Origin of the sequence: Paenibacillus sp. FSL H8-0122 (assembly GCF_038005345.1) — a bacterium.
In the GTDB taxonomy this organism is placed as follows: domain Bacteria; phylum Bacillota; class Bacilli; order Paenibacillales; family Paenibacillaceae; genus Paenibacillus_AQ.
This window is the reverse complement of the sequence record NZ_JBBOTB010000001.1, coordinates 5534901-6457646: the sequence shown is the minus strand read 5'-3', so window position 1 is coordinate 6457646 and position 922746 is coordinate 5534901. Positions and strand designations below refer to the sequence as shown.

The following is a 922746-nucleotide window of genomic DNA, read 5'->3' as shown; positions in this document are numbered from 1 at the left end:
GTCTGCGTATGAGCAGCAGTTGGAATTCCTGAAGGAGGAGGCGGAGGGTAATCATCCGTTTCATCTGTTCGGACATATTGCCGCCAAGCAGACGTTCCGGATCAAGAACAAATTACATCTGGATACGGGGGCGGTGCATGGGAACGGGCTGACTTCTGTCCATATAACCTTCAAGCCGTTCTACAAAAGCCATAGATCCCGGCAGCAGCTATTGCAGGAAGATTTGCCTGTCCTGTTCCGCGAAGTGAGCACGGTCTCCGTGGAGGAGCTGGATGCGGAGTCCATGCGCAGACTGCACTATTCCTCGCAGAATAAGGTTAACTTCATCTCCGGGACGATGTCGCCTGCGGATAAGGATGAAGTAGCAGGCGAGCTGGAGTCGCTGCGTAAGGGTCTGGATTATTACGCCGGACGCGGGGTGTATGAGGTGGTCCTTCAGCCCAAGTATATGGGCTCGCGCTGCACAGTGTATCTGTACCGGGACGTAGAGCATTGCTATGCAGTTAGCCGCAACGGTTATAAGGTCAAGGCTGTAGATCTGACGCCGGTCTATCAAGGTCTGCTGGACCGGTTCGGGGCGTATATGGAGGAGCAAGACATCCGAGTGCTGCTGCTGGACGGGGAGCTTTTGCCCTGGAAGGCGCTGGGGGAAGGGCTGATTGAACGGCAGTTCCAGCCGATTGGGCGGGCACTGGAGAACGAGCTTGCATTCCTGAGAGAGCACGGGTTCGAGGAGTCGCTCGGCGAGCTGATCCGGGAGTATGAAGCCAGCGGGTTCGAGCAGGACCAGCATCATCTGACCAAAGAGGCGCTTAACACCAGCTACGGCGCTCATGTGTACCAGACGTATAAGCATGTCCGCAGCATCCGGGATGCCTATGTGGGGCTTGACCAGCGGGACGAAGCGTACCGGGTGTATAAGCAGCAGCTGGAGCTGTATGCGGGGGATGCGGAGCTTGCGTATAAGCCGTTTGCCATATTGAAGGAAGTGCTGGAGAGCGGAGAGGAACGGCTGCCTGAAGGATTAACCTCGGAGCAGTACCGCTTCCTGAATGACGATGAGATCCTGGTGCTGGACCTGCAGGAGCCGGAGGCTTACAGCCGGGCAGAGGAATATTTCGCTGCCATTACCGTTGAGCAGAAGATGGAGGGGATCGTGATCAAGCCGGAGCAAGAGCAACCGGGAGTGGTCCCTTACCTGAAGGTCCGTAATCCGGGGTACCTGTCCATTATTTACGGCTACGACTACAGATTCCCGCACAAGTATTCCAAGCTGATGAAGCAGAAGAACATCACACCCAAGCTGCGGACATCCCTTGCCGAGTACCGGCTGGGTAAGCAAATGCTGGAGATTAAGCTGGAGGAGATCTCGGCCGACAACAGCACCTACAAGCAGATTGCCGCGAACCTGTTGTTCGAGGTGACGAAGGAGAAGGAGATCGATCCGAGGTTATAAAATGTCAAGGCAGGCTGCCGGGAAGCTCCCGGCAGTCTTGTTCGCGTACCTGTTTAGCCGCAGAAAGAGCTAAAATGAAACAAAACGCCAGATTCCTGCAAGAAAACGCAGATTGATGGTCAAGACGCTTCTAGGATAATAATATGGGTGTTGAGAGGAGGCAGTGCCAGTTGGAGATTAGATTTGAAGCAGACACCGGCATGAACCGGGGATGGGCTAAGGTCGTTACGCATCCGGCGGAGCAGGAGCATTGGAAGAATCTTGAGGCAGCCTTTCAAGCAGCAGAGAAGCGGATCATAGTGATCAATGCCAGCAATAACCGCCAGGTCTCCCTGGAGACAAGCAAGGTTGCGGTAATCGAAGTGGAAGACCGGATGTGCAGTGTACACCTGATTACCGGAGAGATGTACCTGCTGAACACGAGGCTGAAGTTTGCGCTGGATGCGCTGGATGCGCCCGGGTTCATCAAGATCAACAACCAGACCATCATCAATACCCGCTATATCAAAGAATTCTCGGCAACCGCTAATGCGCGGGTGGAAGTCCTGCTGACGAATGGTAGTTCTTATACTGTCAGCCGCTACTATATCAATCATTTCAGGAGGAGTTATCATGGCTAATCAGCTCAAGCAAGCATTCTTTCAGGTATTTACCCTTACGTCACTCTGGGTCACGCTGCTGTTAACGGTGTTCTTCAGGGATCAGCCAGTGGAGATGCTGTATCTGTGGCGTCTGGCGGGCATCGCCGCCATCGCTGCTGTGCTATTCGGCGTCATGTACAATGTGCTGTGGAATCACTTCACGCTGAAGCCGCTGTGGAATATTCTTATTGGATCGATTCTCAGTATTGCAGGCGGAATGGGCATGGTGTGGTTGTTCTCTGTCGAGATGTTCGATTCCATCAGTGCCTGGTGGCCTGGAATGCTGCTGTTATCCGTGATCCTGCATACGGTTGCGTTCTACTTCTATGCCAGAGCGAACAGCAGGAAGTCGGCAGAAGAGCTGAATAAGATTTTGAAGTAACATGATGCGTGATGCCAAAAGAAGGAGAGCACCCGGCGGGGCTGCTCTCCTTCTTCGTATATACACTATGCCGTTCCTTGGACCGGCTTGAAGCTAGCCCATCACAACCAGCACTTCGTTCTCTGCCGCCATCCGGGACACAGGAATCAGGTTGCCCTGGATTTCTTCGCCATTGATGACGATGCGGGAGACGCCCTTCTGGACGCCGTTCTTGTTCTCTACCTTGATGTTCAGCTTCTTCCCGCGGAATTCGCGCACCATGGAGAAGTCGGTCCAGTCCGAAGGGACACACGGGTCCAGACGGAGGCCGTCCTTCTGCGGCTGAACGCCCATAATGCCCTCTGCCAGTGAGACCATAACAGTGGAGGCTGTGCCTGTCAGCCAGTGCACATGGGCCCGGCCCTGATACGGGCTGTCCTTGGACTCCACGAATTGGCCGTGGACGTAAGGCTCTAGCTTACGGACCTCTGCATGGTCGTTCATGGTGGCCGGACTGCAGTTCAGGAAATACTCGAACGCGCGTTCACCGTTGCCGATCACCGTCTCCGCCAGGATAAGCCAGCCCTGCGGCTGGCTGAAGATGCCGCCGTTCTCCTTGGTCGAAGCGTTGAACAGCGCCATCAGTGCTACCGGCAAGCCGTATTTGCGGAATGGGGGGTAGAACAGCATCGTGCCGTAATCGGTCCGCAGATTGTCATAGACCTTGTCCATGGCGAGCTTGGCCTGTTCCGGGCGGGCCGCACCGCTTAGCACCGACCAGCTCTGCGGGTTCAGCCAGATTCGGCCCTCATCCTTCTCCCAGGAGCCGATGGTATAGTTGTCCTCGGTGAAGCCGCGGACGAACTGATCCTTCTCCCAGGCATACTTCTGGATATTACCGTCCAGCTCCTCCAGCAGGCCTTGTGCCCACGCAGCATCCTCCGGCTTGTTCTTGTTCTCCGCGATGTCCATGAATACCTTGAAGCCCATGTACAGCTGGAAGGCCACGAACAGTGATTCACCCTTGGCGCCAAGCCGCAGGCAATCGTTCCAGTCGGCATGAAGTCCAACCGGCATGCCGTGGGCACCCATCCGGTCGAGACTGAATTGAAGTGCCTGCCGCAGGTGCTCATATACCGTAGCTTCGCCTTGATCCGAATAAGGAATGACCTCATCGGTGAAGTCCCAGTTCCCGCTCTCATTCAGATACTTGATTACCGTCGGGAATAGCCACAGTGCATCGTCGGCCCGGTAGTGGGGATGTCCGGTCTCCCGCACATACTCTGGGTCGTCCGGTGTTCCTTCATGACCCGGATTATGGTCGAATTTCACCAGCGGCAGCCCGCCGCCATTGGATACCTGGGCAGAGATCATCAGCCGCAGGCGTTCGAGGGCCATCTCATGGTCCAAGTGGATAATGCCCTGGATGTCCTGCACCGTATCCCGGTAGCCGAGCCCGTTGCGCAGTCCGGAGTACTGGAAGGAGGCAGCACGCGACCAGATGAAGGTAATGAAGCACTGGTAAGCATTCCACGTGTTGATCATATGGTTCAGATTGCTGCTTGGCGTCTGCACCTGGAAGCGGTTAAGCTTGCTGTGCCAGAAGGTCTTCAGCTCTTCAAGCTCCCGGTCTACCACGGACAAATCCTGGTAGTGGCTAAGAATGCCGGAGGCTCCCTCTTCATCATATTGTCCCAGCAGGAAGGCGACTTCCTTCTCTTCCCCCGGCTGTAGCTCCACATTGAGCTGCAAGGCACCGCAGGCATTGGTATTATAGTTCAGCGAATTGGAGCATTGACCGTTCTCCACAGAGAGCGGATTCCCGTAGCTGCGGTAATCTCCAAGGAACGTATCGCGGTCCCCGTCATAACCGGCCACCTCTGCTCCGGCCGCGCCGAAGAATCTCCAGGTTTGCTCTCCCGCGATGTTTTCATTGATGACTTGAAGAATTTTATCGTGCTTGAAGTAGGTCCGGGAAATAAACAGCGTGTATTGCAGGTTCACAGTATCTTGCTCATAGTTGTTGTCATTGGTGAATTCGGCGAAGCCGAAGAGGGCCAGCTTGCGCGCCGTAGTGCCGTCATTGCGGATCTTCATGCGCCATACTTCATAGGTCTTGTTCAGCGGTACGTAGTATAAGGACTCGGTATGAATGTTGTCATAATCTGAGACGATGTTCGTGTATCCGGTTCCATGATGGCAGACGGACTTGTATTGCTCCAGATCCTTGCCTACCGGCTGCCAGGAGCCGGACCAATAATCCCCATTCTCCAGGTCTTTGACATAAATGTAGCGCCCAGGCTCGTCCTTGGAGTTGAAGTGATAGCGGATATGCCGTCCGTTGGCCCCGGATTTCACGAAGCTGTAGCCCCCGGCGTTACCTGAGATAATCGCACCGTATTCCGGCGAACCGAGATAGTTGGCCCAAGGAGCAGGCGTATTCGGCTTCGTAATCAGGTACTCTTTGTTCTTGTCGTCAAAATGACCGTATTGCATAACCATTCCTCCTCATGATAGATGACAGGCAGGGCTATGAACGCGCGTTCATAAATGACCGAAGAATCCCGCCCAATTCCATTATAAGACAGTTGCGGTCTGACAATATACCCTATATTTGAGAAAACAACAAACAGTAGAGTCTTTTTATAGCAGTTTCCTATATTTGAATGGGCACATGGCCTTGTTAAGATCAAAAGGAAGGTCTATGTGAGTGCAGCCGAATGGCTGGAGGTATAAGGAGGAGTGCAGGATGAGTGTAAAGCAATGGTCTGAAGATACGATATCCTACGATTTAAATGGTGAATGGTCTATCCGCAGAGCAGAGCCCGAGGAGTGGGGAGTATATTGCTCCGTCTATTATAACATGCAGTATAACGGCTTTTTTAGAGAAGAAGGTTATACGAATCCGCGCAGGAATGCCTTTTGGATATACAAGGGGGAGAGTAGAATCGGCGGAGTCCGGATGTCACCGAATGTGATCTACCATCTCTTTGTAATCCCTCCGTTTAACGATTCATTCGGAATATTGAAGCAGCTTAAAAAGTTGTTGATTCAGTGGTCTGACCGGAAGGAACCGATACGGACCTATGAGGTTCTGCCGGATCAGGTTCAGCTATACGCGCGGGCAGGCTTCTGGCCGGATGAATTCAGATGCCGCTGGATGCAGCGGCCTACAGAATATTTTCATGTGAACTGGGAGGACAGTCTGAGGATTGAGAGTCCTGAAGTGGAAGTAACTGAGGCGGGAGGCAAAAGGTTCATCCTTGCAGAAGAGATTGCCCGCTGTGATTTTGAGAGCTTTAGAGGGGGCTTAGATGCGACCCGGCGGAAGCAAACTGCTGTGAAAGATTTCCTGCCTACTGATCCTAGTTACTCTAATGAAAAATTAACACAGGCCTCCACACTGGTATTTGATAAGGCCACGGGACAGCTCATTGCCAATTGCCGGCTGTGTCTGCAGGATCATGTGGCGGCAGTCTATAGCATCGGCGTTAACCCCGCCTATCGTGGGAGAAGACTGGCTACACGGATGCTGCAAAGAGCACTGACGATGCTGAAGGGGACTTATCCGCTGCTGAGATTGTATGTAATGGAGGGAAATGATGCGGAATCCGTGTACTATAATCTCGGGTTTAAGCCCGGGGTGCAGGAGGTTCAGAAGATGTATATCCCGGTGAATTAACGGAAATAAGCTATCCGCAGGATCAATCAGGGCACCCTTAGGGTGTCTTTTTTTAACTTTTCAAATGAACCGCTACCCAAGGTTGGATGAGATTCGCAATTATGCAATGATATTTGTCACAAAAAAGGGGATTTGTAGAGTTAATGTAGAGGACTGTCGGATACTATTAGAAACTAAGAGATTATTATACACAACCTGTCGGTATCCGTATCGCACGATTTGGTGAACGTCTGCAAAGGAAGGGAGGATTTTACAGGTAATAGGCAAGCGCTCTATGAACAATAGGAAGTGTCGGCTGATCCAATAAAAGTCCCTTTAGATGAGGAGAACAAAAAAAAGATGACAACATCGAAGAAATGGAATAAAAGAGGTTCCCGCGCTCTGGCAGCCTCGTTGTCGATTGCGCTGGTTGCTGCCAACTTTGCGCTGGCCGGACCCGTGGCCCATGCGGCTGTAGCGGATAATGATGGTTCGGAACAAATTTTCACTTCGGAGAAGTACCGGAGCTTCACCAAAGACGGCAGCAATGCTGTAAACTTAACCTTCCCGGAGCTATCTATAACCGCAGATCCTGGTGAAATGATGACGGGTGCAACGATTGTCATTAACGGGTACAAGCAGGGTGACCAGATTACGTTCGTAACTGCCGGTACAGGAATTACAGCTATTTCCGTCACAGGGAACGGTGTTTATATCTTAAAAGGCGAGGCTTCGACCGAAGTGTATCAGAATGTACTGGAGAACGCCAAATTTACCATGACATCGCCAGGAGAGCGCAGTCTGACCTTCGGCCTTGGTTCTGTCCCTTCCTTTAATAAAAACGGCCATTTTTATGAGTATGTGGCGGAAACCAGCATCAAGTGGCCGAAAGCCAAGGCGGATGCCGAGAAGAAGAGTTATTATGGACGTCAAGGGTATCTGGTGACGATTACTGACCCGGATGAGAACGCTTTTATTGTCGATAAGACTCCGGTAATTGGCTGGATTGGCGGGAAAGATGTAGCCCGGGCGGTAGACGGGAACGGAAAGGCCACCCAAAATGTCTCTACCTTGCAGAGCATTGGAAAATATAACGGCTACGGCGATTGGCGCTGGGTAACCGGACCAGAAGGAATGGTGCAATACGAAGGCAAATCCGGCCTTCCTTTCTATAAGGGGTATAACATTAATGGAAAAAATAATGATACTGCCACAGTTCCCAATGTTACCGATGCAACTTACGGCACTATGTACGCTAACTGGGCTACGGGAGAACCCAATGACGCCACGTTCGAGCATGTGGTCCATATTTATTCTAGCGGTCAATATAAAAGTAAATGGAATGATTATGCAATCGACAACAAAGTAGATGCCTACCTTGTTGAATACGGCGGCATGCCAGGAGATTCCACCACCAGCATTAACACAACCATTACTCTAGTGGACAAAACCCCACTGAAGCAGGACAACGATACCGCAGAGGGCTATCTTAATCTTGAGCCGCAGGAATATACAAAGGCCTCTCTGGCGGTTCTCAAGAATGCATCGGATGCAGCCAAAGCTGTCCTTGAAGATGACCATGCTACCCCGGAAGAGATTGAAGCCGCCCGTAAGGGTCTGGAGGATGCCATTGCCGGACTGGTTAAGCAACCGCCAGTAGCTGACAACGCAAGCTATACCGAGGGCAGCAACAATCAGGTATCCATTAAGTTCGACAAGCCTATCAAGTTCAATGAAGGCGATACGGATACTACGGATGACTTCAGAGTAACACTGGACGGAAAATTGGTGGATCTTACGAATGCTGTAGTATCCGACCAAGATCCTAGTGTCATTATTCTGACCCTGGCCAGCCCGTTGTCCAATGACCCTGTGGTTCGAATCGAATACAATTCCGCAGAGTCGGCAATCGAAGCTCAGACGCCGGGACAAGAGCCGGTTTCCGACTTTACGCTGATCGCGAACGGACCGTTCGGGGATTCCTTGCAGATTGAAACGCCTCCCAAGGATACTGAGGTATACGGAGCAGACTTCCCGCTCCCGGTAACCGGACAAGCTGCACTGGACTCGGTAGTTACGGCTGCTGTCTATAAAGTGGACGTTCATCCTAATGCCTATCTGTTCGATCTTGAAGTAGGCATTACGGTAACTGATGATGTCTATAAGTGGGATACCAAGCTGCCGGGACCGCTGGCGCCGGGTTCCTACCATGTGGCGGTGACTTCGACCAAGACATTCGGTGATGAAGTAAGAAAAGAAACGAAGCTGGTGCCGTTCACTGTGCCGCAGCTGGAATTGACCCATGTGGCGGTAAACGAAGGTCAGCCGGATCACGCTGTATTGACGTTCAACCAGCCTGTAGGCGCTGCATTGACTGATGCTGATTTCACGGGACTTACCGTCGATGGACGGAAGGTTATTGCGGTGAAGTCCGTACAGGGCGATAAAGTAGAAGTCGTTCTGGAGGAAGCGCTCGGTCCAGATGATGCATTGGTCGTAGGGTACGACCCTGCTGCCGGTAATGTTACGGCTGAAGGCAATGTCCTGAACGAATTGAAGCCGATTCAGGCCGGCGACCAGTCAGGCATTACGAAGAATAATAATGTGATTCCACTTGAGCTCGTTGCTGCGTATCCCGAAGAAGGGCAGCTCAAGCTGGTGTTCAACAAGCCGATCAACGATCTGACCGATCTGTCCGGGTTCACTTACGGCGGTGTGCCGCTTCAGGGACCTTTTGAAATCAACGGCAATGAACTTATCGTTCCCATTCCTTCTGATCATAAGGGCGGTCTGCTCAGCTACGATCCGGAGCTTGGAAGTGTGACCGAGAATGGCAATAAGCATAACCCGCTTACGGGATTGCAGCCGGGGATTGATCTCGGCGGAGACGGCAAATATATCGCAGACGGCGGCAAGCTGCCGGAGAACGGTCTGGGATTGAGTGCCGGGGATAAGCCGGTATCCTTAAGTCCAGGCTTCCAGCCGGATGTACCAAGCGGCTACCTGGCAACCGTGCCTAATGAGACGGATTCCATCGCCCTGAATCTTGCTCCAGCAGGAGATAACGATACGCTGCGCAAGGTAAGCCTGAACGGTGTAGAGGTGCCTGACGGTGACTGGAGCAAGCTGCCGCTTCAGGAAGGGCTGAATACCATTCAGGTGGATATTGTGGATGCGAAGAACCCAGGCATTAAGCTGGGGCAATACCAAATTCAGGTCATCCGCGCCAGCGGGAAGCTGGTTTCACTTGAGCCTTCCAGCGGTACCTTGCAGCCGGAGTTCAAGCCCGAAATTGATAAGTATGAAGCAACTGTAAGCAATAGTGTGTATGAAATTTCCCTTAAGCCGTTTACGCTGGACCCGGGAGCCGTAGTAACGCTCAGCATTGCGGGTGAAGCTCCGGTACAGGTGAAGAGCGGCGACTGGAGCGCAGCGCTCCCGCTGAAGGTAGGACAGAATGAGGTTGTAGTGACCGTCAAAGATTCCGCAGGCGGAACCAACACGTATACAGTAATCATTACCAGACAAGAGCCTGTATCTTCAGGCGGAGGCGGAGGTTCCGCTCCGGCTCCAGCAGCTCCTGAAACATCCAAGACCGAAGTGATTCAGGTAGATGTGGCCATCGGCGGAGCCAATGCGGCTGGCATCACGAAAGTGCCGGTCCAGCGGACGACTCACAGCAACGGAACGATAACGGATCTGGTCCGCTTCACCAAGGATAAGGCCGAAGAGGCAGTGAAGAAAGCAAAAGAGACGGGACAAAGCATCGCCCGTGTGGTCATTCCGGATCCGGCAGACAATGTCAGCGAAGTGAATGTCCAGATTCCGGCAGAGACTGCCAAATTGCTGAAAGAGAATGGCATTGTGCTTGAAATCTACACAGAGAATGCGATCATCCGTATCCCGAACGCTTCTCTGGAAGGAATCGGGCAGGATTTCTATTTCCGGCTAGTACCGGTAAGGAATGCAGCAGAGCGCAATGAGATTGAGAAGAGAGCCACACTTGAGGCTGTGGTCCGTGAAGTGGCGAAGGACAACAAAATCGAAGTGGTCGCAAGACCGATGACCATCGAGACGAACCTGTCCAGCCGGGCGGTAACTCTGATTCTGCCGCTCAAAGATGTGAAGCTGCCTGCGAACGAAGCGGCGCGTAATGCCTTCCTCGCACAGCTCGGTATTTTCATTGAACACACTGACGGCACGAAAGAGGTTGTCAAAGGCAAAGCGGTTACCTATAAAGAGGGACTGCTTGGACTGGAATTCTCGGTAAGCAAATTCAGTACCTTTACGATTATCAACTTCAATAATCAGTCGCCTGCTACGCATGTATCCTATATCGTTGGCTTCCCGGATGGTCAATTCAAGCCGGACGATCGGGTAACGCGCTCGCAGATGGCACTTATGATTGCCCGGAACCTGGGCTATGATGCTAGTGCGGCTGTAGGCACTCCTCCCTTCCCGGATGTGGCTGTCCGCCATTATGCGGCAGCAGCTATTGCCTTCGTGAATGCACAGGGCGTGATGAAGGGTGATCCGGCCGGGAAATTCCGGGGGAATGCACCGATTACGAGAGCAGAGATGGCCGCTGCTGCTGCCAACTACCTGAAGCTTGCGGTACCGGCAGACGGAAAATCGAGCTTCAGCGATACAACTGGACATTGGGCCCAGGCTGTAATTGAAGCCAACGTGTCGGCAGGCCTGCTCAAGGGCTACCCGGACGGCAGCTTCAAGCCGAATGCTTTTCTGACCCGTGCGGAAGCAGTAGTCATTGTTAATCAGATGTTTGACCGCGGCCCGCTCCATGGAGCAGATGCGGTGAAATTCCCGGATGTCTCCAAGAATCATTGGGCCTACCTGGATATCCAGGAGGCTATCATCGACCATCAGTACCGGATCGACAGTGAACAGAAGGAACAACGGGTTACAGAATAAATGGATAGGGGTTGGAGGAGAGATCATTTCTCCTCCAGCCCCTAAATCATTAAATTTGAAGTATAATGGTTATAAAACCGTACCGATTTCCAGTTGCGAAGGAGATCCGAATGAAAGCAATCCTGATTGACGATGAAGAATTGGCACTAAAGGCTTTGGAACGCCAATTGCATGCACTTGGGTGTTTCGAGATTATCGGCAAATATACCGATCCGCTGCAAGGGCAGCAAAAGGTAGAGGAGACCGAGACCGATATTGTGTTTCTCGATATTCATTTACCGGAGCTGAGCGGGATTGAGCTGGCGGAAAGGCTGCTTGAACAGAGACCCGATCTGCAGGTTGTATTCGTAACGGCATATGATAAGTATGCGATCAAGGCTTTTGAGCTGAATGCCCTGGATTATTTGCTTAAGCCGATTCATACGGACCGTCTGAAGCTTACAGTTCGGAGATTGAATGCTCAGCAGAAGCCTGGCCTGGTAGCCCGGGCAGCGTCAGCGCAGACAAGCTGGAGAATGCTGATGCTCGATGCCTTCCGGATCTACGAAGGGAGCCAGGAGCTTCCGTCACTGCAATGGAGAACGGCGAAGGCGCAGGAAATCTTCTTTTACCTGCTGCATCATCGCGGCAAAGTGGTCAGTAAAGCCACCCTTATTGAATTGCTGTGGGCTGATTTTGATCCGAACAGGGCCTATCCGCAGTTATATACAGCTGTGTATCATATCCGCAAGATGCTGGAGCCCTTCAGCAGAGAACGGATTCTCCTGCAAAATACGGCGGACGGCTATCTGCTCAAGCTGAATGGCATCTGCCTGGACGTTGATGAGTTTGACCGCTTTATCCAAGCGGGGTTAGAGCTCTCGAATGACACCCTGCCCGAATACGAACGAATCCTGAAGCTGTTCAAGAGCGAATATCTGGAGGGGTACGATTATGTGTGGGCGGAGCTTGAACGGCAGAGATTCCAGCTGCAGTGGATTCGGCTGAAGCTGAATCTGGTCCGCTGGTATATGGGGAATGCAGAATATGAACAGGCCTTCAAGCATATTGAACAGGTCTGCACCCGCTATCCGTTAGAGGAGCAAGCGCAATTATTGTACATGCAAATATCGGATAGAATGGGCTTTCATTTTCTGGTGCAAAGACAGTATGTATTGCTGGAAACGGTCATGGAAGCAGAGGTTGCGGAGAAACCGAGCCGGGAGATTGTCAAATGGTATAGGGATTGGGACAACAAGCGTCAGAAAGGGTGAATCCGTGGATTCATCCTTTTTGCCCTATCTAAATTATGATATATTTAATCTTGAATGAACTTGTTCTGCAAAGACCCGACGAAGGAGCCCCCCATGACCCAATTTGTCTACAAGCAGATTATTGCTGACCTCAAAACGAAGATCTTTGCCGGGCAGTACGCCGATATGAAGCTGCCGGATGAGCGCAGTCTCAGCGAGGCGTATCAGGTTAGCCGCAGTACCATTAAGCGTGCGCTGATGAAGATGGAGAGCTCGGGCATTATTTTCAAGAAACGCGGCTCCGGCACCTTCATCAATCCGTTATACATCAAGAACGATTCGATCTTCAATTACGAGGGCTCTAATCTGGGGGTGTCGGATAACTTCCAGATGCACGGCAAGAAGCCGGAGATCAAGGTGCTGAGCTTCGAGGTCATCCGGCCCACGCAGGAGCTTCAGCGGGATTTGTTCCTGTTGCCCCATGATTTCGTGTATAAGATCGTGCGTCTGCGCCTGTTCGAAGGTGCGCCGTTCATGATTGAGACGGGATATATTCCGATCAAAATTGTGCAAAATCTCGACCAGACGATTATCGAGGGGTCGATTTTTCATTATCTGGAGGAATCGCGCAATCTGGCGGTGACCAAATCCTTTTTGTCTATTTTTGCCGAGCCTTCGCTGCCGAATGACCAGGAGTTGCTCCATCTGAAGGAGAATGAACCCGTAGGAATTATGGAGGGGATCTTCTTCCTGGATAACGGCACGCCGTTCGAATTCTCGCATATGCGCTTCCATTATGAGTATCTGAAGTTTAACACGTTCGTATCTGTGCATTGAGGATGGACGGTGTAAATAGCATAATTTAGGTATAGCAGGCCGGGAGGAGTCCCGGTCTTTTTTTGGTGATTTTTTATATAACAAATTAAACCATAATTATAAAAATAAACATCTTTTTGTGCGTGGTTAGCAGAGAATTTCATACTATGTTCAAAATTTCACAATATTGGACCGTATTAATTTCTAAAAAGATTGAATTTCTGAAATGCCGATGTATGATGTAACTGTAGAAGTGATACATTCAATTTACAAAGAAAAAGATTAGGGAGTGGAAGACATGGGATTAACAATCGAACAGGTGGATTATTCCTCGAAAACGTATCTGGCAAAGCTTGATGCTTACTGGCGTGCAACGAACTACATCTCCGTAGGCCAGCTTTATTTGAAGGATAATCCGTTGTTAAGAGAACCGCTGAAGGATGCAGACGTCAAAGTGAAGCCGATCGGACACTGGGGGACCATCCCTGGGCAGAACTTTATCTATGCGCACCTGAACCGTGTAATCACTAAATATGATCTCAACATGTTCTATATTGAAGGCCCGGGCCATGGCGGTCAGGTGATGGTGTCGAACTCTTATCTGGACGGAAGCTACACCGAAATCTATCCGCAGATCACCCAAGACATCCCTGGTCTGAAAAAGCTGTTCAAGCAGTTCTCCTTCCCTGGCGGTGTTGCCTCCCATGCGGCTCCTGAAACACCCGGATCGATTCATGAAGGCGGCGAGCTGGGTTACTCCCTGTCGCACAGCGTGGGTTCGATTCTGGATAACCCGGATCTGATCTCCGCAGTAGTTGTAGGTGACGGTGAAGCAGAGACTGGCCCGCTGGCCGCTTCCTGGCTGTCCAACCGGTTCATCAACCCGATTACAGACGGTGCGGTATTACCGATTCTGCACTTGAACGGCTTCAAGATCAGTAACCCGACCATCCTCTCCCGGATGAGCAGAGAAGAATTAACCGCCTATTTTGCCGGAAACGGCTGGGAAGCATTCTTCGTGGAAGGTGAGAATCCTGATCTGATGCACCCGGAAATGGCGAAGGTGCTGGATACGATCGTAGAGAGAATTGCCGCCATTCAGAAGAATGCCCGTGAAAATAACGATACTGCCCGTCCGGTATGGCCGATGCTGGTCTTCCGCTCCCCTAAAGGCTGGACCGGTCCGAAATCGTGGGATGGCGTGCCGAACGAAGGCTCTTTCCGTGCACACCAGGTACCGATTCCTGTGGATCAGAAAAACATGAAGCATGCTCCGGCGCTGCTGGAATGGCTGAACAGCTACAGACCTGAAGAATTGTTCGATGCGAACGGCCGTCTGAACGCGGATCTGGCCGAAATTCTGCCAACCGGCGACAGACGTATGGGGATGAACCCGGTAACGAATGCCGGTAAGCTGATCAAAGACCTGCACAAGCCGAATTTCCGCAACTACACCTTGGATAATTCTGTTCCGGGTCAAGTGATTGCGCAGGATATGGCCGTGCTGGGGAAATACCTGAAAGAGGTTGTTACGCTCAACGAAGAGAACCGCAACTTCCGGATCTTTGGACCGGATGAGACCATGTCCAACCGTCTGGGACCTGTATTCGAAGTGACCAAGCGCCAATGGATGGACGCCATTCAGGAACCGCAGGATGAATTCCTCGCTCCGTATGGCCGTGTCATTGACTCCCAGTTATCAGAGCATCAGGCAGAGGGGATTCTGGAAGGGTACGTACTGACCGGCCGCCACGGATTCTTCGCCAGCTATGAAGCGTTCCTGCGCGTGGTCGATTCGATGATCACCCAGCACTTCAAGTGGCTGCGCAAGGCGACAGATCAGACCTGGAGAGAAGATATTCCATCCCTGAACGTCATCGCTACATCGACCGTGTTCCAGCAAGACCATAACGGTTATACCCACCAAGATCCGGGTCTGCTCGGCCATCTGGCTGACAAGAAGCCTGAATTCATCCGTGAGTATCTGCCGTCCGATGCGAACAGCCTGCTGGCTGTATTCGACACGATCCTGAATGACCGTCAGAAGATCAACCTGATCGTATCCTCCAAGCATCCGCGTCCGCAGTGGTTCTCGGCCGATGAAGCTCAGGAGCTGGTAACTAAAGGACTCAAAATCATTGACTGGGCCAGCACCGACAAAGGCGGCGAGCCGGATCTCGTAATTGCTTCTTCCGGTACAGAACCAACTATGGAAGCCTTGGCTGCGATCTCGATCCTGCATGAGAAGCTGCCTGAGCTGAAGATCCGCTATATCAACGTGGTAGATCTGCTGAAGCTGAGAAGCCAGAAGCTCGATCCGCGCGGCTTGTCTGACGATGAGTTTGATCAATTTTTCACAAAAGACAAACCGGTCATCTTCGCCTTCCACGGCTATGAAGGCCTGATCAAAGACCTGTTCTTCGACCGCCACAACCATAACCTGCATGTGCACGGCTACCGCGAGAATGGCGACATCACGACACCGTTCGATATGCGTGTACTCAACCAGATGGACCGCTTCGACCTCACGAAGGAAGCGGTGCTGAGTCTGCCGGAAGCAAGCAAATACCAGGCTATCGCTGACGAGATGGATGCTATGGTGCAGAAGCACCACGCGTACATCCGTGAAGAGGGCATCGACCTCCCAGAGGTTGAGAACTGGGTATGGAAGGCTTTGAACTAAGGTTAGGACGATAGTGTTATTTCATTAATAATATAGTAGGCTTCAATTAAGGAGCGCCCCGGTTAGTCATGTTGATGGCTGCGGGGCGCTTTTTGTGTCCGATGATTGGAGCTGGATTATGGTCTCCGGGGTGTCCGGGATCGATGAGGTCTCCGGCTGCAATACCTTCTTCCGCTGCGCCGCGGTGAGTACAGGGACACCATTACTCCCATTCATCTCCAACATGTGCTTCCAATAGCGCTTCGGCATCTTAGAGGAACGCAGCCGGTCATTGCGGCGCTCCTTGATGCCGATGGCGTGATAGAAGCCGGTCCATAAGCGGCGGTACGCTTCCTCGGTCTCATCGGGCTCGGGTGGAGTCCACCCGCTTAAGGGAACGATGGCCTCCCGTCCGGGCTCATGAATCAGCGCCGCCCCGTGCGTCTGGTCGTAGATCATGAAGCTCTCCCCCTGGAACCGGTCGCAGAAGTGTTCCCGGATTACAGGCAGCACATAGCCCTGCGGTTCAATGACTGCGGCCATGACCGGGCCGTATACAGAGAAGCGGACGAAGCCTGTATACAGATGCGCTTCATGCCGGAGCTGCTGAACGGCCTTCATCAGACTGTTAACAGTATCATCAGCCAGCATATTCATCACCTTGCGGCCATGCTGGAAGCCGAGATACAGGAAGTTCAGCAGCAGCATTTCCTTATCGGGGGCGCAGCTCCAGAAGCCCAGACGCACCAGCTCCTCGGCTTCGCGGCTGATCCGCAGCGGCAGGGACTTCAGTACCCGCGCGGCCTTCTCCTTGTCGGTCTCAATCCATTTCGCTTCCAGCAGCAGGCCTATTTCTCCGCCTTCAGCATGAATTGCCAGCGGAATCTCCTTCCAGGCATAGCTCTCAAATACACAGCACAGCAGACCCTCGAAGCTTCCGTCATAGGTGTACGCCAGTGCGGACGGCTTGAACATCAGGCCTTCGCCCCCTTGTTGAAGCTGTTCCAGTCCCCGGCGGCGGGCAAGGTGGAGAGGTTGAAGTCATCGAACAGCGTGAGCTGTTCCACCTGCGGCTGCTGGAGAGCCAGCTGCTGCCCGGACATGAGGGAGCGGAGCAGCGTATGCTCGCTTACCTTCAGCCCTTCCAGCGGTTTGTCCTTGCAGGTGATGAAGAACTGGGCACGCTTGAGGACCACTCCCAGCTTCTTCAGCGCGTGGAAATCGAGCGATCCGGCCCGTCTGGCCTTCACGATCCGCTGTGCACTTCTAACACCAATGCCCGGTACACGCAGCAGCATTTCGTACGGGGCGCGGTTGATCTCAACGGGGAACTGCTCCCGGTGGTTAACGGCCCAGCTGCACTTGGGGTCCAGCAGCGGGTTGAAGTTCGGCACGGCCTCATCCAATAATTCATTCGCCTTGAAGCCGTAGAAGCGCAGCAGCCAATCGGCTTGATAGAGCCGGTGTTCCCGCAGCAGCGGCGGCTTGGTGTCTAGAGCGGGCAGGAGGGAATCCTCCACCACCGGGGTGTAGGCCGAGAAGAATACGCGCTTAAGTGAGTATTTGCGGTATAAGCCTTCCGTCAGATTCAGAATCTGGTAATCGGTATCTGGCGTTGCTCCCACGATCATCTGGGTGCTCTGTCCGGCAGGCGCGAAGCGGGGAGCATGGTTATACTTGACGATATCGGAGCGGTTCTCCTTGATCCGGCTGGTAATCAGCCCCATCGGCTTCAGGATGGATACCTTGCTCTTATCAGGTGCGAGCCGTCCGAGGCTCTCCTGCGAGGGCAGCTCGATGTTGACGCTCATGCGGTCGGCGAGCAGCCCAAGTCTGGACAGCAGGGCTTCGTCTGCTCCGGGGATGGCTTTTACATGAATATAACCGTTGAAATGATAGACATTGCGCAGCAGCTCAAGTGCAGCAATTAACTGCTCTGTGGTGTAGTCCGGATTGCGCATAATGCCTGAGCTAAGAAATAGTCCTTCTATATAATTGCGGCGGTAGAATTGCATGGTGATATCTGCGATCTCTTCGGGGGTGAAGGCCGCCCGGCGAATGGGGTTAGATTTGCGGTTGATGCAATAGGCACAATCATATACACAACCGTTGGTCATAAGCACCTTCAGCAGCGAGATACAGCGCCCGTCCGCTGCGAAGCTGTGACAGATGCCCATCGCGGAGGTGTTGCCGAGCGCCCCGGCCTGGCCCTTGCGGTCGGAACCGCTTGAAGTACATGCCACATCGTATTTGGCGGAAGCGGTCAGAATCTCTAGTTTCTCCATTACATCCACGGTCTCAATCCCCCTCATATGTGAGCATTATATACCGAACGTACGTTCTTGTCAAAAGTATCTCCCCTTCTTGGCCGACTGTAAAATGTATGCGCATTCCTTCTTGTGCTATAATAGAAACTGATGGTTCATGGAATGAGGAATCATACGGTTATTGAAATTCGGGTTAGGAGTGTTGCTGAAGTGAGAGGATATAACATATGGCGGCCCATCATGCTGATTGCGGTTGCGCTGCTGACAAGACAGTTAGTGACAAGTGTGTGCCTGATGTTCGGCATGTCGCAGGAATCGGCAGGCAGTGTAGCCATGCTGGGCATGATCGTTGCTGCTCTTATTATGTACAACCGCATGATGAAGGGCCGCCGCCGCAGATAAAATAAACAGAAGATCCGGCCGTATCTCTTCAGGCGGAGCGGATTGCATAGGAACAGGCTTGAAAGACGCCCGCACAGGTGTCTTTTTATTTTAGAACTGTCTTTTTACTAAAAAAATTTATGCAGACAGGTGCGCATCCCGGCGATCCGGCAAGCGGTGCTTGAATAATCTGGCTGGAGCTTATATTCTTAGAAGGATATGCTATATGAAGGACCATAGAGATTCAAGGTAACGTATATTCCCCGCAGGGAGGGCGTTATCTATAGAATCAACCCACAGCATGGGAAATGAACATACAGGAGGAAACCAATTGAGTACACAGAACATTGGAGTGCCGTTAGAGGGTTTTGCAGAATTTAGCCGGACGGTAGCCGCAGAGGGTGCGGTACTGCTTAAGAATGAGGGACAGGTGCTTCCGCTGGGTGACGGTGAGAGCGTCGCTGTTTTTGGCAGAATACAGGTGAATTATTACCGCAGCGGTACAGGATCGGGCGGTAGCGTTCACGTTGCATATACGACGAATCTGCTGGATGGACTGCGCAGCAAGAAGAACATTAGCGTGAATGAAGAGCTGGCTGCAGCCTACGAGGCCTGGATCGGGCTTAACCCGTTCGATGACGGCGGCAAGGTATGGGCTGCGGAGCCGTGGAACCAGAAGGAGATGCCGCTTACGGACGAGCTGGTGAAACAGGCAAGAAGCCAGTCAGCCAAAGCAGTTGTGGTCATTGGACGTACGGCGGGCGAGGATCAGGATAATGCCGATACTGCAGGCAGCTACCGGCTGACGGAAGATGAGAAGGCGATGCTTGTCTCGGTTACGGCTCATTTTGAACAGACGATTGTGGTGCTCAACGTATCCAACATTATGGATATGAGCTGGGTAAATGACGCCGCTTATGTGAACCCTATCTCTGCAGTGATCTATTCCTGGCATGGCGGCATGGAGGGCGGCCACGCGATCGCCGATGTTCTGGCCGGAGAGGTTACGCCAAGCGGCAAGCTGACGGACACTATCGCGTATTCCATTGAGGATTACCCGTCGACCCGCAACTACGGCAATGAGTTCAAGAATCTGTACGAGGAAGATATCTACGTGGGCTACCGTTATTTCGAGACCTTCTGTCCCGATAAGGTTCAGTATGAATTCGGCTACGGGATCTCTTACACGACCTTCAAGCTGGAGCCGGAGGAAGCGAAGCTGGTGAACCAGGCGGGCGAGCCGCAGATTGAAATCAGCGTCGCCGTAACGAATACGGGAGCCGTATATGCCGGTAAAGAAGTAGTGCAGGTGTATGTTGAAGCGCCGCAAGGACAGCTGGGTCAACCGGCCAAAGCGCTGGCAGCCTTCGCTAAGACCAAGCTGCTGGAGCCTGGTGAGTCTCAGCGCATTACTGTAAGCTTCCCGCTCCATTCCATGGCTTCCTATGATGACGCCGGAGTGACCGGGCACGCTTCCGCTTATGTGCTGGAAGCCGGAACCTACCGCTTCTATGCAGGAACCAGCGTCAAAGCGGTATCAGCAGTGCTTCTGGATGGACAAGAAGGCTATGTGCTGGATGAGCTTAAGGTCGTGGAACAGCTGCAAGAGGCTATGGCGCCTACCGAGAGCTTCATGCGGATGAAGCCGGGTGCCCGCAAGGCAGACGGTTCGTATGAGCTTATCTCCTCTGAAGTACCTACTCGCAAGGTAGATCTGGCGGAGCGGATTGAACGCAATCTGCCGCAACAGCTTCCGCAGACTGGCAATCAGGGATATACCCTGAGAGATGTCCATGACGGAAAAGTTAGCATGAGCACCTTCATTGCCCAGCTAAGCGACCAGGATCTGGCGGCGATTGTCCGGGGCGAAGGAATGAGCAGTCCGCTGGTCACTCCAGGTACGGCATCGGCGTTCGGGGGCGTGAGCGACAGTCTGTTCAGCTACGGCATTCCGGTTGCAGCTACAGCGGACGGCCCTTCCGGCATCCGTATGGACAGTGGGGCTAAGGCAACACAGGTATCGATTGGAACCCTGCTGGCCGCTACATGGAATGCGGAGCTGGTGGAAGAACTGTATGTTATGGAAGGCCAGGAATTATTGCGCAACCAGGTGGATGCGCTGCTGGGACCGGGGCTGAATATCCGGCGCAGCCCGCTCAACGGGCGTAACTTCGAATATTTCTCCGAAGATCCGCTGATCTCGGGGATCTTCGCTGCCGCATGCACACGCGGAATTATGAAGGGCGGCTCTAATGCGACGCTGAAGCATTTTGCCTGCAACAACCAGGAGAAGCACCGCAGTAAAGTCGATGCTGTCGTATCGGAACGCGCGCTGCGTGAGATCTACCTGAAGGGCTTCGAGATCGCAGTCAAGCAGGGCGGGGCCAATTCGATCATGACCTCCTACAATCCGGTGAACGGGCATTGGGCGGCTTCGAATTATGACCTCAACACCACGCTGCTTCGCGGCGAATGGGGCTTCCAGGGCATCGTCATGACCGACTGGTGGGCGATCATGAACGATGTGGTGAACGGAGGACCGGCAGACCGTAAGAATACGAACTGGATGGTCCGCGCCCAGAACGATCTGTACATGGTCGTTAGTAACTATGGGGCAGAGGTTAACGCTTACGATGACAATACGATCGCATCTCTGGAGAATGGTACGCTTACCCGCGGGGAGCTTCAGCGCTCAGCGATCAACATCTGTGAGTTCATCATGAAGGCGCCGGTATTCTCCAGAAAGCACGAGATTATTGAAGCGGTCGATACGTTCAAGGCTGATCCGGCTATCGGGGCTGAGCAGGTGCAGGTGCTGAGCGAGAACGCACAGGTAACGCCTGCTGTGTCCGGGCCGACCTACATTCAGGCTGACGAGGCGGGCCAGTACCGCATTATTGTCAGCATCATGTCTCCTGAGCCTGAGCTTGCGCAGAGCGCCTGCAACCTGACCCTGAATGGACAAGCGGTAACCACCATTCAGACGAACGGAACGGAGGGCCGGTGGATCAGACAGAAGTTGGTCAAGGTTGAACTGGAAGCCGGACGGTATGAGCTGAAGCTGGACTTCGTCAAGCCCGGCCTGCAGATTGAATGGATTGAATTCAAGCGGGTATAACATCAGGATCATTGATAGCATGAGCAGCAAGGCACCCTCCGGGGTGTCTTTTTTTGCAAATATTGAATTTACATGATCCGCCTGATTCCGCATACCCGCACGGCCGCCGAATAAAATAGAGATAAAACGGCTACTATGAAGGGATGGCAGGAACGTATGCAAATACATGTAGTGCAGCCGGGCCAGACGCTGTATGGTATTTCACAGGCCTACGGAGTAAGCACTGATACTATAACTGAGGCGAATCAGCTCTCTGCGCCGGGAAGCCTGGTGGCAGGGCAGGCGCTGGTAATCCCGATTGCCGGGCAGTATTATTGGGTGCAGCCGGGCGACAGCTACTACAGCATCGCCAAGCGGTTCGGCCTGAAGGCAAGCGAGCTGGCGGAGGTGAACGGGCTGACGCTGAATCAGCCGCTGCAGGTCGGACTCCGTATGTACATTCCCCCTGGACCCAGGCGGCAGGCGGAAGTGAACGCGTATGTGGAGCCAAGGGGGGAGAGTGTCTCCCAGCCGCTGCAGAATGCTGCGCGTGAGGCTGCTCCTGAGCTGACGTATCTCGCACCGTTCAGCTTCCGGATCAAGCGGGACGGAACACTGGTCCCGCCGCCTCTGGATGGCCTTGCTTCCATTGCTGCAGAGCATCAGGTGACGCTGATGATGGTCGTGACGAATCTGGAGGATGCCCAGTTCAGCTCTGAGCTCGGGCGCATTATTCTGAATGATCAGGAGGTTCAGGACCGGCTGCTTGAGAACATCATCGCGGAAGCGAAGCGGCTGAACTTCCGGGATATCCACTTTGATCTGGAGTTTCTCCGGCCGGAGGACCGTGAAGCGTACAATACTTTTCTGCGGAAAGCGGCAGAGGTCATTCATAAGGAGGGCTTCCTGCTGTCCACCGCCCTTGCCCCCAAGACCAGCGCGTCACAGGTTGGGGCCTGGTATACGGCGCATGACTATAAGGTCCACGGCGAGGTGGCCGACTTCGTCATTATTATGACGTATGAATGGGGCTATAGCGGGGGGCCGGCGATGCCTGTCTCGCCCATCGGGCCTGTCCGTCAGGTGCTGACCTATGCAGCAAGTGAGATGCCCGCAGGTAAAATCATGATGGGCCAGAATCTGTACGGCTATGATTGGACGCTGCCTTTTGTAGCAGGGGGGCAATATGCCAAAGCGCTCAGTCCGCAGGCGGCCATTGATCTGGCCAGGAACAGGAATGCAGCCATTCAATATGACTATAGAGCCCAGGCTCCGCATTTCAATTACACCGATGACGAGGGGAGGCAGCATACGGTATGGTTCGAGGATGCCCGCTCGATTCAGGCCAAGTTCGATTTGATCAAGGAGTTAGGGCTGCGGGGCATCAGCTACTGGAAGCTGGGCCTGCCTTTTCCGCAGAATTGGCTGCTGCTTACGGATAACTTCAAGGTGGTCAAAAAATAGACCGGAGACCGTGCTGCCAGCGGCGGCGTAAGAAGCTCCACACCAAAACGGATGTGCCCATGCGAAATGGCGGCACATCCGTTTTTTTGAAAATATAAGTGTTAGCCCATTAAGCCCTTGAGCCCGCCCAGAAAAGGCCGGATCGACTTGATCATGTTGTAGCCCATCTTCATCACCGGCATAGCCTTCTGCACCATTCCGAACATGCCCATGAACCGTCCGAGACCCCCGCCGATACCGGCCACCCCGCCTCCCCCGCCCATCAGCGAGCCGAGTAGAGGCATGAAGCCGGACACCTCTGCTCTGCGCGCAGCTGAAGAGGATTTCCGTTTCGGGGTTGGCCCCTTACGCGTGCCGGGTCTGGACAGAATCACCGCCTCCTGGTTCAGGTCTGTAATCCACCCTACATAGGAACGCCCATTATGCAAAGTGATGCAGACCGGCTGGCCTTTCAGCTGCTGTGCCCGCTTGCGGAGCTTTGTTGAATTTGCCATTCGTCATTCACCTCACTGTTCTATTTACTCTATTTTACTCAGAACCTGGGAGGCGGCTTGTGCGGGTATGGAGTTTTGCGGAATATATTTGAACAACCCGGGGCTGTCTTTGGGGGCAGATGTTCTAAAAATATACAAATTGTGAATTCAGGTTAATTGTCGTGAAATATTTTACAGTGAAAAAAAGGGAAACGGATATGCATGTAGAATTACCCTGAAGTACTGGGTTTGGAGTGAAAAATCATGACTTTAGTCCCGGTTCTAATTCTATTGGGGAGTGACCTAATCTCTTGGCTATCCATCGTTATTTAAGAAATGCTTGCTTCATCGTCTTATTATTTGTTCTGCTACCCTTTACACGGAGTTACGCCGATGCCGGGCAAATGGCAGACATCAAAGGACACTGGGCGGAATCCGATATTCAGCAGTGGCTGGATCAAGGACTCATTAACGGCTATCCCGATCATACCTTCCGGCCGGGGGCAGAAGTATCCAGAGGTGAATTCGTAGCGCTAGTGAACAGAGCGTATAAGTATTCAGATACGAAGGCTATTAGCTTCAAGGATCTGAAGCCGAAGAATTTTGCGTACATAGAAGTACAGAAGGCTACCGCTCAAGGATATATCAGCGGATTCAGCGACAATACTTTCCGTCCTGACAAGCCAATTACACGACAGGAAACCGCAGTGATCCTATCCAGAATATTAGGCTTTGACAGTAAAGGGGCAACGGCCTCCGTCTCTTCACTGGACGCGAATCTTATTCCTGCCTGGAGCAGACCCGCCGTTCAGTATCTTCTGGATCAGGGGATCATGAGCAAGAATGCGGATGGCACCTTCCAACCTCAGCGCAATATGACCCGTGCCGAGACTGTAGTGGTCATTAAGAAGGCGCTGGCTCTGGGTACAGTGGTTTATGATCAGGCAGGTACTTTTGGAGAGTCCGCAGTTAGCACAGTACAGCATAATGTAAGAATTACAGCTTCCAATGTTACGCTCCGCAATATGCATATCCAGGGTGACCTCGTCATTGCTAAAGAGGTGGCAGACGGGAACGCCTACCTTGAACAAGTTCAAGTAGACGGTGTAACCCGTATTGAAGGCGGAGGCAGCAACAGTATTCATATCCGGAACAGCAAACTAAACACAGTATCTGTGAACAGGCTGAATCATGCGGTGAGAGTTGTAGCTGAGGGTACAAGCGTTGTGCAGGACGTACAGATTCTATCCAGCGCGGTTATTGAGGAGAAGGATATCTCCGGCGATGGTTTTGTGAATGTAACCGTGCTTCCTGATGCCCAAGAATCGTCATCAGAGCGGACAGTGGTGCTTGCCGGAGACTTTAAGAAGGTTTCTGTAGGCGGCAGCCTCAAAGAGTTCAATGTTCGCTCAGGTAGCGTAGCTAATTTGCTTATCCAAGAGAATCTGGTAATCCCTACTCTGAATTTCAGCAAGAATGTTGTTATTGAGCAGCTGGAAATGAAGAGTAAGCTGACAATCTCCGGTGAAGGCCAAGTCAAAGGCGTTGTATTGTCGCAAGGCGTACCAGACCCTAAGCTGCCAAAAGACCAAACGCCTGCTGCACCTGCGTCTGGCGGTGGCGGTGGTGGTGGCTCCTCTAATCCTGGCCCAGGCGGCGGTAGTGGCGGTGGTTCTCCTGATCCGGGTACAGGCGGTGGCAACGGGTCAACTCCTGTACCGGCGCTGGCTGTAACCGGAATTACTGCTGCAAACGGCATGTTAGAAGTCCAATTCAACCGGAACCTGGACAGCATACCGGATGCTGCTGATTTCGCCATTCTCGAACAGGTTAATCATGGCGAGTTTCATAAGGTTGAGGTAACTTTGGTTACGCTGCTTGATAATAAAGCAACAGTACAACTTACAATTCCTTCGATAGCGAATAGTGAGGCTGAGCAGCTGGCGGTATACTCCGTGTCTTATAAGGGTGGAAGCCATGTATTATCTGGAGCGATTACTGTGCCTAAGGCTAATGTGACTGTGAGTGGGCGTTTGTTTATTCAGCCATATACGGAGACCAAGCCGGTTCCTGCCTTCAACCTTCATATCTACTTAACAGGAGCGAAGGGGACATATACTATTACCGTTACTAAGAGTGGAGATTACTCTTTTGTAAATGTAGTGCCAGGAACTTATGTCGTACTTATGCCTCTTTATCCATACAGATACCATACTCAAGAATTTACTGTGGAAGCAGGTAAGGATCTCGTTCTGCCCGATCATACGATCATAGAGAATCTGCCGGAAGCTGATGTCGATCAAATTACTTATACAGATATGCCTGTTATTTATGGTAGGGTTTTAAATTTGCGTGAGCCCTTCAAAGTAAAGATTGAGCTTGAAAATGGGAAGGAACTTAACAGCTATTCAGGAGTATATGATTTACAATTTGGCATCAATCTATATGACTACAATCCGAAACTGCAACTGAAGGAAAATGATAAATTATATGTGACCTTATACACGGATCGCGGCTGGACTAGTCAACGGTTTGAGATAAAGTTAGTTGAACGGCCTCAAACTAAGGCGCCTGTGGTGACGAGCGTGGTGTACGAAGATACTACAAGAATTAGAGGCATATTAATAGAAGATTCTTATAGTGAGGTTACAATTACCCGTGAAGATGGAACTTTATTTGGAAGATCCAGTAGTTATGACGGCATGTTTGATATCTACCTGTATAATCCCTCGCTTTTATCTGTTGGAGAGAAACTGATGGTCTATGCGCAAGCTCAAGGAAAGAGAAAAAGTGAGCCTGTCTACATCACTGTCGCAGCACCTAAGGCCGAAACAGCGAAACCCGTAGTTACTCGAATCGTTTATGAGAATGATTGGACAATCTACGGAACGGCTGAAGGAGACTCCACCATTGTTGTCAAACGTGCGGATGGTACCGTTCTGGGGCAGGCAAAGACCAGCAGTTATGAATACGTTGGTAATTTATGGGTAGAACTTGATCCGCGTCCTGTTGCTGGAGAGACTCTATATATAACCGCTAAGGGATATGAGAAGCTGACAAGCGAGCCTGTCGCCGTTGTAGTAGCCAGCAGGCCAACCACGCCAACTCCTACAGTAGTTGGTGTGGTTTATAGTGATAGTCCGAAGATAGAAGTTTATGTTCCTGGTCTATTCGACGCCTCGTATTTCTATCTTAAGACCAAGGATGGTAAATTAATTAGTGAGCTATTTACGTTCGGTGAGCGAGTTAACTTCTGGAACATTAAAGTTGCTCCTAATACACAATATCAAGTGACGGTTGTTGGTCCATTAATGAAAGAGAGCGAACCTTTCTTCTTCACAGTGATAGACCGAACCAAAGACACCGAATAATGAAGCGATTATAGTAAAAATCTAAAGGACACCTGCTGGTGTCCTTTTTGGTAGACGTTTAATACACCACTACTCAAGTCATATCTACTCTCTAGGCCTCTGCTAAGATCAGTAATGAAAGGAGGAGGACAACAATGTACGAATGGAATGAGATGGTCCAGCGCATGATTGACTGGGTGGAGGAGGATCTTGCGGCTTCGCCTACGCTGCTGGAGATGTCTGAGCAGCTGGGGTATTCGCCGTATTACTGCACCCGGCAATTTCATGTGCTGACCGGAATGACACTGCGGGACTATGTCTGGCAGCGCCGGATTGGCCGGGCGGCACTAGAGCTTAGGGACACGGAGGCGCGTATTCTCGATATTGCCGTAAAGTTCGGCTTTTCCTCCCAGGAGGCGTTCACGCGGGCCTTTTTCAGAGCCTTCAAGCTCACTCCACATGCCTACCGCAAGGCTCCACAGCCGATTCCGCTGGCTATTCGTGCCGAGGTGTTCTCTCCTTATCATTATCTGATCAGGGAGCGGGATAGAATGAGACAGGTGCATTTGCAGGAAGCGGAGATTAAGCTTGAGTGGATACCGGCGCATAAGTTTATCGGCATCCGCGATATCGGCTCTAACAATTACGGAGGATTCTGGAAGAATGGGCATGACTGCGATGAGGTCTCTGGAACCCTGGAGAGCATGTCGCATCATACGCTTCCCGGCCAGTTGGGCCAGACGGCAGGCTGGTTCTATCAGGAGGGGCGCAAAGGCTATCTGTATGGTATCCTTGTCGCGGCTGATTACGACGGGGCGGTTCCGGAGGGCATGGAATGCCGGGATATCCCGGAATCGGAGTACCTGGTCTTTTTTCATCCGCCCTTTGATTACTTGCAGGATAATGGGCAGGTGATGCGTATCGTTGAGGAAGTGGCTTGGAATTATGATCCTGCGGTTATGGGCTATGTATGGGATGAAGAGGAGAAGCAGGATTATCAGCGGCATTTCCCGGAGGGTTACGGCTATGCGGTGCTGCGGCCGGTCCGTAAATTAGACTAACTTCAGACAGCAGGCTGGCTTAAGCAAAAGCGTTCGGCGCTTCTGCTTAAGCTGCTGCATGTTATACAACAACGCTCCCTTAGGCGAGGCTCAGCACCGTTTGTGCAAGAGTATCTCCCTGATGTTCCAGCGAAGCAACCTTGCCCAGCAGCTCTGCCTGCAGCTCACGCTGCCGGGTTGTCCAGCTGGCTCGCGGGGCAGCGCCGGTTGTACGGAGTATGGACGGGTCGGACATCTCCTTATAGTATTTATCCAGCAGGGCAGCCATTTCCCCATAGATTGCCGACATCTCTTCCAAGGCAGCATGTTGTTGCGGGTCATGCACCAGCGGCAGAGAGTCGCGTAAGTAGGAGGCGGCGCAGCGGCGGGCATCTGCCAGGGCCATCATGCAGAAGTGATTGACGGATAATCTGCGGCTGAAGGCTTCTTCGTCCGCTGCGGCGTACCAAGGGTGGTCCAGCAGTCCCTCGCTCCATACCTCCAGCGCCTTGTATCCTAAGGCATAAGTGCTGTTGTTGGCTATGGCCTCCGCCTGCATAGATTCCAGCTTAACGCGGAGCGACGCATACAGATTCTCCAGCGCAGACGGAGCCTCCGCCTGATCGCCAAGACGAATCAACCGGTAAGGCCATTGATCCACATGGAGATACCCTTGGCTTACCCTCATATGAGCCTGGAACTCAGGATCAGCTTCAAGCTCACTGAAGGTCTCATCGTCAAAATAACTGCGGCACAGCAGCACATCCCCCTCCGCCAGATATCCTGTAATGACTCCCCACTCCGGCGCTACTCTGAGGTTAATGGCAAGGGGCAGTCTGCCTTGGCGGATATCCTCCAGAATCGCCAGCTTCTCGGCTGTGCGCTGCTGCGGCTCTAACCGGTTGGCCCGGTGGGCACTAAGTCCATAAGCCTTACAGGCGGGGATGGAGTAGTCATAGACGACAAGGGCATCTGCAGCGCTGTAGTCCCATACCGGTTCAAAAGCCACCCTCCAGCAGGCTCCCGAATAGCCCATCACCTGCTCATAGGTGGTCTCTACGCCTCTGGCGGTAAGAGTGAGCGCCATGGCCCCTGCCCAGGAGCAATCCTGCCCCCGTCCGAAGCCCAGCCGCGGAATCCCTTCAATGATGCATTGATCCCGGGAGGAGCGGGTCTGATAGAGATGGCTGCGGTCCCGGCTGTAATGAATCTGTTCGCCTTCCGCACAGCTTACGGCGTGAATACCTTCGGTATTCAGGTAGACCAGCAGCAGGTAGTCCTGACCCCCGCAGCCGATCAGACTGGGAAACAGCTCATGTGTGGCGGTGAACTGAGTCCAGCGGAAATGCTCGTAATGCTTCATTTTGTCCGCAACGCTGCGGTGTGCCTGTTCATTCCCATAATGCGCAGCCATAATCTGCAGCTCATTACTGCTTGAGACATGCCCGTTCGAATGGATATCTATCGTAAGCAGCTGGTCCTTCAGCACAAAGGTCGAATACATGCCGTCAGGGGTCTCATAGGTAACCAGCAGCAGCTTCAGGCGGCCGTCATTCCATGAGTGGGGAAAGAGGTGCTCCCCGGGGATTAAGCTTAAGCGGTCTGAGACTACGAACTGGTTCACAAGCTGGGTAACATCCAGCTCCTGCTGTCCATCCGTATAGATCGCAGAGAGCACCACAAGCTCCTGGGGCAGCAGAATGCTGTCAATCGAGTGATTCAATGCGGCGGATAGCAGAGGAAGGGTGGCCGTCTCCGGCAGAGATTTTCCGGTCTCCCATTTGGATACCGCTTGGGCGCTGACATGGAGCAATTCCGCTAATTGTTCCTGGGACAAGCCTTTCGCTTTGCGGAGGGTAGCAATCCGTTTACCAACTTTTTCGCTAACGATCATGCGCAGTACAACTCCTATATTGGATTCCGACGTCGTAAGTCTATTATAATCTCCGTTTTCGAAATAACCCATATACTGGAGTAGGGCACGCGGTATAACAAAATCAACCGTAAGTTGAGGCAAGCTGCGATGCACCAGCTAACCCCCTTCTCAACGTGGCTGTGTCCCTCTTTAACCATGATAAATAAAAAAAGACTTGTTCTTTTGAAGAATTCATGATATATTACTTCTTGCGTTGCATTGAATATTTTCTTTGCGGTCATGGCGGAATTGGCAGACGCGCTGGCTTCAGGTGCCAGTGGTAGCAATATCGTGGAGGTTCGAGTCCTCTTGACCGCATAATGGTTTTAACCGTGATGCAAGCGAAGGCCCTTCTTAAATGAAGGGTCTTTTTTTTGCTGTGAATAGAATATATGCTAAAAACCGAACACAGCCCCCCTTCCACCACGTACCCGTGATAAAAAGGGGGCTTCTGCATTATCGTGCGGGGTTCATCGCTGCTGTGAGGCCACGCGCTAGACTACCCCTGCCAGATGTCAGCAATCCGCACCGGCTGGCCGGTCTTCATGGAGCGGTTGGCGGCAATGCCGGTCATAATCGACATCGCGCCGTCCTTGTGCGAAGCTGCGCGGTTGAAGCGGTCCTCCTGCTTTTTATCAAAAATATCGCTCAGCAGCACCGGATCACCGCCGCCGTGCCCACCACTGCTGCTCTCGAACTCCACGCGGTAAGGCTCTTTGAAGTGAGGATAGATCATGATGCTGACGCCTTCCAACGCGCCTTCGTTTTCTTTTTTGCCGCCGGAATTGACGTAGGACTGCTCGGTAATCCGCACCTCCATCCGGCCCTGTGTACCGTTGAACACGATGATGAAGCCCTCCCACGGCATATATGCGTTAAGCGAATAGTTCATGACGGTCTTGTTCTTGTACTTGACCATGACGTTCATGGTGTCCTCGATGCTGATATTGTCCCCGAATACACTCTGGTCGCGCTGGTACCCGTCCTCGTGTTCGGCGTCCAGGTACATGCTCTTCAGATGTTCATTACGGTCCAGGTGAAGCGCGAACGGGTCTTTCTCGGCAGCCTTGCTGCCGTAGGCACGCTGATAGAACTCGGTGATGCCCCGTTTCTCGGCATTCTCTCTCCCGTAGAAGCGCAGATCGCCCATGGCGAAAACCGTGTCCGGCTGCGACCCCAGCCAGAAGTTCATCAGGTCGAAGTGATGCGTCGATTTATGCACCAGCAGGCCGCCGCTGTTCCGCTTGTCGCGGTGCCATCTGCGGAAATAGTCCGCTCCATGCTGGGTATTGAGCAGCCATTCGAAGTTCACGGACAGAATTTCGCCCAGCACGCCGTCCATAATGACCTCACGGATCTTCGTGTTATGCGGCGCATAGCGGTAGTTGAAGGTGACCCGCAGATTCTTGCCGGTGCGCTCAATCGCATCGAAGATCTCCCGGCATTTCTCCTCGTCAATTGTCATCGGCTTCTCGGAAATGACATCACACCCCAGCTCCATCGCGCGGATGATATACTTGTGATGCGTCCGGTCAATCGTAGTCACCAGCACGAAGTCGGGCCGGGTCTCGGTGATCATCCGGTCGAAGTCTTCTGCCTTGTACGTAGGAACCTCATGGTAATCGTATTTGCCCGTAAGCATATGATTGGCGAAATTCATCCGTGTCTGATTGACATCGCAGAAGGCCACCAGCTCGGAGGTTTCGTTGTAAGCGGTAACAAGAGCGCCATAGAAAAATTCAGCCCGGCCGCCGGTGCCGACAAGTGCATATTTCTTTTTGGACAAGGGTATCACTCCATTTACTTGGATTTGATTCTATTTTATAGTATAGAAAATGCAGAAAGTGAACGGTATTTAGTCATTTTTGCTCAAAAGTGAACTTATCTTATCCTTTCAGGGGGCTTGGTGCAGGGTGGAACCTATCTTTCAGATTGAGCAGCTGAGGCGCATCGGGCATTTCAATATGGACACCGACCATTTCCATGATTTCTACGAAATATATTATCTGCTGTCCGGGCAGCGTCACTATTATATCCGTAACGGAAGGTACGCGCTGGAAGCCGGAGACCTCGTGTTTATTAACAAAAATCACCTGCACCGCACAACCGGCGGAAGCCATCTTCCGCATGAGCGGGTGCTGATCAGCTTCAATGATGCCTATCTGGAGCCGGTGGCACCCGGGGCAGACTGGATGAATGTGTTCGAAGGGGAGAGCTTCCTGCTGCGGCCTACGGCGCATGAACAGGGACTCATCACAGATCTGCTCCAGGCGATGCAGGAGGAACAGAAGGAGGGGCTGCGCTGGAGCACTGAATATACAAGGATGCTGCTGCTGCAACTGCTGATAACGCTGGAGCGGATAAGGAGGGCGAAGCCCGCCCTGGTCTCACCGGAGCAGAGCGAGGGGCAGCGCCGGGTATACAGTATCATCGAATACCTGGACAACCATTACAGCGAGCGGCTGAGCCTTGGGGGGATTGCCGAGCGGTTCTTCATCAGCGCTACGTATCTGTGCCGGATTTTCAAGCAGACGACAGGCTTCACCATCATTGAGTACCTGAACTATGTCCGAATCCGTGAGGCTAAGGTACTGCTCACGCAGACGAAGTGGCCGATCACCCGGGTGGCGGCGGAGACGGGATTTGAGAGCATTGCGCATTTCGGGCGGGTATTCAAGGCCACGACAAGGCGTTCCCCTCTCCAGTACCGCAAGCAGCACAGGGGATGAAGGCTCCGGGCCAATGTCACTGTTTCATTCGACAATAGCTGCGGGGATGCTGCATATCTTTCTATCTTTTGACACAGAGTCTGTCTTATAATAAATGAAGGTTGAAATACAAATATTGGAGTGTGTTATGAAAATCCAATCAGGGAGTCTCTGGCTTGCTGCTGCTATGCTTGCGGTAACCGTAGCCGGCTGTTCTTCGGGCAGTGCAGGTGCTGGCAGAGAGCTTACGGAGAAGCTGAAGGCAGAGATTAGTGAGCTGAAGAAGGAGAATAAGGTTTTAAAGGAAGAGAATGAAGCGCTGAAGAAGGATCTTGTTGTGAGACCTGTGACCGCGAAAGAGGAAGGCGGTACGGCTGAACTCCTAAGTACCGGGGACAGCCCGGCAGCCGCTGATTCCGGCGAGGACCACAAGCTGATCGTAAAAGGCACGCCGCTCACGGTCGATGGAACGGGTGAGTATACCATTACCAAGACCTCATTCAGCAAAATAGTTAATCCGTCGAATCCGGGCTCATACTACACCTACTATGAAGCCAAGGAACCGGGGACAACCTATCTGGCGATCACCTTGAGGATGAAAAATCTGGCAGGTCAGGCCATCAATGCGGGTGGAGTAGCGGATGTAGAGGTTACATATGACAACAAATATGTGTATAGCACCTTCGCGACGATGGAGAAGAACGGTGGTGAAGAATTCACCTATACCAATATCTCGACGATTGGACCGCTGAAGCACGGCACGCTGGTGTTCCTGACCGAGATTCCTGATGAAGTGAAGTCGAGCGGCAAGCCGCTATATGCGGATTTCGAGATTGAGGGTGAAACCTACCGTTATATCATAAAGAAATAAGAGAAGAGCCTGTGCGGCCGCAGAGTGAACTGTGGTCAGCAGGCTCTTTATTGATGTAAAAGGATTAATCCTAAGCGAAAAAAGCTGGCAGATACTCCTTGTTCGCCTCCAGCATCTCATCCAGCATGGCGATGGCAACCTCCACGGAAGGGACGAGCGGGTGATGGGCCAGCGCCTGGATCGCCAGGCTGCGGTCGCCGGTCACGGCAGCATCGATGGCGAGCTGCTCATAGGTCTTCACGGCATGGATCAGCCCCTTGGCCATCGGCGGAATCTGGGTCAGCGGCAGCGGAAGGGGACCGGTCTTAGTGACGACGCAGTTCACCTCGATGCTGGCATCGTCCGGCAGGAAGTCAAGGATGCCCCGGTTCGCCACATTCAGCGTCTGAATGTCATTGGTCCCGTTGTAGAGCGAGCGCATCAGGTTCACGGCCGCCTCGGAATAAAAGGCTCCGCCGCGCTGCTCCAGCTGCTTCGGCTTCTCATCCAGCGCAAGGTTGCTGTAGATGGCGAACAGCTCCTCCTCCACACGCTTGACGACTTCAGCGCGGTTCCCGCCTTGTGCGGCGGCTTCCTGCTGCTCCGCGAGCATCGCATCGGTCATGTAGAAGTACTTCAAATAATACGAAGGCAAGGCATGCAGCGATTGCAGGAACTCGGGGTTCCATTCGCGTGCCGGAACATTCTTTGCACTGTAGCCTGCGGTATCCTCCAGCATCTCCTGCAGCTTGTCTTCCCCCTCCACATCAATCCGGGTAATCCAGTGCAGGTGGTTCAGGCCAACGAACTCGGCATAGATCCGGTCCGGGGCAGTGTCGTATTTGGCCGATACCTGCTTGATCAGGCCGATCGGGGCATTACAGAGGCCGATGCTCTTCACCTTGGAGTACCGCAGGACCGCCTCGGTGACCATGCCTGCCGGATTGGTGAAGTTGAGCAGCCAGGCGTCCGGTGCCAGCTCCTCAATATCCCGGCAGATGCCGAGAATGACCGGGATGGTGCGCAGCGCCTTCAGCATGCCGCCGGGACCGGTCGTCTCCTGGCCGATCACGCCGTATTTCAGCGGAATCGCCTCGTCACGGGCCCGGGCATCCAGCATACCGACACGGATTTGCGTGCTGACGAAGTCTGCACCGGCAATGGCTGTGCGGCGGTCGGTCGTGAGATGGACCTCGATCGGCAGCCCGGACTTCTCCACCATGCGCTTTGCCAGAGCGCCCACGATGTTCAGCTTATGCAGGCCTGCCTCAATATCTACAAGCCACAGCTCCCGGACCGGAAGCTCCTTATGATGCAGGATGAAGCCTTCTACCAGTTCGGGGGTATAGGAAGACCCTCCGCCGATGACGGCAATCTTAAGACCTTGGTTCGCTGTCACAATGAATCACTCCTGTCGTGTGGTAGTGGGAATAAGCTCGAACTCCCTGTAAGCACGCATCGTCTCATACATAACCTGGCTGACGGTGACCCCGTCACTCTCCAGCGCCGACCAGAGAGCGCCGACCACAGGCTCGGTGGAGAGAGTGACCACTGCCGCGCCTGGTGCCGCTTCATGCACTGCCTGCTCAATCGGTCCGCGAATCCAGCCGCGGTCGCCCCGGGTTAGCAGGCTCCCGGCCAGGACCACATCAAATTCATCGTTCTCCATACCGAGCCGATGAATGACGGCCGCCGCAGCCTTGCCCAGTTCCACGCCTTGGCGGTTCAGGATCGCCAGAGCGGCGGCATCGCCCTCAGCCGCTGCCGGGAACAGCAGGCGGGCCGCATCCAGCGGCACCTGCTTCCCGTGATCCAGGAAGTCATCGTACATGTCTTCCACCCGCTCATAGCCGAGCAGCTTCAGGAGCGGCTCCGTCAGCAGCGTGGGGGCCTCACGGCCGTCCCAGGCCCGGATGACTGTGCGGAACACCTCGATGTTCAGCGCGCCGCCGCCGCCGAAATCACCGTACATATAATCGAAGCCGCCGCACTGGAAGTGGCGGCCCTGCGGATTACGGCCCGCCGCATTGGTGCCGGTGCCGCAGATCAGGGCCACCCCGTAGGGGCGGTCCGTCCCCGCCCGCAGGCCGATCATCGTATCGCCGCTGATCGTGTACTGTGTGAATCCGATGCGGCGGATCATCGGATGAAGAATATTATAGTCCGTCTGGCGGTCAGCACCGGCAAGCCCCAGATAGGCTTGCCGAAGCTGATCCAGCCGGAGCCCGGCTTCGGCCAGCGCCATGGAAGCCGCTTCGCGGATGTTATTCTCCGCCTGCGTCACGCTGGTCTGGTGATTGCCGTTGCCGCTCCGGCCTTTGCCGAGGATGCGGCCTTGTTCATCGCATATGAGGGCGTAAGTTTTGCTGCCGCCCCCGTCGATTCCCATGTAATAAGCCAAAATTTGTCACTCCTAGATTTTTTTGGTTGATTCCCTTACGATCAGCTCCGGGTCGATCCGGATATTGGAGCCGCGCTTCATCTCCCCGCTGATCCGGCGCAGCAGCATGTCGGCGGCGGCGATTCCAATCTTATCCGCTGGCTGGCGCAGGGTGGTCAGGTGCGGGCGGAGCTGGGAGGCGATATAGTGGTCGTCGTAGCCGACTACTGCAACCTCCCCGGGTACCTTTACGCCAGCCTCCATCAGAGCGTTAATGACCCCGAGGGCGATATTGTCATCTCCGGCGAATACCGCCCCCGGCAGCTTGCCCGCCGTGAGCCAGCGCTGGGCTGTGTCATAGCCCATGGCGATCTCGAATTCGCCGGGAACGATCTCGAACGGGGCGAGGCCCTGCTCCTCCAGCGCCTGCAGGAAGCCCGCGCGCCTCTCCCGCGTACTGCGGAACATCTCCTGCCCGCAGAGATGGGCGATGGAGGTATGCCCCAGCTCCAGCAGGTGGCGGGCTGCGGCATACCCGCCCTTGAAGTTGTCGATGGTGATCGAGTAGGTGTCATTCTCCGGCAGCTGATTGTCGATCAGCACATAGGGAATGCCCCGCCGCTTCAGCTCGACAATATAATTGTCCTCTTCCAGCGGGGAGAGCAGGATGAGTCCGTCCATTCTGTCCTCCTGAATCAGGTAGTGGCTCTCGCCGGAGCCGATGCCATCCGACACGGAGATGGCCAGATAGTATCCGTGCAGGGCCAGCGTCTCATTCAGCTCCTTGACTACGGCATCGAAGAAGGAATCCTGGAGTGTCGTGACGATCAGGCCGATGATCCCGGTCTTGCCGCTGGCCAGACTGCGGGCCGCTGCATTAGGGCGGTAATCCAGCTCCTTGATGGCGTCCAGCACCTTCTGGCGGTTCTTCTCCCGCACAGTCCCGGCACCGTTTAATACCCGCGATACGGTGACCACGGACAGTCCTGATTTTTTGGCAACATCAAAAATACTCACTTTCATCTCAAACGCTCCTTGCGGCGGATTTTCCGGTGCTATATTCTATTATCCAGTATACAGGTCGCACCGGAGTTCCGCTAAACGTATATCATTGCCGGGCCGCCTTATCTCTTGATGATCTCCATAACCTTCTTCTGGATCACCGGCATAACCTCTTCCAGCGACTTGTGACCGGTCTCGACCGGCTGCAGCTCATTGATGAACATGTCGTTGATCTGCGAGTAGTGGGTGATCAGATGGTTATAGGATTCATAGCCGTATTTGACCGCGCCCTCATAGACTTTCTTCACATCCCCCGGATCAATGCCGTCAAAATGCTTGTAATACACCTCGGCCGCTTCCGTATTAACCGGCGGATTGCCGCCGCTCAGCTCGATGGACTTCTCCTGGACTTCGGTGGTCACCAGGTATTTGATCCATTCAAAAGCCTCCTTCGGATGCTTCGAATCCTTCAGGATCAGCAGCGGATCGACGTACAGCGTGCTGCGCACCTTGTCATTGCCTCCCCATGGCACGGCGGCTACGCCGACCTTAAACGGGAAGTCATTGGCCCCGGCGAGGTTCCAGGAGCCGCCGATCGACATGCCGATCTTGCCGGCGACGAACGGGTCGCCGTTCTGTCCGGCCACGCTTTTGCTCCACTCGGAAGTCGGGGACACCTTATCCTTGAACACAAGGTCGAACAGCTTCTGGTACGCGGCAATGACCTCCGGGGAATCGAAGTGCGTCTCGGAAGGGACACCGCCGTTAGTCCAGGTATCTTCAGAGTAAGGCTCTGCTCCGAAGTACAGCGGCCGCATATCACGCTCCGCCCAAGTGAAGTCCACGCCGTATTGTGTTTTGGCAATATCGTCCGAGACGAGCGTCATCTTCCTGGCATCCTCCACCATACGGTCAAACGTCCAGCTCGTATCCTCGTAATCGCTTGGCGGGTAGGAGACGCCTGCGGCATCGAACATATCTTTGTTGTAGAGCATCAGGGTGACGTACATATTGACCGGTATGCCGTAGGTATGACCGTTTACGGTATAGATTTTCATCAGGTTCTCAGGGATATGGTAGTCCTCAGCCTTGAAGCCGTCTTCCTTAATGAGGTCCGTCAGATCCAGCAGCATACCCTTGTTGTAGTATTCGGCAAAACCGCCGTATCCGTAGTGGCTTGTCACATCCGGGGAATTACCGCCGGCAATCAGCGTCTGCAGCTTGCTGTCGAACTGCTCATAGGGCGCCTTCTCCACCTTGACCTTGATGTTCGGATGCTCCTTCTCGAAATCGGGGATCAGCTTCTCGATAAAAGTCCGGTCCTCGGAATCAATCGTATAGTGGGATATCGTCACTTGCTCCCCTGAACTGCCGGTATTCCCGGCTCCGCTGTCACCTGCGGCCACGTTGCCTGCCGATTTGCCGCCTCCGCAGCCCGCCAGGACTGTCATTGCGGTCAGGGCTGCTGCCAGCAGCAGCGCATACCTCTTGCTTTTCATGATATGGTTCATTGTCCAATCCCTCCATGATTTCAAGTGTTATAACCCGCGATTACTTGATGCCCGTCAGTACGATGCCCTCGACGAACTGCTTCTGGGCGATGGCGAATAGGGTAACAATCGGGACCATCGCCAGGACGGAAGCGACCATCAGCAGATGCCACGGCGGAATGCGGAAGCGCGATGAGGTGAGCGAGGCCATGCCGACGGGAAGCGTGAATTTGTCCGACGAGCTTAAGTAGAGCACAGGGGTCAACAGATCATTCCAGCTGTAGATAAAAGCAAAAATTGCCACGGTTGCCAGCGCCGGTGCAGACAGCGGCAATGCGATGGTCCGCCACATCCGTAGCTCGCCGCAGCCGTCCATCCGTCCGGCATCGAACAGTTCCTCGGGCAGCGTGGAGAAGAACTGCCGCAGCAGGAAGATTTTATACGCCGAGCCGAAGAAGGCGGGAACGATCAGCGGCAGGAAGGTGTCGATCCACTGCATCTTAGAGAACAGCACGAACTGCGGAATCATAATGGCCGGATACGGCAGCATCATCGTGCTCAGCAGCAGGATGAACCAGAAGTTGTTGCCGCGTCCCCGGTATCTGGCGAACCCGTAAGCGACCAGAGCCGAAGAGAGCAGGGTGCCGAATACGGAGAACCCGGCGATGATCAGGCTGTTTTTGTACAGTGTGCCGAACTGAAGCGTCTCAAAAATATCGGTATAATTGCTCCAGGCCCAGCTCTCCGGCAGAAAAGTCGGCGGGAACTTCAGCATTTCCCGTTTCGACTTCAGCGAGGTGGAGACCATGAAGAACAGCGGCAGCAGCATAAGGAAGGTGGTAATGATCAGTGTGACAAAGCTGGCGATCTTAACAGGCTTGATTCTCCGGCGCAGCCGGGAAGGCGATTCAAGCGGGCGGGTGGCCTTAACGGTGCTCATCGGCGGCTGCCTCCTTCATAATGGACATAACGGCGCGAGAGCCTCATAATGACCGCCGTGAACAGCATGACGACAATCAGAAGGACCCAGGCAAGCGCGGAAGAGTACCCGGCACGGTATTCCTTGAAGGCACTTGTATACAGATTGTAGACGTAGAACCAGGTGGAATAATTGGGTCCGCCCTGCGTCATGACGAAGGCTTGCGTGAAGACCTGGAAGGAGTCGATCAGCCCCATAATCAGCTGGAACAGCAGGACTGGCGAGATCATCGGCAGTGTAATATTCAGGAAAATGCGGAAGCGCCCTGCCCCGTCCAGATTGGCGGCTTCGATCAGGCTGGCCGGGACGCCCTGCAGACCGGCGAGGAAGAGGATCATGCCCGAACCTGCTGTCCAGAAGGACATGATGATTAGCGCATACAGCGCCGTATCGGGATTCATCAGCCAAGCCGGGCCGTGAACGCCGAACCAGGAGAGCATATAATTGAAGAGGCCAATCTGCGGATTGAAGATCCAGTACCAGAGGAGCGACATCGCAACGCCGGAGACCATGCTCGGGAAATACATCGCGGTCCGGAAGAAGCCGCGCCACGGAAGGGTCTGATGCAGCAGCAGAGCGAACCCCAGACCAAGCAGCAGCTGTACTGGCACACTGATAAAGGTGTATCGCAGAGTGACTGTCACGGAACGCCAGAACAGCTCATTGTGGAACATCTCGGTGTAGTTGGCGAGGCCGATGAATTGGGGCGGATGAATAATGTCATAGTCGGTGAAGCTGTAGTACAGCGAAGACAAGATCGGGTACAGGGCGAAGATCAGGAAGCCGACCAGCCAGGGGGAAATGAACAGATACATATAGAACGTCTGCCGCCGGCTCTCACTCTTAATCACGAACACACCAGCCTTTCCTTGCTTAAAGTATAAGCGCTTTAACTTTAGCGGTAAATAAAAATCGAAATACGCCATAATAACTAGGGAAAACAAATCACAAGTTAAACCGCTTTAATTTTAATGCTATCTGTTTCCCTAATCATAGTGGATGAAACGGAAATAATCAACCCTTTATTTCGGGAGTAAAGCGCTACCAGTCAGAAAATATAACAAATGAATGAATTGGTTTGCTGAAAATAATGAAAATTCTAGTGTGAACAAGAATTTTGTGTCAGGTTATATGACTTATGAGCGCCATTTATGGAGCGGCTCACCTGCGGGCGATAGATTTGCGTACAAAGTGCCTGTCAGTCAACGCGCTGTCCAATGTAATCGGTTTTTCGCATACAATGGGCTCGGTAGCCCTCGCGGAGCCCCATGTAATCGGTTTTCCGATTACAATCAGCCCGGCAGCCCTCGAGCTGCCCGATGTAATCGGTTTTCCGATTACAATCAGCCCGGCAGCCCTCGAGCTGCCCGATGTAATCGGTTTTCCGATTACAATCGTCCCGGTAGCCCGCACGCCGCCCATAGTAATCGGTTTTCCGATTACAATCAGCCCGGTAGCCCGCGCGCCGCCCAATGTAATCGGTTTTCCGATTACAATCAGCCCGGTAGCCCGCGCGCCGCCCGATGTAATCAGTTTTCCGATTACAATCAGCCCGTCAGCCCGCGCGCCGCCCGATGTAATCGGTTTTCCGCATACAATTGGCCCGGTAGCAATCGCGGCGCAGCAAAAAACCGTCCGGCATGCCGGACGGCTACTGCACCCATATCAGCCGGTGCGCGGCTTAATTCCATTGGTGATCGCCGGACAGATACTTCTCGGTCAGTACCGACAGCAGCTCGATTCCGACTTGATTCTGTCCGCCTTCCGGGATGATCAGATCCGCGTATTTCTTGGAGGGCTCAATGAAGGCCTCGTGCATCGGCTTCACCGTGGTCAGGTATTGCGTATGGATCGAACGGATGGTCCGCCCGCGTTCCTCGATATCCCGCAGCACCCGGCGCAGGATACGCACATCGGGATCGGTGTCCACGAACACCTTGATGTTGAGCTGCTCGCGCAGCTTCTCATCGGACAGCACATGCAGTCCTTCCAGAATGACGATATTATTCGGGGCAAGCTCCACAGTCTTCTCGGTTGAACGGGCATGAACCGTGAAGTCATACACGGGAGCGAAGGCGGCTTGTCCCGCTTTGAGACAATCCAGATGCTCGATCAGCAGTTCCGTGTCAAAGGCCAGCGGGTGGTCATAGTTAATGGCACCGCGTTCAGCCATGCTGAGGTAAGAATGGTCTTTATAGTAGTTATCCTGGGATATGAATGTTACTTTGTCAGAGCCAAGACGGTCAATCACGGAGCGCGCTACCGTTGTCTTGCCGGAGCCGGTCCCGCCGGCGATACCAATAATAAGCATGGTGAATTTATAAACCTCCCTAAGCAATTGCCTTTGCAATTCCAATATTGTAGCACAGCGGTCAACTTATTTCACCTTGCTGGAGCGGAATATCATGTGAACATTCTAATAATTCGGTTATTTTGTAGAGGAATGATATAATTTCAAGGATTCATACAGATCGGGTGCTACGAAGAAGGGGGCCGGGATAATAAAATGAACGAGGAAAATGCTTTAATGGAGGCGTTCGGCAGAACGCAGGTGCAGCTTGCTGGCCATGGCGGACGGGACGCAGCCGTACTCAAGAAGGCGCTGGCCAGTGTAGAGGACAGTCTCGCTGCGGACATGTACGGGACAGGGGCGGTGATCGAGGAATTCCAGGCAGAGATGGCGGAGGTGCTGGGTAAAGAATGCAGCGTGTTTTTCCCCAGCGGCACGATGGCCCAGCAGATTGCCCTGCGGATCTGGAGTGACCGCGAGGGAAGCAGACGCGTGGCGTATCACCCGCTGTGCCATCTGGAGATTCATGAGCAGGACGGCCTGAAGGAGCTGCATCATCTGGAGCCGCTGCTGCTGGGAGGCAGAGACAGACTGATCACCCTGGATGATGTGAAGAATATGGGACCGGGCATCGCCTGTCTGCTGCTGGAGCTGCCGCAGCGGGAGATCGGCGGACAGCTGCCGGAGTATGCCGAGCTGGAAGCGATCTCAGCCTATTGCCGGGAGCAGGGAATCAGGCTCCATCTGGACGGGGCAAGGCTGTTCGAAGTGCTGCCTTACTATGGAAAGACCGCAGCGGAAATCAGCGCGCTGTTCGATAGCGTGTATGTCTCCCTGTACAAAGGCATCGGCGGGATTGCCGGGGCTGTCTTAGCCGGAAGCCGGGACTTCACAGAGGAGTCGAAGATCTGGAAACGCCGCCACGGAGGCGACCTGATCAGTCTCTATCCCTATATTGTACCGGCCCGGTATTATTACAAGCAGAGAATCGGCAGGATGTCAGAATACTATGAGCAGGCCAAGGAGCTGGCGGCCTTGTTCAACAGCTGCCATAAGGTATCCACGCTGCCGGAGGTTCCGGTCTCGAATATGTTTCACATTCATTTCGCGCTGCCTCTGGAGCTGCTTGCCCCTGTATTGATTGGGATCTATAACGAGACCGGCATTGGCCTGACACCACGGCTCAAGCCTACCGGCGAGGCTTCCTGCTATTATGAGATCAATATCGGCGATCATTATGGCGAAGCGGACCAGACGGCCCTTAGAAGCATGTTCCGGCTGCTGGATGAGCGGCTGAAGCAGCTCTGATCAGCAAGCTTGCCAAGCCAAGAGAAGAAGCCTCTGCGGATCTTGTCCGCACAGGCTTCTTTGTTTATGCCCCCCACGGAGCAGGCAGCACCTAAGCGCGGCCTGTCAATCAGCCCCGCCTCACGTAGAGTCCTAGGCCTGACTCCGCAGAGCCATTTTTCTAACCGGTCCGGCCACCATCTGCTTCTCAGCCCCGTTCAGTCCGAACAGCCACATGGTAAGCACATAGATGAGGGAGTACAGGATGACATACATGCCCAGGTACACGTAAGAAGTGATGCTCACGAAGCTAAGCAGGAACCCGCACACACCGGACAGCAGCACCACCGGAATGAAGACGCGGATGATCTGGAGCCAGAAATGAAGAATATCGAACTTCAATTTATATTTGTAGTACACATTATTCAGGCATACATTGATGATCATTCCGATAGCCGTAGCAATGGCGCAGCCTGTAATCCCCCAGATCCGGATGAACCAGAAGGTTAAAGCCACCTTCAGAATTGCAACTGAGAAGTAGATAAAGGCCTTGACCCTGTGCATATTCATCGCTTCCAGCATGGTGGCGAACAGCGATTGCACAATCGACGTGATCTGGGGAATGATGATGATCAGCGCAACCGTGTATGCATATTTGTAATCCGGGCCGAGCCAGATCAGAATGAAGCTCTGTCCGAATAACACGAAGCCCGAGACGATGTAGCCTACGATCAGCGCCTGGATTCTGCCTATTTTGACCAGCTCCAGCATTAAGGCCGCCTGATCTGCCCCCTTGACGATCATCTTGGTGAGCTTCGGCAGATAGAAGCTGGCCAGCACATTGGAGAAGTTGAGAATATACGTGTTGAGCTGGGCAGCGATGGCGAAAATGGCGATGGGCGTAGCCCCGAGGAACATCCCGATGATCAGCGGATCAGCATTCGTATAGATCTGAAAGGCAATCGAGGATAATAAGATATACGACGAATAGCTGAAGATCTCCTTGAACAGCTTGGTATCGAAGCCGTGGAACCGGACCCTCAGATTCAGCTTGGTGCGGCAAAAGACCACGTTGATCACGCCGATCGCCAGGTTCAGCACAAGCGCAACGGTGACCATCCCTGTCGATCTGAAATCGAACAGCAGGACCAGCACCATCATGGCCGGAGAGAGGACCACGCGGATCAGATTGATGATTTTGAGATAGACGAACCGCTCATAGGCCGTAATGATCGAGCTGAAGATATTCAGCGGGAACGAGACAGCCACGTTGATGGCGGCAATGATGAATATGGTCTTCAGAATGCCCAGCTCAGCTTCATCAAGGCTGCTGAAGATCGCATCGAAATTAAACACCAGAATCACACTGGCAAGTAAGGAGAGGAGTCCGATGGCTGAGAACAGCAGCAGGAACATTCCGTTAATATTGCGCTGGCCTGCGGAGTCATTCTCGGAGATGTATTTCGCATTGAAGCGGATGACCGCGCTGCCGAAGCCCAGATCCAGCAGGACGATATAGGCGATGATGGAGTTCACCAGCGCGAATAATCCATATTCGGATTTCCCCAGGGTCGACACAATGAACGGCGTCGAGCCCAAGGAGATAATAACGCCTAGGAATACCGAAGCATAGGTTATGATTGCAGCAAGTTTTATATTTGTTTTCAAGGGTGGGATCGCTTCCTCGCTACAGAGAGTGTCTTGTGCTTATCTTAAGCGGTAACGATAGACGAAGCAGGTTCTTCAGCGCTGCTATTCGACATGGCTTCAATAATTTGGTTGTAATGCTGGACCGAGAATTCATTATTGTACCGTGGGCGCTCAAGCGTCTTCAGTTCTTCCAGCAATGCCGGGATTTGCTTCACATCGTTCGTGAATTTCACATAGCCCAGATGCTTGATCCATTCGTAGCTGCCTACGACCTTATAATTGTAATTCCCCAGCGCAATACAAGGCGTGGACGTAATCGCTGCAAAAATCATCCCGTGCAGCCGGTCCGTAATCACAACCTCGGCCTCTTTGAACTGATTCCATAAGGTATTCAGCTCGTGATCCCGGTCTTCCAGGGAGACAGGGCGGAGGATGCAGGTGTCCGTGAAGGTAGTTGTGCTGTAGTGCTTGGAGGTGTACTCCTGGATGACCTTCTTATCCTGGTCGCTGAAAATACTCTCCTTATCGGCTCTAATGCACAGAAGGGCACCGTGGCGCTCCTTGGGAGGGTCAGTGATGTCCAGGGACATGACAATGTCCGGCGTTAACAGCACTGCGTTGTTTCTGAAACCTGCTTTCATAATTTCGTACGACGTTGCCTCTCTGGCGACCAGCGTGAGGTCTTTGTGGGAGCCATAGAGGTCCTGTGTCTTCTTGAACTCCGCGCGCCCAAGCTCGGTATCTCCGAAGTAGATGGTCTGCGGGAAGACGATGATTTTGTTATTCGGGAACTCGGAGATAATCTTGCGGCGTACCTCTTCCTCGCGGAAATACTCGATTCCGAAGTTGCCGCCGCCTTGAAGCACGAAGATATCCTCCGGCGAACAGAATTCCTCCAGGCACTTCATGTTATGCATCAGCCGGTTGGCTACAATCTCTATGAGCGTATAGTCGGGAAAAGCTTTCCGCAAAAAATTCATCTGCGCATAAGTGATGGCGTGATCGCCCAGATTGTCATGCTCGGGGGAGCCGACGACGTAAATGGCTTTTGTCTTGTCTTTATATGCATTCCGGTAGCTCAGATAGCCCTTATAATATTGATAGACGGGAATATTGCTTACATAATTGCGGAAAGACAGCGGCAGGATCTTCTCAAGGGCTTGGCTCATATCATATTACTTCCCTTCAAACGGAGTTTGGAATAATACAGCATTTTGTATACCGTGGAGCTGGTCATAATCAGCAGGGCAGCGGTCTTCATCTCCCGGCGGAGAATGCGGTTGCGCAGGATCGCGGAGGTATGCTTGCTCAGGAACCCGCCCAGCTCGGCCAGATATTCCTTGTTAACTGCAGTCTCGCCGGTAATCAGCTGGAAGTTGCACAGCTCAATGCCTTCCGTTACCGTCCGGGATAACGAGATTTCTTTGGCGATCGGATAGTTTTTATCCTGAATCGTCTCGTAGATCTCCAGCGCCGCGCAATAGCGGTCGTAATATTTCCGGTTGTTCATCGCTCCGGTGATGCTGTCGCTTCGCTTCAGATACAGATATTTGGGGGAATCCAGCGAGACGGTCTTGTTCGCCTGGAGGAATAATTTATAGGTGGTAAAAATGTCCTCGAAATACCGGCCGACCGGGTATCTCACCTGGCTGAACAGCTCGGCCTTGTACAGCTTATCCCAGGCAAGGTTCTGGATCTCGGTATCCTCCAGCAGCTTGTCGAGGGCATGCGCATTATCGTATACACGCACCTGGTGCGTGAAGGACTTTTCCAGCTTGACATCATCCTGCACCTCGCAATGACCGCATACAGCGATATCTGCATTGTGGGCGGTGATGAGTCCGTACAGGGCTTCGTACATGTCCGGTTCGATCCAGTCATCGCTGTCGACGAACCCGATATACCGGCCCTCTGCCACATCAATTCCATAGTTGCGGGCATCGGACAATCCGCCGTTCTGCTTATGAATGACGACGACACGCGGGTCCAGCTCCTTGTAATACTCGCAAATCTCGCCGCACTTATCGGGTGATCCGTCATTGACCAGAATCAATTCAAAGCTGCGGAAGGTCTGCGCCAATATCGAATCCACACACTTCCTCAGGTACAGTTCCACGTTGTAGATAGGCACAATAATACTTATCTCTGGCTTCACTCGAGCAGTCACTTCCTTTCCCGGTTCTGATTCGGGTCTACGCGTCACTATATTTGTGATAATCTTACTATCCGGGTCAAAAGGTTGTATATACTACTAAAGTGTACTTATCGTATGCAGAAATGCCGGAAACACGGCGAAAGCGCTTCATTTAAAGCGGTGTGTAAGGCGTATGTAATCAGGGATCACGGTACTCCGCAGCAGCAAGTAGAAACGGTACCGTCCTTTTAAAGGACGGTACCGTTTCAGCGAGAAATAGAAGGATAATGTATAGCGTGAAACATAAAAATCCTTATATTTCAAAATAGCCCCACAAAGTGGGGCTATAGCTAAACATAGAATGTAGGCAAGGTCAGTTAAAGGTAATCATCAGCGAGCTTGTAAAATGGCCCTCCGCCGGCAGGGAGATCACGCCTTGTTTCTCCTGGATACCGCCGGTGAAGCCTTCGCTGTCCGCTACGCCATGCCAGGGCTCAATGCACAGAAACGGTGCATTCTTCGGCTGCCAGATGCCGAGATCGGGGAAGCCCGTGAAGGCGACCGTTACGCTCCGGTCAGACTGTCTGCTTTTCAGGGCAACCGATTTGGACTGGACATTGCGGAAGACGAGGGCGTCATGCGCGAACATCTCGTGGTTCAGCGGCATCTTGTTATCCCCGCCGAGCATGGCCTCGCTCTGGCCCGGCGTGATCAGGCCGGACTCATTCAGGAACAGGCGCTCCAGGTGCTCCGTCTGCTCAAATTCAAGGTAATAGTCGGTGAAGCTGCCTTCTCCGCCAATCGGGCAGTTAAACGCCGGATGGGTGCCTAGCTGGAAGTACATCTCCCCATCACCGGGATTCTCCACCCGGTAGCCGATATCCAGTGTGCTTCCGCTTAGAGTATAGGTCAGATATAGATGGAACGGATACGGGTAGCTGGCCAGCGTGTCCGCACTGTGGGACAGCCGGAAGACCGCCTGTGACTCGCTTGTCTCCACCAGCGTAAATTCGCTGCGTCTGGCGAAGCCGTGGCGGGCCAGCGGATAGGCCTCCCCGTTCACCCGGACCGCTTCGCCTGCGGCTGCCCCGATCATCGGGAACAGCACCGGGGAACGGCCTGTCCAATAGGCGGCGTCTCCGCTCCATATATATTCAGTGTCTGTATCGGTTCTTCTGAAGCTGACCAGCTCGGCACCGAGTGAACTGATCTCGGCCACGGCAGCTCCGCTGCGTAAAATAGTATTCATACTTTTACCCCTCTCGTCCTGCAATATGTAATCCTGATGTCTCATATTCTAACAGACTTCCCCGCAGGTGCCAGCAAATAACGGAAATTCTCCGGCCTATAATTTTTACAGTATGTACAATGACAAACAGGTGGAATTCGTTAACATATAAGGATAGCAATCATTCCATATCAGCGGAAACGGGGGAATAAGCCGATGCAGGTGAAGCAACTATTGGTGAACGGTGAGCGGCTGAAGAATACCATTGAGGCCTTTGCCGATTTCGGGCGGACAGACCATAACGGCGTCACCCGGCTGTCGCTGTCGGAGCAGGATGTGCGGGTACGCGGCTATTTCACTGCCTGCTGCGAAGAGCTGGGCATGAGCGTGAAGGCGGATGATCTGGGCAATATGTATGCCACTCTGGCTGGCAGTGAAGAGGGGCCGCCCATAGTGATGGGCTCACATCTGGATACTGTCAAGAAGGGCGGCAGATTCGACGGTGTGCTCGGGGTGATTGCAGGCCTTGAGGTAGTGAGAACCTTGGTGGATCAAGGGATTCGGCCCCGGTTGCCTGTCACGGTGATGAACTTCACCAATGAGGAAGGTGCCCGCTTCGAGCCGTCTATGATGGCATCAGGCGTCTTGTCCGGCAAGTTCGATAAGACGGCTATGCTGGAGAAGAAGGATGCGGAGGGGACTAGCTTCGGCGAGGCGCTAGAGGCCAGCGGTTACGCCGGGGAGGCGGAGAACCGGATCAGCGAAGCGGCCGCTTATCTGGAGCTGCATATTGAGCAGGGCCCTGTGCTGGAGAAGGAGAACGTTAAGATCGGTCTGGTTGACTGTGTTGTGGGCATGGCCTGCTATGAGATTGAAGTGACCGGGGAGTCGGATCATGCCGGGACTACGCCGATGAATATGCGCCGGGATGCGCTGTTTGCCGCTACGGATATTATTACGGAGCTGCGCCGCAAGCTGGCGGTGCTGGACCCTGAGCTGGTCTACACGATGGGCCGGATGAACGTACTGCCGAATATCCATACTGTGATTCCAAACAAGGTGATCTTCACCGTGGAAGCGAGACATAAGGATATGGAGGTCGTCCGGGAGGTTGAAGCGATCATCAACGGCCTGCCGGAGGAGCTGCTGGAATGCAGCGTATCGAAGACGAAGCTGTGGGGCCGCGACACGGTATGGTTCGATCCGGGGATCTGTGCGCTGGTGGAGCAGGCTGCGCAGAAGCTGGGCTACAGCAACCGGAAGCTGGCCAGCGGCGCAGGGCATGATGCCCAGTTCGTGGCCGGGTTCCTGCCGTCGGCGATGATTTTCGTCCCAAGTGTGAACGGGAAAAGCCATTGCGAGGAAGAGCTCACCTCCTATGAGGATTGTGAGATGGGCGTGAATGTGGTGCTGGAGACGGTGATGTCGGTACTATCCCGCGCCTGAGCGGCGGGCAGGGCAAGCTACGCCGGATTAGGCGAATTCCATAGATTGGCGATGAAGACACTTAACGGTGTCTTTTTTCGTGTTGGTGAAGGTGTGTGGGCCGAATGTATGTCAAAAACCGAACACATTTGGCTTCACGAGGGCAACCGGGCCGATTGTATGTCAAAAACCGAACACATTTGGCTTCATGAAGGCAACCGGGCCGATTGTATGTCAAAAACCGAACACATTTGGCCTCACGAAGGCAACCGGGCCGATTGTATGTCAAAAACCGATTACAATGGGAGCGGTGGCGGCATGTAGGCCAAATGTAATCGAAAAACCGATTACAATCGGACGGGGAGGCGGCGCGTGGGCCAAATGTAATCGAAAAACCGATTACAATGGGACCGGCGGCGTGTAGGCCAAATATAATCGAAAAACCGATTATAATGTGCTGGCGCGAAGTGCACGGGCCGAATGCAGCCCAAAGGGAGAATGTGGAGCACTACTGAACTAGAATCCGCCGGATACGGGCGGTACATGGTCCTCCCCTAGCAGGGCTGACCGCCTAGGTTAAGTTAACTCTAGCTGTAAAGTTAAGGGGAAAGTGACGAAGGGGAATTTTGGAACTGTAGGAGCGGGAGCGTCCGCCTTTGTATTTGAATTTCTACCGCGAACAGCGGTTCTGATTAGGAAATTCAAATTGGGCAGCAGCCGGAAGTCCAAAACTTCTCTGGAGCCGCGGCTCATCCCAAAACGCAAAAATTCCTTAGCTCAATCTCTCTACACAGATTCAATCCCAATTTCTCAACATCCGTATACAATTCCTGTGCTGGACAGGCTATAAGCAAGATATCGATATCGCAGCAAGAATGGGAGATAGTCAAGGCGGGGGCGGAAACGTTAAGTTAGATGGGCGGGAGGGCAGAACACAGCAGAACGGCGATCGAATCGAACCGAATCGTTCACCTCCGGCAGCTGCATATCAATTACGAACATATGGGGGAGATGAGGAGGATGAAGAGCTCTTGGAGAAGACGGATGCTGCTGAGTGCCAGCCTGCTGCTGGTGGTAAGCGGACTGGCAGGCTGCTCGGGCGGCGCGGACGGCAACAAGAATACAGAGGGAGCAGCAGCGGATGAGCCGACACCGGTCTCGATCTGGGCGTCGCTGAACACGAATGTCTCGATTACGCTGAAGAATATGAGTGAGATTACGGCGATTAAGGAATGGGAGAAGAAGACCAACATTAAGACGGAATTCCAGCACCCGGCGGTCGGGGCGGAGACGGAGCAGTTCAACGTCATGCTGGCATCCAACAAGCTGCCGGATGTGATGTTTGTCTACGGCGATTACTCCAAGCTGTTCACGGACGGCAGCATCATTAAGCTGAATGATCTGATCGACCAGTACGCGCCTAACCTGAAGAAGATTCTGGACGAGAATCCCGAGGTGGCAAAGCAGCTGAAAGCGGATAACGGCGACATCTATGCCATCCCGCATCTGCGGCTGGGCAAGTACAAGACCTTCGGCGGCATGTTCATCCGCCAGGACTGGCTGGATGAATTGAAGCTGCCGCAGCCGGAGACGATTGCCGAATGGGAGACGGTGCTGAAGGCCTTCAAGGAGAACAAGGGCGTCACCGCTCCGCTCCTGTACGGCGCTCCGCCCAAGCTGACGACGATGGGCCCGGCGGCCGCGAATTTCCTGGAAGCTTACGGCATCACGAATACGATCTTCCTCAAGGACGGCAAGGTGGCATTCGGACCGGTCGAGCCGGAATTCAAGGAGTTCCTGACCACCTTCCACCGCTGGTATCAGGAGGGGCTGATCGATCCTGACTTCGCTACCAACGATCAGAAGACCTTTGATGCCAAGATTCTGAGCGGCCAGGCCGGTGCCTTCTTCACTTACATCGGCGGTGGCATCGGGCGTTATCTGCCCGCCCTTCAGGAGAAGGAGCCAGAGGCTAATCTTACGGCCGTCCAGTTCCCAGTAGTGAACAAGGGCGATGAGCCGATGTTCACCGGCCGGTCCTGGGAGTGGAGCGGTGCCGGAGCAACGATCACCAAGAGCAACAAGCACCCGGAGGAGACCGTGAAGGCACTGGATTATTTCTTCAGTGAAGAAGGCCATATGCTGAAGAACTTCGGCGTAGAAGGCGTGACGTACACGATGAAGGACGGGTATCCGACTTACACGGATGAGATTCTGAAGAATCCGGACGGGTTGTCGGTGGTTCAGGCGATGGCGAAGCATTTCATTGCCAACTATCCGTTTGTCGGGGAGGATGACGACCGGTACAACGAGCAGTATTACCAGTACCAGCAGCAGAAGGACGCGGTGACGCTCTTTTCCAAATACAGTGACAACACGCTTAAGGTCGGTCTTCCTCCGGTCAGCCTGACTACAGAGGAATCCAGTGAGTACAGCAAAATCATGAGTGACATCACCACCTACCGCGATGAAATGTTCATTAAGTTCGTCATCGGTGCGGAGCCGCTGGAGAACTTCGATAAGTTCACGGCCCAGATCAACAAGTTCAATGTGAAGCGGGCGATTGAAATTCAGCAGGCGGCGGTAGACCGCTACAACGCAAGATAAATCAGGATGAAGGCTACCTGCGGAGCGGCAGATTGAGCTACTAGCGCCCCCGCAGGCTAGTCCTGCAAAAGAAAGGAGGGAGACTTGTGACCCGGAAGTTATCCCTGGTATGGCTGAATTACAAGCGAAATAAAGTGATCTATTGGATGGCGCTCCCCGTGGTTTTGTATTTTCTGGTCTTCAAGTATCTGCCGATGTATGGTGCGGTCATCGCGTTCAAGGAATATACCGTCGGCAAGGGCATCTGGGGCAGTGAGTGGGTGGGGCTGCAGCATTTCCGCGATTTTTTTCAGAGCTATTATTTCTGGCGGGTGCTCAAAAACACACTGATTCTCAGCTTCTACCAACTGTTGTTCGGCTTCCCGGCCCCGATCCTGCTGGCGCTGCTGCTCAATGAGCTGAGGCATGAAATATTCAAGCGTACGGTGCAGACGGTCTCTTATATTCCCCACTTCATCTCTCTGGTGGTCATTTGCGGGATGGTGGTCGATTTCTCTTCCCGTGACGGGCTGTTCAATTCGATCATTACGTTCTTCGGCGGGGAGAGCAGCGCGCTGCTGAGTGAGCCGGGGAATTTCCGCACGATCTATACGGCTTCCTCCATCTGGCAGGAGCTTGGATTCTCGACCATTATTTATCTGGCTGCGCTCAGCGGAATTAACCCGGAGCTCTACGATGCGTCGAAGGTGGACGGGGCCAGCCGGATACGCCGGGTATGGCATATTACGCTGCCGGGCATTATCCCGATGATTGTGATTCTGCTGATTCTGCGCATAGGCGGGCTGATGGAGATCGGCTTTGAGAAGGTGATCCTGCTCTATAACCCCAATGTCTACGATACAGCGGATGTCATCTCCACCTTCGTCTACCGCAAGGGGATCAGCGAGAGTGCAGAGTTCAGCTACACTACGGCGGTCGGCCTGTTCCAGTCGCTGGTCAATTTCATTTTGCTCATAGGCGCTAACCGGCTCTCCAAGGCCGTATCTGACAATAAGCTGTTCTAAGCGGGGGATTCTCATGACCATTCAACGAACAATAGGCGAAAAACTGTTTGACAGCCTCAATGTGCTGCTCATGGTTCTGCTTATTATCATCACCTTGTATCCGCTGTGGCATGTGCTGAATGCCTCGTTAAGCGACTCCAACCGGCTAATGGCCCATAGCGGGCTGCTGCTGCTCCCGGACGGGTTCAATCTGGACAGCTACAAGCTGGTGCTCAGTAATCCGAGCATTCTCTCCGGCTACCGGAATACGCTGGTGATCGTAGTGCTGGGCACGGCGCTCAATTTGCTTTTTACCATCCTGGGGGCCTATACTCTCTCCCGCAAAAGCTTCATGCTGCGCAATCCGATCATGCTGGCCATTGTATTCACCATGTTCTTCAACGGCGGGATTATCCCGACCTACCTGCTGATTAACAATACGCTCCACCTCGGCAATAACCTGCTGGCGCTGATTGTACCCGGGCTGGTCAGCAGTTATAATCTGATCATTATGCGTACAGCCTTTCAGGGGATATCCGAGAGTCTGCTGGAATCGGCCAGAATAGACGGTGCGGGGGAGATGCGCATTCTGTGGCGGATTGTGGTACCTTTATCGATGCCGGTCATTGCGGTCATGATTCTGTTCTACGGGGTAGGCCACTGGAACTCCTGGTTCAGCGCCATTCTGTATATCCGCGACCGTGATTTGTATCCGCTTCAATTGGTGCTGAGGGAGATTCTGATCCAGAATAGTACGGATTCGATGACCACTTCGGCAGCTATGGGCGACAAGGAAGCAATCGGAGAAAGTGTGAAGTATGCAACGGTGATGGTGGCTACGCTGCCGATTCTGTTTATATATCCGTTTTTACAGAAGTATTTTGTGAAGGGCGTCATGATCGGCGCAATCAAGGAATAGACCGGAGCCGCACCAGCACTGTACCCACATCATGAACAAGGAGGAGGAGCGCCATGAAAAAGAAAAGCATCCTGCTGTCCTGGAGCCTCTCTTATCTGGTCATCCTGCTCATTCCCGTCACTATTGGGGCGGCTGTCTTTGCGGAGTCCCGCAATCTGCTGAAGGAAGAGGTGAACCGTTCCAACATGGTGCTGCTGTCCCAGGTGCAGGAGACCATCGACAGCCAGACCCAGGATATCAGCAGTATCAGCAGCCAGCTCATGGCCGATTCCCAGCTGAGCAGCTTCATCAACCACGCCTCCGAGCAGGATGCCAGATGGCGGCTGATGGGGCTGGAGCTGATCAAGAACCTCAAGTCGATCCGGATCGGGAACGGGCTCATCCGCGAGCTGTACATCTATGTGAAGTCTTCGGATGTGGCGCTGTCCTCCTCTTCGCTGGTATCCAAGAAGCTGCTGTATGACATTTACTATGAGGGGACCGGGGTAAGCGGGCCGGAGTGGACCCGGCTGATGCAGGAGTCAGACCAGAGTGTCTTCCGCAAAATGAAGGTCCTCAGCGAAGACCGCCGCATTGAAGAAACGCTGGTCTATCTGCAGCCGTTCCCGGTTCAGGTGTCGCAGAGCAGCCCGGCGACCTTTGTGGTGATGCTGGACCCGGAACGTTTCCAGCAGGCGATCAACAATGTGCGGCTGGAGCCGGAGAGTATTGTATTCATCCTGGACCGTGACGGGCGAACGCTGTTCTCCACAGGCACCGTTGAAACCCCTTACACGATACATCAATACTTGCAGCAAAATAAGGATAGCGGACGGCGGACCGGCACGGCCGACTGGAACGGGGAATCGGTGACGGTCTCACAAATATCCTCTAGTGTTGAGGATTGGCAGTATGTCTCTATCGTTCCGACCCGGATCTATGCCAAGAAGCTGATGGTGATCCGCAGTATCACCTTCGCCGGTGTGGCTGCTGTTCTGCTGCTGGGCGGCATCGCTGCCTGGTGGTTCACCCGCCGGAATTACCGGCCGCTTGGCCGGATTATGAGTATTATCTCCGACAAGGTTAAGGGGAAGCTGGAGCAGCCGGATGACGAGTTCGGCATCCTGCAGACGGTGCTGACCCGGGCCTGGGAGGAGCAGGACCAGTTCGCCACGCGGCTGAAGGAGCAGCAGACGATGGTACGCAGCAGCTTCCTGGCGAGACTGCTGAAGGGACGGGTACAGCCGGGAGAAGGTCTTGCCGGGGAGATGGAGCGTCTGGGCCTCCCGCTAGAGAGCGATGCCTTTGCGGTCCTGCTGGTACACATAGAGAATTATGAGGGTCTGTTCCGCACACGGGCCCCGGAGGATGAGGAGGGGAAGCGCCAGTTCGTCCATCTGATCCTTACCAATGTGCTGGAGGAGCTGCTGGGCCCGGCAGGTCCGGTCTATTCCGCAGAGATGGATGGACGGATTGCGCTGCTGGTCAATCTCCGGGGAAATACGGCGGACGCAGTGCCGGAGCTGATCCGGGCGACCGGGGAGGCGCAGCATTTCATCCAATCACGCTTCCTGATCTATTTCTCCGTTGGCGTGAGCAGTGTCCACACCTCTCTGGCAGACATCTCCGCCTGCTTCCGGGAGTCGGAGGAGGCGCTGGAATACCGGCTGATTCTCGGCATCGGCCAGATTATTGACCAGGACCGCATCCGGCAGCCCAAGGAGGAGCTGTATTATCCGCTCGATCTGGAACGTCAGCTGGTCAATTATATTGCCACAGGGAACTATGCCCGCTCCACCGAGGTGATGAATGAAATTCTGATGACTAATTTTGCCGGGGAGCCCTTATCCGTTGAGCTGGCCCGCTGTCTGATGTTCGAGCTGATCGGGACCATGCTGAAGGCCACAGAGCAGATCAAGACGGATGACCAGAAGGAACTGACCCGGCGCAACGAGCTGATCCGGCGGCTGTTCGTCTGTGAGACCTTCGAGGAGATGGAGACGGAGCTGCTGCAGATTCTGGAGACGGTCTGCCAGATGGTGCATGAACGCAAGCGTTCCCATAACACCGAGCTGAAGGAGCAGCTCCTGGAATTCATTCATGAGAATTACAATGATGTGAATCTGGGACTGACCCATATCTCGGAACGCTTCCGGTTCCATCCTACGTATGTCTCGAAGTATTTCAAGGAACAGACCGGCACCAATGTTATTGACTATATCAACCAGTACCGGATTGAAGAGGCCAAGCGGATTCTGGAGGCTGATGAACTGAATGTGCAGGAGGTCTCAGAGCGTGTGGGCTTCCTGAACAGCAATTCCTTCATCCGTGTGTTCAAGAAATATGAGGGGATCACTCCGGGCCAGTATAAACAGGCCAATCGGCTGATCCAGAACGATAATGTATAACAAGGAGGATATACTGACATGTGGCAACAAGCGATTGAGGATGCACTACGCGTAACGAAACGTAATATTACAAGATTCGGGGACCGGTTCCCCCATGTGAGTGCCGGGGATGAGCATTATACACTGAATGACAATACCGAGTGGACGGCAGGCTTCTGGTCCGGCATCCTCTGGCTCTGCTCCGAGTACAGTGAAGATCCGATCTATCGCGAGCAGGCGTTAAGCACCGTCCAGAGCTTCCGCCGCCGTATGGACCAGAAGATCATCTTCGATCATCATGATATTGGCTTCCTGTACTCTTTGTCCTCCAAGGCCCAGTGGATTATCGAACGGGATGAAGGCGCCAGACAGCTTACGCTGGAAGCGGCTGATATGCTGATGAAGCGCTGGCGCGAAGGGCCCCGCCTGATCCAGGCCTGGGGACGGGAGGGCGATGCCGTTAACGGTGGACGGATCATTATCGACTGTCTGCTTAATCTGCCGCTATTGCTATGGGCGCATGAGCAGACCGGCAATGAGTCTTACCGGCGGGTAGCCGAGCTTCATGCGCTGAAGTCCCGCCGCTTCCTGGTGCGCGGGGATGATTCCAGCTATCATACCTTCTACTTCGATCCGGCCACCGGAGACGCCATCCGCGGCGGGACCCATCAGGGCTACAGGGACGGCTCCACCTGGACGCGCGGGCAGGCTTGGGGTATCTATGGCTTCGCCCTGATCAGCCGGTATCTGAAGAGCGCGGAGATGCTGGATACGGCGAAGCGGCTGGGCCGTTACTTCGTGGCCCATCTGCCGGAGGATGGGGTCGCGTATTGGGACTTCGACGTTCCCGTTGAACCGGGAACGAAGCGCGACAGCTCGGCATCGGCCATTGCCGCCTGCGGGCTGCTGGAGATTGCGGCGCAGCTGGAGGCTGGCGACCCGGAGCGCCAATTCTTCCAGGAAGCGGGGGAGGCGTCGGTGAGAGCACTGGCGGAGCATTATTCGACCCATGGCAGCGATCAGGCCGAGGGTCTGCTGGAGCATGGCGCATATTCCGCCAGAGCCGGGGATTCGCCGGATGATTACACGATCTGGGGCGATTATTATTATCTGGAGGCGCTGATGCGGCTGGAACGGGGGATTCCGGGGTATTGGTATGAGCGGCCGGTGCTATAGATCCCAGCTATGTGGGATGGCGGTTTCCACACCCGGCCTTGATAATCAGTACATGACCTATTGTGGTTATGTACCGATTATTATTTTCGGAGGGGATGGAATTGAAGGACAGCATGAGCGGGGCAGCCAGCCCTTGGGAGCAGGCAGACGGGGATCAGTATGTGCAGAATATCAGCCGCAAAATCCCCGGATACGCGCTGCAATATGACTTGTTGGATACGCTGATTACAGCGCGGCTGGAGGAGCGGGAGAAGCAGGAGAAGCAGCAGGAAAAGCCAAGACTGTTGGTCGTGGGAGCAGGTGGGGGCCAGGAGATATTGAAGCTGGGCCTGAGCCATCCCGGCTGGAGCTTCATCGGGCTGGAGCCCTCGCCGGGCATGCTCCGCACGGCTGAACAACGGCTTGGCGCAGCGGGGCTGATGGACCGGGTAGAGCTATATCCGGTCGAGCTTGCGGCGTGGCGCAGCTGCGTCCTGTATGATGCCGCAACTTGTATGCTGGTGCTGCACTTTGTGCAGGGGCGGGAGAACAAGCTGGCGCTGCTCCGCAGCATTGCCGCGCGGCTTCAGCCGGGCGCACCGATCTGCCTGTCTGCCATCTGCGGGGTGCCGGGTACGCCTGCATGGGAGCTTCAGATGGCGGGCTGGCGGCTGCATATGCTCGGGAACGGCATCGCGGAGGATGAGTGGCAGACCTTCGAGCAATCGTTCGGACTCACCTCCCATCTGCTCCCTGCCGCAGAGATGGAGAAGCTGCTGGAGGAGGCCGGGTTCACGGCCATATCCCGGTTCTTCGGCGCTTATCTGATTGACGGCTGGGTAGCGGTGAAGGCGGAGGATCAGCCGTAGGTCTTGCGGAGGTTTGGATAGCCAGAAGAAATGAGGAGCATCGGTGGGAAACTCATTTAATTCCAACTGGTCTGGTATCCGGGCTCGATTAATAGGCAATTGCACTTTGTACAACAGAATGCTGTAAAAAAGGCTTCGAAATAGGATCTATTGTACTCCGTACATTCGAATATTGAAAAAAGACCCTTTTTCAGCCAAATCACAACATTCCAATGTATGAAATACAATAGAATCGTATTTTATGGTCAGCGATGCGTTTTCTATTGCAGGAAATACAATCAGCTACTTGAGTGTAAGGGTAGAATTCGGCAACGGGTGCAGGTTCAGCCTAATATTAGCTCGAAGTTCATGTTCAGACTTTAATTTAATCAGAGATAAGTGTATTCTGTGCAACTAAAAACAGTGCAACCGAAGGCGTTCCTCTTCTAACTGTATTCTGTACAACTACATTTGCCCGGATGAGCTAAAATCCAGGTATAGAGGCATTTTACTTGCACGAAAGAGACAATTTCATAATTCAAAACCCTTGCTATACCTGGTTTTTTTGAGCATAGAAAAAGGAGTACCTCCCCAAATTCTCGAAGTTATAGGCGACGAAACCAACACCCGAGAAGAAAAGAGGTAATCCCCATCTATTCTATTCGACAAGAAGAACTGTTTTCCTTCGAGGAATTGCTCCAAATGAGTCCAGAAGATAAATACAGCCAAATCTTTGAACACTTACATTTAGCTCCAGTTCTGTTCGCACTAGGGAAAAAGAACCATCGCGGACGGCCTGAAAAATTAAACGTACCTGCCATGATCTACTCGCTGCTGATTGCAAAAATGGAGAACATCGAGTTTGTCTCTGCCCTGGTCCGGCGACTGAATCATAGCAACGAATTTCGAGTCCAGAGCCGGTTCACCGGCTCGGATAACATTCCAAGTCAGGCCTCCTATTCCCGTTTGATTCATGCGCTGGAGCAAACGGGAATGCTGGAACAACTTCAGGATCGCCTAGTCACGTCTGCCCTAGAAGAAGGCTTTGTGAGCGGAACCCATCTGGCTGTGGATTCCTCCATGGTCGAGGCTTGGGATTGCCAATTTAGCGAATCGGCCTCCAAGCGTCGTGCGGCTCGCCGGGGGCAAAAGGAAGGCGAAGCTTCGGTGGCCGAGCAAATTCAGCTCGAACATCCCGAGCCTGAGCTTAAGGTGGCGAACGAGCCGCTGAAGAAACCCAGATATAGCAAGCCCGGCCGTCCATCCCAGGCGGAAAAGGAACGTCGGCGCGAGGAAATGGAAGCCTATGAACAAAGTCTCGGACCGTTCCAGAAAACCATTGAAGCGATGTTGCCGTACCCGTACGATGAACTACTGACCGCGTTGCCCCGGCATGCTGCACGTTGTGACAAGAAAAATACGAAGGGCCGAATGACCAGCTATTACGGGTTCAAGGCGAATCTGCTGGTCGACACGGACAGCCAGTATATCCTCAGCGGCCTCTTTAGTTCGGCCAATCCGAATGACCAGCGTATGGCGGTCGTCCTTCTCAAAGGCCTGCTCCTGAAGTTTCCGATGCTAAAGGTCAAGCATATCTTGGGCGACAAGGGGTACGATTGCGCGGCGGTCTACCAGTTGATTCATTCGCTCGGCGCCTATCCTGCGATTTCCCTGATTCACCACAAAGACCCGCCTGCGGGAATGAATCTGGATTACACGCCGGTGTGCGCTCAAGGGCATGCGTACCGTTACGACAGTTTTGATGCCAAATATGAGACCCTGAAGTACACCCGGCCTAGTGAATGCAAAGGCTGTGCGCTTTCCGGTACCGAATGCCAAAAAGTGTTTAAAATTCGAATCCAAACGGATTTGCGTTTACACACCTATCCCGCCAGAGGTAGCGAAAGTTTTACAACACTGTACAAGAAGCGTACGGCCGTGGAGCGTGTATTTGCCTATCTCAAAGAGTATTTCGGGATGAAGCGCACACGCCACCGCGGTGTCCGGGCAAGTGTCGATTTCCAGCTCAGTACGCTCGCGTACAATTTGAGTAAGTTTGCGTTAGACAAATTGAACCAGCAGTTGAGGAATTCCCAGCAAATCGCCTGATTTTTTAAAAATGTGACCTTAGATTTTGGCCTAATCTTGCTATTTAACAAATTGAATTATGAAATTGACTCCGAAATACAGCTAAACAGAGATTGGGCGGCACATCCGTCGATTTAGTTGTACAGATTGCAATTAAGCTCAATTGAGCCTATCCCCTGGACCTGGATCGGGTGCGATCGGGCACTGCACCCCTCAGTAAGCGATGAGTTAAAAGTAATTTTCACCCCTTCACCGCCGAGCTGGCCACTCCTTCAATGATATATTTCTGGCCGAGCAGGAAGACGAGAATCATCGGGATGATCCCGGCGGTGGCGGCGGCCATCATGCCGTTGTAATCGACATTGTTCTCCAGGATGAAATTCTGCAGCCCGAGCGGAACGGTGAACAGATCCTGGTCAATCAGGAAGACGAGCGCGTTCTCATAGTCATTCCAGTGCCAGGAGAAGTCGATAATTGCCAGTGTCGCCAGCGAGGGCTTGGCCATCGGCAGGATGATCCGCGAGAAGATGCGGAAATGGCCGGCACCGTCGATGAAGGCGGCCTCCGAGATTTCATGAGGCACGGAGAGGAAGAACTGCCGCATCATGAATACGCCGAAGATGGTGAACATGCCGGGCAGAATCAGCGCCCAGTGGGTGTTATAGATGCCGGCCCAGTCGAACATGATGAACTTGGGCACGAACAGCACCTGCGGAGGAACCATCATCATGGACAGGTAGACCAGGAACATCGTATTGCGCCCCTTGAATTCAATCCGGGCAAAGCCGTAGGCCGCCAAGGCGGACAGGGAGACCGCACCGATGGTACTCAGCACAGCGACTTTAAGGGAATTCAGATAATAAGGCACGAAGCTGCCCTGGCCGGACCAGACTTTGATATGATGGCTCCAGTTGAAGTGGTCCGGAATCCACTGGATCGGATAGCGGAATACCTCTGCCGGGGTTTTGAAGGAGGTGCTGATCATCCAGAGGAAGGGCACAATCATGACGATGCTGAAGAACAGCATGATTAGGGTGGTGATGCTTTTGGTAACGATGGCTTTATTCATATTCTCAGCTCCTTAGTAGTGAACCCAGCGTTTCTGGCCCAGCCATTGAACCACGGTGAAGATCAGAATGATCAGGAACAGGGCCCAGGAGACCGCTGATGCATAGCCCATCTCGTAATAGCGGAAGGCATTCTGATAGATGAACAGGGATAATACGGTGGTGCTGTTCCCGGGGCCGCCCTGCGTAATCGCCTGGATGATGCCGAACTGCTTGATCGACATGATCAGTCCGGTAATCAGCAGCAGAAAAGTAGTGGGACTCACCAGCGGCCACAGAATGCTGCGGACCGTCTGCCACGTGCGGGCACCGTCGATAGTGGCTGCCTCCAGCAGCTCGCCGGACACCTCCTGCAAAGCGGCGAGGTAGATAATCATGTTATAGCCGAGCATGAACCAGATCCAGATGATATCAATCGCATACATGGACGTATCCATCGTGGACAGCCAGCCGGGAGGATTACCGATGCCCAGGGAGCGGAGAATGCCGTTGATCGGCCCGTTATTCGGGTGGAACAGCAGCATCCAGACGAAGGCTACGGCTACGCCGCTGGTAATGTAAGGCATGAAGTACAGGGCGCGCAGCAGCTTTTTGAGATAGACGGAACGGTTCAGAATGACAGCTACAAGGAACGCCAGCCCAATCGATACGGGAACAGAGACCAGGAACAGCAGCGTGTTCTTGATGGCAATATAGAAGACCTCATCCCCCAGCATCCGCCGGATATTGGCCAGCCCGATGAACTTGGTATTAGGACTCATAAACTTGTAATCTGTAAACATGAGATAGAACGAATACATAGCCGGTATGATAAAAAATAGTATCACGCCAATCATATTGGGCCCGATAAACAGATAGCCCAGCAGCTGCTGACGTCGCATCCAGGTTGCCTTCACAATAGCCCCACTCCTTTAGGTCTTATAAGTACATTACAAGCATAACAAGCGTCCTCCTGACGGTTAAGGAACAAAACCACCCACTTCATGGCACAGAAATATACAATTACGCAAGCAGCGGGGGGTGTATCGGTCTTAGTTATGTTCTATCCGTGTTCAGGCCAAAAAGCGGCATTCCCGGAGGGAACGCCGCTGCAGCGGTATGGCTATGAGACTGTATAAGCAGGCTAAAGGCTTAGTGTGTCCTGCTTCTCCCGCAAATTGTGCCGGTACTGGCTGGGTGTATGCGCGGTCAGTCGCTTGAAGATCTTGATGAAGTAGTTATCGCTCACGAAGCCGACCCGGTTACCGATCTCATAGACCGGCAGGTCGGAGCCGGTCAGGAGCCGGATCGCCTGATCTACCCGTACACGGTGCAGATAGTGGATGAGGGTGTGACCGGTTTTCTTTTTGAACAGGGTGCTGACATAATTCTCGGCCATCATGACATACTGGGACATCGACTTCACCGTAATATCCTCAGCGTAGTGCTCATGCAGATAGTGCAGGATCTTCTGAATCTCCGGGTGGCTCGTAATCTCCTCATGGGCCGGGGGTTGCGGGGAAGCAGCAGCGGATGGTAGCGCGTTCCTCTTGCGGTTGTCCTGGTTCTTCTCCAGCTCGCCGCTGATCTTGCGCAGGGTGTCCCGGAGGGAATTCACGCTCATCGACAGCTTCAGAATATAATTGGACGCCCCGTATTCCATGGCCTGCCGCACATTCTCGAAGTCATTCATGCAGGTCAGCATGACGAAGCGGGAATCAATTCCCTCCTCACGGGTTCTGCGCAGCAGCTCGACGCCATCCATCTCCGGCATGACGATATCCGAAATCACCAGATCTGGCGCATCCTCGCGGATCATCTCCAGCGCTTCTGCCCCGTTGCCCGCTTCTCCGCTGACCATGAAGCCGAGCTCTTCCCAGGCGATAATCTCGCGCACACTTTCCCGTACGAATACCTCATCCTCCACCAGCAGTACCTTCCACATGTATAATCCCTCCCGTAGTTATGCTTAAGCCGGATGCTCGTTGCCGTATGGTGTGGACATTAACAGCGGCATGGTCAAGCGGACCGTAACGCCTTCGCTGGTTGAGAGAACTTCAAGCTGTCCCTCCTCCCGGAAAAGCAGCCGCAGCCGCTCCTGAATATTACTCAGTCCGATGCCCGGACGCTTGCGCGGAGCCTTGGCGCCGCCGGTCTGCTCCATGCCTACGCCGTTATCCCTGATCTCGATCATCAGACGGTGTTCTTCGCGGCGGACGTTCAGCTCAATCAGGCCATGGCCGGGCAGCCTGCTGATTCCGTGAATGATGGCGTTCTCCACCAGCGGCTGGAGGCTGAGCTTCGGCACCAGAGCATACAGAATGTCCTCGTCATACGTGAAGGTACAGTCGAATTTGTGCGCATAACGGACCTGCTGAATATGGACATAGGCTTCTACAAGCTCGATTTCATACTTGAGATGGATCAGATCCTTATCGGTGTTCAGACTGGCCTCCAGCAGCTTGCCGAGCGACAGGGTCATGTTGGTAATGTCTTCATTCTGCTCGCGGATGGCGATCCATTTGATTGTATTCAGCGTGTTGAGCAGGAAGTGGGGATTTGTCTGGGCCAGCAGCATCTGAAAATGCACCGCCTCCTTCTGGCGCTCCTCCGCCTTCAGCTTCTGGATCAGCAGGTTGGTGTCGTCAAGCATCGTATTGAAGGTCCGGGTCAGCTCAAGAATCTCGCCGCTGAATTTGTGTTCCGGCAGGCGGATTTTCAGGTTCTTCTGCACCGCCGCCTTCATCTTGTTCTGCAGATGGGACAAGGGCCGGGTTATGGTCGTAGCAATCACGAAGGTCATCATCAGGAAGATGCTCGTCAGCACCAGGAACGTAAGGAAGTATTGCTGCTTCAGCTCCTCGATCTCCGCGAACAGCACCGACAGCGGAATCCGGTTGACGATATACCAGTCCAGCGATTCCACATAGATATAATTAATCAGGGCGTTCGAGTCTTTGTCGATAAAATACTGCTGTCCCGGCTGCCCGGCAAAGCCCTCCTTCACCTTCTCGGATAATTGGCTGCCCGGAACCGACTGGGAGATATCCTCGCCAGAACGGGTAATCAGGAAATACTGCTGCTCCAGATCGGACTGCTTGTGGATGGAGCGCAGCCAGTACGTATAATCAATGCTGATCCGGGCCATGCCGTACGGCTGGTTCCGGGCATCCTCCAGATAAGCGTATAAGGATAGAAGATAGGCGCTGGTAGAGACATCACGCAGAACGTAGTTGGCATCATTGGGCACCCAGTGATAGGAGTTGTTATCCATCTGCTTCCGGTCGAACCCCGAATTGGCCCGCAGTTTGGAGTATACCAGTGAATCCTTGGGCGGGTATGAGGTGTATGCGCTTTCAGATAAGTCCAGAATCATGAAGTAGACCGAAGGATTATACAGGAAGAAGCTGTTGTTCAGATTCTTGAAAATATTCTCCATCAGCCGCTTGTTCTCCAGCTCATTACGCTGCTCAGGATGGAGCAACACGGACTTCACGGTGTCATCCTGCTTCAGGAACAGCAGCGTTTTGAAGGCAATGCTGATCTGGTCCTCCAGTGTGCGGTACATCTGCTCCAGCTGATAGTGGCTCTGCTGGCTGATTTTCTTCTGGACCAGCGTCTCAATGCGCTGATAGTTATAGATATTCAGTGCGCCGAACGGCAGCAGAATTAGGCACACAAAGGCGGTGAACAGGCGGTATTTCAACTTCTGGGGAATCAGCATACGCAGCAGCTGTGACACAGGGAAGCACCTCCAAGCCTGACTGAACCTGCCCGTTCCGGGTCGGTTGATATGCTAGATTATAGCATAATCCCTCCGCCGGATTGGCGATATTTCAAATTGCATGGTTTTGTTCCAGTTGGCACGGGGGTAGGGAGAAAATGCATAGAATTGTTCTATCCGGGCTGCTTGACAGCGGGACAAGGCGGACGGATAGTTATCCGCCCCGCATGGTCAAGGACCCGATGGAGTATGCAGGGGTATTTCTCGGCCAAAATCCTCGTGCCCACTGATACTAACCCCCTATGTTTGTGGACCGACGGACTCAGGTGCTCTTATTTGCCAAAAAGACCAACTTTATGCCGGCAGGCGGACTCAGAGGCCTTTAAATCACTCCAGGCAGCCGGAAATGAAGGGGAAAATGGTAGTTAAGCGCATCTGAGTCCGCATAGTCTCCAGAAAAGCCGGATTTGCCCAAATAAGCGCATCCAAGTCCGCAAGAACACGGCTGGAGCTTGCCGCGTTCATTCAAGGCTTAGTCTGTTCCTGATAGGGTAAGACAAAAGAAAGAGAGGCGCCATGATTCCCATGGCAAGCCTCCTGTATGATGCACGATATCTCTCTATTTCTTCTCTGTCCTCACCTTCGCCGCTACTTCTTCTGCTTCAAATACTCATTATGGCGGGCTGCCATGGCCTGCACAGTCTGATCGAGCGACTGCGAGCCGAGGAAATATTTCTCATACTCCTGTGAACGCAGGTCCATTACCTCTTGCGGCAGGCTGCGGACATAGGTGGGCGTCTTGTTGTCGAACATGACGTACATCAGGGAGTCCAGATCGTAGGAGTCACTTTTGTCGCCGATGAGGCTCTTGAGCGCATCCTCCTGCTTGGCATCCTTGGAGGCCGGGAGTCTTCCGCCCGCAGCCATCGGGGACATGCCGCCATCGGAATACCACTTCAGGAACTCCCAGGCCGCTTCCTGCTTTTTGGACTTGGCGTTAATGGAGATGTAATCGCCGAGGCCCCCGCGGGTCACGTAATCACTGGCGGATTCAGCAAGCCGGGGTACCGGAGCGAAAGCGATTTTGAAATCACGCGGGAAGTCGGTGAAGTTATTCGAGCTGCGCAGCAGCCACGCCCCGATATTGAGCATCGGCACCTCTCCGCTGAGGAAGACCTGCTCCACCGGCATCTTGGAAGTCAATTGCTCGCCGAGCGGCGGTGTGGTCTTCTCCTCCTGCATCATCCCGTTCAGCGTCTCCAGCCATTGTCTGACCAGCGGATGATCGAGATTGGAGGTGCCGTCAGGCTTGGTGTAGCCCTCCTGGGAGAGCACGGAGTCGATGGGATCCACGAAGGGCTCCATATTTTGAATAAAACCGTACGAATCGCCGCTCTTCAGCTTCTTCGCATACTCGCGCAGCTCATTCCAGGTCCATTCCTTCGGAACCGGCAGGCCTGCCTTATCGAGGGCGTCTTTGTTCAGGGCGATGAAGAACGGGCTTTTGGTCGTCGGAACGCCGTAGAACTTGCCGTCAATCTTCCAGCTCGCAGTGTCCGCGCCCATCTTCTCTTCAATGTTGTAATCGGTGAAGCCGCTGAGATCGAGGGCCAGCCCGGATTCCACCCGCTTGGCGGCATGAGAAATCGTATAGTTCACGAACAAATCCACATCCTGGCCGGTAATCATCGCCGTGTCCAGCTTCAGATTGCCGTCATCATCATTGACATAGCGCACATATTCCACCTGAATATCGGGGTGCTCCTTGTTCCAGTTGTCCACGACCTGCTGCGGACCGGATTCCGGCGGGACACCGCCCCACATTTTGAGCGTTACCGGTGTATTTTTACCTGTGGCAGAGCTTCCATTGTCCGCTGAAGACGAATTGCTGCTGTTCCCGCAGCCTGCGGCCAGGCCCATGACCAGAACGAGTGAAGTGATTCCGGCGATAACACGGCTCTTATTCAAAAGCGACAACCTCCCTATGTGTACTGTATAAGCTTGCAACTCAAGAATAGCAGATGGCCGGGAGCGTCAGAAGGAACAAAAAACAGGAGAATATGGAACATAACTTTACATTCTCTTTCCTGATAATGGCCAGAGCGGTTATAGTGCAGGGAAACGTTCTATTCGAAAGGAGCGGTTGCGGCGCTTCAAGCCCATTGTGTAAAAACACAATCATGTCAGATCCTGTTTTTCTTTTTACCCAAAATGCAGCTGAAAATCATATGTTATGATTCTTTACATAAGAGAACCCTACCTGACAGGAGCGATGAAAGATGATTATTGGCGTACCGAAAGAGATCAAAAACAACGAAAACCGCGTAGCGATTACCCCTGCTGGTGTGGTAAGTCTAAGCGCAGAAGGCCATAAGGTGCTTGTTGAGGCCGGAGCGGGTGCGGGTAGCGGATTCCTGGACGAAGAGTACGCTGCATCTGGTGCGGAATTGGTTGCAGAAGCCGCCGCAGTGTGGGCCGCCGCTGAAATGGTAATGAAGGTGAAAGAACCGCTGAGCAGTGAATACGGCTACTTCCGCCCGGGGCTTATCCTCTTCACGTATCTGCATCTGGCTCCAGAGCCGGCCCTGGCTGCCGCCCTTAAGGACAAAGGCGTATTCGCCATCGGCTATGAGACTGTAGTGGATGGCCGCACCCTGCCGCTGCTCACTCCGATGAGCGAGGTAGCCGGACGGATGGCAGTTCAGCTCGGTGCCCAGTTCCTGCAAAAAAACTACGGCGGACAGGGCATCCTACTCTCCGGGGTTCCCGGCGTAAGCCGTGGTAAGGTCAGCATCATCGGCGGCGGTGTGGTCGGTACCAATGCAGCGAAGATGGCCATCGGGCTTGGCGCTGAGGTAACTATTATCGACCTGAGCGCAGACCGGCTCCGCCAGCTTGACGATATTTTCGGTGCCCAGATCAGCACCTTGATCTCTAATCCGTATAACATCGCTAAGGCGGTTGCTGACGCGGATCTGCTGGTAGGGGCTGTGCTGATTCCAGGCGCGAAGGCACCTAAGCTGGTAACGGAAGCAATGGTGCAGACGATGAAGCCGGGCTCCGTCATTGTCGATGTGGCGATTGATCAGGGCGGGATTGTGGAGACGATTGACCGGGTGACCACGCATGACAACCCTGTATTCGAGAAGCATGGGGTCCTGCACTATTCGGTCGCCAACATGCCAGGTGCAGTCGCCAAAACCTCGACCATCGCCCTAACCAACGTCACCGTTCCTTACGCGCTGCAAATTGCCAATAAAGGCGTATTCCAGGCGATCGAGGACGATGCCGGTCTAAAGAGCGGCGTCAACGTAGCCAACGGCAAAATCACCTGTCAGGCCGTCGCCGAAGCGCTTGGAGAAGAATACTTCACGGTTGAGGCCGCTGTAGAGCAGGAGTTCACGCTGATCTAATCTATACAGAGAGAAGTCGGCTAGAGGGGTATCGCAATAGACAGAGATGGAGTCCGGTGAGTGATCATCGGGCTTTTTGTGTTGGAGCGTTCCGAATGTAATCGAAAAACCGATCATAATGGGCATGTCGAGGGTGCGAGGGCAGGTGTGCTAGATACAGCATCCATGTAAGCTATCGCACCGCACCAGTTTGCTTTTGACGCAAATTCTTCATGATATGTCAGGTTTTCTACTGAAATCTGTTTTGTTCCTATAGGCAACCGCCAGGCAGCGTACTATAATGTAATCACTTATTCTGCTATTCTTCAGGTTGGGGTGGGAACATTGGCACAATCAGAGCCGTCATTTGACCGTTTTTTTGACAGTATGGAGTCCCTGGCGGATACGCTCAGCGAATCGCTCCAGTCCCAGGTTACGATTGAGGACAGCAATCATCATGTGATCGGGTACAGCTCCCATCAGACGGAGAGTGATCCGGCACGAATCTCGACCATCATTGGCAAAAAGGTGCCCAGCACGGTCATTATCGGCCTGCGCAAAAAGGGAGTTATGCATGAGCTGGAGAGCAGCACGCATCCGATCCGCATCCCTGCGGTAATGGAGGTCGGGCTTGGCCCGCGGCTGGCCATGTGCATCAAGCACCAGCAGGAGATTCTGGGCTATATCTGGGTGGTGGACCGGGGGAATCTCGCCGCAGGGCAGGCGGAGGAACTTGTGGAGAAGGCTGCCGGGATTGCCGGGCGGTATCTGCTGAAGCAGCGCGGATGGAAGACGAAGCAGGAGAAGGCCATGGAGGATTTCTTCTGGAAGCTGCTGACCTCGCATTATGACAGCGAAGCGCATATCCGCCAGGAAGCGGAGGCCGGATCGGTGCTGCTGCCGGAGAACTATTACATTGGGGTGCTGGAGAGCAGCAGGCCGGTAGATGAGCATTTTCTGCAGCGTTTTCGCCGGGTAATGGACACCTTTACCGGGCAGCGGCTGCTGTTCCAGACCGCCGAGCAGAACCGGCTGATTATTCTTTTCTCCTTTATGTTTCCGGTGGAAGGGACCGGGCGTCTGTCTTCGTTCCTGCACAAGCTGCTAGGGGAGCTGGGCCAGAGCGAAGGCGGCAAGCTTACGGCAGGCTGCAGTCCTGAATATCGCGAATATACCTCGGCTGCTGAAGCATACCGCGAAGCGCTGCAGATTCTGGAGATGAAGAAGCTGCTGCCTTATCATACGCGTGAACTGCTGCTCTATGAAGAGATCGGGTTCTGGGCATACCTTCCGGCTATTCTGGAACAGAAACGGAGCCGCCCCCGCCGGAGCCCGCTGCTCTATCCTTTGAAGGAGCATGACCGTGAGCATAAGAGCGATTTGCTGAGAACCCTCGCTGTATACCTGTCGCTGGATGGCAATCTGAAGGCAGCGGCCGCTTTTCTGCATATTCATACCAATACCTTAATGTACCGCCTCAACAGGATCGCCGAGATTACAGGCCGGAGCCTCAAGGAGACCGACTACCGTACCTCCATCTACCTGGATCTTCTGACCGAGGAGACCGCGCAGGTAAATCTATGGTTCCAGGAGGCTTCCAGGTCAGGAGTGTAGCTTAATGTTTCCGGGCGATCCGAAACGCATTATTAGCCTGTTCAAAGCCGATCTGAGGATAGAACGATAGAGCTTCCTCGGAAGACAGCAGCACGATGGACACCTGATCTCCTAATGTCTCCTGAAGCAGCTGCACCAGGTCTTTGCCTATATTCTGCTTCTGATACTCCTTAATGACGGCCAGATCCGACAGATAACAGCAGTAGCAATAGTCGGTGATGGCCCGTGCTACTCCGACTACCCGGTCGCCATCCCAGCAGCTAATTAGGATATCGGCTTGATCGATCATTTTCTCCATCCGGTCTAAATCGTTGTAGGGGCGCTTAAGTCCTGATAATCTAAACACCTCGGCCATTTGTTCAGGTAACAGCTGTTCATTGACTTTAAATTCTACTGCCATATTGACTCTCCTTTTACATTCATTTTTATTATTCTAAGCTATAAATGAGCACCATTGGATAAAGAATACTCTTGCATCGTTCTAGGATTAAGTGGAGGTTTTATTATCTCTGAAGTACTTGGCGCAGGTGACTTGGAATAAAACGGCTAATGATGCCTCCGTGTATATTAATTTTCCTGAATAATACTGAATGAATTTAAAGAGCCTACCGTTCAAATGGGTAGGCTTTTTATGTTGAGAAGACTTACGGGTATATCCAACACTGTATCCGGGTAGATAGTACCAAAAAGAAAGAAAGTATTGACATAAATTTAACTTTAATCATAAATAATGTTAATATTATGTCAATCTTGGGTTCATTTGCTTTGATATAATTTCTGCTAAGTAAGTGAAAGGAGATTAGAGTGTTGAAAAAAGAGCTAGGATTATTGATGTTATTGAGTACTATTTTGCTGTCAGGGTGTGGGGGGGATAAGCCCGCAACAGTCACGAAAGGTACGGGGGATTTGCCCAGTAAACAAGTAATAACTCAACCGGAACAGAATACAGATCGTTCTGGAGATTGTACTGTAGACCGTATAAGCTTGGATAGTGAAACAGCACAAAATTTCTATGGAACTTGGAAAGTTGAGAAACTTCTAGGGTTCGCAAATTCATACAATGATGCTTCCGAATATCCAACAGGGCAAAAATTTATTGGAGATAAAATTATCATCAAAAAAGATTTTTTTTCATCAAAAGGACTTAAAAACTATAAAAATTATCAATATGAACTTAAAAATCCATTATATCAGAATATAGCGACATGCTATAACTCTACCTCTTTTTATAGATTGTATAAAATTCAAATTCCAGACTTAAATGAAAATGATGAGGTACAGGCAATAGATATAAGTGACCCTTCTACAAAAATGAGCATACCTGTAAGTTTAAGCTTTTTAGCTGTTAATGACGACAGGCTTATCTTGTTATCAGAGGCAACTATTTTTGAGCTTAAAAAAATTACTGATTAATGAATTAAGGTTATGTTTTTAAACAAGAAAGGTCAGCCTTTTTAGCTGACCTTTCTTGTTTATGCCGTAAAACGATTAAACTATAGTGTATATACTGGATATTTGTGAGTATAACCCATGCCTTTACAGAATAAATTTGCTTCTTCATTTCTTCGTCTTTGTAAATTTCTATCATATGAAAATGCTTTGCTGACCAATTTTGAACAATTATCGTTTTCTTCTTTTGAACGTGGGCCTTGAAAAGATGAATAGATTTGCTTGTATGCAAGCATGGTTTTTACATCATTGGTTGTTAGCACCCCAGGGCCTCCATTAAAAGTGAGTGAAACAAGTGCATCAAACTGGGATTGTGTAAGAGACATACCTGTAGGAAGTGACAATTTATTTACTGCCGAAACAGCCTTAGCAGTATCTTCAGTAAAAAAAGTATTTGCCTTAGACTGAGAAATTGGTGAAGTATAACCTAGATTTAAAGAGCTTGATAGAGCATCAGCTTGTGCTTGGGTTAGAAGAGAATCCTTTGGATTACCTGTTGTATTTTTAGTGTATTTTTTAGTATCTGTTATCAGATGTCCCCAACCAACTGTTGGATACCCAACAGGATCTCCATAAAATTTCAAGGAAAATCCCTCATGCGATTTGATAAGGTCTGCTCCGCCAGTGCCTAGATTTGCCATAATAATCACTCCTGAAATTATTGTTAGTAGAAGAACAATAGGGAGGAATCAAAGCCAGAGAACCATTCCCAAGTTTTCTGCAATGCCGTATTGCCTTCACATTATATAAAGAGAAATGAGTCTCTTTATTTACAACCTCTCTTTAAATATTATTTCAATTCACTAATATCAAAAGTCTGTATAACCTCAATCATTTTGACATAGAGTTCCTGTTTTAAATCATCCCGATGATCGGCGGGTACTTGCCGCAAGGAGGCTTTGATTTTTGGTGTGAAAGACTCCAGGATATGCAATGTCGCCTCCGAATCCTTGTCTCGTTGTGCTTGTACTAATAATTGAGCAAACATGCAATCACTTCTTTACATTTTTTTGTATTTCATTTTTTAAGCTATTAATAGCTTCACTTAAATCAGATATTTTCTTTTCGAAACGGATTAGCAAATACAGGGTTATTCCAATAGGGAAGCCTAAATTAGCAACTAGTGTGGCAATATCAATCTCGGGCATCCTTATCCCCCTCCGTTAGTAACCGGCGCAATTTTTCTAAAGCTTTTAATCGGTGTTTGGAGATGTTTTGTTGGGTGTAACCCAATTTTCGGGCTATTTCCTCGTCCTTAAGGTTGTGGACATAGGCTAGTGATAGAATCTCTTGTTGTTGGGAGGAAAGAGTCTCATAAGCTTGAAATAGTGCATAGTCTGTGATGTGATCTCTGAGATTTGCATGTATAACTTCCGGATCGTAAATAGTTAAAAGGACAGATTCCATATTGTCATCGTTATCTAGTGTTAGAGGAAACCGTGTGTCCTTCATTCTTCTTTTTTTGTCATAATTAATAGAGTTGTAATAGATAAGATTGGCCATGTACGAAATAAAACGGCGATTTAAACTATCATCCGGTTTCATTGTCTGCCCCCTTCCTCTTGAAGAGTTCCTTCCTACACTATAAAGAGAGATGAGATTCCTTTTTTACAACCATTTTCCAAATAATAAGAACAAATGTTCCTATATTTTAACACTGTAAACACTAGAGTCAATGTAAATTCCCTTTTATGGACGCGTGGCAAAAAAATTATTGTTCTGGTTGTAATCTATCTGTGTAAATCTCCTTATATAGTGAGGGCATCTGTTCTGAGCCTATCTGCTAACTAGAGGAGTGTAATAGAAATGAAGAAAGTGCTATATGTACCATTGGATGATCGGCCTGTAAATCTGGATGATGTGATTGTGCAGGGCAGATCGGCGGGGATTCATGTGATCACACCGGATATAACGGACCTTAAGAATCGCTTGGATTCGGAAAAGACAGCATCGGGCACAACCCTGCTGACCACTTCCTCACCGGCTTATGGAGATACCGCCAAGATCCGGCAATGGATTCTGGATCATGCGGCGTCCGTGGACGGTTTTATTCTGTCGGCGGACATGCTTGCCTACGGGGGATTGATTGGGAGCCGCCGTCTCCGGGCGGATGCGGGTGGTGCGTACCCGGCGTATGACGCTGCAATTACTCATCTGCTGGACGTCATCCGTGAAGTGAAGCAAGTCTACCCGGACAAGCCGGTGTATGTAATGGATACGATTATGAGGCTGGCCACCACCTCTTTTGCGGAAGGGCTGGACCTCGCGGCGTATACGGAGTCCCGCAATTTCATGCTTCAGCCGCGCAGAAGCTTCTCGCAGTTCGACGATATTCTCAGCGGATATAACCTGTCCCCGACTGGCGACTATGGCAGTACGGCTACTTTCGATAAGGAGCAGTATTACAATACCAGAGCGCATAAATTCAAGACGAACCGCTATATTCTGGAGTTGCTGGCGCAGGAGGGCTCTATTGATTTCCTTGCAGTCGGTGTGGATGATGCCAATACCCAGGGCGTGCAGATTAACGAGATTCACTATATGGAAGCAGGCATTAATGAATGGCTGGGCGGGACCCATGGTCAAAATCCGGACCGGGCGGTCATTCTCCCGGATGCTGACGGACTGGGACAGTCGTTACTGGCGCGGATGGCGAATCAGCTCTACCGGAATGGGGCCGCCACCAGGTATACCGTTGAATATTTCGGACCGCATGGCTCTACCCTTACGAGTCCGTATGAATATATGGATGTGCATCAGAACATCCTGCGCCATCTGGATATTGTAGGGGGTGAGGCGGTAGGTGATGCCCGTGAGGTGGAGATTATCGCGATTACTGCAGCGGATCAGGTGCTGGCTGCGGTTAACCGTATCGAAGATAACGATTCCCGCCTCGTCCCGTCGGTAGTGATTGACTGTGTCGGCGCAGGTGCAGCAGATGCAAGGATAACTGAGGCTCTGCTGGGCAGCAGGCATACTGGCGCGCTATTAGGATATAGCGGCTGGAATACGCCGGGGAACAAAATCGGCCTCGCATTGGGCATGGCCCAGGCCCGGTATGCTTATATCGTTACAGAGACCGATGCGGCGGGGCTGGACCTTGCGGTTAACGCTCACGGCTCGCTGCTGTTCAAGCGCTTCCTGAAGGATTACTTCTACAAAAGGCTGGCGATTGGCGAAATCCGGACGTACTCCAGAGCCCATTCGCTCTATGAGAATGTTGCAACGTTTACAGATCAGAATATGCTGTTGTTTAATAGCCCGGAAGACTATGCTCATCTGCAGGACATGCTTAGAGAGCGGATGCAGGTACACACAGCTACCCTGGCCGGAGCATGTGCCTTCCTGATCGGCAGTGCAGAACCGGCGTGCAGTATCCGGCAGGTTAGCGGAAACGGCTGGTCTTTCTCCGAATACGCCAGCGCGGTACTTCCATACGATGATCCCGATTATATTTGGGGCCGTGCCTTTGAAATAACTTTGAATCCTCATGTCACGTTAGAATAATAGGTGTCCCTGATAGGCAGCTCTCCGTGGATAGATTACGGGGGGCTGTCTTGTTGTAAGTGTGTATTTGCAGGGGATTTGTTGCTGAGTTCATCTCCTGCGCACCAATAGGAGGCCCGACACGTACAATAACCTATATTTCATGACAAGAAGACGAAAGGGGGAAGCAGAATGGGATATGGATACGCGGCTCCGGCGGATATGGCTTTTGAGAGTAGAATGCGGGGGGAGATTATTGCGGCAGCCCGGGCAATGAATGTAGGGGGGACTGATTTCTCGACCTTCAGTAACTCCCGCTGCAATCCGAGATATTGGAATCGTACAGCGGGCGGCGGTTTTGAATTGAAGGCAGGGGTCGCGCCTTCGGCGGCAATTAATGATATTTTTGTGAATGGACAGCTGTATGCCTTTGAATGTGCTATGGCGATGGTGATGATTCTATATAGAGCAACCATTAACATGATCGGGGAGGCGGCCTTCAACCGTTATTTCACCGGCCTGTACCTGTGGGACTGGAACTATGACAGCAATCTGAAGCTGATTACCACGTTCAACCGGGCCGAGCTGCAGCCGGGCGATGTGGTCTATTTCAAGAATCCCGACCATGATCCGGCTAAGCCGGAATGGCAGGGGGAGAACGCGATTATGTTGTCCAGAGACAGTTACTACGGACACGGGCTCGGGATTAAGAATGCCACTCAGATGATAACCTCGCTTAACAGGGAGCGGGTGCCGGGCAGCCGGACCTCAGCCTATCTGGCGGATGAGGGGCTTCACCCGGATTTTGCCTATATTGCTTCTCTTGGCAACTCACGACTGAGCCCGCCGGTCTCCGCCAAAGTGAATGCAAAAACGTCCATCTTCTCCAGAATAGGTACGAAATCCTATATTGTCCGCTAGAGCGGCAGCGGTCTAATCCTTGGCCGAACGGAACTTGAGCGGGTGCAGGCCGGTGGTTTTTTTGAAAACAGTACTGAAATAATGGGGATTCTCATAGCCGACCCGCTCTGAGATCTCCATGACCTTCAGGTCCGTGGTCAGCAGCAGCTCTTTCGCCTTGCCTATGCGGATCTGGGTGATATAGTCGGTAATGGTTCCGCCGGTCTCCTTCTTGAACAGCAGGCTGATGTAGTTAGGTGTCAGAAACACCTCCTCGGCAATCCTGGACACGGACAGCTCCGAGGCGTATCCCTCCTGAACGATGGTGCGGATGCTGCTGACGATCCGGCTGTTCCTGGAGGTGTTCTTGCCTGCTACATAAGCGCTTAAGTCATGCAGGAGCGACAGCATATGCGCCTTAAGGCCGGTGATCGTGGTCTGCTGGTACAGCTTATCCATGATGCTAATCCGGTCGCTTAGCACCTGCCCAATATCCTCATCTATCTCATACAGGGCTCTGGCGGAGGTGAAAATCATCTCTGCGCAGATACTCTGCACGTATTCAATTCTATGCTTGGGACCGGCCAGTCCATCGAACAGCTGCTCCAGCAGTCGGGTGACGGTGTCCGTATGTCCTGCCTTCAATTCATTCATCAGCCGGGCCTGAAGTTTATAGATAAAGGTGCTCTGCAGCTTCTCTGTGTCGGGCTGGATATCGTTAATGTAGAGGACGGAGGCAGGCCCGGTATAGAATTTGTACACCAGCGCGGCCAGCGCATCCTTATAGGAATCCTCAAGCTGGCCCGCCAGCGGACAAGCCCGCCCGATGCCGACGGAGGCATCCAGCCGCAGATACTTCTGAATATTAGCGATGATGTGTTCGCAGGTCCCGGAGATGGAGTGGGACGGAGGTGTCTGCGGGGTGCAGATCACCATAATGAATTCGTTCTCGCTGGCCACGAAGCTGATGGCATAGGGGTGGCTGTCCAGGCTCTCCTGAATGATATTTTGGATAGAAAAATAAAGCAGCTGCTTATGCTCCTCCGAGTATTTATCCACCGCGCTCCGGTATTCATCCAGCTGGAGTACACAGACGCTGAGAAGCGTCCCCTGCTGGAAGGGCAGGGCGAAATACTGTATCTTCTGCCAGATTTCCTCCTCCCTGCGGTAGAGGCCGGTGATCAGATTCTGGAGGAATTTCTCCCGCAGCAGCGGCATATTGTCTTGAAGCTGCTGCTTAAGCTGCTCCAGATCAAGCTGCTGCTCGCGTTCCTCTGTCAGCTTGGCCACCGCCTGGCGGAAGACACTGCGGATCTCGGGCAGCTTGACCGGCTTCAGAATATATCCCTCGGCGTTCACCTTCAGCGCCTCCCGGGCGTAGGCAAAGTCCTGGGCGCCGCTGATAATAATAATCCGGGCCCTGCAGCCTGCCTCCCGCAGCTTCTCTGCTACCTCAAGCCCCCCCATTAGCGGCATCATAATGTCGGTGAACAGAATGTCCGGCCTGAGCTTCAGGCATAATTCGTAGGCCTCCAGCCCGTCTGAGGCTTCCCCGATAATCTCAATCCCGAACTCTTCCTGCCAATCGAACACACGGATCAGACTGCTGCGGATAAACGGCTCGTCATCCGCTATGATCATCGTTAACATCTTCATTCACCTCATTCCAAGTAGTGACCACCGGGAACCGGATGACAGCCAGCAGACCGCAGCCGTCTTCGGTATTGTCGTAATAACGGATGCCGTAGGACTCTCCAAAAAACTGCCGGATCCGCATATGCACATTGCGGATGCCGTAAGACTGGCTGCCCGGCTGCGGGTCTGCCAGCAGCTGGTTCAGCCGTGCGGGATCGGCACCTATTCCATCGTCGAACACGGAGATGCTAAGCAGCTCCTGCGTCTGCTCTACCCGGATGCGGATCGTACCGGTGCCCCGCCGCTGCTGAATGCCGTGAATCAGGGCATTCTCCACCAGCGGCTGGAGACTAAGCTTCACCACCAGACATTCCTCTGCCAGCGCCCGGTCCGTCTCCTCCAGCTCATAGTGAAGCCGGTCCTGGAAGCGGAACTGCTGAATCTGCAGATAGCTCTCGACCTGCCGCAGCTCATCGCGGAGCGGGATAATATTGCGGCCCTTGCTCAGGCTGTACCGGAAGAAATCCGAGAGCGAGGTGACCATGCTGCTGATCTCGGGAATATCGTGGTTAATGGCAATCCAGTTAATGGAGTCCAGGGTATTGTAGAGAAAATGCGGATTGATCTGGGCCTGGAGCATTTGCAGCTCGGCTTCCTTTTTGCGCAGCTCGGTGACGTAGAGCTTGTCGATCAGCGCCTTAATCTGCTGGAGCAGCTTGTTGTAGCGGTTGAATAAATAGGAGAATTCGTCCTTGCGCCGGTAGCGGATGGGGATATTGAAGTTCCCGCTCTCGGCATGCGACATCGACTGGATGAACTTGCGGATCGGGGCGGAGATATTCTCGGACAGCAGCAGGGCCATCAGGAAGGAGACGAGCATGCAGATGACAATTACGACATACATCACCCGGCGGAAGGAGACCAGCTCTCCGTTAAGCTCGCGGACAGGCGAGAAGGACAGGATCGTCCAGCCGGTATTCTCCAGCGTCTTGTACGAGACGAGCATCTCCTCGCTGCCGATAGAGTGGCGGAAGGAATGCAGAGCGGATGAGTGGTCCGGAGAGAGAGGGTTGCTGGTACTGTCAGCAGGGCCTATAGTCAAGCTAAGCTTACTGTAATAATCCTGAGCGGCGATATTCTGGCCGATGAGGGACGGCTCGGGGCTGATGGCGATGGTTCCAGCTCTGTCTGCGATGTAGACTTTACTGCCGGGCGTGGGCTTATAATGCTCCAGGAGTGTGCTGAATTCGGCTACCGGGATATCTAAGGTGAGCAGTCCGACATAGGGCAGCTGTGCATGCCGGATACCAAACAGGCGCTTCGCGAATTTGAGGGTGAATCTGGAATCCAGTGAGCTAAGGCCCACCACGGCAAAATCGGCTTTGGCCGGAATGCTTAAATACCAGGGCTTCAAGGTAATAAGATCGATATTGAATACACGCCGTGAGAAATTATATTGGGTATATTCCGGCCTGTTCAGCATATAGAGCATAGGGACGAAGCTGTTGCCGGAGGTCCCGTTCGCGGGGAAATCCTCAAGGATTCTGCTAAGGGCGGCCAGCTCATTAATGATTCCGGTGCTGTCTGCAGGCCGATTGGAGGAGATGAGGTCAGCGAATTCAGAATTCAGGTACAGCGCGGTCATGGATTGATTGGCGGCTTCGAACCGCCGGGCCAGATTATCCTGAACCAGATTGAAGTTATTCTCAATCGATGTATTCATATTCCGGGTAATGATCCCGGCGGATTTGTTATAGATGGTGACCGAGATGATCGTAGTCGGGAGGAGAACGAGGAAGAGAAAGTAGAGGATCAGACGGCTGCGGATGCTGAAGTTATACAGGAAGAGAGCCTTCGACAACGAATCGTAATATTTCTTCATCGGAGTCCTCCTTTAGTAAGTCAATAATTGGTATACATTGTAAAACGCTTGAAGTCAGGATGTCAACGCAGGAGGTGCGGTGTGAAAAGGTTACTGTTCTATCTTATTGCCATCTTAGGATGCGGGCTGGCTATCTATACTTTTGTCTATGACCGCCCGCTGCTGCCGGACCTCACTCAAGGCGGGAAGGCTCTACCGGCGGCGCAGACCATCCGGGTGAGGGTCGCCCTGTCTGACTGGACGGAGAACCTGGAAGTGAAGAATGCCATCAGCCATTATAATAAAACGAATCCCGATCAGATTGAGATCGTAGTGATGAACCTTGCTACAGACGCCTACGACGATACCTTAAATATGCTGATGACCTCCGGGCAGGGGCCGGATGTGTTCAGTGTCGATAACGCCTGGCTGGCCACTTACGTCAACAAGGGGTATCTTGCTAATCTGTCTGCTGATCTGGATGCCGGATGGCTGCTGCGTTTTCCGGTATGGGCCAGGAAGTACGCGTCCGGCTCGTTGTTCAAGGGCGGAATCTACTTCATGCCCTCCAGTATTGATACCGTGCGTCTGATCTATAATAAGCAATTGTTCCGGACCGCCGGACTTGACCCGGAGCAGCCTCCGCTTACCTTCGCCGCACTGGAGCAGGCGGCCCTGCAGATCAGCCGGGCCGGAGCGCCGGTGAACAAATACGGCTTCGCGTTGCCCGCCGGGGATAGCCGGGCCAGTCTCCAGGCCGGACTGGAGCTATCGAATACCTTCAGCGGTTATTATCTCTATGATTACCGGTCGGGCCGTTATGACCTGAGTGTGTATGCCCCTTGGCTGCAAATGGTGCGGGAGATGAAGCAGCAGGGCAGCCTCTACCCGGGGGAGACTCTTCTGAAGCTGAGCAGCGCGCTCCGGCAGTTCGCGGATGGCAATATTGGTATGATGTATGTTACCAGCAAAGATTATGTCAAGCTGCAGGAGTATATGCCTAAGGATGACTGGGGGGTGGCGCTCCCTCCGGCGGCGGACCTGTCACGGCGCGGGGCCGGGGCCCTGATGATGGTCCCCCAAGCTCCGCTGGTGGTGAACAGTGCGGCGCAGAGCCGGGAGGCTGCGGTGAAGGTCTGGACTTTTCTTCAATCGAAGGAGTTCCTGGGCATGCTGTATCAGCAGGCGCTCGCCCTCCCGGTGACAGACGGGATTATGGATAAGCCGGGCGCTTCACGCGGGCTGCGCCACTTCAGGGAATTCTATCCCACCGCAGCAGAATCGATCTATCCGCTATCCCCGCAGATCATGGACCAGTATGATCCGAATACGGTATCCATGGAGCCGCGTTATTCAGGCGACCGTCCAAGAATGCAGCTGTATCTGCGGATCATCGCGGGGGACATTCCGCTGGACCAGGGACTGGGCAGCGAGAGTGAGCGGCTGAATCAGATGCTGGACATTGCAGCTACCGGGTATTCTTTTCGGCGTGAGGAATATATCTATCCGCAGTTCGATCCCCGCGCCCCGTTATTGGGGGAGAGCCTGCAGAACCGTTCAAGCAGCGGACGTGAATAGAATAGGCTTATATTCAGGGACCTTTCCCGGCCAGTGCGGCTCGCGGGAGGGCCCTTTTGTGTTGTCTCCTATTTATATGGGATGTCTGCCGGAATCTAGCTCTACTGCACACACCGTGCCGGAATCGCAGAATATTACTATATTGATCCATCTTTCTGCTGCTAGATTCTATGTAGTCAAGAGATAGATTAAGCGAGGAAAGGACAATCTAGCAGTAGAATACAAATCTGTCGTTAAAGGAGATTGGGAAATGACTCTACTATCTACAGGACCACTGGAAAACAATGCAGTTGGAGGGGTAAGACCCACCACACAGGTTACGGTCAGAATAGATAACCGCAGCAGCGTTTCAGCTTCTACAGTATTGGTACAAGGCTATTACATGCAGGGGGGCATGCGGGTACTGTATGTCAGTCAACCACTTAATATAGCTGCCAATGAATCTATTACTTCTACTTATTATGCGGATTTGGATGCTTTTGAATTTGTGTTTGTCACTCCGGCTACTGGGGATGACCCGATTCAGATCTCCGTATGGGGCAAGAGCAGCACCGGCCAGCTCGTCACCGCCCACCGGGTGGTCTCGGCTGAATTATTGGGCGATACTGGCGGTACGGGGGCCACTGGAGCGAACGGGGCGACCGGAGCCACAGGCCCGGCAGGCGCAACGGGAGTGGGAGTAACCGGGGCGACTGGTGCTGGAGCGACCGGAGTGACGGGCCCGACAGGAGGGACAGGCGCAACGGGCGTGACGGGTCCAACAGGCGCAACGGGCGTGACGGGTCCAACAGGCGCAACGGGCGCAGGAGTGACCGGTGCAACGGGTGCGACCGGAGTGACGGGTCCGACAGGCGCAACAGGCGCAACGGGCGTGGGAGTAACCGGGGCGACTGGGGCTGGAGCGACTGGAGTGACGGGCCCGACAGGCGCAACAGGCGCAACGGGAGTGGGAGTGACCGGGGCGACTGGGGCTGGAGCGACTGGAGTGACGGGTCCGACAGGCGCAACAGGCGCAACGGGCGCGGGAGTGACCGGTGCAACGGGTGCGACCGGAGTGACGGGTCCGACAGGCCCGACAGGCGGGACAGGCGCAACGGGTGTAGCGGGTGCAACAGGGGCAACGGGCGGGGGAGTGACCGGAGCAACGGGTGCGACAGGCGCAACGGGCGCAACGGGCCCGACAGGCGCAACGGGTGTAGCGGGTGCAACAGGGGCAACGGGCGGGGGAGTGACCGGAGCAACGGGTGCGACAGGAGTGACAGGCTCGACAGGCGCAACGGGAGTGGGAGTAACCGGGGCGACCGGGGCTGGAGCGACCGGAGTGACAGGCGCAACGGGCCCGACAGGCGCAACGGGAGTGGGAGTAACCGGGGCGACTGGGGCTGGAGCGACTGGAGTGACGGGCCCGACAGGCGGGACAGGCGCAACGGGCGTGGGAGTGACCGGGGCAACGGGAGTGGGAGTGACCGGGGCGACTGGAGCAACGGGCGTGGGAGTGACCGGTGCGACTGGAGCAACGGGCGTGGGAGTGACCGGTGCGACTGGAGCAACGGGAGTAGGAGTGACCGGTGCGACTGGAGCAACGGGAGTAGGAGTGACCGGTGCGACTGGAGCAACGGGAGTAGGAGTAACCGGTGCGACCGGGGCAACGGGAGTAGGAGTGACCGGTGCGACCGGAGCAACGGGAGTAGGAGTGACCGGTGCGACTGGAGCAACGGGAGTAGGAGTAACCGGTGCGACAGGTGCAACGGGAGTGGGAGTGACCGGGGCGACTGGAGCAACGGGAGTAGGAGTGACCGGTGCGACTGGAGCAACGGGAGTAGGAGTAACCGGTGCGACCGGAGCAACAGGCGTGGGAGTGACCGGGGCGACCGGAGCAACCGGCCCGAATATTGCAACAGAAGGATTCTCTGCCTTCCTGCCAACGTTCTCCGCTTCGGCCAGTACGCAGCTTACGGGCTGGACGGTGACTTCGCCTTACTATGACAGTGCGACATTTAATGAGACTACGGGCAACTACACGATACCGGTATCCGGCCGATATTCGTTTGAGGCGACCATTAACTACAGCACTACGGCTGCAATCTCCATTGCGATAGGTGCGGGGATTGATCCGGCTTTTGTGGTGCGGAGAACGTCTCCTACTGTGACAGATCTGGTCACCGGACTGTTCCCTCTGCTGAATGTTAACATTGCGCTTGTGTTGTCCCTGCGGACGATACTGGGCAATGGCACAGTAACCTTGACGGGTGAATTTGAATTAACGGCAGGCGATGTAATCGGACTGTTCTATGTAGCAGACGGATTAACTATTCCGCTTGATCTTGGCGGCTCCTCGTCGGGCGTCGTATGGTCTGTTCACAGACTGACTTAATCCCGGCAGGCGGATCAGACCCATAAGCTTCAGCTAAAAGAGCGTTCCACAGCAATCATTGTGGAGCGCCTTTTTTGTTCTTGTTTAGGAAATTATGATTTTCGGCAGTAACATTTTAAGAGGAATCCTGCCAAAAGTGCAACAAATACTGCCCCAAAGAAGCGGTCAATGCTGAAATCCTGCACGAACTGCAACAAATTCAGCGCTGACTTGCTCGAAGCACCGGAATTTGTGCAAATCATGCAACATTGTACTTGCAACCAGTAAAAGGTATAGGTGAACCCTGCCAAAAGTGCAACATTACTGCTCCTTAAAAGCGGCCGGTGAGAAGGCGTGTGGACAAAATGTATGCGAAAAACCGAACACAATGCGTTGCCGCGAAGACGCGTGGGCGGGATGCAACCTAAAAAAAGGGAGCACGGGGAGCATTACTGCCCCTGAATTCGCAGATGTCCAGAAGCAGAAGCGAGGTCCTTCCAAACTCCGTAGGATTTTGAACTTTTATTATAGATGGCCTTATTTAGCATGGGGCCTCCTGCGGCTACACTTAAGTCAGGGAAGAGAGAGGGACTGCTGAAGGAATCAGGAGGCGGAAGGAATGATTACTCAAGGGAAGAGAAGTGTGGCGGGTCCGGGCAGCAGCTTACCGGTACGCAAGAGCACGAAGAAGAAGCCCATGATGCTGAAGCATCTGCTGAAGCATAAGGTGCTGCTTCTGATGCTGCTGCCGGGCGTAGTATTTTTACTGATCAACAATTATCTGCCGATGTTCGGGATTGTGATTGCGTTCAAGAATATCAACTATGTGGACGGGATTCTTGGCAGTCCGTGGGTGGGGCTGGATAACTTCAAATTTCTGTTCGCCACCTCGGATGCCTGGATTATCACGCGCAATACGGTGCTCTACAACTTCGTGTTCATTGTGCTCAATCTGGTTTTTGCCGTATCCATTGCGGTTGCCCTGAATGAGCTGAGGAACAAGCTGGCCGCCAAATTCTATCAGAGCATCATGTTCTTCCCCTACTTCCTGTCGATGGTGGTGGTGAGCTATCTGGTGTTCGCTTTTCTGAATGTTGAATACGGTTTCATTAATAAAGGGGTCTTCGCCCTGTTCGGGCTGGATGAGCTGAACTGGTATTCGGAGCCGAAGTACTGGCCGTTCATTCTGCCGCTGATCAATCTCTGGAAAGGGGTGGGCTATGGCTGTGTCATCTATCTGGCGGCGATTATCGGCATTGACAACGAGTACTATGAAGCGGCTCTGATCGACGGTGCCAGCAAGTGGAAGCAGATTCTGCACATCACCATTCCGCTGATCCGGCCGGTCATTATTATTACAACGATTCTGGCGATCGGGGGCATCTTCCGTTCCGACTTCGGGCTGTTCTACCAGACGACACTGAACTCCGGGGCGCTGTACCCGACCACACTGGTCATCGACACCTACGTCTATAACGCGCTGATTAATATGGGTAACCTGGGGATGTCCGCAGCGGCCGGATTATACCAATCGGTGGTCGGCTTTTTCCTGGTCCTCGGCTCGAACTGGATCGTGCGTAAGGTTGACAAGGATCAGGCGGTTTTCTAGATAAAAGTCAGGCGGTGCACGTACCCTAAGAAGGAGTGGAAATCCGTGGCTAATAACGAAATATCCCGATTCACTAACGTTCTCCTCCATATTATTTTTATCATCCTGTCTCTGGCCTGCCTGCTGCCGATTGTACTCGTCTTCATGATCTCCATTACCGACTACGATTACATCGTGCGCAACGGGTATCAATTCATCCCGGAGAAGCTTAGTCTGGAGGCGTACGCTTATATCTTCAAGGATTACAGCGTGGTGCTGCGGGCATACGGCATCTCGTTCTTCGTCACCATTACCGGAACGCTGGTCAGTGTGTTCATCTCCTCCCTGTATGCTTATCCGATCTCGCGGGCTGATTTCCGGTACCGGGGAGTGTTCGCTTTCCTGATCTTCTTCACCATGCTGTTCGGCGGCGGGCTGGTACCGTGGTATATGGTCTACACCCAGGTGCTCGACCTCAAGAACTCCATCTGGGCGCTGGTTGTGCCGATGCTGCTGTCCCCGTTCAATGTGCTGATTATGAAGACGTACTTCCAGATGAGCGTGCCACCCGCGCTGATTGAAGCCTCTACGATTGACGGGGCGGGGGAGCTGCGGACGTTCTTCCGGATCGTGTTCCCGCTATCTCTGCCGGTGTTCGCTACCATTGGACTATTCAACACGCTGCATTACTGGAATGACTGGTTTAACAGCATGATTTTCATTACCGATACAGACCTCTATTCCCTCCAATATCTCATGTACAAAATGATCTCCCAGGCAGACTACCTGAGCCGCAACGGGGCACTCATTCAAGGCTCGGCCACCGAGCTGGCCAAATTGCCGGGCGAGACGATCCGCATGGCGATGGCGCTGATCGGCATTGGGCCGATTGTGCTGGCCTATCCGTTCTTCCAGCGGTATTTTATCAAAGGACTGACGCTCGGCTCTATCAAAGGCTAACCTCGGAACCTACCGATTAGCATATATTTGTTCCATCAAGGGGAGGAAAAAAGTATGGCAGGTAAAAAAGTCACAGGTCTGCTGCTGTCGCTTGTGCTGATAGCCGGATTCACCCTGGCCGGATGTGCGGGGAATGGCGGCAATACCGCTGCGCCTACAGAGAAAGCGGGAGAGAGCACCACGGCTCCGGCGGCAACGAAGAAAGCTGCTGCCACGGAAGCAGGCGGAACGGAGGCGCCGGGTGCGCTTGATCCGGTGGAGCTGTCCCTGTATCTGCCCGGCGGGCCGGATAAGGATGTGGCGTCCGTGGAGCAGGAGATCAACGCCTACCTGAAGGATAAGATCAACGCCACCCTCAAGATCAACCAGCTAAGCTGGGATAAGCCGGCCGACAAGGTCAATCTGATGATCCAGTCCGGCGAGGTGTTCGACATGGTCTATACCTGGAACTTCATGACCAATGCCGCGAAGGGAGCGTATCTGCCGCTGGAGGAGCTGCTGGACACCCATGCCAAGGAGACGAAGGCACAGATTAATCCCGCTTACCTGCAGGCAGCCACCGTCAACGGACATTTGTATGCGGTTCCAACCGAGAAGGAGCTGGGGCAGTCGGTCGGGTTTGCTTTTGACAAAGGAATTGTCGATAAATACGGCTTCGATGTGAACAGCATTCAGAAGCTGGAGGATATCGAGCCGATGCTGAAGACGATTAAGGAGAAGGAGCCGGCGCTCTCCCCGCTGTTCATGAACCATACCGACAGTCTGCACTGGTTCACCGCCTATCCTGACAGCGAGGATCTGGACGGCAGCAATGATATCCCGACCCTGCTTGATTACAAGACCATGAAGGTGTTCAACGAATACGACACGCCGGCCATGACGGAGCGGCTGAAGCTGATCCGCAGCTGGTATGAAGCGGGCTATATCAACAAGAACGGGGCCACAGACAAGACCGAGCTGAAGGATGCGGTCAAAAGCGGCAAAGCCTGGTTCGTCTACGGCAACATGAATCCGACCTCCACCAATGACTGGACCCGGCTCGCCGAGAAGCCGATGATCATCAAGACGCTGCTGCCTGTTCAGGTCAGCACCAAGAGCCTCCAGGGCTCTATGCTCGCCATCTCCAGAACCTCGAAGAACCCCGAGCGGGCGATGATGTTCATGAACCTGATCCACACCGATCCGGTGCTCTACAACCTGCTGACCTTCGGCATTGAGGGCAAGCACTACAAGAAGCTGGAGAACAACACTGTAGAGTTCATTGCGGACAGCGGCTACAACTCCGTATCCTCCTGGATGATCGGCAATGTGCTGCTGAATTACCTGAATAAGGATGAAGATCCGAAGCGCGTGCAGCTCTATACGGACTGGAATAAGAATTCGAATATTTCACCGGTCATCGGGTTTGTGTTCGATTCGACCAAGGTGCAGTCACAGATCGGGGCGCTGATCAACATCACGAAGCAGTATAAGAACACCCTGTACTCCGGGGAAAAGGACCCTGAGCCGGTCCTGAAGGAGATGAACAGCAAGCTGAAGGCCGCAGGCCTGGACGCTGTGATTACGGAAATTCAGAGTCAGCTCGACGCTTTTCTGGCCGCCAAATAAGCAGTAGAGGCCATAGCACGCCCGGTTCCCTGCCGCAAGCAGCCATAGCGGCCGCCTGCGGCAGGTACCGGGTATTCTCTTTCGCTAATCCAGCCCTTGGGGAGCCCCTATCTGATATCAAGAGAGGGTGTTACTATGCGAATTCAGAGAATCACAGGCAAATTGCTCATTGCAGCTCTGGTATGGATGTCCGCATCATTGCCCGCAGCACAGATCAGCTCCGCCGAAATGCCGCCTGCACAGGCGGTTGTGGAAGAACATGTAAATAACAGTACTGTCACAGAGGATACCTACCAGCCGTCTCCGCTGCTCTGGCAGATAGGCGAGCAGGATAACAGCTCCGCAGAATTTACAGTATATCAGGATGTGTACAGTGAGAATATTACCCTCCCCGTAAATCCCCTGAACTGGAATACAATCTCCCGCGGCATGAAGCTGGACCGCAACGCGGCGATGGAGCTAAGCTTCAATCTAACGGAAGTCCCCCTCTATGGTGTAGAGTTCAGCTTCAAGGTACTGGATGCAAGCACCGCTATTCCGCAGCTGGCCGTATTCACCAATGGCAGCTTCAGCGGGCTGATTCAGATTACCGGGCTGAATGACGGAGAGACCCCCCTTACGAACACATGGATAGAAACCTATAGACTCTACATTCCCTCAGAGCAGCTGAAGACCGGCAGCAATGAGCTGAAGCTGACCGTGGACCGCGGGCTATACGCTGATCCGCAGTCGCCAGGATATGACGGTGACAAGTATCTGTGGTTCGAATGGGATTATCTCAGGCTGGCGGCGCTGGAAGAGCGGGCCACAGAGCCTATCCATGGCAGGTATGTCCATCTGGGCAGCACGATTGCCGCCTCGACCTTCCGCTACGACGAGCATGCGATCCGCCATCTGGCCCCGATGGCCAAGTGGCTGGGCATTGCCTACAGCGGCAACTGGATGCGCACCTCCTTCTGGTCCGATACCAGCGCAGGCTGGGACCCGCAGGGCCGCAAGTATCTGGAGACGCTGCGCGACCTCAATCTTGCGCCAATGGTTAATATCATCGGCGGCAACTGGAAGACTAACAGCGAGCTGGCGGCAGGGACGATCAGCTCTGCGCTGAGGAGCTATTACAGCGGCTTTGTCAGTAAATTCGGTGATCTGTACCAGTATGCCGAGACGGGAAATGAGCCGGGATTGTTCGGCTGGGCACAGAAGGCGGTGCTGGCGCTTCATGAAATGATGGACGAGGAGAGGCAGACGAACAGCCAGCCTTACCTGAAAATTGTTGCTCCCGGCTGGGCCTACTGGCCGTATAACGGCACCCCTGACGGCTGGGAACGGGATGCTGCCCAGCGTGCGCCGATTGAAGCGCTGTCGGATGTGACCAACGGACACAGCTATGGCGGGACCGGCGTCCAGCCTTTGCCGGGCGGAAGCCTGTATGAGAATCTGCGGGTGTACAGTGATTCAGAGGAAGGCTTCGGCAAAGAGATGGCCATGAGCGAGACCGGAAGCAATGACAATCATTCCGACAATACGAAATACGGGACGTATGCTTACAGGTTCGCTTCTGCTTTTGACCGGGAGCTGCGGGGGAATATCGGGTATGCCGACCATATTATGCAGCATGCCGCCTTCTTCAATGACGGGACGGAGTTTGGCCTGTTCGATTCAGCGATCAACTGGAACACACACCGCTATGAGGATACAGCAGCGGTACCGGCTAATATAAATGAATCCGGGGAGACCCGGCTGAAGACGTTCCGCAGATTGGCCGCCGCTTACGCCACCCATGGAAGTCCGCTGGACTACGAGGTGCTGAATGCAGCTGAACTGACCGGGCTGAAGGCGTATTTCCGCGCAGTGGATACCTCGGCGCTGGGGACTACAGCCATCGGGGCTTCGTCCGATAAAATCCTGCTGAACTTCGTCAACTTTGAGACGTCGCCGGTAACGATGCAGGTGAAGGTTAAGATGCCGTCCAGCGGAGCGTATGCCGGGGAACGGTTCGGTCCAGGGGAGACGTACGCCGCCGCCTACTCCAGAGTGGAGCTTGCGGCAGATCCGTACATTACACTTACGGTCCAGCTCGGTGCCGGGGAGACGGTCCAGTATATTCTGGATGAACAGGAGACCGCCGCGCCATCCGCACCGGGAAGTCCATCAGCAGCAGCCGTAAGCCATGAGCAAATCCGGCTGACCTGGACGGCTTCCACAGACAACGCTGCTGTCGTCAGCTATAACGTATACCGTGACGGCGGAGCGGCCCCGGTGATGAATATTCCGGGACGTCTGACCTTCTGGAGTGACTATACTGTAGCGCCGCAGACCACTTACAGCTACACAGTGCAGGCCGTAGATGACTCCGGCAATGCATCGCCTCTTAGCGCAGCCGTATCAGCGACTACACCGGTCATGCCGATTACACCGCATGCCGCAGGAGATCCGGCCAAGTTCGAGGCTGAAGCTACTGCATTTGCCTTGCCACTGAAGACCGGCAATAACAGCAGCGCCTCGGGCGGTAAGGTCGTGGAGCAGACGCATAGCGGAGGCTTAACGATCCAAGGCTTCCATTCCGTGAACGGAGGCAGCTATACCTTAACAATTGTATACGCTTCCAATGAGGAATCGAAGAAAAACATTCTCGTGAACGGCGTGAAGCAGTCCACAGTAACCCTGCCTTCTACGGGAAGCTGGACCGCGAATCTGACCGCACGGCAGTATGGGATTACCCTCCAGCCGGGCTATAACATGATCAGCTTCACCTCCGCCGGGAAAGGGGCAAATCTCGATTATTTCAAGCTGGAGGAAGGGCTGTATGTTCCGCTCTCCCACTGGTATCCGGCCGCACATGATCATCCTTACATTGACTATGCCGGATTCACCCCTGCACCCAATGGAGTCTCCCATGTGACCTATGAGGAGGATGCCACAGCCGCCTTCAGCTTCAATGGCATTGGCGTCCGCTGGAGATCGGATATCAAGAGCGATATGGGCAGTGCGGATGTCTACGTCGATGGCGAGTATAAGGAGACTATAGTCATTCCGCAGGCAGGGCTGGAGGGCGATCATAAAATTGTCTACGAGCTTACGGGACTGGATTACGGGCTGCACCGGATAGAGATTGTAGGCAACGGCGGAAAGGTGATGGTCAGCGGACTGGAGTATGAGAGCTACGAGTCTGTACTGCCCGCACCGGGACCGGATCTGACGGTGACGGATATCGGCTGGCATATCGTGAACAGCGACGGCAGCCCTTCCGCGCACAGCACACCGCAGCTGGGCGACTCCCTGATCTTCTGGGCCAAAGTGAAGAACATCGGCGTCCGCCCTACACCGCTGAATGCCTCGACCGGACTCGGACAGATTACCGGCGGCGCCTTCTCGGTCAACGGCGGGGTGGTCTCGTGGACGGACACGAATACCAGTGTGATTCAGCCGGGTGAGGAGATTACCTTGACGGCTAATGCCAGTGCGCAGGGAACCCCCCGGTGGACGGTGCCGACGATCGGCGAGTTTACGGTCAGCTTTTTTGTGAATGATATCTGGCGGTATGCGGAGATGAACAAGGAGAATAACAAGCGGGTACGGGCGCTGCAGATCAGCCTGCCCTGACGGGCTAATCAGCCGCCGGGCATTCCGCGCAGGCAATTTGTAGAATATTGAACTTATATTATAGCTGGCTGTATGTAGAGCAGCTTCGCGATCCGGTACACTGAACTGGAAGAGAACCTGCCGGGAGGAGTAGGAATGATGCAGAAGCCGTTAAGCAAGGAAGAACAGGAGTGGGTGGAGGGTACGCTTGAAGCAATGAGCCTCCGTGAGCTGATCGGGCAGACGATGCAGGACCATGCGGGCAGACTGCCGTTCAAGGGAGATGATGAAGCGGGTCTCCGCAGGTATCTGGAGCAGTATCCGGTGGGCAGCTTCTTCATCGGCGGGGAGGTTATTCAGAAGGCCGCAGGCAAAGCGGAGGATTACCGGGACTGGGCGGGGATGCTGCAGGGCATCAGCAGGTTCCCGCTGCTGTTCTCCGGTGATCTGGAATTCGGGGCAGGCTCGGCCGTGAGAAGTCTCACTGCCTTCCCGCCGCTCCTTGCGCTTGCCGCCGCCGACGATGAAGACCTGGCTTACGAATACGGCAAATATACCGCGCTGGAAGGGCGGGCAGCCGGGTTCACCTGGGCGCTGGCCCCGGGCACCGACCTGCTGCTGAACTGGATGAATCCCGTTATTACGACCCGTTGTCTCGGCGATGAGGCCGGGCGGGCGGCGCGTTTGGCCGCCGCTGTCATGCGGGGCATGCAGGAGCACGGCCTTGCGGCCTGCGCCAAGCATTTTCCCGGTGACGGGGTCGATTACAGGGATCAGCATATCATTACCACTATTAATAGTCTGTCCGAGGAGGAGTGGTTCGCCACTTACGGGCAGGTGGCCGGGGAGATGATCAGCCAGGGGGTCATGTCCTATATGACCGGACATATTGCCCTTCCTTGGATCGAAGACGGGGCAGGCGGCGCTGGATCGAAGCCGGTCCCGGCAACCGTCTCGGAGCGGATTACAACAGGATTGCTGCGGGAGCGGCTGGGCTTCGATGGAGTAGTGTTGTCGGATGCGCTGGATATGGGCGGTTTCTTATCCTGGGGAGACTATACGCAGCGCATCATAGACTGCTTCAATTGCGGTACGGATGTGCTGCTCTGGCCGGGGGTGCGATACTTCGCGGTGATGGAGCAGGCGGTGGAGGACGGACGCGTCAGCCGGGAACGGCTGAAGGCCAGCGTCCGGCGGATTCTGGAGCTGAAGGCGCGGCTTGGCGTGCATGCTGCCCGTGCCGGGGGAGCGGATGGTAGGGCACTGCCGCTGCTGGACGACAAGCTGCTGCCTGGTCTCGACCGGCAGGTCAGACAATTCAGCCGCGAGCTGGCCGGGCGCTGCATTACCCTGGTCCGCAACCGCACTGGCCAGCTGCCGCTGAACCCGCAGGAGGTCCGCCGGGTGCTGGTCATCATGATGAACAAGGTGACGGAGGGGCGCAGATATGAGCGGATGAATCTTTTTGTGGAGCAGCTTAAGGCTAGAGGACTTGCGGTCGATATTCTGGATGAATTCGAGCCGCTGACGACACTGCGGCAATGGGAGCTGTCCGGGGTCCGCTGGGATGCCGCCTTCGCCCCCTATTTCCTTCCGCTGCACGGAATGATGAATACCGCCCGTCCGGTGGGTGAAGCGGCCAAAGCCATCTGGGCCATGCAGCATGCAGAGACAGTCCGGCCGATCGGTATTTCGTTCGCTACGCCGTATCTGCTGCAGGACATTCCCTTCTTAGATACCCTGGTGAATGCGTATTCTCTGCATGAAGATACGGTAGAGCTGACGGTGAAGGCGCTGTTCGGAGAGATTCCGTTCCAGGGAAGCTCTCCGGTGAAGGCGGAGATTCAAGCGGGCGATTACGGTTCGGGGAGGCTTCAGACGTCTTGACTACGAAGCGGGAGTTAGCGAACAGGCAGGCATTAGAGCAGAAGCTGGAGCGAATCTGGGAATACATGCGCTCCGAACGGCACCAGGGCGATTGGGCAATGGATATAGATCATTGGGACTGGGTGCCCGGCGTGGGTGTAATCTCATTGCTGGAATACGGTACAGCGACTGGTAAAGATGAGGTGACGGATTATCTGCTGCAATGGGTGGGCCGGAATAAGCAGCAGGCCGAGGGGGTTCTGGTTATTAATTCCCTGGCTCCCTACGCGCTCTTTCCTGAGCTGTACCGGCTGACCCGGGACCCGTGGTTTCTCAACCGGGCGCAGGAGGTTGCCGCATGGATGCTGGAGACTGCCCCCCGGACCCGGGAAGGGGCACTGGAGCATACGGTGACAGAGGCGGTGGAATTTCCGGAACAGGTATGGGCCGATACGGTGTACATGGCTGTGCTGTTCCTGGCCCGACTTGCCGGCCTGACCGGAGACCGGGAGCTTGCCGCCGCCGCCGTGCAGCAGACGCTGCTGCATCTCCGGCTGCTTCAGGACCAGGAGACGGGGCTGTTGTTCCATGGCTGGAACAGCCGGGCAGGCAGCCATATGTCGGCAGCCCGCTGGGCCCGGGCCAATGCATGGGTGGCACTTGCCGTCCCGGAGATTGTGGCCCTGACGGCAAGCCTGACTGCCGTTCCGCAGGAGCTATACAGCCGGTACCGCAGGCTTGCTTCTGCCCTGCGGCAGGCTCAGGGAGCCAGCGGCTTGTGGCATACGGTGCTCGATCAGCCGGATTATTATGAGGAGACCTCGGCCAGCGCCGGGATTGCCTGCGGCTTCCTGAAGGCGGTGAAAAGCGGACTGCTGGAGGATGCCTATCTGGAGAGCGCGGAGGCGGCACTTGCGGGGATTCTTCCGCTCATCCGTGAAGACGGTGAGGTGCAGGGGGTCTCGGGAGGTACCCCGGTCATGCCGTCGATAGCAGCCTATAACACCATTGAGAGATACCCGGCACTGTATGGGCAAGGACTGGTGATGCAGCTGCTGACAGAGGCTCTGGATCTGGGGCAGATGCATCAGGAACAATCTGAGCAATCGGAGGAGACGGGTTCATTAGATGATGAAGGAAGGCAGGAGGATGACCGTGAAGGATAACGCAGAAGCTGCGGGTGGAGGGCTGGATCAGCGGCAACGGCTAATTGATAAGATGACCGGGCTGGAATCCCGCTATGACGCTGCCATTTGCATGCTGCGCTCCCCGTTCAGCAGTCCGGGGTATCATACGATGCTGAAGCAGGCGGAGTTCATCCACTCCACCAGAGACTCGCTCAGCTATGCGCTTGGGCTGCTTGACATGGGGCTGACCAGTTATGAACAGCGGGCATTCGATATCATCCGGCAGGTCATCTCCTTGCAGGATACCGACCCGGCAAGTGATACCTTCGGCATCTGGTCCTGGTTCTATGAGGAGCCGCTGGACCAGATGGCTCCACCGGACTGGAACTGGGCTGATTTCTGCGGCAGCCGTCTGGTGCAGGCCATCTCGCGCCACGGACACCGCTTCCCGGATGATCTGCGGGAAGCGGCAGTCTTGTCCATAGAGTGTGCCTGCGAAGCCATTATCCGGCGGAATGTCGGACCGGATTATACCAATATTGCGATTATTGGCGCGTTCGTGACCCGAATTGCCGGGGAGAAGCTGGGGCGGAAGGATTATGCAGACTATGGTCTGGAGCGGCTCAGGAGGCTGCATGCCCATACCCTGAAGCATGGGGCTTTTCAGGAATATAACAGCCCGGTCTACACCTACATTGCCATTCTGGAGCTCTCGAAGCTGCAGTCCGAGACCTCGGACTGCAGGGTTAAGGAATGGACCGGGGAGCTGCTGGATCTGACCTGGAGAACCGTGTCTGGGTATTATCACCCCGCCACGGCTCAGTGGTCCGGCCCGCATTCCCGCTGTTACGGAGTGCTGCTGGAGGACCAGAGCAAGGCGTTTCTGCAACTGGCGACAGGAGGAGCCGTGATGTTCTTCCCATGGGAGGAGCTGCCCTACGAAGAGGAATGGTATATGAGCGGCATTCATTGTCCCCCTGCCTATTTGGAGGGCTTCAAGGTTCCTGAGACGAAGGAGGTAAGGCAACGCTTGGAAGGGGAGGGGGAAGGGCAGGAGCAGGAGTGGGAGCAAGAGCAAGGGCAGGGTCAGGAGCGGGACCAGGTACTAGAGCGAGTGCGGGGGCAAGAGCAGGGTCAGGGTCGTGACGGCAGGTGGGCGGTCACTTATATGACTCCGCAGTGGAGCATGGGCTCCTTCACCCATAGTGACCTGTGGAACCAGAGACGGCCGCTGCTGGTCTATGCGGATAATCACGGCCAGCCTGCCTACATCCGGCTCCGCTGCATGCATGACGGCTATGACTACTGCTCCGCACGCTTCCAATCGATGCAGGAAGCAGGCCATGTGCTGTTCGGGATCGATTTCATAACGGATGGCGGGGATACTCATCCGAATCTCGACCGGACCGGCGGCGTGATTGCATGCTCGGACCTGCGGCTGCGGCTGGAGGTTGGCGGCGCTCTGGAGGGAGTTACAGCCGCATTAACAGAAGAAGGTACGGTTATCACCATTGCAGGGACGGAGTTTGGCCTGACAACCTGGTTCGCGGCATTCAGCGGGCCAGCGGATGCAGGGAACCGCTTGGCATGGGAGATTCATGGGGCAGACGGCCAGATGAATATTGATATGATTCTCTACGCCGGTCCGCGCAGGATGCTGGACTTCACCTCCATGCAGCAGGCTGCGCTGGTGTTCTCTCTGGCGGCTGGGGAGGAGGGGAGATTGAACTCTGCCCCGCTTCTGGAGCTGACGGATGAGGGCGGCCTGCGGGTTAGCAGTGGAAGCGAGCACGAAGGGGGCAGAGCGCAGGGAGTTGCAGGAGGGAAGGCGGCGGGAGCGAATAAAGTCAACGAATGGGATGAAGCGAATGAAGTGAATGAAGTGAATGAAGCAAATGAAGTGAATGCTGAGGAGGGAGATGGGGGGGCGAAAATCGTAAAAAGCGTAAAAAGCATGACAGGCGGGTTCGTTCTTAATCTGCGGCCGGCTCCGGGAGAGTAGCTGATAACAACGGTCAAAGGCTGAATGTAATCGAAAAACCGACCACAATTGGACTGGGAGCGCCACGTAAGCCAAATGTAATCGAAAAACCGACCACAATTGGACCGGGTGGCCACCTAGGCCCAATGTAATCGAAAAACCGACCATAATTGGACCGGGCGCGCCACGTAGGCCCAATGTAATCGAAAAACCGACCACAATTGGACTGGGAGCGCCACGTAGACCCAATGTAATCGAAAAACCGACCACAATTGGACTGGGAGCGCCACGTAGGCCGAATGTAATCGAAAAACCGACCACAATTGGACCGGGCGCGCCACGTAGGCCGAATGTAATCGAAAAACCGACCACAATTGGACCGGGCGCGCCACGTAGGCCGAATGTAATCGAAAAACCGACCACAATGCGCAGGGTGGGCAGTCCATTATGAAAATGAGAGCAATAAACAATAATTCCTTGCAGATGCGGAGCGGATAACGGACAAAGCGATGGTACTGCTGATTGCCGCTCCGGCATCTCTACAGCCTGTACGGTCACCGCTCTGTCATAGGTCTGCGAACTTCACCTCAGGAAAACGGGGGTCCGGCTCGTTTACCAACTTACCGCCTTCCTTTTTCAAATATTTATCAAAAAAGTCCAATATATACGCATTCGTAATGGCCTCGGCTCTTTCAGGCGCAAGTTGTCCGGTGGCACCAAGTATTTGAAAGATCGGAGAAATAAACTGTGCATTCGTAAAGTTCAAATGCTCTGTATTGTCAATGTAGAGCACTTGCCCTCCTGCTTCTATGGCTTCCCGCATCCGTTGAAGCTCTAACTTCTTGGCTTGGGCTGTTTGATTCTCCCATTCCCTAGTTGAACCCATCTCTTTAAGCTCTGCATCGGTATAGACCTTATTCTGCATCACCATCTGGAACGACTTGGAATTGCTTTCCGAATTCATGAACATAAATGGTTTGTGCAGGCGGCCCCGGTCTTGCAGCCGATACAGTCCTCCATCCAGATCTATTCCAGCCGTAATGCGCGGATCATACGAAGCATCATAGGCGGTAGCCCCGCCGATCGAATGGCCGAATATGCCTACATGGGCCAGATCCATTTTCCCTTTGAAACGGCTTGCGGTCTGCCCGGATTGGAGAAGCTCGAACTGATCTAATACAAATGACACATCCTCAGTGAGAACTTTGCCCAGCATATCGCGGGTTTGGCTTTCGGTCATGTAATCATTCTGGGATGAAAATAGCTGATCGGTAGTATTGGCCACGACCCGTCCATCCGGGAATTCAGTAGCAAATGTATTATACGTGTGGTCTATCGCAGCTACAATATATCCATGACTCGCAAGCTCTTCAGCCTGAGTCGTATGAAGGAACCGGGAAGAGCCATTGCCCGGATTCACAATAATTAACGGATACTGGTTACTTGCCGAAGCGATCTCTGCCCCCGGATAAGCGTGACTGGCCACAAACTTCAGATATTGAAAAGTAAACCCCGGAAGACCGTATTGCTCAGCCATATAGCTTAAGATGCCCGGATTTGAAATCCAAGGAGCATACGCACCGCCGGTACTGGTTTCAGCCGGATACCACACCTGAACCATCAATTCCCTGCTCCGCCCTCCAGTGCTGTCGAAGCTCTCTTTCCGGGCTGTATCTACAAAATGAAAAGCTTGTGTGCCGACCTTGAACGCACCTTCCGGTGCAGGCAGCTTGAATACAGGGAAAACATACATAAGTCCCGCCGTTGCAACAAGCATCATCACTATCGCCATATACGCTAAGCCCCGGAGGAAGCGCGGGATTCGGGGCAGAGCGTTCTTTTTAACATAATGATACATTGAAACAGCCAACAACATCATCGTTACGCCGTACAGCAGCAATAGCTGAATCCGGTAGCCTTCTGCCGCCCAATGAATGAACATAATAAGTGTAGCGGTCCCGCTTGCGATGAGTAAGGGTATGATCCGGCGGTCCTTATGCAGCAAGAGTGTTAATACAAGCACAATAATATTCGAGAAAAAAAGCAATATTTCGAATAATCTCATGTTCAATCTCCTTTTGACTAATGTTCATTTTGGTTTCTTATCTGCTCAATATAAAGACGGTGTTGCCCGCTAAAATATATCAATCCCCTGTATGTTGCTGTAAACGACAAAAAACCACTGGTATGCCCAGCGGTTTGGTTGTATCGTATTCAGGCCCCCGCTCAGGAACATAGCACAAGGAGCTGGCCCCGTAATGCGGGGACCAGCTCCTGTGACATTCAGCGATTTTATTGTGGCAGCTCTACAAAATCATCTCTAAACCGCTCGTAATCGGCGGCCCGGCATTCCAGCTTCAGGCGTGTGCCCTGTTCTTCGTAGCTGACGGACTGCACATCGGCATGTTCGTTGAAGTAGGAGACAATGCTGCCCCGGTCGAACGGGACCAGGATCTCACACTGTACATAGTCGGTGAAGATGCGGCTGCGGATCAGAGTGACCAGCTCGGCGATCCCGCGGTTTTCCCTGGCAGACAGGGTGACAGAGTTATCCTCCACCTGCGGGTAAGGGTCCTCCCTCAGATCAGCTTTGTTGTAGGCGTACAGGGTAGGGATTCCGTCAGCGCCCAGCGCCTTCAAGGTCTCATTCGTTACCGCCATATGCTGCTCATGCTGCGGATCGGCAATATCGACGACATGAATCAACAGATCGGCTTCCGTTACCTCCTCCAGGGTCGAGCGGAACGCCTTCACCAGATGATGAGGCAGCTGGCTGACGAAGCCTACGGTGTCGGTTAACAGGAAGGTCTTGTGATCGGGCAGCGCAATGCTGCGCACGGAGGTCTCCAGCGTCGCGAACAGCATATCCTTGGCGAGCACACCTTTGCCCGAACCGGGATGATAGGTCTCTACCAGGGTGTTCATTAAGCTGGACTTGCCGGTGTTGGTGTAGCCGACCAGACAGACCACAGGCACCTCATTCTTATGCCGCTGCTTACGCTGGATCTGACGCCTTGCGACCTGCGTCTGCAGCTCTAACTGCAGCGCGGAGATCCGTTCTTCAATCCGTCTGCGGTCCAGCTCCAGCTTCGTTTCCCCGGCTCCCCGGTTCTTCAGGCCGGCCCCGCCGCCCTGTCTGCCGAGAGATTCACGCAAGCCGCTCAGGCGGGGGAGCATATATTGCAGCTGTGCGACCTCTACCTGCAGCTGGGCTTCCTTGGTCTTCGCCCGTGAGGCGAAGATATTCAGAATCAGAATGGTCCGGTCAATGACCTCGCGGTCCAGTGATGACTCCAGATTGCGGATCTGGGAGGGGGACAGCTCATCGTTGAAAATAACGATCGGTGCTTCATGCTGCTCCATCAGCAACGCCAGCTCCTGGATTTTGCCGGTCCCGATGTAATGTGAGGGGTTCACCCGGCTGGATTTCTGGCTAAGCTCAGCCACGACCTCAATCTCGCAGGCGGCTGCCAGATTGCGCAGCTCCTCCATTGAATAAGCGAAGTTCGTGTCGTTCTGCAGCTGCATGCCGACGATAACGGCTTTCTGTTGTACGTGTTCCATATATTGATCAACCTCCATAGTGTAATTTGAGCATCAAAAAAGCACAGGCAGTCTGCCTGTGCTAACAGTAGGTGGAGGAACAACAGAATAAAGTCTGGTATAGCCCGCTGCGCGGGAGCAGCTATACGGCCATGCTTGCCATAGACACCGTGAAGGTTCAAGCGGCAAGGGCAAGGGCCCCGGCAACTTAAAAAGATATAAAGCTAATCCTCCCGGTAAAGACAGATCCTGGCGGAGTGGATACAGGCCTTATTGGGCACAGTGTACCGGTTCCGGGAATCAGTGTACGGGTTGCGGATTAACGGGTGTATGCTATGGGTTACGTGTTAGGGACAGACTTATCCTGAGTCCTCTGCACAAGGCAGAGCTTTCGCGCTATGGGAAAATAATTAGCCGCGCAAAGTGCGAATCCGGATATAGTCTATCACACGCAACCCTCCGTTCTAAAAAAGTTACATTGATTTTAGCACAGTGTCTGTGAATTGACAACTGCCATGGTCTGTCAAGCGACCAGAAACTTCCAATTTTATCTGCATATCCTATTGAATACAGCTCTAACGGAGGGTGATAACAATGCCTATACTGACAACCAATATGTTAACAAAGAACCCTACCCCGGGAGCAGGACTCATCAGTCAGGCAGTAGTGAAGGTAGTAAACAATGGGATAGCCCAGGGAACGGTCTATTTGGCCGGTTACAACAACGATGTAAGTCCCTCAACGCTGTTCGCGCAGGAGTTGTTCGAGTCGAACTATCGGGAAGTTGTGACCAAAACATATAATATTACGCAGAATTTTTTCCAATTCAATATCTCCTACTCCCAGGAGCAGGTACGGGTGCGGATCTTCCTTGTGGACAGCAGCGGGCTCTGGAGTCCCGTTACCCTGCAGCCCATAGCGCTCAGCCGGATTACCTCAGAATTCCGTAACAATATCCCCGTAACGAGCAGCGACACCGCAGCGATCAGCTTCCGCAGAAGCACCACGATCGCCGTTCCTGAAGCAGTGGCCGCCGAGATCGTTCCAGACGGGCTGGAGATTCTGGCCTCTACCCCTATCCGCTATAAGGTGATAGCCGGGGGGACCGTGAATGGAACTTTTGTGAATTACCCTTCGCCGACTACGGCTATCCCTGTCACTGAAACAGCGCTGCTGGTGAACTATACCTGTACAGCAGTCACCGGCGGATGGGTGCTGACTCAAGGCATCGGCTCCGGCATATCCGGAGCATACCAGAATGTGGCGGTGAATCTGTTGAATCAGCGGCTCGCCTACGATCTTCAGCAAGTACCGGTCACGCTGGTGGTCAGCTCGCTTGCCGGTGAGGACAATGTGGCGGCCACCTTCAGAATGTCCGAGCAATGGTGAAGGCCGAAGGGTGAAGGTCCAGTAATGCCACGCTGGCTGACTGGTAACAGACCGAAGACAGACCTGTGGCAGATAAAAGATAGCCGAAGCAGGGGATATCCACAGCGGCGGGTTATCCCACCCATTCCCGGCGCAGCGTGAACAGATCCTTCAGCGCGTCCGTGGACAGCTCGGTTATCCAGCCCTCGGAGCCGGAGATGACGTCGTCGCTGAGCTGCTGCTTGCTCTCCAGCATCTCGTCAATCTTCTCTTCCAGCGTGCCGAGCGAGATGAACTTGTGCACCTGTACATCCCGGGTCTGGCCCATGCGGTAGGCACGGTCCGTAGCCTGATTCTCCACCGCCGGATTCCACCAGCGGTCGAAATGGAACACATGGTTGGCGGCCGTCAGGTTGAGGCCGACCCCGCCCGCTTTGAGCGAGAGGATGAATACATTCGGCTGATCGGACGGCTGTGCACCGGCGGCTGCATCCGCAGCGGCTTCGCCCGCAGGCTGAGCGGGGGTCTGGAACCGCTCAATCATGCGGTCGCGCGTGCTCTTCGGCGTGCTGCCGTTCAGGTACAGCACCGGTTCCTGCAGCTCCTGCTGAAGTACGGCCTGGAGCATCTTGCCCATGCCTACATACTGGGTGAAGATCAGGCAGCGCTCGTTCTCCTCGCGCAGCTCGCGCACCATCGCGAGCAGCCGTTCCAGCTTGGCGGAGCGTTCGATCAAGGAGGTGGTGTCCAGAGCGCTGCCGTCTTCCGGCTCAGGCAGTGCCTCCTTGGTCAGCAGCATCGGATGGTCACAGAGCTGCTTCAGGCTGGTCAAGGCGGCGAGAATGGCCCCCTTGCGTTCGATGCCCTCCAGCTTCTGCATCCGTTCAAGCAGGCTGTTCACGTTCTGATCGTAGAGTGCGGCCTGCTCGGCCGTCAGGTTAATGTAGGTCTTCATCTCATTCTTATCCGGGAGATCAAGCTGGATCGCCGGGTCCTTCTTCTTGCGGCGCAGCATGAACGGCTTGACCAGCCGCTGCAAATCAGCGGTCCGCTCGGCATTGCGCTCCTTCTCAATGGCATTTGCGAACCGGTCCTGGAACCCTTTCGGACTGCCCAGATAACCAGGTGTAATGAAATCGTAAATCGACCACAGCTCGGACAGCCTGTTCTCAATCGGTGTACCAGTCAGGGCGATCCGGTGCAAGGCGGGGAAGCTGCGCACGGCGGCGGACTGCTTCGTTCCGGCGTTCTTGATATTCTGTGCTTCGTCCAGGCACACGGTTGCCCAGGTGAACTGCTTCAGCAGCTCCTGGTCCAGTGCAGCGGTAGCGTAGGAAGTGAGCACGACATCCGCCTGCGAAGCCGCGCCGTAGAAATATCCGGCGTCCAGGCGTCTGCTTCCATAGTGAAGCATCACTTTCAGGGAAGGTGCGAAGCGCTGCAGCTCCTTCTGCCAGTTGCCCAGCACGGAGGTCGGACAGATGATCAGCGAAGGCCAGCCGGCCGGCTCGGTCTGCCGCCGGGCCGCGGGTGCGCCGGAAGCTGCGGCTTCCTCTTCCTGCTCCTTCAGATGGAGCAGGTAGGAGATCAGCTGCACCGTCTTGCCAAGCCCCATGTCATCGGCCAGGCAAGCGCCCAGCCCGAAGCGGCGGAGGAAGACCAGCCAGGCGAAGCCCTCATGCTGGTAGCTTCGAAGCTCGGCGTGCAGACCGGCCGGCACCTCCGGCTTCGGCCACTGACTGCGCTGCCCAAGCTGGCCGATCAGCTTCACGAGATGCTCGTTCAGCTCGACCTCCAGCCGGACGCGGACCGCTTCTTCCTCGGCACGCTGCGCTTCCGCTTCCTCCGAATCGCCGTCTGCACCTTCGTTCAGCAGGTGCAGCTGCAGCACATCCTGGAAGGACAAGCCGCGCGACTTGTCCATCCCGGCCATGGCCCGCTGAATCTGCGCCAGCAGCGCAGGGTCCAGCGGAATCCACTTGCCGCGGAACTGGACGAGGCGCTCCCCGCGTGCTACGAGGTCGGCGAACTCCGCCTCGGACAGGTCGGCGTCGCCGATGGAGATGCGCCAGTCGAAATCGACCAGCGCATCCAGGCCGAACAGCGACTGCCCGCGGCTGCCCTCAGCCGTGCCGGAGCTGATCTTCGCGCGCAGGCGCGGCTTCCTGCGGCTGGCGGCTTCCCACCACGCCGGCAGCAGCACCTGCCAGCCAGCCTCCAGCAGGAGGCGGCTGTCGGCCGTAAGGAACCGCCACGCGACCTCGTCGCTCAGCGGCTCTGCCAGCACATCGGCGCCGCGCCCGATGTGCTCCGGAAGGCTGTCACGCAGCCGTGACAGCCACCCGCCCGCGCGCTCGTGGACATGCGCTGTCCACGCTGCGGGCCAAGTGCCGTGCGGCTCGCCGTCCCCGGTGAGCCGCAGCGGCACAAGCGCGGACTCGTCGCGCTTGTCCTGGAGGAGCAGCTGGAGCCGCCAGTGCGGCAGCTCATCGTCAGGCTCAAGCAGCTGCAGCACCGGCCGGAACGGCGCGGTGTCTGCCTTCCAGCCGATGGACATCAGCCAGCTGTCTTCGTCCATACCGGCTGCGCTTCTCCCGCCTGCGCTGAACAGCAGCGGGAATTCACTGCGCAGATCACCGGCCTGTGCCTCGGTGCTGTAGTGCCGCTGGAAGACCGCCGCCGAGAAGGCGGCCTGCAGCCCTTCGGCGAACCCGCTGCGCTCCTGAAGACGATGCAGCGCGGCCGCATCGTCCCAGTCCGCCTCGGCGGCTTCCGCCAGCACTTGCTCCGCCCAGGCCCAGCGGAGTTGGCCTTCACGGTAGGCTGCGAAGCTGGGGGCATACTGCCGGGCCTCCAGCATTCCGGCCAGCAGCGGGGCCAGCCGGGTTAACAGCTGGGCATCGCCCTGCCAGCTCCAGCCGACATGCCGGAGCAGCCGCAGGTCCGCAAAGAACGGCAGGACCTGCTCGGCAGGCAGCACCACCAGCTCGACCTCATCGGCCTTCGAGGTGCTAAGCTCCGTGCCGTAGAAGGATTCATCATGCCAGGCGAACAGCATCTGCTTGAGCTGGACACCGGGCATATAATCATCCCGGTCATCCACACCGTAGATCAGCGCATCGCCATACTGGGTGAGGGCGAGCTGGACAGTAATATTGCGCATCTTCATATTCATGGGATCAGTTTTCCTTTCCGCAGCTCCTCCTGCAGGGCGCGCAGGCGGCTATGCCTATCCGTGAAGCCGTCCAGGAACACTTCCCAGCGTGCTTCGCGTTTCAGTTTTTTGTACAGCTTGGCGAGCCGCTTGAGCAGCTTCACGGCCGCTTTGTAGCTGTGCCGGTTCTTCTCCAGCACGAAGCGCTCCACCGCCTGATGGTAGAACGGCAGAAGCAGCTCCGGCGCATTCTTCTCGATCGGCTGCAGGTCGCTCACCCGGAAGTCGGAAGGCCGATGGCCGGAGGAGATCTGCATATCCATCCATTCCTGCCATTTGCCGTAGGCGAGCAGCTGGACTTCATAAATCTCGCGTGACAGCGGCAGCATACCCGACAGCGTATCCCACATCAGCGGCTCTTCTTCGGGCAGGTGACGCACTGCCTCATCCCAGTAGCCTGCATAATCCAGCAGATTGTACATTCGGCTGTTCAGCAGCGGGCCGAGCGCGGCCAGCCACAGGGTCAGGCGTCTCCACTGCCCGGCTTCGGCCAGCGGAGGCAGGAAGCTCATCAGCTCCTCCGGGTGCAGCCCGGGCCGTTCGGACGCTGTGTTCAGCTTCTCAATAGCGGCCGCATCCTCATGCAGCAGCGCATGCATCCGGCTCTCGGCCAGCAGCAGGGCATGGCGGGGAGCAGCGGCGCTTAGCTTGTCTCCGGCCTGTTGCAGCTCCGCCAGCTCCTTGGTGTACAGCTCCGGTCCGCTTAGATTCGGGGTAATCCAGTTGATCCACAGCAGGCTGTAACAAGCAGAGAAATAAGGCTGTTCTCTGGCGCGTTCACGCGTTTCGTTCAGCATCTCAGTCCGCAGATAGGCAATCGTATCGTAGACTCTCGGCCACTCCTCAGGGGCTTCCGCCAGCGGCAGACCCCGCTTCATCATGTCTGTGATATGCTTTTGCAGCTCGGAAATCGCAATAGAGGTGTAGTAGCCCACGGAATAACCAAGAGACAAGGGGTTCGCCGTGAGGGAAGTCCCGCCAGGCCGGAGGATACTCTCTAGCACACAGAGATGAGCGTGTAACTTGAACAGTTGGGCAGCAGCGGGAGGCAGCTTGGGCTGGCCCCCGGTGATGGCGGCGAGCGCCCGGTCGGCATACTGCGGGTTGCGCACCGTATGGGCAAGCGGCTCCACCAGCAGCGCCATGTATTCACGCCACTGCTGCACCGTAGCCTCGGGAATCAGGGCGGCCAGCTTCTTCAGTTGTTCCCCGCGCCGTCCCGGAACAGCGGGCGCCGCAGCGGAATGAATCGTCGGCCGGTCGACCAGGGCCTTGGCGTTCGCGATGGAATGCACAGGCTTGTCCTGCTCCTCGGCGTATTTCATCAGCACGGCCGCCATATGCTTACACATCCCGGATACGGGGCAATCACAATGGCTCTCCTGCAGATGGTCCAGATCTATAGAGACTATATAATCCTCCCGGCCTTCCACAATGGACATGATTCTCCGTTCTTCCATCATCCTGAAGGCATGCACGCGTGTTTGCTTATAATATTGAAATCCCCGTTTCAGGGTCAGATCATCGAAAGAATGGGCTACCTCCGAGATGAGCTTATCCCACCCGGCAGCATCCATGATATAGTTTGACTGCATCGCTATCGTTCTCCTGTAGCAGATTGGGTGAATCCGTCGTTCCATTATATCATTATTGTATAGCGTATCCCGGAAAAGTCTGAAATCCTAACAGGTATGATATGCCCCATATTGAAATATTAGGGGAACATGCTAATCTGAAATCTAGACCTATGAGCAACCGCTGGAAGGATGAAGCTTAAGCAATGCTGCGATTTAAAATGAAATACCTGCTGCACAACAAACAGAACCGTCTAATCCTGATGCTGACAGCCGGGGTATCCCTGCTGATTACTATGATTGGTCTATTCTCCTATAGAGAGTACCGCAATGCGCTGGACACCGAGCTGAATACACCGAATATTGAACTGCTGCAGATTAATGTGGATGTTACGAACCGGGCCTTCCGGGAATCCGACAACAAGGCGGTGGATCTGTCCTTCCATCCCGCTGTGCTGAGCTATATAGAGGCGGCTGAGTCAGATAATCGCGGCCGAGCCGCAGCGGCACAGGAATACCTCAAGGCGCTGGCGACAGAGCCGGATGTGCATGCGATCAGCGTGGTCAAATTCAAGGACCAGTCTGTGCTCTCCAGCCGCTACGGCTATGTTCCGTCCTGGGGGGAGGCGCCTGAGCATGAATGGGGGGCCTGGATCGGGGGAATGAAGGAGAAGCCGCTTCTGATCAAAAGAAGGCTCTACACCGGCAACGGTTCCCGCCCCGGTGATACCGAGCTGCTGTCACTGGCCCGGCCGGTGGTAGTGAACGGCGAAGTGGCCGGTGCCGTGCTGATTGATCTGGATTACGATACGCTGTTCTCCAAAATGTACACCCATCTCTCCAGCTACCAGCTCGTCTATAACCTGGAAGGAGAGCTGATCTACCCCAAGCTGAATCTTCCGTTCCCGCTGGCGGAGCTGGGGAAGGTGCTGGAAGACATCGATGTCAGTCCCTTTGCCCATGTCACCATCGGAGGCCAGGCCTATATGGCGAATCAGACCTTCTCCAATGTGACCGGCTGGCGCCTGCTCTCGCTCGTACCCATGGAACAGCTGCTGAAGAATGTGAAGATTGCACGCAATATGATGCTGATGCTGTCACTGATCTCCATCGCCGTAGGCCTCGCCGCCATGTATTATTACAATTTTGCCGCCTTCCGGCCGCTCAAACGGATTAACAAGCTGCTGCTTCCTGAGCAGAAGGCAGCCGGGCAGGGCGGGCTGTACGATCTGGAGCCGGTCATCGGCAAGCTGGTCGGTGATTTCCGCAGTAAATCGCTGGTGGCGGACTGGAGTCTCCCGGAGCTGCGCTCCAAATTCCTGCAGGACCTGATCACGCGGAGTATCGGCACCCAGGAGACACATACGCGGTTTGAGCACTATTTTAACGGCTGGAAGGAAGGTCCGTTCGAGCTGCTGGTCTTATCCATAGACCGGTATACCCGGTGGTCTGCGGGCTTTAAGGAAGAGGATCAAATGTTGCTCAAATACGCGATGATTAACATGGCCTATGAAATCTGCGAAGCTTCCTGGCGGACCGTGGTCGCTTCACCGCAGCAGGACAGTCTCGTCATCCTGTTACAGGCGGCAGGCGGGGAAGAACAGGAGCTGTACGCAGCTGCCCGGAAGCTGGCGTCTGCCATGCTCGAAGTGCTGAAGATTCCGGTGTCCGTCGGCATCGGTGAACAAGCGGGCTCCATCACCCATATCGCCCAGTCTTACTCAGAGGCACAGACTGCGCTCTCCTACCGGTTATATGAAGGGTATTCCCATGTACGGGTCTATTCCCGCGCAGAGAACAAATATGAAGAGAGCAGCGGGGCAGCAGATGAGCTATGGAAGCAGGAAATGCTGAACGCCCTGAGAGCATCCGATGCCGCCGCTGCACAGGATTGGATCCGCAGAGGGATTGCCGAGACCCGCAAGCGGGGAATTCAGCCGCAAAAAGTATTCCGCTCGCTAAGTGACCTGCTGGAGGAGATTCTGCATATGGCGGCTGCCGGGGGATACCCGGTGCCTGCGGAGCTGGCTGACTACACCTGGCATCAGGTGACAACGATGGAGCTTAATGAGATTGAGCAGATGCTGTGCAGCATAGCGGTTCAGCTATCGGACGCCTTCGGGGCGCACCGGCAATCGAAGGAGTTCCTGCTGGTTCAGAATCTTATAGAGTATATGAAGGAGAATCTGCAATTCAATATCGGGCTGTCTGATATCGCCTCCCATGTGAACATGGGGGTATCCTCGGTGAGCACCATCTTCAAGGAAGAGACCGGAACTACCGTCTATGACTATCTGACCAACTTGAGAATCAATAGAGCCTGCGAGCTGCTGCAGGACAGCAGTCTGAGAATTGCCGACATTGCCCAGCAGGTGGGTTATCAGAATGAGAACAGCTTCATCCGGGTCTTCCGCAAGATTAAATCGACCACACCCGGCAAGTTCAGGGAGAGCAGCAAATCTTCCAAGGAGTATGCAGATCGGCCAAAACCGCGCCATTCCGGCGTTTCTGAGGATTCGGAATAAGATTATGCGATTGATGGAATACCCCCGGTTGCGATAAAGTTCTATTTGAGAAAACTTTCACATCCTTCATGGCAGGCTGCTGATACTCAAAGAAAACGGGGGTGAGGGCACGGGCGCAAGGCCAGGCATAGACATCAAGCATCTGCAGGCTGCCCGATTACTTCTATATTAGAGAAGAGGGATGGATTTGAAACGGACCACTCGAATAGGACTCTGGACAGCAGCTGTAGCAGCTCTGGTCCTGTTGATTCTTAGAATCGGGATTCCTGGGGGAGGCGGCCCGGGCCAGGAGACTGCCGGCACAGATTATCCCGGACGGCCAATCACACTGCTTGTGCCCTATGCCGCAGGAGGAGGAACGGACGCCACCGCGCGAGCACTCGCCACCGCGACAGAGAAGGTGCTGGGCCAGCCGGTAATTGTGGTTAACCGCACCGGCGGCGGAGGCTCCGTAGGACTGATGGAAGGCGCGAATGCCAAGGGAGACGGCTATACCGTTACTTTTTTGCCGGCCGAGTTGACCATTCTTCCGCATCTGGGATTATTGCCGATTACCTATGAGAGATTCAAACCGATCGCTCAGACGAATTTTGATCCTTCCGCCATCACCGTAAGACAGGACGCGCCATGGCAGGACGTCAATGAATTTCTCGACTTTGCGAAAGCGCATCCAGAGGAATTGAAAATGGGAAACGCAGGAACGGGGAGCATTTGGCACTTGGCCGCCGTAACCTTGGAACGGGAGACCGGTGTGAAGTTCGCGCATATTCCCTTTGAAGGTGCAGGGCCGGCCGTCTCCGCCTTATTGGACGGATTCGTGGATGCGGTACCAGTCAGTCCCGCCGAGGTGAAGAAATATGTGGATGAAGGGAAGCTGCGGATATTGGCAGTCAATGCCGATAAGCGCTCAGAGGCGCTGCCGGATGTGCCGACCCTGGAAGAGCAGACCGGCATTCATGTGAACTTCACGGGAACATGGAGGGGACTGGCTGTACCGAAGGATACGCCGGATGCGATTGCGGAGGTATTGGCAGGGGCATTTATCAAAGGGACCGAAGACAGGGAATTCCGCGAATATATGAACTCGAACGGGCTAGGGCTGCTGGTGAAGGACGGCAAAGCCTTTGCGAAGCAGCTCAAGGAGAGCGATGATCTGTTCGCCGTCATGATTCCCGAGCTTGGACTAAGCCGCAAGTAGATAATATACACTCATCACGAGTAAGAAGGGTAGGGTAATCATATGAAAATCAAAAAGACACTGGATCGGATTCCCGGCGGAATGATGCTCATTCCACTATTTCTGGGAGCGATCATTCACACTGCTTTTCCTGATGCGGGCGAATATTTCGGAGGGTTCACCAAAGGCCTGATGACGGGCACCGTGCCGATTCTGGCCGTATGGTTCTTCTGTATGGGAGCCGCGATCGATGTCAGAGCCACCGGAACCGTATTGCGCAAATCTGGAACGCTGGTATTGACCAAGATTGCCGTGGCCTGGGTTGTTGCCCTGATCGCTATCCAGTTCCTGCCCGAGGGCGGGGTGCAAACCGGCTTCTTCGCCGGACTGTCGGTTCTCGCCATCATCTCCGCTATGGATATGACCAACGGCGGGCTGTACGCTTCCATTATGCAGCAGTATGGGACCAAGGAAGAATCCGGTGCCTTCGTGCTGATGTCACTCGAATCCGGTCCGCTCGTAACCATGCTCATTCTGGGCAGCACCGGTGTGGCTGTATTTGAACCGCATCTCTTCGTTGGCGCTGTCCTGCCGTTCCTCGTCGGGTTCATCCTGGGGAACCTGGATCATGATCTGCGCGCCTACTTCGGCCGAGCTACTCAGACGCTCATTCCCTTCTTCGGCTTCGCTCTTGGCAGCTCGATCGACCTTGGCGTAATCGTTGACACCGGCCTGCTCGGTATTCTGCTTGGTATTGTCGTTATCATTATTACCGGTGTCCCGCTGATCCTGGCCGACAAGTTCATTGGCCGCGGTAACGGAACTGCCGGACTGGCCGCCTCCAGTACCGCCGGTGCTGCGGTCGCCAACCCTATGCTGGTAGCGAACATGAAGCCCGAATTCCTGCCGGCCGCCCAGTCCGCTACAGCGCTGGTAGCCGCATCCGTAATCGTTACCTCCATTCTCGTCCCGGTCATCACCGCTTACTATTCCGACTACATGAAGAAAAAGAACCCTCCGGCAGCAGAGGGACCTATAGATGCTAAAGCTCAGCAGGCAGTGAGCTAAACGGCGGATAACAACGTAATTAACACATACTAGAGCGATTAAATTCTATGTTACTTAGAACCTCCGGACAGCGTTAGGGCTGCTCCGGGGGCTTTTTTTGAATCATCTGAATGAAGAGTAAATGAAATGTATATAAAAAACCGAATACGAGGTATTACGGCGAAGAGGGATAGGGTCCCATGCTCCACAGACCGTACATTGTAGAGAAATCCAGGTAGAGAAATCCTGCAAGAAGTGCAGCAATACTGCCCCATAGAAGCGCCAGAAGCTGAAATTCTGCATAAAATGCAACAAAGCCAGCGCTAACTTGCTTTAAACACCGGAATTCCTGTAAATGATGCAACAATGTACCGTAGCACGTAACATTTTTTAGAACAATCCTGCAAAATGTGCAACAATGCGGCTCAAAGCAAGCAGCCGGTGAGAGAAAACGCTTAGAACGGGCGAGAGATATGCAGACAGCACCTTAACCGTGCGGATTGTGCAGAGAGTGACTGCAGAAGATGAGTACAAGGTGAAGGTGGAGCGGTGGAATTTTGTTTTTGGGCAGGGGGCAATCAAGTCCGTGAAAAGGGTACCGGATACTGCAAAATATCTGGACCGGTATACCCTTTTCCCGGGAGCTAACTTTGGCATATAAGTTCCTTACTCCGGGATGGCCCGGATCAGATCCGTATAAGGGAGGCCGGGGAATTTAAAGGTTGTTACAGTACCGTCGCTAAGCGTGCGATAACCGCTATACACCCCGTTGTTGTAGCTAAAAGAATCCTGAAACAGATCGGAAATATACGCTGGCTGCACACCGCCGAATGTTGTCGCAGGATAACCGGGGATATCGGCCTCAGAAGCTTGCCATACGGCTGTTGCCGCTGTGCCTGCAATCTCAACCACAGTGGTTATTTCTCCATTACTGTAGACATAGCGGGTGGCGTCCCCTGAGGCAAAGGAATAGGTGAAGTATTGGGATTGATCACTTTGTACACTTGTACCGGATTTAAAAGCGTAGCGCACCGGCAACGAAATGGCCGCCAGGCGCGCCTGCTTCACATCTGCTGAATGGATGGCCTGGGCATCAGGAGTGAAATTTTGAGATTGAATGAAGATGATCTCCCTTATCTTTTCATAGTACACACGGTATCCAAATGCCTCACTGACAAACTTTGCGGGAACCATGATTCGTCCGTTGTAATTATTGGCTTCACTGTCCATCTGTATTGGCTTTCCATTTTTATAGGCAATGGGCTGGCCCTGCGTCATTTGAAATGTATCATTGGAGGAATTCGTGACCGTGACCGTATGGCGGACAGCGTCCCAGGAATATTGGTGCCCCAGGGAAGCAAGCATGCGGATGGGAATCATGATTCTGCCAGACTTTATGAAAGGACTGCTATCAGAAGAGATAAAAGCACCATTGATGTTAACCTGTATGGATCTTGCGGTTGAACGGGCCGGGCCGGAAGCAGGGGCTGCCAGAAGAACGTTGGGAAGCAGCAATAAGGAGATCATGCAGATAAGAAGCATTTTCTTAAGTATAGAAGATCCATCCCTTCCAGTTATTTGTATACATTGATTATAACGTGAGAATTGAGAGGTTAACAATCGTTACCCTGACACGGAAAAAAGCCCTCCAGATGCCTTTATGGCTGGTAGAGGGCTTATCAGAAATGTTATGTTTTATTTCTTCGTTACAGGAATCCATACCTCGCATATACATTCATCATGCTCATCATTCGTCCAGAAGTATTTCTCGATGCATGGCCCCTCTACTTGTTCAAAGCCTGACGACGGGAACCATTCCGAATAGATCCGCCGCCAGACATTCAGAATACCCAGCCCCAGCTCCTGATCCTCAGGAACTCTATCCCGGCAATCGAATACAGCATAGGTCTGGTCGGGTATAGTCAGATTCACCAGATCTTCCGGCACCTTCTGTCCTTCCGGCAGTTCGATTCCCATCAGATACCGCTTGGTCCCATCCTCACGGAAGTCATAATAATAGCCAAAAAGCAGCGAGCCCGCAGGTCTACCGGCAATTTCGTTAATCCGGTCATGTGTCCCATCGTTCCAGATTTTCTCTACGAACGCAGGGATTTCGCTATAAGCATCCTGGTGGATAATAACCTCCTTACCCATGACGCCATAGCCCTTCTCTTCAACCATCCTGTAGTTCATTTCGCTTTCTCCTTTGATCTGAATTTGAAAGGAGAGGCGGGAGAACGATTTGAGCTTCACGTTCTTTTTCTTCGCCATATTGGGCGTCACTCCATGCACCCGCTGAAACGCTTTGGCGAAGGACTCCGGTGTCTCGTACCCATACTTCAGCGCAATGTCGATTACCTTGCCGTCCGTTCCAGCCAGCTCTTCCGCCGCCAGTGTGAGCCTCCGGTTGCGCACATATTCGGTAACAGTGAACCCTGTCAAGGCATGGAACATCCGCTGAAAATGGTACTTCGAGGTCATCGCCGCTCCAGCGATCTCCTCGACGCCGATAGCGTTATGCAGATTCTGCTCTACGTAATCGATCGCCTGCTGAAGCAGCCGTATCGTCTCCATCTCCTCACCTTCCTTTCACTATTCATTGTAGAGAAGCGGGCAGGGAGGGGCCTGACCGGGAATGCTTTGAGTTGTCCGGATTTTTTATCATATATTCTATTCGATGCGTTTCCTGAAAACCAAGGCTGTTATACAAATGTATGGCCTCATTCCCAACGACGCAGGATAGGATGACGCTTGTGTAGCCGCGCCGGTGGATCTCGCCACACAAGTACTTCACGAAGGTTCGTCCGATCCCGCGCCCCTGAAGGTCAGAACGTACACTAACACTGCTGATTTCATTCCCGTGGATGTGGCTGTAAGCCGCAATTTCCCCGTCAAGCTCATAGACCAGCCGGTCTTGCGCATCCGTTGCCCAGGCGTTTCGTCTGCCTTCATTAGGCTCTGCAACCACAGAATCGGGGAAGCATCCGATGCGCATCCGCATTTCATGAAAAGCAGTAGCATACAGCGAATGGGCAGCCACAAAGTCCTCATCTCTATACAACCTTACAGAGGATGTCTCCTGAGGAAAAGAACCGCCGGTTCGTTCCATATAAATAAGTGAATAGTACGGGGCATAGCTAAGGCTGCGGGTAAATGCAAGAGAAGAGGGTACCCCGGACCGGATAGAAGTACTGACCTTACGGGTTCCGCCTGCCTGTAATTGAGCTTCTGCCGTCTGCATCAAAGCCCTACCAATGCCTTGCCGGCGATACTGCGGAGCGACGAATACATTCAAATGAGACTGGGGTAAGGACGCTTCCATTTGGACTAACGCAATAAGCGTCTCATCCACATATGCAGCAATAAACAGTTCCGGCTCTTCTTCAAGCACCCGCAGGAGGTCAGGACCAGTATCCGTGTCCAGGCTTAATAGTTTTGTTGCTGCGAGCGAATCCTTCTTGCTTAGGCGTTCGCAGCGGATGTCTGATAGTTTCATTGGGTTTTGTGTCCTCCGAATAAAGATTGTTAATTCAAGCAGTCAATTCTAGCACTAATAGCTGATGTTTTTCCACTTTTTTCCGAACGTTGCTCGGAATCGGCTAAACCCTCAGCCTCACTGTCGTAATCTTGCTTTCCTATTGCAATAGGCTGCATATATCAAAACGAATCGTTTATACTGGCGGTAAGAGGTGATGGGGATGGACCCGCAAATGTTCGAGCGTATCTATGAAACGGTGGTGCGGCGTGAGCCGACCTATGACGGGATCTACTATACGGCGGTGCTGACGACCCATATTGTCTGCCGTCCGTCCTGCCGGGCGAGAACGCCGAAGGCAGCGAATGTTGTATTCTATGGCTCCTTGCAGGAGGCGATTTCGGCAGGCTTCCGTCCCTGCAAAAGATGCCGTCCCGAGGAAGGCGGCACCCTCCGTCCGGACGCAGTCCTGGCGGCGCAGGCGGATGCCATTATGGACGGGCGGTTCGGCAGCAAGCTGACCCTGAAGTCGATGGCTGAAGAGCTGAAGGTTAGCTCGTTCCACTTACAGCGCACCTATAAACGGGTAACCGGCCAGTCACCTGCTGCCAGGTTGGACACGCTGCGAACCGAAGAAGCCCGCAGGCTGTTGACGGAGACCGCAGCAGTGATGGCTGAAGTCGGCCGGGCGGTGGGGTTCCGTACGCCCTCTCATTTTGCCGCCTGGTTCGTGAAGAAGACGGGGCTGTCCCCTACAGAGTACCATAGCAAGCATAACGAAGGAGGAAACCAACATGAACCCAAGCCCAAGCCGGAATAACAGCCGGAGTACAGATACTATCACGATTTATCATCATACCCTGAACCTCGGGAACGGGGAGTGGACCCTGTGGGCTAGCGATAAAGGCCTGATCCGCGTATCCTTCCCGCAGGACGAAGGGCAATTACCCGCCTCCTGGTTGAAAATGTATGCGCCTGCCCATGAGCTCATGGAGGATGCCGGGAGATTTGAGCAGCTTGGGGTGATCACGCTGCTGGAGCGGTATTTTGCCGGAGAGCCGGTGGATTTCAGCAATGTGGAGCTGGATCTGTGGGGCACCCCGTTTCAGCAGGAGGTGTGGCGGGGGCTGCTTACCATCCCGCATGGGGAGACGGCCAGCTACAAGCAATTGGCTGAGCGGATCGGCAGACCGCTGGCGGTCCGTGCTGTCGGCGCGGCCAACGGGCAGAACCCGGTGCCGGTCATTGTACCCTGCCACCGGGTGATTGGCGCGAACGGCACCTTAACCGGCTTCCGGGGCGGACTCCAGATGAAGCAGGAGCTGCTCCAGCTGGAGGGAATTCTCAATGTAAGGGCGGCTGGTCATGAACGATTTGCTTTTTGAGCTGCCGCTGCCGGAAGACTTCGACCTGGGGGCCTGTCTGGAGTACATGAACCGATCGCCACTGGAATGCCTGTTCCGCACGGATAAAGCAGGCGTCAGCCGGATGTTCAGGATAGAGGGTGGCCCGCTGCTGGTACGGCTCAGTGTGTCCGAGAATCACAAGCTGAGTGTAACCCGGCTGCATGGGGCGATTCCCGGTGCGCTGGAGCAGGAGTGGCTGGCCCGCTACATTGTGGAGTGGTTTGATCTGGACCGGGACCTTGCCCCGTTCTACAGGCTGGCGGCAATGGACCCGCTGCTCGGGCCGCTGGCCAGCGAGCACCGGGGGCTGCGGATCATCGGCATCCCGGATCTGTTCGAGGCGTTATGCTGGGCGATTCTGGGCCAGCAGGTGAATCTGGCTTTTGCCTACAGGCTGAAGCAGCGGCTGACCGCTGAATACGGTGAAGCGCTGGAATGGGAGGGGCAGACCTACTACCGTTTCCCTGGACCAGAGGTATTCACAGGAGTGCAGGTAGAGGAATTGTGCGCCTTGCAGCTAACCCGCAGCAAAGCACAGACGGTGCTTACCGTAGCCTCGCTGATCACAAGCGGGGAATTAAGCCGGGAGGAGCTGCTGGCGCTACCGTCCCCGGCTGCCGCCGAGCAGCGGCTGCTGCAGATCCGCGGGATCGGCCCGTGGACCTCGCAATATGTCCGTATGCGCTGCCTGCGCGATGCGTCCTCTTATCCGGTCGGCGATGTTGGCCTGCAGAACGTGATCAAGCATCTGACCGGCATGGACCGCAAGCCGACGCCAGCGGAGCTGCTCGACCTGGCCCAGCCTTGGCAAGGTTGGGAAGCCTACGCCACCTTTTACTTGTGGCGGGCGTTGTATTAGAACAAAGCACGGTCCCCTTAAGTATGGAGGGACTGTGCTTTGTTTGCGTTGTTGCGGCTGATGCCCAATGCGGATGTGGCCGAAAAACCGACCACAATTGGACTGTGCAATGGCTACCGGACCGAATGTAATCGAAAAACCGATTACATTAGACGCCGCAATGGCTACCGGACCGAATGTAATCGAAAAACCGATTACATTAGACGCCGCGATGACTGCCGGGCCGAATGTAATCGAAAAACCGATTACATTGGACGCCGCAATGGCTACCGAGCCGAATGTAATCGAAAAACCGATTACATTGGACGCCGCGCGAAGATACATAGGTCTGCGGAGCCTATCGCATTTGTAGCAATGCCCATCGGCTCTAGGCTACCTCGGCCTCCCCAGCCTCACCGCCCCTTCATCGTGAAAATCTGGAAGCATACGCCGAACTTATCTGTTACCATGCCGTAAGCGGGACTGTAGTAGGCCGGGGCCAGCTCGATGTTGACAGTGCCGCCTGCTTTCAGTGAGTTGAAAAGCTGCTGTGCTTCAGCCTCGGTCTCCACCGTGAGACAGATGTTGATGCTGTTGCCCCGGCTGCGCGGCATACCTGGCTCATAATCCGCCACAAAAAACTTCGTCTCCCCAGCCAGCAGCACGGCATGGGCAATCTGCGCCTTCTCCTGCTCCGTCATCGGGGCGTCCGGGTTCTGCGGGCCTTCGCCCATTGTTTGCTTGAACAGCACCACAGCGCCAAGCGCCTCCTGATAAAAAGCTATCGCCTCCCGGGCAGATCCGTCCACCAGAATATAAGGGTTCATTTGCAGTTTCATGTTTTGTTCGCTCCTTGGAAGGTGTATTTGCCTGTACTAACCGGCTATGGTTATAGTGTAGACTATAATAGTGACAGGTATTGTCATAGTTAAAATAATAAATGGAGTGAACCCTGTGTCGAAATCCAAAAGGCTGCTGGACCTCATGATGACCGTCAACCGTAAGCGCAAATTCACCGTCAGGGAGCTGGCTGACGAATTCAATGTCTCTTCACGCACGATTCTCAGGGATTTGCAGGAGCTGGGGGAACTGGGCGTACCGCTCTATTCCGAAGTGGGGCCGCATGGAGGGTATCAGGTGCTGAGCGAGAGAATCCTTCCGCCGATTGCGTTCACAGAGGAAGAGGCGGTGGCGATTTTTTTTGCCAGCCATGCGCTGCGCCATTATAAATATCTTCCCTTCAAGGAAGAATCCTTATCCGCCCTGCACAAATTCTATAACTACATGTCTGGCGATGTTCGTGACCGGATTGATGAGATGAAGAACAGGATTGATTTCCTGACACCGGCACGGCAGGCGGAATTCCCTTATCTGCCCCAACTGCTGGAAGCGGCTACCGGGCAAAAAGTGCTGCTGATCGATTATGAGTCGAAGGGCCGGCGGCAGCAAAGGTGGATTCAGCCCGTCGGCATCTATGCCAGTAACGGCCTGTGGTATTGTCCGGCGTATTGCTTCCTGCGGAGCAGCATCCGTATCTTCCGCTGCGACCGGATTCAGTCTGCCGGGTATGATGAAGCGGGACCAGACGCGCTTGATCTGCGTCATATCCACTTGGACAATACAGAGGAATACGGCAGTCCGCAGCCGCCGCAAGCGGAACCAAGCCTTATCCGGCTGTACGTAGAGCTGGGGAGTGAGGGGGTTCAGGCCTGCGAAGGTGAGGTATGGTCCCCGGTGCTGCTGCATATTCGTGCAGACGGCACCGGCTGGCTGGAGGGAGAGGTTCCGGGAAGCGATCTGGGCTTCTTCGCGCGGTTTGTGATTGGCCTGTGCAGCGAGGCTACCGTGCAGGAGCCGCCGGAGCTGGTGGCCGAGGTGAAGCGGACGCTTGCGGATATGCTGGAGAAGTATAGTTGATCTGATTGTATTTCCTGCAATAGAAACCGTATATCTGACCGTGAAATGATATTCTATTGTATTTCGTACATTGGAATGATGCATTTTGGGCGAAAAGTGCCCTTTGTTCAATATTCAATTGTACAGAATACAATAGAACCAATTTTGAAGCTGTTTTGACCTCATTCCATTGTACAAAATACAGTTACTGCCTTTCCAGCGCCTACAGCATGTGAATGACTGCACGGGAGTGAGGCGCTCTTAAATCTGATACGTATTAGCCCAGCCATGCCTCCGCCAATTTGCGGATGCCTTCATCGATGAGGTCCTCGGCGATCCCGCCGAAGCCCAGGATGAATTCGGGTTCGTCATAATCTGGCTTGGCCCACCACGTATAGGACATGGGGGTAACGCGGATGCCTTCAGCTTCCGCTGCGGCAGCAAGCTCCCTGGCGCTGGTGCTAAATCTGGCTTTAACTCTAGCGCTGCCTTCTGCGGGCGACTTAAAGGTCAGCAGCAGATGAAATCCGGCATCCGTTCCGCTGAGCACTGCGGCATCGTCGAAATGCTGCCTGACTGAGCGCAGCAGCAGGTCATGCTTGCGCTGATAGAGCAGACGCATCCGCCGCAGGTGCTTCTCGAAATGTCCCCGCTCCATGAAATAATGCAGCGCAATCTGATGAAGCCGTGAGGCTGAATGCTCCAGGTACAGCTCACTTCTCAGGCTGTAGTAGTCCGGCAGCAGCTCCTCCGGCAGAACCATATAGTGAATACATAACGCAGGGGTCACCGACTGTGCGAAGCTGCACATATAGATCACCGGACTGCCCTCAGCAAGCCCTTGCAGCGCGGGGATCGGCCGTCCGTGATAACGGAACTCCCCGTCATAATCATCCTCGATGATATAGCCGCCGGTGGACCGGGCCCACTCCAGCAAGGCAAGACGTTTGGTGATTGGCATGGTCATCCCCCGGGGAAACTGGTGGGACGGCGAGATGTACACAGCATCTGCTCCGCTGCTGTAGAGCTTGTCTATCTGCAATCCATCCTCCTCCAGCGGAATCGGCTTGATTCCGTATCCGCTGCGCCGGAATGCCGCCGGCAGCAGGTGGTACCCCGGATCTTCGATACCCAGTCCGCTCACCCTTACCTTCAGCAGCAGACACAGCAAAGAACACAGCGTATACTGGTCGCCGCCGATTACAATCTGCTTCTCCGTGCAGCGCAGCCCGCGGAATTGCCGCAGATGGGCGGCGATGCTTGCGCGGAGGGCCGGCTCCCCCTGGGGATCGCCGTACTGGAGCAGGTCTGGATTCGCCAGCTGCTCCTGGTAGAGGCTGCGCCATATTTTGTGCGGGAACAGGGAGAAATCATTGCGCGACATATGGAAATCATACGCGTAGTGCCGTGAATCACGGGGCGTGATCGGGCGGGGTGCCGGACGGGGCCGTTCCCCGGCGGCAGCAGGGCCGCCTTCCCGGTGAACGGGCAGAATATAGTAGCCGCTGCGCGGCTTGCTGGTGATGAAGCCCTCTGCCAGAAGCTGCTGGTAAGCAAGCTCCACCGGAGTGGCGCTGATCCCGCATAACGCTGCCAGGCGGCGGATAGAAGGCAGGCGCGTCCCGCTCTGCAGGGTGCCGCCCAGGATTGCTTTTGCCAGATAATCATAGAGCTGTATGTAGTAAGGGGTCTCGCTATGTTCATTCAGATCCGGGACAAGCAGCATAGCTCACCTTCCATCTGTCCTTAGAAATCGGACGTTTCTGTATATTTTATAGTATACAGATTTATATTACTATAAGAGCAATTACGACAGTGGGAGTGGACAGAGATGAACAGGGCTTCAAGGCTTTTAACAGGGAATAAGGTATATTTGCGCACTCTGAACGGGGAGGACGCCGGGCTGTATTATGAGATGTTCCACGGCGCGGAAGTCCGCAGGCTGACCGGAACCAAGAATCATGTCACCAAAGAGCAGATTGAGCAGTATATCGCCCATAAGTCCGGGGATGACAGTACAGTGCTGCTGCTCATCGCGCTGAAGGAGAACGACGAGGTTATCGGCGACATCGCCATTCAGGATATAGATGGGGATAACCGGAATGCCAATCTGCGGATCGCCATCGGGGACGAGCAGCATCAGGGACAAGGATATGGGCGTGAAGCGCTGCTGCTTATGCTCGATTATGGCTTCGGCATTCTGAATCTGCACAGAATTGAGCTGGAGGTCTACAGTTATAATGCCCGTGCTGCGCATGTCTATGAGTCCATCGGGTTCGTGCAGGAGGGGGTGCGGCGTCAGACGCTGTTCTATAACCATGAGTATCATGATGTAATTATGATGGGCATGCTGGAGAGTGAATACCGGGAGCGTTATTTGAAATAGAATAGGAAGGTCAAATAAGGTCAAAACTTTAATAAGGTTAAAATTTATATTAAAAAACGAGCCGAAACGCCGGATTTTCCCGGATTTTCGGCTTATACGGGTTTTGTTTTCTCCGGGGGTGCAGGCTATAATAAAGCCATAGGTCAGACAAAGTCAAAGACTGAGCAAGACCGAATTCAAAAAATCAAAAGTCAAATGAGAGGAGAATGAAAGATGTTTGATTTGGTTCCTTTTGGTAAACGCAGAGATGATGCTTTTGGTGTGCTGGCGAAGTCGCTGAACGAAGTGTTTAATGATGATTTCTTCGCACCGCTGACAAGTAACGCGCTGTCTTTCCGGACCGACATCCGGGAGCGTGAAGGGGCATATCTGATCGAGGCCGAGCTCCCTGGCTTCCGCAAAGAAGAAATCGACATTGATTACTCCAGCCCTTACTTGACGATCAAGGCAGTCCGCAGAGAAGAGAACAACGAAGAGAGCAAGGAGCATCAAATGGTGCGCCGTGAACGGCGGTATGGTGAATATGTACGCCGGTTCTATGTCCAGGATATTGCTGAGGAAGACATCCGCGCTTCCCTGAAAGACGGTGTGCTGAGCCTGGAGGTGCCGAAACGGCAGAAATCCCAGGGCAAACGGATCGAAATTCAGGATGGAGGCGGCGATGCCTCCGACCGGAAAGAGCTTCAGTAAGCGGAAGGGCGGCCTGAAGAGGCAGATGGACCTTCAAGTCCGGCTGAAGCTGCCGCTTCCGCAGGAACTCCGGGCTTAGCGGCTGTAGCCGCTGGCCTATCCGGTTCACCGGGCGGTAGCAGGATTTCACCGGACTTTTCATATAGCACTAATATTAGACGCATTGTAGTGGGGGTCCCGGCTATAATGCGTCTTTTCCCGGAGGAAGGCAGAAGGTTCCCATTACACGAAAGGAGGAGGTTCCGGTGGCGGCAAATTACTATGAGCGTCTTGGGGTAGATCAGAAGGCCTCGAAGCAGGAGATCAAGAAGGCCTATCAGAAGCTGGCCAAAAAATGGCATCCCGATGTCAACAAGGCCCCGGAGGCAGAGGCGAAGTTCAAGGAAGCAGCCGAGGCATATGAGGTGCTGGGCGATGAAGAGAAGCGCAAAATCTATGATGAGGAGCTCCGCTATGGAGCTGCCGCAGGCTCACGGGGTCAGCGCAGCTACGGATCGGCCTCCTCTGCGTCATGGGAATCGCCGTTTGGCGCGGGCTGGAGCAGCGGAGCCGCTTCTTCCGGCGGTATACCGGAGGAGGATCTGTTCGGGATGTTCTTCGGCAGCCGGGGCGCGGCTGACCGTGCCGGCTTCTTCTCGGGCAGCAGTGGTGCCCGTCCAGGCGGAAGCCCGTGGGGGGATGAGTTCAGTATGATGCAGGCCCAGCTTGAGATTACGCTGGAGCAGGCCTACAAAGGCGGCAATATCAGCGTTCAGGCGGCGGGCAAGGACCTGAACGTACAGATTCCGGCACGCTCGGCGGAAGGGACGGTCATCCGGGTGCCCGGCGGCGGAAGCGGGTCGGGCCAGGGCGGCGATCTGCTGATCTCGCTGCATCTCCTGCCGCATGAGATCTATGAGCCGGACGGCGGTGATCTCCTCGGCACGGTTGAGATCGCCCCTTGGCAGGCTGTGCTGGGCGGGGAAGCCAAGGTAGCGCTGCCGGATGGCAGCAGCGTGAAGCTGAAGATCCCTGCCGGTATAGCCAGCGGCGGAACGCTGCGTCTCTCCGGTAAGGGGCTGAGACGTCCGGACGGAACGAACGGTGACATCCTGTTCCGGATGGAGATGGTCATTCCGTCTGATACATCGGAGGCAGAGAAGAGGATGTACCGCCAGCTGGCGGAATCCAGCAGCTTCCAGGCAGGTGCGAAACGGCGCGCCTCCGGCGGGGCGCAGCGCCGCAGAGCGGCAACATGGTAAGGCATATTCTGATTCAGTAAATAACAGCCGGGCATCCGGCTGATTAACCTATACATTAGAAAGGCGATGATCCTATGGATTTCAATAAGCTTACCCAGAAGCTGCAGGAAGCGGTGGCAGAGGCGCAGTCGCTGGCGGCCTCCGGCGGGCATCAGGAGATTGACAATCTTCATCTGCTGAAAGCCTTGCTTCAGCAGAATGAGGGCCTGCTGCCCCGGCTGCTGCAGAAGATGAATGTTCCCGCAGCCGAACTGCTGCAGGGAACAGAGGCGCTGCTTCAGCGCAAACCCAGCGTAAGCGGGAGCGGAGCGGGCACCATGCGCCGCTATGCCTCGCCCGCGCTGATTGCTATGCTGGAACAGGCGGAGCAGGAAGCGGCCAAGATGCACGACGAATTCGTGGCGGTGGAGCATGCCGTGCTGGCGATGGTATCGGATGCGAGCAGCGGGAACCGCGAGCTGCGCGGGCTGTTCACCAGCCGGGGCGTTACCCGGGAGAAGCTGCTTGGAGTGTTAGCGGAGATTCGCGGACACCAGCGCGTGACCAGCCGGGAGCCGGAGGCCACCTATGAGGTGCTGGAGAAGTACGGCCGCGATCTCGTAGCTGAGGTGCGGGCTGGCAAGATCGATCCGGTCATTGGGCGCGATGCCGAGATTCGCCGGGTGATCCGCATCCTCTCCCGCAAGACCAAGAATAACCCTGTGCTGATCGGGGAGCCGGGTGTCGGCAAGACGGCGATTGTCGAAGGGCTGGCCTACCGGATTGTCCGCCGAGATGTACCGGAGGGACTGAAGGACAAGACGATTTTCTCGCTGGATATGAGTGCGCTGATTGCCGGTGCGAAATACCGGGGGGAATTCGAGGAGCGGCTGCAGGCGGTGCTGAAGGAGATCCGCGAGAGTGACGGACGGATTATTCTGTTCATTGACGAGCTGCATACGATTGTCGGTGCGGGCAAGACGGAGGGGGCTATGGATGCGGGCAATATGCTGAAGCCGATGCTGGCCCGGGGTGAGCTGCACTGTATCGGGGCGACCACGCTGGATGAGTACCGCAAGTATATCGAGAAGGACCCGGCGCTCGAACGCCGCTTCCAGCAGGTGCTGGTCAGCGAGCCGGATGTCGAGGATACCATTTCGATTCTGCGCGGCTTGAAGGAACGCTTCGAGGTGCATCACGGGGTCAAAATCTATGACAGCGCTCTGGTCGCAGCCGGTGTGCTGTCTAACCGTTATATCACGGACCGTTTCCTGCCGGATAAGGCGATTGACCTGGTCGATGAAGCGTGCGCGATGATCCGCACGGAGATTGACTCCATGCCCGGTGAGATGGATGAGGTAACCCGCCGCCTGATGCAGATGGAGATTGAGGAAGCCGCGCTCAAAAAAGAAACCGACGACGCCAGCGCCCGCCGCCTGGAGAACCTCCAGCGGGAGCTGGCTGACCTCAAGGAGAAGCATCTGGGGATGACGGCCCGCTGGGAGAAGGAGAAATCGGCCATTCAGGGCATCCGTGACCTGAAGAAGCGGCTGGAGCAGGCCCGCAAGGATCTGGTCGATGCGCAGGAGATCTATGATCTCAACAAATCGGCTGAATTAAGCTATGGCATTATTCCTGATCTGGAGCGACAGCTTAAGGGCGCAGAGGAAGCGGCGCAGCAGGACCAGGAGACCCGGCTGCTGCGAGAAGCTGTGACCGAGGAGGAAATCGCCGATATTGTCTCACGCTGGACGGGAGTTCCCGTAAGCAGACTGGTGGAAGGCGAACGGGATAAGCTGCTGCGGCTGGAAGATACGCTGCATGAGCGGGTAGTCGGGCAGGATGAGGCGGTCCGGCTGGTGGCGGATGCGGTCCTCCGGGCCAGAGCCGGCATCAAGGACCCGAACCGTCCGATCGGCTCGTTCCTGTTCCTCGGGCCGACCGGGGTCGGGAAGACGGAGCTGGCCAAAGCACTGGCGGTCTCGCTGTTCGACCGCGAGGACGGCATGATCCGTATCGATATGTCGGAGTACATGGAGAAGCATAGTGTCTCCCGTCTCGTAGGCGCTCCTCCCGGATATGTCGGCTATGAAGAAGGCGGCCAGCTGACGGAAGCGGTGCGCCGCCAGCCGTATACGGTGGTCCTGCTCGACGAGGTAGAGAAGGCGCACCCGGATGTGTTCAACATTTTGCTGCAGCTGCTGGATGACGGGCGGCTGACCGACTCGCAAGGCCGGATGGTTGACTTCAAGAACACGATCATCATCATGACCTCCAACATCGGCTCGCCGCATCTGATTCAGGGCACGGATGACAATGGCGAGCTGACAGAAGCTGTTAAGGACCGGGTCATGAAGGAGCTGAGCGGGCATTTCCGTCCAGAGTTCCTCAACCGGGTGGATGATATCGTAATGTTCAAGCCGCTGACACTGGGCGAGACCCAGAGAATTGTGGTTAAGCTGGTAGATGGCCTGCGTCTGCGCCTCTCCGAGCGGAACATCGGGCTGGTCCTCAGCGACCAGGCGGTCCGCTTCATTGCCGAAGAAGGCTTCGATTCCGTCTATGGCGCCAGACCGCTGAAGCGGTTCATCCAGCGCAGCCTGGAGACCCGGGTGGCGCGTGCGCTGATCGCCGGAGAAGCAGAGGAAGGCTCAGTGATGACTGTGGACGAAGCGGACGGCGAGCTGACTGTTGCAATAGCGAAATCAGAGTCTGCGAAGACAGTAGGATCAATGTAAAATGTAATGGACCCCGGCGCCTCCCCTAAGGGGGCAGCGGCAATCTACAAAGCATCCACAAAAAAAGCGTTCTGCCTTATTGAGGCAGGAGCGCTTTTTTATTATTCGACTTAAATCCTGCTAGAAATACAACATTCCTTTAATGCCCCTAATCACTTTGGACACTTTCAGGATAGACAATCTACCATCAAATTAGCTGGAGGTCGTCCGTATGAGAGTGAAGCACAGCAAGTTTGACGAATCTGATTGTATACGAAAAACCGAACACAATGGGTGCCGCTGCGCGGAGGGAAGGGCTCCATGCATCACAGGCAGTAACATTTTAAGAGGAATCCTGCCAAAAGTGCAACAATACTGCCCCAAAGAAGCGATTAATGCTGAAATCCTGCACAAAATGCAACAAATTCAGCGCTAACTTGCTCTAAATACCGAAATTTGTGCAAATAATGCAACAATGTACTTCAACCCGTAAAAGGTATAGAGGAATCCTGCAAAAAGAGCAACATTACTGCTCCTTAAAAGCGGCCGGTGAGAGAGGCATTAGCATTCTCGCTGAAACGGTACCGTCCTTTAAAAGGACTGCAAAGCCGTTTCCACTTGCACGACCGAAAGTCAGCAGCTGTGTTTGTTCCGCAAAGTATTTGCCTTCTATATGATTCATATCACCTCGGTTAATAGGTCTTTGGTATAGTCCAACCAGCATCTGACTGAGACTATGCGACGATTTTTTGTAAATATGTGGTTGAAATGTTGTCATGGAGGGGGCTGCCGGGTAATAGAAATGATTAGAACTTTCGAATATGGCTGGATTTGAAGCAGAAGCCAATGAAACGGAGGGAGAGATCATGGCGGCACAGACGGTATCCGGGATCAGCCCGGTACAGGCCACTACAGCTTACGGCAGCACACAGAGTGATGTCAGTTCTCTGGAGAAGCAGCGCAACCGGCTGCTGATGGAGCTGGACAAGGTGAATGCGGCGCAGGGCGGAGAGATGCAGACTCCTTATCGCCGGGAGCAGCTGCAGCGGCAAATACGGCAGCTGGAGGCCCATCTGGTGCAGAAAAGCGGGAGTACCGCTTCGGCTTCGATTGTACCTGCTCCCCCGCTTCAGGATCATACTCCGCCCTGGCGGACTGAGGGAAAGGGAGGCCTTAAGGGCATCGGTCTGACCGATCCCCGGACAGCGACGGTAGACGCAGAGGGCCATTTTGATGCGTTGATTTAGATAAGGGAAAAGTGAACCCAATCCTTCCCTTTGGCTGGAAGTGTATCTAAATAGCTGCTCAACGGACAACCGGTTAATCATCTCCTCCGCTTCATCCCGCTGAGCCGGGCGGATATCCATGAAGGTACATTCATACAGGCGGGTTCGCATGCTAAGGTATTGTAAGCGCCAGCCGATTCGATAGATTTCCTGCCGGTAACGCTGTATCATTTGCTGTTCCATTGCCGTTATGCATATTTGCCTGCGGATCTATAGTGATATAGTTCCTGAAGCTTATTGGCAAAAAAAGAAGAAGCTCCGATAGGGAGCTTCTTTCTCTCTTCTTATGACTTAGCCCTCCGCTTTATTCGCTCCAACTCACCAGACGGGGATTCGGGTCAAGAATGGACTGATACTGTTCCATCCAGCCGTATTGGCCGTCCGGGTCCAACTGCATATACCGCAGATACTTCCTATGCCGGGATTCCGGATCAGACCAGCCGAGATGCTTCAGCCGCAGGCTGCTTAACTGGTGGGACAGCTCGAAAATATTCTCCGGCAGCCGCCCGCAATGCTGCGGGAGTTTGTTCCAGAGATAGGTGAAGTCTTCCCGGTAGCGGACCAGGAACGGCCGATAGCTCAGATGGGCCCGCCAGTACCTGTCCTCGCGGTAATGAGCGTCATCCCAGAAATCGTAGAGGCGGAAGCAGAATAAGTCGCAATTCTCCGTCCGAAGCAGGGCTTCCACCCCTTCCGGAAACTTCGACTCAAAAATCTCATCCGCATCCAGATTGAGAATCCACTCTGGATGGGTCGCAACCACCGCCTCCCACTGCTGCTTGCGCAGCTCCGATTCATTGCTGAATTTGGAGACTTGATTGTGTATCAGATGAAGCGGAATACCCTGGAGAACCTCGCGGCAGATGTCTGCCGTGTCATCCGTGCTTCCGTCATCGATAATGACCGCTTCGTCGATATATTTGCGGTGCTCCTGCAGAGCCTGCCGCAGAAATCTTGAACCTTCATTCTTGACGACCATCGTGAGGGTCAGCTTGGGCCGGCGGGGAGCAGCTTCCGACTTGGCGGCTGAAGACTCGTAAGCGGCTTGCGGGCTGGGCCGGTCCGCCTCTCCTCCCCTGTCCTCGCTCGTTTCTCCGGGTCTGTCCGCGCCTGCGCCTACCTCCTGCCCGCCCGAATCAGCCGATGCCGCAGCTTCGCCTCCCGTGTGAACCGGCATGGACTCCTTGGACAAGCGCTGGCGGGCCTCGGCCTTGGTCCACAGCGAATCCCATTGCGCGCCTGCATCCTGAGCCCTTTTATCTGCGGGCGCTGCATCCGCAGCGCCGTGCAACTCAGGACCGTCTGCAGTGCCGCTGTCGTCCGTCACCGCAGCTTCGTGCGCTTCGGCCCCCTCTGCTCTGGCCCGGGCGCCACCCCCGTCTGTCTTATTTCGCTCCGCCTCCAGCTCCGTCTCCGTCACTTGTCGCCTTGGCTCTGTGTCACCCCGCTCCGCCTCCGGCCCGCATGGCTCCGCCCCAGGCATTACCGCTGTCTGCTGCATGAATTCCGCCACCTTGTCAAGATCGCTTTCTCTGTAGAGATGCAGTGCCGGGAAATGAGTGTCCACGAATAGCGGAATGCCGAGGGCTGCTGCCCGGATGCAGAAATGGCGGTCCTCTCCCCAGTAGGAGATGTTGGGGACCCTGTCGTAGCTTACGCCGGATCCGATGGCCCGGCTGCTGATCAGAGTGCAGGCGCCAAGTCCGCCGACTTCATAGATTCCGGGCTGCTGCATTCTCAGCAGAAATGCGTAGAAGCGGCGCCGGATCTCTTCAGGCGAGAGCTGTTCTCCCGGAAGCAATTCCCACTGGTTATATTCGTCATGCATCCATACCTGCGGCTGGAGCACCGTGTTCGGCTGCCATTGGGTCCAGAACACTTCAGAGATAATGTCCTTGCCTGTGCTGATCAGATGCTGCAGCGTATCGGGATGAAGAAGGAGATCAGAGTCGAGCAGGAACAGATAGTCATAGCCGAAAGCCTCGGCCCTTCGGATCATCAGATTCTTGAACTCGGCCACCTTCCAGACCAGATTGGAGTGCCAGACATGGGTGTGCTCATCCCGGATATAATTATCATGATAGCCGGACGATTGAAGGAAGACCGTCCGGCCGCCTTGAGCGAACTTCTGCAGAAGCCCGCTTGAGGCTTCGTCCTGGTTATCATCAATCAAATAGAAATGCAGTTCAATATTTGTCAGGTTCAGGCGCAGCAGAGAGTTCAGGAATTGCTCCAGGATTGCCGGTTTTTGATGAATCGGGCTGCCGAGCAGAACCCGGTTTCTAATCTGATTCATAGCAAGCCACTCCAGATTAAAGTCAACATCATTGATCATCCCCTTGGGTTCGCAAATAGTTAATATGGATTATATGTATTCAATATATTTAGAGAAGTACTCGAATAACCCAGATTTCTCAAAATATAAAGGCCGGTTCAGGTAATTTATGGATTGGAAACTTCCGGAGAGCTATTGTACAATACCGCTTAGACAGTTACAGACATTCTGGAAACTGCAGATAGGAGTGAGCCCATGGACAAGTCACCGCTGCAAGTGCAACAGTTAATCAATCTGCTCCTGGCGATGAATCCGCGCGCTGAGGTATTCCTGCATATGGAAGGCGGAGAGCTTAGGCCGCTCGTGGACGAGGATATCGAGGAGATTTATGCACCGCTGCATGCTGCCAAGACGGCCGTCTATATCGGTGTACCGGCAGACACTGCAGCCCGTGTAGAGGAGGAGGCGCCATGAAGCAGGCTTTGATCCGTCTGGAGCAGGGGCCGGAGGTTCGGCTGGAGCTGTTCGATCAGGAAGCGCCGGGAACCGTAGCCAATTTTGAAAAGCTTGCGAACAGCGGCTTTTACAACGGTCTGGCCTTTCAGCGTGTGGTTCGCGGCTTTGTTGCCCAGGGCGGCTGCCCCGACGGCAACGGCAGAGGCGGCACAGATCCCATTCCCTGTGAGACGCAGGGGAATCCCCATAAGCATGTGCGCGGGGCGCTGTCTATGGCGCATTTTGGACCAGGCACGGGGTCCTGCCAGTTTTTTATCTGTTATGATACGTTCGATTATCTGGACGGCTGGCATACGGTATTCGGCAGGGTTACGGAAGGAATGGAGCATGTCGATGCCCTGCGGCGCGGAGCGGTCATGCAGGAGGTCAGCGTCTGGTAAAGCCCATGGTAAATTCATACATTGTAATTCCTAGTATTCCGATATATAATGACTCAACAACGAGTGGGAATGCTCATAGACATGGAGGAAGAGACAATGCGTAAAGGGATAACAGGGGTTGCTATTCTACTATTATTAACACTGATGATCAGTGCATGCTCCAATGGGAATAACGCTTCATCTACCAATGCCGCACAGACACCGGCTGCATCACAAGAGCCTGCTGCCGGCGAACCGAAGGATGGAGGCAGTCTGATTATAGGGGTCGCTTCCGATCCGGTAGTGCTGAATCCGAACTATGCGGGTGACCGTGTCAGCCTGACCATTGACCAGGCCCTGTATGCTCCGCTGTTCCAGGTGAACAACGGCAAGAAGACCTTCTACCTGGCCGATAGCCTGACACCGTCAAGCGATAATCTGACGTATACATTGAAGCTCAAGGATGGATTGACCTGGCATGATGGAGAGAAGCTGACGGCGGATGATGTGGTATTCACCATCGACAGCATTCTTGATGAGAAGCAGAACAGCTTCCTGCGTGCCAACTTCCTGATTGGCGACAAAGCGATTAAGGCTGTCAAGGTCGATGACCTGACTGTGGAGTTCAAGCTGCCGCAGGTCAGCCCGGCTTTTGAAGCCACGCTGGTACAGGTATTCCCGATTCCGAAGCACATTTACGAGAATGAGACCAACATTGAGAAGAGCACGAAGAACGCTTCTCCTGTCGGCTCCGGTCCCTTTAAATTCAAGGAATACAAGGCCGGCGAGTATCTGACGCTGGAACGCTTCGACAACTACTTCGGGGGCAAGCCGCATCTGGATTCGGTCACTTACCGGATTGCCAAGGATACCAATGCTGCGAATCTGGCTCTGCAGAACGGCGAGATTAATGTACAGTATCTGGACCCGAAGGATGTTCCTACGATTCAAGCGACGAATAATTTTGAGATTCTCCCGTATAGCGAAGGCCGCCTCGCCTATCTGATGTTCAATGCGAACAGCGATACCGGTGCCCTCGCCAAAAAAGAAGTCCGGCAAGCCCTGTCTTTGGCCCTCAGCCGCGACGAGCTGATTCAGACGGCGTACACTTCCGGCGAATATGCTGATCCGGCAAAGTCCTTCCTGACTCCGGATGCACTGTACTTCACGAACGATGTCCCTACCTTTGACAATGATGCTGCCAAGGCGAAGGAACTGCTGGCCACTGCCGGTGAGAGCAACCTGAAGCTCCGGTATATCGTACAGAGCGGTAACAAGGCGCAGGAAGCCATCTCGCTGTATGTGCAGCAGAAGCTGAAGGCAATTGGCGTAGAGGTTGAATTGCAGAACATGGATTCCTCGGCCTGGGTGCAGAAATTCATTGATCTGAAGGCGACCGACTATGAGCTGGCTCTGACCGGCTATATCATGGGGTATGATCCGGATGCGTACCGTATCCTGTTCACTACGGACAGCTCATCCAATTACTCGCATTATTCCAACAGTGAAGTCGACAAGCTGATGAATGACGGGGCAGGCGAAGCAGATCCGGCCAAACGTGCAGAGATCTACAAGAAAGCACAAGAACTGGTAGCCGAAGATGCGCCGATCTATCCGATTGCTTATACGAAGACTGTTGTAGCTGTCTCTAAGAATTACGGCGGAGTTGATGAGGCTGTCCTGAAGCCGGTCGTCATCTTCGAAGACCTGTCCAAGATTTACAAGAAATAATTCGCCTCACAAAATAAGCAAGGCAAAAAAATAAGCTGGTTCCCCCAGCTTATTTTTGCCTGTTAAGAGCTGGGAGAAGCTGCGTATGAGACAACTCATCGTCCGAAGGTTGCTGCAAACATTGCCGATGCTGTTTTTTGTATCGGTGGTCTGTTTTACCATGATTAAGCTGGCTCCGGGAGATCCGGTGCTGTCTTTCGTGACGCCTAATATGCACGCTGATGATATTGAGCGCATCCGCCATAATCTGGGGCTGGATAAGCCTGCTTATATCCAATATTTCATCTGGATCAAAGAGATGGTCCAGGGCAATTTCGGGTACTCGCTGGTCAATCACCAACCTGTGCTGGATCAGATTCTGGACCGCCTGCCCGCAACTGCGGGTCTGATGGGCAGCGCCATTGCCCTGGCCGTCCTGCTGGCCATTCCGCTGGGCCTCGTGGCCGGTGCGAACCGCAACCGCTGGGTAGACAAGCTAATCAATTTTATCGCTTATATCGGCATCTCTATCCCCTTATTCTGGCTGGCGATCCTGCTGATGTATCTGTTCGCGATCAAGCTGCACCTGCTTCCAAGCATGGGGATGCGCACCATTGGTGTGGAATCGCCGCTGGATGTGCTGAAGCACGGGATATTGCCTTGTACGGTTCTGGCCTTCAGTTTCCTGTCCGGGTATGTGCGCTATATCCGCTCCAGCACGATCGGACAGCTCAAGGAGGAGTATGTGCAGATCCAGTACGCTTTTGGCTCGAAGAAATCCACCATTCTGTTCCGGCATGTGCTGAAGCATGTACTGCTGCCGGTGATCACTTTGATCGGTATGTCGATGGGAGATCTGGTGGCCGGGGCGATTGTTACGGAAACGGTGTTCTCCTGGCCGGGGATCGGCTCCCTGGGGATGACGGCGGTGAAGGGGATGGATTATCCTGTCATTATGGGCATTACCCTGTTCTCTTCCTTAATGCTGATCTTCGGTAATCTGGTGGCAGATATTCTTTACAGTGTTGTCGATCCAAGAATCAAACTGAAGGGGTGACCTCATGAATCGCAGTAAATGGAAAAACTTGCAGTCCGAGCTGTTTACGAACGGTCTGGGTGTCGCTGCTATTGTCATATTGACGGTGTTTACACTGGGGGCGGTCTTTGCCTTCCTGTCCGGTCATGATCCGAATGCCATGGATGCCATGGCCCGCCTGACGAAGCCCGGCGCCGCGCATCTGTTCGGCACCGATGATTATGGCCGCGACTATCTGTCCAGAGCCTTATACGGAGGCCGTGTCTCGCTGCTGGTTGGGTTTGCCTCCATGGTCGTAGCAACCTTTGTGGGTGTGCTGGTTGGGGTAATCAGCGGATATTTCGGCGGCTGGATCGATAATCTGCTGATGCGGATGCTGGATATTATCATGTCGATCCCGTCCTTCCTGATCCTGCTGCTGCTCAGCGTCTATCTGAAGCCGAGTATCGGCAATCTGATCATTATTATTGCTCTCTTGATGTGGATGAATGTGGCCCGTGTCGTCCGCGCGGAGACCCTGACGATCAAGGAAAGGGAGTACGTGTTATATGCCAAAGCCTCGGGACAGAGTGCCTTCGGCATGATCTGGCGGCATATCCTTCCGGGGCTGGTACCAGTGATTATTGTAGGGGCGACGAATAATATTGCCTCGGCCATTATGATGGAATCATCGCTCAGCTTCCTCGGCTTCGGGGTACAGCCGCCGAATGCCACGTGGGGAAGTATGCTGAACAGCGCACAGGGGTATATTGCCCAGGCGCCTTATCTGGCGCTGTTCCCCGGGCTGATGATCCTGTTTACCGTGCTGAGCTTCAATGTGCTGGGAGATATTGTGCGGGTCGGCTTTGAACCTAAGCTGATCCGAAGATAGGAGGGCTTAACATCATGACTGAACGGCTGCTGACTGTTGAGAATTTACAGGTTTCCTTCGCTACCCGGGACGGGGAGAATCAGGCCGTCCGTGGAGTTAGCTTCCATATTGATGCGGGTGAGACCGTAGGCATTGTCGGAGAATCCGGCAGCGGCAAAAGCGTTACAGCCAAGGCGGTCATGTCACTGATCACACCGCCGGGGCATATGACTGCCGGGAAGCTGGAGTTCCGCGGCAAGAGCCTGAAGGGGCTTACGGAGAAGCAGTGGCGGTCCTTGCGGGGCAACCGGATTGCGATGGTCTTCCAGGACCCGATGACCTCGCTGAACCCGGTCAAGCGAATCGGCCAGCAATTGACAGAGGTTATCCGCAGACACCGGGGACTGGATAAAGCGGCGGCGTATACCGAAGCGGCGGAGCTTCTCCGCCAGGTCGGTATCCGTGATCCGGAGCAGCGGCTGAAGCAATATCCGCATGAATTCAGCGGAGGGATGCGCCAGCGGGTGATGATCGCGATGGCGCTCTCCTGCCGCCCGGAGCTGCTGATTGCCGATGAGCCTACCACCGCGCTGGATGCGACCATCCAGGCGCAGATCCTCGATCTGTTCAAAGAGCTGAAGGAACGGGGAGATACAGCGGTTGCGCTTATCACCCATGATCTGGGAGTAGTAGCCCAGGTCTGCACGCGCGTCATTGTCATGTATGGCGGACTGGTTATGGAGGAGGGGACGGTGCAGGATATCTTCTACCGGCCTCAGCATCCGTATACGCAGGGCTTGCTGCGTTCCATACCGAAGCGCGGCGGCGGTGAACGTGAGCGGCTGATTCCGATCGAGGGCACACCGCCCGATCTGCTGAATCCCCCGCCCGGCTGCCCGTTCATGGACCGTTGTCCGCATGCCTTCGCCCGCTGCAGTGAACGTCCTCCGGTAGTCGAGTTTGCACCGGGGCACCGCTCGATGTGCTGGCTGACCGAAGGTACAGAAGAGAAGACAGCAGTTACAGCGGGGAGGGATTTCACTTGAGCGAGCGCAAGGTGCTTGTAGAGGTTAACAATCTGAAGAAGCATTTCCCGAAGGGCAAGGATTTGCGCGGACGGGATAAGGGTGTACTTAAGGCCGTAGACGGGGTCAGCTTCCAGATTCGTCAGGGCGAGACCTTCGGTCTGGTCGGTGAATCCGGGAGCGGCAAGTCCACGGTCGGGCGCTGTCTGCTCCGTCTGTACGATTATACAGACGGTGAGGTGTTCTACGACGGGAAGCCGCTTGGCAAGCTGGGCGAGAAAGGGCTGAAGCCCTTCCGCAGGCGAATTCAGTCAATCTTTCAGGACCCGTATTCCTCGCTTAATCCAAGCCTGAATGTACTGGAGCTGATCAGTGAGCCGATGCGGATTCACGGTCTCTATCCGGGCGAAGAGCGCAAGGATGCGGTGGCAGAGCTGCTGGAGAAGGTGGGACTGAAGCGGGAACATCTGTACCGCTTCCCTCATGAATTCAGCGGCGGGCAACGCCAGCGGATCTCCATTGCACGGGCGCTGTCGGTCCGGCCCGAGTTCGTCGTCTGCGATGAGCCCATCTCTGCGCTGGATGTCTCTGTCCAGGCCCAGGTCGTTAATATGCTGGAGGATCTGCAAGCCGAGTTCGGGCTAACCTATCTGTTCATCGCCCATGATCTGTCGATGGTCCGTCATATTGCCGACCGGATCGGCGTGATGTACGGCGGCCGGCTGGTGGAGGTGGCTCCAAGCGATGAGCTGTATGATCATCCGCTTCATCCATACACCAGAGCACTGCTCTCCTCCATTCTGGAGACAGACCCGATGAAGGCCAGCCGCAGAATCCAGCTGGAGGCTTACCCTGCTGTGCGCGGGACAGAGGAAGCCGCTGCACTGCGGGAAGTGAGTCCCGGACATTATGTGGCCGGGGAATATGCAGACTAATGCTGTGAACGAATCTTAGGAGATACACATCTGTGAATCAAGGAGGAGATACAATGACAATACCGACTAGCAAGGTCAAATTATCACAATGGGATGCCCTTCTGCTGGAATCGCTTCGCGCGCTGTCCGGATCTGACGAAGAGCTGCTGCGCAGAGTGAGCGAAGGGGATCTGCCAGCCGATGAGAGTAAATACGAGTTCGATTACGGGCAGTTGTCTGTCCTTGCAGAGGAACAGCCGGAGGGATTCCGCCGGGCGGTTCTGGAAGGCTACCAGATTAAATACAATACCATCCGCGGCATCCGCAGCTGGATAGAGGTTGCGCTGGGTATTGAAGCGAAGCTGGAGCTTGCGGAGGGGCAGGAAGCGGTGGAAGCGGAATTCACGGAGGCTGAACGCGAACGGCTGGAGGATGTATTGTCTTACGGCTGGGCGGTCACAGGCGGGCCTGCCGGGGACGGCAGTACCGGAACGTACCGGATCGAGCCGATTCAGCGCTAGAATCTGATAAGGGAAAGCCACAGGGCAGCCGCTCCAGGAATGGGAGCGGCTGTTTACATTTACATATTCAACTGAATACTGCGCGTGCTTAGTACGCCTTCCAGTCCGGTAGGGTCAGTGCTGACCTTGCGGGCCACGAAGGCTTCGGCCCGCTCCGAGGTGCGCAAGCGCAGCGGCTTGGTCTCAAGCTGTACCAGCTCCCACATAACCTCCGCTACGGATTCTGCACTCTGCGGCTCCACATTCCGCTCCAGGAAGGCCGCTCTATAAGCATCCAGAATCGGCTTGTACTCGTCTTCCAGAACGCCGCCGGTGCTGGCGACATGCCCCATTACGGTTGAATTGAACTCCGTAGCAATCGCTCCTGGCTCCAGCAGGGTGATATCGATATTGAACTGCGGCTTGTAATAGGTGGCGAGACTCTCCAGCAGCCCTTCCACTGCGAATTTGCTGGCGCAGTACACCTCGTTCATCGGCTGCCCGACCAGTCCGCCGACACTGGAGGTCGCCACAATATGGGCGTAGCCCGTCTTTTGCAGCAGCGGCAGTGCAGCCCGGATCGTATGCATGACCCCGTACACGTTGGTATTGAAGACATCCTCAATCTCAGGGAACGGCGCCTGTCCAAGCGCTCTCAGGTAGCCGAACCCGGCATTGCAGAATAATAGATCCAGCTTGCCTTGCTCCGCTTCTATCCGGTCAATAACCTGCTGAATACTCTCCGGCTGTGTCACCTCCAGCTCTACGAACTGCAGACCCTTCACATTCTGGTACAGCTCCTGTTCACGCTTCAGATGGCGGGTTCCGGCGTAGACCGTCCAGCCCTCATGGGCGAACTTCAGTGCAGTGGCAAGGCCGATGCCGGAGGATGCTCCGGTGATACAGATTACTTTGTTCATACCAGCTTTCGCCTCCATTAGTTTGAACTTCATTGATTTGGACCTGTTGACAAAGGTATAAATGTTCCAGTTTTGCCCACATTATAGCATATAGTAATAGAGCTTCCTGTAAATCGACATAAAGTTCGTGGTTTCGCGCGAATTGGGCGATGCCAAAGTTGCTATAATTGTTTTCAGTACGGTACACTATAATAAAAATCTTATCTGTCAGCGAATGGAGAGGAACAAGGGAACAATGGAAGTATTCAAGCGTTATGTCGCCAATTTAACAGTCCGGCGCTTCTTGATTCTGGGATTGATTGGACTGCTGCTGTACAGTATCAGGGATATGCTGAATCTGGTGCTGCTGACCTTCCTGATCGCTTATGTGATGAACAGCTTTCAGGTGCTATTGAGCAAGCGGATTGGCAAATTCGTGAAGGTAAACAGCAAGGTCATCATCATTATACTGTATGTGGCGCTGATCAGCATGATCGTCATGGCACTCGTCAAATATATGCCCAAGGTATTCTCGCAGATCAAGCAGTTAACCACTTTTCTCGGCACGCTGACTGCCGATGATATCCCGCAGAATGAGATTATGCAATACTTGTTCCGAAAGGTCAAGGAGCTCAACTATCAGAGCTATTTGAACCAGGGGATCGAATACGTCTTCAAAATCAGCAACTGGGGCACCACCTTCGTCCTGTCCACGATTCTAAGCCTTGTCTTCATTCTGGAGAAGAACCGGATCGTCAGCTTCACCTCCCGCCTGAGAGACAGCAAGATCTCCTGGTTCTATGTGGAGCTGGAGTATTTCGGCAGAAAATTCATCTCCTCCTTCGGCAAGGTCATTGAAGCACAGATTCTGATTGCGCTGTTCAATACTCTGTTTACCGTGGTCGGGCTGTGGGTGCTTGGTTTCTTTTTCGAGCCGTTCCCGTATCTGTTCGCCCTCTCCATTATGATCTTCATGCTCAGCCTGATTCCGGTCGTCGGCTTTGTCATTTCGCTGATTCCGCTGTGCATTATCGGCTATAACACGGGCGGACTGATGCTGACGATCAACATTCTGGTGATGATTGCCCTGTTACATGTCATAGAGGGCTACTTCCTCAACCCGAAGCTGATGTCTTCCAAGATGAACCTGCCGATGTTCTACACGCTCGTAGTGCTGTTGTTCTCTGAGCATTATATCGGGGTATGGGGACTGATTCTCGGGATTCCAATCTTCGTCTTTTTCCTGGATATTCTGGATATCAGCCGGGACAATAAGCCTTCGCTGGAATGATAGACCGGGCTGGATAAACTGTAAGCAATAGCAACGTATATAGGCGATATTCAACCTGCTGAAGGTTCGGGTATCGCCTATTTTCATATTAAGCATTGGAGGAGACAGAAGATGATCAGATATCCCGTGTTAGAAGCAGAAGCCGTAATTGGTGTAACTGCACCCTCATCAGGAGTGGGAGAGGAGCTACGTGAGCTGCTTGAGCTGGCTGTAGAACGGCTGCAAAAAAGAGGGTACGGCGTAGTATGCGGACCGACAGCATGGACACAGGAGAAGGCCAAATCGGCCCCGGCTGCTGTACGTGCCGCTGAATTCAACGCAATGATGGCCGATGAGTCCATCGGACTCGTCGTGCCTCCCTGGGGCGGGGAACTGCTGATTGAGATGCTGGAGCAGGTGGATTTCAGCAAGATGAAGTGTAAATGGATTCTCGGGTATTCCGATATCAGTGTGCTGCTGCTGGCTGTCACGCTGAAGACGGGGATTGCCACTGCCCATGGCACGAACTTCATTGATCTCCGGGGGGAAGAGACAGACCCGACAACCGCCATGTGGGACAAGGTATTATCTACACCAAGCGGCGGTTCTGTCATTCAGCAATCCTCACAGCAATACCAGCTGGAATGGGGAGGCGGAGAGCCTTCGCCCCATGTGTTCAATCTTACGGAAGCGACGAGCTGGAAGACGGTGGGTAACCAGACTATCACAATGCAGGGCCGCCTGCTGGGCGGCTGCATTGACGTCATCCGTCATTTGATCGGTACACCGTATGGAGAGGTTCGGCATTTCCAGCAGCACTATATCCATAATGAGCCGATTCTGTGGTACTTAGAGAACTGTGAGCTGTCCGTGACCGACCTGCGCCGCTCCCTGGTACAGATGAAGCTGGCGGGCTGGTTCGAGCATTGCAGCGGCCTCCTGTTCGGCCGCAGCGCGGCTAACCGCCCTATGGATAACTACACCGTAGAGGATGTCTACCAGGAGCTGGCCGATGAGCTGGGCCTGCCGGTGGCATATGACATTGACTGCGGGCATTTGCCGCCGCAGGTTACTTTGATCAACGGGGCCTATGCAGAGGTGGTGGTTGGTGCAGGCAAGGGAACCGTGACGCAGTACTTCCGGGATTAGAGAAACATTAGTATGATGCTCGTGCTGACTCTAATTTCCACTCTTCTCATACCATAATCAGTCCGCTCTTAAACAGGTATATTCGTCATATATAATGTGAATTTATGTCGAATTTAGTTGAAAAAAAGTGCTGGGATTATTCAGGGAATGCGCTACGCAGGCTTGGCATCCTGTATAATTTATGAATATACAGACAGCCATAGCTGCCGATTTCTGAGCAGTGAATCCCTCACGAAAGAGAGTAGTGACTATGAAATCCATCGCCTGGGTAACTGACAGCACCAGCACCATTGATTCTGAATTCGCCAAGAATAACCACGTGTATATCGTTCCCCTCCGTCTAATCGTCAATAATGAATGTTATAGAGAAAATATAGATATTAACGCCGATCAGTTCTATGAGAAAATGCGGCAGCATGACAAGGTAGGCAGCTCCCAGCCGCCGATTGGCGAGTTCGTGGAATTGTACGAGCGTCTGAAGGAAGAGTATGACGAGATTATTGCGATCCACTGTTCCTCCGAGCTTAGCGGGACCTTCAACACCTCGATGCAGGCGGCGGATATCGCTGGAGTGAACGTAATTGGTATCGATTCCAAAGTAGGCGCGTACCCGATCCGTGAGATGCTTCTGCGCGGTATTCACTGGCAGCAGGCAGGCTGCTCTGCACAGGAGATCAAGAACAGAATTGATAATATCATTGAGGAAATGTCCTTCTATATCATCCCTGCCAGCCTGAGCCAGCTGCACCGCAGCGGACGGCTCTCCGGCTCTCAGTTCCTGCTGGGCCAGCTGATGCGGATTCATCTGCTTTTGAGGTTCGATGAGGGCAAAATTGTCGTCGCCGATAAAATACGTACCTTCAAGAAGACAAAGCAAAAGCTGCTGGAGACCATCCACGAGGAAATCGGCCGCTTCCAGGATGTATGTATCATGCACGCCAACAATAGAGAAGAGGCACTGAGCCTGGAGTGGGCCATTAAGGCCATGTCCCCTTCGGTGCGTACAGAGATTATGACCTTTGTCCCGGTGGTAGGTGCTCATATGGGCGAGGGAACACTGGCGCTGTCTTGGATTAACCGTACGGCCCTGAATAGTATTGATGCTGAGGATGAAGTGCTGGAGTCTGTGCTCTAGAAAAGGAGCGGAACGATGTTCTTATATCATTACTATGATGCATCTGTGGGTCCGTTTGTCAGCCTATCCGATTTGCCGGGCGATCAGGCGAGGGCCGTGCTGGAGACGATTAAGCAGACCAAGCCCAAGGCTCAGAGCGCCCAAAGAAACGATAAGTATATAGACAATCGGCGGAACTGCGAGAGCATCATCCGGGCGGAATTTATTCGTAAAGGCGGTCTTGTCCAGCGGTCCTCCCCGCATTATATGGTAGTTGAACACAGTCCGTGGCTAAGCACTTGGTTCGAGAATGGCGCATTCCTTAAGATCCCGGTTGAGGAATTTGATGTGAACACGATTTCTTTTACCTATGGGGACTCCATGCCGACCTTCAGCCCGCTGATTAACGATGGCAAAGAGTATAGGCACACTCTGTATACCTATCCCGAGATTGTGAGCATCATTGACAAGTACGGGTTACCGCAGCATTGGAACAATGACGGAAAATACGGCCCCGAGCGGTACGTCGAAGCGCATGTCTGGAGCGATGGGGCGGTTAGGCGATACCTTGGTGAGCGGAGCTTATTCAATCCGCTTTAATCGTAATTTAGGCTATCAAGCTTATGCTTGATGGTCTTTTTTGATTTTCTTCCTCTAATATTCCAATTTATACAATATCCTAGTATCAATATACATAGTAAATGTACATAGTCCTATTGTAGAATCAAGAAGTTGTCGAATTATGGAGCGATATTCCATCCATGGAACTCTGTAGGACGATGGTTTTTATGAATTTTTTTAAAAAGAAAGAGGGGGAAGAAATTTTGTTATTCCAAGCAGCACGCCGTAAACTCAGTCTGGTGATTGTAATTGCCCTGCTAATAAGCAGCCTTACGCCACATCTGGTGTTCGGAGAGTCCGCGCAATTGAAGGATATCGCAGGCTCTTATGCCCAGAAGGAGATTCAATCCTTAACTGAAGCAGGAATTATCTCGGGGTATGGAGATAACACCTTCAAACCGAATAAGGCTATGTCACGCGCCGAACTGGCGAAAATTATAGTCCTGTCCCTTGGACTGGAAGTAAGTGGTGATCAGGCCGCACCATTCAAGGATGTTGCCGCTACCAGCTGGTATCGCGGTTATGTAGGTGCGTTGGTGAAGGCAGGCATCACAGAGGGGACATCGGCGAGCACGTTCAGTCCTGATTCGAGTGTAACCCGGGAAGAGCTGGTTGTATTTTTCATCCGGGCCTTTGAATTAGATGAAACGGCGAAGAAGCTTCCGCTGGGCAGTAAGCTGTCGGATATGTCAGAGGTGTCTGAATGGGCAAAAGCTCAAGTATCCCTGGCCTTCAACAACGGGTTCATCAACGGGGTAGAGGGCATTGACGGCACGCTGAAATTCAAACCTAAAGAGCGCGCAGAGCGCCAGGCTCTGGCTCGTCTCGCATATGAGTTCAAGACGAATAAGGCACTATATGTTGAGAAGTCCAAGCAGCTCCTTGCTGAAGAGACGAACAATGTTAAGACTCCGGTGGTTACTCCGGCTCCCACAGCTACACAAGCTGTCCGTGATACATCTGTGACTGCTCCAGCAGCCCCGGGTCCAGGAACGCCAGCATCGGCAACACCTGCACCTGCAACACCGGCACCAGCGGAGCCGACTCCAGCACCCGCAACACCGGCACCAGCGGAGCCGACTCCAGTACCAGCAACACCGGCACCAGTGGAGCCAACTCCAGTACCGGCCAATGCTCTCCAGATTGTAGTGAACGGGGAGAGTACAGATGCTATTTATGCAGAAGAGTCCACTGAAGTTATTTTCCGTACAACGCTTAATGCGGCAGAGACAGTAACTGCAAGTGTCTATCAGATAGATGACAGCGGCAAAGTGATGTCACAGATCACCCTGCTGTACGATGATGGTTTAGAAATTCATGGAGACAGCCTTGCGGCAGACGGACTCTACAGCGGCAAAGCAGCATTAACTGAAAATACAGAGGGCTACATAAATCTGCAGGCCTTTGTTGGAGAGGTGCCTAGCAGTGCAGTCTTTAAACTGTCTGTACTGAAGCATCTTACAGATGAACAGCTTGCACAAACAGAAATTATTGAAAATAATACACAGAGTAAGCTTGATCAACTGGCTGCTTCTAGCAGTAATTTGCAAAAGGCCAAGGAAGAAACAGTGGCTTGGCTTCAAACCCAGGACGAAGTAGTGCATGCAGGAATATCGGGTGAGGGAGGAAGCATCTGGTATTTGCTGGACAACGGGATTCTGGGCGGAATCTCCTCGGCCCCTGAGAATACAAAAGGATTAAGCAACACTGCAGAGGAGGCCGCTCCCAATAACGCACTGACGGCGCTCACGCAAGATATGGAACAAACCGTAGCTACCATAGGAAGCCAACAGGTTGCTGTGGTTTCTCCGTTCTCCAGCACACTTCCATCTTCGACGGTGTATGACGCTGTATATCAAAGCTTCGAGCAGTCGAATTACCCCTTCCTTGTGGAGAGAGTAAAGGACAGTGCAGCGGGCGTTAACTTCTTCAAAGGACTTAATCAGTATGGTGTTGTGGTCTTAGATTCCCATGGGGATACGTACTATGATGAGATTGTGCTCCAGACATTCCATGATAAATACGGTGTTGATTTCAAATATGCGGGGCCGCAGGCCATATTCCTGACCGGAGAGAAGGCAACCGCAGAGAACAACAAGACCTATGAACTGGATCTGAAAAAGGGCAGACTGGCTATCATATCGGGCTATTATGCGATTACGCCTTCCTTCATTACACGGTACAATGATATGCTTCCCGGCACTATTGTATATAATGGCAGCTGCCGCAGCGCATACAACGATTCCATGTCGGATGCGTTCCTCAACAATGGGGCCAGCACTTATTATGGTTACACCGATTATGTGAAGCTTGCTTATGATCAGGCCATTGCTCCATTCGTATTCAACGCCTTGAACAATGAGAATATGACAACCGGACAAGCTTTTGAGGCAGCAGTGGCTGCTCACGGAGCCAGTGACGGGTTGGCAGCATTCGTCATGAAAGGAAGCAGCATTGGTACGAAGACCGAAGGGATCATCAACGGAACCTTTGAGAACGGAAAATGGACCGGCTGGAATGGAAACGGAGATGTCCGGGTCATCTCAAAGCTGGGGCCGCTTAAGCCTACAGAGGGTAACTACATGGCGATTATCAGTACTGGCCTTGGGTTTGAAAACAATGATAAGGGAGGATATGACTACAATTCAAATAGTTATATCGAGCAGAGCTTCATGGTCCCGGCCGGAGCCACAACCTTGTCGTTCGATTACAATTTCATTTCTGAGGAGCCGAAGGAATACGTTGGCTCCAAATATAACGATACCTTCAGAGCAACAGTAACCTCCAGTGTATACATCAATCCGGCTTCCCTCGTGACCTCACACTTGAATGACGGGCCTACGGTGACGTCCAGTGTCTACGGACAGGAATCTGTGATTGTCGGTAAGGAATCCATTAATGAATCCACAGAGTATTGGATTGATGCGAATAAAGTAGACGTTAATTTCTACGGCGGGGATGATACGGCCTACATGACGAATTGGAAGCATGTCCAATTTGATGTGAGCCAATTTGCCGGCAAGGGCTCCATTGTCCTCCGGTTCCATGTATGGGATCAAGGTGACAGCATCTATGACACGGCAGTACTGATCGATAATGTAAAGTTGAAGTAACCGTAAACGGCTGGATCAGGGGAACCTGACCAGCCGTTTTTTTATGGAATGAGCATTCAGGATCACTATATAGCCTTGTGCAACCCAGAGTTGCAAAAGAAATTTAGAATACTCAACTTACGCTCGATTTCGATATCAGCCCCTCTATGCTACTATTGGCTGTGTTGAGTGATAGTAGAATGGAGGTGTGTTCACGTTGATAGATAATAATAAAGCCGGGCAGAATATATTGAACTTAAGGAAGGGATTATCCATGACCCAAGCAGAGCTGTCCAGCTTACTTGGCGTAAGCCATCAGGCGGTTTCCAAGTGGGAGCAGGGAGACTGCCTGCCTGATATCGGGGTATTGCTGAAGCTTGGACGGGTCTTCGGGAAGTCGGTGGAGGAGCTTCTGTTAGGGGAGAGCGTTAGCGGCGGTTCAGCTTCTGAGACAATTATAAGCCCTCCCATCGGGCTGCCGGATGAGGTCTGGACTGAGGCTTTGGAGCGTATCCAAGACCGCATCTCGCCGCCCAGCTTCAACACCTGGTTCAAGGGCACGAAGGGGAAGCAACTGGGGGAGACTTACTGCGTCTACAGTCCGAGCCGTTTTGCTGCAGAATGGTTATATCAGCGCTATTCCACTTTGATTGTACCGATTCTCGAAGATATTACAGGCACATCCAGCCTTAAGGTCGAGTTCTGCTCTATGGGAGCATGGGACACCAACCGTAAGGGTTAGGTTTCTGCCCGGTAGGTTTTGCCGAGCTGATGACCCAGACCAAAATAATGGCGGAAATTGTAGATGAGCGGACTCCATTTCAGAGGATCGATATGATTGTCATCGATAATAATATCCTGGTGGGCATGTACATGAACAGCTTGCGCCTCAAGGATTGCAAAGGCAGGCGAATGATCGGGTATGCGAATATTTTGTATGCTTGCTTCAATTTGTAACGGGCACTCCATAATTCGGGAAGGCTTAACTGTTTTGGACGCCACGGGTGTGAGTCCGCTGGCAGCATATTTATCCTTTTGATAGGAGTAGCCATGTTGTTGCTTGTAATCAGGGACTGGATTCTTGCCCGTATAGGGAGCAAGCTGCTCCACATTCTCCCACAGCGATGGACCGGGGATGTTAATGACGCATTCGGGGAGCCGTTCCAGGTTCTCGATGGCTTTTCCTCCAAGACCAACCCCTAGTACTATACAGTCTCCCAAGGCCCAGGAGGATGAAATAGGACTGATGTTTACGGTATCATCCTCATTCAAGGTGTTTAGTAAGATGACAGGAGTTCCATAATATAAAATCTTGGGTTGTATCGTTTCAGTGTTCATCATTTGCTTCGAATGGTCCATTGTATTTCTTTCTCCTCCCCTATTGTAGATTCTACTTCAGTGTATAATATAAATAATTCAACACTCATCGAAGTATGGAATGCATAAAGGAGGGTTAGGATGCAGGCAAATCCGAATGTTGCTATAATCGCAGCTCTAGTGAGTGAAGCTTCACGGGCGGCAATATTAACCGTTTTACTGGATGGAAGGTTCCATTCGGCGAGCGAGTTAGCATATATGGCTAGAATCAAGCCTCAAACGGCAAGCTTTCATTTAGCGAAAATGATCGATGCTAACGTGGTTACCGCTCTGAAACAAGGGAGACATCGTTACTTTGCGATTGGAGATCAAGAGGTTGCGCGGGTGATGGAATCCTTATTGTCTATTGCTCCGCCCGTGACAGTTAAGTCTTTAAGGCAATCCTCGCAGGACAAGGCGTTGCGTTATGCCAGAACATGTTATGACCATCTCGCCGGGAATGTGGGGGTGCAACTAACTGATGCATTGCTAAGCAGCGGTATTTTACTTGAAGAAGAGGACAGGTACACGGTGACGGAGCGTGGGGAGCGATTTTTTGCCGATTTTGGCGTTGATTTGAACGAAGCTGCAACGAAACGCCGTCTATTCTCACATCAATGCCTGGATTGGAGCGAACGCCGCCACCACCTGGCCGGAGCCCTGGGAAATGCCCTGCTGGAGAGAGTCTTGGAGCTGGACTGGGTCCGGCGTCTGCCTGGTACACGTGCGGTACAAGTCACCGATGAGGGGAAGGCGGGTTTTGAAGAGGTATTCTCGTTGGATTTGAATTAGGTGCAAGGAATGAAGCTACCACTCCATAAAATTCTCTTCAATCAGCCCAGCGAATGATTTGGCGATCACCTCGCAGTCCCCGTTATCATGGTCGATGAGCAGCACGCGGCCTTCGGGGTCAAGCAGGATCGGGTTGCCCGAGCCGTCCATGGAAAAGACTGCACTTCGTGCAAGCAGCCCGCTCATAGGGGTATCCTTGTAATCCTCGCGGAAGGACAACGTTAACTCAGTCACACTCTCCCGTCCGATGGAGGAACCGTTGCTGAAGGCGTGTACGGATAATCCGGCATAGGCGCCGCCAAAGCTTCGGATGAATTGAACATAATCCTGATCCAGCGACAGACCCAGTTGCTTCTCTGCCTCAGCGATTTGTTCCTCTGTTGCCGGTGTACCGAGCAGACTCTGATTCCCCTCTTTGGTTAAAAAAAGCTGCAAACGTTCCATTAGCGCATCATTCATAGCTAGTCCTCCTCTTTTATGAATATCTATTCATCATAACAAGAGCGGCACCCGAGTCAATAGCCCGGGTGCCGCTCTTGTGGATATTCGCTATTTCAAATGCTTCACTCACCCAAACGAAGTTTCGACACTCTGCGCCACAATCTCCCTGAGCTCGGCCTTCTGTGCGTTGAACTGCTGCGGGGTGATGCTGCCGCTGGCGAGTCTGGCTTCGAGCTGCTGGGTCAGCTGCTTGACCTGGAGGTTGATGACCTGAGTCACGTTGCCGCCATTCTCTTCTGCGATGTTCCGCAGGGATTTGCCTTCATACAAGGCGTCGTATAGCTCTTCTTCAGAGGTGGAGTTCAGGTTCAGGGCGTCCAGCAGCTCATCGGTATCGGCCACATCAGAGGTGGACCATTTGGCGACAGGTAGGGTATGTAAGGCCGGCTTACCCCAAGCCGTTCCTCCGAACGACATGGCTACAATCATGGTTCCTACAATCATTACACGCTTAATATTCATATGTTTTATATTCATGTGTATAATCCTCTTTTCGTGGTTGGTTATATGGGTCAAGGTTCATCATTTACGGCGGCTAGCGAACTTCAGCTAAATACAGTTTACCCAACAATACTGAAATGAAGCTTAAGTCTTCTTAAAGATAACCTAAATCTTTGCTTGCTCCTGCCGGTTCCTTGCTCCGGCTTCTTCATCTGCGTTATTCTTGAAGGGCATTACCGGACCGAACAAGCGAGAGCGGAAGGATGAACCGACTATGAAAAAAATACTGGTCGTCGATGACGAACCGGCCATTGTAAGTGCCATTGCCTACGCGCTGCGGCGGGAAGGCTATGAAGTCGATACTGCCGGTGACGGGGAGGAAGCGCTGAGCAAGGCGAATACCTTCCGTCCGAATGTGCTGGTGCTGGATGTGATGATGCCGAAGCTGAGCGGTTATGATGTCTGCCGCAAGCTGGAGGACCGGGATGATATTGGAATCATTCTGCTCACTGTCAAGGATGATATTGTGGATAAAATTGTCGGTCTGGAGCTGGGTGCAGACGATTATATGACTAAGCCCTTCGAGATCCGCGAGCTGCTGGCCCGGGTGAAGGCGCTGCTGCGCCGGCTGGAGAAGAATACGGCCGAGCTCCGCAGTGAGCTGATCGAATACGGCCTCTTGCAGGTTCATCCGGACCGGCGCAGCGCCGAGCTTGGCGGGGAGCCGCTGGAGCTGACCCCGAAGGAATTCGATCTGCTGCATCTGCTGCTCTCGCACCCGCAGCGGGTGTATATGCGCGAGGAGCTGCTGGAGCAGGTCTGGGACATGGACTATGCCGGAGGAACGCGCACCGTGGACATTCATATCCAGCGGCTGCGCAAAAAGCTGGGCGAGCCCTACCAGAATATCCTGCAAACCGTCTACGGTGTAGGCTATAAGGCAGTGCCTGCGGGGAGCTACTCATGAGAATCAGCATCAAGCTGAAGTTCAGCCTGTTCCTGGCGGTGCTGCTGATTCTGGCCGTCGGCGTGCTAAGCTACTTCGTCCTGCGCGGTGTGGAGCGCAACGAGCAGGGCCAGACGGAACGCAGTCTGGCCCAGCATGTTAACACGGTCAATCTGCGCGTGAAGCAGACTTATTATACCGGTGCGCGCCTTACGCCGCAGGTCTTCATGCAGCAGCGCGGCAAGGCGCTGGCTGCCGAGCTGGCCGGATTCACCGGCCTGGAGGTGACCCTGTACGACAGCCAGGGCCAGCAGGCGGGCACCTCGGCGCAAGGCGAGCCGAGGCTTGGGCCGGGCAAGCCGGATCTCAGTACGGCGCTGGACTATGCGCTGAATAACAAGGTCGCCTACCAGAGTGAAGGCGACAAGCTGTTCTACCTGGCCCCGCTGCAGGGACCGGAGGGGCAGATGGGCGTGGTGCAGCTGCAGTACTCCCTGGAGGGTGCCCGCAGCTTCCAGCAGACGCTGCTGAATCTGTTCCTGACCACAGGCGGCGCGGTACTGGTATTCAGCTTCATCCTCGGGTATCTGTATTTCAACCGTGCGGCTGCCGCTATCGGGCGGCTGAAGAAGGCGGCGGAGGATATCCGCGGTGCCGACTATATCACAGCTCTGCCGGTGCGGCGCAAGGATGAGCTGGGGGAGCTGGCCGAGGGCATCTACTTCATGAGCCGGGAGATCGAGCGCAGCATTGCCGCCAAGGATGAAGAACGGCGCAAGCTCCAGCTGGCCGTGGAGAAGCTTCAGGCGCTGGAGCAGCAGCAGAAGCAGTACATCGGGAACATCAGCCATGAATTCAAGACGCCGCTGACCTCGATTAAGGCGTATGTCGATCTGCTGAATATGTATGACGATGACCCCAAGCTGCTGCATGATGCCAAGCTGAGTATTGCCAAGGAAACAGAGCGGCTGTACGAGATGGTGGAGAAGGTGCTGCAATTGACGGCGCTGGAGAAGTATGATTTTGAATCCCAGGCAGAGCTGCTGGAGGTTGAGAGTACGCTCAGCGATATCTGCGGACGGATGAAAGGCAAGGCGGAGCGCTACGGCCTCACAGTCACGCTTGACGCCCAGCCTGCGCATATCTGGATCGACCGGGAGAGCTTCATGCATATCTTCATCAATCTGCTGGACAATGCGATCAAATATAATGTCCCGCAGGGGAGTATCCATCTGCACAGCGAGGTCAGGGAGCAGCGGGTATGGATTACTGTGCAGGATTCCGGCATTGGCATTCCAGAGGCGTCCCGGGAGAAGATCTTCGAAGCGTTCTATACGGTCAACCGTGACCGTTCCAGAGCGTCAGGCGGCACAGGGCTTGGACTCTCGCTGGTCCGTAATCTGGTGGAGAAGCAGGGCGGCACCATTGTTCTGCTGGAAGGCTCAGGCGAAGGGGCAGCATTTGAGCTGTCTTTTCCGCTGGTGACCTGAAGGGATAATGTTTACAAGTTAGATATATTTGCGATGCGGTTTGGAAATAAGCGTCCGGTAAGCTGAAGAGGCAACATGAGCGATGAGCTGGAGGGAAGCCTGAATGAATCATAAGAGCCATAGAGCCTGGGGCAAGATCTGGAGCATTCTGCTCTGCGGAGCTGTTCTGCTATCGGTTACTGCCTGTAGTACTGAGAACACAGACACACGTGAGGTTGTAGAGAAGGCAGGCAGCAAAATTACAGTCCTCGACAATGTCAGCGAACCGGTCTATACGAAGCTGAAGCTTGCGGGCATACAGAAGGTGGAGGGTGTACGGGGGACGGATTTTGCCGGCGAGGATGTCATGGTAGTGACCAAGGAGAACCGCAGTCTTCCCTCGCAGGTGATTGAAGGGCAGGAACGGTATCCGCTGAATCTCTATCTGCATACCCTGTCCACAGGTGAGGAAGCTCCGCTGCAGACGGGGGAGCTGAATTATGGCGCGCCGCAGCTATCTCCGGACAAGACGCATGTATTCTTCAAGGAGCTGTATGACATCACAGGCTTCGGTTATATTATGGATCTGTCCGGGGGCGCCCCGGTGAAGGTAAGCGATGCGGAGTTTCGGGTGGAGGAAGGGAAATGGGCGGATGACACGCATGTGATTTTTCCCGATATGGAAGGCAATATTCTAAGCGCAGATGTGACCGGCAAGCAGGAGACCCTCGTGAAGACGGGCATCCCTTATGTGCATGAGGTGGTTCAGACCGGCAGCCGGATTCTCTATGTTACAGGTGAAGACAGCCAGCTTAGCGCCTATGACACGGTGACGAAGCAGACCAAGATGCTGCGTAAAAATGTGATCTGGGCGGTTCCCTCCCCGGACGGAAGTCAGATGGCGATTGTCGAGCGTGTCGGACGCGGAGAGATGACTCTGCAGCTCTGCGACAGCGAAGGCAATGAGCAATCTAAGCTAGCTTCGGGGCAGCAGATCTTCGGCACCAGCTGGTCGCCGGACGGCAAGCTGCTGGCTTATGCAGTGACGGCGGCGGGTGCGACGGATGACCAGCAGGACCTGTTCATTACGGAGGTGGAGACCGGAGAGCAGACGCCTGTGCTGAATGATTTTCATCTGGCTGATCCTCTTCACTGGAGTCCGTCCGGTAAGAAGCTGCTGGCCACAGCTACGGTTCTGAAGGATAATATTTATCAGTTTCTGACTTATGTGGTTAGCCTGTCGTAGCTATTTTATTCGCCAAAAGCTAAAGGACGCTGGAATGGCGGAATCGACTGGCGGGATTCGTGGTACAATGGGGGAATGAGCAAGCAGGATGAACAGGAAGGAGCAGTACCCCCAATGGAAGTAACCGCACAGGAAGTGGCGGAGTGGATGGTGAAGGAGATCAAGTTCACAGGGACGTTACACCAAACCGCTGCGATTGAATACGTGAAGGCAAACTTCGGTGAACAGTTTGTATTCGTGAATGAGAACGGCAATGCCTCGTTATCCAAGGAAGTGAAGAAGGCCTTCCGCAAGCTGCATGGCGGCAGAATCGCCTGGGACCGCGACGGATTCTTGTGGGCCTGGACCTGAGGATGAGCTCACAATAAGACCTGAACATAACAAAGGGAGCGTTGCTGATAACAGCGGCGCTCCCTTTTGTATGCAAAGACGTACAATATTTATGTCTGCAGCACTTAATAAGAGTTCTTCATTGTAGGGGCAACAAATCTTATACGTACTCCAGCATTCCCTTTTCCTTCAGCAGATCCACAATATCCTTCACCGACTGTGCTTTATCCTTGGGACAGATCATGACTGCATCCCCCGTGTCAGCGATGATGAAGCCGTCTACGCCGATGGTGGTGATCAGCCGCCCGTTGCCGTAGATGATGGAATTGCGGGTGTCGATGCCGACATGATTCGCTTTGATAATGTTGCCTTCATCGTCAGGCGGGAAGATGGCCCCGAGTGCGTCCCAGCTGCCGATGTCATTCCAGCCGAACTGGCCGGACAGCACTACCACCTCATCAGAACGTTCGAGTATTCCGTAATCAATCGAGATATTCTGCAGCAGCGGATAGATCCGGTTAAGGGTCTCCTGCTCCTGATCTGTACCGAGCGCTTCACTGATCGGCAGCATCGTATTGTACAGCCGCGGCAGATAGCGCTTGAAGTTATCAATAATGACCGAGGTCTTCCAGATGAAAATCCCGCTGTTCCAGAGATAATTGCCTGAGGCCAGATACCCCTGTGCCTTCTTGAAATCCGGCTTCTCCACGAATTCAGCTACATCGTATACGGCAACCGGCTTGACTGCGATGGGCTCTTTGTCATAAGCGATGTAGCCGTAGCCGGTGGACGGGAAGGTCGGTTTGATCCCGATCGTGACAATGGCATCACTCTCCATCGCGACAGTGCAGGCTTCGTCCAGCGTAAGCCGGAACTGCGGCTCATCGGTAATATAGTGGTCGGAAGGCAGGACCACCATTAAGGAATCCCCTTCACTCATCTGCTGGATGGAGAAGGCGGCGAACAGGATGCTTGCTGAAGTATTCCTAGCCACAGGCTCGATCAGAATATTGCTCTTCTGCACGCTACTGTGCATAATGCTCTCCAGCAGGACCGCCTGGGTGCGGTTCGTTACAATAACGGTATTCTCCTGCGGGATGATGCCCTTGAAGCGTTCGATGGTATCGTTCAGCATAATATCGTTGCCGCTGATGTTCAGCAGCTGCTTGGGGATTTCCTGTCTGGACAGCGGCCAGAAGCGGGTGCCGCCACCGCCTGCAAGTATCGTTGCGTATTTATCCATGATGAGTCACCAGATGGGCAATCGAGAAGGAGATGATGCTCTCCGATCCCTGATTGAGGTTCAGTCCCGAGCTGTGAATCCCGTCGTAGCAAGCCCCGGTCTGGGGGTCAATCAGGGAGATCTGCAAGGAATTATTCCCTGTATACCAGGCGTAGCACAGGTCAGCCCGCTGCAGATAAGCCGGGTCCTTCAGCACAACGGCCGCTTCCTCGCAGGCCAGCAGCATTTCGCAGGCTTCAATGGGCTGTTCATCATATAACGCAGGGCTGCCGCCGCGCAGCAGCCAGCCGTGGCTGCCAATGGGCTTGTAATAGCCTTCCGGCGCGAAGGTCCGGGAGATCAGGAAATCGAGGCTTTCCTTAGCCGTGATTCTCAGCGCCGGATTGCCGGAAATCTTGTAAGCCTTAAGCAGCGCCCAGGGCAGCATCGAGTTACCATACGTAAGACTGTCTTCATACCAGTTCCAGCCTTCGCCCTTGGTGAGATTGTATTGGTCATTCAGCCGGACGGCAACAGATTCAATAAGTTCTGTGATGAAGGCTTCAGGCAGGAAGGCCTGTTCTTCTTCTGTGCTTGGTGTATGCGGATAAGGGAAGGAGTAAGTGCGTGCTCCGGGAGTTTTGAGCAGGTAGCTAAGTCCGACAACGGCATAGGCCAAGGCCCGGGGAGAGCGCATTCCGCCGATATGCGGCAGCGCCTGGTTGATCAGATAGCGGCAGGTATTCAGCAGGTTATCCGGCAGAATGGAAGAATAGGCGAGTACGAAGCCCAGCGCCCAGAGGGTACGCCCCTGGCAATCCTCAGAGCCGCGCTCTTCCAGGAAGGAACGGTTATAGTCCATGAAATTCCGGAAGTTGCCTTCTTCAGTCTGTGCATGGTGGACGAAAGAGAGGTACGTATGGATCAGGTCGAGGGAGGCGTTGTCCTGAGTCTTTTTGTACATCAGCACAGCTGCGATTAAAGCCCGAGCATTGTCATCGGTGGTGTAGCCTTTGGCACGGTCGGGCACGCCGAATTTTGTATGCTGAAAGATTCCTGTATCATCGGTGATCCGGCGCATATAGTCAGTTCTGAACTGTGACGCTATAGGTGTCTGCATTAAATCACACTCCGGTCAGCCGGGGCGCGGAGGGCTAGGAGATCCTGAAAGATGGCCGCGTAGGTCTTCGCAACCTCACTCCACATCATCGTACTGCCAAGCTCCTGTGTACGCTGCTCCATATCCTTAACCTTGGCCGGATCATCCAGCAGCTCCAGAATACAGGCTTCGAGGGAAGCCGAATCACGGAAATTCGCCAGCAGGCCGCGGCCTCCGGCAAGCATCTCTTCGGCATAGCGGTAAGGAGTGGAGATAATCACTCTGCCATAGCCGACGCCGTAAGCAAGCGTGCCGCTGACGGCCTGATCCTTGCCCAGATAAGGAGTCATATAAATATCGGACATCACCAGGGACTCGATGACCTCTTCCTGGGTCAGCAGCTTGTCGACGAACAGCACATTATTGACCAGGTCTAATTCATGCACCAGATCGGTCAGCTTTTGACGGTATACTTCACCTATCTCCTGTTTGACGACCGGATGGGTCTTGCCCCAGATAATATATAGCGCGTCCGGATGCTGCTTCACTACTCCGCTCATAGCCTCAATGGCATATTCAATGCCCTTGCCGGGACTCAGGAAGCCAAAGGTCGAGAGGATTTTGCGTTCGCCGAACTTGTACTGGAGCTTCAGCTCTGCACGTGTGGAGGTCTGGACAAACGGAACGCCGTGATGAATGAAAGCTATTTTGGCGGCATTAATATGATAGACAGAGATCAGATCCTCTACTGTGGACTGGGCCATGGTCACCACCTTGACGCTTCCTTCGGCGAGGCGGGAGATGATCTCATGCTGCTTGGGAGTAGGCTTGGTTAAGACAGTGTGGAAGATAACCACGTAAGGGACCTGAAGCTCTTCTGTGAACTGCAGCAGATATTCGCCGCTCTCTCCCCCATAGATGCCGAATTCATGCTGAATGACTAGCAGATCGGTATCTGACTGGTTGATGTCTCTGGCTGATTCTATATAATCGGATAGCTGATGTTGGTTAATTTCCCGCATGACCTGATCCGTGTAACGGTAGTTCCCGTTGTTATTCATGGCGATGATGCGCGGTTTGTTGAAGCCCTGAAGCTTCGTGAATTCATCCAGCAGATCCTGGGTGAAGGTAGCAATTCCGCATTCTCTAGGCAGGCTGGTGGACAGGAAAACAATGTTTTTATTGCGGTTGCTGTGGTTCATAATAGAAAGCCTCCCTATTGATTATCGAACTTTTGGGGACAAAAAAAGAAAATAAAGCGGGCTTTATTTTCCGGAGATGAGTGGTATAAAATTTTTTTCTGCAAATCATTTCCTGTTGCAACTATAACATGACCATTTAATCTTGTCAATTTATTGACTCCCTTGAAATCACCGGATATAGTGATGTAGGAGGTGTATGGATGCCAGTCATACGCAGTAAATTGAGTGAGGTTATGGAGAAGCATGACCCGAAATTATCGATTCGCAAGCTAGCGAAGGACATTAATTACCATTTCGATTCCGTCCGGCGGATGTACAAAGACGAGATGGTACAGTATCCCCGGGATCTGCTGCTGAAGCTGTGTACGTATTTCAATATTCAGCCCGGAGAATTGATCCGGATGGAATCCGATGAGAATGACTGGGACATAGATAAGACAAATGAATACGAGGAGGAAGGCAATGACAAGGAGCCCGGCGAAGACAGCAACCTGTAATGAACTACTGGATACCTTTTATGCCAATCTCCGTACCGTGCACGTGGAGAAGCTAGTCTTCTCCGGTGTGGGCGGGCGTGATGTCTACAATATAACGGCTCCGTTTCTGCATGACGGGGAGGAAGTGATCTTGGGAAGAGTTGAGGAACGGGATAGCGAGTTCTCTCAAGTCTTCTTTTTTACATCCGGCGAGGATGGTGTATGGGTTCCCCGTGCGCATACCCATACCTATAATCTGCAGGACCCTTGCGTAACCCGCGTCAAAGGAGAATTGATTGTCGGCGGAGTTGAGGTGATTACGGCTGGGGATAAGCCGCCCAAGATAGTCTCCTGGGTTACCCAGTTCTACCGGGGATACCGGATCGACTCGCTGCACCACTTCTCCTCCGGTCCGGAGCTGATGAAGGATATCCGGCTGATTGAGCTTCAGGATGGCAGAATCGGCGTACTGACCAGACCGCAGGGAGACCGGGGCGGCAGAGGACAGATTGGCTTCACCATTATTGATTCACTGGAGGAGCTGCATGAACAGACCTTCCTGGAGGCGGAGATTCTGCAGCATCAGTTCGTGCCGGAAGAGTGGGGCGGAGCCAATGAAGCCCATCTGCTTAAGAATGGCCATGTGGGGGTACTTGGACATATTGCCTGCTTCGACCCTCTGGGGAAGAAGCATTATTACGCTATGGTCTTCTCGCTCAATCCGGACACCTTCGAGACAACTCCGGTCAAAATCATTGCGGCCCGCAGCGATTTTCCGGTCGGCCCGGGTAAACGGCCTGATCTGCAGGATGTGATCTTCAGCGGCGGACTGGTACGCGGGACGGCCGGCCGGGCGGTGTTGTCTGTAGGCGTCAGCGATGCAGAAGCCTACAGAATTGAGCTTCCTGATCCTTTTGCCGAATATGAAGTGTGATGTTACTGGTTTGACTAGATTCTATGGTCATGGTACACTTTGTTTGACAAGAATTTATGGTCAAAGAGAGCGGGAACCAAGCAATGGGTATATTCATTCAACTAAACAATCGTACATCGGAAACAAAGTCCAACCTGAATGTGGCAAGAAAGCAGGGCCGCATCCCGGCTGTACTGTACGGCATTGGTAAAGATACACTCAGTCTTGAAGTGAACGAGAAGGAACTGCTGGAGATGCTGAGAACGAATCCGCGGGCAATTCTACAGGCGAAGCTGGCAGATGGAACGACCCTTCCGGTAGTGGTTCAGCACATTCAGAAGCAGTCGATGTCCGGTAAAGTGCTGCATATCGATTTTCAGCATGTGAACATGAGCATCAGCATGGACAGCAAGGTGACCATTCATTTTGCAGGCGAAGCTGTTGGCGTCAAAGAAGGCGGCGTACTGCAGGTGGAAATCTATGAAGTAGAGGTCCGCTGTATGCCGGGCGATCTGCCTACTTCCATGGAAGTGGATATCAGCGGCCTGGCCATCGGCGACCAATTACTGGTGTCGGATCTGATCTTCAAGGATGGAATTGAAGTGCTGACCGATCCAAGTACTGTCATGATTCAGATCAAGACTGTACATGAAGAAGTTGAAGAACCGGTAGTAGTTACTCCGGCTTAAATACAGATTAGCGAATAATAGCCCCTTCGGGCAGAACGTATTCGGAATTCATGAGGATATCATGACTCCGGTTACGTCTGCTGGAAGGGGCTTTTTGTTGAATTATAAGAATTTATATGCTTCACGCTATACATTATCCTGCTATTTCTCGCCGAAACGGCAGCCGAATATTCGCTTACACCGGGACTTCCCGGCTGCTCTGGCTCATCGGGGCGCTGCAGAGCGGACAGGGCTTCGAGGCCAGGTGATCCTCGGCGCCGCCCGCCTTCATCCGGGTCCAGCCCTTACAGGCCTTGCCGGTGCATGTCCAGACCGGGACGGTGTGTGTTCTGACTGCGGATGAACCCGTAGCGCTGCTGCGGGTAACAGGCGTTCTGACTCCGGCGGCCGGAGCTGATGTATGCGGGCGGGCTGCCGAACGGAAGGCCGCGAGCATGAAGCGCGAGACCTCCGCTTTCTTGCCCCGATGCCTTGCAGGCGAGCTGATGAACAGCTCCTCCTTGGCCCGGGTAACGGCCACGTAGGCGAGCCGGCGCTCCTCCTCCAATGCGGCAATGCCCGCTTCGGCTGCGGCTCTTGCGGCAGCCGTGCTGATCACCTTGACCGAGGCCTTCGCTGGCTTGCGGTCCTTTGCACGGTCCTCCTCCAGAGCGGAGCTATGAGGCAGAATTCCCTCTGAGGCTCCGATCAGGAAGACGACGGGGAACTCCAGCCCCTTGGATTTGTGGATGGTCATCAGCGTAACCCGGTTGCCTTGCTCCTTCAGCCCCGGCTGCCGGTTCTGCTCGTTACGCTCCGTTACGTTGTCGATGAATTCGAGGAACAGCGGAATTGTAGCGAACCGCTCCGCCGATGCTTCCAGCTCATCCAGCATTTCCTTCAGCGTCTCCCGGTGCAGCGTAGCCTGATGGCGCTCGCTGCCTTCGATGAAATAATCATAGAATACCGTGCGGATCTGGCGGATCGCCTGCACCGGCGTCAGCTCCCGCAGGCCGCGGATCAGGTCCAGCCGCTCGCGCAGCTTGACGCCCTTGAAATCCTCCATGCCCGGCATGGACAGCAGATGAATAAGCGGGCCCTGCTTCGCCTGTACCGCCTCCATGCGCCGGATATGCTCCATACCCTTGTCCCGGCTCATGTACAGCGTCGGCAGAATATTCTCCATGGCGGCGAAGTCCCTGCGGTTAACCGACAGGCGCAGGTGATCCAGCACTGGAGAGATCAGCCAATGCTCATAGAGCAGCTGGCCTTCTCCGTAATCAATATAAGGAATATCGCGCAGCAGCAGCAGCTCCAGTACCGCCCGGTTGCTGCTTGTTGCGCGGTATAACAGGGCGAAATCACGGTATTCCCTGGCTCCGCTCTGAGTTTCACGCTCAATATGCTCCACAATCTGTCCAGCCTCGTCATCTGCTGTCTGCGGACGCAGATAACGGGGCGGCAGGCCGTTGCTGCGGAACGCCTGCAGCGTCTTGGCGCGTCGCCGTGAGTTATGGCGGATGATGCCGTTGCCCAGCCCGATGATCGCCGGACCGGACCGGTAGTTGATATCCAGCGTGATCACCTTGGCCTGCGGATACAGCTTCTCGAACTCCAGGATGAACTCGCTGCGGGCCCCGTTGAAGGAATAGATCGTCTGGTCATCGTCGCCGACCACCATCAGATTATCCTGCGGAGCAGCAACCATCTTCACCAGCTCATATTGCAGCGCATTCGTATCCTGGAACTCATCAACCATCACATATTGATACTGCTGCTGCAGCTCCCGCAGCAGTGCCGGCTGTTCCCGGAGCATCTGGTAGGCGAGCAGCAGGACATCGTCGAAATCGATCTTGAAATGATCGGTCTTCCACTGCTCATAGAGCGCCAGGATGGCCTTCATCTCCTTCTCAGCCTCGGTCGTCTCCGGCAGCTGCCCCGGCAAGCCCATGTTCATCTTGCAGGCGGAGAGCAGACTGAGCAGATTCTCCGGCGGATAGGCATCCTTCGGCAGCCCCAGCTCGCGCATAATCTGCTTCAGCAGAATATGCTGGCGGCGGGTCTCGTGGAAAATATCCTGCCGCAGCCCTTGCCGCCGCAGGAAATATAGAAAGAACGAGTGGAACGTACGCGCCTGCAGGCGCGCAGCATCCCCCTCGTTCACCCCGGGCAGCAGGGCGATCCGCCCGCGCATCTCTGCTGCTGCCTTACTGGAGAAGGTCAGCAGCAGCAGGCGTCCGGGGGCGATGCCGCGCACAGACAGCAAATACCCGGTTCTGCAGATCAGCACCGAGGTTTTGCCGGAGCCCGCTCCCGCCAGCGTCAGCAGCGGTCCGAGATGATGCCGCACCGCTGAGATCTGCGGAGGATTGAGCAGAATACCGCCGGCCTCCAGCCGCCTGAAATAAGCGGCATCGCTGTCCCCCGGCTGTACCGTCTCCCGGCTTGTCCGGGCTGAGGCTACCTCCGCCTGGGGTATATGCTCACCGCTGGCTCCCAGCGGGATATTATGGTATATAAGCTTGTTCATTAAGTTCACCTTTGTTTGTTTCTGAATGCGTGATCAGCCATGCAATTTTGGCCAGTATACACTATACCATTCCGCACTCTTTTCTGCACGGGGCTATCTCCCGGATGCATTCAGCTTGGCGAGAATGGAATTCACCCTGCGCTCGTATAGCCGGGGCTGATCCTCCTTGATCTCCTCCAGCAGGAAGGCCAGACACTGCCGTATTCTTGGCGGCATGCGCACAGCGATCTCAGCGTAATCCTTGCGGTAGCGGTCGTCCTGGAGAATTCGTTGATTCAGCACAATCGCCCAGTTGCGGGCATGCTCCAGCATCTCGGGCAGCGACTCCAGCAGCTGGGTGAGGTACATCTCCATCTGGACACTCTCTACAAAATGAACAAGGCTGAACATCACCTCTTCCTGCTCCGTATCATCGTCGAATACTTTGAAAATCTGGTGAATGACGGCATCCTCCGTATCACCGGCCAGACCCTCCAGTGCCAGATCGAACTGCTCGCATTCCAGCTCGGTGCGCAGCAGCCGGTTCTCATATAACCGGGCAATCCCGGGGTATAGGTGGTTCATAGAATAACTCCTCCCAGCAGGAAATAACGCCATTTATCATAAAGTCCATTTTTTGACAGATGAGGATAATATATTGGACAAAGGACTAGCTGATTATAACAGATGTACAAGTAGAAGTGAGGTATGGAGGGATATCATGTTTATTCCGGTTCTGATGGAATTAACCAATGCCGAACGGTTGACGCTCATTCTATATCTGGCAGTCAACCTGGGCGCCATCTCATTATTATGCTTTCGGCGCTCGGGAACCGACCGCCGCTAACAGGAACAGCCTTCATTGGAAGGCTGTTTTGCTGTCGCTACGCTTGTTCCTTATCCAGAAGATGCCGCAGTCCTGCCGCTACACCATTCTCCGTATTACTTGATGTAATGAAGTCGGCGGTCTGCTTCAGAACGGATGCGGCATTCTCCATGGCAATCTTGTACCCTGCCATCTCGAACATAGGCAGATCATTGTAGCTGTCGCCCATGACCGCCACTTGCTCCGCAGGAATCCCGTAGTGGGCAGCGAGCCTGCTTACACCGGCGCCCTTATTCGCTTCCTTATGATTGATCTCGATATTGTTGACATGCGATGCGGTAATAATCAGTCCGGGAATGGCGGCGAACCGCACAGAGGCTTCCTTCAGCAGCTCACGGTTCAGAGAGAAGACCAGGGTCTTATAGATCAGATTCTCTTCCTTGCTCCAGACGTCCTCCATCTTCTCCACATAGGTTACCGCTGCCTGCTGGAACTGCTGATCAACCATCGCCTGTAGCAGCCAAGCCAATTCCTCAGGAACCTCAGTGTCCTTATGAGTAGCCAGCTTTTCCAGCTGTACCCGCTTGTCCAGCTCTACATATACGTTATCCTCTGTGTATACCTCGTAGTACAATTCAGGAACTTCATTCATCCAGCGCAGTGCGGGGATAATATCCTCTTTATTCAGCGGAGTGCTTGCCGCCACCGTCCGGTCAGCAAGCGTAATCACAGCACCGTTAAGACTCACCACAGGGCACTCCAGATCAGCCAGCCGCAGCTGCCGCTCAGCGTCCATATAGGACCGGCCTGTAGCAATAATCACGATATGCCCCAGACGCTGTGCGTGAAGAATAGCCTCTTTGTTCTCCCTGCTGATTTCGCCCTCCGCATTGAGCAGTGTTCCGTCCATATCCAGTGCAATAAGCATGAGATTGATCTCCTGTTCTATCTATTTATTGTAGGTTTCCCTGTAAGGGTGCGTATGCTATGCCTGTATTTTATCATTATTTATCGGGAAACTAAAAAATTAAAGTGTTCATCTATAAGATTGCAGTATAGATTGGCCGCTGCATGCAGCGTGACGGATTTTCAGAAAAGTGTGCTCACGTGGTACAATGAAAGGCAGACCTAGAGCGTGACTGCCTGGTTCGTCTGCTGAATGCGAATGGGACGATGCCCGGGGTGCAAGCGGCTTGGGGTCGCTATGTAAGGGGGAAAAGATACTGATGAAATCCAGAAATTTAGCTACGATCTCTCTGGCCATTATGGCCTGCGGCTTTCTGTTCACGTTGTTTCTGCCGGAGAATCTGGCAGTTATTCTGCTGAGAGGGGGCTTCGAGGCAGGGCTGGTCGGAGGAATAGCCGACTGGTTTGCCGTGACGGCGCTGTTCCGCCATCCGCTGGGCCTTAGAATTCCGCATACCTCGCTGCTGCTGAAGAACCGGGATAAGCTGATCCAGTCTCTGATCTCTGCGATGGAGAATGAACTGCTGAATAAGGAGAGCATTGAGAATAAGCTGCGCACGTTCAATATAATCTCGCTCGGAGCCACCGTACTGACCCGGTTCTTCTCCAGAAAGAAAGCGCGGCAGGAAGTGCTGGAGCAGCTGAAGGGCTTCGTACTGCGGCTTCCGGTAGAGCAGGCCGTTCCGTATATTCAATCGGCAGCGGCAAGCTACCTGCGCGAAGCTAAGCTCGGAGTTGCCGCAGACACCATTGCCACCAGCTTGATGAATGAGGGCAAGGATATTGCCGCTCTTGATTTTGCGCTGGAGGGGATCTCCGCCTGGAGCGGGCGTCCGGAGACGCGGGCCATGCTGGGCAAGATCGCCAGTGAGAAGCTGGCCGAGGTGAAGCTTGGGGGGCTTAAAGGCATGGCCTTCCAGGCCTTCGTCGGGTTCGTGGATGCCGATATGCTGGGGGAAATGCTCCAGGGTATGGTGCAGTCTACGATCCGTGACTTTAAGGAAGAAGATAGCCCCTACCGGGAGGAAGTCATCCGGGAGATCCGGGTGGCTCTGTTCCAGCTGCTGAGCGATGAAGCACGGATTGCCTCGCTGAAGAATTGGGCGCTGAATGAGCTTCAAGGGGAAGCGGCCGCCGCATTTGTACTACAGCAGCTGCAAGGGCTGCGCGGCAAGGCGGTTACGCTGCTGGAAGAGGACCGGGGCCGGGGAGGCCGCAGGCTGTTCTCGCTATATGCCCTACTTGTCCGGCGGGTTAGCCAGGAGAAGGAATGGATTCAGACATCAGAGGACCGGATTCACGGTACACTGATCTCTTTCGTGGAAGCTAATCATTACCGGATCGGGCAACTGGTCAAGGAGAACCTGGATCAGATGGACGATGCCGCTCTGGTCAATATGCTGGAGGAGAAGGTCGGCAAGGATCTGCAGTGGATTCGTGTCAACGGTGCCGTCTGCGGCTTTGTGGTCGGGCTGGGGCTTACCGTGATTCAGCTGATCTGATCATCGCAAGACCAAGAATTCATAGAGGCAGCAAGGCAGCCTCCGGGCCGTCCGTGAAGACGGAGACCGGGAGGAGGCTTTGCTGCCTCTTTCATAAGCAAGAGACTTGATCATTAACATAACGATGAACCCTTTCTACAGCGAATAATAGGTTGTAGGGGGTTGCCCATATCTCGGTGGCTTACTGTATAGTGCATTTGTTTAATGGTAACGCTTACACGTGTAGTGTATTATGAACTCCGGCTGCATCCTGCGAGAAGGATCACCAAATTCGTATTACACATTGTCGCATCCTGACCGGACATACAGTCCGGTGCTGTCCGCCCTCCAGGAAAGTATTTCAAGGTTAAGCGTTGTGCCCTTCGTTAACCGGAGGAGCCCTCAAGAAGAAAGCTTCCCCCTGGTTAACGTGAAGGCACCAGCTTCAGATAAATATTCTCCAGCAGCTCTGCGGTATGCTGCCATTCATACATATGCAGCGTATCGCTTCTTCCCTGCAGTCCGATCCTTGCGGCAAGCTCAGGATTGCGGCCGATCTGCAGCATACGGCTGGCAAAAGCAGCGGGGTTCCTGTACTGCTTCACCAGATAGCCGTTATGACCCGAATCGATAATCTCCCGGATTCCGCCGTTGCTGGAGGCGATCACCGGCAGTCCCGAGGCCATAGCCTCCACATTCACCAGCCCGAAGGATTCATGCTGCTGGGAGGGGCAGATCAAGCAGTCGGCAGCCTGGTACAGACTGTGGATATCCTTATGGGGGATATTTCCAAGAAAGGCTACCTGTACACCCAGCCGCCGGGCAAGGGCTCTCAGCTGCCGGAGATACGCCGGCTTCCCCCTGCCTGCGATCAGCAGCCGGGCAGGCATATGCCGGTTCAGGCGGTGCATGGCCCGGAGCAGCACGGGTATCCCCTTGCGCGGAATGACCCGGCCTACGAACAGGAGCGTGAAGCCGGGACCAAGGCCATACACCGTGCGCAGACGCATCTTCTCCTGCGTTGATGCCGGGGTGAAGCGTGACAGGTCTGCTCCCAGGGGAACCACGCGAAGCTTGCTGCGGATGCCTGGGAACCTCCGGATAAGCCGCTGCTCCAGGGAGCTGCTGTTGGCCGTGACGGCATCGGCCAGGGCCAGGCTGCGGGCGATACCGGGCTCCTGCGGCACGAACGTTAGAGAGTGAAGGAATGCCAGCACCGGAGTGCCGGGGTGCTGCCGCTTCACAGCAGCTACGAGCCGCGGCCGGTTATCGATCTGGATGAGATCGAACGGCTCGGCTGCTTCCAGGAACATAAGAACGGAGCTGCGGTACCGGGAAGGGGTGCCTGAGGGCAGCCGGATGAACTGGACCTGCTCGAGCTCATCCGTGTCAGGAAGCTCTGCGGCTCTGCGGCTTACGATGGTTACCTTATGTCTCTTGGCCAGCCGCCGGGCGATATTCCAGATGCAAATCTCTACAGAGCCGTCCCCGGGAACCGTGAACTGCTCCGGTGCAATCATGCAGATGTGCATTGTGGCTGCTCCTCCCGTTGCATAGTAGATAGGGTTCTTAACCTAACATATGCGTTCAGGCGTGCAGAAGACACAGGAGTAAGTAGTGGGCGTCGTCTGCGGCTTAGCTGCCTGTCTGTCTAAGGGTGGCGGCAATAACTCCGGCAATCGTCTGCTCATACTCCAGGATCTTCAGCTTCCCCGCCGCGATCTGCTTGTACCCGGAGATCATAGAGGATAAGGATTGTCCGGTGAGAGCCGGATTCTGCTTGCGGATGGCCGCCTTGAAGTCGCTCCAGTCTGCCGTTAGCCGCTTGTTCAGTGCAGAGACTGCGCTTTTCTGTGATTTGATTAAGCTTTGCGGTCTGTCAATGCCCGCCAGGGTCTTGCGGGCAGCGGCCATCCGGCGGGTACGGGTATCCTTGGCGGCCTTGAGCAGCGCTTCCTTGTCGCGGATCTCCTGGCGGGCCATTTGGACCAGCAGCTTCATGGCTTCCGACTGGGCCTTCAGGACGGAGTTCAGCGTCTTGTCCTTCAGTCCCTTGAGCAGGGAGATCCGCTTGTTCAGCGCGCTGTATTGATCGAACAGCGGCTGATAACGCTGCTTGGCACTGCTGACGGCGGTGCTCAGCTTGGTGATGGAGGCCTGGTCTATATTCTTGATGGACTCCCGGACTGCATTCAGCGCCTCTGTATTCTGATCATGAAGCGTCCTGATCTGCACCTCCCGGCTGTCATACCCGGCAGACAGGACGGTCAGCTCAGTGAACTGGCTCTTCATCCGGGCGCGGGCAGTGCTGTCTGCCTTAGCAGCAGTCAGATCAAAGGAAGCCTGAACCGATGAGGTAATCACCGTTGCCGCTGCCGAAGCCGGACCGGCCGGGAAGCTGAGGGCGAGGGCAATCAAGAGGGATAGCAGCAGACAACTGGGCTTGTACAGATTATTCATTACATTCCTCCGCTTGTCTTCATGTCCCGCAGCACAAAGAAAGCACCCGCAGTAAAGGCCAACAGGCCTCTATTACGGGTGCTTCCGGCGTAATGAGTCACGAAGATAGTTTTGCTTTTTATTATAGATATAATATCTTAATTTTGTCAATATTATCAATTTTAACTTATGTGAATCAAGGGGGAGGCCTTCATTTCATTCCGTGACGGTCTTATCGTATACTGTGAAGGAAGAACGTCAAGGGAAGCACAACAGAGGGTCAGCAGAAGCGCCAGCCCCAAAATGAAGGAGGCCTTAGGTGATGGATAACCTGGCTAGGAATAACAGCATTCTCGATCAAGCCTTTCAGTTATCTCCGGTGGGGATGGCTGTATTGTCTCCGGAAGGAGGCAGATGGATGAAGATTAATCCTGCTTTTTGCAATATGCTGGGCTGCACTGAGCCTGAATTTCTCTCAGGGACTCTATCGGGGGCCGGCCGGGACCTGCAGGAAGAATTCTCTATTCAGCGAATCGGGACAGAGCTTGCACAGCGGCAGGGACAGCCTCTCCAGGTGGAGCAGCGGTTCTCCGGCAGTGACGGGAAGCCGTTCTGGCTCTCCCTGACCTTCATCTATGCGGAAGAGGAGCCTTCCAGCCGGACCGTTATTGTATATGCACAGGATGTAACAGACCGCAAAATTGCTGACCAGCTGACTGTAGACAGCCGCGATCTGTACAATTTATTCATAAAAGACGATCAGAGCATGATCTCCTTCTCCCTGCCCGACGGGACGATAACCTTCATATCGCCGTCCTCCTATTCCCAGATCGGATACCATCCGGAGGAGATCGTCGGCAGGAACCGCGCCGATTTCTATCACCTGGAGGATGTTGAAGCCATCAACAGCTCCGGCAGCCTGCTGAAGAACAATATCTCCATCCGCCGCCTGCGCCATAAGGAGGGCCATTATCTGTGGTTCGAGACATCCTTCCATGTGGTCCGCGGAGATAAGGGTGAAATCACTCGGATTATGGGGATCGGGCGTAACGTTACACGGCGCAAAGCTAGCGAGGAGGCCCTTGCGTCCGCGCAGCGGGTGGCGCGAATAGGCTCATGGGGCTGGGATCTGGTGAAGGGCAGAATCACGTTCTCCGACGAACTGCGGCGTATTCTGCAATATAGTGTGGAGACAGGCCAAGTGAATCAGGAGGCCTTCCTGGCACTGGTCCATCCGGAAGATATCAGGATTCTGCAGGAGGCCGTAGAACGGGCTATGGGACTAGGGGAGCCGGGGAATACGGCTTACCGGATGATTTTGCCGGATGGGGAGGTCGTGATGGTGCATGTCCAGTGGGATGTCATCCTGGGACCGGAGGGCCAGCCAGCCCGGCTGTTCGGCATGATGCAGGATATTACGGAGCGTATGCATATGGAGGAGCAGCTGCGGGAGAGTGAACGGAATTTCCGGCTGATGTCGGAGAACTCCCTTGACCTGATCTCGCGCCATGCGATTAAGGACAGTATCTTCCTGTATTGCTCACCGGCCAGCCGTTCGCTGCTCGGTTATGAGCCTGAGGAGATGATCGGCACCAGTGCCTACGATTACCTGCATCCTGATGATCTGGAGATGATTCTGAATCAGATGGCGGAGAGCGTGGATTCGGGATTGATTCCGCCGGCCTCCTACCGCTACCGGCACAAGAACGGAACCTATATATGGTTTGAGACGAACAGCCGGTATATTTTTGACGCGCAGGGCCGGAAGACGGAGATTATTGCCGTAGGCCGTGACATTACTGAACGCAAGCAATTCGAATCGAAGCTGCAGGAGAACGAGCAACGCTACAAATCCCTGTTCGAGTATAATCCTGCGGCGGTATATTCCATGAATCTGCAGGGGGATTACCTGACGGCAAATGCCAATCTGGAGAAGCTGACCGGCTACTCGCTGGAGGAGCTGCTGGGGAATTATTTCGGACCGCTGGTGGCCGAGAAGGATATCCAGAAGACGCTGCATCATTTCACCCTGGCCAGCCAGGGGGAGCCGCAGAGCTATGATCTGACGCTGATCCACAAAGACGGGCATCCGGTGGAGATCAATACGATTAATATTCCAATCGTTGTGGATCATCAGGTGGTTGGGGTATATGGGATCTCCCGCGATATTACGGATCATATCAGGTACACGGAGCAGATTGAGAAGCTGAGCAATGATTATACCCTGATTCTCAATGCCGTGTCCGAAGGGATATTTGGTCTGGACAACGAGGGGCGGGTCACCTTTATTAATCCTGCGGGGGCGCATATGCTGGGCTTCGAATGTGATGAGATTACCGGGCATCCTTACCTGGACCCCATCCAGCAGACCGCGCTTGACGGCAACCATTACCGGCCGGAGGAGTCTCCGCTGATGCGGGCAGTCCGGGCAGGAGAAGCCCATCAGAGCCTGGATGCGGTGCTGTGGCGCAAGGACGGCTCCAGCTTCCTGGCCGAGTACCAGGTTACCCCGCTGTTCGACAAGGGTGAGCGCAAGGGAGCGGTTGTCGTCTTCCGTGACACTACCGGGGAGAAGGAGATTATCAGAGCCAAGGAGCTGGCGGAGAAGGCGGACCAGGCCAAATCGGAATTTCTCGCCGTCATGAGCCATGAGCTGCGTACACCGATGAACGGAATAATGGGCATGACCGATCTGCTGAGTGAGACGGAATTGACGGAAGAACAGCGGGGGTATACCCAGATTATCAGCGAGAGCAGTGCATCCCTGTTATATATTCTTAATGAAATTCTGGATTTCAGCAAAATCGAAGCCGGTAAAATGACGCTTACCCGCGAGCCGGTAAGTCTGGCGGAATTACTCGACAATATCACGGAGCTGTTCATGCCGAAGGCCCGTGAAAAGAATATTGAGCTGTCCTGCCGCATGGCTGCGGATGTGCCGGAGCTGATCATGGGAGATGCGGCCCGGCTGCGCCAGGTGCTGGTGAATCTCGTCAGCAATGCCGTGAAATTCACCGAGACGGGACAGGTCTCCATTCTGCTCAGCAGAGAATATAGCAGGGACCGCAAGAAGCTGACGCTTAAATTCAGCGTGGCCGATACAGGGATAGGAATCCCTTCGGAGAAGCAGCCGCTACTGTTCCAGTCCTTCTCGCAGCTGCACCCGTCCATTAACCGCAAGTATGGGGGAACCGGATTGGGCCTGGCCATCTGCAAAAAGCTGGTGGAGCTGATGGGCGGTGCCATTACGGTCGAGAGTGTCGTCGGGGAAGGGTCTGATTTCTATTTTATCCTGCCTGTAGATATGGAGCTGGGTCTGGAGCATTTCAGCGATAAGGTATCCCTATGAGCCGGAGGCCTTCTGGTGAGCGATTGAAGGCGAAGGCGTATACACAGTGGGAGACAGGCGTAGCCTCGCCTTCCTCAGCCTGCGGGCCGGCAACCATGGCCGCCCTCGTGGAATATTGGCATTCGCATAAGGGCCGGACGTTTATTCCGGGTATCCGTCATTTTGATTCCATGGCCGCGCATATCAACTACATCTACACCCATCATGGCGGGACGCCCTGGGGCATGAGCACACGCAGCTTTGTCAGAGGCCTCCGGTCGTACATCGGCGCAGCCCTGCCGCCTTTAAGTTACCGCTCTGACCTGATTAAGATATCCGTGTTCAATGATATCGGGCGCTACCGGGCCGAGATTGATGCCGGGCGTCCGGTTGCGCTCAAATTCGACAAATGGTTCAGCCTCCGCTGGCGCGGAAGATATGCGTATGACTATCATTGGGTGCTGGGAATCGGCTATGAGGATGAGGAGGACGGCTCCTGCAAGCTGGTTGTCCATGACAACGGGGTGCAGCATCCGGGCGGCGGCTATACGCCGGGCAGAGAACGGCAGATCTCCTATTCAGCCAATAAAAAAATACTTACGATGGTGTCGCTCGACCTGCCGGAATAATAATCCTCCTATTCTCGCTGAAACGGTCCCGTCCTTTAAAAGGACGGCCAAGCCGTTTCCACTTGCAAAGTGTGATTCAAACGTTTGCACAAAGTTGGCGGTTAGGATAAAATTTCATTTAGAGAAATGAAGAGTTGTATAAAACCCAGGAGCCCTGCCGTATATTTAGTTAAGGGTAAAGGAGGCGGTATGCCTTGTCAGTACAGAAGGAAATGAAGGAACCAATTCATTACGGGGACCCGGCGGCTACCAGCGGAATCTCCGTCTTCGACCGGAGTTTCGATGAGCTGTTCAGCTATGACGGAGAGGATCTTGGCCTAACCTATTCGGCGTCCGGCTCCGCGTTCTGTCTGTGGGCCCCGACGGCCCAGGAAGCGGAGCTGGTGCTCTATCCATCCTGGAAGGATGCTGCGCAGCGGCAGATTCCCATGGTGCGTGACGTCCGGGGAACCTGGAGACTCAGCGTCCCGGGCGATCTGGACGGAATGTTCTACACCTATAAGGTGCGCATTGGTGATCTATGGAATGAAGCGGTGGACCCGTACGCCCGCGCGGTCGGTGTGAACGGGGACAGAGGGGCTATACTGGATCTGCGCAAGACCGATCCCGCGCGCTGGACGCAGGATAAGCCGCCGCTTGCGGACCCGGTGGATGCGGTGATCTATGAGCTTCACCTGCGCGACTTATCGGTTCATCCTGCCAGCGGGATTACGCATACAGGGCAATACCTGGGTCTTGCCGAAGCCGGTACCCAGGGTCCTGAGGGCATTGCCACCGGTCTTGATCATATTGCCAGTCTCGGTGTTACCCATGTGCAGTTGCTGCCTATCTATGATTATGCGACAGAGAGCGTGGATGAGACCCTTCTTACGGAGCCTCATTATAATTGGGGATATGATCCCAAGAATTACAATGCTCCTGAAGGCTCTTATGCGTCAGATCCGTATGTTCCGGGCCTGCGCATCCGGGAGCTGAAGACGATGATTCAGGCACTTCATGACCGCGGCCTGCGTGTCATCATGGATGTGGTCTACAATCATGTCTATGACGGCTTCCGTGTTAATTTCACCAAGCTGGTCCCTGGCTATTATCTGCGGTATAAGCAGGACGGGCGGTTGTCGAACGGCTCCGGCTGCGGGAACGACACTGCTTCTGAGCGCAAGATGATGTCCCGTTTCATCGTAGAGTCCGTGTTGTACTGGGCTAAGGAGTACCATATTGACGGCTTCCGCTTCGATCTGATGGGACTGCATGATACAGGGACCATGAACGAGATCCGCCGCCGTCTGGATGAGCTGGACCCCTCCCTGATCACTATCGGCGAAGGCTGGGTGATGGACACGGAGCTGCCAGAGGACCTTCGGGCTAACCAGCGCCAGGCCAATGAGATGCCGGGCATCGGGCATTTTAATGACGGCTTCCGCGATGCGGTCAAAGGAAATATATTTCTGCATGACCAGAAGGGCTTCATCAGCGGCGGGTTCGGCTTCGAGCGCAATGTGAAGGCGGGCATTGCCGGAGCAATCTACTACGGGCCCGGCCTCGGGCAATACGCCCAGGAGCCGCAGCAGAGTGTGAACTTCGTGGAGTGCCATGACAATCATACACTGTGGGATAAGCTGGTCTTGTCTACGGCAGGAGCAGAAGACGGGCAGCGCCGCGCCATGCACCATCTGGCCTCGGCCATCGTACTGACGAGTCAGGGGATTCCATTCATTCATGCCGGACAGGAATTCCTGAGAACGAAGGGCGGGGTGGAGAACAGCTATAAATCGCCAGTGGAAGTGAACTGGCTGGACTGGGAACGCTGCGCGGAACATGCCGAATCTGTGGAGTACATGAAGCGGCTGATCGCGCTACGCGCGGCTCACCCCGCCTTCCGGCTGCGTACCGCCGAGGAGATCCGTGACCATTTGGTCTTCGAGGAAGCGCAGGCGCAGGCGGTGGCCTTCACACTCCGCGATCATGCGGGAGGAGATTCTGCGGAGCATCTGTACGTTCTGTACAATGCCAACCCGGATGGTGCAGCCCTGAGGCTACCTGAGCTGGGCGAATGGAATGTGGTGTTCGGCGGGGAGCAGATCAGCGGGCTGACGGGCGGCATTTTAACTGCTGTAGGAATTGGAATGATTGTACTCGCTGTGAACTAATGGATAGGTACCGCGATATAGGTATTACGCTGAAGCAGGCTGCCGGGGCGGTCTGCTTCTTGCCCTACCGAATTTTACAGGCAGACATTAGAGCTGAAATGACAGTGAACAGCCAAACCAATAAACAGAACAGGGCAAGTATCGAAAACAAGCTAACCTCAAACATAGAACGGCCAAGACTGGTCTGAACGGCGATGAACATAATGGCAATCAACCAAGCTATGCAGCCTGCATGCAAGAGCATACGTTGTTTGCCGGGCCGCAGATTCGAATGTTCCAGCAGCAAGGCAGGTAACAGTAAGGTTTGGAGCGAATGGAGGCCAATTCCATGTAGTACAATATAATTGCCTCCAGCTCCGGTAAAACGGCCTTGTAAACTCATCATGATCAGTCCTGACAGATTAGCTATGAATACCGACAGCAAGGCATAACGGATACCGATGATAAGTACAGGGCGCGATAATGGAGCCTTCATTTTCAGAAATTGGACAGCAAGCAGGATGCCCGAGATGATAAAAGAAAGAGATACGACGCCAAATAAAGCTCCCGCAAGGATATCCACCGGTCCACCGGCTTTAGAGAAACGGGGATTGAAGCCCCGAAAATTCTGCAGAGTTTCAATTGCATAGCTGTAGGAAGCAGCAGCAATATTAAGCCGGCGAACCACTTTTCTCATGCGGACAGTAAAGCCTGCAAAGGGTAGAATCGCAGCGGTGGAGAACAGAAAAATTCCTAGTGCTGCTGCAAACGAGAATACATTTTTAATATTACCCTCCGGCTGAACAACTGCCCCTTGAAAGAACATATAGACAGCAGCACTTCCCGCGATAATAAACCCAAGCAGTCCAAGGATAACGAGCGCTTTTTCACGTTTGAAAATAGAGACGGCAGATGCCATCAACTCGTTGAACATAGTAGGCACGATTCGATCACTCTCTCAAATTTATTTATCGATAAATAAATAATTAGCAAAATAATTGCAAGCAGTAACAGATAAGATTCATCCGTTTGCTGCTTGCACATCCTTTAATCTTTAGTCGTTTGTATGGACTGTTTTATTTCTGGTAAATCAAGCACCTCGGATAACGTGACCAGCAGCCCCATGCTCATAAAACGTATTGCATTTTCTTCCGCATCGGGTAACCCGGCTTTCTGGAATTTGGCAGTCACTTCATCAAAAATATTCTTATAAAGCTTAGCAGAATGCTGTTTGATCCCAGCCTCCGATATGGTATAAGCCTGCATAACCATCAATATTTCGGAACGGTGCGTCTCCATTAAGTTAAAAAAGCTGCTGCCCATTGCGCCAACCAACTGATCAGCAGGTGCCTCGACTTCCATAAAAGTGTCATGAATCCGATCGTAGGCACGGTTTAACACAGCTATATATAAATCTTCTTTGTTGTCAAAAAAATGAAAGATGTAGGGCTGTGTAACTCCCGCGGCTTTAGCTACCATTGCAGTTGTTGTCCTGTAGTAGTCATATTCTGCGAATAAGGTTAATGCGCTTTCCATAATTTTTTGCTTTTTATCTTCCTTTGCTGCCATTGTGATCAGTTCCAATCATTTATTTATTGAACGATAAATAAATCATATAAAAGTATGATTTGTCTGTCAATCCCAGCTGATGGTCAAATTTTATTTTTCTTGATTATTGGGCCATATCCTCTAGGTGGTTTGAGTTCTGTCCGATCTTCAAAAGAAGTTTAGACGAACGGCAAGCTATGATGGAGTCTAAAGTTACAATTATTCAATCTAGGAAGGTGGCTGAAAGATACTTTGAAGCACGTTCAATGCTGTGCGCAACTCGCTGGGGCTTCGATCAATCAGTAACGCAATGATGGAAGACAACTGCTCGTTATTAGGTTGGTCTACCAAGAGCATGGAGAACAGATCTGTTTGGCATGCATCCGCTATTCGATGCAGCGAGCGGACGGTGACATTACGTTCCCCTCGCTCGATGGCTCCGATGGTCGTGTGGCTGGTCCCGACCAACTCAGCTAATTGTTCTTGAGTCAAGTTTTGACTGAGTCTGCATTGGCGTACCAGTTGTCCGATGCGTACTAATGTGAGGGAGTAATCCACTATGTATTCATTCCTTTCAGAAGACTGCTTGACTAAAAGTGTAGGTAAGAAAGGGATAAATAGGCAGATCGATATATGGTTGAAATCAGGAGTAGAATACACTTTATATGATTGAATTGATTTTATATGATGTATTTACTAATAGTTATCATTCATATAACATGTAACAGTGAGAGGCGAACCCTATGTTCCTTTTGATGATTGAGTTTTTCTCTAACAAATCACCCTGGTTTCTGGTAGTTTTAATCATTTAAATAGTCACCAAATTGCATTGTTGACCACCGTTCGATTAAGAACTACTATAATTAATATGAACATCCTAAAATATGGGTCTTTCATGAAAGGGGATTGTGTCTATTTGGATGTAGAACAATCAATACGTCAGATTTTGTTGAACTACATGCGGAGCAAGAAGATGAACTACGCTCAATTTTCTGCATTCTCTGGAATTAATTCTGGATCACTTAGCCGGATACTCCAGGGGAGCAGGCCAATCTCTGTTAGGCAGTTAGAATTAATTACAGGTGCGCTGGGATTAGAGGAGGACGCTCTGTTTGATTTATATGTAGAAGAGTGTTTTGCTTTTTTCGCATCGATGCGTAGAATACGTCCGTTTATTATCAAGTGTGCGGTTCTAGGGCGTCTGGATTGTATTGAGCGGATTGTCACGCGGTTACTTGATAATTTGTCTTATGTTCCAGCGCTGTTTGATGTTGCTGAAGAACTGTTTGTCAGTAAGTATCATCAAGCTGCAGCATTGCTCTATGATAATGTGAGTAAAGCTGAAAAATTTCAGCATTCCGAGCGGTTGGCGTTTTGCCGTTATCGCTTATTTTTAGTTGAGCTAGGTAATGATTTGGAAAAAAACTATAGAGCAGCAATGGTATTTGAAGATTACGTGAATCGATTGCATGAAGCCGATCAGCTGGAAGCACTAAAGTGCCTTATTGATGTGCTGGTTACTGTACATAAGTGGAAAAGGGTAGATGAATTAGCTGAAGAAATGCTTCGGATTTCTCAAATCCAGTATGACTTACACAACGTTAGAGAAAGTGAAAAGAAGTCTGAACGACCAATCTACTTCTACATCCTTTATGCTTGGCTGGTTCGTTCCGCTGTATGCGAAGAATATAAGGATTACACTGGAGCATTGCAATATGTCGCTTTATATTCAGAAGGGAAGTCTTGGATACGTGAAGATGACGAGGAAGCTATATTCCTTATGAATCAATTCGTTGAGTGGGGTAAAGCCAATACATATCTGTATCGAATATGGTCTGGTGAAGCTGAGGCAGTATATGATTATGCTAATTTTGTGGCCGATCATCCGGAAGAAATCTTTGTTGCTTTGAGTAACATTGTTCAAGCGGCGAATCAATTTGGTTTCGACATTGATGACATATTGGAGCGGTTTAAGGCATATATTCCATTTCAAGCTATAGAGGGTCAATACGGCCAATATAACAAATCAATTTTAGGAGAAAAGTATGCTCAGTTTTTAAGTGACTTGGGTGTTTATAAATTCAATAAAAGCCCGGAAAATCCGGACAATGCAATTAATCTTATATTAGAAGGATTGGATTTTTCTGTTAATATAAAAAGTGTACGGAATATGATCACCTGTATGACTCTTTTTGAACAATATCGTGATCATGCGGATCAAGAAGCGAAAAGGATATTTAAAAAACTTGTGAGTGAGGTGCATCGAATCAATGCGGAAAAAAACATGGTTCCTCTTAGTTTCGTTTAGTTGTCTTGTTGCTACTGTGGCTCCTGTTATGACTACATTAACCACAATGGGGCATGGCGTTGGCTGGGGCTAAGATATTACAACTTCATCGGTTTGCACAAAAAGCTTTCCCCTGAGGGAAAGCTTTTTTGTATATTAAGGCGGCAATTTAAATTTGTTTCAACCATTATTAACAATAAATGGAGAGTTGTCATGTAAGTGTCGTGCAATTATTTGACATAAAAACCTAAAATATCACAGAAAGGAGATGTTGCTTTACGTTGAAAAAAAGCATGCTCATACAGTTACGTATTGAACGTGCCAGGAATCGCCTTCATGCTCTTACAACAAAGCACGAGAATTTTCAGCATCCGGCTGTAATCAAGCAATCAATGGTATTGGATGAATTGATTAATCAGTACAATTCGATAGGTGAGCAAATGAAAAAGCCGATTGGGTGAACAATCGACTTTTGGGCGAGAAACTTTGTCGGGTTCGCTCGCCCCTTAAGTGTATCAGATGATTCCGAAAAACGGGACAGTAAAGTCCAGGAATAAGATTCAGTTTAAGCGTCCTTTGGAAGAAACTCTCCAAGGGGCGCTTTTATGTCAAGGGTTTATCCGAGCCTGCTTTAGCACGGAAACCGCCCATAAGCCCGCTTTTAAAAATAAATAGTATTTCCACGTAAAACACTACTTCATCTGTCGTAGTAATTATGCTACAATGAACCTAATTACTACGACAGATGAAGTATAGGAGGCAGGCAATTGATCAGCAGTGATGTGATTAGGGGATACAACGACACGATGATCCTCTACATGCTTCTGGACGGGGAGTCTTACGGCTATGAGATTTCCAAGAATATACGGAAGCTATCGGAAGAGAAGTACATTATGAAGGAAACCACACTCTATTCGGCATTCACCCGGCTGGAGAAGAACGGTTATATTGATTCCTTTTATCTGGATGAGACGTTCGGCAAGAGACGCACTTACTACCGCATCACTCCCCAGGGTCTTGCCTACTACCGGGCCAAATGCGAGGAATGGCAGATCACGCAGGAAGTTATCAACAAATTCATAAAGGAGCTGTGAGGAACTTGGATACCATCATTGGATACTTGAACAATATGTTCGCATCTCTGCCCAGAACGGAACAGATGGCGATGCTGAAGCAGGAGCTGCTTGGCAACATGGAAGAGAAATACTATGAACTGAAGCATGAAGGGAAGTCGGAGAATGAGGCGGTGGGCATCGTTATTTCCGAGTTCGGCAACATTGATGAGCTGGTCAGCGAGCTGGGGCTTGGAGAGGATCGTAAGGAGGATGGACTACGGCTGCCCATGCTGGATGAGCTTGCTGTAGAAGAATTCATTGCTGCCAAAAGAAAATCCGGCCTGCTCGTAGGCTGGGGCGTAGGGCTGATTTTGCTGGGTGCTGCGCTGCTTATCCTTTTCTCGGGTCTTGGGGAGAACGGGGTCATGGGAAATGTATTCTCTGAAGATGCGATGAGTATGATCGGGCTGGTCTCCCTGTTACTGCTGCTCGGTCCTGCTATTGCGTTATTCATCTACAGTGGCACGAAAATGGAGAAATACAAATACATGGAGTCCGGGTTCAGTCTGCCGCATCCTCTGAAGGCGTATATTGAGCAGCGACAGGCCGCTTTTGCCGCCACGTATACGTTATCGCTTATCATGGGGGTGTGTTTATGCGTGTTGTCGCCGATTGCCATCTTTGTAACTTCTGCGTTTGGAGATGAATTCAGCTCATACGGGGTGGCCGTTCTGCCGATAATGGTGGCTGTAGCCGTGTTCCTCTTCGTGTATTACGGGAATATCCGGAGTGCGTACCAGCAGCTGTTGAAGACAGGCGATTTCAGTGAGGCGAAGCAGGAGGAGGGCCGGATTGTCGGTGCAGTTGCCGCTGTGATCTGGCCGCTGGTTACTTGTGTTTTTCTGGTCAGCGGTTTCGTGTTCGACCAGTGGGAGATCAACTGGATCGTCTTCCCGTTAACAGGGATTCTGTTCGGGGTGTTCAGCTCGGTCTACAATATGTTCAAGAAAAAAGATGCTGCCTGAGTCTGCTGTACACGATTTGCCACATAACGTTAACACAAAAGGTGACATTGCTCATGTTCCCTCCCTGCGGATAGGTGGTAATATGAAGGCATTTATTCCCCTTATGATAACCGTGCAAGAGCCTGTACCGGGGTGATCTTAAGCCCCGTTATAGCCTCTTGCTTCGCTGCTTTACAGTGACAGAATAACGGACGGTGACAGAAGAGTGTGTTTCTTTTTGGAGCCGGGTGTGGGCATGAATGAATGCCGTCTATTACCTTTCGGCGGCCAATCAGAGAGACTCGGAGGATGACAGGGATGGGTAAAACAACCGGATTTATAGAATATCAGCGGCGGACGCCTGCTGAATGCGAGCCAATGGAGCGGATTAAGAACTGGAATGAATTCTCGGTTCCGATGGAGGAAGAACAGCTGCGTGAGCAGGGGGCCCGCTGTATGGATTGCGGAACACCGTTCTGTCATGTCGGGCGTATATTGTCAGGGATGGCCAGCGGCTGTCCGCTGCATAATCTGATTCCCGAGTGGAATGACATGGTCTATCGCGGGAACTGGCAGGTCGCGCTGAAGCGCCTGCATAAGACGAACAACTTCCCTGAATTTACAGGACGCGTCTGCCCTGCACCATGTGAAGGCGCTTGTACGGTAGGGAAGAACGGCGATTCGGTAACGATAAAATCGATCGAAAAAGCGATTGTAGATAGAGGGTTTGCCGAAGGCTGGATCGTTCCTGAGCCGCCGCTTACCCGTACAGGCAAGAAGGTCGCCGTCGTCGGCTCCGGCCCTGCCGGGCTTGCCTGCGCGGCCCAACTGAACAAGGCGGGACACAGTGTAACGGTCTATGAGCGGGCTGACCGGATCGGCGGACTGCTGACCTACGGCATTCCGAACATGAAGCTGGATAAGAAGAAGGTGCAGCGCCGGGTGGATCTGCTGGCGGCGGAAGGCGTGACCTTCGTCACCCGTACCGAGATCGGCAGAGATATTACAGCGGCTCAACTACAGGAAGAACATGATGCTGTCGTCCTCTGCGGCGGATCGACTAAGGCGCGGGACCTGCCGCTGGAAGGCCGGGAGCTGCGCGGTATCCATCAGGCGATGGAGTTCCTGACACTGAACACGAAGAGCCTGCTGGATTCCGAACTGGCGGACGGAGAGTATCTATCGGCGGCGGGCAAGGATGTGGTCGTCATCGGCGGCGGAGATACGGGTACGGACTGCGTAGCCACTTCGATCCGCCACGGCTGCCGCAGCGTAATCCAGCTGGAGATTATGCCGCAGTCCCCATTGACCCGCCAGCCGGGCAATCCTTGGCCGGAATGGCCGAAGGTGCTGAAGGTGGACTACGGACAGCAGGAGGCGGCTTCTCTGTATGAAGAAGATCCGCGCCGCTATTTGGTGAATACGAAGCGTTTTGTGGGTGATGCGGGCGGACATGTGCAGGAGCTGCATACAGTGCGTATTGAATGGAAGCGCACGGAGGACGGACGGATGGCCCCTGTAGAAGTGCCGGGCAGCGAAGAGGTCATTCCGGCGCAGCTGGTGCTGCTGGCTTTGGGCTTCACTGGACCGGAGGAGACAGTGCTGGGACAGCTTGGTGTGGAATGCGATGAGCGTTCCAACGTTAAGGCAGAGTTCGGAGCGCAGGCAACGAATGTGGAGGGAGTCTTCACAGCCGGTGATATGCGGCGCGGCCAGAGTCTGGTGGTCTGGGCGATTAACGAGGGCCGCCAGGCCGCCCGCGAGGTAGACCGCTTCCTGATGGGCTCGTCCAATCTGCCTTGAGACGGCTGTGATGCGACCGATTGTTGCATATATTGCAGTTTTGGTGCATGGATACATGGGAGTTTAGGAGAAATGTTGCACAAATTGCAGGAAATCATCCCGCATTCAGCTTGAAGGAGAAGGAATCCTGCTTTTTGTGCAACAATAGCTGATTCGTGCCGGAATGGTGAGCGGAATGTTGCATTTTGGGCAGGATATATGGACAGAGAGGAAGCGTACGAATGAAGCTGATGTTTATTTCCGATATTCACGGATCCCTGTACTGGCTGGAACAGGCGCTGGCGAAGGCGGAGGAGGAGCAGCCGCACACGCTGGTTATTCTGGGGGATTTCCTGTATCACGGACCGAGGAATCCGCTGCCGGAGGGGTATAATCCGCAGGGGGTCGCCGACAGGCTGAATGCTTACAGCCAATCGGGCAAATCGCTGGCGGCGGTGAGAGGTAACTGTGATGCCGAGGTGGATCAGATGCTGCTGCACTTCCCGATGATGGGCGACTACGTGCTGATTCTGCATGAGGGCCGGAAGATCTACGCTACGCACGGGCATGGCTTCAGCATCGACCACTTACCGGCGCTGTCCCCGCAGGATATATTCATTCAGGGGCATACACATCTGCCGGTGGCAGAGGTGAAGGACGGCATTACCCTGCTCAACCCCGGATCGATTGCGTTACCGAAGGAGAACAACCCGAACTCCTACGGCGTTCTGGAGAATGGTGAGTTCAGCATTAAGGATTTTGAGGGCAATATAATCAAGCGCATCATTCTGTAAAATCGATTCATCCCCGAGGTTCTCTGATTGTAGTCCCGCAATCTCTCTGATTAGAGTCTCACAGTTTTTCTGATTCCAGTACCGCAGATTATTATGCTTCTATGGCAGTCCCTCTGGATATTTCCAGAGGGATTATTGCTGCACAGCAATTGAGCCTGCCGGCATATTCATGTATGATGGGTGAGGAGCTTGCGGGTAGATCCCCGGCTTCAAAAACTAAACAGCAGAGGTAACTAAATGATGCATCCACGTGATTTACACTATACAATGCCTGCCGAATGGGCCAAGCATGAACGGACCTTCATTTCCTGGCCGGTGAAGGACTCTATGGTACACCCAGATAATCATGAAGCGGTTAGTGCGGGCTATGCCGAGATTATCCGGGCGATTGCCGAATTCGAGCCGGTGACGGTTATCGTCAATCCAGAGGAGCTGGATCAGGTAGAGAAATTGACGCTCGGCGGGAATGTGACACTGCTCCCCGTCCGGCACAACGATGCCTGGCTGCGGGACAACGGACCAACCTTCCTCACGGGTCCTGACGGGAAGCTGGCCGGGGTCAACTGGAAATTCAATGCCTGGGGCGGCAAATACTCACCTTGGGATCTCGATGATGAGGTAGCTCCGCAGATTCTGAAGCACCTGGGAGTCAGCGCATTCGATGCTCCGCTGGTGATGGAGGGCGGCTCGATTCATACGGACGGTGAAGGCACGCTGCTGACCACCGAGGAATGTCTGCTCAACACCAACCGCAATCCGGGCTTAAGCCGCGAGGAGATTGCTGCATATGTGAAGCAATATACCGGGACCGAGTCCATCATCTGGCTGAAGCGCGGCCTCAGCGGGGATGAGACGGACGGGCATGTCGATAACATCGCCTGCTTCGCGGCACCGGGCAAGGTGATTATTCAGGTCTGCGAGGACCCGCAGGATGAGAACTATGCGATTACGCAGGAGAATCTGCGCATCCTGGAGCAGACGGTTGATGCCAAAGGCCGGAAGCTGGAGATTATCCGCATTCAGCAGCCGCCCCGCGTGGACTTCGAGGGCAGCCGCCTGACGCTGAGCTATCTGAACTTTTATTTTGTGAACGGCGGAATTATCCTGCCGGTCTTCGGCGGTACAGCGGCTGAGACGGACAAGCTGGCCGAGGAGACGCTGGCCGGGCTGTTCCCGGACCGCCGTATCCGTACCGTGAACGGAATGGCCGTGATCGGCGAAGGCGGCAACGTGCATTGCACCACCCAGCAGATGCCTGCGGTGGAGTAGACCAACCTAATCATAAGGAGGAACAACCATGAGACAAGTAAAAGTAGCCGCGACGCAAATGAGCTGTTCCGGCGACATAGATGAGAATATCCGCAAGGCGGAGACACTGGTAAGAGAGGCAGCCGCCCAGGGTGCGCAGATTATTCTGCTGCAGGAGCTGTTCGAGACGCCGTATTTCTGCCAGAAGGAGAAGTCGGATTACTATGCCTATGCTACGGAGCTGGAGCAGAACAAGGCGGTGAACCACTTCAAGGCCATCGCCAAGGAGCTTGCGGTGGTGCTGCCGATCAGCTTTTATGAGAAGAAGAATTATGCGCGGTACAACTCGCTGGCGGTTATTGATGCGGACGGAACCGTGATGGGCAAATACCGCAAGAGCCATATTCCTGACGGTCCGGGCTATGAAGAGAAATTCTACTTCAACCCGGGCGATACCGGCTTCAAGGTGTGGAATACCCGCTATGCCAAAATCGGAGTCGGCGTATGCTGGGACCAATGGTACCCGGAAGCTGCCCGGGTGATGAGCCTGATGGGTGCGGAGATTCTGTTCTACCCTACAGCAATCGGCTCGGAGCCGCAGGATGGGTCGATTGATTCCAAGGATCACTGGCAGACCTGCATGCTGGGGCATGCTGCTGCTAACCTGATTCCTGTCGTAGCCTCCAACCGGATCGGCAAGGAGACTGACGAGGATTCCAGCATTGACTTCTACGGCTCGTCGTTCATCGCTGGTCCGCAGGGCAACAAGATTGTCGAAGCCGGACGGGATGAGCAGACTGTACTGGTCAGCGAATTTGATCTGGATGCGCTTGAGGTCGGCCGGATTGAATGGGGGATCTTCCGTGACCGCCGTCCGGAGCTGTACCGGATGATTGCTTCCTATGACGGCGATTTGACCTTCTAACTTATGTGCTAATATGTATAGACCATTCAGTAAGCAGCCAGAATGCTGCCGGAGCTCTCTCCGGGGCATTTTGGCTGCTTTTTTGCATGAGATGTTACAATATATCGATAATAATGTCATATTATATTACACAAAAGGATAAAGTTAATTGTCATCACTACTTTAATCTGATAAAATCTCCTTAAGTTATTTTACAAAAAGTAGGGGGATTGGAGAATGGGAATCCGGAAAAAGTGGGCGATGTCAGGTATGGTAGCACTCTTGGTCTTGGCAATGGCGGGTTGTAGCTCTGGTAATGATGCGAAAGGCGGCAGTGCGGACGGGAAAAGCCTCAAAATTGCTACCGATGCCAGCTATGCACCAATGGAGTATATGGATACCGATACGATCAAGGGCTTTGACATTGATTTCATTAAGGCGGTGATGGCGGAGGCCGGCATCGATTACACGGTCACCAACACAGGCTGGGATACCATGCTGACGAGTGTGAAGCAGGGTACTGAATATCAGGCGGGTGTATCCTCGGTATCAATTACAGATGAGCGCAAGGAAACCTATGACTACTCCATCCCTTATTTCGAATCTACGAACATGATCATGGTGAAGGAAGGCAGCGACATCAAATCCGCCCTGGACCTGAAGGGGAAGAAGGTTGCGGTTCAGGCAGCCACGACAGCAGATGAGCTGATGAGCGGCATTATGGGCGTCGACAACGGCAATCTGAAGCGGTTCGACAGCAATGCGGTAGCGCTTATGGAGCTGAACGGCGGCGGAGCGGATGCGGTGGTTGCGGATATCGCCATCGTGAACGAATACATCAAGAACAACCCGAAGGAGAAGCTGACAGGCATTATCGACAAGGAGAATTTCGGTTCCGAGTACTACGGTATCCTGTATCCGAAGGGCAGTGAATGGAAGGCGAAGCTGGACCCGGCAATCAAGAAGGTCATCGAGAACGGCAAATATGCGGAGATCTACAAGGAATGGTTCGGCGAAGAGCCGGATACGGCGGCGCTTATGAACGCGAAGTAGCATAGGGGCCGGCACAACTAAGCATGCGTAATGATTGCTATTGCGCGTGCTTCTTTTTTTGAGCAAGCCACAAGCAGAAGAGAAGGGAAGAATTCTATGGATTTCAGATTCGACATCATCGTTCATTATTTACCGGTTCTGCTAAAAGGGACTTTGTTCACCATCGGCGTATCGCTGGTCTCCATTCTGTGCGGCTCCCTGCTGGGGCTGATTATCGGCTTCGGCAAAATGGCGCCCAAATGGTATTTCCGCTGGCCGTTTCACGCGTATATTAACCTCTTCCGCGGTACGCCGCTCTATGTGCAGATTCTGATCGTCCACTTCGGGCTGATCCCGTTGTTCTATGGCAAAACCTATGCGCTGATGAGCGCATTCGTGGCGCTGTCGCTCAATTCCGCCGCCTATTCTGCGGAGATCTTCCGCGCCGGTATCCAGTCCATCGACCCCGGTCAGCGGGAAGCGGCCCTATCCCTAGGAATGACCCGGCAGCAGGCGATGCGCTTCATTATTCTGCCCCAGGCCATCAAACGGATGGTTCCCGCCTTCGGGAATGAATTCATCGTACTTGTTAAGGATTCCTCGCTGCTGGCGCTGATTGCCGCCCCTGAGATTATGTACTGGAGCAATACCATGAAAGGCCAATACCTGCGGATCTGGGAGCCTTATCTGACCGCTGCACTGATCTATTTCATCCTGACCTACTCCCTCAGCAAGCTGCTTAATTATATCGAACGGAAGGTGTAACCCCTATGGAACCGGTTATTTCAGTCAAGCATCTGCACAAATCATTCGGTGCCCATCAGGTACTGACGGATATCAGCGTCGACATTCACAGCCGGGAGGTTGTGGTCGTCATCGGGCCTTCGGGCTCGGGCAAATCGACCTTTCTGCGCTGCCTTAATCTGCTGGAGCAGCCGCAAAAGGGCGATATTCTCATTGAAGGTACTTCCTTGATGGCCAAGAGCACAAGGATTAACGATATCCGTACTGAGGTGGGGATGGTCTTTCAGCAGTTCAATCTGTTTCCGCACCGCACAGTGATCGAGAACATCCTGCTGGCCCCGATGAAGGTGCGGAAATGGACGGAGGATCAAGCGAGGCAGAAGGCTGTAGAGCTGCTGCAAAAGGTGGGCCTCAGTGAGAAGGCGGAGATGTATCCTGCCTCGCTCTCCGGCGGTCAGGCCCAGCGGGTGGCGATTGCCCGGGCGCTGGCGATGGAGCCGAAGATCATGCTGTTCGACGAGCCGACCTCGGCCCTGGACCCCGAGATGGTGGGCGAGGTGCTGGCCGTAATGAAGGAGCTGGCCCTTGAGGGGATGACTATGGTTGTGGTGACCCATGAGATGGGCTTCGCCCGTGAAGTGGGGGACCGGGTGCTTTTTATGGAGCAAGGGGCCATAGTGGAGCAGGGTGCGCCGGAGCAGCTGTTCGGCAGCCCGTCGCATGAGCGTACACGGGAGTTTCTGTCCAAGGTGCTGTAAGAATCGCCTAAAGTAGAATATTGTTATTTAATCGGTTATATTAGAAGAGTAAGAAATAGGCAATAAGTCCAAGCGTGAATAGCTGCCCAGGGTGGCGGGGAGGAGGCTCGGAGATATCTTTTTTTAAAGTATAAGGATGACAGCGGTTCTGCATAATGATTGATCCTTATATTTCCGGCAGAAAAGGATAGGGTGCTTAATAAGACGGCATAGGCTTTCTGCTGGTCATAATTCCATAATGATAGAAGGAGAATACGATGAGCACATTCAAGAATTGGCTGAATACCACCAAGAGCGGACTGACGGATCAAGTGAAGAAATTTAAAAATAAAGACTTTATGAACGCGGTGGTGGCGGGCTGCGCGCTGGTTGCTGCTGCTGACGGCAAGATTGAGGAAGCTGAGAAGAACAAGATGGCGGGATATATGAATCTCAGCAATGAACTCAAGGTATTTGACATGAGGGACGTCATTGCCCAGTTCAATTACTATGTCAGCAACTTCGAATTCTCGCCGGAGATCGGTAAGCAGGAAGCGCTGAAGGCCATCGGGAAGTTCAACGGCAAACCGGAGGTTGGACGGTTAATCGTGGGCGTATGCTCGGCGATTGGTGCAGCAGACGGTGACTTCGATGAGCATGAGAAAGCGGTTGTGCGGAATATCTGCAATGTACTGGGACTTAGCCCAAGCGAATTCAGCCTGTAATTACAGGCTGGATTTCATTTGCTAATTACTGAAACTTTAGGCGATTCATCGCCGTATCACTGATGTAACACCCGCAAGCATACTTCTATCTGGAAACGGAGGTACTTCAAGTTGGCTGGAATTAATCTGGTAAAAGGTCAGAAGATCGATTTAACCAAAGGCAATGCCGGACTGTCTAACGTAATCGTAGGACTGGGCTGGGACCCTGCCGAACCGGCAAGAGGATTCTTTGGGGTTAAAAAACAGGCGAATGTGGACTGCGATGCTTCAGCGCTGCTGCTGAATGAGAACGGCAAGCTGACGAACAAGCTGAACCTTGTCTGCTTTCACAACAAACAGAATGCGAATAACTCTGTAGTCCACTCGGGGGATAATCTGACGGGTGAGGGCGACGGGGACGACGAACAGATCATGGTGAATCTGAAGCAGATTCCTGCCGATGTCCATAAGGTCCTTGTTGTGGTTAACATCTACGATGCGGTGAACCGCAAGCAGGATTTCGGAATGATCAAATCTGCGTATATCCGCATCATTAATGCGGCAGGGAATGCAGAATTGGTTAAGTTTAATCTGACAGAGAATTATACAGGCTTCACGGCACTGATCTGCGGTGAGCTGTACCGTCATGGCGAAGAGTGGAAATTCGCAGCCATCGGTGAAGCGGCCCACGCCGCGCATATCAATCAGCTGGCAGAACGCTATATCTAAATCCAATTTGAGAAAAGAGGGCTCTATTCATGGCTATTAACTTATCCAAGGGACAAAAAATTGATTTAACCAAAACGAATCCAGGCTTGTCCAAAATCACAGTCGGCCTAGGATGGGATACGAATAAATACGACGGCGGTAAGGACTTTGACCTTGACGTTTCCGTGTTCCTGACGAATGCCAGCGGTAAAGTAGATAAAGAAACCAACTTCATCTTCTTCAACAACAAGCAGAACGAGAACGCTTCTGTCGTACACACCGGCGATAACCGTACCGGGGAAGGCGACGGAGACGATGAGCAGGTTCAAGTCGATTTGCTTAATGTTCCTGCAGATGTGGACAAGATTGCCTTCACCATTACCATCTATGAAGCAGAATCCAGAAGCCAGAACTTTGGACAAGTCTCCCGTTCTTATGTACGTATCGTCAACGATGCGAACAGTGAGGAACTGATCCGTTTTGACCTGGGTGAAGATTTCTCCGTTGAAACAGGCGTAGTTGTAGGCGAATTGTACCGTAACGGCGCAGAATGGAAATTCAATGCGATTGGCAGCGGCTACAAGGATGGTCTCTCCGGCTTGACCCGTGATTACGGTCTGCAATAAGGCTCTGACATTACGGGAATTAAATCTGTAAGGAAAGAGGGTTTTTGACAGTGACGATCAGTCTTTCCAAAGGACAGCGGATTGATCTTACCAAGACTAATCCGGGTCTGACCAAGGTAGTTGTAGGACTGGGCTGGGATACAAACAAGTACAGCGGCGGCAAGGATTTCGACCTTGATGCATCAGCATTCCTGCTGCATGAGGACGGCAAAGCCAAAAGCGAAAATGACTTTGTATTCTATAACAACCCAAGCGGCGGTACTGGATCTGTAACCCACACAGGCGACAATCGTACGGGGGAAGGCGACGGGGATGATGAGCAGATCGTCGTAGACTTCAGCCTGGTGCCTGCCAATATTCAGCGGATCGGGATCACGGTCACGATCTATGATTATGAGGCCCGGGCACAGAACTTCGGACAAGTCTCCAACGCTTTCGTCCGCGTAGTGGATGCATCCAGTGACCGTGAGATTCTGCGGTTCGATCTGGGCGAGGATTTCTCCACCGAGACGGCTGTGGTCTTCTGTGAATTCTACCGCCAGGGGGCGGACTGGAAATTCCAGGCGATCGGCAGCGGCTTCGCCGGCGGACTAAGCGCGTTATGCAAAAACTACGGGCTGGACGCGCAATAAGAGCTTCAAAGGCGGGATCATCATCGATCCTGCCCTTTTTATACACAAAATCTGATAAGTTGCGCTCTTATCCATGTATAAAGGTGGCGTAAGAATGAATACAGAAGTAGTCAAAGGACAGAAAGCAGACCTGACCAAAGGGAACCCGGGGCTCCGCAGCATTACGGTTGAGATCGGGTGGAAAGCTCCGTCTTCCATGGATATTGATGCTTCCGCATTCCTGCTTGGAGCTGGCGGTAAAGTCGGCAGTGACGACGATCTGATCTTTTACAATAACCCGTCTACTCCATATATCACTTATAAGGATGTGCCGGGTACGGCTTCGGGCGGACTGAAGCAGTTCGAGGTCTCGCTGGAGCGGATTCCGGCAAACATAGTGAAGATTGCCTTCACGCTTACTCTGTATGACGGAGAAAACCGCAAGCAGATGTTCGGACAAATGAGTGAAGCGGAGTGCCGGATCGTGAATCAGGCGACAGGTGCGCAGCTTCTGCGGTGTAACCTTGGAAATCAGTTCTCTGTGGAAACGGCTGTTGTAGTTGGAGAATTATATAGACATGGTGAAGAATGGAAATACAGTGCGATTGTTGCGGGCTTCTCGGGCGGGCTTAAGGCGCTCTGCGGCAACTATGGCATAGAAGTAGAGGACGAGCCTGCGCCGGCACCGAAGCCGCCTGAACAGACGCCTCCGCCGGGACGCCCGCCGCTTCAAGTGCCGCCGCCCCGCGCAGAGTCATCCAGACCGAATATTGTGATTCCGCCACCGCCTGCACTGGCACCCCCTAAGCAGGAGGCTGCTCCCGCACCGGCGCTGAATCTCAATCTGAAGAAGATTGAGCTGAAGAAGAAGGGCGATTCGATTAACCTGAAGAAATCCGCCTCCGGTCTGGGTGAGCTGCTCATTAACCTGAACTGGAACCAGAAGCAGGGCGGAGGGCTGTTCAGCCGTAACAAGGGCGGGGTAGATCTCGACTTGGCCTGTCTGTATGAGCTGAAGAATGGCAGCAAAGGCGTGGTGCAGGCACTGGGCAATGCGTTCGGCAACCTCCAGCAGCCGCCGTACATCATGCTCGATGGAGATGATCGGACCGGCTCCGTAACATCTGGCGAGAATCTGCGTATAAACGGAAGTAAGGTCGCCCAGATTGAACGGATTCTGGTGTTTGCCTTTATTTACAAAGGAGTTACCAACTGGTCTGAAGCGGATGGAGTGGTTACCCTGAAGCAGGATGGAGGACCGGATATTATCGTTAATCTGGACGAGCATAACAACCGTAAAGGCATGTGCGCCATCGCGCTGATCCGGAATGTGGATAACGAGACCTTCAGTATTGAACGGCTCGTGCAATATTTCAGCGGTCACAGGGAGATGGATGAGGCTTATGGCTGGGGGCTTCGCTGGGTAGCGGGAAGCAAATAATTTGATATTACCGGAGGCGCAAGTGGAATGGACTGGTTCAGTGATTTTTTTAGGAGTATCGGTGAGAATTATGGGCATTTCTTCTCATGGAGTGATATTGCAGGAACGCTCTCCGACCCTGTCAGCTGGGGGATAATCGGAAGCTTGATTCTGCTGGAGGGTCTGCTGTCCGCTGATAACGCGCTTGTACTGGCGGTCATGGTTAAGCACCTGCCGAAGGAGCAGCAGCGTAAGGCGTTGTTCTACGGTATTATCGGTGCTTATGTATTCAGATTCCTGGCGATTGGGCTGGGGACCTATCTCGTCAAATTCACGCTGGTGAAGGTGCTTGGAGCCTTGTATCTCTTCTACATTGCCTACAAAGGGTTGTTCAAGGGCAGCGGAGAAGAGGGAGAGATTAAGAATAAAGGCGCCTCCTTCTGGAAGACGGTACTCCTCGTTGAATTAATGGATATTGCCTTCAGTATTGACAGCGTGGTAGCTGCGTTTGGTCTTAGCAGTGAAGTATGGGTACTCTTCCTGGGCGGTATTCTCGGCGTACTGATGATGCGCGGAGTGGCACAGGTGTTCCTCAAGCTGATTGCCAGATATCCTGAACTGGAACAGACAGCATTCCTGCTTATTGCACTGATTGCCGGTAAAATGCTTGCCGGAGCCTTCGGCTATGAATTGCCGCATGTAATTTTCTTCGGTATTCTAATTGCGGTGTTTGCAGGTACTATTGTGTATAGCGCAAGCAAACGCAAGAAGGCTGAGAACCACAAGGCCTGATGGTTCTGCGTGCTTCATCTCTTTATCCTTTATAGCTGTGCAGGAAGGCGCGGGGTTCACGGGAAGGGTGGACTCCGGCACGCCTTTCGGGTAATCGTAATAGGTTTATAGCATGGCCTTTGCTTGGGTTCTAAGCAAGCCGGATACCGTCCCCGAGAGGACGGCATAGCTGGTTCTGCTCGCAGCCAGAGGTCATTTGTATTGTGCTGGCACAACATTAAGGGGGAAGGGCCTTGAGATATTTCGATTACCTCACACAAGAACAGGAAGCCTCATTATTCCATGTTCCGCCGGTTTCATTTGATCATACTACCCGCAAGGATTTACTGGCTTATGCCGTCGGAGCAGCCCTTTATATGCCGGCCACCCGTGCCAGTGTTGCCGAAGATATTATTAAGCTGAGAGCCTCAGGACTTATTACGGTAATCATAGATCTGGAGGATGCCATCGGGGATGGTGAAGTGGATTATGCCGAAGAATCCATCGTCAGGCATCTGGCGTTCCTGTCCGCTTATGCGGAGAATGAGCCGGAGCAGCGCGGCAGTCTTCCGCTGCTGTTCATCCGGGTGCGTAACCCTGCACAGCTGCGGGATCTGATCTTTCGGCTGGGATCATTAATCACCATGCTGACCGGCTTCGTCTTCCCCAAATTCTCCGTAGAGAATGGTACGGATTATTTCGAGGCCATTGCCGATTACAATGACACACGCAGCTATTCCGCCCCGGTGCTGTACGGGATGCCGATTCTGGAGAATGCACCGATCATCTACCGGGAGAGCCGGATGGATACTCTGCTTGGGGTGCGCGATCTGCTGGGGCAATACCGCGAGTATGTACTGAATGTCCGGATTGGAGCGACGGACTTCTCCAGTCTGTTCGGACTGCGGCGCAGCCCGGATATCAGTATTTATGACCTGACGCCGATCCGTGACTGCATGTCGGATATCATTAACGTCTTTGGCCGTGTGGAGGAAGGATACGTGATCTCGGGTCCTGTGTGGGAGTATTTTTCCAGCAAAGGACACCGGGTCCTCCGCCCGCAGCTGCGGGAGACACCCTTCGAGGATACCTACGGCAAGCATGGCCGCGAGATGCGCAACAGCTTCATTTCAAGCTCGATGGACGGGCTGATCCGGGAAGTAATTCTGGACAAGGAGAACGGCATTGTGGGCAAAACCATTATCCACCCCTCCCACCTCAGACCCGTGCAGGCGATGTATACCGTAATGCATGAAGAGTATGTGGATGCCTTAAGTATTGTAGACAGCAACGATGGCAGCCGCGGCGTGTTCAAGAGTGAATACTATAACAAAATGAATGAAATCAAGCCTCATTTGAACTGGGCCAGACGAATTTTATTACGATCTCAAATATACGGGGTGTTACATGAACAACAGCATTTTGTCGGATTACTACCCGAGAACGAATACACACACGTTTAATATCGTCGAGAATCTGCAGGTTACGGTAACAGAAACCTCCAATCCTTTTCATATGCCTGTGGAGTCCTTGTTCTCTATGGCTGCACGAATCAATAAGAAGCGCTCCTTCCTGTTCGTCAGCAAAGTGCTTGGCAAGCACATTCCCGTAGGGCCCTATACCCCGCTGCTTAGCGGAGCGGCACTCGCCTTGCTCCTGTATCTGGAGATGAGCGCGGATACCGCTGACCGGGAGATGATGGAACCGCTGATGAACCAGGCCGTTCATGGCCTGATCCATCCTGAAGTTGCGGAAGAAGCTTATCATGCGCTGCTTGCTGCGCGCCTGGCTCTGCCTGAGCCGGTTCTGTTTATCGGGTTCGCCGAAACCGCTACCGCCCTTGGCCACAGCATGTATAATGCATTCGCCGGCGGTGCGTCCTATATTCATACCACGCGTGAGCTGATTCCTGAGCTGGAATCGGTGGTGACCTTTGAAGAGGAGCATTCCCACGCCGTAGATCATCTCTGCTATGCCCTGAATGCCGGACTGTTATCGGGGACAGAGCCGATTGTATTAGTGGATGACGAGATTACGACCGGTAATACGGCGATTAATACGATCCGGGACATCCAGTCCAAATTCCCGCGCAGGGAGTATGTAGTGGCTTCTCTCTTGGACTGGCGGAGTGAAGCTAATATCCAGGCGTACCGTGAGCTGGAGCTGGAGCTGGGGATACGCATACAAGCTCTATCACTGCTGCAAGGGAGCATCAAGGTTGAGGGGGTTCCGCTGCTGCAGCCTGCAGCCGGTAACGGAGCCGCTGCTACCACAGGCGCAGAGCTTGTAACTACTTATGCATTCGACGGCTTAGAGCGGCTTCCGGTAACCTCGGCGGATGGGCTGGGCGTTATCAATCCATCGCCTTATCTGAAGCACAGCGGCCGCTTCGGCCTGGAGTCTGCGGATAATGCGCGGATAGATGCAGGTGTAAGCCGTGTGGCCAGGCAGCTCCGGGGGCTGCGAGAAGGCGGACGTACCCTGGTGATGGGCGTAGGCGAGTTCATGTATCTGCCGATGCGGATCGCTGCAGAGATGGGAGAGGGCGTGCTGTACCAGTCCTCAACCCGCAGTCCGATCCATCCCGAGCGGCGTGCGGATTACGGCGTGCACAGCGCCGCAGCCTATCCGTCCGCAGGCGACACGGAGATCAAGAATTTCATCTATAATGTGGACCCCGGCCAGTATGACGATATCTTCGTCCTGCTGGAACGCGAGGTGCCCCGGCAGCGGATTGCACCGATGACGGATATTTTACAGAGGCTGGCGGGCAATAAGGTACATCTTGTTGTGCTCAGCCCAGAACCAGATACGGGAGGCTCAGGGCTATGAAGGGAATAGATATCGAAGCCATTCACAATAGAACAATATCCCCTCCGGTGGCACTGGGCAGCTATCCTGCTTCCGACGTTACCTTCCTGCTCAAGGATCTAAGCAATGTATCCCTGGAGCGGGGAACGGCCGAGCGGGAGGAAGCGATCCAGTCCGGCGTGCATTATTCGGAGATGCTTCCGGTGGAGTACCAGCCGACAGAGCAGTATATCGAATTGTTTCATGAGACGCTGCAGCAGACTGCGAAGAAGGTGGCGCTGGCTGTAGCTGTGGTGTCCGAGATGATTGTAGCCCGGCGGGGAACGGCGAATACCGTGCTGGTCTCCCTGGCGAGAGCGGGCACACCTATCGGAGTATTGATCAAACGTTATATTCTTGAGAAATATGGAGCGGATCTTCCGCATTACAGCATCTCGATTATCCGCGGCAAGGGGATTGATGAGAATGCGGTGCTCTACATGCTGCAGCAGCATGGAAGGGATGCCGAGCTGCAATTCATCGATGGCTGGACCGGTAAGGGGGCCATCCGGCAGGTGCTGATAGAGGCCTGTGAGAGTATGCATAATAAATATGGCATTACGCTAAATGATGATCTGGCGGTACTCGCAGATCCCGGGCACTGCTCGGGAACCTACGGCACCCGGGAGGATTATCTGATTCCAAGCGCCTGCCTGAACTCCACGGTATCCGGCCTGATGAGCCGTACGGTGCTCCGCGATGATCTGATCGGGCCAGAGGAATTCCACGGGGCCAAATTCTACAAGGAATGGCTGGACAGTGATCTGTCCAACGTATTCGTTGAAGCGATTACCCCGTATTTCGCGGAAGTAGCAGCAGAGGCATTTGTGCAGGCTGCGGAGATGCTGGAGCATCCGCCGGAGATTACCTGGCAGGGGCTGGCCGATATCCGCAGTATCCAGGATACCTTCGGCATAGATAATATCAATCTGGTGAAGCCCGGAGTGGGGGAGACGACACGTGTACTGCTGAGAAGAGTGCCCTGGAGAATCCTTGTCGACAGGCTGGACAATCCCAACCTGCGGCATATTCTGCTGCTGGCGGAGGACCGGGGCGTGCCGGTAGAGGTCTATCCCGGGCTGACCTACTCCTGCTGCGGCATCATCAAGCCGCTGAAAGGGGAGAGTGAATGATCTACGCCAGCGATCTGGACCGCACGCTGATCTACTCTCTTAGCGCGATAGGCGTTCCTGAGGATACCCCGGGTCTGGTTCCGGCAGAGGTTGTTGACGGCAGAACGGTATCGTATATCTCACAGCAGGCTCTGGCTACACTGATAGAGCTGGCGGCGAAGATTGTCTTCATGCCGGTGACTACACGTACGATTGCCCAGTACCGGCGGATTAACCTGTTCCAGGAGACGGTCATTCCGGATTATGCCATCACCAGCAATGGCGGCAATATTCTTGTGAACGGGATAGTGGACCAGGATTGGCGGACGGCTGTCGGCAGAGCGGTGGAACGCGGCTCCGCTGCGGCGGAAGAAGCCGAAAGCATCGTGCGTGCTGTTGTTCAGGAAGAATGGATCATTAGCCGGCGGTATTGCGATGAGCTGTTCTATACCTTCGTGGTTCACCGGGATTCGCTGCCGCTAGAGGAGATTGTCCGGATGTCTCAACGGCTGGGCGAGCTTGGCTGGAGAGTATCCCTGCAGGGGCGCAAGCTCTATATCGTGCCGGAGGCGGTGAACAAAAGCGATGCCATTCTTCATGTCCGCCGCACTGTGCATTCGGAGCCGATGGTCGCCTCAGGCGATTCCCTTCTGGACAAGAGCCTGCTCGCCGCCGCCGACTATGCCATAGCTCCCTGCCACGGAGAAATATTTGCCGAGCAGCAGGCGGGTTTAGTACACTTAGAGTATCCGTTTACAGAGCGGCCGGGGGTATTTGCCGCGGATGAGATTATGCAGTATGTTCACAGGATTTATACACATTCGACAGCATTGGGAGTTGGACCGCCACCATGAAAAAGGTAAATATATATTTCAACCGCTGGTTCTCTGTTGCCTATCATTATATGAATCTCATCCGAAGCAATGAAGACGGGATTCCGGTGCAAATCTTCGCCACCCACCCGGATATCCACCATATGTCGCTGCAAGGCGCCGATGTGGCCGCAACCGAGCCTGCGCTCGAAGGCATTGAATACGTGCAGTTCTGTGTTGATTTTTGCCGCCGGAACGAGATTGATATCTTCATCCCCCGGCTGCATATGCTCGATATCGCACTGCATGCATCGCTGTTCGATGAGATCGGGACGAAGGTGCTGGTCTGCCGTGATCTGGATCTGCTGGAGATGATCATGGACAAAGGCAAGTTCTATGAGAGCGTGAAGACCACCGGGATTATGACAATTCCTGATTATCATGTAGTTAGTAATGCAGAGGAGTTCAGGGAAGCTTATGAAGACCTCGCAGCCAAAGGGCATAAGGTCTGCTTCAAGCCTACCGAGACGGAAGGCGGACTCGGATTCCGGATCATAGACAATGACCGCAGTCCCGTGGAGGAGCTGTTCGGCCATGTGACCCCGCTGATCTCCTTCGGGGAGGCTTACCGCATCCTTGCTGAAGCCGGGAGCTTTCCTAACCTGATGGTGATGGAGCTGCTGGAGGGATATGAATATAGTATTGATTGCCTGTCAGATGAGAAGGGCAGGCTGCTGGCCGCAGTCCCACGCCGGAAAGCAGGCGGCCGCCTGCGGTTGATGGAATATATCCCGGAGCTTGCGGAGGTGGCCCGCAGGGTGGCTGAGACGTACCGGATTCCGTTCAATTTCAATATCCAGATGAAATACAGCGGCGGCGTGCCCAAGCTGCTGGAGATCAATCCGCGGATGTCCGGCGGCCTGCATATCTCCTGTCTGTCTGGAATTAACTTCCCTTATCTGGCTGTCAAAAGCGCGCTCGGAGGCGAGGTTCTGCCTGCGTCGTTCGAGCATAATGTCCTGGCCAGCCATGTCGAGCAGCCGCTGATCATGAGAATAAACGGAGAATCCGTCATTACGGATTCCGTGAATTGAGCGTGTAGCATTCACGCTCATAAGAGGTGAGAAGGAATGCAAGCTAAATTCAAAGTACTGGCGTATGCCGGTGCCGGTTATGTCGTAGCCGTACTGACCAGCGGCTTCCTGCCTGAGCTGGTCTCGCTGCTGCTTCCGGTAATCGGAGCCGCACTTGCGGTGCCGGAGCTCAGGCGCACCAGAGTGAATCTTCCGGTAGAGGTGATTCCTGCCGGACAGGAGCCGAAGGTGATTCCGGCGGCATCGTCCGCCGCGCCGCAGGCTTCGTCTGCTGCCGCTGCTGCGACTCCTGCTGCTGCGGGACAGGCCTCCCCGGCCCATTCGGGTGCCGGACACAGGGAGGACATACAGATCGGAGCAGAGTTCGCTCCGGTGGTGGAGTATCTGGGCATCCTAGAGGATATGATCATCTCCGAAGGGCAGAAGGATACGCTGGACAATGAAATTGTCGAGAAGTCGCTGGCGCTGTTCGCCAGGCTGCAGCGTGTCATTCCGCTGCTGCAGGAGCTGGGCAACGGCGAGATTAACCATACCGTCCGCAGGCTGGTGCTGAAGGACCTTAATGGAGTAATCAATCCGTTCCTGCGCCTGGGGGGCGAAGCCAAGACAAGAAACCGGAGAATGCTGCTGAACGGTCTGCGTGATGTCGATGCCAAAATTTCCGATATTGCGTCGACAATCGAGCACAAAGACCTGATGGAACTTCAGACCAAGGCGGAACTGATTCATCAGCGCTACAGCAGTTCCGAATTATAGGAGGAGGATAGCCATGTCCACGCAGTTAATTGAGCTTAGAAAAGAAGATGAGCAGAAGGTAGTCCAGGAGGCTTCCCAGTTAATTGAGCAGGTAGCCAAGACTGACACGGTGGCACTGGATTCCCTGATGGATGATATCGGGAAGCTTGGGGTGAAGACGCAGGAGAAGGCAGGCCAGACGCTGAAGCTGCTGGACCGCCCCGTTAATGACCTGATGAGCGGCAAGCGGGTGGAAGTGCCCAATATGATTATGAAGCTGCGGGGTGAGTGCGAGACACTTCAGCAGAGCAAGAATGTCAGCTTCTTCGGCAAAATGCTGCGCAAAAGCCCGCTTAAGAATTATGTCTACAAATATCAGTCGGTCCGCACCAACATTGATGCCATTATCACCGGTCTGCGTGACGGCCGGGATACGCTGGAGGAGAGCATCGTCAATATGCGCCAGCTGAAGCGCACCTCCATGGAGGAGATCTATAACCTCCAGACCAAGATCGCCTTCGGCAACAAGCTGAAGGAGCTGTTCGAGGTGGAGATCGCCAAGCCCGAGAATGAGTTCCGCAAAGCGTATCTGGAGCGCGGGCTGCGCAAGGTCATGGTGCGGATTCAGTCCATGACCGAGATGATTCTGCTCTACAATCAGGCGATTGCGGCAACGGATATCATCAATGACAATAATGACAAGCTGATTGATTCCGTAAACAACGCGATCGATAAGACCTCTAATCTGATCACCGTCTCGGCGATGATTGCCATGTCCCTGGCCGATCAGGAGAATGTCATCAATGCGGTCGAAGCCACCAACAAGACCATTGAGGACCAGTTCAAGGAGAATGCACGGCTGCTGCGCACGACGACCGAGAAGACAACGGAGCTGCTCTCCAAGCCGTCCATGTCGCTGGAAGCCGTGAATCAGGCTATTGGCGACTTGCTCAGCGCCCTGGATACCTCAGAGCAGTCCAACCGGCGGATCATCGAGAGCTGTCAGGATTATACGTCCAAAATGACCACCATCAACACCGAGCTGAACAACCGGCTCGGGCTGAATGAGGGTTCACAGCCGCAGGCTTTGAAGCAGGCGGAGAGCGGGCTGAGCAGCTTTTTGAACTGATGATTTGAATGTGGCGGGTACAATTTTTATAGAATGATGGAGAAGTCTGCTGATAGGTATTCAGCAGGCTTTTTTACTGTTAAATTTCTAATTTACTAATATATTCCGGTGAGCTATTATGAGAAGGTTCTAGTCGTACATACAAGGAGAGAATATTGATGGTCAGAAAATTAACAGGAATACTGGCAGGTATAGTTGGAGCGGGGATGCTGTTTGGTTCTTTGGGGACAGCGGCAGCCCAGTCTGCATTGACAAAGGATTATGAGGGACATTGGGCCCAGCAAACGATTCAGAGCTGGCTGGATAGCGGTTTGCTTAAAGGCTTCGGGGATGGATCGGTTAAACCGAACCAGACCATAACCAGAGCGGAGTTTATGACGCTCATCAACCGTTCTTATCATTTTACGGAACAGAGTAAGGTGAATTTCTCCGATGTGCCGCCTACCAGCTGGGCGTATAGTGAGGTTGCAAAGGCTGTAGCGGCTGGATATATCCAGGGCTTCAACAATGAGATGCGCCCGAATGCTCCGATTAACCGTCAGGAAGCGGCAGTTATAATCAGCAAGCTGCTGAAGCTGGACGCGGGTAGTATAGAGGTATTGGGGGTATTCAGTGATGCAAGCCAGATTGCATCCTGGAGTAAAGGGAGTGTGGCTGCCGCAGTCACAGCGAAGGTGCTTAAAGGATATCCGGATGGAACCTTCGGGCCCGTCAAACCCTTGACCCGTGCAGAATCCTTGGCGTTGATTGATGCGGCAGCCTCTCTAACGGGTCAATCTGCACAGGGAGCTTCGACGCCTGCTCCAGCCGTAACACCGTCGGCTACTCCCGCAGCTACAGCTGCACCAACTGCAACTGCTGCTGTAGCTGCGGGAGGAAGTAGCGGCGGTAGTGGCGGGGGCGGTGGTCCTCAGGTGACACCAACCCAGGCTCCGGCGGCAACACCAACGCCGGTTCCAACACCGACACCGACGCCAAGCCCGGAACCTGTTAATGAATTACCGGTCAAGGAGCTTCCGGCGCTGGATATCAGCATCACCTCTCGCCCTGACGATTCAGTTACGAATGCAGTTTATCTAGAAGTTGATTATAGCAGGGTGATTGGAAGCACTATCAGTCTAAATGACCAGATAACTTATTATGTAACAGCGAAGCCGATCAGCCCTAGAGATCTCCACTGGGAGCTTACCAATCTCCAGTACGCTTCTATTAGTACTGGATACTCGTTGAAGACGCTGACATATACCGGTGTTTCGATTCCAAAGAGCAGGATTGGCACAGCAGGCGATAAATATGTCTCGGTTGTGGTACGGAATTCATCTAATGAAGTGACCGGATTCTATACTCAAAAGGTGAATTTGCAGCCCTCAGTTACTGAGGCTTATAGCAGTATAATGTTACTAAACAGTGGTGTGACTATTACCCAGGAGAAATTCAGCACAGTGTCTTCCCAAGTATATTATCGGGATACTATTGATGTGGAAGATGCTGCTTTGCAATTTGGCGGAAGAGCAGTGGGATATACAATTACCCCGAAGTACTATATGGACAGTAACCTGAATTTGGAATTGAGTGATATCATTCATGCTTCGCGTAAAGTGTACAGAGACGGCTGGGTCAGTGTGGTTGATGCCACAGTATCCTCTAATGCAGCAGCAGGTGCTTCGTCACCGGGCTATATCCCGTTTGCTTATGACACATTATATAATAACAAAACACATAATGAAGGCGAGTACACCATTATTTTCCTGGATTCCGAGATGAAGCCATTGGGTTATTACACGGGTAAGGTGATACTTAGCACAGACCTGAAATTAGAAGCAGCCATGAAAAGAATTGACGAGCTTCCTTCGAATGTAACTTTAATGGATGAAGATGCAGTTAACAGAGCTTATAGAGCCTACTTGCCGTTTGATGATTCTTTCAATTGGGGAGAACGAAAGACTAAGCTTAAGAATGCTGTATTAGCTCTTATGGACGCAAAGAGATCGGGACCACTACAGAATATGGATCTGGTTCAATCCGTAATTATTGATGGATATAATCAATTCAACGGCAAGACAATAAGTATGAATTTGATGGGTTTCCCAGATGAATTGAAGGAAAGCGTAGGCAGCTTCTCGTATTACATTACAGCCAATCCTGTTCGTGCAGAAGATTTAGCACAATCAAGCCCTTATGGGAAATTTGATTTTGCTGACATTCATTCAGTAGTTCTTCCGGTGACAGATAAGAGCGGACAGAATTACGTTACAGTGGTCTATTATAATAAGGCAGGGCAAGCAATACGTTATACCACCAAGCTGGTAGATTTCTCATCGAAGCGGCCGTTGTGGGACGGAACGGCGGCACAGATTGGGGATGGAGTTAAGCTGGTCCGGGATTATAATAACGGTACCCGTATAGACTATGTATCTGTAAAAGATTATCAGAAAACGCATCCCGAGGCGGCCTATTTCACAGCGACCTCTAAATCAGCGTTGGCAGCAGCTAAGCAAGAATTCTCTGCAGAATCTGCAGTACAGTATTTAAATGATTACCGGAATACTAACAGTATCTATCCTTATGAGCGAATTCAGTTATCTGATGATGCGGCGCGGAATGGACAGCCGGAAGACTACATTATCCTGTTCTATGATGCTAATTATAAGGCGCTTAATTATTATATTGGCGGTTTGACTGACTGATTCTCCGCTAATCCTGCTCATATTATCCCGCTTCCCCACATACGTTGTCACTAAGGCGACCTGTGGAGAAAGAGGGGATAAGCGGGATGATTCTGGGATGCTTGATCGTGGTGCTTATCGTCGTAGCCAGCAGTGAGAAGGCAGAGGCGATTGCCAGCCTGAATGATCGGGAGGATAACGGCCTGTAACAAAGGTGCGGGGAGTGCGCGGATTCATAAATTATTGATGCTCTGTGATTCAAGCAATTTCCAGTGGTTTATTGGGTATAATAGCCTGGAGGCTGTACATCAGTCTTCCGGCACCACTGAAAATATAAAGTGAATACGGAGGTCAAATGGAGAACGAGGCACTGCTGCAGGTAGAGAAGCTTGCACTTAAGAAACAGAAGATCTTCCGGCAAAGCGTATTCCGGTACATTGCCAGGGCCATGCTCGCCAGCATGTTTATCGGATTCGGCGTGATCGTAGCCTTTAAGACCGGCAACTTCTTCTATATGGAACAATCGCCGATGACCTATCCGATGGCTGCGATTACGTTCGGCGCAGCCATCATCCTGATTTCCTACGGCGGGGGCGATTTGTTCACCGGGGACACTTTCTATTACACCTATGCGGCACTGAGGCGTAAGCTGGCATGGACTGAAGTCGTACGGATGTGGGTTGTCAGCTATCTGGGCAACATTCTTGGGGCTACGGCGTTTGCACTGCTTATTTTTCTGACAGGCCTGTTCTATGATTCCTCTGTCAACGGGTTCCTGCTGAATGTGGTGGCCCATAAGATGGAAGCTCCGGCGATGCAGCTGTTCTTCCGGGCCATTCTCTGTAACTGGCTCGTCTGTCTGGCCTTCTTCGTCCCGATGTCTATGAAGAACGACGGTGCCAAAATGTTCGCCATGGTGCTGTTCGTGTTCTGCTTCTTCATCTCCGGGTACGAGCATAGTATTGCTAACATGTGTACCTTCGCCATTGCCCTCGTCCTGGACCACCCCGGCACCATTTCCTGGGGAGGCGTGGTACATAATCTCGTCCCGGTCACATTAGGTAATCTTATCGGCGGCGGCGTGCTGATGGGCGTGATGTATTACTATGTGAACAAGCCGTTTCTGGACGATGAGTCTCACTGAACAGCAATATAATCGACAACACAACAGCGATTCTCCGGTAACAGGGGGATCGCTGTTGTGCGTCTATAGTACGGAATTCGGGAGTCTGAAAATATTATAGTGAGCTGTTAGATACGTTCCAGTATAGAGGTGCATTCTCCTTAAGTGTTCCTTCCAGACTCCCCCCTTCCTTGCGCCAATACTCTATGCCTCCGAGCATTTCTTTCACCAAGTGCCCCTGTGCGGCGAGTTGTGCAGCGGCTTTGCTGGCTCCATTACAGGCAGGCCCCCAGCAATAGACCACCAGAACCTCCTCCTTGGACCACACCGGGGAAGTGCTGTGTATACGGCCTCCAGGCAGGGAGAGGGCACCCGGCAGATGTGCTTCCGCATAAGAACGGGCATCACGGACATCGATGAGCCGGAAGCCGGTAATTCCTTCGCGCAGATCATAAGCAACATCGGCTACATCCGTCTCGAATGCTGCTTTTGCAGTGAAATGCCTTGCGGCATCTGCCGGGTCTGCAGTCTGTGCAGCCAAGACTTGAGATTTTGTCTGTCTTTTCATACGTGATTCCTCCTTAAAATAAGTTGGTTTAAGTATACTGGGAACTTATAATTGGAGTTATTTATAGTCTGTGATATCAATTATCGAAAAGTTTGATAATTCGGGAGGCCTGCAGATGGAATTGACTTACTTACGGACCTTTTGTGCTGTGGTGGATCACGGGAGTTATACGCGGGCGGCAGATGTGCTGGGGTATGCACAGCCGAGTGTAACCGCACAGATTGCCAAGCTTGAGGAGATGTATGGGGCCACTTTACTGGAACGTTCCGGTAGAGGGATGATTCCCACCTTCGCCGGCCGTAATTTGCTCCCGTATGCCCGGCAGATGCTGGTCCTAAGCGAAGAGGCTAAGAAGGTAATTACCGGCGGCGACCAGGGTACGCTAAACATTGGTGCTATTGAGACACTGGCTGCCTACTTTCTGCCTCATCGGCTTCATCAGTACCGGATGCGTTATCCTGGCATGCAGCTGCGGGTACAGCCGGGCTCTGAAGAGGATATTATTGCTGCCGTCCTGGAGAAATCCGTTCAATTCGGACTGATCTTCGACGTTCCTTTTCATACGGACGACCTGATCACTCTGCCGTTGCGTGAAGAAGCGCTATATGTCGTTACCCATCCAGAGCATCTCTTGGCAGACGGGACGGAGGTTACTGCAGAGCAACTGGAAGGAGAGCCGCTGGTGTTAACCGAGCATACCTGCACATACCGGAAGCAGCTGCTCCAGGTATTCAGAGAATCCGGCGTTGCTGCCCATATAGGCATGGAGTTCGGTAATCTGGAGGGTATCAAGCAGGCGGTGAAGCATAACTGGGGGACGGGTTTTCTGCCGCGCTATGCGGTGGAGGAGGAACTGCGGACGGGTGCATTAACGGGCATTCCATTGGCGGGGCAAAAGGAACACTTCTACATTCAGCTCATCTACCGCAAGGAGCAGCAGCTCTCCCCAGCCTTCACGGATTTCATTGCCCTCATGCAGGAGCAATATAATTAGTTGGCGCGGGGATGCGTGGGCGAATGTATGCGGAAAAGCTAATACAATGTGCAGAAGCGAGGATGCGCGGGACGGTTGAAGTTCGAAGACAGCAAAAATCAGGGACACTTACATCCCTGATTTCGCTTGATGACCAGAATAAGTTGTTACATCACCCACCCGTTAGGGTGAGTATGTGCTGTAGCGGCAATCAGCTGCTTACCACTTGGAGCCGCCGGAGCTTCGGCCGGATTTGCCGCCGCCAAACGAAGAGCCGCCGGAGGAACGTCCGCCGCCACCGCCGCCCCCCCAAGAAGAGCCGCCGGAAGAGCGTCCGCCACCGCCAAGCCCGCCGCCGAATCCTCCGCCTGGCGGGCCGGAATTGCGTCTACGGGCTTGTTCCCGGCGCTGCTGCTCCCGCAGCATGGCCATTCTGGCTGCGCGTTCGGCCTCTTCCTTCTGGCGGACGAGCCGGTTCGCTTCCTCTACGAAGGAAGCGATCTGCGAAGCATAGGAGCGTCCTGTCTCCTCCAGCTGATCCAGATCGTAGGGACCCGAGGCCAGACGCTGCTCCAGCTCGGTATACTCCGGCAGCAGGGACAGCTGGAAGCAGTTCTGCGAGGCAATTCCTCTGCTGTGCAGCAGATTGTAGGCGGCATCCACCCGGCTCTGCCCCTCCGTGAACAGCCTGTTCAGGCTGTCCAGGCGCTCCTCCAGAGCGTCCAGACTGCTGCTGATGCTATTCATGCTGTTTGCCGTCTCATCCTGCAAGGCAAGCAGGCGGTCCAGTCCGCTGCGGGCATTGTCATACTCTCCGCGTGCATCGCTGGTCCAGGTCTCAAGCTGCGGCACTTCCGCCGCGCCCTGCCGTAGTGCGCCGCCGGCCTCTTCCAGCAGCTTCTCCAGAGCGTCCAGGTGCTGCCGGGCGAACCGGTTCTTCGCCCCGGCAAGCCGGCTCTGCAATTCATTCCGCCGCTGGCTTAGTGTTGCCCATGTGCTGCGTACCGTCTCCAGATCCCTGAGGTTATTCTGCCGGATCATAGCCTGGCGTTCCGTCATAGCCACGGCTTCAGTCAGAAGGGCATCCATGTCAGCGCCAATCCGGCGCACTTCGTCCATATCGCCGCTGTGCAGCGGCGCTTCCATGGAACTGGCGGCAGCGGAGGCCTGGTCCAGGCTGTCGTAAGGCTTAACCTTCATATTGTGCAGGGAGTTCTGGTCGATCAGCCCGGCAATCCGGCTGCGTGCAGCCGCCAGGACACCGGGGAAGGCCTTCAGCTTATCGTCAAAGGTCCCCACATCCTGCATATCCTGCTCAATCTGCTGTTGCCGCTTCTTCGCTTGTGCAGTAATCTCCTGGGCAGCAATGGGGTCGAACAGCTCCAGTTGATCTGCCTTGGCCGTCTCTTCGGCCAGCTCCTGAAGATCTTGGGCAATCTCCTCCAGCGTATAGCCCGTCCCCAGGGCCGCTTGCTGCCGCTGCTCCTCAAGCTCCGGGGCAGCCTGCTTCAGCTCGGTGATCTGCTGCTTGACGTTCCGGTCGGCATCGCTGACGACTGCGATATTCTTCTCCTCTTCCTCCAGGGAGGCACGGAATTCCCCCTCTGTCTGCTGAAGCTGCTCTGCCGCCGCCTTAAGCGCAGACAAGCGGTAGAACGGCGGCAATGGGGCTTGCCCGGCGGTCTGCAATGCAGAGATTTCGACCAGCCGGGAGGTCAGACGCTTCGAGATGCCCTCGACCCTCTCCCCGGTCTTGCCCTGCACAATCCCCTGGAAAGGCTGAAGGGACTCCAGGGCGCGGTTCGCCCGTACCAGCAGGTCAGCGAGCTGCTCACGCTGTGCGGATAGTCCCTTGCGGCGGCGCAGTCCGGTAATTAGTACATACAGCAGCAATAACAGCAGCGCGGCCAAGACAAGACCGCCTGCGACCGGCAGAAGAGGGAATCTGCTGCCGCTGCCGTTGCCGTTAGGACCGGAGCCAGCTCCTGCGGTACCGGTATCCGCACCGCCTGCCGCACCGCTGCCGGTATTACTGCTCGGTCCGCTGCTGCCAATGGCTTGCAGCTGCTGAATCACAGAACGTATACCTTCAGGGATATCTCCGTTCCTGGCATAAGGATTGAAATATTTCTCCAGTACCTTGTTAATGGCTGCGCTGCCCGCAGCTCCGCCCTGTTGTCCGGACCAGGCATCGAGCGCATCCTGCAGCCCGGGGTTAATGAAGCTGATCTCAGTCAGCTGATCTTCATAAGCGATCAGGAGCAGAATGTCCCGGGACTTCAGCCCCCAGGTATCATATACATCCGCAGCATAACTGGACATGTCGCTCCCGGCTACCGAATCAACGGTTAAGACATGGAAGGTGTACCGGTCTGTAGTGGCAATCCGGGCAAGGCTCTCTGCTTCTTGGGCAGACAGCAGCCGGGCTTCATCCGTAATCACTCCCTGCTGTGCGGGAACATTCGCAGCATAGACCCCCGAAATCCATAGCAGGGATAATATCAGGACCAAGGCGAGGGTGAGGTTTTTTCTCAAGCTGACACACTCCGATCTATAGGCTATTGTTCATTGTAGTATGCTGATCATTATACTATATCATTACACATTCTAAGCCCCGCAGATGCAGGTACCCCGGAATTGGCGGAATAAACGTACAAAAACCGCACCCCGGTAAGGGATGCGGCTGTGTAAGAAGTAAGCTATATTCATCTATTCTGTATGAAATGGGCTATCTGGTCTCTAGGCACAGGATATACTGCAACCGGGACTTGATTTCTTTCTGCCATTTCATATCTCCGACTTTCACAGCAAGATTGAGCAGGTCCAGGTAATCGTCAACCTGCAGGGCGGTCCGGGTAGTGGCTGCGTTCATGGGTGTTCAGTCTCCTTTTGGCTCAAATATAGAAAATAATGAATGTTGCACATCCAATAATGATAATCATTATCAACCGTTACTGTTATTATCCACACTTTAACCGCAAAAAGCAATACAAATCTAAAGTTTTTGATTAAATCTAAGATGATGCACTAAAGAGTTAAGGATATGAACCCGCAGGATGTGCACAATTTATCGGAAATGAGAAAAAAGGAGCAGGAACCCTACCATATTTTGTCGAATAAGCTTGTATACATAGTTAAGCCGATCTTACTTGGGATAAAGGAGAATTGCGATGAAGCGGTGTAAATTGTTGCTTCTAATTAGCATTGTGCTCATGCTTGCACACCCCGCTGCCGCTTATGCCGAAAGACAGGAAATTAAGTACCAGGCAGAACTGGATTATCCACCTTATAAGTACATACAGAATGGTTATCTGACGGGCTTCGATATTGATCTGACAAGTATGATCTTTGAGAAGAACGAATATCTTGTCCACTACAGCACCGGGAATTGGGAGCAGACGTACCGGCGGTTGAGTGAGGGCAGGATTGATACTACCGGGCTAATGGCTGTCAGCGAGCAGAGGAAGCAGGACATTCTTTTCTCGAAACCCGTGTTAAAAAGCTATATTTCTGTCTATTCGCGCCAGGGACTCCAGGGTGAGGTGACGCTGGGCACACTCCGTAAGTACAAGATCGGTGTTGGCAAAGGACAATATGCAGAGACCATCCTGCAGAACGAGGCGGGTATCCCGCCATCAGAATACATAGAATATGCAACCGTACCGGATGCACTGGACGCTCTGCGTCAAGGGGAGATCGACCTGCTGTTCGAGAATCAGGGGGTTGTCGATTATCTGATTGTAGAACAGGGCTTAACCGGTAATATTATCCGCAAAATGAGCAATTTATATCCGCAGGATGTGGCCTACGGCATCAGCAAGTCCAAGCCGGAGCTGGTGTCTTACGTCAATGCAAGGCTAGAGCGTCTGGTAAGCACCGGTGCCTTCGAAGAGCTGTACCAGCAGTATTTCTTCGTGCATTCCGACCATTATAATGAAAAGATGCGTAACCGGATTTTTACCGTATTCTCCATCGGGACCCTTCTGCTGGTATTCGGTGCGGTCCTGCTCCGGATGTATATCCGGCGGCTGCGCCGTACGATTCATTCCGAGCAGGAATTCTTCAAGGATGTGATCGAGAATACCGGGGTGATTGTATGGGCTGTTCACGGGGACAAACGGAGTGTGCGCTTCAATAAATATGCCGAGATAATGACCGGGCTGAAGGAGAAGGAGGTGCTGGGCGTAAGCATAGATGAGCTGCCAAGCCTGGAGGCCGGAGCCGCTGTGCTTAGGGATCTCCTTGCCAGAGCGGCAGCCCGGGATTATGTGACCAATGTCGAGCTGAGACTTCCCGACCATTCTCCGGGTGCGCATTATTTCTCCGTCCGCACAGCCCTCATTAAGGGGATGGATGAGCAGGCGGAGGATATCTTCGTGCTGGTCGGCATCGATATCGATGAACGCAAGCAGAATGAGCTTAAACTGCAGCTTAGCTACGAGGAGCTGGAGTCTACATATGAGGAGCTGGCGGCCACAGAGGTAGAGCTGCAGGATCAGTTCAATAAGCTGGGGGTCAGCGAACGGAGGTTCCGCCTGGCCTCGGAAGGCTCTGGTGCGTACATGTGGGAGCTGGACTGGGACAGCGGCTTCTACAAGCTCTCGGACCGGTGGTACGAGGTAATGGGATATACTGAGGCGGAGATCAACTCCTTCGAGGGAGGCGTGCTCAGCATTATTCACCCGGATGACCAGGAATCCGCGCGCAAGGCCAGACAGGAGCATCTAACCGGTTTGACCCCGATCTATGAAACCGAATACCGGATGAGAACAGGGCAGGGGGAGTACATCTGGTTCGAAGTGCGGGGCAAGGCAATCGTTGACCCGAAGGATCAGATTGTCCTGTTCCTCGGCTCCCTGATCGACATCAGTAAGCGCAAGCAGGCAGAATTCAAGCTGAATAACAGCTACCAGGAGCTGGAGGCCACCTATGAGCAGCTTACAGCGACCCAGCAGGAGATTGTAGGACAATATGATATGCTGCTGGAGAATCAGAAGAATATGCATCGCCTGGCGTATATGGATTCGCTCAGCAATCTTCCGAACCGGCTCAGTCTGCTGGAGACGATGGAGAGTTATTTCCGCCGGACGGGAGGCAGTGCGGCGCTGCTTTTCGTAGATATGGATAATTTCAAATACATCAATGATACGCTTGGACACAAGTCCGGGGATATTCTGATCCGCAAGGCCAGCGAACGTCTCCAGTCTGTAGTGCGCGAGGAGGATCTGCTGTCGCGGCTGGGCGGAGATGAATTTGTGATTTTCCTCAAGGATATTGAGAGCCGGGTGGATGTGCTTAATCTGGCCGAGGATATTATGCGTGCGTTCCGCAAGTCTTTTCTTATCGGTGAGAGCAATCTGTATGTGTCCTCCAGTATCGGAATCTCCTTCTACCCCGAAGACGGCGAGACGACGGAAGAGATTCTGAAGAACGCCGATGTAGCGATGTACCGGGCCAAGGAAGAGGGGAAAAGCACCTACGTCGTATATGATAAATCGATGCATACCGCCTTCAATGACCGGATGAATATTGAGAAGCATCTGCGCAGTGCGATGAATAATAACGAATTTGAGCTGCATTATCAGCCGCAGGTACAGATGGAGACCGGGCTGATCTCAGGCTTCGAGGCTCTGATCCGCTGGAACAGTCCGGTTCTCGGCTTTGTCTCCCCGCTCTCCTTCATCAAGATTGCCGAGGATTCCCGGCTGATTATCTATATCGGGGAGTGGGTGCTGCGGGAGGCCTGCAAGTTCATGAACAGCATCCATCAGCGGACCGGCATTCCTTACAAAATATCGGTGAACATCTCCATCATTCAGCTCCTGCAGGATGATTTCGTAGAGATTGTGCTGGACAGTCTGGAGGAGAGCGGCCTTGCGGCGTCGAGTCTGGAGCTGGAGATTACAGAGTCGATCTTCATGGAGTCATTCGGGAGAACGGTCAGCAAGCTGGAGTTCCTGCAGTCCCGGGGGATACGGATTGCCCTGGATGATTTCGGAACGGGGTATTCCTCCCTTAGCTATCTGCAGCAGCTGCCGATCTCTACCCTTAAGATGGATAAAATCTTCATTGATTCCCTGGCCGATAAGGCCTTTAGTGAATCTTTTGTGCAGACGATTATTATCCTGGGCCACAAGATGGGCCTGGATGTAGTAGCCGAGGGTGTGGAGGATGCCAGCCAATGGGCTTTCCTCCGGGAGGCTCACTGCGATAAGGTGCAGGGGTATCTGATCAGCCGGCCGGTGCCGCAGCGCCAGGTCATGGAGCTGCTCGTTCCGCAGAGACGGTATGGGGCGGAGGAGCTTGAATAGAGCGCAGAGAACAGGTGCACAGGAAAGCGGGTCCCCGGCATAGGTTGCTATGCACGGTGACCCGCTTGTTTGGGATATAGGATGGGTAGCCTTACAGAATGACGATTCTGTTCTTACCGGTTTTCTTGGCCTCGTACAGGGCATCATCCGCCTGCTGAAAGATAGAGCTCTTGGAATCTCCGCCGTTATATTCATGCATTCCGATGCTCACGGTAACCGATTCATTGTCCATTTCGCTGATCGGAAGGCCTGCAATTCCTGCGAGGATATTCTCCATAATGCGGCCCGAATCCTCTAATGTCTTGGATGTCAGAATAATCACGAATTCCTCCCCGCCGTACCGCGCTGCGAAGTCATCCGAGTCGATATGCTGGAGCATGACAGCGGTGACCTGCCGGAGAACGATGTCTCCGACCCAGTGCCCGTACCGGTCATTGACCTTTTTGAAATTGTCGATATCAATAACGGCCAGCTGCATTGGAAAAGGATTGCTCTGCTGATGGTCAATCAGCCAGCCCAGGTACTCATGAAAGGTCTTATGGTTGTACAGGTCAGTCAGCGGGTCGATCTTGGACAGCCGGTCCATAATGATGTTCTGGATGCGCAGCTCCTGCTCTGACTTCACCGAATTCTCCAGTGAGCGCATCAGCTCCTTGCCCCGCGCAATTACGGCGAAGCCGGTCAGGGACACTGCCGCGAAGATCAGGGTAATAATGATGTTCTGGATGCGCAGAGTGAAATCGTAAATAGATGTGTTCAGGAACAGGATGACAATGTAGAACAGACAGATCAGTGAAGAGGCCCGCAGATAATTCTCCTTGAGATAGATCATGGATACCAGCATGGGAAGCAGCATAATCAGCGGCTTCACATGATAGTCCGGACTGAGATTCGTAATGATCAGGATGCCGTACAGATGGCTTGTCAGAATGATCAAGAGTTCAGATAACAACGGTTTATATCTATGGACAGCTTCGAGTATCAGCAGCAGAACGATCAGTATAGAATCCGGAATCCAGATATGCAGCAGGGTATATTGTCTGCCGGACAACTCGGGCCGATGCGCCGACATCGAGAAGTAGACAAATAATTGGCTGGCCAGATAGACGAAAAGCACCAGCCAAAAGGTATTGAGGAGAACCCGGTTCCAGTACATTTGGCGAGGAGTTGGCGGTGGGATCTGCATAAGATGTTCCTCTTTTCCAGTGACTATGTACTTATATATTCGACAAGGTTCTTGTTTCTCCTTCTAGGTCTTATGTCTTGGGATAGGACTGGGATAACGTTCGTGTTTGTAAGGTATTTGGTAGGCTGTCAAAGCGCTACATTCTTCGTAATGCTGTAAACACGAACTATTAATGCTATTCATCATTGACACATTCGTATTTGTTAGGTAAAATTCCAATTGGCCCGTAATAACGGGCGAAGTTGTTCGTATATCCTCAATGATAAGGTTTGGGGGTTTCTACAGGGGACCGTAAATTCCTGGCTACGAATAGGGTGCATTTTGCATACCTATGAAGAGGCCGGGATTTTTGTGTGTTGTTGTGTGCTGCTTGGTTAAGTGGACTAATATACTGCAGAGACGCTTCGCGGCCCCTGTCAACCGCAGGCCGAAGCCGTTTCACCTTGGGAGGAACAGAGAAGATATGAGTAAATATGATGTAATTGTTGTTGGAGCCGGTCCGGCTGGAATATTCGCCTGTTATGAATTAACGCTGAAGGCCCCTGAGCTGAAGGTGCTGCTGGTGGACAAGGGACATGATATCTACCGCCGCAACTGCCCGATCCTGGAGGAGAAAATCAAGCTCTGTCCGCCCGCCTCCGGCCGCAAGGAATTCGCCGGCTGTCTGCCGGCCTGCTCCATTACTGCAGGCTTCGGCGGTGCTGGTGCGTACAGTGACGGCAAATTCAACATTACCACCGAATTCGGCGGCTGGATGACAGATTATCTGCCTCCTTCCAAGGTGATGGAGCTGATTGAATATGTGGACGGGATCAACCTGGAGCACGGGGCAACTCCGGTCATTACCGATCCGACGACGGAGAGCATCCGCGGCATTGAGCAGCGGGGATATGCCGCCGGGCTGAAGCTGCTGCGGGCGCAGGTCCGCCACCTCGGAACCGAGCAGAATCTGGAGATTCTGAAATCAATCTATGAATATCTGCGGACACGCATTGATATGTTATACAAGACAGAAGTAGAAGATATCGTTACCGTCAAAGAGAACGGAACACACCGCATCACAGGCATTACGCTGAAGAACGGGGAGAGTCATGAGGCTGGCCAGGTGATGATTGCTCCGGGACGGGACGGCTCGGCCTGGCTGACCGAGGTGCTGAAGAAGCGCAGGCTCAAAATGTATAATAACCAGGTCGATGTCGGGGTGCGTGTAGAGACCTCGGATGTGGTGATGCGGGAGATCAATGAGCATCTGTACGAGGGCAAATTCATCTTCAATACCTCCGTGGGTACACGTGTCCGCACCTTCTGCAGCAATCCCTCGGGGCATGTGGTGGTGGAGAATCACAGCGGAGCGATGGCCGCGAACGGGCATTCCTATAAGGACCCTGCGCTGGGCTCGAAGAATACCAACTTTGCGCTGCTGGTCTCCCATACCTTCACCGAGCCGTTCGACAAGCCGAATGAATATGCCCGGGAGATCTGCAAGCGGGCGAATGATCTGTCCGGCGGCGGGGTCATTGTACAGAAATACGGAGATATCCTGCGGGGCCGCCGGTCTACGGAGACCCGGATCAAGGAAGGGTTCCTGGAGCCGACGCTGAAGGAAGCGGTACCCGGCGATCTGGGGCTGGTGCTGCCGTACATCACGATGAAGAGTCTGATTGAAATGGTGGAGGCCCTGGAAAAAGTAACCCCGGGCATTGCCTCAGAGCATACGCTGTTCTATGGCGTGGAAGCGAAATTCTATTCCGCCCGTCCGAAACTGACGGATGAATTCGAGACCGAAATCTCCGGCCTCTACTGCGGCGGCGACGGGGCAGGCATTACCCGCGGATTGGCCCAGGCCGGAGCGGCTGGCGTCTGGATTGCCCGCGGCATGATGGCGAAGAACGCACAGGATGTTAGGGTCCAACCGGCGGGAGTGTAATTCTGGGCCGTAAGACGCCGGAAGGACAGCCGTACCCTCAGATGCTGGGGAGTGCGGCTGTTTTTTAAGTATGCTTAAAACCCAATGGCAATTGGCTGGTAGAGCGGAGCACGGACCGAATGTATGTGGAAAACAGCATACATTGTGCTCGCAAGCAGGCACGCGGACCAAATATATGTGGAAAACAGCATACATTGTGCTCGCAAGCAGGCACACGGACCAAATATATGTGGAAAACAGCATACATTGTGCTCGCAAGCAGGCACACGGACCAAATGTATGTGAAAAACAGCATTATGCTCACAAGCAGGCACACGGACCAAATGTATGTGAAAAACAGCATACATTGGCTCGCAAGCAGGCGCACGGACCGAATATATGTGAAAAACAGCATACATTATGCTCGCAAGCAGGCACACGGACCAAATGCATGTGAAAAACAGCATACATTGGGCTCGCAAGTAGGCACACGGACCAAATGTATGTGAAAAACAGCATACATTGGGCTCGCAAGTAGGCACACGGACCGAATGTATGTGAAAAACAGCATACATTATGCTCGTAAGCAGGCGCACGGACCGAATGTATGTGTGGCCGGAAGTCCATAACTTCTCTGGAGTCGCGGCAAACCCCTAACAGAAAAAAATATAAGTGCAATCCATAGAGTAGTGGTTTCCTTAATTTAACTCTGCTGATATAATGTTAGAATACATAACATGATAGAGTGGAGTGAACGTGCAGAATGGGAATTCGCCGGAGCAAGGCCGCTATCGCTATTATTTTGCTGTTGGGTGTGGGGTTGTATGGCTTATGGATGGAGATGTACTGGGTACATAAGGTTGTCTATCTGCTGCTGATGGCGGCGCTTGCCGGGCTTGTGCTGGATATCCGCCGGGGCGGAGTGCTCGGAGCCGGGCGACTGGCGGAAGCCCGGAGCAAGGTAGAACTGCTGGGCAATGAAATTGTTGTCACCTCGGACCGGCTGCATGGTGCTCTGGAGGAGATTACCCGCCATACCGAAGGGCTTCAGCAGACTGCGGACTATTCGCATGCCTATGAGGTGGAGCTGCAGACCCGCAGCAATGAGGCGAAGGCCAATATTGAGGGGGCTTTTGCCAGGATGGGCGGAGTTGCTGCGGTTACCGGGCAGATTGGAGAGCTGACCGGACGGCTGAGTACGGCGATGCAGGCAGCACGTACAGGGATGGCGGGGATGGTGGATTCCCTGAAGAATACAGATGAGGTCATGGAGGAATTGCAGGAGCAGAGCGGAGATATGCTGGACAAATTCACCGTGTTAAGCGGACATATTGCGCTGGTGGAGGAGATGAATGCCCTGATCGTAGGCATCGGCAATGAGACCTCGCTGCTGGCGCTGAATGCCTCGATTGAAGCTGCGCGGGCCGGGGAAGCGGGCCGGGGGTTCGCTGTGGTCGCAGGCCGGATCAGGCAGCTGGCCGATCAGAGCCGGGATTCCGTGGAGCGCTCAACGGCGGTGCTGCGGGATCTCAATCATGGCGTACGGCAGGTGCTGGAGTCGGTCACGAAGGAGCAGACAGCGGTTGCGCATGGAGTGAATGAAGTAACGAAGGTGAAGCAGCGCCTCGGGGATATCTCGGCCCGGGTGGAGGAAGTTGGAGTCATAGTTACAGAGTCAGCGGCTGCGGCAGAGCGGCAGAGCAGGCTGATCGAAGAGGTGACCGGCGAGTTGAGCGGTGCTGTGGGGATTGTCAATGAGACCATTGCAGGCGTAGATCTGACCCTGGAGCAGGTAACCCGCCAGCGGACACAGATCGGGCAGCTTAATGAGATCAGCGCGAGTCTGCTGCTGGAATCCCAGACCCTGCAGCAGTCGGTGAAAGGTATTACCGGACGCGAAGTCATTGAGCTGGGCCAATATACTGTGCGCCTTGAGGAAATGCAGACGGTGCTTCAGGAGATAGCTGCCAAGCAGGAGATGTGTGCAGCGGATGCGGACATCCATGGCAGAGTTCTTACGGCCTGTAAGAATAAGGTGCCGGATGTACAGGCCATCTGGTCCAACCGGACGGATGGCACCTTCATCTACTCCGAGCCTGCAGCCGGGCTGCTGAATGCGAAGCGCCGCGACTGGTGGAACGGGGCGATGGCGGAAGGCCAGTACGTCTCCAAGCCGTATGTCTCGGCCATTACCAAGCGTTCCTGCATCACGCTCTCCAGAGCAATTACGAACGGGGACGGGGAGATTGTGGGTGTGGTGGGGATTGATCTGGCAGTTTAGAGGCATTGAACAGTGGACGCAAACTGCTCACTAGTGAATTTCAAAAGAGTTTGTTTGTAGGCATACATATAAAAACCAACAGCTGTCTTGAACTGATAAAAAGTCCTTAACTAATGTTGGTTCAATTAGTACGAAGGCTATCTAAAACGGTTGCTTCAAAAATTATTGACTGATCAGGTCTAACATGAAAATAAGTGAATCTCTATCAGGATAATCATATTGTATTGGCAAATCACCTTTAGTAATTTCTTTAAAACCAACTTTTTTGTAAAAGCTGTGTGACCTAGTTGCTTTTGATGGTGTGTCCAAAATCACCTTAGAAAGCCGATGTTTCTGCGCAAAGTCAAGCATAGCTTCGTAAAGACCTGTTCCTATCGCAAGCTCTTTGCCGCGGTAATCTTTATAAACAAAAAATTTCTTTAGTACAGCAATATCGTCAGTTTTCTTTTGCAAACCGATTGAGCCTACTACATCACCGTTTTCGTTTAAAGCTACCCAAAAGTTACCACCCTCTTTAACATAATTCGATTGAATATCTAGTATATCTGGTTGCTCTTCAACACTAATACCTACACCATATTCATCATTTTGTACATGCAATATTAGCTTAATAACTTCTTCTTTATATCTATCAGCATAAAATGTAATCATTTTATTAACTCCTTTATGCTCATTTTGATTCCGTTAGATGATAAACAGCTCGAAGGATCGGCGCAGCAGGTATTTTGAGGGGCTGTTATAGCCCCTATAGATTACTTTCGTTTCTTACGGCCAATTAAGCCGCCTACTATCCAAAAGATCAAAATACCAACAAAGGCAAATACAATCCAAAAAGCTATACGCACAGGCTATCACTCCTTTAAAGCAACAATACGATAATAGTTAATTTTCCGCAATATAAGGGCTTTTATACCCAGGGAGAGAACAGACAAAAAAGAGTTGCTTTCGCAACTCTCTCCTGATGATACAACAAAACACATTAGCCATGCCAAGCAGCACTCCAATTATGACGTCAACCATTAGAGGCGGATGCGCGGATTGCTATAACCATTATCCCAATTTATAATGGACCGATAGCTTGTCCTATGGAGGCGTGAATGTGCAATATAATCTGAGTATTCTGCTGCAATTGTTGGAGCGGGCAGCGCTGCTGCTGATGTGTCTGTTCGTCCTGAGCCGGGTGCCGCGGTTCAAGGAGATTTTTGCCAAAGGGGTTCATGCCCCTCAGGAGCTGGCGATTGTCACGGTTATCTTCAGCCTGTTCGCCATCTTCGGAACCTACAGCGGGATTAATGTGGAAGGGTCTCTGGTTAACGTGCGGATTATCGCCATCATCGCCGGAGGGATTCTGTTCGGTCCTTGGGTCGGGCTGATTACCGGGATCATCTCGGGCGTGCACCGCTTCCTGATCGATATCGGCGGGGTCACCTCGCTCCCGTGTCTGATTACGAGCATTACAGCGGGTGTGGTATCCGGGATCATCTACCGGCGTACTTCGCCTGAACGCCGCTGGATCGCTGCTATTGCCGCCGGAATGGCCTGTGAGGCATTGACGATGGCGCTGATTCTGGTGATGGCTGATCCCCATTCGCTGGGGGTGGATATCGTGTCCAAGATTGCTTTTCCGATGATTATGGGGCAGATCTGTGCCGGGCTGATCGTTACGCTTGTGCAGAGTGTAGAAGGGGAGAAAGAACGGATTGCCGCGAAGCAGTCCAAGCTGGCGCTGGATATTGCCAATAAGACGCTTCCGTATTTCCGCAGTATTACTCCCGAGTCGCTGCGTACGATCTGCGGAATCATCCAGGAGGATATCGGGGCGGATGCGGTGGCCATTACTGATACCCGAGTCATTCTGGCCTACGTGGGTGTCGGGGAAGAATATTATGCCGAAGCTAATGAGATCATCAGTGAGGAGACGAAGCAGACGCTGCGCAGCGGGGAGATTACCATCCGTGACGACGATACCGAATACATGAACCGTGACATCCGCTCGCTGATCATTATCCCGTTGAAGGAGAAGGGGGAGGTGACGGGATCACTCAAGATCTACTATACCCACGCGCATAAAATCACCTATTCCCTCCAGGCAATGGCTGTAGGGCTGTCACAGATCATCTCCACACTGATGGAGGTGTCACGGGTTGAGGGGATCAAGGAGATGGCCAACAAGGCCGAGCTGAAGGCACTGCAGACCAGCATCAACCCCCATTTTCTGTTCAATGCGCTGAATGCGATTATCTCCTCGATACGGATCGACCCGGACAAGGCGCGCGAGCTGATCGTCAATCTGTCGGGGTATATGCGGTATAATCTGGAGCTGGCTGATGAGTCCATAGATATCCGGCGCGAGCTGCAGCAGGTGCAGCATTATGTGGAGATTGAGAAGGCCCGCTTCGGCAGCCGCCTGAGCGTTCTGTACGATATAGATGAGGTAGCGGTGCGCATTCCGAGTCTGGTCATTCAGCCGCTGGTGGAGAATGCGATTATCCACGGGATTTTGAAGGGGAAGGGGAACGGAACTGTAGACATCTCGGTCAAAGACCACGGAGACAGCGTAAGGGTGCGAATTGCCGATACCGGAGCGGGGATCAGTGAAGAGACGATTGCGAAGGTCTACAGCGGAAGCATGGAGGGCAACAAAATCGGCCTCAACAACGTGCACCAGCGTATCAAGCTGATCTACGGTACAGGTCTGACCATCCGGCGGCTGGCTAAGGGGACGGAAATCTATTTTGATGTGATGAAGGAGCAGCGATGAGAGCGATCATTGTCGAGGATGAAGTGCTGGCAAGACAGGAGCTTGCGTATCTGATTCAGACCCATAGCCGGATCAAGATTGCGGCGGAATTCGAGGACGGGCTGGAAGCGCTGAAGTATCTGCAGACCGATACGGTGGATGTGATTTTCCTGGATATTAATATCCCTTCAATTGACGGGGTGCTGCTGGCCCATAATATCAGCCGGTTCGCGGTCAAGCCGTATATTGTGTTCATTACAGCCTATAAGGAGCATGCCGCCGAGGCGTTCGAGATTGAAGCATTCGACTATATTCTGAAGCCTTACAGTGAGACGCGGATCAGAGCGATGCTGCAGAAGCTGGAGGGTGCCATCGCGGCCAGAAGCAGCCAGGGGGAAGAGGGACCGGTGAAGCTGGGAATCGATAAGGTCAATCTGTGGAAAAATGAAAAGATTATCGTCGTCGATGCAGACGAGATCTATTATGCTTCGGCGCAGGAGAAAACAACGAGTGTGATCACCAAGGGGGAGGAATACAGCATGGCCTTAAGTATCAGCGAATTTCATACCCGCCTGCCGCAGGAGCAGTTCTTCCGCTGCCACCGCTCCTATCTCGTCAATCTGTCCAAAATCAAGGAAATCATCCCCTGGTTCAACAATACCTATCTGCTCCGGCTGCATGATCTGAATGTGGAGGTTCCGGTCAGCCGCAGCAAGGTGAAGGAATTCAGGCAGATTATGCGTCTCTAGCGGCAGTTCATTCCCCGTCAGTGTCATCTCATTCCAGATTTCTCTCAGAAAGACCTCCTTTCGCTACAATGAAGAGGCCAAGTAAGTCTTGAAGCGACTTCAGCGACTTCAGAGAGAAAGAGGGAATTCTGATGATAACGGATACAGCCAGTAAACGGTGGCTCATCGTATTAGGTACAGTGATTATGCAAATGGGACTCGGTACCATCTACACCTGGAGTCTGTTCAATGCACATCTTGTCAGTACATTCGGGTTCGAGCTCAGCTCAGTTTCGATAACGTTCTCTATTACCAGCTTTGCCTTGGCCTTCGCCACGCTGTTCGCAGGCAAGCTGCAGGACCGGTTCGGTCTCCGCAGACTGACCGCTGCTTCCGGCATACTGCTTGGGCTGGGGCTGATGCTAAGCTCGCAGGCCAGTTCTCTGCCGATGTTCTACCTGCTGGCTGGCGTAGTGGTCGGGTATGCGGACGGAACGGCGTATATTACTTCGCTGTCCAACCTGATGAAATGGTTCCCGAAGAATAAGGGGCTGATCTCCGGGGTGTCCGTGGGTGCTTACGGAACGGGCAGTCTGATCTTCAAATACATCAACGGCAGCCTGATTGAATCGGCGGGGGTGTCGAATGCTTTTCTATACTGGGGCCTGATGGTCATGCTGATGATCCTCCTCGGCTCGCTGCTTATCCGGGAGGCTCCGGTGGCTGCACCTGCTGTAACTGCTGCGGGAAACCGGACATCGTCCGCTTCCGGGGCGGCTCTGCTGCCCAAGGATTATACCGTGAAAGAAATGCTCCGCACGAAGGAAGCGTACCTGCTGTTCGTGATTTTCTTCACCGCCTGCATGAGCGGCCTCTATCTGATCGGTATCGTGAAGGATATCGGTGTGCAGCTGGCGGGTATGGATGTGGCGACGGCGGCGAATGCTGTAGCGATGATCGCCATCTTCAATACGGCCGGACGCCTGATTCTTGGCGCATTATCCGACCGGGTAAGCCGGACCAAGCTGATTAGTATTACGCTGGCGGTAACGGCTGTGGCGATGTTTACCCTCAGCTATGCCACACTGAGCTATGGCCTGTTCTTCGCCTGTGTGGCGGCCATCGCCTTCTGCTTCGGCGGTAACATTACCGTCTTCCCGGCGATTGTCAGTGACTTCTTCGGCCTGAAGAATCACAGCAAGAACTACGGCATCATCTACCAGGGCTTCGGGATCGGCGCGCTGTCCGGCTCGTTCATCGCCGCCTTCCTCGGCGGGTTCAAGCCTACTTTTAACATCATCGGTCTGCTGTGCATCGTGGCGTGCATCCTGGCGGTTTCGCTGAAGCCTCCGGTAGCCGGAGCGGCCCGGGCCAAGGGAATGAGCCTGAAGCCTTCACGGCATACGGCTTAACCATATATCGATTTACGTCGGCTTGAGAAAGTACAGACAAATAAGAGTACTATAGACAAACAAGAGTACTACAGACAAAGAGAATAGTTCCGGAGAAGAGATTTCCAACGTCCGCATTAGCGGGTGGTGGAGGTCTTTTTTTCATGGTCGAAAACAAACATATTTTTCGTGGCACAACTCCAGCATGAAAATGAGCAGTATGCCTAATCACAATTGGACTGGGTGCGCCACATCGGCCAAATGTAATCGAAAAACCGATCACAATTAGACTGGGTGCGCTGCGTCGGCTAAATGTAATCGAAAAACCGATCACAATTGGACGGGGTGGGTAGCGTCGGCCAAATGTAATCGAAAAACCGATCACAATTGGACGGGGTGCGCCGCGTCGGCCAAATGTAATCGAAAAACCGATCACAATTAGACTGGGTGCGCTGCGTCAGCCAAATGTAATCGAAAAACCGATCACAATTGGACTGGGTGCGCCGCGTCGGCCAAATGTAATCGAAAAACCGATCACAATTGGACGGGGTGCGTACGTTGGAGGTGCGTGGGCTGCCGAGAACAGGCCCATGTTGGTATGAGCGGGTATGGCGGAGGCATAGTCAGCGGATATGGAAAAAAGGCATCCGGGAAGCGTAGGGTTACGCTCCGCCGGGTGCCTTTGTGTTTATCAGATAAGTGGATGGAGAAACTGTGTGGCCGGAGAATTAACCTTCCAGCAGCAGCGACTCAGGGTCCTCCAGCAATTCCTTGACTCTGACCAGGAAGCTGACCGCTTCTGATCCGTCCACGATCCGGTGATCGTAGGACAAGGCGATGTACATCATCGGACGGTTGGCCGTGCGCTCCTCATCCAGCGCGATGGGGCGCAGCTGGATCTTGTGCATGCCGAGAATGCCGACCTGCGGGGTGTTGAGGATCGGTGTGGACAGCAGGGAGCCGAACACTCCGCCGTTCGTGATCGTGAAGGTTCCGCCCTGAAGCTCCGGCAGGCTGAGCGTATTGGCGCGCGCCTTGGAGGCCAGCTCGCCGATCCGCCGCTCGATCTCCGGGAAGCTAAGCCGGTCGGCATCGCGGACGACGGGTACGACCAGGCCTTCCTTGGCAGCTACGGCAATGCCGATGTCGTAATATTTCTTGAGCAGGAGATCTTCTCCGTCGATCTCGGCATTCAGCATCGGGTAAGCCTTGAGCGCGCCGATGACGGCCTTGGTGAAGAAGGACATGAAGCCGAGTCCGACCTCGTGCTTCTCCTTGAAGGCATCCTTGCGGCGCTTGCGGATGTCGAGAATGGCGGTCATGTCCACCTCGTTGAAGGTGGTCAGCATCGCGGCCGTCTGCTGCGCTTCGACCAGGCGGCTGGCAATCGTCAGCCGCCGCCGCGACATGCGCTTGCGCTCGGTGGCTTTGCCGTCCTCAGCGTGCGGCGCCTTGCCCGCTGCCGGCGGCGCGGGCTTCGCCGGCTCCGGCCGCGCGGCAGCCGCCGGAGCTGCTGGCGCAGCGGCCTGCGGCCCGGCTGCGCCATGACCATCCACATCGGCCTGACCGATCCGGCCGATTGGGTCGCGGGCAGTGACCTCTCCGAGGTCGATGCCCCGCTCCCGTGCCAGCTTGCGCGCCCCCGGCGAAGCCAGGGCCGCAGTGCCAGCAGCGGCAGGCTCAGCCGCTGCGATACCATCATCAGCGGCCGGTTCAGCCGCTGATGCACTTGCGGCAGCAGCAGGCGCGCTGCTGCTCTGCGGTGCGGCCGCTTCCGGCTGGCTGCCGCCAGCGGCCGGTGCACCGGCGGCGCTGCCGATGATGCCGATGGCTTCGCCAACGGCAACGTTCTCGCCCGCCTGGCGCAGGATGGAGGAGATGACGCCGTCCTCCTCCGCACTGATCTCGAGATTGACCTTGTCGGTCTCAAGCTCGGCTAGCACATCCCCCTGGCCGACAGTGTCGCCCTCTTTCACCAGCCATTTGTAGATCGTTCCTTCGGAAATCGATTCGCCCAAATCGGGTACTTTTATCTCGGACACAGGCCGTACCTCCCCAAATATAGTGGTGTGCGTGATATCGGATGACCGCCTTGCTGTGCTCAGGAAGACGGTACAGGTGCTTGCACTGCAGCATTCAATTTCAGGGCTTCCCGGACAATGCGCCGCTGCTCGAAGCTATGAACATCCGCATAGCCGCTGGCCGGGCTGGAACGGTCCGGACGGCCGATATACTGGACGGTGACCTTCTGCGGTGCGATGGCGCGCAGCCGGGATTCGGCATACGTCCACCCGCCCATATTCTTCGGTTCTTCCTGCACCCAGACGATCTCCTCCAGAGAGCTGAAGCCGCTAAGGTGAGCGCCAAGCTCGCGTTCCGGGAACGGATAGAGCTGTTCCATGCGCAAGATGTGCAGCCAGGAGAAGTCCTGTCCGCGCGCGGCCTCCAGCTCCGTCTGCAGGTCGATGGCCACCTTGCCGCTGCAGACCACGAGGCGCTTCACGGCTTCCGGCTTACTGCCGAGCAGCGGCTCGGGAAGAACCGGCTGGAAGGTGCCCGAAGCGAGGTCCGCTCCGGCCGAGGTGCTGCGCGTGTTGCGGATCAGGCTCTTCGGCGCCATGATCACCAGCGGCCGGGCATCCGGCTGTCCGCAGAGCGCGGCCTGACGGCGGAGCAGATGGAAATACTGCGCAGCGCTGGTCAGGTTGGCTACCGTCCAGTTCTCCTCGGCGGAGAGCTGGAGGAACCGTTCCATTCGCCCGCTGGAGTGCTCTGGTCCTTGGCCTTCATAGCCGTGAGGCAGCAGGATCGTCAGATTGCTGCGCTGCGTCCACTTGGCACGGCCGGCGGAAATGAACTGGTCGATAATAACCTGAGCGGCATTGGCGAAGTCGCCGTATTGAGCCTCCCAGATGACGAAGGTCTCCGGTGCGAACACGTTATAACCATATTCGAAGCCGAGGACAGAGGCCTCGGACAGCGGACTGTTATAGACGCCGAACGAAGCGCTGGAATCACTCAGCTGATGCAGCGGAGAATAGAGTTCGCCGTTCTCGCTGTCATGCAGCACCAGATGGCGGTGGGCGAAGGTGCCGCGCTGTGAATCCTGTCCGCTGAGACGGATCGGCGTGCCATCCTTGAGGATGGTAGCGAAGGCAAGTGTCTCTGCCAGCGCCCAGTCTACCCGCTCTCCGTCATTCAGCGCATCCTTGCGGCGCTGCAGAATCCGTTCCAGCTTCGGATAGACCTTGAAGCCGGCCGGTACGCGCAGCAGCTCGCGGTTAATCTCCTGCAGACCGGCCAGAGGGAAGGCGGTCGGACGCTGCTTAGGACTGTCGTTATCCAGGGCGACGGCGGCTTTGGACTCCGCATTCTTCTGCTTGCCTTCCTTCATCTGATCGAAGGCCTGCTGGAGGACGCTCTCCGCCTCGGCAATCATGTTCTTCAGATCATCGGTTGTGATTACCTTCTCGCGCTCCAGGCGTTCTGCATAAGCGCGGTACACAGTAGGGTGGTTCCGCACTTTGCCGTACACAATCGGCTGGGTCGTCTCGGGATCATCCATTTCATTATGTCCGTGGCGGCGGTAGCCGATCAGATCAATCAGGAAGTCCTTCTTGAACATATGGCGGTAAGCGCTGGCCAGACGGACTGCGGCAATACAGGCTTCCGGGTCATCGGCATTGACATGCACGACCGGAATCTCATACCCTTTGGCCAGATCGCTGGCATAATGGGTGGAGCGGGAATCCTCGCTCTCTGTGGTGAAGCCGATCCGGTTATTGACGATAATATGCACGGTACCGCCATTCTGATAACCCTGCAATTTGCCGATATTAAGCGTCTCAGCGACAATACCTTCGCCGGGGAAGGCTGCATCGCCGTGCATCAGCACAGCCATAGCCTTGCTTGTGTTCAGCTTAGGCAGTCCCGGAGCGTTGCGTTCTTCCTGTGCGGCGCGTGTGAAGCCCTCGACTACAGGATTGACGAATTCAAGATGGCTCGGGTTATTGGCCAGCGTGATCCGGGTGCGTACGGTCTCGCCTTCGCGGACGGCACGGTCAGCCCCGAGATGGTACTTCACATCACCGCTCCAGCCGTAGGTCACACCCATAGAGCCTTCCGAAGGGAACAGCTCTTTGTTCGGCGAATGATGGAACTCTGAGAAAATAATATCATAAGGCTTGCCCAGAATATGAGCCAGCACATTAAGTCTTCCGCGGTGGGCCATGCCCATCAGGATATGCTCTGCGCCGTCATGCGCGGCAGCCCGCACAATTTCATCCAGCATCGGCACAAGGGCATCATTGCCCTCCAGGCTGAAGCGCTTTTGGCCGACGAAGGTCTTGTGCAGGAAGGTCTCGAAATGCTCCACCTGAACCAGCCGCTTCAACAGTTCTTTGCGTTCTGTATTATTCAGCGGGGCAGGGGAGGTCATCGATTCCGCCTGGCTGTTGAGCCAGCGCAGCTCGCGTTCATCATGCACATGCCCGAATTCATAAGCAATGGTCTGTGTATAGGCCTGGCGCATTCTGTGGACGGCATCCATCGCGGTATGCACATCCGCAGGGGCATTATCCCAGATCAGCGAAGCGGGCAGGGCATTAAGATCCTCGCGGGTAAGCTCGTAGGTCTCCAGCTCCAGCCATTTGGCCATCGGGTTCGTGCTGCGCTCCAGCGGGTCAATGTCTGCGGCCATATGGCCATATATTCGAATATTAGCGATCAGCTTCGAGGCCTTGACAGCCTTCTTGAGCCACTCGGCATCTGCTGATACGGCAGGCCTTGGAGCCCTCTCGGCATCGGGTGCCAGTGGAGGGGGGCCGGATACGGTGAAGAGATCGCGGTAATGCTGTTCAACAGAAGAGGGGTCCTTGACAAATTGCTCATATCTTTCTTGAATGTAGCCCAGGTTGGGGCCGTAGTATTTGCTCCATACTGTGTCGTTATAGGGCTCTTTGACTGCCATGAATAGGTCCTCCTAACGGATAAACTCCACGCGAGGCATCCAGTGTGCCACTTGGCGGAGCTGCAAATGTTTGCGGTTTCATTCTCACCTTATTGTGCTACTTTCCGGCGGGGTAATCAATTCATACTTTCGCGCAATCCGTTCGCAATTTGGCATGATTCATTACAGTATTCATACGGAACTATCATAAATAGAAATAAGGCGGAGCGGATAGCGTTCCCTTTAGTATAATTAAACTATTACATAGGGTTTGAACTTGGAACTGGAAATATTTATACAAGCCGCTGGCAATTTCAGCTAAGTTTCCTCACATTTTATCATAAAAAAATTCCAGAAAACGACACACTAATCTCACATGATCTTGTATAATGTTATTGCGGAGAACGGTTTCATCGATTCTTGCCAGATCCTTTCATGATGGAAAGGGTCCAGTAAAAGGTAAACCTGCCGAAAGACAGGGGCACAAAGTCTCGGATCTAAAGTAGAAATACTACAAAGTAGCAATACTACTATGATGGCCGGACTGCCTGGGGACGCGAAAATTCTAGGAGGAGATTTCTTGGATATGTCCAACCAGGGGAATGACGAGCTGCAGGCAGTAGATCTGGATTTAGAATGGGTGCACTTGCTGATGTCTGCCAAGCAGGCGGGGATCGCGGCGGAGGATATCCGCCGGTTTCTAAGTGAGAAGGCGCTCCAGGCGATGTAAGGGCGGTCATCATTGCTGCGATACATACAGAAAAGGCACAGCGTCCGGTACGCTGTGCCTTTTCTGTATGCCGCTTGAAAGGATGCCTTCGCCGAAGGCGGCAGTCTCCCTGCCGTGCGGAGTCTTCCCTATGGCATACAATGCTCGTCTAGTTGTCCTTTTGTTCCATGCGCCATTTCTGGTAATCGAGGAATTCCTTGAATTCGCGTTTGCTTATACCGGAGGCCATGGCCTCCTGAACCAGCCGGAACCATTCCCCGTCCAGAGCCTGTTCTTCCGTCTCTGCCAATCCGCCATACAGCAGTGCATGAATGGATACCTGAAGCGCGTCAGCGATTTTTTCGATGAATTGAATGGAGGGGTTGGATTGAATGTTCCGTTCCACATTACTGAGGTATGATTTCGCCACATCAGCCTTATCGGCAAGCTCGGATAACGAATAGCCCTTCTCCAGCCGGAGTTTGTGGATGCGGCTTCCCATAGTATCTGACACGATTACAACGCCCTCCGTACTTTTTTGGTAAAAGATAAGAAGTGATATGCTTCGCGCTATACATTCTCCTTATCCTTCTCGTTGAAACGGTACCGCCCGTTCAAAGGCCGGCCAAGCCGTTTTCTCTTGTCAGTATAACAAAAATCCGCAAAACGGACAAAAATCATTGAACCCGGCAGCGGGAAAAAGAAACGGCATACCCGGCCCGGATGGGGGAGGATATGCCGTCTTGATGGTTTGCTGAAACGCTGCCTTCCTAATAAAAGGACGGCAAAGCCATGTTCACTTGTATAGGCTGGCCCCTGATCTACTTGGCTTCTCCCACTCCTTGAAGCGCATCGAAGGTCCAGTTCAGCGCTAAGCCGTCACCCTGGAAAATGTTCTGATCGAGCGTGTTGTCTACGAATTCGAAGGCGATCTTGAAGGTCTTGGACCCGGCGGCGGCAATCCCGCCTGGCAGTACACCTGCTGCTACGAGATCGTAGCTGGGGGTGTTTTTCAGATCCTTCAAGGAGATCTCGGACAGCACATGACCGCTTAGTGAACCGCCGGTGTACGTACTATCGAGGAGCTTGACCTTGAAGTGGTCTCCGAGATCCTGGCCTGCGTTATCTCCCTTGGCATCAGTCACAGTGTAAGTGGTGGCAAGCTTCAGGAATTTGATATCCAGTGTGCCGTCATTGGACAGGGTGAAGGTGCGGACGGTGTAATCTCCCGGCTTCAGATTCGTCAGCGCTACCGGAGTATTGAAGGAAGAGCCGAGCTTCAGCGTACCCGCTGCGAAGGTTGCCGTGCTGGTAGCTGTGGAACTGAAGTAAGCGAAGGTGCCCCCGCCGATTAAAGACAAGCCCAGTGCTGCCGATGCTACGCCAAGACCCAATGTTTTTTTGATACCCATGATTGATTTCCTCCTCGAATGGTTTGTTTTGTTGTGGAATTATTGGAGCGTGCCTTTTTCCTGGTTGGCTTCGAAATTCAGAGTCAGTGCAAGCGTGTCGCCCTGATAATAGTTCTGCGGCTGGAGGGTCTCCTTGAAGGCGAACTGGATGGTCAGGTTATCCGAGGTGCCGGCTTTGATGCCGGACTTCTCTCCGCCTAAGATCGCTCCGACAATTCCCCGGGCCACCAGATCGGGACTCTCCTGCTCCAGATCGGCCAGCGAGATGACCAGGAGCGGCGATTCCTTCTTATCCTTGTTCACGAGGAAGGTCACAATAATATCATCCTTGAAATTATGGGAGCCGTTGTCTCCCTGGGCGTCTGTAATGGCCGATGAGGTGCGCAGTACCACTTTGGGAATATTGAGCGTCCCGTCATTTTTGAGTTTGAAGTCCCGTAAGACGGTATCGCCCGGCTTGAGATTGCTGAGATTCACAATGACGGAGGGATCAGATTGTAATGATAGGGTTCCGTTGTTAAAAGAAGCTGAGGAAGTAGAAGTGCTGCTGAAGTAAGCGAAGGTGCCTCCGCCGACCAGGGTTAAGCCTAATGCTGCCGATACAACGCCGAGACCTAATGTTTTTTTGACGTTCATTTGTTCATCCCTCTCTTATGAGTCTGCTTTGTGCATAGCCGGTGCTTCCGGCAAGCTGTATTGTGGCTCCGCGTTTCGTAAACGGGAGAGGACAATCAATCATTGTACGAGGTCAGTCAGAGTATCCGGCCCGCCGCCGCTGGTTGTGGAAGACGAGACGTTCTTCTTTTCCAGTGCCGCAACGGCCTTCCAGGAAGAATACAGCGCGTAGAGCAGCAGGAGCAGTCCGGGAATAATCATCAGCACTACGCTTCCGGCTTTGGAGACTGCGAAGCTCATGGCATAGCCCACATAGGGGACGGTCACGCCGGTGTACTCACCTACCACATTCGTGGAACTAACGGCTGCGGTGTCGGCAGAATCATTATTGTCGCCCTTGGTGGTGTAGCTGGCTTCCCCCAGAGCACTGTTCAGCTCGGCATCGACCACGCGGTGGGTAATCAGGATATTATCGGGATTCAGAAAAGTGATCACATCGCCCTTCTGGAACCGGGTCATGTCCCCGCCCGGCTTAATGGCCACAATGGAACCGGTCTGGATGCCGGGCTCCATGGAGCCGGATAATACCGTCTTGATCTGGTAGCCGAAGAAGGAGGGCTCGCCGCCGGAGGCTTTGGAGATGACAACGGCTGTGATCAGCACCAGGAACACTATAAGAATCAGAGTGGAAATTATCGTATTGGCTATTTTTCGGATGCGCATCTTATTCGCCGCCTTTGCTGGTGTCGGATTGTGGAGCCGGTGTAGCTGTAGGAGCAGGCTGCGCGCCGTCCATTACAGTGCCCGGAATTACGCTGCCGGGTAGTAGATCTGGAGTTGCTTCCGGTAAAAGAAGCCCCGGCGCCGGAGTGGCAGTGGGAATAACCTCTGCTGCTGCTGAAGCTGTGGGGGCTGGATTGTCCCCTACAGGCGCTGCGGGAGCAGGCTCCTCTGCCGGCTGGCTTTTGTCAGGAAGACTGGTTGCGGCCGGCTGGTTCCCGGCTGGTTCTTGTTCAAGCTCCAGCTTCAGCGCTTCGTCAGCAGCCTTCTGCTTCTCTATGGCGAGCCGTTCGGCTTCCTCCGTTCTGGCTTTATCGGCCTTTACAAGCGCCAGGCGTTCCTCTTCCTCTTGCTGTGCCTTCGCCTTGTCCTCAAGGGTTGTTTTGGCTTCAGCGATTTCTGTGAGCCGCTCCTGTAAGGTATGGATGGTGGAGGACAGGCTATCCTTGGACGCCGTTAATTCGGTATTCAACTGCTCATACGTGGCCAGCAGCGCGGGGGATACCTGCGAATCTGCCTGGTAGGCGCTGGTTACGAACGTGAGAATAGGCTCTTCAGCAGGGAAGCTGTAGTCATCCTGCCGGAGCAAGACGCGGTCCGGATTACCGGTGGGCAAGGATCCGCCGATATCATGAATCGAGCCAAGATACTGCACAATTCCGCTTAATGTCTCTGCCAGCGATTCCGACAGAATCCCGCTTTGATGAAGACTCTCTTGAAGTTTGTCGAAGAACTGAGCGTCACGGATTTCCAGACAGTTAGGGTCGAGATTCACCATATATCCTCCAAGCTTGTGCAGAATGGCAGCTGCATTGCCAATTTCCTGCAGAATGTGTTGCCAGACCGTCCCGTTGAAGCTCAGCTGCTTCTCCAGCAGGTCGATCTCGCTGCCAGCTTGAGTGAGCTCAGACGAGAGTTCGTCCGCAGCCTGATCCAGCTCTGCCAGCGACAGCTCCCCGGCAGCGACTGAGGTGTTATACACTCCACTGATGCTATGGCTGCCAAGGGAAGCTTTCAGCTCTATGACGGTGTTTAGATGCCCGCTGAATTCCGACAACAACTGCTCAATCTGACCCGGGAAAACCGGGCACAGCCCGATGGAGCTGATCTGTTCCTGGGAGGTGTTGAACTCTCCGTAGGTGCTGCCGATCTGGCCTGAGGTGTACATCAGGAGCACAGATACGGCCATACCCGATTGCAGAATCCGCAGGCCGAGCTTCTTCGTTTTCCGTTTGCGCCGCTTGGCAGATCTGGGGTACATAGCTAAGCCCCCTCTCGAGTTGCTAATGAATAATTCGTTATATTCGTTCTTAATAAAGAACGATATCGTAAGCAAATCATACACCGCGCTGCTCAGAAAAGAAAAATGTTATTTTCAGCGGAATGTTCGCAATAAAGTACGAAATGTATGGGATATCTCGATTTATCTGAGGATATCGCTGTTTTTCACAAATGTTCTTTATAGAGAACGATGAGAGGGGTGAGCATGGGGAGGTAGGGAGAGTAGTGAAGAGCACTAGTGCACCTGAATCCGGCGAAAGTGGGCGATACGCGGAAAGGAGGAGCACTAGTGCTCCTGAATCTGGCGAAAGCAGAGGATACAAGGTGTTGGCCGCAACACAATCCGACGGTGAGGGATAGGCACCAGTTGGCTAAACGATGGGGTTTAGTGTATTCCACGGCAAAGAAGGTACTGTCCATAAAAGGATAGTACCCTCTCCGATGCACCTGTTCAATTTCAGTGTACCTGCCCAATAATCCGGATCTCCAGCAAACTACACCCTTAAGGAAGCTTCTCCCCGCGCGAGGTGACGTACAGCTCATACCATTCCTTGCGGGACAGCTCCAGCTGGTCTGCTCCCGCACAGGCGGCGATCCGCTGCGGATTCACGGTGCCGATGACGGGCTGAATAGCTGCGGGATGGGTCATCAGCCAAGCCAGCACGATAGCCTCGGGCGTTGTGCCCTTCTCGTCAGCAAGTCTCTGTACCATGGCTGCTGTATTCACAACATTCTCCGGCTGGCCTTCAAGCGGCCGTCCGCTGAAGAGTCCCTGGGCCAGGGGGCCCCAGGCCTGAAGCTGGATGTTCCCGGCACGGCAATACTCCATGGTGCCCTCCGGGAATGTAATGTCCTTCCACGGGTCGCGGTTCACGCTGAGCACGGCGTCAACCCAGCTGATCCGGGACAGGCTCATATGCAGCTGGTTGACAATGAACGGCTCGTCGCAATAAGTCTGTAACAGCTGGATCTGGGCGGCGCTCATGTTGGAGACGCCGAAGTGGCGCACCTTGCCGGAGGCCTTGAGCTGATGGAGCGCTTCCGCCACTTCTTCAGGGTCCATTAACGGGTCGGGGCGGTGCAGCAGCAGAATATCAATATACTCTGTGCCCAGCCGTGCGAGAGTTCCATCGACGCTGGACAGAATGTGCTCCCTGGAGAGGTCGAAGCTATTGGAGATATCGCCTGGCTCCATCAGCTTGATGCCGCATTTCGACTGGAGCAGGATGTCCCCGCGCAGACCCGGCCGTTCCTTGAAGATCTGTCCGAACACCTTCTCTGCCTTGCCCCGGGTATAGATATCCGCATGGTCAAAAAAATTAATACCTATAGACAGCGCCGCATCCAGCGCCTCATGCCCCTGCTTCATATTCGCAGCCGTGACCGGTTCACGGTCCCAGCCGCCGCCCAGCCCCATGCAGCCCAGGGCGATACGGCTGGCAGGTATGCCGCGCCGGTTAAGGGGTAACGCATTCAGCAATGTGATCCCTCCATCATATTCAGCTTGAGCATGCTCCGGTTAGGTTACCGGAAAAGCATACACCTTCAGAACCCGGTGTGGTATCTCTTGTCGCTGGAGGAGCGGTGTTTCGTGGTCTCTTTATCCTTCTCTTCCTCTTTCTCGAGTGTCAGGTCCTCTACGGGTATCGGGTCTACATGCTGCTGGCTCTCATCTACATCGAACAGGCTGGGCTTGTCCGTAGGGTATTGCTCCGGGTGGTCACGCTCGTCTCTGATCGGCTTTTTGTCATCGCTCATCGCAGCTTCACTTCCCTTTCCAGAGTATCCGCCAGGCGGGGCCGGCACACCGCACGAATTGAAACTGTAGTACAGCCGGATGCCCAACCCGCTCGCCAGCGGTTTGCTTCAAATATAAAAATTTTTATGTTTCACACTATAACTTATCCCTCTATTTCCCGCTGAAACGGTACCGCCCTTTAAAAGGACAGTAAAGCCGTTTCCACTTGCTAATAAACACATATGGTCTCCGCTAAACAATCACAGCTGTTATCTACTTCTATTCGTCTGCGATAATCGGTCTGCCGATATCATTCATGCTGCGGACGGCTACATCCTCATACAGGCGCTTCAGCCATTTCAGCTCGGTCTGGCTGTGTTCATATCTGCCGTACATCATATGCAGCACCGAGCGGGGCACGATGGAGATATGCTCCTCGTATACTTGATAGGCATAATTCACCTGATGCTCCGCCTCCCGGATACGTTCCTCCAGCAGCTTCGCCACCTTGCCCTGGTCGATATGACGCGCGAGGGCCAGGGCCATATATAGAGGATGATACGGCGGATCACTTTTTTTGATCTGCTGGAGAATGAGCTGCTCCATCAATTCCTTGCCTTTATCCGTAATGCGGTAGATGGTCTTATCCGGCCGGTCCGGGCTGTGAATGATCTCCACCGCCTCGATATGACCGCCTGCGGCCAGCTTGTCAACGGCATAATACAAGGAACCGGTCTGCAGCTTGATGACTTGATCCATGGAGCGTTCCTTCATGACCAGGGTAATCTCGTAGGGATGCATATCCCGCTCCAGCAGAAGTCCCAGAATCAGCAGCTTCATCGGCATGGGCTTACCGCTGGCCTTGCTTTGCACCGTGCTGGCTGCCCTGCGGCAGCAGACGGTCCTTCGGCATCAGCAGGACGAAGACCACGGTAAGCACCGCCGGAACGATGGCCCACAAGAAGGTATGCGAGATCGATGAAGACAGTGAATTCGTAATCTTCTCCAGGACAGGCGGCGGAATCTGTGCTCTGGCCTCAGGCGTCAACGCGGAACGCGGGTCGCCGAAGGAAGCGGCCTGACCGCTGTCGCCGAAGGCTGTACTAAGCTCAGAGGCGAAGTGGTTACGCTGGATGATGCCGAAGATCGTTATCCCCAGCGTCATCCCGAGCGAGCGCATGAAGGTACTGGTGGACGTTGCCGAGCCGCGCTGGCGCATGTCGAAATGCTGGATCGAAGACAGGCTGAGTACAGAGAAGGAGAAGCCGACTCCGAAGCCGGTCAAGGCCATGAAGGCATTAAGCGCCATCCGGGAGGTCTCCGGGGTCAAAGTGCTGAGTGAATAGATCCCGCCCACGAAGCAGACTGCCGACAGCAGCATGATGTTGCGGAAGCTCGTTTTGGTAGTAAGCAGGCCGCCGGACTGGCTGCCGATTACGGTACCGATCATCATCGGCATCAGAATCAGGCCGGAGTTGGTGGCCGAGCCGCCGTATACCCCCTGGACGTAGATCGGGATATATACCGTTGCTACGATGAATGCCGAACCATAGAACAGCCCCAGAATACTGCTGGTTGCGAACAGGCGCTTCCGGAACATGGCGAAGGAGATGACCGGCTCTGCCGCGAATTTTTCAATGATAATGAAGGCGATTAGAAGCACGGCGAACGCAGCGAACAGTCCGAGAATGGCCGCAGAGTCCCAGGCATACTGATTACCGCCAAGCTCCAGGGCGAACATCAGGCAGATAATCCCTGCCACCAGGGTGAAAGCGCCGCCCCAGTCAATCCGCTGCTTGGAATGCGAGATGGATTCCTTGTAGGAGGTCATAATAAGGAAGAACGAGACAATCCCGATCGGCAGGTTAATATAGAAAATCCAGTGCCAGCTCATATATTCGGTGATATAAGCACCAAGCAGAGGCCCAATCACACTGGAGATCCCAAAGACAGCGCCGAAGAGTCCGGTGAGCTTGCCTCTTTTCTCAGGCGGGAAGATGTCGAAGACAATCGTGAAGGCAATCGGCATCAGAGCACCGCCGCCAATCCCTTGAATCGCACGGTAAATACTGAGCTGGGTAATGCTCGCCGATGTTCCGCACAGGGCGGAGCCAATCAGGAACACGATAAGCCCGAAGATGAAAAACCGCTTGCGCCCGTACATATCGGACAATTTGCCGAAGATCGGGGTGCCGGCCATAACCATGACCATATAAGCAGAGGTGACCCAGACGATTTTATCCAGTCCTCCAAGATCGGACACAATCGTGCCCATAGCTGCGGCAACAATGGTATTATCCATGGCCGACATCAGAATGCCGAGCAGCAATCCGACAATGACTAGCTTGAGATTACTTTCTTTGGTGTGCATGTTAAGCTCCTTTATGTTTAAAATTCAATGGAATTTCATTATATTCAAATTTGAATAGGGTGGCAATTGTTTTTTTCAGGAGGACAGACGGGTTGGGATCTGCTTGGGAACTTTCATGCGTGTACTTGGTATTCCTTATCGGCCGGTCCTTTATTCCAGCTGCAATAGGGCAAAGTATCTGAAGGAGGGGCGGAGGGGGCTTGTCCGCTAAGGTCTTGACATACCCATGGGGGGTATATTATATTGGTACATAAGGAGGCTGATTCCTGTGTCTACAAATGAGAAGGACCCTGGCGGACAGGAGCACGGTGAAACGTGCCATTCTTCTGCCTCCGGCGGCCGCAAGAGTCATCACTCGCCGGAATTCAAGAATGGGCTGACAACCCGGCTGAACCGGATTGAAGGGCAGATCCGCGGTGTGAAAGGCATGATTGAACGCGATACCTACTGCGATGATGTGCTGAATCAGCTGGCGGCGGTGCAGGCGGCCCTGAACAGTGTCGGCAAGCTGCTGCTTGAAGGCCATATGAAGAGCTGTATTATCGAACGGATCGAAGCCGGTGAGCATGAGGTGATTGACGAGCTGCTGGTCACGGTGAACAAGCTGATGAAATAAAGATGGGGCCTGGAGAGTTTGAATGTCTAAATTCAATGATGAGGACCGTAACTGCGGTGAATTTAGAACTTTCGGCCGCTGTTGTCCACAGATTTCATGATTGATACCGCCGTAGCGGTAGAAATCCGTGGACAAGGCGGTCGCTGGCGCTCCTGCAGTTTCAAAATTCCCCTCCGTTACTATCATCTATTGTTATTTTCTCAAGATCAAACTCTTCAGGCATATGAGGAGCCGAAAGACCAAGCATTCGCTTACAATTAAGCAAATGCTAAATAACATTGGGAGGTTATTCAAATGTCGAATGTAACACTGAATGTTGAAGGAATGTCCTGCGGTCATTGTGTAAGTGCTGTAGAGAAGGCTGTTAGCGGCGTAGGCGCTGCGGCGAAGGTGGATCTGCCGGCGAAGACGGTGGCGGTTGAATTCGATGAGAATACGGTAAGCCTGGATAAGATCAAGGCTGCTATTGAAGATCAGGGCTACGACGTGGTGTAAGCTAATGGTTGTAATATAAGGGCTTGGAGCAGGGAACCCTGGGGTACAGGGCCGGGCGCCAATGCCTTTTCTTTTCAAAATAAATATACCCCTTGGGGGTATGTGGAGGTGCTTAAGAATGGAAAAGAGTGCAGAGTCCGCCCCGCAGCAGACCACGCTGCAAATTACCGGCATGACCTGCTCTGCTTGTGCGACGCGGATTGAGAAGGGCTTGTCCCGCATGGAGGGGGTATCCCGGGCGAATGTCAATCTGGCGCTGGAGCAGGCTACAGTGGGCTTCGATCCGGCAGTTGCAGATGTGGCGCACATGGAGGAGAAGATCCGCTCTCTGGGCTATGATACGCTGAAGGAGTCGGCGGATTTCGATATTACCGGCATGACCTGTGCTGCCTGCTCGGCTCGTATTGAGAAGGTGCTGGGACGGATGCCGGGGATTGCGGCCGTGAATGTGAACCTGGCGCTGGAGACTGCGCATGTGGAATATTCGCCGGGCAATGTCAGTACAGCCGAGATTATGGATAAGGTGAGCAGCATCGGCTATAAGGCGGCGCTTAAGCAGGACCGGAAGGATATCGCGGAGCAGCGCAGTGAAGAGATTACACGCAAGCGGAATAAGTGGATGATCTCCGCGTTGTTGTCCCTACCGCTGCTCTGGGCTATGGCGGGCCACTTCTCGTTCACAACCTGGATCTGGACGCCTGAGCTATTCATGAATCCCTGGTTCCAGCTTGTGCTGGCGACCCCGGTTCAGTTCGTGATCGGCTGGCAGTTCTATGTCAGTGCCTATAAGGCGCTGAAGAACGGCAGTGCCAACATGGATGTGCTGGTGGTGCTGGGCACCTCGGCGGCGTATTTTTACAGCTTGTACCTGACGATTGATTCGCTGAAAATGAGCGGGATGCACCATACTGTGGAGCTGTATTTCGAGACCAGTGCGGTGCTGATCACGTTAATTCTCGTAGGCAAGTGGTTCGAGGCGCTGGCCAAGGGCCGTTCATCGGATGCGATCCGCAGCCTGATGGGGCTGCAGGCCAAGACTGCACTGGTGCTGCGGGACGGTGCAGAGCTAAGTATTCCCGTCGAGGATGTAGTGATCGGCGATATTGTGCTGGTGAAGCCGGGCACCAAGGTGCCTGTAGACGGTGAAGTCGTGGAGGGGCTGTCCTCCGTCGATGAATCTATGCTCACGGGCGAGAGTATCCCGGTAGAGAAGAAGCCGGGGGATTCCGTTATCGGAGCTACGCTGAACAAGAACGGCATGCTACGGGTCAAAGCCCGCAAGGTCGGCCGTGATACGGCACTGGCACAGATCATCAGAGTCGTGGAGGAAGCGCAGGGCTCGAAGGCGCCGATCCAGCGGATTGCCGATGTCATCTCCGGGATCTTCGTGCCGATTGTGGTCGGTATTGCTATTGTAACCTTCGGGGTCTGGTATATCTGGGGAGCGCCGGGGCAGTTCGCGGAGGCCCTGGAAAAAGCCATTGCGGTGCTTGTCATCGCCTGTCCATGCGCTCTGGGACTGGCGACACCAACCTCGATTATGGCCGGGTCCGGCCGGGCCGCCGAGTTCGGCATCCTGTTCAAGGGCGGGGAGCATCTGGAAGCTGCGCAGGGCGTGAAGGTAGTGGTCGTGGATAAGACCGGGACCGTGACCAACGGCAAGCCGGTGCTGACCGATATCGTAGCGACTGCCGGAAATGAGACACAAGGCAGGGTGCTTGCCGAGAATCGTCTGCTGTCGATTACAGCGGCTGCGGAGAAGCTCTCGGAGCATCCGCTGGCGGAGGCCATAGTGGCTGGTGCACAGGGCAGAGGAATCGACCTGCCGCCTGCGGGCCAGTTCGAGGCGATACCGGGGCGCGGCGTGTCGGCGGTAGTGGACGGCCAGAAGGTAAGCGTAGGCACACGGCGGATGATGGTGGAGAACGGACTGGATATCGGACCGTGGACAGGAATCATGACCAAGCTGGAGCAGGAAGGCAAAACAGCGATGCTAATAGCTGTCGATGATGCGGTAGCGGGAGTGATTGCCGTGGCTGACACCATCAAGGAGACCTCCCGCGAGGCGGTAGCCCGGCTGCAGGCCATGGGCATCGAGGTTGTCATGATTACCGGAGACAACAAGATTACGGCCCAGGCGATTGCGGATCAGGCGGGCATCCGCACGGTGCTGGCGGAGGTGCTGCCTGAGGGCAAGGCGGAAGAGATCCGCAGGCTCCAGAGCGGCGGGGTCAAGGTGGCTATGGTCGGCGACGGCATCAACGATGCTCCGGCGCTGGCGACCGCGGATACGGGCATGGCGATTGGCACCGGCACGGATGTGGCGATGGAGGCGGCGGATATTACGCTGATGCGCGGCGATCTGATGAGTATCCCGGATGCGATCCTGATGAGCCGCAAGACCATGCGCAATATCAGGCAGAATCTGTTCTGGGCGCTTGCCTACAATACGCTCGGCATCCCGATTGCGGCGCTCGGCTTCCTGGCCCCTTGGCTGGCCGGAGCTGCGATGGCCTTCAGCTCGGTATCTGTGGTACTGAATGCGCTGCGGTTACAACGCGTCAAGCTGTAAGAATCATGCGGCCTGCCGCAGCCGGGTCATCCGGACGGACGGAAGGGCGCAACTCAAAGAATTGCCGGTGTGCATCTGCCGGCGATTCTTTATTTTTTATAAGCAGCGGAGGGCGGCGAACGCCAGAATATGCGCCTTATATAGACCTATTCCGTATATCCTTGCTCTATTCGCCGGTTGATGCGGAAGCCGTAGCGGTCTTTTTCCGGCCAAGCAGGTTCGTGCCAATGACCCCGGCGATGATCAGGAAGGATCCGATCCAGTGATAGACCGTGATCTGCTCACCCAGGAAGATTGCTCCGGCTGCAATGGATACGATGGTGGATAGATTGGTGAAGACGCTCATGAGGGAGGCCTCGATTTTGGATAAAATATAGGTTGAAGTCAGGGTTGTGACCAGCGAAGCGATTACCCCCAGATATACGGCGGACAGGACAAACGTTGCACTTCCCAGCGGATTTAGGAAATCTCCAAGCGTCCCGCTGACGGTATGTCCGGTGAGCGAGATGATCAGGAAGGTGGCGAAGCCGACCCCCATCATCAGGTAGCTGAGCTCAGCGGGGCTGAAGTGGCTGGAGAGGGAGCGGGCCAGCACGCTGTATCCGGCAAAAGCGAGACAAGTCATGAACAGCAGCACAATCCCGGTCATATTGGACAGCTGAATGCCGCTTCCCTTCATGACGAAGATGAATACCACGCCGAATACCGAGAGGAAGATGCACAGCTTTTGCAGCAGGGTGGTCTTCTCCTTCAGGACAATCGCGGCGATGATCATCGTCACCACCGGAGTGAACGAATAGAGGATGCCTCCCTCGGCTGAGGTGGCGCGCTGAAGTCCGAAGACCTGCAGGGTGAAGAAGCCGAGCGGATACATTGCGGCGAGCAGCAGTGCCCGGCCCATCGGCTTGCCCCGGTAGGAAACCTTGACCCAGCCGAGGGCGACCGGAACCGACATGACGGCAAAAGAGGCAGCAAACCGGAAGGTCAGCGTGTCGAGCGGCCCGGCATGAACCAGAGCTACTTTGGTGAACAGGAAGGAGAAGCCGATAATGACCGCATTGAGTACGGCGAAGCTGTAGGCCAGCTTGAGTCCTTGTTTGTGCATGGGTACATCTCCTTGTGGGTTAGTGAAGATTGGATGCTGTAAACATTCGATCTATTACTTTAAAATTAAAGGAAAAGGCATACACCAACAACACAAGCTTTCCTCAACTGTACCGGTACAGTCTGCTGCGATCCCTATATAATAAGGGAAGAATAATAGGATAGAATACACAGCATAGCGTGGTAATGACGGCGAACGGAGGCGGGCGATGAACAAGTATCATCAGGTGATTACAGAGCTTGAGCGGCAGATGAAGGAAGGGCAGTACCGCCCGGGGGATAAGCTGCCGTCTGTGCGCAGTGCTTCAGCAATCTACGGCTGCAGCGTCAGTACCATTCTGAAGGCTTACGGGGAACTGGAGCGGACGCATACGATCTACTCTATTCCGCAGAGCGGCTATTACATGGTGGACAAGAGTGCGGATTCGGCAGCGGGGGAGAGTGAAGGGACGGTTGATTTTGCTTCGGCTTCGCCGGATCTGAACGTCTTTCCGTACCTGGACTTCCAGCATTGTCTCAATAAGGCGATTGACCAGTACAAATACCATCTGTTCACCTATGGCGATGCCCTGGGGCTTGAGACGCTGCGGCGCACCCTGGTGTCGCATCTGGCAGAGTATCAGGTGTTCGCCAAGGCGGAGTCGATCCTGATTACCTCAGGGATTCAGCAGGCGCTGGAGATACTGGCCAGAATGCCTTTTCCCAGCGGCAGGACGGAGATTCTGGTGGAACAGCCGGGGTACGATATTTTTTTGCGGTATTTGGAGGCTGAGGGGCTGCCGGTGAGCGGAATCGGACGTTCGGCGGCGGGCATTAACCTGCAGGAGCTGGAGGAGCGGTTCGCCAGCGGGCGATTCAAATTTTTTTATACGATGCCCAGATATCACAATCCGCTCGGGACAACGTACAGCACAGAGGAGCGCAAGGCCATTGCCGGACTGGCAGCCAAATACGATGTCTACATCGCCGAGGATGATTATATGGCGGATCTGGGGATCGGACGGCGTTATGACCCGATCTATGCGTATGACCAGACCTCCCATGTCATTTATCTCAAAAGCTTCTCCAAAATCATCTTTCCGGGCCTCCGGCTTGGTGCGGTGGTGGTGCCGCAGCCGCTGCTGGAGGCCTTCCGCTCCTATAAAGGCTACACCGATACCTCGCTGCTGTCGCAGGCCGCGCTTGAGGTATACATCAAGAACGGGATGTACGGGCATCACAGGCACAAGATCAAAGCCATGTACGCCAAAAAAATCCGCGCGGTATACGAAGCACTCGCGCGGCATAATACGGACGGCTTCATCGAAGCCTCTGCGGACAGCTCCGGCATCTATATCCAGTTCAAGCTGCCGCTCACCGTCAATCTGGAGCGTCTGGTCAAGCGCCTGGCCGGGCGGCAGATCCGCGTGGTGCCGGGGAACGGCTTCTATCTGCCGGGTTACCAGACCCGCGACAAATTCCTGCGCATCAGTATTTCCCGGGCGGGGCTTACGCAGATTGATGAGGGAATCCGGGCGATTGTCCAGGAGGTGAAGCGCGGGAGCGGGTGGTAGAGGCCGTAGAGGCGAAAGAGGCGCAAGAGTAGGAAGAAGCGGAAGAGGAAGGAAGAGTCTAAAGAGGCTAAAGGGGGCGAAAGAGGGCGAAAGAGGGCGAAAGAGGGCGAAAGAGGCTGGAAGGCCCTCCTTGTTGTCTGAGCGGCGAAAAGGGATCATAATAGGCTTATCTATGAGTGAAGAGAGGCGGTACGATAATGAAACCCACGAATGAAACCATTGAGCTGCTGAACCGTCATACCTCTGTCCGCCAGTACCAGGACAAGCCGGTCAGCGACGAGCTGCTGGCAGCAGTGATTGGAGCGGGGCAGATGGCTTCGACCTCCAGCAATGTCCAGGCATACACGGTTATTGCTGTAACTGAGCCTGCGCTTAAGGCACGGTTGTCCGCACTGTCGGGCAATCAGGCGTACATCGAGCAGTGTCCGGTGTTCCTGGTGTGGTGTGCTGATCTGTACAGGCTGCGGGAAGCATCGGCTCCGCATTTGCAGGGGAAGCCGTCCTACGAGGACACGGCTGAGAATCTGATCGTGGCTACGGTCGATGTGGCGCTGGCCGCGCAGAATGCGGCGGTTGCCGCTGAATCGCTGGGCCTCGGCATTGTCTATATCGGCGGCATCCGCAATGAGATCGCCGCGGTATCTGAGCTCCTCGGCTTGCCGGAGCTGGTCTATCCGGTCTTCGGCATGTGCCTCGGGTATCCGGCCGCCGTGAACGGTATCCGCCCGCGCCTGCCGCAGGCAGCGGTGCTGCATCATAACGGCTACAATGCCGAAGCCGCAGTGGAACAGGCCCGCGTGTACGACGCGATCTCCAGCGACTATATGCGCGAGCGTACCGGCGGCCAGAGCGCAGCCTCCTGGTCGGAGATGATGGCGGGCCGGCTGGCTCAGCCTGCCCGGCTGCACATGAAGGAATTCCTGCTTGGCAAGGGATTCATGCAGCGGTAGAGATTTGGTGAGCCTTCCCCGTGGTCGCGGGGGAGGCTTTTTTTGATTGGAGGCGCACGGGCCGAATGTACGCGGATAACCGAATACAGTAGGCTGGCGCGAAGGTACGTAGGCTCAATACTCCACAGCCAGTAACAAATATTGAAATTTCCTGCAAGAAATGCAACAATGCTGCCCAATATAAGCGGCCTATGCAGAAATCCTGCACGAAATGCAACTATGCCAGCGCTAACTTGCTCAAAACACCAAAATTCCTGCAAATCCTGCAACATTGCGCCGCAGCCAGTAACATGTCTGGAGAAATCCTGCAAAAACTGCAACAATGTTGCTCCATACAAGCGGTTGGTGAGAGTGAAAACCATCAAAAGTGGTCAGAGATAGGCAAAACGTCGCATGATGTGCTAATACGGGGATATCGGGGTAAATGTATGCCGAAAACAACATACAATGTGCAACTGCAAGGGTGAGCGGGGTAAATGTATGTGGATAACAACACACAATGTGCAACTGCAGGGGCTGTGGAGAATGTATGCCGAAAACAACATATAATGTGCAAATGTAGGGATGAGCGAGGCGAATGTATGTGGAAAACAACATACAATGTGCAACTGCGGGGGTGAGCGAGGCGAATGTATGCCGAAAACAACATACAATGTGCAACTGCTGAGGCGCGTGGACCAAATGTACGTGGAAAACCGAATACAATCGCAATGTGCCAGCGCGAAGCCGCGAGAAGGAAATGTTGCTTAACGAGAAATATTGCGTGTTGCGCATAAATATGGAAAGTGCTAAAATCTGGTTAGAGGTTGGATTTCGCTGGACGCCAACACCCGGGCCCGGAATCGCGCCGTAGCCTAATTCCCTCTTCCGCTTCGCGGCTGTGTCTGCTGTGGATGATCTTGAAAGGATAGATCGGAGAAGGAGGAGAATGGTATGGTACAGGTAGATGGGCAAGAGACAAAGGTGGCTGCGCGATTGACGCACAAGGTATTCTTCGAGCGCGATGATATTGAATTTACGTTCCAGTGGCTGCTGTCATTCGTACACTGCGGCGGTGTGTCACAGGGGGAAGTATTCAAGCTTGCACGGAACATCGATCCGAACTCTTTAACCAGCTGGAAGACTGAATTCGAGAAGGAAGCTGTTAAAATTGAGGCCAATGCAGAGCGAAGCCTGAAGAAGGGCCATCTGATCAGCGCCGGTGAGGCCTTCATCCGTGCCCATTCGTATTACAGGGCAGCCTTCTATGGAGCTTTTCCCGGCGAACCGGATTTCGCGCGGTATCACGGTAAAAGTGTGGAATGCTTCCGCAAGGCGCTTGATGCAAAGTCTGAGCAGATTCCCCATGAGTGGGTCGAGGTGGAATACAAAGGGTATAAGTTCCCCGGGTGCTTTCTGAAGGCAGAGCACGGAAATGCGCCTAAGCCAACAATTATCTTCCATAACGGCGGGGAGACGCACAAGGAAGACACCTATTTTCTCGGAGGGCAAGCGGCTATTGACCGGGGATATAACGCGCTGATCGTAGATCTTCCTTATGATGTATGTGTCAGATTCTATGAGCCTGAGGCGACCGCCCGGAACTTCCCGCGCGAGGAGCTGCGGAGTGTCTACAGAGCCACCACGGATTTCGTCCTGGCCCGTCCGGATGTGGACCCTGAGCGGCTGGTAGTCAGCGGCATGAGCTATGGCGGGGCCAAGACGATGGTGCACGCCAGCTGTGACGACCGCTTCGCAGCGGCAGTGCCGAACTCACCGGTGTACTCCATGGCGACCTTCATTGAACGCGGGATGCCTTCATTCCTGCGGGGCACTGCAGAGGAAGCGGCGGAAGCGAGCAAAAAGATGCCCTACACCGGCCAGGTCCTGTTCGCCGGATTGGCCTGGTCCCATGGCTTGGACAGCATTGCCGGGTGGCATGGCTCAGCCGGTGAAGTGATGGAGGTTGATCCGAAGGACGTCAAATGCCCCCTGCTCTCCATGTATTCGGAAGCGGAGCATCCTGAGATGCAGCGGCAGGCGGTAGACACTTTCGAAAAGGCTCCGAATGAGAAGAACGCGATATTTAAGGGGACGGAAGAGGATGGTGCCGACCTGCACTGCCAGCTCAACAATCTGCCGCTCAGCTACCAGGTGATGTTTGACTGGCTGGATGAGGTGCTCGATTATAACATTCAGCTACAACAGGCGCAGTAAGCGATTTTACAGGATTAGGGCCGGATCTGCGGTGCTGTCCTTTCAGCACCGCAGATCTTTGACTACATATAAGGATTGGAGCCATAGAGTGCCATGACGACTGAGAAACAGGGCTTGAGAGAACGCAAGAAAGAAGAGACCAGGCGGACGCTAAGCGATGTAGCGTGTAGTCTAGCCATGGAGAGAGGGGCCAGTCAGGTCCGGGTGGAGGATATTGCCGCAGCTGCGAATGTCTCCATGCGGACGTTCAATAACTATTATGCTTCCAAAGAGGCTGCAATGGTCGGCAATGCTTATCAGCGTTCCGAGCGGATAGCGGCTGCCCTTGCAGGCCGTCCATCCGGTGAACCGCTGCAGGACTCCATTCGGGCCGCTGTGCTTGAAGGATTCGCCGAGACCACAGACCGGCAGTGGTATGCGCGTATCGTCCTTCTCCGTGATGATCCGGCATTGTTCGGCGCGACACGGAAGGTGGAGATCGAGATTGAGCGGGAGCTCGCCAAGGTGATCGCGGAACGTACACACAAGGATGTGAAGCTCGACCTTTACCCGGACTTATTGGCCGCGCTGCTCATGGCAGCGATACGCACAGCGGTTTTTCATTGGGTAAGCGCAACTCCCGGAGGACAGACGCTGAACGACATGCTGGAACAGGCGATTGGGCAATTGAGGTTTGAGTAATAGGCACACGGAGGCGCTCCTGCTACGATAACGGAATCGTGGACAGGAGCGCTTTATTTAAATATAAGAACTTATATGTTTCACATGATAAATTATCCTTCTATTTCTCGCTGAAACGGTACCGTCCTTAAAGGACGGTAAAGCCGTTTCCACTTGTTGCCGGGTGACAGTTGTCACTTTGAATCAATGACAGTCCATACTGATGCTTCTCTCCGGTCTCCGGTACTATAGCAATATAGCCAAGAGGGCAGAAGGACACGGAGGGATACACGATGGAACATGTTATTGAAATGAACAATGTCAGCCGCAGCTTCCAGGAGAAGCAAGCGGTGAAGCAGGTGAGCTTCACGATTAGCCGCGGCTCGATCACAGCGGTGCTTGGCCCTAACGGAGCCGGCAAAACCACTACACTGGCGATGCTGCTGGGTCTGCTTGAGCCCTCGGAGGGCAGCGTGAAGGTGTTCGGTCTTAAGCCGGCAGACGTCAGGGTGAAGCAGCGGACCGGAGCCATGCTCCAGGAGGTCAGTGTCATGGACCGGCTGAAGGTCCGGGAGCTTCTGGCCCTGATCCGCAGCTATTATCCGCAGCCGATGGAGATGGAGGTGCTGCTTCAGGCGACGGGGCTTCAGGCGGCGGATCTGAACCGCTACGCGGAGAAGCTCTCCGGAGGGCAGAAGCGCAGTCTCAGCTTCGCGCTGGCGCTGGCGGGCAACCCGGATCTGCTGTTTTTTGACGAGCCGACGGTGGGGTTGGATACAACAGCGCGGCGGCATTTCTGGGAGAGGGTGCGGGGACTGGCCGATCAGGGCAAGACGATTCTGTTCAGCACCCATTATCTGCAGGAGGCGGAGGATATCGCGGACCGGATTCTGCTGTTCAACCGGGGAGTGCTGGCGGCGGACGGAAGCCCGGACGAGATTAAGGCGAGACTGGTCAAGAAGTCGCTGTCCTTCCTGGCGTCCGGCGACCCGGCGCTGCTGCACAGTCAATTGCTGGAGCTGCCAGCCGTGGAAGGCTGCTACGAGAAGGATGGACGGCTGCATGTGACGACAGGGAATACGGATGAGGCGCTGCGGGCTATTTTCGTGAACGGGCTGGCCGTGCAGGATGTACGGATCGACCAGGGGAAGCTGGATGAAGCGTTCGAGCAATTGACCCTGAATCAAGAGGAGGCGGCAGTATGATGAACCCTATGATAGCCCAGTGCAAGGCAGAGCTGCTGCGGATTATCCGCAACCCCTATTATGTATTCTGGTCGCTGCTCATGCCGATTATGTTCTACTTCATCTTCACCCGGGTGGTGAATACGGGGACGGACGATACGAAGCAGTGGCAGGCGCATTATCTGATGTCGATGGCGGCCTTCAGCGTGATGGGCTCGGCGATTATGACGCTTGGCATCCGGCTGGTGCAGGAGCAGACGCAGGGATGGAATACGTTTATCCGCATTACTCCGCTGCCGTCCTCGGTATATTTTTTCGGCAAAATGTTCGGTCAGAGCATCATGCATCTGTTCTCGATTCTGTGTATTTTCTCAGCCGGATATCTGATTAACGGAGTATCGCTGACTGCTTCGGAGTGGCTGCTTAGCGGACTGTGGCTGCTTGCGGGCTCGCTGCCTTTTCTCGCGCTGGGTACAATTATCGGGTCCATGAAGCGGGTGGATACGGCCAGCGGGGTGAGCAATGTGCTCTATATGGGGCTGGCGGTGGCCGGGGGCATGTGGATGCCTCTGGAGATTATGCCTAAGCTGATGCAGAAGATCGGGCACTGGCTGCCGTCTTACAATTACGGAAATGGAGCCTGGGCGATTGTAGCGGGAGAGTCCCCGCAGTGGAGGGCAGTGCTGCTGCTGCTCGGTTACCTGGCCGTGTTTATGTTATTATCGGTCTATATCCGAAAAAAACAGGAAGCGGTGTAATGTACAATGGCTCTTAAGCAGTTCCGGGTCTTTCCCAAAAGATTTGGCTTCTTCCCCTATATCTGGCTGATCTATCTGGTGTTTCCGATTCTTAACCTTCAGGGGTATAGCGGGCTCAGGCTGATGGCGGGTTATGCGCTGGTCCTGCTGTTCCTGGTTACGTACCGTCAGCTCTACTGGACGGAGGGCAAGCCCTACTCGGCCTGGCTGGGACTGCAAATGTTGATTATTGTGGTGTTATTTATAGGGTATAGCCCCTTCAACTTATATATGGCTTTCTTCACCAGCAACTTCATCGGCTGGTATACCGATTCACGCAACTTTGGGCGGGCCTTGACGATATTTACGGCGATGCTGGCCTCGATGTTCCTGCTGTCCCTGGTACAGTATCAGAGCATGGACATTCTGTTCATGCTGCCTTTTCTGATGATGATGCTGGTGACTCCCTTCGGCATCCGCTCGATTAACCGGCGGCGGGTGCTGGAGAAGGAGCTGGACCAGGCCAATGAGCGGATCAAGGAAATGGTCAAGCGCGAGGAGCGGGTACGGATCGCCCGTGATCTGCACGATACGATGGGACACACGCTGTCGCTGATTACGCTGAAGAGCCAGCTTGTCGAGCGGCTGGTCGTCAAGAATCCCGAGCGGGCGCAGGCGGAGGCCCGTGAGATCCAGCGGACCTCGCGGGCCGCGCTGCGCCAGGTCCGGGAGCTGGTCTCGGAGATGCGAGCGGTCTCAGTCGCCGAAGAGCTGGCCGAGGCTGCGGAGATGCTGCGCAGTGCGGAGATCGCGCTAGAGGTAGAGGGAGATGCGGCACTGCCGGGCGTGTCCGGTCTGACGCAGAGTATTCTCAGCCTGTGCATCAAAGAGGGAATCACCAATATCGTCAAGCATAGCCGTGCGGACCAGTGCCGGATTAGCATCGTAATGACACCCGGGGAGGTACAGATTACGCTGGAGGATAACGGCATAGGGGTAGATGCCAGCGCTTCGGAGGGGACGGAGCGCCGGGACGGCAACGGCATGAAGGGGATGGGCGAGCGGCTGGCCCTGATTGACGGCTCGCTGACGCTTGCTCCAAGGCCCGGCGGGGGAACCATGCTGAGAGTGGTCACACCAAGAGTAGTTAAGGATGGAAAGGATGGGGAAACGGCATGATCAGGATCATAATTGCCGAGGATCAGCGGCTGCTGCGCGGTGCGATGGCATCGCTGCTTGATCTGGAGGAGGATATTGAGGTGGCGGGTGAAGCCGGGGACGGGGCGGAGGCGCTGGCCCTGATCGAACGTGTCCAGCCGGATGTGTGTCTAATGGATATTGAGATGCCGCTGATGAGCGGCCTGGAGGTGGCTGAGATACTGAAATCGCGGGGCTGCGCCACCCGGATTATTATCCTGACCACCTTCGCCCGTCCCGGCTATTTCGAGCGCGGGGTGAAGGCCGGAATCCAGGGATATCTGCTGAAGGATGAGCCGGTGGATAAGCTGGCGGATGCCATCCGCCGTGTGATGGCCGGGGGGCGCGAGGTCTCGCCTGAGCTGGTGTTCGGCAGCCTGCGCGAAGAGAACCCGCTCTCGGACCGGGAGCGGGAGATTCTGAAGCTGGCCGCCGCGGGCCGCAGCGCCGGAGAGATCGCCGCGGCGCTCCACCTCTCCTATGGCACGGTTCGCAACTACATCTCGGAGATCCTCAGCAAGCTTGCGGTCAAGACCCGGATCGAAGCCGTGCGGCTGGCGGAGGATAAGGGCTGGATGTAGGACGGGCGGGTAAGTGAAGGTAAGTGAGGGTAAGTGAGGGTAGTGCCATGAGTGCAAGTAGTGTAGTGAGTGCAGTAAGTGAAGTAGTGCAACAAGTGCCGGTGAGTATACTGGGTGCGAGATGTATGTATGGATGATGGATGGTCAGATGGGTGTGCGGATGTGCGGGTTTGAGTAGTGGCGGGGCCTAAGGGGTACCAGTACATGCGGTATACTTAATTGCACTCCATACAACTAAATCGTCTGATAGATCATTAATGATCCCTATAGCTGCATTTCGTACAACTAACCTGCTTTTTATAGCTTGATATCACTCATTCGGGCAGATTTAGTTGTACAGACTACAGTTATAGGAGACGAGCGATCCTTTTTACTGTTTTTAATTGCACAGACTACAACTACACGGGTGAAGTGGTTCGCAACTTACATTACACCACCTGAGTTTGTTCTAGCCCATTGTATTTTCTACAACAGATGCTCCCTATGTACGAAATACAGCAGAAGTGAATTTAGACTGGAATATAGCAGATTCTATTGCAGTAAATACAATCAGGAAGAGTTATACCGCTACTGACAAGGCAGTGCCGAGTCACGAGGACTGTTGTTACCATAGCAAGGGGCGCAACCGTTACAACTAAGTCACCAGCGCAGCACCCCCTCTTAGCTCTGGTTCTTCGCCTGTTCCTCGCGCATCCACTCTGAGAGCTGGCGCCGCATCCGGAGGAACTCCGGCGAATCGGCGATCTCTTCGCGGCGCGGGCGCGGGAACGGGACCTCCACGGTGTGGAGGACGGAGCCGGGACGCCCGGAGAAGACGTAGATGCGGGTGGAGAGCAGCAGCGCCTCTTCGATGTTGTGGGTGATGAACAGCACGGAGCGGCGGTTCTCCTCCCACAGCTCCAGCAGCCAGCGCTGCATCTGCTCGCGGGTCAGCGCATCGAGCGCGCTGAACGGCTCATCGAGCAGCATCAGCTCCTGCGGCGCGAGCATGGCCCGCAGGAAGGCGGCCCGCTGCTGCATGCCGCCGGACAGCATGTGCGGGTAGGCCCGCTCGAAGCCGCCGAGGCCGATCTTCGCCAACCAGTGGCGCGCAGCCTCGCGGGCCTCCCGCTGCGGGGCGCCTTGCAGCTCGGCGCCAAGCAGGACGTTATCCAGTGTGCTGCGCCACGGGAACAGTGCGGGCTGCTGCGGCATATAGCTGATCTTGCCGCGCTGCCCGGTCACCGGGATGCCGTTCATGCTCACGGTTCCGGTATCCGGCAGCGTAAGGCCGCCGATGATATGGAACAGCGTGCTTTTCCCGCAGCCGGACGGGCCGACAATGGAGACGAATTCCTGCGGCTCCACGGTCAGGGACACCTGATCCAGAACCTGCGTCTCCCGGCGGCGGTGCTGGAACGACTTGCTGATGCCGCTGACTTCGAGCGCAGGCGGCACACTCCGTGTACCCAGGCGTCTATCTCCGTCTGCCTTCTCCAGTTCAATCCTCGTAAGCTCAGACACTTCGTCCAGCCTCCTTCAGTTCATTATGGTTACTTCCGTTTTGGATGATTCTTCCGTACACGTTAAGCTTCCTTGCGCGGCTTCCAGCGCACCAGCCATCTCTCCAGCAGGGCAATGAGCGCGAATAATACGAGACTCAGCAGCACGATAATGGCGATGGCCACGAACATCCGGTCCGCACGGTAAGAGGCCTTCTGCAGTAGCATATAGTAGCCGATCCCTTTGTCGGCGCCGATCCATTCGGCCACCACTGCGCCCATCACCGCATAGGTGGCGGAGATTTTGAGCCCGGAGAACAGGGAGGGCAAGGAGCCGGGAAGCTCCAGCCGGGTGAAGATCTGCCACTTGCCCGCACCGGCCATCTTCATATAGTTCATCATCACCCGGTCGCTTTGGGCCAGTCCGCCCATGGCTGCAACAGCTACGGGGAAGAAGCAGACGAGGGTGATCAGGATGATTTTGGGCAGCAGGCCGAAGCCGAACCAGATAATCAGCAGCGGGGCCAGCGCAATGGAGGGCACATTCTGGCTGAGGATCAGCAGCGGATAGATCGCCCGCTTGACCCAGGGCAGCAGATGCAGCAGCAAGGCGGTGAGCAGGCCGATGCCTGTGCCGACCGGGAAGCCGATCAGGGTCAGCCGCAGCGTGGCGGCGGTGTGCTCCCAGATCCCGGAGGCGTTGTTCTTCGATTCACGCGCGATATCCGACGGGCTGGGCAACTGGTAAGCCGGGATGTCGAACAGCATGACCGATAGCTGCCATATCCCGACAAAAAAGAGGACCGCCACAAAGGGCGGCCACACTAGCTTCCAGGTGCTTCTCACGGCCGGTATTTCTCCGTCAGCTTATCCATGCTGATGCCGCCCGGATTATGGGCGATCTTGATCTGTGAGATGACACTAGGACTGCCGGAAGCGATCAGCGCCTCATGCATGTCACGCACAATATCCAGCAGCTCGGACAGCTCGCCTTCCATGGTAGTCTCCAGCGGATTCACCTGATGCTTCACGCCTGACTTTTGAATGACCTCTATAGCCTTGTCTACGTAAGGGATGGAATCCTCGTTGTTCGGTGTCTTGGGAATTACCTGAATGCTGAGCAGTGTGTTAGCCATGATCAATCATTCCTTTCAAGTTAGGTATAAGATTCCCGCCATGCGGGCTCATTATGATTCCGGCAAAAATTCATTCGTGAACGTACTCTCCGCATCCAGCGGCTTATCCAGCAGCTTCAGGCCGTACATCCAGTCGGCGTAATTCTTCCAGATCTCAAGCTTCTGCTCACCCCAGCGCGGGGCGTCGTCCTTGTATTTCGGGCTAAGCCATTTCTGGCTGGCCAGCACCAGCTTGGGGTCCAGATCAGGTACAGCATCGGACAAGACCGTCGCGGCTTCTTCCGGGTTATCGATAGCGTACTGATATCCCTTGGACGTAGCCTTCAGGAAGGCCTTCACCACTTCAGGATGCTCGGCGATCTCCTTCTCGCTGGTGGTCAGCACCGGTGTGTAGTAATCCAGCTGCGGAGCGTAATCCTTCAGATACAGCATATCCAGCGGCTCCCCGCGCAGCTCCGCTTCCACGCCGGTCCAGGCATAGAAGATCCAGGCGAAGTCAATATCCCGCTTCACAGCTGTAAAAAAGTCCGCTTCGCCGATATTCACCAGCTTCACCTTGGAGACATCCCCGCCTTCGGGGTCCATGATCGCTTTCATGGCAGCCTGCTCCGCAGGGGAGCCCCAGCCTCCGTACGTTTTGCCTTCAAAATCCTTCGGCGTCTTGATATTGCGGTCCTTCGGAGCCGCGAAGCCCGAGGTATTATGCTGAATGATTGCAGCAATCGATACCAGCGGCACATCCTGCAGACGGGCCAGGGTCAGCGCCTCCTGGGCGCTGATGCCGAACTGGGCTTCACCAGAAGTGACCATTGTGTCGGAACCGGCAGCACCAGGCTGTACAATCTGCACATCAAGACCTTCCTCCGCGTAATAGCCCAGCTCCTTGGCAGCATACAGGCCGGTATGATTCGTGTTCGGCGTCCAGTCCAGGGCAATCTTGACCGGGGTCAGAGCCTTAGGTGCATCCGTGGGTGCGGCTGCGGTTGCATCAGGTGCAGCCGTGCTGTTACCGGCAGCAGGTGCGCTGGCCCCCGCATTGCCGCTGTTGTTCCCGCCGCCACATCCCGCGACCGCGAGAACCAGCATGGAGCTGATCAGCAGCAGTCCTGTTTTTTTGACTCCCATTTCTCTTTTTCTCTCCTTCCAGCAACCCCTGGTCTTCAGAGCTTACAGAAACCCTATTCCTGTACATCCTTAGAATCAAAAAAGCGTCCCGATGATCGGGACGCCAGTGACTTGCGTGAGGGGATTCAGCTTCAGTACCGCTCAAGGCACTGTGCTGAATGAAGATTCCTACGCTGGCATTATCCAGATCAGGTGTAAGGGTCAGTATCTTGTGGGATACAATCTCAGCCGGCCAATTCCAGCACCCCTGGTTCTATAAAGTTCACGGGTATTGCTATGTTCTTACGGTGTATTATAGACGGCAGTCCTGCCGTTGTCCACCCTCTGTGTCTTAATCCCTCGTATAATGCCGCTTCTTGCGGCGGCTGCGGATGCCGTTCCAGATCTCTCTCAGCGTTAAGCCGACACTGACGGTGATCCCGGAGAAGGTCAGGAACAGAGCCAGATACTCGAACGCGGAGTACTCCAGCATTTTACTCCAGTCGATCTGGCCCTTCAGATCCTCGATGACCTGATTCATCCCGTATATCCCGCTGATGACCGTGAATACCGTGAGCACCATCAGGAGTGTATCCCGCCGTTTGGCCTGGAATTTGTCCTGGTACTGGAACAGGTCATTCAGGGTCATTTTCACCTCATCGAACAAGGCATCATTGCCATACACCTTACGCAGCTGAAAAAAAATCTCCCGCCCCTGCGACTGCGAGATCAGCTCCAGAAAATAGAATTTGGCCGAGAATTTGTTGATCAGGAAGATCAGATTCTCGATCTCGTCGTTGTCGTGGTTGATGCGCAGCCGGGAGTGGAGGTTGGCGAGCTTCAGCAGCACGATTTTATGAAAAATACTCAGCAGCATTCCGTAATAATACTCGCCGTACATCTGGCTGATCAGCTGGGCGGCAATCTCCGGCTTCGCCCGGCTCACGCAGCAGAAGGTCTGCTCATTGGTCATATAGTAGGTGTCCGGCCCCCAGCGGCTATAGCAATGCTCCCGGGTATACTGCTTGATATAGTCTGGATCACTTGCGCTCATATAGGGGGTGCCGTCGATGCTCAGACCGTCCACTTGGGAGGCCCGGTAGAGCAGCTCGACACTGATCTCTTCCTCATCCTCCGGGAGATTAACGCCGTAGAAGGCCTGCACCAGCATCCGTTCATCGACGAAGAAGGGCAGGGTCTCGAAATAATTGCCATTCGTCTCTGCAGGATCGAGATACGGCTCCAGCCCGGCTGCCAGATGCCTGAACACGAAGTCCTCTACCCGGGCAAAAGACTTCTTATGACAATGGATGAAGGTATGCTCATCCTGAAAGCTTACATCCTCCAGGTTGCGGAACCGGTCGGCGAATTCGAGCACCATGCTGAAGGGGAGATTCTCCTCCTCAATAGCCACTCTTACCGTCAGGAAGCCCAGCTCGAACGGGCAGAGGAACACATCGGTCGACAGCACGTGGAAGGGAATCGTCTGGAAGGGCATTTGCAGCCCGCACAGCAGATCATTGGCCCGGGAAAAGCGGCGGAAGGAATCCCTGTCCTTCTCACGCGGAAACAAGACATGAGCGGCAAACGGAAGATAGCTGCGCTCCATTTTCTCATGGGATACACAGTGATTCTCTCCATAATAGGAATGCTCCAGTTCTTTGTTCTCCAGAAAAAAACGCGTAAATCCATCCTCCTGAAGACTCTCAATCAGCTCTTGATCGACTTCCGCCTTAATCGAAAAGGGGAAAATGAATTGCAGCAAGGCGGTATGCAGAGTGGGCTCGGAATGCGGTATAGCCATGGGTGGGTTCCATCCTTATTCGCAGAATACGGACCTTGTAGCTTCAATTACCCAATTCTCCAGGCGGTTACGCTCAGCACGAATAACAGCGCGGCAAAAGCGGCCAAAAGTCCCGAGGTCTGGGCGATCTGCAGATGATCCATGGACCAGCCGGTCAGCAGCGGCAGTACTGCGCCGCCAATTCCGCCGGAGGCGATCATAATGCTGGGCGTCGATTCTTCCGCGCCGGGCAGCAGCTTACTGGAGAAGACCAGCGCGATCGAGAAGATGCCGGACATGAACAGGCCAAGCAGCAGGATGATCGCAAAAGCGGCAAGCCGGTGACCGGCGAACGGGAAAATAACGAGCAGCAGCAAAGCGGCAAAGCAGCTGACGAGCACATAGATGCGGTAGGAAATTTTCTCGGCGATGACACCGGCGAACAGTCTGCCCGCCGACATGGCGAGCCAGAAGAAGGTCACCGTGAGTGCAGCCGCGGCCTCGCTCATGCCCAGCTTCGCGATGAAGATCGCCGGCATGAAATTCACCAGGCTCATCTCAGTGCCTACATAAAGAAAGAAGAACAGAATGAACAAGCCAAGCACCACCCATTGATTGCCCTTGTAGGGCAAGGACAATCTTCTGGTGGTTCCCGTTGCCGCAGCGCGGTCAGGGCGGGCAGGCCGCTCATTCAGCGCGCTGTCCAGCGGGCCGAAGCTGCTCTTCGCCCAGAAGAGCAGCGAGAGGAGGGAGCAGGCGGCAACGATCAGGAAGGCCAGCCTCCACTGCCCTGCGGCAATCAGCGGACTGGCCGCCAGCGGCATGAGCAGCGCCCCGACACCGAACAGCACCTCCAGCCGGCTCATGGCAACGGCCGTTCCTTCGGTGACTGCGGCTATAATAATCGTGCCGATGACGGCTTCGATCATCCCGAAGCCGAACCCTGCGGCTACGGCAATTACGTACATCCAGCCCCAGGGCGGGAGGAAGGCATAGGCAATCTCGGCGCATAGCAGCAGGCCGGTGGCAATCAGAATGCCGCCGCGCTTGCCGAACCGCCGGTTCAGCAGCGGCGAGACCAGTACGCCGGCCAGGAAGCCCGCGAACTGGCTGAAGATCAGCTCGCCCCCTGCACTGTAGCTGCGGTCATAATGCTGGAGCAGCACTGGCAGAATGGAGCCCAGCACAACATGGGCGAGGCCGATTACGAAATAGGAGAGACAGCCGATCCAGATTAGTTTTTTCAAGAATAAGACTCCTTATGAATCAATTTATGAACAGATGGCGGGATTCAGAATGAACGGGAAGGGTACACTATATTAGGCACAGGTTAATCATAAATCCAAACCAAGGACGTGAATATATAAACTTATATTCACATGAATTTTGAAGGGAGCTGTGACGTCAATGGATAACAAAGAGCTGGAGAAAACAATCATACAGGTGCTGGACGACAACAGGTTCGGTTCCTTCGGCACGATTGAGGCCGGTAACAAGCCTAAGGTGCGTTACATGGCGGTATTTCATGACGGGCTGTCCATCTATCTCGCAACTAACCGCAAGACGCATAAGGTAGAAGAGCTTCAGGATAATCCTAATGCTTGTCTCTTGCTTGGCTATGAACAGGGCGGCGGCAAGGATGTACTGGAGATTGAAGCTACGGTTGCCGTGACGAAGGATGACGGCTTGCGCTCTAAGGTATGGAATGAGTCCCTGGAGAAATGGTTCAAGGGACCGGATGATCCCGATTATGTCATTCTTGAGCTGTCACCTTCACGGATTGAATATATGGGCAAGAACGGTGAGCACGGGGTATGGCAGTCTTAATCGGCTGTCTCCAGTAAAAGGATTGTGGTGGCCGGGAACCGGTGAATCTCCCGCCTAAGCCTAAGTACTGCATAGCCCGGCAATCCGGGCCTCTTACGGACCTTCATGGTTCATAAGGGGCTCTTTTTGCGGCTTCTTTCCTGATCGTGCCGGAGGAATCATGCTATAATGGCCTCAGGTTATCGACATCATGAGGCGGAGGGGATTGCCATGAACTGTGTTGATTGTGCTGACATCGACCCGATAGAGGATCAAGGGGAGCTGAAGCTCCGCCCCTGCTCTGATCCGCTGGCTGCTGCCATCCGGAATGCCGGTTATGAAGCATTTGAGACAAGCAAGACCTGTATCATTCCATATCATCGTAAGGAAGAGCTGTTGAAGCTGATAGAAATGCTAGTGGCGGCTAAGGACATAGCGGACTCCTTATCCGTATGCGTTAAGAGCAAAGGTGCCCCTGCGGCTCCGGACCGGTGGCTGACCTTCGATCAGCTGAAGGTCCGCTTCGCTAACGAGAATCTGGTGTCCATCATTATGAGCCATGATTTTTGCAGCCACATGCAGCCGATTGTGAATTTCAGCGAGGAGATTGTCGGCTTTGAATTTCTGCTGCGCCCGCTGCCCCAGGGCAGTTATTTTCAGCCCTATGAGCTGTTTGAGATTGCCCGGCGGACAGGGTTTCATTCCTTCCTTGACCGGGCCGCCCGGATCTCGGCGATAGAGACCGGCAGTAAGCTGCTGCCCAAGGGCATTAAGCGGTTCATTAACTTCCTGCCCTCTTCTATTTATAATCCCAAGTATTGTCTTACTCATACCTTCGAGGCGATCCGGAGGCTGGACCAGAACCCGGAGGATTATGTATTTGAAGTAGTGGAGACGGAGCAGATCAGCGATATTGCACATCTGCGCGCCATCTTCGCCGAATACCGCCAGCAGGGGATGCGGGTTGCACTGGATGATGTAGGCGCGGGCTACTCGACGGTTGAGCTGATGTCCAGCCTCCAGCCGGATTATGTCAAGGTTGACCGTAGCCTGATCAGCTTCTGTGACCGGGATGAGGGGAAGCAGCGGATGCTTAGAGAGATTATCTCCAGGGCTGGCGAATTCGGTGCAAGCCTGCTGGCTGAAGGCATTGAACGCCGTGAGGAATTCCTGGTCTGCCGTGATCTCGGTATGGACCTGGGACAAGGCTATCTGTTCGGGCTGCCGGAGGATAAGCCGCCGGGAAGGTTCGGAATTACGGCCTGAACAGCAAGTATGATTCTCCCCGGATACCGGCAGACCTCAAGACTGCCGGTATCCGGGGATTTGTTTTGCCAGTTGAAGAAAGAAAGGACGGAGAACAACGTGAGTGTAACCCTATTGTACGTAGAAGATGACCGGGAGATCGGCAGTGTAGTAGCGGCAGACCTGCGGGAACGGGAATATGCTGTGCGCTGGCTGGAGAGCGGAGACGGGGCGCTTGAAGCTGCAGAGGGCTGCCAGCTTGCGATTCTGGATGTGATGCTGCCGGGGCTGGACGGCTTCACCGTCGGCCAGCGGCTGAAGCGGGCCTATCCGGAGCTGCCGGTTCTGATGCTCTCGGCGCGCACTTCCATTGACGATAAGCTTCAGGGGCTGGACTTCGCGGATGATTATCTGACCAAGCCGTTTCATCCCGATGAGCTGGCGGCGAGAATCGAGGTTCTGCTGAGAAGAAGCGGAGCTGCCGCGCCCGCTCAGCTGACCCTTAAGCATCTGGTTGTCAGACCGGGGAGCAGTGTGGTCACGGAAGCCGCGACCGGACGGGAGATTATGCTTACCGGCAAGCAGTTTCAGATCTTCTCTTATCTGCTGCGGCATCTGGGCCAGATTCTGACCAAGGAGCAGATCTATGAGGCGGTCTGGGGGGAGAGCTACATCGAAGGCGACAAGACGCTGATGGTACATATCCGTTATCTGCGCGAGAAGCTGGAGCTTGATCCGGCCGCGCCGGAGATTATTGAGACGGTGAGGGGAATCGGCTACCGGGTGAGAGGGTGAAGAGGGCAGGGCGTTTCCAGCTGCTGCACCGTTCGCTGCTTTTTCGCTATCTGCTCATTATCGTAGCTGCACTGCTGTTCGTGCCGGTTGTTATTCCGCTGACGATTGCTCTGTACAGTATCTTCGGGGGGCTTACTCATACAAGTCCACCCGAGGAGTATAAGCAGTATTCCAGTGTGGATACGCTGGAGATGATGTGGCATGAGGAAGCCCGCAAGCTCCTTGACCAGTCCCCTGCGGATATCACCCGGCGGCTGTCGGCCTTAAGCGAAGCCTACCCGCTGTCGAGAATATTCTGGGTCGATCATGCGGGCATAACCCAGCTGGTGACAGAGCCCTCAGGACCGCCGCTGCTCCAGACGGGAGAGGCTCCGGCTGTTCCCGGCCGGTGGAGCGCCGCTGAAGCGGTATCCTTCATGAAGGACAGTGCGGCACTGAAGCCGCTGGCGATTGTCGCATTTATAGGAGACCGGGCAGAGGCCGCCGAGGGCTTCATGGTTATGCAGATTCCTGAGGATATTACGGAGAGCAAGTATGCGGCAGGATTGGATAAATGGTATACGATGGCCATGCTGGTGTTCTTCCTTCTGTTCATCACCAGCTCCTGGCTCTTCTTCATCATGATCCGCAGAAGGCTGCTGCGGCTGCAGACCGCTATGGCGTTCACCGGGCAGGAGGGCTTGCCGCAGATTGTTCCGCCGGGGAAGCCGGATGAGATCGGGCATCTGGAGGAAGCATTCAATACCATGGTGACGGAGCTTAAGGCAGGCCGTGCCAGAGAGGCGGAAGAAGAGGCGCTGCGCAAGCGGCTGGTAGCCGATCTGTCGCATGATCTGCGGACTCCGCTGACCGTCATTCGCAGCCACCTCCATGTACTGGGCAAGGAGCCGTTGTCACCGCACGGCCAGTCCTCCCTTGAGCTGATGGATCAGCGGATCGAGAGCCTGGGCATCCTGATTGAGAACCTGCTGTCCTACAATCTGCTGAACAGCGGACGCATCGCGCTGACTCTGGAACGCCGGGATGTGCTGAGACTGGTACGGGAGAGCGCCGCCGCCTGGTATCCCGTCTGGGAGAAGGAGGGGTACCGGATCGATATTGATCTGGAGGCTGCGCCGCTGTACTGGGAGATCGATGACAGCTGGTTCCGCAGAGTGCTGGATAATTTGTTTCAGAACATTCTGCGTCATGCGCGCAGCGGATTATATGTAGGCATTCTTACGGAGATCCGTGAGGGCAACCGGGTGATTATCATCTCGGATCACGGCGGCGGCCTTGCGCAGAGCACGGATTCCGCCGGAGCAGGTCTGGGACTGTCCATTGTCGACCTGCTGCTGAAGCGGATGGACCTGGAGTGGAGCATGGAGAGTACAGCGAAGGGTACCGAGGTTGTGATCTGGAAGCGGGACGCCTGAACAATTTAAACAAAATTTAAACCGGCTGCTTCTGTGCTTTTAACCTTGGGGCGTTATGCTGTTACCGAGGTGAAGAGAATGAAGGATACAGTGATAGAGACAAGAAATCTGCTTAAGGAATACCGCGGCCGTGCGGCAGTGAAGAACCTGAATCTCAATATTACAAAAGGGGAGATCTACGGCTTCCTCGGACCGAACGGTGCCGGCAAGACAACAACCATCCGCATGCTGCTCGGCCTGATCAAGCCGACCTCCGGCAGCATTGAAATCTTCGGCAAGGAGCTGCGTGCGAACCGGATGCAGATTCTGCGCAAGGTAGGCTCGCTGGTGGAATCGCCGTCCTACTACGGGCATCTGAGTGCATGGGACAACCTGGAGGCGATCCGTCGCATTCTGGGTGTGCCCAAGGTGCGTATTGCCGAGGTGCTGGAGATCGTAGCGCTTACCGGGGAGGAGAAGCGGCCGGTCAAGGGCTTCTCGCTGGGCATGAAGCAGCGGCTGGGGATTGCGGCAGCCCTGCTGGGCAGCCCGGAGCTGCTGATTCTCGATGAGCCGACCAACGGACTGGACCCGTCAGGCATACAGGAGATCCGCTCCCTGATTAAGCGGCTGCCTGGAGAGCAAGGCATTACGGTTCTGGTATCCAGCCATCTGCTGAGCGAGATTGAGCAAATGGCCGGTACGGTCGGCATTATCCGCGAGGGACAGATGGTCTACCAGGATACCATTTCCCATCTCCAGCAGCAGGCGGCAGGCCATCTGCGCCTTGCGTTATCGGAGCCGGAGACTGCGCTGATGACGGCGGTGCGGCGCGGCTGCGGCGGCGAGCTGCAGGAAGGCCGGCTGGTCCTGCCCCGGATGAGTGATGCGAGAGTATCGCTGCTGGTCAAAGAGCTGGTCGAGGAAGGCCATGCAATCTACAGGGTAGAGGAGCACAGGCAATCTCTGGAGGAATTCTTCCTGCAGGTGGTTGGGGGAGAGGAGCTATGATGTGGCGTGCGCTGTCGGCGGACTGGCTTAAGATACGCGGCAAAGGTATATGGTTCCTCGCCTTCCTTGGCCCGCTGGGCCTCATCGCCATGCAGGGACTGAATTTCGGCCTCCGTTATGACTACCTTCGCGGGCAGTACCGGGAGGACCTGTGGGGTGGCCTGCTCAGTGAGATCGTGCCCTTCGTGCCGATTGCCCTATATCTGGGCGGTACACTGATCTGCTCTCTGATTGCGAATGTCGAACATCAGACCAGCTCATGGAAGCAGCTTCTGGCGCTGCCTGTCTCCCGTACGGCTGTGTTCATGGCGAAGCTGCTGCTCTGCCTGCTGCTGCTTATCGTGTCCTGCCTGCTGCTGTCAGCAGGAACTGTCGTCCTCGGGCTGCTGCTCGGCTTCGGCGCTCAGCCGATACCGCTTGCGGACATCCTGCGGATGGGCTTCGCCGCTTACGCTGGGGCCATGCCTGTTATTGCACTTCAGCTGTGGCTCTCTCTATCCAGCCGGAACCAGACCCTTCCGGTATCGTTGGGATTGACACTCTCGCTGGTCAGCCCGTTCGGTGTGTACTTCACGGAATGGGTCCCGCTCTCCTGGCCGGCCTTGGCCTGGAGCGATCCGCGTCCTTGGCTGTTCAGCGGAGCCGGTCTGTTGCTTGGACTCCTGGTACTACTGCCGGGAGCCATACATTTCGCGCGAAAGGATGTGGACTGAATATGCGGACTTTCCTGCGAATATTGTCTGCGGAGGGCATGAAGATAGCCGGATTCCGCACCTGGCTGTTAATTCTGCTCAGTCCGCTGGTCTCTCTGCCGATAGGCGCGCTTTCGGACATGCAAGAGGATAGGGTGATAACCTGGCAGGTTCTGCTGAGCACAATGTCAGCGGTACATGCGCTGCTGTTTCTTCCGGTACTCTCTGGGCTCTTCGCCGCTTTAATCTGCCGCAATGAGCATAGTGACGGCGGCTGGAAGCAGCTCCTGGCGCTTCCGGTTACACGGACCTCCGTATATTTTGCCAAATATGCATTAATTGTAGCGCTGCTGGGTGCGGTTCAGCTGCTGTTTCTTGCAGGGGTTCTGGGAGTGGGATGGTATCGGGGTGCAGAAGGGGGAGTTCCCTGGGGGCTGCTGCTGAACAGCCTGTTCGGAGGCTGGTTTGCCTGCCTGCCGCTGGCTGCACTGCAACTGGCGATATCTCAAGGCTGGAGCAGCTTTGGCGCCCCGCTTGCGCTGAATGTCTGCTTCACCATTCCTAACATACTGATTGCCAATTCTTCCACCTACGGTCCTTATTATCCATGGGTGCAGCCGACGCTGGCCATGTCCCCCTTCGGCGAAGAACGGTTCGGCGCCTTCAACCTGCCGCTGGAGAGCCTGATGATTGTCGTGGCGGGGAGCCTGCTTCTGTTCCTGGGTGCTGGCTTGATAGCCTTTTGGCGTAAGGCGGTATAAGATTCCCTTCTCCATGGACATTGGACGCCATTTTTTCTATAATTAATCGTAGAAGATACTATTAAGCGCCGGTGATGCCGGATGAGCATATGGAGGAGGGCGGGAGCATGGAACCAGCGGCACTTGAAGAATGCGACAACACCTGTAATGGTTCCGAACTGGAACCGGAATCTATGGCCTTGATTCTGCCGGACCGTGAGATCACAGATAAGATGGCAGAAATGTTCAAGGCACTGGGTGATCCGACAAGAGTTCGGCTGATCTACGCGTTATCCCAGCAGGAGCTATGTGTGCATGACTTGTCCTCCATACTGGATATGGGACAGTCGGCAGTCTCCCATCAGCTCCGCTATCTGCGGAACCTGCGGATTGTGAAGCGCCGCAAGGAAGGCAAGACCGTATATTATTCGCTGAACGATGCACATGTGGAGCAGATCTTCCTGCAGACTCATGAGCATATCCGGCATGAATAGATTGTCCTGATAGGAAAAGGGTTGTCCCAACGCCAGTAATGGTTTGGGGCAGCCCTTTTATATTATGATGTGCGATAAAGCAAATATATGTGGAAAACAGCATACAATTGGTGGTCGTGAGGGCAAGTGGTTCGAATATATGTGGAAAACAGCATACAAATGGTGGTCGTGAGGACAAGTGGCCCGAATGTATGTGGAAAACAGCATACAATCGGTCGTTGTGAGGGCAAGTGGCCGAATGTATGTGGAAAACAGCATACAATCGGCAGGCCTACAGAATCGTTAGGTTTTCCTCGTACTCCCTCAAATTTCTCGGCTTCTCACGGACTCGCTTGGACTCTCACACTCCCTCACCCTTCTCCGCGTACTCCCTCTTCCTCAGACCGGAAGATGACCGTGCTTCACAGTGGAATTCTCAATCTGCAGTGTGGTGTGCCGGATGCCGAAATTCTCTTCCACCATTTTAAGTGCCAGTTGCAGTACCTGTTCCGAATTCATCCCGTCCTTGATCAGCAGATGACCGCTGAGAGCATCCAGGCCGGAGGTGATGGTCCAGATATGCAGGTCATGCACATCCTGAACCCCTTCAATTGCCAGTAGCGCCTTCTCGACATCATCAGCATTCACGCTAAGCGGAGTTCCTTCCATAAGGATATGGAAGGCCTGCTTGATGACACCCCAGGCGCTGCGCAGGATGAGCAGGGCGACCAGCACACTGATGATAGGGTCTGCCACATACCAGGAGAACAGGTTCATAATCAGACCGGCCGCCAGCGCTCCAACGGAGCCGAGAGCATCGCTGATCACATGCAGATAAGCGCTGCGGATATTGATGTTGTCTTTAGCCCCGCTTTTGCGCATCAGCGACCATGCGCTGACGAGATTGGCCAGCAGTCCGACACTGGCAATCAGCATCATTGTTCCGCTGGCTACCACCGGAGGGGCGGAGAAGCGCTGGAACGCTTCATACATAATGAATCCGGAGATTACAAACAGGGTCACCCCGTTGAACAAAGCCGCCATAATCTCAAACCGGTGGAAGCCGTAAGAGTTCTTGGAGGATGCCGGCTTCACCGCGATAATCATGGCCACAAGGCTAAGGGCAAGGGAAGCGGTGTCGCTGAGCATATGCCCCGAGTCGGACAAAAGAGCCAGGCTCCCGGTGAGCAGGCCGCCGAAGAATTCAAGAAACATAATACCGCCTGTGATGATTAAGGCGATCAGCAGGCCTTTCTTATTATCCGGTGCATGGGAATGTGAATGGGAGTGGGAATGCGAATGCCCGCCAGCGTGCGAATGAGCATGTGAATCGTTGTGCGTATGCTCTGCATTCTCATGACCGGGGGGCTCCGATCCATGTCTGTTCGAATTTGCTGCATGCTGGTGCTGCCCGGAAGGTCTAACGTTGTTCATTTTGGAATTGTTCATTAGGTAGGACCCCTTTTCAGTTAACATATGAATGATTGCTCATATGTTAATATTATGACGGCAGCAGGCAAATTACAAGCTTTTGTTATTTTTATTTTTGCCACAAACTGTGGGCTGAATGCATTGACACTGTATGATTCAGGGGAATATAATAAGTGTAAGTTAACATATGAACAAATACTCATATATAGGAACGATCAAGGGAGATGAGTCATTTGAGTACGGTAGAAGACAATGTGAAGCGCAAGTGGGTCCTGGATGGGCTGGACTGCGCGAATTGCGCTATGAAGATCGAGAATAAGGTCAAGAAGATCGAAGGCGTGTCCTCATGCTCCGTCAACTTCGCGACGAAGACCATGACACTGGAGACAACAGCTGCTGCTGCGGATGAAATCGCCGAACAGGCTGAGCATACGGTAACCAAGCTGGAGCCGCATGTGAAGCCGCGTGCAGTTCAAGCTTCACGGGCGGTCAAGAAGCCGTTGTCTGCGGAGGGTGCAGCTCAGGTACGCGGTGTAGCGGTTCAAGGACAGGGACATGTTCATTCCCACGGCGAACTGCACGGTCATGAGCATGCCCACGGAGAAGGGCATTCCCAAGAAGAAGGGCACCAGCATTCACATGCTGCTAAGCATAACCACAGCCAGGAGGAATCACATGGCCACGGACACAGCCATGAGCATGGGGAGGGCGATACGCGCCGCATCCTGATGCGTCTGGGCGGCGGTGCCATTCTGGCTGCGGCCGGGATGTTCCTGCCGGTCAGCGGGATCACCGAGCTGCTGATCTTCCTCGCAGCCTATCTGATTGTCGGCGGAGAGGTCGTCCTCGCCGCTGCCCGGAATATTGTAAGGGGCCAGGTGTTCGATGAGAACTTCCTGATGGCCCTTGCGACCATCGGCGCCTTCGCCATCGGCGAATATCCCGAAGGCGTTGCGGTTATGCTCTTCTACCAGGTAGGGGAGCTGTTCCAGGGGATGGCGGTGAACCGTTCACGCCGTTCGATTACAGCGCTGATGGATATCCGGCCGGAGTTCGCCTATCTGAAGGAAGGCAGTAATCTGCGCAAGGTGTCCCCCGAAGAGGTTAGAGTAGGAGACAGCATCGTAGTTAAGCCCGGCGAGAAGGTTCCGCTGGACGGGATCATTCTGGAGGGCAGTGCGATGATGGATACCTCGGCGCTGACCGGAGAATCGGTGCCCCGCTCGACACAGCCGGGAAGCCAGGTACTCAGCGGATTCATTAACCGCAATGGCGTGATTACCATTGAAGTGACCAAGGACTTCGGTGAATCCGCAGTCTCGCAGATTCTGGAGCTGGTCCAGAATGCTACGAATAACAAAGCAAAGACAGAGAATTTCATCACCAAATTCGCCCGTGCCTATACGCCGGTCGTAGTCATAACAGCGCTGCTGCTGGCAGTGGTTCCGCCGCTGGTTCTGAGCGGAGCTACCTTCTCCGACTGGATCTACCGTGCACTGGTCTTTCTCGTTATCTCTTGCCCATGTGCGCTTGTCGTGTCGATTCCCCTCGGGTTCTTCGGCGGGATCGGTGCCGCGTCGAAGAACGGGATTCTGGTGAAGGGCAGCAACTATCTGGAAGCCTTGAATGATGTGAAGATCGTTGTGTTCGATAAGACAGGAACCTTGACCAAAGGCCAGTTCACGGTAACCGGCAATGTACCGGCGGAAGGCTTCACCGAGCAGGAGCTGCTGCGGGTAGCGGCTTATGCGGAGAGCCACTCCAGCCATCCGATTGCGGAATCCATCCGTGCAGCCTATGGCGAAGCTATTCCGGGTGAAGCCATTACCGGCTATAACGAAATTTCCGGCCACGGCATCGCCGTTACCGTGGAGGGGAAGGCAGTGCTGGCCGGGAATGCGCGGCTGATGGAGCGTGAAGGGATCGCCAGCGTAACCCCGCAGGAGTACGGGACGATCGTTCATATTGCTGTAGATAAGCGCTACGCAGGCTATCTCGTCATTGCAGATGAAGTGAAGGACGATTCGCTTAAGGCCATTCAGGCTCTGAATGCACTGGGAATCCACAAGACGGTTATGCTGACTGGTGACGCTGCCCCTGTAGCCGAGTCTGTCGGCAGACAGCTGGGCATTCAGGAGATTCATGCTGAGCTGCTGCCGGGAGATAAGGTCGCGGCGATTGAACAGCTGGAGCGGGATAAGGGGCCGAAGGAGAAGATCATTTTTGTCGGGGACGGGATTAATGATACTCCGGTGCTGGCCAGAGCGGATGTCGGGATTGCCATGGGCGGACTTGGCTCGGATGCAGCCATTGAGGCTGCGGATATTGTAATCATGACCGATGAGCCTTCCAAAATCGCTTCCGCCATCGGGATCGCCAAACGGACGCGGACCATTGTCTGGCAGAACATTGCTTTTGCGCTGGGAGTCAAAGCGGTCTTCCTGCTGCTGGGAGCGTTCGGAATTGCCACGATGTGGGAGGCCGTATTCTCAGATGTCGGAGTGACTGTACTCGCTGTACTGAACAGCATGCGCGCCTTACAGCCGCCGAAATCGGTATAATCGTGTAAGATGAAGCGATAATGAAATAATTATGAAAAGTATAAGCCTTAATGATCCTAATTTTTGGGTCTTAAGGCTTATTTTTATTGCATGTATTATGTTTTTTGTCTATTTATGCCGATATATCAATATACATATTTACAGCATATGGAAGACCAGAATGGGTTTCTAGGGGGATTTTGCGGTGAATGAGGGAAATGTACGGTCAAAATTGAAAATGAATGCAAAGAATGGAAAATCATTATCGCTGCAAAGCAAGTATTCGCTTGTTATTTTGGCAATTGCTATTGTACCTCTGCTTGGCGTCACGATTTTTTTCATGCAGTACTTCGGGGGTGTAACCAGAGACGACAGCGAGGAGCTGGCCCAGAATATTCTGGAGATGAACACCACACGGATCGTAGAATGGCTGAATACGCGGACATCTGCGGTCCAGGAGCTGATTGCGCAGCATCCTGAATTCGATACCGCAAGACCCGATACTATTTTTCCGGTGGTCAAGGTACTCGAAGAGAGCGATACTCAGTCCGAAGGCTACAGCGTCATTAACAAGCAGGGCATTCTGGCCAATTCCCTTAAGCTTACGGCGGATGTAGGCCAATCGGCATATTTCCTGCAGGCCAAGGAGAGTCTTGCTCCGGCGGTAGCGGAGATGTCTTATCTGGAACAGCTCAGTAAATATATTATCCCGGTATTCGTTCCGGTCGTGGACAAGGACAAGCAGTTTGGCGGCGGTATCGCCTTCTCGGTGACACCGGACATTCTGATGGAGATGGGCAAAAACATTCACGTGGGCGATACCGGCTACGGATATGTGATCTCTGGCAAGGGTGATTATTACGCCTACTCCGAGACCGAGCGGATCGGCAAGAATATCGCGGATTACGCCAAGACCACAGAGATGAAGCAGGCCGTAGCGCATATTCTCGGCAAGGATGCAGGCTCGGAGGCCTACAAGGGAGAGGACGGAAAGCAGGTGATTACCTATTTCCGTACCGTCCCGGGCACAGACTGGAAGCTGCTGATTACGGTTCCCAAAAGCGAGATTACCGCTAAAGTCACCTCAGCCCAGCGGATAACCACACTGTTCATTGTAATCATCATTCTGGCGGTCATTGCCTTGGCCTTGTATCTGACCCGTCTGATTGTGAAGCCGATTGTGGCAATCTCCGGGGTGATGAAGAAAGTAGCGGACGGCTATCTCAGCGAACGGGTAACCGTGCGCTCGGGTGATGAGATCGGCCAGATGAGCCAGAGCATTAATGATATGATCGGATCATTGTCCGGCATTGTCGGCAAAATCGATGCTACCGTGGCGCAGGTTGCTGTCTCGGCAGAAAGTGTGCTGAAGTATGCCAATCAGACCTCGAATACGTCGGCTGAGATTGAGACGGTCGTCCAGGAGGTCGCCCAGGGAATGGGCGAGCAGTTCAAGGGCTCGGAGCAGGCGGCCAGAGCTACGGAAGAGATGGCGATCGGGCTGCAGCGGATTGCGGAATCCTCTGTTAATGTGTCCGACCAAGCGGAGACGGTCAGCACGGAGGTCGAGAACGGATACGTGGAGATTCAATCCACACTTAAGCAAATGACTGTAATTAGCGGCGCAGCGGAGGAGACCTCGGCTCTGATCAGCAATCTGAGCATTCAATCCGAACAGATTGGCGAGATTGTTGACGTAATCTCCGAAATCTCCAATCAGACGGGGCTGTTATCCCTCAATGCGTCGATTGAAGCGGCCAGAGCAGGCGAGCATGGGCGCGGGTTCGGCGTGGTGGCGAATGAAGTGAAGAAGCTGGCGGAGCGCACGAACAGTGCCATTGTGAACATTGTGGAGCTGATCCGTCAGATTCAGGAATCCACCAGAGCGGCCGAGGTCTCTATGGAGAAGAGCATTGCTGAGATCGGAGACGGTATGGGTAAAATGCAGAATGTAGGCACCTCCTTCGACCATATCCGCTCGTCCATCCGTGAGGTATCGGTTCAAATTCAGGACGTCTCTGCCGTCAATGAGCAGATGTCCGCCGGGACAGAGGAGATTACAGCCTCCATCTCCGATATGCTGATTATTGCCAGAGATTCTGCCGAGAGCGCCGAGATGGTGGCTGAGGCCTCCACCGAGCAGCGGAATCTGATGGGCCAGGTTGTCACCTCAGCCGAATCCCTCAACCAGCTGATGAGCGAATTGCGCAGCGAGATCGAGAAGTTTCAATAATATCAGGTAAAATAACCGCAAACACCCCTCTGCCCCACAGGTTACTGTGTGAAGCAGAGGGGTGTTTGCGGTATAGGCTGTGCTGTTAAGCTTAGTGCTGCTCCTCCAGCGTGAGGCTGTCAATCCCTGTGCGGATGATCCTGCAGGAGTCGGTGAATTTAGTCATCTCCGTATCGCTGAGGTTCAGCTCCAGCAATTCCTGAATACCGCTGCTGCTGATAATGGCCGGGACTCCGGCGCATACGCCGCGTTGTCCGTATTCCCCGTCCAGGATGGCGGAGACGGCGATGATTTTGTGCTCGTCATTCAGAATGGAGCGGGTGATATAAGCGAGGGCACTGCCGATTCCGAAGTGAGTCGAGCCCTTGCGCGTAAAAATCTCCCAGCCTGCATCCTTCGTCTTGCGGGCAATATCCTCCAGGTCCAGGCTGCTGAAGCGCTCGCGGTGCTGCTCCATAATCTGCAGAATCGGCTTGCCGCCGATGGTCACATGGGACCAGGCCACGAACTGCGACTCCCCGTGCTCGCCAAGAGCGTAGCCGTTGACGCTGCGCGGATCAATCGTGAATACCTCGGACAGCAGTGTCTTCAGCCGGGAAGAGTCGATGGAGGTGCCGGTGCCGATCACCCGGTGCCGCGGCAGGCCGGAGATCTGCCAGACCATATACGTTACAATATCTACAGGGTTCGCAGCGACGACGAAGATCCCATCGAAGCCGCCCGCCATAATCTCGGTGATGATCTCCCGGGTAATTACAGCGGCGGCATCCAGTACATCCAGCCGGGTCTGCCCGGGCTTGGGATTGGCGCCTGCCGTCAGAATGACGACATCCATCCCCGCACAGTCGCTTGCGGTGCCGGCATAGACCTTGGTGCGTGTTCCGGTGAAGTCCATGCAGTGCGAGAGATCAAGCGCTTGTGCCATGGCGCGGTCGTAGGTGCGGTCGATCATCATGATCTCATCGCATACGGCTTGATTCACCATGGAATAGGCAACGCTTGAGCCGACCATGCCGGAGCCGACGATTGCCACTTTTCTCGATTTACTTTTCAATTGCCCAGTCCCCACTCTCTACAAGTATGGTACTATTCTAACTGATCTCATCGCAAGTTACCTGACATGGCACCGAAAATGCCCGCTACACCCGTCCGTTATTTGGCCACAATTCACATGGGAGGTTAGAGTGTCTGAATTCTTATAAACTATAATATGCAGCGGATGGGCAATTGGGAAGGCAGAAGGAAAAGGTATCCCCGGCAGTCATCCCTATGGCTGCCGGGGATACCCCCTTGTACATAATCATATAATCCATCCCTGCTTCGCCTTAGACCCGGGGCTGCGGAATCTGCGGCTCGGCAGGCAACATTCCGGTATAGTGCTTATACATGAACAGTCTCCAGTGGAGGATCATGCCGAAGGCAAGAATGAAGAATAATCCGCCGGACTGCGGAACAGAGACATACCGGTTGATGAACTCATGGAGCAGGGTGCGGACCAGCAGCAGTCCCAGCAGAATGAAGGCGAAGCTCTTGGAGCGCTGGGCATAGATCAGCCCCTCACGTTCTTCGAACCGCGTACTGCGGATTAGCGGATAGGCAAAAATAAACCAGCCGACCAGGAAAGCCGCTACCGCCCACCACCAGGGGAAGCGCACTTCCGGTATGACGAACATGGCGAAGCCGGTGGACATGCCAAGCGGCGGAATCCATATTTTGCGGATGGTTACCGGGCGGGCGCTGGCTTTCATGCGGATAAAAATCACCATCAGCGCCATGAATACAGCTCCCAGTGTGGAGCCCACATGCAGAAGTGAGGGGTTGATGTTACCCATAATTCACGTTCCTCCTCTGTGATTTCGGTCACTATTTACTTCATTATAGCAGATAATGAACGAATTTCATTAATGATGCGCAGCCTGCCTCATGCGGGGGGATATGCCCGAAGCACACAGCAAACCCGCCAGAGTCTAACCCCGGCGGGTCTGCTTGCTAAGTATAGTACAGCAGCTTCGTTAAAGCATGCTGCCATAGAGCTTAAGAACGGCTACGTCCGCCAACCGAACGCAGAATCAGGCTTACGATAAAGATCAGAACCACAGCACCGATCAGTGAAGGGAAGACATAGTAGTCGCTGATCTTAGGTCCCCAGCTTCCCAGCAGCATGCCGCCGAGCCATGAACCGAGAATACCAGCGATAATGTTGCCGATAATTCCGCCTGGAATGTCTCTACCCATAATCAACCCGGCCAGCCAACCAATTACGCCACCAACAATCAACATCCATAGTAAACTCATTAACTCTCAGCTCCTTTTGTGTTTGTTGTCTTCGATGGTTACTATTAACCTTATGCACAGCGTTTAAACCAGTGTTAAATTTTGCCGGCACACATTTATTTAGTATTCCAGTCTGTCCAAAATTATGCTGTTTAACCCTGATAACGCAGTGGGTACATAAAGATGTTATAGTGAATTTATGGTTCACCCGCTGAGTGAGTATAGGGGTGTACAGGGTATATAAGCTTATATACTATACAATAAAGGAGCCGCTGCCATGCACCAGCCTAATGAAGTATTATTCTATATTGGAACGTACAACAGTGAGGAGAGAGAGGCCATCCTGCTCGGTGCGCTGGATAAGGAGAGCGGAGAAATGAGGGTTATGGGCGGTACCCGGGGGATCCAGAACCCTTCCTATCTGGCGGTTAATGCGGCGCAGACGGTATTATATGCTGTGAGTGAGCAGGATGAGGGTGAGGTTCATGCCTACGCCATTGATCCCGGCAGCAAAGCGCTGCATCCGCTGGGCAGCAGAGCGACCGGGGGCGGCGCGCCCTGCTATGTCTCGGTGGCTCCGAAGGGAGACTACATAGCCGTGTCTAACTATACGGGAGGGAATGTCAATGTGTTCCCGCTGAAAGAGGACGGGTCATTACAGGAGATGTCCTCCCAGGTGAAGCATGAGGGCTCGGGAATCCGCAGCGACCGTCAGGATGCCCCCCATCCCCATTCCGTGATTCCGGACAAGACGGGGGATCATGTGCTGGTCTGTGATCTCGGTCTCGACCAGATCGTGTTCTATCGTGTGGAGGACGGGAAGCTGGTCACTCACCGGGAGGTAGAGCTTCCTCCAGGCTCAGGACCGCGCCATCTGGCGGTTCATCCTTCGCGGCAATGGATCTATCTGGTTAATGAACTGAACAATACGGTTACCCTGTTCGCCAATGATGAGCCTCAGGGCAATCTGAAGCTCCTGCAGAGTATCAGCAGTCTCCCGGAGCATTATACCGCCGGAAGTGATGATACGGCTGCCGATATCCATGTCTCCCCATGCGGACGCTATCTCTACGTATCCAACCGTGGGCATGACAGCATCGCACTGTTCCATATTGATAAGGCTACGGGTCTGCTGGAAGCGGAGGACTGGGTGACTTCCGGAGGAAGGACACCGCGTAACTTCGCTCTGATCGGCGGCATGCTGCTCGCTGCTAACCAGAACAGCGGCAATATTGCCTCCTTCCGCATAGACAGTGAGACCGGACGGCTGATCCCCACCGGCAATGAGCTGGAAGTGCCGGCACCTGTCTGCCTTGTAGCCCTGGACTAACCTGTACAAGCATCTCTGTGCAGGAACAGCAAAGCCCCCTGTGAGCCGGAGTATGGCGGACAGGGGGCAATTTGGGCTGTTGTTATTATTTATTTTATAAATAGAATGATGTCCGGTTAATACACTCCTGTCAGCGGGTCCTCCCGTTCATAGAAGCCGATGTCGTCCAGCATAATCTTGTCTTCTGTCCCTTGCAGATAAAAGGTGATGTCCTTCAGACTGTCCGGATCAAGCTCGGGCTCTTCCTCAAGGAACAGCTCGAAGGGCAGCTTGTACGTCTGGTAGACGGCTTCCGAGCGGTTGCCGAATTTGCCGTCACTGATCCGCTCCTCCAGCCACGGACTAAGCGTAAACTCAGTCTGCGGCAGCGGCAGAATATCCATCACCTCGTCCAGGGGGATTCTTGCGGCGGTGTCGTTGCTGTCAGTCAGCTCCACCTCCACATCCGGGGAGAGCTCAGTTTCCGGCATCGCCCCAGCATCGCCGTCCTGGTTAGGATCGGAGTTATGGTTCGCCAGGGAGAAGGCCAGTCCCTCTACGGCAGGGGATTCCGCAAGCGTCTGAGTCAGCGTGTCGCTAAGCCTAATGCTGTAAGCGGCTTCGGCATCCGTATGCTCCTGATCCGGGCTGCTACTGCGCTCCAGCAGAATACCGTAAGAGGGCTTGTTGTTCCGTTCGCGGTCCTTCGCGGCCTCTTCGCTCCAGTGAAGCCCCGTTGTAGCAGAGACGGTCCCGCCTTGGACGGCGCCCAGGTTGCGGTCTTCATCATAGTCCGCCACCGTGATATAGGCCCCGCTCTGGAAGCGGTTATAGTAGGCGGTATCCGGCAGCCACCGGGCGCCGCTGCGGTAATCGCGGAACAATTGCCGGTACTCGCTCCTTCCGTGGAGCGTGGTCTCCAGGAAGGCAGAGACATAGACCTTGGCGATTCTCCGCTGCTCCTCCCCGTCCATGATCCGGGAGCGCTTCAGGAACAGGCCGGTAGGCAGCGTCTGGTCATATAGCCCCCAGTCCGTATTGAACTGGCTGTGATTAGCGTCGGCAATATAGAGCGAGCTTTTGAAGCCAGGGGTATTGCCGGTGTAGGAAGAGCGCATATATTGACGGTCCCCGTAGAAATCATGTACATCGCCGTCACGGGCGCCCTGGAGTGTCAGATAGCTCACATCGGTTAGACGGGCCTGCTTGCTGTCGATCATTTTATCTGTAGGAGCCAGGGCAATGACTGAAGTAATATGGAACTGCTGAATAGCGTCCAGAACAGGATCGCTGCTGAACCAGAGCGATGCATCCGCAGCCATGGCTGCGGCCTGGCCGCCCCGACTGTGGCCGAGCAGCGCAACAGAGTCATAATCTACCTTCTGATAGAAGGGAGTGCCGGGCTGCTCCGCGAAGCTGCCGATCTGCTGCAGATGCTTCAGAATCATCCAGGTCCGCGCCTTGAAGTCATTGTCCGGAATACCCGACCAGGCTGAATAATTCAGGAAATTCTCATCCAGGGTGACCGCGATGAAGCCCCGGCTGGCCAGTAATTCACCCAGATAGGTATAGCCGTCCTCGGAGAAGTCCTCCATCATATGGTTGCCATGGACCATGAGCACCAGCGGATAAGGCCCGTCCCCATCCGGCATCCATACTCTGGCATTCAGCGGGAGGGAAGCGGGATCGAAGCCCCAGAACAGGGTCCGCAGCATGGGCCAGGAAGAGATATATTCGGTAGCATCCACGGAAGCAGAGGCTAGCAGGACATCCTTGCCATACGCCTTGCGCTGCAGATCCTTGCCGCTGCCATAGGTGAAGGTGTGGAACGCATAGACGCCCGGCTGGGCGGGATCGTCCGCCGTTACGGGAAGCACCTGTCCGTCCTCCGCCAGACTCTGAAGCGAGGGTACAGGTACCGGGCTGCTTCCCGTCCCATAGCCATAGGCCAGTGCGAAGGGGGAGAGGAAGAGTGCCGCTGCCAGCAGACCACCGGTGAACATTCTCCGGGTCCGCAGCAGACCGGCTGCAAGTCCCCCTATCCCGCAGGCCAAGGCTGCGATACAGGCGACAACGGCTGCAGCTCCAAGCTCCAGATCGGAATAATACAGGATCAGCAGTACAGCCCCATAGGTGCTGAGTAAAGAGCCTGCGAACAGATGCGGAAGCCGCAGTCCGGTTAAGGAGAGCAGCACAGCCAGCAGATTGCTGGACAGTGCCATAACAAGTGTTCCCGCACCGGCTGCCAGCATGATATCTGCTGCGCTCCCGAGCCCGGTAGGGATACCCATGACAGCTATAGTAAAAGCCAGAATACATAGAATCCAAGGACCGCTCAGCGCAGTCCTCCATAAGGTTGTATCGTACCTGTACGTTTCCAGGATACGTCTGCCCAGTTCTCTGAGTACACGCCTGTGCAGCCGCGGTCCCTGCGGCGCGGGGCCATACTCCAAATCCATTCCCATGATTATTTCCCCCGGTGTAAGCGGCAATAATAGAAACTGCGCTGCCGTTTCTATTTATATGAATTCGCTCTATTTTCGCTCAATAAGATGTAGCAATGATATTACTTTGAGGCAACAATAACAAGTGGGTCTTACAGGAACGGGCGCCACTTCCTGCCCCGGGTCCGGCGGTCGCCGTCTTTCATTCAAAGTGAAAAAAAGGTTTGACAGCGCGGGAAGCGTTCAGTATTATATCTGTATAACCTACTAAATGGGTAGGAATAATCGAATAAGTTCTTACCGTACAGACGGAGGAACGCCTGCTTCAGGCTCGCAGATACGTGTCTTTAAGACCGGTTTGACTTGCCGCAAGCGGGCTTTCCTGCGTCTATTACTTGTTACAAGACTATTATGGGGGAGTGGACTAAGATGACAAAAGGGATCAAGAAGGGGCTTCTCGCCGGGGTTGCATTGATATTGACGGCAGGGCTTACGGCTTGCGGGAACAGCAATACAGGGAACAGTGCGGGTGCCGGAACAGCGGCCCCGGCACCCACAGAAGCGGCTGCAAATTCTCCGGCCGCAACGGAAGCTGCCCAGACACAGTCAAAGGAACCGGTCGAGCTGCTGAATGTATCCTACGATCCAACGCGTGAGCTGTATGAGAACTACAACAAGGCCTTCGCCGCCTACTGGGAGCAGGAGACCGGCCAGAAGGTAACAGTCAAGCAATCACATGGCGGATCGGGCAAGCAGAGCCGGGCAGTGCTGGATGGCCTGGAGGCGGATGTCGTTACGCTGGCGCTCGGGTATGACATTGATGCGCTTCAGGAAGCTGGCTTGATTGGCGCGGACTGGCAGAGTAAATATGAGCATAACAGCTCCCCGTATACCTCCACCATCGTCTTCCTGGTCCGCAAAGGCAACCCGAAAGGCATCAAGGATTGGCCGGATCTGCTGAAGGAGGGCGTAGAGGTCATCACCCCTAACCCCAAGACCTCCGGCGGTGCCCGCTGGAACTACCTGGCTGCCTGGGGCTATGCGCTGGACCACAATAACAATGATGAAGCCAAGGCCCAGGAATTCGTGCAAAAGCTGTTCAAGAATGTACCAGTCCTGGACACCGGCGCGCGCGGCTCGACCACTACCTTCGTGGAACGCGGCATCGGGGATGTACTGATCGCCTGGGAGAATGAGGCGTATCTGTCCATCAAGGAGCTGGGTCCGGACAAATTCGAGATTGTGAATCCGTCAGAGAGTATTCTGGCTGAGCCGCCGGTTGCTGTGGTGGATAAGGTCGTCGATAAAAGAGGAACGCGCGAGGTAGCAGATGCCTATCTGAAATATCTCTACACCGAGGAAGGCCAGAAGATTGCTGCCGAGAACTATTACCGTCCGACACTGGATAGCGTTAAGGCACAGTTCAAGGACCAATTCCCGGAAATCAAGCTGTTCACCCTGGCGGATAAATTCGGAACCTGGAAGGAGACGCAGGCGAAGCACTTCAATGACGGCGGGATTTTCGACAAAATCTACGTTCCGGGCAGCTGACGGCGGAGTTCGTGAACGATGATGCAGAAGCGGCAAGACCATACTGACAGGCGGAATTCCGCCAGAGGCTGATCGGCCATATGCCGAAGGCAGGAAAGGATGAATGGGCACATGAATGTCACGACCAAAGCTGCTGTAAGGACGGTGTCACGGCGCAAACTGCTGCCGGGGTTCGGGATTACGATGGGATTCAGCGTGCTGTATCTGAGTCTTGTGGTTCTGCTGCCGCTGTCCGCGCTGCTCTTCAATTCAACGGGGCTGAGCTGGGCCAAGTTCTGGGATGTGGCTACGGATGCCCGCGTCCTGGCCTCCTATCGTGTCAGTCTGGGTACGGCGGGCGCTGCGGCCCTGATCAATGTTGGTCTGGGACTGCTGCTGGCCTGGGTGCTCGTACGGTATGAATTCCCCGGCAAAAGAATCTTCGACGCCCTGATCGATCTGCCGTTCGCGCTCCCTACAGCCGTGGCGGGCGTATCGCTGACCGCTCTCTATTCCCAGAACGGCTGGATCGGCTCTCTGCTGGCGCCGCTGGGAATTAAGGTAGCCTTCACGCCGCTGGGCATCACGCTGGCGCTGATGTTCATCGGCATTCCCTTTGTCGTCCGCACGGTACAGCCGGTGCTGGAGGACCTGGACAGAGACATGGAGGAGGCAGCCGCTACGCTGGGGGCAGGCCGCGGGCGGACCTTCCTGCGGATTGTCCTGCCGGAGCTGTTCCCTCCGCTGCTTACGGGCTTCGCCCTGGCGTTCGCCCGGGGCATCGGCGAATACGGCTCAGTCGTTTTCATCTCCGGCAATATGCCGATGCGCACCGAGATCGCCCCGCTGCTGATCATGTCCAAGCTGGAGCAGTTCGATTACGCCGGAGCGACCGCCGTGGCCCTGATTCTGCTGCTGCTCTCCTTCCTGATGCTGCTGGTCATCAACAGCCTTCAGCATTGGGCGCGGAGGAGCTCGCGGTAAGGGAGAACGGGTATGCTTCATAAAACTTAAGCGTATGCTTCCGAGGCGAGTTTTGTCTGGAGCGGATTCAGGATGCATATACTAACAAAACTTAAGCTTAAGCTTCCGAAGCGAGTTTTATTGCGAAGTTAATCGATGAAGTAGGGCTTCATAAAACTTTTAGGAGGAATAAATATGGCCGGTACGGTTCCCTTGCATGTCCCCGGGCCGCGTACAGGCGCGTCATCGCCCTCTACCACAGAGTCCCGAGCGGTGAAATGGGTGCTCATCTCCCTGGCCGGACTGGTCCTGCTCTGGCTGATTGCGCTGCCGCTGATCATTGTGCTGGTGGAGTCGCTGAAGCGGGGGCTGGATGTCTACTGGGCCGCATTGACCGACCCGGACGCCGCCTCGGCGCTGAAGCTGACGCTGCTGGTCGCCGCCATAACGGTACCGCTGAATACGGTCTTTGGGGTAACGGCGGCGTGGGCGGTGACCAAGTTCCGTTTTCGCGGCAAGGGCTTTCTGGTGACGCTGATCGATCTGCCTTTTGCCGTATCCCCGGTGATTGGCGGGCTGATCTTCATTCTGGTGTTCGGCTCGCACGGCTGGTTCGGCCCCTGGTTAAGCGACCATGATATCAAAATCGTCTTCGCTCTGCCGGGCATCGTGCTGGCTACACTGTTTATCACGTTCCCGTTCGTAGCCCGCGAGCTGATTCCGCTGATGGAGGAGCAGGGTACACAGGAGGAGGAGGCTGCGATTACGCTAGGTGCGCACGGGTGGCAGATCTTCTGGCGCGTAACGCTGCCGAATATCAAGTGGGGCCTGCTCTACGGCATTATTCTCTGTAATGCACGGGCCATGGGTGAGTTCGGGGCCGTCTCGGTGGTGTCCGGGCATATTCGCGGGGAGACGAATACGTTGCCGCTGCATGTCGAAATTTTGTACAACGAATATCAGTTCTCGGCATCCTTCGCGGTGGCTTCTCTGCTGCTCCTGCTGGCACTGGTGACGATGGTTGTAAAAAGCCTGCTTGTACGCAAAAATGCTCATTGACAGCTATTGGGTGCCGTGCTAAGTTAATTCATAGTATACAAGGTGGTAATAACGGAATTTAGGCAGAGTTATTCCCTAACCGGGAAAGGGAGGCTTGCGAATGGCGAAACCACTGAAGGTGGATGAGGTATGGCTTGCGCGGATAACGGAACTGCTCGACGATATGGAATTCGGCTCCTTGCACATCGTAGTGCATGAAGGCCAAATCGTACAGATGGAGCGCACGGAGCGCAAACGTTTCGAGAACAGCACAGCAAATTCACGTGGTAGTGGAGAGACCGGAAGCCGGCGGACCGATACCCGTGCAGGGGGACGAGGATAATACAGAAAGACCTTCGACGGGTTACCCCATCGAAGGTCTTTTGTGATTGACTATCAGTAACGTGGATTGCGCCGTGATCCGCTCAGCCCTTCTACGAGCAGAATAATAGCAGTAATGGCATGCATCACCCAGCCGACAAAAGGAATCAGGGCAACCACCGAGGTGACCACGCCCACTGCATTTCCGATAATCGGACCACGCTCTCTCAGCAGAATGATTATGGCTACCGCATGCAGCAGAAAAGCGATTCCTAGCGGTGCCCAGGCATTTGCCACCACAAAGCTTCCCCCGATAATCGGCAGCGCCAGAAAAGCCTCATAAGCGAAAGTTCCCCATTTAAACAGTTTCCCTGTAGGAGACATAATTACTTCACCAACCTTCCAAAATAGTAGTGTTGCTTGTCTATCCACAGTTTACCCAAGGACACGGGGTAAGAATAACCTGCCCGCCCTCAGAGTGCAAGTGCTGTGTTTTGAGTTATTGTACGCCGGAGGAGGCGGGGCGTTTCAATTTTGAACAAATACATATATATTGGTATCAGTATGGCAGGCGGGTTATGCTTGCAGATTGCAGTAAATAGGAGGAGTAGCATGACAAATTCAGCACAGCCGGCGATCCGGCAGGAGCTGCCCACGGTAGAGGATTATCTCGCACTGCGGCAGGAAGCCGGGCTTAGCCCGATGAGCATAGAGGGGGCGTCCGCCGGACTGCCTAACTCTGCTTTTGCGGTGACGGTGTATGCGGGCGGCTGGTGGGAATGGGCAGGGTTATTGGGGACGGGGGATGTTTTTTTCAAGTGACGGATATCGCAGTGAAGCCTTCCTTCCAGGGACAGGGTCTCGGAAAAACCATCATGCGGGAAATCCGCGCGTTCCTGGACAGTGTGCCGGAGAAGGCATATATCAGTCTCATTGCTGACGGGGAAGCGGCCAAGCTGTATGCCAAATACGGGTTCGCGCCGGTAATGCCTGCTTCACAGGGAATGTTTCTGCGGCGATAAATCGTATGAATTCAAGTAATGCTAAAGGATAGCAGATTAGGAAAGTGAGGCAGCGGTAGAATGGATATTGTAGTGTTTGGAGCATCGGGCAGGGTTGGAAGTGCCATCGTACAGGAAGCGTTAAAAAGAAAACATGAGGTCACGGCTGCGGTACGCAGACCGGAAGCCTTCGGCCTTCAGCATGGGCGGCTGCAGGTGACGGCTGCTGACCTTCTGGACCCGTCTTCAGTAACGGCAGCGGTGCGCGGACATGAAGAGGTAATCAGTGCGTTCGGTCCGGCGGCGGGGCATGAGAATGATCTGTTGCGGGTGGCGGATTCACTGCTGGAGGGGCTGCGGGCGGCTGGGCTTGAGCGTCTGATCATTGTCGGCGGAGCAGGCAGCCTCAAGACGGAATCGGGAGAATGGCTGATGGACACCGCCGGATTCCCGGAGGACTACCGTGCGCTGGCTTCGGCTCATGCCAACGCGTATGAGATCTATAGAGGGTCAGAGCTGGACTATACGTATCTTAGTCCGCCTGCCGCTCTGGTAGACGGGCGCCGTACCGGCCAATTCCGTATCGGACTCGACCGGCTGATTGTAGACGAAGACGGCCGGAGCAGCATCAGCATCCAGGATTTCGCCGTGGCAGTCATCGATGAGCTGGAGGAAGGCAATTTCAGCAGAGCCAGGTTTACTGTAGGGTATTGATGTGGTATACGCGGAGGCGGAAGGTGAAAAGGCAGAGGTAGAGGCAGCGGCAGGTTTAATCGCACTCTGTACAACTAAAACGCCTGATTTTTTACCGATTATCCGTTTAGTTGCAGTCTGTACATTTAAAACATCCTCTGTGCCGGGATTCTCCTCATTCGGGCAGATATAGTTGTACAAACTACAGTTAGAAGAGGAGGGCTTTGCTTTTGCGTGTTTTTAGGTGTATGGAATGCAACTATGGATGCAAGTATGCTTATCTGATCCTCAGGACTAAGGGATCATTGTATATCCTTAACTAACTAATATAGAGGTCCTCTTCGTAGCGGGAGGGCTTTTTGCTGTTGGAGGGGCTTGTCGCTCGTTGGCCGCCATGAGCTACCTGGGTTATTTGCTTGCTGATACGGGACTTAGTACAATCGAAGCAACTATAAAGGAGGTCTGGAGCAATGGATGTGGTGACAGCGGAGGAGATGCGGGCATTCGACCGCGACACGATCGAGCGGCTGGGCATCCCGGCCATCGCCTTGATGGAAAATGCCGGACGGGCCATTGCCGAGGAGGTCATCGCCCTCTGCCGCCGCCGGGCAAGTGAAGCTGGTGTGCCTGGTGGCGGGGCGTGGGGGGCTGGAGCGGGAGCGGTTGGAGTCGGAGCGAAGTGGAATGGAACGGGTACGGCTGGAGGCGGAGTGTGGAGTAATGAAGCGGGAGTGCTGGGTGACGAAGCACGGTGGAATGGGGCAGGCATGGCTGGGACTGAAGCGGGAGCGAGCGTTAATGGTGCACCGGGTGATGGGTTCGGCACAGTTGGTGGCGGAGTGCAGAGTAATGAAGCGGGAGTGCTGGGTAGCATGATGCAGTGGAACGGGGCAGGCGTGGCTGGAGCGGGCAGTGGCGGCGCGGGCGCTTTAAGCGGGCGCGGGGCGCCAGGCTTCGGCGCTGACGCTGCGGGCTTCTCCGTCAGCGGAGATGCGGCGCTGACGCTTCCCGCTGCCGGCGGAGAGCATTGGCTCGTCCTCGCCGGCAAGGGCAACAACGGCGGCGATGGCCTCGCCGCCGCCCGGCACCTGCGTGAGGCCGGCATCGCCGTCACGCTGGTGTACGCGGCCGCGCCGGAGTCGCTGGCCGGCGAAGCCGCGCTGCAGCGTGATGCTGCTGCAGCCATGGGCATTCCTGCCGTAGTCTACGGCAGGGACGCCCTGGATCTTGCCGCATGCAGCGGCATCGTGGATGCGCTGCTCGGCACAGGCAGCGCGGGAGCCCCGCGCGGTGCCTATGCGGAGCTGATTGCCGCTGCGAACGCCAGCGGCAGAGCCATTGTGTCCGCGGACATCCCCAGCGGGCTGGATGCGGACACGGGGGAGACGCATGAGCCCTGCATTCATGCGTCAGTGACCGTCTGCCTCGCGTTCCTGAAGCGAGGGCTGCTGCAATATCCCGGCGCGCAGGCCGCCGGGCGGGTCGTGGTCCGCTCCATCGGCATACCCGCTGCCCTTGCCCGGGAGGGAGGCGTCCAGGTCAGCCTCCTGACGCCGGAAGTACTGACGGCGCGCCTGAAGGTCGACCTGGCGCGCCGCCGTTCGCCCGAGGGCCACAAGGGCACCTACGGGCATGTCCTGCTTGCAGCAGGAAGCCTGCGCATGAGCGGTGCAGGCCTGTTGTCTGCCCGCGCTGCACTGCGCGCAGGCTGCGGGCTGGTAACCTGGGCGCTGCCGGAGAAGCTGCTGCCCTATGTGATCGGTTCTGTACCGGAGCTGATGCTGGCCCCGGTCACCGGAGGTGACGGGGAGTGGAATGCGGGTACGGCCGCTGAAGTGCTGCGGCTGAGCACCAGCCGCGATTGTATAGCTATCGGCCCCGGCCTGGGCCGGTTCGAAGGAGACACGGAGTGGCTCCGCAGACTATGGGAGGAGACGGACGGTCCTATGGTTATCGATGCGGATGCGCTGAATATACTGGCCGATACCGGTTACCGGAGCTGGAGCCGCCGCCATCCGGTTATTCTGACCCCGCATCCGGGGGAGATGGCCCGTCTGGCGGGGATATCTACAGCGGAGGTGCAGCGGGACCGGATCGGAATAGCATTGTCCTACGCAGTTCAGCATGGGGTAATCCTTGTGCTCAAAGGAGCACATACCGTAATAGCAACGCCCGAAGGGCAGGCCTATATCAATATCACCGGACATCCCGGTATGGGCACCGGCGGTGCGGGGGATGTGCTGACAGGCATCATCTCCGGTCTGCTGGCCCAGGGCCTGGAGGCGGATCAGGCCGCAGCGTTCGGAGTCTATCTGCACGGGCTGGCTGGAGAGCGCGCCGCCCGGAAGCGGGACCACCCTTCCGCCCTGATCGCCGGGGATATTATCGAAGCGCTGTAAGTGTAGGCACCGGCTCGATTTCTCCAACCAACATTCCTTTAACAAATTCAAGCTCTTGCTCGCTCTGGCGCACGGCCCTGCTTCGAGCTCAAGTCTATGTTAGTCTGCTATCTGCTTTAGCGGATAATAGGTGGATTTCGTCCACCTGCTGATGAGCGGATGAGTGCTGGCGGGATGTTAGTTGGATAAACGACACTTCATTTGGCACATTTCACCCCAGGCGGCAAAACTAACTTTATTAGTTGTAGTTTTTCCACCTGCTTGCCTATAATCGGCAGAAACGGATGAAATAAGACACATTTCTCCAATTGTTTGCTTAGGGCATCCTATTGAGCTCGATGCACCGGACGATAAGAGTTAACGCAATGTGTGAGCGCGAGGTCATCGGACCCAATATAATCGAAAAACCGACCACATTGGGCGTGACGGAGACGTATGGTCCAAATATAGTCGAAAAACCGACCACATTGGGCGTGACGGAGGCGTGTGGTCCCAAGGTAATCGAAAAACCGACCACATTGGGCCTGACGGAGGCGTGTGGTCCCAAGGTAATCGAAAAACCGACCACATTGGGCCTGACGGAGGCGTGTGATCCCAATGTAATCGAAAAACCGACCACATTGGGCGTGACGGAGACGTGTGGTCCCAATATAATCGAAAAACCGACCACATTGGGCCTGACGGAGGCGTGTGGTCCCAATGTAATCGAAAAACCGACCACATTGGGCCTGATGGAGGCGTGTGGTCCCAATGTATGCGGAAAACCGAACACAATGTGCCGTGAGAAGGGTTTGCGGTTTCCGAATACTGATCCCATCCAGCCCGGTATCCAGCCTTACCCGCCATCCCAGCCCTGCCCCATTCTCCGCCCCGTCTGAACCCGCCAGGTCAGAACAAAACCAGACAGATCAGCGGAATGAACAGGGCGAAAAAGGGAAGCAGGATCGGGAAGCGTTCGCCCGCGATCTGGGCGATGCGGAACAGCAGCAGGATGGCGAGTCCGGTAAGGCCGGAGACAAGGGAGTCGCCGCCCTGCTCCGCAGCGAGCCACAGGCCGGCGCCATAGCCGGCAATGGCGTACAGGGCCAGCGCCGGGCTGAGCGAGGTGGAGCGCAACATGCGCAGCAGCGCATCGGCCAGGATGGCAGCCGGTAGGCCGTAGGCGTAGATGGCATAAGGCACCGATACCGGCCAGCCGGACGGAATTCCGTCCTCATAGCCATGGATCAGCATGAACAGGGAGATCAGGATGAAGGTCAATCCGGCGGCCGACAGCTTGGTTAGAGCATACATGCCCGCATTCAGGCGGACAGAAGGCAGGTTGAAATCCTTGTGTTGATTCATCGCTATACATCCTTTCGGGTTGGGAATGAACAAGGCCGGAGTGACCGGCTGAAGCCTGGACATGGATCAGCTGGTAACCATGTCTCCGCCGTTAACATGAATGCAGGTGCCTGTTACATAAGAAGCATCATCGCTGGCCAGGTAGACATAGGCTTCTGCCAGTTCGTAAGGCTGTGCCGCACGCTTGAACGGAGTCTCCGTACCGATGACACTGATCTCCTCCGCAGAGAAGCTGGCGGGAATCAGCGGCGTCCATACCGGACCGGGAGACGATAGCGCCCTTGGTAGATGGCTTCCGTATATGGGTATGCATGCGCCCAGAAAAGCGTGCGGCGTGAAGCGGAGTCTTAAACATAGAATTGGGGGAGAATGCATGATATATAGAGCAATGACAGGGGAAGATTACGAAGCGGCTTACCGGTTATGGGAGAATACGGACGGAATGGGCCTCAGTGAAGCCGACTCACGTGAGCATATTATCCGTTATCTGGAGCGGAATCCGGGGATCAGCCAGGTATGCGTGAAGGAGGACGGTACCCTTATGGGCACAGCGATGTGCGGGCATGACGGACGCAGAGGCTATATGTATCATGTGGCTGTTGACAGCAGCAGCCGGGGAAGTGGTGCAGGCCGTGAGCTGGTGAGGCGTTGCCTCGCGGGACTGCAGGAAGCGGGCATCACGAAATGCCATCTCATGGTGATCGAAGATAATGCCCTTGGCCGCAGCTTCTGGACCGGTATCGGCTGGCAAGAGCGGGACGGGCTGTTGCTTTTCTCAAAATAAGAATGTATAGGTTTCACGTTATAAATTATCCTTCTACTTCCCTCACAATTCATGTAATAGTGTAGCTTTGGGGCGGACGCAGTATAATGTATAGGTGCTGCACAATGAACGGATGTACATCATTACATCATTCGTTGTACATGGCCGAATTCAGAAAAGCGGGAGACCAGAACTATGAGATTTAAAGATGTATTCTCAATTATAGGTCCGGCTATGGTCGGGCCTTCCAGTTCTCATACAGCGGGAGCCGCGCGGATCGGGCGGGCCGCAAGGCAGGTGCTTGGTGAGCTGCCGGGAGAGGCCGAGGTTACGTTCTTCGGTTCTTTTGCCGCGACTTATCAGGGACATGGGACAGACCGGGCGATCGCCGGAGGTCTGCTTGACTTCGCCACGGACGACCACCGGCTGCCGGATTCCATTGAGCTTGCGGCCGAAGCCGGGATGAGCCTCTCCTTCGGTCAGGGAACGGGGCTGTTTCCCCATCCCAATACGGTCCGTCTGCGCCTTGCAGGCAGGGAGAGCGGGACGGAGATGACCCTTACCGGCACCTCCATCGGCGGCGGCAATATTGAGATTGTAGATATTGACGGCTTCAGCGTGAAGCTGACCGGCATGTACCCGACGGTGCTGATTCAGCATATGGATTATCTGGGTGTGCTGGCCAGTGTTACGGATGTCATGCGGGAGGGCCAGTTCAATATCGGACATATGTCACTCGACCGGAAGAACCGCAGCGGGGCGGCCTTGACGGTGCTGGAGCTGGATGAGCCAGCCACGGCGGAGCTGCTGGAGAAGCTGCGGGCGCTTCCGGCAGTGAACAGCGTCAAGGTAGTCGATTTGAACGGCAATACACAAGAACAGACACAGAAGGGGAAGGACATCACAACATGAATTTTCAAACACTCAGCCAGCTGGCTGTACTATGCGGGGAGCGGGAGCTTGGAATCGGTGCTCTGATGCTTGAGGAGCAGAGTGCCGAATCCGGCCGTTCCCAGGAGCAGGAATTTGCCACCATGCGTGAGTATTACGGGGTTATGAAGGAAGCGGTGCAACGCGGCATGACCGAAGATACCACCTCACGCAGCGGCTTGACAGGCCTGGATGCCCAGCGGGTGGCCGCCTATAATGCAGCGGATGAGCCTTGTCTCGGGGGACCGGCAGGCCAGGCGATGGCGTATGCCCTTGCCGTCTCTGAAGTGAATGCCTCCATGGGCCGGATTATTGCCACACCGACTGCCGGTTCCTGCGGGATTATTCCCGGGGTGTTCCTGAGCTGTCAGGAGCGCTTCGGCTGGGACGATGATTATATGGTCTCCGGTCTGTTCGCGGCTGGAGCGATAGGGTATGTTATTGCTAATAATTCTTTTGTATCGGGTGCGGAAGGCGGCTGTCAGGCCGAGGTGGGTTCAGCGATCGGCATGGCGGCCGGAGCCTTGACCGAGATGCGCGGCGGGACTCCGGCACAGGCTGTACATGCAGTAGGTCTTGCGCTCAAAAATACACTGGGGCTGATCTGTGATCCGGTGGGCGGACTTGTGGAGATTCCATGCATTGTCCGCAACGGCTTCGGTGCCGTTACGGCACTGGCGGCGGCGGATATGGCCTTGGCCGGCGTCCGTAGCGTGATTCCGTCCGATGAAGTGATTAAGGTCATGCTGGAGGTCGGCTCTGCGATGCCTGAGAAGCACCGGGAGACGGCCGGGGGCGGGCTGGCCCAGACCCCGACCGGCCGCCGGATTATGAAGGATCTGCGGAACCCGAAATAACCGCCCGGTCACAGGCACACTTGCAGTCTGCCGTTCATCAGAGCATACGGAAGCGTTCCAGGTGCTCCCATAAGCCCTCCTGCCGGAGAATCTCCGCCTGCTTCGGGCCCATGAGGTCGAAATGGGGGAACGGCTGGCGGTTATGAATATACCGCGTGGGGAGACTATGCTTCCTGCACCACTCCCGCAGGCGGGGCAGATCGCTGCAGCCCACCTTGGTGACGGTTGTGATCTCCGGGTAGCGTTTGTCTATCCAGTAATGGGTCAGGAACGCGATCTCCCCTGCGGAGACGGCCTGTTTCCAGCGGGTTAATTCTGCCCGGTTGATTCCAAAAGCCATGGCTGTTCATCCTTATCTGTAAGAGTAAGTAGACTATATATAATGCAAATATTACCGGAAGGAGTGTGTATTATGAACGGACAAGTAAGAGCGGATATCCGCCCCGGCATTCAGGTAGATATCGTACTGAAGCAGGATCAGGCAACCGGCAAGCTCACACACGGCACAGTGAAAGACATCCTGACCAACTCGCCCCGCCATCCGCACGGGATCAAGGTGCGGCTCTCGGACGGCCAGGTTGGACGGGTCAAGAATATTACCGGCTCATGAATTGCTCCACCGACTGATCGGCCTTCGTCTGATTGCATAAATTGCAGGCACAGACGCAGTTATCCGGCGTAGTATGCCCGCCCTTGGCGCGGGGGAGCAGATGATCAATGGTATCCCCGTATTGGCCGCAGAAATAACAGGTATAGTTGTCCCTCGTCAAAATATAGGCGCGGAAGTCCTTGTTGCTGTATAAGCGGCGGATCGTCCGCCGGTTCACGACGATGGCCGCATGCTCCTTGACCAGCGTCACGGCAAGCTCAAGGTCGATCTCCTGATGCCAGCGGCGGCCCTTATCGCTGTGCCCGCGCATGAGAATCATGCCCTTGGCCGAAGGAATCAGGGCAGAGGCATCCTGTGGATCGGGCTTCGGCCCGCGCTGCTGCGGAAGGCTGCGCCCGGTCTCGGCGGCATGCCGGGGACGCGCCTTGCCCTTAAGGCCGGCCGTGCCTGCGCTGCCTCTGGCGTCCCGGGCACGCTCCGGCCGGGAGGCTGGACGGGGCTGGGCCATGGGCGGCTTTGCCTTCTCGGGCGCCGCTGCCCCGGAGGTAGAGACCGGCCCCTTGTCCCGCTTGAGGGGGCCGGCCGGTCCGGCCTGGCGCTCCGGCAGGGCAGGCGCTGCGCTTGAATGCACTGGCGGCAAGGAAGCTTCGGCCTCGCGGAGCTTGCGGCATTCCCGGCACGCGCCGCGCCGGGACATGCCTTTGGCGCGCTTGCCTGTGCGTCTGCGGAATTCAGAGAGCGGCTTCAGCTGATGGCAGTACGCGCATTTTTTGGATGGAGGTAGAGTTGTAATCTCAGTCATAAGTGTACTTGGCAGAAGCAGCCTTAAGCCGCAACCGTCCAATCCCTTCTGTATTGTGAATGATAATTGCATCTGCTTACATGCGTCCGCTTTAATGTCAGTAGTTGTCCTAATTGATACTAGTATAGCGTAAACCGCAGACATTCACACAGCAGGCACATCATGCAAATTTTCCGTAGTGTGATTTCTTTCCCGGCAATCTTGAGGAGAAATGTGTAAAATCTCAATAAAGCATAGGCGCTAACCAGAAATAGCCCTAATCCGTAGCCGGAAAACATGTGCCTGAAATGAGGAATGAGGATGAACGCTGCTAAAAAAATGCCAGGTGCTGTTAGGGTGCTGGTGGTACTTCAAGGGTTTTTGAGCTTGGGGGCCATCGCAGGCGGGCTGGCGCTGCTAACGGATCCCAGCGGGGAATTGCTCGGTATGCCGGCCACTGCAATGGCACGGATGCCCTTTCACAGCTTTGCCGTCCCTGGGCTGCTGCTGCTGTTCGTATTCGGCATGCTCCCGCTGCTCGTGCTGTACGGCCTCTGGAAGCAGCCGCAGTGGGCTTGGAGCTACGCCTTGACACCGTTCAAGGAGCGGCATGCGGCCTGGAGCTTTTCGCTCTATATCGGCTTCGGCCAGATTATCTGGATTATGGTGCAGACCTACATGTGGAACATGGTCAGCTTGATTCATGTGTTCTATATGTCGCTGGGAATGCTGATTCAGATCGTGACGCTGCTGCCCGGGGTTCAAAGATATTTTATGCTGGACGGCCGTGCCGAAAGAAGTTAGAATGTCAGTGAACATAAAAGGGCTTTCATTGAGCTGCGGGAGTGAACCGGAAATGACCACGATATACGATATTGCCAAAAGGACCGGCTACTCACCAACCACAGTGTCCAAGGCGTTCAATAACTATTCCGATGTGCGGGAGAAGACGCGTGAGGAGATTCTGCGTACCGCCCGGGAGATGGGGTATCTTCCCAATGCGCATGCACGTACACTGACGACCAAGAAATCCTGGACCATCGGTGTGCTGTTTGTGGAGAATACGGGGGCGGGAATCCGCCATCCTTTTTTCAGCGCAGTGATTGAGAGCTTCAAGCAGGTTGCCGTAGCCAAGGGCTATGCCCTCATGTTCATCTCGAAGGATGTAGGCGGCAAGCAGAGTGGATATCTGGAGAACTGCCGGATTCGCGGCGTCGACGGGGTGGTAGTGTTCCTCTCTGATTATGATGACCCGTATTTCCGGGAGCTGCTGGAGAGTGATATTCCGACCGTGGTGCTCGATTTCGAGACGGAGCTGTCGCATACAGTCTGCTCGGATAATATGACGGGTGCGCTGCAGGCCGTGGAGTATCTGGCCAGTCTTGGACACCGCCGGATTGCCCATATCTCGGGAGGCGGGAACACCTATCCGGGACAGCAGCGGGAGCTGGGGTACAGAACGGCGATGGAGCAGCAGGGACTTGAGGTGCCGGATGAATATGTGGCTGAGGGAGCCTTCTATGCGCTGGAGAATGGTTATGTTGCAATGAAGCGTCTGCTGGCGTTGCCGCAGCGGCCGACGGCTGTTTTTGCTTCGGGTGACTTGCTGGCCCTGGGTGCGGTAATGGCGGCCAAGGATCAGGGGCTTGCGGTGCCGGAGGATGTCTCTGTGATGGGCTATGACGACATTGAGCTTGCCGGATACGTTACGCCTGCGCTGACCACTGTACGACAGAATACCGAAATGCTGGGGACACGGGCGGCGGAGCTGCTGCTGGCATCTATGAACGGTCCAGGTACGGCACAGGAAGCACTTGTGCTGCCTGTGGAGATTATTGTGAGGGATTCCTGCGCACCGCCGCGCATGTGATGAAGGTGCGTTCATTCAGGAATACCTTTTTTTTCGGCAAAATCGAAACCGGTTTCGATTCCTTTCGTCCCTGGTTTCGCTGGCAAAAATATTAAAGGAGTGATGGACATGACAACCGTTAAATCCGTAGTCACCGCAAAAGATACAGGAGATCGCCTGAGTCCCAAGGATGGCATTCAGTTCAGCGCAGAGGGCGCAGCGGCAAAAGCAGATATCGAGCTGCACCCGGAGCAGGCGTTCCAGACCATTATCGGTTTTGGCGGCGCATTCACAGAAGCAGCGGCGTATACCTTGTCCCGGATGAGTCCGGCGAAGCGCACAGAGGTCATCCGGCGGTATTTTGATCCGGTAGACGGGCTGAATTACAGTATGGGCCGTGTGCATATCCATAGCTGCGACTTCGCACTCGGCAATTATACGTATGTGGAGGATGGGGATACGGAGCTTAAGACCTTCGATATCTCGCGTGACCATAAGTGGGTTCTGCCGCTGATTAAGGATGCGATGGAGGTCCGGGGCGGACCGTTCACCATGCTGGCTTCCCCGTGGAGCCCGCCTGCCTGGATGAAGACGAACGGGGAGATGAACAACGGCGGCTCGCTGAATCCGGAGTATGCGCCGGTCTGGGCGCGGTATTATACCAAATTCATCGAGGCCTACCGCAAGGAAGGCGTTCCGGTCTGGGCGGTCTCTGTGCAGAATGAGCCGGCAGCGGTGCAGACCTGGGATTCCTGTGTGTACAGTGCGGAGGAAGAGCGTGATTTTGTCAAAAACCATCTCGGCCCCGTGCTGCACGAAGCCGGAATGGGCGATGTGAACATCGTGATCTGGGATCATAACCGCGACATTATGGTCGAGCGTGTGACCCCGATTCTGTCAGACCCGGAAGCTGCACAGTATGTCTGGGGGACCGGTATCCACTGGTACGGCGGCGAGGAGTTTGGGAATGTGGAGCAGGTGCATGAGCTTTTCCCGGATAAGCATGTGCTGTTCACCGAAGGCTGCCAGGAGGGCGGCGTGCGTCTGGGAGAATGGTTCACGGGCGAGCGCTACGGCCGCAATATGATCGGCGATCTGAATGCCTGGACCGAAGGCTACCTGGACTGGAATCTGGTGCTGGATGAGACAGGCGGGCCGAACCATGTGGGCAATCTATGCGATGCTCCGGTGATTGCGGATACGGCTACTGACGAGGTCCACTACAACAGCTCGTATTACTACATCGGGCATTTCAGCAAATTCATCGCTCCGGGTGCGGTGCGGATCGGCCTGGATTCGGCGGCGGCAGATGTGCTGTCGGCAGCGTTCCGCAATCCGGACGGCAGTCTCGCTGTGGTGCTGATGAACGAAGGCGGGGGAGCACGTACGCTTACGCTGGGGCTGGGCGGTGAGACCGCCGAATGTACGCTGCCTGCGCACTCTATTGCGACACATCTGATTACGCAGGGGTAGGCCTGCATAGTGGACGATTGCATTTTGTACACTAGATTCCTGTTATTCACGCCTAAAATAGCGATCTATTGCACTATGTGCAGTAGAATCCTGCAGAAGCGGTCTTTTCGGGCAGCAAGCCGGGAATCTACTGTATGAAATACAACAGAAGGCTGGTCGGGAGCGTAATGAGACAAATTCTATTGTACAAAGTGCATTCACCCGGGCGGGGCAGCAGCCATTCAGGGGTCGCAATTACCCAGAAGTTATATCGCAAGGGAAAGTTCAGCCAATAGCGTGGTTACTGCAGCTCGGTAGCTGAAGCGGGGCACGTAAGCATTCATTGATATTTTAGGAGGAGTAAATATGAGCCGTTATACTTTTGATTCAGGAAAATTTGTGATCGAGCAGTTCCACGAAGGCAAGCCGTTCGCCAGCTTCCTGCCCGGCCTGGCCGGACTGAAGGGGATACCGATGTGGACGTTCTATGTGAACCGCGGCCAAGGGATCAGCAGCTTCGGCGTACGGGACAAAAACTCGCCGATTATGGAGTTCTCTCCAGCCAATATTTCCTACAAGAACGTAACATCGACCGGCTTCCGTACCTTCATCAAGCTGAAGGGAGCAGCAGAGATCTATGAACCGTTCCAGTCAGCCCGCCCGGACCCGGCAGCCAAGCGGATCATGACCATTCTGCCGAACGGACTGACCATCGAGGAGTCGCATGCCGGACATGGACTGAAGACCACGGTCCACTATTTCAACCTTCCGGGGGATGATTATGCCGCGCTGGTCCGCCAGGTGGAGATTCAGAATACCGGCGGGGCTGAGCTTGAGCTGGAACTGCTGGACGGTCTGCCGGAGGTGCTTCCATTCGGGGTAGAGAACAGCAACTATAAGGAGATGGGGAACCTGCTCCGCAGCTGGATGGATGTGTTCAACCTGGAGCACGGGATTCCGTTCTACAAGCTGCGCTCCGGCACGAATGACGATGCCGAAATCGGCAAGATCGAGAGCGGGCATTTCTATCTCTCCTCCACGGCGGAAGGGGAATTGCTCCGTCCGCTGGTAGACTATGAGGTGATTTTTGGCGGGAATACTTCACTGACCTACCCAGACCGCTTCGCGGCGCTTCCGCTGGCCGAGCTGCTGGCACAGGCGCAGTATCCGGTCAACAAGGTGCCGTGCGGATTTAGCGGCACAGCCCGCACGCTGGCCCCGGGGGCTTCGCTGAAGCTGAACACGATCATCGGGCATGTGAATGATATTGCCCGGATTAATGAACGGACGGCAGAGCTGTGCCGTGCGGAGTATTTTGCCGCCAAGTCCCTTGAAGCTGCCGCGCTTACCGAGGAGTTAACTGAGGATATCGCCACCCGGACGTCCTCGCCGATCTTTGACGCGTATTGCCGCCAGTCCTATCTCGACAATTTCCTGCGCGGGGGATATCCGTTTATTTTTGACAATGGAGAAGAGGGCTTCGTGGTCCATCTCTACTCCCGCAAGCATGGCGATATGGAACGGGATTATAACTTCTTCTCGCTGGCCCCCGAATATTATTCGCAGGGGAACGGGAATTTCCGCGATATGAACCAGAACCGCCGCAGCGACGTCTTTTTCCACCCCAAGGTGGGCAGCTTCAATATCAAAATGTTCTATAGCCTGATTCAGGCGGACGGCTACAACCCGCTCAGTGTGCAGGGCACCAGCTTCGAGATTCTGCCGGGTGCGGAAGAGCAGCTTAAGGCATGGCTGGACGGGGCGCTTGCAGAGCAGCATGCGGGACTTACACAGCTCCTGGCCGGACGCTTCACCGCAGGCAGTCTGATTAACTATATTGCCGATCAGCAGATCGTGTTAACCCTAAGTGAGCAGGAATTCCTCAGCGGGGTGCTTGCGTTGTCGCAGCAGAACATTGAAGCCGCCTTCGGCGAAGGGTTCTGGTCGGATCACTGGACGTATAATCTGGACCTGGTGGAAGGCTATCTGGATATTTATCCTGAGCGCCTTGGGGAGCTGCTGTTCGGGGATGAGACGTATGCGTTCTACGACTCTCCAGCCTATGTCCTGCCGCGCAGCGAGAAGTACGTGATTAGCGGCGGCAAGGTGCGGCAGTTCGGAGCTCTGCTGGAGGATGAGGAGAAGCTGCATAAGCTGAAGCGCAAGGCATCCGGTACCGAGTGGCTGCGCACACAAGGCGGGCACGGGGAGATCTACCGGACCAGTCTATTTGTGAAAATGCTGTCGCTCGCCCTGAACAAATTCGCCACGCTTGACCCGTATGGTATGGGTGTGGAGATGGAGGCGAACAAGCCGGGCTGGAACGATGCGATGAACGGGCTGCCGGGCCTGATCGGCTCGGGCATGAGCGAGACACTGGAGCTGAAGCGGATGCTGGTCTTCATGGCGGAAGCGCTGGAGAACTGTGCGGAGCTTCCTTCCGCAGTTGCTCTCCCGTCGGAGATCGCGGTGCTGCTGACGCAGGTAGGGCAAGCTGTCACTGAAGTGCTGGACGGTTCGCTGGACCCGTTCCTGTACTGGGACCGCGTAGCCTCGGCGCGTGAGGCTTACCGGGCAGACATCCGCTTCGGGATTACCGGCGAAACTACGGACTACTCTATTGCCGAGATCCGCGATATGCTGGCCCGGTGTATCATCAAGGTGGATCAGGGGATTGCGCGTGCGGTGGAGATGGGCGGCGGACTGGTGCCCACCTATTTCCGTTTCGAGGCTACGCGCTTCCGGCCGGTCACGGATGCTGCCGGAGCGCCGGTCATCAGCGGCTATGGACTGCCTAAGGCAGTAGTGGAGGAATTCGAGGCTTCGGCGCTGCCGTATTTCCTGGAAGGTCCAACCCGCTGGCTCAAAACTCTAGATGATCTTGAGACGGCCAAGGATATATACAGCCGGGTGAAGCAGAGCGGGCTGTTCGATCCGGTCACCTCAATGTACCGCACTTCGGTATCGCTGGAGGAAGAGGGGCATGAGATCGGACGCATCCGGGCGTTCACCGCAGGCTGGCAGGAACGGGAATCGAACTTCCTGCACATGTCCTATAAGTATCTGCTTGAGCTGCTGAAGGCGGGGCTGTATGAAGAATTCTACAGCGAGCTGAGAACATCGCTGATTCCGTTCCTTGACCCGGAGGTCTATGGACGCAGTACGCTGGAGAATTCGTCATTCATCTCCACGGGCGGTAACCCTGACCCGCATACACACGGACGGGGATTCGTGGCCCGGCTGAGCGGCTCCACGGCCGAGTTCCTGAGCATGTGGAGAACGATGATGGCTGGCAGCAGCTTGTTTGCTATCGAGAATGGCGAGTTGACTCTGACGCTGCATCCGGCCCTTCCCGGCTGGCTGTTCGACGAGCAGGGAGAAGTCTCCTTCAAGCTGCTGGGCAGCACGGAAGTGACGTATGTGAATCCGCGTCATGCGGATACCTTCGGTGACAGCAAGGCGGTTATTCAGCAGATGAAGCTGGAATTCCGCAGCGGTGAGGAACGCAGTGTATCCGGCGGCTTGCTGCGCGGCGCAGATGCCGAGGCCTTGCGGCGCGGGGAGATCGCCGCGATCCGTGCGGAGATGGAATAACGTAACGTGCGTAGATAATGGCGGAGAGGAGGTCCTTGGGGGCCTCCTTTCTGATTGTCTGGGGAGTATGATTACTTTTGATGTGAATAAGACAGTGCGGACCCAATGTAATCGAAAAACCGATCACAATGGGCGGGCGGAGGGTGTGCGGATCAAATGTAATCGAAAAACCGATTACAATGGGCGGGCGGAGGGTGTGCGGACCAAATGTAATCGAAAAACCGATTACAATGGGCGGGCAGAGGGTGTGTGGACCAAATGTAATCGAAAAACCGATTACAATGGGCGGGCGGAGGGTGTGCGGACCCAATGTAATCGAAAAACCGATTACAATCGCAATAGGCTGGCGCAGACTCCAACTTAGACGCAAATTCACCAGTCCAAAAGTTAGTTTATAATACTAAGGTATACATCTGCTAACAGGATACAGCCTGAGGTGATATATCAGATTGGGTTAATCTAGCTTGGGTTGGAGCAGCTCGGTTTGAATTACCTTAGAGCAGAGCAGCCAAACACGAGGGGAGCATCATCAACAATGAGCGAGCTTAAAATAGGACTGATTAAGAAATACTCTATGATTGTTCCGGCCGCGCAGCGGGAGGCGTGGGAGTCGAAGGGCTGGGTGGAAGAACCTGCGTTCAGGGATTTCCACTATGAGGCGGAAGAAGGCGAGGCGATGATGACCGCCAGGCCCCGGACCCTGACAGAGATTGACACGGACTCGCTGCTGGGCAGCAGGGCAATGGAATTCTGCACCCATCTGGGAACCTATGGCATGGGCGGTCCCGGGTTCTTCGGATTGCTGCTGGAGAAGGAAGGCATTAGGCAGTATCTGGTGTATGCCGTCTGGGCATCGGGTCAATATATTCTGCTGGACGGCAGAGTGATTGAATGCCATCTGAGGCATAACCAGAGCCACCGGCCATGGATATCCAGCTGGGCAGGGGAGCCTGAGGAAGAGCAATGGGATGAGCTGACGGCAAAAGTAACGGGGAGCGTGGTGTCCGCTGTCCATCTGACCGATGAGGAGCTGCGGCTTGAGCTGACTCAGGAGGGCGCGCGGTCCCAGTTTGTTTTCTACAGATACCATCAGGATCTGCCGCCGCTCGGAAACGGCCAGCCGCGCAAGCCTGCCTTTGAGGACGGCGTGATCGGTGATTATATCGTACTATCGGAGGAGCATGCGGTTCTGCATGTGTAACAGGCTCGGCTTGGGGAGTCCAGAAGAACGCTCCAAGCCGAAATATGAGCCCCTAAATACGAAATATGAGGCCTTTTACCGGGTATCTAAAACGCATACAATACATACATAGAGATGAAAACGCTTCACAATAAAGATAGGTATTTTGGAGGTCCATACGATGGAGAACAAACGAAACACCAAGCCGGATCCGGCCATGGCGCCGCTTATTCCGGCGTCAATCGAAACCGGTTCAGGTCGTAAACATTCACTCTGGAGGAAGTTTGTAGCCCAGCGTCATCTGCAGACCATGGCCCTGCTCGGCGTAGTCTGGATGATCATCTTCAACTACATCCCGATTTATGGCTTGATTATTTCCTTCAAGGAATATAACATCGTCAAGTCGATTGCCGAAGCCCCATGGGTGGGCCTGCAGCATTTCAGAGAACTGTTCGAAGACGACGAGCTGCCCAATGTTATACGCAATACGCTGGGAATCAGTCTGATCAAGCTGATTATCGGATTTCCGCTGCCGATTATCTTCGCTTTATTTCTTAATGAGGTCCGTTCCCTCCGGTATAAGAAGGCGATTCAGACGATCTCCTATCTGCCGCATTTCCTCTCCTGGGTCGTGCTTGGCGGGATTCTGGCCACCTGGCTGGCCGATGTAGGGATTGTCAATAACATCCTGATGGCGCTGCATATCATTGACCAGCCGATTACGTATCTGGCAGAGCCAAGCTACTTCTGGACCATTATCATTAGCTCCGACATCTGGAAAGAGCTGGGGTGGTCAGCGATTATCTATCTGGCGGCGATCGCCGGTGTCTCTCCGGAGATGTATGAGGCGGCGACGATTGACGGAGCCGGGCGGTTCCAGAAAATGTGGTTCGTCACGCTGCCGTCCGTCCGGGGCACGATCAGCATTCTATTCATTCTCGCGGTCAGCGGGGTGCTGAGCTCCAACTTCGACCAGATTCTGGTGCTGCGCAACTCGCTGAATGACAGTGCTTCTAACGTCATTGACTACTATATTTATCAGACAGGTATTGTTTCTAACCGCTTCTCCTACTCTGCGGCGGTCACTCTGGTTAAGGCGGTCATTGCATTGATTCTGCTGCTGATTGCTAACCAGGTATCCAAAAAAATCAACGACACGTCGCTGTTCTAGAACAAGGAGGATCTATACTATGTTTGCACTCAAACGCAGAACCAAAGGCGAAGTCATCTTCGACATCATCAATAATCTGGTCATGCTCTGCGTCTGCTTCCTGACGCTCTATCCGATCTGGTATGTGCTGGTCAACGCCTTCAATGACGGCAATGACGCCATGCTGGGCGGAATCTACTGGTGGCCGCGAATCATTACACTGAAGAACTTCGAGGCGGTCTTCGCAAGTCCAGGCATTATGCTGGCGATGGCCATTACCGTAGCCAAAACGGCGCTTGGCGTCGTCGTCCATGTATTCTTCACGGCGATGGTGGCGTATGCGTTATCCCGCAGGGATCTGGTCGGCGGCAAAATCTACATCCTGATCGGTACCATCACCCTGTTCTTCAACGGCGGGCTGATTCCGACCTTCCTGCTGAACCGTGACCTGCATCTGCTCGATAATTTCCTGGTGTATATCATTCCAGTCATGTTCAGCTTCTTCGACCTCATTATCTTCATGACGTTCTTCCGGGAGATTCCGGATGGCCTCGATGAGGCGGCGCGGATTGACGGGGCTAACGACTGGTCGATTCTGCTGCGGATTGTGCTTCCGGTCTCCATGCCGGTCATCGCCACCATCGCCCTGTTCCACGGGGTCTACCAGTGGAATGATTATTTTACAGGCATTATCTATATCAACAATGTGGATCTTCAGCCGATTCAGACCTATCTGTTCCGGGTCGTGGCCCAGTCCAGCTCCAATACGATGATGACCGCTGTCCAGGGCAGCGCGGCTACAAGAACGGTCACCTCACAGTCGATTAAGCTGGCCACCATGGTCGTAACTACACTGCCGATTGTGTTCGTCTATCCGTTCCTGCAGCGTTACTTCGTCAAAGGCATGATGATTGGTTCTATTAAAGGCTAATTATCCGCTATCCACAGGTAACTCCTCCAACGCCCGGTGTCTTGAGGGCTACGGGGTTGAGCTTATAATTCATAATATCTAGAAAAGGGGTAAACAAATGGGCATGAAACATAAGCCGAAGAAAATGGTCCTGCTGCTCTTGGGACTGATGCTGACCTTCTCAGCAACGGGCTGCGCCAAGAACAATAATGCCGCAACCGGAGATAAGGGCAATAACAAGCCGGCGAATACGGAGGCTACAACGGCACCCGCAACAGACAGCGCAACACCGGCACCTGCGGCTTCGGCCGATGAACCGGGCTGGAAGAGCGATACTTCACCGATTACTTTTGACTGGTATCTGAACTTTGCCTGGTTCCCGAATAAATGGGGTGTAGACCCGACCTCCCAATATGTGACGAAAAAGACCGGCGTAAATATCAACTTCATCGTTCCGGCGGGCAATGAGAACGAGAAGCTGAACACATTGATGGCTTCCGGCAAGCTGCCGGACTTCATTACACTCGGCTACTGGGAAGATGCGATCAAAAAAATGGTGGAAGGCGATCTTGTGCTTCCGCTGAACAAGCTGGCGGATGAATATGACCCTTACTTCTACAAGGTATCGGATAAGGATAAGCTGGGCTGGTATACTCAGCCGGACGGCAATGTCTACGGCTACCCGAACTCTTCGTCCTCTCCGGCCGATTATAAGCAATACGGCGACACCTATGTATCTAACCAGACCTTTGCTGTCCGCAAGGACATCTATGAAGCCATCGGCAGCCCGGATATGCGTACACCTGAAGGCTTCCTCGCCGCGCTGAAAGCGGCGCAGGAGAAATTCCCTCAGGTGAACGGCCAGCCGCTGATTCCGCTCGGTCTGCATGAGTTCACCGAGAACGGCAACGACTCGCTGGAAGGCTACATTCAGAACTTCCTGAACATCCCTTGGGAAAAAGACGGCAAGGTCTATGACCGTGAGACTGATCCTGAGTATGTCCGCTGGATGAAGACCCTCCGTCAGGCAAACCAGGACGGACTCTTGGCAAAGGATATCTTCATTGACAAGCGTGCGCAAATGGAAGAAAAAATCGTACAGGGACGCTACTTCGCAATGCTCTATCAGCGTACAGATTTTGCTTCGCAGCTCGGTACAATTTTCCAGAAAAACCCTGATCAAGTGTACATTGCAGTAGACGGACCGGCCAACACCAAGATGGACCCGCCTGCACTGAACGGCCCTGGGATCTCCGGCTGGACGGTGACCCTGATCTCCAAGAATGTGAAGGATAAAGCGCGTGCGATTAAATTCCTCAGCTATCTGAACAGTGAGGAAGGCAACAAGGATCTTTATCTGGGCGAAAAAGGGGTCAGCTATGATACAATTGACGGCAAGGATCAATTCCTGCCTGAGGCGCTGAAGCTGATGAACACCGACCGCGGAGCCTTCGATAAGCAGTACGGTTCATCCTTCACCTTCTGGATGATGCAGAACACCAATATTACCGATCAATGGAAGCCGGAATCTGTAGAGCCATACAAACAACTGGAAGACTGGACGAAGGGCAAATCGGTCAATACCTCCGAATTCCAATTGATTGACCCTACCGGCAACTCGCCGGAAGGCATTATCGCGACCAAGCTGAAACAGCTTCGCGGCAAAACCATGCCGAAGCTGCTGATGGCGGATTCCGATGCAGACTTCGATAAGATCTGGAGCGATTATCTCGCCAAGAAAGAAAAGGACGGCCAGGCGACCTTCGATGCCTACCGCCAGACGAAATATGAAGAGAACAAAAAGAAACTCGGAATGTAAGTTTTAAAATATAAGACCCATTGGCCCGCAGACTGCGGGCTTTTGGGCTATTTTCAAGAGGTGAGCATGCGCGAACGAACAGGGGCATTATGGAATTCCTTCCGCTATTGGTGGGGGCGGAGATCACTGCAGAGCCGGCTGATTGCTGCATATATCTTCATTATTCTGGGACCCAGCCTGCTGGTGTCCCTCTATTCGTACAGAGCGATCAATAATACTTATAAGCGTGATTCCATTGAGAAGAACAGCTATCTCCTTCAGATGGAGAAGCTGTATGTGCTCAACCAGATTGAAGCGATGGAACGGGTCGCCCAGATGGCTTCCTCGGATAAAGGGGTGGAGAGCTATCTGGTCAGTGAGGACGATCCCCCGCTGGGCGAGCTGATCGATTTCAATACGACCACCTATGTGAGCTTGAGTCAGATGCAATTTAACAATCCGAATATCGAGCATCTGCGGCTATTCTCCGGCAGCAGCAATGTACATGAGCTGTGGCCGGTCATCTTCCGGGAGGACCGGGTATCCAGGGAGCCGTGGTTTCAGAAGGCGCTGCAGTTGGAAGGAGGCTATTATTGGTCCTTCCAGAAGAGAGATCCCGACCTTATGAAGCGCTACTCGGGGGAAGTGGAGGCGGGTCCGGCCAAGGTCTCGCTGCTGAAGGAGATCAGTATTCCTGCCGGGCACCATGTCGGGATGGTCCAGGTCGATATGCTGCTGAGCAAGTTCGCGCCGAAGGCGTTCACCACTGTGCAGGACAATGAATCGCAGATGATGATCGCCGATGAGGAGCTGAACCTGTTCTCCCGTACGGATCACTCTTTTTTGCAGGAGAATCCGGGACTAGCTGAAGCGGTAAAGGAACGGCTGGCCGATTATCGTAAGACCGGGGAATGGGCGATGGATTACCAGGAGAACGGCAATTCCTTCCTGCTCATTCAGACCCCGCTGGAGCAGATTGACGCCTCGCTGGTAACGGTGGTCTCGATGAAGGGGTTAATGAAGGATATTTCGCATACCCGTAACCTGATTGTAGGGGCGAATATCGGCTTCCTGTTCCTGGTTACCGTCATTACGTATGTGATGAATGCCTTCATTCTGAAGAATCTCCGCCGTCTGACGGACACGATGAAGAAAGTGCGCCGGGGCGAGCCGTATGGCAGCATCCGCATCAGCGGGGGCGGCGAGGTCGGGGAGCTGGCGCATCATTTCTCCAAGCTCATGAATACGATTAATACGCTGGTTGCCCAGGCAGTTCATAAGCAGGCGCTATCCAAAGAGGCGGAGCTGCGCACCCTGCATAATCAGATCGATGCCCACTTCCTCTACAATACGCTGGAGAATATCAAAATGCTGGCGGAAATCGAGAACCAGCGGACGATCTCAGATGCATTGACCCGGCTGGGGGGCATGATGCGTTATAATTTCAAGTGGAGCGGAGAATACGTGAAGCTGAGGGACGAGATCCGCCATATTGAGAATTATGTGGAGGTTATGAATATCAGGTTCGAGCATACCATCCGGTTAGAGCTGGATATTGACAGCGCTTATCTGGAAGTGGAGGTGCTTAAGATGTCGCTGCAGCCGATTGTCGAGAACAGTGTGAAGCATGCCTGGAACGCGGACGGAGTCGAGCTTACGGACCGGGTGGTGCGGATTGATCTGACGGAGGTCGGGACGGAGATTCTAATTGTCGTGCGCGACAATGGTCTGGGACTGACGCCGGAGCGGCTGCTTGCGCTGCATGAGGCGATCTATGCGAAGGAGGAGCCTGGAGCGGACGCTTCCGGGATCAGCAGCGGTGGATATAAGGCTGGAGGCGTCGGGCTGCGCAATGTGCATCAGCGCCTGCAGCTCTTTTACGGGGAAGCCTATGGACTGGAAGTGCAGAGCGAAGCAGGGAAGTGGACAGCAGTGTACATGTCTCTGCCCAAAGTTCTATTGACAGGGGATAATCAGCGATGACAAATCTGATGATTGTGGATGATGAGAGAATGATCCGTCAAGGTCTGAAGGCGATGATCGAACGGGAATATCCGTCGGTCTACAATATATCGCTGGCGGGGAACGGCGCAGAGGCACTGGAGCAGTATAAGCGGGAGCGGCAGGATGTGATTATCACCGATATCCGGATGCCGATCATGGACGGAATTACGCTGCTGGCGCGGCTGTCTGCGGAAGCAGGGCCGGGTGGAGCTCCGGCTGTGATTATTCTCAGCGGCCATGATGATTTCGAATATGCCAAAAGCGCAATCCGCTACCGCGTCAAGGATTATCTGCTCAAGCCGATCCGCCGCGAGGAGCTGTTCGAGATTCTGGAGCGGATAGCCAAGGAAGGGGCGGAGCGGGAATCCAGCAGCCATAAGCAGCAGCAGGAAGCAGAGGGCTACCGCCGCGAGCTGCGGGCAGCCCGTCTGCGCAGCCTCCTGATGCAGCAGGAGGGCGAGGTATCGGCGGCCCAGCAGGAGGAGCTTGCGGGGCTGGCACTGCCTTTTACAGTAGGAGTGCTGAACTATTATCACAGTGACGGTACACGTATGAAGCCTGGAGAGGTGCAGGGGCTGCTGGAGCAGCTGGGCGGACCGTTGGAACATAAATTCAAGGAGATCCTGACGGACGGGGACGGGAAGCTGGTGCTGGTCGGAGAGGGGGAGAGCTTCCTGGAGCTGGCAAAGAAGGCCGAGTCCAAGGAGTTAACGCGGCTGCTGCTCGGAATCAGCAGGGAGAGCCGCAGCGCCGAGCAGTTCCGCGCCTGTTATCTGGAGGCTTGCCGGGCGCTGGAATACACCTTCCTGTCGCCGCAGGCCAGCTTCGTGGACTATGCGGATATTCAGGCCGGACGGCTGAGCTTCCCTTCCCCGGAGGAGGAGCTGCGCAAGCTGCTTAATATGCTGGGGACCGGGCGGGAGAAGGAGATTAAGGCGCTGCTTAGCGCTGTTTTTCAGACGGAGCATCTGCTGAGGCTGGATCTGAGTTACCTGGAGAATGTAGGGCGGAGTATGAATGAACGCGTACTGGATGAGGTGTTCCGTGCGCACGGCGAAGCTTCGGTGGAGGTGCTGAAGCTCTACCGCCAAGTGGGCAACCTGCATAATTTCCGCCATTTCCACGACTATTACCGTGCGCTTGAGCATCTGCTCCTGAGCGTTAACGATTATATTATAGGCATCAAATCCGCCCACACGGAGCATGCCGATATGGAGGAAGCGCTGGCTTATATCGAAGCGAATTATGCCCGCCCGCTGAACATGGCGATGGTCAGTAACTATGTGTCTCTCAACTATTCATATTTCAGTGAAGCGTTCAAGGCTTACACCGGGGAGAGCTTCGTGCTGTATCTCAAAAAAGTCCGCATCCGCCATGCCAAAGAGCTGCTGGCGGATAACCGGGTCAAGCTGGCCTCCGTCTCCGAGTCCGTCGGCTTCGAGAACAGTAAGCAGTTCGCGCGGGTATTCAAGGAGCTGGAGGGCATCTCTCCCGGGGAATTCCGGGCGAAGCTGCTGATGGGGCGTTATCCCGGCCAGGCCGAGGATAAGGAGTCTTAGGACGGGAGCAGGTGCGGGTGTAAGAGTAGGTGCGGGTGTAAGAGCAGGTGTAAGTGCAGTAGCGGCAGGTGCAAGTGCAGGGGGCCACGGGTGTAAGATAAGGCCGGGTGGCAAGGCCGCCGGTTCTGGTCTATGATAGGAGAGATGAACGGCTGGGAGGTGACTTACAATGGAGGAAGTACAAGGAACATTGATTACAGTAGACAGGCTTGCCGCCGACTTCCGGCGGCTGGGTGTGCAGGAGGGGATGACGCTGCTGCTGCACTCCTCCTTGAAGTCACTCGGGCAGTGGGTGGCAGGCGGACCCGTTGCCGTGATCCTCGCGCTGGAGCAGGTGCTGGGCGAGGAAGGAACGCTGGTGATGCCGACGCAATCCTCGGATCTGACCGATCCGTCAGGCTGGAGCAGACCGCCGGTGCCGGAGGCCTGGTGGCCGGGCATCCGCGAGCATATGCCGGCGTACGACCCGGACCTCACGCCGATTCGCGGCATGGGGATTATCCCGGACTGCTTCCGCAAGCAGCGGGGGGTGCGGCGCAGCAGCCATCCGATTGATTCTTTTGCCGCCTGGGGGAAGCACCGGGATGTCATTATTGACGGCCATGGCCTGGAATATGCCTTCGGAGAGCGGTCGCCGCTGGCCCGGATCTATGAGCTGGAAGGAAGCGTGCTGCTGCTGGGCGTGGACCATGGGAACAATACCTCGCTGCATCTGGCGGAGCACCGGGCGGATTATGCCGGGAAGCAGGAGGTTATCGCAGGTGCTCCGATGCTGGTGGATGGCGTCCGGCAATGGGTGGAGTTCAGTGATTACAACTGGAATTCAGATGATTTCGCTCAGCTTGGTGCGGACTTTGACAAGGAGACCGGGCGGATTGCCAAGGGCTTCATTGCAGCATCTGCGGCACAGCTGGTCCCCCAGCGGGAGATTGTCGATTATGGGGTGAAGTGGCTGGAGCACCGCCGCAGGTAATTATCGATACATATTGGGTAAAGGGGAATCAGAATTCATGACTACTACGGTGTATATTACAAGACACGGGCAGACGGAATGGAATGTGCAGAAGCGGATGCAGGGCCATCAGGATTCGCCGCTCACGCCGCTGGGCGTCCAACAGGCGGAGTGGCTGGGCGAGGCTATGAAGGATGTCCATCTGGACGCGGTCTATGCCAGCTCCAGTCCCCGGGCGCTGCGGACGGCAGAGATTATCCGGGGCGGGCGGGAGATCCCGCTTACCGCCTATGATGAATTCAAAGAGATTAACCTCGGCATCTGGGAAGGCAAGGAGGCCGGTGAGCTGGAGGAGCAGTACCCGGAGCAGCACCAGCTATTCTGGGGGGACCCGGCACACTTCAGCATCAAGGGCGGCGAGACCTTCGCAGCAGTGCAGGAGCGTGCGCTCGGCAAGCTGCGTGAGCTCATAGATCTGCATGAAGGCGGCACGATCCTTATTGCCACCCATACGGTAGTAGTGAAGGTGTTGATGGCTTATTTTGAAGACCGGGCTATGGACAAGCTATGGGATCTGCCCTACATTCACCCTACCTGCCTATGCAGAATTGATATTACTGACGGCGTGCCGGAGATTGTGCTGCACGGGGACACCAGTCATTATGTGACCAGTGAGGGCGGGCTGGAGTCCTGAGTAGCAGTTACTGGATAGCAGCACAGCAGGTGCAGTTAAGATAAACAGGCGATGCGCATATGGCATCGCCTGTTTGGCGTGGTGCGGCGTAAGGCGTGGATGACGTCGTGCGGCGTGTATAGTGAGAGGTAATGCTGCATGAAATGCAACACTGGAGCTCAATAGGGGCTGCCTGCGTGGAGATCCTGCACGAAATGCAACACTGGAGCACGATAGGGGCTGCTTGCGCAGAAATCCTGCACGAAATGACACGAAATGCAACAATCCAGCTCCCACTCGCCCCGAATCTCCTAAATTCCTGCAAAAGTTGCAACAATGCGCCACAGCCAGTAACAAATTAGGAAAAATCCTGCATAATATGCAACACTGGAGCACGATAGGGGCTGCTTGCGCAGAAATCCTGCACGAAATGCAACAATCCAGCTCCCGTTAGCCCCGAATCTCCTAAATTCCTGCAAATGTTGCAACAATGTGCCACAGCCAGTAACAAATTAGAAAAAATCCTGCATAATGTGCAACACTGGGGCTCGTTGGGAGTGGCGTGTGCGGAAATGCAACACTGCGGCTCGATAGGAACGACCTGTGCGGACATCCTGCACGAAATGCAACAATCCAGCTCCCACTCGCCCCGAATCGCCTAAATTCCTGCAAAAGTTGCAACACTGAGCCACATACAGTAACAAATTAGGAAAAATATTGCATAATATGCAACAATGCAGCTCGATAGGGGCTGCTTGCGCGGACATCCTGCACGAAATGCAACGCTGCGGCTCGATAGGAACGACCTGCGCGGACATCCTGCATGAAATGCAACGCTGCCAGCTCCTTGAGGTCCATCTACATGGAGATCTTGCCCGTCAATGCAGCCTCCTGGCGCTGGCGGTCCCGCTGCTCCAGGACAGACAGGTCGCCGTCCAGCGCCTTAAGGCCGGGCAGGCGCAGGGCCACCCCGGCGTAGAGCGCCGGAAGCAGGCCTGCGGCAAGCAAAAGAACAGGAACCCCATACAGCTCGGCGACCGCACCGGCTGCAAGGGCGCCAATCGGCGACAGGCTCCCGCCAATCAGGAAGCGGACCGAGTTGACCCGGCCCTGAAGCTGGCCGGGCACGAGCCGCCCGTGCAGGGAGGAACTCAGGGAGCTGAAGAAGGGCCCCATCAGTCCGGCAGCGAATACGGCGAACAAGGCGAAGGCATAGCTGGGGATGAAGCCCCACAGCATGGTGACGATGCCTGACAAGCCCAGGCTGCCCAGCATGACAGCGCGCCGCCGCTTAATCTCGCCCAAGATAGAGATGACCCCGAGTCCGGTGAGATACCCAAGCGCAGAGGCTGTAGACAGCGTGCCTACAGCCGCCGCATCGCGGTGCAGCACCTCGCGGACATAAGGGACCATCATCGTCCATATGGCTGTGGAGCTAAGATTGCTGACGGCAGCCATCATCATGATCGTCAGCATGGCGGGGAACCGCCGGTAGAATGAGAAGCCTTCGGCCACCTCCCGCAGATAGCCGGATCTGGAGGCGGCAGCGGCAGGCGGACCGGCGGGCTTGCCCATCCGGGGCAGCCACAGTAGCATGGCAATCGCAGCTATGTAACAGACGGCGTTGACCCCGAGTGCAGGCAAGGCGCCGCTGGCTGCGGTCAGGATGCCGGCAAGCGCCGGTCCGAGCAGCGCGGCGGCACCCTTGCAGCCGTCAATGATCGCGAAGGCGCGCATCAGCTTGCCGGTCCCGGCAACGCCGGGGATGACGGCCATGGCCGTCGGCAGGAACAGCGCGGAGCAGGCGCCGCTCAGGCTGGCAGCAGCGAACAGCTGCCAGAGCTGGAGATGCCCGGCGAGTCCCATGCCGAGCGGAAGCAGGAGCGCCAGCAGCCGAAGCACGGCGAGGCAGGCCATGAACCGCACGCGGGGCAGCCGGTCGGATAGCGGCGAGCCGAGCAGGCGCAGCACCTGCTCGGGAATCATGGAGCTGAGTGCAAGCGCCCCCATCGCCACCTTGGAGCCAGTCAGGTCATAGACCAGCCACTCCATGGCCAGCAGCCCAAAGGCATCGCCGAAGGCGCTGAGTGAAACCGTGGATAACAATCCGTAATAGCTCCGTTTCTGCAACCCGCTCACCCCTTCAGATAGTCCTCAATATGTCCGGGCAGATCGTCCAGCGCCTCCAGCCGCAGGCTGTAGGAGACACTTTTGCCGCTGGTGTGAACGATGACCAGACCTGCTGCGCGCAGCGCGATCAGGTGGTAGTGGATCGTGCTTTTGGACAGCTGGACTGCCTTCACAATCTCCGTGAAATTCATCTGACGTTCGGTAAGCTGCCGGAGAATGAACAGCCGGGTCTCATCCGACAATGCCCGGGTAAGCCGCAGCAGCGCGGCAGCGGGCCGTCCTTCTCCGGGGGGAAGCGCATCACAAGAGTAGCTGGTGAACACAAACTCATCATATTGAGAGGAGATGACCAGCGGACGGGCATGATATTGCGGAGTGATAATAACCTGCTTCAGCGTCTCCGACGGATAGAGCCGCATCCCTTCGGTGGCTGCCTCGTAGATGGCCATATCATTCGTGCCGTCTAGCATCGCTGCTCGTGCATCGGCCTCCTGCCGCAGCCCTTCTATAATGGCCGGATCAATGCTGCTGAAATAGCTGTCATTCCATACCCTGATTACTTCAGCCGCAGCATCCCGCAGCCCGGCAAGATTCGCAGGCACACTCTGCCCGAACTGCCCTGCAATGTCGTAGAGCTCCCCCGGAGACAGCGCTTCGAACCAATGCAGGAACTCCTCCGGCGTACGCTCTCCGGGACAGCTCCAGATGTAGGGGGAGAGACTGAAATTATCGGTGAGCTTCAGCACTTCCTTCATGCGCTGGAGCATGACAGGGGCAAACTGCGTCTGGACCTGGCGGACCCAGGAGGTCCCGGCATCCATAGCCGTATGATTTTGCTTGCCGATAAAAGCGTTCAGGCTGGTAATGCATTCATAGACAGGCGCGAAGTCCACTGTTACTTTATAATCCATAAGAAATTCCTGCTTTCTGGTGTAGTGGGGTTAGATATAACAGAGATAATAGATAGTGAAGGATAACTGAGCTTGGAATCAAAAAAAAGTTCTATAAACATAGAACTTAAATTTGTTTTATCATAAACGAACTTTTGTGGTTTGGCAAATCTTATTATTCAAGAAAAAAGGCGGTTCCCGCAGCGCATCATGCGCCTTGGGAACCGCCTTTACTGATTTAAACCTCGTATAACGCTGTAGCGTGCGTGCGTTAGTTAATGAATTGCAGGGACTTCAAGGTCTTCTCCAGCATCGTAGCCGCTTCCGCACGGGTAGCCAGCTTCGCCGGAGCGAACGCACCATCAGGGGTACCCTGGATGATGCCTGCGGCGGCGATCTCTGCTACCGCTGCTCTGGACCAGGCCGGGATGCTTGAGGCATCGCGGAATTTAGCCAGTACAGCCGGATCGGCCGTCAGGGTCTTGCCGGTGTATTTCATGGCTTTGGACAGGACGGCTGCCATCTCCTGCCGGGTAATTGGACTGCCCGGCTTGAAGCTGCCATCGGTATAACCGGTAATCAGACCCGCGGCTGCTGCTGTCTGTACAGCATCCGTGTACCATGCGCCAGCATGGACATCACTGAAGGATGTTCCTGTTGCTGCCGGTGCAAGCCCCAGCGAGCGGGTGATCAAGGCTGCGAACTCTGCCCGTGTTATGGACTGGGCAGGTGAGAAAGCGGCGGCGCTGGTGCCGGTAATCACCAGCTTCGAGGCCAGCAGCTCAATGGCCGATTGTGCCCAGTGCCCGGTAGTGTCACCGAAGGTCTTGGACGACTTCACCACAGTATAATAGCTGTTGCTGTTGCGCTTAAGCGTTACTTCCGTATGCCCGTCTGCCGGATTACCAAAGACCGAAGGCACGAAGGATAGCTTGCCTGTGGCCGGGTCAAAGGCAACACCGGTCGCACCCTTGGCATCAAGTGCCCCGGTGGCCGTGAGGGTCCGCTTCACATAAGTGCTGCCGAAGCTGTTTAGAGGTACGCTCTTGCCGCCGGCCTGGGCAGTGATGCTGAATTCAATCACGGGCGCCGCCACAGTAACACTGCCGGCATGCACTGCGATAGCCTTGTTCAGGCTGTCAAGTATAGCGTTACCCGCCTGAAGCAGAGAGACGGTAACCGTGAATTCACTAGTGCCAAGCTGGGCAGCCAGAGCCGTTCCGTTAATAAGACCCAGCGGCAGGGAATAGGAAGCACCGCCGGTAGAGATGAAGGTCAGCACTGTGTCCGGATGGGCCGCAGCCTGCTGCACCAGCACATTGCCTGGCAGCACAGCCTGTGCGCCGCCTGCTGAAGCTGTGAGCGGGAGCTTCAGCTCATTAGTACCGGCAGGCAAGGCTGCAAACTGAGCGGTAAGCTCCGCTGCTGTAAACGTGGTAATCTGCGGCGCTGCTGCACTTGAAGCCGGAGTCGGACTTGGAGCAGGCGTTGCTGTAGGCGTCACTCCTCCGGAGCCTCCCGGATTAGATCCACCCGGATTGGTGGTTGGTGCTGGTGTTGTAGTCGGACTTGGGTTTGGAGCGGCACCCTTCAGATCGGTGATCCGTCCTTCAACGCTGGAGGTCACCTGAAGGTGTTTCTTCAGATAGGCCAGCAGAACTTCGAAGTCAGGAAGACCCAGCTCGTAATAACGTCCGTCTGCCTTGGCTGAGGCCAGTGCACGGTAGAAATCCCCGCCGCCTGCCATGAAGGAATTCGTAGACAGAATATAATAGCCTGCCGGATCAATCGGCAGGTAAGACCCGTCTGCCTGTTTGATTTCAACGGAGATTATGCGTTCTCCCGCTTGCGTGACCTTGCCGGTTAATGAATCTATAATCTCCGGCTTCTTGGTAGAGTCATACGTGTATTTCATCCCCGAGACATGGGCGAAACGTCCCTGGTCAGATTCCAGGCCGCTGACTGCGTTCTCTAGGGAGGAGATAATTTCTGCGCCGGTGACCTTCAGGGCTGCCAGACTGTTATTGAATGGGAGTGTGGTCAACACCTCACCCATCGTAATATCGCCCTTGTCAATTGCTGCACGAATGCCTCCGCCGTTCTGGATGGCGACGACCCCTTTGATCGTACTCTGGTCCTCCTTGGAGACGAAGTTAGGCATTAGCTCGGTTACTTTCTCCGCAATACTGTCAGCAATCATGTTGCCGATTGGCGTCTCTTCCTTACGCACTACGCGGACGGATTTCCCGTCAATGTCGCGGTTGGTGTAGAGGTCAACGTTCGAGTAACCTACCACCTGGCTTCGAACCGTTTCTAGTTCGGCATCGTATGGGGCAAGAATTTTTTTGGCAGCAGCATCTTCACCGAACAGGTTAACATCCAGCAATTTACCTTGGTATGCCTTAACCTCACCGTTCTTATCGAAGGTAACGTCAAGCTCACCGAGGAACTGGCTGTACTCGCCGGTCTGTACAATCAGGACCTTCTTGTCCGTCCCTGCAATCACCACAGGAGTTGGCGGGTTGTCGATCTTCGTGTGGGAATGTCCGCCGACGATAATGTCGATCCCCGGAACAGCCTTGGCCAGCTCCTGATCCACGGTGTACCCCAGATGGGTGACGGCGATAATCTTGTTGATGCCCTGGGCTTCAAGCGCCTGGACGGTCCGCTTCGCGCTTTCTATATGATCTTTGAAAATAATCTTGTCACCGGGAGATGCGAGGCCTACAGTATCCTCAGTCGTCAAGCCGAAGACTCCGATCTTCTCTCCATATACGTCCTTGATGACGGAAGGATAGATATGACCGTCTTTGGCGGTACTTTTGGACTCATCGGTCTCAAGAATACCAGTCACCTCATGATACAGGTCGGCAAGCTCACTGTTCTTCGTAGTGAAATCAATATTGGAGCTGGCAAAAGGGAACTTGGCTGCCGTCACGAAATTCCGCAGAATTTCCGGATTCTCCTTATTCATATCAAACTCATGATTGCCGAAGGTCATCGCATCATAGCCGATATGATTCATGAACTTGATGTCTGCCTGACCCTTGAACTGGTTGAAATACAGAGTTCCGGAGAAGACGTCACCCGCATCCAGCAGCACCGTATTGCCTGTCCGTTCGCTGCTGATGGCTGAGGTCCGCTTGGTGATATTCTCCAGATGGCTATGGGTATCGTTCGTATGCAGGACGCGCAGATTGAAATCTGCCCCGCCGAAGTCAATCTGTGCGAGCAGCGGATCATGGTCACTGATCCGGATGCCGTCTGCATCAGATACAGTACCTTGCGGATAATCTCCCGGATCTGCGTAATCGGCATTAATATGCACGATATCAAGCTTGCTGGCAGAAGCCAGCCGGTTATTGACGAGGATATGATCCAGCGTCTGGGAGTTGCCCTGGAAGTTGTAGGAATACCGTTCATTCAGCGGCAGGGTATTTACAAGATTCGTAAGTGCGCTGCCCTTGAGGATATTCAGCGTGTCTGAGAACTGGAAGTCATTCAGATCGCCGAGCACGACAAGATTTGCCGCCGGGTTCTTCTGAAGCACATCCTCAGCGAAGCTGCCTACCACCTTGGCGATCTTGGCCCGCTGAACTTCAGTCGAGAAGACCGGAGGTTGTACGGAACCGAACAGATAGTTGTCACTGCTCTTGGAGTTGAAGTGATTCGCAATCACGATGATTTCTTTGCCCCCGAAGATGAACTCGGCAGCCAGCGGCTTGCGCGACTCCTTGAAGGCTTCATTGCCGGGGTCGATGCGGCCCGGATTCAGGGTGAGGCCGGAACCAGCGGTATAGCTTACAGCGTCAGTAGCATTACCAGGTGTGCCCGGCTTCAGCGAGACGCGGTTCATATTGTACAGGAAGCCGGAGCGGATATTGCCGTCCGGAACACCGCCATCCTGGTTGTTCAGCGGTGCGATATCCGTGTAACCATAGTTAGATGCACCGCCGTCAACAGCTGCAATGGCAGCAATCAGCGCTGTGTAGCTCTCGCTGGCATCCGTTCCGCCTTTGCCGGTTCCATCATTATCCTGCACTTCTGTCAGGCCGATAATATCGGGTGTTTTGAGATTGACCACGATATCTTTGGCGACATTGGCGATTTTGGCGGGATCATTATGCTGGGAGAAGTTCTCAATGTTAAAAGAAGCGATATTCAGCTTATCCGCATCTCCCGGGGAGAGCGAAGTCACTTCTCTCTTCAGCTTGCTTGGGGAGACATCCGGCAGGCCGTCTGTTTCCGTAGAAATCAGGAATTTGCCGTAATCATAGGTCAGAATACCGGTGACATTGCCCAGGAATTGTTGGCCTGTAGTGAGTACCGGAGCGGTCTTCACAGAGAGTATGAGGCGCTGCGGGTTAAAGTCGGCACCCGTCAGTACCAGCCCGCCGGCAGGGGAAGTCACTTCAGTCGTGTTGCCCGTACCGTTGACGGTCACCACTGGGATTTCAAAAGTACTGCTGGAAGCATAGTAGACTGCCGGGCCCACAGTGGTCGGCTTGGCAATCTCCAGCCGCATGCCTTCCAGACTCTCATAGAAGTCTATGGCATCGGTGGCCGGCTCGAACTTGGCCGGATTCAGACCATCATCATCGATCACGGCCGTTGGGATGAGGCGTCCGCCGGTGCCCAGCAGGGTTGGGGCCGGAAGCGGATTACCGCTGCTGATAACCGTTGTCTGGGTAGCAGTGATCTGTGTAGTGGATAACTGCCCAGAGCGGCCGAATTCCTTGACTACTCCGTCTACCGTTACAGCATCGCCTGGTTTAACGGTGCTGCTTTTTCCTTTTTGATAGATTTGAATAGCTTCCGAGGTCTTGATATCTGTATCCATATCAGCGGCTGCAGACTGAATGTAGAAGCTGTCCGCATCCTTGATGTAGGTAACAATTCCCTTGATATCAGTGATCATCTTGTCCGCGTAAGGGGAGCTATGTCCTGCACCTTGAATCTGGTTAATCTTCAGACCTGCCAGTGCAGGGGCGACGCTGTATTCAAAAGTGGAGGTTGGACCTTTCTCAGAATCAGGTATTGAGGAGTAGGCTGTAATCTTAAGCGAGGTAATACCGGAATGAACGATGATTGGGGCAGTATACAATTGGTCTGCCACTTCTGGGGTAGCACTCTTGTTAGCGTAGACACTGTAATACACACTTGCCGTTACCGGGGTGCTTAGCGTAATGGTTGAGCCTGTGCCAATCTTAGTACCCGAAGCGGGAGATGCAGTAACGGGGGGCGCTTGGGTCGCTACAGCAGTGTCGGCTGCTATAATCGGCTCTGCTGAGGCCGTCCCTGAGCCTCCTGATAATGCCGGGAACATCCCGGTTAATAGCAATGCTACCGCCAGGAATAGACTGAGCGGCTTCCTGCATTGTGAAGAAAGTTTCATGTGAGTATACCTCCCCATAAAATATCATTCGTACTCTATTATAATAGAGATAATATGAATCTAGCGCAATTTTTCGGCAATATTTGTTAAACTTGCATAAATCCATGGTTGGAAATGTATGAAATATATAAAAATTTACTATGTTTATACGAAATTCGTTATGTTTTCTGAAAATCATGTAAACTACATGTTATTTATATGCTAAAACAGCGTTCCTCTCCTGAGTGTGGGGGAACGCTGTTCCACTTTCCCCTCAACGCCTTCGGTGCGCTAAAAACCGATAATAATGTGCTGGCGGGAGGGTGCGGGGCAAGTGGGCCGGATATATGTGAAAAACAATATACAATGGGCCTGTGCGGGGGTGATCGGACCGAATGTATGCGAAAAATAGTATACAATGGGGCTGTGCGGAGGCGAGCGGACTGGATGTATGCGGAAAACAGTATACAACGGAGCTGTGCGAGGTCGAGCGGGCGAATGTATGCGAAAAACAGTATACAATGGGGCTGTGCGGGGGCGAGCGGGTGAATGTATGCGAAAAACCGATTACATTGTGTAGCGGGAGGGTGCGTAGGACGGGTGAAGCTCAGGTAAGGGCAAAAATCAGGGGCAGTATTGCCCCTGAATGTCCCCGAATGCCCTGAATGTCCCCCGAATGCCCCCAGAAGTCGGCGGATGAGTAGCCGGTGGTGGTTAAGGTGAGGTTACTTGAGTTCAATCCGCTCCGCCCCGCCCATATACGGGCGCAGCGCCTGCGGGATGTAGATCGATCCGTCCTCCTGCTGGTGGTTCTCCAGCAGCGGAATCAGAATGCGCGGCGTGGCGACCGCTGTGTTGTTCAAGGTATGGCAGTATTGCAGCCGCCCGTCTTCATCACGGTAGCGGATGCCCGAGCGGCGGGCCTGGAAGTCGAGCAGATTGGAAGCCGAGTGGGTCTCCCCGTAAGCTTCTCTGCCCGGCATCCAGGTCTCGATGTCATACTGCTTATGGGTCTTCATCGCCATGTCTCCGCTACAGACGGCGACTACCCGGTAAGGCAGCTCCAGCAGCTGAAGAATATGCTCGGCATTGCCGAGAATCTCCTGGAGTATCTGCTCCGATTCTGCGGGATCATTCTTGCACATGACCACCTGCTCGATCTTCGAGAACTGGTGGACCCGGTACAGCCCGCGCACATCGCGGCCCGCCGAGCCCACCTCGCGGCGGAAGCAGGCCGACATCCCGGCCAGCCGCAGCGGCTGATCCAGCTCCAGAATCTCATCGCTGTACAGCGAGACCAGCGACACCTCCGAGGTCCCGGCCAGCCAGCGCTTCTCGCCTGTCAGCTCGTAGGTCTGGTCCCGGCCGCCGGGGAAGAAGCCGGTCCGCTCCAGCGCTTCCGGCCGGACGATCACGGGCACATCCAGCGCGGTGAAGCCGCGCTGAATCAGCACATCAAGGGCCAGCCGCTGCACGGCAAGATGCAGCAGCAGCCCGGCCCCCTTCAGCACATAGCTGCGGGGCCCTCCGGCTTTGACGCCGCGCGGAAGGTCGATGATGTCGTGCAGCTCTCCGAGCTCGACATGGTCCCGCGCGCGGAACCCGAAGACCGGCGGCGCGCCATGCCGCCGCAGCTCCACATTCGCGCGCTCATCCGGCCCGATCGGCGTATCCGCCGACACGGGATTCGGCGCTTCCAGCAGCAGCTCGCCGCAGCGCTGCTCCGCATCCAGAAGCTCCGCCTCCAGCAGAGTCAGCTGGCCGTTGATCACCCGCACCTGCTCCTTGGCCAGCTCGCCACCCGAAACGTCGCCCCCGCGCAGCAGGCGCTCGACCTCCTTCGTCAGCGCGTTGCGCTCCGCGCGCCGCTGCTCCGTCTCCCGGCGGGCCAGCCGCCGCCGGTCATCCCACTCCAGAAGTTCCTCCAGGGGGAACTTCAATCTTTTCCACTCGGCAGTCTTCCGTACAATGTCCTCATTCTCCCTGATCCAGTTCATATCCAGCATCTGCATCCGCTCCTTAAGTGTGGGTAAAAAAACGCAAAAAACGCCCTCATCCATGGGACGAGGAGCGTCAGCTCGCGGTGCCACCCAGGTTGACCTCATTCGCGTATATCAGCTTTGCAGCGCGTGGAATCAGGCCCTCTTTGGTCTTCGCGGTAACGGGCGAAACCCGGTAAACTTAGGGAACAGGAAGCTGCTCCGGTCGCAGACGCCTCGCGGTTGGATGCCGGTCGTTGGCCTGGTCGGGATATAGGTTTGCCGTTTATTATAACCAGAGCGGCAGCGGTTTGCAAGCATAAGAGGGGTTTGACAATATTCCTTGTACTCTGCTAGGATTATTACTAATTTAAAGTATTGATGCCCGGCGAAGCAGCCCGGTTTATCCTAATCATGCGGACGGAAGAGGTGCGGAAATGGCCAAAATAGTCGTAATTAACGGAACACCCTCGCTGGTCTCACGGATCAATGCCGTGATTGAGTATGCAGAGAATGACCTGCGGGAGCGCGGATTTGAAGTGGAGCGGATCAATGTGGCGGAGCTGCCTGCGGAGGATCTGATCCATACGAAATTCGAGAGCGAAGCCATTGTCAAGGCGAATGGGCTCGTAGCGGAAGCTGATGCGGTAATCGTAGTCAGTCCGGTATATAAGGCTTCTTACACGGGAGTGCTGAAGACCTTCCTGGATCTGGTGCCGCAAAAAGGGCTGGCCGGCAAAATCGTGCTGCCGCTCTTCATGGGCGGAAGCCTCGCGCATCTGCTGGCGATTGACTATGCGCTGAAGCCGGTACTGTCCGTGCTGGGTGCCCGCTACATTCTTGGCGGCGTCTACGCCGTAGACTCGCAGGCGGTGCGTAACGACCAGGGCGTAGTTGAGCTGGCCGAAGAGCTGAAGCTGCGTCTGAACAGCGTGCTGGAGGAGCTGGCAGAGGAGACGGAGCATAAGGTGGCACGTAAGGCAGGGCAATAAGCCGTACCCGGTCCGAACCAATAAAAGGCACTAAACTACCCGGTAGCGGGAGTTTAGTGCCTTTGTTATTTTTATACCCCTTGAAAGCTCAGCTCCGGCTCCCACAGAACAACCCTATCTCCCGCAAGACTCGCAGGAATATCGATGATCCGCTGGTTGCTGCTTCCCCGGTAGGAGAGGGTAAGGTCTTTGAGTCCTTCGACAAACCGTCCGTCGATCACGACCTGGCACAAGGCCAGCAGGTTCCATTCCGCAGAGCCCGGGGAAGCCGTAAGCTCCTCGTACGTATAACCGGTATAGATCCAGATTGGGAAGCCCGGCAGCTCGGCGCGCAGCTCGTGAATGAAGTCTGCAGCCTCCTCAGCCGAGAAAAAAGGGTCCCCGCCCGCCAGCGTCAAGCCGTCCAGCAGCGGATTGCCTGCAATCTCTTCTATGATCTCCCGCCGCCGCTCCGGGGTGAAGACTTCCCCGAAGTTAAAGTTCCAGGTCTTCGGGTTGAAGCAGCCCGGGCAGCGGTGGCGGCAGCCGCTGATGAAGAGGACGGCCCGCAGGCCTTCCCCTTCATTGATCGACTCCGGGTAATATCCGCAGATGTTCATAGATGCTTAACACGGTCCCGGACTTCGGCCTGCTTGGCAGCATTGAAGCGGGTCTGATAGTCACCGGTCAGATACCCGGTAACCCGGCGCAGACGGCGGATATGGGTGGTATCCTCATGGGCATTGCAGGTCGGGCAATTCGTGCCGATGACCCCTTCATAGCCGCAGCCGGAGCAGCGGTCAATCGGATGGTTAATGCTGAAGTAGCTGATATCCTGCTCCAGCGCATATTTGATGATTTTGACGAAGGCTGCAGGGTTGCTCCGGGCATTGCCGTTCAGCTCGACATAGGAGATCGCTCCGGCGTTGCAATATTCATGGAACGGGGCTTCCAGGCTGATCTTCTTGGCTGCGCTCAGTTCATGGTAGACCGGAATGTGGAACGAGTTCGTATAATATTCACGGTCGGTTACCCCAGGAATAGAGCCTAGCACCTTGCGGTCGATCTTCGTGAACTTGCCGGATAGACCTTCGGCCGGTGTTGCAAACAAGGTGATGTTGAGGTTAAGCTCCTCGCTCTTGCGGTCGCAATATTCACGCATGTGGCGGACGATGGCTACAGCCTTGGCGTGAATCTCCATATCTTCGCCGTGGTGCTTGCCGTACATGGCCTTCATGCATTCCGCCATCCCGATGAAGCCCAGTGACAGGCTGCCGTGCTTCAGCAGTTCGCCTACACTGTCATCAGGGGCAAGCTGCTCGCCGCCTTCCCAGACGCCTTCACGCATCATGAAATCGGAGGCTTTGGCCTTCTGGGAAGCCTGAATACGGAAGCGGTGCAGCAGGCCGTCCAGCGCAATATCCATATAGTGATTGAGGTCGTCGAAGAACCCTTCTTCATCAGCAGCGAGGCGGCGGCCGGTTATCGTGCCGTGAGCCAGACCAAGACGCACCAGGTTGAGCGTGTTGAAGGACAAGTTGCCTTTGCCGGAGCAATGGTTGCGTCCGAAGCGGTCGCCGAGCACACGGGTCCGGCAGCCCATCGTAGCGAACTCGGTATCCGGGTCAGCCGGATCGTAATACTGCATGTTCAGCGGAGCGTCCAGGTTGGCGAAGTTCGGATACAATCTGCGCGCCGAGCACTCCGCTGCCTTCAGGAACAGCTCATAGTTAGGGTCACCCGGCTGCTGGTTGATGCCTTGCTTGCATTTGAAAATCTGAATCGGGAACACCGGCGTCTCCCCGCTGCCCAGTCCGTTCATCGTGGCCGTCAGCAGCGAGCTGATCACAAGCTGGCCCTCCGGGGAGGTGCAGGTGCCGTAGTTGATGCTGGTAAAAGGAATCTGGCCGCCGGAGCGGCTGGACATCGTATTCAGGTTATGTACCATACTCTCTGCGGCCTGCAGGGTCTCGCTCTGCGTCTCCTTCAGGGCAAAACGGAAGGCCCGCGGATACTGCTCAGCCAGATCGCTGCGGCTCATCGTAATCTCCCCAAGCTCCGAACACTCTGCGTTCTCCTCGAAATACTCCAGACCTTTGCGGAAGAGCTTGGAGAAGGATTTGGTCACATAAGGAGCCAGGTCATAATCCAGCTTGTTGGCGGATACGCCGCCGTATTGCGCATTCTGCTGCGACTGGAAAATAATCGCCACCAGCGACATCGCCGTCATAATCGAGTTGGGAGGCCGTACGCTGCCGTTGCCGGTGTTGAAGCCTTCACGGAGAAGCCGTTCGAACGGGATGAAGATGCAGTTGGTAGTACCGATGGCGTATTGATCCAGGTCATGTACATAGACGACATTATCCAGGGTAGCCTGTACCAGCTGCGGAGGCATGGTGAAATTGCGGGCATACCATTTGGAGTATTCACTGCCGAACTTGCTCATTTTGCCGGAGAAGCTCTCCCCGTTCAGGTTCGCATTCTCGCGCAGCAGATCCAGATCCCGGCTGTCGATAATATCCCGTCCCAGATGAATGACCTCTTCCAAAAGATCCTCCTGTGCAGCTTGTCCTTCGTTATAACGTTTCTCCAGCAGCGTCATTATATAACTCTCTCCTCTCGGGTATTGTAAGCGTTAAAAAAGCACCCCCAGCCGGGAAGGCCGGAAATGCCCGAATGCATGATGCAAAGATCCGGGAAACGGAAATTTGCCTGTGGTCTGGGTGGAACATACGAGCAGACACAAGGGCGATAGCTTACGCCCGTTCTTGTATATTCCGCAGAGCCGATACCTGAAAATAATCCCCGATCGTCCTCAGGTATCGGCAGCCTCTGACCCGAATGACGGAAGGCTAACTCTGCTATTGCAGGCCGCATACGGACACCTCCCCTGTTCCTCGCAGGAGTCTAAGCGGTGCCACCGAAACAGGCAGGTCTCCTGGCTTCCGGCAACTCCTCCGGCGCCTTCCCGGGGGGCTTATTCCGCCCCTTAGTGGCAATTATCCGGAGAATGCGGCCCTGGGCATCGCACCCTGGGAGCATCCGGTTACAGTGGCGGGACCGCAGCGGTTTTGCACCGCGCTTCCCTATTAAGTCGCACCTCTATTACAAGAGGTGAAACACCCGTTTCTACTATATTTTGTTGTTATCTATTAAAGCTACCGCAATATATTGTGTTTGTAAATGATTTTTTGCAATCCCGCACGGGGAGCGGGTTCGGCGCTTTTACTCACAGCTGATCCACAGTTAGTCCACAGGTAATCCACAACTTTCCTCTGAATCTGCCGTGAATTTTTCATAAAATCTCCGAAAATACGCCACAAAGAATCCATAAATAGAGTGCGTCTAATCCTGGTAATCATTTTGACGGATATTAATAGAATAGAGAGGGTGCAGGTGATTTGTAGCAAGCCTGGCGAAGCGTTACAATAAAGAGGATAAGTAAGAGGCAGGCACATCAGATCATTAGGAGGCAGTTCACAATGGCAATTGGCGAAGTGACCGTTATTCCGGTTGGGACAGGCAGCACCAGTCTCAGCAGCTATGTGGCCGAGATGCAGCGCGTGCTGGAGACGGTGGAGGGCATTACCTATGAGCTTACTTCCATGGGTACGATTATTGAGGGTCCGGTAGCGCGGATTTTGGCTGCGGTAGAAGCGCTGCATGAGTCGCCGTTCACCGCCGGGGCGCAGAGAGTCTCAACCTCGCTCAAGATCGATGACCGGCGCGACAAGACCTCGACCAGCCGCAGCAAGCTGGAATCCGTGGAGCGCAAGCTACAGGGGAAGTAGCGGGAATATAGTATCCAATCAGAAATGACGATAAGGAGCGGATTCTTCATGACAACAGCAGCACAGCAGATCGGAATTCAAATGTATACACTGCGCGACCAGACGGAGCACGATTTCCTCGGCACACTGGCCAAGGTGGCAGAGATGGGATACCAGGCCGTTGAATTCGCCGGTTATTTCGGTGTATCTGCAGGGGAACTGCGCCGTAAGCTGGATGAACTCGGCCTGGCAGCCCCTTCGGCGCATGTAGGTCTGGACTTCAGCAGCCTGGATAAGATGGAACAGGCCTTAGCCAAAGAGATTGAATACGCGGTAGAGCTCGGACTGCAATATATAATCACCCCGTCGGCACCGCTTCCTCCGAACCCTACTATAGAGGATGTAACGAGGATCATTCCATTCCTGGAGAAAGCCTCCGAGATGGTCCGGGCAGCGGGAATGCAATATGGCTATCACAACCATGATTATGAATTCGCAAAAGTTGACGGCAAGGCGGTCATCGATATCTGGCTGGAGCGGATTCCTGCGGAGCATATGCTGGCAGAGTTCGATCTGGGGTGGGTATACAGGGGCGGAGCCCGGCCCGTAGATTATGTGCAACGGTACGCCGGCCGTGTTCCGCTGGTTCACATTAAGGACTTCGGAGCAGACAATGAGGAGACTGATCTCGGAAAGGGAGAGGTCGATTTCCGGAGCGTCTTCGAGATCGCGGAGCAGAGCGGAATTCTCTATTATATTGTGGAGCAGGAGGCCTATGAGGTATCTTCTCTTGAGAGCGCTAAGCTTGCACTGGATTATTTCCGCGGGCTGGGGCTGATGCAGGGCTGATGACACGGCAGCCAGCGGAAAAAGGGGTTGCGTTTTCCGCTGGAAGAGTTATAATATTTTTTGTTTGGCAGATGCAAACGTCTGTAAGCTGGTGTAGCTCAGGGGTAGAGCAACGCACTCGTAATGCGTAGGCCGGGGGTTCAATTCCCTTCACCAGCATCTTTACAAAGTCGATAGTGGCGCGGGTTTCCGGGTTTTTGGAACTGCGCCTTTTTTCTATGCAAGCATCAACATCTACCATTCTTCTAACCTTTAGTTAAGTAAAGTGGGGAGCATAGGGTTGGATGCTAGGAGGCAAGGATCTTATATGGGAAACCGGACATTCCTGAGTGTTACCAGTGCCGATACAGATTTGATTGATTATGAGAATACAGCTTTCGAGACGAATAATTTTCTCGCTCCAGTATGGTTTTGTCTGGTCAGCCAAGACCAGTTCCAGCGCTATAGCAGGCAGCTTATGCAAGCCTGGAGCAAGATTCAACCCCATATGGACCAACCGGATGTGGAGGATTTGCCTGAGTGGGAGCATTTCTCCGAGGCCTTCCAATGGCAGATTCCATGGGCGGATGCTGCAGAGCAATTGCGCCTGAGCTTACCCGGCACGCTGGCCCATTTCCCAGCGCTTGCCACTCCTGTACATGAGTGGCTGGTAACCTTATCGACCCATGTACAGCGTTATTCTACTGCCGTTATTCATCTGGAGCTTTCGCAATATTTCTCATTCACGGGCGATCCCGCCCTGTATCTAAAAGACATTCAAGAATACGTTACCCTCTGGCAGTCGCCGCATCCCTCGCAGGAGAAGGTCTGGCAGGGAGCAGCCGATAACGTTTATATGTTGAATGGGGAGCATTTGCCATGGAGAGAACGTAGGGCAGCTCAACCGGAGCAAGCTCTTGATATTCAGCCAGCACAGTCCATTCCTCCAGCATCCGGGAAGCGCCAGTCCAAATGGCGGCAGGAGATCTACATCTGGTTGCTTGCGATTCTATCCGCAGCCCTCTTTTTTACCGTCTATGTTAAGACCTCCAGTGGTTGGTTGGCGGTGCTCTGCTTCTTCATCCCCTCTCTGTGTATCGTTTTGTGGAATATAATTATCGGTCGTAAACGAACCTCCCGTCATCAGCTCGAAGCGGCTAGGACCTTGAAGAGGAACAGTCGCCCTTCTGATGCTGTGCTCAGAATTGAGTATTTCGCTGGGCATTCCCCTATTGGGGTGGATGGCATGGAGACCGGTCCTTCGGAGGATAAAGCGGTACCGGATCTTATCCCCTGGCTGCAAATCCTGCAAGCGAAGGTGCTCTCATCTCATGAGGTTGAGCTCATCGTTTCTGCTAACCATTCACCAGTCTCTACCTTACAACTTCATTTGAAGCTGGATGAACAGCTGGATGCCAAGGATACCGTATCAGCGGTTAATGCGTTGGTGTTGGCTCATGTCAAAGCATTGGTATGATTACATTCACTAACCGGCTTGGTGGCATCTCCCTGGTCGTTAGTACACCAGGATTGGGACTGGAAGGCCAGGAAGATAGCCACCCATCTGTGTTCATTCTCGAAATGAATAAGGACTCCGCCGTCTTGCCATGTGCCATTTTCTCTGGCGTACCCGCCCGCATTGCCTTGGTTCATATGAATATTATGGACGCCCTGCCCAGGGGAGAAGCCGAAGTATTTATCGGATTTATCCTCTTCGGGTCCCCAAGGCTCGCCGAATACGTACAGGGTTGCATCCTGTTCCTGTGCCTCCTTGAGATAAGAGGTGATTTTATCATACAGATTGTTGTGGGGATCATTGTCTTCCTTGTCATCCTGGTTCGTATTAGGCAGAGCCACCATCTTACTGGGAATCACCAGGTTTCCCCTGATATAATCTAGGGCAAGGCTCCGGTTATGCCAGGTGATCTTCGTGAAGCCGGATTCAAGCGTGAGCCAACGGGCCGTTTCTTCCGCTTTGAAATCTTCGCCCACATAATAAAGCACCTGATTTGCAGTGTCCTCCGGTAAATGTTCCGCTTTAGCGCTTGATCTGATATTGATAGCCACCCTGTACTTTTTATGAATATCACCTTCAACCTCAACCAGTACCTGGATATGATTATTTTTGACACCTAGCTTATATATGATATTCTCATTGGATAATTTGCATTTTAATACCCCGTACCCTTGATCTAATCCGTTACCCATAGTCCGTCAGTCCCCCTTCTTAGCTATTATTCTTTCCCGTAGAAGGCCATAGTAATTCTGAGTAAAAAGGTGTTCATCAGAGGAGGCAAGCTACATTATGAAATGCCTGACCATACGCCAGCCGTGGGCCACGTTAATTGCGCTGGGAGAAAAACAAATCGAAACCCGGACCTGGCGGACCGCCCACCGGGGAGAGTTAGCCATCCATGCCGGGATGCAGGTGAATAAGGCGATCTGCCGGACGGAGCCGTATCAGTCGTTGCTGGCACGTTACGGCTACACTGCGGACAACCTGCCAACCGGCAAGATCATTGCAGTCAGCCGCATTGCGGATTGCTGTGAGGTGACGCCGGAGCTTGCGCAGCAAGGCTGGCCGGGCGGCAATGAATATGTATTCGGCAATTATGCCGAAGGAAGGTATGCCTGGAAGCTGGAGGAGGTTGTTCCGCTGGTACATCCCATCCCTGCTAAGGGACGTCTGGGTTTCTGGGAATATCCTGTGCTGGAAGAGGAATTGTGAATTTCTTGACGGCAATGTGAAGAAAAATTGCTCCAGATTGGCTGTCAGCTGGTATAATTGGGATATTCGGCGGGAAATCTTCCTATATATAAGGATAGTTGTGCTCTGAGGCGGTCTACCGCTGGAGAGGGGCAGAAATGCCGGGAAGGAGCGTATGCATAATAGATGGGAAGCCTTCTAATTGCATGGCTTTGTATGCTTTGTTTGTTTCTTGCGTTCAGGGATCAGGTAAGCCGGAGAATCCTGTACCCGGTAGCTGTGGTGGTGATATGCGGCACGCTCGGGTATTGGACGTTGTTAATGTAACCGCATCCGGGTGAACATTTCATGCAGAAGTCTGCCGCTTGCGGCAGGCTTCTTTGGTTAGCCCTGCTCCATCTTCTCCATACCCAGGTATCTGCGCATATGCAGAGTGGCCTGGGCTGCAATCACATCATCCAGCAGCAGCATCCGCTCGTGATAACCCCTGCAGACGAATTTGGCTTCAACACCCGCCTCCAGCCGCTGCTGCTCATAGACCTTCAGACCACGGGCGCGCATCCCGGCACGGACCTCCCGCAGATCAGCAGAAGCGGCATGGACGGCCGACTGGATTACCTCCAGATAAGGCGCAGGCGTGCGCAGCTCTGAGGCTATAGCAGAAGCATCCCGCTCGAAGGCGGATAGAATAAGCGGCAGCAAAATATAGGATTTGACCAGCAGGTTATCCTGGCTCTCTGCTCTTTGCATCCTTCTCAACCCCTCAAAGAGAACGTATATTCGCATTGTAACTCATCCTTCAAAAAATAATCAATGGGTTTTATAAATTAACTCAAATAATGTGATATATTTCACAAAAAAATAAGATGAATTATTTTATATTAAAATTGAAATATTAAAGATTAAAGATTGAAAAATAAATCAGCTCAAAGGAGAATGGCAATGAGTCATGAAGGAAGTCTCCGCCGTGGTTTGGTATTCGGGATCATTCTAAGTGTTCCGCTCTGGGTATCGATGATTGGCTGGGTTCAGCTGTTCGGGTCTGCCTAGGCGACATTTTATTCAAAATATATGAAGTCTATTAGCAGGTGTCGTCCCTATGGGCGGCACTTTTTTTCTGAGCTGAGCTGAGGGCTATAAAATAGGACAAATGAATCAAATTTAAATAATATAAATTGATATTATTATAGGGAAGAGAGACAAACGGCTACAGCCAATCTTCTGATTTCTCGACTTTTTTCGTCAATAAATAAAAAGAGACTCGCCCCTGAACCCTTATGGTACAAGGGATCAATGAGGAACCATCGAAAAATATAATTTCAAAAAATATACTGGGAATGGATTGACAATAGGATGGGGGAGCGGATAAACTGAAATTAGTACAAAAGTAACAAATGTCATAGACTCAACGATGAATTTACATAAGTTACTCCCAATTTCATACCGAAATCATGTACAAACGCAAACCGGATCGAAAGAACGGGACGCAAAGTCAGGAATCTACTGTCTCTAAAGTTGAGACTAGGGTCGTCCGGCCGCCGTGAAGCTAACCCTTCTTGGCGGTCTTTTTGTTGTTATAGTCGCGTGACAGATTCATAGAATAGTAACTAGGAGGTGTGGACTATTGAAAAAAGGAGTACGTAAAACAGCCGCCATCCTTATGGCAGGCTTATTGACCGTATCCAGTGCTTTTACGTGGGGCACGGATGTCAGAGCAGCTTCAGGGGTTCCTTATACGCCAACACCGGTTTTGGGGGTCGCAGGGAATTTTAATGCTTTTATTCTTGGGGATTTCACACAAGGCGGTGATCAGATTGAAGGCCGTCTGGCAGCGGCGGGGAACATTACCCTCACCGGAGGTTACGGAGTAGCCAGGGCATACAGGAGTGCTTCGCCTACGGATGTGCTGGTTGCGGGCAAGAATTTTGAACATTCGGGTAGCGGAGAAATTTACGGAAATGTGGTATACGGGGACAGCATTACAGTCAATGAGCCCCAGGTTAAAATTATAGGTACTAAGAGGAAAGAGAAGCCGATTGATTTTGCAGCCGAGCAGCAGGCTCTGATCTCCCGTTCCACAGAGTATGGGGCCTTGGCTGACACGAATGAGATCGGCAATAACAATTATGGACAGCTCAAGATAAGTGCACCGGATCGTTTCAATGTAGTTCATTTGGATGCCTCGACACTGGCGAAGACCAACTATATTGAATTCAACATTGCACAGAACGCTACGCTGATTATTAATATAAGCGGGCCTACAGTCAATGTGCCGAGCTTTTCAATGAATAACGGCAGAGCCAGTCAAGTATTGTTCAACTTTTACGAAGCTTCTGAGGTGAATATCGCTAATACCTCCTTCTATGGCAGCATTCTCGCACCCAGAGCGGATGTTCATTATGCCCGAGCAGAGCTGTACGGAACCCTGATTGCAAAATCTTTTAGCGGCGGGGTAGAGATGCACCTGGGATTGTACGAGGGAGAGGGGCCGCCGCCGAGTCCGACGCCGACCGCAACACCGACACCTAGTCCGACACCAACGGCAACGCCGACAGTGAAACCAACACCAACGGAAACGCCGACACCGACTGTGAAACCAACACCAACGGTAACGCCAACGCCGACAGTGAAACCAACACCAACGGTAACGCCGACACCAACTGTGAAGCCTACACCGACGGTAACACCAACACCTACAGTGAAACCTACACCGACGGTAACGCCAACGCCAACGGTAACACCAACGCCAACGGTAACGCCTACACCTACAGTGAAACCTACACCCACAGTAAAACCTAGCCCGACACCTGTGTGCACCCCAACTCCAAAGCCAACGCCGACCGTGAAGCCGACGACAACACCGACCGTGAAGCCAACGCCAACGCCGACGGTGAAGCCAACACCAACGCCGACCGTGAAGCCAACGCCGACGCCGACCGTGAAGCCAACACCAACGCCGACCGTAAAGCCGACGCCAACGCCAACTGTGAAGCCGACGCCAACGCCAACTGTGAAGCCGACACCAACGCCAACTGTGAAGCCAACACCAACGCCGACCGTGAAGCCAACACCGACGCCGACCGTGAAGCCAACACCGACGCCGACCGTGAAGCCGACACCAACACCGACCGTGAAGCCGACGCCAACACCGACCGTGAAGCCAACACCAACGCCGACAGCGGTACCGACACCAACGTCGACCGTGAAGCCAACACCGACGCCGACCGTGAAGCCAACACCGACGCCGACCGTGAAGCCGACACCAACGCCAACGGTAGAACCGACACCGACACCAACGGCAGTACCGACACCAACGCCAACGGCAGTACCGACACCAACGCCAACAGCAGTACCGACACCAACACCAACGGCAGTACCGACACCAACGCCAACGGCAGTACCGACACCAACGCCAACGGCAGTACCGACACCAACGCCAACGGCAGTACCGACACCAACACCAACGGCAGTACCGACACCAACGCCAACAGCAGTACCGACACCGACACCAACAGCAGTACCGACACCAACGCCAACAGCAGTACCGACACCAACGCCAACGGTAGAACCGACACCGACACCAACGGTAGAGCCAACGCCAACACCAACGGCAGAGCCGACACCAACGCCGACGGTAGAACCAACACCAACACCGACAGCGGTGCCTACGCCAACACCAACGGCAGAGCCGACACCAACGCCGACGGTAGAGCCGACACCAACGCCGACGGTAGAACCGACACCAACGCCGACGGCAGAGCCAACACCAACACCGACGGTAGAGCCGACACCAACGCCAACGGCAGAGCCGACACCAACGCCAACGGCAGAGCCGACACCAACGCCAACGGCAGAGCCAACACCGACGCCGACGATAGAACCGACACCAACACCAACGGCAGAGCCAACACCGACGCCAACAGCAGTACCGACACCAACGCCAACGGCAGAGCCAACACCGACACCGACGGTAGAGCCGACACCAACGCCAACGGCAGAGCCAACACCAACACCGACGGTAGAGCCGACACCAACGCCAACGGCAGAGCCAACACCAACACCAACACCGACACCAACACCGACACCAACGCCGACGCCGACACCAACGCCGACACCAACACCGACGCCGACACCAACGCCGACGCCGACACCAACGCCGACACCAACACCGACGGTAGAGCCGACACCAACGCCGACACCAGATCCAACACCAGTAACAACGCCAGCGCCAACATCGCCGCCGTTCAGTTTCCCTCCAGTGCCTACGCCGACTCCGATAATCGGATTTATCGTGAGCAATGATGTGGCTGTGAATGATGATCCGCTGCCGCTTGGGCCTGTAGCAACTCCGATAGCTACAACAGTACCGGCATCAACGCCGACACCGGCTATTGCGGTTGCGCCAATAGCAGCAACACCGGAGCCAACGCCTTCAGCAGAACCGGCACCCGATGTAGTCCTTATTGATGATGAGGTTCCTCAAGGCGGTGTGCCTATGGATGGAACCTTGCCGAAGACGGGCGAATCCAGTCCTGCACCTTATTATTTTGCCGGTTTGGCACTCGCTGGTCTGGGCTTGATTCTTAGAAGAACCACCAGAAACAGCAACCGTAAATGAGTGACCGGAACTGAGATTTATATAAACAAACAATGATCCTGTGATTTGACAAGGGCTGCTTTCGGAGAAGACGTTCTCCTGGAAGTAGCTCTTTTTTCGTTGGAAATAAGTGCCCGGATACAGAATGTATGCGAAAAACAACATACAATGTGCCGGTGAGAGAGTCAGCGGACCAAATGTATGTGGAAAACAGCATACATGCAATCTGCTGCGGGAAGGCGAGTGTGCTAAATAGAGTCCACCTGCTTGTTCCAAGAGTCTTGCAGAGTACAATGGATTTGAAGTTTGTGAAGAGAAAGAAATTCATGCTGAATCTCTTACCGTAGCCCCAGTCGTATTTTTAGTTGGCCGTACTCCCATGCTATACTAGGCTCAAATTAATATGGTTGCTTACTGAAGGAGGAACGTTGATGTGGATGATATACCTGCTTGTGGTGCTGATCGTGGTGGCCGGAGGGGTGGGGTATGCCGGATTCTATTTTTATGGAGTAGCCATTAAGCGGGCCCCTAAGGAATTCCTGGCCAAGACCCCAGACCTTAAGATTGATCCGCCGCCGGTGGCCGGAGCCTCGTGGGGAGAAGGAGCGGAGTGGGTGTCCCGGCAGACCTTCCGTGAGGTAGAACTGGTGTCTGAGGATGGGCTCAAGCTGCAAGGCTATTATCTGGCGTCAGCACGTGCTGCGGGACGGACGGTCATTGTTGCCCACGGTTATTCCGGGAAGGCCAAGGATATGGGAGCGACCGCCAAGAACTATTATGAGAACCTGGGGTATAATGTGCTGTTGCCTGATGCCAGGGGACACGGGAAAAGTGAAGGAGATTATATCGGCTTTGGCTGGCCGGAGCGCCGGGATTATCTGAAATGGATCGGATTCGTCCTGCAGGAGAACGGCCCGGACGCGCAGATCGTGCTGCATGGCGTATCGATGGGCGGAGCCACAGTGCTGATGACGTCCGGCGAGGAGCTTCCTCCGCAGGTCAAGGCGATTGTCGCCGATTGCGGCTACACCTCGGTCAAGGCACAGCTGTCCTATCAGCTGAAGCGGATGTATCGTCTGCCCAGCTTCCCGTTTGTGCCGGTGGCCAGCCTGGTGACCCGGATGAGGGCCGGTTATTCCTTCGGGGAGGCGTCTGCGCTGAAGCAGGTTCGCAAGGCCAAGGTGCCAATTCTGTTCATCCACGGGGATGCGGATAAGTTCGTGCCTTATGCGATGATGAATGAGCTGTATGAGGCCTGTAAGAGTCCGAAGGAGAAGCTGGTGGTGCATGGAGCGGGGCATGGTCTTGCCTATGATACGGATAAAAACACATACATCCGCACAGTAGGCGAATTCGTGGAACGCTATGTACACAGCCCTGCTGCCGCTGAATCTGTCCGGTAAAAGTCCATAGAACGTAGACGCGCCCGATATCCGCTGACAGCGGTTATCGGGCGCTAATTATGTTCCACACATGGGGCCTTTCTCTGAAGAACAGAGAAGCAGCGGGCCATGTCTTATCGGTATATTAATCCCCCGCCGTCTGTGAGCAAGACGGGTGTCGTTATTCCTTGTTATTTCCAGCAGCCGTGTGGCGAGAGAAATCCTTCCAATACGACAAAAGCCCTACCTCTCTTTTGTCCTTGCGGCTCCGTGGCCGCGCCAGTGTGAATCGGAATGCTATGTTCGAATTTAATCTCATAAAAGGGATAAGTACTGCAAGAAAACGTAAGATATTGTGTCCAAACCGCCGATAATATAGAGAAGTAACTCATCGGCCTGACATCTTCTTGATGGGGATAAACATACTCGAAAACAAATATTATTTTATTATAGCACGGGGATTATAAATACGCAAGAGTATATTGGGCTGAGGCCAGGACAGGAATGAGGGGACAGATGGAACTATACAGAATTTTTTTGAAGCAACAGGTCCGGAACTATATTTTCGGCTCAGCTGTAGCGGTACTCGCGGTCGGGAGTTTGCTTATGCTATCTTCTCTGGAGATCAGCCGGGTTGAATATTACCGCCTCTTACTGGTGCTTGTTTGTTCTTTTGTAATAATGGCGTCTATAGAGATTACTGTCTTTCTCAGACAGATCAGGCCCATACGGGCTGCGCTCGTTCAGGAGAATGCTGCGCTATCGATGCTGGAAGAAGCATATCTGCACACGCACCTGCTGCCCAAACGGGCTATACAGCGGATTATGGGGCCGCATCTGCTCGGATTATCCGTTCCGGCTCTGCTGCTGTCGGTGTGGATGATCCATTCTGGCTGGGTCACGTTTCCGTACTTCTATCTGATTCTGGCGATGTGCTGCGCAGTGCTTGTGGCTTGTATGCATTCCCTCATTGAATTCTTCCTGACCTGCACCTCCATTATTCCGCTGATCAAGGAATTCAGGAACCGTGCGCTGGAGCAGTACGGTGTGGATTTTTCTCTGGAGGGTCATGTGTTCGTGCCGATACGCCCCAAATTCCTGGTGAGCTGTATGCTGATCGGTACCTTTCCGCTGTTCCTGTTTATTATGGCCACGCATATCCGTATGAACGGTGAGGGGGACTCGATAGTCGTCGTCGGACTTCAGAGCTATTGGGCCTGGGCGGGGATGGTGCTGCTGATCGGCACGCTGTTCTCCTCCATTGCGGCCTGGCTGCTGACGAACAGTGTGCAGCATCCGATCCATGAGCTGTATCAGGCGATGAACCAGGTGAAGGACGGGAATCTGGTCCAGGTGCAGGATGAGTACTCCGATGAGTTCTCGAAGCTGGTGGCAGGCTTTAACATGATGGTCCGGGGGCTGCAGGCGCGGGAGCAGCAGAGCCGCCAGCTGCTGGACAGCTACTTCTCCACCCTTGCCGTGGCGCTGGACGCCCGCGATTCCTATACGGCAGGACACTCGCTCCGTGTAGCGGAGTATTCGGTGATTATCGGACAGCTGGCCGGACTGAGGGGGCAGGAGCTGGATGATCTGCGCAAGTCAGCACTGCTGCATGATATTGGTAAGATCGGGGTAAGAGACAGTATCCTATTCAAGGAAGAAGCCTTAACGGATGAGGAATTCCTCCAGATTCAGAGTCATACTGTGCTGGGAGAGAATATTCTGCGGCAGATTGAACCGGCGGACAAAATGGCACCCTATCTGGGCGGCGTCCGCTCGCATCATGAGCGTTATGACGGCCGGGGCTACCCTGATGGTCTTGCCGGCAGGGAGATCCCGCTGCACGGCCGGATTATCGCGGTAGCGGATGCTTATGATGCGATGACGTCGGACCGGCCTTACCGTAAAGGGATGGACCATGAACGGGCGCTGGGCATTCTGGAGCAGGGCAGGGGCAGCCAGTGGGACCCTGAATTCGCCGGATTGTTCCTGGGGTACTTCGGCCGGAAGCCGGAAGCCCGTAAGGGTACTCAGCCTGTTCAGGCCGGATAATACACTAGTTGAAGACATTATCCTTATATTCCTTGCCGAAGCGGATACTATCCAGTTTATGGGGGTTCCGCTTCGGCTTTGCGTGCCTATTTTGTGAACTGCCCATGAAATGCGACAATTAACGACTACATTCATTGAAGGATTGAAGGCGGACCGTTATAATTATTAAGTCTGGATTTTAATTAAAAAATAAGGGAGATTTCTATGAAACGCGCAGATGTGCTGCTGATTTCTATCGTTCTGATTGCTGCGCTCGCTTTTCTCGTGCCAAGATGGTTGTCTAACGATGCTGATAAAGGTGGGCCAGGCAAAGAACTCAAGGCCAATATAACGGTAGATGGTAAGTTATTCAAAACGATAACCCTTACCAAAGAAGAGCAGACTATTGAGGTCCGCACCGAACGGGGCTATAACATTCTGAAGGTGCATGATTACGGGGTCGAGATGTTTGATGCGGATTGTCCCGATAAGGTATGCCTCGGCTTCGGATTCATCACGCTGCCCAAGCAGACCATTGTCTGCCTTCCGCACCGGGTATTGGTTGAGATTGCAAGTGCGGCCGGGGAGGATGAAGTAGATGGCTATGTCCAGTAGTGAATCGGCTACAGCGCTGAAGCGGACGGTAATTATTGCTATATTCGCTGCCGTTGCTGTGGTGCTGAGTATTGTGGAGGCACAGATCCCGCTGGCCGGAGTGGGGCTGATGCCCGGGGCGAAGCTCGGCTTCGCCAATATTATGATTTTGACCTGTATTTACTTTTTGCGCGGACGCGATGTTCTGGTTCTGGTAATCCTTAAGACACTGCTGACCGCCTTCCTGCTCGGCACACTGTCCAGCCTGCTGTTCAGTCTGTTCGGCTCCCTGTTCAGCTTCATTGTGATGTTTGCGCTGGTGAAGCTCGGCCGCAGAAAGTTCAGTGTTATCGGCATCAGCATTGCGGGCGGCTTGGCTCATAATACGGGACAGCTGCTGGCAGCCTCGTTCGTATTCAATTCAACGAGTATTTTCTATTACCTGCCGGTTCTGCTGATTACCGGTATTATTACGGGCATTGCTGTCGGCTTCGCCGTCCGGTATGTGGTTGACTCGCTATCCAAAATATCCTTGTTTGAAGAGTTCCTGAACGGACCGGGTCACTAGCTGCGGAAGGATGAGTAACATGAATCAAGCGTACAACGATAGAACAGCCGGTGAAAAGCCAGCGGTGATTGCCCTTGAGGGCGTATCCTTCGGCTATGACCCGGAGCATCCGATTCTTCATGATATCAACGTAACGGTCCCGCAGGGCCAATGGGTGAGCATTGTCGGGCCTAACGGCTGCGGCAAATCGACCCTGGTCAAGCTGCTGAATGCGCTGCTTCCGAAGAGCGCCGGTCATATCTCAGTCTGCGGGCATACGCTGCAGGAAGAGACGGTCCAGTCCATCCGGCAATGCATCGGAATGGTCTTTCAGAACCCCGATAACCAGTTCATCGGGCAGACGGTGGAAGAGGATATTCTCTTCGGCCTGGAGGGTCTGTGCTTATCGTACGAAGAGATGAAGCAGCGGCTTGAATTCTATACCGGGAAGCTCGGGATAGGCCATCTGCTGTCCAAGCATCCCGGAGAGCTGTCGGGCGGGCAGAAGCAGCGGGTGGCCATCGCCTCGATTCTCGCCATGAAGCCAGGCATCGTCATCTTCGACGAGGCCTCTTCTATGTTGGACGAAGGCAGCCGCGATGAGCTGATGGGGATTCTGCGGGATATGCAGGCCGAGGGCAGTTACACCATTGTACTGATTACCCATGATGCCGATGAGATTCTGGCTTCGGACCGGGTGCTTGCGCTGCACGGGGGAAGCATCGCGGCGGATGTATCACCTGCGGAGCTGTTCCGTGATGCAGAGCTGCTGGAGAAGTGTCATTTGCGGGAGCCTTATACTTGGCAGCTTGCCCGTGAACTGGAGAGCCGGGGAATTAAGGTGGATGTACCCGCCAGCGAAAAGGAGCTTATAGATACACTATGGCTATACAACTACAGCAAGTAAGCTACACTTATGCTGACCGCAGTATGTGGAAGCAGACGGCGCTGCACGGGATTAATCTGGAGATTGCCGAGGGTTCGCTGACCGGAATTGCCGGAGCCACCGGCTCCGGCAAATCTACACTGCTCCAGCTGTTCAACGGCATTCTTAAGCCGACAGAAGGCACGGTACAGGTGCTGGATGTAACGATAACTGCAGGGGAGAAATCACCGAGGCTGCTTCCGCTGCGGCGGAGGGTAGGCCTCGTCTTTCAATTCCCGGAGCAGCAGATGTTCGAAGATACAGTGGAGAAGGATCTCTGCTTCGGGCCGCTGAACTTCGGAGTCAGCCTGGAGGAGGCCAAGGAGCGGGCACGCAAGTCGATGACGGACATGGGGCTGGATCTGGCGCTGCTGGAGCGCAATCCCTTCCGGCTCAGCGGAGGACAGATGCGCAAGGCAGCCATCGCCTCCGTGCTGGCGATGGACCCGGACATTGTGGTGCTGGATGAGCCGACAGCCACCCTGGACCCGGTAAGCCGCGCCGAGCTGATCGCGCTCCTGGAGCGGCTGTGCCGCGAGCAGGGCCGGACGATCATCATCGTAACGCACCGGATGGATGAACTGCTGCCTTATGCCGACAACTGGGTCCTGCTTAAGGATGGGGAACTCGCCTTCCAGGGCAGCGGACCAGAGCTGGCCGCCGATCCGGCGATTCTGGAGCGCTGCGGACTGCGGGTTCCGCAGTCTCTGCGTTACTGGCAGGCTGCCGCCGAGCGCTTCGGCCTTAGCGGCGAGAAGCCGCTCCTTACGGCAGAGGGCCTCGCGGGGCGGCTTGCGGCCTTGCTCGAAGAGCGTCGGCACACAGCCGGAACGGAAGAAATGGGGAATGGCCATGAATGAGCGGCTGCTGCTGGGACGCAGCATTGATACGGGCTCCTGGGTCCATAAGCTGGATGCCCGGTCCAAAATCACCGGGATGCTGCTCTATGTAGCCATCATCCTGCTGTCTACTTCGTGGATATCAATCGGGCTGGTCGCGGTCTTCTCCATCGTGGTGATGGCGACGACCCGCATTCCACTGAAATATTTCATCAAGGCTGCGAAGCCTTTGCGTTATCTGATGTTGTTCATCTTCATCGTACAGGCTCTGTCCGTGAAGGAAGGGGAGGTGCTGTGGTCACTGGGTTCGTTCTCGCTGCATGCGGGCGGCCTGCGGATGGGGGCATTTTCTGTCATCCGCATGTTATTCCTGCTGACCTTCACCGCGCTGCTGACCTTCACAACGACACCGGCCAAGCTGAACCAGGGGCTGGAGGGAGTGCTTGCCCCGCTTAAGAAGCTCAGGCTGTCACCCGACCGGATTACGCTGATGATCAGCCTCGCGCTGCGCTTCATTCCGACGATTCTGGATGAGGCGCAGATTATTCTGAAGGCGCAGGCCTCGCGCGGAGCCGATCTGAAGGAACTGCCGCTGAAGGAGAAGGCGCGGATGCTTGTCTCGCTGCTGGTCCCGGTTATCGCCAGTGCGTTCCGGCGCGCCCAGGACCTGATCTATTCCATGGAAGCCCGGGGCTTCCGCATGGATGCGCCGCGCAGCCGGTATCACCGGCTCAGGTGGGGCACGGCGGATACGCTTTTTGTTGCTATGTTCGTTGTACTGGGAGTTGCAGTTGCATTATTGTAAGACATTTAGGGGGATACGGGAATGGCACGTTATTTTAATGGTAAAGAAGTAGAGTTACTGGCGCCTGCGGGAACCTTCGAGATCTTCAAGGCGGTCATTGAATCGAAGTGTGATGCGGTGTATTTCGGCGGTCCGGTGCTGAACATGAGAATGATGCGCAAGGGCTACAACTTAAGTCATGAAGAGATTATCGAAGCTCTGAATATCGCCCATAGTATGGACAAAAAAGTATATATCACGGTCAATAATCTGTTCAGCGAAGAGGATGTGGAGGAGGCCAGAGCGTACCTGCGCTTCCTGGACACGGCCCGCCCGGACGCGCTGATCGTGCAGGATATGGCGGTGCTGGAATTGATCCGCGAGATGGGGCTGAATCTGCCGGTTCACGCGTCTGTCATGATGAATGTGCATAATCTGGAGATGATCTACGCACTGAAGGAGCTGGGCGTCAGCCGGGTGGTTACCTCGCGGGAGATGGATCTGCAGACCGCGAAGCTGCTGGGCGCAAGAAGCGGCATGGAGCTGGAATATTTCATCCATGGCGATATGTGCTCTGTCCACGGGGCGAACTGTTATTTCAGCTCCCAGGTGTTCGGGATGAGCAGCAACCGGGGCAAATGCATGAAGCCTTGCCGCTGGGATTACCGGATTAAGCGTGACGGCTACGTCTTCCCTGCGGAATATCCGCTGGCAGTGAAGGATATGTTCATGTATGAGCATCTTCCGGAGCTGATTGAATCCGGTATTACTTCCTTCAAAATCGAAGGCCGTATGCGCGACCAAGACTTCATGGTGATGCTGTCCAACAGCTATGGCGATGCGATTGACCGCTATATCGATGATCCGCTGGGCTTCGACCGGACCAAGGATTCCAAGGCGCTGTATAACAACCGCAAGCGTGATTTCTCCACGGCATATGCTTTTGGCAAACCGGGACTGTCGAATATCAACCGCCGTTATGAGGGAACGGGCAAGTTCTACAGCACCGGCAAAGTATTCAGTACGCCGACTGCGGAGCGTGAGCTGTCTGCCGAGCGGGTGAAGGAGCTGCGCGGGCGAATGGCTGAAGACAGACGCAATACCCTTAACAAGCCTGAGCTGGCAGTGCGTGTGAATAATAAGGAGCAGGCGCGTCTCGTACTGGAGATGGGAGTAGACAGCCTCTACCTGCCGGGCGATGTGTTTGAGCCGGACCGTCCTTTTACGAAGCAGGATATTAAGGAGCTTGGTGCGGTAAAAGGTCATACCAAGTTATACCTAGGCCTGCCGCGGATGATGAACGAGCTGCATTTCGACCAGTACGATCATCTGCTGAACGGGGAACGGCTGCCGATTGACGGACTGATCATTACGAACCTGGGGGCGATCCGCCGTTACCGTGGCACCGGTTACCCGATGATGGGTGATGCTAATCTGAATGTCTACAACCATCTGTCTGCCGGGCTGTATGCGGGACTGGGCCTTACTAAGCTGACCGTTTCGCCGGAGATGACGCTGGAGCATTTCGCCTCCTTCACCTCACGCAGCGACTTGCCGCTGGAGGTTGTGGTGCACGGAACGCCTGCGCTGATGTATATGGAGCATGATCTGTTCGAGAATACAGAGGTGATGGAGCCGATCGGTGAGGAAGACAACCAGTATGTCCGCAATGATGTGCTAGTGCTTAAGACCGACAAGGGCGAGAATCCGGTCTACCGTGACCAATATGGCCGCTGCCATCTGCTGTTCGCCAAGGAGCTGTGTTATCTCCCGATGCTGGGTGAAATGAACGGCCTGGGGATTGCCAGCTTCCGGATAGAAGGCGCGACCTATAGTATCAAGGAGCTGCGCACCATTATTGCTGCTTATCAGGCTGCGATAGATGGAACGAAGCCTGAGGATGATCTGCTGGGCGGGCTGAAGCCGGTCTATGCGGGGTACACCCTCGGTTCACTGCAGTTTAACTAATGCTAATAATTAAATTTTAAAATAACGCTGCGGCGAGTATAATAAGGGTATATGGCGCGATTATAAGTACCTTTTTTCACAAACTATCATCTTGAATCATCAGCAGTTGAAAGTGAGGGAAGCTTCATGGAAATCGAACAGAGTAACTTCATTGGAAGAGAAGCGGTAGCTGCCAAAAGAAAGCAGTATTTCTACCCGTGCACCGCACATTTTTACCGGGATGCCCCGCAATTGGTACGCGGAAGCATGCAGTATGTCTACGATGAGAATGGCAAGGAATACACCGACTTCTTCGCGGGAGTCTCAGTGGTTGCCTGCGGCCACTGTAATCCGGCTATTACTTCCCGTACGATAACACAGCTTCAGCAATTGCAGCATACTTCGCCCATCTACCTGACCCAGCCGAATGTAGATTTGGCGGAACGCCTGGAAGAAGTGCTGCCGGGCGCGCTGCGCCGGACATTCTTCGTCAACAGCGGCTCGGAGGCGAATGAAGGGGCGCTGCTGCTGGCGCGGATGCATACCGGCCGCAAAGGCTTTATTGCCCTGGAAGCTGGCCTGCATGGCCGGACCAACCTCACCATGAGTGTGACCGGGCTGCAAATGTGGAGAACCGATGCCTACCTGGATGAGGATGTGACGTTCATTAAGCGCCCGTATCATCCGGAATTGACGCTGGAGGAAGCGGCGGCGCAGTCCATCCAGAATCTGAAGGAGGTACTCGCTGCCCAAGGAGACACCATTGCCGCCATGATCGTGGAGCCGATTCAAGGGAACGGCGGGATCGTCATGCCTGCGCTGTCCTATTTCCGTGAGGTGAAGGCGCTGCTTGAGCAGTACGGTGTACTGCTGATTGACGACGAAATCCAGACCGGCTACGGCCGGAGCGGAGCTATGTTTGCGATGGAGCATTTCGGCGTCGTGCCGGACATTATCAGCATGGCTAAGGCGCTGGGGAACGGAGTGCCGATCGCTGCCTTTTCCACGACGGATGAGATAGCGGCATCGCTGAACAAGCCTTCCGCCTCGACGTTCGGGGGGAATCCGGTCTCTGCGGCTACGGCGCTGGCGGTGCTGGACTACATCCGTGATGAGCGGCTGGCAGAACGTGCGGCTGAACTGGGCGGCCAGTTGAAGCAAGGCTTGCTTGCTCTCCAGGAGCGTTACCCTGCGGTGATTACCGATGTACGGGGCAGCGGACTTATGCTGGGGGCCGAGCTGGCCGGTTCGGAGACTGAGGATGCCGCTGCTGTGACAGACTATGTGCTGGAAGAGCTGAAGGACCGCGGATACCTGATCGGCAAAAACGGCATAGGCCGCAACGTCCTCGCCTTCCAGCCGCCGCTTGTTGTGACTTCCGGGAATATTGATGCCCTGCTGGCTGCACTCCATGAAGTACTGCAAGCGATCCACTGAGAAAGAGGCCTAACAATATGGTTATCATTAATGCTTTTAAACATACGGCGCTTAAAATGAAAATGTTCAGCGAGCTGGTGATGTTCTCGCATACGCTGTTCTCACTGCCTTTTGCCATCATCTCGATGGTATGGGCGGCGGGAGGCTGGCCTTCCGGCCATATGATGTTATGGGGACTAATCGCGCTGATCGGGGCACGCAACGGGGCGAATGCGTTCAATCGCCTGGTAGACCGCACCTTCGACGGCAACAATCCGCGAACCGCCCACCGGCATCTGCCGCAGCGTCTGCTCGCAGAGAAGGAAGTCATTCTGTTCATTATCATCAATTATGCCCTGTTCATTGTGGCCTCCGGGATGCTGAACCTGCTCTGTCTGGTGCTGTCCCCGGTAGCCATTGTACTGATCTCATCCTACTCTTATACGAAGCGGTTCACCTTCCTGAGCCATCTGTATCTGGGCTTCGTGATTGCTTCGGCCCCGATTGGCGCCTGGTTTGCGGTTACCGGGAATATCGCGTTCACGCCATTCGTGATCGGAACCGTGGTGATGCTCTGGATTGCCGGGTTTGATATCATCTACGGGACTCAGGACATTGAGTTCGACCGCAAGAACGGCTTATGGTCCATCCCGAGCTTCTTCGGCCTGGAGAATGCACTGCGGATCTCCAAAGGGCTGCATTTCATTATGGTTATGCTGCTGCTGTTCCTGTACCTCTGGCGCGATCTCGGCTGGATGTATCTGGTGGGCATCGGCATCGCTACGGTGCTGCTTATGACAGAGCACAAGATCATTAAGCCTGCTAACCGCAAGCTGATGAAGGTTGCTTCTTATAATTTGAATCAGGTGATCAGTATGGTGATATTGCTGTGTACGCTGATTGATTATTTTTACGTTAATTAGGTGGGGCGGCGCATCGGAGTGGGGCGCGTGCTGGAGGTTGGGAAGCTGCATTGCGCGGATTTTTGGACTTACGGTCGCTGTTAATTTCGGATTCCTTGATTGAAGCCGCTGAACGCGGTAGGAATCCGAAATTAAAGGCGAACGCTGCCGCTCCTCCAGTTCCAAAATTCCTCTCCATTCCGTCCTAACCTCTCCCCAGGCAAGATTAACTTCAAAAAGACAACAGGCCTACCCAGGGGGTGGGTGGCAAAAAGCGCGATAAGCTTAGGCTTCGCGCTTTTCTTCATTTTGGGCGGCAAACAACCCTAAACCCCAAACCCCAAACCCCAAACCCCGAACCCCGAACCCCGAACCCCGAACCCCGAACCCCCACGCTAAACACCACTCACGTTCGCTGCGCTGCGTTCGTTGGTTAAGCAAAACGGTAGTAAGATTGGCATTGCAATTGCACTCCGTACAATAGAATCCGGTGAAATTAGTCTTAAAATCGCATCTGTTGCACTTTGTACAGCAGAATTTGCTCAATGGATGTGAAATGGGCACTTTTTCTGAAATCAAATGTACGAAATACAACAGAACGCATGTGAGCTTAAGAATTGGTGGAATCTATTGTACAAAGTACAATTATCAGCATTAGATTCCAATGTTCCATCCCTTGAACCCGCCAAGGCAACAAAAAAGAGCCTTTAATCAGGCTCTAATTGGCGAATAATTACATATAAAGCGCTGGCGGGTTAGGCGAGCTCAGCGGTCACGCCCGACGAAGTATTGCAGCAGGGTCCTCAGGTCGGCATGGGCCGGGAAGCTGGAGAGCTGCTCCACAATCGCAGCAGCCTGGGCCAGATAATCCTGGCTGACGGCCTCTGAGCGGGTCAGGGCATCACTGCCCCTTACCAGCTCCAGGACTTGCTCGATGTCCGCAGGAGAAGAGCCAGGGCCTATTCTGCGGATGACATGGGCAAGCTCGGCATCCTCTAAGGCGAAGAGCACCGGAAGGGTAACCTGGCCGTGGCGGAGATCGCTGCCGGCCGGCTTGCCGAGTACATCCGCCGATTGCGTGAAGTCCAGAATATCATCCTGGATCTGGAACGACATCCCCAGCGCTTCGCCGAAATCATAGAGGAGCTGGGCTGTCTCTGCGCTGCTCTCCGCCGACAGTGCGCCTACCCGCAGGCAGGTGGCCATTAGCAGCGCGGTTTTGTTACGGGATTTCTCCAGATATTGCTCCAGCGTAAGATCATAGTCGAAGGCATGCTCCAATTGCTGATATTCACCAAGACATAACTGGGCTGTGGCGACAGAGGACAGATCGTGAACATAACGATCCTTATCCCCGGTGTACTTGCTGAGCAGTTCAATGATACGGGCTGACATATAATTACCGATATGAACAGCGGATAGAATGCCGGTCTTGATATGAAGCGCAGGCACGCCCCGCCGCAGCTCGGCGTTATCAATAATATCGTCATGAATCAGTGAGGCCACATGGATAAATTCAGCCGCAGCGGATAATTGCAGAGTTCGGCGTCCGGCAGGTCTCAGGCCAAACCGGCTGCCGACAATAACCATCAGCGGGCGGAGGCGTTTACCGCCGGAGCCTGTTAATTCGAGAATGCTCTGCGCCAGCTGCGACTTTTTGGGAACATCCTTATCATGGGTCACCAGATTCTTAATTTCACGGTTAATTTCATTCAGATCAATATTCAAGGCTTCATGCAGCTTCATCGTTCATGTTCCCACCTGTCAAATGGCTTTACTGGTACGGCTTCGTTGTCTGCGCTCCTGAATGAGGAATTCACCCAGGTCCCTGGCAGGATTGTGTTCCGTGAACTCTCCATTTGAACGTTCGATCTGCATTTTTTTGATGGAAGGGGCCATATAGGCCACCAGATCCAGCTCCCGGTATTTCACTGCAAACTGCAGATAGAAGCTGTACAGGTAATCTCCATCCAAAATGTTACGGGTCAGGTCAGGATGATGTGGGACACATTCCATATGGCGCTGTGCTGCTACGGTAAGAATGGTATAAATGCCTAGCAAATGGGTTTTGCGGTCATACTCCAGATCATGGCGTTCCAGTACCGAGAGCATTTGCTCGCATTCTGCCGGAGAGAGAGACAACTGAATTTCGGCGATCTTAGACATTTCAGCCTGAAGCAACCGGAACGTATCTTCTATGATTTTTTGGTTCACAAGCTTCTCTCCTTCATGTCGGTTTTGCCGGATGGAACCGAATCCTGATTATCCCTACAAAACCATTTTGTTGAAAACGCGCATATAAATGTACTTTCACCTCGTTAAACAAGGAGAGTAATGTGTCCTAGGGACACATTACTCTTAAGAATATCCTATTCAGCTTGCAGCAGCGCAGCCTGTGCATGCGCCGCTGTTATAAATGAATGTAGTTCTTAACTGATTACCCGGTTCATCAGTCGGTATACAGATACCAGCGCCGGACGAGAGGAATCCTCTTCCACTGCTTCTTGAGCCAAGGAAGAACATAGTAATCCAGGCTGAACACGGTACCGGAACCGCCGATGCAGGCAATCGCTGCCCCAACATACCAGAGCATTTCTGTTGCTGCCATCTTGGTGGTCCAGATCATAACCGCCATACCTATCGTGGCTATAGCAGAGATCGCTGTGAACAGACCGACGATCAGCATTACACCGAAGACGATCTCGGCACAGACCATACCGATTTGGAACCATTTGGCGAGGAAGGTGTAAGAACCATCCGGGTTATAGAACATGAGATCCATGAACCAGTTAGAGATATCATAAATGAAGCCTGGAACCGGAAGAGCCGATACAGCTTCTTTGGCAGTGGATACTGCGGAAGCGGCAGATTGGGCATCTACGGTAGTTTTGACTGCATCCACAGCCTGACTTGCTGCCGATGTTGCATCTGCATAAGGAGCCGCAGGAATCAGGAAAATCTTATTCGGATCAACCCAGATTTTGCGGATTTTCTCTATACCTTCATATAACCACATTCCTCCAAGGAGCATACGGAGCGGAACGAGCCAGAAGTTCGGCGAGCGCTTGGAGAAGTAACCGCCGACGAAGCTCTTGCGGTTCTCAACATGGAAGAACTCGTGCATCATGTAAGTCCAGACCTTGTTGAAGCCTACAACCTGTGACAGATAGAACATATTGATGAAATGTTTGGACAACATAGCCATGAAGCCGGTCAGCATGAAGAACTTGCCCGGAAGACCGACGTTCGCTACACCGTAGCGGCTGCCGATTGAAACCATAGTGCCGTGGAAGCCTGGTTTGTATGCTTTTTTAGGCGTACCCTTGATATCGGCAGTGATATTGCCTGCGATAACCGGAGCCGCTTGTTCAGCATTCTCAACCATTTGCGGAACTGGACGTTCTTCGCCTTCAGGGATGAAGAAGATGTTATCCCCTACAACATACACATTCTTATGGTCAACACTTTCAAGGTGTTCATTGGTGACAATACGTTTGCGGCCTTGCTGCTGAACGTCAAGGTTGCCGACGATTTCGGAGCCTTCAACACCGGCTGTCCAGACGATTGTCTGTGCATCCACGATGTTCTTCTCACCAAGGGCAACAGAGCCTGCGCCTACTTCGGTGATTTTGGCGCCGGTGACGATTTCTACCTTCAGCTTGCGCAGACGGGCTTCGGCTTTCTGGATCAGCTTATCCGGCAGGATAGGCAGAATCTTCGGAGCCATGTCAGCCACGATCAGTCTCACTTCGGAAGGATCGATGAAGAATTCTCTGCAGAGCTCGTCGCGCTGCTCGGCCATTTCACCTACAAGCTCAACGCCGGTGAAGCCGGCACCGATAATTACGAAGGTCAGCATAGCGCGGCGTGTAGCCGGGTTCTTTTCCTTCGCAGCCTTGGTGTACATGTCGCGGATCTGACGCTTCAGGGCAACTGCATCATCGTAGGACCAGAAGGAGAAAGTGTTCTCTTCTGCTCCGGGGATTCCGAAGAAGGTTGGCTTGCTTCCTGTGCCGATGACCAGATAATCATAAGCATAGGTGGCTTTGTCGGACTTCAGCTTCTTGTTCTTGAAATCAATGTTGCTGATTTCATCCAGAACAACATCTACCTTCAGGCCGGCAAAAATTTTCTTCAAGTCAATTTTGATCGAATCCTCAGGTGCGCGATTCGCAGAAACCTCATGCAGCTCAGTCAAAAGAGTGTGGTATGGATTTCGGTCGATCAGTTTGATTTCTACATCTTTGTCGTTCTTAAATTTCTTTGCCAGTTTCTTAGCCGTGAGTACGCCGCCGTAGCCGCCGCCCAAAATGACTATTTTCTTCAAGAGAAACTCACCTCATTCATCTGATTAGCTGCAAAAGGGTGGCGAATAATTATTTCGCGCCTTCCAGTGCTTTTTGTGCAAGTGTGAAATATTCACCAACGTGGATGGATACGCCGGAGATTGCATCTGTTTTACCTTCAGCATCCAGGGTAGGAGCTACGCCTTTGTTCTCAAGGAAGTATTTCTCGGCAAGGGCGATTTCTTCATGCCATTCAGCAGCAGCGCCGCCGGCTTTCATGCCGTATTTGCCATCTACAGAATATTGTTTCTTATCGTCGCCTGCAGCATTCACGCCGCTGAAATTAACAGCTACAACGTTGCCGTTAGCAACAGAGAGAGCTACTGTGGACTTCCAGCCGGATTTAGCATCCATTTCGCCTTCAGCAGTATATCCGCCATCTTTGTATGGGCCTGCTTGTGCAGGGCCGGCAGCAAGTGCAGCCTGAGCCGCGCCAACGAAATCACTAACGTGTACGGATACACCGGAGATTGCATCTGTTTTGCCTTCAGCATTTACAGTGAGAGCAGCAGGATCTTGTTTTTCAATCAGGTAGGCTTCAGCAAGAGCAGCCTGTTCATGCCATTCGGACTTCGCTCCGCCGATTTTTACCAGGCCGTAGTTGCCGTCTTCAGATACTTTTTTCTTCAGATCGCCCGCTTTTTTAACATTGAAAGCATTCCAGTCAGCTTTGGTGATTTTGCCGCCTTCTACAGTCAGTTGTGTAAAGGTCTGCCAGCCAGTCTCTGGATCGGCATCCACTGTACCGTAGTAGGTTCCGTCCTGGTACTTGCCTGTTTCGGCTGCAGGTGCAGTAGTTGCTTCAGTTGCAGCAGTAGCAGTTGCCACAGGTGCTGTTGTTGCAGCAGCGTTCTCTGCTTTGTTGCTGTTGCCACAACCTGCGAGTAAAGTACCCAATACCAGAGCGCTCGACAAGATTACAGAAGCTTTTTTCATTTTGATATGACCTCCAAGAAAATAGTTTAAAATATATATATTAAAATGTAAAACATTTTAATAGCGCTGGAAGTGATAAAAATCACTTTATAAATGATAAATGTCACTTTCATCTCGGTCTTAAGTCCCTTTTTGTAGCAGGCATACGACATATATCGGCAAGTAATAAGAAAAAATTTAATCATATCGTTTCTTGTTCGATGGCATTTTAGCACAAGCTATGGAACTAACATGTGAAAATAATCACTTAAATCATAAATAAATTTACTTCTGAAGTATATCAAATTTTAAGATAGTTGAATAGCTTTTTAAAAAGACTATTATGTGACAAAAGTTGAGTTATTCTGCATGGTTTCATGCAATTGCAGGTGCAGCCCCTGTACAGCCAGGAGATTCAGCCAAAAGTCATGGGGGTAATAGTTCACAAGCAATTATAAGCTTTCGCCAGACATTAAATAGACAACTAAGGAGATGAGCTTGTAGTGGATAACAATGTGATTAAAGGTAAATGGCTGCAGATTAAAGGTGAAGCCAAGAAGCAATGGGGCAAGCTGACAGATGACGATCTGGATATCATCGATGGTGAAAAAGACAAGCTGGTAGGCAAGCTGCAGGAGCGTTACGGCCATTCCAAGGATGAAGCCGAAGCGGAGTACCATAAATGGGAGTCCTCCCACCGCAGCTAATCAGCAGTTAACGATAAGCAGGGCAAGGGAAGAGCGCAAATCGTATCTGATTTGCGCTTTTTTGCTGTCCCCCGGACATTCCGAAGCCATCCCTCTCATACATATACATATGCAATAGCCCTCACGCTTCATGTTTTTCATTCCTCCAGTATGATACTATAAATATTATTGTGAACTTATTTTCGCTGCAGGAGTGAAGCCATGGAATATGTCAAAATCTTTTTTGTGAATACAGCTTTACTAATCACTCTGTCGTATCTGGCGAATCTAATATACAAGTACACTGTAACCCACGCATCCGAGCCTGTAAAAAGAGTAAGCTGGGTGCTGCTCGCGGTCTTCGCAGGGTGGATCAGCACCTTTTTCGGCTACAGACTGCATGAGCATGTCATTTTTGACCTGCGGTATGTACCGCTGATCATCTCAACACTGGCTTACCCCCAGCCCCTGGTCCTGATTATTATCGGAATCGCAACCGGGCTTACGCGCCTGACCTTTGGAGTGAACGAGGCAGCGCTGGTAGGCGTGCTGAATCTGACTATCCTGGGCTTTGTCTGTGCCGCTCTAAGCGTATGGATGAAGCGTTCGTCCACCTCTATGATGTACAAGGGGATTGCTGCTATTCTGGTAGTCAATGTAGTGAATGTGCTGAATATTGCCGTATTTGGGGTTATTCCCACACATGATTACATAACGAAGATTCTGCCGGTTACCTTTCCCGCAGGCCTTGTCCTCAGTGCGTTGTTCGCGCTGATTATCCGCGATTTCCATCTGGACCTGATGCGTACAGGACAGATCATTAGAGCGAATAAGCTGTTGTCCGAGCAGACGGAGGAGCTGCATAAGAATAAAATTGTGCTCGAGGAAAGAGCCAAGCAGCTCATGCTCGCCTCACAGTTCAAATCGGAGTTCCTGGCGAACATGTCCCATGAACTAAGAACCCCGCTGAACAGCATTATCAACCTGTCCCAGATGATTGAAGAAGGCGATGAGTCCCTGAGTGCGGAGGAGCTTGCTGAATATGGCGGGATCATTCACCGCTCCGGGGAGGATCTCCTGTCGCTCATCAATGATATTCTCGATCTGTCCAAGGTGGAGGCAGGGAAGCTGGATATTATTATAGAGGATTTAAATACCAGCGAGGTCCCTGATCTGCTCGTCCAGCAGTTCGGTGTCTTAGCCAGACAGAAGCAGCTCACCTTCAGTGTCTTTCTGGACGAAGGGGTGCCTGCGGTAATCTACACGGACCCCCAGCGGGTGCAGCAGATTCTGCGCAATCTGCTCTCGAATGCGTTCAAATTCACGATGACTGGCGGGGTCACTCTGAATATCCGTGTAGTGGAACGTCAGGAGGGGGCTGCTGCACAGAAGTGGATTGCCTTTGAGGTGCAGGATACCGGAATCGGCATTCCCCCGGAGAAGCATGATCTGATCTTCGAGGCCTTTGAACAGGCGGATATCAATGTCAGCCGCAAGTATGGCGGTACGGGGCTGGGCCTGTCTATCAGCAATGATCTGGCCAGGCTCCTGGGCGGCTTCATTACCCTGCATAGCCGCGAAGGCCAGGGCAGTATATTCTCCTTACATTTACCACTGCATTCAGGCGCGTCCGTATAATCCCCGCAGCTCCAACTTTATTTGTGATTTCGGTGTATTGACAGGAATCTGGTGCTGAGTAGAATGAAGCAAAAGCCGCATCAAAGGAGAGTCAACACCCCATGAACATCATGAGAAGCCGGCCGCTGCGGAACCGTTCCAAGGATTTGCGCAAGGCCTCCGTACACCGCAAGAATCTGCAGATCGCTACCTTTGAGGGGATACCATCCACCATATTCCAGGTGCTGCTGCAAGGCCAATTTCTTACAGGATTTTTGTTATACCTGGGTGCCAGCTCCAGTCAGATCGGATTTGTCCTCGCGCTTACTACGCTGGTGAATGTCGCACAGATCGGTGTGGCTTTCCTGATTCAGAAGCTGCCGAGCCGCAAGTGGGCGCTCGTGACTTTTATTGGCTTACACCGGCTGTTGTGGGGATCTACGGGCCTGGTTCCGTTTATTTTTCCGCAAGAGCACTGGGTTACTGCCTTCATCGTACTGTATACCATTGCCTTCATTGCCAACACTGCCGGCGGTGTGCTCTGGAATTCGGTCATCAGTGACCTTGTGCCTGCAAGGGTCCGTGGCCGGTACTTCGGTATTCGCAATACGTTCCTTAATGCGCTGGGAAGCATGGTGATGTACGGAGGCGGTATTATTCTTGACCGTTATCCGGGCGGACACGGATTCCTTATCCTGTATATTGTAGTGTGGATTTTCTCGATCTCGAATATTGTGGTGTTCTTCTTCTACCCGGATGTGCCGTTTGAGAAATCGGAAGAGAAGGCCTTCCTGCCGATGCTCAGGAAGCCGCTTCAGGACAAGCTGTTCATGAAATCCACGCTGTTCCTGTCTGCTTGGCTGCTGCTGCAGAACCTGACCGTGCCGCTGTATTCCTATGTCATGCTGCAGCTGCTGAATATCAATTATGAGAAGCTGTCCCTGCTGAATGTCGCGCAGACGGTCTTCATGATGGCCAGCTTCTATGTATGGGGCAATCTGAACGCCAGGCACAGCAACAAGAAGCTGCTGCTCTGGACGCTGCCGATTATCGCGGTCTCTTCCCTGATCTGGGGACTCTTGTCTGTGCTGCCGATGCTTCCGGTATTATTTGCGGCCCATATTGTGTTCGGCGTGGGTGTGGGCGGCTTCAACCAGCTTGCCTTCAACTTCATTATTGGTGATACGCCGAAGCGGGAACGGCCGATGTATATGGCGATGTATGCAGCGCTTACCGGTCTGGCGGCCTTCTTCGGCCCGCTGCTGGGCGGCCGTATCTATGAATGGATTAAGGAATGGCCCCAGTGGATGCAGATCTACGGCATGCAGTTAGTGGTAGGCGTGCTGATGATTCTGCTGGCACTGCTGCTGGGCCGCCGTATTCTGAGGGATGAATAAGGAGGAATATAAGGAGGCTATTTCGGTGACAAGAATTGCACTGGTACTGGGAGCTACAGGTCTGGTCGGCAGTGCGCTGACCCGGGACCTGCTGGGCGGGAATTGGGACGAGGTCCGTGTGCTGGTCCGCCGTCCGCTTGCGCTTGAGCATCCCAAGCTGAGACAGATTCAAGTGGATTGGGACCGGCTTGAGCAATACAGTGAGCAATTCGCCGGTGTATATGCAGTATTCTGCTGCCTGGGAACGACGATTAAGCAGGCGGGCTCGCAGGAGCAGTTCGAACGGGTGGACCTGGAGTATCCGCTTGCAGCTGCGGCCCTGGCCAAAGAGCATAACGTGAAGCAGTTCCTGGCCGTGTCCTCTATGGGAGCCAGCGCCAAATCGCGCACCTTCTATAGCCGGATCAAGGGGCGGACGGAGGAGGGCTTGATTGCTGCCGGATTCCACGGCCTGCATCTGTTCCGGCCTTCGCTGCTGCTCGGTGACCGGGCAGAATTCAGGCTGGGGGAACGTGCTGCGGCTGTGCTGATGAAGGCGCTGGATTTCGCCATGGCCTTTAAGGCCGCGAAGTTCCGGGCCATACCGGCCGCCACGGTAGCGCGGGCGATGATGAATATTGCCCTGGCCGATACAGGCGGCGTTCATATCTACACCAATGAGGTTATTCATGTGATCGGCAAGCATTAGACGGGCAGTAAGGTTTGCCAACTGCAGACTCCAGGACGTACAATGAGCATACGATTAGAATGTACATAGCGGTCTACAGGCCGCGTACAGCATGCAGGAGGCGTTCACTATGACCAAAAAACAAGTAGCTACAAAGAAAGCTCCAGGAGCGATTGGCCCTTACAGCCAGGCCATTGTTGCCGGCAACTGGGTCTACACTTCAGGCCAACTCGGAATGGACCCGCAGACAGCGGAACTGCCGGGCAGTGTGCAGGAGCAGGCACGCCAGTCGCTTAACAATGTGAAGGCCATCCTGGAAGAGGCCGGAGCATCAATGGATCAGGTGGTGAAGACAACCGTGTATCTGAAGGATATGAATGATTTCGCGGCGGTTAACGAGGTGTACAGCACCTTCTTCACCGAGCCTTACCCCGCCCGCAGTGCCGTTGAGGTAGCCCGTCTGCCGAAGGACGCGCTGGTCGAGATCGAAGCGGTAGCACGCAAGAAATAAGCCATGCCGGATACATCCGGTCAAGGCAGGGTACAGGGAATTCCCCGCACGTGAAGCAGGCGTGCGGGGAATTTTTGTGTGCATATATAAGCGTATCTAGTATCTGCTGCGGGAACGGCGCGGAGTCAGCAGCAGCCAAATACTGTAGAGCAAGAGAAGTCCTGCTGCAATCAGGCCGGTGAAATACACCTCATTCGTGTCCTTATGCTCCATAGCAATGGCGATATAGGCCCAGACGAAGACGAGCGGATAGATGCTGTCCCGGTACGGGTAGCTTACCAGTACAGCCAGCAAGGTACCCACACAGAGCATGATGACTGCCCAGAACGGGGCGCTGAGTCCGAAGCCGTCCCAGTCATTCTTCACCAGCACAACGCTGACATTGACAATGGTGGCTACCGAGATCCAGCCGAGGTAGAGGCTGAACGGCAGCTTCACGAGCCATTTCTCGCCAGTCGTGGGGTCTGCGATGAAGCGGGTTTTGCGGTAAATGACGATCAGTGAGAGCAGCAGAAGCACCATCGCCACCAGCGACAGCTCAATGTACAGGTAATGCCAGAGGAGCAGCCAGCCCATATTGAAGAGACAGCTGAGCATGAACCAAATTCCGATCCGCTGGACGGAATCCCTGCCCCCGGTATCGCTGCGGAACTGATAAATGATGAATCCGGCCAGCAGCAGATAGATCAGGGACCAGATGGAAAAAGCATATCCGGCCGGTGTGAGGTACGTATGATACCTGTCCGAGATTTCGGCGGTGCTGTTCCCGCCAAGCGGCAGGACGACTGAAAGGGTATTGACGGCAATGACGCCGAGGAAGAGCAGCAGATTCCCCCACTTATAAGGATTAGTTCTAGTCATATGACCACTCCCTAACTTGTTTGATAACTACGTTTTGGCCTTGGCCTATATAGAATATACCCGCTGTGGCGGTAATTAAGACTAATCCGGCAAAAAAAATGACCAATTGGTCATAAGAATCGCGGATAGTATTCCTTAGGCCCGGGGTAATATGTAGTCAAGAAGTAGATCAGCAAGCAGCGAAGGGAGAGAAGATTCATGGAGAGCAGTGAGGCGATACGCCCCGAGAAGATGGGGCCGATGGTGATGAAGGAGACCTGGAACACGCCGGGCAGCGTGGTGTCCTGGGAACGCTCCGAGAATATCTACATCGTTCAGGGGGAATGCGCCGGGATGGCTTTTATCTTCCTGAGCGATGATATGTTCCGGATGAAGGTCTTCCATAGCAAGGTACCGGACCTGACCACCTCGGAGGCTGTGCTGAAGGAGTGCTGTATTCCGCATCTGTTTCCGGTAGAGGAGACGGAGGAGCAGCTCATTTTCTCTACAGGCGCTATCCGGCTGATTATTGAGAAGGCCTCGTTTCTGCTCCGTGTGGAGAATACATCCGGGAAGGTGATCATGCAGCAGAATCTGGCGAGCTGGAACCCGCGCGGCGCAAGCCATGCGGAATATGATATGCAGCCGGACTCGCATTTCTACGGACTGGGTGAGAAATCGAGCTTCCTGGACAAACGCGGGGAGCGTTATACGAACTGGAATACCGATGTGTTCGCCCCGCATCTGCCGGAGATCGAAGCGCTCTATGAGTCGATCCCGCTCATTATCCACATGCACGGTGACCTCTCCTACGGGCTGTTTCTGGATAATACGGGCCGGAGTGATTTCGACATGCGCTCGCACGGCATTGCTTTTACCATTGGCTGCTCTACGGGAGCGTACGATATCTATTTCATTAATGGGCCCGAGATGAAGGATGTCGTCCGAAGATACACCACGCTCACCGGCCGGATCGCACTTCCGCCCAAGTGGGCGCTCGGTTATCACCAGTCCCGCTACAGTTACATGAATCAGCAGGAGGTGCTGCAGCTGGCCAAGACCTTCCGTGAGAAGAACATCCCATGCGATGTGATCTATCTGGATATCCACTATATGGACGAGTACCGCGTATTCACCTTCGACCCTGTCAACTTCCCTGATCCGCAGACGATGATCTCGGAGCTTGCGGAGCTGGGTGTGCGCATTGTCCCGATTGTCGATCCCGGCGTCAAAAAAGACCCCAAATACGAGGTGTATAAGCAAGGGGTGCTGGAGAAGCATTTCTGCCGCCGCCTGGAGGGCGATATTTTCTTCGGTGAGGTGTGGCCGGGGATCAGTGCCTTTCCTGATTTCAGCGACAGCCGGACCGCCGAGTGGTGGGGAGATCTGCACAAATACTACACAGAGCTTGGCATTCAGGGCATCTGGAACGATATGAACGAGCCTGCGGTCTTCAATGAGACCAAGACAATGGATCTTGATGTGATGCATTTCAACAACGGGCGGCCGGTGACGCATGAGGAATACCATAATCTGTACGGGATGATGATGTCCAAAGCGACCTATGAGGGACTGGCCGAGCATATGGGGGGCGAGCGTCCCTTTGTGCTGACCCGTGCCGGGTATGCGGGCATCCAGCGCTATGCGGCCGTATGGACAGGTGATAACCGCAGCTTCTGGGAGCATATGGCGATGGCGATGCCGATGGTGCTGAACATGGGGCTGTCCGGGCTGGCCTTCTCGGGGCCGGATATCGGCGGGTTCGCTCATCATACGTCGGCGCAGCTGCTGGTGCGGTGGACGCAGATGGGCGTGTTTTTCCCCTACTGCCGGAATCACTCCTCCATCGGGACGCTGCGCCAGGAGCCGTGGTCCTTCGGGGAAGAGGTGGAAGGGATTCTGCGTGAATTTATCGGGCTGAGGTACCGCTGGATGCCGCATTTGTATAATCTTTTTCATGAAGCGGAAATGAGCGGTCTGCCTGTCATCCGTCCGCTGGTGCTCGAATATCCGCGTGATCCGCATGTCTCTAACCTGTGCGACCAGTTCCTGCTGGGTGAAAATGTGCTGATTGCCCCGGTCTACCGCCCGGATACGGATCACCGCTCCGTCTATCTGCCCGAAGGCTGCTGGCTGGATTATTGGGACGGGGAGGTCCATGAGGGCGGGCGTCACATTCTTGCGGCTGCACCGCTGCACATCATGCCGATGTATGTGAAGGCCGGCAGCTTCGTGGCCGAAGGCCCGCTGAGACAGTATGCGCTGGAGGACACGGAGGAGACGATCATCTTCCACCTCTACGGGGCGGAAGCGGCTGCGGGCTTCTCTTCGTCCTTCAAGCTGTATGAGGATGATGGCCACAGCTTCAGCTACCGCAAGGGGCAGTATACGGAGCTTACCGTACAGGCTGAAGGCGAGGAAGGGGCACTGGTGCTGAAGTGGGCATATGCGGTGCATGACTATAAGCCGCGCCGTGAGACGCTGAGGTTCGCACTCTGCTATCCGTTCTTCACCGCAGCTGCGGTGGACGGACTATCGGAGATCAGCCTGGAGCAGCTGAATGAGGGAGAATTGGGCTGGGCCCGGAACGGAAAGAACGGCGCGATCATCGTTCAGGTAGCGGATGCTGCCGTGGGCGGGGGGCTGCGGATTCTGGCAGGTACGGATTAGTGTGCGGTAAAGGTAATCCATAAGAGCTGTGTAGCATAGCACGGATTGACTGGAGTTTAGGACCGGCTTCGCCTGGAAAGAGGGCGGGCCGGTTCTTTGTGGTGGTTGGGGGGAGAAGGCTGCCCGGCAAGGAAGGAATGAGGTATAATCCTGCCCGAATTGCAACAATCCCTACAATATTGCGAGCATAACTCCGAAATGTTGCTAGAAATGCATTAATCCTGCTCCCCAAAGCGGCTATGGGAGAGAATTGCTGACATTCCTGCAACATTTCCCCTGAAAGCCAACTATTCATAAGCCGGAGTTGATATTTGTGTAAGCGTGTTGATTTCCCAAAAAAAGGGACAAAAAAGGCCGCCATTTCGGGTAATGGTAAGTACGACCAAACCAAACCGAAATGAGGCGACCTCATGAATAATAATACCCCATTCTTGGCCGTGTTCAAACAAGTATTAACTTCAGAAGAAGTCCAAAGGGTGACCGGGCAAACCAAGGACTACGAGGATACCGGAACCAAAATGACCGTGGGTGTGTTGTTCGATTACTTTATCCAAGCCTGCTACCACCAATGGGATGGCTTTCGTCAAAGTGCTCGGGTGGGCTCGAACTACGATTTGCCCAAGGTTCATTACTCCACCCTTTCGGGCAAAGCCGGTGAAGTGCCTTACGATATCTTCAAGCGTTTGTTTCAACTGCTCGTCCAGAAATGTAATCGGCAAACCCGTCGGCACCTAAATCTGCCTAAAGATCTTCTACTGATTGACTCTACGACGGTTACGGCGGCAAACTCCCGCATGTCTTGGGCTCCGTATAAAAAATTCAGAGGAGGCATCAAGCTGCATGTCGCTCTTTCACATGGACAGCATTCACCCGTGAATGTGGTCGAATCGATTGCCAGGCGCAATGACGCTCCATTTGGAGAAGTTTTGGCCGATAAGGACTACCTTTTAGTTCAGGATCGGGCGTATGGAAAAATCGGTCGATTGGATCAATATGTGCAGCAAGGTCAGTCCTTTGTGATTCGTCTGAAAGACAATCTCCATTTGGTGATGCCGCGAAAGCTTCAGCGACCGGCGGAGGGAGACACCAAAATTGTACGCGATATCACCTGTTATATTGGTCAAGGCAAACACCAATCCGCCCAGCGCCACCGCGTCGTTGAATTTGAAAATGACCGGGGTGAAGTGGTACGAATTGTGACCGATTTGAGAAAAGAGTCCGCTCATGTGATTGCTGAAATGTACAAAGCACGCTGGGAAATTGAAGTCTTTTTCCGCTGGGTGAAACAGCATTTGAATGTCCCTTGTCTATTTGGAACCACCGAAAATGCAGTATATAGCCAATTGTTTGTAGCCCTTGCCACGTATGTGCTTTTGAAATACATTTTTGATGAAATTCACCCGAAGGTACCGGTCTTTGCTGAGCTGACTCTTTGGGAATTTATGCAGCACTGGCGTATATTTAATCTTCCGCTGGAGTGGCAGGTTCAGTTTAATCTGCTCAGGCGTAAAGAACATTTAGGTGTTTTTGTCATCCCATAATATGGGTAATCAACACGCCTGATATTTGTGCAATAATTTGGCTCTTTGCATCATTTTTGTGGCCCGTCTGCTGCTGAGGAAGTAACGCTAACTGAACTGTAATGGGCCGCTCTGAACAAAAATCTGCTGTAAATCGCAGAAAAAGCATAGAAAGGTTTTTAAATATATGGTTTTTCGTATAAGATGAAGGGATGAAGAAAAAGTTGCAGCAATAACCTGAGCGTTCATGGAATGGTTGTACAGTTCATGCTGCCGGTGCAGCCTCATAATATACTTTTCGCGCAGAAGGGGACAGTCTTTCGGTCTGGAAGGGCTGGCTCTTGCTGTCTGCTCACAAGAATGGAGATTAACCAACAATGATTAAGCATCTGTATGCAATATGGTTAGGGGACGTATTATTCTGCTTCTCGGGCGAAACCTCCGAGCCGAAGGTGGACGCATGGACACGCGTGATCAAACGGCTGGAGCTCCGCAGCGGCTGGCGTCCTTTTGCGGGTGCTGCACTGCGGCTGGCGGAAGTGAAGTATCCTGCGGCCGCCGCCGTGGAGGGCAAACCGGCGCGGCGCGGACTGCCCGGACGCACGCTGGAAGGGCTGGCACTGTCGCCGAAGGATGCCTTCGAGCTGCTGCTGGCCTGGGATGAGCAGGCCAGCCGTGCCCAGGGCATTGAACCCGGGGGAGAGCTGCGCTACTGGTCAGCAGCCGCCCGTTTCGCGCTGGAGCTGATGGGCAAGGGAGGGATTGTGCCTGGCGCCCAGCCGCCGCGCAAGGTCGGCTCGCGGCGGCGCGGCGGCGAACAGGCTGCTGCCGTGTGCTGGTCACCGGCGTTCCGGGAAGAGGCGGATAAGGAGTTCTTTCTGCAGATGGCGGCCTCTATGCCGGTGCTTGCACTTGGCACACACGTAGCTGAGGAAGGCGATCTGTCCTCGCGGGAGGAAGCGGGCGGGTATGTGCTGTATTCCTTCCTGCAGGCGGTCATGACCGCCGAGATCAAGAATGTGGTAGCCGCTCATGAGAGCGCGCTGTCGCCGTATAAGGCCAATTACCGCCGCGGCTATTCTCCGCTGACGGAGCTGTGGTGGAACAGTCTGCTTACCGGCAGCCGGGATATCCCTGTGCAGGGGACCCCGGCTGAGGTAACAGAGCTTCTGGCCGTGGTGAACGAGACGGCGGGCCATGAGGTGCCGCATTTCGAGACTGAGGAGGCCCGCAGCGGACAGCTAAGCCTGGGCCTGCGGCTGGAGCCTCCGGCGGAGGAGAGCGAGCTGTGGCAGCTGACCTTCTGGGCGGAGAGCCGGGAGGAGGGGGAATTCTGGATTCCGGCGGAAGCGGTGTGGAGCAGCCGGGAGCGGGAATTCACCCTATGGGGCAAGCGTTACCGCAATATTCAGCAGCAGCTGCTGGCTGCGCTGGGACGGGCGGCGAAGAGTTCGCCGGACATCCGGAGCTCGCTGGCAGAACCGGCCCCGCGCGGGATTGAGCTGCCGCCGGAGCGGCTGTATTTCTTCCTGAAGGAGAGCGTGCAGCAGCTGCGGGAACGGGGAATTACCGTGCAGATGCCTTCGCGCTGGAGCAAGGAGGGACGGCGGCGGATCGGCATGAGAATGAAGATGCAGCAGCCCCCGGCGGGTGCAGCGGATGGCCCGGTGCAGTCTGCGCTGGGTATGGAAGAGCTGATCTCTTTCCGTATTGAAGCCTCTCTGGGAGATTCAGACATCACAGAGGAGGAACTGAATGCCCTGGTGGAAGCAGGCGTGCCCTTTGTGCGCTTCCGGGGAGAGTGGATTGAAGTGGACCCGAAGGAAGTTCGTCAGGTCCTGAGATATATTAAGCGTGGTGAGAGCGGAGAGATGACCGCAGCCGACTGGATGCGCCTGGAGGCTGAAGATGGTGAAGAGCGGCTGTGGAAGGGCATGTCGGTTACCGGCATGGAGACCTCTGGCCTGCTGGCCTCCCTCATGCACGGCGATGTGCTGCGCGGGATGCCGCTGCGTCCGGTGCCGGAGGATCTGAACGGAACGTTGCGGCCCTATCAGGAGCGGGGTTATCAGTGGCTTACGGCACTCAGCAATCTCGGCTTCGGCGTCTGCCTGGCTGATGACATGGGTCTCGGCAAAACCGTGCAGGTCATCACCTGCCTGCTCGACCAGGCGCTGAATGCCCCGCCGGGCGAGAAGCAGGAGCCTGTGCTGATTCTCTGCCCGACCTCGCTGCTGGGCAACTGGCAGCGGGAATTGCAGCGCTTCGCCCCTTCGCTTAGCTTGCATATTCACCATGGAGGGCGGCGGGTGCGCGGTGAAGGGTTCAGAGAGCTGGCAGCCAGCCATAAGATTGTGCTGACCACCTACCATTTGGCGGGCCGGGACAGCGAGGATCTGGCCGGGGTACGCTGGTCTACCGTTGTGCTGGATGAAGCGCAGTACATCAAGAATCACCGCACCAAGCAGGCGCAGAGCGTCATGAAGCTCAGTGCGCCGCACCGGATCGCAATGACCGGGACTCCGGTGGAGAACCGGCTGGGCGAGCTGTGGTCGATTTTCCATTTTCTCAACCCCGGTTATCTGGGGACGTATCATTCCTTCCGCCAGCGTTATGTGTCGGGAGAGGGCGGCGAACGGCTGCGTGAGCTGCACCGGCTGGTCTCGCCCTTCCTGCTGCGGCGTCTGAAGAGCGACCCGGATATCTCGAAGGATCTGCCGGAGAAGCTTGAGCTGAAGTCTTATTGTCCGCTTACGGAGACCCAGGCCGCGCTCTATCAGGGGGTTGTGGATGAGATGCTAGGCGTCATCGGCGAGCGTTCGGGCATGGCCCGGCGGGGGCTGGTGCTGTCTTCCCTCACCAAGCTGAAGCAGATCTGCGATCATCCCCAGCTGTTCCGCAAGGACGAGGGGCGGAGCCTGCGCAGTGAGCCTTCGGGCAAAATGGACGTCATGTTCGAGGTGCTCGACAGCATCTCTGAGCTTGGTGAATCGGCGCTGATCTTCACCCAGTATGTGGCGATGGGCGAGCTGCTGGTCAGCCGGCTGGCCAGACGATACGGGCAGACGCCGCTGTTCCTGCATGGCGGCATCTCGAAGCGCGAGCGCGACGAGATGGTGCATGCTTTTCAAGAGGGGGACGGTCCGGCTTTCTTCGTTCTGTCGCTTAAGGCGGGAGGCGTAGGCCTCAATCTGACACGGGCGAATCATGTGCTGCATTATGACCGCTGGTGGAACCCGGCTGTAGAGAATCAGGCGACGGACCGCGCCTTCCGGATTGGACAGCACAAGAATGTGCAGGTGCATAAGCTGATCTGCCAGGGGACGCTGGAGGAGCGGATCGACGAGCTGATTGAACGCAAAAAGAGCCTGTCCGAGCAGGTCGTTGGCTCCGGTGAGAACTGGTTAACCGAGATGTCTAACCATGAGCTCAAAGAGCTGATTGAACTCCAGGGACAGGACTGGATGTAAACACGGCAATAGATTGTAAGGCAGAAGGAGGCAACATCTATGAATGAGCTGCTGGAGCTGCGGCTGGAGGTGCTGCCCGGGGTCATTAAGGCCACCGGGAGTGTGGGGCCTGCTGCTGAAGGGGCAGACAGACGCAGCAGCAAAGCCGGAGCGGAGATAGAGAAGCAAGGGGAACAGGGCCAGCGGGAGGTTGTTACTCTGCGTATTCCGCAGTGGACACCCGCCCGGAAGAATGAAGTGCTGCATCAGCTCGCTGCGCATCCGGGCGAATTGTATGATCTGCTGCAGGGCAGCCTGAATGGCGGGCTTACTGCACTGGAGCTGCTGCCTGTAGATGACGAGCTGAGGCTGGCTGCAGAGGAACAGGGCACGGGTCTGCTGCCTGCTGAGGATCTGGTGCAGCGGGTCCGGCAGCAGCTGACCCAGGAGCCGCTGCTTGCGTTCGCCCTGCGCGGACTGTCCAAGGAAGAGCTGCTCTCCGGCGTATTCGCCCTGTGGGCGGAGCGGGAGAACGAGCGGAACGCTGAAGAAGACGCGCCTGCATCTGTGTCGCTCGCGTCCGAGCTGGCCCGGTTGGAGCGCAAGGGCCCGGCCGTATCCTCTGGAGAGTGGCTGGCCGAGGCAGCGGCTGAAGGCTCTCTGCACCAGCCGGGGCCGCTGTTTCACGAGATCTCCTCCCGTCCGTTTCCGGCTATGCCTGAGGTAATGGAGCCGGAGGAGGATTGGAGCGCGCTCCTGCCACAGACACCCAAGGCGCGTGAAGGGCTTGCGCTGCTGATGCGCCGGGTCTCGGAAGCCGCCGCGAAGCGTGCGGCGGGTTTGAATAAGCTGTAGCTGCGCGGGGCGTGAGGTGGACCTAAGTAAGCTGTAGGTGCATGGGTTCGTGAGGTGGGCTTGAGTAAGCTGTAGGTGCATGGGTTCGTGAGTAGGGGCTTGAGTAAGCTCCGGGTTGCACGGATAATAAGTGCGGTGGGATTGAAGGAGCTATAGTCTACAATGTTTATGCGGCGACTAAAGCTGCTCTTTAAGTAATATAGAGTGTAAACTAGACCAACTGGTGGAATTGAATCGGATGCCGGGACACGAACGAACGTAAGAACTGATCTCACAAGTAATATTAGTTTTGTTAGCAGTGCACCGGAGAGGATTGGGATGGCTGCACGAGAATAAAGTGGAAAAATCCCTCTGATTCGGCCAGAAGTCGGCGGAATGGAGAAATGAAAGGGAAAAATCCCTCTGATTCGGCTAGAAGTCGGCGGAATGGAGAAATGAAAGGGAAAAATCCCTCTGGTTCAGCCGGAAGTCGGCGTGCTGAGGTAGCCAATATTCTTCGGGCGGGAATGAGGGGCAGAAGTGCCCCTGATTTAGCCAAACTGGATGGTAGGGCGGCCCTCCCACATCAAGCCAGCCAAACAAAAGAGGAGCACAAAGGTGCCCCTCTTGCAGCCGGATAACGGCCTGGCTGCGGCCATTTTATCCTAGGATTATGTCTGTTCGTTGCCGCCGCTGCCTTCTGACAGCTCCAGAATCTCCCGGCGCAGGCGGAGCATCTTCTGGTCCAGCTCATCGGCAGCACGGGCGGCTTCCTTCAGCTCCTCGGCCACATGGGAGGGCAGCTGTTTGTCGAATTTATAGTAGAGAATATGCTCCATGCTGGCCCAGAAATCCATGGCTAACGTACGCAGCTGCATTTCTGCCTTCACCCAGCGGGTGCCATCAAGCAGTACCAGCGGTATAGCCACGATAAGGTGCAGGCTCTGGTAGCCGTTCGGCTTCGGGTGGGCAATATAATCCTTAATCTCAAGCACACGGATATCCTCGCGGGCGCACAGGTGGTCCACCAGCCGGTAGATATCCTTCACGAAGGCGCAGACAATCCGCATCCCCGCAATATCATGGATGTGCTGCTCCATATTATCCAGGTTAAGCTCATAGCCCTTGCGCTGCATTTTTTGCACAATGCTCTTCGGTTCTTTGATCCGGCATTTCACATGCTCAATCGGGCTGAAGCCGTCACGCACCTGCCACTCGGTCCGGATGATATCGATTTTATTCTCAAGCTCATTCAGAGCATGACGGTACAGCGCCGGCAAAGCCTTGAAATTCTCAACCTGCTTGGCGAAATCCTCGTTAATCTGCCACTTCTGCATATCCTTCACATGGACCTGCAACTTGTTCAATGTTACTTGTGTACTATCATATTCTTCCACTGAAACTCTCCCGGTTTTCGTTATTTGTGACTGTAGACCATGAATGGATGACTACGGCAATCTTATACAGCGCTAGCTGCGGTTCTGATTCTATTTTAACCGATGTACAGCCCCGGAAGCAAAATAAAACCGTAACCCTGACCGAAGAGAAACATTCTTCCCTCCGGCGCGTATTAGCACAGTATAGGCATTAAGCCGTCCTTATGGCGCAGCTCCGTTCATCCTTATTTGTTGGTGGGAGAGCCTGTGCCGTAGCCTTCATCCTGATAGCCTGTATTGTCCAGCTTCTGCAGGACGTTCAAGCCTTCGATCTGAAGGCGGGTCTCGTCAGTGCCATGGTCGTGCAGATACTGGAACAGGCGGATGGTGGCTTCATCGAACTGCTCTGCGGCATCATCATGATCGGCTGACTTGTAGGGAACCAGAGCACGCCGGAAGGCGTAGTCATCCCCGCTGGCCAGATCGGCCAGAAGATCCTGAAGCACAGTCAGGCCGTCGCTGGACAGCAGAACCTCGTACTCACTGGAGTCGCCTCTCTCTTCCTGAATCAGACCGTGATTCACAGAGACGAAATATCGGTTAAGGTTATCGTCAGGCACAATTCATCCCTCCATCATTCGATAATGTACGGGTACGCAGGAACGGATCCAGCAGAAGGCAATATGTATGATTGCTTCTTCTGCAGCATACTCATTCCAATAAGAACGCTAGCCGCCTCTACTTGGTATTTACCACATGACGACAAATAATGAATCTGCCGTGGACTTTTGGTATGATAGAATCACGTTTCCGCTGCTGCGTGGAGCGGCAATCGGAATGTAAGGATATACGCGGCTGCGAATCAGCCTATTCTCACTCTGGAGAAGGAGGAACTACAATGAATTTACTGCAACGCATTAAAGACGGTGCCAGCCGGGTGAGTGAAAAAGCGCAAAGCTCGGTGGAAGTGAGCAAGCTGAATGGGCAGATTTCGGATATTGAGCATGAGATGCAGGTTGAATTTCTGAAAATGGGGAAGCTGTTCTACGAGGGATATCGTTCAAGGGATATGTCGGTGGCTGAAGGTCAGATGATCGAGCTTGCGCGGGGCTGTAACAAGCTGCAGGAGCAGATCGAGGACGTACGCTCAAGAATTGCCGAATTGAGAAATGAACGCTTGTGCGCCTGCGGTCAGATCGTAGGGCTGGATGCCAATTTCTGTCCACATTGCGGACGTAAGCTGGAAGCACGCAAGCCGGAAGATAAGGAGATTTCACTGCGTAAAGAGCCGTCATCGGCGGCCGCCGCTACTGCAGCACCGCCCGTGGTTACCGTACATACGGTGCTGGAGCATGAAGATGAAGAAGACCAGTACTACGGTGAGGAAGAGCTGACCGAAGCGGAACGGGAGCTGGCCAGAAGACCCGAAGCACGTGTGCAGTATGCGGAGGTGCTGCCTGAACTGGAGGAAGACGCAGAGCTGGAGGAAGCGGATCGGATGGCTTCAGGTTCTGACCGGAGCCGCCGGGAGGCAGATGAACTGGAACGGGAACGGGAGCGGCAACTCGAGCTGGACCGCCGGATCAGGGACTGGAAGGCAAGTGAGCCAGCTGAAGAGCGGGTAGCCGGAGACGCGGATACACGGGAGATCGTGAATTGCCAGATCTGCCGCGCCGATCTGCCGAAGGGCTCCATGTGGTGCCCGCGCTGCGGCTCGGAGCAAATATAGACAGGGTAGTACTGACAGCTTAGGGGGACAACATAGATGGAACAGTTGCTGCTGCATCTGCGCAATTTGGGTTTCACAGAGATGGAATCCAAAATTATGGTTGAGCTGGCCACCAAGGGCCAGGCTTCGGGCTACGAAGTGGCAAAGCAGCTAGGAGTATCAAGATCGAACGTATACGCGGCGCTTCAGCGCCTGACTCAGCAAGGCTACGTGCGCTGCGGAGAAGGGGAGCCGGCACGCTACAGTGTGCTGGACCCGGAAGAGCTGGCCACGATGATATCCGGCCGGGTGCAGGCCTCGCTTGCCTATATGGAGAGTGAAATGCCGCGCGGAGGTCCGGTCAGCCCCTCCTTCTACAACGTGGAGGGTGACCGGAATGTCATTGGAGAGCTGGTCCGCCAGCTGAATCTTGCCGCTCAGGAGATTGTAGTGGATGTGTGGCGGGAGGAAGCCTCGCTGCTGCGCAGTGAGCTTGAGCAGGCGGAGAAGCGCGGAGTGAAGCTGCTGTGGGCTTTTGACGGCGGTGATGCTGTGCCGGCACCTTATCCGGTATGGCCGCCCCTGCCGGGGAAGCCGGAACGCAGCGGAGGCCGGAAGTTCTCCTTCGTCGTGGACCGGAGCTGGTGCATGCTCGGCATGCGTTATGAGGACGGGAGCGCCCAAGCCGTGATTACCGAGCATCCGGTGCTGGTGGAGCTGCTGCTCAAATCTTTTACACAGGAATTGGTATTGTTCGAGCTGGAGGAAGATATGGGCCCCGAACTGCAGCGACGCTACGGGGAGCGCTATAGCCGGATCTACAGCAAATATGTGCTGCATGATCAGGAGGAATCGGGGGAAGAGCCGGAGGAATAGGGCTGCAATAGTAAGTGCCCAAGTTCACTAAGCAAGGGAGGTGACAAGCATGGAGTGTATTGTACATTTTGAAGTGCAGCATGCAGAGGGCGTCAAGCCGCTGCGCGGACTGCTGTTCCTGGAAGAGGGCAAGACCCCGGGAGAGCGGGAGCTGGTGGAGATGTTCAAGGACATGAAGTTCAACGTCCGGCTGGATAACCGGGAGAAATGGATTTTCAAGCCCGTGGCTCCGGGAGAAAGTTATTCCGAGATCCGCATTACCAGCTTTGACAACGGGAAGAAAAGCAGCACGACGGAGGGTGAGCTGAAGTCGATTGTCGGCAACCTGCTGCCCCAGAAGCCAACCGGGATATAACCGGAGCAGCGGGGTTCCAGCGGTTTTTGTCCGCCAGCAGTATTATTGCTGCCAGCGGAGGATATCTTTGTGAAGAAGGTCGTTTCCTGCACGAAGCAGGAAACGGACCCGGCGGAAACGTGAAGTACGTAACAAAGAGCAGGCTCAGGGGAATACCCGGGGCCTGCTCTTTGTGTTGGGAGAAATATCGTTCCAGCTTTTTCATTAGCCAGACCAATCTGCTCCTAACGGACCTGAGAGACCTTATCCCCTGAAAAACACCACTTCTGGTGTCTTAACGGACTGAGGAGACTCTAAGGTAGCTCAAAACGATACTTAAGAGCGGTATTTCAGGGAATAAGGTCCGTGTGGTCCGTTACCTGCCTAATTTATGACTTTCATCCAGAATAAGAGCGCCTCAGTCCGTGACGCGGAGCCATATATATGCCCCGCCGCGCTTGTCCCGCCGCGCCCCGTCCCGCCGCGCCCGGCCTAGCCGCCCGCGCGGCAGGACCCCGCGGCGCCACCAGCCACCTCCGAGGCTGCCGCCAGCGGCGAGAGCACGCGCAGCGCGCCCGGCTCGCAAGCCACGGCCAGCGGCGCCGTGCCGAGCGCTTCGCCGTCGCCGATGGCGTGGCGCGGCTGCGCGAAGCTCACGGCTACGCTGCGTCCGCGCAGCATCGTGACATAGGGCAGCTTCGTGTGGCTGCCCTTCACCACCGTCGGGAACAGCCGCAGCAATTGCCCGCGGCTGACCCCGTGTACAACGCAGACGTCAAGCAGGCCGTCGCCTGATTCCGCCTGCGGGCAGATCAGCAGCCCGCCGCCGTAGCTGGGCAGGTTGCAGACCGAGACCAGCCACGCCTGGTCGTAACCCTGCTCCTTACCGTCGCAGGTTACGCTTACGCGGCAGGGCTTGAACGTCATCAGCGTATGCAGCACGCCGATGATATAGGCTAGGCGCCCGGCGCCAATGGCGTTGCACAGCCGCTTGTAGCGGCTGCCGTTCACATTGACGGCCACCTGCGCGTCGAAGCCGCTGGCCACCGCCGTCAGGGTGAGCCGGCCTGCTGCGCTGAGCAGATCGGCTGCGATGCAGTGTTCCTGCAGCGCGGTGTCCAGCGCTGCCTCGGGCGCGAGCGGGATGCTGAACCCGCGCGCAGTGTCATTGCCCGAACCCGCCGGGATGACTCCCAGCGGGACCCCCCTGCGCCGCAGTGCGCCCAGCACACTGTGGATCGTGCCGTCGCCGCCGACAATGATGGCGGCGCGCCAGTCCTCGCGGCGGGCAAGCGTCTGCAGCACCTGATCCTCTGCGCTGTCAGCGCTCTGGGTGAACAGCGCTTCATACGGAACAGCCCGCGCCGCAAGCAAGGCCTGTACGGTGTGCCAGGTCCGCCGCCCCGCCCCGCCGCCGGAGCGGGAATTTATGATGAACAAATACATGGATGCTTCCCCCAGCCTGTAGATTCCTGCATGTCTTATCCCATTGTAAGGAGCGGGCAGGCAAAAGGGAAACTATTTTCTGCTGCACATAGCTACAGTTGCCGCAGCTGGCTTTCGGCGATCTCCCCCACCCAGGGGAGCTTGAACCATCTGCTGCCGAGGGCATGGTAAATCATCAGCAGCCAGACTGCGAAGCTGCATAGGGAGATCAGGGCGCCCGCCACATCACCGAGAAGCGGAATGAAGCCGCTGAGCACATGGGCGATCATAAGCGCTCCGAAGGCAATCAGGGATTGAAGCGAGTGGAACAGGACGAAGCGGCTGCGCTTCTCCAGAGCAAGGAAAATAATTGCCCCGATAAACGGGAAGAAATAACACAAGGCAGCGGCAATGTTATCGGGCAGTCCGGTGGATGATCTGAAAGGCGTCAAAGGGCTCACTCTCCTTGGAATGTAGAGGAAAAGGCAAATTACATTCGTGCTTCTTCCCTACAAGCCTATGAGGTGTACAGGCAAAGTATGAGCCGTGCGGAGATGCTGTCCAATAATTTCTGCGGATAAGGGGCATACTAATGTCAGGATCACAAACAGTTGGGCAAGCATATACTATAAAAATTTCCATTTGTATTTTTACATGGAAAGGTGGAAGTTAATCTGGAATATGATACAATATAACGATAAGGCCCGAAAGGAGTGATTCAGCAAGTGGCTCTTCGGGTAATTAAAGTGTCAAGGTGTCTTTGCAGTGGGACATCCTTACTCTCAGCCCAAATCACGACGAACCTGCTTCACCGGCAAGGCGGATTTCCAAGTTCATGGAATGGTAGTCTGGACGGGTAATGCAAGCCGCGTATGTGTAATGGTTTCTTACTTGCATTTCAAGGTTACGGCGAACTTTTCATCATGCATTCTCTACAACGGAGCATTCATTTTCAATGTTTTGGGAGGGAACTGATCATGGCAAGTAAAGGTCATAACGAAGTCAAGGAAAGTCTGCGGGAAATGACACGTATTTTCCGGCCCAAAGATCCCAAGAAATTTGTGAAAGAGTACGTCCGGAAGTATCGGATCACGGGAGGCTATGAGGAAGAGCTGACCATGGTTGTGGAGCATGAGCTGGTTAGAATGAATTCTTCCGTCTCCTGAAGAAGCCGGCAGAGCGAGTGATTCTGTTTCGTGCTGTTTGATGCCGACAACTACATTTAATCTACATTCAAGCGATAACATCCATAGCGAAGCATCCATGAGGATTCTCATAAACCGTGCCCGGGCAGCGTGCTGCTTCTGGAATCGGTTTTTTTTGTATGCAATTTGCAGATCATCTTCGTATGTCAAATGAATGTTTAGACACAAATACATATGAATACGCTTCAGAAGTAGTTTAACAGTTTTCCGGAAAAATTGAAAGCGCTTATAAAATCAGTATTGACAAGCTTTCCGCGACTCCAAAATGATTATGTGAATTTGTTGTGAACGATTGACAAAACCGTAGACCGAACTTATATTAATAGTGATTGTTATAATTGACAGGAAAATACTCTAATCTACGAATTCGGGAAAAGCGGGGTAGATCAATGATGAAAACGTGGCAGGCTGGTAAGCGGCTTCTTCCCATGACAGCAGCACTTGGACTCCTTCTGGCCGGATGCGGGCGGGAGGACTTGTCGGTACTCAGACCGCAGGGACCCGTAGCGGAAAGCTCTTACGGACTGATGAAGCTGTCGATCACGATCATGATTGTGGTGCTGCTGATCGTCTTCTCCATTGCGGCTTATGTATGGATTCGCTTCCGCCGGAAGAAGGATCAGGATGAGATTCCCAAGCAAGTGGAGGGGAGCTTCAAGCTGGAGGTGCTATGGACGGTCATCCCGCTTATTCTCGTCATTGTGCTGGCGATTCCTACGGTGAAGGTGGTCTTCGCTGCCGGCAATGATCATTCGGATGACAAGGACGCCATCAAGGTCAAGGTGACCGGCCACCAGTACTGGTGGGAGTTCGAATATACGGATTACGGAATAACGACCGCGCAGGATCTGATTATTCCTACAGGTAAGCACATTGCCTTTGAGCTCAGCACCAAGGATGTGCTGCATTCCTTCTGGGTACCCTCGCTGGCCGGGAAAATGGACACCAATCCCGACGGCACGGTGAACCGCTTCAGCTTCAGTGCGCCGAATGAAGGCGTTTACCGGGGGAAATGCGCGGAGCTGTGCGGACCCTCCCACGGGTTCATGGAGTTTAAGGTGAAGTCGGTCAGCGGTGAGGCCTTTGACAAGTGGGTGGCTTCGATGAAGGCGCCGGAGTCGGTAATGCCGGAGGACCCGGTACTGGCTGAGAAGTTCAAGTCCCAGTGCCTGAGCTGCCATGCGATAGGCAGCATGCCTGCATCACCGGTGGCTCCAAGCCTGACCGGAATCGGCTCCCGTGAATCCGTTGCCGGGATTCTGCTTAATGATGACACCCGCGAAGACGGGGCCCCGGTCCTGGAGAATCTGAAGACCTGGCTGCATGATCCGCAGAGCGTGAAGCCCGGCAACAAGATGCCGAGCCCGAAGGATATGGGCTTAAGTGATGAAGAGATCGACGGCATTGCCGAATATCTGGCCGGTTATACGCTGGACTAGGGGACTACGACTGAAGCGGAAGCAGCATATTTGATAAGGGGGTACGTTCTTTGGCTCACGCAGCGCAATCCTTGCAGCCCTCCCAGCCCTTGAAGCCCGGCCACAGTGCCAAGCGGCATACCGGGCTGATGGACTGGATTACCACCGTCGACCACAAAAAAATAGCCATCCTGTATCTATGGGCCGGCGGCCTTTTCTTCGGCATTGGCGGCCTGGAGGCGATCCTGATCCGTATTCAGCTGATCAAGCCGATGAATACCTTCCTGGATGCCCAGACCTTCAACGAGCTGATTACCATGCACGGCACGACTATGATCTTTCTTGGCGTCATGCCGGTCATTTTCGCGCTGATGAATGCGGTGATTCCGCTGCAGATCGGCGCGCGGGATGTCGCCTTTCCTTTTCTCAACTCGCTGGGCTTCTGGACCTTCCTGTTCGGCGGTCTTCTGCTTAACCTGAGCTGGGTGATGGGCGGCGCGCCGGATGCGGGCTGGACGGCCTATACCCCGCTATCGAGTACGGGCTACAGCCCCTCGCACGGAGTGGACTTTTATACGATAGGGCTGCAAATTGCCGGCCTCGGTACACTGATTGGCGGGATTAACTTCCTGGCTACCATCATCACGATGCGTGCACCGGGGATGTCCTTCATGCGGATGCCGATGTTCGCCTGGGCTACCTTCATTACCTCAGCCATTATACTGTTTGCATTCCCTGCGGTTACCGTAGGACTTGTCCTGCTTACCTTCGACCGGATTCTGGACGCCAATTTCTTCAATGTTGCCGGCGGGGGCAATCCCGTGCTGTGGCAGCATATCTTCTGGATCTTTGGCCATCCCGAAGTGTATATTCTGATTCTCCCGGCCTTCGGCATCATCTCCGAGGTCATTCCGACCTTCTCGCGCAAGCGGCTGTTCGGGTACAGCTCCATGGTCTTCGCGACAATTCTGATCGCCTTCCTGGGCTTCATGGTCTGGGCGCATCATATGTTCACCACCGGCCTCGGTCCGGTCGCGAACGCCTTGTTCTCCGTCTCTACCATGCTGATTGCCGTCCCGACAGGGATCAAGATCTTCAACTGGCTGTTCACCATGTGGGGCGGACAGGTACGGTTCACGACCCCGAATCTGTTCGCGGCCGGGTTCATTCCTACCTTCACGATGGGCGGGGTAACCGGGGTGATGCTGGCCTCCGCGCCGGCAGACTTCCAGTTCCATGATACGTACTTCGTGGTGGCGCATTTCCACTATGTAATCGTTGGCGGTCTGGTGCTCGGGCTGTTCGCCGGTCTGCACTACTGGTGGCCGAAGATGTTCGGGCGGATGCTCAGCGAATCCTTGGGCAAGTGGACCTTCTGGACCTTCATTATCGGGTTCCACTTAACGTTCTTCGTGCAGCATTTCCTGGGACTGATGGGGATGCAGCGGCGCGTATTTACCTATTTGCCGAACCAGCAGTTCGATACGCTCAACCTGGTCAGTACGGTGGGGGCGTTCCTGATGGGAGTGGGCATGATTATCTTCCTTGTAAATGTGTTCTTGACCTCCAGACGGCCGGCGGATGCGCCGGAAGACCCGTGGGAAGACGGGCGGACCCTGGAATGGACGATTCCTTCGCCGCCGCCGGAATATAACTTCAAGCAGACGCCGCTGGTGCGGGGCCTGGATGCCTTCTGGAAAGAGAAAATGGCCGGGCATAAGGCGATGACCCCGGCGGAGCCGGTTGGCCCGATTCATATGCCGTCAGCCACGATTCTGCCGTTCCTGATGTCAGTCGGTATCTTCATTGCGGGCCTGGGCTTCATGTTCAGCCGTGATGAATTCAGCAGCGGCATCATGAGCTTCCTGTTCAATAATTATATTGTTACGGCGCTGGGGCTTCTTATTACCTTCGGATCGATGCTGATGCGGTCGCTGTTCGACGATCACGGCTGGCATATTGAACCCGAAGAGCTGGAAGGAAGGTGAGCAGAGATGACAACGGCACATGCTGAAGCGGCGGACGGTACACTCCCGCATGAACCCGAGAAAGCGACCCTGGAAGGACGCAATAAAGTGCTGGCCTTCTGGCTGTTCCTCGGAGGGGAGGCGGTGCTCTTCGGCACCCTGTTCGCTACCTTCCTGGCGCTGCGCAATCAGACGAATGAGGGACCCTCAGCGGCTGAGCTATTCCATCTGCCGCTGGTTGCGGCAGCGACCTTCCTCCTCCTGGTCAGCAGTCTGACCAGTGTGTTCGCCATTCAGGCCATGCACCGGGGGAATGTGGCCCAGCTACGGAACTGGCTGGTGGTGACTGTCCTGCTCGGCCTTGCCTTCCTGATCCTGGAGATCTACGAGTTCAGTGTATACATCCGGCATGAGGAATTCGGGATGACGACGAGTGCGTTCAGCTCGGCCTTTTATACGCTGGTCGGGTTCCACGGTGCCCATGTCGCCTTCGGGATTCTGTGGATCTCCGTGCTGATTGGACAATTGGCGCATAAAGGCTTGACGGTCGTTACTGCACCGAAAATCTATGTCTCGGCGATGTATTGGCATTTCATTGATGTGGTGTGGGTCTTTATCTTCACAGTCGTATACCTGCTCGGAAAGGTGGGGTGAAGCCATGACGACGAAGCAGCCTTCTTCAGATTCTGCGGTGAAGCACCGGCACCGTCCGGAAGGACCGCAGCGGCATATTGTGGTGTTTGTGTTCTCGGTGGTGCTGACGCTGATCGCCTTTGCCGCGGTGGCGGCCGGAGGGGTGAATGCTACCTTTGCGATCATCCTGCTGCTGGTAATGGCTGTGCTGCAGGTGTTCCTGCAGATGGGCTTCTGGATGCATTTGAAGGACAAAGGGCATATGCTCCCGATTATCTTCATGCTGGGCGGCTTTTTTATCGCAGGCACCTGTATTGTAATGGCGCTCTATTGGGTATGGTGGGATTGATTCTATCTCCGGGGAGGTCTTGAGGATGATACCGGGATTGCAATATTTCAGCTTTACGGAACTATGGAGTCCGTTGTTTCTGGCCCTGATGCTCCTCCTGACTGCCGGATATTTTGTGCTGATCGGTCCGCTGGCCTCCCGTTTTGAGGGCAGCACTGCAGTCCCCTTCTGGCGGAGGGGGCTGTTCTTATGCGGAATGCTGGCCCTCTATCTTGCGCAGGGAGGACCTGTCAGTCTGCTGGGACATATCTTATTTTCCTTCCATATGGTGAGTATGGCCTTATCCTATCTGGTGGCGGTCCCGCTGATTATGCTTGGTATCCCCGACTGGTGCTGGCGCGCTCTGCTGCGGGTGAATCCGCTGAAGGGACTGGCTTTTCTCGCTAAGCCGGTGGTGGCGGCCCTGCTCTTCAATGGCCTGTTCTCACTCTACCACATCCCCGCCATCCATGATTATGTCATGCTGCATTTCACCGTTCACCGTCTGTATTATGGCGTCCTGTTCCTGACCTCGGCGCTGATGTGGTGGAATCTGATCAACCCCTTGCCGGAATACCGGGCGCTTAGCGGTCTGGGACAGGTGGGCTTCATCTTCCTGAACATGGTGCTGCTGACACCGGCCTGCGGGCTGATTATTTTTGCGGGCTCCCCCCTCTATGCTACGTATAGCGACCCGGGCACCTGGGCGAAGGCGATGGGCTACTGTGTACCGCAAAGTCCGGCTGCATTATTGCAGGCTTTTGGCGGTCCCGGCTTCTTCGGATCTCTGTCCCCCAAGGTAGATCAGCAGGTCGGCGGCATCGTGATGAAGTTCATTCAGGAATTTATTTTCGCCTCGATGCTTGCTTATGTGTTCTATCATTGGTATAAAAAAGAGAATGGACAGGAGGACACGGAAGTGTCCGCGCCATCCTCTGCCCTGGCGGAGGAGGTCTGACCTATAATGAGCTGGTAAGTACCGAGGGGGATATTCATGGATATTTTCACATTGTTTCCTACGATCAGTACATCGTTCATCGTCATAAGCGCGGTGCTGGTGGCCATCGGCTGGAGACAGATCATTCAAGGCAAACGCGAAGCACACAAGAAGACGATGATTGCGGCAGCGGTAGCAGCGATTCTGTTCTTCCTGGTGTATTCGTCCAGAACGATATTCGTGGGCAATACCTCCTGGGGTGGTCCTGAGCATCTGACGACGATCTACCATGTCTTCCTGATCTTCCACATTGTACTGGCTACCGTCGCTGCCGTATTCGGCATCACCACGCTGACGCTCGGCTTCAAGGCCAAGTATGCCAAGCACCGCAAGTGGGGCAGAGTGACCTCCGTCATCTGGTTCATCACCGCTATTACGGGAGTCGCCGTCTATGTACTGCTGTATATCTTCTATCCTGGCGGACATACGAAGCCGGTCTGGGAGATTATCCTGGGCGCTTAAGCCGAGGGAAGAGAAGTCTGGGATCAATGAGAAAAGCCTGTCCATCTGCCGCTAGTGCGGGGGAGGGGCGGGCTTTTTTGGGATTAGGGGCTTGGAGTGGGCCGAATGTAATCGAAAAACCGATCACATTGGGCTGGCGGAGGGTGTGCGTGCGAAATGTAATCGAAAAACCGATCACATTGGGCTGGCGGAGGGTGTGCGTGCGAAATGTAATCGAAAAACCGATTACATTGGGCTGGCGGAGGGTGTGCGTGCGAAATGTAATCGAAAAACCGATCACATTGGGTTGGCGGAGGGTGTGCGTGCGAAATGTAATCGAAAAACCGATTACATTGGCTTGGCGAAAGCCTATCCGCCCCGCCTGCTTCCGCAAAAAATCCAAAAAATCCTGCAAGCTCCCAAAGGGAACTTGCAGGCAGCCCAAACCAAGAGCTACAACCGGAACGAAGACACCGTGCTCTGCAGCTCCTCGGCCAGGCTGGCCAGGGACTGGGCGGAAGAGGCGGTCTCTTCGCTGCTGGCGGCGGACTGCTGGGTGGTGGCGGAGATGCTCTCCACGGCAGCGAGGACGTTGGTGGACTGGGCAGCTTGTTCTTCGCTGGCGGCGGCGATTTCGGAGATTTTCTGGCCGGCGTTGTTGACCATCGTCACGATCTGATGGAACGAAACGCCGGTCTTCTGCGACAGCTCCGCACTCTCCTGCACAGCGCTCACGCTGTAGCGGGTATTCACCTGCATCCCCTTGATGATGCTGGTGATCTGCTTCGTGGCCTCGCCGCTACGCTCGGCGAGCTTACGGACCTCGTCGGCCACCACCGCGAAGCCGCGGCCCTGTTCCCCTGCTCTGGCGGCTTCAATGGCGGCATTTAGAGCGAGCAGGTTGGTCTGATCTGCAATATCCTCGATGACATCGATAATCTCGCCGACCTTCTGCGAGTCCTCCTCAAGCTTAGCCATCTGCCCGCTGACAGCCTGCATACTCTCCATCGATTCCTGAATGATGCTGTTCCCGTTCTCGGCAATTGTAACGGTCTCATCGGAGATCACCGAGGCCTGCTCGGTATTCTGGGCTACAGAGTGGATCGCACTGGACAGCTCTTTGAATAACTCGCTGATCGTTCCGGCATCATCCGCTGTGGTTGTGCTGCCGCTTGCCACCTCTTGCGTACTGGCGGAGATCTCCTCGGCGGCGGCGGACAGGCTCTGGGAATGCAGCAGGATGGAGCCCACTGTGTTGCGGAGGTTGCTGACCATCTCGTTCACCTTGGCAGCCAGGATGCCGATTTCATCTCTGGTGTCGATATCGGATTGGCTGCGCAGGTCGCCGTCAGCCACCTTCGAGAGAACTTTGACAACCTTCGCCAGCGGATTAGAAATAATCCGGGAGATGATATACCCTAGCAGGATGCACAGAATGACTGCACCGATAATGATACTGAGGGTAATATTACGCGAAGAGCTATAGAGTGCGGCTCCATTCTGCCGGGCCTGATCCGCTTCCCTGGTGTTGGTGAGAATCAGCTCGTTCAGAATATTCTTCAAGGTATCGCCTTGGTTGTTAAGCGTGCTGCCGCGCAGCATCTCCAGCAGCTTCTCGTCCTGTCCCGTCAGGGAGAGGCTGACAAGAGAATCGTACGTTAACAGATAGTCATTCCATGCGGCTTCAAAAGGGGCGATGGCTTGAACCGATTCCGCGCTCAGCTTGGTTTTGCGGAAGGCCGCGATGTTATCGAGTACGTTCTGCTTCTCTTTTTTATAATCGTCCACCCGCTGCTGGCGTTCCTCAGGGGTCTTCTTAATGTACAGATCCCTGACGATAACGCGCATGACCGAGAAGCTGTTCTGTGAGCTTTGCAGGGAGGAGACGGGAACCAGATTGTTCACATACATATCGTCCAGACTCTTATTAATCGAGCCGAGGTTGCTGAGACCGTAGAGGCCCACGAAGGAAAGAATGACAGCGACGGTCAGGAAGGACGAGATTAATTTCACGCTAGTTTTTAGATTATAGAACCATTTCATACCTGTTTCCCCCAGTAAAGATGATTTTGTTAAGCGAAGACTCCCGTATTGAAAAATAAGCTGGCTGTATCTATGATCAGAGCGATATTGCCATTTCCCAGGATGGTAGCTCCTGATATGTTCTCAGTCTTGCCCATGTAGGCGCCGAGCGATTTGATTACGATGTCCTGATTGCCGATAAGCGTATCCACGGCCAGTGCCAGCCGTTTCTCTCCCCGCCCCACGATAATCAGCGGAATGGATGCTGAACTGCCGCCCGCGCCTGCGGGGAGCCGCAAGACATCCTGCAGCCAGACCACCGGTACGAGCTGGCCCCGTGCGGTAATGACAGGCTGCCCCCGGACAGAGCTGATCTCCTCTGGAGCGGCGCGGACAATCTCGGCCACACTGCTCATGGGAATCACGAAGGTGGCTCCCCCGGCATGAACGAGAAGCCCCCGGATGATGGCGAGCGTCAGGGGCAGGCGAATCCGGAAGCGGGTGCCCTGCCCCCGCGTGGTCTCGATATCGATCATGCCGTTAATCCGTTCAATATCATTGCGGACGATATCCATCCCGACCCCGCGGCCGGAAATATCGCTGATGTGCGGGGCGGTGGAGAAGCCGGGCCGGAAAATAAGCCGCAGCGCCTCATCCTCAGTCATCCCGCCGGCCTCTTCAGCCGTAATGATGCCCTTCCGCAGAGCAGACTCTGCAATCAGGCTGGAATCAATCCCGGCCCCGTCGTCCTCTATGACCAGGATAACCTGATTATCCTCATGGGAGGCGGCGACGCGGACGGTTCCGGTCTCGCTTTTGCCGGCGCTGCGGCGGATTTCAGGGGTCTCTATGCCGTGGTCAACGGCATTGCGCAGCAGATGGATCAGCGGGTCGCCCAGCTCCTCAATGAGCGTCCGGTCCAGCTCCGTCTCCTTGCCTTCAAGAACCAGCTCAACCTGCTTGTTCAGGGAGCCGGACAAGTCCCGGACCATGCGGGGCAGACGGCTCAGCAGCTGCTCTATCGGCAGCATCCGCACCTTAATCATGCTCTCCTGCAGTTCCCCAGTAATCATAGCCAGATGGTCGGCAAGCTGGCCCAGCTCCTCTGTCAGATCATTGGTTCCATATTGCTGGTGGAATCTGCGGTTCAGCAGATGGAACCGGGTCTGGTCGATGACCAGCTCACCCGCCAGGTTCATTAGCTTCTCCAGACGCTCCACCTGGACGCGGATCGTTTGCGGCTTGGTTTTGTCAGCGGCAGACGGCGGGGATTCTGGGACTTCAGGGAGCTCCCGGCTCCCCGCCTCCGGATGGGGCGGTCTCACGAATTCACCGGGACGCGGAGAATCGTTAAGCACTTCTTCTATGTATATACGATCAACATCCATAATGGATAAGACCTCCTGACGGAGCTCCTCGATATCAATCTTAGGCGACAGCAGCCAGGAGGCCTCGTCGATCCGGCTGTCGTGGTCCTCTATCTCTTCCAGCTCCGGCTTCATGCGCAGGACCGCAGCGACACTCCGCAGCTTGGCATCGATCAGGTGAAGACGGGGCAGCTTCATCTCACAGCCGGAAGAGAGCCACACATGCACCCAGAACAGCTGGAGGGGAAGCTCTGCCTGACTGGTCTGCACAGCGGGGGCCTTATCCTCCGTCTTCTGCAGCTCCTCCGCTGCGAATGTACTCAGCCGCTGCACCAGACCGGACACATCTGTGGTCTCCTGATCCGTAGCAGCGATCTCGCTCTGCAGCGCGCGCATTCCATCCAGCGCTTCGAAGAACAGGCGGATCAGCTCCGGCGTGACCGTCCGTTCTCTTCCCCGCATCTGATGAAGCAGATGCTCCAGATGATGCGTGACTTCCTTCAGCCCGTTGTAGCCCATAGAGGCCGAGGAGCCCTTAAGGGTGTGGGCCGCCCGGAAGAACTGCTGGATTCCGTCTTCTGTCTCCCCGGCCTGCTCCAGCCTGAGCACCTCATCCTCGATCAGCTGCAGCTGGTCCTCCAGTTCCTCCAGAAATATCTCTCGGTATTCCGATAAATCAACCATGATTCGCCTTCTCTCCGTGTAGCCTTTGTTTAGTCGCGCAGCAGGATCTCATTCAGCCTCAGAATGCCGACCAGCTTGGAAGAAGAGAAGCCTACTCCGTTGAAAAAGGAGCTGCTGATTCCGGAGATGCTGTCATGTGCAGGCTGAATATCGCTGAAGGTTGTCACTTTATTCACGTTGTCGACAATGACGCCCAGGGATTCCTCCTGGTGATGGACCACCAGAATGCGTGTGTGCTTGGTCGGGTCCACTTCCTCCATCTGAAGCAGCACTCTAAGGCTGAGTACCGGCACAATTTTACCCCTGAGGTTGATAATGCCCTTCACATAGTGACGGCTGCTGGGGATTTCCGTTATTTCCTGCATTCTTATAATTTCATGGACATCTGAGATCGGGATCGCATAATGCTCGTGATCTACCCCGAATTCAACATATTGTTTCTGCAAAACGGTCTCCATAGTTACCCTCCGGCTTCTCATATTACGTAGCTGGCCCGCAACCGCTACTGTGTCTCTGTCTCCCTCCTGAGTTCTTCGCGTTACCTTCTGCTGATCTTGTGTATTCCGCTCTTTAGCCATTCCTGTGAGATAATGGGACAAAATACCACAAGAATGTCGTACAATATCACTTATGCGACATGTCTAATCCTGAGGAGTGATGAAAAAAGAATGAGCCAGACCGAATTTAGCCGTACGGCGCTCAGCTTGGTGTACCCGGAAGAGGGCTACCTAAGCGATGATCAGATTGTTCAGATGTTTATGGCTACCTGCTGTACGAATGTTAATACAGGTCGGAATTATAAGCGGGCGATTGCCGATTTCCGCAGATTTATTGCAGGCACCTCCTTGCGGGCAGTGAGCTGGAGGGAGATGGAGGCGTATAAGATTTTCCTGACGCAGGGGGGCTACAGCTATCAGAGGCAGCTGGCACCGGCAAGCATAGCGGCATTCCTTGCGCCGTTGAAGTCTTTTTATAAATGGGGGAGTGACCAGCATATCGGGATCTTTGCAGTGAATCCGACCTCCTCGGTGCGCATCCCCAAAATAACCGTGACCAGCCGCAAAAACTTCCTGACCAAACGGGAGGTGGGAGAATTACTGAATGTACTGGAGCAGCAAGGACTGCGCAATTATCTGATCGGGCTGACGCTGGTAGTGCTCGGTCTGCGGGTGTCAGAGCTGACGGCGATGAAGTGGGGGGACTTCCATAATGATCTGCTGGAGACCTCGGTCTGGCTGACCGTGGAGAACGGCAAGGGGGGCAAGCCCAGAGAAATTAAGGTTCCGCCGACCCTGTGGCAGCTGTATTCTAAGTTGTCTGATACCCTGCCAAGGAAGGAAGAGGTCACCCCGGAGCAGAGAATGTTTCCGTTATCTTCACGGCAGGTAGAACGGATTATTAAGAACGCCGGAGCAGCCAGCACGATTGAGAAAAAGCTGACCCCGCACTGGCTGCGGCATACGAATGCCACACTGGCCTTGCTCCAGGGAGCGTCGCTTCAGCAGGTTCAGGAATCGCTGGGGCATTCCCACATCAACACCACCCAGCGTTATCTCCACACCGTTCAGCAGATTCAAAAGGCTGCCCCGGATTTTGTAGAGGACAGTCTGCGCACGTTCATTCAATAGATTAGATTCGACAAAAATTGCAGAGACACGAATGGAGCGAAATTGTGGAAGCAGAGGGGATGATCCAGCGAAGTTTCTATACAGAAGTTAGGAAATGACCTATAATAAACGCATTGCTGCTTGAGTATGCGCAAGTATGCATGATTTATCATGTTTTACTCAAAAAAAGTCGCATAAGTGATATTGTACGACAAAAAACGTCAAAGTATACATACAGACTTAGCTTCATGTGGTTTGTTGCATCGAAAATCCGGCACTTGTGCCGCAAATCCCGCGCATGCTCCAATAATAAAGTCCAGACTCCGCCTATGTGCGGGGTTTTTTTGTACATGAAAATCGAAATAATAAAAATAGCAGAGGTAATCAGTTGACAGTGGAAAGTGCAGGTCATATACTGTGTATATAGATATATACAGTAAGCACACACAGATGCACACCGAAGTTAGCTGATCTGCCGGCTCCTGCCGTTCAAGACGTATAAAGCGAGGTTAGAAGTTATGACAACATTAAAGCAAGCGTGGGTCATCGTACGCAGCGAATTCCTCGGTGACCGCTGGAAGCTGCTGTGGGCGCTGCTGTTCGCCATCGTGTTCATGGGATACTTTTCTGCAATTACGGGAATGGTCATCGACGATACGCTCACTGGACACGATAAGCAGCTGCTCAGTGATTTTCTGATGGTGACGACGATGCTCATGCTCGTGATTACTTTTTCCCGGCGGACCATGAAATATATCTCGGAGGATTCCTATACCCGGATGCTGGCGTATATGCGGGCGTTGCCGGTACCGGTAGCTGCTGTTCTCTGTAAAAGAAAGCTGGACACCCTGTTCGCCGTTGCCATGAACAGTACAATCTATTTCAGCCTGCTCTATGCGCTCAACCCTGGAATACGTGCTGAATTGCCGCTTGCTTCATATCTGGCTTTTGCCTTTACCTGGATCGGTTACAGTCTGATTATCGCAGGCATGTATATTATGATTGAGTTCTCGGTCAGCGGTGTCATCTACTTCTGGTCTATCTCTGTGATCTTGCTGCTGGCACTGGGTGTGTCCGGTATGGTGTATCTGACTGGAGGCAGCATACTGCTGGCAACGGTCGCTGTATCCAAGGAGTGGGGCCTATTCTCTCCCCTGATGTGGGGGACGCTGGTGCTGGGCGTGTTATCGATTCAGCTGTTCTCCAGATGGACGCTTCACCGGCTGAAGAGCCGTGATCTCGTATGAGACGGGGCAAGGCGTTCATCCGGGGGCCGGGCCTGGAAGGCAGGTGTCAATAATGTGGATTCCGATACAGATTAATGAGAACAGTGCGGAGCCGCTGTACCATCAGATTGAGACGCAGCTGCGGTCGCTGATCATCTCCGGCGCAATAACGGAAGGCACGCTGCTTCCTTCCATCCGCGAATTCGCAGGTGACCTGAAGTGCAGTGTCATTACGGTCCGACGAGTCTATCAGGATCTGGAGAATGAAGGCTTGCTGCGGACCAGACAGGGGACGGGCACCTTCGTATCCCATGTAGGGGATGGCGCCATGAAGGGCTATAAGGAGGAGGCTGTCCGCAAAGCGCTGGAGAGTGCCGTCGATGTGGGGCTGTCCGTGCATTGCAGTGAGGAAGAGCTGGCGGAGCTGTTCATGGAGATAGTGAAGCATAAATACGGACAACGGGAATGAAAGGGGGAAGCTGATGGGACAGCAAGCCATAGAACTGCGGGATGTATGCAAGAAGCGGCGGCAAAAGACGATAGGACCGCTTAATCTAAGCGTACCGCAAGGGTATATCACTGCACTTGTAGGCCAGAACGGTTCGGGCAAAAGCACATTGCTGCACATGCTGCTGCAACAGAGTTTTCCTGGAGAAGGTGAGGTCCGCTGGTTCGGTGAAGCTTACCGGCACGGGCTGCCGCTGCCGCTCCGCCAGCAAATCGCATATGTGCCTGAGGTATCACAGAGCGAGGAGAATCTCTGGACAGCCGCTGAAGCTGCAGAGTTCCGCAGCCACTGGTATCCTTCCTGGGATCAGGGCTATTTCGAGGAGCTGATCCGTAAGTTTGAAGTGCCGCCGAATGCCAGACTGGGCAAGATGTCCAAGGGCGAGCGCCGCAAGTTCGAGCTTGCGGCCACCCTGGCGGCGAAGCCACGGCTGCTACTGCTGGATGAGCCGTCCTCGGGCCTCGACCCTTTTGCCTGGAAGATTATGATTGAAGCGCTGCAGAATTACATGGAGGAGCATGAGGCGACGATTATCATCTCGACCCATATTGTTGAAGAGGTGCGGCGGTTGGCTGATTATATCGTGCTGATGCACCAGGGACAGCTGCTGGGAATGACCGAGAAGGATAGTCTGTTTGGTTCATGGAGTGAAATATGGGTTCAAATTGAGGGAGAGCAGGCGCTGCAGGAGCTGGCAGCCGAGCTGCCGCAAGCGCTGGAGCTGAAGCTTACGACGCCGGGTGTGGCTTCATTTTTAACCCAACAAATTTATCTGTATGAGAAACGCATTCACGATTTGGGCGTAAAGGTACTCAAGAGCCGCAGCCTGGAGCTGGATGAAATCCTAAGCTTATGGACCCGGGGACATCGTCCGGTTCTGATCGACCAGAAGAGAGGGGAATAAGAATGGAAGCATTGCAGTTGAAGCAGGTAGTGAAGCAGTACGGTGAGAAGACGGCCGTCAACGGAATTAGTCTGAAGGTGGAGCAAGGCGAGATTTACGGTCTGCTGGGTGCCAACGGCGCCGGCAAAACAACGACCATGCGCATGGTGCTCGGCCTGATCTATCCCGACGAAGGGAGCATCCTGTATAACGGCAAGCCGTACAGTAAGGAGCTTCAGCATCTGATGGGCTATCTGCCGGAAGAACGGGGACTGTATCCTAAGGTCAAGGTCAGCGATCAGATTATCTATCTGGCAAGGCTGCGCGGGATGTCGGCAAGTGAGGCGGACAAGAGCCTGAAGTACTGGCTGGAGCGCTTCGATGTACCTGAATATTACAATAAGAAGATTGAAGAGCTGTCCAAGGGTAATCAGCAAAAGATGGGCTTCGTCGCCGCTGTGGTCCATAAGCCGAAGATTCTGATCCTGGATGAAGCCTTCAGCGGTCTCGATCCGGTCAATGTGGAGCTGCTGAAGGATACCGTCAGAGAGATGCGGGATCTGGGAACGAGCATTCTGTTCTCCACGCACCGCATGGAGCATGTTGAAGAATTATGCCGGAATATCACGATTCTTGACCGCTCGAACACCGTAGTTCAGGGAGATATCCGTGAGATCAAGAAGGGGTATCCGCGGGAAGAAGTTGTACTGCGCACCGCCGGGGAAGTGAACGGACTTGCCGGGATTGCCGGAGTTACCGGAGTCCAGCGGCAGGAGCGCGGGTATGTGTTAACTATCAGTGACCTGGGAGCCGCACAGCGCATTCTTCAACTGGCTGTGGCTCAAGGCGAGGTCGAGCATTTCGAGATTAAGGAACCGACGCTAAACCAAATCTTTATCAGAGCGGTGGGTGAATCCAATGAATAAAATGGCAACCATTATCGGCTTCACATTCAAGAATAAGGTAAGAACGAAATCCTTCATGATTACCACCTTAATTCTGGTGCTTCTGCTTAGTATCGGGATGAATATCCCTTATCTGATCAAGGTGTTCAACGGAGAAGACGGGGCTAAGGATGCTACACAGATCGGAGTCGTTGCCGAGCAGGGCTTCCGGCCTGCCGAGCTGCTGCTCGCTTATACTCCGCCGGCTGAAGCCGAAGATAAAGTCGTATTTACCGCTTATCCGTCCGCTGAGGATGCTGCGCTGAAGCAGGGGCTGGAGGATGAGAAGATTGAGGGGTATCTTACCTTTGCCGACAAGGGCAGTGTAGGGGTGCCTCCGGTAACGTATCACAGCAAAGACGGAGACATCAGCAGCAAGCTTAGAACGAATCTGCAAGCCGCTCTGCAGCAGGTGAATACCGGCCTGATTGTCGGCGATAAGCTGACCGAGAGCCAGGTGACGGCGATCTTCGCTCCGGTCTCGATTGATACCGCACAGCTAAGTACTGACGGGGCTGCCGGTGGCGTAGACCAGGATCAGGACAAACCGATTATCAACTATGTCATTGTCTATATCCTGCTGATTCTGTTCTTCATGTCGGTGATGATGACCGGCAACATGATTTCAGCCGAGATTACCTCGGAGAAAAGCTCGCGCATTATGGAGATTCTCATCACCAGCGCCTCGCCACTCACCCAAATGTTCGGCAAGGTCATCGGAATCTTCCTCGTCGGCCTGATGCAGATCGCCATTATCTCGGCTGCCATCGCGCTCAACCTGATGCTGCCGCATAATTCCACGATCCTGAGCGATTTCGATCTGAATCTGGGACAGCTTAATGTCAGCATGATCGTCTATGGCTTCATCCTGTATATCCTGGGCTACTTCCTGTACGCGCTGATGTATGCCGCTGTAGGCTCCATTGTCAGCCGGACAGAGGATCTGGGGCAGGCCGTGATGCCGGTCATGATGCTGGGCTTCGTCAGCTTCTATCTGCCGCTGTTCAGTATCTCGAACCCGGATACGTTGCTGGTGAAGGTAGCGAGCTTCGTCCCGTTCACCTCTTCGCTCAGCCTGCTGCTGCGGATCGGGGTCGGGGAGGTCGCCTTCTGGGAGATCATGGTCTCGCTGGCGATCCTGCTGGCGACAACCTTCCTCTTCGGCTGGCTCGCCGCCAAGATCTACCGCACGGGCGTCCTGATGTACGGCAAGCGCCCTAGCATCAAGGAAATCAGAAAAGCAATGAAGGCTTATAAAATCTAAGGAATATTTTGTAGGAAAGCCTGTCTGGTTTAATGGACGGGCTTTTTGCTATACACCATTATTTTTACGATAGTCGGAGGGGTTAATGCCCGTCCATCTTTTGAATTGTCTGCTGAAGTGAGAGAGGTTTTTGTATCCCAAACGGTTTGAAATCTCATTTAAAGATATTTTGGGCTGCTGTAGTAATATTTTGGCTTCCTGCAGCTTTAAGTCAGATAGATAGGTGCGGGGCGACATCTTGTATATTTTTTGAAATACCTCTAATCCATAGTTGGGGCTTATTCCAAGCGAAGCAATGATGGGCTGGATGTGAAGGGTGTAATCTGAATTGCCCTCGATACAATTTTTCTTAAAAGCCCTTTTGATGGCTTCGGCAATTTCTTTGGCATATTTCGCTGTGGTCATGGATTGGTTAGCACGTTTCTCCGTCTGTACCGGCTGGATATCTACAAGCACCTCCAATAACTCGAACAAGACCACTTGTGCTTTTAGCTTTGCTTTGGTGAACGGCAACTCAGGCTCATGCAGAATATCGATCCATTTTTGAAGGCATTCTTTCAGCTTGCAGTGATACAAACTGGCGGGTTCATAGACCCAGTCACAGTTTTTCATTATTTTCATCCGCAAGGAGGGCTCGTCTATATCGAAATGAGCACAAAAGTAGGTCATCGATGTAGCGGAAATGCACTTATTCGTATGCTCGAACCCAGGCGGAATCAGCAGAATATCATCCCTGTTCACAATGAATTGTTCATGTTCCATCCTTGTCTCTTGAGCCCCATCCAGCACAATTAGAATCTCAAAGGCATGGTGGGATTCTGTAGTCATGCTCCAGTCGGCAGGAACAGTCTGTGTATGTGCGCCAAAAAAACGTATATTCCAATCAATGCGCGGCAGCAGCAGCGTCTGTGTGCCTGTGAGCTGGCTATTCATATGTTCCAATGTGCAGCACCTTCCTTTGATTTGGGTAAATGTAGCCGTAATCATCCCATCGCATAAGTGCGTTAGTAGTTATTATAATATACATAGACAACAGAAAAAGGGTAAATAATATGGCTGAACAGCGAAGGGAAGCAGAAAAATGATGAAGATTATCAATCCTATTATCCCTGGTATGGCACCAGATCCCTCTATTATTAGAGTGGATGATGTGTATTATATTGCGACATCCTCGTTCCATTGGAATCCCGGCGTTCAAATTTTCAAATCAACCGATCTAGCCCATTGGATGCTGACTGCCTCCGCATTACATAAAGGTGAAGTGAATTTGAGGGGGACCAATACTCCGGCCGGGATCTGGGCGCCGCATCTATCCTACGATCCTAGGGCGAAACGGTACTGGTTAGCTTATTCGCATATGTTAAACATGGCAGGCCGTGAATTCAACTCGGATTCCTATGCCATGTGGGCAGAGGATATCCATGGACCTTGGTCGGACCCCATCTATCTGACCTCCATTGGTTTCGATCCGGCACTCTTCCATGATGAAGACGGTAACCACTATGTGTCCATCCTTGAATGGGAGACCCGTGAAGGGTACCAAGCCCCTGGACATATTGTGATCGCTGAATTTGATTTGAACGAGGGCAAGATAGTTGGAACATGGCACCGGGTCACGCAAGGCTTTACCAGCCGCGGCTGTGCTGAAGCACCGCAGATCTATAAATATAGAGATAGGTATTATCTTTTATTAGCTGCTGGCGGAACTGGTTATGCTCATGGTGTTGAGCTGGGACGTGCGGAGAATATTTTTGGTCCCTATGAACCGCATCCGTCGGGAGAGCCGATCATCACCTCCTCGCCGCGCCATCTATTTTCACTTGGTAATCCGGATGCCGGGCATTTTGAGATGTATAATCCAAGTTCAATTATGCAAAAAGCAGGTCACGGCTCATTAGTTCAAACCCAAACAGGGGAATGGTATATTGCTCATCTCATGTCACGCCCTGTGGAAGGAACGCTAATGAATCCATTAGGCCGTGAAACCTCTATTCAAAAAATGCATTGGACAGAGGATGGCTGGCTGGAAATGAAGGATGGATCGAATGTAGCGAAAATGGCAGTTGAGGGGATGACAGGTGTTGAATTAGAGGCCGATGGAATCTCTCATGACGTATTTGATGATTTTAATCAGGAGCAATATGATCTTCATTTTCTGACTCCGTACCGGGACCAGCAAGCGGCATGGGTGAATACGGTTGAACGTCCGGGTTACTTACGCATTCATGGAGAGAATTCTTTTTTCTCGCAGATCCATCCGGCGATTATGGCCACGCGTGCAACCTCCCTTCATTATGAAGTGCAAACTAAGGTGGAGTTCCACCCCGATCATTACTCGGAAACGGCCGGTATGGGGCTATACTATGATTCTAATAATTGGCTGTATGTTCACTTGACCCACTCCGAATCAGAGGGCACCGTTCTGTATGTACTACAGGCCAAGCTGGGAGAGCGCATCGAGCTGGTCCACAATTACATTCCAGTCCCTGAAGACACAGCGGAGCTCAAGCTTATCTATAATGCAGGCATCGCGAGTATCCTTTACCGCTTCGGGGATAACGGGGATTGGCGAGCTTTTGTAGAAAATATCGATGTTCTCTATTTGTCGGATGAAGGCGTGAACGGGGAGCCGGGGGAGATTGGCGGGTTTACAGGCTTGTTCAATTTCATTGGTTCCGTGGATGCTCACCAGCATGACTCCTTCGCTGATTTTGACTATTATGGCGTGAAGAATTACTAATCGTGCGAAAAAGACTCTTCTGAGTAAGAAAAGCCCATTCTTTTAAGGATGGGTTATTCATTTTATAATGAATTGAAAGAGCACACGATATTAATGACTTGACTAATAAATATTAAATTTTATAAGGAGGATTTTCCACTGGATCACCCCAAAATGTCGATCTACAGGATTTGACATTTAAACAGGTGCTGGATTATACGGAATCCTTTAAATCATGTGACGATCATTCCCTGGAGTCTTGCTTACCCGGACCCTGAACTGGTGAAAACGCCGGAGATGGTGTACCTTAGTAGTATTAGTCTTTAGGAGTGGTGAATGGTTGTGAAGAAAAGTAGACAAACCCCCGTGCTGGTCGCGGTTTCTATCCCGCTCATTATTGTCAGCAGCCTGATCCCCTCGGATCAGTCGACTTGGCTGGGGGCGTTACAGACCCTTCTGCTGGGAGCCGGACTGCTCGGCTGCTGTATGGCTTTTTGGCGGTTTGCCAAGGGCGGCAAGGGTGGCAAGGGCAAGAGCTGAGTTCTATGTAGTGAACGGCCGGCGGAGACAGGATCAGTGCATGGGATGGTTAGCTATGTAAGGTGAGCCAGGCACTGTATGGGTGCTGATGCTGAGAGTCAAGGATTAAGTCGCGGCGGATGCTGCGGCTTTATTTGATAGAATTTATATGTTTTGGGGTCCCCGCAAAAGTACCTGAGTCATCACCTACGCTAAAGCCCCACTTTGTGGGGGGGGTGCGGACTCAGCGGCCCTTATTTTGTGAAAAAGACTGATTATCTTCCCGGAGCGGACTGAGAGGACGCTAAAGGGCTGTATGGAGCGCAAAATGAGACGGAATTGGTTAATTAAGCGCCTCTCAGTCCGCATGGCCTTCGGAATGGTCCCATTTGCTGAAATAGCGGATCTGTAGTCCGCATGGCCCGCTAACCATCTCCTTTTGTCGCATCCGTACCCTAATTCCGCCACATCCAACCAATTCCGCCACATCCATCCTCGTTCGTCCTGCAACCTGCGTTATTCCCAGTCTCACCCCGCTGAAGGGCGGTGGACCGCAGGCAAGGCTGAATGTGCGGCTGCCATCTGTTCGCGTATTCCTCTAAGCTGGGCCTTTAGCTCGGGGATGCTGCGCTCCAGAATCTGGCTGATGTCGGGCAGGGGGAGCTGGATGCCATACCACAAGGCACTGGCAACGTGATCGTCCCAGTTAAGCAGCGGAGAAGCGCAGCGGCTGCGGTCCCGGGCGAGCACGGCACATTGGCGGATGCACTCTCTGTAGGCAGCCGCAGCAGCGCCGTCCCCTGAGAGGCTGCCCTTCAGCCATAGTGGATGGAGTGCTACGAAGGTGGCGATTGCAGCTTGTTCGGCGCGGGCGCCTTGCTCCAGCAGCAGGCAGCTAAGCGCATAGACGGGACCGCTATATTGCTGGGTGTAGGGGTTGTATCCGGCAGCGGCTGTTAGTTTGGGCGATAAGGGGTCAGGCATGTGGTCACGTTCCTTCCTGAATCTATACTGTGCAGTTCATTCCAGCGCGCAAAAAACCGCAGGCAGAGGAGGACCTCTGCCTGCGGTTGTGGGTAACAGGCTTAAGACGCCTGGCACAAAAGCGTGGCGGATCAGGGCTCTCTCTTTACGCTTACGAGGTTAGCTGTCGGATTCGGACGGTGAGAGTCGCCCTACCTGCCGGAGACCTGCGCGTGGCATTCTCCTTCGGATTCACCCCAAGTCGGCCTGACGGCCGGATGGTTCCCCCGTTTTCCACATGACGGAAATTCAGCGTGCATGCATATGCTCATTTTCATGAATGCGTTCATTTGCTTTCAACACGAATCATACTCTCTTCAGAGGGGGGTTGTAAAAATGGAAAAGAGTGCTATTCGCCTTGTTTTCAGCAAATGGCTGACTGGTTATGCAAATGGAAGCGAAAACTCATATATGTAGCAGATTATCTGCCATTTATCTCGCTCAATCGCCGTTTTTTATTTTTGGCAGACGGCGGCGGAGAAGAAGGGTTCCCCATGTATCAGCTCACCACCAAAGCGGCCCATTCTGATTCTTCCAGACAATAATCCGCTTCACCTCACGAACGGTTCCTGTTGTAATCTCATAGTCGCTGCGTTCAGTGGCATGAAGGTCCAGGAAATGCAGCATCCCTCCATAAGTCCCCACGGCCAGCATGGTCTCATCCGGATTGACAGCTAATCCGGAAATGGTGCTTCCGGCATAATAACGCCACAGCTCCCGCCCCTCTACATCAACGAGCCTCAAGTAGCCATAGGCATCGCCAATGACAACACCGTCCTTCAGCGCTGCCGCCGCATACACCCGGGCTTCCCCGTTAACGACCGGATATTCCTGATCTGGCAGGAGCTTGCCTGCTTCTAGATCTTCAAGGGACACGGCAAGAGTAACGCCATTGTAGAAGTGGCAGGCATTGTACCATACACTATGCTGGTCCTTCGTAAATATAGTATAGTGCGGGTAACTGGATTCCGGATTGAATAAGTGAACCTGTCCTGAAGCTGTGTCATATAAAAGATGATCACTGCCCTGGCTGCCATAGGCAACCCATCTTCCATCCGGAGAGACAGCACCATGCGGCATGTCGATCTCAATATGCTCCATCTCATCTGCTTTATATTCTTCGAGGTCAGGATGCAGCAGCTTCACCTCCCATGGCTTCTCCTGCGATTGCTGGACCAGGATAATCCCCTGACTTGTAACAAGCAATAACGCTTGACCGTCGTTAAAAGGAATAACTTGCTCCAAGGGTAACTCCTGATCCAGGCGGTCTATGTTCAAAACGGTAAAGTCCGGGTCCAGCGCTTGAATCGTTCCATTCAGCTCCCGCCACGAAAGCTCGGCCACTACTTCTCCCTGTAATGCGCTGTTCATGGATTGCAGAATAGTAATCCCTTGCGTGCCCGCGAGTGCATAGAACTGATTGTCAGGAGATGCCCCAACCAGGCTTAATTCGTCGAATACGGAAATAACATCCTTATGTACAGCCACAACTGCATTCTTCTCCCAAGGTGAGCCGGTGCTGAACACTACAGCATCATCACTTATGAAATGGATACCGCGAATCGCCTGCATCTCATGTTGAAAGTGCCCGGCCAGCGGCCACGTTGCCGCCGGCAATTGCTCCCGCAGCTCAGCAATCTCACCGTGCTCATTAGCTCCTCGAATCATCTTATAGATTTTGGCGGCGAGGGCCCCGCGTGTATCCTCTGCGGGTTCATTTCCCGCTGTGTCCCAGCCTTCTGTCAGGCCCTTATGTACGAATTGATTGACGTCGCGCACATAACGCTGTCCTTCTTCACGCCATTTGGCGGCATGCTCATCCTGTAGCCATTTCAAAGGATCAAGCCTCCTTTTCCAGATATATATAAATATACAGTTATTTCATCGATGAATCGCAAAAAAAAGGCGCTGCTCCTGTTGAGAGGACAGCACCTTTGCGTATATTACAGAACAGCAGCATCCATAAGCTCCTGAAGCTCAGGGAGATTGAAGCCCTTGACCGCCCGGTCCCCGGATACGGTGACTGGAATGCCCATGAAGCCCAGCTTCTCCACTTCCTCCTGGTAGACGGAGCTGGTCATCACATCCCGGACCTCGAAGGGAATGCCCTTGCTCTCCAGCAGCTGCTTCACCTGATTGCATTCGCCGCAGCCGGAGGTCGAATAGACAATTACGTTCGCGCTCATTGTTCCACTGCTTCCTTTATCGCTTTTTGGGTAATCTTCCAGTGTGAGGTGTTCCAGCGGACCTCGCTGTCCTCCAGCAGGAAAATCTGCGGGGATTCATGCTTGATCCCGAAATCCTCAGCAATCTGATTGGAGACAGGACGGTCTTCGATCACATGAACCACGGCTGCAGGCGTATCTGAATGCTGTGCATAGGCCTGGAATTCCTCGTTGGCCTTGGCGCTGATCGGGCAGGTGGTGCTGTGCTTGAAGAGCAGTTTTTTGCCGGGCTGCCCGATATATTGCTGTAGTTCATCCTTAGTATGGATCTGTTGAATAGACACCTTAGAATCACCTTCCTGTGTAAGAGTGAATGAAACCTGTTGTCAACAATTGTGTTGTTAACAACTATTAATCATGATTGTAGCATAGTTCAAAATTAAAGCAAAAGAAAGTTCAGCTAAGCCTGCCCCTCCCTTGCAGGACGTTGTTAACGGCCGGTGGCCATGCTAATGTGAGAGGGATGAACTTAGGCTCAGTGCATAATCATGCAGATATGAGGGGGGAGCTTATGAAAAGGGTTGCTTGTGTCACCGGTGCTGACCGTGGACTCGGATTGTACCTGGTTCGCTCTCTTTTAGAGAGTAAATACATGGTGTTTGCCGGACAGTATTTGCCGGACCCTGCGCTACTTGAAGCTTTGAAAGCGCAATACCCGGATAGCCTGAGGCTGGTCCCTCTCGATATCGGCAGTGCAGGGAGCGTAAAGGAGGCCGCGCGGAGTATTGCCGGAAGTACAGGGCACCTTGATATAATTATCAATAACGCAGGGATTATCCACAAGTCTGATGATGCAACGGTGCTCGTGGATATGGATGATGAAGCTATGGCGGAGATTTATAACGTGAACACGCTGGGTGCGCTGAGGGTGAGCAATGCACTGATGGGCTTACTGCTGCAAGGCCGCCAGCGTCTGGTGGTTAATATCTCGTCGGAGGCCGGAAGCATCGGTCGGAACAAGCGGATCAATATGTATGGCTACTGTATGTCGAAGGCCGCGCTTAATATGCAGTCTTCGCTGCTGCACAATCATCTGCGTGCGATGGGCGGACAAGTGCTGGTCTTCCATCCCGGCTGGCTGCAGACCTATATGAACGGGGAGAAGGATGCAGAGGCGCCTGTAACTCCTGAAGAATCAGCAGGCAAGATTATGACGATCGTTCATAACCACAAGATGTATCTGGCCGAAGAACCGGCTTATATCGATCTGGACGGCAATCTCTGGCCCTGGTGACACGAACATTCAGGACAGGCTAACTTGGCAAAAGAGAGGTGTGTACATCATGTCTTCATACAAAGCACTGGCGTTCGGCAGCTATACTGAAGTGAAATATCATCCCTTCGAAGGGGTAGACCGTGAGCTGGAGCAGCTCCTTGAGCCGGAGCTCCAGGTGGTCTCTACGGAGGATTACAGACGGATGAACCAGGCAGAGCTGACAGAATGCAGGCTGGTGGTCTCCTATACGGAATTCTCCGAGGAGCAGTTGCCCGCTGCGCAGAGCGGAGCCCTGCTTGCTTATGTGGCTGGCGGCGGCGGGCTGCTTGTCGTGCACAACGGCATATCCCTGCAGCGTAATCAGGAGCTTGGGGCGATGCTCGGTGCCCGGTTCACCCATCATCCGGCGTTCACGACGCTTCAGATGAAGGTGACTGCGCCGGAGCATCCGATTATGGAGGGGATCTCTGATTTTGTGATAGAGGACGAGCCTTACTATTTCGAGCAGCATCCCCACTTCGAGACAACGGTACTGGCCGAATATCCTCATGACGGAGCGATGAGACCGGCGGCATGGTGCCATACCTTCGGCGAAGGCCGGGTGGTCTATCTGATGCCTGGGCACCATCTGCCTTCCTTCTCTTCAGAGCCGCTGCGCCGGATGATCCGCAGAGGCGGATTATGGGCTGCCGGAATGCTATAGTACGTGACGCTTATGATAAAAGGCAGGATACCGCTTGGATAACATGCGGTGTCCTGCCTTTGTGTAAATGATAGGATGATCAGCTATGATGCCCTATTTTGGGGGCTCAGCACCAGCAACAGGGACGACCTCGTTCTGATGAAGAGCTTCCAGTACCTCTGCACGCAGCGTATCGGTGAAGGCGGCCCAGACTTTTTTGCCGACATCCAGCTCTTCGCGTCCAATCGATTGCAGCGTCTCAAGCCATACCCGCTTGTCATTAATGAGTCCGAGCTGGTCCTGGATGTCCTTATAGAAGGCTTCATGGGCATGGAATTTCTGATTCAGCGCAAAAGCAGCCGCATTCGCCGTATACCGCAGTTCCTTGGCCGCAATCCGCAGCTCATGAAGGGCTTCGAAGGCTTCCTTCGATTCAGCGGATGGACCCTTGAACAGGGTCTTGCAGGCTTTTTTCTTCTGTTCAAAGGCGACTTCGAGCTCGCGCATGGCTACATTGGCGTCTTTTTTGGCAGCGAAGGGCTCTAACTGGGTCTGGGTAAAAGGGGTCCACAGCGCTTCGAGCGCTTGGCCGGACAGCTTGGGCAGTGCCTTCTTCAGCTTCTTGCGGGCGTCCTTCCGTGTGTCCTTCTGGTGTTCGATGACTGCCTTCAGCAGCTTGGCAGTCTTCTTATCGCCCGCCGCCTTCGCTGCCTTGCGCCGGGCCTCAAACGATCCGATCAGCACATCTGCATCACGGACTCTGCCGAGCTTCTTCTGGGCCTGCTTGAAGCTGTCATACAAGTCTGCCGTTGCAGTATGGCCCGGATCAAGAATGGACAACAGGGTCAGCAGCTTGCGGCTATTGACTCTGGCCTGATGAATATCCTCATCGTTGAACCCTTTTCGCGCATCCTTGCTATAGTCCTGAAAATTAATATACAGCTTGCTCATAGCCTGTTCCCATTGCCTGGATTTGCTTAGTTGCCTGTCCTTTGCCTGTGGTACGGTGGTCATGCAGCATCACTCCTAGAGGTTGTGTATAGCATGAGCTTATGCGCGAATCTTATGGCTGGTATATTCTTCTGTACTACATTAAGGATAACGGGTTCGCTCCACCATTTCAAATCTGTAAGGGCATACTGCCGGTTGTACGGTGCGCGGATAGATCGGTTACAATGTGAATAGTTAACGGAGTTAAGATTAGCTTAGACCTTATAGATAGAAAGGGGAATCAGCATGCGGAGTGAACCTTATGATGTACTGGAGAACGGGTCGGCAGGGAGGCTGCCGGAGGAGATGATCCTCTTCACGCATACCGGCGGTGAAGCAGGGGAAGAAGCATCTGCGGAGGATATGCTGATTCCGTTTGCTTTTGAAGAGGTGCTGTGCCGTGATGTCGGGGCCGGTAGGGTCCCGCCGGTGCTGCATCTCTGGAGCCACCCCGGCGGAGTCGCGCTTGGGCTGCGGGACAGCAAGCTGCCCCGCGCAGCAGAGGCGATGCAGGTGCTGGAGCGGCAGGGCATCCGTACGGCAGTCCGCCATTCGGGCGGCGCTGCGGTGCCGCTGGATGCGGGAGTGATCAACGTGTCCCTGCTGCTGCCGAAGCCTGCGGGCAAGCTGGACTTCCACGATGATTTCCGGCTGCTGGCTTCGTTGATTACCGAAGCGGTAGCCGCGGGCCATCCGCAGGCAGCGGCGCGGATCCGGGCAGAAGAAGTCACCGGGTCGTATTGCCCCGGTGACTTCGACCTGGCGATTGGCGGCCGCAAGTTCTGCGGCATCGCCCAGCGCAGACAGAGCAGCGCATACTTCGTCCATGCGTTCGTGATTGTGTCCGGCTCGGGGCTCGCGCGCGGAGAGTGCATCCGCCGCTTCTATCAGGATGCAGCGGACGGCGATGCCTCCCTGGACTATCCGCGCGTGCGGCCGGAGACCATCGCTGCGCTCGCGGAGCTTGGCGGCCCGTCTTCGGCGGCCGAATTCACCGCAGGTATCCGGCAGGCGCTTGCCGGCCGGGCAACCCGCCTGCTGCCGGCGGAGCTTCTGCAGCAGGCGACAGGCTACAGCCTGCGGTACAGCGACCCGCAGGTGCTTGAAGCAGCGCGTATGCTGCGCGAGAGGTACGCCCGCTGAAGCGGGCGGCTACTGGCGGCAGCGACGGGTGGCTGGATGTATGCGAATAACCGCATACAATGTGCAGGCTGGGGTGTGCGCAGCCCGAATGTATGCGAAAAACAGCATACAATGTGCAGGCTGGGGTGTGCGCAGCCCGAATGTATGCGAAAAACAGCATACAATGTGCAGGCTGGGGTGTGCGCAGCCCAAATGTATGCGAAAAACAGCATACATTTGGCAAGCTGGGGTGTGTGCGGCCGAATGTATGCGAAAAACCGTACACAATCCCCTGCCGCCCCAACTACCTATACAACTCCGGGCGACGGTCCGCGAAGACCGGGATTTGCCCCCGTACCTCACGGACCCGGGTGAGGTTAAGCTCGCCGCGGAGGATCTCTTCGCCGCCGGAGGCCTCGCTGACAATCTCGCCCCAAGGATCGATGATCAGGGAATGTCCAGCGAAGGAATTCGCCGGATCTGTCCCTGCCCGGTTACAGGCTACAACGTAGCACTGGTTCTCAATCGCCCGGCTGATCAATAGCGCGCGCCAGTGAGAGAGGCGGGGCAGCGGCCATTCGGCGCTGATGAACAGGATCTCCGCGCCTCCGGCCATATGGACCCGGACCCATTCCGGGAACCGGATGTCGTAGCAGATCAGCCCGGCACAGAGAATGCCGTCCAGCGTGAACAGTCCTTTGGCCCCGCCGGGCTGGAGGTAGAGATGCTCCTCCATCAGCTTGAACAGATGCAGCTTGCTGTACTCCCCGGTGCACGCCCCGCTGCGGTCAAAGACATACATACTGTTCGTAACGCCGCCGTTCTCCTGCCTGACGGCAATGGAGCCGGCAATGATATTCACGCTGTATTCCCGGGCCAGATCCGACATCAAGGCCCCCGTGGTATGTCCGCCGGGGTCGGCAATTTCCCCCAGCCGGGTCAGATCATATCCCGTTGTCCATAGCTCGGGAAGAATAATGCAGTCCGGACGGCCGACAGCAGCCTCACGTATTTTGCGCTCCGCCGCAGCATAATTCACCTCGGGTTTGCCGAATGCTATATCAAGCTGAATCAAGGCAATTCTCATGTGGAAATCTCCTCCTGAATAATATTAGTTGACGGGTCAATGATTTCGGTGTAAAGTGTATTTTATCGAAAAGGTTTTGCACAATATATTTGCCTTAGGGGGTATATTTTGAGGGAAGCTCAGCCCGATGAACATAAGATTTTTGAACTGCTGCAAGCTCTGCACAAAGGCATCGGCCCGAAGTTCGAGCGTTGTGCAGGCGTGACTCCTACCCGGTTCAGATTGCTGCAGGAGTTATATCACAGTTCGGAGATCAGCCAAATCTCGCTGCAAAAGCTAGTGGATATCGACGCTGCAGCGGTCACCCGCCACTTAAGAGGGCTGGAGGACACTGGAATGATCGCCCGCCGTAATAATCCAGCCGATAATCGCGTGACTCTCGTCTCCCTGACTGGTCAAGGCCGTGAACATATCGATGCCTACCGGGAGAACAAAACCCAGTTCATCAGCGATCTGCTGACCGGCTTCAATGAACAGGAGCGTACAGTGCTCGCAGACATGCTTACCCGGCTCCAGCATAATATCAATGTACTGTAGCCGTAACCTATAATCAAACCCATAAAGGAGCTAATTCATATGAACACTACCAAAAACAATGATTACATCAGCATTATTACAGGACGCCGCTCGATCCGCAAATATGATCCATCGGTCAAAATCAGCAAAGAGGAAATGACCGAAATCCTTACAGAAGCTACACTGGCCCCTTCATCCGTGAATATGCAGCCTTGGCGTTTTGTGATCATCGAAAGCCCGGAAGCCAAAGCCAAGCTGTCCCCTATTGCCAAGTTCAACCAGACTCAGGTCGAAACCTCCGCGGCGGTGATTGCCGTATTCGGTGATATGAATAACTTCGATTACGCTGAACAAATCTACGGAACGGCTGTAGAACGCGGACTTATGCCTGCCGAGGTGAAAGAAAGACAGCTGGCCGCCCTGGGCGCCCACTTCGCCAAGCTGCCCGCAGATGTGAACAGAGAGACCGTGATGATTGACGCGGGGCTGGTCTCCATGCAGTTGATGCTGTCCGCCCGCGCACACGGATATGACACCAATCCGATCGGCGGATTTGAAAAGGATCAGATCGCTGAATTGTTCGGTATGGACAAAGAACGCTACATTCCGGTGATGCTGATCTCGATCGGCAAAGCACTGGAAGAGGGTTATGCCTCCGTTCGTCTGCCTATCGACACGATTGCCCAGTGGAAATAATACTCTATACCCATGAAATTCTAGGAGGAATATCCAAATGATTATTATCCATGCGCTGCTTCATGTGAATCCTGCACGGGAGGAAGAGTTCCTGGCCACAGCGAAGCCGCTGATTGCCGCCACGCACGAAGAAGAAGGGAACCTGTCCTACGAGCTGTATAAGCATGCAGCAGACGAAAGTCTCTATATCATGGTTGAGACCTGGCGTGATCAGGCCGCCGTTGCCGCTCATAACACAAGCCCTCACTTCACCGGCTTCGCCGCCAAAGCGGGAGAGTTCCTGACCGCACCGCTTGATGTTAAGGTGTATAGCGCTGAGGAATTGAGTAAATAATTACGAATTAAGCGGTTCACCCTATACGATCTGGAATCCCGGGATGCTCCGGCAGTCTATTGACTGCTGTGGCATCCTTTTTTTGCAAGACGCGATGCCGTTTATAAAACGTACAAGCCGGGTATCTTACCTTACCCTTACTTGGATTGTCATTTGCTGACGAAGCAAGGCGGGGAAGAACGAAGGAGATGAAGACAGCATGACTAATCTACATACCAATCACCGGTTAACCTCAATCCCTGCTGCTGCCGGGCAGGACGGGCAGCTTCAGCAGGATCTCATAGATTACGTGAATTATCATATTTCGGGCGGCTCCCTAGCGTCACTCACCGAAGGTGCGGAGGAGGCGGAGCCGGCGTTTGCCCCTCTTTTGCAAAGTGATACCGCGCGCGCTTACCGGCAGGAGTGCGGGGGCGTCATAACGGATATGCAGCAGCTCGAACAGCTGCCGGGTATAAGCCAGGAATGGCTTAATCAGCTCGCGGATACAGTAGCAGGACTCGATTCCGGCAAGCTCAGGGCTCTGGCCCCGCAGACCACCCGGCATAACCGGGTAGATCCTTATGTGAACGGACCACAATGTCTGGACATGCTGCTCGGCGAGATCGGCAAGGCTGAGCGTTACATTCATCTGTCCGTGATGCTGTTCTTCAATGACCATTCAGGGAACCTTATCGCTAGTGAGCTGCTTCATGCACTTGAACGCGGAGTAGAGATTAGAATCATGGTGAATTATACGGTCACTGCGCTCGGATACGGCCAGAACCTGGAGGTGGGGCAATTCTCCAAGATTGCCGGGCGTCTGGAGCAGGCAGGTGCAAAACTGCTGGATACCTTCCACTCCTATTACGGTGCAGAGGAATGGGCTGCGAAGCGCAAAGTGCTGAAGTCACAGGGCGTGCCTGAGAGCATCCTTTTTCTGCAGGATAAGGTTCAGGAGGATGTGGAGGTGACCGGGCTGAATGTGATTGACCACCGCAAATTCATGATTATAGACGGAATAACTTCCATTATCGGCAGTCTGAATATCGGGGACCAGTATACGTTTGCCACCCCCATTCAGGAAGCCCCGGGCCAGCAGGTAGATGGACGTCCGCTCGGTATCCCCGCCAAGGAAGAGGAATGGCATGACGGCTGCTTCAGGATTCAGGGGGCTGTGGCCCAGTCGCTGAACGCTGTTTTTCACTCCAGGTGGCTGCTGCTCGGGGGAGATCACTTTGACCTGGCGTCAACCTTCTATCGTCCTGTGGTGGACTATGCATTTGGGGAGGAGGAGTGTACTCTCTTCGCGAGCTTTCCCGGCAACCCGGTGAATCTGATTCAGCAATATATTCTGGATGTGATCACCTATGCGGCCGATGAGACTCTTATTGTGAATCCGTATCTGATCGATCAGGCCTTCTGGGACCGGCTGGGTGAAGTGGGGCCGGAGCGCGCCTGCCATCTCACCATCTGCAATCCGCTGGAGGTTAATGATCATCCGACAAACCGGGCGGCGGTGCGCAGCAACATGTACGTTCCCTTTTGTAACGGCGTATCCTTCTATGATTATAGTGCGACTGAACGCTTCTCCCACTGGAAAATCATCTACGACCACAGAGCGCAGGCGGTATTTCACGGCTCTTATAATATTAATGAACGGAGTGCCTGCCATGATTACGAGCTGGGCCTGCTGGTGAAGGGCAGAAGCCTCGCCGAGAAAGTGAAGCACATGATTGATTATGACCTCAGCGTATCGCGCCAGATCACCGGCAAACACGAGTTCTTCAAGCATCCTTGGCTGCATCCCAGCACCTATCTGAACAAAGCAACACAGAATTACACCTGATATCCTCTCCGGCGCCCGGTCATGTATAATGACGTTATACCAATGAACGAAGATGGAGCTAATGAAGATGAACATACACATTCTTGGACAAGGTCCCCGGACCGGGGAAATCAGATTCGCGGCAGCGGAATGGGGGGAAGCCAGAGCCAAATGGTGCGGACCGCCTGTTCAGCCGGGTGAGGAATGGGTGGCAGAATGGGAGCTGCCGGCGCTGTTCATGAGCTGGGTCGATATTGTGCCTGCTCCCGGCGGTGCCTTTGGCCTGCGTATCGAAGGGGATACGGTCATCCTGACAGGCGTGCTGGAAAATATAGAGGAGGACGGCACGGGTTATCTGCGGATCGGCCGCGACCTGATCATGTTCGAATGCCTGGGCGAACCGATGGCACTGGGCGGCTTCGTCGAGCTGAGGACCCGTGAAGCCAGGCTGTATCCGGTGAATCTGTAGGGGCCGCAGGGCCCCCGGCGGACGAACTATTTCCTGCCCCGGCATAGCCACCTTCAGGCAAATGAGCTAATATAATATAGATTGAAACAAGTAACAGCATAAGGAGCAGAAGTCTGATGAACAGCGATATTCAACAATTTAAGACGGAATTCTTCAAGGCGCTGGCTCACCCGATGCGGATTCGGATTCTGGAGCTGCTTAGCGAAGGCGAGAAGAATGTGAACGAGCTGCAGGCGATCCTGGGTTCGGAAGGCTCTGCGGTATCCCAGCAGCTGGCCGTCCTCCGGGCCAAAAATGTGGTCACCAGCGTCAAGGAAGGGACCACTGTCATCTATGCCCTCCGTGATCCTCTGATTAAGGAGCTTCTGGCTGTAGCCAGACAGATCTTCGACAATCATCTGGTGAGTACCATTTCCCTGCTTGAAGGCATCCGCAGCGAATAACCCCGGCCTCCGGGGGCGGATTACCCCGTTGACAAGAGCAGCGGGCAGGAGTAATGTGGGTATTATATTCAAATAATCAGATATTCAGAGAAAAGAAGGTTAGAGGATGACAGGGTGGGGCCGTTTCAAAGGCTATAACATTGCTTCGCTGCGCAAGGATATCATTTCAGGGACAATCGTCGGCGTTATTGCCATCCCGCTTGGGATGGCATTTGCTATTGCTTCCGGTGTGAAGCCGGAGTACGGAATCTATACAACCATTGTGGCCGGCATACTGATTTCCTTATTCGGCGGGTCCAGGTTCCAGATTGGCGGGCCTACGGGTGCATTCATTCCTATTTTGTTCGCTATTGCCATGCAGTACGGGTATGAGAATCTGCTGATTGCCGGAATGATGGCCGGGGTGATTCTTGTCTTGATGGGTGTTCTGAGGCTTGGGGTATTGATTAAGTTCATTCCGAAGCCGGTGACCATTGGTTTCACGGCCGGGATTGCCGTTATTATCTTCAGCGGGCAGATTGCGAACTTCCTTGGCCTAAGGGACATGAAGCGGCATGAGAGCTTTATCGACAATATGAAGGAGATCGGGGCGCATCTCTCCACAATCAATCTGTACAGCATTCTGACTGCGGGGGTATGTCTCGCCGTAGTGGTGCTGGGGTTGCGGTTTGCCCCGAAGGTGCCGGGTTCTCTAATTGGACTGTTGTGTGCCACGGTTATCGCAGCCCTGTTCTTCAGCGGCAAGGTGACGACCATCGGCTCTGCCTACGGAGATATCCCGAATACACTCCCCAGCTTTCACTTCCCGGTCATTACGTGGGAGAAGATCAAGCTGCTGATCCGTCCGGCTTTTGTCATTGCGCTGCTGGGAGCCATTGAGTCGCTGCTCTCCGCAGTCGTGGCCGACGGCATGTCGGGCAGCCGCCATGACAGCAACCGTGAGCTGATCGGCCAGGGGGTCGCCAATATCGCCGCGCCGCTCTTCGGCGGGATACCGGCTACCGGTGCGATTGCCAGAACCGCCACCAATATCCGCAGCGGTGCCGCTTCTCCGCTCTCCGGGATCATTCACGGTGTGGTGGTGTTCCTGATCCTGCTGCTGTTCGCCCCGTACGCCTCCAGCATTCCGCTGGCAGCGATGGCCCCGATTCTGATGGTCGTAGCCTGGAATATGAGTGAACGCAAGGAATTTCTCCACCTGCTGAAGCTGAAGACCGGGGATTCACTGGTGCTGGCGATTACCTTCCTGCTGACGGTATTCGCTGATCTGACCGTGGCGGTAGAGGTGGGGCTGATCCTGGCCGTTGTGCTCTTCGTCAAGCGTATGGGTGAGGTGCATAGAATCTCCAAGGTGCTGCCTGACCCGTCTTCCGTCAAGGTCGAGGCCCATATGGTAACAGAGAGCCACGACTGTCCGCAGATCGGAATCTACAATGTGGAGGGACCGCTGTTCTTCGGCGCTGCCTACCGCTTCGACCACACCATGCCCGAGCTCGGCCCGGATCAGCCTAAGCTTATCCTGCTGCGCATGGGCAAGGTACCGCTGATGGATACGACAGGTGAGGCCAATCTGGCAGCGCTGGTGAAGGAGCTGCAGGCCGCTGGCGGCAGACTGATGATCTCAGGCATCCAGAGCCAGCCGCTGGAGCTGCTCAAGAGAACGGGGCTGTACGACCGGATCGGTGCTGCCCAGTTCTATGATCATACCGGCGAAGCGATCAATGAAGCGCTGGGAAGCGTGAATCCCAGCCGTTGCCGGGGCTGTGAACATGCGGCCTTCAGAGAATGCAGCGCCCTCTCGGGGCTGGAGGAATCCTCATCGCGCAGCACTGCCTTCAAGGGGCGCACTCCGGCGGTGGCCCGCAAGCTCAGCGGCGGGGTATAGCCCGCGCGGTGCAGGGCTGACGCGGGTACAAGGTAACCTGGGTTACCAGTCCGCAGGCGCCGCCATTGCCTATTAACGTCATACAAGCAGCACTACCCTCATGGGCAGCGCTGCTTTTTTATTGTTAAGGAAATTATGATTTTCGTCCGACTGAACACATGGACAGCGCGTGGTCATCTGGACGGAGTGTGGTCGAAAAACCGACCACATTTGGTGCGGCAGAGGCGTGTGGGGCAGATATGGTCGAAAAACCGACCACATTTGGTGCGGCAGAGGCGTGTGGGGCAGATGTGGTCGAAAAACCGACCACATCTGGTGCGGCAGAGGCGTGTGGGGCAGATATGGTCGAAAAACCGATCACATTTGGTGCGGCAGAGGTTTGTGGGGCAGATACGGTCGAAAAACCGATCACAATGGGGATACCGCAGGCATTTTGTTCTTTAAGGAAAGGTGTACGCGGAAAACCGAACACAATGCGCAGCGTGCGGTTACTGCCCCCGATATTGGACACTCCAGCCCCATATTTGTACAATTACATAAATGGACTATATCAAGGTAAGGGGATTATCCTTCATGAAAGAACTGAATTACACCAAGGTCTTCATCCTTCTGGCTGCTATGACGGCGGCAACACTTGCTGTATACCGCGTTGTTTCGCTGCAGACGGATACGTTCTATGCCTTTCTGCTCTGGAATCTGTTTCTGGCCTGGGTGCCGTTCTTCTTCTCCATGGCCGCGCATGAGCTGGATAAGCGGAAGATCGGGGGGCTGCTGATTTTGCCGCTGGGCGTAGCCTGGCTGCTGTTTTTTCCGAATGCGCCTTATATTATGACGGATCTGATCCATCTGACTGTCCGCAAAAGCAAGTATATCGTCGGCGGAACGATCCAGAACCGGTACTGGTATGATCTGACCACCCTCCTCCTGTTCACCTGGAGCGGCTGGCTGACCGGATTCTTCTCCCTGTACCAGTTCCAGCACGTGATCTACCGGAAAAGCAACATGCTGCTCTCGTGGGTCTTCGTCCTGTTCGCCTGTGTCATGGGCGGCTACGGCGTCCTGCTCGGCAGAGTCTACCGCCTGAACAGCTGGGATGTGCTGACGGACCGCCATCAGCTCTACCGGCTGGTCATGGACAGTCTGAACCGGCAGTCAGTGTTCTTCAGCCTGTTCGTCGCCTTTGTGCTGCTGGTGATTTATGCCACGATGTATTGCCTGCTGAACGGGCTGGCGGGCGGGGGCCGCAGGAGTTATTCCGAGGGCCGGAGGAAGACAGGTTAAGCGTCCTCCTCATCGCCGGGTTCAGGCGGAAGCTCCAGGTCCATCTCCAGCTCTGGAGCCGGAACATACTGGTAACGCTCCAGGTCAACCACGCCCCGTTCATCGAAGATAACGCCCTCTCCGGTTAAATATAGCTGCTGCAGGGAGGCGGATTCGTCTTCAGTGAGCGAGATCATACCCTTGGCGTTGATGATCCTGTGCCACGGCAGCTTGTACTTCCTGCTCATGGAATGCAGAATACGCACGACCTGCCGGGCCGCCCGGGGACTTCCGGCCGCCCGGGCAATCCCGCCGTAGGTCATGACGGAGCCTTCCGGGATCGACTGAATAATGAGAATAACTTTTCGCGTGAATGGTGTCATTTTACGTGCTCCTTTTACCTTTCTCTGTCTGTAACAGTCCCACCGCTGTTTTCTAACTGTACTAACCATAACATAAAGCGGCTGCTGCAAGGAGCATTTGCCTTAGTGGAGCAGCGGCTGACGATATCATACGAAGCTTGGTCCAGCCTGCCCCTCTGTTACAGAGCGGGCTTATTTGCTGTGCCGTTCAAGGGCCGGGTGGCATCTGCCTCTCCCATGCAGTAAATTCTGGCGAATAGGAGTCAGAGAGACGGGGGATAATCAGAGCAATAGATCTCTGACAGGAGTGATAGCAGTGAAGAACAAGCATTCTGCACTGAATAGTGAAGCTGCCGGTACCCTGTCCGCGCATCCTCCGCTAAGCCCTTCGCTGGAGGAGACGGTGGAACGGCTGCGGAAGATTTTCAATAACGACGGGACACTGAGAGTAAGGATCATAGAGAACAGTCAGGGTGCTCCCGTCCGCTGCGGATTAATCTATGTCGATGGAATGGTGGACCGGAATCTGATTCAGACGGGGATCATCAAGCCGATACTCGCTTACCAGCCCGCAGAACAAGAGCACCGGGACCCTGCAGCCCTAATGGAGAGAATCCGGATGACTGTCATTGATACCCCGGATGTCATGGTCTCCGAGGAGTTGGATGGACTGATAGGGGCGATCGTCAGCGGGAAGGCGGTGCTGCTGCTGGAAGGCTATGCCGGAGGGCTTATCATCAATGTTCAGGGCTGGGACTCCAGAGCGATAGAAGAGCCTACTACGGAAAAAACGGTGCGTGGCCCCCGTGAGGGCTTCACCGAATCGCTGCTTGTGAATCTGACCCTGATCCGCCGCAGGGTGCGGGACCCGGATCTGAAAATCGAATTCATGGAAATCGGAACACGCAGCAAGACGCAGACCTGTATCTGTTATATGGGAAGTCTGGCCTCTCCCGATATTATTAAGGAGCTGTATGACAGGCTGGAGAAGGTAGAAATTGATCTTATTCTGGACACAGGTTATCTGTCCGAGCTGATCCGTGACGAGCCCTACTCTCCGTTTGAAACCGTTGGAAGTACCGAACGGCCGGACACACTCGTGAGCAAAATCATGGAGGGCCGGGTTGCGGTCCTCGTCGAAGGCACCCCTTTTGCGCTGACAGTTCCTTATGTATTCGTTGAGAACTTCCAGGCCAGTGAGGATTATTATATCAACTATTATTTTGCATCGTTTAACCGTGTGCTTAGAGTGTTGGGAGCCTTCATGTCGATCAGTATCCCGGCCGGTTATATTGCCCTTGTAACCTATGCCCAGGAGATGGTTCCCACCCTGCTGCTGCTTAGTATTGCGACTGCCAGGCAATCGGTGCCTTTTCCAACCATAGTTGAAGCGCTGCTTATGCTGACCATCTTCGAGGTGCTGCGGGAAGCGGGGGCACGGATACCGACATCGATTGGCCAGGCTGTAAGCATCGTCGGGGCGCTGGTGCTGGGCCAGGCTGCCGTGGATGCGCGGATTGTCAGTGCGCCGATGGTCATTGTGGTGGGGTTGACAGGGATAACGACGCTGCTGAATCCAAGGCTGACCGGGCCGCTGATCATCGCCAGACTGGCGCTGCTGGGCAGCACCTTCTTCCTGGGCCTCTACGGATATTTCTTCGGTCTGCTTGGTCTGGTCATTCACCTGATGAGCCTGCGCTCCTTCGGCGTCTCTTACATGCTTGGGGTAGGCTCGATCCGCCCCCAGGATATTAAGGATACAACCATTCGTGCGCCCTGGTGGGATATGAATTTGCGGCCTGCGGTGATTGGAATGCGTAACCGAAGACGGAAGCCGTCCAAGAGACCGGCCAAGCGGTCATGAGATCTCTGCCGAGAGGGTGTACCTCTCTTATCTCACTGTTGCTGCTGCTGAGCCTGGGACTCACCGGCTGCTGGAATTATGCCGAGGTGGATGATATGGCGATTGTAGCCGGAGTGGCCATTGATAAGAATGAGGATGGGAAGCTACTGCTTACAGCAGAGATTGTGGATACAGGCGGGTCGGCGGACAAGGCTCAGGCGGGCTACAAGATGGTCAGCCTCAGCGGGAATACGATGTTTGAAATCGTCCGCAATATGATCTCTATGACCGGCAAGAAGCTTTTCTGGAGTCATGCGAAGGCCATAATCATCAGTGAGGAAGCCGCCAGAGAGGGGCTAGTCAAAGTCATTGACTGGTACAGCCGGGACACGGAGACCCGCTCGGATGTGTTCATCTTCGTGTCTGGAGAGAAGACGGCCCGTGAGATCCTGAATATGAAAAGCACCACGGAAGCAATCCTGTCCTTTGAATTGGCCCAGATGATGCGTGATGAGAAGTATACGAACAACGCCCCGACGGTGGAGATATGGGATTTCATCGATAAGCTGGAGACTTCAGGGATTAATGCGACGGCCCCAATCATTCATATTCACCGGAAAAATGGTGAGCAGAGCGAAAGGGTGGCAGGTACCGCCGTATTTGTGAAGGACCGGATGGTGGGCAAACTGAGCGGCGATGAGACGAAGACGATGCTTATCGTCAAAAATGTACTGCAGGGAGGGGTGTTGGCTGTAGATGATAAGCGGGGGAATCCGGCGTATTCCCTGGAGATTATCTCCAATCACTCCAAGCTGAAGCACACAATAGTGGATGGCAAGCTCCAGATACAGATTCATACAGTAACCAAGACAGGGCTGGATGAGGTGATGACACCGGAGGGATTCCTGAAGGATGAGACGATTCAGGATATCGAGCAAAGGGCAGCTGAGCGGCTGCAGGCGGATATTCTGGCGTTAATTCATAAGATGCAGCAGCAATATGAGGCTGATATTTTTGGCTTTGGCGAGAGCTTGTACGAGAACCAGCCTAAGCTCTGGGCCAAAGTGAAGGAACACTGGCCTGAGGTCTTTGCCGGTCTTGAAGTGAGCGTTAAGTCCAAGGTGACGATACAGAGCAGTGCCAAGACTTCGCGGGCCATCCGGCTGGGGGATTAAGTATGTTCATTTACGTGATATTGATCTACGCATTGATCGCTGTAATTGATCCATATGGGCTGCGGAAGAAGGGAATGAAGCGGGATTTCCTGGTCTGCTCCGCCCTGTACCTGATCTCCTTCGGGCTGGCCTTCGCACTGTCGATGCGCTGGGAGATTCCCAGTCCGTCCCCGCTGTTTGTGGAATGGGTGAAAAAGCTATATTAGAGCGCACCGCTGAAGGAGGAGGAGAGTGTGAGCAAAGAGACTATTCCGGCTGGACAGTCCATCAGCATCGCTATATTATTTGTCACCGGCGCTTCCCTGTTCCTGGGAACTTCGTCACAGTCCGGCAACAGCAGCTGGATTGCCCAACTCTTGGCGATTCTGCTGGCCGTTCCGCTTATGCTCGTCTATGCGAGACTCCATGTCCTGTTTCCGGGCAAGGATCTGTTTGACATGCTGATTGCAGTGTTCGGCTCCGTCCTGGGACGGATGCTTTCCTGTCTGTATATCTGGTATGCTTTGCATCTGGGAGCGCTGGTGCTGCGCAATTTCGGGGAGTTCAGCAAGACCGTAGCCTTAACCGCAACTCCGATGCTCGCACCCATGCTTATGATTGGCCTGCTCTGTATCTGGGTCGTCCACGCCGGGATAGAGGTGCTTGGAAGAAGTGCTAAGTTTCTCCTGTTATTCTCGCTAATTGTGATTGTAACCCTGCAATTGCTCTCAGTGCCCAAGTTTGAATACCATCATCTGAAGCCGCTACTCAATACAAGGTTTGAACTTATTCTTGCAGATACAGCAGGATCGTTCACCTTCCCCTTTGCCGAGATTGTGGTCTTTCTGGGCGCATTCAGCGCCATTCCGGCCAAGGGCTCTGCCAAGCGGGTGCTGGTCAGCAGCACATTGATTGCAGGGGGGATCATTATTATGATCACGCTGCGTAACCTGCTGATACTTGGCCCTGATATTCTGTCCGGTCTGTACTTCCCCTCTTACGTGGCGGTCAGCCGGATTAATATCGGCGATTTCGTTACCCGGATCGAGGGCTCGGCGGCCATAGTGTTTGTTACGGCGCTCTTCGTCAAGGTCAGTCTGTGCCTGTATGTAACCTGTAACGGGATAGCGAAGGTATTCAAGCTGGGGAGCTACCGTTCTGTTGTGCTTCAGATGGGGCTGATCATGGTCTATCTGTCGAATTTTATCTATTCCAATATTATGGAAATGGAGTATTTCGCGTATCATATCTACAAGATATATGCACTCCCGTTCCAGGTGCTTATCCCTGTACTGCTGTGGTTTACAGCGGAGTTTCTCGCCCGCAGAAGGAGCAGCAGGCAGAAGGCTCTTCCAGAGCAGCAGCCGGAAGGATCATAGACGCAGAAGCGCCATCTCCTAGCCCCGCCCATGCGGGGCTGTCCGATTTTCAACCTGTCCTGAAGTTAGCTATAATGAGAGGCAAGAGAGAATCTCATAGAACAGGTAGGAAAGGCGTGGATGATAGATGAGCGTATCCAGCATTGTAATGTCCTCACATTGGGGCAGAGAGGTCAGACATAAGCTTATTACTCAAGGCTCCAAGGTGCTGGCGGTGGTGTTTCCGGGACAGAATTATTCCGCCGAGCGGCCGCTGCTGGATTATGCGGGCAAGCTGGCCCGGGAATACGGCTGTGACCTGCTGCTGTTAGAATACGGCTACCAGGCTGCCAGAGTGGCCTTCAAGCGCGAAGAGATTGATATTGTTGCCGAGGAATGCAAGATTGCGCTTGCATCACTTCCCGACTACGAGCAGCTTTTGTTCATCAGCAAGAGTATGGGGACGATTATTGCCGGTAAGGTGGCGTCAGAGCCCGGAGTGGGCGAGAAGGTCTCGCATCTGTTCCTTACACCTGTTGCGGAGAGCCTTCCGTTCATCCGGCAGAGCCGGGGCAGTGTGATTTACGGCGGGAGTGACCCGATGTTCACCGGGCAGCATCCCGCCGAGCTTAGCAGCATGAAGCAGGTAAGGGTATACAGGATTGACGATGCCAACCACGCTCTGGAAGTGGACAGTGTCAACGAATCGCTGGCTGTGCTGCTGGTTATTATTAATTTCTATCATGAGTTTTTCCGCGATTCACTATAAAGGGAGATGAGAGCATTTACTCGCGGATCAGTCTGGATTAGCCGGGAGGGCATTGATATGCAGGGGAAGGTAATCGGTCAAGGCAGAACGGCTGAAGTGCTGGAGTACGGGGAAGGAAAGATTCTTAAGCTGTACCGCGATGACGTTCCGGAAGAGCATGTGGACTTAGAATACCGTTTCAGTAAGTGTGTGTATGAACAAGGTGTTGCTACTCCGCAGCCCCATGAGCGGGTAGTGGTAGAGGGCAGACCGGGAATTGTGTATCAGAAGATCGCCGGTCCTACTCTGTTACAGCAGATGAACCGGAAGCCGTGGCTGAATTTCAGCGGCTTCAAGCAGATGGCCGGCCTGCATCACAGCCTTCATCAGCTCGATGGCATGGGCGAAGCCGGGGCGCAGAAGAAGCGGCTGGAACAGCAAATTATCGCCGCACCGATGCTTGAGACAGAGGAGAAGACACAGATTCTGTCCCGGCTTGCCCGGCTGCCGGACGGGGAGAAGCTATGCCATGGCGATTTCCACCCGGATAATATCCTGATGGATGATAAGCTGTGGGTCATTGACTGGATGACCGGCGTCCGCGGCAATCCTGCAGCGGATGTGGCACGGTCAGTAATCATGTTCCGTATCGGGGCCATGCCTGAGCAGGCTTCTGTGTTCGCTAAGGGGTTACTGGGGTTCGCCAGAAAAAGGCTGACCGCGCAATATCTCCGCAGATATCTGAAGCTGTCAGGCTTGACGCTTGCTGATATTAACCCGTGGATACTGCCGGTAGCAGCCGCACGGCTGGTTGAGGGACTTTCGGTTCCCGAGAAGGAGCTGCTGGTCCGCGAGATCCGCAGACGCCTGAGGGCATAGCGCTGCGGGCAACAGACTGTATAGAGGAGGCAGAATGCTGGTGAATACATACATTGCATGGCTGCGCGGCATCAATGTCGGCGGCAACAAAGTAATTAAAATGCAGGATCTGAAGGCCATGCTCGGAACGCTTCCATTCAGGAATGTACGCACCTACATCCAGAGCGGCAATGTTATATTTGAGAGTGAAGCGTTAACAGGTGACGGGCTGGCGGAGATGATTAGCGGGAAGATTCAGGAGACCTTCGGCTTGGAGGTGCCTGTCATCATCCGTTCTCTGGAGGAGCTGGAGGCGGTCATCGCCGGTAATCCGTTCCCGCAGAGTGAACAGGAAGCCTACAAGCGCCTGTACGTCTCGTTTCTGGCAGCGGAGCCAGCCGCTGAAGCACTGGAGAAGCTCCGTCCCTATGAGGATGGAGCCGATAAGGTGCGGGTGATCGGCAGGGAGCTGTATGCCTTCTATGAAGTGAGTGTGAGCGAGTCGCCGCTGTTCAAGGTGCCGTTCGACAAGCTGCTGGGAACGGCGCTTACCGCACGCAACTGGAACACCCTGAACAAGGTAGCAGCGCTGGCCCGTAAGCCGTAAAGGAAATAGCAGCTCTCCCAAATACCCCACCAGGATGTATCTCTTGGTGGGGTATTTGGCGTGTCCGGCACGTTCAGCAAACATTCAGCGGGCATTCATTGCCGGTTAAGGTACGGATGCCATAATACACCTAAGAAATGAACGAATCGGAGTGGATCAAACGATGAAAATACTGAAGAGGCCGGGTACCGATGTTGTACTGGTAATGATTATGCTGCTGGCAGCCGTCCTGTACGGATACGGAATCTGGAATGACCAATATGCCAATACGTACTATACAACCGCAGTGGGCAGCATGCTGCAGAGCTTCCATAACTTCTTCTTCGCTTCCCTGGATTCAGCAGGGTCTGTAACGGTCGATAAGCCGCCGGTAACCTTCTGGCTGCAGACCTTAAGCGCGCTGGTCTTCGGCCTGCATGGCTGGAGTGTCATTCTGCCGCAGGTGCTCGGCGGCATAGGCTCGGTACTCTTAATTTATCTGCTGGTGAAGCCTGCCTTCGGACAGGCGGCTGCACGGCTTGCAGCGCTCGTTATGGCGGCTACCCCGGTAGCAGCGGCGGTAAGCCGGACGAACAATATTGATGCGCTGCTGGTGTTCACGCTGCTGCTGGCGGCATGGTTTCTCTTCCGAGGCACCCGGACCGACCGGACGGGCAGCCTGCTCGCCGCCTTCGGGCTCATCGGTGTCGCCTTCAATGAGAAGATGCTGCAGGCTTATATGGTTCTTCCGGCCTTTTATCTATTCTATCTTCTGGCAGCCAAGGTGAACTGGAAAAAGAAGACCGGCACCCTTGCAGCCTGCACTGCCGTACTGCTGGCAGTGTCTCTATCCTGGGCTGTAATTGTCGATTCCATTCCGGCAGATGAGCGGCCTTACATCGGGAGCAGCGGCACCAATTCTGTGCTTAATCTGGCTTTTGGCTATAATGGTGTGTCCCGTCTGACCGGTGACCGCAGCACTGGAGGACCCGGGAGCGGCGGCTTCGGCGGCGGCATGCCCGCAATGAACGGGGAAATGCCGGAATTAGGCGGTGAATTCCCGCCCATGGATGGAGCTGATGGACAAGGGGGCGCAGACGGGCAAGGGGCGACGAACGGCCGTGATTCCGCCGCCGCCGGGGACAATCAGAGCCGTGACAGCGGCGGGACTGCTCCAGGCCAGGACGTACGCGGTGGCGGAATGGTGCCGGGCGTTCAGGACGGCGGACGGCGCGGAGAAGGAGCGGAAGGCGGATTTGGCGGGTTCGGCGGCCCGAACGGACGCGGAGGGATGAACGGCGGCGGCATGTTCAACACCGGCACTGCCGGTCCGCTGCGGCTGTTCCAGCAGGAGTTGTCCGGCCAGGCGAGCTGGCTGCTGCCGTTCGTGCTCTTCGGCAGCATCGGGATCTTGGCCAGCTTGCGCCGCAGGAGCTTCACCCGGCAGCATAAGGAAGCCATCTTCTGGCTGGCCTGGCTGGTCCCGGTCATGGGATTCTTCAGCATCGCAGGCTTCTTCCACCAGTATTACCTGATTATGATGGCTCCGCCGGTGGCGGCGCTGGCAGGTGCAGGCTGGTCTCAGCTTTGGAGCTACTATAAGGAGCGGAAGGCCTGGCTGTCCTGGCTGCTGCCCGCAGCGGTGCTGGCTACAACGGTACTTGAGGTGTACATTATCCGTCCGTACGACGATACCATCGGCAGCGGCTGGTCCTCCGGTATTCTGGCAGCAGGTCTTGCCATGACGGTACTGCTGGTCATTCTGCGGCTGCTGAAGGTGGTACGCGATAAGCCCTCCTGGTTACATGCCGCTGCGGTAACAGGGTTCCTGGTGCTGCTGATTGGCCCGCTCTACTGGGCATTTACACCGATTGTCTATGGAAATAATAGCATGACTCCAGCAGCAGGGCCGGATAGCGGCAGCTCCTTCGGGATGGGTGCAATGGGCAACATGAGCGGCATGCCCAACATAGCCAACATGCCCAACATAGCCAACATGGGCGGGGGCGGAAGGAACAACGCTGCCGGTATCAATGAGTCTCTGCTGACCTATCTCAAGGAGCATAATACCGGCGAGAAATATCTGTTCGCAGCGATGGATTATGGAACGGCAGGCCCGTATATCATCGACGAAGGGGAGCAGGTCGTCATCCTGAACGGCTTCAATGCATCAGATACGCCCTACACCCCAGCCACTCTGAAGGAGCTTGTAGAGAGCGGGCAAGTGAAGTACTTCCTGGTCACCAGCGGCGGCATGGGCGGGATGCGGGGCGGCGGCAGCTCGGAGACTACGGAATGGATTACCGCGAACGGGACGGAGGTTCCGGCCGCAGACTGGCAGGGGACGCAGAACAGCGGCAATGCCGGAACCTTGTACGAGATCACCCTGAACTAACCTGCGGGAGCAGGAGATCAGGAAGCGCGTATATCCGGCCCTTTGCCGGCGCGCTTCCTTACTACTTTTGAGGAGGAGCTGCCCATGAGTGTTCAAGTGCGCTATTCCATTATCATACCGATGTTCAATGAAGAGGCTGTTATTCAGGAGACCTACCGGCGCATCAAAAAAGTAATGGGCATAACAGGCGAGCCCTACGAGCTGATCTTCGTCAATGACGGCAGCACGGACAACTGCGCGCAGATGATCGAGGAATACAGCTATTGGGATGAAAGTGTGAAGCTGATCGATCTGTCCCGCAATTTCGGGCATCAGGTCGCTATTACCGCAGGTATGGATTATGCGCTGGGCGATGCGGTCGTGATCATTGACGCGGATCTCCAGGACCCGCCCGAGCTGATTCCCGAGATGATTGCGGAGTGGAAGCAAGGCTACCAGGTCGTGTATGCCAAGCGGATCAAGCGAAACGGAGAGTCCCTGTTCAAAAAGTGGTCGGCCAGCTTATTTTACCGGGTGCTGCGTTACTCGACCGATATCTCCATTCCGGTGGATACCGGCGATTTCCGCCTGATGGACCGCAGAGTCTGCGATGAGCTGAAGCGTCTGCCGGAGAAGAACCGCTTCGTGCGCGGTCTGGTCAGCTGGGTCGGATTCCGCCAGAAGGCGATAGAATACGAGCGGGAGGAGCGGCTGGCCGGAGAGACCAAATACCCGTTCAGACGGATGCTGAAGCTGTCGCTGGACGGTATTACCTCCTTCTCTTATAAGCCGCTGAAGCTGGCGGGTGTTCTTGGAGCACTGCTCTCCGTATCCGGGTTTCTGTACCTGATGTATGTACTGTATCTGGCGCTCTTTACGGATGCGGCCGTGAAGGGCTGGGCATCGATGATCGGGATCACCTTAACCTTCAACGGGTTCGTGCTGCTCATGCTGGGGATTCTGGGTGAGTATGTCGGACGGATCTATGATGAGTCCAAGGGGCGCCCCCTCTACATCGTTCAGGAATTCTACAGCGGCAGGCCGCAGCAGAGCGCGCAGGAGCAGAGAGTCGCCAGTCTCAACAAATAAAAATAGTTCTTCCGCACAAAAAAGAACCGCCTCTCCATAAGGAAAGGCGGTTCTTATGTAGTATTTGCTAAGCCTTCAGCAAATCGTGATCGACATACCGTGCACCGTTCAGCTCACTGATGATGTTGACGGCCACCTTGGCGCCGTCCCCGGCAGTGATAATCGCGTGGACACTCATTCCGGCAACAGTTCCGGCGGCCCAGATACCGTCGATGTTGGTTCTGCCTTCCGGTGTGGCGGCAATCACCGTCTTGATTCTTGGCTCCGTACCCTCCTTGGTGGTTACCCCGGCTGCGGCAGCCAGATCTGTCAGAACACCTGTCGCCAGCACGACATGCTTAGCTTCATAAGTAGCTCCGCTCTCCATCCCGATGACGAAGCCCTCACCGCTGGCTTCCAGTGAGGTCGCCTGTCCGGCAACCAGCTCGGCCCCGAACTTCACGGCCTGCTTATGTCCGGTTTCTACAAGATCAGGTCCGCCAATCTCGCTAATTCCGTAATAATTCTCATACCAGCCTCTGCGGGTCATACCTTTGTCGTTGTCAATCAGCAGTGTTTTTTTGCCGGCCTTGGCAGCGAACAGGGCGGCGCTTGCACCGGCAGGACCGGCGCCGATAATGGCGATTTCGTACATGAGATACCCTCCTAAAAGTTTTGATAGCCTAAACCTCATTGAATCACTTCGCAAAACTCGCTTCGAAAGCATATGCTTAAGTTTTGATAGCCTAAACCTCATGGAATCACTTCGCAAAACTCGCTTCGGAAGCATACGCTTAAGTTTTGATAGCCTGGAACTATTATATCGCTATTTACAGCTCATTGGCTAATCCCGCAGGCATGGAAGGGAGACCTTGAAGGCAGCGCCCTCACCCGGAGTGCTGGATACCGTCACCTCTCCCTGATGCGCTTCGGCAATGGACCTCGTAATCGATAACCCAAGCCCGGAGCCGCCGTATTTGCGTGTGCGGGAGGAATCGCTGCGGTAGAAGCGGTCGAAGACATGCGGGAGATGCTCCGCAGAGATGCCGGAGCCGTTATCCTTTACGGTCAGCTCTGCCAGTTCTCCCCCGGCGTGCAGAGATATATGGATGATGCCCTTGACCGAATCGGTATGCTGAACCGCATTGTGGAATAGATTAAGAAGGACCTGTCTGATCTGGTCAGGATCAACCAGGCACCGGATGCCGCAGGCCAGGTCGAAGACAACCTGCCGTTCTCCGGCCAGTACCCGGAGCTGCGCCTGCATGTCGTCGATCAGCTCGCCCAGCAGCACCTGCTTGACCCGCAGCCGGGGTGCGCCGTCCATCCGGGCGAGCAGAAGCAGGTCCTCCACCAGCTTGTTGATCCGCTTGGCTTCACCGTGCATGCTGCTGAGTGCGCTGTAGAGCTGTTCCCGGTTATCGGCAGCTCCGCGCAGCAGCACCTCCAGGAAGCCGTAGATGGACGTCAGCGGCGTCCGCAGCTCATGGGAAGCATCGGCGGCGAACCGGCGCATCTGCTCTTTCGCCTCCCGCTCATTCTTGAACGAAATTTCCAGCCGCTCCAGCATGCCGTTGAAGGACTGGGAGAGCTGGTCGATCTCAAGCTGGCCCTGCTCCTTCGGGAACCGCACATTCAGGTTGCCGGCATCGATAATCTGGGCCGAATGCCCCATGTTGGATAAGGGGACCAGCGTCTTGCGCAGCGTAGGTAAATACAGCAGCAGCCCGGCCAGCAGAGCCGCTACCGACAACGCGCCGAAGATAAGCAGCTGCTGCAGGACGACATCCCTCAGCGGTCCGGTCTCCACCGTCATCTGCAGGAGCATCCGGGCAGCGCCCGGTCTGCCGAGGTTCATGAAGACAGCCAGATGCTCGCTGCCATCCCCGGCGGTAATGAGCCGGTAGTCCCCATTTGGCTTGAACGTGGGGAGCTTCAACAACTGGTCATAGGCCTCATTGCTCATTCTCGGAGCAGGCGAAGCGGACAGCGTCTCTTCCTTCAAATCCATGAAGCCGCCATCCTGATTGTAGATAGCGAGGGTAGTATGGGCGTCCAGCAGCAGGGGACGATGGTCTCCCCCGGGCCGTCTGTTACCTGCATTATTGAAGATTTCAAATGGCACAGAGCGTATCTGGGTCTCCATCGCCTCTGCCCGGTTGCTGTATATGAAATTTCGCATGAGTACATACTGGAGTGTGCCGATCAGTATAAGCAATCCTGAGAGAATGAGCAGCGAGGTGACGAGCAACTGCTTGCGCAGGGAACGCGGAGCATGGAATCTGCCCGTGAATCTACAGGTCCGGGCAGTCATATCAGATCCACCCGGTACCCCGCCCCGCGCAGGGTGCGGATGATCCGGTGCTCCTTATCGCCGAGCTTCTCCCGGAGGGAGCGGATATAGACCTCCACGATATTCTCCTCCCCGCCGAAGTCATAGCCCCACACCTTGTCCAGAATCATCGGCTTGCTCAGGACCAGTCCGTGGTTGATCACCAGATACTGCAGCAGCTCATATTCGGTCGGAGACAGCTCCAGCACTTCCTCCTTATGGCGGATCTCCTTGCGGCGGCCGTCAATCCGGAAGGGGCCGCAGCGGACCTCGCCGAGCAGTCCGGGGAACTGGTTGCGCAGCCGGGCCTGAATCCGGGCCAGCAGCTCCTCGAAGCTGAACGGCTTCACCATGTAATCATCTGCGCCCAGGGACAGGCCCGTGACGCGGTCGTCTACCTCATCCCTAGCGGTCAGCATAATGATCGCCACCTCCGCTTCCTCGGAACGGAGGCACCTGCAGACCTCGAATCCGTCCATGCCGGGCATCATCACATCGAGAATAACGACATGCGGCTTGAAGTCGGCCGCCGCTGCCAGCGCCTCAGCACCATCTGCGGCGGTCTGTACCTCAAAGCCTTCATTGATCAGGCCCAGCTCCAGGAACTGAAGGATATGAGGCTCATCATCCACCAGGAGTAGCCGGACACCTTGGGCTGCTTTCATTAGCAATTCCTCCAGATCCAGTAATTAAGTAAGTATAGTATGTCCATAGTTTGAAGCCGCAGGTTGAAGGTTTGCTGAAAATAGGTCTTTGGAGCCAAACCTTCGATTCATTCGCGCTGATTGCGGTTAATCATAATGGTTAATCTAATTATAGTGATTTATATCGCCATGAATATGAAATATAGTTAGAAATTAATCAGTTTAAGGCGGGCAATAAAGGGTTTTGACGGCGGGTATAGAACACTATTAGAATAAAGGGTACAATCTGGTTTTTGCTTTTGATTCGGCTTAACCGGTAATATGTCCCGATCAGCTGTTTTCCTCCCCGTATCACCCGTATTCATCCTGTCTCTGCATTTCTTTTGGGCTACATCTTTTCACAACACTTCTTTTTAGGGTATTTACTTAGGTCTACACTTCATAGCATCACTCATTCAACCTAATTTATTACATGTTCCATTACCCATAAGTCAAGGAGGCTCTTCCATGAAGAAAAAAGAGATGGTAGCCATGCTATTGGCGGGAGGCCAAGGGAAAAGATTAAAGAGTTTGACCAAATCGATTGCCAAACCGGCTGTTTATTTCGGAGGAACCTACCGGATCATCGACTTCCCCCTAAGTAACTGCTCGAATTCGGGCATCGATACCGTGGGTGTGCTGACACAATATGAACCGCTGGTGCTGCATTCGTATATCGGAGTCGGCAGCGACTGGGATTTGAACCGCAAGGATGGCGGCGTATTCGTATTGCCACCGCATGAACGGGAGAATGGAAGCAGCTGGTACCGGGGAACGGCGGATGCCATTTACCGCAATCTTAAGTTCGTGGATCAATTTGATCCGGAGCATGTATTAATTCTGTCGGGAGACCATATTTACAAGATGGATTATCATGCCATGCTGCAATATCACAAATCCAAGAACGCCGACTGCACCATCTCGGTCATTGACGTTCCATTGGAGGAAGCAAGCCGCTTCGGCATACTGAATACGGAAGATGATCTGAAGATTTACGAGTTCGAAGAGAAGCCAGCCCAGCCTAAGAGCACACTTGCTTCTATGGGGGTATATATTTTCAAATGGGATGTTCTGCGCAAGCATCTGCTTGAGGACGGAGAGAACGCCGGATCATCCCATGACTTCGGTAAGGACATTATTCCGATGATGCTGGGTGAAGGCCAATCCCTGTACGCTTATCCTTTTGAAGGCTACTGGAGAGATGTAGGTACGGTAGACAGTCTGTGGGAAGCGAATATGGATCTCCTGAGCGATACGCCTCCCCTGAACCTGAATGATACCGGCTGGAGAATATTCACCCGTAATCCGAATCAGCCTGCACAATATGTGGCACCGGGTGCCAAGGTATCGAGCTGCATCATTAATGAGGGCTGCATCGTACATGGCGAGGTGAAGCACTCTGTCCTCTTTTACGGGGTTGAAGTGGGCGAAGGCAGTGTCATCACCGATTCAGTCATTATGCCCAAGGTGAAGATCGGCAAGAACGTGAGAATTCACAAAGCGATCATCAGTCAGAACACGGTCATTGAGGATAATATGGAAATCGGCGTCGACCGGGAGAATGAGGATGAAATCCTCCTGATCGACAGACGAAGCAAGAAGCTCAAATCTGTAGCAGCCAAAACCATATAACCACAAGAGGACGGGGGATTCCGATGAAAGAGCTTATGGGCGTAATTAATCTTGATCATGAACTGGATAATTTAAATGAATTGACCTATTTCCGCTGCGGGGCAGCGGTCCCCTTCGCCAGCCGTTACCGGCTGATTGACTTCGTCTTGTCCAACATGATGCGTGCGGAGCTGGAGAGCGTGGGACTGTTCGTCCGCCGCAAATACCGGTCGCTGATGGATCATCTCGGCGACGGCAAATCGTGGGATATGAACCGCAAGCATGGCGGATTGTTCATCCTGCCGCCGGACTGGAATGACCCTACGGATACCTCCCTGGGAGACCTGCAGCATTATCATAACAATCTGGATTTTTTCAGAAGGGCTTCGGCCAAATACATCGTCTTCTCCGGCAGCCAGCACATTAACACGGTGGATCTGCAGGACCTCTATCAGTATCACCTGGAGCAGGGCGCGGACGTAACGATGGTCTACAAGCAGATCGACGAGCTTCAGCCGGAGCATGATCCGTGCCTGCGGGTCGAGCTTAATGAAGACAACGTAGTAACGAATATCCACCATGAGAAGCATCATCCGAATGTGTATCTGGACATCTTCATTATGGAGAAGAAGCTGTTCCTGGAGCAGGTGGAGCATTGCATCGCCCATGGCGAGAGCTATTTCTTCCGCGATGCCATTCAGAAGAACCGCCACAAATTCAAAATCTCCGCCTATGAATATAAGGGTTACCATGCCGTTATCAATTCGCTGGAGAGTTACTATAAGAACAGTCTGGAGCTGCTGAAGCAGGAGAATTACTTTGGCCTGTTCAAAGAGAATCCGGTGCAGACCAAGATTAAATACGAGGCACCTACCCGTTATCTGGATAGTGCGTCCGTCAGCAACTCGCTGGTGGCCAACGGCTGTGTAATCGCCGGGACGGTGGAGAACAGCGTTATTTTCCGGGGCGTACAGATTCGTAAGGGTGCGAGAATTATTAATTCTGTGATTATGCAGAAATGCGTGATTGAAGAGAATGCCGTGATTGAGAATGTGATCATGGACAAAGATGTGCATCTCAGCAAAGACCGGATACTCGTTGGAGACAGCAGGCGTCCATTTGTCATAGCCAAGAGCAGCAAGATATAATATCTGGATCAGGGGAAATGTGCCACTTCAGGGCATTTCTTCTGATCCAGTGTTGTAATAGGCACTATTATCAACCAATACATGCATGTGTAAGGAGGAACCTGCTGTTGTTCAACGATAAAGAGACTTTCAAACAAGTGTTCCGTGAGAAACTCATCGGGAAATTAGGCAAGCCGCTTGAAGAAGCTTCGAACGCCGACATTTATAATATTCTCGGCAACATGATCCGGGAGAGTGCCGGTAAGGACTGGGCGGACACCAATCAGAAGTTCAAGATCGACAAGGATAAGCAGGTATATTATTTCTCCATGGAATTCCTGATCGGCAGGCTGCTGGGCAATAACCTGCTGAATATGGGCGTGCTGGAGGTTGTCCGCGAGGGCCTCTCGGATCTGGGGTTCTGTCTGCAGGATATCGAAGAGGTGGAAGCCGATGCCGGTCTGGGCAACGGGGGGTTGGGGCGTCTGGCCGCCTGCTTCCTGGATTCACTCGCTTCCCTGCAATATGCAGGACACGGCTGCGGCATCCGTTATAAATACGGATTGTTCGAGCAGAAGATTGTAGACGGCTATCAGGTGGAGCTGCCGGATTACTGGCTGCAGAATGACAACGTGTGGGAAGTGCGCCGCGAGGACAAACAGGTCGAGGTGCATTTCTGGGGACATGTGGACACCCGCTGGGAGAATGATGAGCTTGTGTTCGAGCACAAGGATTATGAAGCCGTACGGGCGGTTCCGTATGATATTCCGGTGATCGGTGCCGACCGCAGACATGTGAACACGCTGCGGAACTGGAGTGCCGAGTCCATCACCCAGCCATCGAGAGTCTTCGGCACGCTGGGCGGTACGGATTATCACAAGTTCCTCGAATACAAGCGTTCGGTGGAATCCATCTCCGAATTCCTGTACCCCGATGATTCCCAGTACGAAGGCAAGCTGCTTCGTCTGAAGCAGCAGTACTTCCTATGCAGTGCCGGCCTGCAGAGTATTATCCGGACCTTCGCCAAGACGGGCCTGCCGATTGACAGCCTGCCTGACAAGGTAGCCCTGCATATCAATGACACTCACCCTACGCTGGTGATCCCAGAGCTGATGCGCATTCTGATGGATGTCTATCATCTGGGCTGGAATCAGGCCTGGAGCATGACTACCCGGATGGTGTCGTATACCAACCATACCATTCTGAGCGAAGCGCTGGAGAAGTGGCCGATCGGTATGGTCAGAGAGCTGCTTCCGCGCATCTTCCTGATTATTGAGGAGATTAACGCCCGCTTCTGCGGCGAGCTGATGAGCAAATATCCCGGAGATCAGGACCGGATCAACCAGATGGCGATCATCCATGATGATCAGGTACGGATGGCGCATCTGGCGATTGTGGCCAGCCACAGTGTGAACGGTGTAGCGGCGCTGCATACGGAGATTCTGCAAAAGCGTGAGATGCGGCTGTTCAATGAGATGTATCCGCACCGCTTCAATAACAAGACCAACGGCATTACGCACCGCCGCTGGCTGCAGCATGCCAATCCGGAGCTTGCCGGACTGATCAGTGAGTCGATCGGCACCCGCTGGATGCATCAGCCCCAGGAGATGATCGGACTGATCAAATATAGTGAGGATGCCTCCTTCCAGGAGCAGGTGGCCGCCATCAAACGCCGCAACAAGCTGCATCTGGCTGAATATATCACGAGTAAACACGGTATCGCGGTAGATCCCGACTCGATCTTCGATGTACAGGTGAAGCGCCTGCATGCCTATAAGCGCCAGCTGCTGAACGTTCTTCATATTATGCATTTGTATAATCAGATCAAGGATAATCCATCCATTAATATCGTGCCGCGGACCTTCATCTTCGGTGCCAAGGCCGCTCCAAGCTATCATCTGGCCAAGCGGATCATTAAGCTGATCAATACAGTGGCTGATGTAGTGAACCGGGATCCGGACATTAACGGGAAGATCCGTATTTTCTTCCTGGAGAATTATTCGGTATCGCTGGCGGAGAAGATTATTCCGGCCGCCGATGTCAGCGAGCAGATCTCCACGGCGAGTAAGGAAGCCTCTGGTACCGGCAATATGAAGTTCATGATGAACGGTGCGCTGACGATTGGAACCATGGACGGGGCTAACGTGGAGATGCATGAGATGGTAGGGGACAATAATATGTTCCTGTTCGGCCTACGGGCAGAGCAGGTACTTGATTATTACCAGTACGGCGGATACCACGCCCGCGATATCTATAATGGCGACGGCCGGGTAAAAGAAGTCTTGGATCAGCTAATCGTCCCTGGCCCCTTCTGCTCCCATGCCCAGGAGTTCGATACGCTCTTCCAGTCGCTGATTGACAACAATGACGAATTCTTCGTGCTTAAGGATTTCGCCAGCTATGTGGAGACCCATGTCAAGATTGACCTGGCTTACCGGAACCAGAAGGAATGGCTGAAGAAGTCGATCATCAATATCGGCCATTCCGGCAAATTCTCCAGCGACAATACGATTAGCCGCTACGCCGCCGAGATCTGGCATATCGATCCGGTCCGCCTGTAACGCCATCGGTACAGGCCGCAGCTTCATAGCCGCAGCTACAGGCGGTATAATCAGAACAGCAAAAGCCGCCCCACCCAGGAATAATTCCTGCGTTGGGCGGCTTCTTTGGTGCATAAGAATTGATATGTTTTGGGGTCCCCGCAAAGTACCTGAGTCATCATCAAAGCTAAGCTCCACTTTGTGGGGGTATTTTGCGGTTCAGGACTTACTTGCTGCTGATGATGAAGGCTAGCCTTACAGCACCTCGGATACCATGGCTGCGAACCGTTCGAGGAAGCGGCGCTCCTCGTCGTCGAAGCGGTGCTTGAGCGGGCTGTCGATATCCAGTACGCCATAGAGGGTGTCCCCTTTGACAAGTGGAACAACAATTTCGCTGTTAGAGGCAGCATCGCAGGCAATATGTCCCGGGAAGGCATGAACATCGCCGACGACTAGCGTGCGGCGCTCTGCGGCTGCGGTTCCGCAGACACCGCGGCCCAGCGGAATGCGGATGCAGGCCGGAAGTCCCTGGAAGGGGCCGAGCACCAGCTCTGTGCCGTCAAACAAGTAGAAACCGGTCCAGTTGGTGTCCGGCAGAGAGAGCTTTAACAGCGCCGAAGCGTTGGCCAAGTTGGCAATGGCGTTCGGTTCACCCTCCATCAGTGCCCCGAGCTGGCTGAGAACGGCTTCGAACCGTTCGCTGCGAGTGCCGTCATAAGGCATGGCTTGAAACATGAAGCATCACCTTCCTGTACCTTGAGTCAGTATGAATCCCATAACTGTTAACTATCAAGATAGTACAGGGAAGCGCTATACGTCAAGCATTAACGGGGGATCAACAGGTTTTACCGCTTAGTGGAAGAAGAGGAAGAAGCAAGAATTACTTAAGCGGAGGTGTTTCCGGGAACTCAGGGCAGGGTAATGCTTTTATAAATACAGCAGGCTAGTAGCCAGAAGGAGTGAAACATGCGCGCCGACGTACAGAACTTGTTTATTGGAATCCATATGCTATATTGTGCACATGAGAAGGATCTGACACTAACGGAAATGCTGCCGGAGCTGGAGAACCTGGGGTACCGGGTGGCGGAGCGCGAAGTGAAACAGGAGCTGGAACGGCTGACCCAGGAGAATTTCCTCACCGCCCATGGCGACGCTTATAGTGTCACGGGAACAGGAATCGAAGAGTTCAAAGCCATTCAGGCCAAGCTTGGTGTACTGTGCACCGAAGTGCTTAAGCCGGTTAAGGCTGCGGGTGCGTCGGGTTAAGTCTGAAGGTAGCTGCACCGAATGGAACATAACATTAAGGATAAGGTACAGCGTCTGACCGTGTGGCGGCAAGCCATGGGGGCAGACGCTATTTGTGATGGGTAAGCGGGAGTGACAGGTAAATGCGCCATCCGGGCAGAATAAGATGTATACTGATAGGGTTGAAAGGGGACGGGAACATGTATGTGTGCGGGGGAGCTATCCCGGAATTAAGCGGACGGAGGGTGCGTCTGCGGGCGATGCTGCCGGGGGATGCGCAGGCGCTGTTCGCGATTTGGAGCCATCCGGCAGTAGCGCCCTGGCTGGATGGTCCCCCTCTGTCCTCTGTGGAGGATGCAGAAGCACTAATTGCCCTGCTGGCGGAGTGGGCGGTGGAGGAAGAGAGCCTGCGCTGGAGCATCCTGGGGCCGGAAGGCAGTGTCATCGGCAGCTGCGGCTATAACCACTGGCAGCTTCAAGGCGCATACCGGGGAGAGATCGGCTTCGAGCTGTCACCGGCAGCCATGCGCCAGGGGTATATGCAGGAAGCGCTTACGCTTGCGCTTGCGTTCGGCTTCCAGAGCATGGGGCTGAACCGGATGGAAGCCTTGTGCCATCCGGGCAACCTCTCCGCTGAGCGGCTGCTCACGCGACTTGGCTTCCGGCAGGAAGGCCTGCTGCGGCAATACCGGCATACGGCATCGGGCTATCAGGATGTAGTGATGTATTCCCTGCTGCAAGGAGATACGGGCGCAGGAGAGAGAACAGAGAGAATATAGAGAGAAGGTATGGATTCATTGAGTTCACTGGGGGACAAGCAGCGGAAGTTAATATTGACAGGCGTACTGCTGGCCACATTTCTGGCAGCGATTGAAGGGACGGTAACGGGTCCGGCGGGTCCGGCCATCGTAGGGGATTTCCAGGGGATGCAGTGGCTGAGCTGGATCTTTACGGCTTATCTGCTGGCGATGGCAGTGACCACGCCTATTTTTGGCAAGCTGAGCGATCTGATCGGAAGGAAGCCCGTGTTCATAGGCGGTGCTGTAGTGTTCCTGGCAGGCTCGCTGTTATGCGGAGTCTCGCAGAGTATGCAGCAGCTGATTATTTACCGGGGGATTCAGGGGATCGGTGCGGGGGCGCTGATTCCGATGACTTTTACCATTATCGGAGATATCTACAGTCTGAAGGAACGGGCGAAGACACAGGGGCTGCTTAGCTCGGTGTGGGGGATTTCTTCGCTGGTCGGGCCGCTGCTTGGCGGTTATGTAGTGGATTATTTAAGCTGGCGCTGGGTATTCGTGTTCAATCTGCCGTTCGGCCTGCTGTCGATTATCTTCATCTCACGTTATCTGAAGGAAGAGAAGGTCCGCCGCAAGACGAAGATCGATGTAGCCGGAGTGCTGCTGTTCGCTGCGGGAATGGGGGCGCTGCTGTTTGGCCTGACGACTGGGGGGCAGAGTCTGCCATGGAATTCTCCGCTGCTGCTGGCTATTCTCCTGGCGGCTGTTCTGCTGCTGGTGGTGTTCCTGTTCGTGGAGCGCCGGGCCGCCGAGCCGATGCTGCCGCTGGAGCTGTTCTCCATCCGTAATATTGCGGTATCTACAGGCGCGAATCTGCTGGTCAGTACGCTCATTATCGGCCTGTCTACGTATGTTCCGCTGTGGGTGCAGGGCGTATTCGGCAAAAGCGCCGCCCTCTCGGGCCTGCTCCTGGCACCGATGTCGGTCGGCTGGATGCTGGGCTCCATCGCGGGCGGGCGGATGATTCTGCGTGCAGGCACACGCCGTACAGGGATGCTGGGCCTGTCGCTGATTGTTATCGCGGCCGTGGGATTAACGCTGATGAATGCAGACTCCTCGCAGCTGCTGCTTCTGGTGCTGATGCTATTCTGCGGGGTGGGCTTCGGCTATGCCTCGACCGTCTTCACCATTATCGCCCAGTCCTCAGTGCAGCATGAGCAGCGCGGTGCGTCTACGGCACTGAACACCTTCACCCGCTCACTCGGGCAGACGGTGGGGGTGGCAATCTTCGGCTCCTGGCTGAACTTCAGTATTGACCGGAGCCTGGCGGAACAGCCGGGGGCAGCCGCCTCCGGCGCAGATATTAACCAGCTGCTTAACCCGCATAGCGGAAGCGTGCTGCCTAAGGAAGCCTGGAGCAGTCTGCAAGGTGCGCTGGAGGGCGGTCTGCACTCCCTGTTCATTGTGATGGCAGTGTTCGCTGTGATCTCCCTGGTAATCTCGGTGCGTCTTGACCAAGGGGTGCCCTCCATACAGGAAGTGAATACACCATCGAAGCGTTAAGCTTCAACTCGTAGCACGGATTGTCCTGATTATGAGATTTATCGAGTGAGGGTTTGAACATACAAAAATCGCTCCTTTGGGGATGGATGGCGGACCTTCCATTTACCAGAAAGAGCGATTTTTTGTGTTTATTTAGGGAACTATGATTTTCTTCTATTGTGGATTATAGAGAAATCTTGCAAAAAGTGCAAGAATATTGCCCCATAGGAGCGGTTTATGCTGAAATCCTGCAGGAAATGCAACAAATTTAGCGCTAACTTGCTCTCAACATCGGAATTTGTGCAAATAATGCAACATTGTGCTTCAGTCAGTAACTTTTATAAAGGAATCCTGCAAGATGTGCAACAATGCTGCTCCTTACAAGCTGATCACGCCTGATCCTGCTCAAAACAAAGGGCTGTTCCAAGCAGCCGTTACCTGCTTTTGGAACAACCCCTACATTGGCTTGATTAGTGAATTCATTCACAACCGCCGATTCCTCAACTAAGCTTATTTGCGCGGGAGCGGGGAGAGCTTCTCTGCCTGCAGGCCCATCTTCTTCAGCAGCACAATCATCTGTTCCTTCTCTTCGTCGCTGAGTCCGCTGAAGGCCAGATGCAGGCGCTCCGAGTACTTCGGATACATCTCGTTCATCAGGCGTTCGCCCTCGGTAGTCAGCTCGGCAAAAATAACACGGCGGTCACTGGGGCAAGGCTTGCGCTGCAGGTAGCCGCGTTCTTCCAGCTTGTCGATCACATAAGTAACGTTGCCGCTCTGCAGCAGCAGCTTGGCACCGATCTGCTGGATCGGCTGCGGTCCCTTGTAATAGAGAACCTCCATGACGGCGAAGGCGGTCGGATTGAAGCCTTCGATCTTGCTGCCGGTTACAGCATGCTCGTTAATGCTCTTGAAGGACTTGGCAAAAACTCTGTACAAATGCAGGGTCAACTGAGTATCGCGTTCATAGGATTGTATCATGCTTCTCCACCTCTATTGTTAATCGTACGGGCTTATCCGCACGGTTTGGAATACTTCCTTCCGGATATCTAGTTTTACAATACGTCAAACAAAGATTGAAGAACATGTCATTTGTCACAATAAGCACACTTTTAATTATAAAAAATTGAACAATCTTTTGAAGGACGGGTGAAGGGTGAAAATTATTGCAGCAAAGGTCCGTCTATGGTGCTATGATCGCATTATAATTAATGATGATACAGGGGATGGAGATAGATATGGAAGAGACAGAAGGCTCAGAGGAACAGCAGGCTCCGAAGCAGACGGAGGACCGAATCAACAAGTATTATGAAGACGACGATGACTACGATGAAGAGGATACCGTGCTTGATGTGGTAATTGAGGAAGCGGGCTATGAGGCAGGAGATATCCGCATCTCAGGAATCTCCTTCCAGGTGAGAAAGGGAGAGCTGCTGGGACTGATCGGACCGAACGGGGCCGGCAAAAGCACTACGATCAAGACGCTGCTTGGTCTGCTGAAGCATGCCAAGGCCCGGGTGAAGCTGGGCGGTGAGAACCAGTCCTACGCCTACGTGCCGGAGCAGCCGGTATTCTACGAGGACCTTACCCTGTGGGAGCATCTTGATCTGGCTGCCGCTGCCTACGGCTTAAGCTATGAAGCCTTCGAATCCACGGCGGAACAGCTGCTGGTACAGTTCAGCATGACCCATGTGCGCGATGATCTGCCGGCGGGCTTCTCCAAGGGGATGAAGCAGAAGATGATGCTCATGCTCGGCTTTCTGGTACAGCCGGATGTCTATATTGTGGACGAGCCGTTCATCGGCCTTGATCCCAGGGCCACCAAGGATTTTCTGCGCCTGCTGGAGGCGGAACGGGAACGCGGCGCCGGGGTGCTGATGTCCACGCATGTTCTGGATACAGCGGAGAAAATCTGCGACAGCTTCATTCTGATCTCCGGAGGCAAAATTGCCGCCGAGGGAACACTTGCGGCGATACGCGGGGAAGCGGGGCTGCCGGAGGGATCGCTGTTTGATTGCTTCGACGAATTAACATGAGCCGGAATTCATTTGCGTTCCCGGCTGCAAGGAATCTCTTAAAACGAAGACTGTTCTCCCATTTCCGGGAGCAGACTGCTATTATCCGTACGGCAGTAGACTGGACGGTCCTGCTGTATATCCTCATCCCGGGGGGCCTCCTCGGCGGCCGCTTCTACTATGGCTACTGGAACGGCAATCTCCCGGGTTGGTTCAGCCATGTACCCTTTGTTGTTGTGCCTTCGCTGCTGGCCATTCTGCTGGCTACCGGAGGTATCGTGCTGCTGCTCCAGGAAGGCGATCTGCTGTTCCTGCGGCAGCGGCAGAACTGGATCAGCACGATCCTCAAGGGCGGGATGGTCTATAGCCTAGGGGTAACTGCGCTGAAGATGGCGGCGGTGTACGTCATTCTGCTGCCGTTTCTGATCCGCGGCTATGATCTGAGCGCGGCAAGCGCCTATGGCCTGCTGGCGCTGACTATAGCCTGCAGCTGGGCCGTTAAGCTGCTGGGCCATATCGTCAAGGTGCAGCGGCAGGGCTTCCGCCGCCGGCTGTGGCTGATCCTGGCGGTGGCCGTACCCTGCGGGATTTACCTGCGTCTCGCGCTCTTCTGGAAGGACAGCCCGGCCCTTCTGTTCCTGGCGGCAGCCGCCTACGCGGTGGTGACCGCCCTGGCCTTCAGAGCCCGCCTGCGTCTGCGCGGCACGTTCATGAATGATGTGCGCGAAGACTACAAGCAGCGGATGAGAATTGCGGCGATTCTGCTGCGCCGTGTGCTGGATAAGCCGCGGCCGACACGCTATAAGCCCTGGATCTTCCGCAAGTCACAGCCGCTGCTGGCTTCGAAGCTGCCCGAGAGCCGCTTCGCCGCCGCAGGGATGAAGGCGCTGCTGCGCAATCCGGCCCACCTCAAGCTGTATTTGCAGTTCACCGGGGTGTCGCTGATAGCAATCTTTATTGTACCGGTAGTGCTGAAGTGGCTGTTGTATATTGTCTTGACTAGTATGATGGCGTACTGGCTGACCTCCTTCTGGAATCTGTTCTCCGGGGATGATTATATCGGCATCCTACCGTTCACCAAGGTGCAGAAGGCGGACGCCGGTTCCAAGGCGATGCCTATTCTGCTGATGCCCTTCGCCGTTCTGTGCTCCGCAGTGCTCTGCATGCCAGCCTATGGCTGGTGGGGCTTGCTGATCTTTATCCCTGTCGGGGCTGCCGCCGGAATCTGGATCGGCCGTATCTTCAGTGTCATAAGGTTTGCAAGATAACAGCAAAGAGCCTTCCTCCGCAAGCCGGGGGAAGGCTTCTTGCTGTTACGGATGCTCTGGCTGCCACTGGCAGCAGCCGGGATGTTTCTCGGGATCGCAGGCCAGACAGAAGCTAACTATAGGCGCTGCTTATCCGCCTTACTGCGCCGCCGCATGCTTACCGGCAGTATAGCCGGTGGAGAAGGCGGCGGTAATATTATAGCCGCCGGTATACCCGTGAATATCGAGAATCTCACCGCAGAAATAGAGGCCTGCGGTCAGCTTGGACTGCATGGTCTTGGGGTCGATCTCCTTGAGCGCAACTCCTCCGCCGGTCACAAAGGCTTCCGCCAGCGAGCGTGTCCCATGAACCTGAACGGGCATCCGCTTCACCAGGGCAGCCAGCGCCCCAAGGCCAAGCTTGGGCAGATGATGGCCTGTGATCTCCCCGTCCAGCCCGCTCTTCGCCAGCAGCAGCGGGATCAGGCGCTCGGGCAGCAGGCCCTTCAGCGAGTTGCGGATAGCCTTCTTCGGCTCCAGATCGAGCTTATTCTGGAGCATAGACTCCGCCTCCTGAAGGGACAGGTCCGGGAACAGGTCGATGGACATCTCCACGGTATCGGTTCCCGACTTCTGCTGAACCTGGCGGAGGAACTGGCTGCAGCGCAGCGCAATCGGGCCGGATAAGCCGAAATGGGTGAAGATCATATCCCCCCTGTGAGAGATCACTTTCTTGCCCTTTGGATTCCAGACGCTCAGCATGACATCGCGGAGGGACAAGCCCTGCAGCTCCCCGGATTTGATCCACGCCTCCCGGGAGAGAATGGGGACCTCGGTCGGGAACAGCTCCGTGATCGTATGTCCGGCAGCGGCAGCCCAAGGGTACCCGTCGCCGGTAGATCCGGTCTGCGGCACGGACTTGCCTCCGGTAGCGATGATGACAGCCTTCGCGCCGAATGCTTGGCCTGACTCCAGGCGGATGCCCCGGACGGCTCCTTCCTCGTAGAGAACCTCCCGGACCGGGCTGTCTGTCATGATCTGCACACCAAGGCTCCGCACTTTGCCTATCAGAGCGGATACTACGCTTGCGGCCTTGTCCGATACAGGGAACATCCGGCCGTTATCCTCCTCCTTCAAGGCAATGCCCAGCCCCTCAAAGAAATCTATAATATCCCGGTTGTTGAAATGATCAAACGAGCTGTATAAAAAACGGCCGTTGCCCGGAATATGGGCGATCAGCTCCGAGGTCTCCTTTATATTGGTAACATTGCAGCGCCCGCCGCCCGAGATTCCCAGCTTGCGGCCCAGCTTCGCCCCTTTGTCGATCAGAAGTACGGACGCCCCGTGTCCGGCTGCGGCTACGCTGGCCATCAGCCCGGACGGGCCGCCTCCAATGACGATTACATCATAGTTACTCATTCATTTGCTCCTTTTGCTTATTGCGACACTCTATTAACGGCATCATACCATTCCAGGCGGAGTGTAGCCAGATCCAAGCGACCGAAACCTGATTATCGTTGTCAGGAATGCGCGGTTATGCTTTAATCTAAGTGGAAAAGGAATTTTAACCAATTTGAGGAGTGATTGCAATTATTTATGCGGTAAAGGATATTTTATTGCAAATATCGGCTGCCTGCATTTTCCTGTTCCTCTTTCAGTGGAGGCTGGACCGGGGCCATCCCCTGCGCCGGAGCATCAGGTTTCCCGATGATCATACCTTTCTGATGATCTGCTGTGCGCTGGGGATTACGCTGTGCATGGCACTGTCGGCTACGATGTTCGGGGTGGTCTATTTGAATCTGGCGATTCTCCCTGCGTATATTGGAATCTTATATGGTACTCTGCGCTCCAGCGTCTACCTCGCGATATATTTCTTCTTCTGTACTGCCTTGTTCTCGGTGCCCTCAGGTCTGGAGCATCTCTTCCTGAATTCAGGGGTGCTGCTGTATCCGCTGCTCTTCGGTATGTCCGGGATGTTCAAGAAATCTGCGATACCCGGCAAAATCTTCATCCTGTGGGGCGCACTTTTCCCGAGCATGTTATTCATAGTTATTGTACCGAATATACAGGGCAGGAACGTCATGGATATACCTCCTAGCCAAGCGGCTCTCGCCGGACTATACGGATTAACGGCCCTAATTCTAGGCGCCTTGTTCATCACCTATATCGATAAGGCGTGGGACAAGCTGCAGGTCAGGGTCCAAATGCAGGGAATCTCGGAGAAATTCCAGTGGGAATCGGAGAAGCTGCAGCAGATTACAAATGTGGTTCCGCTGAATATTATAGAGTTCGATGACAACGGTTATGTGACAGAGGTGAATGAATATATGCTGAGCCTGATGCAGCGTCATTGTCCCCTATTGACCAGAGAGTTTATTTTGTCCAGGCCGGCTGGTGATATCTTCGGCAAAAGCATGGATCAGGCTACCCTGGACCGGTTACAGGCGGTTCTGCGGAGCAGACAGCGCTCCAATACCAAGATCAGGGTCGATTCGATGACCTATCATATTTTTACCGCGCCGCTCCAGCATGAATCGGGGCTGCCGGGCGGCATCGTCATGATTATTCAGGATTTGACGGAAGAGGAGAAAATGCGCAGTGAGCTTGACAATGTCGAGCGCCTGTCGCTGGTCGGGCAGATGGCTGCGGGCATTACGCATGAGATCCGTAACCCGATGGCGGTAGTTCGCGGCTTCCTGCAGCTGATGCGGGAAAAGAGCCCGGAGGATCTTCACTCCTATTATCATATTGTCATGGAGGAGCTGGACCGGGCCAACAGCATCATCAATGACTTTCTGTCGCTGGCGCAGACCCGTGTATCGGACAAGGAGCCGGCCGGGCTCCAGTCTGTTCTGGAGGAGCTTTCGCCGCTGATCTGGGCGGATGCCAATCTCCGCGGCCAGAGTGTGGAGCTGAAAATCAGCCCGACGATGCCGCTGCTGCAGCTCAATGTCCGGGAGATTAAGCAGCTGATTCTGAATCTGGCCCGCAACGCCATGGAGGCGATGGAGGCTAAGGGCGTACTGACGCTGGCTGCCTGTGAGCATGAGGATAACGTGCTGCTGATTATTACGGATACCGGAGAAGGCATGCCCCAGAGCCAGCTGAATCAATTGTTCACCCCGTTCTTCACCACCAAGAGCCAGGGGACAGGTCTTGGCCTGCCGCTCTGTCTCAGTATTGCGGAGCGGCATAACGGGACGATACGGGTAGAATCGGAGGTAGGGTCCGGGACCTCGGTCATCGTTACTTTTCCGGTGGAGTCCAGAGAGGGAGCGGTCCAGAGCCCTGTATATATGTAGCAGATTTCACGGGGACGGCACCGTTTCGGGGCTGTGCAGCGGCAGGCTGCGTCTCTTGCTTTCGCAGAGTATGTATGTATAATAAAGTTAGCAAGTAGTGCTGGAACGCGGTAACGTTATCCGGGTTCTGACCTTATCTCAATTCAAGTGATGAAGGAGAGTGCAGAGAAATGTCCATGTCTTTTAATCAATATATGAGAGATTCTATCCAACCTATGCGCAACGATCTGACAAGCATCGGATTTCAGGAGCTGTTGACCCCGGAGGAGGTGGAAGCAGCCCTTCCGGCAGCCAAGGGAACTTCGCTGGTTGTTGTGAACTCCGTATGCGGCTGTGCCGCCGGACAGTGCCGTCCAGGGGTAGCCCAGGCGCTGCAGAACGAGATTCTGCCGGATCACCTGTTCACCGTATTTGCCGGTCAGGAGAAGGAAGCTACCGCCAAGGCGCGTGAATATTTCGCACCGTATCCGCCATCGTCCCCTTCCATCGCGCTGATGAAGGACGGCGAACTGGTTCACTTCATCGAACGTCACGGTGTGGAAGACCGTTCGGCAGCCGAGATTGCTGCGGAGCTGAAGGAAGTTTTTGACCGAGTGTGCCAGTAATAATGTCCTGCAGCCTGAGGGCAGCAGCATGAATAAGTAAGGATCCCGCATCAGCCAGCCGTCAGCCGGAGGCTTGGCTCATGCGGGATTTTTTTAACTTGTGTTAAGGGCAGGGATTATAATTCTAAGAAACGGGGTGGTCCTGTGAGTCTGCAGGAAGAGATTATTGCTACGCTGGGAGTTAAGCCGGCGATTGATACGGATGCGGAGATACGTAAGCGTGTAGATTTCCTGAAAGCGTATGCGCTCCAGGCGGGGGCCAGAGGTCTGCTGATTGCGATTAGCGGAGGTGTGGACAGCGCGGTGGCTGCGGGTCTGTGCAAGCTGGCTACGGACGAGCTGACGGCGGAGGAAGGCAAGGAGTATATGACACTCGGGGTGTTCCAGCCTTACGGGGAGCAGGAGGATATTGAGCACAGCTATGCGGTGGCCCGGGCTTTTGAGCTGACCCATACGGTGGAGACCAATATCGAAGAAGCGGTGAACGAGATCGCCCTGGAGGTTGAGCACAGCCTGAAGGCCCTGGGCCAGCACAAGCATATCACCCATCAGGGCAAGGGGAATGTAAAAGCGAGAACGCGGATGGTGATGCAGTATGCGCTTGCTTTTGAGAACAATCTGCTGGTGGTGGGTACCGATCATGCCTCTGAGGCCATTACCGGATTCTATACGAAGTGGGGCGATGGCGCCGTCGATATAACACCGCTGTCCTCCCTGAACAAACGTCAGGTACGGCAGCTGGCTGCGGCGCTTGGCGTGCCGGCGGATATCGTGACCAAAGCGCCGACGGCCGGACTCTGGCCGGGCCAGACGGATGAGACTGAGCTAGGAATCACCTATGAGGAGAACAGCGATTATCTGGAGGGGAAGACCGTCAGCCCTGAAGCGGCGGAGAAGCTGGAGCGCTTCTTCCGGAGAACGGCGCATAAGCGCGATAGTATTCCGGGGATCTAGACAGGTTATGCCGGAGCCGCCGGGGCGCTGCGCTTGATGCAGACGCTCCGGCGGTTTTTGTGTAAGAGTAAGCTGGTGCGAAGGCGAACGAGCCGAATGTATGCGGAAAACCGAATACATCCGGCTCGTATGAAGGTTCACCGGCTAAATGTATGTGGAAAACGGAATACAATGTGCTCGTATGAAGGTTCACCGGCCAAATGTATGTGGAAAACCGAATACAATGTGTGGTGAGAAGGCGAATGGGCCGAATGTATGTGGAAAACCGAATACAATTAGGCAGCCAGGTATGTGAGGCTCATTATAAATGGATGGTCTACTTCGCCAGCACCCGGTCGATGAACTCTCTGGTAGCGGATATCGCCTGTTCTAACTGGGGGGTAGTTCCGGCAAAAGGATGAACGGTGCCAAAGGTATGATTGCCGCCGGGAATCTGCACCCATTCGATATCCGGCCGCAGCCGGACCAATTGCTCGGAGCCGCGCCGCAGATGCTCGCCGTCCTCACTGCCTTGAATCAGGACAACGGGGAAGTTGGCCTGCTTCATCCGCTCTAGAATCTGGTAACGCTCCGCCTGCTGCTCCAGATCCTCTATAATGATGGCGTCCAGCGGCATTTGCTGGCCGGTCCGTCCGTTGAGCACATGGGTCCGGCCCTTTTCCCGCATTTCACTCTTCTGCTGCTCTGTGAACAGATCCAGGTTAGTGATCCCGTTCCAGGAGATGACCCCGGCAATTTCTGCCGGATGATCCAGTGAGTAGAGGAGCGAGTCGCCCCCGCCGCGGCTATGGCCCAGCAGGAAAAGCGGGAGGCTGCCGAACCTGTGGTGCTGGCTCAGATAGGAGAGCAGGATCTCCATATCCTTGATCTCACGCTGGTAGGTGTTGCGGGCGAATTTGTCCAGCTCGGTGAAATTCTGCAGATCCTCGCCGATGCCGGCATGGGAGAAATTGAAGCTGATCACTTCATGCTCGTCGCTGAGCGCCTGTGCCGTATACGGGAACATCCCCCAATCCTTGAAGCCTTTGTAGCCGTGAGCGATAACCACCACACTCCGGGCCTCTCCCTGAGCGGGAAAATGGGAGCAGCGAAGCACCGCATCCTCTCCTGCGGGTAATTCAAAATTACGGAACATAAGGTATTCTTCCTTTCCTTCATCTCTTGGAACTGGCGGTTGTACCTCTTTACCAGATATACCTGATTTGCGGGTGATAGACTTTCAGTTTTTTTTCTTTTAAGATAGCAGAAAGCTGACGCTAAGACTATTATTAATAATACTTGGCCGAGAAGCTGACAGGCCTCACTGTTACATGAGATCTCTGGAGTCCTAGCAAGATCATATCATTAGACGCAGGGTAAGGATAGAAGGTAATATAAGAGGGTTAAGGAATGCAGAGCCAGGAGAGGTGTGGGAGTGTGATTTACGGAATCGGGCATGATGTGCTGGAAATCGGCAGGGTTGCCGGGATTACGGAGAGCAGCCTGGGTAGCCGCTTCTCCCGGAGAATTCTGACCGGGCCGGAGCGGGTGCTGGCCGCAGGCAAAGGCGCGAAGACAGCGGAATTCACCGCCGGGAGATTCTCGGCCAAGGAAGCGGTTGTGAAGGCGCTGGGCTGCGGCATCGGACAGATGGTGGGTTTTCAGGACATTGAGATTCTGCCGGATGCGCTGGGCAAGCCAGTAGCCATACTGTCGGCGGAGGCCTGGGCCCGGCTGGGGCTGCCGGAGCAGGAGTATGTCATTCATCTCACCATTACACACAGCCGAGGACTGGCCTCGGCCTTCGCGGTGGTGGAGCGGACGATCGGCCACAGCCTGTAACTATATAATTATGAACGGCAAGGAGAATAACGATGACCACAGATGAGAAGCACATAGAAGCGCAGCAGGAAGCCAAGTTATTCTTCAGCCGGTTCCTGCTGGAATGGTACCACCTCCAGAAGCGGGACCTGCCGTGGCGTCGCCACCGCAACCCTTATTACATCTGGATCTCGGAGATTATGCTGCAGCAGACCCGGGTGGATACGGTAATTCCTTATTTCAACCGTTTCATTGAGCAGTTCCCGACCGTGGAGGCGCTCGCAGATGCACCGGAGGAAGAGGTGCTGAAATGCTGGGAGGGCCTTGGCTACTACTCGCGTGCCCGGAATCTCCAGCATGCCGCGAAGCAGGTCAAGGAGCTGTACGGGGGGCAGGTGCCGGATGACCGCGATGCCGTATTCGGTCTCAAGGGCGTAGGCCCGTATACAGCCGGTGCTATTCTAAGCATCGCGTTCAACCGGCCGGAGCCGGCGGTGGATGGCAATGTGATGCGCGTCTTATCCCGGTATTTCCTGATTGAGGATGACATTGCCAAAGGCCCGACCCGTGTGAAGATGGAAAAGCTGGCCGCCGAGCTGATCCCCGAAGGGGAAGCAGGCAGCTTCAATCAGGCGCTGATGGAGCTTGGCGCGCTCATCTGCACGCCGAAATCACCGCGCTGCCTGCCGTGCCCGGTGATGGAGCACTGCGCCGCGCGGCTGGCGGGCTGCGAGGCTTCGCTGCCCGTCAAGACCAAGGCGAAGCCGCCGCGTCCGGAGGAGCGGCTGGCCGCCCTGGTAGAGGGCCGCGGCGAGCACGCGGGCCGGGTACTGATCCGGCAGCGGCCGGCCAGCGGGCTGCTGGCCCGCATGTGGGAGCTGCCGCACTGGCCTGCGCCGCCTGCTGAGGCTGGTGGCGCGCGCGGTGCGCTGCTGCCGGAAGCGGCAGCGCTGGACCGGCTGCGCCGGTCCATGAGCCAGGCCGGGATTCACGCCCGGCCTGAGGGGCACTGGATGGCTGCGGAGCATACATTCAGCCATATTGTGTGGACCCTGCAGGTGTACCGCTGCAGGGAAGAGGCGGCGCTGCCGCTGGCAGCGGAGAGCCGCGCCGTGTACGGGGCGGCTCCTGCGGAGCGCGCGGATGGCGCGCTGGGCGCAGACGGCCCGCAGGCTGCGGAAGCCGGAGCAGCGCAGGCGCAGCGCGGGGACGGCCCGCTGAGCGCAGAGGCCGGGGCAGTGCTTGCGGCGCTGGGGGCACAGCCGGCGGAAGACGCACCGCTGGCGCTGTTCGACAGCGGGGATGCCGCAGCCGACGCGGCAGACAGCGGAGCGCAGCGCTGGATCAGCCGTGAGGACATGAAGAACTACGCTTTTCCGAATGTGTTCCTCAAGCTCCTGAACAGCTATTTCGATGAGCAAGGGACCTAGGGTCTCAGCCACAACCGCGATGCTGTTGCCCGCTGAGCCATACAGTCCACCCACGGACAAGCATCACTGCTGCCGATTGCAGTGTAAAGATTAGTATGTTTGGTACTAGACGGGGGTGCTTTTCTCATCTTATTGCCAACGCTGCAACGGCTGCTGTCCTTCTCAATAGAGCGCCACCGCTTCCGTGTGCTGTTGAGCAAATGTAGGGGCTTCGGTTGTGGACAAACTGGAATTATGTATTACCTGACCCAAACAGCCGAAAGTATAGTATATATGCGCCACTGACCGCGCCGGAATCAGGCTGCAAAAACCCATTAAAAGTACCGGAAGTGGGCCGTACGGTGAAATCAAAGGGATAAATCCCTTTGAATGTGCCTGAAGTGAGCCGCACGGTGAAATCAAAGGGATAAATCCCATTAAATGTGCCTGAAGTGAGCCGCACGGGTGAAATCAAAGGGATAAATCCCATTAAAAGTACCGAAAGTGAGCCGCATGGTGAAATCAAAGGGATAAATCCTATAAAATGTGCCTGAAGTGAGCTGCATGGGTGAAATCAGAGGGATAAATCCCATTAAAAGTACCAGAAGTGAGCCGCACGGGTGAAATCAGAGGGATAAATCCCATTAAATGTGCGGGAAGTGGGCAGCAGGCGTAAATGAGGAGCACAACTACCCCTGAATCCGCCAAAAGTGGGCGATTGAGCGAAATGAGGAGCACAACTACCCCTGAATTGGCCAAAAGTGGGTGGTTGAGCAAATGAGGAGCACAACTACCCCTGAATTGGCCAAAAGTGGGCGGTAGAGCAAAATGAGGAGCAGTTGGCGATTGGCACGAACAAAGGGCCACTAAGCACCAGCCCATCTCCACGCGCCCTTCCAGCCCTAACTGCACCCTGCCCCTCTGCCGACTTCCCCGCTCCACCCCAACCCCCCGCACCCATCCGCCCCGGATGTAAGTTGCCATAAGCCAGGAACGCGAGACCAAGGAGGTAAAGGATGAAGACGATTACCATATATGATATCGCCAAGGAGGCCCAGGTGTCCGTAGCCACAGTCTCCCGTGTCCTCAACAATACAGCTCCGGTCAAGGAGAGCACTCGGGAGATCATCATGGCTGTGATTGAGAAGCACCAGTTTCAGCCGAACGCGCTTGCCCGCAGTCTACTCAAGAAGGAGACTGGCACCATCGCCATGATTCTGCCAGACATCACCAACCCCTTTTTCCCGGAGGTCTTCTGGGGAGCCGAGAATGTGGCCAGAGAGAAGCATTATACCTTCTTCCTCTGCGATACAGCGGGGGAGCACAGCCGCGAGTCAGAGTACCTTAGCATCCTTCGGGAGAAAAGAGTGGATGGAATTATTTTCCTGGGCGGCAGGATTAACCTGAACCAGTGTCCGCCGGCGTTGTCCCAGGAGGTCGTGGAGCTGTCAAAGCATGTGCCGATCGTGCTGGTCAACGGCAATCTGCCCCGGAGCGGTCTGCACCGCATTTACACCGATGAAGAGGAAGGGGCAGCGCTTGCCACCCAGCATCTGCTGGACCTGGGGCACCGGAGAATCGGGTTCCTCGGGGGGATGGAGGAGACCTCCACGACTCAGGTGAAGCTGAAGTCCGTGAGGATGAAGCTAAAGGAGCAGGGGCTTGAGCTGCGCAAGGATTGGGTTATGTTCCACGACTTCTCGATCGAGGGCGGGCGGAAGCTGATGGACCGGATGCTGGAGCAGGAGGAACGGCCGACAGCGGTATTGTGTGTAAATGATTTTACGGCTATCGGCGCGTTGAAGTCGGCCACCCAGCATGGGCTGAAGATACCGGAGGATCTGTCGATCGTCGGGTTCGATGACTCGCCCTTGTCCAGAGCGGTTATTCCGGAGCTGACCACGGTGTCGCAGAACACCAACCAGCTGGGGGAGCTGTCTGTAGAGATGCTTCATGAGCTGATCAGCGGCAGAAATCCCCGAAAACGGACGGTGCTCCAGCCCAAGCTGGTGGTACGTGACAGCACGGGCCGCCCGAAAATTTTCGCAGAATAGCTCACAAAATAGCTCGCAACAACGCTCGCCGGAAGCTGCTTACCAGACAAGTCTGCCGTGCACGCATTCAAGTATGTTCATCCAGGGCCGGTCAAGAACTTTCCAGGCGTATGTGGAGTGCGTCAGCACGAGGGGGCCTGTATTCTGGAAAGTTTTTGGATTGAAGCATGAAATTTGTGTAAAGTAGGATTGACCAGGGGATAACCAGAAGTTATAATGAAATGGATTTCATGAAACCCATTTCATTATTTTTTGGGATTTGAGTAAGCGGTTACTCTGGCGTTGCGTATGGGACAAGGCGAGTTTGCGAATTTACTGATAATTTGAAAAGTATAAGGAATTCGCAGCTGTAACCCACCAGTCATCCGGATATTTCCCGCGAGAGAGGTGCCGACCTTAGAGGGACGGCATGGCCCGTGCACAGTTGCTCCTGATACGCCCTCTGAAGCGGTATCGCTCTTAATGGGACGGCAAGGGCCGTGCAATAATCCTTATCCTTCTCTCGGGAGAGGCCTCGTGCACCGTTGCTCCTAATACGCCCTCTGAAGCGGTATCGCTCTCAATGGGACGGCAAGGGCCGTGCAATAATCCTTATCCTTCTCTCAGGAAGGCACCTGCACAGTTGCTCCTAATATGCCCTCTGAAGCAGTATCGCTCTTAATGGGACGGCATGGGCCGTACAATAATCCTTATCCTTCTCGCGAGAGCGGCACTGCCCGTATCCAGGTTCATTTATTTCCAAGTTTTCTTTTCATCATTTCAAGGGTAGTCTTAAGGGCTTATATGCTGGCATACGCCACTATATAAATATGACATCGGGAAGGGAGCGGGGGGACGGGCGCAGACATGCTTGAATCAATTCAATCTTGAATCAGTTCAATCTTGAAATGGCTTAACATCACTGAAATTAGGGGAGCGTGGCGAACAGTGAAACAGTTGAAGAAGAAAAGCTCGGCTTGGTTCATGCTGATGACAGCCGTAGTTACACTTGTAACCGGTTGCAGCGGAGGGAATAATGCGGCTGCACCGGCAACACCGGCGGCGGAGGCGACTCAGGCTCCGGCAGCCAGTGAAACGGCACCAGCAGCAACGGAAGCGCCTTCGGCAACGCCGGCTGCCAATCTGAACGGGCGGGAGATCCGCATTTCCCACTGGTGGGATGCCACTCCTGTCGGGGATTCAGAGGCAGATGAGCTTGCCCGCGAACGGATCAAAGCGGTGGAAGAGAAATACAACGTCAAGATTAAATACCTGAATACAGAGTATTGGTCCACTGCCGAGAAGCTGTCCTCTTCCGTTATGGCGAGCGATCCGTTTGCCGAGATTGTCCGGCTGCCTGACGGCTTCATCTGGGGCCTGATGCATGGCGGCTTCCTAACACCGCTGGATGATTATCTGATGGATTCACTCATCGATCAGAGTGTGATTGATTCCATGCGCTTTGGCGGCGACAAGGTCTATGGTCTGGAGAGCTGGTACAGCCCGAACGACAGCGGCGTGTTCTACAACAAGCGTATTTTCAAGGAAGCAGGCCTGAAGGACCCGCAGCAGCTGATGGATGAGGATAACTGGAACTGGAATACGATGCTTGATGCGGCGAAGAAGCTGACGATTGACAAGAACGGTGACGGGAAGATGGACCAGTACGGTCTGGCCGGAGCCCATTATGTGATCTCTGAGCTGCTGATCGCCAGCAACGGCGGCAAAATTTACGACGAAGCCACTCAGAAGGCGGTCTTTGATTCACCGGCATCTATGGAAGCGCTTAACTTCCTTCATAAGCTGTACACGCAGGATAAGGTTTTCAAGCCTAACGAGGGCAATGACTGGGAAGACCCGGCTAAGTATTTTGGAGAAGGCACCGTGGCTATGTATCCGGGCGGTCTCTGGGAAATCGAGGGGCGTATTCTCGGCAAGATGAAGGATGAATGGGGATACGTCTATATTCCAAAAGGCCCGCAGGCCGATAAGTACTACGATCCGCTGGGCCAGACAGCAGCGTATGCCATTCCCAAAGGGGTCAAGGATGCGGATACCATCGTGAAGATCTGGGAGGATCTGCAGCCGTTCGACAGCTGGCAGGAGAACCGCAGACTGTCGATGGAGAATATTTTGCCGGATGAAGCCTCTATCGCCAATGCGATGAATGATGAGGGTAAGGTAGAGCGGGTCTATGGCGGACGCTACGGCGGTCTTGGCGTCAAGGATCAGCTGGATAAGGTGACTGAGAAATTCCTGAAGGGCGAGGTTACACCGTCCACCGGGGTGGCCCAGGTCATTGGAACGGCGCAGGCCGCAGCCAAGAAGGTACTGAGCGGTGAGCAGGATAAAGAGAAGAAATAGGTAGCAGGACAGCTCATAACAAGGATAATTCCTGATTGTTCTGCACCATACCTGCTGTGTTAGTCCGCAGAATCGGCAGCCGCCCTTAAAGGGCGGCGTAGCCGTGTGCGCTTGAAATATAAGAATTTCGCGCTGAAACGGTACCGTCCTTCAAAAGGACTGCCAGGCCGTTCCACTTGAAATATAACCAGCTGCACCTGTAACACTCTTTAAATGCAAGTCTGCTAGAGGAGGGAACCCGAGTGAGAATGCCATTATCCCGGCGGATGATGAACCGGACACTTGTAACCGTCATGCTGATCTCCATGATGGCGCTGCCTGCGGCAAGCGCAGAGCTGCCTGCTGCCCAGGCGGCGCAAGGTGTAACGGGGAACGGGCAGGAGGTACGGCAGCTGCCTGAGGGCAGCTATGAGCATTATCTGCAGCAATACGAGGGCGAGGAGCAGCCGCGCGAAGAAATTATGCTGAAGGGGGCCGATTATACAGGGGCCGAGGGGATGAGCCCGGAGGTGCTAACGGAGCTTGGCGGGGAGACGGGGAGATACGTCAGAACGGAGGAGAGCGGCTCCATCCGGTGGCAGCTGGATGTGCCGAAGTCCGGACTGTACCACATCTCGGTCCGTTATTATCCGGTGAAGGGCAAAAGCTCGGCGATTGAACGTGAGCTGCTGATTGACGGCAAGCTGCCATTCACCAGCGCCCGCAATCTGTCCTTCGCGCGGATCTGGGTCAATGAGAACCCGGAGATCCGGCAGGATAACCGGGACAATGATCTCCGGCCGCGCCAGATTGAGGCTCCGGCCTGGCAGGAGACGCTGCTGAGAGATACGGAAGGCTACTATGAGGAGCCGTACCAATTCTATTTCCCGGCAGGCCGGCACACCATAACGATGGTGTCCGGCAGAGAGCCGATGGTCATCGACTATATTAAGCTGCACAGCTACGCTGCACCCGCTGCCTATGCAGAGGTGAAGCAGGGCTACGAAGCTCAAGAATACAAGGAAACCAGCGGCCATACGATCAAGATTCAGGGGGAAGACGCGGCCTACAAATCCTCCCCGACCTTGTATCCGGTCACAGACCGCTCAAGCCCTTCAACAGAGCCGTACGATGTCTCCAAGATCAGAATGAACACGATTGGCGGCAACAACTGGCGGGTACCGGGCCAATGGATCGCCTGGGAAGTGGAAGCACCGGAGGACGGTCTGTACAACATCACCATCAAAGGCCGGCAGGAGCTGTTAAGAGGGATCTATTCCACACGCTCCCTGCGGATTGACGGAGAGGTTCCTTTTCGGGAAATGCTGCAAATACCGTTCTACTACGATTCGGATTGGCAGATGAACCGGCTGGGGAACGGGGATGAGCCGTATTTGTTCTATTTAAGCAAAGGAAAACACGAATTGCAGCTGGAGGTCAGCCTCGGGGCGATTGCGCCGCTCTTGCGCCAGGTGGAGGCCAGTGTGCTGGACATTAATGCGATGTACCGCAAAATCCTGATGATTACAGGCAATGTGCCGGATCCGTACCGCGATTACAGGCTGGAGGAGCAAATCCCGGATATGACGGCGGTCTTCCGTGAGCAGAGCAAGATTCTATATGGCATATCGGAAGAGCTGGTCCGGCTTACAGGGGAAAAGAGTGATAAAACCGCAACCTTGAATAAAACTGCCTATCAGCTGGCGGACATGGCCGACAAGCCGGAAACGGTGCAGAAGCGGCTATCGCAGTTCAAAATCAATGTCGGCAGCGTCGGCTCCTGGATTCTGGAGGTACGGGAGCAGCCGCTGGAGATTGATTACCTGCTGCTCTCTTCGCCGGATGTGAAGCTTCCGAAGGCGAATGCTTCCGGGTTCAGGAAGCTTGTGCATGAGGTGTCGTCCTTCACCCATTCGTTCTTCGAGGATTACAACACGATTGGCAATACCACGGAGAACGGCGAGACCATTGATGTATGGATCGGAACCGGCCGCGACCAGGCGCAGGTGCTGAAGGCAATGATCGATGATACATTTACCCCGCTTACCGGCATCGGTGTCAATCTGAAGCTGGTGAGTCCGAATGTGCTGCTGCGCGCCTCGCTGGCCGGGGAAGGCCCGGATGTGGCGATGCAGGTCGGCAATGATATGCCGGTGAACTTCGGGATGCGCCAAGCGGCGGAGGATCTGTCGAAGTATCCCGGCTACGAGGATGTGGTGAAGCAGTTCAGAGACAGCGCGCTCGTGCCGTACCGGTTCGAGAATCAGGTCTTCGCCCTGCCGGAGCAGCAGATCTTCAACATGCTGTTCTACCGGAAGGATATTCTGCAGGAGCTGAATCTTGAGCCGCCGCAGACGTGGGATGAGGTATACGCTATGATTCCGGTGCTGCAGAAGCACCGGATGGATATGGCGCTGCCGCTCGCGCAGACGACAGGCGTGCCGGTGCTGGAGGTCAACCGCGCTTATGCTATGCTGCTCTATCAGATGGGCGGATCATTTTATCTGAATAACGGAGCGAAGAGCGGACTCGATACAGAGACGGGGCTGGCCGCCTTCAAGAACTGGACCAATTTCTATACCAGCTACAAGCTGCCGCTGATCTTCGACTTCCCGATGCGTTTCCGCACCGGCGAGATGCCGGTCGGCATTCAGGACTATACATTCTATAACTATCTGACGGTCTCTGCGCCGGAGATTAAAGGGCTATGGGAATTCATTCCGGTTCCGGGAACGAAACAGCCGGACGGCAGTATCCGCAGGGATGTTGCCAGCGGGGGAACCGCCGCCCTAATGCTGAGGCAGGCCAAGAACAAGGATGCCGCCTGGGAATTCATGAAGTGGTGGGTAGACAAGGATTCTCAGGTCCGCTTCGGCCGGGAGATGGAGGGCCTCATGGGCGCGGCAGCGCGGTATCCGACCGCGAACGTTGAAGCGCTTAAGGAGCTGCCGTGGCCGACAAGCGATTACCGCAATCTGGAGGAGCAGTGGCAATGGGTGCAGGGTGTGCCTGAGGTGCCGGGCGGTTACTTCACAGGCCGCCATCTGGACAATGCTCTGCGCGAGGTCATCAACAATGGAACGAACACCGCCGATGCCCTGTACGATTATGTGCAGGAGATCGACTATGAGATTGATCAAAAGAGAGCAGAGTTCGATTTGAAACGAAGGGAATAGGGAGGGACTCTTGTGCAGAAAGTGAAAAATACGGCCGAACCCTTGATTCAGCCCCGGCTGTCCCCTTCCGGGCTGCGTAATTACTGGGCGTTGTTCGGCAAAGACATACGGCGGGATAAACATCTGTATGTACTGCTGGCTCCATATATGGTGCTGTTTCTGTTGTTTACCGTATTGCCGGTGGTCATTTCGATCATCTTCAGCTTCACGCATTTCAACATGCTGGAGATGCCGCGCTGGATCGGCTGGGAGAATTATTCCAAGCTGCTCTGGAACGATGATGTGTTCCTGATCGGGGTCAAGAATACGCTGATTTTCTCAGTGGTTACCGGTCCGGTCAGCTATATCGCCTGTTTTCTGTTTGCCTGGCTGATCAATGAGCTGAATCCCAAGCTGAGGGCGTTTATGACTCTGATCTTTTTTGCGCCGTCCATCTCGGGGAACGTATTCTTCATCTGGCAGATTATCTTCTCCAGTGACTCCTACGGGATCATCAACGGACTTCTCATGCAGCTTGGCGTTATTTATGAGCCGATCCAATGGCTGCAGGACCCCAAGTATATGCTGGGGATCATCATGCTGGTACAGCTCTGGCTAAGCCTCGGGACCAGCTTCCTGGCCTTCATTGCCGGACTGCAGACCGTTGACAAGACGTTATATGAAGCAGGAGCTGTGGACGGTGTCAAAAACCGCTGGCAGGAGCTGTGGTTCATTACGCTCCCTTCCATGCGGCCGCAGCTGATGTTCGGTGCGGTCATTCAGATCACTGCGTCGCTGGCAGTTGCCGATGTGGCTATGGCGCTGGCAGGCTTCCCGAGTGTGCAGTACGGGGCGCATACGATCGTAACCCATCTGGTGGACTACGGGACGATCCGCTTCGAGATGGGCTATGCCTCGGCGATTGCTACCGTGCTGTTCGTGATGATGCTGGGCAGCAATCTGATTGTTCAAAAGCTGCTGAAGAGGGTGGGTGAATAAGCGGGATGAAGCTTGCTATACGTCTGAACAAAAAAGTAAACCGCTCCTGGCAGGTCGACGCCCTGCTGTTCCTGGCCCTGGCCGGATTCGGATCCTTCATGGCGATTCCGTTAATTTATGTCATTAACAATGCGTTCAAGCCGCTGGATGAGCTGTTTATTTTCCCGCCTACGCTGTTTGTACGCAATGCTACGCTTGAGAACTTCGCCAATCTGTTTCAGGTGATGAAGAATTCCTGGGTGCCGTTCTCCAGATATATATTCAACACGGTATTCATTACCGCTGCCGGTACAGCCGGGCATATCCTGCTGGCCTCGGCGGCGGCTTACCCGCTGGCGAAGCATAAATTCCGCGGCTCTAAGGTGCTGTTCACCGTGGTTGTCCTGTCGCTGATGTTCTCGCCGCATGTCACCGCGATACCGAACTATATGATTATGTCCGCTCTGGGCTGGATGGACACCTACCAGGCGGTTATCGTTCCTGCCTTTGCCTATCCGCTGGGACTCTATCTCATGAAGCAGTTCATGGAGCAGATCCCCGATGCGCTGCTGGAGGCGGCGAAGATAGACGGGGCCAGTGAATACCGCATCTTCTGGCAGGTCGTCATGCCGCTGGTGAAGCCGGCCTGGCTGACGCTGCTCATTCTGATGATGCAGATGCTATGGGGCACGGACGGCGGCAGCTTCATCTACAGCGAGCAGCTCAAGACGCTGCATTACGCGATGGGCCAGATTATTCAGGGCGGGATCGCCCGTGCAGGAGTCGGGGCTGCGGTAGCGGTGATTATGATGACCGTGCCGATTGTGACGTTCATTCTGTCACAGAGCAATGTGATTCAGACGATGGCTTCGTCCGGCATGAAGGACTGAAGCGATGGAGGCGTTAGGGTTGAGAATAAAGTCATCGATACTGGTGCTTGTATCCGTGCTGCTGCTTGTCAGCCTGTGTCCTAGGCCGGCCGGGGCTGCGCCGTATGAAGGATATACCTACTCCTACTGGGGAGACGCGGTTCAGTCGCCGATTGCTTATCTTCCTTCGAGGGCCATCAGCGGGCTGGAGGCAGGGACGGGAGCCTGGACCGCTCCGGGAGACCTGTTTGTCTCAGCGGAAGGGCTGCTCTATGTGCTCGATTCCGGGAACGGGAGGATTGTGGTGCTGGATAAGGAGTGGAACACACTCCGTGTCATCAAAGGCTTCCGGAACGGGGAGAAGAAGGACAGCTTCAATAACCCGGAGGGACTCTTCGTTACGGATGCCGGCCGGATCTACGTGGCGGACACGGAGAACAGACGGCTGGTCGAGCTGGACGGAACAGGGGCCTTCGTGCGGGAGATCGGAGCGCCGAAGGCGGATGTGATCGGAGCGGGTTTTGAGTATTTTCCGCGAAAAGTGATTGTGGATAAGGCAGGCCGCATCTATGTGGTCGGCAGAGGGGTCTATGAAGGGCTGATCGAGTTCGACAGCGACGGGCAGTTCACGGGCTTCATGGGCACGAACAAGGTGCAGTTTGATCCTGTGGATCTGTTCTGGAAGTCGGTATCAACCAAGGAGCAGCGCGAGAAGATGGTGCAGTTCATTCCGCTGGAATTCAACAATGTCGATGTCGATGAAGATGGCTTCATCTATACCACTACCGTGGATAAGAAGACCTTCTCTCCGGTAAAAAGATTGAATCCCTCCGGCATCGATGTCCTGCGGGTCAGCAGGGAGATCCCGCCCATCGGCGATCTGAGCCGGGACCGCTCCGCCTTCATTGACATTGATGTGACCGGAAACGGGGTCTACCGGGCACTGGACGCCACGCGCGGGCGGATCTTCACCTACAATGAGGACGGCAAGCTGCTGTATGTAATCGGCCAATTGGGCAGCCAGCTCGGCACATTCAAGAACCCGGCGGCGGTGGAGAGCGATGGGGATGCGCTCTATGTGCTGGACCGTGATCTGGGGAGAATTACCGAGTTCACGTTGACCCGGTTCGGCAGCATGGTCAATGAAGCCAACGCCCTGTACAGCTCTGGCAAGCATGATGAAGCCGCGAAGCTGTGGCGGGAGGTGCTGAAGCTGGATGCCAACTATGAGATGGCCTATGTCGGCATCGGCAAATCGCTGCTCCGTCAAGGCGAATACAAGGAGGCCATGACCTATCTGAAGCTGGGCAATGACCGTGAATATTACTCCAAGGCGCTGGGGAAATACCGCAGGGAGTATATGCGCGATCACTTCAGCGTCTATATGACCGGAATGATAGCCGTGCTGCTGGGCGGCTACGTGATTACCCGCCTGATGAAGCGGCCGAGAAAGGGAGGGAGGGTCCAGGATGTTGTTTCTTAAGGACATTAAATATTCACTGCATGTAGCAGTACACCCCTTCGACGGATTCTGGGATCTGAAATACGAGAATAAGGGCAAGCTGCGCATGGCACTGGGCATTCTTATATTCCTTACCCTGACTATGATTGTGAAGCGCCAATATGTAGGCTATGTGGTCAATTATAATCACCCGCTTGAACTGAACAGTATCAATGAGCTCAAGTATATTATTTTCCCGTTCCTGCTCTGGTGCCTGGCGAACTGGTCGCTGACGACGCTGATGGACGGGGAGGGCAAGTTCGCGGAGATCGTCATTACGACCGGGTACGCCCTGCTTCCGCTGATTCTGATCAACATTCCCAATATCCTGCTCAGCAACGTGATTACGCTGCGGGAGGCTTCCTTCTATCATTTGCTGGATGCTCTGGCCACGCTGTGGTTCGTATGGCTCTTGTTCATCGGGACCATGACGGTTCATCAGTACACGGTGCTCAAAACGATTACAACCATGCTGCTGACGCTGGCCGTGGCGGGCATCATCATCTTCCTGGGCCTGCTGTTCTTCAATCTGATCCAGCAAATTGTCAGTTTTGTCTACACCGTCTACCAGGAGCTTTCACTTCGCGGATAAGAAAGGAGGAGCCAGGCTTTGAAGAAGAAGCTAACCATTATTGCCATTGTGCTTATGCTCAGCGGCTCAGCCCTGCTGCCGTACACAGACTTGGCGGAATCCGCGCCTGAAGCGGAAGCGGCGGTACAATCCGATACGGCAATACAATCCGAAGCAGCGGTACCATCCTCAGCGCAGAGCGTGCAGGCCACCCCGAAAGCGCCGGAGCTATCCGCTGGTCTGAAGGCGGCCCTGGACAACGAATATTTGACCCTGTATCTGAACCGGGACACAACGGAGATCGCCGTTAAGGATAAGAAGAGCGGAGCGCTCTGGTATTCTAACCCGCAGGACCGCGAACAGGATGCTGTCGCCACCGGATATAACAAATCCAAGCTGAATGTACAGGTAGAGCTGACCTACTATGACAGCAAGGGCAATCTCATGAACTATGACAACTACACCCACAGTGTGCAGAGCAGCCAGTTCACCATCGAGGAATCGGGCGGCAGCCTGAATATCGTGTATACGCTGGGGGAGGTCAAGAGCAATATCGACGGTATTCCCAAATACATCAGTGAAGAACGCTTTCGTACCCTGATTATCGGCCGCCTTGAGAAGGACAGTGACAAGAAGGAGATCGAGAAGCGGTTCAGGTATGATGAGCCGAACAAGCGGTATGAACGAAGAGATACGTCCTTTAAGGGAGTCGGGCTTAAGAAGGTGACTTCCCTGTTCGAGCAGGTCGGCTATGATGAGGCGCAAATTGCCATCGACAAAGCGGCCTACGGTGAAGAGGAGGACGGAGCCGCCCTGGTGACGCTCCCCCTGGAATACCGGCTGGACGGAAAGCAGCTACGGGTAAGCATCCCGGGCGATAAGGTCCGTTATCCAGATAATATGCACATTCAGACGTTGTCGCTGCTGCCGTTTTTTGGGGCGAGCGGGACGAAGGATGAAGGCTACAGCCTGGTGCCGGACGGCTCCGGGTCGCTGATACACTTCAATAATAACAAGCTCTATGCTACCCCTTACCGTACCGCGCTGTACGGGCCGGATGCTGCGCTGACCCAGCTGGGGCAAGTGCAGAAGGAGGAGACCGCACGGCTGCCTGTATTCGGCATGAAGGTTCAGGACCGCGGCTTCCTGGCGGTGATCGAGAGCGGAGCTGCGGTTGCAGCCGTGGAGGCAGACGTCAGCGGGCGGCTGAATCAGTATAACAATGTCTTCTCCAGCTATACGCTGGGCAGTCTGGAGGAAGTGACGCTGACCAACGGCTGGCGCTCCAGTACGGTGAAGCAATTTCAGGCAGGTATCTTTCCCGGAGATATCACTGTAGCGTACAGCTTCCTTGATCAGGAAGAAGCCAGCTATTCAGGCATGGCCGCGCAATACCGGGAGTACTTAATCGAACATACCGGGATGGCAAGGCTGGAAGAGGCGGAGGACGTTCCCTTCTACCTGGAATTGATCGGCGGCATTCCGAAAAAGAAGTTCTTCCTGGGCATTCCCTACAGCGCTTATGAGCCGCTTACTTCCTTCAAGGAGGCCAGGGTCATTCTGGAGCAGATGCAGGAGAAGGGAATAGGGGACATTCAAGTGCGGTACACCGGATGGTTCAACGGCGGCATCAACCATAATTACCCGAAGGGCGTATCGGTGGACAGCAAGCTTGGCGGGGCAAAAGGACTTCAGGAGCTGCAATCTTACGCACAGGATAAGGGGATTACACTGTATCCCGATGCTTCGTTCCTGCAGACCTTCCCGGATGCCAAGGGCCTCGGCAAGTCACAGGCCGCCCGGCTGATTACGGGCAAGCTGGCGCATACGTATCCCTATGATATCTCTGACCTCAAGCAGGATATGAAGCAGCCCTCCGGTTATGTCGTCAGTCCCCGGGTACTGCCGGGTGTGGTAGACGGCTTCCTCGGGGATTATGCAGCGCTTGGAGTGGACGGCTTGTCCCTGCGGGATCTCGGCAGCAGGCTGAATTCCGATTTCAATGCGGAGAATCTAATTGACCGCCAGCGGGCCGAGGGAATCGTCAAGGAGCAGCTGGAGCGCATGAGCAGCTCGGTGCCCCGCTTGATGGTTGAAGGCGGCAATGCGTACGCAGCTCCCTTCGCCCGTCATATTGTGGCTGCGCCCATGCAGAGCAGCGGGTTCAATATTACGGATGAGAGCATCCCCTTCTTCCAGCTGGTGTACCACGGCTATCTGCAATATGCCGGAACTGCCTGGAATATGGCTGACGATCAGGATGCAACGCTTAGTCTGCTGAAGGCGCTGGAGACCGGGAGCGCACCGTATTATACCTGGTTCTATGCAGATCCCTCTGCGGTCAAGATGACGGGCTTCGACCGGCTGTATTCAGCCGATTACCGCAGCTGGATTGATCAGGCAGCCGGGCAGTATCAGGCATTGAGCCGTGTACTGAAGAGTGTCCAGTCCCAGACGATCAAGGAGCATAAGAAGCTGGCGGAAGGTGTCTATCAGACGGCTTATGAAGCGGGTACCACGATTATAGTGAATTACAACCGTGCACCGGTGACTGTGGGCGGAGTAACCATAGACGGACGGAATTACCGGGTAGGAGGTGAGCAGCAATAATGAAGCTTAAGAAGCTGTCCCTGGAGCAAAAAAACAGATATTACGGCCTGTACTTCATTCTTCCCTGGTTCGCGGGCTTCTGCTTCCTGTTCCTGACGCCGCTGCTGTCTTCCCTGCGGTTCAGCCTCAGTAACCTGCAGGTCAATGATGAGGGCTTCACGCTAAAATATATCGGACTCGCGAACTTCCGGGAGGCGCTGTTCTCCCATGAATCCTATGTCCGGACATTAACGGAATCCGTTTCGAATATCGTGCTGAACACCCCGCTTATTCTGATTTTCAGCCTGTTTTTCGCCGTACTGCTCAATCAGAAGTTCCATGGCAGAGTGCTGGCCCGGGCCATTTTCTTCCTGCCGGTCATTCTGGCCTCGGGTATTATTGCCAGCATTGAGAACGGGGATCTGATGCAGTCTGTGGTGCGCAGCGCCAGTGATTCCACGGGCGGAGGCCTGTCGGTGATCAAGAATCTGGAGCTGACCACGCTGCTGATCGAATCCGGTCTGAGCCCCACCGTGGTGCAGTATCTGACTGGGGCGGTGAGCCGGATCTATGAGATTGTCAGCCAATCGGGCGTGCAGATCCTGATCTTCCTGGCGGGGCTGCAATCGATCTCCCCTTCCCTGTATGAGGCGGCGAAGATTGAAGGCTCCACAGGCTACGAGGCCTTCTGGAAAATTACGTTTCCGATGATCGGCCCGCTGATCCTGACGAATCTGGTCTATACCATCATCGACAGCTTCATCAGCGACCAGACCAGCCGCATGGTGGTGGATACAGCGTTCAAGAGCTTCAATTTCGGGCTGAGCGCAGCCATGTCCTGGATGTATTTTGCCATCATTGCGCTGCTGTTGTGGATCACGACGGCGCTGATCTCACGCAAAGTCTTTTATCAAGACTAGCGGTTAGGAAGGAGGAGCATTCATGAAGACAGAGACCGCAGCAATGCCGCACCGCTCCAGGAAAGAGCAGCTGCACAGGCTGGCCTCGGCCGCCTATTGGGTAGAATTTTCGAAAAAATGGTTGTGGGTCATCGCCCGCTTTGTGCTGGTCTTCGGTATCTCGTTCGTCATCCTGTACCCGATCCTGCTGAAGCTGTCGATTGCGTTCAAGAGTATGGATGATTTGTATGATTCCACCGTGATCTGGGTCCCGCAGGCCTTCACCCTGGAGAACTTCAGGCTGGTCTTCACAGCGATGAATTATCCGGCAGTCCTGCGGAACACCCTGCTGTTGTCCTCAGCGGTCATGGTGCTTCAGACGATCATCTGTGTGCTGGCCGGTTACGGCTTTGCCCGGATTAAGTTCAGGGGGAGCGGGCTGCTGTTCGCGGCAGTGATCTTTACGATTCTTGTCCCGTCCCAGACGATCATGATTCCGCTGTACCTGCATTTCAAGAACTTTGACCTGTTCGGCCTGATTGAGCTGTTCACGGGGAAGCCGGCGAACCTGATCAATACGTACTGGCCGTTTATTATTTCTTCGATGCTCGGGATGGGCGTCAAGACAGGGCTGTATGTCTATATTTTCCGCCAGTTCTTCAAGGGCATTCCACGGGAGATTGAGGAAGCGGCCTATGTGGACGGAGCAGGCTATTTCACCACCTTCGCCCGGGTGATTCTGCCTAATGCCATTCCGTCTATGGTAACGGTAATGCTGTTCTCCTTCGTGTGGCAGTGGAATGACTCCTTCTTCACCAATATGTATCTGAACGAACCGAAGGTCATGTCATCGATGATGTCATCGGCGGGCTACGGCATTGCTACCTACATGACCGGCGGCGGCCAGGCAGCGAATTCGCTCGTTCAGGACCCGTTCTTCATGTCCATGATGATGAATACCAGTGTGCTGATGGCGATTCTGCCGCTGATTATCCTCTATGTATTCGTTCAGCGGCATTTCGTTGAGAGTGTGGAGCGGTCCGGTCTGGTCGGTTAGGAGGATGATATGAGATGAAGCGGCTGGCAGCTATGGCGGTTACCGGCGTTGTTCTAGTGTGTGTTGTTGTAATTCTGTTCAGTAATAGGAAAGAGGAGGAAATCCCTGTGCAGCACCAGAAACCGCCGGATGCGGCAGTGACGATAGACGGCAATGTCCACTATCAGACTATCGATAACTTTGGCGCATCCGACGCCTGGTCCATGGACCCCCTGGGGAAGGAGTGGACCGAAGAGAATAAGAACAAGGTGGCAGATTTGCTGTTCTCACGTACCGAAGGAATCGGGCTGTCGGCATGGCGCTTCAATATAGGTGCAGGCTCGGTAGAGACCGATCAGGCGATCATTCCAGATCCGTGGCGAAGAACGGAAGCCTTCAAAATAACGGAGGAAGCGCCGTACGACTGGAGCAGGCAGGCAGGGCAGCAATGGTTCCTGCGGGCGGCCCAGGAGCGCGGAGTCGAAACCCTGATTGCCTTCGTCAACAGCCCGCCGGTCTGGATGACCCGGAATGGCCATGCCCAGCCTGATCCGGAGGTAGGGTCCAGTAATTTGAAGGAAGGCTCTGAAGTGGCCTTCGCCTCCTTCCTGATTGAGGTGCTGGAGCATTTCAAGCAGGAAGGGCTGGCGTTCGATTATATCAGTCCCGTTAACGAGCCGACCTGGGACTGGAATCACGCGCAGCAGGAAGCCAGCCGGTACAACAATGACGACCTGAAGCGGGTGATTCTGGAGCTGCATGCCCAGCTCCGGGCTAGCGGGCTGGAAGCGCAGATCAGTGCCCCGGATGGAGTGGAGATTATCTCTCTGCTCGATGATGAGCACTACCGGGAGTTCGCGGGCAGCGGCGTCTATTCCAGCGGAGCCAATAGCCTGGGGCTGGGGAAATACCGGGAATACATTAAGGACCTGCTGGGTGACCCTGTGCTGAAGGAAGCGGTAGGCAATAAGATCGCCTCGCATTCCTATTGGTCTGATTACAGCCATTCCGGCGATGACCGTCTGGTGAAGCTAAGACAGCTGCTTGACGGTAATCTGAAGCAATATGATCCTGAGGCCAAATACTGGGTCACCGAGTATTGTATTATGGGCGATTATGGCCCGGGACGGGATCTGGGGATGGAGCCGGCGCTACAGGTGGCGCGCACCATTCACTTCGATCTGACCGAGGCGAATGCAGCCGCATGGCAGTGGTGGACCGCAGTATCCAAGGTAGATTACAAGGACGGCTTGTTATACACCGATTACACTCAGCCTGGGGATGAGCAGAACATCCTGACCTCGAAGATTCTGTGGTCGCTCGGTAATTACAGCAGGTTCATCCGTCCCGGAGCGGTGCGGATTGCACTCTCCGGTCTGAGTCAGGAAGCCGGAAGCGGGCTGCTCGGCTCGGCTTACGTGCACGAGGAGGAGCAGAGCATGACGGCGGTGCTGGTGAATGACAGCCTGGAGGAGAAGCGGGTGCAGCTCACGCTGAGCGGACTGGGACTAAAGGCATCCGTCTTGCGTTCCTATGTAACCAATGAGCAGCTGGATCTGGCCCGCGGCGAGGATCTGGCTGCTGATGAAGCTGCTGATGGGACAGCAGATGGGGAGCAGGTATTCCAGGCCGTTATCCCGGCCAAGTCGGTGGTAACCCTGGTGGCAGGCGGGCCGGAACTAGAGGAGGAGGCTGGCTCGCCTGGTGAGGTTGCCGGAACTCGGGTTACCGGGACTGAAGCTGCACAGGACATTCCGGCGGCGGAGGACTATGCGGGCTATCTGTTCAGCTATTTCACCGGCGAAGGGACCGAAGACGGCGAACAGGTATACTTCGCCCTCAGCGTAGGCAATGACCCGCTGCATTGGCAGGAGCTGAACGGCGGGAAGCCCGTGCTTACCTCCCCCTTGGGCGACAAGGGAGTCAGAGATCCCTTCATCATCCGTTCGCCTGAAGGAGACCGGTTCTACCTGATCGCCACCGATCTGAAGATCAACGGCAATTGGGATTGGGGCGCAGCCCAGACACGGGGCAGCCGGTCGATCATCGTGTGGGAATCGGATAATCTCGTGGACTGGTCGGAGCCTTGGGAAGCCAAGATCTCGCCGGAGGAGGCGGGGAATACCTGGGCACCTGAGGTAATCTATGACCAGGAGAGCGGGGAATATATCGTATTCTGGGCCTCGCGGATGTACGCCGATTCCGCTCACACCGGGGACGCCTACCAGACAATCCTGTACAGCAAGACACGCGATTTCCGCGCGTTCACAGAGCCGCAGGTCTATATGGACTACGGGCATTCGATTATTGATACCACTATGGCTGCGTATAACGGGAAGATTTACAGATTCACCAAGGATGAGCGTGAGCAAGGCCCGGAATCCCCTTTTGGCAAAATGGTATTCCAGGAATCCCTGGATTCGGTATTTGCGCCTGCGGTGAAGCGCTTAAGCGGAAGTGTCGGCGGACTGAAGGGCATTGAAGGGCCGACCCTGTTCAAATCCAATACGGAGAAGAAGTGGTATCTGTTTGTGGATGAATTCGGAGGGAGAGGGTACATCCCGCTGGAGACGGAAGATCTGGATTCGGGCAAGTGGACGGTATCCTCTGATTATGAGCTGCCGGCCAGCCCCCGCCATGGAACGGTAATTCCGGTCACCCGGCGTGAGTACGACGCTCTGAACGCCAAGTTCATGCAGTGATCTAAGGCCGGGCCTAACGTACACGCTGGGCGGGTCCGGTATACAAAAACAGGTTCACCCTTGCCATTACGGCAGGGGTGAACCTGTTTGCTTAGAGCATCATGCTGAAGGCAGATGCTTATTTCGCGCTTTCGTAACGCTTGCCGACTTCTTCCCAGTTCACTACGTTCCAGAACGCCTTGATGTAGTCAGGACGTTTGTTCTGGTAGTTCAGGTAGTAGGCATGCTCCCATACATCGAGGCCGAGGATTGGAGTTGCGCCTTCGCTGATCGGGTTATCTTGGTTCGGTGTGCTGGTTACAGCAAGCTTGCCGTCCTTCACAACGAGCCAAGCCCAGCCGCTGCCGAAGCGTGTAGTAGCTGCAGCCGCGAAGTCTTCCTTGAATTTATCGAAGCCGCCCAGCTCGCTGTCAATGGCAGCAGCCAGTGCGCCAGTTGGTGCGCCGCCGCCGTTCGGTCCAATCACTTCCCAGAACAGGGTGTGGTTGGCATGTCCACCGCCGTTGTTGCGGACCGCTGTGCGGATCGCTTCCGGTACAGCGTTCAGGTCGGTCAGAAGCTCATCGATGCTTTTGTTTTGCAGTTCGGGTGCCTTTTCCAGTGCGGCGTTCAGGTTCGTCACATAAGTGTTATGGTGCCTGTCATGATGAATCTCCATCGTCAATGCGTCGATGTGTGGTTCAAGTGCGTTGTTCGGATACGGAAGTGCCGGTAATTGAAAAGCCATGGAAAAATCCCTCCTGATTATATGTTGGTTTTGGTATATATCCGTTGAGATACTATTATTAAAACGCATCTGGAACAATAATGCAACACTAAATAAACATTATTGTTTAAAAAGTATTTTTTCGTCCTCAGCTCACCGAAAGTGTTAAGCCTATGTTAAACTGATAAGACTCGTAACCGGGACGTATTGACTACTAGAATTTCCTAATACATGTTAAATATGAAACTATATTGAATGTAAACGCTTCATATCAAGCGCTTTCAAAAGAAAAATGATGATAACGCGAGAAAAGTGTGCTTTAATAGAGACAAAAGCAGGTATTCCTCGGTTTTTGATGCTTTTTTCCACTTTATGCTGTTATGGAAACTCCTTCTTTTTGTAAAATCATAAGCCATAGAAAAGGGAGACTTGAAAGTATGCACGTTCGTTCCTTTCAATTAAGCGATGTAACTCCAGTGACTGAATTGCTGCAGACCGCATTATCGGAAGAATGTTTCGAGAGCACGATCGAGCCTTTCTCCAGGCAATTGTCATGGGATTCTGATCTCATTGTAGTTGCTGAGGATGAAGGAGAAATCATCGGTGCGCTGATTGGTACGATTGAGAAGAATCACGGCTGTTATTTCCGCATTGCCGTCCATCCGGATTACCGCCGCAGAGGAGTCGGCAAGAGTCTTGTAACGGCTATGGAGAGCAGATTTCAGGCGCGGAAGGTCAGCGGCATTTATGTTGCCGTCGATGAACACAATTCTTTTGCAATGCCTCTCTATGAAGCCATGGGTTATGACGAGAACCACATTTTCAAATCCGTGCGCAAGCTGAGCATTGTCGGGTAACTGTTGCTGAACCGCTGCTGTAAGCGGAATCAAAGGTCAGAGTAGAGAACTGTTGCAGGGCGGATACTTTGAATATGGGTATTCCTGCATAGTCTGTTTCATTATACTAAAGCATATCTTCCCTATGTCCATTGCAAATGGGCGGGAGATATGCTTTTCTATTGTTAAGGAACGGATAACCCAATCGAAGCAAGTAGGTGGCCTATGAACCGGGAGCTTGAAGAAGATTTCATGCGGAGCCGCAGACAAAGATACAGATCAGTGACGCATAACAAGTCTAGACAGAAGTCCGGAAGAACATGGATCAAGGATATGCGGGAGTGGATCATTACGGCAGGGATTGTGTTCGCTGTGATGTCACTGCTTAATATCTATGTGTTCAATGTGTCAACTGTAATCGGCCAATCCATGGAGCCTACCCTCTATCAGGGAGAGAAGCTGATTATTAATAAAATCGCCCTCAGCTTCGGGAATCCGGGCCGCGGGGAGGTTGTCGTCCTTCATGATCCCAGTACGGGACCCAGCCGCAAGGAATATCTGGTCAAGCGGGTAATCGGCATTCCCGGCGACATTATTGAAGTACGGAGCCAGCAGCTCTATCTCAACGGCAAGCTGCTGGATGAGCCATATATCGATACGTCTATAGAAGATCCTGATTTCAGCAGTCTGACCGTGCAGGCGGGGACCTACTTCGTCATGGGGGACAACCGGCATGCCGGAGCCAGCAAGGACAGCCGTTATTTCGGCGCTGTCGCAGGGGAGAGTATTGTGGGTAAGGTGTCCCTGATCTGGTGGCCTATCTCCAAGATGAAGGCCCTGTAGAGCAACCTTAGTCAATCTATAAAGGAGAGGCGGATATGCACCTCAACATCCAGAAAGGTTACGCTCCGCCCCCTTCCAAATGGGAGGAACTTAAGGCAGAGATTAAGGCGGCCGCCCCCGCGCTCGGTATCGATGATATCGGGTTCACCACTGCGGAGCCGTTTTTATATTTGAAGAACATTCTCCAGGAGCATCGGGACAAGGGGTACGAATCCGGCTTCGAGGAGCCTGACCTGGACAAGCGGACGGTTCCGGCCCTCCAGTCCGGAGAGCAGCCGCTCTCCATCATTGCTATTGCGGTGGCCTATCCCTCCAAAATGGAGGACCCGCCCAAATCCGAGCCGGGTGCGCGCAGAGGTATTCTGGCCCGCGCCTCCTGGGGCCAGGATTACCATCATGTCCTTCGTGAAGCGCTGGCGAAGCTGGAGAGCTTCATCCGTGAGCGTGTCCCGGATGCTGTGCTGGAGAGCATGGTGGATACGGGAGCACTGGTAGACCGGGCAGTAGCGGAGCGGGCAGGGATCGGCTTCAGCGCCAAGAACTGTGCGATTATCTCCCCCAAGTGGGGATCATGGATCTATCTGGGGGAGATGGTGACGAATCTCCCGCTTCCCCCGGACCAGCCTGTAGAGGAGGGCTGCGGCGACTGCACCAAATGCATCGACGCCTGCCCTACCGGCGCGCTGGTCGGACCGGGACAGCTCAATGCCCAGGCCTGCATCTCCTTTCTGACCCAGACCAAGGGCTTCCTGAGCGAGGACTATATGACCAAGATCGGAAACCGGCTCTACGGCTGCGATACCTGCCAGATTGTCTGTCCGCATAACCGCGGCAAGAATTGGAACCACCGCCCGCAGCTTCTGCCTGATCCTGAGGTGGTCAAGCCGCTGCTGATGCCGATTCTGGATCTCAGCAACCGGGGATTCAAGGAGAAATTCGGCAGCAGCTCCGCCGCCTGGCGCGGCAAGAATCCGATCCAGCGCAACGCGGTGATTGCGCTAGGCAATTTCAAGGAGGCTTCGGCGGTGCCGAAGCTGACGGAGCTTGTGCTGAAGGAGACGCGGCCGGTGATGCGCGGGACGGCAGCCTGGGCGCTTAGCCGCATCGGCGGCGAAGAGGCCCTTGCGGCTGTTGAACAGGCGCTTGGGAGCGAAGAGGACGCTGCGGTACGCGACATGCTGGAGCGGGCCGCAGGCAAGCTGCGTGAGCAGAGAGCAGCGGACGGGAAATGAACCGGCTGCCAGCGGGATTTGGCAATTGCTGTCCAGTTGTTGAAATGCTATGATAGATTCGCGTGCCTGAACAGGGTTATCGCCAGACAATAGAGTACAAAGGTGGATTACAGATGAATATTGCATTGCCTATTATTACGCTTGTGGTAGGTCTGATCGGCGGATTCTTCATCGGTGTGTATTATCTGCGCAGACAGATGACAACGATGCAGAATGATCCTGAAATGCTGCAGAAGGTTGCCAAGCAAATGGGGTATAACCTGAACGGGAAGCAAATGCAGCGTGCCCAGCAGATGATGAAGAACGGTAATCCGCCGGGGCGTCCTGCTGCGGGCAAAGGACATTCCCGCAAGAAGTAATAATGATGATCGTATAATAGATAAGAGTCAGCTGCAGGTGCGGAAGGGGGGAGTTTTCATGGGGGGCATCAAGGAGTACAAGAACGGGAAGGTTACTGTAAACCGTGAGCAGATTGAGTATCATGTTGAGAAAATCCTGGAATTAATCGGTGAGGATACGAGCCGTGAAGGCCTGCTGGAAACACCGGCCAGAGTGACCCGGATGTATGAAGAGATCTTCGGCGGTTATTCCGTTGATCCGCGCGAAGCGCTGGGCGTAACCTTCGACGAGTCTCATGAAGAGCTGGTCATTGTGAAGGATATTGTCTACTATAGCCAATGCGAGCATCACATGGCTCCATTCTTCGGCAAGGTGCATATCGGTTATGTGCCCAGCGGCCGCATTGCCGGACTCAGCAAGCTGGCCCGGCTCGTAGAAGCGGTCAGCCGCCGGTTACAGGTGCAGGAGCGCATTACGGCCCAGATCGCCGACATCATGACTGAGGTGCTGAATCCGCACGGTGTCATGGTTGTAGTCGAAGGGGAGCATCTGTGCATGTGTGCCCGGGGTGTGAAGAAGCCGGGCAGCAAGACGATTACGATGGCCACCCGCGGCACCTTCCGTGAGGACGCTGCGGCAAGGGCCGAGTTCCTGGCTTTGATCAAGGAATAAAGCCGGAGCCGGGAAGGATAAGCTTGCCGGACCGGCCCTGCAAGCGCAAAAGCCCGCCTGCCACTTCAACAGTGGCGGCGGGCTTTTTTTGCTGTTTGGGCAATCTAGCGAAAATCGAATACAGTGTGCTGGGCGAAGGTATGTGAGCTTGATTGTATACGAAAAACCGAACACAATGGGTGCCGCTGCGCGGAGGGGAGGGCCCCATGCATCACAGGCAGTAACCTTTTAAGAGGAATCCTGCCAAAAGTGCAACAATACTGCCCCAAAGAAGCGGTCAATGCTGAAATCCTGCACGAAATGCAACAAATTCAGCGCTAACTTGCCCTAAATACCGAAATTTGTGCAAATAATGCAACAATGTACTTCAACCCGTAAAAGGGATAGAGAAATCCTGCAAAAAGAGCAACATTACTGCTCCTTCAAAGCGGCCTGTGAGAGAGGCATTAGCATTGTTCACCCGAAGACACCTCAGGCCTCAGAAAGGCTGCCAGACCAGCTTGCGGGCGGCCCCGTAGCGCTCGGCGACATAAGGCCAGTTCACGACTCTCCACCAGTCCTGGATGTAATCGGCGCGGTTGTTCTGATGCTTGAGGTAATAGGCATGCTCCCACACATCGAGTGCCAGCAGCGGAACGACATCCCATTGGGACAGATTCTGATGCTTCTCAGCCGTCAGGATCTCCAGTCTGCGGCTGCGCGGGCTCCAGACCAGAATAGCCCATCCGCCGCCCTCGACTTTACCCGCGGCCTCAGTGAACTGGGTCTTGAAGGCGTCATAGCTTCCGAAGCTGCGCTCTATAGCGTCCAGCAGGGCGCCGGAGGGGCGGCCGCCTCCTTGCGGGGACATGACATTCCAGAAGATCGTATGCAGATAGTGTCCGGCTCCATTGAACGCAAGCTCCCGCTCCCAATGCTTAACCAGATCGTAGTCGCCACTCAGGCGCGCTTCCGCCAGCTTGTTCTCCGCCTTGTTCAGCCCGTCTACATAGCTCTGGTGATGCTTGTCGTGATGAATGATCATCGTCTTCTCGTCAATATACGGCTCCAGTGCATTATAGGCATAAGGCAGAGGGGGAAGCGTATGCCCGCCGATGGGAACCGCGCCTGCCTCGCGGGATTCCCATAACGGAACTGCAAAGCTTCCTGTTCCCAGTAGACTGTCTCCGCCTGCAGCAGGATCGGGTGAAGGTGCGGGTTCAGCCTGTTCCGGCGGATTCATCCGCAGCATCCCGGGCCCGTAGTCCGCAGGAGTCAGAGCGGCTAGTACAGCGAGGAAGTATTCGGACTCCCGGATGAAGTGCAGCAGCGTGGTTCCCGCCAGGGGGAAGGCATTGACGGCGGCGCTGGCCTCCTTCATGGCCTTCAGGTGCCGGATAAATTCGGCGGACTGGTCGCAGGCGGTGTGCAGCAGCCGCCCGGCTTCGGCAGAGGGACTCCCCGGACCGCCTGCGTCCGGTGCCTGGGGACTAGCGAGCAGCTGCTGCGCCGTCTGTTCTGTAGCCAGGAAGACAATGGCCCAGTCCTCCAGCAGCTTTACATAAGGCTCCTCCAGGCGTGGGATGATCTGGATCAGGACCTCGGCATGCTCCTTCTCCTGATTTTTCCAGAAGGCAATCTCCCCTAGAATCTGTACTGGCGGCGGTGCAACGAATACATATGGCATGACATGTAGTCCTCCCGTCCTAAAGTTTCATCGGTCCATTATATGCCGGAGAGGGACAGCTTATGAGGCTGGCCTGTGAGGGGGATTGCGGCGGACTGGAGTCCTGTGTCCCGCACAGCAAAAAGGCATGCACAGAATGTATCACAGGATACATCTGCACATGCCATAGGTAACGATAAGATGCTATTTGCTTGCGGTGGGGTTGCCTTGGCTCCCGCTGATCTGGGCCAGCTGCACATTCCCGAGAAAAGCGGATACCCGCCGCAGATACTCACGCGGGTGCTCGCGGAACAGCAGCTCATGATGGCTGTCCTCCACGATCCATGAATCCGAATACGGATTGCTCTGGTTCGCCGCCAGCTCCTCGGCAATCGGATAAGGTGCCTTATCGTCCTTGGTGCCGTGCATGAACAGTACCGGGAACGGATAATCCTCCGATTTGACCTTGGAGTAAGGAATCTGATTCAGTCCTGTGCCGTTCAGCACCGGGAAGAGCATCTCCATAATCTCCAGCGAAGGCTGGCGGGGAAGATTGATGTTCTGCTTGATGTTATGGTACAGGGTGTCCGGCTCCAGCAGGAAGGTGCTGTCCAGAATCATCGCATCCACATCTTTGGTTACAAGTCCTGCCTGCAGGGCGGTGCCTGCACCCATCGAGAAGCCCCAGACTACAATCTGGTCTGCCCCCTTCTCCTTGGCGAAGGCAATGGCTCCGAGCAGCTGCTGGGATTCTTTTTTGCCGCCGGTTGCGATATCCCTGTCGGTCTTGGAGGCGAAGCCGTAGTCGAACATGACGACATTGAATCTCAGGCTGTGCGCGTAGTGGGCCAGATCATACATGGGAACCCAGCTCTCCTCGCGGTTCGCGCCATAGCCGTGACTGAAAATAATAGTTTTGGTAGCTCCTTTGGAAGGAATATACCATCCCTCCATCATCCGGCTGCCGTCCTTGGCAGGGAAGCTGATATCCTCGTAGGCAAGCCCCTTGGCCTGATAAGGATTGGAATAGAGTGGGGCTACAGTAGGATTCGAGAGTACCCAGGCAATGTAGGCATGCAGGGCGATGAAGCAAAATACAAAGAAGAAGAATACGGATAACAGCAGGGCCACAATGATGTGCTTAAGGCGTATCATCCGAAGTGGAATTAGTGGTGACGAAGCGGGCTTACCCTCGTTAGGCATACGGGAGACCGGCGCGCCGGGATGACTAGTTGCCAGATTCATAAGGTCCCCTCCTGGAAAGTTTCAAGATTCAGAGCATGAATAGTTCATATATTTAATCGTAAATTTATGCCCTTACAAAGTCAATGGAAATGGTTCTTTTGTAATGTAACTGTAAACTGCGGACGGCTGATTATGGATACGGAATCTGCTGGACTTTATTTAGGCTTTTGCACTAAGATAGGGATATCTTAATAATTATGTAACCGGGTTTCAATAGGTGAAACATGTGAAGGGGAGATCGGGGTGGAAGACCGGAAGCTGACTGTACGCGCCGTAGAGCGTGCGCTGGATATATTACTGTGCTTCACTCAGGATAATGATGATTATGACCTTAGTCTGACGGAGATCTCTGCGAAGATCGGCCTGCATAAAAGCACAGTGCACCGCCTGCTGACCACACTGGAGGAGAAGGGCTTCCTGCAGCGGGATGAGGGGACGGACAAATACCGCCTGGGCATCCGCATCTGGGAGCTGTCCACACATCTCCCGACGCTGAACGAGCCGGCGGTGCTTCTGCTGCCCGCCATGGAGCGGCTGCGCGACCGCCTGGGAGAGACAGTCAGCCTGTATCTGCGCGACAATCTGGAGCGTGTGCGCATTCAGGCGGTGCAGAGCCGGCAGGCTATCCGCCGGGTAGCCCAGATCGGCGCAAGGCTGCCGCTCTCGGTAGGCGCATCAAGCAAGGTTCTGGCTGCTTATGCGCCGCCGGAAGTGCAGGTCCGGCTGCTGGCCGATCCCGCATGGCCGGACAGCGTAGACCGCAGCCAGTACCTGGAGCAGTTGAAGGAGATCACCCGCTGCGGCTATGCGACCAGCTTCGAGGAACGCGAGCCGGGAGCGGCAGCCGTGGCTGTGCCCATCGCCGGACGGGCCGGGGGCGTGGTAGCAGCGCTCTCGATGTCCGGCCCGGTCAGCCGCCTGTCGCGGGAGACCCTGGAGGAATATGCTGTCATTTTGGCTGAGGCCGCTGCTGAAATGGGCCTAATGATGGGCTGACCTGAGGCCTCCGGCAGCGGATTTATGCAGGGAAAATTTAGGACATACAGGCTATTCAGCCTTCGACATTCATTGTATATCTAGTTAAAATGAACTATCATTAGTAATGATTAGCTAAATTAAGATTGAAGAAATAATAGGAATCTAAGTGCACGAGGTGATGGGATGAAAGTAGTTATACCCGATTCACTGATGGGAGAAATTCAAGAGCTCCAGGATACGTTCGGCTCTGTTACGGGCCAGGCGCTTGTGCTTACGGATCAGGCTGGGAATGTGGTTACCCGCCCGACGCTTTCCGGAATATTCTATCAGAAGATGTTTAAATCTTTACAGGTCATAGAGCGGCCCTTCGAGCCTGCATTGCTCAGAATGGGCCCCTTATCATATCCTGCCGTACTTGAAGAGTGGGTCCCCGGACTGAAGTATGTGGTCAGTCCGCTGGTGCCTGACTATGGGCAGACATACTATTTATGGTCCGGCTTATATATGGAAGAAGGTACACGCGGGCTTGTACTGCAGGCGTTCGAGGCCAAGATGCGGAAACACCCCGACTATGAGATGCTGAAGGATGTACTGGCCGCCATGCCTGAGCTTAGCCGGGAAGGCATCGTCAGCATCAGGGGGAAATTGAGTGTGCTCGGGAATGTGCTCTCCAAATTGCTGGCGGGGTGCGCAGTGAAGCCGCTGGAACAGAGACGGAGCCTGGTGATTTCCCAGCTGTTATCCAATCTGGAGAGTGAGTTCCTGAAGATAGAGGTTGTGCTGCAGCAGATGGCCGGTACGTTCTCTGATGCGGAGCTGTATGCCTTCGCCCAAGAGGAGGAGGCCGGACAGTTCAAGGTCAAATATTCTGCCGGCAAAGAAGCAGGACTTCTCATGAACGCCGGGTTCCAGCAGGGAGACGGCTTCCTGGGACAGGCAGTTCTGGGCAGGGAGCCCCGGCACTGGCAGGACATTGCCCAAGATCCGAGATCGTTATTTTTCACTCAGCGCGCAATGACGCAGCCGGAATATTTGTCATGCTATCCGCTGAGAATTCACAGCGGGAAGAGGGCGTTGCTGCTTGCTGTAGGCTTTGGAAAGAGCCATCCAATCCAGGATTATGCCCAGCATGAGCAGAATGTTGCTGCGCTCCTGGGCTTATCCGGACGGGGAGAGCAGCTGGTGCAGCGTGAAGCCCTGCGCAGGGAAGCCACCCAGCGCTTGAAGGAGGCTGCCCGCCTGCTGCCGCAGGCCGCATCCATTCAGGAGCTGGGTACTGTGCTGCTGGATATGGTAATAGGCATGCCGTTCTTCCCGTCATCGGTGCTCGTATTCTTCGAGGAGCAGCCGGGGGATACCCATTACGCCAAGGGGTGGAGGCCGGAGGAGATTGCGCCGTATGTCCAGGACCTCCAGTCCCGTTACTCCTCGCAGGCCTTTCTCTCTTCTGCGATCATCAACGGGGAGGCCGAGGGGCAGATCTTGCTCGAATGTCCGCTGATTGCCGAGAAGGTATTCAAGGGCATTCTGTCTGTGGGCTTCAGACGCCGCAGCGAAGCCGAGGAGTGGCTGTCCTTAACCGGCTGTCTCGCCAGTCTGGCGAGTACTTCGATCCGTCTGATCGAGCAGGAAGTCAGACATATGAAGCAGGCAGGGGTCTTCACCGGACAGACACTTCATTATCTCCGGCTCAGTAATCCCGAGCTGCAACGCCTGTCGGAAGAGGCTTCTGCCATGGCGTATGAGCTTGCCCGTTATACAGGACTGCCGGAGCGGGAGTCAGAGCAGATGAGAACGGCTGCTCTTCTGGCTCCGTTCAGGCTGGATTTCCTGCATGGATACGGGTTCTACCTGGAGGAGCTTTCTTTGCTGAAGCAGGTGGACCAATTTGCTTCGTTCTATTTTCAGATCAATAAGCCTTCGGTCTCTGTCACTGCCCAACTGCTCGCGCTGGTGCTTCATCATGCAGGCAAGGGCGCGGATAAGGAGCTGCTGGCGGACTCGGATCTGGAGTGGCTGGACCCCGCCCGCTTCAACCTGGATGATCATGTGGTCGGGGAGCTGTACAGTGAGCCGCGCACTACCTTCCAATCCTTCTTGCGCAGCCGCTCGGAAGCGTTGCCCGCCAAAAGAGGTGTGTCGGCAGGGAAGCTGCTGAGCAGTACGGCACTGAAGACGCCCAAGGAGGAATGGGGAATCTCGCCGCGCGAGGAGGAAGTCCTGGAGCTGATTATTCTGGGCAAGACGAACAAGGAGATTGCCAGCGCCTTGTTTATCAGCGAGCATACCGTCAAGAATCATCTGAGCCGTATTTTTCATAAAATGGACGTAACAGACCGCTCACAGATCATAGCTCTGGTCTACAAAAGAATATTCGATTCCGAGCGTATCGAGATGTCCTGAAAGCCCTCCTGAGGCTGCGATAATTTATCAGCTTATTTCAGAGAAATGAAATCCCCTTTCCAGCGAAAGGGGATTTTTTGGTGATTAGGAAATTATGATTTTTAACTATATTCTGAATCAGTAATAGGAATGACTTCGCTGATTTCACCGAATACATGGACAGCGAGTGGTCATCTGGGCCGGATATAGTCGAAAAACCGACCACATTCGTTGCGGCAGGGGCGTGTGGGCCGAATGTGGTCGAAAAACCGACTACATTCGGTGCGGCAGAGGCGTGTGGGCCGAATGTGGTCGAAAAACCGACTACATTCGTTGCGGCAGAAGCGTGTGGGCCGGATAAGGTCGAAAAACCGACTACATTCGGTGCGGCAGAGGCGTGTGGGCCGGATAAGGTCGAAAAACCGACCACATCCGTTGCGGCAGAAGCGTGTGGGCCAGATATGGTCGAAAAACCGACTACATTCGGTGCGGCAGAGGCGTATGGGGCGAATGTGGTCGAAAAACCGATCACAATGGGGATGCTGCAGGTATTTTGTTCCTGCGGAAAGTTCCTGAAGTGTTGTCAGCCTGCCTACTCTGTGATATATTACTGATGATAATGATTATCAATATCACATATACATAGGGGGATTATCTTGCGACACTCTAAACAAAGTCTTATCCTGATTGTCTTTACTCTCGTCATGGCTCTCCTGCTGGCAGCCTGCGGTTCATCGGGTAATTCCGGCTCTGGCTCCGGGACGGCAGCGAATGCTCCTGCACCTGCAGCTTCTGAAGCACCCACTGCTGCTCCGGCTGCTGGCGAGCCTTCCGCTGAAGGAGAGATGGTTACCTTCCAGGATAGCGCCGGTGAGGTTCAAGTGCCTAAGAATCCGCAGCGAATCGTGGATACTACAGCTTTTTATACAGGATATCTTCTGGCACTGGGTGTGAAGCCGGTAGGGGTCATGCAAGGAGCCAAGGATAGTCCGTATCTTGCAGACATGCTTGAAGGTGCAGAAGGGCTTGGTGACGATGTCACCCCGGAGAATATCCTGTCCCTGGACCCTGACCTGATTATTGTGTATACCGGCACAGAAGGCATCGATAAGCTGAAGGAAATCGCGCCTGTGGTACAGATTCAGTATGGCGCCAAGAATTATAAGGATCAGATGCTCGACTACGGCAAGCTGGTGAACAAGAATGATGAGGCGAAGGCCTGGATCGCCCAGTGGGAGGCCCGCATTGCTGAGCTGAAGCCGCAGGTGCAGGCTGCTGTTGGCAATAAGACCGTATCCATCCTGAACCCATATGCCAAGGGGCTGTTTGTATTCGGACATAACTATGGCCGTGGCGGTGAGATTCTATATGGGGAGTTCGGGCTGAAGGCTCCCGCAGAAGCGCAGAAGGAGGCCATCGACAGCGGAACTGGCTGGGCTTCCATCTCCCTGGAGAAGCTGCCGGACTTTGCCGGAGATATTATCTTCACCTGCCCGTGGTCAGGGGATACTACAGACCCGAAGATTGTCTATGACAATCCGCTGTGGAAGGGGCTTCCGGCGGTCAAGGCAGGGAATGTATTCCTGTTGAACCCTGCTGCCGATACGTACAATGATCCGATCTCCCTGGAGAAGCAGCTGGATTTCATTACGACCAGCCTGCTGTCAGTTAAATAAGGCCTATTTAGATAAAATAAAAAGCTGCGCCGGTATCAGACTGAAATCTGATACCGGCGCAGCTTGTATAATGATCTATCCTTATGAAATGAAGCCGAATTATTCTACCGGCTGAGCCGCTTCCGAAGCTGTAGCATCTGCCAGCATCTGGCGGAGGACTGTCTGCAGAATACCGCCATTGCGGTAGTAGTCGATATCTACGGTACTATCGAGACGGGCAATGACCGGGAAGTCGAACTGGGTGCCGTCTTCACGGGTAGCAGTGACTGTCAGCTCCTGTCCGGGAAGGACGTGGTTGTCAAGACCGGTAATGTCGAAGGTCTCGCGTCCGGTCAGCCCCATGCTGCTCCAGCCATGGCCTTCCTGGAACTGCAGCGGCAGCACGCCCATGCCGACGAGATTGCTGCGGTGAATCCGCTCGAAGCTCTCAGCGATGACGGCTTTGACTCCGAGGAGGAGTGTTCCCTTAGCAGCCCAGTCGCGGGAGCTGCCTGTGCCGTATTCTTTACCGGCGATAACGATCAGGTTCTGTCCGGCCGATTGGTACAGCATGGAGGCGTCATAGATCGACATCACCTCATCGCTCGGCAGGAAGGTGGTGACGCCGCCTTCTGTTCCAGGAGCCACTGCGTTGCGGATACGGATGTTGGCGAAGGTACCGCGCATCATCACCTCATGATTCCCGCGGCGTGAGCCGTAGGAGTTGAAGTCAGCGCGTTCCACGCCATGGCCGCGCAGATATTCTCCGGCTGGACCGGAAGTGGAGATATTCCCGGCTGGCGAGATATGGTCGGTAGTGACGGAATCGCCAAGCAGCGCAAGTACACGCGAGCTCTTGATATCCTTGATGTCAGAGACACCGTCTGCCAGATGCTCGAAGAATGGCGGATTCTGAATGTAGGTGGAGTTGTTATCCCATTCATACAGCTCGCCTTCCGGTACCGGTATGTTATTCCAGCGTTCATTGGCTGTGAATACATTCTCGTATTTGCTGCGGAACATTTCCGGACTGAGCGAGAGCCCTATGGCTTCGCGGATCTCGGCTGTAGTCGGCCAGATATCGGCCAGGAAGACAGGCTCACCCTGCGGGTCATAGCCCAGCGGCTCGGTCTTCAGGTCAATATTCACCGTGCCGGCCAGAGCGTAGGCGACAACCAGCGGCGGTGAAGCCAGATAGTTGGCTTTGACCTGGGCATGCACGCGGCCCTCGAAGTTACGGTTCCCGGATATTACGGCGGCAACCGTCATATCATGTTCTGTAATGGCTTCGCTGACTTCATCCGGCAGCGGGCCGGAGTTGCCGATACAGGTAGCGCAGCCGTAGCCGGCCAGGTAGAAGCCGAGCGCTTCCAGCGGCTTCAGCAGGTCTGCCTTCTGCAGATATTCCGTAACGACCAGCGATCCGGGAGTCAAGCTGCTTTTGACATAGCCCGGTTTGGTGAGACCGCGTTCTACAGCCTTCTTGGCAAGCAATCCTGCGCCCAGCATTACGCTCGGGTTAGAGGTGTTCGTACAGCTCGTGATGGCTGCAATGACTACCGCTCCTGTAGAGAGCTTGCTAGTGCTTCCGTTCTTATGCTGAATCTCAACTTCTTCGGCAATCTTCTCGTCGCTGAGGCCATAGCCGCCCTTGTCGACAGGTGTACGGATAATACCTTCGAAATTCTCCTTCATATGGGTAAGCTCTACCCGGTCCTGCGGACGCTTCGGTCCGGCCAGGCTGGGAACCACAGAAGCCAGATCCAGCTCAATGACATCGCTGAATGTCGGGTCAGGTGTCTCTGCGGTGCGGAACATGCCCTGGGCCTTATAATAATCCCCCACCAGCTCTACCAGCTCATCCGGGCGTCCGGTGCTGCGCAGATAGGCCAGTGTCTCATCATCTACAGGGAAGAAGCCGACGGTTGCGCCGTATTCAGGAGCCATGTTGGCTACTGTCGCCCGGTCTGCCAGACTGATGTTCGCCAGACCCGGACCGTAGAATTCAACGAACTTGCCGACTACGCCTTTCTTGCGCAGCATTTGGGTAACGGTAAGGGCCAGATCGGTAGCTGTGGCGCCTTCCATCAGACTGCCGGTCAGCTTGAAGCCAACGACATCCGGGGTAACGAAATACAGCGGCTGTCCGAGCATTCCTGCTTCAGCCTCAATTCCGCCGACGCCCCAGCCTACTACGCCAAGGCCGTTAATCATTGTAGTATGGGAATCCGTGCCGACCAGGGAATCCGGGTAGACAACCGTCTCTCCGTCAATGGTCTTGGTGGCCGCAACAGAAGCCAGATACTCCAGGTTCACCTGATGCACAATTCCGGTTGCCGGAGGAACCGCACGGAAATTATTGAAGGCGGTCTGTGCCCAGCGCAGGAAGCGGTAGCGCTCCTCATTACGCTCAAATTCTACGTTCATATTATATTCAAGGGCGTCGGCCGTTCCGAACGCATCCACCATAACCGAATGGTCAATAACAAGATCAACCGGTACAAGCGGGTTGATCTTCTTCGGGTCTCCGCCCGCCTTCTTAACGGTATCGCGCATAGCCGCGAGATCGACAACTACAGGCACGCCGGTGAAATCCTGCAGGACAATCCGGGCAGGAATGAACGGGATTTCCTTATTGCGGTCAATGCCGCCGGACCAGTTGGCCAGCTGCTTGACATGTTCTTCAGTAATTGCCCGTCCGTCATATTGGCGGACAGCCGCTTCGAGTAAGACCTTAATGGAGAATGGCAGGGAGGAAATGTCGCCTGCACCTTGCTCCTCCAGAGCATTCAAATGATAGTAGCGATAAGTTTTGCCGCCTGATTTCAGGTTCTTGGCCAATGAAAAATGGTCCTTGCTTGGCATATATGCGCCTCCTCGTTTCATCTGGTGAAACTACATTTCATAATTCCTATACTTTAAGTATAACGTTTACAATGGGGGGAGTAAAGTTTTTTTTGCTCCTTGATGTAAGGTATATTCAGGGTTTCCACGGATGTATAGAACCCCCGGCTCCCTGACTTCCTTGCAGTTAAATCGCTCCCGCTTCCGTATAGGTGCAAGCAATGCTTCATATACATAGGACAGCAGCCATTGTGGCGGTGAAACCGTGAAGGAATATTCTTAGCTTACATCATATACATTCTTATCTGTGAACGAAAGGGCGGAGGATGAATGGAGCAGCAGTGGAAAAAAAGTCTCTATGTCTATGTGGACCAGCTGAACAAGGGGCGGGTTGCACCTGGCGCCGAACCGCGCCATACCACGATCAGGGACCCGCGGTTCCAGGACGAACAGCGCACGCGTTCCCGCCGGATTGCCCAGTGGTACAGCCGCCGGGGCATTACCCCGCTGCGCGGGGAGACGGGAGTGCGGACCATCCGTACCGTACGGGAGAGTCCTGCCGAGGTGGTCGCCGATGTGGCGCTGCACAGCGCCTTCTATTATGAGAAGGGCGGCATGACGCACCGCGAGGATGTGGTGGAGTCGGAGCGGCTGACCTTTGAACGTGAAAAAGGAGGCTGGGAGATTGTGAATGTGGAGCGCCGTGTGCCGGAACGGAGCGGGGTGCGCAAGGTAGTGGAGAAAGATCCGTCTCTGCGGCTCTCGGAATGGGGGGAGGCGCTGCCCGATCCGCGTCCTTCCCAGCCGCTGCTGAACCGCCGTGTCCTGAAGGGAGCAAGCGGCGCAAGGGAGGTGCGGTACCGCAGGGAGGAGGCTGCAGCCTATGCCGACCTCTGGTGGAAGGAGGGGAATCCGGAGTTCGAGATTTTTGAGGTGGACTGCACGAATTATGTCTCCCAATGTCTCTTTGCAGGGGGAGCGCCTATCAACTATACTGGTAAAAGAGAAACGGGCTGGTGGTACAAGGGCTATAATGGAGCCCAGGAATGGTGGAGCTTCAGCTGGGCGGTCTCCGACAGCCTGAAGCGTTATCTGAGCGGGAGCCGCAGCAGCGGGCTGCGTGCGGAGATTGTCGAGCGGCCGGAGCAGCTTCAGCTGGGCGACGTTATTCAGTATGACTGGGACGGCAACGGACATTATCAGCACAGCACGATCGTTACCGCTTTTGATGCTGGCGGGCAGCCGCTGGTGAATGCGCGGACGGTCAGCAGCCGTCACCGCTTCTGGGATTACAAGGATTCCTACGCCTGGACGGACCGGACGGCATATCGTTTTTTTCATATCAATGACTATTTATAGATCAGAAAGAGGTTAGGGCATGGGGAACGCTAAAACTACCGTAGGACTGGTGTACGGCGGCAAATCCGGAGAGCATGAGGTATCGCTGCAGACGGCTTATGCGGTTATGAACGCTTTTGACTACGATAAATATGAGATTATTCCGTTCTATATCTCCAAGCAGGGGGTATGGAAGGTAGGTGCAGTGCTGGAGGCTCCCTTCGCCGCGATTGAGCATCTTAAGCTCTCCGGGGCTGCCGGAGATATGGGCATGGCCCTGAATGCCTTGTTCAGCGGACTTGGCGGAGGCGAGCAGGTAATAGATGTCATGTTCCCGCTGCTGCATGGCACGAACGGCGAGGACGGCACCATTCAGGGTCTGTTCGAGATGGCGAATATCCCGTACATTGGTGCAGGCGTACTGGCTTCATCGGCGGGTATGGATAAGGTTGTCATGAAGAAGCTGTTCGGCGAGGCGGGGCTGGAGCAATGTGACTACTGCTACTTCAATGCTGCGAACTGGAGACAGCGCAAGCACGAGCTGATTGTAGATCTGGAGGATAAGCTGGGATATCCGGTATTCGTCAAGCCTGCCAACCTGGGCTCCAGCGTAGGAATCTCCAAGGCCACCGACAAGGAAAGTCTGATCAAGGCTGTGGATTATGCCTTCCGTTATGACACGAAGGTAATTATTGAGGAGTTCGTGGATGCGCGGGAAGTGGAGGTGGCGGTCCTCGGCAATGAGGAGCCGGAGGCCTCGGTTCCGGGTGAAATCGTCTCTTCCGGTGAATATTATGATTATGCGGCCAAATACACGGACGGCAAATCACAGATGCTGATCCCGGCACCTGTCGATCCCGAGGTAGCGGACCGTCTGCGCGAGTCGGCAATACTGGCCTTCAAGGCTATTGAGGGCAGCGGAATTACCAGGGCCGACTTCTTCCTGCGGAAGTCTGACGGCAAGATTCTTATTAATGAAGTGAATACCATGCCTGGCTTCACCCCGTTCAGCATGTATCCTCTGCTGTGGCGTGAGACCGGTGTGTCCTATAAAGCGCTGCTGGACCGTATGATCGGGCTGGCGCTGGAGCGTTACCGGTTCAGACAGGGCCTGAAGTACGATAATGAATAAACCACGTTGATCGGCGGGAGCATTCCGGCCGGGAAGGAGAGAGAAGCATGGGGTTTCAATCAGAATTCAATTCGGTGTGCAAGTTCAAGAATGAGCAGGAGCTGTACGAGCTGCTGGAGTACGGACGTACCAAGATGGTGAAGCAGGGCTTCCGTGTCTATCCGACCGGCCAGAAGGTGATCGCCTATAACCCGGAGAATGTAGCGGTGGCCATTGTCAAAATTTCTGCGTCGATTGCTGAAATCAATTTTCAGGGCAATGAGGTTACGGCGGTGGAAATGGATCTGGTCCGGAAGCTGAATGAGGAAGAGTCGCGCGTTCAGACGGCTCTTGCCTTCGAAATGTTCTTCGGGGAAGAGGGATGATTGTCCGCTTCGGCTATGTTGCCATGTCTACGGTGATCCCTGACTGTTCTCCCTCCAAAACGATGACTATGGCAAGCTTCAACAAGCTGGGCGACCGGGAGGCGGGCCTTCGTAAGCTGGAATCCATCGCCCGGATGAATCTGCATAATACGCTCCGTCTGCTGAAGCATAATGTCGGCTCGGATATTAAGGTCTACAGGCTCACCTCCAAGCTGGTTCCGCTGGCCACCCATCCTGATCTGGCGGACTGGAATCCGCTGGCTGCTCTTGCGGAGGAATTCGCTGAGGTGGGCAGCTATGTGAAGAAGCACGGGCTGCGCGTCAGCTTCCACCCGGATCACTTCACGGTGCTGAGTACGCCGCGGCCGGAGGTGCTTGCAAGCTCGATCCGTGATCTGCAGCATCATACGGACATGCTGGACGCGATGGGGCTGCCGGCGACGGCTAAGAGCAATATCCACATCGGCGGCGCTTACGGGGACAAGCCTCTGTCTGCGGAACGCTTCTGCGTACAATGCTCCGCGCTGCCGCTTGCGCTTAGAGAGCGGATGACGCTGGAGAACGACGACAAGACGTTCAATGCGGTGGAGACACTGGAGGTCTGCCGCAGAATGGAGCTGCCGATGGTGCTGGATATCCATCACCAATGGGTCAACAATGAAGGTGAGCTCCCCTGGGAGCTGTGGCCGGAGATCCTGAAGACATGGACAAGCCCTCTGGCGCTGAAGGATGTGCCGCCCGGCGGGCAGCTGCCGCCGAAGATCCATGTGTCCAGCCCGCGCAGCCCGTCTGATCCGCGCAGCCATGCCGATGGGGTGGAGCCGGCACCGCTGGTTGCTTTTCTGAAGCGGATTGCTGCGGATACTCCCGCTGTAGATGTGATGATTGAGGCGAAGCTCAAGGATGGGGCCTTGTTCGGTCTGATGGAGGAGATGAAGGGACTGTCAGAAGGCGGGAATGGAATTATGGTACTAAACGGAGCGAGTGTGAATATAGAACCATAACTGGCAAAAAACTTGCCGGCCAGGCCCTCTAGCGGCACCAGTCATGACTTGATAAACCGGCCGAAATGAGGTACGTTGAAAGAAAGTTGAGCAGTCATGTTCTAAGGCAGAGAAAGGGTATCCTGCGGAAACAGCGGTCCCCGGGAGAACAATCATGCGCAAAGAAAGCGGAGTGAAGAGATGAGTCCTGTAAGTCCTGATAACCGAAATGAACGGCAGCCCTATGTAGTTACAAGCAAGGGACATACGGCGGCAGCCATCAATGCTGCGGCCAAAGCGGGGGAATGGATCAAGAGCAGACAAGGCCAGGTGAAGGAGCTGGGCAGTAAGACATCGGCCCAGGATCTGGTCACGGAGGTCGATAAGGGTGTGGAGCAGATGATCCGCCGGCTGATCCTGACCCATTATCCCGACCATGCCATCCTTGGCGAGGAGGGTGTTGAGCCTGGTGCGGAGGCACTGACGGCCGCCCTGGATGAAGCTCGGGAGCATGAGTATCTGTGGATCGTCGATCCGATAGACGGCACGACTAATTTCGTGCACGGCTTCCCGTTCTATTGTGTATCGATTGCTCTGGTCGTTAAGGGAGAGCTTACGGTAGGCGTGATCTATGATCCGATCCGGGACGAGATGTTCGTGGCCGAGAAGGGGAAGGGCGCATACATGCACGGGATTCCTACGAAGGTATCGGCTGAGACTCTCCCGGGCAACAGCCTGATCGCCATGGGCTTCCCGCCGGACCGCGTGGTGGCCCAGCCGGCGAATATGGCCGGTCTGCAGCAGATTATGCCGCAGGTCCGCGGCATTCGTGCCGGAGGATCGGCGGCACTGCATCTGGCTTATGTTGCTGCCGGACGAGTGGACGGGTATTGGGAGGTTGGACTGAGCCCTTGGGACTGCGCAGCGGGGGTGCTGCTGGTGCTGGAATCCGGCGGCAAGGTTACGAATACGCTAGGCAACCCCTATGATATCGGCACACGCCATGTAGTCGCAAGCAATGGACGAATTCATGATTATCTGGTTACGTCCCTGCAGGCCGCAGATGCTACAGGCTTCAAGAAGCAGTAGGAGGGCTTACACCGTTATGAATGAGAATGAAGATCTGGAGCGGAGGCTAAGCGAGCTTCTGGAGGACGGCGAGATGGAGCAGGCGGACCGGCAGGCCAAGGAGATCCGTCAGATTTCGCCCAAGTATGAGATCCGCATACAGACTACCCTTGACCCTATAGTCGAAGAGACGCTTCGTTACCGCAAAATCGCCTATGAGCTGGATGACCGGTATGATAAATATGTGAAGCGCTCAGACCAGGCAAGCGGTCCGCCCAGCACTGGCGGACCGGAGAAATCTTCAGAATCCGGCAGCGGAGAGCGATAAGCTGCTGTTATACACAGGAGCGGTTTTCCGAATTATCGGAAGACCGCTCTTTTGCGCAAAGATAAGCCGTTGAAACGCTACCTGCTATAAAAAGACGGCAAAGCTGTTTCCACAGGAGCTGGGCGGGATGTTAGAATAGAATTATACTAATTTAGGAGGAATACGATGCTGAAGACATGGAGAAGGTTAATATCAGCTTCTGCTGGCGGACTGCTGTTGTTCACCGTATTAATCAATGTGCATGCAGGTCCGGCGGTTGCCGCCGCAGCAGCCGTGGCGCAAGGAACGGAGCAGGATGTCTTTCGCATCGTGGCACTTGGAGATTCCATTACTGCCGGGTATGAACCGGGGATGACTGATCCCGGCGTGAAGCCGTACGGATACGCTGAGCGATTACTGGAGCAGGGCTGGTATCACGGCAGAAGTGAGCTTAAGAATTATGGCATCTTGGGCCTTAAGACAGCGGGACTCCTTCAATACACCGGAGCGATTAAGGACAGCGCGGTAATTACGCCGGAGGCCATTCAGCCGGGGCTGTCTGATCCGCGTACCTTGCAATTTGCTGCGCTGGCCCCGCAGATTAGAACGGAGCTCGCTGCGGCGGATCTGATTACCATTACCATCGGCGGTAATGATGTCAGCAGCCTGTTCTTGAATTACAAGACGCTGACCGATGCCGATTTCGCTTCCCAGCTTGCGGAGCGTCTGACGGAATACAGCAGTAATGTAACAGCGCTGCTGAAGAATATCCGGGAAGTGAATCCGCAGGCAACCATTCTGCTGGCCGACCAGTATCAGCCTGCTCCGAAAATCGCCCTGGGCGCTTCGTATGACAAGCTGATGAATGCGGCTGCACAGTTCACCATTGCGGCTGAGAATATCGCGGCTACCCTGAACCAGGCAGGCGCTCCGCTTAAGGTAGCTCATGTAGCCGCAAAGTTCGCCGGTGTAGAGGGATCACTAACTCATATCATCGGAGCCGGGGCGGCAGACTTCCATCCTACGCAGCTTGGATATGAACGGATTGCCACTGTATTCGCTGAACAGCAATGGGGGGAATACCGTACGCCGGCAGTAACGGCGATGGCTCCGGAGACAGCGCCGATGTCCATCGTGGTGAAGGGGAAGGAACTGAATACGCCCAATAAGCCCATTCTGAAGAACGGGCAGAACTTTCTGGCGCTGAAGGATATTCTGAATGCAGTCTCAGCGGATGGCAAATGGGATAACAAAACCTCCAGTGCGACTGTAATTTACGGAGGAAGAACGGTGGTTATTACGATCGGCTCGAAGACTATTAAGGTGAACGGTGCGGATGTAGCGATTGATACTCCAGCTTTTCTGCATAAGGTTGGCAAAGAGGATAAAACCTATCTTCCGCTCGCCGCACTCGCTACCGGACTGGGCTTCGATGTGAATTACAGCAGCAAGCTGCGGACAGCTTTCATTAATCCTTAATCGCGCATAATCTAACCATAGCATCATCAAATCACAAATCAGGCCCGTAGTGGAAAAGGTGGATGAACCCAGTTGTCTAGTACAAAGTATAATGCTGATTACATCATCACGATGGAGGATATAGTGCGGGAAGGCGACCCTGTTCTGCGTGCGGTAACGCAGCCCGTAGAGTTGCCTTTGCAGGCGGAAGATCGCGGTGCGCTGCAGAGCATGATGCAGTTTCTGAAGAACAGTCAGGATGCCGAGATGTCTGCCAAATATAAGCTGCGTTCAGGGGTAGGCTTATCGGCTAACCAGATCGGTCTATCGAAGCGGATGTTTGTCATGTATTTGAAGGATGATAATGGAAAAAATGTGGAATATACCTGGGTGAATCCCAAGATTATCAGCCATTCGTTGGCGATGGTCTATCTGCCGGAGAGCGAGGGCTGCCTGTCCGTGGACCGGCCGGTGCACGGCTTCGTACCGCGTTATGAGTCTGTGAAGGTCAGGGGCTTTGATCTGAACGGCGAGGTGGTCACCCAGAAATTCAAGGGCTATCAGGCGATCATCATCCAGCATGAGATGGATCACCTGGACGGAATGATGTTCTATGACCGGATCAATCCGCAGAACCCGTTCAAGCTTCCGCAGGATGTGGAGATCCGCAGCCTGTATGAGCAGAAGGGCAGATAACGCGGATATGAATTTGATGGACGTACGGCTGATGACCCCGCTCGTGGTGGTAGCGTTGTTATGTATGGACGGTACTCACATGGATCTTAATCTTACGTAAACAAAACAAAGGCTGTCCCACGAAGTCATTAATCTGACTCTTGGGACAGCCTATTCTTATAGTTGGGCGATTACTTCTCCGCAGCCATAGCCGCGAATGAAGCCTCTGCCGCCTCCAGGGTGAGGTCGATGTCGGCATCCGTGTGGGCTGTGGTCAGGAACCAGGCCTCATATTTGGACGGGGCCAGGTTGATGCCCCGGCTCAGCATATGCCGGAAGAAGCTGGCGAACATTGCACCATCGGTATCCTGCGCCTCTTCATAATTCGTAATGGGATGGCTGCAAAAATGTGTGGAGAATGCCCCGCGAATCCGGTTGATGGTCAGCGGAATACCGTGACGGTCAGCGGACGCCTGAAGTCCTTCGGTCAGGCGGATGGCCAGCCGCTCCATCTCGTCATAGACGCCTTCCGCGCTAAGCACCTCCAGGCAGGCGATCCCTGCCGAGATCGAGGCGGGGTTACCGGCCATCGTGCCTGCCTGATAAGCAGGACCGAGCGGAGCGACCTGCTCCATGACATGCTTGCGGCCGCCGTAAGCGCCAATAGGCAGCCCGCCGCCGATGATTTTGCCTAGGGCAGTCAGGTCGGGAATGATCTCCTCATGATTCGCAAGACCGGCATAGGTCTGTGTGGAGCCATAGTGGAAACGGAAGGCGGTAATGACTTCATCATAGATAACCAGGGAGCCGTTCTCGCGCGTCAGCTTGCATAAGCCTTCCAGGAAGCCTGGCTCCGGCATAACCATACCGAAGTTGCCGACAATTGGCTCGACCATCACGGCAGCCACATCCTGGCCCCATTGCTCCAGCGCTTCACGCAGGGCGTCCAGATCATTGAAGGGAACGGTGATGACCTCCTGGGCGATGCTGGCCGGAACGCCTGCGCTGTCCGGGATACCCAGTGTCGATGGACCTGAACCTGCGGCTACAAGCACAAGATCAGAGTGGCCGTGATAACAACCGGCGAATTTGATGATTTTGCTGCGCTTGGTGTAGGCGCGGGCGACGCGGATGGTCGTCATGACGGCTTCTGTACCGGAGTTGACGAAGCGTACCTTGTCCATCGAGGGAATAGCTTCCTTCAGCATCTTGGCCAGCTTGATCTCAAGCCGGGTTGGCGTTCCGTAGAGCAGTCCGTTCTGCGCGGCCTCAGTAATAGCGGCGGTGATATGAGGGTGGGCATGTCCGGTAATAATCGGGCCATAGGCGGCCAGATAATCAATATATTCATTGCCGTCCTCATCCCAAAAGCGTGAGCCTCCGGCGCGTTTCATGAAGACAGGGGCGCCTCCGCCCACGGCCTTGAAGGAGCGGGAGGGGCTGTTCACGCCTCCGACAATATGCTGGAGAGCTTCCTCGTATAACTGTTCTGATGTGCTGCGGTTCATAGGTAATGTTCCTTTCTTCTTGGCTTGCGCCCATGGGAAAGGGCGAACCGCGGCTGATTCCCGCTGTCCGCCCGCCCCGTGTGCCAAGCATGGTTATATTGGAGTTTACTTTGTTCCCGGTGATGCGGAAGGGCTGCTGCCCGGTGAAGCCTCTGCTCCAGGAGTTGGCGAAGGTTCGGGTGCGGTTAGCGTATCCTCTACGAACTGCTTCAGCGCCCGCTCGCTGCTGAACCCGATCACCTGGGAGCCGTCCTTGAGGGTCTTCTCCCGGATCAGATTCATCGGCGGAATCTGCGCGCTGCCGCCCATAGAGCTGTCATAGCCTACAGCGCCGAGCTTCCACATGTCGCTAATATCAAGATTCGTGTCAATATAAGGTGTAACCTCACCAAGAATGGTCGGCAGCTTGATAATGGAGGTGGTGCTGATCACCTTATCTGCTACAGCCTTAAGGAAGCCGCGCTGGCGCTCTGTCCGGGTGAAATCGGAGGTCGCGTCATGACGGAAGCGCACATACTGCAGCGCCATTTTGCCATCCAGGTGCTGGAAGCCCTTCTTGAGATCGATATCGAACTCAGGCCCGTCCGCCTTGGTGGTATAACGCATATCCTTCTCGACCTCATAATCCACACCGCCCACGGCATCCACCAGCTTCATGAAGCCCTGGAAATCGGTATAGACATAATATTGAATCGGGATACCGAGCAGGTCGCTGACCGTCTGCATCGCCGTGTTGGGTCCATAGGTAATGGCGGCATTGATCCGCTGTGAACCGTGGTCAGGGATGTCAACATAAGTGTCACGAAGAATGGAAAAGACATAGAACTTCTTCTTCACCGGATCAAGTGAGGCGACCAGCATAGTGTCGGAACGCGGCACTTCGCCCTTCTTCACCCCGCGCGCATCCACGCCCATGAGCAGGATATTGACCGGCTCTGTGCCTTCCCATACAGGGGGCTTAACCGCCTCCGCCGAGGCTGTGGGAACATTGGCGAACGGAGAATCTTCACCTGTCTTGTGGAGGTTATCGAGCTGATTGTAAATTGCAGTGAAATAGTAAACCAGACCTCCGATGATTAAAAGGAGTATGATTGCCAGAGTCCAGAGCAGCGTTTTCTTCTTTGACTTGCCGGCTTTGGCGTGCCGGTTCTTTCTTGGTGGCATTTCGTTCGTCCTTTCCAGTTCACATTCTCTACATTATAATTTCTTTTGGGAAGACACGCAATTTCAGAAATCAACAACCACATTAAGAGGAGTGAATAATAAATGAGTATCACAGTAGGCGACAAGGTTCCGGACTTCACACTCCCTGCCTCAACAGGGGGCAACATCAGCTTAAACGATTACCGCGGCAGGAAGGTGCTGCTCTACTTCTATCCTAAGGACAGTACCCCGGCCTGCACCCAGGAGGCCTGCGATTTCCGCGATGCTCACGATACGATTGCCGCGAATGGGGCGGTTGTTCTTGGAATCAGTGCCGATCCGCTGGCCTCACACAGCAAATTTATTGCGAAGAATAGCCTGCCCTTTCCGTTATTATCCGATGAGGAGCATACGGTGAGCGAATTGTTCGGGGTATGGCAGCTCAAGAAGCTCTACGGCAAGGAATTCATGGGGATTGTGCGCTCTACTTTTCTGATTGATGAGGAAGGAATTCTGAGCGCAGAGTGGCGAAAAGTCAGAGTGAAGGGCCATGTGGAGGCCGCATTAGAACAAATCGTGAAATAATTAAGTATGCTGGTAATTAATTGTATTTGTCTGTTACATTTCTAACAGCTATAGTCAGGCGCTCTCGTGATATAGTTGCCTCATATTACTTCAAATTTGGAGCAAGGTATGGGGGATGGCATGAAGAGACTGCGTATTGGGCTTGACGTCGGATCAACTACGGCCAAATTGGTGGTTATGGAACGGGATATCATTATATATCAGGATTATGTGCGTCATTTCAGTGATATAAAAAAAGCAGCGGTTACGCTACTCTCAGAGGTGCAGCATAGGTTCCCCGGTAGTGAAGCGGCGCTCACCGTAAGCGGCTCCTCCGGGTTGTCCCTGTCCAAGCTCGGGGAGATTCCGTTTGTCCAGGAGGTCATTGCCTGCACGAGGGCGATCAGCGGACGGATTCCAGAATGTGATACCGCGATTGAGCTGGGCGGAGAGGATGCCAAAATCATCTATCTCAGCGGCGGCATCGAGCAGCGGATGAACACAGCCTGTGCAGGCGGTACAGGGGCATTCATCGATCAGATGGCCTCTCTGCTGCAGACGGCCCCTGCGGGTCTGAATGAGCTTGCCATGAAGCATGAGCGGATCTATCCGATTGCTTCGCGCTGCGGGGTATTTGCCAAGAGCGATGTGCAGCCGCTGCTGAATGAAGGGGCGCGGCGTGAGGATGTGGCGGCCTCGATCTTCCAGAGCATCGTGAACCAGACAATCAGCGGCTTGGCCTGCGGACGTCCGATCCGCGGGCGTGTTGCTTTTCTCGGGGGACCGTTAACCTTCCTGTCCGTTCTGCGGGACCGGTTCAAGGAGACGCTTGGACTGAAGGAGGAGGAGGTGCTGTTCCCGGAGCACTCGCAATATTTCGTCGCCATCGGTTCGGCGCTTGCCGGGTCAGATCCCGTATTCCTGCCGCTCAGCGGCTGGATTGCCCGGATCATGGCTGTAGACTTCTCGCAGGACCGTGCGGAGGATGCAGAGCTGGCGCCGCTGTTCAGAGCGCCGGATGATCTGGCACAGTTCAGACTGCGTCACAGTCAGGCTACGGCACCGCGTTCCGCGCTGGCTGCCTACCGGGGGCCGGTCTATCTGGGCATTGATGCCGGCTCTACCACGACCAAGCTGGTGGTTACCGGAGCGGCGGATGAGATTCTGCATACCTTTTACGGGAGCAATGGAGGCAATCCTCTGCAGTCTGTCACGGGCGCGCTGAAGGAGCTCTACCGGATTCTGCCCCAAGGCTGCTACATTGCGGGAGCTTACGCAACCGGTTATGGAGAGGGTCTGGTCAAGGCGGCGCTGCGGATGGACGGCGGAGAAGTAGAGACGGTGGCCCATTACAAGGCAGCCTCCCGGTTCATGCCGGAGGTCGACTTCATCCTCGATATCGGCGGCCAGGACATGAAGTGCATCAAGATCCGCGGGGGAGCCATCGACAGCCTGATGCTTAATGAAGCCTGCTCGGCGGGCTGCGGCTCCTTTCTGGAGAGCTTTGCTTCCGCACTGGAGCTTGGCATAGAGGAGTTCGCCGCTGCGGCGCTCGAATCGAAGGCACCGGTGAATCTCGGCTCGCGTTGTACCGTGTTCATGAATTCCAAGGTGAAGCAGGTCCAGAAGGAGGGGGCTACGCTTGCCGATCTCTCGGCCGGGCTGGCTTACTCCGTGGTGAAGAATGCGCTGCAAAAGGTGATCAAGATCCGTAATCCCGAGGATTTGGGCCGGAATATCATCGTTCAGGGTGGTACCTTTTATAATGAGGCTGTCCTGCGGGCTTTTGAGCTGCTGACGGGAAGGACGGTAGTCAGACCCGATATCGCCGGCGTGATGGGCGCTTACGGCTGTGCGCTGATGGCCAGAGAACAGGCTGCCCCTGAAGGAATCAGCACGATCCTCGGACCGCAGGAGCTGGAGGACTTCCAGTATTCAGTCGCTCCAGGCCGCTGCAGCCGCTGTGCCAACAGCTGTGCGCTGACCATCAGCCGGTTCCCGGACAAGAGCTTCCATGTCACAGGGAACCGCTGTGAACGCGGCGCAGGCGGCAAGAAAGAGAAGAACACGCTGCCGAACCTGATGCAATACAAATATGAGCGGTTCTTCGCCTACGAGGGCCTGCCGGAAGTGGCGGCGGTCCGGGGCACGGTTGGACTTCCGCGCACGATGAATATGTTCGAGAATTACCCGTTCTGGCATACCTTTTTCACCTCGCTGCGCTACCGGACCGTGTTGTCTCCGAAGTCTAGTAAGAAGCTGTATGAGAGCGGAATGGATACCATTCCTTCGGAATCCATCTGCTATCCGGCCAAAATGGCCCACGGGCATGTACAGCAGCTGATCGGCCAGGGCGTAGACTTCATCTTTTACCCGGCGGTGGTGTATGAGAAGAAGGAGGATGATGCGGCGCAGAATCACTTCAACTGCCCGGTGGTTGCTTCCTACCCCGAGGTTATCCGCAATAATATGGACGGTCTGAAGGAGCAGGGGGTTCCGCTGGTCAGCCCGTTCCTGACCTTCGACGATATTCCGGCGCTGACCCGGGTGCTGGCGCGAACGTTCGCCGAGGTGCCTAAGGAGGAGATTGCGGCTGCTGTCCAGGCGGGACTGGCGGAAGCGGAGCAGGCGAAGAATGATGTGCGCACCAAGGGCGAGGAGACGCTGGTCTTCCTCACGGAGACAGGTACGAAGGGAATTCTGCTCTGTGGGCATCCGTATCATGCCGACCCTGAGATCAACCACGGGATTGCCGATATGATTACCGGGATGGGACTTGCGGTGCTGACCGAGGATTCGATCTGCCATCTGGACCGCAGCGAAGGGGATGTTGGCGTAGTGAACCAGTGGACCTACCATGCACGGATGTACCGTGCGGCCCGGCTGGCGGCGGGAAGAAGTGATCTGGAGCTGGTCCAGCTCACCTCCTTCGGCTGTGGGATCGATGCGATTACCTGCGATGCAGTTCAGGAGATTATGGAGCGTCACAACAAGGTCTATACTCTCATCAAAATCGATGAAATCAGCAACCTCGGAGCCGCGCGGATTCGCCTGCGTTCGCTTCAGGCCGCGATGCGTGAGCGTGAGAGAGGCGAGGTTAAGCCGCAGCTGCTCTACAAGCCGCAAGTCAATGTGCCGTTCACCAAAGAAATGAAGGATACCTATACCATCCTTGCCCCGCAGATGTCGCCGATTCATTTCGAGCTGTTCGAACGGGTCTTCCAGGATGCGGGCTACCGGCTGAAAATTCTGGAATCGACCGGTCCGCAGGAGACGGAGGAAGGCCTCCGGTACGTCAACAATGATGCCTGTTATCCGGCGATTGTAACGATCGGGCAGATGCTGTCTGCCCTGAAGAGCGGCGATTATGACCCGGACCGGACCGCTGTAATCATGTCGCAGACCGGGGGCGGCTGCCGGGCGACGAACTACATCTCCCTGCTGCGCAAGGCGCTGAAGGATGCCGGTCTGGGGCAGATCCCGGTGATCTCCCTGAATGCCTCAGGGATGGAGAACCAACCGGGCTTCCGCATCAGCCTGAAGCTGGCGAACCGCCTGATCGCCGCAGCCTGCTACGGAGATCTGATGATGCGCCTGCTGCACCGCTTCAGACCGTATGAAGCGGTACCGGGAAGCACAGAGGCCTTATTCCGCCAGGGAATGGGACGCTGCAAGGGCAGCCTGTCGAACTTCTCGTTCCGCGAATACAAGCGGCTGACCCGGGAGATTGTTGCCGGGTTCTCGCGGCTGCCGGTCATCCCGGCGGATAAGCCCAAGGTGGGCATTGTCGGGGAGATTCTAATCAAATTCCATCCGGATGCCAACAACCATATCATCGACATGATTGAGGCGGAGGGCGGAGAGGCTGTGATGCCTGATTTCCTGGACTTCATTTTCTACTGTGTCTACAATCCGATCTACAAGGCCGAGCAATTCGGCAAAAGCAAGCGGCTGGGCTATATTAATCCCATGCTGATTTCCTACCTCGAAATCTACCGCAAGCCGGTCAAGGTAGCGCTGGAGCAGGCCGGACTATCCAAAGGCCGGGAGAATATCTACGGTCTGGCCGAGAAGGCAAGCCGCCTCGTGTCGGTAGGTAACCAGATGGGCGAAGGCTGGTTCCTGACGGCGGAGATGATGGATCTGCTGCATAACGGTGTGAATAATATTGCCTGCATTCAGCCGTTTGCCTGCCTGCCGAACCATATTACCGGGCGCGGGATGATTAAGGGGCTTAAGGATCTATATCCTGGCGCGAACATCGTTGCCATTGATTATGATGCCGGAGTCAGCGTGGTCAACCAGGCCAACCGGATCAAGCTGATGATGTCGATTGCCAGCGGCCTTGCCGCCGGCACCCAGCCGTCAGCGGATGAGGTGGCACAACTGGTGCCGGTACTGGCCGGTGGTGTGGGCTGCCAAGGATAGCAGCTTCTGAATATAAAGAGCGGACCGGTTATTACACCGGTCCGCTCTTTTTGCTGCAATGTGCAGGCGTGTGGACCGAATGTATGCGGAAAATAGCACACATTTGCTGGCGCCCAGGCGTGTGGCTCGAATGTATGCGGAAAACAGCATACATTGTGCTCACATGCAGGCGTATGGACCGAATGTATGCGGAAAACCGAACATATTGGGGAGCGTGGTGCACCATTGACCGAATGTATGCAAAAAAACGAATACAATGTGTTTGGCGCGAAGGTGAGGGGGACGGATGCCACCCCCCGCTGCGCGCGGTGGACTCCAGCAGCTTGTCCCCTAAGGAATCCTCATAGGTTGCCCGTTGCTTTCTTCAGAAGCGTAGAGGGCAGTGTGCAGCTCCAGAATGATAGCGACTGCTTCAGTATGCGCCTCCGGCTTGGTGATGATTCCCGATAAAATTTTATGCTGCCTGTTCCAGTGATTGCGTTGCTCCGAATTCATGTGCAACCCTCGCTTTCCGTGATTTTTCAGAAAATTTCTGTAAGAAAATCATTGACGGATAAATAGGTAAATAGTAAAATAGTTCGCATGCGAAGTATTATTGTGCATTATGCTTGTGGAGGGATAAGGCTTGGAAGAAAAGGAAAAGCAACTGGACGATATTCTATCCTCTTTCCGCTGCATTACCCATAATTTCCAGCAGCTTCTGTGGAAGGATGCAGAGGAGCTTAACATCACATCTACCCAGCTGATGGTATTGCGTAAGTTATCCTTGCATCCTGATATCGGGATCACGGAGCTGGCCGATCTTCTGCATCTGGGCAACAGCGCTGCCAGCGGTGTAGTGGACCGGATGGTGAAGGCCGGACTGATTACCAGAGAACGCTCGCAGAGCGACAAACGAATATTCAAGCTGGCGATGACCGAGAAAGGCAAGGAGATCCGTCTGCTTAGCAGACAGTCACTCCGAAGACATTTGCAGCCCTTGGCAGATATTCCTGCGGAGGATGTACAGGAGCTGCTGCGGCTGCATGGTGAAATTATCCGAATTCTAGAACAAGGGAGAGACAACAAGAAGCTATGAGTACAATTACAGCCGGTAATGCACCGTCCAAGACGGTCCGCAGAGGCCCGATTATCGCAGCGCTCCTGATCGGCGCCTTCGTGGCGTTATTGAATCAGACACTGATGAATGTGGCACTGCCCAAAATGATGGAGGATCTGAATATCCTCGCCAATACGGCCCAATGGCTGACGACAGGGTTCATGCTGGTTAATGGTGTGCTCGTGCCGATCAGCGCCTATCTGGTGGAGAAATTTACGACCCGCCAGCTCTTTACGACGGCAATGATGTTATTTTCAATAGGTACTCTAGTCTGTGCAATAGGAACAGGCTTTGAGATGATTATGGTCGGCAGAGTGATTCAGGCCGTGGGTGCCGGAATTCTGATGCCGCTGATGAACATTGTGTTCCTGCGCATCTTCCCGATTGAAGAACGGGGCAAGGCGATGGGACTGATGGCGGTTGCGATGATTTTTGCTCCGGCTGTCGGCCCTACCTTGTCCGGCTGGGTCGTGCAGAACTATTCCTGGCGCGTGCTGTTCTACATCGTGCTTCCGCTGGCCATCTTCTCGATGCTGCTCGGCATGAAGACTATGCAGAATGTCGGTAAGCTGACTTCTCCGAAGCTGGATAAACCGGGTGTGATTCTGTCTACACTGGGCTTCGGCGGGCTGCTCTACGGCTTCAGTGATGCCGGAACAGACGGCTGGGGAAGCACGACCGTTATTCTCTGCCTGATCCTGGGTATCGTGTCCCTGGGGCTGTTCGTATGGCGTGAGCTGACCACGGATAAGCCGCTGCTTGAATTCCGGATTTTCCGCTACAACATGTTCTCACTGACTACCGTGATCAACATTATCGTCACCATGGCTATGTATGCAGGGATGATCCTGTTGCCGATCTATCTGCAGACCATCCGCGGCTTTACACCGATGGAATCCGGACTGATGCTGCTCCCGGGTGCGGTTCTGATGGGCGTGATGTCACCAATCACCGGAATTATATTTGATAAAATCGGAGCCAGATGGCTGGCGGTTATTGGCCTTGCCATCACCACAGTGACGACTTGGGAATTCAGCCAGATCAGCACCACTACCACCTATACTCATCTGATCCTGACGTATACGGCCCGGATGTTCGGGATGTCGATGCTGATGATGCCTATCGTCACCGCCGGTCTGAACCAGCTGCCGCAGCGTCTGGCTTCTCATGGTACAGCCATGTCCAACACCCTGCGTACCGTAGGCGGCGCACTGGGGATGGCGCTGTTCGTCAGCCTGATGACCAACCGTACGAAGAGCAACATTACCGATGCACTGGTAAGCGGTGCGGTGTCGAAGACCGATAAGGCTGCGATGCTGAAGCTTACTCAGGACGCAACGATTAACGGGATTACCCACGCGTTCGCTGTAGCAACCTGGGTGACTGTTGTTGCCCTGGTGCTGGCGCTGTTCATCCGCAAGACCTCTCCGCAGCCCGACTTCCTGAAGACGGAAGAAGCGGAAGGCGAACAGCCACAGCCGAACCTGACGAAATCACAGAGAGCATAATCCTGATATAGTATAAAAAGACGATCCGGTATAACCGTTAACGGTTGCCGGGTCGTCTTTTTGCGTCTGCGAACTAGGGGAGAATTGCCCCACTGTCCTTCATCCTCCCCAGTCTCCCAGTCCAAAACCGGCTTCTCAGGAGGTCATGCGATGGCGAATTGAAAATGCTTAGGGTCGGCTTTTATTGCCGCTCCGGCAAGTCTACTGAATATGCCGCCGCAACGCCGCGGGCCACCTCACCTAATCTGCGGCGGACATGCTCCGGCCCCAGCACCTCCAGGACAGTCCCGAAGCTTAGCAGGAAGCCGTATAGCCAGTCATTCTCAGGGTACTGGAGCGTTAGGGTGTATCCGCCGGTATCATCCCGCTGGAGTGTCTCACAGTCGAAGTATTCCTCGGCGAGATACTTGCCTTCGGGGGCGAACCGCAGCGTGACCGGTGTGAGATTCTGCGGTTCCTTCCAGCTACTGCTCCATGGCAGCTCTGTAAGGGGAATATCCTGGCGGATATAGTGCCTGTTCTTCTTCACCAGCGCTTTCATCCGCAGCAGCTTGAAGAGGCGGAAATCCTGACGGTCCTGGCAGAACCCGTATAAGTACCAGAATTGTCCCTTGAGGACCAGCGTATAGGGCTCGACCGTACGCCGGCTTACCCTGCCTTCGGCAGTTATGTATTCAAAAGTGACCATGACCTCCTCCTCTAAGGCTTCTTTAAGGAGGTCCAGCCGCTCCTCCAGCGGAGCTGTCAGCTCCCAGGGGGAGAAATCGACGATCATTTGGGTGGTTTTGCTGCGGAAGGCGGAGATCTGGGAGGGAGGGACAACACTGCTGATCTTCTCCATCAACAGCTGATGGCCCTCTCCTCCGATGGAGGAGGCGCTTTGCAGCGCACTGAAAATATCGGCCAGCTCGCGTTGCGATAATACGTTGCGGTCCAGCCGGTAGCCCTGCATGAGGCCGATGCCGCCCCCTGCCCCCTGATAGGTAACCACAGGGATGCCAGCGCTGTTAATGCTGTCTATATCGCGGTAAATCGTACGCACGGAGACCTCGAACATATCGGCCAGCTCCTTGGCCTGAATCAGCGGCCGGTTGAGCAGCAATATAACAATGGAGAGCAGACGGTCTATTTTCACAGGGATACCTTCTTTCAGACGTTAGGTGAGGCTTTAGTCAGCGGGTCTTGGAGGTTTCTTTGACCTTCACTTGGACCTTGGCATCAAGCGTAGCCACTGGCTTGCGCCGCCGCAGCCGGAGAGAAATGGCAGCCCGGTAACGGTAAATGACAATCAGCGCGGCAATAGCCAGCACGCTTACCGCGATCCAGAGGGCGTAGGATTCGATCAGGTGGAAGATGCCCATCCACTGCGGGCCGAAGATTTTGCCGATTCCGAGGAATAACACCACCCAGAATATTGCGCCCCCGTAGGCATACATAGCGAATTTACGGAAGGGCAGGGCAATAATCCCGGCAAAATAGCCGGTGAAGTGGCGGACGCCGGGGATGAAATAGCCGATGGAGATCAGCACGCTGCCGTATTTCTCGAACCAGCGCTGCGTCTTTTCCAGCTTGGCCGGAGAGAACATGAACCATTTACCATACCGCTGGATAAAGGGCAGACCTGCCTTGAGCCCGATGAAATAAGTAATGGTCATCCCGATTGTAGTCCCTAAGAAGGCTACGATCACCAGGGTGAAGAAATCCAGCCTCCCCGTGAAAGAGAGAAATCCTGCGAAGGCCATCGTGGTCTCCCCGGGAAAAGGCAGGGCGATAAATTCTAGCAAAAGCCCGAAAAACAATACGCTATATCCATAGCTCGCAAACAATTCCTGTATCCATTTCAGCATATCCATAGATTCTTCACTCTCCAAAGGCTGCGCGCCTATTCTATTCTGAAGCTTGTCTTCATACAATCTACCAAATGGTGCGGGTGCGCCAATAGAATGCTGGAGGTAGAGAAGATGAAGGACAACCTGGAAAATCCTATCCGCCGCATCATGATCTGCGGGTTGCTTGTTATTGCTGTTGTGCTGAGTCTGGGTGTGTCAGCCTATGGAGGGCAGGGGAATTCTTCCGGTTCGCGGATTACGTACTCCCTGCAGGCTGAAGCAGGCAGTACGTTACCTCTACTCTCTAAGAATAATGCTCAGGCTGTCCCGGTGCAAGATTTGCCTCCGGCAGCGGCCAGAATGACAACCGCAGAATCACGGCAGCCGCATATTTCGGGCGGTTCAGCCCCTAAGGCAGATGCAGAGCGTCCTGCTCCCGCTATACACCAAGTAGCTGCTGCTGCGGGAAAAGCTGCTCCGGCAGCCGGTCACCGCCAGGAGAAGGTGGTCTATCTGACTTTTGACGACGGGCCAAGCGCAGTTACTCCCAAGGTGCTTAGCATATTGCAGGAGCAGGGGGTTAAGGCGACCTTCTTCGTGCTGGGGGATCAGGCTGCAGGGCGTCCCGAACTGATCCATGCCATCTGGGAGCAGGGGCATGCTATCGGCAACCATACCTACAATCATAACTATCATGATTTATATAGCGGCTTCACGGAATTCTGGCGTCAAATCAAACAGACGGAGGAAACGGTACGTGAGATCACAGGCGTCCGTCCGCAACTGGTCCGTGCGCCGGGCGGCACGTTCGGCCATTTCGACAGTACATACTTCAATCTGCTGAAGCAGGCAGGCTACCGGGTGATGGACTGGACTGTGGACAGCGGAGATTCCCGCCGCCGGGGAGTGCCCGCAGCGGAGATTGTGCAGGCATCTGTGGCTGACTTGAACGCCACCAGTGTGGTGCTGCTGCTGCATGACGGATCAGGCCATGAACAGAGTGCCAAGGCGCTGCCTGCCATTATTGAACGCTACAGAGCGGCCGGTTATGAGTTCGGCGTTCTGGATACGCAGAGTGATCCCGTACAGTTCAGGGTGTCCTCTAAGGCAGCCGCTCTTCAGCGGGGCAAGCCGTCACAGGATTGGATATCGGCCAATATTGCTCCGAATGCGGAGCTGTTTGCACCAGGCAAGGCGCTTGCGCTTGAGATTGGGCGGATGGAGATCAAGCTGAAGCCCGGAGAATACCGTCTCCAGAACGGGCAGTACTATGTTCCGCTACGCGCCACCGTGGAACGGTTGGGCGGGCGGGTCGGCTGGGATGTGGACACCCGCAGCGCGGCTGTAAGCTGGAACGGCCGCAGCATGACGTTAGACTCACAGAAGCAGGAGGTTGGCATTCACTGGCCGGACGGTACAGCAGAGTACAAGGCGGCACAGGTGCAGCTCCAAGGCTCCTCCCTCTGGGTACCCCTGCGTATGCTGCTTGAGGCGGCAGGTCATCCGGGTGCGGAAGCCTTTGTTAATGCAGAGGAGCGCAGGGTTACCGCAGCTTAAGGCGGATTTCCGTTTTGGAGGAGGGCCGGACGGAGGGGACGGCAGGATACGACAGGGACGGCAGGGGGGCTGGCGGGAAAAGCGACTACTGGCGGGAAAAGCGGCTGCTGAATGTCTGGGCATCCTTTTTGGTGGAAAGAATAGATAGCAACAGGCCTCAGCAAGTAGTATAGCCAGGGAAAGAACAGGCTGTCAGGGGGCTAGTCTATGACCATGGAAGGGTGTCCTCCTTGTCCTCATCATCATTGACAGATCCGAAATCACAGGTATATTCACAGCAGAACAGGTACGGGAATGCAGAGATAGCCGGGTTCCCCCGGAAGCGCATCCGCCGCGCAGCTAAGGAGTGGGGGCGAATGCTGCTCCTGATGGCAGTTGCCGGAGGACTGTATATGTGGCGCGGCGGAGAATCGCTCCTGCTGCTGCTGACAGCGGGCGGAGTGGTCATGTCCGGCGGCCTGCTGATGCAGCTCTGCGGTCCCCGGAGAGTTAGTGTCCAGCGCACGATTGTTCCTGCGCGTCTGTCTGCGGGGGATGACGCCGTTGTGGAGGTTCAGATTTCTTTTGCCGCCAGAATCCCGCTGCCCTGGATGATTGTGACCGATTACTGGAGCGGGGGCAGCCATCAGGAGCTGCTGTTTCCCGGCTTCCGGCGCTCCTTCAAATATTCTTATGAGCTGCTGTCCGTTCCCAGGGGTGTACATCAGCTCCATGGGTGCAGTGTAACCTGGGGAGATCTGCCGGGGCTGTTCACCGGCGGCTGCCAGCCGGGCGGCAAGGCGGACTTCAAGGTGCTGCCAAGGGCGTTATATATGGGCACAGTTGTGCCGGATACCGGCTTGCTGCCGGGAGACCGTGTGTCCGGGCGGGGGAACCATAGCAGCCCGCAAGCAGCGGATATCCGTGATTATGCGCCGGGTGATCCGTTCAGCCGGATTCACTGGAAGAGCAGCGCCCGTAAAGGCAACCTGCAGAGCAGAGTGCCGGAACGTGAAGCGGGGCAGATGACCTGCATCGTGCTTGCGAGCAGTCCGGCGGATTACGAGATTCCCGGCGGTGCGCATCCTCCCCGCAGCCAGCGGAGGACGGTGATCCCGGCCTTTGAACAGGCGGTATCGGCTACGATGGGGCTACTGCTCTCTGCCGAGCGTACCGGCAGCTACATCCAGCTCTTCAGCGGCGGCTGGCCGGAAGGAATGGCCAGACATGAGGGGCTGGGCCAGATCCCCGGGAGGGTCCGGGATCTGCTTACAGAGATTGCTCCTTCCGGTTCACAGAGTCTTAGCAGACTGCTGGAGGATGCGTCACAGAGCTGGATTCCCGGGATGACGGTATCGGTCGTTACCGGCAGGCTGGAGGAGGAGTCGGCGAGAACGCTGGCCCGTTTCCTGGTTCAAGGAATCAGGGTGGAGCTGTATTATGTCTGGGACCAGCCTTCTCCGAGCCGGACTCCCGGTAGTCCTGTGCGGAGCCCGGCCGGAGCAGCGGGGACGCTGCCGGAGCTATCCCGCAGCAGCAGGCTGGCACCGGAGGGGTGGGAAACAACCGGGCAGCATGATCCCGCAGCTTACGGGAACAGCAGACCGCCTGCCTCGGATACGATTGCGGGAAGTCTGATGCGGCTTGGCGCGAGGATTCACTGTCTGAGCTATGCTGCTCCTGCACAAGGGTACAAGGGGGCGGAGCCTGATGGATTCCCGGATAACTCCACTTCCTGCTAGTGCGAGTACGGATGGCGCCAGTCCGAAGGGCTCAACCCGCAGCGGGCAACGCCGCTACGGAAGCATCCGGTTTACAGCGGCAGGGATGCAGGAATCAGACCTTGCAGAGAACAGCTCCGCAGGTAAAAGAGAGAACAGTCCTCTGTATTATCGCGGTCTGTTCTCTTTGGCGATTATGGGCGTCTTTGGGCTGTGGCTGCTGCCGCTCTACAGATTGCCTGCGGCAGCGGACCATACACAACTCCTGCGGCTCCTGATGCTCTCAGCAGCGGCGCTTCTGGCTTGGGGCTGCCTGCTGCTGCCCCGTCTTGTCCAGGCAAGCGGGCAGTTTCTTCTAATCTTCATGACCTGGTATGGCCTCTGTGCTGCTGCGGGAGGCGGGGGCGGGTGGCTGAAGGTCTATGCCATGGAGAAAAGTGGACAGGATGCCCTGCTGCTGCTCTCTGGCCGGATCTCCGCATTAAGCGAGGATAGCAGGCTGCTGATTCTGGTGCTGGGCTGGGGGCTGCTGGTGTCCTCTGTCCAGCAGCTTGCGCTGTACAGGGGAAGTATTACCCTGTTCACCGGTGTAACGCTGGTGTATTTGCTGGTGCTGGATATGGGCTACGCCGTTAATACTTCCGGCGATGTACTGATCACGGCGGGGCTGATCCTGTGGCTGCGGGCTTTAAGCGGGCTGCTCCACCTGCAAGAGAAGACAGAAAGGCCTGTTCTGCCTTACGCCCGCTGGGGAGCCAGGGCATTCTCGGCAGCTGTACTGGTAACGCTGGCCGCCTGGATGGCCGGGCAAGGGCTGGGCGCACGCCCGGCTTCCCCGGTTACACTGCAGCCGGTGCTGGACAAGCTGGAGCACTGGGCAGAGGCGCAAAGACCGGAGGAGGCAGGCGTACCCGGCACTGGCAGCACCGGCTACAGTATGGAAGACAGAGAGCTTGGCATGCCCCTGACTCCCAGCCGGGAGGCGGCCTTCACGGTCACTGCTTCCCGTCCCTATTACTGGCGGGGAGAAAGCATGGCGTATTATGACGGCCGCCGCTGGATCAGGAGCGGAGCCGCGTATTCAGCGCTGAATCTGCCCCGGCTGTCCGGGGCGCTGCCCGCTCTGGCGGATACTGAATTAGCGGGGGGCCAGACATTTATCCAGCGGATTCAGCTGGCCTCGCCTTCCACTGGAGGTATGCCGCTGTTCAGTGCAGGTGCTATAACAGACGTACAGAACATCCGGCTTGCGGACGGAAGCCAGCTGGGTTACGTGCTGGCCAGCCCGGACAGGCTCAGCTTCCGCCTGCCGGAAGTCTACAGCTCCGCAGGGGTTACGGAATATACCGTCAAGTCTGTTCTGCCGCCAAGCGATCCGGCAGCGCTGCGGAAGCTGAAGGGGAGTGATCCCGAAGGGGTTCGCAGCCAGTATTTGCAGCTCCCCGCTGCTCTGCCGCCCAGAGTGCGTGCCCTGGCCGGCCAACTTACAGCTGCGGCGGCGAGCCGTTACGATGCCGCCGTAGCTGTAGCCGGTTATCTTCAGGACGGCTACACCTATTCGCTGAAGACCCGAGTGCCGCCGTCCGGTGCCGATTTCACCGATGATTTCCTGTTCGGGACCCGTCAGGGCTATTGTGTGCATTTTGCCACTGCGATGACGGTCCTGCTGCGCAGCAGCGGCATTCCGGCGCGGTACGTCCAGGGCTACGGCCCGGGCACCGCTGTGCCCGGCTCTGTGCCGCAGCGCTACAGCGTGACCGGCGGCGATGCCCACGCCTGGGTTGAGGTCTATTTCCCCGGCGCGGGCTGGGTCCCCTTCGACCCCACGCCCTCCGCCGCTGCCGCCGCTGCCCTCGGCGCGGCGGCTACGGACCCGGCGGCGGCCTCCGCGCCGCCGGACCCCCGCCGCTCCGCTGCGCTGCACGCGGACGCGCTCACCGCCGCACTGTCGCAGGCGGGCGGCCCGGACACTGCGCCGCTCGCGCTGGCGGCGCTGGTGCTGGCTGCCGCCATCCGCTGGCGGCGCAGCCTGGCCCTGCTGCCGGCGGTGCGCCGCGCCGGCAGGCTTGGCCGTGAGCGGCAGCTGCGCGTCGCCGCTCTGGCCTGGCACGGGCTGGCGGCGCGCTATGGGCCGCCGCTGCCCGGGGTTACCGCCAGGGAGTACGCAGACTCCCTGGCTATCGAGGACGGGCGGCTGCGCGCCGCCGTCCGGGGGTTTGTACGCCAGTGGGAGACCCTGGCGTATGGCGGCGCCGGAGGCGGCGTGCCCTTAGCGGCGTCGGACCCCGGCGGCGAGGCCGTGCCTTCAGCGGCGTCAGGCCCCGCTGGAAGCGGCGTGCCTTTAGCGTCGTCAGGCTCCGGCGGCGAGGCCGTGCCTTTGCCTGTGGCTGTCTCTGCCGGAGGCGGCGTACCCTTAGCGGCGTCGGGCTCCGCTGGAGACGCCGCTCCCTCGACGCCCTCCGCGTCCCCCGCGCCCCCCAACGCTGCCGATACCATAGACGCAGCGGCATTCATGGCCCGGTGCCTGATGATTACCTTCCATTTGACCTGATCAAGAAGCGGCGTCCCTGCAATTGCGGTGGACGTCTTTGTGACGGCTAAGCTTGCCGCTACAAATGTAATCGAAAAACCGACCACATTTAGCGCTGCATGGGCACGAGGGCCAAATGTAATCGAAAAACCGACTACATTTAGCGCTGCATGGGCACGAGGGCCAAATGTAATCGAAAAACCGACCACATTTAGCGCTGCATGGGCACGAGGACCAAATGTAATCGAAAAACCGACCACATTTAGCGCTGCATGGGCACGAGGGCCAAATGTATGTGAAAAACCGAATACAATCAAATTCACACTTCCCCTAGCAACGCTGTATACGCCAGCCAGGGCTGTAATTCTTCACTGTATTTCCATAACATAGATACCGGTTCCCGGCAGCGGGAATTCGGCAGACACTTGCTCATCTGCAGGTATTAAGTACTGTCATGGCCACGAGCCTGTTTCCGCTACCTTTGCCTCGTGCAGGTATTACCTCCACCCCTGCCACAGCTATCCCAAAACCTTGAAACAGAGGGACCCCATTTCCTTGACGCTGAGAATTAACCATGAGTATAATGAATCCAATAATCAAGGGAGGCAAGTAATGAACAAGCCAAATGAAATAATCGTTGTTCTGGATTTCGGGGGACAGTATAACCAGCTTATCGCGCGCAGAATTCGTGACCTGGGGGTATACAGCGAGCTTCTGCCGTACAATACACCGATGGAGAAGATTAAGGCCTTATCACCCAAAGGAATTGTATTTTCAGGCGGGCCAAGCAGTGTCTATGCGGAGAATGCACCACATGTAGACCCGGCGATTTACGAGCTCGGGCTGCCGATCTTCGGAATCTGCTATGGGATGCAACTGATGGCTCAGCAGCAGGGGGGCAAGGTGGAACGCTCCGCCAAGCGCGAATACGGCAAAGCCGATGTAGAATTCGCACCCAGCTCCGTGCTTGCAGCAGGTCTTGAGAGCAAGCAGACGGTATGGATGAGCCACGGCGACCATGTTGTGGAGCTTCCGGAGGGCTTTAAGCTTGATGCCGGTACAGAGAGCGCGCCGATTGCAGCCATGAGCAATGATACACGCAAATTCTTCGCCGTTCAGTTCCATCCTGAGGTACGCCACTCCGTGAAGGGGAATGAGATGATCTCGAACTTCCTGTACGAGGTCTGCGGCTGCGAGGGCAAATGGACGATGGAGTCGTTCATCGAGGATGCCGTTAAGGATATCCGTGATAAAGTCGGCGACCGGAAGGTGCTCTGCGCACTCAGCGGCGGTGTGGATTCCTCTGTTGTGGCGATGCTGATTCACCGTGCGATCGGCGATCAGCTGACTTGTATGTTCATTGACCACGGCCTTCTGCGCAAAGGTGAAGCGGAGAGCGTCATGGAGACTTTTGTCGGCAAGTTCGATATCCATGTGGTCAAAATCGACGCCCGTGACCGCTTCCTCGGCAAGCTGGCCGGTGTCTCCGATCCCGAACAGAAACGTAAAATCATCGGCAACGAGTTCATCTACTGCTTCGACGAAGAATCGGCCAAGCTGGGTGACTTCGCGTTCCTGGCTCAAGGTACACTGTATACCGATATCGTAGAGAGCGGTACAGCGACGGCGCAGACGATCAAATCGCACCACAATGTGGGCGGGCTGCCGGAAGATATGAAATTCAGTCTGATTGAGCCGCTGAACACCCTCTTCAAGGATGAAGTCCGTAAGCTGGGCGAGGAATTGGGCATGCCGCATGCGATTGTGTGGCGTCAGCCTTTCCCGGGTCCGGGTCTGGCGATTCGTGTGCTGGGTGAAGTGACTGAAGAGAAGCTGCAGATCGTCCGCGATTCCGACTATATCCTGCGTGAAGAGATTGCCAAGGCGGGTCTTGACCGCGAGATCTGGCAGTATTTCACGGCACTCCCTAACATGAAGAGTGTGGGCGTAATGGGTGACGAGCGCACCTATTCCTACACCGTAGGCATTCGTGCGGTAACCTCCATCGACGGCATGACTGCCGACTGGGCGCGTATCCCATGGGATGTACTGGAGAAAATCTCCGTGCGCATCGTCAACGAAGTGGACAACGTCAACCGTATCGTGTACGACATTACCTCGAAGCCGCCAGCGACGATCGAGTGGGAATAGATCAAGGATAAAATAAAAACTCTCTTCTATAGGCGATTTTTGCTGATGGGAGAGAGTTTTTTTTCGAAATATAAGAAATTAAATGTTGCACACGATAAATTATCCTTCTATTTTTCGCTGAAACGGTTATGACAAAAAAGAACTCCAAAACCCTATATTAAGGTTTGGAGTTCTTCCCGCTTAGACGGACAGCTGCAAGCTCTTCAATTCATACACCTTCTCCAGCGTATTCAGACACTCTGTCTTCTTATCATCACTATCCGCATGAAGATATCCCTCCACCATCCGGTATCCGAATACGAGCAGGATGAATTCGTAGACGCAGTGGCCGGCAAGCGGGGCAATCTCTCCCGCATATTCCGCGAAGCCCCGGTAATAAGCAGGGACACACCGCTGATAGTATTCAATCATGTGATCAAGATCCGCCTCATCTGCAATCAGGCTGGCGATGTCCTCGCCGAGGTAGCCCCAGCCGCTGGTATCCCAGTCGATCAGCGCGATGGTCCCGCCAGAATAGATGATGTTGGTTACCCAGAAGTCCCGGTGGCATAACACCAGAGGCAGGCATTCAATCCGGGCAAAAATATCGTCTGAATGCTCATCAATGTCGATGAGCATTTGCCGCACATGCTGCGGGAATTCGCATTCCTCTGAACGGATATAGTCGTAGACAACCGGCCAAGACCGGTAGTGCAGATAAGTATTCTTCATGAGGTCTGGATGGCTCAGGTTGGTCAGACTTTGCGGCACCTCAGGCTGCTCCGCGTACAGCTTCCCTTGATACCGGCCCAACTCCAATGCCGCCTGTTCATACATGTCACCGGTCAGCTCCAGACCGGAGATGCCATCCATATATTCCAGCCATAATCTCATTTCATCCCCGGCTTCATTCATCTCAGCGTGATAACACACCGGCCAGCGGAAGGATTCTGTGAAGGTTGCCCCCAATGGGGAAGCGTAGAGATCATATTCCCGCCGCCAGGAGTGCAGATCATCGTAACGTTCCCATTTCTTCTGGATTTTCAGCACAATACGGTACGGCCATTGCTCTCCGTCAGCCGTTTCAGCTGTTCCGGTAACCAGCTGCACATCTCCCAAGGTCCCGCCATGCAGCTGTAACGTCTGGTAGTCAGCAGATGTAATCGTTGTTTTGAAAAGCTCACTTAGTGCAGTATATAACGCTTCAGTTGGAATCTTCATTTTTTCCAGCCCCCGGTTTTCTTGGTTTGTTTTCTCTGCATCGCGATCGATTGATTGCGGGCATTTTTGTGAATAAGATAGCTTGTTCTATCTTGAACGAACTTGTTCTCATGCTGCTGGGCCTTATAATGCTCCCAGCGTTCACGCGGCAAGGAACCATCAGCAAGCGCGGCGAGCACCGCACAGCCCGGCTCGGACTCATGACGGCAGTCATGGAACCGGCATCTGGTGAACAAGTCTTCTATATCAGCGAAGCCTGCAGAGATGCCTTCGTCGGCATCGAACAGCCCCAGTTCACGCATCCCGGGGGTATCGATTACCATTGCTCCCGAGGGGAGCATGAACAACTGACGGTGGGTCGTCGTATGCCGTCCCCGGCTGTCTTCCTCCCGGATGGCACTGACCTTCATAACATCCCGTTCCATCAGGGCGTTAAGCAGCGATGATTTGCCGACTCCGGACATGCCAAGGAAGACGACAGTTGAACCTGGCTTAAGGTAGACATCGAGCTCATTCAGCCCGAGACCGTTATGACTGCACACGGCGTGCACGGGAACATCCGGCATGCTCTGCCGGACTTCTGCCAGCGGGAGGCTGTAATCTTCGGTGAGATCAGCCTTGGTCAGAATGACGACCGGCTGGCCGCCGCTCTGCCTGGCCTGGGTCAGGTACCGCATCATGCGGGTGACATTGAAATCCCAGTTCAGGGAGGACAGAATAAATACATAGTCAAAGTTGGCGGCCACGACCTGCTCCAGAATGGTTTTGGTATAGCCTGCGGCATGGCCGGAATAATTCGCCCGCGAGAACTTGGAGCGGCGGGCGAGAAGCGCAACAATGAGCGAATCCCCGCTTCCGTTCGGGCGCAGTAAGGCAAAATCACCGACGCACGGGAAGTCCTCCCGGGTTTCTGTACTGTGATAGAACGTGCCTTTGAGTACAGCGGTCAACTCGCCCCGCTCTGTGATTACCGTGAAGCGCTCCCGCCGGAGCTCTGTAATTCTGCCAGGCAATAGCCCGGACGGGATTTCCTCTATTTCTGTATATCCATAGGTTTTTAGATCAATCATGGTTTTGGGTTAGCTCCTTATCTGTTGTTTTGTGGACGCAAAAATGCCGCAGACCAGCAGCCTCAAGAAGAAGCTGCTGATCTGCGGCATCAAGATGCAAAGAAGATACGACCTTCATCGTATCCCGCAAACAGCAATATTCACGAAAGGTTACTTGGGATGGCATACCAAATAATACGGGCTTTTACCCGCCTTTTTAAGAAGCATGCCTGCTATGCAGTTCTAAACTGAAACCACCATATAAGTAGTAGCCAATTAAAACATCCCCTTTCGGATTAAGGAACTTGTAAGAAAATGGAGTGCTTATCGCTAAGCTAATTCAGTTTAACATATGTTTACGTGCCCATCCATGTAGAGTTTAATTATAATTAATTAAGTGCGGAACTATCCGCATTTATGCTGCAAGGTTTGGCCGATTCTCCCTGAACCAAGCTGGATTTGTCATAGAAATGTTCAATTTACGAACATTTGTGTAAACCTGACGGTCAATGTTCGTATTTACCATTGACAAGAGCTGTCATCTCCCCCTAAAATGATAAAGCGCTACAGCAAATATATTCGTATAATTCCGGGGATCGGCCCGGAAGTCTCTACGAGGTCACCGTAATGACCTGGCTACGATTAAGAAGAGCAACTTGTTCTGGGATTTCCGGCGATTGTCCGGAATTCCCGGCAGCCATCTCTTTTTCGGGCCGGTGTCTTCCCAGATGCCGGCTTTTGTGTTGCTGTAATGGCACAACATACAACCTTAGGGGGAGAACGATTTGAACCGCTTTTTCAAATTGAAAGAGAATGGCACTACAGTACGCACAGAGATCATGGCCGGTATAACCACGTTTATGGCAATGGCTTATATTCTGTCGGTTAATCCAAGCACTCTGACTGCCTTCGGCCGCATTGATATGGGCTGGTATTCCGTATTCCTTGCGACTGCGCTGGCAGCCGGTATTTTCACCATTGCCATGGGGGTATTCATTAACTTCCCGGTCGCTCTGGCACCTGGTATGGGCCTTAACGCATATTTCGCTTCCGTCGTCTTATCCTCCGCCACCACTGAACATGAGTTCACCTGGCAGATGGGTCTTACCGCCGTATTTATCTCCGGGATTATCTTCATCCTCCTGACCGTTACCCGGGTCCGGCAAATCCTGCTCACTGCCATTCCTGACAGCCTGAAGCATGCGATCACTGTCGGGATCGGGATGTTCATCACCATTATCGGCCTGAAGAACAGCGGACTGATGACCATCGGCGTTGAAGCCGGTAAAGACATCTCCGCCAATACATTTACAGATGTACTCTCCTTTGAAACGGTTATTCATATGGGCAGCCTGGAGAACACCAATGTTCAGCTCGTGATTATCGGTCTGCTGCTGATTTCCATTCTAATGGTACTGCGCGTTCGCGGCGCCATCCTGTTCGGAATTCTCGGGACAACCGTGGCTGCGATTCTCATGGGTGCTGTAGATTTCAGTTCACTGAGCAATCCGCAGACGCCATGGGTTCCTGACTTCACCCAGCTTAACTTCTGGGAATTCGACTGGGAAGGCATTATGCACACCGGTATCGTATCGGCGATTGCCACTTTTACCTTCGTAGAACTGTTCGATACCTTCGGTACGCTGGTGGGTACTGCTGAACGTGCCGGAATCATGAAGAACCCTGAAGAGGGCAAAAAACGTGTCGGCAACGCCATGTTCGTAGATGCAGTAGCTGTTGCGGGCGGTGCGATGCTGGGTACTTCCACCACTACCGCTTATGTAGAAAGTGCAGCCGGTGTAGCTGAAGGCGGACGTACGGGTCTGACTGCAGTAACTACAGGGATCTGCTTCCTGCTTGCCTTGTTCCTGGCTCCGGTAGTCGCTCTGATCCCTGGTCCGGCCACAGCGGCAGCGCTGATTATTGTCGGTGTACTCATGGCTCAATCGATCCGTGATATTGACTTCCAGGACATGGTGCTGGCGATTCCGGCCTTCCTGACCTTCGTGATCATGCCGTTTACGTATAACATTGCTAACGGGATCTCATTCGGGATTGTTACTTACGTGATTCTGGCTTGTGTAGCGAATATCGCCGGCAAGAAGAAATATGATATCCACTGGATGATGTGGGTGCTGGCGATTCTGATCATTCTGCGTTATGTTCTGATCGGCAGCCAAGGCTGATAAGCTCTACGGATTCTGACTTACATTCTGCGGTCTCTTCATTATATGAAGGGGCCGTTTTCTTTTTATTCTTTTAAGGGGGGAGCCGCGCGGGACAAGCTGGGTTTTACCCTTTTCATCAACCAATATTTAGATTATATTGTTGAAGAGGTGATAAATGGTGTCCGGTGTATTCAATCGAGTGTACAAGTTCTTCCGTAGCCAGCCCTGGCCGGTGCTGCTGTTCCTGCTTGGGGCAATAGTCCGTATTCTATACATAACTTCTATTCCACCGGGACTGAACCAGGACGAAGCCTCTATCGGCTATGATGCCTACGCCATTTTACACTACGGGATGGACCGGAATGGTGTTCATCTGCCAATTCACCTGATCGCCTGGGGGAGCGGGCAGAATGCGCTCTATGCCTACTTGTCCATGCCGTTCATTCTGTTGTTCGGACTGACGCCGTTGTCTGTAAGGGCGCTTAGTCTGATCATGGGACTACTGGGCATGCTGTTTTTCTATCTGATTATGAAAAGACTGTCGGCCTCGCCTGGGGCCGGGACCGCTGCCATGTTCTTCATCGCCATTAATCCGTGGCATATTATGATGTCCAGGTGGGCGCTGGAATCGAATCTGTTTCCTACGATGATTTTGATCGCTGTATACTGTCTGCTGCGCTCCTTTACGAATCCAAGATGGCTGTACGCCTTTACCGGCATGCTGGCCCTCTCACTGTATGCTTATGGAACAGCCTACTTCTTTGTCCCGCTATTTGCGCTCGGTACGGCAATTCTTCTATTATATAGCAAGGTCCTGCGACCCCGTGCCCTATTCTGGAATTGTGTAGGGTTTGCGGCACTGGCGCTGCCTATATTACTATTTATTATCATTAACCGTTACGCTATGCAGGATATAGCCACTCCGTTGTTCACGATTCCGAAGCTTACGACGCCGCGCGTGGAGGAGATTTCATCCGTATTCGGCGGCAGGCTGTGGCAGGCGGCTGCGGATAACCTCAGTGCTTTCAGCAAGCTGATGTGGAGCGGAAGTGACGGCTTGGCCTGGAACTCCATCTCTCCTTACGGATATGCGTACCCGCTGGCACTGCCTATTGCCCTGCTCGGCCTGATCGTTCTCCTGCATTCCTGGTGGACAAGCCGGCGGGAGAGGGAGAGCAATGGTAGGGGAGCCGTGCTGCTCTGGTTCCTGGTGGCGGTGCTAATGGCGCTGATTACAACTGTGAATATTAACCGGATTAATATTATTTTTTATCCGTTCATTATGCTGGTAAGCACCGGATTCGTCTGGCTGGCAGGCAGAGTCAAAGGTATAGCCATCCTGGCCGCGGCCGGGTTCGCCGTGATGTTTATTTTATTCTCCAATACGTATTTCCGCGAGTTCCCTGAGCGAATCGGTCCGGCCTTCTATGAATCCTTGGGGGAGGCAGTCCAGTATGCTTCGGAACACAGCACCGGTGAAGTCTATCTAACGAATCAGGTGAATATGCCTTATATTTATGTGCTGTTCTATGAACAGATCAGTCCGCATGATTTCCTGAAGTCCGTTCAGTATGCCAATCCGGGAGAAGCTTTTCAGCGTGTTTCTTCCTTTGGAAGATACAGATTTGATGATTTGAACAGGGTGCCTGCGAATGCCGCATATATCTATGCGAATACTGCTGCTCCGCCTGCGGCAAGCACCGGGTCCAGAGTGAAGCGTTTTGCCAACTACAGCGTACTGCTCACCAGTGAACAGAATGTCGGGCCTCAAGACACACCCAAGACTGCTGCAAGCGAATTTGTGAATGGCGGATTTGAAGAAGGGACGGCGGGCTGGTCCTTCTCTGCGGGAACGGGAGTTGCTGTCAACAACCCCTTCGCCGGGAGTAAGCTGGCCTATCTTGATCCCGGAACGGAGAACATCGTTTCGCAGGCTTTCACTGCACCAGCCGGTGAGTACAGACTGACCGTCATGTCCAGTAGCGGCGGAAGCGGCGGGAAGATCGGCATTCGGGCAGCCGGTAAGCTGCTTGCCGAGACAGAGCTGCCTGCGGCGGAAGCCTATCAACAGGTCACACTTCCTGCAGTCACTCTGGAGCAGGGGATACAGGCAGAAGTATACATAACCGGCGGTAATGGCTGGATTAACATTGACGAGGTGAGGGTAGAACGATGACCAAGAAGATACGTGCGGCGGCAACCGTTATACTGATGCTCCTATTATTTATTCTTCCTGTAACAAGTATTTATGCCGAAGGGAATGTATTGCAGAACCCGGGCTTTGAAGAAGGTGAAGACGGGGCTCCGACAGGCTGGAGCAAGGATATGTGGGTTGCCGGAGATGCGGCGGGCTCCATATCCGTTCAGTCCGATGAGGTTCATTCCGGCAGCAAAGCGGCGGTTATCGAGAATCTGGAGCCCAATCACCTGAAGTGGGTGCAGACCGTTACCGTCTTGCCGGATAGCTATTACAGAATCTCTGGATACGTCAAAATAGCCAGCATCGCAGGAGGGGGAATCGGGGCCAATATTTTCCCGGTAGGCATTGGCGGCGGTTATCCTGCTACCAGCGATACCGGCGGTGAATGGCAGCGTCTGGAGTTCATCGGCCAGACCGGCAAGGAGCAGACTGAGATCGGAATCGGCGCTGCGCTGGGCGGCTATGCCAATCTGATTCAGGGTAAAGCCTATTTCGATGATCTGTCCGTAGAGAAGCTGGATACAGTGCCGGAGGGATCGAATATCATCTCACTGGACAGCGGAGCCCAGGCTCCGCCGGCAGATGCGGACGGCGGAAGCAAGCCGGAGGAAGTGCCACATAAAGTATCGCCGGCCAAGCTGCTGCTGCTTTCGGGAGTATTCTGCCTGTTTTTTGCTTTTCTATACACAAGAGCCTTCCGCAGTGAGCGCCTGCTGAGACAGGAGGATGTGATCTACACCCGCTGGCTGTACGTTTTGTTCGGGGCGGCATTCATCCTGCGGATCTGGATCGGCCTTACGGCACAGGGCTATAAGAATGATATGAACACCTTCATGGCCTGGGGCCAGCGCCTGACCGACCTTGGACCGGGCAAATTCTATGAGGAAGGTTATTTCGCTGATTACCCGCCGGGGTACTTATATGTGCTATACCTGCTTAGCCTGCTGCGCGGATTATTTAACTTTGCGGGCGGGTCAGGTGCTGAGACGGTTCTCTTCAAGCTGCCTGCGATGCTCTCTGATCTGGTGCTTGGCTGGATTATCTATAAGAGCGCGCGAACCAGACTCGGCTCTGGACTGGCTATTGGGCTGATGATGCTGTTCCTGTTCAATCCGGCTGTGCTGATGGATTCGGCAGCCTGGGGGCAGGCGGATTCTTTTTTCCTCATCTTCCTGCTGCTCAGTATAATGGGGGTTGTTGATAAGCGCTTCGTACGTGCAGCGGTCTTCTTTGCCGTCGCTACATTAATCAAGCCGCAGGCGCTGATTTTCACACCTGTGCTGCTGCTTGCCTTCTATCATCACCGGGCCTGGAAGCAGCTTGCGCTGGGCGCCCTGTACGGGCTGGGGATTTTCCTTGTCCTTGCAGCCCCGTTCTTCTGGAACAACGGCGGTTTTGCAGGCTTGATTAACCTCTACAAAAGCACACTGTCCTCCTATCCGTATTCCACAGTGAATGCATTCAATCTGTATGCCTTGACTGACCCGATGTGGTCGGCGCTGGATGTGACCTGGCTCGGCATACCGTATCGTATATGGGGCTTTATTTTCATCCTGGTGGCAGTAGCACTTGCTGCTTATTATTCCTTCAATACCAAGGACCGCAAGGATCTCTCCAAGTCCTACTTCATCGCTATGGTGCTGATCACGATTGTCTTCGTATTCGGTACCAAAATGCATGAGCGTTACTTGTATCCGGTACTGATTCTGTCCTTATTCGCCTTCATGGAGAGCCGGGACCGGCGGTTCCTGACCCTGTTCCTCGGGTTCTCCCTGACCCAGTACATCAATGTTGGTTATACACTGGCGTACCTGAATACCGGCGGAAATCCGCCGGCTGACGGCATTGTTCTGGTTACAGCTATTACCACTATCATTCTTGCGATATATCTTCTCTATATTGGATACGATGTATATATCCGCCGAACTGTGAAGCTTTTGCCTGAGCCGGTTACCCCCAAGGAGGCGTACGCAGCAGATCTGCTGCTTGCAGAAGGCATCAAGCCGCTTGCCGCTGCTGAGCGGCGTTCTCCGCTGAAGCTGAAGCGCAGAGACTGGATCTGGATGCTCGGTATCACCGTACTATACGGGGCACTTGCCCTCTATCATCTGGGAGATAACAAGGCACCTGAGACTCTGTGGGAGCCGGCAGCCAGCGGCGAGAGCTTCTATGTGGATCTGGGGGAGGCCCATCAACTGGAGCGGGTCAATGTGTTCGGCGGTGTCGGAACAGGGAAGTTTCAGCTGGAATTCAGCCAGACCCCTGATAATTGGAGCAGCCCGCTTGAGGTGAGCGAGGATGTGGGCAATGTCTTCATCTGGAAAAGCCAGCCGCTTAACGTATCCGCAAGATATGTCAAGCTCTCGGTTACGTCTCCAGGCTTCACCCTCAATGAGATGGCCTTCTATGAGCAGGGGGCACCGGAGGTTCCTCTGACGATAGCAAGCGTGGCACCCGATTCGGGAGCAGCAGCTAAAAGAGGAATGCCGGCCAATCTGTTCGACGAGCAGTCCGTCATACCCAAGAACTCTAATTTCATGAACAGTACGTATTTTGATGAGATCTATCATGCCCGTACGGCTTATGAGCATTATCATAATATTGTTCCTTATGAGAATACGCATCCGCCGCTTGGCAAGCTGCTGATCGGGGTAGGGATGGAGCTGTTCGGCGTCAATCCGTTCGGGTGGCGGATCATAGGGACCTTGTTCGGGATTGCGATGCTGCCGCTGATCTATATCATGGCGATGCGGTTGTTCCGTAAGACCACCTATGCTGCACTGGCAGCGGGACTATTCGCTCTGGACTTCATGCATTTCACCCAGACACGGATATCGACCATCGATGTGTACGGTGTATTCTTCATTATGCTGATGTTCTATTTCATGCAGCGGTATTTCACGATGAATTTCTACCGGATGCCGCTGCGGACCACACTGGCTCCGCTGTTCTGGTCCGGCCTGTTCTTCGGCATCGGGGTTGCTTCGAAGTGGATCGTGATTTATGGCGGCGCGGGACTTGCTATTATGCTGGTGCTGTCGCTGCTGGACCGCTACCGGGAGTATAAGGCTGCCGGACGCCTGCTGGCTGAAGGCAAGCTGAGCGGTCAGGAGCTCAAAGCCGCCTGCCGGACTGCAGATCAGTCCTTCTGGAAGAACACGATCATCACGCTGGTCAGCTGCATCGGATTCTTCGTCATCATTCCGGGAATCATATACAGCCTGTCCTTCATTCCTTCACTATCTGCGTCGGCAGAGGGCTTCACCGTTAAGGGGCTGATTGATGCCCAGAAGAATATGTACAACTATCACAGCCAGCTTGTAGCTACACATCCGTTCGCCTCCTCCTGGTGGGAGTGGCCGTTCATGAAGCGTCCGGTGTGGTTCTTCAGCGGCGGTGAAGGCTTGCCGGCAGGCAAGGCGAGCAGCATTGTAACGATGGGCAATCCGCTGATCTGGTGGACAGGAATCTTCACGATGCTGGCTGCTGTATGGTTCACCCTGAAGCGCCGGGACAAGAGCCTGTATATGATCTGGATCGGCTTCTTCTCACAGTATGTTCCGTGGATGCTTGTGCCGCGTGAGACGTTCCTGTACCATTACTTTGCGATGGTGCCGTTTATGATTCTATCCATTGTGTACATTCTTAAGCTGCTTGACGGCAGGTTCCAGGGTGCCAAATATCTGCGGTACTCCTATGTTGCGGCCGCCGCCATCCTGTTTGTAATGTTCTATCCGGTATTGTCCGGCATGCAGGTGAACAGCAGTTATATCATTCATGTACTTCGCTGGTTCCCTTCCTGGGTATTCTAGGAGGGGAGCTGTAAGAGCCGCATAGCTGCTCAAAGCTGATGTTGATGAAGCGCATCAAGGAAGCTGTGGCTTACAATAAATTTAGGAGGAACCCTTGTGAAGGCCAGATATAGTGTAATTGTGCCCATGTATAATGAGGAGGAAGTCATTCAGGTAACGTACGAGCGGCTCAAAAAAGTAATGGATGGTTGCGGCGATTCCTATGAGCTAGTATTCGTCAATGACGGCAGCCGGGACCGTACGGCTGAGATTATGCGCGGCATAAGCAATACGGATGAGCATGTCAAGCTGATTGACTTCTCCCGTAACTTCGGCCATCAGGTGGCGATTACGGCGGGTATGGATTATGCTGAAGGCCAGGCTGTTGTGGTCATTGACGCAGATCTCCAGGACCCGCCGGAGGTCATCCTGCAGATGATCGCCAAGTGGAAGGAAGGCTATGAGGTAGTCTATGCCAAGCGGCTGAAGCGCCACGGAGAGACCTTCTTCAAGAAGGTGACAGCCAAAATCTTTTACCGTCTGCTCAGCAGCATGACCAGTGTGGAGATTCCCACGGATACCGGGGACTTCCGGCTGATCGACCGTAAGGTCTGCGATGTGCTGCGCGGCCTGAAGGAGAAGAACCGTTATGTACGGGGGCTGGTAAGCTGGGTCGGCTTCCGGCAGACCATGGTGGAATATGTGCGGGAGGAACGCTTCGCCGGGGAGACGAAATATCCGCTGAAGAAAATGATCCGCTTTGCGCTCGACGGAATCACCTCCTTCTCGCACAAGCCGCTCAAAATCGCCTCGTATATCGGATTCTTCCTGTCCTTCTCCAGCTTCATCTACCTGTTTCTGGTCTTATTCCAGAAAGTCTTCACCTCTTGGACTGTGCCGGGCTGGGCATCCATTGTCGGGGTTAACCTGCTGTTTAACGGCATTGTGCTGATGCTGCTGGGCGTCATCGGGGAATACATCGGACGGATCTATGATGAATCGAAGGACAGACCGCTCTATATCGTAAGCGAGACACGGGGCTATCCGGATGCCGAGACCGAAGACACGCGGAAGGAAAGCGACTATGCAAAATAAGGCCTGGAGCGCAGGCATGATCCAGTTTCTGAAATTCAATGCGGTGGGCTTGCTTAACACGTTCATTGATTTTGCGGTATTTACCCTGCTGCATTCCCTGGGGATGCTCAACACCCCTGCACAGATTATTTCCTACAGCGCCGGGACGGCCAACAGCTTTGTCTGGAATAAGAAGGTGACCTTCAAGGGCCGGGACAGAGGAGGCAATAGCGGCTTTGACCGGATGCAGCTGGTGAGATTTATTGTGCTGAATCTGCTGGTGCTGGGCATTTCGGTGCTGCTGATTCATCTGCTGAATGACCGGCTGGGAGTCCAGGTGCTGATGGCCAAGGTGCTGGTTACCTTTATTACAGTAATCATTAATTTCTTTGGAAGCCGGAAGTGGGTATTCTAAAGAGATAGAGCGTATATCTTCCCCGTATTCTGCGGAGGCAGCACTTATTCTATATTGCGGAGGCGATTGTCATGCGGAAGTTATCCTATTTGATTATACTTGCCGGGGTCCTGATTATGCTCTACCCCAAAGGAAGCGAATGGTACGAGGACCGTCAGCAGCAGAAGCTGCTGGAAGAGGCTGAACAGGCCTATAGTGAAATCGTTCCTTCGGCTACGGCTCCTGCCAGCCAGGATCTGAGTAAGCCTTATGCGGAAGTCACCCAGCTGCTGGCGGAAGAGTCTGGTGCGGAAGAGCCGGTGCCCACTACAGCGCCCGAGATTGAAGTGGGAGGCAAGATCACCGCTATTATTGAAATCGATAAAATCGATCTGAAGCTGCCTGTACTGGAGGGCGCCACCAAGACCAATATGAAGCATGCAGCGGCGCATATGAAGGAGACAGCTCCGATTGGCGCGGTAGGCAATGCAGCGATTGCTGCGCATCGGTCAAGAACGGCAGGGCGGCTGTTCAACAGATTGGATGAGGTTGGTAAAGGGGATACCATTACTGTTATTACAAGCGGACAGGAATACAAGTATGTTGTATATGATGTATCTATTGTAGAGCCTACCGATATTTCGGTACTGAAGGGAAAGGATGATGATAAGATTTTGACCCTTATTACCTGTGATCCGCTAGTCAACCCTACCCACAGACTTATCATTCACGCGAAGCTGACCTGATTCTATCAGGACAAGGCGATAAAGGTCGAAAAAACATAAAATTTTAGTATATTTGTGGTGAAATCTAGCAATTGGGTCTTGCTAATAGATATAGATATGGTAAGATATAACTATGAAAGCTAATACACGATAAACGGCAAACCTATCGAAAGGTAGGGACGCAAAGCTACAGGGCCTTCCCGTCATGGATGGCAGCCAGTTACCGAATGAAGAGGCTTTTTTTGTTTGTTTTCATTCTGAATCTGTCATTATGTGGTAGTAGATTGGACAGATAAAGCTTATACGATAACGGCAAACCTATCGAAAGGTAGGGACGCAAAGCTAAAGGGCCTTCCCGTAAGAATGGCAGCCAGCTACCGAAAGGGGTTTTATCCATGAAGAAGTTTTATTTAATGCTGATTACACTTTTTGTGATCGTCACTTCCGTGCAGACAGGCACTGCTCAAGCAGCAAATGCAGATTCAAGCTGGTTAAATGTTGGACAACTTGATCAAGGGATTATCGGGGTTTCGTACGATGTTCCTAAGGACAAGAAGATGAAGCTCATGATTACCAAGGACAATAACAGCTATACTTACAACTTATACACTTCCAAACCGACCGAGACGTTCCCGCTGCAACAAGGTAATGGCTCTTACAAGGTCTCCGTTCTTGAGAATACTACCGGCAACAAATATAAAGTACTATCTTCCGAGACTGTATCTCTCTCCATGAGCAATGTGAATGCCGTATATTTGAGCTCTGTACAGAATGTGAAGTGGAGTTCTTCCGATAAATCCGTTCAAAAGGCAGCACAACTTACAAAGGGTCTGACCACAGATGCAAACAAAGTTAAGGCTATCTACAATTACATCGTAGCTAACGTGAAATATGACTACTCTCTGGCCAACAGTGTAAGCACGGATTATATTCCGAACAACGACAACACACTGGCTACCAACAAAGGGATCTGCTACGATTACGCTTCCTTGTTCGCTACTATGCTCCGCAGTGAAGGGATTCCAACCAAGTTGGTTATGGGGAATACAAGCTATGTAACTTCATACCATGCCTGGAACGAAGTGTTCCTGAACGGCAAATGGGTGACGATTGATACTACAGTGGATGCAGGTCTGGGTAAGAAAACAGCAACAACAGAACTGGTCAAATCAGCAAGCAAATATACTGCAGCGAAATTCTACTAAGAATAGCTGTGAACTATAGCATTATCTGAGACTAACCCGCTTAATCATTAAGCGGGTTATTTTTATTTATATAAAGGTTGCTTTTTAATAGATGGATAGGTTATTATAAATAAGCGTTGTTGGAGCGGCAGAGGAAATGAGAGATTACTTAAATAAGTGATTTCAAAAATAAAGCTTGCATTGCTCAGATGAACGTGATATATTATAAGAGTTGCTGGTGACGATAACATCGCCGCTGACAACGAGCTTGATCTTTGAAAACTGAACAACGAGTGAGTATCTGGAGATCACTTCGGTGAGATCCAAAATGAGAGAATGTAAATTCTCGTCAGATGTTTCAAAATGAGCAATCGCTCTTTCTAAATACCAATTTGGAGAGTTTGATCCTGGCTCAGGACGAACGCTGGCGGCGTGCCTAATACATGCAAGTCGAGCGGAGTCTGAGAGGAAGCTTGCTTCCTTTCAGACTTAGCGGCGGACGGGTGAGTAACACGTAGGCAACCTGCCCTCAAGCCTGGGATAACTACCGGAAACGGTAGCTAATACCGGATAATTTCTTTCTTCTCCTGAGGAGAGAATGAAAGGCGGAGCAATCTGCTGCTTGGGGATGGGCCTGCGGCGCATTAGCTAGTTGGTGGGGTAACGGCCCACCAAGGCGACGATGCGTAGCCGACCTGAGAGGGTGAACGGCCACACTGGGACTGAGACACGGCCCAGACTCCTACGGGAGGCAGCAGTAGGGAATCTTCCGCAATGGGCGCAAGCCTGACGGAGCAACGCCGCGTGAGTGATGAAGGTTTTCGGATCGTAAAGCTCTGTTGCCAGGGAAGAACGTCCGGTAGAGTAACTGCTACCGGAGTGACGGTACCTGAGAAGAAAGCCCCGGCTAACTACGTGCCAGCAGCCGCGGTAATACGTAGGGGGCAAGCGTTGTCCGGAATTATTGGGCGTAAAGCGCGCGCAGGCGGTTATTTAAGTCTGGTGTTTAAACCTTGGGCTCAACCTGAGGTCGCACTGGAAACTGGGTGACTTGAGTACAGAAGAGGAAAGTGGAATTCCACGTGTAGCGGTGAAATGCGTAGATATGTGGAGGAACACCAGTGGCGAAGGCGACTTTCTGGGCTGTAACTGACGCTGAGGCGCGAAAGCGTGGGGAGCAAACAGGATTAGATACCCTGGTAGTCCACGCCGTAAACGATGAGTGCTAGGTGTTAGGGGTTTCGATACCCTTGGTGCCGAAGTTAACACAGTAAGCACTCCGCCTGGGGAGTACGGTCGCAAGACTGAAACTCAAAGGAATTGACGGGGACCCGCACAAGCAGTGGAGTATGTGGTTTAATTCGAAGCAACGCGAAGAACCTTACCAGGTCTTGACATCCAACTAACGAAGCAGAGATGCATCAGGTGCCCTTCGGGGAAAGTTGAGACAGGTGGTGCATGGTTGTCGTCAGCTCGTGTCGTGAGATGTTGGGTTAAGTCCCGCAACGAGCGCAACCCTTGACTTTAGTTGCCAGCAGGTTGAGCTGGGCACTCTAGAGTGACTGCCGGTGACAAACCGGAGGAAGGTGGGGATGACGTCAAATCATCATGCCCCTTATGACCTGGGCTACACACGTACTACAATGGCCGGTACAACGGGAAGCGAAGCCGCGAGGTGGAGCCAATCCCAGCAAAGCCGGTCTCAGTTCGGATTGCAGGCTGCAACTCGCCTGCATGAAGTCGGAATTGCTAGTAATCGCGGATCAGCATGCCGCGGTGAATACGTTCCCGGGTCTTGTACACACCGCCCGTCACACCACGAGAGTTTACAACACCCGAAGTCGGTGGGGTAACCCGCAAGGGAGCCAGCCGCCGAAGGTGGGGTAGATGATTGGGGTGAAGTCGTAACAAGGTAGCCGTATCGGAAGGTGCGGCTGGATCACCTCCTTTCTATGGAGAATCGTTTCCTGCAACGGAAACATTCAAATCTTAAATCTAGCCGGTCGGCTAGTTACTCACTCGTTGGTCAGTTTTGAGAGTTTAAGCTCTCATCTTTACCTTGATCCTTGAAAACTGGATACCGAAACGAATTTGCGTTTTAGAACATCTTTTAGCTGAAACTTGTGTAAGCAAGTTGAAATAGTTATTAGTTGCTACCGTGATTTTCCTTAGGGAAAACACATAGGTTAAGCTACTAAGAGCACACGGAGGATGCCTAGGCGCCAGGAGCCGACGAAGGACGTGGCGAACAACGAAACTGCCTCGGGGAGCTGTAAGCAAGCTTTGATCCGGGGGTGTCCGAATGGGGAAACCCAGCTGTGGTAATTCGCAGTTACTCGTATCTGAATACATAGGATACGCAGAGGCAGACCAGGGGAACTGAAACATCTAAGTACCCTGAGGAAGAGAAAACAATAGTGATTCCGTCAGTAGCGGCGAGCGAACGCGGAACAGCCTAAACCAAGGGGCTTGCCTCTTGGGGTTGTGGGACGTCTCACATGGAGTTACAAAGGAATAGAGTAGGCGAAGAGGTCTGGAAAGGCCCGCGATAGAGGTAAAAGCCCTGTAGCCCAAACTGTGTTCTCTCCGAGACGGATCCCGAGTAGTGCGGGGCACGTGAAACCCCGTATGAATCCAGCAGGACCATCTGCTAAGGCTAAATACTACCTGGCGACCGATAGTGAAACAGTACCGTGAGGGAAAGGTGAAAAGCACCCCGGAAGGGGAGTGAAATAGAACCTGAAACCGTGTGCTTACAAAAAGTCAGAGCCCGTTTTAGGGGTGATGGCGTGCCTTTTGTAGAATGAACCGGCGAGTTACGTTTAACATGCAAGGTTAAGGTGAGAAGCCGGAGCCGCAGCGAAAGCGAGTCTGAATAGGGCGATTGAGTATGTGGACGTAGACCCGAAACCGTGTGATCTACCCCTGTCCAGGGTGAAGGTGCGGTAACACGCACTGGAGGCCCGAACCCACGCATGTTGAAAAATGCGGGGATGAGGTGGGGGTAGCGGAGAAATTCCAATCGAACTCGGAGATAGCTGGTTCTCCCCGAAATAGCTTTAGGGCTAGCCTCGGTGAATGGAGTGGTGGAGGTAGAGCACTGATTGGGTGCGGGGCCCGCAAGGGTTACCAAGCTCAGTCAAACTCCGAATGCCATTTACTTCTTGCCGGGAGTCAGACAGTGAGTGCTAAGATCCATTGTCAAAAGGGAAACAGCCCAGACCATCAGCTAAGGTCCCCAAGTGTGTGTTAAGTGGGAAAGGATGTGGAGTTGCACAGACAACCAGGATGTTGGCTTAGAAGCAGCCACCATTGAAAGAGTGCGTAATAGCTCACTGGTCGAGTGACTCTGCGCCGAAAATGTAACGGGGCTAAACACACCACCGAAGCTATGGCTAGATACGTATGTATCTGGGGTAGGGGAGCGTTGTATATACGTTGAAGGTGTACCGTAAGGAGCGCTGGAGAGTATACAAGTGAGAATGCCGGTATGAGTAACGAAAAGATCAGTGAGAATCTGATCCGCCGAAAGCCCAAGGTTTCCTGAGGAAGGCTCGTCCGCTCAGGGTAAGTCGGGACCTAAGGCGAGGCCGACAGGCGTAGTCGAAGGACAACAGTTTGAAATTACTGTACCACCGTAATCCGCTATGAGCGATGGGGTGACGCAGGAGGGTAGTGACGCGGACTGATGGATGTCCGTCTAAGCAGTGAGGCTGGTGTGTAGGCAAATCCGCACATCGTAAGGCTGGGCTGTGATGGGGAGCGAAAATTACAGTAGCGAAGGTCATGATCTCACACTGCCAAGAAAAGCCTCTAGTCAGGAGAAGGTGCCCGTACCGCAAACCGACACAGGTAGGCGAGAAGAGAATTCTAAGGCGCGCGGAAGAACTCTCGTTAAGGAACTCGGCAAAATGACCCCGTAACTTCGGGAGAAGGGGTGCCTCGGTAGGGTGAATAGCCCGAGGGGGCCGCAGTGAAAAGGCCCAAGCGACTGTTTAGCAAAAACACAGGTCTGTGCGAAGCCGCAAGGCGAAGTATACGGGCTGACGCCTGCCCGGTGCTGGAAGGTTAAGGGGAGCGGTTAGGGGTAACCCGAAGCTGTGAACCGAAGCCCCAGTAAACGGCGGCCGTAACTATAACGGTCCTAAGGTAGCGAAATTCCTTGTCAGGTAAATTCTGACCCGCACGAATGGCGTAACGACTTGGGCGCTGTCTCAACGAGAGATCCGGTGAAATTTTAATACCTGTGAAGATGCAGGTTACCCGCGACAAGACGGAAAGACCCCATGGAGCTTTACTGCAGCTTGATATTGAATTTGGGTACGATCTGTACAGGATAGGTGGGAGCCGGTGAGGCAGGAGCGCAAGCTTCTGCGGAGGCGCCGTTGGGATACCACCCTGATCGTATCTAGGTTCTAACCTGGTGCCCTCATCGGGTACGGGGACCGTGTCAGGCGGGCAGTTTGACTGGGGCGGTCGCCTCCTAAAGAGTAACGGAGGCGTTCAAAGGTTCCCTCAGAATGGTTGGAAATCATTCGCAGAGTGCAAAGGCATAAGGGAGCTTGACTGCGAGACCTACAAGTCGAGCAGGGACGAAAGTCGGACTTAGTGATCCGGTGGTACCGCATGGAAGGGCCATCGCTCAACGGATAAAAGCTACCCTGGGGATAACAGGCTTATCTCCCCCAAGAGTCCACATCGACGGGGAGGTTTGGCACCTCGATGTCGGCTCATCGCATCCTGGGGCTGAAGTAGGTCCCAAGGGTTGGGCTGTTCGCCCATTAAAGCGGTACGCGAGCTGGGTTCAGAACGTCGTGAGACAGTTCGGTCCCTATCTGTCGTGGGCGCAGGAAATTTGAGAGGAGCTGTCCTTAGTACGAGAGGACCGGGATGGACGTACCGCTGGTGCATCAGTTGTTCCGCCAGGAGCATGGCTGAGTAGCTACGTACGGACGGGATAAGCGCTGAAAGCATCTAAGCGTGAAGCCCCCCTCAAGATGAGATTTCCCAATTAGTAAGACCCCTTGAAGACGACGAGGTAGATAGGTTGGAGGTGGAAGTGCAGCAATGCATGGAGCTGACCAATACTAATCGGTCGAGGGCTTATCCAAATTTCTAACACGCAGATTCGTTTCGGATTCAGTTTTCAGGCGATCAAGCCTGGTACACCTTAAGCTGCAGGTCCTCTCTGGGGACGGATATTTTCTCGCAGCGATTTCGAGAAGCGGAAGCTTCGAAAAATCATGTTTGGTGGCGATAGCGGAGGGGTTCCACACGTACCCATCCCGAACACGACCGTTAAGCCCTCCAGCGCCGATGGTACTTGGACCGAAGGGTCCTGGGAGAGTAGGACGTTGCCAAGCACACAAGACCACTGTTGATTCTCAGACAGTGGTCTTTTTGTATTTTCGGGGAAGCCTTGTGGACAGCTTGTGAGTAGATTTCAGGTCTTCTTACAAGTGGCGCATAGTTATACACATGTGGATAGATTTAGTTTTTTTGATACTTCTCCCCAAATGATGTGGATATCCGGTAGAATAATGTGGATAGGTACCGAGAATTGGGGATAGACAGGTGAAGGAGCTAAAAGTTATGGACAAGCATAGCAGCTTTTTGTGGACAGAGCAGTTCAGGGTTCAGGCAAGTGACACGGATTACCGGTCAAGGGGCAAGCTCTCCTTCCTGCTGGATATTATGCAGCGTGCAGCGGATTCTGCTGTAAGCAGTCTGGGGCTAAGTATGGAGAGTATGCTCAAGGCGGGAATGGGCTGGATGATCATCACCCTTGATCTGAATCTGCAGCGTCTGCCGTCGCCGGGTGAGCTTCTTGATGTGCATACCTGGAGTAAAGGAAACAAAGGACCCCTCTGGCAGCGGGATTACCGGATCTATGATAGCCAAGGTGTAGAGCTTGCTTCGGCGCGCTCGATCTGGGCCCTTGTGGATATCGGGAAGCGGAAAATTCTGCGTCCATCGGCTTTGCCTATTGTTGTCGAGCCGTATGTAGAGGATTCCGTAGGAAGTCTGCCGGATAAAGTAATTATTCCATTCGAACTCCCCTTGCAGGAGGCTTACCGTTATCAGGTCAGATATAGCGGGCTGGATAACAACAAACATCTTAACAATGCGCGCTATGCAGATTTATGCTGTGATGCTCTGGCGCTGGAGGAGTGGGAGGAGTTAGAGCTTACGGGGCTTCATATCACCTATGCCCAGGAAGCCAAGTATGGTGAGGAGATCAGTGTTATGCGTTCTTCTCTGACTGAAGAAGGGGTATATGTGCGCGGGCAAGGCGGGGGGCGGATCTTTTTTGAAGCTTGCCTGAAGCTTAGAAGGAAGATAGATTGATGTCTGAGAGAGAGACTTACATAGCGTTAAATCCAGACAGTTGCTCGAATTTCAGGGGAACTGTCTTTTGTCATATTTGCTACTTCCTTATATGTCACAAATACACAATTGGCATTCGTTATACAGGTGTAAAAGGAAAGTGGAGGTGATTCTTTTGGAGCAAGGCAACCCCGGGGGCCCAATGAATCCAAATAAGATTGAGGAAGCCATTCATCAGGTACATGTAGGAGACAGGGAAGCGTTCTCAACAATAATTAAGGAGTATGAAAAAAAGATTTACACGTATTGCTACTATCTCCTAAGGAGCCGTGAAGAAGCAGAGGATGCTGTGCAGGATATATTCGTTAAGGTGTATCAGCAGCTTGGGCGTTATGAACGGCGGGTTTCTTTTTCGGCCTGGCTATATAAGGTGGCTTATCATCATTGTCTGGACCAGCTTCGCAGGCGTAAGCGACGCAGCCGGTTGCTGTCCCTGTATAAGCTGCAACTGATGACGAATCAACAAGCGTTGCCGGAGGATTCGCCGGTAGACCGTATTTTTGAAAATCTCACTTCGGAAGAGCGGGGGCTATTAATCCTTCGTGTCATTGAACAATACAGCTTCGAAGAGATCTCAATGATTACCGGAAGCAGTTCGGCGGCGCTGCGCAAAAAATATGAACGGCTCCGTAAAAAACTGATTCAGCAAAAAGCGGATGAAAGGGGAGGGTGTGCTCATGGAGAAGTGGCAGAATCAAACTGAGAAGCAAATGCTGGAATGTATTCGCAGCAGCGTCGGAAGAGTAGAGCTTCCTGTAGATAGCTATAATGAGCAGATTATGAACCGGATTGCATATTTGGAGACTAGAGGAGGAAATAAATTGCTTAAAAAGACGCTGGCAGCCGCAAGCATAGCTGTAGTGATAGGGTTAGGTACGATAACCGCAGGGTTCATCTCTCCTGCTTGGGCCGATACCTTGAGTCAAATTCCTGTCTTCAGCAGTATATTCAAGCATACGGAGAATCCGGGGCTGAAATTGGCGGCGGAACAGGGCCTGACTACTTCTCCTAATATGAGCGTTACCAAGGATGGAGTGACGTTAAGTGTTACGGAGGTATTTTATGATGGAATTCAGCTGGCCATTGGTTTTGAAAGAACTGGAGTAACGGATGAGCGGATGCTGGCGGAGATTACAAATTATAAAACTCATGAATTCGATCAGTCGACAAAAGGGCTGTTGGGTCTGCCGGTGGTTACTCTGGCGTCAGGAGAGCCTATCGGCTTCGGTTCTTCTATCACAGGTGATGTAAAAGGACAACCGAACACCCTCTTATTGGAGCTTAGAGAACTGCACAATGCTTCGGCTCTCGGAGACGAATTCAAGGTGAATATTCGCGTACCGGTTGCCCAGATCGCCGAGCCGTTTGAGTTCGAGGTAACAGCGAAGAAGCTTGCGGAGGGAATCATCAACCTTACCCCGGGCCAGGGAGCGAGCAAAGACTCCTTCCATTATAAAGTAAAGAGTCTGGACATCACGCCTGCTGCCATGAGGATGATCATCACCAGTGAAGGGGAAGTGCCTGCATCACCGGAGCAGACTGGGGAATATGGCCCAACTGCGGTATTCTATGAGCTTGTGGATGATGCGGGTAATGTTGCTGCTTCCAAGCAAGGGTATGCCTTGATGAAGGCTGTTCAGCATCCTATTGTAGATAGCCTATACAATACCTTCCCGCAAACCCCTAAGACGATTACGGTCAGACCGTATACAATGACTTTGGATAATGATCTGAAGCTCTTGTTGGATGCTAATGGGAAACCGATGAGAACTTATCATAAGGAACTTGAAACGACGATAGTGATTCCGTGAACCTTAGAAAGAGAGCGGGAATATGTAAAATAGACTGAGTCTGGTCCGCGTCTGCTGTGCAGATGCGGGCTTTTTTGGTTTTTATGTGTTGGGGTCCCCGCAAAGTACCTAAGTCATCATCGAAGCTAAAACCCCGCATTGTGGGGTTATCTTGCTGATTAGGAAATTATGATTTACATCCGATGCGGATAAGTTGTGCATAAAGTTGGGGGGAAGTGTCTTGGAGCATCGGCAGGATGAAAATATTCTGGATCAGTAATTGGAATGACTTCGCTGATTTCACCGAACAGCCGGATAGGGTCGAAAAACCGACTACATTCGGTGCGGCAGAGGCGTGTGGGCCGAATGTGATCGAAAAACCGATCACAATGGGGATGCCGCAGGCATTTTGTTCCTGATTAGAGCAGCGTTAACGGAATGTAGATTTCACTTACGGAGTTCGGATGATGGGGGCTAGATAGTCTTGACCGTAGTATTCAATTCATAAGACAGATTGAGGCGGTAATCGGTTCTCGGCAGAAAAACGCCATACTCCTACTGGTATAATATTATACAATTCTGAGGCGGGCATTGGCTGTGACTCCTTTCGGCTGGGGGATGATTCTAGTCTAGCTGAAGTGAAGGGAATTCGGCCTGATGATAATTGCGGACTTGTATGTCATGGTATAATAGGTTGTTGATGACAGGGAGGGGTTTGGACGATGAAGGTATTAGTATTGGCAGAGAAGCCGTCGGTGGCCCGTGAGATTGCGCGGGTGCTGGGCTGTGGGAATAAACAGAAGAGTTATATGGAAGGTCCGAAATATGTGGTGACCTGGGCCCTTGGGCATCTGGTGGGCCTGGCTGAGCCTGAGGACTATAACAATAAATATGCAACCTGGGCGCTGGAGGATCTGCCAATTCTTCCAGAGAAGGCCAAGCTGAAGGTGCTGCGCGAGACCAGCCAGCAGTATAAGGCTGTGCAGCAGCTGATGAAACGGCAGGATATCGGGGAGCTGATCGTAGCAACGGATGCGGCGCGTGAGGGTGAGCTGCTGGCGCGCTGGATTATGAATATGGCAGGCTGGAAAAAGCCATTCCGGCGGCTGTGGATCTCTTCGCAGACGGATAAGGCGATTAAGGAAGGATTCGCTTCGCTCCGGCCTGGACGGGATTTCGACCGGCTGTATGAATCTGCGCGCTGCCGTGCTGAGGCGGATTGGATGATCGGGCTGAATGTGACCCGGGCCTTAACCTGCAAGTTCGGCGCGCCGCTCTCTGCGGGGCGTGTGCAGACACCTACCCTGGGAATGATTATGGACCGGGAGAATGAGATTACCGGCTTCCGTTCCCAGGAATATGATCTGCTGACTGGGGATTTCGGGAATTTCCAGGCGGGATGGCGCGCGCAGGGCGGGGATGGACGGATTTTTGATAGAGAGAAGACAGGAGTTCTTAAAGATAAGCTTACAGGCCGCAGCGGAAGGATTACCAAGGTCCTGAAGAGTGAGAAAAGCGAGCCTCATCCGCTGGCTTACGATCTGACTGAGCTGCAGCGGGATGCCAACCGCAAATTCGGCTTCTCGGCCAAGCAGACTTCAAGTGTGCTCCAGAAGCTGTATGAACAGCATAAGCTGGTTACTTATCCGCGTACGGATAGCCGTTATCTGACCGCTGATATGACGGGCACGCTAAAAGAAAGACTCGACAGCGTGGCTGTAGGTCCGTATGCAGCCCTCGCCAGACCGCTGCTACGGAAGCCGCTGCCAATCACGAAGCGGATTGTCGATGACAGCAAGGTCAGCGATCACCATGCGATTATTCCGACCGAGCAGACAGTGCTGCTCAATCTGCTGAGCACGGAAGAGCGGAAGCTCTACGATCTGATCGTACGGCGGTTCATCAGCCTGTTCTATCCTCCGGCCCGTTATGACGCCGTAGCTGTGACGGTAACCGTCGATGGTGAAAGCTTCTATGTGAAGGGAACTACCGTCAAGGATGCAGGCTGGCGTGAGGTATACGGCGGAGATATGAGCCAGGATGACGAAGAGGAGAATGCGGGGGATGAACCCGCAGCAGGCAGTGTGAAGCTGCCGGAGTTGCGGGAAGGCGACAGTGTGAAGCTTGAGCGCTGCATCATCAAGCCGGGACGGACTCAGCCGCCGAAGCGTTATAATGAAGCGACGCTGCTGACGCAGATGGAGAAGCATGGGCTGGGGACGCCGGCCACCCGTGCGGACATCATTGAGAAGCTGGTCAGCTCGGATACGATTGAACGGCAGGGCAATCTGCTGCATCCGACCGGCAAGGGCAAGCAATTGATTGAACTGGTCTCGGGACAGCTGCGTACACCGGAGCTGACGGCACGCTGGGAAGCAGAGCTGGAGAGAATTGCGCGCGGGCAGGGGCGCCCGGAGCCGTTCCTGCAGGGTATCCGGAGTATGGCCCAGGAGCTGGTGTCCTTGGTGAAGAACAGCGGAGCGGAATACAAGCCGCATAATGTATCTAACAGCCATTGTCCGGAGTGTGGAACAAGGATGTTAGAGAAGAAGACCAAACGCGGCAAGCTGCTGGTCTGTCCGAAGGAGGACTGCGGCTATACCCGGGCGGGCGAGAAGCAGTTGTCGAACCGCCGCTGCCCGCAGTGCCATAAGAAGATGGAGATGAAGGAGGGCAAGGCCGGGAAGTATGTGCAGTGCCTCGGCTGCGGAATTACAGAGACGATGGATAAGGATCACAAGCATATCAACAAACGCGAGCAGCAGAAGCTGGTGCAGCAGTACAGCAAGACGGAAAGTGCCGGCAACAATCTTGGCGACCTGTTGAAGGCGGCGATGGAAGCGAAGCAGAAGGGCAAGTAGTCCAAGCAGCTGGAAGGCCGTACAACCGGGCAAGCTAACCTGATGTGGGATAGAGCTGTTAGGTGGATGCGCTCATGAGTGAAAGACTAGGTGACAAAGAAAGGACCCTAATAAGACTGCCGGGATATACCGGTGGTCTTGTTGCGGCTTAAGGGCTATTCAAGGGACGGCAGATATGCTTTACTGTAGAAGATTGATACGGGGTCAGGCGTTAGGGCTCCGGTAAATAGAGTGGGGCAGGTGGAGAAGTGGCGGCGGCTGAAGGTTTAGCGGGTGTGGCGAAAGCGGCAGAGGCTCCGGGTACGAAGGGGAGCAGCCGGTTGTATTTTCTGGTGATTGTCTTTATGTTCTGGTTCTCTTCTTATATCTATGTTCCGGTGCTCTCGCCTTATGTGGAGCATCTGGGCGCTTCTTATGTCATGGTGGGAGCGGTGCTGGGGATATACGGCCTGATGCAGATTCTGTTCCGGCTGCCGATAGGGATGGGTTCAGATGTGCTTAACCGGCGGCGGCCGTTCATTTATCTGGGGCTGATTGCAAGCGGAGCGAGCTGTCTGCTGTTCCTGGCAGGGGCACATCCGGGTTGGGCCCTGGCGGCGCGGGCGGTCTCGGGGATAGCGGCATCGGCGTGGGTGGTGTACTCGGTGATGTTCGCGGGGTATTTTCCGAAAGAAGAGGCGGGCAGGGCTATGGGCATGCTCCAGTTCACCACGGTGATTGCCCAGTTGACCAGCATGATGATCAGCGGCTATATCGTAGACCACTTCGGCTGGAATACCCCGTTCATCATCGGAGGGATTGTGGCGGTGGCCGCGATGCTGCTGGTCGTCCGTCTTCCGGAGCAACAGCTGGAGAAGCGCGCAGCGATTAAGCTCAAGGATCTGGCCGGTGTCGTGAAGGAGCCGCTGCTGGTAAAAGTATCGCTGTTATCAGTGCTGGCCCATTGTGTGCTGTTCATTACAATGTTCGGCTACACGCCGAATCAGGCGCTCTATATTGGCGCGAGCAAGGGGAGTCTCGGCTGGCTGACGCTGGCTTTTATGCTGCCCCATGCGGTAGCGACCCTCTATGGAGCGCGGCTGTTCGGCCGGTGGCTGGGCGACCGGGGGACGCTGATGCTGGGTTTTGCCGGAAGTGCGGTGTTCACGCTGCTCATTCCTTCGATGCCCACGCTTGCGGCGTTATGCATAACACAGATCGGGAACGGCTTCATGCAGGGCCTGATCTTCCCGCTCCTGCTGGGTAAATCGGTCTCCGGGGTAGTTCCGTTCAAGCGGGCGACGGCGATGGGCTTCTATCAGGCGGTGTATGCGATCGGCATGTCCGGCGGTCCTTTTGTGGCGGGATGGATGAGTGCGGCGTACGGTCTGCGCGGAGGCTTCTGGCTGGGTGCCATTGCAGCTTTGCTTGCGGCGGTACTGTCCTGGTTCTGGATTAGGGAAGCCGGAGCCGCAGGCGGTCGGAGCAAGAAAGAGCGGCGGTTGCAGGGCCGGTGATGTGAGGTTATTGGTTTTTTGCCGGAAAGGGTAATATAATAGAGAGCAGAGTAGGATGCTAGGAGGAGGGGCCGGAAGGATGGTCAAGGTGGTATTGCTGTGGTTCGCGCTGATCAACATTATCGGGTATGTCGTGATGTCGGAAGACAAGAACAAGGCCCGGAAAAGACGGGATCGGGTGCCGGAGAAAACACTGTTTCTGCTGGCGTTCATGGGCGGTGCGCTGGGTGTGCTGATTGCCATGTACCGCAAACGCCACAAGACAAGGCATACTTCCTTCAGACTCGGAATTCCGCTGCTGCTGCTGCTGAATATGGTGCTGTATGGATATTTTTTGAGGTAAGCCGCTTAAGGGCTTGGTAATGATGTAAATAATAGAAAGAGGTGGCGTATATGTTATTCTCTAAAATTCTGCTTGCCTATGACGGTTCAAAGGCTTCGAATCAGGCTCTGGAACGGGCGATTGAGCTGGCTAAGGTAACGCCAGGGTCCTCCCTGTACGTCGTACACGCATTTGAATTCCCGCGATTCTTCATCGGGGAAGCTCTCGCGCCTCTGCCGGCATCGGTGAACAAGGATTATTATGACCTCGCGGTCCAGACTACGGATGAAGTGAAAAGCCGCTTGGAAGCCGAAGGTCTGAATGCTACGGTAGAATTGCTGCAGGGATCGCCTGCGGAAATTATTCTGAATTATGCCAAAGAGCAGAATGCAGATGTGATCGTAATCGGCAGCCGGGGGCTGGGCGGTATCCGGGAATTTGTTCTGGGCAGCGTCAGCCATAATGTGGTGCAAAGTGCGCGCATTCCGGTGCTGGTTGTTAAATAATAGGAACTTTAGTAGAGGGACGCTGCGGCGTTCCTTTTTTTATGCGGCGGAACCAGGAGTGATATATCATTTGAATGATATTCTAAAAAAAGTCTGTCATTGTTGTTATATTCATACAAAAGACACAGAAGAGAGAAAATAGGAATATATTTATCTTGTAATATATTGTAATATTATCGGTATAAAAGAACATTAGGGGGACTTAAGTCATGCATATCAGATTACAGAATAGTGCAGGAGTAGTGAAAGAGGTGAAAGTGGGATTTAGCTGGACGACCTTCTTCTTCGGCTTCTTCCCGGCACTGTTCAGAGGCGATTTAAAGTGGGCTGTGATCATGTTTATTACAGCAGTAGCAGCAGGAATATTCACATTTGGTATCGGAGCATGGATTCCAGGGTTCATTTTCTCCTTTGTGTATAATAAGATATTCATCAAAGACATGTTGGATAAAGGCTATCGTCCATCCGATCAAAACGCCCAGTACACCTTGCAGTCGAAGGGAATTATTTCTGCAGCATAATATTAGCAGGTTTATTACAACAGCGGCTCTCTCCTGGCGGGAGAGCCGCTGTTTTTGTATTTTACCCTACTGTGTCTTCAGGACATGGGCAGGAGCGGGAGAATAGATGTAGGATTACAAGAAGAAATCCTGCCAAAAAAGCGAACGTTTATTGGGGATAATATGTTAATGTTCGTGTTTAAGTTGACATACAGTGTAGGGGGTTGTTAAACTTAAAGTATGAACCGCTCGTATATATCCGGGGATAGGGCCCGGAAGTTTCTACCCGGGAACCGTAAATTTCCGGACTACGGGGAATTGAAAGGCATAAGGCGACATCGCTTGCGGTAAAATTCCCGAAGAGCGGATGCTGTCCTTTTTCGTGTCGCTCCCAGACAGGAGTGCGAAAATTGTCTATTATTTCCTCCGTAGTCCGAATTTCCCGCAAAATGCGTTTGGAAATCGGGCTTTTTTGTTGCGAAATATGGAAAACTATAGAGAAATGGCTCAATATAGAGTCTGTAGGGGATTAACCATTTCATTAGAACGAAAGGCTGGGTGAACGATGTCTGTGCAAGTAGGTGTCATTATGGGCAGCAAATCGGACTATGAAACGATGAGGCATACCTGTGAAGTGCTGGAGGAGCTGGATATAGCTTATGAGAAAAAGGTTGTCTCCGCACACCGCACACCGGATCTGATGTTCCGTTATGCCGAAGAGGCAGCGGAGCGCGGCTTGCGGGTCATTATCGCCGGAGCGGGCGGCGCGGCGCATCTGCCGGGTATGGTGGCTGCGAAGACCACGCTGCCGGTCATAGGTGTACCTGTGCAGTCTAAGGCCTTGAACGGCATGGATTCGCTGCTGTCTATTGTGCAGATGCCTGCGGGCATCCCGGTAGCGACAGTAGCAATTGGCCGCGCCGGAGCGATCAATGCGGGACTGCTGGCGGCGCAGATCATCGGCGCCTTCGAGCCGGAGGTGGCGGACAGGGTGCAGCTGCGGCGCGAGGCGACTCAGCAAGAGGTGCTGGAAAGCAGCGAGAGCCTATGAGCCCGGAGGAGCAGAAGGCCGGGGGATTGGAGAGCGGCCCAGAGCGCGCTATGAAGGCTGAGGGCGAAGCGGAAGGTGCCGGAGCTGGGCGAACGGTAAAGGCTGAAGGCGAAGCGATAGCTGCCGAGGCTGAGGCACAGCGGGAAGAGACCGGGGGGCAGAGGCCACGGACGCTGTTGCCCGGCGCAACGATCGGCGTGCTCGGCGGCGGGCAGCTTGGGCGCATGCTGGCTTTGTCCGGCAGCGCCATGGGCTACCGCTTCGTGGCGCTGGACCCGGCAAAGGATGCGCCGTGCGGGCAGGTGACGCCGCAGATCACTGCGGCGTATAACGACCGGGACGCCGCGCGTGAGCTGGCGCGGCGCTCGGACGTCATCACGTACGAGTTCGAGAACGTGGATGCGGGCGTAGCCGCGCTGCTGACGGAGGAGTCGTACGTGCCGCAGGGCAGCGCGCTGCTGTATACGACGCAGCACCGGCTGCGCGAGAAGGCGGCCATCGAGGCAGCGGGCGTGCCCGTTGCCCCGTACCGCAAGGTTGGCAGCCTGGCGGAGCTGGAAGCGGCGGCTGCCGAGCTGGGCCTGCCCTGTGTGCTGAAGACAGCCACAGGAGGGTATGACGGCAAGGGACAAGCCGTCATCCGCAGGCCGGAAGAGCTGGCCGCAGCGTTCCGGCGAGTCGCGCCGGGTGTGCAAGCAGATGTACCGGAGCTGGTGCTGGAGAAATTCATCGCCTTCGAGTGCGAGATTTCGGTCATCGCCGCCCGGAGCGCCTCGGGGGAGGTCAAGAGCTTCCCGCCCGCCGAGAACATTCACGTGAACAATATCCTGCATCTCTCCATTGTTCCTGCAAGGGTGCCAGAGGAGATTCAGCGGCGGGCCTGTGAGCTGGCCGAGCGGATTGTGTCCGGCATGAATGCCGTCGGGCTGCTGGCGGTAGAGATGTTCGTGACGGAGGACGGAGAGCTGTTCGTCAATGAGCTGGCCCCGCGTCCGCATAACTCTGGCCATTACACGATGGATGCCTGCGTGACCTCGCAGTTCGAGCAGCACGTGCGGGCGATCTGCAATCTGCCGCTCGGCGATACGAAGCTGCTGACTCCTGTAGTGATGGTGAATGTACTCGGCGAGCATCTGGACGGAGCCGTTCAGGCAGCCTGCCGTGCGAATGAAGAAGTGAGCAGGCTTGGAGTATCACCCAAGCTTCATATATATGGTAAGACCGAGAGCAAAACCGGCCGTAAAATGGGCCATATCAACCTGCTCTGCAAGGATACCGGCGACGGATTGTCCTGGGTAGAGCAAACTAACCTTTGGAGGAAATGACAAGCTATGATTGAACGTTACAGCAGACTTGAGATGCGGGCCATATGGACCGAAGAGAATAAATTCAACGCGTGGCTGGAGGTTGAGATTTGCGCCTGTGAGGCGTGGGCCGAACTGGGAGTGATCCCGCATGAGGATGCCGCGAAGCTGCGTAAGGATGCCAAATTCGATATCGCGCGGATTGATGAGATTGAACTGGAAACGCGCCATGATGTGATTGCTTTTACCCGTGCCGTATCCGAGAGTCTTGGCGCAGAGCGCAAATGGGTGCATTACGGACTAACCTCCACTGATGTTGTAGATACAGCGCTCGGCTATCTGCTGCGTCAGGCCAACGAGATTCTGGAGCAGGATATTATCCGGTTCATTGAGATTCTAAAAGACAAAGCCATCGCCTACAAGGATACCCCGATGATGGGCCGTACCCATGGCGTACATGCCGAGCCAACAACATTCGGCCTGAAGATGGCGCTGTGGTATGAGGAAATGAAGCGGAACCTGGAGCGTTTCCGTCATGCCGCCAATGGCGTACAATTCGGCAAAATCTCCGGGGCGGTCGGTACCTATGCCAACATCGACCCGTTCGTGGAAGAATTCGTCTGCCGCAAGCTGGGCACCAGCCCGGCACCAATCTCCACCCAGACGCTGCAGCGTGACCGTCATGCAGAGTATATGGCGGCGCTGGCACTGGTTGCTACTTCCCTCGACAAGTTCGCTACCGAGATCCGCGCTTTGCAGAAGAGTGAGATCCGCGAGGTAGAGGAGGCTTTTGCCAAGGGTCAAAAGGGTTCATCCGCTATGCCGCACAAGCGTAACCCGATTGGCTGCGAGAACATCTCCGGCCTGTCGCGCGTCATCCGCGGCCATATGATGACAGCTTACGAGAACGTGCCGCTGTGGCATGAGCGCGATATCTCGCATTCTTCCGTAGAACGGATCATCCTGCCGGATGCGACCATGCTGCTGAACTATATGCTGAACCGCTTCGGCAATATCGTGAAGAACCTGACCGTATTCCCTGAGAATATGAAACGCAACATGAACCGTACCTTCGGCGTTCCGTTCTCCGGCCGTATTCTGACGAAGCTGATCGACAAGGGCTTCAGCCGCGAGCAGGCGTACGACACTGTGCAGCCGCGTGCGATGCAGGCCTGGGAGGAGCAGACCCAGTTCCGTGACATCGTGGAAGCAACCCCGGAGATCACGGCCGTGCTTAGCGCAGAAGAGATCGAGGATGCATTCAATCCTTCCTGGCATCTGAAGCATGTGGACACCATCTTCCGCAAGCTGGAACTAATCTAATCTTTAAAAATAGTAAGTCAGTGGTGAACTGATGAGCTGGAGAAGAGTTGGGCGTGCGGTGGGGGCAGTAGTTGTTCTGGAGCGTAAGCGACAGGGGGACACGTTTAGACATTGGGGTTAAAGGAGGAACGGAGAGGAATTTTGGAACTGGAGAAGCGTTAGCGTTCGCCTGAAAGCTTTCCGAAGGAAAGCTCGCTACGGAAGCATATGCTATGTTTGGATTTCTACCGCTGCCTGCGGTTTAAATCAGGAAATTCAAACATAACAGCGATCGGAAGTCCAAAACTTCCCGCAGTGACCCTATTAACCCGAAGGAATAATTATGTAGCAAGATCATTTGTTCAAGGGAGGAAAGGTCATGACATCATCGGCCGTATCCACTGCCGTGGAACTTGTAAATGCGCCGCTGCTCTACAAAGGCAAGGTTCGTGAGCTGTATGATTTGGGGGATGAGGTACTGATCGTGGTGACAGACCGGATCTCTGCCTTCGACTATGTGCTGGACCCGGCAGTGCCGGATAAGGGCAATGTGCTCAACCGGCTTAGCGCCTTCTGGTTCGGCCAGACCCGGGAGCTGATCGAGAACCATGTGGTGCATATCGAGGTGGACAAGCTCGGGGATATTGTGAAGGACCGTGAAGCGCTGAAGAACCGGATCATGGTCGTCCGCAAAGCCGAACGGATTGATATCGAATGTGTCGTGCGCGGCTGCATTACCGGAGGCGGCTGGAGGCAGTATCAGGAGACCGGCAAGGTGAACGGAATCGTGCTTCCTAAGGGACTGCACAAGAATGCAGTGCTGGCCGAACCGATTTTCACACCGGCAGCCAAAAATGATGTCGGCCATGATGAGGATATCCCTTTTGAGCAGATGCAGGAGCAGATCGGTGCAGAGCTTGCGCTGGAGCTGAAGGAGAAGAGCCTGAAGCTGTTCGCTTTTGCCAGAGCCTATTGTGAAGAACGCGGCATCATCCTCGCCGATTGCAAATTCGAGTTCGGTCTGCTGGACGGTAAGGTGATTCTGATCGATGAGATTTTCACGCCGGATGCTTCCCGCTTCTGGGCCAAGGACAAGTACGCACTGGATATCGAGATCGACAGCATGGATAAGGAGCCGGTTCGCACGTACCTGTCAGCCTCCTCCTGGGACAAGAACAGTAAGCCGGACCCGTTGCCGCCTGAGGTGGTTGAAGAGACGTCGCGCCGGTACCTGGATATCTATCACCGCCTGACCGGGAAGTCGTTATAGATTATCGTATGATCCTATTCTGACAGCTGCAGCTAACTTTAATTGCATTCTCTACAGTTATTTTGCCCGAAAAAGAGGTCATTTGCTGTTTAATTGTATCTGGTACAACTAAAAATTAGCGGGATGACCTGAAACGCAGATGTCCGTAGAAATAGCTGTATGAAATGCAACTAAGGCTAATTTGCAGAGAATATTGAGAATATAGCTGTACATTATGCAGTTAAGCAAGCTGCTATTAAGCCCAATTCAGTTCATTAAACTCTAGGAGGAACTACAAGCGTATGTTAAAAGCGACAGTCTACGTCACCATCAAGAAAAGCGTGCTCGACCCTCAGGGAGTTGCCGTGCAGGGCGCCCTGCATTCCGTTGGATTCCAGGAAGTTGAAAGTCTGCGGATCGGCAAATATATGGAGCTGACCTTGGATACCGATAACCGCGCAGAAGCGGAAGGACGCCTGAAGGAAATGTGCGAGAAGCTGCTGGCCAACACGGTGATCGAGGATTACCGCTACGAATTGGAGGACTAAACGTCATGAAATTTGCGGTACTTGTCTTTCCAGGCTCCAATTGTGACATTGACTGCTACAAGGCAGTAGAAGACAGTCTTGGCGAACCAGTAGATTATGTATGGCATACAGCGACAGACCTGTCGGCGTATGACTGCATCCTTGTACCTGGCGGCTTCTCTTATGGTGACTATCTGCGCTGCGGCGCAATCTCCCGGTTCGCTCCGGTAATGGCTGAAGTGGCTAAGGCGGCAGAGCAGGGCAAATTCGTGCTTGGCATCTGCAACGGGTTCCAGATTCTGACCGAAGCGGGTCTCCTGCCGGGCGCGCTGCGCCGCAACATGTCGATGAAGTTCCGTTGTCATGACACGGTGCTTAAGGTCGTTAATAACACAACCCCGTTTACTATTGACTATGCGAAGGATGAAGAGATCGTCATTCCGATCGCGCATGGCGAAGGCAATTATTATTGTGATGAAGAGACGCTTGCAGAGCTGCAAGCGAATAATCAGATCGTATTCACCTACAGTGACAACCCGAACGGTTCGGTGGCCGATATTGCCGGAGTGAGTAATAGGGCGGGCAATGTAGTCGGCATGATGCCTCACCCGGAGCGTGCAGCCAATAGCCTGCTGGGCTCGGAAGACGGCAAACGGATGTTCACATCCATTCTCAAGACATGGAGGGATCGTTATGACGCAGCAAGTATCCGCTAAGGAGCCGACCGCAGAGCAGATCGCGGAGCAGAAAATCTACAGTCAGTTCGGTGTATCAGACAGCGAATATGAGCTCATTACCTCCTTCATGGGACGTAAACCCAACTATACAGAAATCGGTGTGTTCAGCGTCATGTGGTCTGAGCACTGTGCATATAAGAACTCCAAGCCGCTGCTGAGCCGCTTCCCGACAAGCGGGCCGAAGGTGCTGATGGGACCGGGCGAAGGCGCGGGCATCGTGGACATCGGTGATAACCAGGCCGTTGTCTTCAAAATCGAAAGCCACAACCATCCGTCGGCGGTAGAGCCTTATCAGGGCGCGGCGACCGGGGTGGGCGGGATTATCCGCGATATTTTCTCCATGGGCGCAAGACCGGTGGCGCTACTGAACTCCCTGCGGTTCGGAAAGCTTGAGAGCGACCGGGTTAAATATCTGTTCGAGCATGTTGTGTCCGGGATCGCAGGCTACGGCAACTGTATCGGCATCCCTACCGTCGGCGGGGAAATTATGTTCGACAACAGCTATGACGGCAATCCGCTGGTGAACGCAATGTGTGTCGGTCTGATTGACCATGATAAAATCCAGCGCGGTGTCGCCAAAGGGGTAGGTAACCCCGTGTTCTACGTAGGTCCGCCTACTGGCCGTGACGGCATTCATGGTGCGACCTTCGCCTCTGTGGAGCTTAGTGAAGAATCCGAAGCTAAGAAAACAGCAGTTCAGGTTGGCGATCCGTTCATGGAGAAGCTGGTAATGGAATCCTGTCTGGAGCTGATCGACAGCGGCATCGTCCTCGGCATTCAGGATATGGGCGCAGCGGGACTGACCTGCTCCAGCGCGGAAATGGCGAGCAAGGCGGGTAATGGTCTGGAGCTGTATCTGGATCAGGTGCCGCAGCGTGAAGACGGAATGACCCCGTATGAAATGATGCTCTCGGAATCCCAGGAGCGGATGCTGTTCGTGGTGGAGCCTAAGGATGAGGCGCAGGCGCAGGAGATTTTTGACCGCTGGGGCGTGATCTGCCGCAAGGTGGGGAAGGTGACCGATGACGGCCGCCTGAAGCTGTTCCATCACGGCGAAGTGGTCGGCGATATGCCGGTGAAGGCGCTGGTAGATGAATGTCCGATTTATAACAAACCGTCTGCCGTTCCTGCTTACTATGAGGAGAATGCCTCTATTGATACACTTCGTTATGAGGAAGTGACTGATCTGGGCGGCGCGCTGCGTACAGTATTGGGCTCACCTACTGTAGCCAGCAAGGCTTGGGTATACAACCAATACGATTATATGGTCCGCACTAGCACAGCGGTTCGTCCAGGTTCCGATGCGGCGGTGGTAACCATCCACGGTACACGTAAGGGGCTGGCGATGACTACGGACTGTAACGGACGTTATGTCTACCTTGATCCTGAGGTGGGCGGACGCATTGCTGTCAGCGAAGCGGCGCGTAATATCGTCTGCTCCGGTGCCCAGCCGCTGGCGATAACGGACAACCTGAACTTCGGCAGCCCGGAGAAGCCGGAGATCTTCTGGCAGATGGAGCGTGCGGTTGACGGTATGGCGGAAGCCTGCCGGGTGCTGGATACACCGGTCATCGGCGGAAATGTCAGCTTATACAATGAGAATGCTTCGGGAGCTATCTACCCGACACCGGTTGTGGGCATGGTAGGGCTCATTGAAGATACCGATCATATTACAACCCAGGCCTTCAAGCAGGAAGGCGATGCTGTATTGCTGCTGGGCGTGACGAAGGCAGAGCTGGGCGGCAGTGAATTCCAGTATGCCGTTCACGGCTTGACTGAAGGCCGTCCGCCGGAGCTTGATCTGGCCACAGAGCGCAAGCTGCTGGATGCTGTTCTTGCTGCAATCCGCAGCGGGCTTGTACGCTCGGCGCATGACTTGTCTGAAGGCGGTCTGGCCGGAGCACTTGCAGAGAGCTGCATCAGCGGCAGCATTGGAGCGAATATTGAGCTCTCTGCCGGCGGGCTTCGCCAGGATGTAGCACTGTTCAGCGAGAGCCAGTCCCGTATCCTCCTGACTTCGGCACCTGATCGTGCAGAAGAGCTGAAGGCTGCAGTTGCCGCGTACGGCGTGCCTGTAGAGATCATTGGAACCGTTGGCGGGGACCGCCTGCGTGTGGCGCTGGACGGCGCGGCTGCACTGGATGAAGCTGTTACTGAACTCAAGACCATTTGGGAGGATGCTATTCCATGTCTTATGAAATAAAGACCGGGAACAAGCAGGAAGCCCCTATCCTGTGGACCGGCGACTTTTACAACGAAGGAACGGGCTCGGGAGATATTTTTGACACATTAAAAGAGGAATGCGGCGTCTTCGGGGTCTTCGGACACCCGGAGGCCGCCTCCATGTCCTATTACGGCCTGCATGCTCTGCAGCATCGGGGAGAAGAGAGCGCGGGCATCTGCGTGGCGGATGGACGCGACTTCAACTATCACCGCGGCATGGGTCTGGTGAAGGAAGTCTTCGACAAAGACAAGATCGCTTCGCTGGTGGGAGACATGTCCATTGGCCATGTGCGGTACTCCACCAGCGGGGACAGCCGGCTGACCAATGCGCAGCCGCTGGTCTTCAAATACCGTGACGGCGATCTGGCGATTGCCACGAACGGCAATATCGTTAACGAACCGCTGATCCGCAAGCAGCTGGAGCAGGGCGGCTCGATCTTCCAGACGACCAGTGATACCGAGGTGCTGGCGCATCTGATTGCGCGTTCGCAGAAGGATTTTGTCGAAGCGACGAAGGATGCCCTGTCGCAGCTGGTCGGCGGCTTCGCCTTCCTGTTGATGACCAATGACAAGCTGATTGTCGCATCAGACACCCACGGACTCCGTCCGCTCGTGATGGGCCGTCTGGGCGAAGCCTATGTCTTCGCTTCCGAGTCGTGTGCGCTTGAAGTCATCGGTGCCCAGCTGGTGCGTGATATTGAACCGGGTGAACTGTTGGTGCTGGATCAGACCGGCTTCCGTGAAGAACGCTTCGCCGAGCCTAAGCGCAAAGCGCTGTGCGCGATGGAGTATATCTACTTCGCCCGCCCGGACAGCGACCTGAACGGCTCCAACCTGCACTCCGCCCGCAAGCGGATGGGCAGCCGGATGGCGCTCGAAGCCTTCGTGGATGCGGATATTGTCACCGGCGTGCCGGATTCCAGTATCTCCGCCGCCATCGGCTATGCCGAGCAGACGGGCATCCCCTACGAGCTGGGACTGATCAAGAACAAATATACCGGCCGCACGTTCATCCAGCCCAGCCAGGAGCTGCGCGAGCAGGGCGTCAAGATGAAGCTCAGCGCGGTACGCCGCGTTGTGGAAGGCCAGCGCGTAGTGATGATCGACGATTCCATCGTGCGCGGCACCACCTCGCGCCGGATCGTCAACCTGCTGCGCGAAGCCGGAGCCGTAGAGGTCCACGTGCGGATTACCTCGCCGCCGTTCAAGAATCCATGCTTCTATGGCATTGATACACCCGACCGCCGCGAGCTGATTGCCTCGTATAAGAGCATCGCCGAGATGTGCGAGGAGATCAACGCCGATTCTCTGGCGTTCCTCTCGCCCGACGGACTGATCCAGTCCATTGGCGGCTATAATAGTGACGACTACAAAGGCGGCCTATGCTTGTCCTGCTTCGACAATGATTACCCGACGCAGGTGGATTTCGGCGGGGAAGAGAAGGACGGATGCTCGTGTTAACATCTGGTGCCCATCCCCCTAAGTCCCCCTTACAAAGGGGGATTCCGGAGGGCGTTGCCCTCCGGCCACCCGAAAGTTTGGTGTGAGGAGTTTGTTCTAAACTTGCTAAGAGGGCGTGGGTGCGGGTGCCCGCTTTGTCCCTGTGTGCTGCGCACGGCCGGGACACGCTTCACGGCGCTGCACCCCCGGCGGCCTGCGGTCCGCCGGGCCCCCTGGCTCCAGAATCTGTCCTGTTTGCTGCGCAAATCCGGAGATTCTGTCGCCCTAGAGACCGCACGGCTTCGCCCCGTGCGTGGAGAGCTCCCGCCCCTGTCCTGTTTGCTATCGCAAAGTCGGAGGCTCTGTCGCCCCAGAGACCGCACGGCTTCGCCCCGTGCGGGGAAGTGCCCCAGACCCTGTCCTGTTTGCTGTCGCAAAATCGGAGGCTCTGTCGCTTTAGGGACCGCACGGCTTCGCCCCGTGCGGGGAGGCCTGCAGAACCCGTCCTGTTTGCTGCGCAAAGTCGGGGGTTTTGTCGGCTGAGGAGGCGCTGTGCGAAGCCCAGCGCCGACCCCTTGCTGCTGTGCAAGGCGCGAAATTTCGGCTTGCGGCACGGGTTTGAAAACCCGGTGGTTGGAGTCATGGAGAGGAAATTTGGAACTGTAGGAGCGATAGCGTTCGCCTTTATATTTGGATTTCTACCGCGGCCGGCGGTTCAAATCAAGGAAATCCAAATATAACAGCGACCGGAAGTCCAAATGTTCCTCGGAATGACGACTATAACCACCCCCCAGAAGGGGGTTCAAATCCCTGCCGCCCCGAACACGCGCTCTAAACTAATTTAAATGAGGTGCTCAAAAGTGTCGGAAGCTTATAAAAACGCCGGAGTGGATATTGCAGCTGGCAATGAAGCCGTAGAACGCATGAAGAAGCATGTGAAGCGCACGTACCGGCCGGAAGTAATGACCGAGCTGGGCGGCTTCGGCGCCCTGTTCGGCCTGAATAAGGACAAGTACGAAGAGCCGGTTCTCGTATCGGGAACAGACGGTGTGGGCACGAAGCTGAAGATCGCGTTCGCGGCTGACCGCCACGACACGATTGGCATCGATGCGGTCGCCATGTGCGTGAATGACATCGTGGTGCAGGGTGCTGAACCGCTGTTCTTCCTCGATTATCTGGCCTGCGATAAGGTCGTGCCGGAGAAGATTGAAGCCATCGTAGCCGGGATCGCGGAAGGCTGCCATCAGGCGGGCTGCGCGCTGATCGGCGGCGAGACCGCCGAGATGCCGGGCATGTACGCGGCAGGCGAATATGATATCGCCGGATTCACCGTAGGTGTGGCCGATAAGGCCAAGCTGGTGACGGGAGCGGACATCGCTCCTGGAGACATTGTGATTGGCCTGGCTTCGAGCGGGATTCACAGCAACGGCTTCTCGCTGGTGCGCAAGCTTTTGCTGGAAGAGGGCGGCTACGGCTTGAATGATGTCGTGCCTGAACTCGGGGCTCCCCTCGTAGATGTACTGCTGGCTCCGACCAAAATCTACGTGAAGCCGCTGCTCGCTCTGCTCGAACAGCTTCCGGTCAAGGGCATGGCCCATATTACCGGCGGCGGGTTCATCGAGAACATTCCCCGCGTATTGCCGGAGCATGTGAATGTAGAGATCAACTACGGCTCCTGGCCGATTCAGCCGATCTTCAGCCTAATGCAGAGCAAGGGGCAGGTAAGCAACCGCGACATGTTCACAACGTTCAATATGGGCGTGGGACTGGTGCTGGTCGTGGCGGAAGCGGACGGAGAGCGTGCCCTTGCGCTGCTTAAGGCCAGCGGGGAAGAGGCTTACCGGATCGGCACAGTTACTGAAGGAGAGCGCATCGTTACCTTTACGGGAGCTGAAGTCTGATGGAGTGGAGCCGAATCGCTGTCTTTGCCTCCGGAACGGGCAGCAATTTCGCTGCACTAGTCCAGGCACAGCGGGAGGGCAGGCTGGGCGGAGGAAGCATAGAGCTGCTGGTCTCGGACAAGCCGGAAGCGCCTGTAGCACAGCGGGCAGAGGAGGCAGGAATTCCTGCTCTGCTGCTGCGGCCGAAGGACTTCGCGGGCCGGGAGCAGTACGAGGCCGCGATTGTGGCTGAATTGCAGCGCCGGAACATCGGACTGGTGGTGCTGGCCGGCTACATGCGGCTGATCTCCCCGGTCCTGCTCGCACCGTATGCCGGACGGATCATCAACATTCATCCTTCGCTGCTGCCGGCGTTTGCCGGGAAGGACGCGATCGGGCAGGCGCTGGAGTACGGCGTGAAGCTGACGGGCGTGACCGTGCATTTTGTCGATGGAGGCATGGACACCGGACCGGTGATCGCCCAGCGCAGCGTGGAGGTCCAGTCTGGAGATACCGCCGAATCGCTGGCTGCACGCATCCATCAGGTGGAATACGCGCTGTATCCTGAGGTAGTGAGTGCTTTTGCCGCCGGAAAAGTAGAATTGAACGGAAGAATGACGACCATTGCCGATTAAGCGAAGCTGCTGCATAGCTGCTTGTTGACTGTTGAACCGGAGTGATTTCGACATTTCAGGTAAACCCCGGCCGATTCTGATATTTCTCGGGAAATACTTCACAAGTGGCAATATTTGACGGAGGATCTGGCGGTATGGCCGGAAATTGCGGAAATACAGGATTGCTGCCGTAAGGACAAAAGCATATATAGCAGGACAGAAGCAACCAAAACAACTGATTTCCTAAATTACCAGCTTATTTTACAGGATTCGCCGCTGCAATCATCCGCAGTTCATCCGGCAATCATCCATAGCGCCATAGGTACAAGGTAATTCTGATGTGAGGCTTCAGAGCAGCCGAATCCATAAGCAATCGTACAACACCCCAATAATCTAGCGTGAATCCAGAGGAGGACTATTCAAAGTGAGTATCAAGAGAGCGCTGGTCAGCGTATCGGACAAACAGGGCATCGTGGATTTTTGCCGCGAGTTGTCTGCATTAGGCGTAGAAATTATCTCCACAGGCGGCACCAGCACACTACTCGCGAAGGAAGGCGTTCCGGTCATTGGCATCTCTGATGTTACCGGCTTCCCTGAGATCATGGATGGACGCGTCAAAACTCTGCATCCAGCCGTACACAGCGGCCTCCTGGCCGTTCGTGACAACGAAGAGCATACCCGTCAGATGAATGAGCTTGGCCTTGATTACATCGACCTCGTCGTGGTGAATCTGTATCCGTTCGCGGAGACGATTGCCAAGCCGGATGTGTCTTATGAAGAGGCTATCGAGAACATCGATATCGGCGGACCGACCATGCTGCGTTCTGCGGCGAAGAACCATGCGTTTGTCAGTGTGGTGGTCGATGCGGCCGACTATGCGAATGTGCTTGAAGAAGTACGCGCCGGTGGAGATACAACCCTTGCTACCCGCAAACGTCTTGCGGCCAAAGTCTTCCGCCATACGGCGGCTTACGACGCCCTGATTGCCGATTATCTGGCGAATGTCACCGGTGAACCGCTGCCGGAGCGCTATACGGTCACTTATGAGAAAATCCAGGATCTGCGTTACGGCGAGAACCCGCATCAGAAGGCTGCATTCTACCGCAAGCCGCTGGCAGCGCAGGATACCCTTACGGCTGCCGAGCAGCTGCACGGTAAAGAGCTGTCCTACAACAACATCAATGACGCGAACGCAGCGCTCCAGATTGTCAAAGAATTCGAAGAGCCTGCCGTTGTAGCCGTGAAGCATATGAATCCTTGCGGTGTGGGCGTGGGCACAAGCGTCTATGAAGCGTATCAAAAAGCGTACAATGCGGACCCTACCTCCATCTTCGGCGGCATTGTTGCTGCTAACCGGATTATTGATGCGGACACGGCTAATCTGCTGAAGGATATTTTCCTCGAAATCGTCTTGGCCCCAGGCTTCACGGATGAAGCGCTGGAGATCCTGACGAAGAAAAAGAATATTCGCCTGCTTAAGCTGGGCAATCTCAGCACTGCTGCATCCCGTAAAAGCAGCTTTGTGGTCACCTCCATTGAAGGGGGAATGGTGGTGCAGGAGAGCGACGTACACTCCGTGAATCCTGAGGAATTGCAAGTGGTAACAGACCGTAAGCCTACCGAACAAGAGCTGAAGCAGCTGTTGTTCGGCTGGAAGGTCGTGAAGCATGTGAAGTCCAACGCCATCGTGCTGGCGGCTGACGATATGACAGTCGGTGTGGGTGCAGGACAGATGAACCGTGTCGGTGCGGCCAAGATTGCCATTGAACAAGCAGGCGAGAAAGCGAAGGGTGCTGTGCTGGCATCAGATGCCTTCTTCCCGATGGGCGATACCCTGGAAATGGCTGCGAAGGCGGGCATTACGGCAGTTATTCAGCCGGGAGGCTCGATCAAGGACGAGGAATCGATTAAGGTTGCCAATGAATACGGCATTGCCATGGTCTTCACCGGCGTTCGCCATTTCAAACACTAGCACGCTGGGAGGATCAGAGCCTTATGGATATTTTAGTAGTCGGCGGCGGCGGACGCGAGCATGCGATCATCTGGAGCTTGTCCCGCAGTCCCCGTGCCGGTAAAATCTACTGCGCGCCCGGCAATGCCGGGATTGCGCAGCTTGCGGAATGTGTACCGATCGGCGTCTTCGAGTTCGATAAGCTGACCGCTTTTGCCAAGGAGAAGAAGGTGGGCCTGGTGGTCATCGGACCGGATGATCCGCTCGCTGCAGGCATTGTGGATGCCTTCGAAGCCCAGGATATCCCTGTATTCGGCCCGCGGAAGAATGCCGCAGAGATTGAGGGCAGCAAGACCTTCATGAAGGATCTGCTGCATAAATACAGCATTCCGACAGCCGATTATGAGAAATTCAGCGATTATGAGACAGCCTTGTCTTATCTGCGGAGTCAAGAAGTGCCGATTGTCATCAAGGCGGACGGCCTGGCCGCAGGCAAAGGGGTAACCGTGGCGTATTCCCGTGAGGAAGCGGAGCAGGCCCTTCAGGAGATCATGGTCGACAAGGTTTTCGGGGAAGCAGGGGCGCAGGTCGTCATTGAAGAGTTCCTTGCCGGGCAGGAAATGTCGATTCTGGCGTTCGTGGATGGCGAAACGGTGCGGCCGATGGCTGCGGCCCAGGACCATAAGCCTGTATTCGACGGCGATAAAGGACCTAATACGGGAGGCATGGGGACATATTCCCCGCTTCCGCATATCGATGAAGCGATCATCCGTGAAGCGGTGGAGACGATTATTGAGCCGACAGCCAGAGCGATGGTGGCTGAGGGCCGTCCCTTCAGCGGAGTGCTGTTCGCAGGACTGATGATCTCGCCGGACGGCAGACCGAAGACAATTGAGTTCAATGCCCGCTTCGGGGACCCGGAGACACAGGTGGTTCTTCCCCGTCTGCGAAGCGATCTGCTGGAGATTTTCCTGGCTGTGACCGAAGGCAGACTCGCCGATATTCCGATCGAGTGGAGCATTGAGGCGGCAGTCTGCGTGGTGCTGGCCTCGGAGGGATATCCCGGGCCTTACCCGAAGGGTGTGCCGATCAGCGGGCTGGAAGACAGCGGCTCGGCGCTTGTCTTCCATGCCGGTACCGCACGCAGCGAAGACGGAGGCTGGGTGACCGCCGGCGGCCGTGTGCTTGGGGTGGTAGGCCTAGGGGCAACCATTGCGGAAGCACGTACATCGGCCTATGCCAGTGCGGAGATTATCACGTTTGCAGGTAAACAGAACCGCAGTGATATCGCAATGAAGGCACTGGTCTGAGGAGAAAGTCCCAAAAAAAGGACTGACAAGTTGTAGGAGAAGTGCTATAATACAACTCGTACGGGGGAAAATGTGCGGATATATACAGATAAAGGGTCTTTCCTTTCTAAAGGAAAGGCCTTTTTTAACAATTCCATAACGAATGCTATAATAGTACAATAACGGCGATGCTTATGCGGATGTACAGTTACTGATTTAAGGGGGAATTCGTTTTGAGTAAGGTAGGAAGAAATGACTTATGCCCGTGTGGAAGCGGGAACAAATATAAGAAATGCTGCATGGAAAAAGACCGGTTGGCAGCCCAGTCGATGCTGCGGCTGGTTACAGCAGGGGATGCAGCGGCGCAAGCACCTGTAACCATACCCGGCGTAATCGTGCACGAGGAACAGCCGGCTACGGTAAGTGCCGCCCCTGCTGCGGGCAAGCTTACGCTGCCCAAGCTGAAGAAGATGGTGGCGAAGGAGCTGAACTGGGAGCATCCGGCCCATGAACAGCTGGCGCTGGAGCTGATCGAGCACATGAGAGACCAGTATGACCGTGAGCTGATCCTGGAAGCACTGCTGCTGTGGAACGGCTTCTCCCGCCAGACCAAGCCGGCCGTGAAGAAGACAGGCTCCTTCTGTGCGGCGATCGAATACCTGCTGTCCGAGGAGTACGGCTTCATGCTGTCGCAGGCGGAGCTGGCGGACAAATACGCGGTTACCACGGCCACGATCTCCCGCAAGGTTAAAGAGATCTATAACTATGTCGAGGAATACGGCATGACCGGGGAAGCGGACGAATTGATGGCGCTGAACGGAGCGGGAACTCCGCAGGAGAAGGCACAGACCCTTCTGGCCCAAGCTATGGAGGCAACCTCTGCGAAGCGCCGGGTCCAGCTAGCGGAGAAGGCGCTGGAGCTCTATCCTGACAGCCCGGAAGCCTACCTTATTCTGGCCGAGGAAACGGAGAATGAGGAGGACGCCCGTGAGCTGCTGAAGGCGGGAATCGCCGCAGGCAGACGGGAGCTGGGCGAGTCTTATTTTACGAAGCATAAAGGGTTCTTCTGGGGGCTCTACGAGACCCGCCCTTATATCCGTATCTGCCAGAGCTACGCGGAATCCTGCTGGTTCGGCGGTAAGGCGGAGGAAGCAACAGAGATGCTGGAGCATATTCTGGAGCTGAATGAGGATGATAATACCGGTGCCCGCTATCTGCTGACTGCTGTATACCTGTATAGCAACCAGCTTGAAGAGGCTGAGCGGATCATTAAGAAATACGGTGAAGAGGATGCGGCGGCGGCTTTTGCCTATGACCGGATTGTACTGGAGTTCAAGAAGAACGGTATTACCTCGCAGCTCAAAATGCTCTACCGCATAGCCCGCGGAGTGAACGAGCATGTGCCGGATTACCTGCTGGGCATGAAGCGGCTCCCGCATAATCTTCCGGATTTTGTCGGCATGGGTGATCCCAATGAAGCGATTGAATATGTAATTATGCACTCGCGCTTGTGGGCGAGCCTGCCGGATCTGCTTAAGTGGATGCTGAAGCAATAGAAATCATATAGGATAGCAGAGCACAGTCCTTCGGGGCTGTGTTTTTTTATGGAGATTAGGAGTGACCTCGCTGATTTCACTGGACGCAGGACGAAGATCTATGTGAAAAACCGAATACAATGGGCGATGGTGCTGGTAGAGGTCGTTAGCGTTAACAACTATTCCGAACAATACATCTATGAGATTACACCGCAGGGCGACGAGCATTTCAAAGCGCTGATGGCCAAGTATTCATTGCAGACGGACGATATACAGGATCTACGATACTGCAAAGTCGATGATGAATAATGTCAGAGCGCTTTGCTGAATACAGCAGATACAAGGGAGTATTTTTTGTGGAAATAACCTGACATGGACAAGCGGTGATATGGGTAAATAAGAGGCTTAACTCGATAATTATGAGAAAATACCTGACATGGACACACTTATTTCACAGCCTATGGGAAAACGGTACAGGGATAAAGGGATTTTTTGCAGAAATAAGTCGAAAAGACAGAGAAGATTCGGGAAAGCCCCGGGTCTTTATACATGGAAGGTGGGAGGGTCTATGGCACTGGGAAAGAGTAAGAGGGTCAAGGAGAGGGGGCTTATCGGCTCACTCCGTAATATGGGGATTCGCGGCAAGCTGTTTTTGTCAGTGATTCTGTCTGTGGTGGTTATTTTCGCGACTGTGTCTGTAGTGATCTACAGCAATGCCAAGCAGCTTATCGTGGACGGGCTGAAGAGCTCGCTGACGTATGAGAAAGGGGCGATCGGGGTGCAGGTCAATGACCTGCTGCAGCCTGCTGTGGACAGTGTGGCGCTTCTCAATGCCAACGCCTACCTCCGCGATTTCATTCTAAGGGTGAAGGATGAACAGACGCTGGAGACTACGGACGGGTACACGGAACTGATCGAGACGCTGAACCTGATCAAGAACAACAATAAGAATCTGCTTAATGTATACATAGGTCTGGATGCGGTGAACAAGGTGATTACCCAGGATGAATTCGAGCCTCCGGCAGACTATGTGCTGAAGGAGCGAAGCTGGTATTCCGCTGCGGCTGCGAACAAGCGTGTAACGATTACCAATCCTTATATTGATGCCGGGTCAGGCAAAATGGTCGTCAGTGTCAGCACACCGCTGCTTGATGATTCAGGCAGGCTGATCGGCGTGGCGAGTGCAGATATTTCGATTGAGCAGATTACAGCTGCGCTGGGCGCTTTTCATTATAAAGGCAGCGGCTATGCCGTGCTGATTGATGAGACGGGGACCTTCATCTATCATCCCAATCCGGATCATATTCTGCTGAAGAAGATGGCTGATCTGGGCGGATCGTGGAAGACTGTCGGCGATAAAATGCTGCAGTGGGGCTCAAATGTCATCCGGGCGGACATAGACGGCGAGCCCAGCTATGTATCCTATTCACCGGCTGTGGCTAACCAGTGGTCAGTCGCGCTGATCGTACCGCAGAAGCATGCGGAGCTGGAGCTGAAGCGCTTCGAGCTGATTTTCTTCCTCTCCATTATGATTTCGATTGCGGTACTGTCTGTCCTGCTGTATCTGGTCTCGGGCAGTATTCTGAAGCAGATTCCGCTCCTCACGGCTGCGTTCGGGCAGGCGAAGGCGGGGGACCTGTCGGTAAGGGCAAGGGTAACCGCAGGAGGCGAGATCGGGGTGCTGGCTGAGGGCTTCAACGATATGATTGCCTCGCAGCAGTCGCTGATTCAGGAGATCATGCACAGCTCGCAGAGTATCTCGGGCGCGGTGGAGAATACAGAGCAGAATGTATTCGTGCTGGATGGCAGCATCACCGATATCTCGGGGGTTACGGAGGAGTTGTCCGCAGGCTTGCAGCAGACCGCCGCCTCGATGGAGGAGATGAATGCCAGCACAACCCAGATCGAGGCGGCGATCAACGAGATTGCCCGCAAAGCCCAGGAGGGGGCGGAAGCCGCCGGAGAAATTAACCTGCGGGCGGAGCGGCTGAAGGAGAGAGCCTGGGAATCCCGCACACAGGCGGATACCGTCTACGGGCTTAGCGAAGAGAAGCTGCGCACGGCCATTGAACAGTCGGGATCGATCTCGCAGATCAGTACGCTTACGGGCGCTATTTTGGAGATCGCCGCCCAGACCAACCTGTTATCGCTGAATGCCTCAATTGAGGCGGCACGGGCCGGGGAAGCGGGCCGGGGGTTCGCTGTAGTGGCGGAGGAGATCCGTAAGCTGGCGGACAACTCGCGTGAGACGGTGACTGAGATCCAGGGAGTGACCGGGGCGGTAGTCCAGGCGGTGTCCAATCTGGTGGAGGCTGCGGAGAGTATGCTTGGCTTCATGGACAGCCAGGTGAAGATGGACTACGATGCCATGCAGGAGACCGGAGAGCAGTACAGTGAGGATGCCCGGTATATCAAGGAGCTGGTGACGGACTTCAGCGCCACCTCGGAAGAGCTGCTGGCTTCCATCCAGAGCATGCTTACTGCGATCAGCGAGACAGGCAGTGCGACGAATGAGGGTGCGGAAGGAGCGGGAGTCATTGCTGCCGGAGCAGAGCAGATCATCGGGCGGTCCGGCAGCATCGTAGCGGAGATGGAGGAGATTAAGCTTAGCTCGGCGCAGCTGCTGAGTGCGGTGTCTAGGTTTAAGGTATAGAGGGCTGCGTTGAGCGGGCGGTCCGGCTGGTAGATGCCGGGCCGCCCGCTTGCTTATCGGCAGGGAGCTGCTGCGCATAATTCCACTCTCAGTGGATGTTATGGTGTGTGTGGAGGACAAGGGTTGAAAAAAAGTCTTTGGAAGAGTATGTTACAAGAAGCGAAACGATAAGAAAGAGACAGTGAGGCGGGGAAAACATGAGAGAAGGCGAAAACCGGATCGTAGGAATGGAAGATATTGTACGCGCACACCATGTGCTGCGGGAGGTTATCGTCCGTACGCCGCTCCAGCTGGATGCGGTATTGTCGGCCAAATACGGCTGTAATGTGTACTTGAAACGTGAGGATCTGCAGATTGTACGCTCCTTCAAAATCCGGGGAGCCTATAATATGATCCGCAGTCTGTCTGACGAGGACAGAGCCAAGGGCATCGTCTGCGCCAGCGCGGGAAATCATGCCCAGGGCGTGGCTTATTCCTGCAAGGCACTAGGCATCAAAGGCAAGATATTCATGCCGAGCACTACTCCTAATCAGAAGATTAAGCAGGTCCGGCGCTTCGGCGGCGAATTCGTTGAGGTGATTCTGAAGGGGGATACCTTCGATGATGCTTACGATGAAGCGCTGCAGGCTTGCATTGACCATAGCATGACGCTGATTCACCCGTTCGATGAGCCGCGTATTATTGCCGGCAACGGAACCATTGCCATGGAGGTGATGGAGAATCTGGACAAGCCAGCGGACTTCGTGTTCGTCACCATCGGCGGCGGCGGGCTGGCAGCCGGTGTAGCCACCTATATCAAGACGGTGAGTCCGGCAACCAAGGTTATTGGTGTGGAGCCCAGCGGCGCGGCTTCGATGAGTGAGGCCATGCAGAGCGGTGAGGTAATCACCCTGAAGGAGATCAACAAATTCGTGGACGGCGCGGCGGTGAAGCGTGTCGGCGGCCTGACCTTCGATATCTGCTCGAAGCTTCTGGATGATGTGGTGAAGGTGCCGGAGGGCAAGGCGTGTACCACCATTCTGGAGCTGTATAATGAGAATGCGATTGTGGTGGAGCCTGCCGGTTCCCTCCCCATTGCTGCACTGGACATGTACCGTGATCAGATCCGGGGCAAAAGCGTGGTCTGCATCGTCAGCGGCGGCAACAACGATATTGACCGGATGCAGGAGATCAAGGAGCGTTCCCTGATCTATGAGGGTCTTAAGCATTACTTCATGGTCAACTTCCCGCAGCGCGCGGGTGCCCTGCGCGAGTTCCTGACCGAGGTGGTCGGACCGGATGATGATATTACCCGGTTCGAGTACACGAAGAAGAATGAGAAGGAGAACGGCCCGGCCCTGGTCGGCATTGAACTGATGTCTACCGATGCCTACGCCCCGCTGATTGAGCGGATGAAGCAGAAGGGCGTCGATTACGTGGAGATTAACAAGGATGTTAATCTGTTCAGTATGCTGATCTGAGGTGCGGCGGGTAGCTGCATATAGACAAAGTAAGCCCCGCCCAGCAAAGTCTGGACGGGGCTGTTTCACGTTGTATGGGATTCAATTGAACCGCCTACGGCTGGGGCACCTCAGTCTTCAGATACTGCTCCGCCGCATCGTCCAGCAGGTAGCCGTTACTCTTCATCAGCTTCATGAAGCCCTCAAGCTTCTGCAGGAAGGCACTAGAGCTGCTGTTCTTGGCCAAGATGCTGGTGTAGGCCTTCTGCGCCTCCAGATCCATCTCCAGATTATCGTAATGGAAGAGCGGGGTGTTGTTCTGGCCGTAGAAGGTGTTCACAGCATACTGGTTATACAGCTTCTTGACGGCCTGTACCCGGTTAGATCTGGGATAGGTCTGGATGAATTGCTCCTGGGTCAGCGCACGGTCGGCTACCTCGCCCCAAGCAATGATCAGCCCGTTATCCTTGGAAGGAGGCAGATCTGATTCAGCTGCCATAATGGAAATATAGCTGCTGATATCCTCCGTTACATAAGGCTTATATTTGCGGTAAGCCGCATAATCAATCACCGGGTAAAAGCTGCCCTCGGCGGTATCCAGCTTGTATCCGCTCTCTCCCGCACTTTGCAGCAGGGCGCGCAAGGCGGCGTTATCCGTACTCTCAGCCAGCTTCTCCATGCTGACTCCCCCTCTGTAGACGGTGAGAAGCTTCCGCTGGACCTCGCTGCTGCTGAATTTCTTCTCCCAGGAGGGCAGCAGCGCCTTATGCAGGTTCTCCAGCTTCAGCGTCAGTACAGTCGCCTGATAAGGAGTGACTGCATACAGCTTTGTCTTCATATAGGCAATGGCACCCGGCAGGTTACCGCTGGACAGCAGCGGCAGCGCGGCTTTATAGACCGCTTCTGCATGGCTGGCAGTCTTAGCGCTTGCAGCTGCACCGGAAGTGCCTGTCCGGCTGCTTCCGCTGCCTTCGGCACCGGCCGGGACGGCTGCGCCTGTCTGAAGCCCTATGAGCAGGGCGATTGCGGCGGATATAACGGCATGCTTGTTCATTCGAGTCTCCTCCTGTGTGGAATGGATGTGGGATACAGTCTCTAAGATGGGAAGAATATGAATTTCAGCCCCAGTCCTCCGGCAGCGGCCAGCGCCAGACTGACCCAGGGCGAGACCGGAATCACCGGGAACAGATTATCGAGGAATATGCCGGCGAATACCGCAATCACAGCAATTCCGATGTAGATGCCCAGGGCTTTAATGTCGAAGGTCTTGGGCTTCGGACTGTCATCCTCCGACAGGGAGGCCATCCATTTCATAATAAGCTCAACCAGCAGGATGGAGCCTGCGCCGACAACGACCAGCGTGAATAGACTGAGCTGGCCGAAGAGTTCGTGCGGGCCGCCGCTCCACTGTGTGATCAGACCGGCAACGCCCATCGTCCCGAATAGCAGGGTCAGGGCGGACCAGGAGATCATCAGGGAGTTATTCAGCCGGCTGCGCGGTGTGCGCGGCGGGGCGCTGTCCATCACGTCCTTGAAATAATCACCGGGCTTCCCGCCAAAAATCTGCTTGGCATTCTTGCCCTTGGCTTGTCCCTTCAGCAGCAGCTCAGCCGCCTCCAGCAGCAGCTCCTCTGCACGTACAGCATCTACTGAACTGGCGCGCATCGCCAGAATCATATCTTCGAAATAAGAGCGGTTAGACGGCGTCATCTGCTCCCGCAGCAGGTTGTTCTGCTTCATCATAGCTTTGACTTTCATAGTGTGGACCTATACCTCCAGCATTGAGTGATCAGGATACCTTCAACCTAGAGTATACGTTTGTGCACCAGCCGTGTGCAAGGACAACGTTCGTTCACGAAGGTCTGAATAATCCTTTTGGAAGAGTAAACACTGAAGAGGTGGTGGCTTCACCAACTATAGCTAGAGGGAAGGCAGGGAGCGTTATGGAACAGGACAACAAGCAGGAACCGGGCAAGGCTGTGAACGACGGCACCGCGCCTGTACCGACTAATGATGTGGGAGACTGGGGCAATTCTGACGGCTTCAGCCTGTGGGATGCTGCGGGGCAGGGCCAGGAGAACGGGCTCGAGGATTGGGAAGGCCGGCAGGAGACGCATGATATGTTTCACGACAGCTATGACTGAGTGATGCCTAAGCGGGTATGGGCCTCTTTTGCTCCTGCGGGAGTGGAAGGGGCCTTTTCTCCGGTAGGGCTGACGTAAGCGGCGGGCTTCATGCGTATTGACAACAAATTAGCACAGATATTATAATAGAGACATTAATCATACTAAGTTAATCGGAATTATCATATTTTAAAATAAATCAGCCATTCAGGGGAGGACGCCGCAATGGAACGGAATATCATCATCCGGCATAACGGAGAGGAACTGACAGCGAGCATACATTATCCGGCCGCAGACCGGGCAGGGACAGGACGGTGCAAGAACCGGGTGCCGCTTGCAGTGATCTGCCATGGCTTCGTGGGCAGCCGGATCGGTGTCGACCGGATCTTCGTCAAGGCAGCCCGTGAGCTGGCACAGGATGGCTATATGGTAATCCGCTTCGATTATGCGGGCTGCGGGGAGAGCAGCGGTGATTACGGCAGCGAAGATATGGAATCGATGATCGGGCAGACCCGGGCGGTGCTGGATTACGGCATCAGCTCGGCCGATGTGGACCCGCAGCGTGTAACGCTGATCGGACACAGTCTGGGAGGTGCGGTGGCGCTGCTGACCGGTGTCCGTGACCGGCGAGTGAAGAACCTTGTACTGTGGTCAGCTGTCGGTTATCCCTTCAATGATATTGTCAAGATTGTTGGCAGAGATGCCTTCGACCGGTCGGTGAAGAGCGGTTCAGCAGATTACGCCGGCTATTCGTTCACGCCGGTATACTTCAATTCCCTGGCCGCCTTCCAGCCGTTCCAGGAAGCCGGGAAGTTCAGCGGCGATGTGCTGGTCATCCACGGAACCTCCGATGATGTGATTCCTGTGGACTATGCGTTTCTCTACCAGAAGCTGTTCTGGACCCGGCCGGAAGGACGGTGCGACAAGGAGATTATTTTCCAGGGCGATCATACCTTCTCTTCGGGTCCGGCGCAGGAGCAGGTGCTGAAGCGTACCCGGGATTGGATGAACCAGCAGGAGCATCTGCAGGAGGAATGGCAGAACTGGATGATATAGGAGCGGTAACGGCACTCGCAATGGCTAGGAATTAGCTGTAAAATAAAGGGGAAGACCATACCGGAAATGGAGGCTCTTACCCTATGAAATTACCGGCCTTTTTCATTGCGCATGGCTCCCCGCTGCTGGTACTTGAGGATAACGACTATACGCGTTTCTTGCAGCGGCTGGGTTCGGATCTGGGGAAGCCCCGCGGCATTGTGATCTTCTCAGCTCATTGGGACAGTCCCGAGCAGCTGATCACAGTGGACGCACAGCATGAAACGCAGCATGATTTCTACGGGTTCCCGGAAGAGATGTATCAGCTGAGTTATCCTGCTCTAGGTGATCCCGCACTCAGCCGCCGTATTTCGGAACTGTTCAAGGATAGTAATCTGCCCCATCAGCCCGTGCTGGGCCGGGGGCTGGATCATGGCGCCTGGGTCATCCTGAGGACCATGTTCCCGCAGGCGGATATTCCGGTCGTGGCCTTATCCGTGGATTCGCTCCGCTCGCCTGAGGAGCAGTACAACATCGGACGGATGCTTGCTCCGCTGCGCGAGGAAGGTATCCTCCTGATTGGCAGCGGCGGTCTGGTGCATAACCTCAGGCTGCTGAAGCAGAAGGATCAGCCGGAGCCATGGGCGCTTGACTTCGACGGGTGGATTGCAGAGCGGCTTGCGGCCTGGGATCTTCCCTCCCTGTATGCGTATGAGAAGCAAGCTCCGCATGTGAGGGAGGCCGTACCAACCTACGGCAAGGAACATTTCATCCCGCTCTTCTACGTAATGGGTGCAGCTGATGAAGGCAGACGCGCACAGTTAATGATCCAGGCCTATCAATACGGTACGCTCAGCCTGAACTGCTGGATGTTTGATTAATATAGGAATGAATAGAGGGTACAGCTGCTATAAGGGCTGTACTCTTTTTGTGCTGCCGTTTCCACTTGACTCAAGACAAACTCTGCCAGCTATGATTAAATAAAGGAAGCGAGTTTCATAGAAGAGAATCGAGAGAAGCAAGCTGTAACTTACGATTAGGAGGAACAACGTGTCTATATCGGTGAACCGTTATGTATCCCGTCCTGTATCTGCTCTGGTCCTTGCCGCCGTGCTGCTCTCTGCCTGCAGTAACGAGCAGGCCAGCCCTGTGCCCGTACCTACGTCTGCACCAACAGCAGCGCCTACCCTGGAGCCACAGCCGACAGAAGCGGTACAGTCCCCCTCTCCTGAGCCTGCCGCCGGAGCAGTCTCCGGCTTAACAGGCCTGCCGGTTGAGGAGGAGAGCCTGCCCCGGCCGCTCGCGGTCATGATCAATAATGCCCCGGCGGCCCGCCCGCAGTCCGGGATCAGCGAGGCAGATATTCTGTACGAGGTGCTGGCCGAAGGCGGAATTACCCGGCTGATCGGTATCTTTCAGAGTCATGCCGGGGTGGTGAAGATTGGGCCGATCCGCAGTATCCGCCCTTACCTGCTGGATATCGGCGAGAGCTATGGCGGCATAACGGTGCATGCCGGAGGCAGTCCGGATGCCTATGCCATTCTGCAACGGCAGAAGAAGGCGGATATGGACGAAATCGGCCGCGCGGGGGCCTACTTCTGGCGGGACAAGGAACGCAAGGCCCCGCATAACCTGTACAGCAATGCCGCCAAGCTGCGGGAGGGGGCAGTGAAGCTGGGTTATGCGGAGAGCGTGAAGGTCCCTGGTTTTCTTTTCAATGATCCGGATTATATTCCTGTGGAGGGCACCCCGGCGTTTGCGCTGGGTGTGAACTTCCTGCTGAAGAGCTACAATGTCGGGTACCATTATAACGCAGAGCAGCGCACATACGCCCGCTGGGTGAACGGCAAGCCGCATCTCGATCTGAATAATAACCGTCCGGTGGAAGCGGCAAACATCATCGTGATGGGTTCGGATCATAAGGTGCTGGACGATGTCGGCCGGCTGCAGGTGGATACGGAGCTGGGGGGAGAAGCAGTGCTGTTACAGCGCGGCGTAGCGATGAACGGCAAGTGGTCGCGCAGCCCCGGAGACGTCATCCGGTTCGTGAAGAAGGACGGCAAGGAGGCGCTGATGTTCCCGGGGATTACCCATATTCTGATCGTTCCGAACAGCCCTTCGTTCAGCAGTCATCTCGAATACGCGCAGGCGCCTGCATCCCCCTAATTCCGGCTGGAGATTGAATGTTCGGATGATTATTTTCGTAAGTTGCAGGGAATTGTTATTATAGTGTGAAAAAGTTCGGTTTTTTGTCTTCTATCCCTTCTGTCGATATGATAAGATAACAAGGGTTGTCATTCATTTTCATGTATTTACATTTGGATGGCTGCATTTTTTTACGGCAATTTCATGTAAAGGGGTATAAAGCTAATGAGGCTCAGAAAAAAGGATATATTCTTTGAGACGCTGGAAAACATGGCTGACACCATTGTTCAGGCGGCGGATTATTTCGCTCAGAATATCTCGACTCTCCAGGGCAATGTGGAGAACTTCGCCGGGGAGATGAAGAAATACGAATCCCAGTGCGATACCTACACACACACTGTCATCAAGGAATTGAACAAGACGTTCATTACGCCGCTGGAACGGGACGACATCATGGATCTGATTACAAGCATGGACGATGTCATTGATGGGCTGGAGGCTTCTGCCTCGCGTTTCTATATGTATAACCTGCTGGATGCGGATGAGTATATTGTCCAGTTCGCAGAGATTCTCCGCCAGAGTGCATACGAGATCCAGAAGGCGGTTCATTTGCTCTCCCAGAAGAAGCTGCTGGCGATCCGCGAATACACCATCCGTCTGAATGATCTGGAGAACCAGGGCGACGAAGTCCTGCGTATCTGCACCAAGGCCCTGTTCGAGACTGTGAAGGACCCGATTGAGCTGATTAAGCGCAAAGAATTGTACGAGCGGCTCGAGACAACCACAGACAAATGTGAAGACGTAGCCAACATGCTGGAATCGATCATCATGCGTAACTCATAAGGGGCCTCAAATATGGATACATCTATATATGTACTAGCTTTTGTTATCTTTCTTGCGCTGGCGTTCGACTTCATCAACGGCTTCCATGATACAGCCAATGCGATTGCTACCTCTGTCTCAACCCGTGCGCTGAAGCCGCGTACAGCCATCATGCTGGCCGCCTCGATGAACTTTATCGGCGCCTTGATGTTCACCGGAGTGGCGAAGAAGATCGGGGGCAGTATTACCGATCCCACCCTGCTGGACAACGGGATAGACATTGTCACGGCGACGCTGATTGCGGCAATTATCTGGAATCTCGTCACCTGGTGGCTGGGTATTCCTTCGTCCTCCTCCCATGCGCTTATCGGTGCGTTAGCCGGTGCGGTCTATGTCGGGGCAGGGACAGAGCATATCAAATGGAACGGGTTCGTTGAGATCGTAGAGGGGCTGGTTTTCTCCCCGCTGATCGCTTTTGTAATCGGGTATATTGTGATGACGATTCTGAAGTGGATCTTCGCGAAGCGCAGTCCGCATACGGTCAATAAGGGCTTCCGTTCGATGCAGATCGTGACGGCTGCACTGCAATCCTTCACCCATGGTACGAATGACGCGCAGAAGGCGATGGGGATCATTACCTTTGCCCTCGTGACCTCGGGACGGCTCGATACGATGGAGGTTCCGCTCTGGGTTAAGATTGCAGCGGCTACATCCATGGCACTCGGAACGTCGATCGGCGGCTGGAAGATTATTAAGACGATGGGCACGAAGATTTTCAAAATTGAGCCGATCAACGGCTTCGCGGCGGATATTTCGGCGGCTTCGGTTATTTTCTCAGCCACGCTCCTGCATCTGCCGGTAAGTACAACCCATGCGATCACCTCATCGATTCTGGGTGTAGGTTCAGCCAAACGCTTCTCCGCAGTCAAATGGGGAGTGGCCGGACGGATCGTGGTTACCTGGTTCATTACGATTCCGATCAGCGCTGTGCTGGCGGGAGTGATCTTCAAGCTCTTCTTCTAGGGCTGGAACAGAATAGATTACCTGGACAAGATGTCGCAGAAGCCATGGATGGCTTTAGGACATCTTTTTTTGTGTTCAGCGGTAAGCCTCGGCCTAAGAGGGGTTCTTTATTTTTCAAGAGAGAAATGTCACAAAAAGTCACAACAAATCGATAAAAGATGTTAATGGCGTTAAAAGAAAATGAAATACATAACATAACTAAAAGAAAATAACATGATGGAATTAAATTTTACATAGTATTATGTAGGATTTGGTAGTCTCTGAAGTAAGGTTTGTTTTAAGTGTTACCATTGCTGACAAACACCCGAATAGACAAAGGAGGCCTAGCCATTGATCGACTTTCATCAGGTAGACAAACATTACGGACAATTTCATGTACTGAAGGGCATTGACCTGCATGTTCAGGAAGGGGAAGTCGTTGTTGTAGTCGGTCCTTCCGGCTCCGGCAAGAGTACGATGCTGCGCTGCATTAACCGTCTGGAGACGATCACGAGCGGCGGATTAACCGTGGACGGTATAACTGTAAACGAACGCAAGACAGATATCAATACCCTGCGCAAAGAGATCGGAATGGTCTTCCAGCATTTCAACCTGTACCCGCACAAAAAGGTGATTGATAACATCACCCTGGCCCCGGTGAAGGTGCTGGGCTTAAGCAAGGCGGAGGCGGAGAAGACCGCCATGTATTATCTGGAGAAGGTCGGCATTGCGGACAAGGCGGAGTCCTATCCTTCCCAGCTATCCGGCGGACAGCAGCAGCGGGTGGCGATTGCCCGGGGGCTTGCGATGAAGCCGAAGATAATGCTGTTCGATGAGCCGACCTCGGCACTGGACCCGGAGATGGTCGGGGAGGTGCTCGATGTCATGCGCGCCCTGGCCCGCGAAGGCATGACGATGGTCGTTGTGACCCATGAGATGGGCTTCGCCCGCGAGGTGGCGGACCGGGTCATCTTCATGGATCAGGGGCAAATCGTGGAAGAGGCGGAGCCGGAAGCCTTCTTCGCCAGCCCGAAGGAAGAGCGGACGCGTACTTTTCTCAGCCGTGTATTAAGCCACTAAACTAAATAATAGGAATCCGGGGAGGAAACGAAATGAAAATGTCCAAGAGCTTCAAGGTGTTAAGTGTGCTGATGATTGCGGCCATACTGGTCATTGCCGGGTGCGGCAACAACAAGGGCAAGAACGATAATGCGGCAGGCGGCAACGCTGCCGGAGGAGCAGCCGCTGACTCTGCGGCCATTGCCAAGATCAAGGAGCGCGGCAAGCTGCTCGTCGGCGTGAAGTTCGACACCCGCCTGTTCGGTCTGAAGGACCCGGCCTCCGGCAACGTGGAAGGCTTCGACATCGATATCTCCAAGGCCATCGCCAAAAAAATTCTCGGTGACGAGAATGCCATTGAGCTGAAGGAGGTCACCTCCAAGACGCGTATTCCGATGCTGAATAACGGCGAGATCGATATGGTGGTGGCTACCATGACCATTACGGAGGACCGCAAGAAGGAAGTCGATTTCTCTGACGTCTATTTCCAGGCCGGCCAGTCCCTGCTGGTGAAGAAGGGCAGCGCGATTACAGGCCTTGAGAGCGTTACGAAGGATACGAAGATCCTCGGCTCCAAGGGGGCGACCTCGATCAAGAATATCAAAGAGAAGGTGCCGGGCGTAACCGTGCTTGAGTTCGACAACTACCAGGATGCCTTCAGCGCGCTCAAGGCGGGTCAGGGCGATGCGCTCACTACGGATGATGCGATTCTGTATGGAATGGCCTCACAGGACCCCGGGTTCGAGGTTGTTGGGAAGCCGTTCACCGATGAGCCTTACGGCATTGCGGTCCAGAAAGGCAACGCCGATGTAGTTAAGGCGATTAATGATACACTGGCTGAACTAAAGGCGAACGGGGAGTATGATGCCATATACACGAAGTGGATTGGTAAAGCTCCTGCTAAATAAGTCTGTTCCAGGCAAGAGCTTGCTTCCTTCAAGGTAAGAACGAATAAATGGGCTGCACACGAATTTCCCGTAGAAACGGTACCGCCTTGTCCAAGGACGGCAACGCCGTTTCTACTTGTTTGTAGGAACGGCGGTCATACCGGGGAGGAACGAACTTATCCACAGGTAAAGGCAGGTGAACATTGATGGATTTCTCAATATTAACGAACTACTTCGGATTGTATATGGAAGGCTTCTACGGTACGCTGCTGTCCAGTGTACTGGCCCTGATCGGCAGCTTCCTGATCGGCGCGGTCGTTGCCGTCTTCCGCATGACTTCAGTCAAGGGTCTGCGCTGGTTCGGTGCGGTGTATGTGGAGTTCATCCGCAACATCCCGCTGCTGCTGGTCGTGTATATTTTCTATTACGGGCCTTCCGCTCTGGGCTTCACACTGGACGGCTTCAAGGCAGGAACCATTGGACTCGCCGTATATACCTCGGCCTTCATCGCCGAAGCGATCCGTGCCGGAATTATGGCCGTGCCCAAGGGACAGATGGAGGCGGCACGTTCCTCCGGTCTCAGCTACATACAGACGATGCTGCATATCATTCTGCCGCAGGCGATCAAGCTGGTGATCCCGCCGCTCGGCAACCAGTTCATTAACCTGATTAAGAACTCCTCGGTACTGACTCTGGTGGCCGGTCTTGATCTGATGTACTTCGCCGACGGGATCTCTACAGAGACTTACCGTACCTTCGACACCTACATTTTCGTAGCAGTATTCTATCTGGTGCTTACGCTTCCGCTCAGCTACGGCGTGCGGATCTGGGAGCGCAGACTGCAGCGCAAATATTAAGAAGCATCATAAAAGGACATCTGAAGCTAAAGGAGGGCTATTATGGATTTCACAGGTGCATACTCTGCCGATAATTTGAAGTTTCTGCTGGACGGATTGTATGTGACACTGATCGTTGCTTTTGTATCGATCTTCCTGAGCTTTATCATCGGCTGTATTATAGGCGTCATCCGCTACTCGGAGGTGCCGGTGCTGTCTCCGGTCATGTTCTACCTGGTGGAGCTGATCCGTAATCTGCCGCTGCTGCTGATCATCTTCTTCATCCGCTTCGCCTTGCCGGAGGTTGGGATCAAGCTCGGACTGATTACTGCGGCCATTGCAGCACTAACCATCTTCGAGGCAGCAATGATCGCCGAGATTGTCCGCGGCGGCTTAATGTCGATCGACAAGGGGCAGATTGAAGCGGCGCGCTCCTCCGGTCTCAGCAGTGTACAGACCTTATGGCATATCGTGCTTCCCCAGGGGCTGCGGCGGATGGTCCCGCCACTGGTCAGCCAGTTCATCTCCCTGCTGAAGGATACCTCGCTCGCTGTTGTGATTTCCCTGCCGGAGCTGATGCATAATGCCAACATTGTCATTGGCCACAGCTACAGCTATGCCATCCCTACGCTGGCGCTGGTTGCCCTGATTTATTTTGTCGTCAATTACCTGCTGTCGCTGCTGTCCAGAAGGCTTGAGCACAGAGCGGTATAACCTTAGCCGAATGAGGATTAAGCCATATTCAATCCAGTGCGGCTATGATACTATAGTTGTCAACCTCTCTAGGCAGGAGCAGTGGCGATGGGACAATCGATTCTGAGAATGAAGGCGGTACAGATTCTGCTGGTGGCCGCCGTTACTGTGGTAGCCGGAGAATTCAAGATCAACCCGTTTGACGGAGATATCTTCCGGATTGCCATGGGCAGCAGCGCTTTTCTCCTTTTCCTGCTGTTAATGAGGCAGCTGCCGTATATCCGTACAGGCTGTGCTGCCGGGGTGGTCGTGCTACTGTTCAGGACTGCCATGGATATGGTGGAGGGGAGCGGACTGACGGTAGAGCAGAGTCTTAGCAGCCACTTCTCGGCAATGATCTATTATATGGTATTCGGCGCACTGATGCATGTCATCAAGAGCCGGATCGATACGTTCCATCCGCTGGTGCTGGGCGCGGTTGCCGCGCTGATCGATCTTCTGTCGAATGAGATGGAGCTGCTGACCCGGCTGATCGTGCTGGATTCGGCTACCTTCCGGCTGAACGAGTGGACGTATCTGATGGCGATTGCGGTCTTGCGTACCTATTTCACCACAGGGGTATACAGCAGTATCTCTGTCAGCCAGCTGCGTATCCGGGAGCGGGAGCAGCATGAGCGGACCCAGCAGATGCTCGGATTCGGCTCCGGCCTGTACGGGGAAGTATTCTATCTGAAGAAGTCCATAGGCACCCTGGAGCAGGTAACGCTGAACAGCTTCGAGCTGTACACCAAGCTGAAGGACGGGGAAGGCACGGGGCGTTACAGCCGGCAGGTGCTGGATATCACCCAGCAGCTCCATGAGGTGAAGAAGGATTCGCAGCGGATTCTGGCGGGGCTGGTGAAGCTGGTGGAGCGTGAGGTGAACGGGGACATGCCCCTATCAGGCATTCTGCGGTTCGCGGTTAAGAGCAATGCCAAATATGCGGAAATGCTGGGCAAAGATATTAAGTTCCATATTCACATCACCTCCGATTACACAACCGACAGCTATATTCCTCTATTGACCCTGCTTAACAATCTCACCGCCAATGCGGTGGAAGTCATCCAAGGAACAGGCAGCATCCATCTGAACGCTTATGAGCAGGACGGTATGACGATTCTGACAGTGACCGATAGCGGGACAGGCATCGGGAAGCGTGATCTCGATCTGCTGTTCGAGCCGGGCTTCACCACGAAATTCGATGAAGAGGGCATCGCTGCCACGGGGATCGGGCTCTCTCATGTTCGGGATATAGTGAATATGTTCGAGGGAAGCATTACGGTTCAGCCGGTATCGCATATCGGAGGGGCCATGTTTCAGATTACAGTGCCGAGCATTAAGCTGCGGAAGGAGGAATAGAGGATGCCGCTATCATTCTGTATTGTAGATGACGATGCGTCGGCGAGAAGAATGCTGCAGCATATTATTGAGGACAGCGGGCTTGGTGAGGTGACGGGTACTGCAGCGAGCGGACAGGAGGGGATATCTCTGATCCTGAGCGAGACCCCGGACATTGTGCTGATGGATCTGCTGATGCCGGACCAGGACGGGATTGAGACCATCCTCTCTCTTCAGGCACAGGGCTGCCGCTCCAAATTCGTCATGATCTCGCAGATTGAGAACGGGGACATGGTCAGCCGCGCCTACAAGAGCGGAATTGAATTCTTCATCCGCAAGCCGATCAATAAGATTGAAGTCGAGTCTGTTCTATATAAAGTGAATGAACGTTACGCCATGGGCCGTTATCTGGATGAGATCAAGCTGACGCTGGGTAAGCTGGAGGGTCTGCAGTTCGGACTGCCGCAGCTGCCGCCTGGCAAGCGTACCGTCAAGGAGATTGTCCAGCCGATTCTGATGAATATGGGCATGATCTCGGAGAACGGCAGCCGTGATATTATCACCATCATGGAGCTGGCGGTAGCCGAAGGGCAGAGCGGAAGTCTACCGCCCTTGAAGGAGCTGTATGAGCTGACCGCTGCCAAATACAGACCGGTGCCTGCGGAAGCCGCCAAAGAGGTCAAGGCTATCGAACAGCGTCTGCGCCGTGCCTTGGCGGCGGGTCTGACAAGTCTTGCGTCCATCGGTCTGACGGATTACGGGAATCCGAAGTTCGAGCATTATGCACCGCTGTATTTCGACTTCGAAGAGGTGCGCCTGAAGATGAAGGAGATTGAACAGGGCCGGGATAGCGGCAAGGTGAAGGTGAACATCAAGAAATTCCTGCAGGTGCTGCATCTGGAGGTGCTGGAAGGCTTGGGCCGCTAAGCTATATATTAGAAAATCGGACCGGGCCGTTTGCTGTAAATGGCGCCGTCAACTATAAAGACAAGACCAAGAAACCTCCGGAGCCGCTGGTCAGCGGGCTGGCGGTTATTTTTTTGCGTAGACATGCTGTACAATGGGAGGAAGCAACTAGAACAGCGCGGCTCTGCTGCGGATTGCCTACATAGGGCGGAGGACTTTTATTATGATACGAACACTTGCCGTAACGCATACGGGCGAGATATTGACCGATCTGCTGCTTCAGGATATTGTCCTGGATGATTATGCCTGGATCTGGGCGGATTTCGCTATGCCGACGGATGATGAAACCTTGTCGCTGGACACCTATTTTCATTTTCACCCGCTGGCGATAGAAGACTGTATGCATGTCTTGCAGCGGCCGAAGCTGGATTATTACGAGGATGTGCAGTTCTTCGTGCTGCATTCGCTGAATGAGCGGACATTGGAGGCCGAAGAGATCGACCTGTTCCTCAGCCCGAAATTTCTCGTCTCCTACCATCATCAGGACAAGCCGGAGATGGAGGAAGCGTGGCAGATGGTCAAAGCTGAGATTCATAGCCGCAAGGGCTGGTCGGGCGGGCCGATGGCCGCTGCTTACACAGTGATGGACAAGCTGGTGGACAGATATTTCCCGTCCCTGTATACGCTGGAGGATGAACTCGCGGATCTGGAGAGCCAGGGCGGCAACGAATCGGTCGAAGAGCTGATGAGTCAGGTCTTCAATGTGCGCGGAAGGCTGCTGAAGCTGCGGCGGACGATTGTGCCGATGCGTGATCTGATGTACCGGATCGTCAATTCGCAGCATGTGCAGAGTAACGGCGAGGAGCGGGTCTACTTCGGCGATATCTACGATCATCTGCTGAAGCTGACCGACATGATTGAAGTTGACCGGGAAATGACCGCCGACCTGCGTGACAGCTATATCTCGCTCAACTCCAACCGGATGAACTCCATCATGAAGACACTCACGGTGATTACCACGGTATTCATGCCGCTGACGCTGATCGCCGGAATCTATGGAATGAACTTCAGGGTGATGCCGGAGCTGGAATGGAAGTACAGCTATTTCGCAGTGCTGCTGCTTATGCTGGTGCTGGGGATCGGGATGTTCGGCTGGTTCCGGCGGAGCGGCTGGTTTAAGTAGAAGAAAAGCGCGTTAAACGCCGCCGCTTAGGAGCGGCGGCGTTTAACGGAGGAAGGCCCACCGGATTTACGCTTCTTGGAGGTGGTATTGCGGCGCTTCGTGACGGGGCGTCTTTTTTTGCGCCGTTTGGGGCTATAAAGGGCTGCATCCTCTTCGGCGGCGAGCTCTCCCGCTCCGCTTCCCTTGCCTTTGCCGAACCCGCCCATCACAAGCTTCACCATCGGAGCCATCTGTGAGAAGCCCTGCATCACCTTCTGCACCTTGCCCATGGTATTGACGATTCCGTCAATTCCGCCCATCCGGTCAACGATGCCCTTGATCTGTTCCATATTCGCCAGACTTCCAAGATTGCCAAGTCCGCCCAGCAGGCCTCCGGCCTTCGCGGTAGAGGCTTCTGCAGCAGGGAGCGCGAGTGCCGTATCGGTGACTTCGGCGCTGTAAGCAGGCAGCAGCTCAGGTTCTCCGGGAAGCGGGGCAGGTGTATAAGCAGATAGTCCCGGGTAAGGTGACGGATTGTAAGGTTCAGCCAGTGAACGGCCTTGCTGGCGGGAATGATTATAGTAATGCTGAGGCATAGGATCACATTCCTTCGTTAGTGGTTTGCTATACTGTATGTCATGGGCGAACAGACGGTATAGACGAATGCCCGGGTAACCGGGATACCAGCGGAAAAGGGCGGATGCCTATAGTGCGGCAGGCGGAAGTGAAGAAACCGTGTCTGTGCTTGATTTTGCACGGTTTTGTAGTACTATGAGTAAGGCGGTCTAACCTGGGAGCCGGAAGTAGTGACGGGTTAACCCTGATTATGGTGTGCGCCTGGAGTGGACGTTTGTCCGTCGATTTCACTCTTTACAGCGTGAAACCGTTAATGCTTGAAAAATGTGCTCCAGTACAATATAGTAGAGGCAAGATAGTCACATTAAGTTAATGTTTAGGGGATGATAGGGCGATGCAGCTAAAGAAGCTAAACGATAAAAGTATCGATCAATTATTTGAGGCTATTTTAACATTGAAAAATATGGAAGAATGCTATGTATTCTTTGACGACCTGTGCACCGTGAACGAAATTCAATCGCTCTCACAGCGCCTTGAGGTGGCCCGGATGCTGGGCAAGGGGTCTACATATAATCAGATTGAAGCCGAGACGGGGGCCAGTACGGCAACAATCTCGCGCGTGAAGCGCTGCCTGAATTACGGCAATGACGGTTATAAGCTTACGCTGGAACGTCTGGGCCGATAATTTATGGTTCCGGGTGTATTGTTAATCAGTCACGGCTCCCGTGATCAGGCCTGGGTGTCGATGGTAGATGAGGCAGTGAGCCATCTCACGCTCAGGGAGGAGCTGCCGGTGGCAGTGGCTTTCCTTGAGCTGGTAGAAGGACGATTGATACAAGATGGAATTGATAAGCTGGAACATGCAGGGGTCACAGATATTATTGTGATCCCCTTGTTTGTGTCTTCCGGCAGCACGCATGTCGATGAGATAGAATATGCGCTGGGTGCGAAGCCGGTTCCTGAACGGGAGACCGATCTTGAGCCGTTCAGAGTTGCTGCGAAGATTCATTACGGCTATCCGGTCGATGACGATCCCGATATTGCACAGATGCTGTGGGATAAGCTCCGGGGACTGTCGAAGCATCCCGGCAGAGAGATGGTGCTGCTGGTCGGACACGGCAGCAGGCATGAGGGCTTCCGGCAGCGCTGGGAGCAGGGCATCTCTTCACTTGCCGCGCGGGTACGGGAGATAAGCGGGCTGGCCGCGGCTGATTACGGGCTGTTGAACCCGGATAGTGTAAGAAGCCGGGTGGTGCATTGGCAGGAGCAGGGCTATGATGTGCTGGTGGCTCCGCTTTTTTTGAGTGAGGGGTACTTCACCAAGGTGGTTATTCCGCAGCGGCTGGAGGGGCTGAATTATGCCTACTCCGGCCAGACGCTGCTGCCGCATCCGCTGCTGCCGCGCTGGATTCAGCGGCAGGTGGAAGCAGCGCTCCAGCGCCTGGAGGGTTAGCGTTAAATCGTAAGCGGGTAATGTAGCTGGCCCCTGACATTGCTTGTGGGGTACAGAATTGGGTATAATCAGTAAAGTTATCCATTATATAAACAGGTGGCGTTCCGGTAATGAAAACTGCGAGATTGATTTATAATCCCACTTCTGGTCGGGAAGAAATGAAAAGACGACTCGCCGATATTCTAGACCGGCTGGATATGGGCGGTATCGAAGCTACCTGCCATGCAACAACGGGAGAGGGCGATGCTACTGCGGCTGCAGCCCAGGCTGTGGAACGCGGTACTTATGATCTGATCATAGCTGCCGGAGGCGACGGTACGCTCAATGAAGTGATTAACGGGATGGCGGAGAAGCCGAACCTTCCCCCGCTCGGCATCTTGCCGCTGGGAACGACGAATGATTTCGCGCGGGCCATGGGCATTCCGAAGAATTGGGAGGAAGCCTGCGACCTGATTCTGCGCCAGGAAGCGCGCCTGATCGATCTCGGCAAAGCCAATGACCGTTACTTCATTAATATAGCAGGCGGCGGACAGCTGACGGAGCTGACCTATGAGGTCCCCAGCAAGCTGAAGACCATGATGGGCCAGCTTGCCTATTACCTGAAGGGGATCGAGAAGATGGCCAGCCTTGCTCCGCAAGAGCTGTACATCCGCGCGAACGGCCAGGAAATGATCCATGACGAGTTCATGCTCTTCCTGATCGCCAATACGAATTCAGTCGGCGGCTTCGAGAAGCTGGCTCCGGGTGCGCGCATCGATGACGGCCTGCTCGACGTTATTGCCGTTAAGAAATGCAACCTGGCCGAATTCATCCGGCTGGTGCGTCTAACCATTCGGGGCGAGCACCTGAATGACAAGAAGGTTGTCTATTTCCGCACCGATGCCATGGAGGTTACCTCTCCAGGCTACGTTCAGCTGAACCTGGACGGTGAGCTGGGTGGCACCCTGCCGGGCAACTTCAGCATTTTGCCGCAGCATCTGCAGATTTTTGCGCAGAATTAATCGTGAAGAACATGAAAGAAGTGAACCTATACACATGAATAAACAACGCAGCAGGCGCAGCGCAAGCCGCCGGGAGCAAGGGGCGGCCCCTGTCGCCGGACTGCCGGTAAATAAGAATGATGAGGTCCTGCTCGATATTATCGGCATGACCCATGAAGGTGAAGGGGTAGGCCGCGTTGAGGGCTTTACCCTATTTGTGCAGGGCGCTCTTCCCGGTGAGAGAGTCCGGGCCAGAGTGCTCAAGACCAAGAAGCAGTATGGCTACGCCAAGCTGCTGGAGCTGGTGCAGGCCAGCAGCGACCGCATCGCGCCGCCCTGCCCGATCTATGATCAGTGTGGCGGCTGCCAGCTGCAGCATATGGACTATACCGCGCAGCTCGTGTGGAAGCGCCAGCTGGTGGTGGATAACCTCCAGCGGATCGGGAAGCTGGAGGTGGCCGGTGCGGCGGGGGCTGATGCGGCAAGTGCATCAGGGGCTCAAGGCGAAGGCATCCGCGTGCTGCCCACCCTTGGCATGGACGAGCCATGGCGCTACCGCAACAAGGCCCAGGTGCCTATCGGGGTGACCGAAGGCGGTCTGGTCGGCGGCTTCTATGCACGGGGCAGTCACCGGATCATCGACATGGAGACCTGTCTGATCCAGCATGAGGACAACGACAAGGTCGTTGCTGCTGTCAAAAGCCTCGGCCGTGAGCTGGGCATCACTGCCTATGACGAAGAGACCGGCCGTGGACTGCTCCGCCACGTTGTAGTGAAGAAGGCGTTCCGCACCGGCCAGATGATGCTGGTGCTGGTCACGAACGGCCGGGATATCCCGCATCTGGACGCTTGGCTCGGCAGTATCCGCGAGCAGCTTCCGGCGGTGGTCAGCATCTGCCAGAACATCAACACCCAGCGCACCAATGTCATCTTCGGTAACGATACACGCGTCCTCTGGGGCAGCGAGGTCATTTACGACTACATTGGCGAGGTGCAGTTCGCGATTTCGGCACGGTCCTTCTACCAGGTGAACCCGGTGCAGACCGAGCTCCTCTACGGCAGAACGCTGGAGTATGCTGCGCTAACCGGCAAAGAGACTGTGATTGATGCGTATTGCGGCATCGGCACCATCTCACTATTCCTGGCCCAGCATGCGGATCAGGTGTATGGTGTAGAAATCGTGCCCGAAGCCATCGAGGACGCCCGCGCCAACGCGAAGCTGAACGGAATGAACAACGTGAAGTTCGAAGTCGGCGCTTCGGAGGATGTCATCCCGGCCTGGAAAGAACAGGGCATCACCCCGGACGTCATCGTTGTCGATCCCCCGCGCAAGGGCTGCGACGCGCGCCTGCTGGAGACCATCCTGCTGATGCAGCCAGAGCGTGTCGTGTACGTGTCGTGCAACCCGTCGACACTGGCCCGCGACCTGCGGGTGCTGGAGGACGGGGGTTATCGTACGGTGGAGGTTACGCCGGTGGATATGTTCCCGCATACGGTGCATGTGGAAAGTGTGGCTGTACTGGAGCTGAAATAGGTGATAATTCGACATAAATGAAAGTAAGAAGGCGCTCGGGAATGACTTCCCGCAGCGTCTTTATTTCGGTTTAGGAGATATTTTTAGAGAAATCCTGCAAAAAGAGCAACATTACTGTACCTTAAATGGGGCCGGTGAGAGTGGCATTTGGATTGTTCAACCGCAGGTATTTAGATACGTAACTAAAAGTTTCCACACAGACCAGCGGAGGTTGCCTCCCTTCTATGTATAAAGCTGCTGCAGAAATCTGCCCTTAATGTGGGATTACCCGCCTTATCCGGATGCGCCTATCAAACTATAATCAGGTTGTAAGCGAATACAAATGGGATGGCAGAGTGTTTTCTAAAAAAATATGAAATATGAAAGAGGTGTTTATTTATGTTAAGGAAGTTAAAGTTATTAAGTGCATTATTGATTTTTTGTATGGCCAATCTGTTACCTGTCTTTCCTTTGACAGCAAGCGCGGCGGGTACAATTGTAAGCTATCCGTTACCGTCGGTCTATACCACGACCAGTCAATACACGGTAACAGCAGACTCTACCAATATACCGGTAATCGACACTTCAGAGGTATTTGTAAACTATAATTATTGTAATTTCTCTTTTTCAGGTACGACTACAATCACAATAACAGCAAGCGAGCCCATCAATACCTATAATATTTCTCCCAAAGCTTTGGGAATCACTGCAACTAAGAGCGGAAATACACTGACCTTTACCCTTTCATCGCCAACCTATCTTATCGTTAAAATCAATAACCTGAAGGATCTGGTTATCGCGGCAGATGCTCTTGAAACCAATGTTCCGGCTTCCTCCGGTACAGGGATTTTCAATGTTAAAACCCAGTACGGTGCTGACAGTACCGGTGCCACATTGGCTACAACTGCCATACAGAATGCCATCAATGCGGCTAACGCAGCAGGCGGTGGTATCGTATACGTTCCAGCCGGCGTGTACAAGAGCGGTAACATTGTTCTAAAAAGCAATGTTTCGGTTTATCTGGCGGGTGGTTCTGTGATCAGGGGTTCAGGAAATCCAAGCGATTACACTACCCATTTTCATAAGAATTCTCTAAATAAGGATGGAACGTGGTTTATCTATACCGAAACCAATGCAAACAATATTAAGATATACGGCAGGGGAACGATTGACGGCAATGGCCATTATATGAGAAATACAAACAATTATTTGAACAATATTCTTGTCCCCTTGCAGTGCAGCAACTTCACAGTTGACGGCATAACCATCAGAGACAGCGGTGGCTGGGCTACAATCGTTACCAGATCCAATAACGTAACCTTCCAGAATACTAAGCACTTCAACAATAATGAACTTGATTATGAAAATGATGCAATAGACATCCAGGAGAGCCAGAATGTACTCATAAAGCACACTGTCGCCGTATCGGAGGATGACACGTACTCCTTTAAGACCTGGGATGTAGCCACTACCGATATTGCTGCAAACTGGCCGGGAACTCCTGAGAACCAGTCAAATGTAGTGGTGGATGATGCTTTGGCCTGGAGCAGATGCGGAGCCTTCAAGGTCGGAGATGGAGTGAAACAGCTTCAGGATGGCATCGTGGTTAAAAACTCTTTTGTATACAGATGCTGGCGCGCTTTAGCGGTAGGTCATCTCTATGGGACTCCAGCAGCACAGAACATCGTATTCGACAATATAGATGTAGAAGGCTTCTGGCCAAGATCCGGTGTTCACTCCAGATGGTTTGATCTTTCGGCAAAAACCGGTCCGATCAAAAATGTGGTCTATAATAATATCAATTTACGCGCTCTGGGCGAGGTTTCAATAATGAAGGGTTGGAGTGACACCTCTACGGTCTCCGGAGTGACATTGAACAATGTTCGCGTCGGTGGAGTTGCGGTGAATAATTTGACAGATTTGAAAATAACAGATACGAACAGCTATGCGGCAGAGCCAAAATTCAACACATTGAAATTCGAAGCAGAAGGCTATAACCTTAGTTCCGGTGTTCTTTCCTATGAGTCAAGCACTGACGGCGGGCTGAATGTGGGTGCCGGGAGTAATGGCGACTATATCGCATTTAAAAATGTAGACTTTGGCAGTACAGCTAAAACAAGCATTGATATGAAGGTCGCATCCGCTAATTCCGGCGGAAGGATCGAATTCCACTTGGATAGCCCTACAGGCACTATGCTGGGTTCTTGGACGGCCGAAAGCACAGGCGGATGGCAGACATGGTCCCTCAAGAATATCCCGCTTACTGCCGGGACAGCGGTAGGAACCCATACGGTATATGTTACTTTTGTGAAGTCAGATTCAACCACAGTTGCCAATTTAACCTGGTTCCAGTTCAAATAAAATGGAAACGGCTTAATTGGATTGTAATAAGATGGATAAAGGGGTATATCAACTGATATACCTCTTTATTCAGCTAAAGGACGTCCTCACTAGTGTTGCATAAAATTTTAAATTGTTGACAATTGGTATATTTGCAATTTATACTAAACATATCCATTTACGGGTGTCATTCACCGTAGTGAAGTAAAGCATTTTCAGCAGGGCTTTATCGCTTGGGAAAATGCTTTTTTCTGCTTTTCATTCCTGCACCGAGTCATATTCCGCCTCCAGTATTAATTGCAGCATCTCTGCAAACAACTCTCTTAGTGCGAATGCACATTGTCCATCGTTTTGAGATTATTCTCCTTCACACTCACTTTCACTTACTCATTACTGAATATCATCATGTATGCTATCCTCTCTAATCAGCCTTTCTAAAGATTATCTAACGGAGGAAACAGGATGTCTAAATCAATAGAATCTATCTTGAGAGATGAAGTTTTTGCTGAGCTGGACATCGAGTATCCGGAAGATCCCGATACCCGTTTGCTGGACCTGGGGATCGATTCGGCAGGCTTCATCAAGCTTATTGTTTCAATGGAATCGAAGTTTAATATCTCGATCCCTGATGAGGATCTATTATTTGAAAAGTTCTCCACGGCTGGATTAATCCTTAATTATTTGGCCGGGAAAACGATATGATGACTATCATTCAGCGTTTATTCATGGAGGCTTGTGATCGCAAGGATCATATTATCCTTCAAGATCTAAAGCGGCAATGGACTTATGCAGAGGTGATGACAGAAGCATACTTGATTGCTCTATATATCAAAAAGAACTTTGAGCTTGAGGCCGGTAGCCATATAGCGGTATACACAAATAATGAGCCCTTGTTCATTACTGCATCGCTTGGCATTCAGTTCAGCGGTCATGTACTAATACCTGTTCCTTACTCGGCATCCAAAACAGAGATTGAAAATATTCTAAATGCCAGTGACGCCAAGCTGGTTATCAGCAAATATGTACAGCCTGCGGGTTTAAATTTCCATATTCATTGGGTTACCGCTCAGGATTTCTCGCAAGAACCGATGCCTTCGTTTGAATCGATCTCGCTCACGAATTCGTCCGATCCCCATCCATGTGCGATTCTCCTTCCTACATCGGGCACAACCGGAAAATCTAAAATCGTTATGTTATCCCATGAGAATGTATTAACGAATGCGTTGGCACATGGCGAAAAGGTCGGGTATACGGATCAAGATTCGTTTCTTGTAACGATGCCCGTTCATTTCAGTTCTACGATTGTCACCCAATTGATTTCTTGCATGCTATTTGGAACCCGAATTAGGCTGATCAGCTTGCCCTTGCTGCCGCGCACAGCGTTTAGACTGTTTCAGGATAAGGCGGTCACGGCATTCTCGGCGGTGCCTACGCAATTGATGCACTTTGTTTCCGATTATCATCAGACAACCAACTGGAGTACCTTTGATTCCATTGAATTTATTGTTATTAGCGGTGCGCCGATTCCCGCGAGATTAGTAGACCATCTTCAGACTGTATTCCCCCAAGCGGACATTATTCAAACCTATGGATTGACAGAAGCTTCTCCGCGGGTGAGCATGATGGACCGGGGAGACCGCTGCTTATCCTGTGGAACACCCGTCAGTGGCGTGTCTGTCCGGCTTGTTGACGAAGAAGAGAATGAGGTTATAGGACCTGCTGCTTCAGGAGAAATTTGGGTCAAGGGCCCGAATGTGATGCTCGGTTATTACAACAACCCGGAGTTAACGAACGTTACCATTGTTGAGGGTTGGTTAAAGACAGGAGATTTGGGATATTGGAATGAATCAGGGTGTCTCATCATCACAGGCAGAAAGAAAAATATCATTATATCCGGCGGTATCAATATTTATCCGGAAGAAATTGAGGAGTTTTTATATGGCTTGAACGAAGTGGAGGAAGTCATGGTTGTTGGTGTGCCCGATGATCTATTAGGCGAAGTACCCGTCGCATTGCTGAAAGTTTGTGAAGAATGTCTGGTTGATATAGATGCGCTGACCAAACATTGCAACTTGCATTTATCCTCGTATAAAGTACCTAGACAATGGAGGATTATAGATGACATTCCAAAAACAAAAACAGGAAAACTGGACAGGGCAAGCACGAAGCGCTTATTGCTAAAGGAATAGGGGGGACGAAAAGTTGAAGAATACAACTCAAACATTGCGCAGCGAAAGATTGCCGGTCCGTTATCCGATGATTACAACCTATACGCAGCATGCCCATCTCTTGTCCATACTTACCCACTACGAGTGCGCACACCCATGGATATTCAGCAATTATATTCAATTATTTATTAACAAAGATTATAAACATCATTGGGGAGATTTCTATTTCCCTCTGGCGTATGAGCTGCGGCCTTCGGAAGGTTGCAAATGGATTTCGACTCAGAAGATACATAGAGATACTGTAACGACTAAATGGGACTCTGTTATTCATTTTATTATAGAAAATATTAATGCCAATAACTATATCCATACCATGATCAATTATTTCTACGTGCCCCTAAGCGACCGATATCATAGACTCCAATTGCATCATGACATATTTGTGTATGGCTATGATTTAGATCGGGAGATATTGTATGTTTCCGATTTCTTTAAGAACGGCGTGTACAGTCAGGCTGAGATCTCATTTGCCGATTTCAATCTTGCGTTCAACACTAATCATCTAACAACCAATCATGATTATCTGAGAGAAATGGTGTATCTGTATAAATTCAATGGCCAACATCAGGATAAATTCAGTGCAGATACCCTAGTGAATTCTATAAGAAATTATTTCACTAAGAGAACGCCGGAATATTGGGAGATGTTCAACTATGGGGGCGACAGGGATCATCTTGACTTCGGCATGCAAATATACACCACTCTATTTAATTATGTGAAAGAGACAGCGGAACATAAGGCTATGCTTGATATAAGACCCTTTCATTTACTTTATGATCATAAGAAGATAATGACGCTGAGATTCAAGTATTTGTACGATCATCGGCATCTTATTCATTTAAATCAAGAGCATATTGATGAATTCGCAGCTATTGAAGTGAAGGCGAAGATCCTTGTGAATGTAGCGTTTAAATATAATTTGACAAGGGATGTGAGTATTATAGACAGCTTACATACACTGATAACGAAGATAGAAAATGAAGAAGCCATATTCCTTGAACGATGGCTGAAGAAGGTGAGCATTCCGGAGCCCATGGTGTTCTAGATATTACATATGGAGGGAGTGATGCTGGGATTATAATCGTTGCGATACAGCGTATTGAATAAGCTCTGCACAGTTCCTGCTGTTTAACCAACCGTAAGCAATGGGGGGATCTTTATATTCATTGTATTAACAGGAGTCGCAGGCTTCATCGGTTCCAACCTTGCCGAGAGGCTGCTGCGGGAAGGACATACCGTTATCGGGGTCGATAATTTTCTGACCGGGTCCCCTGTCAACATGGACAATCTCTTGCGGTCGCCAAATTTCAGGTTTATCGAGCATGACGTCATTTATCCGCTCGCAGTTGAAGGTCCTGTCGATTGGGTGATGCATTTCGCAAGTCCTGCCAGCCCGCCCAAATATTTGTCCTATCCGATCGAAACGATGAGGGTCAATAGCGAAGGAACGATGCATCTGCTGCAACTGGCCAAAGAAAAGCAGGCTGCGTTCTTCTTGGCTTCAACAAGCGAGATCTACGGTAACCCAACCGTTCACCCTCAGCCGGAGAGCTATTATGGCAACGTAAATTCGATTGGATCAAGAAGCTGCTACAACGAAGCGAAGCGGTATGCAGAGGCGATCACCTACTGGATGAACAGGAAATACGGTATACCGGTAAGGGTCATTCGAATCTTCAATACATTCGGCCCGAAGATGGATTTATATGACGGTCGTGTCATTACCAATTTCATTAATCAAATCATGTCCAAGCACAACCTTACAATTTATGGCGACGGCAGACAGACGAGAAGCTTTCAGTATATCGACGATTTGCTGGAAGGGATTATAAGACTGCTGGGCACCACATATGAACAGCCGGTCAATTTGGGGAATCCGCAGGAGGTCACCATCCTTGAAGTCGCCCAAGTATTGAAGGAGCTCATGAAGTCCAACGCGCAGATCGAGTTTCTCCCGCTGCCGGAAGACGATCCCAGGAGAAGGAAGCCGGATATTACCATTTCAAGGACGATTATGGACTGGGAACCGGCGATCGGTTTGCAGGATGCACTCGCTAGAACGATCCAGTATTACCAAGGTCAATATATCCATTAAACGGGAGGTACCTATGCAAGAACAGATCATAGCGATGATAAGCGAAATCAAGGACGACGCCCAGCTGGCAAACCGCTTGAACGAGCATTCCAGCATCATGGAAGACGGGGGACTCGACTCGTTACAGCTAATTACTTTCCTATTAAAGGTGGAAGAGCGTTTCGGTATTGAAATCGATTTTGAACAATTCGACTTCGATTTTTTGGAGTCGGTCACGGCCTTTTGCAATTATATCTCGGAGCTGCAGAAGACAGCATCTGCATGAACGATAGACGGGAAGCGCTTGATACCATGGATGGAGGAAGAGAATTTATGGGTAAGCGGCAAGTAACGATTCTATGCTCGGGTTTCGGTCTGGGTTTCTATATTCCCGGCCTATTAGCTGCAAGCGTTTTCAAGGAAAGGGATATCGCGACGGAAGTGCTCGTGTTCGAAAGCTATTTGGAGCAAGACAAAAGGGATCATATTGCAGACAGCAGGACGGCGTACCACAATAATTTCGCACTTGCCAATTTTTCGGCGCGAATGCCGATGGATATCCGGAGCAGCATGGATTACGCCCAGGTTGAGCTATTGCTGGAGGTGTGGGCAGCGGAAGAGCGCTGCGAATTCATATCGCTATCCGGACACTGGGTCTATATTCTGGATTTGTACAGGGAGAAGATGCTGCCGAGTCCAATTCATGTAGACCTGCTCTACGTCGATTCAGATCTGGCCCCGTCCTGGAAGAGCCTGAAGAAGTTTCATCCCCGCTATGACGAGCATTATTACAATGCTTGTCTCTATGACACCGGTAAGATGGCGATTCGATACGAAATCCCGGTTCTTCCGGGTGCGCCGCTGCCCTTCGAATCAAGGAAGCGGCGGCTTGTTGTTCATGGCGGCGGCTGGGGGATGGGCACTTATCAAAGTACAATTCCGGAGCTTGCCGCCCATAACTATGGACTGGATATCGTAGCTTACGACTGGAAGGAAGCGAAGCCCGATCCCGGTCACCGGTATTGGATGAACGATCCGGAATGGTGTTCATGGGTGAAGAGCGGAAGCGGCCTGCACGAGTTCCCGCCATATATTGAAATAGCGGGAGAAGCTACGAATTCATACGCCGCTGAGGCGGATCATCATTGGTTATTTGACGTCGCTTCGGAGGCGATGGCTATCGTAGCCAAACCGGGAGCGGGCACATTGATCGACTCGCTTGCCTCCGAAACCCCTCTTATTCTACTGGAGCCGTTCGGCAGTCATGAGCTTAGCAATCTGGAATTGTGGGAGTCGCTTGGGTTCGGAATACGCTACGAGAAATGGCGGGAGATGGATTTTTCCGTAGATGTCCTTAAGGAGATGCATCAAGCGATCAAGGACAGACCCGGAGAACGGACGAATTATGTGGATCATTATTGTTCGAGAGTCGCGTTAATGAAGAGGTAAGATTTCAATGGCAGAAGGGGTTATGCGATGAGTGTTAACAAATTGAGTATCGCCCGGGATACGACAAGCTATCCGAGATGGATCGTCTTGCAGCTGCTCGAGGAGTGCAATTTGCGGTGCAAGATGTGCTATGAGTGGGGACTCGAAGGGCCCTACAAAAGCAAAAAAACATTAGCGCAGCTGGACCCCGATCTGATCAAAAAGATCATCGTGGAGTGCAGTCCCGGCAAGCCCTATTACGATTTCTTCGGCGGTGAGCCGCTGATGTACCCTTGGCTGAGCGATATTCTCGCCATGATCAATCATTATGGAAGCGTAGCGGACTTCCCCACGAACGGCACATTGCTCGAGCAGCATGCCGAGATGCTTGCCGAGAATGCGCCCAATAAAATTTGGGTGTCGCTCGACGGCCCTGAGACAATCAACGACAGGCAGAGGGGCAGAGGCGTATTCAAGAAAGTAATCAAGGGAATCGAGAAGCTCTATGAGCTCCGGCAAAGCAAAGGCAAGCAATTTCCGAAGATGGGTGTATCCTTTATCATTACGCCCCTGAACTATATGTACGTCGAGGAATTTTTCTTCAAACATATCGACTTGTCGATGCTGGACCATATCAGCATGGAAGTGCAGCTCTATGCCACGGAAGAGCAGTATGCCCAATATGTGGAGGTTCTTAGCGGGGAATTCGGCGTGCATGAAGCTCCTTATGCCAAGGGGATGGTGTGGCGGGACATCAGTTCGTTTAGCCAGATCGATATTCCGGAATTAACGAGACAGCTCAATAAGGTTAAAGCGTATTGCTTGAAAAACAGCATCCATGTGATCACCTATCCGAAGACGATAGATGAGGTGAATTTGCGCAACTATTTCTCGGGGCAATTCCATCAGATGGCGGATAAACGAAGTCAGTGCTCCCTTCCATGGGTGTATGCGGAGATCACGGCAAGGGGCGATGTTTCGCCCTGCCATGCGTTCTATGATTTGACCTTCGGCAATGTGAATGAAGAGAATTTGCTGGACATCTGGCGCAGTGACAAGTACAAAGAGTATCGCACGTATATGAAAAAAAATATGCTTCCGATTTGTACGGCTTGTTCAAGGTATTATATCTACTGATTCATGTGAATAACCTATTACGTTTAAGAAGGGTGTGTTGATATGAATCCGAAATCTGAGATTAAACATTCCGCAAAGGATTTGCAAATATTGAAACGTACCATCAGGAATACTGTCGAAACCAAGCGGAACATGGAGAAAATAGCGGGTTACGCGACACCGTTGCCGGAGTCGGTCGGGATTAAACTGACGAATCAATGCAACTTGCGCTGCAAGCATTGCTATCAATGGAACGACACCGGCTACCATCACTTCATGACACCGGAGCAGCAGCGGGAACAGCTCGACTACGGGCTGCTGGAGAAGCTGATCCTTGAGACGGAACCCGCCAAGTCGAGACTCTATATCTGGGGCGGCGAGCCGCTCGTATACAGCCACTTTGACCGTTTGGCCGATTTGCTTGAAGCCCATCCCCGGGAGACGACGATCTGTACGAATGCGATGCTGATCGAGCGAAAGCTGGACGCCTTGCAGAGAATCTCCGACAACCTGGAGCTGCTCATTGCGCTTGATGGATTCGAAGAAGAGAATGATGCGCTTCGCGGCAATGGGGTATTTAATAAGGCGATAGCTGCCATCCGGAAGCTGGTCGAGCTGCGCAAGGAGAATCGGTTCAGGGGCAAAATTTCGATCCACACCGTCGTTAATGATGGTATGACCGACAAGCTGTACGATCTGCTGGACTTTCTGGAGGGCATCGGCGTAGATCTGGTCATCGTCTGCTTCCCGTGGTACATCTCGGACGAATGCTCACAGGGAATGGACGATCACTTCGACCAGAGGTTCGACTTCCTTCCGGCGAGCGGGCACAAGGGCGAACGAAGCTGGCACGCCTTCAACTACAAGCTCGATCCGGAGCGTATCCCTGCTCTCATGAGCGAGTTGGACCGGGTGAATCATCGGGTCTGGAAAATGCGTCTGCGCTACCAGCCGAATCTGGATCAAGACCAGATCGAAGATTTCGTGCTCGGCAAAGAGGTGAAGGGCAAAGGCACGATGAACAAGAAGTGCCTGGCGCTCTCGAACCGGATGGACATTACGCCCGATGGAACGATTATCGCGTGCAAATTCTTCAAGGAGTTCGAGATCGGCACATTAAAGGAAGCGTCCGTACAGGAATTATGGCATAGCATGACCTACAGCAGGATAAGGGAAATGATGGACGAACGGCTGACACCGGCATGTTCCAAGTGCAGTGTCTTGCATTTGCACGGTGTTTAACGATTCTAAATGAACATAAATGAGGTGCACCAGTGAGCATTATCCAAGTGGAACGCTTATCCAAAAGCTTCAAATACTACGAAAAAGAATTGGGACTCAAAAAATCTCTGAAAAATTTAGTGAACCGGAAATCACTGATTAAAGAAGCGGTTAGCGAAATATCATTTGTCATCGAGCAAGGCGAGATGGTCGGATTCTTAGGCCCGAACGGTTCCGGCAAAACGACTACGCTTAAGATGCTGTCCGGCATCTTGTATCCGACAAGCGGGCAGGCGAATGTATTAGGCTATGTCCCTTGGGAACGAAAGAAAGAATTCAAGATGCAGTTCTCGATCGTGATGGGGCAGAAATCGCAGTTATGGTGGGATTTACCGGCGAACGAATCGTTGTACTTGAACAAATGCATCTATGAGGTCGAGGATGAGCCCTACAACCTTGTCCTGGATGAGCTTACAGAGATGCTTGATGTTAAAGACCTGCTCAACATTCAGGTACGGAGACTCTCGCTGGGAGAACGGATGAAGATGGAGCTCATTGCATCGCTCATCCACCGGCCCAAGGTGATTTTTCTGGATGAGCCTACCATCGGACTCGATCTGATTTCGCAGAAGCGCATTCGGGAGTTCCTGAAGTATTATAACCAGCAGACGAAGGCAACGGTCATTCTGACAAGCCACTACATGGCGGATATTGAGGATCTGTGCAAACGAACGATCATCATCAATCAAGGGAAGATCGTATACGACGGTGATCTTCGGCGTGTGAACGAGCTGTTCCATGCCAAAAAGATCATCAAGCTGCAATTTACGGACGAAGTGCCGAGACAAGCGCTAAGCGACTATGGCACTATTACTCAACATGACGGCATGAATGCCATCATGGAGATCGATAAGCATGATCTCCAGCGGCTTTCCAAGATGATGCTGGACCGGTTCCCGATCCTCGACTTCACAGTTGAAGATATACCTGTCGAGCGAGGCATAGAAAGCTTATATCAGAAAGATGGGGTCAGACATGAAAGCCTTGCAAAAGTATAAACGGACGTACATTCTTGCGCTTCAGAATGCGATGGAATATCGGACTGATTTCCTGATGAGTATCATCAGCGGTGGCTTCATCATACTCGTCCAATGCTTTCTCTGGACGGCTGTGTTTCGCAGTTCGCCGCAAGAGATCATTAACGGCTATTCGTATTCGCAGATCATCATTTATTCTGTGTTGTCCGGCGTCGTCTCCAAGCTGGTTTCTGCCGGCTTCGAAGGGGAGATCGCGAATGATATCAAGACGGGTGGACTGAGCAAATTTATCGCTCAGCCCATTCATTATTTCAGTTATCGGATATGCAATTTTTTCGGGGGGAAAACGGTTCAGACCGGGGTCGTCCTTGTCTTATTCGTCATCCTGATGATCGTGTTTACTCAGATTTGGGAGTTTCAGCTTAGAGCGGGGCAGATCGTGATGTTCCTGGTCAGTATTCTGTTCGGGTTGCTCATCAACTTTCTTCTTTTTTATTCGATTAGCGCGCTCGCGTTCATCATTACTGAGGTTTGGGGCGTTTTTATCGCGTTCAACCAAGGCGTATACCTGCTAAGCGGCGCCATCTTTCCGCTTAATATTTTCGGAGATACGTTTGCCAGAATCTCCAGCTATTTGCCGTTCCAGTATGTCGTATTCTTCCCGGTTAAGATCATCAATGGGAGCTTGACGATTCATGAAATCGTGCCCGGGCTCCTCTTACAGGCGGTTTGGGTCATTGTGCTTATGATCATTTCCAAGTTGTCTTGGGATTCCGGGATGAAGAAATATGTAGCCGTTGGAGGTTAGATCTGTGAGTATCAGCTTGTCTGAGATTCGGAAGCATGTACGTATGTATTTTATTTTCGCAAAGAACAGCTTGGTCGGTTACATGGAATACAAAGCGAATTTCTACTCCGGTTTGATCATGGAGACCGTATTTCTGTTTTCCAAGCTGATCTATATCATCTTCGTTTACCAGCTGGGGATCGAAATTAATGGAATTTCTCCTGACCAGATGATGATCTTCACCGGGACCTATACGATTATGATCGCAATCTATACTGGACTGTTTATGGATAACTTTTATAGATTCGCCGGCCATATCCGCAACGGGACGCTGGACTTGTATATGACGAAGCCGCTATCGCTGCAATTCATGATTTCATTACGGCACGTGAACTTCGCGTTTCCGATTCCGAACCTGATCGCCGGGATCACGATGATCGTAATAGCCTGGCAGCGGCTTGGCATCGAACCAAGCTTTATCCACTTGGCCGGATATATCGGCGTGATCTTGAGCAGCACGATCGTGACCTACTCGGTGCTTCTGCTTCCGCAGATTCTTGCCTTCTGGACGGTGAAGTCCGGTGCGATCTTCGACATACTGGACAAATGCTGGGATTTGAATAATATGCCGATGTACATATACCCCAAATGGCTGCGGAGAATAGGACTGTATGTCGTGCCTATCTTGTTTATCACCAACATGCCATCGGTTTATTTGATCGACCGGTTGGACTTGTTCCTTGGGATATGGATTTTTGCAGCTCCTGTGATATCGCTTGTAGTGGTCAGGCTGTTCTGGAAGCTGGCCGTCAGACACTATGAGAGCGCCAGCAGTTAGAGAAATGCCAAAAAACAAATTGTTGAGAAGGTGAATCGAATGAGCAGGATCGAGCACAAGAGCTTTTCAGCGCAGACAGAAGCCATTTCCACGAAACGGCTGCACAACGGGATCGAAATCTATCAAAACAATGAAGGCGAGACCGAGTTCCTCTACAACGAGATTTTCCACAAGGAGATGTATTTCAAGCACGGGATTACGCTCCCGGATCATGGCACGGTCATGGATGTCGGGGCTAATATCGGCATGTTCACCCTATATGTCAGCAGCAAGAGCAACTGCAGGGTGTATGCCTTTGAGCCACTGCCTCCGACGTTTGAACTCTTGAAGATGAATACGGGCTTGCTGCCTCGTGTAACGACGGTTAATGTTGGGCTGTCCAATGAGATCAAGGAAGCGGAGTTTGCCTATTTCCCTACGATGTCCACGGATTCTGTCCAGATCAAATACCGGGAGAACCACGATCAGGATCTCCGGTACGGGTTAATCAACCATTACAGAGATGATTTCCCTGACCCGCGAATGCTAAACCGATTTGTTGATCATCTGATGTCGCCGAGGCTTCTGAATGAACAAATCTATCGCTGCAAGCTAACTACGATCTCCGAAATGATCCGCTATTACGATCTGAACCCAATTGATCTGCTCAAAATCGACGTGGAAAAAAGTGAATTTGAGGTGCTGGAAGGCATCCGTCCGGAGGATTGGGGCAAAATCAGGCAAATTGTAATGGAGGTACACGGACTGGACGGAGAACAGATCAGCAGGCTTGAAAACATCTTCCGAACCAACGGCTTCCATGTCTCGATCGATTACTATGAAGACTTGAATATCCCAAATTACTATAATGTGTACGCGTTGAATCAAAGGTGAATAGCTTTAATATCGACAATAATTTTAGTATAGGAGAAATATTGTATGGAAGATATTATTTCCCTGGACAGCTTTCAACCCTTCGACGGCATGACCAAAATGTTTCCTCATCATAATTTTCCATACTTTAGTTGCGACTACAATTTGTTATTAACGCTTGCCAATTATTTCGAAAAAGCTGAGCTGCCGATTTTGAATAATGTCATTAGTATTTATAGATTTAATGAACAAAAAATACAAACAAGAGGATATTTCAAGTTAGAGGTGTTGGAACTTGAGGAGGGAGATCAGATCCTTGAGGAAATGGGCATCTCTATTCGCAGAAAATCTCCGGCATTAGATACTTTACAAGATGAAATCATAAACTCTATTTCTAATGGTCATCCGATTTCCATTTTTATTGATTTATTTTATCAACGCGGGAGAGACTTCTACTATAACAAAAAACATGGACTGCATCCTGTTTTTGTCTATGGCTTCAATCTTACGAACGGGGAAATATATACGGTTGATGATATTACAGAATACAGACAATATTCTTTACCCTTTTCAGAATTTAAATTGTCCTGCCTGACTCCGGAACACGTAAAGATGCCAGACTACTTTTGGGAATATGCACTAGTGTCCCCCGGTGATCATGAGAGCTCGAACCATAAGAAGTCAGCACACACCAACATCCATAAATATGTGGAGAATATGTTCAGGTATCAACATGAAATCACGGAAAGTTTGAATAATATATTGTTGTTGGCAGAACATTTCGAGCTCATTCTAACCAATGAAACGATTATAGAAACACTAAGCAGTACTATTTATAGAAAATGTTCTGAGAAATACAGGTTAAATACGCTCTATAAATACAACCTTGATCCTATCAATGCCAAAGATACGCTTGACCCGTTACTGGACCAAATTATTAATGACTGGAAGGCAGTAAGGTTCTATTCGAATAAAGCCATCGTGTCCCAAACGTTCACTGGGGAAATCATAGATAAGTGCATGGGTTTATTTACAAAAATATATACGAATGAAGTGCATTTTCATCATCAATTTTATTTAATGTTAGAGGCTGCAAGATTGAAAAGCTGAACCAACAATGTGAGTCAGTTAACCGGGTAGAGTATCAGATAGACCGCATACCTTTGCGAGAGGGGGCGGTCTTTTTGCTTTTGCCCTATATTCCATTCCCACACCATATTCTCCTTTATTCTGGCAGGGTGAGCTGAGAAGTGTGTCTATTTTCGTAATATATTAAAATCATTCGTGCATTTCCCGTATTTAGACTTTCCCTTCCAGTTGCTAATATGAAAGCTGTTACAGCCTAATCATCCGCTTTCGTGAATGCGTTTACAAACATTGTCTGCCATTAGGTTCAGAGGGAGGTGCGGGATTGACTGTCAAGCCAGACTTGGCGTAACCAAGGGTAAGAATCTCCATAAGAAAAGGAGTCAAACTTAGATGAACAGTAGAAAATATGTAGTCAGCATCTCCCGCCTTCTCGTACTCATCATGTTGTTCTCCATCTTCACGTATACTCCCGTCCCGGCTGCTGCGGCTGGAGAGGAACCGTCCGTTGAACTGAGCGGCCTCATTGCGCAAGCCGAAGCTCTAAAAACCGGCAATGCGGAGTTCCCGCTCCAAGTCAGCCAGTCTGTCTATGGTTCCGTCTACGGTTCTGATGTGAACCGGGCTTTGCCCTGGGTGCATGTAGACGAACTCCAAGCTCTTAATGATGCGCTTGAGCTTGCGCGTAATGCGAACACTCCGGCGGGCGAAGCTATTGCAACGCTGAAAGAAGCCATAATGAATTTCACTGCAAATATCAAATCAGACGGCTCTGATCCCTATTTCCGGCTTGATCCTGGTCCGGGTAAGGTTCCTGTAAAAGTTACCGCGCCTACGAATGCCTGGAAGGCAAGAACTCCGCTGGATAACCGTGTCCCGGCCGACTTTGCCGGTGGGACATTCAAGACGATCGCATATCCTTTTGCAGATACCCAAGGGAAAGCGGAAGTGCTTCAGATTAATTACGCCCATAACGGCAAAAGCACCTTCGGCGGCATCAGTCTGGAATCCCCGTTGTCCCCTGCCGTCAATGTCACAGCGGGATCAACGATTGAATTCGATGTCTACTATCCGAAGAGTGCGCAAGGCAAATTCATGAGATGGAGAGTCAGAAATGCCAGCGATAACCTCGACAGCTACCTCAGGGAATACCAGTACAACAACTTGAATCCTGACTGGGTGGGCAGCTACAACGGCGAATCCTGGTTGAAGGCGCATCACAGTATTACCGCCTCAACGGGCAATTCCTCGAATTTCATTCTTGAGCTTCATGGGGAGAATGCCCGTCCTGAAGAAACCGGTATGCTGCTAGTCTCTAACATTGAGATTACCGCACCTGATCCGAAGGGTGTTGCGCTTCCGAGCGTAGTCAATAAGGAACACCAGAGTGTCGTAGCGCCTCTAAAGAGTCTTTACAATAAGGAGAATGGCCTGTTCATGGTCGGCGCGATCGGCACCGGACCTGTAAACGGAACCAGAGCCAATCACTATGAGATCTTCGTTGACGGCAACAATCTGAAGGCCGATGGCACCCATCCCCGTGGTCCGGAATGGCTGAAGAATGTGAACGGCGAGGCCATGAACGGCGCAACCACTGCCCCTGGCTTAGCGGAGTATAGCTTCCCTACCAACTCTTATCAGGCGATCAGAGATTCTGGAACTCCCGGGCAGTACAAGTCGCACGGCCATGTTCTGGCATGGTATAACCAGGCACCTGGTTGGATGGCGCAGATGATTCCTGCGAACCTTCCTTCCGGTTATACCGGGGGGGCCGATTTCTACGGACTTGGCAATGGTGTCACAACCACGGTTAAGGTAGACAAAGAAATGGCGAGAAGAGTGCAGTTCAACCATACGATGTATGTGATGCGGCACTTCCTGACCACAGATACGAAGTACGGCTCCAGCGAATCCCGTGGCGTCATTCCCTTCAATTCCTGGGATGTACTCAACGAAGAGGTACACGAGAGCCGCCACAGCGAGCTTATCCTTGAGGATCCGAACAGCTGGAGAACGAGCCTGAAGCACACCAACTGGCTTGTTGCCATGTCAGATGATGAGATTGGCGGCGATATCACCAGCCATTACATCTATCTGCTGTTCAAGAACGCGCACATCGCGGCCCCCAACGCCAAGATGGCGGAAGCTTACAAAGCCAATTACGCTAACCTTCCAGAGTACATGAAGCTGGATGGACACGATACTAAAGGCAGCATTGACAGTTACATCGTTGACAATCCTCCGAAGCTGACCTACAACGATTACGGGGTTGCCACCCGTAGTAAAGCTAGAACCGTATATAACATGGTTCTCGAATTAAATACCGCATGGCGCTCTGATCCGCTGTATGACGGAAGACCCCTGATCGAAGACATCGGGATCCAGGGACATGACGCGGTGGGTAAGACCCTTGCCAGTGACAACCAATATGCGATGGCCCTTTATGCCTCACTCGTTGACCGTGGTCTGTTGTCGGGTATTACCTACTCAGAGCTTGACCTTAAGGTGCCGACCGATGCTCCAGGAGGAGGCGCAACCGCTCCAGCAGTGCTTAATGTCAGACAGTCGGACGCCCTTGGTTATCAGTACGCACTGCTCTACAAAATGTTTAACAAGTTCGCCCCGTATATTGATCACATCATCAGCTGGGGCGTAACCGGTTCCGGATGGCAGGGAAGCTATGTCCTGTTTGACGGTCAGAGTAATGCAAATGCCGGTTACTATGGTGCTATGAAGCCGGACAGGTTCATTCTGGGACATTCGTATCTGGATGATTACTTTGCAGGCGAATATCAGACTATTCAGAATAATAAAATCGACCTTGGCGATCTTGGAGTCTATACGCCTAATAGCGTGAATGCAGACCTCAGCAGCCTGACACTAAGTGCGGGAACACTCGAGCCTGTATTCAACGCAGCAACCACAGAATACGAGGTGTCCCTGAAGGATGCCGGCAGCATTACTGTGACAGCAGCAGCGGCAGACAGCAGGTCAACCCTTAAAGTGAACGATAAGGCGGTTACCAGCGGTACAGCTTCCGAAGCTATAGCGTTGACACCTGGCATCAAAACAGATATAAAGATTGAGGTCACAGGGGCAGACGGCAGGGTCAAGACGTATACCCTGAAAGTCACCAACAGCAAGACGGAGACTCCGTCCACTCCGGAACCAGGAACACCAACGCCAACACCTGAACCAGCAACACCTGCGCCTGCAACGCCTGCACCTGGTGGAACCTATTCAACGTCTGCACCTGTTGCATCTGCAACGCCTGCCCCTTCCGCTCCAGTGGTACAGGGTCAGACAATAACCATGCAGGCGACAGCGAACAATGGAACCGCAATGGTTAAGGTAGCAGATCTGGCACAAGCAAAGGAATTCATTGGGAAAAATGTGACGCTGGACATCCCTGCCGTGCAAGGAGTGAAATCATACTCGGTAGGCTTGCCTGCTGCAGCACTGACCGGCGGAACCAAGGATAACAAACTGACCATTTCGACCGAATTCGGTCAGGTCGTTATTTCCGGTAATATGTTGACAGGCACACCTGAAAGTAGTGGCAAGGAAGTATCACTGGAGATTGGAAAAGGCGACAAGTCGGGGCTCCCGGCGGAAGTAAAGGCGGCTCTAGGCGATAGACCGATCCTTCAGCTTAGCCTTAAGACGGACGGAAAAGAAACGGCCTGGAGCAATCCTGGTGCACCTGTTACCGTATCCGTACCTTACCAGCCGTCTGCGGATGAATTGAAGAATCCTGAACTGATTGTTATCCGGTATATTGACGGAAATGGAAATGTTCTAACCGTACCGAGCGGACGTTATGATTCCAAGACCGGTAGGGTAACCTTCACAACTACTCATCTCGGCGATTTCGCAGTAGCTTATGTATCCAAGACATTCACAGATCTCGGAAAGACAGCATGGGCGAAGAACGCGGTCGAAGTCCTTGCATCCAAGGATATTCTCAAGACAGAGGGACAGGTATTCCATCCGTCGGCAGATATCAGTAGAGCAGATTTCCTGTACTCCCTCGTCAGGGCACTTGGCTTGACTGCGAAGGTCAATGGAAACTTCAGCGATGTACAGGAGAATGCTTACTACTATAATGAGATTGGAATGGCCAAAGCGCTTGGGATTACAAATGGCCTGGACAACGGCAGCTTCGGCAGCGCTCTTAAGATCACCAGACAAGACATGATGGTGTTGACCGAGAGAGCCCTGAAGCTGGAGAAGAAGCTGAATACCCAGGGTACAGCTGCGGATCTGGAGAAATTCTCCGACAAGTCCAAAGTGGCTTCCTATGCGGTGAACAGCGTAGCCGCCATGGTGAAGGAAGGGCTCATCGAAGGCAGCGGCAACAAGGTCAATCCGGCTGGCAACACCACTAGAGCAGAAGCTGCTGTATTCCTCTACAGGTTGTATAATAAGTAAGGGATTCGCTACGTGAAAAGGTGTTAAAATTTGTTAACCACTGTTAACATGCGTTAACACCTGTGGTATAGTAGAAGCAGAACGGGCGTACAATACTAAGAGAGCCGTGCGCTAACACGACTCTCTAGAGCAATAGCCGCTTTCAAGGGCGGTAGGCCTCAGGCAAATAGGATACGACAAATAGACCGCATACCTTTGCAGGGGGGCGGTCTATTTGTGTGTATTGGACAGCAGCGCTACGATAAGCAAACCAAAGGTTAGCATCAGCATGATTGCTTCAAACACTGTCACAAGGCATCCCTCCCTTCTGAGAGAGATAGCCGACCGTCCCTTTTAAGCCTATTCTATTGCTCAATCAGTATAACATATCAAATGCCTCGGTATTACCTAAATTTGGAGAATTTTTGACGTAAATGCGTATTTAAAATACACAAAGAGCAGCCCCCAATACGGGAGCTGCTCTTATTTACGTTTGTTCTTACAAACCGCCGTCGGAACACAACCTACAACTTCTCCAGCAGCTCAGTATAGTAGCCGTTACCGTTCCGCTTATCCAGCTTCTCCGCTGTGGCGAGAGCCAACTGCTTGAAGTACTTCGCAAGCGAAGCGACGTCTTCGGACTGGCGCTCACACGGGTGCCCGGCTGGAAGCTTGATCTGGAAGCGGATGGATTCTTCCGCCAGACGGCGGAACATTTTGGCGGAGTAGGCATTGAAGATCATCTGATCGGCCGGGTTCTCATGATCGAGTGAGGAGGCGATATATTCTTCGAAGACCTCCAGCGCTTTGATTGGATCGGTCAGGGTCAGGTAACCAATATGCTCTCCCTGATGATGCAGGAAGTCGCGGTTTCCTTTGACCAGCTTATAGCCTTTCTTCTGAAGCTTATCCGCTTCCGCTTGGCGGCCCAGCCGCAGGAGAGGGAACAGCACCTTCGTAATGGTCACATGCGGGACCTCACCGCAGGTCATCCGGCCCTTGAGAATCGGCTCGGCTGCCTTTACGGTTGCTTCGTCGTCTCCCTGCTTCGACAGGAACTCTACCAGCCCATGCTGCTCACAAGCCTCACAATCGCTCATCTCGTCCCGGTCCATGGTCTGGACAATCGCCCATTCGGCCTGTGAAGCGTCCAGCTCCCCGAAATCTTCGAGAATATTCGCCCGGTAATAGTGATAGGTCCGGCTGCTGTAGCCTTCGGCTTCGTAGCGGGTCTTCATATCCTCCAGCAGGTTCTCAATCTGAGTGCGGCTAATATCTGCAAAAGCGGTAATGCGGTCCAGCACCCACTTGTACGACCACATCAGACTGTAATCATCGAACCGGCCGGGGTTCTTGTCATACTGTCCCAGTTGCCACGAGAAGGCGACCAGCGCCTTCATCGGATACCCGTGGAAGCTGCCCAGCTCTACGATTTCGCTGCGGGCCTCATAGCCCTGGTCGATATCTCCTGCGGCATCTGCTACCCGTACCGCCTGCTCCAGCAATTCCAGCTTGGCCTTGCCTCCCGGCAGGCCATAGGCTTCTTCCATCAAATCATCGAAATCCATCTCGGTAAGGTTCATCTATTTCTCTCCTCCTGTGGCCTGATTGGCGGTCAATCCCCAATCAATAAATTGAATAATGCCCTGGTTCAGGAGCGCCATCTCCTGGCGGTTCATCGGATAATGTCCCATCAATAGCGCATTGCAGTACAGCATCTCCACAATAGAAGGCAGCGTGGCCTGATTCCCCTGATGGAACACCTTCTCAATGACAGGGTTATTCAGGTTGAAGTAGAGTGTGGCGTATGCCGTCTCCTTAAGGGAAGCGCCCAGGCTGCCCAGCACGGAGGCCAGGGCATCGGTGCTCACTTCTTTGGTCGCTTCCATTACACGCCACTGGGCGGACTCCTCAGACAGCGTGTAGAGCACCGGAATCTCCTCAGGCTTGAAGCGGCGCAGCTGCACCTGGCAGCGGAATTTCTGCAGGACACTGTCTGCGAGTCTTACAGATTCATAGTAGTCCAGACGCTCTTGAGGGGTAATGTCTGTAAAGGATAACGACACCTCCTCCGGCAGCAGCCGTTCCGTCTGCACATCCGGGTCAATGAGCGGAAGCTGGGACAGCAGCTCGGCATCATAGATATACCCGCCGTTCACCACCAGCATGGATTGGGCCGAAGCCACGTGGGTAATCTGGCGGTATTCGTCCAGCGTGGCCGTGAAGTACAGGGGAGGCTGCTGCTTCAGCTCGCCAAGCGTCTTTCTGCCATATGTGCTCTCAAACGGCAACCACTCGTGAATGATAGAATAGAAAGATGAATCTTCCACTGCCAGAGCCTTCATGGATAAGGCATGCAGTGAAATGATCGATTGCAGGCGGTCCGGGTCATACTCGGCCATCCGCATTAATTCCTGACGAATGGCATTCCCCAGCACTTCCCGCACCTGCTCCAGCTGGGCATTCTCGTAGAAATGCTCCCGGGAAGCAGTGGGCTGCAGCTCATCGGTCCAGATCATACATTTCACGAAGAACGCCCAGTCCGGCAGGATATTGCTGGCAGCTTCGGAGACCAGCATGTGCTTCAGGTATACCCGGTGATTGCGTTTGGCGTTCAGATTCACCGCATGCGGCAGAATGAAGGCGATGCCTCCCGTCCGGCCCGAGGCGGTGTGCAGGGGAATGAAATCGCGGAACGTCTCCCCCAGCACCTGCTTGCCGAAGGCCAGCACCTCGTCACGATGCTTCCGGGCCAGCTGCGGATCTTTGATCCACGGCGGAGTCAGCGGGTTAATCAGACGGGTGTTGCGGTCCGACACCAGTTGGATAGGATAAGGCAGCAGAGCGCCGTAATGGAACAGCCCTTCCTGCAGATTGCTTTCCTCGAAGTAAGCTTCAGAGCCTTCCTTACAACGCAAAAAAACCTTGGTGCCCGGAGCATGTTGCCCTTCGAGCTTGCGGATCGTATAAGTGCCGTCAGGCTTCCCGCGCCATTCCAGTGCAGGGCCGCCCTTGGCCGATTGGGTAACCATGACGATATCGTCACTCACCATGAAGCAGGACAACAGCCCGATGCCAAACCGGCCGATAAAAGAGGTATTGGTGGAGAGGAAGTCCCCGCCCCGCTTGGAGGATTGTCCGATCATGGCCAGGAACTCATGAATCTCAGCCTCGTCTAACCCGATTCCGTTATCTTCGACCAATAAAGTCGCCCCGGTGGAAGTCCCGCTGACCTCGATATGAATCTTGCCCTCGTATCCTTCCGGCGAATAAGCCTGCCGTGCAGTAATTGCATCTATGCCGTTCTGGAGCAGCTCCCTTAAGAATACCTTGGGGCTGCTATACAAATGGTTAGACAAAATGTTGATCATACCGCTTAAATTCACCTGAAAGCGGTACGTATCCGGGTTTTGGTTCTCCATCTTTGTATGTTCTCCTATTCTGTAATCATATTGGTTGTGCTTCATGCCAACAACTAGAGGCTATGTTGGCGCATAATGCCTTATGTAATTACCCAGAAGCGGCCTTGTAAGAAACAGATATTGCCAATCGCCTTGTTTCCCGTGAGCAGGTAGTTATTTAAAAATAAAAGAAACCCAGGGTCCTTATGACCCGGGTTTTCCGGCAATCTGAGAAATTTCGCCTAAGCTAAAATGGGGTGATTGTCGTCTGATTTCAGTTGGCCTGCTTCACCGCGCAGATGCGCAGCCGCCGATAGTCTGCGATCCATTGCCCCTGCCGGTAATGCTCCGGCCGCAGTTGATCTTCTACTGCTTGATAGATCGCTGCCTTGTGCTCCGCGTTGACATCGTAGAAGAAGTCATCGGCCATCATGTCCAGCCAATCACGGACTCCGCTCTCACCGTGCAAGGGTGTAGGCCGTTCAAAATGCTGGGCCAGCGTCACGAGGAAGCCATGCTCCTCCAGTACTGCCGCATATTGGCCGATGGTAGGGAAGTACCACGGATTGCGTCCTTGCGGGTTATAGCCATGCGCGATCAGTGCGCTCTCGGTCGCACTCACGAGAGCAGCGACGTTGCGATAGCCGCCGAACTCGGCGACGAATCGCCCGCCGTCTCTTAGCGCGCTTGCCACAGTCACCGCGACCGCGTGCGCGTCCTTCATCCAGTGCAATGCTGCGTTGGAGAATACCGCGTCGAAGGGTTGGGCTGCCCGGTAAGTGTACGCATTCTGGGCGCTCAGATTCAGGTGCGGGTACTTGTCGCGGCCGCGTGCGATCATCTCAGGCGACAGGTCGATGCCGACCGTCACCGCTCCGGCTGCCGCGATCTTAGCCGTCAGGTCGGCCGTCCCGCAGCCGATATCCAGCACGCGTTCACCAGGTTGAGGCTGTAGCAGCGAGAGGAGGTCACCGCCCATTTTGGAGACAAAGTCCAGTTTGTGATCATACGTGTCCGCCTGCCATTGGTTATTGGAAGTCGAGTGAGTCATGGGCTTCCCCTCCTTTGAAATCCAGTATAGTGATGTACAGCTTATAAATGAAATATATAATTGCTATTTAGTTTATATCTATTGCCTATAAGTGCTACTCTTCAATAAATAGACCGCAAACCTCTGGCGGTTAGCGGTCTATTTACGTATATTGGATTGGAATCAATACACCAGCACGCCCGCACCAAGCACGGACTTGTTCAGCACAGAATTGCCGGTCAGAAACACCTTGTGAAACGCCACTGGTCATTCTCTGAACGATCCACGGTCAAATAGCGTAGAGAGACCACTTCAGACCCCGACGCTTTGGCAACAAAACGTTCGGGAATCTCAATTGGTATGTAGTGAAATGTAAAAGGACCTGAAACAGAGCTTCAGGTCCTTTTTGTGCGCAAATCGGTATGTTCAGACCAGTTGGGATGCGATGGAAGGCTCACTTACAGGGACGGGTTGCGGACATCTGCCAGCCAAACGGCACAGCTGCCACCGGTAATCTCCCTTTCCCTCACGGGAAATCTCCTCGACTTGGAAGAACCTCCGCAGATCATCCATGAACGGGTAGTGGTCATAGTCGTCAACCAGAACGAAAGCGTCCGGCTTCAGTTTTTTGTAAAACAGAGGGTAGGCCAAGGATCGTCCGTTCCCGTGAGGGCCGTCCAGAATCATAACGTCGATGGAATCGTCTTCCAGCGGGAGCATATCCACATCAGCATAGAAGGTATTCCGGATGGTGTAGTGGTTATGCTGATCCGTCGGAACAGGCAGTCCATAGGAATTCCATACGGACAAGGCAATATCCGGGCATGAGAAGATTTCGTTCCATTCCTCATCCGTCAGACTCTTCAAAGGCTGTGTATGAAACTCAATACAGCCATTCCCAAGTTCAGCTTCCTTCCAGGTATTGCTCAAGTTCAGGTCATGCTCCACCGTAATCAGGGAGATAGGTAGTAGCTCCTGAGTCACGATCTCGTTCCAAAAATGCGGAGTTAATCCGCCGCCTAATTCCAGAATCCGCCAAGTCCGGTTGTTATCCAGACGCCGGCATAAATGGACCAACGCTCCTTTGCTCAATGCCTTGCTTCCAAATACCACACCCGTTTGTTCGGCTGCATTAAGCGCTTTTTCTATGTCTCTCACAAGCATTCCGTTCACCTCGTCACGATTTTCTAGTTACGATTCACTATATGCAAGGCGGATTTTAAGCATTCCATAGTCAACGGCGGAAAGTTCTAGGAATAGTAAGGGGACTTTGGAAATATTTTTTAAGAGAACGACTTTATAGAATGAGGTGCTGAAATGGGCCAAACAAAGATTCTAATTGGCAGTCCGATCTGCCAGAAGCCTGCTATCCTTAAGGAATTCCTGGACTCCCTGGATGAGTTGAGGACCGAGAATATTCATATTGAATATTATTTCGTGGATGATAATGAGGACCAAGCTGCTAAGGATTTACTGCATGAATTCTCGCAACAGCAGGGGCAAACTCATGTTATGCCTTATGAAATAACTACCGGGCGATATGTCCGTAACGACAAAACCCATTACTGGCCGGATGAGCTGGTATGGAAAGTAGCAGGGATGAAGGACGGTATCATTGAGTATGCAAAGTCCCATGAATTTGACTATCTGTTTTTAATTGATTCTGATCTGGTTGTTCATCCCGATACGTTGGAGCATCTGATAAGTGCGGAGAAGGATATTGTATCAACCATTTTTTGGACCAAGTGGCAACCGAACAGTCCGGAAATGCCGCAAGTCTGGGTGTCAGACCACTATACACTGTATGAAATGCGTGAAGGTGGAAAGCTGGAAGATGAGGTAATCCGGAAGAGAACCTCGGAGTTTTTGCACAAATTGCGGGTGCCCGGATTATATGAAGTGGGGGGCCTTGGCGCGTGTACTTTAATTAGCAAGCACGCACTGAACGCCGGGGTGGGTTTCAAAAAAATCCCGAATCTTTCGCTTTGGGGGGAGGACCGCCATTTTTGTGTACGTAGTGCGGCACTCGGATTGACTTTATATGTGGATACCCATTATCCGGCCTATCATATCTATCGCGAGACCGATTTGGATGGGGTGCAGGCCTATAAACAAAGATATCCGCACCATTCCAGAGCTATCCGGGAGGGGCGGAGTGTAACCGTCAGTTTATGTATGATTGCCAAAAACGAGGAGGATGCGTTACAGCGTGGTCTGCCCAACATAAAGGATCTGATGGATGAAATCATAATCGTGGACACGGGATCAACCGATAGAACCAAAGAAGTGGCTGCGGAATTCGGGGCGGAAATTTATGATTTTCCATGGATCGACGACTTTGCCGCTGCGCGAAATCATGCCTTCAGCAAAGCAACCATGGATTATATCATGTGGCTGGATGCGGATGATATTATTCTGGAGGAAGACCAGAAGCTGCTGCGGCAAACGATCCGTGCATTGAATCCGACTATTGATAGTGTAACTATGCCCTACAATATTGGTGTGAATCCCAATGGCAAGGTTACCTTCAGCTTGAGACGGAACCGGATTGTCAAGCGCGAACGGAATTACCAATGGTATGGTGCGGTCCATGAGTATTTGAATGTATATGGAAATGTGATCCATTCTGATGCTGCGGTGACCCACCATAAGGAGAAGGAATACACGGACCGGAATTTGCAGATATACCGCAGACATCAGGCAGCCGGTAAAGAATTTTCTATCCGGGATCTCTATTATTTTGGCAATGAGCTCCGGGATAATCTGTTTTTTGAAGAAGCGGTGGAGTATTATGAAAAATATCTGGCTACGGGATTAGGCTGGGTGGAGGATCAGATTGCAGCATGCTTGAAGTTGTCTGCTTGTTACATACGGATGTACGAGCGGGAAAAAGCATTCCAAAGCTTATTTCGAACTATGAATTATGACAAACCGCGTGCGGAGGCTTGCTGCCGAATTGGAAATATCTTTTATGATCAACAGCCCAAACAGCTGGAGCAGGCGATTTTCTGGTATGAGTTGGCTACCTCCTTACCGAAGCCTGATAGTGCCTTGGCTTTTGTGGAGCAGAACGCCTGGACGTGGCTGCCACACTTGAACCTGTGCTTATGCTATGACAAGCTGGGACAATATGAAAAGGCAAATGACCATAATAACCAGGCCTTGGCTTATGAACCTGAACACCCCAGCATGCTGCTCAATAAAAAATACTATGAAGAAAAATTTGCTGCTTTAAAGAAAGAGGAGCAGGATTTAACTGCACGAATCCCGGTTCATGAATGAATGTCAATTGCTATTACTTATTGAGTGCTAGAGAGATATCGTAGGGCCCATGCTTCATGCATGGGTCTTTTTATTTCTTCTGAACTGCTGACGCAGCAGAAACAAGCACCTCTGCATCCCAACGGGAATGCGAGGTGCTTGTTGTTGTATGACTTACCCGATAGCTACGAAAGTAATAAGTCCACTATTCACTTCTGCATCACCAAATTCCCCGGAAGCTTCCGTATTGTCAAACATGAGGGCAAGCTGTATGTCACTTCCACCAGAATCGGTCTGATACACAAGCGTGTACGTTAAGGAAACATATTCTGTATTGGATGCAACTGTAGCAGCGATAGGGGAGGTACTGTAGAGATCAAAGTCAGGGTCAGGATTGCGCCGATGAAGCAACTCTATCCCAATTGTACCCCCAGAGGTAGAAGTACTGCGTACAGTAGCCTGATAAATAATCATAAAGGTGCGATATGAAGCCAGAGTAAAGGTATTTCCACTGTTTGTGACAGTTCCTCTTGTGGGCGATACTGAGGCTGAATAAGGACCAAGCGGTGTATCTGGGCCGGAAGCTATAACTGAAGATGCATCAACAAAATAACTTGCAAAATCATAGCTGTATACGCCTGTTGCACCAGTTTCTCCCGTAGACCCAGTGATGCCGGTCTCGCCGGTGGCCCCGGTCACGCCAGTGGCTCCCGTACTGCCGGTGGCGCCAGTCTCGCCAGTAGTTCCGGTTTCACCAGTAGCTCCCGTTTCGCTGGTGGTACCCGTCTCGCCAGTGGTGCCTGTCACGCCAGTAGCACCCGTTCCACCAGTGGCTCCTGTCACGCCAGTGGTGCCCGTTTCGCCAGTAGGTCCGGTCACGCCAGTGGCCCCAGTCTCCCCGGTGGTTCCGGTTTCGCCGGTAGCACCCGTTTCGCTGGTGGTGCCCGTTTCCCCAGTAGGTCCGGTCACGCCTGTGGCCCCTGTCGCCCCGGTCGCACCAGTAGCTCCCGTCTCGCCAGTGGCCCCGGTTGCTCCGGTAGCCCCGGTCACGCCAGTAGCACCCGTCTCGCCAGTAGAGCCGGTCGCACCAGTAGCTCCCGTCTCGCCGGTAGCCCCGGTCTCACCAGTAGCCCCGGTTTCGCCAGTAGCTCCGGTCTCACCAGTAGCCCCCGTCACGCCAGTAGTCCCAGTCTCACCAGTGGTCCCCGTTTCGCCAGTAGCTCCGGTGTCGCCAGTAGCCCCGGTCTCACCAGTGGTTCCGGTGTCGCCAGTAGCTCCGGTCTCACCAGTGGCCCCGGTGTCGCCGGTAGCCCCGGTCTCACCGGTAGTTCCCGTCTCACCAGTGGCCCCCGTCTCGCCGGTAGTCCCCGTCTCACCGGTAGTCCCCGTCTCACTAGTAGCTCCGGTTTCGCCGGTAGCCCCGGTCACGCCAGTAGCTCCGGTCGCACCAGTGGCTCCCGTCTCGCCAGTAGTCCCCGTCGCACCAGTAGCTCCGGTCGCACCAGTAGCTCCCGTCTCGCCGGTAGTCCCGGTCTCACCGGTAGTCCCGGTGTCGCCAGTAGCGCCGGTCTCGCCGGTAGCGCCGGTCTCCCCGGTAGCGCCAGTCTCGCCAGTAGCGCCAGTCTCGCCAGTAGCTCCGGTCTCACCAGTGGCCCCGGTGTCGCCGGTAGCCCCGGTCTCACCGGTAGTTCCCGTCTCACCAGTGGCCCCCGTCTCGCCGGTAGTCCCCGTCTCACCGGTAGTCCCCGTCTCACTAGTAGCTCCGGTTTCGCCGGTAGCCCCGGTCACGCCAGTAGCTCCGGTCGCACCAGTGGCTCCCGTCTCGCCAGTAGTACCCGTCGCACCAGTAGCTCCGGTCGCACCAGTAGCTCCCGTCTCGCCGGTAGTCCCGGTCTCACCGGTAGTCCCGGTGTCGCCAGTAGCGCCGGTCTCGCCGGTAGCGCCGGTCTCCCCGGTAGCGCCAGTCTCGCCAGTAGCGCCAGTCTCGCCGGTAGCGCCAGTCTCGCCGGTAGCGCCAGTCTCGCCAGTAGCGCCGGTCTCGCCAGTAGCCCCCGTCTCGCCAGTGGCTCCCGTCGCACCCGTAGCTCCCGTCTCGCCAGTAGCCCCGGTCTCACCAGTAGCGCCGGTCTCGCCAGTAGTCCCGGTTTCACCAGTGGTGCCAGTTTCGCCGGTAGCCCCCGTCTCACCGGTAGTTCCCGTCTCACCAGTGGCCCCAGTCTCCCCGGTGGCACCAGTCTCGCCGGTAGCGCCTGTCTCCCCGGTAGCGCCAGTCTCGCCAGTAGCGCCGGTCTCGCCAGTAGCCCCCGTCTCGCCAGTGGCTCCCGTCGCACCCGTAGCTCCCGTCTCGCCAGTAGCCCCGGTCTCACCAGTAGCGCCGGTCTCGCCAGTAGTCCCGGTTTCACCGGTGGTGCCAGTTTCGCCGGTAGCCCCGTCTCACCTGTAGTTCCTGTCTCACCAGTAGCCCCGGTTTCGCCAGTAGTTCCTGTCTCGCCAGTGGTGCCAGTTTCGCCAGTAGCCCCGGTCTCACCGGTAGTCCCCGTCTCACCGGTAGCGCCGGTCTCACCAGTAGCTCCGGTCTCACCAGTAGCCCCGGTTTCGCCGGTAGCCCCGGTCTCGCCAGTAGCACCTGTTACGCCAGTAGCACCCGTTTCGCCCGTAGTCCCCGTCTCGCCAGTAGCCCCCGTTTCGCCAGTAGCCCCGGTGTCGCCAGTAGCCCCGGTCTCACCAGTGGTCCCGGTGTCGCCAGTAGCTCCGGTGTCGCCAGTAGCCCCCGTCTCCCCGGTGGCACCAGTCTCGCCGGTAGCGCCAGTCTCGCCGGTAGCGCCAGTCTCGCCGGTAGGCCCGGTGTCGCCGGTAGCCCCGGTCTCACCGGTAGTTCCCGTCTCACCAGTGGCCCCAGTCTCCCCGGTGGCACCAGTCTCGCCGGTAGCGCCAGTCTCGCCGGTAGCCCCGGTGTCGCCGGTAGCCCCGGTTTCGCCAGTAGCCCCCGTCTCACCGGTAGCCCCGGTCTCACCAGTGGTCCCCGTTTCGCCAGTAGCTCCCGTCTCGCCAGTAGCCCCGGTTTCGCCAGTAGTTCCTGTCTCGCCAGTGGTGCCCGTTTCGCCAGTAGCCCCCGTCTCGCCAGTAGCCCCGGTCTCACCAGTGGTGCCCGTCTCGCCAGTAGCCCCGGTCTCACCAGTGGTCCCGGTCTCGCCAGTGGCCCCGGTCTCGCCAGTAGCTCCGGTCTCGCCAGTGGCCCCGGTCTCGCCAGTAGCGCCCGTCTCACCGGTAGCCCCGGTCTCACCAGTGGTCCCCGTCTCGCCAGTAGCGCCGGTTTCGCCAGTAGCCCCGGTGTCGCCGGTAGCCCCGGTTTCGCCAGTAGCCCCGGTCTCGCCAGTAGCCCCCGTTTCGCCAGTAGCCCCCGTCTCACCAGTAGCCCCGGTCTCACCAGTAGCCCCCGTTTCGCCAGTAGCCCCCGTCTCGCCAGTAGCCCCCGTTTCGCCAGTAGCCCCGGCCTCGCCAGTAGCCCCGGTCTCACCGGTAGTTCCCGTCTCACCAGTGGCCCCAGTCTCACCAGTAGCCCCCGTTACGCCAGTAGCGCCGGTCTCGCCAGTAACTCCGGTCTCACCGGTAGTCCCGGTCTCACCAGTAGCCCCGGTCTCGCCGGTAGCCCCGGTGTCGCCAGTAGCCCCGGTCTCGCCGGTGGCCCCAGTCTCACCAGTAGCCCCGGTCTCACCGGTAGTTCCCGTCTCACCAGTGGCCCCAGTCTCACCAGTAGCCCCCGTTACGCCAGTAGCGCCGGTCTCGCCAGTAACTCCGGTCTCACCGGTAGTCCCGGTCTCACCAGTAGCCCCGGTCTCGCCGGTAGCCCCGGTGTCGCCAGTAGCCCCGGTCTCGCCGGTGGCCCCAGTCTCACCAGTAGCCCCGGTCTCACCAGTAGCCCCGGTTTCGCCAGTAGACCCAGTCTCGCCGGTAGCCCCGGTCACGCCAGTAGCTCCGGTTGCACCAGTGGCTCCCGTCTCGCCAGTAGTACCCGTCGCCCCAGTAGCTCCGGTCTCGCCGGTAGCTCCAGTCTCGCCGGTAGCTCCGGTCTCACCAGTAGCCCCGGTCTCACCAGTAGCTCCGGTCTCACCAGTGGTCCCGGTGTCGCCAGTTGCCCCGGTCTCACCAGTAGCCCCGGTCTCGCCAGTAGCCCCGGTCTCACCAGTAGCTCCGGTCTCACCAGTGGTCCCCGTTACGCCAGTAGCTCCGGTCTCACCGGTAGCCCCGGTCTCGCCAGTAGTTCCTGTTTCGCCGGTAGCCCCGGTCTCACCAGTAGCCCCCGTTTCGCCAGTAGCCCCCGTCTCGCCAGTAGCGCCGGTTTCGCCAGTAGTTCCTGTCTCACCAGTAGCGCCGGTTTCGCCAGTAGCGCCCGTCTCGCCAGTAGCCCCGGTCTCGCCAGTAGCTCCGGTCTCACCAGTGCTGCCCGTCTCGCCAGTAGCCCCGGTCTCACCAGTGGTCCCGGTGTCGCCAGTGGCCCCGGTCTCGCCAGTAGCGCCCGTCTCACCGGTAGCCCCGGTCTCACCAGTAGCTCCGGTCTCGCCAGTAGCGCCCGTCTCACCGGTAGCCCCGGTTTCGCCAGTAGCGCCGGTCTCACCGGTAGCTCCGGTCTCACCAGTAGTCCCGGTCTCACCAGTGGTGCCTGTTTCGCCGGTAGCCCCGGTTTCGCCAGTAGCTCCCGTTTCGCCGGTAGCCCCGGTTTCACCAGTAGCTCCCGTCTCACCGGTAGTCCCCGTCTCGCCAGTAGTTCCAGTCTCGCCAGTAACCCCCGTTTCGCCAGTAGTTCCTGTCTCACCAGTAGCCCCGGTCTCGCCAGTAGCGCCCGTCTCGCCAGTAGCCCCGGTCTCACCGGTAGCTCCGGTCTCGCCAGTAGCCCCCGTCTCACCAGTGCTGCCCGTCTCGCCAGTAGCGCCGGTCTCACCGGTAGCTCCGGTCTCGCCAGTAGCCCCCGTCTCACCAGTGCTGCCCGTCTCGCCAGTAGCCCCGGTCTCACCAGTGGTCCCGGTGTCGCCAGTAGCCCCGGTCTCACCAGTGGTCCCGGTGTCGCCAGTGGCCCCGGTCTCGCCAGTAGCCCCCGTTTCGCCAGTAGTTCCTGTCTCGCCAGTGGTGCCCGTTTCGCCAGTAGCCCCCGTTTCGCCAGTAGCCCCGGTCTCGCCAGTAGTTCCTGTTTCGCCGGTAGCCCCGGTCTCACCAGTAGCCCCCGTTTCGCCAGTAGCCCCCGTCTCGCCAGTAGCGCCGGTTTCGCCAGTAGTTCCTGTCTCACCAGTAGCCCCGGTCTCGCCAGTAGCGCCCGTCTCGCCAGTAGCCCCGGTCTCGCCAGTAGCTCCGGTCTCACCAGTGCTGCCCGTCTCGCCAGTAGCCCCGGTCTCACCAGTGGTCCCGGTGTCGCCAGTGGCCCCGGTCTCGCCAGTAGCGCCCGTCTCACCGGTAGCCCCGGTCTCACCAGTAGCCCCGGTCTCGCCAGTAGCGCCCGTCTCGCCAGTAGCCCCGGTCTCGCCAGTAGTTCCTGTTTCGCCGGTAGCCCCGGTGTCGCCAGTAGCCCCGGTCTCACCAGTGGTCCCGGTGTCGCCAGTAGACCCGGTCTCACCAGTGGTCCCGGTGTCGCCAGTAGCCCCGGTCTCACCAGTAGCCCCGGTTTCGCCAGTAGCGCCCGTCTCGCCGGTAGCTCCGGTTTCGCCAGTAGCCCCGGTCTCACCAGTGGTCCCGGTGTCGCCAGTAGCTCCGGTGTCGCCAGTAGCCCCCGTCTCCCCGGTGGCACCAGTCTCGCCGGTAGCGCCAGTCTCGCCGGTAGCCCCGGTGTCGCCGGTAGCCCCGGTGTCGCCGGTAGCCCCGGTGTCGCCGGTAGCCCCGGTGTCGCCGGTAGCCCCGGTGTCGCCGGTAGTTCCCGTCTCGCCAGTGGTGCCCGTTTCGCCAGTATCGCCTGTCTCCCCGGTGGCCCCGGTCTCGCCAGTAGCGCCGGTCTCACCGGTAGCCCCGGTCTCACCAGTAGCTCCGGTCTCACCAGTAGCTCCGGTCTCACCAGTAGCCCCGGTCTCACCAGTAGCCCCCGTTTCGCCAGTAGCGCCGGTTTCGCCAGTAGCGCCGGTTTCGCCAGTAGCCCCGGTCTCCCCGGTAGCACCCGTCTCCCCGGTAGTACCCGTCTCGCCAGTAGCCCCGGTCTCGCCAGTGGCACCCGTTTCGCCGGTAGTCCCGGTCTCCCCGGTAGTACCCGTCGCTCCAGTGGCTCCGGTCTCGCCAGTAGCGCCGGTCTCGCCAGTAGTACCCGTCTCGCCAGTGGCTCCGGTCTCCCCGGTGGCACCCGTCTCGCCAGTGGCTCCGGTCTCCCCAGTAGCCCCGGTCTCACCAGTAGCCCCGGTCTCCCCGGTACTACCCGTCTCCCCAGTGGCTCCGGTTTCGCCAGTAGCCCCGGTCTCGCCAGTAGCCCCGGTCTCGCCAGTAGTCCCGGTCTCGCCAGTAGCACCCGTCTCGCCGGTAGTACCCGTCTCCCCAGTAGTCCCGGTCTCGCCAGTAGCACCCGTCTCGCCGGTAGTACCCGTCTCCCCGGTGGCACCCGTCTCGCCAGTACTACCCGTCTCGCCAGTGGCTCCGGTCTCCCCGGTAGCCCCGGTCTCGCCAGTGGCACCCGTCTCGCCAGTGGCACCAGTCTCACCAGTAGCCCCGGTCTCCCCAGTAACCCCGGTCTCGCCAGTAGCCCCGGTCTCGCCAGTAGCCCCGGTCTCGCCAGTAGCCCCGGTCTCGCCAGTGGCCCCCGTCTCGCCAGTGGCCCCCGTCTCGCCAGTGGCCCCCGTCTCGCCAGTAGCCCCGGTCTCGCCAGTGGCCCCCGTCTCGCCAGTAGCCCCAGTCTCGCCAGTAGCCCCGGTCTCACCAGTAGCTCCGGTCTCACCAGTAGCCCCGGTTTCGCCAGTAGCCCCAGTCTCGCCGGTAGCCCCGGTTTCGCCAGTAGTTCCTGTCTCGCCAGTGGTGCCAGTTTCGCCAGTAGCCCCGGTCTCACCAGTAGCCCCCGTCTCACCGGTAGTCCCGGTCTCACCAGTGGCCCCGGTCTCGCCAGTAGCGCCGGTCTCGCCAGTAGCTCCGGTCTCCCCAGTGGTCCCCGTTTCGCCAGTAGCTCCCGTCTCGCCAGTAGCCCCCGTTTCGCCAGTAGTTCCTGTCTCGCCAGTGGTGCCCGTTTCGCCAGTAGCCCCCGTCTCACCGGTAGTCCCGGTCTCCCCAGTGGCCCCGGTCTCACCAGTAGCTCCGGTCTCCCCAGTGGTCCCCGTTTCGCCAGTAGCTCCCGTCTCACCGGTAGCCCCGGTCTCACCAGTAGCGCCGGTCTCACCAGTAGCCCCGGTCTCGCCGGTAGCGCCGGTCTCGCCAGTAGCCCCCGTAGGTCCGGTAGCACCCGTAGTTCCAGTTCTGCCGGTAATCGAGCGACCCGTAGTCCCCGAGATTCCCGTAGTTCCCGTTGGCCCTGTAGCTCCCGTCGACCCTGTAGCTCCCGTCGACCCTGTCGCTCCCGTCGACCCTGTAGCTCCCGTCGACCCTGTCGCTCCCGTTGACCCTGTCGCTCCCGTCGACCCTGTCGCTCCTGTCGCTCCCGTACCTCCCGTTCTGCCGGTAATCCCGCGATTTGTTACTCCAGTAGGCCCCGTAGCCCCCGTCGCTCCCGTAGCTCCGGTCGGTCCCGTAGGCCCCGTATCCGCAGTACTTGCTAAAATAATAGTATCCGTTACTCCTATAGGTCTTGTAATCGTCTCAAGATTACACACAATATCACTCCTTCCAAGACGCCTTAATACGCTGAGTTTCTTGAACATGAGATCAGTAATTGCAGCCGGATTCATATTCAACTCTGTAGGGAAAGTTTATTCTGAGACTGCTTAAATACAACCATAACGTGGTTTGATACGATTAATTCTCTCCAAAGTCTATGGGGTTGCATAAGGTATATGGATGTTACGGATTTTGAACATGAAGGAGTGCTTATCTTGTCAAATGTAAATGTTCGCCAGGAACATGAAGGTCAGATAACTGCCTTTTTTTCAGGACCGGAAGACCGTTCTATTTCCATTCGAACGCTCTTGCAGCGCTTTGAGGATACAGGCATTGAGGATGAACGGCTGCTGACCCTTGCTGTACATGCTTATGATTCCGGGTACTATAACCGGGCGGCTTCTTTATTTGACCAATTTCCACCATCCTCACCGCTATATGCCCTTGCCAAGCTGGGTGGAGCGCTTTCGCACCTGTCTCAGGCTGTAGGAGTAAGCCGCAGCTGGCGAGCAACGGATTCCCAGGATCAACATAACCATAATAGGATCAGTAACTTGGAAGCCATTGAACATAAACTCCGGCAATTAATAGCGAAGCAAGGAGGAGGGCGTTCATGAGTAAACCTTCGATTTCTCTTTGTATGATTGTTCGGGATGAAGAAGAGTTACTGCCACGTTGCCTGGACAGTGTCAGAACACTGACGGACGACATCATCATCGTGGATACGGGCTCCGCTGACGGAACAATAGAGATAGCGGAGCGGTATGGAGCCAAAGTGATCCGTTATGTCTGGCAGAATGATTTTGCAGAGGCGCGCAATGTTAGCCTGGAGGCAGCAACCGGCGATTGGATTCTATTCCTCGATGCGGATGAGGTCTTGGACCCGTACAGATGCGAACTGATTACTAGTTATATGAGCCATACCGAAATAGAAGGAATTCTATTTCAAATACACAGTTACTTGGATGAGCAGGTGCAGTGGCAGACCATGATTACTCCGGCATTGAGGATGTTCCGGAATCGCCCGGAGTACCGGTTCCGAAATGCCATACATGAACAAATCATTGATAGCATTGCCTCCCACATGTCTGATGCTGCTCTGGGCCAATCGGATCTGATCATCCACCATTTCGGCTCTGATCCAAAACGCATGGCTTCCAAACAAAAAATAAAACGGAACAGAATCGCCTTATCCGGCGTGTTGAAAAAGGAACCAACCAATTCATACCAGATTTATAATTTAGCGGTGAACTATTGTCAGACTCATGAGCTTGAACAAGCGGTTGTTCTCTTCCGGCAAAGCCGCCAGTACGATCGGCAGGATTCTCCCTGCCGTTCAGCATCTTACTTACATGAGACCATCTGTCTGTTTCGTCTGCACAGAATGCATGAGGCGATAGCGGCGGCGAATGAAGGGATAAGTGAGTACGATAACTACACTGATCTGTATCACTGGCTTGGAATTCTTCATCTGCATACAGGAGACACGAAGAGGGCAGAGGACATGTTTATCCATGCCCTTAAGCTGGGGGGGGCGGTGAATTATGTGTCTCACAAGGGTACCGGAACCTTCCTTACCCGGTGGCTGCTCGGTAGTCTTAAGCACCATACAGGGGCTTATGATCAGGCCATACAGCAATACACGCTGGCATTGGATTGGGAGCCCTTGTTCTCCCCGGCGTTGCGGGATCTTGCCCGTTTGCTGAGATGCTGTAACCGGGAAGAGGAGCTTTCCCAGCTGCTTTTACGGCACATGAACTTACATGGAACCCAAATGATGTCTCCGCTCCTTGCCATTCTGACAGAAGTAGATAGTTACTCGGCGATTTTGTCCTTACTTGACAAGCGGGGTCCGGGTGAAGAGTCCTATGGGGAAGCAGTAATACATTTTCGTGCCTTGTTATTGTCAGGCAAGCTGACCGAAGTGGAACAATACGTTACAGCCAATTCTATTCTGTCGCAGAACATGCAGCACAAATTAGAGATGGAACAGTGGATCCTGTGGATGAAGAAGGGGATTCCTGCAGAGATTCTTAAGTATCCTTTTACAGGAGAAGACATGGATAACGAAAACGCTGCTGCCGCCTGGTTGTCATTCACAGCCAAAGCAGCCTTGGTGAATGGTCATGCGCATACTGCGCGTTCCATTACCGGGAGGTGGCAAACTGCCGTTCACCGGGAACCCCGTGCCATACAGAACAAGCAGGCCTGCACAGGGCTGATTCAGACGTTGCTATATATGACGGATGTATGCTTGAAGGAAGCCGGAACGCTGCTTATAGAGCAAGATACGCAGCAATTGCTGCGGGAGATCAGAATCAGTATGTGTACTGAAGATATGCTTGAACAGCTACAGTCTATCTGAGAAAAATGCCTCCATTCTCAAAAAAGATGGAATGGAGGTCTTCAGCATCAGGACCGTCCGCTGTATGCAGCAGCGATACCTTGAACATTGCCTCCGATATTAACCGAATTGTCCGCTGAATAGGTCAGGAGATTGACAGGATGGACATATTGATGTTCGGAAACATAAGCCTTGGTGCTGTCGGGCGTAATGGCAACTTGCAAAGCTACGGGAAGTTCAACGAAATGAGAGGTATCGTTGTTCCCCGTTTCGATGATTTGCAGTCCGGGGAACTGGTCATCGTCACCCGCAATCGTTACACATACTTTAGACTGATCTGGCGTCAATGCAATATGCCGTTGTCCTCTATAACTGGGCAGATACCAGGGTCCATCATAGCCTTCTCCCCAAATCCGTATTTTCACAAGTTCGTTAGAGGATGTTTTCTTTATAATATAGATCACATTATTGCTGCCCTCCAGATAGATGCCGGAGGTCCAACCGTCTGCATAGTAAGGAATAATAGGCGTAAATTGTCCTGCCTCCGTAAGGGTGAAGCGCGCAAAGCGGTCCTTCTGGAAAATAAGAAACATCTGGCCATCTGATGAATTGGCAAGAGGGTTACGCTGAGGCTCCTCTACAAAGTCATAGATATAACCGGTGTTGATGACTTGCTCGTTTTTGACGGAGATAGCATATACCTCCCCTTGGTCTCCTTGATCGAGCCGGGTAGCCACAAATACAAACCAGCTCTTGGGAGAAGCGAGCAGGGCAAAGGGATGGCCGCTCCCCACGGCTACAGTGGCCAGAACTCGCCGATTAACGTTATCGATAACGGTGACGCTGCGGGAATCGTAATTGGCTACATAGGCTTTGGAATTATCCGGCGTCACAACAACAGCGGCCGGGTTAGCCCCCACGTTCAGAGTAGCAGCGACTAGATTGGTGGTTGTATCGATCAATGAAACGGTATTGTCTTGCGCATTCACCACATACAGAGTGGCTCCGTCCGGCGATTTGGCCACTGCACCAGGCCCGCGTCCAACCTCAATCGTCTGGATAATGGCGTTGGATGCAGTATCTACTACGGCCACATGACCTTTGCTTAGTCCATCATCTTCAGCAGGACGGTAGGACACATACAGGTAAGATGGCGGCGATACATTGTTGAATACAATAGTAGACATATCCGTTTCCAGAACCTGCGTGGTTGCCTGAATGTTAATGAAAGAGCTGATGCGGGCTTGAAGGGTATACGTATGTGAGCCTTCGGGCGGCGCATCCACATAGAAGAAGCGGATTAGATCCTTGAAAGGGAGCTTCTTTAGAGCAAGATAGCCGAAGGTGCTGTTGCTGGAATAAATTTCAGTGCCATTACGGAGTAGCTGAAAATCAATGGATATCGAGGTTTCGCTGGTTTCCCCGCTTGCCCAGGAGAGCAGAAAAGAAACATCGACTTTGACAGACTGGTTAGTACCGATACTCAGAAAAGGAACGGTACTCAGCGTCACCCAGGGAGCAGGTGCACCAAGAGGCAAGGTTATGGACACATCCGACCGGGCATAACCGATATAGTTGGAGGCTCCCGTGGCCCCTCTGGGACCATTCGAACCGGTAGAACCTGTCGTTCCTGTAAACCCGTCAAGGCCACTGAGACCTGTAACCCCTGCGGGTCCCTGATTTCCAGTGGGTCCACTGATGCGGCCTGTTGCTCCTGTTACCCCGGTAAGCCCCGTGGACCCTGAAGGCCCGGTTTCGCCGTCAGGTCCCGTTATACCTGTAAGCCCATCCGGGCCAGGGCTCCCCGTCATTCCGGTAAGCCCGGTCGGCCCGGTAGGTCCGGGATCACCGGGGTCTCCTGTCCCGCCGGGCCGGCCTGTCGATCCGGTGGGCCCCGTTGGGCCTGTCGGTCCGGTGGGGCCCACCACTCCATCCTCTTGGGGTTGTGAGCCTTCCCGGATCACTTCCTGATCATTCTCACCGGTTATCCCGGTAAATATTGGCTTGCTTTGCTTATCATCCACATTGCACAACTCCTTATTCTAAACTCTCAGGTTCATAGAGCATGTGTGCCTGGTTAAGAAGAACGCGTATTATAAGCAGCAGACATCCCTTGCACGCTGCCTCCGATATAAACGGCGCTCAGAGCGGTATATCCCAAAATATTGACGGGATGGACATATTGATTCTCAGAAACATAAGCCTTGGCGCTGTCCGGGGTGATCTCAACCAGGTTGGCCACAGGAAGCTGGATGAAATGGGATTGGTCATTATTTGCGGTCTCAATGACTTGCAGTCCGGGGAACTGGTCATCGTCGCCGACAATGGTCACACATACCTTGGACTGATCTGGAGTCAAGGCAATATGCCGCTGTCCCCTGTAGCTGGGCAGGTACCAGGGTCCATCGTAGCTTCCGCCCGTGAGCCGGATTTTCACCAGCTGGTCAGAGACCGGGGAGTTCATAATATAGATCACATTGTCGCTGCCCTCCAAATAGATACCGGAGGTCCAGCCTTTTACATAATAAGGAACAATAGGCGTGAATTCCCCTGTCTCTGTTAAGGTGAAACGTGCAAACTGGTTCCTCTGAAAAATAAGAAATGTCTGGCCATCCGATGAATTGGCAAGAGGGTTGCGCTGAGGGGCCTCTACAAAGTCATAGGTGTAGCCGGTGTTGATGACTTGCTCATTCTTGACGGAGATGGCGTATACTTCCCCTTGGTCTCCTTGGTCGAGCCGGGTAGCCACAAACATAAACCAGCTCTTGGGAGAAGCGAGCAGGGCAAAGGGATGGCCGTTCCCCACAGAGACAGTGGTTAATACTTTACGGGCAGCATGGTCAATGATCGTCACATTGCCCGAATCTGAATTGGCGACATAAGCCTTGGAATTGTCAGGCGCCACGACGATCGCGGTTGGATTGCCCCCCACAGGCAAGGTTGCCGTTACTTGATTGGTGGAGGTATCAATTAGGGAAACTGTACCATCCCCGGAGTTAGCCACATAGAGGATTGCTCCATCGGGTGATTTGGCCACTGCGCCCGGTCCGCGGCCTACCTCAATAGTCTGTACGACCGAATCGGTACGGGTATCGACCACCGCCACGTGACCCTTTTCCTGATTGTCTTGCGGACGGTAAGACACATATAGATAGGTGGAGAAGCTTTTGTTATTGAAAGCAACGGCAGCCATATCCGTTTCCAGTATTTTTAAAGTATTCTGGACATTAGAGAATCCCGTAGTGCGAACCTGCAGGGAGTACGTATAGGCCCCGCTGCCGGGCGCATCCACATAGAACAGATCGATCAGTTCCTTGTTGTTCATCTTACTGTTGGTGTAAAAGCCGTAGGTACTCAAGCTCTTATAGATCATATTTCCATTCCGCAGCAGCTGGTACTCAATACTTAAAGAGGTGGCATCTGTATTCACACTGTCCCAGGATAGAAGGAAGGAGGCGTCGATCTTAACTGCCTGATTGTTCTTCAAATACAGGAAGGGAACTGTATTTATGGTCATCCAGGGTGCAGTAGCGGAGAGCAGTAGCGGCACCGCCGTTGAAGAGCGGGCATTGTTAATATAGCTGTAAGGCCCAGTCGCTCCGCGAGCACCGGCGGACCCTGTAGATCCTGTTGCCCCCAAGGCTCCCACGGGTCCTTGAGTTCCGGAAGAGCCTGTCGGTCCAGTGGGGCCCGTAGCCCCAGTAGCCCCAGTAGCCCCTGTTTCTCCTGTGAGTCCGGTGGAGCCTGTTGCTCCCGTAGCTCCGGTAACCCCGGTCTCTCCTGTCGGACCGGTGGGACCGGTCGGACCGGTTGCTCCCGTAGCCCCAGTAGCGCCAGTTTCTCCTGTAGGACCTTGGTGCCCCCGGTGCCCGGGTCTGCCCGGGTCACCTTCATCTCCAGGATCCCCAGTTTCCCCTGTCGGTCCCGTGATTCCTGTAGAATCGGCTAGCGCGGGCGATATAAGATATTGATTTTTCATAATCTCATCCACGTGTGCACAACCCCTCATTCATTTTCACTTTCATATTTGCACGCTACGGGCCCGGTAAGCCCCTGCCATGCCGCGTACTTGTTTGCCTATATAGACTGCCCTCAGAGCCTGATAGCCCAGAATATCCACCGGATGGACATATTGATTCTCAGCTACATAAGCCTTTGTGCTGTCCGCCGTGATTTCGACTTTATAAGCAATCGGCAACTCGACGAAGTGGGAGACATTATTATTCTTGGGTTCGATGATTTGTAGACCCGCAAACTGGTCATCATCTCCTATGATGGTTACGAGTACACGGGAATTGTCCGGAGTGACGGAGATATCATATTGTCTTTTATAACTGTCCAAATACCAAGGTCCAGAGTATCCGCCGCTTCCATAAATCTGCCAGTATAATAATTGTGTGGATGTCGGTTCTTTCATCACATAATTGTAATTATTGGTTCCTTCCAAGAAAATGCCGGAGACCCAACCGTTAACGGTAATATAACCTGTTTTGGAAAAGGGACTTGTGGGTTCACTCTTAAGAACGTAAACATAATTTTTGGTGTAAACAATTAGTGTTTCGCCGTCCGAAGAAACGGCTAGGGGATTTTGTTGAGGCTCCGAGATATAATCAAAGTCTGTTGCTGCACTAAATACAGTTTCACTGGGTACAGAGATAGCGTATACCTTGCCCACATCAGCTTGATTCTGTCTGCACGCCACATAGACATACCCGTTGGTCGGCGAAGCCAGCAAGGCAAACGGATGATTGGTGCCCATCGAAAGAGTACTTAATACTTCGCGGGTTAGGTTATTAATAACGGTCACACTGTGGGAATCATAATTCGCCACATACGCCTTGGAGTTATCCGGCGTTACCACTACAGCTACGGGGTTGAGACCAACGGCCAGTGTCACTACAACCCTTCGCTCACGTGTGTCAATTATAGAGACAGAATTGTCTGCACTGTTAACCACATAGACGGTGGTACCGTCCGGTGATTTAGCCAGGGCTCCGGGGTTTTGTCCTACCTGAATCGTCTGGATAATGGTGTCGGTAGAGGGATCGACCAGAGCTATATAACCGGATTGCTGATCATCCGCAAGATAAGAAACATACAGATAAGAAGAAGGCTCTATGTTATTGAATGCAATAGCCGCCATGTCAGAATTCAGGATATGCGTCGCATTTTGCAAATTGAGATATCCGTTCGTTCTAACCTGCAGGGTATAGGTGTAAGCTCCCCGTTCAGGCGTATCTACATGGAAAATCTCTACCAGCTCTTCATTGATCATTTTGGAGCTGGTCCGGAATCCGTAAGTGTTGGTGGCGGAGTAAATGGGAAGGCCGTTTCTCAGCAGCCTGTAGTCGATTGTCAGCGAGGTATCGTCAGTAGTAGTGCTGTCCCAGCCTATCAGGAAGGAAGCCTCCACCTTCACTGCCTGTTGTTGGTCCAAGGTTACGAATGGCACTGTATTGACAGTCAACCAGGAAGAAGGCTCGCCAAGCGGGAGCAAGATATCTTGAGGGGACTTGGAGTATACAATTTCACTGGAGGGTCCGGTATCACCACGGCCTCCGGTACCTCCAGTAACTCCGGTAGGGCCTGTGACACCCGTCACACCCGTAACTCCTTCATCTCCGGTGGCGCCGGTGGCACCTCGGGGTCCCTCAGGCCCAACAGGGCCTATGCCTCCTTCGGATCCATCATCTCCGGTTCCGCCGGTGATTCCCTTCTCGCCGGGAGTGCCCGTTGAACCGGTGGGCCCAGTTGGTCCAGTAGGCCCTGGAGCGCCGGTAGCACCGGTAGACCCTGTGTCTCCGGTATGTCCAGTTGGACCAGTAGCGCCCTTATGTCCCCGGTCGCCTTTTGGGCCCTGTGGTCCTCTAGTGCCTTCAGGAGGCTCCGGGTCTGAGCCCGGCCAGATGATCTCCTGGTCATCTTCGCCTGTCTCCCCAATGATGATCGGTCCGGGCCCTCCGTTGACGGGAGCTTGCAGGGGTTGATTCTTATTTTCTTTGAATTCATCCACGTGTCGGCACAACTCCTTTATAAGGAATAAGGGGAGCGTCAGCTCTGTTATAAGGAATAAGGGGAGCGTCAGCTCTGCAGACGATAAGCTGCGAGTATGGTCTGCACAAGTCCGTCGACGCTAATCGCCTGCATTTCTGTGAAGGTCTGAAGATTGACAGGATGTACATAACGGTGTTCGGATACATAGGCTATGGCGCTGTTGGCTGTAATAGCTACTTCCCGGGCAACGGGCAGGCGGACAAAATGGGATGCGTTGTTGTTCTCCGGCTCAATAATGTGCAGGCCGGCGAATTGATCATCGCTGGCTGCAACGGTAATGCAGATACGAAGCTGATCCGGAGAAGCAACCACCTGGTTTTGCCCCTTGTAGCCAGGGTAGGACACCGGTGTCTGCCAACGGGCCGGACTGTTGTCGGCGGACACGTTCCATATGGATATCTCCTCGGACGGCGCGGGCTCTGTCCAATACATCTGATGGAACTGCTGAATATCCCGGTCAATGAATGTGCCGGACCGCCATTGACCTCCGAGGGAACTATAGGGCACGGAAAAGAAGGGTCCGATGGAGCCTGAATTTAGACTGGCCAGCAAAGCTTTTTCTTTACCCGCAGCTACAAAGGTCCGGCTGTTGCTGGAAACCGCAATAGGATTGCAGGAGGGATCGAATTCAAGGCCGTAGCTTTTGCCAAAAACCGTCACCTGTTCATTGGCTAATCTAATAGCCGCAATATAATCGCTTCCAGCGGTATCTGATTTGCATGCAGCAAAAATGTAGCTTCCATCAGGTGAAGCGGTAAGGGCAAAGGGGGTACCCGTCCCCACTGGAACAGTTGCAATAACCCGGCGGGTCAAGTTGTCTATGACCGTAATATTCCGTGAGCCGGAATTGGCGGTATACACCTTCTTGTTGTCTGGTGAAACCACAATGGCGACGGGAGTTGCCCCAATCTGAACGGAGCCGATTTGTCTGAACTGGACAAGGTCCCACACCCACATGAAGTTATAGCCTTCATCGGTTGCAGTGACCGGATTCTGGTCTCCCACATACAGTGTTGTAAGGTCGGGAGATATGGCCATCGGTCCCGGCTTGGAGCCTGCGAATAATGTCCTCGTAATACGGTTTGAAACGGTATCAATGACTGCTACATGACCATTTAGATTCTCGGTATCATTCCAGCAGGATACAAAAAGATAGTGCTGGGAGGGCATCTGGTTCGGATATACTACAGCCGACAACTCGGATTCCAGAATTTCAATAGTGGCCTGTAAGTTATTGTAACCATTGATCCGGGCTTGCATAGTGTAAGTGTAAGAGCCGGAGGGTGCGGTATCCACGTGGAAGAAATTAATGAATTCCTGATGAGCAGCCCTGGAGTTCTCTGCCAGACCATACACATTGGCCCCCGTATAAATTACAGTACCATTGCGGAGAATTCTGTATTCCAGATTCAATTCGGCAGCGCCGCTGTCTCCGCTAACCCAGGATAACAGAAACGAAGCATCAATCTTTACAGCTTGGGTAACGGTTAGGCTAATGGCAGCAACACTGCTTACCGTGGCCCAGCGTGCGGGCGTACCCGGGGGCAGGATCAGAGGATCGGTTGAAGAGGCATACCCGATATACGCAGCAGGTCCGGTTGCTCCCCGGGGTCCGGCAGGGCCGGTTGGTCCGGAAGCGTCTGCTAACGGTTCGGGTGTAATGAATTGGTCTTGGTTATCATCCACCATGTTAACTCCTCTCAAGGTATAATCGACATATGTATATGTGGAATTTCTAAATAATAGTATTTTGTTATGATTTGTCCAATTATAGGACAGGCAAAAAAACTGACACCGGTTAGTACCGGTGCCAGTTTACCGCATAGATTGCTTTTTGGTTTAAGGTTGGTTGGGTGTATACGGATTGAGACTGATAATTCGCAAATTAAGCTGGTTGATTGTCGAACCCATACCCATGTTTGTATGCATAATTAACGCTAGTCCTTCGGGAGCGGGGGTTATGTCTATGACAAAAGAATTGGACCATACATTTTGTCCCACCGAATCATGGGTTACCCGGCTGCCGAAATTAATGGGGTAGAGAGCGTCGTTAATTACATCTTCTAATAGAACTTCAACCATAACTCCATTAGGAGCAGTTGTGATGGAGGGAATGGCGTCCACCATATAGTCTACCTGGAACAACCCTCTGGCCAAATTAATGTATAGAGGGAAGTCAATTCTGGGTGAACCAGTGCCGCCAGTAATCTCTTGTCCGCCATGGCTCCAGTGCACATCCTGATCACCGTAAAAACTTGCTTCTAAAGGTGTATTGGTGGGTCCTGTAATATAGGCCATCAAGAAGTTTGCAGTAGGCAACCCCCCTGCAGTGCCTGTCGGTCCGGCTATGCCCGTACCCGTTGGTCCTGTCGGTCCGGTGGGTCCAGTAGGTCCAGTAGGCCCGGTCGGTCCAGTCGGACCTGTAAGGGATTCGCCGGTGGCCCCCGTAGCGCCGGTGGGTCCGGTCAGACCGGTAGCCCCAGTGGCACCAGTAGCTCCTGTACTACCCGTGGCTCCAGTGGGACCCGTGGCACCAGTAACGCCCGTAGCACCGGTCGGCCCTGTTATTTGGTGACCAGTGGGCCCGGTGGGTCCGGTAGGTCCTGTTTTACCAGTGGCCCCTGTCGGTCCGGTGGGTCCGGTCGGCCCTGTGGCCCCTTCTCCTGTCGGTCCTGTAGGGCCGGTAACGCCAGCAGCCCCTGTAGCTCCTCTAGGTCCGGTCGGTCCGGTGGGTCCTGTGGGTCCTGTGGGCCCTGTGGGTCCTGTGGCTCCCATTGGCCCGGTATGGCCGGCAGCGCCTGTACTTCCGACGGGTCCTGTCGCTCCTGTGGCTCCTGTTGTCCCGGCGGGCCCGGTGGGTCCGGTAATCCCGATACCCGCTGCGCCAGTTGGACCGGTGGGGCCGGCAACATCCACCGGTTCCCAGGGAGTCCAGACACCGCCGGTATTTACTCTGTAATAGATAGATGGATTCGAAAGATAGAGCTGCTGTACTGTTGTACCTGATACTGTCACATACAGGGTCCAAATTTGTGGATTTAAAGGCCCAGCCGGTCCGTTCGAAGGCGGTCCTTCCGCAGCATTGGAGCTGTAGACCCCGGGTATGATGTAGAAATTCAAATCTCTTCCCGAGGGCTCAGCTGTAAATGCGGGGAAAACTCCGTTAGCAGCATTAAGAATAACATCACCGGTTAATCCGTTTACCGTATTGACACCGCCTGTTGCTCCGGTCGGTCCTATCGGACCCGTTACGGTAGGAATATTAACCGATGTCTTCAGCTTGGAATCGAGCATCATTTCCTGGCGGAAGATGCTGTCGAGCATGGCTTGCGTGCTGCTGTTCACATTCAGAATATCCTGAATGGATGCCGGGGGACTGGTGATGCCAGGCAGGGTCCCCAGAGCGAACTGGATCTTTTCTCCCTCAGCGTTGATGATGTGGGCCAGCCCAAGCTCTTCCATAGCAATGGAGGACATGAGCAGGTTCTGGACATCATCCCGCGACAGTGTAATTGTGGGGGTAATATTAGGAAGATTGGGAGTAGACATAAGGATTCCTCTCTTTCATTAAGATTATTGAACGCGTAAGGTAACCACACGTACGGAGGCGCCAAGAATCGTGGTGCCTGCTCCAAAATTGGTGTTTAACACAAATGACATGGCATCTGCAGGAAACAATGTGGCATCCAGTATAAATGAGTTGCGCCAAATATTCTGGCCGATCTGTTCCCTAGAGACCCTGGAGTAAGGGGTATACTCCTGCACATCGGAGCCGGAATAGGAGAAATAGAGCTCAGCGTACAGGGAGGGAGTAGTATTAGCCGGAATTGCGTTTACTGTAAAGTCCATTTGGTACTCCGCATTTGGGATCAGCGTGATTTCTGAGGGATCGCTCTGGAAAGGGATGATTGTCGACCTGGGTTGTCCAAGGGTAAGTCCGGTACTCCAATTGGATATGAAATCTCCACCCGCAAAACTTGTTAAAGTGGCTCCAGTCACAAAGGCGTAAAAGAAGTCCTGATCAAAGATCCCGGTAGGGCCGGAAGCACCGGTGGGACCCATGGTGCTTCCTCCGGTATGTCCTCTGGGGCCGATAGGCCCAGTGCGTGTAGGGCCGGAAGGTCCTCTGCTTCCCGGCTGCGTTGCACCTATCCCGGTCCGGCCGGTGGCTCCCTTAGCTCCGGCAAGCCCAGTGGGTCCGGTGGGGCTCTCACCCGTCTGTCCGGTAAGTCCTCGTGGTCCTCTTGATCCCGGATTCCCGGTAGTTCCGGTTTCCCCGGTAGCTCCTGTGAAACCTCTAGCCCCAACAGGTCCGGTTGGTGATTCGCCGTTCGGTCCGGAAGGTCCTCTCGCTCCCCTGAAAGTTCCGGCCAGAGGGGAGGCCCCTTTCATGCCGGTAGCTCCGGCGGCTCCAGTGGCCCCGGGTTCTCCAATGACACCGGTTGGTCCGGCAGGCCCGGTGACTGTAATGGTAACGCCTGTAACGCCTGTAACGCCCTTCTCTCCAGGGGTGCCCGCAGGTCCGGTGAGTCCGGCAAGACCCGCCGGACCCGTCTGCCCCGTCATTCCTGCTTGGCCTGTATCTCCGGTTACGTCTGGTCCGGTAGCTCCGGTAGGACCAACCTCTGCAACAGGCTCCCATGAAGTCCATAGGCCATCAGCTTGACGCACCCGGTAATAAATGGACGGGTTGGAGAGATACAGCTGCTGAACAGTAGTGCCTGAAACACTGACATATAGTGTCCAAATCTGGGGATTAGCAGGTCCTAGTGGCGAATCTGCAGGAATGCCTTGAACGGCATTGGAGCTGTAGACACCGGGTTGAATGAATGTGCTTAGGGGTAGATCGGAAGGAATCGAATCGGATACTGGAACAATCCCGTCCGCAGAGGTCAATGCGACTTCACCGGACAGCCCGTTTACACTGAAGACTCCGCCCGGAGGACCCGTAGGCCCGGTTGGTCCAACCATAGATCGGAAACCCGCAGTCGTACGCAGCTTGGAGTCGAGGATCATCTCCTGGCGTGAGATTACATCCATCATGCCCCGGGCGCTGGCATTTACGGCCAGAATATCGTTTATGGTGACTGTTGGCCCGCTTATCCCGGGAAGCGTACCCAGAGCAAATTGAATCTTCTCCCCTTCGGCGTTAATAATGTGCGCCAAACCAAGCTCTTCCATAGCGATGGAGGAAAAGAGTAAATTCTGCACGTCATCGGAAGATAAGGTAATAGTAGGCGATATATTAGGAATGTTAGGGGTGGACATAAAGGCACCTCACTTTCGCATAATTTTCCGGAAGAGAAGCCTGCTCTGAATCTGTGGCGACAAAAGAGGAGCAATCTCTCTGGACCAGATAATTCCAGCTTATGAGAGTATGTATGAAAGGTTCGGGCATATTGCTTGCTTCAGCCCAGAATCTCGTCCAAATAAAAAAACTCAGGTCATATTGACCTGAGTCTACTATCGAAATATCTAGCTCTCGCTACTTGTTTATACGTATTCGGCCCTTTTTTGGGCTACACAGAATAATTCGTGTCCCCGCATTTCGGCTTGAAGCCGGGCCAGCAGTTCCATTTTTTGAGGGAAGGAATACGGACTGTAGATTGGATGGGCGGAGGTCGTCATTTCCAGCTCGGCATAGGTTTGCCTGCTGAATAAGGCACGCACCTCTAAGCCTGCTTTATCCATGATTTGTCTCAGACTCCGCTGGGAATGATGGAAGAGATGATCCGCTTCGGTGAACAAGGGACTGGAAGCTTTCCGTAATTCATTTCTGAGGCAGTACCGGTTCGGTACGCTGAAAAATAGATAACCACCCGGCGCGAGCAAAGAGGACATCTCCTTCAAAAAGGAAACGGGCTCAGCGATATGCTCAAATACATGCCAGAACACAACCGCATCGAAGGAGTTCACCGGCAGCGGCAGCTCTGGACCCCATAGGCCTTCAATGACTGGCAATTGGTAGTTCTCAGCAATGTATGCGCAGGAGGCCGGGGAGGGCTCAATTCCAAGAACGTCCCAGCCTGCAGCCCGTGCTATATTGAGGAATTCGCCCGTCCCTGAACCGATCTCCAGCAGCTTGCCGCGGCCCGGGCAGAAGGTCTGCAGCATAAGCATGTTGAAGGAGCCATGATCCAGATAAGTACTTCTCATCCACTGGTCCCGCATTCGTATCCAGCTGTCGTTATAGATTTCCGGTATCAGAGCCTGGCTCTTGCGGCGGCTCTCCTCCGGTTGGAACAGCATATCGCAATCCGGGCAGTCCATTAGCGAAAAACGGGGATAATTGACAAACGTGGATGTAGAGCCGCTTCCGCATACTGGGCATTCCATATTTCAATAACCTCCAATGTTAAAAAAGAAAATATTAAGTAGTCATTTGATAAGCGGCCACCATATCGTTTACCTTTCCGCCGATATAAATGGATTCAAAGGGATTTGTGAAATTGATAATATCCACCGGGTGTACATAGCTGTTCTCCATGACAAAGGCCAATGAGCTGTCGGAGGTAATGACTGACTTGTGGGCAACGGGAATCTCAATGAAATGAAGATCGCCGTCACGGTCCGTATCGATAATCTGCAGGCCAGCAAATTGATCGTCATTGGCTTCGATACTGATACAGATTCTCGAGTAATCCGGTGAAGCCACAATGTGACTTTGCCCGGAAAAGCTGGCATAATTCCAGGGGCCGACATAGTTCGTATTATCGTACACCCTGAATCTTCCCCTTGAAGTGGACTCAAAGGTCTGAATGCCGTAAAAATAATCGTATCGTTCTTTGTGAACAGCAGAGGTCCAATTCTTCAAGCTATAGGAAGCTGAGGCAGTAATGGTGTCGGAATTATAAATATTGTAAGTCCGCGTACCGCCAGGGGCAATAAACAGCAGCTTAATGCCAGCTACCTTGGCTGCAAGCGGATTGTATCTGCGGTCAAGTCCGGAGGTCTGCCCCAGATCTTGAACATGATCGGTACCTACAGAAATTGCAATGGCATGGCCTTTATCTGCTTCGGTTATCGTAGCGGTGAAGATAAACCAGCTGTTGGGCTGGGCTGTAAAGGCAAACGGGCTGCCATTCACAGGAACGGTTGCCTTAACCTGACGGGTCGTATGATCTATAATGGTCACATTCTGTGAACCATAATTAGCCACATAGGCTTTGGTGTTGTTAGGAGCCACGATAATTGCAGTAGGGCTATTGCCTACAGGTAGCGTGGCCGCTACAGTGAGGGTGTTCGTATCAATAATGGAGACTGTCTCATCCTGGACATTAACAACATAGACGCTTGCTCCATCAGGGGATTTGGCCAAGGGTCCTGGGCTGCGGCCGACGCGGATCGTCTTGATCACCTTCTTGTTATCGGGATCAACGACAGCGACGAAGCCGGGATCATTGGGGGCTTCCAGATTCTCTGTATAGGATACATACAGATAAGATTTGGACAGGATGCCGGAGTAGACAACGGCGGCTAGCTCGGATTGCACGATTTGGACAGTAGGCTGGAGATTGGTATAACGGTTGATGCGTATTTGCAGGGTGTAGTTATAGTTGCCGACGTTTGGGGAGTCAATATGGAAGCAGCTGACTTGTTCCGAGGTTTTGGCGTTTGCTTGTTCCTCAGAATCAAAGGCATTGCTGGACAAGTAGATCTGAGCGCCATTTCGCAAAATACGGTAATCAATGCCAATATAAGTATGAGCGGCGGCTACACTGGTCCAGGACAGCATAAAGGTAGCGTCAAGCTTCACCACTTCCCTATCACGTGTATTAATAAAGGACAAGGTCTCCAGTGTCTTCCATGCGGATGGAGTGCCAAAGGAAAGTGTAACGGCAGTGGAAGAATTGTTATAGCTGATTGTACTACCCGGACTTGAAGGACCTTGAGGAAGTTGTGGACTTTGCGGTCCTCCGTTGCCAGGAACTCCATCGGTGGGGAGCACAGGAGTATTCTCCCACGTCCATTCTCCATTTTCATCGGGAATGCTATCTGGGCTTGGAGTACTGACTACTTCTATTAGATTGTGATCGTCTTTTGGATTCACAGTGCGATTCCTCCCTCAGTAGTTATTCAATCTTCTGCTTCAATGATCTGCACTTGGGGTCTAAGCTTACTCTGCGTCCGGTAGCTGGCAGCCATGCCATACACCTTGCCGCCGATAGAGATGGCTTCCCCTTTGGTATATGTCACCAGATCAATAGGGGTCACATATTGCTCTTCGGTGACAAATGCCTGTAGGCTGTCTGGCGTAACAACTACCTGATGGGCAACGGGGATTCTCACAAAATTCGAGAGAGCACTGTTATAGGGCTCAATAATTTGCAGACCTGCAAACTGATCATCGCTAGCCTCAATAACGATGCATATCTTTTGGCTATCCGAGGAGACGTCTATGTCATTCTGGCCCTTATAGCCGTCGAGATAATTAGGGCCGGCAAAGCCGGTAGAGATGCCGGCGAACATGACCTTTGTGGAAGGAGGGGCTTGAATTGCATAAAAAACGTCATGCCATTGTCCTGCATCAGTGGCTACAGCAGCAATGTTACCTCCGATGTTCCAAGTGGTTAGGCTTCTAAACTTACTCTGACCGTCAATACCGCACACTTTGATGTTAGTAGACCCAAACATGGATACCCAAATTCCATTATTTGTAATGGCGATCGGGTTATGATTCTCGGATCCCCATGTCAAGTTACCATTCTGAACCGTGTATTTCACCGTATCAATAGCGGCATAGCTATCCGGACCCTTGCAGGCAGCAATGACGAACCAGCTATTGGTGTCTACAGTCAGGGAAAATGGAGCTGCAGGAAGCGCTATGGTATTGACGGCGGTATGGGTACTGTTATCAATGACGGTAACACTTCTACTTCCGAGATTCGCTACGAAGGTCTGCTTGTTGTCCGGTGTAACCACAAGAGCTACCGGCTCAGCACCTAAGATGATAGTGGCAGTGATCTGAAGGGTTGCCGCATTAATGACAGAGAGGGTCTCGTCTCCGTAATTAATGACATAAACAGCTGCTCCATCCGGCGATTTGGCAATGGCTCTCGGATCATTTCCAACCAGTATGGTTCCCGCAATCTTATGGGTCTGTGGATCTACCACTGCTACATAACCTTTCCCATCCGCTGAGGAGGTATAGGTAACGAAGAGATAGCTGGAGGAGTCTACGCTGTTGAATACGTTGACGGTCATATCGGACTTACTGATGCTTAAAGGACCTTCAACGTTACTGTAGCTCGAAATCCGGGCTTGCAGCGTGTACGTGAAAGAACCTTTACCGGGTGTGTCCACATGGAAAAAGCTGAGTGTCTCCTCGTGGACGGTTGTCGCGTCAACATCATACGCAAATATTGTATTATCCAAAAGAATTTGTCTGCCATTGCGCAATAGACGATATTCAATGGCTAATTTGCTATTTGCTTTATCGATGCTGTCCCAGATCACCTCCATATTAACCTCGATTTTGGCAACCTGATTCTCTGCAAGGATATTGAAGGGGACTGTTACAAGGTAAGTCCAGTTCCCGGGTGATCCCAGCGGCAGGCTCACTGGCGATAACGAGGATTGATAATGGAAGCTGTTGCAGGAACAGGGATTGGTAGAATCTATAGTCATTTATAGACCTCCTTAGATTTGGGAGAATAGCCTACAACCATGCTGTGTAATTAATACGCAGGCTCCTTAATACCGGGACTATGACTGGCTACGGTAAGCGCCCGCGATTCCTTTCACCTTGGACGAAATACCCAAATGAATGGAGGTGGAGGCGGACGGGTTCATAAGATCAACGGGATGGACATATTCAATTTCTGCGACATAGGCTTTGGTGCCGTCATAGGTGATAGCCAGATCATTGGCAACAGGCAGTCTCACAAAAACAGACGAAATGTCCAGGCTCTGAGCATCAATAGAAATGATCTGCAGGCCTGCGAACTGGTCATCATTAGCCGTAATGGTTACGCACACCCTTGATTGGTCTGGTGACACCCGGATTTTATTCTGGCCTTTGTAGCTGGGAGTATCCGGTTTCTGATCTCCCGTTACAGTGCCGCTGGCGTCAATCGACAGATTACGGGCTGTTTTAATGACAGCTTCATTGAAGGACTTGGTGGCAAAAAAGAGGCCGTTGTTCAGGTAAACGCCGGAGACGGTTTGGTTCAGCCATGTAACGGTATTCCCGGGACCAATATCGTCAGGGCCATTGATTCTTCTAAGCTGATTGTTGAGGTCCAAGGCAGCCACCAAGTGACCGTCAGGGCTAACGACCAGCGGATTGTAATCCGTGTTAAAGCTCAGGTTCCATCCGCCGTGCGCAAATGGGGTGGCCTCATCGCTGTCTACGGCAATGGCTAAGACATAATCGTTGGTACCTCCTTCACGGCAGGCAGCATACATATACCAGCTGTTGGGACACGCGGCCAGAGCGAAGGGACTTCCGCTGCCCACGGACACCGTTTTAATAACCGTCCTGGAAGAATTATCAATAATGGTGATGCTCTTGTCATCATAATTGGCTACGTACGCTTTGGTGTTGTCCGGGGTAACCATGACGGCTTTGGGGTTACGTCCTACGTTCAGCGTAGCGGTGACAGCATTGGTATTAGTATCAATCAATGAAACGCTATGGTCCCCTTCGTTGACTACATAGACGGTTGATCCGTCTGGTGAGATGCAGATAGAGCCCGGTTGCTTGCCTACCGGAATAGTTGCGAGAATAGCATCCGTCTGAGAATGGATGGCTGCTACATACCCGTCGCCGTTTTGTGCTTCATAAGATACATACACAGGCATGGAGGCAGGGGTGGTATTGTCAACTACAAGTACAGACATGCTGGCTTCTATAATTGCGATGTCACCGAGAGTGATATATTGTAGGTCCGTAACTTTAGCTTGCAATTCGTATGTGTAAGCTCCGCTTAACGGCTGGTCCACGTATAACAAACTTACGGGTCTCTGATTGGTGGTATACAAATAGGTTAGATGACTATGAATTACAGGCTCACTCAAGTAGATGGGGACGCCATTACGTAAGAGACGGTATTGGACACCTAGTGTAACCTCCAAATTTTTATACGACTGCCATTGAGACAGCAGGTAGGCATCAAGCTTGACTGCCTGGTTTTTCTTGGTGCTAATAAATGGAGCCGTCAGAATGGTGTTCCAATTGGAGTCGTCGAAATATATATTTTTAGCCTGAACAAAATCAATATGAGACATGGCCCTTTAACCCTCCCGCTACAAAGTTATATTTCCTCTTGGCTTCACCAGTACGTGCATCAGTTAATCTTCGTAAGAGTGAATTCATGCTTGCACTTTCTGCCGTTGAAGGCGTGGCGCAGAGTTACCGAATGAGCAGTCAAATTCTTAACACCAAGTCTTTGACCAGCTTCGCATTGAATCATTCCGGTGACATGAGCGGGCTGAATACCGGTGAAGGTAGAGGCCGTAGGCTCGTAATGTAGGGAGGAATGATGCTCGGGCGTTTCACCATCTAATGATACGACGAAGGAGGCAGGCTGATTATTGTTCAGATGAAGAGATAAGGATAAAGAATACACACCGGCTTGATTCACAATCACTTCTCCGGTCCGGGCGTCAAGCTGGCAGTCGCTGCTCGGTCCCATTGCCGTAAAGGGAATGAAGTCATTGTTGGCAATAACGGCGTCACCTAACAAATAGGTGGAACCGTAAGCTTTTACGAGATCATTACTGGTGATATTTACCCAACTCGACCAAGTGGAGCCATTATCTTCACTTCTGCGCCACCAGATGCCCCGGTCTGTGAAGAAATACTGGGTTATATAGGGAGGGTTGTTGTAATAAGGAGCAGCTAAAACCAGCAATACCCAGGAACCATTATCATTGGGAGCATTATTGGCTTGATATCCATTGCCCACATAGTAACCAATTTTCTTAAATTGGTTCAGATCAATATGATTGCTGCCTCCAAGATTCGTTAAAGGAACAAAATTCTGATCCGTACCCGTGCCACTGCCGCTGTGCCAGTCACTCCAGGAGCTACCGCCATTGCTGCTGGACCGCCACCAGGAACCGGAATCGGACTTATAGGTCTGAATGATGTGGGTTTGACCGGATACCGTCTGGGCCACAACCTCCACGCTCCAGGCTGTATCGGAGACAGGCGCATGGGTTCCGGCAGTACCGGGGCCAATATATAAGCCGGTCTCGCGGAGCTGGTTGAGGTCAATGGTGCCAGACAGGGTTTTTAGGGGCAAGGAAGATTCAGTTAAGTTAATCCACTTGGTCCATTTGTTAGTGGCGTGAGTAGTTGAGCGATACCAAATCCCATTGGGATCAAAAAAGGTCTGGGTAATAAATGGATCTTCTATGGGGACATCGTCAACGGGAGTACCAGTCATCATTAATGTCCATAAAGGACTATCAGAGGGGCCATTTACGGCTGGTTTGTTGGGACTGTAGAAGAATCCATTGGCTGTAATATGATCTAAATCTGTATCCTCAACATTCCAGAAATCCTTCCAATTCCAAATGGCCATTGGGAATCTATCTATATACCATTCTTGCCAAGAAGACCAAGTTTTGCCTCGATCGAGACTATATCTGGACCACCTGTCATTAGCGGATATAAAGGTTTGACTGATGAAGGAGGCACGTGCCAGGATTTCAAGGAACCATTCTGATCCTTGGGAGAATGGGGAGTTTGTGGAACTGGTACCAGTTCCAATATATACGCCGGTATCGTGGAGCTGGTTGAGGTCAACGGTGCCAGACAATGTCTTGAGCGGCATAGAAGGTTCATCCACCAGACTGGTCCAATCCGACCAGGTGGAACCGTTATTCTGGCTTCGGCGCCACCAGATTCCGTTATCCGTGTAGAAGGTCTGCATGACATAGCTCTGACTTCCGTATGGGGCAGCAACCACCATGAGCACCCAGGCTGCATTGGAGTTCGGTGCATTCGTCGCTCCTGTGCCGTTCCCCACATAGAAACCGGCTTTGTTAATTTGGTTCAAATCATTGGTTTCGGTCTTCTGCAGCGGCATGGCAGGAACATTCGTGTCGCTGTGCCACTCGCTCCAGGTGTTGCCTCCGTTGCTGGTGGACCGCCACCAGGAACCGGAATCGGACTTATAGGTCTGGATGATGTGGGTTTGGCCGGACACTAGCTGGGCCACGACCTCCACACTCCAGGCTGGATCGGCAACCGGGGCATGGGTGCCGGCAGTACCGGGACCAATATATACGCCAGTCTCGTAGAGTTGGTTAAGGTCAACGGTGCCGGACAATGTCTTGAGCGGCATAGAGGGTTCATTGACTGTACTGCTCCAATCTGACCAGGTCGAACCGTTATCCTGGCTTCGGCGCCACCAGATGTCGTTGTCCGCATAGAAGGTTTGTGCGACATAGCTCTGATTCCCGTATGGAGCGGCAACCACCATAAGCACCCAGGCACTGCTCGAGCTAGGGGCATTCGTCGCATCTCTGCCGTCCCCTACATAAAAGCCAGCTTTGTTAATTTGATTCAAATCATTGGTTTCCGTCTTCTTCAGTGGCATGGCCGGTTCATTCATGAGGCTTTGCCACTCAGACCAGGTATATCCTCTATCTGTGCTGGACCGGTGCCAAATACCGCTTGGCGATTGATAGGTCTGACTGGCACTGACATCCCGGTGGGCTTTATTATCATCATCTATGATGACGTACACTGACCATGTGACATCCTGGCTGGGGGCATTCGTACCTGCTTTATTTCTGCTCAGATAGAAACCGGAAGTTCGTAAATTGTTCAGGTCAATGTTCCCGTCATCAGGATTTACAATGGTCAGGTGCATTGCGGATGTCAGCGTAAATGTCCCCGCCAACTCTTCATCTTCGTAATTCATTTCATAAATCTCCTTTCAGTGTGAGGTGCCTGTTCTATTACACAGTTCCGGACCTTGCGGTGGACAACAACCGATCTTTCCAATAAAAGGTCGTTAATACTGCATATGCAGAGATAAATCAGTTTAAGACCATAACATGGAAATAACATTAATTTGAGATTCTATAAAAATATTGAATTGGAAGTGCATTGCGGCCTATATCTCTATGACAAACTCACGGCGAGGCGCACGGGAAATGTCCTGAACATAAAAATGCCCTCTCCGCTTCCTATCGGAAGGGAAAGGGCTGAAAAGTTTGCGTTCACGTTCTCTTGTGTCAGAGCGGAGAATTAATAGACCTGCACGCCCGTATCAAGCACGGACTTGTTCGCTACGGAATTACCAGCCAAGAATACCTGTTGCAGCTTGGGCAGCTTGCTCAGAAGCTCTATATCGGAAATCGCATTGTTCTCCAGATGAAGCTCCTCGATGGCCTGCCACTTGCTCATGAACGCAAGAGAAGCCAGGTTGTTGTCCTGCAGGGTGAAGGAACGCAGAGCAGTCAGGCCCGCGAAGTAAGGCATCACCTGGTCAACCTCATTAACGGAGTCGTTGTTCATGGAGAAGTAAGGCCGGTCCAAGGTCAGATGCTCAAGCACGCTGTTTGCCGCGCCTGCCTGTTGTCTGAAATCTAGTCTGCATTCCGAGCACACCAGCGTGTTCACCTGCTTCAGGCGGAACAAGGCGTCGCTCTCTGAATAGAGCGACGAATCGTAGATACTTAGTGTCTTCAGCCGGGGCAAGCTGTCCAGTGCACGAAGCTGGATGATGTCGTCGCTCCCCCAAAGGGACAGCTGCGCAAGCTCCGGGAATTTCTTCAGCTCAGCCATATTAAGCTCCCCGCTTCCGCCCCGGAGTGTCAGGTCCGTTACCGCAGGGGCCTTCAGCCCGGAGAGGAAGGATGTTGGGATCTCCGCCCGCTTGACGCCCGGTAAGGCCAGTGCTTCTGGCTTCTCGTAGTAACCGGACAATGTGATTTCCCGCAGAGAAGACAGGTAGTTCACGGCCGCTACTGAGCCGAGCTTGCTTAAGGAAGCCAGGCGCAGGGTGGTAATGGAGGCCTTACCGGCCAGAGGCTTCAGGCTGGTGAAATTCAGATTCTCGATATCCAGCGTTTGCAGAGCAGGCATGTTCTGCAAGAAGTCGATGGATTTTACATTGGTTAAATATGAAAGCTTAAGCTCCTGAAGCTGGGTTAAGGCATACAGCGGCTGCAAGTCTGTCGCCTCACTATAATGAATCGCCAGAGAGGACAGCCCGGTCATAGACGATAACCACCCTAGGTCATTGACGAAGGTAAGGGACAGGGACTTCAGCGGAAGCTTATTGAGCAGATGCAAATCCGTCACGGACTCATCCACATAAGTAATGGACAAAGAGCTTAGGTTAGGGAATTCGAGCAGTGTGGCCACTTCCTGATTACTGCGCAGTTGAGTGGACAGCTCCGTGATTTTGGACTTGTCACCGAAATAACCTGAGAATCTGCTGAAGGATTCGTTGAAGGCGCCGCCATAGCTTTTTAATCCGGGCATATGGGCAAGACTGGTTTGCTCCGTCTGGTCAATTTCGTAGGTTCCATTCAGGTTCAGGGCCGTCAGCCCCTTAAAGGCCTCAAAGTCCCGCTGATCAATTCGCTGGTCATTCAGCCGCTTGTCCTGGGTAATATAAGTGATCTTCTCGGCCCGCTCATTGCTGAAGGGATCGGTGAGACTGTAAGTGAATTTCCACTGGTCATTCTCCGAACGCTCCACGGTTAAATAGCGCAGACGGGCGATCTCCTCCTCTGTCGGCAAGGCATTTCCTTTACCCAGGATCTCCCGCAGGAAGGCGAGCAGGACCTCGCTTTCGGGCATCGTCCGTACAGACAGATTAGCCTTGGTTGCCTGCTGCGGAGAACTGAGGCCGTAATAAAGATAAGTACCGATGGCCCCTCCCAGCACCAGCAGCAGAATTAGCACCAGCCTGACGGGGATGGAGACGGAGACGGGTGGCTTCGGTGCGGCCTTGGGAGGGGGTGCCCCGTGATAATGGTTAATGGTCTGATCCACATAGTAGACATTATTTTGCTTGAGCAGAAGCTCAGTCTGGCAATAAGGGCACTTGAGGATGGTGCCTTCCTTGTATTCAATTCTTCCGCTGCAATTGGGACAGTTCAAGGGAATAAAAGCCACGAATGCCTCCTCCTTATGATGTAATGATAGCTCATATTGGGCGGTCCTCTGACCTCAGGAATACCGCTTTTATTCCATTATACCTGCCAGAGGGGAGAGAGCCAGCCAACGGATGGCAAAAAGAAATTTTTAAAATATAGAATTTATATGTTTCACGGCAAATAGACCGCCTTCCCACTTACGTGAGGACGGTCTATTTAGCTTCATTTACTTACTAGCAGGTTTCTCGTCTGTACCTTTCCCCGCGAATCTGACAAATACGAATAATCCAATCAGGACCACAACGATCCCCGACCAGAAGAACCAGAACGGAACGCCGAACCGGTCGGCCACTGGACCCGCAAGTGCAAGCCCGACCGGAGAAGACAAGAGTCCGATACTTGTCACGAAGGAGAGTACGCGCCCTAACAGCTCAGGCTCATAAGACTTCTGGATCATCGCCATATACGGGCCGTTGAACAAGGGCGCTGCTGCGCCCATCAGGAAGGATAGGATGGTAAAAGCAAGGAACGCCTCGCGCCCGACTACCCCGCTCAGGACACAGGTAAGCCCGATCACAACCAGACTCAGACTCATGTAGGTGGTGTCCTTCCATCTGGAAGCAAGCACCGACAGCAGCGCACCGCCAAGGATCATCCCGATCCCGAATACGGCCTCAATCAGGCTGGCGCTGTAACCGCCGCGTCCGAAATGGGACAGCGTCATCAAGGGGAACAGCATCGCCAGCGGCATGAATACCACGCTGAAGACCGCCATGGCCACCGTTACCGTGACAATGGGCTTGTGCGACAGGAAGGCCCGCCAGCCGAGCATAAACTCCTTACGGAACGAGGGTGTCTCTACGACCTCCGGCTTCGGCTGATGAATATGAACGAACAGAAGCATAAGGTTAGCGATTAAGGCACCTGCCACATCTAAAAGTAACACTGTTCCTAGTGAAGTAGCTGAGTATACCGCTATTCCAAGCGCAGGTCCAAGGACGCTGGAAGCAGAGAAGATGAGCTGGTTCCAGCCTGCCACCCGGGTAAGCTGATCTTCCGGCGCAATCAGAGGAATCGCAGCCTGGAACGAAGGCGCATGGAAGGACGAGGCTGCCGAACGAATGAGCAGGATGGCGTACACAATCCATAAGCTGGGCTCCCCCCATAGATAATAAGCACCCAGAATCAGACTGGTTAGTGCAATGGCGCTGTCCGAGATGATCATGGTGAGCTTACGGTTCCATCGGTCCAGCCAGACACCAATGAACGGACCTAAGAGCGCTTGCGGCAGGAACCCGGCCAGACCGGCAAGCATTAGCACGGCGGCCGACCCCGTCGTCGCGGTCAGATGCCAGATGATGGAGAATTGAACCATCGCAGAGGTTAATATCGAGAAGATTTGTCCGCTGAAGATGAAGGCGAACGTCTTTTTCCATTGAATATTCATAAGTGTATACCCTCCCTAATAAAGACAGACCCAAATCCGTAAATGGACTTGGGTCTGCAACAATTACATGACGGGACAGTGCGAAACCGGGCATAGTGAAATAAGCCGTAGCGGATCGCAATCGATGTCCTTATCGTAAATAGCAGCAGCTCAAAAAAGCCCACACTTGGTGAGAAATCAGCTTTTATTGGGCGTGCTTACCATATACGTGGAATCATAGACTGCCATCCTCCTCAAATTTTATAGCCGAAGCTTACCATTGAAGCTCTCCAGTTGTCAATAATACCGGGAGCATTCCGCATCTTCAGCCCCGTGTGCTATATTGGGAATAATGAAGCGGATACAGGGGGCTGGAGGATGTTCTTTTTCATAGTAATGCTTGTATGTTTCGGTGTATTCACAGCGCTTGCCTATATATTCAATGCGAAGCATAAGCTCGTGATGCCGCTGATCAGCGCGGTGGCGGTCAGTATGCTGGTGCAAGTGCTGGAGCAATTCTACATGAGCAGCATTATTGTCGTGGCGTTCATTCTCTATTTCATCATAAGCAGCATCAGGACCTTCAAGCATGAACAGTTCCAGTTGATGGTGGCTATCTTGTTCAGTACGTCCATTGTAACCCTGATCATAACCTCAACCTACTTCAAGCAGCCCGTGGTTCCCTCCGAAGCGGAGATGGTCAGGGTGATGTTCATCTATTACCCGCTGCTGATTCTATTTATCTCCTGCTATACCTACATGCTGCTTAGCGTATTCAATTTCAAGCTGCTGCAGTCCGGGAACCCGCTCGGGTATGTGATGGGTAAGATGCGCGGCTTCAGGCGTATGATCCGTCTGCTCTGGATCGCTTCACGCAAAGGGCTGAACCATCTGCTCCAGCAGGATCACGCGAAGCTGCCGCAGGTGATTGCTGCCATTCTGGATAACATGGGCGGAGTCTTCGTGAAGTTCGGGCAGGTGCTGTCGACCAAGAAGGATCTGCTGCCTGCGCAATATATTGAGGCGTTCTCCAGCCTGCATGACCAGGTTAAGCCGCTCAGCCAGAAGGAGCTGAAGGAGATCATTGACAGCCGGATCGGCGATCCGGAGGAGACGTATGAAGACTTCGGGATGGAGCCTATTGCAGCCGCTTCGATCGGTCAGGTGCATCTGGCACGGCTGAAGTCCACAGGAGAGAAGGTAGTTGTCAAAATCCTGCGGCCGGATGTGAAGCAGAAGATGGGCGTGGATCTGGATCTGTTAATTCAATTCGTGACCCGGCTATCCGAACGCTCCTCCAAAATCCGGAAACTTGGCTTAATTCAGCTCGCCGAAGGTTTCAAAACGAATCTGATCGAAGAGACGGACTTCGATATTGAAGCACTGAATACCAACCTGCTGCGCCAAGCGTTCCAGGAACACGATATTCCGATCCAAGTGCCGAAGATCTACGCCGAGTATTCAACCAAGCAGATTCTGACCATGGAATATATTGAAGGACAGCGGTTCACGCAGAAGGTGACCAGCGACATATCGGAAATGATCATGCATGCGTTCCTGCAGCAGATTCTGATGATCGGCATCTTCCACGCCGACCCGCATCCCGGCAATCTAATGTTGACCCGGGACGGGAAGGTCGCGCTAATTGACTTCGGTTCCGTGGGCTATCTGACGGAGGAGGAGCGGGCCGGGATGTTGAACTTCCTGATGGGCTACAGCCGGAAGGATACGAAGCAGATGGCCCAGGGCCTGGCCGGGGTCTGTGAAGAAGGAGAGCTGCTGGATGTGCGGATGATTGAGCGGCGCCTCGGCAGACTTTTATCCGAAGCCTCGTTCTCGCCTGATCCTACCAGTGTCATGATGAGACGGCTGATGTCGATGATTACCGAGCTGGGGATGTCCTTGAAGCCGACGGTGGCCGGGGCCTTCCGGGCGATTATTACTCTGGACGGGACCTTATCCTCTGTTGATGAGTCGTACTCCTTATCCGCAGCGAGCCAGTCCTTCGCAGAGCAGATGGATCAAGGGCAGATCGTGAAGGATCAGCTAAGCAAGATGAAGGGGCGGCTGGAGGATTATATCCCGAAACTACTGGAGCTGCCGCTGCTGAAGGAGAACCGGATCACGCTTGCGCGTGAGGACAATCCTAGCCTGACGGATTTCATCGGGACGCTGACGGTCGGGACGTTCACGGTGATCTGTATGGTGATCATGCTGGCAAGCTTCTGGGTGCAGGGGGAGATCATGCGGTTTGTCCTGGCTCCCTTATCGATGTCAGGCTTCGGCACGGGGATGATTATCCTGATGATGTCTGTGATTAAGCAGTTGAAACCCAGGGGCTAGAGGAGGGCAGAAGAGATTATGGCAGGTGTATTCTCGAACAAGAAGAAGATACGCGGCTGGAAGCGCAGAGTGAAGCAGATTGACCAGTGGAAAAAAGGGTGCATGCATCTCGACCTGGAGGAGCTGCAAGCTACCCGGCGGGATTATGTGAAGCTGTGGATCGACCCCTTCTACAGGTTGAACAGGCGCAATCCGCCGGTGTGGTATTCCCGCCTGCTGCTGGAGGCGATGATTGAGGTGTACCATGCCTGGTCCCGGCAGATGGCCGGGTTCAATGAACCCTACTATTTGAGAATCTGGTTCTATCATCCGAACTTCATCCAGTCGCAGCTTGTGGTCGCCTTCCGGGAGGGGCTGCATTTCTACGATAATACCTTCGAGGCAGGAGGCGAGAGCCAGGTGTTCCCCTGGGAGCTATACGGAACAGTGCCCGGTCTAGAGGACTTCATCTGGGAGCCTGCCGCTGAACCGGAGCCCTATTGTCTGCCCGGACAGCCGGGGTTCCAAGCCGCACAGGTATGGTTAGGCAGGATTCAATAGCGATGAAGACACCAACGGCCCCAGAGAATTCTCTGGGGCTTATTGGCTGTAGAGGGGGGAAGCTCCTTGGCAGGGCGGCTACCATTCCCCCGGAGTTATGATATAATTTAGCTTTATTACGGCCGGATAAGGGATTATTCTGGCGCACATAGAGAGGTACTTCATATGATAAATAATTTCTGGCGTGAATTGCCACGCCCTTTTTTTATACTGGCCCCGATGGAGGATGTGACGGATGTGGTGTTTCGTCATGTGGTGAGTGCGGCGGGCCGGCCGGATGTGTTTTTTACGGAGTTTGCGAATTCTGAGAGCTATTGCCACCCGGAGGGGCACCATGCTGTGCGCGGGCGTCTGACGTTCACAGAGGATGAACAACCGATGGTGGCCCATATCTGGGGAGATAAACCGGAATACTTCCGCAAGATGAGCATCGGTATGGCCGAGGAAGGCTTCCGTGGCATCGACATTAATATGGGTTGTCCTGTTGCGAATGTCGCGGAGAACGGGAAGGGCAGCGGCCTGATCTGCCGTCCCGGACTCGCAGCGGAGATCATCCAGGCGGCGAAGGCCGGGGGACTGCCTGTCAGCGTCAAGACGCGGCTCGGATTCACTAATGTGGACGAATGGCGGGACTGGCTGACCCATATTTTGCAGCAGGATATTGTGAATCTGTCTATCCATCTGCGTACGCGGGAGGAAATGAGCAAGGTGGCTGCCCACTGGGAGCTGATCCCGGAGATCAAGAAGCTGCGCGATGAGATCGCGCCGGACACCCTGCTGACGATTAACGGGGACATTGCAGACCGGGAGACTGGCCTTAAGCTGGCCGCAGAGTATGGGGTGGACGGGATTATGATCGGGCGCGGGATTTTTCATAACCCGTATGCGTTCGAGCAGGAGCCAAGGGAGCACAGCAGCCAGGAGCTCTTGGATCTGCTGCGGCTGCATCTGGATCTCTATGATCAATACTCAGGACAGGCACCACGTTCGTTCAGCCCGTTGCAGCGATTCTTCAAAATCTACGTCCGCGGCTTCCGCGGCGCCAGTGAACTCAGAAATCATCTGATGAACACCAAGTCTACCCGTGAGGTGCGTGCGCTGCTGGATGAATTCGCAAGCAAAGAGCAGGACGGGGCGGAGGAGCTTAACGAATAAGGAGGATAATATGAGACGTTTCATTATTTTTGGCGCGAGTAAAGGCTTGGGAGAAGCCTTCGTCAAGGCGTTGCCGGTGCCGGGCGATCAGGTCTGGGTGGTCTCCAGAACATACCCGGACAGCATGAAGCTGGAGGATGGGGTTCAGCGGATCTGGATTGAGGCTGACTTGGCGAAGCCGGATGCTGCCGGGCGAATTGCAGAATCATTGAACGGCGTTACCCTGGACGTATTCATCTATAATGTTGGCGTATGGGAGAGCAAGGGCTTCAGCGCTGACTATGATTTTGAGCAGGACGACCCGGCTGAGATTGCCAGTATCATTAACATTAATGTGACTGCGGCGATTACGTGCATCCAGAAGCTTTTGCCGAATCTGAAGCAGTCTGCGCATGCCAACATTATCTTGATCGGTTCCACGGCAGGCCTGGATCATAATGATTACACCCAGGTCTCGTTCGCCGCTTCTAAGTTCGGTCTGCGCGGGATCGCCAATGCGGTCAGGGAGCATGTGAAGCCTTATGGCATCGGTGTGACTATCATCAATCCCGGGGAGATCGCTACCCAGATTCCGCTGGAGGCCGGGGTGGAGCCTGTCTTGTCCGCCTATAACGGCGCGCAGATCCCGCTTCAGGATATAGTATCCCTCGTGCAATGCGTCATGAACCTGTCCAAGGCTTCCTGTGTGAAGGAGATTAATATTCCGGCGATGCTGGATTCGAATGCGTAGGGATGAATTCTTAATTTGGAGGAGGGTCTTATGAAATTAAAATTTATAATACCGCTTCTCGTCTTCATCATGGTCTCAGTAGGCTGTATTTCAGTCTCCAGTGTGAGTGCAGCGACACCAACCACGTATGGCTCTGTTATTTTAGACGGGAAGCCACTTGGCTTCGATGCTAAGCCCATCATCATAAATGGGAACACGATGGTACCGTTTCGTAAAATATTTGAAGCCTTAAATATGAATGTTAAGTGGGATTCCAAAACCGGAAATGTTACGGCCCAAACCACAGGGATAACGATTAAAATGACAGTGGATAGCCTTAAGGCTACTATAAGCTGGGATAATGTAAAGAAAATTGCAATAATAGATACTAAATAAACTTCCTGTAATCGTACCGAAAGAATGTACTCTTATGTGATAGTAAATAGGCCGTTTCCTTTACGGGGCGGTCTATTTAGGTTCCTGAATTCCGTTAACTTATATTACATTGTTAGATATCCCCAGTTCGTAATACTTCCGCCATGTACCTTGTGCTCCAATTAAGCGAATATAGAGGCAGAAGTTCGGGTCATCCCGATCCACAGGAGGTTAAAAGATATGGTTTATCAGAATATAGACGGCGTGCGGGTGTGGGGGAAGCCGGACGACGGCGCGCTGGTGCAGGCCCGTATGTGTGCGGAGAACGGAAATGTCGTGCAGACCCTGCTCATGGCGGATCATCATAAAGGCTACAGCCAGCCGATCGGCGGGGTAGTCGTGTACGATGGACAGATCTCTCCGTCTGGCGTAGGTTACGATATCGGGTGCGGGAATAAGGCGGTACGGACCGGCTTGAAGATAGAGGAGCTGCGGCCACGACTCTCAGGAATCATGGACGAGATTGCCCGCAGAATCTCCTTCGGTGTCGGCCGGGTCAATAATGAACGGGTCGATCATGAGCTGTTCGACGATCCCGACTGGGCGGTGTTCAAGGCGGTTGGTAACGGAGTGCACGATAAGCTTAAGACTCTGGCGCAGAATCAGCTGGGTACGGTCGGCAGCGGCAACCACTTCGTAGACATATTAGAAGAAGACGCAACCGGCCGGGTGTGGATTGCCAATCATTTCGGCAGCAGAGGGTTGGGGCATAAGACAGCGAGCGGATTCCTTAACCTGACAGCAGGCAGAGACTTCCTGGCGAATGCCCCGGGGGAAAAGATGGATCAGCCGCCCGTACTGCTCGACCTGAACAGTGAGCTGGGCGATATGTACTACAGAGCGATGAAGCTGGCCGGTCGCTATGCTTATGCGGGAAGAGACTACGTTATCCAGCAGGTGCTGGCTATTCTGGGAACGGGAGCGGACCTGGAGGTGCATAACCATCATAACTATGCCTGGAAAGAGACACATAACGGCAAGGAAGTCATCGTTGTCCGCAAAGGGGCTACTCCATCCGCACCCGGCCAGACTGGTTTTATCGGCGGCAGCATGGGAGACATCTCCGTAATCGTCCGGGGTAAGGACAGCGGGGAGAACCGGGAGGCTTATTACAGCACCGTTCATGGAGCAGGCCGAATCATGAGCCGGACCCAGGCTGCGGGCCGGATGAACTATAAAACCCGTACCCGCAGCGGCGGTCAAATTACGACAGCGCAAATGCTGGAGGCGGTCCGGCAGTTCGGCGTAGTGCTGCGCGGCGCGGGCACGGACGAGAGTCCTTTTGTCTACCGGAAGCTGCAAGAGGTACTGGATGCGCATGCCGGGACCATTGAGGTTATGCACGTGCTGAAGCCGGTGGGCGTATGTATGGCGGGTGCGGATGAGTTCGATCCGTATAAGGATTGAGGGGGGACTCATCCATCACGAGTTCTCCACAGGAGGGCAACAAGGACGGGAAGTATGGTAACATGGAGATATGTGCCGGATTATGGGAGACTAGATAGAGGCCAATTCTAATCTCAGAGGTGTATGAACATGATAGAAAGAAATGACCCTTGTCCTTGCGGCAGCGGCAAAAAGTACAAGCGGTGCTGTATGCTTAAGCAGGCGGAAGAATTATCATTGCAGGCGAAGGGGCGCCGTTTTTTTGACCGGAAATATAAGTTGACTACCGATCTGTATGACTTTGTCGCTCAGAAGCAGGGCGGAGAATGGAATTTCGAGCATCAGAAGTGTCAACGCTTCGATCCTGTGTTAGGATCATTAAGGAATGGCGCCGGTAACATGTGGGCGTACTTCTTCCAAGTCTATGAGAATGGGTTAAGCGGTATTGAGTGGTTCCTGGAGGAGAAGGGCCGGCGGTATTCCGGGGAAGAACGGAGGATGCTGGACAACTGGACAGCCATGAGACCTTCCTGTTATCAGATGGTGGACCATTATGAGCAGGGCACGGTTATTGAAGATATTTGGACCAAGGAAAGATTCAAGATGCCTTATAATGAAACGATGATAAAGATGCCACCCTGGACAGTAGCAATCGCTATGCTTGAGCCGTTCGTGGAGGATTGGTGTATACATGGAGTGACGATGTGGGGACACCCTGATATAGCGCGGGAGATCATAGCACGAGTTGGGGCGTTGCAGGAGGAACAAGCTGCGGCTTCCGGGCAGGAGAGCTCACCTGCGGACATCTTGATCAGCCACTACCCCGAACTGCTCGAATTGTGCCAACGGATCAATGAGAAGTCACGCAGCCGGTATCCGGATCACGAAGCTGCTCAGGAGACTACGCCTCAGAGCAAGCTGCCTATGCTAATGGAATGGATTCGTGAGGAACAAGCGCAGGACCCCGGAGAAAGCGCCGAAACTCTTATTCGGGCGAGAGAATATCAACAATACCGGAGAAACCCGGAATCCTCAGCGTTGAATCTTCTGCGCATAGAACTCGGATTACCAGAAGCGCCGTTTGCGGATTATTAAAATACTGGGGAAGAGGCCGGCAGGCCTTTTCCCATTTTCATGGAGGTGAAGACATGTCCTGGAGCAAACTCAAGCAACAACTGGAGGGCTTCCTCAGCCCATCCTTAGAGGGACGGGTAGAGTACCGGGCGCCCGCTTACCGCTATTCGCCGGATAAATCAGGCACCTGTTATATTACGGTGGACAAGAAGAATATCCTCAGCATGAACGACAAGTCCAGTCCTATCCGGTGGTATTCGTCCGAGTTGGAGGTCAAGAATGACCCGGAGCTGCATATCTCCGTCACCCATGAAGATATTGAAACAGTCAGAATGGCGGCCAAGGGGCCCATCCCAGAGGACCGCCTAATCATCATGGCCCGAAGCCGCTTAACCACCGAACACGCCAAGGCATTAATGTTGGCCCAGGCTGGCCTGACGAAATCGAATTTCATTGTGGCGGCGAATAAGTTCCTGGTTACGCCTATTGAGGAGAGCCTGGAGAGCAGTGATATGGTACTGAATATTCTGGCTCTAATGGACCGGAGAGTCGGGCGGAAGCGGATCGAAGGGATGGCCGGGAAGATGCAGCGGAAGCATCCGGCGGTGGAGTATTTCTATGATCTGCGTCGCGGGGTATTATGACTGTTACACTTACAAGAATCAGCTGTAAAAGCTCCACTGGCTCCGCTGCCGTTGGAGCTATTTGCTATGCTCAGCGCTTGCCCGCAACCAGCATATAGCCGGCCCCCCGGACGGTAATGATCCGCTCGGGATGAACGGGATCGTCCTCGATTTTTTTGCGCAGATTACTGATGTGGACAGCGACCGTCCGCGTATCCTCCAGACTCTTCATCCCCCAGATGAGGTGAAACAGCGTATCGACCGTGACCACTTGATTCACGTTCTGTGCCATATAGGAGAGCAGGCTGAATTCTTTTTTTGACAGAAAAATCGTTCTGCTGCCCATATGGACAGACTGTGCATAGAAATCCAGCGTCAGCCCGGGCAGCTCCAGCAACTGTTCCCTTCTGCCCGTGGATACCCTGCGGAGATGGGCCTTGATCTTGGCCATGAGTACGCCCGGACTGAACGGCTTGGTCACATAATCATCCCCGCCATACGATAAGGCGCTGATCTTCACCTCATCCTCCTCTTGACTGCTTAGGAATACAATCGGGGCATTCGTGTAATTGCGTGCGTTCTTGCACCAGTCAATGCCGTTCTCATTCGCCAGCAGCACATCCAGCACAATCAGGTCCGGGTTAAATGACGCAAGCAGCATCATAGCATCGGCTCCGCTGTGGCAAGATGAGGACTCGAAGCCTTCCCGCTGGCAGTATAGCTGAACAATCTCACAGATATGGGGATCGTCGTCGACGATCATAATTCGGTATATGTCCATTCTATTGTCACTCTCCTGCTTCCTGAATCAATGGCAATATGACCTGGAAAATCGACCCGGTCTTCCCGTCACTCTCCGCCCGGACACTCCCGCCATGCGCTTGTACAATTTCCCTGCATATCGCCAGCCCGAGCCCGCTACCTTCTACGCCCATGTCCAGCCCCGGCCGGTCCACCCGGTAATTGCGGTCGAAGATCTGCTCCAGCTGCTCTGGAGGAATACCCATGCCGGAGTCTTGTACGCTGATGACCACACACCGCGTATCGTTCACTTCGTCCACATCGAAAACAAGACGCACCAACCCGCCGCCAGGAGTGAACTTCATCGCATTTGACACCAGATTGAATAGTGCCTGCTCTAATCGTTGCGAATCAATCCGGGCAACAGGCAGGCCGGCGCCCAGGTCTACTGTATCCCCGATGTCCAGATCGAAATCCAGCCCCGCATCCCGCACCACCAGCTCATATTGTTCATAGAAGCCGCGCAGGAACTTAGTCACCTGGACCAGCTCCATCCGGTATTCCACTTGCCCCGTCTCCAGATGCGACAAGAAGCTCAGCTCCCCGATCATCCGGTTGATCCTTATCGTGTTATCGCGGATATACTGCAGATACTGTTCATTGCGCTCCGGCTTCACCCTATCCATCACTGCCTCGACATAACCCAGCATACTGGACAGCGGCATGCGCAGATCATGCGTAATGTAGGCCAGCAGCTTCTTCCGGCCTTCCTCGGAGTGCAGTAACCGCTCATACGACAGGCGGAGATCCTCGTGGGCTGCGGATAAGGCATGGGTGCGCTCCAGCACGAGCTGCTCCAGATTGGCATTCATCCCGGTGAGCTTGAGATTGGCTTCCTGCAGCTCCCGGGCAATCCGTTCTTCATTCGTTGCTGCCCTTGTGAATCTGGAGGAGAGCAGCAGCATCTGGGCGACCGTGAAGATAAGCAGTCCGAATGGCGAGCTGTTCTCAATGGGCGACCATTCGTTGTAATACAGGAAATCGTTGGTCACCGTAGCCAGAGCCACCACCGACACCAGCAGGAAGCTCAGCGCTCCCTCCATCCGCCGCAAGGCCGCATGAGCCAGCCCCACCATCAGATACACCATATGGAGCACCACGACCACACCGATCAGCAGCAGCATCCGGGAATAGACGAGGGCAGGGGTCACCACAACCACCAGACAGAGTGCGCCGGTGACGATCCGGCTGCCATAGCGGAACCAACGCGACACGTAATCCGGGAAAATGCATTCAAAATACATCGTGATCATCCACCCGCCAAGGCATAGGATCAGATACTCAAGCTTGAACTGCAATTCCCACGGAAAATGAGGCAGCCACTGGGTTAACATAAGCTCGCCGTTCAGCAGGGAGCGGATAGAGAACATCACAGTGAACAGACCGAAGTATAGCGGTGCCCGGTCTTTACGCCGCAGCATGAACAGCAGCAGATGATACACGCCGATCACCAGCAGGCTGGCCGTGATGAACATATCCGCAGCAATCCTCAGATGAGTCCGGACCGTTAACACATTACTGCCACCCAGCTCAATATTTTTGGTGATGCCGCCCCGCTTATGATGGAAGTTCGCTACCTGCATCACCAGCTCCACCGTGTCGCCTTCAGGCTGGAAGAACACCAGCTTCGTCGCCAGACGCGGCGTCATGCCTTCTTTGTCCTGATCCACCACACCGACTTCAGCTAGCAGCTCTCCATTCACCCACAATTTATACGCATGAAAAATAGTAGGCAGCCGCAGAGCCAGCCGCTCCTGACTATCCTGCTCACTAAGCCGGATCACCAGCCGGAAGGTGGCATAGCCTTCGCCCTTCAGCGCTTGACCATCCAGCGGGTAGCCGAGCCAGGAGCCCGGGATGTTGATATACCGGTTCCGCTCAGCTGATTCCCCGCCTGCCATCCGGCTTCGTATATCCCCGGGTGAGAGCAGCTCGTGCCAATAGAAGGCCCATTCTCCCTGTAACTTCAGCGGATTCATACGGATAGAGGTATGCGTTAGATCCAGAAGGCCTTCCTTGCTTCGAGGCTTGGGGGCACCCGGCGTTGCAGACAGGATGGCATAGCTTGCGATCAGCCCGATAACCACGACCACAGCGATATGTAACCAGATATTACGAGAACCGGACCTTAGTATACCCCTCATGATGAAGCCGACCCCAATCTACAAGATTCGTCATTCTTAAGCTCATTGCCTTAATGATAGCATCATTGCCGAAAATTGTGTGAAATTGCACTATTTAAGTTTTCTTTTCTTACATTAAGAGGCTAAATTCCTGTGTAGAATGCTAGATAAGGAAAAGGATATGTCGAAAATTGTAAGTTTCTCGAGGTGATTCAAAAACTACAACAATGTTGGAATGAATTAGAAAATCGGTAATAAAATATAGTACCCTGATGAATAGCCCCCTGGAGGGCTCTTTTTAATGTTATGTTTTGGGACTTTTTTGGGTTATTTTATGAGGGGAAACGATCTAAGGAGGCTTGGCTATTGTATACCAAAGTGTCAGCTAGAGCTGTATCCCTGTTGGCCGCATTCGCATTACTGCTCTCCGTATTCTTCACCGCCTTACCGAATGCAAGTGCAGCCGCGAGAGGAGCGTGGTCGCCGAACACGGCCTATGCGGTGAATGACACCGTAACCTATGGCGGAGGTACATATACCTGTCTTCAGGCGCATACGTCCCTGACTGGCTGGGAGCCGCCGAATGTTCCTGCATTATGGAAAAGCGGCAGCACCACAACACCCACACCCACGCCCACAACGCCACCGGCAACGAACGGAGCCATCTTCTATGCAGATAGGGACTATGGCGGCAAGGCCGTCACCCTGGGAACAGGCAATTATGTGCTGTCCCAGCTGAACAATGCGGGAATTCCGAATGACTGGATGTCCTCACTCAAGGTACCGAACGGCTGGACGGTGGAGGTGTATGCGGACGATAATTTCGGCGGCACGAAGTGGACCTATACATCAAGCTCCTCCTGGGTCGGCGAGAGTGTGAATGACAAGATGTCTTCGGTCAAAATCTACACCGGTTCACCGCCCGCAACCGGCGTCACCCGCCCCTCCGAGGTGCCCAGCCAGATCTGGACGTATGCCATGAACGTGGACAATAAATTCGGCAAAGGCGGAGATTTCGCTCTACTCCTGAGCGCGGTGATCAAGAAGGAGAGCAGCTTCGGAGCAGGCCTGCCGGGCAGCCCTTCCGCCGGTGACGGATTGATGCAGGTCGAGCCGAATACACGCGCCGCGTATGCCTCCCAATTCAGCGTCAAATTCGGCCGCACGTATAATCACAGCAGCGAACAGGATCAGGTAGCCTTAGGCGGACTGATTCTTGATGAGAAGATCGCAAGATTCGGCAACATCTACAACGGACTCTTACATTACAACGGGGGCGACAACTGGTATCCAGGAGCCACCGATTCCTACGGCCGCCCGATCCTGGCGGATCAGTATGCGAATGCCGTCTATGGTACGTATAAGGGGTATGGGGGGAAGAATTAAGGGAGTCCTTCCTTCTATAAAAAAAGAACAAAGACGCTCGGGGAGTTACCCCGCAGCGTCTTTATTTTTACGTTTGTGCCAAGCCCAGGTGAAGGTTCATTCCCAATACGGCACGCCGCTGAAGAGAAACGATTCATTGTTTAAGTAGGCCGTAATCTCTCTACTGGCTAATTTACCGATATGCCCGGGCAGCCATTCCTGCCAGTCCGGCAGGCCCAGCCAGAAATTCATCGTCTCCAGCTGTGCTGCAATGAAGAAGCCCTCTAACCTTTTAATATAGTTATCCGGCAACGGATGGTGCTTGGAATAAGACTGAAGCAACTGTTCTCTGAATGAAGGATGGATGTAGGAGAACGTCCAGCCCAAATCCACTAAGTAATAACCGAACCCGCAAGCTCCAAAATCAATGGGCCGTACTTCTTCTCCATCAAACACCAAATTACTTGGAATCAGATCGGCATGAATCATGCCCCAATTGCTGGCTGTCCGCTCCATAGAGTCCATCATGTGAATGACCCGCTCGCCGGCATGCAGCAGAAGCTCCGTATCTCCTGTATCAAGCAGTCCGGCATTAGCACGTTCCTTCAGCGTATTAAGGGCTTGTAAGATCCGGGAGCCATCAAAGGCCGGGCGTTCAAAAGCATTGGGGATGCTCCAGTTCGAGGCTTGCTTATGTAACTTGCCGATCAATTCACCTATGGCCCCGGCATCTTCTATAGTAGGAATGAAAGGCTTCTGTTCACCCTCCACCCATCGTAATAAAGTGCAGTGGGTATGGTTCACGTCCGTAATGAATTCTCCGCGAATATTCTTACAAGGTGAAGGCAGGGTCACATCGGTATCCAAGGTTAACGCTTCCAGCCAGACCATCTCGGATTGAAGGACCTCCCGCTTACTCCAGATTTGCTCAAGGGCATCACCTTTGGAGATATGCAGCCGGAGGCTGTAACTATTGTTGTCCAGATCAGTGACTTTGTAGATCGTATTGCCGCTCTGTGCAATGAAATCAACCGATTTGCAGCCTATAGAGTACTGCTCCAGTGCTTCCATTGCGGTATTCAAGTGTGCATCCAATCGCAGCTCGCTCCCTTATTTATCAAAGTATAATAGGTACGATAGCATAGCTGTTCATAGACGGGAATGGAACCGTTGATTATATTCGTTTTTTATTGATAAGGGGAGCCGGAGCTTATTCCGGAGCTGTAGATGTTAGTATTTCTGCACTTTGACTCTCTTGGCGCGACCGATAGCTTATCCTGCCGAACAACGCAGCAGAAATCATAGCCGCTACAGCAACGGAGGCAGCAGCGACCCACGTAATGGCTTGCAGCGATAAATAGTTAATGACAATGCCTCCGAGTCCAGCCCCCGCCGCTATCGCCAGCTGCAGCACAGATGTGTTGAGGGCAAGCATGACACCAGATGTCTTGGGAGACAAGGTAAGAAGATCATATTGCTGGCTTGGAGAAGCTGCCCAGGAGAAGAGCGACCAAAGCACCAGCACCGGGAAAACAAGGAATATGGAAGTGCCAGAGACTACCGATAACAATATCAGCATCACCATATTTAACAACGTTGCTCCAGTTAACGTTCTGCCTACACCCCATCGATCGGTGCCGCTTCCCCCTGCCTTTGACCCGATCAGACTGGCGATGCCGTATGCGAACAGGGCTCCGCTTACCCATCGATCGCTCATTCCGGCAACTTCCAGCAGATAAGGCGACAAATACGTGAAGGCAATGCCATAACCCATCGTCATAAAAAAGTTAATGGCGAGAGAGAGTGCGATTCGCGGTCTCTTCACCATAGCCAGTTGTTTGGCAAAGGAGATCGGCTCATCACCTTCCATCCGTGGTATTGAGCTTGCCAGGACGGGTAGACTGACCATAGCAAGAAGGCTAATACCGCCGAAAATCAGCCTCCAATCGTACGCGGCGGCAATCACCCGGCCAATGGGCACGCCCAAGATAAGTGAAGCGGTGACACCCATTAACACCGTTGCAATCGCACTCCCCTTCCTGTTCGAAGGCGCTAACTTAGCGGCTAAGGCAAGCGATGTCACGACAAATACACCAGTTCCGAGCGCCATGACTACCCGTGCAAGCAGCATAAATCCATAACCCGGAAAAATCATGATTAGCGCATTACTCACGATGATTAAGCCAAGCGAGTACAACAACAACTTTCGACGGTCAAACCGGGCCGTGACCCCCATTAGGACCGGGGTACCTATGGCGTAGGCTAGTGCGTAGACGGTCATTAACTGTCCAGCCTGAGATAATGTCACTCCGGTATCTGCGGCGACTTTATCTAAAATGCCCGTGATCATGTATTCGGATGTCCCGACAATAAAGCAGACCACAGCAAGTATGAAGATTTTCCAGTTTTGTCCCAAATTAATCATTCCCCCTCGTTAATCAATGGCTGATGTTAGTGTAAACAGTAAATAAGAAATGTAGAAGTACGCACTTTTAAGTCCTATAGGATGATGCGGGTGCTATAGGAACATGGAAGTTCCCTAGAAAAGAGGGCAGAACTAAATAGAAGGAACACGAGACGCCCAGATTCGCCTGCGGCGTCTTTGGTGCGCGAAGGGGAGGGGATAACCAGCATATGATATACTTGGGGATGAATGTTAGGATGATATTAAGAGGAATGAGGAACAATCACTACATTGACCTTCATTCCTGGAAATGACGCAGAGTGATTCTGAATGTCTCCGAAGATAGGACGGAACTGCTTCTGGCGAAGATTAGCAAGGATAACACAACCACCCGCTGGTATTCCGTCCTGAACCAAGAGGAGATGAAGCAGATCGTCAGCTTAATTATGGCAAAAAGAACAGATTGAAGCTTACGATTTCTTACATACGCTGATAAGGAGAGGGGAGGAGGGGGTGAACGGTGTGCGATCCCAGTCTGCATACTGATGCTCGATACGAAATCCGTAACGGGTCAATAACTCCGTCAGCGCAGCGTATGTTGTAAAACGGCAGTCGATTCGGGACTCTGTCCGCTTATCGCCCCAATCGCGAAAGGTTACCCAGTGCATGATGGAACGTTCCGCATCGTAGGTCTGTGTGCCCGATACCTTGACTACGTTGCCGTCTGAATCGATGAATTGCCCCCAAGCCGTCTCCCCTTCATCGGACAGGTCAGTCCCTGCGGGATTACGCATCTCGAAGATCAGTCGTCCTCCTGGCTCCAGATGATGGTAGACGGTACGGAGTAAGGCGGCCTGATCATCATCAGTCACAAAAGCCTGAAACGCATTCCCCGTTAAATAGATCATGGCGAACTTCTTATCAGAGCGGAAGGTTCGCGCATCAGCTTCGATAAACGCTACAGGCAAGTTCCCGGCCTTCACCCGCGCATAAGCCAGCATAGAGGAAGCAATATCAACGCCAGTCATGGCCATTCCCGCTTGAGCCAGCGGCAGGGTCGTCAATCCGGTTCCGCAAGCCAGTTCCAAGACCTCGCCGGCAGCCGCTTGAGCCCATTCCAAATAGAACTGATATTTTCGGGTCTCCCCGCCGAACTCCAGATCATAGTTGACCGGATCACGGTACTCTTCCAGATTGTTATGCGCAGTCAATGCTAGTTCCTCCTTGGCAATACAATATAAATGCATAAAGGTAAGATAGCATAGCTGTTCATAGGCGGGAATGGAACTGTTGATTATAGCTGTTTTTTATTGATAGGAGGGAGAGGAAATATGTTCAGCTTACATAGCTTAACTGACAGCAGTTGTCAGTGAAGCTGTTTTATTATAGAGATAGTCATAGAGAGAGGAGCTACACATGAAGCATACAGTATATCTATATGTGTTAGACACCATGGCAGACTGGGAGATCGGGTATCTAACGGCCGAACTGAACTCGGGAAGGTGTTACAAGGAGGGACAAGCCCCATCTACAATAGTAACCGTAGCCAATGAGAAGAAGCTTATCACTACCATGGGTGGACTGAAAATCATGCCTGACATCACGGTAGATGAGTGCAGCTTGGTAAGAGGAGATGCCTTGATCCTACCCGGCGGTGAGACATGGACCGAAGCCATCCACAAGCCGATCCTTGGACTCGCTGAGAGATGTATACAGGAGGATATATTAGTGGCAGCCATCTGCGGAGCCACCATGGGACTGGCCCAGGCCGGACTGCTGAATGCACGCCCGCATACAAGCAATGACCTGGAGTACCTCAAAATGATCTGTCCAACGTACACCGGCGAAGAGTTCTACCAGAACCAGCCTGCTGTAACGGACAGCAAGCTGATCACAGCAACCGGCATCGCCCCGCTGGAATTCACCATGCATGTATTGAAAGCCCTGGATGTAATGACTCCACAAAAATTAGAGGCTTGGTATGGTCTGTATAAGACACAGGAAGCGAAGTATTACTATGCGTTGATGGGATAAGAGCAGTTAAGGAAGGCCGCCCTCTCTTTTCGGAGAGGGTATTTGTGTTGGTATGGCTAGGCGTGGTAGTACACGAATTCCAACATATGGTACGATGTGAGGGAAGCTTAATTGAAGGTTAGTGGCTAAGGGGGAAGGCAAATGGAGGCAATACACTCTCATAATTGCAATCTGAACATATGGTATTATCTACCCGATGAAGTATGGAATAAAGTTGCTAAGTTATATGAGCGTATGCCTGGTTGGAGAGGGTACATCGACGGTATTCCACACTGGCATGGGCAGGAAGAGGATGATGTATACATTCAGGCATCCGTTGAGCCAAGCGGATTATCATTTTTTGCGCGAATGAATCAGAGTGATTGGGATTCTTGGATCGAGAGGTTTAAATCAGAAGCGACAAAGGGATTAGGGTTCGAGGTGGGGGAGCCTGAGGATGGGTTTGAGTGAAGGATATGTATTCGACACCTAATTACTACGCAGAGCATGCCGGCTTCACCGTCAAGGTGAATTAGTTCAACTGTAACGATAAGGAGGATAATGACATGTCTGTTCCCTCAGTCTCTAGACCATTCCTGTGGTGGTGCGCCGTGTTGACGGTCATTATCCTCATGTGTATTGTTGTCTACCGGACAGGGTCTGCGTGGGTTCACAATCACCAGTTACGCAAAGATTTCTCAGCTGCGGCAACGGCCAGCCCCTATGTACAAGGCATTCCGCTGGAGAAAATGGATCTGAGTGCCTATAGCTCCTATTTTCCCGGCATATCTGGCGAGCCTGAATATTCATTAACTCATCGTATAGAAGCGCCTGTGTCTCTGCAGTATTATACTGAGATTCCAGGCGGGGCAACGGCGGTTGCCTTAGAAATTCCCAAGGGAACAATCATTGAGGCCATTCCGCCAAAATCTCAGGGACCTTCATTCTATGAGTTAGGGTATGGGTATACCAGCTATCCTACCTATGAGAAGGGGTGGCGGTATGTCCGGCCGTTCAAGACGGCAGAGGATGCAAATCCTGCATTGAGCGAGAAGTATTACTATGTGCAAATGGACAGCTTAGAGGCTGTATTGGATTCAGCGATTAGAGCAAACAAGCCATTTCGTGCTGCTGTACGTCAGCAACATTGGACCCTGGACCAGGGGAAGCATACCTTTGCACGGTATATTGACGACGTACTGTATCAGAATGGAGCGTACCTCTCACCGGATTTGTTCTACCGGACCTTTGACCGCTGGAACATCATGCTGCTTGGGGCGGTGGTGGTGATCACCATTGTCCTGTTAAGTCCAAGTTCATGGTTTGCCCGAAAACGAAGATAGAGAGACATTAGAAGCTACGTGATACTGAATGATTAAGAGAACGCCGTGGCGTTCTTTTTTTCTGCGCCAGCCTATTATTCACGAGCCCGAATCACCAGGAAAAAGGGTATAATTGATTAAAAATGGAATTAATATGGATTATATGGGGAGGGGTTACTAATTTCGCTTCGCGTTCTAAAGGCTTGTGAACCCGATGATGATAGAACATTCATGAAGAATTTATATGAGAACCACTATCCTTTAATGAGAAAGAAAGCATTTAATATTATTAAGGATCAAGAAGTCATTGATGATCTAATTCAGGAAGCTTTTATTAAGCTGATCCCCAAAACATCTCTATTGCGCTCCTTAAGCGGCTGCAAAGTTACCTCTTATGTCGTCAACACCATTAAGCATTATTGTTATGACCATATCCGAAGGCGCACCCGCCGTTCCAGGAAGGTCTATACCGGCTTGAAGAACGATGTAGCGGAGCAAATCCCTGATCCCGCAGCCGCGACAGAAGAGAACTACATCCAAGCTGAAACCATAGGAGCACTAACGGAAGCAATGCTGCAGCTATCTGAACGCGACCGGAATCTGCTCTACTTCAAATACAAGCTGGAGCTGCGGGATCAACAAATCGGGGAGCTCTTGAATATTCCCACGCAGCATGTTCGGCAGTATATTTCCAGAGCTAGGGGGCGGGTGCTGCGAGTTTTGTCAGAAGAGGGTAGGGTATAATGAAAAAAATAAAAATACTACTCCTGGTGATTGTTCTGATGGCTTGCGCTTTAGGAGCGGCCGGATTAAAAATCTTCATAGATAAAACAACGAGCGAAGTTGAAGCATACTTATTAGAAAACCGAGGGTATAACCCTAATGATATATATGAGATTTATACTCAAATTGGTAAGGCACCTCTGGTAAGTATGACCGTTATTTTTGAGGACGATAGAAGCTCCAGATATTTGTATCGTAAAGAAAATGGAAAGATATATCAATATAGTAGGGCGCCCGTTCACGGTGTGGACGATGGAACAAAACGATATAAGCATATTGAAGAAGAATAGCCCAAAATTAAAGGGATAAACGCCTTGAATTTTAACTCCATTTTTTTACAATGGATAATTAAGAGGAATGCTGGGTAGTACGCTATTCAGCCGTAAGTTCTTCTATGTCTAATTATATAGAAGAGTGCTGTCTAAATATGTATAATAAGGGATATGACATGAGCAGGGGGAGTCATCATGCTTTTACCGGTACAAGAAAAAAGACTTCATCAACTAAAAGAAAGCATTATTTCATATGAAAAGAACAATGATTATCTTAAAGTTGCTGTCTTTGAAGAATTTGTTTTCAAAATCAATAAATTTGTTGCTGAGAATAAAATAGAAATAGAAGATTTCGATTTTGAAGACCCTTTTCATTATTCAAGCACTTACAAAACAATAAATGATGAGGGATACATGGCACTTTTATATCATATCGAATTAATAGAAGTGAGTATTAAATCTATGCCTTCCGAAAAAGAGAGGGGAAATATTTTGAATCAAAAAGAGAAAGAAAAAATCTTCATTGTTCATGGACGAGATGAATTTGCAAAATTGGAAGCCGAAAGTTTAGTACATAGGATCGGTCTAGAACCAATTATTCTTTCGCTTATGGCCAATAGGGGAAGGACAATTATGGAGAAGTTTATTGAACATTCTGATGTGAAATACGCCTTGGTTCTCCTTACTCCAGACGATGTGGGAGCTTTGAATGATTCAAGTGTAACCTTAGGTCCGAGAGCAAGGCAAAATGTCATTTTCGAACTTGGATACTTTTATGGAAAGCTTGGAAGAGAAAATGTTTGCTGTACCATGAAGTCTACAGTCGATGTCCCTTCCGACATCAATGGTGTCGTTTACTTGCCTTATAATAATTCTCTGACTGAAATTCAATTGGATTTGTATAGAGAATTTAAGGCCGCAGGTCTTGATTTCAATGTGTTTTGATAATTGACTGGAGATGAAATGATGATAGACTTTAAACCGTTCTACATTGAATTATTTAAGTATTACATGGAATTTTTACAGACGGATTTTAAATCTCAAAAAGGTCCTAATCGCTTAATTTCTTACGAAAATAAAGAGGGATTAATGTGCGATATTGATTTATCAACATATCCTGCAATTAATCCTTCTTTTTTGAAGTTCTTGCATAGTAACTTCAGTAAAAATTCCTTAGCGGTTGTAAAACGTAATAGCCATGTGATTAAGCTACCAGCTACCTTGGCTACTTACATTATGAATGCCTATACAGTCAACGTTGGAATTGATGAAATCATAAAAAAGGCCAAAACGGAGATAAAGAAACTTGGTCTAACTTTGCGTAATGATTTTCTGGAGGATTTCCGGGACGGCATTAATGATCAAGAAGCTCTTAAAAAGTATTTAGATTCTTATAATGCGCATAATCTTTATGAGGATTTATTTGAAATGTGGAAGAATAAGTTACAACTTGAAGACGAAGAGTTTTATTTTTACTTCTATGATTTAAGATATAAAGGAAAAAAGTATCCACTTTTTTATGTACAAGTTAATGTTGAAAGGAATGAGCAAGGGGAATTTTCTTTTGAGCTATCTCCGACTATTCTTATTAACAAAAAGGCTATTGAGTTTGTAATAACTAAGTATTCAAAAGAGGTCAGCAAATCAATCCGTACTCTTTCTATTCCCTTACGCCAAATCTACATCAGTGATCACTCTTCTGAAGAATCGTTAATCTCCTACCTTCAAAACACAGTTCTTAATGATCTATGTAGTGTTTTGGAACTTTCGCCTATCGATGCTTTTTCCAAAGATTTAACTCAAACACAAAATTCAGTTGTTCAAATTACAAATACTTGTTATATATCCCTGGCTGATAAATCTGACGAAGCTTTGATAAATGATTATGAAGAGCTGCAACAGATGGCACTTAAAAATAGTAATGCCGAATCTTTAGATATATTCAAAAAAATAGGTGAGGATTTCTTATTTAATAACCCTCAAAGCTTCGAGAGTGTTATTGAAGAGGAGTATAATAATTTACCTCTGAATGAGAAGCTTTCGTATAATAGTCCAATTCCACTAAACAAAGAACAGCTTCTCATTCTTAATGCTGTGGAGAAAGAAAATTGTAATCGAATTATTGTTGAAGGGCCCCCTGGAACAGGGAAAAGTCATACTATTGTTTCAATTGTCTTTAATGCATTGCTACAAAAAAAATCCATTTTAGTGGTTTCCGACACAAAAGAAGCACTTGATGTTGTAGAAAGCAAAATTAATGATGTGTTAGAAAAAGTGGAACTTAATGAGAAAATGGAAAATCCAATTCTTCGTTTAGGTAAGCGTGAGACGAATTTTAATAATATTTATAATACAATTAACTTTGGTAAGATAAAGAATCGTCATAGCAGTCTTAAATCATTAAGTGGTGAAACCGAAAAAGAGATAACTCATATTACTGAGACGATAAAGAGTAATTTAAACCGTGAAATTCAAACCCAGCTCTCCATAACACCTGATAAACTTAAAAAGTTGATTCAATACGAGAAATATTATGTAGATAACTGGATGGAATACATTGATTTAGATGAAATAAAAACATCAACTACTCAAATAAAAAAACTATGGCAAGCAACTCAAATGATGACTAGTAGTTACCATGCACTTTCTAATGAGTATGCTATTCGCTTCGTAGAAACTACTTTAAGTACTACTGAGTTTAGTCAATTAATAATGAGATTTATAAATGATTTGGCTGGAATAGAAAACAAAGTTAAAAAGGAATATAACCAACTCTTCTTTGTGAAAGATATTGATTCGACCAATATCCAAGTGATTGAACAAGCTATAGAAGAAGTAGAAGCTTTAAAATGGCCAGTGATAAACAAGTTATGGTTCAGAGGTAAGGAAATAAAACAGATAGACTTTAAATTGAAGGATACATTTTTTAATTCGATTATTCCATCCGTTAAAGAACAAGGTGTTCAAGATACGATGCAAAAAGAGCTGTTGTTATACAAACAGTTGCTGAAATTGAATGAAAAATGGATGGACAACAATATTGATTTTTTTGAGATAGCGAAGGAAAAACAGTGGAGTCTTATACTTCAATATTGTCAAAACATCCTTGAGGCAATGAAGACTATTCAAGCTATTGCGAGTACAATTCCAAAGTCATTCCAGCTTTTGCGCTTTGATTTGAATAATACTCAAACCATTCTTCATTCCAGAATGGTTGACTGTAACGGAAGCGATATAGAGGACCTCAGCGATTATATTGAAACGTATTATAGTACTCTTGATGGAAGTATCTATTCTGTAGGCAGTTCGTATATCGACGAACGTAATCAACTTCAGAGTAGACTTATCATGAAAATGACCAATATTTTAGATGAAAGTGTAGTCGCTTTTCGTGAGAAGCATAAAAATGACTCTGAAGAAATTCGAAGAAGGGTTAGAGCTAAAAAAAAGTTAACAAAGGATTCTCTTGAGAAGCTTGTGAAGGCATTCCCTTGTTTAATTGTTGGGATTCGAGAATTAGGAGAATTTTTGCCCTTGGCTCCCAATTTATTTGATGTAGTTGTCATTGATGAGGCTTCTCAAGTAAGTATTGCCCAAGCTTTCCCTGCAATCATAAGAGGGAAAAAAATAGTTGTACTTGGAGATCAAAAGCAGTATACAAACTTTAAATCGAACCATGTAGATGCCTCAGTAAATAATATGTACTTTAATCAAGTTAAACAGGAATTCGCAAAAGGCATCGTTACGAAGAGTCCAGAAGAGCAAGAAACGCTTCTTTTTAAGCTGAATAGTTTCAATGTCAAAACTTCTATTCTGGACTTTATAAGAAACATAACTAATTATCAATCTGGATTATTAAAACACGCCCGCGGTTATATTGAACTAATTGGTTATTCAAATAAGAATTTCTATAGAGAGTCTCTTCAAATCATGAAAATTAGAGGAACAGATATAAAGGATGTTATCCAATTCCATGTGTTGGATGGGGTTACACAAAGAGAATCAAAGAAGAACATTAACCAAAGTGAGGCTTACTTTATATTAAATGAAATTATTAAGTTGAAGGAGGAGGGATACCAGGGTTCGGTAGGGATTATCACACCTTTTGCCCATCAACATAAGTTTATAACGGATTTAATTTATTCGAACGAAAACCAGGACTACTTTAAAGAGCATTTCAAATTAAAAATCATGACCTTTGATAGCTGCCAGGGTGAGGAACGCCAAATTATTTATTACTCCATGGTGGAAAGACAAAATGAAGATATTTTGAAAAATCTATTCTTGCTTAAATTTGGAAATCTAGATAATGAAGAGATGAACAGTAGAAATGCTACAAGGCTGAATGTGGGCTTAAGCCGCGTTCAGGAAAGCATGAGATTTGTTTTAAGTAAACAACCTGAAGATATAAGAGGAGAAGTTGGAAATGCGCTGAGGCACTATAAAAATGTGCTAGAACATTCTCAAGTTAGTGAAGATTCAGAAGAACGTAGTAAAGAAATCCTTAATTACATTAAGCAAACGGAATTTTATAAGTCACATGAAGTTGAACTCTTGGGGGATTTTGATATTCACCAGTACATTAAACAATTAGACCAAAGAGCTGTAAAGTCAAAATTTAAAACGTACGTTCTGATGACAATAAGTAATCAGGCTTCTAAAGCAAAATCTGCAATTATTGAGTATGATTGCTTGGATGAGAGTCTGGTTTCGATAGTACAAGACGATACGATTTATGACATGCGTTTTGTCGAGTCTGATATTGAAAAAAGGAAAACAATTGAAGCATATGGCTATCCGTTCTTTAGGGTTAATAAGTTCTTAATGGAATTTGACCCAGAAGCAAAAGTTCTGAATGAGCACTTCACAGATATTCTAAAAAAAAAGTAGTGATTGACCCACTTCATACTAGAATTATTGAAACATTTGAAAAGATTGAGAACAAGGAAGTAAAGCAATGCCCGAAGTGTGGTCAATACAAAGAACTTAAAGATTTTTACGATAGCACATTGTCTACTGGATATGGTCGTATTTGCTTGTCCTGTAAGCAATACATACCAAAGAAACCTAAAGCATTTAGTGGTAATAGTAATAAAACTCAGCGTACAAATTGCCCTAAATGTAAAGCTCCAATGGTGCTGAGGAAAAGTAAATACGGTGAATTTTGGGGATGCTCTAAATATCCTACTTGTGATGGTAAACGAAAAATATAGATTTTGTAAATACAATAGGTACTAATTCCGTCAATTACAACAAGGAGTTGAATCGAGCATTGGAGCAACTTATAAGGCGTTAAATTGATATTTAGTTTAATAGCACTCCTTTAATTGGGAGTGTTTTTTGATGGTATGCCAGCAAGCAAGGGTGTCCACCGTGAGGGTGAAATCTAAGGAAGCCGGAAGCAAAAGCACGACCTGAGGTATACGAATCCATTTGAGGCGGTTGCAAACCATATGAGCCACCCATACATGACAAAATATAAAGCTGCCAACGCCTGCAGCCATATAAATTGGGCAAGTGTGGCGGAAAGAGAGAAAAGGGGCTTTAATGCAACCTCCTACTCGATGTGTGAAATTAATACATTTTCAAAATTATGCATGATAAATGCTTCCATAACCATGATATGATTAAGATGGTTCTAGTTTTTAAAGGGAAATTTAATTTGTATCGGAGGCTTTTGTGTATGGCTGTTCCTAAATACGATGAATTAATGAATCCGGCACTACAAGCTCTACATAATCTTGGGGGTTCTTCTTCTATATCTGAAATGGAAGACGAAGTTATAAAAATACTGAGTTTGTCTGAAGATGATGTTTCTGACTTACATAGAGGTAATACTACGAAATTAAGCTATCGCTTAGCATGGGCAAGGACGTACCTAAAGAGAGTTGGATTGCTCGATAACTCAGCTAGAGGTGTATGGACATTAACACAAAAGGGAATACATACTAAATCCGTTAATAAGAAACTAGTGAAAGATTTTGTTAAAGATGAGATGTTCCAACTAAGTAATAAAGACATTAATAATATTGATGAGGAAAATACGAATATTCAAGAACGATTTGATTGGAAAGACTCATTACTGGAATTGATCCAAAAAATATCTCCTGATTCATTTGAAAGACTCTGCATGAGACTTTTGCGCGAATCAGGTTTTACCTCTTTAACGGTGACTGGGAAAAGTGGTGATGGGGGAATTGATGGGAAGGGAGTAGTAAAGATTGGAGGGCTCCTATCCTTTCATGTTGTCTTTCAATGTAAAAGATATAGGGGCAGTGTGAGTTCGCCTGTTATAAGGGACTTCAGGGGGCAATGCAAGGAAGAGCAGACAAAGGACTGATAATTACAACAGGTAAGTTTACCAGAGATGCTCGATTAGAGGCTCAGAGAGATGGTGCTTCTCCGATAGATCTCATTGATGGAGATCAACTGACAGAGAAACTCAAAGAGGCTCGACTAGGAGTTCATGTTGAAGAGAGGATCATTGAAGATATAAGTATTAATGCTGAATGGTTTAACGACTTATGAATTCTATGTATTTGCTGAATCATTCAATAGATTAACGATTGAAGTTTAGAATGGTACAATGTAAATATTGATATAAATGATATTAAAATTAATGATGAACAATTAGTGGAGGATTAATATGATTACATCAGAAGAAATTAAACGTAGACTATGGGACGGAGCAACTGAACTACGTGGTTCAATGGATGCCAGCCGTTATAAAGATTATATGCTTGGGTTGATGTTCTACAAATTTTTGAGTGATAAGACTTTAGAAGCATTCAAAGTGACCAGCGGTTTGGGGAATTTGACTGAGTCCGAATTGGTTGAGGAATACACTGAGGCAAAAGCGGAATACGGTGAACAGCTTGATAAAATGATTCAGAATGTACTTGGTTATTATGTTTCCCCTGAGTATCTCTACCAGACTTGGTTAAAGGACATCAATTCAGGAGAATTTGAAGTTCAAAAAGTAACGGATAGCTTGAATAACTTCGAGCGTACGATTGCCGTGTCCGGTGATACGAATGACTTCAGGGGATTATTCTCAAGTTCTACACTTGATTTAACGGATACTGCTTTAGGCAGCAACCTAAATGAACGTAGCAAAAGTGTTAAGGCGCTGATTTTGCTGTTTGCAGACTTGAACATGGTTGCATTACAGAAGGGCGACGTACTGGGGGATGCTTATGAGTACCTAATTGGTCAGTTTGCGATGGAGTCAGGGAAGAAAGCAGGCGAATTCTACACACCACGACAAGTTAGTGAAGTTATGGCTCAGATTGCAGCGAAAACGCCAGGTATCAAGACAATCTATGATCCAACTGTCGGATCGGGTTCTCTTCTTCTAACGGTTAGAAAACATTTGGATGAAGATACCCAAAAGAGTCTGAGCTATTACGGGCAAGAGAAGAATACAGCCACTTATAACTTGACTCGCATGAACTTGTTGCTTCATGGTGTTCGTCCTGAAAAAATGACCATTAAAAACGGCGACACCCTTTCTCAAGACTGGCCAGAAGATCCAGAACATGCAAACGAAGGTGTGCTGTTTGATGCAGTAGTTATGAATCCACCCTATTCTATGAAGAATTGGAACAGAGCAGGGTTAAAGGTCAGCGATCCCCGTTTTGAAGTGGCTGGGGTATTGCCACCCGACTCCAAAGGAGATTTTGCGTTTCTTTTACACGGATTGTTTCACTTAGGTCAAAGTGGTACGATGGCGATTGTGTTGCCTCACGGAGTTCTATTTCGCGGTTCATCTGAGGGGGAAATTCGTGAACGATTGCTTAAGAAAAACTATATGGATACCATCATCGGCTTGCCAAGCAGTTTATTTTCCAATACAGGCATCCCGGTCGTTGTCATCATTCTGAAGAAGAACCGGAAGATCGATGACCCTGTCTTAATCATTGATGCTTCTAACAGCTATATTAAAGTCGGAAAACAAAACGTCCTGCAAGAAAAAGACATTGCAAAGATCGTGGATACATATGTAGAACGTCGAGAAGAGAACGGGTACAGTCATCTAGCGACTCAGGAGGAAATTCAGAACAATCAGTATAACATGAATATTCCTCGTTATATTGAGGCGGTTGACGGCGAAATTCCTCACGATGTGGATGCTCATCTCCTTGGTGGAATTCCCCGAAAGAACATTAACGGGTTGAAAGTTTTGCAGTCTACTGTGCCGGATATTATGGGACAATCTTTGAAAGAAATCCGCAGCGGCTATGCTGAGCTTGTGAAACCTGTAGATGAAATTTCTTCTGATATATTGAGTGACTCTCGCATTATTGAACAAATTAAAAAACTCGAAAGCAAAACCAAATCTTATGTTGATAAGCACTGGGGTATTTTGAAAAATGGAAAGGTAGACATTGATTCAATTCCATTGATGGAAGAAGAAATGCTTGTTGAAATCAAGGGGATCTTGTCAGAGTTCCAATATATTGATGTTTATGATGGATATCAAATTGTGGCTGAAATTTGGAAGAATGCCCTGACACATGATACGGAAATCATCGCGTTAAGTGATTTCTATACGGCAGGACGTACCCGCGAACCCAATATGATTACTAAAGGAACCGGTGATAAGAAACGTGAAGAGCAGGATGGTTGGGTCGGAAGTATTGTCCCGAATAATCTGATTGCGAAACAATTATACAGTGCTGAATTAGCAGAAATCGAATCCAAGAATATTCGCATTCAAGAAATTGAAACGGAACTATCCGACTTGGTTGAGGCTGCAAAAGCGGAAGACAGCGATGAAGCCAGTGCTTTAAACGGAGTTTTGAATGAAGCTGGTGAAGCTTTTGAAAACAAATTGTTCAAAGCCGAATTGAAGAAGGCGATTAAAGGAACAGTTGAATATAATCTACTGAGTAAAGTTGAGAAGTTACTTGCAGATAAACTAGCGCTTAGCAAGGCGGTAAAAGAGGATGAAAAGGCACTCAAAGAAGCCGTGCAAGAACGCATCTTAACGTTAACCAACGAAGAAATCGACAACTTGATGTATGAAAAATGGTTCGGTAACACCGTGGATGCTATGGTTGCTTTAGTAGAGCGGTCGTTAAAAACGGAGTTGAACACTCTGCAAATGTTACACAATCGTTATGCGGATACTTTATCAGCAATGGATGATGAGAGCCGAGACTTGGAATCAGAGTTTGAAGCCTTGATGAACGAATTGGTGGTTAAATTATGATTGAGCAAACATATTTAGTGCCAAGAAGGCGATTTAGGGAGTTTCAAGATACTGATGCTTGGGAACAGCGTAAGTTGAGCGATTTAGCAGAAGTTAGAACGGGAAAAGCATTTAGCAGCGTTGATTTTAGTGATGATGGAGAATATTTAGTCGTTACTAACAAAAACATTCTGGATGAAGCAAACGGTATTCCATCAGTAGGGGATAGAATTGATATTTCTGAAGTTACCATTCTAGATAATTATTTGCTGAGAGGTGACAATATTCTTGTCACGATGGATGGCGTTAATATCGGGAAAACGGGTAAGTATAGTAACGAAAAAGCAGTTTTAGCACAAAGAGTTGGACGACTAAACTCAGAACAACTTGAATTTGTCTACCAAATAACTCGCAGCGATAAGTTTGTATCCGAGATGAATAAATTATCAGTGGGTAATGCCATTAAACACATTTCTCTAAAACAAATTTCGGATTATTCATTTTCGGCACCGATAAGCGAAGAAGAACAAGAAAAAATTGGCACCTTCTTCAATCAACTCGACAATCTCATCACCCTTCATCAGCGTAAGCTAGACAAGACGAAAGCGTTAAAATCTGCTTATCTCTCTGAAATGTTTCCCGTTGAAGGTGAAAGTGAGCCGAAACGACGATTTGCAGGATTTACTGACGCTTGGGAACAGCGTACGCTGGGGGAACATGCGAAATTTCGTCGCGGTTCATTCCCACAACCCTATGGAAAAAAAATGTGGTATGACGGTGATGGGGCAATGCCATTTGTTCAAGTAGTAGATGTGACTGGCCAGTTAGTTCTAGTTGATGAAACTAAACAAAAGATAAGTAGATTAGCACAACCTATGAGCGTATTTGTTCCAAAAGGTAAAATCATTGTAACTCTTCAAGGCAGTATAGGGCGTGTTGCTATCACTCAATACGATTCTTTTGTCGATAGAACACTACTTATATTTGAGGGTTACGAAAAACTAACAGATGAGCACTTTTGGGCTTATACAATTCAACAGAAATTTGAGATTGAGAAACAAAAAGCTCCAGGCGGTACCATTAAAACTATAACTAAAGAGGCATTATCTTCATTTGATATTTTTCTTCCAGAATATGAAGAACAGAAGAAAATTGGCGAGTTCTTTAAACAACTCGATAACCTAATCACCCTTCATCGGTATAAGCTGGAAAAACTAAAAAATATTAAAAAAGCATACCTAAATGAAATGTTTATTTAGAAGGGGGCGTAAGCCATGAGCAATGCACCAAAAAGTGCGGCAGAGAAAACTTTTCAAGAGAACTTTGTTAAAGAACTCGAAAAGTATAAATGGAAAGCGCCCGACTTTTTAAATGGGAATATTCAAAAAGTAACTGTTGCTGACTTAATTACTCACTGGCGTAGCGAACTCAATCGTATGAATGCCGATCAGCTTGAAGGTGTGGAATTAACGGACAACGAATTCAAACAAGTGATGGCTAAAGTCAATCGGATCAGCAACAGCTACGAGGCAGCTAAGATTCTAGCTATTGAAGAATCCAAAGGAAAGATTGATGGGATTTACCGTGATGACAATCCTAAGATTACGAGAAAACAAATTACTTTGACCATATTCAAAAAAGCCGAAGTTCGCGGCGGGGACTCCAGTTATAGGATCGCTAGAGAGGTACAGACGCCAAACAGTAACCGTTTTGATATTGTCTTATTAATCAACGGCTTACCACTGATCAATATCGAACAAAAACGTACGGACAAAACGCTGGATGAGGCTTTCGGACAATTCATGCGCTACTACCGTGATGGCGAATACAGTAATAACTTCATGGCTTTTTCGCAGATGATGGTAATCACCTCTGAAATTGCGACTCGTTATTTTGCTACTCCTAAAACAATAACAGATTTCAACCCTAGCTTTGTTTTTCATTGGTCGGATAAAAAAAACAAACCGATTAACAACTGGCAAAAAGTAGTGGAGAATTTTCTTATGATACCAATGGCCCATCAAATGGTGGGGGATTATTTGGTGATAGACGAAGCTAAGGACGAAGAAAACAGGCGTCATATGTTAATGCGGCCTTATCAAGTGTATGCTTTACAATCTGTCGAAAGTGCTGCTTTTGGTTGGGATAATGATGATAAAGTTCCTCACGGAGGATTTGTTTGGCACACAACGGGCTCAGGAAAAACCATTACCAGCTTTAAGACGGCTTTATTTTTATCGACTAGAGCAGGATTTGATAAGGTAATCTTCCTTGTTGATCGGCGTGAGTTAGACAATCGAACCAGTGAAAACTTCAAAGCATACGCTGCCTACGAGGCTGTCTCGGTTGATGATACCAAGCATACCTACCAGCTTAAAAAAATACTTAAGTCAGTTAAAAATGGAATTGTAGTAACGACAACATTTAAACTAAATTCTTTAGTGAAGGAAATGGAAGAAGCTCACGATAACAGTTTAGCAGATAAAAAAATCATTTTTATCATCGATGAAGCGCACCGCACAACAATGGGGCAGATGATGGGAAGCATTACGAAGTTTTTTAAGAAAAACGGACTTTTCTATGGGTTTACCGGAACGCCTTTATTTGATGAAAATAACGTTAAGGGAAAGGTCAATGAAAATAGTGAGGTCATCAATACAACTGAAAAACTATTTGGGCCCAAGTTACATCAATATACGATTGACGAGGCTATTGCGGATAAAAACGTATTGGGTTTCCACGTAGATTACATTAATACTGGAGAGTTCAAGAGTTATGAAGATTTAAGAGAGCAACTGGTTGAGCAGATGAAGGAAGAACGCCCTGAACTAACGGATAGAGAGATTGAACGTAAAGTTCAAGAAATGTCAGAAGCTCAACTTGAGAAACAGGCTGAAATACGAGGATTGCTGATATATCAGGATGAAACGCATATTCCACGCGTAGTTGAAGAAATTCTGAGTAACTGGGAATCCCAATCACAGGGTAGGGAATTTAATGCTATCTTAACAGTGGCTTATAAAAATAGGGTGATTGCCTATTATGATGAGTTCAAGAAGCAATTGACAGCCAATGGAGCGAAGCTGAACGTGGCAATGACTTTTAGCTTCAGCAATGAAAATGATTCTAAGCCATTAGACCCTAAAATTGTAAAAGGTATGTTTAAGGATTACGCCGAATTTACGGGCATTGAATTTATCGCTGGGGATAAAAAACGCGGTGAGGACGCTTACTTTGAAGATCTCGTAGAACGTGCCACTCGAGGCGGCAGCGGACGCAATCCGAAGAATATAGATCTCGTGATTGTAGCAGCCCAACTGTTGACAGGGTATGACTCTAAGCGGCTTAACACGCTTTATGTTGACCGTTCCCTTGAACTTCAAAGTTTGATTCAAGCGTATTCTCGAACTAATCGTGTATTTGGTTCCAATAAAGAGTTCGGAACAATTATCAACTTCCAATATCCACGACTTACGGAGCAAATCGTAGAAGACGCTCTGAAGCTATATGGAAGTGGTGGTAAGAGCAGTAAGGCCATTGTGGATACCTATGATACTGCTGTAAAAAAACTAGCCATAAAAAATACTGAAATAATTCAGACGTTACCTGATCCGACGGAATGGCAGGTCATTAAAGATGATGACGAGAAAAAAGAAGTATTTATCCTTGCCTTTAAGGATACTGCTGAGCAATTGAATTTAGTGGAACAATACTATGAATTCAAGTGGGACGATGTAGCTTTTGGTATGAATGAGCATACTTGGCTGCAATATGTCGGTGCATATAAAAACTTAACTTGGAAGCCAGGGGAAGCGCCAACGCCAACGCCGATTAATCCTCTTTCTGGAAGAACGAAGCTAGCGGGAACACAGGTCATTGATGCCAACCATATTCTTAGCTTGATTGGTTCGAAAGTCACTGCTCCGAACGGTATACAAACGGTGGATGATGAAACACTCCGTATTATTTATGAACAAATTCAAGAGCTGAGTAACATGGGGGAATATGAGCAAGCACAGTTACTAAAAGAATTTGTGGACACTGAGCTTATGCAAGGTAACCTATCGAGCAGTCTGGACTTTGATGAGGCATTTGAAGCTTGGAAAGCAAGTAAATTGGCAAACGTGGTTATTGCTTTTTCTTTAGAGTGGGGGCTTGACAGCAAGCTGTTAGGAAAATCAGTGGATTCATATTCAAATTCACAGCCTGATGTTGTTCCATACATTAATGAACTCATTAGTAGTATTGATTATAACAAGGCAACAAACCAAACGGCTGGAAATCTGTTAAGGCACAATATGAAGCTAACTTCCAAGCTTCCAGCGTGGATTGCTGAAGTTAAGCAAAAATATAGTTAATCGATTGTAAAATAGGTTTGATAATAAAAGTCGAGGAGATATATCCCTTGGCTTTTTATTTTAACTTAGGAATAGCAGTCGAAATAACTGCTCAGGTTCTGCGGATTTATTTCTCAACTGGTGGTTCTGGGCAATACCTCTTTTCAAAATCACCTCATAATATATTATTTTAATTCGATGTTCGCATTAAAATAATGCTTACCTCGCATACAATTGGATTATAGGCATTGAAATTTTTGCATATCGTCTACAGAAATACCTTTACAGAAAGGAGAGGAGGAGATGTGTAAGCTGAATTAAACTCGGATACAGGTTACTGGAACAGGGAATTTCGTTAAGTGCTAATGAGGCACTTTAGGCTTAGAGTCATAGAGTGGATGAACTTCTTAATCAGATGTATCAAGAAAAGAACGGATTTTCATTAGATTTTTTATTTGAACTTCTTTCTTGGGGGAGATGCAGTGAGTTTTCCAGCATGGTTTATAGAGACAATTCAATGCCGCTTGGTTGAGGTGAGCGCAAAAATTGAACATCAATCTGAACCTAGACAAGCCTTTGATGAAGAACGCAAAGCCTTTCAAACGTTGTTTGCCTCCATGGATATTGCGCATAAGCCAGAATTTGAAAATTGGGAGGATAAACTTTCTATAAAGCATTCCATTATTTATGAACGTCTATATCTCCAAGGACTCAAGGATGGAATGCAACTTGCACATTCCTTTACTACTCCTTCTGCTCTGTCAGAATAAGACACTATAAAAAACATAAGCTTTATCTTGTTTGGGCTGTTCACGCGACAGTCCTTTTCTTATGCTCTTTTTTGGGAGGGAATCCTTCCCATATTGTCGAATTACCATACATATTGTAAATCTAGAGGATATGAGGTTGGGTTATGTTTGAAGCACTAAGGGCACTCTTCCGAAAATCAGATTCTAAGCCTTCACATTCTGCACACAAGTCACAAGCTTCAAGACCAAAGCCAAAGGTTGCGCCTACCAGAATTGGTGAGCTAGGCGAGCATAAAATTACTATTCAGCTTGACCAGCTTCCTAATGACTGTAAATCACTAAGCGATCTGCTACTTCCTAATCCCAAGTCTAGAACAGGTTATGCTCAGATTGATCATGTTGTTATATCTCCATATTGTGTATTCGTTATTGAGACGAAGAACTACAATGGAGAAATTAAGGGTGGGCGGGCGGATCAGCAATGGTCAGTCAGTAGCCGGTACAAGATGTATAATCCGCTGAAGCAGAACTATGGGCATATAAAGGCCATTGAGAGTCTTATAAAGGACGTAGCTGCTGTAAAATACATCTCTATGATTTCATTCACAATGAGATGTCGGTTCAGTATTGACCCGGAGCTGCGGAAGATCCACTCGGACGAACTGGTTGTCTATGATGTGGAATTAAGTGAGTTTATCTCTAGGAAGCTGATCAGCTTGAAGACGGGAAGCACTGAGCCTCCTATTTCGGTGGCGCAGATCCAAACCATATATAATCATCTGGTTCAGGCTAATATCACCGATGTAGAGATTCGTAAACTTCATGTACAGAGAATAAAAGGGAGCAAAAAATATTGAAATCATAACTTTTATAGAGGGGTGTTAACTATGGGGAATATGTGGCTTGTAAGAGCGGGTGAAAAAGCATACCTTATTGACGAATTCAAAGAAAAGCAAGCGATTGCGATAGGTTGGGCCCAATTGGGTAATGTCAGTACAGTGAAGACTTTGCAAGAAGTGAAGAGGCTTTTGAAGTTAGCGTATCCTGAATATAATGAAGGTAAGATCAATATAACTGCGGGTCAGATTTTTCGGTTTGTGAGTGATTTTAAAATAGATGATCTTGTAATCACTTATCATCCGGAAGAGCGTCTTTATTACATAGGAAGAGTCGTTTCAAATTATGAATATAAACCTGATTACATTACGGATAAGCCGCAAATTCGCAGAGTAAATTGGGAGGGGACGGTATCTAGAGATGTTTTGTCAGCCAGTGCTCGGAATACGCTTGGTTCTATTATGACTATTATTGCTATACCCAATGAAGTTCAGAAGGAATTGCTCAAGCAAATGGCAGCTGGTCAGGCAGTTATTAATTCATCGAATCAAATAAAAGAGCCTGTTAAAGCTGAGACAGAGGAGGAGGCTGAAGAATTAGAGATCATCAAGTACGATGTCATTGAGAAGTCCAACGAGTTTATTAAGGATAAGATTGCTAAGTTAGACTGGGAGCAAATGCAGGAACTCGTGGCAGGAGTACTCCGAGGAATGGGGTACAAGACGCGAATCTCTCCTAAAGGGCCGGATCGAGGAAGAGACATTTTTGCATCTCCAGATGGTCTAGGGCTTGAAGAACCCAGAATTATAGTGGAAGTAAAGCACCGTTCAGGCAGTATGGGATCTAGTCACATACGTAGTTTTACCGGAGGATTAAGAATAGGGGATCGGGGGATTTATGTATCTACTGGTGGATTTACCAAAGATGCCAAATATGAAGCGGAACGATCTAATATCCCTTTATCGTTAATAGACTTGGATTTACTAGCGGAGTTAGTAACGCAATATTATGATCAATTTGATTCAGAGACACGGACGTTAATACCATTAAGGAAGATATATTGGCCGTTATAAGTTTGAATGTTTTTCTACATTATATTAGGGCTGTCTATGCGACGGTCCTTTTTCTTATGTGCATGAATTGGAAGGGATACATTACCAAATTGTCGAATTACCATATATATTGTAAACAAGGCCGTTGAAAGTCTTCTTTAGTATTCCTAAACTGAGATCTATTTATTTCATTTCCAATGAGATTACATCATTGATTACTAAAAATCATTCAAGATCTTGGAGGACTCCATGCCACTACCGGAAACAATCACACAGATTTTCAAGCGAAAACAAAAGTCATATATGATGGTTCTAATCTTATCCTTAATTGAAGAGCTCAGAGCGTCCAAGCGGGAAAGAGTGTCTTATGATCGCGTTAAAAAACGATTTCATAACTATTTCATAGCTGAACAAGAGAGAGGGAACCGGGTAGATTTGCCACAAGAAAAGAAGTTATGGAGAGAAGCATCTAAAAGTCGATTGAAAGATATCATTAACAGTCCTGTTAATGCACTTTCGCATGTTTTGTTTGTAGATTTGAAAGATAACACAATTGGGTTTCATGGTCAGATTTATAGACAGCTAGGGGACGAGGGGCTTTCGCAGTTAGAGCGGCTTGCCAACGAAGAGCTCCAAGCATATAATGCTGCTTTGCAGCGGTTCTCTTTGCAAGGTTATCTGGAGAAAATCCTGGCGGAGTACACCTCTGCCAAAATGGAAGCCTTCGCGGGCCATTCAATGGGTGCATTGTTTCGTCAGACCCTTCCTTCGGAACTTAAAGCGTTACCCTTCATAGATGAGCAATATAAGGTTCAAGGCTCGGTCGGACAAGGAAATTGGGCAACGGTCCCATGGTTGGCAGTTCTGGATAAACGGATAACAGAAACAACTCAGCACGGGGAATATGTTGTATATCTGTTTGCTGAAGATATGAGTGCTGTGTATCTTACGTTTAATCAGGGTGTAACAAAGCCAATTCAAGAGAAAGGGCGTAGAGAAGGCTACGCATATCTGAGAGACCGTAAAGAAGCGCTTCTAGACCTTCTTGCTCTGACTAATATGAATAAGGATGAGAATATTCGTCTCGTGGATAGCGGTCTAGGGCCAGACTATCAGGTATCGACGGTTGCTTACATTAAGTACGAAAGAGGAAACGTCCCGAACGATGAGCAGCTCATTCAAGATCTTGAGAATGTAATCGAAGATTACCGTCTATATGTGGAATCGGCGATCGCTCCCAGTGATGACGAAGCCATTGATGAGGAAGTGGAACTATTGCCACAACAAGCCGAACCGCTGAAAGATGAGGAAGTTAAAAGTGTCCTCCACCACATCCAATCCCATATCCGCCGCCAAGGCTTCTTTTTCCCGGAGCATCTGATTGAGAACTTCTACCTGTCGCTGAAGGCGAAGCCGTTTGTTATTCTGGCGGGGATATCCGGCACGGGGAAGACGCGGCTGGTGAAGCTGTTCGCCGAGGCGCTGGGGGCGACGCGGGAGAATGGGCAGTATACCTTGATTCCGGTGCGGCCGGATTGGAGTGATCCTGCGGATCTGCTGGGGTATAAGGATCTGTCGGGCAGGTTCCAGCCGGGGCCGGTGACGCAGGTGTTCGTGGAGGCGCGGCAGCCGGAGAACCGGCATAAGCCTTATTTTATCTGCCTGGATGAGATGAACTTGGCCCGGGTGGAGCATTACTTCAGTGATCTGTTAAGTGTGCTGGAGACGCAGGAGTGGCGGGAGAGTGAGATTCAGACGCAGGAGCTGATCTCGTGTGCCTTGCTGGGTACACCTGAGGATCAAGTGAAGTACGGCGGCCTGGGTATCCCGGAGAATGTGTTCCTGATCGGGACGGTGAATATGGACGAGACCACGCATCCTTTTAGCAAAAAAGTTCTCGACCGCGCAAGCACCCTGGAGTTCAATTACATCAATCTGCAGCAGTATCCGCAAGGGGCTGAGCAGGACGCGGGTGATCCCGCTGAGCTTAATGAGCTGAATCATCTCTTCCTCCGTTCCGATTATTTGCAGCTGGTGGATGCCTATGATACCCATCAGGAGCTCGTTGTGCGGACAACGGAGAGATTGGTTCAGATTAATACGCTGCTGGAGGATATCCATGCTCATGTGGGCTTCCGGGTGCGGGATGCGATTTGCTTCTATATGATCTATAACGAGCGCTTTAGCCTGATGGATGAGGAAGAGGCGTTCGACTGGCAGCTGCTGCAAAAGATTCTGCCGCGTATCCAGGGAAGTCATTCCTCCGTGCGCCGGGTGCTGCTTAATCTGATGAAGGTTGCGATAGGCAGCGATGCTGGCATAGCGGTAAATGTTCGAGAACTCATGGATGATGATGCTTCGCCGCTCTATCTGAGATGGGCTGCCGGGCAGAATCCGCCTGGGGTGAGGCATCCGCAAAGTGCCCGTAAACTGGCTTATATGCTGAGGAGGCTGGAGGAAGATGGATTCACCTCATACTGGCTCTCTTAATCAGGCGGTGGAATTGCTCCGTATCGAGACGGAGCTTTTTACGCTATATGTACAGGGGCGGCCCTATCATCCTACGGTGGAGACGTTGCAGCTTCATCGCTCCCCGGATCAGGAATGGGTGAATGCTCAGCTTGGGATTACCTGCGCGAAGCGGCTTGGTGATGTACAGATTAAGGTTTTCTCGCCTGAAGCCTATGGACTGATCGACTGGCAGCCGGGGGAGTCGTCCTTTCCTTGCTATTATGAGACGCAGCCGTATGAACTGGTGATTCAGAATAAGAAGGGGGCCAAGCTTACTTTCTATCATGACAATGTGCTACTTAGGCAGGCAGTTAAGCCTCTGGGTGAGTCTATTCTTGCAGGTGTGCTGAACTTTGGGAATGAGGTTGGGCTGACGGAATGGGAGATCCGGGGCGAGGGGCAGACGCTGCTGCGGGTGGAGATGGAGATTTTCCCCTCAAAGATGGATTATAAGCGGGATTACCAGAACCTTCTGCATGAGGTGAACGCGCAGATTTATAATTTGGCTTTTGATTTTCTGCGCCGGACCTATCAGCTAACTGGCCTTAAGGAGACGCAGCATCAGAGCCTGACGGAGTTCTTCGCGATCCTACAGCATGTATTCAGACAGCTCTTGGATGCCGTTGAGCGGATCAACAAGAATCCTAATGTTGCGCTGCTCCAGGAGCGGCGGTTAATGGATGCAGGCCGGGTCAAAAAAGCCGGAAGAGAGAACATCCGCGAGCTCGCGAAGCATCCTGAACGGTTAAGAGAAGACATGAACCATGGATTCTTAACCATCGGTAACCGGAGCTACACAGCATCGCACTTAATGGAGACACGGAAGCGCCTCGCCTATGATACGAGTGAGAACCGGTTCGTCCGCTGGATGCTGGAACGGATTCATGGCAAGCTGAAGGAGCTTAAGAGCCGCTGGAAAAAGAACAGCCGGACCTCCGATCCGCAGCTCATCCGAAGAATAGACACGATGCTCACTCAGCTGGAGCGGGTGCTTAAGATAGATTTTTTGCGGGAGGCCGGAGCGCTGAAGCAGATGTCCGTAACACTAGTGCTGCAGATGGCCCCCGGATACCGTGAGGTCTATCGCTGTTATCTCATGCTGCTCAAAGGCCTGTCGATCCAAAGCGACCTGCTTCGCCTATCTATGAAGGATGTCGCGCAGCTCTATGAATACTGGTGCTTCCTTAAGCTGAATCAGCTGTTGGGGCAGAAGTATAGGCTGGTGAAGCAGGATATCATTAAGGTGAACCGGAACGGGATCTTCGTTACGCTGGACCGCTCGCAGAGTGCGCAGATGGTCTACGAGAATTCGGTCAACGGGGAGCAGTTCATCCTGTACTATAACTCGATTCCGAGAACGGATAAGACGCCGACACTGAGTCAGCGCCCGGATAATGTGCTTACTCTGAAGAAAAGGGATGCGGGTCAGATCAAGGAGTATAAGTATGTCTTCGATGCCAAATACCGCTTGAATCCGGCGTATGAGGGGACTCCCTATGAGAAGAGGTATAGACAGCCCGGGCCGGAGGAGGACGACATTAATACGATGCACCGCTACCGGGACGCGATTGTGTATCAGGAGAAGAGCTCGGGGGAGTATGAGCGCAGCATGTTCGGGGCGTATGTGTTATTCCCTTATCCGGATGAAGAGCGGTTCAAGAGCCACCAGTTCTACCGCAGCATTGAGCTGCTCAACATCGGTGCCTTCCCGTTCCTGCCGAATGCGACAGGTCTGGTGGAGCAGTTCCTGGATGAGATTATCCGCGACAGCCCGGAGAAAGCCTACGAACGCTCCACACGCCCGCGCGGCACGAAGGAGTATTATGCCAATAAGCTTGGGGGCAAGAATGTGCTGGTTGGTTCTGTCCGGGGGCCGGAGCAGGTTGGGGTGGCGGTGCGGAACGCTTTTTATCATATGCCGCTTAAGAATCTTGCCCTCCAGAAGCTGCTGACCCAGATCGAATATATCGCGATGTGCCAATCCCGCAAGAAGTTCATTGATCCCGCCAAAACAGGCATTCACTGGGTAGGCAAGGTAGCGGATTGGCAGGTGCTGCGGCGTAAGGAGATCACGGAAATCCCTTGTAGGCCGGGTACCGAGGAAGAACTGTATGTACGCTTCATGATTGAGGAATGGAAGAGGTTAGCTGATCCTATCGCGCTGGGAGGACAAGGGATTTACACGGTGCTCTATACGAGTAAGTACATCCTGGACCGGGCTTTGGAGATTGCCGAGCTTCGGCTGGACACGGAGGAAGCACTACGCGAATGGCGGGAGAAGCGCCGCAAGGGCCGGGTGAAGGTGAGGCTGGATCATGAGGAGTATGTGGATTTGGGTAGGGTTGTGGAGGTTAGGAATATTTGAAAAAAAGGAGAAATGAATTATGAATCATCGCCATCGTCCATTCTTTCGGCTGGCTATGAAATCCTTGATTATGCTGCTGCTCGCTGGTCTGCTGCCAGCCGTACATACGGCGGCTCCGGCGCAGGCCGCACCGGTAGTGGGGAATCAGATCAGGCCGCTGCTGATCAATAACCAATATGTGCTGTTTCCAGGTAAGCTGGCGCCCTATATCCAGGCGGGTAAATTAATGGTACCTGTCCGTGCGTTTGCTGGTGCGCTGGGTGCACAGCTGACCTATGATGCCGCCAGCAAAAGCTCCACGGTATCGCTTCTTGGGGAAAGTGTGGGGAAACTGCGGGCCGGGCAGGCTACGGCGGTAACCAAAGACGGGAGTGCGATAGCGCTGGGAGTGTCCCCGCAGTTGCAGGATGGTGTGCTGTTTGCGCCGATGAACCCGATCCTCACCGGGCTGAAGAAGCTGAAATGGGAGAACATGTCTAACGTGCTTAACCGCAATGTACTGATAGTGCAGGGCCGGGGTGACACAGTGCTGCCGCAGGCCAAGGCGTGGCAGAGCGTGACTCCGTTTGGAGATGTGCCTGGGGAGAAGCATAATCCTTTTTACCCTACACTGTTGACACAATCTGCTGATGGGAAAGGCTTTCGGCTAAGCCTCAGCGTGCTTAATGACTCCGGGTTCGTCATTCCTAAGGGTGCTTCCAGCTTGGAGTTCGTCGCTGTGAACAGTCAAGGGCAGGCGGTAGTCCGGCAGCTTCCCGGCCCTTCTCAGGCTACTCCCAAGGCAGGAGCTTTGTCATTCACGATTAATGTGCCCACAGCACCGGATTATGTAATTTTCAATTCACGGATCAAGTAAAAACACAAGGAAGTAAGGTACGGAAGAGTGGGCTCGGGCTAATGAGAAATTCTAAGAGAGTGGTGCAATAGGCAGGAGAAAGTATAATAAAAAAAGAGAGCCGTGCTGGACACACGACTCTCGGAGCAATAGCCACTTTTAAGGGCAGAGGCTTCTAAAGGTTATCCATTGAAATAGGACGCTTACCGTTGGCCGGGGTGGCCTGATTCTTTTTGTGGAAAGAGAGAATCAACACAACCAGAGTCACGAACGAAATCATTAGGGTCAATGCTTGGTATACCTCCACAGGCATTACCTAAAAGCTCTCGCAGAAAGCTACTTCGTAAGCTTAAGCATTTCCAGGCTAATGAGAGATTTAAGAGAGTGGTGCATTAGGCAGGAGAAAGTATAATGAAAAAAGAGAGCCGTGCTCGATACACGACTCTCGAAGCAGTATCCACTTTTAAGGGCGGTGGCTTTCGGAATAGCAGTCAAGAAATAGACCGATTCCTTTGGTGAGGGCGGTCTATTTTTTTGTAGTAATTTTGAATATACAAACCCCTAACCAAGCTCAAAAGCAGCCAACACCTGCCTTTGGGCTTCTTCCTGTGCCGCTTAAAACTCCCCCCTCTGGAAATTTATTCTCCCATCGTAATACTTCCGCCATGTTCGTTCCGCCTGATCTAAGCGATGATAGAGCCTGTAGATAACGCTGAGCGCGTTCATCCTACATCCGGTTCTTATCCGGGCGGGCGTAACGAGGCGGGGATCTCTGGTGATCCCGCAGTGCCGGCATGTATGTTACGGTATCCTGTACGGTCCGTTGCGGTAAGAGTCACCATAGGGTTCGATTCCCTAATCGCCTTCACAGCGACGTTGGTTACAGTACTCGATTTCCATCGAGCGACTATTGAAGCACAATCGGAGTAAGGAAACCAATGGACAGAATCTCTGGCGGCTAGTCTAGCGCACTGCGGAAGGGCTTTGCAATCCGTGGATACCGATGGTGCGGCAGCAGGGGAGGACTGGGTAAGGACAGAAGGGAACGAAGGCTGGCTGAAGGTTGGGTTAGCCTCAGGTCTCAAGAGTCCTCCCGGACCTCCCGGCAGACCGCCTGTCTCAAACGTGATTCCGCCGGGTCCGCAGCGGGATTCTGTCATCCATTGGTCAACACATGAAGGGGGTAATACATACGATGTTGAAGCCAATCACGATTCAAGCGGACCAGCGCGGTCTGCTCTTTCATAAGGGAAGTTATGTGAAGCGGCTGCTGCCGGAAACCTACCGTTACTTCTCATGGTCGCAGCATACGGTGGTAGTACTGAACATTGGCAGACCGTTTAATGTCGAGGGCAAAGATCTGGAGCTGTTCTTACAGGAGGATGAACTCCTGAAGGAGCTCGATGTCGTACGCGTACAGGATCATGAGATCGTTCTGCACTATGAGGATGGTCAATTCATGCAGCTGCTGAAGCCGGGGGTGTATGCGTATTGGAATCTGCTGAGGAAGCATACCTTCGTTCACACGGACATCCGTGTGCCGGAGCTGCCCGCCGGGATTGACCGCTCGATCATCGCGCGGCTGACACCGTATGTGCAGAGCTGCGAAATCGCCAGCCACGAGCAGGGCTTCCTGTTCTATGATCATACACTACAGCGGGAGCTTACGCCGGGGAAGTATTATTTCTGGAAGGGACCGGTCTCGGTGCTGACCAAGAAGGTCGATCTGAGACAGCAGCAGATGGATCTGCTTGGCCAGGAGATGATGACCGAAGATAAGGTGACGCTGCGCCTGAACTTCGTCTGCCAGTACCGGATCGTAAGTCCGCACCGCGTGCTGGAGATGAAGGATTTCGATGAGCAGATTCACATCCAGCTTCAGCTCCTGCTGCGGGAGTATGTCGGGACGCTGAGATTGGACGACCTGCTGAAGCGGAAAGAGGATGTGGCCTCCTTCATCCTGGACCGTATCCGGGAGAAGGAGGAAGAGTTCGGGGTGCGCTTCCTTGGGGCGGGGGTGAAGGATGTGATTCTGCCGGGAGACATGAAGGACATCCTCAACACCGTGCTGCTCGCTGAGAAAAAGGCGCAGGCGAACCTGCTGACCCGCCGGGAGGAGACAGCCTCGACGCGCAGCCTGCTGAATACGGCGAAGCTGATGGACGAGAATCAGACGCTGTTCCGGCTCAAGGAGCTGGAGTTCCTGGAGAAAATATGCGACCGGATCGGTTCCATCTCGGTTACGGGCGGCGGCGATCTGCTGGAGCGGTTAAGCTCACTCATCGGCAGCAATAAGTAGACCACTTAAGATATAAGTAAAAGACGCCCGGGAATGTCTCCCCGCAGCGTCTTTATTTGTTGCCTTATTGATAAGTTCCAGTATACTTCGGCGATACCAGCTTAGTGCCGGTGGCTTCTTTGAGTTCCTGGACGCGAGCATTCTTCGCGGCTTCGATATCCTTCAGGCCCAGCTTGTCCAGGGTGGTGAGGGCTTCGGTGTAGACGGATTCGAATTCGGCTTCACTTTTGGCGAAAATGATTTTGGGAACGATTTGTGCCCAGTAGACATTAATCTTCGCTTCAGCATTGGCTTCCTTGGAGCCGGGCTCATAGGCATCGAACAGGTTGCCGGAATCCATAACGTCATTGCTGAACATATATTTGGCTGTGCCGGAGAAGAGCTTGTCCATATATTCGGTCTGCTCGGTCTTTTCGGCTTCTTTGACATCCTTCAGCCATACCTCATTAACCATCCACCAGATGGAGTCGAAGCCCCATTTCTTGGAGGCGGCATTCCAGTCCTTATTGATGGCTTCCTCAATCTCGGGGTTCAGCTTGTATTTGCCGTCTGCCGTTACCGTGAAGGTCTCGCCTTCCTTGCCGAAGCTGTTGACGGTCTGGCCATGCTCGCTGTACAGATATTCCAGGAACTGAATCGCACGGTCCTGCTGCTTGGATTTTTTGTTAATGAAGGTCAGGGTCCAGCCCTTATTGAGCGATCTGCCGTATTGCGGCAGCGTGCCTTCCTTGGACTGAATCGCGTCAACGGTTACATATTTCGCTTCCTTATCCGCTTGATAGAGATTGTTGACCGGATCTTTGTAGTCGGCATAGCTGCCGATCTTCATGAAGATCGAGCCCTGCGTCATTTTCTCCGCAATCTGGTTGTGGTCGCTTGTGAAGTTCTCCAGCGATAGCAGATCTTCCGAATACAGCCGGTTGACGAATTTCAGCACATTCTTGAATTCGCCGGTACGGCGGACATCTGAATAAGAGCCGTCCTCGGTCTCGCTAACGGCGCCGAAGGAGCCGCTCAGCACGCCCAGGGAGTCGTTGATATATTTATCCTTATCGTCCAGATAGACCGGAATGACATCCATGCCGTTATATTTCACCCCGGCGGCCTTCACCTTCTTCAGCGCTGCAATCAGGGAATCCTCCTGCTGCAGGTCTTCCATAGTAATGCCAAGATCGTTCATGATATCCTGGCGGACCAGAATCTGGCCATTGGAGCGTTCATTGTAGAACTTCTTCACCCCGGGATACTGATCGAGCATCTCTGGCGATACATAGTAGTTCGGAATGGAGTAGAGATTGCCGTCCGGCTGGGTGTACCAGTCCACCATGGATGGCGGCAGAATGGTCGTCAGGTACGGATCATACTCCTCCATCAGCTTGTTAAGGGGAGCCACCGTGCCGCTGCTCATCAAGGTCTGGATCAGTGAGTTGCTGTTCCAGCGGTCCAGTGTGATAATGTCGGGCAGATTGCCGGTTGCCATCATCACGTTGAATTCGGAGTTCACATCATTGCCAGCGAGTACATAATCTACGCTGACGCCGGTCTCACCGGTAATAAGCTTGTCTACATAGTTGTTCTGCGCATCCCATTTCTTGGAGTACCCCGGTACGCCTACATACCAGGACAAGGTAGCAGGCGCCGTGTTAGATTTCCAGCCGGGTTCTGAGGCTGTCGCTGCATTCGCGCTTGCGCCTTCGCTGCCAGCAGCCGCTGTAGGTGACGGGGTGGTTTCGTTATTGGCGTTGCCCGTTTTGGAGCAGCCGGTTAATACGAGTGTCAGACTGAGACAGATGGACAATAAGGCCGTTGCTGTTTTCTTCATTTTTTTACCCCCAAGTTATCATCGTAAGCTATATGTTCATCCCACCTTAAGGCGGATTTATCCTTTGACAGAGCCAATGAGCATGCCCTTGATGAAATACTTCTGTACAAAAGGATAGATCAGCACAATCGGGAGCGATGCGGCGACCATGGCGGCCAATTGCAGAGTTGTAGTCGTGACGGTACTGTGCGCCGTGCCGACGGTGCCCGACATATTAGCCAGCAGTAGAGCGGCTTCCGTGCTTTGAACCAATTTCAGGATATAGAGCTGGACCGTCTGCAGATGATCGCCGAACGTATAGATCATGGCGTCATAATAAGCGTTCCAGTGGCCGACAGCCGTGAAGAGTGAGACCGCAGCGATCACGGGCTTGGATAAAGGCAGAATAAACTTGAAAAAGATCGTGTATTCCCCCGCGCCGTCGATTTTGGCGGATTCGATCAGTGCTTCCGGCAGCTCGGCGAAATAGGAGCGGAACAGAATCACATTCCAGAAGCTGAACAAGGCCGGAATAATGAACACCAGGAAGTGATTGTACAGCCCCAGCGAGTTGATCAGAATGAAGAACGGAATCATTCCGCCGCTGAGGTACATACTGCTGAGTCCCAGCATGGAATAGAATTTCCGGTATTTGAGGTTCCGGCGGGAGAAAGCGTAAGCGAACATAGCTGTAAACACAATATGGGTGAACGTACCGATCACCGTCCGGGCGACTGTAACCCCGAAGGCCCGGATCAGAGCGCTGTCGCTGAACAAAGCGCTGTAGTTGTCCCATGTGAACTGCCGGGTGAACAGGTACACGCCGCCTCTGGCGTAGTCAGCGCCTTCATTGAAGGAGCCGATTACGGAATACCAGAACGGATAGAGCGTAAATACAATCAGAATGAGCATAATCAGAACATTGCAGGCATTGAACAGCTGTTCACTCCATGAGCGATCCTTAACCACAAGCGTACCCCCTAGAAGATTCCTCTTTTTGTTATTTTTTTGGCCGTGAGATTGGCGAGATAGAGTAGGATGAGCGCGATGACCGTCTTCATTAAGCCAACAGCCGTAGCGTATTCCATACGGAACTCCCTTAGCCCCACTTTGTAGACATAAGTGTCAATGACCTCACTGTTATCAATATTCAGAGGATTCTGAAGCACGAAGAACTGGTCGAAGCCGCTGTTCAGGATATTACTAATGGAGAATACGAGTAAAATGACAATCGTGCCGGTAATAGACGGCAGTGTAATGTGCCAGATGCGCTGGAAGCGCGTGGCCCCGTCCATGTAGGCCGCTTCATACATTTCCTGATCGATGCCCGCAATGGCGGCGAGATAGAGAATGGCACCCCAGCCCAGCTCCTTCACGAGATTCGTCAGCACGGCAAGCAGCCAGAAGTAGTCCTTTTCCCCAAGGAAATGGATCGGCTCGGAAATGATCCCAAGCTGCAGCAGCACATAGTTAACGACACCGCTGCTCGGCGACAGAATGTTGATAATCAATCCGCCGAAGATGCTCCAGGAGATGAAGTGGGGCAGATAAGTGACCGTCTGCGTCAGCTTTTTGAAATGCTGGGAGGTCAGCTCGTTGAGCATCAGCGCGAACAGGATGGTCAGGGGGAAGTTGATGAGCAGCCCCAATAAATTGATGCCAAGTGTATTGCGCAGCATATTCCAGAAGTTGATATCGTTCACGAACTCCTTGAAGTTAGCCAAGCCGACCCACTCTGCCGTAAAGATGCCTCTGATCCCTGTGACGATGTTGTATTCCTTGAAGGCAATCAGTACCCCATAGAGCGGAATAAACGTAAATACGAGAATGAATATAATACCGGGAAGAATCATGGTCTGAAGCGATAGCTGATCCTTGTTCCGGAAGTTTGTGCTTGTGCCCGGGGATTTGCGCGCCGCAAGCGTAACCTCTGAATCTGTCATCTGGCAACCTCTTTTCTCTTGTGCTCATCCAATTGTAAGCGGATTAAGAAAGCGATAACAGGATTGGAGGTTATGAAAAGGTATCATTATTCATCCTGATCAGACAAAAAGCCCCTCATTTCGCCTGAGCGAAACGGGGAGCTTGCCGTCATGAGGCAGAGTGGGGCGGAAGAATCACCGCTTAGCTTGAATTCACCGGGCTTGCTTCTGGAATTCCTTCGGGCTGACCCCGAAATAGCTTTTGAAGACGCGGGAGAAGTTCTTGGGGTTGCTGTAGCCGAGCTGCTCGGATACTGTATGGATTTTGACATTGAGTCCGCTGAGGGCCTGCCTGGCGTATTCCATCCGCTTCATCGTGACATAATCCTGGAAGTTGACCCCGGTGCTGTCCTTGAACATTTTACTGAAATAGTTATAGCTCATATTACAATAATTGGCGATAAAAGCCATGTTGATGCCGTTCAGCAGCTGCTCCTGCACATAGGTCTTGGCAATCTCCACTACATCACCGGTGTGCACCAGGCTGGCGCGGGCTTCGATCATGTGCAGGATGCAGGACTTGAGGTACAGCCGCAGGGCCTCGCTTCGTTCGAAGGTAGAGAAGTCGCGCTTCTGGCCGGGAATCCAGCCGATCGTGTGCAGAATGATATCGTAATTGTGGCGAATGCTGCTTATGCTGCTGCTCTTCAGGGCTTCTTCGTTAAAATAATGCTGGATCAGCGGGAGCACCTGCTCCCGGCGCCCCATATCGATCAGCTCCACCAGCGTTCTCAGATGCTCCGGCTTGATCCGATTGTCTTCCTTGTTCAGTGTGTCCTCGTACAATATAAGGCTCTGGCGGGAGGTGATCAGCTTGTACTGAAGGGTATCAAGCGCACTCTGATACGCGTACGCCAAGCCGCTGGTGAGGAAATCGGACTCAGCAGCACCGGCTGTCGCTCCCTGAGCTGCACCATCTGCGCAGTAGACCGCAGCACCGACAGCTACCGCGGCGGAGCCATCCGCCAAGAATTGCTGGAGCAGCTTGTGTATACCGCCAGCATCATAGAGCTGGTCGTTATAGTTGAGCCAGAGGACCAGGTCATTATGGCGGTTATAGAAGGGGAGCAGCGTAAGCTGGGGCTGATCCCAATCGGCGGCCAGCAGAAGGTGCTCCCAGTTGCCGCTGGCGGAAGGCTCGTGCGGAGCCGGTTGGTTTACGGAGACGATGGCCGCCGCAGTGACAGGATGAGGCAAGCGGCAGCCCAGCTCATCCAGTACGGCATGGATGGCGTCATGGTCATCCGGGGCAGTGTGCAGAACCTGATTCATGCTGCGGCTGGCTTTCTCCAGCAGGGCCAGCTTGTTCTCGGAATGGCCTTCAAGGTCCTGCTGCTGCTCCTGCTGAAGCTCGTGCACCGTCTTGTTCAGCACCTCGGCAAGGTCGCCCGAATGGACGGGCTTCAGCAGATAGTCGCGCACGCCCAGCTTGAAGCTCTCCTTCACCAGATGGAAATCATCGTATCCGCTGATGACGATGATCTTATGGCGCTGGTGCCGTTCCTTAAGCGTACGGATCATCTCCAGCCCGCCCATGCCGGGCATATTGAGATCCGTCAGCACGATCGGCGGCTCTTCCCGCGCGATGACCTCCAGCGCATCTGCGCCATCGCGTGCGGTCAGCAGCGGGCCGATATGAGGCACCTTCAGGTACTCGATAATATCCTGAAGCCCCTCGCGCACGATTTTCTCATCATCTACGATCAACAGCTTGTACATCCCTGTGCCCTCTCATTCATAAGGAATTCTAATCTGAACCTTCGTATAGTCATTGCTCTTGCCCTCCATGGTAATGGGGTAGGCGTCGCCGTAATACAGGCGCAGTCTGGAGTTGATATTGTGCAGGCCGATGGAGCGGCGGGGCGGCTCGGCCGCAGGGTCCTCGTAATGGAGCGGGGCGCGGAACTGTTCATTCAGGCCGGCAATCTGCTCTTCTTCCATGCCCCACCCGTTATCGGTGATGTCAATGATAAGCTGCTGCTGTTCGGCGTAGGCCCGCACCTGGATATGCAGCAGCTCCCGCCGGGCGGTCTGTCCGTATTTAATACTGTTCTCCACGATCGGCTGGAGCAGGAACTTGATCACCGGAAATGCTTTTAACGATTCATCGATCTCAATATCCAGCCTGATGGCCTTGCTGCTGCTCAGCGATTGCAGACTGACATACTTGCGGATTAAGCCGATTTCCTCGTTCAGCGTCGTATGCAGGGTATTGTCGCTCAGGTTGTAGCGCAGGATCTTCCCGAAATCCGCCAGCCGGTCCGCCGTGTCGAAGATCTTGGCCTTAATCAACTGCATCCGGAAGATATCGAGTGTATTGTAGATGAAATGCGGGTTGATCTGATATTGCAGCGCCTTGATCTGGGCTTCCTTCCGCAGCCGCTCCTTCATGACTACCCGGTGGATCAGCTCGTTATTGCGCTCGATGAGGTCGTTGAAATCATGCGCGAGCTGTCCCAGCTCATCCGGCCTGTTATCGGGAATGCGCAGCGAAGTGTTGCCGGTAATGACCTGGCGCATAACCGACACAATTTTGTTGAGCCGCAGAAAAATCATTTTGAACATGAAATAACAAGTGATGATCAGCAGCAGAATACTGAACACGATCAGCAGGATCTGATTCCACACATTTTTGCGGACAGAGGCATTGAGCTGCTCCAGCGATACCTTGTACACTAGGCTCTGGCCGATGGAATCGAGGTTACGATGCAAATATAAATATTCTCCCTGGATAAAATAAGCTCGCTTATCGCCGATATGCTCCTGCAGGACGGCGGCTTCCTCTGCTTCGTCCAGCTCTGCGGTGGACAGTCCAATATGGCCGCCGGAATAGAGGAATTGGGCGTTCGACAGATTAGCGGGCTCCTCCTCGATGCTGAACAGGCTGTCCTCGGCCAGCGTAACCACGGCAAGTCCCAGCATGTCGCGGGCCGGCGAATACAGCTTGGTAAGCAGCGTATATTTCCTGCGCTCATCTTGTAAGCTGGCGGGGCCCAGCTCACGGTCATCCGGCAGCAGCCACAGGCGGGTCTCCGAATCCTTTTGCACAAATTGCTGTAGCTTCGGATGAGAAGAATAGTTGCTCAGATGAAAGAAATAAGGCCACGACTCCGGTATGGCGTCATTCCCCATATAGACACGGATGGAATAATCGTCACTCTCCGAGAAAGCGGTCGCATATTTAATAATGGGGGTGACGGTGTCCAGATATTCCTTCAGAAATTCCGACTGATCCCCCAGATAGGGGTCATTGATGAACTCGAGCATTTTGTTGTTCCGGTTGACCATGGAGGTCAAATCCGCTGCCACCTGGATGCGGCCTTCCATATCCTGATAGGATTGGTCAAAGGCATGGGACATATTGGTGATGAAGCTGTCCTGAATGTTGCGCGTGGTATGGGTGCTGTTCCACACGAGCAGGACGGAGAGCAGAATAAACGGAATGGTATAGAACACAATCATTTTGACCATAATGCTGTTTCTTGGTTTGGATATCATAGCGTTATCACCTTCTGCGGCAGGTCTTTACGGGTCCGGGAAGCCGGTCGCCGTATGGGTATTTACGATCTACTATGAACGCTGCTGTCCAAAAGAACAATCGAAAATGCATTAATGTTCATTTTGTGCTGTTTTATCCCTCCCTTTGTACTAACGTCTTTCGTTCCGCTTTTCTACAATAGAAGTATTACAACGATAGAGAGGTATTGACCTATATGAGAGAACGGTTAAGCATGGACAAGGATTGGTTGTTTCATCACGGGGATGTAGCTATCCCGGTGGAGAACAGCCACAAAGCGGTATACGGCAACGCCAAGGCAGGCGGCATCATGGGAGCAGCCAGCATTGAATGGAACGATAATGAGTGGGAGACGGTGGGGCTGCCGCATGACTGGTCTTACCGCCAGCCGTTCGACCGTGAGGGCGGGGTGCCGGACTTCGGCTACAAGCCGCGCGGTATTGGCTGGTACCGCAAGAAGTTCAAGCTGGAGCCGTCCGACAACGGCAGACAATTGCTGCTGGAGTTCGACGGAATCGCCACCTATGCAACGATTTATTTGAACGGCAGCGTGCTGGGGCGGAACTTCTGCGGCTATACCAGCTTTGTGGTGGATATCACGGACCATGTCTTTTATGGCGACCGCCCTAATCTGCTGGTTGTGAAGGTGGACGCCTCGGTATCCGAGGGCTGGTGGTATGAAGGTGCGGGCATCTACCGCCATGTGTGGCTTACGAAGAAAGACCCGCTGTCCATCGCCGATCGCGGCATCTGGGTCAATCCGGTGAAGCAGGACGGGAACAAGTGGCTGACGAACGTGGAGACGAGAATTACGAATGAGCGGGAGACGGCAGCGGAGTACGAACTCCTGTCCCGTGTGGTGGATGCCGATGGGACGTTAGTGGCGGAAGAACGGACCGCAGGCCGCGCGGAAGCAGGGGAAGCCGCCGTTCTGAAGCAGGAGCTGCCTGTTAGCTCGCCGCTGCTGTGGGATGTGGATGCTCCGCACCTGTACAAGCTGTGCTCTACCCTGCTGGTGGACGGAGAAGAGCGGGACACGGTCACGACTTCTTATGGTTACCGCAGCATTCGGATCTGCCCGGATACCGGATTCTATCTCAATGAACGCCCTCTCAAGATCAAAGGCACCTGCAACCATCAGGACCACGCCGGGGTTGGGGTTGCGTTGCCGGACTCGCTGCATGAATACCGGATACAGCGGCTGAAGGAAATGGGGAGTAACGCTTACCGCTGCGCCCATCACAATCCTGCGCCGGAGCTGCTGGAAGCCTGCGACCGTCTCGGTATGCTGGTGATGGACGAGAACCGCAACTTTGACAGCTCGCCGGAAGGGCTGCGCCAGGTGGAGAATATGGTGACGCGCGACCGCAATCACCCGTCTGTTGTGTTCTACAGCCTGTTCAATGAAGAGCCGCTGCAGGGTACACCGGTCGGGCGCAAAATGTTCAAGCGGATGAAGCAGGCAATCCTGCGTCTGGACGATACCCGTCCGGTTCTGGGGGCCATGAACGGCGGCGTGATGGAAGACGGCGGAACGGTCGACGTGATGGATATCGCCGGATTCAACTATATGCATGGCGGCTATGACCGCTTCCATGAGAAGCATCCCGGCCAGCCGATGATCGGGTCCGAGACGGTCAGTGCTTTTGCCACAAGGGGGACTTACGTCAGTGATACCGCGCTGCAGTTTTTTGACAGCTTCGACCGGGAACGGGCGAATTGGGGCAACACCGCAAGGGAGTCGTGGCAAGCCATTAATACCCGTGACTACATGATGGGCACCTTTGTCTGGACGGGCTTCGATTACCGCGGCGAGCCGACGCCTTATGAATGGCCCAGCGTCAGCACCCATTTCGGTATTCTGGATACCTGCGGTTTCCCGAAGGATTCCTATTATCTGTACCAGGCCTTCTGGCTGGACGAGCCGGTGGCGCATATCGCGGGTGGCTGGAACTGGCCGGGGAAGGAAGGGCAGCCCGTGACCGTCATGACGCATACCAACTGCGATGAAGTGGAGCTGTATGTCAACGGGGAGCTGCGGTACCGGCAGGCTGTCGATATTTATGAGCAATGCCAATGGGAAATTCCTTATGAGCCGGGAACGCTAAGGCTGGAGGGGTATCGTCAGGGCAAGCGGGTAGCGGTGGATGAGAAAATAACGCCCGGGGCTGCTTGCGCGCTACGGGTGGAGACGAGCAAGCCCGCTCTGCTTGGCGACGGGCGGGACGCGGTAGTTGTCAATGTCTACGCCATCGACGCCGAAGGGCGGTTTGTGGAAACAGCGGGGCAGCGGGTGTCCTTCTCGCTGGCCGGAAGCGGCATTATCCTGGGGGCGGGCAACGGCAATCCCAACTCCCACGAGCTGGATCATCTCATGGAGCGCTGCCTGTTCAATGGCTGCCTCCAGCTGATTGTCGGCAGCGATGCGGGGCATACCGCTATTGAACTGACGCTTCAGGGGGAGGGCTTGCAGCCTCTGGTGCATATCATCCCGGTAGAAGTGGTTGACGAGCCTCCTTATGTATTGTCCGTTCATGAGCGTTATATCAACAACTGGCTGCTGACACAGGAGCTCTCCCAGGAACGTCCGGACCCCAATGTGGAGATTCATCCTACGGACATGAATTCCTGGGAGAAGGTGGACGTCAGCTTCGGGCCGCAGCAGCTGCTTCAGGGAGCGGACGGCTATGTCATTTACCGCAGCTCCATCGCCCTTACGGAACGGGAGAAGAGCAGTAGTCCGTATCTGTATTTCCACGCGCTTAGCGGGGATACCGAAATCTATGTCAATGGCAGACTACTGGCTAAGCAGTCCTCGCCATGGCCTTCTACCCTGGAGGTTGCGCTTGACGATGTGGAGCTTGGCGACGAGACGGTATTGTCCGTGCTGGTCGGCATTCAGCCGGATGTGTACAAGCCGGGCATTAACGGTGCTGTTTCGATGGGATTGAGGGGGTAGAGGGCCGTGCGGCTAACACGGCTTTCGGAGCAATAGCCGCTTTTGCTTGATTAACTACACGCTGCATCAGTGGAAAGTTGTAATTATTGCAACATGAATACGAAGATGCCATGTGTTCGTGAGGCTTGTTGCACAAATTGCAACATTTGTCCCGCTAATCCGCGTGGACAAGAGTAAATGTTTACTTTTGTGCAGCATTTTTGAATTTGAGCCGAAATAAACAGAGGAATGTTGTATTATAGGCAGGATTTTTAAGTCGGCAGATTCACGTGGCAATGTCAGCTGCCCGGGAAGTCCCCTTATTCACTTGGGGCAGGCTGGATGATGATCTTAAGAAACACAATCGCCCTCCACACGGCTCAGCTTATGAGCCAGTGGAGGGCGATTCTTGTTGTATGAGAAACTCCTTCATCGGGTACCATTCCGCTTAATCTACTGCACCAGCCCCGTCAAATACCCGTAATGCTCCCCCTCCATCTGGTCCAGAGGGATGAAGCGGATGGAGGCGCTGTTGATGCAGTAGCGCTTGCCGCCGCGGTCAGCGGGACCGTCGTCGAAGACATGGCCCAGGTGGATGTCGCCGGACTGGCTGCGGACCTCAGTACGTTCCATGCCGAAGCTGGTGTCTGTATCGTAGGTGACGACCTGCGGGGCGATGGGCTTCGTGAAGCTGGGCCAGCCGCAGCCGGAATCGTATTTATCCTTGCTGGAGAATAACGGCTGGCCGGTGGCGATATCGACATACAGTCCGGCCTCGTAGTTATCCCAGTATTCGTTGCTGAAGGCACGCTCGGTGTCATTATTGACGGCTACGGCATATTGGTCGGAGGTTAACCGCTCCTTCAGTTCTGCGTCGGAAGGGCGCGGGTACTGGGCCGGATCGATAACCGGCTCTTGCTCATCCAGGATGCTTAAGTCGATGTGGCAGTACCCGTTCGGATTCTTCTCCAGATAATCCTGATGATATTCCTCCGCCAGATAGTAGTTCTCCAGAGGAAGGACTTCCGTTACGATCTTCTGGTCATACTTGGTCTGCTCCTGCGCTACGGCCTGCTGAATGATAGCTGCATCCTCCGGGGAGGAATAGTAGATTCCCGTCCGGTATTGAACACCCCGGTCATTGCCTTGCTTGTTCAGGCTGGTCGGGTCAACGACCTTGAAGTAAGCCTCCAGGAGCTGCTTCAGGGTGACCTGCTTCGGATCATACTTCACATGAACAGTCTCGGCGAACCCCCGGTCCCCGCGAATGACATCCTCGTAGGTCGGATTCTCGCCTTTCCCGTTGGCGTAGCCTGAGGTGACGTCCTGAACTCCCTGAATGCGGGCCATATAAGCTTCCACACCCCAGAAGCAGCCGCCCGCCAGATACAGGTCACGCAGATCCTTGTCCGCTATAGTTGCGGTCTTGACCGCTGGAACCGGGGCGGCGGCTGAGGCGGAGCTCATTCCCGCGAAGGTGTCCTGAATCTGCTCGTTGGAGGCATGACCCGGGAGGGACTTCACCAGCAACCCTTCTTCATCGATATAAAAAGAACTGGGATACGCCCGTACCTGAAACTCCTTGGCCCATGTCCCATCTTCATCGAGCAGCACGGTCAGATTGTCATACGACTGCTTGTTGAACCATTCCGTAAACTCCTTGGCGGATTTCTCGCCTTTGTAGCCTGGAGTTACAATCGATACCACCTGGAAATCCTGCTCCTGTCCGGCCAGCGTATTCAGTTCCTCCAGACCGGCAAGACAGATGGAGCACCAGGAGGCCCAGTATTTCACATACACGTTCTTGCCTTTCAGATCCTCCAGCTTCATAGGGTCGCCCTTCAGATCATTTAATGCGAATGCGGGTGCGGGTGCTGGCTTCCCCTTGTTCATGGCTGCCGGGGAGTCCGTCTTACCGGATGCTGTATCGGGCTTCGCACCGCATGCAGCCAGGATCGACAGCAGGCCGCCAATCACCAGCATATATCCCATCCACTTCCATATCTTTTTCATACCAGATTCCTCCACAGTTATTGAATCCAGCTCACAATCGTATTCAGCTGGTCTGTCATTAGCAGCAGCCCCATGGCGATCAGCATACAGCCGGAGGCGATCTTGATCCCTCCCATGAACCGGTACAGGCGGCGAATCCGCTGCACCAGAACCTCCGAGAAGACGGATAGTACGAGAAAAGGAATCGCCAGACCCAGCGTATACAGCAGCATCAGGAATCCTCCGTAAGCAGGGGAGCCTTCCCCGGCAGCGATACTGAGAATGCCCGCGAGTACCGGGCCGATGCACGGCGTCCACCCGAAGCTGAACGTCAGGCCGAGCAGGAAGGCCCCGAGATAGCCGCCGCGTGCAGCGCGGGGACTGGACAGCTTTTTTTCCCGTTCCAGCCAGGAGATCTTGATCAGTCCGGTCTGGTAGATTCCGAATAAGATGACAATCGCTCCGCAGACGGCAATGAATCTGGAGCTTGAAATGACATTGCCAAGAATACCGGAGCCGAAGCCCAGGGTGATGAAGACCACAGACAGTCCAAGCACGAAGATTAGGGTCCGCAGCATGAATACCGAACGGAACCTCAAGGAGCCTGTGTCCACTCCGCCCTTATTCACATTGCCCGCCAGGCTTCCGGACAGATAAGAGACATAGACCGGAAGCAGCGGCAGAATACAGGGTGCAAAAAACGATAATACCCCTGCGCCGAAGACGCCGAACAGGAATACAAAATCACCAGCCATCTCTGTCACCACCTATATGAATACTGCTTCTCTAGCGCTAAGGCTTACCGGCTGGTGTAGATGGGAACCGTGAACCAGAAGCAGCTTCCTGATCCCTTAGTGCTCTCTACACCAATCTTGCCGCCATGCAGCTCCACAATGGATTGGGCGATGGCAAGACCCAGTCCGGCGCCTCCGCTATTCTTATTGCGTGATTTATCTATCCGGTAGAACCGTTCGAAGATCCGTGCGGTCTCCGCCGCTTCGATTCCCTGCCCCTCATCGCTCACGGCGATCCGCAGGAAGAGGCCTTCCTCGGCGGCGGACAGCACGATATGGCCTTCTTCAGGAGAATGTTGAATGGCATTCTGCACAAGATTGGACAGTACCCGCTTGATCTGCGTGGGCATCATCAGGGCCGCAGGCAGCTTATCCGGCAGCTCAATCTCGACCTTCAGCCGCTTCTCCGCCAGATGGAAGGAGAAGCTCTCCAGCGTGCTGATCAACAGCTCATCTGCATGGCAGGGCTGCGGGTCGAAGGTTCCGCCGCTGGCCTCCAGACTGGATAGTTCAAAGAGGTCCTGGATCAGCCCGGCCAGCCGCTTCGTCTCCAGCCGGATCGTATTCAGATACCGCTGGAAGGTCTCTTCGTCCTTGATCACATCATCCTCCAGCGCTTCCACGAATGACTGAATGGAGGCAAGAGGGGTCCGCAGATCGTGAGAGACATTCGCGATCAGCTCCCGCCGGGCGGACTCGGACTGGTGGAGATGGTCGAAGCTCTCTTTTAGCTTACTGCTCATCTCATTGAATTGCCGGGCCAGGAGCTTGAACTCGTGCGGGCCGATCGTGGGGACTTCGGTGTGGAAATCCCCCTCGGCAATCCGTACCGTCTGCTCCGTAATCCGGGCAATGGACTTCTCCACCGGCCGTGTCAGCAGATGCTGGACGATGAAGGAGAACACGCCGATCCCGGCGGTGATGCCAGACAGATAATATAGCTGATCGATGGTCAGCAGCATCCGGGAATAACTGACGAATAGACAGATCAACAATACGCCGATCCCCGTGAGACTGGACAATAGCAGATAGGTACGCAGCTTCATCAGATGCCATCACCTGCAAACTTATAGCCGATTCCCCAGACCGTCTTGATGTATTTCGGGTCGGAGGGCGTCTGTTCGATCTTCTCGCGTAATCTTCGGATATGCACGGTAACGGTAGTCGTATCTCCTTCATAGCTGAAGTCCCAGATCTTGCTCAGCATCTGCGTCCGGGAGAATACCTGCCCCGGATGGCTCGCCAGCAGATAGAGCATTTCGAATTCGGTCACCGTCAAGTCAATCGCCTGCCCGCTGATCTCCACGGTACGCTTCCCGACATCGATGGTCAGTCCTTCGTATTTGATCGTGTGCTCAGCGGCGGTAACCGGCGATACCTGGACATATCTCATTCTGCGCAGAATCGCCTGCACCCGCAGTACGAGCTCCCTTGGACTGAAGGGCTTGGTCAGATAATCATCCGCTCCCATCGTCAGCCCCATCAGCCGGTCCTGCTCCTCGCCGCGCGCCGTCAGCATGATGATCGGGAGATCTTCGGTCTGCCGGATCTCACTGCACACCTCCCAGCCATTCTTATGCGGCATCATGAGGTCGAGCACAATCAGGCTTGGAGACTGGCTGCGCCATAGCTCTAGCGCTTCCAAGCCGTCCTTGGCGGTGGTGACCAGATACCCCTCCCGTTCCAGATACCTGCGGCAGACATCGGTAATATTCGGATCATCATCCGCGACCAGCACTCGTTCATTCATCCTAACCCACCCCATATCCGGAAAAATCCATTTGATTCCATCATATCACAGGGTGAGGACATCGCTCATCCCATCTTATTTCATGGCCTTGGCAGGCTTCATGTACATGGTCACTACCGTATCCGCCACATAAGTGCTGCCGTCATACAGGGCCGGAGCCATGCTCAGATTGACCGTTTTACCGTCGACCATCATTTTTTTCGACCCGATCATAACCTTGATCATCTTGCCCATCGGTTTCATACTGTCATCCATCATCTTGCCGTCATCCATCTTCTTGCCGTCATCCATCATCTTGCTGTCGTCCATCATCTTGTCGTCATCCATCATCTTGCCGTCGTCCATCATCTTGTTATCGTCCATCATCTTGTCCATGTACATCAGCGATACGGAGCGGTCCTTGCTGTTCCATTCAATGCTGTAGCCGTACATCATGGCGGCCTGTCGTAGGTTCATCAGCTCCATGCCGTCTTTCTTCATCGTCTTGATGCCTGCTGCCGCGCCGGCGATGCCGGACACCGCCAGAGAGAGTACCAATACTGCCGCCATCATGAACCGTTTGCCTGCTTTGCTGTTACCCATGCTTATCACGCTCCATATCTTTTTAGTGGTCTACATGGAACAGCATAAGCGGCAGAGCTTACGATTCTCTAAGCGAAACCTTACGATTGTATTACGGCAGCGCACAGAGCGTATAACTTCTCCCTATAGCCAGGTATCAGTTATAAGTGTTACTCCTAAGGCCGCACTCCATGCTAGAATTTATACACAAAGACAGAACAGTGGAACTAGAGGAGGGCTAATCATGTGTGATAGATTTCAGATCGTAGGCAGCCTGCTGCGTCCGGCGGAGCTATTAGAATATAAGCAGCAAATCGAACACCGGGACGATATTCAGTATCCTTTTTACGAGGATTTCCAGGGCTATGAGCAGTGTGAGGCGAAGGCGATTCAGTCGGTAGTCGAGCAGGCGAACGAGAATGGGCTGAGTATTCTGACGGACGGGGAGTATTCCAAGTCGATGTGGCATCTGGACTTCGCGTGGGGTCTCCAGGGGATTCAGCGCTATATCGCGCCTCACGGGTATTTCTTCAGAGATATTGACGGTACTTCCAAATATGAGACGCGAAAAGACATCGGTCTGCGCATCACAGGCGAACTCGGCGGCAAGAACCACCACTTCCTTCAGGCCTACCGCCAGCTTCAGGCTCATGCCGGAGACCGGGAGACGAAGCTGTGCGTGCCTTCACCGTCCCATATCTTCGGAGAGCTGTCCTGGTCGGATAACCTTGGCGGCGAGGGTGCAGTGTACCAGAACCGTGATGAGCTGAAGGCCGGTCTGGTGACGGCGTATAAGGATTTCGTAGGGGAATTCGCAGCCGCTGGCGGCAAAATCCTGCAATTCGACGACTGCCTCTGGGAGCTGTTCGCGGACGATAATCCGAATTCACCATTTACAGGTGAGGCAATCAACCACGAGGAAGTACAGAGTCTCGCTACCGAATTCATCGATATCAACAACACCATTATTGATTACGGACATAGCTTGGGGCTGCTCATGTGGACCCATAACTGCCGTGGTAATTATGATTCCCGGAATATGGGCGGCGGCTCTTATGTGAAGATTGCCAACCTGTTCCTGAAGCAGCTGAAGTACGACCGCTTCTTCCTGGAGTGGGACGACGAACGTGCGGGCTCGCTGGAGGCACTTGCTGTGTTCAAGGATAGACCGGAGACGGAAATTGTACTTGGCTTGCTGTCTTCCAAAACCAGTACGCTTGACGATGAGACCCGTGTCCTCCGCATGCTGGATGAAGCGTCCACGATCATTCCCAAGGAGAGATTACTGCTCTCCCACCAATGCGGGTTCGCCTCCTGCGACGGGGGGAATGAGCTGACGGAAGCGGAGCAATGGGCGAAGATCAGACAGGGGCAAGAGATTGCCCGGCAATATTGGGCTTAACTTCATTAATAGGTAGCAACTGTTCATAAAAGCAAGCCCGCATCTGGCAACAGGATGCGGGCTTGCTGCTGTTTATGAAACTAAGTAGTCTTTGAAACATCTGAATGAGGAGCAGATTGAATGTATATGAAAAACCGAACACAATATGCTACCACGAAGGTAAGTTGCCCAATGTATACGGAAATCCGAATACATTGGGTGCTGCTGCGATGAAGCGTCGCGCTATGCTCCACAGCCAGTAACATTTATAGAGAAATCCTGCAGGAAGTGCAACAATACTGCCCCATAGATGCGGTCTATGCTGAAATCCTGCAAGAAATGCAACAAATTCAGCGCTAATCTGCTCTAAACACCGAAATTTGTGCAAATAATGCAACATTGTACTTCAGCCAGTAATAGGTAAGGAGGAATCCTGCAAGAAGTGCAGCAATTCTCTATACAAGCGGCTGGTGAAAGGAGGCATCAGCATCCTTCACCCGGTAGGGTGATTTCCTAATGTTTCCTTCTATATCACCTGCTATATAGATTAAACTTGAAAATTTAAGTTAAGGGAAAAGTGGCGGAGGGGAATTTTGGAACTGTAGGAGCGGTAGCGTCCGCCTTTGTGTTTGAATTTCCACCGTGCGTAGCAGTTTTAATCAAGAAATTCAAACACAACAGCGGCCGGAAGTCCAAAACTTCTCTGGAGTTACGGCCATCCCAAAACAAAAAAATCATTAGTTCAATTTATATAGCTAAACACCATGTCGCATTTATCCGGCTGCAATGTCGCAAAAGTACATGGAAACAGAGGTGGCAGATCGGCTATACTCGCTGTAACAATTATGATAATGAAAATCATTATCACATAATACATAACAGGGGGAGTCAGCGTGAACAGAGCAACACAGAAACAAGGGGCCGGCAGGAAGAAATTCGCCGCCCGGCAATCAGGATTATTCATGGTATGGATGCTGGCGCTGGTACTGGTACTTACAGCTTGCGGTTCTGGGGGAGGCACGAATGCAGGTACAGCCGCACAGCCGTCTGCATCAGCAGAGCCGTCTCCATCGCCTGAAGCACAGACGCAGGCAACACCGGAGGCACAGGCTACAGCAGCCTACCCGGTTACCTTCAAACATATCAAGGGCGAATATACGCTTACGGAGAAGCCGAAGGTGATTGCTGTGCTTGATGTGAAATTCGCCGATCAGCTGATCGCGCTTGGAGAGAAGCCGGCAGGCAGTGTGGTTGCCGGAACCAAGGACGAGTTTCCGGAATATTTGAGTGCTCAAATGGACGGGGTGAAGGTCCTGGGTACACGCGATGAGCCCAATCTGGAAGCCATTGTGGCGCTGAACCCGGATCTGATCTTGATGACGGATTTTCAGGAAGAAGCTTATGAGAGCGTAAGTAAAATTGCGCCTACTATCGTCCTGGACTTCTATGAGGATTGGCGGGATACGCTGGCTACCATCGGTACAATTACAGGTAAGCAGGCAGAGGCCGAAGTGGTGAAGAATGCCTATGAGGACAAAATCACCGGACTGCGTGAGCAGCTGTCGGCGAAGCTGGGCGACGAGACGGTGGCGCTGATTCGTCCAAGACCGGAAGGGATTCGCGTACATGGTCCCGAGCACCGGACAGGAAGCATTCTGTATGAGGATCTGGGATTAAAGGCTCCAGCGTTCGTTCAGGCGATCAAAGATGATACCTCGGTTGAAATATCGATGGAGACTGTCTCTGACATCGGGGCAGATCACTATTTCCTGCTCTCGGATGATCTGTTCGCCAAAGAGGCAGAGGCTCTGGCCAGCAGTCCGATCTGGAAATCCCTTGATGCCGTCAAGAATAATCGTGCTTATGATGTGAATTCAACGCTCTGGATCGCTTACTATGGTCCCCTTGCGATCAATATTATTGTAGATCAGGCCTCGGAAGCGCTGCTTGGAGCTAACTGAGATGGACCGCTATCTGTCGTCGGCCCCCTGGAGGGTACTGGCGGAGGATTACCGGATGAGGCTGGGGGAGCCGCCTGCGGGCAGTGTCCGTACCATCGCTCTGAGTGAGCTGCAGGATGAAGCGGTATGCCGCGAATATGTTAGCTGGCTTAAGGAGTATATCGGTGCGCCGGACCTGCAGGTTGCGGCTTCCATGCTGGCCAAGCGGATCGGCTATCTGTGGATCGCGCCGATACTGACCGCCATGACCGTTCATAATCGTGAAGTCTTCTTCCCGCTGGACAGAAGCTTCCTCTATCATCCGGCTTCTGCAGAAGAGACGACATTCCCATTCCTGGCGCTGGACGGGCTTCACTCAGCCTCACCACCGGAGGATAGGGCCGTGTGGCGCGAAGCTGTTATTGAGGAGAATTTTGCGGCACGGCTTGCGCCGCTGCTGCAGACGCTTTCCGCCATTGGACCCGTCTCCATGGCCGTGCTATGGGAGAATATAATGGTGCGTATTGCCCCGCTCTATGCCCTTGGAGCAGACTCATCCGATGAAGAAAGGCTGCGGATGCAAGAGGATTTTGTGTATCTGACCCGGACGGCTCCCGGTCAATGCTTCGGCGTAAGACGCAATCCATTCACCCGGTTCACAGAAGGGAATGACGAGGCTCCGGTTGCGAAGAGCAAGCGTATCACGTGCTGCTTTTACTACCGGATGTCCGGGGAATATTGCAGAAAGTGTCCGAAAATTGACAATGAGAATGAATCTCAATTAAAATGACAGCAGGTCTATCCGTTTAGCAAGGGATACTGTTGTCAGGAGATGAGAGAAATGCCGCAACAAGAACAGGCAAGTCTATGGAGTGATACAGCAGTCAAGACGCTTGATGTGCGCAGCGGTACTGTGCCGCCCGGCGGTGTGCTGAGCGAAACGGGACTGGGGTCTAATCAGCTGCTGCTGGCCATCGGCGGGCAGGGAGGGCTTGTGATGAATGGTGAAGGCTGCCATGTCCAGGCCTCTTTTGCTTGTCATGCTGCCAAAGGATCAGCCTATACTCTGAGTGCGGGAACAGACAACATTCATTATACAGCGATTAGCTACAAGGCCATTCCTGTTGCGGGAGCCGCCCATGTGCTCTTCCCGCAGCGCAATCACCCGCTGCGCACTTCGTTCATTCACCATTCCGGGTCCCCGGCGGAGCTGCATATGGCGGCGGAGAGAATTGCCGCCAAATGGAGCCGGGGAGAAGGGCTGGAACGCTTCCATGCCAATGCGCTGCTGCAAGGCATGCTCTACGAGCTTATGATGGAGCATGAACGCGGTCAGGGCGGGGGTGAGCCCGATATGGTGGAGGTTGTTGCCGCCTATATCGAGGGGCATTATCGTCAGGAGCTGGGGCTTAAAGAGCTGGCCGCGCTGGCCGGATGCGGTGTGCGGCAGCTCCAGCGGCGGTTCAAGCAGGAGAAGCGGCTCGGGCCCATGGAATACGTAATCCGGCTGCGGATGGAGAGCGCAGAGCGGATGCTGCGTTATACGGATGCTTCCATCGGCGAGATCGCTGAGCGGACAGGCTACCGCGACATGTATTATTTCAGCAGGGCGTTCAAGAAGCATTATGGAGTTCCTCCGCTGCTCTACAGGCGTGCTGCCGCTTCAGAACAGGGGACGGTTACCGTTCCTTCGGGATTGCCGGAACGCTTGGCCTTCCCGCACGGATCAGCACAGGGTCCGGGGATCTCCCATCTGCGGGGCGAATATCGTGTTACCGCTGCTCCGCGGCGGATCGCCGTGCTTGACGTCCAATATGCTGACCATTTGCATGCGCTGGGGATATCTCCCGCAGGAAGCGTAGGCTTCGGAAGCGGGGCGCTGAATTTCCCCGCTTATTTCCGGGAGAGACTTGTGGCAACGGAAATGCTCGGCACCTATGAGTACCCGGACCTGCAGGCTGTTGAACGGCTGCGCCCGGATCTGATTATCTGCACCGAGGTGCATGCTCCACACTACGAACGCTTAAGCCAGGTGGCGCCAACGATCATGTTCAAGCGCAATGAGAGCTGGCAGACGATTCTGAGGCTGTTCGGCGAGCTGACAGGCAAGCAGGCGGAGGCGGAACGTATGATTGCCGATTACCTGCGCCGTACGGCATTGCTGTCCGCAGAGCTGGCTCCCGTACTCGCGGGTAAGAGTGTGGCTCTGATCCGTCCGCGGGAGTCCATCGTCCGGGTACATACGGCTTCTCACCGCACAGGCGCTGTGCTGTACCGGGACCTTGGTCTGCCTGCTCCGTTATTTGTGGCGGACACCGCCTCTGACACGGCCTATCATATTTCCGTTGATAGACTTCCGGCTGTGCAAGCCAATTATTACTTTCTGCTTAGCAACGAGAAGATGCAAGAGGGAATATCGATGATAGAGCACAGTGTGAGGGGCATGCTGGGTGCAGATCAGCGGCAGCTTATATACCCGGTGGATGCTGCTACCTGGATCGGCTGTTATGGACCTACAGGCATCAACTGCATTCTGGATCAGGTGGCCCAGGCCTTGCTGGCTTGAGCGGATCACGACAGTCAGAACGGTCGCCGCTCACATCTCCCGATCATACTTGAACCGGTAATAGATGCCGTATCCAATCGTGAACAGGTAGCCGAATACCAGTAACAGCACAACGGTGAGTTCAGTTTCCATCAAGGCAAAGGCGAGCATTAAAGCCCCGAATACAAAAACCATCATATCATAGGCCTTCGCCTTCGCCCGGGTTGCAATGGCGATATTGCGCTCATCGTTCTTGTTGATCTCCATCTGCTTGGCGATGGCGGGGCTATTCTTCAATGCGCGCTGTCCGATGAGTTCCCCCATCCCGCTGCCGAACAGGCCGGAGCCCAGTCCGATACAGATAAAGGGCAGTGTCCGCAGCACCCCCTCAGGCTCTTGAACTGTTCTAATGAAGTACAGACTGCCTGCCAGCAGGACTACACCTGCAATAACCAGAAGATAAGCCGAGACGGATTTCTTCATCAATTCTCTTCCTCCTCATAAATAAAAATCTCCTCAATGCTGAGTCCGAAATAACGGGCAATCTTGAACGCGAGCAGGATGGACGGGTTATAGCGGCCGTTCTCCAGTGAACCTATCGTCTGCCTGGACACCTCAAGCGCCGCTGCTAATTCCTCCTGCCTGATTCCGCGCTGCTTGCGTAATTCTTCCAAACGGTTGTTCATGGAATCACTCTCTTCATGGAAAGTTAACTTTACATGGATAGTGTATCGCATGACGTTCCAAATGTAAAGCTTGCTTTCCGTTTTCAGGTGAATGGAGAGGTTGGTCACTCCCTATATGCGAACGTCCGTGCTACAATTTTTCTTGTTAATATATGTAAGGCGGTGCAAGCCGGGAAGGTGGCAGCCTGCGATACCCATGCTAACCTGCGTAACCGGAATGAAGCGTATGATCTGCTGTTCCGCAGCCAATACGACGCCTTAAGCCATACCGCAGAACTTGTTCATTGACGGCGTCTCCGCCCGGTAATATATTAAAATTAAGATTAACTATGTCCGTGACAGACTGTAGAGGAGAAGAGAAATGAGCCCGACCCATGTATGGATACCTGTCGTATTTTATTGGCTGCCGATGCTCTTCTTTTTCTACATGGGAATGGATGTGCTGCTGCGCAACCCGCGGAAGATTGAACATCGTCTGGTAAGCGCTACAATTCTGTGCTATTTCCTGATGTTCCTGGAGGAGTACTTCCGGTATATGCTGCCAATGGAATATAGTCCGCTGCTGGCTGCGGTCTGGTTCGCCAATGCGGGTATCCTTATTCCAGGGCTGGGCTTCCATCTGATTGCCCGGTTAATCGGCTTACATAAGCGGATGCCCCGGCCATGGTACCCCTATCTGTTCCACATATTAACGCTGGCCATTCCGGCGGGACTCATTGGTCAACGCTCCTATACCTCCGTCCAACTGTTCACGGTATCCGGGGTGTGGAAGTGGCCGGTGGCCAATACAGCCTATTACGGGACCTTGACGGCAAGCCTGTTGCTTAGCTTAGTCCCCATCGTCATGCTGCGAAGTAGGCGCAAGTGGAGTGCCGCAGATCCTGCCTATCAGGAGCATGACGGTATCTTCAGGCTGCTGGAGTATGGCTCCTGGGTGACGTTCCTCTGGGTAGCGGTGTTCGGCTATTTCCGCTTCAATGAAGTGCTTCCGCCTTATACGTATATCTACGGAGGGCTGATCTGGTGCTTCGTGCTGCGGCTGTCCATGCAACGGTATGAGTTCCTTAATCATTCAGGACAGCGCTACAAGAAGATGTTCCAGATCAATTCGCAGGCTGCGCTGCTCGTCTCGTTGTCCGGCAGCATTAAGGAAGCGAATCCGAGTGCCGGTAAGATGTTCGACCGTCTGTCTCTGGGGAAGGCTAACCTTGCTGATCTGGGCGGTGCGGGGATCGTAGCGAAGCTTAAGGCACAGGACGATATCGGTGAGCTGGAAATGGTGCTGTATAACGGGGACAGTCTGATCGAGGTAATGATTAACGGAGACTATGTGACCGTGGACCATGAGCTTCATGCCGTCCTGCTCATCCGCGATATCCGGCTGCGGAATCAGCATGTGCGGCAAATTGCCTTCATGGCCTATCATGATCCGCTAACCGGGCTGCCGAACCGCAGGCAGTTCTACGATAAGCTGGAGGAGGCACTTGCGGAAGCCGGGCAGACCGGCGGGGAGCTGGCGATCCTGCTGCTGGATCTCGACCGGTTCAAGCAGGTGAACGACCGCTGGGGGCATGAGGCCGGAGATCAGATGTTATGCAAGGTAGCGGCTATGCTCCATCAGCTGGTCCAGCCGGACGGGCTTGCGGCCCGCTTCGGCGGCGACGAATTCGTGCTGTTCTGCCCCGTGGCCCGGGGCGGGCTGACCGCAGCAGAGCTGGAACACCGGCTGCTGGCGGCGGCTGCACAGGCCACGCTGGATTATGAAGGCGAAGAGCTGAAGATCGATATGAGCATCGGCATCAGCTTGTATCCGCAGGACGGAACGGCTCCGGATGCTCTTTTGCGCCAAGCCGACAAGCGGATGTATGCGATCAAGCGGGGAGAGGCGGAGGGAAATCATGAGATTTGAGATTGGCGGGGGGATGGAGTGCATTGAGCAGACTGTGCGGCAATTCCTGTCTGATAAGGCAAAGGTCCTTGATATCGACAGCACTCCGCTACACTCTGGCTATCAGGCGGTGGATTTATTCCGGCACAGGATTCTCGTGGAGATTGAAGGCAGACAAGAGTATAGCTCTGTGATTACCAAAATGGCGAATGGAATTGAACGGCGGGTAATGCACCGGTTATTGGATCAGGGGGCTAACGTCCCTTTTAATAGAGCGGGTAAACTGGATTCGGACCATCGGGTGCTCCTATGTATTCAGGACGTAGATTATAAGACGAATTATCAGAATCTGGATATTGGGATGCTTCAGCACAAGGAAATGCAGGCGCTGGCTTATATTCATAACCGTAATCGCGGATTGCATGAGGAGCTATCCTGGCTCCCCCGCGTTAACCGTGCATATATAGAGACTATAATTCATGGAGTATGGGGACCCGCATGGGAAGAGGCCAAGCACAATGAACGGTTCGTGGAGACCTTCGGGACGTATATGTCTGAGATCGACGCCGTATCGGGGAAAATCGTGGACGAGCTTGAAGCCGTCTGGAAGGATGAGACCACTCACACGCTTATACATAATGATCTGAACCCCGGAAATGTACTGGTACACAATAATGATGACGTTATGTTCATTGACTGGGAAGAAGCGCGGTACGGCTCCCTGTTCCTGGACATCCCGATGCGAGTTGACCGGTCTCAGGCTGGAGAATACCGTGAAGTGCTGGCTTCGCTGGGATGGGAGCTTCCTGCGGATACGTTCGGGCAGAGCTATAGAGCTGCTTCGCGGTATCTCGGCCTGCGTTATATGACTTGGAGCCTGGGGGAGTGGCTAAGGGACCCTGGTACTGAGGCGGGGCTGCGGCGGTATTTGGATATGGTTATTGTGTAGTAGAATACTGAACTAGCGAAGGATTATGCTATCGTTTATACTGATACAACCAATTCATTTCATAGGAGCTGTGTCACAACCCATGATCAAGAAAGAAGCCGCACATATACGCAAGCAGTTCAAGATGGACCATGATCAGCTGAATCTGTACGATATTCTGAATGTCTATATTATGAAAGAAACGAATGAAATCTACCACTTCGAACGCCAGCCGTTCGCCATGCTGGAACGCGAGAAGCAGGAGCTATATATGAGCAACTTCCGCAAGCTGCTGACGGGCGAGCTGGACCAGAAGTTGTTCGAGCTGAAGTTCCTGGAGGAAGCGGAGGAGCCGTCGCAGGTGATGCTGCACCAGGGGCTGATAACCGGTGACCCGGAGGAGTGGCAGGACCTGATGCTCATGCTGGTGGACAAAATGCTGGTGGATGCCAAGTATGAGAAGGATGCCGTAGTCACGTTCGTGCGGGGGCAATACTTCCGGCCGACCAAGGCGCGTAATGACGAAGCTGAGGAGACCGGCAAGGACGAGGTATTCGCGCATCCGTTCATTCTGTGCAGCGTGAATTCCACGGAGCAGCAGCGTAAGACGCTTTTGTTCGATTATGTGGAGCGGGAGTTCAAATACAATATCATGGTTGATCCTATCATCAAGCTGAGCACGCCGGAGCAGGGCTTCTTCTACCCGAGTGTGACGGACAACTATTCGGATATCAACCGTGTGCTCTATTGCACAGGGAGTTCGAATAACCCGAATGCGCAATTTATCGAGCAGGTTCTCAATGCGGAGCGGTCGGTGACGGCGCTGGAGGAACGGTCTATTTTTGAGGACATCGTGAAGGAAGTGGCGGGCGAACAGATCGATGTGGCGACCATTGCCCAAGTGTACGAGGAGATTCATCAAGTGATTGAGGACAACGCGGAAGAGGAAGAGCCGCCGAGGCTTGATTACCGCGATGTGGAGCGTGTGCTGAAGGCCAGCGGCGTGGAGGATGTGACGGCGGAGAAGGTGGAGCGCGCGTTCGAGACCATTGTGGACAATAAGCACTATGAGCTGAAGGCCAGCAGCGTCATCCCGAAGTTCACCTCCAAGTCGATCAAGATCGATACGAAGGTCGCTTCCATCACGATCAGCCCGCAGGACTTGAGATATGTACGGCAGGTGAATTACCAGGGCAAGCGCTGCATCATGATTGAGATTGATGAGGATGCGGTGATCGAAGGTTTCACGCTGCTGACGGAGAACTTATCCTAACCTGAACAGATGTATATTGAAAAAGGGCTATCCCGATGTCTCCTTACGAGAGCGGGAAGCCCTTTTATTTGTGGAGGGTGGGTGCGAGTACGCACGGCCCAACCTATGCCACAACAAACCTGCCTTTCAAGGCACAACGCCAGCATGAAAATGAGTAGCGGGAGTTTATCGCAGGTTGTACCAAACGTATTTTCACAGAAAAACAACCACAATTGGACCGTGTGCGCCGGGCAGGCGAAATGTAGTCGGAAAACCGACTATAATGCGCTGCGCTAGGAAGGGCTTCCGTATTTCTCCCAGACCGCTGCATACTTCTTCTCCAAGATCCCCCAGCGCTTCTCGGCGCCGTATTTCGCTTGGAGCTGCTTCAGGTATTGCTCCGCAGTCTCTGTATCCCCAGTATCCAGCAGGAACCCGAAGGTCTCCTCACTTAAATGCAGTGCTGTCCGCTGCATATAGTATTCAATAATGGCCCTGGCATCGGTTAAGGTGTACAAGAATTGAAGACCCTGATCCAAGTGGAGCAGCAGGTCTGCCGTGAACTTGTCCACATCTACCTCCGGCGTCAGGAAGTAGCGTTCCGGGGCGGCGGGGACGATGTTCCCGATCCGGGTATAGAAGTGAGCCAAGCCCAGAGACACAGCAGGCCTATATTGCGCAAGCTCTTCGGAATGAATACTGTAATTTACATAGAAGCTGAGTTGCTTGTGTGTATTGTACTTATATTTCTGAATATTGATTTTATAGCTGAGCTGGCCCTCTGTTTTGTAGAAATTCAGATCCTTTGTACGATAATCCTGTGCGGCGAAAAAAGGTTTGACGTCTTGCTTGATGATCTGCTTGAACAATTCCTTCATATCTACCAATTCATTCATAGTAAATAAATCCTCCTTCACCTGGGTTGATAATAGGCTGCATATTATAACATGTGGCCGACAGCTATAATTGTACTATAAACAGGATCGCCTCAAATGACTTCATTCTGGGTAAATATAGGATAGGAGGCGGGAAAGGAGAATGGATTAAGTGATGAAGAATGTTAAGATTCTATTGTTTTTCTTTGGGTTTGCGGCTGTGCTGGTGCTGCTGTTTGGATGGGGGCTGCCGGTAGTTTTTCAATTTTTTCTACATAACGATTACATAAGAAGTCTGACGTTGCTGGTTGTGTTCAGTATTGTGGTGTTAGTCAAAAGGTTGAATTGGTCCGCTTATTTGGTCTTTGCCGTCGCCCTCTTCTCGTTCTTGGGCATGATGATCGACACAGCCGGGAACCCCTTAACCAACAAGCCGCTGGAATGGATCGTCTCACCTATAGGTCAATTGCAGCTGAACCAGGATGTTAATAATTATGCGCCAGGCCAATACGTCATTTCGGATAATCTCGCCATTCTGAAGCCAGGTGGGAAGGTAGTCACGCTAAGTACCATATGGTTGTACCTGTACCGTTTGGCCCAGTATATGGTGCTCTATTCGCTTGTAGGTACTTTGCTCGCAGCAGTCCGGGGGAATAAGCCGGAGCGCTGGCCGGTGCCTGCCGCGGCTGTTGACGAGGCGTTGACGCCAGAGATGGAGCAACGGGTAGCCGCGGAGCTGAAGCGCCGGGAGACAGCAAGCACTTCGTTGAAGGCCGTTCCCGAAGAAGTTCAGGAGCATGTCCGCCAGTTAAAAAAGGAGGGACAGCTCATTTCCGCCATCAAGCTGGTCCGCCAGCATACGGATATGCCCCTTGGTGAAGCCAAGCGGTATGTGGAAGAAATGTAGAAGATATTCATCAGCCCGTTCTGTTCAATCGGCAGAGCGGGCTTTTTTGCGCGCATTTTCGTCTTTTTATTTCTTGCAAGGACTTAATACACATTTATTGTCGGAATATTTAAAAATAATTTGTCGGAATTGTTAACTTAATCGCGAAAAATGTCGATAAACCAGTATGAAAAACTAATGCTTGCTAATGCCGGGCATGTGCAGAGCATGTTCAGAATTTTGCGGAAGCGTTATCAATATTATGGAAATGGTCATTCGACAAGGAGGAAAGCGATGTTTAAGAAATTGGGGAAAATCGGGCTGGCTGTGGTATTGGTGATCGGACTGCTGCCGATGATGTCACTCCGTGTCTATGCGGCGGTGCCGTCGTTCAATGAAGCGGCTGATTTTGTAATTGAGCCTCCGGTTACGTATGCGGCGGGCAAGAATCTGGCGGATGCGCAGGGTCTACAGGATGGAAGTACGGCGGTCCTGCTGAATTCATTCGTCTATCAGGGGAATTCTTACACGGCATCTAACTTTTTGAGAGTCTTTAACAGCGCAGGAACGCTTATGACGGACGTTAACCTGGGCAGCCTGATGGACACCTATTACAAAATGACGTATGTGAGTATGCTTGCACTCAATAACGGAAATTTGCTGATTATGTACAGTAAAAGCGACTCCAGCGAATACAACACGCAGTTGGGCACAGTTACTGAGAGTACGCCAAATGCCTATTTCATGGTGCTGGATAAGAACGCCCAGAAGGTGACCGGCCAGACCCGGCTCAATACCTTCAGTGCGGCCAGTCTGCCGCAGCTAACGCGCTTTATCTCTGCGGCTGAGCTGTCTAACGGCGATATCGCTTTTTCCTGGCAACGAAATGACAATAAAAGCACGGTTACCCGTGTCTTCACTGCTGCCGGCGTACCGGTATCAAGCGAAACCCTGCTGGTAGATGCTAATGCGAGCATGTCCTACGTAGCCGCTGGTGATGGCGTGTATATGGCTGCGTACAATTCGGGACCCTCAAACGATAATATCTATCTGCAGTTATTCAATAACAACGGAACCTCCATAACCACCATTAATGTTGGCGCGAGAACGAATGAGAAGCAGCTATATCTGTCTACGCTGAGCAACGGGAATTTCATGTTCAGTCAATACAGCTGGCAAACCGGAATTACCAGTGTCTCCTTATATGACAATGCGGGGGTAAGCCAAGGCGGATTTAACGTAAATGGTTCGCTGGGCGAGGCATCTGCCGCTGTCTATAAGAAAGGCGCACTGCCGGGATTCGTAACGGTAAGCACGGATGCCGCGTCGAATAAGGCCATTGACGATGCCTATAACTACGGCACAGAGTGGTCGGGAACCCAGTACGCTTACCTGAATTACTATGACAATGATGGAACCCTGCTGTATACAACGGATCAGGCTGTGGCTTCCGCTCCGGCTGTATTTCAGGGATACAATGAAGACACCTGGATGTTCAATGTGGAGTACTATGCGAAGTTCGCTGTATATCCGGCCTTTGGAGACAAGATTGTTTTCATCACAACAGATAACACAGATGCCACTCATTTCCGAATCACCGGCAAGCTGTTCAACAGGGTGGCCTTAACTCCGGTAGTGCTGCAATCGGCAGTAGCAGACGGCGTACCCGGAACAACCACTTCAACGAAGATTGACCTGACCTTTGATGCTGCGATAGCCGGGCTGACGGCAGATGATATCACCATTACAGATGGTACAGGCTCTGCGGTAAAAGGGTCCTTGAGCGGGTCGGGGACGGCCTGGAGCCTTGCGCTTACTTCAGTGACCGGCGAGGGCGATGTATCCGTAGCTGTGAATTCGCCAAGCGGATACACGGTCAGCGGTTCGCCGCTGACGGCAACCGTATCGCTGTTCAAGCCGGCGCTGGAGCCGACTCCGGCAGCGGTGATCGACTATGAGGCCGAGCAGCTGAGCGGTCTGACGGCGAATGGCACGTATACCGTGAACGGTACAGCGGTAACGGCGAGTGCGGCTGGAACGCTGGCGCTGGAGCAGAGTTGGCTGGGAGAGTCCCTGAGTATTGTGAAGCAAGGAAATGCTACGACAACCGTAGATAGTGCGGCGCAGGTGCTGGTCATTCCTTCCCGTCCTGGGGCACCAACAGGTGTGACGGCAACGGATGAACTGGGAATAGAAGCGAACAACGGTACACTTGCGAATGTGAATGCTGCGATGGAGTACAAGCTAAGTACCGGGGGAGTATGGACAGATGTGACCGGTACAGCAGTGACGGAACTGGCTCCGGGTACGTACGAGGTCCGTGTGAAACGGACGGCGTCGTCTTTTGTATCGGAAGCGTATAGTGTAACGGTGAAAGCGTATGTGCCAACGGTAGAGACAACCCCGGCAGCGGTGATCGACTATGAGGCCGAGCAGCTGAGCGGTCTGACGGCGAATGGCACGTATACCGTGAACGGTACAGCGGTAACGGCGACTGCGGCTGGCACGCTGGCGCTGGAGCAGAGCTGGCTGGGAGAGTCCCTGAGTATTGTGAAGCAGGGGAATTCTACGACAACTGTAGACAGTGCGGCACAGATGCTGAGCATTCCATCCCGTCCGGCGACACCGACTGGTGTGACGGCAACAGATGAACTGGCGATAGATGCGGACAACGGAACACTTGCGAATGTGACTTCAGCAATGGAGTACAAGCTAAGTACCGGGGGAGCATGGACGGATGTGACTGGGACATCTGTGACAGGCCTGGCTCCGGGTACGTACGAGGTCCGTGTGAAACGGACGGCGTCGTCTTTTGCCTCGGAAGCGTATAGTGTAACGGTGAATGCGTATGTGCCACTGGTAGAGACCACCCCGGCAGCGGTGATTGACTATGGGGCCGAGCAGCTGAGCGGTCTGCTGGCGAATGGTCTCTATACGGTGAATGGCACGTTATCAATACAGGCGGATGCGGCGGGCAAGCTGGCGCTGGATCGCTCGTGGCTGGGAACCTCCCTGAGCCTTGTGAAGCAGGGAAATACGTCAACGACCATTGACAGTGCGGCGCAAACCGTGAGCATTCCTGTTCGTCCGGCAGCACCTGTCGGAGTTACGGCAACGGATGAGACGGCGATTAACGCGAAGAACGGTACGCTTACGAATGTGACTCCGGCCATGGAGTACAAGCAAGGTGTCGCAGGCGCATGGACGGATGTGACGGGCACACAAGTGTCGGGGCTTGCTCCGGGAACGTACTACGTCCAGATCAAGGCGACTTTGACGGCTTTTGCCTCGGAAGCACAGAGCGTGAATGTGGTGGCGTATGTAGCGATACCGGAAGCGACCCCGGCAGCGGTCATTGACTACGAAGCTGAGCAGTTGAGCGGTTTGACGGCGAATGGCCTGTATACACTGAACGGTACGTTGACCGTAACAGCGGATGCAGATGGTAAGCTGGCACTGGATAGCTCTTGGCTGGACAGCTCCCTGAGCCTGGTGAAGCAGGGGAATGCGTCCACAACCATAGACAGTGCGGCGCAGACTTTGAGCATTCCTGCCCGCCCGGCAGCGCCTGCCGGAGTAACAGCAACGGATGAAACCGCGATTAACGCGAAGAACGGCACGCTCACGAATGTGACAACAGCCATGGAATATAGAAAAGGTACAGCAGGCGCATGGACAGATGTTCCAGGCACCAGCGTAAGCGGGTTAGTCCCTGTTACGTACTATGTCCGTACGAAGGGTACGGTGACAGCTTTTGCCTCGGAAGCACAAGCTGTAACAGTGAATGCCTACGTGCCCACTCTGGAAGCCACGCCAACAGCGGTCATTGACTACGAAGCTGAGCTGCTGAGCGGTCTGACGGCGAATGGCCTGTATACACTGAACGGTACATTGACCGTAACAGCAGATGCAGATGGTAAGCTGGCGCTGGATAGCTCGTGGCTGGGAACCACCCTGAGCCTGGTGAAGCAGGGGAATGCGTCCACAACCATAGACAGTGCAGCGCAGACCTTGAACCTTCCTGCCCGTCCGGCAGCACCTGTGGATGTAGCTTCAACAGACGAAACGGCGATTCAAGCGAAGGATGGCACGCTCACGAATGTGACAACAGCCATGGAATATAGAAAAGGTACAGCAGGCGCATGGACAGATGTTCCAGGCACCACCGTCACAGGCCTTGCACCAGGCGTCTATGATGTCCGCACGAAGGCGACAGCAACGGCGTTCAGCTCCGTTGTGGTGGAAGTGACAGTGAATTCTTTTGCCTCTGAGGCAGAAGTGACGCCTGCGGCGGTGATTGATTACACCGCTGAGCGATTGACAGGTCTGATTCCAGAAGGGGTATACACCGTAAATGGTACGGCTGTTACGGCCACTATGGACGGAATGCTGCCGCTGGACAGCAGCTGGCTGGGAACCACCCTGATTATCGTGAAGACGGGCGACGGGGTGACCACCACCGATAGTGATGCGCAAGTGCTGGGTGTTCCCGCGCGTCAGGCCGCTCCAGTCGGAGTGAGTGTAACGGATGTGACCTATAACGGAGCCAATGACGGAACACTGCAGAATCTGACCGTCCAGATGGAATACCGGATTGGGGACACTGAGGCTTGGACAGAAGTAACAGACACTACAATTACCGGTCTTGCACCAGGCACGTACTATGTGCGGGTGAAGGCTACGTCAACGGACTTTGCTTCTGCTATTGCTCAGGTGACTGTGCATGACTCGGATGCCGTGATCCCGGGGGCTCCAGAAGTAGTGGCGGATGATCTGAACAATACGATTGCGGGCCTGAACACCAGCATGGAATTCTCCGTGGATGAAGGACCCTTCGTTCGTTATGACGGAACCAACCTGCCGGACCTCAGCGGCGAGCATACTGTGAAGGTACGGGTGGCGGCCAGCGGATCGGTTCCGGCGGGACCGGCAACTACGTTGACTTTTACAACGAATGTCTTGATCCCTGCCGGGGACTTGGCTGTGAGTGCCAGTGATCCGAGTGGTGCAGAGAATAACGGCTATACACAAATTAAGGTTACACCTGCACCGGCTGATGGACATAAGCTGCTGTATAAGAATTTTGGTTCTGGCAGCATCATCGTGCCGAATGTGGGAGAGCTCCTGACCGGATACACGCTTATAGGCAGTCAGGGACTGATTCCGGCAGCCGACGGAGATACGATTGGCATTGCTGAGGCAGATGGAGACGGCAAGGTGTTAAAATACGGCAGCGTCATTGCAGTAGTTACGATGACTACTCCGGTAACGCCGACTCCCGATCCGGTTAGCCCGGGAAGCGGAAGTAACCCTAACAGCGGGAGCCCTTCCGGGAATCCGGCCAGTACAGTTACCGATGTGATTGTCCTTGTGAACGGCAAGGAGGAGAATGCAGGCAAAGCAACCACAACGACCATCGGCAATCTCAGAACAACGACCATTGCTGTAGATCCGGCCAAACTTCAGGCGAAGCTGGATGCCGAGGGGAACGGAGCTGTAGTAACTATCCCGATGATGCTGGATTCGAATGTGATTGTCGGCGAATTGAGCGGCCAGATGATCAAGAATATGGAGAATGTGGCGGCCACCCTGGTGCTTCAAACCAGCAAGGGCAGCTATACGTTGCCTGCATCCGAGATTAACATCGGCGCATTGGCCGCAAGATTAGGCAACGGAGTTAAGCTTGAGGATATTACGCTGAGAATTACCATTGGTGATGCTTCGGCTGCCATGAATCAGGTGGTTACCGCTGCGGCAGACAGAGGCGGCCTGACCCTTGCAGCGCCTATCCTGGATTTCACAGTTACTGCTTCTTCCGGAACCTCAACAGTAGAGCTGAGCCGGTTCAATGCATATGTATCGCGGACAGTGACGCTTCCGCAGGGGGTTAACCCGAACCGGCTTACCACGGGTATCGTTGTCGATCCGGATGGAACGGTGCGCCATGTACCGACCAGATTCATTCAGAAGGATGGTAAATATTACGCAGAGATCCACAGTCTGACGAACAGCACCTATTCGGTGGTCTGGCATCCGCTGACGTTCGCGGATGTGGAGAAGCATTGGGCGAAAAATGCAGTGAATGACATGGGCTCCCGTCTGGTCATTAACGGGGTGAACGAATCCACGTTCAACCCGAACGCTGACATCACCCGTGCAGAATTCGCAGCGATCATCGTACGCGGTCTGGGCCTGAAGCTTGGAGAGGGAGCTGCGAAGTTCGCAGATGTTCCGGCGAATAGCTGGTATGCAGCAGCAGTTGGGACAGCGTCCGGGGCGGGGCTGATTACCGGCTTCGAGGACGGAACCTTCCGTCCCGCAGACCGGATCACACGCGAGCAGGCCATGAACATCCTCGCCAAGGCGATGAAGCTGACCGGTCTCGCGGAACAGACGGGCACAGTGGACACCGCAGGCGTGCTTGCAGGCTTCACGGATGCAAGCCGCACGGGAGCCTGGGCGAAGGACAGTCTGGCGCTCGCAGCCTCCGCCGGCTTAATCACTGGCCGCAGCGGCAATAAGCTGGAGGCCAAAGCCAACGTGACCCGCGCAGAAGTGGCGGTGCTGATCCAGCGTCTGCTCCAGAAGTCAGAGCTGATTGATTAATGGTATAAACTAAACTGTACAAACCCCAAAAAGCGGATTCAGGCATAAGCTGAATTCGCTTTTTGGCGTTATATACACTTGCTGATTACCCGGGCGATTGGAAGCCTTGTATTTGCTATATGAGGTCTGGTATTTGCTATAATTGGCTTTAACAGAATTTCCAGGAGAGGGGCATGGCGGTATGTTCATTGTTAACGTAGAAGCAGCAATCTGTAAGGAAGATAAGTGGCTGGTGATAACACGGAGTACCAAAGAAGAGCATGCAGGAGGGACTCTGGCTCTTGTAGGGGGAAAAGTGGATATTGAGGGCAACACGCTCGAAATCCTCGAACGGACGGTGAAGCGCGAATGCGATGAGGAGGTTGGCATCGTGATCAAGGATGCGGTTACTTTTGTATATAGCTCCTCTTTCGTAACTGAGGATGGGCGCCATGTCATCAATATGGTGTTCCTATGTGAATATGACAGTGGTACAGCCACTAACCGGAGTCCTGATGAAGTCGAAGCCGTCCATTGGCTGACCTGCGATGAGATCATGGAGCATCCCCTGGCCCCTCCCTGGACGCAAGAGAGTATAAGAAGAGTAGCGCTGGCAAGAAAATAACCTGCACTCACACCCACCCCGTGAACTCCAGAATACTCGCTTTCGCCGATTGCGCCTCCGACTGCGCACCCTTGCGCCATTCCTTGGGCGGGACGCCCATCAGCTTGGAGAAGCAGCGGTTGAAGCTGGAGATGGAGTGGAAGCCGACCTTCTCCGAGATCTCCAGAATTGAATCCTCGGTGCACTTAAGCTGCTTGCAGGCTTCCTCAATCCGGGTGCTGCTCAGGAAATCCAGGGGGGCGGTGCCCATCGTATCATGGAATTTGCGGCGGAAATGGGTGGTGCTCAAGTGGCACAGCCCGGCCAGGTCATCGATGGTCATCGGCGCCATATAGTTGCGGGTAATATACTCCAGCGCGGGGGCGATAGCGAAGTCACCGAGGAGCGTATGGCCGGCCTCCTGGCCGCTCAAGGCTTCGTTCGTAGAATGGATGCGGAGCAGCTCAATGTACAGGGACAGCAATAAGCCGTAGGTACTCTCCTGATAGTAAGGCTTCTGCTGCTGCAATTCGAGGACGATAGAGGTAGCCAGCGTATAGACTAGAGGGTGCTTGTCTCTGCTCAGAATACAGTTCGCGCCCTGCACTGCCCAGAGATTCGGCTCGAAGCCAGCGTAGGCGCTCTTGAAGGAATGCTGAAACAGATCCTCCGGTGAGAAGAACAGATAGGACCACAGACTGGCCTCTCCCGGCGAACTGTACGTCGTATGGGGCAGATACCGCGGCAGGAAGGTCACATCCCCGGCGGCAAAAGGCACGTTCTCGCCCTTAATCTCCATAATCCCGCTATCTGAATAGCAGATCCCGATCTCCAGGTGGTTGTGGAAATGCAGGTGCTCGCTCTTGATATCGGAGATTTTCCAGCGTTCGCCGCTAAGCAGCAGGACAGGGAACTGGATCGGCAGGCTGTAGTGGCGGTACTCAATGACGGGTTTCTTTTTTCTGGGCATCTTCAGCAGCTCCTGTCCTTCTTGCGTTAGAATAGGAATGAAGAATAAAGGGTCGAAATTGCGCAGTTTTGATATGAATGTGCTTAGATGTAGAACATTTTACTGCTTACAATAGATTCTGTAAAGCGCTTCCAAGCGGATGGACAGATAATAGCTGCCTTCAGAGACGCAGGGAACAGGAGAGGGGAATACACATGCTTCAAGTTAAATATAACCGGGAAGAAATCTTAAGTGTAATCGATAAAGTGGCAAGGAAGACACTGGCGATGGATTTAACATGGGAATGGCCTTGCGGCGTTGCCTATTATGGGGTATCCAGAGCCTACCAGACCACGGGGAACCAGGAGTATCTGAACCAGCTGGTGAAGTGGGTAGATGAATATATTGAGCTGGGGCTGCCCGACTGGACGGTCAACACCTGTGCCATGGGCCATATGCTGATCACCTTGTACGAAGAGACCGGGGACCAGAAGTACTGGGATATTGTCATGAGTAAAATCGGATATATCCGGGAGACCGCGCTGCGGTTCGGGGATCAGGTGCTGCAGCATACGGTCTCGGTGTCCAATGACTTCCCGGAGCAGGCCTGGGCGGATACGCTGTTCATGGCGGCGTTCTTCCTGCTGCGTGTGGGCAGCAAGCTGGAGGATCAGGAGCTGATCCAGGACGCGCTTAACCAGTATTACTGGCACATCAAATATTTACAGGACCCCAGCACCGGCCTCTGGTTCCACGGCTATAACCATGTGAAGCAGGACCATATGTCCGGGCTGTACTGGGGCCGGGCGAACGCCTGGGGAGCCTATACGATGTCGCAGGTGAAGCCGCTGCTTAAGGAGTGGTACCTGTACCCGCAGTGTATGGATGTGGAGTGCTCGCTCCGGGATCAGCTGGCGGCGCTGAAGCTGGTGCAGACGGAGAACGGCCTGTGGCGTACGCTGCTGGACGATGAGGAGTCCTATGAAGAGGTATCGGCATCCTGCGGGATCGCTGCGGCCATGGTGAATAACGGCAATCCGCTGCATACCCGGTATGTGCAAAAGGCCCTGAAGGGCATTCTGGAGAACATCACTGAAGACGGACGCGTATTGAACGTATCGGGCGGTACCGCCGTTATGAAGGACCGTGAAGGGTACCGCCATATTCCCAAGGACTGGACTCAGGGCTGGGGCCAGGGCCTCGCGCTTGCGTTCCTGTCGGATCTGCTGAAATAGGAGGAATTCCCGTTGCCGAAATTATCTACAGGCTCCACAGGAGCTTTTACCCTGCCGGGGGAAGCCGGTTATGAAGCACTGACCTTGAAGCTTGCCGAACGCTGGGGGGCCGATGTCATTCGTGACAGTGACGGTACGCAGTTGTCAGAAGAGATTATTAGTGCCGGTTACGGCATCTATTCGACCCTGTGCATCATCCGCGACCATAACGCTTGGGCGTCGAGGAACCCGGACAAGCTGCAGCAGACCTTCCTGATTACAAGTCCGAAGGTGGCTGTCCAGGATTACATATCCATCTATCTGCTGGAGGATTTCTTCGCAGAGCAATTCAGGGTGAATGATTCCCTTGAGGCATTCAAGTACTGGCAGGTGTACGACCGGACAACCGGGAAGGAGGTGCCGGGGGAGCAGTGGAATTACGACCGGGAATCCGGCAATGTGGTGCTAACCGGCATTACACCTTGGCATAAATATACCGTCAGCTTCATGGCCTACAGGATCTGGGAAGAGATCTCTATGTACAACCACACGACGAATCACTGGGACAAAGAGCATCTGATGCAGATTGATCCGATGTATGAGGGGACCCGGCAGTACCTGCTGGACTGGATGGAGGACTGGTGCGGGGAGCATCAGGCGACGACAGTGGTCCGCTTCACCTCCCTGTTCTACAATTTCGCCTGGATCTGGGGCAGCAGCGGGCAGAACCGCCATCTGTTCTCGGACTGGGGGTCCTACGACTTCACGGTGAGTGCGCGGGGCCTGGATCTGTTCGCGGAGCAATACGGCTATTCGCTGACCGCAGAGGATTTCGTGAACGGCGGCAAATACCGTGTCAGTCATATCCCGGCAGAGCAGCGTAAGCTCGACTATATGGCTTTTATCAACGATTTCGTCATCGGGTTCGGCAAGCAGTTAATTGACATTGTCCATAAGCACGGCAAGCTGGCCTATGTCTTCTACGATGACAGCTGGGTGGGCGCTGAGCCATACAATGACCGCTTCGGGGAGTTCGGCTTCGACGGGATGATCAAATGCGTGTTCTCGGGCTATGAAGCCAGACTCTGCTCAGGGGTGAAGGTGGAGACGCATGAGATCCGGCTGCATCCGTATCTGTTCCCGGTTGGCCTGGGCGGCGCACCCACCTTCATGGAAGGGGGCAATCCCACACTCGATGCGAAGCAATACTGGATTAACATCCGGCGCGCTCTCCTACGTGAGCCGATCGACCGGATTGGCTTGGGCGGCTATCTGCATCTGGTCGAGCCTTACCCGGATTTCTGTGCGTATATTGAGAAGATTGCAGATGAATTCAGGGAGATCAAGGAGCTGCACCGGCAGGGGCAGCCTTATCACATCAAGACTAAGGTAGCTGTTCTGCACTCGTGGGGCAAGCTGCGGTCGTGGACCCTCTCCGGCCACTTCCATGAGACGTATATGCATGACCTGGTTCATATCAATGAGGCCTTATCCGGCTTGCCGGTGGAGGTGCGGTTCATTGATTTCGAGGATATCCGTCAGGGTATCTTGAAGGATGTGGATGTGGTGATTAATGCAGGCAGCGCCGGTTCAGCATGGAGCGGCGGGGACCACTGGAAGGACAGTCAGACAGTGGACGCCTTGACAGAGTGGGTGTATAAGGGCGGCGCGTTCATCGGAGTGAATCAGCCCTCCGCCGTGGACGGCTACGATCACTACTTCCGGATGGCGCATATTCTCGGGGTGGATGAGGATACGGGCGCACGGGTAGCCCATGGCAAATGGGCTTATGAGGTTCAGCCGGTGCAGGGACTGGTGCCGGATGGCGTCAGCCTCACGCCGAAGAACGGGATTTATCTGACCGACGGGGCAGCAGCCGTGATTCGTGAGGCAGAGGGCAAGCTGGCCCTGACGGTGAATAGCTTCGGAAGAGGGAAGGGCATCTACCTGCCGTCCTTTGCCTTCAGCTGGGAGAATACCCGTCTGCTGCTGAACCTGATCCGCTATGCCGGCAATGAGCTGGAGGAGACCCGCTACCTCCCGGATAATCTCTACACCGAGTGCGCGTATTATCCGCAGAGTAAGCGCCTGGTTGTGATCAACAATAGCGGTCAGCCGCAGCTTACCACTATCGAGACGGACTACGGTCCGCAGGTTGTGGAGCTGGAAGCTTTTGATACGGTGATTCGGGTGATTGGGGAATAAGGGGAGGGCGAACTGCGCCTCTGTCTTCGTACCGCTTGCTGCTGAATAACTTGGCCGGGGGCCGGCGGGGGAATAATATGATAGTATAGAGGTACATTTATTTTCCCGTAGGGGTAGAAAAGAGCGTATCATGAGAATCATCATTTCACCTGCCAAAAAGATGAAGACGGACACGGATTTCCTGGAATCCCGCCAGGCTCCGCAGTTCTTACACGAGTCACAGGCGCTCCTGTCCCTGCTTCGTAAGCTGAGTTACGCAGAAGCCAAGGCGCTGTGGAAATGCAATGACGCTATTGCCGCGCTGAATATGCAGCGGATTGAAGAGATGGATCTAACCCGGAATCTAACCCCGGCGATCTTCGCCTATGAGGGCATCCAGTACCAGTACATGGCGCCGGGGATTTTTCAGACGGAGGAGCTGGACTATCTGCAGCAGCATTTGCGGATACTGTCCGGGTTCTATGGCATCGTCCGGCCGTTCGACGGGGTGGTCCCTTACAGGCTGGAGATGCAGGCCAAGCTGGGCGGGCCGGGCTTCAGTACCCTCTATGAGTTCTGGAACAGAAGATTGGCGGACCAGCTGTTCGCAGAGAGTGACACTATTGTGAATCTGGCCTCCAAGGAATATAGCAAGTGCATCTCTCCGTACTTGGGCAGCCATGTCCGGATGGTTAGCGTTGTATTCGGGCAGGAGATCGGCGGCAAGGTGGTGGAGCGGGCGACGCTGGTCAAGATGGCCAGAGGCGAGATGGTCCGGTTCATGGCGGAGCAGCAGATTACCAGCGTCGAGGAGATTCAGGGCTTCAGCGGGTTTGATTTCCGGTATGAAGCGGCCTTGTCGGACGAGAACACGTATGTGTTCGTTCAGGCTAAGCGAGACAAAGAGTAGACTGATAGAGCAAGCAGTATAGAGGGTAATCCTGAAGATGGTGGAAGCACCGGATTCGGGGTTACCCTTTGGTTTGTTGCGGGCGGACTCCAGCTTTTTGTAAGATGAAAGAAATCAGAACCGATTCAAGAGGAGGACTTACCATGGTCAGACAGGACCTGCTTACCAAAGAGCGCTTACTTAAGGAACTGGATCAATTAGGGTATTCCGATAGAATCAAAAGAATAACAGCCTTAGGACGGCAGCATCTGGGATCTCCAGAATACTCCCTGCTGCTGACTGCTTTGCTGGCGGGCGGGGCGTATGAGGCGCGCTTGGCCCTGATGGGGGCGATCGCCACGCTGGATGCTTCTGTGATTCTGGCGGGGCTGAAGCACCCCATGGCAAGCATCCGGAATGTGGCTGCGGGCCTGCTGCCCAAAGTCGCCTCAGGCGAAGAGATTGAACGCGAGCTTCCGCAGCTGTCACAGGATTGCCGCCGCAAGCTGCTGCGTACGGTAGCCCTGATGAACCGCCAGGAGCTGGCGGAACGGTTATTGCCTGTGGTCCAGGCCCGGTGGGGCCCGGAGGAGGCAGCGATTGTGCTGCAGGCCTGCTCTGCGGCAACCGTCCGCGCCCGGCTTGTTGAGCTGGGGTACGCCATTAAGGATTGGAAAAAGCTGGCCAGCCGCCACCTGGAGGTGGTCGCGGAGTATTTCACCAGAGAGCTGGAAGCAGCTCCGCTTAGGGCCAAGGGGACGGTCTGGTCACGGTTCTCCTCCGCGCTGGAGCATCTATGCAATCACAAGCCTGACCTGGTGCTGGCTTATGCGGTGAACCATGGACCGGCAGACCTGCTGCCGCCTGCGTTTAAGGCGAATCTCGGCACACTGATGCGCCTGAGACCGGGCGCGGTGTATGAGCTGCTGATCCGGACGCAGACGCGAGGTGAGCTTATGGCTTACGGTGTGCCTGAAGCTGTGCTCAAGCGGGCGAAGCTCCTCTCCATGGACGAGTGGTCGCAGCTTGCCAAGCTGCTGGCGGACCAGCCCCAGCATGTGGCGCGGCTGCTGGAGCATCTTGCGCCATCTAAGCGCCAGGAGATTTTTGATGCGGTGTATGAGGAGGAGAAGCGCCGGGAGTGGATTTTCCCGGAGAGGCTGCTGTATGTATTACCGCATGAGCTGCGTGACCGGGAGGCCGCCCGGATGCTGGGCCTGCGTGAGATCAAGGAAAACCGGGAGCGTACCCTGCGCATTACTGCTGCCCGCTCCATTCTTCAGGTTCGTGAGCAGCTTGAGCAGGCCACCCGGGTATCGAATGCCGACGAACGCGCCACGGCGCTGATGCAGCTAATCCGCAGCACGGTTCTGGCAAGACAGGGCATGGATGCCACACTGCTGACCTTAAGCCGTATTCGCAATGATCAGGACCCTGTGCGGAGTGCGGTGTTCAAGGAGCTGTCGGAGAGTCCGGCGTCTGTGTACGAGGCTGCTCATGTCCCTGCGCTTACTGTGCTGGTGGACAGTGTGATTGATGCCAGAGACACCTCCTACGGTACCAGGTACTCTGTGCAGCAATTGGCCTTCTCGATTCTGCGCCATCAGGCGGCGGAGCCGGGCGGGGAGCTGTTCAAGTTCGCGCTGAACACACTCCGGAAGCTGGCGAAGCAGGATGGGCAGCTCTCCCTGCCGCCCCTTGCGAAGAACATGCCGCGGGGCGTGGAAGAGATCATCTTTGACAGTATCTATTCCTACGCCGCACAGGCAGGGAAGCGTGAGAATTACAACCTGGTGCTGAGCCTGGCAACTTCATTTGGTAAAAGAGGCTATGGCATCGTCAAGCTACAGCAGCTCTTACGGGAAGCCACCCGGGCCAAAACCGAGGCCACCGCGATCCGGGCAACCCGGCTCTGGCTGAAGCCGCTCAAGACGCGCGATGAACGGGTGAAGGAGCTGCTGGATGCAGATCCATCGTATATTACCATCCACGAGGTATTCTTGCATCTGCATCTGAAGCGTCAGGAATGGCTGGACCCTTACCTGTCGGGGGCTGTCATCAAGGGCAAGTTCCTCTCAGGCAAAACGGTATATCCTGTTCCGGCTGCGGACGGGTTTCACCGCTGGCTGCCGCGCCAGCAGGAGGCGTATGGTGCCCTGTTAAGCACAATCGCCTTCGGTCCCAAGTACAGCCTGTTTGAGCGTGCCAGAGCGATTAGAATCATGGCAAGCATGCCGGATGTGAACCCGGAGCGGCTGTATGAGCTGGTACAGGACAAAGAGGTGGCGGTAGCGGAGGCAGCGCTTCATGCCCTGTCCCTGCTGGAGGAGCCGGAGAAATCGTTGCCTGTGCTGCTTGAGCATCTGGATAGCGACCGGGCCCGTGTAGCGATGTACTCCATCCCGAGGTGCATCCGCCGGGTCAGTCCGCAGCAGCTGTCTCAGGCACTGAAGGCGCTGCTGAGCCGGGAGAAGCTGAAGATCACCGTCCGCAAGGAAGCCATCCGCCTGCTTGGTGCGTATAGAAGTGAGGACAGTCTTCCGCTGCTCCTGCGTGAGTTCGCGAAGCCTGCTGTGCATAAGGATGTGGTGATTGCTATAGGGCATGCTGCCAGGGGTCTGCTGGACGATGAACGGAGCTGGGAGGTGCTAAGCGCCATCGCTGCTTCTCCAGAGCGTGATATCGCAGTGAGCTTGTTGTCCCAGCAGCCTGCTGCGCTTCCGCTTGCTTACAGACCGCGCTATCTGGACTTAATCATAGCCATTGCCGATCATCCGGATGTATCGGTCAGCAGCCAGGCTTATAGTTCCATGAAGTGGTGGACAAGCGGTTATGAAGGCACCGTTGCCGCGGCTGCGGCTCAGGCGGTTGCGGGTCTGAAGGACAGCTCCAGCTGGGAGTTCGCGATGATGACACTGATTGAAGCCGCCCGGGACGGCAAAGTGAATGCGGTTGTGGCTGGTATCTGCCGGCAGTTGTCGGCAACGCCCGTGACGCAGGAATGGAATGCAGCGGCGGACAGAGATCTGCCCCACCGGCAGCGTCTGCAGGTGCTCATCAACCAGCTTACCGGTTTGCCCATGAGTACAAGGGTGCAGCTTACCCCGCTCTACCTGGAGCTAGCCGATATTCTGGCCGCCGATGAGACATTACAACCGCTGGTCCTGACCTTATATATTGCAGTGATCGATTGGAGTAAGGCAGAGGAAGCGTCCGGGTACGTGAAGCGGATCGCGCAGGAGGTAACCCGTCAGCCACAGCTCTTGAGCGGGTTGTACAGCGGGCTTGCCGTCAGCCTGGAGAACAGCGCAGGGTACTGGACACCGGAGACACTGCTTGAGATTGTGGATGTGCTGCGGGCAGAACCGTCTTATGAAGCTCCGTATCTCGGACTGTCCTTGCTGGAAGCAGCGGGAACGGCGCTCCGCTGGAGCCCGGAACCGTCAGAGCGTCTGCGGGAGTACAGGAATCATGCGAATCCCGCAGTCCGTACACAGGCGCTGAATATTTGGACGGCGAGAGAGTCACGGCTGTTCATGCTATAACCGCATATGCAGGATGGGCCATGGCTTGCCTTGCTCATCCTGTTCGGAGCGGCCGTAGACCCGGAAGCCTAAATGTTCATAGAATCCGGCAGCCTGGGGATTGTCTTCATTCACATCCACAGAGTGTACGTTCAGAGTGTGTATGGCGTACATGACCAGTTCCTTGCCAATCCCCTGTCCCCGGGCTGCGGGATCTACGAACAGCATTTCAATCTTCTGATCCTGAATGCCGATGAAGCCGAGGGAATTTCTCCTTGGCTAATTTTTTCTGATTATAACATACTAAAATAAAGTGCGAATCGGGAAAAGATTAATGACTTAACTTCCAATTCTTGATACAATAAAACCAATTAAGTGAAAATATTCACAATTAAAGCGGCCAATAATTGCTATAACGGGTGTGATTGCATATTATATGTATAAAATTATAAAGTACATTTGTAAAAGTGGGGGGATTCGAATGGCGACACATCGCTTGAACAGTATGGAAGTTAAAAAGATGAACCGAAACGCCATTTACCGGTACCTGTACCACCGTGAGTCCACTTCCATTCAGGAGATTGCGCAGGCGCTAGGTCTAAGTCTTCCCACCGTGACACAGAATCTCAAGGAGCTGCAGGAACGCGGGCTGATTGAGGAGACAGGGCTGTATGAATCCACCGGAGGCCGTAAGGCCAAGTCGTTGGCCTGCAACAGTGTAGCGGGATATGCTGTCGGACTGGATGTTACCCTGAATCATGTGGGAATTGTCGTCATTGATTTGAGCGGCAGGATCATTAAGAATGTCAGGAATCATTATCCATTTGCGAATGAGGAGAATTACTTCCGGGGAGTAGGCAAGCTGGTAGAGGATTTCATAGAGGCTTGTCAGCTGGAACGCAGCCAGATTCTCGGTGTAGGCATTGCGCTGCCCGCGATTCTATCCGGGGACCGGCAGACAGTGAGCTATGCTACAGTCATAGATTTCAAGGGAGGCAGTGTCCGGCGGTTCGCCGAATACATCCCTTATCCCTGCGTCCTGAGCAATGATGCGAATGCGGCGGGGCTCACTGAACTGTGGGGAGAGCAGGACATACACAATGTGGTCTATCTGTCCCTTAACAATAGCGTGGGCGGTGCCATTATAGTAGGTAATCAGATCTATGCAGGCCAGAACCACCGCAGCGGGGAGTTCGGGCATATGACGATTCTGCCTGGAGGCCGGACCTGCTACTGCGGGCAGAAGGGCTGCGTCGATGCCTACTGCTCCGCGAAAATCCTCTCGGACAGCACCGGGGGCAGTATTGTGGAATTCTTCAGGCTCTTGGGAGAGGGCAAGAAGGAGCAGCAGGCCATCTGGCAGGAGTATGTGGGCTATCTGATCATCACAGTGAATAACCTGCGGATGCTGTACGATTGCGATGTGATTCTCGGCGGCTATGCCGGAGCTTACATGGAGGAATACATCGATGATCTTCAGGCGTTAGCAGCGCACAAGAACACCTTCGAACAGGACGGTTCCTACCTGCGGGTCTGCAAATACAAGCTGGAGGCTACCGCTGTGGGCGCTGCCCTGGAGCTGGTGACGGAGTTTATCGACAGCATCTAGAACCGGGTTGATTTTACCTAATACAATATCTGCTTTCCCCGCTCCTCCACAAGAGGGACGTTGCTGTAAGCGCGGCACTGTCCTGCTCTGGGGGAGTTTTTGTTGACTTCACTTTAAATCTGACTATAATCTTATTTAAATAGTTTTATAAAAGTATATTATTATATAACTGAAGAAGGCAGAAGTCTTGAAGTAACAGTAGTTTTTATAAGAGCAAGCTAATGTCCCTGAGGAGGAGAAACAGATGAAGAACAGAGCTTGTTATATGACAGATCTGAAGCAAATGGCAATGAAGGAAATCGGCATGCCTGTAGCCCAAGCGGGCGAGGTCATTGTGAAGCTGGAGGTTGTCGGCATCTGCGGCTCGGATGTGCATTACCTGGAGCATGGCCGGATCGGCGATTTCGTGGTGGACGGAGATTTCATTCTGGGGCATGAATGCGCCGGAGAAGTGGTGGAGCTTGGCCCTGGTGTGAAACATCTGAAGGTGGGGGACCGGGTAGCCCTGGAGCCTGGTGTGACCTGCGGACAATGTGAGTTCTGCAAGAGCGGCAAGTATAATCTGTGTCCGGATGTACAGTTCCTAGCTACGCCGCCGTACCATGGCTGTCTGATGGATTATATGGCTTTTCCGGAGAACATGGCCTTCAAGCTGCCGGATAATGTGTCTTCGGAGGAGGGGGCGCTGGTGGAGCCGCTGGCGGTGGGACTCCATGCTGCGGCGCAGGGCGGCGTTAAGCTGGGGGACCGTGTGGTGATTCTGGGAGCGGGCTGCATCGGGCTGGTCACCCTGTTGGCCTGCAAGGCGTACGGGGCTACGGAGATTGTGGTGGTGGACATCATTGAGAAGCGGCTGGAGGCAGCGATGAAGCTAGGGGCTACGCGGGTGATTAACGCCAGACGGGAGGATGTACTGGAGGTTATTGCGGCTTGGACCGGTGGCGCGGGCGTGGATAAGGTCATCGAGACGGCAGGCAGCGAGCATACGGTGAAGCAGACCCCTTATCTGGTCAAAAGAGGCGGGACCATTGTCCTCGTAGGCCTAGCTGCCAAGGATATCATCGACTTTGACTTCATGCAGATTATGTTCAAGGAGGCCGACATCAAGTCGGTCTTCCGGTACCGCAACCTGTATCCGGCAGCCATCGGAGCCATCGCGGACGGCAAGATTGACGTCAAGGGCATCGTCACCCACGAATTCAACTTCGCGGAGACGCAGCAAGCGTTCGATTACGTGATCGACAATAAGGAGGATGTGGTCAAGGCGGTCATCCGGATGGGCTAAGAGACTTTAGGAGCATTAGGAGAAATTAGGAGCGCCAGTACAGAGCTGTCCCGTATCGGGGCGGCTTTTTGTGCATGTAACAGTATTCTTTGAATGATCCTGAGGGCATATGAGTGCATGAGGTGCTAGTGCTCCCGAATTCGCCGAATGCCCTCAGAGGGAAGCGGATGAACCCTCTTAAGTTGTTACATCATTCACCTTTTAGGGTCATTTTTCGCGCGAGCATCCCAATAATTTCATAATATCAATAAAAATTGGGGGTTAATCTTTAGTTTGCAGAGAGAAATGTAAACGCTTACTAGATATAATCATCTCGAAAGGAGGACAAGTAAATATATGGGATAACCATCAGGATAAGTTATATTCTGCTGGGAGCAGTAAGCTGTAAGCAAACACATTATAATCGGGAGGTATTAATTTACAATGAAAAAGAAACTTCTTACGGTATTAATGACAGCGGCACTGAGCTTCAGCGCGTTCGCAGCTACTGCAGGCGCAACAGATTATTGGCAGAACTGGACCGATGGCGGCGGAACCGTGAATGCGGTGAACGGAAGTGGCGGGAATTACAGTGTGAACTGGTATAACACCGGGAACTTCGTAGTCGGTAAAGGCTGGACCTACGGCACGGCGAACCGGGTCGTCAATTATAACGCGGGTGTCTTTTCACCTTCCGGTAACGGATATTTGACCTTCTACGGATGGACCCGGAATGCCCTTATTGAATATTACGTGGTCGATAGCTGGGGGACTTACAGACCTACCGGCCAGTTCAAAGGTACTGTGAACAGTGATGGAGGTACCTATGATATTTACACCACAATGCGTTACGACGCTCCTTCAATTGACGGAAATGCCACATTCCCTCAGTACTGGAGTGTAAGACAATCCAAAAGACCGATCGGCAGCAATGTTCAGATCACGTTCAACAACCACGTGAATGCCTGGAAGAGCAAAGGCATGAATCTGGGAAGCAACTGGTCTTACCAGGTACTGGCTACCGAAGGATACCAGAGCAGCGGCTCCTCCAACGTAACCGTGTGGTAATGGACAAGCTGACCGGCACTTGCCGTTCCGGCAGTACCGTAAGTTCAGCTAATCGTTGACAGGCTAAGGCCGGCCGGGTGGACAAGCTGCCGGCCTTATCATTTTCGCGCACCGAACTTCGCTTAGGTCCTGTACCTTGCCCATCTGCTCAAAGGAGAGCTGTTCATGAGAAAACGATTAATGATTCTGATTCTGTGCATGGCAATCGCGGTTATAGCCAGTGCCTGCTCGCAGGAGAAGCCTGCCGCTGATGAGCGTTTAGTGCGGGTGGAAGGCGGTACTTTTAAGGATACGAAATCCAATTATTACGGGACAGAGATGACCCTCCCGGACTTCTACATCGGTAAATATGAGATCACCCAGCAAGAATGGCTGGAAGTGATGAAGAATAACCCCTCGCAGTTCCAAGGAGATAAGCTGCCGGTAGAGAGCGTAACCTGGTATGATGCCGTGGAGTACTGCAATGAGCGGAGTGTGAAGGAAGGCCTGGCCCCCTATTATAATATAGACAAGAATACGGTCGATCCGAATAATACAAGTGACCGGGATTTCATGAAATGGACTGTAACGGCGAATGAAGGGGCGGACGGTTACCGTCTGCCGACAGAAGCCGAGTGGGAATATGCAGCAGGCGGAGGCCAGATGAGCACAAGCAACCCGTATAGCGGAAGCGACAATCCGGAGGAAGTAGCCTGGTACTGGAGGAACTCCGGCGATCAATTCCTGACCGGGGACTGGAACTGGCCTGCGATTGAGAACAACCATAGCCAGCCGAGAAATACCGGCCTCAAGCAGCCCAATGAGCTGGGACTGTATGATATGTCAGGGAACGTAAGGGAATGGTGCTGGAACTGGTATGGAGAAGGGGATTCGAATAGCAAGACCGGCTCGGTCCGGCTGGTGAAGGGCGGCGGCTGGATCGGCGGAGTGAACAACACAGAGGTATCCTTCCGCGGCAAATTCGAGCCGAGCAGCCGGGGGAATGACCAGGGGTTTCGTGTGGTTCGTGCTGTTGCTGGCAAGTGATTCACCCGTACGTATTCAACAGGAGGAGAATAGGTTAAGCAGCAAGCCTTCGGGAAGCTTTTCCGGCATGAGCGCATCTATGAATGCGGCGGCTGGAGAGGACCCGGAGGTTTTTGGCGTGTCTGAAGCATCCTTTCAACTAACATTCAGGTTCACTATGTATACTCCGAATATGGATTTAGGCACGTGCGAACGACTCGCCGGGCGCTGCCGGTCAGGAGGGTATCATGGTAAAAAGAATCCAGCAAATCGTAACACTCATCCTCGCCTTGTTCATGGGGCTGTTCATCGCTTCATCCTTCTTGTTCCGGGCGAAATATAATTATTCCGTGTATGGTGACCGGGCAGTGCTGGAAGGGCAGCAGCCGCTTGTGTTCCTGCTATGGATTGTAGTTGTTCTGGGACTGGGCTTTGTGCTGTACAGACTCTCACGGAAGCTTGAAGGGTATAGCCGGGCTAAGGTTATTCCTGCCGTGCTGCTGTTGTCGGGTATCCTGCAACTCGTGATTATTTTCCTGTTCACCCGCATGCCTACAGATGATTCACAGACGGTGCTGTCCCTGGCCTGGGCTATGCTCTATGACAAGGATTATTCCTCCTTCCAGTCAGGCGGATACCTGTACATGTTCCCTTTTAATTTCTCCTTCGTGCTGTATCTGAAGACGCTGCTGCTGCTGTTCCCGGACAATTATCTGGTGATCAAAAGCTTCAACATCCTATTCACGCTCGTCACCACGCTGGTCATCTATCTGCTCGGCCAAGAACTGAGACCCCAATCCCGCAGCAAAAACTATGGCCTTCTGATTGTGGCTGCGACCTATGTTCCGGCTATGTTCATGAGCAACTTCATCTATAATGATGGAATTGCCACGGCTCTGCTTACCAGCGCGCTCTATTTCGCAGTCAGGTTCATCCGCAGAAGATCCATGAAGGATATGCTGTTCGCGGCGGTTCTGCTGACACTCGGCAACTACTTCCGCAGTATAGGTATGATCTTCCTGATTGCCATTGTTCTCAGTCTGCTCCTGAACCTGCGGGCGATTGGCGTGAAGAAGGTCATTGCTGCCTTTGGCATAACCCTGCTGCTGTGGGTTCTTCCTGCCTGGATTCAGAATACGGCGCTTCAAGCAACAGGCATTGTGGACGAATCGCCGTCCGGCAATTCTGCTCCAGTGTACATGTGGCTGAATATGGGGATTAATCTGGAGACACTCGGGTTCTGGGATGACCGGGAGAGCTATAATATCTACCAGCAGGAGGCCGGCTATAATAAGGCAGAGAGTGTAGAACTGTTCAAGGCGTCTATCCGCAGCAAGCTCTCCGGTGCGACCTTAAACGGGCTTGCAGGAATGTATTATAAAAAGCTGATCTGGACCTGGACGGAAGGGACCTACCAGATGGAGCGCTACGGGATAGGAAATGAAGGAGCCTCCTCCGGCGGCGGAAGAGGCGGCATGGTGATGGGCCATTACAGCTATTCCACAGCTGCAAGCAGACTGTTTGAAGGTGCTTCTATGTACCGGAGCGGCTTGCTGTGGGCCTTATATGTCCAGAATTTCCTGATGTACGTCTTCATTCTGATCCGGTTAATCCGGGGACTGCGGGCTAAGCGCTTCGCGGAGACCCCGCTCCTGCTGGTGATTCTTGGTTTCATCGGGTTCTACCTGCTCTGGGAGATCAAGTCCCGGTACCTGTATCCCGTATATCCGCTGCTGCTCGTCTTATCCTGCTTGGGTGTCCAAGACGTATATGTATTACTGACCGGGACAAGGAGGTCTAATCATGCGGACTAAGAAATATTACATCACCTTAATTATTAGCATGCTTAGTTGTTCGCTGCTGCTCACTTCCTGCGAAGCGGTCACTGCTCAGAATATTACTAGTGCAGACTTCAATTCCCGGCCCGGCGGCTTCCCCAGCCTGAACGGCGGCGGCACCAACTTCAAGGACGGGAGCAGGGGAATGAACCGGGAAGGCCCTGGCAGAAGGGGGATGCAAGCGCCAGACGGGAGGGCAGACAGCACGCAATGATTGGGGAGCATTGGACGTTAAGCTGTGGCTGCTATGCTGCTATGCGACTTTGTCAGACTTCCATTATTTCACTCTGCCAGTCCTTCAGGACAATGCTTTTTCCACTTCCGGATCTTCCCCCGGAAGGTCTTGAACGGAGCGGCGGAGTTAATGTGAATCCAGCGGGCAATCGGCCAGTTCTCCTTGGTTCCGGTCCACTTCCGGGCGCCTTGAATGAATAGTTCCTCCTCTGTTAAGGTGGCGATCCAATCCAGCCACTGCTCTTCGGATTGCCGGAAGAGCTCACGCAGCCCGGATAGGGAATACTCCGCATATTTACTATAGAAGGACTGATACAACCCGCCCAGCTGATTCCACTTGTAATCCGCAGCGGGCATCTGGACTGTTCGTTCCGCCAGCTCATCCTTCTCCCAGCCCCTCACCAGCCCCAGCCAGCCCAGCTGATAAGCAATGATCTCGGCAGGGGTCTTGTCCACCTCGGGAACTCGCGTATCCTTATATGTATCATTTATACCATCGAATTCGGCATCCAGCAGCAGGTATAGAGCGTGGATCGTGTCCATCAGCTCCTGCCGGGACGAGTATTCATAGCTTGCCATAACAATCACTCCTTTACCTGGTTATATCACAGGGTTGTGACAGCAGTCTGTCAAGTTCAATAGGATGATGGCCAAATATGCTGTACACCCTCAAGCTTGCCCTCATGGAAGCTTAGCTTATAGATATCGGGCATTTCTAACTGCTTCCAGAAGCTATAATCATAACGCTTGTCCAGAGTATTCATGATCAGGACCATCAGATTACCGTGAGTTCCGATCGCGATCGATTTGCCTTTGTATTGCTGCAATACTCTGGAGAGTGCTTGTACTCCCCTTCTCAGATAAAGGTCTACTCAATTCGTCGGTAGAATAAGTAGAGTGCGCATGTCGTACGAAGTAGAGAGTGGTAACCATTGATTATCGCCTCATCCATTTATATTTGTACAGTATTGTAACACGAAGGGGACGGAGGATTCAGCGATGCAGGAGCAGTATGGGGAGAGGATTAAGCAGGTTATTGCCTACATAGAAAATCACAGCAGCCAGCCGCTGCGGCTGGATCAGCTGGCGGAGGTCTCCCATTTCTCCAAGTATCATTTCACCAGAATATTTACAGCCTTCACGGGCATGACGCCCATGGCCTTCGTAACCAGGAAGCGCATTGAGCGGGCATGGGTGCTGCTGACTGAGACGAACCTGACCATTCTGGAGATCGCGGGGAATTGCGGTTTCGAGTCGGTATCTGCGCTGGGCGTTCATTTCAAGCGTCATTACGGCTGTTCGCCGGGCACCATCAGAAGCAGGAAACGTAAACATAGCAATTTCCCGTCATTCCTCAGCAATAAGCAGGCAGAGCCGGGCGCCCTGGCAGATTACAATAAAGCAGCAGGTAATCCGCTGTTAAGGAGGGCGTGGGACAGTATGGTAGAACTCAGAGAAATTACAGAGGTTGAGGTCGCTTATGTCAGGCATAATGGAAGTTACCTGGATACGCATCACGCATGGGACAAGCTAACCGGCTGGGCTGCTGAGCAGGGGCTGCATCCGGCGAATCAGCAGTTCATCGGAATCTCACTGGACGACGGGGAGCTTACGGAAGAGTCGGCCTGCCGCTATGATGCTTGTGTAACACTGCCTGCCGACTTCGGGCCGGAGGCGCACCGGGAGGCAGTCGGGTTCAAGACATTGGCCGGCGGCCTATATGCGGTGTATTCTTACTACGATACGGTAGATAGATTTGTCCTTGCGTACGATACTATGTTCAGCGTATGGTTACCTCGCAGCGGCTATGAAGCCGATGATCGGCCATGCCTGGAATTCTGTCTGAATGATCCTGCGCAGGACCCGCAGGGCAAGTGCATGGTTGATCTGTACGTCCCCATCCGGCGAGGCATGCAGGAAGCAGAGAATGGAGTGTAAGGGAATGAACATGGAGGTTGTGTTTGACCAGTTCCCTGTCCTAAGATCAGGGGAGCTTGTACTGCGCAAGATTGAGGAGCAGCATCTGGATGAGCTGTTCGAGATCTACAGCAATGATCATGTGTTTGAGTATTGCGGCATCATCCCCAAGCACAACAAGCTGACAGTGAAGAGCATGATCGGTCATTATGAACGGGACTATCTCAAAAGATCGCGGATCAAGTGGGGCATCTTCACCGCAGAAGACGAGACGCAGCTACTCGGGATTATTGAAGCCTGTGAGTTCAATCAGAAGGTGAACATGGTGACGATTGGCTACTTCCTCGCGGAAGCCCACTGGGGGCGGGGCCTTGCCTCCAGAGCGGTGGCTCTGCTGACGGAATTCCTGTTCGCACAGGTGCAGGTGAACCGGATTCAAGCGGAAGTGATGCTGAATAATGAGCCTTCCAAGAAGGTGCTGCTGAAGAACGGATATGTCAAGGAAGGGATGCTGCGGCAAGCGGCCCTCTGGTCCGGCAAGGGAGTGGTCGATCTGGAGATCTACAGTATGCTTAGGGAAGAGTATATGAAGGTTCTGCAACCGGACCATGAGGCCCTTATTTTGTGAAAAAGACAGCTTTACAGCTCGCCCGCGGACTAAGAGGCCGTTATAAGGCCGGTTGGTGATTAAAATGAGGCAAGAGCGACTAGTTAAGTACATGTGAGTCCGCTTAGCCCGCAATATGGTGCAATGTACAGGAATAGCGGCTCTCCAGTCCGCATGGATCGCAGCAGGAGTGCTGCTTAATTGCACAAATTGATGAAGCCAGCAACCAGCAGACTTAGGTGGTAACGGACCGTGCATGCGGACATATTCTTCAATGAATATGTGCTGTATGGTCCACCTAAGCACGCGAAAAACCGCAGACAGGGGCGAACCCTTGCTGCGGTTTTTGGCGATTTCTTATTTGAGTGTATAAAAATTGAACTTAAAATAAACAGACAGGGAAAAGTGGCGGAGGAGAATTTTGGAACTGTAGGAGCGTCAGCGTCCGCCTGAAAGCTTTCCGCAGGAAAGCTCGCATCGTAAGCATCAGCTGTCACCGGATTTCTACCGCTAAGAGCGGTTCAAATTGATTCAAGAAATCTGGGGACAACAGCGGCCGGAGGGCCAAACATTCTCTGGAGTCACGGCAATCCCAACACGGAAAATTACAAGTACAATCTATATAGCCTTATCCTGCGCCTCACATCAGGCTTCCATCTTCTGCGCCGTATACAGCCGGTGGTACAGGCCGCGGCGGGCGATCAGCTCGTCATGGGAGCCGCTCTCGGCAATGCCCTTGTTCGAGACATACATGATCCGGTCGCAGTTCTTCACCGTAGACAGGCGGTGCGCGATGATGAACGAGGTGCGCCCCTTCAATAGCTCGTTCAGCCCCTTCTGGAGCAGGCGCTCGGTCTGCGCATCGATGGAGGAGGTGGCCTCATCCAGGATGAGAATCCGCGGGTTGGCCAGCAGCGTTCTGGCGAACGAGATGAGTTGCCGCTGTCCTTGGGAGAGCTTGGAGCCGCGTTCGTTCACCTCGGTCTGGTAGCCCTGATCGAATTCGCGGATGAAGTCGTCAGCGCAGACAGCCTTCGCGGCGGCGATAACCTCTTCCTCGGTCGCATCCGGTCTGCCGTAACGGATATTATCCAGGATGGTTCCCGAGAAGATGAAGCTGTCCTGCAGCATAATCCCCATCTGCCCGCGTAGCGATTTCAAGGTAATCTGCGAGATATCCTGCCCGTCGATCAGAATGCGTCCGCCAGTCAGGTTATAGAAGCGCGAGATCAGGTTGACGACCGTGGTCTTGCCCGCACCGGTCGGACCAACCAGAGCAACGCTCTCTCCGGCTGCAACATCGAAGGAGATGTTCTCCAGGATATTCAGGCCCGGATCGTAGGCGAAGGTGACATCATCGAACGTCACCCGACCCTGAACCGGCGGTAGCGCCTTCGCACCGGGAACATCGCTGACCGTTACCGGCTCATCCAGCGTCTCGAAGATCCGCTCCAGGTAAGCCACCGCATTAATGAAGTTGTTGTACAGGTTCGACAGATTCAGGATCGGCTGCCAGAAGCGGGCCGCATAGCTGCTCATGGCCAGAATGACGCCCAGCGTCATGTTCTGCGGGTCCAGGGTCAGCAGTCCGACCAGAAAAATCATAGCCGTAACAATGGTAGACAGGTTATCGACACTGAACGGAATCAGAATGTTGTAACGCAGCGCCTTCATCCAGGCGGTGCGGAAGTTGCCGGCCAGCCGGGTGAAGATGCCTTCATTGCGCGTCTCCCGCGAGAACATCTGGGTGACGCCGATGCCGCTGATACTCTCCTGCAGATAAGCATTCAGGTTGGAGCTTTTGTTCGATACGGCCTGCCAGGCCCGGCGCTGCCGGGTCTTGATCAGCAGCATGATGCCGAGGAAGACAGGCAGTCCGGCCAGAATGATGAAGGAGAGCCGCACATCGACGGCGAACATGAACACGGCGATGAAGATCAGGTTCACGATTTCTAAGATAAAATTGATAATACCGTTGGACAATACATCGGATACCGCATTGACGTAGTTCACGACCCGGATCAGAATCTTGCCCTGCGGACGGTCATCGTAATATTTGAACGGCAGATCCTGCAGATGCTTGAACAGGTCGGTGCGGATATCGAAGATAATATCCTGTCCGACACTTGTCATAATCCGCGAGCGGATCGTAGCCAAGATAACGCTGACCACGATGGTCGCCAGCATTAGCAGGGACCAGCCTGCCAGTGCGCCCATGTCTTTGGCCGGAATGGTCACATCCACGACATGCTGCATGATCAGCGGAGCCGACAGGGCGATCGCCGCCGACAATGCGCTGAGCGCGAATGCGATAAGCATCGGCTTCTTCTTGCGTCTGATATAGACCATGGCCCGCCGGAAATGCTTGATATTAAACGGCGATTCCAGATTCTCATCAACATCGAATTTATTCCTGGCCACTCGCGGTCACCTGCCTTCCAATGCCCTCGTTCTGAAGCATGAATACATCATAGTAATAACCCCGCTTCGCCAGCAGCTCGGCATGGGTCCCTTCCTCAATCAGCCGGCCGCCCTCCAGGATCAGAATGCGGTCAGCCTGGGCGGTAGTGGATACCCGCTGCGCAATAATGATCTTCGTGCAGGGGTACTCCAGCTCCCGCAGGCTGCGCTGAATATGCTCCTCCGTCTCCAGATCGACCGCAGAGGTCGTATCATCGAGGATCAGAATCGGACGTTGGACCGCCAGCGCACGGGCCAGCGCTATCCGCTGCTTCTGTCCGCCGGACAACCCGACACCGCGTTCCCCGACTACAGTATCGTAGCCTTCAGGCATTTTGACAATGAAATCATGGGCAGCGGCCAGAGCCGCGTAAGCCTTCGCATCCTCTTCAGGCAGATCAGGATCGCCATATGCGATATTGCCGTCGATGGTATCGGAGAACAGCAGCACATCCTGCGTAGCCATCCCGATGTTCCCCCGCAGCTCATCCAGATCCAGCTCCCGGACATCTCTGCCGTCTACCAGCACACGCCCGCCAGCCACATCATAGAAGCGGGGAATGAGGTTGATGAGCGAGGTTTTGCCGGAGCCGGTAGCCCCCATGATCGCAATGGTCTCGCCGGGGGCTATCGTGAAGCTCACATCATCCAGCACGGTAGCGTTATCATATTTGAACCGGACATGGTCGAATTCAATCCGTCCCTCATAGCGGCGGCGCTCCACCGGGTTATGGTCATTGGCAATCGCCGGGCGGGCGTAATAGATATCGACGATTTTGGATAAGCTGGCGAAGAAGCGCTGAATATCATTAATAATAATGCCGATATTGCGCATGGGATTGGAGACCGCCCAGATCAGCGAGGAGAACGCCGTGAACTCACCGAAGGTAATCCGCCCCTCCATCACGTAGTAACCGCCGGCCAGCATCAGGACCACGTTGAAGCCTTGTGCGAACGACTCCAGATAAGGGAAGTAGTCGAGCCAGACGAGGGCCGCTTTTTTATTCGCCACCGCGTAGTTGACATTCTTCTCTGTGAACTTGGCAATCTCGAACTCCTCACGGGCAAAAGCCTTCACCACCCGGTTCCCGGAGATATTCTCCTGGGTCGTTGTATTGAGCTGGGACAGCCGCTCGCGCAGGTCGATGTACATCGGGCGCACTCTTTTGGCGAAGATAAAGGCCACCACAAAAATCGGCGGTGACAGGATCAGCATCCACAGCGTCAGCTTCACATCAATCGTGAGGAAATAAATGACGGCTGCCAGGAAAATCGTAAGCGATTCAATAATCGTCTTGAAAATCCATGCCATCGAGTGGCGGACCATATCCAGATCCCCCGTCATTTTGGTCATCAGGTCCCCGGTGCGGTTGCGGTCATAATATTCCCGGTCCTGGCCCTGAATCTTGTTGTACAGATAAATCCGGATATTGTACATCATATTCTGTGAAGAAATTTCGTACTGCATGGTCGTGAAGTAGGCCAGCCCTGTACGGAGCAGGGAGAAGCCGATCATGCCCAGGCAGAGCGCAATCAGCAGCCCGCGTCCTGTAGCAAGATTCGCTCCTGCGTGGTCACCGGCAATGAACGTATCGACGATGCGCTGGCTGATGTAGGGGTTCACAATCGTAAGACTTGATCCCACTACCGAGAGGCAGAGCGCCACGATATACCGCGCCCGGTTGCCCTCCAGGTTCTGCCACAGCCATTTGATTTCAAACATTTGATCACCTGTTTCCTGTTGTTCTTGTGAATAAACAAAGTGATTATAACACTATGGTTCAGAATGTATAGGTTTTCGGGCAATTTTATTGTTACAAATGGTGAAACTTTCTGATGGAGTAATTCTGCATTGCGTTAATGTATATCACAGCATACAATGATGCTTACATATTAAGATAGATTGCGTTGAGTACATGTGAGGTGTACAGGTGTACATATGAGGGGGAGCATTTCATTGGAATCCAAACAGTTAACCAGAGGACTTAAGCCGCGGCATATCGAGCTGATCGCACTGGGCGGCACGATTGGCGTGGGCTTATTCATGGGCTCGGCAAGTACAATTAAGTGGGCAGGGCCTTCCGTGCTGCTTGCGTATCTGTTGGCAGGCATCATTATGTTTTTTGTGATGCGGATTATGGGGGAGATGCTGGTAGTGGAGCCGGTGACCGGTTCGTTCGCCACTTTTGCGCACAAATATATCAGCCCGTTGGCCGGCTTCCTGACCGCCTGGAGCTATTGGTTCCTGTGGGTGACAGTCGGGATGGCAGAAGTTACGGCCATCGGCATCTATGTCGGTTACTGGTTCCCGGATATTCCGCAGTGGATTCCGGCACTGATCGGTGTGGGCATCATTGCAGCAGCCAATGTGGCGGCGGTGAAGCTCTACGGGGAGTTTGAATTCTGGTTCGCGATGATCAAGGTGGTTGCCATTGTCGTGATGCTGGTGATTGGCACCGGGGTGATTTTCTTCGGTCTCGGGAATGGCGGGCAGCCGCTTGGACTGTCCAATCTGTATAGCCATGGCGGTTTTTTTGCCGGAGGACTGAAGGGGTTTCTATTCGCGCTCTGCATTGTCACGGCGGCCTATCAGGGGATTGAGCTGGTGGGGATTACGGCCGGGGAAGCGGAGAATCCGAAGCAAACGCTGCGCAAAGCGATCAAGAATATCATTTGGCGCATTCTGATCTTCTACGTGGGGGCCATCTTCATCATAGTGACCATTTATCCGTGGAATGAAATCGGCGAGATCGGCAGTCCGTTCGTGTTGACCTTCGCCAAGGTGGGGATTGTCGCTGCGGCAGGCATTATCAACTTCGTGGTGCTTACAGCGGCGATGTCGGGCTGCAACAGCGGAATCTACAGCGCGGGCAGAATGCTCTACACGCTGGCCCAGAACGGACAGGCTCCGAAGTTCTTCGGCAGAGTCTCTGCCAGCGGAGTACCCCGCAACAGCATTATCACAACGATCTCCCTGCTGCTGGTCGGCGTATTGTTAAACTATCTGATGCCGGACTCCAAGCTGTTTCTCTATATTTACAGTGCCAGCGTGCTTCCGGGAATGATTCCGTGGTTCGCCCTTGCCTTCAGCCAGTTCAGATTCAGGGAGCGGTGGGCAGGCGAGATGGCAGCCCATCCGTTCAAGTCCCGCTTTTTCCCGGTCAGTAACTACATTATTATCATCTTCCTGTCGCTGGTCATCATCGGGATGTGGTTCAACCCGGATACGCATCTGTCGCTGATTGTCGGCGCGTCCTTCCTGGCTATTGTTGTGGCGGGGTACTATGCGTTTGGGATTGGCAGACGCCGGATGCCCGGGGATGGGGAGGAAGGGTAGGCTTCTTATAACGAACAGAGCATGTCTCCGGCAAGTGCGGGACATGCTCTTTAATTTGAGCGTTAGGAGGCCGCCTGTAACCGGGGCGTATGAATCAAACAGTGGAGTGGCTGTAGTAACTGAACATAATAAATAAGTGGATAAACGTCATCTGATTATAGAAAAATCGTTGTTTGGGGAAGTTTAGTTGGAAATTATACACCTACTCCAGCCGATTACAGGTAACATCGCAAATAGGGCAGAATTAAGTGTCATAAATCCAACTAACTTCCGTCACCCTGGAAATGGCTCATCAACAAGTGCCGGAAATCCAACTATTGAGGACGCATGCTACCAGGATAAAGTTTGAAACTTAGAGAGGGGAGGGGATTTGTTCCTTTTTGACGAATATACACCACCATTAACATAGAATTGATAAGCATAAGAAGCATATGGATTGCTGTAGTATTAATCACTGGAGGGTGAATGATGGTAACGATAAGGAAATGTACCATGGAGGATGTTCCTCAGGTAGCTGAATTATCTGAGATGTGGGCAAAAGAAGCGGTTACTTTCGCTTATCCAGCATCGAACACTGACAAGATTGCTCAGCGTATAGGGGATTATTTCTGGATTGCCGAGAAGCATGCACGGGTCATTGGATATACTCATGGAGCCATTCAAACATCCCAGTATTCGGTATTCCCTATAAACGCTTTATTTCTAGAGATTTATGAAGTATACGTCCATCCAGAGTACAGGGCAGATGGAGCAGGTCATCAGTTGGTGGACAAAATCATAAGTGAAGCTGAGCTACACGGTGTAGCTCATGCACTCGTAGGCTCCTCTAATTTGGATTGGAAACGAAGTGTCGGTTTTTAATGAGCGGCATGGCTTCAAGATGTGGTATGTCCAAATGTATCGTTAATAAAAAGGCTTCCGAAGCAAACTACGCTCCGGAAGCCTTTTGCATGTCAACCCTTAAGATGAAGCTGCCGCCGCAGCAGCAGAGGCCGCAGCTACAGCAATCGCTGTCTGCTGGGCAATGATGATGTTGGTCAGGCTGGTAGACAGCGTGGATTCAATGATGCCGTTTCTGACATCATCGATATATTGATAGGAGACGAGCGCGGCAGACAGCAGGAGCAGCTCCTGCTTGTTGATCGACCAGCCGCCGAAGCCCTTCTGCGGGCGCAGGAACTCATAGGTATCCGAGACATCGCTTACCAGCTGCTGCTGCTCATAGGGAATCAGGGACAGGATGCCAAGGGACGAGAGTGTATACTCCTTATCCAGCCGGATATCGCGTGCCCGGAACGCCTCACGCAGGCTAAGCACCCGGCTTGTGAGATCCCCGCCGCCTAGCACCAGCACCTGTGTTAGCGCCTGAACACTATTCCCGGAGAAGAACTCGGGCTTCAGCGTAACATAGAGCTGTTCCAGCTGCTCCACCCCTTGCTCCACAGGGATATCGGAGAGGCCTAGCATAGCAGCGAAGATATAATCGTCCCGTCCGGTCAGGAAACGGTGCTTCGACCGCATCCCTTCATAGAAGGCCTGGGTGCGGTCTATGGCTACGGTATATTGATCATAGGGGGTATGGGCAGCGATCTGATAGGCGGCAATGACCAGGTAGTCGGAGGCCCGGAACTTGCGTTCCTTGAGCAGGTCATATACAGCCAGCGTAGCTGCAAGCTGCTGCTGCGGCTGGGGGGACAGGGAGAGCAGCGCAGCAATACAGATGGCTGAGGTTCCCCGGAAGGAGGAGAAGCCCCGGGTGTTATCCTTGACCATCTCATGGTACATGCGGATCGCCTCCACATTGGCCATCTTGTCCTCCACCGCGTAGAGCAAGGCTGCCAGCCGGTTCACGGAGGCATTTTGCCAGGGGAATTCCTGTTTGACCTGCTGGGCGTTAGTTACGAATAATTCAAGTCTGGCTATGTACGATTGCTTCATATGATGCACCTCTCATCTAGTGGTAGTTATTTGGGTTTATTCTACTATAAAAACCAAATCGATGAAATTGAAACGGCTCCGGCAGACTTGCCGCCAAACCTATGAGAGCGTATTCTTAAACAAGATAGAATAGAGAGCAGAATGATAATCCGGAAAGAGAGGCACGAAAATGATAAGAGCATCTGAAGATAACGAATATTATGAGCTGTCCAGTCCCACCATTCTCCCCAAGGCTTCGGGGTTCCTGTGGAATGAGCAGATGATGATTCATATGAACTGCCGGGGCTATGCGGTAGCCCAGTTCATGCAGCCCGAGCCAGCCAAGTACTCCTATGCGCCGAATCTGGAGGCCAAGACGTTCATGCAGCCGGAGCAGCCTTATTACGCCCACCACCCGGGACGCTTCGTCTATGTCAAAGATGAGGAGAACGGGGAGCTGTTCTCTGCCCCTTATGAGCCTGTCCGCACCCCTCTGGATCATTATACTTTTGCGGTAGGGAAGCATAATATTGTCTGGACCGTCGAGAAGAACGGGATCGCTATAGAGATGACGCTAAGCCTGCCAAAGGATGACCCGATGGAGCTGTGGCGGGTGAAGGTGACTAATCTGTCCGCCGCTCCCCGCAAGATCAGCATCTACCCCTACTTCACTATCGGCTACATGTCTTGGATGAATCAGTCCGGCGAGTATAAGGAAGCCTTGCAGGCAATTGTGGCTACAGCGGTCACACCTTATCAGAAATATCAGGATTATGCCGCAATCAAGCATCTGAAGGACAAAACCTTCCTGCTGGCCGACCATGCCCCGGTCTCCTGGGAAGTGAATCAGGAAGCCTTCGAGGGCGAAGGCGGAATCGGCTCGCCGTCAGCGCTTAAGGGCCAGCGGCTGGCGCAAGGCGAAGCCCGTTATGAGACCCCGGTTGCCGCCTTGCAATACAGTCTGGACCTGGCTGCAGGGGAAGAGCGTGAATACCGCTTCATCTTCGGCCCGGCCCGGAGTGAGCAGAGAATCGCGGAGATCCGCCGGAAGCTGTTCCTGGATACTGATGCGGCAGGCGAGGACGGATTCGTGCGCGCCGAGCGGGAATATGCGCAGTACATTGCGGAAGGCAGAGGGAGCATTGAGATCACCACGCCGGATGCGGATCTCGACAATCTGGTCAACCACTGGCTGCCCCGGCAGATGTACTATCACGGGCAGACTAACCGCCTGACCACTGACCCGCAGACCCGGAATTATCTGCAGGATAATATGGGGATGAGCTATCTTAAGCCGCAGACGGCAAGAGCGGCGTTCCTGACGGCCTTAAGCCAGCAGGAGGCCAGCGGAGCGATGCCGGACGGGATTATTTTGCATGAAGCGGCTGAACTGAAATATATCAATCAGGTTCCACATACAGACCATTGTGTCTGGCTGCCGGTTTGCCTTAGTACCTATCTGGATGAGACCGATGATTACAGCATTCTGGATGAGGAAGTATCGTATGCGGGCGGCCTGGAGACAGGACCTGTGCATGAGCATATCGACCGGGCGGTGCAGTGGCTGCTCCACGAGCGGGATGAGCGCGGCCTGAATTATATCAATCAGGGGGACTGGTGTGACCCGATGAATATGGTAGGGTACCGGGGGCAAGGTGTGTCCGGCTGGCTGACCATCGCTACCGCGTATGCATGTATGGTCTGGGCGGATATTTGTGAGCGGAGCGGCCGTACGGATACCGCCAAGACCTTCCGCCTTGCAGCGGAGGAGATGAATGCGCTCGTCAATCAGTACTTCTGGGATGGCGAGTGGTATGCGCGGGGAATCACCGATGACAATGTGGTGTTCGGAATCAGCAGCGACAAGGAAGGCCGGATCTTCATTAATCCCCAGGGCTGGGCGCTGCTCAGCGGTGCCGCCGATGAGGAGAAGCGGGCGAAGCTGATGAAGTCGGTCCATGAACAGCTGGAGACCCCGTATGGAGTGGAAAAGCTGGCACCGTCCTATACCGCCATGCGCGAGGATGTCGGCCGGGTCACCCAGAAGCATCCGGGGACAGCCGAGAACGGCGCAGTCTACAACCATGCCGCAGCGTTCTATATCTATGGCTTGTATGCAGTAGGTGAGCAGGACCACGCGTACCGTCTGCTGCGCAAAATGCTCCCCGGGCCCGATATCGAGGATATCATCCGGCGGGGCCAGCTGCCGGTGTTCATCCCTAACTATTACCGGGGGGCTTATAAGCAGTTCCCGCAGACTGCCGGACGCTCCAGCCATCTGTTCAACACCGGAACCGTTCCGTGGGTGTACCGCTGCCTGATTGATGGACTGTTCGGCCTGCAAGGCTGCCGGGAAGGACTGCAGGTGAAGCCGCAGCTTCCTTCCGGCTGGCAGGAGGCGACGGTGAAACGCAGCTTCAGAGGCGCTGAGCTGCAGATTGAGATGAAGCGTGAGTCTGGCGTAGCGGCAATCAAAGTGTATCTGGACGGCAGCTTAGTGGAAGACGGTGTTCTGAAGGAACTGAAACCGGGTAAGCAGTATCAGGTGCTGGTTAAGATTCCGGCTGGGGCTGCTACTATCTAAATACAGGAGGCTGAATGAACATGACGAATCATATTCCGGAAGTACTGCTGAACGATGGAATGAAGGTGCCTGCGATTGGCTTTGGTACCGCGTGGATCAAGGGAGCGAGGGGTGTAGAGAGTCTGAAGACAGCGCTGGATTTAGGTTATCGTCTGATCGATTCCGCATTCAACTATGAGAATGAGGGCGTGGTCGGAGAGGCGGTGCGGCAGAGCGGCGTGGCCAGAGACCAGCTGTTCATTACCTCGAAGCTGCCTGGACGCCATCACAAGTATGATGAAGCGCTCGAGACTGTTGAGGAATCGCTGTACCGGGCAGGGCTGGATTATTATGACCTGTATCTGATCCACTGGCCGAATCCCAAGGTGAACCTGTATGTGGAAGCATGGCAAGCACTGATTGATGCAAGGGCAAAAGGGCTGATCCGTTCTATCGGAGTCAGCAACTTCCTGCCGGAGCATCTGGACCGCCTGATCAAGGAGACGGGCGTGGTACCGGCTATGAACCAGATCGAGCTGCACCCCTTCTATCAACAGGCGGAGCAGCGCGCGTATCATGAACAGCACGGAATCGTCACAGAATCCTGGAGCCCGCTGGGACGCGGCACGGAGCTGCTGAAGAATGAACAGCTGCGGACCATTGCCGCAGCCCGGAGCAAATCCGTCTCGCAGATTGTTCTGCGCTGGCATGTGCAGCTGGGAGCGGTTCCGATTCCAAGATCGCAGTCGGAGGAGCATCAGCGGGAGAATCTGGATATTTTTGGCTTCGAGCTGTCAGAGGCTGAGATGAAGGTGCTTTCTGAGCTCCCGTCCACCGGACCGCTGTGGGACCAGGACCCGGCCGTGTACGAGGAGTTCTGATCCATTGATGTTATACAGATATGGCCCCTTGCTTTTTGGCAGGGGGCTATTTTGTTACGGCGCTCATACATAATTCGTTTAGGAAAAAGGGAAGCTGGTTACATAGAAAGAGTCAGAAGCCTACACAATCAGAAGCGAACAGAGGAGGAATATTATCATGAGTAATCAATATAAGATTCAAGATCCTGTGCAGCAATATGAAAAGGCGACACCTGAATTCGAGCAGCAGCAGCCCAGTCCGGGCTTAGAAACGAAAATGCACCCGCGTCCCGATGACGGAGCGGGCACCTACAAAGGCAGCGGGAAGCTCACCGGACGGAAGGCTGTTATTACGGGAGCGGACAGTGGAATCGGGCGGGCGGTAGCGATTGCTTTTGCCCGTGAAGGCGCCGATGTGGTGCTGGCCTATCTGCCGGAGGAAGAAGCTGACGCGAAGGAAGTGGTTAAGCTCATCGAGGAAGCCGGACGCAAGGCGGTGGCCCTGCCGGGTGATCTGAAGGACGAGAAGTACTGTGAGCAGCTGATTGCCAAGGCCGTAGAGGAGCTGGGCGGAATTGATATCCTGGCTAATATCGCCGGTAAGCAGCAATTCGTGAAAGACATCGCCGATTTGACCACTGAACAGTTCGATGCTACCTTCAAAACGAATGTCTACTCGCTCTTCTGGCTCTGCAAGGCAGCAGTGAAGCACATGAAGCCCGGCAGTACGATTATTAACACTTCATCCATTCAGGCTTATGAGCCTTCAGAGATTCTGCTGGATTATGCGACTACCAAAAGCGCGATCAATACCTTCAGCAAAGCGTTCGCCCAGCAGGTGGCGCCTAAGGGAATCCGGGTGAACGTGGTTGCCCCCGGACCGGTGTGGACTCCGCTTCAGGTAAGCGGCGGACAGCCGGAGGAAGTCCTGAAGGACTTCGGAGCTAAGACCCCGCTGGGACGCCCCGGCCAACCTGCCGAGATGGCTCCGGCCTATGTGTTCCTGGCCAGCCAGGAATCAAGCTATGTCAGCGGTGAGACCCTGAATGCCAACGGCGGAATGCCGACCCCATAAATAAGAATGAGTAACAACACGCTTGAGCAGGAACCTCCGTCAGGAGGTTTTTTGCTGTGGGGGGAATACTCGCTGGCAGTCTGCGTCACCTGGATTCAGCGGAGGCGGGGCGGCCTCTCCCCACTTTTGCAATCATAGGGGGTTCATGTGCTACACTTGAGTCATTGAATCGTATCTGCCAGTTCTGGTGCGTTAGCGGTTTGTGGAGAAGACAGGAGGAGACGGCATGGCATTCGTAACGGTGAAGGGCGAATATAAGCGCTATAAGATGGGGGAGACCCTGATTGTCGCCAACGACGGCATTGAATTTGAGATTGAAAAGGGTGAATTTGCTGTAATTGTAGGGCCCAGCGGGGCGGGGAAGTCAACGGTGCTTAACATACTGGGCGGGATGGATTCCGCCGACGAAGGCCAGGTCATTGTGGACGGTACTGACATCGCACGTTTCAGCGCCAAGGAATTGACCGGCTACCGCCGTAATGACGTGGGTTTCGTATTTCAGTTCTATAATCTGGTCCCTAATCTGACCACTCTGGAGAATGTCGAGCTGGCCTCGCAGATCTCGCCCCGGGCACTGGATGCCCGGAAGGTGCTGGAGGATGTGGGCCTTGGCGCGCGGCTGAATAACTTCCCGGCCCAGCTCTCAGGCGGGGAACAGCAGCGCGTGGCTATCGCCAGAGCGCTGGCGAAGCAGCCGAAGCTGCTGCTCTGTGATGAGCCGACCGGTGCGCTCGATTACAATACCGGCAAGCAGGTGCTTAAGCTGCTGCAGGATACCTGCCGCGACACCGGCACAACGGTGATTGTGATCACGCATAACCTGGCGATTGCTCCGATGGCCGACCGGGTCATTGAGATCAACAACGCCAAGGTACGGAAAATGGTGAAGAACGAAGCACCGGTATCCGTAGAAGATATTGAATGGTAAGGAGCCGGGAATGATGAAGAAACGGGCATTATGGAAGGATGTTTTTCGGGAGATCCGCCGCACCAAGGCGAGGTTTCTCTCGATCTTTGCGATTATTATGCTGGGGGTCAGCTTCTTCTCCGGGATCAAATCGGCCGGGCCGGATATGCTGGATACCGCCGCGACTTATTATAAGGATCTGCGGCTGATGGATCTGCGGGTCCAGTCCACTTACGGGCTGTCGGAGCAAGGGATTAAGCAGCTCCGGGGGATTCCCGGGGTGCAGACGGTTCAGCCTGTATACAGCTCCGATGTATTTCTTGGCGACAGCGGGCTGATTGCCAAGGTCTATTCGTATGCGGACGATAATGAACTGAACGGCTACAAGCTCACCGCCGGGCATCTCCCGGCAGCCCCGGGAGAGATTGTGCTGGATGAACACCTGCGCGAACAGGAAAAATTCAAGCTCGGTGATTCCATTACCTTCGGCGGGGAGGCGGGGGAGAAGCCCGAACAGAGCTTCCGCACCAAGACCTATACCGTAGTAGGGTTCGCGCAGAGCCCGCAATATATTGAGACCGCGAACCGCGGAACCAGCCGGATCGGCAAAGGCACTGCCGATGCGTTCGCCGTCATCCCGGAAGGGGATTTCACACTTCCGGTGTATACGGAGGCCTATCTCAGCTTCAAGGATACAGCTGCGGAGACGGCCTATACTCCGGCCTACGATACGTTGGTTGAGCGCCACCTCACAGAGACAGAGGAAGCGCTGAAGGATTACCCGGCGCAGCGCCTGGAGGAGCTAAAGGCGGAGGCGGTAGCAGCGGCCAAGCAGGCGGCGGTTCAGCAGGGGGCGCAACAGCAGCCGCAACAACAACAGGCAGCATCCGCCGCACAGAGCCAGCCGGAGCTGCCCAAGGTATACGTGGCCGATCGCACGATTAACCCGGGATACGCCGAATACAAGGATAATGCGGACCGTCTGTCCGCGATTGCGTCGGCTTTTCCGGTATTCTTTTTCCTGATTGCCGCGCTTGTCAGCTTAACCACGATGACCCGCATGGTGGAGGAGCAGCGGCTCCAGATCGGGACGTTGAAGGCACTCGGATACGGCGCTATGGACATAATGACCAAGTTTCTGGTGTATGGAACACTGGCCAGCCTTACGGCATCCATTGCAGGCCTGGCAGTCGGCTTCACGTTCTTCCCGGATCTGATCTATAATGCCTATAGCTCGCTCTACAACCTGCCGGATGTGATCAAGAGCTTCTACCCTTCTTACGCCGTTATTTCCATAGTCGTGGCGCTGATCTGTACAACGATGACCGCGATGATCGCTTCACGGGTGGAGCTGCGGAGCAACGCGTCTGTGCTGATGCGGCCCAAGGCACCGAAGAGCGGGCAGCGGATTATGCTGGAGCGCTTCAAGTTCCTGTGGACCCGGCTCAGCTTCGTGCAAAAGGTCACGGCCCGCAACCTGTTCCGCTACAAGCAGCGGATGTTCATGACCGTTATCGGGGTGGCAGGCTGTACCGCGCTGATCCTCACCGGCTTTGGGCTGAAGGATTCCATCGGCAGCATCGCCGAGCGGCAGTTCGGCGGCATTATGAAATACAGCGCCCTGGTCGCCCTGCACGACAATGCAACGGCCGCAGATCAAGCTTCCTATAAGGAGCTGATTGAACAGGAGACTGCAGTTACAGGCACGCTGAATGTGCTGCAGGAGGCTACGACGGCCCGGGCCAAAGGCGTGAACGACCAGGAAGTGCGGATCTTTGTTCCCTCGGATACAGCTGAGCTGGCGTCTTTCGTTAATCTTAAGGACCGCAGCACCGGTAAGCCGCGTGTACTCAGTGACGAGGGCGCGGTCATTACAGAGAAGCTGGCCAAGCTGTATGATGTGGCACCCGGGGGGACGTTGACGCTTCTGGACAGCAACAATGAGCCATTCCAGATCAAGGTAGCGGCGGTCACCGAGAACTATGTGCTGCATTATGTGTACATGACTCCGGCTTACTACACAAAGGTGTTCGGCAAGGAGCCGGTCTATAATACTCAACTGTTGAATTACAGCGGTAAGGATAAGGAGTGGGAGAGTGCCTTCGGGGAGAAGCTGACTGCGAATGGACAGGTGGCCTTGGTCAGCTTTTCCAGCGGAGTGGGAGAGGCTTTCGAGGGAACTATGGACAGTATGGATATCGTCATTGTGGTGCTGATTGTCTCTGCTGCCGCGCTGGCCTTCGTGGTTCTGTACAACCTGACCAATATTAACGTGTCCGAGCGGGTCCGCGAATTGTCTACGATTAAGGTGCTCGGCTTCTATGATAAGGAAGTCACTCTGTATATTTACCGGGAAAATATCCTGTTGACCCTGCTTGGCATCCTGTCCGGCAGTGCCCTGGGGGTGATCCTGCACCGGTTCGTCCTGTCGACTGCCGAGCTGGATGCCACCATGTTCGCTCCGCTCATCAAGTGGCAGAGCTACATCTATGCAGCCTTGCTGACCATACTATTCTCAGGCATCGTAATGGCATTCATGCACATCAAGCTCAAGCGGATTCATATGATTGAAGCGCTGAAGTCGGTAGAGTAGCAGAGTGATGAATATAACAGACTAGTACAGCATCAGATTTAAAATAGTTAAAATATGGTGAATGTGATATAGTCGAGGTAAAAAGAGGTATCGACTATGAGAAACCGTGAATATACCGTGTGCTTAACCGCAAATCAGCAGAATGAACTACTGGAGATTTGCTCAAAAGGAAAGGTGGCGGCACGATCTCTTCGGCGAGCTCAAATTCTGTTGTGGGCAGATGAGAATCGACGGGACGGAAAACTTACAGATATAGAAATTGCTAAACAGTTACACATCCATACGAACACCGTATACCTGGTGTGCAAATCCTTTGCAGTGAACGGAATGCAGACGGCGCTTGAACGAAAAAAGAGACTGACCCCGCCAAATCCTCCAAAGGTGACTGGTGAATTGGAGGCGAAAATCATCGCGCTCAGTTGCAGTACACCACCAGCAGGTAGAAGTCGGTGGACCCTCCGGCTGTTGGCCGATAAGACCGTAGAACTGGGCTACATTGACAGCATTTCGTACGACACGGTCGATCGGATTTTAAAAAAACGAACTCAAACCCCATCTTCGTAAATGTTGGTGTATCCCGCCAAAGCAGAATGCGGCGTTTGTGGCCGCCATGGAAGATGTGCTAGAGGTCTACCATTTGCCTTACGATCGAGAATGTCCGGTGATTTGCATGGATGAGAAACCCTTCCAACTGCTGGATGATAGGCGCAACCCCATTCCGATGAAACCCGCCAAGCCGCTGAGAGAAGATTCCGAATAGGTACGCCATAGAACCTGTAGTATCTTTATTTTCACAGAACCGCTTGCAGGCTGGCGGCATGTCAGCGTTCGTCCACGACGGACCAAAATCGAATGGGCAGAGCAAATTCGGGAACTTTTGGACGTTCATTATCCGAGCGCACCGACCCTTCGTTTGGTGATGGACAATTTAAACACACATTCCATCGCCTCGTTGTATGAAGCTTTTGAACCTGAGACGGCGCTGCGTCTAGCCAAACGACTCGAGATCCACCACACCTCTAAACATGGCAGTTGGCTAAACATTGCTGAAATTGAGCTGAGCGTCATGACAAGCCAATGTTTAGACAGATGGATTCCCTCTATGGAAGAGCTAGCCAGCGAATTAACCGAATGGGAGTCGACTCGAAACGCTGTTCAAACTCAAAAGGTTATATCTACAATTTAAAGACTGATGAGCTACTAGAGCGACTAAAGCGATCTCAGAACATGATGGACTACAAAGGAAGGTTGCATTAGACTACCTGAGGATGGCATTGTCATACGGTTACATCTTCTGTCAGAGATTGACGGCAAAAGTAGTCAACCTGTACAAGAAAATCGAAACGGTGATAGCTAATGTGAATATGCCATCAATATTTTTGGGAATGCAGCTATTTAACCAATATAGATTTAAATTTACATTTTTTAACTCGAAGCTTTTTACTTCTATATTGCCAAGCGACGGATTTTGGCTTTGATTTCGCTTAGTTATCCACTCCGATAACAATCCTTATAATCTCCGAGAGGGTAATTCAACAAGCAAGAGCTAAATCGTCAGCATATAGATTTAATCTTGACGAAATTCAAAGTAACTGGCTTCTTTGGGAGTGCAAATAGTTTGTGGAGTTTTATCAAAAGCCAAAGCGTTCGTCCACGCTGTACCAAAATCGAATGGGCAGAGCAAATTCGAGATATTCTAGACGTTCATCACCCCGATACTCCGACCCTTCGTTTGATGATTTAAGTACACATTCTACTACACTTCCAAACATGGCAGTTGGTTAAACATTGCTTAAATTGAGCTGAGTGACATGACAAGCCAATGTTAAATCATGTTGAAGAGATATAAGCAATTGAAAAGTATAATTTACCTGGGTGTTTCGGAAAATTTGCTGTTGAGTCTACAGAGAAAAGTTGTAAAAATCAGTTGTTTTGTCGAGAACGGAATGAAAAGAAGGACTTCCAGCCTTGTTGGAGAAATTGTAGTTAACTAGATGGGGATTTCTAGTTAAGGGATATTTTACACACAGGTATTCTCGGTTCCATATGAAGTAGGCTTTGAAAGTAAATACAACTGGACGCTCTATCTTATTAGAGAATATATCAAACGGAGTTCGGTCACCTATTTGCTTCGTGGTATTTTCTAAAATGGCGCATCGTCTTGGACTCAACTACACCAAACCCAAGTATACTTTAGCTGTTGCTGATGAAACCAAGCAACAAATCTTTACAGAAGAGACGTTTCTGCTTTGAAAAAAGATTAATGAACGAAGACATTGCTCATTACTCTTCGAAGATGAGTCCATCATCAATGGATTATCAAACGTTTCAGCATCTTGGTTTCTCAAAGGCAAGCATCGCATCATCTAGACACAGGCAAACACCGTAGTGTCAAATTGCTTACTGCTCTGAATTGTATAACGGGTCAATTACCTTGAAATGAAGACAAGCAATATAACGCAAAGGCGTCTCTATCCTTTTTACAAGCTGGTGGTCGAAGCGTACCCTGAAGGGAAAACTGTCATGCTGTTGGAAAATGCTCATATTCATCATGCGAAGTTACTTCAGCCCTTTCTGGAAGATTATAAAGCACGTTTTGAATTGGTTTTCTTAACGTCCTATAGTCCGCAATTGAACTTAGTCTAGGGACTTCGGAAATGGCTAAAATCGGATGTCATTAACAATGTGTTTTTCCATACCGTCTCAGAGATCTGTAAGAAAGTTGCTGTGTTTATGCAAAACATTGCTCTCAATACTCATAGAATTATTGACCGTCTTTGTCTTCGTTTGGAAAATGACGACTAACCAAATAATTTTAGTTCAACTTATATTGTTAACGCTAAGGTATAGGCAGTCAGGCGAATTTAAGAGAGGGTGATAGTTTGAAACAAAAAAGTGTGTTTTTAAGAATAAGTAAATACATGCTGAAGCATAAACTGCTCTATTCCGTACTACTGTTAATCACCGCGTTTAGCATTGTTCTGGACCTGACGATGGCATGGTTCCTTTCAAGAATTACAGAAGAGGCTGTTCGCCTAAATGTGGATGCTTTTACCGGACTTGCTTGGTTTGGTGTTGTATTTCTTGTTATAGCTGGCTTTAACACTTTCTTCAGCGTTTATTTAAAAACAAGTGTTTCTGCAAAAATCAGAAACCAGTTGCGTCTCGACTTAATGAATCATACGCTGGTTCTGCCTCAGTCGTATTTTGACAACAATCATTCCGGTGATTTATTATCCCGTTTCACAAATGATAATCAGTCGGTCGGTGAAGCCTGCGGACAGGTTATTATTGATCTTGTGCGAAATCCTTTGCTGGCACTAGCGTCTTTTATCTATCTGCTCTATCTCAACTGGTTACTTGCTTTGATCTGTATTGCGGTAGGGCCAATGCTTTATATAGTTGGTAAGTTATTTGGTAAAGCAATGCGACAGAATAGTGTTAAGGTTCAGGAGAAAATGAGCCAAACGACTTCTTTTCTAAACGATATTCTAAACAGTAGTATGGTATTTAAGGCGTTCTCCATTGAACGCAGACTGATGCAGCAATACAGATCCTACAGTGACAGTATAAATGCCGGTGAGATAAAACAGGGCCGGATTGGGGGAGGGACAGCGGCAGTCTCCTCTGTACTGGGGAACCTTACTTTTCTGCTTGCTCTTATTATTGCGGGGTTGTTTGTCGCAAATGGAGCGCTTGAGGTAGGAGGGATGATGGCGTTCATCCAGTTGATGAATTATCTGGTGATACCCTTTTCTGAGCTTCCAGGTCTAGTGGCTTCGATGCAACAATCGATGGGAGCGGCACAGCGGATTTTTGAGGTGCTGGATGAGGAAACGGAGTTGGAATCTTTGCCGAAGCCGCTTATTCAGCAACCTGAGTTCCAGCAACTTTCGCTATCTGCGGTTTCTTTTGGCTATCCTGGAGGTGGGAAGCTTAGCTTACAAAGGGTGAGCCTGGAATTACAACAAGGGAAGCAAATGGCCGTGGTCGGACCAAGCGGAGGCGGTAAGTCTACGTTATTCAAACTTTTGTTAGGATTCTACCGTCCGGACGTAGGTGAAATTTTGATCAATGGAAATGCGATTGAAAGTATGACCATGGAACAGCTAAGAAGCTATTTTTCTTATGTACCGCAGGAATCTGGATTATATACAGGAAGCATTCTTGAAAATATTCGAAACGGTAAACAGGATGCCTCGGAAGAAGAAGTGATGAAGGCACTTCGTCAGGCGAATGCCTATGATTTTGTAATGGAGCTACCTGAAGGGGTCAATTCTGACGTAGGTGAACACGGTTCCTGGCTCTCCGGTGGCCAGCGCCAGCGACTCTCGATTGCCAGAGCGATATTAAAAAATACACCAATTCTGCTGTTAGATGAGGCCACGGCTGCACTAGATAATGAATCAGAGAAGTTGGTACAACAGGCTATCCGCAAGTTAATGAAGGATAAAACGACCATCGTTATTGCCCATCGTCTTTCGACAATTCAGAGCGCCGATGTCATTCTCGTTATGGAGAATGGGAGAATTGTGGAGTGTGGGAACCATGAAGAATTGCTTGTGGCAGAAGGTCGGTATTATAATCTCTATAATTCCCAGACAAAACAAGAGGAAGTTTTGAATGAAGTATTAGTGAAAGAGGACGAGGTTGCTTCAGGAAATAAGCAGACAAAAAAAGAGTTTTCCACTATTCAGATGTAAGGGGATTGTTACGATGATTTTATGAAAACATTAGATACCTAAAAAAACCAGAATGCATTTATGCATTTTGGTTTTTTTGTGCGTCTCATAGTCGCATCATCTAACTGGTTCAAGTCCACCCGGTAACTTTAACCTGTAAAGTGCCCTAGCCGAAGCAACCACTTGGTAACCTTTGGTTGCCGGATGAGCAGGGTGTCTTCCGTGAGGAGGAATCTGAAGGGCTTGCAGGCAAACTCCAGGCCTGAATGAAGTGAATCAGAGGTGGTGGCGATGCTGGGCGACCCGCCGTAAACACGGACAAGGTAGGGGCGATATAACTGAAAGCGAAAGCAAATGCGAAAGATTGCGAGATGCCGGATCGTTTCGTATTAGTGAGTAAATTCGGGCCAATGAAAGCTGCTAACAGTAATGGAGGAAACCTGTTTACTGTCCAGATGGTGACCGGCATGAAGGTGGCGTGAACGTAACAGAGGCTTTTGTTTGGAATGTGAGAACCTACGACTCCGGAGTGAATGGAAAAATCCAAGCGGAAATCCCGGAAGGGTGAAAGTACACAAATGCGGAGTATAGGGGGGAATAGTCCGTAGAAGCGATGAACCCATTAAAAAGGTGGCGGAGCCAAGGGGCGTTATCCGGTTTTAAAAATACGTCAACCGCTAAAGTGGGAGGAACAAATGGACAAAAACAAAGTCGTATGAAATCTTAAAGCGCACGGTATGGGAAGCCTATGAACGAGTCAAGGCTAATAAGGGAGCAGTCGGAGTAGTTGAAGAGTCGATTCAAAAGTTTGAAGAAAACCTGCAAGATAACCTCTTTAAAATCTGGAATCGAATGTCCTCGGGAAGTTATTTTCTTCCGCCAGTGAAAGCGGTAAAGGTACCGAAGTAGAATGGCTGAGTTAAGAGTATTGGGGATTCCAACGAACTCTGATCAAATCGCGCAAATGACAGTGAAGTTGTACTATGAGCCGATCGTGAAACCTTTGTTTCTCACCGACTCGGAAATCTGCGATAGATGCAGTTCGAGTCACAAGAACCAGATGCTGGCGAAATGACTGGGTGTTGGAATTTAACATTAAAGGTCTGTTTGACAACATTGATCAAAGATGGCTAAGGCCTCCGTTCCAAATGAAGATTGGAGATATCCTAGAGCGAACCTCCTGCACGCCGCAAGGGGAGTCATAGGTCCAGTGTTGGAAGATTTGTTCATGCACTACACGCTTGATAAATGGGGGGATCAAGCATCCCTAAAATCTGTAGGCAAGATATGCGGATGATGCAGTGATTCATAGTCATACGAAAGAGGAAGCTGAACGACTGCTTAAACAGCAGTGATTTGTAAAAACTTAACACGGTATATCAACAGGTTTCAGGTTGCGAAAATGTAGATCTTTCCACCTTCGTCTGAGGAGATTCTGGGAGGATTTTGCTGGGTGGGAGCTCAAAAGACAAAAAAGGGCCGTTTACCAACCCCCGTTTCCCCGCTTTCCGGCGAAGTGATTTCCATCGTGACATCCCGTTTCAGAAAAGGCTTGGTGATTTTCCGCGTCCGGATAGCCTTCACCATGGAAAGCAGGAAGATGTAATAAAATTAGAAAAAAGGTCTAAAATACGATACTTGACAAATTTATACTTTGTAGTAATATTGGAAGAAAGTAATGAAATATTTTGGATATTATGATTTTTTAAAACTTATTTTGATATTTTATACGATATTTTCAGAGTTGTAGAGACGTAGATTATGAGGAAAAACACCAAATATAGCGAGTCAACATGAGGTAATAGAAAGATAGGAGTGTGATCTTTTATGACCAATTTATTGACGGGTAGGATCTCAGGAAAGTTAAGTGAGATTATGAATGAGATAATTTTAGAGCCCCAATTTCGCTATGAAGTCAAACATTATTTATCGTATTATTTGGAAATTGAGATTGCTATGTTAAAGGAATATTTAAGAATGAAGCTGATCGACCCTCTAGAGTTTTTTGAATTACAACAGATATTGAAGAATATTAAGCCGGATGTTCTAACAGCTGATCTTGATGTTAATATGTCTGATATAGCATTTGCAATTGAACAACTGGTGGAGAAACAACTAAAAAATAAAGTGGTTTGCTGGCATATGGACAGAAGTAGAAATGATTTTCAGGCCTGTGCACAGATAATGTTTGGACGAAATAGATGGCTATCATTAATAGAAAATTTGGTTCAGTTAATTCAATCCACTTCTTTATTGGCAGTACGTTATGTCGATGTTCCTATGCCTGGATATACACATTATCAAACTGCACAAATTATTACACCAGGTTTTTATTTATCTGCAATTACAGAAGAGTTGCTGCGCTCATTGAAGAGATGGATAGATACATTTGATGAAATTAATCAATGTCCGCTGGGATCAGGGGCGATGGCTGGAGTAGAATTGCATTGGGATAGGGAACGACTATCCAAAATGTTGGGATTTAAAAAACCATTTCCTAATGCTCTAGGCGCGGTATCTTCTAGGGAATGGGCACTACGTATTTCCTCTGAATTGTCTGTATTTTCAGTATTAATCTCCCGTTTTACAACTGACCTCATATATTGGGGAAGCTGCGAATTAAGCTTCCTACAACTCCCTGATCATTTGTCTGGTATATCCTCAGCGATGCCTCAAAAAAAAAATTATCCAATCCTAGAAAGAATTCGTGGTAAATCAGCACATTTAACAAATTTTCATTTGGACCTAATACTTGGACAGCGAAATACACCTTTTACAAATTTAGTTGAAACCTCAAAAGAAGCGAGCTCTCACTTAATAACTTTGTTTGAAACAGCCGAAGCGACTATTACTTTACTTAGGCTAGTAATAGATAATATGAGTTTTGATGACCAAAGAATGTTGGATATTTGTCAGAGAGATTACTTTGGGGGGTTCTCGTTAGCAAATAGATTGACCGAAAAATTTAACATCCCTTATAGAAAATCGCAAGTGATTGTTGGTAAATATATTGCAAATAGAAGCAACATGAACCGGAAACCATCTGAAGTAGAACCTGAACTATTAAAAGAACTATGCAAGAATGAAGGTTTTGAAGTTACAGAGCTTACTGAAATACTTTCGACTGCTTTTAATGTCTACGAGAATATTTATGTTAAAAAATCATTGGGATCAACTAATCCAGAAAGTGTAAATCAATCATTGATTGAGCAGCAGCGAGTGAGCAAAGGTTTACAGAAGGATGTAGCAATAAGACGAAATGCACTTGAGAACATCTCAGATTATTAATAATTAAAATAATATATATAAAAATATTTAATTTTTGGAGGAGAGGGAGTTATGTTATATAAAAATTTTATAGAAACAATTGGTAATACGCCATTGGTTAAATTAAGAAACCAGCAAAAAAATGAAGGGACAATCTACGCGAAAATGGAATTGATGAATCCGTTTGGTATGAAGGATCGTGTTGCCAAACAAATGATATTATCAGCGAAAAAATCGGGATTGTTAAAAGAAGGGATGCCTATTATTGAAAGTTCTTCTGGGACAATGGCCTGTGGTTTGGCATTAGTAGGACTTCAATTACATCATAAAGTTCATATAGTAACAGATCCAAGAATTGATGAGATTACATTAGCTAAGTTAGAATCACTAGGATGTGAGGTTCACATTGTTACCAAAATGGATCAAAACGGTTGGCAAGGTGAAAGATTAAAAAAATTAAAAGAATTACTAGATGTATATCCCGATGCATTTTGGACTCGTCAATACGAAAATCTTGACAATCCAAAAGCATATGCTGAACTGGCAATAGAACTAATGAATGATTTAGACAAAATAGATGTCCTCGTAGGATCGGTGGGAAGTGGAGGATCGCTTTCTGGAACAGCTCAAATACTTAAACAAGTTAATCCTAAAGTTAGGGTAGTAGCAGTTGATTCAATAGGAAGTGTTATATTCGGACAGCCTGATCGACCTAGACGACTGCAGGGAGGTTTAGGTAATAGTTTGGTTGCTCCAAATGTGAATTTTAGTATCATTGATGAAGTTCATTGGTTAAATGATCAAGAGGCTTTCCGGGCAACATTACAACTTGCTAAAGAAGAACAAATATTTGCAGGCAACAGTTCAGGCTCTGTTTATGCCGTTGCCAAATGGATTGCAGGAAGAGTTTCCGAATCTACGAATATTGTCGGCATTTTTCCAGATCGTGGAGATAGATATGCTAAATCAATATATTGCAACTCATTTTATGAGCAAAACCATTTGACATTAGCTAATCATCTGAGTGATCATCCCCAAAAAGTTGAACTGGATACAGTTGTTGAAAATTGGTCATATACTAATTTAATGGGGAGAAATCCACATGCAGAAAAAAATATACTTTATTGAATCAAATACAACTGGAACTGGGATGATTGCGATTAACAAAGCAAGAGAATACAATTGTGAACCGATACTTCTTACTAATAATATCAATTTATATAAAGAGTTAGATGATGAAGGATGTAGTGTAATCGAAATTGATACAAATTGTCTTGATGTACTAAATACATATTTATCAAAAGAAAATAGAGATGAAATAGCAGGTATTATGACAACAAGCGATTTTTATCTTGAAACTGCAGCTAGCTTAGCAGAAACATACTCACTTTATAGCAACTCTCGAAATACAATTTCTATTTGCAGAAACAAAGCATTATTAAGAGATAAACTAGCTTCAACGAACATAAAGCAACCTAAGTATTGGGTGATTTTAAGTTTATCTGATTTGGAGCAAATTCAGCACACTGTTTCTTTACCTTGTGTTATTAAGCCGGCAAATGATAGCGGATCGAATAATGTTAGATTATGTATGTCGTGGAAGGAGGTCGAGGAATCTGCAACTGCTATTTTTAATCAATCATATAACGCAAGAGGCCAAAAAACTATTAGTACCGTTTTATTAGAAGAATACATTGAAGGTCCTGAATATAGTGTAGAAACTTTTACGTTTGAAGGAAATACAATTGTTGTGGGAATCACAGAAAAAAGAATTATTGGTTTTCCTTATTTTGTTGAAGGGGGACACATCTTCCCTGCTAATATTTCACAAAAAGTTAAATCGGAAATAGAGTCTACAGTATTAAGAGTGCTTAAAAAAGTGAATTACAAATATGGAGCTGCACACACAGAGGTTAAATGGACTTCTAAAGGGTGCATATTAATAGAGATTAACCCGCGTTTAGCTGGCGGAATGATTCCAGAACTTATACGATATACAACTGAAGTAGATCTAATTAGTAAACAAGTTGCTTGTTCAATAGGAATAAATCCAAAAATTGATAATATAACCAATACTGGATACAGTGGAATACATTTTTTGGTAGCCTCGCAAGTAGGGACTTTAACCCAAATTAATGAAATGGACTATGTAAATATTCAAGGGATTAAGAAAAAGGAAATCAAGGCGCAACTTGGTCAAAAATTACAATTGCCAGAAAATTTTTCTCATCGGCTTGGTTATATCATAGTATATGAAAAAACATATTTAGAAGTCGTATTAAAATTACAAGAAGTTGCGAATGTATCTATTTTTCAGATTCAGAATTAGAAAGGAGCATCTCTATGAAAATTATTGAAATGAGAAGTGACACATTCTCATTACCTACTATTGATATGCTTAAAACTATTCAAATAGCAGAACTTGGAGATGATGTTTATCAGGAAGACCCTACAGTAATTAAACTCGAAAATAAAGTTGCAAAAATATTAGGTAAGGAAGCTGCTATATTAATGCCTAGCGGAACGATGGCTAACTTAGCATCAATACTTGCACATTGTCCGCGCGGCTCTAAAGTAATTGTAAGTGACGAGTCTGATATTTTTATTTATGAAGCGGCAGGAGCAGCAGTCTGCGGTGGAATTATGTATGATCCTATTTCCACTGAGTTGGATGGTAGTATTAGTTTAAACAGCCTGGAGAAGAGCTTTCCTTTGGATGCTGAAGATCCACAGTTTGCTTTACCAGCATTAATTTGCCTTGAAAATCCTCATAATCGTATGGGCGGGAAAATACTACCACTGACTTACCTGAGAGAAATTAAGGAATTTGCAAATGGAAAAGGCGTCCCCATTCATATGGATGGAGCTCGTTTATTTAATGCAACTGTTGCACTAGGAGTAGATCCAGTAGAGATTACAAAATTTGCTGACTCAATACAGGTGTGTTTGTCAAAAGGGATAGCTGCTCCTATAGGATCTCTGGTAGCAGGGGACAAGGCGTTTATCCAGAAAGTCTATAAGTTAAGAAAAATGCTTGGTGGGGGGATGCGGCAAGCTGGAATTATCGCTGCACCAGGTATTTTTGCCCTTAATACTATGACAGAACGGTTGAAGATTGATAATGAAAATGCTATTTATTTGGCTAGTCAACTTATAAAGATAAAAGGTATTGAAGTTGCTGAAAGAGATGTGGAGATTAATATGGTATTTTTTCAAATTAGTCATCCAGAGCATACTTGGATAACATTTATTCAACACGCCAAAAGTAAAGGGCTGAATCTAGCCGAACTGGGTCATGGGCGGATAAGAGCGGTTACACATCATGGAATTACTCGAGAAGATATAAACCAAGCTGTGGAAATAATCAAAGAGATTCTTTGCTGAAAATTAACGTTGCAGTTTAATTATTTTACTGTAAAGGAATGATTAAAATGAAAATCGGAAATCAGTTAAGTTACTGGAGTGATGCGCTAGTGAAGGAAAATTTATTTCTCCAACTCCCTTATGATTATTCCAAATTGCAGGTGAAAAGTTATTCGAAAAATATACAGGATTTCACTTTGACTAGGGCGTACTTGAAACAAATTGAATTGATATGTATAAAAGAAGAAACAACATTGTTTATGATTTTGTTAGCTGCATATCAAAGTTTTCTTTTTAGATATACAACCCAGAATGATATAGTCGTTGGTTGTGTAAATGAAAATAGTACTTCGGTGAGTTTAAATAGAATTTGCATAAACAAAAATATGACTATAAGGGATATTTTGAGCCTAATTAAAGGGGATCTTATTACTAATCAGACAAATCAGAATGTAACATTTGATGATATTTCCGAGAAGAGGGAAGAAAGAAAAAATGATAGTTTGCATTTATACCAAACTATCCTAAGTTATAAAAGTGATAAAAAAACATGCTTACCAAAAAAGTGGGAAATGGATGTTTTGGAGACCGCAGATATTTCTGTGTCTATATTTGAGATGGAAAACGGATTACATATTTCATTCATATATAACACTAATTTGTTTGAAGATATAACAATAAAGAGGATGACTGAAAATTTCGAGAATTGGATTGAGCAAATCATCAAAGGTGTTGATACTCCAATAGACCTATTAAGATTAACTAATGCAGAACAAGAAAATCATTTATTACATGAGTTGAATGGATTAGATACAGAAATTTCTTTTACCGAGACTATCCTATCTGCATTTAAGAATCAAGTTGATTTAAACTCAAATGAATTAGCAATTATATTCGAAGATGAGCAACTTACTTACAAAGAATTGGATATGCGTTCTAACCAATTGGCTCATTATTTGCGTAAGAGAGGTGTTGGTAATGAGTTATTGGTAGGAATATGTTTGGAAAGATCCTTGGATATGATGATTAGTTTGTTAGGGGTTTTGAAAGCTGGAGGAGCATACGTTCCTATGGATCCTGCTTATCCCGTTCAAAGACTAGAGTACATTATGGAAGATGCAAAATTGCAATTAATTATTACATGTGAGAAATATACTTACGCAATACCGGAGGGAATCGAAGTAGTTTGTGTAGATGATAAGTCTAATAATATCGCGTTAGAAAGCATAGAAACTCCAATTAGTACTGTAAATGGAAACAATCTTGCTTATGTTATGTATACATCAGGTTCTACCGGTAATCCCAAAGGGGTAATGGTAGAGCACCATTCCATTATAAATTTCCTTCATACTTTAGAAAAGCGTTATACGCTTACCAAGTCAGATAAGTTGCTTCAAAAAACTTCAATTTCATTTGATGCTTCTGTCTGGGAACTCTATTGGTGGATGATAAAAGGGACTCGTTTGTATATTCTTCCGACCGGATCTGAAAAAGATCCTGCGCTGATCGTTAAAGCAATATATAAGAATGAAATCACACACCTGGAGTTTGTTCCTTCTATGCTGAAAGTAGTGTTGGAATATATTGAAAAGGAAGGCTATTCCCGGCTTTTGTCCTCATTAAAATATGTTACCGTAGGTGGCGAAGTGCTTCCTTCACAGGTTGCGCGAAAATTCAATGATTTATTAACAGTGCCTTACGGTACAGTACTCTATAATACTTATGGCCCAACAGAGACAACGGTTGAAGTCACTAGCTTTAATTGTTCGTCAAGTGGATTGCGAAGTCAAATCCCTATTGGGAAGGCGAATTTAAACACTAAGCTATATATAATGAACGAGCAGTTACAATTGCAACCAATTGGTGTAATTGGAGAACTTTATATTGGGGGATTAGGTGTTGCAAGAGGATATTTATATCGTTCCGAACAAACAGAAGAACGATTTATCCCAAATCCTTATAGTAGTGAATCGAGTTCCCGTTTATATAGGACTGGTGATTTAGTTAAATGTTTGCCAGATGGAAATATTGAATACGTAGGGCGATCAGACAACCAGGTTAAAATTAGAGGGTTTAGAATAGAACTGGGAGAGATAGAGGCTACATTAAATAATCATGATAAGATCAATCAATCAATCGTACTTGTGAAAAATGATAATCAAGGGAATAAAAAATTAGTTGCTTACATTATTGGTGATGGTGATTCCTTGACTTGGCGAGAGTATTTAAAGAAACGACTTCCTGAGTTTATGATTCCAACTTATTTTTTTACGCTGGATGCTTTTCCGCTAACACCTAGTGGGAAAATTGACGTTAAATTACTTCCAGAGGAGGGGCAACATCGTCCACATGTTTCAACAAAGTTCATACAACCAGAATCTGATATAGAAATTTCCATCGCCAATATATGGAAAGGATTGCTAGGATATGAGGAAATAGGCATAGAGGATGATTTTTTTGAATTAGGAGGACATTCCTTATTAGCCACTCAAGTTATAGCTAGAATACGTGAATTATTTAAGAAGGAGCTCCCACTGTCTTCTATTTTTAATTATCCAACTATAGAATCAATTATACCTATAATTAATGAAACTGAAGACATTCATATTATAGAATCCCCTATAATTATACAAAAAGCGCCTCGTGACATTAAGCTGCCGCTCTCATACTCGCAAGAACGTGTCTGGTTTTTGGAACAATTAAGCTCAAATAACTTGGCTTACATCTTTCAAGCAACTATGAATATAAATGGGAAGTTAAATATTGAAATGTTGGAAAGAAGCCTTACTGAAATTATTAGAAGACACGAAATATTCCGAACAGTTTTTCTGGAGGAAAATGGAAAACCCTATCAGTTCATTTACGAACCATTTAATGTGCAATTACCTGTCGTCGATTTATCTATGATGACTACGGAGGAAAGAGTACAGGAAGCAAATAATTTAATACAACGAGAAATAGTTAAGCCTATCAATATATCAAAGTTACCGCTTGTGAGATGGAACGTTTATCAACTATCTGAAGAACACTACATTTTGCTTTTTATTGAACACCACCTTGTACATGACGGATGGTCATTCAGAAAGTTCCTGAAAGAACTGTTTACAATATATAGTGCATATCTCAAAGGACAACCATCACCACTTGCTGAACTGCCAATTCAGTTTGCAGACTACTGTGTTTGGCAAAATGAGAGGTATAGCAGAGGAAAGGCAACAGATCAATTATTATACTGGAAAGATAAATTAAAAGACACACGAGGTATCCTTGATTTACCAACAGATAGACCTCGGCCAATTATTCAATCTTATAATGGAAACTCCATTATAAGATTAATTCCAGAGGAATTGTATGAAAAGCTTCGTAATTATTGCATAAAAGAAAAAACGACATTGTATATGGTAATGATGGCAGCATTTCAAACATTACTTCATCGATATTCAACTCAACAAGATATAATTGTCGGCTCAGGAATAGCGAATAGGAAATGGAAAGAAACTGAGGATTTAATCGGTATGTTCGTGAATAATGTCGTTATTCGCACAGAGTTTTCAGAAGATAGTTTATTTGAGGATATTTTGCAACAAGTTAAAAAATCAGCGCTGGAAGCTTATGAAAATCAAGATATTCCTTTTGATCAAGTTGTGGATTCACTTGGGTTAGAGCGTGATACAAGTCGTAATCCCTTATTTCAGGTAATGTTCAGTTTTCACGATACAAAAATAAATAACATACCTATTGAGAATTTAGAAATAAATCTTATTGAAGGAATTAGCAATGGTTCAGCAAAATTTGACATTAATGTTGTTATTATTAATCATTCTGAACTTTCATCTTCTATTCTTTCCAGTGAGGAGTATGGCAGTATAAGCATTGATTGGGAATACAACAGTGATTTGTACGAAGATCACACTATGCAACGTATGGTTGAACACTATATAGAATTACTTAATAGCATTATTGATAATAGCAAAAGAAGTGTGCATTCCTTACCCATGCTAACGCACAATGAAGAGCAACAATTATTGAACGAATGGAATAATACTAATGTTTTCTTTGAAGATAATAAAACCATACATCAAATTTTTGAAGAACAAACCGAGAAGACGCCTGACAAAGTAGCTGTTGTAGTTGAAAAAAAACATTGGACATATAGAGAAATTAATAATTGTGCGAATTCTTTAGCATTTGCATTGAGAAGTTTAGGGGTAATAAATGATCAAATTGTGGGTTTGATTAGTGAACGTTCTGCCGAGATGATGATAGGTATTCTTGCTATATTAAAAGCTGGCGGTGCTTATCTTCCTATAGATACAGAAGCGCCTAAAGAGAGGATTAATTATATTTTAAAAGATAGTGGTGCTAGAGTACTTGTAATTCAACAAAAGTTTAAGACTCTGTTTGATTTTGATGGAATAATTGTTGATTTAAATAGCGTTCTTTATTCAAGAGAGAACATTGGTAATATGGGAGTACTTTCTAATTCGAAAAATCTGGCATATCTGATGTATACATCTGGCTCTACAGGAAAGCCCAAAGGTGTAATGATTGAGCATAGCTCTGTAGTTAATCGTATTGAATGGATGAGAAAACAATATTCTTTGGATGAAAGTAATGTGATATTGCAAAAAACTTCATATTCATTTGATGTTTCGGTTGGAGAGCTTTTTCTTTGGTTTTTTACAGGGGGAAGAATTTGCTTCTTGAAGCAAGGGGCTGAAAAAGATCCGGAATTGATTATGAAGACAATAATAGAACAGAATGTGACTCAAGTTCATTTTGTTCCTTCAATGTTAAATATATTTTTGAATTATATTGAAAACTATAAACTTGAAAATAGAATAGAAAGTTTAAAACATGTGTTTACAAGTGGTGAAACACTGGCGTTGAAAACAGTTGAGCGTTTTGAAAAATTAATGCGTCAATCAGGGGAAATTGTTCTGCATAATATGTACGGGCCAACAGAAACTACTATAGAAGTGACTTTTTATGATTGTAATGAGTTTGATGAAGTAATCCCCATTGGTAAGCCAATAAGCAATCATCAAGCGTATATTTTAAATAATAAACTGAATTTACAGCCTATTGGTGTAGTAGGGGAATTATTTATTGCAGGAGTTGGGCTTGCACGAGGGTATCTAAATCGTCCAGAGCTTACTTCAGAAAAGTTCATTTCAAATCCTTTTAGCAAAAATATTGGAGACCGATTATATAAGACGGGGGATTTGGCTCGATGGCTGCCAAGTGGAGATATAGAATTCATTGGTCGTATCGATAATCAAGTGAAGATAAGAGGATATCGTATTGAATTAGGAGAAGTTGAAGCTGTATTAGGTAAACATCCTCATATAACTGAAGTAGCCGTAATCACTCTTGAATATGGAGAAGATGATAAACGGTTAATAGCCTATCTCGTTGGCGATGGGGAAATTGATGATTATAAAAATTATGCTAAAGAACGATTGCCTCATTATATGATTCCTTCTTATTTTGTGAAAATGAAGTCTCTTCCGCTTACTTTAAATGGAAAATTGGATCGTAAGGTACTACCACATCCAGAAATTCAATCCATAAGCAAAAAATACACTGCACCTCGCACTTCAACCGAGGATCTGTTAGTAAGTGCTTGGCGTGAAATATTGAAAGTGGAACGAATTAGTGTCAATGACTCTTTCTTTGACTTAGGCGGACATTCCTTGCTTGCTACACAACTTATCTCACGTTTACGAGAAATTTTCAACCTTGACATCCCACTAAGATTATTATTTGAAAATCCAACTGTTGAGGATCTAGCCAATCAATTATTGAAAATTGGAAAGGGCATGGAATTATTTAAATTTGAAGTTTTGGATCAGGAAGATAAACAAAGAGGGATAACCTTGTCTTTTGGCCAGCAGCGATTGTGGTTCCTAGATCAGTTGGAACCTAATAGTTCTATGTATAACATTCCTTATGTATGGCATTTAAGTGGAAGTTGGAATATTGGGGGGTTAGAAAAGGGACTTAACGCTCTGATTCAACGCCATGAAATTCTTCGCACGATATTTCCGAAACAAACAGGTGAGCCTATACAGATAGTTCAATCTTATTTACCTAAAATATTGCCAGTGATTGATTTGAGTGTTAGCACGGATGAAAGAAAAGACGAGGACATTAAAAAGCTTATTGATCAAGAGGCAATGACAGTATTTGATCTAAGCCAAGGACCTTTAATACAAGCAAAACTGATTATCAAAGAGAAAGGTGATTACTTACTTCTCTGCACAATGCATCATATTGTTTCAGATGGGTGGTCCGAAGATATTTTATTAGATGAATGGCTAGCATTTTATGAAGAAGCAGTGATAGGAAGACCAGCTTCTTTAGCTCCGTTACCAATTCAATATGGAGATTTTGCAGTATGGCAAAGAAAAAGGCTAACAAATAAGATTATAGCAGATCAATTAGAATACTGGAAAAAGGAGTTATCCGGTGAACTTCCGATTTTGCAATTGCCATTCGATAGACCTCGACCTCATATTCAAAGTTATGTGGGAGATATGCAACATGTGCTATTACCATCGGATTTGTTTGACAGACTTAAAGCTTTCAGTCGTCATGAGGGTACAACAGTATTCATGACATTATTATCAGCGTATCAAGGCTTTTTGTATCGTTATACAGGACAAGAAGATATATTGGTTGGAACTCCGATAGCTAATCGTAACATAAAAGAACTTGAAGGTTTAATTGGTTTCTTTGTCAATACATTAGTACTTCGAGCAAACTTGAGAGATAATATGACATTTATAGATTTACTTGCTCAAACTAAAGAAAAAACGCTTCGAGGACAAGAGAATCAAGATGTTCCATTTGAGAAACTTGTGGAAGCAATTCAGCCTAATCGTAATATTAGCTATTCTCCTGTTTTTCAGACAATGTTCACCATACAAAACCATCTAAGAAACATAAGGGAGATATCTAACCATAAAATTGAGAGTGTGAAAAGTCAAATGAAAGTTGCGAAATATGATCTCACAATTTCATTTGAAGTCACAACAGATAATTCCCTAAGCTTATCTTTTGGATATAACACCGACTTATTTGATTCATGGACAATAGAGAGAATGATGGGGCATTTTATAAATTTGTTGGAACAATTGATGGAATATCCCAATAAATCAATTACAGGTTTAAGGCTAATCTCCAAAGAAGAAGAAAAGCAGTTGCTTGAAGTTTGGAGCAATAATAATTAGGAGGGAAGATAATGTTATGTGAAACGGAAATATCAAAAAAAACTACAATACACTCACTATTTGAAGAACAAGTTCTTCGCACACCTGATGCAATAGCAGTTGTATATCAAGACCAGCAAATTACCTATAAAGAACTTAATAAACAGTCAAATAAACTTGCGCATTATTTAATTGAAATTGGAGTCATTTCAGAAACAAGAGTTGGCCTTTACATGGAACGCTCGCTCGAAATGATAATTAGTATGTTAGCAATATTAAAAGCTGGCGGTGCCTATGTTCCAATTGATTCGAATTATCCAGATCAAAGATTGTCCTTTATTTTACAAGATGCAGAAATTAACATAGTTTTGACAGATAAAAGCTTGTCGCATCATTTGCCCAACGAAGTAAAACAAGTTTTTCCTAATAGTAACGAAGAAAACCTAAGTGAGCTATTCTATGTAAATATAGAAAGTAATTCAACTTCTGAAAGCTTAGCATATGTAATCTATACTTCAGGCTCGACGGGTACCCCTAAAGGAGTTCTAATACCTCATAGGGGGGTGGAAAGACTCGTTAAAGATGTCTCGTATGTAGAATTATCAGCAAAAGAAACATTATTACAGCTTGCATCAATCTCATTTGATGCAGCTACTTTCGAAATATGGGGAAGTTTGTTAAATGGAGCGAAATTGGTTGTTTACCCATATAAAGATTTGTCACTTCAAGAATTAGGTCAGGTTCTAAGGGAATATCAAATTAGTACGTTATGGTTAACCTCAGGCCTTTTTCAACAGATGGTTGATTATCAGATTGAGGATTTGAAAAATGTACGTCAACTATTAGCTGGCGGAGATGTTCTTTCGTCTAAGCATGTGAGAAAGGCATTGAGTATTCTTAGTAAAACATTGATTATTAATGGGTATGGACCCACAGAAAGTACTACTTTTGCATGTTGTTATTCAGTTAAAAATGAGAGAGAGGTTCAACATTCGGTCCCTATTGGTCGCCCCATTAACAATACAGAAGTGTATATATTAAATGACAAACAACAACCTGTTCCTATAGGTGTAGTTGGAGAACTATATATTGGAGGTAAAGGACTTGCTTTGGGATACTTAAATCGTCCAGAGCTTACCTTGAATAAATTTATTATTCATCCTTTTAATGAGCATCCTGAAGCCAAATTATTTCGCACTGGAGATTTAGTGAAATATTTACCGAATGGTAACATTGAATATATTGGACGAATAGATAATCAGGTGAAGGTAAGAGGCTACCGTATTGAATTAGGTGAGATTGAAGCTGTATTAGCAGAGCATTCTAAGATAAAACAAGTTGCCGTCATTGCACATGTACATGAGGAGGGGGAGAAACGATTAGCAGCCTATATAGTAGGCAGTGGTGATATAGAAGAATGGAAGGAACATGCAAAAAAACAATTACCCCAATATATGATTCCTTCATATTTTATGAAAGTAGAAAATTTACCTCTCACTACAAATGGAAAATTAGATCGTAAAGCCTTGCCACAACCTGGAATTGTTACAAATATAGAATCATATGTAAAACCTCGTAATTATTCAGAGGAATTGGTAGCATCTATATGGAGTGAAATTCTGAAACTAGAGCAAATTAGTATATATGACTCATTTTTTGATTTAGGCGGACATTCACTGCTTGCAACGCTCGTTATCTCAAGGCTACAAGAGGTCTTCAATTTATATATTCCATTACGTGTACTGTTTGAGTGTCCGACTATCGATAGTTTAACCAAGCACTTAACAGAACTTATGGAAAAGAAGCGGGGGAAAAGTTCGCTGCCTGATTTATGTTCAATAAATAGAGAGGGGGGGCTCCCGCTTTCCTACGCTCAGCAACGTTTATGGTTTTTAAATCAATTAGAGCCGAATAACGCGGTCTATAATATCCCTTATGTTTGGCGACTGAGTGGATCATGGGATGTAAGCGGAATTAGACATGGATTTAATAGTCTGATTCAGCGTCATGAAATGCTGCGTACTGTATTTCCGGAGAATGAAGGTGAACCGATTCAATTAATTAAAAGCTTCAAACCAAGAAGTATTCCCGTGGTTAACTTGGAGGCTTTTTCGATTGAAGAAAGAGGAAGACATATTAATAAATATATTGAGTTAGAAGCTGGAACCATATTTAATTTAGAATCGGGGCCTCTAATAAATGCCAAGCTGATTGTACAAGAGGAGGGCGAATATCTTTTACTGTGTACAATGCACCATATTATTTCAGATGGATGGTCTGAAGACATTTTACTTAAGGAATGGTTAGCTTTCTATGAAGAAGCAGTAAGCGGAGAACACAACCGAATCGCACCATTACCTTTTCAATATGGAGATTTTGCTGTATGGCAAAGAGAATGGTTAACAGATGAAATAATTGCAGAACAACTAGATTATTGGGAGAAGGAGCTTGCAGGAGAACTTCCAATTCTTCAACTGCCATTCGATCGGCCTCGGCCAGTCAATCAAAGCTACGCAGGAGATATGCAACACCTTATTTTATCAACCAATTTGTTAGAAAGACTCAAAGCTTTCAGTCGGCAAGAAGGTACTACTTTATTTATGACATTATTAGCAGCTTATCAAGGTTTTTTAGCACGATACACTGGACAAAAAGATATTATTGTGGGAAGTCCAGTAGCTAACAGGAATAAAAAAGAGCTAGAGGGTTTAATTGGTTTTTTTGTGAACACAATTGCATATAGGGGAGATCTGACGGGAGACCCTAATTTCAAGGAACTCCTTGCGCAGATCAAGGGAAAAGCACTGCAGGGACAGGAAAATCAAGATGTTCCATTTGAAAAGATAGTAGAAGTCCTTCAACCGTTCCGAAGTACAAGCCATTCTTCTATTTTCCAGACTATGTTCACCTGGATTGAAAACGAAACGGTTTCATATAACGTATCATGTGGAATATTAGAAAAAAAAGAAACCTATCATCATGTATCTAAATTTGATCTTACATTATCAATGGGAGAATCAAATAATGATTTTTATGCAAACATAATTTATAATACCGATTTATTTGATGAATCAACAATTATTATAATGATGAACCATTTCAATAATTGGCTGCTTCAAATTTTAAACAATCCAGAAAAACCACTTTTTGATTTGGACTTTTTATCTCGAGATGAATTTCAAGAAATTGTAATCGACTGGAATAATACGGAGAGGGCTATCCCGAAAGATAAATGTTTGCATGATCTATTTATAGATCAAGTTAAAAATACGCCAGATTTAATAGCTGCTGAACTTGGTGATGAAAGGATAACTTATAGGGATTTGGATATCCAATCTAACAAGTTGGCTCAGTATCTTTACTCTATTGGTGTGAAACCAAACGTTCCTGTTGGAATCTGTATGAACCGATCTATTGATCTAGTTGTTTCTTTACTTGCAATTCTAAAAGCCGGTGGTGCCTTTCTTCCCCTAGATACAGAAATGCCTCAAATAAGAATTTCAAAATTAATAAATGATTCTAGAACAAAAATATGTTTATCCCAACTAGAATTTAAAGATCGTCTTAGTCATAACATGGATTTAATTTGTGTATATCCTGAGGAGATTAAGGGAATAATCTCTTCAATGCCTCCTACTTTACCAGAATCACATGTAACTCCAAATGATATAGTATCGATTTACTACACATCTGGTTCTACCGGTAATCCGAAGGGGGTGGAGAACCTTCATCTTGGATGGGTTAATAGAATTTTGTGGATGCAACGCCAACATCAGTTAGAGATAGGCTCATCCGTGCTACAGAAAACTACATTAACTTTTGATGATGCTGCTGTTGAATTTTTCTGGCCATTATCTGTAGGGGGACGAATATCATTTTTAGAGCCGTGGTTGCATCGTGATCCCAATGCTATTTTAGAAGCGGCAATAAAATACAAAGTTTCATGCATTCAATTTGTTCCTAGTATGCTCAATATGTTTCTGGATGTTTTATCTTCAGATGATCGTCATAAATTAACTAGTTTGAAAAATGTTATTTCAAGCGGAGAAGCATTGTTACCTGAAATTGTACGGAAGTTTTATGAAAATCTAGACAGTACACTTTATAATACATGGGGAGCAACAGAAGTCTCGATTGACTCAACAATATATACATGTACGCCGAATGATCAATATGAAAAAGATAGTGTGAGTATAGGTAAGCCTATTGATAATAATAAAGTGTATATACTCGATGAAAACTTGAAGAATGTTGCCATTGGTGTAATTGGTGATTTATATATTGGGGGCATTGGATTAGCAAGAGGATATTTGCATAATATGGAAAAGACAAAAGAAGTCTTCATTGAAAATCCATTTTGTGAAGGAGAAAAAATTTATCGTACTGGAGATAAGGGCTATTTTCAGGCTTCAGGTAATATAAAATTCGTCGGAAGACAGGATAACCAAATAAAGATTAGAGGTATCCGCGTAGAGTTAGGTGAAATAGAAGCAATTCTAAGCAAATACCCTACTACTAATGAAGTAGCTGTTGTTGCTATTGACAATGGTAACTTAAATAAGGAATTGGCAGCATATTTCGTAGGAGAAAGTGATATTAGAGAATTAAGGGAGTTTATTAAGGGGCAACTGCCTACTTACATGATACCTGCATACTTTGTTAAATTAGACATTATGCCCAAAACTCAAAGCGGAAAATTAGATCGAAAAGCGTTGCCATTGCCTGACATAAACCAAATTGGGGACTGCGTTATAGAGCCGCGTACCATTTCTGAAGAACTTATATTCAATATTTGGTGCGATGTTTTGCACATGGATAATATAAGTGTTCATGCCTCTTTTTTTGATTTGGGTGGACATTCCTTATTGGCAACACAAGTTATTTCTCGCTTGCGAACAGTATTTGAAGTGGACATTCCTTTAAGAACCATATTTGAGTTCACCTCTATTGAAAAATTAGCTTCGCGGATATCTGAGATAAGAAAAGGAACCAGCAAAAGCTTGCCTTTAAAGGCAGTCGCAGATAATAATGAATCTATTTTAAAACCTCAAATTTATGAATTATCAAATGGTCAAAAAAGACAATGGTTTTATGCTAAATATAGTAACCAGCATACATTTGGTGGAACTTACCTTTTTGAATTGGATGGACCTGTCAATTCATTGTTGCTTCGTGAATCCCTAAACATTATGATCAATCATCACAGAATTTTCCGCACAACAATAGTAGAAATTGAAGGTCAGCTATTTCAACAAGTTCATAATGACCTTTTTGTTCCAAATAACTACATTGATTTATCTGCTTTGTCAGAAATAGATAGCCAACAGTGCTTAATAAGAGATATTAAAAAAACATTAAATGATCCTTTTGATCTAATGAAAAATTCCTTTTTTCGAATGGTATTATACTTAATGCCCAACAATAAGCACTTCTTAACTTTATGCGCTCATCACATTGCATTTGATGGATGGTCGCAAGAAGTTTTTATTAAAAATTTATTGGAAACATATCAAAAACTGAGGAACGGTAAGGGGCTGTTGGAAATAGCTAAGCCTTTAGATTATATCGATTACACATATTGGCAAAATGCTCGAATATTAAACGGTGAAATGGATACCCAAAGAGAATATTGGTTAAAACAACTAGAGCAAAAGGTTGATATACCAAATATTCCAAATGATATAGAGTCCCAAAATCTTGATAAATCCGAATCAGACGTAAAATCGCTTTATCTTGAAAAACCTTTTGTTACTTCAGTTACCGATTTAACTCGTACTTCAGGTAATACAACTTATATAACGATTCTTTCTGCAATAAATATATGGATTGCAATTATATCAGATCAGACTACGGTAACAGTAGGTTCAACTTTGTCTGGTCGTACGCAAACTGAACTGGAAAATATTATTGGCCCTCTTATTAATCCAGTTGCAATGCGTACAGATTTATCTGGGAATCCGACTATTGTAGAAATTATGCAAAGAACACGTGAAACGGCTTATGGGGCGTATGAGAATCAGGATTATCCGTTTGATTTGGTTATTCAAGATCAACAAGTTATTAATGGAAATAAAAACCGCTTATATTCTCTTGTTTTCATCGGACAAAATACACCCACTGCAAAACTTGATTACGATGAAATATCTTATCGCGAATATCAATTAACGGATTTTTTAGATGAAGCAACTATAAGAGAATATGAAAGCAATCATTTTATTCAAGATGAAAGTTCGGATTTAATGATCTTTTTATCTACTGATTCTGACAGAATAATTCTTAATACACACTATAATTCGAGAAACTTTACTGCTTCAACCATAGATATGTTTTTGAAGCAAATTAAGGAAGTGTTATCAAAAATGGTGGGAAATCCGTATCAGCGGTTATCCCAAATAAATTTAGTTGAAGAATATGACTTAAATGAATTATTTAATTGATGGAGAATAAAAAATGTCAAATAAAACATTTATAAAAACTCTTACTCTGTCAGAAGGTCAGAAAGATTTTTTTCTTCATTATTTGCTTTATCCTACAAGTAACTATTATAACGAGCAATTGGCTTTTGAATTTCATGGTCGAATGGAAGTCCCTATTGTGGAGCAAACACTTGAAGAAATACTTAGTCGTCATGAGATATATCGTACTGTGTTTATTTTGGAAGATGAACCTATTCAAAAAGTATATAGTGAAACTGTTAAAGATTTTAAATATATTAATGCGCTATCTTGGGATGAAATTATGATAAAGGAATATTTGTATAACGAATTCAATACACCTTATGTCTTGGAAGAAGGCCCTTTATTTAGCATGAGATTATTGGATATTAATGAACATGATTGCATAATATGTTTTAAATGGCATCATATATGTACTGATGGATGGAGTATGTCTTTAACTATAGATGAATTTACAATGATTTATAAGCGATTAATTGAAGACTCATCTTATAAAATGCCATCACCCAAATTGCAATACTCTGATTTTATCGAATGGCAAAAAAGTTATCTGTCAAGTGAAGAAGCAGAGGAAGCAAGGAGATTTTGGAAAAAGAAGCTTACTGGAAGTTTTTCTGAACTGAAATTACCTGCAGATTTTATACGCCCTGATAAACCGTCATTTAAAGGAGGGACACTCTTATTTAAATTTAATCTTCAGTTACAAAGTGAATTCTACAAATATATAAAATTGAGTAATTATAAGCCGAATGTTGTTTTCCTAACATTATATATCGCTTTACTTCATCGCTTGTCTAGTCAAACTGAATTCATTATCGGAGTACCTAGAGTAGGTAGAACAACAAAAGATTTTTATGAAATAATGGGATATTTCGTAAATGTACTTCCTTTGAGAGTAGAGATTAAAGAAGGATTTTCATTTGCAGATCTTCTGTTTTTAGTCAATAAAGAATTAAATATATGTTCTCAGTTTCAAGATTACCCTCTTACTATGATCGTAAGCCAACTGGCAGCGTTCCATAATGAGCGACACTCATCTGTTTTTCAAGCTTGTTTTGTTCATCAAAAAGCTGTGAAACAAAAAGCAGCCATTATGTTGGGGCATGCAACCAATAGCATTGAAACAAATGGAGTAATAGCAATTCCATATTGCTTTAATAAGAATATTTCACAATTTGATTTATGTTTAACAATTGAAAAAGAAAACAATAATAATATACTGGCTAGCTTTGAATACAACAAAGATATTTTTCATGAACAAACTATCAAAAAGTGGATTGATGAATTTGAAATTAGCAGTCTTTTATTTTTAGAAAATGATAATGAATTAATTTCAAGGGGAAAAAAGGAAAATAAAATTACTTTTCGGAAGGATATTATGGGGATATCATCCGAAAATATACTAACATCTGATTTTGATCCCTTGTTAAATGAATTAAAAGAAATTCATGTTGTAAATTTTGAATTATCTTTTCAGGTAAAGTCAAACATCTACAAATTAGCCCAAGACTGTAAGACGAACATATCAAATATCTTAATTACTGCATTTAATATTCTATTATATGGCGAAACTGAAAAAGAAGATATACTTATAGCTTTCCATCCAAAGGAAGATGAATTCGAAGAAGAAAATTCATTAATATTTTATTTAAGAACTGATTTGTCAGGTAATCCATTGTTTAGTGAATTAGTCAAGCAGATTGAAATTGAAATGAAAGAAGCAATTCATAATAAGAAAGGTCTTGAAAAAGATTGTTTTAGAAGTAGATTGAATACTTTTCATAATCCCCAATTATTATTTGTAATAGATAGCATAAAAGAAGTTTATGATTTAAGTTGTTATGAACTTATAGTACAGATGGTTGATTTGGGAGATGTTTTAAAAGGGACTATAGAATATAATGCACACTTCTTTAAAAGAACAACTATTGAACGCATTGTTGCGAGATTTATAGCTTTACTAGAAGCTGTTTTTATGCACTCATTTAAACGAATTCGTGAGATATTAAGTTATTCCGAAACAAAATTTTTCTTGGTAAATAACTTTGAAGAATTATTTGATTAAGGAAGAGGTGCGAGAATGGAGCATTTATCCAAAAATAATGTAGCTGAAATCTTTGAACTTACCATTAATCAAAAAGAATTGTTAAAACAAGATGACTTCATACAGATTAGTTATGTCCTGGATGAATTTATTGAACCTGGTATTTTACAAAAGTCATGGGATGAAGTCATTAGAGAGTCTTCGGCAATGCGAACGATTTTTCGGAAAGTTAAAAACAAGTACTTCCAAGTAATTTTGAAAGAAATAAAAATTCCTCTTGATTGGTATAATTTTAAAGAATTTAATAATGAAGAAATGAATAGTGCTTTTTTAGAGATTGCAAAAATGAACCGAAAACCGTTTAAGATCGAAGAAGGACCACTAGTGCGATTGGCTTTAATCCAAATGGAAAACAAAATAATAATATTATGGACCAGTCATTCTTTATGCATGGATGACTATAGTAGAGAATTTTTAGTAAATCGATGGCTTGAAATAGCAAACGGAGTGTGGAAAAAAATCAATCAACTTCCATTAAAGGAATATTTTATGTGGGAGACGGGTCGAGACGGCTTAGCAGCTAAACAATATTGGACAGAGCAATTCAATAAATGCGATTTAGAACAATCATCTTATCCGGCGTTAGATTTCAAAAATAAAACGAAGAGCTCAATGAATTATCGTAAACCCATTCCTAGTGATTTATCCATTAACATTAAAGCTGTGATTGACAAATATGGTATAACTGTTGAAGCTGTTTTTCAGACAGCGTGGTTATTATTATTAAATGTGTATAGTGGTGAAGTGAACATTCGAACTGGCACAACTGTGTCTGGAAGACCGAAAACTTTAGTAGGATCTGAAACTATTATTGGTTCGTTAGCACATACTCTACCAATAATTATGACTCTCGAACCTAGTATGAGTTTAAGTGAACTTTTAGTCAATGTTCAGAAAAGATGGGAAGAAATTGAAGTTAATCAGTTAATTTCATTAGAAATGATTCTGAATTATTCAGGAATTGCTAAAAATTATAACATTTATAATACTAATATAAGTATTATAAAAAACTTTAATGAAAACTTAAATTCAGAAATAATTTCTCGCGGTAAAGAAGAAATTATTGAATTAATTATTATAGTAGGTGAATTTTACAATATACAACTATATCATTACAATTGTTCTGATATAAATTATTTAGAGCAGATGTATTCCCATTACCTTGAGATTTTATCAATTATTTGCTCTCGAACAGACCTGAAAATAAGCGAAATTAATGTTGTCACTAATAAAGAAATGGCGAACATGATAGAAACGCTAAGGGGAAAGAATGATTCAAATCTCATAAGCAAGCCCTTGATTTATAAAAATATAGAAGAGCAAGCTAGCTTACATCCAGATTCTATCGCGGCTATCTATAAAGAGCAAAGCATTACTTATAAGGAACTGAATGAGAAAGCCAATCAATTAGCACATTGGCTTATAAGAGAGGGTTTTGGACGAAATGATCTTGCAGCAATATATTTAGAACGAAATATAAACATGCTTATCGGAATGCTCGCAGTTTTAAAAGCAGGTGGTGCTTATTTACCACTTGATACTAACCAACCAAATAACAGACTGCAATCCATACTGCAAAGCGGTGGAGTTAAAGTGATCTTGACAGAAGCAAACTGGCAATCCTTAAGTCTTGAATTAGGAAGCAAATTAGATTATGTGCCAAAAATATTTAGCTTAAATAAAGCCGACGGTTCCAGTCCAGATGTTGCTGTTCTTGGTACATTGGATATAGGAAATCTGGAAATAACAAATTCACATGACGATCTAGCAAATGTCTTTTTTACCTCAGGATCCACAGGTCAACCAAAAGGAGCAATGATTGAACATAGAGGGATGTTGAATCACCTTTGGTCAAAAATTGATATATTGGGACTAAATAAAGATAGTGTTATTGTGCAAAATGCTTCCCATTGCTTTGATATTTCGGTTTGGCAATTTTTTGCCCCACTGATGGTCGGTGCCAAGGTGGTAATCTACGATAATGAGACAGTAAGCAATCCCTATTTATTGTTGAAATTATTAAAAAAAGATAGTGTTACTGTAATTGAAATGGTTCCAACATTTATAGAGTTATTAACCAATATAGCTACTGACGTTCAACCCAATGAAAGAGAATTGATTGATTTAGAATACATGCTTTCGACCGGCGAGGGGCTTTCAGTATTTTTATGTAAAAAATGGCACGGCTTATTTCCGGATGTTAAAGTTATAAATACTTATGGTGCAACTGAATGTTCTGATGATACTATGCACGAAATTATAGACAACTCCTATCAGTATGATGATTATGCTTACGTTGCATTAGGGCGCTCAATCGCTAATACAAGGCATTATCTTCTCGATAAATGGATGCGGCCGGTACCAGTAGGTTGTACAGGTGAAATTTATATTTCAGGCATTGGCGTAGGACGCGGATATATAAATGACTTAGTGCGTACCAATCAGGCTTTTTTTAGGAATCCCTTTATAGAAGAGAAAGAAGAGCGGATGTATAGAACGGGGGATCTTGGAAGATATCTGCCTAATGGGAGACTCATGTTCGTTTCACGTGCTGATTCACAAGTCAAAGTGCGCGGATATCGTATTGAACTAGGTGAGATAGAACACGTGCTATTAAGTCATGATATGGTTAGGCAATGTGTAGTGATAGTTCGAAAAGATGAAGAGGCAAACAATCAGATTCTTTCTTATGTCGTTTTAAGTGAGACAATAAGTGAGGAAGAATTGGTTCAATTCCTTAAAACAATGCTTCCAGAATATATGGTTCCCGAACATTTGATTATACTGGAATCATTGCCGCTTAACCACAATGGAAAAGTAGATCATAGGGCATTACCAGAGCCTGGAATAGATAATATAAGAACTGCTCTTTATATTGCACCTCGAAATAAATTGGAGAGGAAATTAGTGAGGATTTGGAGTGATGTGCTCAATATCAAAGAAATCGGAATAGATGATGATTTTTTTCAACTTGGTGGACATTCAATGAAAACCATCCAGGTTCGCTTGAGGATTATCAAAGAAATTGGAATTGAAGTATCCATTAAAGAATTATTTGATAATCGGACTATTAGAAAATTATCTTTTGTCTTAGAAAAATTGGAGATGGAATTTTCTGAGAGTGGTGTTCAAGCTTCTAACGGTAAAACAATAGCTATTGCTGAAAAAGCTGATTACTATCCTACCTCACATGCGCAAAAAAGATTATTTTTTATTCAACAGTTAGAACCTGATAGTACTGCATATAACATGCCTTGTGTATATGAAATTTATGGGCCTTTAAACGAAGAACTACTGAATAAAGCATTCAAGGTATTAATTAATAGGCATGAAGGTTTAAGAACAAAATTCTTAATGCATGAAGGGCAACCTGTTCAACAAGTGTTAGAAGATATTGAATTTTGCTGTCCAGTTACTGATTTATCAGACGAAACTAATGAAATATATAAGCAACAGTCTATCGATTTTATTGTAAAAGAAGAAGCGGAGGCATACTTTGATTTTAATAATGATTCTATGTTTCGTGTGAGATTGTGTAAAATTTCAAAAGAAAAATATATGTTATGGATGAATATGCATCACATTATTAGTGATCAATGGTCATGGGATATATTGATAAAAGAACTGTATAGTGTCTATAATGCTTTATCTAAAGGAATAGACCCTGTATTGCCTGATTTGAGAATCCAGTATAAAGATTATGCAGTTTGGCAAAACGAAACTATTGAACGTGGCCTTATGATTGAATCCGAACGATATTGGTTGGAACAGTTTGGTGAGGAAATTCCAATACTGGATTTGCCGACGGACTATCCACGTCAATCTCAGCAAACTTATACATCAGCAAATGTTTCCTTATCCCTTCCTAAGAGTGTTTTTAGAAAAGTAAGTGAAATTGCACAAAAAAATGAAGTTTCAATGTTTATGATGCTTTTGTCAACAGTTAGCATATGGCTATCAAAATTGACCAATCAACAGGATGTCATTATCGGGACGCCTGAAGCTGGTAGGGACAATATGGATATCGAAGGGTTGATTGGATTTTTTATTAACACGTTACCTTTGAGAATTGATGTTAAAAGTAATTATAATTTCAATGAGTTATTAAACCATTGCAAAAAGCAGGCACTTGATGCGTTCACACATCACGAATACCCATTTGATAAATTGGTTGAAAAGTTGAATCCAGAACGTGATGCAAGTCGAAATCCTATTTTTTCTATTATGTTTCAATATATCGAGGATTTGGATGAAAGCACAATTCAGAATGATATAAGATTTCAACCATTGGAATCGCATAATACTATGACTAATTTTGATTTATCTATTGTTTGTTTGAAAAAAGAAGATGAGGCTAGTATTAGTATTGAATACAGATCAGATTTGTTTAATACTTTGACAGTACAGAGAATGCTTAAGTATTTAATTAATATTATCAATCAGGTAGCGTCTCAACCCAGTGTAAAAGTGCAAGATATAGAATTATTAGCAATGGAAGAAAAACAAACTATATTAACTAAATTTAACGATATAGAGAACTTCAAGCATCCTGAAAAAACGATTGTCGAATTATTTGAAGAACAAAGTAAATGCACCCCTAATCAAATAGCTGTTGTACATGAGGATAGTCAAATACTATATTCAGAATTAAATGAAAGAGCCAACCAGTTGGCGCGTACTTTGATAGCAAAGGGAGTTGGAGTAAATAAAATAGTAGGAATCATGGCTGAACGTTCAATTGAAATGATTATTGGAATTTTAGCGATTCAAAAAGCAGGAGGAGCCTATCTCCCTATTGATCCGGAGTATCCAAAAGATCGTATACAATATATGCTAAATGATTCAGAAACTAAAATATTATTATTAAACCGCTCATTGTTAAATAATGTATCCTTCGATGGGGAGTTAATAGTACTTAATGATTTGGAATCCTATCAAAGTGAAAAGACGAATTTGGGATTAAAATACCGAATGGATCAGCTTGCTTATATTATCTATACTTCTGGTTCTACTGGTACTCCTAAGGGAGTAATGATTGAACAAAGCCAGCTTAGTTCAATGTTCTATGCGTGGAAACAAGAATATAGGTTGGATGAGTTTTCTATTAATATGCTTCAATGGGCGAGTTTTTCTTTTGATGTATTTACTGGGGATTATATAAAGTGTCTGTTAAACGGTGGAAAGCTTATTCTTTGTCCAAGTGATTCAAGGCTTGACTTGGAACGTATTTATCAACTTATTAAAAAATTCGAGATAAATATTTTCGAGTCTACGCCAGTATTAGTTATTCCTCTAATGAACTATATATATGACAATAATTTAAATATTGATTCCATGAAAATCCTAGTTATTGGATCAGATCAATGTTCAGTTCAGGCTTTTAATAACATTACAAATAGATTTGGGAATTCAATGAGAATATTAAATAGTTATGGTGTTACAGAAGCAACTATTGATTCTTGTTATTTTGAAATTAAAGAATCTGAAACACTTAAATGTCTACCTATAGGTAAACCATTACCTGGTGTTAATTTGTATATTTTAAACTCTAACAATAAGTTACAACCCATTGGTGTTTCAGGCGAATTATATATAGGAGGGAATTGTGTTGGAAAAGGATATTATAATCGATTTGATCTAACTTCACAAAAATTTATTGATAACCCGTTCGTTAAAGAAGGGAAGATTTATAAAACGGGGGACTTAGCAAGATGGCTTCCTGATGGAAATATAGAATATTTAGGACGTTTAGATAATCAGGTGAAAATTCGTGGTAATCGTATTGAACTTGAAGAAATAGAATTAGCACTATTGAAAATTAAATCTATTCAAAATGCAATTGTAGTTGCAAGAGAAGATGAGTCTGGTCAAAAAAAACTCTATGCTTTTTATGTTTCGCATGTCCCTCTAACCTTAAATATGATCAAAGAAACTTTATCAGAAAATTTACCGACTTATATGATTCCATCATATTTTATTCAACTTGATAAGTTTCCGGTAACTCCTAATGGAAAAGTAGATCGTAGAGCATTACCCGTTCCACAAGGTATGTTGCAGACGGAGACTGAATATATTAAACCGAGAACAAGGAATGAAGAGATCTTAGTTTTAGCATGGACAGAGATTTTAAAAGAGAAAGAGATAGGAGTTTTAGATAACTTTTTTGATCTTGGTGGAGATTCAATAAAATCTATACAAGTTGCATCAAAATTATCAAGTTTGGGTTACAAAATGGAAATTAGAGATCTTTTTAAATATCCCACGATTTCAGAATTAAGCGAAAAAATAAAATTGCTTAATAGAAATATTGATCAGAAAGTGGTAACTGGTGAGGTTCCACTTACACCTATTCAACTTTGGTTTTTTGAAGAGCATTATGGGAATTTAAATCATTATAATCAATCATTTACCTTGTTTCGTAAGGAGGGGTTTGACGAATTAATAGTACACAAAGTAATAAGTGAGCTTATTCAACATCATGATGGTTTAAGAACGATTTATTCTCAAGACGACTTAGGTTTTAAGGCATTCATTCGAGGATTAGGAGGAAGTGACTTATACAGTCTTGAGGTTTTTGATTATAAAGACAGAACTGATATTTCTCAGATGATTGAAAGTACGTCGACTCAGATTCAATCCAATCTGGATATTTTTAATGGACCTTTAATTAGATTGGGTTTATTTAAATGTTTAGATGGAGATCACTTGTTAATTGCAGTTCATCATTTGGTTATAGATGCAGTATCGTGGAGAATTTTATTAGAAGACTTTGGTAAATCCTATGAACAATTTAACCATTATCAGATTATTGATTTACCAGCTAAGAGTGACTCTTTTCTGCGTTGGGCTGAATTGATTAATGATTATGCGAAGAGTGAAAAAATAGATTATGAGCGTAAGTACTGGGAGAGCATTGAACAGACGCCAATTCCACTCTTACATTCTGATTACGATTATCCTAATTCACTCCGGAAACATACCAAAACTTTAAAGATAAATTTAAGCGAGAGTGAAACGAATAAACTAATAAAACATGCACATCGTGCATACGGAACCGAGATTAATGATCTTTTACTATCCTCTCTTGGCATTTCGATGAGAAACTGGGCGAATATAAATCGAATATTAATAAATATGGAGGGACACGGTAGAGAATCTATTATTCCAGATGTTGATATTAATCGTACTATCGGATGGTTTACAAGTGAATATCCAGTGGTAGTCGAAGTTGAGGATGAAACAGATATAGCGAATGTTATAATAAAAGTAAATAAAAGTATGCGAAAAATCCCTCAAAGGGGTATTAATTATAGCATACTTAAATACTTAAATAATAGCGTGCGAAAAAATAAATTTGTATTGAGACCTGAAATTAGTTGGAATTATCTGGGTGAAATAGATAATTACGATCAATACGAAAGTGGTTCTATCCAACTCTCTCCACACTCTTATGGAGAATCCATGAGTTTAGAACAAAAAAGGGAATGTAAAATAGATATTGAGGCTATGATATTAAATGGGTGTTTGACATTTACTTTAGGGTATAGTGAAAAGCAGTATGACTTTAAAACAATGGAAAAATTATCAATACTCTTAAAGCAAAGTCTTGAAGATTTGATTGAACACTGTATGTTGAAGTTATATCCTATAAAACTAACACAGAATAATGCAATAATTAAAAAAATGATTCCTTCAAATGTATATGAGTCTTTTACTGATGATTTTTTTAATTTTTCCTATATGGAAAGCATACCAGGTGCAATGGTTGTTGTTGTAAAAAATGGTAATTTGAAACTCAAGAAGGGTTATGGTTATGCTGATATCAAAAGCGGAACCCCTATGAACGTCGATAAAAGTATAATAAAAATGGGATCTATTTCAAAGATAGTGACAGTCGCTGCTGTTATGAAGCTCTTTGAGCAAGGGATAATAAGTTTGAATGAAGACATCAGCAAATATGTAAGCGATATTGAGATTCCTAAAAAAGTAAACGAGATGCTTACTGTTGAACATCTTCTTAGGTATACTTCTGGTTTTGGCTCTCCAGATGAAGGTAATAAACAAATGTATAATTTTGATGCAAAACGTGCCCTAACTTTAAAAGAGTATGTTCAAAAATATGTGCCTGAAGTTATTCGTATACCTGGCCAATATTATAAGATTGAAAACTACTCATTTTTGTTATTGGGATATATTGTTGAAAAGTTAAGCGGAGTTCCTTTTCATCAATATGTAAAAGATCATTTATTTATACCTCTCAATATGACGAGTAGTAGTTTCATATTAACACCAGAATTAATAAACGAATTAGCCACTGGCTATGACATTGAGAATAATGCTATTCCTATGTATGATTTTAGCCCGGCAGATTCTCCAGATGGAAGTTTGTTGTCAACTGGTAATGATATCTCCAAGTTTATGATAGCACTCTTGGGGCAAGGTCTTTACAAAAATAAGAAAATACTAGAAGTGGAATCTATTTTAAAAATGTTTTCAATAAAAACGGTAATGAAACCAAAGTTCACTCATGCCGGGTGTGGTTTTATCACGGATTTTCATCCAGATCACATGAAAGGTGACATTTTGGCTAAAGCAGGTGAAGTACTAGGTTACAGTTCATTTATGTGGTTGCTGCCTAAAGATAATACGGGCGTCTTTATAAGTGCTAATAGCAGTTTCTTTAATAAAATGGAATTTTTCGAACAATTTATGATTCATCATTATAGTTCAGAAATATTGACGAATTAAGAAAGCTTAATTCGAGTACCTGAGTAATTAGCCTTGAATGCTTTACTCAGGTATTTATTTTTAGTAAGGAGGTAAATTATGAGCATGTTTAATAAAAGCTCCATCAATGCTTTCCCTAATATGGGCCGAGTGGGGCAAGGGAGTTCTAATGGTACATTTGGTGAATTATTACAAGGAGTGTTAGAGGAGGATAATCTAGACTTTCTAGTAACTCTTCCTATAACGAGGACTTCTACTGCCACTTTTTATTCAATTTCCTCCTATGAAAATGTAGTTGTATTACCATTTTCAAAACAAAAATCAAAGAAGTTAGTTGAAAATATACTCCAGTATTTTAATTTTCCACTTGGAGGCATTCTTGAGATTAACTCTAATCTTCCAGTAGGTAAAGGTCTTGCAAGTTCTTCTGCAGATTTAGTAGCTGCCTCTAGAGCTTTGGAGGATTGTTTCAATATCAAAATTGAACGAACTTTGTTGGAGTACTTTCTATCTGGAATTGAACCAACTGATGGTGTTATGTATGATGGTGCCGTTTCTTTTTACCATAGAGAAGTTAGATTGAAGGAGTATATAGGGAAACTTCCTCATTTTTGTATTTTAAGCATCGATGAAGGTGGAACAATTGATACGGTAGAATTTAATAAGCAAGTTAAACCTTTTAATAATGCAGACAAGTTAGAATATAACTTACTTCTGCAAAGATTATCTAAAGCTATAAAAGAAAAAGATGCTAATGCTATAGGGTTGATTTCGTCGAGAAGCGCTGTTTTAAATCAAAAAGTTCTTCCAAAAGAATACTTACCAACATTGATCAACATCAATCATAAAATCAGTGGATTAGGTGTTGTAGTTGCACATAGCGGTACTAGCTTAGGGATTTTATTATTAAAAGATGAACTTGAATTTAATGCGAAATTAGAACTGGGATATAGATATTTAAAGGAGTTAAATAAAGATATATATATTTACCATACTTAGTATATTGGGCTTTGCCAAAAAAGATTTTGTTTGATTTCATTAAATGCTCCACCAAACATGCCTAGTATGTGATGATATGAGTAGAATTCTGAATATGGAAAAAGGGGGCGTGGTAAAATTATCAAGTTGTTTATTTTCCCATACGCAGGCGGTTCTTCTCTTGTCTTTAGAGATTGGATGCTCTTATTTGATAAAAATATCAAATATGTGCCTTTAGAATTATCAGGTCGAGGAATAAGAATGGCAGAAGCGCTTTATAATAATTTTGATGAAATGGTCATGGATATTTATGCATTCATGCTGCCTCATATCTCTGATGGAAGCCCATTTGCAATATTTGGACATAGTATGGGTGGGTACATTGCTTATGAATTATCTGAAAGATTTAGATCATTTAATTTGGAGCATATATTCATTTCGGGCACGAGACCTCCAGAATTTAGTATGAGTAAACTAGATTATGAAACTGACGAGGAACTCATAGAAAAAATTAATAATATGGGGGGGACTCCCTCTGAGCTTTTTGAGAATAGAGATTTTTTGAATATTTTCCTGCCCATTATACGTTCAGATTTCAGAAATATTAAAAATCATCTTTTTATAAAAAAAACAATCTCAACACCTTCGACTATTTTACACGGGTTGCATGAGGAGTATAATGTTGAGGATGTATATGCTTGGAATAAATATTTTTATAATAAACCTAAGACTTTGTTATTTGATGGTGGTCATTTTTTTATTCAAAAATTTAAAAAGGATATTGTGAAAATAATTAATGATACTTTGATAAATAGAGTAACTTGAATCCAATTTAAATTTATAGCTATAAATGAGCAAAATCGGATACAGAAAATACCAAAAATGAACTAAGCGATTTTGAATCGCTCACAGATAGCCTGGAATGAAATCCCCTTTTGGGCAGAGTCATAGACAAATCGGAGGCGATCCCGCTGGACTTGCTTGCGTACGGATCGCAGACTATCACCAAAAGGGCAAGGGTCTCCCCGCCCGACGGTGCAGTACAGATGAGTCCACGTCAAGAGTATCCACAACCGAATAAAAGCTTTAGCCGAACGAACCTGATACGTGTCGAAGCCTAAATTATTTTTAGATTGCCGAAAGAAAACCTCAATAGGCCAGCGTTTGGCATAGTAGGATGCATTGGCTTGCGTCTCTAATGAAAGATCGGTACAACAAAAAGCACGCAATGCCTTGGGCTGCCCGAAAGCTTGCTTTGGCCAACACAGTAAAACCACGGCGTTGTCGATTCCATTCAAGGCCCCTTCGTAGCGATACATCCAGTACGACGAACCGTTCACGGTCACGAGGCGAACGTCTTCTTTGCGGATGTGCTGCGCGAAGTCTTGAATGGAAACCCGGATGCCTTGGGGGTAGAGAATCCGATTGGTTTTCAGCGCGCCGATGACATGATAGCCTGCCGCTGCGTACGCATCCATGACACGGGGACAGGTAAACCATGAATCGACTAGACAATAGCCGCCATGAGGCGGGAGAGGCAAGGTCTGAGCCAGGTCGCAGACCCGGTCGATTTTGGAATATACGGAGCCGTCCGGGTGAGTGATGGACTTGTCGTATAGGTCAATCGAATGAATCAAGGATAGGTCGGAACACCCTAAAACGGTAGCCTGCACCTGATGTCCCCAGACCACCTTGCCCAGCAGATGAGAGTGATGAAAACCGGCTTGCTCGATGGGAGAACGGGCCTGTGACGAAGGCTTTGTTTTCGGAGCAATCGTATCGTCGTGAATGACAAACAGCGGCTCCCCCGTGCGCTGGGAAGTCTCTAGGATCTGGCGAAGGGATTCCGTTTTGACTTTGTGCTGCAGCACTTCTTCGTCCCATACTCCTTGGGCAAGAAAATGGCCGAGTGTGGTCCGATGGCAGTCGCTGTATTCCGCCAAATCGGTCACTTTACCGCGAAATCCTTTAGCGGTTGCTGCCGTCATGTAGGTTTCCAGATGGGCTAAAACCGGCTTGGAATAATACAAGGGCAGCCGATGCTGCAACAAGTAGTTGCGGATCGCTGTAGGTTCAGGTACGATGGCAATATGAGACATTCGTGTTGTTACGTACGCTTTAATAATGAAAGGGTGGTGGAGCTGATGGAGCTGGGCTTGACCTTCCTGTTCATTGCCCATGGCCTGAATGTCGTCCGGCATATCTCCGACCGCGTCGGAGTCATGTACCTGGGCAAGCCGGTGGAGGTTGCTGAGACGGAGGAGCTGTTCGCGGCTCCGCTGCACCCGTACACGGCCGCCCTGCTCTCAGCGATCCCTAAGCCGTCCCCACGACGTAAGCAGGAGCGGATCATGGTGGAGGGGGATGTGCCGTCCCCGGCCAACCCGCCCTCGGGCTGCCGGTTCCATACCCGCTGCCCGTTCGTCCAGGACAAATGCCGCCAGACGGAACCGCTGTTGGAGCAGGCTAGAGCGGGCCGGCAGGTCGCCTGCCACTTCCCGCTGTTGCCGAAGGCTTGAACGGATTGTCATAGGCTGTGCCGGAGAGGAATGCCGCTGAAGGTTATGCGGCGTTCCTCTTTGCTTGTCCGAAACTAACCATTGTGTTCCACACCGTTCTATAAGAAAATGAGAGCAAGATGGTTTCCTGGCAGTTTAATCCCAATTCATTCCCGCAATCGATGCGGACCGGAGGCATAAGTGAACAAGGTAAACACAGCAGTTTCAGCTCTATTTATACTCATCATGGCAGCGGAGGTCTGGATCTGGGCGGCGGCCGTACATACCTGGACCATGGCGGGGACCATGGCTTCCCTGCTCTGCCTGGCCCTGTTTATCTGGACGGGCCTGCGGGCCATCCCTGCTATAACCGGATACATCCTGAGCCCCGGCGCACTGCGGACGGTGAATACGGACGACTCGCCGGAGGAACGGCAGCGGATCTGGTGGAAGATTGTGCTGTGGGTGATATTCAGCCGGGTGCTGCTAATCCTTGCGGCTTATGTATTCTGGGTGCTTCGGGAGGGAGGCTCCGGCAGCCTGTTCTCCCGCTTCATTGAGATGTGGCATATCCGCGGAATTGATGCCATGTCTTATCTGGGCATTGCCGAGCGGTGGTATGTGACGGAGGGAGATCCAAGATTTCATATTGTGTTTCTGCCGTTCTTCCCCGTGATGATCAAGCTGGCGCAGTTCTTCACAGGCAATTATATGGCTGCCGGATTTGCCGTAGCCAATCTCTGCACGCTTGCGGCGGCGTTGTTCGCTTATGAGCTGGCCCGGCTGGATATGGGACGCAGGAATGCCCTGCGGGTGGTGAAGTACGTCTTCATCTTTCCGTCAGCCTTCTTTTTCTTCCTTCCCATGACAGAGGCGCTGTTCCTGCTGCTCTCCCTGATGGCGCTCTTGTTTGTCCGCAAAAAGCGCTGGCTGCTGGGCTGCCTCTGTGCGGCGCTGGCCGGATTCACCCGTTCCCCGGGGATACTGCTGGCCGTGCCGATTGCCGTGGAATTTGCCCGGGAGCTGGCTGCTGGCTACAGGTCAATGGACCGGAGGGCTTTTACGAATAAGCTGATCTTGGCCGTTGTCTCCCTGGTGAGCGTCTCCTTCGGTCTGCTGGCTTATCTCTACATCAATTACAATGTGACGGGCAATGCGTTCCAGTTCAGTATTTATCAGCGGGAGCACTGGTCGCAGCGGTTCTACTTCTTTTTCGATACCGTGAGATATCAGATGGAATATGCGGTCAATACCTTCAAGGATGCCGATTACCGGTCGTTCCTGGGACTATGGCTGCCGAATTTGTGCGCAATCTTCCTGGTGCTGTTCATAATGCTCCGCAGTACGAAGAAGCTTAATCCCGCCTACATGGCGTACCTGATCGCCTATTTCGTCTATGTGGTGGCACCGACTTGGCTGCTGTCCGCTCCGCGTTATTTCGCTGTTGCTTTTCCGCTGGCGTTCGCGGCTGTGCTGTTGACGGAGGATAAGAAGTGGAAGGATATCCTGCTCACTACGCTATTTATTGCGGGGGGTCTCCTGTATCTGGCGGTGTTTGTATCCGGTTATCCGGTGTATTAGTGTGTATTAGAAATTACAGAAACGATGGTGGCTATGCAGATTCAACTAGAAGATCAGATGGTTACGTTACATGTCCAGTATGCCAAGCGCAAGAAGCTTTCCGTAACGGTGGACGGCGCGGACCTCATTACCGTTAAGGCGCCCAAGGGAACGAGTGAAGAGACGATTCTCGGTGCGGTAGCAAGTCTAGGCCCGAAGATTCTGGAGAAGCTGCGCAGCAATGCGGCGGCCCGGCAGGTGCCGAGGGTTAAGGCTTATGAGGGCGACGAAGAAGCCTTCTTGTACTTGGGGAAGGAGTATGTGCTGCATGAGCTGATTGGGGACCGGCAGGCGGATGCGGAGGAGCTGAAGCTTGCGCTGAAGAAGTTCTATACGGCCAGTCTGAAAAAAATCATCGCAGAGCGCATCAAGCCCTACCAGACGCAGCTCAGAGTGAAGCCGAAGAGTATGGAGATTGTGGAGTCGCGGACCAAGTGGGGAAGCTGCAGCTTTGACGGCAAGCTGACGTTCAACTACCGCCTGGCCATGGCGCCGCCCGAAGTGATCGACTATGTCATCATTCATGAGCTGTGTCATCTGCTGCATATGAATCATGACCGTTCCTTCTGGCGGCGCTTGGGCAGTATTATGCCGGACTATAAGGAGAAGGAGGCCTACCTGGCCCGGCAGGGGCAGTTCATGACGCTATGAACATTTTACAAGGGTAAAAGTGTAGCGTACGCCTAGGCGATGGAAGTAGCCGGATGCTTAACGTTCGCAGGATATTGCTGCCCGCCCTGAGTGCGGACGAATAGGCCCTCTGAATGGCTGCTGCCTGACAGCTCCAGGCCATCATCATCAGGAGTGAAGTGAAAGACAATCGTCTCCGTGTCGCTGTCTGCAAGCTTCAGGGCAATTTCGCGGCAGGAGACGGGCTGTGCGCTGATTAGATCGAAGAGCTCAAGCTGCCCATTCTCCTGCTGGCAGATGGCAATGAGATTCTCGTCCTCCAGGTAATAGAGCTGGTCGCTGAATACGTTCAGGCAGTAGAACATCAATAGTCCATGGGCGCCGGCGATGCCAAAACGCTCAGATACCGGTACCCGCTGCGCTCCAAGGGTAGAGACCAGACTCAGATCACGCGGGTCGGCAAGATCCAGCTTACGGATTGCCGCAGATCCGGCAGTGCCCCCGGGGCAGGCCATGGAGAAGATCTGTTCTTCCACCGGGTGGAAGCCGAATTTAGGATAGAACTCCAAGACTGACTCATTGGCAAAAAGATACATGAATTCACACGCTTGTCCATACTCCTCCAGCACCTTGTCCATCAACCGGGCAGACAGGCCGCGTCCTCTATAGTCAGGATGAGTCATCACCGTTCCGATCTGCACAGCAGGGGACTTCACTCCATTAATGGTTAGCTCCAGCAGATTTACCGAGACATTCGCCACGATCCGGTTTCCCTCTGCGTAAGAATATGGAACATACTTATCCGTCCAGAAGCCCTCCTCATACCAGCGCTCCAGCTCCAGCTCGAACGTGTCTTTTGCCAGCCCCAAAAAGCTATTCCGCAGCGGCTCTATATCTTTGTAATCCCTAACAAACTTCAATTCTTGCATGGTCTATCACTCCATATCATATATTTGTTACCCCTACAGTATAAGCCATTATATACCATAGGTCATATTTCAGGGTTCCAATACCACAGATTTTAACTATAGTCAATACGCTAAAGGATACCTTAAAGTACTCTCTGGTACTATTCACATTTAATGGCAAGAACGTTATCTTAGGTAATAAGAAGTGTTCACTATTAAGAACCTGTTGTAATGAACCTATTACTGAAACGGTAGCGAAATTATAGACAGCTGGAGGTAACCCATGAGTGCAATCGCCGGGATCTATTCTATGCAGCATGGGCCGCTGGACCCGGAGCTCGGCCCGCGCCTGATGCAGGAGCTGCAGCGTTATCCGGCGGATGATGCCCGGGGCTGGAGTGCGGATGGGCTGTTCCTCGGGTGCCACGCACAGTGGATTACCCCGCAGTCCCGGGGCGAGGTGCTTCCTTATTATGATCCGCAGCGGAAGCTGGCGATCGTAGCGGATGCCATTATTGATAACCGCAGCGAGCTCTTCGGACAACTTCAGGTTGTCCGGGAGGATCGGAAGTCGATGCCGGACAGCCTGCTGATTCTTCTGGCCTATGAGAAATGGGGAGATCAGGCTCCGGTGCATCTGGTCGGAGATTTTGCCTTCATGATCTGGGATGCCGGCAGGCAGACGCTGTTTGGAGCGAGGGATTTCTCGGGGAGCCGGACGCTGTACTTCCACCGCTCAGGCAGACAGTTCTCCTTCTGTACCGTGATTCATCCGCTATTCACGCTAATGGATGGAGGGCACGCGCTGCATGAAGGCTGGATCTCGGAATATCTGGCGGGTCAGGGCCGGATGGATGTCGCGGATATGTTCTCCACGGTCTATCAGGGTGTGGAGCAGCTGCCCCCGGCGCATTCGATGACGGTCAGTCCGCAGGGGATTACCTTCTCCAGGTATTACACCTTCCAGACTCCGTCTCCACTCCGGCTGCGCAGCAATGGGGAGTATGAGGAAGCGTTCCGTGAGGTGTTCGGACGGGCTGTCCGGGACCGGCTGCGTACCCACCTTGAAGCTGGTGCGAACTTAAGCGGCGGGCTGGATTCAGGGGCGGTGGTGAGCTTTGCGGCGGAGGAGCTTCGCCGTACCGGCAAGCTGCTCCACACGTTCAGCTCGTATCCTCTGGATCACTTTACAGGGTTCAAGCTGGGCCAGCGGGTGACCGATGAGCGTCCATATATTCAGGAGACCATCGACTATGTCGGGAACATTGAGCCTAGCTTCTGCAATTTTCCTGACCGCAGCTCATATGGCGAAATCGACGAATGGCTCGATATTATGGAGATGCCCTACAAATTCATAGAGAATTCCTATTGGCTCAAGGGCATATATGAACAAGCCGGATTGAAGAATGCCGGTGTGCTGCTCAGCGGACAGCGGGGCAACTGGAGTATCTCCTGGGGACCGGCGCTGGATTATCAGGCGAAGCTGCTGCGTGAATTCCGCTGGTTCAGCTTTTACCGGGAGAACAAACTGTACAGCCATTCGATGGGAGTAAGCCGCAAAAGAATGCTGAAAATAGCCGGGCGCAAGGTATTTCCCGCTCTGGGCCAGCTGATGGCCGGGAAGCAGGAGGCTGCGCCGGAGCTGATCCATCCTGAGTTTGCCCGGCGGACAGGGGTGCAGGAGCGGCTGAAGGAGCTGGACCAGTCGCCTGCCTCCCAGACTGTGTACGATATCCGCAGAGAGCATTTCCGCCAGCCGCATGTCTGGAATGTGAACGGAACGGCGGCTACCAAGCTGTCGCTGAAGTACAGGGTATGGGACCGGGATGCGACGAATGACCTGCGTGTCATCAACTTCTGTATGTCGGTGCCTGAGGAGCAATACGTCCAGAACGGAATGGACCGCTCGCTCATCCGCCGGGCGATGGAAGGGCGGATGCCGGATAAGGTCAGGCTTAACCAGACCCGGCGCGGCATCCAGGGGGCGGACGGCATTACGCGGATGCTGCCCGAGTGGCAGAGGTTTCAGCAGGAGCTGAGGGAGATGCTGCAAGACCCCCGTACTTCGTCTTATCTGAATCGTCCCGGGCTCGCCGGATGCTTGGACCGGCTGGGTAGTGAGCCCGAACCATTATTAATCTTTAACACGGATTTCCGCCTTCTTACACGAGGACTGGTGTTTTACCGCTTTTTGAAGCGGCTCTCCTGAAGGACGTTTCTTGAAAGGGGGTGACAAGATGAAAAAGGAATACAGCAAGCCTGCATTGGAAGTGTTGGATGTGAAAATGACTATGGCTGGCCCGGGGGTATCCATTGCCGATGCGTTCCAAGCCGATCCAGATGAAATCGTTAGTCACTCCTAGTCTTCCTGCATTACCGCTCAGCCCTAATCCCTCTTAGCTTGCTGGAGGGGGATCAGGGCTATCCCTTTATCCGAAGTAATGTTCCGAAACGGTACCGTTCTTTCAAAGGGCGGCAATGCCGTTTCCACTTGTCATCCGCAAGACAACGGGTGAAATTGACTGAGATGGAGTGAGCAGTATGGCTGGCACAGTGCAATGCCCCGGTTATAAGGCTTTTGGCCTGCAAATCCTCAGTGAGTTCGCGCTACCAGAACTTCCCCGTACGGATCAGCCCGGAAGAATAGGCAGCCTGTCGGTAATTGAAGGCCGTCTGCTTGAGCGATGGGAAGCAATACCGAAGATTACGCCGAATCTGGGCATCGCGGAGCATGAAGTGATGTTCATGGTGAAGGGCACCGCTATTTTTTCCATACAGAACGGCAGTACGATTACAGTCTCTCCAGCAGCAGGCGCAGATCCGGATAGCATCCGCTTGTTCATTCTGGGCAGCTGTATGGGTGTAGTATTGATGCAAAAAGGCATACTGGCCCTGCACGGCAGCTCGCTTGTGCTGGATAATAAGGCTTATGCGCTGGTGGGGCGTTCAGGTGCGGGTAAATCCACGCTTGCCTCCTATCTGATGGATCAGGGACATCTCCTGGTCAGTGACGACGTTATTCCCGTGTTGGTGCATAATGGACATCCATTAGCTGTTCCAGGTTATCCCCAGCAGAAGCTGTGGCAGCAGAGCCTGGACTATTTGGGAATGAATTCGTCTGCGTACCGTCCGCTGTTTCAGCGGGAGACCAAGTTCGCCGTACCGGTGCATGACCGGTTCCAGAGTGAGCCGCTGCCGCTGGCCGGCATATTTGAACTGTCTGTGGTGCAGGACGGGCCGGTGGCTGTAGAGGCGATAAGCGGCTTGGACCGGCTTCATACCTTATACAATCATACCTATCAAAAAGCGCTGGTCGACCCGATGGGTGTCAGAGAATGGCACTTCGGGCTGCTGGCCTCGTTCGTGAACCGGCTGCCGATGTACCGGCTGACCCGCCCTGAGCAGGGCTTCAGTGCACCGCAGCAGACGGAAATGATTATGGAGACGATTATGCCCAAGGTGAAGGAGATGAATCTATGAATATAAATACTACAAAAGTGCTGTCGCCGGATTCGGTACTGGTTCAACGGGAAGGCAATATCGCAAGTGATATGGACGGCGAGAAGGTCATGCTGAATGTGAAGAACGGCAAATACTACAACCTCGGCGAAGTCGGCGGTGAGATCTGGGAAGCATTGGCTTCACCGGTATCGATTCGGCAGATTGCCGGGAAGATTCAGGAGATCTTTGAGGTACCGGCAGAGCTGGCGCAGCAGGATGTCATTGATTTTGTACAAAATCTGCTGAATGAGGATCTTGTCTCCACCGTTAGCGGACCATGATGACCCTCCGGCGGCTCCGTCTCCTGCTGGTGCATGACAAGGCGTTGCTTGCGCTGCTTCCCGAGACATTATGGCGGCTGATGCTGGTCCGAATCCAGCTGTTGTTCCCCTTTGCCCGGACAGCCCCGCAGCTTGGGGTGAAATCCCTGGAGACTCCCGCAGTATCCAAGCCTTCCGATATTCGCCGCATCCAGCAGATTACCAAGGCAATCCGGGTGATGAGCCGCTATACTCCCTGGAAAAGCACCTGTATGGTCCGGGCGGTAGCCGCCCTGAAGATGCTGGAGAAGCGGGGCATTGAGAGCACTCTCTATATGGGGGTCGCCCGCGATAAGCAGGGACAAATGATTGCCCACGCCTGGCTGCGCAGCGGAGCCCATTATGTCTCCGGGGATGATGCGATGCAAGGCTTCGTGGTGGTGGAGAAGTTCGCGAAGGTGTTATAAGCCGAGTAATCGAGGTGGGTCCATGCAAGCTATAATCTACTACGTCCGGCAGCTTCAACGGTTGTCGGGCGTGAAGCTGTATCTTAATCTGTTAGGCATGGTGATCAGCGGTCTGCTGGAGAGCTCCGCCATTCTGCTGCTGGTTCCCATGCTTGGCATGGCTGGCATTCAGCTGGGCGGCGCGGCGGCGGGCTATCATCTGCCTATGCTCGGATTCATCAGTGAACTGCCGCAGTCCACGGCGCTGCTGCTGGTGCTGGGCAGTTATGTTCTGATTGTGCTCTGCCAGAATCTGATCGCAAGGTTCGTGGCGATCCGCAATGTCGAAATTCAACAGACCTATGGCAGGCAGCTGCGGGTTGAGGTTTATAGCGCATTGCTGCGGGCGCAGTGGTCTTTTTTTCTGAAGAAGCGCACCTCCGATCTGATCAACATGATGACCACCGAGCTGGCCAGAGTCCTGGCGGGTATCAGCGGGTTCCTGCAGTTCCTGACTTCGCTGTTGTTCACCCTGGTGCAGATTGCCTTTGCCTTCTGGCTGTCCCCCAAGATGACACTGGGGGTTCTCGTCTGTGCGGCGCTGCTGTCCATCTTCTCCCGGCGGTTCATCCGTAAGGCGAAGAGGCTGGGCAGCCGCAGCACGGAGCTGGGCAAGACGTATCTAGGCGGCATCACCGATCAGTTGAACGGAATCAAGGATATCAAAAGCAATAATCTGGAGCAGTCCCGTCTCGAATGGCTGCATGCCTTCACTGGCGAGGTTAAGCAGGAGCAGCTGGACTATACGCGCCTGCGCTCTAACTCCCAGCTCCTGTATAAGCTGTCCTCCACACTGCTGATTGCTGTGTTTATCTTCGTGTCCTTCCGGTTCATGCAAGTGGAGGGGCCGAATCTGCTGCTGGTCATTCTCGTCTTCACCCGGCTGTGGCCGACCTTCTCGACGCTGCAGTCGCTGCTGGAGCAGCTGGCCTCAGTAGTGCCATCCTTCAAACAATTGCAATCGCTGCAGGAAGAATGTCTGGCCGCTGTCGAGCATAAAGCGGATCAAGGCGGAGAACGGGTGCTGCCTATGACGCTGGAGCACGGTCTGGAAGCCCGCAATGTCGATTTCCGTTATCATGCGGACGAGCCGCAATATTCGCTCCAGAACGTCAATGTGCGGATTCCCGCCCGGCAGATGACGGCGATTGTCGGACGTTCAGGCGCCGGCAAAAGCACGCTCGTTGATCTGCTCATGGGACTGATGCAGCCGGAGAACGGGGAGATCCTGGCAGACGGAGAGCCTATCACCGGGGAGCGGCTGCTGTCCTACCGGAGATCCATCGGGTATGTGGCACAGGACCCGTTCCTGTATAACGCAACCATCCGCGATAATCTGATGATGATCAAGCCGGATGCGGAGGAGGCGGAGCTGTGGGAGGCACTGGAGTTTGCCTCCTCGGCGGACTTTGTCCGCAAGCTGCCGGACGGACTGGATACGCTGCTCGGCGACCGGGGCGTCCGCCTGTCGGGCGGGGAACGTCAACGCCTGGTGCTGGCGCGCGCCATTATCCGCAAGCCGTCGATCCTGGTGCTCGATGAAGCGACAAGTGCGCTCGATACCGAGAACGAGCAGCGGATTCAAGAGGCGCTGGAGCGGATTAAGGCTTCCGTGACCGTCATCGTCATTGCCCACCGCCTATCCACGATCCGTGGAGCCGATCAGATTCTGGTCATCGACCAGGGCCGGGTCATCCAGCAGGGAGTCTACAGCGGTCTGGCTTCGGAGAAGGGCGGCATGTTCAGCAGGCTATTGAAGGGGCAGGAAGAGGCTGGATAAGGGTATACCTTAAACGCGAATGTAGGCGAAAAACCGAACACAATTCGGTGCTGCGTGGGTGTGTGGTCCAAATGTAATCGAAAAACCGATTACATTGGGCGAGCGCAGGGGTTCTAGCCCGAATGTAATCGAAAAACCGATCACATTGGGCGAGCGCAGAGGTTGTGGCGCGAATGTAATCGAAAAACCGATTACATTGGGCGAGCGCAGAGGTTGTGGCGCGAATGTAATCGAAAAACCGATTACATTGGGCGAGCGCAGAGGTTGTGGCCCGAATGTAATCGAAAAACCGATTACATTGGGCGAGCGCAGAGGTTGTGGCGCAAATGTAATCGAAAAACCGATTACATTGGGCGAGCGCAGAGGTTATGGCGCGAATGTAATCGAAAAACCGATTACATTGGGCGAGCGCAGAGGTTATGGCGCGAATGTAATCGAAAAACCGATTACATTGGCTGACCGCCACCCGGCTCCGAAACCGTAAAAAGGCAAGTGCTGCTAATCTAACGCAGCACTTGCCTTTTTGGTATGGCTGTCCCTGCCTACATCTCCTTCTCCGCACCCGTCACCTTCCGCCAGCTCCACAGCAAAGGCCGCAGCGGGAAATACAAGAAATGCAGCGGCTTCGGCAGCGGCAGGGTCTTGGCATCCGCTGCATAGGGATAGAGGAAGCTGGCAGAGCGGAGCATCCGGTTCCGCGGGGACAGGATGCTTGGGAGATAACGGTTGAAATGCTGCTCCACCTCCGGCTCCAGCGGAGGGGTATTCAAATTCACGATGCGCGGGAGATAGAACAGAATGTCCTGCGCCAGCCTACGGGCCTTGGGGTTGTCCAGCAGCGGGGATAGCGCCGGGTCAACCGGCGTCTCCAGCAGCTCTCTGGCCAGAATCAGCGTCTGTCCTCCTATAGCGTTGTGATTATACCGCTGTAGTAATTGAATCAGCTTGGCGGAGTCAGGCGGCTGCTGTCCCATTAGCAGCATCTTGATGTCCTGCAGCCATCTCAGCCGGGACCAGGCATGTCTGGCACCGTGTACAGCCAGGAACATGAACAGATCCTCCGGCCCCAGATAGCGGACATTCTGGCCGAAGGTGCTGCTGGTCCGCGAATGACGCCAGAGCTCGTCGAACGCAGGCTCTTTGGCAGGACCCGGTCCTAACCGCCAGTGCAGCTCCAGGTTGACATTGCTGACAGGATGCACGAATGTCGAATGATGCTCCCGCCATTTCCAGTCGCCAAGCAGGCTCTCGAACTTGTCTTCCTTCTCATAGCCCAGCCGGATCAGCAAGGTTTCGGCATCCTCCAGCTGTTCAATCGGCACCAGGAAGTCGAGATCCCGGGAGGTGCGCTGCGACAGGTCTCCGTACAGCTCCTGCCCAAGCACCGGCCCTTTGAGGAACAGACAGCGGATATTCAGCTCGGCCAGCTGACCCGCAATATTGCTCATTTCACCGCTAAGCTGGAGCATCTGCACCGTATTCCTGCGGTATTGCCATTTCAGCTGCTCCAGAACTTCGGAAGGGACCACCTTCTCCTCCATCTTGCTCAGCCTGGAATAGAGGTAGGGATACACCCTGTGCTGCCGGTTCAGTTCCACGAATAAGTCCCAGTTCACCTCTGTGAACAACTGCGGATGCTTCCGCGCCGTCTCATCTGGATTTCCGGAATTCAGTAGTGCAAGAATAAGGTATACTTCCTTGGTTAAGCTTGCCTGATTAAGGATCTTCCGGTCAGTCATAGAGACGCTCCTTACCTGATTTGTGAACGGATTACTAGAATATTAGTGAGCGTACCACCGTTTACAGAAGGTTGTCAATTTAATGGCCCGTTCGCCTGCCCGACTTCAATAAGTCCCGGCGCTCAGCTTCAGAATCGTGCCGGTGGAGGCCGGAATCACATCCGCATCACTGCCCAGTCCGAAGTAGAAGTCACCATTGTATTCCTCGAAGGAACGGGCGAAGGTATCCCGGCTGAAGCGGAAGACTTCACTCCAGTCTCCTCCGCCGGTGGCGAGGCTGGCGGTGCTTTTGCGGTAGACATAATTCGTATATTGGCCTGAGGCCTCCTTGGCATATCCAAGCACGTATACCGTATCTTTGCGGTCCAGAATATCGATAGGCGCTACGGCAGCATTCGGCAGCAGCTCCTTGCGCGTGTTCTGGAAGCCCGCTCCGGCCGAGAACAGGCCCTGCGGAATGGATTGATGGTCATTATAGATTTGGCCTGCAATATACAGCAGCCGTCCATTCACCTCAGTGGTGCGGAGCAGCTTCAGCCAAGGCTGGCCGCTGACGCCGGGAACGTTGACTTCACCGGGCTTCGTCACGAAGCTGAGTCCGGGGAAGAGCTGGCTGCTGGTGAAGGTCAGCTTCGTCTGGACCAGTCCGCTGCCGGTCTGCCGGATGGAGGTCATGTAGCCTTTCTCATTGGCCATTCCCTGCGTCTTGCCCGCCGTGGCGGAGGAAGCATAGAGCGTGTCACCTAAGCCGAACAGAGTATAAGCCCGCATAATGCCGTATTGGGAGACTGTGCCGAACCGGGTCCAGCTATTCCCCCTGTCAGCGGATACATAGATCAGCGGGCCACCGCTGGCGCCGAGCGCAGCATACAGCTTGCCTTGATAGTAGGCCATATCATAGACATGGATACCCCCGGGAATATTCATATATTGGTCCCAATGATCCCCGTTCAGGCGGTAGAAGTTCCCGTAGGCCCAGCCTGGGACTCTGGAGTCATGCCCGGGAATGTACAGCTCTCCGTTCAACACCTTGAAGGTATCAATCTGCTCGTCCATGACATAGACATTGGTGGTCACCTTGCCCGTGGCCGGGTTGGTATAGGTAACATCCTGAACAGAGAATCTATTCTGGGCAAGGTCCCAGTAATAGATAGGAACCGGTCCTGCATTGGGCACAGGCGCATTATTGCTGCTGTTGCCGTGGCCGAGATAAATTTTGCCGCCGAAGAGCTGCATATCCCAGACGTTGCGGGCATAAGCCGCTTTCTTGAACGGGCTGCCCAGCACCGTTATGGAGGAGCTGACATCGGGAGCCCCGGAGCTCACCTGCTCTTCCTGGACCGGCAAGGCTGCCGCCTGCAGCCCCTCCCCGTAAGATATTACACCTATCAGCATGAGACTTAAGCATAACCGGCCGGCACGTTGTTTTAACCCCTGCATGATGAACCTCCTATAATTTGGAATGAGGCTAATGATAATCGAATTCTCCGCAAAAAAGAAGGCAAACCGCCAGTTTTGGTTCTTCCGGTACAATCCCCGCGGTAAACATGCAGTGCATCCGCTGGGAGGTAAGGCCCAGGGCCGGATGGAAGCATAGTACCCCCAGTTCAATTCCAAAATCCGTACCCCTACGCCACAATAGCGTTCATTCTGCAAGCCATCTCCCTTTGCTAGACTTACATTATGAACATATTGCGAAGGAGGGATCGCTTGAAGAAGCTAAGAAGAACCGGCATTCATGACCATCATCCGGCCGGTTATTGGTTTATCGCCCCCAGCATGATAGGGATTACGCTGTTCTATCTGGTGCCTGCTCTGATGTCGCTGGTCATGATGTTTACAGATTACTCCTTCATGAACAAGGGGGACATCCAGTTCGTCGGGCTGGACAATTTCAGACGGCTGGCCGGAGATGCCTCATTCCACAACTCCGTCCTGAAGACATTCATCTTTCTGCTGACGGTTCCGTTATCGCTGATTGTGGCTTTTCCCATCGCCTACATTCTGAACAGAAGCGTCTACTGGGCCAAACTGCTGCGCACGCTGTACTTCCTGCCCTATATTATGAACGGTGTCGCCATCGCCTTCGTCTGGATGCTGCTTTTCCATCCCAGCCTCGGCCCCATTAACGGAGTACTCCGGCTGGTTGGCATCGCTGATCCTCCGGGCTGGCTGTCCGAGAGCGGTACGGCAATCTATGCGTTATGCATCATTCAGATCTGGATTATGGTCGGCTACAACATGATTATTTATCTCTCCAGTCTTCAGGAGGTGCCGAAGGAGCTGCTGGAGGCGGCGACCATCGACGGGGCCCGGCTGTGGCATTCCATCCGTTATATCACCGTGCCGCTCGTATCGCCGACCACCTTCCTGCTGCTGATTACAGGGTTCATCTCGGTCATTAAGACGTTCGGCATCATTCAGGCCACCACCGCCGGAGGACCGGGAGAAGGCAGTAATGTACTGTCGCTCTACATTTACAAGACAGCCTTCCGCTACTATGAGATGGGTTACGCTTCTGCTGTATCCTGGATGCTCTTCGCCATTGTCATGCTGATCATGCTTGTCAATTGGGCAGGCCAGCGCCGCTGGGTGCATTACTAAAAGAAAGCAAGGAGAGCCGCTAATGGAAACGACAATAACACCTGCTGTCCGGGCGGGGCGGCAGACGGCAAGGCGTGCCTCGCGAATGTGGAAGTGGCTGCTTACGCTGGTCATGACTGCTATGGGCCTGCTGCTGCTGCTGCCCTTCTTCTGGATGATCTCCACTTCATTCAAAACACCACTTGAGGTGTTCGAGTTCCCGATTCAGTGGATACCGCTGCACCCGGTCCTGAAGCACCATGTGAATGTGTGGACCGGAACGGGGGACTTCGCGCTGCTCTATATGAATTCCCTGAAAATCTCTATCCTTTCGACCCTGGGCGCGGTAACGTTTGCCGCTCTGGCCGCCTACGGATTCTCGCGGATTCAATTCCGCGGGCGGGAGCCGCTGTTCCTGATCTATTTATCCATGATGATGATCCCGCCGCAGATTCTGTTCGTGCCGAGGTTCGTGCTGTTCAACTGGATGGGCATTTACAACACCCACTGGGCGCTGATTTTGCCGGGGGCATTCACCATCTTTGGCGTGTTCCTGCTGCGCCAGTTCTTTATTACGGTGCCCCAGGAGATCAGTGAAGCCGCTTTTATCGACGGTGCCGGGCATTTCCGCATCTTCACACGGGTCATACTGCCGCTGGCGAAGGCCCCGCTCGCAACACTGACGATCCTTGATTTCTCCTGGCACTGGAATGATTACGAGAACGCTCTGATCTTTCTGGTAGACAAGAATCTGTATACGGTGCCCCTGGGCCTGCAGAATTTCGTGCTGGAGAATTCGGTTGATTACAACGGCATGATGGCTGCAGCTACAGCCGCCATGATTCCGATGATTGTGGTCTTCCTGGCCGGACAGAAGTTCATTATTCAAGGCATCGCCAGCGGGGCGGTCAAGGGTTAATACATGACAATATAATAAAGACAATGAAGCCTCAGGAGGTACTATCATGAACGTTCAGATTACAGAGAATTATGACATCGTAGTGGTGGGTGGCGGCCTTGCCGGGTTCTCTGCCGCTGTCGCTGCCGCACGCCAGGGAGCGCAGGTGTGCCTTGTGCAGGACCGTCCGGTGTTTGGAGGCAATTCGTCCTCCGAGATTAGAGTGTCGCCGCATGGAGCGGCCTGCTTCCATGCCTACGGACGGGAGACTGGTATTATCTCCGAACTGCTGATTGAGGAACGGGCCGTCAATCATGAATGGATTACTGAGAACGGCTGGACCAACAGTGTATGGGATATGACGATGTATGACATGGCGGTTAGAACCCCCCTTCTCACCTTCCACTTGAATACGGCGCTGCTTGACATCGCGATGGAGCATGAGTGCAAGATTCATTCGGTGCGGTGCCGGACCGCAGGCGCGGAGACTGATCTGCTGATTGAAGCGAAGCAGTTCATCGACTGCACCGGGGACGGCATACTCGCTGACCTGGCCGGCTGTGAATGGCGGATGGGCAGCGAAGGCAAGGATGAATTCGGCGAGCCGCACGCCCCGGAGCAGGCCAATCAGGAAGTGATGGGCAATTCGATTCATTTCAAGGCAAAGGATATGGGGCGGCCCGTTCCGTTTGTGCTGCCGGACTGGGCCATCCGCTATGAGGATGCCAGCTTCTTCTACGATCAGGGCCGCAAGCCCTACGATATCCGCAGCGGATACTGGTGGCTGGAGATCGGCGTGCCCTGGCACACCATCCATGATGCGGAACGCATCCGCCATGAGCTGACCCGCCATACGCTGGGGGTATGGGACTGGATCAAGAACCGTGATCCCAAGACCCGGGAGTTGGCTGCGAACTATGCGCTGGACTGGATCGGCCAGGTGCCCGGCAAGCGGGAGAGCCGGCGCATCATGGGCAAATATCTGATGACCGAGCATGATCCGGCAGGGCGCACCGTCTTCGAAGACGAGATTGCCTTCGGTGGCTGGTTCCTCGACCTGCATACGCCCGGCGGTCTGCTGGCACCGACCAGTGAGCCCAGCAGCGCAGAGCATTACGACCAGACCACCGATTATGCGGTCAAAAGCTATTGCGGTCCTTACGGTATCCCGCTGCGTATTTGTATGTCCAAGGATGTAGACAACCTGATGATGGCAGGCCGCAACGTAAGCGTAACCCATGCTGCTCTCGGCACGGTGCGTGTCATGGGCACAACCGCGCTGATGGGGCAGGCGGCAGGGGTCGCGGCGGCGATTGCGGCAGCGGAGCAGCTTAGCGCCGATGAGCTGCTGGCGACCCGTGTTCCTCATATTCAGCAACAGCTCCTCCGGGACGGCTGCTTCCTGCCGAATGTGGTCAATGAAGATCCGCTGGATATGGCCCGGTTGGCTGCGGTTAGCGCAAGCAGTGAAGCGCTGCTCTACGGCGTAGGCCCGTCCTCCTCAGGAACGGCGGAGCATCTGGTGGATTGGACCGAGACGAAGCCGCAAGCGCAGGTGGCGCCAGAGCAGCCATATGACCGGGACCGGCTGAACCGGCGGACCGGGCAGTGGATCGCGGTGGGCGACCGTCCGGTCCGGCAGCTGGAGGTCTGTCTCAGCAATCTGTCCGGTGCCGCGCAGCAGGTTCAAGGAGTTCTGTATGCGGTGGAGAGCCTCTGGGATTACCGTACAGAACCGGGAGAGCCGGCGGCAAGGCTGGAGTTCATGGTGCCTGAGGGCGAAGAGCTATGGGTCATTGCGCCGCTTGAACTGGAGCCGGGCCGCGACTTCCCGGCGTTCTCCTACCTGCGGCTCGATCTGCTGGCGCACAGCGGAGTGGCCTGGATCAAGGCCGGAACGGTCATTCCCGGCCATGCTTCGGCTTACGAGATCGGCGGCGGCAAGATGCGCAGCCTTAAGGAGAACCGCAGCTTCCGGCTGGACCCGCCGCAGAATTGCTATACTGCGCACCAGGTGACCAGCGGTGTTACCCGCCCTTACCGCGCAGCCAATCTGTGGCGCTCCAATCCGCAGGAGCCGCAGGAGCAGTGGCTGGAGCTGAGCTGGCAGCAGCCGCAGGAAGTGCATACGGTGGAGCTCAGCTTCCCGGGGCATCTGTTCCATGAATACCATAACTACCCGCCGCTGTACCGTGATCCGCAGTGCGTGAGAGACTACAGCATCCTTCTCCGGCAGGACGGCCGCTGGACCGGGGCTGCCAGGGTCAAGGACAACTACCAGCGCCGGAATACCGTCACGTTAACACCGGCATCCGGCAGCTTCAAGGCGGACCGGCTGCGGGTGGTGATTCACGGGACGAACGGCGATGCATCAGCAGCCATATACGAAATCCGTTGTTACTAACAGAATTAGACAGACCGCATTGCGGTCTGTCTTTCGGCTGTCTGCGGAGAGAAATACTTTCTATCTAACCAAATTATTGAATAATGAATCCTCTGCTATACTGGGCAGGAACATGCCGCAAGGCCGAAGGGGGAAGAAGGATAATGAAGAGATTAAGGTGGCCCGGTGGCCTGAAATACCGCATTTTTACGGCATACTTGCTGCTGGTTATTATCCCGTTCTCCCTGCTGTGCCTGATCGGCTTCCAGCAGATTGAGCAGATTCTGAAGCAGCAGCAGGTTGAACAGAACAAGCGCGAGATGGGCAGCTTCCGGGAGGATCTGCTGGATCTGGCCGGACTGATGACCCGGTCACTCATTTTGATTAATCAGAATCCTTCCCTGGAGCAGTATCTGAGCTCGGACTCGCCTCATTCTCCCTTCACGGCCATGCGCGAAATCAACCGCAATCTGGACTCGCTGGCGAACTCGTTCTTCCTGTCCACGCCGTCCGTCTTCCTGACCGTCACGGACCGTGCCGGACATGCTTATTACAATTACACTTCGCGTAAGCCCATAGACGGGGGACAGGTATATAACGAGATAGCCGCCGGACTTCAAGAGCAAATGGCCCCGGCCTCCTACTATTGGAAGGTAACAGACAGCTATGTCTCCAAGGAGACTGCCTCCGGCAGCAAACTGCTGACGATTGATTCCCTGCTGCTGGATGCCGGCTCTGAGCCGTACGGCGCAGTAAGAATCAGCATGGACCACAGGCAATGGCTGAAGCAGTGGACGGGCGCGGCTGATCCTCAGGCGGCCTATCTCGTTCTCGGCAACGGGGGAGAGATGATCTACCGCAGCAAGGACGATGCCCAGATCCCGGATGAGCTGGCCCGCCGTTTCCAGGAGGAATTCCGCCTCCACCCGGATAAGCTGGCCGATCTGACAAGTGAACGCGAGCGAGCCCTGTACCTGGCCAGCTATATGCCTTCCCTGGAGTGGACCCTGATTAAGAAAATCTCGCTGGAGCAGGTCTTTGCCGGCACCAATACCATCAAACGCACGGCGCTCATCTCCCTCGTAGTGCTCACGCTGGTGTTCATTGCCGCTACGCTGCTGATCTCCTCCAATGTAACCAAGCCGCTGCATAAGCTGCGCGATCAGATGAGCCGGGCCGCTGATCAGGAGCTGAGGGTGACGATCCCCACCAGCGGCTACCGGGGGGAGATTCTTCAATTGCTGACCAGCTTCAACCGGATGATAGCCGATATCGGGACACTGATCTACCGGCTCAAAGTAGAGGAACGCCAGAAGGAATCCGTCCGGTTCCAGACCCTCGTCTCCCAGATGGACCCGCATTTTCTGCTGAATACCCTGAACATGATCAAGAGCCAGGCGCTCAAAAATAAAGACAGCACCACCTTCGACATCTGTGTCTCGCTCGGTCTGCTGCTGGAGACCAGTCTCAATACCGAGCTGGATCTCATCCCGCTAGGGCAGGAGCTGGGCTTCATGGAGGCTTATATGCACATTCAGAATATCCGCTTCGGCAACCGCTATCACCTGGATGTGGAGTACGATCCTTCGCTGTACTATGCCCTGGTTCCCAAGTTTACGTTGCAGCCGCTGGTCGAGAATGCCATTATTCATGGCTTCGCTGACACCGCGTCCGGCGGGCAGATCACCGTGGACATTCATGCCAGCGGGCAGGAGCTCATTATGCTCGTGATGGATAACGGCGCAGGTCCTGAAGCCGCCCGGCAGGCTGCTGCCATGGCTGCGGTCCGGCGGAGCCGCAAAGGAATCGGGCTGAGCAATATCCGGGAGCGGCTGGAGCTGCTGTACCGGGGGCAAGCCTCCTTAACGCTCACCCGCAGCGGGGAAGAAGGCCGGACGATAGTCGAGATCCGCACCCCGCTGCTTGTATCCGAACCTTACGCCAAAGGAGAATCAGACGATGTATAGTGTCTATCTGGTAGAAGATGAAGTGTTTGCCCGGGATATGGTGAAGCATCTCATTGCCTGGGAGAAATACGGCTTTGTCATAGAAGGCGAGTATGCGAACGGGGCTGAGGCTATGGAAGCTATGGAGCAGCGCCCTCCCGACATCGTGATTACCGATATTGTCATGCCTGTTCTGGACGGGATTGAGCTGCTGCGCCGCAGCCGGGAAGCTGGCTGGGAATGCCCGTTCATCATGCTGACCTGCATGTCCGAGTTCGATTATGCCCAGCAGGCGCTGGAGCTTGGCGCTATAGGCTATGTGCTGAAGCTCTCTCTGCGGCCGGAGCGGCTGATTGCCCTGCTGGAGCGGGCGCGGGCGGGTCTGGAGCAGCGGGACAAATGGCGGAAGCTCAGTACCCTTGGGGACACCGCGCTGCTTGCAGCGGTTGGAACGGCCGGGGGGAAGACGGGGCATCCGCAGGTTGACCGCATTATAGACTATATCTCCGAGCATTATGCACAGGAGCACACGCTTGGCGAGCTGGCGCGTCTGGTCAATATGGAGCAGACCTACGTCAGCAACCTGTTCAAGAAGAAGACCGGGCTCACCCTCACCAATTTCACGCAAAAGGTCAGAATCGAAGCGGCCGTGCATCAGCTGCTCCACACCAGCCTGCCGGTCTCGGCGATCTCCTGTGCGTGCGGCTTCTCGAACGATAACTATTTCAACAAGGTGTTCAAGCGGTGGACGGGCAAAACTCCGAGCGACTTCCGCCGCTCCTGAAGCGGAGCCTCTAGCCGGGCGTACGCTATATCCCAAATCTGTATCATTAGATCACAATAGCGTTCATGGGGCAGCGGGGCGCGGGCTGATATCATTATAGGCAAGCGGAGGATGCTGCACAGCAGCGGACTTGCGGACAATAGCCAAGGGGGTTGACGATAGATGAAGAAACCAAGATACGGATGGCTTGCAGGACTTACAGCCCTGCTGATCATTGCAAGCGGTTGCAGCAGCAAGGAAGGGGCTGGCACATCGGCTGGAGTGGCTGAGGGCACGAATTCCGGGGGGCAGAACAACAAGACCATTACGCTGAAATTCTGGGGCGGGGTTCCTGAGGAAGCAGGGCCGCTGGACATGGTGAAAGCCTGGAATGAGGCGAATCCCGGAGTGCAGGTAGAATATGTCCGTTACGTCAATGATGACAGCGGCAATCTGAAGCTGGATACGGCGCTTGTGGCCGGAGAGAATATTGATCTGTATACCAATTATGCCAAGTTCCAGCTGGAGAAAAGAGTGCAGTCCGGCGGCGCGCAGAACCTCAGCGAGCTGGGAGGGTATGATATTGAAGCTGCTATGGGCGGGCAGGCCAAAGCGTGGCAGTTCGACGGCAGCTACTACGGCCTTCCGACCGTCTCCTCGAAGTCTTTTATATGGCTGAACAAGAACAAGCTGGATGCTGCCGGGCTGAAGCTGCCGGATAACAACTGGACCCAGTCGGATCTGGCGGAATATGCTAAAGTGCTCAGCAAGGATTCAACTTACGGCTACGTTCAGGGAACCAACATGTTCCCCTTCGGCATGGACGGGGAGCTGCAGAATGAATTCGTCAAGGACGGCAAGTCTAACCTGGACAGCCCGGTGACGCGCGGCTCGGTGGAGAGCTGGTACAAGATGATGCACGATGATAAAAGTATGCCCGCCTACGGCGAGCAGATTGCCACCAAGCTTCAGGTCGATGCCTCGTTCCTCAAAGGGGAAGCGGCCATGCTGGGCTCCGGTAACTTTATTTTCCGCAATGCGAACAATCTGACCGATTACCCGCGTGAGTTCAAAATTGCCTTTGCCACCATTCCACGCCCGGATGGAGCGAGGGAAGACTTCCGCCTGGAAGGCGGGCTGAGCGATGTCATTGCCATCAACCCTGGCTCGGCTTACAAAGAGGAGGCGTGGAAGTTCCTGCAGTGGTATGCGGATGAAGGCGTAACCTATCTGACCAAGGGAGGCCGCATTCCCGCCTCGGCGAAGATTGATAACTCCCAGACGCAGGCCAAACTCGTTGCAGGCTTCGAACAACTGTACGATCTGGAGTCTATGGAGCGGGTGTTGTTCGGCGGCGAGGATACCTACATCAACACGGTGCCGATTCAACTGAACGACCTGCGTATGGAGGAGCTGGAGCATTATTTCCTGAAGGATAAGACACTGGATGAGACCTTCCAGAGCATCGGCAAGCGCCACAACGAATTAATCGCCAGAGGGAAATAACCTACAGAGTTATTATCAAAATACCCGTACCGTCAGGAGATCCGAAACTCCTGGCTGTACGGGTATTTCGCTTGCTATAATCCCGGTTCCCGTTGCCCGATCGTGATGGCAATAATGCCTGGACCCTTCCCGCTCGCCTGAAGCTCACAGGCGCTCTGCAGCCCTTCCTCGCTAAGCGGGAAGACCGGTCCGGCCGGTGCCTTCAGCCTCCGTGCGGCAATCAGCCGGGCCAGCTCGGACAGCTGGAAGGCATCAGCAGAGGGAGTAATATACCCTGCCTGAACTCCCTGCTGTGCAGCCCGGGCGGGATCGGGCGGTCCGGCCGTGGAGAACAGCCTTCCGCCGGAAGCCAGCACCGCGAAGCTGCTGTCCAGCACGCGACCTCCTGCCGTATCGATGACCACATCGATACTCTGTCCCAGGATGGCTGCGAAATCCTGTCCGCTGCTGTTAATGGCCTGGTCTGCTCCCAGGCCCCAGACGGCGTCCAGATCTGCATCGCTGCTGATCGTCGTAATCACGGTTGCCTCCCGCAGCTTGGCGAGTTGCACCGCGAAGCTGCCGATGGCTCCCGCACCGTTATGCACCAGCACGCGGTCCCGGCTGGAGACCCGGGCTGCGGCCAGTGCCTGCCATGCCGGCAGCCCGGCGGCTGCGGTTACCGCAGCCGCTTCATAGGATAGCTCCCGGGGCTTAAGCGCCAGCTCAGTCTCACGTGCCAGCGCATATTCTGCGTAGCTTCCGTCCGCTCCGGCGTTTATCAGGCCGTACACTTCGTCACCGGTCTGCAAGCGGGTTGCTGCCGGGCCGGTATCCGTTATTGTTCCGGCTATGGCTGTAAGTAACGGGCCATTATGAAGCTTCTGGAACGCCGGATGAACAGAGGCAGCGCGCAGTTTGATGAGAACTTCATACTCACCGGGAACAGGAAGCGGGGCGTTAATTTCTTTGAAGCTCCAGGTGTCGCTGAATGAATCTGGGAATAGGACTCTCATCTTGCTGTAAGACCTCCTTGTCCTGACTGGCCGCTCTTTTGGTTCATACTATACTTATGCAGCCAGGTGAAGTCAAAAATCCCGATGCCCGGTCTCGACCCTCATCCAAGCGATATCTTCGCTCCCGGTTCAGCCGAATGTTTGGACAAAAGATTGAATCAGCGAGTACAGTACTGTAGAATTGAACTATATCAGATTTAACCAAGAAGGGGATTGTAACGCTTGAATAATGAAGAAGTAATCCAAGAGCTGCCTGAGAACTATGACGAACTGAAGAAAGCCGCCGGCCGTTCCGCAGACTGGAGAGCGCGTCTTGAAGCGGTAGAAGAGCTGGGCCGCTACAACCACAAACAAATTATCGATATCCTTAATCGCCTGATGATCAGCGATCCTGTATATACTGTGCAAGAAGCCGCATATAACAAGCTGGTGGCTTTTGGCGAAGAGGTCAAGGTTCCATCGAAGAACAAAGCTGAACTGTTCAAAGGGGTATCCAAGATTATTCTGCGGATTAAGAAAAGTCTGCCTAAGGACCATTCTTACGAAGAGTTCAAAGAAAAGCTGAAGAAGATGCGGGTTGATGTCTACGATGCCTATGAAGGCGAGAAGGGCGCGGATTTCGATCAGTGGCTGGAGAAGATGTGGGCTTCGGCTGCCAAGTAACCCATCTCAAATAACATAGCACATTAGCATGGCAGCACCAAGCGGAGAGATAAGGGCGTTCCTTATCGCTCCGCTATATTTTTGTGAGAAAGGATGATTACATGCTTACCGGTACATTTCAGGAATTCCTTAAGCTGTCCACGCAGCTGCGTCCCGGGTACACCGCCAGTCTGGGAGAGGCTCCGGCAGGGGGCAGTGATGCGATATTAGAGTTTACACCCGAAGTACCTGCGCTTCTGCGTGCGGTCTATGATACAGTTCTTGGAACAGGCGGCGCCGAGGAAGATCCCAGTCTGCTGGAGTTCATTCCGGGCTACCGGCTGATTCATATCGGGGAATACGGCCATGAAGTGAAGATACTGTCAGGGATTCTGCAGGAGAAGGGATATACCGGCGGTGGAACCGTGTTGCCGCTGCTGACGAACTATGGAAGTGATTATATCTGCTACTACCGCTCTGAAGAAGGCGTGGAGCGGATCTGCGATCTGCTGCACGACTACGGGGATTTGGTGGTAATGTACGATTCGCCGGAGAAGTTCCTGGAGACGTTGTGCGAATTCTATAAGCAGGAGGTCTATTTTCTGGATGAGGAAGGCTACCTGGACTGCGATCTGGTAAAAGAAGGCGAAGTGGGCGCGGCGCTCAACCCGGAGGCGGAGTATTGGTCCGAGTAAGGTAAGCACTGCACGCTTAGGCGTCCAAAAACACAAAAATCCCCGTCCTGCATCACTGTAGGAACGGGGATTTTATAGTTTCAGCTGGCAATATAGCTGCCTGATTTGCAGCGTTCCCTGAACAGATTAGCTCTTGCTACAGGTTAGCGCGCTTCTCCTGCTCACGCAGCTCGATTCTGCGGATCTTTCCGGAGGTAGTCTTCGGCAGATCCGTAATGTATTCGATTTTGCGCGGATACTTGTAGGGAGCGGTCTGCTCCTTGACATGGGCTTGCAGCTCTTTGGTCAGCTCCGGTGTTCCGGCATGGCCGTCCTTGAGTACGATAAAAGCTTTGACGACTGACCCGCGGATCTCATCCGGGCTTGCGACTACGGCACATTCCTTAACGAGGGTATGCTTCATCAGCGCCTCTTCGACCTCGAACGGCCCGATCGTGTAGCCCGAGCTGATGATGATGTCATCGCCGCGCCCCTCGAACCAGAAATAGCCGTCCTCATCCTTGCGCGCCCGGTCACCGGTTATGAAATACTCCCCCTGCGAGCAGTTCGCTTTCCGCTCAGGATCTTTGTAGTAGTTCTGGAACAATGCAGGCATGCTCAGATGTACGGCGATATCACCGACCACTCCAGCTGGCAGCGGATGTCCGTTCTCGTCGATCACCTCGACAATGCCCGGAGCAATCGATTTGCCCATGGAGCCGACCCGGATCGGTTCATCCTTCAGTGCTGCGATGATGAGTGTGCTCTCTGTTTGTCCGTAGCCGTCACGGATTGTAATATTGAAGTGTTGCTGGAATGTATGAATGACTTCCTGATTCAGCGGTTCACCGGCGGATACGGCGCAGCGCAGATTGGACAGGTCGTATTCTGCCAGACCTTCAGTCTTCGCCATCAGGCGGTATTCCGTCGGTGTGCAGCATAATACCTGAATCTTCTCGTCTTGCAGCAGCTGCAGGTAGCGCTCCGGATGGAAGGCTCCGTTATAGACGAAGCCAGTTGCCCCGTTGCCGAGTACCGTCAGGAATGGACTCCAGATCCACTTCTGCCAGCCCGGTGCGGCTGTAGCCCAGACCGTATCTGATTCACGGATATCGAACCAGAGGGAGGAAGTGATCCGCAGATGGGCATACCCCCAGCCGTGCGTGTGAACTACTGCTTTGGGATTGCCGGTGGTTCCGGAGGTATAGGCCAGAATGGCGATATCATCGCGGCGGCTGGCAACCGCAGGGTAAGAATCAGCTTGTCCTTCCATTAGACCCTCCAGGTCGATCCAGCCTTCTTCAGGCTCAGCCGCGCCGCTGGAGACGGACAGGCGGAAGTCCAGTGAGGGCAGATCATCGGAGATTTTGTTGACTTCTCCGGTAGCCTCGGACCAGACAATCACGGCCCGCGCTTCGGAATGGCGCAGCCGGTACGAGAGATCCTTCGCCCGCAGCATTTCGGACGAAGGAATAACAGCCAGTCCCAGCTTCAGGCAGGCCAGATATATCGCATAGGCGATGATGCGGCGGGGGACCATGACCAGGACCCGGTCGCCTTGCGTAAGTCCGAGACCGGCCAGTCCGCCGGCGAGACGGTTAGCCTGAGCCATGAGCGCACCATAGGTGATTTGCTCCAGTCTCCCATTTTCATGTAACCATTTAATTGCAATCTTATCTTCAGGATGCCGCTCCATTTCCGAAGTGAGATTGTAGAATTCAGGTGCGATCCAACGTTGATTATCCAAATGAACCTCTCCTATATAATCGTGATGATGTATCTGTTGACTACAGTATAGCACGTTCTCCTAGTACCAGATGCTAATCGGCTCACTGGACACCGGAGAATGTTCTGTGACAGTCTTTATTTTGAAGCATCTTGATGCGTACAGAATCCCTTAAGGTATTTTTAACCGGATAAGGGAACCATACATTAGAGCCCTTCATGCAGCGAAGCGGCAGAAAGCAGGCCATTGCAATGGACGAGAATACAGTGATCAATGAGACATCTATTAATGAAGAAAGCATTAGTGAATCAGAATTCAATGAAATATTCGCTATTATGGAAGCTTCGTTTCCGGTAAGTGAGCTTAGAACCCGCAGCGGGCAGCAGGCTTTGCTGGATCAGCCGAATTATCATCTGTATACCAGCAAGGATACGGAGGGGCAGATACTGGCTTTTTTGGCGGCATGGGAATTACCCGAGCTGCGGTTCATCGAGCATATTGCCGTGAATCCCCAGCGCCGGAGCGGAGGGATCGGCCGCAAGCTGATGAGCAGCTACCTTATGCATTCGGACAAGCCGGTGCTGCTTGAGGTAGAGCCGCCGGACGGGGAGCTGGAGCAGAGGAGAATCGGATTCTACGAGCGGCTGGGCTTTTACCTGAATCCCTATGACTATATGCAGCCGCCGCTGCGTGAAGGGCAAGCCGATCTTCCGCTGCGCATTATGACCTACCCGGAGCCGGTGACGATGAAGGAGTTCCTCCATTTCAGAGATGTTTTGTACACAGAGGTGTATGGGGTGAGCATTTGAATTACTTCTTTACAATCCGGATACAAGTTAGAAACAAGTTAATGGTTTAATAAGTCTATAGCAAGGAACACACACACTAACATCACAACTAAGGGAGACGATATTCAATGAAAAGCAAAAAAATGATCATAGCAACGATGGTATTCGGAATGGCCGTTACAGGTTCAGCAGGGGTCTACGCAGGAACGAACATGCAGAAAATCAGCGCCTATCTTAACCACGGAATCGGGTTCAAAGTGAACGGAGCCGCCTATACCCCAGTCGATAACAACGGCAAAACGATGGCGCCAATCACTTATAAGGATACAACGTATCTTCCGGTCCGGGCGATGGCAGATGCACTGAAGGTGCCGGTTACCTTCAACGCTTCCACGAATGAGGTTATCCTTGGGACTGGAACAGGGGCCGCAGCGCCTGATAATGGTTCAGCTGTGAAGCTGACGGCAGTACAATACACTGCAGCGCAGAAAGAACAGATTATCAAGGCTTTTGCCAACTACGAGGGGTTTGAGACTGCATATGCCCCGACTCAGATGGTCAGCGGAGATGCCTTCCAGAAGGTTGCGGGCGGCGATGACGGCGTAAGCTTCCTGTTCAATAAAATGCGGGTGAATGTATCTCCACGTGATTATTCCTACGACTATGACGGAACTACCGTAAAGCTCTCTAACGGAACTGAAGCGAAATGGTACACCCCTTCGGATACACCAATGCTGACCTTCAAGCTGGCAGACCGTTTTGTGACTATCAGTTCCGCTGATAAAGCTCTTAGCAAAGCACAAATCGAGAAAGTGGCTGTAGGCGTAACGAAATTGAGCAAATAATTACTCCTGCTTCCTTCTATAGAATAGAAATGCAAAAGGGATGTCCGCAGAGCCGTAACTGGCCGCGCAGACATCCCTGCTTTGTTTTGTCACCGTTATTTGTTAGAGCTATGCTGTTTATTGGCCAGTCTTGCTCCAGGAGTTCCTTTACCGCGTTTTCTGTTCTTTAGCGCTTTACGCTGATTCTCCTGGAACTTCTCCACGAATTCATGAGTGTCCATAACAATCCCCCTAGAAGGTTAGATAACGTAGGCTGGAGGCTTCCAAGCAAACGTTTAGATATTCGGTTATTCTGTCCATTGGCGGCTGATATCATTCTAAGATGATGGTTATAAAATAATGCTTGTAATGAATCTCTATCCGTGATATATTCTATTTCTGGCCGCGAAACATCAACGCCTTGCTCGAAAAAGAAGTTAAAAAAAGAGCTTGCATTGATCGGCTGGATGTGATATATTATAAGAGTTGCTGGTGACGATAACATCGCCGCTGACAACGAGCTTGATCTTTGAAAACTGAACAACGAGTGAGTATCTGGAGATCACTTCGGTGAGATCCAAAATGAGAGAATGTAAATTCTCGTCAGATGTTTCAAAATGAGCAATCGCTCTTTCTAAATACCAATTTGGAGAGTTTGATCCTGGCTCAGGACGAACGCTGGCGGCGTGCCTAATACATGCAAGTCGAGCGGAGTCTGAGAGGAAGCTTGCTTCCTTTCAGACTTAGCGGCGGACGGGTGAGTAACACGTAGGCAACCTGCCCTCAAGCCTGGGATAACTACCGGAAACGGTAGCTAATACCGGATAATTTCTTTCTTCTCCTGAGGAGAGAATGAAAGGCGGAGCAATCTGCTGCTTGGGGATGGGCCTGCGGCGCATTAGCTAGTTGGTGGGGTAACGGCCCACCAAGGCGACGATGCGTAGCCGACCTGAGAGGGTGAACGGCCACACTGGGACTGAGACACGGCCCAGACTCCTACGGGAGGCAGCAGTAGGGAATCTTCCGCAATGGGCGCAAGCCTGACGGAGCAACGCCGCGTGAGTGATGAAGGTTTTCGGATCGTAAAGCTCTGTTGCCAGGGAAGAACGTCCGGTAGAGTAACTGCTACCGGAGTGACGGTACCTGAGAAGAAAGCCCCGGCTAACTACGTGCCAGCAGCCGCGGTAATACGTAGGGGGCAAGCGTTGTCCGGAATTATTGGGCGTAAAGCGCGCGCAGGCGGTTATTTAAGTCTGGTGTTTAAACCTTGGGCTCAACCTGAGGTCGCACTGGAAACTGGGTGACTTGAGTACAGAAGAGGAAAGTGGAATTCCACGTGTAGCGGTGAAATGCGTAGATATGTGGAGGAACACCAGTGGCGAAGGCGACTTTCTGGGCTGTAACTGACGCTGAGGCGCGAAAGCGTGGGGAGCAAACAGGATTAGATACCCTGGTAGTCCACGCCGTAAACGATGAGTGCTAGGTGTTAGGGGTTTCGATACCCTTGGTGCCGAAGTTAACACAGTAAGCACTCCGCCTGGGGAGTACGGTCGCAAGACTGAAACTCAAAGGAATTGACGGGGACCCGCACAAGCAGTGGAGTATGTGGTTTAATTCGAAGCAACGCGAAGAACCTTACCAGGTCTTGACATCCAACTAACGAAGCAGAGATGCATCAGGTGCCCTTCGGGGAAAGTTGAGACAGGTGGTGCATGGTTGTCGTCAGCTCGTGTCGTGAGATGTTGGGTTAAGTCCCGCAACGAGCGCAACCCTTGACTTTAGTTGCCAGCAGGTTGAGCTGGGCACTCTAGAGTGACTGCCGGTGACAAACCGGAGGAAGGTGGGGATGACGTCAAATCATCATGCCCCTTATGACCTGGGCTACACACGTACTACAATGGCCGGTACAACGGGAAGCGAAGCCGCGAGGTGGAGCCAATCCCAGCAAAGCCGGTCTCAGTTCGGATTGCAGGCTGCAACTCGCCTGCATGAAGTCGGAATTGCTAGTAATCGCGGATCAGCATGCCGCGGTGAATACGTTCCCGGGTCTTGTACACACCGCCCGTCACACCACGAGAGTTTACAACACCCGAAGTCGGTGGGGTAACCCGCAAGGGAGCCAGCCGCCGAAGGTGGGGTAGATGATTGGGGTGAAGTCGTAACAAGGTAGCCGTATCGGAAGGTGCGGCTGGATCACCTCCTTTCTATGGAGAATCGTCTTCTGCAATGAGGACATTCAAATCTAAAATCTAGCCGGTCGGCTAGTTACTCACTCGTTGGTCAGTTTTGAGAGTTTAAGCTCTCATCTTTACCTTGATCCTTGAAAACTGGATACCGAAACGAATTTGCGTTTTAGAACATTCCTTTAAGCTGAACTTGTGTAAACAAGTTTCATATTAATGGCGATACTAGCGGTTTTCCTAACGGAAAACACATTGGTTAAGCTACTAAGAGCACACGGAGGATGCCTAGGCGCCAGGAGCCGACGAAGGACGTGGCGAACAACGAAACTGCCTCGGGGAGCTGTAAGCAAGCTTTGATCCGGGGGTGTCCGAATGGGGAAACCCAGCTGTGGTAATTCGCAGTTACTCGTATCTGAATACATAGGATACGCAGAGGCAGACCAGGGGAACTGAAACATCTAAGTACCCTGAGGAAGAGAAAACAATAGTGATTCCGTCAGTAGCGGCGAGCGAACGCGGAACAGCCTAAACCAAGGGGCTTGCCTCTTGGGGTTGTGGGACGTCTCACATGGAGTTACAAAGGAATAGAGTAGGCGAAGAGGTCTGGAAAGGCCCGCGATAGAGGTAAAAGCCCTGTAGCCCAAACTGTGTTCTCTCCGAGACGGATCCCGAGTAGTGCGGGGCACGTGAAACCCCGTATGAATCCAGCAGGACCATCTGCTAAGGCTAAATACTACCTGGCGACCGATAGTGAAACAGTACCGTGAGGGAAAGGTGAAAAGCACCCCGGAAGGGGAGTGAAATAGAACCTGAAACCGTGTGCTTACAAAAAGTCAGAGCCCGTTTTAGGGGTGATGGCGTGCCTTTTGTAGAATGAACCGGCGAGTTACGTTTAACATGCAAGGTTAAGGTGAGAAGCCGGAGCCGCAGCGAAAGCGAGTCTGAATAGGGCGATTGAGTATGTGGACGTAGACCCGAAACCGTGTGATCTACCCCTGTCCAGGGTGAAGGTGCGGTAACACGCACTGGAGGCCCGAACCCACGCATGTTGAAAAATGCGGGGATGAGGTGGGGGTAGCGGAGAAATTCCAATCGAACTCGGAGATAGCTGGTTCTCCCCGAAATAGCTTTAGGGCTAGCCTCGGTGAATGGAGTGGTGGAGGTAGAGCACTGATTGGGTGCGGGGCCCGCAAGGGTTACCAAGCTCAGTCAAACTCCGAATGCCATTTACTTCTTGCCGGGAGTCAGACAGTGAGTGCTAAGATCCATTGTCAAAAGGGAAACAGCCCAGACCATCAGCTAAGGTCCCCAAGTGTGTGTTAAGTGGGAAAGGATGTGGAGTTGCACAGACAACCAGGATGTTGGCTTAGAAGCAGCCACCATTGAAAGAGTGCGTAATAGCTCACTGGTCGAGTGACTCTGCGCCGAAAATGTAACGGGGCTAAACACACCACCGAAGCTATGGCTAGATGCGTTGCATCTGGGGTAGGGGAGCGTTGTGTAGGGGTTGAAGGTGTACCGTAAGGAGCGCTGGACACTACACAAGTGAGAATGCCGGTATGAGTAACGAAAAGATCAGTGAGAATCTGATCCGCCGAAAGCCCAAGGTTTCCTGAGGAAGGCTCGTCCGCTCAGGGTAAGTCGGGACCTAAGGCGAGGCCGACAGGCGTAGTCGAAGGACAACAGTTTGAAATTACTGTACCACCGTAATCCGCTATGAGCGATGGGGTGACGCAGGAGGGTAGTGACGCGGACTGATGGATGTCCGTCTAAGCAGTGAGGCTGGTGTGCAGGCAAATCCGCACATCGTAAGGCTGGGCTGTGATGGGGAGCGAAAATTATAGTAGCGAAGGTCATGATCTCACACTGCCAAGAAAAGCCTCTAGTCAGGAGAAGGTGCCCGTACCGCAAACCGACACAGGTAGGCGAGAAGAGAATTCTAAGGCGCGCGGAAGAACTCTCGTTAAGGAACTCGGCAAAATGACCCCGTAACTTCGGGAGAAGGGGTGCCTCGGTAGGGTGAATAGCCCGAGGGGGCCGCAGTGAAAAGGCCCAAGCGACTGTTTAGCAAAAACACAGGTCTGTGCGAAGCCGCAAGGCGAAGTATACGGGCTGACGCCTGCCCGGTGCTGGAAGGTTAAGGGGAGCGGTTAGGAGCAATCCGAAGCTGTGAACCGAAGCCCCAGTAAACGGCGGCCGTAACTATAACGGTCCTAAGGTAGCGAAATTCCTTGTCAGGTAAATTCTGACCCGCACGAATGGCGTAACGACTTGGGCGCTGTCTCAACGAGAGATCCGGTGAAATTTTAATACCTGTGAAGATGCAGGTTACCCGCGACAAGACGGAAAGACCCCATGGAGCTTTACTGCAGCTTGATATTGAATTTGGGTACGATCTGTACAGGATAGGTGGGAGCCGGTGAGGCAGGAGCGCAAGCTTCTGCGGAGGCGCCGTTGGGATACCACCCTGATCGTATCTAGGTTCTAACCTAGTGCCCTGAGCGGGTACGGGGACCGTGTCAGGCGGGCAGTTTGACTGGGGCGGTCGCCTCCTAAAGAGTAACGGAGGCGTTCAAAGGTTCCCTCAGAATGGTTGGAAATCATTCGCAGAGTGCAAAGGCATAAGGGAGCTTGACTGCGAGACCTACAAGTCGAGCAGGGACGAAAGTCGGACTTAGTGATCCGGTGGTACCGCATGGAAGGGCCATCGCTCAACGGATAAAAGCTACCCTGGGGATAACAGGCTTATCTCCCCCAAGAGTCCACATCGACGGGGAGGTTTGGCACCTCGATGTCGGCTCATCGCATCCTGGGGCTGAAGTAGGTCCCAAGGGTTGGGCTGTTCGCCCATTAAAGCGGTACGCGAGCTGGGTTCAGAACGTCGTGAGACAGTTCGGTCCCTATCTGTCGTGGGCGCAGGAAATTTGAGAGGAGCTGTCCTTAGTACGAGAGGACCGGGATGGACGTACCGCTGGTGCATCAGTTGTTCCGCCAGGAGCATGGCTGAGTAGCTACGTACGGACGGGATAAGCGCTGAAAGCATCTAAGCGTGAAGCCCCCCTCAAGATGAGATTTCCCAATTAGTAAGACCCCTTGAAGACGACGAGGTAGATAGGTTGGAGGTGGAAGTGCAGCAATGCATGGAGCTGACCAATACTAATCGGTCGAGGGCTTATCCAAATTTCTAACACGCAGATTCGTTTCGGATTCAGTTTTCAGGAATCAATTCCTGAAGCATTTACGCTGTAAATGCCCGTTTGGTGGCGATAGCGGAGGGGTTCCACACGTACCCATCCCGAACACGACCGTTAAGCCCTCCAGCGCCGATGGTACTTGGACCGAAGGGTCCTGGGAGAGTAGGACGTTGCCAAGCGGACCATCCACACACATTGTGGTATTTTTTTTGTCCTAATTGCTTACATATTCCCTGATAGCTCAGTTGGTAGAGCACTCGACTGTTAATCGAGTTGTCACAGGTTCGAGTCCTGTTCGGGGAGCCATATGGAGAGGTGTCCGAGTTTGGCCGAAGGAGCACGATTGGAAATCGTGTAGGCGCCACAAGCGTCTCGAGGGTTCGAATCCCTCTCTCTCCGTAGTGTTACCTCCCTGATTAGGGATGAGAATCCTCAATGGTTCGTTGGAGCATAAGCTTCGATAGCACTACATCGCAATCTCGTAACGAAGTGAAGAGTATCCCTCTCTCTCCGTAGCGTTACCTCCCTGAAAAGGGGATGGAAATAACTGTATAGCATGGCTCGTTGGTCAAGGGGTTAAGACACCTCCCTTTCACGGAGGTAACATGGGTTCGAATCCCATACGAGTCACCAATTTCTTCTTTGAATGATGGGAAGAGAGAGTCATATATGGAGGCTTAGCTCAGCTGGGAGAGCATCTGCCTTACAAGCAGAGGGTCGGGGGTTCGAACCCCTCAGCCTCCACCATCTATCTTAACCGAATAGATTTTGTACAATGACGCGGGGTGGAGCAGCCCGGTAGCTCGTCGGGCTCATAACCCGAAGGCCGCAGGTTCAAATCCTGCCCCCGCAATTGTTCCCCACAAAGTGAAGAGATGCTCTGTAGCATATTCCGAATACTTTCCGGGGGGGCCATAATGTTAAACTTGGAACCGTGGTGTAGTTGGCCTAACATGCCTGCCTGTCACGCAGGAGATCGCGGGTTCGAATCCCGTCGGTTCCGCCATTTTAATGGCGTAAGGGATGAGAAATCCCTGGGTTCGTTGAAGCATAGGCATCGTAAGGAATACTTCGCAATCTCGTAACGGAGTGAAGAGTATCCCGTCGGTTCCGCCATTTTTAATGGCTTAAGGGATGAGAAATCCCTGGATTGAGCATCCTATATCTCGAAGTATAGAGTATCCATCCGATTCCGTAGCATTTTGCTAATTATAATATTGGGGATTAGCCAAGCGGTAAGGCAACGGACTTTGACTCCGTCATTCATAGGTTCGATTCCTATATCCCCAGCCATCTATTTTCGATTGTTTCTCTTATGAGAGCCATTAGCTCAGTTGGTAGAGCACCTGACTTTTAATCAGGGTGTCGAAGGTTCGAGTCCTTCATGGCTCACCATTTTCTTGTAACGTGTGCGCGTGTGGCGGAATGGCAGACGCACCAGACTTAGGATCTGGCGTTTCACGACGTGGGGGTTCAAGTCCCTTCACGCGCACCATGTTTTTGCGGACGTGGCTCAGCGGTAGAGCATCGCCTTGCCAAGGCGAGGGTCGCGGGTTCGATTCCCGTCGTCCGCTCCATATAGATTTTGCGCCCTTAGCTCAGCTGGATAGAGCGTTTGACTACGAATCAAAAGGCCGGGAGTTCGAATCTCTCAGGGCGCGCCATTTATACTTCATTGAATTAACAAAGTGTCCCCAGATTCGAACGAGTTCGTTGGAGCATCCGCTTCGATAGCACAACTTCGCAATCGGATGCGTAGCATCCGTATCTCTCAGGGCGCGCCATTTATACTTCATTGCTTCAACTTTTGTATTAACGGGATGTAGCTCAGCTTGGTAGAGCACCTGGTTTGGGACCAGGGGGTCGCATGTTCAAATCGTGTCATCCCGATATTTCATTTCACCTATGCGGGTGTAGTTCAATGGTAGAACTTCAGCCTTCCAAGCTGATAGCGTGGGTTCGATTCCCATCACCCGCTTATATCTGTATCACGTGAGTCCGTCAGCCCTATGGGGAAGGCGGACTTTTTTTGCTATTTAGCAAATGTAAGCGAAAAACGAACACAATGTGATGCAGGGAAGGCGAATGGCCGAATGTAATCGAAAAAATCGAACACAATTGGACTGGGCGCGCTGCGTAGGCCGTGTGTTTATCGCAGTGCCAGACGTATTTTCACAGGAAAACCGAATACAATGGGTGCCACTGCGAGGAGGGAAGGGCCCCATGCATCACCGGCAGTAACCTTTTAAGAGAAATCCTGCCAAAAGTGCAACAATACTGCCCCAAAGAAGCGGTCAATGCTGAAATCCTGCATGAAATGCAACAAATTCAGCGCTAACTTGCTCTAAACATCAAAATTTGTGCAAATCATGCAACATTGTACTTCAACCCGTAAAAGGTATAGAGAAATCCTGCCAAAAGTGCAACATTACCATTACTGCTCCTTAAAAGCGGCCAGTGAGAGAGGCATTAGCATCGTTCACCCGCAGGGTGATTTTGTTGCTATTTAGGGAATGTATGCGAAAACTGAACACAATGTGATGCAGGGAAGGCGAATGGCCGAATGTAATCGAAAAACCGAACACAATTGGACCAGGCGCGCCACGTAGGCCGTGCGTTTATCGCAGTGCCAGAAGTATTTTCACAGAAAAACCGAACACATAGAACTCAGAGTATCTGTGAGCCAGAGCGCTAAGGGCTGTAGCTGTCAAATGGCCGTCAGAAGGCAGGTAGATGGAGAAAAGTGAGCTTCGTGTAAGAGTGGTATAGAGGCACCAGTATTATTCATCCGCTAGGGTGATTTCGTTGTAAGGGCCGGGATGTTGCAATAGTATGGGAGGGCGTTATGTTTCTATAGAACTGATATAGTATAACTATTGGACTATTGGATCATAGGCAACACTTACTTGGAAGCTGAGGAGCATTTGTTATGACAGACAAAGTAATACGGATTTTCAGAATCATTAACGCCATTCAGTCGAACCCGGGGATTACCGCAGCAGACTTGGCCTTTAGGTGTGAGGTGAATATTAGAACGATCTATAGGGATCTTGAGGTGATCAGCCACTTTGCACCGGTTACGAATGAGGGAAGAGGCACGGGCTACCGGTTCATGGGCAAATTCTTTTTATATCCGCTGGATTTCTCGGAGCAGGAGTCGCTGGCGTTCTCTTTGCTGCCTTCGGTGCTGAATCCGGATAGAATTCCGCCGGGTTTTCATTCTGCGTATGACAAGGTGATGGGTACCCATCTTAAGGAGAAATCACGGCAGAACGGCCTCCTGGAGAATATCGCGGATATTATCCAGATGGGCACACCGGCCTACCGCAAGGAGAGCCGGAACTTCCTGCAGCCGCTCATTGGAGCGATTCTGGAGCAGCGCAGCATCCGGACGGTATACCACTCGCAGTCACGCAACGCCACTACAGCGCGGAAGATTGATCCTTATTATCTGATCCCGCGGGATCAGCGTTTTTATCTGATTGGCTATTGCCATCTGAAGGGGGCGATTCGTACGTTCCGGATCAGCCGGTTTGAGCAGGTCGAGATGACGGCTTCCGCTTTTGATAAGGGAAATTTCAATATTAAGCAGTATCTGAAAAACACCTGGTCGATCAACCGGGGCACCCGGAATGTCACGTTCAAGGTACGGTTCGATCCGCAGGTGGCGCGTTACATTAAGGAAGAGGAGCTGTTCGTACAGCCGCGGATGAGCGAAGAAGGCGATGGAACGCTGCTGTTCGAAGTCACGGTTAATAATGAGAAGGAGTTCATCAAGTGGATTCTGCAGTATGGCCCGAATGCTGAGATTCTGGAGCCGGAGTCGGCCAGGGAGCGCTTGAAGGAGCAGCTGGAGCAGTGGCTGGATGTGTATCAGCAGCAGACGTAGACTATAATTTTACATAATATGGAATAAAAATGGCGAAAAGGTTAGATTGATTAGCTCAACTGGAGAATAAAGGCTTTTTTAGAGATATATATGTTGGGAATGAATTGACCGGAGCGGTGAAGCAGGTTATTATTGGAATATAATGGAATGATAGGAGGCAAGATAGAAATTGCTGGAACTGGATGGGATGAATGAAGACTCTTTGACAGATATGCTTAAAGTCTCGTTCTCATGGGAGAACTGGACGGCAATTCTCGAGATTTCAGACAAGCTCTTTGAACTTGCAGTTCTAACCTACGGCTCCCATCAACAGGGTGCAAAGAAGTATTATTTGAAAAAAAATATAGCGTATTATCTCGGCTACAGTGCGTGCATGAAGGGCATTGCCTACCAAAAGCTCGGTAACCTCGCTGAATCAAGAAAGTGTATAGGCTTGTATTCGGATTTGAGCTGGATCACGGATGCGGATCAGGAAGCTGCCGCAGAAGTGGAATACTACAGGAACATTGCGATAGCCAACACCTTCGTCATTGATCTACTGGAAGGAAAGGTAGAAGTTCTCCCTGATTATGTTGAATTCATTCGTACAGGGGACCAGGAGGAGCTGCTTGCCTGCTTGATTACTGTGCTGGAATCTGCCATTAAGTACAACTTTTCTATCGACTGGGTACTGGATGAATTCAATGAGCCGCTACAGGAACTAAGCTGCAGAGAGAAGCAGGAAGATATCAGATACTACATAGACTACATGCATCTTAGTGCAATTTATTTGTATAAAAGGGAGAAAATTCATGATGCAATTAATCTGACTCTCTATATTTTGGTAATAAGTAGTAAACTTTATGACGGGACAGGCTTTAGGAAAATCGTGTCGTTTTATGAACATATCCGGAGCCATGCGACCGCAGAACAACAAGAATCTTATCAAAATGTAATGAAAAATATCTTAGAGAGGGAGTTTTTAAAAGATGAAAAAGGCGATCTCGTTATTAACAGCCGTATTGTTGATTAGCGCAAGCGTAGTGGTAACAACGGCAAGCGCAGGCGGTCACTTATCCGCATCCTCCGGCAATATCTCTATTAACAATCACGGAGCAGGCCACTAGTCTAAAATCTCTCTGTCTCATGAATCTGGAAATATAAGCTGCATATCATGCAAAGAAGGGGTAAGCGATGCTTACCCCTTCTTTGCTGTGGATGGAGGTTACTCTGTTACAGCCAATCCCAGTCCTTCTGCGATACGCCGGCCAAACTCCGGATCGGCTTGGTAGAAGTGGCCAATCTGGCGGAGCTTGATCTCCTCGGACTCCACTGGAGTCATGGCACCAACAATATTGCTCACGAGCCGGGCACGTTCCTCTTCACTGAGCAGACGGTACAGGTCCCCCGGTTGGGTGTAGTGATCGTCATGGTCATAAGACACGCTGTCTGCCTGGCCGGAGACTTCAAAAGCAGCCGCTTTATGCGGCGCTGACTCGGTTGCCCCGCCGGAGCTGTTGGGCTCGTAGTAGACGGAGCCTCCCCCGTTATTCGTAGCATTCATCGCGCCGTCGCGCTGATTATTGTTGACCTCTGCGACAGGCCGGTTAATCGGCAGGTGGTTATGGTTCGCTCCTACCCGGTAGCGGTGGGCATCTCCGTATGCGAAGAGGCGGCCCTGAAGCATTTTATCTGGAGAAGCTTCTATGCCTGGAACGAACGAGCCGGGGGAAAAGGTAGCCTGCTCCACTTCGGCGAAGTAATTCTCAGGATTGCGGTCCAGCACCATGCGGCCTACCTCAATCAACGGATAATCCTTCTGCGACCACACCTTGGTGACATCAAACGGATCGAAGCGGTAGGTGTCGGCATCTTCCACAGGCATAATCTGCACATGCAGCCTCCAGGCCGGGAAGTCTCCAGTATCAATGGCGTTGAACAAATCCGCTGTATGATAATCCGGGTTCTCCCCGGCTAACTGTGCGGCCAGCTTAACATCGAGGTTCTTGACGCCCTGCTCTGTCTTGAAGTGGTATTTCACCCAGACGGCTGCGCCTTCAGCATTCACCCACTTGAACGTATGGCTGCCGAAGCCATGCATATGGCGGAGAGTAGCCGGGATGCCGCGGTCGGACATCAGAATCGTCACCTGGTGCAGAGACTCGGGGGAGAGGGACCAGAAGTCCCAGACGGCATTCGGGTTCTTCAGATGGGTCTGCGGATGGCGCTTCTGGGTATGGATAAAGTCCGGGAACTTGATGGCATCACGGATGAAAAAGACAGGCGTGTTATTGCCGACCAGGTCGTAGTTGCCTTCCTCAGTGTAGAATTTCACAGCAAAGCCGCGCGGATCGCGCACAGTATCGGATGAACCCAGCTCCCCGGCAACGGTAGAGAAACGGATGAACATCGGGGTGCGTTTGCCAACCCCCGATAAGAATGCAGCCTTCGTATATTGGGAGAGATCATTGGTGACTTCAAAATAACCATGGGCACCGGCGCCTTTGGCATGAACGACACGCTCAGGAACACGCTCACGGTTGAAGTGGGCCAGCTTCTCCAGCAGGTGGACATCCTGCAGCAGCACGGGGCCACGGGCACCGGCGGTCATTGAATTCTGGTTGTCACCTACGGGGGCGCCCCAGCTTGTCGTTAGCTTGTTGTTATGGTTTGTGGTCATGAACACAATCACCTCGTATAGGATTTGATTTTAGATTAAGTATAAATATTATAATAACAAGAATTTAAATAAAATCAATCCTTTTTTATAATTATTATAATTAACCTTATGCGGAAGAAAGCAGGTTCATGCCAGAGCTGGAGGTTACAGACAAGGAAATTTGGCTTAGATGAAGCGGAAGCGGAGAGTGAAGAGTGGGCAAAAAAACTCCCGCCCGCAGCAGCGGACAGGAGGGGGGATTCGTGAACAGTAACGGAGCAGCAACAACTGGATGCGGTTGACGGGAGCAAAAACTACTGTAAGTTAGCTTGGGATATACATACGGTTATAGTATTCATCCAGCATGCGCTTGGTGGCGAATTCGGTGCGGGTGGTCTCGATGCTGCGGTGCATCATCTGCACCCACTTCGCCTGATCCTCATAGAAAACCGGGAGGACGCGGTTCAGAAGGGTCTCGTACAGTGCATCGCTGTCATGCTGGTCAAGCACCGCAAAGTCGGTAGTCTCGAAGCCGCCGCCGATCTGCCAGCCGTTCTCGCCGTCCATGCAGGCTTCCGGCCACCAGCCGTCCAGGATGGAACAGTTCAGGACGCCGTTCATGGCGGCCTTCATCCCGGAGGTTCCGCTGGCTTCGAGCGGTCTGCGCGGATTGTTCAGCCAGATGTCAGAGCCGCGGGTCAGCCGGGCTCCGATGGTCATATCGTAGTTCTCCAGGAAGACTACGCTCTTCGGATATTTGCGCATCATGGCTACAAGGTTGCTGACGATCCGCTTGCCGTTGTCGTCCAGCGGGTGTGCCTTGCCGGAGAACACAATCTGAATCTTGCCGCTCTCCAGGTACGGCTCTATAATATCCGGCTGGGAGAAGATCAGGTCACTGCGCTTGTAAGGAGCCGCCCGGCGGGAGAAGCCAATGAGCAAATTGTCTGCATTCAGGGCAATCCCGGACCGTTCTTCAATGAAGCCGATCAGCTCCTGCTTGATCTCCTTGTGCACGGCCCACAGGTCGCCGCCCTCCTCAAAAGCACGGGTCATCCGCTCATCTACCCAGGTAGGCGTGTGGATCGCATTGGTGATGCCGATGATCTCGGATCTGCCGGCGACTTCCTTCCACATTTTGTTAGCGGTGTCGGCATGAAGCTGAGCCACTGCATTCGAGATTCTCGACAGCCGCAGACCGGCAACTGTCATGTTGAACGGCTCTCCGCCGATCCGCTCCATCTGGGCGCGGGTTAGGCTGTTGAAGGCTCCCATGTACTCCAGACGGTCCAGCGGATGTGTCTCGTTGCCTTCCTTGATCGGTGTATGTGTAGTGAACACAACCTCTTCCCGTGTAGCCTTCCAGGCTTCTTCAAAGGTACTGCCGCCGGACATCTTCTCCCGGATCAGCTCAATTGCAGCGAGCGCCGCATGTCCCTCGTTGAAGTGATAGACATCGATCTTAATTCCTAGAGCGCGCATGGCTTTGACGCCGCCGATGCCCAGAACGATCTCCTGGGCAATCCGCTCTTCCCCGAACCAGCCGTAGAGCTGGCCGGTAATCCAGGCATCGCTGTTCTCCGGGATATCGGTGTCGAGCAAATAGAGCGGACGGTTGCCGAACCGGTCGGTTCTCCACACTTTGCAGACCACATCGGTCTTTCTGACTTTTACCGTGACCTTGACGCCCGTATCTTCCAGGAAGTCGTACACATAGTTGTAGTAAGAGTCGTAGGGATTGCCGTCCGCATCAATCCTCTGGTCCGTGTAGCCCTGTTTCCATTTGAGTCCGATGGGGATGATGGGTGCCCCGATATCCTGCGCGCCCTTGATGTAATCTCCGGCCAGAATGCCCAGGCCTCCGGCGTACATTTTGAAATCGGAATGCAGTCCATACTCCATGCTGAAATAAGCTACTGACGGCAAGTGGTTCTCGCTCACGTGATAAGCCTCCTAAATGCGATTTAGATGATGCTGCCAATAAGAAATGCTGCAGGCTGTATCTAAGATGCAAACGTTTGCTCAATTGGGGACAAGAATGCTCTGGGAGCGATTTCACCATCATTCTAGCATATTTATCCTTAAAAAGCACAGCGGAGTTTCGGTGACGAATGACCGCCTGCTGAGCCGATAAATAAAATTTGATAAACCTGCCGGAAGGCCATAAGATAAGGGGAGAATAAATGTACAAGCTTCATCTAAATCATAAGCTAAACCATAAAGCAAACAATAAACCAAGTGGTGGTGTAAAGGATTGAGTATAGTCGTAATTGGAAGTCTGAATATGGATATGGTCGTACGGGCAGAGCGCGCGCCGGAGGCGGGTGAGACCCTGTTCGGTCAGGGATTTGCTCTGTCTCCGGGCGGAAAAGGGGCGAATCAGGCCGTCGCGGCGGCCAGACTGGGCGCGGATGTGACGATGATCGGCAGAGTGGGGAAGGATGCTTTTGGCAGCGGGCTGCTGGAGATTATGGAGCAGGAGCGGGTTCATACTGCGTATATCTCACAGAGTGAATCCCAGGCTACAGGGGTGGCTTCCATTGTGGTGGACGGTGCCGGTGAGAACCGGATCATTGTGGTGCCTGGCGCGAATGTGGAGATGAAGCCGGAGGATATTGAAGCACTTGAGACCGTGATCAGCGGTGCCGGGATCGTGGTGATGCAGCTGGAGACGGATCTGGCGATGTGCGAGGCTGCAGCAGTCCTGGCTTACCGGCATGGGATTCCGGTGATTCTTAATCCAGCTCCGGCCCAGCCGCTGAGCGATGAGCTGCTGCACCATGTCGCCTACCTGACTCCGAATGAGACAGAGGCGGGGATTCTGGCCGGCATCTCTGTGGAGAGTGTGGAGGATGCAGAGCGTGCGGCCCGGATGATGCTGTCAAAAGGGGTCCGGCACGTCATTGTAACGCTGGGCTCCAAAGGGGCGCTAATCGTGGATGCTGCCGGAAGCCGGCATGTCCAGGGGTTCCCGGTGCAGGCGGTAGATACGGTGGCAGCCGGAGATTCCTTCAACGGGGCGCTGGCCTGGCAGCTGACCTGCGGCAGGACGCTGGAGGAGGCGGTCCGCTTCGCCAATGCGGTCGGTGCGCTGGCGGTTGGCAAGACCGGTGCGATTGCTTCTCTGCCCAGACTGGAAGAGGTAGAGCAGTTCCTGCGGACAGCTGCTAATGCGGAGCCACAAGACCTGTAGATCCCAGTAGATTCCGTATGTGAGATAGAGGAAGCAGATGCTAATAGACAAATTAAGCGGGGAGCGTCAGAGGAAGCGCTGAGACTCCGGGTCCGCTAAGGAGCTGACACGTTTGAGCGGTACAGTAACCGTCAAGAATATAACCCTCGGAGAAGGGATGCCCAAAATCTGTGTTCCGCTGGTCGGAACAACGCGAACGGAGCTGCGTGAAGAAGCTGAGGCTTTGCTCGCACTGGCGCCGGATGTGGTGGAGTGGCGCAGTGATTTCTTCACGGAGGTGGAAGATATTAATGCCGTAACCCAGGTGCTGGAAGACATTCAGCGTCTGCTGCCGGAGATTCCGCTGATCTTCACCTTCCGCAGCGCCAGGGAGGGCGGGGAGAAGGAAATCTCCACCGCCTATTACTTCGAGTTGAACCTGGCTGCGGTAGAGAGCGGACTGGTGGATATTGTGGATGTGGAGCTGTTCCATGAGGAAGCGGAAGTCCGCAAGCTGATTGCCGCAGCGCATGCGCAGGCGGTGTTCGTGATTGTCTCGAATCATGATTTCCACGGGACGCCGTCCGAGGAGGAGATTGTCTCCCGGCTGCGCCGGGCGCAGGAGCTGGGCGGCGATCTGCCCAAGATTGCCGTAATGCCGCAAGGTCCAGCCGATGTGCTGACCTTGCTGGCGGCGACGAACCGGATGCAGGAGCAGTATGCGGACCGTCCGATCATTACGATGTCGATGGCCGGGGAGGGCGTGATCAGCCGGCTGGCCGGAGAGATCTTCGGCTCGGCGCTGACCTTCGGTGCGGCGCATAAGCCTTCGGCACCGGGGCAGGTGGCAGTTGCCGAGCTGCGCGGTGTGCTTACGCTGCTGCACCGCAGCTTGTAGCGGCTGCCGGTACAGACGCAGCAGGAATGGGGATAGACAGGGTGTTTCCGGCCGGGATTACGGTGGAAGCACCCTTTTGCATATAGAGAGATAGCAAATAGCGGGCGGAGTTTGAAAGTGTAGCTGCCCATGCCCTACAATGGAGGCAATCAAGTAGAAGGGGCGGAGCGCCGATGACAGAATTGATTCTGGTTGTGGAGGATGAGGTGAGAATTGCCCGTCTGCTGCAGATAGAGCTGGAATGCGAGGGATACCGTGTGTCCATTGCCGGGAGCGGCCATCAGGGGCTGGAGATGTACCAGGAGCAGCAGCCGGATCTGTTATTGCTGGATGTGATGCTGCCTGGATTCAGCGGCATAGAGCTGCTGCGGCGAATCCGGGCGGGTGATTCCGATACGCCGGTGCTGCTGCTTACAGCCAAAAGCTCGGTAGAGGATAAAGTATCAGGCCTGGACCTTGGGGCCAATGATTATATTACGAAGCCGTTTCAAATTGAGGAGCTGCTGGCGCGTGTCCGTGCTGCGCTGCGGCTGGCCTCGGGGCGGAGGAGAGAGGAAGCCGTCAACCTGCTGATGGCAGATGATCTGGAGCTGAACGAAGCTACGCGGGAGGTGAAGCGGGCAGGCCGGAGCATCGAGCTGACTCCCCGGGAGTTCGACCTGCTGGTCTACCTGCTGAAGAATAAGCGCCAGGTGCTGAACAGGGAACAGATCATGGCTGCCGTCTGGGGGTACGATTATTACGGCGATACGAATATTGTGGATGTCTATATCCGCTATGTCCGCAAGAAAATCACGCTGGACCACCAGCCTGAATTGATTCATACCGTGCGGGGCGTTGGTTATGTGCTGAAGGATGCCCCATGAAGCTGCGGAGCACCATTCATCTGTATTCCAGCGTGCTGTTTGCCGTGCTTCTTGTCCTTATGAATCTGTTCATCTACGCCGTGTTCAGCCGGATGTCACTAGACAGCCAGCTCGGGCAGGCTTCTGCCGAGACGGTTAGAATCGCTGCCGCGATTAGAAAAGCCGGAGACGGGGTAACGGCACCGGAGCTGCTCCGGGCTTATGTGCCGGTGGAGGGAATGCTGCGGCTGCTCTCTGCGGACGGTAGCGGACCGGCGCCAGTCACCTCAGTCTCCGGGCAGGAGATCAGCCGGGTGAAGCCGGTCTACCATTCCGGGAAGCAGGCGGAGCGGGTCCGGGTGGACGGACGCTTGTACGCGTTCGTAAGCATTCCCGTCATCTGGACGGACGGGAACGTCCTGAATCTCCAGATGACCAAAAGTCTGGAGAGCACGATGGATACGCTGCGGGTGCTGCGGCTGGTCCTGGCCGGGGCTGCGCTTGCGGCGCTGCTTCCGCTGCTGCTCTCCAGCCGCCTGTTGTCGGGCCTGATTATGCGGCCCATCGTGCAAATGACGGCGACTATGCGGGAGATTCAGCGCAGCGGGAAATTCCGCAGGCTTCCGCTGGAAGCACACTCGAAGGATGAGCTGGTGGAGATGGGGCATACCTTCAACGAAATGATAGGCCTCCTGGAGAGTAATTATGTGAAGCAGGAGAAATTTGTGTCGGATGCCTCCCATGAGCTGCGCACACCGCTGACGGTTATTGAGAGCTATGCCAGTCTGCTGAAGCGTAGAGGGCTGGATCACCCGGAGCTGTTTGATGAATCGGTTGAGGCCATACACTCCGAAGCTGTGCGGATGAAGGAAATGACGGAGCAGCTGCTATTGCTGGCAAAGCACCCGGAGCAGTGGGATCTGGAGCTGAAGGTGATAGATCTGGAGGAGCTGGCCCGTTCTTCGGCGAAGGCTTTTCATAATGCGTACGGGAGAGAGGTCACGGTTCAGGTCAAGGGGCCGGCTGAGGGCTACAGCGATGAAGCGAAGCTCCGGCAGTTGCTGTTCATCTTCCTGGACAATGCCCGCAAATACAGCGATGAGCAGATAACCGTGCGTATTGAGGCTTCCGGGCAGGAACGGATGATTGTGATTACCGACCGCGGCATTGGAATTCCGCCGGAGGAGCTGCCGAAGATATTCGACCGTTTCTACAGAGTGGATGAGGCGAGAACCCGTGAGAATGGAGGGGCAGGCCTGGGGCTGTCGCTTGCCGCAGAGATCGCGGGGGCGATCGGAGCGGAGCTGTCCATGGATAGTACGGTAGGCCTGGGAACCTCGGTGACGATCCGTATGGCTGCGGACCGCAGGGGAGGTGGACAATGAACCAGCATCCAAGGAACAAGAGCAAAATGTACAAGGCAGTCATAGGTATGGTTGTCTTCCTGTTGCTGGCTTGGGTTGCCTTCTGGATATTCGGGAAGGATTCGGAGCCGCTGTTATCCAGAGATCAGGCGGAGCAGGCCGTGCTGAACGAATATGCCGGTAAGGTAGAGAGTCTGAAGCTGCAAGCTGGAGCTTATGTAGCAGAGCTTCAGACGGAGCAGGGACGGTATGAGCTGAAGCTGGACGGGGTTAGCGGCGAGATTCTCTCCATCGTGCTGTTGAAGCGCGCGGACGAACCGGCGGTGCAGCCTACGTCTGCCGCTACTCCAGCGCCATCTGGAGGAGCTGAGGCTACCCCGTCACCAGCACCTACCCCGGCGGCGCAGAGCGTAGTCTCCGAAGCGGAGGCTGTCAGGCTCGCTCTGCTTGAGGTACCGGGGAAGCTGGACGATGTGGATACGGGAATCGATGCGGCGGGCGCTTTTTACCTAGTGGAGATTCATACTTCAGACGGGCGTGAGGCCGTAGTCCAGGTGAATGCCATCTCGGGCCATATCATGTCTGTGACCTGGGAAGAGCCGGATGGGGACGATTACTAGTGCTCTGTTTACTTTTTTCTCAGCGAATTCTAATGTTGCTCCCGCTGTTCTCTCAGATTGTAGCGTTATAGTTACTACATGAAGCAGCGAAGAATGAACTTAGGAGGCGTTAACATTGAAGACAAAGATATGGAGCAGTATCACGGCGGCAGCACTTATTCTCGGTGGCGCTTATGGTATAGGCGAGCTGAAGGGCAGTACGGCAGAAGCAGCCGCAGCAGTGAAGAGTCAGAGCAAAACGTTAATTAGTGTAAGCAAAGCCGAGCAGATTGCCTTGAAGGCAGCTCCGGGACAGGTGGAGAGCATCGATCTGGAGAAGAAGGCCAGCGGCACGTATTACGATATCGAAATTCAGCAGACCAAGCAGGAGATAGATGTCCGGGTAGATGCGTATTCGGGAAAAGTGATCAGCCTGCGCAAGGATGCAGACAATGGTGACTCTCATAAGGCAGCTCCGGCCTCAGGCGGGAAGATGATTACCGCAGGCAAGGCGGCTGAGGTGGCTCAGGCTGCTGTGAAGGGGACGGTTACCGAGATAGATCTGGACCGGGAGCACGGGGGCGCTGTCTACGAGGTTGAAATCAGGAACGGGCAGGTCAAGACAGAAGTAGGTGTCGATGCGTATACTGCCAAGGTTGTGTACACCGATACCGATTCCGACGAGGATGATGATTGAGCTGGAATAACGTTTCAGCATAAAAAAGAGAGGCAGCCGTTAATCCGGCTGCCTCTTTGCTATGCCAAACGATTACGTCTACTGCTTCGCTCCAGTATACACATGCACCGCATCCCGCAGGAACGCGGCCATGCCGGGGCGGCGCTGGTCGTAATAAGCGGTGAAGCGCTCATCCTGGACATACATCTGGGCAACACCGGCATGGGCTTCCTTGGTGTACGTATCCCAGTAGAAGCTTAGCCACTGGCGGTGCAGATCGGCGGCCTTTTGCGCCAGTTCGCTTGCCGGGCCGCCTTCCTCCATCGCCTGCTCCAGTGACGCGAACATATCGGCCTCCAGTTGTTGAAGGGCAGCGTACTGCTCCTCCGTCATATGGCTGAGCTTGCGGTTCGATTGCTCCACAGCTTCCGCGCCGTATTGCTCCCGGATCTCCTGGCCGTACTTCTGCTCGTTATCGTCAATCAGCTTCTGCTTGAAGCCTGCGAATTTCTCCTGATTGCTCATTATACTTCTCCCTTCTGTGTGTGCAATGGTCTGCTCGACGTTCGCGATGAGCCGGTCCAGCTGCGCTCTACGCTGAAGCAGCTGGTCATGGTGCTCCCGCAGGGCGCGGGCGCTGTCGAAGGAGGGCGAATGGACAATATCCCTGATCGCCTCCAGGCTGAGGCCCAGTTCCCGGTAGAACAGAATCTGCTGCAACAGGTCTACCTCGGCCTGGCTGTAGATCCGGTATCCCGAGGAGCTGATTCTGGCCGGCTTCAGAATGCCGAATTCATCGTAATACCGCAGGGTCCGTGCACTGATCCCCGCGAGTGTCCCCAGCTTCTGCACCGTATATTCCATAGTCCTATCTGCCTCCAATCTGTCTTGGCGTATACAGCAGAGAACGGGTTCAAGGCGTTCCCGCAGGGTAAGCGGCCGCTTACATATCTAACTGTACACTTTAACGTAACGGCAAGGTCAACTCTTTATTTGGTAGAATAACCGGACAGAGGGGCGGGTAACCGTGGGTGCTGGAAAAGCAAACAGCGGCAACCGCCCGGGCTATGCCTCGGGAGATTGCCGCTGCTGTGCGCGGGTAGGGGGCTATTTCTTGCCAAGCTGGGCGGTGAAATACGCCTTAAGCTCTGCCAGCTTCCGGGGGTCCGCCAGGGCATCCTCCGCAGGGAAGTAATGCTCGGCGACCAGCTCCCAGGTGGGGACGATTTTCTGGGCGGTCATCGCTTTGATGGCGATCTTAACCGTCTTGCGCTCCCTGGCGTTCGAGAAGGTATCGACATAATGCTGCGACCGCCCGAAGTCCAGCTCGTTGAAGACTGCGCGGAAGATCTCCGCCGTCATCTTGGCATCGTCCAGCGCGCGGTGGGCGGAGCCGGAAGGCTCCAGGCCGAAGAGGGCCATAGCCCCTTCTACGCTGATGTCGTTACTGAGGCCGCGGGCGCGCAGGACGCCCTTAAGCAGATCGAAGTAGGTGGCCTCCATCCAGTAGGCATCATCCATCTTGTGCATCCGCACATCCTGGATAATCCGCTTCATATCCTCGCCGCCCCAGGTTAAGAGCAGCACGCCGTCAGCACTCTGGTCGAGCCACGCTCTGAAGGCGGTAATCACCTTCGGGAACCGGCTGGCGACGTCGATATCCTCCTGGGGGATGCCGGTTTTTTTCTTGATGAATGAATTCAGGGTGGAGAAGTATATGGGTCTGATTAAGGCTGAGAATTCATCCTTAACCTGCAATGAAGCGTCTAACCGGACCGCTCCGATCTCAATGACCTCCATGGGATGCTCGCTGGCAAATTTGCGGCCGTTGAATTCGATGTCCAGAATAATATAATCCACAGGTAATGCCTCCGTTTCAGTGACTGGCGCCAAGATTGCCCGGAAATGCGCCGACCCTTCTATTTTAGCAAAAAAAGCGCTGTACAGATACCGGATGCCCTGTATCCGCACAAATTTGAATTTTCGGCCGGGGGAACGGGTTGATATCTGCGAAATCGGGTAATGAACAAGATAATCTGTCGAATAGAGCTATTGAGGTAAGGAGGGAAGGCCATGAAGCTGTATGTAACCGTCAAAAGCCTGGGGAAACGCAAGGCGGTGCTGGAGCGGAAGGAGCTGCTGCTTGCGTCCCATCCGCAGACGCTTCGCGCACTGATCTCGGAGATTGTAGCCGGGCAGGTGCAGGCGATGCGGGAGCGCCAGGAGCAGGGGGAGCTGATCCCCTACCTGACCGCAAGTGAAATTGCGGAGCAGGGCGATAACGGCAAGGTCGGGTTCGGCACAGTGTACGGTGAGACGAAGCCTGAGGTAGAGCAGGCTACGGCAGCGGCACTGCTTGCTTTTGAAGACGGATTGTATAAGGTGTTCGTGCAGGAAGAGGAATGCTCCGCGCTGGATGAGCCGCTGAGGCTCGAAGAGGGCGATGAGCTGACGCTGATCCGGTTCACGATGCTGGCAGGAAGATTATGGTGAGGGAGATGACAGGATGAAGTTCGGAAATGCAGAGTGGGAGACTCAGTGGTACGAAGAGATCGAGAGTAAAGCGAAGGGGCTCAAAGGGGAAGGCGCAGAGCTTGCACCTCTGCTGGCAGAGTTCAGCAAGACCCGCTACCTCCATGAAGGGGAGGATTCGCTGGACCGCTTCATGGCTATACTGGAAGCGCGTGCAGACGCTGCCCGGAGTGATTTTGCCGGTTACTGGGAGCCTCTGTTCCAAGTCATGCAGCAGCTGTACAGCACACATACTGTTGAGCTTGCCCGTTACATAGTTAATCATGCGATGGAGTACCCTTATGCCATAGGGTATCTGCGCCGGCCGTTCCGTACCCGGGAGGTTCAGCCGCACCGGCTGCAGATTCTTCGTAAAATCAATGCTCTGATCTATATGGAGATGGTTGAATTCTCGCTGCCGGAATATTTCAAGGGCAATCTGGATAAAGACTACAGTACCTCCTACCGTGTGGATGTGGCTGTTCCGGATGTAGTCGCCTATGAGCTGGACCGCGGCGGCAGCGGCATGGAGGATCTGCTCAAGGAAGCCGTATATGGAGACAACCAGGCGGCGCAGCTTAGTCACAGTATGCTGAAGGGTGTATTCCTCAGCCACAATCAGGCGGCTATGCATATGGTAGGTGAGCTGCTGGTCGCTGCCCGTCTGCAGGAGGGGCTGCGGCAGTCGGTTGTCGAACGGATGGATGAGGGGACGATAGAGAATAACCTCTATATGCTGAAGGTGATTCTCGACAATGATCTCGTGCGCTACAGCTCGGTGGTTCGTGCCCTGGGCGTATGGACAGGCATGGGCCTGGAAGCGCAGAACCAGCGGGTGGCGAAGCAACTGGTAGAAGGTGCCTATCAGGTGCTGACGGATGAAGCGCTGCGCGAGGAATGGCTGACCAGTGAGAATGCCAACCATGTCTACCTTGGCTTGTGGGGGACGGCAGTCTATGAAGAGAATGCGCTAATCGGCAAGGTTGACGTTCTCATGGAGCAGGGACAGTTGTACCAGAAGATTGTAGCCCAGTATGTACTCTCGAACAGCCAGAACCAGGAGGTCCGCCTGCGCAGCGCCCGGCAGCATCTGAACGGGCAGGAGCCGGAGCTGCTGTACTGGATTCTGATGAACTACAACTACGATTATGACCGGATGTGGAGAGGGCCGAAGGATAACGGTCCACGAATCGAGGTCAGAACCAGCCCCCAGCTTGCGGATAAAAGCGAGCGGCAGCGCGACTTCAGCCTGCTGAAGGACATCTTCCTGAATCCGGACAGCCGGGAGCAGAGCGGTCCGTCCAAGGTGCTGGACTTCGTGCAGATTAACTATACCCGTGATCTGCCGGTACAGAAGATGCTCTATCTGATCTCTTATGACATGGACCCGGCCTGGGTGAACGAACTGCTTGCCCATAAGGACAAGCTGAGCCCGGATATGCGCGGGGAGCTGCTGAACTACTTCGTGCAGGATGCAGAGGATGCTGTGCAGCGCGAATTCATCTTCGCCAGCCTCTCCGACAAAAGCATGAAGAACCGCGAGCTTGCGCTGAAGCTGGCGCAGGAGCTGACGCTGGCGGAGGATGAGCTGCTGATGGCGGAAGGGCTGTTGAAGCTCAAGACCGGCACGCTGCGCCAGAGCGTCACCCTCATGCTGCTGAATCAGCCGGAGGAAACGCTGGAGGCTTCCATCCGCAGGCTCGTGCAAGGCAAGAATGCCTTGCAGCGGCAGGCGGGGCTTGAGATTATGACGGTGCTGTTCGAGGATGAAGAGCGGCAGGCGCTGTTCGAAGCCGTGCGGCCGCTGGCGGAGGAGCTGGTGAAGCCTTCTGACCAGGAGCGTGAGCTGATCGGAAGGCTGAGCCGGAAGAACGAGTATACCAAGGCGAACGGCTTCGGCTTGTTCGATCCGAAGTTGACGGAGGAGTGGCTGGCTCAGCGGCCGGCAGCGGACGGATTCGAGTGGGATCAGGTGTTCAAGCTCTCGCTGGAGCAGATCAAGAAGTTTCTTAAGGAGCTGGACAACACCGTTCACAAGCACCGCGATGTGGAGTATGAGGTCGAATACTACAGCGGATATAAGGATACGCTGCTGATCGGTACCAATCTCAGACCGCTGCAGGGGTACTTATTGAACGATGAGGAGAGTGGAAAATCGGCTCTCGGGCAGTACCCGCTGCATGAGGTATGGGCTGAATATTGGGACAAGAGCGGCTGGAGCGCCCGGGATCTGATGGAGCTGAACTTCTATATGAGCCTGGAAGAGCTGGATGAGACCCTGGATAACTATGACGGTTATGATACGATGGGCATCGATGACGATGAACTCAGCAAGCAGAAGCTGCTGTCCGGCTGGCGTAAGGAGTTCGCGGCTAAAATCTACCCGCTGGAGCAGCTCGAGGCTGTGATGAAGCTGGTGGACAAGCTGAAGTACAGATGGCAGGTAGAATCGCTGCTGGATGCGTTCCGTGCCGACCACAAGAGCCCGGAGAGCTTCCGGTTGGTAAATGGTGCGGTGAATGCCCTGGTGGCTGCCTTCCCTGAAGAGAAGCTGGCGGCGGACTGGCCCTTCCTCTCGGTTCTGGCTGATCCGTGGATCGATATGGTCCAGAAGCTGTGGAAGGGACCGGAGGAGTTCAAGGAGATGTTCCGTACCTGCTACCGGTTCGAGAGGATCAGCGGCGGCGAAGAGCGGGACAGCATCATCGGGCTGAAGCACTATGTCGAGGCCTTCACTGGTGGCATCATCCGCGAGGAGACGCTGCTTAAGGAGCTGCTGCTGAGTACGGATGCACGTAACCATATGAGTTGGATCAGTTCACGCAGATACGATTGGATTGAGAACAGTCCAGAGATGGTTGCACTGCGTACACGGATCATCGACCTTCTGCTGGCGGTTGAGCTGGGGCGCGGCGACCTGCCGACCGAAGTGACCGGCATGACGATGGGGCTGCAGCGGATCGAGGGCCTGGAGTATTGTATCCGTATCCTGTCAGGGCTGAACAAGGATACCTTCGTGCGCGGGTACGTGTATGGCTATGGCAACAATATTACGAAGAAGGAATCCTTCAGCCATCTGCTGAAGGTATGTTATCCGCGTGAGGGCGATAATGCGGAGCTGCTGAAGACCTTGCTGCAGGAGTACAAGCTGTCCGATCAAAAGCTGCTGGAAGCCGCCATGTATGCCCCCCAGTGGATAGAGATCATTGCCGGATACCTGGGCTGGGAAGGGCTGCGCAGCGGGGCCTGGTACTTCCATGCCCACATCAACGAGAGCTTCTCGGCCGAGAAGGAGACAGTGGTGGCGCATTACTCGCCGATCACCCCGCAGGAGTTCAATGACGGCGCCTTCGATGTGAACTGGTTCCAGTCAGCGTATGAGGCGCTTGGCCAGGAACGCTTCGAGCTGCTCTATGATTGTGCCAAATATATCTCCGCCGGTGCGAACCACCGCCGCTCCCAGCTGTTCGCCGATGCTACGCTCGGCAAGCTGAGCCTGAAGGAGATGAAGGAATCGGTGGAGCAGAAGCGGAATAAAGAGCATCTGCTCAGCTACAGCCTGATTCCGCTGGAGGCAGACCGGGAGAAGGATATCCGCGGGCGGTATGAATTCATCCAGCGCTTCCTGGCGGAGAGCAAGCAGTTCGGCGCCCAGCGCCGCGCCAGCGAAGGCGCGGTGGCGCAGATTGCGCTCGGCAACCTGGCGCGTAATGCCGGATATGCCGATGTCACCCGCTTGATCTGGGATATGGAAGCTCGTAAGCTGGACGACTATGCCGCGTACTTCGAGCCTTATGCGCTGGATGACGAGACTTATGTCTCGCTCAGCATCGACGAGGAAGGGCAAAGCGATGTTGTGGTGACCAGCAAGGGCAAGGCGCTGAAGTCGGTGCCCGCGCGCTTCAAGAAGCATGAGCGGATCGAAGCGCTGAAGGAGGCCAAGAGCGACCTGACCGGCCAGTTCCGCCGCGCCCGCGCTGAGCTGGAGCGGTCGATGGCGTCCGGCGGCACCTTCACGCCGGGTGAGATCGCGGGGCTGAGCCGGAATCCGGTGCTGGCTCCGCTGATCAGCAAGCTGGTGCTGAAGAGCGGCGATGCGCTGGGGTATTATGATGCGGACCAGGGCGCGTTGGTAAGCCCGGCGGGTGAGCGGCAGGCCGTGGACACCGGGGGGGTGCTGCAGATTGCCCATCCGCTGGACTTCTACCGCAGCGGACAATGGAGCCTGTACCAGAAGGACCTGTTCGACCGTCAGCTCCGCCAGCCGTTCAAGCAGGTCTTCCGCGAGCTGTATCTGCCGAATGAGGATGAGCTGGCCCAGGGCGTGCTGTCCCGCCGTTATGCCGGCCATCAGGTGCAGCCGAGCAAGACAGTCGCCCTCCTGAAGGGGCGGCAGTGGACGGTCAGCTATGAGGAAGGGCTGCAGAAGGTGTTCTATGCCGAGAACCTGATCGTCCGGCTCTATGCCATGGCGGATTGGTTCTCGCCAGCGGATACGGAAGCGCCGACACTGGAGACAGTGCAGTTCTTCGACCGGAAGACCTACAAGGGCGTGCCGCTGGATCAGGTGCCGCCCGTGCTGTTCTCGGAGGTTATGCGGGATGTGGATCTCGTCGTCAGCGTAGCCCATGTCGGCGGCGTCGATCCGGAAGCGAGCCTGACGACCGTCGAGATGCGCCGGGTCATCGTCAGCGAATCGCTGCGGCTGCTGAAGATTGAGAACGTCCGGCTGGACGGCAATTATGCGCGGATTGACGGTACGCTCGGCGAGTATGCCGTGCATCTGGGCAGCGGCCAGGCATACAAGCAGGCCGCGGGCGCCCTGTCCATTATTCCGGTGCATTCCCAGCACCGTGGGCGGTTGTTCCTGCCGTTCCTGGACGAGGACCCGCGCACAGCGGAGGTCCTCTCCAAGGTCGTGCTGCTGGCCGACGACACGAAGATCAAAGACCCGCAGATTCTGTCGCAGTTGAGCAGATGAGATGCTGGGCAATAAGCGGTAAGGGGCTAAACGTCTGCTTAGCCAGAGGATACATGGCACCGGTGCTGGAAATATAGCGCCGGTGTTTTTTTGTGCGGAGGAGAGAAGGTGCCTCTTATGGCTGAGGGAGGGTTCGTGTGCCGAATGTATGCGAAAAACCGAACACAATTTGCAGGTTGGGGTGGGTGCGGTCGGAATGTAATCGAAAAACCGATCACATTTTGCTGGCGAGGGGTGATTGGTCGGAATGTAATCGAAAAACCGATCACATTTTGCTGGCGAGGGGTGCCTGGACCGAATGTAATCGAAAAACCGACCACATTTTGCTGGCGAGGGGTACCTGGACCGAATGTAATCGAAAAACCGACCACATTTTGCTGGCGAGGGGTGCGTGGACCGAATGTAATCGAAAAACCGATCACATTTTGCTGGCGAGGGTGCGTTTGCCAAATGATATCTGTCAATCGGCCGGATGATATTTTTTCGCAATTGCGCATTTTTGTATTTGGATTCTTGGACTATAATGCTACGTTTGTAGAATGAAAGGGAGAAAAAGCAGGGAATCAGTGAGGCTATGGCGAATTTTGGAGGGGAAAGTGAGGAATAAGCAATGAAGAACAAGCTCCGCCGAAATCTGCAGTCTTTGCAAGACGCATACGCATCATTATGCGGATTGACAATTATTATTACCGATCAAGCGGACAAACGAATAACAGAACCCTCCGGCTTAACCGAGATGGCATCTCTGTTGTTCGGTTCTCCTTGTGCAACCGCTGAACATGCAATTGCGAATCTGCTGGAAAAGGTCAGGAATGTATCGAAAACTATTGTCTATGAGACCCGCTCCGGGCTGAAAATGCTGGTTACCTCCATCGGGCTCAGTAAGCAAAGGCCCTATTATATTCTGACAGGCGTCTGGGTGGACGGTTGTACGAAAGAGCTGATTACCGGAAGGATTCATGAAACCGTTCCCTCCGGGGAATGGGAGGACTGGATTCAAGCTCTGGATAAGGTGCCGGTATTGGATCAGGAGGGCGTCGCCCGGATTATCAGCCAATTGGACATACTGGCTGATACCGTGCAGGCTCTGCTTGAACGGGAGCAGGGCGGAGAATATTCTGCGTATGACCTGCAGCTTATGAATCTGATTTATCTGCTGGACCCGGCAAGCCCGGAGTGGCTGCAAGGAATACTGGGCATTGTGGTGCGTATTCTTGGAGTAGAATTTGCGGGCTATGCCATGAATGCAGCAGACGGGGACCAATTCACAGTGGTGGAGACAACCGGTATGCCTAAGGATAACTCCCTGCAGGGGGCTTCTTTTTTTTACGGTGAGGGATTTCTGGGACAGGTGGGGCTCTCCAAGCAAATGGGGTACTGGAGGAATGCTGACCGCGATCTCCGGATTTCTTTTTTTGCTGCCCATGGGGTTAGGCCTAAGGTGTTAATCTGCTATCCCATCAAATACAAGGACAAGCTGTATGGGTTATTGTATGCCGGAGATCCGGCCCGCCCGGAGCTGACGGAGGAGCAGGCGGATATGGGCATGCTGGTGGCCCATCAGCTCGCTGCTTCTATGTATCATATGGAGAGCGAAGCGCTATATGAACGTCAAAAGAAGAGGCATGATACCTATAAAGAAATTGTCCAAGGGATTCTGGTTACTCAGGATAAGGAGGATTACCTGCAGCTGTTCATTGAGTTTTTCCAGCAGCAGCTAGGCAGTCCGTTCATGTGCTTGTTATTACATACGCCTGACGAAGCCGGACTGAGGATCTATTCTTCCTCTTCTGCTCCGAATGAGCTGTACACCGTCTACGCAGAAGATGCTGAACAGATCTATTTCGCTGACGGGATACCGGGGTTCAATCTGCTGAACAAGCCGATCCGGCGTGAATGGAAGAGCTGGCAGCTGGTAGAGCATCCTATGGTATTTGAACAAAGGCTGCTGGGGTTATTCACGGTCCAGTTCAGAGATGAGGGGCAGCGGCGGGAATATGAAACGATTTTTCATATGACCAATGTGCTGCTAGTGACCAAGCTGCTTGTGCAGCAGCCTGGCGCTGTGCCCTCCGGGGAGGACATTATGCGGCTGTTACGGGATACATTGCTGACGCAGGAGCCGATAGCGCATAGCAGAGCTGCGGAGATTCAAAGACTTGCACAGGACTTGCTGGAGCCACTAAATCACTCTGCTGAGGAGATTGAATGGATCGGCCATGCCGCATTCCTCGCTCCATATCCTATAGGGCTGCTCCGTGAATATTTGGGTGACATCCCCGCGGTATGCATTCTGCGTCATATGCATTATTACCTGTTGGCTTACAATGGAGAAGAGGATGCAGGAGAAAGTTCCCATCTGTACTTGGCGAAGGTCTTGCTTATGCTCACGAAGTATACGGAGCAAGGCGGCAGGCAATGGAAGGAAACACTTCCTATACCCATAGCCGAACCGCTGATGCGGTCCTTTGAACAACTGATAGCTCCTTCGCCGGTCGCAGCGCAGGAAGTGGGGGGCGTACGGTTTACTACCCGGGAAAGGGATATCCTGGATGGTCTGCTGACGGGCCTCAATAACAAGCAAATTGCGGAGAAGCTGTTTATCAGTACGCATACTGTCAAGAATCACATCACCAAAATATATGAAAAGCTCGGTGTACATAGCAGATCACAGGCCATCTCTCACATGTATCAAGCCACAGGCAAAACAGATTTTCTAAGAAAGCAATGATTACGCAGCATGTAAGCGTACATTGCTTTTTTTGTGCAAATATAAGAATTTATAGGTTTCACGCTATAAATTATCCTTCTATTTCTCGCTGAAACGAATGCCGTCCTTTAAAAGGACGGCAAAGCCGTTTCCACTTGATAAAGGAAAGAAGGCCTGTAGAATACAGGAAGATTATGTCGAAACTTAGGAACCAGTGGCGATAGGCGCAGAGGTCATACGTTATTCATAATAGGGGAAGCTTTGTAGGCTCGACAAAATACATATTGAGGAGTGCTTCATTTGAAACTAAACATCCGCACCAAATTGTTGGGAGGCTTTCTGGTTATTGTAGCGTTGCTTATATTTATCAGCGGGCTATCGATTATGAAAATGGCGGGCATGAACAGTAACTCTGTACAGATGCAGAGCTACAACTTTCCCGCGCTCGTCAATGTTGCCGAGATCCGGACGGAGCTGTACAAGCTGCGCGGTGACTTGTTCAAGCTTATCCTCGAAACCGATGATTCGGTGAAGGCGGAGATTCAGGCAGTTATTAAAGCGGATCAGGACAAGATTGCTGACCGGATGAAGGTCTATGGAGAGCTCGCACTGAATGCGGATCAACGGGCTGCGTTAGAGATCATTAAGCAGAGCGTGGATAACTATAACCAATCCGTACCCAAAGTCAATGAACTGCTGGATAAAGATCAGAATACGCAGGCCTACGGCGTCTTAATCGATGCACTGCCTGATTTGCAGAAGGCTCAGGATACCGCCGATCTGGCCGTCAGTAATGTCATCCAAGGTGCAGATGAACGGATCGACTCTACGGTTGCCAGCTATACCACGGGAAGATTGATGATCCTGATCATCTCCAGCATTGCGGCAATTGCAGCCATTGTGCTTGGTGTCGTGATCTCGCAGGGCATCGTCGGTCCGGTATCCAAGCTGCTCGCTGCAATGGTCCGCATGGCAGGCGGTGACCTCAGGGAGGAGGTTGCGATCAGGAACCGGGACGAGTTCGGACGGCTGGCCGCAGCAGCCAATGAGATGATTACCAGCCTGCGCAAGCTGATTGGCGGAACTGTCGAAGCGGCGCAAAGTGTCGCAGCCTCCTCTGAGGAAATATCGGCAACGACAGAAGAAATCGCCAGCGGCAGCCAATCCCAGGCGCAGGCGGCGCAAAATATCAATCAGCTGGTTCAGGATCTGACCCGGGGCATCGATGAGGTTGCGAAGAATGCCGAGCAGGCATCGGAGCTGTCTCTGCTGACGCGTCAGGGCGCTGAGGAGGGAAGCACTGCGGTCAGAGAATCCGGCCTCGGCATGAGCAATTTGTCGGAGAAGATGGAGCTGCTTGAGCAGGATTCCCAGAAGATCGGCGAGATTATCGAGGTGATTGATGAGATTGCCGAGCAGACCAATCTGCTGGCGCTCAATGCAGCGATTGAGGCCGCGCGTGCCGGCGAGCAGGGACGGGGCTTCGCCGTTGTCGCCGATGAGGTCCGCAAGCTGGCTGAACGGAGCAGTGAAGCTACCAAACAGATTGCCCTGATCATCCGGGTGATGCAGAAGAATACGGTTCTGAGTGTGCAGGCTGTTAGTGACGTATCGGTCCTGTCCGAGCGCACAGAGCGGCTGATCGACGATATCGTTAGCCGGATCAATGATACTGCCCAACAGATTACAGGCATCGCTGCGGCTTGTGAGGAACAGGCGGCGCAGACGAACGGGGTGCTGCTCTCGATTGAATCCATTGCGGCTGGAAGCCAGGAGTCTGCTGCCGCCGCCGAGGAGACGGCCTCCTCTTCGCAAATGCTCGCCTCCTTGGCGGATGAACTGAATAGCTCGGTGTCGGTGTTCAGATTGTAGAGGGGGAGTAAGCCATGCTGGCTGCACGAACGGAGCAGTACATCATCTTCCGGCTAGTACAGGAGAAGCTGGCCATCGCTATCCGGGAGATTGATGAGATTATCAAGATGGAGCCTATCACAGCCGTGCCTAACAGCAAGTCTTTTATTAAGGGCGTGATTAATTTACGCGGCAAAATTATACCGGTGATCAGTCTGTGCAGGCGGTTTGGCCTGGCAGAATCTCCACCGGATGCCCGGTCAAGGATCGTAGTGGTGCATTATCGGCAGGAGGCCATAGGGATTATGGTGGATTCCGTAGAGAAGGTGGCTTCCTTTCATGAGGTGGAACCTCCTCTGGAGTCCCATGAAGTGCAGGGAATGCAGTACATGGACGGGATCGGCATGTGTGCTGAGGAGCTGATCAGCATTCTGAACATCGGGCGTCTGCTAAGTGACGGGTGAAGGCTAACGCATGAAGGCGGGGAGGAGAACAGAAATGAACGAGTTTCATAATAGGATATATTTGGGCGTTTTTCTGGATGAAATGGACGAGCAGCTGCGGTATTTGGATGAGGCCCTGCTCATGCTGGAGAGCAAAGGGTATCAGAATGACCTTATTCAGAGGATCTTCCGGGTCGCACATACGCTCAAGGGCTCATCCGCGGTCATGGGATTCAAGCAGCTTAACCGGCTGACGCATCAGATGGAAAGTGTGCTGGAGCTGCTCAGGGGCAGACAGCTGGACGTAACCTCCGAGTTATTGAACATCCTCTTTGACTGCGTAGACTTCATTAAGGAGCTTCGTCAATCCATTCTGAGCGGTGCGCTGGAGGAGGGGGACATCTCAGAGCTGTTGCGCCGGTTAAAAGAGTTGCGGAAGACAGCAGCCGATTCGCCCGCTCCTGCTGGAGAGGGGCCTGCGCAGGGAGAAGCGGGGGCTGCGCCGGATATTATCTTCGATAATATCCGTAAAGAGCAGATCCAGGCAGCTATAGATCAAGGCTCTGCGGCAATGGCGGTTCATATTCAGCTTGCTGCTGAGGAGCCGATGAAATATGTCCGCGCGAAGCTCGTAGAAGCCAAGCTGCGGGAAACGGGCGAGGTGGTTGCCACCTTCCCCGAGCTGGAATCCCTCGAGAGGGATGCGCAGTTCTCCGGTACTATTGCATATATTCTGCTTACGCAGCAGTCCCGGCAGGATATGATGGACTGTCTGCAGGAAATCTCACAGATTGAAATTATACATACAGATCCTATTACAAAAGCAAACCTCGACACCTTCACCGAAGGAAAAGAGGCTCATAAAAATAACGGCTATGCGGCCCAGACGGTCCGTGTGGATGTGGAGCGGCTGGAGGGACTGCTGAATCTGGTAGGTGAGCTGATTATAGATAATACCAGGCTGCACAGTGTCCGTTCCAGATTAAGCGAGCAGTTCAAGAACAACAGTGATGTTCATCTGCTTAATGATATTGCAGGACATTTGAATATGGTCATCAGCGATCTTCAGGAGGGGATGATGAAGACCCGGATGCTGCCGATGGAGCATCTGTTCGGCCGCTTCCCCCGGATGATCCGGGATTTGGCGCAGAAGTCGGGCAAGGAGATCGAATTCATTATTGAGGGCAATGAGACCGAGCTGGACCGCAGCCTCATTGAGGAGATCAGTGATCCTCTGATCCATATTCTGCGCAACGCCGTGGACCATGGGCTGGAGTCGCCGGAAGAACGTGCAGCTTCGGGCAAGCCTCGGAAAGGGACCATTACGCTGCGGGCAAGTCATCAAGGGAACATGATTTTGATTACGGTATCCGATGACGGCAGGGGCATTGATACCGGCAAGGTTAAAGAAGCCGCTGTGCGTAAAGGCTTCGTCACTACTGATGAAGTGAAGCGCATGACGGACAAAGAGCTGGTGATGCTGATTTTCCGCTCTGGCATCTCAACAGCCCGTACGGTCACAGATTTATCCGGCCGCGGAGTGGGCATGGATATTGTCAAAGCACATATAGAGAAATTAAATGGCGTTATAGATATTGAGACGGTTCCTAATCAGGGGAGTATATTCACGATCAAGGTACCGCTGACTCTTGCCATCATCCGTTCTCTGCTGGTTAAGCTGGGGAGCAGTACCTTTGCCATTCCGCTGATAAATGTCATTGAAATATTCAGAATGACGGCGGAGGATATTGTTACCATCCAGGGACGGGAGGTCTGCCAGTTCCGCGATCAGGTGCTTCCGCTTGTCCGTCTGCATCATATGCTGCAAGTGGAGGAAGGGGAGCATACGGTGAACGGCCGGCTGTTCGTTGTCATCGTCGGCTTCGCGGATAAGCGGGTCTGTCTGGTAGTAGATCAGACGATCGGCAATCAGGAGATTGTCATCAAGTCACTGGGAAGTTACATAGGCAACGTTTCTTATATCGCAGGCTCAACCATACTTGGCGACGGCCGTGTGGCCCATATCCTGGATATAGGCTCGATTGCAAGGGAAACAGGCTCGGCCTACGATACACTGCTCCAAGAGAACACAGTTACGGCAGGGAATCAGGATAGTCAGAGCGGGAAATATATCACCTTCAAGCTGGAGAAGCTGGATTTCGGAATTCCGATCCGTCAAATGAAGGAGATTGTCCCCGTACCGGAGATTCATTCGCTGGTGTCCGCGCCGGCTCATATCCTGGGAATGATTAATCTGCGCGGACTGCTGTTCCCGGTCTATGACATACGGCCCAAGCTCGAAATGGGCTGCGGTGAACAGACGGCCGGCTCCCGGATTCTGATCTGCGAGGTGTCGGGACAGGAAGTAGGGATATGGGTGGATCAGGTGTCAGCGGTGCAACTGCTCGCAAGGGAGCACATGGATGAGGCGCCGGATCACATTCTCCAGAATCCAGAGGTGCTGGATGCCGTCTATAAAGACAACCGCCAGTTTATTCACTTGCTGAATTTGGAGAATATACTCGACCTGGACGCCTGCTGCACTACCGGTCCCGGATCACATGACCGATCCCTGGAGTGATCTCGCTGAAGCCGGCCATGTGGCGGGACTGATAGGGGATCGGCCGGGCGCTGGCGGTCATGAGGATATTGCGCAGATCGGCGGTTCCTTCTGCCGGGAGGGCGAAGGTTCTGGTATATGGATACACTTCACGGAGTGTGGTATGGATGGCACTGATGAAACGGTCATTGCCGCTGCGGCCCATCAGATTCATGATGAGCTGGCCGTGTCCGTTCAGCTTGGCACGGGTAAGTCGGAAGAACTCCAGCGTAGTGAAATGGGGCGGCGTCCCGGCAGCGGTGAAGGCATCAAGCAGGATGTAGTCATGGCCGCGTTCCGGCGCGGCTTCCAGCAGGCTGCGGCCGTCACCGATCAGGATGTTATCCTGCGTGTAGCCAAAGCGGGTTCTGCTGTATTCCACAACCTTCGCATTCACCTCAGCCACCGTAAACTGCTTCTCTGCGAAATAACCGGCAATTGTACCAATCCCGTGTCCGATCAGGAAGACACGCTCGAAATGCGGATTGCCCGCCTCCATCAGATGAATCATCGCCCGGGGATACTCGAAGATCACCCGGCGCGGATGGTCCAGATCCAGTGCGCCCTGAACAGCTTCCCCCGAGAATTGCAGTACCCGGAACCGTCCGGTCTCGCCATATAGCTCGGTTGTATCGTAGACCTCGATGTCCTGAGAGCCGTAGTTAGGATGGGAGGGTGTGTGCAAGCTGATCAGACTCCTTCTGCAGATTGGGATTCGTTCGTTACAACCTTCATAGTAACATAAAGCAGCCGCAGGAAGGGCTTCCTGCGGCTGCTTGTATTGCTCAGAGGCGGCTTAGGCTTACTTAATGCACCAGACTCTCCAGTTCGGGCTGGAGCTTGTGCCGCAGGGCGTACAGCATGGCAGCACCGACCAGGAAGGCAGCGGCATCGGCAATGACCAGCGACCATACCACCCCGTGGAAGCCGTTCATCCGGTTGGCGAAGTAGAGCACAGGAATCAGTGTGACCCCTTGAATAATCGACATTACGAACGCGGCTGTTCCCTGCGCGGTGGCCTGGAAAATCCCCATGAACAAGGTGGTCAGCCCCGAAATGAATAAGGACAAGAAGGTGACATGCAGAATGTAGCTGCCCATTTCAATCATTTGCGGGTCCCGTGTGAACAGACCAATCAGATGGTCGGAGATCAGATAGACGACGATGCCGAATACGGCAGCCATGGCGGCCATCGCTTTTACTGTGAATCCGATCGTATGCTTCATGCGCAGCTTATCCGCTGTAAATGAGAAGGCAATGAGCGGCACCACTCCCTCGCATAACCCCATCAGAATAAACTCGGGGAACTGCAGCAATCTTGAGGATATCCCGTAAGCGGCTACAGCCGAATCCCCATATTCGATCAGGAACAGATTGAAGATCAGCGACATGGCTCCCAGAAAGACACTCATGATGAAGACCGGAACGCCGATTTTGAATACATTGCTTAAGATATCCTTGGTGGCCTTGAACCATTTGAAGGAGACCGTCAGGAATTGGCTTTTGTAGCCCATGTGGAAGGCATAGTAGGCACTCGCAACCATGTTGGCAACAACCGTTGCCGACGCTACGCCAATTACACCCCAGTGGAGAACGAAGATGACAAATGCATCGAGCAGGATATTAACCACCACGCTGAGCATCATACCGATCATGGAGACGATGGCTGCACCCTCGGAGCGGACCATATTCTCCAGTGTAAAGAACAAGACAACAAACGGCGCGCCAATCAGCATGATTGTGACATAATCCTTCGTGAATTCATAGGAATCCGGCGTTGCTCCCAGACTGTGAAGGATAGGGCCGATTAGCGGCAGACCTACCGCCATCACAAGGAGGCCAAGCAAGAGACTACTGTAAAAGGCGAAGGAAGACACTTGCTTGACTTCATCATATTTGTGCTCACCAAGCAGCCGCGAGATGTAGGTGCCGCTGCCGATGCCCACCAGATTGCCCAGCGCCATAATGATGGCGAACAGCGGCAGGGTCAGGGCGAGTGCGGTCAGCATGGCCGTATTGTGGAGAGTGCCCAGGAAATAGGCATTCAGAATCGAATAGATGACGTTCATGGAGGTGCCTAACATCATGGGCACGGCGAAATGGGCGACGGCTTTAGTGATGGGTGCTTTTTCAAAATAATAAAGGTTTTCGGTATCCATTAGGGATCACTTCTTTCACTGATTTTTGTTAATCTAACGGCGTTAGATTGAACCTTACAGTGTTAGATGATATCATGAACCTAAGAGACTGTAAAGCATCAACTTACACTGTTAGATAAAAGGGCGGATAGCGATGAAAAAAGCACAACCTCAAATCTCGGAAGACCGGATTCTGGAAGCTTCGTGGGAGCTTCTCAGGGAGGGGGGGATCGAGAAATTCAGTATGCGGCGTCTGGCGGACCGGCTGGGGATTCAGGCTCCCTCGCTGTATTGGTATTTCAAGAGCAAACAGAATCTCTACCAGCGGCTGGCCAACCACATCTCCAGAGTCATCCTGGAGGAGCACCGCCCGGAAGGCGACTGGAAGGAGCAGCTGACAGAATTTGCGGTAACGGTACGGAGTGTGCTCAGCCGGTATTCCTGCTCTACGCAGCTTATGATGATGACGCTGCCCCACGAGCCGGACATTATCCGGTTCAACAACCGGATGCTGCACTGTGTGGAATCCACGCCGCTTGAGGAGGCGCAGAAGGTGCAGGTGGTCACTACACTTGTGAACTTCGTGTTCTTCTTCGTGCTGGATGATTATGAGCATGAGCGCAATGTCGCCATGATGGCTAAGGAACAGCAGGAGCCTCCGGGCGAGGAACTGCTCCGCCTGATGGACTCCATGAGCGAGAAGGAGGTTGGGTTGTTCCAGAGGATGTTCAAGAACGGACTGTTCGAGCTGCTGGGGACCGATGGGGCCTTTGAATTCGGCCTGAGGCTGATTCTGCTCGGGACGGAGCAGGTGATTAAGGAGCATGAAGAGCAGCAGAAGCAGAAGTAAGTTGGGCCGGGTCCGATAATAATTAAGATAACAATAATAACAAATGACTCTTCGGCAATTTGAGTTAATTTCGCTGGTTGGGGCTTTATCTAGATTAGATATGCATTTGCAGGTTCGAGGAGTTGTTCATTTTGTTTTTATTATAGCTGCTTTGAATATTGTTATTGCTAACGTTATTATAACAAAATATAATGGGGTTAGCTAAGCGCCGGAATGCGCAAAAACAGTATAGGAGGAACTATGAAACAACTACAAATCGACCTGTCGAACTGGGAATTCAGAGCCTGCGGAGATGAAGAATGGCTTACGGCTGTTGTACCGGGAACGGTACATACGGATCTGCTGCGCAATGGCGTTATCGATCAGCCCTTCTATGGAACGAATGAACATGAGCTGCAATGGATTGATAAAAAGGACTGGGAATACAGAACAGGATTTGTATTAGAAGAGACATGGCAGACGCTGGCGGTAACTGAGCTGGTGTTCGCCGGGCTGGATACGTATGCCGATGTGTATGTGAACGGCGTGAACGCCTTGTCCGCAGACAATATGTTCCTGTCCTGGACCGTGAATGTGAAGGGTCTGCTGCGGGCGGGTGAGAATGAGATCCGCATCGTTTTCCGCTCGGTGGTGACGGAGGATCTGCCGAAGCTGGCGGCGCTGGGCTACGATCTGCCTGCGCCGAACGACCAGTCTGAGCTGGGCGGGCTTCAGGAGCAGCGGATCAGCGTATTTGCCCGCAAAGCACCGTATCACTACGGCTGGGATTGGGGCCCGCGATTCCTGACCAGCGGGATCTGGCGGGAAGCTGTGCTGACAGGCCGGGATGTTGCTGCGATTGAGGATCTGTACATTCGCCAGCATGAGGTGAATGAGCAGGAGGCCCGGCTAACGGCCGTGATTGAAGCAGACGCCCCGGAAGCATGGAGCGGCCTGTTGCGGGTGAGTGCCGGAGGGCAGGAATGGATGAAGGCGGTTACGCTCACTCCGGGCAAGCAGACGCTAGAGCTTGAGCTGGTGATTGACCGCCCGCGTCTGTGGTGGTGCAACGGCTTGGGCAAGCCGGAGCTGTACCTTTTCCGTGCAGAGCTGCTGCAAGGAGCGGATGCAGTAGCGGTATCGGAGGTAACGACGGGGCTTCGGGAAATTAAGCTGGTGCGTAAGCCGGATGCGCAGGGGGCGTCGTTCCATTTTGAGCTGAACGGGGTGCCGGTCTTCGCCAAGGGTGCCAATCATATCCCGAACGACAGCTTCATCACGGAGGTTACGGAGGAACGTTACCGCCATGAGATTGCCACGGCCGTGGAATCCAATATGAATATGCTGCGGGTGTGGGGCGGCGGCTTCTATGAAGAAGAAGTGTTCTACCGGCTGTGTGATGAATACGGGCTGCTGGTCTGGCAGGACTTCATGTTCGCCTGCAGCATGTATCCGGGCGATGAGGCATTCCTGAATAATGTCCGCGCAGAAGCGGTATATAATGTCCGCAGATTGCGTAACCACCCTTGTATCGCGCTCTGGTGCGGGAACAATGAGATTGACTCGGCCTGGTCCCAGTATGAGGAGAATATGGGCTGGGGCTGGAAGGAGAAGCTGAATGCTGAGATTCGCCAGAGCTTATGGACTGCCTATGAGGAAATCTTCCACCGGATTCTGCCGGAAGCCGTGGCTGCGAACCATCCGGGTATGGATTACTGGCCGTCCTCGCCGCTGCGCGAGCTTACCGGTGGTCAGGATCAGCATGCGACGCGGATTATGGGCGACGGGGATATCCACTACTGGGGCGTCTGGCATGCCAAGGAGCCGTTCGAGAATTATAATCTCAAGGTAGGCCGCTTCATGAGCGAATACGGCTTCCAGTCCTTCCCGGAGCTGAAGTCGGTGCTGAGCTATGCAGAGGAAGAGGAGCTGGCGCTGGAATCGAAGGTAATGCTGGCCCATCAGAAGAACGGATCGGGCAATCAGCTGATTAAGGAATATATGGATATGTACCTGCCACAGCCGAAGGATTTCCGGGGCTTCCTGTACATGAGCCAGGTGCTTCAGGCCGAGGCGATCCGCATGGCTATGGAGAGTCACCGCCGCAACAAGCCTTATTGCATGGGCACGCTGTACTGGCAGATGAATGACTGCTGGCCGGTAGCCTCCTGGGCGGGCATGGATTATTACGGGCGCTGGAAGGCGCTGCAATATACGGTGCGCCGCAGCTTCCAGGAGGTGCTGCTGTCTGTAGACAGCACAGACGGGGAGAGCGTCAAGGTCTATGGGGTGTCTGACCGGCGGGAGGCGTTGGACGCAGAGCTGGTTCTGCGGCTGCATGATATCAGCGGCGTGCTGCTGCGCGAATGGTCGCAGCCGGTAACCCTTGCTGCGGATTCGTCGGCTGTGGTCTTCACACTGCCGCTGGCCGAAGTGTTGGAGGGCCGTGAACCGGCTCAGGTGCTGCTGATAGCTTCCCTGCTGGAGAGCGGGCAGGTGGTGCAGGCGGAGCTTGTGCCAGGACAGGTGCAGGAGCTGGGGACGGAGACAAGGCAAGTGCTGGAGCAAGGACCGGAGACAGGGCAGGTGCTGGAGCAAGGACCGAAGACAGGGCAAGTGCTGGCTCAAGGACCGAAGACAAGGCAAGTGCTGGAGCGTAAGGAGCATTACTTCGCGGCCGCCAAGGATATTCCGCTGAGCCAGCCGGTCATTACGGTGACCGAGGTGCCGGGAAGCGGCGGGCAGAGCTTCACGCTGAGCAGCGATGTGCTGGCGTGGGGCGTGCATCTCACTGTAGAAGAAGAAGGCATCTTCTCCGATAATTACTTCGATCTGCTGCCTGGCGAGCCGAAGACGGTGGAGTTCTTGCTTAGAAGCAGCGGCAATGGAGAGGGCGACTTCACCCCTGCCGCGCCGACAGGACTCGTAGTCCGCTCGATGGCGGATTATATCTAATCACGAACTCTCAAGCAGATGCAGACACTTCCGCAACTGTGGACTTGCCCGCAACTGTGAAATTCTGCCGCAGCGGGGATTCACCTCTGGAGCCGTGGCTCTGCTCACCCGTAGCCGGCCTTGCGGACTGACATGACCTTATTTGCTCATACACTAACCTGATTTCTGTTCTTACGGACTCAGAAGACCTTATTGTCTTCCCTGCTGGCTGTTTCAAGGCGAAATCATACGAATAAGGGCCTCTGAGTCCGAATGACAAGGCAATAGTAGCGATTTATACGAAATAGCGGATTCTCAGTCCGCATGGGTATCATAATTCGGTATAATGAACATCAGGCTTCGGTAAAATCAAACAAACAGCGGTCCTCCAATGACGGGGGACCGCTGTTTGTTGGCTACGGGCGCCTTCAGGCCGGTTCGATAAACATCTCACCCAGGATCTGCCGGGTGCGGTATGCATGCTCGGGAAGCTCAGCGGAGGTGAAGGCCGCCACATCCTCTGGATTGATATCGTACATGGCTTCGATTTCTCTGGAGAAGAGAAGATGTCCTTCGGCCAGCAGCTCCGGCAACGCCGGGAGAGCAGCAGGAGCAAGCGGCTCAGGAATAAGCTGCTGTAAGGCATCTACGTAGTTTTGCAGGGTGCGGGACCCGACCAGCTTAATGCCTTGGTTCTCTTCATTGACCATGACAAGGGTCGGGAAGCCGCGTACGCCGAGCTGGGCCACCTTCTGAAAATCCTCTTCCAGCAATTCCTGCGCCGCTTCCAGTCCTGCGGCCTGAACGATCTCTGCGCCGGGTAATCCCAGACTATTCACAATATCCGCGAGGACCTCGTCTTCTCCGATATTCCGGTTGAAGACGAAGACGGCTTCTCTGGCGCTCCGCAAGTAGGCCAGTTCCTTCCCCGGATGTCTCTGCTGGATAACCTTGAATACTCTGGAGGGCGGATAAGAGGACATGACCGGATTGTTCAGCCATAGGGTGCCGTCAATGGGCATGCGGTAATGCGCCCCGACTTCCTTCCAGTGCCCCGCTACATCGGCTGGCTGCTGTATTCCATTTGCCTTGTCAGCGAAGCCATTCCACCCGGCTAATAATCCGCCCATCAGAGGCTGCAGATGAAAGTACTTGCCATATTGCTGGATAAACCGGTTCAGGGTAGGCTCGATGGCCCAGCAGTGTGAACAGATCGGATCAGTAGCATAATAGAGAGTAACTTTGGGCTGCTGCTGCGGATTGAAATCTATAATTTGTGTATGCTCCTCGTCGCTTACCCCGCATACCCCTGTCTTCAGATCACAGATCATAGGATTTGAATTCATAGCTGTTTACCTCACATTCTTTTTTATAATATCCGTTACCAGTTGTAGTATGATTATAATATCTGGAATCAGATTAACAAGTACTATTGTTTTTAATACCTGGTATATAAAATATACTAATGGAGGAATCACCTATGAAATATGAGGTTGACTTAACGCAGATGTGCCCAGCCACCTTTGCTTTTCATGTCATCGGCGGGAAGTGGAATCTGCCTATCCTCGCTTTACTGAGCGAAGAGGGGACGATCCGGTATAACGAACTAAAAAGAAGGCTGCACGGCATCACCGGAACCACGTTAACGAACAGTCTCAAGGACCTTATCGACTACGGCATTATCCATCGCGAGCAATATCCTGAGGTGCCTCCGCGCGTCGAGTATTCCCTGACCCCCTCCGGGCAGGAATTGGTTCCGCTAATCGAAGAGATTGTGGCCTGGGGAGCGAGTAACATTCATGCCTTAGGCGGACAGAAGGTATAGAATTTTTTTCCCGGTGAATCCGTTCCCTCCGGTTGACTTGCGTATGACCCGCCCCTATGATGATAAATAATATGTTACATTAACGCTCGCACAAAGCTCGCACACAGAGGAGAGAAACAGCATGGCTATGGAGATTGAACGCAAATTCCTGCTGCCGGAATACCCGGAGCGGCTGATTGAAGAAGGACAGCTGAAGGTGCTGACCCGTCACAGTATTGACCAGACGTATCTTGCGATTGAGGACGGGCAGGAGCTGCGGGTGCGGAAGATCACGGATCTGGACACGGGTGAGGTAACTTACACGCATACGTTCAAGGATGGCAAGGGCATCAGCCGCCAGGAGATAGAATATTTCATTTCCTCAGGCTTGTATAACCAGATGATTGAGGCTGTGAAGGCGGTTCCGCTGGTCAAAACCCGCATTACAGGCGTATGGAACGATACTACGGTGGAGATTGATCTCTACACCCAGCTGGAGCTTACGGTGCTTGAGGTTGAGTTCGATTCACTGGAGGAGGCGGAAGGCTTCACAGCCCCGGAATGGTTTGGCCTGGATGTCAGCACAGAGAAGAAGTACAGCAACAAAACCGTCTGGAAAGAGCTTCAGGGCAAATAGCCCCGGTGAGCCTTAATCTTATAGAATCAGCGGACTTTAACGCGTAAACGTGGTAATATGTACAGTAAATAAAGAGGGGTTCAGGAGGATGAGACGGGTATGGAGTATATAAGCACAAGAGGCAAGGTAGCGGCCAGAGGCTTTATTGATACGGTTCTGATGGGGCTGGCGGATGACGGCGGACTCATGGTACCGGCTGAGATTCCGGTGATTTCCCCGGAGAAGCTGGAGGAATGGAGAAGCCTGAGCTTTCAGGAGCTGTTCCTTGAGATTTTCTCCTACTATACCAATGACGAAATTCCTTATGAGGATCTGCGCTCGATGGTCTACACCAGCTATGGCAGCTTCCGCGCTCCGGAAGTTACGCCGCTGCACCGGGTGAACGATTCTCTATACGTGCTGGAGCTGTTCCACGGGCCGACGTTTGCCTTCAAGGATGTGGCGCTGCAGTTCATGGGCGAGCTGTATTCCTACATTGCCAAGGTGCGCGGTGAAATCATCCATATTCTCGGGGCCACCTCCGGCGATACTGGTGCTGCGGCCATTCAGGGCGTTCGCGGCAAGGAAGGCATTAAGATCTGTATCCTTCATCCGCACGGCAAAGTCAGCAAGGTGCAGGAGCTGCAAATGACCACCGTAGATGACAGCAATGTGCTGAACCTGTCCGTAGAGGGCAACTTCGACGATTGCCAGAAGATTATCAAGGAACTGTTCGCCGATCTCGACTTCAAGGGACGGTATCACCTGCGGGCGATTAACTCCATTAACTTCGTGCGCATTCTGGCGCAGACGGTCTATTATTTCCATGCTTATCTGCAGCTTCTGGGGAGCGATCAGAAGAAGGTCAATATCAGCGTGCCTTCGGGCAACTTCGGCAATATTTTCTCAGGCTTCCTGGCGCGGAAAATGGGTCTGCCGATCCACAAGCTGATCATCGCCACCAATGAGAACAACATCCTCGAACGGTTCGTGGTGACCGGCGAATACAAACCAGGCAGCTTCACAGGCACCTACAGCCCGTCGATGGATATCCAGGTGGCGAGCAACTTCGAACGCTATCTGTATTATCTGCTGGGCGAGGATGCGGATAAGCTGTCCGGGTACATGGCAGCCTTGCAGAGCGAGGGCGCGATTACGGTGGACGGTGAGCTGCTGGCCCGGGTACAGGCGGATTTCTCCGCGCTGGGCGTGAAGAATGCACAGTGTCTGGAGATCATCAGCAAGTACCAGCAGGAATCCGGCTATCTGCTCGACCCGCATACGGCATGTGGCGTAGCCGCATATGAGAAATTCAGCGCTCCTGATGAGATAAGCATTGCTTACGCTACAGCGCATCCGGCCAAGTTCGACGAGGCGATTGCCTTGACCGGCATCAAGCAGGAGTTCCCGGCTCAGATCTCGGCCCTGTTCGAGCAGCCGCAGCATCAGGTCGTGGTCGATCATGATAAGGTGGAGATCGTGCGCCAGCTTGTAGCTTTTTACGGGTAAAATAGGTGCGTGTCCAGTGGGGCCCGCGCAGGATGAAGACAGCCCCCGCCGGGATGAGCGGGGGCTGTTTGCTGTCGCTTGTATTGTGGGACACTGGATAGTAGGCGCGCTGTCCGCTGTAGTTAGTATTGTGGAACACTGGATAGTACGTGCGCTGTTCGCTGTCGCTCGTATTGTGGGACACTGGATAGTAGGCGCGCTGTCCGCTGTAGCTCGTAATGTAGAACACTGGATAGTACGTGCGCTGTTCGCTAGAAGCTAATCAGATGTGAATTTGTGAGAAGGACGTTAACTAATCGCTTACTGATGGGTTTGCTGTGCCCTGGTGAAGGTGCGAGTGGGATGCTGAGTTGTAATCTGTACAACTAAATCGCCTGTTGTGCCGCCGAATATCCGTTTAGCTGTATTTGGTACAATTAAAATACCTCCATACCCTGGTTCTTACTCCTTCGGGCAGATTTTAGTTGTACAGACTACAGTTAGAAGAGGAAATCCTTCGTGTTTCCTGTTTTTAATCGCACAGACTACAACTATCTCCAACTGTTCGCTCGGTGCACAGCCGACTGTCCATCGTCATTGCGCTCTGCTCATCGCTCACCGCCCCGCTGCCCCATACCCACCGCCCACTGCGCCTGCCTTCGCCAGTCAGTCGGGTGATTGCATTATGTGCAATAGAAAGTCCCAAAAACACCTCAAAAATCGCTTCTGTTGTATTTGATACAGCAGATTTAAGGGGGAAGGCCTGTTACAGGCTCAAATTGCTTATTCTACTGTACAAAATACAGCAGAATGGCAAAACAGGAGGTTTTCACCGGATTCTAGTGTACAAAGTACAATTGCTGGCTCCAGCGGGATGGGCGATAACCTGCCTGGAGGTGAGGCATGGCTCCAGCGGGAGGGGCGATGATCTGCCTGGAGGTGAGGCATGGCTCCAGCGGGAGGGGCGATGACCTGCCTGGAGGTAAGGCATGGCTCTAGCGGGAGGGGCGATGACCTGCCTGGAGGTGAGGCATGGCTCCAGCGGGAGGGGCGATGACCTGCCTGAAGTTGAGGCATGGCTCTGCTGAAGGTGATGGATCGGCGAATCGTTCCAGGTTGGTAGGGTTCCATCTTCGATTGGCCGGACCATGCACCATTGCCACCATGTACGAATGGACCAAGGGACATTGGACGCAGGGAGCCTATTCTCAGGTGCTTTTTTTCACAATCGAAATCTAGCGGAATTTGTCGGAAATTACGGTATATAAGTGGACATACCTATCATGGAATGAGAAAATAGCAGTTATAGCTTATATTTCAAGTGGACACGGCTTTGCCGTCCTTTTTTAAGAACGGTACCGTTTCGGCGAGAAATAGAAGGATAATTTATAGCGTGAGAAACATATAAATTATATTTTGAAAAAGGACGGGATCATTCATGACTATTCGTTTCGGGGTTGTAGGGACTAACTGGATTACAGACCGCTTCGTGCAGGCGGGACTTGAGAATGAGGAGTTTCTGCTCACGGCCGTGTATTCCCGCACAGAGGAGAAGGGACAGGCTTTTGCCGCCAAGTATGCCGGGGCTTCGATCTATACGGATCTGGAGGCGATGGTATCAAGCGCAGAGGTGGACGCGGTCTATATCGCCAGCCCCAACTCGATGCATGCGGAGCATTCATTGATCTGTCTGAACCATGGCAAGCATGTGATCTGTGAGAAGCCGGCGGCCTCCAACAGCCGGGAGCTGAAGGCGATGATTGAAGCAGCGCGCAGCAATGATGTGCTGTTCATGGAAGCGATGAAATCCACGTTCATGCCGAATTTTGGCGTGATCCGGGATAACTTATATAAGCTGGGTCAAGTCCGGCGCTACTTCGCAGGTTATTGTCAATACTCTTCGAGGTATGATGCTTACCGGCAGGGGACGGTGCTGAATGCGTTCAATCCTGAATATTCCAACGGCTCTCTGATGGATCTGGGGATCTATTGCTTATATCCGATGGTGGCTTTGTTCGGCAAGCCGGATTCGGTCAAGGCCGTTGGGCTGATGCTCGCCTCAGGTGTGGACGGGGAAGGCAGCATGGTCATGCGTTACCCGGACATGGACGCGGTGGTCATGCATTCCAAGATTGCCGATTCCTATCTGCCTGCTGAGATTCAGGGCGAGAACGGAACGATGGTGATCGACAAGATTAACCAGCCCTATCAGGTCAAAATCCACTACCGCGACGGAACCGTCGAGGAGCTTACACTACCGCAGGTGTATGAGGCGATGTACTATGAGATTGAGGAGTTCATTCATCTGCTGAAGAGCGGGCAGCGGGAGAGTGCGACCAACAGCCACGCCAATTCCCTGGCGGTGGCAGAGCTGATGGAAGAGGCGAGAGCCCAGATTGGCCTGCGGTATGCTTCGGATCTCTAGCGTAACGGCAGTCTGGCCTGCATTATATATTGAAATGGGGAGCGGAACTTGAAGACATTCAAAAAGGTATACATCGAGATCACAAGCGTCTGCAACCTGGCCTGCAGCTTCTGTCCGCCCACGGAGCGGCAGAAGAATTTCATGAAGCTGGAGACGTTCAACACCATTCTTGATGAGATCAAACCGCATAGCAATCATATCTATCTGCATGTCAAAGGCGAGCCGCTGCTGCATCCGAAGCTGGGCGAGCTGCTCGATGCCGCGCATGCCAAGGGCTTCAAGGTCAATATTACGACCAACGGCACGCTGATCCGAAAAGCGGGGCCGAAGCTGCTCGGCAAGCCGGCACTGCGGCAGATGAACTTCTCGCTGCACAGCTTCGACGGCCATGCAGGCTCAGAGAACCGTGAGGGTTATCTTACAGAGATCATCCAGTTCGTCCGGGAGATCTCTGCGCGCGGCGTCATTGTCTCGTTCCGGCTCTGGAATCTGACGGAGGACAACCGGACGAATCTGGAGAAGGAGCGCAACCGTGAGACGCTGGCCCTGCTGGAGGAGGCTTTTGGCCTCGACTACAGGATCGAGGAGAAGGTTGTCCCCGGCAGCGGTGTGAAGATTGCCCCGCGTGTGTACCTGAACCAGGACCACGAGTTCAGATGGCCGGCGCTGCATGAGCCGGAGGATGACGGCAAGGGCTTCTGCCATGCGCTGCGCAGCCAGGCGGCGGTCCTGGTAGACGGCACCGTTGTGCCGTGCTGTCTGGATGGCGAAGGCGTGATCAACCTCGGGAATATTCATGAGCAGCCATTCTCCGAGATTGTCGAGGGGGAACGGGCGAATAATCTGTTCTACGGCTTCTCGCGGCGGGAAGCTGTTGAGGAGCTGTGCCGTAAATGCGGCTACCGGCAGCGGTTCGGCACCTAGCCGGAGCGCGAGGCCGGAGTGGGTGCTGGTGTCGGTGCATACCGGCAAAGCAGCAGGGTGATGCTAGAGGGAAGATAGGAATATTTATAAGGCCGGATCATATGAAAAGAGGGAATAGATGCCTACTATACTTGTTGCAGACGACGATGCGAATATCCGCGAGCTTGTCTGCCTATTTCTGCGCAATGACGGATTCGATACCGCTGAAGCGGCAGACGGTCAAGAGGCGCTGGCGGTCTATGCCAGAACCCATGTGGATCTGGTCATCCTGGATATTATGATGCCGGTGATGGACGGCTGGGCGCTGTGCAAGGAGCTGCGCAGAGCAGACCCGGAGCTGCCGCTGTTAATGCTGACGGCGAAGGGGGAGACCTGGGAGAAGGTGAAGGGATTCGAGCTGGGAACCGATGATTATCTGACCAAGCCCTTTGATCCGCTGGAGCTGACGGTCCGGGTCAGAGCCTTGCTGAAGCGCTCGGGAATCGGCAAATCGCATACGATCCGTATAGGAGAGGTAACGCTGGACCGGCAGACCTACAAGGTGATGAACGGGACAGAAGCGCTGTCCCTGCCGCTTAAAGAGTTCGAGCTGCTGTATAAGCTGGCCGGAACACCGGGGCAGGTCTATACCCGCGAGCAGCTGATCGACCAGATCTGGGGTATTGATTACTCCGGGGATGACCGGACGATAGATGTACATATCAAGCGCCTGCGTGAACGGTTTGCGGCTTCGCCGGATTTTCGGATCGAGACTGTCCGCGGTCTGGGCTACCGGCTTGAGGTTACTGAATGATCAAGTCGTTATATACCCGTGTGGTTCTGACCTTTCTGGTATCGGTAATCGGAGGGACGGTGATCTCCTTCAATCTGGCAATCTGGCTGTACAAAGATGAATTGAACGAGAATTTGCAGGTTCCCTTGCTGCGTTTCGGACAAGATATCGTACGGATCTATAAGAGCTTTCCGCTGAACGAAGCCAACGAGTTCGTCGCAGGCATGAAGCAGCTTGAGACCTATCATGTGCGGATTTATGATGAGAACGGCGGGATTCAGTCTTATGGCGGTCCAGAAGGAATGAAGCTGGAGACCGTGACTGAAGAGCAGGTGAAGCAGGTGCTGGCAGGCAGGATCGTTCAGGTCAATCCGACAGGCATATCCACCAGCCTCCTAGGGCTGCAATTAACTACGGATACGGGAAAAAAAGCATTGTTCGTAGAGCCTGTCGGCCCCCCCTCTTCCGCCTTTGTGCTGAAATGGCTGGTGTATTTCGTGGTGTATTCGCTGATCTCCGGCAGTCTTGTGATCTTGGTAGCGGCCATGTTCGTGGTCCGGCCGATTAAGAAGCTGACCAACGCGACGCGCAGGATCGCAGCCGGGGACTTCAACGTGAAGCTGAATATCAAGCAAACGGGAGAGCTGGGTGCCCTCGCGCGCAGCTTCGAGGAGATGACACATGATCTGCAGCAGCTGGAGCAGATGCGCCGTGACTTCGTGTCGAATGTATCTCATGAGGTGCAGTCTCCGCTGACCTCCATCTCCGGCTATGCCCTGGCGCTGAAGCAGATGAATATTCCTGAGAGCGAGCGGGGCCGCTATCTCGATATCATCATCGGGGAAGCCGAACGGATGTCCAAGATGAGCGACAGCCTGCTGAAGCTGAGCCTGCTGGAATCGCAGTCCCAGCAGCTCCGGTTCACCACCTTCAGCCTGGATGAACAGATCCGGCGCGTGATCGTTGCTCTTCAGCCGCAATGGTCGGCCCGGCGCATCAACTTCGATCTTCAGCTGACGGCTGCCACGCTCACCGCGGATTATGACCAATTGAACCAGGTCTGGACGAACCTGCTCGGGAACAGCATCAAATTCTCCGGGGAGGGGGGAGTGATTAGTGTGCATACGAGGCAAGATAATAAAAGTGTGACCGTTCGCGTATCCGACACCGGCATCGGGATCTCCCCCGAGGACCAGAAGCGGATCTTTGACCGCTTCTTCAAGGCGGACCGCTCCCACAGCCGGAAGTATACCGGCAGCGGGATGGGACTGGCGATCGTGAGGCAGATCGTCCTGCTGCATCATGGCGACATCCGGGTTACGAGCGAGCTTGGAGCGGGTACAAGCTTTATTGTAACCCTCCCGCTGAATACACCCGCAGATTAGATTATTGAGCCGATTCATCTTCCGTTCACATTACCGTCACGGGGAGTACATTTTCATTGTATAAGCTATCCTTAGCAATTGATTCAGTCAACACATTCGATTCATAAGGACAGGTGATCGTATAATGAAAAAAGGACTCAGAATCCTGCTTAAGTCTATAGCGGCATTGATGATTGTGATCGTATTGTTTTTTGCTGTAGTATTTGTGGTTAATATCATCAGCAGCAAATCGGAGCTGAAGAAGATTGAGCCGTACGGGCAGCTTGTGCCAGTCGATGGCAAGAAGATGAATGTACTCATCCAGGGATCGGGTGAGGAGACCGTGGTGCTGCTGACGGGGTATGGCACCGGGGCACCGGCACTTGATTTCAAGCCGCTGGTAGACGAGCTGTCCCCCAATTACAAAGTAGCCGTGGTGGAGCCGTTCGGCTATGGCTTAAGTGACCGTACCGATAAGGAACGGACCTCAGACAATATCGTCACTGAGATTCATGAAGCGCTGCAGCAGCTTGGGATCAAACGTTACACGCTCATGGGGCATTCCATCGCCGGAATCTACGGGCTGGATTATGTGAACAAGTATAAGGATGAAGTGCAGGCCTTTGTAGGAATTGACAGCAGTGTGCCGACCCAAGGAGGCTTGGACGATAAAATACCGGTGGGGACGCTGAAGTTCCTCGACAAATCCGGCATTATGAGATTGTTCCAAAAGATAGGCCCCGACCCGTATGCCGGGCTTCCGTTCGACGAGCACACCAAGCAGCAGATGAAAATGATCGCCACAAAAAACTTAAACAATGACACTGTCATGAATGAGATCGACCATTTCAAGGAGAATTTTACAGCAGCCCAGGCGCTGGCCTTCCCTAAAGAGCTTCCGCTGCTGCTCTTCATACAGTCGAATAATACCGATGTGGAGGGCTGGATGAAGCTACATGAGGAGCAGGTGAAGGATTCCGTGTACGGTAAGCTGGTGCCGCTCGAAGGCGGTCATTATCTGCACCATACATTGTCCAAAGAGATTGCCAAGGATTACAGGGAATTCATGGCAGGCGTGAAATGAGGGGAATCTGATTCCCGGCCAACTATCTGATACAATTGAATAAGAGCTCTTCGCAGCCGCAGGCTTCTATAATAGAAGCTTGCGGTTTGTTCCATTCTGCGGACACTCTGATTCAAACCTGAAGCACATGGGCTATTGTATATAGATTGCTATTACATAGGGAGGCATGCAAATGCTGAAATCATTACGGGCTATAGAGGCGTATCGTGAAGGAGGATGGCCTGCCGGAGAAGGCTATCCGTGGCTGGAGTACATCGTGCAGGCAGAGCAGACGATTGTGAACCTGGAGCGGGTAGAATCGCTACAGTCGCTTGCGCAGCAGAATCCGGTGCTGGATTATGTAGAGCGGAGTCTGCGGGTGCTGGACAGTCTGCCGCTGTCGTATTGGATCAAGGAGCTGGCCGAGGAGACGCTGATCTGGTCGGAGACGGCTAAGGGCGGGACTGTCCGGCAGCGGCGGAGCTGGCAGGAAGAGGGCATTAATATTTTCGTTCATAATATCGGCTCTGCGGAGTTGTACCGGCGCTATGCAGAAGGGTTGAAGCAGGACGATGCAGGCTCTGCGGAGAAGAGACGGGTCATACATACGCTGATCGAGACGCATGGGCTGATTGGACAGCAAATCCGCGGCGAGGTTCCGCCTTCCGTCAATCTTCCGTTGTCTGGACTGGTGGAGCACGGCCTGCTGAGCGCAGAGGAGCTGGAGCGGCTGCTGTTCGCACTGAATCACTGCATCATTGCTGCGGTATCCCCGGAGCTGTGGCAGGAGGTCCGCCTGCAGGTCATGGAGCTGATTGCTGTAATTGCTTCAGGGCATCTGCAGCCTGAGGTCCCGATGAAGGAACGTCTGCGGAGAATGCGCGCCGGGTCCATTGCGCAGGGGGAGGATTACGAGACGGAGTGGGACGGGCTGGTGCAGGAGGGCTTCCTCCCTGCTGCGCTGGAGCCGCTGCGGCCTGCCACCTTCTGGTATGTGGAATCGGCGCTCCAGACCTTCTCGCTGGAGCAGTTCCTGAAGGTCATAAGTCTGGTAGCCGCCAGTAGCCCGATTCAGCTAAGCCACCTGAGCTTCGAAGCGGTCATGAACAGTATTCATTATGACTATAAGGGCAGCAAGAAGATCAACGTCTATAAGAAACGGATTATTGAGAAGTATCTCTCGGAGCTGAGCTGGGAGGAGATCTACAGCGGCGTGAAGCCTTCCGGCAGAAACCCGCATCTTACGCACAGGCTGCGGGGCAAGGATCATCTGCCGGATACGCTGTTCTTCCAGTTCGAGTTCTCGGCGGCAGCGGAGAAGCTGATTGAGTTCTGCACAGAGGCCGAGAAGTCGGCGCTGTATGAACGGGCGGTCCTGCTGCTGTTCGACCTGTTCGATCTGCGGCGGGACGCCTTCGACCGCTTCCACAATGAGGATACGTACTTAAGCCAGATGAATGATACGGCTGACTATAAGGCAGTGATTCTGGACTACGTTACCGGACGGAAGGTGCTGGACATCGGCCCCGGCGGCGGGGTGCTGCTCGATCTGCTTGAGGAGCGGATGCCGGAGGTGGTGCCGGTGGGGATTGATATTTCCAGCAATGTGATCGAAGCGCTGCGGCAGCGCAAGCAGCGGGAGGACCGCCGTTGGGAGGTGCTCCAGGGCGATGCGCTGAATCTGAAGGATTATGTGGAGCCGGGCACGGTGGACACGGTGATTTTCTCATCCATTCTGCATGAGCTGTATTCCTATGTGCCGCTGGACGGCCGCAAGTTCAATCACGGCACGGTGGCGGCAGCCCTGACCAGTGCCTTCGAGGTATTGGCTGACGGCGGTGCGATCATTATCCGCGACGGTATTATGAGCGAGCCGGAGGAACAGCAGCGCCGGGTACGGTTTCTGGAGGCGGACGGCATGGCGTGGCTGGAGCGGTACGCGAAGGATTTTGCCGGACGGAATATCCGTTATGAACAGCTGGGCGAACACGAGGTGCTGATGCCGGTGAACGATGCGATGGAATTCCTCTATACCTACACTTGGGGGGAGGAAGCCTACATTCATGAGGTGCAGGAGCAGTTCGGCTATTTCACACCCTCGCAGTACGCTGCGTTCATTCAGCAGACGCTGGGGGACCGGGCCAAGATAGAGGTCTTCCGTCATTACCTGCAGGAGGGATACACGGAGGCGCTGGAGAGCAGAGTTGAGATCATGGATGAGAGTGGAGAACTGGTGCGCTTGCCGGACAGCACTTGCTTTATCGTGATTCGTAAGGCGGGTTGAACAAAAACAGGCTGTCCCTAGTCATCTCTGACTTACGGGACAGCCTGTTTTGTTAGGAGGAACACTATACGCTTATTTAAGCGTGATGATCAGCTCGCTGATTTTACCGCCTTGTACCTTGAATTCATGAGTGAACTGCTGCGGGGCGGGGACACGGTTCTTATTGAACTCCCCCTCCATCTCAGCGGTCACCGCAATGCGGCCCTGGATTTCTTCAATTTCCATAATGGTAAAGCGGACCTTAGCGGAGAATAGCTCGGATTCTCCCCAAGCCGCTATAGCCTCTGTGCCTTCGGCCGACTTCCCGTTATCCTTCACGGTAGCGCCGGGAGCGAACAATTCAATCAGAGCGTCAGGCTGGTATTGGTTCACAGCATTGTAGAAGTCCTGTACCTCAATTGGCAAGGTAACATGTTGATTCATGAATATCTGCCTCCTGTAAGTAGATTAGTGGGGAACGGCATGTCCACCGGAATGAGCCACTAGGCCACCGCTGAAGCGGCAGGTGCCGTGGTCATCCATACACTAACTTAAACGTATCCGGGCATCCGTAAGCAGGAAAAAGAATGGGGCGGGGTTCGGCTTACGGATAGAGCTGGTTCTGCCCGGCGAAGGGAGCGGCGTCCTTGCGGAATTCCGAAGGTGAGCAATTCATGACTTTGCGGAACACTTTGATGAAATAGCTGACGTTGTCGAAGCCGACATCCATGGCAATATCGGAGATTTTGCGGTCCCCCTGCTTCAGCAGGGCTGCGGCCTGGCGAACCCGGTAGGAGTTAATGTAATCGACGGGCGTCTTGCGGGTCATGCTTTTGAAAAAACGGCAGAATTGCCCTTCGCTCATCGGAATCAGCCCCGACAGGTCACGGGTACGGATCGGCTCCTGGTAGTTGTCCTGAATATAGAGAATTACCCGCTTCAGGCGGTCAATCTTCGTGGGCTCCGCGCCTTCGGACTGGCTGTGGTTGACGAAGCGCCCCGGCTGCGCAATCTGCGAGAGCATAATCAGCAGGGTCCCTTTCATAAAAGCTTCGAATCCGGCCATTTGTTGATCATACGCCTTCATCATGCGGTTCAAATGCACCAGCAGCTCCGCCTGCCAGGGAACAGAAGGGGTGAGGTGGCGGGGAAAGCTCTGGCGTTTCTCCTGAAGCGGCAGAATAACACTCTGCTGGATCGTATCATATTGGGCGCTGGCCAGCAGGTCAGGGTGAAAGACCAGGGCGCAGAAGCGGCAGGGGGTCTCCGTAAGCGCGTATGCGGCATGGATATCGCCGGATTCAATGAACACGGCCTCACCGGGGCGAAGCGTGAAATAGTCGGTGTCCACCTGAAACAGAATCTCGCCTTCCAGCAGCAGGAAGAACTCGGCTTCCTCATGCCAGTGGGTGTCCAGGACATGCGCTCCGGCGGGAAGGTCGATCCAGTAGGCAGCCAGGGGGAACATGACATCCCCGTGTTCGCGGTCTTCTTTGAGCAAGCGCTGCGAGGTACGGTCCATTAGGGGCCTCCTTATCTGATGGCGTCAAAATAGTGTTATAAATGAGCTATATATTATTAGTTTTGAGATTTTATTATCGGTATAATGCAACTATATACACCAAATCGAAGGGTGGCAAGTGCACATATGAAATTTACAGACGGCTTATGGCTGGTTCGTGACGGAATTACAATCAATGGTGCAGTGCAGAACTATGTAGTAGAAAAAACCGAGGAAGGCCTAACCGCCATCACGCAGACGACTCCCATCACGGGACGTTCGGCGACACTCAACTCCACACTGCTGACGGTGAAATTCCATTCCCCGCTTCCGGGCGTGGTAGGCGTCAAAATTATTCATAATGACGGCGTTATTCAGCGCGGACCTTCGTTTGAGCTGACCCAGGGAACGGGTGATCATGTTCAGGTGGAAGAGAGCGAAACGCAGACAGTGCTGATCAGCGGGGGACTCCGCGTAGTCATCAACAAGGGCACACACTGGTCTGTGGACTTCTACCGCGGCGACGAGCGTATTACCGGCAGCGGTTACAAATCGATGGCCTATATCACGGATCAGGACGGCAACACCTTCATGCGTGAAGAGCTGGATCTAGGCGTTGGCGAATTTGTGTATGGTCTGGGTGAGCGCTTCACAGCTTTTGTCAAAAATGGACAGGTGGTCGATCTGTGGAACAAGGATGGCGGGACAAGCTCCGAGCAGGCCTACAAGAACGTTCCGTTCTATGTGACCAGCAAGGGCTACGGCGTCTTCGTGAACCAGCCGGAACTCGTCTCGTATGAGATTGCATCTGAGAAGGTGAAGAAGGCCCAGTTCAGCGTCGCCGGAGAGAGCCTGGAATACTTCGTGATTGAAGGGCCGACGATTAAAGATGTCATCACCAAATACACCTCCCTGACCGGCAAGCCTGCGCTGCCTCCGGCCTGGACCTTCGGCCTGTGGCTGACGACTTCGTTCACTACAGACTACGATGAAGCTACGGTTAACTCCTTCGTGGAGGGGATGGCGGAGCGCGATCTGCCGCTGCATGTGTTCCACTTCGACTGCTTCTGGATGCGTGAATATCAATGGACGGATTTCCAGTGGGATTCCCGTGTGTTCCCGGACCCGGTGGGGATGCTGAAGCGTCTGCACGACAAGGGACTGAAGATCTGCGTCTGGATCAACTCCTATATCGGACAGCGCTCCCCGTTGTTTGAAGAAGGCCGGAAGAACGGCTACTTGCTCAAAAAAGCCAATGGTGACGTCTACCAGACGGACCTCTGGCAAGCGGGAATGGGACTGGTCGACTTCACTAACCCTGCGGCTTGTGAATGGTATGCCGGTTACCTGCGCGACCTGGTGGATATGGGCGTAGACAGCTTCAAGACGGACTTCGGCGAGCGGATTCCGACGGATGTGGTCTATTTCGACGGCTCCGATCCATACAAGATGCATAACTATTATACCCAGTTGTATAACAAGGTTGTATTCGAGGTGCTGGAAGAGAAGCTCGGCAAAAATGAAGCTGCCGTCTTCGCACGCTCCGCCACAGCCGGCGGGCAGCAGTTCCCGGTTCACTGGGGCGGCGACTGCTACGCCGACTATGAATCGATGGCAGAGAGCCTGCGCGGCGGCCTGTCGCTCGGCCTGTCCGGCTTCGGCTTCTGGAGCCATGACATCGGCGGATTCGAGAACACCGCTCCGGCGCATGTCTTCAAGCGCTGGTTGGCCTTCGGCCTGCTCTCCAGCCACAGCCGTCTGCACGGCAGCACCTCGTACCGTGTGCCTTGGGCGTATGACGATGAAGCCGTGGACGTTACCCGCTTCTTCACCAAGCTCAAGTGCAGCCTGATGCCGTACCTGTATGATGTAGCCGGACAGGCACATGAGCAGGGCTGGGCCTCGATGCGGGCCATGGTGATGGAGTTCCCGGAAGATCCGACCTGTGAAGTGCTGGACCGCCAGTACATGCTGGGCGATTCCCTGCTGGTCGCTCCGATCTTCCAGGAGAACGGCGAAGTGAAGTATTACCTGCCGGCCGGCCGCTGGACACACCTGTTGAACGGTGAGACCGTACAGGGCGGAGCATGGCGCAAGGAGAAGCATGACTTCTTCAGCCTGCCGCTGTTCGTGCGTCCGAACACCTTGCTGGCCTTGGGCAGCGAGGACAGCCGTCCGGATTATGATTTTGCCGACGGCGTGAAGTTCGGCCTGTACTCCCTGGAGGACGGCAAGACTACATCGGCGACTGTGCGCGATATCCATGGTGCTCCTGAGCTGAAGGTAGAAGCTGTACGCAGCGGCAGCACTGTAAAGGTAACTGCCGAAGGCAGCGGCAAAGCGTTCACCCTGGCGGTGAAGGATCTCGGCGCTATCGCTTCCGTGGAAGGTGCGGAGCAGGTGGATGAGACTACAGTCAAAGTGGGCGCCGGCGAGAAGTCCGTATCGTTCACGATTACGCTGAAATAATTAACTAAATTACCGTGAAATAAGACAACTATAGACTGAATTAACAAACCCGCAAGACTGAATTAACACAACTGTAGACCGAATCAACACACCCGCACGCTGGCTTAGCATATGGCTGTGCCCTTAAGTAACCAAGCTCTCTGATGACAGGGGACATTCGTCTCCTGGATCGGGGAGCTTTTTGGGGATCAGTGCCCATGTGATCGGTTTTTCGATCACATTCGGCCCACGTGGCGTACCCAGTTCAAATGTGATCGGTTTTTCGATTACAATTGGCCCACGTGGCGTGCTCAGTCCAAATGTGATCGGTTTTTCGATTACATTCGGCCCACGTGGCGTGCCCAGTTCAAATGTGATCGGTATTTCGATTACAATTGGCTAACGTGGTGCGTCCAGTCCAAATGTGATCGGTTTTTCGATTACAATTGGCCCACGCGGCGTGCCCGTTCCCAATGTGATCGGTTTTACGATTACAATTGGCCTACGTGGCGTGCCCGTTCCCAATGTGATCGGTTTTTCGATTACAATTGGCTAACGTGGCGAGCCCGTTCCCAATGTGATCGGTTTTTCGATTACAATTGGCCTACGTGGCGTGCCCGTTCCCAATGTGATCGGTTTTTCGATTACAATTGGCCCACGTGGCGAGCCCGTTCCCAATGTGATCGTTTTTTCGATTACAATTGGCTAACGTGGTGCGTCCAGTCCAAATGTGATCGGTTTTTCGATTACATTCGGCTAACATGGCGTGCCATAGAAGTACCGAAGGATTGCCTAAGGAGTGACAAGTTACTGTCAGCATCAGTCGCATCAGATTAGAGGAGTCGATCATTATGAACAATGTTGAGAACAGTCCAAACGGAGTGCTGAGCCAGCCGGAGTTCACCTCCGCTACCGCGCTGTCTACAGCCGCCAACTACATTATGAACGCGCCGGAGCCGTTCACCCATACGTACCGCACCTATATCCGTCTGCGGGAGAACGGGAGCCTGACGCTGAAGTTCTGGCACAGCAATGCGGTGGATTCGACCTGGGACCTGGGCGCGGATGCCGTAGCCAGTGAACCGGGGGGCGAGTGGAGCATCGAAGCAGCATATGTCGCCGATGGCGGAGCCGCGCCGGACGGCAGCGTTGTGCCTGGCTCGCAGGTGCCGGTTACCTTCGGCGGTGAACTGTCGCGGCGCGTGAAGCCGGGCGAGATGTTCTGGAGCGACGAAGCGCTTTTGGAGCTGCCGGAGGGGCATATGCTGGCCTTCACCTGGACCTTGAAGACGGCTGGAGCAGGCAAGTCATTCCCCTTCAATGTGGAGGGAATGCTGGTATCCGGCTATGATGCGCCGGGCCATCTGGCTGCTCAAGAGCCGGCGGCTGGGTTCAGCGAATCGGATAAGCTCCAGGTGCTTCCAAGCTTCCTGGGCTACAAGAAACAAGTGGCGAAGAGACTGGTATTCTTGGGCGACTCCATCACGCAGGGGGTACGGACCGCCAAGGATCAATATGAGCACTGGGCGGCAAGAATTACGGAGGGGCTGGGAACACAGTTCGGCCTGTGGAATATTGGCTCCGGCTGGGGCCGGGCCTACGATGTGGCCACGGACGGTCCCTGGCTGCATAAGGCGCAGCAGGGTGATGAGGTGCTGATCGTGCTGGGCGTGAATGATTTGGATATCGGCCAGCGCTCGGCAGAGGAGCTGCTTACGGACCTTACGCACATTATCTCCCGGATCAAGGAAGCACAGCCGGAGACAGCGGTAATTCTCAGCACGGTGCCGCCCTTCAATTTCGAGGGCGGGCGTGAGACCCATTGGCGCAAAGTGAATGAATGTATCCGCACGAGTCCTCCGGCCGGAGTGGACCGCGTGTTCGACATCACTGCCGTGCTCTCTGTTGCTGTTCCCGCTGACCACCGGATCAAGCCGGAGTATATGAGCGACGAGTTCGACCCGCATCCGAACGGTGCGGCGGGCAAGGCCGTGGCGGATGCGTTTCTGGCGTGGTACGGGGAATCTGCAACAGGCAGACCGTAACTCTGCCATACTGCCATATAGCTAAACTGCCTCAGCTTAGAAATTACTCCTCGGCATGGAAATACTGCCTCGACAGGGCAGTTGGCAGAAATGTTGTACATTATGCAGCTTAGATTCATGATAACCGGGGGTTAAAGGAAGAATGTTGCAATAAATACAAGAATAGCTCCGCAGAACCTCCGGGAGGTGGAGAAATGCTGCCTTTCCTGCAACAATACTGAATTAATGGCGGCATCAGGAAGGAAATGTTGCATTTCGTGCAGGATTCCATCATCGTGCAGGATTCCATCATAAAGGTACGATTAGAAAAGAGCCTGCATTTTGCAGGCTCTCAGCTTGTCTGCCCGGGTCTTTATATGACCTGGTTCTCTTTTCTTCTCTGAGGAGGCATTCAGCATTCACTCAATGCTCCGCCTGATCCCGGTAGTCTTTCGGCGAATGGCCGGTATGCTTCTTGAAGACCTTGCTGAAGTATTTGACGTCGTGGAAGCCGACCATTTCCGAGATCTGGGCCAGCTTGAGGCCCGGATTCTGCATCAGCAGCTTGGCCTTCTCAATGCGGACGCTGACGATGTAGTCGGAGAAGTTGATGCCGTATTCCTGCTTGAACCGGCGTGAGACATACTCGCGGCTGACCTGGAATTTGCCCGCCACCTCCTGAAGGGAGAGGTCGGAGGGGTAATTCTGCTCAATGTATTTTACGATCTCCGTCATCGGGTTCCGCTCTTTCTGCTGCCTGGCCGCGAGCGCCCGGGATAACTGCTGCATGAAGGCAAGGGACCAGTCGCGCCAGGCGAACAGGGAGAAGGAATAGCCGCTGGGCTGCGGAGAGGGGTTCTGCTGGTCCCCGTGCTCAAGCTCAGCCAGCACGCTAGCCGCCTGGCTGCCAAGCGCTTCCCGGACCAGACGGGAACGAAGCAGCAGCGCATCGGCCTTCCAGTCGTTCAGCATCTGCGGGGTAACCACCCCCCGGCGGCTAAGCTCCTGGGTCCAGTGCTGCGCCGCTGCGGTCAGGGCCTCAGGCGTCCCGCTGATGACCGCCAGCCGCCAGTCCTCCTGGACATCGGCGAAGCTCAGCGGGATCGTACTCTCCCGCTTATCTCGCTGCTTCCCGCCGGGTATCGTCCCCGGCTCCCTGCCCGTCACTGCGCCAGCACCATTGCCTGTCGCCGCACCCGCACCTGACTTCCGGCCTGTCACCTCGCCCGTCCCCGAGCCAGTCAATCCGCCTGTCGCCGCACCCGCACCTGACTTCCGGCTCGTCACCTCGCCCGTTCCTGTGCCAGTCAATCCGCCTGTCGCCGCACCCGCACCTGACTTCCGGCTCGTCACCTCGCCCGTTCCCGAGCCAGTCACTCCGCCGGTCGCCGCACCCACATCAGTCCCCACGCCTGCCACCGTACCCGCTCCCATGCTTGTCCCCCCGCCCGGCAACGCCTCCGCCCCCGCATAATGGCAGTAATCCTCATGCCTAAGCAGATTCCGCCGCAGCAAGGCTTCGGCGGCTTCGGCGCGTCCCGCCGGCAGATGCGCGGGGAAAGCGCCCGGTGTGCTGATTCCGAAATGCATACGGAACTGCAGCGTCAGGAAGATGCCCTGATTCATCCGGCTAATCAGCGAAGTGACAGATTCATGCGGCTCCCAGAGCAGGATGGCAATCTCCGGCGGCCCGCCCCAGTAGCGGAAGGCGATGCCCGTGCCCTGCTGCTGCAGGAATTCGTTGCAGATGTTCACGATGGCGTAGTAGAGCAGTTCGCTGTCGCCGCCGAAGCGCCGCAGCAGCGGATTGTTGCCGCTGTCCGTCTGCACGAGGAGCAGACGCGAAATCTTAATGTCCGGCGGAATGATGCCGTCATGGATCAGGCGGCGCAGCGAGGCCTCGGCATTCACCCTGTCATCGATGAGCGCAGACAGCAGCTTCTCCCCGAAGATCGGCTTGATCTCATTCAGCCGGAGGCTCTGGTGCTGGCGGTGGCTGCGTTCCGCCTCCTCGGCCCGCCAGGCGGATACTGCCTTGGAGACCGCGCTGTTAATCATATCCGGCTCAATCGGCTTCAGAATATAATCGATGCCGCCATGGCGGACGGTCTGGCGGACGAAGTCGAAGTCATTATGACCGCTGACCACAATGAACTTGGTGCTGCCTGCGAATTCATCCACCCAGGTCATCAGCTCCAGGCCGCTCCCGGACTCCATCATCATATCCATAATGACCAGCGCAGGCTTCTCCCGGCGGATCAGACCGATGGCCTCATTGCCGTTACCCGCCTCCAGAATCTCCTCAATCTGATGGGCCTCCCAGTCCACCAGCAGGCGGACGGCCTTCCGGACTCTTGCTTCGTCATCTACAATCAGTGCCTTCATATTCGTTCACTCTCCACTACAATATCGATTTCCAGGCGGATGATTACCCCGCCTGTCTTCAGATTATCCACGGTCAGCAGGGCGTTATCGCCGCAAACCAGCCGCAGCCTGGCCAGCACATTGCCGAGGCCGATGCCCGCGCCCGGTGCATCGCGTCTGCTGGGGCTGTCCTGTCCGGCATTCTGCAGCAGCTCCCGTTCTTCAGCGGTGCTGGACTGCTCCAGCTCCTTGCGCAGCGCCTCCAGCCTGCCTGCGGGAATGGGGAGGCCATTGTTGGCGATGCTGATCTCCATCCGCTCCGGAGTAAGCCCGGTCACGTTAATCTCCATATATCCGTCCTGCCGGTCAAGCTGGAAGCCGTGCTTGAAGTAATTCTCCACAATCGGCTGAAGAATCATTTTGGGCATCAGCGCCTGAAGCAGCGGCTCCTCCACCTCAGACCGGAAACTGAACTTGTTCTCAAAACGCTCCTTCTGCAGCTGGATATACGCTTTGACATGGTCCAGCTCACTCTGGACCGTCACAACCTTCTCATCATTGTACATGCTGTAGCGCATCATTTTGGCCAGAGCCGACAGCAGGCCGTAGATCTGCGGCACCTTCAGCTCCAGGGCCAGCGTACCGATAATCTGGAGAGTGTTGTTCAGGAAATGCGGATTAATCTGGGACTGGAGCGCCCTCAGCTCATTGGTCCGGCTCGCCAGCTCCAGTCTGTACTCCCGCAGAATGAGATTGTTGATCGTGTCCATCATACTGCGGAAATGCTCGGTGACCACCCCGATCTCATCGTTGCCTGCCGGGCGGATCTCAATGTTGAGATTCCCGGTCTGGACCTGATTCATATACCGGGTCAGCTGCTTGATCGGCGCGGTAATCCGGAAGGAGACGAGGATCGTCAGAACAATGATCGTCACCAGCAGCAGCGCCAGCAGCAGCAGGTTGATCGCGGCGGCCTCCTTGGCTTCGCGGAACAGATAGGAGACAGGAATCTGCTTGACGAGCGTCCAGCCGAGGCCGATGCTGTCGATCTTTTGATAGATGAATACAGAGCTGTCCTGTTCAAAATAACCCTGCAGCTGCGTGCTGTCCGCAATCTGGCTGTTATACCAGGCGGCATTCAACGGTTTGCCGAGCAACCCGGAATCCTGACTGTAGACCAGCCTGCCGCTGCTGTCCACAAGATACAGCTTCTCCTGATCCTGCTCGTACAGCTGGTCCACAATCTCACTGAGGGCTGCCAGCTTCACATCAATTGACAGATAGCCTAGCGCCTGCGAGGTAGGGATACGCTCAATTCTGCGGTGCAGCGTAAAAACCGGCTCCGGTATAAACTGCGTTAACGGCAGCCTCAGCCCGTAAGCGTTGCTCAGATGTGTACTCTGCACGCTTACCGGGGAGCTTCCGCTCAGACTGGACTGGTGGTAGGGTGCACTAGCCAGCCAGCGCTTGGGTGTTGTATTGTCCGTAATCAGCGTAGCCTTCGAATCTTTCACACTGTATAAGTACACCTGTGAGAGGTGGGGCAGGGAGGTGGAGATATAGCTGAGCGAGTTATAGATGGCAATATCGGAGGACAGATCGTCGTACCCTGCTTCAAGCAGCCGGTAGAAATCGCCGTCAGAATACACGTTCAGCGACAGACGGTTGAGCTCCTGCAGCAGACTGTTAATGTTTTTGTAGCCTTGATAGAGCAGATTCTTGTTCTCCTCGACCGCCCGGTCCCGCAGTGACTTGGTGGTGTGGGAATAGCTGACATACATTGTAGCCATAATGCAGATTAAGGTGGGCACAAGCAGGAAGACGATCAGCTTCGTGCGGATACTGGTCCATTTCATGGGGCGGGTCACATCCAGGTCAATATTTTACACCCTAAAGATCACTTGCGTAGGTGTAAGAGGCTCTGCAAAAAACAGATAATATCTTTAGATCATAAACAAGTGAGTGAGTAAAAGAAAGGGGGGCCATAACATGCGCGGCAATAAATTGTCCCAGTTTGGTCAGCAGGTATTTTTCGTTGGCCCGGCATTATTGTTTTTTACCTTGATCATGATTATTCCGTTTCTGATGGGGATGTACTACTCCTTCACGGACTGGAACGGCGTATCCGGTAATGTGAGCTGGGTCGGCTTTGAGAATTTTAAAAGTATTTTTACGAATGATCACGACTTCTGGTCATCCTTCTGGTTTACCGTGAGATTCACCGTGCTGGGTGTGATCTTGACTAACATAGTAGGCTTCTTCCTGGCCTATCTGTTGACCAAACCCCTGAAGACACGCAATATGCTCCGGACCATTTTTTTCATGCCGAATGTGATCGGGGGCCTGCTGCTCGGGTTCATCTGGCAGTTCATCTTCATCAAAGGCTTCGCCACGATGGGCGATCTTACGGGCCTGTCCTTCTTCAACCTTCCCTGGCTCGGGGATGCGACCACCGGCTTCTGGGCGATTGTCATGGTCTTCATCTGGCAGTCCTCCGGCTATCTGATGGTCATCTACATCGCTTCGCTCAGCAACGTCTCCAAAGAGGTGCTCGAAGCTGCCGAGATTGACGGTGCCTCCCGGATGCAGGTGCTGCGCAACATTATCGTTCCGCTGATTATGCCTGCGGTTACGATCGGGCTGTTCCTGGCAATCTCCTGGTCCTTCAAGATGTTCGACCTGAACCTCTCGCTGACCAAAGGCGGACCGTTCAAATCGACGGAATCTGTAGCGATGAACATCTATAACGAAGCCTTCCTGAACAACCGTTATGGTCTGGGTACGGCGAAGGCGCTGTTATTCTTCCTCATTGTAGCGCTGATCACGATCATTCAGGTTCGTATAACGAAGAGTAAGGAGGTAGAAGCTTAATGAATGCCAAGACCAAAAGCAGATGGAATATAGGCATTGAAGTGATTATGATCCTTCTGGCGCTTCTGTTCCTCTCTCCGTTCTACTTCCTGCTGGCGAACTCGGTGAAATCCTTCGGCGAGATTCTGAGCGACGCAGCCAGCTGGCCGCAGGCCTTCATGTGGGAGAACTATGCGAATGCGTGGAAGCTGGCCCGGTTCTCCGAAGCCTTCCGCAACTCGCTGATCATTACGATCATCAGTGTAGCGCTGATCTCGTTGTTCAGTGCGATGGCGGCCTACCGCATGGTGCGTGCCAATAACCGGTTCAACCAGATTCTGCTGCTGCTGATGGTGGCGGCGATGGTGGTTCCGTTCCAGACGATTATGATTCCGATCCTGAAGGTTGTGAATGTCCTGGGCGTGAACAACTCCTTCACCGGTCTCATTATCTCCCATCTGGGCCTCAGCATTCCGATGGCGATCTTCCTGTTCCACGGCTTCATCAAGTCCGTGCCGCTGGAGATTGAAGAGGCGGCCACGGTGGATGGCTGTAACCCGGTCTCGGCATTCTTCCGGATTGTATTGCCTCTCTTGAAGCCGATGCTGATGACCATTATCGTGCTCAATGCCCTGGGGATCTGGAATGACTATCTGCTGCCGTCCCTGATTCTCCAGGCACCCGGACTGCGGACAATTCCGCTGGCGACCTTCTCCTTCTTCGGCCAGTATACAAAGCAGTGGGATATGGCGCTTCCGGCACTGACCATCGGGATTGCTCCGATCGTCATCTTCTATCTGTTCATGCAGCGTTACATTGTTGAGGGAATAGCGGCTGGCTCGGTGAAGGGTTAATTCACCGGGCTCCCGTTCCACATAAGAAGCAGTTAAATTATTCAAGGGGGAAATATCCAATGAAGAAGAAACATTCTGCACTGATGATGTCATCCGTAATGCTAATGTCAGTAGTGCTCGCAGCTTGCGGCGGCAATGCCGATAAGTCTGCCTCCAATAATGCTTCTAATGGAAGCGCTGGCAACAGCGGCGCTGTGAAGACCGTTAAGATTTTCCAGTTCAAGACCGAGATCGTGGAAGGCCTTAATGAGCTGAAGGTGGAATTCGAGAAGGAGCATCCTGACATCAAGCTGGATATCCAGACCGTGGGCGGCGGCGCAGACTATGGTGCAGCGCTGAAGACCAAATTCGCTTCCGGCGATGCTCCTGATATTTTCAGTAACGGCGGGTATGCCGAAATGGCACTGTGGGCAGACAAGCTGGAAGACCTGTCGGACCAGCCTTGGGTGAAGGATCTGATTCCACTTGCCGCAGAGCCTATGACCAAGGACGGCAAAACCTACGGGATGCCAATGAACCTTGAAGGCATCGGTTATGTATACAACAAGGACCTGTTCGCCAAGGCCGGGATTACAGAGACGCCAAAAACCATTTCCGAGCTTGAAGAAGCAGCCAAAAAGCTGCAGGCGATTAACGTGACTCCGTTCGGCAACGCCTATCAGGAATGGTGGCTGCTGGGGATTCAGGGGATTAGCGTAGCTTTTGCCCAGCAGGATAATGTGGATGAATTCATCAAGGGTCTGAACGACGGAACTGCATCCATTGTGGGCAATGAGAAGTTCAAGGATTGGAGCAACCTGCTGAACCTGACGGTAAAATACGGCCAGAAGAATCCGCTGACCACTGATGCCAATACTCACCTGGCACTGTTCGCCAAGGGCGAAACGGCTATGATGCAGGAAGGCAACTGGGCACAGACGCTGGTAGATAACATTACGCCGGATATGAACATCGGGATGTTCCCGATGCCAATCAACGATGATGCGGCGATGAACGATAAGCTGTCGGTGGGTGTTCCGGCGAATCTGGTGGTGAACAAGGAATCCGGCTCCAAGGAAGAAGCGAAGACGTTCCTGAACTGGCTGGTCACTTCGGATATGGGGAAAGAGTATATCGTGAAGAAATGGAAGTTCATTCCTGCATTGTCCACCATTCCGGCAACCCCTGAGGATATCGGTCTCTTGGGTGCGGATGTCTGGAATTATGTAAAAGAAGGCAAGGTCTATGGACTGCAGGCATCCAAATTCCCTGATGGCGTCACTCAAGAGTTCGCCAGCTCCATTCAGGAATTGATTGCGGGCAAGGTGGATGAAGCCGGCTGGGAGAAGGGCATGCAGGCTGCCTGGGATAAGCTGAAGAAATAATCTGAAAGGGAACAGATTGGATAAAGTGGTTTGGCCGGGACGCTCATGCCCATCTCAGTGAATGAGGTGAGGCGGGGCGTCCTTTATGGTTTTCGGCTAACTGGGGATTGAGGTATACTCGAATCAGAGTCTTGTACATTACGATAAGAGGGAGCTGGGCACAATTCAGGAGCGGAATGATTACAGCAACGTGCAAATCGGTGTCGACTATTATCCTGAGCATTGGGACGAGTCCATGTGGGAGAAGGATATCAAGTTAATGAAGGAAACCGGGGTCAAGGTTGTCCGGGTAGCGGAATTTGCCTGGAGCCGGCTGGAACCATCGGACGGCAGCTTTGATTTCGCCTGGTTGGACCGGGCGCTGGATTTGTTCCATGCGTACGGGATTCAGATTGTGATCGGGACGCCTACAGCAACACCGCCGCGCTGGCTGACCTCTGCTTACCCGGATGTGTTGCCTGTATTCGGCGATGGAAGCGTATTCTATCCCGGTGTGCGCGGTCACCGCTGCTACAACAGCAACTCGCTGCGGAAATATGGCCGCCGGATTATTGAGGCGCTTGCCCGCCGTTACAGCAGCCACCCTGCGGTTATCGGCTGGCAGACGGATAACGAATTCAGTATGCTGGATTGTCATTGCGACAGCTGCAACCTGGCATTCCGGGACTGGGTTCAGCAGAAGTACGGGACGCTGGAACGGCTTAATTCGGAGTGGGGAACCGTGGTCTGGAGCGGAAGCTACAGCAACTGGAGTGAACTGACCGTTCCTTATGGCGCTTCACCTTATCAGAACCCTTCACTGCTGCTGGACTTCCAGCGGTTCCAATGGGATTCAGTGATTGCCTTCCAGAAGTCGCAGATTGATGTGCTGCGGGCGATCTGCCCACATCACTTCATCACCCATAACTTTCACAGTTATCCGCAGCGGCTGGATATGCACGGGCTGGCAGAGGAGCTGGATGTGGCGGCCTTCGATTACTATCCGAATCCTTCCCCTAAGAAACAGGCCACTGCACCATACAGCGGGGCCTTATCCCTGGATCTGACGCGCGGGATTAAACGCCGGGGCTTCTGGATCATGGAGCAGCTTAGCGGCCCTCCGGGCTGCTGGTTCCCGATGTGGCGTACTCCGTATCCCGGATTGATCCGTGCATATGCCTGGCAGGCGATTGCCAGAGGTGCGGATACCGTGGTGCATTTCCGCTGGAGAAGCGCAACCGCCGGAGCAGAGCAGTTCTGGCACGGCCTCATCGACCACAGCAATGTGCCCGGGCGGAGATTTGCCGAATTCGGGCAGCTGTGCAGTGAGGTGAATGCTCTGGCTCCGCTCCTGGAAGGGACCGGAGTCATGAGTCAGACAGCTATCCTGTATTCGCACGAGCAGCTGGCTGCGCTGCGGATTCAGCCCCAGGCGGAGGGACTGGACTATTATGATAACATCAAGCAATATCACCGGGCGTTAACCAAGCGGGGCATCAGTTGTGATGTGGTAGACTGGCGTCAGCCGCTGGAGGGCTACAAGCTGGTTATAGTCCCGAGCCTGTACCTGCATGATGAAGAGGCGGCTCAGGCGCTGGAATCCTTTGCGGAAGGCGGCGGCACAGTCATTCTGACGAGCCGAAGCGGTGTGAAGAACATGAATAATATCTGTGTAATGCAGCCTCTTCCCGGGCTGTTCTCGCGTGCGGCCGGCATAACGGTGGAGGAATATGATCCGGTTGGAGACGAGGTTCATACGCTCCGTGATGCTGAAGGAAATCTGTATGCATGCAGCCATTGGTGCGATATTCTTCGTCTGGAGGGAGCGGAGCCGATTGCCTGGTATGAAGATGATTACTATGCCGGAGTTCCTGCAGCTACACTGAACCGCTTCGGGGCGGGCAAGGTATATTATATCGGGACCGATCCCGGGGAGGATTATTGGCTGAAGCTTTTGGGTGATATCGCGCTGGACGCAGAGCTTGAGCAGTTCGCGGAATTACCGGAGGGCGTTCAGGCCTTCAAGCGTACAGGAGAGAACCGGGAGCTGCTGTTCCTGCTGAACCTCAGCCGGACGGCTCAGAGCATCCGGCTGGAGAGGCACTACCGCAGCGCGCTAACCGGCAATCTGGAGACTGGAACCGTCATGCTTCCGCCTTTTGCTGTTCAGATCCTGCAAGCTGTAGGCGCTGGCCTGCCGGAAGCTGGGGTCAGGCAGTAGGGTGACGTCTCTTCTCCTGCAGACGGGAGGCCAGGGAGACCACAGGAGCTTTAGGCTGTGGCTTCCGCCTTTCGGCCTGCTGCTTCTGCGCCGCCATAAGCTCCTCTTGGCGGAACCGGCTTAGGAGGTCATGGACAGTTCTGATTTCACTTGTACTGATAGCTATTTCTATGCCATCCGGATTACCGGGCAGCTGGAACTTCCACTTTTTGTTTTCCACTGCTATCACTCCTAGCAATTTTATAGTTGGGGTCTCGCGTTCCTGTTATATTTCCATCATAAACGGTGTACCGGATCATGTATAATGAAGGGAAATGATGGTGGCTATCACTGCGGCTGATGGGTGATCCGGGGGGAGCGATGCGGCGTGGATATGGGTCTTCTCAAAGTGTTTCAAGCGGTTGCCGAAGAAGGAAGTATCTCAAAGGCAGCCCAAAGCCTGAACTATGTGCAGTCCAATGTAACCGCGAGAATTCAGCAATTGGAGCAGGAGCTGAAGACTCCGCTGTTCTACCGGCATAGCCGGGGGATCACCTTAACTTCGGCCGGACGGACGTTCATGGAATATACGGTCAAGATCCTTAATCTGCTGGAGGAAGCGAAGCTGGCGGTGCTGGATTCGCCGATTCCCACAGGCTCGATTACGGTCGGCTCGGATACGACGGCAGCAGTGCGGCTGCCTGCTATCCTGTCCGTTTACCGCGGGTGCTACCCGGATGTGGAGGTTCATCTGCAGGTCGGACGGGCGGGGGAGCTTATCGAGTCGGTTCTGCAGCATAACGTGCAAGGGGCCTTTATGGACGGACCGGTAGAGCACCCGGAGCTAGTCCAGGAGCTGCTCATTCATGAGCGGATCGGACTGGTCATTCCCGATACGATGGATTATCAGGGAGTCCGCTCTGTTCATGACAAGACTCTGCTGATGCTGAATTCAGAATGTCTGTACCGGAACAGGCTGGAGAGCTGGCTGGCGGAAGAGGGCGGACGGCTGGGCAAGGTGATGGAGTTCGGGACGATGGAGGGACTGCTTGGCTGCGTAAGGGCGGGAATAGGGTATGCGGTGCTGCCGTTATCCTATTTCACCCGGATGAATGTCACGGAGGGGATAAGGATCTATCCGTTTCCCGAGAAGTATGCGGAGGTGCCGACGGTATTCATCCGGCGGCGTGACCTGTATATGACGAGCGCGTTCCGGGAGTTCATAGAAGAGCTGAAGGCGGGGCTGCCGGAAGCGGTGAGCGGGACAGACAGAATGCAAAACGGCAGCGGTCCTGTGGAGTAACGGGCAGCAGTGAAGTCATAAGCGTAGCATGAATAAGATGCGAAGCACGCGGTATAGCTGGCTTGTGCACAAACGGATACCGTCCATTTATAAGGAGGGTATCCGTTTCTGTGTTTGTTTAGAAAATGTAGATAGCCATCTGCCAGCTGTATGCGAAAAACCGAATACAATCTTGCTTGCTACTCAGTGCAGCTTCCTGAACTGCTCCGGTGTAACTGCCGACTGCTTACGGAAGGTGGCTACGAAATGGCTGACATCGCGGAAGCCGACCAGCTGCGAGATGGCCTTGACGGTCAGCTGGGGCTTCGCAACCAGCAGCTCCTTGCTCTTGCGGATGCGCAGCCGGACGAAATAAGCATAGGGCGATAGCCCGAAGGTCTGCAGGAACAGGCTGTTCAGATATCTGCCGGACACTTCAAGCCGGGAGGCGAGATCACTGAGGCCTACCTCGGGATCACCATAATGGCTGTCCATCCATTTCAGCAGCGGCTGAAGCTTGTCTACATTGCGGGAAATTGCCGTGTTGTTATGCAGCTGTCCGTATTTGTTCAGGGTCAGCAGGAACCGGTAGGCATCGCTGGATTCCCCCAGACTGAACATGTCATTCGAAGCATCGTGGCGGTCCAGCATCTCCTTCAGCATCCAGCTCAGCGGCGCTCCGCTCTCCCAACGATAGAACAGGCTGGTGTTCATCCCGAGCGAATCCAGAATATGCCGGGCTGAGGTCCCGCCGAAGGTGAGATAATAGGTGCGCCAAGTCTCTGAGGAGAGCGCTTCATAGCGGTGCGGTGTCCCCGGCATCAGCAGAATGCCGCTGCCCTCGGTGAGGGTGAGCTTCTTGTTGTCGAAGTGGATCATCCCGCCGCCATGCGCCGTCTGCAGCCAGTGATAGGTGTGATAGCCTTGCGGCCGGGAGACTTGCTCCTGATCAGGGTTATAACCCATACTGTCGAGGGTGATGGGGAGCAGCTGGCCGCTCTCCTGGGCGAATACGATTCTGCGGACGGTATCCAGTGACATTCCGGTTCATCTCCAACTGTTCCATATTATTATATTCCAATTCATTAATATTATATTTATAGCGATAGAGGTAGCGATTAAAATAAGGATATACTTATACTATAAAGGATGTGCGTAGCGTGATCAACGAGAAATTACCTAAGATCTGGTACGGTGGAGATTATAACCCGGAGCAATGGGAGGCCCCGGTCTGGGCAGAGGACGAGCGGATGTTCAAGCTCGCGGGCATAGACGTGGCAACCATTAATGTGTTCTCCTGGGCGCTGATTCAGCCGTCTGAGGATACGTATGATTTCAGTGGTCTGGATGAGTTAATCGACCGCTTATATAAGAACGGCACCTATGTATGTCTGGCTACGGGTACCGGGGCACATCCGGCCTGGATGGCTCACCGCTATCCGGAGGTTACCCGCGTGGATGTTCAGGGCCGGAAGCGTAAATTCGGCGGCCGCCACAACTCCAACCCGAACAGCGCAGTCTACCGCAAATATGCGGCACTGCTGGCCGGTAAGCTGGCTGAGCGCTATAAGGATCACCCGGGCCTGGTGGCCTGGCATATCTCCAATGAATATGGGGGATATGATTACTCCGAGCAGTCCGAGGCTGCTTTTCGTGTCTGGTTGAAGGAACGTTACGGAACGCTGGATGCGCTCAACAAAGCCTGGAATACCCGGTTCTGGGGCCATACCTTCTATGACTGGGAGGAAATCGTTGTTCCGAATGAACTCAGTGAAGAGTGGGGCGGTAACCGGACCAACTTCCAGGGAATTTCTCTGGACTACCGCAGATTCATGTCGGATAGCCTGCTGGAATGCTACATCCTCGAATATGAAGCAATCAAGCAGCACAGCACGAACATTCCGGTTACAACCAACATGATGGGCTTCTACCCGGAGCTGGATTATTTCAAGTGGGCGAAATATCTGGATGTAATCTCCTGGGATAACTATCCGGCACTGGACACACCGGTCAGCCATACGGCGATGACGCATGATCTGATGCGCGGCCTGAAGAACGGACAGCCGTTCATGCTGATGGAGCAGACGCCAAGCCAGCAGAACTGGCAGCCGTACAATTCTCTGAAGCGCCCCGGCGTCATGCGCCTCTGGAGCTATCAGGCGGTAGCACGCGGTGCTGACACTGTGCTGTTCTTCCAGCTGCGGCGGTCCATCGGCGCTTGCGAGAAATACCACGGAGCGGTCATTGAGCATGTAGGGCATGAGCATACCCGCGTATTCCGCGAATGTGCTGAGCTGGGCCGGGAGCTGGAGAGCTTGGGCAGCGAGCTGCTGGATGCACGCAGCGCGGCGCAGATCGGGATTATCTACGACTGGGAGAACCGCTGGGCGCTTGATCTCTCCAGCGGCCCGTCTGTTGCACTGAAATATGTGGACGAGGTCCATAAGTATTATGATGCGCTCTATCAGCAGAATATTGAAGCGGATATGATCGGCGTAGAAGAAGATCTGTCGAGATACAAGATTGTCATTGCACCGGTGCTGTATATGGTGAAGCCGGGCTTCGCCGAGAAGGTAGAAGCCTTCGTCCAGGCTGGCGGCACCTTCATTACGACGTATTTCAGCGGGATCGTAAATGAGAATGATCTGGTTACGGTTGGCGGGTATCCGGGAGAGCTGCGCAAGGTGCTGGGGATCTGGTCCGAGGAGATCGATGCCCTGCTGCCGGGCATGAGCAATGAGATCGTGATGAACAAGGAGTGGGGATCACTTAACCGTTCATATAGCTGCGATCTGCTCTGTGACCTGATTCATCCCGAAGGCGCAGAGGTGCTCGCCCAATATGGCGCGGATTTCTATAAAGGTATGCCGGCCCTGACGGTGAACAGCTTCGGTGCAGGCAAAGCCTATTATGTGGCCACAAGTCCCGATGCGGCCTTCCTGCGCGGCTTCCTGGCTAACCTGTGCGCCGATAAAGGCATTGCGCCGCTGGTCAGCGCGCCGGAAGGTATTGAGTCCGTCCAGCGTGTGAAAGACGGCGTATCCTATCTGTTCCTGCTGAACCATTCAGCAGAGGAGCTTCGTGCGGATATCGGTACCCTAGAGCGGACCGATCTGATTACCGGCAGCAAGTTCAGCGGCTCCACTCCAGTTCCCGGGCGTGGTGTGCTGATTCTCTCAGACAAACAGTAAGGTGCGAAAAAGCTGTCCCGAAGGCCGTTCATTAGACACGGCTGCTGGGACAGCTTTTTTTAGAACAGACTCACTTAACGGGATTACCCTATTGAGTGAAGGAGCCGAAGTCCGTAATCTTCAGATCAATAGTGACATGAATAGGAGTCCGGCTGAACACCTCGTCCCAGCGATCCTCCAGCTTCTTCCATAAGGCGGGCTCCTGAATACTGAGCCTGGTGGAGAAGCCGCCCACATCTGCTTTGTAATCCGACTGCAGCTTGTGAAGCATACTCGTCATCATCCGCTCCAGCCGCTCCTTGAACAGCTTCTCTGCTTTTTGGGGAAGATGGGTGGCCGCAGGGTATTCCTCTACGTTCCAGGTCTCACTTAGCCTTCCTTCCGTTGTGAGCTTGACGTCGAAGGATAGCTGGCCGCCGTCTGCTTTGGCAGTGATTTTACTCTTCATGGACTTGAGTTCATAGGTAATCGGCTCATTGCTCCAGTCGTAGGTCTTGATGACGCCGCTTTGCCCCCCGTTGGTCAGCCAGCTCAGACATTCGGTTTCCTCCTGATTCAGCGCCCCCACCCAGTGTCCGGTATCCCCCTTGATGACTCCGGCTCCCGAGAATTCTACCTCACCATTCGCCGTTACCAGGTTCTGCAGCGCATAACTGCGTTTGGAGAACATATTGGCATCCATTTTCGATAAAATAACAGGATCCAGCACCTTGCTGGTTCTCTTCTGATTACGCAGCATATCTCTGATATGAAAGGCAGGAATTTCATTTTTTTGCTTCGTGACCATAGTGTCTGCTGCCCGGCCTTGGCTTATGAACACCATCGTACTGGGACGGATGTCATTATCCCGAAGCACGAAATCCATTAACTGGTTTATACTCTGCTGCTTGAGCAGCTCACTGGAGATCACAATAACCTTGAGGTGGTGGCCGATGATCGGCCGTTCACGCAGAATCGAATATTGACGGAAAATTTCCAGCACAGAATCTCCGGTTCCGGATACATTCATATAGGGTGCACTACTGCTGCTGCCGCCTTGTTTATCTGCTCCACCCACGGAGTTAGCCGGAACCATCTGCACAGTGGCGGTAATCTTATTCTTTTTATAATAAGTAGCGCCCTTGTCCTCCAGCTCCTGTTCTGTAGGCGTGAACTCTCCGATATCCAGAGCCAGGCCGGCGTATAGGGCCAAATCCTCAATCTCTTTACTGCTCCAGCAGGAGGTCAGTGTGGCAAGCATCAGCAGCGAACACAGCAGGAGGAGGATTCGTCTAGACATGCTGCTTCAGCCCCTTCACCCGGATGAGCCAGACGACGGAGAGCAGGACAGGCACCAGCAGGAACAATACCAGCCCTATCTTGCCTATGGTATCCCCGAGTGCGAACAGGTCGCTTAAGGACTTCGGCAGCATCGCCGAAATGAACAGAAGCGGAACCAGCGCATATATAATCGGATGGACCTTAAGCTTGAAAATCTGGGAGAGACCCAGTGAGGACTGGAAAAAGAAGCTGCTGAAGTTGCAGAACATCTGCATCAGCCAAATGACCATGAACGGGAATTCCAAACGCTCGAAGAAAAATCCCGGCACCTCAAAGCTGCGCAATAGATCAATAGTGGGCCAGGTGCTGGTAATGGCGGAATCAATAGAGATGCCTCCGATCACTATAATAATGGTCAGGAAATAGATGGCCAACAGGATGCTCAGGCCGCCAAGCATAGCTTTGACAGCCTTTTTGGGGTCATCCATGAACGCCACAAGCGTCATGGTGACTTCACAGCCGGTGAATACAAGCACAGTGGATTTGAGTCCTGCGAATACAGGGGACCACCCACTGCCGAGCACAGGACGCAGATTATCGATATCGAACATCCGCAGGCTGAGCACGAAGGAGATGAGCAGAATCATGATGCTGATCGGAAAAACAATGGTGTAGACACGGGCAATAGAGTTGATGCCTCCGTACACCAGGTAGGTGCTCAGCCAGAGAAAAGGAAGAATTACTGCCCAGATCGGAGTCCCCTCCAGCAGAAAAAACAGGGTAACCTCGGCCAGTGTACGGATCTCAAAGCCGGCGATAGTGATGAAGTACAGGATTAACAGCATGGACAGAATGCCGCCGACGAACCGGCCGGTCAGCAACCTTGAGTACTGAAAGACGGTTTTTCCCGGAAATTGCTGGCTGATCTTCACCATAAGAAGAACTGCCAGCATTACAATGGCCCCGCCGAGCAGGGTGGAGATCCAGCCATCCGGAGTTCCTACACTCTTGCTCACGCTGCGCGGCAGTGTGAGCACACCCGCGCCCAGCAGGGTATTGTTCAGGAAAATGGCCGTTTGTGTAGCCGTGATTTTATCATCCGTACGTATGAACATACTGCATTCCTCCTTATACCAGGCGCGGTCATGATCTTCGTTTACTCTGTTGGGGTTTCATCATTTTCGGTCTGCGCTTCATCAGAGCCATCGGAGCGCGCAGGAACAGATCCTTCCAGTCACTGAGCCGGAAAGGGGAGAGCGGGGTCAGATAAGGCACTCCGAAGCTCTTGAGCTTGGTCAGATGGCAGCAGATCAGCAGGAAGAACAGAATGGTCCCGTACATTCCCAGCACCGAGGCGAACAGCATACCGGCGAAGCGCAGCATCCGCAGGGTGATCCCGGCGCTGTACATCGGGATGGAGAAGGAGGAGATGGCGGTTACGGCCACCGTAATGACCAGGAACGGACTGACAATCCCCGCCTGAACCGCTGCATCGCCAATAATCAGACCGCCGACGATGCCCATCGCCGGACCAATCGGCTTCGGCAGCCGGATGCCGGCTTCCCGCAGAATCTCGATGGCGACCTCCAGAATCAGCACCTCAATCAGCGAGGGAAAGGGTACACCCTGCCGGGTCTTGATGATCGTAATCGCCAGCTCTGTAGGAATCAGCCCCGGATGAAAGGAGATGAATGAGATGTACAGGGCCGGAGCCATCAGGGCAAAGAAGGAAGCGCCAAAACGCAGCAGCCGCAGAAGTGTTCCCGGCAGCCAGCGATCATAATAGTCTTCCGGCGACTGCAGCAGCATGCTGAAGGTTACCGGTGCGATTAGTACAAAGGGTGTGCCGTCCAGCAGGATGGCAACCCGTCCTTCCAGCAGGGCACTGATCACTCTGTCCGGCCGTTCTGTATTCTGTAGCTGCTGGAACGGACTGAGATAATTATCCTCAATGAGCTGCTCGATATAACCGGATTCGGCCAGGAAATCCATATCGAGCTTGGCGATCCGGTTCTTGATCTCCTCCAGCAGGTCGGGATTGACGATATCCTTCATGTAGGCGATCACAATATCCCGCTCAATCGTGCTGCCTGCCCGGTAAGACTTCATCTCAAGCTGGTCGCTCAGGCCCTGGCGGCGCAGCATCGAGGTATTCTCGTTCAGCACCTCGGAGAAGCCCAGCCGGGGACCGCGGAGCAGGGCTTCAGAGACCGGCTCCGCGATGGCCCGGTTAGCGGCACCAGGCATCTCGATGAGAAGTCCGCAGGGCAGACCTTCGATCAGCAGGCCTCCGTGTCCGAAGAGGATGTATTTATTAAACGCTTCGATAGCGTTCTCTTCCTTAAGCTCGCTGAAGGGAAGCAGCTGACGGGCAAGTCCTGCGGAAGACAGCGGTCCTTCAGGCAAGTCGTACATCAGGAACTGCATAATTCGCATATTCAGCAGCCGGTCATTCTGCATGCCGTCGATATGGATAAGCACGGCCCGGGCACCTGTATTCGCTAATGTGAATTCCCTGAAATGCAGATCGCTGTTGTCTCCAATGGCGGCTTGCACAGCGAGCAGATCCGTGCTGTAGCTGCCGCTGAAGGGAGCTGTACCCGCCATGCTGGAGGGGGCAGGTGCAGGCGGCTGGGTCTGGTGAACGGTTCTGGAGCCGTACCCTATCTGGCCCCGTCCGCTGCCTACCAGCCTATAGAGCGATCTATACAGTAACGTGAGAAGCAGTGGAACGAGCATAGCAACGCCCGCCTGACCAAAGACTGCCCAGCCGGGTATATACGATACAATGGAAGCGAACAGTGTGATCATCCCCAGCCGCAGAAATTTAAATGTCAGGACAGAAGCAGACGTTTTTCTTCTCATCAAGTTTTCCAAAGTTTATCTGAATTTACTCCTAATTCCCGAAAAAAGTTCGAGCCAGCCTAAATGGTATATAATGCATACTAGAACAGATTGTTCAGGACAGCAGGAATGAATGAATCAGAAAAGAGGCAGCGCATGAGAACCTTACTGGTCACAGGCTACCGGGCCCATGAGCTCGGCATTTATGACAGCAAGCATCAGGGCATTCCCTATATCAAAAAAGCACTCGCGAACCGGATCATTCCGCTGGTGGAGGAGGGACTGGAATGGGTCATTACTCCCGGGCAATATGGCGTTGATCTGTGGGCCTGCGAGGTGGTGCTGGAGCTGAAGCAGCAATACCCCGGGCTGAAGCTGGGCATTATTACGGCCCATGCCTCACCGGAGGAGAAGTGGAAGGAAGAGAAGCAGAATGAATACCGCCGCATAGTAGCCGGTGCCGACTACTACGGAGCCGTAAGCAATGCCCCCTATGACGGGAGCTGGCAGTTCAAGGCCAGGGATGATCTTCTGCTGCGTAAAAGCGACGGGATTCTGTTATTCTACGACGAGGATGCAGCGGAGAGCAGTGCGAAGTTCACCAAAGAGCGGGTCGTGAAGCTGCATGCCGAAGGCGATTATGAGCTGCATCTGATGCATGCAGAGGAGATTCAGAGCATTGCCGATGAAGAGAACCGGCATGACTATGATTGAGAAGGGGGTGCGCAGCTGCCAGCTGCGCACCTGGAGCCTGTCCCATGTTGGCATGAATCGGGATCAGATGAAGCTGCGGAGTGAAGGCGGCTTGCGCACCTTATAGTTCTGCTCATAGGCGTAAGCCAGTCTGATAAGCACCGGTTCTTCATAGGCCCGGGCGGAGAAGGTTACGCCGAAGGGCGCGCCGGCTGAGGTATAGCCTGACGGCACAACGATCGACGGATATCCGGCTCTTGAGGTAATCCGTGCGCCGAAGTCGGCCGGGAACAGCAGGGCATCAAGCTGATGCTCGCGCATAGTAGCGTCAATCCCGAGCTCCTTGCAGAGTCTGAGATCCGTCATGCGGTCACGCAGATATTGCGGCTCAGTGAAGGTGCCGGAGGTTGTTAATTCGGCATCGAGCAGGGTCGCTTGCCCGAACTTCAGCGTCTGGACCGGATGGGCATGATTGAAATCAATAATATCCTTCAAGGTACGCATCGGTGCCCCCGGGCCCAGGCGGGCCAGGTAGGCGTTCAGCGAGGTTTTGAATTCATTCAGCACCACGGATGAATAGCTGATCTCCCGCGCCGTTGTAATCTCGGCCGGATCGATAATGGTCGCCCCGAGCTCCCGCATTCTCTCCACAGAGGCATTGAACAGCGCAAGCTGCTCCTCCGTCAGCTCCTCGAAGTAATAATCGCGCGGAATTCCGATTCTTGCTCCCCGCAGACCGTCTGCATCCAAGAAAACCGTGTAATCCTCGTGAACCTTACCTCTGTTCGTACCCATTGCCGCATCTCCGGCATCCTGACCGAGCAGAGCGTTCAGGAGAAGGACGGCATCCCGGACCGTTCGTGCCATAGGCCCGGCGGTATCCTGCGTGCTGGAGAGCGGCAGAATACCGGAGCGGCTGATCAGCCCCACCGTGGGTTTAATACCGATAATAGAGCCAAGATTGCCAGGATTGAGGATGGAGCCGGAGGTCTCTGTTCCAACGGAGACGGTGCAGAAATTACAGGCCACCGCTACAGCAGACCCGGCGCTGGAGCCGCCTGTCGGCGTGGAGATGTTATAGGGGTTAAGCACCTGCCCGCCCCGGGAGCTGAAGCCGGAGGGCATGCCATTCGTCATGAAGTTGGCGAATTCCGTCATATTAGCCTTGCCCATAATGATAGCTCCCGCCTCGCGCAGCCTGCTGACGATGAAGGCATCCTCTCCGGCAAAAGAGTCCGCCAACGCGAGCGAGCCCGCGCTGGTATGCATGTTATCTCCGGTATTAATGTTATCCTTCAATAGCACCGGTATGCCGTGCAGCGGTCCGCGCGGACCCTGGAGCTGGCGCTCTACGTCCAGGGATTCAGCGATGAACAGCGCATCCGGGTTAATCTCCAGTACAGAATTCACCGTCAGACCGTTTTTGTCATGATCCGCTATGCGCTCAAGGTACATCAGGATTAATTGTCTGGAAGTGATCTCCCCGGAATCCAGAGCGGCTTGAATGTCAGACAGGGTAGCCTCTACGATTTCAAAACTCATGCGGGTCCACGCTTCTTTCCCTTTTGGATTTAGTAGTATTCTTCCTCATATAAGCACAGTTTGGCCTGTCTTCATAGTGTTCTTTTGCGGGCGGGACGACCATGACTTTGGATGTAACTTTTAAACGGCTGATTAAAAGGGGGGCTCCTGTGGTTAAATACATCACAAGATTTAACAATACTACTTGCTAACATCACTAGGAGGAATCGAACTTGAAGAAATGGACTACGTTATTTATGGGTGTTATGTTATCTGTGGCCTTGGCTGGCTGCGGCAATAATGAGGAGCTCAAACCATCAGAGGGCGCTGCAACAGCTGCACCTTCAGGAAACGCGGCTCCGGAAGCCTCCGCATCGGCAGCGCCTGCTGAACAGACATCAGACGGCGTTCCAACAGTGGATGAATTGATTCAGAAGTCGGTTGCTGCATCGGGTGATCTGAAGAGCTTCGCGATGGAATCGCAGGTGAAGCAGAAGATCAACGTGAAGACGGCACAAGGGGATAATGCGCAAGATACCGATATGACCACGAAATCCGAGTTCATTAAGGAGCCGCTGATGATGCATCAGGAGGTGCAGATGAAGACGGCCCAGGGCGACCAGAAGATTGAGCAGTATGTGACTAAGGACGGCTTCTATTCCCAGGTGAACGGGCAATGGATGAAGATGCCTGCTACGATGGGTGAACAGGTCCTGACTGCTATGCAGCAGTCCGCCAACCCTGAGAAGCAATTGGAGCAATTCAAGGCGCTTACCGAGAAGACAAAAATCACCGAGGAAGGCGATAGTTATCTGTTGTCTGCCGAGGTATCCGGCGATGACGTTAAGGAGCTGGCGAAGTCTTATATGAATCAGGGCGGCAGTGCCGATCCTCAGATGGCTGCTATGATGGAGCAGATGAACATCAAGAGCATGAATATCGCCTATGCGGTAGATAAGAAAACCTACTTCCCAACCCGTACAGATGTAACGATGGTCATGGATATGACCAGCAATGAACAGACGATATCGATTGATATGGATATGAAGTCGACCATCAGCGATCACAATAAGGTCGACGAGATCAAGGTTCCGCAGGAAGCGCTGGACGCGAAGGAAGTTGAAATGCCAGCGGCTCCGGCAGCTCCTACAACTCCGTAACTGGCTTACCGGGCTGAATAGAAATGCAACATATGAAAACGGCGTTGCTGTCCTGATTAGGACGGCAGCGCCGTTTTTGGCATAAGCTTTTTACGGGGTGATTTTAGAATTTGAAGGAGTTGCTTAGCATACCAAAGGCCGCTCCGGCTATGACGGAGGTGATCAGCTTGTAGAAAATATATCCGGTCACAATGTTGGCGATGGCAATCGGGTATAAGGTGTCAATTCCCCGGCTGCCGGCGGTGTTCAGCGGATATTGAAACAAAGCCGTATTCATGCTGATGAAGACAAACAGGAAGGACAATGCCACCAATGTGGTCGAGAAGGAGTACAGGCTGACAAGTAGTGTAAGAATCGCCAGCACCAGCAGCGCCACGGCCGGAACGAGCAGCGTGCCCATCCGGGTAATCAGCAATTTGAAATCGAAGCTGACCTTCTCCAGCCGGAGAACGGCATAAGTGGCTCCGCAAGCAACGGCAAGGCCTACCGCCGTCAATAACAGCGGCTTCAGGAAGCCGGGGCCGAAGATGGCCGAGACATCCCATTTGATGAACAGGGTGAGGAAATATAAGGCCGTTAACAACGCCGTAAGGCCCATGGTGATCAGGCTGTTCATGAAATGGGCCACAGGAATTTCCCTCATTGTACTGTACGGGCGGGTAAGGGCTCTCAGGTAAAAGCTCCAATACTGCTTGCCTACTGCCTGTGCCTGCTGTACACGTTCATCCTTGAGCAGATTATTGAACTGCTCGGTTACCTTACGCTGGGGCTGCGGCTGCCCAGGCTGGTTGTTAGGCCCCTCAGGATTCGTGAAGGGTGTTCCGCCTTCCGGGTTGTTCATTGTGATTCCTCCTTGTGAAATATATGGAAAATGCCATTGGCTCTAGTATAAGGGCACTCACCGAGGAATTCTATAAATTTGCCGGAATATGCAGAAATTCATGCGAAAAAGCCCGTAAATCGTCGATAAAGGTCGATTTACGGGCCTGAGCTATTCCTATTTCTGTTCTGGTGTTAGTCTTCCGCCCGGGCAAACCCCTCTTCAGCGAGATATTCCTCCGCTTCAGCCGTCGTCTCGAAGGCCATCTCAAGCTGTAGTCCGGCATAGAGATACCACAGATCCTCCTCGAATCTCAGGCTCAGCGTATGCCCAGCCTCATTCTTCCACAGCGACTGCGCTTCAGCTCCGCCCGTCTGCGCTTTTTTCTTTCTTTTGGAAGGGGCAGGGGCCTCGGGAATGTACATCAAGAGAGAAGTGATAGACGCATCGAGCAGCTCGCGCAGCGCAGCCTCCGAATAATCGCGGATATTGACCAGTCCCTTATCATCCGTCTCGTAGCCCCGCAGCAGCCCGGCATAGACGAAGCCGTTCCCGTTCGGGTGAATATGCGAAGCCACGGTCTTCTTGTCGTGACGGCTCTGCTCCAGGTGATAATTCACCCGTCCCAGTGAGACCTTCCGCGCCTCCAGCTGGGGATAGGAATCAAGAATAGCTATTTTCTGTTCAAAAGTAAGCATATACGCCTCCGGTTCACTTGAAATATAAAAATGTATAGGTTTCACGCTATACATTATCTTTCTATTTCTCGCTGAAACGGTACCGTCCTTTAAAAGGACGGCAATACCGTTTCCACTTGTAGTCAGTTGATTATACCACGCAGCGGGGTGCTGGACTATAACGCGCTTCCCCGGTTCATTACTCTGCCAGCGGGAGCCGCAGCACGAAGGTGCAGCCCTGCGGCGGGTTGCTGCCCAGCTCCAGGCTGCCGCCCATGGCTTCGGCCAGCAGTCTGCTGAAGGTCAGGCCCAGCCCGAGTCCGCGAAGCAGGCTCTGCTTGCCCGAGCTGCGGTAGAACGCTTCGAAGATCCGCTCCCGGCTGTCCGGATGGATGCCCGGCCCATTATCCGTAACAGTGATTTCGGCATGACCTTGCGGCGTAGCCGTAAGGTCAAGCTTCAATTGAAGCTTGCGTTCAGGCATCTTCGCCTGCAGGCTGTTGCCCAGCAGATTCACAATAATCTGCTGGATGCGCAGCGGGTCTCCCCGCAGTACAAGCGGAGTCTCCGGCAGCAGCAGGATGGGCTTACTGACCTCCTCGCTCTGGGTCAGCATCCATTGATAGAGAATTTCCTCCAGCAGCGGGGCTGCTTCGAGCTTATCATGACGGACGGCAACCATGCCCGCTGTCAGCGCATTGTAGTCCAGCAGATCGGCGACCATATGCTGCAGCCGCCCGGTCTCAAGCAGAGCGATATCGAGGAATTCCCCGGCCTCCTCGCCTTCGACAACGCCCTCGCGGACCGCATGGAGCAGTCCTTTGATCGAGGTGACCGGCGTCTTGAGCTCATGGGACACGCCGGCCAGCATGATGGCCCGCGACTGCTCGAACTGCTGCAGCTTGCCTGCCATCTCCTGGAAGGAGACGAGCAGCTCGTGAATCTCACGTTCTTTGGCCCCGGTCTCAAGCGCGATATTATATTGGCCGCTGCTGATCTGCGCGGCGGCGGCAGCCACCCGCTGAACCGGCTTGGCCAGCTTGACCGACAAGAGATAGATTGTCAGCCAGCTTAGGATAATCAGGAAGACGATGATAATCGAGAAGAAGGTGATCTCTTCTGTCGGAATATGACGCAGGGAGCGCTTGGACTGCATAACCAGCACCTGCCCCAGCGTGCCCTGGTCCCCCTGGATCTGAGCGGCAGCGGCTTTGTATTCCGAGGTCCGCGAATCGGTCAGGGTATCATTGAGCTTATATCGCATCTCCTCGTCCGTCATCGGGGGCTGGGAGTATAGCAACTCGCCTTCGGGTCCGGTGATGATTACGCACATCTCCTCAGTTACTTTGAAGAAGCGTTTGCGGTCCTCAACCAGCCTATTCAGGCCCCCGGTAATCGCTAGTTGACCGTCTGTATCCACGCTCCGGTCAGCGATCTCCTGCGCCAGCAGGCCGGTCGTCTGCATCCGGTTGCTCATCGCCTCCTGCTGCATCCACCAGAAGGTGAACAGCGCCGTCACCAGCAGCCCGATGCTGATGATCAGCAGATACCGCAGAGTCCAGTAAGTAAGAATGGAGGTAGTCTTCTTCTTCCTGCTGCTGTTCTTCTTACTCTTCTTTATGTTGTCCATAATTGATAACCCGTTCCTCTCAGTGTGCGGATCTCGCCCTCGTCCTCCGGCCAGTGCGAGAGCGCCTGGCGCAGTCTTTTGATGGAGAGATCAACGGCCCGGTCGCTTCCCTCGTAATCCATCTCCCATACATGCTCCAGCAGCTGGTCACGGGTGCAGATCTGATTCGGCCGCTCGGCCAGGAACAAGAGCACCGACATGTCGCGCGGGCTAAGGCTGACCTCTGCCCCGTTCAGGAAGATGCTGCGGGCCGAGAAGTCGATGAACAGGCTGCCGTAGTGGCGCTTGCGGCTGCCGTCCGACCACTGCGAAGGGCGGCGCAGCACCGCCCGCACCCTTGCGACCACCTCCTCGGGGATGAAGGGCTTCGACATATAGTCATCCGCCCCGCCGTCCAGACCCGCCAGCCGGTCCTTGATCCCGTCGCGGGCGGTGAGCATGATGACCGGGCAGCTGCTCCGCTCACGGATGAGCTGCAGCAGCTCGAAGCCGTCCATCGCCGGTAGCATGATATCGAGCAGGACCAGCGAGGGAGGCGCCTCCCCGAAGGCGTCCAGGGCACTCCGGCCGTCTGCGGCCCGGGTGACGTGAAAGCCTGCTTTTCGCAGATAGGCACTAAGCACCCGCGCGATGGCTTCTTCATCCTCTACGATTAGTATCGATTGCATGAGCTTCAGTCCCTTAACTAAAATTACGACAATTCTAACACATATGCAGGCTAGTATGCTTTGACTTATTCCCGACATATTGCTTTGGTAGAATGGGAGCCAAGCCAATAGAGCAGAGATAAGAATATGGAATGGAGGAGATCGTATGAAGAAGAGGACAGTCGCTATAACCGCAGCCATTGTAATTATTGCAGGAGCCATCACCGCCTTCATCTTAGTGAACAACAGCCTTGGCAATAAGGTGGAGATTGAATCGGTGATTCCTGAGCAGGCGCAGGACAGCGGAGCCCAGAAGGAAGGAACGGCCAATGCGGCTGCCGCCGCTGCTGCTGTAACGCCGGAGCAGTTGAACGGAACCTGGAACATTGCAGAGCCGTCCAAGGTCTACTGGTCCGTAACCACATCCAAAGAAACGGTTAACTTCGTAGATCCTTCCGTGAAGGGCACCTGGAAGGTGAATCTGGAGGATGCCTCCGCGATGACCGGCGAAGGGTCGGTCGACATGAGCGCGCTTGATTCGGGAACCGCCCAGCGGGACGAGCATGTCAAGGGAGCAGACTTCCTGTCCGTGGCAGAGTTCCCGGAAGCCACCTTCACGGTGAAGTCCTTCTCGGAGCTGCCGAAGGAATGGACAGAAGGGACGGCGGTGCCGGTACAACTGCAGGGTACGCTGACTGTGAAGGGCATTGAGAAGGAAGTGACGTTCGACTCGCAGGCCGCATATAGCGGCGGAGAGCTTAAGCTGTCGGGTACGACTACCGTAACCTTCGAGGATTTCGGCCTCAGCAATCCGCATTCCATCGTGCTCAGTACCGAGAACAACCTTGAGGTGCGCCTGGAGCTAGAGCTTAAGAAATAACATAGAAGTTAGAGAGGACCCTCCCCGTCTGCCGTGGATTCGCGGCTGGCGGGGAGGGTTTTTGATGTAACTTGGGCTGTTGCGGCGGCGGGGGCTGTGGAGGATGTATGTGGAAAAGCGAACACATTGGGCTGGCGCGGGGTGTACGGCCGGAATGTAATCGAAAAACCGATTACATTGGGCTGGCGCGGGGCCTATGGCCGAAATGTAATCGAAAAACCGATTACATTGGGCTGGCGCAGGGCGTATGGCTGGAATGTAATCGAAAAACCGATTACATTGGGCTGGAGCGGGGTGTATGGCCGAAATGTAATCGAAAAACCGATTACATTGGGCTGGCGCGGAGTGTACGGCCGGAATGTAATCGAAAAACCGATTACATTGGGCTGGCGCGGGGTGTATGGCCGAAATGTAATCGAAAAACCGATTACATTGGGCTGTCGCAGGGCGTATGGCTGGAATGTAATCGAAAAACCGATTACATTGGGCTGGCGCAGGGCGTATGGCTGGAATGTAATCGAAAAACCGATTACATTGGGCTGTCGCAGGGCGTATGGCTGGAATGTAATCGAAAAACCGATTACATTGGGCTGGCGCGGGGCGGATGAGCGGAATGTAATCGAAAAACCGATTACATTGGGCCGGCGCAGGGCGTGTGGCCGAAATGTAATCGAAAAACCGATTACATTGGGCTGGCGCAGGGCGTATGGCTGGAATGTAATCGAAAAACCGATTACATTAAGCCGATGCTGGGCGGATGAGAGGAATGTAGACGATAAACCGAACACAATCGGTGCTGCTGCGGTGAGATGGACGTATGCTATCCATACAAGCGGTCGGTGAGAGAATGCTCTCAGAACTGGCGAATTCCCGCTGACGGTGCAAATTCCCGCCTCCAGGTTAAATATAAGAGATACATAATCATTCCACAGGACCATCAGGTAAGGAAGGGAGCTAAGATATATGGACCGAAAGGCCAAGACCATACTGCAAAAATCATTCTGGAGCGCGAGCGGCTGGAAGGGGACGTACGGGCCTTTTTCCGGTGAGGATTTCGACTATGCGAAGAGCAAGGGGGTTATGTTCGATCCCCTCACGATCACCCATGATGAGCTGGTGGAGAAGCTGCGGGTGCTGCACAGCAGAAGTGTGACCCGGGACAAGGTGGCGGCTGCCTTCCTGCATAGCCTGTCTACCCGGAAGGTTCATCTGCGGAGCGCCTTGTCCAGCTGGGCCTTGACCTCGGAGCTGGCTGCACATGCCTACGCCCAGCCGCCCGCTGAGCAGCCAAGGTATAGCAGTTGTGCTGCTTGTGATGCCAGGCACCTGATGTCTGATCAGCAGTACAACGGTGTGGATCTGAATGTGCTCAATTTCGAGCGGGTCAAATGGGGCGGCATCCGCCTTAATAAGCTGCTGTATTGCTGGCTCGATCTGGAGCTGTTTAGCAGGGAAGAGGAGGTGGAGGCTACTCCGCAGGATCTTCGTATTTTGCGGGATATGGCCGAAGCCGTGAAGCTATGCGGCAGCAAGGACGGTGCACGGAAGCTGGAGAAGCATTGGAAGGATATATTCCCCTCGAACCAGCATGAACGGGATGTGGTGATGGAGATCTGGGGCTACGCCGGTATTCTCGTGCCGCAGGAGGAGCCGCGCCAGGGGCGGGGCGGAGACAATGACTTCAACGCTGTAGCCAACTGGCGCGGGGAGGATGGTTATTCGGAGGAGCGCCTGAATTTGTTGTTCGGGCTATAATACATATCTGTATGGAGCTGGAGGGTTCCGGCGGGATGCGGACATGTACACAACAGGGAGATTTTGATAGAATCAGAGGGACCTGAGCTTCATTAAGAGGAGGAGATTACTATGGCAGAAGATAACGCTTACACGATAAAATGGGGCATTCTCAGCACAGGCTGGATCGCCCATCAGTTCGCCACAGATCTGGCCCACGCCAGCAATGGGGTGGCCTATGCAGTCGGCTCGCGCTCGCAGGAGAGCGCGGATAAATTCGCAGCCGATCACGGCATTCCTGTCGCATACGCCACCTACGAAGAGCTGGTTAACGATCCTGATGTGGACGCCATCTATATCGGCACACCGCATCCGTTCCACCGTGAGAACGCGCTGCTCGCGCTGCGTGCAGGCAAGGCTGTGCTATGCGAGAAGCCTTTTACCGTTAACAGTGCTGAACTGGAGGAAGTCGTGGCCTATGCCCGGGAGCATAAGCTGTTCCTCATGGAAGCGATGTGGAGCCGGTATATCCCGGCACATGTGAAGGTGAGGGAATGGCTGGCCGCCGGGCGCATCGGTGAGGTGAAGCTGGTGAAGGCGGACCTTGGGTTCCGTTCTGACTGGAAGCCGGAGGGGCGTCTGCTGAATCCGGCCCTTGGCGGCGGTGCGCTGCTGGATGTCGGCATCTATCCGGTCTCCTTCACCTCGATGGTTCTCGGACCTCATCCAGAGTCGATCGCCAGCACCGTTCATATCGGGGAGACCGGCGTGGATGAGCACTTCTCGCTGCTGCTGTCCTACGGGAATGGCGTATCTGCTTCACTCAATGCCGGCATCCGGCTGAATCTGGACGATGAAGCCTATATCTATGGAACGGAAGGCCGTATCGTGGTCAATGGCACCCTGGTTAATCCGAAATCGGCCGAGCTCTATGTGAACGGCGAATTGGCGGAGAGGTTCGAAGATGACCGCGCTTCAGTCGGGTACTGCTTCGAGGCGGAAGAGGTAGGCCGTTGTCTTCAGGCCGGACTTACCGAGAGCCCGGTGATGACGCTGGATGAATCCGTAGCCCTGATGAAGCTGCTGGATGAAGTCCGGGCGCAGTGGGGGCTGAAGTATCCCGGCGAATAAGTGCGGCCAGGAAGCTTCCGGGAAGGGGGAGACCAAGTGACATTGACGATGGACCGTTATCAGGGCTGCCTGCAGGGGCTGGCCGCCGGGGATGCGCTGGGCACAACTGTAGAATTCCAGGCACCCGGAACCTTCAAGCCAATGACAGATATTGTCGGCGGCGGGGTGTTCGCTCTGCAGCCGGGCCAGTGGACAGATGACACCTCGATGGCGCTCTGTCTTGCGGAGAGTCTGCTTGCCATGCAGGGCTTCGATCCGGCAGATCAAATGCAGCGTTATGTGAAATGGTACCGCGAAGGAGCACTTAGCAGCACCGGCAGATGCTTCGATATCGGCAACGCAACGCGCGAAGCGCTGCACCGGTATGAAGCAAGCGGGGAGGCGTACAGCGGTTCAGAGGACCCGTTTTCTGCCGGGAACGGCTCAATTATGCGTCTGGCTCCGGTGATGATGTACTACGCGGAGCAGCCCGCTGAGGCGATCCGCTATGCAGCCATGAGTTCAAGAACCACGCACGGGGCCGCCGAGTGTCTTGCTGCCTGCCGCCTGCTCGCGGCCTATATTCTCGCCGGGCTGCACGGCTGGAGTAAGCAGGAGATGCTGGCGCCGGATGCCTTCCGCGAATGGCTGGACGAGGATGCCCTTACGCCGCATATGCTGAATATCAAGCAAGGCTCCTACAAGCTGAAAGAGCCGCCGCAGATTCAAGGCTCGGGCTATGTTGTGGAGTCGCTGGAAGCAGCGCTGTGGGCATTCCACAAGTCGGACAGCTTTGCAGAGGGCGCGCTGCTTGCCGTGAATCTCGGCAATGACGCCGACACCACCGGTGCCATCTACGGCCAGATCGCAGGAGCCTACTATGGGCTCAGTGGCATCCCGGCGGGATGGAGCCGCAAGCTGGCGCTGCGTGAGCTGATCAGCGAGTATGCGGGGCGGCTGTTTATGGAGCGGGTGCGATAGACGGAGGTAGTTAAGCTGCACGTGGCAGGCGGGGCGCATGGGTTACAGGGCGCCCCGCCTGCCACGTGCAGGATGATGCGGAGTTTCGTGTGTGAACTATAGAAGTTGGTTCATTACGCTAACGCTGTAATGTGTGGGTCTGTGTTTGAAGGAGACATTCAGAGATAAGTGTATTCTGTACAATTAAAAGCCTTGAAATGGCAATCATTCCTCTCCTAACTGTAGTCTGTACAACTAAATTTGCCTGAGTGGGCGAGAACCCAGATATAAAGGGATTTTAGTTGTACGAACTACAGCTAAACGGCTATCCGACGGCACATCAGACGATTTAGTTGTACAGATTGCACTTAAGCTAATCGCTTGTACCTTAATGGAGGCATGAACGATGATATCAGGCAGATTCTGCACCCATCGACGACTTCTACGCTTGAATTGAAAGCGGCTGATTGTATTTCCTGCAATAGAAAACTCATCGTTGACCGTGCAATGAGATTCTATTGTATTTCATACAGCGGAATATTGCATATTGGGCGAAAGATGGCCTTTTTTCAACATTCAAATGTACCGAATACAATAGAATCTATTTCGATGCCATTTTAACCGCATTCCATTGTACAAAATACAGTTACTACTGTTCCAGCGCCTACAGAATACGAACGACTGTGTGGGAATGAGGCGCTAATTATCTTTTTCGGAACAAAGCCGTCCACAGAAAAGCTTCACCGAACAGCTTCTCACTCTGCTCCGTCTGGCATCCGGACAATCCCGGAAAAAAGGAATACCCTTCTCCTTATCCGCATAGAATCCATCCCGCCATGCCCCCTAGTCCCGGAAAATAGAGTCCAGTATCCTCAGCGTATCCTCATGGCTATAAATCGTTTCATCGCTCATTCTTCTCAAGGTCTCCCTTCCTATCATCATACGGCAAACCGAATATACACTATGAGACAATGCAGACAGTAACTCTCCTAAATTATGTTATAATATTCCGGAAATATGTTCTGTGCGGTTGGTTGCAGGGAGCGGAAATTCTATGAGGGGGAGGGAAGCGTGTGCTCTGGACGGCAAGTCTATCCAGTCTGCTGCTGAAGCCGGACAACCGGCAGCGGCATAGCGAATTACTTCAGGAAATTGGCAGCTATATCAGCACTCATATTCTGAATCACCCGCTGCTTACGGAAGATTGCGGGAATATCAGCATCCTGCTGGATGGATCAACGGCCTTGGGGATTGTGGACGACAGCTCGGATGTAGATCTGATTCTGGTCTGCCAGGATGAACGCTATGAGCCGATTACAAGCCGGTTCGAACAGGCCGGGCTGATCCCGGAGAGAAGCAGCTTGTTTGTCGATGTGCACCTGCCCAGCGGCAAAACAGGACATTACACCCTGCTCAAGTTATCGGAGCTGGAGCAGGCGCTGGGAATGGGACAACTGGACTGGTTGTGGAATGCATCGGTCTCCTGTCTTTATCAAGATCCGCTGGACCTGAAGGCGTTGTTCACGCAAGCGGTTCCGCTGCCCTCAGACCTTCTGCTGAGTCTGCGGAAGAAGACATACATAGACCTTCGGAGTGCTGCCAAAAGCCTGGATAATCCCGTGCGCCGGGGAGAGGCTTTTCCGATTCTTTTTCAGGCGGTGGAGGTGTTCAAGCAGGCCTTACGCTGTGCCATCACGGTGGAGGGTTACCCCTATCCGTATGATAAATGGCTTGTACAGGTAGCAGAGCAGCTTCCAGTGGGGAAAAGGGTGCTTGATTGCATGAAGGACTTCCGGCAATACCTATCAGAAGATCTGTCCTACGCGCCAATGTACCAGGAGGATAACAGCTTTGTGAAGATGGAGAAGCGGGTCCGCCGGGTGCTGCTGGAGGAATTCCGCCTACGCGGTGTAGATGAGCCTTGGCTGGTGGAATGGTGGAAGTATTTCGAGGAATGAATGGATAAGAAGTCACGCTGGCGCAGACAATCTATAGATGAAAGGGGCTCAACCCATGTCCAAGAGCTTTGAAGTCACACTCCAAAAAGTCGTCGATCACTCTTACTCTATTGAGATCGGTGAGCATTTGTTTGCCTCATTAGTCCGCGATTTGCGGCAGGGGCTGATAGAGGGAGCCAGTAAATATGCGATCATTACAGACTCTACGGTGGAGCCGTTATATGGCCGTCCTTTGCTGGAGCTGTTACGTCATGAGGGATTCCAAGTGGAATTGTTCTCCTTTCCGGCGGGCGAGAGCTCGAAGACCCGGGAGACGAAGGCAATGCTGGAGGACCAAATGCTAAGCCAGGCCTACGGCAGGGATTGCTGCATCATTGCGGTAGGCGGCGGAGCGGTGACGGATCTGGCGGGTTTTGTGGCAGGGACCTTTGGCCGGGGAGTGCCTAGTCTGAATTATGCTACCACCTTGCTGGCAGCAGCAGATGCCTCCGTTGGCGGCAAAACAGGCGTGAATACCCCTGTCGCCACCAACCTGATCGGCGTCTTTCACCAGCCCCGTAAAGTATACATAGATTTGGCCGCTTGGCGTACACTTCCGGCCCGTGAGTTCAGAAGCGGTCTGGCCGAGACCATCAAGCACGCTTGTATGAGTGATGAGGAGTTCTTCAGCTATCTGGAAGCGAACATGGACAGAATCATTACGGAAGAAGGGGAGCTGATCCTTTATGCCGGGGTGTGCGAGCAACTTGCGCTGACGAATTGCCGGATCAAATATGAAGTGGTAGAGCAGGACGAGCATGAAAGTAATCTGCGGCAGATTCTGAATCTGGGGCATACGGCAGGCCGGGCGCTTGAGGCGCTCAGCGGTTACCGGCTGCTGCATGGCGAGGCCATTGCAGTGGGGCTGGTCATCCAGGCGAAGCTGGGTGTGAAGTTTGGTTATATGACGGAGGAACAGGCTGCCCGTGTAGTGGCTTTGCTGAAGAAGGCGGGTCTGCCGACAGAGCTTCCAGAGTACATTTCAAACCGGGCGCTAGTGGACAAGATGTATACAGACAAAAAAGTACGCAATGGCCGCATTCGCTTCGTCTTCCAGGACGGCATCGGGCGGATGAAGCGTTTTGCCGGCGGTTCTTATTCTGTTCCGGTTGAAGAATCGGAAGTCATGGAGCTGCTAGAGGAGCTTCGCGCGAACCCGGCAACTTAAATGTTATATATTCTATCATAATATATATATTTCTTTTGTTTATGTTATATTATCTTCCGTATTTTTATTGACAAGTCTTTATTTTTATCTATAATGATGTATAAGCGGTGGGCAAAAAGGCGATATAGTTGCTTGTAAGTCACATTTCATAACACAATCTATTGCAGCAAAGGTGTGATCGCTAATGATCGCTTCCGCCGGACAATGGAAACAGGATATTCTACGGATTTACAACGAAATCAACAAGAAGCTGTTTAACGCCGGCGTCAAGCAGCAGAAGGTCGATTTTGTGGGGAACAAGATTATTATTTTATCCATTAATAGCCGGGTGCCCGTACTCAAGGTGCTGGATACCCATGATCCCGCGGCAAGCCGCCAGATGAATCTGGTGCTGCATGAAGTATTCAAAGGTGAGATCAAGCAGGCATTTCTGGATGAATTTCAAGTCAATATTAAGGCTGTTCTTAAAGATTATGATGTGGAGACCGAGTATTCCGGTACGATCATAATTTTGGAGAAGGACCTTGAGCATTATCTGAACGCTACGTTGGAACTCTGATCTTTCGGAGAGCCGGCCTGCCGTCAGTTTTCGGACATTTCCCTGCGGGGCTGTGTCCAAAGCTGGCGGCTTTTTGTTTATGGTCATTATTCTATTACTTCCTTAAGGAGCTGATTCTATGAAAACCAAAATTGAGATTGCCGGTGTCAGCAAGTGGTTCCGCCGTGACGGCCAGGAGATTATGGCCATGCAGGAGACGAATCTCTCCATAGAACAAGGCAGATTTGTCAGTATTATCGGTCCCAGCGGCTGCGGCAAGTCCACGTTGTTCAATATTATCGCGGGCCTGATTCCGCCCTCCACCGGCCGTGTGCTTGCAGACGGAGAGGATATCGTAGGAAAGACCGGATATGTCGGGTATATGCTGCAAAAGGATATGCTGCTTCCCTGGAGGACGATTCTGGACAACATTATTCTGGGCATGGAGATTCGCGGGGTGCCGCGCAAGGAAGCGGTAGCCCGGGCCAAGCCCTTGATGGACCGCTATGGACTGAAGGGCTTCGACGGACATTACCCGGCAGAGCTGTCCGGCGGGATGCGCCAGCGGGCAGCGCTGCTCCGTACGCTGCTGTATGAGCGGGATATTATTTTGCTGGACGAGCCCTTTGGCGCACTGGATGCCCAGACCCGGCTGACGATGCAGAACTGGCTGCTGGAGCTCTGGGAAGATTTCCGCAAGACAGTGTTATTCGTCACTCATGATATAGATGAAGCCATTTATCTGTCTGACGATATCTATGTTTTCTCCGGGCGGCCGGGAAGGATCATCTCCAAGATTTCTGTAGATATGCCGCGTCCCAGACACCAGGAGGATACGGTATCTGCTTCGTTCATGGAGCTGAAAGCCCACTTGCTGAATCTGCTGTCAAGCGGCGACCAGGAGCCTGCGACCTGTATCTCTTAGAACTCATAAACTGTTGAAGGAGAGGACAACCATGGAGAGTGTACAAAAGAAAGGCTATGTCATTCACAAGCTGGAGCCCGCCCCGATCTATTCAGTCAAGCCGGACAAAATGCAGAAAGAGCCCGTCATCATTGATGAAGAAGCCGCCAGACGCCAGATGCGGCGGGTCATCGGAATCGGGCGGCTGTCTGTGGCACTGCTGATCGTGCTCTGCTGGGAGCTGTTTACACGGATTGGCTGGATGGACTCGTATTATTGGAGCAGCCCGGTACGGATTATGAGCACTACCTGGACTCAGATGACAGAGGGGACGCTGCTGGAGGATATCGCCTATACCTCAAGCTCGACGATTCTCGGCTTCATTGGCGGAACGCTGATTGGCTCGTTGCTCGGTCTGTCCTTCTGGTGGTCCCGCAAATTTGCCGGCATCAGTGAACCGTTCCTGATCTTGCTCAACGCCATGCCGAAGCTGGCGCTTGCCCCGGTGCTGGTCATTCTGCTGGGCATCGGGTTCTTCTCGAAGGTGGCGTTAGCTTTTGCCATGACTGTGGTTGTGGCGGCCTTGTCGGCGCATAGCGGCGTGCAGAGTGTGGACAAGGACATGGAGAAGCTGATGTATTCGCTCGGGGCGAAGCGGCATCAGGTGTTCACCAAAGTGGTCATTCCCTGGGCAATGCCCTGGATGATCAGCAGCCTGCGGATTAATATTGCCCTCTCACTGGCCGGAGCCATTGTTGGTGAATTCATTGCTTCGAGCCATGGCATTGGCCGTATGGTCATCTACGCCGGTACTATTCTCGATATTAATCTGGTCTGGGTAGGCGTTGTAGTTCTGTCTGCACTGTCGATGGTCATGTATGCGGGAGTGGTGTTGCTGGAGAAGTGGTTGTCTAAGGGATATGGGATGAAGAAGGCTTAATATGCAGGCAATCATTTCAACAAGATAGAGGAGAGAAGCCAATGATGAATGTAACGAAAATGAAGCTGTCGGCCGTCCTGCTGGCCTCTGTAATTCTGCTGTCCGGCTGCGGCGGCAAAGGCAATGCTGAAGTTGAAGCAGCCGCTGCCGGAAACGTTACGGAGAAGCTGAAGAAGCTGGTTATCGCCGAGCCGCTGCACTATACGGGTTATTTGCCGCTGTACGTGGCGCAGCGTGAGGGGTATTTTGCGGAGGAGGGCCTGGAGGTGGAGATGCTTCAGGCTGCGGGCGGCACGCATGTCACCTCGGTGGTCAGCGGGGATGCCTGGGCGGTCATCGGCGGGCCGGAGTCCAATGCACTGGCGAATATCGGGAACTCAGACCCGATCGTCTCGGTCAGCAATGTGGTTAACCGGGCGAATGTCTATCTGATGGCCAAAAAAGGGACAGCCCCGGCAGGCAGCTCAGCTGAAGAATTGGCAGCCTTCCTGAAGGGCAAGAAATTGAATGCCGGACGGCATGGCGGTACGCCGAACCTGCTGACCCAGTATCTGCTGCTGGAGCTTGGACTTGATCCGCAGAAGGATGTGCGGCTACTGGAGCCGGCGGACGGCTCCACGGTGGTGGCGATGGTCCAGCAGGGGGCAGCGGATATTGCGAACGGCGCGGAGCCGCAGATCAGCGACGGGATGAGCAAGGGAGTGTGGGATGAACCTTTTTACAAGTTCCATGATCTGGGTGACTATGCTTACTCGGTGCTGAGTGTGAAGAAGTCTACCCTGGAGAAGGACCCGGAAACGGTACAGAAGGCGGTGAATGCTGTCGTCAAGGCGCTGAAGGTGATCCAGGAGGATAAAGAACTGGCGATGCGTGTCCTGAAGGCGGAATTCCCTACACTATCGGAGGCTGCTGCTCAGGCTGCGCTTGACCGGGCGTATGAGGATCAGCTCTGGAGCCCGGATGGAGTGATCTCGCAGGAGGCGCTGGATAAGGATATGGATGTGATGATCAAGACCGGTATCTACAAAGGCGAGTATACCTATGATGACCTGGTCGATATGCAATTTGTGAATCAAACAACAGCGAAATAAACAGAGGTCTTCAAAAATGAAAGAGGTGACGAAAATGGAGTTAACTGCCGATCTGATTATCCCCGATAAAACTGCGCTTATTATAGTAGATGTTCAGAATGATTATTGCCATGAGGAGGGCGCGCTGGCTTCAGGAGGCAATGATGTATCCGCTGTACGGGAGATGATGCCACAGTTGCACGGGCTGATTGCGGCGGCGAGAACGCAGGGCGTACCGGTCATATACATCCAGACCTTTCATGAAAAAGCGACGGATTCGCTGGTCTGGACGTCCCGCTCCGGGCGGGGCTCGCTCGGTGTCTGCCGCCGGGGAAGCTGGGGCGCTGAATTCTATGAGGTGTCCCCGCTTCCGGAGGAGATTATCGTGAATAAGCACCGGTACAGCGCTTTTATTAACACCCGGCTTGATTCTGTGCTGCGCGCACAGCGGATCGAAACCCTGATCATGACTGGCGTAAGCACCAATGTGTGCGTAGAGTCAACCGCAAGGGACGGCTTCATGCTGGATTATCAGATTGTGATGGTTCAGGACGCCTGTGCTTCGTATTCCCGGGCGGCGCATGACATGACGCTGGAAAATATGAAGGGATACTTCGGCGTGGTTGCTTCAGCCGCAGAGATTGAAGCGGGCTGGAAGATCTGGAACCAGCCTGTGCTGCAGCAGCTGTCGTGAGCCTCACGATGCCGTCACCGGAACGGGCCTTAAACCTCACGGCGGTTAAGGTGGTCATCTGTCTCGGGGCGTTCCTGTCCAATCTGTCCGCCGGGATGTTCAATATATCGCTGGTTGATATTTCCGCTGATTTGCAGATTCCCGTGGCCTCTGCACAGTGGGTGGTCAGTATCTATCTGCTGGTCATTTCAGTGCTGCTGCCTGTGATGGGGAGGCTGGGGGACAGATTCGGCCGCCGTAAGGTGCATAATCTGGGGCTGTTCGCCTTCGCAGCAGGGGCGCTGGGCTGTGCGCTGGCCTGGAATGAAGCCATGCTGCTGGGCTTCAGAGTCTTGCAGGGGGCCGGGGCTTCCATGTATCAGGCAACCAACATGGCCTTGATCGTCTCGCTCTTCCCGGCGGAGCAGCGGGGCCGGGCGCTGGGGCTGATGAGCACCTTCGTGGCTGCGGGTTCGATGGCAGGTCCGGCCTTAGGCGGCTTCCTGATTCAGTGGTTTGCCTGGGAGAGCAACTTCTGGCTGCTGGCCGTTGTTGCGGGAGCCGTGGGTGTGCTCGCGCATAGGCTGATTCCCCGGGATACAGAGACCGCCGGAGGCAGGATGAATCTGGCCGGAGCAGCCTGGATGGCTGTCTGTCTTACTTCGCTGATGGTGGCCTTCGATCTCGGCAGCCGCTCCTCGTTCCTGTCTGTATCCGTACTGCTGCTGCTCGCGGTCTCGGTAGGGTTGGCAGCGGGTTATACGGGATACGCCCGTTTCGCTCAGCGCATCTCTCCGCCTGCGGAGAACGGCTTCAGCCTGTTCACGGACCGGAGCTTTGCCGCCGGGATTGTGATTACGGTTATCACGTATATGGCCGCTTTTGCCGCACAGCTGGCGCTGCCTTCGCTGCTGCGCCTATCCGGAGCTGAGCCTGCGTGGGTGGGGCTGATCATGATCGGCTACCCGCTGGCGCTGGTGGTAACTGCCCCTGTCAGCGGGAGCATCGCGGACCGTAAAGGGCCGCTCGGCATTCTAACCGCCGGCCTGCTGCTGATGAGTGTCACGCTGCTGGCGCTGGGCCTGGGCCTGGGCTCTCCTGCTCTGAGAACAGGTGCAATGGTGCTGCCGGTGGTGCTGCTCGGCTGTGCCATGGGAATGATTACTTCGCCTAACACAAGCATCGTTATGGGTTTGGCGGCAAAATCGCAGCTTGGCCGGGTCAGCAGTCTACTGGCGTTATCCCGCAACATCGGCATGATGTTCGGAACGGCGGCCGGCGGTCTGATGATCAGTGGGGGGAACAGGCCGAACGGAAGCTATGTGGCGGTGTTCGTAGCCTGTGCAGCGGCAGTCGGTCTGTCCTCCGTCTGGCCGCTGTACTCCTTCCGGCACAGCAGCAAGCGCAAAGGTGCGGAGCATCTGCACATACCGTAATAGAGTTGAGTTTCAGGTGAGCTGAATCCCGCCCCCTTCATTCTGGGTAATATAGAGAAAGAGAGCTTAGGAGGGACGACGATATGGGCAATCCGTTGAAGGAATTCAAGAGCAGCATCGATGGGCTGAAGCAGTCACTGGACGGGGTAAAGCAATCCGTCGATGGACTGAAGGCTCCGGTCGATGAGCTCAAAGCGAATATGCAGGAGACGGTGGAGGCGGCGAAGCTGCGGAGTGACGGGGTGAAGTCGGAGCTTGGGCGGATGAAGCAGTCGGTCAAGGACACTCAGGAGGTGCTTGGCGAGGTTAAGGAGACGCTGAGCGCATCGGCGGAGGTGCTGTCTACCCGGAAGCGGTATCTCAGGCTGTTCAGCCGTAAGAAGGGACGTCAGATGGCTGCCAAGGCCCGCCGTTCGTGAACGATAATCACACATCTCCCGCGCCAAAAAGAAGACGCAAGCGTCAAGCGGCATCCGTGCCGTCCGACGCTTGCGTCTTTGTGTTCCGTTTTGGGATTTTCGGTTCATGCGGACTGGAGGGCCTTTATTTGGTCCGTTTACGCCATTCCAGTAACCTATCCGGACTCAGAGGACCTTAACTAACCTGTATCGACTCATTTTCAGCGTCAACGCGCCTTTTAACGGCCTCCCAGTCCGCGACGGGCAGAAAAGTTTTCTTATTGACCAAATAGCGTCCTCACAGTCCACCAAGCATTCAGCCGGGCCGCCATCAAGGTGCCATCAGGCTTAAGCTCTGCGCCGAATCGACCATAAACACAGGCACAGACTGTACCCCAAGCTCCGTCTCCACCTCTCCGAATTCATTCCCGAACTGGCCGCTGACTGCGGCGGGGCCGGTAAACAGCGGTACCTCGCCCTGGAGGAGCAGATCACGCCCATTTGCGCGTGCAACGGTTCTTCCGGCGGAGTCGATGATAATCTCGCAGGAGAACATCACCTTCTCATTGAGATGAAGCTCAAGCTGTGCCGCATCAATTGTAGTATAGGTGGCGGCGGACTCCTGATAGAGTTCCGAGAATTCATATGCCCCGTTCACCTGGCGGAAAATAGCGGTCCTGTCGGTAACACCATCGGCCAGATCCGTGTTCATTACGCGGATGGAGCCATCCTCCGCCATCAGCTCATAGCTGCTGCCTGTGAAGCTGAACAGCAGAGAGATTCCCTCCGGCCGGATGGTATAGCCTGTGAAGATGCTGCGTCCGTCAGTCTCACCGCTGTTAGCTACAACTACGGGTACTTCGGAGTAAGCAGACAACGCTTCATCAAAAGAAAGATCGCTCAGCATCCCCGAACCCTGGATCACCTCTCCGGTCCGGGTGGAGACCGTGCCGTCCCCGCTCATCTCGGCATAGACCAGCTTGCCGCCAGCATCTACTCCGGCTACTGCCACCTTGGCACCGTACTTGTCAGTGACGGAGGCCGTAAGGGAGTAGCTTCCCTGCACTTCGCCGCCCGGCAGCAGCCGGAGCGGCTCGGCCAGGTTCCAGGCAAGCGTTGCGGCAGCGGTCTCCCCGGAGGTGTCCTGCACTGGGGCCAGCTCCGCATAGAGCCTGATGGCATCCGCATACCGGCCGCCGCGCACATGGCGCGCGCCCTCGCGGAGCAGCCGGGCGATGCTGCTGTCGATCAGCTTCAGCACCTTGGAGCTGGTAATGCCGGCAGATGCCGCATAGCTGCGGTAGCGGGCGGCATGTCCGGCGAAGGCGGCGGTGTTGCCGCCGTCCAGATCCTTGTTCAGGATGAGCGAAGCGCTCTCCTGAACCTGCTCGCTAAGCCAGGGCGCTGTATAACTATGATTCTTATAAGCTTCTTCCATAGAGAGGGCGCTCTCCAGCATAGGCCCGAAGCTTCCGGCTGCGGCCAGAGCCTTGAGCCTCGCGGTATCATGGGCCTTGAAGCTCGCAGCCAGCAGCTTATCCTTGGCGGCGGTTCCCCCGTAATAGTCTGCCGGAATCTGAAGCAGGCTCCATTTTAGATTGTCCGTACTGCCGCTGTCCGTCCCCGAATCTGCCCCCTTAGAACCTGCGGCGAGTCCGGCCAGATACTCCTCCTTGAACTGCCGGAACCCGGCTGTCATCTTGTCTGAGAGACCTGAATCTGCCGAGAGCTGGCGATAATAGGCTTCATAGGGACTGCCCGGCGTCATATATTTGCTCTTCAGACTGAGCAGAGCGGCGTAGCTCTCCATCATCCCTGCGAAATCCTTCACAGTCAGCTGGTCCGCAAGCGTTAAGGACAGTCTGCTTAGACTGCTGCGGATACTGGTGATGGGAGCCAGCTCTGCCAGTCTTGCCGAAATTTCTTCTTCTTTATAAGAAATCGCGTGATTGGCCGCTGCTTGGCGGTACCGGTTCTCGGCAGCAATAAGCTCCCCGGCGGCGTACAATTTTCCGGCTTCTTGTACATCCTGGAGCTTATTCTTAATCCCCAGCGCCTTCTGTCCCAGCGGGAGCAGCATCAAAATACACAGAATAATCATAATATTCCGCAGGGTTATAGCCCGTATGATCGTCATATAATATAGCCCCTTTATAGATAGATAAGGATTAGAGCGGCAGTCGGCTTCTAACCTTATACTTCAGGGTCCCAGCGGTACTTAAGCTCACGGATCTCCTCCATCTTGACATCCAGGCCGTTCCACGGCTCATAGGGATTCGCGGCAATGAGTCTGGATAAGCGCAGGAACCGGTCTTTGGGCAGCTCCTGCACATAGCGGCCGATCATGCCGGAGTAGAGCAGCGCGTATCGCTTCATGCGGACCGCAGCACTGGCAACGGCGGTCATAATGACCAGCCCCTCATCCATTTCGAGAATCTGCACCTCATAATTCTTGACATAGCGCAGGGTGCGGTCTTTGATCAGCTCGGGACGGACCCTGGCGATCTCGCCGATATATTCAGCCAGCAGCGGCTCGAAGTCCTTCAGCAGCAGCTGCTCCAGCTCCAGCGTCATGTCCTTGCGCAGCTGGAAGCCGTGCAGCAGGGCGACACGCTGACGGGAGATCCGGTCTCCGCGCAGCAGCACGGAGATCTCGCGCAGCTTCTCATAAGCGAGCACATCATTCTCACGCAGCACCGTCACGGCTTCCTGGCGGTTCAGCTCCAGATCCTCCTTGATGCTATAGATATTACGGCCAAGCAGTTTGTTCAGCGCATACAGATTTTCGTTCTGCCGGACTTTCCGCTGCGTATAGTAGACCAGTCCGGCTAATACGAGGCCGCCTGCGCCGCACAGTACCATCTGCTGCAGATTCTGCCCGAAATAGATTCCGGCCAGGGTCAGCAGGAGGATAACGAGCAGCCGGGTCTGGACCTTGCGCCCGGCCTGGGACACTGCATACTTCTCCACCGGAGTCAGCGAGGCGCGGCCGCAGCGGGTGCAGCGTTCCTCGCCCAGCGCTGTGTAACGGTGACAGCGGCGGCAGATGCGCAGCTTCTCGAAGGCGTAACGGGGGGCCTTGAAGGGACGGAAGATGACGGGTTTCTTTTTACTCACGGGCCGTATCCCCTCCGTTCAATGCAGCCAGCAGGCGCTCGTCGATATCCTCACGGGTGAGCGGCTTCCGCTGGCGGGAAGCATATAGAATGATCTGAATCACAGCATAGAGAAACGTTATCCCGAGTATGGCGTATGTAATCATGGAACTCTTCCTTTCTGCTCTGGTTACGGTCTTTTAATCAAATATTCAGGATTGCGGCGTATACTTAGAATAGTCTATCCGGCTCAGGATGGCGATTGTTACTCGCGGAAGTGCCGGTCCAGCGGTCACTATGTTGAAGTTTACAAGGTTTAATTATATCATAATGGCATGCTATTGACAGAATTTAGCTATGCGTTACGGATCTGCCATATCCGCCTAATTTCACACAAGAGGAGCCCTATTTATGCTTCGTAACGAACGTAATTTCAGCAAGGCCAAGAATAGACTGCAGCGCATATTGCCTGTATTGCTCATGATTCTATGTATCACTCTGTCCCCATATGCTGCTTCGAGAGCCAGCGCGGCTTCGGCCGCACCCTCGCATATTGATGCTGTGCTGCTGATCGATGTCAGCAACTCGATGAACAAGAGCGACAAGAACAAGATTGCCAATGAAGCGATGAAGATGTTCATAGATATGCTGTCCACCCAAGGCGATAAGGTAGGCATTGTGGCCTACACCGATAAGGTGCAGCGCGAGAAGGCGCTGCTTGGCATCAAATCCGCCGGCGACAAGGAGGATCTGAAGAATTTCATCGATGGGCTTAGCCGCGGACCCTACACAGACCTGGCGGTCGGGATGGAAGAGGCGGTGAAGGTGCTGGAGAACGGCAGCGATCCCGGCCATGAGCCAATGATCGTCATGCTGGCCGACGGCAACAATGACCTCAACGAAGCCAGCGGCCGGAAGCAGTCCGATTCCGACAAGGAGCTGAAGGCGGCAGTAGAGGCTGCCAAGCAGAAGGGGTATCCCGTATATACCATAGGACTGAATGCGGACGGCAAGCTGAACAAGAATATTCTGGCCGGACTGTCCAACGAGACAGGCGGCAAGGCGTTCACCACAAATTCCGCGGATGATCTGCCGCAGATTCTCAGCGAGATTTTTGCCAGCCACTTGAAGCTGAAGGTGGTGCCGGTGCCGTCCATTACAGCAAACGGCGATTATCAGGAAGTTACGGTAAATGTGCCTAACGGCAGCGTGCTCGAAGCGAATATCTCAATCATGTCCTCGAAGCCGGTGACCGCGAAGCTCAGTAACCCTGCGGGGCAGGAAGTAGCGATTCCCTCCGATAAAGTGCTGTTATCCAAGTCTTCCAGCTATACGCTGATCAAGCTGCTGTCGCCGGAGGAGGGAGACTGGAAGCTCCAGGTTAAGGGAGTGCCGAAGGACAAGATCGATATTAACTTGGTATTCAACTACGATCTAGAGCTGAAGCTGGATGCCCTACCCTCCAAGTCTTACGGCAAAGGCGACACGGTGGATATCTCCTCGCATCTGTTCAGCAACGGGACAGAGGTAACGGAGAGCAGTCTGTACCAGGATATGAAGGCTGTGCTGCTGGCTACCGATAAGGACACCGGCCAGGTGCAGGAGATTCCGCTGGATAACTCGGGTGCCGAGTTCAAGGGTGCTTTTGAAATCAAGGATAATCATGAATACGAGCTGAAGGTCCGGGCCGAAGAGAGCAGCTTCTATCGGGAGAGCGATGTGCTGACCATCAATGCCAAGACCGGAACGGTAGCGACCACCCCGCCGTCAGCAGGCACTCCTGCGGGCGAAGAGCCTGCTGAGGAGAAGACCTCGAACACGCTGTACTATATCATCGGCGGCATTGTGCTGCTGCTGGCTGCTGCAGCCGCATTCTGGCTGCTGCGCAGTAAGGCGAACCGGGGGTTCGTCGGACAGATGGTGGTAGAGGTGCTGGACAACAACACAGGGGAGAAAACCTATCCGCAGTACAAGAAGCTCTCCGGCTTCCGCGGCAAATTCACACTTCACCAGCTGCTGCAGCTGGCCCCGGAGCTGAAGGAGAGCGAGAAGCTGGTCTTCACGCCGGGGACGAATGACCGCCTGCTGCTGCGCAGCGGCGAGGGCATTACTGTAGAACGCTCAGGGCGTGCTGCTGATACCTCGCGGGGCCTGGAGATGAAGAGCGGGGACCGGGTGACGGTCTCTCTGCAGACGGTAGACAAGACGATTTCTCTGGAATATTTGATCTGATAAGCAGGCTAAGTGTACGCTCCCGAAGCAATCATGCGAAGTGATTCGGGATGCGTAGGCTATCACAACTTTTGGGGGAGAACCTATGAAACCGGTAGTAAGAGAACATATTCAACAGCTGGATGTATCGCTTGGCGGAGGGATCGTCAGCGACAAGATCAGAGTGGATACCATCGACAACCCGATCCTCATTATCGGGCTTGGCGGCACGGGCATCGATGCCCTGCTGCGGCTCAAATACCAGATTAACCGCCGCTTCAAGCTGCCTGAAGATCCGTTGTCCAAGAAGAAGCGGGATAAGCCCGATAACGTGGAATTCCTGGCGTTCGAGACCAATGAACAGGACCGCGGCAAAAAATACAAGGGCATCGGCCTCGACCCGCAGAATGAATTCGTGCTGCTGGCCAATGCCGAGATCGGCGGACTGCTGCAGAACCGCAGCATCCTGGATTCTTACATTACAGACTGGCTGTCGCCGGAGCTGAGCATCACAGACGGCATGAACGGAGCCGCCGGGGTGCGCCAGGCCGGACGCCTGCTGCTGTTCACGAAAATCAACCAGGTGGTTGCCGCCATCGATAAGAAGATCAAGACGCTGTCTGTCGGCACCAGCAAGAAGCTCATGGTCTTCCTGCTTACCGGTCTGTCCGGCGGAACGGGCAGCGGGGCGTTCCTGGATATTGCCTATATCGTGCGCGGCATCATTGAACGTGACTACGGCGCAGCCGGGATAGACCGTGTCAATACGCTGGGCTATCTGTTCACACCGGACGTCAATCTGTCGAACAAGAGCCTCAGCGAGCATACGCGTGAGTATATCCGCAAGAACGGGTATGCCGCGCTCAAAGAGCTGGACTACTGGATGAACGTGGACAGCCGGGGCGAACGCTTCCGCCAGAAGTACGGCAATATTCTTAGCGTCAACTCGCCGCTGCCGCCGTTCAATCTCTGTCATCTCATCTCCGCAACCAATACGGAGGGCAAGCTGCTGGAGAATGCCTACGATTACTGCATGAACGTGACGGCTGAGAACATCACCAACTTCATGGCCAGTGAAGAGAAGGCCTCCGGCGAGGAATTCGCCATCCATGACTATATCAGCAACATCCGCACGAACATTGCCCAGATGAACAAGACTTATCCTGCCAACTATGAATACAACATTATCGGGGCATCCTCGGCCGTGCTGCCGATTGAGGAAATGACAACATACCTGGCCTACCGCCTTTTCGACAAAATGGACAAGATGTTCCATCACGCCCCGAATCAGGAGGATGTGGAGAAGATGGCGCGCAAGCTCGGCATCGATCTCGATACGATGATCAAGACGTTCGAGTCCCGTGTGCCGGAGCCGCTGCCGGGCTATCAGAACAGCGAGCGCCTCAGCCATGCGAATGTCGTCAAGAATCAGGTCGTCAGCATGGATACGGAGCTGGAGCAGAACTTCCTGGCCCGTGCGCGTGAGGAATATATCAAATCCAAGAAGCAGCTTCCGGGCGAGATTGCCGGACGGTTCGGCGAAGAGCTGGAGCGCATTTTCCTGCATCCTGAGCAGGGGCCGTTCTATGTGTCGCGGCTGCTCTACACCGAGAAGGGCTTCTGCATCCTGAAGCTGATCCAGTCTTATATTGAAGCGCTGCGCGAGAGTCTCTTGCGCCTGCCGCGTGATATTGAGACCGCACAGGAGAGTGCAGAGGATAAGCTGGGCGATGCGCGGAGCGCTTTTGTGTCCAAGGAGAAGAAGAAGAACGCCTATATTGAAGCCAAAATCAATGAATACTGGCTGCATGCCGATGTGGAGCGCACCGAGCAGATGATCCAGTTCTATGAGGATCTGTATGAGCTGCTGAATGAAGAGAACAGCCGGATCTACGGGGTGTTCACCGAGATTCTGACCGCGCTCAGCTCGATCTTCGAGAAGAACGGCGACATTCTGATTAACGGCGAAGAGCAGGCAGACCACAAGGGCAACAAAACCTACTATTGGAATATCGTTAACGTGCCGGATATCTCGGCGACCATCTCCAAAATCATGGACCAGAAAGACGGCGATGATCTGATCCGTGACTTCACACGCGAGATGCTGAAGCATTCCGGGCGCTGGGTAAGGGAGCAGGAGATTGATATTGTCCGCTCCATATCCGAGTTCCTCAGCGACAAGTTCGGGGATCTGATTACCCGTTCGATGGAGGACTTCCTGGTGATGAAATACGGGCGTGAGGAGCCGCTGGATAAGTTCGTGGAGCGGATTATTGCCGGACGTCTGGATGAGGATGCGGTGCCGATTTTCCACCTCAGCAACAGCTCCGGCAGTCTGCACTTCCCGTCCTGGGGCTTCGTCTCTGTGCCGGTGAAGGCGCCGGGGATTCTGAAGGGTGTGCGGAATTATCAGAATAATGCACTCGGCAAATCGCAGTTTACGATCAAGGAGAGCGAGGTCAAGAACCGGATTTTCTGGCTGAATACACGCAACGGGGTGCCGCTGTTCGTATATACGCCGCTGCGGGTGTACGAGGAGAACTACGAGCGGACCATTCTTGACAAGGAAGGCATCGGCCGCCATCTGGTGATGACCGACAAGGACAACTGGACCTATCTGCCTTCGCCGATCCCGGAGAAATCCTGGGGCGATACGTATGCGAATCCGCGGGTCCGTGAGTACAATGCCAGAGTGCGTGCGGATTTCGGCCGGGCGTTGGAGTCCGGTGTGATCATAGAGAAGGGTGTGGACGAGAACACCAGCAGCCGCTTCTCCGTGATCTTCACGAAGCCGCTGGATCTGGGCAAGCTGCTGGGCGCTTATGATCTGCAGCTGGATGCGCCGCGTCCGAATCTGGGTGAAGTGCGCAAGGCCGCTGAGGAGCTCAAAGCACTCCGCACAGGAGGTATTGAACGCGAAGCCGTGAAGGATATCTTCGGCAGCATTAATCTGGAGCTGGCCCAGGAGAACCTGATCCGTTCCCCGCAGCTCATTGCCCGTGTCCGTGAGGAGCTGGCGAAATACGATGCGCTGGCGGCCAAATCTGCGGAACTGGAAGCACTTGTACATCAGCATCTGGATGAGGACAAATGGCTGGACCAGTTCATCGAAGCGCTATACACCGATACGATTACCAAAAAAGGCGCGCTCTATGTCTATGACCGTGACGAGGACGAGGATGCCTGGGAGCCGTTCGCGAATCTGATGAAGGAACGCAGCTATGTGGAGTATGCCGTCTACCGCCATTTCCGTGAGCTGGATGAGAAAAGCCGCAGTCTCCTGCTCCGCAAGGCAGCGCGCCGGGCCGGAGAAATGACCGCCGCTGAAGATGTAACTCCGCTGCTGTATAAGCTGGAAGGGATGTATGTCTCGTTCCTGGAGGCGCGTGACACTCTGGAATATGAGCGGGTAGAGCATGCCAACGGAGATGAAATGTACGGCTTCTACAAGAGCCTGACCGGCAAGCTTGGCAGCATCCGCAGAAAGCTGAAGTAGGCCTATGATCAGAGATCAGGCCTTACAATATGCCGAGCAATACGCTGCCCAGGAGGAAGCACAGCATAATAAGGGGGATGGGCGCAGCAGTATCCATTACCCTGCGCTGTTCCTGTTCCTGGGCGATAAGGTGACCCCGGCCATCGGTCCGGTGCTGGAACGCTGCCAGCGTAAATGGGACAATGCAGGCGGCGTGATGGCACTGCATGCCGGTTCGCATAACGGCAGCGGCAGTACGCAGGAGAAGGAGGGGGTCAAGGGGCGGATCGGCAGCGGAAACAGCAGCGTCCATGAACGCGTGATGCACATGACCCTGCCGGATACGGCAGGGCGTGATCCGCGTACGGTCCGGCGTGAGCTATACCGTGAATTTCATGAGGATAGCCAGTATTTGGCCGGCATGAACCGGACGCTGCGTCAGTTAAGCAACAGCATAGCAGATTACGGGCGGCTGTATTCTTCTTTTGACGTCATCCATCTGTCTGTCATTACACGGGTCGATGACCCGCAGAATGTGCTGTTGCCGGAGATCGTGCTGCTGGCCCGCGCAATTCTCAGCCAGTCATTCAAATCGGTACAGATGGATCTGTATGCGCTGATTAACGAGCGGGAGCAGGGGGATAACTTCGGCTATTCCAGCTCGGTCGGGCTGGCTTGTCTGCGTGAGCTGGACGGGATGCAGGCGGCGGATTATGCCTTAAGCGCTCCGCTGCTGGTGACGGAGGAAGGGCTGTCCATTCCGGTGACGCATGGCCCTGCTCCGCTGTTCGATCTGGTCTATCTGCTCTCCGACAAGAACGAGCGCGGACTGATGTCCGTCCATGGCATGGACGACAATTACGAGATTATCGCCCACATCAGCCTGCTGAAGAACCGGGTCCGGCCTGCGGCCGATCAGGCCTCCGGGCACGGCGGCTACAATAATATGACGTTCAAAAGCGGCATCCGCGGCAGCACCGGCAGACAAGGCTACGCGTCTGCCGGCTTCTCGGCGGTGCGGCGGCCGAACCGCCAGATTGCGCTGGCGGTGCTGTACCATGCGCTGCATTATCTGTCCGGGCGGCTGCGTGCAGGCCATACCCGGAGTCTGAAGGAGCGGCAGGCGATGCTTGGCCTTGGAGCGGATACCCTGCGGGACCGCGCGGCGGAATTGCTGCCGGAGGCGTCTGCTCTTGCCGAAATGACCGGGCTGATGAGCCATGGACGCCCGTCCTATTCACAGCTGCGGATGCTCTCGCTGCGCGAAGCTGAGGAGCTGCTCTTCGGGGAAGGAGCGCAGGCTTACTTCCGCAGTAATTTTGCGGAGGTGTCCGTGAGAAGGGCGGCGGGCATCGATCCGGCCCGGGAGTGGGCCGGAGTACTGGCTGCCGGGGAAGCAGGAGCCTCCCCGGTCACCTTCTACCAGCTGGCGGAATGGACCAGTGAGAAGACAGGTGAGGGAGGCAGCGTCCTGCAGGCCTTGCGCCAGCATATGGGCGGACTACGTTCCGCCCTGCTCTCCGGTCAGGAGGAGCTGGAGCGGCTCTATGCGGAGAGCGTGGAGCGCCAGCCGTTCCAGCGGGTGCCGCTGCTGGACAAACGGACGGTGCGCAATTTCATTCATTACCTGTTCGAGTCCGTCTACGGTAAGAAGTATGAGCTTCTGCTGCTGGAGAGCGAGCTGGCCCTCTGTCTCCGCTATGACGCTGCACTGGAGCAGCTGCATGCAGACAGCAAGACCAAGGTTGCGAAGATGGAAGCGCTGGAGGAGGAGCTGCAGAGTGTCGCTCTGGCCAGCATCGGCCGCAGCAAGGAGACGGTAGATCAGAATATTATGGAGTACTACCGCACGGTGACGGATGAGGTCATGAAGGACATCGAGAACCGGCGCGGGGCCGGAATCTTCTTCAGCGAGCGGTTCCTGGGCAGCCTCTCCGGGCTGCTGGTGAACGGAGGCGGCCAGGCGGTGGCCGAGCGGCTGATCGAGCTGTGCCGCCGGGAGCTGCTTACGGCGGGGCCGTTCAACCTGCCGTTCGAAGAAGAGCTGCTGCGGCGGGCCAATGTTACAGCCGCTTACGAGAACCGGGACATCGTCTCCAAGGAGGAACTGTTCAAGCAGCTCTACCGCAGTCTGGAGGAGGAGGCGGCGATGAATGTCCGCCTGTTCGAGTACACGCAGGAGCACCGGCATGAGGAGAAGTACTTCTTCGGCGACAGCTCCTCCGAATTCTTGCGCTATGCCTTCAGTGCAGACGAGACCACCCGCATCTACCGGCTCGGCTTCGTCCATGAGCAGCGCCGCAGCGGCGTGGAGAAGCTGAATCTGATGGGAGGCTTCCACCTGGAGGACCTGCTCTACTACCGCAACGGTAAGGTCTATTACGAGACTTATGCCGGCAACGGATACCAGCTCCACGGTCTGGAAGAAGAGCAGCTGCCGGAGATGAGATGAGTGGCGACGGCATGAAATGAGTGGAGTGCTGTTGAGCGGAGACGAGACTAGATTAGATTAGATGAGTGCTATGACAAACTATTATTTATGGTCAGGCTGCTATAGCCGTTGGATCTATAGTCCACATGAGTTCGGCGGCTGACCATGTGCTGCTGAAAGTGGACCGGATGGCGGGAAAGAGAGGGATAAATCCCTTTAATGCTGCTGAAAGTGGACCGGATGGCGGAAAGAGAGGGATAAATCCCTTTAATGCTGCTGAAAGTGGGCCGAATGGAGGAAAGAGAGGGATAAATCCCTCTGATGCTGCTGAAAGTGGACCGGATGGCGGAAAGAGAGGGATAAATCCCTTTGGTGCTGCTGAAAGTAGGCCGGATGGCGGAAAGAGAGGGATAAATCCCTCTGGTGCTGCTGAAAGTGGGCCGGATGGCGGAAAGAGAGGGATAAATCCCTTTGGTGCTGGCGAGTGTCGGTAATAGTGCACCTGATTTCACCGAAAGTGTGCCGAACCACCAAATGAGGAGCACTAATGCACCTGATTTCTCACGAAAGTGTGCCGAACCACCAAATGAGGAGCACTAGTGCACCTGATTTCACCGAAAGTATGCCGAACTACCAAATGAGGAGCACTAGTGCACCTGATTACTGGGGGCGGCCGAAAATCCGAGGGTTCACCATAATAATGCCCAGGCTCCGGGTCTCGGACCTGGGTACGGGCCTACACTAACAGGCTTTGTAGGACAATTCTCATTCATTCTGCTGCCGGATGTGCAATAGAATGGAATGGGGAAGCGTGTGTTGATCAAGCTTTTCCCGGAAAGGATGAAATGCAATGCAGCGAAAAATCAATCTGCTCCTGCTGCTGTTCAGTCTGCTCGGCGCGGGTGTAGCGTTTGTGCTCGGTGAGCTGCTGCTGGACCGCAGGCCGTATGATTTACCTCAGATGGTGCTGGTCGGCATCTATTTTGCCATCTTGGCCTTATGTGTTGGAATAGGCGCTCTGGTCGCAGAGACGATCTCGCCGAGGCTGAACGGACAGTCCTGGAAGCTTCGTTATCTGGGCACCTCGTGGAAAATGTTCCCGCTCATGGTTGTGCTGCTGCTTGGTGTGGGCACGCTGACCGAGTTCGTGTACGAGCTGAACTTCGGCGGCAGCAAGCCGGTGAAGAATGTCGTCATGGTGATCGATGATTCCGGCAGCATGATGCAGAGCGATCCGTCAGACCGGCGTTACGCGGCGGCCAAGAATTTGGTGCAGCAGCTCAAAAAAGACAACAAAGTCGCCGTAGTCACCTTCAGCAATGAGGCTTCCGTCGTCCAGCCGCTGCTCCCGCTCTCCAAAGCGGCGAACCGCGAGAAGGTGATGGAGGTCATCAGCAGCCTGAAGACGACCGAAGGCGGAACGAATATCAGCGGCGCGCTGGCCGAAGCGATGAAGGTGATTCATGAAGACGGCGCGGACCGCGGGGCGATGGTTATTCTGTTATCCGACGGCGTCAGCCAGTTCAATACCGCAACGGAGCTGACAGACTATGTGGCGCGGGGAATTAAAGTAAATACAATCGGACTGGCTCTGGATGATCCGTCCGGCGCAAGTCTGCTCCAGAATATCGCCAGCGGCACCGGCGGACAGTATTATGATGTGGCCGATGCGAACCGGCTGGGCGATGTATTCCAGCAGATTTATGACCGTCTGGGCGACCGGACACTGCTGACCGAGCGCAGCGACCAGACGGCGGACAGCCCTTATTATGCTGTGGTGCGTGTGCTTGCATTGATGCTGCTCGGCACGGCGCTGGGTCTGGGCCTTGGCATTGTGTTCGATAACCGCCATCTGGCCCGGAGCTTCAGTATCGGGGGCGCGGCATCGGGACTTGTGGCGGGGCTGATTCTGGAATCCGGCCTGAACGGCGACACGCTCTGGGACCCTATGACCCGGCTGCTGGCGCTGCTCGTTCTAGCGGCTATTCTCACCTTGTTCACATATATCGTGCCTGTAGGGGAAGGGCGCCTGTCGCGCCGGGGAAGAGCTGCCGGAGCTGGTAATGCGCCTGCGGACAGTATTCATTCACCCCGCCGTAACCGCGGCAGTAAAGGGTTCTAAAGCAAGATGCAGGGAAAGGGGCAGGTTGCCATGAAGTACGCCGAGGCAGACGCTGGAGCGCCGGTGATTACCGAAGTTGTATCCAGAGTGGAGGACCGGTTCTGTACGCTGCGCTGGCGCTGGCCGGACGGTGTACAGGCAGTATATATTCATAAGGCCTCTGCGGAGGCACCGGACAGTCATGAGCATCCGCCTCCGGGCATGAAGCTCTACACGCGTGAAGAATACAAAGCGAATAACGGATACCGGGACCGGCTGGACGAGATCGGGATGGTGGCTTATACCATTTACGTGCGGCTTAGCGGGAATGGAGAGACGCTGCTGGTCCGCCAGCAGGATGGCGGTAACCGGGCGCTTGTCAGTGCAGGCAAAGCGAGGATCTACTACGCGGTCCAGCACAAAAAAGGGTTGTTCAGCAAGCTGAAAACCGTGCAGATGACGATTACTGCCGAGGTGCCGGTGCCGAAGGAAGTGCTCTGCTACGTTAAAAAGCGGGATGCGCATCCATCCTCCAAGGAGGACGGTGCAAGGTTCCCGTTCGTCCAGGACTTCGCTCCCGGGCGCAACCAGCTCCCGCCGATCGAGGTCGGCAAGGATGACTTCATCCGTATTTTTTTCACCGACGGGCCTAAATACGGGGCGTATTATGAGCTGGTTCCCGAGTGAGCGGGAGCAGCATACCGGGTGCTGACACAACCCTGAGGAGGATGAGAGATGTCTTTTTTTAGCCGTTTCATGAAGAAGAATCAGCCTGCAGCGAGGCCGCTGTATTACGATATTGTCTGCCCGTTCTGCTTCACGCGCTTTGAGCCGGAGGAAGTGGTGTTCCGGGCCATGCACAGCCGTGAGGATGATGAGAATTATGCGCTCGGTGAGGATGATCTGCTGAATAAATACCGGGAGCGCTTCGGCCTCGATACGGTGGATGATATGGAAGCGGTTCTGCATCCGGCGGATATCCCGGAGGAGTACCATCATTATACAGACAACGTGCTGACTGGGCTCACCGACCGCTATGGGGTGATGACCCGCAGACGGCTCTGTCCGTCCTGCCATAACGAGCTGCCTGTAACGGCCGGCAAGGTGCCTAGCAATATTATCTCGATTATCGGGGCTTCCCAGGTCGGGAAGTCTGTCTATATGACCTCGCTGATCCATACGCTCCAGCATACAACCGCAGGGCATTTCGACGCAGCCTGTATGCCGCTGAATGCCGAGATCAGCCGCAAATTCCGCACCCTGTATGAGGAGCCGCTGTTCGAGCGGGGGGATCTGCTGGCGTCTACCCAGAAGGAGAAGATGCAGGAGCCGTTTATTTTCCAGTTCGTGTTCAAGGACGAGTCCAAGCCCCCGCTGACGCTGGTGTTCTTCGATGTGGCCGGTGAAGGAATGGTCGATCAGGATTATCTGGGCCTGCACGGCCAGCATATCAAGAACTCCGCAGGGATTCTGTTCATGGTCGATCCGCTGCAGATCCGTTCGGTCCGGGAGAAGATCCGCATTAACTTCGGCGACCGCCCGGGAGAGTGGGTATCGCAGTATGATGAGCCGCGTGATGTGGTGCTGACCATGTTCGGTGATTTCATCGCCTATCAGGAGAAGAGCAAGACCGAGATTCCGACCGCAGTCGTCCTGGCCAAAAGCGATATGCTCCACTCCCTCAAGGATGAGGATGGCGACTATATCAAGTCGAACAGCAATGTGTTCAACAACTATGTGCACCGCAAAACGCTGAACCTGGACGAGTTCCACAACATCGACGGTGAAATCCGGCGCTTCATTGAGAAGGTGGACCGTCCGTTCAAGGATACGATGGATGTGTATTTTGCCAATACCGGGTATTTCGCCGTGTCTGCGCTGGGCAGCAATCCGGTCAATCAGAAGGTGGAGGGCGTAGTCAGTCCGATCCGGGTGGATGAGCCGTTCATCTGGCTGCTGCACAAGCTGAATTATATTGAGGGGAGCGACGGGCCGTGAACAGATTGTCAGGGTCCATGATCACCCAGCAGATGTATACCCGCGAGCGCCGTGGCGTATACCGGTCTACAGAGGGCTTCGATACGGTAGCGAAATCGGAGAGTCTCGACAATAATTTTGTCAAAAAAATTCTGCATCCCTTCTGCCTCTACGATGCCCCGGCTGAGCTTACGGCACGCGGCGAGAAGGATGAGGAGCTGTATCCTGCTGCGCTGCATCTGTTCCATACGGAGAGCAACGAGACAGTGATTGGAGAGAGCCGGTATCTGGCGGCGGATTTCACGGGGCAGCGGAGCGCTTTTTTTGCCCATAATTTCGTGGTGCCGCCTATCCGCTCCGAAGAGATTGTCGAGGGGTATGGGGACTGGCTGCATGCGGGATTTGCCCGGAGTTATGAAGGGGAGCCTGGCGGGACACTGCCTGAACTGGATTTGATTCCTGTGGCAACCCGTCCGCTGGACGAGCCGTCAGACCCGCGCAGCGTGTTGTCCGGTCTAGGCTTCACAGAAGAGCTGTTCAAAGCCCTGCTGCAGGCAGTGATGCTGTCCGTAGCCGGGAAGAAGAAAATCTATGTAGCGCTGGATGTACCCATCAGTGAGTTGTCGCAGCGTGCGGCCCGGCTGACGGAGGTCATCTTCGCTGCGCTGCCGTATGACTTCCGCCGCAGGCTGGGAGTGATCACGTATGCCAAGGAGCCGCAGAGCCGCAAATATATTCACCTGACCTTCGTGGAGAAGGGCTCTCTGCGTCCGGGTGACCGGAATATCGAGAAGGATTATATCTTCGATCTGGCAGGGGCAAGGTTCCTGAATACCGACTTCGGCGAGTCGCGGCAGATCTATGCCGATCTGGCCTGGAAGACGCTGGTGGAGAAGGGCGGAAGCCTTCGTGATTTCGCTAAGTTTGCCGACAGCCTGCTGCTCGGGGAGAGTGTGGACCGCAAGCTGTCGCTGGCGCTCTACAATGAGCTGGCGGTCTTTTATGAAATTGAGCAAGGCAACGAAGCCTTATATACAGATAACAAGAACGCTATACTTGGCGGCCTGCTGTCCTATCTGAAGCCGGAGGGGAAGCTGGACTCGCGGGTGCGGCTGAATGATATGTTCCTGGAGCGGTTCGACCGCGAATATGATCTGATCCGCAAGAAGGGGATTCCGTCAACGGAGATCCTGGAACAGTTCAAGGCGTATTACGCGCTGCCGGGCCATAATTACCGGGTGAAGATCGTCGATTACTTCATCAACGGGATGCTGAACTGCCAGTCCGGGGGCCGGGAGGATGTGCTGGCGGCGGCTTACGGGATTATTGAGAGCGATGCGGAGCTTAGTGAGGCGTTCTTCAAAAAAGTGTTGTCCCAATCTCTCTTCCGCAGAGCGCTGTTCGAGCCGTATCTGGAATCCCGGCTGGCAGCCGCTGCCGGAACGGCGGATATCCTCCGCCTCGTGGGCCACTTTGGCCGGAGTCTTCCGGAGGTGCTTCAGCAGGCAGCGGTACGGGATACCTTCAAGGAATATCTGCTGGAGAAGCTGCAGCGGGAATCCGATCCGGTAGCGGCGGTAACGGCTGTTCATGAAGCGGTCCAGCAGGCAGAGAAGCAGCGCCGCAGAGGCGGCGTATACCCGGAGGCCTTGTCCGTTATGGAGGAGCTCGGCACGGTTGCCGACCGCTTCCTGCTGAACCGGATCTCGCTGGACGAGCTGACGATGGAGCAGCTGCTGGAGATCTCGTTCCTGCGTTACCGGGATACGGCAGACTGGCAGCCGCCGCTCGATGCGATTGCGAAGCGCAAAGCGAATGCGCTGCGTGCAGCCTACCGCTGGTTCGGGGAGGAGTCGCCGGACGAGGAGATTTTTGCCGGACTGACGCCGCGTGAGCTGGACGATGTACAGCTGCTCGGCGCGCGGTGGCTGAAGGAAGCGCGGAGTCTTGAGCCGTTCGACCGGCTGCCGCTGGCCTTCTATCACAGCAGTGAACGTGAAGGCGGGCCGCTGGATTATGATGCGCTGCTGGATCTGGTGGTCCGCAAGGCGGGCAATGACAAGGAGACTGTGTACCGGTTCCTGGATTGGTCGCAGCATAGCTGGCTGTTCGCAAGCTCTGGCAAGAAGCTGTGGCCGAATTACAAGCGGGCCGTGCTGAGATACTTCCTGAAGAGCGACCGCGAGGCATTCAAGAACCGTGAATTCCGCAAAACCCATCTCGACACAGCAACGCCTGCTATGCAGACTGTCTACAATGAAGCCCGCGCCCAGCTGGCTTCGCCGCTGGCGCGGTGGGTCAGCCGCAGCCGATTTCAAATCCTGATCTCAGGGAGCATCCTCGGGATCATTCTGATTGCGGCGGTTATCCTGCTGAGTCAGCTTGGGGGACGCGGCAAGGATACAGCCGCGCCGGTGGCCAGCCCCAGCCCGCTTCCGGCAGTGACCGGAGGGGCCGCTGTAGCGGCCCCGGTCTCTGTCCGGCTTATCGGCGGAGATGCAGGGTCCGGCGTGGATAGTGGCGGAAATGCAGGAACTGGTGGGAGTAATGGCGGTGATGCAGGGAGCGGCGGGAACAGTGATGGAGGGGCAGGAAGCGGAGAAGCGGGAAAGAATAACGGCGTTAAGCTGGTGTTCAGCTTCACTGATGCGGCGGAATGCTCCGCCTTCAAGCCGGAGCGGATCAAGGTGGAGTCCGCCAGCGGCGTTACGGACTACGAGGTTAAGGCAACGGTTAGCAGTTGCCAGGTTGAAGCAGGCGCCGGAGCGGACGGCGGTGCGAGTGGTAAGGCAGGCGCCGGAGTAGACGGCGATGCGAAGGGTGAGGCAGGCGCTGGAATGGACGGCGCTGCGAAGGGTGAGGCAGGCGCCGGAGTAGACGGCGCTGCGAGCGGTGAAGCAGGAGCCGGAGTGGACGGCGGTGCGAGCGGTGAAGCAGGAGCCGGAGTGGACGGCGATGCGAGCGGTAAGGCAGGCGCTGGAGCGGACGGCGGTGCGAAGGGTGAGACAGGCGCTGGAGCGGACGGCGGTGCGGACAGTGAAGCCACCGCCTCTCCAGCGGCGGCGGGGACTCCTCCGTCACGCGTATACGAGGTGACGGTGGAGCTGGCAGCAGGCGCGAAGCTGGCGGCAGGTGATATGATCACCGCCGGAGGCTACACGCTGAAGCTGGCGGCAGATCCGGGCAGCGCCCCGGAGGTCCCAGCCACAGCCGCGCCTAGTGCGGAACCCTCTGCTTCCGCAAGCCCGGAAGCAGACACGGATGCAGAATAAAGCAGCGGCAACAAGCTGGCTGTTTACATTTTTTAACTAGTGCGATCGGGTAACATTACCTTCAGAGATAGGTGTACTCTGTACAACTAAAAACAGTGAAAAGAAGGGCAGACCTATCCTAACTGTATTCCATACAACTAAATTTGCCCGAATGGGCGAAAAGCCGGATACAGAAGCATTTTAGGTGCACGAAATACAGCTAAAAGTACATTTGGCGGTAAATCAGACGATTTAGTTGTACAGATTGCATTTAAGCATACAGTGTGCACCTTCGTCGGGGTACGGCAGACCCTCAGCAAGCGAGGGGGTTAAATTAAAGGCTAATTAGTTTAAACCTGATGATCGGCTAGCGGCTCATCCTACGTTACCTTAGCGTAGTGCATTTATTAGTGCTCCGGCAGGCTGGAATATATGGAATGTAGCAGATAGGTATGCTGGTGTCCGTAAGTAGCTAATCTATCGCACTTTGTACACTAGAATCAGGCATATTGGAGCTTATATGGCGTTCTGTTGTATTCGGTACATTAGATTTTGGAAATTCGGCCCGGCGGAGGGTTCTTTGCCACAATCGATTGTATGAAATGCAGCAGAATGCGTTATCGGCCGCTTTTACACCAATTCTAATGTACATAATACAATCGCCTGCTGCCGCTGTCTCCGCTAGTACCGCCAACGTCTTAATTAACCAGCAGAAGAACGACTCCATAGTCCTGAATAGTACGATGTGCCGGGGTAGCGGGCATGTGCTGTTCAGGATTTTTTGGTGCGGGCTGGCCTGGGCGAGGCCTTGGGGTGGCTGTGGCTGTAATAGAAATAGCTGGTCTATAGACATACAGGGGAATAGTAGCTATGATTGTTTCAGAATATTAAAAATTTAATAAGCTTTGGGAAAAGGTGCGGATGTCTAAGAGACCGTACGCTGTTGCCGGCAGATGCTGGCAGGGCTATGTCTAATAGAGGAATCTGCTTAAAAGGGAAGCCCGGTGCAAGTCCGGCGCGGTCCCGCCACTGTAAGTACGGAGCAACTCCTGAGGAGCCACTGTCTGTTAATGGGATGGGAAGGCGGGGGAAGCGGTGAAGTATGAGCCAGGAGACCTGCCTTTTTCGTTGTTGTTTCTATTCTTCGGGGGTAAGAATGTGGAAGCAGATGCTGATATTGGCGAGGGCTGTATATGCTGTATTGTATGTAATGCGGGAGAGCAATCGGCTCCTTCAGCCGCCCTGTATTGTATTCTTCCCCGGCCGCCCTGCACAGGGCGGTCTTTAGGTTGCCGCTCTATTTGCGTAAGGAAGCAGGATTCATCCATTCTATTTCAGGAAAGAGGTTAGTTATGAAGAACCACTCTCTATCATCCAGATTCACACGGCTGGGACTAGCTGTCATTATGCTGTTCGCACTGCTTGGAGCAGCCGTAGTCCCGTCAGGACAAGCTGCTGCTGCACAGGCAGGCGGGACTTCCGCACCCGCGGTATCCGCTCTGCCCGCAAGTGAAGCAGCCAGCGTAACCGCTGCGGTCTATGCTACTGCGGAGTTCATGCTGAATAACGGAGTCCAGTCGGACTGGCAGGCGATTGGCCTTGCGCAAGCGGGCTACAAGGTTCCAGCCGGCTATCTGAAGACGCTTGAGGGCAAGGTGGCTGAGGCTAAGGGTGTTTTTGCCAGAGCTACGGACTATGCCCGGATCACGCTGGCTGTTAAGGCACTGGGCGGCGACCCGGCGAATGTGTCAGGCTATAACCTGATCGAGAAGCTGTACAATAACGATAAAATTACGGGCCAGACGCTGAATAATCCGGTCTATGCACTGCTGGCTCTGGATTCCGGCAGCTATACGATCCCGGCCAATGCGAAATGGACACCGTCGAAGCTGCTGGCAGTGATTCTGGCGAAGCAGAACCCGGACGGCGGCTTCACCCTGACCACGGGTGCGAGTGATCCGGATATGACAGCGATGGTGCTGAACGCACTGGCTGGACACAAGCAGGAAGCAGCAGTGAATGCTGCTGGTCAGCGGGCGGCAGCCTGGCTGGCTAAGGCACAGGATAAGAACGGCGGATATGGCGACAGCAGCGAGAGTGTAGCTCAGGCCATCATCGGTCTGTCTGCCTTCGGCATTGATCCTGCAGGAGCAGATTATACGAAGGGTAATATCAATCTGGTCAGCAAGCTGCTGAGCTTCAGCGCAGAGGGCGGCGGATTCGCCCACACTGCAGGCGGCAGCTCCAATCCGCTCTCTACAGAGCAGGCGCTGGAGGCTTTGGTAGCGTACAAGCTGTTTGGAACAGGCGGTAAGCTCTTTGACTTTAGCGGCACACCAGTGAAGAATCCTCAGGTAAGTGTCTCCGTTACTGTTGAGGGTCCAAATGGAACCTTGGCTGAAGGCAGCGTATACGCTGGAAATGTGCTTACGGCACTGGACAAGACAGCAGCAGCCAAGCGCCTGGCCCTGGTCAATGAAGCAGGCAATTATGTGACGGGGATCGGCGGCGTGACTGCGGGTACGTTTGGCGGATATGATGGCTGGATGTATGTAGTCGCACGCGGCGGAGCATGGATCTATCCAAGTGTAGGTATGGGTGACTTCATGCTGGAGGAGAATGACCGCATTGTGGTCTATTATGGCGGGGACAACACGCAGGTGGTTGATGCCGTAACCGTGACTCCCGCACAGCCGCAGCCTGGACAAGATCTGAAGGTGCAGGTGAACCAGAAGCAATGGGTCTGGAATGAGGCGACCTTCACCTCCGATCCGGTAACCTCACCGGCAGCAGGCGTACAGGTAACCATCGGCGGCAAAACAGCAGTTACAGATGCTGCGGGTGTGGCTGTTGTGGCCGGAGGTCTGCCGGCGAATAAATATACCCTGACGGTTACGGGATATCTGAAGGATAAAACCCCGGCAATCGTCCGTCATACGGTCCCGGTAACCGTGGCTTCTGCTGCGGCGGACCGTCCGGCTTTTGCCGATGTGAAGTCGATCTCGCCTTGGGCGCTGGAGTCGGTATACACGGCGTATGACCGCAAGCTGATGAACGGTGTGAGTGAGAGCAGCTTGCTGTTTGCACCGAAAAAGAATATTACCCGTGCTGAATTTGCAGCGCTGCTGCTGCGGTTAACCGGGAACGAGCCGTCTGCGGCGTCTTCTGCTGGGGCCTTCAGTGATGTTAAGGCCGGTACATGGTATTATGGAACAGTGAACCGGGCGAAGGAGCTAGGAATCATTAGCGGTGTGACGGCCAAGACGTTTAAGCCGGACGGGCTGGTTACGCGCCAGGATATGGCTGTGATGATCGTTAGAGCTTTTAAGCTGGATTCGGCATCAGCCGGAGCAGGAGCAGGGGCCGGTACATTCAGCGACGAAGATAAAATTAGCGACTATGCATTGTCCGCTGTCCGTACGGTGACGGGACTTGGATATATGAGCGGAACCGGCGGCGCATTCGAGCCTTCCGCTGTCGTAACCCGTGAGATGGCTGCTGCTGTGGCGGTTAGATTGCCTTAGTTCTTAGTAAGAGCAGGGAGCAGACTGTATTGCAAGCTGGTACTGCACGTTGGGGCCGACGATAAGTGGATAAATGACATCTAATTTGGCCGGATTTGCTGTAGAGCGGGAGCTAGTTGGATAAACGACACTTATTCAGGCTTGAAGCTGCAGAAGGATGAGGTATGGGCAGAATTAGATGCCCTAATTCCAACTAAATTCTTTACAGGTGCGTAATCTGGATTATTAAGAGTAGAAAATCCAACTAACGCACTCATGCCGATGATCCGATGAGCCGTATAGGGTTGCCGAAGCGCTGAAAGGCTCGTTTGACGGACGGCTTTGCTTGGAATTCGTTTGGATATGTGTTGAAAAGTAAGCATAAGGTGTATGAAGGAACGGGGAACAGGCTGACTGCCCCCGTTCTTTTCCCTTTTTGTGGAGGTGTGCAGGTAATGTTCAATTTAGTCAAAAGAGGCCGGGGAAGGCTGGCTCCGCTGCTTCTCCTGCTGATGGTATTGCTGCTCCCCGGCTGCTCCTCAGCGCAGCCGGATCAGGCAGGCGGCGTCACGCAGCCGCCCGCCGGTACCCCGGCCGCGCAGACGCCGCGGCCTGGAGACGAAGCGGCTCCGCTGCCGGGAGCCGCTGAGGGCACTGCCGTACCTTCCGCCCCTGCGGAAGGTACGGCAGCTCCGGCGTCGCCAGCCGCAGCGGCGACGCAGCCTTCGGCGGGCGCAAGCGAGCCCGCCAAGCCCCCGGCGTCGCCAGCCGCAGCGGCGACGCAGCCTTCGGCGGGCGCAAGCGAGCCCGCCAAGTCCCCGGCGTCGCCAGGCGCAGCGGCGACGCAGCCTTCGGCGGGCGCGAGTGAGCCCGCCAAGCCGGCGGCCACCCCCAAGCCGCCGACCCCCAAGCCCGCGCCAGCGGCCACGGCTAAGCCGCCAGCCGCTACGCGCTCTCCGGCCGCCACGCCCAAGCCGGACAATGTGGTCACCCTCTCCATCACCGGAGATGAGGAGCATGGCGTGATTCTGGCCGCTGCCCAGTATGAGATCAAGAAGGGCGAGAGTGTGCTGGACCTGCTGAAGCGGATTACGCGGGAGCAAAAGATCCAGATGGAATATCAGGGCCGCGCAACATTTGCTTACGTGGAAGGTATAGATAATTTGTACGAGAATGATCACGGGTCAGAGAGCGGCTGGATGTACAAGGTCAATGGAGAATTTCCGTCCAAGGCTGCGGGCAGCTGGATCGTGGAGCCCGGGGATACCATCGAGTGGCTGTATACGCTTGATCTGGGCAAAGATCTGGGGGCCAAAGCGCCATGAGCAGCGGCTTCCGTTCCATGCATCCGGTAGTAGCCCTGCTGTATTATGCAGGGCTGCTGCTGTTCGCTCTGCTGGTCTTCCATCCGTTATTTCTGGCTACAGAGATAGCCGGACTGCTGGCGCTGCTGCTGTTGCAGGGACAAGGGCGGCTGCTGGTGCGCAGCTTGCCTTTTATGCTGCTGATGGCAGCTTCCGTGGCCTTGCTGAACCCGCTGTTCTCGCATAGAGGAGCGCATATTCTGTTCTACTGGCTGGATCAGCCTATTACACTGGAAGCTGTACTGTACGGACTGATGATGATGACTATGCTGCTTACTATTTTTATCTGGTTTATATCCTATAATTACACGGTGACTACAGATAAATTCATGTATCTGTTCGCGGCGGCTGCGCCTAGAACGGCGCTGCTGACGCTGATGGCGATCCGGTTCGTGCCGCTGTTCCAGCGGCGGCTGCGCCAGATTACACTGATCCAGCGTCTGCGCGGAATAGATACCGGTACGGGAAGCCTTAAGAAAAGAATGACGGACGGAATGACGCTGCTCAAAGTGCTGCTGACCTGGTCGCTGGAGGAAGCACTCCAGACAGGAGATTCCATGACAGCCCGCGGCTACGGCAGCACCAAACGCAGCACTTACACGATATACAAGGCCGATTTACAGGATAAGCTGGTGATGCTGCTGTTAACCGTTAGCGGTGTGGTTACGCTGCTGTTCTGGGTGCAGGGCTACGGCAAGCTGGAGATCTATCCCCGGATGAGACCAGCGGACTTCGGCTGGCAGGAGGCCGTCATGTACGGAAGCTTCTGCCTGTTCGTGCTGATTCCTGCGGGACTGGAAGGAAAGGAGAAATGGTTATGGAGATCCTCAAAGCACAGCAATTATCCTTCCGATACCCTGAAGAACACAGGGACACGCTCCATGAGCTATCGTTCGTCATAGAAGAGGGTGAATTTGTCGTGCTCTGCGGCCCGTCCGGCAGCGGCAAAACCACCCTGCTGCGCCATCTGAAGCGGGAGCTCGCCCCGGTGGGTTCATCCAGCGGAACCTTGACCTACAAAGGGCAGCCTCTGTCCGGGCTTCCGGCAGCGGTAGCCGCCGGGGAGATCGGGATGGTCTTCCAGAACCCGGATGCACAGATTGTGATGGATACGGTCTGGCATGAGCTGGCCTTCTCCATGGAGAACCTGGGGCTGCCGCCTGCTGTCATGCGGACCCGGCTGGCGGAGATCTGCGGCTTGTTCGGGCTGGAGCCGCTGCTCTACCGTCC

The 922746-nt window shown here is 53.1% G+C and carries 704 protein-coding genes, 15 tRNA genes, 6 rRNA genes, 6 pseudogenes and 11 riboswitches (2 of these 742 running past the window's edge); of the genes and pseudogenes, 516 read left to right on the top strand and 215 right to left on the bottom strand.

What is annotated here, in order from left to right; translation table 11 throughout:
* The 3 genes from NSS64_RS27510 to NSS64_RS27500 all read left to right on the top strand — a co-directional run.
* A protein-coding gene (locus NSS64_RS27510; protein WP_341142229.1) for a metallophosphoesterase crosses the window boundary here: on the top strand, window positions 1-1456 show its 3' portion. Its footprint begins 1154 nt before the window's first position; only the last 1456 of its 2610 coding nucleotides appear in the window; its start codon lies off the left edge, out of view; it ends in the stop codon at window positions 1454-1456.
* 170 nt (window positions 1457-1626) lie between these two features.
* On the top strand, window positions 1627-2076 hold the full coding sequence (locus NSS64_RS27505) for a LytTR family DNA-binding domain-containing protein (RefSeq protein ID WP_341142228.1): 450 nt from the start codon (window positions 1627-1629) through the stop codon (window positions 2074-2076).
* The gene (locus tag NSS64_RS27500) at window positions 2069-2479 is read left to right on the top strand and encodes a hypothetical protein (protein WP_340945505.1); all 411 of its coding nucleotides are present in this window, start codon (window positions 2069-2071) and stop codon (window positions 2477-2479) included. The genes NSS64_RS27505 and NSS64_RS27500 overlap by 8 nt, the downstream gene beginning before the upstream one ends.
* Before the next feature lie 93 nt (window positions 2480-2572).
* On the opposite strand, the gene NSS64_RS27495 is transcribed toward NSS64_RS27500, so the two are convergent.
* Window positions 2573-4954, bottom strand: a complete 2382-nt coding sequence (locus NSS64_RS27495) for a GH36-type glycosyl hydrolase domain-containing protein (RefSeq protein ID WP_341142227.1) — start codon at window positions 4952-4954, stop codon at window positions 2573-2575.
* Between the two features lie 253 nt (window positions 4955-5207).
* Here NSS64_RS27495 and NSS64_RS27490 point away from each other — a divergent pair, with 253 nt between their 5' ends.
* The 5 genes from NSS64_RS27490 (at window position 5208) to NSS64_RS27470 (ending at window position 15782) form a co-directional block, all read left to right on the top strand.
* Entirely contained in the window at window positions 5208-6140 is a 933-nt protein-coding gene (locus NSS64_RS27490) for a GNAT family N-acetyltransferase (protein ID WP_341142226.1), read from the top strand.
* A gap of 339 nt (window positions 6141-6479) precedes the next feature.
* The gene (locus NSS64_RS27485; protein WP_341142225.1) at window positions 6480-11051 is read left to right on the top strand and encodes an S-layer homology domain-containing protein; all 4572 of its coding nucleotides are present in this window, start codon (window positions 6480-6482) and stop codon (window positions 11049-11051) included.
* Window positions 11052-11161: 110 nt separating this feature from the next.
* Window positions 11162-12304, top strand: a complete 1143-nt coding sequence (locus NSS64_RS27480) for a response regulator (RefSeq protein ID WP_340945498.1) — start codon at window positions 11162-11164, stop codon at window positions 12302-12304.
* Window positions 12305-12397: 93 nt separating this feature from the next.
* A complete protein-coding gene (locus NSS64_RS27475) occupies window positions 12398-13120 on the top strand; it encodes a GntR family transcriptional regulator (RefSeq protein WP_340945495.1) in 723 nt (240 codons plus the stop codon).
* 277 nt (window positions 13121-13397) lie between these two features.
* Complete coding sequence (locus NSS64_RS27470) at window positions 13398-15782, top strand: phosphoketolase family protein (protein WP_341142224.1); 2385 nt, start codon at window positions 13398-13400, stop codon at window positions 15780-15782.
* 66 nt (window positions 15783-15848) lie between these two features.
* Here NSS64_RS27470 and NSS64_RS27465 read toward each other — a convergent pair whose 3' ends face one another.
* Together NSS64_RS27465 and NSS64_RS27460 are read right to left on the bottom strand one after the other, a co-directional pair.
* Window positions 15849-16736 (bottom strand): TIGR03915 family putative DNA repair protein, encoded by an 888-nt coding sequence (locus NSS64_RS27465; protein WP_341142223.1) that lies wholly within the window; start codon window positions 16734-16736, stop codon window positions 15849-15851.
* Entirely contained in the window at window positions 16736-18046 is a 1311-nt protein-coding gene (locus tag NSS64_RS27460; protein WP_341142910.1) for a putative DNA modification/repair radical SAM protein, read from the bottom strand. Before NSS64_RS27460 ends, NSS64_RS27465 begins: the two co-directional genes overlap by 1 nt.
* Window positions 18047-18238: 192 nt before the next feature.
* On the opposite strand from NSS64_RS27460, the gene NSS64_RS27455 reads away from it, so the two are divergent.
* The 3 genes from NSS64_RS27455 (at window position 18239) to NSS64_RS27445 (ending at window position 22970) form a co-directional block, all read left to right on the top strand.
* Complete coding sequence (locus NSS64_RS27455) at window positions 18239-18430, top strand: hypothetical protein (RefSeq protein ID WP_036691301.1); 192 nt, start codon at window positions 18239-18241, stop codon at window positions 18428-18430.
* A 310-nt stretch (window positions 18431-18740) separates the two neighbouring features.
* Window positions 18741-21527 carry a glycoside hydrolase family 3 C-terminal domain-containing protein gene (locus tag NSS64_RS27450; protein WP_341142222.1) on the top strand — a complete coding sequence of 929 codons (2787 nt, stop codon included), beginning with the start codon at window positions 18741-18743 and terminating at the stop codon, window positions 21525-21527.
* A gap of 156 nt (window positions 21528-21683) precedes the next feature.
* Complete coding sequence (locus NSS64_RS27445; protein WP_341142221.1) at window positions 21684-22970, top strand: glycoside hydrolase family 18 protein; 1287 nt, start codon at window positions 21684-21686, stop codon at window positions 22968-22970.
* A gap of 101 nt (window positions 22971-23071) precedes the next feature.
* Here NSS64_RS27445 and NSS64_RS27440 read toward each other — a convergent pair whose 3' ends face one another.
* Entirely contained in the window at window positions 23072-23464 is a 393-nt protein-coding gene (locus NSS64_RS27440) for a hypothetical protein (RefSeq protein WP_341142220.1), read from the bottom strand.
* Window positions 23465-23754: 290 nt separating this feature from the next.
* Between NSS64_RS27440 and NSS64_RS27435 the strand changes: the two genes are divergently transcribed.
* Window positions 23755-26814, top strand: a complete 3060-nt coding sequence (locus NSS64_RS27435) for an S-layer homology domain-containing protein (RefSeq protein ID WP_341142219.1) — start codon at window positions 23755-23757, stop codon at window positions 26812-26814.
* 134 nt (window positions 26815-26948) lie between these two features.
* Window positions 26949-27854 carry an AraC family transcriptional regulator gene (locus tag NSS64_RS27430; RefSeq protein WP_340945477.1) on the top strand — a complete coding sequence of 302 codons (906 nt, stop codon included), beginning with the start codon at window positions 26949-26951 and terminating at the stop codon, window positions 27852-27854.
* 79 nt (window positions 27855-27933) lie between these two features.
* Here the strand turns inward: NSS64_RS27430 and NSS64_RS27425 are convergent, their stop codons facing one another.
* Window positions 27934-29727, bottom strand: a complete 1794-nt coding sequence (locus NSS64_RS27425; RefSeq protein WP_341142218.1) for a helix-turn-helix domain-containing protein — start codon at window positions 29725-29727, stop codon at window positions 27934-27936.
* Window positions 29728-29982: 255 nt separating this feature from the next.
* Here NSS64_RS27425 and NSS64_RS27420 point away from each other — a divergent pair.
* Window positions 29983-30066, top strand: a tRNA-Leu gene (locus tag NSS64_RS27420).
* A gap of 181 nt (window positions 30067-30247) precedes the next feature.
* Here the strand turns inward: NSS64_RS27420 and NSS64_RS27415 are convergent.
* Entirely contained in the window at window positions 30248-31534 is a 1287-nt protein-coding gene (locus tag NSS64_RS27415; protein WP_341142217.1) for a Gfo/Idh/MocA family protein, read from the bottom strand.
* Window positions 31535-31661: 127 nt separating this feature from the next.
* Here NSS64_RS27415 and NSS64_RS27410 point away from each other — a divergent pair, with 127 nt between their 5' ends.
* Both NSS64_RS27410 and NSS64_RS27405 read left to right on the top strand, forming a co-directional pair.
* Entirely contained in the window at window positions 31662-32477 is an 816-nt protein-coding gene (locus NSS64_RS27410; RefSeq protein ID WP_341142216.1) for an AraC family transcriptional regulator, read from the top strand.
* A 127-nt stretch (window positions 32478-32604) separates the two neighbouring features.
* Window positions 32605-33327: a bZIP transcription factor gene (locus NSS64_RS27405; RefSeq protein WP_341142215.1), complete on the top strand. Its 723-nt coding sequence runs from the start codon at window positions 32605-32607 to the stop codon at window positions 33325-33327.
* Between the two features lie 70 nt (window positions 33328-33397).
* Here the strand turns inward: NSS64_RS27405 and NSS64_RS27400 are convergent, their stop codons facing one another.
* From NSS64_RS27400 to udk, 8 genes are all read right to left on the bottom strand, one after another.
* The gene (locus tag NSS64_RS27400; protein ID WP_340995345.1) at window positions 33398-34705 is read right to left on the bottom strand and encodes a 6-phospho-beta-glucosidase; all 1308 of its coding nucleotides are present in this window, start codon (window positions 34703-34705) and stop codon (window positions 33398-33400) included.
* A gap of 6 nt (window positions 34706-34711) precedes the next feature.
* The gene (locus tag NSS64_RS27395; RefSeq protein ID WP_341142214.1) at window positions 34712-35707 is read right to left on the bottom strand and encodes an N-acetylglucosamine kinase; all 996 of its coding nucleotides are present in this window, start codon (window positions 35705-35707) and stop codon (window positions 34712-34714) included.
* A 12-nt stretch (window positions 35708-35719) separates the two neighbouring features.
* Entirely contained in the window at window positions 35720-36709 is a 990-nt protein-coding gene (locus NSS64_RS27390; protein ID WP_341142213.1) for a LacI family DNA-binding transcriptional regulator, read from the bottom strand.
* 101 nt (window positions 36710-36810) lie between these two features.
* On the bottom strand, window positions 36811-38199 hold the full coding sequence (locus NSS64_RS27385) for an ABC transporter substrate-binding protein (protein WP_341142212.1): 1389 nt from the start codon (window positions 38197-38199) through the stop codon (window positions 36811-36813).
* A gap of 40 nt (window positions 38200-38239) precedes the next feature.
* On the bottom strand, window positions 38240-39118 hold the full coding sequence (locus tag NSS64_RS27380) for a carbohydrate ABC transporter permease (RefSeq protein WP_341142211.1): 879 nt from the start codon (window positions 39116-39118) through the stop codon (window positions 38240-38242).
* Window positions 39115-40014, bottom strand: coding sequence for a carbohydrate ABC transporter permease (locus NSS64_RS27375; protein ID WP_340945453.1), 900 nt, complete (start codon window positions 40012-40014; stop codon window positions 39115-39117). The genes NSS64_RS27380 and NSS64_RS27375 overlap by 4 nt, the downstream gene beginning before the upstream one ends.
* Window positions 40015-40318: 304 nt before the next feature.
* A complete protein-coding gene (locus NSS64_RS27370) occupies window positions 40319-40630 on the bottom strand; it encodes a hypothetical protein (protein WP_341142210.1) in 312 nt (103 codons plus the stop codon).
* Window positions 40631-40838: 208 nt separating this feature from the next.
* Complete coding sequence (gene udk / locus NSS64_RS27365) at window positions 40839-41468, bottom strand: uridine kinase (protein WP_036726376.1); 630 nt, start codon at window positions 41466-41468, stop codon at window positions 40839-40841.
* Between the two features lie 195 nt (window positions 41469-41663).
* On the opposite strand from udk, the gene NSS64_RS27360 reads away from it, so the two are divergent.
* Window positions 41664-42755 (top strand): threonine aldolase family protein, encoded by a 1092-nt coding sequence (locus tag NSS64_RS27360; protein WP_341142209.1) that lies wholly within the window; start codon window positions 41664-41666, stop codon window positions 42753-42755.
* Window positions 42756-42887: 132 nt separating this feature from the next.
* On the opposite strand, the gene NSS64_RS27355 is transcribed toward NSS64_RS27360, so the two are convergent.
* The 4 genes from NSS64_RS27355 to NSS64_RS27340 all read right to left on the bottom strand — a co-directional run bounded on the left by NSS64_RS27355 (window position 42888) and on the right by NSS64_RS27340 (window position 47767).
* Window positions 42888-44402: an oligosaccharide flippase family protein gene (locus NSS64_RS27355; RefSeq protein WP_340945444.1), complete on the bottom strand. Its 1515-nt coding sequence runs from the start codon at window positions 44400-44402 to the stop codon at window positions 42888-42890.
* A 44-nt stretch (window positions 44403-44446) separates the two neighbouring features.
* A complete protein-coding gene (locus tag NSS64_RS27350; protein ID WP_341142208.1) occupies window positions 44447-45553 on the bottom strand; it encodes a polysaccharide pyruvyl transferase family protein in 1107 nt (368 codons plus the stop codon).
* Window positions 45550-46539 carry a glycosyltransferase gene (locus NSS64_RS27345; protein ID WP_341142207.1) on the bottom strand — a complete coding sequence of 330 codons (990 nt, stop codon included), beginning with the start codon at window positions 46537-46539 and terminating at the stop codon, window positions 45550-45552. The genes NSS64_RS27350 and NSS64_RS27345 overlap by 4 nt, the downstream gene beginning before the upstream one ends.
* Window positions 46540-46891: 352 nt before the next feature.
* Window positions 46892-47767 carry an aldose 1-epimerase family protein gene (locus NSS64_RS27340; RefSeq protein ID WP_341142206.1) on the bottom strand — a complete coding sequence of 292 codons (876 nt, stop codon included), beginning with the start codon at window positions 47765-47767 and terminating at the stop codon, window positions 46892-46894.
* 195 nt (window positions 47768-47962) lie between these two features.
* On the opposite strand from NSS64_RS27340, the gene NSS64_RS27335 reads away from it, so the two are divergent.
* From NSS64_RS27335 to NSS64_RS27300, 8 genes are all read left to right on the top strand, one after another.
* Window positions 47963-49192, top strand: a complete 1230-nt coding sequence (locus tag NSS64_RS27335; protein WP_341142205.1) for a Zn-dependent hydrolase — start codon at window positions 47963-47965, stop codon at window positions 49190-49192.
* A 999-nt stretch (window positions 49193-50191) separates the two neighbouring features.
* Window positions 50192-51778 (top strand): extracellular solute-binding protein, encoded by a 1587-nt coding sequence (locus NSS64_RS27330; RefSeq protein ID WP_341142204.1) that lies wholly within the window; start codon window positions 50192-50194, stop codon window positions 51776-51778.
* A 146-nt stretch (window positions 51779-51924) separates the two neighbouring features.
* Complete coding sequence (locus tag NSS64_RS27325) at window positions 51925-52782, top strand: ABC transporter permease (protein WP_445667857.1); 858 nt, start codon at window positions 51925-51927, stop codon at window positions 52780-52782.
* A gap of 13 nt (window positions 52783-52795) precedes the next feature.
* On the top strand, window positions 52796-53680 hold the full coding sequence (locus NSS64_RS27320; protein WP_209994071.1) for a carbohydrate ABC transporter permease: 885 nt from the start codon (window positions 52796-52798) through the stop codon (window positions 53678-53680).
* Window positions 53681-53733: 53 nt separating this feature from the next.
* Window positions 53734-56067 (top strand): helix-turn-helix domain-containing protein, encoded by a 2334-nt coding sequence (locus NSS64_RS27315; protein WP_341142202.1) that lies wholly within the window; start codon window positions 53734-53736, stop codon window positions 56065-56067.
* Between the two features lie 18 nt (window positions 56068-56085).
* Entirely contained in the window at window positions 56086-57222 is a 1137-nt protein-coding gene (locus tag NSS64_RS27310; RefSeq protein ID WP_341142201.1) for a glycoside hydrolase family 88 protein, read from the top strand.
* 101 nt (window positions 57223-57323) lie between these two features.
* The gene (locus NSS64_RS27305) at window positions 57324-58070 is read left to right on the top strand and encodes a class I SAM-dependent methyltransferase (RefSeq protein WP_341142200.1); all 747 of its coding nucleotides are present in this window, start codon (window positions 57324-57326) and stop codon (window positions 58068-58070) included.
* A gap of 681 nt (window positions 58071-58751) precedes the next feature.
* A complete protein-coding gene (locus NSS64_RS27300; RefSeq protein ID WP_341142199.1) occupies window positions 58752-60158 on the top strand; it encodes a transposase in 1407 nt (468 codons plus the stop codon).
* 220 nt (window positions 60159-60378) lie between these two features.
* On the opposite strand, the gene NSS64_RS27295 is transcribed toward NSS64_RS27300, so the two are convergent.
* The 5 genes from NSS64_RS27295 to NSS64_RS27275 all read right to left on the bottom strand — a co-directional run bounded on the left by NSS64_RS27295 (window position 60379) and on the right by NSS64_RS27275 (window position 66875).
* Window positions 60379-61206 (bottom strand): carbohydrate ABC transporter permease, encoded by an 828-nt coding sequence (locus tag NSS64_RS27295; RefSeq protein WP_339252930.1) that lies wholly within the window; start codon window positions 61204-61206, stop codon window positions 60379-60381.
* A gap of 12 nt (window positions 61207-61218) precedes the next feature.
* Complete coding sequence (locus tag NSS64_RS27290; protein ID WP_341142198.1) at window positions 61219-62100, bottom strand: carbohydrate ABC transporter permease; 882 nt, start codon at window positions 62098-62100, stop codon at window positions 61219-61221.
* Between the two features lie 227 nt (window positions 62101-62327).
* On the bottom strand, window positions 62328-63128 hold the full coding sequence (locus NSS64_RS27285; RefSeq protein ID WP_341142197.1) for a response regulator: 801 nt from the start codon (window positions 63126-63128) through the stop codon (window positions 62328-62330).
* A 24-nt stretch (window positions 63129-63152) separates the two neighbouring features.
* Window positions 63153-64925, bottom strand: a complete 1773-nt coding sequence (locus NSS64_RS27280) for a sensor histidine kinase (protein WP_341142196.1) — start codon at window positions 64923-64925, stop codon at window positions 63153-63155.
* A 630-nt stretch (window positions 64926-65555) separates the two neighbouring features.
* Window positions 65556-66875: an ABC transporter substrate-binding protein gene (locus NSS64_RS27275; RefSeq protein ID WP_341142195.1), complete on the bottom strand. Its 1320-nt coding sequence runs from the start codon at window positions 66873-66875 to the stop codon at window positions 65556-65558.
* A 311-nt stretch (window positions 66876-67186) separates the two neighbouring features.
* Here NSS64_RS27275 and ald point away from each other — a divergent pair, with 311 nt between their 5' ends.
* Window positions 67187-68320 (top strand): alanine dehydrogenase, encoded by a 1134-nt coding sequence (ald, locus tag NSS64_RS27270; protein WP_341142194.1) that lies wholly within the window; start codon window positions 67187-67189, stop codon window positions 68318-68320.
* A gap of 324 nt (window positions 68321-68644) precedes the next feature.
* On the top strand, window positions 68645-69913 hold the full coding sequence (locus NSS64_RS27265; protein ID WP_340995375.1) for a PucR family transcriptional regulator: 1269 nt from the start codon (window positions 68645-68647) through the stop codon (window positions 69911-69913).
* Window position 69914: 1 nt separating this feature from the next.
* Here NSS64_RS27265 and NSS64_RS27260 read toward each other — a convergent pair whose 3' ends face one another.
* Window positions 69915-70313, bottom strand: coding sequence for a GNAT family N-acetyltransferase (locus tag NSS64_RS27260; protein ID WP_341142193.1), 399 nt, complete (start codon window positions 70311-70313; stop codon window positions 69915-69917).
* Between the two features lie 407 nt (window positions 70314-70720).
* Here NSS64_RS27260 and NSS64_RS27255 point away from each other — a divergent pair, with 407 nt between their 5' ends.
* Window positions 70721-71326 (top strand): hypothetical protein, encoded by a 606-nt coding sequence (locus tag NSS64_RS27255; protein WP_445667817.1) that lies wholly within the window; start codon window positions 70721-70723, stop codon window positions 71324-71326.
* A gap of 80 nt (window positions 71327-71406) precedes the next feature.
* Here the strand turns inward: NSS64_RS27255 and NSS64_RS27250 are convergent, their stop codons facing one another.
* The 4 genes from NSS64_RS27250 to NSS64_RS27235 all read right to left on the bottom strand — a co-directional run bounded on the left by NSS64_RS27250 (window position 71407) and on the right by NSS64_RS27235 (window position 72907).
* On the bottom strand, window positions 71407-72003 hold the full coding sequence (locus NSS64_RS27250) for a lysozyme (RefSeq protein WP_341142191.1): 597 nt from the start codon (window positions 72001-72003) through the stop codon (window positions 71407-71409).
* Between the two features lie 149 nt (window positions 72004-72152).
* Complete coding sequence (locus tag NSS64_RS27245) at window positions 72153-72350, bottom strand: helix-turn-helix domain-containing protein (protein WP_341142190.1); 198 nt, start codon at window positions 72348-72350, stop codon at window positions 72153-72155.
* 4 nt (window positions 72351-72354) lie between these two features.
* A complete protein-coding gene (locus NSS64_RS27240; RefSeq protein ID WP_076155695.1) occupies window positions 72355-72510 on the bottom strand; it encodes a YvrJ family protein in 156 nt (51 codons plus the stop codon).
* Window positions 72497-72907 (bottom strand): sigma-70 family RNA polymerase sigma factor, encoded by a 411-nt coding sequence (locus tag NSS64_RS27235; protein WP_341142189.1) that lies wholly within the window; start codon window positions 72905-72907, stop codon window positions 72497-72499. Before NSS64_RS27235 ends, NSS64_RS27240 begins: the two co-directional genes overlap by 14 nt.
* Before the next feature lie 261 nt (window positions 72908-73168).
* On the opposite strand from NSS64_RS27235, the gene NSS64_RS27230 reads away from it, so the two are divergent.
* On the top strand, window positions 73169-74869 hold the full coding sequence (locus tag NSS64_RS27230) for a DUF4127 family protein (RefSeq protein ID WP_341142188.1): 1701 nt from the start codon (window positions 73169-73171) through the stop codon (window positions 74867-74869).
* Window positions 74870-75040: 171 nt separating this feature from the next.
* Window positions 75041-75769 carry a protein-glutamine gamma-glutamyltransferase gene (locus NSS64_RS27225; RefSeq protein WP_340945393.1) on the top strand — a complete coding sequence of 243 codons (729 nt, stop codon included), beginning with the start codon at window positions 75041-75043 and terminating at the stop codon, window positions 75767-75769.
* Between the two features lie 12 nt (window positions 75770-75781).
* On the opposite strand, the gene NSS64_RS27220 is transcribed toward NSS64_RS27225, so the two are convergent.
* Both NSS64_RS27220 and NSS64_RS27215 read right to left on the bottom strand, forming a co-directional pair.
* Window positions 75782-77398, bottom strand: coding sequence for a response regulator (locus NSS64_RS27220; protein ID WP_341142187.1), 1617 nt, complete (start codon window positions 77396-77398; stop codon window positions 75782-75784).
* Window positions 77373-79265, bottom strand: coding sequence for a cache domain-containing sensor histidine kinase (locus tag NSS64_RS27215; RefSeq protein ID WP_341142186.1), 1893 nt, complete (start codon window positions 79263-79265; stop codon window positions 77373-77375). Before NSS64_RS27215 ends, NSS64_RS27220 begins: the two co-directional genes overlap by 26 nt.
* Window positions 79266-79346: 81 nt before the next feature.
* On the opposite strand from NSS64_RS27215, the gene NSS64_RS27210 reads away from it, so the two are divergent.
* From NSS64_RS27210 to NSS64_RS27170, 9 genes are all read left to right on the top strand, one after another.
* Window positions 79347-80822 (top strand): ABC transporter substrate-binding protein, encoded by a 1476-nt coding sequence (locus NSS64_RS27210; RefSeq protein WP_341142185.1) that lies wholly within the window; start codon window positions 79347-79349, stop codon window positions 80820-80822.
* A gap of 250 nt (window positions 80823-81072) precedes the next feature.
* Window positions 81073-83196 carry a collagen-like protein gene (locus NSS64_RS27205; protein WP_341142184.1) on the top strand — a complete coding sequence of 708 codons (2124 nt, stop codon included), beginning with the start codon at window positions 81073-81075 and terminating at the stop codon, window positions 83194-83196.
* Window positions 83197-83794: 598 nt separating this feature from the next.
* Entirely contained in the window at window positions 83795-84784 is a 990-nt protein-coding gene (locus NSS64_RS27200) for an ABC transporter permease (protein ID WP_340995390.1), read from the top strand.
* Window positions 84785-84829: 45 nt separating this feature from the next.
* The gene (locus NSS64_RS27195; RefSeq protein ID WP_076077305.1) at window positions 84830-85723 is read left to right on the top strand and encodes a carbohydrate ABC transporter permease; all 894 of its coding nucleotides are present in this window, start codon (window positions 84830-84832) and stop codon (window positions 85721-85723) included.
* A 54-nt stretch (window positions 85724-85777) separates the two neighbouring features.
* Complete coding sequence (locus tag NSS64_RS27190) at window positions 85778-87331, top strand: ABC transporter substrate-binding protein (RefSeq protein WP_341142183.1); 1554 nt, start codon at window positions 85778-85780, stop codon at window positions 87329-87331.
* Between the two features lie 135 nt (window positions 87332-87466).
* Window positions 87467-90934 carry a carbohydrate-binding domain-containing protein gene (locus NSS64_RS27185; protein ID WP_341142182.1) on the top strand — a complete coding sequence of 1156 codons (3468 nt, stop codon included), beginning with the start codon at window positions 87467-87469 and terminating at the stop codon, window positions 90932-90934.
* Window positions 90935-91069: 135 nt separating this feature from the next.
* The gene (locus tag NSS64_RS27180) at window positions 91070-92800 is read left to right on the top strand and encodes a glycoside hydrolase family 3 protein (protein ID WP_341142181.1); all 1731 of its coding nucleotides are present in this window, start codon (window positions 91070-91072) and stop codon (window positions 92798-92800) included.
* Window positions 92797-93945, top strand: a complete 1149-nt coding sequence (locus NSS64_RS27175; protein ID WP_341142180.1) for a glycoside hydrolase family 88/105 protein — start codon at window positions 92797-92799, stop codon at window positions 93943-93945. Before NSS64_RS27180 ends, NSS64_RS27175 begins: the two co-directional genes overlap by 4 nt.
* The gene (locus tag NSS64_RS27170) at window positions 93935-95908 is read left to right on the top strand and encodes a hypothetical protein (protein ID WP_341142179.1); all 1974 of its coding nucleotides are present in this window, start codon (window positions 93935-93937) and stop codon (window positions 95906-95908) included. Before NSS64_RS27175 ends, NSS64_RS27170 begins: the two co-directional genes overlap by 11 nt.
* Before the next feature lie 544 nt (window positions 95909-96452).
* Here NSS64_RS27170 and NSS64_RS27165 read toward each other — a convergent pair.
* On the bottom strand, window positions 96453-97952 hold the full coding sequence (locus NSS64_RS27165; protein WP_341142178.1) for an alpha/beta hydrolase family protein: 1500 nt from the start codon (window positions 97950-97952) through the stop codon (window positions 96453-96455).
* A 227-nt stretch (window positions 97953-98179) separates the two neighbouring features.
* Window positions 98180-99451 carry a GTPase HflX gene (gene hflX / locus NSS64_RS27160; protein ID WP_341142177.1) on the bottom strand — a complete coding sequence of 424 codons (1272 nt, stop codon included), beginning with the start codon at window positions 99449-99451 and terminating at the stop codon, window positions 98180-98182.
* Window positions 99452-100024: 573 nt separating this feature from the next.
* On the opposite strand from hflX, the gene NSS64_RS27155 reads away from it, so the two are divergent.
* The gene (locus tag NSS64_RS27155) at window positions 100025-100819 is read left to right on the top strand and encodes a hypothetical protein (RefSeq protein WP_341142176.1); all 795 of its coding nucleotides are present in this window, start codon (window positions 100025-100027) and stop codon (window positions 100817-100819) included.
* A 112-nt stretch (window positions 100820-100931) separates the two neighbouring features.
* Here the strand turns inward: NSS64_RS27155 and NSS64_RS27150 are convergent, their stop codons facing one another.
* Window positions 100932-103973, bottom strand: coding sequence for a DEAD/DEAH box helicase (locus NSS64_RS27150; RefSeq protein WP_341142175.1), 3042 nt, complete (start codon window positions 103971-103973; stop codon window positions 100932-100934).
* Complete coding sequence (locus tag NSS64_RS27145) at window positions 103970-105607, bottom strand: SWIM zinc finger family protein (RefSeq protein WP_341142174.1); 1638 nt, start codon at window positions 105605-105607, stop codon at window positions 103970-103972. Before NSS64_RS27145 ends, NSS64_RS27150 begins: the two co-directional genes overlap by 4 nt.
* Before the next feature lie 185 nt (window positions 105608-105792).
* On the opposite strand from NSS64_RS27145, the gene NSS64_RS27140 reads away from it, so the two are divergent.
* From NSS64_RS27140 to kdgT, 3 genes are all read left to right on the top strand, one after another.
* Window positions 105793-108111, top strand: a complete 2319-nt coding sequence (locus NSS64_RS27140) for a helix-turn-helix domain-containing protein (protein ID WP_341142173.1) — start codon at window positions 105793-105795, stop codon at window positions 108109-108111.
* A 181-nt stretch (window positions 108112-108292) separates the two neighbouring features.
* Window positions 108293-109309 (top strand): tripartite tricarboxylate transporter substrate binding protein, encoded by a 1017-nt coding sequence (locus NSS64_RS27135; protein WP_341142172.1) that lies wholly within the window; start codon window positions 108293-108295, stop codon window positions 109307-109309.
* A gap of 42 nt (window positions 109310-109351) precedes the next feature.
* Complete coding sequence (kdgT, locus tag NSS64_RS27130) at window positions 109352-110356, top strand: 2-keto-3-deoxygluconate transporter (protein WP_340945347.1); 1005 nt, start codon at window positions 109352-109354, stop codon at window positions 110354-110356.
* Between the two features lie 645 nt (window positions 110357-111001).
* On the opposite strand, the gene NSS64_RS27125 is transcribed toward kdgT, so the two are convergent.
* Entirely contained in the window at window positions 111002-111715 is a 714-nt protein-coding gene (locus tag NSS64_RS27125) for a copper amine oxidase N-terminal domain-containing protein (RefSeq protein ID WP_445667856.1), read from the bottom strand.
* Between NSS64_RS27125 and NSS64_RS27120 the strand changes: the two genes are divergently transcribed.
* The gene (locus NSS64_RS27120; RefSeq protein ID WP_341142928.1) at window positions 111705-111926 is read left to right on the top strand and encodes a hypothetical protein; all 222 of its coding nucleotides are present in this window, start codon (window positions 111705-111707) and stop codon (window positions 111924-111926) included. The two genes, NSS64_RS27125 and NSS64_RS27120, sit on opposite strands and share 11 nt — an antisense overlap.
* A gap of 104 nt (window positions 111927-112030) precedes the next feature.
* On the opposite strand, the gene NSS64_RS27115 is transcribed toward NSS64_RS27120, so the two are convergent.
* Complete coding sequence (locus NSS64_RS27115; RefSeq protein WP_341142171.1) at window positions 112031-112909, bottom strand: AraC family transcriptional regulator; 879 nt, start codon at window positions 112907-112909, stop codon at window positions 112031-112033.
* A gap of 22 nt (window positions 112910-112931) precedes the next feature.
* The gene (locus NSS64_RS27110) at window positions 112932-113831 is read right to left on the bottom strand and encodes a GNAT family N-acetyltransferase (RefSeq protein WP_341142170.1); all 900 of its coding nucleotides are present in this window, start codon (window positions 113829-113831) and stop codon (window positions 112932-112934) included.
* Between the two features lie 202 nt (window positions 113832-114033).
* On the opposite strand from NSS64_RS27110, the gene NSS64_RS27105 reads away from it, so the two are divergent.
* The 4 genes from NSS64_RS27105 to NSS64_RS27090 all read left to right on the top strand — a co-directional run bounded on the left by NSS64_RS27105 (window position 114034) and on the right by NSS64_RS27090 (window position 116427).
* Window positions 114034-114630 (top strand): bifunctional transcriptional activator/DNA repair enzyme AdaA, encoded by a 597-nt coding sequence (locus NSS64_RS27105; protein WP_341142169.1) that lies wholly within the window; start codon window positions 114034-114036, stop codon window positions 114628-114630.
* Window positions 114605-115195, top strand: a complete 591-nt coding sequence (locus NSS64_RS27100) for a methylated-DNA--[protein]-cysteine S-methyltransferase (protein ID WP_341142168.1) — start codon at window positions 114605-114607, stop codon at window positions 115193-115195. Before NSS64_RS27105 ends, NSS64_RS27100 begins: the two co-directional genes overlap by 26 nt.
* Window positions 115176-116075, top strand: coding sequence for a DNA-3-methyladenine glycosylase family protein (locus NSS64_RS27095; protein ID WP_341142167.1), 900 nt, complete (start codon window positions 115176-115178; stop codon window positions 116073-116075). The genes NSS64_RS27100 and NSS64_RS27095 overlap by 20 nt, the downstream gene beginning before the upstream one ends.
* 109 nt (window positions 116076-116184) lie before the next feature.
* On the top strand, window positions 116185-116427 hold the full coding sequence (locus NSS64_RS27090; RefSeq protein WP_341142166.1) for a hypothetical protein: 243 nt from the start codon (window positions 116185-116187) through the stop codon (window positions 116425-116427).
* Window positions 116428-116467: 40 nt separating this feature from the next.
* Here the strand turns inward: NSS64_RS27090 and NSS64_RS27085 are convergent, their stop codons facing one another.
* A complete protein-coding gene (locus NSS64_RS27085; protein ID WP_341142165.1) occupies window positions 116468-116893 on the bottom strand; it encodes a VOC family protein in 426 nt (141 codons plus the stop codon).
* A gap of 115 nt (window positions 116894-117008) precedes the next feature.
* Here NSS64_RS27085 and NSS64_RS27080 point away from each other — a divergent pair, with 115 nt between their 5' ends.
* Complete coding sequence (locus NSS64_RS27080) at window positions 117009-117971, top strand: helix-turn-helix transcriptional regulator (protein WP_341142164.1); 963 nt, start codon at window positions 117009-117011, stop codon at window positions 117969-117971.
* A gap of 256 nt (window positions 117972-118227) precedes the next feature.
* Here the strand turns inward: NSS64_RS27080 and pdxR are convergent, their stop codons facing one another.
* Window positions 118228-119676: a MocR-like pyridoxine biosynthesis transcription factor PdxR gene (pdxR, locus tag NSS64_RS27075; protein WP_341142163.1), complete on the bottom strand. Its 1449-nt coding sequence runs from the start codon at window positions 119674-119676 to the stop codon at window positions 118228-118230.
* Between the two features lie 105 nt (window positions 119677-119781).
* On the opposite strand from pdxR, the gene NSS64_RS27070 reads away from it, so the two are divergent.
* The 5 genes from NSS64_RS27070 to NSS64_RS27050 all read left to right on the top strand — a co-directional run bounded on the left by NSS64_RS27070 (window position 119782) and on the right by NSS64_RS27050 (window position 126210).
* Complete coding sequence (locus tag NSS64_RS27070) at window positions 119782-120336, top strand: GNAT family N-acetyltransferase (RefSeq protein ID WP_341142162.1); 555 nt, start codon at window positions 119782-119784, stop codon at window positions 120334-120336.
* A 213-nt stretch (window positions 120337-120549) separates the two neighbouring features.
* Window positions 120550-121026 (top strand): Hsp20/alpha crystallin family protein, encoded by a 477-nt coding sequence (locus NSS64_RS27065; protein ID WP_340995425.1) that lies wholly within the window; start codon window positions 120550-120552, stop codon window positions 121024-121026.
* A gap of 245 nt (window positions 121027-121271) precedes the next feature.
* The gene (locus NSS64_RS27060) at window positions 121272-122267 is read left to right on the top strand and encodes a DnaJ C-terminal domain-containing protein (protein ID WP_341142161.1); all 996 of its coding nucleotides are present in this window, start codon (window positions 121272-121274) and stop codon (window positions 122265-122267) included.
* Window positions 122268-122341: 74 nt separating this feature from the next.
* Window positions 122342-124984 carry an ATP-dependent chaperone ClpB gene (gene clpB / locus NSS64_RS27055; protein ID WP_341142160.1) on the top strand — a complete coding sequence of 881 codons (2643 nt, stop codon included), beginning with the start codon at window positions 122342-122344 and terminating at the stop codon, window positions 124982-124984.
* Between the two features lie 800 nt (window positions 124985-125784).
* Window positions 125785-126210, top strand: coding sequence for a hypothetical protein (locus tag NSS64_RS27050; protein WP_341142159.1), 426 nt, complete (start codon window positions 125785-125787; stop codon window positions 126208-126210).
* Between the two features lie 343 nt (window positions 126211-126553).
* Here NSS64_RS27050 and NSS64_RS27045 read toward each other — a convergent pair whose 3' ends face one another.
* On the bottom strand, window positions 126554-128545 hold the full coding sequence (locus NSS64_RS27045) for a glycosyltransferase (RefSeq protein ID WP_341142158.1): 1992 nt from the start codon (window positions 128543-128545) through the stop codon (window positions 126554-126556).
* A gap of 234 nt (window positions 128546-128779) precedes the next feature.
* Between NSS64_RS27045 and NSS64_RS27040 the strand changes: the two genes are divergently transcribed.
* The 8 genes from NSS64_RS27040 to NSS64_RS27005 all read left to right on the top strand — a co-directional run bounded on the left by NSS64_RS27040 (window position 128780) and on the right by NSS64_RS27005 (window position 135455).
* Window positions 128780-128998: a hypothetical protein gene (locus NSS64_RS27040; protein ID WP_341142157.1), complete on the top strand. Its 219-nt coding sequence runs from the start codon at window positions 128780-128782 to the stop codon at window positions 128996-128998.
* A complete protein-coding gene (locus tag NSS64_RS27035; protein ID WP_340945302.1) occupies window positions 128995-129420 on the top strand; it encodes a peptidylprolyl isomerase in 426 nt (141 codons plus the stop codon). The genes NSS64_RS27040 and NSS64_RS27035 overlap by 4 nt, the downstream gene beginning before the upstream one ends.
* Window positions 129421-129516: 96 nt before the next feature.
* Complete coding sequence (locus tag NSS64_RS27030) at window positions 129517-131130, top strand: ABC transporter substrate-binding protein (protein WP_341142156.1); 1614 nt, start codon at window positions 129517-129519, stop codon at window positions 131128-131130.
* A gap of 85 nt (window positions 131131-131215) precedes the next feature.
* Window positions 131216-132166: an ABC transporter permease gene (locus NSS64_RS27025; protein ID WP_036723626.1), complete on the top strand. Its 951-nt coding sequence runs from the start codon at window positions 131216-131218 to the stop codon at window positions 132164-132166.
* Window positions 132167-132170: 4 nt separating this feature from the next.
* Window positions 132171-133016, top strand: coding sequence for an ABC transporter permease (locus tag NSS64_RS27020; RefSeq protein WP_341142155.1), 846 nt, complete (start codon window positions 132171-132173; stop codon window positions 133014-133016).
* Between the two features lie 14 nt (window positions 133017-133030).
* Complete coding sequence (locus tag NSS64_RS27015; protein ID WP_036723621.1) at window positions 133031-134041, top strand: ABC transporter ATP-binding protein; 1011 nt, start codon at window positions 133031-133033, stop codon at window positions 134039-134041.
* A complete protein-coding gene (locus NSS64_RS27010; RefSeq protein WP_341142154.1) occupies window positions 134038-134955 on the top strand; it encodes an ABC transporter ATP-binding protein in 918 nt (305 codons plus the stop codon). Before NSS64_RS27015 ends, NSS64_RS27010 begins: the two co-directional genes overlap by 4 nt.
* Before the next feature lie 53 nt (window positions 134956-135008).
* A complete protein-coding gene (locus NSS64_RS27005; RefSeq protein ID WP_340945295.1) occupies window positions 135009-135455 on the top strand; it encodes a hypothetical protein in 447 nt (148 codons plus the stop codon).
* Between the two features lie 59 nt (window positions 135456-135514).
* Here NSS64_RS27005 and NSS64_RS27000 read toward each other — a convergent pair whose 3' ends face one another.
* Window positions 135515-136354 (bottom strand): SDR family oxidoreductase, encoded by an 840-nt coding sequence (locus NSS64_RS27000; protein WP_341142153.1) that lies wholly within the window; start codon window positions 136352-136354, stop codon window positions 135515-135517.
* Between the two features lie 235 nt (window positions 136355-136589).
* On the opposite strand from NSS64_RS27000, the gene NSS64_RS26995 reads away from it, so the two are divergent.
* From NSS64_RS26995 to NSS64_RS26970, 6 genes are all read left to right on the top strand, one after another.
* Window positions 136590-137624 carry an AI-2E family transporter gene (locus NSS64_RS26995; protein WP_340945291.1) on the top strand — a complete coding sequence of 345 codons (1035 nt, stop codon included), beginning with the start codon at window positions 136590-136592 and terminating at the stop codon, window positions 137622-137624.
* A 111-nt stretch (window positions 137625-137735) separates the two neighbouring features.
* The gene (locus tag NSS64_RS26990; RefSeq protein WP_341142152.1) at window positions 137736-138752 is read left to right on the top strand and encodes a S66 family peptidase; all 1017 of its coding nucleotides are present in this window, start codon (window positions 137736-137738) and stop codon (window positions 138750-138752) included.
* 250 nt (window positions 138753-139002) lie between these two features.
* On the top strand, window positions 139003-139887 hold the full coding sequence (locus tag NSS64_RS26985) for a DegV family protein (protein ID WP_341142151.1): 885 nt from the start codon (window positions 139003-139005) through the stop codon (window positions 139885-139887).
* 15 nt (window positions 139888-139902) lie between these two features.
* Window positions 139903-140466: a hypothetical protein gene (locus NSS64_RS26980; protein WP_341142150.1), complete on the top strand. Its 564-nt coding sequence runs from the start codon at window positions 139903-139905 to the stop codon at window positions 140464-140466.
* A 224-nt stretch (window positions 140467-140690) separates the two neighbouring features.
* Window positions 140691-143600, top strand: a complete 2910-nt coding sequence (locus tag NSS64_RS26975; protein ID WP_341142149.1) for an S-layer homology domain-containing protein — start codon at window positions 140691-140693, stop codon at window positions 143598-143600.
* 187 nt (window positions 143601-143787) lie between these two features.
* Complete coding sequence (locus NSS64_RS26970) at window positions 143788-144321, top strand: helix-turn-helix transcriptional regulator (protein ID WP_341142148.1); 534 nt, start codon at window positions 143788-143790, stop codon at window positions 144319-144321.
* On the opposite strand, the gene NSS64_RS26965 is transcribed toward NSS64_RS26970, so the two are convergent.
* Complete coding sequence (locus NSS64_RS26965) at window positions 144318-144938, bottom strand: flavin reductase family protein (protein ID WP_341142147.1); 621 nt, start codon at window positions 144936-144938, stop codon at window positions 144318-144320. The two genes, NSS64_RS26970 and NSS64_RS26965, sit on opposite strands and share 4 nt — an antisense overlap.
* A 99-nt stretch (window positions 144939-145037) precedes the next feature.
* Between NSS64_RS26965 and NSS64_RS26960 the strand changes: the two genes are divergently transcribed.
* Entirely contained in the window at window positions 145038-145727 is a 690-nt protein-coding gene (locus tag NSS64_RS26960) for an ArsR/SmtB family transcription factor (RefSeq protein ID WP_340945274.1), read from the top strand.
* A gap of 15 nt (window positions 145728-145742) precedes the next feature.
* Here the strand turns inward: NSS64_RS26960 and NSS64_RS26955 are convergent, their stop codons facing one another.
* Both NSS64_RS26955 and NSS64_RS26950 read right to left on the bottom strand, forming a co-directional pair.
* Window positions 145743-146186, bottom strand: coding sequence for an SMI1/KNR4 family protein (locus NSS64_RS26955; protein WP_340945271.1), 444 nt, complete (start codon window positions 146184-146186; stop codon window positions 145743-145745).
* A 108-nt stretch (window positions 146187-146294) separates the two neighbouring features.
* The gene (locus NSS64_RS26950; protein WP_340990762.1) at window positions 146295-146705 is read right to left on the bottom strand and encodes a hypothetical protein; all 411 of its coding nucleotides are present in this window, start codon (window positions 146703-146705) and stop codon (window positions 146295-146297) included.
* A 238-nt stretch (window positions 146706-146943) separates the two neighbouring features.
* On the opposite strand from NSS64_RS26950, the gene NSS64_RS26945 reads away from it, so the two are divergent.
* The 4 genes from NSS64_RS26945 to NSS64_RS26930 all read left to right on the top strand — a co-directional run bounded on the left by NSS64_RS26945 (window position 146944) and on the right by NSS64_RS26930 (window position 150681).
* A complete protein-coding gene (locus NSS64_RS26945; protein WP_341142146.1) occupies window positions 146944-147636 on the top strand; it encodes a response regulator transcription factor in 693 nt (230 codons plus the stop codon).
* Window positions 147633-149105, top strand: coding sequence for a sensor histidine kinase (locus NSS64_RS26940; protein WP_341142145.1), 1473 nt, complete (start codon window positions 147633-147635; stop codon window positions 149103-149105). The genes NSS64_RS26945 and NSS64_RS26940 overlap by 4 nt, the downstream gene beginning before the upstream one ends.
* 103 nt (window positions 149106-149208) lie before the next feature.
* Window positions 149209-150330, top strand: a complete 1122-nt coding sequence (locus tag NSS64_RS26935; RefSeq protein ID WP_341142144.1) for a TolB family protein — start codon at window positions 149209-149211, stop codon at window positions 150328-150330.
* 114 nt (window positions 150331-150444) lie between these two features.
* Entirely contained in the window at window positions 150445-150681 is a 237-nt protein-coding gene (locus tag NSS64_RS26930) for a DUF6953 family protein (RefSeq protein ID WP_039300082.1), read from the top strand.
* Window positions 150682-150820: 139 nt separating this feature from the next.
* Here NSS64_RS26930 and NSS64_RS26925 read toward each other — a convergent pair whose 3' ends face one another.
* The 3 genes from NSS64_RS26925 to NSS64_RS26915 are packed head-to-tail and all read right to left on the bottom strand — an operon-like array spanning window position 150821 to window position 154183.
* Window positions 150821-151903 (bottom strand): mannose-1-phosphate guanylyltransferase, encoded by a 1083-nt coding sequence (locus NSS64_RS26925; RefSeq protein WP_341142143.1) that lies wholly within the window; start codon window positions 151901-151903, stop codon window positions 150821-150823.
* Window positions 151896-153002: a glycosyltransferase gene (locus NSS64_RS26920; protein WP_341142142.1), complete on the bottom strand. Its 1107-nt coding sequence runs from the start codon at window positions 153000-153002 to the stop codon at window positions 151896-151898. Before NSS64_RS26920 ends, NSS64_RS26925 begins: the two co-directional genes overlap by 8 nt.
* Window positions 153002-154183 carry a glycosyltransferase family 4 protein gene (locus NSS64_RS26915; protein WP_341142141.1) on the bottom strand — a complete coding sequence of 394 codons (1182 nt, stop codon included), beginning with the start codon at window positions 154181-154183 and terminating at the stop codon, window positions 153002-153004. Before NSS64_RS26915 ends, NSS64_RS26920 begins: the two co-directional genes overlap by 1 nt.
* A 200-nt stretch (window positions 154184-154383) precedes the next feature.
* Here NSS64_RS26915 and NSS64_RS26910 point away from each other — a divergent pair, with 200 nt between their 5' ends.
* From NSS64_RS26910 to NSS64_RS26900, 3 genes are all read left to right on the top strand, one after another.
* Window positions 154384-154680 (top strand): helix-turn-helix domain-containing protein, encoded by a 297-nt coding sequence (locus NSS64_RS26910; protein WP_211721882.1) that lies wholly within the window; start codon window positions 154384-154386, stop codon window positions 154678-154680.
* Window positions 154646-155593 (top strand): DUF1861 family protein, encoded by a 948-nt coding sequence (locus NSS64_RS26905; protein WP_340945253.1) that lies wholly within the window; start codon window positions 154646-154648, stop codon window positions 155591-155593. Before NSS64_RS26910 ends, NSS64_RS26905 begins: the two co-directional genes overlap by 35 nt.
* An 83-nt stretch (window positions 155594-155676) precedes the next feature.
* On the top strand, window positions 155677-156261 hold the full coding sequence (locus tag NSS64_RS26900) for a 50S ribosomal protein L25 (protein WP_341142140.1): 585 nt from the start codon (window positions 155677-155679) through the stop codon (window positions 156259-156261).
* A gap of 175 nt (window positions 156262-156436) precedes the next feature.
* Here NSS64_RS26900 and NSS64_RS26895 read toward each other — a convergent pair whose 3' ends face one another.
* Window positions 156437-158770 carry a UvrD-helicase domain-containing protein gene (locus NSS64_RS26895; RefSeq protein WP_341142139.1) on the bottom strand — a complete coding sequence of 778 codons (2334 nt, stop codon included), beginning with the start codon at window positions 158768-158770 and terminating at the stop codon, window positions 156437-156439.
* A 93-nt stretch (window positions 158771-158863) separates the two neighbouring features.
* Window positions 158864-159334, bottom strand: a complete 471-nt coding sequence (locus tag NSS64_RS26890; RefSeq protein ID WP_340945246.1) for an Imm30 family immunity protein — start codon at window positions 159332-159334, stop codon at window positions 158864-158866.
* Window positions 159335-159470: 136 nt separating this feature from the next.
* Between NSS64_RS26890 and NSS64_RS26885 the strand changes: the two genes are divergently transcribed.
* Window positions 159471-159596 carry a hypothetical protein gene (locus NSS64_RS26885; protein WP_340945244.1) on the top strand — a complete coding sequence of 42 codons (126 nt, stop codon included), beginning with the start codon at window positions 159471-159473 and terminating at the stop codon, window positions 159594-159596.
* 37 nt (window positions 159597-159633) lie between these two features.
* On the opposite strand, the gene NSS64_RS26880 is transcribed toward NSS64_RS26885, so the two are convergent.
* Entirely contained in the window at window positions 159634-160503 is an 870-nt protein-coding gene (locus NSS64_RS26880) for a Cof-type HAD-IIB family hydrolase (protein WP_341142138.1), read from the bottom strand.
* Window positions 160504-160801: 298 nt separating this feature from the next.
* Between NSS64_RS26880 and NSS64_RS26875 the strand changes: the two genes are divergently transcribed.
* Window positions 160802-162043: a DUF445 domain-containing protein gene (locus NSS64_RS26875; RefSeq protein ID WP_341142137.1), complete on the top strand. Its 1242-nt coding sequence runs from the start codon at window positions 160802-160804 to the stop codon at window positions 162041-162043.
* 404 nt (window positions 162044-162447) lie between these two features.
* On the opposite strand, the gene NSS64_RS26870 is transcribed toward NSS64_RS26875, so the two are convergent.
* Both NSS64_RS26870 and NSS64_RS26865 read right to left on the bottom strand, forming a co-directional pair.
* A complete protein-coding gene (locus tag NSS64_RS26870) occupies window positions 162448-163554 on the bottom strand; it encodes a glycosyltransferase family 4 protein (RefSeq protein ID WP_341142136.1) in 1107 nt (368 codons plus the stop codon).
* A 103-nt stretch (window positions 163555-163657) separates the two neighbouring features.
* Window positions 163658-164482 (bottom strand): hypothetical protein, encoded by an 825-nt coding sequence (locus NSS64_RS26865; protein ID WP_341142135.1) that lies wholly within the window; start codon window positions 164480-164482, stop codon window positions 163658-163660.
* Between the two features lie 301 nt (window positions 164483-164783).
* Between NSS64_RS26865 and NSS64_RS26860 the strand changes: the two genes are divergently transcribed.
* The 3 genes from NSS64_RS26860 to pulA all read left to right on the top strand — a co-directional run bounded on the left by NSS64_RS26860 (window position 164784) and on the right by pulA (window position 170568).
* Entirely contained in the window at window positions 164784-167810 is a 3027-nt protein-coding gene (locus NSS64_RS26860; protein WP_341142134.1) for a PAS domain-containing protein, read from the top strand.
* On the top strand, window positions 167807-168418 hold the full coding sequence (locus NSS64_RS26855) for a C39 family peptidase (RefSeq protein ID WP_341142133.1): 612 nt from the start codon (window positions 167807-167809) through the stop codon (window positions 168416-168418). The genes NSS64_RS26860 and NSS64_RS26855 overlap by 4 nt, the downstream gene beginning before the upstream one ends.
* A gap of 194 nt (window positions 168419-168612) precedes the next feature.
* Window positions 168613-170568, top strand: coding sequence for a type I pullulanase (gene pulA, locus NSS64_RS26850; protein ID WP_341142132.1), 1956 nt, complete (start codon window positions 168613-168615; stop codon window positions 170566-170568).
* Window positions 170569-170632: 64 nt separating this feature from the next.
* On the opposite strand, the gene NSS64_RS26845 is transcribed toward pulA, so the two are convergent.
* The 3 genes from NSS64_RS26845 to NSS64_RS32845 all read right to left on the bottom strand — a co-directional run bounded on the left by NSS64_RS26845 (window position 170633) and on the right by NSS64_RS32845 (window position 172653).
* Window positions 170633-171481, bottom strand: coding sequence for a hypothetical protein (locus NSS64_RS26845; protein WP_445667855.1), 849 nt, complete (start codon window positions 171479-171481; stop codon window positions 170633-170635).
* Window positions 171482-171594: 113 nt separating this feature from the next.
* Entirely contained in the window at window positions 171595-172116 is a 522-nt protein-coding gene (locus NSS64_RS26840) for a TetR/AcrR family transcriptional regulator (RefSeq protein WP_341142130.1), read from the bottom strand.
* A 207-nt stretch (window positions 172117-172323) separates the two neighbouring features.
* The gene (locus tag NSS64_RS32845; RefSeq protein WP_162174467.1) at window positions 172324-172653 is read right to left on the bottom strand and encodes a helix-turn-helix domain-containing protein; all 330 of its coding nucleotides are present in this window, start codon (window positions 172651-172653) and stop codon (window positions 172324-172326) included.
* Window positions 172654-173011: 358 nt separating this feature from the next.
* On the opposite strand from NSS64_RS32845, the gene NSS64_RS26835 reads away from it, so the two are divergent.
* The 26 genes from NSS64_RS26835 (at window position 173012) to NSS64_RS26710 (ending at window position 200064) form a co-directional block, all read left to right on the top strand.
* Complete coding sequence (locus NSS64_RS26835; RefSeq protein WP_341142129.1) at window positions 173012-174403, top strand: helix-turn-helix domain-containing protein; 1392 nt, start codon at window positions 173012-173014, stop codon at window positions 174401-174403.
* A gap of 272 nt (window positions 174404-174675) precedes the next feature.
* Entirely contained in the window at window positions 174676-174843 is a 168-nt protein-coding gene (locus tag NSS64_RS26830) for an aspartyl-phosphate phosphatase Spo0E family protein (protein ID WP_245368397.1), read from the top strand.
* 306 nt (window positions 174844-175149) lie between these two features.
* On the top strand, window positions 175150-175476 hold the full coding sequence (locus tag NSS64_RS26825; protein ID WP_036723569.1) for a PadR family transcriptional regulator: 327 nt from the start codon (window positions 175150-175152) through the stop codon (window positions 175474-175476).
* 5 nt (window positions 175477-175481) lie between these two features.
* Complete coding sequence (locus tag NSS64_RS26820) at window positions 175482-176462, top strand: permease prefix domain 1-containing protein (protein WP_341142128.1); 981 nt, start codon at window positions 175482-175484, stop codon at window positions 176460-176462.
* A 297-nt stretch (window positions 176463-176759) separates the two neighbouring features.
* A complete protein-coding gene (locus NSS64_RS26815) occupies window positions 176760-178244 on the top strand; it encodes a glutamate synthase subunit beta (RefSeq protein WP_341142127.1) in 1485 nt (494 codons plus the stop codon).
* A gap of 221 nt (window positions 178245-178465) precedes the next feature.
* Window positions 178466-179017 (top strand): phosphodiesterase, encoded by a 552-nt coding sequence (gene yfcE, locus NSS64_RS26810; RefSeq protein WP_341142126.1) that lies wholly within the window; start codon window positions 178466-178468, stop codon window positions 179015-179017.
* A gap of 240 nt (window positions 179018-179257) precedes the next feature.
* A complete protein-coding gene (locus NSS64_RS26805; RefSeq protein ID WP_341142908.1) occupies window positions 179258-180286 on the top strand; it encodes an agmatine deiminase family protein in 1029 nt (342 codons plus the stop codon).
* Between the two features lie 28 nt (window positions 180287-180314).
* A complete protein-coding gene (aguB, locus tag NSS64_RS26800) occupies window positions 180315-181190 on the top strand; it encodes an N-carbamoylputrescine amidase (RefSeq protein WP_036723561.1) in 876 nt (291 codons plus the stop codon).
* A 216-nt stretch (window positions 181191-181406) separates the two neighbouring features.
* Window positions 181407-182222: a transporter substrate-binding domain-containing protein gene (locus NSS64_RS26795; RefSeq protein ID WP_036723560.1), complete on the top strand. Its 816-nt coding sequence runs from the start codon at window positions 181407-181409 to the stop codon at window positions 182220-182222.
* A gap of 96 nt (window positions 182223-182318) precedes the next feature.
* Window positions 182319-182966, top strand: a complete 648-nt coding sequence (locus NSS64_RS26790) for an amino acid ABC transporter permease (protein WP_340945223.1) — start codon at window positions 182319-182321, stop codon at window positions 182964-182966.
* A gap of 5 nt (window positions 182967-182971) precedes the next feature.
* Entirely contained in the window at window positions 182972-183703 is a 732-nt protein-coding gene (locus NSS64_RS26785; protein ID WP_341142125.1) for an amino acid ABC transporter ATP-binding protein, read from the top strand.
* Window positions 183704-183960: 257 nt separating this feature from the next.
* On the top strand, window positions 183961-184407 hold the full coding sequence (locus NSS64_RS26780) for a tellurite resistance TerB family protein (protein WP_340945219.1): 447 nt from the start codon (window positions 183961-183963) through the stop codon (window positions 184405-184407).
* A 111-nt stretch (window positions 184408-184518) separates the two neighbouring features.
* Entirely contained in the window at window positions 184519-185115 is a 597-nt protein-coding gene (locus tag NSS64_RS26775; protein ID WP_076085946.1) for a TerD family protein, read from the top strand.
* A gap of 29 nt (window positions 185116-185144) precedes the next feature.
* The gene (locus NSS64_RS26770) at window positions 185145-185720 is read left to right on the top strand and encodes a TerD family protein (RefSeq protein WP_076085949.1); all 576 of its coding nucleotides are present in this window, start codon (window positions 185145-185147) and stop codon (window positions 185718-185720) included.
* A gap of 50 nt (window positions 185721-185770) precedes the next feature.
* The gene (locus tag NSS64_RS26765; protein WP_036723550.1) at window positions 185771-186352 is read left to right on the top strand and encodes a TerD family protein; all 582 of its coding nucleotides are present in this window, start codon (window positions 185771-185773) and stop codon (window positions 186350-186352) included.
* Between the two features lie 94 nt (window positions 186353-186446).
* Window positions 186447-187772, top strand: coding sequence for a TerD family protein (locus NSS64_RS26760; RefSeq protein ID WP_341142124.1), 1326 nt, complete (start codon window positions 186447-186449; stop codon window positions 187770-187772).
* Between the two features lie 27 nt (window positions 187773-187799).
* On the top strand, window positions 187800-188543 hold the full coding sequence (locus NSS64_RS26755; protein ID WP_036723548.1) for a TerC family protein: 744 nt from the start codon (window positions 187800-187802) through the stop codon (window positions 188541-188543).
* A 233-nt stretch (window positions 188544-188776) separates the two neighbouring features.
* Window positions 188777-189985 carry an HpcH/HpaI aldolase/citrate lyase family protein gene (locus NSS64_RS26750; protein ID WP_341142123.1) on the top strand — a complete coding sequence of 403 codons (1209 nt, stop codon included), beginning with the start codon at window positions 188777-188779 and terminating at the stop codon, window positions 189983-189985.
* A gap of 76 nt (window positions 189986-190061) precedes the next feature.
* Window positions 190062-191354: a phosphoribosyltransferase family protein gene (locus tag NSS64_RS26745; protein ID WP_340995450.1), complete on the top strand. Its 1293-nt coding sequence runs from the start codon at window positions 190062-190064 to the stop codon at window positions 191352-191354.
* On the top strand, window positions 191351-192505 hold the full coding sequence (locus NSS64_RS26740; protein WP_341142122.1) for a cysteine protease StiP family protein: 1155 nt from the start codon (window positions 191351-191353) through the stop codon (window positions 192503-192505). Before NSS64_RS26745 ends, NSS64_RS26740 begins: the two co-directional genes overlap by 4 nt.
* Window positions 192502-193338, top strand: coding sequence for an HAD family hydrolase (locus NSS64_RS26735; RefSeq protein WP_341142121.1), 837 nt, complete (start codon window positions 192502-192504; stop codon window positions 193336-193338). Before NSS64_RS26740 ends, NSS64_RS26735 begins: the two co-directional genes overlap by 4 nt.
* The gene (locus NSS64_RS26730; protein ID WP_341142120.1) at window positions 193335-194390 is read left to right on the top strand and encodes an ATP-grasp domain-containing protein; all 1056 of its coding nucleotides are present in this window, start codon (window positions 193335-193337) and stop codon (window positions 194388-194390) included. Before NSS64_RS26735 ends, NSS64_RS26730 begins: the two co-directional genes overlap by 4 nt.
* A gap of 36 nt (window positions 194391-194426) precedes the next feature.
* Window positions 194427-195146 carry a hypothetical protein gene (locus NSS64_RS26725; RefSeq protein ID WP_340945206.1) on the top strand — a complete coding sequence of 240 codons (720 nt, stop codon included), beginning with the start codon at window positions 194427-194429 and terminating at the stop codon, window positions 195144-195146.
* 13 nt (window positions 195147-195159) lie between these two features.
* Window positions 195160-196254 (top strand): toxic anion resistance protein, encoded by a 1095-nt coding sequence (locus tag NSS64_RS26720; RefSeq protein ID WP_341142119.1) that lies wholly within the window; start codon window positions 195160-195162, stop codon window positions 196252-196254.
* Between the two features lie 158 nt (window positions 196255-196412).
* On the top strand, window positions 196413-198941 hold the full coding sequence (locus NSS64_RS26715) for an S-layer homology domain-containing protein (protein ID WP_341142118.1): 2529 nt from the start codon (window positions 196413-196415) through the stop codon (window positions 198939-198941).
* 334 nt (window positions 198942-199275) lie between these two features.
* Window positions 199276-200064 (top strand): formate/nitrite transporter family protein, encoded by a 789-nt coding sequence (locus NSS64_RS26710; protein WP_340990792.1) that lies wholly within the window; start codon window positions 199276-199278, stop codon window positions 200062-200064.
* A 94-nt stretch (window positions 200065-200158) separates the two neighbouring features.
* Here NSS64_RS26710 and NSS64_RS26705 read toward each other — a convergent pair whose 3' ends face one another.
* Window positions 200159-200611, bottom strand: a complete 453-nt coding sequence (locus NSS64_RS26705; RefSeq protein WP_340990794.1) for a rhodanese-like domain-containing protein — start codon at window positions 200609-200611, stop codon at window positions 200159-200161.
* A gap of 115 nt (window positions 200612-200726) precedes the next feature.
* On the opposite strand from NSS64_RS26705, the gene NSS64_RS26700 reads away from it, so the two are divergent.
* The gene (locus NSS64_RS26700) at window positions 200727-201605 is read left to right on the top strand and encodes a LysR family transcriptional regulator (RefSeq protein ID WP_341142117.1); all 879 of its coding nucleotides are present in this window, start codon (window positions 200727-200729) and stop codon (window positions 201603-201605) included.
* A 198-nt stretch (window positions 201606-201803) separates the two neighbouring features.
* On the opposite strand, the gene NSS64_RS26695 is transcribed toward NSS64_RS26700, so the two are convergent.
* Window positions 201804-204119, bottom strand: a complete 2316-nt coding sequence (locus NSS64_RS26695; RefSeq protein ID WP_341142116.1) for a TPM domain-containing protein — start codon at window positions 204117-204119, stop codon at window positions 201804-201806.
* A 193-nt stretch (window positions 204120-204312) separates the two neighbouring features.
* Window positions 204313-204456, bottom strand: coding sequence for a hypothetical protein (locus NSS64_RS26690; RefSeq protein ID WP_200869518.1), 144 nt, complete (start codon window positions 204454-204456; stop codon window positions 204313-204315).
* A gap of 298 nt (window positions 204457-204754) precedes the next feature.
* On the opposite strand from NSS64_RS26690, the gene NSS64_RS26685 reads away from it, so the two are divergent.
* Window positions 204755-207895 (top strand): EAL domain-containing protein, encoded by a 3141-nt coding sequence (locus tag NSS64_RS26685; RefSeq protein ID WP_341142115.1) that lies wholly within the window; start codon window positions 204755-204757, stop codon window positions 207893-207895.
* A 91-nt stretch (window positions 207896-207986) separates the two neighbouring features.
* Here NSS64_RS26685 and NSS64_RS26680 read toward each other — a convergent pair whose 3' ends face one another.
* Window positions 207987-209081, bottom strand: coding sequence for a GGDEF domain-containing protein (locus NSS64_RS26680; RefSeq protein ID WP_341142114.1), 1095 nt, complete (start codon window positions 209079-209081; stop codon window positions 207987-207989).
* 226 nt (window positions 209082-209307) lie between these two features.
* Window positions 209308-209407: riboswitch (purine riboswitch) on the top strand.
* Window positions 209408-209544: 137 nt separating this feature from the next.
* Between NSS64_RS26680 and NSS64_RS26675 the strand changes: the two genes are divergently transcribed.
* Both NSS64_RS26675 and NSS64_RS26670 read left to right on the top strand, forming a co-directional pair.
* Window positions 209545-211008 (top strand): NAD(P)/FAD-dependent oxidoreductase, encoded by a 1464-nt coding sequence (locus NSS64_RS26675; RefSeq protein ID WP_341142113.1) that lies wholly within the window; start codon window positions 209545-209547, stop codon window positions 211006-211008.
* A gap of 742 nt (window positions 211009-211750) precedes the next feature.
* Window positions 211751-213268, top strand: coding sequence for a methyl-accepting chemotaxis protein (locus tag NSS64_RS26670; protein WP_341142112.1), 1518 nt, complete (start codon window positions 211751-211753; stop codon window positions 213266-213268).
* A 162-nt stretch (window positions 213269-213430) separates the two neighbouring features.
* Here NSS64_RS26670 and NSS64_RS26665 read toward each other — a convergent pair whose 3' ends face one another.
* Window positions 213431-213919, bottom strand: a complete 489-nt coding sequence (locus NSS64_RS26665) for a GNAT family N-acetyltransferase (protein WP_340990801.1) — start codon at window positions 213917-213919, stop codon at window positions 213431-213433.
* A 505-nt stretch (window positions 213920-214424) separates the two neighbouring features.
* Here NSS64_RS26665 and NSS64_RS26660 point away from each other — a divergent pair.
* The 3 genes from NSS64_RS26660 (at window position 214425) to NSS64_RS26650 (ending at window position 218148) form a co-directional block, all read left to right on the top strand.
* Window positions 214425-216029, top strand: a complete 1605-nt coding sequence (locus NSS64_RS26660) for a LytS/YhcK type 5TM receptor domain-containing protein (protein WP_445667854.1) — start codon at window positions 214425-214427, stop codon at window positions 216027-216029.
* Complete coding sequence (locus NSS64_RS26655) at window positions 216026-216757, top strand: LytR/AlgR family response regulator transcription factor (protein WP_341142110.1); 732 nt, start codon at window positions 216026-216028, stop codon at window positions 216755-216757. Before NSS64_RS26660 ends, NSS64_RS26655 begins: the two co-directional genes overlap by 4 nt.
* Before the next feature lie 134 nt (window positions 216758-216891).
* Window positions 216892-218148: an L-lactate MFS transporter gene (locus NSS64_RS26650; RefSeq protein WP_445667853.1), complete on the top strand. Its 1257-nt coding sequence runs from the start codon at window positions 216892-216894 to the stop codon at window positions 218146-218148.
* 707 nt (window positions 218149-218855) lie between these two features.
* Here NSS64_RS26650 and odhB read toward each other — a convergent pair.
* On the bottom strand, window positions 218856-220169 hold the full coding sequence (odhB, locus tag NSS64_RS26645; RefSeq protein ID WP_341142108.1) for a 2-oxoglutarate dehydrogenase complex dihydrolipoyllysine-residue succinyltransferase: 1314 nt from the start codon (window positions 220167-220169) through the stop codon (window positions 218856-218858).
* A gap of 59 nt (window positions 220170-220228) precedes the next feature.
* Window positions 220229-223096, bottom strand: coding sequence for a 2-oxoglutarate dehydrogenase E1 component (locus NSS64_RS26640; protein ID WP_341142107.1), 2868 nt, complete (start codon window positions 223094-223096; stop codon window positions 220229-220231).
* Between the two features lie 427 nt (window positions 223097-223523).
* Window positions 223524-223627: riboswitch (cyclic di-GMP riboswitch) on the top strand.
* 34 nt (window positions 223628-223661) lie between these two features.
* Here NSS64_RS26640 and NSS64_RS26635 point away from each other — a divergent pair.
* Window positions 223662-223805 (top strand): anti-repressor SinI family protein, encoded by a 144-nt coding sequence (locus tag NSS64_RS26635; protein ID WP_143803895.1) that lies wholly within the window; start codon window positions 223662-223664, stop codon window positions 223803-223805.
* Window positions 223806-223953: 148 nt separating this feature from the next.
* On the opposite strand, the gene NSS64_RS26630 is transcribed toward NSS64_RS26635, so the two are convergent.
* From NSS64_RS26630 to NSS64_RS26590, 9 genes are all read right to left on the bottom strand, one after another.
* Entirely contained in the window at window positions 223954-224286 is a 333-nt protein-coding gene (locus tag NSS64_RS26630; RefSeq protein ID WP_036732876.1) for a helix-turn-helix domain-containing protein, read from the bottom strand.
* Between the two features lie 319 nt (window positions 224287-224605).
* A complete protein-coding gene (locus NSS64_RS26625) occupies window positions 224606-225196 on the bottom strand; it encodes a TasA family protein (protein WP_341142106.1) in 591 nt (196 codons plus the stop codon).
* A gap of 39 nt (window positions 225197-225235) precedes the next feature.
* A complete protein-coding gene (locus tag NSS64_RS26620) occupies window positions 225236-225832 on the bottom strand; it encodes a TasA family protein (protein ID WP_340945174.1) in 597 nt (198 codons plus the stop codon).
* 99 nt (window positions 225833-225931) lie between these two features.
* Window positions 225932-226534, bottom strand: a complete 603-nt coding sequence (gene sipW / locus NSS64_RS26615; protein WP_341142105.1) for a signal peptidase I SipW — start codon at window positions 226532-226534, stop codon at window positions 225932-225934.
* A gap of 1 nt (window position 226535) precedes the next feature.
* A complete protein-coding gene (locus NSS64_RS26610) occupies window positions 226536-227852 on the bottom strand; it encodes a hypothetical protein (RefSeq protein ID WP_341142104.1) in 1317 nt (438 codons plus the stop codon).
* Window positions 227853-228374: 522 nt separating this feature from the next.
* Complete coding sequence (locus NSS64_RS26605) at window positions 228375-229352, bottom strand: aldo/keto reductase (RefSeq protein ID WP_341142103.1); 978 nt, start codon at window positions 229350-229352, stop codon at window positions 228375-228377.
* 65 nt (window positions 229353-229417) lie between these two features.
* The gene (locus NSS64_RS26600) at window positions 229418-229630 is read right to left on the bottom strand and encodes a hypothetical protein (RefSeq protein WP_036699028.1); all 213 of its coding nucleotides are present in this window, start codon (window positions 229628-229630) and stop codon (window positions 229418-229420) included.
* A gap of 259 nt (window positions 229631-229889) precedes the next feature.
* The gene (locus NSS64_RS26595) at window positions 229890-230483 is read right to left on the bottom strand and encodes a PadR family transcriptional regulator (RefSeq protein WP_445667816.1); all 594 of its coding nucleotides are present in this window, start codon (window positions 230481-230483) and stop codon (window positions 229890-229892) included.
* Window positions 230461-231981 carry an MDR family MFS transporter gene (locus tag NSS64_RS26590; protein WP_341142102.1) on the bottom strand — a complete coding sequence of 507 codons (1521 nt, stop codon included), beginning with the start codon at window positions 231979-231981 and terminating at the stop codon, window positions 230461-230463. Before NSS64_RS26590 ends, NSS64_RS26595 begins: the two co-directional genes overlap by 23 nt.
* Before the next feature lie 268 nt (window positions 231982-232249).
* On the opposite strand from NSS64_RS26590, the gene NSS64_RS26585 reads away from it, so the two are divergent.
* The 3 genes from NSS64_RS26585 to NSS64_RS26575 all read left to right on the top strand — a co-directional run bounded on the left by NSS64_RS26585 (window position 232250) and on the right by NSS64_RS26575 (window position 235664).
* A complete protein-coding gene (locus tag NSS64_RS26585; protein ID WP_341142101.1) occupies window positions 232250-232597 on the top strand; it encodes a metal-sensitive transcriptional regulator in 348 nt (115 codons plus the stop codon).
* A gap of 294 nt (window positions 232598-232891) precedes the next feature.
* Window positions 232892-233092, top strand: a complete 201-nt coding sequence (locus NSS64_RS26580; RefSeq protein WP_036732845.1) for a copper ion binding protein — start codon at window positions 232892-232894, stop codon at window positions 233090-233092.
* A 118-nt stretch (window positions 233093-233210) separates the two neighbouring features.
* Window positions 233211-235664: a heavy metal translocating P-type ATPase gene (locus NSS64_RS26575; RefSeq protein WP_341142100.1), complete on the top strand. Its 2454-nt coding sequence runs from the start codon at window positions 233211-233213 to the stop codon at window positions 235662-235664.
* A 166-nt stretch (window positions 235665-235830) separates the two neighbouring features.
* Here the strand turns inward: NSS64_RS26575 and NSS64_RS26570 are convergent, their stop codons facing one another.
* A complete protein-coding gene (locus NSS64_RS26570) occupies window positions 235831-236769 on the bottom strand; it encodes a DMT family transporter (protein ID WP_341142099.1) in 939 nt (312 codons plus the stop codon).
* Between the two features lie 208 nt (window positions 236770-236977).
* Here NSS64_RS26570 and NSS64_RS26565 point away from each other — a divergent pair, with 208 nt between their 5' ends.
* The 8 genes from NSS64_RS26565 (at window position 236978) to NSS64_RS26530 (ending at window position 245826) form a co-directional block, all read left to right on the top strand.
* A complete protein-coding gene (locus NSS64_RS26565) occupies window positions 236978-238321 on the top strand; it encodes an aminotransferase-like domain-containing protein (RefSeq protein WP_341142098.1) in 1344 nt (447 codons plus the stop codon).
* 197 nt (window positions 238322-238518) lie between these two features.
* Complete coding sequence (gene nfsA, locus NSS64_RS26560; RefSeq protein ID WP_341142097.1) at window positions 238519-239271, top strand: oxygen-insensitive NADPH nitroreductase; 753 nt, start codon at window positions 238519-238521, stop codon at window positions 239269-239271.
* A 933-nt stretch (window positions 239272-240204) separates the two neighbouring features.
* Window positions 240205-241467: an alpha/beta hydrolase family protein gene (locus tag NSS64_RS26555; RefSeq protein WP_341142096.1), complete on the top strand. Its 1263-nt coding sequence runs from the start codon at window positions 240205-240207 to the stop codon at window positions 241465-241467.
* A 93-nt stretch (window positions 241468-241560) separates the two neighbouring features.
* Window positions 241561-242148 (top strand): TetR/AcrR family transcriptional regulator, encoded by a 588-nt coding sequence (locus NSS64_RS26550; protein WP_341142095.1) that lies wholly within the window; start codon window positions 241561-241563, stop codon window positions 242146-242148.
* Between the two features lie 272 nt (window positions 242149-242420).
* Window positions 242421-243332, top strand: a complete 912-nt coding sequence (locus NSS64_RS26545) for an ABC transporter ATP-binding protein (protein ID WP_341142094.1) — start codon at window positions 242421-242423, stop codon at window positions 243330-243332.
* A complete protein-coding gene (locus tag NSS64_RS26540; protein ID WP_340946770.1) occupies window positions 243332-244069 on the top strand; it encodes an ABC transporter permease in 738 nt (245 codons plus the stop codon). The genes NSS64_RS26545 and NSS64_RS26540 overlap by 1 nt, the downstream gene beginning before the upstream one ends.
* A gap of 6 nt (window positions 244070-244075) precedes the next feature.
* Window positions 244076-245227 (top strand): sensor histidine kinase, encoded by a 1152-nt coding sequence (locus tag NSS64_RS26535; protein WP_341142093.1) that lies wholly within the window; start codon window positions 244076-244078, stop codon window positions 245225-245227.
* Window positions 245224-245826: a response regulator transcription factor gene (locus tag NSS64_RS26530; protein ID WP_340945144.1), complete on the top strand. Its 603-nt coding sequence runs from the start codon at window positions 245224-245226 to the stop codon at window positions 245824-245826. Before NSS64_RS26535 ends, NSS64_RS26530 begins: the two co-directional genes overlap by 4 nt.
* A gap of 660 nt (window positions 245827-246486) precedes the next feature.
* Here NSS64_RS26530 and NSS64_RS26525 read toward each other — a convergent pair.
* From NSS64_RS26525 to NSS64_RS26500, 6 genes are all read right to left on the bottom strand, one after another.
* Window positions 246487-247311, bottom strand: coding sequence for an ABC transporter ATP-binding protein (locus NSS64_RS26525; protein WP_341142906.1), 825 nt, complete (start codon window positions 247309-247311; stop codon window positions 246487-246489).
* A gap of 80 nt (window positions 247312-247391) precedes the next feature.
* A complete protein-coding gene (locus tag NSS64_RS26520; RefSeq protein ID WP_340945142.1) occupies window positions 247392-248153 on the bottom strand; it encodes an ABC transporter permease in 762 nt (253 codons plus the stop codon).
* A complete protein-coding gene (locus tag NSS64_RS26515; RefSeq protein ID WP_209994420.1) occupies window positions 248150-248443 on the bottom strand; it encodes a thiamine-binding protein in 294 nt (97 codons plus the stop codon). Before NSS64_RS26515 ends, NSS64_RS26520 begins: the two co-directional genes overlap by 4 nt.
* 51 nt (window positions 248444-248494) lie before the next feature.
* On the bottom strand, window positions 248495-249568 hold the full coding sequence (locus NSS64_RS26510; protein WP_341142092.1) for an ABC transporter substrate-binding protein: 1074 nt from the start codon (window positions 249566-249568) through the stop codon (window positions 248495-248497).
* Between the two features lie 148 nt (window positions 249569-249716).
* Window positions 249717-249827: riboswitch (TPP riboswitch) on the bottom strand.
* Between the two features lie 72 nt (window positions 249828-249899).
* The gene (locus NSS64_RS26505) at window positions 249900-251351 is read right to left on the bottom strand and encodes a hypothetical protein (RefSeq protein WP_341142091.1); all 1452 of its coding nucleotides are present in this window, start codon (window positions 251349-251351) and stop codon (window positions 249900-249902) included.
* 47 nt (window positions 251352-251398) lie between these two features.
* Window positions 251399-252577 carry an MFS transporter gene (locus NSS64_RS26500; RefSeq protein ID WP_341142090.1) on the bottom strand — a complete coding sequence of 393 codons (1179 nt, stop codon included), beginning with the start codon at window positions 252575-252577 and terminating at the stop codon, window positions 251399-251401.
* Window positions 252578-252737: 160 nt separating this feature from the next.
* Here NSS64_RS26500 and NSS64_RS26495 point away from each other — a divergent pair, with 160 nt between their 5' ends.
* The 8 genes from NSS64_RS26495 to NSS64_RS26460 all read left to right on the top strand — a co-directional run bounded on the left by NSS64_RS26495 (window position 252738) and on the right by NSS64_RS26460 (window position 259507).
* Window positions 252738-253157 (top strand): pyridoxamine 5'-phosphate oxidase family protein, encoded by a 420-nt coding sequence (locus tag NSS64_RS26495; RefSeq protein WP_340945129.1) that lies wholly within the window; start codon window positions 252738-252740, stop codon window positions 253155-253157.
* 210 nt (window positions 253158-253367) lie between these two features.
* A complete protein-coding gene (locus NSS64_RS26490; protein ID WP_340945126.1) occupies window positions 253368-254402 on the top strand; it encodes an EAL domain-containing protein in 1035 nt (344 codons plus the stop codon).
* Between the two features lie 99 nt (window positions 254403-254501).
* On the top strand, window positions 254502-255176 hold the full coding sequence (locus NSS64_RS26485; protein WP_340946767.1) for a response regulator transcription factor: 675 nt from the start codon (window positions 254502-254504) through the stop codon (window positions 255174-255176).
* Window positions 255173-256591 carry a sensor histidine kinase gene (locus NSS64_RS26480; RefSeq protein WP_341142089.1) on the top strand — a complete coding sequence of 473 codons (1419 nt, stop codon included), beginning with the start codon at window positions 255173-255175 and terminating at the stop codon, window positions 256589-256591. Before NSS64_RS26485 ends, NSS64_RS26480 begins: the two co-directional genes overlap by 4 nt.
* Window positions 256592-256669: 78 nt before the next feature.
* Entirely contained in the window at window positions 256670-257581 is a 912-nt protein-coding gene (locus tag NSS64_RS26475; protein ID WP_341142088.1) for an ABC transporter ATP-binding protein, read from the top strand.
* Window positions 257578-258294 carry an ABC transporter permease gene (locus tag NSS64_RS26470; RefSeq protein WP_340945119.1) on the top strand — a complete coding sequence of 239 codons (717 nt, stop codon included), beginning with the start codon at window positions 257578-257580 and terminating at the stop codon, window positions 258292-258294. Before NSS64_RS26475 ends, NSS64_RS26470 begins: the two co-directional genes overlap by 4 nt.
* 2 nt (window positions 258295-258296) lie before the next feature.
* On the top strand, window positions 258297-259034 hold the full coding sequence (locus NSS64_RS26465; protein ID WP_341142087.1) for an ABC transporter permease: 738 nt from the start codon (window positions 258297-258299) through the stop codon (window positions 259032-259034).
* A gap of 107 nt (window positions 259035-259141) precedes the next feature.
* The gene (locus NSS64_RS26460) at window positions 259142-259507 is read left to right on the top strand and encodes an ArsR/SmtB family transcription factor (protein ID WP_036732785.1); all 366 of its coding nucleotides are present in this window, start codon (window positions 259142-259144) and stop codon (window positions 259505-259507) included.
* 378 nt (window positions 259508-259885) lie between these two features.
* On the opposite strand, the gene NSS64_RS26455 is transcribed toward NSS64_RS26460, so the two are convergent.
* Window positions 259886-260935 carry a cation diffusion facilitator family transporter gene (locus NSS64_RS26455; RefSeq protein ID WP_341142086.1) on the bottom strand — a complete coding sequence of 350 codons (1050 nt, stop codon included), beginning with the start codon at window positions 260933-260935 and terminating at the stop codon, window positions 259886-259888.
* Window positions 260936-261150: 215 nt separating this feature from the next.
* Between NSS64_RS26455 and NSS64_RS26450 the strand changes: the two genes are divergently transcribed.
* Both NSS64_RS26450 and NSS64_RS26445 read left to right on the top strand, forming a co-directional pair.
* Entirely contained in the window at window positions 261151-263478 is a 2328-nt protein-coding gene (locus tag NSS64_RS26450) for a heavy metal translocating P-type ATPase (protein WP_341142085.1), read from the top strand.
* 184 nt (window positions 263479-263662) lie between these two features.
* Window positions 263663-265690, top strand: coding sequence for a methyl-accepting chemotaxis protein (locus NSS64_RS26445; protein ID WP_341142084.1), 2028 nt, complete (start codon window positions 263663-263665; stop codon window positions 265688-265690).
* Between the two features lie 91 nt (window positions 265691-265781).
* Here the strand turns inward: NSS64_RS26445 and NSS64_RS26440 are convergent, their stop codons facing one another.
* The 3 genes from NSS64_RS26440 to NSS64_RS26430 form a co-directional block, all read right to left on the bottom strand.
* Window positions 265782-266744, bottom strand: coding sequence for an L-lactate dehydrogenase (locus NSS64_RS26440; protein WP_341142083.1), 963 nt, complete (start codon window positions 266742-266744; stop codon window positions 265782-265784).
* A gap of 271 nt (window positions 266745-267015) precedes the next feature.
* Complete coding sequence (locus NSS64_RS26435) at window positions 267016-267522, bottom strand: CcdC family protein (RefSeq protein ID WP_341142082.1); 507 nt, start codon at window positions 267520-267522, stop codon at window positions 267016-267018.
* A 202-nt stretch (window positions 267523-267724) separates the two neighbouring features.
* The gene (locus NSS64_RS26430; RefSeq protein WP_036732764.1) at window positions 267725-267985 is read right to left on the bottom strand and encodes a GlsB/YeaQ/YmgE family stress response membrane protein; all 261 of its coding nucleotides are present in this window, start codon (window positions 267983-267985) and stop codon (window positions 267725-267727) included.
* Between the two features lie 256 nt (window positions 267986-268241).
* Between NSS64_RS26430 and NSS64_RS26425 the strand changes: the two genes are divergently transcribed.
* Entirely contained in the window at window positions 268242-269294 is a 1053-nt protein-coding gene (locus NSS64_RS26425) for a lactonase family protein (protein WP_076083424.1), read from the top strand.
* A gap of 116 nt (window positions 269295-269410) precedes the next feature.
* Here NSS64_RS26425 and NSS64_RS26420 read toward each other — a convergent pair whose 3' ends face one another.
* Window positions 269411-271738, bottom strand: coding sequence for a poly(ethylene terephthalate) hydrolase family protein (locus NSS64_RS26420; protein ID WP_341142081.1), 2328 nt, complete (start codon window positions 271736-271738; stop codon window positions 269411-269413).
* A gap of 408 nt (window positions 271739-272146) precedes the next feature.
* On the opposite strand from NSS64_RS26420, the gene NSS64_RS26415 reads away from it, so the two are divergent.
* From NSS64_RS26415 to NSS64_RS26400, 4 genes are all read left to right on the top strand, one after another.
* Window positions 272147-273268: a sulfate ABC transporter substrate-binding protein gene (locus NSS64_RS26415; protein ID WP_341142080.1), complete on the top strand. Its 1122-nt coding sequence runs from the start codon at window positions 272147-272149 to the stop codon at window positions 273266-273268.
* A gap of 111 nt (window positions 273269-273379) precedes the next feature.
* Window positions 273380-274231, top strand: a complete 852-nt coding sequence (gene cysT, locus NSS64_RS26410; RefSeq protein ID WP_341142079.1) for a sulfate ABC transporter permease subunit CysT — start codon at window positions 273380-273382, stop codon at window positions 274229-274231.
* Between the two features lie 174 nt (window positions 274232-274405).
* Window positions 274406-275269, top strand: a complete 864-nt coding sequence (gene cysW / locus NSS64_RS26405; RefSeq protein WP_341142078.1) for a sulfate ABC transporter permease subunit CysW — start codon at window positions 274406-274408, stop codon at window positions 275267-275269.
* A gap of 100 nt (window positions 275270-275369) precedes the next feature.
* A complete protein-coding gene (locus NSS64_RS26400; RefSeq protein WP_036732753.1) occupies window positions 275370-275591 on the top strand; it encodes a YezD family protein in 222 nt (73 codons plus the stop codon).
* A gap of 53 nt (window positions 275592-275644) precedes the next feature.
* Here NSS64_RS26400 and NSS64_RS26395 read toward each other — a convergent pair whose 3' ends face one another.
* Window positions 275645-275953 (bottom strand): hypothetical protein, encoded by a 309-nt coding sequence (locus tag NSS64_RS26395; protein ID WP_036732747.1) that lies wholly within the window; start codon window positions 275951-275953, stop codon window positions 275645-275647.
* A gap of 228 nt (window positions 275954-276181) precedes the next feature.
* Here NSS64_RS26395 and NSS64_RS26390 point away from each other — a divergent pair.
* The 4 genes and pseudogenes from NSS64_RS26390 to NSS64_RS26375 all read left to right on the top strand — a co-directional run bounded on the left by NSS64_RS26390 (window position 276182) and on the right by NSS64_RS26375 (window position 280540).
* A pseudogene (locus NSS64_RS26390) lies at window positions 276182-276591 on the top strand (GNAT family N-acetyltransferase).
* A 60-nt stretch (window positions 276592-276651) separates the two neighbouring features.
* The gene (locus NSS64_RS26385; RefSeq protein ID WP_341142077.1) at window positions 276652-277284 is read left to right on the top strand and encodes an NAD(P)-dependent oxidoreductase; all 633 of its coding nucleotides are present in this window, start codon (window positions 276652-276654) and stop codon (window positions 277282-277284) included.
* Between the two features lie 449 nt (window positions 277285-277733).
* Window positions 277734-279662 (top strand): NAD(P)H-hydrate dehydratase, encoded by a 1929-nt coding sequence (locus NSS64_RS26380; protein ID WP_341142076.1) that lies wholly within the window; start codon window positions 277734-277736, stop codon window positions 279660-279662.
* 365 nt (window positions 279663-280027) lie between these two features.
* A complete protein-coding gene (locus NSS64_RS26375) occupies window positions 280028-280540 on the top strand; it encodes a hypothetical protein (protein WP_341142075.1) in 513 nt (170 codons plus the stop codon).
* A 10-nt stretch (window positions 280541-280550) separates the two neighbouring features.
* Here the strand turns inward: NSS64_RS26375 and NSS64_RS26370 are convergent, their stop codons facing one another.
* Together NSS64_RS26370 and NSS64_RS26365 are read right to left on the bottom strand one after the other, a co-directional pair.
* Window positions 280551-281006, bottom strand: a complete 456-nt coding sequence (locus NSS64_RS26370; RefSeq protein WP_341142074.1) for a hypothetical protein — start codon at window positions 281004-281006, stop codon at window positions 280551-280553.
* A 66-nt stretch (window positions 281007-281072) separates the two neighbouring features.
* Window positions 281073-281276: pseudogene (locus tag NSS64_RS26365) on the bottom strand (SDR family oxidoreductase); the annotation flags it as partial.
* A 103-nt stretch (window positions 281277-281379) separates the two neighbouring features.
* On the opposite strand from NSS64_RS26365, the gene NSS64_RS26360 reads away from it, so the two are divergent.
* The 3 genes from NSS64_RS26360 (at window position 281380) to sdaAA (ending at window position 283556) form a co-directional block, all read left to right on the top strand.
* On the top strand, window positions 281380-281790 hold the full coding sequence (locus tag NSS64_RS26360; RefSeq protein WP_340945086.1) for a GNAT family N-acetyltransferase: 411 nt from the start codon (window positions 281380-281382) through the stop codon (window positions 281788-281790).
* 174 nt (window positions 281791-281964) lie between these two features.
* Window positions 281965-282681 (top strand): L-serine ammonia-lyase, iron-sulfur-dependent subunit beta, encoded by a 717-nt coding sequence (gene sdaAB, locus NSS64_RS26355; RefSeq protein WP_340945084.1) that lies wholly within the window; start codon window positions 281965-281967, stop codon window positions 282679-282681.
* On the top strand, window positions 282678-283556 hold the full coding sequence (sdaAA, locus tag NSS64_RS26350) for an L-serine ammonia-lyase, iron-sulfur-dependent, subunit alpha (protein ID WP_036732726.1): 879 nt from the start codon (window positions 282678-282680) through the stop codon (window positions 283554-283556). The genes sdaAB and sdaAA overlap by 4 nt, the downstream gene beginning before the upstream one ends.
* Before the next feature lie 37 nt (window positions 283557-283593).
* Here sdaAA and NSS64_RS26345 read toward each other — a convergent pair whose 3' ends face one another.
* Window positions 283594-283896, bottom strand: coding sequence for a hypothetical protein (locus NSS64_RS26345; protein WP_341142073.1), 303 nt, complete (start codon window positions 283894-283896; stop codon window positions 283594-283596).
* A 72-nt stretch (window positions 283897-283968) separates the two neighbouring features.
* Between NSS64_RS26345 and NSS64_RS26340 the strand changes: the two genes are divergently transcribed.
* A complete protein-coding gene (locus NSS64_RS26340) occupies window positions 283969-284166 on the top strand; it encodes a YwbE family protein (RefSeq protein ID WP_036732721.1) in 198 nt (65 codons plus the stop codon).
* On the opposite strand, the gene NSS64_RS26335 is transcribed toward NSS64_RS26340, so the two are convergent.
* Window positions 284153-284968 (bottom strand): HNH endonuclease, encoded by an 816-nt coding sequence (locus NSS64_RS26335; protein ID WP_341142072.1) that lies wholly within the window; start codon window positions 284966-284968, stop codon window positions 284153-284155. The two genes, NSS64_RS26340 and NSS64_RS26335, sit on opposite strands and share 14 nt — an antisense overlap.
* 300 nt (window positions 284969-285268) lie before the next feature.
* On the opposite strand from NSS64_RS26335, the gene NSS64_RS26330 reads away from it, so the two are divergent.
* The 13 genes from NSS64_RS26330 to NSS64_RS26270 all read left to right on the top strand — a co-directional run bounded on the left by NSS64_RS26330 (window position 285269) and on the right by NSS64_RS26270 (window position 302089).
* Window positions 285269-285751: a hypothetical protein gene (locus NSS64_RS26330; RefSeq protein WP_340945078.1), complete on the top strand. Its 483-nt coding sequence runs from the start codon at window positions 285269-285271 to the stop codon at window positions 285749-285751.
* Window positions 285752-285803: 52 nt separating this feature from the next.
* Window positions 285804-286817, top strand: a complete 1014-nt coding sequence (locus NSS64_RS26325) for a LacI family DNA-binding transcriptional regulator (protein WP_341142071.1) — start codon at window positions 285804-285806, stop codon at window positions 286815-286817.
* A 108-nt stretch (window positions 286818-286925) separates the two neighbouring features.
* Window positions 286926-288269 carry a glycoside hydrolase family 30 protein gene (locus NSS64_RS26320; protein WP_341142070.1) on the top strand — a complete coding sequence of 448 codons (1344 nt, stop codon included), beginning with the start codon at window positions 286926-286928 and terminating at the stop codon, window positions 288267-288269.
* 345 nt (window positions 288270-288614) lie between these two features.
* Complete coding sequence (locus NSS64_RS26315) at window positions 288615-291842, top strand: cellobiose phosphorylase (RefSeq protein ID WP_341142069.1); 3228 nt, start codon at window positions 288615-288617, stop codon at window positions 291840-291842.
* A gap of 143 nt (window positions 291843-291985) precedes the next feature.
* Window positions 291986-292240 carry a hypothetical protein gene (locus NSS64_RS26310; protein WP_341142068.1) on the top strand — a complete coding sequence of 85 codons (255 nt, stop codon included), beginning with the start codon at window positions 291986-291988 and terminating at the stop codon, window positions 292238-292240.
* Between the two features lie 137 nt (window positions 292241-292377).
* Window positions 292378-293043 (top strand): hypothetical protein, encoded by a 666-nt coding sequence (locus NSS64_RS26305; RefSeq protein WP_341142067.1) that lies wholly within the window; start codon window positions 292378-292380, stop codon window positions 293041-293043.
* Window positions 293044-293203: 160 nt separating this feature from the next.
* Complete coding sequence (locus tag NSS64_RS26300; protein ID WP_341142066.1) at window positions 293204-294193, top strand: ABC transporter permease; 990 nt, start codon at window positions 293204-293206, stop codon at window positions 294191-294193.
* A 19-nt stretch (window positions 294194-294212) separates the two neighbouring features.
* Window positions 294213-295103 carry a carbohydrate ABC transporter permease gene (locus tag NSS64_RS26295; protein ID WP_340945063.1) on the top strand — a complete coding sequence of 297 codons (891 nt, stop codon included), beginning with the start codon at window positions 294213-294215 and terminating at the stop codon, window positions 295101-295103.
* 97 nt (window positions 295104-295200) lie between these two features.
* Window positions 295201-296901: an ABC transporter substrate-binding protein gene (locus NSS64_RS26290; RefSeq protein ID WP_341142065.1), complete on the top strand. Its 1701-nt coding sequence runs from the start codon at window positions 295201-295203 to the stop codon at window positions 296899-296901.
* Window positions 296902-296967: 66 nt separating this feature from the next.
* Window positions 296968-298863 (top strand): cache domain-containing sensor histidine kinase, encoded by a 1896-nt coding sequence (locus NSS64_RS26285; RefSeq protein WP_340990845.1) that lies wholly within the window; start codon window positions 296968-296970, stop codon window positions 298861-298863.
* On the top strand, window positions 298860-300443 hold the full coding sequence (locus NSS64_RS26280; protein ID WP_341142064.1) for a response regulator transcription factor: 1584 nt from the start codon (window positions 298860-298862) through the stop codon (window positions 300441-300443). Before NSS64_RS26285 ends, NSS64_RS26280 begins: the two co-directional genes overlap by 4 nt.
* Before the next feature lie 169 nt (window positions 300444-300612).
* Window positions 300613-301416: an aminoglycoside N(3)-acetyltransferase gene (locus NSS64_RS26275; RefSeq protein ID WP_341142063.1), complete on the top strand. Its 804-nt coding sequence runs from the start codon at window positions 300613-300615 to the stop codon at window positions 301414-301416.
* A gap of 37 nt (window positions 301417-301453) precedes the next feature.
* On the top strand, window positions 301454-302089 hold the full coding sequence (locus tag NSS64_RS26270; protein ID WP_341142062.1) for a histidine phosphatase family protein: 636 nt from the start codon (window positions 301454-301456) through the stop codon (window positions 302087-302089).
* Between the two features lie 837 nt (window positions 302090-302926).
* Here NSS64_RS26270 and NSS64_RS26265 read toward each other — a convergent pair.
* The 4 genes from NSS64_RS26265 to serS form a co-directional block, all read right to left on the bottom strand.
* The gene (locus NSS64_RS26265) at window positions 302927-304198 is read right to left on the bottom strand and encodes an MFS transporter (protein ID WP_341142061.1); all 1272 of its coding nucleotides are present in this window, start codon (window positions 304196-304198) and stop codon (window positions 302927-302929) included.
* Window positions 304199-304203: 5 nt separating this feature from the next.
* Window positions 304204-305109 (bottom strand): ArsR/SmtB family transcription factor, encoded by a 906-nt coding sequence (locus tag NSS64_RS26260; protein WP_341142060.1) that lies wholly within the window; start codon window positions 305107-305109, stop codon window positions 304204-304206.
* Between the two features lie 250 nt (window positions 305110-305359).
* Window positions 305360-310483 carry an S-layer homology domain-containing protein gene (locus NSS64_RS26255; RefSeq protein ID WP_341142059.1) on the bottom strand — a complete coding sequence of 1708 codons (5124 nt, stop codon included), beginning with the start codon at window positions 310481-310483 and terminating at the stop codon, window positions 305360-305362.
* 704 nt (window positions 310484-311187) lie between these two features.
* Entirely contained in the window at window positions 311188-312468 is a 1281-nt protein-coding gene (gene serS, locus NSS64_RS26250) for a serine--tRNA ligase (RefSeq protein WP_341142058.1), read from the bottom strand.
* Between the two features lie 410 nt (window positions 312469-312878).
* Here serS and ssuE point away from each other — a divergent pair, with 410 nt between their 5' ends.
* The gene (ssuE, locus tag NSS64_RS26245) at window positions 312879-313433 is read left to right on the top strand and encodes an NADPH-dependent FMN reductase (RefSeq protein WP_341142057.1); all 555 of its coding nucleotides are present in this window, start codon (window positions 312879-312881) and stop codon (window positions 313431-313433) included.
* A 71-nt stretch (window positions 313434-313504) separates the two neighbouring features.
* On the opposite strand, the gene nrdG is transcribed toward ssuE, so the two are convergent.
* On the bottom strand, window positions 313505-314032 hold the full coding sequence (gene nrdG, locus NSS64_RS26240; RefSeq protein ID WP_341142056.1) for an anaerobic ribonucleoside-triphosphate reductase activating protein: 528 nt from the start codon (window positions 314030-314032) through the stop codon (window positions 313505-313507).
* Window positions 314029-316014, bottom strand: coding sequence for an anaerobic ribonucleoside triphosphate reductase (locus tag NSS64_RS26235; RefSeq protein WP_341142055.1), 1986 nt, complete (start codon window positions 316012-316014; stop codon window positions 314029-314031). The genes nrdG and NSS64_RS26235 overlap by 4 nt, the downstream gene beginning before the upstream one ends.
* A 309-nt stretch (window positions 316015-316323) precedes the next feature.
* A riboswitch (cobalamin riboswitch) is annotated at window positions 316324-316554 on the bottom strand.
* Window positions 316555-316894: 340 nt separating this feature from the next.
* Between NSS64_RS26235 and NSS64_RS26230 the strand changes: the two genes are divergently transcribed.
* The 4 genes from NSS64_RS26230 to NSS64_RS26215 all read left to right on the top strand — a co-directional run bounded on the left by NSS64_RS26230 (window position 316895) and on the right by NSS64_RS26215 (window position 319487).
* Window positions 316895-317203, top strand: coding sequence for an MTH1187 family thiamine-binding protein (locus NSS64_RS26230; RefSeq protein ID WP_340990856.1), 309 nt, complete (start codon window positions 316895-316897; stop codon window positions 317201-317203).
* Between the two features lie 48 nt (window positions 317204-317251).
* A complete protein-coding gene (locus tag NSS64_RS26225) occupies window positions 317252-318031 on the top strand; it encodes a sugar phosphate isomerase/epimerase family protein (protein ID WP_341142054.1) in 780 nt (259 codons plus the stop codon).
* An 87-nt stretch (window positions 318032-318118) separates the two neighbouring features.
* Window positions 318119-318190, top strand: a tRNA-Thr gene (locus NSS64_RS26220).
* 148 nt (window positions 318191-318338) lie between these two features.
* Window positions 318339-319487 (top strand): hypothetical protein, encoded by a 1149-nt coding sequence (locus NSS64_RS26215; protein WP_341142053.1) that lies wholly within the window; start codon window positions 318339-318341, stop codon window positions 319485-319487.
* On the opposite strand, the gene NSS64_RS26210 is transcribed toward NSS64_RS26215, so the two are convergent.
* The gene (locus NSS64_RS26210) at window positions 319466-320218 is read right to left on the bottom strand and encodes a YukJ family protein (protein ID WP_341142052.1); all 753 of its coding nucleotides are present in this window, start codon (window positions 320216-320218) and stop codon (window positions 319466-319468) included. The genes NSS64_RS26215 and NSS64_RS26210 overlap by 22 nt on opposite strands.
* A 97-nt stretch (window positions 320219-320315) precedes the next feature.
* Between NSS64_RS26210 and NSS64_RS26205 the strand changes: the two genes are divergently transcribed.
* Entirely contained in the window at window positions 320316-320738 is a 423-nt protein-coding gene (locus tag NSS64_RS26205; protein ID WP_340945030.1) for an ASCH domain-containing protein, read from the top strand.
* A gap of 363 nt (window positions 320739-321101) precedes the next feature.
* On the opposite strand, the gene NSS64_RS26200 is transcribed toward NSS64_RS26205, so the two are convergent.
* Window positions 321102-321467, bottom strand: coding sequence for a hypothetical protein (locus NSS64_RS26200; protein ID WP_341142051.1), 366 nt, complete (start codon window positions 321465-321467; stop codon window positions 321102-321104).
* A 700-nt stretch (window positions 321468-322167) separates the two neighbouring features.
* Window positions 322168-322260, top strand: a riboswitch (cyclic di-GMP riboswitch).
* A gap of 81 nt (window positions 322261-322341) precedes the next feature.
* Between NSS64_RS26200 and NSS64_RS26195 the strand changes: the two genes are divergently transcribed.
* The 11 genes from NSS64_RS26195 (at window position 322342) to NSS64_RS26145 (ending at window position 336702) form a co-directional block, all read left to right on the top strand.
* On the top strand, window positions 322342-325335 hold the full coding sequence (locus NSS64_RS26195) for a choice-of-anchor A family protein (protein WP_341142050.1): 2994 nt from the start codon (window positions 322342-322344) through the stop codon (window positions 325333-325335).
* Window positions 325336-325751: 416 nt separating this feature from the next.
* The gene (locus tag NSS64_RS26190; protein WP_341142905.1) at window positions 325752-326717 is read left to right on the top strand and encodes an alpha/beta hydrolase; all 966 of its coding nucleotides are present in this window, start codon (window positions 325752-325754) and stop codon (window positions 326715-326717) included.
* A gap of 585 nt (window positions 326718-327302) precedes the next feature.
* Window positions 327303-328748, top strand: a complete 1446-nt coding sequence (locus NSS64_RS26185) for an HD-GYP domain-containing protein (protein ID WP_341142049.1) — start codon at window positions 327303-327305, stop codon at window positions 328746-328748.
* A gap of 204 nt (window positions 328749-328952) precedes the next feature.
* Window positions 328953-329342, top strand: coding sequence for a NusG domain II-containing protein (locus NSS64_RS26180; protein WP_036700638.1), 390 nt, complete (start codon window positions 328953-328955; stop codon window positions 329340-329342).
* Entirely contained in the window at window positions 329326-329889 is a 564-nt protein-coding gene (locus NSS64_RS26175) for a Gx transporter family protein (RefSeq protein WP_036700635.1), read from the top strand. Before NSS64_RS26180 ends, NSS64_RS26175 begins: the two co-directional genes overlap by 17 nt.
* Before the next feature lie 19 nt (window positions 329890-329908).
* Window positions 329909-330775, top strand: coding sequence for an ATP-binding cassette domain-containing protein (locus NSS64_RS26170; RefSeq protein WP_340945023.1), 867 nt, complete (start codon window positions 329909-329911; stop codon window positions 330773-330775).
* A complete protein-coding gene (locus tag NSS64_RS26165) occupies window positions 330751-331653 on the top strand; it encodes an energy-coupling factor transporter ATPase (protein ID WP_341142048.1) in 903 nt (300 codons plus the stop codon). Before NSS64_RS26170 ends, NSS64_RS26165 begins: the two co-directional genes overlap by 25 nt.
* Window positions 331640-332437, top strand: coding sequence for an energy-coupling factor transporter transmembrane component T family protein (locus NSS64_RS26160; RefSeq protein ID WP_340945019.1), 798 nt, complete (start codon window positions 331640-331642; stop codon window positions 332435-332437). Before NSS64_RS26165 ends, NSS64_RS26160 begins: the two co-directional genes overlap by 14 nt.
* Window positions 332438-332458: 21 nt before the next feature.
* Entirely contained in the window at window positions 332459-334384 is a 1926-nt protein-coding gene (locus tag NSS64_RS26155; RefSeq protein ID WP_341142047.1) for a peptidase U32 family protein, read from the top strand.
* Window positions 334385-334510: 126 nt separating this feature from the next.
* The gene (locus tag NSS64_RS26150; RefSeq protein ID WP_341142046.1) at window positions 334511-335800 is read left to right on the top strand and encodes an aspartate aminotransferase family protein; all 1290 of its coding nucleotides are present in this window, start codon (window positions 334511-334513) and stop codon (window positions 335798-335800) included.
* A gap of 17 nt (window positions 335801-335817) precedes the next feature.
* Window positions 335818-336702: a UbiA-like polyprenyltransferase gene (locus tag NSS64_RS26145; protein ID WP_340990868.1), complete on the top strand. Its 885-nt coding sequence runs from the start codon at window positions 335818-335820 to the stop codon at window positions 336700-336702.
* Between the two features lie 744 nt (window positions 336703-337446).
* Here the strand turns inward: NSS64_RS26145 and NSS64_RS26140 are convergent.
* The 4 genes from NSS64_RS26140 to NSS64_RS26125 all read right to left on the bottom strand — a co-directional run bounded on the left by NSS64_RS26140 (window position 337447) and on the right by NSS64_RS26125 (window position 341963).
* Window positions 337447-338427, bottom strand: a complete 981-nt coding sequence (locus NSS64_RS26140; RefSeq protein ID WP_341142045.1) for a polyprenyl synthetase family protein — start codon at window positions 338425-338427, stop codon at window positions 337447-337449.
* Between the two features lie 18 nt (window positions 338428-338445).
* Complete coding sequence (locus tag NSS64_RS26135; protein WP_341142044.1) at window positions 338446-338895, bottom strand: hypothetical protein; 450 nt, start codon at window positions 338893-338895, stop codon at window positions 338446-338448.
* A 235-nt stretch (window positions 338896-339130) separates the two neighbouring features.
* Entirely contained in the window at window positions 339131-341008 is a 1878-nt protein-coding gene (locus NSS64_RS26130; RefSeq protein WP_036722120.1) for an FAD-dependent oxidoreductase, read from the bottom strand.
* A gap of 49 nt (window positions 341009-341057) precedes the next feature.
* Entirely contained in the window at window positions 341058-341963 is a 906-nt protein-coding gene (locus NSS64_RS26125; RefSeq protein WP_036722123.1) for a hypothetical protein, read from the bottom strand.
* Window positions 341964-342445: 482 nt separating this feature from the next.
* Between NSS64_RS26125 and NSS64_RS26120 the strand changes: the two genes are divergently transcribed.
* The 5 genes from NSS64_RS26120 to NSS64_RS26100 all read left to right on the top strand — a co-directional run bounded on the left by NSS64_RS26120 (window position 342446) and on the right by NSS64_RS26100 (window position 346820).
* Window positions 342446-342649 (top strand): CsbD family protein, encoded by a 204-nt coding sequence (locus NSS64_RS26120; RefSeq protein ID WP_036695255.1) that lies wholly within the window; start codon window positions 342446-342448, stop codon window positions 342647-342649.
* 201 nt (window positions 342650-342850) lie between these two features.
* The gene (locus NSS64_RS26115; RefSeq protein WP_341142043.1) at window positions 342851-344266 is read left to right on the top strand and encodes an ATP-binding protein; all 1416 of its coding nucleotides are present in this window, start codon (window positions 342851-342853) and stop codon (window positions 344264-344266) included.
* 101 nt (window positions 344267-344367) lie between these two features.
* Window positions 344368-345642 (top strand): MFS transporter, encoded by a 1275-nt coding sequence (locus NSS64_RS26110; RefSeq protein WP_341142042.1) that lies wholly within the window; start codon window positions 344368-344370, stop codon window positions 345640-345642.
* A gap of 25 nt (window positions 345643-345667) precedes the next feature.
* Entirely contained in the window at window positions 345668-346330 is a 663-nt protein-coding gene (locus NSS64_RS26105) for an oxidoreductase (RefSeq protein WP_341142041.1), read from the top strand.
* Window positions 346331-346439: 109 nt separating this feature from the next.
* Complete coding sequence (locus NSS64_RS26100; RefSeq protein ID WP_339221932.1) at window positions 346440-346820, top strand: RidA family protein; 381 nt, start codon at window positions 346440-346442, stop codon at window positions 346818-346820.
* Window positions 346821-346916: 96 nt separating this feature from the next.
* Here the strand turns inward: NSS64_RS26100 and NSS64_RS26095 are convergent, their stop codons facing one another.
* Window positions 346917-347681, bottom strand: coding sequence for a tryptophan-rich sensory protein (locus NSS64_RS26095; RefSeq protein ID WP_341142040.1), 765 nt, complete (start codon window positions 347679-347681; stop codon window positions 346917-346919).
* Between the two features lie 198 nt (window positions 347682-347879).
* On the opposite strand from NSS64_RS26095, the gene NSS64_RS26090 reads away from it, so the two are divergent.
* From NSS64_RS26090 to NSS64_RS26075, 4 genes are all read left to right on the top strand, one after another.
* Window positions 347880-350330, top strand: coding sequence for a glycoside hydrolase family 31 protein (locus NSS64_RS26090; protein ID WP_341142039.1), 2451 nt, complete (start codon window positions 347880-347882; stop codon window positions 350328-350330).
* Window positions 350331-350740: 410 nt separating this feature from the next.
* Entirely contained in the window at window positions 350741-351871 is a 1131-nt protein-coding gene (locus NSS64_RS26085) for an IS4 family transposase (protein WP_341139054.1), read from the top strand.
* Window positions 351872-352227: 356 nt separating this feature from the next.
* Window positions 352228-355320, top strand: coding sequence for a DEAD/DEAH box helicase (locus tag NSS64_RS26080; protein WP_341142038.1), 3093 nt, complete (start codon window positions 352228-352230; stop codon window positions 355318-355320).
* 39 nt (window positions 355321-355359) lie between these two features.
* Window positions 355360-356154 (top strand): hypothetical protein, encoded by a 795-nt coding sequence (locus NSS64_RS26075; protein WP_340990876.1) that lies wholly within the window; start codon window positions 355360-355362, stop codon window positions 356152-356154.
* Window positions 356155-356804: 650 nt separating this feature from the next.
* Here NSS64_RS26075 and NSS64_RS26070 read toward each other — a convergent pair.
* Complete coding sequence (locus NSS64_RS26070) at window positions 356805-357470, bottom strand: GTP pyrophosphokinase (protein WP_340995455.1); 666 nt, start codon at window positions 357468-357470, stop codon at window positions 356805-356807.
* A gap of 284 nt (window positions 357471-357754) precedes the next feature.
* Window positions 357755-358129 carry a hypothetical protein gene (locus NSS64_RS26065; protein ID WP_340944992.1) on the bottom strand — a complete coding sequence of 125 codons (375 nt, stop codon included), beginning with the start codon at window positions 358127-358129 and terminating at the stop codon, window positions 357755-357757.
* 278 nt (window positions 358130-358407) lie between these two features.
* Here NSS64_RS26065 and NSS64_RS26060 point away from each other — a divergent pair, with 278 nt between their 5' ends.
* The 3 genes from NSS64_RS26060 to NSS64_RS26050 are packed head-to-tail and all read left to right on the top strand — an operon-like array spanning window position 358408 to window position 360448.
* On the top strand, window positions 358408-359238 hold the full coding sequence (locus NSS64_RS26060; RefSeq protein WP_340944990.1) for a zinc ribbon domain-containing protein: 831 nt from the start codon (window positions 358408-358410) through the stop codon (window positions 359236-359238).
* Window positions 359239-359274: 36 nt separating this feature from the next.
* Window positions 359275-360093 carry a TrmB family transcriptional regulator gene (locus NSS64_RS26055; protein WP_036722147.1) on the top strand — a complete coding sequence of 273 codons (819 nt, stop codon included), beginning with the start codon at window positions 359275-359277 and terminating at the stop codon, window positions 360091-360093.
* Window positions 360094-360142: 49 nt separating this feature from the next.
* Window positions 360143-360448 (top strand): hypothetical protein, encoded by a 306-nt coding sequence (locus tag NSS64_RS26050; RefSeq protein WP_036722149.1) that lies wholly within the window; start codon window positions 360143-360145, stop codon window positions 360446-360448.
* A gap of 471 nt (window positions 360449-360919) precedes the next feature.
* Here NSS64_RS26050 and NSS64_RS26045 read toward each other — a convergent pair whose 3' ends face one another.
* Window positions 360920-361873, bottom strand: coding sequence for a diacylglycerol/lipid kinase family protein (locus NSS64_RS26045; RefSeq protein WP_341142037.1), 954 nt, complete (start codon window positions 361871-361873; stop codon window positions 360920-360922).
* A gap of 92 nt (window positions 361874-361965) precedes the next feature.
* Complete coding sequence (locus tag NSS64_RS26040) at window positions 361966-362304, bottom strand: DUF4870 domain-containing protein (protein ID WP_340944984.1); 339 nt, start codon at window positions 362302-362304, stop codon at window positions 361966-361968.
* A gap of 525 nt (window positions 362305-362829) precedes the next feature.
* Between NSS64_RS26040 and NSS64_RS26035 the strand changes: the two genes are divergently transcribed.
* The 7 genes from NSS64_RS26035 to NSS64_RS26005 all read left to right on the top strand — a co-directional run bounded on the left by NSS64_RS26035 (window position 362830) and on the right by NSS64_RS26005 (window position 368862).
* Window positions 362830-363018 (top strand): hypothetical protein, encoded by a 189-nt coding sequence (locus tag NSS64_RS26035; protein WP_019913840.1) that lies wholly within the window; start codon window positions 362830-362832, stop codon window positions 363016-363018.
* A 428-nt stretch (window positions 363019-363446) separates the two neighbouring features.
* Window positions 363447-364496, top strand: a complete 1050-nt coding sequence (gene coxB, locus NSS64_RS26030) for a cytochrome c oxidase subunit II (RefSeq protein ID WP_340944983.1) — start codon at window positions 363447-363449, stop codon at window positions 364494-364496.
* 128 nt (window positions 364497-364624) lie between these two features.
* On the top strand, window positions 364625-366463 hold the full coding sequence (ctaD, locus tag NSS64_RS26025) for a cytochrome c oxidase subunit I (RefSeq protein WP_341142904.1): 1839 nt from the start codon (window positions 364625-364627) through the stop codon (window positions 366461-366463).
* 6 nt (window positions 366464-366469) lie between these two features.
* Window positions 366470-367096, top strand: coding sequence for a cytochrome (ubi)quinol oxidase subunit III (locus NSS64_RS26020; RefSeq protein ID WP_036722156.1), 627 nt, complete (start codon window positions 366470-366472; stop codon window positions 367094-367096).
* Window positions 367097-367100: 4 nt separating this feature from the next.
* Window positions 367101-367424, top strand: a complete 324-nt coding sequence (locus tag NSS64_RS26015; protein WP_036722158.1) for a cytochrome C oxidase subunit IV family protein — start codon at window positions 367101-367103, stop codon at window positions 367422-367424.
* 28 nt (window positions 367425-367452) lie between these two features.
* Window positions 367453-368361, top strand: a complete 909-nt coding sequence (ctaG, locus tag NSS64_RS26010) for a cytochrome c oxidase assembly factor CtaG (protein WP_340946759.1) — start codon at window positions 367453-367455, stop codon at window positions 368359-368361.
* A gap of 36 nt (window positions 368362-368397) precedes the next feature.
* Window positions 368398-368862 carry a DUF420 domain-containing protein gene (locus NSS64_RS26005; protein ID WP_340990880.1) on the top strand — a complete coding sequence of 155 codons (465 nt, stop codon included), beginning with the start codon at window positions 368398-368400 and terminating at the stop codon, window positions 368860-368862.
* 432 nt (window positions 368863-369294) lie between these two features.
* On the opposite strand, the gene NSS64_RS26000 is transcribed toward NSS64_RS26005, so the two are convergent.
* The 3 genes from NSS64_RS26000 to NSS64_RS25990 are packed head-to-tail and all read right to left on the bottom strand — an operon-like array spanning window position 369295 to window position 373372.
* On the bottom strand, window positions 369295-370884 hold the full coding sequence (locus tag NSS64_RS26000; protein ID WP_341142036.1) for a methyl-accepting chemotaxis protein: 1590 nt from the start codon (window positions 370882-370884) through the stop codon (window positions 369295-369297).
* 29 nt (window positions 370885-370913) lie between these two features.
* Window positions 370914-372914, bottom strand: a complete 2001-nt coding sequence (locus tag NSS64_RS25995; RefSeq protein WP_341142035.1) for a chemotaxis protein CheA — start codon at window positions 372912-372914, stop codon at window positions 370914-370916.
* A 29-nt stretch (window positions 372915-372943) separates the two neighbouring features.
* The gene (locus NSS64_RS25990) at window positions 372944-373372 is read right to left on the bottom strand and encodes a chemotaxis protein CheW (RefSeq protein ID WP_341142034.1); all 429 of its coding nucleotides are present in this window, start codon (window positions 373370-373372) and stop codon (window positions 372944-372946) included.
* 210 nt (window positions 373373-373582) lie between these two features.
* Between NSS64_RS25990 and NSS64_RS25985 the strand changes: the two genes are divergently transcribed.
* The 6 genes from NSS64_RS25985 (at window position 373583) to NSS64_RS25960 (ending at window position 379346) form a co-directional block, all read left to right on the top strand.
* Window positions 373583-374542 carry a tyrosine-type recombinase/integrase gene (locus tag NSS64_RS25985; protein ID WP_341142033.1) on the top strand — a complete coding sequence of 320 codons (960 nt, stop codon included), beginning with the start codon at window positions 373583-373585 and terminating at the stop codon, window positions 374540-374542.
* A 497-nt stretch (window positions 374543-375039) separates the two neighbouring features.
* Complete coding sequence (locus tag NSS64_RS25980; protein WP_341142032.1) at window positions 375040-375768, top strand: hypothetical protein; 729 nt, start codon at window positions 375040-375042, stop codon at window positions 375766-375768.
* Between the two features lie 52 nt (window positions 375769-375820).
* Window positions 375821-376216, top strand: coding sequence for a GntR family transcriptional regulator (locus tag NSS64_RS25975; protein ID WP_341142031.1), 396 nt, complete (start codon window positions 375821-375823; stop codon window positions 376214-376216).
* A 13-nt stretch (window positions 376217-376229) separates the two neighbouring features.
* Entirely contained in the window at window positions 376230-377159 is a 930-nt protein-coding gene (locus tag NSS64_RS25970) for an ABC transporter ATP-binding protein (protein ID WP_341142030.1), read from the top strand.
* A 2-nt stretch (window positions 377160-377161) separates the two neighbouring features.
* Window positions 377162-378064: an ABC transporter ATP-binding protein gene (locus tag NSS64_RS25965; RefSeq protein WP_340944959.1), complete on the top strand. Its 903-nt coding sequence runs from the start codon at window positions 377162-377164 to the stop codon at window positions 378062-378064.
* Window positions 378057-379346 carry an ABC transporter permease gene (locus tag NSS64_RS25960; protein WP_341142029.1) on the top strand — a complete coding sequence of 430 codons (1290 nt, stop codon included), beginning with the start codon at window positions 378057-378059 and terminating at the stop codon, window positions 379344-379346. The genes NSS64_RS25965 and NSS64_RS25960 overlap by 8 nt, the downstream gene beginning before the upstream one ends.
* Before the next feature lie 48 nt (window positions 379347-379394).
* Here NSS64_RS25960 and NSS64_RS25955 read toward each other — a convergent pair whose 3' ends face one another.
* A complete protein-coding gene (locus NSS64_RS25955; RefSeq protein ID WP_341142903.1) occupies window positions 379395-380279 on the bottom strand; it encodes an AraC family transcriptional regulator in 885 nt (294 codons plus the stop codon).
* Between the two features lie 148 nt (window positions 380280-380427).
* Here NSS64_RS25955 and NSS64_RS25950 point away from each other — a divergent pair, with 148 nt between their 5' ends.
* Both NSS64_RS25950 and NSS64_RS25945 read left to right on the top strand, forming a co-directional pair.
* Window positions 380428-382086, top strand: coding sequence for a family 43 glycosylhydrolase (locus NSS64_RS25950; RefSeq protein WP_341142028.1), 1659 nt, complete (start codon window positions 380428-380430; stop codon window positions 382084-382086).
* 321 nt (window positions 382087-382407) lie between these two features.
* Window positions 382408-382605: a hypothetical protein gene (locus NSS64_RS25945; protein ID WP_341142027.1), complete on the top strand. Its 198-nt coding sequence runs from the start codon at window positions 382408-382410 to the stop codon at window positions 382603-382605.
* A gap of 507 nt (window positions 382606-383112) precedes the next feature.
* Here NSS64_RS25945 and NSS64_RS25940 read toward each other — a convergent pair.
* The 4 genes from NSS64_RS25940 to ytxJ all read right to left on the bottom strand — a co-directional run bounded on the left by NSS64_RS25940 (window position 383113) and on the right by ytxJ (window position 386116).
* On the bottom strand, window positions 383113-383568 hold the full coding sequence (locus tag NSS64_RS25940) for a hypothetical protein (RefSeq protein ID WP_341142026.1): 456 nt from the start codon (window positions 383566-383568) through the stop codon (window positions 383113-383115).
* A 134-nt stretch (window positions 383569-383702) separates the two neighbouring features.
* Window positions 383703-383872, bottom strand: a riboswitch (cyclic di-AMP (ydaO/yuaA leader).
* Window positions 383873-384111: 239 nt separating this feature from the next.
* Window positions 384112-385443 carry a WD40 repeat domain-containing protein gene (locus NSS64_RS25935; RefSeq protein ID WP_341142025.1) on the bottom strand — a complete coding sequence of 444 codons (1332 nt, stop codon included), beginning with the start codon at window positions 385441-385443 and terminating at the stop codon, window positions 384112-384114.
* A 107-nt stretch (window positions 385444-385550) separates the two neighbouring features.
* Window positions 385551-385793, bottom strand: coding sequence for a glutaredoxin family protein (locus tag NSS64_RS25930; RefSeq protein ID WP_036722203.1), 243 nt, complete (start codon window positions 385791-385793; stop codon window positions 385551-385553).
* A complete protein-coding gene (gene ytxJ, locus NSS64_RS25925; protein ID WP_340990894.1) occupies window positions 385790-386116 on the bottom strand; it encodes a bacillithiol system redox-active protein YtxJ in 327 nt (108 codons plus the stop codon). The genes NSS64_RS25930 and ytxJ overlap by 4 nt, the downstream gene beginning before the upstream one ends.
* Before the next feature lie 227 nt (window positions 386117-386343).
* On the opposite strand from ytxJ, the gene NSS64_RS25920 reads away from it, so the two are divergent.
* Both NSS64_RS25920 and NSS64_RS25915 read left to right on the top strand, forming a co-directional pair.
* Window positions 386344-387066 carry an SDR family NAD(P)-dependent oxidoreductase gene (locus NSS64_RS25920; protein ID WP_341142024.1) on the top strand — a complete coding sequence of 241 codons (723 nt, stop codon included), beginning with the start codon at window positions 386344-386346 and terminating at the stop codon, window positions 387064-387066.
* 49 nt (window positions 387067-387115) lie between these two features.
* Window positions 387116-387751, top strand: coding sequence for a ThuA domain-containing protein (locus NSS64_RS25915; RefSeq protein WP_341142023.1), 636 nt, complete (start codon window positions 387116-387118; stop codon window positions 387749-387751).
* A gap of 93 nt (window positions 387752-387844) precedes the next feature.
* Here the strand turns inward: NSS64_RS25915 and NSS64_RS25910 are convergent, their stop codons facing one another.
* The gene (locus NSS64_RS25910) at window positions 387845-388744 is read right to left on the bottom strand and encodes a CHAD domain-containing protein (RefSeq protein ID WP_341142022.1); all 900 of its coding nucleotides are present in this window, start codon (window positions 388742-388744) and stop codon (window positions 387845-387847) included.
* 222 nt (window positions 388745-388966) lie between these two features.
* On the opposite strand from NSS64_RS25910, the gene NSS64_RS25905 reads away from it, so the two are divergent.
* A complete protein-coding gene (locus NSS64_RS25905; protein ID WP_341142021.1) occupies window positions 388967-389863 on the top strand; it encodes a lipoate--protein ligase family protein in 897 nt (298 codons plus the stop codon).
* Between the two features lie 283 nt (window positions 389864-390146).
* Here NSS64_RS25905 and NSS64_RS25900 read toward each other — a convergent pair whose 3' ends face one another.
* Window positions 390147-390929, bottom strand: coding sequence for a carbon-nitrogen family hydrolase (locus NSS64_RS25900; RefSeq protein ID WP_341142020.1), 783 nt, complete (start codon window positions 390927-390929; stop codon window positions 390147-390149).
* A gap of 108 nt (window positions 390930-391037) precedes the next feature.
* Here NSS64_RS25900 and NSS64_RS25895 point away from each other — a divergent pair, with 108 nt between their 5' ends.
* From NSS64_RS25895 to NSS64_RS25865, 7 genes are all read left to right on the top strand, one after another.
* Complete coding sequence (locus tag NSS64_RS25895) at window positions 391038-391466, top strand: MarR family winged helix-turn-helix transcriptional regulator (RefSeq protein ID WP_340944901.1); 429 nt, start codon at window positions 391038-391040, stop codon at window positions 391464-391466.
* 39 nt (window positions 391467-391505) lie between these two features.
* Complete coding sequence (locus tag NSS64_RS25890; protein WP_341142019.1) at window positions 391506-392141, top strand: nitroreductase family protein; 636 nt, start codon at window positions 391506-391508, stop codon at window positions 392139-392141.
* A gap of 37 nt (window positions 392142-392178) precedes the next feature.
* Window positions 392179-392475, top strand: coding sequence for a putative quinol monooxygenase (locus NSS64_RS25885; RefSeq protein ID WP_341142018.1), 297 nt, complete (start codon window positions 392179-392181; stop codon window positions 392473-392475).
* Between the two features lie 199 nt (window positions 392476-392674).
* On the top strand, window positions 392675-394303 hold the full coding sequence (locus tag NSS64_RS25880; protein WP_341142017.1) for a phospholipase D-like domain-containing protein: 1629 nt from the start codon (window positions 392675-392677) through the stop codon (window positions 394301-394303).
* A gap of 67 nt (window positions 394304-394370) precedes the next feature.
* Complete coding sequence (locus NSS64_RS25875) at window positions 394371-394751, top strand: hypothetical protein (RefSeq protein ID WP_341142016.1); 381 nt, start codon at window positions 394371-394373, stop codon at window positions 394749-394751.
* Window positions 394752-394867: 116 nt separating this feature from the next.
* Window positions 394868-395194: an ArsR/SmtB family transcription factor gene (locus NSS64_RS25870; RefSeq protein WP_036700195.1), complete on the top strand. Its 327-nt coding sequence runs from the start codon at window positions 394868-394870 to the stop codon at window positions 395192-395194.
* Between the two features lie 106 nt (window positions 395195-395300).
* A complete protein-coding gene (locus NSS64_RS25865) occupies window positions 395301-397079 on the top strand; it encodes a SulP family inorganic anion transporter (RefSeq protein ID WP_341142015.1) in 1779 nt (592 codons plus the stop codon).
* A gap of 133 nt (window positions 397080-397212) precedes the next feature.
* Here NSS64_RS25865 and NSS64_RS25860 read toward each other — a convergent pair whose 3' ends face one another.
* Complete coding sequence (locus NSS64_RS25860; RefSeq protein WP_341142014.1) at window positions 397213-397590, bottom strand: hypothetical protein; 378 nt, start codon at window positions 397588-397590, stop codon at window positions 397213-397215.
* A gap of 62 nt (window positions 397591-397652) precedes the next feature.
* Between NSS64_RS25860 and NSS64_RS25855 the strand changes: the two genes are divergently transcribed.
* Window positions 397653-398360, top strand: coding sequence for a DUF1361 domain-containing protein (locus NSS64_RS25855; RefSeq protein WP_340944893.1), 708 nt, complete (start codon window positions 397653-397655; stop codon window positions 398358-398360).
* Here the strand turns inward: NSS64_RS25855 and NSS64_RS25850 are convergent.
* Window positions 398357-398722, bottom strand: coding sequence for an MGMT family protein (locus NSS64_RS25850; protein WP_341142013.1), 366 nt, complete (start codon window positions 398720-398722; stop codon window positions 398357-398359). The two genes, NSS64_RS25855 and NSS64_RS25850, sit on opposite strands and share 4 nt — an antisense overlap.
* A gap of 295 nt (window positions 398723-399017) precedes the next feature.
* Here NSS64_RS25850 and NSS64_RS25845 point away from each other — a divergent pair, with 295 nt between their 5' ends.
* From NSS64_RS25845 to NSS64_RS25805, 9 genes are all read left to right on the top strand, one after another.
* Window positions 399018-400565, top strand: coding sequence for a spore germination protein (locus NSS64_RS25845; RefSeq protein WP_340944890.1), 1548 nt, complete (start codon window positions 399018-399020; stop codon window positions 400563-400565).
* Complete coding sequence (locus NSS64_RS25840; RefSeq protein WP_341142012.1) at window positions 400562-401719, top strand: Ger(x)C family spore germination protein; 1158 nt, start codon at window positions 400562-400564, stop codon at window positions 401717-401719. Before NSS64_RS25845 ends, NSS64_RS25840 begins: the two co-directional genes overlap by 4 nt.
* A 2-nt stretch (window positions 401720-401721) precedes the next feature.
* The gene (locus NSS64_RS25835; RefSeq protein ID WP_076083870.1) at window positions 401722-401925 is read left to right on the top strand and encodes a hypothetical protein; all 204 of its coding nucleotides are present in this window, start codon (window positions 401722-401724) and stop codon (window positions 401923-401925) included.
* A 27-nt stretch (window positions 401926-401952) separates the two neighbouring features.
* On the top strand, window positions 401953-403077 hold the full coding sequence (locus tag NSS64_RS25830) for a GerAB/ArcD/ProY family transporter (protein ID WP_341142011.1): 1125 nt from the start codon (window positions 401953-401955) through the stop codon (window positions 403075-403077).
* Between the two features lie 127 nt (window positions 403078-403204).
* Entirely contained in the window at window positions 403205-403825 is a 621-nt protein-coding gene (locus tag NSS64_RS25825) for a hypothetical protein (protein ID WP_341142010.1), read from the top strand.
* 57 nt (window positions 403826-403882) lie between these two features.
* The gene (locus NSS64_RS25820; RefSeq protein ID WP_341142009.1) at window positions 403883-404683 is read left to right on the top strand and encodes a phosphotransferase family protein; all 801 of its coding nucleotides are present in this window, start codon (window positions 403883-403885) and stop codon (window positions 404681-404683) included.
* A 40-nt stretch (window positions 404684-404723) separates the two neighbouring features.
* Entirely contained in the window at window positions 404724-405269 is a 546-nt protein-coding gene (locus NSS64_RS25815; RefSeq protein ID WP_341142008.1) for a DUF1697 domain-containing protein, read from the top strand.
* 163 nt (window positions 405270-405432) lie between these two features.
* A complete protein-coding gene (locus tag NSS64_RS25810; protein ID WP_341142007.1) occupies window positions 405433-407643 on the top strand; it encodes an ArnT family glycosyltransferase in 2211 nt (736 codons plus the stop codon).
* A gap of 84 nt (window positions 407644-407727) precedes the next feature.
* Window positions 407728-408711 (top strand): glycosyltransferase family 2 protein, encoded by a 984-nt coding sequence (locus NSS64_RS25805; RefSeq protein WP_340944877.1) that lies wholly within the window; start codon window positions 407728-407730, stop codon window positions 408709-408711.
* Between the two features lie 67 nt (window positions 408712-408778).
* On the opposite strand, the gene NSS64_RS25800 is transcribed toward NSS64_RS25805, so the two are convergent.
* The 3 genes from NSS64_RS25800 to NSS64_RS25790 all read right to left on the bottom strand — a co-directional run bounded on the left by NSS64_RS25800 (window position 408779) and on the right by NSS64_RS25790 (window position 411687).
* Entirely contained in the window at window positions 408779-409345 is a 567-nt protein-coding gene (locus tag NSS64_RS25800; protein WP_341142006.1) for an FAD-dependent oxidoreductase, read from the bottom strand.
* A 189-nt stretch (window positions 409346-409534) separates the two neighbouring features.
* Complete coding sequence (locus NSS64_RS25795) at window positions 409535-411004, bottom strand: sensor histidine kinase (protein ID WP_341142005.1); 1470 nt, start codon at window positions 411002-411004, stop codon at window positions 409535-409537.
* Entirely contained in the window at window positions 411001-411687 is a 687-nt protein-coding gene (locus NSS64_RS25790; protein ID WP_340944871.1) for a response regulator transcription factor, read from the bottom strand. The genes NSS64_RS25795 and NSS64_RS25790 overlap by 4 nt, the downstream gene beginning before the upstream one ends.
* Window positions 411688-412173: 486 nt before the next feature.
* On the opposite strand from NSS64_RS25790, the gene NSS64_RS25785 reads away from it, so the two are divergent.
* From NSS64_RS25785 to NSS64_RS25775, 3 genes are all read left to right on the top strand, one after another.
* On the top strand, window positions 412174-413337 hold the full coding sequence (locus NSS64_RS25785) for a glucose-1-phosphate adenylyltransferase (RefSeq protein WP_340944870.1): 1164 nt from the start codon (window positions 412174-412176) through the stop codon (window positions 413335-413337).
* A gap of 23 nt (window positions 413338-413360) precedes the next feature.
* On the top strand, window positions 413361-414464 hold the full coding sequence (gene glgD / locus NSS64_RS25780; protein ID WP_340757339.1) for a glucose-1-phosphate adenylyltransferase subunit GlgD: 1104 nt from the start codon (window positions 413361-413363) through the stop codon (window positions 414462-414464).
* 107 nt (window positions 414465-414571) lie between these two features.
* A complete protein-coding gene (locus tag NSS64_RS25775) occupies window positions 414572-417004 on the top strand; it encodes a glycogen/starch/alpha-glucan phosphorylase (RefSeq protein WP_341142004.1) in 2433 nt (810 codons plus the stop codon).
* 234 nt (window positions 417005-417238) lie between these two features.
* Here the strand turns inward: NSS64_RS25775 and NSS64_RS25770 are convergent, their stop codons facing one another.
* Window positions 417239-417718, bottom strand: coding sequence for a GAF domain-containing protein (locus NSS64_RS25770; protein WP_340944868.1), 480 nt, complete (start codon window positions 417716-417718; stop codon window positions 417239-417241).
* 231 nt (window positions 417719-417949) lie between these two features.
* Between NSS64_RS25770 and NSS64_RS25765 the strand changes: the two genes are divergently transcribed.
* The 3 genes from NSS64_RS25765 to NSS64_RS25755 all read left to right on the top strand — a co-directional run bounded on the left by NSS64_RS25765 (window position 417950) and on the right by NSS64_RS25755 (window position 420531).
* Window positions 417950-418249: a hypothetical protein gene (locus NSS64_RS25765; RefSeq protein WP_036700151.1), complete on the top strand. Its 300-nt coding sequence runs from the start codon at window positions 417950-417952 to the stop codon at window positions 418247-418249.
* A gap of 179 nt (window positions 418250-418428) precedes the next feature.
* Window positions 418429-419007: a GNAT family N-acetyltransferase gene (locus NSS64_RS25760; protein WP_341142003.1), complete on the top strand. Its 579-nt coding sequence runs from the start codon at window positions 418429-418431 to the stop codon at window positions 419005-419007.
* Between the two features lie 9 nt (window positions 419008-419016).
* Window positions 419017-420531 (top strand): MDR family MFS transporter, encoded by a 1515-nt coding sequence (locus NSS64_RS25755; protein ID WP_036722274.1) that lies wholly within the window; start codon window positions 419017-419019, stop codon window positions 420529-420531.
* A gap of 489 nt (window positions 420532-421020) precedes the next feature.
* Here the strand turns inward: NSS64_RS25755 and NSS64_RS25750 are convergent, their stop codons facing one another.
* Window positions 421021-421488 (bottom strand): MarR family winged helix-turn-helix transcriptional regulator, encoded by a 468-nt coding sequence (locus NSS64_RS25750; RefSeq protein WP_036722277.1) that lies wholly within the window; start codon window positions 421486-421488, stop codon window positions 421021-421023.
* A 257-nt stretch (window positions 421489-421745) separates the two neighbouring features.
* On the opposite strand from NSS64_RS25750, the gene NSS64_RS25745 reads away from it, so the two are divergent.
* Both NSS64_RS25745 and NSS64_RS25740 read left to right on the top strand, forming a co-directional pair.
* Window positions 421746-422543 carry an ABC transporter ATP-binding protein gene (locus NSS64_RS25745; protein WP_341142002.1) on the top strand — a complete coding sequence of 266 codons (798 nt, stop codon included), beginning with the start codon at window positions 421746-421748 and terminating at the stop codon, window positions 422541-422543.
* A complete protein-coding gene (locus NSS64_RS25740) occupies window positions 422522-423790 on the top strand; it encodes an ABC transporter permease (RefSeq protein WP_341142001.1) in 1269 nt (422 codons plus the stop codon). The genes NSS64_RS25745 and NSS64_RS25740 overlap by 22 nt, the downstream gene beginning before the upstream one ends.
* 138 nt (window positions 423791-423928) lie before the next feature.
* Here the strand turns inward: NSS64_RS25740 and NSS64_RS25735 are convergent, their stop codons facing one another.
* Window positions 423929-425188 carry a BaiN/RdsA family NAD(P)/FAD-dependent oxidoreductase gene (locus tag NSS64_RS25735; RefSeq protein WP_341142000.1) on the bottom strand — a complete coding sequence of 420 codons (1260 nt, stop codon included), beginning with the start codon at window positions 425186-425188 and terminating at the stop codon, window positions 423929-423931.
* A 197-nt stretch (window positions 425189-425385) separates the two neighbouring features.
* Here NSS64_RS25735 and NSS64_RS25730 point away from each other — a divergent pair, with 197 nt between their 5' ends.
* The 3 genes from NSS64_RS25730 (at window position 425386) to nadE (ending at window position 428630) form a co-directional block, all read left to right on the top strand.
* Window positions 425386-427071: an ATP-binding protein gene (locus tag NSS64_RS25730; protein WP_341141999.1), complete on the top strand. Its 1686-nt coding sequence runs from the start codon at window positions 425386-425388 to the stop codon at window positions 427069-427071.
* Window positions 427072-427241: 170 nt separating this feature from the next.
* Entirely contained in the window at window positions 427242-427676 is a 435-nt protein-coding gene (locus NSS64_RS25725; RefSeq protein ID WP_341141998.1) for a BrxA/BrxB family bacilliredoxin, read from the top strand.
* 144 nt (window positions 427677-427820) lie between these two features.
* Window positions 427821-428630, top strand: coding sequence for an ammonia-dependent NAD(+) synthetase (gene nadE / locus NSS64_RS25720; protein WP_076086768.1), 810 nt, complete (start codon window positions 427821-427823; stop codon window positions 428628-428630).
* Between the two features lie 316 nt (window positions 428631-428946).
* Here nadE and NSS64_RS25715 read toward each other — a convergent pair whose 3' ends face one another.
* On the bottom strand, window positions 428947-429765 hold the full coding sequence (locus NSS64_RS25715; RefSeq protein WP_341141997.1) for an alpha/beta hydrolase family protein: 819 nt from the start codon (window positions 429763-429765) through the stop codon (window positions 428947-428949).
* Between the two features lie 281 nt (window positions 429766-430046).
* Here NSS64_RS25715 and acpS point away from each other — a divergent pair, with 281 nt between their 5' ends.
* From acpS to NSS64_RS25650, 13 genes are all read left to right on the top strand, one after another.
* Window positions 430047-430451 (top strand): holo-ACP synthase, encoded by a 405-nt coding sequence (acpS, locus tag NSS64_RS25710; RefSeq protein ID WP_341141996.1) that lies wholly within the window; start codon window positions 430047-430049, stop codon window positions 430449-430451.
* Window positions 430452-430483: 32 nt separating this feature from the next.
* On the top strand, window positions 430484-431860 hold the full coding sequence (gene mutY, locus NSS64_RS25705) for an A/G-specific adenine glycosylase (protein WP_341141995.1): 1377 nt from the start codon (window positions 430484-430486) through the stop codon (window positions 431858-431860).
* A gap of 995 nt (window positions 431861-432855) precedes the next feature.
* Window positions 432856-433893, top strand: a complete 1038-nt coding sequence (locus NSS64_RS25700) for a LacI family DNA-binding transcriptional regulator (protein ID WP_340944846.1) — start codon at window positions 432856-432858, stop codon at window positions 433891-433893.
* Window positions 433894-434820: 927 nt separating this feature from the next.
* Window positions 434821-436236, top strand: a complete 1416-nt coding sequence (locus tag NSS64_RS25695) for an extracellular solute-binding protein (RefSeq protein WP_341141994.1) — start codon at window positions 434821-434823, stop codon at window positions 436234-436236.
* A gap of 248 nt (window positions 436237-436484) precedes the next feature.
* Window positions 436485-439391: an extracellular solute-binding protein gene (locus tag NSS64_RS25690; protein WP_341142902.1), complete on the top strand. Its 2907-nt coding sequence runs from the start codon at window positions 436485-436487 to the stop codon at window positions 439389-439391.
* A 72-nt stretch (window positions 439392-439463) separates the two neighbouring features.
* Entirely contained in the window at window positions 439464-440369 is a 906-nt protein-coding gene (locus NSS64_RS25685) for a carbohydrate ABC transporter permease (protein WP_445667852.1), read from the top strand.
* 5 nt (window positions 440370-440374) lie between these two features.
* Window positions 440375-441238 carry a carbohydrate ABC transporter permease gene (locus NSS64_RS25680; RefSeq protein ID WP_036700030.1) on the top strand — a complete coding sequence of 288 codons (864 nt, stop codon included), beginning with the start codon at window positions 440375-440377 and terminating at the stop codon, window positions 441236-441238.
* A 19-nt stretch (window positions 441239-441257) separates the two neighbouring features.
* Window positions 441258-442700: a tetratricopeptide repeat protein gene (locus NSS64_RS25675; protein ID WP_341141993.1), complete on the top strand. Its 1443-nt coding sequence runs from the start codon at window positions 441258-441260 to the stop codon at window positions 442698-442700.
* On the top strand, window positions 442687-443310 hold the full coding sequence (locus NSS64_RS25670; RefSeq protein ID WP_340944841.1) for a Yip1 family protein: 624 nt from the start codon (window positions 442687-442689) through the stop codon (window positions 443308-443310). The genes NSS64_RS25675 and NSS64_RS25670 overlap by 14 nt, the downstream gene beginning before the upstream one ends.
* A gap of 18 nt (window positions 443311-443328) precedes the next feature.
* On the top strand, window positions 443329-445899 hold the full coding sequence (locus NSS64_RS25665) for a DUF5696 domain-containing protein (protein ID WP_341141992.1): 2571 nt from the start codon (window positions 443329-443331) through the stop codon (window positions 445897-445899).
* Window positions 445899-446798: a carbohydrate ABC transporter permease gene (locus NSS64_RS25660; protein WP_340944837.1), complete on the top strand. Its 900-nt coding sequence runs from the start codon at window positions 445899-445901 to the stop codon at window positions 446796-446798. Before NSS64_RS25665 ends, NSS64_RS25660 begins: the two co-directional genes overlap by 1 nt.
* A gap of 22 nt (window positions 446799-446820) precedes the next feature.
* Complete coding sequence (locus NSS64_RS25655; protein WP_340990925.1) at window positions 446821-447834, top strand: carbohydrate ABC transporter permease; 1014 nt, start codon at window positions 446821-446823, stop codon at window positions 447832-447834.
* A 14-nt stretch (window positions 447835-447848) separates the two neighbouring features.
* Window positions 447849-450515, top strand: coding sequence for a glycoside hydrolase (locus NSS64_RS25650; protein ID WP_341141991.1), 2667 nt, complete (start codon window positions 447849-447851; stop codon window positions 450513-450515).
* Between the two features lie 118 nt (window positions 450516-450633).
* On the opposite strand, the gene NSS64_RS25645 is transcribed toward NSS64_RS25650, so the two are convergent.
* Entirely contained in the window at window positions 450634-451242 is a 609-nt protein-coding gene (locus tag NSS64_RS25645; RefSeq protein WP_036723775.1) for a superoxide dismutase, read from the bottom strand.
* Window positions 451243-451658: 416 nt separating this feature from the next.
* On the opposite strand from NSS64_RS25645, the gene NSS64_RS25640 reads away from it, so the two are divergent.
* The 5 genes and pseudogenes from NSS64_RS25640 to folE all read left to right on the top strand — a co-directional run bounded on the left by NSS64_RS25640 (window position 451659) and on the right by folE (window position 455143).
* The gene (locus NSS64_RS25640) at window positions 451659-452078 is read left to right on the top strand and encodes a GNAT family N-acetyltransferase (RefSeq protein WP_036723776.1); all 420 of its coding nucleotides are present in this window, start codon (window positions 451659-451661) and stop codon (window positions 452076-452078) included.
* 204 nt (window positions 452079-452282) lie between these two features.
* Window positions 452283-452900 (top strand): signal peptidase I, encoded by a 618-nt coding sequence (gene lepB, locus NSS64_RS25635; RefSeq protein WP_341141990.1) that lies wholly within the window; start codon window positions 452283-452285, stop codon window positions 452898-452900.
* A 35-nt stretch (window positions 452901-452935) separates the two neighbouring features.
* Window positions 452936-454123 (top strand): annotated as a pseudogene (gene queG / locus NSS64_RS25630) (tRNA epoxyqueuosine(34) reductase QueG); the annotation flags it as partial.
* A 122-nt stretch (window positions 454124-454245) separates the two neighbouring features.
* The gene (locus NSS64_RS25625; RefSeq protein ID WP_036700040.1) at window positions 454246-454491 is read left to right on the top strand and encodes a YneF family protein; all 246 of its coding nucleotides are present in this window, start codon (window positions 454246-454248) and stop codon (window positions 454489-454491) included.
* Between the two features lie 58 nt (window positions 454492-454549).
* Window positions 454550-455143, top strand: a complete 594-nt coding sequence (folE, locus tag NSS64_RS25620) for a GTP cyclohydrolase I FolE (protein ID WP_341141989.1) — start codon at window positions 454550-454552, stop codon at window positions 455141-455143.
* Window positions 455144-455621: 478 nt separating this feature from the next.
* On the opposite strand, the gene NSS64_RS25615 is transcribed toward folE, so the two are convergent.
* Window positions 455622-456809 (bottom strand): Fe-Mn family superoxide dismutase, encoded by a 1188-nt coding sequence (locus NSS64_RS25615; protein ID WP_341141988.1) that lies wholly within the window; start codon window positions 456807-456809, stop codon window positions 455622-455624.
* A 183-nt stretch (window positions 456810-456992) separates the two neighbouring features.
* Entirely contained in the window at window positions 456993-457991 is a 999-nt protein-coding gene (locus NSS64_RS25610) for an alpha/beta hydrolase (RefSeq protein ID WP_076085584.1), read from the bottom strand.
* 285 nt (window positions 457992-458276) lie between these two features.
* Here NSS64_RS25610 and NSS64_RS25605 point away from each other — a divergent pair, with 285 nt between their 5' ends.
* The 4 genes from NSS64_RS25605 to NSS64_RS25590 all read left to right on the top strand — a co-directional run bounded on the left by NSS64_RS25605 (window position 458277) and on the right by NSS64_RS25590 (window position 463069).
* Complete coding sequence (locus tag NSS64_RS25605) at window positions 458277-459029, top strand: IclR family transcriptional regulator (protein WP_036723784.1); 753 nt, start codon at window positions 458277-458279, stop codon at window positions 459027-459029.
* Window positions 459030-459194: 165 nt separating this feature from the next.
* A complete protein-coding gene (locus tag NSS64_RS32840) occupies window positions 459195-461414 on the top strand; it encodes a response regulator transcription factor (RefSeq protein ID WP_445667815.1) in 2220 nt (739 codons plus the stop codon).
* 155 nt (window positions 461415-461569) lie between these two features.
* Window positions 461570-462007 carry a hypothetical protein gene (locus NSS64_RS25595; protein WP_341141987.1) on the top strand — a complete coding sequence of 146 codons (438 nt, stop codon included), beginning with the start codon at window positions 461570-461572 and terminating at the stop codon, window positions 462005-462007.
* Between the two features lie 42 nt (window positions 462008-462049).
* Window positions 462050-463069 (top strand): ABC transporter substrate-binding protein, encoded by a 1020-nt coding sequence (locus NSS64_RS25590; RefSeq protein ID WP_340990934.1) that lies wholly within the window; start codon window positions 462050-462052, stop codon window positions 463067-463069.
* A 99-nt stretch (window positions 463070-463168) separates the two neighbouring features.
* Here the strand turns inward: NSS64_RS25590 and acnA are convergent, their stop codons facing one another.
* Window positions 463169-465913 carry an aconitate hydratase AcnA gene (gene acnA, locus NSS64_RS25585; protein WP_340990935.1) on the bottom strand — a complete coding sequence of 915 codons (2745 nt, stop codon included), beginning with the start codon at window positions 465911-465913 and terminating at the stop codon, window positions 463169-463171.
* Between the two features lie 309 nt (window positions 465914-466222).
* Here acnA and NSS64_RS25580 point away from each other — a divergent pair, with 309 nt between their 5' ends.
* The 8 genes from NSS64_RS25580 (at window position 466223) to def (ending at window position 473239) form a co-directional block, all read left to right on the top strand.
* Window positions 466223-467251 (top strand): amidase domain-containing protein, encoded by a 1029-nt coding sequence (locus NSS64_RS25580; protein ID WP_341141986.1) that lies wholly within the window; start codon window positions 466223-466225, stop codon window positions 467249-467251.
* A gap of 19 nt (window positions 467252-467270) precedes the next feature.
* Complete coding sequence (locus NSS64_RS25575; protein ID WP_341141985.1) at window positions 467271-468362, top strand: D-alanine--D-alanine ligase; 1092 nt, start codon at window positions 467271-467273, stop codon at window positions 468360-468362.
* Between the two features lie 47 nt (window positions 468363-468409).
* On the top strand, window positions 468410-468727 hold the full coding sequence (locus NSS64_RS25570) for a hypothetical protein (protein WP_341141984.1): 318 nt from the start codon (window positions 468410-468412) through the stop codon (window positions 468725-468727).
* Window positions 468724-469731 carry a UV DNA damage repair endonuclease UvsE gene (gene uvsE / locus NSS64_RS25565; RefSeq protein ID WP_036723795.1) on the top strand — a complete coding sequence of 336 codons (1008 nt, stop codon included), beginning with the start codon at window positions 468724-468726 and terminating at the stop codon, window positions 469729-469731. The genes NSS64_RS25570 and uvsE overlap by 4 nt, the downstream gene beginning before the upstream one ends.
* Window positions 469732-469911: 180 nt before the next feature.
* The gene (locus NSS64_RS25560) at window positions 469912-470799 is read left to right on the top strand and encodes an inositol monophosphatase family protein (protein WP_341141983.1); all 888 of its coding nucleotides are present in this window, start codon (window positions 469912-469914) and stop codon (window positions 470797-470799) included.
* Between the two features lie 16 nt (window positions 470800-470815).
* On the top strand, window positions 470816-471106 hold the full coding sequence (locus NSS64_RS25555; protein WP_341141982.1) for a hypothetical protein: 291 nt from the start codon (window positions 470816-470818) through the stop codon (window positions 471104-471106).
* 165 nt (window positions 471107-471271) lie between these two features.
* Window positions 471272-472564 carry a stalk domain-containing protein gene (locus tag NSS64_RS25550; protein WP_341141981.1) on the top strand — a complete coding sequence of 431 codons (1293 nt, stop codon included), beginning with the start codon at window positions 471272-471274 and terminating at the stop codon, window positions 472562-472564.
* Between the two features lie 111 nt (window positions 472565-472675).
* A complete protein-coding gene (def, locus tag NSS64_RS25545; protein ID WP_340995465.1) occupies window positions 472676-473239 on the top strand; it encodes a peptide deformylase in 564 nt (187 codons plus the stop codon).
* Window positions 473240-473409: 170 nt separating this feature from the next.
* Here def and NSS64_RS25540 read toward each other — a convergent pair whose 3' ends face one another.
* Together NSS64_RS25540 and NSS64_RS25535 are read right to left on the bottom strand one after the other, a co-directional pair.
* Window positions 473410-474726, bottom strand: a complete 1317-nt coding sequence (locus tag NSS64_RS25540; RefSeq protein WP_341141980.1) for a glutamate-1-semialdehyde 2,1-aminomutase — start codon at window positions 474724-474726, stop codon at window positions 473410-473412.
* Between the two features lie 105 nt (window positions 474727-474831).
* Entirely contained in the window at window positions 474832-475890 is a 1059-nt protein-coding gene (locus NSS64_RS25535; RefSeq protein WP_076084760.1) for an LCP family protein, read from the bottom strand.
* Between the two features lie 102 nt (window positions 475891-475992).
* Here NSS64_RS25535 and bcp point away from each other — a divergent pair, with 102 nt between their 5' ends.
* The gene (gene bcp / locus NSS64_RS25530; protein ID WP_341141979.1) at window positions 475993-476454 is read left to right on the top strand and encodes a thioredoxin-dependent thiol peroxidase; all 462 of its coding nucleotides are present in this window, start codon (window positions 475993-475995) and stop codon (window positions 476452-476454) included.
* 120 nt (window positions 476455-476574) lie between these two features.
* Window positions 476575-480861, top strand: a complete 4287-nt coding sequence (locus tag NSS64_RS25525; RefSeq protein ID WP_341141978.1) for an acyl-CoA dehydratase activase-related protein — start codon at window positions 476575-476577, stop codon at window positions 480859-480861.
* 330 nt (window positions 480862-481191) lie between these two features.
* Here the strand turns inward: NSS64_RS25525 and NSS64_RS25520 are convergent, their stop codons facing one another.
* The gene (locus NSS64_RS25520; RefSeq protein WP_341141977.1) at window positions 481192-481356 is read right to left on the bottom strand and encodes a hypothetical protein; all 165 of its coding nucleotides are present in this window, start codon (window positions 481354-481356) and stop codon (window positions 481192-481194) included.
* Between the two features lie 130 nt (window positions 481357-481486).
* Here NSS64_RS25520 and NSS64_RS25515 point away from each other — a divergent pair, with 130 nt between their 5' ends.
* The gene (locus NSS64_RS25515) at window positions 481487-481939 is read left to right on the top strand and encodes a MarR family winged helix-turn-helix transcriptional regulator (protein ID WP_340990943.1); all 453 of its coding nucleotides are present in this window, start codon (window positions 481487-481489) and stop codon (window positions 481937-481939) included.
* Window positions 481936-483468 (top strand): DHA2 family efflux MFS transporter permease subunit, encoded by a 1533-nt coding sequence (locus tag NSS64_RS25510; RefSeq protein ID WP_340990944.1) that lies wholly within the window; start codon window positions 481936-481938, stop codon window positions 483466-483468. The genes NSS64_RS25515 and NSS64_RS25510 overlap by 4 nt, the downstream gene beginning before the upstream one ends.
* Before the next feature lie 181 nt (window positions 483469-483649).
* Here NSS64_RS25510 and NSS64_RS25505 read toward each other — a convergent pair whose 3' ends face one another.
* Both NSS64_RS25505 and NSS64_RS25500 read right to left on the bottom strand, forming a co-directional pair.
* Window positions 483650-484603, bottom strand: a complete 954-nt coding sequence (locus tag NSS64_RS25505; RefSeq protein ID WP_341141976.1) for a helix-turn-helix transcriptional regulator — start codon at window positions 484601-484603, stop codon at window positions 483650-483652.
* A 37-nt stretch (window positions 484604-484640) separates the two neighbouring features.
* Window positions 484641-485321: a DedA family protein gene (locus NSS64_RS25500; protein WP_339253397.1), complete on the bottom strand. Its 681-nt coding sequence runs from the start codon at window positions 485319-485321 to the stop codon at window positions 484641-484643.
* 108 nt (window positions 485322-485429) lie between these two features.
* Here NSS64_RS25500 and NSS64_RS25495 point away from each other — a divergent pair, with 108 nt between their 5' ends.
* The 4 genes from NSS64_RS25495 to guaA all read left to right on the top strand — a co-directional run bounded on the left by NSS64_RS25495 (window position 485430) and on the right by guaA (window position 493235).
* A complete protein-coding gene (locus NSS64_RS25495; RefSeq protein ID WP_341141975.1) occupies window positions 485430-486854 on the top strand; it encodes a polysaccharide deacetylase in 1425 nt (474 codons plus the stop codon).
* 356 nt (window positions 486855-487210) lie between these two features.
* Window positions 487211-488575 (top strand): DUF58 domain-containing protein, encoded by a 1365-nt coding sequence (locus NSS64_RS25490; protein WP_341141974.1) that lies wholly within the window; start codon window positions 487211-487213, stop codon window positions 488573-488575.
* Window positions 488544-491105 (top strand): DUF4129 domain-containing transglutaminase family protein, encoded by a 2562-nt coding sequence (locus NSS64_RS25485; RefSeq protein ID WP_341141973.1) that lies wholly within the window; start codon window positions 488544-488546, stop codon window positions 491103-491105. The genes NSS64_RS25490 and NSS64_RS25485 overlap by 32 nt, the downstream gene beginning before the upstream one ends.
* Window positions 491106-491696: 591 nt before the next feature.
* A complete protein-coding gene (guaA, locus tag NSS64_RS25480; RefSeq protein WP_341141972.1) occupies window positions 491697-493235 on the top strand; it encodes a glutamine-hydrolyzing GMP synthase in 1539 nt (512 codons plus the stop codon).
* A 180-nt stretch (window positions 493236-493415) separates the two neighbouring features.
* On the opposite strand, the gene NSS64_RS25475 is transcribed toward guaA, so the two are convergent.
* Both NSS64_RS25475 and rsgA read right to left on the bottom strand, forming a co-directional pair.
* Window positions 493416-494435, bottom strand: coding sequence for an aminoglycoside phosphotransferase family protein (locus NSS64_RS25475; RefSeq protein ID WP_341141971.1), 1020 nt, complete (start codon window positions 494433-494435; stop codon window positions 493416-493418).
* Window positions 494432-495505: a ribosome small subunit-dependent GTPase A gene (gene rsgA / locus NSS64_RS25470; RefSeq protein WP_341141970.1), complete on the bottom strand. Its 1074-nt coding sequence runs from the start codon at window positions 495503-495505 to the stop codon at window positions 494432-494434. Before rsgA ends, NSS64_RS25475 begins: the two co-directional genes overlap by 4 nt.
* A 538-nt stretch (window positions 495506-496043) precedes the next feature.
* Window positions 496044-496143, top strand: a riboswitch (purine riboswitch).
* A 126-nt stretch (window positions 496144-496269) separates the two neighbouring features.
* Between rsgA and NSS64_RS25465 the strand changes: the two genes are divergently transcribed.
* The 35 genes from NSS64_RS25465 (at window position 496270) to ilvA (ending at window position 542097) form a co-directional block, all read left to right on the top strand.
* A complete protein-coding gene (locus NSS64_RS25465; RefSeq protein ID WP_340944393.1) occupies window positions 496270-497670 on the top strand; it encodes an NCS2 family permease in 1401 nt (466 codons plus the stop codon).
* 157 nt (window positions 497671-497827) lie between these two features.
* On the top strand, window positions 497828-499828 hold the full coding sequence (locus NSS64_RS25460; RefSeq protein ID WP_341141969.1) for a hypothetical protein: 2001 nt from the start codon (window positions 497828-497830) through the stop codon (window positions 499826-499828).
* On the top strand, window positions 499825-503664 hold the full coding sequence (locus NSS64_RS25455; RefSeq protein WP_341141968.1) for a glycosyltransferase family 39 protein: 3840 nt from the start codon (window positions 499825-499827) through the stop codon (window positions 503662-503664). Before NSS64_RS25460 ends, NSS64_RS25455 begins: the two co-directional genes overlap by 4 nt.
* Before the next feature lie 96 nt (window positions 503665-503760).
* The gene (locus tag NSS64_RS25450) at window positions 503761-504738 is read left to right on the top strand and encodes a glycosyltransferase family 2 protein (protein ID WP_340944389.1); all 978 of its coding nucleotides are present in this window, start codon (window positions 503761-503763) and stop codon (window positions 504736-504738) included.
* Window positions 504728-505132, top strand: a complete 405-nt coding sequence (locus NSS64_RS25445) for a GtrA family protein (protein WP_341141967.1) — start codon at window positions 504728-504730, stop codon at window positions 505130-505132. Before NSS64_RS25450 ends, NSS64_RS25445 begins: the two co-directional genes overlap by 11 nt.
* A 71-nt stretch (window positions 505133-505203) precedes the next feature.
* A complete protein-coding gene (locus NSS64_RS25440) occupies window positions 505204-505857 on the top strand; it encodes a class D sortase (RefSeq protein WP_340944387.1) in 654 nt (217 codons plus the stop codon).
* A 125-nt stretch (window positions 505858-505982) separates the two neighbouring features.
* A riboswitch (cyclic di-GMP riboswitch) is annotated at window positions 505983-506064 on the top strand.
* A 73-nt stretch (window positions 506065-506137) separates the two neighbouring features.
* A riboswitch (cyclic di-GMP riboswitch) is annotated at window positions 506138-506218 on the top strand.
* 13 nt (window positions 506219-506231) lie between these two features.
* Entirely contained in the window at window positions 506232-507041 is an 810-nt protein-coding gene (locus NSS64_RS25435; RefSeq protein ID WP_341141966.1) for a transglutaminase-like domain-containing protein, read from the top strand.
* A gap of 368 nt (window positions 507042-507409) precedes the next feature.
* Window positions 507410-508970: ribosomal RNA gene (locus tag NSS64_RS25430) — 16S ribosomal RNA — on the top strand.
* Window positions 508971-509204: 234 nt separating this feature from the next.
* Window positions 509205-512131, top strand: a 23S ribosomal RNA gene (locus NSS64_RS25425).
* 135 nt (window positions 512132-512266) lie between these two features.
* Window positions 512267-512383 (top strand): 5S ribosomal RNA (gene rrf, locus NSS64_RS25420).
* The 16S, 23S and 5S rRNA genes sit together here, the layout of an rRNA operon.
* 229 nt (window positions 512384-512612) lie before the next feature.
* Window positions 512613-513368: an acyl-[acyl-carrier-protein] thioesterase gene (locus tag NSS64_RS25415; protein WP_341141965.1), complete on the top strand. Its 756-nt coding sequence runs from the start codon at window positions 512613-512615 to the stop codon at window positions 513366-513368.
* Window positions 513369-513549: 181 nt separating this feature from the next.
* A complete protein-coding gene (locus NSS64_RS25410) occupies window positions 513550-514110 on the top strand; it encodes an RNA polymerase sigma factor (protein ID WP_341141964.1) in 561 nt (186 codons plus the stop codon).
* Window positions 514085-515218, top strand: coding sequence for a DUF4179 domain-containing protein (locus tag NSS64_RS25405; protein WP_341141963.1), 1134 nt, complete (start codon window positions 514085-514087; stop codon window positions 515216-515218). The genes NSS64_RS25410 and NSS64_RS25405 overlap by 26 nt, the downstream gene beginning before the upstream one ends.
* A 236-nt stretch (window positions 515219-515454) precedes the next feature.
* The gene (locus NSS64_RS25400) at window positions 515455-515616 is read left to right on the top strand and encodes a hypothetical protein (RefSeq protein ID WP_341141962.1); all 162 of its coding nucleotides are present in this window, start codon (window positions 515455-515457) and stop codon (window positions 515614-515616) included.
* 303 nt (window positions 515617-515919) lie between these two features.
* The gene (locus NSS64_RS25395; protein WP_341141961.1) at window positions 515920-518058 is read left to right on the top strand and encodes a DNA topoisomerase III; all 2139 of its coding nucleotides are present in this window, start codon (window positions 515920-515922) and stop codon (window positions 518056-518058) included.
* Window positions 518059-518333: 275 nt separating this feature from the next.
* Window positions 518334-519554, top strand: coding sequence for an MFS transporter (locus NSS64_RS25390; RefSeq protein ID WP_341141960.1), 1221 nt, complete (start codon window positions 518334-518336; stop codon window positions 519552-519554).
* Window positions 519555-519633: 79 nt separating this feature from the next.
* On the top strand, window positions 519634-519897 hold the full coding sequence (locus NSS64_RS25385; protein WP_036693313.1) for a DUF1294 domain-containing protein: 264 nt from the start codon (window positions 519634-519636) through the stop codon (window positions 519895-519897).
* A gap of 50 nt (window positions 519898-519947) precedes the next feature.
* Window positions 519948-520382 (top strand): universal stress protein, encoded by a 435-nt coding sequence (locus tag NSS64_RS25380; protein ID WP_340944376.1) that lies wholly within the window; start codon window positions 519948-519950, stop codon window positions 520380-520382.
* Between the two features lie 209 nt (window positions 520383-520591).
* The gene (locus NSS64_RS25375; RefSeq protein WP_341141959.1) at window positions 520592-520903 is read left to right on the top strand and encodes a DUF2628 domain-containing protein; all 312 of its coding nucleotides are present in this window, start codon (window positions 520592-520594) and stop codon (window positions 520901-520903) included.
* Between the two features lie 208 nt (window positions 520904-521111).
* A riboswitch (purine riboswitch) is annotated at window positions 521112-521213 on the top strand.
* A gap of 234 nt (window positions 521214-521447) precedes the next feature.
* Window positions 521448-521933 (top strand): 5-(carboxyamino)imidazole ribonucleotide mutase, encoded by a 486-nt coding sequence (gene purE / locus NSS64_RS25370; RefSeq protein ID WP_340944374.1) that lies wholly within the window; start codon window positions 521448-521450, stop codon window positions 521931-521933.
* The gene (gene purK, locus NSS64_RS25365; RefSeq protein ID WP_341141958.1) at window positions 521930-523258 is read left to right on the top strand and encodes a 5-(carboxyamino)imidazole ribonucleotide synthase; all 1329 of its coding nucleotides are present in this window, start codon (window positions 521930-521932) and stop codon (window positions 523256-523258) included. Before purE ends, purK begins: the two co-directional genes overlap by 4 nt.
* A 6-nt stretch (window positions 523259-523264) precedes the next feature.
* Window positions 523265-524560, top strand: a complete 1296-nt coding sequence (purB, locus tag NSS64_RS25360; protein WP_341141957.1) for an adenylosuccinate lyase — start codon at window positions 523265-523267, stop codon at window positions 524558-524560.
* Window positions 524561-524918: 358 nt separating this feature from the next.
* Entirely contained in the window at window positions 524919-525809 is an 891-nt protein-coding gene (locus tag NSS64_RS25355) for a phosphoribosylaminoimidazolesuccinocarboxamide synthase (RefSeq protein WP_340944372.1), read from the top strand.
* A 281-nt stretch (window positions 525810-526090) separates the two neighbouring features.
* Window positions 526091-526336, top strand: a complete 246-nt coding sequence (gene purS / locus NSS64_RS25350; RefSeq protein WP_019913657.1) for a phosphoribosylformylglycinamidine synthase subunit PurS — start codon at window positions 526091-526093, stop codon at window positions 526334-526336.
* A gap of 5 nt (window positions 526337-526341) precedes the next feature.
* On the top strand, window positions 526342-527031 hold the full coding sequence (gene purQ, locus NSS64_RS25345) for a phosphoribosylformylglycinamidine synthase subunit PurQ (RefSeq protein ID WP_238653883.1): 690 nt from the start codon (window positions 526342-526344) through the stop codon (window positions 527029-527031).
* Window positions 527009-529255 (top strand): phosphoribosylformylglycinamidine synthase subunit PurL, encoded by a 2247-nt coding sequence (gene purL, locus NSS64_RS25340; protein WP_341141956.1) that lies wholly within the window; start codon window positions 527009-527011, stop codon window positions 529253-529255. Before purQ ends, purL begins: the two co-directional genes overlap by 23 nt.
* On the top strand, window positions 529240-530736 hold the full coding sequence (gene purF, locus NSS64_RS25335; RefSeq protein ID WP_341141955.1) for an amidophosphoribosyltransferase: 1497 nt from the start codon (window positions 529240-529242) through the stop codon (window positions 530734-530736). The genes purL and purF overlap by 16 nt, the downstream gene beginning before the upstream one ends.
* An 839-nt stretch (window positions 530737-531575) precedes the next feature.
* Window positions 531576-532616, top strand: coding sequence for a phosphoribosylformylglycinamidine cyclo-ligase (gene purM, locus NSS64_RS25330; RefSeq protein ID WP_341141954.1), 1041 nt, complete (start codon window positions 531576-531578; stop codon window positions 532614-532616).
* A complete protein-coding gene (gene purN / locus NSS64_RS25325; protein WP_341141953.1) occupies window positions 532616-533230 on the top strand; it encodes a phosphoribosylglycinamide formyltransferase in 615 nt (204 codons plus the stop codon). Before purM ends, purN begins: the two co-directional genes overlap by 1 nt.
* A 403-nt stretch (window positions 533231-533633) precedes the next feature.
* Window positions 533634-535181 (top strand): bifunctional phosphoribosylaminoimidazolecarboxamide formyltransferase/IMP cyclohydrolase, encoded by a 1548-nt coding sequence (gene purH, locus NSS64_RS25320; protein WP_341141952.1) that lies wholly within the window; start codon window positions 533634-533636, stop codon window positions 535179-535181.
* A 23-nt stretch (window positions 535182-535204) separates the two neighbouring features.
* The gene (gene purD / locus NSS64_RS25315; protein WP_340990969.1) at window positions 535205-536470 is read left to right on the top strand and encodes a phosphoribosylamine--glycine ligase; all 1266 of its coding nucleotides are present in this window, start codon (window positions 535205-535207) and stop codon (window positions 536468-536470) included.
* Between the two features lie 212 nt (window positions 536471-536682).
* A complete protein-coding gene (locus NSS64_RS25310) occupies window positions 536683-538005 on the top strand; it encodes an SEC-C metal-binding domain-containing protein (protein WP_341141951.1) in 1323 nt (440 codons plus the stop codon).
* Window positions 538006-538107: 102 nt separating this feature from the next.
* Complete coding sequence (locus NSS64_RS25305; RefSeq protein WP_341141950.1) at window positions 538108-538293, top strand: hypothetical protein; 186 nt, start codon at window positions 538108-538110, stop codon at window positions 538291-538293.
* Between the two features lie 259 nt (window positions 538294-538552).
* Window positions 538553-540637, top strand: a complete 2085-nt coding sequence (locus NSS64_RS25300; RefSeq protein WP_341141949.1) for a methyl-accepting chemotaxis protein — start codon at window positions 538553-538555, stop codon at window positions 540635-540637.
* Window positions 540638-540834: 197 nt separating this feature from the next.
* Entirely contained in the window at window positions 540835-542097 is a 1263-nt protein-coding gene (ilvA, locus tag NSS64_RS25295) for a threonine ammonia-lyase IlvA (RefSeq protein WP_076080190.1), read from the top strand.
* A 94-nt stretch (window positions 542098-542191) separates the two neighbouring features.
* On the opposite strand, the gene NSS64_RS25290 is transcribed toward ilvA, so the two are convergent.
* Window positions 542192-543130 (bottom strand): hypothetical protein, encoded by a 939-nt coding sequence (locus NSS64_RS25290; RefSeq protein ID WP_341141948.1) that lies wholly within the window; start codon window positions 543128-543130, stop codon window positions 542192-542194.
* A 41-nt stretch (window positions 543131-543171) separates the two neighbouring features.
* Window positions 543172-543834: a DUF1129 family protein gene (locus NSS64_RS25285; RefSeq protein WP_340990974.1), complete on the bottom strand. Its 663-nt coding sequence runs from the start codon at window positions 543832-543834 to the stop codon at window positions 543172-543174.
* A gap of 185 nt (window positions 543835-544019) precedes the next feature.
* Here NSS64_RS25285 and NSS64_RS25280 point away from each other — a divergent pair, with 185 nt between their 5' ends.
* The 13 genes from NSS64_RS25280 (at window position 544020) to corA (ending at window position 556144) form a co-directional block, all read left to right on the top strand.
* Window positions 544020-544220 (top strand): hypothetical protein, encoded by a 201-nt coding sequence (locus NSS64_RS25280; RefSeq protein ID WP_341141947.1) that lies wholly within the window; start codon window positions 544020-544022, stop codon window positions 544218-544220.
* 204 nt (window positions 544221-544424) lie between these two features.
* The gene (locus tag NSS64_RS25275) at window positions 544425-545255 is read left to right on the top strand and encodes an alpha/beta hydrolase family protein (protein WP_036730916.1); all 831 of its coding nucleotides are present in this window, start codon (window positions 544425-544427) and stop codon (window positions 545253-545255) included.
* A gap of 83 nt (window positions 545256-545338) precedes the next feature.
* Window positions 545339-546115 (top strand): DODA-type extradiol aromatic ring-opening family dioxygenase, encoded by a 777-nt coding sequence (locus NSS64_RS25270; RefSeq protein WP_341141946.1) that lies wholly within the window; start codon window positions 545339-545341, stop codon window positions 546113-546115.
* 169 nt (window positions 546116-546284) lie between these two features.
* Entirely contained in the window at window positions 546285-547400 is a 1116-nt protein-coding gene (locus tag NSS64_RS25265; protein WP_341141945.1) for a DUF3048 domain-containing protein, read from the top strand.
* 204 nt (window positions 547401-547604) lie between these two features.
* The gene (locus tag NSS64_RS25260) at window positions 547605-548222 is read left to right on the top strand and encodes a DUF47 domain-containing protein (RefSeq protein WP_036730910.1); all 618 of its coding nucleotides are present in this window, start codon (window positions 547605-547607) and stop codon (window positions 548220-548222) included.
* A 12-nt stretch (window positions 548223-548234) separates the two neighbouring features.
* Window positions 548235-549224 (top strand): inorganic phosphate transporter, encoded by a 990-nt coding sequence (locus NSS64_RS25255; RefSeq protein ID WP_340944350.1) that lies wholly within the window; start codon window positions 548235-548237, stop codon window positions 549222-549224.
* A 330-nt stretch (window positions 549225-549554) separates the two neighbouring features.
* The gene (locus NSS64_RS25250) at window positions 549555-550283 is read left to right on the top strand and encodes an amino acid ABC transporter ATP-binding protein (protein ID WP_036693252.1); all 729 of its coding nucleotides are present in this window, start codon (window positions 549555-549557) and stop codon (window positions 550281-550283) included.
* 32 nt (window positions 550284-550315) lie between these two features.
* On the top strand, window positions 550316-551170 hold the full coding sequence (locus NSS64_RS25245; RefSeq protein WP_341141944.1) for a glutamate ABC transporter substrate-binding protein: 855 nt from the start codon (window positions 550316-550318) through the stop codon (window positions 551168-551170).
* A gap of 185 nt (window positions 551171-551355) precedes the next feature.
* Window positions 551356-552006, top strand: coding sequence for an amino acid ABC transporter permease (locus tag NSS64_RS25240; protein WP_340757177.1), 651 nt, complete (start codon window positions 551356-551358; stop codon window positions 552004-552006).
* Between the two features lie 42 nt (window positions 552007-552048).
* Window positions 552049-552699 (top strand): amino acid ABC transporter permease, encoded by a 651-nt coding sequence (locus NSS64_RS25235; RefSeq protein ID WP_340944346.1) that lies wholly within the window; start codon window positions 552049-552051, stop codon window positions 552697-552699.
* Window positions 552700-552786: 87 nt separating this feature from the next.
* On the top strand, window positions 552787-554076 hold the full coding sequence (locus NSS64_RS25230) for an ATP-binding protein (RefSeq protein ID WP_341141943.1): 1290 nt from the start codon (window positions 552787-552789) through the stop codon (window positions 554074-554076).
* A gap of 3 nt (window positions 554077-554079) precedes the next feature.
* On the top strand, window positions 554080-554982 hold the full coding sequence (locus NSS64_RS25225) for a response regulator (protein ID WP_341141942.1): 903 nt from the start codon (window positions 554080-554082) through the stop codon (window positions 554980-554982).
* A gap of 202 nt (window positions 554983-555184) precedes the next feature.
* Window positions 555185-556144 carry a magnesium/cobalt transporter CorA gene (gene corA / locus NSS64_RS25220; protein WP_340944342.1) on the top strand — a complete coding sequence of 320 codons (960 nt, stop codon included), beginning with the start codon at window positions 555185-555187 and terminating at the stop codon, window positions 556142-556144.
* A gap of 26 nt (window positions 556145-556170) precedes the next feature.
* On the opposite strand, the gene NSS64_RS25215 is transcribed toward corA, so the two are convergent.
* Entirely contained in the window at window positions 556171-556719 is a 549-nt protein-coding gene (locus NSS64_RS25215; protein WP_340944339.1) for a tyrosine protein kinase, read from the bottom strand.
* 374 nt (window positions 556720-557093) lie between these two features.
* Here NSS64_RS25215 and NSS64_RS25210 point away from each other — a divergent pair, with 374 nt between their 5' ends.
* From NSS64_RS25210 to NSS64_RS25120, 19 genes are all read left to right on the top strand, one after another.
* On the top strand, window positions 557094-557384 hold the full coding sequence (locus tag NSS64_RS25210; protein ID WP_019913624.1) for a YerC/YecD family TrpR-related protein: 291 nt from the start codon (window positions 557094-557096) through the stop codon (window positions 557382-557384).
* Window positions 557385-557387: 3 nt separating this feature from the next.
* Window positions 557388-558152, top strand: a complete 765-nt coding sequence (locus NSS64_RS25205; protein WP_341141941.1) for a sirohydrochlorin chelatase — start codon at window positions 557388-557390, stop codon at window positions 558150-558152.
* A 110-nt stretch (window positions 558153-558262) separates the two neighbouring features.
* Window positions 558263-559153, top strand: a complete 891-nt coding sequence (locus NSS64_RS25200; protein ID WP_340944336.1) for a diacylglycerol kinase — start codon at window positions 558263-558265, stop codon at window positions 559151-559153.
* Window positions 559154-559187: 34 nt separating this feature from the next.
* Window positions 559188-560666 (top strand): 23S rRNA (uracil(1939)-C(5))-methyltransferase RlmD, encoded by a 1479-nt coding sequence (rlmD, locus tag NSS64_RS25195; RefSeq protein ID WP_341141940.1) that lies wholly within the window; start codon window positions 559188-559190, stop codon window positions 560664-560666.
* Between the two features lie 378 nt (window positions 560667-561044).
* Entirely contained in the window at window positions 561045-563006 is a 1962-nt protein-coding gene (locus NSS64_RS25190) for a carbohydrate-binding protein (protein WP_081751358.1), read from the top strand.
* 441 nt (window positions 563007-563447) lie between these two features.
* On the top strand, window positions 563448-563687 hold the full coding sequence (locus NSS64_RS25185) for an acyl carrier protein (protein WP_036730891.1): 240 nt from the start codon (window positions 563448-563450) through the stop codon (window positions 563685-563687).
* Window positions 563684-565174 carry a class I adenylate-forming enzyme family protein gene (locus NSS64_RS25180; protein ID WP_341141939.1) on the top strand — a complete coding sequence of 497 codons (1491 nt, stop codon included), beginning with the start codon at window positions 563684-563686 and terminating at the stop codon, window positions 565172-565174. The genes NSS64_RS25185 and NSS64_RS25180 overlap by 4 nt, the downstream gene beginning before the upstream one ends.
* A gap of 13 nt (window positions 565175-565187) precedes the next feature.
* Window positions 565188-566258, top strand: coding sequence for a hypothetical protein (locus tag NSS64_RS25175; RefSeq protein WP_340944315.1), 1071 nt, complete (start codon window positions 565188-565190; stop codon window positions 566256-566258).
* 108 nt (window positions 566259-566366) lie between these two features.
* Window positions 566367-567308: an NAD-dependent epimerase/dehydratase family protein gene (locus NSS64_RS25170; protein WP_341142901.1), complete on the top strand. Its 942-nt coding sequence runs from the start codon at window positions 566367-566369 to the stop codon at window positions 567306-567308.
* Window positions 567309-567321: 13 nt separating this feature from the next.
* On the top strand, window positions 567322-567573 hold the full coding sequence (locus NSS64_RS25165; protein ID WP_340944313.1) for an acyl carrier protein: 252 nt from the start codon (window positions 567322-567324) through the stop codon (window positions 567571-567573).
* A complete protein-coding gene (locus tag NSS64_RS25160; protein ID WP_341141938.1) occupies window positions 567570-568736 on the top strand; it encodes a UDP-glucuronosyltransferase in 1167 nt (388 codons plus the stop codon). Before NSS64_RS25165 ends, NSS64_RS25160 begins: the two co-directional genes overlap by 4 nt.
* Window positions 568737-568763: 27 nt before the next feature.
* On the top strand, window positions 568764-569852 hold the full coding sequence (locus NSS64_RS25155) for a radical SAM protein (protein ID WP_341141937.1): 1089 nt from the start codon (window positions 568764-568766) through the stop codon (window positions 569850-569852).
* Between the two features lie 90 nt (window positions 569853-569942).
* Window positions 569943-571073, top strand: coding sequence for a radical SAM/SPASM domain-containing protein (locus NSS64_RS25150; protein ID WP_341141936.1), 1131 nt, complete (start codon window positions 569943-569945; stop codon window positions 571071-571073).
* A gap of 32 nt (window positions 571074-571105) precedes the next feature.
* Window positions 571106-572110, top strand: a complete 1005-nt coding sequence (locus NSS64_RS25145; RefSeq protein WP_341141935.1) for an ABC transporter ATP-binding protein — start codon at window positions 571106-571108, stop codon at window positions 572108-572110.
* Window positions 572088-572897, top strand: a complete 810-nt coding sequence (locus NSS64_RS25140; protein ID WP_341141934.1) for an ABC transporter permease — start codon at window positions 572088-572090, stop codon at window positions 572895-572897. The genes NSS64_RS25145 and NSS64_RS25140 overlap by 23 nt, the downstream gene beginning before the upstream one ends.
* A 4-nt stretch (window positions 572898-572901) precedes the next feature.
* Window positions 572902-573714 carry an ABC transporter permease gene (locus NSS64_RS25135; protein ID WP_341141933.1) on the top strand — a complete coding sequence of 271 codons (813 nt, stop codon included), beginning with the start codon at window positions 572902-572904 and terminating at the stop codon, window positions 573712-573714.
* A gap of 39 nt (window positions 573715-573753) precedes the next feature.
* Window positions 573754-574587, top strand: a complete 834-nt coding sequence (locus tag NSS64_RS25130) for an FkbM family methyltransferase (RefSeq protein WP_341141932.1) — start codon at window positions 573754-573756, stop codon at window positions 574585-574587.
* A 45-nt stretch (window positions 574588-574632) separates the two neighbouring features.
* Window positions 574633-575676 (top strand): hypothetical protein, encoded by a 1044-nt coding sequence (locus NSS64_RS25125; protein WP_341141931.1) that lies wholly within the window; start codon window positions 574633-574635, stop codon window positions 575674-575676.
* Window positions 575677-576045: 369 nt separating this feature from the next.
* Window positions 576046-580083, top strand: coding sequence for an S-layer homology domain-containing protein (locus NSS64_RS25120; RefSeq protein WP_341141930.1), 4038 nt, complete (start codon window positions 576046-576048; stop codon window positions 580081-580083).
* Window positions 580084-580293: 210 nt separating this feature from the next.
* Here the strand turns inward: NSS64_RS25120 and NSS64_RS32835 are convergent, their stop codons facing one another.
* The 5 genes from NSS64_RS32835 to NSS64_RS25100 all read right to left on the bottom strand — a co-directional run bounded on the left by NSS64_RS32835 (window position 580294) and on the right by NSS64_RS25100 (window position 585651).
* Entirely contained in the window at window positions 580294-580368 is a 75-nt protein-coding gene (locus tag NSS64_RS32835; protein WP_442792678.1) for a putative holin-like toxin, read from the bottom strand.
* A gap of 218 nt (window positions 580369-580586) precedes the next feature.
* Window positions 580587-581645, bottom strand: coding sequence for a hypothetical protein (locus NSS64_RS25115; protein ID WP_341141929.1), 1059 nt, complete (start codon window positions 581643-581645; stop codon window positions 580587-580589).
* Complete coding sequence (locus NSS64_RS25110; protein WP_341141928.1) at window positions 581646-583484, bottom strand: HSP90 family protein; 1839 nt, start codon at window positions 583482-583484, stop codon at window positions 581646-581648.
* Between the two features lie 253 nt (window positions 583485-583737).
* Window positions 583738-584514 carry a methyltransferase gene (locus NSS64_RS25105; RefSeq protein ID WP_341141927.1) on the bottom strand — a complete coding sequence of 259 codons (777 nt, stop codon included), beginning with the start codon at window positions 584512-584514 and terminating at the stop codon, window positions 583738-583740.
* A gap of 405 nt (window positions 584515-584919) precedes the next feature.
* The gene (locus NSS64_RS25100; protein ID WP_341141926.1) at window positions 584920-585651 is read right to left on the bottom strand and encodes a hypothetical protein; all 732 of its coding nucleotides are present in this window, start codon (window positions 585649-585651) and stop codon (window positions 584920-584922) included.
* Window positions 585652-585930: 279 nt separating this feature from the next.
* Here NSS64_RS25100 and NSS64_RS25095 point away from each other — a divergent pair, with 279 nt between their 5' ends.
* Window positions 585931-587775, top strand: coding sequence for a glycosyltransferase (locus tag NSS64_RS25095; protein WP_341141925.1), 1845 nt, complete (start codon window positions 585931-585933; stop codon window positions 587773-587775).
* Window positions 587776-587928: 153 nt separating this feature from the next.
* Here NSS64_RS25095 and NSS64_RS25090 read toward each other — a convergent pair whose 3' ends face one another.
* Entirely contained in the window at window positions 587929-589542 is a 1614-nt protein-coding gene (locus NSS64_RS25090; RefSeq protein ID WP_341141924.1) for a hypothetical protein, read from the bottom strand.
* Window positions 589539-595175 carry a hypothetical protein gene (locus NSS64_RS25085; protein ID WP_445667851.1) on the bottom strand — a complete coding sequence of 1879 codons (5637 nt, stop codon included), beginning with the start codon at window positions 595173-595175 and terminating at the stop codon, window positions 589539-589541. Before NSS64_RS25085 ends, NSS64_RS25090 begins: the two co-directional genes overlap by 4 nt.
* 522 nt (window positions 595176-595697) lie before the next feature.
* Here NSS64_RS25085 and NSS64_RS25080 point away from each other — a divergent pair.
* A complete protein-coding gene (locus NSS64_RS25080; RefSeq protein ID WP_341141922.1) occupies window positions 595698-596138 on the top strand; it encodes a hypothetical protein in 441 nt (146 codons plus the stop codon).
* On the top strand, window positions 596135-597886 hold the full coding sequence (locus NSS64_RS25075; RefSeq protein ID WP_341141921.1) for a tetratricopeptide repeat-containing glycosyltransferase family 2 protein: 1752 nt from the start codon (window positions 596135-596137) through the stop codon (window positions 597884-597886). Before NSS64_RS25080 ends, NSS64_RS25075 begins: the two co-directional genes overlap by 4 nt.
* A gap of 47 nt (window positions 597887-597933) precedes the next feature.
* Here the strand turns inward: NSS64_RS25075 and NSS64_RS25070 are convergent, their stop codons facing one another.
* The 13 genes from NSS64_RS25070 to NSS64_RS25010 form a co-directional block, all read right to left on the bottom strand.
* Window positions 597934-599889, bottom strand: a complete 1956-nt coding sequence (locus NSS64_RS25070) for a YncE family protein (protein ID WP_341141920.1) — start codon at window positions 599887-599889, stop codon at window positions 597934-597936.
* A gap of 53 nt (window positions 599890-599942) precedes the next feature.
* The gene (locus tag NSS64_RS25065) at window positions 599943-601856 is read right to left on the bottom strand and encodes a YVTN family beta-propeller repeat protein (RefSeq protein WP_341141919.1); all 1914 of its coding nucleotides are present in this window, start codon (window positions 601854-601856) and stop codon (window positions 599943-599945) included.
* A 30-nt stretch (window positions 601857-601886) separates the two neighbouring features.
* Entirely contained in the window at window positions 601887-603878 is a 1992-nt protein-coding gene (locus tag NSS64_RS25060) for a YncE family protein (protein WP_341141918.1), read from the bottom strand.
* A 68-nt stretch (window positions 603879-603946) separates the two neighbouring features.
* Window positions 603947-605605 carry a YncE family protein gene (locus tag NSS64_RS25055; protein WP_341141917.1) on the bottom strand — a complete coding sequence of 553 codons (1659 nt, stop codon included), beginning with the start codon at window positions 605603-605605 and terminating at the stop codon, window positions 603947-603949.
* Window positions 605606-605758: 153 nt separating this feature from the next.
* Window positions 605759-607468: a collagen-like protein gene (locus tag NSS64_RS25050; RefSeq protein ID WP_341141916.1), complete on the bottom strand. Its 1710-nt coding sequence runs from the start codon at window positions 607466-607468 to the stop codon at window positions 605759-605761.
* A gap of 24 nt (window positions 607469-607492) precedes the next feature.
* Window positions 607493-609085, bottom strand: a complete 1593-nt coding sequence (locus NSS64_RS25045; protein WP_341141915.1) for a hypothetical protein — start codon at window positions 609083-609085, stop codon at window positions 607493-607495.
* A 327-nt stretch (window positions 609086-609412) separates the two neighbouring features.
* Window positions 609413-610255 (bottom strand): class I SAM-dependent methyltransferase, encoded by an 843-nt coding sequence (locus NSS64_RS25040; RefSeq protein WP_341141914.1) that lies wholly within the window; start codon window positions 610253-610255, stop codon window positions 609413-609415.
* A gap of 34 nt (window positions 610256-610289) precedes the next feature.
* Window positions 610290-611708, bottom strand: a complete 1419-nt coding sequence (locus NSS64_RS25035; RefSeq protein WP_341141913.1) for a YncE family protein — start codon at window positions 611706-611708, stop codon at window positions 610290-610292.
* A 287-nt stretch (window positions 611709-611995) separates the two neighbouring features.
* Window positions 611996-613546 (bottom strand): YncE family protein, encoded by a 1551-nt coding sequence (locus tag NSS64_RS25030; protein WP_341141912.1) that lies wholly within the window; start codon window positions 613544-613546, stop codon window positions 611996-611998.
* Window positions 613547-613624: 78 nt separating this feature from the next.
* Complete coding sequence (locus NSS64_RS25025) at window positions 613625-614761, bottom strand: YncE family protein (RefSeq protein ID WP_341141911.1); 1137 nt, start codon at window positions 614759-614761, stop codon at window positions 613625-613627.
* A gap of 446 nt (window positions 614762-615207) precedes the next feature.
* The gene (locus NSS64_RS25020; RefSeq protein WP_341141910.1) at window positions 615208-617796 is read right to left on the bottom strand and encodes a pyocin knob domain-containing protein; all 2589 of its coding nucleotides are present in this window, start codon (window positions 617794-617796) and stop codon (window positions 615208-615210) included.
* A 329-nt stretch (window positions 617797-618125) separates the two neighbouring features.
* Window positions 618126-620006, bottom strand: a complete 1881-nt coding sequence (locus tag NSS64_RS25015) for a leucine-rich repeat domain-containing protein (protein ID WP_341141909.1) — start codon at window positions 620004-620006, stop codon at window positions 618126-618128.
* 207 nt (window positions 620007-620213) lie between these two features.
* On the bottom strand, window positions 620214-621434 hold the full coding sequence (locus tag NSS64_RS25010; protein WP_341141908.1) for an MFS transporter: 1221 nt from the start codon (window positions 621432-621434) through the stop codon (window positions 620214-620216).
* 357 nt (window positions 621435-621791) lie between these two features.
* On the opposite strand from NSS64_RS25010, the gene NSS64_RS25005 reads away from it, so the two are divergent.
* The 8 genes from NSS64_RS25005 (at window position 621792) to NSS64_RS24970 (ending at window position 629699) form a co-directional block, all read left to right on the top strand.
* A complete protein-coding gene (locus tag NSS64_RS25005; RefSeq protein WP_341141907.1) occupies window positions 621792-623756 on the top strand; it encodes an ABC1 kinase family protein in 1965 nt (654 codons plus the stop codon).
* Between the two features lie 18 nt (window positions 623757-623774).
* Entirely contained in the window at window positions 623775-624296 is a 522-nt protein-coding gene (locus NSS64_RS25000) for a hypothetical protein (protein WP_341141906.1), read from the top strand.
* Window positions 624297-624461: 165 nt separating this feature from the next.
* Window positions 624462-625451 (top strand): tRNA dihydrouridine synthase, encoded by a 990-nt coding sequence (locus tag NSS64_RS24995; protein WP_341141905.1) that lies wholly within the window; start codon window positions 624462-624464, stop codon window positions 625449-625451.
* A 10-nt stretch (window positions 625452-625461) separates the two neighbouring features.
* On the top strand, window positions 625462-626181 hold the full coding sequence (locus tag NSS64_RS24990) for an SDR family NAD(P)-dependent oxidoreductase (RefSeq protein ID WP_341141904.1): 720 nt from the start codon (window positions 625462-625464) through the stop codon (window positions 626179-626181).
* A 30-nt stretch (window positions 626182-626211) separates the two neighbouring features.
* Window positions 626212-626556: a copper amine oxidase N-terminal domain-containing protein gene (locus tag NSS64_RS24985; RefSeq protein ID WP_341141903.1), complete on the top strand. Its 345-nt coding sequence runs from the start codon at window positions 626212-626214 to the stop codon at window positions 626554-626556.
* 219 nt (window positions 626557-626775) lie between these two features.
* Window positions 626776-628002, top strand: a complete 1227-nt coding sequence (locus NSS64_RS24980; protein WP_341141902.1) for an RtcB family protein — start codon at window positions 626776-626778, stop codon at window positions 628000-628002.
* Between the two features lie 129 nt (window positions 628003-628131).
* Window positions 628132-629076 (top strand): SEC-C domain-containing protein, encoded by a 945-nt coding sequence (locus NSS64_RS24975; protein WP_341141901.1) that lies wholly within the window; start codon window positions 628132-628134, stop codon window positions 629074-629076.
* A gap of 53 nt (window positions 629077-629129) precedes the next feature.
* Window positions 629130-629699, top strand: coding sequence for an SF0329 family protein (locus tag NSS64_RS24970; RefSeq protein ID WP_341141900.1), 570 nt, complete (start codon window positions 629130-629132; stop codon window positions 629697-629699).
* Window positions 629700-629769: 70 nt separating this feature from the next.
* Here NSS64_RS24970 and NSS64_RS24965 read toward each other — a convergent pair whose 3' ends face one another.
* Window positions 629770-630459 (bottom strand): response regulator transcription factor, encoded by a 690-nt coding sequence (locus NSS64_RS24965; protein WP_340944257.1) that lies wholly within the window; start codon window positions 630457-630459, stop codon window positions 629770-629772.
* Window positions 630460-630466: 7 nt separating this feature from the next.
* The gene (locus tag NSS64_RS24960) at window positions 630467-632623 is read right to left on the bottom strand and encodes a sensor histidine kinase (RefSeq protein ID WP_341141899.1); all 2157 of its coding nucleotides are present in this window, start codon (window positions 632621-632623) and stop codon (window positions 630467-630469) included.
* A gap of 345 nt (window positions 632624-632968) precedes the next feature.
* Here NSS64_RS24960 and NSS64_RS24955 point away from each other — a divergent pair, with 345 nt between their 5' ends.
* Complete coding sequence (locus NSS64_RS24955; RefSeq protein WP_341141898.1) at window positions 632969-633988, top strand: carbohydrate-binding protein; 1020 nt, start codon at window positions 632969-632971, stop codon at window positions 633986-633988.
* A 96-nt stretch (window positions 633989-634084) separates the two neighbouring features.
* On the opposite strand, the gene NSS64_RS24950 is transcribed toward NSS64_RS24955, so the two are convergent.
* From NSS64_RS24950 to NSS64_RS24940, 3 genes are all read right to left on the bottom strand, one after another.
* Complete coding sequence (locus NSS64_RS24950) at window positions 634085-635062, bottom strand: phosphotransferase enzyme family protein (RefSeq protein WP_341141897.1); 978 nt, start codon at window positions 635060-635062, stop codon at window positions 634085-634087.
* Between the two features lie 115 nt (window positions 635063-635177).
* Window positions 635178-636383 carry an MFS transporter gene (locus NSS64_RS24945; protein WP_341141896.1) on the bottom strand — a complete coding sequence of 402 codons (1206 nt, stop codon included), beginning with the start codon at window positions 636381-636383 and terminating at the stop codon, window positions 635178-635180.
* Between the two features lie 458 nt (window positions 636384-636841).
* Window positions 636842-637582: a class I SAM-dependent methyltransferase gene (locus NSS64_RS24940; protein ID WP_341141895.1), complete on the bottom strand. Its 741-nt coding sequence runs from the start codon at window positions 637580-637582 to the stop codon at window positions 636842-636844.
* Window positions 637583-637787: 205 nt separating this feature from the next.
* Between NSS64_RS24940 and NSS64_RS24935 the strand changes: the two genes are divergently transcribed.
* From NSS64_RS24935 to NSS64_RS24850, 18 genes and pseudogenes are all read left to right on the top strand, one after another.
* A complete protein-coding gene (locus NSS64_RS24935; protein WP_341141894.1) occupies window positions 637788-638405 on the top strand; it encodes a type 1 glutamine amidotransferase family protein in 618 nt (205 codons plus the stop codon).
* A gap of 141 nt (window positions 638406-638546) precedes the next feature.
* Window positions 638547-638855, top strand: a complete 309-nt coding sequence (locus NSS64_RS24930) for a hypothetical protein (protein WP_341141893.1) — start codon at window positions 638547-638549, stop codon at window positions 638853-638855.
* 95 nt (window positions 638856-638950) lie between these two features.
* On the top strand, window positions 638951-639727 hold the full coding sequence (locus NSS64_RS24925; RefSeq protein ID WP_341141892.1) for a hypothetical protein: 777 nt from the start codon (window positions 638951-638953) through the stop codon (window positions 639725-639727).
* Between the two features lie 210 nt (window positions 639728-639937).
* Entirely contained in the window at window positions 639938-640450 is a 513-nt protein-coding gene (locus tag NSS64_RS24920) for an RNA polymerase sigma factor (RefSeq protein WP_341141891.1), read from the top strand.
* Entirely contained in the window at window positions 640450-640779 is a 330-nt protein-coding gene (locus tag NSS64_RS24915; RefSeq protein ID WP_341141890.1) for a DUF3139 domain-containing protein, read from the top strand. The genes NSS64_RS24920 and NSS64_RS24915 overlap by 1 nt, the downstream gene beginning before the upstream one ends.
* 177 nt (window positions 640780-640956) lie before the next feature.
* Window positions 640957-641706, top strand: coding sequence for a nucleotide-binding protein (locus tag NSS64_RS24910; protein ID WP_341141889.1), 750 nt, complete (start codon window positions 640957-640959; stop codon window positions 641704-641706).
* A gap of 18 nt (window positions 641707-641724) precedes the next feature.
* Complete coding sequence (locus NSS64_RS24905; protein ID WP_341141888.1) at window positions 641725-645651, top strand: AAA domain-containing protein; 3927 nt, start codon at window positions 641725-641727, stop codon at window positions 645649-645651.
* The gene (locus NSS64_RS32830; RefSeq protein ID WP_445667814.1) at window positions 645651-645974 is read left to right on the top strand and encodes a topoisomerase DNA-binding C4 zinc finger domain-containing protein; all 324 of its coding nucleotides are present in this window, start codon (window positions 645651-645653) and stop codon (window positions 645972-645974) included. The genes NSS64_RS24905 and NSS64_RS32830 overlap by 1 nt, the downstream gene beginning before the upstream one ends.
* Window positions 645975-646354: 380 nt before the next feature.
* Window positions 646355-647289 (top strand): annotated as a pseudogene (locus tag NSS64_RS24900) (restriction endonuclease).
* Window positions 647290-647407: 118 nt separating this feature from the next.
* Window positions 647408-649975 (top strand): type I restriction-modification system subunit M, encoded by a 2568-nt coding sequence (locus NSS64_RS24890; RefSeq protein ID WP_341141885.1) that lies wholly within the window; start codon window positions 647408-647410, stop codon window positions 649973-649975.
* A complete protein-coding gene (locus NSS64_RS24885) occupies window positions 649972-651213 on the top strand; it encodes a restriction endonuclease subunit S (protein ID WP_341141884.1) in 1242 nt (413 codons plus the stop codon). Before NSS64_RS24890 ends, NSS64_RS24885 begins: the two co-directional genes overlap by 4 nt.
* A 15-nt stretch (window positions 651214-651228) precedes the next feature.
* The gene (locus tag NSS64_RS24880) at window positions 651229-654312 is read left to right on the top strand and encodes a type I restriction endonuclease subunit R, EcoR124 family (RefSeq protein WP_341141883.1); all 3084 of its coding nucleotides are present in this window, start codon (window positions 651229-651231) and stop codon (window positions 654310-654312) included.
* Window positions 654313-654773: 461 nt separating this feature from the next.
* Entirely contained in the window at window positions 654774-655061 is a 288-nt protein-coding gene (locus NSS64_RS24875; protein ID WP_341141882.1) for a hypothetical protein, read from the top strand.
* 143 nt (window positions 655062-655204) lie between these two features.
* Window positions 655205-655897: a nuclease-related domain-containing protein gene (locus tag NSS64_RS24870; RefSeq protein ID WP_341141881.1), complete on the top strand. Its 693-nt coding sequence runs from the start codon at window positions 655205-655207 to the stop codon at window positions 655895-655897.
* A gap of 30 nt (window positions 655898-655927) precedes the next feature.
* On the top strand, window positions 655928-656950 hold the full coding sequence (locus tag NSS64_RS24865; protein ID WP_341141880.1) for a restriction endonuclease: 1023 nt from the start codon (window positions 655928-655930) through the stop codon (window positions 656948-656950).
* Between the two features lie 228 nt (window positions 656951-657178).
* On the top strand, window positions 657179-659419 hold the full coding sequence (locus tag NSS64_RS24860) for an MrcB family domain-containing protein (RefSeq protein WP_341141879.1): 2241 nt from the start codon (window positions 657179-657181) through the stop codon (window positions 659417-659419).
* Window positions 659391-661805: a restriction endonuclease-like protein gene (locus NSS64_RS24855; RefSeq protein ID WP_341141878.1), complete on the top strand. Its 2415-nt coding sequence runs from the start codon at window positions 659391-659393 to the stop codon at window positions 661803-661805. Before NSS64_RS24860 ends, NSS64_RS24855 begins: the two co-directional genes overlap by 29 nt.
* A 19-nt stretch (window positions 661806-661824) precedes the next feature.
* Window positions 661825-662661 (top strand): copper amine oxidase N-terminal domain-containing protein, encoded by an 837-nt coding sequence (locus NSS64_RS24850; RefSeq protein ID WP_341141877.1) that lies wholly within the window; start codon window positions 661825-661827, stop codon window positions 662659-662661.
* A 154-nt stretch (window positions 662662-662815) separates the two neighbouring features.
* Here NSS64_RS24850 and NSS64_RS32825 read toward each other — a convergent pair whose 3' ends face one another.
* Complete coding sequence (locus NSS64_RS32825; protein ID WP_445253461.1) at window positions 662816-662953, bottom strand: putative holin-like toxin; 138 nt, start codon at window positions 662951-662953, stop codon at window positions 662816-662818.
* Between the two features lie 882 nt (window positions 662954-663835).
* On the opposite strand from NSS64_RS32825, the gene NSS64_RS24845 reads away from it, so the two are divergent.
* Window positions 663836-664939, top strand: coding sequence for a slipin family protein (locus tag NSS64_RS24845; RefSeq protein WP_341141876.1), 1104 nt, complete (start codon window positions 663836-663838; stop codon window positions 664937-664939).
* A 64-nt stretch (window positions 664940-665003) separates the two neighbouring features.
* On the opposite strand, the gene NSS64_RS24840 is transcribed toward NSS64_RS24845, so the two are convergent.
* From NSS64_RS24840 to NSS64_RS24820, 5 genes are all read right to left on the bottom strand, one after another.
* Window positions 665004-666761, bottom strand: a complete 1758-nt coding sequence (locus tag NSS64_RS24840) for a hypothetical protein (RefSeq protein WP_341141875.1) — start codon at window positions 666759-666761, stop codon at window positions 665004-665006.
* A gap of 57 nt (window positions 666762-666818) precedes the next feature.
* Window positions 666819-667709: a carbohydrate ABC transporter permease gene (locus tag NSS64_RS24835; protein WP_341141874.1), complete on the bottom strand. Its 891-nt coding sequence runs from the start codon at window positions 667707-667709 to the stop codon at window positions 666819-666821.
* Between the two features lie 11 nt (window positions 667710-667720).
* Window positions 667721-668683 carry an ABC transporter permease gene (locus NSS64_RS24830; protein ID WP_340991067.1) on the bottom strand — a complete coding sequence of 321 codons (963 nt, stop codon included), beginning with the start codon at window positions 668681-668683 and terminating at the stop codon, window positions 667721-667723.
* Window positions 668684-668875: 192 nt separating this feature from the next.
* Window positions 668876-670441 (bottom strand): response regulator, encoded by a 1566-nt coding sequence (locus NSS64_RS24825; RefSeq protein WP_341141873.1) that lies wholly within the window; start codon window positions 670439-670441, stop codon window positions 668876-668878.
* Between the two features lie 12 nt (window positions 670442-670453).
* On the bottom strand, window positions 670454-672220 hold the full coding sequence (locus tag NSS64_RS24820; RefSeq protein WP_341141872.1) for a sensor histidine kinase: 1767 nt from the start codon (window positions 672218-672220) through the stop codon (window positions 670454-670456).
* 215 nt (window positions 672221-672435) lie between these two features.
* On the opposite strand from NSS64_RS24820, the gene galA reads away from it, so the two are divergent.
* Entirely contained in the window at window positions 672436-675198 is a 2763-nt protein-coding gene (gene galA, locus NSS64_RS24815; RefSeq protein WP_341141871.1) for a beta-galactosidase GalA, read from the top strand.
* Between the two features lie 432 nt (window positions 675199-675630).
* Here the strand turns inward: galA and msrAB are convergent, their stop codons facing one another.
* From msrAB to NSS64_RS24790, 5 genes are all read right to left on the bottom strand, one after another.
* Window positions 675631-677190 (bottom strand): bifunctional peptide-methionine (S)-S-oxide reductase MsrA/peptide-methionine (R)-S-oxide reductase MsrB, encoded by a 1560-nt coding sequence (gene msrAB, locus NSS64_RS24810; RefSeq protein WP_341141870.1) that lies wholly within the window; start codon window positions 677188-677190, stop codon window positions 675631-675633.
* Between the two features lie 17 nt (window positions 677191-677207).
* Window positions 677208-677924, bottom strand: coding sequence for a cytochrome c biogenesis CcdA family protein (locus tag NSS64_RS24805; protein WP_341141869.1), 717 nt, complete (start codon window positions 677922-677924; stop codon window positions 677208-677210).
* A gap of 44 nt (window positions 677925-677968) precedes the next feature.
* Window positions 677969-679009 (bottom strand): sensor histidine kinase, encoded by a 1041-nt coding sequence (locus NSS64_RS24800; RefSeq protein ID WP_341141868.1) that lies wholly within the window; start codon window positions 679007-679009, stop codon window positions 677969-677971.
* Window positions 679009-679713 (bottom strand): response regulator transcription factor, encoded by a 705-nt coding sequence (locus tag NSS64_RS24795; RefSeq protein WP_209875352.1) that lies wholly within the window; start codon window positions 679711-679713, stop codon window positions 679009-679011. Before NSS64_RS24795 ends, NSS64_RS24800 begins: the two co-directional genes overlap by 1 nt.
* A 75-nt stretch (window positions 679714-679788) precedes the next feature.
* A complete protein-coding gene (locus tag NSS64_RS24790; protein ID WP_341141867.1) occupies window positions 679789-680295 on the bottom strand; it encodes a stalk domain-containing protein in 507 nt (168 codons plus the stop codon).
* Window positions 680296-680518: 223 nt separating this feature from the next.
* On the opposite strand from NSS64_RS24790, the gene NSS64_RS24785 reads away from it, so the two are divergent.
* The 4 genes from NSS64_RS24785 to NSS64_RS24770 all read left to right on the top strand — a co-directional run bounded on the left by NSS64_RS24785 (window position 680519) and on the right by NSS64_RS24770 (window position 686161).
* Entirely contained in the window at window positions 680519-681676 is a 1158-nt protein-coding gene (locus NSS64_RS24785; RefSeq protein WP_341141866.1) for a 5-methyltetrahydropteroyltriglutamate--homocysteine methyltransferase, read from the top strand.
* 872 nt (window positions 681677-682548) lie between these two features.
* Window positions 682549-683616 carry an ABC transporter substrate-binding protein gene (locus tag NSS64_RS24780; protein ID WP_341141865.1) on the top strand — a complete coding sequence of 356 codons (1068 nt, stop codon included), beginning with the start codon at window positions 682549-682551 and terminating at the stop codon, window positions 683614-683616.
* 1 nt (window position 683617) lies between these two features.
* Entirely contained in the window at window positions 683618-684385 is a 768-nt protein-coding gene (locus NSS64_RS24775; RefSeq protein WP_341141864.1) for a (2Fe-2S)-binding protein, read from the top strand.
* Window positions 684386-684436: 51 nt separating this feature from the next.
* Window positions 684437-686161 carry an AraC family transcriptional regulator gene (locus NSS64_RS24770; protein WP_341141863.1) on the top strand — a complete coding sequence of 575 codons (1725 nt, stop codon included), beginning with the start codon at window positions 684437-684439 and terminating at the stop codon, window positions 686159-686161.
* A 30-nt stretch (window positions 686162-686191) separates the two neighbouring features.
* On the opposite strand, the gene NSS64_RS24765 is transcribed toward NSS64_RS24770, so the two are convergent.
* Both NSS64_RS24765 and NSS64_RS24760 read right to left on the bottom strand, forming a co-directional pair.
* Window positions 686192-686623: a hypothetical protein gene (locus tag NSS64_RS24765; RefSeq protein WP_340944771.1), complete on the bottom strand. Its 432-nt coding sequence runs from the start codon at window positions 686621-686623 to the stop codon at window positions 686192-686194.
* Window positions 686623-686826, bottom strand: coding sequence for a helix-turn-helix transcriptional regulator (locus tag NSS64_RS24760; protein ID WP_036730779.1), 204 nt, complete (start codon window positions 686824-686826; stop codon window positions 686623-686625). The genes NSS64_RS24765 and NSS64_RS24760 overlap by 1 nt, the downstream gene beginning before the upstream one ends.
* Before the next feature lie 33 nt (window positions 686827-686859).
* On the opposite strand from NSS64_RS24760, the gene NSS64_RS24755 reads away from it, so the two are divergent.
* From NSS64_RS24755 to NSS64_RS24740, 4 genes are all read left to right on the top strand, one after another.
* Entirely contained in the window at window positions 686860-687114 is a 255-nt protein-coding gene (locus tag NSS64_RS24755) for a hypothetical protein (RefSeq protein ID WP_341141862.1), read from the top strand.
* Window positions 687115-687187: 73 nt separating this feature from the next.
* Window positions 687188-688735 (top strand): GGDEF domain-containing protein, encoded by a 1548-nt coding sequence (locus NSS64_RS24750; protein WP_341141861.1) that lies wholly within the window; start codon window positions 687188-687190, stop codon window positions 688733-688735.
* Complete coding sequence (locus NSS64_RS24745; protein WP_341141860.1) at window positions 688725-689663, top strand: phosphotransferase family protein; 939 nt, start codon at window positions 688725-688727, stop codon at window positions 689661-689663. Before NSS64_RS24750 ends, NSS64_RS24745 begins: the two co-directional genes overlap by 11 nt.
* An 82-nt stretch (window positions 689664-689745) precedes the next feature.
* On the top strand, window positions 689746-690915 hold the full coding sequence (locus NSS64_RS24740) for a DUF4317 domain-containing protein (protein WP_340756912.1): 1170 nt from the start codon (window positions 689746-689748) through the stop codon (window positions 690913-690915).
* Window positions 690916-691187: 272 nt separating this feature from the next.
* Here NSS64_RS24740 and NSS64_RS24735 read toward each other — a convergent pair whose 3' ends face one another.
* Window positions 691188-691790, bottom strand: coding sequence for a DUF4304 domain-containing protein (locus NSS64_RS24735; RefSeq protein ID WP_341141859.1), 603 nt, complete (start codon window positions 691788-691790; stop codon window positions 691188-691190).
* Window positions 691791-691941: 151 nt separating this feature from the next.
* Between NSS64_RS24735 and NSS64_RS24730 the strand changes: the two genes are divergently transcribed.
* From NSS64_RS24730 to NSS64_RS24720, 3 genes are all read left to right on the top strand, one after another.
* Entirely contained in the window at window positions 691942-692676 is a 735-nt protein-coding gene (locus NSS64_RS24730) for a hypothetical protein (protein ID WP_341141858.1), read from the top strand.
* Window positions 692677-692949: 273 nt separating this feature from the next.
* A complete protein-coding gene (locus NSS64_RS24725; protein WP_341141857.1) occupies window positions 692950-699261 on the top strand; it encodes an S-layer homology domain-containing protein in 6312 nt (2103 codons plus the stop codon).
* Between the two features lie 181 nt (window positions 699262-699442).
* Entirely contained in the window at window positions 699443-699865 is a 423-nt protein-coding gene (locus tag NSS64_RS24720; protein WP_341141856.1) for an NUDIX domain-containing protein, read from the top strand.
* 7 nt (window positions 699866-699872) lie between these two features.
* Here NSS64_RS24720 and NSS64_RS24715 read toward each other — a convergent pair whose 3' ends face one another.
* Window positions 699873-700814 (bottom strand): AraC family transcriptional regulator, encoded by a 942-nt coding sequence (locus NSS64_RS24715; protein ID WP_341141855.1) that lies wholly within the window; start codon window positions 700812-700814, stop codon window positions 699873-699875.
* 194 nt (window positions 700815-701008) lie between these two features.
* On the opposite strand from NSS64_RS24715, the gene NSS64_RS24710 reads away from it, so the two are divergent.
* The 4 genes from NSS64_RS24710 to NSS64_RS24695 all read left to right on the top strand — a co-directional run bounded on the left by NSS64_RS24710 (window position 701009) and on the right by NSS64_RS24695 (window position 708625).
* Complete coding sequence (locus NSS64_RS24710; RefSeq protein WP_341141854.1) at window positions 701009-702028, top strand: glycoside hydrolase family 88/105 protein; 1020 nt, start codon at window positions 701009-701011, stop codon at window positions 702026-702028.
* A gap of 12 nt (window positions 702029-702040) precedes the next feature.
* Entirely contained in the window at window positions 702041-704212 is a 2172-nt protein-coding gene (gene gnpA, locus NSS64_RS24705) for a 1,3-beta-galactosyl-N-acetylhexosamine phosphorylase (RefSeq protein WP_341141853.1), read from the top strand.
* Window positions 704213-704342: 130 nt separating this feature from the next.
* Window positions 704343-705101: a peroxide stress protein YaaA gene (yaaA, locus tag NSS64_RS24700; RefSeq protein WP_341141852.1), complete on the top strand. Its 759-nt coding sequence runs from the start codon at window positions 704343-704345 to the stop codon at window positions 705099-705101.
* Window positions 705102-705244: 143 nt separating this feature from the next.
* Window positions 705245-708625 carry a HEAT repeat domain-containing protein gene (locus tag NSS64_RS24695; protein ID WP_341141851.1) on the top strand — a complete coding sequence of 1127 codons (3381 nt, stop codon included), beginning with the start codon at window positions 705245-705247 and terminating at the stop codon, window positions 708623-708625.
* On the opposite strand, the gene NSS64_RS24690 is transcribed toward NSS64_RS24695, so the two are convergent.
* Window positions 708620-708853 carry a GNAT family N-acetyltransferase gene (locus NSS64_RS24690; protein ID WP_341142900.1) on the bottom strand — a complete coding sequence of 78 codons (234 nt, stop codon included), beginning with the start codon at window positions 708851-708853 and terminating at the stop codon, window positions 708620-708622. The two genes, NSS64_RS24695 and NSS64_RS24690, sit on opposite strands and share 6 nt — an antisense overlap.
* A gap of 232 nt (window positions 708854-709085) precedes the next feature.
* Between NSS64_RS24690 and NSS64_RS24685 the strand changes: the two genes are divergently transcribed.
* The 6 genes from NSS64_RS24685 to NSS64_RS24660 all read left to right on the top strand — a co-directional run bounded on the left by NSS64_RS24685 (window position 709086) and on the right by NSS64_RS24660 (window position 715602).
* The gene (locus tag NSS64_RS24685) at window positions 709086-710213 is read left to right on the top strand and encodes an ROK family transcriptional regulator (protein ID WP_341141850.1); all 1128 of its coding nucleotides are present in this window, start codon (window positions 709086-709088) and stop codon (window positions 710211-710213) included.
* 244 nt (window positions 710214-710457) lie between these two features.
* Window positions 710458-711498 (top strand): NAD(P)-dependent alcohol dehydrogenase, encoded by a 1041-nt coding sequence (locus NSS64_RS24680; RefSeq protein WP_341141849.1) that lies wholly within the window; start codon window positions 710458-710460, stop codon window positions 711496-711498.
* A gap of 423 nt (window positions 711499-711921) precedes the next feature.
* Window positions 711922-712545 carry a glycoside hydrolase family 11 protein gene (locus tag NSS64_RS24675; protein ID WP_339222314.1) on the top strand — a complete coding sequence of 208 codons (624 nt, stop codon included), beginning with the start codon at window positions 711922-711924 and terminating at the stop codon, window positions 712543-712545.
* A 165-nt stretch (window positions 712546-712710) separates the two neighbouring features.
* The gene (locus NSS64_RS24670; protein WP_340944137.1) at window positions 712711-713571 is read left to right on the top strand and encodes a formylglycine-generating enzyme family protein; all 861 of its coding nucleotides are present in this window, start codon (window positions 712711-712713) and stop codon (window positions 713569-713571) included.
* 227 nt (window positions 713572-713798) lie between these two features.
* Window positions 713799-715364: a glycosyltransferase family 39 protein gene (locus tag NSS64_RS24665; protein ID WP_341141848.1), complete on the top strand. Its 1566-nt coding sequence runs from the start codon at window positions 713799-713801 to the stop codon at window positions 715362-715364.
* On the top strand, window positions 715354-715602 hold the full coding sequence (locus NSS64_RS24660) for a hypothetical protein (protein ID WP_341141847.1): 249 nt from the start codon (window positions 715354-715356) through the stop codon (window positions 715600-715602). The genes NSS64_RS24665 and NSS64_RS24660 overlap by 11 nt, the downstream gene beginning before the upstream one ends.
* 68 nt (window positions 715603-715670) lie before the next feature.
* On the opposite strand, the gene NSS64_RS24655 is transcribed toward NSS64_RS24660, so the two are convergent.
* Together NSS64_RS24655 and NSS64_RS32820 are read right to left on the bottom strand one after the other, a co-directional pair.
* A complete protein-coding gene (locus NSS64_RS24655; RefSeq protein WP_341141846.1) occupies window positions 715671-716201 on the bottom strand; it encodes a ClbS/DfsB family four-helix bundle protein in 531 nt (176 codons plus the stop codon).
* A gap of 56 nt (window positions 716202-716257) precedes the next feature.
* Window positions 716258-716449 carry a hypothetical protein gene (locus NSS64_RS32820; RefSeq protein WP_445667813.1) on the bottom strand — a complete coding sequence of 64 codons (192 nt, stop codon included), beginning with the start codon at window positions 716447-716449 and terminating at the stop codon, window positions 716258-716260.
* A gap of 172 nt (window positions 716450-716621) precedes the next feature.
* Between NSS64_RS32820 and NSS64_RS24645 the strand changes: the two genes are divergently transcribed.
* Together NSS64_RS24645 and NSS64_RS24640 are read left to right on the top strand one after the other, a co-directional pair.
* Entirely contained in the window at window positions 716622-717560 is a 939-nt protein-coding gene (locus tag NSS64_RS24645) for an AraC family transcriptional regulator (protein WP_341141845.1), read from the top strand.
* A 4-nt stretch (window positions 717561-717564) separates the two neighbouring features.
* Window positions 717565-718167 (top strand): GNAT family N-acetyltransferase, encoded by a 603-nt coding sequence (locus NSS64_RS24640; protein ID WP_341141844.1) that lies wholly within the window; start codon window positions 717565-717567, stop codon window positions 718165-718167.
* Window positions 718168-718791: 624 nt separating this feature from the next.
* Here NSS64_RS24640 and NSS64_RS24635 read toward each other — a convergent pair.
* The gene (locus tag NSS64_RS24635) at window positions 718792-720567 is read right to left on the bottom strand and encodes an ABC transporter ATP-binding protein (protein WP_340991100.1); all 1776 of its coding nucleotides are present in this window, start codon (window positions 720565-720567) and stop codon (window positions 718792-718794) included.
* The gene (locus tag NSS64_RS24630; protein WP_341141843.1) at window positions 720554-722329 is read right to left on the bottom strand and encodes an ABC transporter ATP-binding protein; all 1776 of its coding nucleotides are present in this window, start codon (window positions 722327-722329) and stop codon (window positions 720554-720556) included. The genes NSS64_RS24635 and NSS64_RS24630 overlap by 14 nt, the downstream gene beginning before the upstream one ends.
* Before the next feature lie 234 nt (window positions 722330-722563).
* On the opposite strand from NSS64_RS24630, the gene NSS64_RS24625 reads away from it, so the two are divergent.
* Both NSS64_RS24625 and NSS64_RS24620 read left to right on the top strand, forming a co-directional pair.
* Window positions 722564-723943, top strand: coding sequence for an amino acid permease (locus tag NSS64_RS24625; protein WP_341141842.1), 1380 nt, complete (start codon window positions 722564-722566; stop codon window positions 723941-723943).
* 465 nt (window positions 723944-724408) lie between these two features.
* Window positions 724409-724804 (top strand): GNAT family N-acetyltransferase, encoded by a 396-nt coding sequence (locus NSS64_RS24620; protein WP_341141841.1) that lies wholly within the window; start codon window positions 724409-724411, stop codon window positions 724802-724804.
* Between the two features lie 99 nt (window positions 724805-724903).
* Here NSS64_RS24620 and NSS64_RS24615 read toward each other — a convergent pair whose 3' ends face one another.
* Entirely contained in the window at window positions 724904-725881 is a 978-nt protein-coding gene (locus tag NSS64_RS24615; protein WP_341141840.1) for a DUF4003 family protein, read from the bottom strand.
* A gap of 169 nt (window positions 725882-726050) precedes the next feature.
* On the opposite strand from NSS64_RS24615, the gene NSS64_RS24610 reads away from it, so the two are divergent.
* The 19 genes and pseudogenes from NSS64_RS24610 (at window position 726051) to NSS64_RS24530 (ending at window position 771473) form a co-directional block, all read left to right on the top strand.
* Window positions 726051-728444 carry a GH36-type glycosyl hydrolase domain-containing protein gene (locus tag NSS64_RS24610; protein WP_341141839.1) on the top strand — a complete coding sequence of 798 codons (2394 nt, stop codon included), beginning with the start codon at window positions 726051-726053 and terminating at the stop codon, window positions 728442-728444.
* A gap of 20 nt (window positions 728445-728464) precedes the next feature.
* Entirely contained in the window at window positions 728465-729304 is an 840-nt protein-coding gene (locus NSS64_RS24605; protein ID WP_341141838.1) for an aldo/keto reductase, read from the top strand.
* A 157-nt stretch (window positions 729305-729461) separates the two neighbouring features.
* The gene (locus tag NSS64_RS24600) at window positions 729462-730358 is read left to right on the top strand and encodes an SDR family oxidoreductase (RefSeq protein ID WP_340991105.1); all 897 of its coding nucleotides are present in this window, start codon (window positions 729462-729464) and stop codon (window positions 730356-730358) included.
* Window positions 730359-730584: 226 nt separating this feature from the next.
* On the top strand, window positions 730585-731286 hold the full coding sequence (locus NSS64_RS24595) for an ABC transporter ATP-binding protein (protein ID WP_340944116.1): 702 nt from the start codon (window positions 730585-730587) through the stop codon (window positions 731284-731286).
* A gap of 10 nt (window positions 731287-731296) precedes the next feature.
* Window positions 731297-733858 carry an FtsX-like permease family protein gene (locus NSS64_RS24590; protein WP_445667812.1) on the top strand — a complete coding sequence of 854 codons (2562 nt, stop codon included), beginning with the start codon at window positions 731297-731299 and terminating at the stop codon, window positions 733856-733858.
* A gap of 96 nt (window positions 733859-733954) precedes the next feature.
* Window positions 733955-734422 (top strand): helix-turn-helix domain-containing protein, encoded by a 468-nt coding sequence (locus NSS64_RS24585; RefSeq protein ID WP_341141837.1) that lies wholly within the window; start codon window positions 733955-733957, stop codon window positions 734420-734422.
* Window positions 734423-734633: 211 nt separating this feature from the next.
* Window positions 734634-735044, top strand: a pseudogene (locus NSS64_RS32815) (transposase); the annotation flags it as partial.
* A 1253-nt stretch (window positions 735045-736297) separates the two neighbouring features.
* Window positions 736298-736504, top strand: a complete 207-nt coding sequence (locus NSS64_RS32810) for a transposase (RefSeq protein WP_445667811.1) — start codon at window positions 736298-736300, stop codon at window positions 736502-736504.
* Window positions 736505-736740: 236 nt separating this feature from the next.
* On the top strand, window positions 736741-738561 hold the full coding sequence (locus NSS64_RS24580) for an ABC transporter ATP-binding protein (RefSeq protein WP_341141836.1): 1821 nt from the start codon (window positions 736741-736743) through the stop codon (window positions 738559-738561).
* Between the two features lie 1806 nt (window positions 738562-740367).
* The gene (locus tag NSS64_RS24575) at window positions 740368-741828 is read left to right on the top strand and encodes an argininosuccinate lyase (protein WP_341141835.1); all 1461 of its coding nucleotides are present in this window, start codon (window positions 740368-740370) and stop codon (window positions 741826-741828) included.
* A gap of 51 nt (window positions 741829-741879) precedes the next feature.
* Window positions 741880-742935: a cysteine synthase family protein gene (locus tag NSS64_RS24570; protein ID WP_341141834.1), complete on the top strand. Its 1056-nt coding sequence runs from the start codon at window positions 741880-741882 to the stop codon at window positions 742933-742935.
* Window positions 742910-744136, top strand: coding sequence for an ATP-grasp domain-containing protein (locus NSS64_RS24565; protein WP_341141833.1), 1227 nt, complete (start codon window positions 742910-742912; stop codon window positions 744134-744136). The genes NSS64_RS24570 and NSS64_RS24565 overlap by 26 nt, the downstream gene beginning before the upstream one ends.
* 14 nt (window positions 744137-744150) lie before the next feature.
* Complete coding sequence (locus tag NSS64_RS24560) at window positions 744151-745191, top strand: GntG family PLP-dependent aldolase (protein WP_341141832.1); 1041 nt, start codon at window positions 744151-744153, stop codon at window positions 745189-745191.
* A 47-nt stretch (window positions 745192-745238) separates the two neighbouring features.
* Complete coding sequence (locus NSS64_RS24555; RefSeq protein WP_341141831.1) at window positions 745239-752405, top strand: amino acid adenylation domain-containing protein; 7167 nt, start codon at window positions 745239-745241, stop codon at window positions 752403-752405.
* Between the two features lie 11 nt (window positions 752406-752416).
* Window positions 752417-758821: an amino acid adenylation domain-containing protein gene (locus NSS64_RS24550; RefSeq protein ID WP_341141830.1), complete on the top strand. Its 6405-nt coding sequence runs from the start codon at window positions 752417-752419 to the stop codon at window positions 758819-758821.
* A gap of 13 nt (window positions 758822-758834) precedes the next feature.
* Window positions 758835-760904: a condensation domain-containing protein gene (locus tag NSS64_RS24545; RefSeq protein WP_341141829.1), complete on the top strand. Its 2070-nt coding sequence runs from the start codon at window positions 758835-758837 to the stop codon at window positions 760902-760904.
* Window positions 760905-760919: 15 nt separating this feature from the next.
* Window positions 760920-769691, top strand: coding sequence for an amino acid adenylation domain-containing protein (locus NSS64_RS24540; RefSeq protein WP_341141828.1), 8772 nt, complete (start codon window positions 760920-760922; stop codon window positions 769689-769691).
* 78 nt (window positions 769692-769769) lie between these two features.
* Window positions 769770-770669 (top strand): GHMP family kinase ATP-binding protein, encoded by a 900-nt coding sequence (locus NSS64_RS24535; protein WP_341141827.1) that lies wholly within the window; start codon window positions 769770-769772, stop codon window positions 770667-770669.
* Between the two features lie 126 nt (window positions 770670-770795).
* Complete coding sequence (locus NSS64_RS24530) at window positions 770796-771473, top strand: thioesterase II family protein (RefSeq protein WP_341141826.1); 678 nt, start codon at window positions 770796-770798, stop codon at window positions 771471-771473.
* A 62-nt stretch (window positions 771474-771535) separates the two neighbouring features.
* Here the strand turns inward: NSS64_RS24530 and NSS64_RS24525 are convergent, their stop codons facing one another.
* Window positions 771536-772747 carry an IS701 family transposase gene (locus NSS64_RS24525; protein ID WP_341142898.1) on the bottom strand — a complete coding sequence of 404 codons (1212 nt, stop codon included), beginning with the start codon at window positions 772745-772747 and terminating at the stop codon, window positions 771536-771538.
* Window positions 772748-772795: 48 nt separating this feature from the next.
* Between NSS64_RS24525 and NSS64_RS24520 the strand changes: the two are divergent.
* From NSS64_RS24520 to NSS64_RS24510, 3 genes and pseudogenes are all read left to right on the top strand, one after another.
* Window positions 772796-773167, top strand: a pseudogene (locus NSS64_RS24520) (oligopeptide/dipeptide ABC transporter ATP-binding protein); the annotation flags it as partial.
* Between the two features lie 180 nt (window positions 773168-773347).
* Window positions 773348-774727, top strand: coding sequence for a hypothetical protein (locus tag NSS64_RS24515; RefSeq protein ID WP_341141825.1), 1380 nt, complete (start codon window positions 773348-773350; stop codon window positions 774725-774727).
* A gap of 33 nt (window positions 774728-774760) precedes the next feature.
* Window positions 774761-775417, top strand: a complete 657-nt coding sequence (locus NSS64_RS24510) for a M48 family metallopeptidase (RefSeq protein ID WP_341141824.1) — start codon at window positions 774761-774763, stop codon at window positions 775415-775417.
* A gap of 32 nt (window positions 775418-775449) precedes the next feature.
* On the opposite strand, the gene NSS64_RS24505 is transcribed toward NSS64_RS24510, so the two are convergent.
* On the bottom strand, window positions 775450-776325 hold the full coding sequence (locus tag NSS64_RS24505) for a GNAT family N-acetyltransferase (RefSeq protein WP_340944106.1): 876 nt from the start codon (window positions 776323-776325) through the stop codon (window positions 775450-775452).
* 262 nt (window positions 776326-776587) lie between these two features.
* Between NSS64_RS24505 and NSS64_RS24500 the strand changes: the two genes are divergently transcribed.
* The 7 genes from NSS64_RS24500 to NSS64_RS24470 all read left to right on the top strand — a co-directional run bounded on the left by NSS64_RS24500 (window position 776588) and on the right by NSS64_RS24470 (window position 782835).
* A complete protein-coding gene (locus tag NSS64_RS24500) occupies window positions 776588-778513 on the top strand; it encodes an asparagine synthase-related protein (RefSeq protein WP_341141823.1) in 1926 nt (641 codons plus the stop codon).
* 28 nt (window positions 778514-778541) lie between these two features.
* On the top strand, window positions 778542-778667 hold the full coding sequence (locus NSS64_RS24495) for a paeninodin family lasso peptide (RefSeq protein ID WP_036694602.1): 126 nt from the start codon (window positions 778542-778544) through the stop codon (window positions 778665-778667).
* A gap of 178 nt (window positions 778668-778845) precedes the next feature.
* Window positions 778846-779784, top strand: a complete 939-nt coding sequence (locus tag NSS64_RS24490) for an aldolase (protein ID WP_339312801.1) — start codon at window positions 778846-778848, stop codon at window positions 779782-779784.
* Window positions 779781-780086, top strand: coding sequence for a lasso peptide biosynthesis PqqD family chaperone (locus NSS64_RS24485; RefSeq protein WP_341141822.1), 306 nt, complete (start codon window positions 779781-779783; stop codon window positions 780084-780086). The genes NSS64_RS24490 and NSS64_RS24485 overlap by 4 nt, the downstream gene beginning before the upstream one ends.
* The gene (locus tag NSS64_RS24480) at window positions 780083-780532 is read left to right on the top strand and encodes a lasso peptide biosynthesis B2 protein (protein WP_341141821.1); all 450 of its coding nucleotides are present in this window, start codon (window positions 780083-780085) and stop codon (window positions 780530-780532) included. Before NSS64_RS24485 ends, NSS64_RS24480 begins: the two co-directional genes overlap by 4 nt.
* 22 nt (window positions 780533-780554) lie before the next feature.
* Window positions 780555-782351, top strand: a complete 1797-nt coding sequence (locus NSS64_RS24475; protein WP_341141820.1) for an ABC transporter ATP-binding protein — start codon at window positions 780555-780557, stop codon at window positions 782349-782351.
* A gap of 58 nt (window positions 782352-782409) precedes the next feature.
* Complete coding sequence (locus tag NSS64_RS24470; protein WP_341141819.1) at window positions 782410-782835, top strand: hypothetical protein; 426 nt, start codon at window positions 782410-782412, stop codon at window positions 782833-782835.
* Window positions 782836-782893: 58 nt separating this feature from the next.
* Here the strand turns inward: NSS64_RS24470 and NSS64_RS24465 are convergent, their stop codons facing one another.
* Both NSS64_RS24465 and NSS64_RS24460 read right to left on the bottom strand, forming a co-directional pair.
* Window positions 782894-784090, bottom strand: coding sequence for a nucleotidyltransferase domain-containing protein (locus NSS64_RS24465; protein ID WP_341141818.1), 1197 nt, complete (start codon window positions 784088-784090; stop codon window positions 782894-782896).
* 105 nt (window positions 784091-784195) lie between these two features.
* Window positions 784196-785530, bottom strand: coding sequence for a hypothetical protein (locus tag NSS64_RS24460; protein ID WP_341141817.1), 1335 nt, complete (start codon window positions 785528-785530; stop codon window positions 784196-784198).
* Window positions 785531-785800: 270 nt separating this feature from the next.
* Here NSS64_RS24460 and NSS64_RS24455 point away from each other — a divergent pair, with 270 nt between their 5' ends.
* The 6 genes from NSS64_RS24455 (at window position 785801) to NSS64_RS24430 (ending at window position 794169) form a co-directional block, all read left to right on the top strand.
* Window positions 785801-786694 carry a carbohydrate ABC transporter permease gene (locus NSS64_RS24455; RefSeq protein ID WP_341141816.1) on the top strand — a complete coding sequence of 298 codons (894 nt, stop codon included), beginning with the start codon at window positions 785801-785803 and terminating at the stop codon, window positions 786692-786694.
* A gap of 85 nt (window positions 786695-786779) precedes the next feature.
* Window positions 786780-787592 (top strand): carbohydrate ABC transporter permease, encoded by an 813-nt coding sequence (locus tag NSS64_RS24450; protein ID WP_340995478.1) that lies wholly within the window; start codon window positions 786780-786782, stop codon window positions 787590-787592.
* A 46-nt stretch (window positions 787593-787638) separates the two neighbouring features.
* Window positions 787639-789975 (top strand): FAD-dependent oxidoreductase, encoded by a 2337-nt coding sequence (locus NSS64_RS24445; RefSeq protein ID WP_341141815.1) that lies wholly within the window; start codon window positions 787639-787641, stop codon window positions 789973-789975.
* Between the two features lie 143 nt (window positions 789976-790118).
* Window positions 790119-791921 carry a sensor histidine kinase gene (locus NSS64_RS24440; protein ID WP_341141814.1) on the top strand — a complete coding sequence of 601 codons (1803 nt, stop codon included), beginning with the start codon at window positions 790119-790121 and terminating at the stop codon, window positions 791919-791921.
* On the top strand, window positions 791914-792684 hold the full coding sequence (locus NSS64_RS24435) for a response regulator transcription factor (RefSeq protein WP_341141813.1): 771 nt from the start codon (window positions 791914-791916) through the stop codon (window positions 792682-792684). The genes NSS64_RS24440 and NSS64_RS24435 overlap by 8 nt, the downstream gene beginning before the upstream one ends.
* A 162-nt stretch (window positions 792685-792846) precedes the next feature.
* Entirely contained in the window at window positions 792847-794169 is a 1323-nt protein-coding gene (locus NSS64_RS24430; RefSeq protein ID WP_341141812.1) for an ABC transporter substrate-binding protein, read from the top strand.
* Between the two features lie 74 nt (window positions 794170-794243).
* Here NSS64_RS24430 and NSS64_RS24425 read toward each other — a convergent pair whose 3' ends face one another.
* On the bottom strand, window positions 794244-795164 hold the full coding sequence (locus tag NSS64_RS24425) for an NADP-dependent oxidoreductase (RefSeq protein WP_341141811.1): 921 nt from the start codon (window positions 795162-795164) through the stop codon (window positions 794244-794246).
* Window positions 795165-795386: 222 nt separating this feature from the next.
* Between NSS64_RS24425 and NSS64_RS24420 the strand changes: the two genes are divergently transcribed.
* Both NSS64_RS24420 and NSS64_RS24415 read left to right on the top strand, forming a co-directional pair.
* Window positions 795387-795827, top strand: coding sequence for a HEAT repeat domain-containing protein (locus NSS64_RS24420; protein WP_076081929.1), 441 nt, complete (start codon window positions 795387-795389; stop codon window positions 795825-795827).
* A 101-nt stretch (window positions 795828-795928) separates the two neighbouring features.
* Complete coding sequence (locus NSS64_RS24415) at window positions 795929-796501, top strand: hypothetical protein (protein WP_341141810.1); 573 nt, start codon at window positions 795929-795931, stop codon at window positions 796499-796501.
* A 136-nt stretch (window positions 796502-796637) separates the two neighbouring features.
* On the opposite strand, the gene NSS64_RS24410 is transcribed toward NSS64_RS24415, so the two are convergent.
* On the bottom strand, window positions 796638-798176 hold the full coding sequence (locus NSS64_RS24410; RefSeq protein ID WP_341142897.1) for an acyl-CoA synthetase: 1539 nt from the start codon (window positions 798174-798176) through the stop codon (window positions 796638-796640).
* 281 nt (window positions 798177-798457) lie between these two features.
* Between NSS64_RS24410 and NSS64_RS24405 the strand changes: the two genes are divergently transcribed.
* On the top strand, window positions 798458-799015 hold the full coding sequence (locus tag NSS64_RS24405; protein ID WP_341141809.1) for a GNAT family N-acetyltransferase: 558 nt from the start codon (window positions 798458-798460) through the stop codon (window positions 799013-799015).
* 107 nt (window positions 799016-799122) lie between these two features.
* The gene (locus tag NSS64_RS24400) at window positions 799123-799839 is read left to right on the top strand and encodes a hypothetical protein (RefSeq protein WP_341141808.1); all 717 of its coding nucleotides are present in this window, start codon (window positions 799123-799125) and stop codon (window positions 799837-799839) included.
* 95 nt (window positions 799840-799934) lie between these two features.
* On the opposite strand, the gene NSS64_RS24395 is transcribed toward NSS64_RS24400, so the two are convergent.
* Window positions 799935-800060, bottom strand: a complete 126-nt coding sequence (locus NSS64_RS24395) for a DUF4023 family protein (RefSeq protein ID WP_076081926.1) — start codon at window positions 800058-800060, stop codon at window positions 799935-799937.
* Window positions 800061-800461: 401 nt separating this feature from the next.
* Between NSS64_RS24395 and NSS64_RS24390 the strand changes: the two genes are divergently transcribed.
* The 18 genes from NSS64_RS24390 to NSS64_RS24305 all read left to right on the top strand — a co-directional run bounded on the left by NSS64_RS24390 (window position 800462) and on the right by NSS64_RS24305 (window position 810096).
* Window positions 800462-802022 (top strand): 16S ribosomal RNA (locus NSS64_RS24390).
* Window positions 802023-802255: 233 nt separating this feature from the next.
* Window positions 802256-805181, top strand: a 23S ribosomal RNA gene (locus NSS64_RS24385).
* A gap of 76 nt (window positions 805182-805257) precedes the next feature.
* Window positions 805258-805374 (top strand): 5S ribosomal RNA (rrf, locus tag NSS64_RS24380).
* A gap of 51 nt (window positions 805375-805425) precedes the next feature.
* Window positions 805426-805501 (top strand) — tRNA-Asn (locus NSS64_RS24375).
* A gap of 3 nt (window positions 805502-805504) precedes the next feature.
* A tRNA-Ser gene (locus tag NSS64_RS24370) sits at window positions 805505-805594 on the top strand.
* Window positions 805595-805753: 159 nt separating this feature from the next.
* A tRNA-Glu gene (locus NSS64_RS24365) sits at window positions 805754-805828 on the top strand.
* Window positions 805829-805866: 38 nt separating this feature from the next.
* Window positions 805867-805942, top strand: a tRNA-Val gene (locus NSS64_RS24360).
* Between the two features lie 32 nt (window positions 805943-805974).
* Window positions 805975-806048 (top strand) — tRNA-Met (locus NSS64_RS24355).
* Between the two features lie 75 nt (window positions 806049-806123).
* Window positions 806124-806201 (top strand) — tRNA-Asp (locus tag NSS64_RS24350).
* A 212-nt stretch (window positions 806202-806413) separates the two neighbouring features.
* Window positions 806414-806488 (top strand) — tRNA-Gln (locus NSS64_RS24345).
* 26 nt (window positions 806489-806514) lie between these two features.
* Window positions 806515-806590 (top strand) — tRNA-Lys (locus tag NSS64_RS24340).
* Window positions 806591-806606: 16 nt separating this feature from the next.
* Window positions 806607-806690 (top strand) — tRNA-Leu (locus tag NSS64_RS24335).
* 7 nt (window positions 806691-806697) lie between these two features.
* Window positions 806698-806772 (top strand) — tRNA-Gly (locus NSS64_RS24330).
* A 10-nt stretch (window positions 806773-806782) separates the two neighbouring features.
* A tRNA-Arg gene (locus NSS64_RS24325) sits at window positions 806783-806859 on the top strand.
* A 152-nt stretch (window positions 806860-807011) separates the two neighbouring features.
* Window positions 807012-807085: transfer RNA gene (locus NSS64_RS24320), tRNA-Pro, on the top strand.
* 17 nt (window positions 807086-807102) lie between these two features.
* A tRNA-Gly gene (locus NSS64_RS24315) sits at window positions 807103-807173 on the top strand.
* 951 nt (window positions 807174-808124) lie between these two features.
* Window positions 808125-809084: a helix-turn-helix transcriptional regulator gene (locus NSS64_RS24310; RefSeq protein WP_341141807.1), complete on the top strand. Its 960-nt coding sequence runs from the start codon at window positions 808125-808127 to the stop codon at window positions 809082-809084.
* A 169-nt stretch (window positions 809085-809253) separates the two neighbouring features.
* Entirely contained in the window at window positions 809254-810096 is an 843-nt protein-coding gene (locus NSS64_RS24305; protein ID WP_340944081.1) for a DNA-binding protein, read from the top strand.
* Between the two features lie 192 nt (window positions 810097-810288).
* On the opposite strand, the gene katA is transcribed toward NSS64_RS24305, so the two are convergent.
* Together katA and glgP are read right to left on the bottom strand one after the other, a co-directional pair.
* Window positions 810289-811743: a catalase KatA gene (gene katA, locus NSS64_RS24300; protein ID WP_341141806.1), complete on the bottom strand. Its 1455-nt coding sequence runs from the start codon at window positions 811741-811743 to the stop codon at window positions 810289-810291.
* 303 nt (window positions 811744-812046) lie between these two features.
* The gene (gene glgP, locus NSS64_RS24295; RefSeq protein ID WP_341141805.1) at window positions 812047-813663 is read right to left on the bottom strand and encodes an alpha-glucan family phosphorylase; all 1617 of its coding nucleotides are present in this window, start codon (window positions 813661-813663) and stop codon (window positions 812047-812049) included.
* A 313-nt stretch (window positions 813664-813976) separates the two neighbouring features.
* Here glgP and rbsK point away from each other — a divergent pair, with 313 nt between their 5' ends.
* The 6 genes from rbsK to NSS64_RS24265 all read left to right on the top strand — a co-directional run bounded on the left by rbsK (window position 813977) and on the right by NSS64_RS24265 (window position 819297).
* Window positions 813977-814915: a ribokinase gene (gene rbsK / locus NSS64_RS24290; RefSeq protein ID WP_341141804.1), complete on the top strand. Its 939-nt coding sequence runs from the start codon at window positions 813977-813979 to the stop codon at window positions 814913-814915.
* A 112-nt stretch (window positions 814916-815027) separates the two neighbouring features.
* Window positions 815028-815792, top strand: coding sequence for a type I 3-dehydroquinate dehydratase (aroD, locus tag NSS64_RS24285; protein ID WP_341141803.1), 765 nt, complete (start codon window positions 815028-815030; stop codon window positions 815790-815792).
* Window positions 815793-815965: 173 nt separating this feature from the next.
* The gene (locus NSS64_RS24280; RefSeq protein WP_340978564.1) at window positions 815966-816658 is read left to right on the top strand and encodes a response regulator transcription factor; all 693 of its coding nucleotides are present in this window, start codon (window positions 815966-815968) and stop codon (window positions 816656-816658) included.
* Window positions 816655-818022, top strand: a complete 1368-nt coding sequence (locus tag NSS64_RS24275) for a sensor histidine kinase (protein WP_340978565.1) — start codon at window positions 816655-816657, stop codon at window positions 818020-818022. The genes NSS64_RS24280 and NSS64_RS24275 overlap by 4 nt, the downstream gene beginning before the upstream one ends.
* Entirely contained in the window at window positions 818019-818621 is a 603-nt protein-coding gene (locus NSS64_RS24270) for a PepSY domain-containing protein (RefSeq protein ID WP_341141802.1), read from the top strand. Before NSS64_RS24275 ends, NSS64_RS24270 begins: the two co-directional genes overlap by 4 nt.
* Before the next feature lie 115 nt (window positions 818622-818736).
* Window positions 818737-819297 carry a PepSY domain-containing protein gene (locus NSS64_RS24265; RefSeq protein WP_341141801.1) on the top strand — a complete coding sequence of 187 codons (561 nt, stop codon included), beginning with the start codon at window positions 818737-818739 and terminating at the stop codon, window positions 819295-819297.
* A 78-nt stretch (window positions 819298-819375) separates the two neighbouring features.
* Here NSS64_RS24265 and NSS64_RS24260 read toward each other — a convergent pair whose 3' ends face one another.
* Together NSS64_RS24260 and NSS64_RS24255 are read right to left on the bottom strand one after the other, a co-directional pair.
* Window positions 819376-820140, bottom strand: a complete 765-nt coding sequence (locus NSS64_RS24260; protein WP_341141800.1) for a MerR family transcriptional regulator — start codon at window positions 820138-820140, stop codon at window positions 819376-819378.
* Between the two features lie 243 nt (window positions 820141-820383).
* Window positions 820384-821136, bottom strand: a complete 753-nt coding sequence (locus NSS64_RS24255) for a 3'-5' exonuclease (protein WP_340978571.1) — start codon at window positions 821134-821136, stop codon at window positions 820384-820386.
* Window positions 821137-821349: 213 nt separating this feature from the next.
* Between NSS64_RS24255 and NSS64_RS24250 the strand changes: the two genes are divergently transcribed.
* The 6 genes from NSS64_RS24250 to NSS64_RS24225 all read left to right on the top strand — a co-directional run bounded on the left by NSS64_RS24250 (window position 821350) and on the right by NSS64_RS24225 (window position 834353).
* Entirely contained in the window at window positions 821350-821769 is a 420-nt protein-coding gene (locus NSS64_RS24250; RefSeq protein ID WP_340944062.1) for a hypothetical protein, read from the top strand.
* A gap of 13 nt (window positions 821770-821782) precedes the next feature.
* The gene (locus NSS64_RS24245; RefSeq protein WP_341141799.1) at window positions 821783-826768 is read left to right on the top strand and encodes a DUF4132 domain-containing protein; all 4986 of its coding nucleotides are present in this window, start codon (window positions 821783-821785) and stop codon (window positions 826766-826768) included.
* Between the two features lie 610 nt (window positions 826769-827378).
* Window positions 827379-829499: a LuxR C-terminal-related transcriptional regulator gene (locus NSS64_RS24240; protein ID WP_341141798.1), complete on the top strand. Its 2121-nt coding sequence runs from the start codon at window positions 827379-827381 to the stop codon at window positions 829497-829499.
* Between the two features lie 279 nt (window positions 829500-829778).
* The gene (locus tag NSS64_RS24235; protein ID WP_340944057.1) at window positions 829779-831350 is read left to right on the top strand and encodes a methyl-accepting chemotaxis protein; all 1572 of its coding nucleotides are present in this window, start codon (window positions 829779-829781) and stop codon (window positions 831348-831350) included.
* A 14-nt stretch (window positions 831351-831364) separates the two neighbouring features.
* On the top strand, window positions 831365-831793 hold the full coding sequence (locus NSS64_RS24230; protein ID WP_341141797.1) for a chemotaxis protein CheW: 429 nt from the start codon (window positions 831365-831367) through the stop codon (window positions 831791-831793).
* Between the two features lie 34 nt (window positions 831794-831827).
* Window positions 831828-834353: a chemotaxis protein CheW gene (locus tag NSS64_RS24225; RefSeq protein ID WP_341141796.1), complete on the top strand. Its 2526-nt coding sequence runs from the start codon at window positions 831828-831830 to the stop codon at window positions 834351-834353.
* On the opposite strand, the gene NSS64_RS24220 is transcribed toward NSS64_RS24225, so the two are convergent.
* Both NSS64_RS24220 and NSS64_RS24215 read right to left on the bottom strand, forming a co-directional pair.
* The gene (locus NSS64_RS24220; protein WP_340944050.1) at window positions 834316-835056 is read right to left on the bottom strand and encodes a spermidine synthase; all 741 of its coding nucleotides are present in this window, start codon (window positions 835054-835056) and stop codon (window positions 834316-834318) included. The two genes, NSS64_RS24225 and NSS64_RS24220, sit on opposite strands and share 38 nt — an antisense overlap.
* A 121-nt stretch (window positions 835057-835177) precedes the next feature.
* Window positions 835178-836530, bottom strand: a complete 1353-nt coding sequence (locus NSS64_RS24215; RefSeq protein WP_340991141.1) for an MATE family efflux transporter — start codon at window positions 836528-836530, stop codon at window positions 835178-835180.
* Between the two features lie 133 nt (window positions 836531-836663).
* On the opposite strand from NSS64_RS24215, the gene NSS64_RS24210 reads away from it, so the two are divergent.
* Both NSS64_RS24210 and NSS64_RS24205 read left to right on the top strand, forming a co-directional pair.
* A complete protein-coding gene (locus NSS64_RS24210; protein WP_341141795.1) occupies window positions 836664-837359 on the top strand; it encodes a TetR/AcrR family transcriptional regulator in 696 nt (231 codons plus the stop codon).
* Between the two features lie 240 nt (window positions 837360-837599).
* The gene (locus NSS64_RS24205; RefSeq protein ID WP_341141794.1) at window positions 837600-840293 is read left to right on the top strand and encodes a beta-mannosidase; all 2694 of its coding nucleotides are present in this window, start codon (window positions 837600-837602) and stop codon (window positions 840291-840293) included.
* Between the two features lie 407 nt (window positions 840294-840700).
* Here the strand turns inward: NSS64_RS24205 and NSS64_RS24200 are convergent, their stop codons facing one another.
* Window positions 840701-841618: a DsbA family protein gene (locus NSS64_RS24200; protein ID WP_341141793.1), complete on the bottom strand. Its 918-nt coding sequence runs from the start codon at window positions 841616-841618 to the stop codon at window positions 840701-840703.
* A 134-nt stretch (window positions 841619-841752) separates the two neighbouring features.
* On the opposite strand from NSS64_RS24200, the gene NSS64_RS24195 reads away from it, so the two are divergent.
* The 10 genes from NSS64_RS24195 to NSS64_RS24150 all read left to right on the top strand — a co-directional run bounded on the left by NSS64_RS24195 (window position 841753) and on the right by NSS64_RS24150 (window position 853012).
* Entirely contained in the window at window positions 841753-842097 is a 345-nt protein-coding gene (locus NSS64_RS24195) for a winged helix-turn-helix transcriptional regulator (RefSeq protein ID WP_341141792.1), read from the top strand.
* A 121-nt stretch (window positions 842098-842218) separates the two neighbouring features.
* On the top strand, window positions 842219-842713 hold the full coding sequence (locus NSS64_RS24190; RefSeq protein WP_341141791.1) for a CYTH domain-containing protein: 495 nt from the start codon (window positions 842219-842221) through the stop codon (window positions 842711-842713).
* 99 nt (window positions 842714-842812) lie between these two features.
* Window positions 842813-844201, top strand: a complete 1389-nt coding sequence (thrC, locus tag NSS64_RS24185; protein ID WP_341141790.1) for a threonine synthase — start codon at window positions 842813-842815, stop codon at window positions 844199-844201.
* Between the two features lie 16 nt (window positions 844202-844217).
* Window positions 844218-844463 (top strand): hypothetical protein, encoded by a 246-nt coding sequence (locus NSS64_RS24180; protein WP_341141789.1) that lies wholly within the window; start codon window positions 844218-844220, stop codon window positions 844461-844463.
* 1155 nt (window positions 844464-845618) lie between these two features.
* Window positions 845619-846605 carry a Gfo/Idh/MocA family protein gene (locus NSS64_RS24175; protein WP_036731252.1) on the top strand — a complete coding sequence of 329 codons (987 nt, stop codon included), beginning with the start codon at window positions 845619-845621 and terminating at the stop codon, window positions 846603-846605.
* A gap of 48 nt (window positions 846606-846653) precedes the next feature.
* Window positions 846654-847529: a radical SAM/SPASM domain-containing protein gene (locus NSS64_RS24170; RefSeq protein WP_341141788.1), complete on the top strand. Its 876-nt coding sequence runs from the start codon at window positions 846654-846656 to the stop codon at window positions 847527-847529.
* A gap of 118 nt (window positions 847530-847647) precedes the next feature.
* A complete protein-coding gene (locus NSS64_RS24165) occupies window positions 847648-848322 on the top strand; it encodes a response regulator transcription factor (RefSeq protein ID WP_340991150.1) in 675 nt (224 codons plus the stop codon).
* On the top strand, window positions 848319-849686 hold the full coding sequence (locus tag NSS64_RS24160) for a sensor histidine kinase (RefSeq protein WP_340944036.1): 1368 nt from the start codon (window positions 848319-848321) through the stop codon (window positions 849684-849686). Before NSS64_RS24165 ends, NSS64_RS24160 begins: the two co-directional genes overlap by 4 nt.
* Window positions 849687-849810: 124 nt before the next feature.
* Window positions 849811-850749: an alpha/beta hydrolase gene (locus NSS64_RS24155; protein WP_341141787.1), complete on the top strand. Its 939-nt coding sequence runs from the start codon at window positions 849811-849813 to the stop codon at window positions 850747-850749.
* A 172-nt stretch (window positions 850750-850921) separates the two neighbouring features.
* Window positions 850922-853012, top strand: coding sequence for a class I SAM-dependent methyltransferase (locus NSS64_RS24150; protein WP_341141786.1), 2091 nt, complete (start codon window positions 850922-850924; stop codon window positions 853010-853012).
* Window positions 853013-853084: 72 nt separating this feature from the next.
* Here the strand turns inward: NSS64_RS24150 and NSS64_RS24145 are convergent, their stop codons facing one another.
* Window positions 853085-853435, bottom strand: coding sequence for a nuclear transport factor 2 family protein (locus NSS64_RS24145; protein WP_051494108.1), 351 nt, complete (start codon window positions 853433-853435; stop codon window positions 853085-853087).
* A 160-nt stretch (window positions 853436-853595) separates the two neighbouring features.
* Window positions 853596-854513 carry an AraC family transcriptional regulator gene (locus tag NSS64_RS24140; protein WP_341141785.1) on the bottom strand — a complete coding sequence of 306 codons (918 nt, stop codon included), beginning with the start codon at window positions 854511-854513 and terminating at the stop codon, window positions 853596-853598.
* 126 nt (window positions 854514-854639) lie between these two features.
* On the opposite strand from NSS64_RS24140, the gene yicI reads away from it, so the two are divergent.
* Together yicI and NSS64_RS24130 are read left to right on the top strand one after the other, a co-directional pair.
* A complete protein-coding gene (yicI, locus tag NSS64_RS24135) occupies window positions 854640-856961 on the top strand; it encodes an alpha-xylosidase (RefSeq protein ID WP_341141784.1) in 2322 nt (773 codons plus the stop codon).
* An 830-nt stretch (window positions 856962-857791) separates the two neighbouring features.
* Window positions 857792-858985: an SGNH/GDSL hydrolase family protein gene (locus NSS64_RS24130; protein ID WP_341141783.1), complete on the top strand. Its 1194-nt coding sequence runs from the start codon at window positions 857792-857794 to the stop codon at window positions 858983-858985.
* Window positions 858986-859387: 402 nt separating this feature from the next.
* On the opposite strand, the gene NSS64_RS24125 is transcribed toward NSS64_RS24130, so the two are convergent.
* Both NSS64_RS24125 and NSS64_RS24120 read right to left on the bottom strand, forming a co-directional pair.
* Window positions 859388-861349: a helix-turn-helix domain-containing protein gene (locus NSS64_RS24125; protein WP_341141782.1), complete on the bottom strand. Its 1962-nt coding sequence runs from the start codon at window positions 861347-861349 to the stop codon at window positions 859388-859390.
* Window positions 861346-863184, bottom strand: coding sequence for a sensor histidine kinase (locus NSS64_RS24120; RefSeq protein WP_341141781.1), 1839 nt, complete (start codon window positions 863182-863184; stop codon window positions 861346-861348). Before NSS64_RS24120 ends, NSS64_RS24125 begins: the two co-directional genes overlap by 4 nt.
* 133 nt (window positions 863185-863317) lie before the next feature.
* Here NSS64_RS24120 and NSS64_RS24115 point away from each other — a divergent pair, with 133 nt between their 5' ends.
* The 4 genes from NSS64_RS24115 (at window position 863318) to NSS64_RS24100 (ending at window position 868596) form a co-directional block, all read left to right on the top strand.
* Window positions 863318-864199, top strand: a complete 882-nt coding sequence (locus NSS64_RS24115) for a carbohydrate ABC transporter permease (RefSeq protein WP_340944014.1) — start codon at window positions 863318-863320, stop codon at window positions 864197-864199.
* Window positions 864199-865032, top strand: coding sequence for a carbohydrate ABC transporter permease (locus NSS64_RS24110; protein WP_340944013.1), 834 nt, complete (start codon window positions 864199-864201; stop codon window positions 865030-865032). The genes NSS64_RS24115 and NSS64_RS24110 overlap by 1 nt, the downstream gene beginning before the upstream one ends.
* 59 nt (window positions 865033-865091) lie before the next feature.
* Entirely contained in the window at window positions 865092-866396 is a 1305-nt protein-coding gene (locus tag NSS64_RS24105; protein WP_340944012.1) for an ABC transporter substrate-binding protein, read from the top strand.
* A gap of 190 nt (window positions 866397-866586) precedes the next feature.
* On the top strand, window positions 866587-868596 hold the full coding sequence (locus tag NSS64_RS24100) for a beta-galactosidase (RefSeq protein ID WP_341141780.1): 2010 nt from the start codon (window positions 866587-866589) through the stop codon (window positions 868594-868596).
* On the opposite strand, the gene NSS64_RS24095 is transcribed toward NSS64_RS24100, so the two are convergent.
* The gene (locus tag NSS64_RS24095) at window positions 868586-868816 is read right to left on the bottom strand and encodes a hypothetical protein (protein ID WP_340991160.1); all 231 of its coding nucleotides are present in this window, start codon (window positions 868814-868816) and stop codon (window positions 868586-868588) included. The two genes, NSS64_RS24100 and NSS64_RS24095, sit on opposite strands and share 11 nt — an antisense overlap.
* A gap of 153 nt (window positions 868817-868969) precedes the next feature.
* On the opposite strand from NSS64_RS24095, the gene NSS64_RS24090 reads away from it, so the two are divergent.
* Window positions 868970-869878 (top strand): LysR family transcriptional regulator, encoded by a 909-nt coding sequence (locus NSS64_RS24090; RefSeq protein ID WP_340944759.1) that lies wholly within the window; start codon window positions 868970-868972, stop codon window positions 869876-869878.
* A 183-nt stretch (window positions 869879-870061) separates the two neighbouring features.
* Here the strand turns inward: NSS64_RS24090 and NSS64_RS24085 are convergent, their stop codons facing one another.
* Entirely contained in the window at window positions 870062-870898 is an 837-nt protein-coding gene (locus tag NSS64_RS24085) for an AraC family transcriptional regulator (protein WP_340944006.1), read from the bottom strand.
* A gap of 119 nt (window positions 870899-871017) precedes the next feature.
* Here NSS64_RS24085 and NSS64_RS24080 point away from each other — a divergent pair, with 119 nt between their 5' ends.
* Window positions 871018-873048, top strand: a complete 2031-nt coding sequence (locus tag NSS64_RS24080) for a beta-galactosidase (RefSeq protein WP_341141779.1) — start codon at window positions 871018-871020, stop codon at window positions 873046-873048.
* A gap of 88 nt (window positions 873049-873136) precedes the next feature.
* On the opposite strand, the gene NSS64_RS24075 is transcribed toward NSS64_RS24080, so the two are convergent.
* Genes NSS64_RS24075 through NSS64_RS24065 form a run of 3 tightly spaced genes read right to left on the bottom strand, consistent with a single transcriptional unit; the run spans window position 873137 to window position 877119 of the window.
* Entirely contained in the window at window positions 873137-874327 is a 1191-nt protein-coding gene (locus tag NSS64_RS24075; protein WP_341141778.1) for a Ger(x)C family spore germination protein, read from the bottom strand.
* Window positions 874320-875423 carry a GerAB/ArcD/ProY family transporter gene (locus NSS64_RS24070; RefSeq protein WP_341141777.1) on the bottom strand — a complete coding sequence of 368 codons (1104 nt, stop codon included), beginning with the start codon at window positions 875421-875423 and terminating at the stop codon, window positions 874320-874322. Before NSS64_RS24070 ends, NSS64_RS24075 begins: the two co-directional genes overlap by 8 nt.
* A gap of 28 nt (window positions 875424-875451) precedes the next feature.
* A complete protein-coding gene (locus NSS64_RS24065; RefSeq protein WP_445667850.1) occupies window positions 875452-877119 on the bottom strand; it encodes a spore germination protein in 1668 nt (555 codons plus the stop codon).
* A 189-nt stretch (window positions 877120-877308) separates the two neighbouring features.
* Here NSS64_RS24065 and NSS64_RS24060 point away from each other — a divergent pair, with 189 nt between their 5' ends.
* Entirely contained in the window at window positions 877309-877866 is a 558-nt protein-coding gene (locus tag NSS64_RS24060) for a DUF1273 domain-containing protein (protein WP_340991163.1), read from the top strand.
* Between the two features lie 63 nt (window positions 877867-877929).
* On the opposite strand, the gene NSS64_RS24055 is transcribed toward NSS64_RS24060, so the two are convergent.
* Window positions 877930-879387: an amidase family protein gene (locus NSS64_RS24055; protein WP_341141776.1), complete on the bottom strand. Its 1458-nt coding sequence runs from the start codon at window positions 879385-879387 to the stop codon at window positions 877930-877932.
* Window positions 879388-879599: 212 nt separating this feature from the next.
* Between NSS64_RS24055 and NSS64_RS24050 the strand changes: the two genes are divergently transcribed.
* Complete coding sequence (locus NSS64_RS24050; RefSeq protein ID WP_341141775.1) at window positions 879600-880526, top strand: DUF6612 family protein; 927 nt, start codon at window positions 879600-879602, stop codon at window positions 880524-880526.
* A 103-nt stretch (window positions 880527-880629) separates the two neighbouring features.
* On the opposite strand, the gene NSS64_RS24045 is transcribed toward NSS64_RS24050, so the two are convergent.
* The 4 genes from NSS64_RS24045 to NSS64_RS24030 form a co-directional block, all read right to left on the bottom strand.
* A complete protein-coding gene (locus NSS64_RS24045) occupies window positions 880630-881367 on the bottom strand; it encodes a hypothetical protein (protein WP_340943989.1) in 738 nt (245 codons plus the stop codon).
* Between the two features lie 173 nt (window positions 881368-881540).
* Window positions 881541-882044: a hypothetical protein gene (locus NSS64_RS24040; protein WP_340943987.1), complete on the bottom strand. Its 504-nt coding sequence runs from the start codon at window positions 882042-882044 to the stop codon at window positions 881541-881543.
* A gap of 178 nt (window positions 882045-882222) precedes the next feature.
* The gene (locus NSS64_RS24035; protein WP_341141774.1) at window positions 882223-883653 is read right to left on the bottom strand and encodes a HAMP domain-containing sensor histidine kinase; all 1431 of its coding nucleotides are present in this window, start codon (window positions 883651-883653) and stop codon (window positions 882223-882225) included.
* Window positions 883641-884321, bottom strand: coding sequence for a response regulator transcription factor (locus NSS64_RS24030; RefSeq protein WP_340943982.1), 681 nt, complete (start codon window positions 884319-884321; stop codon window positions 883641-883643). Before NSS64_RS24030 ends, NSS64_RS24035 begins: the two co-directional genes overlap by 13 nt.
* A gap of 145 nt (window positions 884322-884466) precedes the next feature.
* Between NSS64_RS24030 and NSS64_RS24025 the strand changes: the two genes are divergently transcribed.
* The 14 genes from NSS64_RS24025 to NSS64_RS23960 all read left to right on the top strand — a co-directional run bounded on the left by NSS64_RS24025 (window position 884467) and on the right by NSS64_RS23960 (window position 898129).
* On the top strand, window positions 884467-885180 hold the full coding sequence (locus NSS64_RS24025) for a YceI family protein (RefSeq protein WP_341141773.1): 714 nt from the start codon (window positions 884467-884469) through the stop codon (window positions 885178-885180).
* Between the two features lie 96 nt (window positions 885181-885276).
* The gene (locus NSS64_RS24020) at window positions 885277-886023 is read left to right on the top strand and encodes a hypothetical protein (protein ID WP_341141772.1); all 747 of its coding nucleotides are present in this window, start codon (window positions 885277-885279) and stop codon (window positions 886021-886023) included.
* A gap of 120 nt (window positions 886024-886143) precedes the next feature.
* Window positions 886144-886935: a hypothetical protein gene (locus NSS64_RS24015; RefSeq protein ID WP_341141771.1), complete on the top strand. Its 792-nt coding sequence runs from the start codon at window positions 886144-886146 to the stop codon at window positions 886933-886935.
* Window positions 886936-887046: 111 nt separating this feature from the next.
* On the top strand, window positions 887047-888045 hold the full coding sequence (locus NSS64_RS24010; RefSeq protein WP_341141770.1) for a Gfo/Idh/MocA family protein: 999 nt from the start codon (window positions 887047-887049) through the stop codon (window positions 888043-888045).
* Between the two features lie 36 nt (window positions 888046-888081).
* Window positions 888082-889005, top strand: a complete 924-nt coding sequence (locus NSS64_RS24005; RefSeq protein WP_341141769.1) for an ADP-ribosylglycohydrolase family protein — start codon at window positions 888082-888084, stop codon at window positions 889003-889005.
* A gap of 1052 nt (window positions 889006-890057) precedes the next feature.
* The gene (locus NSS64_RS24000) at window positions 890058-890942 is read left to right on the top strand and encodes a hypothetical protein (protein ID WP_341141768.1); all 885 of its coding nucleotides are present in this window, start codon (window positions 890058-890060) and stop codon (window positions 890940-890942) included.
* 55 nt (window positions 890943-890997) lie between these two features.
* Window positions 890998-892149 carry a 3-dehydroquinate synthase gene (aroB, locus tag NSS64_RS23995; RefSeq protein WP_341141767.1) on the top strand — a complete coding sequence of 384 codons (1152 nt, stop codon included), beginning with the start codon at window positions 890998-891000 and terminating at the stop codon, window positions 892147-892149.
* A 184-nt stretch (window positions 892150-892333) separates the two neighbouring features.
* Window positions 892334-892708, top strand: coding sequence for a Na-translocating system protein MpsC family protein (locus tag NSS64_RS23990; protein WP_340978618.1), 375 nt, complete (start codon window positions 892334-892336; stop codon window positions 892706-892708).
* Between the two features lie 118 nt (window positions 892709-892826).
* Complete coding sequence (locus NSS64_RS23985; RefSeq protein WP_341141766.1) at window positions 892827-893612, top strand: ABC transporter ATP-binding protein; 786 nt, start codon at window positions 892827-892829, stop codon at window positions 893610-893612.
* A gap of 109 nt (window positions 893613-893721) precedes the next feature.
* Complete coding sequence (locus NSS64_RS23980) at window positions 893722-894531, top strand: ABC transporter permease (protein ID WP_445667849.1); 810 nt, start codon at window positions 893722-893724, stop codon at window positions 894529-894531.
* 41 nt (window positions 894532-894572) lie between these two features.
* Window positions 894573-895622, top strand: coding sequence for an ABC transporter substrate-binding protein (locus NSS64_RS23975; RefSeq protein ID WP_445667810.1), 1050 nt, complete (start codon window positions 894573-894575; stop codon window positions 895620-895622).
* 16 nt (window positions 895623-895638) lie between these two features.
* On the top strand, window positions 895639-896295 hold the full coding sequence (locus NSS64_RS23970) for a cysteine hydrolase family protein (protein WP_341141764.1): 657 nt from the start codon (window positions 895639-895641) through the stop codon (window positions 896293-896295).
* Window positions 896292-897710 carry an MFS transporter gene (locus NSS64_RS23965; RefSeq protein ID WP_341141763.1) on the top strand — a complete coding sequence of 473 codons (1419 nt, stop codon included), beginning with the start codon at window positions 896292-896294 and terminating at the stop codon, window positions 897708-897710. Before NSS64_RS23970 ends, NSS64_RS23965 begins: the two co-directional genes overlap by 4 nt.
* Before the next feature lie 83 nt (window positions 897711-897793).
* Window positions 897794-898129, top strand: a complete 336-nt coding sequence (locus NSS64_RS23960; RefSeq protein ID WP_340943956.1) for a hypothetical protein — start codon at window positions 897794-897796, stop codon at window positions 898127-898129.
* A gap of 310 nt (window positions 898130-898439) precedes the next feature.
* On the opposite strand, the gene NSS64_RS23955 is transcribed toward NSS64_RS23960, so the two are convergent.
* Genes NSS64_RS23955 through NSS64_RS23945 form a run of 3 tightly spaced genes read right to left on the bottom strand, consistent with a single transcriptional unit; the run spans window position 898440 to window position 901370 of the window.
* On the bottom strand, window positions 898440-900245 hold the full coding sequence (locus tag NSS64_RS23955) for a hypothetical protein (RefSeq protein WP_341141762.1): 1806 nt from the start codon (window positions 900243-900245) through the stop codon (window positions 898440-898442).
* A 56-nt stretch (window positions 900246-900301) separates the two neighbouring features.
* A complete protein-coding gene (locus tag NSS64_RS23950) occupies window positions 900302-901225 on the bottom strand; it encodes a hypothetical protein (protein ID WP_341141761.1) in 924 nt (307 codons plus the stop codon).
* Entirely contained in the window at window positions 901218-901370 is a 153-nt protein-coding gene (locus NSS64_RS23945; protein ID WP_155991665.1) for a hypothetical protein, read from the bottom strand. The genes NSS64_RS23950 and NSS64_RS23945 overlap by 8 nt, the downstream gene beginning before the upstream one ends.
* A 244-nt stretch (window positions 901371-901614) precedes the next feature.
* On the opposite strand from NSS64_RS23945, the gene NSS64_RS23940 reads away from it, so the two are divergent.
* From NSS64_RS23940 to NSS64_RS23885, 12 genes are all read left to right on the top strand, one after another.
* Window positions 901615-903435, top strand: coding sequence for a vWA domain-containing protein (locus NSS64_RS23940; protein ID WP_341141760.1), 1821 nt, complete (start codon window positions 901615-901617; stop codon window positions 903433-903435).
* Between the two features lie 85 nt (window positions 903436-903520).
* Window positions 903521-906910 (top strand): tubulin-like doman-containing protein, encoded by a 3390-nt coding sequence (locus tag NSS64_RS23935; RefSeq protein WP_340943949.1) that lies wholly within the window; start codon window positions 903521-903523, stop codon window positions 906908-906910.
* A 4-nt stretch (window positions 906911-906914) separates the two neighbouring features.
* A complete protein-coding gene (locus tag NSS64_RS23930) occupies window positions 906915-909341 on the top strand; it encodes a transcription initiation factor TFIID (RefSeq protein WP_341141759.1) in 2427 nt (808 codons plus the stop codon).
* Between the two features lie 146 nt (window positions 909342-909487).
* Window positions 909488-909814, top strand: coding sequence for a hypothetical protein (locus tag NSS64_RS23925; protein WP_341141758.1), 327 nt, complete (start codon window positions 909488-909490; stop codon window positions 909812-909814).
* A 356-nt stretch (window positions 909815-910170) separates the two neighbouring features.
* Window positions 910171-911442 carry a vWA domain-containing protein gene (locus NSS64_RS23920; RefSeq protein ID WP_341141757.1) on the top strand — a complete coding sequence of 424 codons (1272 nt, stop codon included), beginning with the start codon at window positions 910171-910173 and terminating at the stop codon, window positions 911440-911442.
* Window positions 911443-911472: 30 nt separating this feature from the next.
* On the top strand, window positions 911473-912108 hold the full coding sequence (locus NSS64_RS23915) for a beta-mannanase (protein WP_340943941.1): 636 nt from the start codon (window positions 911473-911475) through the stop codon (window positions 912106-912108).
* Window positions 912109-912156: 48 nt separating this feature from the next.
* On the top strand, window positions 912157-913419 hold the full coding sequence (locus NSS64_RS23910; protein WP_036731360.1) for a hypothetical protein: 1263 nt from the start codon (window positions 912157-912159) through the stop codon (window positions 913417-913419).
* Window positions 913416-916670, top strand: coding sequence for a GAP1-N2 domain-containing protein (locus NSS64_RS23905; RefSeq protein ID WP_341141756.1), 3255 nt, complete (start codon window positions 913416-913418; stop codon window positions 916668-916670). Before NSS64_RS23910 ends, NSS64_RS23905 begins: the two co-directional genes overlap by 4 nt.
* 915 nt (window positions 916671-917585) lie before the next feature.
* A riboswitch (cobalamin riboswitch) is annotated at window positions 917586-917787 on the top strand.
* 214 nt (window positions 917788-918001) lie between these two features.
* Window positions 918002-920173 carry an S-layer homology domain-containing protein gene (locus NSS64_RS23900; protein WP_341141755.1) on the top strand — a complete coding sequence of 724 codons (2172 nt, stop codon included), beginning with the start codon at window positions 918002-918004 and terminating at the stop codon, window positions 920171-920173.
* A 434-nt stretch (window positions 920174-920607) separates the two neighbouring features.
* The gene (locus NSS64_RS23895) at window positions 920608-921477 is read left to right on the top strand and encodes a DUF4430 domain-containing protein (protein WP_341141754.1); all 870 of its coding nucleotides are present in this window, start codon (window positions 920608-920610) and stop codon (window positions 921475-921477) included.
* Window positions 921474-922418 (top strand): energy-coupling factor transporter transmembrane component T, encoded by a 945-nt coding sequence (locus NSS64_RS23890; RefSeq protein ID WP_341141753.1) that lies wholly within the window; start codon window positions 921474-921476, stop codon window positions 922416-922418. Before NSS64_RS23895 ends, NSS64_RS23890 begins: the two co-directional genes overlap by 4 nt.
* Window positions 922334-922746 carry the beginning of an ABC transporter ATP-binding protein gene (locus NSS64_RS23885; protein WP_341141752.1) on the top strand. It continues 1360 nt past the right edge of the window, so 413 of the gene's 1773 nt are visible here — the first part of the coding sequence; the start codon lies at window positions 922334-922336; its stop codon lies off the right edge, out of view. The genes NSS64_RS23890 and NSS64_RS23885 overlap by 85 nt, the downstream gene beginning before the upstream one ends.

What these genes read in the sequence shown, in the direction of transcription:
- NSS64_RS27500 (WP_340945505.1), top strand. Translation starts at nt 2,069, where the DNA reads ATGGCTAATCAGCTCAAGCAAGCATTCTTTCAGGTATTTACCCTTACG.
- NSS64_RS27495 (WP_341142227.1), bottom strand. Translation starts at nt 4,954, where the DNA reads ATGCAATACGGTCATTTTGACGACAAGAACAAAGAGTACCTGATTACG.
- NSS64_RS27490 (WP_341142226.1), top strand. Translation starts at nt 5,208, where the DNA reads ATGAGTGTAAAGCAATGGTCTGAAGATACGATATCCTACGATTTAAAT.
- NSS64_RS27485 (WP_341142225.1), top strand. Translation starts at nt 6,480, where the DNA reads ATGACAACATCGAAGAAATGGAATAAAAGAGGTTCCCGCGCTCTGGCA.
- NSS64_RS27480 (WP_340945498.1), top strand. Translation starts at nt 11,162, where the DNA reads ATGAAAGCAATCCTGATTGACGATGAAGAATTGGCACTAAAGGCTTTG.
- NSS64_RS27475 (WP_340945495.1), top strand. Translation starts at nt 12,398, where the DNA reads ATGACCCAATTTGTCTACAAGCAGATTATTGCTGACCTCAAAACGAAG.
- NSS64_RS27470 (WP_341142224.1), top strand. Translation starts at nt 13,398, where the DNA reads ATGGGATTAACAATCGAACAGGTGGATTATTCCTCGAAAACGTATCTG.
- NSS64_RS27465 (WP_341142223.1), bottom strand. Translation starts at nt 16,736, where the DNA reads ATGTTCAAGCCGTCCGCACTGGCGTACACCTATGACGGAAGCTTCGAG.
- NSS64_RS27460 (WP_341142910.1), bottom strand. Translation starts at nt 18,046, where the DNA reads ATGGAGAAACTAGAGATTCTGACCGCTTCCGCCAAATACGATGTGGCA.
- NSS64_RS27445 (WP_341142221.1), top strand. Translation starts at nt 21,684, where the DNA reads ATGCAAATACATGTAGTGCAGCCGGGCCAGACGCTGTATGGTATTTCA.
- NSS64_RS27440 (WP_341142220.1), bottom strand. Translation starts at nt 23,464, where the DNA reads ATGGCAAATTCAACAAAGCTCCGCAAGCGGGCACAGCAGCTGAAAGGC.
- NSS64_RS27430 (WP_340945477.1), top strand. Translation starts at nt 26,949, where the DNA reads ATGTACGAATGGAATGAGATGGTCCAGCGCATGATTGACTGGGTGGAG.
- NSS64_RS27425 (WP_341142218.1), bottom strand. Translation starts at nt 29,727, where the DNA reads ATGATCGTTAGCGAAAAAGTTGGTAAACGGATTGCTACCCTCCGCAAA.
- NSS64_RS27405 (WP_341142215.1), top strand. Translation starts at nt 32,605, where the DNA reads ATGAAAATCCAATCAGGGAGTCTCTGGCTTGCTGCTGCTATGCTTGCG.
- NSS64_RS27390 (WP_341142213.1), bottom strand. Translation starts at nt 36,709, where the DNA reads ATGAAAGTGAGTATTTTTGATGTTGCCAAAAAATCAGGACTGTCCGTG.
- NSS64_RS27385 (WP_341142212.1), bottom strand. Translation starts at nt 38,199, where the DNA reads ATGAACCATATCATGAAAAGCAAGAGGTATGCGCTGCTGCTGGCAGCA.
- NSS64_RS27380 (WP_341142211.1), bottom strand. Translation starts at nt 39,118, where the DNA reads ATGAGCACCGTTAAGGCCACCCGCCCGCTTGAATCGCCTTCCCGGCTG.
- udk (WP_036726376.1), bottom strand. Translation starts at nt 41,468, where the DNA reads ATGCTTATTATTGGTATCGCCGGCGGGACCGGCTCCGGCAAGACAACG.
- NSS64_RS27360 (WP_341142209.1), top strand. Translation starts at nt 41,664, where the DNA reads ATGAACGAGGAAAATGCTTTAATGGAGGCGTTCGGCAGAACGCAGGTG.
- NSS64_RS27350 (WP_341142208.1), bottom strand. Translation starts at nt 45,553, where the DNA reads ATGAGCCAAGCCCTTGAGAAGATCCTGCCGCTGTCTTTCCGCAATTAT.
- NSS64_RS27340 (WP_341142206.1), bottom strand. Translation starts at nt 47,767, where the DNA reads ATGAATACTATTTTACGCAGCGGAGCTGCCGTGGCCGAGATCAGTTCA.
- NSS64_RS27335 (WP_341142205.1), top strand. Translation starts at nt 47,963, where the DNA reads ATGCAGGTGAAGCAACTATTGGTGAACGGTGAGCGGCTGAAGAATACC.
- NSS64_RS27330 (WP_341142204.1), top strand. Translation starts at nt 50,192, where the DNA reads ATGAAGAGCTCTTGGAGAAGACGGATGCTGCTGAGTGCCAGCCTGCTG.
- NSS64_RS27325 (WP_445667857.1), top strand. Translation starts at nt 51,925, where the DNA reads ATGGCGCTCCCCGTGGTTTTGTATTTTCTGGTCTTCAAGTATCTGCCG.
- NSS64_RS27320 (WP_209994071.1), top strand. Translation starts at nt 52,796, where the DNA reads ATGACCATTCAACGAACAATAGGCGAAAAACTGTTTGACAGCCTCAAT.
- NSS64_RS27315 (WP_341142202.1), top strand. Translation starts at nt 53,734, where the DNA reads ATGAAAAAGAAAAGCATCCTGCTGTCCTGGAGCCTCTCTTATCTGGTC.
- NSS64_RS27310 (WP_341142201.1), top strand. Translation starts at nt 56,086, where the DNA reads ATGTGGCAACAAGCGATTGAGGATGCACTACGCGTAACGAAACGTAAT.
- NSS64_RS27300 (WP_341142199.1), top strand. Translation starts at nt 58,752, where the DNA reads ATGAGTCCAGAAGATAAATACAGCCAAATCTTTGAACACTTACATTTA.
- NSS64_RS27295 (WP_339252930.1), bottom strand. Translation starts at nt 61,206, where the DNA reads ATGAATAAAGCCATCGTTACCAAAAGCATCACCACCCTAATCATGCTG.
- NSS64_RS27285 (WP_341142197.1), bottom strand. Translation starts at nt 63,128, where the DNA reads ATGTGGAAGGTACTGCTGGTGGAGGATGAGGTATTCGTACGGGAAAGT.
- ald (WP_341142194.1), top strand. Translation starts at nt 67,187, where the DNA reads ATGATTATTGGCGTACCGAAAGAGATCAAAAACAACGAAAACCGCGTA.
- NSS64_RS27260 (WP_341142193.1), bottom strand. Translation starts at nt 70,313, where the DNA reads ATGGCAGTAGAATTTAAAGTCAATGAACAGCTGTTACCTGAACAAATG.
- NSS64_RS27250 (WP_341142191.1), bottom strand. Translation starts at nt 72,003, where the DNA reads ATGGCAAATCTAGGCACTGGCGGAGCAGACCTTATCAAATCGCATGAG.
- NSS64_RS27245 (WP_341142190.1), bottom strand. Translation starts at nt 72,350, where the DNA reads ATGTTTGCTCAATTATTAGTACAAGCACAACGAGACAAGGATTCGGAG.
- NSS64_RS27240 (WP_076155695.1), bottom strand. Translation starts at nt 72,510, where the DNA reads ATGCCCGAGATTGATATTGCCACACTAGTTGCTAATTTAGGCTTCCCT.
- NSS64_RS27235 (WP_341142189.1), bottom strand. Translation starts at nt 72,907, where the DNA reads ATGAAACCGGATGATAGTTTAAATCGCCGTTTTATTTCGTACATGGCC.
- NSS64_RS27230 (WP_341142188.1), top strand. Translation starts at nt 73,169, where the DNA reads ATGAAGAAAGTGCTATATGTACCATTGGATGATCGGCCTGTAAATCTG.
- NSS64_RS27225 (WP_340945393.1), top strand. Translation starts at nt 75,041, where the DNA reads ATGGGATATGGATACGCGGCTCCGGCGGATATGGCTTTTGAGAGTAGA.
- NSS64_RS27220 (WP_341142187.1), bottom strand. Translation starts at nt 77,398, where the DNA reads ATGTTAACGATGATCATAGCGGATGACGAGCCGTTTATCCGCAGCAGT.
- NSS64_RS27215 (WP_341142186.1), bottom strand. Translation starts at nt 79,265, where the DNA reads ATGAAGAAATATTACGATTCGTTGTCGAAGGCTCTCTTCCTGTATAAC.
- NSS64_RS27205 (WP_341142184.1), top strand. Translation starts at nt 81,073, where the DNA reads ATGACTCTACTATCTACAGGACCACTGGAAAACAATGCAGTTGGAGGG.
- NSS64_RS27200 (WP_340995390.1), top strand. Translation starts at nt 83,795, where the DNA reads ATGATTACTCAAGGGAAGAGAAGTGTGGCGGGTCCGGGCAGCAGCTTA.
- NSS64_RS27190 (WP_341142183.1), top strand. Translation starts at nt 85,778, where the DNA reads ATGGCAGGTAAAAAAGTCACAGGTCTGCTGCTGTCGCTTGTGCTGATA.
- NSS64_RS27185 (WP_341142182.1), top strand. Translation starts at nt 87,467, where the DNA reads ATGCGAATTCAGAGAATCACAGGCAAATTGCTCATTGCAGCTCTGGTA.
- NSS64_RS27180 (WP_341142181.1), top strand. Translation starts at nt 91,070, where the DNA reads ATGATGCAGAAGCCGTTAAGCAAGGAAGAACAGGAGTGGGTGGAGGGT.
- NSS64_RS27165 (WP_341142178.1), bottom strand. Translation starts at nt 97,952, where the DNA reads ATGAGATTATTCGAAATATTGCTTTTTTTCTCGAATATTATTGTGCTT.
- hflX (WP_341142177.1), bottom strand. Translation starts at nt 99,451, where the DNA reads ATGGAACACGTACAACAGAAAGCCGTTATCGTCGGCATGCAGCTGCAG.
- NSS64_RS27155 (WP_341142176.1), top strand. Translation starts at nt 100,025, where the DNA reads ATGCCTATACTGACAACCAATATGTTAACAAAGAACCCTACCCCGGGA.
- NSS64_RS27150 (WP_341142175.1), bottom strand. Translation starts at nt 103,973, where the DNA reads ATGAATATGAAGATGCGCAATATTACTGTCCAGCTCGCCCTCACCCAG.
- NSS64_RS27145 (WP_341142174.1), bottom strand. Translation starts at nt 105,607, where the DNA reads ATGCAGTCAAACTATATCATGGATGCTGCCGGGTGGGATAAGCTCATC.
- NSS64_RS27140 (WP_341142173.1), top strand. Translation starts at nt 105,793, where the DNA reads ATGCTGCGATTTAAAATGAAATACCTGCTGCACAACAAACAGAACCGT.
- NSS64_RS27135 (WP_341142172.1), top strand. Translation starts at nt 108,293, where the DNA reads ATGGATTTGAAACGGACCACTCGAATAGGACTCTGGACAGCAGCTGTA.
- kdgT (WP_340945347.1), top strand. Translation starts at nt 109,352, where the DNA reads ATGAAAATCAAAAAGACACTGGATCGGATTCCCGGCGGAATGATGCTC.
- NSS64_RS27120 (WP_341142928.1), top strand. Translation starts at nt 111,705, where the DNA reads ATGGGAATCATGATTCTGCCAGACTTTATGAAAGGACTGCTATCAGAA.
- NSS64_RS27125 (WP_445667856.1), bottom strand. Translation starts at nt 111,715, where the DNA reads ATGATTCCCATCCGCATGCTTGCTTCCCTGGGGCACCAATATTCCTGG.
- NSS64_RS27115 (WP_341142171.1), bottom strand. Translation starts at nt 112,909, where the DNA reads ATGGAGACGATACGGCTGCTTCAGCAGGCGATCGATTACGTAGAGCAG.
- NSS64_RS27110 (WP_341142170.1), bottom strand. Translation starts at nt 113,831, where the DNA reads ATGAAACTATCAGACATCCGCTGCGAACGCCTAAGCAAGAAGGATTCG.
- NSS64_RS27105 (WP_341142169.1), top strand. Translation starts at nt 114,034, where the DNA reads ATGGACCCGCAAATGTTCGAGCGTATCTATGAAACGGTGGTGCGGCGT.
- NSS64_RS27100 (WP_341142168.1), top strand. Translation starts at nt 114,605, where the DNA reads ATGAACCCAAGCCCAAGCCGGAATAACAGCCGGAGTACAGATACTATC.
- NSS64_RS27095 (WP_341142167.1), top strand. Translation starts at nt 115,176, where the DNA reads ATGAACGATTTGCTTTTTGAGCTGCCGCTGCCGGAAGACTTCGACCTG.
- NSS64_RS27090 (WP_341142166.1), top strand. Translation starts at nt 116,185, where the DNA reads ATGGCTACCGGACCGAATGTAATCGAAAAACCGATTACATTAGACGCC.
- NSS64_RS27085 (WP_341142165.1), bottom strand. Translation starts at nt 116,893, where the DNA reads ATGAAACTGCAAATGAACCCTTATATTCTGGTGGACGGATCTGCCCGG.
- pdxR (WP_341142163.1), bottom strand. Translation starts at nt 119,676, where the DNA reads ATGCTGCTTGTCCCGGATCTGAATGAACATAGCGAGACCCCTTACTAC.
- NSS64_RS27070 (WP_341142162.1), top strand. Translation starts at nt 119,782, where the DNA reads ATGAACAGGGCTTCAAGGCTTTTAACAGGGAATAAGGTATATTTGCGC.
- NSS64_RS27065 (WP_340995425.1), top strand. Translation starts at nt 120,550, where the DNA reads ATGTTTGATTTGGTTCCTTTTGGTAAACGCAGAGATGATGCTTTTGGT.
- clpB (WP_341142160.1), top strand. Translation starts at nt 122,342, where the DNA reads ATGGATTTCAATAAGCTTACCCAGAAGCTGCAGGAAGCGGTGGCAGAG.
- NSS64_RS27050 (WP_341142159.1), top strand. Translation starts at nt 125,785, where the DNA reads ATGGCTGGATTTGAAGCAGAAGCCAATGAAACGGAGGGAGAGATCATG.
- NSS64_RS27045 (WP_341142158.1), bottom strand. Translation starts at nt 128,545, where the DNA reads ATGAATCAGATTAGAAACCGGGTTCTGCTCGGCAGCCCGATTCATCAA.
- NSS64_RS27040 (WP_341142157.1), top strand. Translation starts at nt 128,780, where the DNA reads ATGGACAAGTCACCGCTGCAAGTGCAACAGTTAATCAATCTGCTCCTG.
- NSS64_RS27035 (WP_340945302.1), top strand. Translation starts at nt 128,995, where the DNA reads ATGAAGCAGGCTTTGATCCGTCTGGAGCAGGGGCCGGAGGTTCGGCTG.
- NSS64_RS27030 (WP_341142156.1), top strand. Translation starts at nt 129,517, where the DNA reads ATGCGTAAAGGGATAACAGGGGTTGCTATTCTACTATTATTAACACTG.
- NSS64_RS27025 (WP_036723626.1), top strand. Translation starts at nt 131,216, where the DNA reads ATGAGACAACTCATCGTCCGAAGGTTGCTGCAAACATTGCCGATGCTG.
- NSS64_RS27020 (WP_341142155.1), top strand. Translation starts at nt 132,171, where the DNA reads ATGAATCGCAGTAAATGGAAAAACTTGCAGTCCGAGCTGTTTACGAAC.
- NSS64_RS27015 (WP_036723621.1), top strand. Translation starts at nt 133,031, where the DNA reads ATGACTGAACGGCTGCTGACTGTTGAGAATTTACAGGTTTCCTTCGCT.
- NSS64_RS27005 (WP_340945295.1), top strand. Translation starts at nt 135,009, where the DNA reads ATGACAATACCGACTAGCAAGGTCAAATTATCACAATGGGATGCCCTT.
- NSS64_RS27000 (WP_341142153.1), bottom strand. Translation starts at nt 136,354, where the DNA reads ATGAACAAAGTAATCTGTATCACCGGAGCATCCTCCGGCATCGGCCTT.
- NSS64_RS26995 (WP_340945291.1), top strand. Translation starts at nt 136,590, where the DNA reads ATGGAAGTATTCAAGCGTTATGTCGCCAATTTAACAGTCCGGCGCTTC.
- NSS64_RS26990 (WP_341142152.1), top strand. Translation starts at nt 137,736, where the DNA reads ATGATCAGATATCCCGTGTTAGAAGCAGAAGCCGTAATTGGTGTAACT.
- NSS64_RS26985 (WP_341142151.1), top strand. Translation starts at nt 139,003, where the DNA reads ATGAAATCCATCGCCTGGGTAACTGACAGCACCAGCACCATTGATTCT.
- NSS64_RS26980 (WP_341142150.1), top strand. Translation starts at nt 139,903, where the DNA reads ATGTTCTTATATCATTACTATGATGCATCTGTGGGTCCGTTTGTCAGC.
- NSS64_RS26965 (WP_341142147.1), bottom strand. Translation starts at nt 144,938, where the DNA reads ATGGACCATTCGAAGCAAATGATGAACACTGAAACGATACAACCCAAG.
- NSS64_RS26960 (WP_340945274.1), top strand. Translation starts at nt 145,038, where the DNA reads ATGCAGGCAAATCCGAATGTTGCTATAATCGCAGCTCTAGTGAGTGAA.
- NSS64_RS26955 (WP_340945271.1), bottom strand. Translation starts at nt 146,186, where the DNA reads ATGAATGATGCGCTAATGGAACGTTTGCAGCTTTTTTTAACCAAAGAG.
- NSS64_RS26950 (WP_340990762.1), bottom strand. Translation starts at nt 146,705, where the DNA reads ATGAATATAAAACATATGAATATTAAGCGTGTAATGATTGTAGGAACC.
- NSS64_RS26945 (WP_341142146.1), top strand. Translation starts at nt 146,944, where the DNA reads ATGAAAAAAATACTGGTCGTCGATGACGAACCGGCCATTGTAAGTGCC.
- NSS64_RS26940 (WP_341142145.1), top strand. Translation starts at nt 147,633, where the DNA reads ATGAGAATCAGCATCAAGCTGAAGTTCAGCCTGTTCCTGGCGGTGCTG.
- NSS64_RS26935 (WP_341142144.1), top strand. Translation starts at nt 149,209, where the DNA reads ATGAATCATAAGAGCCATAGAGCCTGGGGCAAGATCTGGAGCATTCTG.
- NSS64_RS26930 (WP_039300082.1), top strand. Translation starts at nt 150,445, where the DNA reads ATGGAAGTAACCGCACAGGAAGTGGCGGAGTGGATGGTGAAGGAGATC.
- NSS64_RS26925 (WP_341142143.1), bottom strand. Translation starts at nt 151,903, where the DNA reads ATGGATAAATACGCAACGATACTTGCAGGCGGTGGCGGCACCCGCTTC.
- NSS64_RS26920 (WP_341142142.1), bottom strand. Translation starts at nt 153,002, where the DNA reads ATGCAGACACCTATAGCGTCACAGTTCAGAACTGACTATATGCGCCGG.
- NSS64_RS26915 (WP_341142141.1), bottom strand. Translation starts at nt 154,183, where the DNA reads ATGAACCACAGCAACCGCAATAAAAACATTGTTTTCCTGTCCACCAGC.
- NSS64_RS26910 (WP_211721882.1), top strand. Translation starts at nt 154,384, where the DNA reads ATGCCAGTCATACGCAGTAAATTGAGTGAGGTTATGGAGAAGCATGAC.
- NSS64_RS26905 (WP_340945253.1), top strand. Translation starts at nt 154,646, where the DNA reads ATGACAAGGAGCCCGGCGAAGACAGCAACCTGTAATGAACTACTGGAT.
- NSS64_RS26900 (WP_341142140.1), top strand. Translation starts at nt 155,677, where the DNA reads ATGGGTATATTCATTCAACTAAACAATCGTACATCGGAAACAAAGTCC.
- NSS64_RS26895 (WP_341142139.1), bottom strand. Translation starts at nt 158,770, where the DNA reads ATGAACAAGCTTATATACCATAATATCCCGCTGGGAGCCAGCGGTGAG.
- NSS64_RS26890 (WP_340945246.1), bottom strand. Translation starts at nt 159,334, where the DNA reads ATGAACCACCTATACCCCGGGATTGCCCGGTTATATGAGAACCGGCTG.
- NSS64_RS26885 (WP_340945244.1), top strand. Translation starts at nt 159,471, where the DNA reads ATGTTTATTCCGGTTCTGATGGAATTAACCAATGCCGAACGGTTGACG.
- NSS64_RS26880 (WP_341142138.1), bottom strand. Translation starts at nt 160,503, where the DNA reads ATGCTTATTGCACTGGATATGGACGGAACACTGCTCAATGCGGAGGGC.
- NSS64_RS26875 (WP_341142137.1), top strand. Translation starts at nt 160,802, where the DNA reads ATGAAATCCAGAAATTTAGCTACGATCTCTCTGGCCATTATGGCCTGC.
- NSS64_RS26870 (WP_341142136.1), bottom strand. Translation starts at nt 163,554, where the DNA reads ATGCACATCTGCATGATTGCACCGGAGCAGTTCACGGTTCCCGGGGAC.
- NSS64_RS26865 (WP_341142135.1), bottom strand. Translation starts at nt 164,482, where the DNA reads ATGAATAATCTGTACAAGCCCAGTTGTCTGCTGCTATCCCTCTTGATT.
- NSS64_RS26860 (WP_341142134.1), top strand. Translation starts at nt 164,784, where the DNA reads ATGGATAACCTGGCTAGGAATAACAGCATTCTCGATCAAGCCTTTCAG.
- NSS64_RS26855 (WP_341142133.1), top strand. Translation starts at nt 167,807, where the DNA reads ATGAGCCGGAGGCCTTCTGGTGAGCGATTGAAGGCGAAGGCGTATACA.
- NSS64_RS26845 (WP_445667855.1), bottom strand. Translation starts at nt 171,481, where the DNA reads ATGTTCAACGAGTTGATGGCATCTGCCGTCTCTATTTTCAAACGTGAA.
- NSS64_RS26840 (WP_341142130.1), bottom strand. Translation starts at nt 172,116, where the DNA reads ATGGCAGCAAAGGAAGATAAAAAGCAAAAAATTATGGAAAGCGCATTA.
- NSS64_RS26830 (WP_245368397.1), top strand. Translation starts at nt 174,676, where the DNA reads ATGCTCATACAGTTACGTATTGAACGTGCCAGGAATCGCCTTCATGCT.
- NSS64_RS26815 (WP_341142127.1), top strand. Translation starts at nt 176,760, where the DNA reads ATGGGTAAAACAACCGGATTTATAGAATATCAGCGGCGGACGCCTGCT.
- yfcE (WP_341142126.1), top strand. Translation starts at nt 178,466, where the DNA reads ATGAAGCTGATGTTTATTTCCGATATTCACGGATCCCTGTACTGGCTG.
- NSS64_RS26805 (WP_341142908.1), top strand. Translation starts at nt 179,258, where the DNA reads ATGCATCCACGTGATTTACACTATACAATGCCTGCCGAATGGGCCAAG.
- aguB (WP_036723561.1), top strand. Translation starts at nt 180,315, where the DNA reads ATGAGACAAGTAAAAGTAGCCGCGACGCAAATGAGCTGTTCCGGCGAC.
- NSS64_RS26795 (WP_036723560.1), top strand. Translation starts at nt 181,407, where the DNA reads ATGGGAATCCGGAAAAAGTGGGCGATGTCAGGTATGGTAGCACTCTTG.
- NSS64_RS26790 (WP_340945223.1), top strand. Translation starts at nt 182,319, where the DNA reads ATGGATTTCAGATTCGACATCATCGTTCATTATTTACCGGTTCTGCTA.
- NSS64_RS26785 (WP_341142125.1), top strand. Translation starts at nt 182,972, where the DNA reads ATGGAACCGGTTATTTCAGTCAAGCATCTGCACAAATCATTCGGTGCC.
- NSS64_RS26780 (WP_340945219.1), top strand. Translation starts at nt 183,961, where the DNA reads ATGAGCACATTCAAGAATTGGCTGAATACCACCAAGAGCGGACTGACG.
- NSS64_RS26770 (WP_076085949.1), top strand. Translation starts at nt 185,145, where the DNA reads ATGGCTATTAACTTATCCAAGGGACAAAAAATTGATTTAACCAAAACG.
- NSS64_RS26760 (WP_341142124.1), top strand. Translation starts at nt 186,447, where the DNA reads ATGAATACAGAAGTAGTCAAAGGACAGAAAGCAGACCTGACCAAAGGG.
- NSS64_RS26755 (WP_036723548.1), top strand. Translation starts at nt 187,800, where the DNA reads ATGGACTGGTTCAGTGATTTTTTTAGGAGTATCGGTGAGAATTATGGG.
- NSS64_RS26745 (WP_340995450.1), top strand. Translation starts at nt 190,062, where the DNA reads ATGGCTGCACGAATCAATAAGAAGCGCTCCTTCCTGTTCGTCAGCAAA.
- NSS64_RS26740 (WP_341142122.1), top strand. Translation starts at nt 191,351, where the DNA reads ATGAAGGGAATAGATATCGAAGCCATTCACAATAGAACAATATCCCCT.
- NSS64_RS26735 (WP_341142121.1), top strand. Translation starts at nt 192,502, where the DNA reads ATGATCTACGCCAGCGATCTGGACCGCACGCTGATCTACTCTCTTAGC.
- NSS64_RS26730 (WP_341142120.1), top strand. Translation starts at nt 193,335, where the DNA reads ATGAAAAAGGTAAATATATATTTCAACCGCTGGTTCTCTGTTGCCTAT.
- NSS64_RS26725 (WP_340945206.1), top strand. Translation starts at nt 194,427, where the DNA reads ATGCAAGCTAAATTCAAAGTACTGGCGTATGCCGGTGCCGGTTATGTC.
- NSS64_RS26720 (WP_341142119.1), top strand. Translation starts at nt 195,160, where the DNA reads ATGTCCACGCAGTTAATTGAGCTTAGAAAAGAAGATGAGCAGAAGGTA.
- NSS64_RS26715 (WP_341142118.1), top strand. Translation starts at nt 196,413, where the DNA reads ATGGTCAGAAAATTAACAGGAATACTGGCAGGTATAGTTGGAGCGGGG.
- NSS64_RS26710 (WP_340990792.1), top strand. Translation starts at nt 199,276, where the DNA reads ATGGAGAACGAGGCACTGCTGCAGGTAGAGAAGCTTGCACTTAAGAAA.
- NSS64_RS26705 (WP_340990794.1), bottom strand. Translation starts at nt 200,611, where the DNA reads ATGAAAAGACAGACAAAATCTCAAGTCTTGGCTGCACAGACTGCAGAC.
- NSS64_RS26700 (WP_341142117.1), top strand. Translation starts at nt 200,727, where the DNA reads ATGGAATTGACTTACTTACGGACCTTTTGTGCTGTGGTGGATCACGGG.
- NSS64_RS26690 (WP_200869518.1), bottom strand. Translation starts at nt 204,456, where the DNA reads ATGAACGCAGCCACTACCCGGACCGCCCTGCAGGTTGACGATTACCTG.
- NSS64_RS26685 (WP_341142115.1), top strand. Translation starts at nt 204,755, where the DNA reads ATGAAGCGGTGTAAATTGTTGCTTCTAATTAGCATTGTGCTCATGCTT.
- NSS64_RS26680 (WP_341142114.1), bottom strand. Translation starts at nt 209,081, where the DNA reads ATGCAGATCCCACCGCCAACTCCTCGCCAAATGTACTGGAACCGGGTT.
- NSS64_RS26675 (WP_341142113.1), top strand. Translation starts at nt 209,545, where the DNA reads ATGAGTAAATATGATGTAATTGTTGTTGGAGCCGGTCCGGCTGGAATA.
- NSS64_RS26670 (WP_341142112.1), top strand. Translation starts at nt 211,751, where the DNA reads ATGGGAATTCGCCGGAGCAAGGCCGCTATCGCTATTATTTTGCTGTTG.
- NSS64_RS26665 (WP_340990801.1), bottom strand. Translation starts at nt 213,919, where the DNA reads ATGATTACATTTTATGCTGATAGATATAAAGAAGAAGTTATTAAGCTA.
- NSS64_RS26660 (WP_445667854.1), top strand. Translation starts at nt 214,425, where the DNA reads ATGTGTCTGTTCGTCCTGAGCCGGGTGCCGCGGTTCAAGGAGATTTTT.
- NSS64_RS26655 (WP_341142110.1), top strand. Translation starts at nt 216,026, where the DNA reads ATGAGAGCGATCATTGTCGAGGATGAAGTGCTGGCAAGACAGGAGCTT.
- NSS64_RS26640 (WP_341142107.1), bottom strand. Translation starts at nt 223,096, where the DNA reads ATGGCAGTCAAAGAGCCCTATAACGACACAGTATGGAGCAAATACTAC.
- NSS64_RS26635 (WP_143803895.1), top strand. Translation starts at nt 223,662, where the DNA reads ATGTCCAACCAGGGGAATGACGAGCTGCAGGCAGTAGATCTGGATTTA.
- NSS64_RS26630 (WP_036732876.1), bottom strand. Translation starts at nt 224,286, where the DNA reads ATGGGAAGCCGCATCCACAAACTCCGGCTGGAGAAGGGCTATTCGTTA.
- NSS64_RS26625 (WP_341142106.1), bottom strand. Translation starts at nt 225,196, where the DNA reads ATGGGTATCAAAAAAACATTGGGTCTTGGCGTAGCATCGGCAGCACTG.
- NSS64_RS26620 (WP_340945174.1), bottom strand. Translation starts at nt 225,832, where the DNA reads ATGAACGTCAAAAAAACATTAGGTCTCGGCGTTGTATCGGCAGCATTA.
- sipW (WP_341142105.1), bottom strand. Translation starts at nt 226,534, where the DNA reads ATGCGCATCCGAAAAATAGCCAATACGATAATTTCCACTCTGATTCTT.
- NSS64_RS26610 (WP_341142104.1), bottom strand. Translation starts at nt 227,852, where the DNA reads ATGTACCCCAGATCTGCCAAGCGGCGCAAACGGAAAACGAAGAAGCTC.
- NSS64_RS26600 (WP_036699028.1), bottom strand. Translation starts at nt 229,630, where the DNA reads ATGAGCGATGACAAAAAGCCGATCAGAGACGAGCGTGACCACCCGGAG.
- NSS64_RS26590 (WP_341142102.1), bottom strand. Translation starts at nt 231,981, where the DNA reads ATGCACACCAAAGAAAGTAATCTCAAGCTAGTCATTGTCGGATTGCTG.
- NSS64_RS26580 (WP_036732845.1), top strand. Translation starts at nt 232,892, where the DNA reads ATGTCGAATGTAACACTGAATGTTGAAGGAATGTCCTGCGGTCATTGT.
- NSS64_RS26575 (WP_341142100.1), top strand. Translation starts at nt 233,211, where the DNA reads ATGGAAAAGAGTGCAGAGTCCGCCCCGCAGCAGACCACGCTGCAAATT.
- NSS64_RS26570 (WP_341142099.1), bottom strand. Translation starts at nt 236,769, where the DNA reads ATGCACAAACAAGGACTCAAGCTGGCCTACAGCTTCGCCGTACTCAAT.
- NSS64_RS26565 (WP_341142098.1), top strand. Translation starts at nt 236,978, where the DNA reads ATGAACAAGTATCATCAGGTGATTACAGAGCTTGAGCGGCAGATGAAG.
- nfsA (WP_341142097.1), top strand. Translation starts at nt 238,519, where the DNA reads ATGAAACCCACGAATGAAACCATTGAGCTGCTGAACCGTCATACCTCT.
- NSS64_RS26555 (WP_341142096.1), top strand. Translation starts at nt 240,205, where the DNA reads ATGGTACAGGTAGATGGGCAAGAGACAAAGGTGGCTGCGCGATTGACG.
- NSS64_RS26550 (WP_341142095.1), top strand. Translation starts at nt 241,561, where the DNA reads ATGACGACTGAGAAACAGGGCTTGAGAGAACGCAAGAAAGAAGAGACC.
- NSS64_RS26545 (WP_341142094.1), top strand. Translation starts at nt 242,421, where the DNA reads ATGGAACATGTTATTGAAATGAACAATGTCAGCCGCAGCTTCCAGGAG.
- NSS64_RS26540 (WP_340946770.1), top strand. Translation starts at nt 243,332, where the DNA reads ATGAACCCTATGATAGCCCAGTGCAAGGCAGAGCTGCTGCGGATTATC.
- NSS64_RS26535 (WP_341142093.1), top strand. Translation starts at nt 244,076, where the DNA reads ATGGCTCTTAAGCAGTTCCGGGTCTTTCCCAAAAGATTTGGCTTCTTC.
- NSS64_RS26530 (WP_340945144.1), top strand. Translation starts at nt 245,224, where the DNA reads ATGATCAGGATCATAATTGCCGAGGATCAGCGGCTGCTGCGCGGTGCG.
- NSS64_RS26515 (WP_209994420.1), bottom strand. Translation starts at nt 248,443, where the DNA reads ATGGCTAACACACTGCTCAGCATTCAGGTAATTCCCAAGACACCGAAC.
- NSS64_RS26510 (WP_341142092.1), bottom strand. Translation starts at nt 249,568, where the DNA reads ATGGGAGTCAAAAAAACAGGACTGCTGCTGATCAGCTCCATGCTGGTT.
- NSS64_RS26505 (WP_341142091.1), bottom strand. Translation starts at nt 251,351, where the DNA reads ATGGCTATACCGCATTCCGAGCCCACTCTGCATACCGCCTTGCTGCAA.
- NSS64_RS26495 (WP_340945129.1), top strand. Translation starts at nt 252,738, where the DNA reads ATGGATAACAAAGAGCTGGAGAAAACAATCATACAGGTGCTGGACGAC.
- NSS64_RS26490 (WP_340945126.1), top strand. Translation starts at nt 253,368, where the DNA reads ATGAACTGTGTTGATTGTGCTGACATCGACCCGATAGAGGATCAAGGG.
- NSS64_RS26475 (WP_341142088.1), top strand. Translation starts at nt 256,670, where the DNA reads ATGAAGGATACAGTGATAGAGACAAGAAATCTGCTTAAGGAATACCGC.
- NSS64_RS26470 (WP_340945119.1), top strand. Translation starts at nt 257,578, where the DNA reads ATGATGTGGCGTGCGCTGTCGGCGGACTGGCTTAAGATACGCGGCAAA.
- NSS64_RS26465 (WP_341142087.1), top strand. Translation starts at nt 258,297, where the DNA reads ATGCGGACTTTCCTGCGAATATTGTCTGCGGAGGGCATGAAGATAGCC.
- NSS64_RS26460 (WP_036732785.1), top strand. Translation starts at nt 259,142, where the DNA reads ATGGAACCAGCGGCACTTGAAGAATGCGACAACACCTGTAATGGTTCC.
- NSS64_RS26455 (WP_341142086.1), bottom strand. Translation starts at nt 260,935, where the DNA reads ATGAACAATTCCAAAATGAACAACGTTAGACCTTCCGGGCAGCACCAG.
- NSS64_RS26435 (WP_341142082.1), bottom strand. Translation starts at nt 267,522, where the DNA reads ATGGGTAACATCAACCCCTCACTTCTGCATGTGGGCTCCACACTGGGA.
- NSS64_RS26430 (WP_036732764.1), bottom strand. Translation starts at nt 267,985, where the DNA reads ATGAGTTTACTATGGATGTTGATTGTTGGTGGCGTAATTGGTTGGCTG.
- NSS64_RS26425 (WP_076083424.1), top strand. Translation starts at nt 268,242, where the DNA reads ATGCACCAGCCTAATGAAGTATTATTCTATATTGGAACGTACAACAGT.
- NSS64_RS26420 (WP_341142081.1), bottom strand. Translation starts at nt 271,738, where the DNA reads ATGGGAATGGATTTGGAGTATGGCCCCGCGCCGCAGGGACCGCGGCTG.
- NSS64_RS26415 (WP_341142080.1), top strand. Translation starts at nt 272,147, where the DNA reads ATGACAAAAGGGATCAAGAAGGGGCTTCTCGCCGGGGTTGCATTGATA.
- cysT (WP_341142079.1), top strand. Translation starts at nt 273,380, where the DNA reads ATGAATGTCACGACCAAAGCTGCTGTAAGGACGGTGTCACGGCGCAAA.
- cysW (WP_341142078.1), top strand. Translation starts at nt 274,406, where the DNA reads ATGGCCGGTACGGTTCCCTTGCATGTCCCCGGGCCGCGTACAGGCGCG.
- NSS64_RS26400 (WP_036732753.1), top strand. Translation starts at nt 275,370, where the DNA reads ATGGCGAAACCACTGAAGGTGGATGAGGTATGGCTTGCGCGGATAACG.
- NSS64_RS26395 (WP_036732747.1), bottom strand. Translation starts at nt 275,953, where the DNA reads ATGTCTCCTACAGGGAAACTGTTTAAATGGGGAACTTTCGCTTATGAG.
- NSS64_RS26385 (WP_341142077.1), top strand. Translation starts at nt 276,652, where the DNA reads ATGGATATTGTAGTGTTTGGAGCATCGGGCAGGGTTGGAAGTGCCATC.
- NSS64_RS26380 (WP_341142076.1), top strand. Translation starts at nt 277,734, where the DNA reads ATGGATGTGGTGACAGCGGAGGAGATGCGGGCATTCGACCGCGACACG.
- NSS64_RS26375 (WP_341142075.1), top strand. Translation starts at nt 280,028, where the DNA reads ATGTGTGAGCGCGAGGTCATCGGACCCAATATAATCGAAAAACCGACC.
- NSS64_RS26370 (WP_341142074.1), bottom strand. Translation starts at nt 281,006, where the DNA reads ATGAATCAACACAAGGATTTCAACCTGCCTTCTGTCCGCCTGAATGCG.
- NSS64_RS26360 (WP_340945086.1), top strand. Translation starts at nt 281,380, where the DNA reads ATGATATATAGAGCAATGACAGGGGAAGATTACGAAGCGGCTTACCGG.
- sdaAB (WP_340945084.1), top strand. Translation starts at nt 281,965, where the DNA reads ATGAGATTTAAAGATGTATTCTCAATTATAGGTCCGGCTATGGTCGGG.
- sdaAA (WP_036732726.1), top strand. Translation starts at nt 282,678, where the DNA reads ATGAATTTTCAAACACTCAGCCAGCTGGCTGTACTATGCGGGGAGCGG.
- NSS64_RS26345 (WP_341142073.1), bottom strand. Translation starts at nt 283,896, where the DNA reads ATGGCTTTTGGAATCAACCGGGCAGAATTAACCCGCTGGAAACAGGCC.
- NSS64_RS26340 (WP_036732721.1), top strand. Translation starts at nt 283,969, where the DNA reads ATGAACGGACAAGTAAGAGCGGATATCCGCCCCGGCATTCAGGTAGAT.
- NSS64_RS26335 (WP_341142072.1), bottom strand. Translation starts at nt 284,968, where the DNA reads ATGACTGAGATTACAACTCTACCTCCATCCAAAAAATGCGCGTACTGC.
- NSS64_RS26330 (WP_340945078.1), top strand. Translation starts at nt 285,269, where the DNA reads ATGAACGCTGCTAAAAAAATGCCAGGTGCTGTTAGGGTGCTGGTGGTA.
- NSS64_RS26325 (WP_341142071.1), top strand. Translation starts at nt 285,804, where the DNA reads ATGACCACGATATACGATATTGCCAAAAGGACCGGCTACTCACCAACC.
- NSS64_RS26320 (WP_341142070.1), top strand. Translation starts at nt 286,926, where the DNA reads ATGACAACCGTTAAATCCGTAGTCACCGCAAAAGATACAGGAGATCGC.
- NSS64_RS26315 (WP_341142069.1), top strand. Translation starts at nt 288,615, where the DNA reads ATGAGCCGTTATACTTTTGATTCAGGAAAATTTGTGATCGAGCAGTTC.
- NSS64_RS26305 (WP_341142067.1), top strand. Translation starts at nt 292,378, where the DNA reads ATGAGCGAGCTTAAAATAGGACTGATTAAGAAATACTCTATGATTGTT.
- NSS64_RS26300 (WP_341142066.1), top strand. Translation starts at nt 293,204, where the DNA reads ATGGAGAACAAACGAAACACCAAGCCGGATCCGGCCATGGCGCCGCTT.
- NSS64_RS26295 (WP_340945063.1), top strand. Translation starts at nt 294,213, where the DNA reads ATGTTTGCACTCAAACGCAGAACCAAAGGCGAAGTCATCTTCGACATC.
- NSS64_RS26290 (WP_341142065.1), top strand. Translation starts at nt 295,201, where the DNA reads ATGGGCATGAAACATAAGCCGAAGAAAATGGTCCTGCTGCTCTTGGGA.
- NSS64_RS26285 (WP_340990845.1), top strand. Translation starts at nt 296,968, where the DNA reads ATGCGCGAACGAACAGGGGCATTATGGAATTCCTTCCGCTATTGGTGG.
- NSS64_RS26280 (WP_341142064.1), top strand. Translation starts at nt 298,860, where the DNA reads ATGACAAATCTGATGATTGTGGATGATGAGAGAATGATCCGTCAAGGT.
- NSS64_RS26275 (WP_341142063.1), top strand. Translation starts at nt 300,613, where the DNA reads ATGGAGGAAGTACAAGGAACATTGATTACAGTAGACAGGCTTGCCGCC.
- NSS64_RS26270 (WP_341142062.1), top strand. Translation starts at nt 301,454, where the DNA reads ATGACTACTACGGTGTATATTACAAGACACGGGCAGACGGAATGGAAT.
- NSS64_RS26260 (WP_341142060.1), bottom strand. Translation starts at nt 305,109, where the DNA reads ATGGATTATAAAGTAACAGTGGACTTCGCGCCTGTCTATGAATGCATT.
- NSS64_RS26255 (WP_341142059.1), bottom strand. Translation starts at nt 310,483, where the DNA reads ATGAAACTTTCTTCACAATGCAGGAAGCCGCTCAGTCTATTCCTGGCG.
- serS (WP_341142058.1), bottom strand. Translation starts at nt 312,468, where the DNA reads ATGCTGGATATGAACTGGATCAGGGAGAATGAGGACATTGTACGGAAG.
- ssuE (WP_341142057.1), top strand. Translation starts at nt 312,879, where the DNA reads ATGGCCAAAATAGTCGTAATTAACGGAACACCCTCGCTGGTCTCACGG.
- nrdG (WP_341142056.1), bottom strand. Translation starts at nt 314,032, where the DNA reads ATGAACATCTGCGGATATTACCCGGAGTCGATCAATGAAGGGGAAGGC.
- NSS64_RS26235 (WP_341142055.1), bottom strand. Translation starts at nt 316,014, where the DNA reads ATGACGCTGCTGGAGAAACGTTATAACGAAGGACAAGCTGCACAGGAG.
- NSS64_RS26230 (WP_340990856.1), top strand. Translation starts at nt 316,895, where the DNA reads ATGGCAATTGGCGAAGTGACCGTTATTCCGGTTGGGACAGGCAGCACC.
- NSS64_RS26225 (WP_341142054.1), top strand. Translation starts at nt 317,252, where the DNA reads ATGACAACAGCAGCACAGCAGATCGGAATTCAAATGTATACACTGCGC.
- NSS64_RS26215 (WP_341142053.1), top strand. Translation starts at nt 318,339, where the DNA reads ATGGGAAACCGGACATTCCTGAGTGTTACCAGTGCCGATACAGATTTG.
- NSS64_RS26210 (WP_341142052.1), bottom strand. Translation starts at nt 320,218, where the DNA reads ATGGGTAACGGATTAGATCAAGGGTACGGGGTATTAAAATGCAAATTA.
- NSS64_RS26205 (WP_340945030.1), top strand. Translation starts at nt 320,316, where the DNA reads ATGAAATGCCTGACCATACGCCAGCCGTGGGCCACGTTAATTGCGCTG.
- NSS64_RS26200 (WP_341142051.1), bottom strand. Translation starts at nt 321,467, where the DNA reads ATGCAAAGAGCAGAGAGCCAGGATAACCTGCTGGTCAAATCCTATATT.
- NSS64_RS26190 (WP_341142905.1), top strand. Translation starts at nt 325,752, where the DNA reads ATGATATACCTGCTTGTGGTGCTGATCGTGGTGGCCGGAGGGGTGGGG.
- NSS64_RS26185 (WP_341142049.1), top strand. Translation starts at nt 327,303, where the DNA reads ATGCTATCTTCTCTGGAGATCAGCCGGGTTGAATATTACCGCCTCTTA.
- NSS64_RS26180 (WP_036700638.1), top strand. Translation starts at nt 328,953, where the DNA reads ATGAAACGCGCAGATGTGCTGCTGATTTCTATCGTTCTGATTGCTGCG.
- NSS64_RS26175 (WP_036700635.1), top strand. Translation starts at nt 329,326, where the DNA reads ATGGCTATGTCCAGTAGTGAATCGGCTACAGCGCTGAAGCGGACGGTA.
- NSS64_RS26170 (WP_340945023.1), top strand. Translation starts at nt 329,909, where the DNA reads ATGAATCAAGCGTACAACGATAGAACAGCCGGTGAAAAGCCAGCGGTG.
- NSS64_RS26165 (WP_341142048.1), top strand. Translation starts at nt 330,751, where the DNA reads ATGGCTATACAACTACAGCAAGTAAGCTACACTTATGCTGACCGCAGT.
- NSS64_RS26160 (WP_340945019.1), top strand. Translation starts at nt 331,640, where the DNA reads ATGGCCATGAATGAGCGGCTGCTGCTGGGACGCAGCATTGATACGGGC.
- NSS64_RS26155 (WP_341142047.1), top strand. Translation starts at nt 332,459, where the DNA reads ATGGCACGTTATTTTAATGGTAAAGAAGTAGAGTTACTGGCGCCTGCG.
- NSS64_RS26150 (WP_341142046.1), top strand. Translation starts at nt 334,511, where the DNA reads ATGGAAATCGAACAGAGTAACTTCATTGGAAGAGAAGCGGTAGCTGCC.
- NSS64_RS26145 (WP_340990868.1), top strand. Translation starts at nt 335,818, where the DNA reads ATGGTTATCATTAATGCTTTTAAACATACGGCGCTTAAAATGAAAATG.
- NSS64_RS26140 (WP_341142045.1), bottom strand. Translation starts at nt 338,427, where the DNA reads ATGAAGCTGCATGAAGCCTTGAATATTGATCTGAATGAAATTAACCGT.
- NSS64_RS26125 (WP_036722123.1), bottom strand. Translation starts at nt 341,963, where the DNA reads ATGAAAAAAGCTTCTGTAATCTTGTCGAGCGCTCTGGTATTGGGTACT.
- NSS64_RS26115 (WP_341142043.1), top strand. Translation starts at nt 342,851, where the DNA reads ATGGAATATGTCAAAATCTTTTTTGTGAATACAGCTTTACTAATCACT.
- NSS64_RS26110 (WP_341142042.1), top strand. Translation starts at nt 344,368, where the DNA reads ATGAACATCATGAGAAGCCGGCCGCTGCGGAACCGTTCCAAGGATTTG.
- NSS64_RS26100 (WP_339221932.1), top strand. Translation starts at nt 346,440, where the DNA reads ATGACCAAAAAACAAGTAGCTACAAAGAAAGCTCCAGGAGCGATTGGC.
- NSS64_RS26095 (WP_341142040.1), bottom strand. Translation starts at nt 347,681, where the DNA reads ATGACTAGAACTAATCCTTATAAGTGGGGGAATCTGCTGCTCTTCCTC.
- NSS64_RS26090 (WP_341142039.1), top strand. Translation starts at nt 347,880, where the DNA reads ATGGAGAGCAGTGAGGCGATACGCCCCGAGAAGATGGGGCCGATGGTG.
- NSS64_RS26085 (WP_341139054.1), top strand. Translation starts at nt 350,741, where the DNA reads ATGAATAATAATACCCCATTCTTGGCCGTGTTCAAACAAGTATTAACT.
- NSS64_RS26080 (WP_341142038.1), top strand. Translation starts at nt 352,228, where the DNA reads ATGATTAAGCATCTGTATGCAATATGGTTAGGGGACGTATTATTCTGC.
- NSS64_RS26075 (WP_340990876.1), top strand. Translation starts at nt 355,360, where the DNA reads ATGAATGAGCTGCTGGAGCTGCGGCTGGAGGTGCTGCCCGGGGTCATT.
- NSS64_RS26070 (WP_340995455.1), bottom strand. Translation starts at nt 357,470, where the DNA reads ATGCAGAAGTGGCAGATTAACGAGGATTTCGCCAAGCAGGTTGAGAAT.
- NSS64_RS26060 (WP_340944990.1), top strand. Translation starts at nt 358,408, where the DNA reads ATGAATTTACTGCAACGCATTAAAGACGGTGCCAGCCGGGTGAGTGAA.
- NSS64_RS26055 (WP_036722147.1), top strand. Translation starts at nt 359,275, where the DNA reads ATGGAACAGTTGCTGCTGCATCTGCGCAATTTGGGTTTCACAGAGATG.
- NSS64_RS26050 (WP_036722149.1), top strand. Translation starts at nt 360,143, where the DNA reads ATGGAGTGTATTGTACATTTTGAAGTGCAGCATGCAGAGGGCGTCAAG.
- NSS64_RS26045 (WP_341142037.1), bottom strand. Translation starts at nt 361,873, where the DNA reads ATGTATTTGTTCATCATAAATTCCCGCTCCGGCGGCGGGGCGGGGCGG.
- NSS64_RS26035 (WP_019913840.1), top strand. Translation starts at nt 362,830, where the DNA reads ATGGCAAGTAAAGGTCATAACGAAGTCAAGGAAAGTCTGCGGGAAATG.
- coxB (WP_340944983.1), top strand. Translation starts at nt 363,447, where the DNA reads ATGATGAAAACGTGGCAGGCTGGTAAGCGGCTTCTTCCCATGACAGCA.
- ctaD (WP_341142904.1), top strand. Translation starts at nt 364,625, where the DNA reads ATGGACTGGATTACCACCGTCGACCACAAAAAAATAGCCATCCTGTAT.
- NSS64_RS26020 (WP_036722156.1), top strand. Translation starts at nt 366,470, where the DNA reads ATGACAACGGCACATGCTGAAGCGGCGGACGGTACACTCCCGCATGAA.
- NSS64_RS26015 (WP_036722158.1), top strand. Translation starts at nt 367,101, where the DNA reads ATGACGACGAAGCAGCCTTCTTCAGATTCTGCGGTGAAGCACCGGCAC.
- NSS64_RS26005 (WP_340990880.1), top strand. Translation starts at nt 368,398, where the DNA reads ATGGATATTTTCACATTGTTTCCTACGATCAGTACATCGTTCATCGTC.
- NSS64_RS26000 (WP_341142036.1), bottom strand. Translation starts at nt 370,884, where the DNA reads ATGAAATGGTTCTATAATCTAAAAACTAGCGTGAAATTAATCTCGTCC.
- NSS64_RS25995 (WP_341142035.1), bottom strand. Translation starts at nt 372,914, where the DNA reads ATGGTTGATTTATCGGAATACCGAGAGATATTTCTGGAGGAACTGGAG.
- NSS64_RS25990 (WP_341142034.1), bottom strand. Translation starts at nt 373,372, where the DNA reads ATGGAGACCGTTTTGCAGAAACAATATGTTGAATTCGGGGTAGATCAC.
- NSS64_RS25985 (WP_341142033.1), top strand. Translation starts at nt 373,583, where the DNA reads ATGAGCCAGACCGAATTTAGCCGTACGGCGCTCAGCTTGGTGTACCCG.
- NSS64_RS25980 (WP_341142032.1), top strand. Translation starts at nt 375,040, where the DNA reads ATGACAACATTAAAGCAAGCGTGGGTCATCGTACGCAGCGAATTCCTC.
- NSS64_RS25975 (WP_341142031.1), top strand. Translation starts at nt 375,821, where the DNA reads ATGTGGATTCCGATACAGATTAATGAGAACAGTGCGGAGCCGCTGTAC.
- NSS64_RS25970 (WP_341142030.1), top strand. Translation starts at nt 376,230, where the DNA reads ATGGGACAGCAAGCCATAGAACTGCGGGATGTATGCAAGAAGCGGCGG.
- NSS64_RS25965 (WP_340944959.1), top strand. Translation starts at nt 377,162, where the DNA reads ATGGAAGCATTGCAGTTGAAGCAGGTAGTGAAGCAGTACGGTGAGAAG.
- NSS64_RS25960 (WP_341142029.1), top strand. Translation starts at nt 378,057, where the DNA reads ATGAATAAAATGGCAACCATTATCGGCTTCACATTCAAGAATAAGGTA.
- NSS64_RS25955 (WP_341142903.1), bottom strand. Translation starts at nt 380,279, where the DNA reads ATGAATAGCCAGCTCACAGGCACACAGACGCTGCTGCTGCCGCGCATT.
- NSS64_RS25950 (WP_341142028.1), top strand. Translation starts at nt 380,428, where the DNA reads ATGATGAAGATTATCAATCCTATTATCCCTGGTATGGCACCAGATCCC.
- NSS64_RS25940 (WP_341142026.1), bottom strand. Translation starts at nt 383,568, where the DNA reads ATGCCTGACCCCTTATCGCCCAAACTAACAGCCGCTGCCGGATACAAC.
- NSS64_RS25930 (WP_036722203.1), bottom strand. Translation starts at nt 385,793, where the DNA reads ATGAGCGCGAACGTAATTGTCTATTCGACCTCCGGCTGCGGCGAATGC.
- NSS64_RS25920 (WP_341142024.1), top strand. Translation starts at nt 386,344, where the DNA reads ATGAAAAGGGTTGCTTGTGTCACCGGTGCTGACCGTGGACTCGGATTG.
- NSS64_RS25915 (WP_341142023.1), top strand. Translation starts at nt 387,116, where the DNA reads ATGTCTTCATACAAAGCACTGGCGTTCGGCAGCTATACTGAAGTGAAA.
- NSS64_RS25910 (WP_341142022.1), bottom strand. Translation starts at nt 388,744, where the DNA reads ATGACCACCGTACCACAGGCAAAGGACAGGCAACTAAGCAAATCCAGG.
- NSS64_RS25905 (WP_341142021.1), top strand. Translation starts at nt 388,967, where the DNA reads ATGCGGAGTGAACCTTATGATGTACTGGAGAACGGGTCGGCAGGGAGG.
- NSS64_RS25900 (WP_341142020.1), bottom strand. Translation starts at nt 390,929, where the DNA reads ATGAGAATTGCCTTGATTCAGCTTGATATAGCATTCGGCAAACCCGAG.
- NSS64_RS25890 (WP_341142019.1), top strand. Translation starts at nt 391,506, where the DNA reads ATGAACACTACCAAAAACAATGATTACATCAGCATTATTACAGGACGC.
- NSS64_RS25885 (WP_341142018.1), top strand. Translation starts at nt 392,179, where the DNA reads ATGATTATTATCCATGCGCTGCTTCATGTGAATCCTGCACGGGAGGAA.
- NSS64_RS25880 (WP_341142017.1), top strand. Translation starts at nt 392,675, where the DNA reads ATGACTAATCTACATACCAATCACCGGTTAACCTCAATCCCTGCTGCT.
- NSS64_RS25875 (WP_341142016.1), top strand. Translation starts at nt 394,371, where the DNA reads ATGAACATACACATTCTTGGACAAGGTCCCCGGACCGGGGAAATCAGA.
- NSS64_RS25870 (WP_036700195.1), top strand. Translation starts at nt 394,868, where the DNA reads ATGAACAGCGATATTCAACAATTTAAGACGGAATTCTTCAAGGCGCTG.
- NSS64_RS25865 (WP_341142015.1), top strand. Translation starts at nt 395,301, where the DNA reads ATGACAGGGTGGGGCCGTTTCAAAGGCTATAACATTGCTTCGCTGCGC.
- NSS64_RS25855 (WP_340944893.1), top strand. Translation starts at nt 397,653, where the DNA reads ATGAAAGAACTGAATTACACCAAGGTCTTCATCCTTCTGGCTGCTATG.
- NSS64_RS25850 (WP_341142013.1), bottom strand. Translation starts at nt 398,722, where the DNA reads ATGACACCATTCACGCGAAAAGTTATTCTCATTATTCAGTCGATCCCG.
- NSS64_RS25840 (WP_341142012.1), top strand. Translation starts at nt 400,562, where the DNA reads ATGAGATCTCTGCCGAGAGGGTGTACCTCTCTTATCTCACTGTTGCTG.
- NSS64_RS25835 (WP_076083870.1), top strand. Translation starts at nt 401,722, where the DNA reads ATGTTCATTTACGTGATATTGATCTACGCATTGATCGCTGTAATTGAT.
- NSS64_RS25825 (WP_341142010.1), top strand. Translation starts at nt 403,205, where the DNA reads ATGAGCGTATCCAGCATTGTAATGTCCTCACATTGGGGCAGAGAGGTC.
- NSS64_RS25820 (WP_341142009.1), top strand. Translation starts at nt 403,883, where the DNA reads ATGCAGGGGAAGGTAATCGGTCAAGGCAGAACGGCTGAAGTGCTGGAG.
- NSS64_RS25810 (WP_341142007.1), top strand. Translation starts at nt 405,433, where the DNA reads ATGAAAATACTGAAGAGGCCGGGTACCGATGTTGTACTGGTAATGATT.
- NSS64_RS25805 (WP_340944877.1), top strand. Translation starts at nt 407,728, where the DNA reads ATGAGTGTTCAAGTGCGCTATTCCATTATCATACCGATGTTCAATGAA.
- NSS64_RS25800 (WP_341142006.1), bottom strand. Translation starts at nt 409,345, where the DNA reads ATGTACGAAATCGCCATTATCGGCGCCGGTCCTGCCGGTGCAAGCGCC.
- NSS64_RS25795 (WP_341142005.1), bottom strand. Translation starts at nt 411,004, where the DNA reads ATGACTGCCCGGACCTGTAGATTCACGGGCAGATTCCATGCTCCGCGT.
- NSS64_RS25790 (WP_340944871.1), bottom strand. Translation starts at nt 411,687, where the DNA reads ATGAAAGCAGCCCAAGGTGTCCGGCTACTCCTGGTGGATGATGAGCCT.
- NSS64_RS25785 (WP_340944870.1), top strand. Translation starts at nt 412,174, where the DNA reads ATGAAGAAAAAAGAGATGGTAGCCATGCTATTGGCGGGAGGCCAAGGG.
- glgD (WP_340757339.1), top strand. Translation starts at nt 413,361, where the DNA reads ATGAAAGAGCTTATGGGCGTAATTAATCTTGATCATGAACTGGATAAT.
- NSS64_RS25770 (WP_340944868.1), bottom strand. Translation starts at nt 417,718, where the DNA reads ATGTTTCAAGCCATGCCTTATGACGGCACTCGCAGCGAACGGTTCGAA.
- NSS64_RS25765 (WP_036700151.1), top strand. Translation starts at nt 417,950, where the DNA reads ATGCGCGCCGACGTACAGAACTTGTTTATTGGAATCCATATGCTATAT.
- NSS64_RS25760 (WP_341142003.1), top strand. Translation starts at nt 418,429, where the DNA reads ATGTATGTGTGCGGGGGAGCTATCCCGGAATTAAGCGGACGGAGGGTG.
- NSS64_RS25755 (WP_036722274.1), top strand. Translation starts at nt 419,017, where the DNA reads ATGGATTCATTGAGTTCACTGGGGGACAAGCAGCGGAAGTTAATATTG.
- NSS64_RS25750 (WP_036722277.1), bottom strand. Translation starts at nt 421,488, where the DNA reads ATGATACAATCCTATGAACGCGATACTCAGTTGACCCTGCATTTGTAC.
- NSS64_RS25745 (WP_341142002.1), top strand. Translation starts at nt 421,746, where the DNA reads ATGGAAGAGACAGAAGGCTCAGAGGAACAGCAGGCTCCGAAGCAGACG.
- NSS64_RS25735 (WP_341142000.1), bottom strand. Translation starts at nt 425,188, where the DNA reads ATGAGTAACTATGATGTAATCGTCATTGGAGGCGGCCCGTCCGGGCTG.
- NSS64_RS25725 (WP_341141998.1), top strand. Translation starts at nt 427,242, where the DNA reads ATGTCCATGTCTTTTAATCAATATATGAGAGATTCTATCCAACCTATG.
- NSS64_RS25715 (WP_341141997.1), bottom strand. Translation starts at nt 429,765, where the DNA reads ATGTTCCGTAATTTTGAATTACCCGCAGGAGAGGATGCGGTGCTTCGC.
- mutY (WP_341141995.1), top strand. Translation starts at nt 430,484, where the DNA reads ATGACCACAGATGAGAAGCACATAGAAGCGCAGCAGGAAGCCAAGTTA.
- NSS64_RS25700 (WP_340944846.1), top strand. Translation starts at nt 432,856, where the DNA reads ATGAAGACGATTACCATATATGATATCGCCAAGGAGGCCCAGGTGTCC.
- NSS64_RS25690 (WP_341142902.1), top strand. Translation starts at nt 436,485, where the DNA reads ATGCCATTATCCCGGCGGATGATGAACCGGACACTTGTAACCGTCATG.
- NSS64_RS25680 (WP_036700030.1), top strand. Translation starts at nt 440,375, where the DNA reads ATGAAGCTTGCTATACGTCTGAACAAAAAAGTAAACCGCTCCTGGCAG.
- NSS64_RS25670 (WP_340944841.1), top strand. Translation starts at nt 442,687, where the DNA reads ATGTTGTTTCTTAAGGACATTAAATATTCACTGCATGTAGCAGTACAC.
- NSS64_RS25660 (WP_340944837.1), top strand. Translation starts at nt 445,899, where the DNA reads ATGAAGCTTAAGAAGCTGTCCCTGGAGCAAAAAAACAGATATTACGGC.
- NSS64_RS25655 (WP_340990925.1), top strand. Translation starts at nt 446,821, where the DNA reads ATGAAGACAGAGACCGCAGCAATGCCGCACCGCTCCAGGAAAGAGCAG.
- NSS64_RS25650 (WP_341141991.1), top strand. Translation starts at nt 447,849, where the DNA reads ATGAAGCGGCTGGCAGCTATGGCGGTTACCGGCGTTGTTCTAGTGTGT.
- NSS64_RS25645 (WP_036723775.1), bottom strand. Translation starts at nt 451,242, where the DNA reads ATGGCTTTTCAATTACCGGCACTTCCGTATCCGAACAACGCACTTGAA.
- NSS64_RS25640 (WP_036723776.1), top strand. Translation starts at nt 451,659, where the DNA reads ATGCACGTTCGTTCCTTTCAATTAAGCGATGTAACTCCAGTGACTGAA.
- lepB (WP_341141990.1), top strand. Translation starts at nt 452,283, where the DNA reads ATGAACCGGGAGCTTGAAGAAGATTTCATGCGGAGCCGCAGACAAAGA.
- NSS64_RS25625 (WP_036700040.1), top strand. Translation starts at nt 454,246, where the DNA reads ATGAATATTGCATTGCCTATTATTACGCTTGTGGTAGGTCTGATCGGC.
- folE (WP_341141989.1), top strand. Translation starts at nt 454,550, where the DNA reads ATGGGGGGCATCAAGGAGTACAAGAACGGGAAGGTTACTGTAAACCGT.
- NSS64_RS25615 (WP_341141988.1), bottom strand. Translation starts at nt 456,809, where the DNA reads ATGCCATATGTATTCGTTGCACCGCCGCCAGTACAGATTCTAGGGGAG.
- NSS64_RS25610 (WP_076085584.1), bottom strand. Translation starts at nt 457,991, where the DNA reads ATGCCTAACGAGGGTAAGCCCGCTTCGTCACCACTAATTCCACTTCGG.
- NSS64_RS32840 (WP_445667815.1), top strand. Translation starts at nt 459,195, where the DNA reads ATGAAAGTAGTTATACCCGATTCACTGATGGGAGAAATTCAAGAGCTC.
- NSS64_RS25595 (WP_341141987.1), top strand. Translation starts at nt 461,570, where the DNA reads ATGGACAGCGAGTGGTCATCTGGGCCGGATATAGTCGAAAAACCGACC.
- acnA (WP_340990935.1), bottom strand. Translation starts at nt 465,913, where the DNA reads ATGCCAAGCAAGGACCATTTTTCATTGGCCAAGAACCTGAAATCAGGC.
- NSS64_RS25580 (WP_341141986.1), top strand. Translation starts at nt 466,223, where the DNA reads ATGGAGCAGCAGTGGAAAAAAAGTCTCTATGTCTATGTGGACCAGCTG.
- NSS64_RS25575 (WP_341141985.1), top strand. Translation starts at nt 467,271, where the DNA reads ATGGGGAACGCTAAAACTACCGTAGGACTGGTGTACGGCGGCAAATCC.
- NSS64_RS25570 (WP_341141984.1), top strand. Translation starts at nt 468,410, where the DNA reads ATGGGGTTTCAATCAGAATTCAATTCGGTGTGCAAGTTCAAGAATGAG.
- uvsE (WP_036723795.1), top strand. Translation starts at nt 468,724, where the DNA reads ATGATTGTCCGCTTCGGCTATGTTGCCATGTCTACGGTGATCCCTGAC.
- NSS64_RS25560 (WP_341141983.1), top strand. Translation starts at nt 469,912, where the DNA reads ATGAGTCCTGTAAGTCCTGATAACCGAAATGAACGGCAGCCCTATGTA.
- NSS64_RS25555 (WP_341141982.1), top strand. Translation starts at nt 470,816, where the DNA reads ATGAATGAGAATGAAGATCTGGAGCGGAGGCTAAGCGAGCTTCTGGAG.
- NSS64_RS25550 (WP_341141981.1), top strand. Translation starts at nt 471,272, where the DNA reads ATGCTGAAGACATGGAGAAGGTTAATATCAGCTTCTGCTGGCGGACTG.
- def (WP_340995465.1), top strand. Translation starts at nt 472,676, where the DNA reads ATGGAGGATATAGTGCGGGAAGGCGACCCTGTTCTGCGTGCGGTAACG.
- NSS64_RS25540 (WP_341141980.1), bottom strand. Translation starts at nt 474,726, where the DNA reads ATGAACCGCAGCACATCAGAACAGTTATACGAGGAAGCTCTCCAGCAT.
- NSS64_RS25535 (WP_076084760.1), bottom strand. Translation starts at nt 475,890, where the DNA reads ATGCCACCAAGAAAGAACCGGCACGCCAAAGCCGGCAAGTCAAAGAAG.
- bcp (WP_341141979.1), top strand. Translation starts at nt 475,993, where the DNA reads ATGAGTATCACAGTAGGCGACAAGGTTCCGGACTTCACACTCCCTGCC.
- NSS64_RS25525 (WP_341141978.1), top strand. Translation starts at nt 476,575, where the DNA reads ATGAAGAGACTGCGTATTGGGCTTGACGTCGGATCAACTACGGCCAAA.
- NSS64_RS25520 (WP_341141977.1), bottom strand. Translation starts at nt 481,356, where the DNA reads ATGAATTCGGAGCAACGCAATCACTGGAACAGGCAGCATAAAATTTTA.
- NSS64_RS25510 (WP_340990944.1), top strand. Translation starts at nt 481,936, where the DNA reads ATGAGTACAATTACAGCCGGTAATGCACCGTCCAAGACGGTCCGCAGA.
- NSS64_RS25500 (WP_339253397.1), bottom strand. Translation starts at nt 485,321, where the DNA reads ATGGATATGCTGAAATGGATACAGGAATTGTTTGCGAGCTATGGATAT.
- NSS64_RS25495 (WP_341141975.1), top strand. Translation starts at nt 485,430, where the DNA reads ATGAAGGACAACCTGGAAAATCCTATCCGCCGCATCATGATCTGCGGG.
- NSS64_RS25490 (WP_341141974.1), top strand. Translation starts at nt 487,211, where the DNA reads ATGCTGCTCCTGATGGCAGTTGCCGGAGGACTGTATATGTGGCGCGGC.
- NSS64_RS25485 (WP_341141973.1), top strand. Translation starts at nt 488,544, where the DNA reads ATGGATTCCCGGATAACTCCACTTCCTGCTAGTGCGAGTACGGATGGC.
- guaA (WP_341141972.1), top strand. Translation starts at nt 491,697, where the DNA reads ATGAACAAGCCAAATGAAATAATCGTTGTTCTGGATTTCGGGGGACAG.
- NSS64_RS25475 (WP_341141971.1), bottom strand. Translation starts at nt 494,435, where the DNA reads ATGAAGATTCCAACTGAAGCGTTATATACTGCACTAAGTGAGCTTTTC.
- rsgA (WP_341141970.1), bottom strand. Translation starts at nt 495,505, where the DNA reads ATGATTGATCTAAAAACCTATGGATATACAGAAATAGAGGAAATCCCG.
- NSS64_RS25460 (WP_341141969.1), top strand. Translation starts at nt 497,828, where the DNA reads ATGGTGTCCGGTGTATTCAATCGAGTGTACAAGTTCTTCCGTAGCCAG.
- NSS64_RS25455 (WP_341141968.1), top strand. Translation starts at nt 499,825, where the DNA reads ATGACCAAGAAGATACGTGCGGCGGCAACCGTTATACTGATGCTCCTA.
- NSS64_RS25445 (WP_341141967.1), top strand. Translation starts at nt 504,728, where the DNA reads ATGCAAAATAAGGCCTGGAGCGCAGGCATGATCCAGTTTCTGAAATTC.
- NSS64_RS25440 (WP_340944387.1), top strand. Translation starts at nt 505,204, where the DNA reads ATGCGGAAGTTATCCTATTTGATTATACTTGCCGGGGTCCTGATTATG.
- NSS64_RS25435 (WP_341141966.1), top strand. Translation starts at nt 506,232, where the DNA reads ATGAAGAAGTTTTATTTAATGCTGATTACACTTTTTGTGATCGTCACT.
- NSS64_RS25415 (WP_341141965.1), top strand. Translation starts at nt 512,613, where the DNA reads ATGGACAAGCATAGCAGCTTTTTGTGGACAGAGCAGTTCAGGGTTCAG.
- NSS64_RS25410 (WP_341141964.1), top strand. Translation starts at nt 513,550, where the DNA reads ATGAATCCAAATAAGATTGAGGAAGCCATTCATCAGGTACATGTAGGA.
- NSS64_RS25405 (WP_341141963.1), top strand. Translation starts at nt 514,085, where the DNA reads ATGGAGAAGTGGCAGAATCAAACTGAGAAGCAAATGCTGGAATGTATT.
- NSS64_RS25400 (WP_341141962.1), top strand. Translation starts at nt 515,455, where the DNA reads ATGAAAATATTCTGGATCAGTAATTGGAATGACTTCGCTGATTTCACC.
- NSS64_RS25395 (WP_341141961.1), top strand. Translation starts at nt 515,920, where the DNA reads ATGAAGGTATTAGTATTGGCAGAGAAGCCGTCGGTGGCCCGTGAGATT.
- NSS64_RS25385 (WP_036693313.1), top strand. Translation starts at nt 519,634, where the DNA reads ATGGTCAAGGTGGTATTGCTGTGGTTCGCGCTGATCAACATTATCGGG.
- NSS64_RS25380 (WP_340944376.1), top strand. Translation starts at nt 519,948, where the DNA reads ATGTTATTCTCTAAAATTCTGCTTGCCTATGACGGTTCAAAGGCTTCG.
- NSS64_RS25375 (WP_341141959.1), top strand. Translation starts at nt 520,592, where the DNA reads ATGCATATCAGATTACAGAATAGTGCAGGAGTAGTGAAAGAGGTGAAA.
- purE (WP_340944374.1), top strand. Translation starts at nt 521,448, where the DNA reads ATGTCTGTGCAAGTAGGTGTCATTATGGGCAGCAAATCGGACTATGAA.
- purK (WP_341141958.1), top strand. Translation starts at nt 521,930, where the DNA reads ATGAGCCCGGAGGAGCAGAAGGCCGGGGGATTGGAGAGCGGCCCAGAG.
- purB (WP_341141957.1), top strand. Translation starts at nt 523,265, where the DNA reads ATGATTGAACGTTACAGCAGACTTGAGATGCGGGCCATATGGACCGAA.
- NSS64_RS25355 (WP_340944372.1), top strand. Translation starts at nt 524,919, where the DNA reads ATGACATCATCGGCCGTATCCACTGCCGTGGAACTTGTAAATGCGCCG.
- purS (WP_019913657.1), top strand. Translation starts at nt 526,091, where the DNA reads ATGTTAAAAGCGACAGTCTACGTCACCATCAAGAAAAGCGTGCTCGAC.
- purQ (WP_238653883.1), top strand. Translation starts at nt 526,342, where the DNA reads ATGAAATTTGCGGTACTTGTCTTTCCAGGCTCCAATTGTGACATTGAC.
- purL (WP_341141956.1), top strand. Translation starts at nt 527,009, where the DNA reads ATGACGCAGCAAGTATCCGCTAAGGAGCCGACCGCAGAGCAGATCGCG.
- purF (WP_341141955.1), top strand. Translation starts at nt 529,240, where the DNA reads ATGTCTTATGAAATAAAGACCGGGAACAAGCAGGAAGCCCCTATCCTG.
- purN (WP_341141953.1), top strand. Translation starts at nt 532,616, where the DNA reads ATGGAGTGGAGCCGAATCGCTGTCTTTGCCTCCGGAACGGGCAGCAAT.
- purD (WP_340990969.1), top strand. Translation starts at nt 535,205, where the DNA reads ATGGATATTTTAGTAGTCGGCGGCGGCGGACGCGAGCATGCGATCATC.
- NSS64_RS25300 (WP_341141949.1), top strand. Translation starts at nt 538,553, where the DNA reads ATGGCACTGGGAAAGAGTAAGAGGGTCAAGGAGAGGGGGCTTATCGGC.
- ilvA (WP_076080190.1), top strand. Translation starts at nt 540,835, where the DNA reads ATGAGAGAAGGCGAAAACCGGATCGTAGGAATGGAAGATATTGTACGC.
- NSS64_RS25290 (WP_341141948.1), bottom strand. Translation starts at nt 543,130, where the DNA reads ATGAACAAGCATGCCGTTATATCCGCCGCAATCGCCCTGCTCATAGGG.
- NSS64_RS25285 (WP_340990974.1), bottom strand. Translation starts at nt 543,834, where the DNA reads ATGAAAGTCAAAGCTATGATGAAGCAGAACAACCTGCTGCGGGAGCAG.
- NSS64_RS25280 (WP_341141947.1), top strand. Translation starts at nt 544,020, where the DNA reads ATGGAACAGGACAACAAGCAGGAACCGGGCAAGGCTGTGAACGACGGC.
- NSS64_RS25275 (WP_036730916.1), top strand. Translation starts at nt 544,425, where the DNA reads ATGGAACGGAATATCATCATCCGGCATAACGGAGAGGAACTGACAGCG.
- NSS64_RS25270 (WP_341141946.1), top strand. Translation starts at nt 545,339, where the DNA reads ATGAAATTACCGGCCTTTTTCATTGCGCATGGCTCCCCGCTGCTGGTA.
- NSS64_RS25260 (WP_036730910.1), top strand. Translation starts at nt 547,605, where the DNA reads ATGAGGCTCAGAAAAAAGGATATATTCTTTGAGACGCTGGAAAACATG.
- NSS64_RS25255 (WP_340944350.1), top strand. Translation starts at nt 548,235, where the DNA reads ATGGATACATCTATATATGTACTAGCTTTTGTTATCTTTCTTGCGCTG.
- NSS64_RS25245 (WP_341141944.1), top strand. Translation starts at nt 550,316, where the DNA reads ATGAAAATGTCCAAGAGCTTCAAGGTGTTAAGTGTGCTGATGATTGCG.
- NSS64_RS25240 (WP_340757177.1), top strand. Translation starts at nt 551,356, where the DNA reads ATGGATTTCTCAATATTAACGAACTACTTCGGATTGTATATGGAAGGC.
- NSS64_RS25235 (WP_340944346.1), top strand. Translation starts at nt 552,049, where the DNA reads ATGGATTTCACAGGTGCATACTCTGCCGATAATTTGAAGTTTCTGCTG.
- NSS64_RS25230 (WP_341141943.1), top strand. Translation starts at nt 552,787, where the DNA reads ATGGGACAATCGATTCTGAGAATGAAGGCGGTACAGATTCTGCTGGTG.
- NSS64_RS25225 (WP_341141942.1), top strand. Translation starts at nt 554,080, where the DNA reads ATGCCGCTATCATTCTGTATTGTAGATGACGATGCGTCGGCGAGAAGA.
- corA (WP_340944342.1), top strand. Translation starts at nt 555,185, where the DNA reads ATGATACGAACACTTGCCGTAACGCATACGGGCGAGATATTGACCGAT.
- NSS64_RS25215 (WP_340944339.1), bottom strand. Translation starts at nt 556,719, where the DNA reads ATGCCTCAGCATTACTATAATCATTCCCGCCAGCAAGGCCGTTCACTG.
- NSS64_RS25210 (WP_019913624.1), top strand. Translation starts at nt 557,094, where the DNA reads ATGCAGCTAAAGAAGCTAAACGATAAAAGTATCGATCAATTATTTGAG.
- NSS64_RS25205 (WP_341141941.1), top strand. Translation starts at nt 557,388, where the DNA reads ATGGTTCCGGGTGTATTGTTAATCAGTCACGGCTCCCGTGATCAGGCC.
- NSS64_RS25200 (WP_340944336.1), top strand. Translation starts at nt 558,263, where the DNA reads ATGAAAACTGCGAGATTGATTTATAATCCCACTTCTGGTCGGGAAGAA.
- rlmD (WP_341141940.1), top strand. Translation starts at nt 559,188, where the DNA reads ATGAATAAACAACGCAGCAGGCGCAGCGCAAGCCGCCGGGAGCAAGGG.
- NSS64_RS25190 (WP_081751358.1), top strand. Translation starts at nt 561,045, where the DNA reads ATGTTAAGGAAGTTAAAGTTATTAAGTGCATTATTGATTTTTTGTATG.
- NSS64_RS25185 (WP_036730891.1), top strand. Translation starts at nt 563,448, where the DNA reads ATGTCTAAATCAATAGAATCTATCTTGAGAGATGAAGTTTTTGCTGAG.
- NSS64_RS25180 (WP_341141939.1), top strand. Translation starts at nt 563,684, where the DNA reads ATGATGACTATCATTCAGCGTTTATTCATGGAGGCTTGTGATCGCAAG.
- NSS64_RS25165 (WP_340944313.1), top strand. Translation starts at nt 567,322, where the DNA reads ATGCAAGAACAGATCATAGCGATGATAAGCGAAATCAAGGACGACGCC.
- NSS64_RS25160 (WP_341141938.1), top strand. Translation starts at nt 567,570, where the DNA reads ATGAACGATAGACGGGAAGCGCTTGATACCATGGATGGAGGAAGAGAA.
- NSS64_RS25155 (WP_341141937.1), top strand. Translation starts at nt 568,764, where the DNA reads ATGAGTGTTAACAAATTGAGTATCGCCCGGGATACGACAAGCTATCCG.
- NSS64_RS25140 (WP_341141934.1), top strand. Translation starts at nt 572,088, where the DNA reads ATGAAAGCCTTGCAAAAGTATAAACGGACGTACATTCTTGCGCTTCAG.
- NSS64_RS25130 (WP_341141932.1), top strand. Translation starts at nt 573,754, where the DNA reads ATGAGCAGGATCGAGCACAAGAGCTTTTCAGCGCAGACAGAAGCCATT.
- NSS64_RS25125 (WP_341141931.1), top strand. Translation starts at nt 574,633, where the DNA reads ATGGAAGATATTATTTCCCTGGACAGCTTTCAACCCTTCGACGGCATG.
- NSS64_RS25120 (WP_341141930.1), top strand. Translation starts at nt 576,046, where the DNA reads ATGAACAGTAGAAAATATGTAGTCAGCATCTCCCGCCTTCTCGTACTC.
- NSS64_RS25115 (WP_341141929.1), bottom strand. Translation starts at nt 581,645, where the DNA reads ATGAACCTTACCGAGATGGATTTCGATGATTTGATGGAAGAAGCCTAT.
- NSS64_RS25110 (WP_341141928.1), bottom strand. Translation starts at nt 583,484, where the DNA reads ATGGAGAACCAAAACCCGGATACGTACCGCTTTCAGGTGAATTTAAGC.
- NSS64_RS25105 (WP_341141927.1), bottom strand. Translation starts at nt 584,514, where the DNA reads ATGACTCACTCGACTTCCAATAACCAATGGCAGGCGGACACGTATGAT.
- NSS64_RS25080 (WP_341141922.1), top strand. Translation starts at nt 595,698, where the DNA reads ATGGATGTTACGGATTTTGAACATGAAGGAGTGCTTATCTTGTCAAAT.
- NSS64_RS25075 (WP_341141921.1), top strand. Translation starts at nt 596,135, where the DNA reads ATGAGTAAACCTTCGATTTCTCTTTGTATGATTGTTCGGGATGAAGAA.
- NSS64_RS25050 (WP_341141916.1), bottom strand. Translation starts at nt 607,468, where the DNA reads ATGTCTACTCCCAATCTTCCTAATATTACCCCCACAATTACACTGTCG.
- NSS64_RS25040 (WP_341141914.1), bottom strand. Translation starts at nt 610,255, where the DNA reads ATGGAATGCCCAGTATGCGGAAGCGGCTCTACATCCACGTTTGTCAAT.
- NSS64_RS25030 (WP_341141912.1), bottom strand. Translation starts at nt 613,546, where the DNA reads ATGACTATAGATTCTACCAATCCCTGTTCCTGCAACAGCTTCCATTAT.
- NSS64_RS25025 (WP_341141911.1), bottom strand. Translation starts at nt 614,761, where the DNA reads ATGTCTGTACTTGTAGTTGACAATACCACCCCTGCCTCCATGCCTGTG.
- NSS64_RS25020 (WP_341141910.1), bottom strand. Translation starts at nt 617,796, where the DNA reads ATGAATTACGAAGATGAAGAGTTGGCGGGGACATTTACGCTGACATCC.
- NSS64_RS25010 (WP_341141908.1), bottom strand. Translation starts at nt 621,434, where the DNA reads ATGAATATTCAATGGAAAAAGACGTTCGCCTTCATCTTCAGCGGACAA.
- NSS64_RS25005 (WP_341141907.1), top strand. Translation starts at nt 621,792, where the DNA reads ATGTTCTTTTTCATAGTAATGCTTGTATGTTTCGGTGTATTCACAGCG.
- NSS64_RS25000 (WP_341141906.1), top strand. Translation starts at nt 623,775, where the DNA reads ATGGCAGGTGTATTCTCGAACAAGAAGAAGATACGCGGCTGGAAGCGC.
- NSS64_RS24995 (WP_341141905.1), top strand. Translation starts at nt 624,462, where the DNA reads ATGATAAATAATTTCTGGCGTGAATTGCCACGCCCTTTTTTTATACTG.
- NSS64_RS24990 (WP_341141904.1), top strand. Translation starts at nt 625,462, where the DNA reads ATGAGACGTTTCATTATTTTTGGCGCGAGTAAAGGCTTGGGAGAAGCC.
- NSS64_RS24985 (WP_341141903.1), top strand. Translation starts at nt 626,212, where the DNA reads ATGAAATTAAAATTTATAATACCGCTTCTCGTCTTCATCATGGTCTCA.
- NSS64_RS24980 (WP_341141902.1), top strand. Translation starts at nt 626,776, where the DNA reads ATGGTTTATCAGAATATAGACGGCGTGCGGGTGTGGGGGAAGCCGGAC.
- NSS64_RS24975 (WP_341141901.1), top strand. Translation starts at nt 628,132, where the DNA reads ATGATAGAAAGAAATGACCCTTGTCCTTGCGGCAGCGGCAAAAAGTAC.
- NSS64_RS24970 (WP_341141900.1), top strand. Translation starts at nt 629,130, where the DNA reads ATGTCCTGGAGCAAACTCAAGCAACAACTGGAGGGCTTCCTCAGCCCA.
- NSS64_RS24965 (WP_340944257.1), bottom strand. Translation starts at nt 630,459, where the DNA reads ATGGACATATACCGAATTATGATCGTCGACGACGATCCCCATATCTGT.
- NSS64_RS24960 (WP_341141899.1), bottom strand. Translation starts at nt 632,623, where the DNA reads ATGAGGGGTATACTAAGGTCCGGTTCTCGTAATATCTGGTTACATATC.
- NSS64_RS24935 (WP_341141894.1), top strand. Translation starts at nt 637,788, where the DNA reads ATGAAGCATACAGTATATCTATATGTGTTAGACACCATGGCAGACTGG.
- NSS64_RS24930 (WP_341141893.1), top strand. Translation starts at nt 638,547, where the DNA reads ATGGAGGCAATACACTCTCATAATTGCAATCTGAACATATGGTATTAT.
- NSS64_RS24925 (WP_341141892.1), top strand. Translation starts at nt 638,951, where the DNA reads ATGTCTGTTCCCTCAGTCTCTAGACCATTCCTGTGGTGGTGCGCCGTG.
- NSS64_RS24920 (WP_341141891.1), top strand. Translation starts at nt 639,938, where the DNA reads ATGAAGAATTTATATGAGAACCACTATCCTTTAATGAGAAAGAAAGCA.
- NSS64_RS24915 (WP_341141890.1), top strand. Translation starts at nt 640,450, where the DNA reads ATGAAAAAAATAAAAATACTACTCCTGGTGATTGTTCTGATGGCTTGC.
- NSS64_RS24910 (WP_341141889.1), top strand. Translation starts at nt 640,957, where the DNA reads ATGCTTTTACCGGTACAAGAAAAAAGACTTCATCAACTAAAAGAAAGC.
- NSS64_RS24905 (WP_341141888.1), top strand. Translation starts at nt 641,725, where the DNA reads ATGATGATAGACTTTAAACCGTTCTACATTGAATTATTTAAGTATTAC.
- NSS64_RS24890 (WP_341141885.1), top strand. Translation starts at nt 647,408, where the DNA reads ATGATTACATCAGAAGAAATTAAACGTAGACTATGGGACGGAGCAACT.
- NSS64_RS24885 (WP_341141884.1), top strand. Translation starts at nt 649,972, where the DNA reads ATGATTGAGCAAACATATTTAGTGCCAAGAAGGCGATTTAGGGAGTTT.
- NSS64_RS24880 (WP_341141883.1), top strand. Translation starts at nt 651,229, where the DNA reads ATGAGCAATGCACCAAAAAGTGCGGCAGAGAAAACTTTTCAAGAGAAC.
- NSS64_RS24870 (WP_341141881.1), top strand. Translation starts at nt 655,205, where the DNA reads ATGTTTGAAGCACTAAGGGCACTCTTCCGAAAATCAGATTCTAAGCCT.
- NSS64_RS24865 (WP_341141880.1), top strand. Translation starts at nt 655,928, where the DNA reads ATGGGGAATATGTGGCTTGTAAGAGCGGGTGAAAAAGCATACCTTATT.
- NSS64_RS24860 (WP_341141879.1), top strand. Translation starts at nt 657,179, where the DNA reads ATGCCACTACCGGAAACAATCACACAGATTTTCAAGCGAAAACAAAAG.
- NSS64_RS24855 (WP_341141878.1), top strand. Translation starts at nt 659,391, where the DNA reads ATGGATTCACCTCATACTGGCTCTCTTAATCAGGCGGTGGAATTGCTC.
- NSS64_RS24850 (WP_341141877.1), top strand. Translation starts at nt 661,825, where the DNA reads ATGAATCATCGCCATCGTCCATTCTTTCGGCTGGCTATGAAATCCTTG.
- NSS64_RS32825 (WP_445253461.1), bottom strand. Translation starts at nt 662,953, where the DNA reads ATGCCTGTGGAGGTATACCAAGCATTGACCCTAATGATTTCGTTCGTG.
- NSS64_RS24845 (WP_341141876.1), top strand. Translation starts at nt 663,836, where the DNA reads ATGTTGAAGCCAATCACGATTCAAGCGGACCAGCGCGGTCTGCTCTTT.
- NSS64_RS24840 (WP_341141875.1), bottom strand. Translation starts at nt 666,761, where the DNA reads ATGAAGAAAACAGCAACGGCCTTATTGTCCATCTGTCTCAGTCTGACA.
- NSS64_RS24830 (WP_340991067.1), bottom strand. Translation starts at nt 668,683, where the DNA reads ATGACAGATTCAGAGGTTACGCTTGCGGCGCGCAAATCCCCGGGCACA.
- NSS64_RS24825 (WP_341141873.1), bottom strand. Translation starts at nt 670,441, where the DNA reads ATGTACAAGCTGTTGATCGTAGATGATGAGAAAATCGTGCGCGAGGGG.
- NSS64_RS24820 (WP_341141872.1), bottom strand. Translation starts at nt 672,220, where the DNA reads ATGATATCCAAACCAAGAAACAGCATTATGGTCAAAATGATTGTGTTC.
- galA (WP_341141871.1), top strand. Translation starts at nt 672,436, where the DNA reads ATGAGAGAACGGTTAAGCATGGACAAGGATTGGTTGTTTCATCACGGG.
- msrAB (WP_341141870.1), bottom strand. Translation starts at nt 677,190, where the DNA reads ATGAAAAAGATATGGAAGTGGATGGGATATATGCTGGTGATTGGCGGC.
- NSS64_RS24805 (WP_341141869.1), bottom strand. Translation starts at nt 677,924, where the DNA reads ATGGCTGGTGATTTTGTATTCCTGTTCGGCGTCTTCGGCGCAGGGGTA.
- NSS64_RS24800 (WP_341141868.1), bottom strand. Translation starts at nt 679,009, where the DNA reads ATGAAGCTGCGTACCTATCTGCTATTGTCCAGTCTCACGGGGATCGGC.
- NSS64_RS24795 (WP_209875352.1), bottom strand. Translation starts at nt 679,713, where the DNA reads ATGAATGAACGAGTGCTGGTCGCGGATGATGATCCGAATATTACCGAT.
- NSS64_RS24790 (WP_341141867.1), bottom strand. Translation starts at nt 680,295, where the DNA reads ATGGGTAACAGCAAAGCAGGCAAACGGTTCATGATGGCGGCAGTATTG.
- NSS64_RS24785 (WP_341141866.1), top strand. Translation starts at nt 680,519, where the DNA reads ATGTGTGATAGATTTCAGATCGTAGGCAGCCTGCTGCGTCCGGCGGAG.
- NSS64_RS24775 (WP_341141864.1), top strand. Translation starts at nt 683,618, where the DNA reads ATGGACCGCTATCTGTCGTCGGCCCCCTGGAGGGTACTGGCGGAGGAT.
- NSS64_RS24770 (WP_341141863.1), top strand. Translation starts at nt 684,437, where the DNA reads ATGCCGCAACAAGAACAGGCAAGTCTATGGAGTGATACAGCAGTCAAG.
- NSS64_RS24765 (WP_340944771.1), bottom strand. Translation starts at nt 686,623, where the DNA reads ATGAAGAAATCCGTCTCGGCTTATCTTCTGGTTATTGCAGGTGTAGTC.
- NSS64_RS24760 (WP_036730779.1), bottom strand. Translation starts at nt 686,826, where the DNA reads ATGAACAACCGTTTGGAAGAATTACGCAAGCAGCGCGGAATCAGGCAG.
- NSS64_RS24755 (WP_341141862.1), top strand. Translation starts at nt 686,860, where the DNA reads ATGGATAGTGTATCGCATGACGTTCCAAATGTAAAGCTTGCTTTCCGT.
- NSS64_RS24750 (WP_341141861.1), top strand. Translation starts at nt 687,188, where the DNA reads ATGAGCCCGACCCATGTATGGATACCTGTCGTATTTTATTGGCTGCCG.
- NSS64_RS24745 (WP_341141860.1), top strand. Translation starts at nt 688,725, where the DNA reads ATGAGATTTGAGATTGGCGGGGGGATGGAGTGCATTGAGCAGACTGTG.
- NSS64_RS24740 (WP_340756912.1), top strand. Translation starts at nt 689,746, where the DNA reads ATGATCAAGAAAGAAGCCGCACATATACGCAAGCAGTTCAAGATGGAC.
- NSS64_RS24735 (WP_341141859.1), bottom strand. Translation starts at nt 691,790, where the DNA reads ATGAATGAATTGGTAGATATGAAGGAATTGTTCAAGCAGATCATCAAG.
- NSS64_RS24725 (WP_341141857.1), top strand. Translation starts at nt 692,950, where the DNA reads ATGTTTAAGAAATTGGGGAAAATCGGGCTGGCTGTGGTATTGGTGATC.
- NSS64_RS24720 (WP_341141856.1), top strand. Translation starts at nt 699,443, where the DNA reads ATGTTCATTGTTAACGTAGAAGCAGCAATCTGTAAGGAAGATAAGTGG.
- NSS64_RS24715 (WP_341141855.1), bottom strand. Translation starts at nt 700,814, where the DNA reads ATGCCCAGAAAAAAGAAACCCGTCATTGAGTACCGCCACTACAGCCTG.
- NSS64_RS24710 (WP_341141854.1), top strand. Translation starts at nt 701,009, where the DNA reads ATGCTTCAAGTTAAATATAACCGGGAAGAAATCTTAAGTGTAATCGAT.
- yaaA (WP_341141852.1), top strand. Translation starts at nt 704,343, where the DNA reads ATGAGAATCATCATTTCACCTGCCAAAAAGATGAAGACGGACACGGAT.
- NSS64_RS24695 (WP_341141851.1), top strand. Translation starts at nt 705,245, where the DNA reads ATGGTCAGACAGGACCTGCTTACCAAAGAGCGCTTACTTAAGGAACTG.
- NSS64_RS24685 (WP_341141850.1), top strand. Translation starts at nt 709,086, where the DNA reads ATGGCGACACATCGCTTGAACAGTATGGAAGTTAAAAAGATGAACCGA.
- NSS64_RS24680 (WP_341141849.1), top strand. Translation starts at nt 710,458, where the DNA reads ATGAAGAACAGAGCTTGTTATATGACAGATCTGAAGCAAATGGCAATG.
- NSS64_RS24675 (WP_339222314.1), top strand. Translation starts at nt 711,922, where the DNA reads ATGAAAAAGAAACTTCTTACGGTATTAATGACAGCGGCACTGAGCTTC.
- NSS64_RS24670 (WP_340944137.1), top strand. Translation starts at nt 712,711, where the DNA reads ATGAGAAAACGATTAATGATTCTGATTCTGTGCATGGCAATCGCGGTT.
- NSS64_RS24665 (WP_341141848.1), top strand. Translation starts at nt 713,799, where the DNA reads ATGGTAAAAAGAATCCAGCAAATCGTAACACTCATCCTCGCCTTGTTC.
- NSS64_RS24660 (WP_341141847.1), top strand. Translation starts at nt 715,354, where the DNA reads ATGCGGACTAAGAAATATTACATCACCTTAATTATTAGCATGCTTAGT.
- NSS64_RS24655 (WP_341141846.1), bottom strand. Translation starts at nt 716,201, where the DNA reads ATGGCAAGCTATGAATACTCGTCCCGGCAGGAGCTGATGGACACGATC.
- NSS64_RS24645 (WP_341141845.1), top strand. Translation starts at nt 716,622, where the DNA reads ATGCAGGAGCAGTATGGGGAGAGGATTAAGCAGGTTATTGCCTACATA.
- NSS64_RS24640 (WP_341141844.1), top strand. Translation starts at nt 717,565, where the DNA reads ATGAACATGGAGGTTGTGTTTGACCAGTTCCCTGTCCTAAGATCAGGG.
- NSS64_RS24630 (WP_341141843.1), bottom strand. Translation starts at nt 722,329, where the DNA reads ATGTTTGAAATCAAATGGCTGTGGCAGAACCTGGAGGGCAACCGGGCG.
- NSS64_RS24620 (WP_341141841.1), top strand. Translation starts at nt 724,409, where the DNA reads ATGATGGTAACGATAAGGAAATGTACCATGGAGGATGTTCCTCAGGTA.
- NSS64_RS24615 (WP_341141840.1), bottom strand. Translation starts at nt 725,881, where the DNA reads ATGAAGCAATCGTACATAGCCAGACTTGAATTATTCGTAACTAACGCC.
- NSS64_RS24610 (WP_341141839.1), top strand. Translation starts at nt 726,051, where the DNA reads ATGATAAGAGCATCTGAAGATAACGAATATTATGAGCTGTCCAGTCCC.
- NSS64_RS24605 (WP_341141838.1), top strand. Translation starts at nt 728,465, where the DNA reads ATGACGAATCATATTCCGGAAGTACTGCTGAACGATGGAATGAAGGTG.
- NSS64_RS24600 (WP_340991105.1), top strand. Translation starts at nt 729,462, where the DNA reads ATGAGTAATCAATATAAGATTCAAGATCCTGTGCAGCAATATGAAAAG.
- NSS64_RS24595 (WP_340944116.1), top strand. Translation starts at nt 730,585, where the DNA reads ATGGCATTCGTAACGGTGAAGGGCGAATATAAGCGCTATAAGATGGGG.
- NSS64_RS24590 (WP_445667812.1), top strand. Translation starts at nt 731,297, where the DNA reads ATGATGAAGAAACGGGCATTATGGAAGGATGTTTTTCGGGAGATCCGC.
- NSS64_RS24585 (WP_341141837.1), top strand. Translation starts at nt 733,955, where the DNA reads ATGAGAAACCGTGAATATACCGTGTGCTTAACCGCAAATCAGCAGAAT.
- NSS64_RS32810 (WP_445667811.1), top strand. Translation starts at nt 736,298, where the DNA reads ATGAAGACAAGCAATATAACGCAAAGGCGTCTCTATCCTTTTTACAAG.
- NSS64_RS24575 (WP_341141835.1), top strand. Translation starts at nt 740,368, where the DNA reads ATGACCAATTTATTGACGGGTAGGATCTCAGGAAAGTTAAGTGAGATT.
- NSS64_RS24570 (WP_341141834.1), top strand. Translation starts at nt 741,880, where the DNA reads ATGTTATATAAAAATTTTATAGAAACAATTGGTAATACGCCATTGGTT.
- NSS64_RS24565 (WP_341141833.1), top strand. Translation starts at nt 742,910, where the DNA reads ATGCAGAAAAAAATATACTTTATTGAATCAAATACAACTGGAACTGGG.
- NSS64_RS24560 (WP_341141832.1), top strand. Translation starts at nt 744,151, where the DNA reads ATGAAAATTATTGAAATGAGAAGTGACACATTCTCATTACCTACTATT.
- NSS64_RS24555 (WP_341141831.1), top strand. Translation starts at nt 745,239, where the DNA reads ATGAAAATCGGAAATCAGTTAAGTTACTGGAGTGATGCGCTAGTGAAG.
- NSS64_RS24550 (WP_341141830.1), top strand. Translation starts at nt 752,417, where the DNA reads ATGTTATGTGAAACGGAAATATCAAAAAAAACTACAATACACTCACTA.
- NSS64_RS24545 (WP_341141829.1), top strand. Translation starts at nt 758,835, where the DNA reads ATGTCAAATAAAACATTTATAAAAACTCTTACTCTGTCAGAAGGTCAG.
- NSS64_RS24540 (WP_341141828.1), top strand. Translation starts at nt 760,920, where the DNA reads ATGGAGCATTTATCCAAAAATAATGTAGCTGAAATCTTTGAACTTACC.
- NSS64_RS24535 (WP_341141827.1), top strand. Translation starts at nt 769,770, where the DNA reads ATGAGCATGTTTAATAAAAGCTCCATCAATGCTTTCCCTAATATGGGC.
- NSS64_RS24525 (WP_341142898.1), bottom strand. Translation starts at nt 772,747, where the DNA reads ATGTCTCATATTGCCATCGTACCTGAACCTACAGCGATCCGCAACTAC.
- NSS64_RS24510 (WP_341141824.1), top strand. Translation starts at nt 774,761, where the DNA reads ATGCAGATTCAACTAGAAGATCAGATGGTTACGTTACATGTCCAGTAT.
- NSS64_RS24505 (WP_340944106.1), bottom strand. Translation starts at nt 776,325, where the DNA reads ATGCAAGAATTGAAGTTTGTTAGGGATTACAAAGATATAGAGCCGCTG.
- NSS64_RS24500 (WP_341141823.1), top strand. Translation starts at nt 776,588, where the DNA reads ATGAGTGCAATCGCCGGGATCTATTCTATGCAGCATGGGCCGCTGGAC.
- NSS64_RS24495 (WP_036694602.1), top strand. Translation starts at nt 778,542, where the DNA reads ATGAAAAAGGAATACAGCAAGCCTGCATTGGAAGTGTTGGATGTGAAA.
- NSS64_RS24490 (WP_339312801.1), top strand. Translation starts at nt 778,846, where the DNA reads ATGGCTGGCACAGTGCAATGCCCCGGTTATAAGGCTTTTGGCCTGCAA.
- NSS64_RS24485 (WP_341141822.1), top strand. Translation starts at nt 779,781, where the DNA reads ATGAATATAAATACTACAAAAGTGCTGTCGCCGGATTCGGTACTGGTT.
- NSS64_RS24480 (WP_341141821.1), top strand. Translation starts at nt 780,083, where the DNA reads ATGATGACCCTCCGGCGGCTCCGTCTCCTGCTGGTGCATGACAAGGCG.
- NSS64_RS24475 (WP_341141820.1), top strand. Translation starts at nt 780,555, where the DNA reads ATGCAAGCTATAATCTACTACGTCCGGCAGCTTCAACGGTTGTCGGGC.
- NSS64_RS24465 (WP_341141818.1), bottom strand. Translation starts at nt 784,090, where the DNA reads ATGACTGACCGGAAGATCCTTAATCAGGCAAGCTTAACCAAGGAAGTA.
- NSS64_RS24460 (WP_341141817.1), bottom strand. Translation starts at nt 785,530, where the DNA reads ATGCAGGGGTTAAAACAACGTGCCGGCCGGTTATGCTTAAGTCTCATG.
- NSS64_RS24450 (WP_340995478.1), top strand. Translation starts at nt 786,780, where the DNA reads ATGTGGAAGTGGCTGCTTACGCTGGTCATGACTGCTATGGGCCTGCTG.
- NSS64_RS24445 (WP_341141815.1), top strand. Translation starts at nt 787,639, where the DNA reads ATGAACGTTCAGATTACAGAGAATTATGACATCGTAGTGGTGGGTGGC.
- NSS64_RS24440 (WP_341141814.1), top strand. Translation starts at nt 790,119, where the DNA reads ATGAAGAGATTAAGGTGGCCCGGTGGCCTGAAATACCGCATTTTTACG.
- NSS64_RS24435 (WP_341141813.1), top strand. Translation starts at nt 791,914, where the DNA reads ATGTATAGTGTCTATCTGGTAGAAGATGAAGTGTTTGCCCGGGATATG.
- NSS64_RS24430 (WP_341141812.1), top strand. Translation starts at nt 792,847, where the DNA reads ATGAAGAAACCAAGATACGGATGGCTTGCAGGACTTACAGCCCTGCTG.
- NSS64_RS24425 (WP_341141811.1), bottom strand. Translation starts at nt 795,164, where the DNA reads ATGAGAGTCCTATTCCCAGATTCATTCAGCGACACCTGGAGCTTCAAA.
- NSS64_RS24415 (WP_341141810.1), top strand. Translation starts at nt 795,929, where the DNA reads ATGCTTACCGGTACATTTCAGGAATTCCTTAAGCTGTCCACGCAGCTG.
- NSS64_RS24410 (WP_341142897.1), bottom strand. Translation starts at nt 798,176, where the DNA reads ATGGAGCGGCATCCTGAAGATAAGATTGCAATTAAATGGTTACATGAA.
- NSS64_RS24405 (WP_341141809.1), top strand. Translation starts at nt 798,458, where the DNA reads ATGGACGAGAATACAGTGATCAATGAGACATCTATTAATGAAGAAAGC.
- NSS64_RS24400 (WP_341141808.1), top strand. Translation starts at nt 799,123, where the DNA reads ATGAAAAGCAAAAAAATGATCATAGCAACGATGGTATTCGGAATGGCC.
- NSS64_RS24395 (WP_076081926.1), bottom strand. Translation starts at nt 800,060, where the DNA reads ATGGACACTCATGAATTCGTGGAGAAGTTCCAGGAGAATCAGCGTAAA.
- NSS64_RS24310 (WP_341141807.1), top strand. Translation starts at nt 808,125, where the DNA reads ATGACAGACAAAGTAATACGGATTTTCAGAATCATTAACGCCATTCAG.
- katA (WP_341141806.1), bottom strand. Translation starts at nt 811,743, where the DNA reads ATGACCACAAACCATAACAACAAGCTAACGACAAGCTGGGGCGCCCCC.
- NSS64_RS24280 (WP_340978564.1), top strand. Translation starts at nt 815,966, where the DNA reads ATGACAGAATTGATTCTGGTTGTGGAGGATGAGGTGAGAATTGCCCGT.
- NSS64_RS24275 (WP_340978565.1), top strand. Translation starts at nt 816,655, where the DNA reads ATGAAGCTGCGGAGCACCATTCATCTGTATTCCAGCGTGCTGTTTGCC.
- NSS64_RS24270 (WP_341141802.1), top strand. Translation starts at nt 818,019, where the DNA reads ATGAACCAGCATCCAAGGAACAAGAGCAAAATGTACAAGGCAGTCATA.
- NSS64_RS24260 (WP_341141800.1), bottom strand. Translation starts at nt 820,140, where the DNA reads ATGGAATATACGGTGCAGAAGCTGGGGACACTCGCGGGGATCAGTGCA.
- NSS64_RS24250 (WP_340944062.1), top strand. Translation starts at nt 821,350, where the DNA reads ATGAAGCTGTATGTAACCGTCAAAAGCCTGGGGAAACGCAAGGCGGTG.
- NSS64_RS24245 (WP_341141799.1), top strand. Translation starts at nt 821,783, where the DNA reads ATGAAGTTCGGAAATGCAGAGTGGGAGACTCAGTGGTACGAAGAGATC.
- NSS64_RS24240 (WP_341141798.1), top strand. Translation starts at nt 827,379, where the DNA reads ATGAAGAACAAGCTCCGCCGAAATCTGCAGTCTTTGCAAGACGCATAC.
- NSS64_RS24230 (WP_341141797.1), top strand. Translation starts at nt 831,365, where the DNA reads ATGCTGGCTGCACGAACGGAGCAGTACATCATCTTCCGGCTAGTACAG.
- NSS64_RS24225 (WP_341141796.1), top strand. Translation starts at nt 831,828, where the DNA reads ATGAACGAGTTTCATAATAGGATATATTTGGGCGTTTTTCTGGATGAA.
- NSS64_RS24215 (WP_340991141.1), bottom strand. Translation starts at nt 836,530, where the DNA reads ATGGATACCGAAAACCTTTATTATTTTGAAAAAGCACCCATCACTAAA.
- NSS64_RS24210 (WP_341141795.1), top strand. Translation starts at nt 836,664, where the DNA reads ATGAAAAAAGCACAACCTCAAATCTCGGAAGACCGGATTCTGGAAGCT.
- NSS64_RS24205 (WP_341141794.1), top strand. Translation starts at nt 837,600, where the DNA reads ATGAAACAACTACAAATCGACCTGTCGAACTGGGAATTCAGAGCCTGC.
- NSS64_RS24200 (WP_341141793.1), bottom strand. Translation starts at nt 841,618, where the DNA reads ATGAATTCAAATCCTATGATCTGTGATCTGAAGACAGGGGTATGCGGG.
- NSS64_RS24195 (WP_341141792.1), top strand. Translation starts at nt 841,753, where the DNA reads ATGAAATATGAGGTTGACTTAACGCAGATGTGCCCAGCCACCTTTGCT.
- NSS64_RS24190 (WP_341141791.1), top strand. Translation starts at nt 842,219, where the DNA reads ATGGCTATGGAGATTGAACGCAAATTCCTGCTGCCGGAATACCCGGAG.
- thrC (WP_341141790.1), top strand. Translation starts at nt 842,813, where the DNA reads ATGGAGTATATAAGCACAAGAGGCAAGGTAGCGGCCAGAGGCTTTATT.
- NSS64_RS24175 (WP_036731252.1), top strand. Translation starts at nt 845,619, where the DNA reads ATGACTATTCGTTTCGGGGTTGTAGGGACTAACTGGATTACAGACCGC.
- NSS64_RS24165 (WP_340991150.1), top strand. Translation starts at nt 847,648, where the DNA reads ATGCCTACTATACTTGTTGCAGACGACGATGCGAATATCCGCGAGCTT.
- NSS64_RS24160 (WP_340944036.1), top strand. Translation starts at nt 848,319, where the DNA reads ATGATCAAGTCGTTATATACCCGTGTGGTTCTGACCTTTCTGGTATCG.
- NSS64_RS24155 (WP_341141787.1), top strand. Translation starts at nt 849,811, where the DNA reads ATGAAAAAAGGACTCAGAATCCTGCTTAAGTCTATAGCGGCATTGATG.
- NSS64_RS24150 (WP_341141786.1), top strand. Translation starts at nt 850,922, where the DNA reads ATGCTGAAATCATTACGGGCTATAGAGGCGTATCGTGAAGGAGGATGG.
- NSS64_RS24145 (WP_051494108.1), bottom strand. Translation starts at nt 853,435, where the DNA reads ATGAATCAACATGTTACCTTGCCAATTGAGGTACAGGACTTCTACAAT.
- NSS64_RS24140 (WP_341141785.1), bottom strand. Translation starts at nt 854,513, where the DNA reads ATGGACCGTACCTCGCAGCGCTTGCTCAAAGAAGACCGCGAACACGGG.
- yicI (WP_341141784.1), top strand. Translation starts at nt 854,640, where the DNA reads ATGAAATTTACAGACGGCTTATGGCTGGTTCGTGACGGAATTACAATC.
- NSS64_RS24130 (WP_341141783.1), top strand. Translation starts at nt 857,792, where the DNA reads ATGAACAATGTTGAGAACAGTCCAAACGGAGTGCTGAGCCAGCCGGAG.
- NSS64_RS24125 (WP_341141782.1), bottom strand. Translation starts at nt 861,349, where the DNA reads ATGAAGGCACTGATTGTAGATGACGAAGCAAGAGTCCGGAAGGCCGTC.
- NSS64_RS24120 (WP_341141781.1), bottom strand. Translation starts at nt 863,184, where the DNA reads ATGAAATGGACCAGTATCCGCACGAAGCTGATCGTCTTCCTGCTTGTG.
- NSS64_RS24115 (WP_340944014.1), top strand. Translation starts at nt 863,318, where the DNA reads ATGCGCGGCAATAAATTGTCCCAGTTTGGTCAGCAGGTATTTTTCGTT.
- NSS64_RS24110 (WP_340944013.1), top strand. Translation starts at nt 864,199, where the DNA reads ATGAATGCCAAGACCAAAAGCAGATGGAATATAGGCATTGAAGTGATT.
- NSS64_RS24105 (WP_340944012.1), top strand. Translation starts at nt 865,092, where the DNA reads ATGAAGAAGAAACATTCTGCACTGATGATGTCATCCGTAATGCTAATG.
- NSS64_RS24090 (WP_340944759.1), top strand. Translation starts at nt 868,970, where the DNA reads ATGGGTCTTCTCAAAGTGTTTCAAGCGGTTGCCGAAGAAGGAAGTATC.
- NSS64_RS24085 (WP_340944006.1), bottom strand. Translation starts at nt 870,898, where the DNA reads ATGTCACTGGATACCGTCCGCAGAATCGTATTCGCCCAGGAGAGCGGC.
- NSS64_RS24075 (WP_341141778.1), bottom strand. Translation starts at nt 874,327, where the DNA reads ATGTCTAGACGAATCCTCCTCCTGCTGTGTTCGCTGCTGATGCTTGCC.
- NSS64_RS24070 (WP_341141777.1), bottom strand. Translation starts at nt 875,423, where the DNA reads ATGTTCATACGTACGGATGATAAAATCACGGCTACACAAACGGCCATT.
- NSS64_RS24065 (WP_445667850.1), bottom strand. Translation starts at nt 877,119, where the DNA reads ATGATCACACTGTTCGCTTCCATTGTATCGTATATACCCGGCTGGGCA.
- NSS64_RS24060 (WP_340991163.1), top strand. Translation starts at nt 877,309, where the DNA reads ATGAGAACCTTACTGGTCACAGGCTACCGGGCCCATGAGCTCGGCATT.
- NSS64_RS24055 (WP_341141776.1), bottom strand. Translation starts at nt 879,387, where the DNA reads ATGAGTTTTGAAATCGTAGAGGCTACCCTGTCTGACATTCAAGCCGCT.
- NSS64_RS24045 (WP_340943989.1), bottom strand. Translation starts at nt 881,367, where the DNA reads ATGAACAACCCGGAAGGCGGAACACCCTTCACGAATCCTGAGGGGCCT.
- NSS64_RS24040 (WP_340943987.1), bottom strand. Translation starts at nt 882,044, where the DNA reads ATGCTTACTTTTGAACAGAAAATAGCTATTCTTGATTCCTATCCCCAG.
- NSS64_RS24035 (WP_341141774.1), bottom strand. Translation starts at nt 883,653, where the DNA reads ATGGACAACATAAAGAAGAGTAAGAAGAACAGCAGCAGGAAGAAGAAG.
- NSS64_RS24030 (WP_340943982.1), bottom strand. Translation starts at nt 884,321, where the DNA reads ATGCAATCGATACTAATCGTAGAGGATGAAGAAGCCATCGCGCGGGTG.
- NSS64_RS24025 (WP_341141773.1), top strand. Translation starts at nt 884,467, where the DNA reads ATGAAGAAGAGGACAGTCGCTATAACCGCAGCCATTGTAATTATTGCA.
- NSS64_RS24015 (WP_341141771.1), top strand. Translation starts at nt 886,144, where the DNA reads ATGGACCGAAAGGCCAAGACCATACTGCAAAAATCATTCTGGAGCGCG.
- NSS64_RS24010 (WP_341141770.1), top strand. Translation starts at nt 887,047, where the DNA reads ATGGCAGAAGATAACGCTTACACGATAAAATGGGGCATTCTCAGCACA.
- aroB (WP_341141767.1), top strand. Translation starts at nt 890,998, where the DNA reads ATGTCCAAGAGCTTTGAAGTCACACTCCAAAAAGTCGTCGATCACTCT.
- NSS64_RS23990 (WP_340978618.1), top strand. Translation starts at nt 892,334, where the DNA reads ATGATCGCTTCCGCCGGACAATGGAAACAGGATATTCTACGGATTTAC.
- NSS64_RS23985 (WP_341141766.1), top strand. Translation starts at nt 892,827, where the DNA reads ATGAAAACCAAAATTGAGATTGCCGGTGTCAGCAAGTGGTTCCGCCGT.
- NSS64_RS23980 (WP_445667849.1), top strand. Translation starts at nt 893,722, where the DNA reads ATGCAGAAAGAGCCCGTCATCATTGATGAAGAAGCCGCCAGACGCCAG.
- NSS64_RS23975 (WP_445667810.1), top strand. Translation starts at nt 894,573, where the DNA reads ATGATGAATGTAACGAAAATGAAGCTGTCGGCCGTCCTGCTGGCCTCT.
- NSS64_RS23970 (WP_341141764.1), top strand. Translation starts at nt 895,639, where the DNA reads ATGAAAGAGGTGACGAAAATGGAGTTAACTGCCGATCTGATTATCCCC.
- NSS64_RS23960 (WP_340943956.1), top strand. Translation starts at nt 897,794, where the DNA reads ATGGGCAATCCGTTGAAGGAATTCAAGAGCAGCATCGATGGGCTGAAG.
- NSS64_RS23955 (WP_341141762.1), bottom strand. Translation starts at nt 900,245, where the DNA reads ATGACGATCATACGGGCTATAACCCTGCGGAATATTATGATTATTCTG.
- NSS64_RS23945 (WP_155991665.1), bottom strand. Translation starts at nt 901,370, where the DNA reads ATGATTACATACGCCATACTCGGGATAACGTTTCTCTATGCTGTGATT.
- NSS64_RS23940 (WP_341141760.1), top strand. Translation starts at nt 901,615, where the DNA reads ATGCTTCGTAACGAACGTAATTTCAGCAAGGCCAAGAATAGACTGCAG.
- NSS64_RS23935 (WP_340943949.1), top strand. Translation starts at nt 903,521, where the DNA reads ATGAAACCGGTAGTAAGAGAACATATTCAACAGCTGGATGTATCGCTT.
- NSS64_RS23930 (WP_341141759.1), top strand. Translation starts at nt 906,915, where the DNA reads ATGATCAGAGATCAGGCCTTACAATATGCCGAGCAATACGCTGCCCAG.
- NSS64_RS23920 (WP_341141757.1), top strand. Translation starts at nt 910,171, where the DNA reads ATGCAGCGAAAAATCAATCTGCTCCTGCTGCTGTTCAGTCTGCTCGGC.
- NSS64_RS23915 (WP_340943941.1), top strand. Translation starts at nt 911,473, where the DNA reads ATGAAGTACGCCGAGGCAGACGCTGGAGCGCCGGTGATTACCGAAGTT.
- NSS64_RS23910 (WP_036731360.1), top strand. Translation starts at nt 912,157, where the DNA reads ATGTCTTTTTTTAGCCGTTTCATGAAGAAGAATCAGCCTGCAGCGAGG.
- NSS64_RS23900 (WP_341141755.1), top strand. Translation starts at nt 918,002, where the DNA reads ATGAAGAACCACTCTCTATCATCCAGATTCACACGGCTGGGACTAGCT.
- NSS64_RS23895 (WP_341141754.1), top strand. Translation starts at nt 920,608, where the DNA reads ATGTTCAATTTAGTCAAAAGAGGCCGGGGAAGGCTGGCTCCGCTGCTT.
- NSS64_RS23890 (WP_341141753.1), top strand. Translation starts at nt 921,474, where the DNA reads ATGAGCAGCGGCTTCCGTTCCATGCATCCGGTAGTAGCCCTGCTGTAT.